Annotated in this window: 832 protein-coding genes, 14 tRNA genes, 6 rRNA genes, 1 other RNA gene, 4 pseudogenes and 2 riboswitches (2 of these 859 cut by a window edge); of the genes and pseudogenes, 325 read left to right on the top strand and 532 right to left on the bottom strand. The window is 69.8% G+C overall.

The features are described 5' to 3' along the window. From gcvP to NE358_RS10245, 7 genes are all read right to left on the bottom strand, one after another. Window positions 1-1,475, bottom strand: partial view of an aminomethyl-transferring glycine dehydrogenase gene (gcvP, locus tag NE358_RS10215; RefSeq protein WP_289938205.1) — the 5' portion only. 1,405 nt of this gene lie to the left of the window's left edge; the window shows 1,475 of its 2,880 coding nt (coding positions 1-1,475); the start codon lies at window positions 1,473-1,475; the stop codon falls past the left edge of the window. Beyond that, entirely contained in the window at window positions 1,472-1,846 is a 375-nt protein-coding gene (gene gcvH / locus NE358_RS10220) for a glycine cleavage system protein GcvH (RefSeq protein WP_116240023.1), read from the bottom strand. The genes gcvP and gcvH overlap by 4 nt, the downstream gene beginning before the upstream one ends. Then, on the bottom strand, window positions 1,843-2,967 hold the full coding sequence (gene gcvT / locus NE358_RS10225; protein WP_289938208.1) for a glycine cleavage system aminomethyltransferase GcvT: 1,125 nt from the start codon (window positions 2,965-2,967) through the stop codon (window positions 1,843-1,845). Before gcvT ends, gcvH begins: the two co-directional genes overlap by 4 nt. A gap of 48 nt (window positions 2,968-3,015) precedes the next feature. Further along, a riboswitch (glycine riboswitch) is annotated at window positions 3,016-3,127 on the bottom strand. Next, a riboswitch (glycine riboswitch) is annotated at window positions 3,128-3,222 on the bottom strand. 60 nt (window positions 3,223-3,282) lie between these two features. Further along, window positions 3,283-3,672 (bottom strand): hypothetical protein, encoded by a 390-nt coding sequence (locus tag NE358_RS10230; protein ID WP_146035584.1) that lies wholly within the window; start codon window positions 3,670-3,672, stop codon window positions 3,283-3,285. Between the two features lie 88 nt (window positions 3,673-3,760). Further along, window positions 3,761-5,602, bottom strand: a complete 1,842-nt coding sequence (locus tag NE358_RS10235; RefSeq protein WP_353853282.1) for an alpha/beta hydrolase — start codon at window positions 5,600-5,602, stop codon at window positions 3,761-3,763. Then, on the bottom strand, window positions 5,587-5,883 hold the full coding sequence (locus tag NE358_RS10240; protein ID WP_289938214.1) for a hypothetical protein: 297 nt from the start codon (window positions 5,881-5,883) through the stop codon (window positions 5,587-5,589). The genes NE358_RS10235 and NE358_RS10240 overlap by 16 nt, the downstream gene beginning before the upstream one ends. A 156-nt stretch (window positions 5,884-6,039) precedes the next feature. Next, window positions 6,040-7,215: a MarP family serine protease gene (locus NE358_RS10245; protein WP_289938216.1), complete on the bottom strand. Its 1,176-nt coding sequence runs from the start codon at window positions 7,213-7,215 to the stop codon at window positions 6,040-6,042. A gap of 237 nt (window positions 7,216-7,452) precedes the next feature. On the opposite strand from NE358_RS10245, the gene NE358_RS10250 reads away from it, so the two are divergent. The 6 genes from NE358_RS10250 to NE358_RS10275 are packed head-to-tail and all read left to right on the top strand — an operon-like array spanning window position 7,453 to window position 13,882. Beyond that, window positions 7,453-8,178 (top strand): NUDIX hydrolase, encoded by a 726-nt coding sequence (locus NE358_RS10250; protein ID WP_435302727.1) that lies wholly within the window; start codon window positions 7,453-7,455, stop codon window positions 8,176-8,178. 11 nt (window positions 8,179-8,189) lie between these two features. Further along, window positions 8,190-9,521: a quinolinate synthase NadA gene (gene nadA, locus NE358_RS10255; RefSeq protein WP_289938220.1), complete on the top strand. Its 1,332-nt coding sequence runs from the start codon at window positions 8,190-8,192 to the stop codon at window positions 9,519-9,521. Then, window positions 9,518-11,011, top strand: coding sequence for an L-aspartate oxidase (gene nadB / locus NE358_RS10260; RefSeq protein WP_289938222.1), 1,494 nt, complete (start codon window positions 9,518-9,520; stop codon window positions 11,009-11,011). The genes nadA and nadB overlap by 4 nt, the downstream gene beginning before the upstream one ends. Then, window positions 11,005-11,862 carry a carboxylating nicotinate-nucleotide diphosphorylase gene (gene nadC, locus NE358_RS10265; RefSeq protein WP_289938224.1) on the top strand — a complete coding sequence of 286 codons (858 nt, stop codon included), beginning with the start codon at window positions 11,005-11,007 and terminating at the stop codon, window positions 11,860-11,862. The genes nadB and nadC overlap by 7 nt, the downstream gene beginning before the upstream one ends. Next, window positions 11,859-12,989, top strand: a complete 1,131-nt coding sequence (locus NE358_RS10270) for a cysteine desulfurase family protein (RefSeq protein ID WP_141377373.1) — start codon at window positions 11,859-11,861, stop codon at window positions 12,987-12,989. Before nadC ends, NE358_RS10270 begins: the two co-directional genes overlap by 4 nt. Then, window positions 12,986-13,882: a glycosyltransferase family 2 protein gene (locus NE358_RS10275; protein WP_289938229.1), complete on the top strand. Its 897-nt coding sequence runs from the start codon at window positions 12,986-12,988 to the stop codon at window positions 13,880-13,882. The genes NE358_RS10270 and NE358_RS10275 overlap by 4 nt, the downstream gene beginning before the upstream one ends. 32 nt (window positions 13,883-13,914) lie before the next feature. On the opposite strand, the gene NE358_RS10280 is transcribed toward NE358_RS10275, so the two are convergent. Then, on the bottom strand, window positions 13,915-15,855 hold the full coding sequence (locus tag NE358_RS10280) for an ABC transporter ATP-binding protein (protein WP_289938232.1): 1,941 nt from the start codon (window positions 15,853-15,855) through the stop codon (window positions 13,915-13,917). Between the two features lie 194 nt (window positions 15,856-16,049). On the opposite strand from NE358_RS10280, the gene NE358_RS10285 reads away from it, so the two are divergent. Continuing rightward, window positions 16,050-17,534: an MDR family MFS transporter gene (locus NE358_RS10285; RefSeq protein ID WP_289938234.1), complete on the top strand. Its 1,485-nt coding sequence runs from the start codon at window positions 16,050-16,052 to the stop codon at window positions 17,532-17,534. 144 nt (window positions 17,535-17,678) lie between these two features. Here the strand turns inward: NE358_RS10285 and NE358_RS10290 are convergent, their stop codons facing one another. Further along, on the bottom strand, window positions 17,679-17,819 hold the full coding sequence (locus tag NE358_RS10290; protein ID WP_170210682.1) for a hypothetical protein: 141 nt from the start codon (window positions 17,817-17,819) through the stop codon (window positions 17,679-17,681). Window positions 17,820-17,958: 139 nt separating this feature from the next. Between NE358_RS10290 and NE358_RS10295 the strand changes: the two genes are divergently transcribed. Beyond that, a complete protein-coding gene (locus tag NE358_RS10295; RefSeq protein ID WP_289938237.1) occupies window positions 17,959-18,507 on the top strand; it encodes a type 1 glutamine amidotransferase domain-containing protein in 549 nt (182 codons plus the stop codon). A gap of 167 nt (window positions 18,508-18,674) precedes the next feature. On the opposite strand, the gene NE358_RS10300 is transcribed toward NE358_RS10295, so the two are convergent. After that, entirely contained in the window at window positions 18,675-19,502 is an 828-nt protein-coding gene (locus NE358_RS10300) for a DNA-formamidopyrimidine glycosylase family protein (RefSeq protein ID WP_289938240.1), read from the bottom strand. A gap of 12 nt (window positions 19,503-19,514) precedes the next feature. Further along, complete coding sequence (locus NE358_RS10305; RefSeq protein ID WP_141377377.1) at window positions 19,515-20,921, bottom strand: flotillin family protein; 1,407 nt, start codon at window positions 20,919-20,921, stop codon at window positions 19,515-19,517. A 172-nt stretch (window positions 20,922-21,093) separates the two neighbouring features. On the opposite strand from NE358_RS10305, the gene NE358_RS10310 reads away from it, so the two are divergent. After that, window positions 21,094-21,504, top strand: coding sequence for a glucose-6-phosphate dehydrogenase (locus NE358_RS10310; protein WP_103210931.1), 411 nt, complete (start codon window positions 21,094-21,096; stop codon window positions 21,502-21,504). A 60-nt stretch (window positions 21,505-21,564) separates the two neighbouring features. On the opposite strand, the gene NE358_RS10315 is transcribed toward NE358_RS10310, so the two are convergent. Continuing rightward, on the bottom strand, window positions 21,565-22,533 hold the full coding sequence (locus NE358_RS10315; RefSeq protein WP_289938244.1) for an aldose 1-epimerase family protein: 969 nt from the start codon (window positions 22,531-22,533) through the stop codon (window positions 21,565-21,567). 112 nt (window positions 22,534-22,645) lie between these two features. Then, a complete protein-coding gene (locus NE358_RS10320; RefSeq protein ID WP_103210933.1) occupies window positions 22,646-22,816 on the bottom strand; it encodes a CsbD family protein in 171 nt (56 codons plus the stop codon). 152 nt (window positions 22,817-22,968) lie between these two features. Here NE358_RS10320 and NE358_RS10325 point away from each other — a divergent pair, with 152 nt between their 5' ends. The 4 genes from NE358_RS10325 to NE358_RS10340 all read left to right on the top strand — a co-directional run bounded on the left by NE358_RS10325 (window position 22,969) and on the right by NE358_RS10340 (window position 26,777). Next, a complete protein-coding gene (locus NE358_RS10325; protein ID WP_180993493.1) occupies window positions 22,969-24,276 on the top strand; it encodes a D-alanyl-D-alanine carboxypeptidase family protein in 1,308 nt (435 codons plus the stop codon). A 155-nt stretch (window positions 24,277-24,431) separates the two neighbouring features. After that, window positions 24,432-25,100 (top strand): hypothetical protein, encoded by a 669-nt coding sequence (locus NE358_RS10330; protein ID WP_289938245.1) that lies wholly within the window; start codon window positions 24,432-24,434, stop codon window positions 25,098-25,100. Window positions 25,101-25,192: 92 nt separating this feature from the next. After that, window positions 25,193-25,813: a hypothetical protein gene (locus tag NE358_RS10335; protein WP_289938246.1), complete on the top strand. Its 621-nt coding sequence runs from the start codon at window positions 25,193-25,195 to the stop codon at window positions 25,811-25,813. Between the two features lie 25 nt (window positions 25,814-25,838). Beyond that, window positions 25,839-26,777 carry an ADP-ribosylglycohydrolase family protein gene (locus NE358_RS10340; RefSeq protein ID WP_289938247.1) on the top strand — a complete coding sequence of 313 codons (939 nt, stop codon included), beginning with the start codon at window positions 25,839-25,841 and terminating at the stop codon, window positions 26,775-26,777. 7 nt (window positions 26,778-26,784) lie between these two features. Here the strand turns inward: NE358_RS10340 and NE358_RS10345 are convergent, their stop codons facing one another. From NE358_RS10345 to NE358_RS10355, 3 genes are all read right to left on the bottom strand, one after another. Continuing rightward, window positions 26,785-26,991 carry a hypothetical protein gene (locus NE358_RS10345; protein ID WP_289938248.1) on the bottom strand — a complete coding sequence of 69 codons (207 nt, stop codon included), beginning with the start codon at window positions 26,989-26,991 and terminating at the stop codon, window positions 26,785-26,787. Between the two features lie 121 nt (window positions 26,992-27,112). Continuing rightward, window positions 27,113-27,604, bottom strand: coding sequence for a hypothetical protein (locus NE358_RS10350; protein ID WP_289938249.1), 492 nt, complete (start codon window positions 27,602-27,604; stop codon window positions 27,113-27,115). Window positions 27,605-27,627: 23 nt separating this feature from the next. Further along, window positions 27,628-28,071 carry a hypothetical protein gene (locus NE358_RS10355; RefSeq protein ID WP_289938251.1) on the bottom strand — a complete coding sequence of 148 codons (444 nt, stop codon included), beginning with the start codon at window positions 28,069-28,071 and terminating at the stop codon, window positions 27,628-27,630. Between the two features lie 1,405 nt (window positions 28,072-29,476). Here NE358_RS10355 and NE358_RS10360 point away from each other — a divergent pair. Then, window positions 29,477-30,787: a hypothetical protein gene (locus NE358_RS10360; RefSeq protein ID WP_289938253.1), complete on the top strand. Its 1,311-nt coding sequence runs from the start codon at window positions 29,477-29,479 to the stop codon at window positions 30,785-30,787. A gap of 160 nt (window positions 30,788-30,947) precedes the next feature. Beyond that, window positions 30,948-31,670, top strand: a complete 723-nt coding sequence (locus NE358_RS10365) for a restriction endonuclease (RefSeq protein WP_289938255.1) — start codon at window positions 30,948-30,950, stop codon at window positions 31,668-31,670. A 161-nt stretch (window positions 31,671-31,831) separates the two neighbouring features. On the opposite strand, the gene NE358_RS10370 is transcribed toward NE358_RS10365, so the two are convergent. Then, on the bottom strand, window positions 31,832-32,899 hold the full coding sequence (locus NE358_RS10370) for a PIN domain-containing protein (RefSeq protein ID WP_289938257.1): 1,068 nt from the start codon (window positions 32,897-32,899) through the stop codon (window positions 31,832-31,834). Between the two features lie 107 nt (window positions 32,900-33,006). Here NE358_RS10370 and NE358_RS10375 point away from each other — a divergent pair, with 107 nt between their 5' ends. From NE358_RS10375 to NE358_RS10395, 5 genes are all read left to right on the top strand, one after another. Then, window positions 33,007-33,828 carry a restriction system modified-DNA reader domain-containing protein gene (locus NE358_RS10375; RefSeq protein ID WP_289938258.1) on the top strand — a complete coding sequence of 274 codons (822 nt, stop codon included), beginning with the start codon at window positions 33,007-33,009 and terminating at the stop codon, window positions 33,826-33,828. Window positions 33,829-34,144: 316 nt separating this feature from the next. Further along, window positions 34,145-35,380 carry an Eco57I restriction-modification methylase domain-containing protein gene (locus NE358_RS10380; RefSeq protein ID WP_289938260.1) on the top strand — a complete coding sequence of 412 codons (1,236 nt, stop codon included), beginning with the start codon at window positions 34,145-34,147 and terminating at the stop codon, window positions 35,378-35,380. Then, window positions 35,370-36,482, top strand: a complete 1,113-nt coding sequence (locus NE358_RS10385) for a DUF262 domain-containing protein (RefSeq protein ID WP_289938261.1) — start codon at window positions 35,370-35,372, stop codon at window positions 36,480-36,482. Before NE358_RS10380 ends, NE358_RS10385 begins: the two co-directional genes overlap by 11 nt. Continuing rightward, window positions 36,457-37,419: a RelA/SpoT-related domain-containing protein gene (locus tag NE358_RS10390; protein ID WP_289938263.1), complete on the top strand. Its 963-nt coding sequence runs from the start codon at window positions 36,457-36,459 to the stop codon at window positions 37,417-37,419. Before NE358_RS10385 ends, NE358_RS10390 begins: the two co-directional genes overlap by 26 nt. Window positions 37,420-37,788: 369 nt before the next feature. Continuing rightward, window positions 37,789-38,205, top strand: coding sequence for a hypothetical protein (locus NE358_RS10395; RefSeq protein ID WP_289938265.1), 417 nt, complete (start codon window positions 37,789-37,791; stop codon window positions 38,203-38,205). Here the strand turns inward: NE358_RS10395 and NE358_RS10400 are convergent. After that, window positions 38,147-38,608, bottom strand: coding sequence for a hypothetical protein (locus NE358_RS10400; RefSeq protein ID WP_289938267.1), 462 nt, complete (start codon window positions 38,606-38,608; stop codon window positions 38,147-38,149). The two genes, NE358_RS10395 and NE358_RS10400, sit on opposite strands and share 59 nt — an antisense overlap. A gap of 83 nt (window positions 38,609-38,691) precedes the next feature. Here NE358_RS10400 and NE358_RS10405 point away from each other — a divergent pair. Beyond that, a pseudogene (locus NE358_RS10405) lies at window positions 38,692-38,796 on the top strand (hypothetical protein); the annotation flags it as partial. Between the two features lie 929 nt (window positions 38,797-39,725). Here NE358_RS10405 and NE358_RS10410 read toward each other — a convergent pair. The 3 genes from NE358_RS10410 to NE358_RS10420 are packed head-to-tail and all read right to left on the bottom strand — an operon-like array spanning window position 39,726 to window position 42,515. Continuing rightward, the gene (locus tag NE358_RS10410; RefSeq protein ID WP_289938269.1) at window positions 39,726-40,637 is read right to left on the bottom strand and encodes a hypothetical protein; all 912 of its coding nucleotides are present in this window, start codon (window positions 40,635-40,637) and stop codon (window positions 39,726-39,728) included. After that, entirely contained in the window at window positions 40,634-41,725 is a 1,092-nt protein-coding gene (gene ychF / locus NE358_RS10415; RefSeq protein ID WP_289938271.1) for a redox-regulated ATPase YchF, read from the bottom strand. The genes NE358_RS10410 and ychF overlap by 4 nt, the downstream gene beginning before the upstream one ends. Before the next feature lie 40 nt (window positions 41,726-41,765). Then, window positions 41,766-42,515: a class I SAM-dependent methyltransferase gene (locus NE358_RS10420; protein ID WP_289938273.1), complete on the bottom strand. Its 750-nt coding sequence runs from the start codon at window positions 42,513-42,515 to the stop codon at window positions 41,766-41,768. A 132-nt stretch (window positions 42,516-42,647) separates the two neighbouring features. On the opposite strand from NE358_RS10420, the gene NE358_RS10425 reads away from it, so the two are divergent. Next, on the top strand, window positions 42,648-43,370 hold the full coding sequence (locus NE358_RS10425; RefSeq protein ID WP_499317766.1) for a 3'-5' exonuclease: 723 nt from the start codon (window positions 42,648-42,650) through the stop codon (window positions 43,368-43,370). A 54-nt stretch (window positions 43,371-43,424) separates the two neighbouring features. After that, complete coding sequence (locus NE358_RS10430) at window positions 43,425-44,756, top strand: DNA recombination protein RmuC (RefSeq protein ID WP_289938274.1); 1,332 nt, start codon at window positions 43,425-43,427, stop codon at window positions 44,754-44,756. A gap of 116 nt (window positions 44,757-44,872) precedes the next feature. Here NE358_RS10430 and NE358_RS10435 read toward each other — a convergent pair whose 3' ends face one another. Both NE358_RS10435 and glpX read right to left on the bottom strand, forming a co-directional pair. Further along, entirely contained in the window at window positions 44,873-45,082 is a 210-nt protein-coding gene (locus tag NE358_RS10435; RefSeq protein WP_103210943.1) for a UDP-N-acetylmuramyl pentapeptide phosphotransferase, read from the bottom strand. Window positions 45,083-45,451: 369 nt separating this feature from the next. After that, entirely contained in the window at window positions 45,452-46,441 is a 990-nt protein-coding gene (gene glpX / locus NE358_RS10440) for a class II fructose-bisphosphatase (protein ID WP_116240044.1), read from the bottom strand. Window positions 46,442-46,618: 177 nt separating this feature from the next. On the opposite strand from glpX, the gene fbaA reads away from it, so the two are divergent. After that, the gene (fbaA, locus tag NE358_RS10445) at window positions 46,619-47,647 is read left to right on the top strand and encodes a class II fructose-bisphosphate aldolase (RefSeq protein ID WP_103210945.1); all 1,029 of its coding nucleotides are present in this window, start codon (window positions 46,619-46,621) and stop codon (window positions 47,645-47,647) included. 187 nt (window positions 47,648-47,834) lie between these two features. On the opposite strand, the gene NE358_RS10450 is transcribed toward fbaA, so the two are convergent. The 5 genes from NE358_RS10450 to NE358_RS10470 are packed head-to-tail and all read right to left on the bottom strand — an operon-like array spanning window position 47,835 to window position 51,255. Further along, a complete protein-coding gene (locus NE358_RS10450) occupies window positions 47,835-48,380 on the bottom strand; it encodes an MOSC domain-containing protein (protein WP_289938277.1) in 546 nt (181 codons plus the stop codon). Window positions 48,381-48,424: 44 nt separating this feature from the next. Further along, window positions 48,425-49,123, bottom strand: coding sequence for an anti-sigma factor family protein (locus tag NE358_RS10455; RefSeq protein ID WP_103210947.1), 699 nt, complete (start codon window positions 49,121-49,123; stop codon window positions 48,425-48,427). Continuing rightward, complete coding sequence (locus tag NE358_RS10460) at window positions 49,120-49,623, bottom strand: sigma-70 family RNA polymerase sigma factor (RefSeq protein WP_116240047.1); 504 nt, start codon at window positions 49,621-49,623, stop codon at window positions 49,120-49,122. The genes NE358_RS10455 and NE358_RS10460 overlap by 4 nt, the downstream gene beginning before the upstream one ends. A gap of 55 nt (window positions 49,624-49,678) precedes the next feature. Next, window positions 49,679-50,263: a DUF6264 family protein gene (locus NE358_RS10465; RefSeq protein ID WP_289938278.1), complete on the bottom strand. Its 585-nt coding sequence runs from the start codon at window positions 50,261-50,263 to the stop codon at window positions 49,679-49,681. Then, on the bottom strand, window positions 50,260-51,255 hold the full coding sequence (locus NE358_RS10470; RefSeq protein WP_499318573.1) for a 4-hydroxy-3-methylbut-2-enyl diphosphate reductase: 996 nt from the start codon (window positions 51,253-51,255) through the stop codon (window positions 50,260-50,262). Before NE358_RS10470 ends, NE358_RS10465 begins: the two co-directional genes overlap by 4 nt. A 131-nt stretch (window positions 51,256-51,386) precedes the next feature. Here NE358_RS10470 and xseA point away from each other — a divergent pair, with 131 nt between their 5' ends. Genes xseA through NE358_RS10505 form a run of 7 tightly spaced genes read left to right on the top strand, consistent with a single transcriptional unit; the run spans window position 51,387 to window position 57,879 of the window. Then, window positions 51,387-52,781 carry an exodeoxyribonuclease VII large subunit gene (gene xseA, locus NE358_RS10475; protein WP_141377401.1) on the top strand — a complete coding sequence of 465 codons (1,395 nt, stop codon included), beginning with the start codon at window positions 51,387-51,389 and terminating at the stop codon, window positions 52,779-52,781. A gap of 10 nt (window positions 52,782-52,791) precedes the next feature. After that, complete coding sequence (locus NE358_RS10480) at window positions 52,792-53,019, top strand: exodeoxyribonuclease VII small subunit (RefSeq protein WP_174799685.1); 228 nt, start codon at window positions 52,792-52,794, stop codon at window positions 53,017-53,019. Next, window positions 53,019-53,651, top strand: coding sequence for a DUF4245 family protein (locus tag NE358_RS10485; RefSeq protein WP_103210952.1), 633 nt, complete (start codon window positions 53,019-53,021; stop codon window positions 53,649-53,651). Before NE358_RS10480 ends, NE358_RS10485 begins: the two co-directional genes overlap by 1 nt. Then, on the top strand, window positions 53,648-54,334 hold the full coding sequence (locus tag NE358_RS10490) for a carbonic anhydrase (RefSeq protein ID WP_371861613.1): 687 nt from the start codon (window positions 53,648-53,650) through the stop codon (window positions 54,332-54,334). Before NE358_RS10485 ends, NE358_RS10490 begins: the two co-directional genes overlap by 4 nt. A 32-nt stretch (window positions 54,335-54,366) precedes the next feature. After that, entirely contained in the window at window positions 54,367-55,761 is a 1,395-nt protein-coding gene (locus tag NE358_RS10495; protein WP_103210953.1) for a class II fumarate hydratase, read from the top strand. A 49-nt stretch (window positions 55,762-55,810) separates the two neighbouring features. Further along, window positions 55,811-57,226, top strand: a complete 1,416-nt coding sequence (locus tag NE358_RS10500; protein ID WP_103210954.1) for a sensor histidine kinase — start codon at window positions 55,811-55,813, stop codon at window positions 57,224-57,226. After that, window positions 57,223-57,879 carry a response regulator transcription factor gene (locus tag NE358_RS10505; protein ID WP_103210955.1) on the top strand — a complete coding sequence of 219 codons (657 nt, stop codon included), beginning with the start codon at window positions 57,223-57,225 and terminating at the stop codon, window positions 57,877-57,879. The genes NE358_RS10500 and NE358_RS10505 overlap by 4 nt, the downstream gene beginning before the upstream one ends. Window positions 57,880-58,188: 309 nt before the next feature. Here NE358_RS10505 and phoH2 read toward each other — a convergent pair whose 3' ends face one another. After that, on the bottom strand, window positions 58,189-59,550 hold the full coding sequence (phoH2, locus tag NE358_RS10510) for an RNA 5'-3' helicase PhoH2 (protein WP_103210956.1): 1,362 nt from the start codon (window positions 59,548-59,550) through the stop codon (window positions 58,189-58,191). A gap of 205 nt (window positions 59,551-59,755) precedes the next feature. Beyond that, window positions 59,756-60,529 carry an isoprenyl transferase gene (locus NE358_RS10515; protein ID WP_103210957.1) on the bottom strand — a complete coding sequence of 258 codons (774 nt, stop codon included), beginning with the start codon at window positions 60,527-60,529 and terminating at the stop codon, window positions 59,756-59,758. Between the two features lie 133 nt (window positions 60,530-60,662). Between NE358_RS10515 and trhA the strand changes: the two genes are divergently transcribed. Continuing rightward, complete coding sequence (gene trhA / locus NE358_RS10520; protein WP_499317772.1) at window positions 60,663-61,388, top strand: PAQR family membrane homeostasis protein TrhA; 726 nt, start codon at window positions 60,663-60,665, stop codon at window positions 61,386-61,388. Between the two features lie 91 nt (window positions 61,389-61,479). On the opposite strand, the gene NE358_RS10525 is transcribed toward trhA, so the two are convergent. Further along, the gene (locus NE358_RS10525) at window positions 61,480-61,755 is read right to left on the bottom strand and encodes a hypothetical protein (RefSeq protein ID WP_103210958.1); all 276 of its coding nucleotides are present in this window, start codon (window positions 61,753-61,755) and stop codon (window positions 61,480-61,482) included. A gap of 63 nt (window positions 61,756-61,818) precedes the next feature. Between NE358_RS10525 and NE358_RS10530 the strand changes: the two genes are divergently transcribed. Together NE358_RS10530 and greA are read left to right on the top strand one after the other, a co-directional pair. Further along, window positions 61,819-62,214 carry a DUF4307 domain-containing protein gene (locus NE358_RS10530; protein WP_289938279.1) on the top strand — a complete coding sequence of 132 codons (396 nt, stop codon included), beginning with the start codon at window positions 61,819-61,821 and terminating at the stop codon, window positions 62,212-62,214. 103 nt (window positions 62,215-62,317) lie between these two features. Beyond that, window positions 62,318-62,809 carry a transcription elongation factor GreA gene (gene greA / locus NE358_RS10535; RefSeq protein WP_289938280.1) on the top strand — a complete coding sequence of 164 codons (492 nt, stop codon included), beginning with the start codon at window positions 62,318-62,320 and terminating at the stop codon, window positions 62,807-62,809. A gap of 142 nt (window positions 62,810-62,951) precedes the next feature. On the opposite strand, the gene ilvA is transcribed toward greA, so the two are convergent. Together ilvA and NE358_RS10545 are read right to left on the bottom strand one after the other, a co-directional pair. After that, on the bottom strand, window positions 62,952-64,181 hold the full coding sequence (ilvA, locus tag NE358_RS10540; RefSeq protein WP_141377405.1) for a threonine ammonia-lyase: 1,230 nt from the start codon (window positions 64,179-64,181) through the stop codon (window positions 62,952-62,954). After that, window positions 64,178-65,368: an AI-2E family transporter gene (locus NE358_RS10545; RefSeq protein WP_289938283.1), complete on the bottom strand. Its 1,191-nt coding sequence runs from the start codon at window positions 65,366-65,368 to the stop codon at window positions 64,178-64,180. Before NE358_RS10545 ends, ilvA begins: the two co-directional genes overlap by 4 nt. A gap of 70 nt (window positions 65,369-65,438) precedes the next feature. On the opposite strand from NE358_RS10545, the gene NE358_RS10550 reads away from it, so the two are divergent. Continuing rightward, entirely contained in the window at window positions 65,439-66,680 is a 1,242-nt protein-coding gene (locus NE358_RS10550; RefSeq protein WP_103210963.1) for a winged helix-turn-helix domain-containing protein, read from the top strand. 39 nt (window positions 66,681-66,719) lie between these two features. Here the strand turns inward: NE358_RS10550 and NE358_RS10555 are convergent, their stop codons facing one another. The 11 genes from NE358_RS10555 to NE358_RS10605 form a co-directional block, all read right to left on the bottom strand. Beyond that, the gene (locus NE358_RS10555) at window positions 66,720-67,289 is read right to left on the bottom strand and encodes a LemA family protein (RefSeq protein WP_103210964.1); all 570 of its coding nucleotides are present in this window, start codon (window positions 67,287-67,289) and stop codon (window positions 66,720-66,722) included. Window positions 67,290-67,399: 110 nt separating this feature from the next. Then, window positions 67,400-67,472: transfer RNA gene (locus tag NE358_RS10560), tRNA-Leu, on the bottom strand. A 191-nt stretch (window positions 67,473-67,663) separates the two neighbouring features. Continuing rightward, complete coding sequence (locus NE358_RS10565) at window positions 67,664-69,067, bottom strand: NAD(P)/FAD-dependent oxidoreductase (RefSeq protein ID WP_258027986.1); 1,404 nt, start codon at window positions 69,065-69,067, stop codon at window positions 67,664-67,666. Then, the gene (locus NE358_RS10570; RefSeq protein WP_289938289.1) at window positions 69,064-70,419 is read right to left on the bottom strand and encodes a S8 family serine peptidase; all 1,356 of its coding nucleotides are present in this window, start codon (window positions 70,417-70,419) and stop codon (window positions 69,064-69,066) included. Before NE358_RS10570 ends, NE358_RS10565 begins: the two co-directional genes overlap by 4 nt. Then, the gene (locus NE358_RS10575; RefSeq protein ID WP_103210966.1) at window positions 70,416-70,934 is read right to left on the bottom strand and encodes a DUF501 domain-containing protein; all 519 of its coding nucleotides are present in this window, start codon (window positions 70,932-70,934) and stop codon (window positions 70,416-70,418) included. Before NE358_RS10575 ends, NE358_RS10570 begins: the two co-directional genes overlap by 4 nt. A gap of 47 nt (window positions 70,935-70,981) precedes the next feature. After that, window positions 70,982-71,497, bottom strand: a complete 516-nt coding sequence (locus NE358_RS10580) for an FtsB family cell division protein (RefSeq protein WP_258027987.1) — start codon at window positions 71,495-71,497, stop codon at window positions 70,982-70,984. A 276-nt stretch (window positions 71,498-71,773) separates the two neighbouring features. Further along, window positions 71,774-73,054 (bottom strand): phosphopyruvate hydratase, encoded by a 1,281-nt coding sequence (gene eno / locus NE358_RS10585; RefSeq protein WP_013586083.1) that lies wholly within the window; start codon window positions 73,052-73,054, stop codon window positions 71,774-71,776. Window positions 73,055-73,188: 134 nt separating this feature from the next. Then, window positions 73,189-73,869 carry an O-methyltransferase gene (locus NE358_RS10590; protein WP_289938302.1) on the bottom strand — a complete coding sequence of 227 codons (681 nt, stop codon included), beginning with the start codon at window positions 73,867-73,869 and terminating at the stop codon, window positions 73,189-73,191. Between the two features lie 31 nt (window positions 73,870-73,900). Continuing rightward, window positions 73,901-74,692, bottom strand: coding sequence for a cytochrome c oxidase assembly protein (locus tag NE358_RS10595; RefSeq protein WP_246078235.1), 792 nt, complete (start codon window positions 74,690-74,692; stop codon window positions 73,901-73,903). 116 nt (window positions 74,693-74,808) lie between these two features. Next, window positions 74,809-75,594 (bottom strand): SGNH/GDSL hydrolase family protein, encoded by a 786-nt coding sequence (locus NE358_RS10600; RefSeq protein WP_371861614.1) that lies wholly within the window; start codon window positions 75,592-75,594, stop codon window positions 74,809-74,811. A gap of 115 nt (window positions 75,595-75,709) precedes the next feature. Continuing rightward, window positions 75,710-77,155, bottom strand: coding sequence for an MFS transporter (locus NE358_RS10605; RefSeq protein ID WP_103210971.1), 1,446 nt, complete (start codon window positions 77,153-77,155; stop codon window positions 75,710-75,712). 127 nt (window positions 77,156-77,282) lie between these two features. Here NE358_RS10605 and NE358_RS10610 point away from each other — a divergent pair, with 127 nt between their 5' ends. Continuing rightward, entirely contained in the window at window positions 77,283-78,140 is an 858-nt protein-coding gene (locus tag NE358_RS10610) for a helix-turn-helix transcriptional regulator (RefSeq protein WP_103210972.1), read from the top strand. Between the two features lie 41 nt (window positions 78,141-78,181). Here the strand turns inward: NE358_RS10610 and hisS are convergent, their stop codons facing one another. Both hisS and NE358_RS10620 read right to left on the bottom strand, forming a co-directional pair. Then, entirely contained in the window at window positions 78,182-79,456 is a 1,275-nt protein-coding gene (hisS, locus tag NE358_RS10615) for a histidine--tRNA ligase (protein WP_499317779.1), read from the bottom strand. Between the two features lie 126 nt (window positions 79,457-79,582). Next, on the bottom strand, window positions 79,583-80,224 hold the full coding sequence (locus NE358_RS10620; protein ID WP_396652091.1) for a nucleoside triphosphate pyrophosphohydrolase: 642 nt from the start codon (window positions 80,222-80,224) through the stop codon (window positions 79,583-79,585). A gap of 314 nt (window positions 80,225-80,538) precedes the next feature. Between NE358_RS10620 and NE358_RS10625 the strand changes: the two genes are divergently transcribed. After that, window positions 80,539-83,211 (top strand): phosphoenolpyruvate carboxylase, encoded by a 2,673-nt coding sequence (locus NE358_RS10625; RefSeq protein ID WP_141377420.1) that lies wholly within the window; start codon window positions 80,539-80,541, stop codon window positions 83,209-83,211. A 637-nt stretch (window positions 83,212-83,848) separates the two neighbouring features. Here NE358_RS10625 and rrf (NE358_RS10630) read toward each other — a convergent pair. From rrf (NE358_RS10630) to mfd, 4 genes are all read right to left on the bottom strand, one after another. After that, window positions 83,849-83,965, bottom strand: a 5S ribosomal RNA gene (gene rrf / locus NE358_RS10630). 102 nt (window positions 83,966-84,067) lie between these two features. Beyond that, window positions 84,068-87,179 (bottom strand): 23S ribosomal RNA (locus NE358_RS10635). A 413-nt stretch (window positions 87,180-87,592) separates the two neighbouring features. Then, window positions 87,593-89,114 (bottom strand): 16S ribosomal RNA (locus tag NE358_RS10640). The 16S, 23S and 5S rRNA genes sit together here, the layout of an rRNA operon. Window positions 89,115-89,713: 599 nt before the next feature. After that, a complete protein-coding gene (mfd, locus tag NE358_RS10645; RefSeq protein ID WP_289938309.1) occupies window positions 89,714-93,301 on the bottom strand; it encodes a transcription-repair coupling factor in 3,588 nt (1,195 codons plus the stop codon). An 81-nt stretch (window positions 93,302-93,382) separates the two neighbouring features. Between mfd and NE358_RS10650 the strand changes: the two genes are divergently transcribed. After that, window positions 93,383-93,868 (top strand): hypothetical protein, encoded by a 486-nt coding sequence (locus NE358_RS10650; RefSeq protein ID WP_141375874.1) that lies wholly within the window; start codon window positions 93,383-93,385, stop codon window positions 93,866-93,868. A gap of 65 nt (window positions 93,869-93,933) precedes the next feature. Here NE358_RS10650 and pth read toward each other — a convergent pair whose 3' ends face one another. Continuing rightward, window positions 93,934-94,518, bottom strand: coding sequence for an aminoacyl-tRNA hydrolase (pth, locus tag NE358_RS10655; RefSeq protein ID WP_103206398.1), 585 nt, complete (start codon window positions 94,516-94,518; stop codon window positions 93,934-93,936). A gap of 129 nt (window positions 94,519-94,647) precedes the next feature. Continuing rightward, on the bottom strand, window positions 94,648-95,286 hold the full coding sequence (locus NE358_RS10660; protein ID WP_289938321.1) for a 50S ribosomal protein L25/general stress protein Ctc: 639 nt from the start codon (window positions 95,284-95,286) through the stop codon (window positions 94,648-94,650). A gap of 296 nt (window positions 95,287-95,582) precedes the next feature. Between NE358_RS10660 and NE358_RS10665 the strand changes: the two genes are divergently transcribed. Next, window positions 95,583-95,708, top strand: coding sequence for a hypothetical protein (locus tag NE358_RS10665; protein ID WP_258873361.1), 126 nt, complete (start codon window positions 95,583-95,585; stop codon window positions 95,706-95,708). Window positions 95,709-95,836: 128 nt separating this feature from the next. Here the strand turns inward: NE358_RS10665 and NE358_RS10670 are convergent, their stop codons facing one another. The 6 genes from NE358_RS10670 to NE358_RS10695 all read right to left on the bottom strand — a co-directional run bounded on the left by NE358_RS10670 (window position 95,837) and on the right by NE358_RS10695 (window position 101,897). Continuing rightward, entirely contained in the window at window positions 95,837-96,874 is a 1,038-nt protein-coding gene (locus NE358_RS10670) for an alcohol dehydrogenase catalytic domain-containing protein (protein ID WP_289938328.1), read from the bottom strand. A gap of 8 nt (window positions 96,875-96,882) precedes the next feature. Then, on the bottom strand, window positions 96,883-97,620 hold the full coding sequence (locus tag NE358_RS10675) for a fumarylacetoacetate hydrolase family protein (RefSeq protein WP_289938332.1): 738 nt from the start codon (window positions 97,618-97,620) through the stop codon (window positions 96,883-96,885). After that, a complete protein-coding gene (locus tag NE358_RS10680) occupies window positions 97,620-98,387 on the bottom strand; it encodes an SDR family oxidoreductase (RefSeq protein ID WP_289938334.1) in 768 nt (255 codons plus the stop codon). The genes NE358_RS10675 and NE358_RS10680 overlap by 1 nt, the downstream gene beginning before the upstream one ends. Then, window positions 98,384-99,793 (bottom strand): MFS transporter, encoded by a 1,410-nt coding sequence (locus tag NE358_RS10685; protein ID WP_499317784.1) that lies wholly within the window; start codon window positions 99,791-99,793, stop codon window positions 98,384-98,386. The genes NE358_RS10680 and NE358_RS10685 overlap by 4 nt, the downstream gene beginning before the upstream one ends. Before the next feature lie 160 nt (window positions 99,794-99,953). Further along, the gene (locus NE358_RS10690; protein WP_116238929.1) at window positions 99,954-100,748 is read right to left on the bottom strand and encodes an IclR family transcriptional regulator; all 795 of its coding nucleotides are present in this window, start codon (window positions 100,746-100,748) and stop codon (window positions 99,954-99,956) included. A gap of 24 nt (window positions 100,749-100,772) precedes the next feature. Then, the gene (locus NE358_RS10695; protein WP_499317786.1) at window positions 100,773-101,897 is read right to left on the bottom strand and encodes a D-2-hydroxyacid dehydrogenase; all 1,125 of its coding nucleotides are present in this window, start codon (window positions 101,895-101,897) and stop codon (window positions 100,773-100,775) included. A 45-nt stretch (window positions 101,898-101,942) separates the two neighbouring features. Here NE358_RS10695 and NE358_RS10700 point away from each other — a divergent pair, with 45 nt between their 5' ends. Beyond that, window positions 101,943-102,857, top strand: a complete 915-nt coding sequence (locus NE358_RS10700; protein WP_289938341.1) for an NAD(P)-dependent oxidoreductase — start codon at window positions 101,943-101,945, stop codon at window positions 102,855-102,857. Between the two features lie 83 nt (window positions 102,858-102,940). Here NE358_RS10700 and NE358_RS10705 read toward each other — a convergent pair whose 3' ends face one another. Continuing rightward, window positions 102,941-103,651: a FadR/GntR family transcriptional regulator gene (locus tag NE358_RS10705; protein ID WP_289938342.1), complete on the bottom strand. Its 711-nt coding sequence runs from the start codon at window positions 103,649-103,651 to the stop codon at window positions 102,941-102,943. A 141-nt stretch (window positions 103,652-103,792) separates the two neighbouring features. Here NE358_RS10705 and NE358_RS10710 point away from each other — a divergent pair, with 141 nt between their 5' ends. The 6 genes from NE358_RS10710 (at window position 103,793) to NE358_RS10735 (ending at window position 110,236) form a co-directional block, all read left to right on the top strand. Continuing rightward, window positions 103,793-105,196 carry a GntP family permease gene (locus tag NE358_RS10710; RefSeq protein ID WP_116238932.1) on the top strand — a complete coding sequence of 468 codons (1,404 nt, stop codon included), beginning with the start codon at window positions 103,793-103,795 and terminating at the stop codon, window positions 105,194-105,196. Between the two features lie 20 nt (window positions 105,197-105,216). After that, window positions 105,217-105,732: a gluconokinase gene (locus NE358_RS10715; RefSeq protein ID WP_289938344.1), complete on the top strand. Its 516-nt coding sequence runs from the start codon at window positions 105,217-105,219 to the stop codon at window positions 105,730-105,732. 88 nt (window positions 105,733-105,820) lie between these two features. Next, a complete protein-coding gene (gene gnd / locus NE358_RS10720; RefSeq protein WP_289938345.1) occupies window positions 105,821-107,416 on the top strand; it encodes an NADP-dependent phosphogluconate dehydrogenase in 1,596 nt (531 codons plus the stop codon). A gap of 8 nt (window positions 107,417-107,424) precedes the next feature. After that, window positions 107,425-107,892, top strand: a complete 468-nt coding sequence (locus NE358_RS10725) for a VanZ family protein (protein ID WP_289938347.1) — start codon at window positions 107,425-107,427, stop codon at window positions 107,890-107,892. 5 nt (window positions 107,893-107,897) lie between these two features. Further along, window positions 107,898-108,632: a response regulator transcription factor gene (locus NE358_RS10730; RefSeq protein WP_103206474.1), complete on the top strand. Its 735-nt coding sequence runs from the start codon at window positions 107,898-107,900 to the stop codon at window positions 108,630-108,632. A gap of 158 nt (window positions 108,633-108,790) precedes the next feature. Further along, on the top strand, window positions 108,791-110,236 hold the full coding sequence (locus tag NE358_RS10735; RefSeq protein WP_103206385.1) for a sensor histidine kinase: 1,446 nt from the start codon (window positions 108,791-108,793) through the stop codon (window positions 110,234-110,236). An 18-nt stretch (window positions 110,237-110,254) separates the two neighbouring features. Here the strand turns inward: NE358_RS10735 and NE358_RS10740 are convergent, their stop codons facing one another. The 8 genes from NE358_RS10740 to NE358_RS10775 all read right to left on the bottom strand — a co-directional run bounded on the left by NE358_RS10740 (window position 110,255) and on the right by NE358_RS10775 (window position 117,674). Then, the gene (locus NE358_RS10740; protein WP_499317790.1) at window positions 110,255-111,214 is read right to left on the bottom strand and encodes a S41 family peptidase; all 960 of its coding nucleotides are present in this window, start codon (window positions 111,212-111,214) and stop codon (window positions 110,255-110,257) included. Beyond that, the gene (locus NE358_RS10745) at window positions 111,211-111,831 is read right to left on the bottom strand and encodes a hypothetical protein (RefSeq protein WP_289938355.1); all 621 of its coding nucleotides are present in this window, start codon (window positions 111,829-111,831) and stop codon (window positions 111,211-111,213) included. The genes NE358_RS10740 and NE358_RS10745 overlap by 4 nt, the downstream gene beginning before the upstream one ends. A gap of 43 nt (window positions 111,832-111,874) precedes the next feature. Next, window positions 111,875-113,428, bottom strand: coding sequence for an FAD-dependent oxidoreductase (locus NE358_RS10750; protein ID WP_289938358.1), 1,554 nt, complete (start codon window positions 113,426-113,428; stop codon window positions 111,875-111,877). A 39-nt stretch (window positions 113,429-113,467) separates the two neighbouring features. Then, on the bottom strand, window positions 113,468-114,352 hold the full coding sequence (locus NE358_RS10755) for an FAD:protein FMN transferase (protein WP_289938360.1): 885 nt from the start codon (window positions 114,350-114,352) through the stop codon (window positions 113,468-113,470). 5 nt (window positions 114,353-114,357) lie between these two features. Further along, window positions 114,358-114,843, bottom strand: coding sequence for an FMN-binding protein (locus NE358_RS10760; RefSeq protein WP_103206380.1), 486 nt, complete (start codon window positions 114,841-114,843; stop codon window positions 114,358-114,360). A 285-nt stretch (window positions 114,844-115,128) separates the two neighbouring features. Further along, on the bottom strand, window positions 115,129-116,163 hold the full coding sequence (locus tag NE358_RS10765) for a ribose-phosphate diphosphokinase (RefSeq protein WP_103206379.1): 1,035 nt from the start codon (window positions 116,161-116,163) through the stop codon (window positions 115,129-115,131). Then, window positions 116,153-117,601, bottom strand: a complete 1,449-nt coding sequence (gene glmU, locus NE358_RS10770; RefSeq protein WP_289938370.1) for a bifunctional UDP-N-acetylglucosamine diphosphorylase/glucosamine-1-phosphate N-acetyltransferase GlmU — start codon at window positions 117,599-117,601, stop codon at window positions 116,153-116,155. The genes NE358_RS10765 and glmU overlap by 11 nt, the downstream gene beginning before the upstream one ends. Before the next feature lies 1 nt (window position 117,602). Continuing rightward, window positions 117,603-117,674, bottom strand: a tRNA-Gln gene (locus NE358_RS10775). A gap of 101 nt (window positions 117,675-117,775) precedes the next feature. Here NE358_RS10775 and NE358_RS10780 point away from each other — a divergent pair. Both NE358_RS10780 and NE358_RS10785 read left to right on the top strand, forming a co-directional pair. Then, window positions 117,776-118,273 carry a MarR family winged helix-turn-helix transcriptional regulator gene (locus tag NE358_RS10780; protein ID WP_103206377.1) on the top strand — a complete coding sequence of 166 codons (498 nt, stop codon included), beginning with the start codon at window positions 117,776-117,778 and terminating at the stop codon, window positions 118,271-118,273. Between the two features lie 8 nt (window positions 118,274-118,281). Further along, window positions 118,282-118,782: a hypothetical protein gene (locus NE358_RS10785; RefSeq protein WP_116238940.1), complete on the top strand. Its 501-nt coding sequence runs from the start codon at window positions 118,282-118,284 to the stop codon at window positions 118,780-118,782. 76 nt (window positions 118,783-118,858) lie between these two features. Here the strand turns inward: NE358_RS10785 and NE358_RS10790 are convergent, their stop codons facing one another. Beyond that, the gene (locus NE358_RS10790) at window positions 118,859-119,593 is read right to left on the bottom strand and encodes a hypothetical protein (RefSeq protein ID WP_289938375.1); all 735 of its coding nucleotides are present in this window, start codon (window positions 119,591-119,593) and stop codon (window positions 118,859-118,861) included. Window positions 119,594-119,747: 154 nt separating this feature from the next. Between NE358_RS10790 and NE358_RS10795 the strand changes: the two genes are divergently transcribed. Beyond that, the gene (locus NE358_RS10795; protein ID WP_289938378.1) at window positions 119,748-121,412 is read left to right on the top strand and encodes a PHP domain-containing protein; all 1,665 of its coding nucleotides are present in this window, start codon (window positions 119,748-119,750) and stop codon (window positions 121,410-121,412) included. A 115-nt stretch (window positions 121,413-121,527) separates the two neighbouring features. Here NE358_RS10795 and NE358_RS10800 read toward each other — a convergent pair whose 3' ends face one another. The 7 genes from NE358_RS10800 to NE358_RS10830 form a co-directional block, all read right to left on the bottom strand. Then, window positions 121,528-123,321 carry an ABC-F family ATP-binding cassette domain-containing protein gene (locus NE358_RS10800; protein WP_289938379.1) on the bottom strand — a complete coding sequence of 598 codons (1,794 nt, stop codon included), beginning with the start codon at window positions 123,319-123,321 and terminating at the stop codon, window positions 121,528-121,530. Window positions 123,322-123,523: 202 nt separating this feature from the next. Continuing rightward, on the bottom strand, window positions 123,524-124,441 hold the full coding sequence (locus NE358_RS10805; RefSeq protein WP_103206371.1) for an ABC transporter substrate-binding protein: 918 nt from the start codon (window positions 124,439-124,441) through the stop codon (window positions 123,524-123,526). A gap of 40 nt (window positions 124,442-124,481) precedes the next feature. Further along, window positions 124,482-125,240 carry an ABC transporter permease gene (locus NE358_RS10810; RefSeq protein WP_103206370.1) on the bottom strand — a complete coding sequence of 253 codons (759 nt, stop codon included), beginning with the start codon at window positions 125,238-125,240 and terminating at the stop codon, window positions 124,482-124,484. Further along, window positions 125,237-125,917, bottom strand: coding sequence for an ABC transporter permease (locus tag NE358_RS10815; RefSeq protein ID WP_103206369.1), 681 nt, complete (start codon window positions 125,915-125,917; stop codon window positions 125,237-125,239). Before NE358_RS10815 ends, NE358_RS10810 begins: the two co-directional genes overlap by 4 nt. Beyond that, the gene (locus tag NE358_RS10820; RefSeq protein WP_289938385.1) at window positions 125,914-126,738 is read right to left on the bottom strand and encodes an ABC transporter ATP-binding protein; all 825 of its coding nucleotides are present in this window, start codon (window positions 126,736-126,738) and stop codon (window positions 125,914-125,916) included. The genes NE358_RS10815 and NE358_RS10820 overlap by 4 nt, the downstream gene beginning before the upstream one ends. 14 nt (window positions 126,739-126,752) lie before the next feature. Beyond that, the gene (locus NE358_RS10825) at window positions 126,753-127,055 is read right to left on the bottom strand and encodes a DUF427 domain-containing protein (protein WP_289938387.1); all 303 of its coding nucleotides are present in this window, start codon (window positions 127,053-127,055) and stop codon (window positions 126,753-126,755) included. 134 nt (window positions 127,056-127,189) lie between these two features. After that, window positions 127,190-128,122 carry a 4-(cytidine 5'-diphospho)-2-C-methyl-D-erythritol kinase gene (locus tag NE358_RS10830; RefSeq protein WP_499317796.1) on the bottom strand — a complete coding sequence of 311 codons (933 nt, stop codon included), beginning with the start codon at window positions 128,120-128,122 and terminating at the stop codon, window positions 127,190-127,192. Between the two features lie 241 nt (window positions 128,123-128,363). Here NE358_RS10830 and NE358_RS10835 point away from each other — a divergent pair, with 241 nt between their 5' ends. Next, the gene (locus NE358_RS10835; protein WP_103206366.1) at window positions 128,364-129,944 is read left to right on the top strand and encodes a stealth family protein; all 1,581 of its coding nucleotides are present in this window, start codon (window positions 128,364-128,366) and stop codon (window positions 129,942-129,944) included. On the opposite strand, the gene NE358_RS10840 is transcribed toward NE358_RS10835, so the two are convergent. Continuing rightward, a complete protein-coding gene (locus tag NE358_RS10840) occupies window positions 129,895-130,830 on the bottom strand; it encodes a phosphodiesterase (protein WP_103206365.1) in 936 nt (311 codons plus the stop codon). The two genes, NE358_RS10835 and NE358_RS10840, sit on opposite strands and share 50 nt — an antisense overlap. 167 nt (window positions 130,831-130,997) lie before the next feature. Beyond that, window positions 130,998-131,837, bottom strand: a complete 840-nt coding sequence (rsmA, locus tag NE358_RS10845; RefSeq protein ID WP_103206364.1) for a 16S rRNA (adenine(1518)-N(6)/adenine(1519)-N(6))-dimethyltransferase RsmA — start codon at window positions 131,835-131,837, stop codon at window positions 130,998-131,000. Window positions 131,838-131,904: 67 nt separating this feature from the next. Here rsmA and NE358_RS10850 point away from each other — a divergent pair, with 67 nt between their 5' ends. Next, on the top strand, window positions 131,905-133,365 hold the full coding sequence (locus NE358_RS10850) for a sugar porter family MFS transporter (RefSeq protein ID WP_103206363.1): 1,461 nt from the start codon (window positions 131,905-131,907) through the stop codon (window positions 133,363-133,365). Window positions 133,366-133,519: 154 nt separating this feature from the next. On the opposite strand, the gene NE358_RS10855 is transcribed toward NE358_RS10850, so the two are convergent. The 3 genes from NE358_RS10855 to rsmI are packed head-to-tail and all read right to left on the bottom strand — an operon-like array spanning window position 133,520 to window position 136,957. Continuing rightward, complete coding sequence (locus tag NE358_RS10855) at window positions 133,520-134,518, bottom strand: TatD family hydrolase (protein ID WP_499317799.1); 999 nt, start codon at window positions 134,516-134,518, stop codon at window positions 133,520-133,522. Continuing rightward, window positions 134,515-136,089: a methionine--tRNA ligase gene (gene metG / locus NE358_RS10860; RefSeq protein ID WP_103206362.1), complete on the bottom strand. Its 1,575-nt coding sequence runs from the start codon at window positions 136,087-136,089 to the stop codon at window positions 134,515-134,517. The genes NE358_RS10855 and metG overlap by 4 nt, the downstream gene beginning before the upstream one ends. A gap of 49 nt (window positions 136,090-136,138) precedes the next feature. Then, window positions 136,139-136,957 carry a 16S rRNA (cytidine(1402)-2'-O)-methyltransferase gene (gene rsmI / locus NE358_RS10865; RefSeq protein ID WP_103206361.1) on the bottom strand — a complete coding sequence of 273 codons (819 nt, stop codon included), beginning with the start codon at window positions 136,955-136,957 and terminating at the stop codon, window positions 136,139-136,141. Window positions 136,958-136,980: 23 nt separating this feature from the next. Between rsmI and NE358_RS10870 the strand changes: the two genes are divergently transcribed. Continuing rightward, window positions 136,981-138,555 (top strand): dolichyl-phosphate-mannose--protein mannosyltransferase, encoded by a 1,575-nt coding sequence (locus NE358_RS10870; protein WP_141375921.1) that lies wholly within the window; start codon window positions 136,981-136,983, stop codon window positions 138,553-138,555. A gap of 186 nt (window positions 138,556-138,741) precedes the next feature. On the opposite strand, the gene NE358_RS10875 is transcribed toward NE358_RS10870, so the two are convergent. Continuing rightward, window positions 138,742-140,559 (bottom strand): thioredoxin domain-containing protein, encoded by a 1,818-nt coding sequence (locus tag NE358_RS10875; protein WP_289938401.1) that lies wholly within the window; start codon window positions 140,557-140,559, stop codon window positions 138,742-138,744. Between the two features lie 19 nt (window positions 140,560-140,578). Further along, entirely contained in the window at window positions 140,579-141,415 is an 837-nt protein-coding gene (locus tag NE358_RS10880) for an aldo/keto reductase (protein ID WP_103206357.1), read from the bottom strand. 105 nt (window positions 141,416-141,520) lie between these two features. Here NE358_RS10880 and NE358_RS10885 point away from each other — a divergent pair, with 105 nt between their 5' ends. The 5 genes from NE358_RS10885 to NE358_RS10905 all read left to right on the top strand — a co-directional run bounded on the left by NE358_RS10885 (window position 141,521) and on the right by NE358_RS10905 (window position 149,349). Next, the gene (locus NE358_RS10885; RefSeq protein WP_103206356.1) at window positions 141,521-142,774 is read left to right on the top strand and encodes an LCP family protein; all 1,254 of its coding nucleotides are present in this window, start codon (window positions 141,521-141,523) and stop codon (window positions 142,772-142,774) included. A 59-nt stretch (window positions 142,775-142,833) separates the two neighbouring features. Then, window positions 142,834-143,991 carry a glycoside hydrolase family 3 N-terminal domain-containing protein gene (locus NE358_RS10890; RefSeq protein ID WP_289938407.1) on the top strand — a complete coding sequence of 386 codons (1,158 nt, stop codon included), beginning with the start codon at window positions 142,834-142,836 and terminating at the stop codon, window positions 143,989-143,991. A gap of 155 nt (window positions 143,992-144,146) precedes the next feature. After that, the gene (locus tag NE358_RS10895) at window positions 144,147-148,391 is read left to right on the top strand and encodes a DUF3418 domain-containing protein (protein ID WP_289938409.1); all 4,245 of its coding nucleotides are present in this window, start codon (window positions 144,147-144,149) and stop codon (window positions 148,389-148,391) included. Between the two features lie 20 nt (window positions 148,392-148,411). Further along, a complete protein-coding gene (locus NE358_RS10900; RefSeq protein ID WP_289938411.1) occupies window positions 148,412-148,864 on the top strand; it encodes an NUDIX domain-containing protein in 453 nt (150 codons plus the stop codon). 11 nt (window positions 148,865-148,875) lie between these two features. After that, window positions 148,876-149,349 (top strand): GNAT family N-acetyltransferase, encoded by a 474-nt coding sequence (locus NE358_RS10905; RefSeq protein ID WP_289938413.1) that lies wholly within the window; start codon window positions 148,876-148,878, stop codon window positions 149,347-149,349. A 96-nt stretch (window positions 149,350-149,445) separates the two neighbouring features. On the opposite strand, the gene NE358_RS10910 is transcribed toward NE358_RS10905, so the two are convergent. Continuing rightward, window positions 149,446-149,943: a MarR family winged helix-turn-helix transcriptional regulator gene (locus NE358_RS10910; RefSeq protein ID WP_289938416.1), complete on the bottom strand. Its 498-nt coding sequence runs from the start codon at window positions 149,941-149,943 to the stop codon at window positions 149,446-149,448. A gap of 40 nt (window positions 149,944-149,983) precedes the next feature. Between NE358_RS10910 and NE358_RS10915 the strand changes: the two genes are divergently transcribed. Next, a complete protein-coding gene (locus tag NE358_RS10915) occupies window positions 149,984-150,907 on the top strand; it encodes a DMT family transporter (RefSeq protein WP_289938418.1) in 924 nt (307 codons plus the stop codon). On the opposite strand, the gene NE358_RS10920 is transcribed toward NE358_RS10915, so the two are convergent. The 8 genes from NE358_RS10920 to NE358_RS10955 form a co-directional block, all read right to left on the bottom strand. Beyond that, window positions 150,886-151,713: a hypothetical protein gene (locus NE358_RS10920; RefSeq protein ID WP_289938420.1), complete on the bottom strand. Its 828-nt coding sequence runs from the start codon at window positions 151,711-151,713 to the stop codon at window positions 150,886-150,888. The genes NE358_RS10915 and NE358_RS10920 overlap by 22 nt on opposite strands. After that, window positions 151,710-152,375 (bottom strand): LuxR C-terminal-related transcriptional regulator, encoded by a 666-nt coding sequence (locus NE358_RS10925; RefSeq protein ID WP_289938423.1) that lies wholly within the window; start codon window positions 152,373-152,375, stop codon window positions 151,710-151,712. Before NE358_RS10925 ends, NE358_RS10920 begins: the two co-directional genes overlap by 4 nt. After that, window positions 152,363-153,691: a sensor histidine kinase gene (locus NE358_RS10930; RefSeq protein ID WP_103206350.1), complete on the bottom strand. Its 1,329-nt coding sequence runs from the start codon at window positions 153,689-153,691 to the stop codon at window positions 152,363-152,365. Before NE358_RS10930 ends, NE358_RS10925 begins: the two co-directional genes overlap by 13 nt. 140 nt (window positions 153,692-153,831) lie before the next feature. Continuing rightward, complete coding sequence (gene mmsB / locus NE358_RS10935) at window positions 153,832-155,097, bottom strand: multiple monosaccharide ABC transporter permease (protein WP_289938428.1); 1,266 nt, start codon at window positions 155,095-155,097, stop codon at window positions 153,832-153,834. Then, window positions 155,084-156,628, bottom strand: coding sequence for a multiple monosaccharide ABC transporter ATP-binding protein (gene mmsA, locus NE358_RS10940; RefSeq protein WP_499317806.1), 1,545 nt, complete (start codon window positions 156,626-156,628; stop codon window positions 155,084-155,086). Before mmsA ends, mmsB begins: the two co-directional genes overlap by 14 nt. A gap of 142 nt (window positions 156,629-156,770) precedes the next feature. Continuing rightward, window positions 156,771-157,889 (bottom strand): multiple monosaccharide ABC transporter substrate-binding protein, encoded by a 1,119-nt coding sequence (gene chvE, locus NE358_RS10945; RefSeq protein ID WP_499317807.1) that lies wholly within the window; start codon window positions 157,887-157,889, stop codon window positions 156,771-156,773. Window positions 157,890-158,205: 316 nt separating this feature from the next. After that, window positions 158,206-159,231, bottom strand: a complete 1,026-nt coding sequence (locus NE358_RS10950) for a LacI family DNA-binding transcriptional regulator (RefSeq protein ID WP_103206349.1) — start codon at window positions 159,229-159,231, stop codon at window positions 158,206-158,208. 274 nt (window positions 159,232-159,505) lie between these two features. After that, window positions 159,506-160,828, bottom strand: coding sequence for a M20/M25/M40 family metallo-hydrolase (locus NE358_RS10955; RefSeq protein ID WP_289938430.1), 1,323 nt, complete (start codon window positions 160,826-160,828; stop codon window positions 159,506-159,508). 76 nt (window positions 160,829-160,904) lie between these two features. Between NE358_RS10955 and NE358_RS10960 the strand changes: the two genes are divergently transcribed. Both NE358_RS10960 and NE358_RS10965 read left to right on the top strand, forming a co-directional pair. Continuing rightward, window positions 160,905-161,888 carry a Gfo/Idh/MocA family protein gene (locus NE358_RS10960; protein WP_289938431.1) on the top strand — a complete coding sequence of 328 codons (984 nt, stop codon included), beginning with the start codon at window positions 160,905-160,907 and terminating at the stop codon, window positions 161,886-161,888. Window positions 161,889-161,935: 47 nt separating this feature from the next. Further along, entirely contained in the window at window positions 161,936-162,796 is an 861-nt protein-coding gene (locus NE358_RS10965; RefSeq protein WP_103206347.1) for an NYN domain-containing protein, read from the top strand. 631 nt (window positions 162,797-163,427) lie between these two features. Here NE358_RS10965 and NE358_RS10970 read toward each other — a convergent pair. Then, window positions 163,428-164,054: a hypothetical protein gene (locus NE358_RS10970; protein ID WP_289938436.1), complete on the bottom strand. Its 627-nt coding sequence runs from the start codon at window positions 164,052-164,054 to the stop codon at window positions 163,428-163,430. 4 nt (window positions 164,055-164,058) lie between these two features. Next, window positions 164,059-165,603, bottom strand: a complete 1,545-nt coding sequence (locus NE358_RS10975) for an ATP-dependent DNA ligase (RefSeq protein WP_289938439.1) — start codon at window positions 165,601-165,603, stop codon at window positions 164,059-164,061. Between the two features lie 214 nt (window positions 165,604-165,817). On the opposite strand from NE358_RS10975, the gene NE358_RS10980 reads away from it, so the two are divergent. Beyond that, window positions 165,818-167,467 (top strand): RecQ family ATP-dependent DNA helicase, encoded by a 1,650-nt coding sequence (locus NE358_RS10980; protein WP_289938440.1) that lies wholly within the window; start codon window positions 165,818-165,820, stop codon window positions 167,465-167,467. Window positions 167,468-167,577: 110 nt separating this feature from the next. On the opposite strand, the gene NE358_RS10985 is transcribed toward NE358_RS10980, so the two are convergent. Both NE358_RS10985 and NE358_RS10990 read right to left on the bottom strand, forming a co-directional pair. Next, on the bottom strand, window positions 167,578-167,985 hold the full coding sequence (locus tag NE358_RS10985) for a DoxX family protein (protein WP_103206343.1): 408 nt from the start codon (window positions 167,983-167,985) through the stop codon (window positions 167,578-167,580). Window positions 167,986-168,080: 95 nt separating this feature from the next. Then, window positions 168,081-169,247 (bottom strand): DUF418 domain-containing protein, encoded by a 1,167-nt coding sequence (locus NE358_RS10990; RefSeq protein WP_289938442.1) that lies wholly within the window; start codon window positions 169,245-169,247, stop codon window positions 168,081-168,083. Window positions 169,248-169,269: 22 nt separating this feature from the next. Between NE358_RS10990 and NE358_RS10995 the strand changes: the two genes are divergently transcribed. Beyond that, a complete protein-coding gene (locus NE358_RS10995) occupies window positions 169,270-169,878 on the top strand; it encodes a TetR/AcrR family transcriptional regulator (RefSeq protein WP_141375948.1) in 609 nt (202 codons plus the stop codon). 101 nt (window positions 169,879-169,979) lie between these two features. On the opposite strand, the gene NE358_RS11000 is transcribed toward NE358_RS10995, so the two are convergent. The 4 genes from NE358_RS11000 to NE358_RS11015 all read right to left on the bottom strand — a co-directional run bounded on the left by NE358_RS11000 (window position 169,980) and on the right by NE358_RS11015 (window position 175,334). Further along, complete coding sequence (locus NE358_RS11000) at window positions 169,980-170,756, bottom strand: LLM class flavin-dependent oxidoreductase (protein ID WP_289938445.1); 777 nt, start codon at window positions 170,754-170,756, stop codon at window positions 169,980-169,982. Then, window positions 170,753-171,634: an LLM class flavin-dependent oxidoreductase gene (locus NE358_RS11005; RefSeq protein ID WP_103206339.1), complete on the bottom strand. Its 882-nt coding sequence runs from the start codon at window positions 171,632-171,634 to the stop codon at window positions 170,753-170,755. The genes NE358_RS11000 and NE358_RS11005 overlap by 4 nt, the downstream gene beginning before the upstream one ends. Before the next feature lie 265 nt (window positions 171,635-171,899). After that, window positions 171,900-174,416, bottom strand: a complete 2,517-nt coding sequence (locus tag NE358_RS11010) for an ATP-dependent Clp protease ATP-binding subunit (RefSeq protein ID WP_289938449.1) — start codon at window positions 174,414-174,416, stop codon at window positions 171,900-171,902. 87 nt (window positions 174,417-174,503) lie between these two features. After that, window positions 174,504-175,334: a hypothetical protein gene (locus NE358_RS11015; RefSeq protein WP_289938450.1), complete on the bottom strand. Its 831-nt coding sequence runs from the start codon at window positions 175,332-175,334 to the stop codon at window positions 174,504-174,506. Window positions 175,335-175,455: 121 nt separating this feature from the next. Here NE358_RS11015 and NE358_RS11020 point away from each other — a divergent pair, with 121 nt between their 5' ends. The 4 genes from NE358_RS11020 (at window position 175,456) to NE358_RS11035 (ending at window position 178,233) form a co-directional block, all read left to right on the top strand. Next, complete coding sequence (locus NE358_RS11020; protein ID WP_289938453.1) at window positions 175,456-176,262, top strand: EI24 domain-containing protein; 807 nt, start codon at window positions 175,456-175,458, stop codon at window positions 176,260-176,262. 24 nt (window positions 176,263-176,286) lie between these two features. Next, window positions 176,287-176,436, top strand: coding sequence for a hypothetical protein (locus NE358_RS11025; protein WP_164481596.1), 150 nt, complete (start codon window positions 176,287-176,289; stop codon window positions 176,434-176,436). A 53-nt stretch (window positions 176,437-176,489) separates the two neighbouring features. Next, window positions 176,490-177,593: a class I SAM-dependent methyltransferase gene (locus NE358_RS11030; RefSeq protein WP_116238965.1), complete on the top strand. Its 1,104-nt coding sequence runs from the start codon at window positions 176,490-176,492 to the stop codon at window positions 177,591-177,593. Between the two features lie 76 nt (window positions 177,594-177,669). Beyond that, on the top strand, window positions 177,670-178,233 hold the full coding sequence (locus NE358_RS11035) for a hypothetical protein (RefSeq protein WP_141375957.1): 564 nt from the start codon (window positions 177,670-177,672) through the stop codon (window positions 178,231-178,233). A 14-nt stretch (window positions 178,234-178,247) separates the two neighbouring features. On the opposite strand, the gene NE358_RS11040 is transcribed toward NE358_RS11035, so the two are convergent. Beyond that, entirely contained in the window at window positions 178,248-178,712 is a 465-nt protein-coding gene (locus NE358_RS11040) for a DUF3817 domain-containing protein (protein ID WP_103206333.1), read from the bottom strand. 322 nt (window positions 178,713-179,034) lie between these two features. Here NE358_RS11040 and NE358_RS11045 point away from each other — a divergent pair, with 322 nt between their 5' ends. The 5 genes and pseudogenes from NE358_RS11045 to NE358_RS11065 all read left to right on the top strand — a co-directional run bounded on the left by NE358_RS11045 (window position 179,035) and on the right by NE358_RS11065 (window position 182,320). Beyond that, window positions 179,035-180,060, top strand: a complete 1,026-nt coding sequence (locus tag NE358_RS11045; protein WP_289938462.1) for an FUSC family protein — start codon at window positions 179,035-179,037, stop codon at window positions 180,058-180,060. A 7-nt stretch (window positions 180,061-180,067) separates the two neighbouring features. After that, on the top strand, window positions 180,068-180,553 hold the full coding sequence (locus tag NE358_RS11050) for a hypothetical protein (RefSeq protein ID WP_103206331.1): 486 nt from the start codon (window positions 180,068-180,070) through the stop codon (window positions 180,551-180,553). A gap of 45 nt (window positions 180,554-180,598) precedes the next feature. Beyond that, window positions 180,599-180,874, top strand: a pseudogene (locus tag NE358_RS11055) (PfkB family carbohydrate kinase); the annotation flags it as partial. A 106-nt stretch (window positions 180,875-180,980) separates the two neighbouring features. After that, the gene (locus NE358_RS11060; RefSeq protein ID WP_499317813.1) at window positions 180,981-181,400 is read left to right on the top strand and encodes a PfkB family carbohydrate kinase; all 420 of its coding nucleotides are present in this window, start codon (window positions 180,981-180,983) and stop codon (window positions 181,398-181,400) included. Next, window positions 181,397-182,320, top strand: coding sequence for a nucleoside hydrolase (locus tag NE358_RS11065; RefSeq protein ID WP_289938465.1), 924 nt, complete (start codon window positions 181,397-181,399; stop codon window positions 182,318-182,320). Before NE358_RS11060 ends, NE358_RS11065 begins: the two co-directional genes overlap by 4 nt. A 9-nt stretch (window positions 182,321-182,329) precedes the next feature. Here the strand turns inward: NE358_RS11065 and NE358_RS11070 are convergent, their stop codons facing one another. Further along, entirely contained in the window at window positions 182,330-182,497 is a 168-nt protein-coding gene (locus tag NE358_RS11070; protein ID WP_170210608.1) for a hypothetical protein, read from the bottom strand. Window positions 182,498-182,676: 179 nt separating this feature from the next. Between NE358_RS11070 and NE358_RS11075 the strand changes: the two genes are divergently transcribed. Continuing rightward, on the top strand, window positions 182,677-183,624 hold the full coding sequence (locus tag NE358_RS11075; protein ID WP_289938468.1) for a sensor histidine kinase: 948 nt from the start codon (window positions 182,677-182,679) through the stop codon (window positions 183,622-183,624). Here NE358_RS11075 and NE358_RS11080 read toward each other — a convergent pair. Together NE358_RS11080 and NE358_RS11085 are read right to left on the bottom strand one after the other, a co-directional pair. Beyond that, window positions 183,604-185,367, bottom strand: a complete 1,764-nt coding sequence (locus tag NE358_RS11080) for a hypothetical protein (protein WP_147301833.1) — start codon at window positions 185,365-185,367, stop codon at window positions 183,604-183,606. The two genes, NE358_RS11075 and NE358_RS11080, sit on opposite strands and share 21 nt — an antisense overlap. An 11-nt stretch (window positions 185,368-185,378) precedes the next feature. Next, window positions 185,379-186,050: a response regulator transcription factor gene (locus tag NE358_RS11085; protein ID WP_141375970.1), complete on the bottom strand. Its 672-nt coding sequence runs from the start codon at window positions 186,048-186,050 to the stop codon at window positions 185,379-185,381. A gap of 168 nt (window positions 186,051-186,218) precedes the next feature. Here NE358_RS11085 and NE358_RS11090 point away from each other — a divergent pair, with 168 nt between their 5' ends. Both NE358_RS11090 and NE358_RS11095 read left to right on the top strand, forming a co-directional pair. Then, on the top strand, window positions 186,219-188,150 hold the full coding sequence (locus NE358_RS11090) for an Hsp70 family protein (protein WP_141375972.1): 1,932 nt from the start codon (window positions 186,219-186,221) through the stop codon (window positions 188,148-188,150). A gap of 128 nt (window positions 188,151-188,278) precedes the next feature. After that, entirely contained in the window at window positions 188,279-188,815 is a 537-nt protein-coding gene (locus NE358_RS11095; protein ID WP_116238974.1) for a sigma-70 family RNA polymerase sigma factor, read from the top strand. A gap of 57 nt (window positions 188,816-188,872) precedes the next feature. Here NE358_RS11095 and NE358_RS11100 read toward each other — a convergent pair whose 3' ends face one another. From NE358_RS11100 to NE358_RS11115, 4 genes are read right to left on the bottom strand one after another with little or no spacing between them, the layout of a single operon-like run. Further along, window positions 188,873-191,875, bottom strand: coding sequence for an AAA family ATPase (locus NE358_RS11100; RefSeq protein WP_289938479.1), 3,003 nt, complete (start codon window positions 191,873-191,875; stop codon window positions 188,873-188,875). Further along, complete coding sequence (locus NE358_RS11105; protein WP_103206322.1) at window positions 191,860-192,351, bottom strand: hypothetical protein; 492 nt, start codon at window positions 192,349-192,351, stop codon at window positions 191,860-191,862. The genes NE358_RS11100 and NE358_RS11105 overlap by 16 nt, the downstream gene beginning before the upstream one ends. A 12-nt stretch (window positions 192,352-192,363) precedes the next feature. Further along, window positions 192,364-195,309: a hypothetical protein gene (locus tag NE358_RS11110; protein ID WP_499317817.1), complete on the bottom strand. Its 2,946-nt coding sequence runs from the start codon at window positions 195,307-195,309 to the stop codon at window positions 192,364-192,366. A gap of 48 nt (window positions 195,310-195,357) precedes the next feature. After that, window positions 195,358-201,963, bottom strand: coding sequence for a hypothetical protein (locus NE358_RS11115; protein WP_289938484.1), 6,606 nt, complete (start codon window positions 201,961-201,963; stop codon window positions 195,358-195,360). A gap of 1,095 nt (window positions 201,964-203,058) precedes the next feature. Between NE358_RS11115 and NE358_RS11120 the strand changes: the two genes are divergently transcribed. Next, on the top strand, window positions 203,059-204,294 hold the full coding sequence (locus NE358_RS11120) for a hypothetical protein (protein ID WP_499318584.1): 1,236 nt from the start codon (window positions 203,059-203,061) through the stop codon (window positions 204,292-204,294). Window positions 204,295-205,448: 1,154 nt separating this feature from the next. Here NE358_RS11120 and NE358_RS11125 read toward each other — a convergent pair. The 9 genes and pseudogenes from NE358_RS11125 to eccD all read right to left on the bottom strand — a co-directional run. After that, window positions 205,449-205,853: pseudogene (locus NE358_RS11125) on the bottom strand (WXG100-like domain-containing protein); the annotation flags it as partial. A gap of 57 nt (window positions 205,854-205,910) precedes the next feature. Next, the gene (locus NE358_RS11130) at window positions 205,911-206,228 is read right to left on the bottom strand and encodes a hypothetical protein (protein WP_289938486.1); all 318 of its coding nucleotides are present in this window, start codon (window positions 206,226-206,228) and stop codon (window positions 205,911-205,913) included. Further along, window positions 206,218-206,619 (bottom strand): YbaB/EbfC family nucleoid-associated protein, encoded by a 402-nt coding sequence (locus NE358_RS11135; RefSeq protein WP_289938488.1) that lies wholly within the window; start codon window positions 206,617-206,619, stop codon window positions 206,218-206,220. The genes NE358_RS11130 and NE358_RS11135 overlap by 11 nt, the downstream gene beginning before the upstream one ends. Next, entirely contained in the window at window positions 206,616-209,714 is a 3,099-nt protein-coding gene (locus NE358_RS11140) for a hypothetical protein (protein WP_289938491.1), read from the bottom strand. The genes NE358_RS11135 and NE358_RS11140 overlap by 4 nt, the downstream gene beginning before the upstream one ends. Before the next feature lie 43 nt (window positions 209,715-209,757). Then, window positions 209,758-210,090 (bottom strand): hypothetical protein, encoded by a 333-nt coding sequence (locus tag NE358_RS11145; protein WP_103206315.1) that lies wholly within the window; start codon window positions 210,088-210,090, stop codon window positions 209,758-209,760. A 58-nt stretch (window positions 210,091-210,148) separates the two neighbouring features. Further along, window positions 210,149-210,433, bottom strand: coding sequence for a hypothetical protein (locus NE358_RS11150; protein WP_103206314.1), 285 nt, complete (start codon window positions 210,431-210,433; stop codon window positions 210,149-210,151). A gap of 29 nt (window positions 210,434-210,462) precedes the next feature. Next, the gene (locus tag NE358_RS11155) at window positions 210,463-210,756 is read right to left on the bottom strand and encodes a hypothetical protein (RefSeq protein ID WP_103206313.1); all 294 of its coding nucleotides are present in this window, start codon (window positions 210,754-210,756) and stop codon (window positions 210,463-210,465) included. 84 nt (window positions 210,757-210,840) lie between these two features. Next, a complete protein-coding gene (eccB, locus tag NE358_RS11160; protein ID WP_289938495.1) occupies window positions 210,841-212,115 on the bottom strand; it encodes a type VII secretion protein EccB in 1,275 nt (424 codons plus the stop codon). Window positions 212,116-212,170: 55 nt separating this feature from the next. Next, window positions 212,171-213,616, bottom strand: a complete 1,446-nt coding sequence (gene eccD, locus NE358_RS11165; protein WP_289938497.1) for a type VII secretion integral membrane protein EccD — start codon at window positions 213,614-213,616, stop codon at window positions 212,171-212,173. Window positions 213,617-213,744: 128 nt separating this feature from the next. Between eccD and eccCa the strand changes: the two genes are divergently transcribed. Next, window positions 213,745-217,731 (top strand): type VII secretion protein EccCa, encoded by a 3,987-nt coding sequence (eccCa, locus tag NE358_RS11170; RefSeq protein ID WP_289938499.1) that lies wholly within the window; start codon window positions 213,745-213,747, stop codon window positions 217,729-217,731. Further along, the gene (locus NE358_RS11175; protein WP_289938502.1) at window positions 217,728-218,912 is read left to right on the top strand and encodes a S8 family serine peptidase; all 1,185 of its coding nucleotides are present in this window, start codon (window positions 217,728-217,730) and stop codon (window positions 218,910-218,912) included. The genes eccCa and NE358_RS11175 overlap by 4 nt, the downstream gene beginning before the upstream one ends. A 105-nt stretch (window positions 218,913-219,017) precedes the next feature. Here NE358_RS11175 and nrdF read toward each other — a convergent pair whose 3' ends face one another. Genes nrdF through nrdH form a run of 4 tightly spaced genes read right to left on the bottom strand, consistent with a single transcriptional unit; the run spans window position 219,018 to window position 222,871 of the window. After that, a complete protein-coding gene (gene nrdF, locus NE358_RS11180) occupies window positions 219,018-219,992 on the bottom strand; it encodes a class 1b ribonucleoside-diphosphate reductase subunit beta (protein WP_074696716.1) in 975 nt (324 codons plus the stop codon). A gap of 38 nt (window positions 219,993-220,030) precedes the next feature. Further along, on the bottom strand, window positions 220,031-222,187 hold the full coding sequence (gene nrdE / locus NE358_RS11185; protein WP_289938508.1) for a class 1b ribonucleoside-diphosphate reductase subunit alpha: 2,157 nt from the start codon (window positions 222,185-222,187) through the stop codon (window positions 220,031-220,033). Next, complete coding sequence (nrdI, locus tag NE358_RS11190) at window positions 222,169-222,609, bottom strand: class Ib ribonucleoside-diphosphate reductase assembly flavoprotein NrdI (protein WP_103206464.1); 441 nt, start codon at window positions 222,607-222,609, stop codon at window positions 222,169-222,171. Before nrdI ends, nrdE begins: the two co-directional genes overlap by 19 nt. A gap of 28 nt (window positions 222,610-222,637) precedes the next feature. After that, window positions 222,638-222,871 carry a glutaredoxin-like protein NrdH gene (nrdH, locus tag NE358_RS11195; RefSeq protein WP_055838040.1) on the bottom strand — a complete coding sequence of 78 codons (234 nt, stop codon included), beginning with the start codon at window positions 222,869-222,871 and terminating at the stop codon, window positions 222,638-222,640. Between the two features lie 386 nt (window positions 222,872-223,257). Here nrdH and NE358_RS11200 point away from each other — a divergent pair, with 386 nt between their 5' ends. Next, window positions 223,258-224,463 carry an MFS transporter gene (locus NE358_RS11200; RefSeq protein ID WP_103206307.1) on the top strand — a complete coding sequence of 402 codons (1,206 nt, stop codon included), beginning with the start codon at window positions 223,258-223,260 and terminating at the stop codon, window positions 224,461-224,463. A 51-nt stretch (window positions 224,464-224,514) separates the two neighbouring features. Here the strand turns inward: NE358_RS11200 and NE358_RS11205 are convergent, their stop codons facing one another. Beyond that, window positions 224,515-224,919 (bottom strand): pilus assembly protein CpaE, encoded by a 405-nt coding sequence (locus NE358_RS11205; protein ID WP_103206306.1) that lies wholly within the window; start codon window positions 224,917-224,919, stop codon window positions 224,515-224,517. A 72-nt stretch (window positions 224,920-224,991) separates the two neighbouring features. Here NE358_RS11205 and NE358_RS11210 point away from each other — a divergent pair, with 72 nt between their 5' ends. From NE358_RS11210 to NE358_RS11230, 5 genes are all read left to right on the top strand, one after another. Then, a complete protein-coding gene (locus tag NE358_RS11210) occupies window positions 224,992-225,744 on the top strand; it encodes an alpha/beta fold hydrolase (RefSeq protein WP_141375991.1) in 753 nt (250 codons plus the stop codon). Window positions 225,745-225,817: 73 nt separating this feature from the next. Next, a complete protein-coding gene (locus tag NE358_RS11215; RefSeq protein ID WP_289938529.1) occupies window positions 225,818-226,978 on the top strand; it encodes an acyl-CoA dehydrogenase family protein in 1,161 nt (386 codons plus the stop codon). Next, complete coding sequence (locus NE358_RS11220; RefSeq protein ID WP_116238986.1) at window positions 226,978-228,252, top strand: DUF445 domain-containing protein; 1,275 nt, start codon at window positions 226,978-226,980, stop codon at window positions 228,250-228,252. Before NE358_RS11215 ends, NE358_RS11220 begins: the two co-directional genes overlap by 1 nt. A gap of 77 nt (window positions 228,253-228,329) precedes the next feature. Next, window positions 228,330-228,680: a gamma-glutamylcyclotransferase family protein gene (locus NE358_RS11225; protein ID WP_289938533.1), complete on the top strand. Its 351-nt coding sequence runs from the start codon at window positions 228,330-228,332 to the stop codon at window positions 228,678-228,680. A gap of 244 nt (window positions 228,681-228,924) precedes the next feature. Beyond that, entirely contained in the window at window positions 228,925-229,389 is a 465-nt protein-coding gene (locus tag NE358_RS11230; protein ID WP_116238989.1) for a SixA phosphatase family protein, read from the top strand. On the opposite strand, the gene hutH is transcribed toward NE358_RS11230, so the two are convergent. Then, window positions 229,379-230,953 carry a histidine ammonia-lyase gene (gene hutH / locus NE358_RS11235; protein ID WP_116238990.1) on the bottom strand — a complete coding sequence of 525 codons (1,575 nt, stop codon included), beginning with the start codon at window positions 230,951-230,953 and terminating at the stop codon, window positions 229,379-229,381. The two genes, NE358_RS11230 and hutH, sit on opposite strands and share 11 nt — an antisense overlap. Window positions 230,954-231,014: 61 nt before the next feature. Here hutH and NE358_RS11240 point away from each other — a divergent pair, with 61 nt between their 5' ends. Further along, entirely contained in the window at window positions 231,015-231,788 is a 774-nt protein-coding gene (locus NE358_RS11240; RefSeq protein WP_103206300.1) for an IclR family transcriptional regulator, read from the top strand. A gap of 37 nt (window positions 231,789-231,825) precedes the next feature. Here NE358_RS11240 and NE358_RS11245 read toward each other — a convergent pair whose 3' ends face one another. Continuing rightward, entirely contained in the window at window positions 231,826-232,824 is a 999-nt protein-coding gene (locus NE358_RS11245) for a LacI family DNA-binding transcriptional regulator (protein ID WP_103206299.1), read from the bottom strand. Between the two features lie 205 nt (window positions 232,825-233,029). Between NE358_RS11245 and NE358_RS11250 the strand changes: the two genes are divergently transcribed. Genes NE358_RS11250 through NE358_RS11265 form a run of 4 tightly spaced genes read left to right on the top strand, consistent with a single transcriptional unit; the run spans window position 233,030 to window position 238,252 of the window. Continuing rightward, window positions 233,030-234,280, top strand: coding sequence for a sugar ABC transporter substrate-binding protein (locus tag NE358_RS11250; protein ID WP_103206298.1), 1,251 nt, complete (start codon window positions 233,030-233,032; stop codon window positions 234,278-234,280). 2 nt (window positions 234,281-234,282) lie between these two features. Then, entirely contained in the window at window positions 234,283-235,389 is a 1,107-nt protein-coding gene (locus tag NE358_RS11255; protein ID WP_289938548.1) for a carbohydrate ABC transporter permease, read from the top strand. Then, window positions 235,386-236,300 (top strand): carbohydrate ABC transporter permease, encoded by a 915-nt coding sequence (locus NE358_RS11260; RefSeq protein ID WP_103206296.1) that lies wholly within the window; start codon window positions 235,386-235,388, stop codon window positions 236,298-236,300. The genes NE358_RS11255 and NE358_RS11260 overlap by 4 nt, the downstream gene beginning before the upstream one ends. Continuing rightward, window positions 236,297-238,252, top strand: coding sequence for a glycogen debranching N-terminal domain-containing protein (locus NE358_RS11265; RefSeq protein WP_289938550.1), 1,956 nt, complete (start codon window positions 236,297-236,299; stop codon window positions 238,250-238,252). The genes NE358_RS11260 and NE358_RS11265 overlap by 4 nt, the downstream gene beginning before the upstream one ends. A gap of 203 nt (window positions 238,253-238,455) precedes the next feature. On the opposite strand, the gene NE358_RS11270 is transcribed toward NE358_RS11265, so the two are convergent. Continuing rightward, window positions 238,456-238,932 (bottom strand): YbaK/EbsC family protein, encoded by a 477-nt coding sequence (locus NE358_RS11270; protein ID WP_289938552.1) that lies wholly within the window; start codon window positions 238,930-238,932, stop codon window positions 238,456-238,458. A 186-nt stretch (window positions 238,933-239,118) separates the two neighbouring features. Here NE358_RS11270 and NE358_RS11275 point away from each other — a divergent pair, with 186 nt between their 5' ends. Further along, on the top strand, window positions 239,119-240,192 hold the full coding sequence (locus tag NE358_RS11275) for a Glu/Leu/Phe/Val dehydrogenase family protein (RefSeq protein ID WP_141376007.1): 1,074 nt from the start codon (window positions 239,119-239,121) through the stop codon (window positions 240,190-240,192). 71 nt (window positions 240,193-240,263) lie between these two features. Here NE358_RS11275 and NE358_RS11280 read toward each other — a convergent pair whose 3' ends face one another. Continuing rightward, the gene (locus NE358_RS11280) at window positions 240,264-240,602 is read right to left on the bottom strand and encodes a histone-like nucleoid-structuring protein Lsr2 (protein WP_103206292.1); all 339 of its coding nucleotides are present in this window, start codon (window positions 240,600-240,602) and stop codon (window positions 240,264-240,266) included. A gap of 210 nt (window positions 240,603-240,812) precedes the next feature. After that, a complete protein-coding gene (locus NE358_RS11285) occupies window positions 240,813-241,160 on the bottom strand; it encodes a histone-like nucleoid-structuring protein Lsr2 (RefSeq protein WP_103206291.1) in 348 nt (115 codons plus the stop codon). 170 nt (window positions 241,161-241,330) lie between these two features. Here NE358_RS11285 and NE358_RS11290 point away from each other — a divergent pair, with 170 nt between their 5' ends. Beyond that, window positions 241,331-242,830 (top strand): amino acid permease, encoded by a 1,500-nt coding sequence (locus NE358_RS11290; protein ID WP_289938561.1) that lies wholly within the window; start codon window positions 241,331-241,333, stop codon window positions 242,828-242,830. A gap of 66 nt (window positions 242,831-242,896) precedes the next feature. On the opposite strand, the gene NE358_RS11295 is transcribed toward NE358_RS11290, so the two are convergent. Continuing rightward, window positions 242,897-243,742, bottom strand: coding sequence for a helix-turn-helix transcriptional regulator (locus tag NE358_RS11295; RefSeq protein WP_289938563.1), 846 nt, complete (start codon window positions 243,740-243,742; stop codon window positions 242,897-242,899). A 100-nt stretch (window positions 243,743-243,842) separates the two neighbouring features. Between NE358_RS11295 and NE358_RS11300 the strand changes: the two genes are divergently transcribed. The 3 genes from NE358_RS11300 (at window position 243,843) to NE358_RS11310 (ending at window position 247,169) form a co-directional block, all read left to right on the top strand. Then, window positions 243,843-244,598, top strand: a complete 756-nt coding sequence (locus NE358_RS11300) for an SDR family oxidoreductase (RefSeq protein ID WP_289938566.1) — start codon at window positions 243,843-243,845, stop codon at window positions 244,596-244,598. A gap of 172 nt (window positions 244,599-244,770) precedes the next feature. Next, on the top strand, window positions 244,771-245,601 hold the full coding sequence (locus NE358_RS11305; RefSeq protein WP_499317828.1) for an ABC transporter ATP-binding protein: 831 nt from the start codon (window positions 244,771-244,773) through the stop codon (window positions 245,599-245,601). Then, window positions 245,583-247,169 (top strand): hypothetical protein, encoded by a 1,587-nt coding sequence (locus NE358_RS11310; protein WP_289938569.1) that lies wholly within the window; start codon window positions 245,583-245,585, stop codon window positions 247,167-247,169. The genes NE358_RS11305 and NE358_RS11310 overlap by 19 nt, the downstream gene beginning before the upstream one ends. A gap of 47 nt (window positions 247,170-247,216) precedes the next feature. Here the strand turns inward: NE358_RS11310 and NE358_RS11315 are convergent, their stop codons facing one another. Continuing rightward, complete coding sequence (locus NE358_RS11315; protein WP_103206287.1) at window positions 247,217-248,233, bottom strand: hypothetical protein; 1,017 nt, start codon at window positions 248,231-248,233, stop codon at window positions 247,217-247,219. Between the two features lie 48 nt (window positions 248,234-248,281). Between NE358_RS11315 and NE358_RS11320 the strand changes: the two genes are divergently transcribed. Continuing rightward, window positions 248,282-248,473 carry a hypothetical protein gene (locus NE358_RS11320; RefSeq protein WP_103206286.1) on the top strand — a complete coding sequence of 64 codons (192 nt, stop codon included), beginning with the start codon at window positions 248,282-248,284 and terminating at the stop codon, window positions 248,471-248,473. Between the two features lie 33 nt (window positions 248,474-248,506). Here NE358_RS11320 and NE358_RS11325 read toward each other — a convergent pair whose 3' ends face one another. Continuing rightward, window positions 248,507-249,088: a LysM peptidoglycan-binding domain-containing protein gene (locus tag NE358_RS11325; protein WP_146035498.1), complete on the bottom strand. Its 582-nt coding sequence runs from the start codon at window positions 249,086-249,088 to the stop codon at window positions 248,507-248,509. 142 nt (window positions 249,089-249,230) lie between these two features. On the opposite strand from NE358_RS11325, the gene NE358_RS11330 reads away from it, so the two are divergent. Both NE358_RS11330 and NE358_RS11335 read left to right on the top strand, forming a co-directional pair. Next, a complete protein-coding gene (locus NE358_RS11330; protein WP_116238998.1) occupies window positions 249,231-249,671 on the top strand; it encodes a VOC family protein in 441 nt (146 codons plus the stop codon). Window positions 249,672-249,673: 2 nt separating this feature from the next. Beyond that, window positions 249,674-250,057 (top strand): VOC family protein, encoded by a 384-nt coding sequence (locus NE358_RS11335; protein WP_499318575.1) that lies wholly within the window; start codon window positions 249,674-249,676, stop codon window positions 250,055-250,057. Window positions 250,058-250,277: 220 nt separating this feature from the next. On the opposite strand, the gene NE358_RS11340 is transcribed toward NE358_RS11335, so the two are convergent. The 4 genes from NE358_RS11340 to galU all read right to left on the bottom strand — a co-directional run bounded on the left by NE358_RS11340 (window position 250,278) and on the right by galU (window position 253,197). Beyond that, window positions 250,278-250,353: transfer RNA gene (locus tag NE358_RS11340), tRNA-Ala, on the bottom strand. A gap of 150 nt (window positions 250,354-250,503) precedes the next feature. After that, the gene (locus tag NE358_RS11345) at window positions 250,504-251,565 is read right to left on the bottom strand and encodes a SepX/GlpR family protein (RefSeq protein WP_103206282.1); all 1,062 of its coding nucleotides are present in this window, start codon (window positions 251,563-251,565) and stop codon (window positions 250,504-250,506) included. 100 nt (window positions 251,566-251,665) lie between these two features. Continuing rightward, entirely contained in the window at window positions 251,666-252,289 is a 624-nt protein-coding gene (locus NE358_RS11350) for a GNAT family N-acetyltransferase (protein ID WP_103206281.1), read from the bottom strand. 14 nt (window positions 252,290-252,303) lie between these two features. Next, the gene (gene galU / locus NE358_RS11355) at window positions 252,304-253,197 is read right to left on the bottom strand and encodes a UTP--glucose-1-phosphate uridylyltransferase GalU (RefSeq protein ID WP_103206460.1); all 894 of its coding nucleotides are present in this window, start codon (window positions 253,195-253,197) and stop codon (window positions 252,304-252,306) included. A 62-nt stretch (window positions 253,198-253,259) separates the two neighbouring features. Here galU and NE358_RS11360 point away from each other — a divergent pair, with 62 nt between their 5' ends. From NE358_RS11360 to mscL, 3 genes are read left to right on the top strand one after another with little or no spacing between them, the layout of a single operon-like run. Then, the gene (locus NE358_RS11360) at window positions 253,260-253,856 is read left to right on the top strand and encodes a 5-formyltetrahydrofolate cyclo-ligase (protein WP_103206280.1); all 597 of its coding nucleotides are present in this window, start codon (window positions 253,260-253,262) and stop codon (window positions 253,854-253,856) included. A 17-nt stretch (window positions 253,857-253,873) separates the two neighbouring features. Further along, window positions 253,874-254,143, top strand: a complete 270-nt coding sequence (locus NE358_RS11365) for an FmdB family zinc ribbon protein (protein ID WP_103206279.1) — start codon at window positions 253,874-253,876, stop codon at window positions 254,141-254,143. A 34-nt stretch (window positions 254,144-254,177) separates the two neighbouring features. Next, entirely contained in the window at window positions 254,178-254,597 is a 420-nt protein-coding gene (gene mscL / locus NE358_RS11370; protein ID WP_103206278.1) for a large conductance mechanosensitive channel protein MscL, read from the top strand. 87 nt (window positions 254,598-254,684) lie between these two features. On the opposite strand, the gene NE358_RS11375 is transcribed toward mscL, so the two are convergent. Both NE358_RS11375 and NE358_RS11380 read right to left on the bottom strand, forming a co-directional pair. Next, the gene (locus NE358_RS11375) at window positions 254,685-254,930 is read right to left on the bottom strand and encodes a hypothetical protein (protein ID WP_246077981.1); all 246 of its coding nucleotides are present in this window, start codon (window positions 254,928-254,930) and stop codon (window positions 254,685-254,687) included. A 7-nt stretch (window positions 254,931-254,937) separates the two neighbouring features. Beyond that, complete coding sequence (locus NE358_RS11380; RefSeq protein ID WP_289938595.1) at window positions 254,938-258,642, bottom strand: AAA family ATPase; 3,705 nt, start codon at window positions 258,640-258,642, stop codon at window positions 254,938-254,940. 202 nt (window positions 258,643-258,844) lie between these two features. On the opposite strand from NE358_RS11380, the gene NE358_RS11385 reads away from it, so the two are divergent. After that, a complete protein-coding gene (locus NE358_RS11385) occupies window positions 258,845-259,378 on the top strand; it encodes a methylated-DNA--[protein]-cysteine S-methyltransferase (protein WP_103206276.1) in 534 nt (177 codons plus the stop codon). Between the two features lie 70 nt (window positions 259,379-259,448). On the opposite strand, the gene NE358_RS11390 is transcribed toward NE358_RS11385, so the two are convergent. Continuing rightward, the gene (locus NE358_RS11390; RefSeq protein WP_174799640.1) at window positions 259,449-261,065 is read right to left on the bottom strand and encodes a monocarboxylic acid transporter; all 1,617 of its coding nucleotides are present in this window, start codon (window positions 261,063-261,065) and stop codon (window positions 259,449-259,451) included. Then, a complete protein-coding gene (locus NE358_RS11395) occupies window positions 261,062-261,415 on the bottom strand; it encodes a DUF485 domain-containing protein (RefSeq protein WP_103206275.1) in 354 nt (117 codons plus the stop codon). The genes NE358_RS11390 and NE358_RS11395 overlap by 4 nt, the downstream gene beginning before the upstream one ends. Before the next feature lie 140 nt (window positions 261,416-261,555). Here NE358_RS11395 and NE358_RS11400 point away from each other — a divergent pair, with 140 nt between their 5' ends. Both NE358_RS11400 and NE358_RS11405 read left to right on the top strand, forming a co-directional pair. Continuing rightward, entirely contained in the window at window positions 261,556-262,407 is an 852-nt protein-coding gene (locus tag NE358_RS11400; RefSeq protein ID WP_141376024.1) for a helix-turn-helix transcriptional regulator, read from the top strand. 114 nt (window positions 262,408-262,521) lie between these two features. Then, complete coding sequence (locus NE358_RS11405) at window positions 262,522-262,806, top strand: Fe-S cluster assembly protein HesB (RefSeq protein WP_103206273.1); 285 nt, start codon at window positions 262,522-262,524, stop codon at window positions 262,804-262,806. Between the two features lie 172 nt (window positions 262,807-262,978). Here the strand turns inward: NE358_RS11405 and NE358_RS11410 are convergent, their stop codons facing one another. Next, complete coding sequence (locus NE358_RS11410) at window positions 262,979-263,704, bottom strand: hypothetical protein (protein ID WP_289938605.1); 726 nt, start codon at window positions 263,702-263,704, stop codon at window positions 262,979-262,981. 131 nt (window positions 263,705-263,835) lie between these two features. Here NE358_RS11410 and NE358_RS11415 point away from each other — a divergent pair, with 131 nt between their 5' ends. Beyond that, entirely contained in the window at window positions 263,836-264,648 is an 813-nt protein-coding gene (locus tag NE358_RS11415; protein ID WP_289938608.1) for a hypothetical protein, read from the top strand. Between the two features lie 40 nt (window positions 264,649-264,688). Here the strand turns inward: NE358_RS11415 and NE358_RS11420 are convergent, their stop codons facing one another. From NE358_RS11420 to paaA, 6 genes are read right to left on the bottom strand one after another with little or no spacing between them, the layout of a single operon-like run. Next, entirely contained in the window at window positions 264,689-265,459 is a 771-nt protein-coding gene (locus tag NE358_RS11420) for an enoyl-CoA hydratase/isomerase family protein (protein WP_289938610.1), read from the bottom strand. Window positions 265,460-265,464: 5 nt separating this feature from the next. Then, window positions 265,465-266,589 (bottom strand): 1,2-phenylacetyl-CoA epoxidase subunit PaaE, encoded by a 1,125-nt coding sequence (gene paaE / locus NE358_RS11425; protein ID WP_289938612.1) that lies wholly within the window; start codon window positions 266,587-266,589, stop codon window positions 265,465-265,467. Continuing rightward, the gene (paaD, locus tag NE358_RS11430) at window positions 266,589-267,071 is read right to left on the bottom strand and encodes a 1,2-phenylacetyl-CoA epoxidase subunit PaaD (protein WP_174799641.1); all 483 of its coding nucleotides are present in this window, start codon (window positions 267,069-267,071) and stop codon (window positions 266,589-266,591) included. The genes paaE and paaD overlap by 1 nt, the downstream gene beginning before the upstream one ends. Further along, the gene (gene paaC / locus NE358_RS11435) at window positions 267,068-267,901 is read right to left on the bottom strand and encodes a 1,2-phenylacetyl-CoA epoxidase subunit PaaC (protein ID WP_289938615.1); all 834 of its coding nucleotides are present in this window, start codon (window positions 267,899-267,901) and stop codon (window positions 267,068-267,070) included. The genes paaD and paaC overlap by 4 nt, the downstream gene beginning before the upstream one ends. Next, window positions 267,898-268,203 carry a 1,2-phenylacetyl-CoA epoxidase subunit PaaB gene (gene paaB / locus NE358_RS11440; protein WP_055838158.1) on the bottom strand — a complete coding sequence of 102 codons (306 nt, stop codon included), beginning with the start codon at window positions 268,201-268,203 and terminating at the stop codon, window positions 267,898-267,900. Before paaB ends, paaC begins: the two co-directional genes overlap by 4 nt. Further along, a complete protein-coding gene (gene paaA / locus NE358_RS11445) occupies window positions 268,203-269,168 on the bottom strand; it encodes a 1,2-phenylacetyl-CoA epoxidase subunit PaaA (RefSeq protein WP_499317838.1) in 966 nt (321 codons plus the stop codon). The genes paaB and paaA overlap by 1 nt, the downstream gene beginning before the upstream one ends. Window positions 269,169-269,279: 111 nt before the next feature. On the opposite strand from paaA, the gene NE358_RS11450 reads away from it, so the two are divergent. Beyond that, window positions 269,280-269,942: an HAD family hydrolase gene (locus NE358_RS11450; RefSeq protein ID WP_141376035.1), complete on the top strand. Its 663-nt coding sequence runs from the start codon at window positions 269,280-269,282 to the stop codon at window positions 269,940-269,942. Between the two features lie 106 nt (window positions 269,943-270,048). On the opposite strand, the gene paaK is transcribed toward NE358_RS11450, so the two are convergent. From paaK to NE358_RS11490, 8 genes are all read right to left on the bottom strand, one after another. Beyond that, window positions 270,049-271,359, bottom strand: coding sequence for a phenylacetate--CoA ligase PaaK (gene paaK, locus NE358_RS11455; RefSeq protein ID WP_103206265.1), 1,311 nt, complete (start codon window positions 271,357-271,359; stop codon window positions 270,049-270,051). Further along, on the bottom strand, window positions 271,356-271,850 hold the full coding sequence (paaI, locus tag NE358_RS11460) for a hydroxyphenylacetyl-CoA thioesterase PaaI (protein ID WP_103206264.1): 495 nt from the start codon (window positions 271,848-271,850) through the stop codon (window positions 271,356-271,358). Before paaI ends, paaK begins: the two co-directional genes overlap by 4 nt. Then, a complete protein-coding gene (gene paaZ / locus NE358_RS11465; RefSeq protein WP_289938625.1) occupies window positions 271,847-273,892 on the bottom strand; it encodes a phenylacetic acid degradation bifunctional protein PaaZ in 2,046 nt (681 codons plus the stop codon). Before paaZ ends, paaI begins: the two co-directional genes overlap by 4 nt. Further along, entirely contained in the window at window positions 273,892-274,767 is an 876-nt protein-coding gene (locus NE358_RS11470; protein ID WP_289938628.1) for a 3-hydroxyacyl-CoA dehydrogenase family protein, read from the bottom strand. Before NE358_RS11470 ends, paaZ begins: the two co-directional genes overlap by 1 nt. Further along, window positions 274,764-275,567, bottom strand: coding sequence for an enoyl-CoA hydratase/isomerase family protein (locus tag NE358_RS11475; protein WP_289938630.1), 804 nt, complete (start codon window positions 275,565-275,567; stop codon window positions 274,764-274,766). The genes NE358_RS11470 and NE358_RS11475 overlap by 4 nt, the downstream gene beginning before the upstream one ends. Further along, the gene (locus tag NE358_RS11480) at window positions 275,560-276,750 is read right to left on the bottom strand and encodes a thiolase family protein (RefSeq protein ID WP_289938632.1); all 1,191 of its coding nucleotides are present in this window, start codon (window positions 276,748-276,750) and stop codon (window positions 275,560-275,562) included. Before NE358_RS11480 ends, NE358_RS11475 begins: the two co-directional genes overlap by 8 nt. 141 nt (window positions 276,751-276,891) lie before the next feature. Next, window positions 276,892-277,032, bottom strand: a complete 141-nt coding sequence (locus NE358_RS11485) for a hypothetical protein (protein WP_289938634.1) — start codon at window positions 277,030-277,032, stop codon at window positions 276,892-276,894. A 51-nt stretch (window positions 277,033-277,083) separates the two neighbouring features. Further along, complete coding sequence (locus NE358_RS11490) at window positions 277,084-277,932, bottom strand: hypothetical protein (RefSeq protein ID WP_289938637.1); 849 nt, start codon at window positions 277,930-277,932, stop codon at window positions 277,084-277,086. Window positions 277,933-278,312: 380 nt separating this feature from the next. On the opposite strand from NE358_RS11490, the gene NE358_RS11495 reads away from it, so the two are divergent. Both NE358_RS11495 and NE358_RS11500 read left to right on the top strand, forming a co-directional pair. Further along, the gene (locus NE358_RS11495; protein ID WP_289938639.1) at window positions 278,313-279,104 is read left to right on the top strand and encodes a TIGR02391 family protein; all 792 of its coding nucleotides are present in this window, start codon (window positions 278,313-278,315) and stop codon (window positions 279,102-279,104) included. 87 nt (window positions 279,105-279,191) lie between these two features. Next, window positions 279,192-280,643 (top strand): P-loop NTPase family protein, encoded by a 1,452-nt coding sequence (locus NE358_RS11500; RefSeq protein WP_289938640.1) that lies wholly within the window; start codon window positions 279,192-279,194, stop codon window positions 280,641-280,643. Window positions 280,644-281,281: 638 nt separating this feature from the next. Here NE358_RS11500 and NE358_RS11505 read toward each other — a convergent pair. The 3 genes from NE358_RS11505 to NE358_RS11515 all read right to left on the bottom strand — a co-directional run bounded on the left by NE358_RS11505 (window position 281,282) and on the right by NE358_RS11515 (window position 283,464). Beyond that, window positions 281,282-281,896 carry a DUF998 domain-containing protein gene (locus NE358_RS11505; RefSeq protein ID WP_289938642.1) on the bottom strand — a complete coding sequence of 205 codons (615 nt, stop codon included), beginning with the start codon at window positions 281,894-281,896 and terminating at the stop codon, window positions 281,282-281,284. 716 nt (window positions 281,897-282,612) lie between these two features. Then, window positions 282,613-282,685, bottom strand: a tRNA-Arg gene (locus tag NE358_RS11510). Window positions 282,686-282,699: 14 nt separating this feature from the next. Further along, window positions 282,700-283,464, bottom strand: a complete 765-nt coding sequence (locus NE358_RS11515; protein WP_141376047.1) for an NRDE family protein — start codon at window positions 283,462-283,464, stop codon at window positions 282,700-282,702. Window positions 283,465-283,646: 182 nt separating this feature from the next. Here NE358_RS11515 and coaBC point away from each other — a divergent pair, with 182 nt between their 5' ends. Continuing rightward, the gene (gene coaBC, locus NE358_RS11520; RefSeq protein ID WP_289938646.1) at window positions 283,647-284,849 is read left to right on the top strand and encodes a bifunctional phosphopantothenoylcysteine decarboxylase/phosphopantothenate--cysteine ligase CoaBC; all 1,203 of its coding nucleotides are present in this window, start codon (window positions 283,647-283,649) and stop codon (window positions 284,847-284,849) included. Between the two features lie 54 nt (window positions 284,850-284,903). Here coaBC and NE358_RS11525 read toward each other — a convergent pair whose 3' ends face one another. The 9 genes from NE358_RS11525 to NE358_RS11565 all read right to left on the bottom strand — a co-directional run bounded on the left by NE358_RS11525 (window position 284,904) and on the right by NE358_RS11565 (window position 296,192). After that, entirely contained in the window at window positions 284,904-285,569 is a 666-nt protein-coding gene (locus NE358_RS11525; RefSeq protein WP_289938647.1) for a peroxiredoxin-like family protein, read from the bottom strand. Window positions 285,570-285,735: 166 nt separating this feature from the next. Beyond that, on the bottom strand, window positions 285,736-286,878 hold the full coding sequence (locus tag NE358_RS11530; protein ID WP_289938649.1) for a DUF2510 domain-containing protein: 1,143 nt from the start codon (window positions 286,876-286,878) through the stop codon (window positions 285,736-285,738). A 64-nt stretch (window positions 286,879-286,942) separates the two neighbouring features. Beyond that, window positions 286,943-290,428, bottom strand: coding sequence for an error-prone DNA polymerase (locus NE358_RS11535; RefSeq protein WP_289938652.1), 3,486 nt, complete (start codon window positions 290,426-290,428; stop codon window positions 286,943-286,945). Between the two features lie 33 nt (window positions 290,429-290,461). Then, entirely contained in the window at window positions 290,462-292,006 is a 1,545-nt protein-coding gene (locus NE358_RS11540; RefSeq protein WP_103206254.1) for a DNA polymerase Y family protein, read from the bottom strand. Continuing rightward, window positions 292,006-292,647 (bottom strand): DnaE2-dependent mutagenesis accessory factor ImuA', encoded by a 642-nt coding sequence (gene imuA' / locus NE358_RS11545; protein WP_246077983.1) that lies wholly within the window; start codon window positions 292,645-292,647, stop codon window positions 292,006-292,008. The genes NE358_RS11540 and imuA' overlap by 1 nt, the downstream gene beginning before the upstream one ends. A gap of 244 nt (window positions 292,648-292,891) precedes the next feature. Beyond that, window positions 292,892-293,449: a cysteine hydrolase family protein gene (locus NE358_RS11550; RefSeq protein ID WP_116239041.1), complete on the bottom strand. Its 558-nt coding sequence runs from the start codon at window positions 293,447-293,449 to the stop codon at window positions 292,892-292,894. Window positions 293,450-293,497: 48 nt separating this feature from the next. After that, a complete protein-coding gene (locus NE358_RS11555; RefSeq protein ID WP_289938658.1) occupies window positions 293,498-293,995 on the bottom strand; it encodes an HNH endonuclease in 498 nt (165 codons plus the stop codon). 337 nt (window positions 293,996-294,332) lie between these two features. Beyond that, window positions 294,333-295,253 carry a M23 family metallopeptidase gene (locus NE358_RS11560; protein WP_246077984.1) on the bottom strand — a complete coding sequence of 307 codons (921 nt, stop codon included), beginning with the start codon at window positions 295,251-295,253 and terminating at the stop codon, window positions 294,333-294,335. Between the two features lie 240 nt (window positions 295,254-295,493). Then, on the bottom strand, window positions 295,494-296,192 hold the full coding sequence (locus NE358_RS11565) for an iron-dependent transcriptional repressor DtxR (RefSeq protein ID WP_141376059.1): 699 nt from the start codon (window positions 296,190-296,192) through the stop codon (window positions 295,494-295,496). A 99-nt stretch (window positions 296,193-296,291) separates the two neighbouring features. On the opposite strand from NE358_RS11565, the gene serC reads away from it, so the two are divergent. Beyond that, on the top strand, window positions 296,292-297,413 hold the full coding sequence (gene serC / locus NE358_RS11570) for a phosphoserine transaminase (RefSeq protein WP_116239042.1): 1,122 nt from the start codon (window positions 296,292-296,294) through the stop codon (window positions 297,411-297,413). A gap of 58 nt (window positions 297,414-297,471) precedes the next feature. On the opposite strand, the gene NE358_RS11575 is transcribed toward serC, so the two are convergent. Both NE358_RS11575 and NE358_RS11580 read right to left on the bottom strand, forming a co-directional pair. Beyond that, window positions 297,472-298,032 (bottom strand): DUF3027 domain-containing protein, encoded by a 561-nt coding sequence (locus tag NE358_RS11575; protein ID WP_289938666.1) that lies wholly within the window; start codon window positions 298,030-298,032, stop codon window positions 297,472-297,474. Beyond that, window positions 298,016-298,399, bottom strand: a complete 384-nt coding sequence (locus NE358_RS11580) for a cold-shock protein (RefSeq protein ID WP_056229171.1) — start codon at window positions 298,397-298,399, stop codon at window positions 298,016-298,018. The genes NE358_RS11575 and NE358_RS11580 overlap by 17 nt, the downstream gene beginning before the upstream one ends. A 107-nt stretch (window positions 298,400-298,506) precedes the next feature. Between NE358_RS11580 and NE358_RS11585 the strand changes: the two genes are divergently transcribed. The 5 genes from NE358_RS11585 to NE358_RS11605 all read left to right on the top strand — a co-directional run bounded on the left by NE358_RS11585 (window position 298,507) and on the right by NE358_RS11605 (window position 304,781). Further along, window positions 298,507-298,785 (top strand): multidrug ABC transporter ATPase, encoded by a 279-nt coding sequence (locus NE358_RS11585; RefSeq protein ID WP_103206249.1) that lies wholly within the window; start codon window positions 298,507-298,509, stop codon window positions 298,783-298,785. Between the two features lie 4 nt (window positions 298,786-298,789). After that, window positions 298,790-300,517: a helicase-associated domain-containing protein gene (locus tag NE358_RS11590; protein WP_181904594.1), complete on the top strand. Its 1,728-nt coding sequence runs from the start codon at window positions 298,790-298,792 to the stop codon at window positions 300,515-300,517. Window positions 300,518-300,564: 47 nt separating this feature from the next. Then, window positions 300,565-302,214 (top strand): DNA repair helicase XPB, encoded by a 1,650-nt coding sequence (locus NE358_RS11595; protein ID WP_103206248.1) that lies wholly within the window; start codon window positions 300,565-300,567, stop codon window positions 302,212-302,214. Window positions 302,215-302,283: 69 nt separating this feature from the next. Continuing rightward, window positions 302,284-302,976: a response regulator transcription factor gene (locus NE358_RS11600; RefSeq protein WP_055838218.1), complete on the top strand. Its 693-nt coding sequence runs from the start codon at window positions 302,284-302,286 to the stop codon at window positions 302,974-302,976. Between the two features lie 83 nt (window positions 302,977-303,059). Next, window positions 303,060-304,781: a sensor histidine kinase gene (locus NE358_RS11605; protein WP_353853272.1), complete on the top strand. Its 1,722-nt coding sequence runs from the start codon at window positions 303,060-303,062 to the stop codon at window positions 304,779-304,781. A 212-nt stretch (window positions 304,782-304,993) separates the two neighbouring features. Here the strand turns inward: NE358_RS11605 and groL are convergent, their stop codons facing one another. The 5 genes from groL to NE358_RS11630 form a co-directional block, all read right to left on the bottom strand. Continuing rightward, window positions 304,994-306,613, bottom strand: coding sequence for a chaperonin GroEL (gene groL, locus NE358_RS11610; RefSeq protein ID WP_103206247.1), 1,620 nt, complete (start codon window positions 306,611-306,613; stop codon window positions 304,994-304,996). A gap of 170 nt (window positions 306,614-306,783) precedes the next feature. After that, window positions 306,784-306,984 carry a cold-shock protein gene (locus tag NE358_RS11615; RefSeq protein ID WP_056229192.1) on the bottom strand — a complete coding sequence of 67 codons (201 nt, stop codon included), beginning with the start codon at window positions 306,982-306,984 and terminating at the stop codon, window positions 306,784-306,786. 131 nt (window positions 306,985-307,115) lie between these two features. Beyond that, entirely contained in the window at window positions 307,116-307,718 is a 603-nt protein-coding gene (locus tag NE358_RS11620) for a LytR C-terminal domain-containing protein (protein ID WP_141376063.1), read from the bottom strand. A 35-nt stretch (window positions 307,719-307,753) separates the two neighbouring features. Then, window positions 307,754-308,008: a DUF3263 domain-containing protein gene (locus tag NE358_RS11625; protein ID WP_103206245.1), complete on the bottom strand. Its 255-nt coding sequence runs from the start codon at window positions 308,006-308,008 to the stop codon at window positions 307,754-307,756. Between the two features lie 9 nt (window positions 308,009-308,017). Next, on the bottom strand, window positions 308,018-309,007 hold the full coding sequence (locus NE358_RS11630) for a DUF2332 family protein (protein ID WP_289938689.1): 990 nt from the start codon (window positions 309,005-309,007) through the stop codon (window positions 308,018-308,020). 72 nt (window positions 309,008-309,079) lie between these two features. Between NE358_RS11630 and msrB the strand changes: the two genes are divergently transcribed. After that, window positions 309,080-309,487, top strand: a complete 408-nt coding sequence (gene msrB / locus NE358_RS11635) for a peptide-methionine (R)-S-oxide reductase MsrB (RefSeq protein ID WP_103206243.1) — start codon at window positions 309,080-309,082, stop codon at window positions 309,485-309,487. Further along, window positions 309,484-310,053 carry a nitroreductase family protein gene (locus NE358_RS11640; RefSeq protein ID WP_499317852.1) on the top strand — a complete coding sequence of 190 codons (570 nt, stop codon included), beginning with the start codon at window positions 309,484-309,486 and terminating at the stop codon, window positions 310,051-310,053. Before msrB ends, NE358_RS11640 begins: the two co-directional genes overlap by 4 nt. A gap of 109 nt (window positions 310,054-310,162) precedes the next feature. On the opposite strand, the gene NE358_RS11645 is transcribed toward NE358_RS11640, so the two are convergent. Beyond that, window positions 310,163-311,104, bottom strand: a complete 942-nt coding sequence (locus NE358_RS11645) for a DMT family transporter (RefSeq protein WP_174799643.1) — start codon at window positions 311,102-311,104, stop codon at window positions 310,163-310,165. A 131-nt stretch (window positions 311,105-311,235) separates the two neighbouring features. On the opposite strand from NE358_RS11645, the gene NE358_RS11650 reads away from it, so the two are divergent. Next, a complete protein-coding gene (locus NE358_RS11650) occupies window positions 311,236-313,173 on the top strand; it encodes an alpha-amylase family protein (protein ID WP_499317854.1) in 1,938 nt (645 codons plus the stop codon). A 640-nt stretch (window positions 313,174-313,813) separates the two neighbouring features. On the opposite strand, the gene NE358_RS11655 is transcribed toward NE358_RS11650, so the two are convergent. The 3 genes from NE358_RS11655 to NE358_RS11665 all read right to left on the bottom strand — a co-directional run bounded on the left by NE358_RS11655 (window position 313,814) and on the right by NE358_RS11665 (window position 315,350). Beyond that, window positions 313,814-313,889 (bottom strand) — tRNA-Thr (locus NE358_RS11655). A gap of 61 nt (window positions 313,890-313,950) precedes the next feature. Beyond that, window positions 313,951-314,328 carry a hypothetical protein gene (locus NE358_RS11660; protein WP_103206184.1) on the bottom strand — a complete coding sequence of 126 codons (378 nt, stop codon included), beginning with the start codon at window positions 314,326-314,328 and terminating at the stop codon, window positions 313,951-313,953. Between the two features lie 41 nt (window positions 314,329-314,369). Continuing rightward, complete coding sequence (locus tag NE358_RS11665; protein ID WP_141376067.1) at window positions 314,370-315,350, bottom strand: DsbA family protein; 981 nt, start codon at window positions 315,348-315,350, stop codon at window positions 314,370-314,372. 213 nt (window positions 315,351-315,563) lie between these two features. Here NE358_RS11665 and NE358_RS11670 point away from each other — a divergent pair, with 213 nt between their 5' ends. Together NE358_RS11670 and NE358_RS11675 are read left to right on the top strand one after the other, a co-directional pair. After that, entirely contained in the window at window positions 315,564-316,667 is a 1,104-nt protein-coding gene (locus NE358_RS11670) for an ABC transporter ATP-binding protein (RefSeq protein ID WP_103206182.1), read from the top strand. Window positions 316,668-316,746: 79 nt separating this feature from the next. After that, on the top strand, window positions 316,747-318,069 hold the full coding sequence (locus tag NE358_RS11675; protein WP_103206181.1) for a DUF4032 domain-containing protein: 1,323 nt from the start codon (window positions 316,747-316,749) through the stop codon (window positions 318,067-318,069). A 79-nt stretch (window positions 318,070-318,148) separates the two neighbouring features. Here the strand turns inward: NE358_RS11675 and NE358_RS11680 are convergent, their stop codons facing one another. From NE358_RS11680 to cysS, 3 genes are read right to left on the bottom strand one after another with little or no spacing between them, the layout of a single operon-like run. Beyond that, window positions 318,149-318,790 (bottom strand): NAD(P)-dependent oxidoreductase, encoded by a 642-nt coding sequence (locus NE358_RS11680; RefSeq protein WP_289938699.1) that lies wholly within the window; start codon window positions 318,788-318,790, stop codon window positions 318,149-318,151. A 19-nt stretch (window positions 318,791-318,809) separates the two neighbouring features. Further along, on the bottom strand, window positions 318,810-319,808 hold the full coding sequence (rlmB, locus tag NE358_RS11685; RefSeq protein ID WP_103206179.1) for a 23S rRNA (guanosine(2251)-2'-O)-methyltransferase RlmB: 999 nt from the start codon (window positions 319,806-319,808) through the stop codon (window positions 318,810-318,812). Continuing rightward, window positions 319,801-321,201: a cysteine--tRNA ligase gene (gene cysS / locus NE358_RS11690; protein ID WP_116239090.1), complete on the bottom strand. Its 1,401-nt coding sequence runs from the start codon at window positions 321,199-321,201 to the stop codon at window positions 319,801-319,803. The genes rlmB and cysS overlap by 8 nt, the downstream gene beginning before the upstream one ends. Window positions 321,202-321,269: 68 nt before the next feature. Between cysS and NE358_RS11695 the strand changes: the two genes are divergently transcribed. Then, on the top strand, window positions 321,270-321,740 hold the full coding sequence (locus NE358_RS11695) for a GNAT family N-acetyltransferase (RefSeq protein ID WP_258027840.1): 471 nt from the start codon (window positions 321,270-321,272) through the stop codon (window positions 321,738-321,740). 381 nt (window positions 321,741-322,121) lie between these two features. Then, window positions 322,122-325,472: a thioester reductase domain-containing protein gene (locus NE358_RS11700; RefSeq protein WP_289938708.1), complete on the top strand. Its 3,351-nt coding sequence runs from the start codon at window positions 322,122-322,124 to the stop codon at window positions 325,470-325,472. A 144-nt stretch (window positions 325,473-325,616) separates the two neighbouring features. Here the strand turns inward: NE358_RS11700 and ispD are convergent, their stop codons facing one another. After that, complete coding sequence (gene ispD, locus NE358_RS11705) at window positions 325,617-326,819, bottom strand: 2-C-methyl-D-erythritol 4-phosphate cytidylyltransferase (protein WP_289938711.1); 1,203 nt, start codon at window positions 326,817-326,819, stop codon at window positions 325,617-325,619. Between the two features lie 48 nt (window positions 326,820-326,867). After that, entirely contained in the window at window positions 326,868-327,350 is a 483-nt protein-coding gene (locus NE358_RS11710) for a CarD family transcriptional regulator (RefSeq protein WP_103206175.1), read from the bottom strand. A gap of 159 nt (window positions 327,351-327,509) precedes the next feature. Between NE358_RS11710 and NE358_RS11715 the strand changes: the two genes are divergently transcribed. Continuing rightward, window positions 327,510-328,073, top strand: a complete 564-nt coding sequence (locus NE358_RS11715; RefSeq protein WP_116239093.1) for a DNA modification methylase — start codon at window positions 327,510-327,512, stop codon at window positions 328,071-328,073. Between the two features lie 58 nt (window positions 328,074-328,131). Here NE358_RS11715 and NE358_RS11720 read toward each other — a convergent pair whose 3' ends face one another. Beyond that, complete coding sequence (locus NE358_RS11720) at window positions 328,132-328,815, bottom strand: response regulator (protein ID WP_103206173.1); 684 nt, start codon at window positions 328,813-328,815, stop codon at window positions 328,132-328,134. Beyond that, window positions 328,812-330,026: a sensor histidine kinase gene (locus NE358_RS11725; RefSeq protein WP_103206172.1), complete on the bottom strand. Its 1,215-nt coding sequence runs from the start codon at window positions 330,024-330,026 to the stop codon at window positions 328,812-328,814. Before NE358_RS11725 ends, NE358_RS11720 begins: the two co-directional genes overlap by 4 nt. A gap of 171 nt (window positions 330,027-330,197) precedes the next feature. Between NE358_RS11725 and phoU the strand changes: the two genes are divergently transcribed. Next, window positions 330,198-330,881 (top strand): phosphate signaling complex protein PhoU, encoded by a 684-nt coding sequence (phoU, locus tag NE358_RS11730; RefSeq protein ID WP_103206171.1) that lies wholly within the window; start codon window positions 330,198-330,200, stop codon window positions 330,879-330,881. 63 nt (window positions 330,882-330,944) lie between these two features. Here phoU and NE358_RS11735 read toward each other — a convergent pair whose 3' ends face one another. Then, window positions 330,945-331,691 carry a phosphoglyceromutase gene (locus NE358_RS11735; protein ID WP_289938721.1) on the bottom strand — a complete coding sequence of 249 codons (747 nt, stop codon included), beginning with the start codon at window positions 331,689-331,691 and terminating at the stop codon, window positions 330,945-330,947. Between the two features lie 62 nt (window positions 331,692-331,753). Between NE358_RS11735 and NE358_RS11740 the strand changes: the two genes are divergently transcribed. Then, window positions 331,754-332,542 carry a class I SAM-dependent methyltransferase gene (locus NE358_RS11740; protein ID WP_289938723.1) on the top strand — a complete coding sequence of 263 codons (789 nt, stop codon included), beginning with the start codon at window positions 331,754-331,756 and terminating at the stop codon, window positions 332,540-332,542. Between the two features lie 3 nt (window positions 332,543-332,545). Here NE358_RS11740 and NE358_RS11745 read toward each other — a convergent pair whose 3' ends face one another. The 4 genes from NE358_RS11745 to NE358_RS11760 form a co-directional block, all read right to left on the bottom strand. Further along, window positions 332,546-333,655: an FUSC family protein gene (locus NE358_RS11745; RefSeq protein WP_174799644.1), complete on the bottom strand. Its 1,110-nt coding sequence runs from the start codon at window positions 333,653-333,655 to the stop codon at window positions 332,546-332,548. Beyond that, a complete protein-coding gene (ygfZ, locus tag NE358_RS11750; protein WP_103206168.1) occupies window positions 333,652-334,740 on the bottom strand; it encodes a CAF17-like 4Fe-4S cluster assembly/insertion protein YgfZ in 1,089 nt (362 codons plus the stop codon). Before ygfZ ends, NE358_RS11745 begins: the two co-directional genes overlap by 4 nt. 2 nt (window positions 334,741-334,742) lie before the next feature. Further along, window positions 334,743-335,342: a heme-binding beta-barrel domain-containing protein gene (locus NE358_RS11755; RefSeq protein WP_103206167.1), complete on the bottom strand. Its 600-nt coding sequence runs from the start codon at window positions 335,340-335,342 to the stop codon at window positions 334,743-334,745. Window positions 335,343-335,472: 130 nt separating this feature from the next. Next, entirely contained in the window at window positions 335,473-335,763 is a 291-nt protein-coding gene (locus tag NE358_RS11760) for a hypothetical protein (RefSeq protein ID WP_103206166.1), read from the bottom strand. A 116-nt stretch (window positions 335,764-335,879) separates the two neighbouring features. Here NE358_RS11760 and NE358_RS11765 point away from each other — a divergent pair, with 116 nt between their 5' ends. From NE358_RS11765 to NE358_RS11780, 4 genes are read left to right on the top strand one after another with little or no spacing between them, the layout of a single operon-like run. Next, window positions 335,880-336,572: a response regulator transcription factor gene (locus NE358_RS11765; protein ID WP_103206165.1), complete on the top strand. Its 693-nt coding sequence runs from the start codon at window positions 335,880-335,882 to the stop codon at window positions 336,570-336,572. Window positions 336,573-336,628: 56 nt separating this feature from the next. Beyond that, window positions 336,629-338,797: an RNA degradosome polyphosphate kinase gene (locus NE358_RS11770; RefSeq protein ID WP_289938732.1), complete on the top strand. Its 2,169-nt coding sequence runs from the start codon at window positions 336,629-336,631 to the stop codon at window positions 338,795-338,797. Beyond that, window positions 338,794-339,744, top strand: a complete 951-nt coding sequence (locus NE358_RS11775) for an NUDIX hydrolase (protein WP_258873387.1) — start codon at window positions 338,794-338,796, stop codon at window positions 339,742-339,744. The genes NE358_RS11770 and NE358_RS11775 overlap by 4 nt, the downstream gene beginning before the upstream one ends. Next, entirely contained in the window at window positions 339,741-340,346 is a 606-nt protein-coding gene (locus NE358_RS11780) for a 4'-phosphopantetheinyl transferase family protein (protein WP_289938735.1), read from the top strand. Before NE358_RS11775 ends, NE358_RS11780 begins: the two co-directional genes overlap by 4 nt. 9 nt (window positions 340,347-340,355) lie before the next feature. Here NE358_RS11780 and NE358_RS11785 read toward each other — a convergent pair whose 3' ends face one another. After that, a complete protein-coding gene (locus NE358_RS11785) occupies window positions 340,356-341,654 on the bottom strand; it encodes a M1 family metallopeptidase (RefSeq protein ID WP_289938738.1) in 1,299 nt (432 codons plus the stop codon). Continuing rightward, the gene (locus tag NE358_RS11790; RefSeq protein WP_289938740.1) at window positions 341,651-345,589 is read right to left on the bottom strand and encodes a Pls/PosA family non-ribosomal peptide synthetase; all 3,939 of its coding nucleotides are present in this window, start codon (window positions 345,587-345,589) and stop codon (window positions 341,651-341,653) included. The genes NE358_RS11785 and NE358_RS11790 overlap by 4 nt, the downstream gene beginning before the upstream one ends. A gap of 159 nt (window positions 345,590-345,748) precedes the next feature. On the opposite strand from NE358_RS11790, the gene NE358_RS11795 reads away from it, so the two are divergent. The 4 genes from NE358_RS11795 to pstB all read left to right on the top strand — a co-directional run bounded on the left by NE358_RS11795 (window position 345,749) and on the right by pstB (window position 349,930). After that, window positions 345,749-346,876, top strand: coding sequence for a phosphate ABC transporter substrate-binding protein PstS (locus NE358_RS11795; protein ID WP_103206159.1), 1,128 nt, complete (start codon window positions 345,749-345,751; stop codon window positions 346,874-346,876). Window positions 346,877-347,030: 154 nt separating this feature from the next. Then, complete coding sequence (pstC, locus tag NE358_RS11800; RefSeq protein ID WP_103206158.1) at window positions 347,031-348,047, top strand: phosphate ABC transporter permease subunit PstC; 1,017 nt, start codon at window positions 347,031-347,033, stop codon at window positions 348,045-348,047. Beyond that, window positions 348,044-349,132, top strand: a complete 1,089-nt coding sequence (gene pstA / locus NE358_RS11805) for a phosphate ABC transporter permease PstA (protein ID WP_289938751.1) — start codon at window positions 348,044-348,046, stop codon at window positions 349,130-349,132. The genes pstC (NE358_RS11800) and pstA (NE358_RS11805) overlap by 4 nt, the downstream gene beginning before the upstream one ends. 18 nt (window positions 349,133-349,150) lie before the next feature. Then, window positions 349,151-349,930: a phosphate ABC transporter ATP-binding protein PstB gene (pstB, locus tag NE358_RS11810; protein WP_103206156.1), complete on the top strand. Its 780-nt coding sequence runs from the start codon at window positions 349,151-349,153 to the stop codon at window positions 349,928-349,930. 55 nt (window positions 349,931-349,985) lie between these two features. On the opposite strand, the gene NE358_RS11815 is transcribed toward pstB, so the two are convergent. From NE358_RS11815 to sigK, 4 genes are all read right to left on the bottom strand, one after another. Then, window positions 349,986-350,870 carry an aminodeoxychorismate lyase gene (locus NE358_RS11815; RefSeq protein ID WP_141376092.1) on the bottom strand — a complete coding sequence of 295 codons (885 nt, stop codon included), beginning with the start codon at window positions 350,868-350,870 and terminating at the stop codon, window positions 349,986-349,988. Between the two features lie 188 nt (window positions 350,871-351,058). Beyond that, window positions 351,059-351,697 carry a DNA-directed RNA polymerase subunit beta gene (locus NE358_RS11820; protein WP_141376094.1) on the bottom strand — a complete coding sequence of 213 codons (639 nt, stop codon included), beginning with the start codon at window positions 351,695-351,697 and terminating at the stop codon, window positions 351,059-351,061. 74 nt (window positions 351,698-351,771) lie between these two features. Continuing rightward, window positions 351,772-352,587, bottom strand: coding sequence for an anti-sigma factor (locus NE358_RS11825; RefSeq protein WP_116239102.1), 816 nt, complete (start codon window positions 352,585-352,587; stop codon window positions 351,772-351,774). After that, window positions 352,584-353,174, bottom strand: coding sequence for an ECF RNA polymerase sigma factor SigK (gene sigK, locus NE358_RS11830; RefSeq protein ID WP_103206152.1), 591 nt, complete (start codon window positions 353,172-353,174; stop codon window positions 352,584-352,586). Before sigK ends, NE358_RS11825 begins: the two co-directional genes overlap by 4 nt. Window positions 353,175-353,504: 330 nt before the next feature. On the opposite strand from sigK, the gene NE358_RS11835 reads away from it, so the two are divergent. After that, window positions 353,505-354,176, top strand: a complete 672-nt coding sequence (locus NE358_RS11835) for a fasciclin domain-containing protein (protein ID WP_116239103.1) — start codon at window positions 353,505-353,507, stop codon at window positions 354,174-354,176. 117 nt (window positions 354,177-354,293) lie between these two features. Here NE358_RS11835 and NE358_RS11840 read toward each other — a convergent pair whose 3' ends face one another. Next, complete coding sequence (locus NE358_RS11840) at window positions 354,294-355,343, bottom strand: iron-siderophore ABC transporter substrate-binding protein (RefSeq protein ID WP_289938762.1); 1,050 nt, start codon at window positions 355,341-355,343, stop codon at window positions 354,294-354,296. Between the two features lie 23 nt (window positions 355,344-355,366). Between NE358_RS11840 and NE358_RS11845 the strand changes: the two genes are divergently transcribed. The 4 genes from NE358_RS11845 to NE358_RS11860 all read left to right on the top strand — a co-directional run bounded on the left by NE358_RS11845 (window position 355,367) and on the right by NE358_RS11860 (window position 358,140). Beyond that, window positions 355,367-356,419: a FecCD family ABC transporter permease gene (locus NE358_RS11845; RefSeq protein WP_258027838.1), complete on the top strand. Its 1,053-nt coding sequence runs from the start codon at window positions 355,367-355,369 to the stop codon at window positions 356,417-356,419. Continuing rightward, entirely contained in the window at window positions 356,416-357,432 is a 1,017-nt protein-coding gene (locus tag NE358_RS11850; RefSeq protein ID WP_289938765.1) for a FecCD family ABC transporter permease, read from the top strand. Before NE358_RS11845 ends, NE358_RS11850 begins: the two co-directional genes overlap by 4 nt. A gap of 39 nt (window positions 357,433-357,471) precedes the next feature. Continuing rightward, window positions 357,472-357,547: transfer RNA gene (locus NE358_RS11855), tRNA-Lys, on the top strand. A gap of 167 nt (window positions 357,548-357,714) precedes the next feature. Continuing rightward, entirely contained in the window at window positions 357,715-358,140 is a 426-nt protein-coding gene (locus NE358_RS11860; RefSeq protein WP_289938768.1) for a hypothetical protein, read from the top strand. Between the two features lie 392 nt (window positions 358,141-358,532). Here NE358_RS11860 and NE358_RS11865 read toward each other — a convergent pair whose 3' ends face one another. Further along, entirely contained in the window at window positions 358,533-358,898 is a 366-nt protein-coding gene (locus NE358_RS11865) for a DUF5684 domain-containing protein (RefSeq protein ID WP_103206145.1), read from the bottom strand. A gap of 147 nt (window positions 358,899-359,045) precedes the next feature. Then, window positions 359,046-363,119, bottom strand: coding sequence for a LamG-like jellyroll fold domain-containing protein (locus tag NE358_RS11870; RefSeq protein WP_289938774.1), 4,074 nt, complete (start codon window positions 363,117-363,119; stop codon window positions 359,046-359,048). A 343-nt stretch (window positions 363,120-363,462) separates the two neighbouring features. On the opposite strand from NE358_RS11870, the gene NE358_RS11875 reads away from it, so the two are divergent. Further along, window positions 363,463-367,206 (top strand): family 43 glycosylhydrolase, encoded by a 3,744-nt coding sequence (locus NE358_RS11875; RefSeq protein WP_289938776.1) that lies wholly within the window; start codon window positions 363,463-363,465, stop codon window positions 367,204-367,206. Between the two features lie 55 nt (window positions 367,207-367,261). On the opposite strand, the gene NE358_RS11880 is transcribed toward NE358_RS11875, so the two are convergent. Together NE358_RS11880 and NE358_RS11885 are read right to left on the bottom strand one after the other, a co-directional pair. Continuing rightward, window positions 367,262-367,861: a hypothetical protein gene (locus NE358_RS11880; RefSeq protein ID WP_103206443.1), complete on the bottom strand. Its 600-nt coding sequence runs from the start codon at window positions 367,859-367,861 to the stop codon at window positions 367,262-367,264. Between the two features lie 216 nt (window positions 367,862-368,077). Then, a complete protein-coding gene (locus NE358_RS11885) occupies window positions 368,078-369,019 on the bottom strand; it encodes a LysR family transcriptional regulator (protein ID WP_103206142.1) in 942 nt (313 codons plus the stop codon). A 42-nt stretch (window positions 369,020-369,061) separates the two neighbouring features. Here NE358_RS11885 and NE358_RS11890 point away from each other — a divergent pair, with 42 nt between their 5' ends. From NE358_RS11890 to NE358_RS11905, 4 genes are all read left to right on the top strand, one after another. Beyond that, the gene (locus tag NE358_RS11890) at window positions 369,062-370,129 is read left to right on the top strand and encodes a putative oxygenase MesX (protein ID WP_499317868.1); all 1,068 of its coding nucleotides are present in this window, start codon (window positions 369,062-369,064) and stop codon (window positions 370,127-370,129) included. Between the two features lie 20 nt (window positions 370,130-370,149). Beyond that, a complete protein-coding gene (locus NE358_RS11895) occupies window positions 370,150-371,187 on the top strand; it encodes a methionine synthase (protein ID WP_289938783.1) in 1,038 nt (345 codons plus the stop codon). Window positions 371,188-371,244: 57 nt separating this feature from the next. Further along, window positions 371,245-372,285 carry an aldo/keto reductase gene (locus NE358_RS11900; RefSeq protein WP_289938785.1) on the top strand — a complete coding sequence of 347 codons (1,041 nt, stop codon included), beginning with the start codon at window positions 371,245-371,247 and terminating at the stop codon, window positions 372,283-372,285. A 91-nt stretch (window positions 372,286-372,376) separates the two neighbouring features. Next, window positions 372,377-372,562, top strand: a complete 186-nt coding sequence (locus tag NE358_RS11905) for a hypothetical protein (protein ID WP_289938786.1) — start codon at window positions 372,377-372,379, stop codon at window positions 372,560-372,562. Between the two features lie 37 nt (window positions 372,563-372,599). Here the strand turns inward: NE358_RS11905 and NE358_RS11910 are convergent, their stop codons facing one another. Then, window positions 372,600-373,082 carry an Lrp/AsnC family transcriptional regulator gene (locus NE358_RS11910; protein ID WP_289938788.1) on the bottom strand — a complete coding sequence of 161 codons (483 nt, stop codon included), beginning with the start codon at window positions 373,080-373,082 and terminating at the stop codon, window positions 372,600-372,602. 80 nt (window positions 373,083-373,162) lie between these two features. Here NE358_RS11910 and NE358_RS11915 point away from each other — a divergent pair, with 80 nt between their 5' ends. The 3 genes from NE358_RS11915 (at window position 373,163) to NE358_RS11925 (ending at window position 376,984) form a co-directional block, all read left to right on the top strand. Continuing rightward, on the top strand, window positions 373,163-374,095 hold the full coding sequence (locus NE358_RS11915; RefSeq protein ID WP_141376114.1) for an EamA family transporter: 933 nt from the start codon (window positions 373,163-373,165) through the stop codon (window positions 374,093-374,095). A gap of 79 nt (window positions 374,096-374,174) precedes the next feature. Further along, entirely contained in the window at window positions 374,175-375,764 is a 1,590-nt protein-coding gene (locus tag NE358_RS11920) for a molybdopterin-dependent oxidoreductase (protein WP_141376116.1), read from the top strand. Window positions 375,765-375,871: 107 nt separating this feature from the next. After that, window positions 375,872-376,984, top strand: a complete 1,113-nt coding sequence (locus NE358_RS11925) for a PAS domain-containing sensor histidine kinase (RefSeq protein ID WP_103206136.1) — start codon at window positions 375,872-375,874, stop codon at window positions 376,982-376,984. A gap of 8 nt (window positions 376,985-376,992) precedes the next feature. Here NE358_RS11925 and NE358_RS11930 read toward each other — a convergent pair whose 3' ends face one another. From NE358_RS11930 to NE358_RS11995, 14 genes are all read right to left on the bottom strand, one after another. Continuing rightward, window positions 376,993-377,571 (bottom strand): isochorismatase family protein, encoded by a 579-nt coding sequence (locus NE358_RS11930; RefSeq protein WP_289938794.1) that lies wholly within the window; start codon window positions 377,569-377,571, stop codon window positions 376,993-376,995. After that, the gene (locus tag NE358_RS11935) at window positions 377,568-379,766 is read right to left on the bottom strand and encodes an MMPL family transporter (RefSeq protein WP_499317872.1); all 2,199 of its coding nucleotides are present in this window, start codon (window positions 379,764-379,766) and stop codon (window positions 377,568-377,570) included. The genes NE358_RS11930 and NE358_RS11935 overlap by 4 nt, the downstream gene beginning before the upstream one ends. A gap of 101 nt (window positions 379,767-379,867) precedes the next feature. Then, window positions 379,868-380,263 (bottom strand): hypothetical protein, encoded by a 396-nt coding sequence (locus NE358_RS11940; protein WP_289938797.1) that lies wholly within the window; start codon window positions 380,261-380,263, stop codon window positions 379,868-379,870. Window positions 380,264-380,531: 268 nt separating this feature from the next. Beyond that, window positions 380,532-380,604 (bottom strand) — tRNA-Thr (locus tag NE358_RS11945). A 65-nt stretch (window positions 380,605-380,669) separates the two neighbouring features. Continuing rightward, window positions 380,670-381,341: a deoxyribose-phosphate aldolase gene (gene deoC / locus NE358_RS11950; protein ID WP_103206132.1), complete on the bottom strand. Its 672-nt coding sequence runs from the start codon at window positions 381,339-381,341 to the stop codon at window positions 380,670-380,672. 60 nt (window positions 381,342-381,401) lie between these two features. Further along, window positions 381,402-382,943, bottom strand: a complete 1,542-nt coding sequence (locus tag NE358_RS11955) for an alpha/beta hydrolase (protein WP_289938800.1) — start codon at window positions 382,941-382,943, stop codon at window positions 381,402-381,404. Next, window positions 382,940-384,118: a DNA polymerase III subunit delta' gene (locus NE358_RS11960; protein WP_170210615.1), complete on the bottom strand. Its 1,179-nt coding sequence runs from the start codon at window positions 384,116-384,118 to the stop codon at window positions 382,940-382,942. The genes NE358_RS11955 and NE358_RS11960 overlap by 4 nt, the downstream gene beginning before the upstream one ends. Before the next feature lie 68 nt (window positions 384,119-384,186). Beyond that, window positions 384,187-384,861, bottom strand: a complete 675-nt coding sequence (gene tmk / locus NE358_RS11965; RefSeq protein WP_141376120.1) for a dTMP kinase — start codon at window positions 384,859-384,861, stop codon at window positions 384,187-384,189. After that, on the bottom strand, window positions 384,858-387,722 hold the full coding sequence (gene topA / locus NE358_RS11970; protein WP_289938807.1) for a type I DNA topoisomerase: 2,865 nt from the start codon (window positions 387,720-387,722) through the stop codon (window positions 384,858-384,860). Before topA ends, tmk begins: the two co-directional genes overlap by 4 nt. Window positions 387,723-387,782: 60 nt before the next feature. Beyond that, complete coding sequence (locus NE358_RS11975) at window positions 387,783-388,112, bottom strand: helicase (protein WP_103206129.1); 330 nt, start codon at window positions 388,110-388,112, stop codon at window positions 387,783-387,785. Continuing rightward, complete coding sequence (locus tag NE358_RS11980; RefSeq protein WP_103206128.1) at window positions 388,112-388,435, bottom strand: TadE family protein; 324 nt, start codon at window positions 388,433-388,435, stop codon at window positions 388,112-388,114. Before NE358_RS11980 ends, NE358_RS11975 begins: the two co-directional genes overlap by 1 nt. 2 nt (window positions 388,436-388,437) lie before the next feature. Beyond that, a complete protein-coding gene (locus NE358_RS11985; protein ID WP_103206127.1) occupies window positions 388,438-388,674 on the bottom strand; it encodes a DUF4244 domain-containing protein in 237 nt (78 codons plus the stop codon). Between the two features lie 36 nt (window positions 388,675-388,710). Beyond that, entirely contained in the window at window positions 388,711-389,571 is an 861-nt protein-coding gene (locus NE358_RS11990) for a type II secretion system F family protein (RefSeq protein WP_170210616.1), read from the bottom strand. Between the two features lie 44 nt (window positions 389,572-389,615). Next, the gene (locus NE358_RS11995; protein ID WP_174799646.1) at window positions 389,616-390,596 is read right to left on the bottom strand and encodes a TadA family conjugal transfer-associated ATPase; all 981 of its coding nucleotides are present in this window, start codon (window positions 390,594-390,596) and stop codon (window positions 389,616-389,618) included. A 439-nt stretch (window positions 390,597-391,035) separates the two neighbouring features. Between NE358_RS11995 and acs the strand changes: the two genes are divergently transcribed. The 5 genes from acs (at window position 391,036) to NE358_RS12020 (ending at window position 396,683) form a co-directional block, all read left to right on the top strand. After that, window positions 391,036-393,003, top strand: a complete 1,968-nt coding sequence (gene acs, locus NE358_RS12000; protein ID WP_141376127.1) for an acetate--CoA ligase — start codon at window positions 391,036-391,038, stop codon at window positions 393,001-393,003. A 122-nt stretch (window positions 393,004-393,125) separates the two neighbouring features. After that, window positions 393,126-393,419 (top strand): WXG100 family type VII secretion target, encoded by a 294-nt coding sequence (locus NE358_RS12005; protein ID WP_141376129.1) that lies wholly within the window; start codon window positions 393,126-393,128, stop codon window positions 393,417-393,419. Between the two features lie 27 nt (window positions 393,420-393,446). Then, on the top strand, window positions 393,447-394,409 hold the full coding sequence (locus tag NE358_RS12010; protein WP_141376130.1) for a hypothetical protein: 963 nt from the start codon (window positions 393,447-393,449) through the stop codon (window positions 394,407-394,409). A gap of 403 nt (window positions 394,410-394,812) precedes the next feature. Beyond that, window positions 394,813-395,415 (top strand): hypothetical protein, encoded by a 603-nt coding sequence (locus NE358_RS12015; protein WP_289938821.1) that lies wholly within the window; start codon window positions 394,813-394,815, stop codon window positions 395,413-395,415. A gap of 308 nt (window positions 395,416-395,723) precedes the next feature. Then, window positions 395,724-396,683: a hypothetical protein gene (locus NE358_RS12020; protein ID WP_289938822.1), complete on the top strand. Its 960-nt coding sequence runs from the start codon at window positions 395,724-395,726 to the stop codon at window positions 396,681-396,683. A gap of 128 nt (window positions 396,684-396,811) precedes the next feature. Here NE358_RS12020 and NE358_RS12025 read toward each other — a convergent pair whose 3' ends face one another. From NE358_RS12025 to NE358_RS12040, 4 genes are read right to left on the bottom strand one after another with little or no spacing between them, the layout of a single operon-like run. Next, window positions 396,812-397,240 (bottom strand): YbaB/EbfC family nucleoid-associated protein, encoded by a 429-nt coding sequence (locus tag NE358_RS12025; protein WP_141376137.1) that lies wholly within the window; start codon window positions 397,238-397,240, stop codon window positions 396,812-396,814. Then, window positions 397,240-398,127: a WXG100 family type VII secretion target gene (locus NE358_RS12030; RefSeq protein ID WP_289938826.1), complete on the bottom strand. Its 888-nt coding sequence runs from the start codon at window positions 398,125-398,127 to the stop codon at window positions 397,240-397,242. Before NE358_RS12030 ends, NE358_RS12025 begins: the two co-directional genes overlap by 1 nt. Next, window positions 398,127-398,432 (bottom strand): hypothetical protein, encoded by a 306-nt coding sequence (locus NE358_RS12035; protein ID WP_289938828.1) that lies wholly within the window; start codon window positions 398,430-398,432, stop codon window positions 398,127-398,129. The genes NE358_RS12030 and NE358_RS12035 overlap by 1 nt, the downstream gene beginning before the upstream one ends. Further along, a complete protein-coding gene (locus tag NE358_RS12040) occupies window positions 398,429-398,863 on the bottom strand; it encodes a YbaB/EbfC family nucleoid-associated protein (protein WP_141376143.1) in 435 nt (144 codons plus the stop codon). The genes NE358_RS12035 and NE358_RS12040 overlap by 4 nt, the downstream gene beginning before the upstream one ends. An 818-nt stretch (window positions 398,864-399,681) precedes the next feature. Here NE358_RS12040 and NE358_RS12045 point away from each other — a divergent pair. Next, a complete protein-coding gene (locus tag NE358_RS12045; RefSeq protein ID WP_289938831.1) occupies window positions 399,682-400,362 on the top strand; it encodes a hypothetical protein in 681 nt (226 codons plus the stop codon). A 611-nt stretch (window positions 400,363-400,973) separates the two neighbouring features. Here NE358_RS12045 and NE358_RS12050 read toward each other — a convergent pair. The 3 genes from NE358_RS12050 to sp36 all read right to left on the bottom strand — a co-directional run bounded on the left by NE358_RS12050 (window position 400,974) and on the right by sp36 (window position 402,573). After that, complete coding sequence (locus NE358_RS12050; RefSeq protein ID WP_289938833.1) at window positions 400,974-401,759, bottom strand: phosphatase PAP2 family protein; 786 nt, start codon at window positions 401,757-401,759, stop codon at window positions 400,974-400,976. 131 nt (window positions 401,760-401,890) lie between these two features. Beyond that, window positions 401,891-402,358, bottom strand: a complete 468-nt coding sequence (locus NE358_RS12055) for a RidA family protein (RefSeq protein WP_141376147.1) — start codon at window positions 402,356-402,358, stop codon at window positions 401,891-401,893. Then, window positions 402,355-402,573: a Sp36 family protein gene (gene sp36, locus NE358_RS12060; RefSeq protein WP_056229468.1), complete on the bottom strand. Its 219-nt coding sequence runs from the start codon at window positions 402,571-402,573 to the stop codon at window positions 402,355-402,357. Before sp36 ends, NE358_RS12055 begins: the two co-directional genes overlap by 4 nt. Before the next feature lie 119 nt (window positions 402,574-402,692). On the opposite strand from sp36, the gene NE358_RS12065 reads away from it, so the two are divergent. The 4 genes from NE358_RS12065 to NE358_RS12080 all read left to right on the top strand — a co-directional run bounded on the left by NE358_RS12065 (window position 402,693) and on the right by NE358_RS12080 (window position 408,145). After that, window positions 402,693-405,395, top strand: coding sequence for a transglycosylase domain-containing protein (locus NE358_RS12065; RefSeq protein WP_289938840.1), 2,703 nt, complete (start codon window positions 402,693-402,695; stop codon window positions 405,393-405,395). Continuing rightward, window positions 405,392-406,315, top strand: coding sequence for a metallophosphoesterase (locus NE358_RS12070; RefSeq protein ID WP_499317874.1), 924 nt, complete (start codon window positions 405,392-405,394; stop codon window positions 406,313-406,315). Before NE358_RS12065 ends, NE358_RS12070 begins: the two co-directional genes overlap by 4 nt. Window positions 406,316-406,430: 115 nt before the next feature. Then, complete coding sequence (locus NE358_RS12075; RefSeq protein WP_289938842.1) at window positions 406,431-407,948, top strand: hypothetical protein; 1,518 nt, start codon at window positions 406,431-406,433, stop codon at window positions 407,946-407,948. Window positions 407,949-408,068: 120 nt separating this feature from the next. Further along, a tRNA-Pro gene (locus NE358_RS12080) sits at window positions 408,069-408,145 on the top strand. A gap of 193 nt (window positions 408,146-408,338) precedes the next feature. Here the strand turns inward: NE358_RS12080 and NE358_RS12085 are convergent. From NE358_RS12085 to NE358_RS12120, 8 genes are all read right to left on the bottom strand, one after another. Next, on the bottom strand, window positions 408,339-408,641 hold the full coding sequence (locus NE358_RS12085; protein WP_267787708.1) for a hypothetical protein: 303 nt from the start codon (window positions 408,639-408,641) through the stop codon (window positions 408,339-408,341). Between the two features lie 260 nt (window positions 408,642-408,901). Then, a complete protein-coding gene (locus NE358_RS12090) occupies window positions 408,902-409,561 on the bottom strand; it encodes an IS3 family transposase (protein WP_289938848.1) in 660 nt (219 codons plus the stop codon). After that, window positions 409,561-409,833 (bottom strand): IS3 family transposase, encoded by a 273-nt coding sequence (locus tag NE358_RS12095; protein ID WP_289942621.1) that lies wholly within the window; start codon window positions 409,831-409,833, stop codon window positions 409,561-409,563. The genes NE358_RS12090 and NE358_RS12095 overlap by 1 nt, the downstream gene beginning before the upstream one ends. A 412-nt stretch (window positions 409,834-410,245) precedes the next feature. Beyond that, complete coding sequence (locus tag NE358_RS12100) at window positions 410,246-412,201, bottom strand: ABC transporter ATP-binding protein/permease (protein ID WP_289938850.1); 1,956 nt, start codon at window positions 412,199-412,201, stop codon at window positions 410,246-410,248. A gap of 1 nt (window position 412,202) precedes the next feature. Beyond that, a complete protein-coding gene (locus tag NE358_RS12105) occupies window positions 412,203-413,417 on the bottom strand; it encodes a peptidoglycan-binding domain-containing protein (RefSeq protein WP_289942622.1) in 1,215 nt (404 codons plus the stop codon). Window positions 413,418-413,562: 145 nt separating this feature from the next. Next, a complete protein-coding gene (locus tag NE358_RS12110; RefSeq protein WP_289938852.1) occupies window positions 413,563-414,315 on the bottom strand; it encodes a hypothetical protein in 753 nt (250 codons plus the stop codon). 191 nt (window positions 414,316-414,506) lie between these two features. Next, window positions 414,507-414,947, bottom strand: coding sequence for a hypothetical protein (locus NE358_RS12115; RefSeq protein WP_267787714.1), 441 nt, complete (start codon window positions 414,945-414,947; stop codon window positions 414,507-414,509). A gap of 515 nt (window positions 414,948-415,462) precedes the next feature. After that, the gene (locus NE358_RS12120) at window positions 415,463-415,657 is read right to left on the bottom strand and encodes a hypothetical protein (protein ID WP_289938856.1); all 195 of its coding nucleotides are present in this window, start codon (window positions 415,655-415,657) and stop codon (window positions 415,463-415,465) included. A gap of 169 nt (window positions 415,658-415,826) precedes the next feature. On the opposite strand from NE358_RS12120, the gene NE358_RS12125 reads away from it, so the two are divergent. Together NE358_RS12125 and NE358_RS12130 are read left to right on the top strand one after the other, a co-directional pair. Next, window positions 415,827-416,192 (top strand): META domain-containing protein, encoded by a 366-nt coding sequence (locus NE358_RS12125; RefSeq protein WP_289938858.1) that lies wholly within the window; start codon window positions 415,827-415,829, stop codon window positions 416,190-416,192. Window positions 416,193-416,335: 143 nt separating this feature from the next. Continuing rightward, window positions 416,336-417,115, top strand: coding sequence for an HAD-IIB family hydrolase (locus NE358_RS12130; RefSeq protein ID WP_289938861.1), 780 nt, complete (start codon window positions 416,336-416,338; stop codon window positions 417,113-417,115). Between the two features lie 19 nt (window positions 417,116-417,134). On the opposite strand, the gene NE358_RS12135 is transcribed toward NE358_RS12130, so the two are convergent. From NE358_RS12135 to NE358_RS12160, 6 genes are all read right to left on the bottom strand, one after another. Further along, on the bottom strand, window positions 417,135-417,956 hold the full coding sequence (locus NE358_RS12135) for a siderophore-interacting protein (protein WP_116239130.1): 822 nt from the start codon (window positions 417,954-417,956) through the stop codon (window positions 417,135-417,137). Next, entirely contained in the window at window positions 417,949-418,740 is a 792-nt protein-coding gene (locus tag NE358_RS12140) for a FadR/GntR family transcriptional regulator (protein ID WP_289938865.1), read from the bottom strand. Before NE358_RS12140 ends, NE358_RS12135 begins: the two co-directional genes overlap by 8 nt. A 63-nt stretch (window positions 418,741-418,803) precedes the next feature. Continuing rightward, window positions 418,804-419,832, bottom strand: coding sequence for a UDP-glucose 4-epimerase GalE (gene galE / locus NE358_RS12145; protein ID WP_289938866.1), 1,029 nt, complete (start codon window positions 419,830-419,832; stop codon window positions 418,804-418,806). A 49-nt stretch (window positions 419,833-419,881) separates the two neighbouring features. Then, the gene (locus NE358_RS12150; RefSeq protein WP_499317878.1) at window positions 419,882-420,529 is read right to left on the bottom strand and encodes a thymidine kinase; all 648 of its coding nucleotides are present in this window, start codon (window positions 420,527-420,529) and stop codon (window positions 419,882-419,884) included. Beyond that, on the bottom strand, window positions 420,495-421,967 hold the full coding sequence (locus NE358_RS12155) for a malate:quinone oxidoreductase (protein ID WP_289938868.1): 1,473 nt from the start codon (window positions 421,965-421,967) through the stop codon (window positions 420,495-420,497). Before NE358_RS12155 ends, NE358_RS12150 begins: the two co-directional genes overlap by 35 nt. A gap of 99 nt (window positions 421,968-422,066) precedes the next feature. Continuing rightward, entirely contained in the window at window positions 422,067-423,137 is a 1,071-nt protein-coding gene (locus NE358_RS12160; protein WP_289938869.1) for an aspartate-semialdehyde dehydrogenase, read from the bottom strand. A 233-nt stretch (window positions 423,138-423,370) separates the two neighbouring features. Between NE358_RS12160 and NE358_RS12165 the strand changes: the two genes are divergently transcribed. Together NE358_RS12165 and NE358_RS12170 are read left to right on the top strand one after the other, a co-directional pair. Beyond that, window positions 423,371-424,621 carry an AAA family ATPase gene (locus NE358_RS12165; RefSeq protein WP_289938871.1) on the top strand — a complete coding sequence of 417 codons (1,251 nt, stop codon included), beginning with the start codon at window positions 423,371-423,373 and terminating at the stop codon, window positions 424,619-424,621. Beyond that, window positions 424,618-425,892 carry a tetratricopeptide repeat protein gene (locus tag NE358_RS12170; protein WP_170210621.1) on the top strand — a complete coding sequence of 425 codons (1,275 nt, stop codon included), beginning with the start codon at window positions 424,618-424,620 and terminating at the stop codon, window positions 425,890-425,892. Before NE358_RS12165 ends, NE358_RS12170 begins: the two co-directional genes overlap by 4 nt. A 99-nt stretch (window positions 425,893-425,991) precedes the next feature. Here NE358_RS12170 and NE358_RS12175 read toward each other — a convergent pair whose 3' ends face one another. Beyond that, a complete protein-coding gene (locus NE358_RS12175; protein WP_103206102.1) occupies window positions 425,992-427,278 on the bottom strand; it encodes an aspartate kinase in 1,287 nt (428 codons plus the stop codon). A gap of 182 nt (window positions 427,279-427,460) precedes the next feature. On the opposite strand from NE358_RS12175, the gene NE358_RS12180 reads away from it, so the two are divergent. After that, the gene (locus tag NE358_RS12180) at window positions 427,461-428,858 is read left to right on the top strand and encodes a threonine/serine exporter family protein (protein WP_103206101.1); all 1,398 of its coding nucleotides are present in this window, start codon (window positions 427,461-427,463) and stop codon (window positions 428,856-428,858) included. 69 nt (window positions 428,859-428,927) lie between these two features. Here NE358_RS12180 and NE358_RS12185 read toward each other — a convergent pair whose 3' ends face one another. From NE358_RS12185 to NE358_RS12285, 21 genes are all read right to left on the bottom strand, one after another. Continuing rightward, window positions 428,928-429,749: a hypothetical protein gene (locus NE358_RS12185; RefSeq protein ID WP_289938877.1), complete on the bottom strand. Its 822-nt coding sequence runs from the start codon at window positions 429,747-429,749 to the stop codon at window positions 428,928-428,930. A 10-nt stretch (window positions 429,750-429,759) separates the two neighbouring features. Next, window positions 429,760-430,767 (bottom strand): phosphate ABC transporter ATP-binding protein, encoded by a 1,008-nt coding sequence (locus NE358_RS12190; protein WP_499317881.1) that lies wholly within the window; start codon window positions 430,765-430,767, stop codon window positions 429,760-429,762. Window positions 430,768-430,786: 19 nt separating this feature from the next. Then, entirely contained in the window at window positions 430,787-431,635 is an 849-nt protein-coding gene (locus tag NE358_RS12195) for a sortase domain-containing protein (protein WP_289938879.1), read from the bottom strand. Between the two features lie 152 nt (window positions 431,636-431,787). After that, window positions 431,788-432,618 carry a hypothetical protein gene (locus tag NE358_RS12200; RefSeq protein WP_289938881.1) on the bottom strand — a complete coding sequence of 277 codons (831 nt, stop codon included), beginning with the start codon at window positions 432,616-432,618 and terminating at the stop codon, window positions 431,788-431,790. 20 nt (window positions 432,619-432,638) lie between these two features. Further along, window positions 432,639-433,754 (bottom strand): COG1361 family protein, encoded by a 1,116-nt coding sequence (locus NE358_RS12205; protein ID WP_289938884.1) that lies wholly within the window; start codon window positions 433,752-433,754, stop codon window positions 432,639-432,641. Window positions 433,755-433,874: 120 nt separating this feature from the next. After that, complete coding sequence (locus tag NE358_RS12210) at window positions 433,875-434,936, bottom strand: hypothetical protein (protein ID WP_141376177.1); 1,062 nt, start codon at window positions 434,934-434,936, stop codon at window positions 433,875-433,877. 26 nt (window positions 434,937-434,962) lie between these two features. Beyond that, window positions 434,963-436,084, bottom strand: a complete 1,122-nt coding sequence (locus NE358_RS12215; protein WP_289938888.1) for a substrate-binding domain-containing protein — start codon at window positions 436,082-436,084, stop codon at window positions 434,963-434,965. 69 nt (window positions 436,085-436,153) lie between these two features. Continuing rightward, the gene (locus NE358_RS12220) at window positions 436,154-438,703 is read right to left on the bottom strand and encodes a hypothetical protein (protein WP_289938890.1); all 2,550 of its coding nucleotides are present in this window, start codon (window positions 438,701-438,703) and stop codon (window positions 436,154-436,156) included. Window positions 438,704-438,904: 201 nt separating this feature from the next. Continuing rightward, entirely contained in the window at window positions 438,905-440,515 is a 1,611-nt protein-coding gene (gene pstS / locus NE358_RS12225) for a phosphate ABC transporter substrate-binding protein PstS (protein ID WP_289938892.1), read from the bottom strand. Next, entirely contained in the window at window positions 440,512-441,870 is a 1,359-nt protein-coding gene (pstA, locus tag NE358_RS12230) for a phosphate ABC transporter permease PstA (protein WP_116239139.1), read from the bottom strand. The genes pstS and pstA (NE358_RS12230) overlap by 4 nt, the downstream gene beginning before the upstream one ends. A gap of 1 nt (window position 441,871) precedes the next feature. After that, entirely contained in the window at window positions 441,872-442,921 is a 1,050-nt protein-coding gene (gene pstC / locus NE358_RS12235) for a phosphate ABC transporter permease subunit PstC (protein WP_289938896.1), read from the bottom strand. Between the two features lie 181 nt (window positions 442,922-443,102). Next, on the bottom strand, window positions 443,103-444,779 hold the full coding sequence (locus NE358_RS12240) for a serine/threonine protein kinase (RefSeq protein WP_289938899.1): 1,677 nt from the start codon (window positions 444,777-444,779) through the stop codon (window positions 443,103-443,105). A 45-nt stretch (window positions 444,780-444,824) separates the two neighbouring features. Then, on the bottom strand, window positions 444,825-445,367 hold the full coding sequence (locus tag NE358_RS12245) for a hypothetical protein (protein WP_116239141.1): 543 nt from the start codon (window positions 445,365-445,367) through the stop codon (window positions 444,825-444,827). A 345-nt stretch (window positions 445,368-445,712) separates the two neighbouring features. Continuing rightward, window positions 445,713-446,306, bottom strand: coding sequence for a recombination mediator RecR (gene recR, locus NE358_RS12250; RefSeq protein WP_103206090.1), 594 nt, complete (start codon window positions 446,304-446,306; stop codon window positions 445,713-445,715). Further along, window positions 446,306-449,320 carry a DNA polymerase III subunit gamma and tau gene (locus tag NE358_RS12255; protein ID WP_289938902.1) on the bottom strand — a complete coding sequence of 1,005 codons (3,015 nt, stop codon included), beginning with the start codon at window positions 449,318-449,320 and terminating at the stop codon, window positions 446,306-446,308. The genes recR and NE358_RS12255 overlap by 1 nt, the downstream gene beginning before the upstream one ends. 395 nt (window positions 449,321-449,715) lie before the next feature. Next, window positions 449,716-452,253 (bottom strand): glycoside hydrolase family 65 protein, encoded by a 2,538-nt coding sequence (locus tag NE358_RS12260; protein WP_103206088.1) that lies wholly within the window; start codon window positions 452,251-452,253, stop codon window positions 449,716-449,718. Between the two features lie 121 nt (window positions 452,254-452,374). Beyond that, window positions 452,375-453,109: an HAD family hydrolase gene (locus tag NE358_RS12265; protein WP_116239143.1), complete on the bottom strand. Its 735-nt coding sequence runs from the start codon at window positions 453,107-453,109 to the stop codon at window positions 452,375-452,377. Window positions 453,110-453,192: 83 nt separating this feature from the next. After that, the gene (locus tag NE358_RS12270; RefSeq protein ID WP_289938906.1) at window positions 453,193-454,350 is read right to left on the bottom strand and encodes an N-acetylglucosamine-6-phosphate deacetylase; all 1,158 of its coding nucleotides are present in this window, start codon (window positions 454,348-454,350) and stop codon (window positions 453,193-453,195) included. After that, entirely contained in the window at window positions 454,350-455,135 is a 786-nt protein-coding gene (nagB, locus tag NE358_RS12275; protein ID WP_103206086.1) for a glucosamine-6-phosphate deaminase, read from the bottom strand. Before nagB ends, NE358_RS12270 begins: the two co-directional genes overlap by 1 nt. A gap of 49 nt (window positions 455,136-455,184) precedes the next feature. Further along, complete coding sequence (locus NE358_RS12280; RefSeq protein WP_289938910.1) at window positions 455,185-456,750, bottom strand: PTS transporter subunit EIIC; 1,566 nt, start codon at window positions 456,748-456,750, stop codon at window positions 455,185-455,187. Window positions 456,751-456,779: 29 nt separating this feature from the next. Then, complete coding sequence (locus NE358_RS12285) at window positions 456,780-457,229, bottom strand: PTS sugar transporter subunit IIA (protein ID WP_103206084.1); 450 nt, start codon at window positions 457,227-457,229, stop codon at window positions 456,780-456,782. Between the two features lie 168 nt (window positions 457,230-457,397). On the opposite strand from NE358_RS12285, the gene NE358_RS12290 reads away from it, so the two are divergent. Further along, complete coding sequence (locus tag NE358_RS12290; RefSeq protein ID WP_103206083.1) at window positions 457,398-458,147, top strand: GntR family transcriptional regulator; 750 nt, start codon at window positions 457,398-457,400, stop codon at window positions 458,145-458,147. A gap of 11 nt (window positions 458,148-458,158) precedes the next feature. Here the strand turns inward: NE358_RS12290 and NE358_RS12295 are convergent, their stop codons facing one another. Genes NE358_RS12295 through NE358_RS12305 form a run of 3 tightly spaced genes read right to left on the bottom strand, consistent with a single transcriptional unit; the run spans window position 458,159 to window position 462,349 of the window. Then, window positions 458,159-459,391, bottom strand: a complete 1,233-nt coding sequence (locus NE358_RS12295; protein WP_289938915.1) for an acetate/propionate family kinase — start codon at window positions 459,389-459,391, stop codon at window positions 458,159-458,161. After that, the gene (pta, locus tag NE358_RS12300) at window positions 459,388-461,532 is read right to left on the bottom strand and encodes a phosphate acetyltransferase (protein ID WP_103206081.1); all 2,145 of its coding nucleotides are present in this window, start codon (window positions 461,530-461,532) and stop codon (window positions 459,388-459,390) included. The genes NE358_RS12295 and pta overlap by 4 nt, the downstream gene beginning before the upstream one ends. Window positions 461,533-461,590: 58 nt before the next feature. After that, complete coding sequence (locus tag NE358_RS12305) at window positions 461,591-462,349, bottom strand: DeoR/GlpR family DNA-binding transcription regulator (protein WP_289938918.1); 759 nt, start codon at window positions 462,347-462,349, stop codon at window positions 461,591-461,593. Between the two features lie 41 nt (window positions 462,350-462,390). Between NE358_RS12305 and NE358_RS12310 the strand changes: the two genes are divergently transcribed. After that, window positions 462,391-463,059, top strand: a complete 669-nt coding sequence (locus tag NE358_RS12310; protein ID WP_289938921.1) for an NUDIX domain-containing protein — start codon at window positions 462,391-462,393, stop codon at window positions 463,057-463,059. 25 nt (window positions 463,060-463,084) lie between these two features. On the opposite strand, the gene ffs is transcribed toward NE358_RS12310, so the two are convergent. The 3 genes from ffs to NE358_RS12325 form a co-directional block, all read right to left on the bottom strand. Next, an RNA gene (gene ffs / locus NE358_RS12315) (signal recognition particle sRNA small type) lies at window positions 463,085-463,181 on the bottom strand. A gap of 20 nt (window positions 463,182-463,201) precedes the next feature. Beyond that, on the bottom strand, window positions 463,202-463,858 hold the full coding sequence (locus NE358_RS12320; RefSeq protein WP_289938922.1) for a helix-turn-helix domain-containing protein: 657 nt from the start codon (window positions 463,856-463,858) through the stop codon (window positions 463,202-463,204). Window positions 463,859-463,892: 34 nt separating this feature from the next. Continuing rightward, entirely contained in the window at window positions 463,893-465,392 is a 1,500-nt protein-coding gene (locus tag NE358_RS12325) for an APC family permease (protein WP_289938924.1), read from the bottom strand. A gap of 213 nt (window positions 465,393-465,605) precedes the next feature. On the opposite strand from NE358_RS12325, the gene NE358_RS12330 reads away from it, so the two are divergent. The 3 genes from NE358_RS12330 to NE358_RS12340 all read left to right on the top strand — a co-directional run bounded on the left by NE358_RS12330 (window position 465,606) and on the right by NE358_RS12340 (window position 469,667). Then, the gene (locus NE358_RS12330; RefSeq protein WP_289938927.1) at window positions 465,606-467,081 is read left to right on the top strand and encodes an APC family permease; all 1,476 of its coding nucleotides are present in this window, start codon (window positions 465,606-465,608) and stop codon (window positions 467,079-467,081) included. A gap of 80 nt (window positions 467,082-467,161) precedes the next feature. Beyond that, window positions 467,162-469,168 carry a primary-amine oxidase gene (locus NE358_RS12335; RefSeq protein ID WP_289938929.1) on the top strand — a complete coding sequence of 669 codons (2,007 nt, stop codon included), beginning with the start codon at window positions 467,162-467,164 and terminating at the stop codon, window positions 469,166-469,168. Between the two features lie 4 nt (window positions 469,169-469,172). Further along, window positions 469,173-469,667, top strand: a complete 495-nt coding sequence (locus NE358_RS12340; RefSeq protein ID WP_289938931.1) for a hypothetical protein — start codon at window positions 469,173-469,175, stop codon at window positions 469,665-469,667. On the opposite strand, the gene NE358_RS12345 is transcribed toward NE358_RS12340, so the two are convergent. Genes NE358_RS12345 through NE358_RS12370 form a run of 6 tightly spaced genes read right to left on the bottom strand, consistent with a single transcriptional unit; the run spans window position 469,645 to window position 475,345 of the window. After that, window positions 469,645-470,142 carry a hypothetical protein gene (locus NE358_RS12345; protein WP_289938934.1) on the bottom strand — a complete coding sequence of 166 codons (498 nt, stop codon included), beginning with the start codon at window positions 470,140-470,142 and terminating at the stop codon, window positions 469,645-469,647. The genes NE358_RS12340 and NE358_RS12345 overlap by 23 nt on opposite strands. A gap of 41 nt (window positions 470,143-470,183) precedes the next feature. Continuing rightward, window positions 470,184-471,251: an ABC transporter ATP-binding protein gene (locus tag NE358_RS12350; protein WP_103206072.1), complete on the bottom strand. Its 1,068-nt coding sequence runs from the start codon at window positions 471,249-471,251 to the stop codon at window positions 470,184-470,186. Beyond that, window positions 471,248-472,060 carry an ABC transporter permease gene (locus tag NE358_RS12355; protein ID WP_289938936.1) on the bottom strand — a complete coding sequence of 271 codons (813 nt, stop codon included), beginning with the start codon at window positions 472,058-472,060 and terminating at the stop codon, window positions 471,248-471,250. Before NE358_RS12355 ends, NE358_RS12350 begins: the two co-directional genes overlap by 4 nt. Beyond that, complete coding sequence (locus NE358_RS12360; RefSeq protein WP_289938939.1) at window positions 472,057-472,977, bottom strand: ABC transporter permease; 921 nt, start codon at window positions 472,975-472,977, stop codon at window positions 472,057-472,059. The genes NE358_RS12355 and NE358_RS12360 overlap by 4 nt, the downstream gene beginning before the upstream one ends. Window positions 472,978-472,984: 7 nt before the next feature. Then, the gene (locus tag NE358_RS12365) at window positions 472,985-474,163 is read right to left on the bottom strand and encodes an ABC transporter substrate-binding protein (RefSeq protein WP_499317891.1); all 1,179 of its coding nucleotides are present in this window, start codon (window positions 474,161-474,163) and stop codon (window positions 472,985-472,987) included. 42 nt (window positions 474,164-474,205) lie between these two features. Next, on the bottom strand, window positions 474,206-475,345 hold the full coding sequence (locus tag NE358_RS12370) for a TIGR03364 family FAD-dependent oxidoreductase (RefSeq protein ID WP_289938941.1): 1,140 nt from the start codon (window positions 475,343-475,345) through the stop codon (window positions 474,206-474,208). A gap of 171 nt (window positions 475,346-475,516) precedes the next feature. Between NE358_RS12370 and NE358_RS12375 the strand changes: the two genes are divergently transcribed. Genes NE358_RS12375 through NE358_RS12385 form a run of 3 tightly spaced genes read left to right on the top strand, consistent with a single transcriptional unit; the run spans window position 475,517 to window position 477,788 of the window. Next, window positions 475,517-476,275: a GntR family transcriptional regulator gene (locus tag NE358_RS12375; RefSeq protein ID WP_116239154.1), complete on the top strand. Its 759-nt coding sequence runs from the start codon at window positions 475,517-475,519 to the stop codon at window positions 476,273-476,275. After that, the gene (locus NE358_RS12380) at window positions 476,272-476,961 is read left to right on the top strand and encodes a phosphonatase-like hydrolase (RefSeq protein WP_103206068.1); all 690 of its coding nucleotides are present in this window, start codon (window positions 476,272-476,274) and stop codon (window positions 476,959-476,961) included. Before NE358_RS12375 ends, NE358_RS12380 begins: the two co-directional genes overlap by 4 nt. After that, the gene (locus NE358_RS12385) at window positions 476,961-477,788 is read left to right on the top strand and encodes an alkaline phosphatase family protein (protein WP_141376221.1); all 828 of its coding nucleotides are present in this window, start codon (window positions 476,961-476,963) and stop codon (window positions 477,786-477,788) included. The genes NE358_RS12380 and NE358_RS12385 overlap by 1 nt, the downstream gene beginning before the upstream one ends. A gap of 335 nt (window positions 477,789-478,123) precedes the next feature. On the opposite strand, the gene NE358_RS12390 is transcribed toward NE358_RS12385, so the two are convergent. From NE358_RS12390 to NE358_RS12415, 6 genes are all read right to left on the bottom strand, one after another. Next, window positions 478,124-481,150: an alpha-mannosidase gene (locus tag NE358_RS12390; protein WP_289938949.1), complete on the bottom strand. Its 3,027-nt coding sequence runs from the start codon at window positions 481,148-481,150 to the stop codon at window positions 478,124-478,126. Between the two features lie 29 nt (window positions 481,151-481,179). Next, on the bottom strand, window positions 481,180-482,091 hold the full coding sequence (locus NE358_RS12395) for a carbohydrate ABC transporter permease (RefSeq protein ID WP_174799647.1): 912 nt from the start codon (window positions 482,089-482,091) through the stop codon (window positions 481,180-481,182). After that, on the bottom strand, window positions 482,088-483,020 hold the full coding sequence (locus tag NE358_RS12400; RefSeq protein ID WP_103206065.1) for a carbohydrate ABC transporter permease: 933 nt from the start codon (window positions 483,018-483,020) through the stop codon (window positions 482,088-482,090). Before NE358_RS12400 ends, NE358_RS12395 begins: the two co-directional genes overlap by 4 nt. 2 nt (window positions 483,021-483,022) lie before the next feature. Next, entirely contained in the window at window positions 483,023-484,381 is a 1,359-nt protein-coding gene (locus NE358_RS12405) for an extracellular solute-binding protein (protein WP_103206064.1), read from the bottom strand. A 137-nt stretch (window positions 484,382-484,518) separates the two neighbouring features. Then, on the bottom strand, window positions 484,519-485,724 hold the full coding sequence (locus NE358_RS12410; protein ID WP_141376225.1) for an ROK family transcriptional regulator: 1,206 nt from the start codon (window positions 485,722-485,724) through the stop codon (window positions 484,519-484,521). An 88-nt stretch (window positions 485,725-485,812) separates the two neighbouring features. Next, window positions 485,813-486,745: an ROK family protein gene (locus NE358_RS12415; RefSeq protein ID WP_116239159.1), complete on the bottom strand. Its 933-nt coding sequence runs from the start codon at window positions 486,743-486,745 to the stop codon at window positions 485,813-485,815. A gap of 167 nt (window positions 486,746-486,912) precedes the next feature. Here NE358_RS12415 and NE358_RS12420 point away from each other — a divergent pair, with 167 nt between their 5' ends. The 3 genes from NE358_RS12420 to NE358_RS12430 are packed head-to-tail and all read left to right on the top strand — an operon-like array spanning window position 486,913 to window position 491,526. Then, a complete protein-coding gene (locus tag NE358_RS12420) occupies window positions 486,913-487,965 on the top strand; it encodes an AAA family ATPase (protein ID WP_103206061.1) in 1,053 nt (350 codons plus the stop codon). Beyond that, window positions 487,962-489,218 (top strand): DUF58 domain-containing protein, encoded by a 1,257-nt coding sequence (locus NE358_RS12425; RefSeq protein ID WP_289938960.1) that lies wholly within the window; start codon window positions 487,962-487,964, stop codon window positions 489,216-489,218. The genes NE358_RS12420 and NE358_RS12425 overlap by 4 nt, the downstream gene beginning before the upstream one ends. After that, window positions 489,205-491,526: a transglutaminase TgpA family protein gene (locus NE358_RS12430; RefSeq protein ID WP_289938961.1), complete on the top strand. Its 2,322-nt coding sequence runs from the start codon at window positions 489,205-489,207 to the stop codon at window positions 491,524-491,526. The genes NE358_RS12425 and NE358_RS12430 overlap by 14 nt, the downstream gene beginning before the upstream one ends. 51 nt (window positions 491,527-491,577) lie before the next feature. Here NE358_RS12430 and NE358_RS12435 read toward each other — a convergent pair. The 5 genes from NE358_RS12435 to NE358_RS12455 form a co-directional block, all read right to left on the bottom strand. After that, a tRNA-Ser gene (locus NE358_RS12435) sits at window positions 491,578-491,669 on the bottom strand. A gap of 22 nt (window positions 491,670-491,691) precedes the next feature. Then, a complete protein-coding gene (locus NE358_RS12440) occupies window positions 491,692-492,432 on the bottom strand; it encodes an MgtC/SapB family protein (protein WP_116239359.1) in 741 nt (246 codons plus the stop codon). Between the two features lie 52 nt (window positions 492,433-492,484). After that, window positions 492,485-493,411 (bottom strand): acetamidase/formamidase family protein, encoded by a 927-nt coding sequence (locus NE358_RS12445; protein WP_289938965.1) that lies wholly within the window; start codon window positions 493,409-493,411, stop codon window positions 492,485-492,487. Continuing rightward, on the bottom strand, window positions 493,408-494,832 hold the full coding sequence (locus NE358_RS12450) for an APC family permease (protein WP_103206059.1): 1,425 nt from the start codon (window positions 494,830-494,832) through the stop codon (window positions 493,408-493,410). The genes NE358_RS12445 and NE358_RS12450 overlap by 4 nt, the downstream gene beginning before the upstream one ends. A gap of 34 nt (window positions 494,833-494,866) precedes the next feature. Beyond that, window positions 494,867-495,757, bottom strand: coding sequence for a proline iminopeptidase-family hydrolase (locus NE358_RS12455; protein WP_103206058.1), 891 nt, complete (start codon window positions 495,755-495,757; stop codon window positions 494,867-494,869). A gap of 78 nt (window positions 495,758-495,835) precedes the next feature. On the opposite strand from NE358_RS12455, the gene NE358_RS12460 reads away from it, so the two are divergent. After that, a complete protein-coding gene (locus tag NE358_RS12460; protein ID WP_289938970.1) occupies window positions 495,836-496,579 on the top strand; it encodes a FadR/GntR family transcriptional regulator in 744 nt (247 codons plus the stop codon). A gap of 99 nt (window positions 496,580-496,678) precedes the next feature. Here the strand turns inward: NE358_RS12460 and NE358_RS12465 are convergent, their stop codons facing one another. Both NE358_RS12465 and NE358_RS12470 read right to left on the bottom strand, forming a co-directional pair. Continuing rightward, window positions 496,679-497,254, bottom strand: coding sequence for a GNAT family N-acetyltransferase (locus tag NE358_RS12465; protein WP_289938972.1), 576 nt, complete (start codon window positions 497,252-497,254; stop codon window positions 496,679-496,681). Beyond that, on the bottom strand, window positions 497,251-497,622 hold the full coding sequence (locus NE358_RS12470) for a MerR family transcriptional regulator (protein WP_141376235.1): 372 nt from the start codon (window positions 497,620-497,622) through the stop codon (window positions 497,251-497,253). Before NE358_RS12470 ends, NE358_RS12465 begins: the two co-directional genes overlap by 4 nt. A gap of 118 nt (window positions 497,623-497,740) precedes the next feature. On the opposite strand from NE358_RS12470, the gene NE358_RS12475 reads away from it, so the two are divergent. Then, window positions 497,741-499,234 carry a SulP family inorganic anion transporter gene (locus NE358_RS12475; RefSeq protein WP_289938979.1) on the top strand — a complete coding sequence of 498 codons (1,494 nt, stop codon included), beginning with the start codon at window positions 497,741-497,743 and terminating at the stop codon, window positions 499,232-499,234. 11 nt (window positions 499,235-499,245) lie between these two features. Here the strand turns inward: NE358_RS12475 and NE358_RS12480 are convergent, their stop codons facing one another. Beyond that, window positions 499,246-500,181 carry an AraC family transcriptional regulator gene (locus NE358_RS12480; protein ID WP_218026325.1) on the bottom strand — a complete coding sequence of 312 codons (936 nt, stop codon included), beginning with the start codon at window positions 500,179-500,181 and terminating at the stop codon, window positions 499,246-499,248. A gap of 418 nt (window positions 500,182-500,599) precedes the next feature. Between NE358_RS12480 and NE358_RS12485 the strand changes: the two genes are divergently transcribed. Further along, window positions 500,600-500,941 (top strand): hypothetical protein, encoded by a 342-nt coding sequence (locus NE358_RS12485; RefSeq protein ID WP_289938987.1) that lies wholly within the window; start codon window positions 500,600-500,602, stop codon window positions 500,939-500,941. Between the two features lie 33 nt (window positions 500,942-500,974). Here NE358_RS12485 and NE358_RS12490 read toward each other — a convergent pair whose 3' ends face one another. Continuing rightward, a complete protein-coding gene (locus tag NE358_RS12490; protein WP_103206051.1) occupies window positions 500,975-501,427 on the bottom strand; it encodes a MarR family transcriptional regulator in 453 nt (150 codons plus the stop codon). A gap of 215 nt (window positions 501,428-501,642) precedes the next feature. Here NE358_RS12490 and NE358_RS12495 point away from each other — a divergent pair, with 215 nt between their 5' ends. The 5 genes from NE358_RS12495 (at window position 501,643) to NE358_RS12515 (ending at window position 506,186) form a co-directional block, all read left to right on the top strand. After that, the gene (locus tag NE358_RS12495) at window positions 501,643-501,831 is read left to right on the top strand and encodes a hypothetical protein (RefSeq protein WP_116239164.1); all 189 of its coding nucleotides are present in this window, start codon (window positions 501,643-501,645) and stop codon (window positions 501,829-501,831) included. A 174-nt stretch (window positions 501,832-502,005) separates the two neighbouring features. Beyond that, window positions 502,006-503,202 carry a glycosyltransferase gene (locus tag NE358_RS12500; RefSeq protein WP_289938994.1) on the top strand — a complete coding sequence of 399 codons (1,197 nt, stop codon included), beginning with the start codon at window positions 502,006-502,008 and terminating at the stop codon, window positions 503,200-503,202. A 77-nt stretch (window positions 503,203-503,279) separates the two neighbouring features. Next, the gene (locus tag NE358_RS12505) at window positions 503,280-504,374 is read left to right on the top strand and encodes a type III polyketide synthase (protein WP_289938997.1); all 1,095 of its coding nucleotides are present in this window, start codon (window positions 503,280-503,282) and stop codon (window positions 504,372-504,374) included. Next, on the top strand, window positions 504,371-505,075 hold the full coding sequence (locus tag NE358_RS12510; protein WP_258027832.1) for a methyltransferase domain-containing protein: 705 nt from the start codon (window positions 504,371-504,373) through the stop codon (window positions 505,073-505,075). Before NE358_RS12505 ends, NE358_RS12510 begins: the two co-directional genes overlap by 4 nt. Further along, window positions 505,068-506,186 carry an FAD-dependent oxidoreductase gene (locus NE358_RS12515; protein WP_289939002.1) on the top strand — a complete coding sequence of 373 codons (1,119 nt, stop codon included), beginning with the start codon at window positions 505,068-505,070 and terminating at the stop codon, window positions 506,184-506,186. Before NE358_RS12510 ends, NE358_RS12515 begins: the two co-directional genes overlap by 8 nt. A gap of 3 nt (window positions 506,187-506,189) precedes the next feature. On the opposite strand, the gene NE358_RS12520 is transcribed toward NE358_RS12515, so the two are convergent. The 3 genes from NE358_RS12520 to NE358_RS12530 form a co-directional block, all read right to left on the bottom strand. Then, on the bottom strand, window positions 506,190-506,513 hold the full coding sequence (locus NE358_RS12520) for an L-rhamnose mutarotase (protein ID WP_103206048.1): 324 nt from the start codon (window positions 506,511-506,513) through the stop codon (window positions 506,190-506,192). A 101-nt stretch (window positions 506,514-506,614) separates the two neighbouring features. Then, the gene (locus NE358_RS12525; protein ID WP_103206047.1) at window positions 506,615-507,487 is read right to left on the bottom strand and encodes an amidohydrolase family protein; all 873 of its coding nucleotides are present in this window, start codon (window positions 507,485-507,487) and stop codon (window positions 506,615-506,617) included. A gap of 135 nt (window positions 507,488-507,622) precedes the next feature. Further along, the gene (locus NE358_RS12530) at window positions 507,623-508,600 is read right to left on the bottom strand and encodes an aldo/keto reductase (RefSeq protein WP_289939008.1); all 978 of its coding nucleotides are present in this window, start codon (window positions 508,598-508,600) and stop codon (window positions 507,623-507,625) included. Between the two features lie 208 nt (window positions 508,601-508,808). On the opposite strand from NE358_RS12530, the gene NE358_RS12535 reads away from it, so the two are divergent. Genes NE358_RS12535 through NE358_RS12560 form a run of 6 tightly spaced genes read left to right on the top strand, consistent with a single transcriptional unit; the run spans window position 508,809 to window position 513,797 of the window. Continuing rightward, window positions 508,809-509,831 (top strand): zinc-dependent alcohol dehydrogenase, encoded by a 1,023-nt coding sequence (locus tag NE358_RS12535; protein ID WP_289939010.1) that lies wholly within the window; start codon window positions 508,809-508,811, stop codon window positions 509,829-509,831. Continuing rightward, entirely contained in the window at window positions 509,828-510,586 is a 759-nt protein-coding gene (locus tag NE358_RS12540) for an SDR family oxidoreductase (RefSeq protein WP_116239168.1), read from the top strand. The genes NE358_RS12535 and NE358_RS12540 overlap by 4 nt, the downstream gene beginning before the upstream one ends. Beyond that, window positions 510,583-511,236, top strand: coding sequence for a bifunctional 4-hydroxy-2-oxoglutarate aldolase/2-dehydro-3-deoxy-phosphogluconate aldolase (locus tag NE358_RS12545; RefSeq protein WP_289939015.1), 654 nt, complete (start codon window positions 510,583-510,585; stop codon window positions 511,234-511,236). The genes NE358_RS12540 and NE358_RS12545 overlap by 4 nt, the downstream gene beginning before the upstream one ends. Beyond that, complete coding sequence (locus tag NE358_RS12550) at window positions 511,233-512,174, top strand: sugar kinase (protein ID WP_289939016.1); 942 nt, start codon at window positions 511,233-511,235, stop codon at window positions 512,172-512,174. Before NE358_RS12545 ends, NE358_RS12550 begins: the two co-directional genes overlap by 4 nt. Before the next feature lie 19 nt (window positions 512,175-512,193). Next, on the top strand, window positions 512,194-513,045 hold the full coding sequence (locus NE358_RS12555; protein ID WP_116239171.1) for a fumarylacetoacetate hydrolase family protein: 852 nt from the start codon (window positions 512,194-512,196) through the stop codon (window positions 513,043-513,045). Next, window positions 513,042-513,797 (top strand): SDR family NAD(P)-dependent oxidoreductase, encoded by a 756-nt coding sequence (locus NE358_RS12560; protein WP_116239172.1) that lies wholly within the window; start codon window positions 513,042-513,044, stop codon window positions 513,795-513,797. Before NE358_RS12555 ends, NE358_RS12560 begins: the two co-directional genes overlap by 4 nt. 6 nt (window positions 513,798-513,803) lie before the next feature. Here NE358_RS12560 and NE358_RS12565 read toward each other — a convergent pair whose 3' ends face one another. After that, window positions 513,804-514,631 (bottom strand): UbiA family prenyltransferase, encoded by an 828-nt coding sequence (locus NE358_RS12565; protein ID WP_116239173.1) that lies wholly within the window; start codon window positions 514,629-514,631, stop codon window positions 513,804-513,806. 195 nt (window positions 514,632-514,826) lie between these two features. Between NE358_RS12565 and NE358_RS12570 the strand changes: the two genes are divergently transcribed. Continuing rightward, on the top strand, window positions 514,827-515,282 hold the full coding sequence (locus tag NE358_RS12570) for an Hsp20/alpha crystallin family protein (RefSeq protein WP_103206039.1): 456 nt from the start codon (window positions 514,827-514,829) through the stop codon (window positions 515,280-515,282). 125 nt (window positions 515,283-515,407) lie between these two features. Here the strand turns inward: NE358_RS12570 and NE358_RS12575 are convergent, their stop codons facing one another. Beyond that, a complete protein-coding gene (locus NE358_RS12575; protein ID WP_103206422.1) occupies window positions 515,408-515,767 on the bottom strand; it encodes a sugar ABC transporter ATPase in 360 nt (119 codons plus the stop codon). Between the two features lie 262 nt (window positions 515,768-516,029). On the opposite strand from NE358_RS12575, the gene NE358_RS12580 reads away from it, so the two are divergent. Both NE358_RS12580 and NE358_RS12585 read left to right on the top strand, forming a co-directional pair. Then, window positions 516,030-517,223, top strand: a complete 1,194-nt coding sequence (locus tag NE358_RS12580; RefSeq protein WP_289939025.1) for an NAD(P)/FAD-dependent oxidoreductase — start codon at window positions 516,030-516,032, stop codon at window positions 517,221-517,223. Window positions 517,224-517,378: 155 nt separating this feature from the next. Beyond that, window positions 517,379-517,831 (top strand): SRPBCC family protein, encoded by a 453-nt coding sequence (locus tag NE358_RS12585; RefSeq protein WP_103206037.1) that lies wholly within the window; start codon window positions 517,379-517,381, stop codon window positions 517,829-517,831. Between the two features lie 65 nt (window positions 517,832-517,896). Here NE358_RS12585 and NE358_RS12590 read toward each other — a convergent pair whose 3' ends face one another. Beyond that, window positions 517,897-518,889, bottom strand: a complete 993-nt coding sequence (locus NE358_RS12590) for an aldo/keto reductase (protein ID WP_103206036.1) — start codon at window positions 518,887-518,889, stop codon at window positions 517,897-517,899. Window positions 518,890-519,014: 125 nt separating this feature from the next. Here NE358_RS12590 and NE358_RS12595 point away from each other — a divergent pair, with 125 nt between their 5' ends. After that, complete coding sequence (locus NE358_RS12595; protein WP_116239175.1) at window positions 519,015-519,497, top strand: hypothetical protein; 483 nt, start codon at window positions 519,015-519,017, stop codon at window positions 519,495-519,497. Window positions 519,498-519,558: 61 nt separating this feature from the next. On the opposite strand, the gene NE358_RS12600 is transcribed toward NE358_RS12595, so the two are convergent. The 4 genes from NE358_RS12600 to NE358_RS12615 all read right to left on the bottom strand — a co-directional run bounded on the left by NE358_RS12600 (window position 519,559) and on the right by NE358_RS12615 (window position 523,411). Further along, window positions 519,559-520,887 (bottom strand): Cpe/LpqF family protein, encoded by a 1,329-nt coding sequence (locus tag NE358_RS12600; RefSeq protein ID WP_289939027.1) that lies wholly within the window; start codon window positions 520,885-520,887, stop codon window positions 519,559-519,561. 55 nt (window positions 520,888-520,942) lie between these two features. Beyond that, complete coding sequence (locus NE358_RS12605) at window positions 520,943-522,382, bottom strand: PepSY-associated TM helix domain-containing protein (RefSeq protein ID WP_103206033.1); 1,440 nt, start codon at window positions 522,380-522,382, stop codon at window positions 520,943-520,945. Between the two features lie 271 nt (window positions 522,383-522,653). After that, on the bottom strand, window positions 522,654-523,253 hold the full coding sequence (locus tag NE358_RS12610; RefSeq protein WP_116239178.1) for a hypothetical protein: 600 nt from the start codon (window positions 523,251-523,253) through the stop codon (window positions 522,654-522,656). Window positions 523,254-523,258: 5 nt separating this feature from the next. After that, window positions 523,259-523,411: a hypothetical protein gene (locus NE358_RS12615; RefSeq protein WP_170210624.1), complete on the bottom strand. Its 153-nt coding sequence runs from the start codon at window positions 523,409-523,411 to the stop codon at window positions 523,259-523,261. Window positions 523,412-523,493: 82 nt separating this feature from the next. Between NE358_RS12615 and NE358_RS12620 the strand changes: the two genes are divergently transcribed. Then, window positions 523,494-524,498 carry an epimerase gene (locus NE358_RS12620; protein WP_103206031.1) on the top strand — a complete coding sequence of 335 codons (1,005 nt, stop codon included), beginning with the start codon at window positions 523,494-523,496 and terminating at the stop codon, window positions 524,496-524,498. A gap of 83 nt (window positions 524,499-524,581) precedes the next feature. Here the strand turns inward: NE358_RS12620 and NE358_RS12625 are convergent, their stop codons facing one another. After that, window positions 524,582-524,818 (bottom strand): hypothetical protein, encoded by a 237-nt coding sequence (locus NE358_RS12625; protein WP_141376263.1) that lies wholly within the window; start codon window positions 524,816-524,818, stop codon window positions 524,582-524,584. A gap of 64 nt (window positions 524,819-524,882) precedes the next feature. Between NE358_RS12625 and NE358_RS12630 the strand changes: the two genes are divergently transcribed. Beyond that, window positions 524,883-525,155 (top strand): hypothetical protein, encoded by a 273-nt coding sequence (locus NE358_RS12630; RefSeq protein ID WP_103206030.1) that lies wholly within the window; start codon window positions 524,883-524,885, stop codon window positions 525,153-525,155. Window positions 525,156-525,159: 4 nt separating this feature from the next. Here NE358_RS12630 and NE358_RS12635 read toward each other — a convergent pair whose 3' ends face one another. Beyond that, the gene (locus NE358_RS12635; RefSeq protein ID WP_289939036.1) at window positions 525,160-526,089 is read right to left on the bottom strand and encodes a helix-turn-helix transcriptional regulator; all 930 of its coding nucleotides are present in this window, start codon (window positions 526,087-526,089) and stop codon (window positions 525,160-525,162) included. A gap of 87 nt (window positions 526,090-526,176) precedes the next feature. On the opposite strand from NE358_RS12635, the gene NE358_RS12640 reads away from it, so the two are divergent. Then, window positions 526,177-526,638, top strand: coding sequence for a GNAT family N-acetyltransferase (locus NE358_RS12640; RefSeq protein ID WP_103206028.1), 462 nt, complete (start codon window positions 526,177-526,179; stop codon window positions 526,636-526,638). Between the two features lie 153 nt (window positions 526,639-526,791). On the opposite strand, the gene NE358_RS12645 is transcribed toward NE358_RS12640, so the two are convergent. Then, a complete protein-coding gene (locus NE358_RS12645) occupies window positions 526,792-527,685 on the bottom strand; it encodes an SDR family oxidoreductase (protein WP_103206027.1) in 894 nt (297 codons plus the stop codon). A 52-nt stretch (window positions 527,686-527,737) separates the two neighbouring features. Further along, entirely contained in the window at window positions 527,738-529,543 is a 1,806-nt protein-coding gene (locus tag NE358_RS12650; protein ID WP_289939040.1) for a glycoside hydrolase family 15 protein, read from the bottom strand. A gap of 169 nt (window positions 529,544-529,712) precedes the next feature. Here NE358_RS12650 and NE358_RS12655 point away from each other — a divergent pair, with 169 nt between their 5' ends. Next, window positions 529,713-530,273 carry a Dps family protein gene (locus NE358_RS12655; protein ID WP_103206025.1) on the top strand — a complete coding sequence of 187 codons (561 nt, stop codon included), beginning with the start codon at window positions 529,713-529,715 and terminating at the stop codon, window positions 530,271-530,273. Between the two features lie 99 nt (window positions 530,274-530,372). Here NE358_RS12655 and NE358_RS12660 read toward each other — a convergent pair whose 3' ends face one another. The 3 genes from NE358_RS12660 to NE358_RS12670 form a co-directional block, all read right to left on the bottom strand. Beyond that, entirely contained in the window at window positions 530,373-530,657 is a 285-nt protein-coding gene (locus NE358_RS12660; protein ID WP_116239183.1) for a hypothetical protein, read from the bottom strand. A gap of 113 nt (window positions 530,658-530,770) precedes the next feature. Further along, window positions 530,771-533,302, bottom strand: coding sequence for a DEAD/DEAH box helicase (locus NE358_RS12665; RefSeq protein ID WP_289939045.1), 2,532 nt, complete (start codon window positions 533,300-533,302; stop codon window positions 530,771-530,773). 29 nt (window positions 533,303-533,331) lie between these two features. Beyond that, window positions 533,332-534,087 carry a hypothetical protein gene (locus NE358_RS12670; RefSeq protein ID WP_289939046.1) on the bottom strand — a complete coding sequence of 252 codons (756 nt, stop codon included), beginning with the start codon at window positions 534,085-534,087 and terminating at the stop codon, window positions 533,332-533,334. Between the two features lie 90 nt (window positions 534,088-534,177). Here NE358_RS12670 and NE358_RS12675 point away from each other — a divergent pair, with 90 nt between their 5' ends. Both NE358_RS12675 and NE358_RS12680 read left to right on the top strand, forming a co-directional pair. Then, entirely contained in the window at window positions 534,178-535,212 is a 1,035-nt protein-coding gene (locus NE358_RS12675; protein WP_103206021.1) for an LLM class flavin-dependent oxidoreductase, read from the top strand. Window positions 535,213-535,296: 84 nt separating this feature from the next. Continuing rightward, the gene (locus NE358_RS12680; RefSeq protein ID WP_289939049.1) at window positions 535,297-535,761 is read left to right on the top strand and encodes a GNAT family N-acetyltransferase; all 465 of its coding nucleotides are present in this window, start codon (window positions 535,297-535,299) and stop codon (window positions 535,759-535,761) included. 15 nt (window positions 535,762-535,776) lie between these two features. Here NE358_RS12680 and NE358_RS12685 read toward each other — a convergent pair whose 3' ends face one another. Together NE358_RS12685 and NE358_RS12690 are read right to left on the bottom strand one after the other, a co-directional pair. Beyond that, on the bottom strand, window positions 535,777-536,301 hold the full coding sequence (locus NE358_RS12685) for a hypothetical protein (RefSeq protein WP_289939050.1): 525 nt from the start codon (window positions 536,299-536,301) through the stop codon (window positions 535,777-535,779). Continuing rightward, entirely contained in the window at window positions 536,298-536,582 is a 285-nt protein-coding gene (locus NE358_RS12690; RefSeq protein WP_103206019.1) for a hypothetical protein, read from the bottom strand. The genes NE358_RS12685 and NE358_RS12690 overlap by 4 nt, the downstream gene beginning before the upstream one ends. A gap of 212 nt (window positions 536,583-536,794) precedes the next feature. Between NE358_RS12690 and NE358_RS12695 the strand changes: the two genes are divergently transcribed. Beyond that, window positions 536,795-537,961, top strand: coding sequence for a GNAT family N-acetyltransferase (locus NE358_RS12695; protein WP_353853273.1), 1,167 nt, complete (start codon window positions 536,795-536,797; stop codon window positions 537,959-537,961). Window positions 537,962-537,965: 4 nt separating this feature from the next. On the opposite strand, the gene yiaA is transcribed toward NE358_RS12695, so the two are convergent. Further along, window positions 537,966-538,433 carry an inner membrane protein YiaA gene (yiaA, locus tag NE358_RS12700; RefSeq protein WP_289939052.1) on the bottom strand — a complete coding sequence of 156 codons (468 nt, stop codon included), beginning with the start codon at window positions 538,431-538,433 and terminating at the stop codon, window positions 537,966-537,968. 188 nt (window positions 538,434-538,621) lie between these two features. On the opposite strand from yiaA, the gene NE358_RS12705 reads away from it, so the two are divergent. Beyond that, a complete protein-coding gene (locus NE358_RS12705; RefSeq protein WP_289939054.1) occupies window positions 538,622-539,578 on the top strand; it encodes an NAD-dependent epimerase/dehydratase family protein in 957 nt (318 codons plus the stop codon). On the opposite strand, the gene NE358_RS12710 is transcribed toward NE358_RS12705, so the two are convergent. From NE358_RS12710 to NE358_RS12730, 5 genes are all read right to left on the bottom strand, one after another. Beyond that, a complete protein-coding gene (locus tag NE358_RS12710; protein ID WP_103206016.1) occupies window positions 539,575-540,141 on the bottom strand; it encodes a ribonuclease H family protein in 567 nt (188 codons plus the stop codon). The two genes, NE358_RS12705 and NE358_RS12710, sit on opposite strands and share 4 nt — an antisense overlap. Before the next feature lie 88 nt (window positions 540,142-540,229). Then, window positions 540,230-541,291: a phosphogluconate dehydrogenase (NAD(+)-dependent, decarboxylating) gene (gene gnd, locus NE358_RS12715; RefSeq protein WP_103206015.1), complete on the bottom strand. Its 1,062-nt coding sequence runs from the start codon at window positions 541,289-541,291 to the stop codon at window positions 540,230-540,232. 85 nt (window positions 541,292-541,376) lie between these two features. After that, window positions 541,377-541,880, bottom strand: a complete 504-nt coding sequence (locus NE358_RS12720) for a bifunctional nuclease family protein (RefSeq protein WP_141376281.1) — start codon at window positions 541,878-541,880, stop codon at window positions 541,377-541,379. Between the two features lie 37 nt (window positions 541,881-541,917). After that, entirely contained in the window at window positions 541,918-542,538 is a 621-nt protein-coding gene (locus NE358_RS12725) for a response regulator (protein WP_289939060.1), read from the bottom strand. Beyond that, window positions 542,535-543,698, bottom strand: coding sequence for a sensor histidine kinase (locus NE358_RS12730; protein WP_116239194.1), 1,164 nt, complete (start codon window positions 543,696-543,698; stop codon window positions 542,535-542,537). Before NE358_RS12730 ends, NE358_RS12725 begins: the two co-directional genes overlap by 4 nt. 146 nt (window positions 543,699-543,844) lie before the next feature. On the opposite strand from NE358_RS12730, the gene NE358_RS12735 reads away from it, so the two are divergent. Beyond that, window positions 543,845-544,906, top strand: a complete 1,062-nt coding sequence (locus NE358_RS12735; protein ID WP_289939062.1) for an FtsX-like permease family protein — start codon at window positions 543,845-543,847, stop codon at window positions 544,904-544,906. Further along, window positions 544,903-545,598: an ABC transporter ATP-binding protein gene (locus NE358_RS12740; RefSeq protein ID WP_289939064.1), complete on the top strand. Its 696-nt coding sequence runs from the start codon at window positions 544,903-544,905 to the stop codon at window positions 545,596-545,598. Before NE358_RS12735 ends, NE358_RS12740 begins: the two co-directional genes overlap by 4 nt. Here NE358_RS12740 and NE358_RS12745 read toward each other — a convergent pair. Beyond that, window positions 545,579-545,941, bottom strand: coding sequence for a hypothetical protein (locus tag NE358_RS12745; protein WP_246078013.1), 363 nt, complete (start codon window positions 545,939-545,941; stop codon window positions 545,579-545,581). The genes NE358_RS12740 and NE358_RS12745 overlap by 20 nt on opposite strands. Before the next feature lie 230 nt (window positions 545,942-546,171). Between NE358_RS12745 and NE358_RS12750 the strand changes: the two genes are divergently transcribed. Next, complete coding sequence (locus NE358_RS12750) at window positions 546,172-546,453, top strand: metal-sensitive transcriptional regulator (RefSeq protein ID WP_103206009.1); 282 nt, start codon at window positions 546,172-546,174, stop codon at window positions 546,451-546,453. A gap of 10 nt (window positions 546,454-546,463) precedes the next feature. After that, window positions 546,464-546,796, top strand: coding sequence for a heavy-metal-associated domain-containing protein (locus tag NE358_RS12755; protein ID WP_116239197.1), 333 nt, complete (start codon window positions 546,464-546,466; stop codon window positions 546,794-546,796). A gap of 60 nt (window positions 546,797-546,856) precedes the next feature. Here the strand turns inward: NE358_RS12755 and NE358_RS12760 are convergent, their stop codons facing one another. Together NE358_RS12760 and NE358_RS12765 are read right to left on the bottom strand one after the other, a co-directional pair. Next, entirely contained in the window at window positions 546,857-547,147 is a 291-nt protein-coding gene (locus NE358_RS12760) for a hypothetical protein (protein ID WP_174799648.1), read from the bottom strand. Between the two features lie 99 nt (window positions 547,148-547,246). Beyond that, entirely contained in the window at window positions 547,247-547,792 is a 546-nt protein-coding gene (locus tag NE358_RS12765; protein WP_103206006.1) for a PadR family transcriptional regulator, read from the bottom strand. A 132-nt stretch (window positions 547,793-547,924) separates the two neighbouring features. Between NE358_RS12765 and NE358_RS12770 the strand changes: the two genes are divergently transcribed. The 4 genes from NE358_RS12770 to cydC are packed head-to-tail and all read left to right on the top strand — an operon-like array spanning window position 547,925 to window position 553,836. Beyond that, window positions 547,925-549,364, top strand: a complete 1,440-nt coding sequence (locus NE358_RS12770) for a cytochrome ubiquinol oxidase subunit I (protein ID WP_103206005.1) — start codon at window positions 547,925-547,927, stop codon at window positions 549,362-549,364. A gap of 9 nt (window positions 549,365-549,373) precedes the next feature. Beyond that, window positions 549,374-550,399 (top strand): cytochrome d ubiquinol oxidase subunit II, encoded by a 1,026-nt coding sequence (gene cydB / locus NE358_RS12775; RefSeq protein WP_103206004.1) that lies wholly within the window; start codon window positions 549,374-549,376, stop codon window positions 550,397-550,399. A gap of 3 nt (window positions 550,400-550,402) precedes the next feature. Beyond that, window positions 550,403-552,154 carry a thiol reductant ABC exporter subunit CydD gene (cydD, locus tag NE358_RS12780; RefSeq protein ID WP_289939072.1) on the top strand — a complete coding sequence of 584 codons (1,752 nt, stop codon included), beginning with the start codon at window positions 550,403-550,405 and terminating at the stop codon, window positions 552,152-552,154. Beyond that, window positions 552,151-553,836, top strand: a complete 1,686-nt coding sequence (gene cydC, locus NE358_RS12785) for a thiol reductant ABC exporter subunit CydC (protein WP_289939073.1) — start codon at window positions 552,151-552,153, stop codon at window positions 553,834-553,836. The genes cydD and cydC overlap by 4 nt, the downstream gene beginning before the upstream one ends. A 1-nt stretch (window position 553,837) precedes the next feature. On the opposite strand, the gene NE358_RS12790 is transcribed toward cydC, so the two are convergent. Beyond that, entirely contained in the window at window positions 553,838-554,455 is a 618-nt protein-coding gene (locus NE358_RS12790) for a TetR/AcrR family transcriptional regulator (RefSeq protein ID WP_116239200.1), read from the bottom strand. Between the two features lie 91 nt (window positions 554,456-554,546). On the opposite strand from NE358_RS12790, the gene NE358_RS12795 reads away from it, so the two are divergent. Continuing rightward, window positions 554,547-555,266 carry an SDR family NAD(P)-dependent oxidoreductase gene (locus NE358_RS12795; protein WP_289939076.1) on the top strand — a complete coding sequence of 240 codons (720 nt, stop codon included), beginning with the start codon at window positions 554,547-554,549 and terminating at the stop codon, window positions 555,264-555,266. A 20-nt stretch (window positions 555,267-555,286) separates the two neighbouring features. Here NE358_RS12795 and NE358_RS12800 read toward each other — a convergent pair whose 3' ends face one another. Genes NE358_RS12800 through modA form a run of 3 tightly spaced genes read right to left on the bottom strand, consistent with a single transcriptional unit; the run spans window position 555,287 to window position 557,873 of the window. Beyond that, window positions 555,287-556,342 carry a sulfate/molybdate ABC transporter ATP-binding protein gene (locus NE358_RS12800; RefSeq protein WP_289939077.1) on the bottom strand — a complete coding sequence of 352 codons (1,056 nt, stop codon included), beginning with the start codon at window positions 556,340-556,342 and terminating at the stop codon, window positions 555,287-555,289. Then, entirely contained in the window at window positions 556,339-557,118 is a 780-nt protein-coding gene (gene modB, locus NE358_RS12805; RefSeq protein ID WP_289939079.1) for a molybdate ABC transporter permease subunit, read from the bottom strand. Before modB ends, NE358_RS12800 begins: the two co-directional genes overlap by 4 nt. Then, window positions 557,115-557,873, bottom strand: coding sequence for a molybdate ABC transporter substrate-binding protein (gene modA, locus NE358_RS12810; RefSeq protein WP_141376300.1), 759 nt, complete (start codon window positions 557,871-557,873; stop codon window positions 557,115-557,117). Before modA ends, modB begins: the two co-directional genes overlap by 4 nt. A 214-nt stretch (window positions 557,874-558,087) precedes the next feature. On the opposite strand from modA, the gene NE358_RS12815 reads away from it, so the two are divergent. Next, window positions 558,088-558,927, top strand: coding sequence for a helix-turn-helix transcriptional regulator (locus NE358_RS12815; protein WP_289939083.1), 840 nt, complete (start codon window positions 558,088-558,090; stop codon window positions 558,925-558,927). A 91-nt stretch (window positions 558,928-559,018) separates the two neighbouring features. After that, entirely contained in the window at window positions 559,019-559,930 is a 912-nt protein-coding gene (locus NE358_RS12820; protein ID WP_289939085.1) for an SDR family oxidoreductase, read from the top strand. 58 nt (window positions 559,931-559,988) lie between these two features. Here the strand turns inward: NE358_RS12820 and NE358_RS12825 are convergent, their stop codons facing one another. Then, on the bottom strand, window positions 559,989-560,384 hold the full coding sequence (locus NE358_RS12825; RefSeq protein ID WP_103205997.1) for a TOBE domain-containing protein: 396 nt from the start codon (window positions 560,382-560,384) through the stop codon (window positions 559,989-559,991). Between the two features lie 153 nt (window positions 560,385-560,537). Between NE358_RS12825 and moaA the strand changes: the two genes are divergently transcribed. The 5 genes from moaA to NE358_RS12850 are packed head-to-tail and all read left to right on the top strand — an operon-like array spanning window position 560,538 to window position 564,502. Continuing rightward, window positions 560,538-561,719 (top strand): GTP 3',8-cyclase MoaA, encoded by a 1,182-nt coding sequence (gene moaA / locus NE358_RS12830; RefSeq protein WP_289939089.1) that lies wholly within the window; start codon window positions 560,538-560,540, stop codon window positions 561,717-561,719. Continuing rightward, the gene (locus NE358_RS12835) at window positions 561,716-562,498 is read left to right on the top strand and encodes a HesA/MoeB/ThiF family protein (protein WP_289939090.1); all 783 of its coding nucleotides are present in this window, start codon (window positions 561,716-561,718) and stop codon (window positions 562,496-562,498) included. Before moaA ends, NE358_RS12835 begins: the two co-directional genes overlap by 4 nt. A gap of 14 nt (window positions 562,499-562,512) precedes the next feature. Continuing rightward, window positions 562,513-563,736, top strand: a complete 1,224-nt coding sequence (locus NE358_RS12840) for a molybdopterin molybdotransferase MoeA (protein WP_289939092.1) — start codon at window positions 562,513-562,515, stop codon at window positions 563,734-563,736. Beyond that, entirely contained in the window at window positions 563,733-564,269 is a 537-nt protein-coding gene (moaC, locus tag NE358_RS12845; RefSeq protein WP_289939094.1) for a cyclic pyranopterin monophosphate synthase MoaC, read from the top strand. The genes NE358_RS12840 and moaC overlap by 4 nt, the downstream gene beginning before the upstream one ends. Continuing rightward, complete coding sequence (locus NE358_RS12850; RefSeq protein WP_103205992.1) at window positions 564,266-564,502, top strand: MoaD/ThiS family protein; 237 nt, start codon at window positions 564,266-564,268, stop codon at window positions 564,500-564,502. Before moaC ends, NE358_RS12850 begins: the two co-directional genes overlap by 4 nt. Before the next feature lie 117 nt (window positions 564,503-564,619). On the opposite strand, the gene NE358_RS12855 is transcribed toward NE358_RS12850, so the two are convergent. The 3 genes from NE358_RS12855 to NE358_RS12865 are packed head-to-tail and all read right to left on the bottom strand — an operon-like array spanning window position 564,620 to window position 567,199. Then, complete coding sequence (locus tag NE358_RS12855) at window positions 564,620-565,048, bottom strand: molybdenum cofactor biosynthesis protein MoaE (RefSeq protein ID WP_103205991.1); 429 nt, start codon at window positions 565,046-565,048, stop codon at window positions 564,620-564,622. Beyond that, a complete protein-coding gene (locus tag NE358_RS12860; protein WP_103205990.1) occupies window positions 565,045-565,527 on the bottom strand; it encodes a MogA/MoaB family molybdenum cofactor biosynthesis protein in 483 nt (160 codons plus the stop codon). Before NE358_RS12860 ends, NE358_RS12855 begins: the two co-directional genes overlap by 4 nt. A 58-nt stretch (window positions 565,528-565,585) precedes the next feature. Beyond that, the gene (locus tag NE358_RS12865) at window positions 565,586-567,199 is read right to left on the bottom strand and encodes an SDR family oxidoreductase (RefSeq protein ID WP_116239364.1); all 1,614 of its coding nucleotides are present in this window, start codon (window positions 567,197-567,199) and stop codon (window positions 565,586-565,588) included. A 131-nt stretch (window positions 567,200-567,330) separates the two neighbouring features. Here NE358_RS12865 and NE358_RS12870 point away from each other — a divergent pair, with 131 nt between their 5' ends. After that, window positions 567,331-568,812: an MFS transporter gene (locus NE358_RS12870; RefSeq protein ID WP_103205989.1), complete on the top strand. Its 1,482-nt coding sequence runs from the start codon at window positions 567,331-567,333 to the stop codon at window positions 568,810-568,812. Between the two features lie 70 nt (window positions 568,813-568,882). On the opposite strand, the gene NE358_RS12875 is transcribed toward NE358_RS12870, so the two are convergent. The 3 genes from NE358_RS12875 to NE358_RS12885 all read right to left on the bottom strand — a co-directional run bounded on the left by NE358_RS12875 (window position 568,883) and on the right by NE358_RS12885 (window position 572,998). Then, complete coding sequence (locus NE358_RS12875) at window positions 568,883-570,841, bottom strand: helicase HerA-like domain-containing protein (protein WP_289939101.1); 1,959 nt, start codon at window positions 570,839-570,841, stop codon at window positions 568,883-568,885. A gap of 10 nt (window positions 570,842-570,851) precedes the next feature. Further along, window positions 570,852-571,550 carry a phosphatase PAP2 family protein gene (locus NE358_RS12880; protein ID WP_289939103.1) on the bottom strand — a complete coding sequence of 233 codons (699 nt, stop codon included), beginning with the start codon at window positions 571,548-571,550 and terminating at the stop codon, window positions 570,852-570,854. Between the two features lie 110 nt (window positions 571,551-571,660). Further along, complete coding sequence (locus NE358_RS12885) at window positions 571,661-572,998, bottom strand: multidrug effflux MFS transporter (protein ID WP_174799649.1); 1,338 nt, start codon at window positions 572,996-572,998, stop codon at window positions 571,661-571,663. Between the two features lie 231 nt (window positions 572,999-573,229). On the opposite strand from NE358_RS12885, the gene NE358_RS12890 reads away from it, so the two are divergent. Both NE358_RS12890 and NE358_RS12895 read left to right on the top strand, forming a co-directional pair. Then, on the top strand, window positions 573,230-573,937 hold the full coding sequence (locus tag NE358_RS12890) for a DUF3105 domain-containing protein (RefSeq protein WP_103205986.1): 708 nt from the start codon (window positions 573,230-573,232) through the stop codon (window positions 573,935-573,937). Continuing rightward, window positions 573,937-574,608: a DUF305 domain-containing protein gene (locus NE358_RS12895; protein ID WP_116239212.1), complete on the top strand. Its 672-nt coding sequence runs from the start codon at window positions 573,937-573,939 to the stop codon at window positions 574,606-574,608. The genes NE358_RS12890 and NE358_RS12895 overlap by 1 nt, the downstream gene beginning before the upstream one ends. A 644-nt stretch (window positions 574,609-575,252) precedes the next feature. On the opposite strand, the gene NE358_RS12900 is transcribed toward NE358_RS12895, so the two are convergent. The 3 genes from NE358_RS12900 to NE358_RS12910 all read right to left on the bottom strand — a co-directional run bounded on the left by NE358_RS12900 (window position 575,253) and on the right by NE358_RS12910 (window position 579,037). Beyond that, the gene (locus tag NE358_RS12900; protein ID WP_103205984.1) at window positions 575,253-576,230 is read right to left on the bottom strand and encodes a carbohydrate ABC transporter permease; all 978 of its coding nucleotides are present in this window, start codon (window positions 576,228-576,230) and stop codon (window positions 575,253-575,255) included. After that, complete coding sequence (locus NE358_RS12905) at window positions 576,227-577,579, bottom strand: carbohydrate ABC transporter permease (protein ID WP_289939111.1); 1,353 nt, start codon at window positions 577,577-577,579, stop codon at window positions 576,227-576,229. Before NE358_RS12905 ends, NE358_RS12900 begins: the two co-directional genes overlap by 4 nt. Window positions 577,580-577,708: 129 nt before the next feature. Then, on the bottom strand, window positions 577,709-579,037 hold the full coding sequence (locus tag NE358_RS12910; RefSeq protein ID WP_103205983.1) for an ABC transporter substrate-binding protein: 1,329 nt from the start codon (window positions 579,035-579,037) through the stop codon (window positions 577,709-577,711). Between the two features lie 238 nt (window positions 579,038-579,275). Here NE358_RS12910 and NE358_RS12915 point away from each other — a divergent pair, with 238 nt between their 5' ends. Then, window positions 579,276-580,289, top strand: coding sequence for a LacI family DNA-binding transcriptional regulator (locus NE358_RS12915; protein ID WP_103206414.1), 1,014 nt, complete (start codon window positions 579,276-579,278; stop codon window positions 580,287-580,289). Between the two features lie 50 nt (window positions 580,290-580,339). On the opposite strand, the gene NE358_RS12920 is transcribed toward NE358_RS12915, so the two are convergent. From NE358_RS12920 to NE358_RS12940, 5 genes are all read right to left on the bottom strand, one after another. Beyond that, the gene (locus NE358_RS12920; protein WP_289939119.1) at window positions 580,340-584,998 is read right to left on the bottom strand and encodes an ExeM/NucH family extracellular endonuclease; all 4,659 of its coding nucleotides are present in this window, start codon (window positions 584,996-584,998) and stop codon (window positions 580,340-580,342) included. A gap of 305 nt (window positions 584,999-585,303) precedes the next feature. Continuing rightward, window positions 585,304-585,690, bottom strand: coding sequence for a 50S ribosomal protein L7/L12 (gene rplL, locus NE358_RS12925; RefSeq protein ID WP_013585572.1), 387 nt, complete (start codon window positions 585,688-585,690; stop codon window positions 585,304-585,306). A 38-nt stretch (window positions 585,691-585,728) separates the two neighbouring features. After that, window positions 585,729-586,244, bottom strand: coding sequence for a 50S ribosomal protein L10 (rplJ, locus tag NE358_RS12930; protein ID WP_094735742.1), 516 nt, complete (start codon window positions 586,242-586,244; stop codon window positions 585,729-585,731). Between the two features lie 429 nt (window positions 586,245-586,673). Next, complete coding sequence (locus NE358_RS12935) at window positions 586,674-587,573, bottom strand: hypothetical protein (RefSeq protein WP_289939136.1); 900 nt, start codon at window positions 587,571-587,573, stop codon at window positions 586,674-586,676. Between the two features lie 362 nt (window positions 587,574-587,935). Next, the gene (locus NE358_RS12940) at window positions 587,936-588,337 is read right to left on the bottom strand and encodes an SIP domain-containing protein (RefSeq protein WP_289939138.1); all 402 of its coding nucleotides are present in this window, start codon (window positions 588,335-588,337) and stop codon (window positions 587,936-587,938) included. Between the two features lie 102 nt (window positions 588,338-588,439). Between NE358_RS12940 and NE358_RS12945 the strand changes: the two genes are divergently transcribed. The 4 genes from NE358_RS12945 (at window position 588,440) to NE358_RS12960 (ending at window position 592,534) form a co-directional block, all read left to right on the top strand. After that, window positions 588,440-589,114, top strand: a complete 675-nt coding sequence (locus NE358_RS12945; RefSeq protein WP_103205979.1) for a YqaJ viral recombinase family protein — start codon at window positions 588,440-588,442, stop codon at window positions 589,112-589,114. 99 nt (window positions 589,115-589,213) lie between these two features. Continuing rightward, window positions 589,214-590,908, top strand: coding sequence for an MDR family MFS transporter (locus tag NE358_RS12950; protein WP_289939140.1), 1,695 nt, complete (start codon window positions 589,214-589,216; stop codon window positions 590,906-590,908). A 1-nt stretch (window position 590,909) separates the two neighbouring features. Continuing rightward, window positions 590,910-591,374, top strand: coding sequence for a MarR family winged helix-turn-helix transcriptional regulator (locus NE358_RS12955; protein ID WP_499317918.1), 465 nt, complete (start codon window positions 590,910-590,912; stop codon window positions 591,372-591,374). Between the two features lie 140 nt (window positions 591,375-591,514). Then, window positions 591,515-592,534 (top strand): NADP-dependent oxidoreductase, encoded by a 1,020-nt coding sequence (locus NE358_RS12960; RefSeq protein WP_289939144.1) that lies wholly within the window; start codon window positions 591,515-591,517, stop codon window positions 592,532-592,534. Window positions 592,535-592,536: 2 nt separating this feature from the next. On the opposite strand, the gene NE358_RS12965 is transcribed toward NE358_RS12960, so the two are convergent. After that, window positions 592,537-593,424 carry a LysR family transcriptional regulator ArgP gene (locus NE358_RS12965; protein WP_116239216.1) on the bottom strand — a complete coding sequence of 296 codons (888 nt, stop codon included), beginning with the start codon at window positions 593,422-593,424 and terminating at the stop codon, window positions 592,537-592,539. Window positions 593,425-593,494: 70 nt separating this feature from the next. Here NE358_RS12965 and NE358_RS12970 point away from each other — a divergent pair, with 70 nt between their 5' ends. Continuing rightward, window positions 593,495-594,154 carry a LysE/ArgO family amino acid transporter gene (locus NE358_RS12970; protein WP_289939149.1) on the top strand — a complete coding sequence of 220 codons (660 nt, stop codon included), beginning with the start codon at window positions 593,495-593,497 and terminating at the stop codon, window positions 594,152-594,154. A gap of 43 nt (window positions 594,155-594,197) precedes the next feature. Then, window positions 594,198-594,473 carry an acylphosphatase gene (locus NE358_RS12975; protein ID WP_116239218.1) on the top strand — a complete coding sequence of 92 codons (276 nt, stop codon included), beginning with the start codon at window positions 594,198-594,200 and terminating at the stop codon, window positions 594,471-594,473. 1 nt (window position 594,474) lies between these two features. Here the strand turns inward: NE358_RS12975 and NE358_RS12980 are convergent, their stop codons facing one another. The 6 genes from NE358_RS12980 to rplK form a co-directional block, all read right to left on the bottom strand. After that, window positions 594,475-595,518 carry an NAD(P)H-dependent flavin oxidoreductase gene (locus NE358_RS12980; RefSeq protein WP_289939151.1) on the bottom strand — a complete coding sequence of 348 codons (1,044 nt, stop codon included), beginning with the start codon at window positions 595,516-595,518 and terminating at the stop codon, window positions 594,475-594,477. A 24-nt stretch (window positions 595,519-595,542) separates the two neighbouring features. Further along, entirely contained in the window at window positions 595,543-596,343 is an 801-nt protein-coding gene (locus NE358_RS12985; protein WP_141378430.1) for an amino acid ABC transporter ATP-binding protein, read from the bottom strand. After that, window positions 596,330-596,995, bottom strand: a complete 666-nt coding sequence (locus tag NE358_RS12990) for an amino acid ABC transporter permease (RefSeq protein WP_103205970.1) — start codon at window positions 596,993-596,995, stop codon at window positions 596,330-596,332. The genes NE358_RS12985 and NE358_RS12990 overlap by 14 nt, the downstream gene beginning before the upstream one ends. Before the next feature lie 88 nt (window positions 596,996-597,083). After that, window positions 597,084-597,902: an amino acid ABC transporter substrate-binding protein gene (locus NE358_RS12995; RefSeq protein WP_499317921.1), complete on the bottom strand. Its 819-nt coding sequence runs from the start codon at window positions 597,900-597,902 to the stop codon at window positions 597,084-597,086. A gap of 173 nt (window positions 597,903-598,075) precedes the next feature. Further along, window positions 598,076-598,768: a 50S ribosomal protein L1 gene (gene rplA, locus NE358_RS13000; protein WP_094734955.1), complete on the bottom strand. Its 693-nt coding sequence runs from the start codon at window positions 598,766-598,768 to the stop codon at window positions 598,076-598,078. 11 nt (window positions 598,769-598,779) lie between these two features. Continuing rightward, on the bottom strand, window positions 598,780-599,211 hold the full coding sequence (gene rplK, locus NE358_RS13005) for a 50S ribosomal protein L11 (RefSeq protein WP_013585556.1): 432 nt from the start codon (window positions 599,209-599,211) through the stop codon (window positions 598,780-598,782). 669 nt (window positions 599,212-599,880) lie between these two features. Here rplK and NE358_RS13010 point away from each other — a divergent pair. Then, entirely contained in the window at window positions 599,881-600,627 is a 747-nt protein-coding gene (locus NE358_RS13010) for a PDDEXK family nuclease (RefSeq protein ID WP_147301853.1), read from the top strand. Window positions 600,628-600,964: 337 nt separating this feature from the next. Here NE358_RS13010 and nusG read toward each other — a convergent pair whose 3' ends face one another. The 3 genes from nusG to NE358_RS13025 form a co-directional block, all read right to left on the bottom strand. After that, on the bottom strand, window positions 600,965-602,077 hold the full coding sequence (gene nusG, locus NE358_RS13015) for a transcription termination/antitermination protein NusG (protein WP_289939162.1): 1,113 nt from the start codon (window positions 602,075-602,077) through the stop codon (window positions 600,965-600,967). A 60-nt stretch (window positions 602,078-602,137) separates the two neighbouring features. Next, the gene (gene secE, locus NE358_RS13020) at window positions 602,138-602,413 is read right to left on the bottom strand and encodes a preprotein translocase subunit SecE (protein WP_056230372.1); all 276 of its coding nucleotides are present in this window, start codon (window positions 602,411-602,413) and stop codon (window positions 602,138-602,140) included. A gap of 43 nt (window positions 602,414-602,456) precedes the next feature. Beyond that, window positions 602,457-602,529, bottom strand: a tRNA-Trp gene (locus tag NE358_RS13025). Between the two features lie 256 nt (window positions 602,530-602,785). On the opposite strand from NE358_RS13025, the gene NE358_RS13030 reads away from it, so the two are divergent. After that, window positions 602,786-604,609 (top strand): HSP90 family protein, encoded by a 1,824-nt coding sequence (locus NE358_RS13030; protein WP_289939166.1) that lies wholly within the window; start codon window positions 602,786-602,788, stop codon window positions 604,607-604,609. After that, complete coding sequence (locus tag NE358_RS13035; RefSeq protein ID WP_289939168.1) at window positions 604,606-607,389, top strand: tetratricopeptide repeat protein; 2,784 nt, start codon at window positions 604,606-604,608, stop codon at window positions 607,387-607,389. The genes NE358_RS13030 and NE358_RS13035 overlap by 4 nt, the downstream gene beginning before the upstream one ends. A gap of 60 nt (window positions 607,390-607,449) precedes the next feature. Here NE358_RS13035 and NE358_RS13040 read toward each other — a convergent pair whose 3' ends face one another. The 5 genes from NE358_RS13040 to gabT form a co-directional block, all read right to left on the bottom strand. Further along, window positions 607,450-608,811 (bottom strand): NAD-dependent succinate-semialdehyde dehydrogenase, encoded by a 1,362-nt coding sequence (locus tag NE358_RS13040; protein WP_289939170.1) that lies wholly within the window; start codon window positions 608,809-608,811, stop codon window positions 607,450-607,452. 22 nt (window positions 608,812-608,833) lie between these two features. Then, window positions 608,834-610,393, bottom strand: a complete 1,560-nt coding sequence (locus tag NE358_RS13045) for an APC family permease (RefSeq protein WP_103205963.1) — start codon at window positions 610,391-610,393, stop codon at window positions 608,834-608,836. Further along, entirely contained in the window at window positions 610,390-611,262 is an 873-nt protein-coding gene (locus tag NE358_RS13050; protein ID WP_289939172.1) for a universal stress protein, read from the bottom strand. The genes NE358_RS13045 and NE358_RS13050 overlap by 4 nt, the downstream gene beginning before the upstream one ends. Then, the gene (locus tag NE358_RS13055) at window positions 611,259-612,719 is read right to left on the bottom strand and encodes a flavin monoamine oxidase family protein (RefSeq protein WP_103205961.1); all 1,461 of its coding nucleotides are present in this window, start codon (window positions 612,717-612,719) and stop codon (window positions 611,259-611,261) included. Before NE358_RS13055 ends, NE358_RS13050 begins: the two co-directional genes overlap by 4 nt. A gap of 86 nt (window positions 612,720-612,805) precedes the next feature. Further along, the gene (gabT, locus tag NE358_RS13060) at window positions 612,806-614,155 is read right to left on the bottom strand and encodes a 4-aminobutyrate--2-oxoglutarate transaminase (protein WP_289939174.1); all 1,350 of its coding nucleotides are present in this window, start codon (window positions 614,153-614,155) and stop codon (window positions 612,806-612,808) included. A gap of 91 nt (window positions 614,156-614,246) precedes the next feature. Between gabT and NE358_RS13065 the strand changes: the two genes are divergently transcribed. Beyond that, window positions 614,247-615,776, top strand: a complete 1,530-nt coding sequence (locus NE358_RS13065) for a PucR family transcriptional regulator (RefSeq protein ID WP_289939177.1) — start codon at window positions 614,247-614,249, stop codon at window positions 615,774-615,776. Between the two features lie 140 nt (window positions 615,777-615,916). Here the strand turns inward: NE358_RS13065 and NE358_RS13070 are convergent, their stop codons facing one another. The 6 genes from NE358_RS13070 to NE358_RS13095 are packed head-to-tail and all read right to left on the bottom strand — an operon-like array spanning window position 615,917 to window position 620,868. Next, on the bottom strand, window positions 615,917-616,765 hold the full coding sequence (locus NE358_RS13070; protein WP_103205958.1) for a MurR/RpiR family transcriptional regulator: 849 nt from the start codon (window positions 616,763-616,765) through the stop codon (window positions 615,917-615,919). Next, a complete protein-coding gene (gene phnE, locus NE358_RS13075; protein ID WP_289939180.1) occupies window positions 616,755-617,579 on the bottom strand; it encodes a phosphonate ABC transporter, permease protein PhnE in 825 nt (274 codons plus the stop codon). Before phnE (NE358_RS13075) ends, NE358_RS13070 begins: the two co-directional genes overlap by 11 nt. Further along, window positions 617,576-618,370 (bottom strand): phosphonate ABC transporter, permease protein PhnE, encoded by a 795-nt coding sequence (gene phnE, locus NE358_RS13080; RefSeq protein ID WP_103205956.1) that lies wholly within the window; start codon window positions 618,368-618,370, stop codon window positions 617,576-617,578. Before phnE (NE358_RS13080) ends, phnE (NE358_RS13075) begins: the two co-directional genes overlap by 4 nt. Next, entirely contained in the window at window positions 618,367-619,185 is an 819-nt protein-coding gene (phnC, locus tag NE358_RS13085; RefSeq protein WP_103205955.1) for a phosphonate ABC transporter ATP-binding protein, read from the bottom strand. Before phnC ends, phnE (NE358_RS13080) begins: the two co-directional genes overlap by 4 nt. Then, window positions 619,182-620,156, bottom strand: a complete 975-nt coding sequence (locus NE358_RS13090) for a phosphate/phosphite/phosphonate ABC transporter substrate-binding protein (RefSeq protein ID WP_103205954.1) — start codon at window positions 620,154-620,156, stop codon at window positions 619,182-619,184. Before NE358_RS13090 ends, phnC begins: the two co-directional genes overlap by 4 nt. A 25-nt stretch (window positions 620,157-620,181) precedes the next feature. Continuing rightward, window positions 620,182-620,868, bottom strand: a complete 687-nt coding sequence (locus NE358_RS13095; RefSeq protein ID WP_289939185.1) for an HAD family hydrolase — start codon at window positions 620,866-620,868, stop codon at window positions 620,182-620,184. Between the two features lie 124 nt (window positions 620,869-620,992). Here NE358_RS13095 and NE358_RS13100 point away from each other — a divergent pair, with 124 nt between their 5' ends. After that, a complete protein-coding gene (locus NE358_RS13100) occupies window positions 620,993-621,616 on the top strand; it encodes an amino acid deaminase (RefSeq protein WP_289939187.1) in 624 nt (207 codons plus the stop codon). Window positions 621,617-621,740: 124 nt separating this feature from the next. Here NE358_RS13100 and NE358_RS13105 read toward each other — a convergent pair whose 3' ends face one another. From NE358_RS13105 to NE358_RS13170, 14 genes are all read right to left on the bottom strand, one after another. Further along, a complete protein-coding gene (locus tag NE358_RS13105) occupies window positions 621,741-622,868 on the bottom strand; it encodes a LacI family DNA-binding transcriptional regulator (RefSeq protein WP_141377675.1) in 1,128 nt (375 codons plus the stop codon). Between the two features lie 10 nt (window positions 622,869-622,878). After that, the gene (locus NE358_RS13110) at window positions 622,879-624,738 is read right to left on the bottom strand and encodes a glycoside hydrolase family 3 protein (protein WP_103205950.1); all 1,860 of its coding nucleotides are present in this window, start codon (window positions 624,736-624,738) and stop codon (window positions 622,879-622,881) included. 105 nt (window positions 624,739-624,843) lie between these two features. Next, window positions 624,844-625,740 (bottom strand): carbohydrate ABC transporter permease, encoded by an 897-nt coding sequence (locus tag NE358_RS13115; RefSeq protein ID WP_103205949.1) that lies wholly within the window; start codon window positions 625,738-625,740, stop codon window positions 624,844-624,846. A gap of 11 nt (window positions 625,741-625,751) precedes the next feature. After that, window positions 625,752-626,699, bottom strand: coding sequence for a carbohydrate ABC transporter permease (locus NE358_RS13120; RefSeq protein WP_103205948.1), 948 nt, complete (start codon window positions 626,697-626,699; stop codon window positions 625,752-625,754). A 4-nt stretch (window positions 626,700-626,703) separates the two neighbouring features. After that, window positions 626,704-627,966, bottom strand: a complete 1,263-nt coding sequence (locus NE358_RS13125; RefSeq protein WP_141377671.1) for an extracellular solute-binding protein — start codon at window positions 627,964-627,966, stop codon at window positions 626,704-626,706. Window positions 627,967-628,181: 215 nt separating this feature from the next. Continuing rightward, entirely contained in the window at window positions 628,182-628,787 is a 606-nt protein-coding gene (locus NE358_RS13130; protein WP_289939199.1) for a TetR/AcrR family transcriptional regulator, read from the bottom strand. A gap of 76 nt (window positions 628,788-628,863) precedes the next feature. Continuing rightward, window positions 628,864-630,465: a glucoamylase family protein gene (locus NE358_RS13135; protein ID WP_289939201.1), complete on the bottom strand. Its 1,602-nt coding sequence runs from the start codon at window positions 630,463-630,465 to the stop codon at window positions 628,864-628,866. 260 nt (window positions 630,466-630,725) lie between these two features. Beyond that, entirely contained in the window at window positions 630,726-632,234 is a 1,509-nt protein-coding gene (locus NE358_RS13140) for a helix-turn-helix domain-containing protein (protein WP_289939202.1), read from the bottom strand. Between the two features lie 106 nt (window positions 632,235-632,340). Continuing rightward, window positions 632,341-633,348 (bottom strand): S-methyl thiohydantoin desulfurase domain-containing protein, encoded by a 1,008-nt coding sequence (locus NE358_RS13145; RefSeq protein ID WP_289939204.1) that lies wholly within the window; start codon window positions 633,346-633,348, stop codon window positions 632,341-632,343. 2 nt (window positions 633,349-633,350) lie between these two features. Beyond that, window positions 633,351-634,478 (bottom strand): S-methyl thiohydantoin desulfurase family protein, encoded by a 1,128-nt coding sequence (locus NE358_RS13150; protein ID WP_103205942.1) that lies wholly within the window; start codon window positions 634,476-634,478, stop codon window positions 633,351-633,353. Beyond that, on the bottom strand, window positions 634,475-635,563 hold the full coding sequence (locus tag NE358_RS13155) for an S-methyl thiohydantoin desulfurase family protein (RefSeq protein WP_103205941.1): 1,089 nt from the start codon (window positions 635,561-635,563) through the stop codon (window positions 634,475-634,477). The genes NE358_RS13150 and NE358_RS13155 overlap by 4 nt, the downstream gene beginning before the upstream one ends. Then, window positions 635,560-637,113: a hydantoinase/oxoprolinase N-terminal domain-containing protein gene (locus tag NE358_RS13160; RefSeq protein ID WP_103205940.1), complete on the bottom strand. Its 1,554-nt coding sequence runs from the start codon at window positions 637,111-637,113 to the stop codon at window positions 635,560-635,562. The genes NE358_RS13155 and NE358_RS13160 overlap by 4 nt, the downstream gene beginning before the upstream one ends. A gap of 31 nt (window positions 637,114-637,144) precedes the next feature. Further along, window positions 637,145-638,485: a purine-cytosine permease family protein gene (locus NE358_RS13165; RefSeq protein ID WP_103205939.1), complete on the bottom strand. Its 1,341-nt coding sequence runs from the start codon at window positions 638,483-638,485 to the stop codon at window positions 637,145-637,147. Window positions 638,486-638,610: 125 nt separating this feature from the next. Then, a complete protein-coding gene (locus NE358_RS13170) occupies window positions 638,611-640,089 on the bottom strand; it encodes an XRE family transcriptional regulator (protein ID WP_289939210.1) in 1,479 nt (492 codons plus the stop codon). 130 nt (window positions 640,090-640,219) lie between these two features. Between NE358_RS13170 and aceA the strand changes: the two genes are divergently transcribed. From aceA to NE358_RS13185, 3 genes are all read left to right on the top strand, one after another. After that, window positions 640,220-641,536, top strand: coding sequence for an isocitrate lyase (gene aceA / locus NE358_RS13175; RefSeq protein ID WP_103205938.1), 1,317 nt, complete (start codon window positions 640,220-640,222; stop codon window positions 641,534-641,536). A gap of 151 nt (window positions 641,537-641,687) precedes the next feature. Beyond that, window positions 641,688-643,361, top strand: a complete 1,674-nt coding sequence (gene aceB, locus NE358_RS13180; protein WP_289939214.1) for a malate synthase A — start codon at window positions 641,688-641,690, stop codon at window positions 643,359-643,361. A 185-nt stretch (window positions 643,362-643,546) separates the two neighbouring features. Continuing rightward, window positions 643,547-644,839: a lipase family protein gene (locus tag NE358_RS13185; RefSeq protein WP_289939216.1), complete on the top strand. Its 1,293-nt coding sequence runs from the start codon at window positions 643,547-643,549 to the stop codon at window positions 644,837-644,839. A gap of 63 nt (window positions 644,840-644,902) precedes the next feature. Here NE358_RS13185 and NE358_RS13190 read toward each other — a convergent pair whose 3' ends face one another. Next, entirely contained in the window at window positions 644,903-645,694 is a 792-nt protein-coding gene (locus tag NE358_RS13190) for a DeoR/GlpR family DNA-binding transcription regulator (protein ID WP_103205935.1), read from the bottom strand. 75 nt (window positions 645,695-645,769) lie between these two features. Between NE358_RS13190 and NE358_RS13195 the strand changes: the two genes are divergently transcribed. From NE358_RS13195 to NE358_RS13205, 3 genes are read left to right on the top strand one after another with little or no spacing between them, the layout of a single operon-like run. Then, complete coding sequence (locus tag NE358_RS13195; protein WP_289939218.1) at window positions 645,770-646,420, top strand: bifunctional 4-hydroxy-2-oxoglutarate aldolase/2-dehydro-3-deoxy-phosphogluconate aldolase; 651 nt, start codon at window positions 645,770-645,772, stop codon at window positions 646,418-646,420. Between the two features lie 56 nt (window positions 646,421-646,476). Further along, window positions 646,477-647,769 carry an MFS transporter gene (locus tag NE358_RS13200; RefSeq protein ID WP_141377659.1) on the top strand — a complete coding sequence of 431 codons (1,293 nt, stop codon included), beginning with the start codon at window positions 646,477-646,479 and terminating at the stop codon, window positions 647,767-647,769. 54 nt (window positions 647,770-647,823) lie between these two features. After that, window positions 647,824-648,402: a P-loop nucleotide/nucleoside kinase family protein gene (locus tag NE358_RS13205; RefSeq protein ID WP_103205932.1), complete on the top strand. Its 579-nt coding sequence runs from the start codon at window positions 647,824-647,826 to the stop codon at window positions 648,400-648,402. Window positions 648,403-648,425: 23 nt separating this feature from the next. Here NE358_RS13205 and NE358_RS13210 read toward each other — a convergent pair whose 3' ends face one another. Then, complete coding sequence (locus NE358_RS13210) at window positions 648,426-649,721, bottom strand: chloride channel protein (protein WP_289939220.1); 1,296 nt, start codon at window positions 649,719-649,721, stop codon at window positions 648,426-648,428. Between the two features lie 206 nt (window positions 649,722-649,927). Here NE358_RS13210 and NE358_RS13215 point away from each other — a divergent pair, with 206 nt between their 5' ends. Further along, complete coding sequence (locus NE358_RS13215) at window positions 649,928-651,127, top strand: pyridoxal phosphate-dependent aminotransferase (protein ID WP_103205930.1); 1,200 nt, start codon at window positions 649,928-649,930, stop codon at window positions 651,125-651,127. A 190-nt stretch (window positions 651,128-651,317) separates the two neighbouring features. On the opposite strand, the gene NE358_RS13220 is transcribed toward NE358_RS13215, so the two are convergent. Genes NE358_RS13220 through NE358_RS13235 form a run of 4 tightly spaced genes read right to left on the bottom strand, consistent with a single transcriptional unit; the run spans window position 651,318 to window position 654,141 of the window. After that, window positions 651,318-652,454: a UDP-N-acetylmuramate dehydrogenase gene (locus tag NE358_RS13220; protein ID WP_289939224.1), complete on the bottom strand. Its 1,137-nt coding sequence runs from the start codon at window positions 652,452-652,454 to the stop codon at window positions 651,318-651,320. After that, on the bottom strand, window positions 652,454-652,858 hold the full coding sequence (locus NE358_RS13225; protein WP_103205928.1) for a MaoC/PaaZ C-terminal domain-containing protein: 405 nt from the start codon (window positions 652,856-652,858) through the stop codon (window positions 652,454-652,456). The genes NE358_RS13220 and NE358_RS13225 overlap by 1 nt, the downstream gene beginning before the upstream one ends. Next, window positions 652,855-653,304, bottom strand: coding sequence for a MaoC family dehydratase N-terminal domain-containing protein (locus NE358_RS13230; protein ID WP_116239247.1), 450 nt, complete (start codon window positions 653,302-653,304; stop codon window positions 652,855-652,857). The genes NE358_RS13225 and NE358_RS13230 overlap by 4 nt, the downstream gene beginning before the upstream one ends. Before the next feature lie 39 nt (window positions 653,305-653,343). Beyond that, window positions 653,344-654,141: a sulfite exporter TauE/SafE family protein gene (locus NE358_RS13235; RefSeq protein ID WP_103205926.1), complete on the bottom strand. Its 798-nt coding sequence runs from the start codon at window positions 654,139-654,141 to the stop codon at window positions 653,344-653,346. Between the two features lie 339 nt (window positions 654,142-654,480). Between NE358_RS13235 and NE358_RS13240 the strand changes: the two genes are divergently transcribed. Beyond that, window positions 654,481-655,116, top strand: a complete 636-nt coding sequence (locus tag NE358_RS13240) for an NADPH-dependent F420 reductase (RefSeq protein WP_103205925.1) — start codon at window positions 654,481-654,483, stop codon at window positions 655,114-655,116. A 292-nt stretch (window positions 655,117-655,408) separates the two neighbouring features. On the opposite strand, the gene NE358_RS13245 is transcribed toward NE358_RS13240, so the two are convergent. From NE358_RS13245 to NE358_RS13270, 6 genes are all read right to left on the bottom strand, one after another. Then, on the bottom strand, window positions 655,409-656,569 hold the full coding sequence (locus tag NE358_RS13245; protein ID WP_289939232.1) for a cystathionine gamma-synthase: 1,161 nt from the start codon (window positions 656,567-656,569) through the stop codon (window positions 655,409-655,411). Continuing rightward, window positions 656,566-657,570, bottom strand: a complete 1,005-nt coding sequence (locus NE358_RS13250) for a pyridoxal-phosphate dependent enzyme (protein ID WP_289939234.1) — start codon at window positions 657,568-657,570, stop codon at window positions 656,566-656,568. The genes NE358_RS13245 and NE358_RS13250 overlap by 4 nt, the downstream gene beginning before the upstream one ends. 127 nt (window positions 657,571-657,697) lie before the next feature. Then, the gene (locus NE358_RS13255) at window positions 657,698-658,546 is read right to left on the bottom strand and encodes an SDR family oxidoreductase (RefSeq protein ID WP_103205922.1); all 849 of its coding nucleotides are present in this window, start codon (window positions 658,544-658,546) and stop codon (window positions 657,698-657,700) included. A gap of 72 nt (window positions 658,547-658,618) precedes the next feature. Further along, window positions 658,619-658,939 carry a hypothetical protein gene (locus NE358_RS13260; RefSeq protein ID WP_141377649.1) on the bottom strand — a complete coding sequence of 107 codons (321 nt, stop codon included), beginning with the start codon at window positions 658,937-658,939 and terminating at the stop codon, window positions 658,619-658,621. Then, window positions 658,936-659,508: an Asp23/Gls24 family protein gene (locus NE358_RS13265; protein ID WP_103205920.1), complete on the bottom strand. Its 573-nt coding sequence runs from the start codon at window positions 659,506-659,508 to the stop codon at window positions 658,936-658,938. The genes NE358_RS13260 and NE358_RS13265 overlap by 4 nt, the downstream gene beginning before the upstream one ends. 5 nt (window positions 659,509-659,513) lie before the next feature. Next, on the bottom strand, window positions 659,514-660,056 hold the full coding sequence (locus NE358_RS13270) for an RNA polymerase sigma factor (protein ID WP_103205919.1): 543 nt from the start codon (window positions 660,054-660,056) through the stop codon (window positions 659,514-659,516). A gap of 216 nt (window positions 660,057-660,272) precedes the next feature. Between NE358_RS13270 and NE358_RS13275 the strand changes: the two genes are divergently transcribed. From NE358_RS13275 to NE358_RS13290, 4 genes are all read left to right on the top strand, one after another. Continuing rightward, a complete protein-coding gene (locus NE358_RS13275) occupies window positions 660,273-661,115 on the top strand; it encodes an NAD-dependent epimerase/dehydratase family protein (RefSeq protein ID WP_289939241.1) in 843 nt (280 codons plus the stop codon). A 62-nt stretch (window positions 661,116-661,177) separates the two neighbouring features. After that, window positions 661,178-661,471, top strand: coding sequence for a hypothetical protein (locus NE358_RS13280; protein ID WP_103205917.1), 294 nt, complete (start codon window positions 661,178-661,180; stop codon window positions 661,469-661,471). A gap of 72 nt (window positions 661,472-661,543) precedes the next feature. Beyond that, window positions 661,544-662,953 (top strand): dihydrolipoyl dehydrogenase family protein, encoded by a 1,410-nt coding sequence (locus NE358_RS13285; RefSeq protein ID WP_289939243.1) that lies wholly within the window; start codon window positions 661,544-661,546, stop codon window positions 662,951-662,953. Window positions 662,954-662,965: 12 nt separating this feature from the next. Next, window positions 662,966-663,613, top strand: coding sequence for a TetR/AcrR family transcriptional regulator (locus tag NE358_RS13290; protein ID WP_103205915.1), 648 nt, complete (start codon window positions 662,966-662,968; stop codon window positions 663,611-663,613). 222 nt (window positions 663,614-663,835) lie between these two features. Here the strand turns inward: NE358_RS13290 and NE358_RS13295 are convergent, their stop codons facing one another. Beyond that, window positions 663,836-665,155, bottom strand: a complete 1,320-nt coding sequence (locus tag NE358_RS13295; protein ID WP_103205914.1) for an MFS transporter — start codon at window positions 665,153-665,155, stop codon at window positions 663,836-663,838. 121 nt (window positions 665,156-665,276) lie between these two features. Between NE358_RS13295 and NE358_RS13300 the strand changes: the two genes are divergently transcribed. The 4 genes from NE358_RS13300 to NE358_RS13315 all read left to right on the top strand — a co-directional run bounded on the left by NE358_RS13300 (window position 665,277) and on the right by NE358_RS13315 (window position 667,848). After that, window positions 665,277-665,669 carry a PaaI family thioesterase gene (locus NE358_RS13300; RefSeq protein WP_103205913.1) on the top strand — a complete coding sequence of 131 codons (393 nt, stop codon included), beginning with the start codon at window positions 665,277-665,279 and terminating at the stop codon, window positions 665,667-665,669. 301 nt (window positions 665,670-665,970) lie between these two features. Further along, window positions 665,971-666,486, top strand: coding sequence for an RNA polymerase sigma factor (locus tag NE358_RS13305; protein ID WP_170210689.1), 516 nt, complete (start codon window positions 665,971-665,973; stop codon window positions 666,484-666,486). Beyond that, on the top strand, window positions 666,473-667,468 hold the full coding sequence (locus tag NE358_RS13310) for a hypothetical protein (protein WP_289939250.1): 996 nt from the start codon (window positions 666,473-666,475) through the stop codon (window positions 667,466-667,468). The genes NE358_RS13305 and NE358_RS13310 overlap by 14 nt, the downstream gene beginning before the upstream one ends. Continuing rightward, entirely contained in the window at window positions 667,465-667,848 is a 384-nt protein-coding gene (locus NE358_RS13315; protein ID WP_103205910.1) for a hypothetical protein, read from the top strand. The genes NE358_RS13310 and NE358_RS13315 overlap by 4 nt, the downstream gene beginning before the upstream one ends. 7 nt (window positions 667,849-667,855) lie before the next feature. Here NE358_RS13315 and NE358_RS13320 read toward each other — a convergent pair whose 3' ends face one another. Then, the gene (locus NE358_RS13320; RefSeq protein ID WP_141377637.1) at window positions 667,856-668,776 is read right to left on the bottom strand and encodes an aldo/keto reductase; all 921 of its coding nucleotides are present in this window, start codon (window positions 668,774-668,776) and stop codon (window positions 667,856-667,858) included. A gap of 34 nt (window positions 668,777-668,810) precedes the next feature. Continuing rightward, window positions 668,811-670,280, bottom strand: a complete 1,470-nt coding sequence (locus NE358_RS13325; RefSeq protein WP_289939255.1) for an MFS transporter — start codon at window positions 670,278-670,280, stop codon at window positions 668,811-668,813. A gap of 157 nt (window positions 670,281-670,437) precedes the next feature. Here NE358_RS13325 and NE358_RS13330 point away from each other — a divergent pair, with 157 nt between their 5' ends. Beyond that, window positions 670,438-670,641, top strand: a complete 204-nt coding sequence (locus NE358_RS13330; RefSeq protein ID WP_289939257.1) for a zf-TFIIB domain-containing protein — start codon at window positions 670,438-670,440, stop codon at window positions 670,639-670,641. A 70-nt stretch (window positions 670,642-670,711) separates the two neighbouring features. Here NE358_RS13330 and NE358_RS13335 read toward each other — a convergent pair whose 3' ends face one another. The 9 genes from NE358_RS13335 to NE358_RS13375 all read right to left on the bottom strand — a co-directional run bounded on the left by NE358_RS13335 (window position 670,712) and on the right by NE358_RS13375 (window position 677,553). After that, window positions 670,712-671,161 carry a MarR family transcriptional regulator gene (locus NE358_RS13335; protein ID WP_289939259.1) on the bottom strand — a complete coding sequence of 150 codons (450 nt, stop codon included), beginning with the start codon at window positions 671,159-671,161 and terminating at the stop codon, window positions 670,712-670,714. A 126-nt stretch (window positions 671,162-671,287) separates the two neighbouring features. Beyond that, window positions 671,288-672,454, bottom strand: coding sequence for a thiolase family protein (locus NE358_RS13340; RefSeq protein WP_289939262.1), 1,167 nt, complete (start codon window positions 672,452-672,454; stop codon window positions 671,288-671,290). Between the two features lie 3 nt (window positions 672,455-672,457). Beyond that, on the bottom strand, window positions 672,458-673,096 hold the full coding sequence (locus NE358_RS13345) for a 3-oxoacid CoA-transferase subunit B (protein WP_141377631.1): 639 nt from the start codon (window positions 673,094-673,096) through the stop codon (window positions 672,458-672,460). Next, complete coding sequence (locus NE358_RS13350; protein WP_289939266.1) at window positions 673,093-673,836, bottom strand: 3-oxoacid CoA-transferase subunit A; 744 nt, start codon at window positions 673,834-673,836, stop codon at window positions 673,093-673,095. The genes NE358_RS13345 and NE358_RS13350 overlap by 4 nt, the downstream gene beginning before the upstream one ends. Before the next feature lie 112 nt (window positions 673,837-673,948). After that, window positions 673,949-674,710, bottom strand: a complete 762-nt coding sequence (locus NE358_RS13355; RefSeq protein WP_289939268.1) for an IclR family transcriptional regulator domain-containing protein — start codon at window positions 674,708-674,710, stop codon at window positions 673,949-673,951. Between the two features lie 96 nt (window positions 674,711-674,806). After that, window positions 674,807-674,880, bottom strand: a tRNA-Met gene (locus NE358_RS13360). Between the two features lie 34 nt (window positions 674,881-674,914). Then, window positions 674,915-674,986, bottom strand: a tRNA-Thr gene (locus tag NE358_RS13365). 67 nt (window positions 674,987-675,053) lie between these two features. Then, the gene (locus tag NE358_RS13370) at window positions 675,054-676,502 is read right to left on the bottom strand and encodes a M23 family metallopeptidase (RefSeq protein ID WP_289939269.1); all 1,449 of its coding nucleotides are present in this window, start codon (window positions 676,500-676,502) and stop codon (window positions 675,054-675,056) included. 253 nt (window positions 676,503-676,755) lie between these two features. Further along, complete coding sequence (locus NE358_RS13375; RefSeq protein ID WP_141377623.1) at window positions 676,756-677,553, bottom strand: inositol monophosphatase family protein; 798 nt, start codon at window positions 677,551-677,553, stop codon at window positions 676,756-676,758. Between the two features lie 62 nt (window positions 677,554-677,615). On the opposite strand from NE358_RS13375, the gene NE358_RS13380 reads away from it, so the two are divergent. Next, on the top strand, window positions 677,616-679,199 hold the full coding sequence (locus NE358_RS13380) for a phytoene desaturase family protein (protein WP_141377621.1): 1,584 nt from the start codon (window positions 677,616-677,618) through the stop codon (window positions 679,197-679,199). Window positions 679,200-679,321: 122 nt separating this feature from the next. Here the strand turns inward: NE358_RS13380 and NE358_RS13385 are convergent, their stop codons facing one another. Both NE358_RS13385 and pdxR read right to left on the bottom strand, forming a co-directional pair. After that, entirely contained in the window at window positions 679,322-680,125 is an 804-nt protein-coding gene (locus tag NE358_RS13385; RefSeq protein ID WP_289939275.1) for a MerR family transcriptional regulator, read from the bottom strand. A 17-nt stretch (window positions 680,126-680,142) separates the two neighbouring features. After that, on the bottom strand, window positions 680,143-681,582 hold the full coding sequence (gene pdxR / locus NE358_RS13390; RefSeq protein WP_289939277.1) for a MocR-like pyridoxine biosynthesis transcription factor PdxR: 1,440 nt from the start codon (window positions 681,580-681,582) through the stop codon (window positions 680,143-680,145). A gap of 81 nt (window positions 681,583-681,663) precedes the next feature. On the opposite strand from pdxR, the gene NE358_RS13395 reads away from it, so the two are divergent. Then, window positions 681,664-682,338, top strand: coding sequence for a pyridoxamine 5'-phosphate oxidase family protein (locus tag NE358_RS13395; RefSeq protein ID WP_289939279.1), 675 nt, complete (start codon window positions 681,664-681,666; stop codon window positions 682,336-682,338). Window positions 682,339-682,437: 99 nt separating this feature from the next. Here the strand turns inward: NE358_RS13395 and NE358_RS13400 are convergent, their stop codons facing one another. Next, window positions 682,438-685,905 (bottom strand): bifunctional proline dehydrogenase/L-glutamate gamma-semialdehyde dehydrogenase, encoded by a 3,468-nt coding sequence (locus tag NE358_RS13400; protein ID WP_289939280.1) that lies wholly within the window; start codon window positions 685,903-685,905, stop codon window positions 682,438-682,440. Between the two features lie 99 nt (window positions 685,906-686,004). Here NE358_RS13400 and NE358_RS13405 point away from each other — a divergent pair, with 99 nt between their 5' ends. Next, window positions 686,005-686,892, top strand: a complete 888-nt coding sequence (locus NE358_RS13405) for a LysR family transcriptional regulator (protein WP_116239267.1) — start codon at window positions 686,005-686,007, stop codon at window positions 686,890-686,892. A gap of 3 nt (window positions 686,893-686,895) precedes the next feature. On the opposite strand, the gene aztD is transcribed toward NE358_RS13405, so the two are convergent. Genes aztD through aztB form a run of 4 tightly spaced genes read right to left on the bottom strand, consistent with a single transcriptional unit; the run spans window position 686,896 to window position 691,071 of the window. Further along, window positions 686,896-688,098 (bottom strand): zinc metallochaperone AztD, encoded by a 1,203-nt coding sequence (gene aztD, locus NE358_RS13410; RefSeq protein ID WP_289939284.1) that lies wholly within the window; start codon window positions 688,096-688,098, stop codon window positions 686,896-686,898. Between the two features lie 32 nt (window positions 688,099-688,130). After that, the gene (gene aztC / locus NE358_RS13415; RefSeq protein WP_289939286.1) at window positions 688,131-689,030 is read right to left on the bottom strand and encodes a zinc ABC transporter substrate-binding protein AztC; all 900 of its coding nucleotides are present in this window, start codon (window positions 689,028-689,030) and stop codon (window positions 688,131-688,133) included. Window position 689,031: 1 nt separating this feature from the next. Beyond that, on the bottom strand, window positions 689,032-690,246 hold the full coding sequence (locus NE358_RS13420) for an ABC transporter (protein ID WP_289939288.1): 1,215 nt from the start codon (window positions 690,244-690,246) through the stop codon (window positions 689,032-689,034). A 33-nt stretch (window positions 690,247-690,279) separates the two neighbouring features. Continuing rightward, on the bottom strand, window positions 690,280-691,071 hold the full coding sequence (aztB, locus tag NE358_RS13425) for a zinc ABC transporter permease AztB (RefSeq protein WP_499317938.1): 792 nt from the start codon (window positions 691,069-691,071) through the stop codon (window positions 690,280-690,282). A gap of 56 nt (window positions 691,072-691,127) precedes the next feature. Here aztB and aztA point away from each other — a divergent pair, with 56 nt between their 5' ends. After that, complete coding sequence (gene aztA / locus NE358_RS13430; RefSeq protein WP_289939291.1) at window positions 691,128-691,778, top strand: zinc ABC transporter ATP-binding protein AztA; 651 nt, start codon at window positions 691,128-691,130, stop codon at window positions 691,776-691,778. On the opposite strand, the gene NE358_RS13435 is transcribed toward aztA, so the two are convergent. Next, a complete protein-coding gene (locus NE358_RS13435) occupies window positions 691,750-692,178 on the bottom strand; it encodes a MarR family winged helix-turn-helix transcriptional regulator (protein WP_174799688.1) in 429 nt (142 codons plus the stop codon). The two genes, aztA and NE358_RS13435, sit on opposite strands and share 29 nt — an antisense overlap. Before the next feature lie 140 nt (window positions 692,179-692,318). Here NE358_RS13435 and NE358_RS13440 point away from each other — a divergent pair, with 140 nt between their 5' ends. Together NE358_RS13440 and NE358_RS13445 are read left to right on the top strand one after the other, a co-directional pair. Continuing rightward, window positions 692,319-692,687: a DUF7882 family protein gene (locus NE358_RS13440; protein WP_103205888.1), complete on the top strand. Its 369-nt coding sequence runs from the start codon at window positions 692,319-692,321 to the stop codon at window positions 692,685-692,687. Window positions 692,688-692,778: 91 nt separating this feature from the next. Beyond that, window positions 692,779-693,126 carry a hypothetical protein gene (locus tag NE358_RS13445; protein WP_103205887.1) on the top strand — a complete coding sequence of 116 codons (348 nt, stop codon included), beginning with the start codon at window positions 692,779-692,781 and terminating at the stop codon, window positions 693,124-693,126. A 60-nt stretch (window positions 693,127-693,186) separates the two neighbouring features. Here the strand turns inward: NE358_RS13445 and NE358_RS13450 are convergent. From NE358_RS13450 to NE358_RS13465, 4 genes are all read right to left on the bottom strand, one after another. Further along, window positions 693,187-693,268: transfer RNA gene (locus tag NE358_RS13450), tRNA-Tyr, on the bottom strand. A gap of 88 nt (window positions 693,269-693,356) precedes the next feature. Continuing rightward, on the bottom strand, window positions 693,357-694,238 hold the full coding sequence (locus NE358_RS13455; RefSeq protein WP_289939297.1) for a PfkB family carbohydrate kinase: 882 nt from the start codon (window positions 694,236-694,238) through the stop codon (window positions 693,357-693,359). Next, window positions 694,235-694,735 carry an FBP domain-containing protein gene (locus NE358_RS13460; protein WP_103205885.1) on the bottom strand — a complete coding sequence of 167 codons (501 nt, stop codon included), beginning with the start codon at window positions 694,733-694,735 and terminating at the stop codon, window positions 694,235-694,237. The genes NE358_RS13455 and NE358_RS13460 overlap by 4 nt, the downstream gene beginning before the upstream one ends. A 109-nt stretch (window positions 694,736-694,844) precedes the next feature. After that, window positions 694,845-695,492 carry a hypothetical protein gene (locus NE358_RS13465; RefSeq protein ID WP_289939300.1) on the bottom strand — a complete coding sequence of 216 codons (648 nt, stop codon included), beginning with the start codon at window positions 695,490-695,492 and terminating at the stop codon, window positions 694,845-694,847. A 289-nt stretch (window positions 695,493-695,781) separates the two neighbouring features. Between NE358_RS13465 and NE358_RS13470 the strand changes: the two genes are divergently transcribed. The 5 genes from NE358_RS13470 to NE358_RS13490 all read left to right on the top strand — a co-directional run bounded on the left by NE358_RS13470 (window position 695,782) and on the right by NE358_RS13490 (window position 700,049). Next, complete coding sequence (locus tag NE358_RS13470; protein WP_289939302.1) at window positions 695,782-696,108, top strand: immunity protein CdiI family protein; 327 nt, start codon at window positions 695,782-695,784, stop codon at window positions 696,106-696,108. A 330-nt stretch (window positions 696,109-696,438) separates the two neighbouring features. Then, complete coding sequence (locus NE358_RS13475; RefSeq protein ID WP_289939303.1) at window positions 696,439-698,592, top strand: hypothetical protein; 2,154 nt, start codon at window positions 696,439-696,441, stop codon at window positions 698,590-698,592. A 167-nt stretch (window positions 698,593-698,759) separates the two neighbouring features. Further along, a complete protein-coding gene (locus NE358_RS13480) occupies window positions 698,760-699,251 on the top strand; it encodes a YajQ family cyclic di-GMP-binding protein (RefSeq protein WP_289939306.1) in 492 nt (163 codons plus the stop codon). A gap of 22 nt (window positions 699,252-699,273) precedes the next feature. Further along, window positions 699,274-699,915, top strand: a complete 642-nt coding sequence (locus NE358_RS13485) for a dihydrofolate reductase family protein (RefSeq protein WP_141377600.1) — start codon at window positions 699,274-699,276, stop codon at window positions 699,913-699,915. Continuing rightward, a complete protein-coding gene (locus tag NE358_RS13490) occupies window positions 699,912-700,049 on the top strand; it encodes a hypothetical protein (RefSeq protein ID WP_289939309.1) in 138 nt (45 codons plus the stop codon). Before NE358_RS13485 ends, NE358_RS13490 begins: the two co-directional genes overlap by 4 nt. A gap of 9 nt (window positions 700,050-700,058) precedes the next feature. On the opposite strand, the gene arr is transcribed toward NE358_RS13490, so the two are convergent. The 8 genes from arr to NE358_RS13530 all read right to left on the bottom strand — a co-directional run bounded on the left by arr (window position 700,059) and on the right by NE358_RS13530 (window position 707,388). After that, a complete protein-coding gene (gene arr, locus NE358_RS13495) occupies window positions 700,059-700,466 on the bottom strand; it encodes an NAD(+)--rifampin ADP-ribosyltransferase (protein ID WP_116239275.1) in 408 nt (135 codons plus the stop codon). Window positions 700,467-700,481: 15 nt separating this feature from the next. Beyond that, complete coding sequence (locus tag NE358_RS13500) at window positions 700,482-700,622, bottom strand: hypothetical protein (RefSeq protein ID WP_170210686.1); 141 nt, start codon at window positions 700,620-700,622, stop codon at window positions 700,482-700,484. Window positions 700,623-700,669: 47 nt separating this feature from the next. Then, window positions 700,670-702,373, bottom strand: coding sequence for an AMP-binding protein (locus NE358_RS13505; RefSeq protein ID WP_289939315.1), 1,704 nt, complete (start codon window positions 702,371-702,373; stop codon window positions 700,670-700,672). Between the two features lie 20 nt (window positions 702,374-702,393). Continuing rightward, a complete protein-coding gene (locus NE358_RS13510; RefSeq protein WP_116239277.1) occupies window positions 702,394-703,356 on the bottom strand; it encodes an alpha/beta hydrolase in 963 nt (320 codons plus the stop codon). Window positions 703,357-703,555: 199 nt separating this feature from the next. Then, a complete protein-coding gene (locus NE358_RS13515; protein ID WP_116239278.1) occupies window positions 703,556-704,929 on the bottom strand; it encodes an FAD-dependent oxidoreductase in 1,374 nt (457 codons plus the stop codon). 43 nt (window positions 704,930-704,972) lie between these two features. After that, window positions 704,973-706,034 carry a polyprenyl synthetase family protein gene (locus NE358_RS13520; protein WP_103205878.1) on the bottom strand — a complete coding sequence of 354 codons (1,062 nt, stop codon included), beginning with the start codon at window positions 706,032-706,034 and terminating at the stop codon, window positions 704,973-704,975. A 61-nt stretch (window positions 706,035-706,095) separates the two neighbouring features. Beyond that, window positions 706,096-706,815 (bottom strand): demethylmenaquinone methyltransferase, encoded by a 720-nt coding sequence (locus NE358_RS13525; RefSeq protein ID WP_116239280.1) that lies wholly within the window; start codon window positions 706,813-706,815, stop codon window positions 706,096-706,098. A gap of 9 nt (window positions 706,816-706,824) precedes the next feature. Further along, on the bottom strand, window positions 706,825-707,388 hold the full coding sequence (locus NE358_RS13530) for a DUF402 domain-containing protein (RefSeq protein ID WP_103205876.1): 564 nt from the start codon (window positions 707,386-707,388) through the stop codon (window positions 706,825-706,827). Window positions 707,389-707,493: 105 nt separating this feature from the next. On the opposite strand from NE358_RS13530, the gene NE358_RS13535 reads away from it, so the two are divergent. Continuing rightward, entirely contained in the window at window positions 707,494-708,771 is a 1,278-nt protein-coding gene (locus NE358_RS13535; RefSeq protein ID WP_499317946.1) for an isochorismate synthase, read from the top strand. 1 nt (window position 708,772) lies between these two features. On the opposite strand, the gene NE358_RS13540 is transcribed toward NE358_RS13535, so the two are convergent. From NE358_RS13540 to NE358_RS13550, 3 genes are read right to left on the bottom strand one after another with little or no spacing between them, the layout of a single operon-like run. Continuing rightward, entirely contained in the window at window positions 708,773-709,630 is an 858-nt protein-coding gene (locus NE358_RS13540; RefSeq protein ID WP_289939330.1) for a polyphosphate kinase 2 family protein, read from the bottom strand. A gap of 54 nt (window positions 709,631-709,684) precedes the next feature. Then, window positions 709,685-711,460 (bottom strand): 2-succinyl-5-enolpyruvyl-6-hydroxy-3-cyclohexene-1-carboxylic-acid synthase, encoded by a 1,776-nt coding sequence (gene menD / locus NE358_RS13545; protein ID WP_289939334.1) that lies wholly within the window; start codon window positions 711,458-711,460, stop codon window positions 709,685-709,687. 3 nt (window positions 711,461-711,463) lie between these two features. Further along, window positions 711,464-711,880 (bottom strand): PLDc N-terminal domain-containing protein, encoded by a 417-nt coding sequence (locus NE358_RS13550; RefSeq protein WP_103205873.1) that lies wholly within the window; start codon window positions 711,878-711,880, stop codon window positions 711,464-711,466. Between the two features lie 109 nt (window positions 711,881-711,989). Here NE358_RS13550 and NE358_RS13555 point away from each other — a divergent pair, with 109 nt between their 5' ends. Then, the gene (locus NE358_RS13555) at window positions 711,990-712,325 is read left to right on the top strand and encodes a DUF4229 domain-containing protein (protein ID WP_289939338.1); all 336 of its coding nucleotides are present in this window, start codon (window positions 711,990-711,992) and stop codon (window positions 712,323-712,325) included. Between the two features lie 73 nt (window positions 712,326-712,398). Here NE358_RS13555 and NE358_RS13560 read toward each other — a convergent pair whose 3' ends face one another. The 3 genes from NE358_RS13560 to NE358_RS13570 are packed head-to-tail and all read right to left on the bottom strand — an operon-like array spanning window position 712,399 to window position 715,458. Then, window positions 712,399-713,370: a 1,4-dihydroxy-2-naphthoate polyprenyltransferase gene (locus NE358_RS13560; protein WP_103205871.1), complete on the bottom strand. Its 972-nt coding sequence runs from the start codon at window positions 713,368-713,370 to the stop codon at window positions 712,399-712,401. Between the two features lie 11 nt (window positions 713,371-713,381). Beyond that, window positions 713,382-714,539, bottom strand: a complete 1,158-nt coding sequence (locus tag NE358_RS13565) for an AMP-binding protein (RefSeq protein WP_289939340.1) — start codon at window positions 714,537-714,539, stop codon at window positions 713,382-713,384. Between the two features lie 16 nt (window positions 714,540-714,555). Further along, window positions 714,556-715,458, bottom strand: a complete 903-nt coding sequence (locus NE358_RS13570; protein ID WP_289939341.1) for a 1,4-dihydroxy-2-naphthoyl-CoA synthase — start codon at window positions 715,456-715,458, stop codon at window positions 714,556-714,558. Window positions 715,459-715,561: 103 nt separating this feature from the next. On the opposite strand from NE358_RS13570, the gene NE358_RS13575 reads away from it, so the two are divergent. Continuing rightward, entirely contained in the window at window positions 715,562-715,741 is a 180-nt protein-coding gene (locus NE358_RS13575; protein WP_116239286.1) for a hypothetical protein, read from the top strand. Between the two features lie 39 nt (window positions 715,742-715,780). On the opposite strand, the gene NE358_RS13580 is transcribed toward NE358_RS13575, so the two are convergent. After that, on the bottom strand, window positions 715,781-716,578 hold the full coding sequence (locus NE358_RS13580; protein WP_103205867.1) for an LLM class F420-dependent oxidoreductase: 798 nt from the start codon (window positions 716,576-716,578) through the stop codon (window positions 715,781-715,783). A gap of 94 nt (window positions 716,579-716,672) precedes the next feature. Between NE358_RS13580 and NE358_RS13585 the strand changes: the two genes are divergently transcribed. Beyond that, complete coding sequence (locus tag NE358_RS13585) at window positions 716,673-716,852, top strand: hypothetical protein (protein ID WP_116239287.1); 180 nt, start codon at window positions 716,673-716,675, stop codon at window positions 716,850-716,852. Between the two features lie 16 nt (window positions 716,853-716,868). Continuing rightward, window positions 716,869-717,870, top strand: coding sequence for an o-succinylbenzoate synthase (locus NE358_RS13590; protein WP_289939345.1), 1,002 nt, complete (start codon window positions 716,869-716,871; stop codon window positions 717,868-717,870). Here the strand turns inward: NE358_RS13590 and NE358_RS13595 are convergent. Next, window positions 717,857-718,483, bottom strand: a complete 627-nt coding sequence (locus NE358_RS13595) for a TetR/AcrR family transcriptional regulator (protein ID WP_289939347.1) — start codon at window positions 718,481-718,483, stop codon at window positions 717,857-717,859. The two genes, NE358_RS13590 and NE358_RS13595, sit on opposite strands and share 14 nt — an antisense overlap. A gap of 116 nt (window positions 718,484-718,599) precedes the next feature. Between NE358_RS13595 and NE358_RS13600 the strand changes: the two genes are divergently transcribed. The 3 genes from NE358_RS13600 (at window position 718,600) to NE358_RS13610 (ending at window position 724,703) form a co-directional block, all read left to right on the top strand. Then, complete coding sequence (locus NE358_RS13600; RefSeq protein ID WP_289939349.1) at window positions 718,600-721,488, top strand: MMPL family transporter; 2,889 nt, start codon at window positions 718,600-718,602, stop codon at window positions 721,486-721,488. Beyond that, a complete protein-coding gene (locus tag NE358_RS13605) occupies window positions 721,485-723,536 on the top strand; it encodes a YhgE/Pip domain-containing protein (RefSeq protein WP_289939351.1) in 2,052 nt (683 codons plus the stop codon). The genes NE358_RS13600 and NE358_RS13605 overlap by 4 nt, the downstream gene beginning before the upstream one ends. A 264-nt stretch (window positions 723,537-723,800) precedes the next feature. After that, complete coding sequence (locus tag NE358_RS13610) at window positions 723,801-724,703, top strand: endonuclease domain-containing protein (RefSeq protein ID WP_141377560.1); 903 nt, start codon at window positions 723,801-723,803, stop codon at window positions 724,701-724,703. Between the two features lie 362 nt (window positions 724,704-725,065). On the opposite strand, the gene ccsB is transcribed toward NE358_RS13610, so the two are convergent. From ccsB to NE358_RS13645, 7 genes are all read right to left on the bottom strand, one after another. Next, complete coding sequence (gene ccsB, locus NE358_RS13615; RefSeq protein ID WP_103205861.1) at window positions 725,066-726,073, bottom strand: c-type cytochrome biogenesis protein CcsB; 1,008 nt, start codon at window positions 726,071-726,073, stop codon at window positions 725,066-725,068. Window positions 726,074-726,077: 4 nt separating this feature from the next. Continuing rightward, the gene (gene resB, locus NE358_RS13620; protein WP_499317952.1) at window positions 726,078-727,751 is read right to left on the bottom strand and encodes a cytochrome c biogenesis protein ResB; all 1,674 of its coding nucleotides are present in this window, start codon (window positions 727,749-727,751) and stop codon (window positions 726,078-726,080) included. 22 nt (window positions 727,752-727,773) lie between these two features. Then, window positions 727,774-728,523 carry a cytochrome c biogenesis CcdA family protein gene (locus tag NE358_RS13625; RefSeq protein WP_141377558.1) on the bottom strand — a complete coding sequence of 250 codons (750 nt, stop codon included), beginning with the start codon at window positions 728,521-728,523 and terminating at the stop codon, window positions 727,774-727,776. Beyond that, window positions 728,520-729,125, bottom strand: coding sequence for a TlpA family protein disulfide reductase (locus NE358_RS13630; RefSeq protein ID WP_289939358.1), 606 nt, complete (start codon window positions 729,123-729,125; stop codon window positions 728,520-728,522). Before NE358_RS13630 ends, NE358_RS13625 begins: the two co-directional genes overlap by 4 nt. Then, entirely contained in the window at window positions 729,125-729,769 is a 645-nt protein-coding gene (locus NE358_RS13635) for a histidine phosphatase family protein (RefSeq protein ID WP_103205857.1), read from the bottom strand. The genes NE358_RS13630 and NE358_RS13635 overlap by 1 nt, the downstream gene beginning before the upstream one ends. Window positions 729,770-729,854: 85 nt before the next feature. Continuing rightward, window positions 729,855-730,580, bottom strand: a complete 726-nt coding sequence (locus NE358_RS13640) for a DedA family protein (protein ID WP_289939363.1) — start codon at window positions 730,578-730,580, stop codon at window positions 729,855-729,857. A gap of 100 nt (window positions 730,581-730,680) precedes the next feature. Continuing rightward, window positions 730,681-731,070, bottom strand: coding sequence for a DUF6264 family protein (locus NE358_RS13645; RefSeq protein ID WP_103205856.1), 390 nt, complete (start codon window positions 731,068-731,070; stop codon window positions 730,681-730,683). A 59-nt stretch (window positions 731,071-731,129) separates the two neighbouring features. On the opposite strand from NE358_RS13645, the gene aspS reads away from it, so the two are divergent. Together aspS and NE358_RS13655 are read left to right on the top strand one after the other, a co-directional pair. Next, a complete protein-coding gene (aspS, locus tag NE358_RS13650; protein ID WP_116239368.1) occupies window positions 731,130-732,467 on the top strand; it encodes an aspartate--tRNA(Asn) ligase in 1,338 nt (445 codons plus the stop codon). Window positions 732,468-732,541: 74 nt separating this feature from the next. Then, window positions 732,542-733,606 carry an ATP-binding cassette domain-containing protein gene (locus NE358_RS13655; protein ID WP_103205855.1) on the top strand — a complete coding sequence of 355 codons (1,065 nt, stop codon included), beginning with the start codon at window positions 732,542-732,544 and terminating at the stop codon, window positions 733,604-733,606. Between the two features lie 38 nt (window positions 733,607-733,644). Here NE358_RS13655 and NE358_RS13660 read toward each other — a convergent pair whose 3' ends face one another. The 8 genes from NE358_RS13660 to NE358_RS13695 form a co-directional block, all read right to left on the bottom strand. Beyond that, window positions 733,645-735,639 (bottom strand): hypothetical protein, encoded by a 1,995-nt coding sequence (locus NE358_RS13660; protein ID WP_141377554.1) that lies wholly within the window; start codon window positions 735,637-735,639, stop codon window positions 733,645-733,647. After that, window positions 735,636-737,282 (bottom strand): S53 family peptidase, encoded by a 1,647-nt coding sequence (locus NE358_RS13665; protein WP_289939369.1) that lies wholly within the window; start codon window positions 737,280-737,282, stop codon window positions 735,636-735,638. Before NE358_RS13665 ends, NE358_RS13660 begins: the two co-directional genes overlap by 4 nt. 235 nt (window positions 737,283-737,517) lie before the next feature. Beyond that, window positions 737,518-737,820, bottom strand: a complete 303-nt coding sequence (locus NE358_RS13670) for a Dabb family protein (protein WP_103205852.1) — start codon at window positions 737,818-737,820, stop codon at window positions 737,518-737,520. Then, window positions 737,817-738,095: a glutaredoxin family protein gene (locus tag NE358_RS13675; RefSeq protein WP_103205851.1), complete on the bottom strand. Its 279-nt coding sequence runs from the start codon at window positions 738,093-738,095 to the stop codon at window positions 737,817-737,819. Before NE358_RS13675 ends, NE358_RS13670 begins: the two co-directional genes overlap by 4 nt. A gap of 66 nt (window positions 738,096-738,161) precedes the next feature. Next, the gene (locus NE358_RS13680; RefSeq protein WP_289939375.1) at window positions 738,162-738,455 is read right to left on the bottom strand and encodes a rhodanese-like domain-containing protein; all 294 of its coding nucleotides are present in this window, start codon (window positions 738,453-738,455) and stop codon (window positions 738,162-738,164) included. An 82-nt stretch (window positions 738,456-738,537) separates the two neighbouring features. After that, entirely contained in the window at window positions 738,538-738,636 is a 99-nt protein-coding gene (locus tag NE358_RS13685; RefSeq protein WP_003792170.1) for a 30S ribosomal protein bS22, read from the bottom strand. 82 nt (window positions 738,637-738,718) lie between these two features. Continuing rightward, window positions 738,719-738,910 (bottom strand): helix-turn-helix domain-containing protein, encoded by a 192-nt coding sequence (locus NE358_RS13690; protein WP_103205849.1) that lies wholly within the window; start codon window positions 738,908-738,910, stop codon window positions 738,719-738,721. Between the two features lie 139 nt (window positions 738,911-739,049). Continuing rightward, window positions 739,050-739,445, bottom strand: a complete 396-nt coding sequence (locus NE358_RS13695) for an ArsR/SmtB family transcription factor (protein ID WP_103205848.1) — start codon at window positions 739,443-739,445, stop codon at window positions 739,050-739,052. A 68-nt stretch (window positions 739,446-739,513) separates the two neighbouring features. Between NE358_RS13695 and NE358_RS13700 the strand changes: the two genes are divergently transcribed. Next, window positions 739,514-740,956 carry a TrkH family potassium uptake protein gene (locus tag NE358_RS13700; protein WP_103205847.1) on the top strand — a complete coding sequence of 481 codons (1,443 nt, stop codon included), beginning with the start codon at window positions 739,514-739,516 and terminating at the stop codon, window positions 740,954-740,956. Next, on the top strand, window positions 740,949-741,620 hold the full coding sequence (locus tag NE358_RS13705; RefSeq protein WP_056224009.1) for a potassium channel family protein: 672 nt from the start codon (window positions 740,949-740,951) through the stop codon (window positions 741,618-741,620). The genes NE358_RS13700 and NE358_RS13705 overlap by 8 nt, the downstream gene beginning before the upstream one ends. A gap of 16 nt (window positions 741,621-741,636) precedes the next feature. On the opposite strand, the gene NE358_RS13710 is transcribed toward NE358_RS13705, so the two are convergent. Beyond that, window positions 741,637-741,924 carry a DUF1905 domain-containing protein gene (locus tag NE358_RS13710; protein WP_103205846.1) on the bottom strand — a complete coding sequence of 96 codons (288 nt, stop codon included), beginning with the start codon at window positions 741,922-741,924 and terminating at the stop codon, window positions 741,637-741,639. Between the two features lie 2 nt (window positions 741,925-741,926). After that, window positions 741,927-742,772 (bottom strand): pyrroline-5-carboxylate reductase, encoded by an 846-nt coding sequence (gene proC / locus NE358_RS13715; protein WP_116239298.1) that lies wholly within the window; start codon window positions 742,770-742,772, stop codon window positions 741,927-741,929. Window positions 742,773-742,894: 122 nt separating this feature from the next. On the opposite strand from proC, the gene NE358_RS13720 reads away from it, so the two are divergent. Further along, the gene (locus NE358_RS13720; RefSeq protein ID WP_103205844.1) at window positions 742,895-744,007 is read left to right on the top strand and encodes an alpha/beta hydrolase; all 1,113 of its coding nucleotides are present in this window, start codon (window positions 742,895-742,897) and stop codon (window positions 744,005-744,007) included. Window positions 744,008-744,037: 30 nt separating this feature from the next. After that, window positions 744,038-744,967, top strand: a complete 930-nt coding sequence (locus NE358_RS13725) for an LLM class F420-dependent oxidoreductase (protein ID WP_103205843.1) — start codon at window positions 744,038-744,040, stop codon at window positions 744,965-744,967. Window positions 744,968-744,971: 4 nt separating this feature from the next. On the opposite strand, the gene tadA is transcribed toward NE358_RS13725, so the two are convergent. Further along, a complete protein-coding gene (gene tadA / locus NE358_RS13730; RefSeq protein ID WP_499317960.1) occupies window positions 744,972-745,433 on the bottom strand; it encodes a tRNA adenosine(34) deaminase TadA in 462 nt (153 codons plus the stop codon). 57 nt (window positions 745,434-745,490) lie between these two features. Between tadA and upp the strand changes: the two genes are divergently transcribed. Further along, complete coding sequence (upp, locus tag NE358_RS13735) at window positions 745,491-746,123, top strand: uracil phosphoribosyltransferase (protein WP_103205842.1); 633 nt, start codon at window positions 745,491-745,493, stop codon at window positions 746,121-746,123. Here upp and NE358_RS13740 read toward each other — a convergent pair. Then, window positions 746,108-749,701, bottom strand: a complete 3,594-nt coding sequence (locus NE358_RS13740) for a TM0106 family RecB-like putative nuclease (protein ID WP_103205841.1) — start codon at window positions 749,699-749,701, stop codon at window positions 746,108-746,110. The genes upp and NE358_RS13740 overlap by 16 nt on opposite strands. 109 nt (window positions 749,702-749,810) lie before the next feature. Between NE358_RS13740 and NE358_RS13745 the strand changes: the two genes are divergently transcribed. Next, window positions 749,811-751,871 (top strand): NAD(+) synthase, encoded by a 2,061-nt coding sequence (locus tag NE358_RS13745; protein WP_103205840.1) that lies wholly within the window; start codon window positions 749,811-749,813, stop codon window positions 751,869-751,871. 45 nt (window positions 751,872-751,916) lie between these two features. Here NE358_RS13745 and NE358_RS13750 read toward each other — a convergent pair whose 3' ends face one another. Continuing rightward, window positions 751,917-752,414, bottom strand: coding sequence for a DUF427 domain-containing protein (locus NE358_RS13750; protein ID WP_289939396.1), 498 nt, complete (start codon window positions 752,412-752,414; stop codon window positions 751,917-751,919). Window positions 752,415-752,513: 99 nt separating this feature from the next. On the opposite strand from NE358_RS13750, the gene NE358_RS13755 reads away from it, so the two are divergent. The 4 genes from NE358_RS13755 (at window position 752,514) to NE358_RS13770 (ending at window position 754,588) form a co-directional block, all read left to right on the top strand. After that, window positions 752,514-752,711 carry a hypothetical protein gene (locus NE358_RS13755; protein WP_103205839.1) on the top strand — a complete coding sequence of 66 codons (198 nt, stop codon included), beginning with the start codon at window positions 752,514-752,516 and terminating at the stop codon, window positions 752,709-752,711. Continuing rightward, window positions 752,708-752,851, top strand: coding sequence for a hypothetical protein (locus tag NE358_RS13760; protein ID WP_170210685.1), 144 nt, complete (start codon window positions 752,708-752,710; stop codon window positions 752,849-752,851). The genes NE358_RS13755 and NE358_RS13760 overlap by 4 nt, the downstream gene beginning before the upstream one ends. A gap of 75 nt (window positions 752,852-752,926) precedes the next feature. Continuing rightward, entirely contained in the window at window positions 752,927-753,871 is a 945-nt protein-coding gene (locus NE358_RS13765; protein WP_289939402.1) for an aldo/keto reductase, read from the top strand. A 159-nt stretch (window positions 753,872-754,030) separates the two neighbouring features. Next, on the top strand, window positions 754,031-754,588 hold the full coding sequence (locus tag NE358_RS13770; RefSeq protein ID WP_103206406.1) for a phosphorylase family protein: 558 nt from the start codon (window positions 754,031-754,033) through the stop codon (window positions 754,586-754,588). Between the two features lie 24 nt (window positions 754,589-754,612). On the opposite strand, the gene NE358_RS13775 is transcribed toward NE358_RS13770, so the two are convergent. The 7 genes from NE358_RS13775 to NE358_RS13805 form a co-directional block, all read right to left on the bottom strand. After that, window positions 754,613-756,115 carry an MFS transporter gene (locus tag NE358_RS13775; RefSeq protein WP_246078262.1) on the bottom strand — a complete coding sequence of 501 codons (1,503 nt, stop codon included), beginning with the start codon at window positions 756,113-756,115 and terminating at the stop codon, window positions 754,613-754,615. Between the two features lie 79 nt (window positions 756,116-756,194). After that, the gene (locus NE358_RS13780) at window positions 756,195-756,377 is read right to left on the bottom strand and encodes a hypothetical protein (protein ID WP_103205837.1); all 183 of its coding nucleotides are present in this window, start codon (window positions 756,375-756,377) and stop codon (window positions 756,195-756,197) included. A gap of 84 nt (window positions 756,378-756,461) precedes the next feature. Next, window positions 756,462-759,554: an AAA family ATPase gene (locus NE358_RS13785; RefSeq protein WP_103205836.1), complete on the bottom strand. Its 3,093-nt coding sequence runs from the start codon at window positions 759,552-759,554 to the stop codon at window positions 756,462-756,464. Beyond that, a complete protein-coding gene (locus NE358_RS13790; RefSeq protein WP_289939411.1) occupies window positions 759,551-760,705 on the bottom strand; it encodes an exonuclease SbcCD subunit D in 1,155 nt (384 codons plus the stop codon). Before NE358_RS13790 ends, NE358_RS13785 begins: the two co-directional genes overlap by 4 nt. Window positions 760,706-760,823: 118 nt before the next feature. After that, window positions 760,824-761,141: a hypothetical protein gene (locus NE358_RS13795; RefSeq protein ID WP_289939412.1), complete on the bottom strand. Its 318-nt coding sequence runs from the start codon at window positions 761,139-761,141 to the stop codon at window positions 760,824-760,826. 1 nt (window position 761,142) lies between these two features. After that, window positions 761,143-761,352, bottom strand: coding sequence for a hypothetical protein (locus tag NE358_RS13800; protein WP_103205833.1), 210 nt, complete (start codon window positions 761,350-761,352; stop codon window positions 761,143-761,145). A gap of 91 nt (window positions 761,353-761,443) precedes the next feature. Further along, window positions 761,444-761,743 (bottom strand): GNAT family N-acetyltransferase, encoded by a 300-nt coding sequence (locus NE358_RS13805; protein WP_116239305.1) that lies wholly within the window; start codon window positions 761,741-761,743, stop codon window positions 761,444-761,446. A 435-nt stretch (window positions 761,744-762,178) separates the two neighbouring features. Between NE358_RS13805 and NE358_RS13810 the strand changes: the two genes are divergently transcribed. From NE358_RS13810 to NE358_RS13825, 4 genes are all read left to right on the top strand, one after another. Beyond that, a complete protein-coding gene (locus tag NE358_RS13810) occupies window positions 762,179-762,898 on the top strand; it encodes a winged helix-turn-helix domain-containing protein (RefSeq protein ID WP_116239306.1) in 720 nt (239 codons plus the stop codon). Between the two features lie 72 nt (window positions 762,899-762,970). Then, a complete protein-coding gene (locus NE358_RS13815) occupies window positions 762,971-763,960 on the top strand; it encodes a DNA-3-methyladenine glycosylase family protein (protein WP_289939416.1) in 990 nt (329 codons plus the stop codon). A gap of 52 nt (window positions 763,961-764,012) precedes the next feature. After that, window positions 764,013-764,426 carry a VOC family protein gene (locus NE358_RS13820; RefSeq protein ID WP_103206404.1) on the top strand — a complete coding sequence of 138 codons (414 nt, stop codon included), beginning with the start codon at window positions 764,013-764,015 and terminating at the stop codon, window positions 764,424-764,426. Between the two features lie 21 nt (window positions 764,427-764,447). Further along, complete coding sequence (locus tag NE358_RS13825; protein WP_103205829.1) at window positions 764,448-764,669, top strand: hypothetical protein; 222 nt, start codon at window positions 764,448-764,450, stop codon at window positions 764,667-764,669. Window positions 764,670-764,757: 88 nt separating this feature from the next. Here the strand turns inward: NE358_RS13825 and NE358_RS13830 are convergent, their stop codons facing one another. Then, window positions 764,758-765,726 (bottom strand): GNAT family N-acetyltransferase, encoded by a 969-nt coding sequence (locus NE358_RS13830; protein WP_353853274.1) that lies wholly within the window; start codon window positions 765,724-765,726, stop codon window positions 764,758-764,760. 183 nt (window positions 765,727-765,909) lie between these two features. Here NE358_RS13830 and NE358_RS13835 point away from each other — a divergent pair, with 183 nt between their 5' ends. Further along, window positions 765,910-766,773 carry a sulfurtransferase gene (locus NE358_RS13835; RefSeq protein ID WP_116239308.1) on the top strand — a complete coding sequence of 288 codons (864 nt, stop codon included), beginning with the start codon at window positions 765,910-765,912 and terminating at the stop codon, window positions 766,771-766,773. A 75-nt stretch (window positions 766,774-766,848) separates the two neighbouring features. Here the strand turns inward: NE358_RS13835 and NE358_RS13840 are convergent, their stop codons facing one another. After that, complete coding sequence (locus NE358_RS13840; RefSeq protein WP_289939421.1) at window positions 766,849-768,171, bottom strand: flavin monoamine oxidase family protein; 1,323 nt, start codon at window positions 768,169-768,171, stop codon at window positions 766,849-766,851. Between the two features lie 118 nt (window positions 768,172-768,289). Continuing rightward, window positions 768,290-769,804 (bottom strand): amino acid permease, encoded by a 1,515-nt coding sequence (locus NE358_RS13845; RefSeq protein ID WP_499317967.1) that lies wholly within the window; start codon window positions 769,802-769,804, stop codon window positions 768,290-768,292. Between the two features lie 67 nt (window positions 769,805-769,871). Between NE358_RS13845 and NE358_RS13850 the strand changes: the two genes are divergently transcribed. Next, window positions 769,872-771,074, top strand: coding sequence for a trans-sulfuration enzyme family protein (locus NE358_RS13850; protein ID WP_289939423.1), 1,203 nt, complete (start codon window positions 769,872-769,874; stop codon window positions 771,072-771,074). Window positions 771,075-771,078: 4 nt separating this feature from the next. On the opposite strand, the pseudogene NE358_RS13855 reads toward NE358_RS13850, so the two are convergent. Next, a pseudogene (locus NE358_RS13855) lies at window positions 771,079-771,888 on the bottom strand (Cof-type HAD-IIB family hydrolase). Window positions 771,889-772,010: 122 nt separating this feature from the next. Here NE358_RS13855 and NE358_RS13860 point away from each other — a divergent pair. The 3 genes from NE358_RS13860 to NE358_RS13870 all read left to right on the top strand — a co-directional run bounded on the left by NE358_RS13860 (window position 772,011) and on the right by NE358_RS13870 (window position 774,005). Then, complete coding sequence (locus tag NE358_RS13860) at window positions 772,011-772,505, top strand: GNAT family N-acetyltransferase (protein ID WP_289939425.1); 495 nt, start codon at window positions 772,011-772,013, stop codon at window positions 772,503-772,505. Between the two features lie 214 nt (window positions 772,506-772,719). Beyond that, window positions 772,720-773,340 (top strand): histidine phosphatase family protein, encoded by a 621-nt coding sequence (locus tag NE358_RS13865; protein WP_103205823.1) that lies wholly within the window; start codon window positions 772,720-772,722, stop codon window positions 773,338-773,340. Between the two features lie 233 nt (window positions 773,341-773,573). Continuing rightward, window positions 773,574-774,005, top strand: a complete 432-nt coding sequence (locus tag NE358_RS13870) for a MarR family winged helix-turn-helix transcriptional regulator (RefSeq protein WP_141377522.1) — start codon at window positions 773,574-773,576, stop codon at window positions 774,003-774,005. A 17-nt stretch (window positions 774,006-774,022) separates the two neighbouring features. Here NE358_RS13870 and NE358_RS13875 read toward each other — a convergent pair whose 3' ends face one another. Beyond that, on the bottom strand, window positions 774,023-775,519 hold the full coding sequence (locus NE358_RS13875) for an L-serine ammonia-lyase, iron-sulfur-dependent, subunit alpha (protein WP_103205821.1): 1,497 nt from the start codon (window positions 775,517-775,519) through the stop codon (window positions 774,023-774,025). 150 nt (window positions 775,520-775,669) lie between these two features. On the opposite strand from NE358_RS13875, the gene NE358_RS13880 reads away from it, so the two are divergent. Next, a tRNA-Arg gene (locus tag NE358_RS13880) sits at window positions 775,670-775,742 on the top strand. Window positions 775,743-775,878: 136 nt separating this feature from the next. Here the strand turns inward: NE358_RS13880 and NE358_RS13885 are convergent. Then, a complete protein-coding gene (locus NE358_RS13885) occupies window positions 775,879-776,511 on the bottom strand; it encodes an asparagine synthase (protein ID WP_103205820.1) in 633 nt (210 codons plus the stop codon). Window positions 776,512-776,554: 43 nt separating this feature from the next. Continuing rightward, window positions 776,555-776,983, bottom strand: coding sequence for a YdeI/OmpD-associated family protein (locus NE358_RS13890; protein ID WP_289939437.1), 429 nt, complete (start codon window positions 776,981-776,983; stop codon window positions 776,555-776,557). Window positions 776,984-777,234: 251 nt separating this feature from the next. Here NE358_RS13890 and NE358_RS13895 point away from each other — a divergent pair, with 251 nt between their 5' ends. From NE358_RS13895 to NE358_RS13910, 4 genes are read left to right on the top strand one after another with little or no spacing between them, the layout of a single operon-like run. After that, the gene (locus tag NE358_RS13895; protein WP_103205818.1) at window positions 777,235-777,645 is read left to right on the top strand and encodes a DUF4383 domain-containing protein; all 411 of its coding nucleotides are present in this window, start codon (window positions 777,235-777,237) and stop codon (window positions 777,643-777,645) included. Window positions 777,646-777,647: 2 nt separating this feature from the next. Then, window positions 777,648-778,178: a hypothetical protein gene (locus NE358_RS13900; RefSeq protein ID WP_103205817.1), complete on the top strand. Its 531-nt coding sequence runs from the start codon at window positions 777,648-777,650 to the stop codon at window positions 778,176-778,178. Between the two features lie 46 nt (window positions 778,179-778,224). Then, complete coding sequence (locus NE358_RS13905; protein WP_116239317.1) at window positions 778,225-779,157, top strand: oxygenase MpaB family protein; 933 nt, start codon at window positions 778,225-778,227, stop codon at window positions 779,155-779,157. Then, window positions 779,154-779,711 carry a DnaJ family domain-containing protein gene (locus NE358_RS13910; RefSeq protein WP_289939445.1) on the top strand — a complete coding sequence of 186 codons (558 nt, stop codon included), beginning with the start codon at window positions 779,154-779,156 and terminating at the stop codon, window positions 779,709-779,711. Before NE358_RS13905 ends, NE358_RS13910 begins: the two co-directional genes overlap by 4 nt. 147 nt (window positions 779,712-779,858) lie before the next feature. On the opposite strand, the gene NE358_RS13915 is transcribed toward NE358_RS13910, so the two are convergent. Both NE358_RS13915 and NE358_RS13920 read right to left on the bottom strand, forming a co-directional pair. Next, on the bottom strand, window positions 779,859-780,692 hold the full coding sequence (locus NE358_RS13915) for an aldolase/citrate lyase family protein (RefSeq protein WP_141377516.1): 834 nt from the start codon (window positions 780,690-780,692) through the stop codon (window positions 779,859-779,861). Then, window positions 780,689-782,143, bottom strand: a complete 1,455-nt coding sequence (locus tag NE358_RS13920; RefSeq protein WP_103205814.1) for a cation:dicarboxylate symporter family transporter — start codon at window positions 782,141-782,143, stop codon at window positions 780,689-780,691. Before NE358_RS13920 ends, NE358_RS13915 begins: the two co-directional genes overlap by 4 nt. Before the next feature lie 136 nt (window positions 782,144-782,279). Here NE358_RS13920 and NE358_RS13925 point away from each other — a divergent pair, with 136 nt between their 5' ends. Both NE358_RS13925 and NE358_RS13930 read left to right on the top strand, forming a co-directional pair. After that, the gene (locus tag NE358_RS13925) at window positions 782,280-783,884 is read left to right on the top strand and encodes a sensor histidine kinase (RefSeq protein ID WP_103205813.1); all 1,605 of its coding nucleotides are present in this window, start codon (window positions 782,280-782,282) and stop codon (window positions 783,882-783,884) included. After that, the gene (locus NE358_RS13930) at window positions 783,881-784,564 is read left to right on the top strand and encodes a response regulator (protein ID WP_103205812.1); all 684 of its coding nucleotides are present in this window, start codon (window positions 783,881-783,883) and stop codon (window positions 784,562-784,564) included. Before NE358_RS13925 ends, NE358_RS13930 begins: the two co-directional genes overlap by 4 nt. 153 nt (window positions 784,565-784,717) lie before the next feature. Here NE358_RS13930 and ald read toward each other — a convergent pair whose 3' ends face one another. Continuing rightward, window positions 784,718-785,803, bottom strand: coding sequence for an alanine dehydrogenase (gene ald, locus NE358_RS13935; protein ID WP_141377510.1), 1,086 nt, complete (start codon window positions 785,801-785,803; stop codon window positions 784,718-784,720). Window positions 785,804-785,958: 155 nt separating this feature from the next. On the opposite strand from ald, the gene NE358_RS13940 reads away from it, so the two are divergent. Together NE358_RS13940 and NE358_RS13945 are read left to right on the top strand one after the other, a co-directional pair. After that, window positions 785,959-786,432 (top strand): Lrp/AsnC family transcriptional regulator, encoded by a 474-nt coding sequence (locus tag NE358_RS13940; RefSeq protein WP_103205810.1) that lies wholly within the window; start codon window positions 785,959-785,961, stop codon window positions 786,430-786,432. Window positions 786,433-786,526: 94 nt separating this feature from the next. After that, window positions 786,527-787,435: a hypothetical protein gene (locus NE358_RS13945; protein ID WP_289939457.1), complete on the top strand. Its 909-nt coding sequence runs from the start codon at window positions 786,527-786,529 to the stop codon at window positions 787,433-787,435. Between the two features lie 37 nt (window positions 787,436-787,472). Here the strand turns inward: NE358_RS13945 and mmuM are convergent, their stop codons facing one another. The 3 genes from mmuM to NE358_RS13960 form a co-directional block, all read right to left on the bottom strand. Beyond that, a complete protein-coding gene (gene mmuM, locus NE358_RS13950) occupies window positions 787,473-788,327 on the bottom strand; it encodes a homocysteine S-methyltransferase (protein ID WP_289939462.1) in 855 nt (284 codons plus the stop codon). Further along, window positions 788,324-788,830 carry a MarR family winged helix-turn-helix transcriptional regulator gene (locus NE358_RS13955; protein ID WP_103205807.1) on the bottom strand — a complete coding sequence of 169 codons (507 nt, stop codon included), beginning with the start codon at window positions 788,828-788,830 and terminating at the stop codon, window positions 788,324-788,326. The genes mmuM and NE358_RS13955 overlap by 4 nt, the downstream gene beginning before the upstream one ends. A 233-nt stretch (window positions 788,831-789,063) precedes the next feature. After that, window positions 789,064-790,065 carry a LacI family DNA-binding transcriptional regulator gene (locus NE358_RS13960; protein ID WP_103205806.1) on the bottom strand — a complete coding sequence of 334 codons (1,002 nt, stop codon included), beginning with the start codon at window positions 790,063-790,065 and terminating at the stop codon, window positions 789,064-789,066. 175 nt (window positions 790,066-790,240) lie between these two features. Between NE358_RS13960 and NE358_RS13965 the strand changes: the two genes are divergently transcribed. Genes NE358_RS13965 through NE358_RS13980 form a run of 4 tightly spaced genes read left to right on the top strand, consistent with a single transcriptional unit; the run spans window position 790,241 to window position 795,791 of the window. Then, window positions 790,241-791,524: an extracellular solute-binding protein gene (locus NE358_RS13965; RefSeq protein ID WP_116239323.1), complete on the top strand. Its 1,284-nt coding sequence runs from the start codon at window positions 790,241-790,243 to the stop codon at window positions 791,522-791,524. Window positions 791,525-791,535: 11 nt separating this feature from the next. Then, entirely contained in the window at window positions 791,536-792,549 is a 1,014-nt protein-coding gene (locus tag NE358_RS13970; protein WP_289939468.1) for a carbohydrate ABC transporter permease, read from the top strand. Next, the gene (locus NE358_RS13975) at window positions 792,546-793,430 is read left to right on the top strand and encodes a carbohydrate ABC transporter permease (RefSeq protein WP_289939470.1); all 885 of its coding nucleotides are present in this window, start codon (window positions 792,546-792,548) and stop codon (window positions 793,428-793,430) included. The genes NE358_RS13970 and NE358_RS13975 overlap by 4 nt, the downstream gene beginning before the upstream one ends. Before the next feature lie 6 nt (window positions 793,431-793,436). Beyond that, window positions 793,437-795,791 carry a beta-xylosidase/alpha-l-arabinosidase gene (locus NE358_RS13980; protein ID WP_141377502.1) on the top strand — a complete coding sequence of 785 codons (2,355 nt, stop codon included), beginning with the start codon at window positions 793,437-793,439 and terminating at the stop codon, window positions 795,789-795,791. 114 nt (window positions 795,792-795,905) lie between these two features. Here the strand turns inward: NE358_RS13980 and NE358_RS13985 are convergent, their stop codons facing one another. Together NE358_RS13985 and NE358_RS13990 are read right to left on the bottom strand one after the other, a co-directional pair. Continuing rightward, entirely contained in the window at window positions 795,906-796,754 is an 849-nt protein-coding gene (locus NE358_RS13985; protein WP_289939472.1) for an alpha/beta fold hydrolase, read from the bottom strand. 86 nt (window positions 796,755-796,840) lie between these two features. After that, window positions 796,841-797,461, bottom strand: coding sequence for an aminotransferase class V-fold PLP-dependent enzyme (locus NE358_RS13990; RefSeq protein ID WP_353853275.1), 621 nt, complete (start codon window positions 797,459-797,461; stop codon window positions 796,841-796,843). A 106-nt stretch (window positions 797,462-797,567) separates the two neighbouring features. Here NE358_RS13990 and NE358_RS13995 point away from each other — a divergent pair, with 106 nt between their 5' ends. After that, window positions 797,568-799,124 (top strand): deoxyguanosinetriphosphate triphosphohydrolase family protein, encoded by a 1,557-nt coding sequence (locus NE358_RS13995; RefSeq protein ID WP_289939477.1) that lies wholly within the window; start codon window positions 797,568-797,570, stop codon window positions 799,122-799,124. A gap of 279 nt (window positions 799,125-799,403) precedes the next feature. Here NE358_RS13995 and NE358_RS14000 read toward each other — a convergent pair whose 3' ends face one another. After that, window positions 799,404-800,471 (bottom strand): SDR family oxidoreductase, encoded by a 1,068-nt coding sequence (locus tag NE358_RS14000; RefSeq protein ID WP_289939481.1) that lies wholly within the window; start codon window positions 800,469-800,471, stop codon window positions 799,404-799,406. A gap of 108 nt (window positions 800,472-800,579) precedes the next feature. Here NE358_RS14000 and NE358_RS14005 point away from each other — a divergent pair, with 108 nt between their 5' ends. Then, entirely contained in the window at window positions 800,580-801,233 is a 654-nt protein-coding gene (locus NE358_RS14005) for a hypothetical protein (RefSeq protein ID WP_289939484.1), read from the top strand. A 546-nt stretch (window positions 801,234-801,779) separates the two neighbouring features. Here the strand turns inward: NE358_RS14005 and araA are convergent. From araA to NE358_RS14045, 8 genes are all read right to left on the bottom strand, one after another. Further along, complete coding sequence (gene araA, locus NE358_RS14010) at window positions 801,780-803,291, bottom strand: L-arabinose isomerase (protein WP_289939487.1); 1,512 nt, start codon at window positions 803,289-803,291, stop codon at window positions 801,780-801,782. 20 nt (window positions 803,292-803,311) lie between these two features. Then, window positions 803,312-804,895 (bottom strand): xylulokinase, encoded by a 1,584-nt coding sequence (locus tag NE358_RS14015; RefSeq protein WP_289939491.1) that lies wholly within the window; start codon window positions 804,893-804,895, stop codon window positions 803,312-803,314. After that, entirely contained in the window at window positions 804,892-805,608 is a 717-nt protein-coding gene (locus NE358_RS14020; protein ID WP_289939493.1) for an L-ribulose-5-phosphate 4-epimerase, read from the bottom strand. The genes NE358_RS14015 and NE358_RS14020 overlap by 4 nt, the downstream gene beginning before the upstream one ends. A 668-nt stretch (window positions 805,609-806,276) precedes the next feature. Further along, entirely contained in the window at window positions 806,277-807,245 is a 969-nt protein-coding gene (locus NE358_RS14025) for a LacI family DNA-binding transcriptional regulator (RefSeq protein WP_141377488.1), read from the bottom strand. Window positions 807,246-807,405: 160 nt separating this feature from the next. After that, on the bottom strand, window positions 807,406-807,972 hold the full coding sequence (locus NE358_RS14030) for an SIS domain-containing protein (RefSeq protein ID WP_141377486.1): 567 nt from the start codon (window positions 807,970-807,972) through the stop codon (window positions 807,406-807,408). A gap of 35 nt (window positions 807,973-808,007) precedes the next feature. Continuing rightward, the gene (locus NE358_RS14035; protein WP_141377484.1) at window positions 808,008-809,030 is read right to left on the bottom strand and encodes an ABC transporter permease; all 1,023 of its coding nucleotides are present in this window, start codon (window positions 809,028-809,030) and stop codon (window positions 808,008-808,010) included. Further along, entirely contained in the window at window positions 809,027-810,532 is a 1,506-nt protein-coding gene (locus NE358_RS14040) for a sugar ABC transporter ATP-binding protein (RefSeq protein ID WP_141377483.1), read from the bottom strand. The genes NE358_RS14035 and NE358_RS14040 overlap by 4 nt, the downstream gene beginning before the upstream one ends. Before the next feature lie 33 nt (window positions 810,533-810,565). Then, window positions 810,566-811,636 (bottom strand): sugar ABC transporter substrate-binding protein, encoded by a 1,071-nt coding sequence (locus tag NE358_RS14045; protein WP_141377481.1) that lies wholly within the window; start codon window positions 811,634-811,636, stop codon window positions 810,566-810,568. A 237-nt stretch (window positions 811,637-811,873) separates the two neighbouring features. On the opposite strand from NE358_RS14045, the gene NE358_RS14050 reads away from it, so the two are divergent. Beyond that, the gene (locus NE358_RS14050; protein ID WP_141377479.1) at window positions 811,874-812,620 is read left to right on the top strand and encodes a GntR family transcriptional regulator; all 747 of its coding nucleotides are present in this window, start codon (window positions 811,874-811,876) and stop codon (window positions 812,618-812,620) included. Window positions 812,621-812,626: 6 nt separating this feature from the next. Here NE358_RS14050 and NE358_RS14055 read toward each other — a convergent pair whose 3' ends face one another. The 8 genes from NE358_RS14055 to NE358_RS14090 all read right to left on the bottom strand — a co-directional run bounded on the left by NE358_RS14055 (window position 812,627) and on the right by NE358_RS14090 (window position 823,374). After that, entirely contained in the window at window positions 812,627-813,970 is a 1,344-nt protein-coding gene (locus NE358_RS14055) for an FGGY-family carbohydrate kinase (RefSeq protein ID WP_141377477.1), read from the bottom strand. Window positions 813,971-814,028: 58 nt separating this feature from the next. Then, a complete protein-coding gene (locus NE358_RS14060; protein ID WP_141377475.1) occupies window positions 814,029-815,480 on the bottom strand; it encodes an FGGY family carbohydrate kinase in 1,452 nt (483 codons plus the stop codon). Window positions 815,481-815,514: 34 nt separating this feature from the next. Then, window positions 815,515-816,957: an FGGY-family carbohydrate kinase gene (locus tag NE358_RS14065; RefSeq protein ID WP_141377473.1), complete on the bottom strand. Its 1,443-nt coding sequence runs from the start codon at window positions 816,955-816,957 to the stop codon at window positions 815,515-815,517. 5 nt (window positions 816,958-816,962) lie between these two features. Beyond that, window positions 816,963-817,799, bottom strand: coding sequence for a class II fructose-bisphosphate aldolase (locus NE358_RS14070; protein WP_141377471.1), 837 nt, complete (start codon window positions 817,797-817,799; stop codon window positions 816,963-816,965). Between the two features lie 412 nt (window positions 817,800-818,211). Next, window positions 818,212-819,606: a xylulokinase gene (gene xylB / locus NE358_RS14075; protein ID WP_141377469.1), complete on the bottom strand. Its 1,395-nt coding sequence runs from the start codon at window positions 819,604-819,606 to the stop codon at window positions 818,212-818,214. A gap of 261 nt (window positions 819,607-819,867) precedes the next feature. Then, window positions 819,868-821,055, bottom strand: a complete 1,188-nt coding sequence (gene xylA, locus NE358_RS14080) for a xylose isomerase (protein WP_279366134.1) — start codon at window positions 821,053-821,055, stop codon at window positions 819,868-819,870. 578 nt (window positions 821,056-821,633) lie between these two features. Beyond that, window positions 821,634-822,530 carry an esterase/lipase family protein gene (locus tag NE358_RS14085; RefSeq protein ID WP_289939521.1) on the bottom strand — a complete coding sequence of 299 codons (897 nt, stop codon included), beginning with the start codon at window positions 822,528-822,530 and terminating at the stop codon, window positions 821,634-821,636. 358 nt (window positions 822,531-822,888) lie between these two features. Then, window positions 822,889-823,374 (bottom strand): glutathione peroxidase, encoded by a 486-nt coding sequence (locus tag NE358_RS14090; RefSeq protein ID WP_141377463.1) that lies wholly within the window; start codon window positions 823,372-823,374, stop codon window positions 822,889-822,891. A gap of 97 nt (window positions 823,375-823,471) precedes the next feature. Between NE358_RS14090 and NE358_RS14095 the strand changes: the two genes are divergently transcribed. Both NE358_RS14095 and NE358_RS14100 read left to right on the top strand, forming a co-directional pair. Further along, window positions 823,472-824,632, top strand: coding sequence for an ROK family transcriptional regulator (locus tag NE358_RS14095; RefSeq protein ID WP_141377461.1), 1,161 nt, complete (start codon window positions 823,472-823,474; stop codon window positions 824,630-824,632). Between the two features lie 87 nt (window positions 824,633-824,719). Then, the gene (locus NE358_RS14100) at window positions 824,720-825,967 is read left to right on the top strand and encodes a D-arabinono-1,4-lactone oxidase (protein ID WP_141377459.1); all 1,248 of its coding nucleotides are present in this window, start codon (window positions 824,720-824,722) and stop codon (window positions 825,965-825,967) included. A 191-nt stretch (window positions 825,968-826,158) separates the two neighbouring features. Here the strand turns inward: NE358_RS14100 and NE358_RS14105 are convergent, their stop codons facing one another. Continuing rightward, entirely contained in the window at window positions 826,159-826,887 is a 729-nt protein-coding gene (locus tag NE358_RS14105; RefSeq protein WP_289939529.1) for an SDR family oxidoreductase, read from the bottom strand. A gap of 237 nt (window positions 826,888-827,124) precedes the next feature. Here NE358_RS14105 and NE358_RS14110 point away from each other — a divergent pair, with 237 nt between their 5' ends. From NE358_RS14110 to NE358_RS14130, 5 genes are all read left to right on the top strand, one after another. Further along, a complete protein-coding gene (locus NE358_RS14110) occupies window positions 827,125-827,814 on the top strand; it encodes a nucleoside/nucleotide kinase family protein (protein ID WP_289939531.1) in 690 nt (229 codons plus the stop codon). Further along, window positions 827,811-828,587: an ATP-binding cassette domain-containing protein gene (locus NE358_RS14115; protein ID WP_289939533.1), complete on the top strand. Its 777-nt coding sequence runs from the start codon at window positions 827,811-827,813 to the stop codon at window positions 828,585-828,587. Before NE358_RS14110 ends, NE358_RS14115 begins: the two co-directional genes overlap by 4 nt. Continuing rightward, entirely contained in the window at window positions 828,584-829,669 is a 1,086-nt protein-coding gene (locus NE358_RS14120; RefSeq protein ID WP_289939535.1) for an ABC transporter permease, read from the top strand. The genes NE358_RS14115 and NE358_RS14120 overlap by 4 nt, the downstream gene beginning before the upstream one ends. Before the next feature lie 64 nt (window positions 829,670-829,733). Further along, the gene (locus NE358_RS14125) at window positions 829,734-830,723 is read left to right on the top strand and encodes an ABC transporter substrate-binding protein (protein ID WP_289939538.1); all 990 of its coding nucleotides are present in this window, start codon (window positions 829,734-829,736) and stop codon (window positions 830,721-830,723) included. A gap of 134 nt (window positions 830,724-830,857) precedes the next feature. After that, window positions 830,858-832,318, top strand: a complete 1,461-nt coding sequence (locus tag NE358_RS14130) for a mannitol dehydrogenase family protein (RefSeq protein ID WP_289939539.1) — start codon at window positions 830,858-830,860, stop codon at window positions 832,316-832,318. A 42-nt stretch (window positions 832,319-832,360) separates the two neighbouring features. Here the strand turns inward: NE358_RS14130 and NE358_RS14135 are convergent, their stop codons facing one another. From NE358_RS14135 to NE358_RS14165, 7 genes are all read right to left on the bottom strand, one after another. Next, a complete protein-coding gene (locus NE358_RS14135; protein WP_103211023.1) occupies window positions 832,361-833,497 on the bottom strand; it encodes an alpha/beta hydrolase family protein in 1,137 nt (378 codons plus the stop codon). Beyond that, a complete protein-coding gene (locus NE358_RS14140) occupies window positions 833,494-834,417 on the bottom strand; it encodes a hypothetical protein (RefSeq protein ID WP_147301899.1) in 924 nt (307 codons plus the stop codon). Before NE358_RS14140 ends, NE358_RS14135 begins: the two co-directional genes overlap by 4 nt. Further along, window positions 834,414-834,875, bottom strand: coding sequence for a hypothetical protein (locus tag NE358_RS14145; protein ID WP_116240184.1), 462 nt, complete (start codon window positions 834,873-834,875; stop codon window positions 834,414-834,416). The genes NE358_RS14140 and NE358_RS14145 overlap by 4 nt, the downstream gene beginning before the upstream one ends. Before the next feature lie 22 nt (window positions 834,876-834,897). Continuing rightward, complete coding sequence (locus tag NE358_RS14150) at window positions 834,898-835,485, bottom strand: helix-turn-helix domain-containing protein (RefSeq protein ID WP_146035591.1); 588 nt, start codon at window positions 835,483-835,485, stop codon at window positions 834,898-834,900. A gap of 307 nt (window positions 835,486-835,792) precedes the next feature. After that, entirely contained in the window at window positions 835,793-836,764 is a 972-nt protein-coding gene (locus NE358_RS14155; RefSeq protein WP_103211029.1) for a LacI family DNA-binding transcriptional regulator, read from the bottom strand. A gap of 162 nt (window positions 836,765-836,926) precedes the next feature. Next, entirely contained in the window at window positions 836,927-837,814 is an 888-nt protein-coding gene (locus tag NE358_RS14160) for a tagatose-bisphosphate aldolase (protein WP_103211027.1), read from the bottom strand. Between the two features lie 62 nt (window positions 837,815-837,876). Next, the gene (locus tag NE358_RS14165) at window positions 837,877-839,247 is read right to left on the bottom strand and encodes an FGGY family carbohydrate kinase (protein ID WP_220340870.1); all 1,371 of its coding nucleotides are present in this window, start codon (window positions 839,245-839,247) and stop codon (window positions 837,877-837,879) included. Between the two features lie 83 nt (window positions 839,248-839,330). Here NE358_RS14165 and NE358_RS14170 point away from each other — a divergent pair, with 83 nt between their 5' ends. After that, window positions 839,331-840,551 (top strand): HAD-IA family hydrolase, encoded by a 1,221-nt coding sequence (locus NE358_RS14170; protein WP_180993496.1) that lies wholly within the window; start codon window positions 839,331-839,333, stop codon window positions 840,549-840,551. Window positions 840,552-840,651: 100 nt separating this feature from the next. Here NE358_RS14170 and NE358_RS14175 read toward each other — a convergent pair whose 3' ends face one another. Beyond that, window positions 840,652-841,341, bottom strand: coding sequence for a DUF2848 domain-containing protein (locus NE358_RS14175; RefSeq protein WP_219728541.1), 690 nt, complete (start codon window positions 841,339-841,341; stop codon window positions 840,652-840,654). A gap of 129 nt (window positions 841,342-841,470) precedes the next feature. On the opposite strand from NE358_RS14175, the gene NE358_RS14180 reads away from it, so the two are divergent. Next, window positions 841,471-842,832: an MFS transporter gene (locus NE358_RS14180; RefSeq protein WP_103211017.1), complete on the top strand. Its 1,362-nt coding sequence runs from the start codon at window positions 841,471-841,473 to the stop codon at window positions 842,830-842,832. Here the strand turns inward: NE358_RS14180 and NE358_RS14185 are convergent. Then, on the bottom strand, window positions 842,829-843,488 hold the full coding sequence (locus tag NE358_RS14185; RefSeq protein ID WP_103211016.1) for a GntR family transcriptional regulator: 660 nt from the start codon (window positions 843,486-843,488) through the stop codon (window positions 842,829-842,831). The genes NE358_RS14180 and NE358_RS14185 overlap by 4 nt on opposite strands. A 45-nt stretch (window positions 843,489-843,533) precedes the next feature. On the opposite strand from NE358_RS14185, the gene NE358_RS14190 reads away from it, so the two are divergent. Continuing rightward, window positions 843,534-844,337 (top strand): carbon-nitrogen hydrolase family protein, encoded by an 804-nt coding sequence (locus NE358_RS14190; protein ID WP_103211015.1) that lies wholly within the window; start codon window positions 843,534-843,536, stop codon window positions 844,335-844,337. Window positions 844,338-844,355: 18 nt separating this feature from the next. Here NE358_RS14190 and NE358_RS14195 read toward each other — a convergent pair whose 3' ends face one another. From NE358_RS14195 to NE358_RS14240, 10 genes are all read right to left on the bottom strand, one after another. Further along, complete coding sequence (locus NE358_RS14195) at window positions 844,356-847,166, bottom strand: FAD-binding and (Fe-S)-binding domain-containing protein (protein ID WP_289939568.1); 2,811 nt, start codon at window positions 847,164-847,166, stop codon at window positions 844,356-844,358. 40 nt (window positions 847,167-847,206) lie between these two features. Beyond that, on the bottom strand, window positions 847,207-848,196 hold the full coding sequence (locus NE358_RS14200) for a 1-phosphofructokinase family hexose kinase (RefSeq protein ID WP_289939570.1): 990 nt from the start codon (window positions 848,194-848,196) through the stop codon (window positions 847,207-847,209). Beyond that, window positions 848,193-849,020 (bottom strand): class II fructose-bisphosphate aldolase, encoded by an 828-nt coding sequence (locus NE358_RS14205; protein WP_289939572.1) that lies wholly within the window; start codon window positions 849,018-849,020, stop codon window positions 848,193-848,195. The genes NE358_RS14200 and NE358_RS14205 overlap by 4 nt, the downstream gene beginning before the upstream one ends. A gap of 211 nt (window positions 849,021-849,231) precedes the next feature. Beyond that, complete coding sequence (locus tag NE358_RS14210; RefSeq protein WP_289939574.1) at window positions 849,232-850,218, bottom strand: ABC transporter substrate-binding protein; 987 nt, start codon at window positions 850,216-850,218, stop codon at window positions 849,232-849,234. A 43-nt stretch (window positions 850,219-850,261) separates the two neighbouring features. Beyond that, window positions 850,262-851,344 (bottom strand): ABC transporter permease, encoded by a 1,083-nt coding sequence (locus tag NE358_RS14215; protein ID WP_141378454.1) that lies wholly within the window; start codon window positions 851,342-851,344, stop codon window positions 850,262-850,264. Continuing rightward, a complete protein-coding gene (locus tag NE358_RS14220) occupies window positions 851,341-852,120 on the bottom strand; it encodes an ATP-binding cassette domain-containing protein (RefSeq protein WP_103210991.1) in 780 nt (259 codons plus the stop codon). The genes NE358_RS14215 and NE358_RS14220 overlap by 4 nt, the downstream gene beginning before the upstream one ends. A 2-nt stretch (window positions 852,121-852,122) precedes the next feature. Beyond that, complete coding sequence (locus NE358_RS14225) at window positions 852,123-853,514, bottom strand: FGGY-family carbohydrate kinase (protein WP_289939580.1); 1,392 nt, start codon at window positions 853,512-853,514, stop codon at window positions 852,123-852,125. After that, window positions 853,511-854,548 carry a hypothetical protein gene (locus NE358_RS14230; RefSeq protein ID WP_289939582.1) on the bottom strand — a complete coding sequence of 346 codons (1,038 nt, stop codon included), beginning with the start codon at window positions 854,546-854,548 and terminating at the stop codon, window positions 853,511-853,513. The genes NE358_RS14225 and NE358_RS14230 overlap by 4 nt, the downstream gene beginning before the upstream one ends. Further along, window positions 854,545-855,738 carry a LacI family DNA-binding transcriptional regulator gene (locus NE358_RS14235; RefSeq protein WP_181904682.1) on the bottom strand — a complete coding sequence of 398 codons (1,194 nt, stop codon included), beginning with the start codon at window positions 855,736-855,738 and terminating at the stop codon, window positions 854,545-854,547. Before NE358_RS14235 ends, NE358_RS14230 begins: the two co-directional genes overlap by 4 nt. Before the next feature lie 114 nt (window positions 855,739-855,852). Then, the gene (locus NE358_RS14240) at window positions 855,853-856,845 is read right to left on the bottom strand and encodes an aldose 1-epimerase family protein (protein ID WP_289939587.1); all 993 of its coding nucleotides are present in this window, start codon (window positions 856,843-856,845) and stop codon (window positions 855,853-855,855) included. Window positions 856,846-856,973: 128 nt separating this feature from the next. Here NE358_RS14240 and NE358_RS14245 point away from each other — a divergent pair, with 128 nt between their 5' ends. The 7 genes from NE358_RS14245 (at window position 856,974) to NE358_RS14275 (ending at window position 864,728) form a co-directional block, all read left to right on the top strand. Beyond that, window positions 856,974-857,828, top strand: a complete 855-nt coding sequence (locus NE358_RS14245) for a class I fructose-bisphosphate aldolase (RefSeq protein ID WP_103210996.1) — start codon at window positions 856,974-856,976, stop codon at window positions 857,826-857,828. Continuing rightward, a complete protein-coding gene (locus tag NE358_RS14250) occupies window positions 857,825-858,979 on the top strand; it encodes a Gfo/Idh/MocA family protein (RefSeq protein WP_289939590.1) in 1,155 nt (384 codons plus the stop codon). Before NE358_RS14245 ends, NE358_RS14250 begins: the two co-directional genes overlap by 4 nt. A gap of 123 nt (window positions 858,980-859,102) precedes the next feature. Next, on the top strand, window positions 859,103-860,098 hold the full coding sequence (locus NE358_RS14255) for a LacI family DNA-binding transcriptional regulator (RefSeq protein WP_289939592.1): 996 nt from the start codon (window positions 859,103-859,105) through the stop codon (window positions 860,096-860,098). Between the two features lie 68 nt (window positions 860,099-860,166). Further along, complete coding sequence (locus NE358_RS14260; protein WP_103210998.1) at window positions 860,167-861,069, top strand: SDR family oxidoreductase; 903 nt, start codon at window positions 860,167-860,169, stop codon at window positions 861,067-861,069. A gap of 251 nt (window positions 861,070-861,320) precedes the next feature. Continuing rightward, the gene (locus NE358_RS14265) at window positions 861,321-862,715 is read left to right on the top strand and encodes an alpha/beta fold hydrolase (RefSeq protein WP_289939598.1); all 1,395 of its coding nucleotides are present in this window, start codon (window positions 861,321-861,323) and stop codon (window positions 862,713-862,715) included. Between the two features lie 11 nt (window positions 862,716-862,726). After that, window positions 862,727-864,265, top strand: coding sequence for a GMC family oxidoreductase (locus NE358_RS14270; RefSeq protein ID WP_258027989.1), 1,539 nt, complete (start codon window positions 862,727-862,729; stop codon window positions 864,263-864,265). Between the two features lie 118 nt (window positions 864,266-864,383). Next, the gene (locus NE358_RS14275) at window positions 864,384-864,728 is read left to right on the top strand and encodes a LysR family transcriptional regulator (protein ID WP_115920039.1); all 345 of its coding nucleotides are present in this window, start codon (window positions 864,384-864,386) and stop codon (window positions 864,726-864,728) included. Window positions 864,729-864,978: 250 nt separating this feature from the next. On the opposite strand, the gene NE358_RS14280 is transcribed toward NE358_RS14275, so the two are convergent. The 18 genes from NE358_RS14280 to NE358_RS14365 form a co-directional block, all read right to left on the bottom strand. Beyond that, on the bottom strand, window positions 864,979-866,619 hold the full coding sequence (locus NE358_RS14280) for an ABC-F family ATP-binding cassette domain-containing protein (protein ID WP_289939605.1): 1,641 nt from the start codon (window positions 866,617-866,619) through the stop codon (window positions 864,979-864,981). 93 nt (window positions 866,620-866,712) lie between these two features. Beyond that, entirely contained in the window at window positions 866,713-867,642 is a 930-nt protein-coding gene (gene xerD / locus NE358_RS14285; RefSeq protein ID WP_103211003.1) for a site-specific tyrosine recombinase XerD, read from the bottom strand. A 1-nt stretch (window position 867,643) separates the two neighbouring features. After that, a complete protein-coding gene (locus tag NE358_RS14290) occupies window positions 867,644-868,222 on the bottom strand; it encodes an NUDIX domain-containing protein (protein ID WP_103211004.1) in 579 nt (192 codons plus the stop codon). Between the two features lies 1 nt (window position 868,223). After that, window positions 868,224-869,921: a CTP synthase gene (gene pyrG, locus NE358_RS14295; protein ID WP_103211005.1), complete on the bottom strand. Its 1,698-nt coding sequence runs from the start codon at window positions 869,919-869,921 to the stop codon at window positions 868,224-868,226. Between the two features lie 78 nt (window positions 869,922-869,999). Further along, window positions 870,000-872,804, bottom strand: coding sequence for a hypothetical protein (locus NE358_RS14300; protein ID WP_289939606.1), 2,805 nt, complete (start codon window positions 872,802-872,804; stop codon window positions 870,000-870,002). Further along, on the bottom strand, window positions 872,801-874,495 hold the full coding sequence (recN, locus tag NE358_RS14305; RefSeq protein ID WP_116240176.1) for a DNA repair protein RecN: 1,695 nt from the start codon (window positions 874,493-874,495) through the stop codon (window positions 872,801-872,803). The genes NE358_RS14300 and recN overlap by 4 nt, the downstream gene beginning before the upstream one ends. Next, a complete protein-coding gene (locus tag NE358_RS14310) occupies window positions 874,492-875,412 on the bottom strand; it encodes an NAD kinase (RefSeq protein WP_116240177.1) in 921 nt (306 codons plus the stop codon). Before NE358_RS14310 ends, recN begins: the two co-directional genes overlap by 4 nt. Continuing rightward, window positions 875,409-876,209 carry a TlyA family RNA methyltransferase gene (locus NE358_RS14315; RefSeq protein ID WP_116240178.1) on the bottom strand — a complete coding sequence of 267 codons (801 nt, stop codon included), beginning with the start codon at window positions 876,207-876,209 and terminating at the stop codon, window positions 875,409-875,411. Before NE358_RS14315 ends, NE358_RS14310 begins: the two co-directional genes overlap by 4 nt. Next, on the bottom strand, window positions 876,206-876,367 hold the full coding sequence (locus tag NE358_RS14320; protein WP_170210736.1) for a hypothetical protein: 162 nt from the start codon (window positions 876,365-876,367) through the stop codon (window positions 876,206-876,208). The genes NE358_RS14315 and NE358_RS14320 overlap by 4 nt, the downstream gene beginning before the upstream one ends. A gap of 18 nt (window positions 876,368-876,385) precedes the next feature. Continuing rightward, a complete protein-coding gene (locus tag NE358_RS14325) occupies window positions 876,386-877,423 on the bottom strand; it encodes an HAD-IIA family hydrolase (RefSeq protein WP_103211008.1) in 1,038 nt (345 codons plus the stop codon). Next, window positions 877,420-878,217, bottom strand: a complete 798-nt coding sequence (locus tag NE358_RS14330) for a tetratricopeptide repeat protein (protein WP_258027990.1) — start codon at window positions 878,215-878,217, stop codon at window positions 877,420-877,422. Before NE358_RS14330 ends, NE358_RS14325 begins: the two co-directional genes overlap by 4 nt. After that, on the bottom strand, window positions 878,214-879,104 hold the full coding sequence (locus NE358_RS14335) for a hypothetical protein (protein ID WP_289939607.1): 891 nt from the start codon (window positions 879,102-879,104) through the stop codon (window positions 878,214-878,216). Before NE358_RS14335 ends, NE358_RS14330 begins: the two co-directional genes overlap by 4 nt. A 161-nt stretch (window positions 879,105-879,265) precedes the next feature. Continuing rightward, window positions 879,266-879,382: ribosomal RNA gene (gene rrf, locus NE358_RS14340) — 5S ribosomal RNA — on the bottom strand. A 102-nt stretch (window positions 879,383-879,484) separates the two neighbouring features. Then, a 23S ribosomal RNA gene (locus tag NE358_RS14345) occupies window positions 879,485-882,594 on the bottom strand. Window positions 882,595-883,007: 413 nt separating this feature from the next. Next, a 16S ribosomal RNA gene (locus tag NE358_RS14350) occupies window positions 883,008-884,528 on the bottom strand. Between the two features lie 564 nt (window positions 884,529-885,092). Next, complete coding sequence (locus NE358_RS14355; RefSeq protein ID WP_289939608.1) at window positions 885,093-886,415, bottom strand: glycosyltransferase family 2 protein; 1,323 nt, start codon at window positions 886,413-886,415, stop codon at window positions 885,093-885,095. Further along, window positions 886,412-887,413, bottom strand: coding sequence for a glycosyltransferase (locus NE358_RS14360; RefSeq protein ID WP_103208515.1), 1,002 nt, complete (start codon window positions 887,411-887,413; stop codon window positions 886,412-886,414). The genes NE358_RS14355 and NE358_RS14360 overlap by 4 nt, the downstream gene beginning before the upstream one ends. Then, the gene (locus NE358_RS14365) at window positions 887,410-888,402 is read right to left on the bottom strand and encodes a WcbI family polysaccharide biosynthesis putative acetyltransferase (protein ID WP_170210728.1); all 993 of its coding nucleotides are present in this window, start codon (window positions 888,400-888,402) and stop codon (window positions 887,410-887,412) included. The genes NE358_RS14360 and NE358_RS14365 overlap by 4 nt, the downstream gene beginning before the upstream one ends. A 6-nt stretch (window positions 888,403-888,408) precedes the next feature. Between NE358_RS14365 and NE358_RS14370 the strand changes: the two genes are divergently transcribed. The 4 genes from NE358_RS14370 to NE358_RS14385 are packed head-to-tail and all read left to right on the top strand — an operon-like array spanning window position 888,409 to window position 892,491. Continuing rightward, on the top strand, window positions 888,409-889,548 hold the full coding sequence (locus tag NE358_RS14370; RefSeq protein ID WP_170210727.1) for a glycosyltransferase: 1,140 nt from the start codon (window positions 888,409-888,411) through the stop codon (window positions 889,546-889,548). After that, window positions 889,545-890,681, top strand: coding sequence for a glycosyltransferase (locus NE358_RS14375; protein WP_218026375.1), 1,137 nt, complete (start codon window positions 889,545-889,547; stop codon window positions 890,679-890,681). Before NE358_RS14370 ends, NE358_RS14375 begins: the two co-directional genes overlap by 4 nt. Continuing rightward, window positions 890,675-891,682 carry a hypothetical protein gene (locus NE358_RS14380; RefSeq protein WP_094736153.1) on the top strand — a complete coding sequence of 336 codons (1,008 nt, stop codon included), beginning with the start codon at window positions 890,675-890,677 and terminating at the stop codon, window positions 891,680-891,682. Before NE358_RS14375 ends, NE358_RS14380 begins: the two co-directional genes overlap by 7 nt. Then, the gene (locus tag NE358_RS14385; protein WP_103208511.1) at window positions 891,679-892,491 is read left to right on the top strand and encodes a glycosyltransferase family 2 protein; all 813 of its coding nucleotides are present in this window, start codon (window positions 891,679-891,681) and stop codon (window positions 892,489-892,491) included. The genes NE358_RS14380 and NE358_RS14385 overlap by 4 nt, the downstream gene beginning before the upstream one ends. Window positions 892,492-892,498: 7 nt before the next feature. Here the strand turns inward: NE358_RS14385 and NE358_RS14390 are convergent, their stop codons facing one another. The 5 genes from NE358_RS14390 to NE358_RS14410 are packed head-to-tail and all read right to left on the bottom strand — an operon-like array spanning window position 892,499 to window position 897,786. After that, window positions 892,499-893,659, bottom strand: a complete 1,161-nt coding sequence (locus NE358_RS14390; protein WP_246078338.1) for a serine hydrolase domain-containing protein — start codon at window positions 893,657-893,659, stop codon at window positions 892,499-892,501. After that, window positions 893,656-894,645 (bottom strand): glycoside hydrolase family 68 protein, encoded by a 990-nt coding sequence (locus tag NE358_RS14395; protein ID WP_324289937.1) that lies wholly within the window; start codon window positions 894,643-894,645, stop codon window positions 893,656-893,658. The genes NE358_RS14390 and NE358_RS14395 overlap by 4 nt, the downstream gene beginning before the upstream one ends. After that, window positions 894,642-895,466, bottom strand: a complete 825-nt coding sequence (locus NE358_RS14400; RefSeq protein WP_094736157.1) for a carbohydrate ABC transporter permease — start codon at window positions 895,464-895,466, stop codon at window positions 894,642-894,644. The genes NE358_RS14395 and NE358_RS14400 overlap by 4 nt, the downstream gene beginning before the upstream one ends. After that, window positions 895,463-896,434, bottom strand: a complete 972-nt coding sequence (locus NE358_RS14405; RefSeq protein WP_289939609.1) for a carbohydrate ABC transporter permease — start codon at window positions 896,432-896,434, stop codon at window positions 895,463-895,465. The genes NE358_RS14400 and NE358_RS14405 overlap by 4 nt, the downstream gene beginning before the upstream one ends. Next, entirely contained in the window at window positions 896,434-897,786 is a 1,353-nt protein-coding gene (locus NE358_RS14410) for an ABC transporter substrate-binding protein (RefSeq protein ID WP_094736158.1), read from the bottom strand. The genes NE358_RS14405 and NE358_RS14410 overlap by 1 nt, the downstream gene beginning before the upstream one ends. A gap of 179 nt (window positions 897,787-897,965) precedes the next feature. Between NE358_RS14410 and NE358_RS14415 the strand changes: the two genes are divergently transcribed. Continuing rightward, window positions 897,966-898,988 (top strand): LacI family DNA-binding transcriptional regulator, encoded by a 1,023-nt coding sequence (locus tag NE358_RS14415; protein ID WP_103208505.1) that lies wholly within the window; start codon window positions 897,966-897,968, stop codon window positions 898,986-898,988. 153 nt (window positions 898,989-899,141) lie between these two features. Here the strand turns inward: NE358_RS14415 and NE358_RS14420 are convergent, their stop codons facing one another. From NE358_RS14420 to NE358_RS14435, 4 genes are read right to left on the bottom strand one after another with little or no spacing between them, the layout of a single operon-like run. Continuing rightward, complete coding sequence (locus NE358_RS14420) at window positions 899,142-900,824, bottom strand: glycoside hydrolase family 13 protein (protein ID WP_103208503.1); 1,683 nt, start codon at window positions 900,822-900,824, stop codon at window positions 899,142-899,144. A 27-nt stretch (window positions 900,825-900,851) separates the two neighbouring features. Further along, entirely contained in the window at window positions 900,852-901,775 is a 924-nt protein-coding gene (locus NE358_RS14425; RefSeq protein WP_499317993.1) for a carbohydrate ABC transporter permease, read from the bottom strand. Further along, the gene (locus NE358_RS14430; protein ID WP_094736161.1) at window positions 901,772-902,686 is read right to left on the bottom strand and encodes a carbohydrate ABC transporter permease; all 915 of its coding nucleotides are present in this window, start codon (window positions 902,684-902,686) and stop codon (window positions 901,772-901,774) included. Before NE358_RS14430 ends, NE358_RS14425 begins: the two co-directional genes overlap by 4 nt. Next, complete coding sequence (locus NE358_RS14435; RefSeq protein WP_170210726.1) at window positions 902,683-903,996, bottom strand: ABC transporter substrate-binding protein; 1,314 nt, start codon at window positions 903,994-903,996, stop codon at window positions 902,683-902,685. The genes NE358_RS14430 and NE358_RS14435 overlap by 4 nt, the downstream gene beginning before the upstream one ends. 143 nt (window positions 903,997-904,139) lie before the next feature. On the opposite strand from NE358_RS14435, the gene NE358_RS14440 reads away from it, so the two are divergent. Together NE358_RS14440 and NE358_RS14445 are read left to right on the top strand one after the other, a co-directional pair. After that, window positions 904,140-905,366 (top strand): ROK family protein, encoded by a 1,227-nt coding sequence (locus NE358_RS14440; protein WP_103208501.1) that lies wholly within the window; start codon window positions 904,140-904,142, stop codon window positions 905,364-905,366. A gap of 98 nt (window positions 905,367-905,464) precedes the next feature. Beyond that, the gene (locus NE358_RS14445; RefSeq protein WP_103208499.1) at window positions 905,465-906,748 is read left to right on the top strand and encodes an alpha-amylase family glycosyl hydrolase; all 1,284 of its coding nucleotides are present in this window, start codon (window positions 905,465-905,467) and stop codon (window positions 906,746-906,748) included. Window positions 906,749-906,941: 193 nt separating this feature from the next. Here the strand turns inward: NE358_RS14445 and NE358_RS14450 are convergent, their stop codons facing one another. Both NE358_RS14450 and NE358_RS14455 read right to left on the bottom strand, forming a co-directional pair. Next, window positions 906,942-907,592 carry a response regulator gene (locus tag NE358_RS14450; RefSeq protein ID WP_103208498.1) on the bottom strand — a complete coding sequence of 217 codons (651 nt, stop codon included), beginning with the start codon at window positions 907,590-907,592 and terminating at the stop codon, window positions 906,942-906,944. Continuing rightward, complete coding sequence (locus NE358_RS14455; protein ID WP_180993436.1) at window positions 907,589-909,202, bottom strand: sensor histidine kinase; 1,614 nt, start codon at window positions 909,200-909,202, stop codon at window positions 907,589-907,591. Before NE358_RS14455 ends, NE358_RS14450 begins: the two co-directional genes overlap by 4 nt. 165 nt (window positions 909,203-909,367) lie before the next feature. Here NE358_RS14455 and citH point away from each other — a divergent pair, with 165 nt between their 5' ends. Continuing rightward, complete coding sequence (citH, locus tag NE358_RS14460; RefSeq protein WP_103208496.1) at window positions 909,368-910,894, top strand: citrate transporter CitH; 1,527 nt, start codon at window positions 909,368-909,370, stop codon at window positions 910,892-910,894. A gap of 67 nt (window positions 910,895-910,961) precedes the next feature. On the opposite strand, the gene NE358_RS14465 is transcribed toward citH, so the two are convergent. The 7 genes from NE358_RS14465 to NE358_RS14495 all read right to left on the bottom strand — a co-directional run. Continuing rightward, a complete protein-coding gene (locus NE358_RS14465) occupies window positions 910,962-913,028 on the bottom strand; it encodes a glycoside hydrolase family 31 protein (protein ID WP_289939611.1) in 2,067 nt (688 codons plus the stop codon). Beyond that, window positions 913,025-914,782, bottom strand: a complete 1,758-nt coding sequence (locus NE358_RS14470; RefSeq protein WP_289939612.1) for an amylo-alpha-1,6-glucosidase — start codon at window positions 914,780-914,782, stop codon at window positions 913,025-913,027. The genes NE358_RS14465 and NE358_RS14470 overlap by 4 nt, the downstream gene beginning before the upstream one ends. Before the next feature lie 17 nt (window positions 914,783-914,799). Then, window positions 914,800-915,615, bottom strand: coding sequence for a carbohydrate ABC transporter permease (locus NE358_RS14475; protein ID WP_174799716.1), 816 nt, complete (start codon window positions 915,613-915,615; stop codon window positions 914,800-914,802). After that, window positions 915,615-916,589, bottom strand: coding sequence for a carbohydrate ABC transporter permease (locus NE358_RS14480; RefSeq protein WP_103208490.1), 975 nt, complete (start codon window positions 916,587-916,589; stop codon window positions 915,615-915,617). Before NE358_RS14480 ends, NE358_RS14475 begins: the two co-directional genes overlap by 1 nt. Window positions 916,590-916,617: 28 nt before the next feature. After that, a complete protein-coding gene (locus tag NE358_RS14485; RefSeq protein ID WP_289939616.1) occupies window positions 916,618-917,868 on the bottom strand; it encodes a sugar ABC transporter substrate-binding protein in 1,251 nt (416 codons plus the stop codon). Window positions 917,869-917,969: 101 nt separating this feature from the next. After that, complete coding sequence (locus NE358_RS14490) at window positions 917,970-918,971, bottom strand: LacI family DNA-binding transcriptional regulator (protein ID WP_141378323.1); 1,002 nt, start codon at window positions 918,969-918,971, stop codon at window positions 917,970-917,972. Window positions 918,972-919,143: 172 nt separating this feature from the next. After that, on the bottom strand, window positions 919,144-922,746 hold the 3' portion of the coding sequence (locus tag NE358_RS14495; RefSeq protein WP_289939618.1) for a LamG-like jellyroll fold domain-containing protein. The gene runs 549 nt beyond the window's last position; the window shows 3,603 of its 4,152 coding nt (coding positions 550-4,152); its start codon lies off the right edge, out of view — the gene reads right to left on this strand; the stop codon is at window positions 919,144-919,146.

The raw sequence follows: 922,746 nt of genomic DNA on the forward strand, positions 1-922,746 counted from the left end.
GCGAGCGACTTGAGGTAGCGCATCATCGCCGTCTCGCTGTGGTGCGTGTGGAAGACGGGATGGGTGAGGTACTCGTCGTCACGGTGAAGGGCGCCGTCGACGCCGCGCAGCGCTTCGCCCACGGGCAGCTCGCCGCCGGCGAGACCGAAAGCGTTCAGCACGGCCGAGATGTCGGCATCCGTCGTCGTCTCGTCCACCGAGACGCCCACCGTCGCACCGTCGACCCAGAGCAGCTGATATCCCCCCTCGCGGGCGCGGTCGACCACGTCCTGCGCGCGCCCGGGAACGTGCACGCGAACGGTGTCGAAGAACGCGTCGCTCCCGAGGGTCAGGTCGTACGAGCGGAGAGCGGATGCCAGGGCATCGGCCTTCTGCGCGACCCGCGTCGCGATCGCTCGGAGGCCGTCGGGTCCGTGGTAAACGGCGTACATCGCGGCCATGACGGCGAGGAGCACCTGGGCGGTGCAGATGTTCGAGGTCGCCTTCTCGCGGCGGATGTGCTGCTCGCGCGTCTGCAGCGAGAGGCGGTAGGCGGGGGCGCCGACGGCATCCTGGGACACTCCGACGAGACGGCCCGGCAGCTGACGCTCGAGGCCCGCCCGCACGGCCATGTAACCGGCGTGGGGTCCGCCGAAGCCGAGCGGCACACCGAAGCGCTGGGTCGTGCCGACCGCGACATCGGCGCCGAGCGCGCCCGGTGAGCGCAGCAGGGTGAGCGCGAGCAGGTCGGCCGCGGCGACGACGAGACCGCCCTTCGCGTGCATCGTCTCAGCGACGGTCGAGAAGTCCCAGACGCGTCCTGTCGCGCCCGGGTACTGCACGAAGGCGCCGAACGCCTCGGGCAGCTCGCCCGCGAACGCGGTCTCTTCGATGCGGATGCCGACGGCCGCGGCACGGTGGTGCAGCAGGGCCTTGGTCTGGGGTAAGGCGTCGATGTCGACGAGGAAGACATCGGTCTTCGCCTTCGAGGCGCGACGGGCCACGAGCATTCCCTCGACGACCGCGGTGGACTCGTCGAGCATCGAGGCGTTCGCGGTGGCGAGGCCCGTCAGATCGGTGACCATCGTCTGGAAGTTGATGAGCGCCTCGAGCCGGCCCTGCGAGATCTCGGGCTGGTACGGCGTGTAGGCCGTGTACCAGGACGGGTTCTCGAGCACGTTCCGCGCGATCACCGACGGGGTGAAGGTGTCGTAGTAGCCGAGGCCGATCAGCGGCCGCGCCGAGCGGTTCGCGGTGGCGAGCTCGCGGAGTTCTGCGAGCGCCTCGGCCTCGGTGGCCGCGGGCGGGATCGAGCTGGTCGCGCGGGGCTGGACGTGGATGGATGCCGGGACCGCGGTCTCGACGAGCGCCTCGACGCTGTCGTAGCCGACGGTCTCGAGCATGCGGGCCTGGGCCGCCGCGTCGACGCCGATGTGGCGGTCGACGAACACCGCGGGCGTTCCCGCGTCGGTGCGCGGAGGAAGAAGAGTGCTCACGCGGTGAGCTCCTCGTAGGCGGCACGGTCGAGCAGGTCGGCGGGGAGCTCGCCGTCGACGCGGATCTTGATGAGCCAGCCTCCGTCGAAGGGCTCGGCGTTGACCAGGGAGGGGTCGTCGACGACCGCGTCGTTCACCTCGACGACGGTGCCGCTCAGGGGCGCGTAGAGCTCGCCGACCGACTTGGTCGACTCGATCTCGCCGCAGACGTCGCCTGCGGTGACCGCGGAGTCGGCGCCGGGGAGCTCGACGAAGACGACGTCACCGAGCTTGTCGGCGGCGAAGTCGGTGATGCCGACCGTCGCGATGTCGCCGTCGAGGGCGATCCACTCGTGCTCGGACGTGTAGCTGAGGGCGGTGAGGTCGGTCATGCGTTTCTCCGATAGAAGGGAAGGGCGGTGACGGTCGCGGGGATGCGGGTCCCGCGCACGTCGATGGTCAGTTCGGTTCCGGGTTCGGATGCCGCGGGGGCGACGAACGCCATCGCGACGGGGTGGCCGAGGGTGGGGCTGAGGGCCCCGCTGGTGATCTCGCCGACGGTGTCGTCCCCGTGCAGCACGGCGTAGCCGGCGCGACCCGCGCGACGCCCCGCAGAGACGAGACCGACGAGCACGGGGGCGTCGGCGGGACCCGAGGACAGCCCGTCCTTCCCGACGAACGCCTCTTTGTCGGCGGCGACGACGCGACCGAGGCCCGCCTGGGCGGGGACGATGTCGCGCGAGAGCTCGTGACCGTACAGCGGCATGCCCGCCTCGAGGCGGAGAGTGTCACGCGCAGCGAGGCCACACGGCACGAGACCGTGAGCAGCGCCCACGGCGAGCGCGGCGTCCCACAGCGCGGCGGCCTGCGCGGTGGGGATCATGAGTTCGTATCCGTCTTCGCCGGTGTAGCCGGTGCGGGCGACGAACAGCGGTGCGCCCTCGAACGTCCCCTCGGTCCAGGCGTAGTAGCCGAGCTCGTCGAGAGCGGTGCCGGTGATCTGCACCCCCGGGGTGGAGCTCAGGATGCCGCGCGCCTCGGGCCCCTGAAGAGCGATGAGGGCGTAGTCGTCGGTGACGTCGTCGACGAGCGGCGCCTCGGGGAACGTGCGCCGCGCCAGATCGAAGGCCGAGGCCACGGCATCCCGATTACCGGCATTGGAGATGACGAGGAAGCTCTGCTCCCCCGTGCGGTAGACGATGACGTCGTCGACGATGCCGCCGCTCTCGGCGAGCACCAGCGAGTACTTCGCCTTACCGATCTTCATGGTCGACAGTCGCCCGGCGAGCACGTAGTCGAGGAACGCGGGCGCGGCCTCGCCCTCGACGCGGAACTCCGCCATGTGCGAGATGTCGAACAGCCCCGCGGCCGTGCGCACCGCGTGGTGCTCGGCGAGGTCGGAGGTGTAGCGCACGGGCATGTTCCAGCCGCCGAAGTCGGTGAACGAGGCGCCGAGGGCCTCGTGTCGATCGTTCAGCGGCGACGTGCGCGGTGGAGCGGGGGTTTCGGTCATGAGTTCTGCCGTTCGCGATGACGGACAGACGTCGGACGACGCCTGCAGAACTCCCCCTCTGTCATGGACCTGAGAGTTTCACCCGTGCGGTCGAATCGAGCGCGGGCTTTCACCGTCGGCGGACCCGGGACGGTGCATCCGGGTCTCTTTCCAGAGTGGCCCGATCGACGCGGTACGCGTACCTGAGAGATTGGCGGGGAGGCTTGCTCCTTCGGTGTCCGGCTGCGTTCGCCGGAGCTCTCCCGCATCGATCATGGGGCCGGTGTGGACTTGTGGGGTCAGCCTAGCGGAGCTCGGGCGCGGGACGTGCGATGTTCAGCCGTTGTCCTGCTTGCGTATTTCGCGGGCGTCTCCGGGGACGCAGAGGGAGGTGCCGGCAATGTAGTAGTCGCCGGGGGCCGTTGAGAACGACAGACCCGCCACGGTCCCGCCCGAGGCGTACACGACGTAGAGCGGCGTATCGACGACACGCACCTGCATGCCGAGCGAACGCCAGTAGTCGGCGATGACCTTGGCGTCGGCACCCCGATCACTGTCCGGAGCGGGTGCCCCGTAGCCATATGAGTAATTGACGCGCTGGCCTTGTTGATCGCCGCAATCGCCGACCTCGGGCGCGTGATCGCGGTTCCACCCCGCGACATTGAGCTGGGCCGCACTGTCTTCGATGGTTGAGACGAGAGCGTCACGGGCCTCAGCGGGAGTCATGCTGTCTTCCTTCGATTGCACACAGCCGGCCAAAGTGATCGGTGAGATGAGGACGAGCGCTCCGAGCACCATCGCAAGGACGGGCCGACTAGTTCGAGAAGCCATTCGTCAATCCTTCGATCAGCGCTTTCTGCAGCGGGGTCGGAGCTGGCGGAACATAAGGCGACACGAGATCACCACGTCCGGTCGTGGCGAGGGCCACGTTGCGCAAAGACTCCGTCTGCTTGTCAAGATAACCCCCCTCATCCGATGTGACTGCGCCATGATCGTTGACCGCGCGCAGCGCTCCGTCTCCGGCGACGCTGAATGCGTGTGATCCGAAATCCGGGCTGATCGGATTGACGGAATGGTCAGGAGCCAGACGCCCTGTCCACGCCCACTGATCGCCTCGAGCAGGATCTATCGCCCAAACGTCCTGGGCCTGCCCCGAGAACACGGAATCCGCATGTATGTCCGACGCCGAATCAATGTTCGTCGGCAAACCTGCTGAACCTAGCGTGACGAAGGAGTCGACGTGGACCTGGTCTTCAGTCAGAGCCAGAGACGCCGTGGTGGTCCCGTAGGAATGCGCCACAATGTTCACTTGCGCTCCGGAGTTGACGTGGTCAAGGGAACGCAAGTCACGAGCGAGGTTCGCTGCTCCCGCGTCAGCCAGGTCGTTATGCATGACGTCGAAGCCTCCCTCCATGATCGGCACGGGCGGGGTCTTGTACCCGATCCAGGCCACGGTCGCATGGGAATGGCCCGGATCCGCGCGGTTTTGCTGATCGAGGAGGTTCTGAGCGGCGCGCGACCAACCGTCCATCCCCTCGGTCGTGGTTCCCATGCCGGGCACGGCGTACGTGATGTTGTCCGCGGTGTCGAGATCGCCGATGGATATCGCGGCGAGAGGGGGTGCGTCCCCCGTGAGAGTGATGAGGTGTCGAGGGGCGCCGCCGGCAGGTGGCGTCAGCGACGACTCGATGTTCTCAAGGCCCTCCACCCGAGAACGCGCACGATCGAGCCGCTCGGCATACGCCTCGGCGGCGGCCTGTCCCCCGACGATCTCGTCGTATGTCGGTGGCTTCTCCGCATCGGCCAGCGCTGCGCGCGCGTCTGCGAGCTGGTCCTCGAGCCAGATGCGGTTCGCCTCGTCGCGAGCGGCGTAGGCGACTCCCCCGAGGTTGCCGATGATCGCCGGGGCGGCGTGGATGAGCGCGTTTTTCTGCGCCGCGTCCAGGTGCGCCCACCACGGTGCGACGGCCGCCGGCTCTGCCCGGGCGAGAATCCCGGCGAGGTTCGGGCGGGCCCGCAGAAGAGCGGCCAGACTCCCGGCGTCCGCGCCGGCGAGAGCGTCGAGCACCTGGCCGGGATTCGCACAACCCGTCAGGAGAGCCGCCCACTCGTCGGCGCCCAGGCCGGGCACGGCGATGGCGGCGCGAAGCACGGCAGCCGCCCTTTGCGCGGCATCGCGGAGTGCCGCACGCGCATCCGCGAGGACCGCCCTGGCCTCTGCTCGCGGTCCGGAACCCAGGAACGCTCGTCGGTCCGGCCCGAGCCAACCGGTGGGCGTGGCGGGTGGCTCTTGGAAAGCCGCAGCGTCGAGCGCGTCGGCTCGGTCCCACAGGTCGACGGCGTCTCCGGCCCTTGCCCGTGCAGCGTCGATCGCGGCGGCGACGTCTTCGAGTGCCGATCCACCGCGCCGGAAGGCGGCCGCCATGGCGGACCAGCCGGACGCCACAGCCCCGACACGCGTCCCGTAGGCGTCGGCCGCTTCGCCGGTCCAGTCCGCGACAGCCTGCATCGTCCGGAGCGCTGCCCCGACCTCGTCGGCGTTCTGCTCACGCACCCGCCACGCGGAGATCGCCCGATACAGAGCGGCGACATCGCCGGGGATGAGGGCGGATGGGTCTCGCGTATCACCGAGTTCGGCAGTCACTCGATGACCCACCCCTCGACGGCGCCCAGCGCTCGAACGTCGGCCTGGGCGCTGGCGTCCAGGCTCTCGAACATGTCCGCGACCTCGCGTAGCCCCGCCGCGAGCGCCTGGACACCACGGCGACGTTCGGCGGTGCAGTCGTTCATGCACCCGACGAACTCCGCCAGGGCGAGGTTCAGGTCGGGCTGGTCGGCGACGGAGAAGCCCCAGACATCGGGCTCACCGGGCACGACGTCGACCATCTTCTCCGCGACCCGCCGCACCTCATCGACCGATATCGAGATGTCCCCCATGCGCAGGAGCATAGACAGATGACGCAGCCATACCAGGCGCCAGAGGGAAAATTCACCCGCCTCACGGCCGACGGCCCTCGTCGCCGGCGGAGCCGAAAGCGCTCGCCGAAGCGGGTGGCGCGTTGGCCTCCTCACCACCCGAGGCGCGGAGGCGCCTTAGCCGCGCGTGCAGCTCCCGGATGCCACGGGCGCCGACAACGACCCCATCTGCGCCATCACCGGTTCGAGCTCGGTGGGCGTCATGGCGTAGCCGACGTCGTCGTCGGTGTCGGAGCGGGCGAACACGATGCCCGCGACCTGGCCCGAGGTGGTCAGCAGCGGACCGCCCGAGTTACCCGGGCGCACGATGCCGGCCAGGGCGTAGATGTCGCGCGGAGCGCGTGAGTCGTCGTAGATGTCGGGGACCGGAACCGTCCCCTCCGAGAGGATCTGCGCGCTTCCCGAGGTGAACGGCCCTCCACCCGGATAGCCCTGGACGACGGCGGGAGCGCCCACCGCGAGCGTCTGCGCGATCGGCAGGGCCGCGGCATCCAACTGGTCGACGGAGATGACCGCGATGTCGTCGATCGGGTCGAAGTAGACGACGCGGCCTTCGCGCGCCGGACGCCCCGGGAGCTCCACGAGCGGGGTGTCGACCCCCGCGACGACGTGCGCATTGGTGACGACGCGGTTCTCGGCCACGACGAAGCCCGAGCCGCTCGAGGTGATGCCGCACGCATAGGCGGTGCCCGAGATCCGTGCGACCGACTGCGCGGCCTGGGTGAGAGCGGGGTCGTCGAGGGCGATGCTCGGGGTCGTGGGAACCGGACCGATCTGGATGAGCTCGCCCAGACGAGGGATGCCGTCGGCGAAGATCGTTCCTCGCAGGTCGGCGAGCGCACCGCGCACGGGAGCGGGCGTGAGGTCGTCGATCGTGCGCACCACGGCCGAGGAGCCGAGTGCGGCGGAGACGACGGGGACTCCCACCGGGGTGAGTGAGCCGGCGACGAACGAGATCGTGAGGGCGGCGGCCGCGACGTTGACGACCCCGCCGAGGAGGCGCTCGGGGACGCGCAGCTTGATGCGGTCGGCACCACGACGGAAGAAGCCGCCCACGGCACTGCCGAGACCCGAGCCGATCACGAGGAGCGCGATCCCGGCGCCGATCATGGCGGGTCCGCGCCACGCGAGGTCGGTGACCCACTGACCGACGAACGGCAGCGCCCAGTACGCGGCGACGGCACCGAGCGCGAGGCCCGCGAAGAAGCCGACGGTGGCGAGAAAGCCCCGGGACAGACCCACGGCGAGTGCGACCGCCAGAAGGGCGATCAGGGCGATGTCGACGATCGGCATCCGACCTCCTGTGTTCGCTTCGAGGCTAGGACGCCCGTCTGAGAGAACCCTTTCGACGCGCGGGCCGGGCCGGCCGCCGGGCATCCGCGGCGCGCACCGGTTCGAGGCGCGTCCGACGTTCGGGGCGGTGATTTCACGCCCCGCACCGCACGATCCGCCCCGATCCAGACGGGCTCGTCTGGAATTCGCCCTTCGAGTCGGAATGACACTAAGATCGGTTCCGGAGATATGGTCACCATGACAAGAACCCCTCACCCCGAGTCCCGCGATGCCGGCGTGCGCGTCGCGGTGTCGACCGTGATCTTCAGCGTCCGACGCGACGAACACGACGAGCCCGTCCTGTCGCTCCCCCTGGTCCGCCGCACGCGCGACCCGTTCGATGGACGGTGGGCCCTGCCCGGCGGCTGGCTCGATGCGACCGAAGAGCTCGACACCGCGGCATCCCGCACCCTCGCCGAGACGACGGGCCTCACCCCCAGCTATCTCGAGCAGCTCTACGCCTTCGGGGCCGTGGACCGCTCGCCCACGCGCGTGGTGTCGATCGTGTACTGGGCGCTGCTGCGCTCCGACGAGGTCGACGCGCAGGTCGCCGCCCACGCGCGAGAGGGCGACGCCCCCGAGAACGTGGAGTGGTTCGACGCGAACGATCTCCCGGCCCTGGCGTTCGACCACAACGACATCGTCGAGTACACGCTGTGGCGCCTGCGCAACAAGGTCGGCTACAGCCGCATCGCGCACGGGCTGCTGCCCGACGAGTTCACCCTCGCCGATCTGCGCGAGGTGAACGAGACGATCCTGGGCAAGCGCCTGGATCCGGCGAACTTCCGCCGTCAGGTCGACACCTCCGACACGCTCATCCCGACCGAGCGCTTCCGCACCGGAAGCCATCGCCCCGCCCGCCTGTACCGCTACAACCGCGATGTGGAGCTCGCCGACCGCGGCCCGCTCCCGTCCCGTCACTGATCGGAACGCCCATGTCCGCCACCCCCCTCACCCTGCAGCCCCGTCCCGCGATCGACCCCAGCGTCGACCACGCGATCCAGGCGATCGTCGCCGGCGCCTCCACCGACGCGACCTGCACCACCGACCTTGCGGTCGGCCCCTGGGACTTCGACACGCGCCCCGGCTACGGCCCCGGCTCATCGATGGGCGACGTCATCCCCACCGGCGCCCCGCGCCAGGGCGAGCTGCCGCAGCGGTACCGCGACGCCTCCGACGACGACCTCGACGCCCGCATCCGTGCAGCGAAAGAGACTCTCGGGGACCGGGTCGTGGTGCTGGGGCACTTCTACCAGCGCGAAGAGGTCGTGCGCCACGCCGACTACGTGGGCGACTCCTTCCAGCTCGCCAACGCCGCGAAGGACCGCCCCGAGGCCGAGGCGATCGTGTTCTGCGGCGTGCACTTCATGGCCGAGACCGCCGATCTGCTCTCGCGACCCGGGCAGGCCGTGATCCTCCCGAACCTCGCGGCGGGCTGCTCCATGGCCGACATGGCCGACATCGACCAGGTCGAAGAGTGCTGGGAGCAGCTCGCGGACGTGCTGGGCGATCTCGAGACCCCGGATGCCGAGGGCCTGGTTCCCGTGATCCCGGTGACCTACATGAATTCCAGCGCCGCCATCAAGGGTTTCGTGGGCCGCCACGGCGGAATCGTCTGCACCTCGTCCAATGCCCGCACGGTGCTCGAGTGGGCGTTCGCGCGCGGACGCCGGGTGCTCTTCTTCCCCGACCAGCACCTGGGCCGCAACACCGCCAAGGCAATGGGCGTGCCCCTCGAGCAGATGCCGATGTGGAACCCGAGGAAACCTCTCGGGGGCTCCTCCGACGCCGAGATCGTCGAGAGCCGCGTGATCCTGTGGCACGGATTCTGCTCGGTGCACCGCCGCTTCACGGTCGACCAGATCGACAGGGCTCGCGCCGAGCACCCCGGCGTCCGCGTGATCGTGCACCCGGAATGCCCGATGGACGTGGTCGATGCCGCCGACGAGGCAGGCTCGACCGACATCATCCGCAAGGCGATCGCAGCGGCGACCGAGCCGACGACCTTCGCGATCGGCACGGAGATCAACCTCGTGCAGCGCCTCGCCGCCCAGTACCCCCAGCACGAGATCTTCTGTCTCGACCCCGTCGTCTGCCCGTGCTCGACGATGTATCGCATCCACCCGGGTTACCTCGCGTGGGTGCTCGAGTCGCTCGTCGACGGCACCGTCGTCAACCGCATCACGGTACCGGCCGATGTCGCCGAGCCCGCCACCGTCGCGCTCGAGCGCATGCTCGCCGCGAAGCCGAACGGCGCGGTGAAGTGACCGCCGTCGTCGTGGTGGGCAGCGGCATCGCCGGTCTCACGGCGGCGCTGCACGCTTCCGAGAACGGATGCCGTGTCACGGTCGTGACCAAGGGCGCCCTGCCCGACACGAACACGCGCTGGGCGCAGGGCGGGATCGCCGCCGTGACCAGCGCGGCCGACACGGTGGCTTCGCACGCGGCCGACACGATCACCGCCGGCGCGGGGCTGAACGATCCCGCCGCCGTCGACGTCCTGGTCGGCGATGGCCCGGAGCGCATCGCCGAACTCGTGGCACGCGGAGTCGTCTTCGACCGCGCTGCCGATGGCGACTTCTCCCGGGGCCTCGAGGCCGCTCATGCGGTCCCCCGCGTTCTGCACGCCGGAGGCGACGCGACAGGTGCCGCGATCCAGGCTGCTCTCGGCGCGTCCGTACGCGCCGCGGGGATCGAGGTGCGCGAGCACGCCCTCCTCCGCGATCTGGTGGTCATGGACGGCCGCATCAGCGGCATCGAGCTCGATGGCGGCGAGCGCCTCGACGCCGACGCGGTGATCCTGGCCACCGGGGGCGCGGGACAGCTTTACGCCCACACCACCAACCCCCTCGGCGCGACAGGCGACGGAGTCGCCGCGGCTCTTCGCGCGGGGGCGGCTGTCGACGACCTGGAGTTCGTGCAGTTCCACCCCACGGCGCTGGCCGACGGCATCCCGTTCCTGGTCTCGGAGGCCGTCCGCGGAGAGGGCGCCGTCCTGATCGACGATGCCGGTCGACGGTTCGTCTTCGACTCCCACCCCGACGGCGAACTCGCTCCGCGTGACGTCGTCGCTCGCGCGAACGCCCGCGCGATGGCCGCGCAGGGCGGTCGCCCCGTCCGGCTGGATGCCACCGCCATCGGCCGCGAACGACTCGCCCAGCGCTTTCCCACGATCGACGCAGCGGTGCACGAGCGCGGGCTCGATTGGGGCCGCGATCCGATCCCCGTGACCCCGGCGGCGCACTACCTCATGGGCGGCATCGTCACCGACCTCGACGGACGCACCACGCTGCCCGGACTGTACGCGGTCGGCGAGACGGCCCGCACCGGCGTGCACGGGGCGAACCGTCTGGCATCCAATTCGCTTCTCGAAGGAGCGGTGTTCGGAGCGCGCGCCGGGGATGCCGTGGCCCGCGGCGACGCCTGGCCGGCGTTCTCGACGCGCACCGTTCGATGTCTCGACGTCGCCCCCGCGGTGGACGCTCCCCCGTTCTCTCGTCGCGCCCTGCAGCAACTCATGTGGGCCGAGGCGGGGCTCGAACGGGAGGCGACGGGTCTGCGCCGCGCGGCCGCCGTGCTCGCCGCCTGGAACGCCGAGCCCGCACCGCGCAGCATCGAGGACGCCAACCTCCTCCTCCTCGCCACGCACGTGGTCACCGCAGCTCTTGCCCGCACGACCTCGGTGGGCGCGCACTTCCGCTCCGACACCGAGTCCTCGGCATCCCGTCCCGATCTCCAGGAGGTCCTCGCATGCTGACCCACGCCACGATCGACCGCGTCGTCTCGGCCGCCCTCGACGAGGACGCCCCCTGGGGCGACCTCACCAGCGAGACCTTGATCCCCGAGCACGCCACCGCGCGCGCCGAGCTCGTGGCACGCGTCGAGGGGGTGTTCAGCGGCTCGGCGGTGTTCGTCGCCGCGTTCACCCTCACCGACCCCTCGATCACCGTCGAGCTGCAGATCACCGACGGCGCGCGGTTCACCCCCGGCGACACGCTCGCCGTGGTCACGGGACCGGCGCGAGGTGTGCTCACGGCCGAGCGCATCGGCCTCAACTTCGTGCAGCGCATGTCGGGGATCGCGACCCTCACCAGCCGCTATGTCGCCGAGGTCGCCCACACCGGCGCGCGGATCGTCGACACGCGCAAGACCACGCCGGGCCTGCGCGCGATCGAACGCCAGGCCGTCCGCGACGGCGGCGGCCACAATCACCGCTTCTCGCTGTCGGATGCCGTCATGGCCAAGGACAACCACCTCGCGGTGCTGACCGCCAGTGGGCTCTCGGTGACGCAGGCGCTCGAGAGCGCCATCGCCCGACTCCCTCACACCACGCACGTCGAGGTCGAGGTGGACCGGCTCGAGCAGATCGACGCGGTGCTCGCCGCCGGCGTCGGAACGATCATGCTCGACAACTTCTCGATCGACGACTTGCGCACGGGCGTCGCTCGCATCGCCGGGGCCGCCCAGGTCGAGGCTTCGGGCGGCGTGACGCTCGACACCGTGCGGGCGATCGCCGAGACCGGGGTCGACGTCATCTCGGTCGGCGCGCTCACGCACTCGGCCTCCGCCCTCGATCTGGGCCTCGACATCCGCATCGAGACGGCGTGAGTCTCTACCTCGACAACGCTGCCACCACCCCCGTGCGCCCCGAGGTGCGCGAGGCGATGGCGCCCTACCTCACGCGGTTCTTCGGCAATCCGTCGAGCCATCACGAGGTGGGCGAGGCCGCGGCATCCGCCCTCGACGAGGCTCGCGCGCGGGTCGCCGCCGTCCTCGGGTTCCGCGCCGGCGACGTGGTCTTCACCTCCGGCGGCACCGAGTCCAACAACGCGGCGATCAAGGGAATCGTGCTGGGGTCGGGTCGTCGACATCTCGTCACGACGGCGATCGAGCACGAGTCGGTGCTGGCCTCCGCGGACTACCTGTCACGCCTGCACGGGGTGCGCGTGACCCACGCTCGGGTCGACGACACCGGCACTCTGACGCCCGAAGCGCTCGCCGGCGTGCTGTGCGACGACACGGGGCTCGTCAGCGTGGGCTACGCCAACAACGAGATCGGAACGGTTCAGGACGCCGCCGCCCTCGCGGCCGTCGCTCACCAACGCGGGATTCCCCTCCATCTCGACGCCGTCCAGGCCGCCGGGTGGCTTCCCCTGGCGGGACTCGGAGCGGATGCCGTGACGGTCGCCGGCCACAAGATCGGCGCCCCGAAGGGCACCGGGATCCTGGCCGTGCGCGGGCGCCTGCCGTTCGAGCCGCTGCTGCACGGGGGCGGGCAGGAGCGCGGCCGACGCTCCGGCACCCCCGACGTCGCGGGGGCGGTGGCGATCGCCACCGCCCTGACGCTCGCCGAAGCGGAACGGGCGGCCGATGCGGCCCGGGTCGAGACCCTGCGCGATGCCTTCATCAGACGGGTGCTCGCAACGGTGCCCGGCGCACGCCTCACCGGTCACCCGCAGCGCCGGCTTCCCGGGACCGCCAGCTTCGTCTTTCCGGGAACGAACGGCGAGACCGTCCTGCTCGAGCTGGAGCGTCACGGGGTTGTCTCATCGAGTGGCTCGGCGTGCGCGGCGGGCAGTGACGAGGCCTCGCACGTGCTCCTCGCCGTGGGGCTCTCGCCCGACGAGGCTCGCACGGCCGTGCGTTTCTCCCTCCCGCATGGACTGACGGGTTCTCTCGACGCCGTCGCAGATGCGGTCGCCGACGCCGTATCCGCCGTAGGCTCGCGCGGGTGAGTTCCACTCCCGTCACCGTCATCGTCCCCGGATACGACGTCGCCGCCTTCGCGGAGGAGGCCCTGGACTCCCTGCGCGCACAGACGCACCGGCACTGGACGGCGGTCCTCGTCGACGACGCCTCCATCGACGACACCACCCGCATCTTCGCCGACGCCGCTGCCTCCGATCCCCGTTTCCGACTCGAGCGGCATGAAAAGCAGCGCGGGCTGGGCGCCGCCCGCAACACCGGCCTGTCACGCGTCAACACCCCGTACGTCGCCTTCCTCGACGCCGACGACCGCTTCCGCCCCGACGCACTCACGCGGCTCGCCGACACTCTCGATCGAACCGGCAGCGACTTCGCCGTCGGCGCGTACGTCCGTCTGCGACCGGATGCCGACACCCCGGGGTACACGACCGGCGACGTGCAACCGTGGGTCACGGCATCCACTTCTCCCGCCCGCGAGCGCACGACGATCGCGGAGCATCCCGCGGCCTCGGGGAACATCGTGGCGTGGTCGAAGATGAGCCGCACGCGGTTCTGGAACACGCACGGCCTGCGCTTTCCCGAGGGGCGCTACTACGAGGACCAGGTCCTCACGCAGCGCATGTACACGGCGGCCACGGCGTTCGACGTCATCCCCGACGTCGTCGTCGACTGGCGCCAGCGCCGCGAGGGCGGGTCGATCACCCAGCGTCTCGACGAGCTCGACGTGCTGCGCGACTACCTCGACGCCCTCGGCGAGGGCATCGCGGTTCTCCGCGAGGCCGGGGCCGACGCGGCGGTGCAGGAGCGCGGAGCCCTCATCCGCACCCTCGATCTCCCGCCGCTGCAGCTGATCGCCGAGACGCACCCCGACCCCGCGTACCGCATCGCGCTCGACGCGTTCCTGGAGACGCTTCCCGGCTGAGCGGTCACACCGGTCTCAGCAGCCTCCGTCGCCTAGGCGGGGGCCTCGTCGGCGCGGCGAGCGGGGAGCGCTGCGCGCGCGAGACCGGCAGAGTCGTGTTCCTCTTCTGCCAGGACGAACGAGGCGGCGAGCTGCTCGGCGGCGAGGCTCGAATACAGGCCACCCGCGGCCAGCAGTTCGGAGTGGGTGCCCGATTCGACGATGCGGCCGGCATCCACCACGTGGATCTGGTCGGCGCCGATCACCGTCGACAGGCGATGCGCGATCGAAAGGGTCGTGCGCCCGTGCGACGCGGTCTCGAGAGCCTCTTGCACGATGCGCTCCGACACGGTGTCGAGGGCGCTCGTCGCTTCGTCGAGGAGCAGCACCGGTGGGTCTTTCAGCAGGACGCGCGCGATCGCGATGCGCTGCTTCTCTCCGCCCGAGAGTCGATAGCCGCGTTCGCCGACGATGGTGTCGTATCCCGCCTCGAACGAGTCGATGACGTGGTGGATGTTGGCCGCACGGCAGGCGGCCTCGATCTCGTCGTCGGTGGCGTCGGGCCGGGCGTACCGCAGATTCTCGCGCACGGTCGCGTGGAAGAGGTAGGTCTCTTGCGAGACGATGCCGATCTCGTCGATGATCGACGCCCGCTCGAGGGAGCGAACGTCGGCACCCGAGAACATCACCGCTCCCCCGGTTGCTTCGTACATCCGGGGCGTGAGGTAGAGGATCGTCGTCTTACCGGCGCCCGAGGGGCCGACGAAGGCGACGTGCTGACCCGGATCGACGGTGAACGAGACGCCGTCGAGGGTCGGCCGCGCCTGCTCCGGCGCATCGGGGTAGCGGAACTCGACGTCGCGGAACTCGATGCGCCCCACCGGACCGGGGGCCGCCGAGACGGGCAGGGCGTCGGCGTCGTCGACAATCGCCGGACGCAGGTCGAGGTACTCGAAGATGCGGGCGAACAAAGCCGACGAGGTCTGCACGTCGAGGGCGACGCGCATGAGCCCCATCAGCGGCATGAGCAACCGCGCCTGCACCGTGGTGAAGGCGACGATCGTGCCGGCCGTGATCGCTCCCACGCCGCCGCCGATGAGGTACCCGGCGACCAGGTAGATGACCGCCGGAACGCTCGACATGATCACCTGGACGACGGCGAAGAAGCCTTGACCGCTCATGGCACGCCGCACCTGCAGGCGCACCTGGTTGTCGTTCTCGGCGTCGAAGCGCGCGGACTCGGTGCGCTGACGGTTGAACGACTTCGACAGCAGGATGCCCGAGACGCTGAGCGTCTCTTGCGTGATCGCCGACAGCTCCGACAGCGACTCCTGCGTTTCACCGGCGATGCGCGCACGCACCTGGCCCACGCGCCGCTGCACGAACAGCAGGAACGGCATGAGCGCGACGGCGATGAGGGTCAGACGCCAGTCGATGAGGATCATCGCCACGAGGGATGCGATGACCGTGACGGCGTTGCCGAGGATGCTCGTCACCGTATTGGTCAGGACCCCCGAGACGCCCCCCACGTCGTTCTGGAGGCGGGACTGGATGACGCCCGTCTTCGTGCGCGTGAAGAAGCCGAGCTCCATGTTCTGAAGGTGGTCGAACAGACGCGTCCGCAGGTCGCCCGTGACCCGGTTCCCCACGGTCGCGGTAAGCCAGGTCTGCCCGACGTTGAGTGCCGCAGAGACGAGGAAGAGGCCGATCATGACGCTCACGAGGAACGCGAGGAGCCGCAGGTCGGGCGGCGACCCGTCGATGGGGAAGAGCGCGTCGTCGAAGATGCGCTGCACGAGCAGAGGCGGGATCACGGCCACCGCCGCGCCCACCACCACGAGGAGCGCCGTGAAGGCGATACGACCGCGGTAGGGCCGGAACAGGTCGATGACGCGGCGCCCGAGGTTCTGCACGCGCGGGGCCTGGGCGTTGCGACGACGCTGCACGTCCGCGTCGACGCCGCGGAACATGCTCCCGCCCATCCCCATGCTCATGCTCGTCAGCCTACGTCCGACCGCCGACACCGAGCGCCGGGCCGGCGATGTCGGATGCCCTCGATAGGGTCGCTAACGAACGACCTTTGATCGGTTGTCTCGATATCGGAATATCCGAGTCCGCGCACCCGTTGTGTCCGTCGCAGTCGCCCACCGTGGCGCCACGAAGCCCCCCGCACGTAAAGGACCTCGTCATGGCCGCCACCGGCACCATCCCCGTCTCTCCGGAGAGCACCGCTTCCTCACCGTCGCACCGCTCCGGCCCCGTCATCGCTCTGCTTGTCGTCGCCGCGTTCGTCGTCATCCTCAACGAGACCACCATGTCCGTCGCCCTGCCGGCGATCATGGCGGACTTCGGAGTGAGCGCCGCGACCGGCCAATGGCTCACCTCGGCGTTCCTGTTGACGATGGCCGTCGTCATCCCCCTGACCGGCTTCCTCCTCGAACGCTTCCCCATCCGCGTCGTCTTCTTCAGCGCGATGGGCGTCTTCGCGCTCGGCACCCTCGTCGCCGCGCTCGCGCCCGCGTTCGGGGTCCTGCTCGCGGGCCGCATCGTCCAGGCGATGGGTACGGGCGTGATGATGCCGTTGCTGTTCACGACGGTTCTGAACCTCGTTCCGGCGAACAAGCGCGGCCGCGTGATGGGCGTCGTCACCATCGTCATCGCCGTCGCACCCGCCGTGGGGCCGACGGTATCCGGGCTCATCCTGTCGGCGCTCACCTGGCACGCGATCTTCTGGCTCATCCTCCCCATCGCGCTGGTGTCCATCGCTCTCGGAGCGCGCTGGGTCCGCAACGTCACCCAGACGCGCCCTGACGCGCGCTTCGACGTGCTCTCGGTCGTCCTGTCGGCGGTCGGCTTCGGCGGCCTCGTCTACGGTCTCAGCGCCATCGGCGAATCGGCCTCCGGGCACGCGTCCGTGCCGGTGTGGATCCCGCTCGTCGTCGGCGTGGTCTTCGTCGCCGTGTTCGTCGTCCGTCAGCTCCGTCTGCAGCGCTCCGACTCCGCTCTGCTCGACCTGCGCGTCTTCCAGAGCCCGTCGTTCCGACTCGCCGTGCCCCTGGTGGCGATCGTGATGGCCGCGCTGTTCGGCTCGCTCATCCTCCTGCCCATCTTCCTGCAGCAGGCGCTCGGCCTCAGCAGCCTCACGGTCGGTCTCATGCTGCTCCCGGGCGGCGTGCTCATGGGCGTCATGGCCCCGATCGTCGGCCGCCTCTTCGACCGCTTCGGGCCTACCCCGCTCGTCATCCCGGGCATGTTGATCGCGGCCGCCGTGCTGTGGACGATGGCGCTGACCTTCGGCCAGGGCACCCCCATCTGGTGGATCGTCACGGTGTACCTCGCCCTGAACCTGGGACTGGGCCTCGTGTTCACGCCGCTCATGACGTCCGCGCTCGGCTCGCTCCCCCGCCGTCTCTACTCTCACGGCAGCGCCGTGGTGGGTACGGCGCAGCAGGTCGCCGGGGCCGCCGGCACGGCCGGTTTCGTGGCCATCATGACGGTCTTCTCGAGCGCCGCTCTCGCCGGTGGCGTCGATCAGGCCGGTGCCGTCGCATCCGGCGTGCACGCGTCGTTCGTCGTCGGCGCGGTGATCGCCACCGCAGCCGTCATTCTCGCGTGCTTCGTCCGCAAGCCCGCGGAGGGCGAGGAAACGGACGCTCCCGTCAGCGCCCACTGATCTCCGTCGAGGCGGGCGCGGCCCTGCGGTCGCGCTCGCCCGGCCGCGCGGACCGTGTGCAGCTAGACCTCGCGAGCAGTCTTACTCACTGCGAGGTCCGGTGGTGCCGGACAAGGTCGCGACTGGTCGCGCGCCGACGTGGACTCAGAGAGAGCAGGAACCGCCGCCGCAGCACTGCGACGCGGACGGCTTCTCGCCGTTCTCGGTCTCGACAGCGGGGGCGTTCAGCAGGGCGATCAGCGGCTTCGACGAAGCGGCCGTGTCGGACGTGGTGTCAGCAGACATGCGCTCCATGCTACGCCTGCGCGTGAGGGCCCGGGCCGGGGGTATCCGCTAACGCTGCGTCGCGGCATCCGCAACCCCCGCCCCTCCCCTCGCGGGGCTTTCTACCGTGGAGACCCCGACCGAGAAAGAAGGGCTTTCCATGACTGATCTCAACGGCAAGCGCATCGCGTTCCTGCTCACCGACGGTTTCGAGGACAGCGAGCTCACCAGCCCGTGGGATGCCGTGACCTCCGCCGGCGCCGAGGCCGTCCTCGTCTCGCCGAGCGAGGGCAGCATCACCGGAGAGAAGGGCCACGAGCAGAAGGTCGACCTCTCCGTCTCGAGTGCCTCCGCGGGCGACTTCGACGCCCTCGTCCTCCCCGGCGGCGTGCAGAACGCCGACGACATCCGCATCGTGAAGGACGCCGTGTCGTTCACCCGTGACTTCTTCGATCAGCACAAGCCGGTCGCCGTCATCTGCCACGGCGGGTGGATCCTCACCGAGGCCGACGTGCTGAAGGGCCGCACCCTCACGAGCTACCCGACGCTGCAGACCGACCTGCGGAACGCGGGTGCGACGTGGGTCGACGAAGAGGTGCATGTCGACCAGGGTCTCGTCTCGAGCCGAAACCCCGACGATCTCCCCGCGTTCAACGCGAAGCTGGTCGAAGAGGTCGCGGAGGGGAAGCACTCCGCTCAGACCGCCTGAGCCCGCTTTCGACCAAGGCCCCGGACCACGGTTCGGGGCCTTCGTCGTCGGCCCTGGCGCGCGGGTCGTGATGTGCGGGGTCGCATCGCGCGGGACGACGCCGACCGGAGCGACAGCTCACGACCCTCCCGCCCGACGGCTGCACCCCGAGGGCACCGACACCAGGGTCAGTCCCCCGCCGGCAGCGTCTGACACGAGGGACACCACTGCCCGCCGCCCTTCGTTCCGGGGATGTCTTCGATCACTCCGGCGCAGTCCGGACACGGTTCGCCCGTGCGCCCGTGCACGCGCATCGACGCGACCTTCGCCGCCTTCTGCTCCGCGATCGGCACCCCGCGTCGGGCGAGGACAGCGGCCGTGAGGGTGTCGTGCAACGCGTGGTGGAGCCGTGTGATGTCGTCCTCGCTCAGCGCCGCAGCGTGCGCCGTCGGTGCCAGCCGCGCCGCGAACAGGATCTCGTCCGAATACGCGTTCCCGATCCCGGCGAGCGTCTCCTGTTCCTGCAGGAGCGCCTTGAGCTGCTTGCGCCGACGCCCCAGTGCCTCGGCGAGCATCTCTCTCGAGTAGCTCGGATCCGCGGCATCCAATCCGAGCTTCGCGATCGAAGGCACCTCTTCGGCCGCATCGACGACGTGCAGCTGCACCGAGAGCCACTCGCCCGCATCGATGATGCCCAGGATGCCGTCGTCGAAGGCGATACGCGCGATCACGGCTGCGGCCGGCACCGCCTCGTCGTCAGTCGCGGCCGAGGGGGTCCACGTCGCCCAGCCGGCCCGGCCGAAGCCGAGCCCCAGATGCACGCCGTCGAGATCGAGGTCGATGTGTTTCCCGTGGCGCGAGACCGCGGTCACCGTGCGACCGACGATCTCGTCGAGCGGACGCGCGCGGGTCTTGAGCGCGCGTCCCTCGACGAGTTCGACGCCCGTGACCGCACGGCCGCGCAGTCGCTCGCTCAGGAAATGCGCGAGCGCCTCGACCTCGGGTGCCTCAGGCACGGGTCATCGCGATCAGGACTCCGACGACGCCGGGGGCGCGGTCGGTGCCGGGTACGAGCTCGTCGAGCCGGGCTGACTCGACTGCTGCGCCTGGGCGAACGAGTCCGCCACGACACGACCCTGGATGATCTGGGTGAGGTCGATCCCGGTCGCCGCGCGCACGGCCTCGAACGACGAGCGCAGGCCCGTTGCCGACTCCGCCGCGAGGTGACCGCTCGCGCCCTCTCCACCGAGGACGGTGATGTTGCCGACGCGGTCGTACCCCTTGGCGAATTCGGCCATCATCGGCACGAGGGCTTCGAGGGCACGTTGCGCGAGCAGTGCTTCCTGATTGTGCGAGAGGGCCTCGGCCTCGGCACGGATCGCCTCGGCGCGCGCCTCACCGGCGAGACGGACGGCCTGAGCATCGGCCTCGGCCCGCACGCGCACGGCGGCCGCTTCCTGCTCGGCGATCTCGGCACGGGCCTGGGCCGCCTTGATCTGCGCGTACGCCTCGGCGTCGGCGTCTTTCTGACGCTGGTACAGGTCGGCGTCCGCGACGCGCGACACCTCGGACTCCAGGCGGGCCTGGGTGTTCTGCGCCTCCTGCTGCAGCACGGCCTGTCGACGCTCGGCGCGGGTCAGCGCCTCAGCCTGCTCGGCCTCGGCGTTGGCGCGACCGACCTCGGCCTTTGCCGCCGCGCTGTTCTTGTCGAGCTTCGTCTGCTCGATGAGGTTCGCCTCGTCGGTGGCGATCTGTCGCGCGCGGATCTCGCGGACCGCGTTGATGCGCGCCACCTCTGCCTCGCGCTTGACGCGCTCGACCTCGGTCGCACCCAGGGCCGAGATGTAGCCGTTGCTGTCGGTGACGCCTTGGATCTGGAAAGAGTCCAGAATCAGCCCCTGCGACGACAGGTCGCCCTTGATGCCCTCGGCGATCTGGTCCGAAAGTCGCTGTCGATCGCGCATCAATTCTTCGACGGTCAGGGTCGCGACGACGCCGCGCAAGGCTCCTTCGAGCTGCTCGGTCGTGAACTGCTCGATCGCTTTGTCCTGGGAGGCGAAACGCTCGGCCGCGCGACGCACCTGTTCGGGGTCGGAGCCGATCTTCACCAGGGCCACGCCGCTGACGTTGACCGTGACGCCGTTCGACGACTGAGCCGTGGGCTCCATCTTGATCTGACGCGCGCGCAGCGAGATCATCTCGCCGCGCTGCGTCAGCGGATTCACGATGGCGCCGCCGCCGGTGATGACGGTGATGCGCGAGGACCCCCCGTCTGCCCCTCTCTGCCGCTTTCCGACGATGACCAGTGCTTCGTCGGCCTTGGCGACGCGGTACCACCCGCGTATCAAGCCCGCGATGATCAAGAGGACGACGACGACAACGACGAGTGCGATGACCACGACGATGCCGATCGCCCCCAGAGCAGCAAATTCCATGGTTCTCCTTCGACAGGCGCCGCGAACCGCGGCGCGGGGGAATTCCCTCCAACCTATCCGGGGGCCTGCGGGCGCTGTCCAGCCCCTGTGCGCACGGTTCCGGTCGCCGCCGGGGTGGGGAGGAGCGTACCGTTGAGAGTGGGCGGCCCGAACCGCCCCAGAAGGGTCCCCCATGAAGATCGTTTCGTCGCAGGACTGGCGAGATGCCATCCGCTTCGATGCTCCCGTGCTCGTCGCCGAGGTCGTTCCGGGAGAAGCCACCCGCTGCGTGGCCTGCGGCACCGACGGGCCGCTCTACGAGCGCACAGAGCTGTGGGCGGTCAAGCACCGCCACCCCAAGCATCACGGCGGGTTCGTCCGCTTCTACTGCGAGGTTCACAAGCCGGCCGCTCCCCCGCCGCCGCCCGCCCCGACGATCGAGGCGCGCCGCGCCCGCGCCGCATCAGCGCCCAAGGAACGTCGCGCCCCGAGCCTGAAGCCCACCCCGATCACCGATCGCCCGACGCGCGCGATGTGCCCCGATTGCTTCGTCGAGGTCTCGGCCGGCGGCGACTGCGGAATGTGCGGCGCCCAGGTCGTCTGATCGGGGAAACCAAGAACCGCCCCGGATTTTCCTCGGGGCGGTTCTTCGTGTTCGGGAGACTCAGCGGGCCGAGATCGTCCACCCGGCCTCGTGCGAGGCGCCGGGGTCGAGCGAGACGACGCCCGTGTCGAAGTCGTACGCGTCGTCGTTGAACGCGTCGGGCGCGCAGGTCATCGGCTCGACGGCGAGGCCGGCGCGGTGACCCGGCGTCCCCGGGCCGTCCGGCAAGTCGGCCGTGTGGATCTGCACCCACGCGCATTCCCCCGCCCAGCTCATGGCCACACCGCTGCCCGAAGGATCGGTGAGCGTGACGGTCGCGCGACCGTCGGCATCCCGGATCAGCCCCGTGTAGGCGTGGTCGATCTCGACGGTGCCCAGCACCCGCTCCTCGCGGAAGTCGAAGCGCTCCGCGTCGGAGGTGACGGATGCCAGCGCCACCGGCGCGAGCCGGTCCGGCGTGACCTCGAGCACGGTGTCGGCCGGAAGCCCGAGCGTCCACTCGTCGAGCGTCGCGGGACCGGCGACGAGATACGGGTGGGGGCCCGTACCCCAGGGCGCCGGTGTGTCCGACAGGTTCGTGGCGCGAACAGTCTGCGTGAGGCCGGCGGCATCCAGGCGATACGTGGTCGAGACGACCAGCCACCAGGGGTATCCGGCCTGCGCGGTGATGGTCGCGGTGAGAGTGGCCGCGTCATCGGCTGCCTCGAGCACGTTCCAGTCCACCCACGACAGCAGTCCGTGCAGCGCGTGGCCGCGATTCGGCTCGGTCAACGGCAGCTGGTGCTCGAGACCGTCGAAGCGGTGGATGCCGTCGACCACACGGTTCGGCCAGGGGGCGAGCGTCGTGCCGCGGTAGGCGGGGCGTAACTCGTCGGCGTCGAAGGGGACGACGAGGTCGCGGCCCTCGTGCGTCAATGATCGGAGGGTGGCGCCGACGCTCGCGATCGCGGCTTCGTAGCCGTGGGCGCGCAGGACGACGGGGGTGCCCGAGACCACGGTGGGGGTCTCGGTGGGAACGGCAGCGGTCATGTCGCCATTATCCCGGCCGCGGCCCCGCCACCCCGGCATCCCCTCCGCCGGATTTCACCCGAACCGAAATGCCCCGACCCGCGAGGGGTCGAGGCATTCCGGGGAGGGCGACTTATTTGAAGGCGTCCTTGACGTCTTCGCCGGCCTTCTTGACGTGAGCCTTGGTCTGGTCGGCCTGGCCCTCGGCTTCGAGGCGCTCGTTGTCCGTCGCCTTGCCGGTGGCTTCCTTCGCCTTGCCAGCAATGTTCTCCGCAGCGTTCTTGATCTTGTCGTCGAGTCCCATAGTCGGCTCCTCCCGTTGTGGTCTTCGGGTATCTCCCGATGTGCATTCACGCTAGGCGGCGGTTCCCGAGGGGGCAGGGGGCTTGAAATCCACGTCGCCGTGAGGCACGGATGCGAATAGGTTCGTGACGTGGGGAACTGGGGGGACATCTCGTGAGCACGCTTGCCGATTTCGACGACCTTCTCGAGGAAGCGCCCGACGGGCCCGTGCGCAACGGTCGAGCGGGTCGCGTCGCCCTGATCGTCTTCCTCGTCATCACGTTCATCGTGCTCGGCGGAGGCGGCGGGTACGTCTGGTGGGCGTCCGCTGCGGCGCTGCCCGCCCCGACCGTCACCTCGCAGACACCGACCGCGAACGCCGGGGCGCCGGCATCCATCGCTCTCCCTTCCGGCGGCGAGACGCTGCTGCGAGTCGACGGGGGTGCCGATTACCTGGGTCCCGACGCCGCTCAGTCGTTCGCGGCAGCGGGCGGGAACGACGCGCGCTCGCTCGCGAGCATCTCGAAGCTCATCACCGCCCTCGTCGTCCTCGACGCCCACCCTCTGATCGGCCCGACAGATCCCGGGCCGACCATCTCGTACACCGAGGCCGACACCGACCTCTACGACCAGTTCTACGTGCAGGGCGCGGTCATCGCGCCGATGCCCGATGGCCTGAAGCTGTCGCTGCACGACTCGCTCACGACAATGCTCCTCCCCTCGGCCGCCAACTACGCGGTGGCCATCGCCCGGTGGGGCTTCGGCTCCGAGGGGGCCTACGTCTCTGCGGCCCGCTCGTGGCTCGGCAAGAACGGGCTGAACGACACACGCATCGTGGATGCCACCGGCATCGACTCCCGCAATGCCAGCACCCCGAGCGATCTGCTGGCACTCGCGAAGATCGCGGAGGCGAACCCGGTCATCGCACAGATCGCCAATACCCGTTCGGCGCAGATCACCGGCGCCGGAACCGTCACGAATACCAACGACCTGCTGGGCACGCTCGGGGTCACCGGGCTCAAGACCGGCAACCTCGGCGACGGGACCTTCAACCTCCTCTTCACCTCGACGCTCGACGTGCGGATCGGCGCTCCCCTGAAGATCACGGGCGTGCGGCTCGGCGGCGAGACCCACGACAGCACCGATGCGGACGTCCGAAACCTCCTCCAGAGCATCAGCGACGGCTTCCACGACATCCCCCTGGGCACCGTCGGGGACACCCTCGGCACGATCTCGACGCCGTGGGGATCGAGCGCCTCCCTCGTGCTCGCGCAGACCACGAAACTCCGCACCTGGTCCGACACCCCCGTGGCGGTAACTCTCGACACGACGACGCCCCAGAACTACGCCGACGGCGAGGTGGTCGGTTCGGTCACCTGGACCGCGGGACCGAAGACGACCTCCGCCGACGTCAAGATCTCGGGCGCGATCGAGGAACCCACCCTGTGGTGGCGCCTGACGCACCCGAGCGAGCTGGGCTGAGCGGCCGAGGACGCGCCCGTTGAGCGGGGCCGCGCATCACGGACGCACCCGTTTGTGGAGCACGCATGACATGGATGCCGACACCCCGCGCTCACGCCGAGCAGCTGCGTCCTCGGTACGTTGATGGCGAACGGGCCCGACGGTAGCGTTCGAGGATGCGCCGGACGATTCCCCTCCTGACGATCGCGGTGGCTGCCGCCCTCGGGCTCAGTGCCTGCGTCCCGCAGCCCGCCCCGGAATCGACGAGGACCGACGCGGCCACCCCGACCTTCACGCCGACGGTGAAGCCCACCGCGACGGTGTCTCCCTCCGCCAAGGCCTCAGCCCCGGCGAGCGACGCGGTGCTGATCGTTCAGCTCGACAGCGCCTCCATCGCCGCGGGTTCGACGCTCGAGTACTCGCTCGCCGCGGTCGACGCGTGGACGGCCGCGCTGGGCATCGCACCGACCCGGTCGGCGGTGGAAGGCCCGTACGGCGGCGATTCCGAGCTCACCGCCCTCGAGTGGCCGGGCTTCACGCTGACCGTGCCGAACGACGGGTCGACACGCGGCGCCTCCGTTCGCGTCTCCTCGCCCACGGTCGCCGGCCACCCCGTGGTCACCAGCGGTGGCATCGGTGTCGGCTCGACCCGAGCCGAGGCCGTCGCGGCGGGCGCCACGGAGGGATTCGACTCCACCGAACTGCGGCTGGACACGCGAGACGCACCCGGGACGCAGTCGTTGCAGCGGCCGGGTGAGGTCGGCCGGCAGTACGTGATGCTCGTCCTCGACGGCGACTCCATTGTCCAGATCATCCTGCCGGCGAACGACTACAGCGATATCTGATGATTTCCCGCGTCGAACGACGCGTGGACTCTGCCGGGTGAACATCAGCTTTTCCTTCTCCCGTCGCTGCGCCTCGCTCTAACGTGAACAGCATGTCGTCACTCCACCTCGAACCCGGAACCATCGCCGATTGGGTCGCAGCCCTCGCCGCCGTCTTGGGGTGCATCTTGAGCATCTTCGCGCTCCGCGTAGCCCTCGCCGCGAACGAAACCGCAGATGAGACGCGTCAAGCGGCCGTTATCGCGGCGCGCGATTCTGCCACGCGCGAAGCGCAGCGAGACGAGGTCGACCGTGCACGCGATCGGCGCCAGTTGGCCGGCAGCGTCGCCTCGTGGTGGGCAGCCGACCGAGAAGAGAACGGCCGCAGATATGGGGTTGTGGTCTCGAACCAGAGCCCCACATCCGCCGTGTTCTACGACGTCGAGGTGCAGGTGGCGGGACCAGGCGGCGCGACCCACACCATCCGCATGAAGGTGTTGCCGCCGGGCCAGTTCTTCGTTCAGAAGAAGGGCCTTGCACAGCAGTCTTCCTGGGACGGTATCCCCCTGCCGGTGCGCGAGGCAGACGTTCTCGACCCCTTCACCGTCGCCGGTGATCGCTCCATCACCGTGCTGGAGTACGCCGACGGCCTCGGTACGAGGTGGCAATGGACCCCCGGCGCCGGTCTCGCAGAACTCGCCTCACCCGGACGCAGCACGACGCCGGCCTCCTGAGCGCATCCCCTCCTAGGCTGGCCTCATGACCAGCCTCTCCCCCGCCCAGGTCGATCGCGCTGTCGGCGCCGTGCTCGTCTCCGCCGCGGGCGACGCCCTGGGCTCGGCGTACGAGTTCGGTCCCGCGCTCGCCGACGACGTCGTCCCCGCCTTCGGCCGCGGCCACTTCGGCCACGGCGAGCGCGAGTGGACCGACGACACGAGCATGGCCGTCCCGATCCTCGACGAGCTCGCCGCCGGGCACCGACTCGAAGACCCGTCGTCGCTCGAGACCATCGTCCGACGCTGGCAGGAGTGGGCGCGCGACGCCCTCGACGTCGGAGCGCAGACGCGCCAGGTTTTGTCCCGCATTCCCGTCGGCGGACGAATGGATGCCATCACCGCGGCATCCCGTGCCGTGCACGACGCATCGGGTCGCAGCGGAGGCAACGGCTCGCTCATGCGCACCGGACCCCTGGCCCTCGGCTACCTCGAGCGTCCCCGCGCGGAGATGGCCGCGGCGGCCGGAGCCGTCGCCCGCCTGACCCACTGGGAGGACGACAATCTCGACGCGTGCGCCCTGTGGTGCGGGGCGATCCGCCACGCCATCCTGACGGGAGAGCTCGACATGCGCGCGCAGCTCGACCTCGTGCCCGCCGAGCGCCGGGATCGCTGGGCCGACCTGATCGAGGCGACCGAGGGCCGCTATCCGCGGGACTTCCAGCAGGCGAACGGCTGGATCGTCCGAGCGTTCCAGGGTGCACTTTCGGCGGTTGCCGGTGCGGCCTCGCCTCTAGACGCGATCGAGCGTGCCGTCCGTGGAGGAAACGACACTGACACCGTCGCCGCGATCGCCGGTTCGCTGGCGGGTGCGGTCTGGGGCGCCGAGGCGCTGCCGCCCTCGCACGCCGAAGGGCTTCATGGGTGGCCGGGCATCGACGGCTCCGAGCTCGCGCGTCGGGCGCGGGAGGCCGTGGGGGCCTGACGTCGCCTCAGAGCGAGGTCGCCACGCTGAACACCGTGATCAGGATCCCCACCGGAACGAGCACGGCAGCCGCGGCGATCCCGATCCCGATCCACACCCAACGCGGCAGGCTGCGCTTCAGCCGGCGACCCTCGGGACCGACGGATGCCGACAGCCCCGGCGCCGCGCGATCGTCGCTATACCCGTCGGTCTGGGTCCACGCTTTCCGGCCCACCGTGGCCCGGATGCGGGCGAAGCGCTCCCAGACCGCGGGGTCGTGCAGGTCGAAGCACCCGGGCGGTAGACGATGAGCATGTCGTCGCGCACCTCGACGTCGAGATCGCCTGTCTCGTCGATCAACAGACCCATGAGGTCGGGCGTGAAGACGTACAGAGCGTCGCGCTCATACCCCTTGGGGCGAAAAGATGGAAGTGGGAGTCGAAGTCCCCTTCGAGCGAGAGGCGCTGCTTCCTCTGCGGCTGGTGCTGAAGGGATGACAGGATGCCGTTGTTGCTCCGCGCATCGAGCAGAAAGTGCGGCAGCTGCCGCGGCAGACGGATCGCGAGATAACCCAGGTTGATGCTGTTGACGGGCACGTTCACCGACACGCTCGTCCGGATCGTGACGATGCCGTTCTGTCGAACGTTCTCGGCCTTCCTCGCCCCGCCGACGATGCGTCCGACCTCCCAGTCCGGTCCGGCGACACGGTCCTGGACATTGCCCGCCGTGGCGTACTCCCACATATCGCCCGAGAGCGCGGGCGGCTCGGCAGCCGGCTGGTAGGTCCAGCCGTTCGCCGCAGCGTAGGAGGCGAGGTCTTCGATGCGGGCGTGCTCGGGGCTGGTCACGTGCCCGACCCTAGCGGGGCGCCTCAGAATTGATCGTCAGCCAGCCCGAGCTCGTCCCAGCGACGCGCAGCAACCGCCGGCGGCAGCTTCTCGAGCTCGAACTTCTGAGGGGCGCCATGCCGGGCGGCTTGGATGCGACGCCACAAGAAGCGTTGCTCCACCGTCACGCTCGGTAGGTGGTAGTCGAGGAAGCCGGCGTCGACCTCACGGAGGGTGTACCAGCCCGATCCATAGTCCTCGAAGGGGCATTCTTGTCGCCCGTCGATCCAGACGACCAGGAACCACAGCCACGGGGCGCGCGGCGGCCACATCATCTCCGACACTACACAGGCGACATGGCCGCGAAGCTCGCCGTCGGACGAGAGCGTCCAGACCGCACGGTGGTAGGAACGCAGCGAGGGATCGGCCGGTTCGTAGACCTTCGGCTGACCGGCGGCATCCAGCGACCGGTCCCTGTTCTCCCGCATAGGGAAATCATGCCGTGCTTCGGTCTGTCGCGAATCCGACTGCGCACCACCGATGCGGAAGGCCCGGCCAGACGCCTTCCCCTGGCGGGAGTATTCGCCGCCACCAGCTGACCTCTGCAACCCGCATCACTCGCACGAGGTCGTCCCGCTCGCGCAAAGTGCCGCCTCTTGCCGATGCAGACGTTCAAGCTCTGCTGAGACCGCGCTCAGACGGTCATGGGCTCCCCGCTCACTCCCCTACTTCGACGCCAACCGGTCGACGGCATCGGCACGCGCAGTCTCTCGCGCGCGCTACGCCGCAGCCTTCGATGCGGCAGCGTCACGCTTCGCATTTCGGCACCCGCGGACCATGTAACGAGGTGGTCACGCGATGCCAGCCAAAGCAACGGACGCGAGCATGCTCACGGAAAGTGCCTGCGTGCATTGCCTCGATTGCCTTGTTCGAGCGCTCTGGGGAATCGTAGGGGTGGGCCGCATATCTGAGCTGACGTGGAGCGTGGAGTCGTGGTAGACAGCGGCTTGCGGTCGTGCGCATGCCGGGCGATCACCGGGCTTCGATGCGGCCGGGGCTATTGCGACGAGCGACGAGCTCGGGTGGGCGTCACATAGCAACCACCGACAGCTCGGTCCAATTGACCGGCGGAGGCCCCCGCATGTGACCTATAGATCGGCGTTCAGACTATCGCCGTGCCGTCATCATCTGGCGCGACTACCTCAACGGCCCGGCCAATTGTTCAAGCTGAGCAACCTCTGGGTTCCTCATGCGGCAGCGGCATCGCCCAGGTTTGCACGCAGAACGACCGGCTCACGATCGATGACTGCCAAACTCGCTTCACACGTCGGCGAACGTCTGAAACTCGTCTTGCAGCCGGTCCGCTAACCACTCTCCTCGCGAATCCGCTAAATAAGTGGGCGTCGGTGCCCCACCCTCGAACGGGTCGGCGTGCTCCTCGAAGAGGGCCTGCCAGCCGGCCAGGTCCTCCGCAAGGCTACTGACTCGGCCAGCATGCCTCAGGTGCCGTGGTGTATCCGGCGTCCCATGCCGACGTGGAGTTCATCCCATGGCGGGTAGTCGCGCGAGCCATCGGGGAACATGGGAATGACCCGCCGCGTCGGCGGGAACTAGGTACGCGCGGCATCGGAGACAGTAGCGGGCCGTCATGCGATCCCACGAACGTAGCCGCGGCAGACTAATGGCCGCCGCACCTGGGACATAGTTTGGGCAGGCGCCGACGCCGTCACGCGGCCCGGCCGCGCGGGGCGCGATGACCGTGCGGCTCACCCAGGGAAGAGTTCGGTTAATCATTGAAGCTGCCGCAAGCGTATTCGCCGTGATCGGCACTCTTCTTGGCGGAGCGCCATTCAGTTCGAGCGATGAGGCCGCGCTTTCGCTAACGTTCTCCCCGTGATCTCCCGCTACCACGTTCGTTGCCCAGGATGCGACGAAGTCTTCATCGCTCGGATCGGTGCGCAACCGACCGACCTCACGAAATTCTACGTTCCCTGCCCACACTGTCAGTTGCCGATCCGGGGCCGCATGACGGGTCAAGAGTTGGACGACCACCGCGTGATTCTCGACGGCGATCTTGTTTCAGAGGCAGAAGCGTCTACGAATGCACCGGTTGTAACCATCGACCCCTTCGTGCCGTCGCGCTATGGAGCGGACTCGCTGGATGGTCTTGGAACGTTCCCTACGATGACGCTCATGCATCTCCTCGAGGACAGAATGCTCGACTTCATGGAAGACAGCGGACATGCATCCGAGGCGATTGATTCCCTGTGGGTGCCAACCGAGATGCTCTTCGAGTACTACCTCGACGAGAACTGGTCCATGTTCGCAAGAGTGGCTAACAAGCGACTCGAGATCCAGCGAATCGGCACATCGAGGCACGACCGCTCTCGACTCGCATACCACGCACTCGGCGTCGCGACCGTGACAATCGTGGGGCAGACGGGGGAACGCGGGAAGTTGGTATTTGACCGCTTCACACGCAAGCACCTCGCTGCGATAAGGCAAGAATCACATCGCGCACTTCTTCGTGCGCGTGACGCGGAATCAGCATCGCTGGAGCGGGATGTTTTCGGCGTCATGGGTCATTTCGTCGACAACTATCCCTCCTGGTCGATGGGACGACTCGTGCGTTACGTCGATGCCAGCACCTTGACCGACCTCACGCTCTTTCGAGACGAGTTCACGCTCGTGCGGGATCTGTATCAGCAAGGATTCGAGCTTGCGTGCAAGTGTCTTTGGATCCTGCTAGCAACGCAGAACACGGTCAAGCGCGGTGATCCCAACTCGTTCGGGGAGATCCACCCTGCCATCGTGCCTACGAACAAACGGCCAAAGAATCTGACGCAGTTCGATAAGTTGCCGAACGCCTACAAGTTGGCGTACTCGGGGCAGGTCCCTGGCTGGGATGGTCTGAGTTCGCTGCTAGACAACAAGCGTCGGAACACCATCGGACACGCATCCGTGAGACATGACCTCAGGAGCGGACGCATTGTCACTGACAAAGATCAGTCCGGGATCAGTTACCTCGACTTCCTAAATGAGGTGCTCGGCGTCTACGAGGCTCTTTGCTCGCTTATGCAGATTGTGCGTCTCGTTCGCGTTGCCGCCTCGCCCGATTTCACCGTGAACAGGCCGAACGCAGCCGTGTACAGATCCCATAGGAGATTCACGCCGCCTCCGTGCCGCACCTCTCGTGTCCGCTGAGCGACCCCCATCCGCACACGCCTGAGCTGACTGCGGGCACCCGACGGGCGCGGCCGAGCGTCCGTCGGGTGCCCGCTGGAAGCGCCGTGACCGTTCTCGCGGTACTGCCGGCATAGTTGCTGCAGTAGTGTGCGTTGAGTAGACAGAAGAAGGGTGCGCGATGGCGACCACCGTCTCGCCGGCTAATCCGATCAAGATTCAGCCAGGCGATCGAGACTGGAAGGTGTTCGAGAAGGACGTCGCGAATCTGACCGCCAGAATGGACTCCGGCACAGAGACCGTCGAGCACGACGCGAAACTCATCGGAGAGCTCTCGAACGTTCCACGGCAGATTGATGTCCTTGTCCAGGGACAGCTAAACGGTGAGCGAATTCGAATCGCCATCGAATGCAAGCGGCACTCGACCGCAGTCGACGTCACTCACATCGACAAGTTCGTCGGCATGTTGCTCGACCTCCCTGTGGATAGTGGAGTCTTCTACGCCTTTGGATCGGTCACGCCGGGCGCGCGCCAGCGCGCAGCAAATGCACGCCACCCGAAGGTGTCCCTAAAGGAAGTGGCGGGTGCAGCTCTGCTTCCACCATGGACCGACGACCTCGAAGAGATCCGTCCGTGGGGGACATGTCGTGCACCGAACTGCCGCGCGGGCGAGATCCAGTGGCAGACGTTTGTACAAGCCGATGGATCAGACTCGATTGAAGCGGGCTCGTGCAATTACTGCGGAACGTGGACTGTAAGGTGCCGCCAGTGCGGCGAGGAGGAGTACGCCATTCTCAGCGAAGTGACATGCATGACCTGCGGCGCTGAGTACGACCTCACCAGCAGTGACTACCAGAGCAACGACTGGGATGGTGTGGTCCAGACCTCGAAGGGCGAAGAGTAAAGCTCTCGCCTGCCTGTCGGGCAGCAGTGGGAGCACTACATCAGAGCGTATTGGCGCGGGGCGACGGTGATCTTGGGTGCGAAGCATGGCGGTGCGGACGCGTGAGGCCTCAACGTTCCCGATGCATGCGCCATGGTCATGCAATCGAGGTCGACCGATCGCTATGCGTCCCAGGAGACGCTGGCGGACAGTACACGCGCGTAGCGCGCTCCAGGCTCAGTTTCGATCTCCGCCTGCACCTCAGCCTCGACGCGGAACTCAACAGTTAGCTCGTCAGGATTCGGAGTCTGACCGACAATCGTGAGCCGGTCGTCGGTCGCTTCGACGAAGTCGAACGTGGACATTCGCGCGCGAAAGACCAGCTCGTTTGCCGCGATGCAGTTGGCGGGGTTGCCCTCACCTACCTCGTACACGCTGAGCTTCGGTACGACTGTGAGCTCGATGTCCTTCAGCCCTTCAGGGAGCGTGGAGTCCATCAGCGCGTCATTCCTGGTCGGAAAGCCTTCCCAATCGAACGCGTCGAGCCCGTAGACCCAGTCGACGAGCGCGTCGATCAGTGTCTCCTCACGATCGCTGATCAGCTTGGCGAACCGGCGGACTTCCTGCATGGCTTCCCCGAGTGTGGCCACAACTTTCACACTGTCTGACGGGATGCTACCGAGGCGCACGATCTCGTCAGTTAGATTCTCGTGGAACGTGCCGCCCTCCGCAAAGGCTTTGTCGTTGCTCACGAACACCGCCAAGTCCTCTCCGTCCAGGCGCGCAAGCGCCTCGAGGAAGTTGTGCCAAATCACGGTGTCTCGCAGACCGATGCTCTGACCGCTGCCCGCTTCGAGATTCGGCTTGCGGCGATCCAGCTCGCGCTGCACAAGCTCCTCTGCGCGCACCGTCGACCAATCGAGGACCACGCAGGCATCGTGTTCGAGCAAGGGCCGCAGGGCGTCAGCGCTCTGCCCCGACAGTTCACTCTGGATCGATTCTGTCAGCCGGTCCGTGAGGTCTTCATCGATAGAAAACGAGCGCCTTACGTTTGCGAGTGATCCCCGCAGCTCGCGAACAAGCTTGTCGACGTTTTCGCGCAAGTGCCGATTCGCCTCGCCAACGACAACCGGCGATAGCGAGACCATGACCGAGCCACGCGAGAGTAGTCCGAGGAACGCTCGGCTGGCGTCCCCCCGCATCAGATAGTCCGAAAAGAATGCATTGGTGTCGGGGAAGATGAGCAGCATCGTTGCAGGTTACCGACCCGACGCCGGACTGCGTTACCCGGCCGACGCGTCCGGGTTTGCGATCGTGCCTTGCGTAACCGGGTCGCGTGGGAATGCATGATGGGCATGTGAGCTTGAGCGCCATAACCGCCGTCAACGTCCAGGTGCCTTCGTCTGCGAACGCGCCCATCATCGCCGACTTCGCGGAGCATGCGATTCGCGTTGCACACCTCATGCGGAGGGACGCCGGGAGGCTCCGGGAGCAGGAATGGGCCACTCCCGGGGTGTACACGCTGCTGAGCGATGACGGCACTCATCAGGTCTACATTGGCAAGAGCACCAATCTCAGATCGCGGCTGCAGCACCACAAGCATAAGAACGCTCAGGTTCCCGGCTGGAGTCGGGCGGTGCTCGTGAAGCGCGACACCACTCACGGGTTTACGTCGGCCGACATCGGCTACCTCGAGGGAAGACTGTCCGCGCAGTTCGAGGTATTCCCTGGAATCACTGTGGTCAAGGGGAAGACCGATGGTGACTCAACGCTCCCGAGACACATGCAAATGTCGCTCGACGCGCTACTACCTTCCGTTCTGGCTGCCGCGCGACTTGCAGGGATCGACGTGTTCTGGGAGGACGACGTTGAACCAGAGCCCATAGGCATCAAGCGCACAGCGATTAGGGGCACTGTGACTAGCCTGATCGCTGAAGGATTGCTCAACGTCGGAGCGGAGCTTCACTGTGCGCGAGGGGGAGCACTGGGGTTTGGCACGGTTGCGGCTGATGGCCAGATAGTCGTCCAGGGAGTCGGGTACAAGGCACCGTCGCTCGCCGCTGCGATCTCACTCGGCGCGACTAGCTCGACCGGATTCGGCGGCTGGGACATGTGGCACGTCGGGTCCCTCAGCGGACCGTCCCTGTCTGACCTACGAGGGCAACTAGCTGGCCGTTGATCCGCTCGATTATGCTCGTCTAGTCGCTCGCCGCGGGAGCGGTTTGGCGCTCCGCGCGCATCGGGACGCACATCCCCGTACCCGCACGAATCTTGGTCTCCGCCGTGCGCGCTTGACGTGGACCGTGACAGGAGCGGCTAACACAACTCCGTGCTCGGGATCCGCGCCGAGGCGACCTAGTCAGTGGTCAAAGACTGGGCACTTCAGTCATCCACCGAACGCAAGGAATGCCAGTTTGGGAACACACGACACTCAGCCACATCAGCGCGAGCCGAGTCGCTCTCAGGTGTTTACGCCAGCGATCCTCAGTGACTTCATGGCAGAGATGTTGGATCTGCAGTCAGACACCAACCTCAGCGTTCTCGATGCCGGCGCCGGCGCCGGCGCACTCTCTGAGAGTGTTCTTGGCCTCGTTCAACAGCCAGTTCAACTAACCATGGTTGAGAAGGATGTGATTCTTGCCGATCACCTTGCTGAGCTGCTTAGCCACTTCGACGACAAGCTTGCTGTCGGGTCCGAAGTCATTGCAGGCGACTTCATCGATGCGTCCATCCGCTGGCGAGCTCTAGGCACGACGTTCTCGCATGTCATCATGAACCCGCCCTATGAGCGGGTCCGGGGAGGTTCCACAGAACGCGAGAGCCTCAAGGGGGCTGGTGTAGTCGCGTCAAACTTGTACGCGGCATTTCTCTGGCTCGGTATGGACCTACTCCGCGAAGGTGGTCGTATGGTCGCCGTGGTCCCACGCTCGGTACTCAGCGGGGGTCAGTTTCGATTGCTGAGGCAGCACCTGCTAGCCAGTGGATCGCTCTTCCGCCTCCATCACTTTCGGAGTCGGCGTGAGATCTTTCAGCGCGACTCGGTTCAACAAGAGGTGGTCGTTCTCGGCATGGTCAAGGGAGTGAAAGTTGACGAGGTGCGATATTCGAGATCGAGTAGCCTCGGCGATATCCCAAGCGAAAGCCTCCTGATGCCAAGGGAGCGATTCGAGGATGCCGGCGGCGACGACGCAATCCTTGTGCCGTCGGAGAACGCTAGAGCAGCCCTCAGCCCAGAACCGATCCTTCCGGTGGGAACGGATGTTTCAGTTGGAAGCGTGGTCGACTTTCGTCTGCCCGAGGGATCGTTGAACGAATCGTCAATCGGCGTTCGCCTATTCGGATCGGAGCTGTTCTCGGCCAAGGAGCAGCCCGAGCGTTGGATGCGGGTAGAGAGCGCCACCTCGCGATTCGTGATGCCTCCTGGCCGATACCTAGTCGTCAAACGCATCTCGCCACCCGAGACTCAACCTCGGCTGAAGCATCGTGTCGTGGATGCGACCAGCGAGAAATTCCAGGACGGGGTTGCGTTCGAGAATCACGTTCTTGTCGTCCACGCGTCCGGCGAGGGCCTCTCCGACGAAGCATGTATCTTCTTGGATGAGTCGTTCGGAGCAGATGCCGCGCAGCAGCAGATTCAAGAGCGCACTGGCAGTACACAGATCAACGCCGCCGACATCCGCGCAATGCGACGGTTTGCGGCCCGGACTGAAGGTGGGATGCATGGCGGATGAAGTAGCGGGCGTGCTAGACCGGCAGCCAACGCTCCAGACTGTTACCTGGCTGCTCAGTCTGAGGAAATTCGGTCAGCTCGACCTGAACCCCCCGTACCAGCGAAAGAGCGTGTGGACTCGTGCCGAGAAGCAGCGATTCCTCGACACCGTTTTCCGGAACTACCCGAGTCCCGCGATCTTCCTCCACAAGAGTCTCGACGAGGACGGGGATCCGACCTACCACGTCGTCGACGGCAAGCAGCGCCTTACAACAATCCTCGACTTTGCAGACAACCGACTCCGCTTGTCGAAGGACTTCGGGGACTCACGACTTGACGGCGCCAACTGGGCTGACCTGAGTGAATTCACCGCGGCGCGCAAGACCTTCTGGAACTACCAGCTGACCGTTGAGTTCATCGACGACGTGCATGAGCCGCTCGTACGGGAGATCTTCTCAAGGCTCAATCAAAATGCGCGAAAGCTCGAGCGGCAGGAGTTGCGACACGCGCGCTTCGATGGCTGGCTGATCGACTACGTCGAGTCCCAGGCGCAGCTCGACATCTGGCGTGAACTACGGGTGGTCACTTCAGCACGCTCCAAGCGGATGGCGGACGTCCAGATGCTTCTGGAGTTCGCCCAGTCGGTGATCATGGGTCGGCCCGTTGGGTTCGACCAGGACGCTCTCGACGAACTCTGCGCGGCCTACGACGACCTTGAGACCGCCGAGGATTTCAACCTTGAGCAGTTCGATGCGGCCTTCAATCGCGGTGTGGAAGTATTCAAGCGCCTCAACGCTGGCGACGGGCTGATATCGACGCTTGCCGGATCACGCAACAACATCTATTCGCTTTGGACGTTCATCGCGCTTCATCAGTATGACGACGACGAGATCGTTGCGCTTCGGACAGACCTTCTTCGCTTCTACACGGAGGTTGAACGAGTCCGGCAGGCCGAGAAGCTGGATCCGCAGCGCAGCCGGTCGGATGATGACCCCTCCGTAAGCTCGTATGTCCTGAATTCGACTGGCGCTGCTACCGAAGAGCCGCAACGACTCGCGCGGCACTCGGCACTTCAGGCTTATCTAGGCAGGAGCGAGGGTGGTAGTTCCAACATCGTGGCGTGAAGCATATGCAGCTCAGAAGGAACTCGGGGACAAGCTTGAACTCGAGATTAAGCAGCACCTGCGCCTCCTTCCCAAAGGCTGGTATACGGAGTCGAGAGTCAAAGAGCCGGACAGTTTCAATCAGAAGATTGAGACCGGGAAGGTACCAGACTTCGCGCACATGGAGGACTTTGTCGGCGCTCTTGTCGTCGTCCCACTCCCGTCCGATGTCCCTATAGCCCTAGCTCGGATAGGTGAGTTCTTCACGACTGACTATCGGCGTCCGCTAGATGACGCACGGACTGAGGTGCCCGCGCCAGAGTTCAAGTTCAACGACATCCGGCTCTACGGTCATCTCACACACGACCCAGCCATGCCTCCGACTCCGCTCGAATCAATCGTGTTTGAGATACAGGTCAAAACCTTCTTCCAACATGCATGGTCGACCGCAACACACGATCTGGTGTACAAGTACCCTAACTTCAGTTGGTCACGAAGCCGGGTCGCGGCTCAAGTTAAAGCCATCCTCGAACATGCTGAGATGTCCCTCGCCGCCCTGGACCAGCTCGAAGCGATTGACACCTTCAAGCGCGAGGGTGAGCCCGAGTCGACCCTCAATGCGCTTCTCGAAATTTGCCTCTCCCACTGGCCAGAAAACGAACTACCGGACAATCGCAAGCGGATGGCAGAGTCCCTCCTCGAGCTGTGCCGCGCCATGGACCTCACACCCGCAACGTTCTCGGAACTGATGGAGCGAGGGCGAATCGAGTTTGGTGGCCATCCCGAAGGGTGGTCACCGTACCAATGCACAGTCGATTACATGAGTCGGTATGCTCCGGAACGTCTCGCGCAAGTTCTACAGGATCCGCCCACTCGACCGAGCATCATTCATGTGACGGCCGAAGTTCTGCAACGAGTGGGATTGACGCTTGACGAGGCCCCGCGCTCTCGGACATGATGCGCCCCGCGATTATCCGGCCAGTTCCAGCCCCTGGTGGCGACTCGGCCGGCCTCCGCGCGAACGCGCCTCGATAGCAGCGGCTACCATCGGCCTCCGCGGGCGGGCACCCGCTTGCGCGCAATGCCCGTAGAGGTATCCAAAACGGGCGAGGTTTCGCTCTCGTGCGGTTACGGAGCGTCGCGCCGGTCCCGTAGGGGAACTGTCAGAACTCCGCCTCGAGCGGTAGCGATCGGCAGGGCCGCGTAAGCAACGGCTTTGATACGCGAGCGGATCGGCGCCACTGGATCTCCAACGCGGCGCTAGAGCGGAGCCGGCTCTGGCAGGTCAGGGAGCACTAAGCGACAATGGTGGCCTCAGAGGTGAGCGATGGCGAGCATCAAGCAACGTCCCAACGGCACCTGGAGACCCCGCTACCGCGACGAGATGCGCCGCGAGCAATCACGCCACTTCCGCACGAAGCGCGATGCGCAGCGGTGGCTCGACGAGGTCACCTCTCAAGTCGTCACCGGCATGTACGTCGATCCGAAGGCTGGCGCGATCTCGCTCGCCTCGTACTTCGCCGACTGGTCGCAACGACAGATGCGGGCGCCGACGACAACCGTCACGATGAAGCTCACGGTCGCGAAGTGCGCCTTCCGTGAGGTGGAGCTGCGCAGCATCCGCCGGTCTCACGTTGAGGCGTGTGTGAAGCAGATGCACGCTGGCGGGTACGCACCCGGGACCATCAAACGCGTGTCAACAATGTGGGAGCGGCGCTCCATGCCGCGGTACGCGAACGACTGATCGCCACCGACCCTTCGCTCGGGTGACACTCCCCCACATGCGGAAGGCCGACATGGTGATGCGCATCCCCACGCAGGAAGAGGTCGCGGCGATCATGAACGCCGATGAGGATTGGTTCTGACCCTTCATCGCGTTCTGCGCGTTCGCTGGGCTGCACCTGGGCGAGTCCCCTGCGGTGCAGCTTTTCGATATCGACTTCCTGCACCGCCAGATCCGCGTGCGGCGACAGGTGCAATGAAAGTCCGGCGGGCTCGTCGATCTGCGCCCGCCCAAGTACGGCTCCGAGCGCGATATCCCGGCACCCGACAAACTCTTGAATCTGCTCAGCGACCACATCGCCAAGTAGAAGACGTTCGGCGCCGACCGGTGGAACTTCTATGGCAAGAACAATGAGCCGCCGCATCAGAACACCGTCCACTACTGGTGGGAGACGACGCTTAAGCGTGCCGGTGTCCAGGGGGGCGGCTGCACTGACTCCGGCACTTCTACGCCTCGGGATTAATCGCCGCGGGCTGCGATGTCGGGACCGTGCAGCGCGCTCTCGGGCACGCCAGGGCGACCACAACGCTCAACACGTACCGCCATTTGTGACCCACCGCCGACGACCGCACACGGGCCGCCACAAGCACTCTCGTCGAAAGCGTTCTGCAGACTCTTGCGGGCTCTGTGCGGGCTGATTCGTCAACTTTCGCGTAATTTCGCGGCAAAAAAGCCCATTCAATTATTGAAGCGGAACTCCACCACGTCGCCGTCCAACTAGGAGGTTTCCTCGTGGGCCACAGCAGTGGGCTTTGCTCTCTTGGGCCTGGTAACTGACTTCTTCGGAACGCCGCGATAGCCGCCCCAGGCCTCGTCGGTGGCAAAGTCTCTCCGTACCTCGGACACAAGATCCTGCATCGTAGAGTCCACGCGAGCCTCAAAGGTCCGTGCATCAGCGACGTTGAGATCGGCGGCTTCAACCCCATGACGTAATCGAACGTTGCCGACCTGATGGCACTGATTTGCTCAGAGACCTCTACCGCACCGAGCGCCTCAACGGTTACACCAGCCTTCGTAAGAGCATCAAAACCGTCGAACGCTTGAACGAACTCCTCAAATGCAGCCGCCAAACGAGCATCGTCTTCGCCCTTGCCAGAGTTGCCAGACATCGTGCAGTTGAAGCGCTTCAGCTTCGCGACGAATGTGGCGGTCGCGTAGAGGGCCTCCAGTTCGGCCTGACGTCCGGCCTCCAAGACCTGCGCGTAGATGACATTACGTGGAGCGTCGAGCCTCGGCGCAGTGGGGCGTAACACTCGCAACCACTGTCGAGATGATCACGCCGACCAGAACAATCGTCGCCGAAAGTACGATCAGAAGTATGGAGCCCACCGACAGCTCAGCGGTGGAAGCGCCGTTGGATCCGCTTTCGGCACCGAGGATGAGCGAGTACATCCGCTACTTCAATCCGTCGGACGTGTTTCCAATACGGAACTCGCTTCCGTCGCCCTCCTGACGCCAAGCGTGGCCAATTGCACGAAAGATCATTGGTCCCAGTGCCTACCAAAGAGGCCTAGTGTGGTTTGGGTGTTGGCGTCGAGCGACTCGATCAGTGTCTCCCGCGTGGCTCCCGTGGCATCTGGACGAGTCTGCATCCATGTGGTCAACAGTAGATAGTAGGACGCCAAGAATAGGAAGAAGGGGTGCGAGTAAGTACTTATGGTCGCGTCACTGCTAACAAAAGGCGAAAACGACGTCCCATGGAAACGCTCATTGCGAGCGGTGTAGAGCAAGAGAAGGACTAGGAAGCGAGATAGCGACTCGCCGTCGAGGCGAAACCCCTCAACATCACCCAGGGTAAGGGTTTCGCCACGAAGCGCTCGACGCAGCAGCATTGCTCCTTTGCGGCGCGCGCCCTGCAATGAGCTACCGCCGTAGGCCTGCTTCAAATAGTTGAACAGTTGATCAAGTTGCGGAGTTGACCTCACCCTCGCGCGGCTCTTTAACCCCTCTTCCGCTCGCTCATCGATAAAATCTTCGACAAGGCGTTTATATGCATACTCACATGTCTGGGCCGGGACAGCCGCGCAGATCGCAGCGACCACAGCCACATCTAGACGAAGGGAAGCGGTTTCCAGACGGTCGGTGATCCGTCTGCCCGTAAACGATGCGGTCTCGAGCTCGAACGCTTTCCAGGCGGAATCGAAAGCCTGGTCAACCCGCTTCGGGAGCGCATCGAGGGCATCGATTAGATAGCTGATTTCACGATGAAAAACCACGTCATCAAGATCCGCTACGGCAATCGGCTTGAAGAACTGCCCGCCTGTTTTCTCGACTCGGTCGTCGAAGGCCTTCTCAATCGGCAATCGTGCGCGTTCTTCGAGCACCCCTGCTTCCGCCCAGCGCGCGATGGCGCTCAGACGTTGCGCCCGGTGGTAGCTAGCGTCGGCACTCACTTCGATCCGCCAGATGTGTTTCCGATACGGAACTCCACCACGTCGCCATCCTGCATGACGTAGTCCTTGCCCTCGAGACGCGCCTTGCCCTTCGCGCGGGCCTCGGCGACCGAGCCGAGCTCGACGAGGTCGTCGAACGAGATGACCTCGGCCTTGATGAAGCCCTTCTCGAAGTCGGTGTGGATGACACCAGCGGCCTGCGGCGCCTTCGCGCCCTGCGGGATCGTCCAGGCGCGCGCTTCCTTGGGGCCGGCGGTGAGGTAGGTCTGCAGGCCCAGTGTGTCGAACCCGATGCGGGCGAGCTGGTCGAGGCCCGACTCGTCCTGTCCGGTCGACGCGAGCAGCTCGGCCGCGTCCTCAGGGTCGAGGTCGATGAGTTCCGACTCGATCTTCGCGTCGAGGAACACGGCCTTGGCGGGCGCGACCAGCGCGGCGAGCTCGTCCTTACGGGCCTGGTCGGTGAGGACGGCCTCGTCGACGTTGAAGACGAAGATGAACGGCTTCGCGGTGAGCAGTCCCAGCTCGCGGATCGGCGAGAGGTCGATTCCGGATGCCGACAGCAGCACGCCGCGCTGAAGGGCGTCTTGCGCGGCCTTCGCGGCTTCGAGCACCGAGGGGTCGACCTTCTTGCCCTTGACCTCTTTCTCGTACCGGGTGATGGCCTTCTCGAGCGTTTGGAGGTCGGCGAGCTGCAGCTCGGCGTTGATGGTCTCCATGTCGTTGGCCGGGTTGACCGAACCGTCGACGTGGACCACGTCGTCGTCGGCGAATCCGCGAACGACCTGGGCGATGGCATCCGCTTCACGGATGTTCGCGAGGAACTGGTTGCCGAGGCCCTCGCCCTCGCTGGCCCCGCGGACGATGCCCGCGATGTCGACGAACGACACCGCAGCGGGCACGAGCCGCTCGCTGCCGAACACGTCAGCGAGCTTCTGCAGGCGCACATCGGGAAGGTTCACGACCCCGACGTTCGGCTCGATGGTGGCGAACGGGTAGTTCGCCGCGAGCACCGAGTTCTTGGTCAGAGCGTTGAAGAGGGTCGACTTTCCGACGTTGGGAAGGCCGACGATTCCGATGGTAAGAGCCACGGGAGTCCAGGTTACCCGGCCTGGAGCCCGGTCACCCGCGTCACGGCCGCCGCGCGCGGAACGCGTGGGTCACGTACGGCAACGCGACCGACCTTCCGTCGGCGAGTTCGGGAACGGATGCCACGACCCCGTCGACCGCGGCCTCGATGCCCGCGCGCTTCTCGGGGCTGGCCGTGATGATGTCGCTCCGCGAGACGACGAGGTCGCGCAGTTGCGGCAGGGTGATGCGCCTCTCCCACGACCATTCACGGTGCTCGAGCTCGCCGTAGGGCTCGGCGACGCGCGGACCGGTCGTGGCGAGGAGGACCTCGGCGTTCGACCCGCCCATGGCCGCGGTGAGCCGCCGCACCCAGTCGACCCGGTCGTCGCGGATGTTCCAGATGAGCCCGAGCACTCCCCCGCTGCGCAGCACGCGCGCGGTCTCGAGCGAGGCCAGCTCGACGTCGACCCAGTGCCAGGCCTGGCCCATGACGACGGCGTCCAGGCCGGAATCGGGGAGGGGCAGGTTCTCGGCCGTCCCGACGAACGTGGGCACACCCCGCGCGTTCTCTCGCAGGCTCGCGAGCATGTCGGCATCCGGATCGACCGCCACCACGTCGGCGCCGAGCTCGACGACGGCGCGGGTGAGCTTGCCCGTCCCCGCTCCGACATCGGCGACGCGCAACGCGCGACCGGGCTCCCGCACGGGGTCGAGGAGCCAGGCCACAGCGTCGGACGGATACCCCGGACGCCCGGATTCGTAGGCGGAGGCCGCCTGCCCGAACGAGGTCGACTTCTCGCGATCGGTCATGCCCCCGACCCTACGCCGCCGCTCCGACATCCTCCGTTGGATCGGGGCGGCGGGACGCGCGCGGCCCTCCGACGTCGACCCGCCCCGTGGAGTCGGAGTGCGACACGCCGTCGGTGGATTCCGGAAGCCGGCGTGCCGTCGAACGATCTCCGCTCGACGGCGGGGGCGGGTCGCCTCGGGGGCGAGCAGACACCAGGGCTGTACGACCCCGCCCCGGCGCGCCTCCTCCGCAACGCGGCGGTCCCGGCACAGGGTGGAGTCGTGGCTCTGGACTTCACCGCGATCGATTTCGAGACGGCGAATTCCAGCGGTGCGTCCGCGTGCGCGGTGGGTCTGGCCCGTGTTCGCGACGGCCGCGTGGTCGCCACAGCGGCCTGGCTCATCAAGCCGCCGGCGGGTCACGACCACTTCGCTCCCATCAACGTCGGGATCCATGGCATCCAGTCTTCCGATGTCGTGAACGCTCCCGGCTGGTCGGCGCAGCTCGCGCGTCTCACCTCCTTTGCGGGAGCGGACGTCCTGGTTGCGCACAACGCCGGTTTCGATATGTCGGTGCTGCGCCGCGCGTGCGCCGCGACCGGCGACGACTGCCCGCCCTACCGTTACCTGTGCAGCGTGCAGATGTCGCGCAAGACCTACACGCTCGACTCGTACCGCCTTCCGCTCGTCGCCGCCGAGGCCGGATGCTCTCCCTTCGCGCACCACGACGCTCTCGCCGATGCGGTGGCCTGTGCTGAGATCACGATCGACTGCGCCCGCCGCGCCGGTGTCGACGACGTGCACGCCCTCGCCGCCCACCTCGGCGTGCGGGTCTCGCAGATCGTCGCCGAGCCCGCCGAGCGCGCGGTCGCCTGAGTCGCGTCGGCCCGTCTTTCCGCGGATGTCGGAGGTCTGGTGCAAGCTGACCCCATGGATGCCATCGCCCTCCTCTTCGTGATCCTCGCCCTCGCTCTCGGCGTCGTCGGCGGGTGGTTCGCAGGGTCCTCGCGCGCCGCAGCTCGCAACGCCGTCGAGCAACAGGCCCTCGGGGCGCGGGTCGCCGCAGCCGAGACCGCGCGCGCGGGAGTGCAGGCGCAGCTCGATCATCAGGTGTCGCTGTACCGCGAACTGGTGGGGCAATCGCGCGCCGATCAAGCAGCCCGCGAAGAGCGCGAGCGGCGAGAGCAGACCGTCCTGCGCGCCCTCGACCCGGTGCGCGAGACGCTCTACGCCATGCAGCGCAAGGTCGACGGTCTCGAGCGCGATCGCGTCGAGCAGTACTCCGCACTCGGCGAGCAGTTGCGCCTGTCCCGCGAAGCCGACGAGGCTCTGCGTGCCACCACGGAGTCTCTGGCCTCGGCCATGCGTTCGGGAACCACACGCGGCGTCTGGGGCGAGACGCAGCTACGGCGGGTCGTCGAAGCCGCCGGGCTCACGCGCTACGTCGACTTCGACCTGCAGACGGCGATCTCGAGCGACGCCGGAGCCGGTCGCCCCGATATGGTCGTGCGGCTCCCCGGCGGTAAGTCCCTGGCGGTGGATGCCAAGGTCCCCCTCGACGCGTACTTGCAGGCGAGCGCCATCCCGGTGACGGCGCACGGCGACGACGGGGCCCGTCGGGCAGCACTCCTGACCAAACACGCCCGCGCGGTGCGCGCCCATGTCGACGCGCTGGCGAAGAAGGCGTACTGGGCGGGCCTCACCACGAGCCCGGAGTTCGTCGTGTGCTTCCTCCCGAGCGAGTCGCTGCTGGCCTCGGCCCTCGACGAAGATCCGACCCTGCTCGACTACGCCTTCACCCGTCGCGTCGCCCTCGCTTCCCCCGTGAACCTCTGGGCGGTGCTCAAGACCGTCGCCTTCACATGGACGCAGCAAGACGTCTCCGACGAAGCGCGCACGCTCTTCGCTCTGGGCACCGAACTCTACGAGCGCATCGGCAAGCTTGCTGAACACGCCAACGACCTGCGCCGAGCGATCGAGAAGACTGTCGACAGCTACAACCGATTCGCCGGGTCGCTGGAGTCGCGCGTGCTCGTCACGGCGCGGAAGTTCCCCGGTATCGACGAGACGAAGCTCGACGCGGTCGCCGCTCCCGTCGCGCTCGAGGCAGCTCCGCGTCGGTGGACCGCACCGGAGATGATCGAGGATCTCGGGGCAACCGGCGAGGTCACGCAATCACCGGTCGACGAAGACGGGGCGACCACGAGGGCCGATCTGGGTGACATCCGTCAGCGAGCGGGGCTCTCCGACGCCGGGTCGTGAGCGTCCGCCACGTCGCGCGAAAGTGCTCGCGCGCGTCGAGGCGCCATACGAGGTAGGAGGGGTCGAGAAAGCGGATGTCGCCGGTCGAACACTCGGCGACGGAACAGGAAGAAGGCTCAGGCCCCGCCGGGAACCCAGCTCAACAGGCTCACCACGGCCGCCGAGACGGCGACGAACGCCCCGACCATCCACCACGCGCTGACCTCGTGGCCCTCGTCGCGGCGCACGCGCAGCAGAACATCGGGACGACGCGCGGGGTCGACCGCGCTGGCGATGACCGCCTGTGCACCTGTCTGAGGTGCGGTGTGATTCGTCGGAGCTGCCATGGACGATCCCCCTTCGGGTCTCGGAAGTACACAGCGTCGCCGTTGACACTGCGTTCGATTCTGCCAGACACGGCCTCCGGGGCCGGTCACGCTTGCGTCACGACACGCCCGGCTGTATCTGCACATCGCGGGATTTTCGCCGCGTCGCGGTTCCCCCGGGCGCCGGAGCGCACTGGATCGCCGGGACCTCGCCCTACCGCCGAGACCGCATTCCGCTGACACGACAGTTGCGACCTTCAACCGATTTGTCAGCGAGACGCAGTCTCGCGATCAGAGGCGTCCCAGACAGGAAGCCTGACGTCAACGCAACGACGTCAACGCAATGACGTCAGCGCAATGACATCGACCCCGAAGCGTCAGCCCGGAGCGTCACAGCCATTTCGAGGTCAGGTGCTCCGACGAGATGCGGCGCAGGGTGCCCGAGGCGCCGCGAAGCACGACGCTCTCCGTGTACAGGAAGTCACCCTCGCGGCGAACACCCTGGACGAGCTGTCCGTCGGTCACGCCGGTCGCGACGAAGATCGTGTTCTTGCCCTTCACCAAGCCATCGGCCTCGTACACCTCGCCGTCGACTTGGAGTCCGGCATCTCGGCCCTTCTCCTTCTCGTCGTCGTTGCGCGGGGCAAGGACGCCCTGGATGTGTCCGCCGAGAGCCTTGATGGCGCACGCGGTCACGATGCCCTCGGGGCTGCCGCCGACGCCGACGCACATGTCGGTGCGAGCGTTGTGACGAGCGGCGTTGATGCCACCGGCGACGTCGCCGTCGCTCATGAGGCGGGTTCCCGCGCCGGCCTCGCGGATCTCGGCGATGAGCTTCTCGTGGCGCGGCCGATTCAGCACCGACACGACGATCTCATCGACGGGCTTGCCCAGCGCCTTCGCGAGCAAGCGGATGTTCTCGGCGATCGGGAGGCGGATGTCGACGACGCCGACACCGGCGGGGCCCGTGACGAGCTTGTCCATGTAGAAGACGCTCGACGCGTCGAGCATGGTGCCCTGGTCCGACACGGCGATGACCGAGAGGGCGTTCTGGCGGCCTGCGGCGGTCAGCGAGGTGCCATCGATGGGGTCGACGGCCACGTCGCACTGCGGCCCACGGCCGCTGCCGACGCGCTCACCGTTGTAGAGCATGGGCGCGTTGTCCTTCTCGCCCTCGCCGATCACGATCGTGCCGTCGAAGTTGACGGTGCTGAAGAACGCGCGCATCGCGTCGACGGCTGCACCGTCGGCGGCCTCTTTGTCGCCCCGGCCGATGAAGGGAACGGCGCGGATGGACGCCGCCTCGGTCGCTCTCACCAGCTCGAGCGCCAGGTTGCGGTCGGGGTGCAAAGGGCTCATGTCGGCAGTCAGGCTCACCATGCGGCCACTGTATCCAGCGAAGCGTGGACAATCGCCGGTTTTGACCGGATGTGCAACGAAGGAATCGCCATTCTTAACGGTTCGACAGAACTGCCCCGTTCCTGCCGCGCCCGCCGCATCACGATCCGGTGGCTTCGCTAGAGTGACGGTGTCCCGACAACACCAAGGAGCACCTCCATGCCCGTCGCTTCCCCTGAGCAGTACGCCGACATGCTGGACCGCGCGAAGGCCGGCGGCTTCGCGTATCCCGCGATCAACGTCTCGAGCTCGCAGACCATCAACTCGGTGCTCCAGGGCCTGACCGAGGCCGGCTCCGACGGCATCCTCCAGGTCACGACCGGTGGTGCCGACTACTTCGCCGGCCACACCGTCAAGGCCCGCGCCACCGGCGCTCTCGCCTTCGCCAAGTACGTGACCGAGGTCGCCAAGAACTACCCCATCACGGTCGCCCTCCACACCGACCACTGCCCCAAGGACGCCCTGCCCGGTTTCGTCCTCCCGCTGCTCGAGGCCTCCGAAGAAGAGGTCAAGGCCGGTCGCAACCCCATCTTCCAGTCGCACATGTGGGACGGTTCGGCCGTTCCCCTCGACGAGAACATCGACATCGCGGCCGAGCTCCTCCCCCGCATGAAGAACATCAACGCGATCCTCGAGATCGAGGTCGGCGTGGTCGGCGGCGAAGAAGACGGTGTGCAGCACGAGGGCTCGAACGAGGCCCTGTACACGACCGTCGCCGACGTGACCAAGGCCGTCGAGCGCCTCGGCCTCGGCGAGAACGGCCGGTACATCTCGGCCCTCACCTTCGGCAACGTGCACGGCGTGTACAAGCCCGGTGGCGTCAAGCTCCGCCCCGAGCTGCTCGGCGAGATCCAGGAGGGCATCGCCGCGAAGTTCGGCACCGGCCCCAAGCCCCTCGACCTCGTGTTCCACGGCGGCAGCGGCTCGACCGACGACGAGATCGCCCTCGCCGTCGCCAACGGTGTCGTGAAGATGAACATCGACACCGACACCCAGTACGCCTTCACGCGCTCGATCGCGGGCTACATGTTCTCCAACTACGAGGGCGTGCTCAAGCTCGACGGCGAGGTCGGTAACAAGAAGCAGTACGATCCCCGCGCCTGGGGCAAGGTCGCCGAGTCGGCCATGGCCGTGCGCGTGGTCGAGGCCACCAAGCAGCTCGGCTCGTACGGCCAGTCCCAGAACTGACCCAGCGCGTTTGCACGAACGCCCCGGCTCTCCCGCCGGGGCGTTCGTCGTTTCCGGATGCCGCGCCCCGGGCCGGGCGCTTGACGTCAGCGAGACGACATCTCGCTGACGATTCGGCGTCGGGCTGCATCCGAGATGTCAGCGAGATGCTGTCTCGCGTGCCCTCCGCCCGTTCGGCAACAGCGACTCAGCTGCGGTACGCCTCGAGCACCGTGGGGGCACCCTCGGGCGACGACAGTACCTCGATGGCATCCCCCGCCCGGACCTCGCCGGCACGGCGAACGCGCAGGTAGGCGCCGAGTCGCCCCTCGTCGGAGAACCGCTTCACCCAACCGCGCGCCGCCGAACCGCCGACCCATCGCGCGAAGGTCGCGCACGGGGTGCGGGGCATCGTGACCTCGACCTCGACGGTGTCGCCGATGCGCCAGATCTCTCCGATGCGCGCGCCGTTGACGTCGAGCCCCTCCACGCGCAGGTTCTCACCGAACCAGCCCGGGTGCAGCTCGCGATCCAGCTCGCCCTCCCAGAACGCGGCGTCCTCGGTGGCGTAGGCGTACACCGCCTTGTCGGGCCCACCGTGGTGCTTGCGACTCGCCTGCACGTCGGAGCGGATGCCGAGCTTGCCGACGCGCACGCTTCCCTCGACGGCACGCTTGTCGATCGCCGTCACCCCGACCGATCCGGAATCCGGGTGCAGGCTGTGGACGGCGCAGACGGCGACGAGTCGAGGCATGGACCGATGCTAAAGCGTACGAAGCCGACGCACGTGCGCAGGACTCAGCCGAACTCCCGCCGCATCACGACGGTGTCGCCGTCGAGAGAGCGGATCTCGACCGCCCCGATGTTCGAGGCAGAGAGATCCGTGCCGGCGCTCAGCTCGGTGGTCGACCCCGGGTCGGCACGCCACGTCGAGAGCACGCTCGTCGTGCCCGCGTCGTCGGTGATGGCCAGGGCATACGGCCAGCCACCGGGAGGAGCATCGAGCACCTGCCCGGTGTACTGGCAGACGAGGTCGATGCGGGTTCCCCACGGGGCAGACGTGAGCTTCACCGAGGCTTCGAGCGGCGCTCCGGCGACGTCGTCGAGGGCGTACACCGTCCCCGTCGACTGCTGGACCGCGCTGTTCACGGCGAACACGCTCGGTACCGCGACGGCGACCAGGGCGATGGATGCGGCGAGCGTCCACACCGTGAGGCGGCGCTTACGCCGACGTCGGGCGACCTCGACGACGCGTCCGCGCAGGGCCGGGTCGGGCGAGGCGAGCGGGATGGGGCCGGTCGTCGGGCTCAGGGCTCGAGCCCGCTCGGGGGACAGCCGCGACAGCAGTCCCGCGGCGGGAGCGAGCTCGGCGACGGACGCGCGGCAGGCGGCGCACACCGCGAGGTGGGCTTCGAACTCGGCGCGGTCGGATGCGCACAGCGCCCCGAGCACGTAGGCGCCGTCCGACATCGACAGACGTTCGTGATCGTCGTTCATCGGGTCACCCCCCTTTCCTGCAGCGCGAGCCGCAATGCCCGCACCGCGTAATGCAGTCGCGATTTGACGGTTCCGGCCGGGATGCCGAGCTCCTCGGCGGCCTGAGCGACGCTGCGCCCACCGTAGTAAGCGCTGACGATGACGGCGCGGTGGTCAGGAGTCAGGGTGGCGAGCGCCTCTTCCACGAGGAGGGCGTCGAACATCGCGTCGGTGTCGTCGTCGCGGACGACCTCGGGCAGTTCGTCGACCGGATGCTCGTGCCGACGCCGCGCGCTGCGCGCTTCGTCGATGACGAGGTTGCGGGCGACGGTGTACATCCACGACCGCAGCGTCGCGGGATCGTCGCTCATCACCCGAGGCGTCCGCCAGGCGCGCAGCAGCGTCTCTTGTACGACATCGTCGGCTCCCGCGTGATCACCGGTGAGGCTCACGACGTAGCGCCAGACGGGGGTCGCGTGCGCGTCGTACAGCGCGGTCAGCTGCGCGTGTTCGTCTCGCACCGCGGCATCCCCTCTCCCTCTTCTTCGTGGAACACGGGATGCCGCGCGGAACGGTTCAGTTCGAGACGCTGCCCATGACGGCCGACAGGAACTGCGGGTCGCTCGACATGCCGATGAGAGAGAGCACGGCGGCGATGATCGTGCTGATCAACGCGCCGACGATGGGGATCCAGAACGAGATACGCCCGCGCTTCATGGACCGCCAGGTGAACGTCGCCGTGAGCAGCCATCCGATGCCGGTGACGGCCGCGGCCGCGGCGCCCCAGAGATATCCGGCTGTGAGGTTCGTGAACGTCGCATCGACCCGGAAGACCCGGGCGAAGTTGTTCGCGTACTCGGGGAAGTTGAGCAGCTGGATGATGCTGGTGACGACCGAGAACAGACCGTAGATGAGCAGGCCGAACGTCACGATCCGGTCGATCTGCCCGCCGCGGGTGGTGGGGACGGGCATCGGCGCAGGCTTCGCCGCGGAGCTCGATAAGGCGACCGGCTCCGGCTGAGGGGCGACCCCGGCCTCGAGGGCCTCGGTCACCTCCGGACGCCGGATGCGCGCGCGCTGCTCTTCGGGCGTGGCGTACTCGCCGTACTGCGGGCGGGGACGGGCCTCGTCGGAGGGGGTGCGCGGATCGGTGTCGCTCACGCCCGACCCCGGCCGCCCAGCGCGCGCTCGTCGCGTTTGCCGGTGGCATCCTGCCGCAGCTCTTTGGGCAACGAGAAGATCAGGTCTTCTTCGGCCGTGCGCACCTCTTCGATATCGCGGTAGCCGGCGCCGGCGAGCTCGTCGAGCACCTCTGTCACGAGGACCTCGGGAACCGACGCACCGCTGGTGACGCCGACCGTCTCGACCCCCTCGAGCCACTCCTGCTTGACCTCGTCGACGTAATCGACGCGGTACGCGGCCTTGGCCCCGTGCTCGAGGGCCACCTCGACCAGGCGGACGCTGTTGGAACTGTTCGCCGAACCGACGACGATCACGAGGTCGGCGCCGACGGCGACCTTCTTGATCGCGACCTGGCGGTTCTGGGTGGCGTAGCAGATGTCGTCCGACGGCGGATCCTGCAGCTGCGGGAAGCGCTCGCGCAGACGCCGCACGGTCTCCATAGTCTCGTCGACAGACAGCGTGGTCTGCGAGAGCCACACGACCTTCGAGGGGTCGCGCACCTCGATCGTGTCGGCGTGGTCGGGAGAGTTCACGACGGTGACGTGCTCGGGAGCCTCACCGGCGGTGCCCTCGACCTCCTCGTGTCCCTCGTGGCCGATCAGCAGGATCTCGAAGTCGTCACGGGCGAAGCGCACGGCCTCGCGGTGCACCTTCGTCACGAGGGGGCACGTGGCGTCGATGGCCTGAAGACCCCGGTCGGATGCCGCGGACACGACGGCGGGCGACACGCCGTGCGCGCTGAAGACGACGTGGGCGCCCGAGGGAACCTCGTCGACCTCTTCGACGAAGATCGCGCCCTTCTTCTCGAGCTCCGTCACGACGTGGATGTTGTGCACGATCTGCTTGCGCACGTACACCGGGGCACCGTAGCGCTCCAGGGCCTTCTCGACGGCGATGACCGCGCGGTCCACGCCGGCGCAATAGCCGCGGGGCGCGGCCAGCAGGACCTTCTTCTGGCCCTTCACGGGGATATCCTGGAGCCGCCCGCGTCGACCCGGGATACGGGGAACGGGCAGGTGGACGGCAGGTGAGCTCACCCCTCGATTCTACCGGGACGCCCCTGAACACCGGCCGAACCGGCCACCTCGACCCTCCGGAGACCATGACCTCGTTCCAGCCCGAGACCATCGCGGGCCAGGCCCCGCCCGCCGACAGCGTGCACCCCCGTGACTCGAGCACCGACGCCCCCACCTCGGTCTCGCGCCTGAACGACACCATCCGCGGCTTCATCGAACGCTGGGGGTCTGTCTGGGTCGAGGGCGAGATCACCTCGTTCAACCGCCGCGGCGGCAACGTCTTCGGTCGCCTCAAAGACCTCGGCACGGAATCGACGGTGGCCTTCCGCATCTGGTCGAGCACCCTCAACCGTCTGCCGAAAGACCTCAAGGTCGGCGACCATGTCGTCGCGTGTGTGAAGGCCGACTACTTCCCGCGCACCGGTGACTTCTCGTTCGCGATCTCGGCAATGCGGCACGTGGGTCTCGGCGAACAGCTCGAGCGTCTGGAGCGGCTCCGCGTCCAGCTGCGCTCCGAGGGCCTGTTCGATCCGGTCCGCAAGAAGAAGCTGCCCTTCCTCCCCCACTGCATCGGTCTCATCACGGGCGAGAACTCGGACGCCGAGAAAGACGTCCATCGCAATGCCGAGCTGCGCTGGCCCCGCGTGCGCTTCCGCACCCAGCACGCCGCCGTCCAGGGCGACCGGTGCGTTCCCGAGACCCTCGCGGCTCTGAAGATCCTGGATGCCGACCCCGAGGTCGACGTGATCGTGATCGCCCGCGGCGGCGGAGATCCGCAGACGCTGCTCGGCTTCAGCGACGAGCGATTGCTGCGCGCCGTGGCCGCGGCATCCACTCCGATCGTCAGCGCCATCGGACACGAGAACGACCGGCCGCTCCTCGACGAGGTGGCCGACGTGCGCGCCTCCACACCCACCGACGCCGCCAAGCGGGTGGTACCCGACGTCAGCGAGCAGCGGGCACTCGTGTCGCAGCTGCGTGCCCGGCTCACGGGGCGTCTCACCCAACGCGTGCTGCACGACATCGCGCAGCTCGAGCAGATCCGTTCGCGACCGGCGCTGCGCACTCCCCATTCCATGCTCACTTCCCGCGCGCAGGAGCTGTGGATGCTCTCGAACCGCGGACGCGACATCGTCGACCGCCGCATCGAGGCTGAGCGGCGACGCGCGAGCGAACTCGGCGCGGGGTTGCGCGCGCTCTCGCCGCTCGCGACGCTCGCCCGCGGCTACGCGATCGCGCAGCTCCCCGACGGCTCGGTGCTGCGCGACGCCGCTCACGCCCCGGCCGGGACCGCGCTTCGGCTCACCGTGGAGGAGGGCACGCTGGCCGCTCGCTCGGAGGGCGGCGTTCCCGACACGGTTCCACACGGGGCGTCGACCAGTGGCCGCGACACCGCGGACGACGCCGAGTCCTCGGCATCCGCCGATCGACCGCTCGACGACGAGGCACCCGGCGACGGGGTGTCGGTGGGGCGCGCCTAGAATGGATGCCATGACCGCGACGACCCCCGGCCCCGCCGTCGACGTCGCGACCCTGTCGTTTGAGCAGGCCCGCGACGAACTCGTGCGCGTGGTCGCCGAGCTCGAGCAGGGCGCTCCGACCCTCGAAGAGTCGCTGGCGCTCTGGGAGCGCGGCGAGAAGCTCTACGCCCGCTGCGAGGAGTGGCTGCTCGGCGCGAAGCGCCGCCTCGACGCCGCCCGCGGCGAGGGTGACGACTGATGGCTCGCGTCGTCGCCCATCTCGGTCGCCCCGAAACCCCGCAGGAAGCGGCCGATCGCAAGGCCGAGTCCTCGCGTCGGTACCGGTCCAGCAAGACGTTCCGCAACCTCATCGCGGCACTCATCGTGACCGTCGGCGTCGTGCTCGTCGTCGTCGCGGCCGTGCCCCGCGGCGAGCCGGCTCCCCGCCCCGACATCGACGTCGCCGCCCTCGCGGCCGAGATGCAGAGCGACCTGGGTCGACCGGTGCTCTCCCCCTCCCTCGGCGAGGGATGGCGCGTCAACCAGGCCAGCACCGAGGGCGTCGGCGGCACCGAGGCGTGGACCATGGTCTACGTCCGCTCGGGCGAGAGCGGATTCCTCCGCGTCGCGCAGGGCTTCGAGGCAGACGAGACGTGGGTCGGACAGGTGCTCGACGGCACCCGCAGCACCGAGACCATCGAGATCGACGGCATCACGTGGAACGTGTACCGCCCGTCGAACCCGTCCGGCACCGGGAACATCGACTACGCCCTCGCCACCCCGGCCGGGCCCGACTACGTGCTCGTCTACGGCGATGCCGCCCCCGAGACCGCGGCGCTGGCCGCCGCGTCCGTCACATCGCAGATCGAGCAGTTGAGAGAGGTCCCGTGAGCGAGCGCATGACCCCCCGGCAGGTCTGGCGGCAGATGGTGGAGGGCAACGAACGTTTCGTCTCGGGCGCCCCCGCTCACCCGCGTCAAGACGTCGAGCGCCGAACCGAGCTCGCGAGCTCGCAGCACCCCACGGCGGCGCTGTTCGGCTGCTCCGACTCTCGCCTCGCGGCCGAGATCATCTTCGACGAGGGCCTCGGCGACCTGTTCGTCGTGCGCAACGCCGGTCAGGTCATCTCCGACTCGGTCATCGGCAGCCTCGAGTACGCCGTGGGCGTGCTGGAAGTCCCCCTGATCGTGGTGCTCGCGCACGACGCGTGCGGCGCCGTCGGCGCGGCCATCGAGAGCACGGGCGTCGACGCCCCGACCCTCCCCGCCTACATCTGGCGGCAGATCGCGCCCATCGTCCCGGCTGTGCGACGCGTGCAGCGCGCCTCCGCCGTCGACGGTCACCTCCCCGACGCCGTCGACCCCGAGCTTGTGGGTCGCGAGCACCTCCGCCACACGGTGGGCGAGCTGTTGCGCGCCTCCGAACTGATCAGCGAGGCCGTGGCCGAGGGGCGCACCGCCGTGGTCGGAGCGAATTACCGCCTCGATGAAGGCGAAGCCTTCCCCGTCGTCATCGTGGGCGATGTCGACGACCCCCGCGTCGACGACCCGCGCGTCGAAGACGCCCGCATCTGACAACCCAACGAACGACCCGGAGGAACAACGACGTGACCGACATCGAGTACCGCATCGAACACGACACCATGGGTGAGGTGCGGGTACCCAAGGACGCCCTCTACGCCGCGCAGACGCAGCGTGCGGTCGAGAACTTCCCCATCTCGGGCTCGGGCCTCGAGTCGACGCAGATCGCCGCTCTTGCCCGCATCAAGAAGGCCGCCGCGCTCGCCAACAAAGAGCTCGGCACCCTCGATGGACGCATCGCGGATGCCATCGCCCGAGCCGCCGACGAGGTCGTCACCGGCGCGCACGACGCGCACTTCCCCGTCGACACGTACCAGACCGGCAGCGGCACCTCGTCGAACATGAACATGAACGAGGTGCTGGCGACCCTCGCCACCCGCATCCTCGGCGACACGGTGCACCCCAACGACCACGTCAACGCCTCGCAGTCGTCGAACGATGTCTTCCCCACCTCGGTGCACATCGCCGTCACACAGGCGCTCATCACCGACCTCATCCCGGCGCTTGAGCACCTCGCGACGGCGCTCGAGACCAAGGCCGAGGCGTGGAAGGGCATCGTCAAGTCGGGCCGCACCCACCTCATGGACGCCACCCCGGTCACCCTTGGCCAGGAGTTCGGCGGCTACGCCCGCCAGATGCGCCTCGGCATCGAGCGCGTCGAGGCCGTGCTCCCCCGCGTCGGCGAGGTCCCCCTCGGCGGCACGGCGGTCGGTACCGGCATCAACACGCCCCTCGGCTTCCCCCAGAAGGTCATCGAGCTGCTCGCGGCAGAGACCCAGCTGCCCATCACCGAGGCCGAGGACCACTTCGAGGCCCAGGCGAACCGCGACGGTCTCGTCGAGGCATCCGGCGCCCTCCGCACGATCGCGGTCTCGCTGACGAAGATCAACAACGACATCCGCTGGATGGGCTCCGGCCCCAACACCGGTCTGGGCGAACTGCACATCCCCGACCTGCAGCCGGGTTCCTCGATCATGCCCGGCAAGGTCAACCCGGTCGTCCCCGAGGCCACCCTGATGGTGTGCGCGCGCGTCATCGGCAACGACGCCACCGTCGCGTGGGCGGGCGCCTCGGGCTCGTTCGAGCTCAACGTCGCCATTCCGGTCATGGGCACGGCACTGCTCGAGTCGATTCGTCTGCTCTCGAACGCCATGCGCGTCCTCGCCGACAAGACCATCGACGGCCTCGAGGCCAACGTCGCGCGCGCCGAGGCGTTCGCCGGCATGTCGCCCTCGATCGTCACCCCGCTCAACAAGGTCATCGGATACGAGGCCGCGGCGAAGATCGCGAAGCACTCGGTCGCCAAGGGCATCACGGTGCGCGAGGCGGTCATCGACCTCGGCTACGTCGAGCGCGGCGAGATCACCGAAGAGGTGCTCGACGCCAAGCTCGACCTGCTGTCGATGACCCACCCGGGCTGATCGGGCCCACTGGCACATCCCCGACGCCGAGGCGCGCCATAATCAGAGGATGAGCCGCACGACGAGACCTGTCTCGACGCGCGTGCGCTTCCTCGGCGCGATCCTCGGCGTCGTGCTGCTCGGCATGATCATCGCCGGCGGCGTCACGTTCCTCGTGCAGAGCGAACGCGTCGTGGCCAACGCCGAACGGCAACTCGACGGGTTCGTCTCGACCCTGTCGACGAGCAGCCAGGATGCCGCCACACTCGTCGCGGCGACCGTTCCCGGTCGTACCGACGGCACCGTAGCCCTCGACGGCGCGCGCGTGCTCGCGAGCACCCCGTCTCCACCAGGACTGTCGATCGCCGACGATGCCGGGCTCGTGGCATCCCTGGCCGACCAGATCAGCCTCGGCAACGATCGTGGGCGCCTCGACAGCGTCCATGGGCCCGTGCTCTACGCGGCCGTCGAGACCCGCGACGGGGCCGCCGTGCAGGTCATCTCGGTGGACCAGCGCATGGAGCTGGTGACCCTCTCGACCCTGACCTATGGAATCTCGGCGCTCGTGGTGCTGCTGCTCGTCGCCGTAGCCGGCTGGTTCGTCACGGGGCGCCTGTTCTCGCCGCTCCGGCGCCTGCGCGATACCGCCGACGCCATCACCATCGACGACCTCGGCACGCGCCTGCGCGCGCACGGCAACGACGAGATCTCCGATCTGACGACCTCGGTCAACTCGATGCTGGATCGACTGGCGATGTCGGTCGACGCGCAACGGCAACTGCTCGACGACGTCAGGCACGAGCTCAAGACCCCTATCACGATCGTCCGTGGGCACCTCGAGATGATGGATCCCGCCGATCCCCACGATGTGACCGAGACACGCGACCTCGGCATTGCCGAACTCGATCGCCTCGCGCGGCTGGTCGACGACATCGACACCCTGGCCGACGTCGAGAGCGGCGCGCTCGAGGCGGCGGTCATCGACGTGGGCTCCCTCACCGACCGCGTGGCGGAGCTCGCGGGGGCGATCCCGGGGCACACCTGGACCGTCGAGCAGCGGGCGCGCGGCCGCATCCACGGCGACGCCGATCGCCTCGTCCAGGCGTGGCTCCAGCTCGCGGACAACGCCGCGAAGTACACCCCCGAGGGCACCTCGATCGAGATCGGCAGCACGGCGGACGAGACCACCGCCCACCTCTGGGTCCGCGACCACGGCCCGGGCATCCCCCCGGCCGCTCGTCACCGCGTGTTCCGTCGCTTCGACCGCCTGTCGACGGGGCGGGGGATCGACGGATCCGGGCTCGGACTGTCGATCGTGGATGCCATCGCCAAGGCGCACGACGGACACTGCAGCGTCAGCGACACCCCCGGTGGTGGGGCGACCGTGGCCCTGCACATCCCCGTGACCGGGGCGCAGTCCCCCGCCGAGCTCCCGACGCCCGTGCGCGCCGGTGACGTCGTCATGCAGAGAGAGGCCACCGGATGACACGCATCCTCATCGCCGAAGACGAGGAACGCATCTCTGCGTTCGTCGCGAAGGGGCTGGAGTCCGCGGGCTACCAGACTCTGATCATCGCCGACGGAGCAGAGGCCCTCGACACCGCGCTCTCGGGTGACGTCGATCTCGTCCTGCTCGACGTCGGTCTGCCATCGATGGACGGCTTCGAGGTGCTGCGGAGCCTGCGCGGCCAAGGCTCGCAGATCCCCGTGATCATGTTGACCGCACGCACGAGCACGCGCGACACCGTCGACGGTCTCGACGCCGGTGCCAACGACTACGTCGCCAAGCCGTTCAAGTTCGACGAGCTCCTCGCCCGGGTGCGCTCGCGCATGCGGGAACCGGTGACGGTCGGTCCGATGACCGTGGCACACGGCGACGTGTCCCTCGATGTACTCGCCCGTCGGGCCACCGTCGGCAGTCGCGAGATCGATCTCAGCGCACGGGAGTTCTCCCTGGCCGAGGAGTTCATCCGCCACGCGGGCCAGGTGCTCAGCCGCGAGCAGTTGCTGAGCCGCGTCTGGGGAATGGACTTCGACCCGTCGTCGAACGTGGTCGACGTGTACGTGCGCTATCTGCGGGCCAAGATCGGCCAATCGCATATCGTCACCGTGCGCGGCGCGGGCTATCGCTGGGAATGACGTTCACAACCCGAAAACCCCCGGCGGGGGAACCGGGGGTTTGGGGAGACGCTCACGGTGGTCTTCCGACTCACCCGAAGAGCGGTGACCTGCACGTGACGTTCTCTTGTTTTTCCTGGGGGAACCGCCGAGGCGGGTGACGAGGTCTCCCTCGTCGATGGCTCTACTCTGGCGGGTCATTGTGAGAGCCCGGAGAGCGTGAAATGAGAACCCTCTCATCTGAGCCCAAAGCTTCCCTCCCAGTGCCGCACAGACGGCGACGAAAAGGGGCCGGGATGCCACGGCATCCCGGCCCCTTTCAGAGAGCCGCTACGACAGCTCGCCGGCCTCCAGCAACTCCGTCACCAGGGCGGCGATAGCCGAACGCTCGGACCGCGTCAGGGTCACGTGACCGAAGAGTCCGTGGCCTTTCAGCGTCTCGATCACCGAGGCGACCCCGTCGTGCCGACCGACGCGCAGGTTGTCGCGCTGGCCCACGTCGTGCGTGAGCACCACGCGGGAGTTCTGGCCGATGCGGCTGAGGACGGTGAGCAGCACGTTCCGCTCCAGCGATTGCGCCTCGTCGACGATCACGAACGCGTCGTGCAGGGAACGGCCGCGGATGTGCGTGAGGGGCAGTACCTCGAGCAGGCCTCGCGCGAGCACCTCCTCGAGCACGTTGCCCGACACGACCGAGCCGAGGGTGTCGAACACGGCCTGGCCCCAGGGGCCCATCTTCTCGGCCTGGTCGCCGGGGAGGTAGCCCAACTCCTGCCCGCCCACCGCGAACAGCGGTCGGAAGACGATGATCTTCTTCTGCTGCTGTCGCTCCAGCACGGCCTCGAGAGCGGCGCACAGCGCCAGCGCCGACTTGCCCGTGCCGGCACGACCGCCCAGCGAGACGATGCCCACCTCGGGGTCGAGGAGCAGGTCGAGGGCGATACGCTGCTCGGCCGACCGCCCGTGCAGGCCGAACGCGTCGCGATCTCCGCGCACCAGGCGGTACTCCCCCTTGCCGGTGACACGGCCGAGCGCCGAGCCGCGCTCGGAGTGGATGACGAGCCCGGTGTTGATCGGCAGCCCCTTGACCACCTCGCTGACCCCGACCTCGGTCTCGTACAGGTCGGAGATCTCGTCGCCCGACAGGTCGATCGAGGCGATACCGGTCCACCCGGAGTCCATCGCCTGCTCGGCGAGGTACTCCTCGGTATTCAGACCGAGGGATGCCGCCTTCACCCGCATCGGAAGGTCCTTCGACACCACGGTGACCTCGGCGCCGTCCTGCGCGAGGTTCATGGCGACGGCCAGGATGCGGCTGTCGTTGCCGCCCGTGCGCATGCCGGAGGGGAGCACCTGCTGGTCGGTGTTGTTCAGTTCGACGCGGAGGGTGCCGTCGGTGCCGACCGGGACGGGGAAGTCGAGGCGTCCGTGCTCGATACGGAGTTCGTCGAGGTGGCGCAGGGCCTGGCGGGCGAAGTACCCGATCTCGGGGTCATGACGTTTGCCTTCCAGCTCGGTGATGACCACGACGGGGATCACGACGGAGTTCTCGGCGAAGCGGAAGAACGCTCGCGGATCGCTCAGCAGGACGGAGGTGTCCAAGACATATGTGCGCAGAGCCTGGTCGGCTCCCGTTTCGGCCTCGGTGCTCTCGACGACGTGACGCTGGTCGTACGGTGCTCGTGCAGTCACAACCCACTCCCGACCCGGGTGAATCACCCGGTTGTCACGAGTCGACCTGTGGGTCACGAGTCGCGATCCGAAGGTCGACTCGACCGGACTCCGTGTCCGATGAGATCACCGTACGACCCCTCGACACCACCCGGGGTCGTTAACACGCCGCGAAAATGACGAGTTCGTAAACAGCGTGTTCACGCCGATACGTCGTCGAGATCGTTCACTGTCCGAAGCGGCGATCGCGCGCTGCGAAGTCGCGGATCGCGCGGAGGAAGTCCACCTCGCGCAGGTCGGGGCCGAGCGCCTCGACGAAGTAGAACTCCGAGTGCGCCGACTGCCAGAGCAGGAAGTCGCTGAGGCGCTGCTCACCGGAGGTGCGGATCACGAGGTCGGGATCAGCCTGTCCCCCCGTGTACAGGTGCTCCCCGATCTGTTCGGGCGTGAGGCTCGCGGCGAGCTCCTCGAGAGACCCGCCCGACTGGTCGTGCTTCGCGATGATCGAGCGCACGGCATCCACGATCTCGCTGCGCCCGCCGTAGCCGACCGCGAGATTCACGTGCAGACCATCGTGTCCGCGGGTGCGCTCGGTGGCCTCGTGGAGCACCTCGGCGAGCTCGGTGGGCAAGCCGTCGGCGCGGCCGACGTGCTTCACGCGCCAGTTGGGCTCATGCGAGAGCTCGGCAGCGAGTTCGGCGATGATCTCGAGCAGGTCCTGCAGCTCCCGACTGTCGCGCTTGACCAGATTGTCGTTCGACAGCAGGTACAGCGACACGACCTCGATGCCGAGGTCGTCGCACCAACGGAGGAACTCGTGCATCTTCGCGGCGCCGGCTCGATGACCGTGGGCGGCACTGTCGAAGCCGAGCTGGCGCGCCCACCGACGGTTGCCGTCGATCATCATCGCGACGTGGTGCGGCACGGTGGCCGGCATGCGACGACGCAGACGCGAGATGTAGAGACGGTAAAGCGGTCCACGCCCCTCGTTCTTCCGCATACGCGCCACTCGCCTACGCTACCGCGTCGCAGGCGGCGGCGACCGGTGAAAGCGGCCGGTGCTTCCTGGGGGAAGGGTGAGCGGATCGCCCATGTTCCTCCGCGCGCATGAGCTGAGACGTAGTGTCGAGAGCGTGACGCCCTCGATCCCCGCAGACGGCCCCGACATGCCCCAGCTCCCCCTTCTGGAAGCGGGCGCGGTAGGCGCGCAGGCTGAGCTCAAGCCCACCTGGCGCGGCTGGATCCACGCCGGAACCTTCCCCGTCGCGATCGCTGCGGGCATCGTGCTGATCGCCCTGGCGCAGGGTGCCCCCGGCAAGTGGGCCGGGGCCGTGTTCATGGCCACCTCGATGCTGCTGTTCGGCAACTCGGCCCTGTATCACCGCTTCCATTGGAAGCCGAAGACGCTCGCGGTGCTCAAGCGCATCGACCACGCCAACATCCTGCTGCTGATCGCGGGAACGTACACACCTCTCGCCGTACTGGCCCTTCCGACGCCGAAGACCGTGCTGCTGTTGTCGATCGTGTGGGGCGGAGCGATCCTCGGCATCCTGTTCCGCGTCTTCTGGATCAACGCGCCGCGGTGGCTCTACGTGGCGCTCTACCTGGCGCTCGGGTGGGCCGCCGTGATGTACCTCGGCGACCTGCTCGCGGCGAACGTCGCCATGATGGTGCTGGTCGTGGTCGGCGGTCTGCTCTACACGGGCGGTGCGATCGTCTACGCGCTGAAGAAGCCCAACCCCTGGCCAGGGCACTTCGGCTTCCACGAGATCTTCCACGTGTGCACCGTGCTGGCGTTCCTCTGCCACTGGACGGCGTGCCTGCTCATCGCCCTCGCCCCGGCGTACCACGGCGGCTGAATCCCCGGGCCGCCGGGGCTGAGCGCGTCACGCCGCCGCGCGTCCCCTTCTCGAGCCTCGGATTCCGGATGCCAGAGCCCCGGGCTGAGATTCAGCTGCGAGGAGCGGCCGGGTCGATGTCCTGGTCGTCGGTCGTGCTGGCGTCTCGGGCCGCGCGCGCCTGCTCCTCGGCATCCAGTTCGGCGTTGACCTCTTCGCGGTATCGACCGCGGCGAATCCGGCGCAGCATGTCCCACACGAGGAGGAACACCGCGACGCCGATGAAGGCGATGGCGGCGAAGCCGAGCGGCCCGGGTGTGACGATCGACTCGTCGGGAGTGGTGGCCGGGGAGGGCGTGGTCGCAAGAGCGACGATCACGGGATGCATGGAGTCCTTCGGTCCGGGCGGAAGCGCGTAGCCTGGTACTCCAGCATAAAGCCCGGGGAGACCATGACGACGCAAGCCCTGCTCGACGAACGTTACGGGCGCACGCGTTCGCCCCGGCGGCGCCTCGTCGGCTGGACGATCGTCGCTGTGCTCGCGCTCAGCGCCATCGGGTATCTCGGCTACACGACGTTCGCCAGCAGCGCGGCCTCGGTGACGGCGACCGACACCGGTTTCACCGTCATCAACGACAAATCCGTCTCGAGCAGCTTCCAGATCACCGCCCCCGTGGGCAAGCCGGTCGCCTGCGCCCTCGAGGCCCGCGACGAGGATCACGGGACGGTGGGCTGGAAGGTCGTGCAGTATCCCGCGTCGGACGACGCCTCGCGCGCCTTCACCGAGACGATTCCGACGCTGTCGCTGGCGACCACAGGTTTTGTCAACGCCTGTTGGGTGCCGTAAACTCGCGGAATCACGACGCGCCCCGGCTCGATGCCGGGGCGTTCGACATATCCCCGCCGACGGCTGCAGACACCGCCGTCAGCGCCTCGACGAAGGAGTACCCGTGTCCAACGACGCTCAGGTGACGTTCCTCACGAAAGACGCCTACGACCGCCTCCACAGCGAGCTGGAGCACCTCTCGACCACGGGTCGCGAAGAGATCGCGAAGCGCATCGAGGCCGCGCGCGAAGAGGGCGACCTCAAAGAGAACGGCGGCTACCACGCTGCGAAAGACGAGCAGGGCAAGCAAGAGGCGCGCATCCGCACCCTGCAGGCGCTGCTGAAGGACGCGAAGGTCGGAGAGGCCCCCGAGAGCCACGGCGTGGTCGAGTCGGGCACCGTCGTCACCGCGATCGTCGCCGGCGGCGAAGAGAAGTTCCTGCTCGGCAACCGCGAGATCGCGGCCGACTCAGAGCTCGACGTCTACAGCGAGGCCTCGCCTCTCGGAACGGCCGTCATGGGCCTCAAAGAGGGCGACAAGGGCTCGTACACCGCACCCAACGGGAAAGAGATCCAGGTCGAGGTCGTCAAGGTCGAGACCTACTCGGGTCAGTAACCCGCCTTCGTTCGCGAGCCGCTCCCCCACTGCCGGGGTGGGCGGCTCGCGGCGTTTCCGGACCGCCGAGGCCAGGGCGGTCCGGGGCGTGTGACCACGCTGAACGCGCCTCGACCAGCCTCCCGGTCGAGGCCCTGACGCGTCAGTTCGGAACGACCGTCGCGATGAACCCGGCGTGCTCGAGCGTCGAGATCACGAGCGCCCGGTGCTCCTCGCCGCGCGTCTCGACGCTCAGCTGGAGAATTACCTCGCTGATCTGGAGCCCCTGCCCGTGGCGGGTGTGCAGCACCTCGATGACGTTCGCACCGACGCCTGCGAGCAGCTCCGACACCCGGGCGAGCTGGCCCGGGCGATCGGGCAGCGGAATCCGCAGAGACATATAGCGACCGGATGCCGAGAGCCCGTGCGCCACGACCCGCTGCAGCAGGAGGGGGTCGATGTTGCCGCCCGAGAGGATCGTCACGGTGGGGCCGCTGGCCTTCACCTTGCCGGCGAGGATCGCGGCGACGCCCACGGCTCCGGCGGGCTCGACGACCTGCTTGGCACGCTCGAGGAGCACGAGCAGCGCGCGGGCGATGTCGTCCTCGGTGACGGTCACGACCTCGTCGACGTACTGACGGATGAGTTCGAACGGCAGATCACCGGGGCGGGCGACCGCGATGCCGTCGGCGATCGTCGGGGTGGTCTCGACCTGCATCGGGTACCCCGCGGCGAGCGACGAGGGGTAGGCGGCGGAGTTGTGCGCCTGCACGCCGATGATACGCACCGCTCGCCCCTCGGCTGCGGCACGTGCCTTCACGGCGGCGGCGACTCCCGCGGCGAGCCCTCCCCCGCCGATACCGACGATGACCGTCTCGAGATCGGGCATGTCTTCGACGAGCTCGAGGCCCAGGGTCCCCTGTCCCACGACGATGTCGCGGTGGTCGAAGGGGTGGATGAGCACGGCACCCGTGCGCTCGGCGAACTCGGCGGCCAGGCGCAGCGGCGTCTCGACGGTCGCCCCCTCGAGGATCACCTCGGCACCGTATCCGCGCGTGGCGAGGAGCTTGGGGACCGGAACACCCAGGGGCATGAAGATCGTGGCTGCGATACCGAGCTGCTGCGCGGCCAGCGCCACCCCCTGCGCGTGATTACCCGCGGACGCTGCGACGACCCCGCGCGCCCGCTCCTCCTCGGTGAGGCGAGACAGGCGGTAGGTCGCTCCGCGGATCTTGAACGATCCGGTGCGCTGCAGGTTCTCGAGCTTGAGGTTGACCGGCACACCGAGCAGCTCGGTGAGGTGGAGCGACTCGTCGAGGGGCGTTCGCGTGATGATGCCGCGCAGGTTCTGCGCGGCATCCTCGAACTCGGCCAGGGTGGGAGTGTCGTTCATGATCTCCTTCCGCGCTCGCGCGGGACGGTCCGCCAGATCAGATCCGGGGATGCCAGGGTCTCACCGTCGCGCTTCCACGCTTTCGTGCTGAGGTAGACGGCGACGACGTTGACGAATGCGGCGAGGGGCACCGCGAACAGGGCGCCGGCGATGCCGCCGATCATCGCGCCTCCTGCGACGACGAGCACCACCGCGAGAGGGTGCACCTTGACGGCCGAGCCCATCAGGATCGGGTGGAGCACATGGCTCTCGAACTGCTGTACCCCGAGGACGACGATGAGCATGAACAGGGCGATGAGCGGGCCGTTGTAGACGAGGGCGATGAAGACCGCGAGCGCCCCGGTCGCGACCGCGCCGACGAACGGGATGAACGCGCCGAGGAAGACGAGCACACCGATCGGGATCGACAGGGGCACGCCGAGCAGGAAGGCGCCGAGACCGATGCCGATCGCGTCGATCGTCGCGACGAGCAGTTGGGTGCGGGCGTAGCTCTTGATGGTGCGCCAGCCGGCGCGACCTGCACCGTCGACCGCTGGTCGGGCGGCGCGCGGGAAGAGGCGCGTCGTCCACCGCCAGATGCCGCCCCCGTCGGCGAGCAGGCACAGCAGGATGAAGAGCGTCAACAGCACGCCGGTCGCGACGTGCCCGATGGTGGAGCCGATCGTGAGGGCCCCGGTCCAGATGACCTCGCCCTGCTGCTGCAGGAAGGTCCCCGCCCGCGTGAGCCCGTCGTCGATCTGCTGAGCGCTCAGATGCAGGGGGCCGCTGATCAAGTACTCGCGGAATTGCTGGACGGATGCCTCGGTCTGCTTGCGCACCGACCCGAACTGCCGCGAGATCTGCCACACGGCGACCCACACCAGACCCGCGATGATCGCGAGGGTGCCCAGCACCGTGACGATGATGGCGAGCCACTTCGGCCAGCGGTGCCGCAGCAGGAAAGAGAACCCGGGCCACACCAGTGCCGAGATCAGCACGGCGACCAGCAGCGGGATCACCAGGAGCTTCAGCTGGATGACGACGAAGATCATCACCGCGAGCGCCGCGGCGATCACCAGCAACCGCCACGCGTATGCCGTCGCCTGCCGCAGACCCGGCGGGACGGGCGGCTGCAGGTCGCTCGACACGGTGCGACGTTTCAGGGCGTCGAGGAAGGATCCACGCTCGTCGGGATCGGTTCCGCTCATCCCGTCAGCCTACCGCCGCGCCGGTCGCGCTCCGGCGGCCATGTCGGAGGGGGTCGCTACGGTGAATCGCATGACCACGACGCTCCGTCGCGCCGACGCCCGCCGAATCGCTCTCGCTGCTCAGGGCTTCGCCCGACCGCGCCCCGCGACGGTGGGAACGCGTCAGATCACGGGCGTGCTGCATCGCATGCGCATCCTGCAGATCGACTCCGTCAACGTCTTCTCCCGCTCTCATTACATGCCCCTGTTCGCACGGTTGGGGCCCTACGATCCCGCCCTGCTCGACAAACTCGCCTTTTCACGCCGGCCGACGTGGGTCGAGTCCTGGGCGCACGTGGCATCCCTCGTCTCGGTCGATGACTGGCCCCTGCTGCAGTTTCGTCGCGACGAGCTGCGCGCCAAGTACAGTCGCGACGCGTGGGCCGAGGCGAATCAGCCACTTCTGCGGTGGTTGCGCGACGAGCTCGCCGACCGCGGTCCGCTGCGTCCCGCCGAGATCGAGCACGACGCCCGCAGCGGCTCTCGCGGCTCCTGGTGGGGGTGGGACGACGTCAAGAACGGTCTGGAGCGCCTCTGGTTGTTCGGCGATGTCGCCATCGCCGGCCGACGCGGCTTCGAGCGGCGTTACGCCCTCGCCTCCGATGTCCTTCCACCGGCGGCGCTCGAGACCTCCGTTGCCCGCGCCGAGGCGATCAGAGAGCTCGTACGTCGCGCCGCCATCGCGTACGGCGTCGCCACGGCGGCCGACCTCGCCGACTACTGGCGCATCCGCGATCGACCGGCGGTGATGACCGGCATCCACGATCTGGTCGACGCCGGCGAACTCATCCCCGTGTCCGTCGAGGGCTGGCAGGTCGCCGGTCGACCGGCCAAGGCATGGCTGCACCGCGACGCCGCCCGGCCGCGCAAGGTCGATGCGGCAGCCATCCTCACCCCGTTCGACCCCGTGGTGTGGTTCCGCGACCGCGCCGAGCGGCTGTTCGACTTCGACTACCGCATCGAGATCTACACGCCCGCGCCGCAGCGGCGCTACGGGTATTACTCGCTGCCCGTCCTCGTCGGAGACGACGTGGTCGGACGCATCGACCTCAAGGCCGACCGCGCGTCGCGCGCTCTGCGCGTGCAGTCCGCGTGGTGGGAGGCCGGGGCGTCTCCGGATGCCGCCGAGCGCGTCGCCGCCGAACTGCTCGCGGCCGCACGTTGGCAGGGCCTCGACCGCGTCACGGTCTCGCGGTGGGGTGACGCGGCCGAAGACCTGGCAGGGGCCCTGCGCGCCGAGCGACACGAGCACCCCGACGGTCGCACCAACTGAAACGCGCCCCCTCGGCCGAAGCGGAGGGAGCGCGTTCACTCAGAACTGCACGCGTGGCGGTTCGGCGATCGCGGCGCCGTCGATGACCTCGAAGAACTCCCGCTCGTGGAAGCCGAGCTGGCGGGCGAAGAGGTTGTTCGGGAACACCTTGATCTTCGTGTTCAACTCGCGCACGCCGCCGTTGTAGAACCGTCTCGACGCCTGGATCTTGTCTTCGGTGTCGACGATCGCATGCTGGAGCTGCAGGAAGTTCTGGCTCGCCTGGAGCTGCGGGTATGCCTCGGCCACCGCGAACAGCGATTTCAACGCTTGCTGCATGTGGCCCTCGGCGACGCCGGCCTCAGCGGGACTCTGCGCCGAGAGTGTCTCAGCCCGCGCGCGCGTGACGTTCTCGAACACGGCTTTCTCGTGCGCCGCGTAGCCCTTCACCGTTTCGATGAGGTTGGGCAGCAGGTCGGCACGTCGCTTGAGCTGAACGGTGATGTCACTCCACGCTTCGTCGACGCGCACATTGAGCGCGACGAGGCTGTTGTAGGTGGCCCACAGGTAGATGCCAGCGATGACCAGGATGCCGACGATCACGATGACCGGTACGAGCCACTCCCACATAAGTCCCCACACTCCGTTCGGAAGATTGCCCTCCAGTGTAACTGCGGGGTGCGCCGCGTTACGGGTGGTGCGAGGGACTCCCAGGCGATCTGCACGCAACGGGCATCTCGTACCCCCGGTGGGACTCGAACCCACACTGAAGCGATTTTAAGTCGCCTGCCTCTGCCATTGGGCTACGGGGGCCCGTGCCTCCACCGTATCGCGGGCGTCGCCCGCCGCCCGCTGACCGTGCGGCAAGAAGAGCGACGACACGCCGATTCCCGATGCCGACATCCGGCCTCCCGGTCCCCGACTCGGCACGACGACACGTGACGCCCCCGGAAACGCCGAAACCCCCGCACCCGGAAGGGCGCGAGGGTCTCGGACGAAGGGTGTTACTTGGCCGCGACGGGCTCGACCTTCTTCTCAGCCGGAGCTGCGGGCGTCTCTGCGGCGGGAGCGGCCGGACGCGGGCGAGCGGCGAACTCCTCGAAGGCTGCGCGAGGCTTCTGCACGGCCTCGAGCGACACGACCTCGCGGCCGTGGACGAAGTTCTGCATCCAGTCGCCGATCACGCGGAACTTGCGCTCCCAGGTGGGCATGGCGAGACCGTGGTAGCCGCGGTGTGCGAACCAGGCGATCAGACCGGTCAGGGCGATGTTGCCCGACTGGAAGGCGCCGTTGTACAGGCCCAGGCCGGCGACGGCACCGAGGTTCTTGTGGTTGTACTCCTTGGGCTCCTCACCGCGGAGCACCGCCACGAGGTTCTTCGCCATGAGCTTGCCCTGGCGGACCGCGTGCTGGGCGTTGGGGACGCAGAATCCGCCCACGCCGCCGCCCGAGAGGTCGGGAACGGCCGAGACGTCACCGGCGGCCCACGCACCCTCGACGATCTCTTCGTCGGTGCCGACGCGCAGGTCGGGGCGGGTGCGGATGCGACCGCGCTCCTCGACGGGCAGGTCGCTGCCACGGACGACCGTGGGGTTGGCCATGACACCGGCGGTCCAGATGATGAGGTCGGTCGGCAGGTTCTCCCCCGTCGACAGCTCGACGATGCCGTCGACGGCGCCCTTGACCTGCGTGTCGAGGTGCACGAAGGCACCCTTCTTGGCGAGGTCGGCGAGGACCCACTCGCTCGTCTTCTGCGAGACCTCGGGCATGATGCGGCCCATGGCTTCGATGAGGTGGAAGTGCGTGTCGTCGAACGCCAGGGTCGGGTACTGCGAGAGCAGCGACGACGCGTAGGCGCGCAGTTCGGCGAAGACCTCGATACCGGCGAAGCCGCCACCGACGACGACGACGGTCAGCAGACGGTCGCGCTCGGGACCTGCGGGCAGCACCGACGCCTTGTCGAAGTTCGACGTGAGGCGGTCGCGGATCGCGACGGCCTCTTCGATGGTCTTGAGCCCGATCGCGTTGTCGGCGATGCCGGGGATCGGGAAGGTGCGCGAGACGGCACCGGCGGTGACGACGATGTGGTCGTAGCTCTGCTCGAAGGTCTCGTCACCGGCGATCGGCGTGACCGTCGCGGTCTTGGTCGCGTGCGAGATGCCCGTGACCTTGCCCGCGATGACCGTGGTGCGCTTGAGGTGGCGACGGAGGCCGACCACCACATGGCGGGGCTCGATCTCGCCCGCGGCGACCTCGGGGAGGAAGGGCTGGTACGTCATGTACGGCAGCGGGTCGACGAGCGTGACTTCGGCCTCGCCTCGGCCGAGCAGCTTCTCGAGCTTCCAGGCGGTGTAGAAACCTGCATAGCCCCCACCGACGATGAGGATTCTGGGCACGGTAGTGGTCACGATGTGAGGGACTCCTCGTTTGTGGTGCGGCTCGGCTCGCGGGAGACGCGCGCCTGTCGGATTCGCCGGGCAGCAGCAGTGACACCGAGCGCAATCATTATAGCGGCCAGTGTGGCAGCGCCGAGCGGCAACGACCCGTACAGCACGCTATCGCGAGACGGCAGAAGGGGCGACCCCGCCGCGGGCGCCGCTTCGACGGGCGGCAGCGGCGGGATGACCACGGGACTCGGGGTGGGCTCCGGCGACGGCTCCGCGTCTGCGCGGCGGTACAGACGGATCCACTCCTTGAGGCTCCCGAGCGGGTTCTCCGACACGGTCTCGACCCGCGCCGACACCGCAGCAGCGGCATCCACCAGTCCGTAGCCGTACAGCTTGTCGGGTCGAGCCGAAGCGCCGGCCGCGGGCCTCGCGGTCTGAATCAGACGGTTGAGGACGTTGTTGGCATCCATCCCCGGGTGCGAAGCGCGCACGAGGGCGGCGATGCCGGCGACGATGGGCGCCGCACCGCTCGTGCCGTTCCACTGCACCAGCGAACCGTCGGCCGAGACACCGATGAGCCGCTCGCTCGGGGCGGAGAGACCGATCGTGATGCCCTGGGTCGACGCGTCGTTGCTCGCCGCGCCACTCGGGTCGACGCCGCCGACGGCCAGAACGCCGGGAATGGTGGCCGGAGCGCCCACGCGGTCGGTGCCGCTGCCCCGGTTGCCGGCGGCCACGACGATGACCACGTCGTGATCGAAGGCGTACTCGAAGGCGGTATCCCAGCTGGTGTCCCAGTCGAGGGTGTTGGTCGTCAGCGACATGTTGATGACCGTCGCACCGTTGTCGACCGCCCAGCGGATGGCATCGGCGATCTGATCCGTGAAGGGCTTGGCACTCGAGGCGCCGAACCCGACCGAGATCGACAGCAACTCGGCCTCGGGCGCGACACCGATCATGCCGCGGCCGTTGCCGGTCCCGCGGGCTGCGGCAAGCGAACCCACCCAGCTTCCGTGATTCGCGTCCACCGCGCCGACTGGCGAGCGTCCGTCGGAAGCGCCCACGCCCGACACGTCGGTGCCGCCGACAACGGCCCCGGTGAACTCGGTCGGCCCGCGGCCGATGCCGGTGTCGATGATCGCGATCTTCTGGCCCGCACCCCGTGTGGTCTTCCATGCCTCGCGCACGCCGTACTGGTCGAGCCAGTACTCCCCCGCGCGAACCGAATCGGTGGGGTCCTCGGGGACCGGATTCGACGGGGCCTGGGGTGCGGCCGACGCGGGAACCGTCGCGGCCACCGCGGGCATCGCCATCGCCCCGCTCAGCACCGTCGCGAGAACGACGGATGCCATAGCGGCGGCGACACGCTTCATCCGCCGGCCCCGGGGCTTTCGCACTGGCACCGCTCGGGCGACCACGTACCGCGCTCGAGGGCACGGTCTCCGATCGGGTTCACGCCGGGACCCGCGGCCAGCGCGTGACCGGCGAGAGCGTGCAGGCACTTCACGCGCGCGGGCATGCCGCCGGCCGAGATCCCGGCGATCTCCTCGGGCTCGCCATAGGCCGCACGGTCTCGCAGATACGCCTCGTGCGCCGCCAGGTACTGCTGCTGCAGTTCTTCGTCTTCGGCGAGCTCGTCGGAGAATTCCTTCATGACGTGGCCCGCCTCGAGCACCGACATCGCGGCGGTCGCCGCCGGGTGGGTGAGGTAGTAGAAGGTGGGGAACGGGCTGCCGTCGTCGAGCCGCGGCGAAGTCGCCACGACCGTGGGATTGCCGCACACGCAGCGCGCCGCGATTCCCACGACCCCGCGCGGGACACGGCCGAGCTGCGACTGGAGCACGGCCAGGTCGGCGTCGGAGGCGGGGGGAAGCGTTGCGGTAGTCATCGCCTCCAGGGTACCCGCCGTCTCCGACAGCCCGCCGGGACCCGGAGTCAGCCCGCGGGTGCGTCGGGGGCGGGAGTCGGATCCGGAACGCCGACGGTGACGTCGGGAACCGCCACCTGCGCCGCGCCCGAGGAGGTGACCGAGCGCACGAGCTGTGCCATCCAGTCGGTGCGGGTCTGGCCCACGTCACCGCTGACGTCGTCCTGCTCCTGCGGCGTGGCCGAGGCCGGCAGGTCGTTGTCGATGAGGTACACGACCTCACCGGGGAACGTGTAGCCGAGACGCTCGCGCGCCTGCGTCCGTATGTACGCGGGATCGGACCAGCGGTCGCGCTGCGTCTGCAGATCGGCCACCTGGGACTGGCTGAGCTGCACGGCGCTGCGAAGCGCCTGGATCTGCTGACGCTGGTCCATATACGTGCCGACCGTCGGCACGAGGACGAAGGTCCCCAGCACCACAAGACCCAGCATGATCACGACGAAACCGGAGATGCGTACGCGGCCGAGCCAGTCGCGCACGTCGACGCGGCGCTCGCGGGCGGCCGGGCGCGCCGACGGACGCACCGGTCGGGCCGATGCCCTCGGCCCCCTCTTCGACGAGGTCCTGCTCGACGTCGGAGCCTCGGATGCCGCTGGGCGGCGAGGAGGCAAAGTCGGTCGCTCCACGGCATCCCCTCCGTCGTCGTCCGGCTCGGATCTCGAACCGCACGCGAGTCTACGGCCCGCCGGAAGGCGCTTCCGCGGACGCGCCGGGGGCACGGCGTCCGCTCAGCGAAAAGCGCTCGCGAACGACGGAGGAGGGGAAGCCGTACGGCTCCCCCTCCTCATGTGGTCAGACGATCAGCCCTTGAAACGGGGGAACGCCGAGCGGCCCGCGAAGACCGCGGCGTCGCCGAGGTCTTCCTCGATGCGGAGCAGCTGGTTGTACTTGGCGACGCGCTCGCTGCGCGCGGGGGCACCGGTCTTGATCTGACCGGCGTTCACGGCGACGGCGAGGTCGGCGATCGTGGTGTCCTCGGTCTCGCCCGAGCGGTGCGACAGCATCGAGGTGTAGCCCGAGCGGGTCGCCAGCGAGATCGCGTCGAGCGTCTCGGACAGGGTGCCGATCTGGTTGACCTTGACCAGCAGCGAGTTGGCAACGCCGAGGTCGATGCCCTGCTGCAGGCGCTTGGGGTTGGTCACGAACAGGTCGTCGCCGACGAGCTGGACCTTGGAGCCGATGGCATCCGTCAGCTTCTTCCAGCCGTCCCAGTCGTCTTCGGCGAGGGCGTCTTCGATCGTGACGATCGGGAAGTTCGCGACGAGGTCGGCGAAGTAGTCGACGAGGGTGTCGACGCTCCACTCCTTGCCCTCGACGGTGTAGACGCCGTCCTTGTAGAACTCGGTGGCGGCGACGTCGAGGCCGACCGCGATCTCTTTACCGGGCGTGAAGCCGGCCTTCTCGATCGCGCGGATGAGGAAGTCGAGGCCCTCGCGGTTGCTGGGCAGGTCGGGGGCGAAGCCGCCCTCGTCGCCGAGACCGGTGTTGTAGCCCGCGGACTTCAGTTCTCCCTTGAGGACGTGGTAGACCTCGGTGCCCCAACGGAGAGACTCGCCGTAGGTCTCGGCGCCGATCGGGGCCAGGAAGAACTCCTGGAAGTCGATGCCGTTGTCGGCGTGCTCGCCTCCGTTGATGACGTTGAACAGCGGGACGGGCAGCAGGTGCGCGTTGGGGCCGCCCAGGTAGCGGAACAGGGGCAGGTCGGCACTGTCGGCGGCGGCCTTGGCCACGGCGAGCGACACGCCGAGGATGGCGTTCGCGCCCGTGCGCGACTTGTTCTCGGTGCCGTCGGTCTCGATGAGGATCTCGTCGATGATGCGCTGCTCGCTGGCCTCGACGCCCTCGATCGCGGGGCCGAGCTCGTCGACGACCGCGGCGACGGCCTTCAGCACGCCCTTGCCGCTGTAGCGGCTCTTGTCGCCGTCGCGCAGCTCGTAGGCCTCGAACGCGCCGGTGGACGCGCCGGAGGGCACGGCGGCCCGCTGGACGATTCCGTCGTCGAGGAGCACCTCCACCTCGACGGTCGGGTTACCGCGCGAATCCAGGATCTCGCGCGCGTTGACAGCCTCGATAAGTGCCACGAAGGACTCCTCGTTGGTTCTTGGGTGGAGAGGGGGCGGAGCGTCGTCGGTCCGTGGTCGAGTCTAGTGATCTCGTTCGCCGGGCGTGCGGCCGGGTTGCGGAGTCCGCGCTGCACGGAGCGCGACGGGACCGCCTACCGATCGGTCGAGCGTCCCACGGCATCCACCACGATCGCGACCGCCACCCCGTCCCACCCCTTGCGGTCGAGGGTCTGCAGGGCCGTGGCGTCGAACCGGGGGTCGGATCCGAGCATCAGGATGCCGCGGCGAGCGCCCTGCACCTTCGGATCGGTCGTGTCCGCATCGGCGACCTCTCCCCCGCGCACGACATTGTCGAGCACGACCACCGTGCCGATCCGCCCGAGACGCGCCGCCCAGTCCAGGTACAGCTCGTTGGACTCCTTGTCGGCATCGATGAAGACGAGGTCGAAGGGCCCCTCGTCCGCGAGCGTCGGCAGCACGTCGGCTCCGCGACCGACGCGCACCTCCACCCGGTCCGCGACTCCGGCGCGCGCGAGGTTCGCGCGGGCGATCTCCGCGTTCGCGGGCTCCGCCTCGATGGTGATGACCCGTCCCGACGGGCCGACGGCGCGGGCGAACCAGATCGTGGAGTATCCGCCGAGCGTTCCGACCTCGAGCACGCGGCGCGCCCCGGCGATGCGCGTCAGCAGGTGCAGGAATTTGGCGTTGACCGCCGCGACTTCGATCGCCGGCAGGCCCGCGCCGTGCTGGGCGGCGAGCGCGGCCTCCCCCTCGGGGTCGGGCCCGACGAGGGTCTCGGTCAGGAAGGCATCGACGTCTTCGTGGGTGCGCACTCCCCCAGCCTGTCGGCACCGGTCGAGCGGGTCAACGCTCTCCGCGCAGATGGGCGCGGGTCATCTCGTCGTACTCCTCGTCGGAGAGCTCGTCGAAACCCTTGGCCTCCACTCGGTCCGACCTCATCCAACGGACCATGAGGATTACGAGGATCGGCACGTCGGCGAACTCCGCGATGAACCAGATCATGTCACCCGCGAGGTGCTGGTCGTGCAGCAGCGACGGCCACCACGACACCGCCTGCGTGGCATCCGGGATCAGATCCAGCACGTTGTCGTTCAAGCGCATCAGCAGCCCCGGAACGGAGTCGATCAGCAGCTCGACGAACGCGAGCAGGAACTCGATGGCGATGAAGGCGCCGGTGTGGACGGCGCCGAGCGCCATCATCGGCAGCACCATCGCGAGCCCGACGAGGGGCACGACGATCCCCAGCGACGCCTCGACCGCCGGATTCACGCGCAGGATGCCGGCGATCGGGGTGAGAAAGAGGCAGAACACCGCCGCGATGACGACGGTGGCGACCATCGCGTTGCCGAAGATGCGGGTCACGCGCGCGGAGAGGAAACGCTCGCGCAGACCCGAGGGAACGAGATCGAGCGGGCGACCGGCGGCGATTCCGGCGGGAACCGCGAAGATCAGCAGCGCGACGCGGGTCGAGAACGCCCAACGCAGTTCCGACGAGTACACGCCGAGGAAGCCGAGTTCGATGACCGCGTACGGCAGCAACCCGAGCGCGAAGAAGCCGATGGTGCGCAGGACCGGCCACCGCTCCCCGCGGCGACGGAGGCGCCGAACACCGAGGAGGTAGGCGGCGGATGCCACGAGGAGCACGCCGAGCGTGATCGGATCGGCGCGCCAGGTACTGAGGAAGACATCGATGGGAGGCGTGGAAGAAAGGTAGATCCGGGAGCTATGCGTGAGGTGAGGATCGGGCCGTCTCAGCCATCGGCTCGCCCCGACTCCAGAGCCGCGAGCACCGCCGGCAGCAGCGCCTCCGCCGTGCGACGGTAGCCGAGGGCACTGGGGTGGAAGCGGTCGACGCTGAACATCTCGTCGGGTCGCTCCGCGAACACCGGACCCACGGCGCGCGCGAGTCCGACCACCCGCCCACCCGCACGGTGCACGGCGGTCGCCTGAGCCGAGGCCAGCTGCCGCGACGACCGCGCGGCGAGCGCACGGAGGGGCTGCGGGATCGCGCGCAGGGTGCCGAGGTCGGGGCAGGTGCCGACCACGACGGGCACGCCCCGGTCGCGCAGGTCGCGCACGACGTGCGCGAGTTGCTCCGCGGAACGGGATGCCGGGATCCGGTGCGTCACGTCGTTGCCACCCACGACGATGACGGCGGCATCCGGTCGGTACTCCGGCGGGAGCGAGGCCACCTGCGCCGCGACGGCCGAGGTCTCCGACCCCACCACCGCCGCGGTCCGCAGCCGGACGGGTCGTCCGGCCGCTCGCGCGATCCCCTTCGCGAGGCGCGCACCGAGCGTGTCGCGACGGTGTCCCGCACCGAGCCCCGCGGCGATCGAGTCGCCCAGCACGAGCAGCTCGACCGGCTCACCCGGGTGCTTCTTGCGCCGCCAGACGCGATCGGCATCCAGGGCCTGCTCGCCGAGGGGCTTCCCGATCCGGCGGCGGGCGATCGCCGCCTGCCGGGAGATGAGGGCGCGTACCCCCACCGCCCCGGCTCCGGCGAGCGCCACCACGGACGCCGCGGTCAAGGTCACCGGTCGACGCGCGCGCATTCCCCGATGACACCGGCCCGCGGTGAACGCCCGGTGGCCGGGCCGTGACGGCGCGACGACGGCACGCTCTGGGCATCGGCGCGGCGACGCGCGAGAGCTAGACCGACGCGCCGCGCCCCCGCGCGCGCAGCGCCACCGCCAGGGCCAGCACCGCCGCCGCGAGCACGATGTCGAAGGCGAGCCCGGCGAGCAGTTCGGCGCGGCCGCCGACGCCGGTGAGGGTGACGACACCGCCGATGACGATCACGCCGAAGGACAGGGCGAGCTGCTGGGCGGTGCTGAACATCCCGCCTGACAGGCCTGCGGCCTCGACCGGAACCTCGCGCACCACGAGCTGGGTGAGCGGCGAGAAGATCAGAGCCTGACCCGCCCCGAGCAGGACGAGCGCCGGCTGCAGCCACAGCCCGATGTCGCTTCCCCACGCGAGGACGAGGGTGACGGCCATCGCGACGAGCGCGACCATCTGCACCGTGACGCCGAGCACGAGCGTCGAGTCCCCGAGCTTCGCCTGGATCCGTGCCACCGCGAGCGAGACGCCGGCGAACACCACGGCGAAAGGCAGCAGCGCCATCCCGGCGTCGAGAGAGCTCAGCCCACCGGCCTCGACGGCTCGCGGGAAGACGTAGAGCAGAGCCGAGTACCCCGCGAAGAAGAGCCCCGCGGCCATGAGGCCCAGCTGAAGGGGACGCAGCCGCAGCACGCTCGGCGGCAGCAACGGCACCCGACCCGAACGCTCGACGGCGTTCTGGTGCTTCCACATCGCGACGAGCGCCACGGCTGCGATGACCAGCGCCACGGCGACCGGCCACGACCAGTCCCAGACCGGCCCGAACGTGAGAGCGACGGATGCCGCGAGGATGCCGAGCCCCAAGGCGGCGGTTCCGACCAGGTCGATCGCGACGATCTCGTGCGCACGCGAACGCGGAGCCAGCGGCGCGAGGGCGATCGCGGCCACGGCGATGAGAGCAACGACGACGAAGACGGCACGCCATCCCTCCACGGGGCCGAAGGACAGCGCCGCCAGAGCGCCGCCCGCCACCTGGCCGACGGCCGCTCCGATACCCCCGCTCGCACCGAATGCCGCGATCGCGCGGGTGCGAGCGGCGCCCTGAGAGGTCGCCTGGATGGTGGCGAGCACCTGCGGCGTGCACAGCGCCGCGCCGATGCCCTGCACCACCCGGGCGGCGATCAGCGTCTCGATGGACGGCGCGAGCGCGCAGGCGATGGCCGACACGAGGAACAGGGCCATTCCGACGGCGAACAGTCGGTGCCGGCCGAAGCGGTCGCCCAGACGACCGCCCAGAATGAGCAGCACCGCGAAGGGGATGCCGTATCCCGCGATCACGAGCTCGAGAGCGACGTCGCCGGCTCCGAAGCGCTCGCGCAGGGTCGGCAGGATCACCGTCACCGCGTTGAAGGCGAAGGTGCCGACGCCGGGCCCCAGCAGAAATCCGAGGTAGCGCCAGGTGGGCACGGCGGCGAAGGCGCCCGGACGGATCGACACCGGAGCGCTGCCGGTGGCGGGGTGTGCGGAAGTCGTCATGGTGCCAGCATGAAGACCGCTTCATCCTGGTACCAGGAGTGCGCTCATCCTGGTACTGCCAGCACTCCCCTCCGACGGGTGGGATGTCGCCGGCCCGTCCTATGATCGCCGGGGAGGGAGGGATGCCATGACTCGATCCGACGACGTCCGCGCCGAATTCGCGGGGTTCCTGCGCAGCCGGCGAGCGCGCCTGCGTCCCGCCGACGTCGGGCTTCCCGAGGGGACGCGGCGCCGTGTCGCCGGCCTTCGCCGAGAAGAGGTCGCGCAGCTCGCCGGGGTCGGCCTCACCTGGTACACCTGGCTCGAGCAAGGACGCCCGATCGCGGCTTCCGCCCAGGTCGTCGCGGCCATCGCCCGGGCGCTCCGACTGAGCGACGACGAGCGCGATCACCTCTTCGCCCTCGCCGACCTCCCCGTGCCCGACCGCGGGGCGCGGTACTGCGTCGGTGCGACACACCTCGACCTTCTCGAGAAACTCCTTCCTTACCCCGCCGCCGTGCAGACCGCCCGCTTCGACATTCGTGCGTACAACCGCGCCTACCGCTATCTTTTCGACGACCTCGACGACATGCCGACCGAGCGCCGCAACTGCGCCGTGCTCCTGTTCACCGACTCCGAGTGGCAGCGCTCGCACGTCGACCTCGACCACGCGCAACGACGGATCGCCGCACGCCTCCGCGCGGCATACGGCCGCCATCACGAAGAACCGTCGTGGCAGCGGTTCATCGCCGACCTCGAAGAGGAGTCACCGCGCTTCGCCGAGCTCTGGCGGCTGGGCGACGTCGGCGGCGAGCGCAACGCGAACAAGCACCTCGTTCACGCCCGTGTGGGCGAACTCCACCTCGAGATGTCGAGCCTGTGGATCGACGACGGGCTCGGTTCCCGGGTGGTGTGGTTCTCGCCTCGCGATGCCGAGACCGCGGCGCGCCTGGAACGCCTCGCGGCCGAGAACCCGGCGGAGGCGTTGATCAGCGCCGTGGCTTAGCACCCGGTCCACCGAGATCCGACCCCCAGGCGCTCCCTCGATCAGGCCAGCGGCTTGATCTCCAGCGTCTCCGGCGTCGATTCGACGTTCACGGCCGCGAACGACGCATAGCCGTCGGCGGCGGAGCGCTCGAGCAGGGCCTTCATGTTCTTCGCGCGCCGCTCGACGCGCACGCGTGCCCCACCGGCGATCAGTGCCGTCTTGAGCGAGAGCAGCTGGGCCGTCGACACGTCGCGGTCGTGCACGAGAACGATCGAACGTTCGCCGTCGGCGGCGGTGGCCGGGAGCAGGTCGACGATCCGCTCGAAACCGATCGAGAAGCCCACCGCGGGCACCTGCTGGCCGAGGAAGCGGCCGATCATCCCGTCGTAGCGGCCCCCGCCGCCGAGCGAGTAGTCGACGCTCGGGTGGGCGAGCTCGAAGATCGTACCCGTGTAGTAGCCCATGCCGCGCACGAGGAAGGGATCGAAGACGAGCGGCACAGCTCCCCCGCGGGCCGCGGCGACGGTGTCGCCGAGGTCGACGAGGTGGGCGACGACCTCGGCGGGGATGCCGGCGGGCAGGGCCGCGCGAATGCCGACCTCATCGAACGAGCGCTGCGACGCGGGCCGCGCGAGGTACTCCGCGAAGGCATCGACCGCCCGGGCGGTCACGCCGCGGTCGCGGAGCTCGGCGACGACCCCCGAGGGGCCGACCTTGTCGAGCTTGTCGATCGTGATCAGCACGCCGGGACGCTCGTCCGGTGCGAAGCCGAAGACGTCGAGCATCGCGTCCAGGGCACGGCGGTCGTTGACCCGGATCGTGCCGCCCTCGAGCCCGAGCGCGTCGAGAACGTCGAGGCTTGCGACCATGAGCTCGGCCTCGGCGTTCGCCGATGCGTCGCCGATGATGTCGATGTCGCACTGCACGAACTGGCGGTATCGCCCCTTCTGCGGACGCTCGGCGCGCCAGACCGGGGCGATCTGAATGGAGCGGAACACCGTCGGCAGCGACGCGCGGTGCGTGGCGTAGAACCGGGCGAGCGGCACCGTGAGGTCGTAGCGCAGGCCCAAGTCAGCGAGGGCTGCGGGGTTGTCGGCCGCGGCCCGGATGCTCTCGGCATCCATTCCCCGCTTGAGGATGCTGAAGGACAGCTTCTCGTTGTCGCCGCCGATCCCGGCGTGCAGGCGGTCGTAGTCCTCCATCACCGGGGTCTCGATCTCGTCGAAGCCGTGCGCGCGATAGCGCTCGCGGATGATGGCGAGCACACGCTCGCGGCGGGCCTTGTCAGCGGGGAGGAAGTCGCGCATGCCGCGCGGCGGGTTCACGGATGCCACGGTCCCATTCTTCCAGAGCGATGCGACGCCGCCGGCTGCCGGCGCGGCACGCGGCTCGAGATCGCACCGTGCCGCTCGCGTCCCCGCATGCCGACCGCACCGGAACCCGCGAGCTCGAGGGTCCGGTCAGCTCGCGGCCGCCTCCGCCTCGCGAACCTCGGCGCGCAGGGTGCGAAGCCGCTCCCGCAGAGCGCGCTCGGCGTCCCAACCACGCGTGCGGGCCAGGTGCACCAGGGTCAGCAACGCGTCGCCGAGCTCCGCCTCGGTCTCGGGGTCGGCCAGGTGGTGCGTCGGCGCGCACACGCCGACCTGCGCGGCCTTGCCCATCACCTTCTGCGCCAGGGCGAGTGAAGGCATGTGGTCGCTGACCCCGTCGAGCACACTCGTGCGCTCGCGCTTCTCGGCCGCTTTCGCCGCGTTCCAGTGCACGAGGACGTCCTCGGGGGTGGATGCCACGGCATCCGCGAACACGTGCGGGTGTCGCCGCACCATCTTCTCGGTCAGCCCCCGGGCCACGTCGTCGATGTCGAAGGGGTCGCCAGGATCCGCGGCGGCGATCTCGGCGTGGAAGAGCACCTGCCAGAGCAGGTCGCCGAGTTCCTCGCGCAGATCGGCGCGCGTTCCCGCCTCGACCGCGTCGATGACCTCGGCGCTCTCCTCGACGAGGTAGGGCACGAGGTCGCGGTGGTCGATCCGCTGCGTCCACACGCAGCGCTCGCGCACGGTCCTCATCGTCTCGGCGGCTTCCCGCAGGGCGTCGTCACTCACGGTCTCTCCCTCCGCGGGCCGGGGCGACGCCGCTCGCCACGAGTATCCCCCGACCGGGCGACCACGTCGCGGCTCCGGGCCGATCTCGCACGATCCCGTCGTAAAACCCTCGCGTGTCGTCCGCCCGCCGCCGCACGGTTCGGCGCGGTACTGAACACCGCTCCGGAGATTCCGGATGCCGTCACCCGAATCGAGCGAATTGCTGCGGCAGTCGGCGTCTCCGACCGGAGAAACTCCGAAATCGGGCGCTGCGAACCGACGCACGCCGTTACACGTGGATCGGTCCGGCCCCTGACGCCGATAATCTGGGGCCTGTGCGTGAACTGACCCCGACCGAGGCCATCGACCTCGTGGGCCGCTTCGAAGCCGGCCAGGAGCTCCCCGAACAGATGCGCGCCGACGTGCGCCTGCTCGGATCCCTCCTGGGCCGCGTCCTTCAGGAGAGCGGCTCCCCCGGACTGTACGACGACGTCGAGCGGCTGCGCACGGCGACGATCCAGGCCTACACCGACGAGACGCCCGAGGCGTTCGAGCGTGCGGCCGCGATCGCCGACGGCTTCTCGATCGAACGAGCCGACGAAGTGGCCCGGGCCTTCACGGCGTACTTCCACCTCGTCAACCTCGTCGAGGAGCATCAACGCGTGCGCGTGCTGCGCGAGCGCGGCGATCAGCCGTCGCGCAGCGGAGCCCCCGACACCATCGCGAGCGCATTCGAGCGGCTCTCGAGCGAGGTCGGCGAAGAGACGGCGCTTGCGCGCCTTCAGGCGCTTCGATTCCACCCGGTCTTCACCGCCCACCCCACCGAGGCCCGCCGTCGCGCCATCTCGACGAGCATTCGGCGTCTGTCGGAGCTGCTGTCGGAGCACGACGGTGCTACCGAGGGCGGAACCGAGAGCCGTCGCGCGGAACGCCGAATGCTCGAAGAGATCGACACGCTGTGGCGCACCGCTCCCCTCCGGCGCGAGAAGCCGTCACCCGTCGACGAAGTGCGCTCTGTCATGTCGGTCTTCGACGAGACGCTGTACACCGCGGTTCCGCGCGTGTACCGCCGGATCGACGACATTCTTCAGGGTGAGAACGCCGGATCCCGCGCCCCGATCGTGAAGCCGTTCGTGCGCGTCGGCTCGTGGGTCGGCGGTGACCGCGACGGCAACCCGTTCGTCACGGCATCCGTCACCCGCAAGGCCGCGGCGATCGCGAGCGAGCACGTGCTGATCGGTCTCGAGCGCACGACCCGGCGCGTGGGTCGAGGGCTGACCCTGGATGCCGCCACCACCCCGCCCAGCGAGGCACTCGTCGCGCTGTGGCACCGCTTGCGCGCGGCGGACGAGGACGCCGCCGCAGAGATCGCGGAGCGTTCCCCCGACGAACCGCACCGCCGCATTCTGCTGCTGCTCGCGCGCAAGATCGCCGCGACCCGCACGCGCAACGCCGACCTCGCCTACCGCGACCCCGAGCACCTGCTCGCCGACCTGCGCGTCGTCCAGGACTCACTCGTCGCCGCCGGTGCCGCGCGCCAGGCATACGGCGCCCTGCAGCGCTTGGTATGGCAGGTCGAGACCTACGGCTTCCACCTCACCGAACTCGAAGTGCGCCAGCACTCGGCGGTTCACCGGAAGGTGCTCGACGAGCTCCGCGCCGGAGGTGCCCGCAGCGAGCAGACCGAAGAAGTCCTCGAGGTCTTCCGCTCGATCGCGTACGTGCAGGAGCGCTTCGGCCCCCGTGCCGCCGGGCGCTATATCGTGTCGTTCACGCAGTCGGCCGACGACCTCGCCAATGTGCACGAGCTGGCCTCGTTCGCGATGGGACCGGGCGAACAGCCCCCGGTGCTCGACGTCATCCCGCTGTTCGAGACCTTCGCCGACCTCCAGGCCGCTCCCGGCATCCTCGCCGAGATCGTCTCGCACCCCTCGTTCGTCAGTCGGCTGGATGCCACCGGCCGGCGCCTCGAGGTCATGCTCGGCTACTCCGACTCCTCGAAGGACGTCGGGCCCGTCGCCGCCAACCTCGCGCTCTACGAGGCCCAGGCCGAGATCTCCACGTGGGCCGAGACCGAGGGCATCGAGCTCACGCTCTTCCACGGGCGCGGCGGCGCCCTCGGACGCGGCGGTGGACCTGCCAACTCCGCGATCCTCGCGCAGCCCCCGCATTCGGTCGACGGTCGTTTCAAGCTCACCGAGCAGGGCGAGGTCATCTTCGCCCGTTACGGTGACGCCGACATCGCCATGCGGCACATCGATCAGGTCGCAGCCGCCGTGCTCACGGCATCCTCCCCCTCGATCGAACGTCGCAATCGTGGAGCTGCGGAGGCATTCGCCGACGTCGCGACCACCATGGATCTCGCCTCACGCGAGCGCTTCTTCGCTCTGGTCAAGGCGCCCGGTTTCGCACCGTGGTTCGCCACGGTCACTCCCATGGAGGAGCTCGGCCACCTGGCCCTCGGATCACGCCCCGCGCGTCGCGGGCTCTCCGTGGAGTCGCTCGAAGACCTGCGGGCGATCCCGTGGGTGTTCTCGTGGACGCAGGCCCGAATCAACCTCGCGGGATGGTTCGGTCTCGGCACCGCCCTCGACGCCGTGGGCGACGAGCCGCGCCTGCGCGACGCGTACGAGCAGTGGCCTCTGTTCCGCACGATGATCGACAACGTCGCGATGAGCCTGGCGAAGGCCGACGAGCGGATCGCCCGTCGCTACCTCGCGTTGGGCGACCGCGACGACCTCGCCCAGCTCGTGATGGACGAGATGCTGCTCACCCGCTCCTGGGTCGAGCGGATCACCGGCGGAGACCTGCTCGGCAACAAGCCGATCCTGCAGCGCGCCGTGAAGATGCGCAGCCCGTACGTCGACGCGTTGTCGCTCTTGCAATTGCGGGCCCTGCGCGCACTTCGCGAAGCGGACGCCGAAAACCCGACTCCGGATGCCGAGCACCAGCGGCTGCTGCTGCTCTCGGTGAGCGGTGTGGCGGCGGGCCTGCAGAACACGGGCTGAGCTCGATACATTTTCATCGACGCGTCGGCTCGCCCCGCACAGAGCCGACGCGTCGTGTCACGAGGGGCCAAGCGACCGAGCTCGATCGACGCGACGATCAACGGTGTGGCGGGATCGACGGCGCGCCTCGCCGCCATCACCGATCACCGCCCCGGTGAAGACCCGTGTACCGGGCGCGAAGAACACCTCCTTCCCCACGTCGGCGCCCGCGACACTCGCCCTCGGGCCGATCAGGGGGTGGGGCCCACCTGGACCGCACGCACTGAGCCCGCCCCGTCCAGGGCATCCTTCTCGCGCAGCACGACCGGCTACGCTCCGACGTGATCACCGCGCCGTGCAGCACCGGGCTGCCGGGCCGATGGTCACGTCGCCGGTGAGACCGCGGTGGGCGCGATGGTCGCGTCAGGATGAATGCAGGGCTCTGCCCCCGGAGTGGGTGTGGCGCGTGACGGCGGCCTCTCCTCGGTGTCGCCAGCGTAGACCCCGGTCGGGCAGCCGATGCCCCGCATACGACGAGGCGGTGGTGGGTGTCGTCCTGGGCAGGGGACGGGACGCAACAGCGCGTCGGCACCCGGGGAAGTGCCCGTAAATGCGAAATGGCCACCCAACTTTGGGTGGCCATTTCGACTGAAAAGAAGTCCGGCGGTGTCCTACTCTCCCACAGGGTCCCCCCTGCAGTACCATCGGCGCTGAGAGGCTTAGCTTCCGGGTTCGGAATGTAACCGGGCGTTTCCCTCTCGCTATGGCCGCCGAAACACTATTGATGTTTCACAAACCAACAACGACATCATCATTGTTGAGTTCCCGACCGTACATCGAGAACCACTCAGTGGACGCAAGCACCAAAAACAGGTGTGTTATCAAGTCATCGGCTTATTAGTACCGGTCAGCTTCACGTATTACTACGCTTCCACATCCGGCCTATCAACCCAGTAGTCTGGCTGGGAGCCTCTCACCATAAATGGTATGGAAGTCTCATCTTGAGGCCGGCTTCCCGCTTAGATGCTTTCAGCGGTTATCCATCCCGAACGTAGCTAATCAGCGGTGCTCCTGGCGGAACAACTGACACACCAGAGGTTCGTCCAACCCGGTCCTCTCGTACTAGGGTCAGATCCTCTCAAACTTCCTACGCGCGCAGCGGATAGGGACCGAACTGTCTCACGACGTTCTAAACCCAGCTCGCGTACCGCTTTAATGGGCGAACAGCCCAACCCTTGGGACCTACTCCAGCCCCAGGATGCGACGAGCCGACATCGAGGTGCCAAACCATGCCGTCGATATGGACTCTTGGGCAAGATCAGCCTGTTATCCCCGAGGTACCTTTTATCCGTTGAGCGACAGCGCTTCCACAAGCCACTGCCGGATCACTAGTCCCGACTTTCGTCCCTGCTCGACCTGTCAGTCTCACAGTCAAGCTCCCTTGTGCACTTACACTCGCCACCTGATTGCCAACCAGGTTGAGGGAACCTTTGGGCGCCTCCGTTACATTTTGGGAGGCAACCGCCCCAGTTAAACTACCCACCAGGCACTGTCCCTGAACCGGATCACGGTCCTAAGTTAGATATCCAGAGTGACCAGAGTGGTATTTCAACAATGACTCCACACTCACTGGCGTGAATGCTTCACCGTCTCCCACCTATCCTACACAAGCCACACCGAACACCAATACCAAGCTGTAGTAAAGGTCACGGGGTCTTTCCGTCCTGCTGCGCGTAACGAGCATCTTTACTCGTAATGCAATTTCGCCGAGTTCGCGGTTGAGACAGTTGGGAAGTCGTTACGCCATTCGTGCAGGTCGGAACTTACCCGACAAGGAATTTCGCTACCTTAGGATGGTTATAGTTACCACCGCCGTTTACTGGGGCTTAAATTCTCAGCTTCGCCTTGCGGCTAACCGGTCCTCTTAACCTTCCAGCACCGGGCAGGCGTCAGTCCGTATACATCGTCTTGCGACTTGGCACGGACCTGTGTTTTTAGTAAACAGTCGCTACCCACTAGTCTCTGCGGCCACCACACCCTTTCGGAGCAAGTCCTAATAAGTGGATGGCCCCCCTTCTCCCGAAGTTACGGGGGCATTTTGCCGAGTTCCTTAACCACGATTCTCTCGATCTCCTTGGTATTCTCTACCTGACCACCTGAGTCGGTTTGGGGTACGGGCAGCTAGAACCTCGCGTCGATGCTTTTCTCGGCAGCATAGGATCACCCACTTTTTATCCGCATCGTGTCTCAGCCTCAATGACTCCCGGATTTGCCTAAGAGTCGGCCTACGCACTTGCACCAGGACTACCATCGCCTGGCTTGGGCTACCTTCCTGCGTCACACCTGTTAATACGCTAGCCGCACCAGCATGGGGTCGAGCGTTCACACACACCCGCCTCACCCCGAAGGGATCCGCTAAAGCGTGAGCTAGGACTCTTAGCACCACTGGATTGACTGGGGCGGTTCTTCGCCGGTACGGGAATATCAACCCGTTGTCCATCGACTACGCCTGTCGGCCTCGCCTTAGGTCCCGACTTACCCAGGGAAGATTAGCTTGACCCTGGAACCCTTGGTCTTTCGGAGGACGTGTTTCTCACACGTCTTTCGCTACTCATGCCTGCATTCTCACTCGTGTAGCGTCCACGGCTGGGTCACCCCGCCGCTTCACTCGCCACACGACGCTCTCCTACCCATCAACACGGCTGGACCACGAAGGCCTACCAAAAATGTCAATGCCACAACTTCGGTGGCGTGCTTGAGCCCCGTTACATTGTCGGCGCGGAATCACTTGACCAGTGAGCTATTACGCACTCTTTCAAGGGTGGCTGCTTCTAAGCCAACCTCCTGGTTGTCTAAGCAACTCCACATCCTTTCCCACTTAGCACGCGCTTAGGGACCTTAGTTGGTGGTCTGGGTTGTTTCCCTCTCGACTATGAAGCTTATCCCCCACAGTCTCACTGCTGCGCTCTCACTTACCGGCATTCGGAGTTTGGCTGACGTCAGTAACCTTGTAGGGCCCATCGGCCATCCAGTAGCTCTACCTCCGGCAAGAAACACGCAACGCTGCACCTAAATGCATTTCGGAGAGAACCAGCTATCACGAAGTTTGATTGGCCTTTCACCCCTATCCACAGCTCATCCCCTCAGTTTTCAACCTAAGTGGGTTCGGTCCTCCACGACGTCTTACCGTCGCTTCAACCTGGCCATGGATAGATCACTTCGCTTCGGGTCTAGGACACGCGACTCAATCGCCCTATTCAGACTCGCTTTCGCTACGGCTACCCCACTCGGGTTAACCTCGCCACGTATCGCTAACTCGCAGGCTCATTCTTCAAAAGGCACGCTGTCACCCCTACTAAGGAGGCTCCAACGGTTTGTAAGCAAACGGTTTCAGGTACTATTTCACTCCCCTCCCGGGGTACTTTTCACCTTTCCCTCACGGTACTTGTCCGCTATCGGTCATCTGGGAGTATTTAGGCTTATCAGGTGGTCCTGACAGATTCACACGGGATTTCTCGGGCCCCGTGCTACTTGGGATACTCTTCACGCCAAGAACAAGCATTTCGACTACGGGGTTCGCACCCTCTATGACCGGCCGTTCAAAACCGTTCGTCTATACCCTCTTGTCACGTCGATCATTCGGCAGAACAATCAGAAAAGTCCCACAACCCCCAACATGCAACGCCTGCCGGCTATCACACACGCTAGGTTTAGCCTCTTCCGGTTTCGCTCGCCACTACTTACGGAATCGCTTTTGCTTTCTCTTCCTGTGGGTACTGAGATGTTTCACTTCCCCACGTTCCCTCTACCCGCCCTATATATTCAGGCGGGAGTCACCAGGTACGCACGCGCCCTGGCGGGGTTTCCCCATTCGGACATCCTCGGATCAAAACTCGCTTATCAGTTCCCCGAGGCTTATCGCAGATTGCTACGTCCTTCTTCGGCTCCAGATGCCAAGGCATCCACCGTTTGCTCTTAAAGACTTGAAATCACATGAGTTGAATCGTCAAAAAATTGACTAATGATCTTTAAGATCATCTTCACCACACAACCCAAAAGAGTTGCATGGAAGATGCTCGCGTCCACTGTGTAGTTCTCAAAGTACGGGCGGTACCCACCCCAGCCACCGAAACACCGGCGCCAAGACAGGCCCTCGAGGAACAAACACCAACAAAGAATCCACAGACCCCCGTCAGCGCCCGGCCCCTCAGGACCCAACAGCGTGCATGTATCAACAACTCCGAACCAGATCGTTCCAGTGGCAAACCACGTACTAAACCCGGACACATCATCCCTGACACCAAGTCAAATGTTCCACCCATGAGCTACCAGCAACACACATTCGGTGCTGAACTGGCGCCTGGACACTCGAACCGAAACCCGAATGCCAGATGCTCCTTAGAAAGGAGGTGATCCAGCCGCACCTTCCGGTACGGCTACCTTGTTACGACTTAGTCCTAATTACCGATCCCACCTTCGACGGCTCCCTCCACAAGGGTTGGGCCACCGGCTTCAGGTGTTACCGACTTTCATGACTTGACGGGCGGTGTGTACAAGACCCGGGAACGTATTCACCGCAGCGTTGCTGATCTGCGATTACTAGCGACTCCGACTTCATGAGGTCGAGTTGCAGACCTCAATCCGAACTGGGACCGGCTTTTTGGGATTCGCTCCACCTCACGGTATTGCAGCCCTTTGTACCGGCCATTGTAGCATGCGTGAAGCCCAAGACATAAGGGGCATGATGATTTGACGTCATCCCCACCTTCCTCCGAGTTGACCCCGGCAGTATCCCATGAGTTCCCACCATTACGTGCTGGCAACATAGAACGAGGGTTGCGCTCGTTGCGGGACTTAACCCAACATCTCACGACACGAGCTGACGACAACCATGCACCACCTGTTTACGAGTGTCCAAAGAGTTGACCATTTCTGGCCCGTTCTCGTATATGTCAAGCCTTGGTAAGGTTCTTCGCGTTGCATCGAATTAATCCGCATGCTCCGCCGCTTGTGCGGGTCCCCGTCAATTCCTTTGAGTTTTAGCCTTGCGGCCGTACTCCCCAGGCGGGGAACTTAATGCGTTAGCTGCGTCACGGAAACCGTGGAATGGTCCCCACAACTAGTTCCCAACGTTTACGGGGTGGACTACCAGGGTATCTAAGCCTGTTTGCTCCCCACCCTTTCGCTCCTCAGCGTCAGTTACGGCCCAGAGATCTGCCTTCGCCATCGGTGTTCCTCCTGATATCTGCGCATTCCACCGCTACACCAGGAATTCCAATCTCCCCTACCGCACTCTAGTCTGCCCGTACCCACTGCAGGCCCGAGGTTGAGCCTCGGGATTTCACAGCAGACGCGACAAACCGCCTACGAGCTCTTTACGCCCAATAATTCCGGATAACGCTTGCGCCCTACGTATTACCGCGGCTGCTGGCACGTAGTTAGCCGGCGCTTTTTCTGCAGGTACCGTCACTTTCGCTTCTTCCCTGCTAAAAGAGGTTTACAACCCGAAGGCCGTCATCCCTCACGCGGCGTTGCTGCATCAGGCTTCCGCCCATTGTGCAATATTCCCCACTGCTGCCTCCCGTAGGAGTCTGGGCCGTGTCTCAGTCCCAGTGTGGCCGGTCACCCTCTCAGGCCGGCTACCCGTCGACGCCTTGGTGAGCCATTACCTCACCAACAAGCTGATAGGCCGCGAGCCCATCCCAGACCGAAAAATCTTTCCAAACACGACCATGCGATCACGTCTCATATCCAGTATTAGACGCCGTTTCCAGCGCTTATCCCAGAGTCCAGGGCAGGTTGCTCACGTGTTACTCACCCGTTCGCCACTGATCCACCAAGCAAGCTTGGCTTCACCGTTCGACTTGCATGTGTTAAGCACGCCGCCAGCGTTCATCCTGAGCCAGGATCAAACTCTCCATAAAAAAGAAAAGCAACAACCACCGGGAAAACGGCAGCCGCAGCGAGTTCGAAACTGACCAAAGAAAAAACATCATTACTGACGAAATTTCACGCCAACCCCCAAAAGAAGGTTGGACTTTGATCCAAAGGAATCTCTCGCAATCCAACAAAAGTCAGACCGACGAGGAATAAATTGGCATTTGACAAGTGCACGCTGTTGAGTTCTCAAGGAACGGACGCACCCACAGAAACAGTCTCCCGACCTACCCGTGAGGCAGTTCACTTCAATTGACAGCCGCCAGCAATCGGAACCTCATTGGGATCTCAGAAAGATCAACCTCGGGAACCGGCCGAACGACCGAACCAAAACCTTACACCATTCGGAGGAGGTTTTGGGTGGTTCGCCACTTGAGACGATGCGGGGCCTTCCGGCCTCTCCGCTCTCCCCTGTGGGGCGAACAGGTAAAACACTACGACTGGACACCGGATCGGTCGAATCGTCGCTTCACCCCGGGCGTGTCGCCACACCGTGAAGCCCGGAATCACGCGGATCTACCACGAAGGCCCGACCGACGAGTGGTCGGTCGGGCCTGATCGTCCGCGCTCCGGGAGGGAGCGGTCGTCACGCGTTCGCGGTCTCGGCGTTCTCTGAGACGGGCAACGGCCACAGCGCGTCGAGGAGCTGGCGAACCCACGCGATGAGATTCGCATCGTCCGCATCCTGAGGGAGCGGGACAACCATGGCATCCCCGTTGGCGACGAGCTTCGCCTTCGGGTACAGCCGCTGCAGGCGCACCCGCATAGAGTCCGGGAGGTTCGCCGGGGCGACGCGCAGGTTGGAACCCATCGCGACGACATCGGCCAGACCGGCCTGAGCGGCCCGGCGGCGCAGGCGCGCCACGGCGATGAGTCCCTCGACCTCGGCAGGTGGCTCCCCGTATCGATCACGAAGCTCCTCGACCACGAGGTCGATCGCATCGCTCTTCGCTGTCGCGGATGCCGCGGCCGACAGCTTCTGGTACGCCTCGAGACGCAGACGCTCGCTGTCGATGTAGAACTCCGGCAAACGGGCATCGACGGGCAGTTCGAGGCGGAGTTCGGTGGGACCGTCGACGTCTTCGCCTCGGAAGGTGGAAACCGCTTCGCCGATCATGCGCAGATACAGGTCGAACCCGACACCCGCGATGTGTCCGGCCTGCTCGGCGCCGAGGAGGTTTCCGGCGCCGCGGAGTTCGAGGTCTTTCAGCGCCACCTGCATGCCCGAGCCGAGGTCGTTGTTCACGGCGATCGTCTCGAGCCGGTCGGCCGCGGTCTCGGACAGCGGCTTCATCTCGTCGTAGAGGAAGTACGCGTACGCACGGTCACGACCACGACCCACCCGTCCGCGGAGCTGATGCAGCTGCGACAGACCGTACTTGTCGGCACGGTCGATGATGATCGTGTTGGCGTTCGAGATGTCGAGGCCCGTCTCGATGATCGTGGTCGACACCAGCACGTCGGCACGACGTTCCCAGAAGTCGTCGACGACCTGCTCGAGCGCGTGCTCCCCCATCTGTCCGTGAGCGACGACGATGCGCGCCTCGGGTACCAGTTCGGCGAGGTGCGCCGCGACTCGCTGGATCGAGGACACGCGGTTGTGCACGTAGAAGATCTGGCCCTCTCGCAGCAGTTCGCGTCGAATCGCCGCCGCGATCTGCTTGTCGTTGCGGGGCCCGACATACGACAGGATCGGATGCCGGTCCTCCGGCGGGGTCGCGAGAGTCGACATCTCGCGGATCCCGGTGACCGCCATCTCGAGCGTGCGCGGAATGGGCGTGGCGCTCATCGCCAGGATGTCGACGTTGGTTTTGAGCTTCTTCAACTGGTCTTTGTGCTCGACGCCGAACCGCTGCTCCTCATCGATGATCATCAGCCCGAGGTCCTTGAAAAGGACCTTCTCGGTCAGGATGCGATGGGTTCCGATGACCATGTCGACCGTGCCGTCGGTGAGGCCGGCCAGAGTGGCCTTCGCCTCTTTGTCGGTCTGGAAGCGCGACAGCGGCCGGACCGTGACGGGGAAGCCCGCGAAACGTTCGGCGAAGGTCTCGAGGTGTTGCTTGACCAGCAGCGTGGTGGGAACGAGCATCGCGACCTGCTTGCCGTCCTGGATGGCCTTGAACGCCGCCCGCACCGCGACCTCGGTCTTGCCGAACCCGACGTCGCCCGAGAGCAGTCGGTCCATCGGGATCGGCTTCTCCATGTCGGCCTTGATCTCATCAATCGTCTGGAGCTGATCGAGGGTCTCGGCGAAGGGGAAGGCTTCCTCGAGTTCGCGCTGCCACGGGGTGTCGGGGCCGAAGGCGTGGCCCTTCGACGCCATGCGTGCCGAGTACAGCTTGACCAGTTCGACAGCGATGTCGCGAACGGCCTTGCGGGCGCGGCCCTTGGCCGCGGCCCAGTCGCTCCCGCCCATCTTCGACAGCGTGGGCGCCTCGCCGCCGACGTACTTCGACAGCAGGTCGAGCTGATCGGTCGGCACGAAGAGCTTGTCACCCGGATAGCCGCGCTTGGCCGGCGCGTACTCGAGAACGAGGTACTCCTTGGTCGTCTTCACCGCATTGCGGCCACCGCTCGACACCTCACGCTGGGTGAGCTCGAGAAATTTGCCGATGCCGTGGGTCGCGTGCACGACGACGTCGCCGGGCTTGAGCTGCAGCGGATCGACGACGTTGCGGCGACGCGAAGCGAGCTTCTTCACCCCGCGGTTGTCGCCACTGACCGACCGACCGTAGAACTCGGTCTCGGTGATGACGGCGAACTTCGCCTCGGTCAGCTGGAAGCCCCGCTCGAGGGGCGCGCAGACGACATGGGCGACTCCGGCCTCGGGGGCCGCCCTCACATCGTCGACGCGGCGGGCGGCGATCCCGCGCTCGGAGAGGACGTCTCGGGCACGGTCCACCATGCCAGGGCCGGATGCCGTGACCACGACCGACCACCCGTCGCGCAGAAGCTCGCCGACGTGAGCAGTCGCACCCTCGACGTTCCCCTGGAACGACGGCACCGGATCGGCCTTGATGCGATGAGCGGAGTCATCGCCGACGACGAGCCCCTCGTCTTCGGCATCCGCCGCTCCGGAGTCGAAGGCGCTCAGCTGCCACCACACCCCGCCGCGACCGCTGGCCTTCTCGTGCAGGTCGTCGAGGGTGACGAAATCGCCGGAGCCGAGATCGACCGGAGTGTCCGCCCCCGCCGTGGCCGCAGACCACGCAGCCTCGAGGAACTCGCGGTTGGTATCGCCGAGCGTCGTGGCGCGCGCGAGCGAGCGCTCCGGATCGACGAGGGCGACGGCGCTTCCGCCGGGGAGGTAGTCCACGAGGGTGATCAAGTCGTCGACGAGCACGGGGATGAGCGACTCCATGCCCTCTGCGGGAATGCCCTCCGCCATCTTCTCGAGCAACTGGCGGAGTCCTGGATAGCCGTCGCGGAGCGCCGCGGCCCGGGCGCGCACCTCGGTCGTGAGGAGCAACTCGCGGCTGGGTACGAGTGTGACGGCGGAGACCTCGCCGGGAAGGGAACGCTGGTCGGCGACCGAGAAGGCTCTGATCTGATCGACCTCGTCGCCGAAGAACTCGACGCGGTATGGGTGGTCTGCCACGGGAGGGAACACATCGAGGATGCCGCCGCGCACCGCGAACTCGCCACGGCGCGACACCATGTCGACGCGGTGATAGGCGAGTTCGACGAGCCGCGAGATGACGGCCTCGAGCTCGAGTCCGCGCCGACCGACGGCGAGCTCGATCGGCGCGACATCGCCGAGGCCGGGGGCGAGCGGCTGCAGAGCGCTGCGCACCGATGCGGTCACGACGAGGGGGGTGGTGCCATCCCACGCCGCGATTCGGCGGAGGACATCGAGGCGCCGGCCCACCGTCTCGGGACTCGGACTGAGTCGCTCGTGCGGCAACGTCTCCCACGCGGGGAAATGCAGGACCTGCGCTCCGGGGAAAACCGCGTCCAGCGCCGGGCCGAGAGACTCGGCTCGTCGACCGGTCGGGGCGATGACCAGCACGGCACCGGGATCCCCCGCCGAGCGGCGCCGCTCGATAAGGCCGGCGATGACGGGGGCGTCGAGACCATCGACGAGGGAGAGAGACAGGTCTGAGGAAACCGCCGAAGCGGCTTCACGGTACGACTCAGCCTGCTCGAGGGCGCGAACGATCCCGGGAACTGTCACTCTGACGAGTCTACGCGGGGGCACCGACATCGGGCCGGGGTGGACGACGCGGCGACGCACCGTGTCTCGTAGGCTGACCGCATGACGTCGCCGAGCGCTCCGAACGGTCCGGTCTTCGCCGCCCCCCACGCGGCTCCGCCGGTCGGGACGCTGCTCACTCCCCCGGAGCCGACACGGCGCGGCCGGCCTCTGGGAACGTGGGCGCTCGCGCTCTCGGTGATCGCGACGGTGCTGGCATCCGCTGTCGGAGGATTCGCGGCGTTCCGCTCAGCACGCGGAGCCGCCCCCGGTCTGGCCACCATGTCGTCGAGCGGCTTCGACTGGCGCGTCCTGTCGCCCGTCCGCGATCTGGTGCTGCTGGGCGAGGTCGCGTTCTGGTCGGGAACGGTGATCGGTCTCACGGCGATCGTGCTCGGGCTCGTCGCTATCGTGCGACGGTCGGGGCGGGGTGCCGGAATCGCCGGCCTGGTGATCGCGGTACTCGGACCGGTCATCTTCGGCGGGCTGACGCTTGTCGCCATCGTGGCGGGGCTGGCAGGCGTTTCCTCCGGCGGTTCACCGGTCTGACCCTCGACCGCGTTCCCACTCGTTGCTCCGAGACACCGCGCCGAATCGGCGTTCCGACTCTCGACTCAGGCGCGTGGGGCGTGGAAGCGCTGTTGCGCGGCGACGAGGCCCTCGTCGATCAGGAGTTCCACGGCATCCGCGGCGTCGGAGACGAGGATCGGCAGCGTCTGCCGCTCCGTGGCGCTGAAGGGGTCGAGCACCCAGTCCGCGGGGTCCTGTCGACCGATCGGTCGGCCGATACCGACCCGCACACGGGGGAAGTCGGGCGTGCCGAGCGCCTTCGCGATGTCGCGGACACCGTTGTGGCCGCCGTGGCCGCCGCCGGTCTTGAGCTTGATGGTGTCGTAGGGGATGTCGAGCTCGTCGTGCACCACGACGATCCGGTCGGGGTCGGTGCCGTAGAACCTCGCGAGGCCGGCAGCGGGGCCGCCGGAGACGTTCATGAAGCTGTTGGGCTTGGCCAGCACGAGCTTCGCCGCTCCCGGCCGCAGCCAGGTCTCGACCACTCGCGCGTTGGCCTTGTGCGCGCGGAACGGCTCGCGGCGGCGAGAGGCGAGCTCGTCGACGACCATCTGGCCGATGTTGTGGCGCGTCGCCTCGTAGCGCGGGCCGGGGTTGCCGAGACCCACGATGAGCCAGGTGTCTGCCATGGCATCCATCCTTCCGGGTCCGGGTGTGGACCGTGCGCGACGACGCGGTGGGACGCGCCGGGAAACGAACGAGGGGACGCGAATCCGCGACCCCTCGTTGCCATCGGACCGGTGAACGGCCCTCGGGAATTACTTGTCGTCGCCCGCGTCGGCCGTCTCGGCCTCTTCGGACTGCTCTTCGGCGACCTCGGCGTCGGCCTCGGCGATCTCTTCGTCGGCGGCGATCGTGTCGAGCGGGACGGAGACGCCCACGATGAGGGTCTCGGGCTCGGTGATGAGGGTCGCGCCCTGGGGCAGCTTCAGGTCGGCGGCGGTGATCTGGGTGCCGTCCTCGGCGCCCTCGACATCGACCTCGACGTTCTGCGGGATGTGAGTGGCCTCGACCTCGAGCGAGACCGACGTGGCGTCCAGCATGGCGATGGTGCCCGAGAAGGGCTCGCCGGTGATGACGACGGGAACGTCGACCTGGACCTTCTCGCCCTTGTTCACCACGATGAGGTCGATGTGCTCGATGATCTGGCGCACGGGGTCCTTCTGGACGTCCTTGACCAGGACGAGCTGGCTCTTGCCCGCGATGTCGAGGTCGAGCAGCGCGTTGGCGCGACGGATCAGCAGCGCGGTCTGATGACCGGGCAGTGCGACGTGCTGGGGCTCGGTGCCGTGACCGTAGATGACCGCGGGGATCTTGCCCGCGGCGCGGAGGCGACGGGCGAAGCCCTTGCCGAAGTTCTCGCGCAGTTCTACGACGACCTTGTTGTCTTCCGACATGATGTTCTCCTCGCGGGCTCGTGTCCCGCAGCTTGTGAGCGGACAAGGTCCGCACCTGTGTGGTCTGGATTCGACTCGAACGCGAGCGCGTGAGGAAAGCCGGGAGCCTGCATCACTGCGTCGATCACGGATGCCCTGCGCGCCGTACGGCGGACGAGGCGGCATCCCTCGCCGAAGTTCCCCGGAAGTCTACCAGCGCAGACGGCCGCCGCACGACGTTGCGGTGGGGAGTGGGCAGGACCGCGCGCGCAGCGACGGTAGGATCGAAGGGCTGGACACTCACCCGGAGGATTTTCATGGATAGCGGCTTCTTCTCTCACGTCGTGCTCTGGGTCATCGGCGGCATCGCCGCGTTCGGCCTGCTCGGCACCGTCGGCGCCCTGTTCTCGCTGGGCCGCACCACGAACTACAAGAAGCACTGACGCCCGGAACCGCAGCTTGCTCAGAGCCGCTCCGCGGTCGCCGAGCTGTGCAGACCCTCAAGCGGACCGGTTCGTGAGGACGGCCTCGATCGTCGTCACCCCCGCCTCCGGGGAGCGTGACGGGTCGTTCAGTTGCTTCCGCCGAACGAGAGCACGACCTTCGACGATCGCGACGCGTCCGCCGCGGTCGCGAAGGCGTCGAGGGCGTGAGCGACGGGCGCCACGTGCGTCACGATGCCTTCCACGGCGAGTGACCCGTCGGCAAGCGCCGCCAGCACCTCGCCGAACTCGCCGCCGAAGCGGAACGACCCCGTCAGCGTCAGCTCCCGTGTGATCGCCGTCGCGATCGGCGCCGCTACCGCGCCCGCCGCTTGAAGCCCGAGCAGAACGACCGTCCCGCCGCGCCGTGCCGCCGCGACCGCCGCTGCGAGTCCGGGGACGGTGCCGCTCGACTCGATCACGACGTCGGCGTGCAGGGCCTCGATCGCCGCCGCGTCGCGCGCGTCGAGGGTACGCGCCCCGCGAGCCGCTGACAGACGGCGCGGAAGCTCGTGCAGATCAGTGGCGACGACCTCGCCGGCACCGTGGTGGCGAGCCGCTCCCACGGCGAGCAGGCCGATGGGACCCGACCCGATGACCGCGACGCGTCGGCCCGCGACCGTTCCGGCGCGTTCGACGGCGTGCCACGCGACCGCCGCGGGCTCCGCAAGCACGGCCGTGGCGAGATCGAGCCCCGCCGGCAGAGGGAAGAGCATGCGCGTGGGGAGCGCGACACGCTCGGCGAACCCGCCCTGCGTGTGCGGGAGGTGCATGGCCGAGCCCAGGTAGGTCGAGGCCGGCGCGAGGTTCGGGCGCTCCCGCGGCCACGGCGTCGCGCCGTCGTCGCGCGGAGTCAGCGGGTGCACGGCCACCGGCGTGCCCTCGGCGGGCCCGCTTCCGTCGGCGGCGGCGCGCACCACCATCCCCGACAGCTCGTGGCCCAGGACGAGCGGCTCCCGCAGGATCGATGCTCCCGCAGCCCCGTGTCGCCAGTAGTGCAGGTCGGAGCCGCAGACGCCTCCGAATGAGACGGCGACGACGGCCTCATCGGCATCCGGGGTCGGCTCACCGATGTCGTCGATGCGGAGGTCATCGGCGGCGTGGGCCACCACGGCGAGATTGGTCACCGTTCTCCTCAAAAGGTTGCGGTGCGAAGGCGCACATCGGCGACGACGACGTCGACCCGCGCACCCGGGTGGATCGGTGCGGCGGAGAACGGTGCCCCCATCATGATGACGTCGCCCGGGCCGAGGACGTTCCACCCGGCGACGTAGGCCAGACAGTCCCTCAGCGAGACCGGCAGACGCGCGGCGGAGGTCTGTCGGACCGGCTCGTCGTCGACGATGAGCGCCAGAGCCAGATCGGCATCGAGCGACAACCCGGTGTCGATCCACGGCCCGAGCGGAGTGTAGCCCGCGCCCGCCTTGGACTCGAAGTTGCGCGGATCGAGGACCGACCGGTCGGGGCTCGACAGGTCGTTGACGGCGGTCATGCCGAGCACGTACTCGTGGGCGTTCGCCGCCGTCAGCCCGGTGGTGTCGCGACCGATGACGACGGCGATCTCGGCTTCGGCGACCGTGGTGCCCGCGTCGCGCCGGAGCGCCACCGACGCGCCCGACCCGGTGACGGTGCGCGGACTCTTCAGCCACGCCTGCACGGGAGCGGCATGATCGGGGCCATTCTGCGCGATGCCGACGACCACGATCGGCTCGCACGGAGCCAACAGACGTCCCGCGACCGGGTCGCCCTCGTCGGCGGGGCGGCGGCCGTCCGCGAACGCCGCGTACGGATCAGTGATCGGGATCCACGACCCGTCGTCGGCGAGACGGACCGTGCGCACCCCGGCGGGGGTCTCGACGCGAGCGATGCGCATCAAATCACCGCCGTCATGCCGCCGTCGACGAAGATCGTCTGGCCGTTGACGAAGTCGCTCGCCGAGCTCGAGAGGAACACCAGCGCCCCCACCAGGTCGCCGGTGTTCCCCCACCGCCCCGCGGGCGTACGCGAGCGCACCCACGCGGAGAACTTCTCGTCGTCGACGAGTGCCCCGGTCAGCTCCGTGGCGAAGTACCCGGGTGCGATGGCGTTGGCCTGGATGCCGTGCGGCGCGAGATCGGCGCACAGGCCCTTCGTGAGCATCGCGATCGCTCCCTTCGTCGCGCCGTACGCCGCGATGGAAGGGCGAGCCAGCTGCGACTGGACGCTGCCGATCTGTACGAGCTTGCCCGATCCGCGCGAGATCATGCCGCCGGCCACACGTCTGGAGACGTAGAACGCGCTCGAGAGGTTCGTGCGCACCAGGTCGTCCCAGTCGGTGTCGGCGAACTCCGCGATCGGCGCGCGCCGCTGGATGCCGGCGTTGTTCACGACGATGTCGGGCACACCGTAGCGATGCTCGATGAGAGAGACGCCCTCGTCGACAGCGCCGGGCTCCCCCACATCGAAGGTCACCGCGTGAGCGGCCACCCCGGTCGACGCGGAGATCTCCTCCGCCGCGCGTCCCGCGGTCTCGGCATCCCGTCCGTGCACGAGCGTCGTGGCCCCGGCCTCGGCGAGGCCCTGCGCGAGGGCCCGGCCGATGCCGCGGCTGGAACCGGTGACCAGGGCCAGCCGCCCGGTCAGGTCGAACGCGGCCGTCATCGGATCGTCCGCACGGTGACGGTCGTGGCGTCCACGCCCTCGCCGGCCTCTTCGCGAGACACCTTGATCGCGTCGTCGGTGCGCGTGAGGTCGCGGCGCAGCGTTTCGGGGACGAGGAAGGTGGATGCCGTGGTGATCAGAGCGAGCGTGGCCATGTAGATCGCCAGCAGCAGCCAGTTCGCGCCGCTGACGGCGATGATATAGGCGCCCAGCACACCCGCGAGGCCACCGGCGAGCACCGCCGAGATTTCTCGCGCCATCGCGACGCCGAGGTAACGGTGGCGGTTGCCGAACAGCTCGGGAAGCATCGCGCACTGGGGTCCGAGCATGGAGTTGACGGCGACGCCGATACCGATCGCGACGACGGCGATCGTGATCGGGTAGCTCCCGAGCGAGATCAGCCACCAGGCGGGGAAGGTGAAGAGCAGCATGAACACCGCGCCCGCGCGGTACACCGTGCGACGACCCATCCGGTCGGACAGGGCGCCCGTCAGCGGCACCGAGAAGATGCCGATCAGCGAGCCGAGGGTGACCCCCCAGGTGAGGAGGCTGCGGTCGGCCTGGCCCCCCACCGACGCGACGAAGAAGGTCAGCGCGAGGGTGTTGAACATGTAGGAGCCGCCGTTCTCGGCCATGCGGAGCCCGATGCCGACGATGACTCCGGGCAGACCCCGCGTGAAGATGTCGCGCACGGGCCGCTCGGCAATCTGCTCGCTCTTCTCGAGCTCGATGAAGGTCGGCGTCTCGCGCAGGCGCATGCGGATGAACAGCGCGAGGAGGATCAGCACGAACGAGGCGAGGAATGGCACGCGCCAGCCCCAGCTGAGCAGCTGGTCTTCGGGCAGCAGCGAGATGAGGCTGAACACGACGGCCGCGAGCAGCGTTCCGGCCTGGATGCCGATGAAGGGCAGGGCCGAGAAGAATCCGCGGCGCTTGACGGGGGCGTATTCGGCCATGAGGACCGTGGCCCCCGCCTGCTCGGCGCCGGCGCCGAAGCCCTGCAGAAGTCGCATGGCCACGAGCAGGATCGGAGCGAGGATGCCGACGGCCTCGTATGTGGGCAGGAGGCCGATGGCGGTGGACGCCCCGCCCATCAGCACGATCGTGATGACGAGGACCCACTTACGGCCGAGCTTGTCGCCGAGCACGCCGAAGAAGAGTCCGCCGAAGGGACGTGCCAGGAAGCCGACGCCGTAGGTCGCGAAAGCGGCGACCGTCGCCAGGGCCGGGTTGTCTTGCGAGAAGAACAGGACGTTGAAGATCAGCGCCGTCGACAGCCCGTAGAGCGCGAAATCGAAGTACTCGAGCGCGCTGCCGATGCTGGAGGCGAGCGTCGCCCTCCGCAGATTGGCGGCGTACTCGGAGTCGTCCTGCGGCACGGGCGGTGCGGTGGGTGCAGTGGTCACGGCCATCTCCTTTGATCGGCTGGGGTCTCCCGACACCGGGACTGTATCAACCCTCTGAACCGAGTTCAACATGTTGAACACAATTCGTTGAGCCCGTTCTCTCTCCCTCGATCGGGAGGCGCGACGAATACCCCTCCACAGAGGGGCGAGATGAGCGCATTCAGGGGCGCGGTGCCGCGCTGAACGGATTCGTCAGCGCCGACGCGGCCCCGCGCAACGCCTCTCCGACGCGCGTGATGCGCTCAGGTGTGGCATCCAGAACGGGAATGCCGACACCCAGGGCCAGCTGCGGATCGCCCGGCGCCCACCCCTCGAGGGGCACGGCCACCCCGACGATTCCGCGGAACGACTCCTCTTCGTCGATGGCCCATCCGCGCTCGCGAGCGACCGCCAGCTTCACGAGGATGCCCTCGACATCGACCGTGCTGTGCGCCGTCAGCGCGGGCAGCGGGCCTCGACGCGCGAGCAGGTCCCGCACGGTAGCGTCGTCGCGCGTCATGAGCAGCGCGCGCCCCGTCGCCGACAGGGCGGCGGGAAGTCGAGACCCCAAGGGCGTGCCCAGACGCACCGAGCGCGAGCCCTCGTACCGGGCGAGGTAGAGCGAGTCGGCGTCATCGAGCACCGCCACCTGCACGAGCTCGCGCGCCAGCACGGGCGACGACTCGCAGACGGCATAGAACTCGCGCACCTGGTTGAACTGCGCAGCGAAAGCTCCGCCGAGCTCGGCGGTGCGGATGCCGAGGCGATAGCCGAGCGGGACACGTTCGATCATGCGCTCCGCCTCGAGCGAGAGGCACAGGTTGGCGGTCGACGACTTCGCCAGCCCCAGCCCCGATGCCAGCTCGGTCAGGGTGAGCGCACGCTCGGCCTCGGCCAGAAGCCCGAGCAGGCGAATACTGCGCCCCACCGCCGGGGCGGGATCCCGTGCGAGCCGGCCGTCGTCATCGTCGGTCACGCCGGCTCCCCTCGATGGTCTCGATCAGTAGAACTCGACCGTATCGACAATCGCGCGCAACGGTTGTCCATCGATCAGGCGCGTGGCGTTCTCGGCGAAGCGACGGGCGATCCGCTCCTCTTCCCTGCTGCTCAACGCGGCCGTGTGCGGGCTCACGAGAACGCGCGGGTGCCCCCACAGCGGCGAGTCGACGGGCAGCGGCTCGACCTCGAACACGTCGAGCGCCGCGAAACCGACCCGGCCATCGTCGAGGGCCGCGAGCAGAGCGTTCTCGTCGATGACGCTGCCGCGCCCGACGCTGGCGAGGATGACCCCCGGACGGACGGCGGCGAACATGTCCGCGCCGATGAGGTGGTGCGTCTGATCGGTCCCGGGGAGCGTCACGACGATGGCATCCACCTGCCCGACGGCCTCGGCGAGATCTTCGAGCGGCACGAGGCGGTCGACTCCCTCGACGGGCGCGCCCGAGCGGGTCGTGCCCCACACCTCGGCGCCCAGAGCCTGGAAGCGGCGAGCGCATTCGGCACCGATGCCGCCGAGCCCCACGACGAGCACGGTCATCTCGTCGATCTGGCGCATCTCCCAGCGATCGGACCAGACGCGCGCATCCTGGTCTGCCCGCAGGCGCGCGAGGCCCTTGGCCCCCGCGAGCACTCCGAACACCGCGAACTCCGCGAGCGGTCCGCCGTGCACGCCCGCACTCGTGGTGAACACGATGCGCTCGAGGGCCGTGTCGTCGAGCGCCGCGGCCTTCACCTGCCCGCCGCCACCGGCGGCCGTCGTCATGACCCACCGCAGCCCCGGGTTGGCCGTGACCGTGCGCGAGAGCGCGGCCGGCTCGACGTCGGGAATGCCGAAGAGCGCCTCGGCCGAGTCGATCATCGCCTCGAAGGCGCGCTGCTCAACGTCGGTGCGCACGTGGGCCGGGTCACCCGACCAGTCGGCGGGGCCGCGCATGGGGCGCGTGAGAGCAGCATCGCGCACCAGCTCGAGCCGCGGCTCCAGCCGCTCGATGAGTCGACAGTGCTCCTCCGCCAAAGGAACGGCGACCACCGCGCGTAGGCTCTTGTGCGCCGACATCTTCGTCCATCCCTTCGCCGCGGTCGCGGGCACCGCGAGCCGCTCGATACCTCGGTATACGTTCACCATAGTGAACCCTGTTCAACCTGTTGTCCAGTCGGTAGGATGCCGTGCATGACACCTCTCGACGACGAGACCACCCCCGCCACCGTCCGACTCGGGGTATGGGGCCTCGGGGCAATGGGGGCACCGATGGCGCACCACCTGCTCGCCGCCCGCGGCTCCCTGACCGTCCATGCGCGTCAGCGACGCCCGGCGCTCATCGAGGCCGGCGCGCAGTGGGCCGAGACGGCCCGTGACCTCGCCGTCCATACCGACGCCGTGCTCGTGATGCTGCCCGACCTTCCGCAGCTCGAGGAGCACCTCGACGGGCCCGACGGGCTGCTGACAGGCATCGGCGACCGCGATTTTCTCGTCATGATCGGCTCGACCTCGTCACCCGTGGGCGTGCGGGAGCTGTCGGACCGCCTCCCCGACGGCATCCGGGTGGTCGACTGCCCCGTCTCTGGCGGCGAGGACGGCGCGAAAGCCGGGCGACTGTCCATCATGCTCGGCGGCTCCCCCACCGACACCGACCGGGCCGCCGCGCTTCTGGCTCCGTGCGGAACGCCCGTGCGCCTCGGCCCCCTCGGCGCCGGGCAGGTGGCGAAAGCCTGCAACCAACTCGTCGTCGCCTCGACGATCCTCGCGCTCGGGGAGGCGACCGAGCTCGCCGAGCGTTCCGGCGTCGACCCCGCGACCCTGTGGGACCTTCTGGGTGGCGGGTACGCCGGATCACGCCTGCTCGAGAGCCGTCGCGAGCGCCTCGTCACGGGCGACGACTCCCCCAGTGGCATCGCGGAGTACATGGTGAAGGATCTGCGCTTCGCGGCCGACATCGCTGCGTCCACCGACACGCGGCCCGCGCTGCTGCCGGCCCTGCGAGCCGCCTTCGACGAGATCGTCGAGCGGGGCCTGGGCGGCCGCGACATCGCCGTCACCCGCCGCTTCACGGCGGAGCGCAGCTCCGCCCCCACCCACACGGACTGAGATCGGCGAGCGCCGGAGCGACCGCGAGCGACGAGCTCACCACGACCGACTCGTCCCCGGCGCGCAACGGATCCGCCGAGGCCTTACTCCGAGCTCACCGCGGAGGCCATCGCATCCCCCGCCTCGCGCACGATGAGGTGCATCGCCTGCACGGCGTCGTCGGCGCGACCGGCCGCGACGGCGAAGGCCACGTCTTGGTGCCACCGCACGGCGTGCGGGTTGGCGTCGTGCGGCATGAGCTCGTGTCGCGTCCGCCCCACCAGCACCGATTCGACGACCGCGCCGAGGGCGGCGAACATCGTGTTTCCGGATGCCGCGAGCACCGTACGGTGGAAGCGGATGTCGGCCGCGAGGTACTCGGCGCCGTCCGCGTCGTGCTCGGTGCGCGCCATCTCCATCACCGAGGCCACCAGGACCTGGCGCTGCGCGTCGGTGGCGTGGGTCGCCGCGGCACGTGCAGCGAGCGGTTCGATCGCACCGCGGAGCTCGCTGAGCTCGCGTAACTGCGCGTGCCGGCCGGGACCGGCGAGGCGCCAGGCGATGATCTCGGGCGCGTAGACGTTCCACTGCGTCGACGGAAGCACCTCGACGCCCGTCTTTCGACGCACCCGCACGAGCCCGAGCGACTGCAGCACGCGCACGGCCTCACGGCCCGCTCCGCGCGATGATCCGGGCGAGAGCTCCGCCGTGACCAGGCGCGAGCCGGCGCCCAGCTCCCCGTCGACGATCGCCGATCCCAGGCGGTCGACGAGGGCGTCGTGCAGCGTCGACACGGCGGGACGGTCCAACGTCATTTCTCGATGATGACAGACGCGATGCGCCCTGAAGGACGCATTCGTCGTGCACAACACCGCATCCTGTGGTTTTATGTACGACAAATACCCACTGCAACATCACCCGCGGCATCGCTGCCGCTCGCCGGATCAAGGACGCTCATGGCCCTCTCCCCCCACCCCTCCACGCTGGCGCTCGCCGCCGCGGAGTCCGCGACCACCGCCCCCGCCGGGCAGTTGATCACCGCCGCCCTCATCGGCATCGCCCTCATCGTGGTGCTCATCACGTGGGGCAAGCTGCACCCCTTCCTCGCCCTGACCATCGGCGGGTTCACGACGGGCGTCATCGCCGGCATGCCCATCGCCACCTCGGTGACGAGCTTCACCGGCGGCTTCGGCTCGACCATGGGCGGCGTCGGCATCCTCATCGCCCTCGGTGCGATCTTCGGCAAGCTGCTCGCCGACTCGGGCGGCGCCGACCGCATCGTCGACACCCTCGTCGCCCGCGCGACCCCGCGCTCACTCCCCTGGGTCATGGGGTTGATCGGAGCGATCATCGGCCTGCCGATGTTCTTCGAGGTCGGTCTCGTACTGCTGGTCCCCGTCATCATCCTCGTGGCCCGCCGCTCGGGCGTCTCGCTGATGAAGATCGCCATCCCGACCCTCGCGGGCCTCTCCGCGATGCACGGCCTCGTACCCCCGCACCCGGGGCCGCTCGCCGCCATCGACGCACTGGATGCCAACCTCGGCCTGACCCTCGCGTTCGGCGTGATCGTCGCGATCCCCGCGGTCATCGTCGCCGGCCCGTTGTTCGCCCCGATCGCCGCCCGCTGGGCCCCTGTCCCCGTGCCCGAGCTGTTCGTCTCGGCCGAGGAGAAGGGCGAGGAGCCCGCTCGCCGCCCGTCGTTCGCGGCGACGCTCGCGAGCATCCTCCTCCCCGTGTTCCTCATGCTGCTGAAGGCCGTTGCCGACATCGTCGCGCCCGGCTCGACCGCCGCGTGGAAGGTGGTCATCGACTTCCTCGGCCTGCCGATCATCGCGCTGCTGCTGGCCGTGCTCGTCGGCTTCGTCGTGCTCGGCCGGGGCGCCGGCTTCGACCGCGCCAAGCTGACGAGCGTCGTCGGCTCCTCGCTCGGTCCCATCGCCGGCATCCTCCTCATCGTCGGCGCGGGCGGCGGGTTCAAGCAGGTGCTGGTCGACACCGGCATCGGCAAAGTGATCGCCGATCTCGTCGCGGGCTCCAGTGTCTCCGTGCTGCTGCTGGCCTGGCTGGTCGCCGTGGTCATCCGCGTCGCGACCGGATCGGCCACCGTCGCCACGATCACCGCCGCCGGCATCCTGCAGCCGCTCACCGAGACCCTCGACGCCCCTATGACAGCGTTGCTGGTGCTCGCGATCGGCGCGGGCTCGGTGTTCCTGAGCCACGTGAACGATGCCGGCTTCTGGCTCATCAAGGAGTACTTCGGCTTGAACATCCCACAGACGCTGAAAACATGGAGCGTGCTGGAGTGCGTGATCTCGATCATGGGCCTGGCCGGCGTTCTCGCGATCAGCGTGTTCGTCTGATGGGAGAGAAAGAGAGAATCATGACGCCCCACCCCGTTCTCGTCTTCATGGGCCCCGCGGGCACCGGCAAGTCCACCGTCGCCGGCATGCTCGCCGGTCGCCTCGGCTGGGACTTCCAGGAGGGCGACGACCTGCACCCCGCCGAGAACGTCGCCAAGATGGCATCCGGACATGCCCTGAACGACGACGACCGGTGGCCCTGGCTCGATCGGGTCGCCGGCTGGATCGACGGGCAGATCGCCGCCGGTCGCCCCGGCGTCATCACGTGCTCGGCACTGAAACGCAGCTACCGCGACGTGCTGCGTCGCGACGACGTGACCTTCGTGCTGCTCATGGGCGACCCGAAGCTCGTGCTCGAACGCCTGCTGCGTCGACAGGGCCACTACATGCCGCCGTCGCTGCTGACCTCGCAGTTCGAGACCCTGGAGATCCCGGATGCCGACGAGCGCGCGATCCGCGTCGACCTCGACCTCACGCCTCAAGAGCAGGTGCGCGAGGTCATCGACCGCCTCCAGCTCACGCGGATCTCGTCCTGAAACACGTCCGGGCCGAGCCGATACAGTGGCAACGGCGGCCCGCGCGAGTCCGCCCACCCCTTCCTCGCACCTGAACACGGAGCAACGAATGACGTCGACCCCCTCCCCGACCGGACCCTCGAGCGACCAGGATCAGGCCCCGCATCGGGCTGCACAGGTGCACGAGGGTGCGCCCGGCATCGAAGAGGTGGACCGCCCCACCGCCGACGCCGACTCACGCCCCGAGGGCGACGGCGACGGCCGAGCGAACATCGGCGTCGTGGGCCTGGCCGTGATGGGCTCGAACCTCGCCCGCAACCTCGCCAGCCGCGAGGGCAACACGGTCGCGATCTTCAACCGCAGCAAGGACAAGACGGAGCACGTTCTCGAGCAGCACCCCGAGGCGAACTTCGTCGCCTCGTTCTCGTACGAGGACTTCGCCGCGTCGCTGTCGAAGCCGCGCACCGCGATCATCATGGTCAAGGCCGGCCGCCCCACCGACTTCGTCATCGACGAGCTCGTGAAGGTCTTCGAACCGGGCGACATCATCGTCGACGGCGGCAACGCGCTGTTCACCGACACCATCCGCCGCGAGAAGGCCGTGCGCGACACGGGTATCAACTTCGTCGGCATGGGCGTCTCGGGAGGGGAGGAGGGCGCCCTGCGCGGGCCCTCGATCATGCCCGGCGGCTCCGACGAGGCCTGGGCCACGCTCGGCCCGATCCTGAAGTCCATCGCCGCGGTCGCCGAGGGCGAGCCCTGCGTGACGCACGTCGGGCACGACGGTGCCGGTCACTTCGTGAAGATGGTGCACAACGGCATCGAGTACGCCGACATGCAGCTGATCGCCGAGGCCTACGACCTCATCCGCCGCGCCACGGGCAAGAGCCCGGCCGAGATCGCCGACGTGTTCGCCGAGTGGAACCGCGGCGAACTCGAGTCGTACCTCATCGAGATCACCGCCGAAGTACTGCGCCAGACCGACGCCGACACGGGCAAGCCCCTCGTCGACGTCATTCTCGACCAGGCCGGCGCCAAGGGTACCGGCGCGTGGACCGTGCAGACGGCCCTCGACCTGGGCGTCCCCGTCTCGGGCATCGCCGAGGCCACCTTCGCGCGGTCGCTGTCCAGCCACCCCGAGCAGCGCGAGGTCTCGCGCGAGCTCCCCGGCCCCTCCGGCACCGACGTGCTGTCGGGCGAGGACGCCGACGCGTTCATCGAGCAGGTGCGCCTGGCCCTCTACGCCTCGAAGATCGTCGCGTACTCGCAGGGCTTCGACGAGATCCGCGCCGGCGCCGCCCAGTACGACTGGAGCATCGACCTGGGCGCGGTGTCGAAGATCTGGCGCGGCGGGTGCATCATCCGCGCGCAGTTCCTCAACCGCATCGCCGAGGCCTACGACGCCGAAGCCACCCTCCCCGTGCTGCTGACCGCCCCGTACTTCGTCGAGGCGCTCGGCCGGGCGCAGGACGCATGGCGCCACATCGTCTCGCTGTCGGCGGCGAGCGGCATCCCCGCTCCCGCGTTCAGCTCGTCGCTGGCCTACTACGACGGCCTTCGTGCCGAGCGTCTGCCCGCGGCCCTCATCCAGGGCCAGCGCGACTTCTTCGGTGCGCACACCTACCGACGCATCGACAAGGAGGGCACGTTCCACACCCTCTGGTCGGGCGACCGCACCGAGATCGAAGCAGAAGACACCCACTGAGAGTCATCGTGACGAAGCGGCGACGGGCCTGGCTCGTCGCCGCTTCGTGCGTCTACGCATTCGGGGTGTGGTGGATGACGCTGCGTCCCTCGATCTACGACGCCGAGGTCGGCGGCATCCTGAGCCGCCTGCTCGACGTCTTGCATTCCTCGCCCGCGACGGCGTGGATCACCTTCGACGTGATCGAATCGGTCTCCAACGTCGCGATGTTCGTGCCGCTCGGCCTGCTCGTGATCCTCTGGCGCGGGCGGTGGTGGCACGGCATCCTGATCGGGACCGTCGCGAGCTCGGCGATCGAGCTGACCCAGCTGTTCTTCCTGCCCACGCGCGTCGCGGACGTCCGCGACGTCGTCGCGAACACCCTGGGAGCCGCGATCGGAGTCGGTATAGGGCTCGTTCTCAGCCGTCGGATCTCCGGTTCCCAGGATTCCCATAAGGCTCGCCATAGAAAGCTCATAGATACGAGAGCACAATGAGTTCCATGACCGCGACCGCCGCCGCCCCCACCTTCACCCGCCCCGACGGGAGCGCCCTCCGCGTCCTCGTCGTCGACGACGAGCAGATGCTCACCGATCTGCTGTCCATGGCCCTGCGCATGGAGGGCTGGGACGTCAAGACCGCCGGATCGGGCTTCGACGCCCTGCAGTCCGCGCGCGACTTCGAGCCGGATGCCATGGTGCTCGACATCATGATGCCCGACCTCGACGGCATGGCGGTGCTGCAGCGCCTGCGCCACTCGGGCAACGAGGTGCCGGTGCTCTTCCTCACGGCGAAGGACGCCGTGGCCGATCGCGTCGCAGGCCTCACCGCGGGCGGCGACGACTACGTCACGAAGCCCTTCAGCCTCGAGGAGGTCGTGGCGCGCCTGCGCGGACTGATGCGTCGCGCGGGCACCGCCCTGACGCGCGACTCGGAACCCATCCTGCGCGTCGGCGACCTCTCGCTGAACGAGGACAGCCACGAGGTCATCCGCGGCGGCAAGGAGATCGAGCTGACCGCGACCGAGTTCGAGCTGCTGCGTTTCCTCATGCGCAACCAGCGTCGTGTGGTGTCGAAGGCGCAGATCCTCGACCGCGTCTGGAACTACGACTTCGGGGGCCGCTCGAGCGTCGTCGAGCTGTACATCTCGTACCTGCGCAAGAAGATCGACGCCGGAAACGACCCGCTCATCCACACCGTGCGCGGTGTGGGATACATGATCAAAGCCCCTCAGTGAGTATCCCGCCGAGACCTGCACCCCCCGTTCCTCCCCCATCCGAGGTAGGGCAGACCGACGCCTCCGCCGACGACGACCCCGGCACACCGGAGCCGAAACCGAAGCGGGAGCCCCTGTCGAAGAGGCTCCGTCGACCTTGGACACTACAAGCACGCCTGATGACGGCCGTCATCGGCATGGTGGCGTTCATCCTGGTGATGATCGGCATCTCGACCAGCGCGATCCTCAGCCAGGTGCTCTACGTGAACCTCGGCGCTCAGGTCGACGAAGCGGCCGCCTCGATCCAGCCGCGGGCGGCGTTCCAGAATTCGGCGGAGCAGGTCTTGGAGTCGGGGTTCTTCGATTCCGGCACGCTCCTCGTCATGAACTCGCGGGGTACCGGGATCACCGGGGCCGTCGTCGGCGACAACGGGGCGCGCGCTCTCACCACCGACGACCTCGGCCGGATCGCCGACAGCCTGCAGGCCGCAGCCGACTCGAACGCTCAGACGGTCGACCTGCCGAACCTCGGCGAGTACCTCGTCCGGACGTTCCAGACGCCCGGGAGCGACAGCATCTTCCTGGTCGGGCTCCCCTTGTCGAGCGTCACCAGCACGATCGGTGCCATCCTCACCACCGTTGCGCTGGTGACCACGGGCGGCCTGCTGCTCCTCGCCGTCATCATCGCGATCGTCATCCGTCTCGGGCTCCGTCCCCTGCGAGCCGTCGCCGAGACCGCGACCCGCGTGGCCTCCCTGCGCATGGACCAGGGTGACGTCTCGATCACCGAGCGCGTCCCCTCCGACCAGGTCGACGATCACACCGAGATCGGACAGGTGGGCACCGCGCTCAACACCCTGCTCGACCGCGTCGACGCCTCGCTCAGCGCGCGCCAGCGCAACGAAGAGCTCATGCGCCGGTTCGTGGCCGACGCCAGCCATGAACTGCGAACCCCCTTGGCATCCATTCGCGGGTTCTCGGAACTGTCGCTGCGCGCCATGCGCCAGGCACAGGACGACGAGAGCCGTCAGCGCATCGCCCTGGCCGTCGAGACCACCGAACAGTCGCTCGAACGCATTCAGGCGCAGTCGCTGCGCATGACCACGCTCGTCGAGGACCTGCTGCTCCTCGCTCGCCTCGACGAGGGACAGGAGCTCGTCTACGGCTCGGTCGACCTCACGCGCCTCGCCGTCGAAGCGGTGGGCGATGCACGCCCCGCCGGCCCCGACCATTCGTGGACGATCGACGTCCCCGACACCCCCGTCGAACTCGCCGGAGACGCCTCGCGCCTGCACCAAGTGGTGGCGAACCTGCTCGCCAACGCCCGCACGCACACGCCAGCGGGCAGCGAAGTGAACGTGTCGGTGGCGCACGAGGGCGCCGAGGCCGTGTTGCGCGTGCACGACAACGGCCCCGGCATCGACCCGTCGGTCGCCTCCCAGCTGTTCGAGCGATTCGCCCGCGCCGACCGTTCCCGCGACCGCAAGACCGGCGGCACGGGCCTCGGCCTCTCGATCGCGCGCGCCATCGTCGACGCCCACCGCGGCACGATCACCGTGAAGAGCACCCCCGGCGATACGACGTTCGAGGTGCGGCTCCCCGCGAAGCCCGCCGATCCGGTGTGACGTCCCGGATGCCGGAGGTCAGGAGCAGCGTTCCCTGACCGCCGCGCGCGCAGCCTCGGTGTCGGGGCCGGGGGCGACCTCGACGTCGGGAACGAGGGGGCCGTCGTAGACCCGGCCGGTGCGGTCGACGTCGTAGGTCGTGGTGAGGATGAGGCGCGCGCCGTCACGGAGTTCCCTCGCCTCGTTGCCGGTCGTCAACCCCGCCGTCGGTTTTCCGACTCGGACGGCGTCGGCCTGTCCGGCGAACGCGATCGCCACGATCTCGGCAGCGCTCGCGGTCACCCCCGACGTCAGCAGCGCCACCGGAGCGTCGATGGCGAACCCTCCGGCGGAAGCAGTGTCGTCTCCCCCGGGCGTCGAGACGACGCCACCGTCGTCGACGTGCGCCCACTGCACGACCTCGCCGCGCTTCAGCCCGACGACATCTCCGTCATCGAGCAGCGGCGCCGCCACGGCGAGCATGGGCCAGGCGTTTCCTCCGCCGTTCGCGCGAAGGTCGACGATCCACCCGCAGTCCGTCGAAGCCGCGGCAGCGCGCATTGCCTCACGACCCGAGGATGCGTACCGTTCCACCGCCTCGGGCTCCTCACCCTGGAACCCGGGCAGCGTGAGGACGCTGATTCCGTCGCGCGTCGACACGGTCGGCACGGGGAAGGATGCTCCCGGCGCGTTCTGTTCGGCGATGGAGGAGACGTCCGCGGGCGTCATCAGCCACGAGTGCACCCCGCCCGCCACCGCGGCCAGTTCACTCAGCCCGTGGTAAGTCGCTGCGATCGTCGCCTTCGCCTTCAGCTCGGGCTCGGCCCGAGCCACGGCATCCCGGAATTCGTCCGTGTCGGCGTAGATCCCATCTCTCATCTCGGCGATGGCCGCATCGACATAGGTCGCGACCCCGTTTCCGCCGCCATCGGCGGAGCATCCGCTGAGGGCGAGCGTCGCGGCGAGGAGGAGGACGCGAGCGGCCCGCCCCCGGTTCACGGCCACAGGGGACGGACGGATGCCGCGAGGGCGCGAATCCGCCCCGCGTCGAGAACGACCCGGGATTCGGCGACCCCGAACGCCGGCCACTGCACCACGATCTCGAGCGGTCCCTCGGGCGGCAGGGGATGAAGCCAGAGCCCGTCGTGCATCACGTACTCGTCACCGCCGCCGTTGCCTCCGCCACCGGTCGGACGGACGGTATGGGGCGCCGGTCCTTCGTCTGACGAGTCCTGATCCATCCGCATTCCGAAGGCCTCGTCGACAAGCAGATGCTGACCATCGCCGAGAGCGAGTCCCCACCGCAATCGATCGGGTGACCGCTCCCCCATGTGGAAATGCCCGTTGAAATCCATCTGGGCGAGCTGCCACTCTCGAGCATCCCGCGCGCCCCGGCGCAAATGCCGGTCGAGGAGGATCTCGATCCCGTCGGAGTACACCCGGGCGCCCATGAGGGCGATCACCACGTCGTCTCCTCGCCCGACGACCTCGGAGGCAGGAAAGAGTACCGGCACCTCGTCGCGAGGAGGCTCGAACGAGGGCTGCCGCTCATGACGCTGATCGAACGGGTTCTCGTGATCGCCGGACGGCTCGACGGGAAAGAAGGAGAACGACATCCCCCCACCCTTCCGGGTCGAACTCCGTCCCGCCACCCTTGATTCAGTACCCGGCGAATGCGTCCGTGGTCAGTGACTTCGCCTTCGCGAGCGCGGGAGCGAGCGCCGAGATGAGCCGCGGCGGACCGGAGACGTACGCGGAGCGCTGGGCGATGTCGGGGACCGTGCGGAAGAGGCCCTCGGCATCCACGCGATCGGGTCCGGCCCATACCCAGCCCGTCGGGAGATCGAGCGGCTCATCGCGCGAGAAGACCACGACGGGGATGCCGCTGGCGGCGATCTCGTCACGGAAGGCCAGCTCCGCGGCCTCTGACACCACATAGACGAGAACCACGTCGCGGTCCTGGCCTGTCGCGACCAGGTGGCGCAGCTGCGACACGAAGGGCGTCACCCCGATGCCGGCCGCAACCAGGAGCACGGGCGAGGTCGGCCGCGACGGGAGGACGAAGTCGCCCCAGACGCCCGTGACCGCAAGCGTCGAGCCGGGTTCGACCGCGGCCAGCGCCCGCTTATAGGAGGACTGAGAGCCGTCCTTGAAGGCGATACGCACCTCGGGCAGGTCCTCAGGAGCCGAGACGATCGAGAACTCGCGGCGCGTGCCGCGAGCATCGGGGCGGCGGTGCGGCACGTCGAGCTCGAGGTACTGCCCGGGATGGAACGAGAAAGGGCGGGCGGCGTGGAACGAGAGCTCGCGCACCGTGGGCGTCACGTCGCGGCGTCGCGCGACCCGCAGACGGACGGCCGCGCGCAGGCAGAACAGGAACGCGAGCAGGTTGCCCACGAGCAGGGCCCGCTCCTGGCCGAGGGTGATCTCGCCCAGCGGCAGCGGCCATCCCGCGAGGACGCCGACGAGGATCGCGACGACGTACTGCTGCACACGGCGCGGAGGCAGGGTCAGCGGCTCCGACAGCATGAAGGCGCCGAGGAAGAGGAACGGCGACGAGAACGCCACCTGCAGCAGCACGCTCGGCACGTCGACCGGGAAGCCCGCGGCCTGGAACTGCACGCTCGTGCGGAGGAAGGCCACGGCCATCGCGACGACCCAGAAGACCACCACGATCGGCAGCTTGTCGGTGCGCAACAACAGCAGAATGCCGAGCACCAGGACCGGGGCCGCGAGCCACGGCGAGCCGACCCACCACGCCGACGACCCCAGGTCGGGCGCCCAGATGCTCACGATCGTCAGCACCGTCGCGCCGGTGGCCGCGGGATTGAAGATGTGCCGACCGCGCCACACGAGCAGGTACTTCGACGCGGATGCCACGACCCCGGCCAGAGCGAGACCGGCCAGGCCCACCGGTTCCACCGTGGGACGCAGGACGAACAGCAGGATCCCGGCGGTGATCAGCGAGGACTCCAGGCGGCGCGGCATCCGGAGCAGGCTCTGCGCCACCAGATCGGTGAGCGCGCACGCGGCGGCGAGCACCACCGCGCTCGAGACGATCGCGAGGGGCTGCGGCACCACCAGTCCCGCGAACGACAGGACGAGCGAGATGACGGCGAGGAGACCGAGCGACGCCATGACGAGCCGGTACATCGAGACGCGTCCGATGAGGCCGAGGACCCGGGTCGAACCGGCGGTGAGCGTGGTGCTCATGAGGGGAACCCTTCAGAGGAGTCGAGGCGGGGGGATGAATCAGGGTGAAGAGAAGATCTCGCCCGAGAAGCCGGGCGACCACTCGACGCGGCCGTCGGTGCGCATGCGCACCCAGTGAGCGTTCCAGGATGCCGCAAGCTCCGGGCCGCCGTCGAAGAACAGCGCCGTAGCGAGAGCGTCGGCGCGCATCGCGGTCTCGGCGAGAGCCCAGGTCGCCGCGTAGGCCCGCACGGGGGCGCCCGTGCGCGCATCGAGCACGTGGTGGAGGCCGTCTCCCCACGCGCGGCGGTTGATCGCCGAGGCGCAGAGCGCTCCGTCGGTCACGGTGACGACGCCGATGGCGAGCGTCGGATCGAAGGGGTGCTCGAGGCCGACGCGAACCGGGGTTCCGCGCGCGGCGAGATCGCCCGACGCGTCGACGACCACGTCGCCGTCGACGAACCGGCGCACGACGTCGAGCACGAGGTCGACCAGTCGCCCCTTGCCGAGGGCCCCGACGTCGATGGTCACGCGCGTCGCGACGCTCACGCGTTCGGCGTCCCAGGTGAGGACGTCGTGCCACGACGGGGCCGGTTGCGGGTCTCCCCCGGGCGCGAGGGTCAGCCGCGCGTCGTAGCCGAGACGCGCGAGCGCGTCACCGACCAGCGGGTTCACCGCGCCGGAGGTCGCCGCGTCGAGTTCGCGATACAGCGAAAACATGGCATCCGCGTCGTCCGGGACCGGGACGGATGCCGCGCGCCCCTCGGAGAGCGCCGACACGAGCGAATCGTCGCGAAATCGCGACCACTCCCGGTCGAAGCGTTCGACGACGGACGAGACCGCGTCGCGGGCGACCGAGGACAGCGGGTGCGCCGTCTCGATCGCCCACGACGTGCCGATCGCATCGAAGGCCCAGGTCGAGCCCGTCGCGATCGGAGTGCTCATGGCCGTCAGGCCTTGGCCTCGGACTTGATGGTGTCGACGGCCTTGTTGAAGCCGCCGCTCGTGAGCGAGGAGCCTGCGACCTTGCTGACCGAGATCTCGTCGAGCTTCTTGCCCACGACCTCGCTCTGGATGCCGCCGATGAACTCGCCCTGATAGCGCTTGGACTCCGCGGCCTGCGGATCGCCGGTCACCTGGACCGCGGTGACGGTGTCGCCGGCGATCGTGAGGGTGACGTCGATGGTCTCGACGCTCTCGGGGGTGGCGTACTGGCCCGTGGCCTCGTACTCGCCGTCCTTGTAGGAACCCGAGCCGGCGGCGGCACCCGAGGTACTGGTGGGCGCCGAGCTCGCGGCCGGGGCGGCGGTGTCGGCGGGGGCGGCGTCGCTGCTCGTCGCGCCGCCCGCGCACCCGGCGAGGGTGGCGATGCCGGCAACGCCCAGCAGGGCGGTGCCGATGCGGACGGGACGGGGTACGGCTGTGGTGCGGATCATGAGGGTCCTCCTTCGGTCGTGCCTCGCGGCGCGTACGTGCTCACGGTAGGGACACGACCTTGGCCGTCCCCCGGTTCATTCTTTTGTGCCGGCTATGTGTGGCCGGCGATCCGAGGGGGACGACGGTCGGCATCGCCCCGGACCGCCAGGCGGCCTTCGCGGACGATGCGCCCTGCCCGCGGCATCCGGAACCGGCGTGTCCACCCCCGCTGCACGACGGTGCGGACCGAGAACGACTCAGCCACCTCCCGAGAGGAGATGGCTGAGTGTCGAGGAAGGGACCGGTTACGCGTCGCCGCCGAACATGCTCGTGACCGAGCCGTCCTCGAAGACCTCACGGATCGCGCGGGCCAGGAGCGGCGCGATCGGCAGCACGGTGAGACGCTCAAACCGGCGGTCGGCCCCGATCGGGATGGTGTCGGTGACCACGACCTCGTCGATCGCGGGGTCCTGCAGGCGCTCGGTCGCGGGGTCGCTGAAGATCGGGTGCGTCGCGGCGACGATGACCTTGCGGGCACCGCTGGCCTTGAGGGCCTGCGCGGCCTTCTGAATCGTGCCGCCCGTGTCGATCATGTCGTCGACGAGGAGGCAGGTGCGCCCCTGCACGTCACCGACGATCTCGTGCACCGAGACCTGGTTGGCGACCTTGGGGTCACGACGCTTGTGGATGATCGCCAGCGGGGCACCGAGGCTGTCGGACCAGGTGTCGGCGACGCGCACGCGCCCCATGTCGGGAGAGACCACGGTGAGAGTCTCGCGGTCTTCGCCGGTCAGCCCCTGCTCGAAGTGCTCGAGAAGGACGGGCTTGGCGAAGAGGTGGTCGACGGGGCCGTCGAAGAAGCCCTGGATCTGCGCGGCGTGGAGGTCGACGCTCATGATGCGGTCGGCGCCGGCGGTCTTGAGCAGATCGGCGACGAGGCGGGCGCTGATGGGCTCGCGCCCGCGGCCCTTCTTGTCTTGACGCGAGTACGGGAAGTACGGCGCGACGACCGTGATGCGCTTGGCCGAGGCCCTCTTGAGGGCGTCGAGCATGATGAGCAGCTCCATCAGCCACTCATTGACCGGGGGGCCGAACGACTGCACCACGAACACGTCGCAGCCGCGGATCGAGACCTCGAAGCGGGTGTAGATCTCGCCCGAGGCGAAGGTGCGGTGCTCGGTGGGGGCGAGCTCGGTGCCGAGGTGCTCGGCGACCTGCTTCGCGAGTTCGGGGTGCGAGCGACCGGAGGCGACGACGAGCCGCTTCTTGGTCTTGGCGACGAGCCCGGGGGCGATGCCGTTGTCGCGGTCGAGGTCTACACGATTCTTCTTACGAGCCATCGGCCGCTTCCTGTTCAGCCCGAGCCCGCGCGGCCACGTCGGCCGCCCTGGTGCCCGGTCGGTTCTTCTCGACCCACCCCTCGACGTTGCGCTGGGGTGCCACGCTGAGCGCCAGTGCACCGGCCGGGACGTCCTTACGGATCACCGCTCCGGCGCCCGTCTTGGCGCCCGCTCCAATCGTAACCGGCGCGACGAAGACGTTGTGCGATCCGCTGTGCACCTCGTCGCCGATCACCGTGCGGTGCTTGGCGATGTCGTCGTAGTTGGCGGTGATCGCGCCGGCGCCGAGGTTGACGCCGCGGCCGATCTCGGTGTCGCCGATGTACGAGAGATGCGGCACCTTGCTGCCCTCTCCGATCGAGGAGTTCTTCACCTCGACGAAGGTGCCGACCTTGCCGTTCACGCCCACCCGCGCATTGGCGCGGAGGTAGGCGAACGGACCGACCGTGGCGCCCGCCTCGACGACGGCCAGGGTGCCGTCGGTGCGGGTGACCGTGGCGTTCTCGCCCACCTCGCAGTCGATGAGGCTCGTGTCGGGGCCGATCGTGGCACCCGAGGCGATGACGGTCGCTCCGCGCACGTGCGTGTTGGGGAGGATCGTGACATCGGGGGCGAGGGTCGCGGTGACGTCGATCCAGGTCGTGGCGGGATCGACGACGGTGACGCCCTCGAGCTGCCAGCGACGCACCGTGCGGGCGTTGAGGGTGCGTCCGGCCTCGGACAGCTGGACGCGATCGTTGACGCCGAGCGCTGCCGAGGCGTCGGGGGTGACGGATGCCGCAACCCCCAGCCGCGCGTCACGGAGCAGACCGACCACGTCGGTGAGGTACTTCTCGCCCTGGGCGTTCGAGGTGCCCACCTGTGCGAGCTGGGCGCGCAGGGGCGCCGCCTGGAACACGTAGACCCCGACGTTGATCTCGGTCACCGCGGCCTCGTCGGCCGTGGCGTCTTTCTGTTCGACGATGCGGCGTACGCCGTCGGTCTCGTCGCGGAGGATGCGGCCGTACCCGAAGGGTTGATCGACGCGGGCGCTCAGCAGGGTGACCGCGGTACCGCCCGTGCGGTGCGTCGCGAGGAGCTCGGTGAGCGTGCCGGTCTCGAGAAGCGGCACGTCGGCACTGAGCACGAGCACATCGCCCTCGAAGCCGTCGAGGGCGTCGAGGGCGACCTCGACCGCGCGGCCGGTGCCCGGCACCTCGTCCTGATCGACGATCACGACGCCGGGCGCGAGTTCCGACACGGTCTCGGCGACGAGCTCGCGCTCGTGGCGCACGACGACGACGATGCGAGCCGGGTCGAGGGATGCCGCGGTGTCGAGCACATGACCGACCAGCGGACGACCGCCGACAGGGTGCAGCACCTTGGGGGTGCGGGAGCGCATGCGCGTTCCCTGACCCGCAGCGAGGACGACGACGGCCAACTCGGTCGGTGATGTCATGCTCCGCCGCCAGGATTCGAACCTAGACCTAACAGCTCCAAAGGCTGTCGTGCTGCCGTTACACCACGGCGGACCGTGCCCGCGGGCACCGGTCAAGTCTGCCAGACCCGAGCGCCGCGCGTTCCGCCCGCGGCGCGCGCCGACGGTGGGCCGGGTACTCGACATAATGAGTTCGTGGCCCGGGACAGCGACGAAGTCGACCGCATCGTCGATGCGTGGATGCGACAGCGCCCCGATCTGGACTTCTCGCCCCTCGAGGTGCTCTCGCGTGTCGCTCGCCTCTCGCGACACCTCGACATCGCCCGCAAAGAGGCGTTCCGCCGCAGCGACATCGAGTCGTGGGAGTGGGACGTGCTCTCGGCCCTTCGGCGCGCGGGCGAGCCCTACCAGCTCAGCCCGAAGCAGCTTCTGCAGCAGACGCTGGTGTCCAGCGGCACCATGACGAACCGCATCGACCGGCTGGTCGCGCGCCGTTTCGTGCGCCGTGAGGCCGACCCCGGCGACGGACGGAGCATCCTGGTGACCCTGACCGACGACGGACGAGTACGGGTGGATGCCGCGATCACCCGTCTCGTCGACGCTGAGGCCCTCCTGCTCGAGGGCCTCTCGCGCGGCGACCGCGACCGCCTCGCGACGTTGCTGCGCAAGTTGAGTCTGGGATTCGACGCGTGAGCGCGCCGGTGGAATCTCGCTCTCGCTGGGCCCGCGTGCGGGCGTGGTTCGGCGTGCGCTTCCGCTCCCCCGCGGCGATCTACGGCCTGATCGTCTTCGCGGCCTTCGTCTCGATCGCCGACGATCACGCCGAGGACGTGTGGGAGGTGCTCTGGAGCGCCTCGGTGTCTCTCGTGGTGTTCTTCATCGCGCACGTGTTCGCCCACACCCTCACCGAGCACGCCGACCACGGCCTGCGTCGCGCGACCCGCGAGGGAATGCGCCATGGCGCCGGCATGCTCTACGCCTCGGTGCCGTCGATCCTGGTCCTCGTGTGGGCCGGCCTCACCGGCGTGTCGGTGGACGATGCTTTCGAGGCCTGCATGTGGGCGACCTTCGCGGTGCTCGCGCTGCTGGGCTACGGCGCGTACGCCCGGCGGAAGGCGGCGATCGCCGTTCGCCTGCTCGGCGCGTTCGCCACCGCCTGCCTCGGCATCTTCATCGTCGCGCTCGAATACGGCATCCACTGACGGCACCCCTCGACGACGTCCCATGACCGGGCGCGAGCGCCCCGGCACCCTCGGCACGACGCGGCAGGAACGGCGATCAGTCCCGAGCGACCGCCCGGCGACGGGCGCGGCTGCGCAGGACGAAGCCGGCGACGACAGCCAGGAGGGCCCCGAGTCCCGCAACGCCCGCGACCTGCGCCCCCGTGACGGCGAGGTCCGACCCGCCCGCGGCGACGGGGACCGGGGTCGTCGAGGCCGAGGCGCGCGGAGTGGCCGTGACGGTGGCCGCCGGGTCGGGGCCGACCGACGCCGAGGCGCTCGGCGACGGCGCGGCGGTGGTCGGGGCCGTCGTCGGAGTCGGACGGGGCTGACCCGGAACAGACCAGCCCGCTGCGGTGAGGGTCACGGGAACACTGACCACCGAGACGACCGACGAGGGGATCCCGGACGAGAGCGCGAGGCACTCGAGGCTGAGGGTCGCCGCGGTCGTTCCCGAGGGGACCGCGGCACTGAACGACGACCCCATGGGGACGCTGACGGCCGCTCCCCCGTTCACGGGCACGGTCGCCGACACCACGACGGTGCTGCCCCCGGCCGCCACCGTCAGGCGCGCGCCGTCGCGCGTGCCGGCGGGGCAGCCGTCGGCGAAGTCCGCGGTGGCGAACGACGGGTAGGCGGCGGCGTCACCCGAGGAGACGGCCGCGCCGCCGGCATCCCGCAGCACGAGGGGGCTCGCCGCGGAGGCGGCCAGGGTACCGAGCGGAACGAGACCCGCGACGAGCACCGCGGCGGCGACGGGAAGGAGACGGGTGGGCACGGGCGTGGACGACATGGCTGCTCTCGATCGGGTGGTGAGGACGAACGGACTGTGCCCCACGGTTCGGTCTACCGGGTGAACGGGTGACGACGTGAACATCACCCGGCGGCCACCCGCCATTCACCCGCGGACCCTACGTTCCCGGCGACCCCTCTCACGAAAGTGTCCGATGCCCACTCACACCCCTTCCGGCTTCTCCCGCCGTACCTTCCTCGCCGCGGCGGCCGCCGCCGTCACCACGGCATCCGCGGCGTCGTCGTTCGGCCCCGCCGCCTCTTCGATCGCGACCGCCGCGACCCCCGCCGCCGTCACTGACCCGAAGGCCCTGCGCTGGCTGGTCTTCGACCACCACGTGCACTCGGTCTACTCGCACGACGCGAAGTATGCGATGACGACGATCCTCGACCAGGCCCAGCGTTTCGGAGTGGATGCCATCGCTTTCACGGAACACAGCAACGTCGGTCACGCGAACGTCGGCGGTGTCTTCAACGCCGCCCGCGAGATCGAGGCGGCGCGGACGGCGCGCCCCGACCTGCTCGTGTTCCAGGGACTGGAGTGGTACATCCCCGCCGCCGAGCACGGGACGGTCCTCGTCGCACCCGGCCCCCGGGTCACCGAGGTGCTGCGCCGGTTCGAACTCGACTACGACGGCAAGCTGAACAAGTGGGAGAAGCCCCGGCCCAACACCAGCGACGCCGCGGACTGGCTGAAACACGCCGTCGACGGCATCTCATGGCTCGGCCAGCAGCGGAGGGCGGGAACGGTCGCCGACGTGCTGGTGCTCGCCAATCACCCCAGCCGCCTCGGCATCGACTCCCCCGGCGAACTCCGCGCGTGGCAGGACGCCGACCCCGACGTCTTCGTCGGCTTCGAGGGCGCACCGGGCGCGCAGGCCTCGGGTCTCGCCGCGAACACCACCGACCGCTCTCAGCGCGGCGAGTACGAGAACGCGCGCAGCGACTACTCCTACCCCGGGTTCCCCAGCGAGGCCTACCGGGCGCACGGCGGGTTCGACTGGATGACGGCCGTCGTCGGCGGCATGTGGGACGCCCTGCTCAGTGAGGGCCGGCGCTGGTGGATCACCACGAACAGCGACCTGCACCTGAAGAACTTCGACACCACCCGCGTGGGCGATTTCCCCACCGGCTCCGGCTGGGACAGCGGAGCGACCCTCGCGAACTTCAATCGCGCGGGCCGCCGCCCCGACCCCGTGTCGACCGCGGCGCCGCAGGGCGGCAGCGACCTCTGGCCGGGCGAGTTCAGCCGCACGCACGTCGGCGCCGTCGACAAGACGCACACGGCGGTCCTCGACGCCGTGCGCGCGGGGCGCATGTGGGTCGACCACGGCCACCTCGTCGCCGGCCTGTCGGTGACCCTGCGGGCGGTCGACGACACCGCCAACAGCGCCACCCTCGGCGGAACGCTGCGCGTGCCGGTGGGGACGAAGATCGAGATCGTCATCGACGTCGAACCGACCGCGCAGCGCAACTCCGCCGGCATCCTGCCCCGTCTGGCCCACCTCGATGTGATCCGCGGCGAGATCACCGGCGCGGTGAGCGACCGCGACGCAATGGTCGCCCCGCGCACCCGCGTCATCGAGTTGCGTGACGTGAGCGATCGCAGTGGCTCGCCCTTCCAGATCGTGATCCCGGTGGGAACGTCCGACGTCGACGGCTACGTGCGCGTGCGCGGCTCCGACGGCAAGGTGCACGGCACCGGCCCCCGCGGCGCCGAGGTCGACCCGCGGGCACCTCAGCCCCACTCGGCCGGGCAGGGAAACCCCTGGCTCGACACGTGGCTCTACACGAACCCGATCTTCGTGGCGGTGCGCTGATCTCACGCCGAACGGCGTCAGAGGAGGAGATCCGGGCAGCGGAGGACGCTTGAGGTGCGAAACGTCCTCCGCTCCGCGATCCTCCTCCGCTCCTCGGCGCTCGCCCGGGGAGAGCTCAGCCGATGCTCTCGATGAGCTCGAACCAGGTCATCTCGAGCTCGTCGCGCTCGGCCTCGAGCGCGGAGATGCGCTGCATCTCTGTTCCGAGCCCCGCGTAGTCGGCCTGATCGTGATCGGCGAGCGCCGCCTTGGCCTTGTCGATCTGCTGCTGCAGCTTCTCGATGCGCCGCTCGGTGGCCGAGGCCTCCTTCTGCGCGGCGCGCAGCTCGGCCCCCTGCAGGCCCGGCGTCGCAGCGGCGCCGCTCGTCGCCGCGGGCCGCGAGGGCTCGGCATCCTGGATCGCCCGTAGACGCAGGTACTCGTCGACGCCCCCGGGGAGGTGCCGGAGCTTCGCGTCGAGGATCGCGTACTGCTGGTCGGTGACGCGCTCGAGGAAGTACCGGTCGTGCGAGACGACGATGAGGGTGCCCGACCACGAGTCGAGCAGGTCTTCCATGGCCGCGAGCATGTCGGTGTCGAGATCGTTGGTGGGCTCGTCGAGGATCAGCACGTTGGGCTGGTCCAGCAGCACCAGCAGCAGCTGCAGGCGCCGCTTCTGCCCGCCGGAGAGGTCTTTCACCGGGGTCGAGAGCTGCGCGCTCGAGAACCCGAGGCGCTCGAGGAGCTCGCCGGGGGTGAGCTCTTTCGCCTTCGACCCCGTGCCGAACGAGTACGTCGTGCGCAGTCCCGAGATCACCACGCGGACGGGGTCGTTCAGATGCTGCTCGAGCTCGTCGAGACGCTGGGTGAGGGTGGCGACCTTCACCGTCTTGCCGCGCTTGACGCGGCCGCTGGTGGGCTCGAGCGAGCCGGTCACCAGGTTCAGCAGGGTCGACTTGCCCGCGCCGTTCACGCCCAGGATGCCGGTGCGCTCCCCCGGCGCGATGCGCCACTCGACGTCCTTAAGCACCGTCTTGTCGCCGTAGGCCACACCCGCGTCGAGCAGATCGACGACGTCCTTGCCCAGGCGCGAGACCGCCAGGGACTGCAGAGCGACCTTGTCGCGGATCTCGGGAACGTCGGCGATGAGTTCGTTGGCCGCATCGATGCGGAACTTCGGCTTCGACGTGCGCGCCGGGGCCCCGCGGCGCAGCCACGCGAGCTCTTTGCGAGCCAGGTTCTGACGACGTTGTTCGATGGATGCCGCCTGACGGTCACGCTCCACGCGCTGCAGGATGTACGCCGCATAGCCGCCCTCGAAGGGCTCGACGAGACGGTCGTGCACCTCCCACGTGGCGGTGCAGATCTCGTCGAGGAACCACCGGTCGTGCGTGACGACGAGAAGGCCGCCCGCGGAAGGCGCCCACCGCTTCTTGAGGTGCCCCGCGAGCCAGGTGATGGCCTCGACGTCGAGGTGGTTGGTGGGCTCGTCGAGGAACAGCACGTCCCAATCGCCCGAGAGCAGCTTCGCCAACGCCACACGACGGCGCTGACCGCCCGACAGGTCGCCGAGACGCGCGTCCCACGACAGATCGCCCAGCAGCCCCGCGATCACATCACGCGTACGCGCGTCACCGGCCCACTCGTGCTCGGGGCGATCGCCGACGACCGCGTGGCCGATCGTGTCGTCATCGTCGAGGGTGTCCTGTTGATCGAGCACACCCACGGTGACACCGCCGCGGACCGTCACGCGCCCACGATCGGGCTCGCGGATGCCGGCGAGCATGCCGAGCAGACTCGATTTGCCGTCGCCGTTGCGGCCGACGATGCCGATCCGGTCGCCTTCGTTCACCCCGAGAGAGACGGAGTCGAAGACGACCTTGGTCGGGTATTCCAGGTGCAGGGCTTCGCCCCCGAGCAGGTGTGCCATATCCGTCCCAGGCTACGCGCTGCCCGGGGTGTGCCCGCGCGCCGGGGTGCCGGCATCCGGGATCTCCTGCTTCCCGTCGCCCATCTGGCGCGCTACGGACGAGACGATCGCAGACGCACCCCGGATGCCGGCACCCGGGGCCGCGGTCGGAACGACGACGGGGCCGCCCGGCGAACCGGACGACCCCGCGTGACGTGACGGCTCAGAAGCCGTTGGCCGAGAGCCACTCCTTGGCGATGTCGGCGGACGACTTCTGGTCGACGGTCGACTCGACGTTCATCGCGACGAGAGCGTCCTCCGTGAGGGCGGCGCTGACCTTGTTCAGCACGTCCGAGACCTCGGAAGCGACCTTCGAGTTGACCACCGGCACGACGTTCGACGCCAGGAACAGGCCCTTGGGATCGGTCAGCGTGACCAGGTTGTCGGTCTTGATGCGGGGGTCGGCCGTGTAGACGTTGGCGACCTGGACGGTGCCGGCGACGAGGTCGTCGACCGTGGTCTCACCGGTGGGCGAGAACTGGACGGTGACGCCGTAGGTCGACTGCAGACCGGTGGGTCCGTAGGGACGCTCGGCGAGTTCGGCGTTGCCGCCGAGGGTCACACCCGACGTCACCTTCGCGAGGTCGGCGATCGAGGTGAGGCCGTTCGCGTCGGCGAAGGCCTTCGTCACGGTGTACGAGTCCTGGTCGGTGGCCTGCGACTGGTCGAGGACCTCGAGGCCCTCGGGGAGGGCGGCCGGCAGAGCCGCGTACACGTCGTCGGAGGTGCGCGCGGTGGTGTCCTTCTCGAAGAACTGCAGCAGATTGCCGGTGTACTCGGGGAAGACCGAGACGGTGCCGTCCTCGAGCAGCGGGATGTACGCGTCGCGCTGACCGATCTGGAACTGGCGCTTGACGTTCTTGCCGGCACCCTCGAGCGCCTGCGCGTAGATCTCGGCGATGATCTCGTTCGAGTAGTAGGCCTGCGAGCCGACCACGATGGTGTCGCTCGAGGCGCTGGCGTCGCCACCGCCGTTGCTGAGGGGATCGCTGGAACCGCCGCCGCAACCGGCGAGGGCGAGCGAGGCGACCGCGAGGCCGGCGAACAGGCCGAGGCCCTTCTTGGTTCGTGCTGTGAACATGGGTGCTCTCTTTTCTGGTGATTCGGGAATCGAGTGTGGGTCAGGGGGTCGCCGGAGGCGCGGTCGGTGCTCCCACGGCGAGGGCTTCGGCGCGACGCTGACGGGAGGAGCGCCGCTGCGGCTGCGCGGAGCCGGCGGCACGGATGCCACGGGGCACGACGAGATGCTGGAGCAGGGCGAAGAGCCCATCGATGACGAGCGCGAGGACGGCGACGAGGATCGCCCCGCCGATGAGGATGTCGAACCGGCGGAGCGGGATCGCGGCGATGATGTACTGTCCGAGCCCGCCGAGGCCGATGTACGCGGCGATCGTGACGGTGGCGAGCACCTGCAGGGTGGCGGCGCGGATGCCGCCGACCAGCAGCGGCAGGCCGAGCGGCACTTCGATGCGCCACAGGATCTGCGACTCGGTCATGCCCATCGACCGGCCCGCGTCGATCACGCGGCGGTCGATGGCCTCGAAGCCGGTGTACGCACCGGCGAGCAGGGAGGGAATCGCCAGGACCACGAACGAGATGATCGCGGCCTCGGGCTTGTGCAGGACACCGAGAAGCAGCGTCAGAAGGATCAAGAGGCCGAAGGACGGGATCGCGCGAGCGGCGCCCGAGATCGCGACAGCGGTCTCGCGCCCCTTGCCGGTGTGGCCGATGTACCAGCCCAGCGGGATGGCGATCGCCCCCGCGATGACCACGGCGATCAGCGTATACAGCATCTGCACGCCGATGGCCACGGGGATGGAATCGAACTGGCCCGGGTCGCCCGAGAAGATCCAGGCGATCGCGTCGCCCACGAGGTTCATGCCTTCACCAGCGTTCGGTTGGCCTGACGCGAGACGGTCTTCGTGCCGCGCGTCCAGGGCATGAGCAGACGGCCCGCGATCACGAGCAGCAGGTCGATGACCAGCGCGAGCACCACGACGGCGACCACGCCCGCGAAGACCTCGGGGATGATGCGCCGCTGGAGCCCGTTGGTGAACAGGTAGCCGATGTTCTGGATGCCGACGAGGATGCCGACCGTGGCCAGCGCGATCGTGCTGGCCGAGGCGACGCGCAGGCCCGCGAGCACGACGGGGCCGGCCAGCGGGAACTCCACCGCCCAGAAGCGACGGAAGGAGCCGTAGCCGATGGCCGTGGAGGCCTGGCGCACGCCGGCATCCACCGAATCGAGACCGTCGGCCACCGCGCGCACGAGGATTGCGACCGCGTAGATCGCGAGGGCGACGATCAGATTCGTCTCGCTGACGATGCTGTACCAGCCGGTGACGACGGGCACGAGGATCAGCAGGGCGAGGGAGGGGATCGTGTAGAGCAGCCCGGTGATGGTGATGACACCGCTGCGCACGAGTCGGTATCGCCACGCGACCCAGCCCAGCGGGACGCTCAAGACGAAGCCCGCGATCAGCGCGATGATGCTCTGGCGCAGGTGCACCAGGGTGAGTTCCCCGATCAGGTCGAGGTTGTTGCCGACCCAGTTCACGGGTGGGAATCCTCCACGAGCGCACCCTGTGTGCGGCCCTCGGCATCCACGACGACCGTTCCGGTCGCCGTCTGCTTCAGGTGCAGGGCACGCTTGCCCTTGACCGCGCCGATGAAGCTCGCGACGAAGTCGCTCGCGGGGTTCTCGACGATCTCGCTGGGGGTTCCGACCTGCGCGATCTTCGCGCCCTTCTCGAGGATGACGACCTGGTCTCCGAGCAGGAACGCCTCGTCGATGTCGTGCGTGACGAAGACGATGGTCTTGCCGATCTCGCTCTGCAGACGGAGGAGCTCCTGCTGCAGTTCGTCGCGGACGATCGGGTCGACGGCACCGAAGGGCTCGTCCATGAGAAGGATGTTGGGGTCGGCGGCGAGACCGCGCGCGACGCCCACGCGCTGCTGCTGCCCGCCGGAGAGCTGGCTGGGGTATCGGTCGGCCATCGCCGCGTCGAGACCCACCGTCTTCATCAGCTCGAGCGCCCGGGCGCGGGCCGTCTTGCGGTTCTGCGCCTGCAGCACCGGCACGGTGGCGATGTTGTCGGCCACCGTGAAATGCGGCAGCAGCCCCGAATTCTGCATCACGTAGCCGATGCTCCGGCGAAGCTGCACCGCGGGCTTGCCGCCGATGTCGGCACCGTCGATGCTGATGGTGCCGGACGACGGCTCGACCATGCGGTTGATCATGCGCAGCAGCGTCGTCTTGCCGCAGCCGGACGAGCCCACGAAGACGGTCGTCTTGCGCGAGGGGATGACGAGATGGAAGTCGTCGACGGCACGTGTGCCGTCGGGGAAGACCTTGGAGACGGCCGAGAACTCGATCATGCGCTCACCCGACCTCAGTCGGAGACCACGACCTTCCGGTCGAAGGCGACGTAGCCCGCGAAATCCTTGCCCACGCGCTCGACGGCTCCGGGGTACAGGTCGGAGTACGACCACGCGCCGTCGGTCAGTTCGGCGCCATCCAGGGCGACGTTCCAGTACTGAGCTGCGCCCTTCCAGGGGCAGGTGTACGGGGTGGGGCTCTTGTGCAGGGCACCCTCGCGAACGGACTGCGGCGGGAAGTACCAGTTCCCCTCGATCGAGGCAAGGTCGTCGCGGTCGGCTTCGGCGATCACGACGCCGTCGAGCACTGCCTTCATGGGAACCCCCTTCGTGGCGTCCCGCGGGCACGGCGCCGAGCGGTGACGGATCACTTTCCCCGAGGCTAACGAGACCGTCGGCGCCGAAAGCGCAGATTGCCCCGTGTGTCGACCTGGGCTATGGTGCGGCGCGGTCAGACCACGCGGGCGCCGGGGACGGGCCCGTGCACGTGCAGAGCGACGAGACCGGCGGCGCTGAGGGTGACCTGCAGGTCGATCGCCGAGGCTTCGTCCGCCGCGAGGAACGCCAGCGTCGGACCCGATCCCGAGACGATCCCCGCCAGGGCACCCGAGCTCTCGCCGCGCTCGAGAACGCGCGCGAGGTCGGGGCGCAGGTGCAGGGCCGGAGCCTGGAGATCGTTGCGAAGAGTGGCCGCCAGCATTTCCGCGTCGCCCTGGCGGAGAGCATGCAGCACGTCGCGATCGACCGCGGGAACGCGAGGCGCCGGGCCGATGTCGATCGCATGGCGCCGGCGATGCGCGTCGAGCTCGCCGTACACGACGGGGGTCGACATGCCGATGTCGTTGGGGACGAGCACCCAGTCGAATCGTCCGCGCGCGAGCGCCGGGCTCAGCTGGTCGCCGCGACCGGTACCGACGGCGGTCCCCCCGAGCAGCGCGAAAGGCACATCGGCACCGAGCCGAGCCGCGAGACGCACGAGCTCGCTCGTCGGCATGCCGAGGCCCCAGAGGGCATCGCATGCCACGAGCGCCGCAGCCGCATCGGCGGATCCGCCGCCCATGCCACCGGCGACGGGGACGGCCTTGCGTACAGCGAGGTGAGCGCCGCGGTCGACACCGGCGGTCTGCGCGAGCAGACGAGCGGCACGGACGGCGAGATTGCGGTCGTCGGTGGGCACGCCCTCGACGTCGACCGGGCCGCGTGCGGCGACCTCGATCGTGATGTCGTCAGCGGGGGTTGCGACCATCTCCTCGTACAGCGAGACCGCCTGGAACGCGGTCGCGAGCTCGTGATAGCCGTCGTCCTGCACATCGCCGACCTCGAGGAAGACGTTGATCTTGCCGGGGGCACGAACGCGGACGGATGCCGGTATGTGCATGCTCATCGCGTCTCCCGTCGTCCCGCGCGCCGGTCGCGCTCACCGTGTGCGAGACTGGAACGTCGGCCCGCTTCCCGCCGTCGCTCGCAAGGCGGTACGGGGAGGTCCGGGCCGGAGCGAGCGATCTGAGTCACTCTTCGACAGTAGTGCTCCGCTCCCCGTCGATCGGCGCCGTCGCCGAAACGTCCGCGAAACCCCGGAACCTTACGGTGTCCGGAACCCGTCCCCGACCCCCTGAGGAGGCAGCATGCGCCCGATGGTCCCCCTGTCGATCGACACCGACCCCTGGCGCGCCCTGCTGTCCCGGTCCGATATCCGCATGCACGACGGCATCCTGCACGTCGTGGACGACTCCTCGACGCCCGCGATGGCCGAGCGCGACGACCTGCTCACGGCGGCGTCCGCGATCGAAGCTGCGGGTGTGCGGGTTCTGCTGGTGCGCGATGCGAATCGCCGCCCCAAGCTGGTGGTCGACACCGCCGATGCCGCGACCGCCCTCGCGGCGCTGCGCGATCCCGACCTCGGCCCGATGTACCTCAAGGCCCGTGGCGAAGACCCCGTGCCCGCGCACAGCGTCGAGCCCGCCCCCGGGTCGGTGCAGGCCTACGCGGTCTTCCGCCCGCGCACCTCGACCGAAGGCTCGTACCGGTACGGCTCCGCGTTGGCTCCGCGGATGGAGCTCTGGCGCTTCGGCGACAAGACCATCGAGGCACCCCGCCCGAGCGCCCTCACCCGCCGCAAATTCGCCGCCGCCGACCTCGATCTGGTCGAGGTCGAGCGCTACGGCCGCCGCTGGATGACGGTCTCGGGCATGTTCGACCCCCACCCGAACGAGTTCACCGCCGACGTCGACATGGTCTTCTCGTGGGTCGACGGGTCGTCGAGTGAGTTCCAGCGCCAGCGGGCCGCGCGCATGAAGGGCTACGTCGTGGGTGACGGCGACGACAACGCCGCCCGATACCGCCAGGTCGACGAGCTGCGCTACGCGCTGCGGAGCGTGCACATGTACGCGCCGTGGGTGCGCCGCATCTTCATCGCGACCGACTCCCCCACCCCCGAGTGGCTCGCCGACCACCCCAAGGTGACGATCGTACGCAGCGAGGAGTTCTTCGCCGATCCCTCGGTGCTGCCCACCCACAACTCCCACGCCGTCGAGGCGCAGCTGCACCGCATCCCGGGTCTGGCCGAGCACTTCCTCTACAGCAACGACGACATGTTCTTCGGTCGCCCCGTCACTCCGGAGCTGTTCTTCAGCGGCGGCGGGGTGAGCCGCTTCGTCGAGAGCGGCGTGCGCATCGGCAGCGGACCGGCGCATGTCGATCGCTCGGGGCACGACAACGGCCTGCGCGTGAACCGCGCCCTGCTGAAGGAGCGATTCGGTCGCGTCATCACACTCGATCTCGAGCATTGTGCGACCCCGCTGCGGCGCTCGGTGGCCTTCGAGCTCGAGCAGGAGTTCGCCGACGACTACGCCCGCACCGCCGCGAGCCGGTTCCGTTCGGCCACCGACATCTCGGTGACGAACAGCCTGTACCACTACTACGCACTGGCGACCGGGCGCGCGATCATCACGACCGAGCCCCGCACCCGCTACGTGCAGACCACGCAGCTCGACTCGCTGCGCACCATGGAGCGCCTCGTCTCGCGCCGCGATACCGACATGTTCTGCCTCAACGACGGCAGCGTGCCCGAGATCCCCGAAGAGGTGCGCGTCCCCGCGCTCCGGGCGTGCCTCGAGCGCTACTTCCCCGTCGCCGCCCCGTGGGAGAAGAGCTCGGTCAGCGAAGGATCGGCAACGGCGTCGTCGGCGGCGACACCGGTCCGCTGAACGCCCGCGACGTCGGGACGACGATCCCGGCGTCGCGGAGGCGCCGCTGGGATTCGTCAGCGTCGACGTACTGCAACGCCGCGCTGGTGGCGAGCGGTACGACCGAGTGGACCACCGTCTCGTCGTAGACGTGCACGATGTTGAAGCCCTGCGCGGCGTCCTGCGGGCGCGTCCCGCCCACCGGGACCATGAGGTCCTGGGTGTAGCAGGTGGCCGAAGCGACCGAGACCGGGATGCCGGCGAAGGTCGCGAACGTGGAGTAGTGCAGGTGTCCGGCGAGGATCGCCCGTACATCGCTGCCGCGCAGCACCGCGGCCAGGCTCCGTTGGTCGCGCAGCTCGACGGAGGCGGCGAGGTCGAGCACGCTGGGCACGGGCGGGTGGTGCATCGCGAGGATCGTGCCGAGCGGGGCCGGCGTCGCTAGGACCTCGGTGAGCCACTGCAGCTGGGCGGCGGTGACCTCGCCGTGGTGCGCTCCGGGGACCGAGGTGTCGAGGGTCACGATGCGCAGCCCGTCGAACTCGTCGACGCGATCGACCGGGGCGGTCGCCTCGGCGTCGTCGCCGGGGAGGAGCTGCGAGCGGAAGGCGGCGCGGTCGTCGTGGTTGCCCATGACCCAGACCACGCGCGTCTGCAGACGCTCGGCGAGCGGTTCGACCAATGCGCGGACGCGATCGTAGGCGTCGGTCTCACCGAAATCAGCGAGGTCGCCCGTGAACACCAGGGCGTTCGGACGGATACCCGAGGCGTCGATGGCCTCGACCGCGCGAGCGAGGTACGCCTCGGAGTCGACGTCGTCATAGAGCGGTGCACCGCCAGCGCGAAGGTGAGTGTCGCTCAGGTGGAGCAGCACACGTTCGGCTCGGGGGTACTCGGCGTAGCGCATCTCGATCCTCTCGGGTCGTCGGGTACGACCTCGTCACCGGCGTGATGCTCCCGGTTGGCTCGAAATGTTACAGACATGTTTCCGGAACGCGTGATGAACACGTCGAGAATTCACCCGACGGATGACGCCCGGTCGGGCAGGGTCGCCGGTCCGACCCGGCGCGCCGGTCAGAGCGCGGCGATGCGAGCGTAATCCTCGACCGTGAGCTGTTCCCCGCGCAGCGTGGGGTCGACGCCCGCCGCTTCGAGCGCCTCCGCCGCCTGGGCAGCCGTGCCGCCCAGCACTCCCGACAGCGCCTGCCGGAGCATCTTGCGGCGCTGCTGGAACGCGGCATCCACGATCTGGAAGGTACGGCGGCGGTGCTCTTCGGTACCGCGGGGTTCGGCATCCCGGTCGAAGCCGACCAGCACGCTGTCGACATTGGGCACGGGCCAGAACACCTGACGCGACACGGTGCCCGCCAATCGCCACGACCCGTACCAGGCGGCCTTGACGCTCGGGGCGCCGTAGACCTTCGACCCGGGAGGCGCGGCGAGGCGCTCCCCCACCTCGGCCTGCACCATGACGACGCCGCGCTGCAAGTAGGGAAATGTCTCGAGGAAGTGCAGGAGGACCGGCACCGACACGTTGTAGGGCAGGTTCGCGACCAGCACGCTCGGTTCGCCCGGCAGCGCGTCGACGCGAAGCGCGTCCGCATCGATCACCGTGAGCCGGTCGGCGGGGACATCGTGAGCGGCAGCGGTGGCGGGAAGCTGCTCGGCGAGACGGTGGTCGATCTCGACGGCGACGACCGAGGCGCCCGTCTCGAGGATGGCCAGAGTGAGGGATCCCAGACCGGGGCCGATCTCGACGACACGATCGGATGCCGTGACCCGCGCCGCCTGCACGATTTTGCGCACCGTGTTGGCATCGACGACGAAGTTCTGCCCGAGCTTCTTGGTGGGAGTGACGTCGAGGTCGGCGGCGAGCCGACGGATCTCGGCGGCACCGAGCAGGGAAACGGGCATTGTTCCACTGTAGTCAGCGATCCCGCCAGTGCCCGACGCGCCGAACGGGCAGGAGTAGCGTGATGAGGTGAGTCAAACGCAGTCCATCCCCTCGAACGCCTTCACCCTCAGAAGCCCGTACGGGCGACGAGCCATCGGTCTCTCGCTCGCGGCCGCGGTGGGCGGTTTCCTCTTCGGTTTCGACTCCTCGGTCATCAACGGCGCGGTCGACGCCGTCCAGGGCAACTTCGAGCTCTCGCAGGTGCTGACCGGCTTCGTCGTCGCCGTCGCCCTTCTCGGGTGCGCCGTCGGCGCTGTCGTCGCCGGCGCCCTGTCGGACCGCTGGGGACGGCTGAAGGTCATGCTGCTCGGCGCCGTGCTGTTCTTCGTCTCGTCCATCGGCGCGGCCCTCACGTTCAGCGTTCCGGATCTCATCCTGTGGCGCGTGATGAGCGGCCTGGGCATCGGCATCGCCTCGGTCGTCGCGCCCGCCTACATCGCAGAGGTCGCCCCGCGCCAGATCCGCGGTTCGCTCGCCTCGCTGCAGCAGCTCGCGATCACGCTCGGTATCTTCGGCGCCCTGCTCTCCGACGCTCTGCTCGCCAACACCGCCGGTGGCGCGGCCAACCAGCTGTGGCTGGGCATGGAGGCCTGGCGCTGGATGTTCCTCGTCGGTGTGGTCCCGGCCGCCGTCTACGGCATCCTGTCGTTCACGGTCCCCGAATCGCCCCGCTACCTGCTCTCGAAGGGCAAGCGCGACGAAGCAAAGGCGATCTTCTCGCGCCTCGTGCCGCCCGCCGACCTCGACAAGACGATGAACGAGCTGTCGAGCGCGATCGAGGCCGACCGCAAGAACAAGAACGTCTCTCTGCGCGGTCCCGTGCTGGGGCTTCAGGGAATCGTTTGGACCGGCATCCTCCTGTCGATGTTCCAGCAGTTCGTCGGCATCAACGTGATCTTCTACTACTCCACGACCCTGTGGAAGGCGGTCGGTTTCGACGAGAGCAACTCGCTGCTGATCTCTGTCATCACCTCGGTCACCAACGTCGTCGTCACGTTCGTCGCGATCTTCCTGGTCGACAGGGTGGGGCGCAAGCCCATCCTCCTGACCGGCTCTGTGCTGATGACCGTCTCGCTCGGCGCGATGGCTCTCTCGTTCGCCTTCGCCACCGGCTCGGGCGAGAACGTCTCGCTCCCCGCCCCGTGGGGCGGAGTGGCCCTCGTCGCCGCGAACGTCTTCGTCGTGGGCTTCGGCGCCTCCTGGGGCCCGCTGGTCTGGGTGCTGCTCGGCGAGATCTTCCCGAGCCGCATCCGCGGCAAGGCTCTCGGCGTCGCCGCCGGAGCGCAGTGGATCGCCAACTTCGCGATCACCGTCTCGTTCCCGGCGATGTCGGGATGGTCGCTCCCCCTCACCTACGGCATGTACGCCCTGTTCGCGGCCCTGTCGTTCGTCTACGTCGCCCTGCGCATCCCCGAGACGAAGGGGATGGAGCTCGAGCAGACCGAGACGCTCTTCGTCCGCAAGCCGAAGGCGAAGGCCAAGGCCTGATCCCGGATGCCAGAAGGCCGGCGCCCCGCGGGGTGCCGGCCTTCGTCGTTCCGGCGTCGTCTGCGCCCGCGTGGTCTCCGTGATCCGTACAAGCTCCGCCGAGTCCGCGCGAGACCCTCCCAGACGGCGCGAATCGCGGACGATCCGCGCGTGTTCACTCCTCGAATGCGCCGTAGACCCGCAGGGTGTTGTCCGCGACCTGGGCGGCGAGCTCGTCGGCATCCATCGCCCTCTCCGCCGCGAGGAAGCGCAGCGTCACCGGGATCAGGTACGGCGCGTTCGGGCGACCGCGGTAGGGCACCGGGGTGAGGAACGGGGCGTCGGTCTCGACGAGGATGCGCTCGAGCGGCGTCACCGCCAGGGCGTCGCGCAGATTCTGCGCATTCTTGAACGTGACGTTGCCCGCGAACGAGAGGTAATACCCGCGGTCGGCGGCCAGGCGTGCCATGTCGGCGTCGCCCGAGAAGCAGTGGAACACCGTCTTGTCGGGGGCGCCGACACGTTCGAGCGTCTCGAGCACGGCCTCGTGCGCGTCGCGATCGTGGATCTGCATCGCGAGATCGTGCTTCTTGGCCAGGGCGATGTGCGCCTCGAAGGAGCGCATCTGAGCCGGGATACCGTCGGCCTCGGTGCGGAAGAAGTCGAGCCCCGTCTCGCCGATGGCCCGCACCCGCGGTTCGGCGGCGAGCTCGTCGATGACGGCGATCGCCGCATCCAACTCCCCCGCCTGCTCGTACGCGGGCGCCTCGTTGGGGTGGATCGCCACCGCCGCGAGGACGCGCGGGTGCGACCGCGCCGCCCACGCCGACCACCGCGAGGAGTCGATGTCGCCGCCCGCCTGCACGACCCCGTGCACACCGACCGCGAGCGCGCGCTCGAGCTGGTCGTCCACGGAGAGGCCGGTCTCGCCGTCTTCGATCTCGAGGTGGGTGTGGTTGTCGTAGACCGGGATGCCGAGGGGCTCGGGCGCCGGCGGATAGCTGACGTCGCGACGCCCGTCGATCGAGCGCTCGCGGACGTATTGGCTCGGATCGCCGTCGCCGATGGTGTCGCGAGGGCGCTCGACCGGGGTCGAGCCGGGGGCGGAGGCTCGAGCCGCGGACCCTTCGACAGGCTCGGGGACCGCCGCCGACTCGGAAGGCACCTGCGTCACGCCTGCTCGACGCGCGGGAACAGCGGCGTGAGCGGCGTGACCGTGGCCCCCGCGGGCAGCTGCCCCCAGGTGCCCGCCGCGCGGATCGGCTGCTCGACGAGAGCGCCGAGGCCCTCGGCCGCGCCGAGCGCGACCCACAGCTTCGACGTCGACTCCGGCATGACCGGCGACAGCAGCACCGCGAGCGCGCGCAACCCCTCAGCCGCGGTGTACAGCACCGTGCCCAGGCGTTCGCGCGTCGACTCGTCTTTGGCGAGTGCCCACGGCTCGTTCTCGGTGATGTAGCCGTTGAGCGCATCGACGATCGTCCAGATCGCAGCGATCGCCTCGTCGATGCGGAAGCGCTCGATGGCGGCGTCGGCGGTGGTCGCGGCATCCGCCACGATCTTCTGAATCGTCAGATCGCCCTCGGTGTACGCGGCCGGGGCCGGCACGACGCCCTCGAAGTACTTCGAGATCATCGCGACCGTGCGCGACGCCAGGTTGCCGAAGCCGTTGGCGAGTTCGGCCTGGTAGCGCGCCGACAGGTCTTCCCACGAGAACGAGCCGTCCTGGCCGAACGCGATCGCCGAGAGGAAGTAGAACCGGTACGCGTCGGAGCCGAAGACGTCGGTGATCTCGGTGGGCGCGATGCCGGTGAGCTTGGACTTCGACATCTTCTCGCCGCCGACGAGCAGCCACCCGTGCGCGAAGACGCCGCGCGGCACGTCGAGGCCCGCGGCCATCAGCATGGCCGGCCAGATCACGGCGTGGAAGCGCAGGATGTCTTTACCGACCACGTGGAATGCCGGCCAGCGACGCTCAAACTCGGCGGGGTCGGTGCCGTAGCCCACGGCGGTGGCGTAGTTGAGCAGCGCGTCGACCCACACGTAGATGACGTGCGAGGGGTCCCACGGAACCGTGATGCCCCAGTCGAAGGCCGAACGCGAGATCGAGAGGTCTTTCAGACCGCTGCGCACGAACGAGACGACTTCGTTGCGCGCCGACTCGGGGCGCACGAAGTCGGGCTCGGTCTTGTAGAGCTCGAGCAGGCGGTCCTGGAACTCGCTGAGCTTGAAGAAGTAGTTCTTCTCCTGCAGTAGCTCGAGGGGCTTGGAGTGGATCGCGCAGACCTTGAGCCCCTCGAAGGGCCCTGTGCCGTCGACGATCTCGGCCTCGGGCTTGAACTCCTCGCAGCCCACGCAGTACAGCGCCTCGTACTCGCCCGCGTAGATGTACCCGCGGTCGAACAGGGCCTTCACGAACTGCTGCACACGCTCCTCGTGGCGCGCCTGCGTCGTGCGGATGAAGTCGTCGTTGGCGACATCGAGCGTTTCGAGCAGCGGGAACCACGACTCGGTGACGAGCTTGTCGACCCACTCCTGCGGGGTGACGCCGTTGGCGGCGGCGGCGCGGAGCATCTTCTGGCCGTGCTCGTCGGTACCCGTGAGCATCCAGGTGTCATCCCCCGCCTGGCGATGCCAGCGGGCGAGCGTGTCGACGGCGACGGTCGTGTACCCGTGCCCGATGTGGGGCAGATCGCTGGGGTAGTAGATCGGCGTCGTGATGTAGAAGGATCGGCCGGAAGTCACCTGGAGATTCTACGGGGAGGCACCGACACGGCCGACCGTGTGACAGGTGTCAGCGTTTGACGGCCAACGCCGCCTGGTACAGCTCGCGCGAGGAGTGGCCGGTCTGCGACGCCACCTCGGCGGCGGCCTCTTTGAGCCGGGTGCCGCCCCGGACGATCTCGAGCACCTGGGTCACGGCATCCGGGAACGCCACCTCCCGGGCGGTGGCCCCGCCGACGACGATCGCGATCTCGCCGCGGACGCCCTCGGCCGCCCACGCGGCGAGCTCGGCGAGGGTTCCGCGCTTGACCTCTTCGTAGAGCTTGGTGAGCTCGCGGCAGACGGCGGCAGGACGATCGGCGCCGAACGCGGTCGCGAGATCGTCGAGGGTGGATGCCACGCGCGACGGCGACTCGAAGAAGACGAGGGTCCGCTCCTCCGACGCGAGCTGCGCGAAGGCCTTGCGGCGCTCCCCCGGCTTGCGGCGCGGGAAGCCCTCGAAGGCGAAGCGGTCGGTGGGAAGGCCCGCGACGGCCAGGGCCGTGACGACCGCGCTCGGACCGGGAATCGCGGTGACCGTGACCCCCGCGGCGGCAGCGGCGGCGACCAGGCCGAAACCGGGGTCGCTGACGGTGGGCATTCCCGCGTCGCTCAGAACCAGCAGATCGTCTTCGCGGGCGAGCTCGACCAGTTCGGCGGCCCGCTCCTTCTCGTTGTGATCGTGCAGGGCGATCAGGCGCGGACGGTTCTCGACCCCGAGGCCCGCGAGCAGACGCTGCGTGGTGCGGGTGTCTTCTGCCGCGACGACGCTGGCGTTCTCGAGCGCCTCGATCAGACGCTTCGAGGCGTCGCCCAGATTGCCGATGGGGGTCGCCGCGAGGATGATCACCGTTCCACCTTAGGCTGGGGGCCGTGACCACCGCCGTCCCTCCGCTGCTCCCCGTCGTCGAGCAGACGCGCATCGATCGGTGGCGCGACGCCCTGCTCGCCAGCCCCCGCGGATTCCGCCTGTGGCGCTGGCTCGCGCCCACCCTCGTCACCCTTCTCGCGGCCGTGCTGCGCCTGATCGACATCGGCAACCCGCACCAGCTCGTGTTCGACGAGACCTATTACGTGAAGGACTCGTGGAGCCAGTGGGTGCTCGGTTACCCCTCGGCCTGGCCCGACGGCGCCGACGCCCGCTTCGTGGCGGGTGATACCGACGTCTTCACCGGCATCGGCAGCTACGTGGTGCATCCGCCGCTGGGTCGCATCCTGATCGGTGCGGGCATGGCCCTGCTCGGACCCGACTCCGCCACCGGCTGGCGCATCTCCGCCGCCGTCTTCGGCACCGCCACCGTGCTGCTCGTCTACCTGCTCGCGCGCACGCTCACCCGGTCGATCCCCTTCGCGACGGTGGCATCCGGTCTCATCGCGATCGACGGACTCGGCATCGTGCTGAGCCGCATCTCACTGCTCGACATCTTCTTGACCTTCTTCATCGTGCTGACGTTCTGGTTCGTCGCTCTCGACGCGCGGCGGAGCACCGATCGCTTGCGCGCCGCCCTCACGGCCCTCCCGGAGGGAAGACACACGTGGGGCCCGGTGCTGTGGGCGCGGCCGTGGCTCGTCGCCGCAGGAGCGGCCGCGGGCGCGGCCACCGCCGTGAAGTGGTCGGGACTGTACGTGCTCGCGGCGGTCGGCCTGTACGCGGTCGTCACCGACGCCGTCGCCCGTCGTCGCGCCGGGATCGAGCAGTGGCCGATGGATGCCGCGCGCCAGGGGCTCGTGTCGTTCGTGCTGCTCGTGCCGGTCGCGGTCGTCGTGTACCTGGCGAGCTGGTCGGGCTGGCTGTTCACGAACGGCGGGTGGATGCGCGGCACCCCGGTCGCCGCGACGGGGATCTGGGGGTGGGTCCCCGAGCCGCTCCGGCAGCTGTGGGCGTACCACCAGGAGATGTACAACTTCCACGTCGGGCTCGTCACCCCGCACAGCTACGCCAGCCCCGCCTGGCAGTGGCCGCTGCTCATCCGTCCCACCTCGATGTACTGGCACCAGGACCAGGCCGGGGTCAACGGCTGCGCCCTGCCGACGGGGTGCACCGAGGCGATCTCGAGCATCGCGAACCCGATCATCTGGTGGGCCGGGGTCGCGGCATCCCTGTATCTGCTCGTGCGCTTCGTCATGGTGCGCGACTGGCGGCGCCACGCCCTCGTGCTGACCGGACTCGCCGCCACCTACGTGCCGTGGCTGCTCTACCCCGAGCGCACGATCTTCCAGTTCTACACGGTGGCGATGCTGCCCTTCCTGGTGCTCGCGCTCACCTTCGCCCTGCGCGACGTCGCCCGCGGGGTGAAGGGCGCGTCGAGAGCGAGCGGGCAGGCGGTCGTGCTGGCCTTCCTCGGGCTCTGCCTCGTGATCTCGGCGTTCTGGTACCCCGTGTGGGTCGGACTGCCCGTGCCGTACGAGTTCTGGCGCCTGCACAATTGGCTGCCGACCTGGATCTGATCGGGGCGCGCGCCGTGGGCGTGCGGAGCGGGGCGTGGGGTCGACGCGAGGTGGCGTGCGGGTGGACGCGCATCAGAATCGGATGGATGCAACAGAATCGGTCCCGTGAGGGGCTCGGCATCCGAATCCACTGCACGGATCCGAATCTGTGGAAGGTCGAAGACGCGAGGGGACGGCGCACCGGTCTCAGCCCAGCCGCGCCGCATCCGTCGTCGGCAACGCGCAGGTGAACGCCCGACAGTCGTACGCCGTCGCCTCGCCGTCCATCGCGACCTTGCCCTCGAACAGCTCGAACCCCGCCTCGGCGAAAGCGGCGGCCTGCGCGGGCGACACCACGGCCACCACGTCGGCGGCGACCCGACGCGCCGCGTCGGCGATCTCGGCATCCGTCTCGCCCACCACGACCACCTGGCGCGGAGCGGAGACCAGACCGAGCGCGACCTCGAGGATCGCGCCGTGTGCCAGGGGCGACGACAGTGCGACGTCGGCCGCGGCCCGCACGAGGGACTCCGCCGCGCTGCGGTAGCGCTCCCCCGCGCCGAGGCGCCACAGATCGAGGGCGGCGGCGGCGAAGACGGACGGGCCCGAGGGCGAGGCGCCGTCGGTGGGGACGGCGTGCGAGTGCATCCCCTGGCTGACGAGCACGGGGTCGCCTCCCCCGAGCGGATGGATGCCGTCGTCGCCGAGGCACAGGTCGACGAGCGCCCGTGCGCGGGAGGCGTAGGCGACCTCGCCGGTCGCGCGCGCGAGGGCGAGCAGGCCCCGCGCGAGTCCCCCGTAGTCCTCGAGCGTCGCGGGGGCTGCGGAGCGGACCTCGTCGAGCGAGGCGCGGCGGAGCGTCCCGTCGTCGGCGACGTTGCTCTCGAGCACGGCGTCGGCGGCCCAGCGCGCCGCTTCGAGGAAGCGCGGGTCGGTGCGGGTTCCGGCGGCAGCGAGGGCGGCGATCGCGTGACCGTTCCAGCCGGTGACGACCTTGGCGTCGAGAGCGGGGGGCTGCAGTGCCGAACGGTCCGCGACACGGTAGTACCCGCCCTCGTTGCGGACGCCGTCGATGATCGATTCCGAGTCCTGGGCCGCGGCGATCCCGCCCGAGGGCAGTTGCAGCACGTCGACGAGGAAACGGGCGGCGTCGGTCGCCGTGGCGTCGTCCCCCGCGGCGAGCGCCACCTCGACGAGACCGGCGTTGTCGGTGAGCATGCGCTCGTAGTGCGGCACGCTCCAGTCGCGGCGCGTGGCGTAGCGGAAGAAGCCGCCCTCGACCGTGTCGTGCAGGTCGGAGCGGGCCATGGCGGAGAGTGCTCGGGATGCCACGTCCGCGGCATCCGGAGCATCCGCGGTCAGAGCGGGGTGCTGCAGGAAGCGCAGCACCGGGGTGTTCGGGAACTTCGGGGTCTCGAACGCGGGGCCCGCGGCGAAGCCGAAGTACTCGCGGTCCTCGCGTGCAACGACCGTGCGCGCAGCGGCGGCGAGCTGGTCGAGGGACGGCGGAGCGTCGGCCGGGGCGGTGGCCGCGGCGGCCAGGGCGTCGCGGAGCGAGGAGCCCGTGGCATCCACTTCGCTCCGGCGCTCGGTCCAGGCCTCGCGCACCGCGGAGAGCACCTGCCGGAACGAGGGCTGCGGCGGGCGGGGCGAGGGCGGAAAGTACGTGCCGGCGTAGAAGACGTGCCCCTCGGGGGACGCGAAGACGGTGAGGGGCCACCCCAGGTGAGGGGTGAAGGCACTGGCCGCGTCGAGGTAGGCGGCATCCACGTCGGGATGCTCTTCGCGGTCGACCTTGATCGAGACGAAACCCTCGTTCAGGATGCCGGCGGTCTCGGCATCCTGGAACGACTCGCGCGCCATGACGTGGCACCAGTGGCAGGTGCTGTAGCCGATCGAGATCATCACGGGGACGTCTCTCTCGGCCGCGAGCGCGAACGCCTCGGCCCCCCAGGGGAACCACGCGACGGGGTTATTGGCGTGGGCCCGCAGGTAGGGGCTCGAGGCGTTCGCGAGGCGGTTCATGCGCGCGGGTGCGCGGGACTCAGTTGAGGTCGTCGGGGTGGGTGCCGACGCGGCCCGACCCGTCGCCCGGGTCGACCGCGTCGATCGCGGCCATCTCGTCGGCGGTGAGCTCGAAGTCGAACAGATCGAAGTTCTCCTCGAGGCGCTCGCGCCGCACCGACTTGGGGAACACGATGAAGCCGTGCTGGATGTGCCAGCGCAGCACCGCCTGGGCGGGCGACTTGCCGTGGGCCTCGGCGGCATCCTTCACCGCGGGGAGCTCGAACAGGTCGTACTTGCCCTGGCCGAGCGGACCCCACGACTCGATGTGCATGTCGTGCTCCTGGCCCCAGGCGGCGATCTCGCGCTGGCTGAGGGCGGGGTGCAGCTCGATCTGGTTCACCACGGGGGTGACGCCGGTCTCGGCGACGATGCGGTCGAGGTGCGGCACCAGGAAGTTCGAGACGCCGATCGAACGGGCCTTGCCGCTCTCGCGGATCTCGATCATCTTCTGCCACGCGTGCACGTAGTTGTCGTTCTTCGGCGTCGGCCAGTGGATCAGGTAGAGGTCGACGGCGTCGAGCTGGAGCTTCTGAAGACTCTCATCGATCGCGGCGAGCGGTTCGTCGCCCTCGTGGCGGTCGTTCCAGAGCTTGGTGGTGACGAAGAGCTCGTCACGTGGGATGCCGCTGGCGGCGATCGCACGCCCGACACCCTCTTCGTTCTTGTAGATGGCCGCGGTGTCGATGTGGCGGTAGCCGACCTCGAGGGCCTCGGACACGGCACGCTCGGCGTCGTCGGCGGGCACGAGGAAGACGCCGTAGCCGAGCTGGGGGATGGAGTTTCCGTCGTTGAGCTGAACTGAAGGAACGGTCATGTGTCGAGCCTAGGGAGCCGAGGTTCGAAGCGTTCTTGGGGTTGACGCGCGGGTCACGATGACTCAGCCCCGCGGTCTCGCGCCCGGGCGTGGTTGACTACCGTGATGACGCCGCAGCCCCCCACCCGGCACGCTCGACGTGATCCCTCCTCGACCTGGCGCCGCGGAGCGAAGCTCGTCGCGATCGCCGTCACCGTCGTGCTCGTCGCGGCGGTCGCTGTGGGCGGCTTCTACGCCTTCTCGCTGTCGCAGCGGCTTCAGGAGGCCGCCGTCCCCCTCAAGGACGCCCCGGCCGAGCCGCCCGCACTGAGTGCCTACAACGAGCCGTTCTCGGTGCTCGTCGTCGGCACCGATGAGTGCGACGAGCAGGTCAAGGCCGCATTCGGCGCCCGCTGCTCGGACCCCGGCAACGAGGGGACGCGCAACGACGTCAACATGCTCGTGCACGTGTCTGCCAATCCCCGACGCGTCACGGTCGTGTCGTTCCCGCGCGACCTGCAGATCGGCATCCCGGAATGCACGAACCCCGACGGGACGGTCTCGGAGGCCTCGTACAAGGCGCCGATCAACTCCGCGTACGAGGCGGGCGGGCTCACGTGCGTGGCCGACACCGTCTCGGAACTGAGCGGACAGAGCATCCCGTTCGCCGCGAAGGTCAGCTTCGGCAACGTCGTCAACATCACGGACGCCATCGGCGGCGTGGAGGTCTGCATCGGTGGCGACGGCATCGACGATCCCGACGCCGGCATCGACTGGGAGCCCGGCCCCCGCGTGGTCAAGGGCTACGATGCCCTGGCGTTCCTGCGCACGCGCAAGGGCATCGGCGACGGCAGCGACCTCGCCCGCATCGGCAACCAGCAGCAATACCTGTCTCGCCTCATCAACAAGCTCCGCAGCGACGAGGTGCTCTCCAACCCGGGCACGCTCATCGGCCTGGCCAACACCGCGGTGAACAACATCGAACCGAGCGAGAGCCTCGCCGACCCGATCCGCATCGCCCAGCTCGCGTACACGCTGAAAGACGTGCCGTTCAGCGACATCACGTTCGTGCAGTTCCCCGTGGTCGACGACCCCGCCGACAACAACCGTGTCATCCCCGACCAGACGTCGGCGGCAACGCTGTGGGAGGCGCTGAACACCAACGCTCCCCTGCAGCTGACCGGACAGGAGGGGGCCAACGGCGGCGTCATCGCCGATCCCTCCGCACCCACCGCAGCGCCGGGCGAGCCCGCCCCCGAGGCGAGCACCCCCGCCCCGGATGCCACGGACGCCAGTGCCGCGCCCGGCGTGGTGGAACTGCCCAGCAACGTCAGCGGGACGAAGGCGAACCAGGCCACCTGCTCCGCCGGCAACGGCTGATCGCCCCGGGTTCCGTCAAGACCCGGGAACCGTCCAGCGTCGTCGGGGAGCATGGACGAGTGAGAACCGCCACGCGCTCGACGACCGTTCTTCTGCTCGCGGCCCTGACCCTCACCGCCTGCGCCCCGGCCGCGGCCCCGGCGCCCTCGGCATCCGCTTCGCCCACCGCGACGCCCACCCGCACGCCGACAGCCACTCCCGATCCGCTCGCGGGGATGAGCCTGGCCGACAGGGTGGGGCAGATGTTCATGGTCGGCACCTCGGTCGACGGCGTGAACCCCACGACCCTCGCGGCCGTGCGCGACGATCACGTGGGCGGGATCTTCCTGCACGGAAGATCGGATGCCGGCGCCCAGGCCACCGCGGGACTCATCGGGCAGTTCACCTCGACCGTCGCCGCGGGCGCCCCGGAACTCTGGGTGGCCACCGACCAAGAGGGCGGGACCGTCCAGGTGCTGAAGGGCCCCGGATTCGACCGCATTCCCTCGGCGGTCGAGCAGGCGACCCAGACCGACGCGGCTCTGCGGTCGGCGGCCGCGGCCTGGGGCGCGCAGCTCGCGCAGGCCGGGGTGAACATGAACCTCGCGCCCGTCGCCGACATCGTCACGAGCCCGGAGTTCGCGGCATCCAATCCTCCGATCGGCGCGCTCGCGCGCGAGTACGGCTACGACCGGGCCACGGTCGCCGCGAAGGTCGGGGCGTTCGCCGCGGGCATGCGCGACGGCGGCGTCATGCCCACCCTCAAGCACTTCCCGGGTCTCGGTCACGTCGACGAGAACACCGACACGCGCACGGGCGTGACAGACGACACGGTCACCGCGGACGGCGCCGATGTGGGCGTCTACGACAACGTCCTGCCGCAGGGCGACGCCATCGTCATGATGTCGACCGCCATTTACGCGCAGATCGACCCGGGCGCACCCGCCGCGTTCTCGCCCGCGGTGGTGAACGTGCTGCGCGACCGCGTCGGCTTCGACGGGGTGATCACGGTCGACGACCTCTCAGCCGCCCGGCAGGTGCAGCCGTGGTCGCCCGCAGACCGCGCGACGCTCGCGGTGGACGCCGGTGTCGACCTGCTTCTCGTATCGGCCGACCCCTCGGTGTACCCCGAGATGCGTCAGGCGGTGCTGGCGCGCGCGCAGAGCGACCCCGCCTTCGCCGCGAAGGTGGATGCCGCCGCCCGGCGGATCGTGGAGCAGAAAGCCGCGATGCCGTAGGCCGGTGCGCGGCGCCGCCGCTCGCGGCGCCGCCGACGAGCGCCGAGCCGAAACCAGGCACGAGGAGTCTCGCGCGAGGCGGCGTGCGACGCGGGCGGGCGGACCGAGCTGCATGAGGCGACTGAGGGGGCGGGGCCGCGATAAGCTGAAAGGCTGTGTCTGTCGAACCCGTCATCGTCTACCCGCCCGAGCTGCCCGTCAGCGCCGCGCGGGACGAGATCGCGCGCGCCATCCGCGACCACCAGGTCGTGATCGTCGCCGGCGCGACCGGGTCGGGAAAGACCACGCAGCTGCCCAAGATCTGCCTCGAGCTGGGCCGCACCTCGATCGCTCACACGCAGCCCCGCCGCATCGCGGCCCGCACGATTGCGGAGCGCATCGCCGAAGAGATGCAGGTGCCGCTCGGCTCGACCGTCGGCTACAAGGTGCGCTTCACCGACAAAGTGTCCGCCGACACGCGCGTCGCCCTGGTGACCGACGGCATCCTGCTCAACGAGATCCACCGCGACCGGCTGCTCCGCCGATACGACACGATCATCGTCGACGAGGCGCACGAGCGCTCGCTCAACATCGACTTCCTGCTCGGGTACCTCCGCCGCATCCTGCCGAAGCGCCCCGACCTCAAGGTCATCGTCACCTCGGCGACCATCGACCCCGAGAGTTTCGCGCGCCACTTCGCCGCTCCCCCGGCTCAGCCCGGTGGCGAGCCGGTGCCGGCGCCGGTGATCGAGGTGTCGGGACGGACGTACCCGGTCGAGATCCGGTATCGGCCGGTCGACGGCGACGGCGACGCGGGCGAAACTCCGGAGATTGCGGATGCCGACGACTCCGACGCCCCGTCATCGCGCGGGCGAGGGGCAACCGGCTCGCAGAAAGTCAGGAGTTCTGCACGCCCGGCCGCCAAGCCGGGGCGCTCCGACGACGACGCCGATGAGGTGGGAGCCGTCGTCGCCGCTCTCCGCGAGCTCGACCGCGAGGCCCCGGGCGACGTGCTCGTCTTCTTCCCCGGCGAGGCGGAGATCCGCGACGCGGCGGATGCCATCCGAGGGGCGTATCAGAAGGACACCTCTCCCACCGAGGTGCTCCCCCTCTACGGGCGGCTCTCGGCCGCCGAGCAGCACCGCGTGTTCGAGCGTTCGAGCGTCGCGGGCGTGCGCCGCCGAGTGATCCTCGCCACGAACGTCGCCGAGACGAGTCTCACCGTCCCCGGCATCCGGTACGTCGTCGACACGGGGACGGCGCGCATCTCGCGCTACAGCAACCGCTCGAAGATCCAGCGCCTGCCGATCGAAGCGGTGTCGCAGGCCTCGGCGCAGCAGCGCTCGGGCCGCGCCGGCCGTACCTCACCGGGCGTGGCGATCCGGCTCTACTCTGAGGACGATTTCACGCGTCGCCCGGAGTACACCGAACCCGAGATCCTGCGGACGTCGCTGGCATCCGTCATCCTGCAGATGCTCTCGCTCGGCTTCGGCGACATCCAGGCGTTCCCGTTCCTGACGCCGCCGGACTCGCGGGGCGTGAAGGCGGCGTTCGACCTGCTCGTCGAGCTGGGCGCGGTGAAGCTGCCGGCACCGGGGGCACGCGGGGCCGACACCTCACCGAACCGCGACGTGCGCGGCGACGGCGACCCGTCCCGGCGTGACCGCGGTCGCCGCGCAGACGACGGCCCCCGCCTCACCGAGATCGGTCGTGAAATCGCGCGGCTGCCGATCGACCCACGGTTCGCACGCATGCTCATCGAGGCTCGGCGTAACGACGTGCAATCCGAGGTGCTCGCGATCGTGTCGGGCATGTCGATCCAGGACGTGCGCGAACGGCCCGAGGAGCGACGCGAGGAAGCCGACCGCTTCCACGCGCGGTTCACCGACCCCACCAGCGACTTCCTGTCGCTGCTCAACCTCTGGGACTACCTGCAGCTGAAGCAGGCGGAACTCGGCTCGAGCGCATTCCGGCGTCTGTGCCGCAGCGAGCACCTCAACTACGTGCGCGTGCGCGAGTGGATGGATGTGCATCGGCAGCTGCGGTCGCTCGGCGGCGAGCGCGGGGCGGGCGAGGCGCGCGGCGACGGCGGGCGCGGGCGCGGTTCGAGGAACCATGTCCCACTTATGGCTGGTTCAGACCCCTCCAGGCCACACAAATCGGGACATGGCTCGCACGTATCGGGACACGGTTCGGTCAGCACCGACCAGGGCGACGGCCCCGAGGGCCACGCCGCGGGCGATGCCATTCATCGCGCGATCCTCTCCGGGTTGCTGTCGCACCTCGGCATCCTGGATCCGCGCACGATGGCGCAGGCCAAAGACCGCAAGGCTCCGGGTGACACCCGCCCCACCAAGGGCGAATACATCGGCGCGCGCGGGGCGCGGTTCGCAATCTTCCCCGGGTCCGGGTTGAAGAAGAAGCGCCCCTCGGCGGTCATGGCCGCCGAGCTCGTCGAGACCTCTCGCCTGTTCGCCCGGACGGTCGCCGCCGTCGACCCGGCGTGGGCGGAAGAGCTCGCCCCCGACCTGGTGAAGCGATCGCTGAGCGAGCCGCACTGGTCGAAGGATGCCGGCTCCGCCGCCGCCTATGAGAAGGTCACCCTCTTCGGGGTCGAACTCGTCGGCCGCCGCCGCGTGCAGCTGGCCCGCTTCGACCGGCCGCTCGCGCGCGAGATGTTCGTGCGCCACGCGCTGGTCGAGGGCGAGTGGGACCCCTCGGTGCTCGACAAGCGGCTCACGGCATTCCTCCGCCGCAACCAGGAGCAGCGCCGCCTGCTCGAGAAGATCGAGGAGCGCGAGCGCCGCCGCGACATCCTGATCGGCGACGAAGCGGTCTTCGCGTTCTACAACTCCCGGATCCCCGCCGACGTCACCGATGTGCGCTCGTTCGAGACGTGGTGGAAGGATGCCTCGAACCGCACGCCCCACCTGCTCGACCTGCGCGAGTCCGACCTCACCGGCGACCGCGCCCAGGGCGATGACCGGGCCTTCCCCGCGCGCTGGCGCCAGGGCGATCAGACGCTCAACCTCGCGTACCGCTTCGAGCCGGGCGCGCCCGACGACGGCGTGACGGTGGTCGTGCCGCTGCCGCTGCTCGCACAGCTACGTCCCGACGGCTTCGACTGGCAGGTCCCGGGCATGCGCGACGAGCTGGTCACCGCTCTGCTGCGCGCGCTGCCGAAGACGATCCGCCGCAACGTCGTGCCCGCCGCCGACTGGGCGGAGAAATTCTCGGCCGAACTCGCCGAGAAAGGTCCCGAGCACGCGAACGGCCTGCCGAAGACGACGCTCGTCGACGCCCTCGCCGCCCTCGTGCAGCGCGTGGCGAACCAGCGGGTGAGCGCCGCCGACTTCGAGCTCGAGCGGGTTCCCGGCCACCTCATGCCGTCGTTCCGCGCCGTCGACGCGCGCGGCCGCGCGATCGGTAGCGACCGCGACCTGGCGACCCTGCAGCGCCGTCTCGCCGACAAGGCCCGGTCCAGCGTCGAGTCGACGATCGCCCGCCCGGCGCAGAGAGCCGCGAAAGTCGCCGAGGCCTCCCCCGCCTTCGCGTCGCGGTCGAAGCTGACGACCTGGGATCTCGAGGAACTCACCGACGTCGTCGACACCCCCGTCGCCGGTGGCGTCGTGCGCGGCTACCCCGCCCTGGTCGATGAGGGCGACAGCGTGGCCCTGCGCGTGGAGGCGACCCCCGAAGACGCGGCGCGGCACACGCGGGCCGGCATCCGGCGTCTCCTGCTGCTGGCCGTCCCCTCCCCCGCCACGTACGTGCTCGACCACCTCACCGCGAACGAGAAGCTGGCGCTCGCGGCATCCCCGTACCAGAACGCCAAGGCGCTCATCGAGGATGCGCGTGTCGCCCTGGCCGACGATGTGCTGCTGCGCGAGGCGCCGAGCGGCGTCGTGAGGACGAAGGCGGACTTCGAGCGGGTGCGCGATGCGTTCTCCTCCGTCTCGGTCGACCGCACCTTCCAGAGCGTGTCTCTCGCGGCGAAGATCCTGCTCGCGCAGCGCGAGGTGGACCGCGCGATGAAGGATGCCTCGTCGATCACCCTGCTCGGTGCGCTGAACGACGTGCGCGGCCAGGTGAAGGGGCTGATCTTCCCCGGCTTCCTCTCCCGCACCGGCCTCTCGCGACTGCAGCACCTGCCGCGCTACCTCACGGGAGCGCTCGAACGGGTGAAGACCCTGTCGGACAACCCCGGCCGCGACCGCCAACGCATGACCGAATACGAACGCGCCGCCGCGGGCTTCGTGGATGCCGGAGGGTCGATGCCCCTCCCCGCGGACGCCCCCGCGAACCTCGTGCATACACGCTGGCTGCTCGAGGAACTGCGCGTGAGCCTGTTCGCTCAGCGCCTCGGCACGGCCGAGCCCGTGTCGCCGCAGCGCATCGCGAAGGCGCTGAAGGGCGCGTGAGTCGAATTTAGACTCGCCCGATGGCGATGTCCTCCTACGTGACCTCGATCCGCTCACGGATCGGGTCCGACCTCCTCCTGCTCCCCGGGGTCACCGCGGTGATCCGCGACGGCGAACGGTTCCTCCTCGCCCGGCACCGGCACAGCGGCGCCTGGAGCCTCATCGGGGGCGGGGTGGAACCCGGGGAGGAGCCCTCTGAGGCGCTCCTGCGCGAAGTGCGCGAAGAGACGGGCGCATCGGTCCGGGTGCGCGGCATCGTCGGCGTCTACGGCGGAGAGCCGATGATGGTCACCTATCCGAACGGCGACCGCGTCGGATACGTCACGACCGCGTACGATTGCGAACTGCTCGGCGACGCCGTCGCCGACGGCGAGGAGCTTCTCGAACTCCGGTGGTTCGAGCGGCAGGAGATCACCGCTCTCGATCGCCGTGATTGGATCGACCGCGTGATCGCCGACGCCGCGAAGCTATGAATGAGTCCGCGGTGGTTCGGCGCGCCAGACCGGACGACGCAGATGCGATTGCCGCGCTTCACGCACGGTCTCGGGCGGCCTACTATGGCGACTCGCTCTCCGCGGAGGATGCGGGGCACGACCGCCGCCCGATGTGGCGACGCCTCGTCACAGAGCACGACGCTCTCGTTCTGTGCGCAATCGTTGACGAGGTCATCATCGGCTTCTGCTGCCTGCGACGGGCCGCCGCGGTGAACGAGGTGGAGTTGCAGAGCCTGTACATAGAGCCTGGGCGGTTCGGGACCGGTGTCGCTGAGACGCTGTACGTGTCCTTCGTCGCGGAATGCCGGGGGCGCGCCGCCCGCCTCGAGGTCTGGGACCGCAACGAACGCGCCAAGGCGTTCTACCGCCGGCGCGGTTGGGTCCCCAGCGATCAGACCCGACCCGGCCCCGCCGACACTCCTTTCGTGACGTGGCGACTGCCACCTGAGTCAGACGCCGAGTGACGCCCCCAGGCACGAAGCAGCGTCCTGGGCGCGTCACGCTGGTCGGCGGGGAGCCGCGCCGGCGCGCCCTTCGTGACGTGGCGTCGCCCGCCTGACTCACACTCCGAGTGACGCACCCCAGGCACGCAGCAGCGCCTCGAGCGCGCGACGCTGCTCGGCGTCGAGGCCCGCGAGCAGACGCTGCTCGTTCGCGATGTGGGCGGTGAACGCCTCGTCGATCACGCGGCGTCCGGCCGGCGTCAGGCGGATGACCCGCGCGCGCCCGTCGTCGGCGTCGTCATCGCGCACCACGAGACCGGATGCCAAAAGTCGATCGACGCGCTTGGTCACCGCCCCGCTGGTGACCATCGTGTGGCGCGCGAGCTCGCCCGGCGCCGCGGCGAACGGCTCCCCCGCGCGGCGGAGAGCGGCGAGGATGTCGAACTCCCCCTCACCGAGACCGTAGCGGCGGTAGACGGCGAGCAGCTCGTGGCGCAGGTGGTCGGCGAGACGGTGCAGGCGTCCGATCACCTGCATCGGTGAGACGTCGATGTCGGGGCGTTCGGCCTGCCACTGCGCCGTGAGGGCGTCGACGCGATCGGTCGTCGGGGTCATGGCATCCACTCTATCTTCCGCGGAAAGTACACTGTCTTCCATGGAAACTAAATGGCGCATCGTCGCCGTCACCGCCGTCGCGCCGATCGCGTGGGGTGCGACCTACGTCGTCACGCGACACCTCCTGCCGGCCGACGCACCCCTGTGGGGTGCCGCTCTGCGCGCCCTGCCGGCGGGCCTGCTGCTGGGGGCGCTCGCGCGACGCCGACCCCGAGGGGCGTGGTGGTGGAAGGCACCCGTGCTCGGGATGCTGAACTTCGGCGCCTTCTTCGTGCTCGTCTACGTCGCGGCGCAGCTGTTGCCGTCGTCGATCGCCGCCTCGATCATGGCCCTCGCCCCGCTGGCCCTCGCCGGACTCGCGTGGCCCCTGCTCGCCCAGCGCCCCACGGCGCGCTGGGCCGTCGGCGCAGCCCTCGGCCTCGCGGGGGTCGCTCTCGTGGTGGGCCTCGGCACCGGAGCCGTTCCGCTCGCGGGGGTCGTGGCATCCGCCGTCGCTCTTCTGGCGTCATCGCTGGGTGCGATCCTCACGACCCGCTGGAAAGACGACACGCCCCTCCTGGCGACCACGTCGTGGCAGCTGACCGCGGGCGGTCTCGCCCTGGTCGCCGTCGCCGTGATGGTCGAAGGTGCTCCTCCGACCGTGGATGCCACGGGCCTCGCCGCGTATGTCGGGATCGCGGTGATCGCGACGGCGGTCGCGTTCGTGTGCTGGTTCACCGGACTCCGGCACCTGCCCGCGGGCACCGTGGGACTTATCGGTCTGCTGAACCCGGTGACCGGGGTGCTGCTCGGGGTGGCCGTGGGCGGCGAATCACTCGCGACGCCGCAGGCGCTGGGCATCGTGCTCGTCCTCGTCGCGATCGCCGTGTCGAGCCGGGCGCGGAGCCGCAACCTGCCGCCCCGGGGAGCCCAGGGCGAGAGGCCCGACCCTGCGCAACGGCGCTACGACCGCAGCGATACCTGACCCAGCGCTGCTTCGACGTCGACGACCGCGGTCGCCGAGCTCGAGGTGCGCAAGCGGTTGTCGACTCGGCCGAGGCCGCTGTCGGTCGTGACGTTGTACTCATCGTCGGGCAGGGTGATGTCGGCGGATCCGGCCGTCACCGTGACCTTCGTGCGCGCGGGGGCATCGCCCTGCACCGTCGTGGCCAGACTGCCTCCCGCGACCTCGAACGTCGCGTCCCCGACCCCGGTGAGCGTGCCCGAAGCCGCGCCGCCCGAAACGGAGACGGAGACCGTGCGCACGTCACCGGCGAGATCCACGTCGCCCCCGGCGAGCTGCACGGAGAGTGAGTCGAAGTCGGCGTCGAGCGCGAGGGCGCCACCGGCGACCTCGATGCGCGCGTCGAGGTTCGTCGTGGTCGACAGCCGCGGGAGCAGCAGGGTCGCCGACCCCGCGCTGGTCGACCACCCGATGACGTTCGGCTGCGGGGAGCTCACCCGCAGCGTGGCGCCGTCGCGTTCGAAGGTCCAATCGCCCGTCCCACCCCCGTCGACGTCGAGCTGCGCCTCCGACACGTCGCCATAGGCGATCGTGAGCGAGCCGCCGGCCACGTCGACATCGAGCGCGGTGATCCCGGTCGTCGAGGTCTCGCTCGCCGCGTACGCGCGCCCACTGTCGCGCAGGGTGGCCGCCGCGCTCACTCCCGCCGAAACGACGGTGCCGGCGAGGACGCACGTTCCGACGACGATCGTGGCGAGCGAGACGAAGAAGGGCGTTCCCTGCCGAGGGCCCGGGTTCGGCGGGGTCGAGGGTGCGTGCGAGGTCATGAGATCGCTCCGGTGTGATCGTGGCCCAGGTGCACGAGGGCGGCGATGACGCGGCGGTTGCCGGTCTCGTCCTGCTCGAGGCCGAGCTTGGTGAAGATGGCGGTGATGTACTTCTCGACGCTGGCCTCCGAAACGAAGAGCGCCTGCGCGATGGCCTGATTCGAGCGGCCTTCGGCGATGAGGGCGAGCACCGATCGTTCGCGCTCGGTGAGGCTCTGCAGCCGTTCGTCGCGACGGCGCCGCGCCAGCAGCTGACCGACGACCTCGGGGTCGAGCACGGTCGCTCCCCCGGCGATGCGCGCGACCGTGTCGAGGAAGTCGCGCACGTCGGCGACCCGGTCCTTCAGCAGATACCCGAGCGAGCCCTGCCCGTCGGCGATGAGATCGCTCGCGTACTGCTCCTCGACGTATTGCGACAGGACCAGGACGCACAGCCCCGGATGCCGGGACCTCAGCGCGATCGCCGCGCGAATACCCTCGTCGGTCCAGGTCGGCGGGAGCCGCACGTCGAGGATGCAGAGGTCAGGCGCGGTCTCCGCGACCGCGGCCTCGAGGCCCCCGGCATCCGGGAGAGCCGCGACGACCTCGTGACCGTCGTCGGCGAGCAGGCGGACGAGCCCCTCGCGCAGCAGGACCGAGTCTTCGCAGATCAGGATGCGCACGGAACGTTCACCTCCACCGTGGTCGGACCGCCCTGGGGGCTGTCGATGCGGGCGGTCCCGCCGGCCGCCGTGACGCGGTTGACGATCCCGTCCAGACCGCCGCCGGGAACGATCCGGGCCCCGCCCAGGCCGTCGTCTTCGACCCGGGCCCACAGGGTCGCATCATCGCGCAGTCGCACGAGGACACGGCATCCGGTCGCCCGGGAGTGCTTCGCGGCGTTGGTCAGGGCCTCGGCGATCACGAAGTACACTGCGGCCTCGGCCGGGCGGGAGCACCGGCGCGGAAGGCGCACGTCGAGGGTCACCGGAATGTGGGACCGCGACGCGAGCGCCGAAAGAGCAGCGTCGAGACCTCGATCGTCGAGGACGGAGGCGTGGATGCCGCGGGCGAGCTGCCGCAGTTCGGTGATCGCCGACTTGGTCGAGGCGTGGGCCTCGGCAACGAGGGCTTTCGCGGCCTCGGGGTCGTCGTCGATCTTCGTCTGGGCAAGGCCCAGCGTCATGCCGATCGAGACGAGTCTCGGCTGCACGCCGTCGTGGAGGTCGCGCTCGATGCGGGTGCGCTCGACCTCGGCCGCTCGGACGGCGCCCGCGCGGCGGGTGTCGGAGGCACGCGCCTGCTCCTCGAGCTGCACCTCTCGAGAGGGCACGAGGATGGCGCGGGAGATGAGGCCGTGCAGCACCGCCAGACCCACGACGGCGGCGAGCGAGGCGACGAAGACGAGCAGACCCACGAGGGGTGCGGCGATGCCGTAGAGCGGGAGCAGTCCGAGCAGATTGATGTTCGACCAGCCGAAAAGGGGACTCACCATCACCGCGAGACCCCATGCCGTGAAGCTCGCGACCCCGAGGGTGCTCACCCCGAGGATGGTCGCGATCGCGAACGAAGCGACGGCACGCCACTGCCCCGGGTCGATCGCCTGCAGCCAGATCGTGTCCACCACGCCGAGGAAGCCCGTGCGCGCGCTCCGACGCGGGCGGAGCGCCGGGAGACCGAGACCGTACAGGCCGTCGAGGCGGACGCGCTCGAACCACGCGATCGCGAAGAGGACGTAGACCAGAGCCACGAGGGCGATCACGCCGATCAGCAGGGCGGCGAGGAGCCCCACGCCCGCGCCGAACAAGCCGAACACCCCGCCCAGGACGCCCGGCCCGACGACGCCGAGCGCGGCGAGATGGGCGACCGCACCGGCGATGCGGCCCGGCGAGGCGATCCGCACGCGCGCGGCGAGGGGCTGGTCGGCTCCCGCCGCGGGGGCGGGCTCTGTGCTCGCGGGCGTCGGCGGAGGAGGCGGGAGAACGGATGCCGTGGTCATGTGTTCCACGCTAGAGGCGCGCTCGCGCCGGCACCGCCCGGTCAGCCCCCGCCCGTTTTCGGGTTATCCCGAAAAGCGTCCCGGACACGCGAAGACGCCCCGCCGCAGAAGCGACGGGGCGTCTCACGCACGAGCGTGGATCAACCGCGGGTGCGGTTCTTGTTCCACACGTCGAAGGCCACGGCCAGCAGCAGCACGAGACCCTTGATGAACTGCTGCACGTCGGTCGAGATGCCCATGAGCGACATGCCGTTGTTGAGCACACCCATGACCAGACCACCGGCGATCGCGCCGACCACGCGGCCGACACCACCCTGGACGGCGGCTCCACCGATGAAGGAGGCGGCGATGGCATCCAGCTCGAAGAGGTTTCCCGCGCCGGGACCGGCGGAGTTCAGTCGGCCCGTGAACACGATGCCGGCGAGGGCCGCGAGGACACCCATGTTGACGAACAGCATGAAGTCGACGCGACGGGTGTTGATGCCGGACAGCTTGGCAGCGGTGCGGTTGCCACCCAGCGCGTAGATGTGGCGGCCGAAGACGCTGCGGCTCATGACCGTCGAGTAGCCGATGATGAGCAGCGCCAGGACGACGAGCACGATGGGCGTGCCGCGCGATCCGGGAGCCACACCGAGCAGGTAGGTGAGGTAGGCGATCAGCGCACCGCCACCGATGACCTTGACCAGGAACGCCACCTGCGGCTCGTTCTGCAGCTCGAGCGCGGCGCGCTTCGCGCGCTGGCGAACCTGCGACACGACGAAGAGGACGAGGGTCAGGGCGCCGAGGGCGACCGTAATCCACTCGGCGGGCGAGGTCGCCGCCGGGAACAGGTCGGGGAACAGGTATCCGCCACCGAGCGCGCGGTACTCGGTCGGGAACGGCGTGATCTGCGTGTTGCCCAGGGTCATCTGCGTCAGACCGCGGAAGAGCAGCATGCCCGCGAGGGTCACGATGAACGCCGGGATGCCGATGTAGGCGACCCAGAATCCCTGCCACATGCCGACCACAGCGCCGAGGAGCAGCGAGAGGACGATCCCCAGCCACCAGGGCAGGCCCCACTGGACGATGAGCACACCCGAGACGGCACCGACGAAGGCGGCCACCGAACCGACCGAGAGATCGATGTGACCGGCGATGATGATCATCACCATGCCGATCGCGAGGATCAGGATGTAGCTGTTCTGGACGATGATGTTCGACACGTTGCCCGCGGTGAGCAGACGACCGCCGGTCAGCGCCTGGAAGAGCAGCACGATGACGATCAGCGCGATGAAGATGCCGATCTCGCGCAGGCGCGACGTGAAGAACTGCACGATGCCGCCGGCGCCGTTGCCGGCACCGCCGCCGACGGGACCCTTCGGCGTAGCGGGACCCTGGGGGGTCACGGTGTTGTCAAGCGCTGACATGGTCGGCTTCCTTTTCCTTCGTCATGAGCACCATGAGTGCCTCGGGCGTGGCCTCTTCGATGGGCAGCTGGCCGGTGATGTGGCCTTCGCTGAGGGTGTAGATGCGGTCGCAGATGCCGAGGAGCTCAGGCAGCTCCGAAGAGATGACGAGCACCCCCTTCCCCTGCGCCGCGAGGGAGTTGATGATCGTGTAGATCTCGTATTTGGCGCCCACGTCGATGCCGCGGGTCGGCTCGTCGAGGATGAGCACCTCGGGGTCGGAGTAGAGCCACTGCGAGAGGACGACCTTCTGCTGGTTGCCGCCCGAGAGCTTGCCCACGACCACGTCGACGCTGGGCGCCTTGATGTTCATCGACTTGCGGTAGCGGTTGGCGACGAGGTACTCCTCGTCGCCGTCGACGAACCCGCCCTTGACGAGCTTGCGCATCCCGGCGATCGAGATGTTCCGCTTGATGGTGTCGATGAGGTTGAGCCCTGCGCCCTTGCGGTCTTCGGTGACGTAGGCCAGTCCGCTGCGGATGGCCGCGGGAACCGTCGAGGTGTCGGCCTTCTCGCCGCGGATGTAGACGTTGCCCGAGATGCGCGAGCCGAAGCTCTTGCCGAACACGCTCATCGCGAGCTCGGTGCGCCCCGCGCCCATGAGGCCGGCGATGCCGACGACCTCGCCGGCACGCACGTTCAGGTTGGCCTGGTGGATGACGACGCGGCTCGCGTCGGTCGGGTGACTGACGTTCCAGTCCTCGATGCGCAGGACCTCGTCGCCGATCTCGACGTCGCGGTCGGGGTAGCGGTTCTCGAGCTCTCGGCCCACCATCCCGCGGATGATGCGGTCTTCGCTCGTACCGCCGGTGGCCACGTCGAGCGTCTCGATCGTGCGACCGTCACGGATGATCGTGACCTCGTCGGCGATCGCGCGGATCTCGTTGAGCTTGTGGCTGATGATGATGCAGGTGATGTTCTGACCGCGCAGGTGCCGGATCAGGTCGAGCAGGTGCTCGGAGTCGTCGTCGTTGAGCGCCGCGGTCGGCTCATCGAGGATGAGGAGCTTGACGTCCTTCGACAGTGCCTTGGCGATCTCGACGAGCTGCTGCTTGCCGACGCCGATCTCGTTGACGGGAACGTCGGGGCTGTCGCCCAGACCCACGCGGGCGAGGAGCTTGGCCGCCTCGCGGTTGGTGGCATCCCAGTCGATGAGACCGCGGTTCGTGATCTCGTTGCCGAGGAAGATGTTCTCGGCGATCGAGAGGTAGGGGCTCAGCGCGAGCTCCTGGTGGATGATGACGATGCCGGCCGCTTCGCTGTCGCGGATGTCTTTGAACTCGACGGTGTTGCCGTCGAAGACGATCTCGCCGCGGTAATCGCCCGCGGGGTACACGCCGCTGAGCACCTTCATGAGGGTGGACTTGCCGGCGCCGTTCTCGCCACAGATGGCGTGAACCGTCCCGCGCTCGACGGTCAGCGACACGTCGGCGAGCGCGATGACGCCGGGGAACTCCTTGGTGATCGAGCGCATCTCGAGGATGGTGCTCACGAGGTCCTCCTTGCAGAACCGGCTCGTGGCCGGTCGGAATATGGGGCGGGTGCGGGATGCCGCGGACCCGCGGGAGCCTCCGCCGCGACCCGGCGGGTCGCGGCGGAGGCGGGGCGGAGGGGCGGAGAGCCCCTCCGGGGGATTACTTCAGGTCGGCCTCGGTGTAGTAACCGCTGTCGATGAGGACTTCCTTGTAGTTGTCCTTGGTGACGATCGTCGAGTTGAGCAGGTACGAGGGAACGACCTTCTTGCCGTTGTCGTAGGTCTTCTCGTCGTTGACCTCGGGCTTCTCGCCCTTGCGGATGTCGTCGACCATGGTCACGGCCTGCTTGGCGAGCTCTCGCGTGTCCTTGAAGATCGTCGAGTACTGCTCACCGGCGATGATCGACTTGATCGAGCCGGCCTCGGCGTCCTGTCCCGTGATGACGGGGAGGGCGTTGGCGGCGTAGCCACCCGAGGTGAGGGCCGAGATGATGCCGATCGACAGCCCGTCGTAGGGCGAAAGGACACCGTCGAGCTTGGTGCCGCCGATGACGGTGAGGATGTTCTCCATGCGCTTCTGCGCCGTCTCGGGCAGCCAGCGCAGAATGGCCGCCTGGCCGAACTCGGTCTGGCCGGAGGGAACCTTCAGCACGCCCTTGTCCATGTAGGGCTTGAGGGTGTCCATGGCGCCGTTCCAGAAGAACGTGGCGTTGTTGTCGTCGGGGCTCCCCGCGAACAGCTCGACGTTGAAGGGACCTGCGGCGCCAGTGTCCTTGCCCGAGGCGTCGAGGACGCCGAGTCCGGTCAGGAGCGAGGTGGCCTGCTGGACGCCGACCTTGTAGTTGTCGAACGTCGTGTAGTAGTCGACGTTCTCGGTGCCGTTGATGAGGCGGTCGTACGCGATGACGGGGATGTTCGCGTCCTTGGCCTGCTGCAGCACGTCGGTCAGCGTGGTGCCGTCGATCGAGGCGACGATCAGGGCCTTGGCGCCCGTGGTGATCATGTTCTCGATCTGCGAGACCTGCGTGGGGATGTCGTCGTTCGCGTACTGAAGGTCGACCTGGTAGCCGAGCCCCTCGAGCTGCGACTTGACGTTGTTGCCGTCGGCGATCCACCGCTCCGACTGCTGCGTCGGCATGGCGACGCCGATGGTGCCGCCGGCTTCCTGCGAGTCTCCGCTGCCCGCGCCGGTGCGGTCTCCCGCGCAACCGGCGAGGCCGATGCCGAGCGCGAGGACGCCCGCTCCCGCGATCGCCTTGAGCATGCTGTGCTTCTTCACTCTGGTTCCCTCCGTTGGGTGTATGTCGCGGCGCCTCCCCTGGAGTCCACCGCGGGCAGTGCGGACGGCGCACATCGGGACGCACGGCCTCGGGGGCGAAACGAAGGGCCCTCGGCGAGGCGGTGCGATCCGCGTCGTTCGAAACGTCTTCGTCTCGACGGATCCGCTCCGCAGCGAGTCCCGTCGGCCGTGTGACCCGGTCATGTGACCGTTCACATTGTGTGAGTGATGCTACCTCCCCGCTGGGCGGCACTGTCAAGTCTCGACGCGCCGGGAGTTCAGCCGTTGCCGAAACGTGACGTGCGCGTGGAGCGGTTCAGGCCCGCGGAGAGGCCGTCGACGACCGCACGATGAGGCGCAGGTGATCGGGTTCCACCACCGGTGCATCGTCGTTCGTCTCGCCGAGAGAGGCCAGGAGGTCGCTCACCGCGCGCGTGCCGATGCCCACGAAATCCTGGCGCACCGTCGTCAGCGGAGGCCAGAGGTGAGCGGATTCGGGGACGTCGTCGAACCCGACGACGGAGATGTCCTCGGGGACCGAGCGACCTATGGCCCGAACGGCATGCATGAACCCCAGGGCCATGTGGTCGTTGCCCGCGAACACCGCGGTGGCATCCTCGGTGCGCAGCAGCTCCAACCCCGCCTCGAAGCCGAACTGCGCCGTCCAGTCGCCGAGGACGGGCGGCCTCGGCGAGAGGTCGTGGGCATCCATCTCCGCGAGATACCCGCGCATGCGGTGATCGGCCTCGACCCAGTCGCGCGGACCGGCGATATGCAGGATGCGCGAGTGCCCGAGTTCGATGAGGTGGCGGACGGCGGCGCGAGCCCCCGCGCTCTGGTCGTTGTGAGTGGTCGACGTGCCCGTCGAGGTGACGATCTGCACCGGCACCGGGAGCTTCAGTTCGTCGAGGATCGGCACCACCCGCGTCTGCGGAGCCACCGCGATGAGTCCCTCGATGGACTGCTGCATGAGGTGGTCGATCGACGAACGCACGTCGTCGGGGGCGCTCGTCGCGAGATTCGTGACGGTGAGGCGGTAGCCGGCGGCACGGGCGGCGGACTCGATGGCCTGCACCATCGACGCGGTGCCGTGGGTCGTGGCGCGCGGGCCCAGCACGCCGATGAGGCGCGAGCGGCTGGTGGCGAGAGCCCGGGCGGCCTGATTCGGCACGAATTTGAGCTCCGCGATCGCGGAGCGCACCTTCGCCGCGGTCTCGGGGCGCAACTGCGTGCTGTTGTTGATCACGCGCGAGACGGTTTGATACGACACTCCCGCGAGCCGCGCGACGTCGCGGATGCTCGGGGCGCGCCCTGTCGCCTCCGGGATATCGGTGTCGCTCATCGTCCGCCTCATTGCGGGTCGCGCACTGTTGCGTGACCGGTCACACGAGGATAGCCGACGCGACTCGGTCCGCCCGAACGCGCTCACGTCAGCGCGATCGGCCGGCTGTGCGCAGGGCGGGAGAGCCGTTTCACCCGCGCCGACACCGTCTGCCGGGGCGCCACAGACCCGGCTCCACGCCAGACGATCCGAACCGATGCGCCCGCGCGTCCGCACCCGATTCTGAGGGGGTGCGCCACCCGGGAGCAGTCGGACGACGGCGCGAAGACCCCGGTCAGGAGGCGATCAGAGCCCGGTAGAACTGGATGCCGCGGAGCCAGGCATCGACGCGGATGCGCTCGTCGGGGGCGTGCAGCGCGTCGCGTTCGGCGCGCGAGAGGTGGAACGGGGCGAAGCGGTACACCGCGTCGGTGAGCCCGGCGTAGAACCGGCTGTCGCTCGCCCCCAGTTGCAGGTACGGCAGAGGAACGGTGTCAGGACCGAGGGTGTCGGTGACCGCCCGCGACAATCGCCGCCACGCCGCGCCCTGCCAGGGCGAGACCGGCGAGGGGTCGTTGCCGTGACGCATCTCGATGTCGACGAGCGGGTCGGCCACCGCCCGACGCAGGTGGACCGCGACATCGGCGAGGGTGTCGCCGGTGAGCAGCCGCACGTTCACGCTCGCCCGCGCCGAGGTGGCGAGCACGTTCTCACCCGCCGAGCCCTCGAGGCGGGTGACGACGGCGGTGGTGCGCACGAGGGCATTCGTCTCGGGACCGAGCAGCGACAACGCCAAGGTCACCGCGGGCGCCGACACGGAGGTGCGGTGGAACAGCGTCGAGAGGGGGTCCCTCGTGTGCGGTGCGGCGGTGGCCAACATCGCCCGGACCGGCGGAACGAGCCGCCGCGGGAACGGACGACGACGAAGGCGATCGATCGCACGAGCGAGTCGTGCTGTCGCGGGCAGGCGGGGCGGGGTCGAAGCGTGCCCCCCGGCCTCACGCGTCACGAGGTCGAAGGTCGCGACTCCGCGCTCAGCGACGCCGATCATCGCGGTGGGCGCGCTGACACCCGGCACGGCGCCCTCGACGACCGCTCCCCCCTCGTCGAGCACGAGGGCCGGACGGATGCCGCGCTCCGCGAGAAGGGACGCCATCGCCTGAGCCCCGGTGCCGCGTGTCTCTTCGTCGTGGCCGAAGGCGAGCCACACGTCGGTTCGCGGGGTGATGTCGTCGGCGAGCAATCCTTCGACCGCCTCGAGAATGGCGACGAGAGCGCCCTTGTCGTCGATCGCGCCGCGCGCGTAGAGGGTGGCGTCGGCGCCCTCGCCCTCGAGGTCGGCGGCGAAGGGCGGGTGCTGCCACTCCTGCCCGTCGACGGGGACGACGTCCTGGTGGGCGAGAAGGACCAGCGGAGCGCCGGGGCGCTCCCCCGCCCAGCGATAGAGCAGCGACCGCCCCGCGACGACCTCTCGCTCGAGCCGCGCGTGGATCAGCGGATACAGCCGCTCGAGTGCGGCGTGGAAGGCCTCGAAGGCCGAGTCGTCGACCTCGGCCGGGTCGACACGCGACACCGTCGGGATGGACAGCAGCTCGCGGAATCGCTCGACGGGCGTCATGCGACGAGCCTAGAACGTGTGATCTCTCGGGTGGGCGCGGCGGACGATGTCGGCGGACGCGGCTACGGTGGAGCGCATGACCGGACTGCACTGGGGCATCCTCGCAACGGGCGGCATCGCGCACGCCTTCACCTCCGACCTGCGCACCGCGGGCCTCGACGTCACCGCCGTCGGCTCGCGACGCATCGACAGCGCTCGCGCTTTCGCCGCGCAGTATGACATCGCGCACGCGTACGGCTCGTACGAAGAGCTCGTCGCCGACCCCGAGGTCGACATCGTCTACATCGCCACCCCGCATCCCGGCCACATCGACAACGCCCTGCTCGCCCTCGAGCACGGCAAGCATGTGCTGGTCGAGAAGCCCTTCACCCTGAACGCCTCCGAGGCGGCGCAGATCCGTGACAAGGCGAGCGAGAAGGGTCTTCTCGCGATGGAGGCGATGTGGACGCGGTACCTGCCGCACATGGTGCGCATCCGCGAGATCCTCGCCGCCGGAACACTCGGCGAGATCCGCGTGGTCTCGGCCGATCACACTCAGAAGATCTCGACCGACCCGGCGCACCGCCTCAACGATCTCGCGCTCGGCGGCGGCGCCCTGCTCGACCTCGGCATCTACCCGATCTCGTTCGCGGTCGACGTCCTGGGTCTGCCCGAGCGCATCACCGCTCTCGCCCGCCTGTCCGATGCGGGCAGCGACGCCGAGGTGGCGACCGCGTTCGTGCACGCCGGCGGAGCGCTGTCGACCACGGTGTCGTCGTCGCGCGGAGCCGGTCTGAACACCGCGCAGATCGTCGGCACCGACGCTCGCATCGAAATCGACCGCGTCTGGTACACCCCCACGTCGTTCCGCGTGGTCGCCCCCGACGGAGACGTGCTCGAGGAGTTCACCGCCGAGGTCGAGGGGCGCGGAATGCAGTTCCAGGCGCAGGCGGCAGAGCGTTTCGTCGCAGCCGGCGCCGGGTCGAATCACGTCCTGGCGATCGATGAGACCGTGGCCATCATGGGGGTCCTCGACGAGGTGCGCCGCCAGATCGGCGTGGTCTATCCCGGCGAGCGGTGAGCGGCGAGGGCTACCCGCTCTCGGCCGGGACGGGTCAGACTGGAACCATGCCCGATACCCAGACCGCCCGCGTCGCCGTCTACCTCGACTTCGACAACATCGTGATGTCCTGGTACGACCGCGTGCACGGGCGGAACGCGTACTCGCGGGATCGGCAGAAGATCGCAGAGAATCCGATCGACCCCGAGATCGCCGAGCGCCTCACCAAAGCGACCATCGACGTCGGCGCGATCATCGACTATGCCGCATCGTTCGGCACGCTCGTGCTCACCCGGGCCTACGCCGACTGGTCGTCGCCGGTCAATGCCGAGTACCGCTCGCAGCTCGTGGCGCGCGCGGTCGACCTCGTGCAGCTCTTCCCCGCCGCCGCCTACGCCAAGAACGGTGCCGACATCCGTCTGGCGGTGGATGCCGTGGAAGACATGTTCCGCCTCCCCGACCTGTCGCACGTGGTCATCGTCGCCGGAGACAGCGACTACGTCCCCCTCGCGCAGCGGTGCAAGCGACTCGGCCGGTTCGTCGTCGGGGTCGGTGTGGCCGGGTCGACGGCGAAGTCGCTCGCCGCGGCGTGCGACCGATTCGACGCCTACGACTCGCTCCCCGGCATCCCGAATCTGGCCGAGACGAAGAAAGATGCCGCGCCCTCTCGGCCCCGCGCGCGCAAGCGCTCGAAAGACCCCGCGGTCGACCTGCTCGAGCGCGCGATGCAGCTCGAAGCGGAGCGCGCCGACGGCGAGTGGCTGCACGCCTCGGCGGTGAAAGACCTGATGAAGCGGCTGGATCCGTCGTTCAGTGAGAAAGCGCTCGGGTTCCGCAGCTTCTCGGACTTCCTCAAAGCGCAGACGGACCATGTCGAGGTCGACGAGGAGTCGAACGTCGTTCAGGTGAAGGCCGTCTCGCGGGGCTGAGGCGGCGCGGACGCGCGGACCCGACGCGCTGGCGGGCGTGGCCCCGCGCGCGGATGAGTGGCCCTGCGCGGTTGATCAGACGTGGGCGCCCGCGTCGAGTGTCCAACACACCCGGACGATTTCGACGGGCGTCCGGGTGTTCTGGACACTCAAGGGACGCGAACGGGCGAGGCTGAGGCGCGGTCGCGCGGCCCCAGCCGGGGCACGGTCGGCGCGCGGCATCACGGCCGCGAGCACACTCACCCTCGCGGGCACACTCGCCCTCACGAGCACACTCGCCCTCACTTCGAGTGTCCAACACACCCGGACGATTTCGACGGGCGTCCGGGTGTTCTGGACACTCGAGGGACGCGAACGGGCGAGGCTGAGGCCCGGTCGCGCGGCCCCAGCCGGGGCCCGGTCGGCGCGCGACATCACGGCCGCGAGCACGCTCGCCCTCACGAGCACACTCGCCCTCGCGGACACGCTCGCCCCCACGAGCACACTCACCCTCACGAGCACACTCGCCCTCACGTCGAGTGTCCAAAACACCCGGACGATTTCGACGGGCGTCCGGGTGTTGTGGACACTCAACGGCCCGAAGAGGTTGGGCGGGCCGTTCGGCGTCCCGCGCCGGTGACGACCCGCGCCGTCAGCGGCGCTCGGCCCCGGGGGCGACGTGGGTCAGCACGCGCGACCACACCGAGGTGAGCGTGACCTCGCCGTTGACCGAAGCGATCTCGTCGGGGTGGACGACCTCGGCGGTGCCCGACCGCAACCGATCGACGTACCATGCGGCATCGCCCTGTCCCGCCGGGCCGTCCTGGCCCACGAGCACCAAGACGTCGGCGGCGAGATCGTCGAGAAGCGGCGTGCGCAGGTCGCGACTCAGCGCATCGGTCGGGCTCTGGACGCCGACGATCGCGACGCGGTCCACGACCCCGCCCATCGCGGCCGCGAGATAGAGCGCGATCGGACCCGCTGACCGCTCCCCCACGACGCCGACCACCGCACCCAGGGCCTCGCGCTCGAGCAGCGCCTTCAGCGCCTCGACGGTCAGCCCGGCCGGTGTCTGCCCGCCGAACACCGGCGGATCCTCCAGTTCGGGCGCGTCGAGACCGATGGCGACGATCCGCACGTCGAAGCCCGAGGTGACGCGGGCATCCGGATCGGTGGTGGCGACGTCGCCGGTGCGGAGCACGAACACGGCGCGCGGGGCGCCCGGGGTTCCGAAGCTGCGGTAACCGAGCTCGCCGTCGAGCCAGGGGGCAAGACTCATCGCGTCATCCTTCCGTCGCCGCTCCGCCGCCGGGCAGCAGCGCGCGCAGGGTGTCGATCGTGTCGGCCTCGGCCGCCGTCTTGTCCGAACGGTAGGTCTTCACACGGGCGAAGCGCAGCGCCACGCCGCCGGGATACCGCACAGACCGCTGCACCCCGTCGATCGCGATCTCGACGACGGTGTCGGGCGCTACGCGAATGCCGCCCGCCAGCTCTCCGGTCTGCCGTTCGGCGAAGTGCGCCGACTGCCACCGCAGCAGCTCGTCGGTCAGGCCCTTGAAGGTCTTACCGACCATCACGAACCCGCCCGGCTCGCCGAAGCGCCCCTCGGGATCGCGTGCGCCGAGATGCAGGTTGGACAGCCACCCCGAGCGTCGTCCCGAACCGTACTCGACGCCGAGAACGACGAGGTCGAAGGTATGCACCGGCTTCACCTTGAGCCAGCTCTTGCCGCGACGTCCCGCGGTGTAGGCGTCGTCGAGCCCTTTCACCATCACGCCCTCGTGACCGGCGGCGAGGGCATCGCGGGCGAAAGCGTCGGCGACCTCGACGTCGTCGGTGAGCACGGCGGGGATGCGGTGCTCCCCCGCGACCCGCTGCAGCTCATCGAGACGGGTGGCGAGGGGTTCGTCGACGAGGTCACGACCATCGACGTGGAGGATGTCGAAGAACCAGGGCCGGAGGGCGATCTCCCGCGCGGTCTCGGCGCCGAAACGCGCCATCGTGTCTTGGAACGGCCGCGGGCCGCCGTCTTCGTCGAGTGACAGCGTCTCGCCGTCGAGGATGACGTCGTCGACGGGGAGGGAGAGAGCCACCTCGACGATCTCGGGCACGCGGTGGGTGATGTCGGCCAGCGTGCGGGTGAGAACGCGGACCTCGCCGCCGTGCCGATGCACCTGGACTCTCGCCCCGTCGAGCTTGTACTCCACCGACGCTCGACCGGTGACGGCCAGCGCCTCGGCGACGCTCGTCGCCGTCGACGCCAGCATCGGCTGCACGCCGCGGCCGACCACGAGGCCGACCGCCGCGAGGTCGTCGGCGGTGCCCGTCAGCGCGATGCGCGTCGTCTCGCCCAGGTCGCCCGACAACATGGCGGCCCGGCGCACCAGGGCACCGTCGCGATCGGAGGCCCGGGCCACGGCATCCAGCAGCACGCCCTCGAGGGCACCGGTTCGCATCTCTCCCGTCATGATGCGGATGAGCAGATGCCACTCCGGCGCCGTCGCCCGAGAAGCGAGTTCGTCGAGGAGGCGCGTGCGAACGGCCGCCGAACCGGCGCCGCCGACCTGCGTCAGCTCCGTGAAGGCGTCGTCGACGTCGCCGACGGTCAGGCCCGGTTCGCCTGCGTGATCACCGTCGCGGGCCGAGAGCGTGCGCCAGCCCACGCCGAGGCGGCCCTGGCGCGGTGAGGCGGTGAGAAGCCCGACCGCCGGCTCGATCTCGTCCGGGTCCAGCCCGCGGAGGAGCGTCGCGAGGGCGTCGACCTTGGCCAGACGCGAGCGCGTGTTCGTCACCACTGTGAGCGCGGTCTCGATGTCGCCGAAGAGCATGTCGGCATCCTGGCATCCCCTTCCGACATCGGGCCGACGCTTGTGCGGGTCGCGCGGCGCTGTCATGCATCTGCGAGCGACACGGCGTCTTCCGAAGCGATGGCGTTTTCCGGCCGCGGCGTCACGAGAACAGATCCGGCTCGACCTCGCAACCCCCGGGGCGATGTCGGAGGTCTGGAGTGTGCTGGGGTCTTCCACCCAGGAATGAGGTCTCGTGAACGCTCCCGCCACTCTCGAACAGTCCGCTCGTACCGCCCGCGAGGTGTTCGGATGGGACGATCTGCTGCCGGGTCAGGCCGAGGCCATCGATGCGGTCGTGGGCGGACGCGACACCCTCGTCGTCTTCCCCACGGGAGCCGGCAAGTCGGCCGTCTACCAGATCGCGGGCTGCGAACTGGGCGGGACGACCGTGGTCATCTCACCTCTCCTCGCCCTGCAGCGCGATCAGATCGACTCCATCGACGCGGCCCCCGACGCCCCCGCGGCCGTCGCTCTCAACTCCCGCACGAGCGCCGCCGCCAAGAAGGCGGCATGGGCGGCCATCGAGGGACCCGACGCCGTGTACGCCTTCCTGGCGCCCGAGCAGCTCGCCAACGCAGAGGTCTTCGACCGGCTCGCGAAGGCCGACGTGCGTCTCGTCGTCATCGACGAGGCGCACTGCGTTTCGGCCTGGGGCCACGACTTCCGCCCCGATTACGCGCGCATCGGCGACGCCATCGACGCACTCGGCCATCCGCCGGTGCTGGCATTGACCGCCACGGCATCCGCTCCGGTCCGCGACGACATCGTGTCGAGCCTGGGCATGCGCGAGCCCCACCTCGAGGTGCGCGGAATGGACCGCCCCGAGATCCACATGGCAGTCCGCCGGCACGAGCACGACGCCGACAAGCGTCGCGCCGTCATCGCGGACGTCCGGGATGCCGGCGGACCGGCCCTGCTCTACGTGGCGACGCGCAAGGGCACCGACTCCTACGCCGAGGAGTTGAGGGAGCTGGGCCTTCGGGCCGCGGCGTACCACGGCGCGATGGCGCAGAAGAAGCGCGACGAGGTGCACTCCGCCTGGAGCGCGGGAGACCTCGACGTGGTGGTGACGACCTCGGCGTTCGGCATGGGCGTCGACAAGAGCGACGTGCGCCTGGTCGTGCACGCCGACGTGACCGAGTCGCTGGACTCGTACGCGCAGGAGATCGGTCGTGCAGCGCGTGACGGGCAGCCCGCGCGGGCGATCCTGCACTACCGCGCCGAGGACTTCTCGCTCCGGTCCTTCTTCGCCGGCGGCCGCACCAAGCGCGCCGACATCGCGGGCGTGTGGGACGTGCTGCAGCAGACCGGGAAGCCGTTGCGCGCGAAAGACATCGCCGATGAGAGCGGGCGCTCGGTGCGGGCGATCGGCCGGGTTCTGAACCAGCTCGTGGCGTGCGAGCTCGCCGTGTCGGGCCCCGACGGCGTCTCGGCACGGTCGAAGGTATCGGCGGGCGACGCGGTCACGGCGGTCCGCGAACGCGATGAGGCCGAGGAGCGCATCCGCGCCTCGCGCATCGAGATCATGCGCGGGTACGCCGAGACGACGCACTGCCGTCGGCGGGCCCTGCTCGAGTACTTCGGTGTCGAGACCCCGGCGCAGTGCGGCTCGTGCGACCGGTGCGACACGGGCACCGTCGCCTCGGTCGACGACTCGGCGGCGACAGCGGACGACGACGGGATCCGTATCGACTCCACCGTCGAGCACGGCGAGTTCGGCTCAGGTACGGTCATGGCGATCGAAGACGACCGGCTCACGGTGTTCTTCGCCGACCACGGGTACAAGGTGCTCGCCCGGTCGGCGTTCGAGAACGGCATCCTGGAGCTCGGCGAAGCGGCGTAGGGCGCGGAGGTTCGCCGCGGTTTCGCCCTTCCGAAGCCGCCCGACGCGGAGACGCCCCGCCCGGGAGGAGCGGGAACGTCAACGCACCCGCCCCGAGTCACTCGGGGGCGTCAGCGCGCCCGCGTCGACCACCACGCCCACGCGACGAGCGGGATCTGCAAGAACAGCCGGATGAACCGTGAACGGTCGGTATTCAGCCCCGGCGCCGAGCGCCCGGTGCGCCACTGGTGCACGTTGCCCGGGAACACGGCGACGAAGAAGGCCGCGATCGCCGCCCCCACGCGTCCGCGCTCGCGCGGCAGGGCGACGAGGGCGACGCCCAAGACGACCTCGACGGCTCCGGATGCCACGACGATGGCGTCCTTGTCCGTCCGAAGCAGTCGCGTGGCCCATCCCGGAACGACGATCCGGTAGCCGCGGCGACCCCACGTGAGGTGACCGACCCCCGCCCCGACGAGCAGGAGGGCCAGCGCCCCGCGGGCGACGGAGCGGACGGTGAGACCTGTACGGCGCGGCATTCGGTCAGTCTGTCATCCGTGTACGGGGGCGGGGCCGTCAGGGCTCGACATCGTCGCGGAGGTCGGCGACCAGACGGGAAGGGGCACAGCGCACACTACGCGCGCCCGTGCGCGCCGAGGTCGGCCGCCGCGCGCCACAACCACTCCACCGGTCCGGCCGCGAATCGACGCAGCCACAGGTGAGCCGCTGTCGCGACGACGGCGGTGATGAGCAAGAACGCCGCGACCGTCACCGGCACACGCCACGCGGAGAGCGACGACGCGAGCCCGAAACCCCAGCCGTAGAAGAGCGCTCCACCCAGGAGGTTCTGCAGGAGGTACGCGCTCAGCGCCACACGCCCCATCTCGGTGGCGCGGCGTCCGAACCATCCGCTCGTTCCGCGGCGAAGACAGAGTTCGACCACCATCCCCAGGAGGCCGAGGGCCACCACGGGGGCCACGACGTAGCGCTCCAGCAGCAATCCCACGGACGACGCCGACATCGCGAGGAGGAGGTCGACGGGCACCGCGCACGCGCCGATGATCATGAGACGGGCACGAAGCCGCGCGCCGTCCGCGGAGAACAGCCCCGCGCGGAACAGCGCGGCGCCGGCGAGGAACATCGCCAGCGACAGGAATCCGATCAGCACGGGCTCGGCGCGAAAGACGATGACGTTATCGAGGCGGAAAGCCGCGAGCCCGAAGAAGGACTCCGTCGCGTAGGGGCTCCGTGCCTCGGGCAGCGAGACCTCGGCATCCACCCCCGGAAGAGTCGTCAGTGCGATCACGAGAAGCGTGATCATCGCGATGTGGATGGCTCCGAAGGCGACGATCAGGGCTCGCTGCGCTCGAGGCCGAGTGAGGAGGAGGAACGACACCACGGCCGCGGTCACGGCGTACCCCATGAGCACATCGAACTCCGCGATGAGGACGTAGTTGACCAGACCGTCGATGAAGAGCAGTGCGGCGCGCCACAGGTATCGCCCGGGCCATCGACGGTGATGCCGAGCCGCGGAACGGTGCTGGATCGCGAGTCCGACGCCGAATGTCAGCGAGAGCAGCGCCAGGAACTTGCCCTGGGCCACAGCCATCAACGCGAGCTGTGCGGCGGCCTCGCCGCGGGACTCGTCGGGGAGAACAGGGGCACTGAGCATGCCCAGCAGGCCCCAGGGATGCGAGAACACCCAGACGTTCGTCGCGAGAGTGCCGACGATGGCGATGCCGCGCACCACGTCCAGGGCTTCGAGTCGACCCGTTCGGGCCAATACGTTCGTATTGTTCACGTGTTCACCGTAGCCTACGACGGTGACCACCTCCGCTTCTCCCTCCGCTCGCGGCAGCAAAGACGCGATCGCCGAGGCGGTCCTGAGCGTGCTCTCGACAGGTGGCGCCGACGATCTCAGCGTGCGGAAAGTCGCCGCAGAGGCAGGCGTCTCGGTCGGAGCGGTGCAGCACCACTTCCCGACCCGCGCAGCGCTCATCATCGGAGCAATGGATGCCGTGAACGCGCTGTTTCGCGACCGCATCCGCGCCGCACTGTCCGGCGCGCGCTCGGCCGAGGAACGCCTCCTGCTGTTCTGTGAGGAGCTCGCCTGTCTCGGCGATGCCGGCCCGCGCGACGCGGTCGTATGGACGTCCTTCGCCTCGCGCGCCGGAACCGACCCTCGGGTGCGCGAGATCCATGCGAAGGATTGGCGCGTGACAGAAGGGTTTCTGCAGACCTTGATGACCGACGCCTACCCCCACGCGGACATCGCTTCCGACGATGCCGCGCTGCTGCTCGCCGCCCTCGATGGGATCGCCGTCGCTCGCGGCGCCGAGGGCGACGATCGGATGCCGCCTGCCCGCGGGCGACGCCTCGTCACCGCGATTCTCGAGACCTTCGCGGCACGACCCGCGCCGCCCGCTTCTTAGACGTTCGTCGTGCCCCGAAAGCGCGCGACCGCTGAGATCCGTTCCGCGACCGCGGACGACCCCGTGGCCATCGCGCACGAGCGGCGTCGCGCCCGCTGGCCTCAGCCCGGAGCGGGCGCCGCCCTCCGCACGAACTCGACATAGGCCTCGACGGTGTCTTCGGGCACGATTGCGCGCAAGACGACCTCGTCGGCAGCCGCCGTATAGGCCTCGAGCGCGTCGGCGAGTTCGGTGACGTCCCGGATCGTCGTGTCCGCGGCATCCACCCCCATCCGCTCGAAATTCGCGGCGTAGTTCGGAAACGACGCGTACCGTGCGGTCTCGGCATCGAGGCGCTCGCGCGCGGCGGGGACGATCGCCGTGCGGACGTACACCGCGATGTGCGTGGCCGGCGCGATCTCGTGCAAAGCCTCGGCTTGAGCGCGGGCTTCGACCGGCGGGACCCAGTTCAGCAGCACGCCCTCGGCGAGTTCCGCTCCCGTGCGGCGCATCTTGGGCCCGAGTGCACCCACGAGGACGCGAGGGACGCCCGCGTCATGAAGAACCGAGACGGCATCTCTCACCCGGGCCAGGGCACCCTGCTTGGCCATGCCCGAGCCGATGCCGAGCGTCAATCGGTCCAGCGGAAGATCGAGGGATGCCACCTCGGCCGCGATCGCGTCGGCGGGACGACGGTCGACGGGGACGACGCCCGTGGCGAGTCGAAGGCGGTCCGTGACGCGCGCGGCGGCGGCGAGCGCGGCGAGGGCGTCGCCGTCAGGAGTGTCGTTGATCCAGAGGGTGTCGAAGCCCGCGCTCTCGACGACCGGAGCGATCTGCGTGACGGCGTCGGGACCGAGGGATCCAGCGAGTCCGAGCGAAACGATTCCTCGCGTCACGATGCACCTCCCCCATTCGGCAGGGACACCGCGACCTGACCCACCGCGGAGAAGAAGGCGGCGAGGTCGACGTCGTCGGTGGGCAGGAGCACGACATCGTCGACGCCCGCGGCCTGGAAACGCGCGACCCCCTCGGCGACCTCTGACACCGAACCCGCGAGAACGCGATCCGCCGCGTCCGCGCGGTCGGCGAGCACCGCTGTGGCCCGCTCGTGAGCATCGGGGCCGAAGGCCGTCAGCACATAGGCGACGACATCGGTACGGCCCTCACGACCCGCCTCGGCGCGGCCCGCCCGCACGGCCCGCACGGCGGCGGCGATCTCGTCGACGGTATGTCTGCTGTCGAGCACCACCCCGTCGGCGACGGCGCCCGCCAGAGCGAGGGTCTTCGGCCCTTCGGCGGCGGCGTACACGAGCGGGGCGGCGGCGGGCGGCCAATCGAGTGTGACATCGCGCAGATTCACGTAACGCCCCTCTGCGCTGACCGTCTCGCCCGCGAGAAGGGACCTCAAGGCCGGCAGCTGCTCCCGCATGAGCGTCAACGGGGAGGCGACCTTGGCCCCGACCTGACGCATCCAGTCCTGCACCCCGTGACCGAAGCCCGGCAGGAGGCGCCCCGGGAACATGCGCTCGATCGTGGCGATCTCCATCGCCGAAACGGCGACGTTGCGGAGCGGAAGGGGCGCGATGCCGACCCCGATGCGCAGGTGATCGGTGACGGCGAGAGCTGCCGCGGCCGCAGCCCACGCCGAGGACCGGAAACAGTCCTCCCAGAGCCAGAGTTCTTCGACCCCGGCGTCTTCGGCTGCTCGCGCGGCGTCGCGGAGCTGCTCGGGCGGATGCGGGTACGGGCTGAAGATCGTGCCGATACGACTCATGCCTCTACTCTGCCGCGAACCTCCGACATCGGGGCGGGGCGGCGCGCGGATCGCATCCGCCGCGGCGCGGACGGCGGTGCGCACACGCGTTGACACCGCATTCGTTCGTCGAGCACGTACCGGATCGATGACCACCGCGTGCGTCCTGGACGAAGGCAGGCGTCCTCGGGAAGCGTGCCCCGGGGCGCGCGCGGCCGGATCGCCCTCGCCGCACGAACCACGATGCCCCCGGCACCGAAGCACCGGGGGCGTCGAGAAGGGCTCGTCACGCGGCGAGAGCCGGTACGACGGGTGCGACCGTGAAGCCGGACGAGGTGGCATCCACGGTCACCGCTCCCCCGTCGCTCAGCTCACCCGACACGAACAGGTCGGCGATGCGGTCGTCGACCTCGCGCTGGATGACCCGGCGCAGCGGCCGAGCACCGTACTCGGGCTCGTACCCGACCGCGGCCAGCCGGTCGACGGCGGCATCGGTGACCTCGAGCGACACGTCGCGCGACGCCAGGCGCCGCGAGGTCGCGCCCAACAGCAGCCCCACGATCTCGCGCAGCTGCGCCTTCTCGAGCTTGCGGAAGAGCACGATGTCGTCGATGCGATTGAGCAACTCCGGGCGCATCGCCTCGCGCAGCTTCCCCATCACGCGATCACGCAGATCGGCACCGGCGAACTCGCGGCCGGTCGTGGTGAAGCCGATGGCCCCCGACCGGGATGCCAGGAACTCCGCGCCCAGGTTCGAGGTCATCACGATCACCGTGTTGCGGAAGTCGACCGTACGGCCCTGTCCGTCGGTGAGCCGACCGTCATCGAGCACCTGCAGCAGCAGCGTGAAAACGTCGGGGTGCGCTTTCTCGATCTCGTCGAACAGCACGACCGCATAGGGGTTGCGTCGCACGCGCTCGGTGAGCTGGCCCGCCTCGTCGTAGCCGACGTATCCGGGAGGGGCACCGATCAGGCGCGACACCGTGTGCCGCTCGCCGAACTCGCTCATGTCGAAGCGGATCACGGCGCCGTCGTCGTCGAAGAGCGAGCCGGCCAGGGCCTTGGCGAGCTCGGTCTTGCCGACGCCGGTGGGACCGAGGAACAGGAACGAGCCGACCGGGCGGTTCTCGTCTCCCATGCCCGTGCGGTTGCGACGCACGGCTTTGGCGACGGCGGCGACCGCGTCGTCCTGCCCGATCACGCGGGCGTGCAGTTCGGTCTCGAGCTCGGCGAGGCGACCGCGCTCGGTCACCGTGAGTCGCGCAACGGGAATGCCGGTGGCGCGGCTGATCACCGCGGCGATCTCGGGTTCGTCGACGACGGCGGCGACGCGGGGGCCGGCCGTCGCCTCGTCGAGCCGCTGCTGCACGGCGGCCATCTCGTCGCGCAGACGCGACGCCTCCTCGTAGTGCTCGGCGGAGACCGCGGCATTCTTGTCGGCCTCCAGCGTCGCGAGGCGCTCCAGCAGAGCGGACGTGTCGACGGTGACGCCCAGGCGCAGCCGCAAGCGGGCACCGGCCTGGTCGATCAGATCGATCGCCTTGTCGGGCAGCACGCGGTCGGGAAGGTATCGATCGCTCAGCTCGACCGCGGCCCGCAGAGCCTCGTCCGTGTACGTGACGGCGTGGTGCTCCTCGTAGGCCGAGCGGAGGCCGCGCAGGATCTCCACGGCATCCGGGATCGAGGGCTCGCCCACGCGAACGGGCTGAAGGCGCCGCTCGAGGGCGGGATCCTTCTCGATCGTGCGGTACTCGCGCAGCGTGGTCGCTCCGATCAGGTGCACGTCACCGCGGGCGAGGCGGGGCTTGAGGATGTTGCCGGCGTCCATGGACCCGTCGCCGCTCCCGCCCGCCCCGACGAGAGTGTGCACCTCGTCGATGAAGACGACGAGCTTGTCGGATGCCGCGATCTCGTCCATCGTCTGGGTGAGGCGCTCCTCGAAGTCGCCCCGGTACCGCGCGCCCGCGAGCATCGCGGCCAGGTCGAGCGAGACGACACGGGTCTCGCGCAGCTGCTCGGGCACCTCTTCGGCGACGATCGCGCGCGCGAGACCTTCGACGACGGCCGTCTTGCCGACGCCGGCCTCGCCGATCAGCACGGGGTTGTTCTTCGTGCGACGGCTGAGGATCTCGATCGTCTGCTCGATCTCGTCGGAGCGACCGATGACCGGGTCGAGCTCTCCCGCGGCGGCTCGCGCCGTGAGGTCGGTGCCGAATCGGTCGAGGTTCGGGGTGACGGATGCCGACTCAGCGGGCACCTCGGTCTCGTCACCGCCCATGACGGTCTCACGCACGCCCTGGGTGAGGGCCTCGGCCGTCACTCCGGCCTGGGCGAGGATCTGCCCCGCGGGCGCGTCCTGGGCGAGCACGAGCGCGAAGAAGAGGTGGTCGGGGTCGACGTACGTGGACCCGGCGGCACGTGCCACCTGGAACGCGTGGAACAGGGCGCGCTGCACGGAGCCGGCGACCACGGCACCGTCGACGTTCGCGGGGGTCGCGGCGGCGGGCAGACGGCTCTCGGCCGCGCGGGCGATCGCGGCGGGGTCGGCGCCGAGGCGCGCGACGGCCTCCTTGGCCGGCGAGCGCCGGACGAGGACGTGGAGGACGTGCAGGGCGTCGAGCTCACGCTGGCCGCGCCCGAGCGCGTAGCGTCCGGCTTCTTGGAGGGCGTCCTGCGTGCGGGCACTGAGGAACCGGCTGAGGTCGATCGAGCGTTCGGCTCGCGCCTGCTCGCCCGCGAGGTAGCGGGCCAGGAACTCGTCGAACGACTGGGCGCCGTCGCCGGGGGTGAAGTCTTCGGGCAATTCCGTCTCCTGAGATACGTGAGTGCGGTTCGCTCAAGTTTGCTACTTGAGCGCCGTCGTATCAACTTCAACGTGGGCACGCGGCGTCTATTCCCGAAGCGGGGGATCGACGTCGTTCCAGAGCTCGACCGTCTGTACGAGCCAGAACACCGCGAACAGCGCGAGGGCCACCGACTCGCCCACGAGCACCACCGGAAAACCCGTGCGCTCCAGGCCCGACACCACTCCGAGGACGAGCAGCACCAGGGTCAGCACGATCCCGACGGCCACCGCCGCGTAGGCGAGTCGCACTCCCCGCCGCCGTCGACCGCTGCGCCGTGGCCACCACGCCGCGATCGACGCCACCGCCGCGATCAGCACGAAGAACGCGACGGCGGCGACCTCGTGTGCCCACCGGAGAAAGGCCTCGGGCGCGAGCACCGCCCACGCCGCCCCGCCCGCGACGAGCGCGACGATGATCCCGATCGTGAGCGCGACCCCGCGGCTCGCGGTGCCCTGCACGCGCGCCAGGATCCCCGCGACGATCACCCCGAGAAGAATCACGGATGCCGCGGCCACGGCGTTGTTCGCCACGGTCGGCCTGACCTCGGGCGGCACGCACTGCGTCTCGCCGAGGCAGGCGCTCGACGAGACCGCGGTCGGGACGAAGGCGATCACGAGGGCGAGCACCGCCGCGATGTCGAGCAGGCCCTGCTCGAGGCTGCGCCCCGACAGAGCCAGCAGAGCGAGGGCGACCGCGCTCAGCGCCCCCGTGAGGACCGGACCCGCGGGCGTGTAGTAAGCCGCACTGACCGACAGCAGTCCCTCGCCGCTCGCGAGCTCGAAACCGACACCGACGGCGAGGAAGACCGTCGCTCCGATCAGCGCCACGCGCACGTACCGGTACGTGCGTTGCGTCGACGTGGTGCGGATGCGCATAGCGGCATCCTGGCATCCCCCTGCGACATCGCCGCGGGATGCAGCCCGCGGGCGGGAAACGCCGGACGGAGCGGGCGCAACCTCTCGGGTCGGTGTCGGGGGTGTCTGTCAGAATCCGGGGATGCGCGAATTCCTCGCCGGGGCGGCCCTGCTGGCCCGCGGTCTCGGCCAGTGGCGCCGCACGCCCGGGGCGATGGCCCTCGGACTCATCCCGGGGACGGTGGTCGGACTGATCTTCGGATCGGCACTCGTGACCTGGGGTCTCGTGCTGCCCGGTCTCGTCGACGACTGGACGCCGTTCGCCGACACGTGGGCGCCGTTCTGGGCGGGCGCTCTGCGCACCGCGATCGGCCTGGCGTCGTTCGGCGCGGCGCTGCTCATCGTCGTCGTCTCGTTCACCGTCGTCACGCTCGCCGTGGGCGAGCCGTTCTACGACCGCATCTGGCGCGCGACCGAGCGCAGCGCCACCGGCGTGGTCCCCGACGTCGAGTACGGCTTCTGGCGGGCCGTCGGCGACAGCGTGCGCCTCATCGTCCGCGGCATCCTGGCCGCCGCGCTGGCGTGGCTCATCGGCCTGATCCCCTTCGTCGGCGGCGTCCTGGGCTTCGTCGCCGGGGTACTCCTGACCGGGTGGCTGCTGGCCGACGAACTCACCTCGCGCGCGCTGTCGGCCCGAGGCCTCGATCGGCGGGCGCGGACACAGCTCCTCCGCTCCCACCGCGCCCGCGCCCTCGGCTTCGGCGTCGCGACCCAACTGTGCTTCCTCGTCCCGCTCGGGGCGGTGGCGGTCATGCCCGCAGCCGTCGCCGGCAGCACGCTCTGGGCGCATGCGGCGCTGGGCATCCCCCCGCGCGACGGCAGCACCCCGGGTCCCCTCCCCCTGCATCCCGACCGCAGCACGAACGCACGTCCGGATTCGGCACGATAGCCTGGATCGACCGAAGGGATCCTCATGTTCATCGTCTCTCTCATCTTGTTCGTCGGCGGCATGCTGCTGACCGGCATCTCGTTCTCCCTCGCCGCTCCCGCGCTGTTCTTCGCGCTCGGCATCATCCTCGTCTCGGCCTCGCTGGCCCTGCCGTTCCACTTCGGCACCCGCTGAGCCCGCACCTCGGTCAGGCACCGCGTCACGTCGCCCCCGGGTAGCGTGGTCCGGTGCCTTTCTCGTTCGCCGCTCTGCGTCGCCGCCCCGATCTCGAGGGTCCCGATCTCGTGGCCGTCGACGCCGCCGACCGGCTGATCCTCGACGAGTCCGCCGACGCGCGCGCCGCACTCGGTGTGGGCCAACTCGTCGTGATCGGCGACGCCTACGGAGCGCTCACCCTGGCGGCGGCGGATGCCGGGGCCCGTGGCATCCGGGTGCATCAGGACGAGCTGCTGGGCGAGGAAGCCCTCGCACTGAACGCCCGCGACACCGGGCTCGAGAAAGTCTTCGACTCGCACGCCCTCGACGCGGACCTGCTCACCGGCGCCCGCGTCGTCCTTCTGCGCCTCCCCCGGTCGCTTCGGGCGCTGTCCGACATCGCCGGGCTCATCGCCCTGCACGCACACCCCGACGTCGTCGTCTTCGCGGGCGGGCGCCTCAAGCACATGACGGTGGCGATGAACGACGTGCTGCGGCGCGTCTTCGACCGCGTCGACGTCTCGCACGCGCGGCAGAAATCCCGCGTCCTCACCGCCCACGGCCCGCACGACGGCGCCGCCCCCGCACCGGAGGAAGCCGAGGTCGACGGCATCCGTGTCCGTGCGTTCGGCGGCGCCTTCGCGGGCGCATCGATCGATATCGGGACGCGGCTGCTGCTCGCGCACCTCCCCGCCCCGCGCGGAGACCGGGCGGTCGACCTCGCGTGCGGGACAGGCGTGGTCGCCGCGACCCTCGCTGTGCGGCATCCCTCCCTGCGCGTGATCGCGTGCGACCAGTCGGCGATCGCCGTCGCGTCCGCGCGGGCCACCGCCGAGGCCAACGGCGTGGCCGATCGCGTGAGGGTCGTGCGCGACGACGTCCTGCGCTCGCAACCGGAGGCCACGGCCTCGTTCATCGCGCTGAACCCGCCGTTCCACGCCGGCGCCGCGATCCACGAGGGTCTCGCTCCCCGCATGTTCGCCGACGCGGCGCGGGTGCTCGAGCCGGGCGGCGAGCTGTGGACCGTCTGGAACTCCGCTCTGCAGTACCGTCCGGCGCTCGAGCGCACCGTCGGTCCGACGCGTCAGGTGGCGCGCGACAGGAAGTTCACCGTCACGGTGTCGACGAAGCGCTGACGCGTCTCCCGGCGAGCCGTGGCGCGGGCCCCGTTCCGGGCGTAGATTTCGACCGACGTCGACGAGGAGGTGCGCCGTGCGGGTTCGAAGCACTGCCGCCGCTCTCGTCGCTGTGATCGTCGCGCTGCTCCTTCCCGGCGCCGCCGCGATCGCAGCTCCCCCATCCGGCGGTGTCCGCGCCGATCCGCTCTCCGACGCCCTCACGGCTCCGCTCCTCGCGGACTGCTCCAGCATCACCGACAACGGCCGCGGTTACGCCCGCCTCCACGGCGTCGACCTCTGCGGTGCCGACACGACGCCCCCGTCGGAGCCCTTGCGCACCGAAGCGGTGGGCGGGGAGGAGTGCGGGTCGGCGACGCTGTCGATGACGAGTCGCGGCGGCGGACTCGCCGCGATCGACTGGCGCGTGAGTTCGGAGACGGGCCCGATCGTCGCCGTCGAGCTCGATCTCGCCTTCGCTAGCCACTCGGGTGGCGAGATGCGCCACTTCTCCGACCGCTCCCCCAGCGTCCACGCGCACGACGGCACGGTCGCGTTCCTGGGAGCGGGGCGTGCGACGGCCACACTGTCGGGCTCGGTCGAGACGTTCACCGCGACCTGCCGGATCGTGCCGGCGAGCGTGCGCATCCTCGTGCGCTGACGCGGAGCGCGACCTCAGCCCTTGCCTCCCGGAGGGCCGACGGTCAGCAGCACGACGAAGACGACGGCGACCACCGCGACGAGCACGAGCGCGAGCACCCATGGTCGACGCAGGAAGGACCGCAGCAACCGGTCGATCGGTCGGCGGTCCCGCGGGTCGCCACTGTCGTCGAGGCGCCACGCGCCGCGCAGACGCCCGGTGCGGTGGAGCCAGATCTCGGTGGGGATCGTGGCGTAGGGGATCACGGCGCTGACGACCGCGAGGGCGGCAGGACCGACGCCCCAGCGCTGGTTCAGCGCGACGAGGATGGCCGTCGCCCCGTAGGCGAGGAACACGAAGCCGTGGATGCCGCCGCCGATCGACACCGCAGCCGGAAGGTCGGCCGCGGCGCGCAGGATCAGCCCGCCGATGAGAAGCGTCCACGAGACGGCCTCGGCGATCGCGAGCGTGCGAAACAGGGTCAGGGGCGTGCGGAACACGTCTCTCCTCGTTCGGGTCGGGGCTTCCCACCCTACGCAGAACGCTTCTCCGCGCTCCCGCGCACCGTTCGACATCGAAGCGTCACACGATGGGTTGATCGTCCTCGTCCAGCGACGGATCCGACCTCGCCCCCTCCGCCGCCGTCGACGTGTCGGGCTCGGGGCCCGGCTCGATCGGGGTTTTCTCGCGTTCGGCATCCATCGCACCACCCCATCAGATCGCGGGAGGGATGCCACACCCTTGACGCCGCGGCATGCGCGCCTGTCCCGGCTCCCCCGCGGGACGCCCGGCGCCCGTGATCTCGACGCGTAGGCTGGAGGGATGGCGGAATCCCGGGGGCGCGTGTGGACCGGGGTCATCCGCGTGGGACCGCACCGCGGAGATCACCGTGTGGCACTTCGCGCCGTCCTGAGCGTCGGCGTCCCGCTTCTCGTCCTCTTGGCACTCGGCCGGCTCGACCTCAGCGTCTACGCGAGCTTCGGAGCTTTCGCCGCGCTGTACGGTCGCACCGACCTCCCTCGCGCGCGCGTGCGAATGCAGGCCGTGGCGGGCACGGTCCTGGTCTCGTGCATGCTCATCGGCACCGCCCTCTCGACCCTCGCCACCCCCGCCATCGCGAGCGTCGCCGTCGTCGCGATCCTCGCCGCGGTCGTCACCCTCTTCGCCTACCGCACCCAGTGGCATCCGCCCGGCGCGCTCTTCGCCGTCTTCGCCGCGGGAGCCACCGCGAGCTTCCCCGCGACCGGTGCGACGTTCCTCACCGTGCTCGTCGTCGGCGGCGCGAGTGTGCTGTGGAGCCTGCTCGTGACCTGCGTCTTCGTCGTCGCGCGGCGCGGCTCCTGGCGGCGCCCGACTCGCACGCGGCCGCCGATCGGCTCGGTCGCGTGGGAGATGACGGCGACCGTCGGCGTCGCCGCTCTTCTCGCCGGCGTCGCCGGGGCCCTGCTCATCGGGACCCACTGGTACTGGGCGATGGTCGGTGCCGTCGCCGCGGTCGGCGGAGCGCACGTCACCGCGCGCCTCATCCGCGGCGTGCAGCGACTCGTCGGGACCCTCCTGGGCGTGCTGATCGCCGCGGGGCTGCTCGCCCTCGACCTGCCGTCCTGGATCGTCCTGCTCGTCGCCGTGGCCCTGCAGGCGGGAGCGGAGCTGTTCGTCGGCCGCAACTACGGCATCGCGATGCTCTTCATCACACCGCTCGCCCTGCTCATGGTGTCGTTGGCATCTCCCGTGGCGCCTGAGATGCTGCTGCGCGACCGCGTGATCGAGACGGTCATCGGCGTCGCGGTCGGAACCCTCGTCGCGATCGTGTCGGCGGGCCTGCGGCGCCGACCCGCGAGAAGCTGAGCGAACCATGGACACCGAACGACAGCGCCGCCTCTCCACCGACACCGCCGAACGCATCAGCGCCGGGTGCTACGGCGCCCTGGTCTCGGCATCCACGCTCATCGGTCTCGGCGAGGCCGACCTGAGCGACGTGATCCTCGTGGTCGCGCTCACGAACCTCGTCTACTTCGCCACGCACGTCTTCGCCTACACGCTCGGCGATACCTCGCCCGGCCGCCCGTCGAAGATCCTCCGACACCACCTGGCGGTGGGTGCGCCGATGGTGTCGGTCACCTTCCTCCCCCTGCTCGTGGTCGTGCTGCTCGTCGCTTTCGGCGTGGGCCTCGGCACCGCTCTGCTGTGGGGCGTCGGCGTCGCGGTGGCGTACCTCGTGGTCGTCGCCACGGCGGGAGCGCGTCTTCGCGGCTCGTCCGCGCCCGTCGTCGCGCTCACAGCGGTGGGTGCCGCCCTGGTGTCGGCGCTGCTCATCGTCGCCAAGCTCCTCCTCCACTGATCGGAAGGCCCCGCCATCTCCCCCCAGCTCACCGTCGTCGGCGCCATCAACGTCGACCTCACCGCCCGTGTCCACCGCTCCCCCGGGCCCGGCGAGACCGTCGCCGACGGCGTGCTCGACCGCGGCCCCGGCGGCAAGGGTGCCAACCAGGCGGTGGCCGCTGCCCGCCTCGGCGCCGACGTCCGACTCATCGGCGCCGTGGGGGACGACGCGGAGGGTCACGGCATCCGGGAGCGCTTCGCCGCGATCGGGGTCGACGCCTCGGGCGTGCAGACCGCGGATGCCGCGACCGGAACCGCCCTCATCGTCGTCGATGCGACGGGCGAGAACTCGATCGTCGTGTGCCCGGGGGCGAACGCCGCGATCGACGCGGACGCGCTCGGCATCGCGCCCGGATCCGCGGTCCTGCTGCAGTTGGAGGTCTCGGATGCCGTCGTCTCAGCCGCCGCGCGCGGCGGGCTTCCTCGCAGTCAACGCCGCACCGGCTCGGCCGCTGCCCGCCGAGGTGCTCGACCGGTGCGACCTCGTGATCGTCAACGAGACCGAGTACGCGCAGCTGCCCGAGGTGCACGACGCCCCTCTGCTTTGCGTGACGCTGGGCGCCGCGGGTGCGCGCCTGTACCGCCACGGCGCGCTCGTGGCCTCGGCCGCGGGAGTGCCCACCACCGTCCGCAACACCGTCGGCGCGGGCGACGCGTTCTGCGCGGCGCTCGTCGTCGGGCTGCTCCGCGGAGACGCCGAGACCGACGCCCTCGCTCGCGCCTGCGCCGTGGGGTCCGCCGCCGTCGCCGACGACGCCTCGCAACCGGCGCTCGACGCCCTCGACACCTACGGAGTCCGCGCATGAGCCGCCGCCCGATCCTCGTCGACTGCGACACCGGCATCGACGACGCCCTCGCCCTCGCCTACCTGCTGGCCGAGCCGTCCGTCGAGATCGTCGGCGTCACGACCGTCTCCGGCAACACGGATGCCGCCCGCGCCGCCGCCAACACCCTGTCGCTGTTCGAGCTCGCCGGCGAAGACGACATCCCCGTCGTGATCGGCGCGCACGATTTCCGCGCTCGCGCCTACGCGGGCGGAGCTCCGCACGTGCACGGTGACGACGGGCTCGGCGGTATCGCCCTGTCCGCCGCGGCCCGCGCGCACGACGCCCGCGCGGCGGTCGAGCTGATCGACCACGTGGCGTCACGGCATCCGGACCTCACCGTGCTCGCCCTCGGCCCCCTGACAAATCTCGCGGCCTACGCCGAGGCGCCCGGGGTCGCGCGGTTCGACCACCTCGTCGTGATGGGCGGTGCGTTCGCCCACTCGGGCAACGTCACCGCGTGGGCCGAGGCCAACATCCACAACGACCCCGAAGCCGCTGCCGTCGTGTTCGCGCAGGACTGGGACACCACGCTCGTGCCCCTCGACGTCACGATGACGCAGACCCTGGATGCCACCGACCTCGTGCGCCTCGAAGCGATCCCGGGAGCCGTGCCGCAGGCGTTGGCGCGCATGCTGCCGCACTACCTCGACTTCTACGCGGGAGTCTTTCCCGACCGCCGCTGCGCGCTGCACGATCCGCTCGCCGCGATGGTGGCCGCGGGGGCTCTGCGCGGAGTGAGCGTTGCGGCGGGCCGGGTCGACGTGCGACTCGAACGCGGCGAACGCGGGCGGACGGTGTCGTCGAGCGAGTCGGAGACGCAGAGATGGGTCCGCGCGATGGAGGGCTCGGCGGCAGAAGTGCTGCTGGAACGGCTCGAAGCGCGGGAGTGGCCGGTCTGAGGCTCCTCGTCAGCGGCGGCGGCGGCGCTTCACCCATGCGCCGAGCCGGGACGTGTGGCGGTCGGTGAACTCGTTCGCGAGCCGGAACGCCTCGTCGCCGATGTCCGCACCGGCGGTGATGGCCTCGATGGCGCGGAGAGCGCGCTGCTCCTGGTCGTCGTGCGCGTCGCGGGCCATGGATCCAGAGTAGGAGCATCGGGAACCGGCCCGGCGATGCGGCGACCCGGATCGCTCGATTCCCCGTCGACAGCGCTGGGGCGACGACGAGGACCCGGCATCTGCGCAGCGCTGCCGCGCGGCGGTCCCCGCCGGGTCGGCACCGCTCTAGCCGACGGACAGGCTGATAGCGTCGCAGCGTGCGCGCCGAAGAAGTGATCGGCGATGCGCTCACCACGGCGCTCACCGCATCGGACACCCCTCCTCCGCCGTCGACCCTGCTCGCGACCGTCGCGGAGGCGATCGGCGCGCATCGGTGCGAACTGCGGCTCGGTACGAAGGCGTTGAGCTGGAGCGCCCGCGAGACCGCCCCGGGCGACGACGTCGCGACCCTCCGACTCGGAACAGATCCCGACATCATCGCCACGGTCGCACCCGCCGCGGCGATGCCCGGTGCCGGCACATGGCAGCCACTCCTTCTGCTTCTGACCCCCTACGCCGCCGAGGACGGGGTGTGGCACGCCCGACGTCGACGCCAGGAAGCGGTGCGCCGACGGGACGATGTCCGCTGGCGCGCGTCCGCCGACATGGAACACGAGCGGCGGCGCCTCGAGCGCGACCTCCACGACGGCGCTCAGCATCATCTCGTCGCCCTTCGCATGACGATGGCGATCGCCGAGCATCAGCAGCACGAGCAGGGCGGCGAGGAGCGGCTCGCCAGCCTGCGCGAACAGCTCGACACGGCCGAACGGCTCTTGCTCACCACCGCGCGAGGCGTCTTGCCGCCGATCCTGGCGCGGGAGGGGCTCAGCGGCGCTCTCGTCGAACTCGAGGACGCGAACGTGCAGGTCCGCACCGACATCTCGAGACTGCTCCCCGTCGTCGAGTCGGCGCTGTATTTCTTCGCCCTCGAGGCCGTCGGCAACGCCCGCCGCCACGCGCCCGGGGCGCGCATCCTCGTCGAGGCGCGACTGGAGGGCGGCCGTGCGTTCGTCCGGGTGAGCGACGACGGACCGGGGTTCACCGCGAGCGGCGAAGCGGGCGGTCTCGCCTCCCTCGCCCATCGCATCGAGGCGATCGGGGGCGTCCTCGACGTCGACTCGTCCCGCGGCACCGGGACACGCATCTCAGCCAGCGTGCCGTACTGACGAAGAGCTCTCGCGATCGAGCACACCGGCCGCGCTCCGCTGCAGCGCCTCGACAGCCCGCTGTCCGGAACCACCCAGACCCGGTCGAGCCGCCGCGCGCTGCCACCGTTCGACGGCGGCGGCAGCCGCCGCGTGCACCTGCTCGTCGTCGGCGTCGGGGAGAAGACCGAGGCGTACCCGCGGATCACCGCCCGCCGCGCCGAGGAGGAGCGCGGCGTCGGCATCGACGATCGAGTGCGCCGTACCCCGCGCGTACTCGTCGAGCAGCGCGTCCTCGACGAGCTCGAAGGAGTGAGACCGCAGTCTGTCGATCTCCCAGAGCAGTGGCGTGACCCCTGCCCGCGACGCCGACGCAGAGAGCATGTCGAGCGCTCGGCGCGCCAGGAGCACCGGGGCCCTCGCCGAGAGCGTCGTGACGGCTTCGGCGGGTGCGACGCCGTCACGGAACACGAGTTGCTCGCTCGATAGAGCGTCGACGAATCCGGAACGCGGCGCGAGCGCGCACACCACCGCGTCGATCGAACCCCAGCGGCCCTGACGATCCCGCACCTCGGTGCCGAGCGCCGCATCGGCGGCCTCGTCGCAGAGCACCGTCTGCACGCCCGGCATGGGCGCCGGCGAGGGCCCCTGGACCACGAGCAGGGTCACGGGGGCGGCCAGCGCGTCACGGCAGGCCTCGAGCTCCCGGTCCGGCAGGCCCGCGGCATCCACGAGCGCGGACACGCGGGCGAAGAGGGGACGCGTGGCGATCTGCCGACTCGAGAGGGGCAGCGAGCTCACGTCGCCGCGGTCGGGCATCTCGACGACGACCTCGACCTCCCCGCCGGCTCGCTCCCGCACCCTGAGCTCGCCGCCGAGCGAGCCGATGCGCTCGATCTCCATCCGCAGCGCCCGTTCGACCGCGTCGCCGTCCAGTCCGCCGCCGCGCACCGCCGCGACCAGCCCGGACGCACGGTGAAGGGCCAATGTCAGGGGCACTCCTGTACGCGCCATCGCCCGAAGCACGCCGGCCACGGCGTGATAGAAGCCCGACTCCACGTCCCAGCTCGTCCGCCGCCCCAGATCGCCGACGACGGTGACGGGCGAGACCGACGCCGCCGCGAGTTCGCGGAGCGTCTCTTCTGCGCCGCACGTGGGCAGCATCGCGGGGAAGACCCCGCGCACCGTGTCGCGGAGCTCGTCGATGAGGCGTTCCGTCAGCGCGTGCACGGCCGGCCACTCCACGGCTTCCGCGGGCGTCGAGAGCCGGCGGCGGAGTTCGGCGACGTCGGCGACGGTCGTCGTCGTGATGCTGTCCACCAGCCGGATGCGCTCCCCCTCGCGGACGCGGGCGGCGCGGACCTCGGCCTGCTCGGCATCCTGCTCACTCGACAGCGCGTCCTGTCGAGCGCGCTCGAGCTCTCTGAGGGCACGGTCGGCCCGCACGGTCGCCCCGAGCCACGCACACGACTCCACGAGCAGCCGTCGGCGTCTCGCGACGGCGAGGTCGGGAGGGGGCACGATCTCCAGGACCCCGACGCCGGGCACGACGTGAGGATCGGCACGCGCGGATTCGGAGCCCTCCTCGTTCTCGGGCCACGAGGCCAGCCGTTGAAGATGCCCGTCCTCGAGGCGTCGGAGCAGCCGCAGCCGCGGCGTGGGCGCTTCACGATCGGCCAGGCCGAGGGCGAGGTTCTGCAGGAGTGCGAGCAGCAGCGCGTCGCGAGGAGTCGTGGCGATGACGTCCACGACGCGACGAGGCACGTTCCGCGCCGTCATCTGCCGGCCCCACCGACTTTCTGCGCCTGCAGATAGCTCAGCACGGCGAGCACCCGACGATGATGCATCGTGGCGTCACCGGGGATCTCGAGCTTCACGAACAGCGACGCGACGTGCTTCTCGACCGCTTTCACCGAGACGAACAGCTGCTCCGCAATGGACCGGTTCGCTCGCCCCTCCGCCATCAGTCGGAGCACGTCCAGTTCGCGCTCCCCCAGGCCCGCCATCGCGCCGTCACGATGTTCCCCGATCTCGATGAGTCGGCTCGCGAGGACGGGCTCGATGACGATCTCGCGCGCGTGGATGCGCTGCAACGTGTCGTTGAGCATCTGCACACCGGCGATGCGCTCCTTGAGACGGTATCCGATGGCCTCCGTGCCGATCTCGAGCATCGCGCGCAGGAAGTGCGACTCGGCGTAGTGCGACAGCATCAGCAGACCGATGTCGGGAAACTGCGCCCGGATCCTTCGGGCGGTCACCAACCCGCCCTCTTCGCCGGGCGGCATCCGGATGTCGAGGATGGCGATGTCCACCTGCTCCGCATCGAGCGTGGCGAGAAGCTCATCGCCGCCGTCGTGCGCGGCGACGACGTCGTGACCCGCCGCGGCGAGCAGCATGACCAGCCCCTCACGGAACAACGTGCCGTCGTCGGCGATCGCCACCCGCATCGAAGCCCCGTTTCCTGCGTCGCGCGGCGTTCGACCCGCGCGCCCTTATGCTATCGCGGCCCCCGGCGACAGACCCCGCGGAGCCGGGGAGGACCCGTTCACACTATTCATCTAGTGTCTGCTTCGTATCCGGGTTCGAGAGGGAGCTCGGACACCGGAAGGAGCCCCATGCCATATTCGATCGGCGTAGACCTCGGAGCGACCTCGATCGCGGTCGCCGTGGGCGACGACGCCGGAGTGCGGGCCGCCCACCTGACGCCGCACCTCGTCGAACCCTCCGTCGCCTTCGTCGCCGCCGATGGCACCATCCTGACCGGCCAGGCTGCGATGGATGCCGCGCCCGAGGACCGGACGCGACTCGTGCGGGGGTTCAAGAGGCGGCTCGGCGACCCCACGCCGATCTTCGTCGGCGGCGTCGGCACCGCGCCCGAGGCGCTGATGGCCGCGCAACTCCGCGACGTCGTCGCCGCGGTCACCGAGCAGTACGACGAGGCGCCGCAGCGTGTCGTCGTCACGTGTCCCGCCGCGTGGGGTCCTTACCGCCGGGAGCAGTTCGCACGCATCTCCGAGCTCTCCGGCGTGCGCGTCGACGAGATCGTGGCCGATGCGGTCGCGGCCGCGACGTTCTTCGCGCGCGATCGCCGACTGGCCGAGGGCGACATCCTCGCCGTCTTCGACCTCGGGGGCCGGAACACGGAGGCCGCCGTCCTCCGTGTCGCACACGGTGGGCCCGAGGTGCTCGGCACCCCGGAGGGAATCGAGCATCTCGGCGGCGACGATTTCGACGACGCGGTCCGGGGCCTGATCGATCAACGTCTGGGTGGACGTCTGTCCGCCCTGGATCCGGCCGACCCCGACGACGTCGCGATCCTGTCCTCCGTCGACGAGGCGTGCACGAGCGCCAAAGAAGCGCTGTCCGTCCACGAAGAGACCGTGGTGCGCCTGAACCTGGACGGAGCCGAGACGGCGATCACCCTGACACGGCCCGATCTGGAGAGCAGCATCCGCCCCATGGTGAAGACAGCGGTCGCCGCTCTGCTGCGCTCGATCGCCTCGGCGGGCCTCGATCCCGACGACGTGGACGTCGTCGTCCTCGCGGGCGGGTCGTCGCGCATCCCCCTCGTGGCCGAAGAGGTGTCGTCGATCGGCAAGCCGATCGCCGCCACCCACCTTCCCAAGTTCACCGTCGCCCTCGGGGCAGCCGAACGGGCGCGGGCGTGGGCAGCGGGATCCGATCACACCATGCCGGCACGGCCCGACGCCCCCCTCGAGACGGCCACCGCGAATCCCCTCCCGACGACCATCCTCGCGAGTTCCGCCCCGGGGACGACGGGACGCCCCCGGGTCCGTCGCCGCTCGATGCTCCTCGCCGGTCTCGCCGTCGCCGCGGTCGCCGGCGCCGCCATCGTCACCGCCGCCTCGTGGTCGGGACGCGGTGAAACCCCGACGGCGGCGAGCACCGCGGCAAGCCCGGTGGCGAGCGCCCCGCCCACCGTCGTCGCGGCGCCCGCACCAGCCGCCGCCGCGGCCGAGACCACGACCGCCACCCTCGCCTTCCCCATCCTCACCGACGGCAGTTCGACGACCGGACTCAACTGGTTCGTGCAGTCGAGCGACACGGCGGGCGTGTGGGGCGTGACCCCGTTGGACGAGAAAGAGGCCTCGCGCCCGAATCTCCAGCTGACGCAGACGGATGCCGGCTTCCACGCGGTGTGGACGGGGGACTCCCCCGCGCAGTTGTACGCGCAGAGCTCCGGCGCGACGATCGACCTCGAAGACATCGCCGACGGCGGCGGAGCGCTCGTCTTCGACGTCACACGCAACAGCGGAGCGGCCACGTTCTTCGAGGTCGCCGCGCACTGCGGATATCCCTGCGGGGGCGCGGTCGACATCACGAGCACGATCAACACCCTCGCGGAGGGAGCCACGCAGCGCGTCATCGTCCCCGCCGCCTGCTTCACGGTCTCGGGCTTCGACCCCCGCGCCGTCGACACCCCCTTCGTGGCGTTCGGCACCGGCGCCCTGGACCTGACGTTCTCCGATGTGCGATGGGAGGACCTCGTCGGCGACGACCCGACAGCTGTGCGCTGCAGCACGTGACGGCGGGTAGGGACAGCCCTACCCGCCGCGTCGGGACGACGACCCGACACGGGGGATGAGCCCAGAGACAGCCTTTCCGCGCGGTCGGACGATCGAAGAGAACCGTCCACCGAAGGAAGGACTCGTCCATGGGCATCCCCCCGGCCCCGACCGCACACAACACCCCGACCTCTTTCGACCAGCTCGTCACCACGCACCGGCGTGGTCTCGTGCGCTACGCCACGCGTCTGCTCGACGGCGACACCGCCAGCGCGGAGGACGTCGTGCAAGAGACCATGCTGCGCGCGTGGAACCACCTCGACCGCCTCACCGAGCAGCGCGGGTCGGTGCGCGGGTGGCTGACGCGCGTGACCCACAACATCGCGATGGATCATCACCGCGCCCGTCGGGCCCGTCCGGCGGAGATCGCCTGGTCGGAATTCGACGCCGAACGAACGGCATCCGTCGACGACCCCGCGCACGAGGTCGAGGACCGTGTCGTCGTGACGGAACTTCTCGCCGTCGTGTCGCCGGTGCACCGGGCCACGCTCGCGGAGGTCTATTTCGCCGATCAGACCGCCGCGGCGGCGGCCGAGCGGCTCGGCGTCCCGATCGGCACGGTCAAGAGCCGCGTGTTCCATGCGCTGCGAGCCATCCGCTCCCAGAGCGCGGCTCTCGTCGCCTGAAACGCACGAGACATCACCCGCCGGGTCCGCACCCGGCGGGTGATGTCGTGTCCGGCATCAGGCGCCGATGACGCCGGCCGCGGGGATGTCCTCCGGCAGAAGCAGGACGAGATCGTCCATCGACGGATCCTCGATCGTGCGGGTGCGGCGGGCGTGGTTGGCGATCGCGGCGTCCATGACCTGTCGCGCGTATCGGCCGTTGCCGAATGACGCGGTGCGGTCGACGGCCGTGAAGTGCCCGCGCAGAGCGGCGACGGTCGAGCCCGTGCACTCGTAGCCCGAGCTGGTCGCGTGCTGGTTCACGATCGTCACCAGCTCGTCGGGCGTGTAGTTCGCGAACCTCACACGGTGCGAGAAGCGCGAGTCCAGGCCCGGGTTGGTCGCGAGGAACTGGTCCATCTCGCGCTCGTAGCCCGCCGCGATGACGACGACCTCGTCGCGGTGGTCCTCCATGAGCTTGACGAGCGTGTCCACCGACTCCTTTCCGAAGTCCGCACCGTTGCCCCCGCCCGACGCCAGCGTGTAGGCCTCGTCGATGAACAGCACGCCGCCGCGTGCGCGGTCGAACGCCTCGGTCGTCCTCCGGGCCGTGTGCCCCACGTACTCGCCGACGAGGTCGGCGCGCGACACCTCGGTGACCTGGCCCTGCGCCAGTACCCCGAGCGCCGTGAGAAGAGAGCCGTAGAGACGCGCGACCGTCGTCTTGCCCGTGCCGGGAGGACCCGCGAAGATCAGGTGCCTGCTGAGAGAGGGCGCGGGCAGCCCCGCCGCCTGCCTGCGGCGCGCCGACGTCAGGAGGTCGACCATCCCCTGCACCTCGGTCTTGACGTCGTCGAGCCCGACCAGCTCGCGCAGCGTTCCGAGCAGCTGCTCGACGCGTTCCTCGTCGACGCGGCCGACGCCGGCGCCGATCGCGGATCCGGGCAGCGGGCCCAGGTCGTTCGGCACGAGGCGCGTGAGGGTGAGCGCGTCCACCTCCGTGAGGCTGCCGAGCCGATAGGCCTGACGCCCGAGCATCTCCTCGAACACCTTCCGCGCCGTGCGGCCGTTGCCGAAGGTCTCATCGCGGGGCAGCTTGGTGAAGTAGTCGTGCAGCGCCGCGCGTGTTTCGAACTCGAGGCTGTAGTGGTTCACCCGGCACAGCCCCTCGACGATGGTCACCATCTCGGCGGAGGAGTAATCGGCGAACTCGACCGTCCGGGAGAAGCGCGACGACAGACCGGGGTTGGCGGCCATGAACGTGCGCATGTCGTTGGTGTACCCCGCGACGATGACCACGACGTCGTCGCGATGGTCCTCCATGAGCTTGACGAGCGTGTCGATCGCCTCGCCTCCGAAGTCGTTGCTCGAGCCGCTGTCCTTGGACAGGGCGTACGCCTCGTCGATGAAGAGGACGCCTCCGAGCGCCTTACCGAACATCTCCGCCGTCTTGATCGCGGTGCCGCCGATGACGGCCGCGACGAGGTCGGGGCGCGCGACCTCGATGAGCTGGCCGGTCCGCAGGATGCCGAGCGCGGCGAGGATCCGCCCGTACAGTCGCGCGACGGTCGTCTTACCCGTCCCCGGCGAACCGGCGAACACCAGATGCCGCGAGATGGGAGGCGAAGGCAGGCCCGCCTCGGCGCGGCGTTCGGCCATCTGATGCATGCGCACGAGCGTCTCGACCTGGCGCTTCACGCTGTCGAGCCCGACGAGCTCGTCCAACTCCGCGAGCAGGCGATCGAGCTCGCTCGCCCCGTCCGGGCGGTCGTCGGCATCGGCAGCTGCCGCCGGCTCCGCCGTGGAACGCCGCTCCACCGCCGTCACCTCGGACTCGTGCCCGTCGTCACCGACCGGCGGTTCCTCGAGCTCGACATCGGCGTCGGGATCGACGTGGACCGCGTCGCCGGCGACGTCTCGCAAGCGAGTCCGTCGAAGTGCACCCGTCGACGAGCCGTGCCACACCGCGCCCTGCCGCCCGCCGCGCAGGGAGCCGCCTTCGAGCACGAGCCGGGCCGTGTCCCGCGCGATCGCTCCGGCGACCTCGGGCTCGACGATGCGCACGTCCGTCAGCGCTGCGGTCGCTTCGTCCGACGCGATCACGCCCGTCCCGGCCGGACGGGAGATCGTGGAGTCGACGAGGGTGACCGACGCGGAGTCCGCCACGACGACGGCATCGTGCCCGGCACCGCGCAGCTCGCACGCCCTCGCGGTCAGCTGCGCACGTTCGACGAGGTGCAGGGCGTGGGTCGCGCCGTCGTGGATGCCGACCCCGGACAGGTCGATGACCGCGTCGGCCATGCCGACGACGCCCTGGCCGCGGGGATTGCGGATCGTGACGTCCGCCAGGGTCGCGGAGCCCCCGGAGGTGACGAGCACCCCGATGCCGCCGCCGGCCACGATGACCGTGCCGGTGGCATCCAGGCTCGCTCCGCCTTCAACCGTCATCGCGGCGCCGGTGACATCGGCGATCCGGCCGCGTGCGACCGTCAGCTGCCCGCCGTCGGCGACCAGCAGACCGCCGGACGCCGACGCGATGACGACGTCGACGATGTGCGCGGAGCTCGGGCCTCGCACGACCAGGGCCGTCGTCGCGATGTCGTGGAGCCTGCCGCCGGTGATCTCCGACCGGCCGCCCTCGAAGACGAGCACACCGGCACCGGCGTCGTTCGCGACGCGGGTGTCGTGCAGTGACAACTGAGCGTCGGCCCGTACCACGAGCGCGACCTCCGTCGACGCCTCGACGGTGCAATCGTCCAACGACAGCGTCCCGGAGGCCACGTCGACGGCCACGTCGCCGTCGGTCCGGGCGAGGGTGAGGCCGGACATCCGCGCCTCCGCCGTGCTGCAGACCGCGGGACCGTCGATGCCCTCGATGCGGACCTCGCCGGCATCCCCGACGCCCGACAGCGATACGGAACGGTCGACGAGCAGCGACTCGCGGTACAGACCCGGGCGGATCGAGATGACGTCGCCGTCCTCGGCGGAGGCGAGGGCCGACGCGATGGACGGATGACAATCGGGGAGGTCGGCGGCAACGGTGAGCACGGTGCGTTCCCGTGCGGTCAGTCGAGAGGCCATGTCGTGCCCTTCCAGGCGTCGGGGCGGATCGCCGCCGAGAGGCGCCGCCAGGTCTTCGCGTTCACGGGGAGAGGCGGGCCCGCGGTGCGCAGATGCCGCACCAGCTCCGCATCGGGCGCGATCCAGTACCTCTCCAAAAAGTACGCGCAGGCGTCGCTCCAGACCCAGACGCCGTCCGAGCGGAGCGAGGCGGGCACGGCCGCGTCCAGGTCGCCCACGTGGTCGCGCAGCTTCTGGGCGGCGTGCAGGATGACGGCGCCGGAGCGCAGCAGTCCCAGCACGTCTTCGCGCTCGACCGGGTCGACGATCACGGGGTGCTCGGGCGCGAACCACGGGTCGCCGTCGTGCTGACCGTCGAAGACCCGCGCGATCACCGTCAGCGGCGACGGCCGCAGACGACGCGCGACCCGGCCGACGAGGCCGCCCGGGGTGCCGCGGCCCGACGGACGTCTCTCGTCCGAGGTGTGCTCGTCCATCGTCCCCGCTCCTCACGCTGCCGACGGCAGATCGCCGAGCCAACGGTCGTCGGTGTGCGCACGCAGGTCGCCGCGCGCCTCCGCCGCCGAACGGAGCCTCGCGAGCGCCGGTTCGGTCCCGGTCCCCTCCTCGGCGAGGAGCACCCGGTCAGCGGGACCGCCGACGCCCTCCAGCACGCGCAGGCGGATGCCGGCGGGCAGCGCGATGTCCTCCGCCCCTGTCGCACCGTGCAGCACGCGGTCGAGCCGACGACCGCTCGTGGTCCAGATCAGCGCCTCGGCCGGACCGGTCGCCGGGCCGTCGGCGGCCGCGGCGACAAGCGGCATCCGCAGCCGGAGGACGTCACCCGGCGCGGCACCGGCGGCGGACGGGATGCCACGGACGACAACCGTCCGAGCGGTGGGCAGCATCGCGAGTCCCTCCGCGAGGCAGATGTGGAAGTCGAGGTCGTACTCGGCGTGCGGCTCCGCGGCGAAGATCCGCACGAGTGAGAGGCCCGTCAGCATGGCGGAGCGGTCGCCGGTGGCGGCTCGCATGCCGGGCTGCTGTGCGAGCAGGTGCGACACCGTGCGACTGGCGATGTCGTACCGCGGACCGAGCGCCGTCCGCACGCTGTGCCGCTGCTCGGCGGTCGAGCGGACGTCGACGGGGACTTCGAGCAGACGGCGCGGGAGGACGACGGCGGACGGTTCGCCGGACGGGGCCGGCCCGCGCTCCGACATCGATGAGGCAGGAAAGGATGTCGCGTCGACCGGGTCGACGCCCGTCTCCTCGGGCACGAGCGCGCTCAGCGAAGCGGGGGCGGTCGGCTGCGCAGACGGAGTCGCCCGTTCAGGCGCTGTCGACCGTGCGGGCGCGGTCGTCTGCGCGGGCGCCGTCGTCGTCGGTTGCGGTGTACCGGGCGCGGTGGGCGCCACAGCGGACGGGGACACCCCGGCCACGGGGTCGTGCGCGGCGGTCCGCCGTTGCTCGGTGGAGACGCGCCCCGTCCGAGAGACGGGGCCGGGCGCGGGGGTGAGCGTCGATCCCTGCAGGGCACGGGTCAGGCCCGCACGCGGGGGGTCTCCGACCGGCGGGGTCGCCGGGGCGGGGGCGGGCTGGACGGGGGCGGCAGCGGGAGTGGCGGCGGCCGAGGCGGGCGTGGCCGGGGCGGGGGCAGCGGGAGTGGCGGCGGCCGAGACGGACGCGGCCGGCGTGGGGGCCGGGGCGGCCGACGGTGTGGCGGCGTCGGAGGACGCCCGCGGGTGCTCCGCGGCGGGCGCGGACGACGCGGCCGCCGCCGGCGCGGCACTCGACCGGGGCGTGGACGATTCGTGAGCGCCGGACCCCACGTCGGAGACGGAGAGAGCACCGGGCTCGGGCGGAGTAGGCGACGACCGGTTCGCGTCAGCGTGCTCGCCCTCGAGGGCAGCCGCGGCCGACGCGCCACGGGCTCGACGGCCGACCGTCCGCTCTCTCGAGGGTCGGGTCTCGCCTTCGCCGCCCACGACGGCGACGACCGTGACCGGGCTCCCCGGCGATCGCGGCTCCTCGCCCCCCGAGGGGAGGGCGCCGTCCGTGGCGCCGGGGCGGGCCCACCCGCCGACCAGGTGTCCCGAAGGATCGGACGACGACGTCACCGCGTCCATGCGCCCGGTGGGTCCGACGGCCGTCTCGTCGACGGAGACCGCTCCGTCTGCCTCGGGGGTGTCGCCGCTGGCATCCCTCGTCGCGGCGACGAGCCTGCCGTCCGGGGTCAACGCGAGCGCCTCGATGGGCGCCCACCGGCCGGGATACGCGTCGCGGACGACGCGCCGGGCGGTGGCGTCGAGCGGGTGGATCACGACGTTTCCGAGGCGCTCGAGGCGAGCGAGAAGGGGAGCGAGCAACCGCGGGAGACCCCTCGGTCGCCGCGCGCCGTCGCACTGCAGGGAGATGCTCAGCGCATCGCCGACCACGGCTGCGGTGCCGGGCTCGACGAGCCGCTCCCCCGCCGGAGCCACCAGCAGCCCCGTCGGGACGATGTGCACCTGCCAGTCCGCGCTCGCTCGGCGCCGCGCCCGCGCTCTTTCGTCGAAGCGGTAACCGCCGGCGGACGCGGGCACGAGACCGGGCGGCGTCTCCCAGCGTTCGAGGCACACGGATCCGTCGGGGGCGCACACGCTCTCGATCGCGAACGTCGGCGGCGTGGTCGTCTCGTCGCCGTCGAGTCGGACAGACGTCCCGTCGATCTCGACGCCGTGGGCGATGCGGAGCGGTTGCCCCAGCGTCGCCGCAAGGTCGCGCACGGTGGTGACGTCGAGGCTGCCGGGACCGTAGCCGACGAGCACCACCGCCGACCGCACCTCCTCGGGCAGCGTCCGCAGCACCGCCTCCAGCCGCTCCTGGCGCGGCGCCGGCTCCGCCGGGCTGCCCACGACGACGAGCAACCGCCCGTCCTTGACCGCAATGCCCGCGAGTCGGACGGCGTGGCGCGACTCAGCCCCCGCGGTCACCCAGAGTCCGGCGGGGATGTGCGCGGTCCCGGGCAGGTTCGCGGGGAGGTGCTGCTGCCACCTCGGGGCCGGGTAGCGCCGTCCGGTGGGAACGCGCGCGCCCTGGGGACTCCGGGTGATCCAGCCGTCCCCCCTCCCGACGGAGAACAGCGTGCCCGGGCACGGAAGGAAACGTCCCTCCGGCGCGACGACAGGAACACCGAGCACACGGGCCAGCCGAGCGCTGCCGGCCTCCGCGCCGTCCGCTCCGTCTCGGGCGAATCCGTCGGACGGGACGACGACGGTGCCGTCGAGGTGGGGCCGCACCGCATCGACGATCTCGGGCGCGGCCTCCCGCAGCGAGTTCTGCAGAGCGGGTGTCGCCAACAGGTAGCGCGCGGCTCGCAGCGGGGGCAGGCCATCGAGGAGGGACGCTGTCCCGGCGTCGCCCGGGGCGGCGACGACGATTCCAAAACCCGTCCGTTCCACGGTGATCGACGACACGGCATCCCCTTCCCTCATCTCGACCACGGGCGAGGAGGCGCGCAGGGTTCATCTGGTCGTGGCACTCCCGGCTGGTGCGCTCATTCCCGCGAGCGCGTCGTCGAAGAAGGCCTGGGCGTCGAAGACCGAACCGTCGCCGGTGGTCGTGCCATCGGGAAGCAGGACGCCGTCGTCCTCGTGCTCGTCCTCTTCCTCGGGCACGTACCCCGACATCGGCGCGTCGGGGATCCACATCGCGCGCGGCTGAGGTGCATCGCGGAGGTCGCCCGGCGACGGGAGGAAAGCCTGGGCGGCGGGTGACGGAAGATCCGGGATGCCATCGACCGGAGCCGACGAGGGCGGTGGAGGCGCTACGGGGAACGGTGTCGTGGCGCGGGGCCGCGGCGGTGCGGGACGGGAGGGCGGCTCGTCGACCTCGGGCTCTGCCGCCGTGACGTACTCCGCGTCGGACGGCTGCTCGCTCGGGGCTGTCGCGTATTCGGAGTCGGTGTCGTCGACCGGGGCAGTCCGCGGCGGACCGCCGGGTCCGGGCGGCGTCGGCGCACCCGAGATGACCGGGGCCGGGACAGCTGGGGCCGGGACGCCCGGGACGCCCAGGATCGGCGGAACCGACGGGACCGACGCATCGTCGGGGACGGAGGTCGACTCGCGGTCGTCGTCGCCGTCGTCCGAGCCCCAGCCGACGTCGGACTCGTCGTCGGCCTCGTAGCCGTCGTCATCGCGCGCGGAGCTGTCGTCCTCGGCATCCGTCTGAGCGTCCTCGGCGGCCGTCTCGTCGTCGTGCCGGCGCTGGTCCTCGTCGTGCCGGCGCTGTCTCTCCTCGAGTTCGTTCCGCTCGGCCTCGGCCTTCCGCTTCGCCTCCGCGTCCGCCTCGGCCGTGCGCTCCGCCTCCGCCTTGCGCTTCTCCTCGGCTTCGCGACGCTCGCGCTCCTCCTCGGCCTTGCGCTCCGCCTCCTGACGCTCGCGCTTCTGCTCGGCTTCGCGACGCTCACGCTCCTCCGCAGCCTTGCGCTCCGCCTCCGCCTTGCGCTCCTCCTCGGCCTTGCGCTTCTCCTCGGCCTCCCGACGCTCGCGCTCCTGCTCGGCCTTCCGCTCCGCCTCGGCCTTGCGCTCCTCCTCGGCCCTGCGCTTCGCGTCCCCCTCTCGACGCTCGCGCTCCTCGTCGGCCTTCCGCTCCGCCTCCGCCTCGCGACGCTCGCGCTCCTCGTCGGCCCTGCGCTTCGTCTCCGCCTCTCGACGCTGACGCTCCTCGTCGACTTTCCGCTTCTCCTCCGCCTTCGCCGTGGCCCTGCGATCCTCCTGGGCCCGACGTTCCCGCTCGACCCGATCCTCCGCGTCTCGCGCCCGCCCCCGGGCCGCCTCACGCGCGTCGCGAGCCTCGTCTTCACGCGCCGCCGCCGTGGCGGCCTCGCGCGCAGCGTCGGCGTCACGGGCCGCGTCGCCCGTGAGGTCGGCGGGCACCGCGAGATCGAGGGCGCCCAGCTGCTGCTCCCATACCTGCAGCACGACGGGCACGTCGATCTCGTCCGGTCGCCGCTCGCCGTCGCTGCTCACGATGGTCGAGGTCCCCGCATCCACCTTCAACCGCAGGTGCGCGTCGACGATGAACGACCGGCCCTTGTGCGTGATCTTCTCGGAGGTCTTGACGTCCTCCCCCTGTTCGCCCGTCCGACTCGAAGACACCTTCCACGACGGCGTGAACCCCCCGAAAGCGAAGCCGCCGTCGGTCTCGCCGAACATGCCGAACTGCAGGGTCGCGCCCGTCTCGTGCGCCTGCTTGCGCCCGGCTGCCGTACCGGTGCCGAGGTCGATCGAGTGCTTCAGCGTCGTCTCCGGCGCGGTCGTGTCCAACCGGATCGACGGCGCCACGAGCGCGCCGGAGACCGAGACGTGGGACCGGACGTCGCGGAAGGCGCCGCGGCGGGCGATGAGGTCGTCGGAGCGGAACGTCTCGCCCGAGACGATCCGCGGGAGCGCGGCGAAGAGCGAGCCGTCCGAGATCGACACGCGCAGCGCCTCGTCGTAGACGTCGCCCGGCCGCTCCGCACCGAGCGACCCGAGTCGCGCGTGCACGGCAGCCCGGATGGCGTCGCCTCCCGTGTGGTCCCACCGCACGGGTCGCCAGGCTCCCGCCGCCGGCAGGCGGAACTGCTTCGCGCTCGGCGCGGGCGGCGCGGACGCAATCGCCTCCGGCGAGTTCTGCGGCTCGAGGATGTCGAGAGAACCCGCGAACGACAGCGGGGGAAGGGTCTGATCCGTTCCCTCGGTGATGCTGCGCGGCAGCATCGCGTCGATGGCACCGCTGACGTGCTCGTGGATCCTGACGTTCACATCGAAGGTGACGGGGATGTGATGCTGCTCCAGTGCTTCGTGCTCGGCGGTGACGGTCACCGTCGGCGACACCGGCTCGGACGCACTCTTGTCCCATCGACGGTTGAACACGGTCACGTCGTGCTGCGGGGCGATCTCCGCGCCCGGGTGGTCGATGTCGGCATCCGCTCGCGTGTTGAAACCGATTCGGCCGTCGGCACCGACGTCGACGGCGTGGAAGCTGCTGCGCTTGCCGGCGACGCCGTGCGACCGGTCCGTCGACAGCTTCTCCCCCGTCAGGGTCGTCCGATTCTCGGCATCCGTCGGATCCGGTCGGTGAGCGACGGTGACCTCGATCGTCGCGGTGCGCTGGCTGAACGAGCCTCCCGGGAGCGGGATCGTGACCCGGTTGGGTCCGACGATCGCATCGCGGAGGAACCCGGAGCCCGGCGCCTCGGTGAGCAGACGACGAACCTCGGCGGCGATGAGTCCGCGATCCGCGTCGCCGACGCCACGCGGCCGCCAGGTGGCATCCATGGAGTCGAGGTCCTGCGCCGAGACCGTGCTGTGCCCGACGACGGCGTCGGAGTCGTCGCGGTACGGAGCGAGGGGGTCCCGGGTCGTCGGTGCGCTCGGGGCGTTCGTCGACACGGCCCCATCACCGCGCGACGGCTGCGCGCGAGGCAGGGGGGTCATCTCGTAGCCGTCCAGACTCCCCACGGGAGGAATCGATGCCGCCGTGCTCGGGCCGGCCGACGCTGTCGTGCTCGGCCCCGCCGGCGCCCCGGTGTCCACCGGTGCGGGCGACGGGGCGGTCGGTCCCGACGTCGTGGCCGCGGGCGTGTGCGCGCTCAGTGCGGGCGGCAGGGCGACGCCGTGCGCGAGCAGCAGCTTCGCGGCCTCGGCAGCGGGCAGCTCGACGTCCACGGACGCCGGCTCGTAGCGGGTGTACGACGGGTTGGCGAACCCCCGACGCCACCGCCACCGGCGCAGCTCCAGGGTGGGTGCGTAGGTGCGTTCGGCGTCGAAGCGGACGACGACGGTCTCCCCCGTCCGGCTGCGCTCCGTCGATCTACCGGTCGACAGGCTGTGGTCGGCGGACCGCCCGTAGGTGTACCCCGCCTTGAGCCCCGCCTGCATGACGAACCGGTTCTTCGAGCCCGGCACCACCGCACGCAGCATCGCGTCGCCGCCGAAGCCGACGTTCCACTCCCGCGATGTCCCGACGCTCCGGTCCTCCCCCGAGCCGCGCGTCAGCGTCCGGTCCTGCCGGGAGGTGACGAACGTCGGGTTGCCCAGGCGCTGCGTCACCTCGACCGAGCCGCGCAGGTCGCCGAGCTTGCCGGTGAGCGTCATGTCGCCGGTCGACACGCTGCGACCGCCGAGCCCGGCGTTCGCGATCGTGCGGAGTCCGGCGTCGGAGGCGAGCGCCGCGACGGCCGACGCCGTGACCTCGCCCGGCTTGGTGAAGGGCGATCGCGTGAGGGCGTGGGTGCGGGTCGTGGTGCCGAAGGTCAGCGGGCCCCAGCTCGAGAAGTTGCCGCTGCCCCAGATGCGGCGGTGTCGCGCGCCGGGCCCGCGGGTGAGGTCGCCGCGCTTGGAGAGGGCGGCCTCGAGCACGTCGGCGTGCACCTCGTGCCCGTGGATGCGCTCGACCTTGGCGAAGGGGCCGAGAGCCGCGACGTCGACCGCGCGGAAGGCGCTGTCGTGAACCGCCCCCACGAGGGTGCGTCCGCCCGCGGAGGTCGGCGCGCCGCCGTCCAGCTGGGGACGACGCACGACGACCCCGCTCACCGGGATCGACCGGCCGGCATTCGGCGTCTCCGCGCGGTGCCGGCTGCTCGCCGGACCGCTTCCGAGAAGCCTTCCGCCCGCGAGGGCGCGCTGGAAGACGTTCGCATCCGCGGTCGACTCGTGCACCACTCTCAGGGTCGTGCGGGTGGGATGGTACGCCGCGGGCGTGTCACCGGACGCCGCGCGCGTCTCCTTCAGGGCCTGGGATGCCGAGCTCTTGACCGAACGCTGGTGCCCGGCGGACACCTGGGCGGAGGCCCGACCCCAATCCGGGCCGAGTGCGCTCGTCGCCGGAGCCCCGGACGCGGCGAGCAGAAGCCCCCCGAAGGTGAAGCGCTGACCGCGCTTGGAGTCCACCGTCATCTCGCGCTTGCTCGCGAGGGACTCCTCGCGCTTGGACGGGACGCTGGCGGTGGTGTCGTCCGCGTCGGTGAGCGCGATGTCGGCCCGCACCGTGACACGGTGCGTCCGGCCGCCCTCCTGCCAGGTGATGGTCGCCCCGCCGGTGGCGGCGTCGTGCAGTGAGGCCTTGCCGGCGTCTCCGTCGAACCGCCCCGCAACGGCACCGGCGCCTTTCTCCGACAGCCCGAGTCCCGTCGAGATCTGGTCCGCCAGATCCGGGGGCGCCGAGACGAAGGAGTCCTTCGACGGATCGAAGGTGGTGTCGGTGCCCGGCGTCACGGACGGTGTGTTTCTGTTGGCGGGGGCGACGGCATCCGGCATCCACAGCCCGCGCGCCGCGGCGTCGGCGATCGGCACCGAGAACGTCGTGCGCACCTCGACCGGCTGCGGAGCGCCGCGACCCGACGCCACCCGGACCGTGCGGGAGAGGGCGTAGACGGCCAGCTTGTCGTCGTCGCTGCGGGAGCTGGAGTGCTTCAGCTCCTTCGAACCGCCGTACTGGCCGCTCAGCGTCACGGTCAGGCCGCCGCCGGTGCGGAAGAAGCTGCGCACGCGCCCGCGCGCACCGATCGTGGCGTTCAGTTCGTTGTTCTTCGACCAGCCCGAGGAGAAGGCGGTGCTGCTCCCGGTCTTGCTCGACCCCGCGGACACTCCGCGGAAGGTGACCTGCGGCGCTCCGGCATCCACCGAGAACGTCAGGGAGTCGCCCTTCGCCGTCGCCTCGCCCGAGGCCGTGAGCAGGCTCGTGAGCGCATCGACGTCTCTCTGCGACGTCGGACGGACCGCGGCGGTGTCGAGATGGGTGACACGCTGGGGACGGATGCCGCGGAGGTCGGCGCTTCGCGCGTCGGCGGGCGCGCCGGGCGCGCGTCCGCGCTGCGGGGTCGCATGGGGCACGGTGTGCTCCAGCTCGGGCATCGACAGGCTCATGTCGACGCGGAGGGGCGTCGTCCTGGCGTCCGTCGTGAGCGTCAGCGACACCGTGGCGTGCGCGGGTGTCGGTGCGGTCGCCGGGGTCGCCGTGTCGCTGAGCGTCGTCTTGATGCCGAGGTCGGAGCCCGTACCGGCGCCCAGGCCCAAGGTCACGGCGGGGTACCCGGGCCCGAAGCCCGCGGCCACCGTCACCTGCCCTGCCAGCTGATGGGAGGTGCTCAGGGACTCCTTCGCCCCGAGTTCCACGTTCTGCGTGCGCGAGAAGACGTCCTCGGCCTGCGCCTCGGGCTTGGCGGCGGCGGGAGCGTCGTCGGTCGCCACCGGTTTCGCCGACGGAGCCGTCGGTGTCACGGCCGGCATGAGCACGTCGGTGCGGTGCACCACGGCTGTGCGCCCGTCGACCGTGATGACCCCGGAAGCGAGCACGTCGCGCCATGCGGCGGCGACCTCCGCCGCCGTCGACTCGTCTCGCAGTCCCAGGGAACGGGAGACGCGTTCGGGGCGCACGCGCAGGTGACGGGCGACCTGCCTCCGTAGGTCGCGCGGGTCACCGATGGCAGAGACGGGCAGCGGTTGACCCTGGAGGATCTCGTTCGCCGGGTACTGCCTGTCGGGTAGCTGATGCTCGCCGTCGGCGATGCGCTCGATCGCCCAGAGGTGCCGCGGATACACCGTTGCGCCGCCGCGATGGACCGCATCGCCCATGATCCCGGTGTCGCTGTTCACGCCGCTGCGCGTGGGGTCCTGCAGCAGAACGCGCCGCGTGTCGACCGACTCGTCGGCGAGGCCGAGGAAATGCAGCAGCTCGTGCGTCAACACCGCACCGGATTCGTCCGTCCGCCACGTCCGCTGGTCCGTGGCGGTGACCGGCTGCCCGTCCGGCCCCCGGCCGGTCGTCCCCACCTCGTCGACACCGGCGACGACCCGCACGGTGGCGTGCGCGGTGGCGGCGGTGGGGGTGAACTCGACGTCGAGATGCATCTGATCGCCGCTGGGAAGCCGATATCCGCGATTGACGATGGCCGTCACGCTCGCCCGGGCGCGGTCCTGCGCGGCGGTGACTTCGGCGTCGGTGACGCCCGTCCCTCGCACCAGGTGCACGCGCACGGTGTAGACCTGGATCGCCCGACCGTCGGGGACGATGACGCGCGCTCGGTCGTAGGCGATGCGTCCCTCGAAGCGGTCGAGCCGCCCCGTCCGGCCATCGGCGCGCACGTCGAAAGCGGTCTGGTCGACGCGTTGCGGCGTCGCGGACGCCAGCCGGGGGCGCCAGTCCGACTCGCGGAGGGGGTTCGAGGGGTCCGACCACGTCGCCGTCGCAGCGGGCGCGTGCCGCCAGCCCTCGTCGCTCGCGGCGGACCGTCGCGGATCCGGTGCCGGAGGCTGCGGAGTCGGGCGGCGGCGGGTCCGCGAGGGGCCCGCGGTCGCCGCGGCGGGCGTCCGCGGCGCGCGATTCGGCAGCGGAGGCGGCGGGGGCGGAGAGGAGGGTGTCGGCGCCGCCGGGCCCTCCGACGACGCAGGCGTCGCCGCCGGGGGGCGTGCCGACGAGGAAGACGCGACCACGGGCACCGCCGGGCGCGTGCTCGCCGGCCCGGGTCCCGGCTGCGGGGTGCCGCCCGCGTCCTGCCGCGCCGCTTTCGGCTGCCTCGAAGCCGTACCGGCGGCCGCGCGCGCCGGCGTGACGCGCGCCGGCGTCGGGGCCGACGCCGGCGAAGACGCCGGGAGGGCAGACGGCAGCGCGGTCGGCGCCGGGGCCGTGCGGACGGCGACGACGTCGTCGGCCGCGCGGACGACGGGACGGTCGCCGGCGCCTTCGGCTGCGGGGCTCCCAATGCCGCGTTCGTCGGGGCGGTGTGCCGTGCCGGTGCGACCGTTCCCGAGGTGGGCGCCGGTGCGTCCACGCGCGGCGTGGCCGTCGGCGCGAGGGCCGGCCCTCCCGAAGCGATGCCTGCCGAACCGTCGGCCGCCTCCGCGCGACCCGGACGGGGATCGGATGCCGTCGCCTCACCCGGCGAGCCGTTCGGGGCCACCGCCGGATCCGCCGCGGAAACGGGCGCGGGGTCTCCCGCGGGCCGTGCGCGCCCAGGAGCCACCGCGGACGAAGCCGCCGGCGACGCATCGGCCGTCTCCCGCCCATCTGCTGGGGAATCCCCCGCGCGGCGGTCGGGCCCGACCTCATCGACCGTCGGACGCGACGTGTCCGACCCGCCGTCGGACGACAGGGGTGCGTCGGTGTGCGGGCGATCACCGTCGTGCGGTGTCCCCCGCTGCGCACCGTCCGCTGCCGGGCCGGGGGCCGGATCGGACCGGGTGGACGGGTCGGGCGTCGCCGTGGCGGAGGGCGTCGCGGTGTCAGCCCCCGGGTCCGGCGTCGTCGACGGGCCGGCCGTTCCTGGGCCTGTCGCCGCGGGCCCCGGCGTCGCCGTCTCCGTCGGCGCCGGGCCGGGCGTCCCCACGGGTCCGGGGCTCGAGTTGACCGGTGCCGGATCGGGCGTCACGACGGGTCGAGGCGTCGACGCGTCGGACGTCGCCTGCCCGGGCGTCGTCGTGTCCGCCGGCGCCGCGTTCGAAGGCGCCGGGTCCGAGGGCGCCGGGTTCGAAGGCGCCGTGTTCGAAGGCGCCGCGTCGGGAGTGGCACCCGGCTCGGGCATTGCGCCTTCGGCCTGTCCCGGTGTCGGCGTCCGCACGGGTCCCGGTGTCGATGCATCGGCCGGCGTCGGGTCGGAGGTCGCCGTGTCAGACGTCTCCGGTGCGGGCGTCGACGCGTCCGCCGGCGCCGGCGCCGGGGTCACCTGGGGTCGAGGCGCCACCGCATCGGGCGTCGCCGGCCCGGGCGTCGCTGCCGGCTCAGAGGTGGGCTGGTCCGGCTCCGGCGTCGAGACGGGTGTCTCCGCAGAGCCCGGCGTGGACGCGCCGGACGGCGACGGCCCGGGAGTCGTCGCGTCCGCGGGCGCCGTGTCCGAAGGCTCCGCACCGGGGGTAGCCCCCGGGTTGACCGTCGCCGGATCCGCCTGTCCTGGCGCCGGGGTCACCGCGGGTCCCGGCGTCGACCCGTCGACCGGCGCCGTGTCGGGAGTCGCTGCGTGCGCAGGCGGCGGGCCTGGCGTCACGACAGGGGCGGGCGTCTCGGCAGGATCGGGCTCGGTCACCTCGGCGATCGTCTCGCCGGGCGCGGCCGCGTCGGCCGGTGCCGGGACGGGCGTCTCGGCGACCGCCTCGCCGCGCCCCGGAGCGCCCGACGTCGCGGGGCCGGCTGCCGCGTCCGCCGGACCGGTCGTGTCCGTCGCCGCTGGGTTCGGCGTCGCCGCAGGACCCGGCGTCCCCGCGGAATCCGGCGTCGCCGCAGAGCCGGGCGTCACCGCGTCCGAGGGGCGAGCGGGAGCCGGCCGTGCATCGACACCGGAGGCCGTCGCCGAGTCGGGCGGCGCCGTCGGACCGGTCGCCGTCTCGCCGTCATCGCCCGACGGACCTCCACCGGGCGTCGCGCGCGGATCGGTCGGCGCTCCGGGCCGGTCGGAGCTCCCGGGGTCCGCCGTCGCCTCCTGACCGGCGCCCGGCGTCGCGGGCGGACCGACCGGATCCGGTGCCGACGAGGGCTGTCCGAAGGGCGCGGATGCCACGGAGCGCGAAGCGGCCGAATCGGTCTGTGCCGCCGCCCCCATCGAGGACTCGGCGTGCGGCCGTTCCCCCCGCGGCGCGGGCGGCATCGTCGCCCCGGAGGGGGGCTGAGTCCCGGGAGAGCTCTGCCCGCGTTCCGGTGCCGCCGCGGCACGGTCGGGGTCGGCTGACGGGCCACCGACCGCGTCGCTCGCCGGGCGTCTGCCCGGCCCCGTGCCCACGCCCGCGACGGGCGTCGCCGCCGGACCCGGGGCTCGTCCCACACCCGTGCCCGAGCCCGAGGCGGGGTTCGTCATCGGCCCCGCGGAGGAACTCGCTGCGCCGCCTTCGGACATCGCGCCGGATCGATCATCCGCGCTCGTCCCCTCACCCGTGGCATCCCCGCCGTCCTGGGCGGACCCGCCGCCGAGGTGGAATCCGGCTGCCTCGCCGAGACCGGTGCCGATGCTCGACGACGCCGCCGACATCACTCCGCCGGCGCTGACATCGAACCCCTGTCCCTGAATGGCGTTGTACGTGCCCTCCGTCATCACCTCGACGAACGCCTCGCCGGCGAAGTCTGTGACGATGCCCTGACCGGTCTCTCGCCAGCCGTGCGGCCGTGGCCCCGCTCCCGTCGCCGAGGGCATCGGTGACGGCCCCGAGCCGCCCGGCGTCGGGGTGGGCGGCGTCGGGCTGGGCGCCGGACTCGGGCTCGGCGTCGGACGCGGGGTCGGCGTCGGACCCCCGCTCGGGCTCGGCACGGCGTCGAGAGCATCGCCGCCCACCCCCTTACCCGGTCCGGGCACGGCGATGTCCCCGGCGCCCTTGCCGAGGCCCTTGCCGATCGCCGCGCCACCGACGATGACGGCGCCGCCGAACATGCCCGCGAGAGCGCCGCCCGCCGCTGCACCGGAGGTCTTGTCACCGTCCCAGTCGGTGCGATTGCCCTCCGCCATCTGCGCGAGCTGCGCGACCGCGTCGATGGCGACCTCGCTCAGGACGTTGAACGCCGCCCCTTTCGCGATCTCGGCGAGGAGCTTGCGCAGCACCGTACGGAACAGGATGGAGTACATCGCCTTGCGCGCGGCGAGCCAGGCCATCGACGACCCGAACGACGGCACCGCCATGGCGATCGCCCAGGCGATCTCGGCGATGAGCGCGATCAGGGCGCCGATCAGGGTGTACTTCGTGTACTCGACGTCGAGCGCGAGCTTGCTGAGGAACTGCGAGCTCGAGAGCATCGATTCGGCGACCTCCCGCAGCGCGTCGCCCTCGGTGAGCGAGACGATGTACTGGTCGTACGCGTCGCGGCTTCTGCCGGTGAAGCCACGCTGCGTCGCCATCAGATCGCGGCGCAGGTCGCCGTCGAGATCGCTGAGCTCGCGAGCGGCCAGCTGCCAGCCTCGCGCGAGGTCGCGCAGCTGGTCCTCGTTCGCCATCGGGAAGCGCTCCCCCGCGAGCACGAGGAAGAGATTCGCGGCCTCGTTGCTGACCATGAGCGCCATCGCGTCCCCCTTCCTCGATCGCCCGGCGGACGTCCCGCCGAGCCGGTCTCCGGCCGATTACTTCTGGTGTCGGCTCTCGCGCACGGCGACGTTCTCCGTCTCGGCGAACTCGCCGGCCACCGTCGCCGTGTCCTGGGCGAGTTCCTCGACGGAGGTCGCGAGCTGCGCGGTGAACGCGCGGGCGGCCTCGGCTGCCGGCACGTAGTTCGCGTCGTACGACTCTTTGAAGTCGCCGTCGCCCGCCGCGCCCGGATAACGGGATGCCAGCTGCTCGACGGTCGCGGACAGACCCCGCACCCGGCTGTGGAGGGCGCTGATCCGTCGCGCGCTCTGACGCATCCGGTCGGGGTCGGCGGCGAAGCGGTCATCGCTCATGGCGACCGCCCTGCAGCTGGTCGACCATGGTCTGCATCATGGCCGCCATCTCATCCGCGGTCGGCAGTCCCGCCGCGGGATCGAGGCCGTCCGGTCCGCCCTCGGCGAGAAGAAGCCGACCGCGCTCCTGAACCTCGCGCTGCGCCTGCGCGACGACGGCGACGATCTTGGCGCACAGTTCTTTCGGTGCGAGCTCGCGCCACGACTGACCGGTCATCCGCAGATCGGTGAGCACACCTCGCGCATCCACCGTGGCGCTCAGCACACGGTCCTTCGACGTCGCGGTCGCCGTCAGCGCGTCGATGTCGGCGGCGCGGGCGGCGAGATCGGCGTGCGTCTGGCGCACTTCCGTCATCATCTGCTCGATGTCGTCTCCGGTGAACTGCATCATGATCCCTTCTGCTGCGCCACCGCAGCCTCTTCGGACGCGCCGGACTCGGCGCGCCTGCCCGCGACGGGCGCGCGTCCGGCAGCCACACCGGCCGGGACGTGCGCCGGTTGGACCGGCTCGCGCTCCTCGCCGAGGCCGACGACCCCGTTGCCGTCCGCGTTGGTCGTGCCCCAGACGGACTCGTCTTCGGCGAGCCAGGTGTTGCGTTCCCGGTCGCGGTCCCGCGACGCCTGCGCCTGCGGCGACATGGGCATCATCGGCATCCCTCCGCCGCCCATCCCTCCGCCGCCGGCCGCGCCGCCGTTGACGGCTCCGTTACCGCCCGCACCGCCGCCCGCGGCGAAGTCGTCCTGACCGCGGACGCCGTCGGTCGCGCCCCAGGTGTCTCCGCCGGCGCCGCCGCCGGGGGCGCCGAAGGACGCGGTGTCGCCCGCTCCGCCGCCTGAGCCGGCGATGCCCGAGCCGGCGTCCCCGAGCATGCCGGCCCCGCCGACGCCTCCGCCGGGCGAGTATCCGCCACCGCCGACGTTCGGGAGGTCGCTCGCGCCACCGCTGCCCCCGAAGCCCGCACCGCCGCCCGCGGCGAAATCGCCCGCGTCCGCGCCGACACCGGGGGTGAGATCCACTCCTCGTCCGGGCGACCAGTCGAAGCCGGCGCCGCCGTCCTGCCCGATACCGGCACCGCCACCGGCCGCCCAGTCGTCCCCGGCGCCACCACCACCGGGCAGCCAGTCGGAGCCCGCACCGGCACCAGCGCCCGAGCCCGCACCGCCACCGCCCGTCGACCAGTCCGAGCCGGAACCACCCGCACCCGCACCGCCCGACGACCAATCAGAACCCGCACCGACACCATCGCCGAAGCCGGCACCGCCACCGCCGGTCGACCAGTCCGCCCCGGAGCCCGCCGCACCGCCGGAACCCGCGCCGACGTCGTCCCCGAACCCGACTCCCCCGGTCGACCAGTCTGCGCCGACACCGCCCGACGCCCCGTCGGAGCCGACACCGGCACCGGCAGAACCCGCACCGGCAGCGCCGCCCACTCCCGAGCCGACACCGCCCGACGCCCAGTCGGAGCCGAGACCGCCCGCGCCGCCGGAATCCGCACCGACGTCGTTGCCGAACCCGGCGCCGCCCGTCGACCAATCGGAGTCCGTGCTGCCGGCGCCCGTGCCGACGCCACTTCCGAGACCCGCACCGCCGGCGGTCGCTCCGGGGGCCGTCCAGCCGGCACCGCCGCCGGCGCCCGCGCCCGAAGACCCGAGATCGGGAAGGGCGGCTCCCGGCGCCGACGTCGATCCGTTCACACCGGCGCCGCCTCCGGACTCGGTGGGGGCCGTGAGCCCGGCGAAGTCCGCCGCCGGTTCGTCGAGGTCGGGCATGGTCACGTCGTCCGGAATCAGCGAAGCCCCGTCGTCGTAGGCACCGTCGCTCGTCCCGGGTCGTCGGCCGGCTGATCCGCTGTTGGTCCCGCGCGCGCCGCCGAAGCCACCCCCGCCGCCCCCGGGTGTGCCCACGACACCCACGCCACCGATACCCTGACCACTCCCGACATCGCCGGTGGACCACGAGCCGGTCCCCGCGCCGCCGCCTGCGCCTTCTGCGCCGAACCCGCCCACGCCGCCGGATCCGGACCCGCCGAAGGCACCGGCGCCGCCCGGACCCGTACCGTCGCCGACTGCGCCGAAGCCGCCATCGACACCGGCTCCGCCCGCCGAGCCCGCGCCCCCACCGCCGACTCCCGCTGCCGCACCGCCGCCGGCACCACCGGGACCGGAACCGAAGACCCCGTCGCCGTTGCCCGAGGCACCCGCGCCGCCGCCGGGACCGGAACCGAAAACCCCGTCGCCGTTGCCCGAGGCACCCGCGCCGCCACCCGGACCGTCGCCGAACACACCGTCGCCGTTACCCGAGGCACCCGCGCCGCCACCCGGACCATCGCCGAACACACCGTCGCCGTTACCCGAGGCACCGCCACCGCCCCCGCCCGAGCCGTCCCCGCCTACTCCGTTCCCTCCCGGGTAGAGAAGAGACGGGTCCTCCGGCATCGCGGTCGGATCCTGCATCTGCTTGAGAGCCCGCAACGACGATCGCATGGCCGTCTCGAGGGTCTGCTGTGCCGCGTAGACCTCGGCCGCGGCCGTCGCGAGGACGTCGCGCACGGACTGCGAGATCGCGCGGTTGATGGGGCCGTACGTCGACGGGCTCCGTAGATCTCCACCGACGCCGGTGAACCCCGGCGGGGCGAGCTGTGCGCGGTCGCCCCAGGTGTAGGCGGCGAAGACGCCCTTGGCATGTTCGACCGACATGCCGTTGCGTCCCTTCGCCCCGGCGCGCCAGGCGCGGTCGGCTTCCTCGATGTACCGGACGATGTCCTCCATCACCGCCGACTTGGCCTGCGCCGCACGATTGGCGATGGCCTCCTGGTGTTGGTTCCACGTGTTTTGCACGGATGTCTCGAAGGTGCGTACCGCCTCGGCCACGGTCCGCAGGTTGGCCCCGACGCCGCCGTCATCGGTGAGCTGGCGGTGCAGGGAGGCGAGTGATTTCTGCTGTGCGGTGAGCTGCGCCAGCAGGGCCGTCGCCGCCGACCCGCGGATGGACGAGTCCTCTGCACCGAGCGCCGTCGCGCGCGCGGAGATCTCCTCGGCGTTCTGCCCGATCACCGACGTGAACGTCTCGAACAGGGCGGCCGCCGTATCGGATCGCCGGGCGCTGAGTCCCGGACCGTTGTCACTGGCCACTTTGGCGACGTTGTTCCTCAGCGCCTGGAAGGCGTCGGCGAAACGGACGCCGGAGTCCGGGTTGTTGATGAGCTCGTACGTGCGGACGTTGTCCTCGTAGTGGAAGTATCCGTACCGCATGTCCGCCGACCAGTCGTCGCGGCCCGCTCCGCCGGGCGTCCCGCCGATCCATCCGTTCTCGGCGGCCTGCAACTCGTCGAGCACCGTCGCCAGTCCGCTGTCCTCCACACCCGCGACAAGCGCGAGGAGCGCCTCCAACCCCATGTCCCCCGTCGCGGTGGACCCGCTCGTCGAACCCCCTGCGCCCGTCGCTCCGTGGTCGCCTGAGCCCGTGGTGGTCTCGTCCTCGGCCATGTCGTCTCCTCGTTCGCAGGGGGTTCTCGGGGTGGGTTCTCGGTCAGGCCTGGGCCTGCACCGCGCTCAGATCGTCGGTCTCCTCGAAGAGTTGCTCCGCCTTGTCCAGCTGGTCGCGGAACTCGGGCAACGTCTTCTCGGTGAAGGTGTCCGTGAACGAACGCACCTGACCGGCGAGCGCCGAGACGGTGTTGCCGACCTGCGCGGCAGCCTCCCATCGCGCCTCGACGGGTTGCGCACGCAGATCCGAGCTGATGGCGTAACCGTCCGTGCCGTACAGCGCGTCGTCCGTGGTGGTCTCGACGTCCTGGACCAGCGCCTTGACCTGCTTGTACTGTTCGCGATCGAAGGCGACGCGGGTGCCGTCATCTGCCACGATTTCTCCTCTCGTCGGGGTCACGGGGTACCCGCCGACGGCGGGTACCCCGTCGTGCTCAGTTGAAGACGGCCGCGCCGCGCACGTCGCCGTCGAAGAACTCCTCGCGAACGCGGATGGCGGCGTTCTTGATGTTGAGGCCGGCCTGCTGGACCTCCTCGTACTCGACGTTCCAGCGCTGCTGCAGCTCGCCCCACACGGGCAGCGAGCGGCCCCACTGGGCCTCGCCCATCGGGCGGATGGTGTCGTAGATGTTCTGCAGGATCTGCTCGACCTCCTGGCAGGAGCTGTTGAGCGACTGGTTGGCCACCTCGAACTGGACGAGGTCGACGTTGAAGGACATAGCGTTTTCCTTTCGGGGGGAAGGGGTGATCAGGCCGCGGCGCTGGACGTGGTGGAGTCGTCGGTGTTGGTGCGCTGCGTCAGCAGCGCCTGCACCTGGGTGTTGAGGACGTCGAGCTTGTTCTTGATGTCGCTGTACTCGCTCTGCCACTCGGTGAGCCGGCGCTGCAGCACGATGCCGGCCTCCGCCCGCGCCGCTGCGGCCATCGTCTGGGTGGCGTCCTCGACGCGACCGCGGGCGGCCTCCATCGCGGAGACCTGCTCCATCGTGCGGCTGATGATCTGCTGGAGGGTTCCTGCTTCGAAACCGGTGAGCTGTGCCATGACTTTCTCCTTGTTCGGGGGTGATGAGGGGATGAGTTCGAACGAATGGGGACGTGGATACGAAACCTGCGGGCGCCTCCTCTCCTACGTCGCGATCGTGGGGCCTGTCGGCAGGAGCGCGAGCAGCGCTTCCGGCACGGCAGGAGATCGAGAGGCGTCGAGCCCGAGGGCGGATGCCGTGGCGGTGTCGGCGACGGGGTACTTGGTGCCGTCGTCCGAGACGAGGTACAGGCCGATTCCGCTGACGCCCGGCGCAGCCGCCGTGGCGGCGAGGAGCCCGGCGCCCGGGGCGACCTCGACGGCCCCGCCTGCCTCGACGAGCGCGGTGGTCTCGACGGACGCGATGGTCGTCCGTCCGTCCGCCCACACCGAGCACGGCGCCGCATCCGGCGCCATCGGCGTCGGGGGCGTGCGGGGCAGCTCGTCCTGCCACGACGCAGCATCCGCGATCCGCGCCGCGACGAGATCGCGCCGATCCAGAGCGCGCGGCGACGGCAGCCCGGAGGCCGGGGCCGCGGTGAGCAGCGCCGCGACCGTCTCGGTGATGGGCATCAGGCCGCTGGAGGTCACGACGTAGCGTGACCCGTCGCCCTCGGTATCCATCACCTGCCCGAGCGTGGTCCCTTGCCCGGCGATCTCCGGTCCGACCCCGCCGAGCGTCAGAGGCGACAGGTCGAGGTCGCGACCATCGGGGATGGTGTCCAACCACGCGGGCTCGACCGGGGTGGCCTGCGTCGGCTCGAAGCCGATCGCGCGCGCGGCCCAGGCCTCCTCGACGCGAGAGCGCACCCCGTCCCAGAGGAGCCACAGCTGGCCACTCGATGTCACGAGCGCTCCCTCACCGTCGCCCAGGGGCGTGGTCCGCGGCGCTCCGCCGATCGTCAGAGACGTCGTTCCGTCGGCAGCGCACGCGGTCCAGGTCGGCGCGGGCGACGAGGCGGACGGGAGTTCGTCGGGCAGACCCTCGAAGCCCACCGCGCGGCCCCGGGGCACGGACGCGAGGTCCGCACTCGAGACGCGGACGACGGACGGCGGTCCCCCGACGAGAAGGGCGGCGGATGCCAGATTCATGACGGGGTGGAGCACGTCGTCGATGAGCACGTAGCGGCTACCGGTGGTCTCATCGACGAGGAGCGCGCCGCGCTGCTCGCGCCAGCTGTCGTTCGTCGTGAACAGGAACAGGTTGAGGACGACCACGACCACGATTGCGGCCGCCGCGACGGCGGCGCCGATCCCCATGCCGGTCGACGTGCGCCGCAGCGGACGATCGGGCGAGTCGGGGTCGGACCGCAGGACCGCCGCCGAGAGACGCCCGCGCAGGAACAGGTGCGCGTCGACGAGATCCCGTCTGCCGTACATGTCGTCTCTCCTTTCCTGCCGTCATCTCGACCACGGCCGAACGGCCGAGGATGGTTCACACGATGTCCGCGATCCAATCGAAGAGACCCGCCACGGCGAGCATCAGACCGGGCACGGCGATGGCGCAGCACCAATGCAGGACGTCGCCGGCTCGCCCCCAGGTCGGTGCGAGACGCGTGCGCGGAAGGACCAGGGCCAGCACGCACGCGTGACCGGCGACGACGATCAGCAGGAGGACCGAGAGGACCTGCCAGACCGGGTCGAGGACCGCGGCCTGCGCGACACCGAGCACCGCCGCCGGCAGAGCGGCGGCGACGAGCACCGCCCCGCGTTGCAGCGTCGCGTGCAGCTCTCTCGCCTGCAGCGCGACCGCCACGCTTGCGGCGACCGTCAGGGCCGCGCAGGTCCACTCGCGCACCAGCGCGAGGTCGATCAGCGCCGCACACAGCAGGGCGGCCCAGGCGACCCACAGGGCGGTGGCCGTCTGGTGCGCGACCGTCGCGCGCCGCTGCACGTCGTCGGCTGGGACGGCGTCCAGGCCGGTCTGGAACTCCGCCGTCGACAGCGGCACGGAATCGACGGCCAGTCCGCCGATCCACGCGGCGAGCCCCGGGATGCCGCGCGCCAGACCGAGCGCGAGGACCACGAGGATCGCCGCCCCGGCGGCCAGGTCGAGACCGAGCACGAGCGGCAGAGACAGGGCGGAGACCGCCAACATGGCCGCGCCCGTCGAGGCCAACAGCACGGGACGGACGCCGCCGCGGGCGTAGGCCGCCGCGCCCGCCGCGACCCCCCACAGGGCGGCTCCCGCCGCGAGGATCGCCGGCGCAGACGCCTCGGCGCCGGGGAACAGGGCGGCGGGCACCGTCGCGCCCGCGACGCCGGCTGCGGTCACGCCCACACCGGTCAGGACCGCCCCCATCGGGTCGTCCCACAGCCGCCCGACGAGGACTCCCGCGGCGAGCAGCACCAGGGCGAGCGCCCCCGCCATGATGGGGGCGATCGTGCCGGCGCCGCCGGCGATGACGACGGCCGCCGAAGAGGCGACCGCGGTCGCGGCCAGAGCCGATCGGCGCGTTGACCTGGACGACCAGTCGTCATCGCGCGCGTCGAGCACCGACTGCACGCCGTCGACGACGTCGTCGTACTGCGCCGGGGCGAGTGCGGCCGCGCGCGGGCGCAAGAACAGCACGTCACCGTCGAGGAGCCCCGCGGATGCCGTACCCAGGTCTTCGTCGAGCGGCGCGTGGCCGAGACGTTGCAGGACCCACCCCCCGTGGTTGAGGCCCCGTGTCGCGAGCGACGGGTCGAGATGGCCCACGATCGTCGGCAGCAACTCCGCGATCGGGATGTGCGACGGGACGGCGAGCTCGACGCGGGAGGTCGGTCCGACCACGCTGAGGCGGCACATGTCTCCGGTGCTCGCAGCGACGAAGGGCTCCTCGGCCCGCCGGTGATCCTCTGCCGTGCCGGGTGCTGTGCGCTGATCGAGCGTGGTCATGCACTGCACACGCGCCGAGACGAGGCGAGGGTTCATCGTGGCGGCGCGACGTCGGCGGCGTCGCGATGAACCCCGCGCGGGGGGACAGCCGTGGAAGGGGTGACGCACATGCAGCGAGGAGAGCCGACATGAGCACCATCCCCTTCCGCAGGCAGCAGAGAGAGAAGCCGCCCGAGCTGCCCTCGGGCGACATCGAACTGCAGGAGCCGCCGTCGCTGCCGGAGCTGCAGCCGAAGGACCCGCTGACGATGCTCATGATGGTGCCGATGATGCTCATCAGCGGGGTGATGATGCTCGTCTTCCTCGGCGAGCGCAATCCCGCCCTCGCCGTCGGACTCTTCCTGGGCATGCTCGCCCTGGCGGTGCTCATGGTTCTGGTGCAGCTCACCCGGGCCGCGGCCGAACGCCGGACCACCGTGCGCGGCGATCGCCGGGACTTCCTCCGCTACCTCGGGCAGATGCGCGGAAAGGTCCGAGGTGCGGCCGCGCAGCAGCGCGCTTCCCTGATGTGGCGGCATCCCGACCCGGCGTCGTTGTCGAACATGGCGATGACCGCGCGGCTGTGGGAGCGCCGCGGCACTCACGGCGACTTCGGCGAGCTGCGCATCGGCACCGGGTCGCACAGCCTCAGCCAGCGCATCACGCCCCTCTCGACCAAGCCCATCGCCGATCTGGAGCCCCTTTCGGCGCGAGCGCTGCGGCGCTTCATCGCCGTGCACGGCTCGGTGCCCGACCTTCCCGTCTCCCTGTTCGTCCGTCGTCTCGCGAACATCCGGCTCACGGGCGACGCGGATGCCGCGCGGAGCATGGCCCGGGCGCTCGTCGCTCAAGCGGTGACGACGCACGCGCCGGATGAGCTGCGCGTCGCCGTCTGTGCGTCACCCGATCGCGCCGCCGATTGGGACTGGACGAAGTGGCTGCCGCACGCGCAGCACCCGAGCGGCCAGGACGGAGCGGGATCTGCGCGACTCTTCGCGACGGACGTCGCCGAGTTCATCGAGCTCATCGACGCCGACATGAACGGGCGTTCGCGTTTCGAGCCCGGCGCCTCTCCCACCGCCGAAGAGCCCTACCATCTCGTCGTCTTCGACGGCATCGCCCCCGCGCCCAGGTCGCGCATCACGTCGGGCGGATACCGCTGCACCACCGCGATCACCCTCGGCGTCGAGGTGGACGAGAACGACACGTCGGGTCTTCTGCTGGACGTGCGGACGGATGCCGTGCACATGCTGCGCCGCGATCGCACCGAGGGCGTGCAGCGCTCGCTGCTGTGCGTTCCGGATGCCATGAGTCTCGCCGCCGCGACGGCGCTCGCTCGTGTGATCGCTCCCTACCGTGCGGGCGGTCGCTCGGCGGATGCGAGCGAGCCGATGGTGTCGGACTTCGAGCTGCCGACGCTGCTCGGCATCGACGACGTGGACAAGTGGGCCCCCGCGAGCTCTCTGCGCGAGGGCCTCGATCGCACGCGCCTGCGCATCCCGCTGGGCGTCGACGAGCGTGGACACCCCGTGCATCTCGACATCAAAGAGGCCGCCCAGGGGGGCATGGGGCCGCACGGCCTTCTCATCGGGGCCACCGGCTCCGGCAAGAGCGAGCTGCTGCGCACGCTCGTGCTCGGCATGGCGATGACGCACTCGTCCGAGACCCTCAATTTCGTGCTCGTCGATTTCAAGGGGGGCGCGACGTTTCTGGGCCTCGACGAGCTGCCCCACGTCTCGGCGCTCATCACGAACCTCGCCGACGAGGCGACGCTCGTCACCCGCATGCAGGACGCCCTGGCGGGTGAGCTGAACCGGCGGCAGGAGTACCTGCGGGCGGCCGGCAACTACTCGTCGCTGCTCGAGCACGAGAAGGCGCGGCTCGCGGGAGCACCGCTCGAGGCCATGCCGACGCTGTTCGTCATCGTGGACGAGTTCAGCGAGCTGCTGGCATCCAATCCGGACTTCGCCGAGCTGTTCGTCATGATCGGACGGCTGGGGCGTTCCCTCGGTGTGCATCTCCTGTTGGCCAGCCAGCGCCTCGAGGACGGCCGCATGACGAAACTCGAGAGCCATCTGTCGTACCGCATCGGCCTGCGGACGTTCTCGGCGATGGAGAGCCGGAGCGTCATCGGCGTCCCCGACGCGCACCAACTGCCGAACGCACCCGGCAACGGGTACCTCCGCAGCGACGTCGCGACGCTCACGCGATTCAAAGCCGCGTACGTCTCGGGCACCTACCGGCGGCGCACGCGCGAGGAGCGACAGGAAGAAGTGCGTCAGCAGGTCGTCGTCTTCCAGGCGTCGCGCGTCGCGCCCCCCGTGGTCGAGGACACGTCACTGCCCGTGCCGGAAGAAACGGCCGCCGGACCCGCCCCTACGGGGATCTCGCCCGGGGTCGACGACACGGTCATGTCGATGATCGTCGACCGCCTGGTCGGTTTCGGCCCCCCGGCTCACCAGGTCTGGTTGCCGCCGCTCGCCGCGCCGCCGACGCTCGATCAGCTCCTGCCGCCACTGCTGGTCGACCCGGACCGCGGACTGCACGCCATCGGGTGGACCGGCTCCGGGCACCTCGGCGTGCCCATCGGCGTGGTCGACAAGCCCTACGAGCAGACGCGGGAGCTCTACGAGATCGACCTCGCCGGCGCGGGCGGCAACGTCGGCATCGCCGGAGGCCCCCAATCCGGCAAGACGACGTTGTTGCGCACCATGGTCAGCGCCCTCGCGCTCACGCACACCCCGGCCGAAGTGCAGTTCTACTGCATCGACTTCGGCGGCGGCGGCCTCTCGACGCTCGAAGGACTCCCCCACGTCGGCGGTGTCGCCACCCGCCGGCAGGCCGAGCAGGTCGCGCGCACGATCGCCGAGGTGCGCACCCTGCTCCGCGACCGCGAACAGCTCTTCACCGACGCAGCTCTCGAGGGCATGGCCGAGTACCGCGCCAAGCGCGCCGCCGGAGAGCTCGCCGAGCAGCAGTTCGGCGACGTCTTCCTGGTCGTCGACGGCTGGGCGGCTCTGCGCGCCGAGTTCGAAGAGCACGACATGACGCTGCGGGAGATCGCGCGACAGGGCCTGGCCTACGGCGTGCACGTCATGATCTCGACGAGCCGCTGGACCGACGTGCACAGCTCGTTGCGCGACCAGCTCGGAACGCGCGTGGAGCTGAAGCTGGGCGACCCGATCGACTCCGTCCATGGCATGCGCAAGGCGGCGACCGTGCCGCAGCTGCCGGGACGCGGCATCACCGTCGACGGCATGCACTTCCTCGCCGGTGTGCCGCGCATCGATGGCGACACCTCGGTGGAGGGGCTCGCCGCGGCATCCCGAGGTCTCGGCGAGGCCCTCGACGAGGCGTGGGACGGTCCCCTCGCCCCGCCGGTGCGCATGCTGCCCGCGGTGCTCGACGCCGCCGTGCTGCCCGCTCCGACGCTGCCCGGCCCGATCATCGCGCTCGGGCACGGCGAGCAGGACCTTCAGCCGGTGTGGCACGACTTCGCGCTGAAGCCGCACCTGAGCATCGTCGGCGACTCGGCGAGCGGCAAGACCGGGGCTCTTCGGCTCATCGCGCGCGGCGTCGTCGACGCGTATGCGCCCGACGACGTGCGGATGGTCGTCATCGACCCGCGCCGCGGCGTCGTCGAATCGGTCCCGGAGACGTACCAGTTCGCCACCGCCTTCTCGACCTCGGCCACCGAGCAGGTGGTCGCCAAGCTCGTCGCCGAACTGCGCGGCCGCGTACCGAGCGCCGACATCACACCGGCGCAGCTGCGTCGGCGGGACTGGTGGAGCGGCCCGGAGTTCTTCGTGCTCGTCGACGACTACGACCTGCTGCTGGGCGGGGGGATGTCGGGCCCACTCATGCCGCTGGTCGAGCTCATCCCGCAGGCGGGCGACATCGGACTGCACCTCGTCCTCGCCCGCGCGGGCGCGGGCTCGAGCAGAACGGCGATGGATGCCGTCATCCGACGCCTGCACGAGTCGAACACACCCGAGCTGACGCTCTCGATGCCCGCATCCGAGCCGATGACGTTCTCGCCGGGCCGGGGCAGGCCGCTGCCGGCCGGACGCGCGTCTCTTCTCACGCGACGCGGGGGAACCGGTCTGCAGATCGGCTGGACGGAGCCGCCGCAATGAGCCTCCACCGCGCGAGGCGCACGCTCCGACGCATCGCGGTCGTCGCCGTGGCATCCCTCGCGGCGGGGCTGCCGGCTGTCGCACTGCCGAGCCTTCCCGCGGCAGCCGCGGCGTCGTGCGCGGCGTCCGCCGGTTCGCCGATCATCGAGGGCGCTTCGTGGGGCCAGCTGCGGATGGGCGCCGAACACGCGTGGCCCCGCACCACGGGAGACGTCGTCGTGGCCGTGCTCGACACGGGGGTCAGCGCGGCGACGACATCGCTGCAGGGTCATGTGCTGCCGGGTGTCGACCTGGCGGGCGGTCCCGCCGATAGCGATTGCTACGGCCGCGGCACCTTCATCGGCTCCCTCATCGCCGGGCACGCCGTCGAGGGCACGCAGTTCGTCGGTCTCGCACCGGGAGCGACGATCCTTCCCGTCCGCGTCACCGGCAATCCCGACGACATCGCGCTGGTCGACGCGCTGCCGACTCTCTTGGCACGGGGCATCACGGCAGCGGTCGACGGGGGCGCCCGAGTGATCGCCGTCCCGCTCACGGCGACGGCCAGCTCTCCCGAACTGGAGCAGGCCGTGCGGGCGGCGGTCGCCGCCGATGTCCTCGTCGTCGCCGCGGCAGGCTCTCCGACCACGGACGCGGCGGCCTACCCGGCCCGCCTCGACGGTGTGCTGTCGGTCGCGCCGCTCGGCGAGGACGGTGGCGTAGAGGCATCTCGGCTCGGTGCCGCGCCGGATATCGCGGCTCCCTCCGCCGGTCTCGTGGGCGCCGTACCGGACGGTGCGGGGCACGTGGTCGGCGACGAGCCCGGCTTAGCCGTGGCCTACGCCGCCGGTGCCGCGGCCCTCGTCCGAGCCGACGACCCCACGCTCACCGTCGAAGCCGTCATCCAGCGCCTGATGGTCACGGCCGATGCGCCGACTCGACCGCTGCCGGAGGGAGCGAGCACCGATCCGTCGCTCGGTGCCGGCGTGGTCGACCCCGTCGCCGCGATCTCGCGCCTCGCCCCCGGGCAGATCGTGGCCGCGCCCGACGAGGCGCTGACGCTGGAGGTTCCCCCGCCCGCCGACGAGCGGCCCGACGCTCTCGCGTTGGTGCTGGGCCTCGGCCTGCTGGGTGCGGCTGGCGCCGCCCTCGGGCCCCTCGTCGGGGTGGCGACCGTCCGTCGAGCTTCGCGAGGATCTTGACGCCTCCCTTCGAACGGCCTGTGTCCGGCCCCTCCCGTGCAGAAGGGCCCCCGCGTGTTCGCGGGGGCCCTTCTCAGGAATGGTGTCCAGGGGCACCGAAGGAACTCAGAAGTCCCAGTCGTCGTCCTCGGTCGCCTCGGCCTTGCCGATGACGTACGACGAGCCCGAGCCACTGAAGAAGTCGTGGTTCTCGTCGGCGTTCGGCGAGAGGGCCGAGAGGATCGCGGGGTTCACATTCGTCACCGACGCGGGGAACATCGCCTCGTAGCCGAGGTTCATCAGAGCCTTGTTCGCGTTGTAGTGAAGGAACTTCTTCACGTCTTCGCTCAGTCCGACCGAGTCGTACAGGCTCTGCGTGTAGCCCACCTCGTTGTCGTAGAGCTCGTACATCAACGAGAACGTGTAGTCCTTGATGTCGTCACGACGGGCCTGGTCGACCGTCTCGAGACCGCGCTGGAACTTGTAGCCGATGTAGTACCCGTGCACGGCCTCGTCACGGATGATGAGGCGGATGAGGTCGGCGGTGTTGGTGAGCTTGGCGCGGCTCGACCAGTGCATCGGCAGGTAGAACCCCGAGTAGAACAGGAACGACTCGAGCAGGGTCGAGGCGACCTTGCGCTTCAGCGGGTCATCGCCACGGTAGTAATCCATGACGATGCGCGCCTTCTTCTGAAGGAACTCGTTCTCGGTCGACCAGCGGAAAGCCTCGTCGATCTCTTTCGTCGAGCACAGCGTCGAGAAGATCGACGAGTAGCTCTTGGCATGTACCGACTCCATGAACGCGATGTTCGTGTACACGGCTTCCTCGTGCGGGGTGATCGCGTCGGGGATGAGCGAGACCGCGCCGACCGTGCCCTGGATCGTGTCGAGGAGCGTGAGCCCCGTGAACACGCGCATCGTGAGCGTCTGCTCCTCGGGGGTGAGCGTGTTCCACGACTGGATGTCGTTCGACAGCGGCACCTTCTCGGGCAGCCAGAAGTTGTTCACCAGACGGTTCCAGACCTCGAGGTCCTTGTCGTCCTGGATGCGGTTCCAGTTGATGGCCTGCACGTGGTTCAGCAACTGCAGCTTCTCAGCCATGTCGTTCCTGTGTCCTTGATCGATGAGAGGTCAGTGGCTCAGAGCATGCACGAGACGCACTCGGTCATGTCGGTGCCCTCGAGCGCCAGCTGACGCAGACGGATGTAGTAGATGGTCTTGATGCCCTTGCGCCACGCGTAGATCTGCGCCTTGTTGATGTCGCGGGTGGTGACGGTGTCCTTGAAGAACAGCGTCAGCGACAGGCCCTGGTCGACGTGCTGCGTCGCGGCGGCGTACGTGTCGATGACCTTCTCGTAGCCGATCTCGTACGCGTCCTGGTAGTACTCCAGGTTCTCGTTCGTCATGAACGGAGCCGGGTAGTAGACGCGACCGAGCTTGCCTTCCTTGCGGATCTCGATCTTCGAGGCGATCGGGTGGATCGAGCTCGTGGAGTTGTTGATGTACGAGATCGAACCGGTCGGGGGCACGGCCTGCAGGTTCTGGTTGTAGATGCCGTGCGCCTGCACCGACGCCTTGAGCTCGCGCCAGTCGTCCTGCGTGGGGATCTGGACGTTCGCGAACAGCTCCTTGGCCTTCGCCGTCTCGGGCGCCCACACCTGCTCGGTGTACCTGTCGAAGAACTCACCCGACGCGTAGGTGGAGTTCTCGAAGCCGTCGAAGGCGGTGCCGCGCTCGATCGCGAGGCGGTTCGAGGCACGCAGCGCGTGGAACAGCACCGTGTAGAAGTAGATGTTCGTGAAGTCGATGCCCTCTTCGGAGCCGTAGTAGACGTGCTCGCGAGCGAGGTAGCCGTGCAGGTTCATCTGGCCGAGGCCGATGGCGTGCGAACGGTCGTTGCCGTCTTCGATGGAACGCACCGAGGCGATGTGGCTCTGCACGCTCACGGCAGTGAGGGCACGGATCGCGGTCTCGACCGTGAGGCCGAGGTCGCCGCCGTCCATCGCGAGGGCGATGTTCATCGAGCCGAGGTTGCAGGAGATGTCCTTGCCGATGGTGTCGTACGAGAGGTCCTCGTTGTACGTGGTCGGCGTGTTGACCTGCAGGATCTCCGAGCACAGGTTCGACATGTTGATGCGTCCGGCGATCGGATTGGCCTTGTTCACCGTGTCCTCGAACATGATGTACGGGTAGCCCGACTCGAACTGGATCTCGGCGAGGGTCTGGAAGAACTCGCGCGCGTTGATCTTCGTCTTCTTGATGCGGGGGTCGTCGACCATCTCGCGGTACTTCTCGGTGACCGAGATGTCGCCGAACGGCTTGCCGTAGACCTTCTCGACGTCGTACGGCGAGAAGAGGTACATGTCCTCGCCGTTCTTGGCGAGCTCGAACGTGATGTCGGGGATGACGACACCCAGCGACAGCGTCTTGATGCGGATCTTCTCGTCGGCGTTCTCGCGCTTGGTGTCGAGGAAGCGCAGGATGTCGGGGTGGTGGGCGTTGAGGTACACCGCGCCGGCGCCCTGACGCGCGCCGAGCTGGTTGGCGTAGCTGAAGCTGTCTTCGAGAAGCTTCATCACCGGGATGATGCCCGACGACTGGTTCTCGATCTGCTTGATCGGAGCCCCCGCCTCGCGGATGTTCGACAGCAGCAGGGCGACGCCGCCGCCGCGCTTGGACAGCTGCAGAGCGGAGTTGATGCCGCGGGCGATCGACTCCATGTTGTCTTCGATGCGGAGCAGGAAGCACGACACGAGCTCGCCGCGCTGCGCCTTGCCCGCGTTGAGGAAGGTGGGGGTGGCGGGCTGGAAGCGGCCCGAGATGATCTCGTCGACCAGCTGCACGGCCAGGCGGGGGTCGCCGTCGGCGAGCGCGAGGGCGGTCATGACGACGCGGTCCTCGAAGCGCTCCAGATAGCGCTTTCCGTCGAAGGTCTTGAGGGTGTAGCTCGTGTAGTACTTGAAGGCGCCGAGGAAGGTCTCGAAGCGGAACTTCGCCCCGTACGCGCGGTCGTTCAGCTCCTGGATGAAGTCCATCGAGTACTTCTCGAGCACGGTCGGCTCGTAGTACTCCTTCTCGACGAGGTAGTCGAGACGCTCCTTGAGCGAGTGGAAGAACACCGTGTTCTGGTTCACGTGCTGCAGGAAGTACTCCCGCGCGGCACGCTTGTCGGCGTCGAACTGGATCTTGCCGCCGGCGTCGTACAGATTCAGCATCGCGTTGAGGGCGTGGTAATCCAATCCCTCGAATCGCGCCTCGGTCTTGAAGTCCACGTCGGTCAGCTCAACTTCCACCATCGTTCCAATCCCTCGTTGACCCGCTCGACATCGTCGGGGGTGCCGAAAACTTCCAGCCGGTACAGGTGCGGCACCCCGCATTTGCGCGCGATGATGTCGCCGGCGAGGCAGAAGGCGTCGCCGAAGTTCGTGTTTCCCGCGGCGATGACACCGCGGATGTTGCGTCGGTTCCGCTCCTCGTTGAGGAATCGGATGACCTGCTTGGGGACCGCGCCCTTCTCGACGCCCCGGCCGGCACCCCCACCGTAAGTGGGGGTGACCAGCACGAAGGGTTCGTCGACCTGGAGGGGCGGATCGGTCGGCCGGAGCGGAATACGCACGGCCCGCTTGCCGAGCTTCTCGATGAAACGCGCGGTGTTGCCCGACACGCTCGAGAAGTAGACCAGCAGCGGAGCCTCGGTCGCCGACAAGACAGTGCTCATGACGAAGGTCTGAGAGCCTGTCGCCGGATCAGGCGAGGCGCGAAGCGAGCTCGTCGATCTTGTCGGGACGGAATCCCGACCAGTGGTCCTCGTCGGTGATGACGACGGGTGCCTGCAGGTACCCGAGCGACTTGACCTGCTCGAGCGCCGACGGGTCTTCGGACAGGTCGAGCACGTTGTACTCGATGCCCTTCGAGTCGAGTGCGCGGTAGGTCGCCGTGCACTGGACGCAGGACGGCTTGGTGTAGACCGTGATCGCCATGTCGTTCTCTCTCTCCCCTGGAAAATCCGTGTCCGGCCGGGCAGGGCCAGCCGGGACCTCAATACTACATATGGGGACGGACATCGGAAGGCACCACAAGGGGTAGTAGTTACAGCGATGTGATTTTCCACCGTCTCTCCCCATGTACAACACAGGTTGTCCACGATTTCATCCACAGATCGCACCCCTCCCGGAACCTTGTCGACGGGCGCGATTCCGCGGATTTGGCGGGACCGGTCGATGTCTGTCCACAGGTCGGACGGTAGACGGGGGGTCCGACATTGCACAGACGAGCGAATTCGCCCGAGGGCGTGTCGCGGCGTGTCGCGTCGGTCCCGCACGAGGACGCCTCGGCGCGTGTCGGAGGTCGGCTGTAGCGTTATCCGGTGGCCGGCTACCGCGAACTCCTCCGAACCCCAGGCGTGGGGCGCATCATCGCCGCGCAGTTGACGGCGCGCTTCCCCAACGGCATGACCAGCCTCGCGGTCCTCCTGCACATCGAGCACGTCACCGGTTCCTACGGAGCCGCGGGTCTGGTGCTGGCCGCCACGAGCATCGGCCAGGCCGTCGCGGGCCCGGTCACGAGCCGCTGGATGGGCATCTGGGGCATGCGCCGGGTCCTCACCGTCACGCTCCTCGTGTGCGCGGCCGCGATCACGACCCTCGCGCTCATCGAGATGCCGCTTCCCCTCTACATGGCGCTCGGTCTCATCGCGGGTCTCTCCACTCCCCCGGTGCAGTCGGCCGTGCGCACCATCTACCCCAAGATGGTCAACGCGAAGCGGCTCACCCCGCTCTACTCGCTCGACGCATCCCTTCAAGAGATCATCTGGGTGCTCGCACCCGTGCTCATCACCCTGGTGGCGACGCAGGTCGGTACCGTCCCGGGTCTGCTCCTCGTCGTGATCATCCTGCTCGGCGGCGGGGCGTGGTTCATCCTCAGCCCCGAGGTCGGCCGCGTGCGCATCCCGCGCAGCCGCCGCGGTCTCGGCCGGGTGCTCGCCAAGCCGCCGGTCATCCTCGCCACCGCGACCGGGTTCCTCCTCATCGGCGCCTGCTCCGCCGTCGAAGCGGGCGTCGTGGCCACCTTCGATCACGGCGGGCTCGAGGCCGGCCTCATCCTCGCCGTCTTCGCCGTCGGCAGCCTCGCCGGCGGGCTGTCGTTCGGCCACATCCCCATCGGCCCCTGGGCCATGGCGCGCCGCTTCGCGATCGTGGCCCTGGGTCTCTCGCTGACCGTCCTCTCGCTCAATGCGTGGTGGATCGGAGCGACCCTCCTCGTCGCCGGAGCCGGCATCGCTCCGGCCCTGGCGGTGATGTTCGCGATGACCTCGGCGAGCGTCCGCTTCAGCGAGACGGCCGAGGCCTACGGCTGGATCGGCACCGGTCAGCTCATCGGCGCCGCCGCGGGCTCGGCGGTCGCGGGGTTCCTGGTCGACGGCGTCGGCCCGACCGGTGCGTACGTCGCCGCCGCGGGCTTCGCGGTGGCCGGCTTCGTCGTCGCCGCGGTGTTCGTGCGCGGCTTCCCCGATCTCCGGCACCGTGATGCGAGCCCCATCCCCGACACCGAGCCGGTCCACACCATCACCTGAGCGGATGCCGGGGTGCTCGGCATCCCGGATCCGAACCGCTCGACCCGCGGGTCAGTGAGTGCGCCGCAGCAGCTCGAGCACCGCGAGCGCGTACGCATCAGCCGGAGCCGGGTGGTCGAACACCAGCGTCGAGCCGCCGATCGAGATCTCGACCTCGTAGGTGTCGGAGAGACGACGCAGAGAGCGGAAGGTCGAGCGCAGCATCTCGCGCAGCTGGGATTCCGAGGGCAGCCAGAGAGCGTCTTCGGTGGCGACGGAGTCGAGCGCCCACTCCGTCGTGCCGTTGAACGCGAGGATCCTACCGGTGGGGTAATCGCGCGGCTCCACCGTCATGTCGCTCACGGTGAAGACATCGGCCTCGAACTCCGGTTCGTCGAGCTGGAAGCGGTCACCGGAGCGCGGATGCCACACCAATCCCGCCTCGCGCAGGGCCTGGGCCAACTCGGTCGAGATCATGGCATCCATTCTGGGGGCGTTCTGTGACGGCCGGTCGCCGGTCGGGCACGTCGACGGAGCAAGATGGATGCCATGTCGACACCCGTGACCCTCCCCCGACTGTCGTGGGGCGACCCGCACGGACCACAGGCGCTCCTCGCCCACGGACTCGGATCCGACGGTGCGCTCATGTGGCGTTACGGCGTGGCGCTGGCCGATGCCGGGTGGCACGCGGTCGCGGTGGACCTCCGCGGCCACGGTGACGCCCCGCGCACCCTCGACTACCGCCTGTCGTCCTACGCGGCCGATCTGGCGGGCACGGTGCCCGCGCGAGGCGGTGCGTGGGACGCTGTCGTCGGGCACTCGCTCGGCGGTGCGTCGTCGACCCTCGCCTCGGCTCAGCGTCCCGACTGGACCCGCCGGCTCGTGCTCATCGACCCGGCCATCGCCCTGTCGGAGCACGATCGCGAGGTCGTACGCGTGAGCCAGGAGCAGTCGTTCGCCGACCCGAGCATCGACGCCGTGCGCGCGGCGCACCCCGACTGGCATCCGATCGACGTCGAGTTGAAGGCACGGGCAACGCAGCGGGCGAGCCGCTGGGCGGTCGAGCAGACGAGTCTGCAGAACGCCGTGTGGGACGTGCGCTCCGCCGCGGCTGCTCTCACCGTGCCCACGCACGTGGTGGGCGCCGACCCGGCCGTGCACTCGATCTTCACGGGCGCGCTCGCGGCCGAGGTCCTGCGCAATCCGGTCGTCACGATGAGCGTCGTCGAGGGCGCCGGGCACTCCCCTCATCGGGACCGCCCCGAGACGGCGGTCGCGGCGGTGCTCCACGCCCTCCGCTGAGCTCGCATACGCCATTTCCGGCGCGGTGCCAGCCCGGCGCGCAATGTCGGCGGTGCCCAGCAGAATGGATGCCATGACCTCGTTCGACCCGGCTCGGTACCTTCCCGACGACCTGCTCGCACGCATCCGCGAGCGCGCCGTCGTGCACGACCGCGAGAACACCTTCCCGCGCGACGACCTCGACGAGCTCCGGGCGACCGGGTATCTCGGCATCCTGGTGCCGGCCGAGCTCGGTGGGGCGGGCCTGAGCCTCGCCGAAGCGTCGCTCCTGCAGCAGCGTCTCGCGGGTGCGGCCCCGGCCACGGCCCTGGCCGTCAACATGCACCTGGTGTGGACGGGAGTCGCCAAAGTGCTGCTCGATCGCGGCATCGACGATCTCGCGTTCGTTCAGCGCGGCGCCGCGGCGGGCGAGGTGTTCGCCTTCGGCATCAGCGAGGCCGGCAACGATCTCGTGCTGTTCGGCAGCGACACCGAGGCGCGCCCCGATGGCGAGGGCGGCTACACGTTCACGGGGACGAAGATCTTCACCTCCCTCTCCCCCGTGTGGAACCACCTCGGTGTGCACGGGCTCGACGAGACCTCGCCCGACGGTCCGAAGATGGTGTTCGCGTTCCTCGACCGCAGCGACGAGATCGTGACCCGTGACGACTGGGACACCCTGGGCATGCGCGGCACGCAGAGTCACACGACCGAACTCCGAGGGGCCCACGCGCCCGCCGACCGAGTCGTGCGTCGCCTCGACCCGGGCCCGCAGCCCGACCCCCTCGTGTTCGGGATCTTCGCGGTCTTCGAGATCCTGCTCGCGTCGGTCTACACCGGCATCGCGAGGCGTGCACTGGACCTGGCCGTCGAGGCCGCGACCTCGCGACGGTCGAAGAAGACGGGCACGACGTACGCCAACGACCCCGACATCCGGTGGCGCATCGCCGAGATGGCACTCGCGTACGACGCGCTCCCGCCGCAGCTGGCCGAGCTCGCCTCCGACGTGGACACCCTGACCGATCACGGTGGTCGGTGGTTCACGCTGCTCTCCGGCGTGAAGTACCGTGCCGTCGCGATGGCGAAGGCGGTCGTCGACGACGCGATCCTCGTCGGCGGCGGTTCGGCGTACTTCTCGCGCAACGAACTCAGCCGCCTGTACCGCGACGTGCTCGCCGGCATGTTCCACCCCTCCGATTCCGAGTCCGCACACGCGACCGCCGCGGCGGCGTGGCTCGGCCCGGTGACCGACTGATGCCGCGCACACCCACCCGGGCGCTGAGCCCGGCCGATCAGGAGCGTCGCCGCGCCCTGCGCGTGATGAAGGGTGTGGCGCTCGGCGCGCTCATCGCGATGGCCATCGTCTTCGCCGTCTCGTTCTCGCTCCAGCGCGAGGTCGAGTGGTTGCAGTACGTCCGCGCCGCGGCCGAGGGCGGAATGGTCGGCGCCCTCGCCGACTGGTTCGCGGTCACCGCGCTCTTCCGGCACCCGCTCGGGCTGCCGATCCCGCACACGGCGATCATCCCGCGCCGGAAAGACGAGATCGGGCGGCAGTTGGGCGAGTTCGTCGAGACGAACTTCCTCGAGGGCGATGTCGTGCGGACCAAGCTCGAGTCGACCCCCCTGTCGGCTCGTGCCGGGGCCTGGCTCGCCGATCCCACACACGCCGATCGCGTCGCGGCCGAGGGGGCGACGCTCGCTACGAGCATCCTCACCGCGCTCAGCGACGACGACGTGCAGGGCCTGATCGAAGACCTGGCCCGCGAGCACCTGCTCTCCCCCGACTGGGGTCCTTCCATCGGCGGCTGGCTCGAACGCGTCGTCGGCTCGGGCGCCCATCACGGCGCCGTCGATCTGGCCCTCGACAACATCGCGGTCTGGCTCGGGAACAACCGCGACACGTTCCAGGGACTCGTCTCACGACGACTTCCGTCGTGGGTTCCCGGCATGGCGGCCCGTCTCGTCGACGACACCGTCTACCGCGAGGCCGTGCAATTCGTCGACGCCGTTCGGACCGATCCGAACCACCAGGCGCGGGGGGCGATCGACGGGTACCTCGGTCGCCTCGCCGACAGCCTGCAGCACGACCCCGCGACGATGGTCCGCCTCGAAGAAGCCAAGGCCGCGGTGTTCGACAGTCCGCGCGTACGCCAGTTGGCGGCCGACGCCTGGAACACTGCCAAGGCCGGACTGCTGCGGTCGCTCGCAGACCCCGAGAGCGCTCTGCGTCGCCGCGCCGCCGCGGCCCTCGCCGAGGTCGGCGGCCGTCTGCAACGCGATGAAGCCCTGCAGAAGCGCGTCGACGGATGGGTCACCGACGCGGCGGTCTTCGTCGTCGGACGCTACCGCCATGACATCGCCTCGATCATCACCGACACCGTCGAGCGCTGGGACGCCGAAGAGACCACCGAGAAGATCGAACTCATGGTCGGCCGCGACCTGCAGTACATCCGCCTGAACGGAACGATCGTCGGTGCCCTGGCGGGCCTGGTCATCTTCACCGTCGCGCACCTCGTGTGGGGATCATGACGGTTCACGCAAGACCTGGCCGAAACGTCGCACATCTCGCCGCCCCGCGCGGCCGGCACGTGAGTAGCGTTGTGCGCGTGAGCGACGGTTCGGGCACGGAGTCCCTCTTCACGTACGGGACGCTTCAGCTGCCCGACGTGCAGCTCGACACCTTCGGCCACCGCGTCGACGGCGACGACGACGCCCTCGCGGGGTACCGGCTCGACTGGACCGATATCTCCGACGCACACGTCGCCGCGCTCTCGGGTCTCGACCGGCACCCGATCCTCCGCCGCACGGACGACCCTCGCGACCGCGTGTTCGGTCGCGTGCTGCGCCTGACGCCCGATGAACTCGACGCCGCCGACGAGTACGAGGTGTCGCTTTACCGCCGCGCCTCGGTCGTTCTCGTCAGCGGCATCCGCGCCTGGGTGTACGTGGCCACATGAGCGCCCTCTCCCTCGCCGTCGAGGCGTCCTACCTCTCGGTCACCCCCGGATACCGCCCGACGGGCATCGACGGACTGGTCGCCCGGGACTCGAGCGCGCCCGTGCGCCGGTGTGCTCCGGTCCCGAGCGTCGCGAACGCCGACCTCATCGAGGCACATACCGCCGCGGGCACCCCCGCAGCTCGCACAGCGCGACCGGCCGCGCAGTGCGTTCCCCAGCCCCCGGCAGGATTGGCGAAAAGACGATGATTCAACTCATCCTCGCGCGGCACGCGAAATCGGACTGGACCGAAGACGGCCTCGACGATCACGACCGCCCGCTCAACACCCGCGGCGTCCGCGACGCCCCGGCGATGGCCCGGACCGTCGTGAGAAAAGGCGTTCGACCCGAGGTGATCCTCTCCAGCACGGCGCGTCGCGCCCGCCAGACGGCTGATGCTTTCGCCCGCGCGTTCGAGGCCCCGATTACCGAGCAGGCGGAGCTCTACCTGGCCGAGCCCGCACGCATCCTCGCCGCCGCGCGTGGCGCCGGCGTGGACGAGGTGATGGTCGTGGCCCACGATCCCGGAATGAGCGCGCTCGTGTCGCGGCTCGCCGATCGCGACGAACGGATGGTGACGTGCGCCGTGGCCATCTTCACGTGGCACGACGGCACGTGGGACGACGTCGACGCCACCCCTCCCGACGAGTTCGAGCTGCTCACCCCGTAGGTCCGTCCGAGGGCACCCGACGACTCTGCCCGCGAGAGGCGGCGGCCCGCGCGGCATCGGCGACCGCTCCCGAGGCGACCAGATCGGTCACGGCCTCGATCTCGGGCGAGACGAAGCGGTCGGGGCCAGGGCCCCGCACGTGCTCCCGGACGAGAGCACGGACGGCTCCGGTGGCCGCCGCCGGCTGAAGCGGAGCGCGAAGATCGAGGGCCCGGCATCCGGTCAGCACTTCGATCGCCAGCACCCGAGCGAGCCCGTCGATGGCGCGGCGCAGCTTGCGGGCCCCGGCCCAGCCCATCGAGACGTGGTCCTCCTGCATGGCGCTCGACGGGATCGAGTCGACGGAGGCGGGGGCGGCGAGGCGCTTGAGCTCCGACACGATGCCGGCCGCGGCGTACTGCGCGATCATCAGGCCCGAATCGACCCCGACCTCGTCGGCGAGAAAAGGGGGAAGACCGTTACTGCGCGAGACGTCGAGAGCGCGGTCGGTGCGCCGCTCCGACATCGAGGCGACGTCGGCCACTGCGATCGCCAGGAAGTCGAGCACGTAGGCGACGGGGGCGCCGTGGAAGTTGCCGTTGGACTCGACGCGTCCGTCGACCGTGACGACGGGATTGTCGACGGCGGAGGCCAGCTCGCGTTCGGCGATCAGGACGGCGTGCGTCATCGTGTCGCGCGCGGCGCCGTGCACCTGCGGGGCGCACCGCAGGGAGTAGGCGTCTTGCACGCGCGTGCACTCGGGGCCGCGGTGACTCGCGACGATCGGCGAATCGGCGAGGAACGCGCGCAGGTTCGCCGCCGAGTCGGCCTGGCCGAGCTGCGGACGCAACGCCATGAGGTCGGCGGCGAACACGGCATCCGTCCCCAGCTGCGATTCGATCGAGATCGCGGCCGAGACGTCGGCCGTCGTCAACAGCATCTCGAGGTCGTGAAGCGCGAGCAGCAGCATGCCGAGCATGCCGTCGGTGCCGTTGATGAGGGCGAGGCCCTCTTTCTCGCGCAGGGCGACGGGGGCGATGTGCGCCGCAGCGAGCGCGTCGGCGGCTGCCCGAAGCTCCCCGGACGCATCGCGCACCTCGCCCTCACCCATGACGGCCAGGGCGACGTGCGACAGCGGAGCCAGATCGCCCGAGCAGCCGAGCGAGCCGTACTCGCGCACGACGGGGGTGATCCCCGCATTCAGCAGGGCGGCGTAGGTCTCGACGACGACGGGGCGGACGCCGGTGCGCCCGGTGGCGAGGGTCTGCAAGCGCAGCAGCATGAGGGCGCGGATCACCTCGCGCTCGACCTCGGCGCCGGTTCCGGCGGCGTGCGAGCGGATGAGGCTCGCCTGCAGCTGCGCCCGGCGGTCCTCGGCGATGAAGGTCGTCGCGAGGGCGCCGAAGCCCGTCGAGATGCCGTAGTGCGGCTGCGGGTCGTCGGCGAGCCCCTCGATGAGCGCCCGTGTGTCGGCCACCCGCTGCAGAGCGTCGGCGTCCACGCCGACCCGGGCATCGTGGCGGGCGACGTCGACGACCTCGCGCGGGGTGAGGGGGCTGGCTCCGACGGTGACGCGTGCGTTCATACGCCGATTCCATCGCCTCGGGCGATACGGAATGCGGGGGATCTGGCATCCTGTGTCTGTCATGCCAGACAAACCCCGCCCTCAAGTCCCCGCCGCCGACCAGACGTTGCGGATCCTCTCGCTGCTCGCGCGGCAACCGGGGCCGATGGCCGCGCAGTCGATGGCGACCGCGCTCGGGATCCCCCGTTCCAGCACCTACCACCTGCTCGCGACTCTCGAGCAGCACGGCTACGTCGTGCACCTTCCGGGCGACCGGCGCTGGGGCCTGGGGACGGCGGCTTTCGAGCTCGGCGGCGGTTACGCCCGGCAACAGCCGCTCGCCCGCCTCGGTCGGCCGCTGCTCGCGGGGCTGTCGGACCGCGTCGGCGAATCGGCACACCTCGCCGTGCTGGCCGGGCGAGACGTGCTCTACATCGTCGAGGAACGCGCCCCGCGCCGCCCCGCGCTCGTGACCGATGTGGGCGTCCGCCTCCCCGCGCATCTCACCGCGACGGGCCGGGCCATGCTCGCCGCGCTCCCCCGCGAGCAGGTTCGGGCACTGTTCCCGGATGCCACCGCCCTCACGCTGCGCCACGACGCGGGCCCCGCCACGCCGCGTGACCTGCGCGAGCTGCTCCGCGAGGTTCGGGCAGCGGGTCACGCGAGCGAGGACGGCGAGATCACCCCCGGATTCCGCTCCGTCGCCGCCGCGGTGCTCGATCACGCCGGGTGGCCCGCCGCGGCCGTGGCGATCACGTGGCCCGCCGACGGGGCCGAGCGTGATGCGAAAGCACTGGCGTCCGCGGCATCCGCGACTGCCGCCGAGCTCGCCCGACGCATCGGCCACCCCGCCTAGTCGCGCGCCGCTCAGTACCGGGCAGGACCGTGGCGCCTCAGCGCACCACCAGCCGCGGCTCCACGAGCACGTGGGCGGCCCCGGCCGTCGCGGCGCGCGGCGCGACGACCGTGCCGTTCTCGCCCATGAGCAGATCGAGGGCGCCGGATGCCACCCTCTCGGGCAACTGCTCCACGCTCGAGAGCCCGAGCGCTTCGACGGCGGGGGTGTTGTCGAAACCGATCACGGCGACATCGGGGCGACCAGCCAAGGTCACGGCGAGATGCGCGCCGATCGCGAGCGAATCACTCGCGCAGACGATGCCGCGCACGCCGGGGTCGGCCGCCAGGCCCGCTGTGACCACGTCGCGCGCGGCGGCGACGTTCTCTTCGACGACCCATCGCGGCCCCGAAGCTGAGCTCTCGCGCCAGCCGCGCTCACGATCGTCACCCGTGCCCGAGCCGGAGGGCCACCCGAGGAACGCGATGCGCGGTACGCCCCGCTCCTGCAGGTGTATCGTCGCCGCGCGAGTTCCCGCGGCCCCGTCGACATCGACCCACAGATGCGCGGGCGCCTCGACGTCGTTCTCGCCCCACGGGCGACCGAACGAGACGAACGGCAGCCCGCGGTCCACGAGCCAGCCGGTGCGGGGGTCGCCGTGGAAGGTTCCGGTCACCACCACGGCATCCACCTCTCCCCCCTCGAGAAGGTCGCCGAGGCGGGCGATCTCTTCTTCGGGCGTGCGCGCGGCGTAGAGCAAGACGCGCATGTCACGTTCTCCCGCACGTTCGGTGAGGGCGTGCACGAAGCGGTCCAGGACGACGCCTGAGATACCACCGGCGTAGGGATCGAGATGGATGCCGATGGTCGAGCTGCGTCGCGTGCGAAGCCGACGGGCGGCGGCGTGCGGCCGATAGCCGAGCTCGGTGATCGCCGCCTCGACCCTCAGGCGCGTCGCTTCGCGGACGATATCCGGCGTGTTGACGACGTTCGAGACGGTCTGCCGGGAGACCCCCGCGACACGCGCGACGTCGTCGACGGTGGGCGCCTTCGCCATGTCTGCCCTCCCCCTCAGTCCGCTCCGGAGAGATCCGACCGGGCCGCCACGAGTCCGGCCAGATCGTCAGCCTAGGACGCCGGGCACCCTCTTGACAGCCAGGCCCGCCGTTCTTTACCGTTGTCAAACCGTCATTTGAACGTTCAAAAGATGGCCCTCCGAGCACCTGCGGAGGGGTCGCATGCCTCATCGAAGGAGAGAGACAATGACACGGCACACCCCCAACCGCCGGGCGCGAACCTGGCTCGGAGCCGGCGCACTGCTGACCACCGGCGCCCTGGCCCTGACGGCCTGCGGGTCGGGCTTCAACGACACCCCCGGCGAAGGTCAGGCCTCCGGCGGCGGCACGCTCAGGCTCCTCATCGGCTCGTCGGGCGACGCCGAGACAAAGGCCGTCACCGACGCCGTCGCCGCCTGGAGCGAGCAGTCGGGCGTGCAGGCCGAGGTCCAGACCGCCAACGACCTCCCCCAGCAACTCTCTCAGGGCTTCGCGGCCGGGTCTCCGCCCGACCTCTTCTACCTCGCCCCCGAGGCCCTCGCCGGCTACGCCGCAAACGGCTCGATCGCCGCCTACGGCGACGACCTGGCGAACAAGGACGATTTCTATCCATCGCTCGTCGACAACTTCACCGTCGACGGGAAGTTCTACTGCGCACCCAAGGATTTCTCGACCCTGGCCCTCATCATCAACACCGACCTCTGGTCGGCGGCAGGGCTGACGGATGCCGATGTCCCCACGACCTGGGACCAGTTGGCATCCGTCGCCCAGAAGCTCACCACCGACGGCCGCGTGGGCCTGGCGTTCGGCGCCGAGTACCAGCGCATCGGAGCCTTCATGGCCGAGGCCGGCGGCGGACTCGTCACCGACGGCAAGGCCACGGCGGACAGCTCCGCGAACGTCGAGGCGCTGAATTACGTCAAGACGCACCTGAATGACGGCACGTTCGCGTTCGCGTCCGACGTGGGCGCCGGGTGGGGCGGCGAGGCGTTCGGCACCCAGAAGGCCGCGATGGTCATCGAAGGCAACTGGATCACCGGCGCCATGTCGGCCGATTACCCGGGCGTGAAGTACCAGGTCGCCGAACTGCCCGCGGGTCCCGGTGGCAAGGGCACGCTGCAGTTCACCAACTGCTGGGGCATGGCCGCCGACAGCGGCAACCAGGATCAGGCGCGCTCGCTCGTCGAGTACTTGACCTCCACCGACCAGCAGCTGGCGTTCTCGAAAGCCTTCGGCCCGATGCCCTCGATCCAGTCGGCCGCCGACGCGTGGAGCGCGGCGAACCCCGATCTCACGGCGTTCCTCTCCGGTGCCGAGAACGCGCAGTTCCCGCCGAACATGGCCGGCGCCGCCGACGTCATCACCGACTTCAACGCCCAGCTGGAGTCGCTGAAGACGGGTGACCCGCAGGCGCTGCTGCAGACGGCGCAATCCAACCTCGAGGCCATCACGAAGTAGCCATGAGTGCTCTCACCTCAGCGCCGCGTCGCGCCGGAGCCTCCTCCCCGGGAATCCGGCGCGGCGAGGCCGCCGCCGGCTGGCTGTTCACCGCCCCCGTGCTGATCATCCTGGGCGTGTTCCTGCTCGTCCCCGTGCTCATGGCGCTGTGGGTGAGCTTCTCTGACTGGACCGGGCGCGGCAGCCCCTTCTCGCCCAACGTCGGCTTCGTCGGTCTCGACAACTACGCCGCCGTCACCACAGGCGGCGGTCTCGCCGAGCGCGACTTCGGCACGGCGCTGCGCAACAACGCCTGGTACGTGCTGCTGGTCGTCCCCCTTCAGACGGCGCTGTCACTGTTTCTCGCGGTGCTGGTCAACCGCGCGATCCTCCGCGGCCGGGGGCTCTTCCGCACGGCCTTCTACTTCCCCTCGGTCACGAGCTCGGTGGCCATCACCATGCTGTGGCTCTTCCTCTTCTCGGCATCCGGAGCCGTCAACGAAGTACTGTCGTGGCTCGGCATCAATGGACCGAACTGGTTCAGTGATCCCTCGGGCGTCGTGCACAACCTGCTCGGCGCCGTGGGGGTGACCAGCGGCCCCGCGTTTCTGACCGGCAATACGCTGCTCGGCGTCTCGTGGTGGGACTGGCTCGCCGGTCCGTCTGTCGCGATGTCGGCGTTCATCCTCATGGCGGTCTTCACCACCTCGGGCACGTTCATGCTGTTGTTCATCGCGGGCCTGCAGAACATCGGTGCCGATGTGCAGGAGGCCGCCATGATGGACGGCGCGAACGGCTGGCAGCGGTTCTGGCGCGTCACCCTTCCGCAGCTCAAGCCCGTGCTGTTCACGGTGCTGACCCTCGGCCTCATCGGCACCTGGCAGGTGTTCGACCAGATCTACACGGGCACCCAGGGCGGCCCGGGCAAGACGACACTCACCCCCGCCTACCTCAGCTACTCCTCGGCGTTCCTGTCGCAGCAGTGGGGCCAGGGCGCGGCGATCGCTTTCGTGCTGTTCGTGATCATCGTGGCGCTGACGATCCTGCAGCGGTTCGTGCTGCGCGATCGTCCCGTGTCGAAGCGGCGCCTCCGCCAATACGACGTGCACACGAAAGCAGCCCGACGATGACCGCGACCGCATCCCCACAGACCACGGTCCTTGCCGAACAGCGCCTCGGCGGACCCGAGAAGCCGACGAAGCACCGCATGTCGCGCAAAGCCCTCGGCTGGCAGATCGGCCTCTACGCCCTTCTGGTCGTGCTCGCCGTCATCTACATCTACCCCTTCCTCGTACAGGTGGCGACGTCGTTCAAGACGGATGCCTCGGCGGCGGCCGACCCGATCTCGCTCGCGCCGCAGCCTTTCACCTGGGCGGCGTACGAGCGGTTGTTCCTCAACTCCGACTTCCCTGTATGGTTCGGCAATTCCGTCGTGGTCACCGTCTTCGTCACCGCGGGGCGCGTGTTCTTCAATTCGCTCGCCGGATACGCGCTCGCGCGGCTGCAGTTTCGGGGGCGCGGTCTCGTCTTCGCCGGACTCATCGCGGTCATGGCTGTTCCTACCGTCGTGCTGCTCATCCCGAAGTTCCTCGTGATCAACCAGCTCGGCATCTACGACTCCTACGCCGGCATGATCCTCCCGCTGCTCGTTGATGCCGCGGGCGTCTTCATCATGAAGAACTTCTTCGAGTCGATCCCACCGTCCGTCGAGGAGCAAGCGCGCATCGACGGGGCGGGGACCTTTCGCATCTTCTGGTCGGTCGTCCTTCCGATGGCTCGACCCGCGCTCATCACGATCGTCATCCTGTCGTTCCAGGGATCGTGGAACGAGCTGAGCCACTTCGTCATCTCCACCCAGTCCCCCGAGCTGACCACCCTGACCAAGGGCGTGGCCTCTCTGGCCAGCGGGCAGCTCAGCCAGGGCAGCCAATTCCCCCTCAAACTCGCGGCCGCGGCCATCATGACGATTCCCGTCGCCGTGGTGTTCTTCATCTTCCAGCGCCGCATCATGAACGCCAGCGAAGGAGCCGTCAAAGAATGACCACCGCCCCCACGACCACCCCGCCCGCCGCAACCGCCGTCGCCCCGGCTGCTCTGCAACCGCTGCTGAACGACGCCCTGATCGTGCTGCGCGCCCCGACCCAGGTCTGGTCCGACACCACGGGCGACATCGGCTCCGCTGCCGTGCACGGGGTCTACCACGGCGACGTGCGGCACGTCCGGGCACTGACCGTGTCGTGCGACGATTCCACGATCGAGTGGATCTCGACCGCTCCCGACGGAGCGTCGCGCGTGGTCTTCGGCGGGCTCCTACGCGGGATCGACGACACGACCCCCGACCCCAAGGTGCGGCTTCTGCGCGATCGGCGGGTTGCCGACGGCGTCGTCAGCGAGTCGTGGACCCTGCGCTCGCGTCTCGACCGGCCCGTTCGCGCCGCATTGCGTCTGCGGGTCGAGCCCGAGTTCGCGCAGTTGCACGAGGTGAAGTCCGGTCACGCGCTCGCTCGCAGCACCGACGTGACGGTCGACGGTGGTGGCGCGCGCGTCAACGCCGGCGCTCTGGGGCTCGAACTGATCGCTCCCGGGGCCCGGGTGGCATCCGGCGTCGACGGCGTGGTCGCCGTCTGGAGCGTCGAGGTGCCCGCGTTCGGCGAGGTCGAGATCGGCTGGTCGCTCAGGCTGCGCGATGACACCCTCGTTGTGGACTCCGCCACCGCGCCCGCCCGGTGGGATGCCGCGGGCGTCGCCGCCGGAGCTCCCGACGCGCGCCTGTCCCGGTGGCTGCGGACGGCCCTCGACGATCTGGACGCCCTGCGTCTGGCGCTTCCCGACCACCCGCTCGATGAATTCTTCGCCGCCGGGGCACCGTGGTTCTTCACCCTGTTCGGACGCGACTCCATCTGGGCCGCGCGCCTCACCCTGCCGGTGGACCGTGAGATCGCGGCATCCACCCTCCGCGTGCTCGCGCGCCTGCAGGGGACTGATGACGACGCACAGACGGCGCAGGAGCCCGGCAAGATCCTGCACGAACTGCGTGCTTCCGCGCTCGAGATGCCGGGTGAGGGCATCGTGCTGCCCCCGAAGTACTACGGCAGCGTCGACTCCACTCCGCTGTGGATCTGTCTGCTGGCCGATGCCCACCGTGCCGGCATGCCCGACGGCGAGGTGCGCGAGCTGCTGCCCGCGCTCCGCCGGGCGCTCGGCTGGATCCGCGACTACGGCGACAGCGACGGCGACGGCTTCCTCGACTACATCGACCGGCTCGGCACGGGCCTGTCGAATCAGGGGTGGAAAGACTCCGGCGACTCGGTCCAATGGCGCGACGGCAGCCTCGCCGAAGGACCGATCGCCCTGTGCGAGGTGCAGGCCTACGCCTATGAGGCCGCTCTCGCCGGCGCCGACCTGCTCGAGCGTTTCGGAGACACCACCGATGCCGACGACATCTCGTTCTGGCGCGTCTGGGCTGCCGATCTCAAGACGCATTTCGCCTCGACGTACTGGGTCGAGACGCCCGAGGGGCGGTACCCGGCGATCGCGCTCGACCGCGACAAGCGCCCCGTCGACTCCCTCACCAGCAACATCGGGCATCTTCTCGGCACCGGCATCCTCTCCTCCGACGAAGAGGTGCACGTCGCCTCGCTGCTGCTCGGTGAGACCATGTCGAGCGGTTTCGGCATCCGCACATTGTCGACGGACGCCGCGGGGTATTGGCCCCTGTCCTACCACGGGGGCAGTGTCTGGGTGCACGACACCGCGATCGCGGCGCACGGCATGCTGCGCGCGGGACTCGTCGAGTCGGCGCGGGCGGTGGTGGAGGGGCTGCTGGATGCCGCCGAGGGCTTCGGGTACCGCGTTCCCGAACTGCACGCCGGCGATCCGCGGTCACACTCGTCCGTGCCGACGCCCTACCCGGCCGCGTGCCGGCCCCAGGCGTGGTCGGCAGCCGCCGCGGTGGTGTGCCTGACCGCGCTCGCGCCCGCCCCCGGGGAGTGAGCCCGCCGGGCGGTGGTGGCCCGAGCGCCACCGCCCGGCGCCCCCTCCGCGGTGGGGCGCCAGAAGTGGCCCCGGGGCATCCCCCGTGGCTTTGGGTCCACACCGCGGCCTCCCCCGCCCGGCCCTCCCCCGCGCCGGGGCACCAGAAATGGCCCCGGGGCATCCCCCATGGCCCCGGGGCCACAGCCGACCGCCGCGCGACCTCACGCCACCCGCGTGACCGTACCGCCGGTCAGCCGCACGAGCTCGGCGAACGTCAACGGGAACACGGTGTGCGGGGTGCCGCCCGCGGCCCAGATCTCGGGAAAAGCGGCGAGATCCTCGTCGACGATCGTGGTCAGTGGATGCGGGTGCCCGGTGGGGGCCACTCCCCCGATGGGCTGCCCGGTGGCGGTCAACACCTGATCGGGGGTGGCACGATGGATGCCGCTGCGTCCGAGCCGCTCGGCCAGAGCCGTCGTGTCGACGCGGTGTGCGCCGCTGGTCATGACGAGCAGGGGTTCGTCGTCACTCCAGAACACCAGGCTGTTCGCGATGGCCCCGACGTCCACCCCCAGGGCGGCGGCCGCGAGGGCCGCGGTGGATGCGGCATCGGGGAGTACGACGATCTGACCGTCGATTTCCGCGGCCTGCAGGGACGCGGCGACGAGACGGCTGCGGGCGGGGAGGGCGTCGGTCATGCCGTCAGCCTAGGGCGGCCGCTCGGCGCCCCCGCGCCGCAGATCGGCGGTTCTCGCGCGTCCGGCGGACCCGCGGCACCCGTGCTCGCGCGAAGCGGAGCGAGCCGTCAGAATGGATGCCGGATGCCGCAACGCCGCGGCCTCCGAAAAGCGCTGCCCACAAGGCGGCCGACGACAAGGAACGCGATGACCAACGCTCTGCCCCTGCCCGAATTCACGCACGAACGCGTGGAGGTGATCACGGGGCGTCGCAGCGGTCTGCTCGTCGCCGTGGCTCTGCACTCCTCCGTGCTCGGTCCCGCACTCGGCGGTGCGCGCCTGTGGACGTACCCCTCGTGGACCGACGCGCTCGGCGACGCGCTGCGCCTCTCGGCGGCGATGACGCTCAAGAACGCCGCCGCCGGCCTCGACGCGGGAGGCGGCAAGTCCGTGATCGGTCTTCCCGAGGGCACGGTGCTCGACCCCGACCGGCGGCGAGCCGCCTTCCTCGACCTCGGCGATGCCGTCGACAGCCTCGGGGGCCTCTACCGCACGGCCGAAGACGTGGGCTCGACGACCGACGACATGCTCGTCGTCAGCGAGCGCACTCCGCACGTCGTCGGTCTGCCCGACGCCGTCGGCGGCTCGGGCGAGCCCGCGGGCCCCACGAGCCTCGGCGTCTACGCCTCTCTCGTCGCGACCCTCGAGCGCGCCGTCGGCACGGGCGACGTCGCCGGTCGTCGCATCACGATCGCCGGCCTCGGACAGGTCGGTGGGCGTCTCGCCGAGCGCCTGGCCGCCGAGAACGCCGTTCTCACCGTCACCGACGTGAACCCCGCCAAGCGCGCCCTCGCCGTCGAACTCGGCGCGGCCTGGGTCGAGCCGAGCGAGGCGCATCTCATCCCCGCCGACGTCTTCGTCCCCGCGGGCATCGGCGGCGTCCTCACCGACGAGGTCATCGACGCACTCGACGCGCGTGCCGTATGCGGTCCCGCCAACAACCCGCTCGCCGATCGCTCCGGTGCCGACCGACTCGCGGCGCGCGGGATCCTCTACGCCCCCGACTTCGTTGTCAACGCCGGAGGTGTCATCTATCTCGACCTGGTGGCCAAGGAGCGCGGCAGCATCGACGAGATCATGGCGCGGGTCGCCGAGATCGGCGACACCGTCCGCCGCGTCTTCGACGAAGCCGCGACCCGCGGGGTGACCCCCCTCGCAGCAGCCGAGGGGCTCGCCGCCGAGCGACTCGCCGCGGGAACGGGCCGCGCCGCGCTCGTCTAGATCAACGGCCGAACGAAAAAGAACCGGATGCCACCCGAGCGGGGGGCATCCGGTTCTTTCTCGTCAAAGGGTCAGTGAGCGGCGTCGTAGGCCGTGAGAACGGAGGCGGAAATGCGTCCTCGATCATTGATCGGAAACCCATTCTTCTGAGCCCACGCTCGCACGTCGACCAGGTCGCGGGTCGGAATGGCGCGCCCTCGCGGAGTGCGTCGAGGGAGGGTCGAAGAAGACCCGATCGATCGGGCGGCGGAAATGAACGGCCGAAAAGCGTTGCGGAACTTCTCGGCGTTTTCGGCAGACAGATCGATTTCGTAGGAACGGCCTTCCACGGAGAAGGTCAGAGTCGTTCCGTCTTCGATGACCGATCCATCGAGATCGTCGATCGTCTGGGTGATGTGCTTTTTCGCCATGCCGCGACCATATGCCGCCGACGAGGCGCATTCCGGGCCACGCTTCCAAAATTCACCCGTCAGCTCGCCCGCTTTCACCGGCCCCGGCCGCCGAGGGAGCCTTCCGCATTCCTCCGCGGTTTCCGCGCGTCTACGGACGACGGGGGCGGCCGAACCGACATCCTCTCGGCCGGTGCTTTCGCGAGCGGCCGAGAGGATAAGAGGGAGAGGTCAGGAATTGGCCTCGGTGTACGCGTCGAGAATCGTGGCGGGAACCCGACCACGGTCGCTGACGGTGTGTCCGTTCGCGCGCGCCCATTCCCGAACGGCGCCGAGATCGACGTCGTTCGAACGACGGGCCGCCCGCGGCCGACGCGCGGCCGAATTGCCTCGGGACACCGAACGAGCGGCATCCACGAACGGGGCGATCGCCGAGTAGAACTTGTCGGCATTGCGGTCGGAGAGGTCGATCTCGTAAGCGCGACCTTCGACGGAGAAGGTGATCTGCTTTCCTTGTCCGTCTTCGAGAACGGAGCCGTCGAGGTCGTCGACGAGGTGCGTGATGTGCTTCATAGCCATAATACGAAAAACCTTACACCCGCATTCGATGAATTTCCCGCATAAGTCGATTCTGGTAAAGGCGCGCTCGTCCAGCCCCCCGAACGGATAGGCACGGCGCCCGTCGGGGGACTATCCTCCACGGGTGGTGTTCGCTCCCAGGACATCACTCGAGACAGAGGAAGCGTCGCGTGAGCCTTTTCCGTACCAAGTCGGTGGAGCAATCCATCGCCGACACCGATGAGCCGGAGTTCCGCCTCAAGAAGTCCCTCAGTGCTGTCGATCTGACCGTCTTCGGCGTCGGCGTCGTGATCGGCGCGGGCATCTTCACCCTGACCGGTCGAGCCGCCCATGACGTCGCCGGCCCCGCCGTGGTGATCAGCTTCATCGTCGCCGCGATCGCGTGCGGTCTGGCAGCCATGTGTTACGCCGAATTCGCTTCGACCGTCCCCGTTTCGGGGTCGGCGTACACCTTCTCCTATGCCTCTCTCGGTGAGCTCTTCGCCTGGATCATCGGCTGGGACCTCATTCTCGAGATGTTCCTCGGCGCGAGTGTCGTCGCCCAGGGATGGAGTGCTTATCTCGGCACCTTCCTCCAGCAACTGGGGATCGTCCTTCCACCGGAGATCTCCTACGGCGGCGTCGTCGATCTCCCGGCGATTCTGCTCGTCCTGGTGCTCGGTGGTCTGATGACCCTCGGCATCAAGGAGTCCCTGCGGGTGAACCTCGTTCTCGTGGCCGTGAAGCTCTTCATCGTGCTCTTCGTCATCATCGCGGGCATCATGTTCATCAACCCGGCCAACTACAGCCCCTTCGTGCCGGACTCCGTGCCGACCGAGTCGGCGTCGGGTCTCACCCAGCCGCTCCTGCAGTTCCTGTCGGGCCTGCAGCCCGCCACCTTCGGTGTCGGCGGCATCCTGGCCGGTGCAGCCCTGGTGTTCTTCGCCTACATCGGCTTCGACGTCGTGGCGACCACGGCAGAAGAGACCAAGCGCCCCCAGCGCGACCTGCCGATCGGCATCATCGCCTCGCTCATCATCTGCACGATCCTGTACTGCGCCGTGGCGATCGTCGTCACGGGCATGGTGCCCTACTCCGAACTGAACCCCTCGGCAGCCCTCGCCAACGCTTTCGCGTTCCACGGTCAGACGTGGATGGCCACCGTCATCGCCGCGGGCGCCGTCGCCGGTCTGACGACCGTGGTACTGACCCTGATGATCGGCGCGACCCGCATCATCTTCGCCATGTCGCGGGACCGCCTGCTCCCCGGGACGCTCGCGAAGGTGCACCCGCGCTTCCGCACCCCGTGGGTCATCTCGATCCTCGTCACCGTGATCGTCGCGATCGTGGCCGGCGTCACGCCCATAGGCGTGCTGGAAGAGATGGTCAACATCGGAACGCTCTCCGCGTTCGTGCTCGTGTCGATCGGCGTGATCGTGCTGCGCCGCAAACGCCCCGACCTCAAGCGCGGTTTCCGCGTGCCGTGGAGCCCCGTGCTGCCGATCCTGTCGGCACTGATCTGCACGTACCTCATGCTCAACCTCTCGGTCGAGACCTGGCTGCGGTTCCTCATCTGGCTGGCCCTGGGCTTCGCGATCTATTTCGCGTACTCGCGCAGCCACGCCCGCGTGGGCACGGGCGCCTCGCTCGACCCGACGAAGCCGAACGTGGTCTCTCCACCGAAGGAGTGACCCGAGCAGGCACCGGATGCCACGCCCCGTCGTTCTCAGGACGCTCGGGGCGTGGCATCCGTCGTTTCACCGCGAGACGAAGCGCTGTGAGCCGAGGACGCCGAGCAGACGGATCTTCTCCTCCGCCGCGCTGCGCGGCTGCGGGGTGAGCACGAGCAGGGCCTGGGCGCGATCCTCGGTGAAGAGCACCTGGCAGTCGACCTCGATCTCCCCGAGCTCGGGGTGCACGAGCACCTTGTGGTCGGCGAAACGCTGCGCGACCTCCTGCCGCTCCCACAGCGACCGGAATTCCTCGCTGCGGCGTTGCAGTTCGGCGACGAGCTCGCCGGCAGTGGACGCGGGCCCCAGCACGCCGTACGCCGCGCGCACCCCGGCGACGATGGCGCGACTCTGCCTCTCGCGGTCGTGAGCGGGGTACTTCCGGCGCTCGTCGCCGGGGCGCGTGAACCACCGCCACGCTTCGAAGCGGTCCCAGCCGCGGGCGCCGGCGTGGTCTCCGAGCAGTGCCGCCGCCAGAGGGTTCTGCAGCAACGTCTCACCCAGGTGCGAGATGACCAGGGCGGGCGTGTCGTCGAGGCGCGCGAACACGCGCTGCAACGCCGGCACCACGTGGTCGGCGCGGCCGAGACGATCGGGCACCGCGTGGCCGGCGAGACGGAAGAGGTAGTCGCGCTCGTCGATGCCGAGGCGCAGGGCGCGGGCGAGGGCCGCGAGCATCTGGGTGCTCGGTTGCGGTCCCCGCGCCTGCTCGAGGCGCGTGTAGTAGTCGGTCGACATCGTGGCCGCCTGCGCGACCTCCTCACGACGCAATCCGGCGGTGCGGCGACGGGCGCCGGACACGAGACCGATGTCCTCCGGCCGCAGCGCCTCACGCCGCGCCCGCAGGAACTCCGCCACCCCCGTGCGATTCATGACCTCATCCTCGCGCGTCGAGCCGTCGGCATCCAGGGATCGACGATCCCCCGATCGACGGGGCCTGGATGCCGTGCGCGCGGCAACGAAGACTGGGCTCATGAACATCACCGGAAACACCGTCTTCCTCCCCGGCGCCACCAGCGGGATCGGCCTCGCCCTCGCCGAGCGACTGCGTGACGCGGGCAACACCGTCGTCGTGGGCGGCCGACGTCGCGAGCGTCTCGACGAGCTCGCGGCCTCGGAGGGTTTCGACACGGTGCTCATCGACACCGCCGACGCTGATTCGATCCGCGCTGCGACCGCCGGGGTCGTGAGCCGTCACCCCGACCTGAACGTCGTCATCGCAATGGCCGGGATCATGCGCGTCGAGGACTGGACCGCGGGCCCCGAGGTCCTGGCATCCGCTGAGGAGACCGTCATGACGAACGTGCTCGGTCCCCTGCGGCTCATCGCGCACCTGCTCCCTCACCTGCAGAGCCGACCGAATGCCACGATCATGACCGTCTCGTCGGGTCTGGCGTTCGTGCCGCTGCGCGCAACCCCCACCTACAATGCGACGAAGGCCGCCATCCACCTCTTCAGCGAGTCGCTCCGCCTGCAGCTCGAGGGGACGAGCGTCTCGGTACTCGAACTGGAGCCGCCGTCGGTCGCCACCGACCTGCTGCCCGGGCAGCGCGAGAGCTCTTTCGCCATGAATCTGGAGGAATTCGCCGATGAGGTCATGGCGATCCTCCGCGATCAGCCCGACGTGGCCGAGGTGCAGGTCGAGCGTCTGGCGTTCCTGCGCCGCGCCGAGGCCGAGGGGCGCTATGCCGAAACGGTGCGACAGCTCAACGCCGCCGACCCGCACTGAACCGCCCCGGGCGATACCCACCCGGGTGGTCGGGGCGGCCTTCGCGATTCCCACGGGCGGCACGACGGCCGTCGTCGTGCAAGCGGAGGTCGTCGACGCCATCCGGTACGGAGAACGAAAAGTTCCGCGGCGGGGCTGGGATCGCCCCACCGCCCGCCGATAGGTTCGGGACGTGACCGACATTCCTCGTGACGCCCCCCAGCCGTCCGCTCTGCCCGAGGCGGTGGCACCGCCCGCCTCCCGCGATTCGCTTCCGGCGATGCAGCTGGCGGGTCTGGCGAAGCACTTCGGGCAGAAGGTCGCGGTGGCCGGTCTCGACCTCACCGTCCCGACCGGGTCGTTCTACGGTCTGGTCGGTCCCAACGGCGCGGGCAAGACCACCACGCTGTCGATGGCGACCGGACTTCTGAGGCCGGATGCCGGCACGGTCGGCATCCACGGAGTCGATGTCTGGACCCACCCGGTCGAGGCGAAGAAGCTCATCGGCAACCTCGCCGACGGCGTGCGTCTGTTCGACCGGCTCACCGGCGAACAGCTCGTCACCTACACCGGCATGATGTTCGGCCTCACGCGTGAGGAGGTCGGCGCCCGCACGGCCGACCTGCTGCAGATCATGGACCTCACCGAGGCCGCAGGCACCCCCGTCGTCGACTACTCCGCGGGCATGACCAAGAAGGTCGCCCTCGCCTGCGCTCTCGTGCACGCCCCACGTCTGCTCGTCCTCGACGAGCCCTTCGAGTCCGTCGACCCGGTGTCGGCCGCCAACATCGAAGACATCCTGCGCGGCTACACCGCCTCGGGTGGAACGGTCATCGTCTCGAGCCACTCGATGGACCTCGTGCAGCGCATGTGCGACCACGTCGCCATCATCGCGCAGGGCCGATTGCTGGCATCCGGAACCGTCGACGAGGTCCGAGGTGGACAGACCCTGCAGGACCGCTTCGTCGAGCTGGTCGGCGGACGCCACCACGCGGAGGGGCCGCAGTGGTTGCGACAGTCCTGAAGATCCGGTTCCGCGTCCTGGGCAACACCCTGATGCGGAGCCCGATGCAGATGGTCGGCTTCATCTTCGGAGTGATCGGCGCGCTGTGGATGCTGCTGCTCGTCGGCGTCGGGCTCTTCTTCGTCGGCACGCTCGACCTCGACATCGCGCGGTCCGTGATCACTGCCGCGGGGGCGCTGCTCACCCTCGGGTGGGTCGTGGGCCCGATCTTCGCCGCGGGGCTCGACACGACGCTCGACCCCGCCAAGCTCGCGCCCTTCCCGATGACGACGCGGCAGATGATGGTCGCGATCATCGCGGGAGGGCTCACGGGGGTGCCGGGCATCACGACCGCGGTCGGTTCGCTCGCCGTGTTCCTCGTGTGGGCGCGGTACCCGGTCGCGGCCGTCGCCGCGCTCGTGTGCGTTCCGCTTGGCGTCGTGATCTGCGTCGTCGCCTCGCGCGCGGTGGCCGCCCTCGCCGCCGGCATCGGCGGAGGCCGCCGCACCCGCGAGATCATCGGCCTCGTCGGTTTCGCCCTCGTCATCTTCGCGAGTCCGATCTTCATCGGCATCACCGGCGCTCTGGTCTCGGCGAGCGAGCAGGGGGTTCAGCTGCAGGCCCTCGTCACGGGTCTGTCGTGGACGCCGATCGCCGCCGCGTGGGCGGTGCCCGGAGACCTCGCAGGGGGCGCCTGGACCACGGGGGTGCTAAAGCTCGTGATCGCCGTCGTCACCCTCGCGGTGCTGTGGTGGCTCTGGCAGCGGAGCCTGTCGGCATCCCTCGTCGGTCCTCCGGCACGCGCGGCCACGCGTCGCCGGTCCGGATCGCTGGGGTGGTTCGGCGTCATGCCCTCGAACCCCGTCGGGGCGACCTGGGCGCGCTCCCTCACGTCGTGGACGCGCGATTTCCGGTATCTACGGCAGTTGCTCCTGATCCCGTTCGCCCCCGTCCTCGTGCTCATCTATTCGCGCGGCGACCTCGACGGACAGTTCTTCGCGGCCTCGGGTCTGCTGGTCGGATTCTTCGCCGGCATCCTGGCGTACACCGACGTGTCGTACGACGGCACCGCCTTCGCCACGGTGCTGCAGACCGGTATCCGCGGGCGCGCCGACCGCCTCGGACGCATGCTTGGGTCGGCGACCGTGAGCATCCCGCTGGTGCTGCTCGCCGACGTCGTGACACTGGCGATCGTCGGCAAGTGGGAGTTGCTCCCCGCGGTGATCGGCGGCTCGATCGGCCTCACGCTGGTGGGGCTCGGTGTGAGCGCCGTGAGCTCGGCCCTCCTCGTGGTACCCACGCCCGCCCCCGGCGATTCGCCCTTCAAGCGGGTGCCCGGCTCGACGTTCACGATGTTCCTCGCGTTCTTCCTCTGCTGGGCCCTGGTCGCCGTGCTGGCGCTGCCCGCTGTCGTACCTGCCGTGATGGCGATCTTCTTCGGGGTGACGGACGCCGGCTGGGTCTCCCTCGCGATCGGACTCGTCTGGGGCGTCATCGTCTTCGCGGGCGGCGTACTCATGGGCGGCGCGCGCCTCGACGCGAGCGCGCCGAGGCTGCTCGCGCAGCTGCGGACCTTCACGGGCGCCTGAGACCGGATGCCGCGCGCCGACACCGAGCTTCCTCGCCGTTCTGCCTGTCAGACAAGTCCGAGCAGCCGGCACAAACCCGCGACGACGAAGACACCCGGTACGAAGATGGCGGCGATAAACCCCGCAGACAGCCGAACACGCAATCTCCGTCCGTGCGGGGCGACCTCGCCTGACCGAAGCGAACGATCGTCGCGGTAACGCTGCGTCTGCGAACGCACCCTTGTGCCGAGAACGCTCACCATCGTTAGGAGCGCCACGAATTCCTGTTCCCGCCAGAGGCGCCAGGGCCTGCGGGCGGTGAGCACGAACCAGCCGTCGACCAGCTCGGCTTGGCAGTCGGCGGCCACATCCAGCATCCGCTGCATGACGTCGGGAGTGAAGACGTAGAGGGCGTCGCGCTCGTAACCGGCTGGCACGTAAAGCGAAAAGGTGCGGTCGAAGTCACCCTCGAGGCGCAACCGCTGACCGCCCCGCACTTTCGACGCAAACCCGTCTCGAGCGCGAGCACGACGATTGTGGACCACGATGTGCGGCGTCTGCACCTCAAGCGTGATCGCCACAATACCGCGGTGGCGCACCGCCCGTGCGAATTCGGGCCCGACGCTGGCGGCGGTGAACACCGGCCACCGCCCGGCCGAGCGGGGGCGCAGGGCATGCGTGGCGACCGCGCCCGGAAGAGACACGACGGCCGTCCCCGGCAGGTCGACGACGCGAGGGTGGACGTCGAAATCGAGCCCGTTCGATGCGGCAGCGCGGGCGACGCGCACGGCGCGCACGGCGTCTCTCCACGCGACAGCGCACCACCATGCCGCAAGCAAGCCCGACAGGACGAACACCGCGCCCGTGATCGTGTCGGCGGTCGCCGACGGCAACTTCGCTACCGGCACGTAGAGCGATAAGAACACCGCCTGCGCGGCGAGATAAAGGGTGCAAACGACGATTTTCGCTTTCCACCGTCTTCCCAGTGGCGTGCCCTGGGCTCGGTCGAAGCGGCGGACGTCGTGCACAGCCACCGGACTTCGGAGTGCGCCGAGATCAAAAGTGTCGGCGAGGCTGTCGGTCATACGTCGACAGTAGTGACGCAGGAGGGCCGCGCTGCTTCTCGGGAGGTTGTGCATCCCGTCTTCATCCCCGCCATCCTCGCGGTCTTCGCGGGCGCGACGGGCGCGGGGTGGGTGTCGCTCGGCATCGGACTCGTCTGGGGCGCGGTCGTCTTCGCGGGCGGGGTGCTCATCGGCGGCGCGCGCTTCGACGCGAGCGCGCCGAGGCTGCTCGCGCAGCTGCGAACGTTCGCGGGCGCCTGAGACCGGATGCCGCGCGCCGGTCTCGGCGTGGGCTCAGTCGTCGTAGGGGTAGTCGAAGACGAAGCCCGGGACGGCCGCGGGATCCAGCACGAGCACTTGGCCGGGGTGGATCGTGCTGCCGGGGATGCCGTTCAGCGTGGTGAGCGAGAGAGGGTTCCAGATGCAGAACCGGTCGCCGATCGCGGCGGGGGTGTCACCGGGGGCCACGGTGTACGTAGCGATGCGTCCATCTTCCATGGACGTGGGGGTTCCCGCCGCGAACTCGCGGACGCCCGTGTCGACGAGCTTTCCGAACAGACTCGCGGTGGGGGCCTGCCCGTCCTGACTGCCCATGTGGATGTAGGCGGGTTCCGTGCAGTCGCCGAACCCTCCCCCGGGGATGTACGTACCGTTGCCGACGTCGACGTACCCCTCGGGCGGTCCGTAGGGATCGGCGGGGGCGGATGCCGTGGGCGTCGTCGCGTCGTTCGGAATCACTTCCAGCGACGACGTGAGGCCCGCGGCCACCGTGGCGACCGTCCCCAGCGGCGCGAAGGCCGGCACCGTCAACGCCGCCAATCCCACGACCACCGCGCCGCACACGAGGCCGACGATGACCTTGGCAGACGGCTTCATGGTGTCGAGCATGCCAGGCGGCGTCGTCGAGCGCCATTGCCTCGGGGCGTGGTTCGTTCGGTGCTCGCGGCGGGCGGGCCATCGCGGTCACCACGCACGGGTCTAAGGTGAGGGCCACCGCCCGCCGCCGGAAGGATGCCTTATGGCCACCTCGCTCGTCGTCTACATCTCGTTCGCCGGAGCCGCCCGAGAGGCAATGACTTTCTACGAGTCGGTCTTCGGCGGCGAGCTGAAGATCAGCACCTTCGGAGACTTCGGCATGACAGACGCCCCCGCCGACGGTGTGATGCACTCCGAATTGCGTGCCGACGGCTTCACCGTGATGGGAGCCGACGCCTTCGGCGAGCCCGAGGGCGGCTGGGGCGCGAATCGCGTACACGCCGCGTTCATGAGCGACCAACTCGATCGCGTGCGCGGCTTCTACGACCGCTTCGTCGAGCGGGGCTCCGAGGTCGTGCAGCCGCTCGAGAAGCAGATGTGGGGCGACCTCTACGGCGAGGTGACCGATCCGTGGGGCGTGGCCTGGATGTTCAACATCGCTGCCCCCGGCGGCTGGGCCGAGAGCGGGAGCGTGAGCTCGTGAGCATGCGCCTCGAGCTAGTCCCCCTGCCCGTGTCCGACGTCGACCGAGCCATCTCGTTCTACCGCGACGTCGTAGGCTTCGTCCTCGACCATGACGTCTCCCCCGGAAACGGCATGCGTGTCGTCCAGCTCACCCCGCCCGGCTCCGCCTGTTCGATCTCCTTCGGCGTCGGAATGGGGGCTGGGACGCCGGTGTCGAACCTGCACCTGGTCGTCGACGACCTGGACGCCGTTCGCGCCGACCTCGCCGCGAAGGGCCTCGAGGTGTCGCCGGTGCAGGACATGGGCGGCGGGGTGCGCTATGCATTCTTCGCAGATCACGACGGCAACTCCTGGGCCCTGCAGGAGATCCGCGCGGGAGCGCGGCTTCCCGATCCCGTGTCGTAGGCACCGGACGCGCCTTCAGGCGCGAGTTCGAGGGAAGTCCGGATGCCGCGCCGCCCGCCGTTCACCCGCGCTCCGGCCTCTCATCCGTGAATTCTCGGCGACCCCTTGGAGCGGCGACTTCGACGCTCTCCGGGCGCGTCCGTGGGCGCCCGGTTCCTGAACGATTCCGTTCGAAAAACGAAGAAGGCCCCCGCTGGGCGGAGGCCTTCTCGTGGTGTTCTGGTGGACCTGAGGGGATTCGAACCCCTGACCTCCTCGATGCGAACGAGGCGCGCTACCAACTGCGCCACAGGCCCGGAAACCTCGTAAACACTATCACGTCATCCGCGCTCACCTCGACGCGCGTCGGCATCGTCGGGCACGCGAGGAGCGGCGTATGCCGCTGGCAGCATCGGTCGAGAAGGCGGTCGACGGAGCACGCCCGCCACCCGCGGAAGAGACCGGCGTCACTCCCCCGACGCGCGACGCGCCAGGAGCCGCTGAACGTGATCCTGGATCTCCGAATCGTCCACGTACCCCATCGCGGCATACGGCGACGGAGCGGGGGCGACAGCGGCCGGACGGGCCGTCTCGATCGGGGTGGGGGCCTGCTGGGCGGCGAGCTCGCGCGCGGCCTCCTCGCGAGCGGCGGCACGCAGCGCCTCGCGGGCGATCTGCTCGTCGACCACGGCGGCAGCACGTGACCCGGCCGACGCCACGAGCGGGCGCGGAAGTTCGCGAGGCGTCCACGTAGGGCGCGGCTCGGGCACCAGGGAAACGTCCTGCACTTCGGTCGCGACGGTGCGCTTCGCCACTGAGGTCGCGACGGATACGGGCGCCGTGCGGGCGGCCACGACCGAGATGCGACGGAGGACGACGAGGGATGCCACGACGACGACCGACCCGAGGGACAGCAGCACCGGCACTCCCCCGGTGACGACCTGCACGAGGCCGACCAGCGCGGCGACGAGGCCCGAAAGGGCCACCGTGGTCACGCTGAGACGGAAGCGGCGTCGCGCACGGGCTCGACGCGCCTCGGGCCGCGCAACGGCCGCGGCGCGCTCGGCGTGCGCCCGCTCGACGGCGGCGGCACGCTCGGCGCGGGTCTTCTCGAGAGCCGCGGCGCGTTCGGCTCGAGCGACCTCGACGGCCGCGGCACGCTCGGCACGAGCCAGGTCCACGGCCGCGGCGCGCTGCTCCTTGACGACATCGCGGTCACGGGCACTCTCGAGGCGAGCGACCTCGAGCCGCGCCTTGGCCGCAGCGAGCTCGGTCTGAGCCTTCTCGGCCTGGATCTGGCGCGCGAGCTTCTGCTGTTGGTGGGCCGTGCGGGCCGTCAGTTCGAGCCGGACCTCACGCGGCGTCTCGGCCGTCTCGGCGAGCACACGAAGGGCCTGGTTGAGGCGCACGGCATTGCGTTCGGCGGAGGTGAAGCGATGACGGCTCTGCCACGACGGAAGCAGGTACACGAGCCAGAGCGCGACCGCGACGAAGAAGATCACGCCGCCGCTGAGAACCTGCCCACCCATGCCATAAAGGTAGGTCACCGAGAGATCACACCTCGGCATCCCCCGGCGTGTCGTGACGAGACTTTCGTCGATGGAGCGAGAAAGGCCGGAGCCGGGTCGCTCAGTTGCGGTCGGCCGGCGGAACGCGCGCCGCGTCGGGCGGCACCTGCCCCCGCACGAACCGGTCGAGCACCCCGTAAGGAACCTCTTCGCGCACCAGGGCGAAGGCGTAATGGTCACGCCAATCGCCGTCGATGTGGATGTACTTGCGCCGCAGGCCCTCGTACCGGAAGCCGAGCTTTTCGACGACGCGCAGGCTCGCGTGATTCTCGGGGCGGATGCAGATCTCGACGCGATGCAGGTTCAGCTCCGTGAAACACACGTCGGTCGCCATCGCCACGCCGATCGTCGTGATGTTGCGGCCGGCGAACTCCTCTGCGACCCAGTAGCCGATCGTCGCCGAGGCCAGCGAACCACGCGAGACACCCCACACGTTCAGCTGCCCGGCGACGTCGTCGTCCCACGCCATCACGAAGGGGACGCCGACGCCGTCACGGTACTGCTGCAGAAGACGGCGGATGCCGAGGCGCATGTCGAACGACACGGGGCCGTCGGGACTGGTTGCCTCCCACCGCTTCAACCATGACCGGTTGTCGATCAGCTGCTGCTGAAGGACTCGCGCGTCGCGGTTGCGGATGAGACGGATCGACACGTCGCCGTGCCGCCGAGGGACGGACAGATCCATGGCATCCTGCCGGGTCAGAGACCCTGCGCGAACTCCTTGAACCACGGACGGAGGGCGGGACCGAGGTCGTCTCGGTCGGCCGCGAGCTGCACGATCGCCTTGATGTAATCGACGCGGTCGCCCGTGTCGTAGCGGCGCCCGCGGAACACGACGCCGTAGACGCCGCCGCCGTCGCCGCCGCCGGTGGCGAGCTCTTCGAGAGCATCGGTCAGCTGGATCTCGCCGCCCTTGCCGGGCTGGGTGCGCTCGAGGATGTCGAACACATCGGGGCCGAGCACGTAGCGACCGATGATCGCGAGGTTCGACGGGGCGTCTTCGGCCTTGGGCTTCTCGACGAGCTGCGTGACCTTGACCACGTCTTCTTCGTCGGTCGCTTCGACAGCGGCTACACCGTAGAGGTGGATGTGCGCGGGGTCGACCTCCATGAGCGCGATGACGGTGGCACCGCCGCGCTTGTCGTACTCCTCCATCATCTTGGTGAGCAGCGGGTCGCGCTCGTCGATGAGGTCGTCGCCCAGCAGCACGGCGAACGGGTGATCGCCCACGTGACTGCGGGCACGCAGCACTGCGTGGCCCAGGCCCTTGGGCTCACCCTGACGGACCATGTGGATGTCGGCGAGGTCGGACGAGTGCTCGACCTTGGCGAGCTTGTCGTCGTCGCCCTTCTCGCGCAGCTTCGCCTCGAGCTCGGGCATCGAGTCGAAGTGGTTGGCGATGTTGTTCTTGTTGCGGCCGATGATGATGAGCACGTCCTGGATACCGGCGCCGGTGGCCTCTTCGACGACGTACTGGATGGCCGGCTTGTCAACGACCGGCAACATCTCTTTGGGCATCGCCTTCGTGGCGGGCAGGAAGCGCGTACCGAGTCCGGCGGCCGGGATGACGGCCTTGAAGGGCTTGTGAGGCATGGGCATACCCTAGCGGGGTCCTGAGCCACCGGCGGCAACGCGCCCGCCCCTAGACTTATCGCATGCCGGATCGTATCGAGCAGGCCAAGCGCGCACTGCGCGCCGATCTGCGCGAACGCCGCCAGACCATCTCCGCGCACGCCCGCGAGGTGGCCGAGGCCGGCGTCGCAGAGCAACTCGACGCCCTCGTCGCGCGTCTCGGAGCCCGCAGCATCTCCTGCTTTCTGTCGACGCCCACCGAGCCCGGCACCCACGCCTTCGTGCGCGCGGCCGTGGATCGCGGCATCCGGGTCCTGCTCCCGATCACCCGCGAAGACGGGCTCCTCGACTGGAGCGTGGCCACCGCCGACACCGAGATCACCGAGGGACTGTTCGGTCTTCCCGAGCCGGTGGGCGACGTGCTGGGGCCGATCGCGGTCAACGACGTCGACCTGCTGATCATCCCCGCGGCCGCCGTCGATCGACAGGGCATGCGCCTCGGGTGGGGACGCGGCTACTTCGACAAGACCCTCGGCTCGATGGAGAAGTGCCCGCCCGTCTACGCGGTCATCTTCGACACCGAGCTCATCGACGACGTGCCGCGCGACGTGCACGACCAGCCCGTGACGGGCGTAGTCACCCCCACGCGCACGCTGCCGCTCGCCGCCCACACCTCCTGAACACCCGAAGGACGCTCATGCCCACCTACTCCTACGCCTGCAAGCAGTGCGGTCACCGTTTCGACGCCGTGCAGTCGTTCTCGGATGCCGCCCTGACCGAGTGCCCCGAATGTGGCGGCGAGGTGCGCAAGCAGTACGGGTCGATCGGCGTGACCTTCAACGGCTCGGGCTTCTACCGCACCGACTCACGCGGTTCGTCCTCGGGCGCAAGCGGTGGCGGCTCGTCCACTTCTTCGACATCATCGAAGTCGGAATCGACGTCGTCCGCCTCGCCCTCGGCTTCTTGAGCCCGAGTCGGCGCGGCCTGAGAGGAACCAGCGCATGATCAAGGGATTCAAGGAGTTCATTCTCCGAGGAAATGTCATCGACCTCGCCGTCGCGGTGGTCATCGGAGCCGCGTTCACCGCGGTCGTGAACGCCATCGTCAGTTCGGTGATCACCCCGCTGATCTCGGTGTTCTACAAGCCCGCAGAGAACGGCGAGGTCGGCCCGTCGATCACCGGCATCTACGGCCAGGAAGTGGTCTTCCCCCTGCCCGCCCTGCTGTCGGCGATCATCAGTTTCTTCGCCGTCGCGCTCGTGGTGTACCTCGTGTTCGTCTACCCCATGAACCGGTGGAAGGCCATCGCCGCCGCGCGCGCGGGAGTCAACGAGCCCGCCGCGGACGAGCCCAAGCTGCCGACCGAGCAGGAACTGCTCGTGCAGATTCGCGACCTGCTGGAGCGGCAGAACAAGCTCTGAATCGATCTCAGGCCACCGAGACGGCGCCCGCGCCGGGACCACGTCCCGGGGTCGGGCGCCGTCTCGCGTGATCGGGCGCCCCGCGGGTCAGTAGTGCGGGGGGACGTCGCGCATCATGCGCTCGTCGTTGGGCCCGGATGCCGTGGGCCGAGCACCTACGCCGCGCCCGGGGTCGTCGGCGGGCGCGGGCTCCGCGGTCGTGCCCGGGGCGGCGAGCAAGCGCGCACGCCGCGCACCGCGCACCCGGACGACGGGCTGACGCTCGGCGCCGGACTCCATCGCGCCCGCGTCGGGAGCGGCGGCCCGGCCGGCGGCATCCGGTGACTCGCTCATCGCTCGCTCAGTCGGGAAGATCGAGCGATTCGGTGGTCGCGTCGGGTGCGGCCGCGCCGGCGGGCGCGATGCCGAGGAGCTCCCCGATGCGGGAGGCCACTCCCGCGGGGTCGCTGTACAGGTCGAAGGCGTGCACACGCACGTAGTGCCAGCCGAGCCGGCGGAGGATCTGCGGTCGCAGGCGGAGCGTCTCGCGCAGCGACTCGCCGATCGTCTCGGGGTCGCTCTCGGCGACGACGGCCTTGCCCTGATAGCGAGCGACGATGGGGAGCAGACCGCGGTAATCGACGTCGACCTCGATGTTCAGTCGGCGCAGTTCGCGTGCCAGGGCGCGCGTCAACGGGTCGGCGAGGTCTTCGAGACGGGCCTCGCGGTTGCGCGAGGCGAGGTTGCCGAGGATGCCCATGAGGGTGGCAGCGCCGTGCTCGAGACGGCCGTCGTCGAACGCCGAGGGGCGGATGGACGACACGATCACCATCGAACGACGCGCACGCGTCATTCCGACGGTGAGGAGCCGTTCGCCGTCGGGCGTCGACAGGTCGCCGAAATCACTCAGCACGCGGCCGTGGCGCGTGAGACCGAAGCCGAGCGAGAACACCACGCGGTCGCGACTCTCGGCCACCGACTCCTCGAGGGTGAGCACGGCGAAGGGCTCCGCGGCATCCCGCGAGATGAACTCCGCCACGTCGGACCGGCCGGCCAGCGCCGCGACCACCGACGCGCGCACGCGCTCGGCGTGCGTGCGGCTCGCGGTGACGACCATGAGCGACTCGGAGGCACGGTTGACCGCGTGCTCGACGACGAGGGTCACCACACGAGCGACCTCGGCGTCGGGGCTCTCGACGGCACCGCTGACGGGATCGGGGGCGCCGACACCGCCCTCGACGTAGTCCACGCTGAGGCTGCCGCGACCGAGGTACGAGCCCGCCCACGGGAGCGAGACGATCTCTCCCCCGTAGAAGGCGTCGTTCACCAGCTGGGAGAGGTCTTCGCCGCCCGCGCGATAGCTCCGCGTGAGCGTTTCGACAGGCAGGAGCTCGGCGACGCGCTCGAACACCGAGGTGCCGTCGAACGGCACCTCGTCGGCCTCGTCGGGAGTGCCGAGGATCGACGCGCTGACCCTGAAGGGCGTCGGCTTCTGCACCACCGGGTCACCGAACAGCACCACCTGACGGGCGCGCCGCAGAGCCGGAGCCGCTTCGGCGAGGCAGAGAGCGGCGGCGTCCGCGATGATCACGACGTCGAACGCGAGATCGGTCGGAACGTCGGGCACCTCGTAGGGCGACGCGAGCCATACCGGGGCGAGCGTGCGCAGCAGGGTGGGGGCGGCATCCGACATCTCCTGCGCGGTGTGCAGGCCGTCTTTCAGCACGCGCTTGAGAGCGGCCGCCTCGTCGGAGTGGTCGACGATGCCGATGCGCCACTGCGTCGCGAGCTGCGCGGCCAGCAGGGGACCCGCGGCGGCGGCATGCGCCTCGTCGACGAGACGGAAGTCGCGCTCGAGGCGGTCGACGACGCTCGTGTTGGCACCGAGCAGGGCACGGTCGGTGCGGAGCAGATGCTCGAGGGCCGACTGCCACCACGCGAACTCCAGCTCGGCGCCGACCCGCTCCTCGGGAACGTGGCGAACCGAGAGTTCGACGAGCAACTGCTCGAGGCCCAGGCGCGCGAGCTCGGAGCGCAGCTGGGCCCGCTCGACGAGGTTGTCGAAGAAGGTGGACTCGGCGGCCAGACCCGCGAGCGTGCGGACGAGTCTTTGAACGGGCAGAGTCGCCAGGCGCTCCGAGCCCTGGCGTCCGAGGATCTGGTCGAGCTCGCCGAGCAGGGCGTCGGTGCGCTGCCACGCGACGTTCACGTCGGCGAGACCGAGAGGCACCTCCGGCGTCACGCCGGCCTCGACCACGCGCTGCCATTCCGTGCGCTGCTGCTGGATGCGCACGAGCGCCTCGTACATGTCGGGCACGTGCACGCCCGGACGCACGTACTCCTTCGACAGACGCTTGAGACGGCGACGGTTCGGACCGCTCATCGCGGAAGCGTCACGGCGCGGCGAATGGGCGTCGATGAGTTCGCCCAGCGGGCGCTCGAACACCGTCGGGCTGAAGCGGTCGAGCGACTCGCGGATCCCCTGCAGGAGCTTGAGGTACGAGCCGAGTTCCGACACCGTCTGGAACGGGCGCATGCGCGTCTGGGCGATGAGCTCGTAACCGCGCTCGAGCAGGCGAGGCACGTCGCTGGTGTGGAGCTTGCCGGCCAGGTCATGCGCCGCCCGCGCGTCTTCGGTGCGGGAGAAGCTCACGCCGTACCAGGGCGAGTCGTCGGGGCCGAAGCGGAATTCGCCGAGGCGCGCCGCCATCGCGAGGGCCCGGGCGGCGGCATCCCGTCGTCCGGCCAGACGCTCGAGGGTCGCCAGATCGAAGCGGGCCTCGGTCGAGGGGGCGGGAGAGGTGGATGCCAGCGATGTCAGCGCGCGGAGGATGTCGAGCGCCGAGACGCCCAGCGCGAGGTGCGGCTCGGTCACGGCGGAACGGTAGTCGCGCAGGACCGTCCGCAGGCGCACGAGGGCATCGTCGATCTCGGCGACCTTGGGCTGCTCGGCCTTCTCGTTACGGCCGATCGCGCGGATGAGATCGCGCCGGACGTGGTGGGGCGAGACCGCCAGGCCGGTGAGACCCACTCCGGCGAGACGGTGACGGATGCCGTCGAGAGTCGACCGACGAGCGCTGACGACGAGCACCCGCTTGTTGTCGTGGACGAGCTGCCCGATCGCGTTGATGACCGTCTGCGTGCCGCCGGTTCCAGGAAGCGTGTGCACGACGAGCGACTGACCGGCCGCGATGCGCGCGAGCACGCGCTCCTGCTCGGCATCGGCATCGAGCAGGAGGGTGTCTGCGGCGGGCGTGCGCTCGTCGGGGCCGATCACCTGCGGGTCGTCGCGGCGGACCGTGATGCGCGCGCGGTCGTCGGGGTGGCCGGCGAGCGCGTTCAGGAGCGTGTGGTCGAGGTCGTGCGTGTCGCGGGCCATGCCCGAACCGACGTCGGCGAAGGAGGAGATCACCAGACGCGGGTGCACGACGAAAGTCGGCACGTGAGAGGTGAGGCGACGGATGTGATCGATGACGGGCTGCGGCTTGAACACGCCCTGGTCGTACGCGAGGCCCGCGAGGGCGGCGGGATCGATCTGGATGCCGAGGTGCGTGCGGAAGGCGCGGGCGAGTTCGGGGTTCATCACGAACGCGCCGTGCAGCTTGAGCTCGAAATCACCGTGGTGGCGGCGGATGGCGAGCGGGCGGAGGAGGACCGGAGCGGACCACTCCACGCCACCGATCTTCCAGGCCGACAGGCCCACGGCGAGGTGCACCGGCTCCAGGCCGCGGGCGGTGCGGAGCTCGACGTTCTTGGCCGTGATGCGCTCGGCAGCCATGCGCGCGGTGCGCAGGGCGACCTCGTCACGGAAGAGGTTGGACAGCATGGTCGCGCGGCCGGTGATGAACTGCGGAAGCGAACCGGGGTGGGCCTTGGTGATGTCGATGCCCGCGTCGCGCGCATCGTCGAAGCGCAGGAGGGTCGAGCGGCCGCCGAGGGCCGCCGCCTCGGCGCGGATGCGATCGCGTTCGGGGTCGGCCACGTGGCGAACCACGATGCCGGGTTCCGACAATCGCAGCTCGCCGGGATCGACGGACGACACCGTCTCGTCTCCGTCAGTGCCCATCACGGCACCGTCCTCAGCTCGCCACACACCTGTCAGACTAAGCCGGGCAGTGCGGGATCGTGCGCAGCGGGCCCGAGTTTCGCGGTAATCGGCGACACGCCGCGTCATCGGCTCTTCCTCCACAGGCGGAGAGTTCGCGGCATCCTCCCCCTGCGCCCTCGATCCGTCCGCAGGGCCGTGGCACGGTCACGAGGATGGACGTATGAACAGAGTCACCAGCACCGCACATGACAGCCCCGTCGGGCCGATCCTGCTGACCTTCATCGACGACGCCCTCGTGCGGTTGCACGTCGCCCACGACGGCCTCGATGTCGCGCGCGCCGAGATCGCACAGCGTCTCGGGGTCGTCCCCGACCCCGATGCGTCGATCGGACGAGGAGTCGTCGCGCAACTCGACGAGTACTTCGCGGGCGCGCGGCGGTCGTTCGACGTCTCCCTCGATTGGCGTTTCGTGCGCGGCTTCACGCGCGCCGCACTCGAAGCGACCCTGCAGATCCCCTACGGCGAAGTGGCGTCGTACGGTGAGGTCTCCATGATGGCCGGAGCCCCGCGGGCCGCGCGGGCGGTGGGAACGGCCTGCGCCTCGTCTCCGTTCTCGATCGTCGTCCCGGTGCACCGGGTCGTTCGCGCCGACGGCTCGATCGGCGAGTACGGCGGGCATCCCGACGTGAAGGAGTATCTGCTCACGCTCGAGAGCGACGCGGTGCTCGGAGAAACCCTGCACGCCTCGGCCTGAACACGACGGGGCGTCCGCGCCCGGGCACGACGACGCCCGGCCCGCCGCAGCGAGACCGGGCGTCGGTCGGTCAGTGGTTCGACGCCTTCTCGGCGCCGTATCCCGTGAGAGATCGGACGTCCATCTCCGCCGCCTTACGCGGGTCTTCGGGCGTCCGCGAGGTGACGGAACCGAGCCAGCCGAGGAAGAATCCGAGCGGGATCGACACGATCCCGGGATTGTTCAGGGGCCAGATCGCCACGCCCGTGTTGGCGAACACGCTCGTCGCGGTCCCCCAGAACACCGGTGAGAGGAAGATCAGGACGAGCGCCGAGCCGAGACCGCCGTACATGCTCCAGACCGCGCCGCGGGTCGTGAAGCGTCTCCAGAACAGCGAGAACAGGATCGTCGGCAGGTTGGCCGACGCGGCCACCGCGAAGGCCAGCGCCACGAGGAAGGCGACGTTCTGCCCCTGCACGCCGATGCCGCCGAGGATCGCGAGCACACCGATCACGATGACCGTGCGTCGCGCGACCTTGACCTCGCCGTCCGGCGGCACATCGCCCTTCTTCACCACGTTCGCGTAGATGTCGTGCGCGAACGAGGCGGCCGCCGTGATGGTGAGACCGGCCACCACCGCGAGGATCGTCGCGAACGCCACCGCCGAGATGAACCCGAGCAGGAGCGGTCCGCCGAGAGCCAGCGCGAGCAGCGGCGCCGCCGCGTTCACTCCACCGGGTGCCGCGAGGATCGTCTCGGATCCGACCATCGCACCGGCGCCGTAGCCCAGGACGAGGGTGAGGATGTAGAAGAGCCCGATCAGCCAGATGGCCCACACGACCGAGCGACGCGCTTCCTTCGCGGTCGGCACGGTGTAGAAGCGCATCAGCACGTGCGGCAGACCCGCGGTACCGAGCACCAGCGCCAGCGCGAGCGAGATGAAGTCCCACGGATTCTTTCCGTACTGCAGGCCCGGCGCCAGGACGGCATCACCCTTGGGAGACGCCGCGACGGCGCTCTCGAGCAGCGTGTTGAGATTGAAGCCGTTGATCGCGAGCACCCAGACGGTCATCACGATCGCGCCGCCGATGAGCAGGAACGCCTTCACGATCTGCACCCACGTGGTGCCCTTCATGCCACCGATGAGGACGTACACGATCATCAGGATGCCGACCACGGCAACGACGATCGACTGGCCGACGCGCTCCGTGATGCCCAGCAACAGCGACACGAGGCCGCCGGCTCCGGCCATCTGGGCGAGGAGGTAGAAGAAGCAGACGGCGAGCGTGGTGATGGCCGCGGCCATGCGGACCGGCCGTTCCTTGAGGCGGAACGACAGCACGTCGGCCATCGTGAACTTGCCCGTATTGCGCATGAGCTCGGCGACCAACAGCAGGGCGACCAGCCACGCGACGAGGAAGCCGATCGAGTAGAGGAACCCGTCGTAGCCGTTGATGGCGATAGCGCCGACGATTCCGAGGAACGACGCCGCCGACAGATAGTCGCCGGCGATCGCGAAGCCGTTCTGCGGGCCCGTGAACGAGCGGCCCGCCGCGTAGTAGTCGGCCGCCGTCTTGCTGTTGCGACTGGCACGGATGACGATGAACAGCGTCACGGCGACGAATGCGCCGAAGATCGAGATGTTCAGCACGGGGTTGTTCTCGACGGTCTGCACGGCCGCCTCGACGCTGGCGAAGATCTCGTTCACGAGCGGGTCCCGTCCGCTCGCTCGAGTTCGGCGCGCAGCGCCTCGGCGCCCGGGTCGAGTCGCCGGTTGGCGTAGGACACGTAGCCCATGGTGATGGCGAATGTCGTGACGAACTGTCCGAGTCCGAGCACGAGCCCCACGGTGATGGCGCCCGAGACCGGCTGCGCCATGAATTCCGGCGCGAACGACGACAGCAGAACGTAGACGAAGTACCAGACGAGGAACGCCACCGCGAGGGGGAAGACGAAGCGGCGCTGGCGCTTCTTCAACTCCCGGAACGGGGCGGACTCCTCGACCGCGATGTAGTCGACGCCGCCCTTGTGGGCTTCGTCGATGCGACGGTCCGTCATGTGGCCTCCTTGCCTCATGAGTACGGCGCAACGCTGCGCCGAACGGGGGAAAAGTCCGGGTCGGCCGCTGCTTCCCCGGTGATAGGGTCGACGCTACGAAACGCGGCGACGAAGCCGTCACCCCCGGAAGTAGGTAGTGCGTGACTGCACCCTCCACCCTTCGCGACGATGCGGCTCTCGTGTCGCACGCGGTGGTCGAGCTCGCCCGTCGCACGCATTTCCCCGTCGCTTTCGGCGGCCTGGAACACGACGGGGCGGTCCACGTCACCACGATCGTCGGTGCGCGCACGCGCAGCATCGAGGGGCTCGTCGTCCACGCCTCGCGGGGTCTCGGCGGCCGCGCGCTCGTCGAGCGGCGGCCGCGCATGACGCTCGACTACCGCACGTCGCGCTCCATCACGCACGATTACGACCGCGCCATCCTCGGCGAGGGCATCGCGACCCTCTTCGCCGTCCCCGTGCTCGTCAGCGGAGCGGCGCGCGGGGTCCTCTACTGCGGGTCGTGGGCGCAATCCCCGGTCGGTGACGTCGAGGCACGGCCCGCGTTCGACGTGGCCGGCGAGCTGGGAACCGAGTTGCGCGTGCGCGCCGAGGTCGACCGACGCCTCGCTTCGGCTCCCCACCCCGAGGGCGGTCTCGGAGCCGGCGTGCGCGAGGAGATCCGCGAGAGCTACGCCCAACTCCGCGGCATCGCGGCGATCGTCGGAGACGACGAGGTGCGGCGCCGACTCGAGGCCGTCGAGGCCCGCCTCGCCGCTCTGACCGGGGACGCCGGCGACACGGCATCCGACCCCGACGTCCACCTCTCGCGACGGGAGATCGACGTGCTCGCGTGCGCCGCCGTGGGGTCGACGAACGGCGAGATCGCGGCATCCCTCCACCTGCGCGAGACCACCGTGAAGTCGTACCTCGCCTCGGCGATGTCGAAGCTCGACGCGTCCACCCGGCATGCCGCGGTGACCCGGGCACGTCGGGCCGGGCTCCTCCCCTGAGAGCCGTTGCGAGGCCGGTGGGAAAACCCTGGCAATGGCCGCGTGAGCTTGAGAGCGACGCGGATTCTCGGCATCGTTGCTGGCTCCTGTCGTCGATCAGAGAAGGAGAGTCACATGCTGACGCTCACCGAAGAGGCCACGACCGCCGTGAAGACCATCACCGCCCAGTTCCCGGATGCCGCTCAGGGCGGCGTCCGCATCGAGGGAGCGGGCTCCCCCGAGTCGCAGTTCGCGCTGTCGGTCGTCGACGGCCCGCAGCCGGATGACGCCGTCGTCGAGAACGCCGGAGCGCGGGTCTTCCTCGACAGCGACGCCGCAGCCGTCCTCGACGACCGCGTGCTCGACGCGCAGATCGACCCGCAGGGGTCGGTGCAGTTCGCCGTCACCAGCGCAGCCTGACGCGCTGCGTCGCGTGATCGATGCCCCGGCTTCGTGCCGGGGCATCGTCGTGTGCGCGGGTCTCTGCGCGGCACCGGCGCCCGAGACCGCATCTCGCTGACATTCCGGCGTCAGCGCGCAACCGACTCGACTCGTCAGCGAGATGCCGTCTCGCGGGGCGGATGCCGCGACCTCAGCCCTCGAAGACAACGACCTCGTCGTTCGCCGCGTCGTAGACGAACTGCAGCGCGGTGCCGGCGGGCAGATCGGTGTTGCGGAGTTCGGGCGTGCCATCGCTGAGCAGCATGGTGGCGCTCGGCGGGAACACACCCGCGCCGCACGAGGGGATCATGTACCGGCCGTTGTAGGACGTGCCGTTCCCCAGCTCCTGGAGCAGCTCGGGCTGCCAGACGGTCATGCACTTCGACGCGCCCTCGCCGGTGTCGAACGAGGCGTAGACGGCGACGCGGAACCCCTGGAACTGCGCGTACGACGTCACACCGCTCGAGAGCCCCTGTGTGAAAGAGCTCGGCGGGCTGAAGTCTGGATCGGGCGCGAGTCGGGCGATCTGCGTCGCCCCCACCTGCAGCGGGTCGGTCTGCACGCGCTGCACGACGACGAGCGCCGTCGCGGCGCACGCGACGACGAGGACCGCCGCGGTCAGCAGGATCGTGGTGGAACGGCGCAGGCGCGGCATCCGGAACCTCCGCCGCGGTGGGTCGGCCGGCTCTTCGACGGCGCTCGGGTCGACCGGCTCCTCTTCGACCTCCGACGGCGCGGGAGCGACATCGTCGGAGCTGCGGCTCTCGAGTTCGATGAGCCGCCGCAGAGCGGCCGGGTCCGAGGAGATGTCGGCCCCGGGCGCGTACGCCCTTCGGCGCAGGGCCGCGAGTTCGTCATCGTCGCTGATGCTCGGCATGGGTCGATTCAATCAGTGCGCCCCCGACCGCGACGCTCTGGCGTGGTCCGTTCGTGCGTTTCGCGTCCGGCCGCCGTCGTGGGCTCGCCGCGGAGAACGACGCACGGCGCTGCCGGTGCCATACTGCGGGAGTGTCCGGTCGTCACGCCTCCCGCGGTGAGATCATTCGAGGTCTCGCCCTCGCGATGGTGCTCTCGCTCGCGCTGATGTGCAGTGCCTGTTCCCGCGTGATCCACCGCGACGACGTGATCGGCACCTGGGAAGCGCGGGACGGCGATCATGTGGCTCAGCTGGTGCTACACGGCGACGGGACCCTCGACGCCCGAGGCGTGCCGCGGGCTGCGGTGTCGGACTTTCCGGATGTCGACCGTGAGGTCGAGTTGAGCTGGACGGACACGGTCGCCTTCTCCGGACGGTGGTACTTCTCGGAGGCGACCTCCGAGAGTTTCGACACCGGCGACGTCTACGCCACGGACATCGTGGGCGCCGACAACGTCTCCCTCCACGCGGCGCCGGGTGGCCTCGCCCTGCAGTATGGCTACGTCGAGCGGGGGCAGACCCTCGAGTTCCGCCTCAGCGACGAAGCGCCTACCCCGGTCCCCGCCACCCTCTCGCGAATGGACCTCCTGGGCACCTGGCGCTCCGACGATGCGGGCACCCTGACGCTGTCGGACGACGGCACCTTCACGTTGACGGATGCGCCTCCCCCGCTCACGACGCAACTCGACCTCCCCGGGTCTTCCCCGCTGTTCGGGCAGTGGTCGGTGCCGCAAACGGTCCTCCCTCTCGACGAGGACGCGTACGTCGTTCTGTCCTTCGACGTCGCGTTCCTGACGGCCGATGGCTCGTTCGTCACCGCCCTGGCGAAGATCACCCCGACCGGGGACGGTTACCGGCTCGGCTTCCGTGACGATCGCTTCGAGTGGGTGCGGGAGGCAGGCTGACGATACCGCCACGAGACCACGTCGTGCGGATGCCGAGGCCTCATCGTCCCGTGAACTCCGGCGGACGCTTCGCCTGGAATGCGGCGAAGCCCTCGCGGTAGTCTTCGGTCGCCGCCAGGGCTGCCTGGGCGCGGTTCTCGAGCGCCATCGCCTCCCACAACCCCAGCCGCTCGTCGCGGATCGCGCCGACGATGCGCTTGCTCGCCCGGAACGCCTGCGTCGGACCGGCAGCGGCCGTGCGGGCCGCCGAGGTCGCGGCATTGTGGACCTCCTCCGCCGGAAATGCGCGCGAGAAGAGTCCGGCGCGGACGGCTTCGGCCCCCGACATCAGTCGACCCGTGTAGATCAGGTCGAGCGTGGCGTGGGCGCCGAGGCGCTCGACGAACAGCGCGTGACCGCCGGAATCGAGCGTCGCGCCGAGGGCGGCGAAGGGCGAGCCGATCTTGGCGTCCCCGGCGACGTAGACCACGTCGGTGGCGATAAGCAGGCCCAGGCCGACACCCAGGCAGGCCCCGTGGGCGGCCGCGAACGTCGGCGCGGGAAAGGTCGCCATGCGACGCAGCAGAGGCGCCAGCGTGTCGTCCAGGTAATCCGCGACGTCGTCGGTGCGGGGGTCGACCCCCGAGATGTCGCGCCCGGCGCAGAACGACGGCCCCTCACCGCGCAGCAGCAGCGCGCGAGCACCGTCGGCCTCGGCCCGGTCGTAGGCATCGGCGAGCGCGTGCAGACCCTCGAGGGCCAGGGCGTTGCGACGGGCGGGGGCGTTCAGGACGATCTCGGCCACGCCGGCGTCGAGGCGGTAGTCGATCATCGCGCTCAGCCGTCGTAGTCGACGCGGACGGCGTCGGAGGTCGGATGCGACTGGCAGGTGAGGACGTACCCGCGTTCGATCTCGTCGGGCTCGAGCGCGTAGTTCTCGGTCATGGTGACCGCACCCTCGATCACCCGCGCGCGGCAGGTGCCGCACACCCCGCCCGCGCACGCGAAGGGGACGTCGGGGCGCACGCGGAGAGCGGCGGCGAGGATCGTCTCGTTCGCGGCGACCGGGCTGTCGACGTGCGCCGACTGCCCGTCGAGGGTGATCTCGATCGAGCGCACCGGTTCATCGGCGCGGACTCTCACGGGGCGCGCTCCCCCCGTTTGGGCGGGAGCGTCGCCGTCTCCCGCGGTGAACAGTTCGAAGCGCACACGATCGCGGGCGACACCGACCTCGGCGAGGGTGTCGCGACAGAGCTCGACGAGCGCGAAGGGCCCGCAGAGGAACCACTCGTCGACGGATGCCGGATCGATCAGCCGCGACAGGATCAGGCGCAGACGCTCCTCGTCGATGCGGCCCGAGAACACCGGCGCCGCGCGCTGCTCGCGCGAGAGCACGTGGTGCAGCGTGAGACGAGAGGGATAGCGGTCTTTGAGATCGGCGAGCTCGTCGACGAACATGACATCGGTCGAGGACCGGTTCGCGTACACGATCGTCATGCGGGCGTTCTCGGAACGCTCGAGCACTCCGGCGGCGAGCGCCATGATCGGGGTGATCCCGGAACCGGCGGCGATCGCCACGACGTGCCCCGTCGCCGTCGACGCCCGCGACACGAAGGTGCCCGCCGGGCTCATGACGTCGATCTCGTCGCCGGGTCGCAGCCCCTCGTGTGCCCAGGTCGAGAAACGTCCGTCGGGGTCGCGCTTGATGCCGACGCTGATCGCTCCGCGCACCGGCGGCCGGCAGAGCGAGTACGACCGGCGCAGGTCCTGTCCGTCGACGCGGGCGCGCAGGGCCACGTACTGCCCGGGTGCGTAGTCGAACGCCTCGGCGAGCTCCTCGGGAACGGCGAAGGTCACCTCGATCGCGGTGGGGGTCAGGGGGCGCACGTCCGCGACGCGAAGGGTGTGGAAACGGGCGCGGGTGCGCGGGGTGGCCGGGGTCTCGGCATCCGTCATCGTCATCAAAGGGCCTTGAAGTGGTCGAAGGGTTCGAGGCAGGCGCGGCACTCCCACAGCGCCTTGCACGAGGTCGAGCCGAAGCGCGAGACCTCGCGCGTGTCGAGGGAGCCGCAGCGGGGGCAGGCGACGCTGAGCCTCAGCCGGATGGGGCCGGCCGGCGCGCGGCCCGAGGGTGGGGCGATGCCGTACTCGGTGAGCTTGCGTCTTCCGGCGTCGCTCATCCAGTCGGTCGTCCACGCGGGGGTGAGCGTCGTTCGGACGACCGCCCGATCGAAACCCGCCGAGGTGAGGGCCAGCACGATGTCGTCGCGGATCGCGTCGACCGCCGGGCACCCCGAGTAGGTCGGTGTGATCGTGACGGTGACGGTGTCGCCGTCGAAGCGCACGTCGCGCAGGACGCCGAGGTCATCGATCGTCAGCACCGGCACCTCGGGATCGACGACGGCGGCGACCACCTCGCGGGCGTGCTCCAGCGTCGCGGTCACCAGGTCGCTCCCGGGTGCCGGCGCGCCAGCACCTGCATTTCGGCGAGAAGCGGACCGAGCGCGGGGTGGTGGACACCGCGGCGCCCCCCGGCAGACGAACCGGGGATCGTCGGCACGGGCACGTCCTCCTGCGCCAGGACAGCGTGGAGGACCTCATCGACGCGAGCCCGGAGCATCGACGGCCGTACGGCGACACCGCCGAGACGGTCGTGCAGGGGCTCGTCGCGGAACAGCTCGTCGAGATACGGCCACGTGTCGTCGAGGCCGACCAGCAACCGCCGCCGTGACTCCTCGGTGCCCCCGGCGAGCCGCAGCGTCCACTGCACGGCGTGATCGCGGTGGTAGTCCACCTCTTTCTCGGCCTTCGCCGCGACGGCGGCGAGGACGGGATCGGCGGATGCCGCGAGCTCCCGGTACAGCTCGAGGAGATAGGTGGATGCCAACAGCTGGCGGGCGATCGTGTGCGCGAAGTCGCCGTTGGGAAGCTCGAACAGCCAGGCGCTGCGGAACTCCGGCTCGTCGCGCCAGTAGGCGAGATCGTCTTCGCTGCGACCGTCGTACGAGCCCGCGTAGCGCAGGAGCGAGCGCGCGTGACCGAGCAGATCGAGGGCGATGTTCCCGAGAGCCACGTCCTCCTCGAGCTCGGGGGCACGGGCCACCCATCCGCAGAGGTTCTGAGCGAGGATCACCGCGTCGTCACCGAGGCGCATCGCGTACGCGGCGACATCGGGGTCGGTGGCGCGGTCCTCTCCCCCGGCCAGCTCCGCGGAGAGGTCGAGGGCGTCGAGCGAGACGTCGCCATGCACGTCGCGGTCGGTCGAGGTGCTCACAGGTGCGGCACCCCCTCCGACGCGGTGTAGTACACCGCGTGCCGGTAGTTCTTGCCCGCCGGCGACTCGAAGAAGGCGCCCTTGGCTCCGGGGTCGCTCGTGGTCACGGCATCCGAGGGGACGACCCACACCGACACGCCCTCACCGCGACGGGTGTACAGGTCGCGGGCGTTGCGGACGGCGAGCTCGGCGTCGGGGGCGTGGAGCGAACCGACGTGCACGTGGCTGAGGCCGCGGTTCGCGCGCACGAAGACCTCCCACAGGGGCCAGGTCTCGGCGGGGCTGCCGCCGGGGGTGGCCATCAGGCGGCCGCCTTCGCGCTCTTCTTCGCCGCGTACGCCGCCGCCGCCTCGCGCACCCAGGCACCCTCCTCGTGCGCGTCGCGGCGGTGTTGCCGGCGCATCGTGTTGAGGGGGCCACGGCCGGCGAGCACCTCGTGGAACTCGGTCCAATCGATCTCGCCCATGTCGTACTCCCCCGTCTCGTCGTTGAAACGCAGGTCGGGATCGGGCAGGGTCACGCCCAGCACCGCGGCTTGCGGCACGAGCATCGAGACGAACCGCTGACGCAGGACGTCGTTGCTGAAGCGCTTGATGTTCCACGCCATCGACTGCGCCGAGTTGGGCGAGTCGTCGTCGGGGGGTCCGAACATCATCAGGCTCGGCCAGTACCAGCGGTTCACGGCATCCTGAGCCATCTGACGCTGCTCGTCGGTGCCCTGCATGAGGGTGAGCAGGATCTCGAACCCCTGACGCTGGTGGAACGACTCCTCTTTGCAGATGCGCACCATCGCCCGACCGTAGGGACCGTACGAGGCGCGGCAGAGAGGCACCTGGTTGCAGATCGCGGCGCCGTCGACGAGCCAGCCGATCGCGCCCATGTCGGCCCAGGTCGGCGTGGGGTAATTGAAGATCGAGGAGTAGCGGGCTGTGCCGTCGACGAGCTGCTGTGTCATCTCGTCGCGCGTGATGCCGAGGGTCTGCGCGGCGGAGTAGAGGTAGAGGCCGTGCCCCGCCTCGTCCTGCACCTTCGCCAGCAGGATCGACTTGCGCTTGAGGCTCGGGGCGCGAGTGATCCAGGCCCCCTCGGGCTGCATGCCGATGATCTCGGAGTGCGCGTGCTGCGAGATCTGGCGGATCAGCGTGCGGCGGTACCCCTCCGGCATCCAGTCGCGCGGTTCGATCCGTCCGTCGGCCTCGATGAGGGCGTCGAACGTCGCTTCGCCGTCGCTCTCACCGCTCGCGGCATCCGTGGGGGGTGCGGTCATCGTCATCGTCGACTCCTTTTACAGACCGATCGTTCAGTAAAACTGTAGCGGAGGGTGCGCGAGGCCGCAACGGGCCTGCCCCCCTCGCCCCCGGCGGTGTGGGGTGGAGCCATGGCAGACACCGCGATCTTCGACGTGGACGGCACCCTCGTCGACACCAACTACCAGCACGCCCTCGCCTGGTACCGCGCCTTCCGGCGGTTCGACGTCGTGCTGCCGATCTGGCGCATCCACCGGGCGATCGGCATGGGCGGCGATCAGCTCGTCGCCTCCCTCACCGGCGACGACGTCGAGAAAGACCACGGCGAGGCCCTGCGCGACGCGTGGACCGAAGAGTTCGAGCCGTTCCTCGGCGAGGTGAAGCCCTTCGACGGAGCACACGACCTGCTCGTCGAGGTGAAGAAGCGCGGATTCCAGGTCGTACTCGCCAGCTCCGGCAAGAGCGACCATGTCGAGCATTTCCTCGACCTCGTCGACGCCCGCGACCTGGCCGATGCGTGGACCACCTCCGACGACGTCCAGGCGAGCAAGCCCGCCCCCGACCTCGTGGAGACGGCGCTGGATCGCGTGCCCGGCTCGAGCGGCATCATGATCGGCGATTCGCCGTGGGACGCCATCGCTGCGGCGAAGGCGGACATGGCCACGATCGCGGTACGCACGGGCGGGTTCTCTGCGGAGGAGCTTCGGGATGCCGGAGCCTCCCGCGTCTTCGACAGCCTCCGCGACCTGATCGCCGGCCTGGACGACACGCCGCTCGCGCGACCGCGTTCCTGACGACCCGGCATCGCGCCCGCGCGGCCAGACCGCCCCCGTTCGTCGAGATCGACACCGAACGGCTGCGGCCTCGGCAGATCGATACGTCCTCGACAACAGACCGAGCTCAGCGCAGGTCGTACACGCGCTGGTACTTGCCCTCGCTGCGCGGGAGCGAGCCGGGCTCCTCGACGCGCACATCGACCGTCGTGCCGATCACGACCTTGATCCGCTGTTGCAGCACGACGCCCGCCGCCTCGCACACCTCGCGCTCCAGGGCCGGGTGCCTCTCGATACGGACGGTCATGGCATCCATCCTCCCCTCGCGGCGCAGCTCGAGCACGAAGTGCGGGGTGAGCTTCTCGATGCCCAGCACGATCTCCTCGATCTGCGTCGGGAAGAGATTCACCCCGCGGAGGATGATCATGTCGTCGTTGCGGCCGGTGATCTTCTCGATGCGGCGCATGGCGGGGAACGCCGTCCCGGGCAACAGCCGGGTGAGATCGCGGGTGCGGTAGCGGATGACGGGGAACGCCTCTTTGGTGAGCGAGGTGAAGACCAGCTCGCCGAGCTCTCCATCGGCGACGGGGGCGCCCGTGTCGCCGTCGATCGTCTCGGGGAGGAAGTGGTCCTCCCAGATGTGAGGGCCGTCCTTGGTGAGCGCACTCTCGGAGGCCACGCCCGGGCCCATCACCTCGCTGAGGCCGTAGATGTCGACGGCGGTGAGGTCGAGGCGCCGTTCGATCTCTCGGCGCATCTCGTTCGTCCACGGCTCCGCCCCGAGGACTGCGACCCGCAGTGACGTCGAGCGCGGGTCGACGCCCGCCGCCTCGAGCGCGTCGGCGATCGTGAGGAGGTAGCTGGGCGTGCAGAGAATGGCATCCGGCTGGAAGTCCTGGATGAGCTGCGCCTGACGAGCCGTCTGTCCGCCCGACATCGGGATGACCGTCGCCCCGAGGCGCTCGATACCCGCGTGTGCGCCGAGGCCGCCGGTGAACAACCCGTAGCCGTAGGCGTTGTGCACGCGATCGCCGGGACGGATGCCGGCTGCCGAAAGCGACCGCGCGACGAGATCGGCCCACCGGTCGAGGTCGCCCGCGCTGTACCCGACGACCGTGGGACGCCCGGTCGTGCCGGACGACGCGTGAACGCGCCGAACGTCGGCCATCGGCACCGCGAACATGCCGAAGGGGTAGGTCTCGCGCAGGTCGGCCTTCGTGGTGAAAGGCAGCAGGCGGATGTCGTCGAGCGCGTGGATGTCGTCGGGATGGACGCCCGCCGCATCGAACTTCCGGCGGTACAGCGCGACGTTGTCGTACGCGTGGCGGACCGTCCACTGCAGGCGTTCGAGTTGCAGAGCGCGCAGGCTCTCGAGCGGAACGCCGGTCGGATCGACGGATGCCAGGACGTCGGGGCGTGAGGGAACGGTCATGGTCATCGGGACACCTCCGTGGTGGAGAGCGCGGCGCGGCGCTCGGGCTCGGGGTCGTAGGCGGATGGGGGGCCGGAGGCCTCTGCGGAGTCGGCCTCCGGCGTCGGCGGACGCCGATCCGTCGTGATGCTGCGGCCGCGCACCTCGGCGACCAGGTCGCCCGTCTCGTCGGTCACGCGGATGTCGTAGAGGCCCGTGCGCCCACTGCGCGCGCGGCGGACGGCGGTCGCGGTGAGCGTCTGCCCGGCCGTCGTCGACTTCAGGAACGAGATGTCGGCGCCGCCCGCGACGGTGACCCGCTCGTCTTCGTTGCACGCGATCGCGAACGCCGTGTCGGCGAGGGTGAAGACGAGCCCGCCGTGGGTGATGGCGAACCCGTTCAGCATGTCGTCGCGCACGGTCATCGACACGCGAGACTCCCCCGGGGCGTCGTGCTCGACGACCATGCCGAGCATCGCCGACGCCCGATCGCGCTGCATCATCGGCCGGGGGCTCATGCGGGAACCGCCACGGGGGCCCACGTCTTCGCCACGAGCGTGAGCACGTCGTACTGCGCGACGATCTCGTCGTGCTGGTTGCGGATCACGGCGTCCCAGCGCACCTCGCCGTAGTCGTCGGTCTCTCGGGGGGTGATCTGCTTCGCCGTCAGGGCGACGCGGATGCGGTCTCCGGGTGAGACGGGGGTGACGAAGCGCAGGTTCTCGAGCCCGGAGTTGGCGAGCACCGGCCCCGGCGCCGGGTCGACGAACAGTCCCGCCGCCCACGACACGAGCAGGTAGCCGTGCGCGACCCGCCCCGGGAAGAAGGGGTTGGCCGCGGCCGACTCCTCGTCCATGTGCGCGTAGAACGTGTCGCCGGTGAAGTTCGCGAAGACCTCGATGTCGTCGAGGGTGACTTCGCGCTCGACCGACTCCACGGCATCCCCGATCCGAAGCTCCGACAGGGGCTTGCGGAAAGGGTGCGCACCCGAGGAATCGGTGTCGGCTCCCGGATGCCACACGCCGGTGAGCGCGGTGAGCATGCGGGGTGAGCCCTGGATCGCGGTGCGCTGCATGGAGTGCAGGACCGAGCGGATGCCGCCGAGCTCTTCGCCGCCGCCGGCGCGACCCGGTCCGCCGTGCACGAGGTGCGGAACGGGCGCACCGTGGCCGGTCGAGGTGCGCGCGTCGTCCCGGTCGAGGAAGAGCACGCGGCCGTTCATCGCGCCCATGCGCGTGAGCAGTTCGGTCGCGACGTCGGGGTCGTGGGTGGCGACGCTCGTGACGAGCGAGCCGCCGCCGCGACCGACGATCTCGGCCGCCTCGGCGACGTCGGCGTACTCGACGATGCTCGCGACGGGACCGAAGGCCTCGATGTCGTTGACGGCCGGGGTCGCAGCATCCGCGAACGCGAGAAGCATCGGCTGGAGGAACGCGCCCTCGGCGGGCACGCCCCGCGGCACGTCCGCCGAACCGACGACGAAGCGTCCCCCGGCGTCGGTGAGCGCCCGGACCTGGCGCAGCACCTCGTCACGCTGCTCGACCGAGACGACCGGGCCCATCGTCACGCCTTCGACGCGCGGGTCGCCGATGACCACGCGCTCGGCGATCCTGTCGCGCAGCGCGCGGGCCACGGCATCCGTGGTCCCCGTCGGCACGATCGCGCGGCGGATCGCGGTGCACTTCTGTCCCGCCTTGGTGGTCAGTTCGACGAGCAGCTGCTTAACGTACGCGTCGAACTCGGGCGTGCCGGGGACGGCGTCGGGGCCCAGGATCGAGGCGTTGATCGAGTCGGTCTCGCTCGTGAAGCGCACACCGGGCTTCGCCCGGGCGCGCAGCCGCTCGGCGGTCGAGGCGCTGCCGGTGAAGCCGACGGTGTCGCCGAGGTCGAGCAGATCGAACAGTCCCGGCACGCTGCCGCTCACCAGCTGCAGCGAGCCCTCGGGGAGCAGGCCCGTCTCGACCACCATCCGCACCCACGCCTCGGCGATGTAGGCCGTGGGGGTCGCGGGCTTGACGATCGTGGGAAGGCCGGCCAGGAACGCGGGCGCGAACTTCTCGAGCGCGCCCCACATGGGGAAGTTGAAGGCGTTGATCTGCACCGCGACCCCCGAAAGACGCGTGTAGACATGCCTTCCGAGGAAGGAGCCGTCCTTCGACAGCGGCTCGATCGGTCCGTCGAGCACGACCTTCCCCGCGGGCAACTCCCGGCGGGCTTTCGACGAGAAGGTGAAGAGCACCCCGATGCCGCCGTCGATGTCGCTGAGCGAGTCGCGGCGGGTCGAGCCGGAGCGCTCCGACAGGGCGTAGAGCTCGTCACGACGCTCGTTCAGCGCGATCGCGAGGTTCTTCAACACCATCGCGCGCTCGGGGAAGGTGAGGGCGCCCAGGCTCGCCCGCCCCTCGCGACGGGCGTACGCGACGGCGGCCGCGAGGTCGAGGCCCTTCGTGCTGACGCGGACGATCTCGTCGCCGGTCGACGCGTCGCGGACGATCGCGGCATCCGGATCGTCGGCGGGCGTCCACCACGAACCGTTCACGTAGCTGGGGAGAAACGTCATCATTCGCTCCATTCGTAGAATCCGCGGCCGGTCTTGCGACCCAGGTGGCCCTGGGCGACGAGGTCGCGCAGCAAGGCGGGCGGGGTGAAGCGCGCACCGAACGCGCGCTCGAGTTCTTCGGCGATGCCCAGCCGTACGTCGAGACCGACGATGTCGGTGGTGCGGAGGGGGCCCATCGGATGCCGATACCCCCGCTCCATCGCCGTGTCGATGTCCTGCGCGGAGGCGACGCCCTCTTCGAGCATGCGGATGGCCTCGAGGCCGAGAGCGACGCCGAGGCGGCTCGACGCGAAGCCCGGCGCATCGCGCACGACGACGGCGGCCTTGCCGATCGCCTCCACCCACCGAGTCGCTCGCGTCACGACCTCGGGCGCGGTGTCGGCACCCGTCACGACCTCGACCAGCGCCGAGGCCGGCACCGGGTTGAAGAAGTGCAGGCCGAGGAACCGTTGCGGACGCCGCATCGCTCCGGCGAGCGCGTCGATCGAGATGGAGGAGGTGTTGGATGCCACGACGGCGTCGTCGCGCACGGCGCCCTCGATCCGCGCGAGGGCGCCGAGCTTCAGTGCCCGGTCCTCCGGCACGGCCTCGACGACGAGGCCCGCCTCGGCGAACGCGCCGGTGTCGACGCTGGTCGTGAGGGCGTCGGCATCCGGAAGCCGCGTGCCCCGCGCTGCCGAGCGGGTGAGAGCGGCCTCGACGCGGCCCCGCGCCTGGGCGGCGGCCTCCGCATCGCGCTCGACGACGTGCACGCGGGCTCCCGCGATCAGGAACGCGTGGGCGATGCCGGCCCCCATGCGGCCTCCGCCGAGCACACCGACGACGACGGGAACGGATGCTGTGTCTCGGACCGTGGTGGTAACGGGGGAGGTCATCTCTTCTTCCTCTCGAGGAACGCGGTCATGCGGGCGTGCTTGTCTGCGCTGTCGAACAGCTCGGCCTGCAGCTCGCCGTCGATGGCGGGGTGCGCGTTGCGCGGGGCGAGCAGGGCACGCTTGGTGAGGATCGTCGCGCGGGCGGAGTTCGCGGCGATCCGGTCGGCGACCGCGTGAGCGGAGTCGAGCAGATCCTGGGGCTCGTGGATGCTCGAGAGCAGCCCCCACGCGAGCGCTTCGTCGGCGTCGATCACGCGGGCGGTGAGCAGCAGCTCGCTCGCGCGGGCGTGTCCGACGATCTCGGGAAGGCGCCACGAGGCTCCCGCCGCGGCGATGATGCCGAGACCCGGTTCGGGGTTGCCGAAGCGCACGCGAGGTGTCCCCAGGCGGATGTCGGCGGCGTAGGCGAGCTCGGCTCCCCCGCCCAGCGCGAATCCGTCGACGGCGGCGACCACGGGCATGGGCAGGCGGCGGATGCGATCGAACACCGTCGCGTTGATCCCGCGGAGGGCGTCGTCGCCGGTGCGGTCGCGGAGCTGGGCGATGTCGGCCCCCGCGGCGAAGATGCCTCCCGCCCCGGTGAGGATGAGGGTGCGCGGACGCTCCTCGAGGTCCGCACAGAGGGCGTGCAACTCGTCGACCATCGCCTGATCGATCGCGTTGCGGCGGTCGGGTCTGTCGAGGGTGGCGACGACACGGTCGTCGCGGGCGTCGATGCGGAGCCGGGCGGGCGAGCCTGACGCATCGGCGTCGGAACCCGGCGAAGCCTCCCGCCCCCTGGCCAGGGGCGACTCAGCCATGGGCCCGCTCCAGGATCATCGCCGTGCCCTGCCCCACCCCGACGCACATCGTCGCGAGGCCGTACCGCGCGTCCTCGCGTTCCAGGCGGCCGAGCAGCGTCACGATCAACCGCGAGCCGCTCGACCCCAGGGGGTGCCCCAGCGCGATCGCCCCGCCGTCGGCGTTGACGATCCGGGGGTCGAGTCCGAGTCGACGTATGCACGCCAGCGACTGCGAGGCGAATGCCTCATTGAGTTCGACGGCCCCCAGGTCGGATGCCGACAGCCCGGCCTTCGCAAGCGCCTTCTCGGTCGCAGGCACCGGGCCGAGCCCCATGATCTCTGGCGCCAGCGCGGCGGAGGCGTGCGCGACGATCCGGGCGCGAGGGCGCAGGCCATGGCGTTCGACCGCCTCGGCACTGGCCACCACGATCGCCGATGCCCCGTCGTTGAGCGAGCTGGAATTGCCCGCGGTCACGACCTCGCCGCCCGTCACGACCGGCCGGAGCCCCGCGAGCGCATCCAGCGAGGTGTCACGGCGCGGGCCCTCGTCGGTATCGACCACGCCCCGAACGGTCTCGACGGCGACGATCTCGTCGCGGAAGTGCCCGGCATCCTGAGCCCGAACCGCCCGCTCGTGGCTGCGGAGCGCGAAGGCGTCGGCATCGGAGCGCGAGACGCCGTCGATCCGGGCGACCTCTTCGGCCGTCTCGGGCATGGTGAAGGTGGCTTTGTCGCGCGCGGCGAGGCGCGCATTGGTGAAGCGCCAGCCGATCGACGTGTCGAAGGCCGCCCCGGGCTTCGCCCACGCCCTCTCGGGCTTCGCCTGCACCCAGGGAGCACGGGTCATCGACTCCACGCCGCCCGCGACGATCACCTCGGCATCGCCCGCGCGGATCGCCTGAGCGGCGAGCGCGATCGCGCTCATTCCCGAGGCGCAGAGGCGGTTGACGGTGAGGCCCGGGGTGCTGTCGGGAAGCCCCGCGAGCAGAACGGCCATGCGGGCGACGTTGCGATTGTCTTCACCGGCCTGGTTCGCCGCACCGAGGATGACCTCGTCGACGGCCTCGACGGGAACGCCCGCGCGAGCCACCGCTTCGCCGACCACCAGCGCCGCCAGATCGTCGGGACGAACGGATGCCAGAGCCCCGCCGTACCGTCCGACCGGGGTGCGCACACCTCCGATGAGAAACGCGTCCGCCATCGCCACCCTCTCCCCCGCCGACTCTGGCGGGGCCCGTCCACCTCACCCGCGAGGTTTTCCGACCGATCGTTCAGTAATCATGGCAGAACGCGTCTCCCGAGGCAACGGCGCCCACCTCACATTGCCGCTATGGGCGAGCGTTCACACCCCGTCGGCGGTGGCCGACCCTTCTCGCGCGCGACGCAGTTGAGCGCGACGCGATTTGCGGCGCTCCACGAGTGAGTACAGCACCGGCACGAGAACCGGCGTCAGCAGCGTCGACGAGATCAGCCCGCCGTCCACCGCGACCGCGAGCGGGCGCGAGATTATGCCGTCGAGGCTTCGGTGGGAAGACTATGCGGACGGCGGGAGGCTGCTGCAGTCCAACTCGGTGGGAACCTCAACGACCGAAGGTGTTGGCGGTTCCAGGGCAGCGAACATGTCGCTGACGCCTGCGCCGATCGCCGTCGCGGCTACGCCGATGGTTGTCACCGCGGTGATGAGATTTGCGAGCTCGCGAATCTTCTGGACGAAGGGGTGGTTCAGCAGGCCGGGCGCGCGAGGGCCGCTCAGAATGACCGCCCCAACGATCCCGTCCAGGGAGTCGGTGAGACCGTCGGACCCGCTGACTCGATAAGAATCTGCGGCGGTGACGATCCGCTGCGCGTGGACCCGGAGGGCCTCGCGGACGTCCCTTGGTAGGTCCTTGGCCTGGGCGAGCTCGTCGAGGATGGTGCTCGCCAGATCCCGAATATTTTTCAAAGAGTCGCCGTCCACGGCACGGTAGAGCTTGCGCTCGAACAGCGCCGCACTCCCGAATTCGAGGCCCTGCAAAACGGCAGAGTCAATGCCTGCATAAAAGGTGCTTGCGGGCATCCCCGGAACAGCAGCCCTGGGGATGGCCGCCTCAACGTGCTCATATGGCCGGTAAAGGAAAGACTTCCGAACTCCCGGCCCCTCGAGCGACGAGATCGCAGCACGGGCTTGGATGGGCTGCTGCATCAGTTCCGCGATCACTGAAAAGTATGCGGCGTCCCCGACGGACGGATCCATGTCGTAGTGGGTGTGAAGGAGCGCCCGCGTCTCGACGTCTCCGACCTCCTGCAGTTGTGCCCGCACCGCATCAAAAACCAGGAAAAGCCTCCCCGCGGGGTTCGTGAGGTGCTCAAGGGTGGTCAGTTCGTCGCTGTCGTCTTCTGCCATGCACTCATCGTGCCGCACAAAAAGAAGACCCCGACGCTCACACGCTAGGGACCTCGCGACGCCCAACGCCGCGTCAGTAATCGGCACTTCCCATCCTCGGTTGGGGGAGTCGTGCAATTGCAAAAAGAGCATCGGCCGTACGACATCGACCCGCTCGTGAAAGCTGCAGCGTATACAGGGGATCCTCCACGTATACGGTCCCTGCACGGACCATCAAAACGAAACATCGCGTCAAGCACGGCAGTTGGCACGACAGCTTCCGAAGTATCTGGGGTCGCTACCCCCTGCAGCCCAGAGCCCCCTGACCGGGAACGGTGATCTGTGAGCTGCGCGTACATTGTGAACGGATGGCCCAGAAGGGCCCGACGAAGGGAACCCTGATGGCTGAGAGTGACGCTCTAAGCGACCAAGAACGGTCCGTCGAATTCACGTTGGCGGAACAGCCGATCTCCTGGAGCGAAATGGTCGACTCCACCGCTAGTGAGGCCGGATTGCGACTACTAGAGGCGTTCGCCAAGAGACCCGGGAGGTCCTGGGGAGCTCATCAAATAGTCACCACCGGACACGCGTCGATCATAGCCGCTGGTATCGCGCGCAACCGGAATGACGATGTCCGAAGCCGCCTCGAGCAGTATGTGGCTGATGGTCTCGGATGGCTCATCGCCCGGGGGCTACTGGGACCCGCCGCTGAGCATTCTGGGGAACCACGCTGGCTCCCCACATCTGACGGGCTCCATGCCGCCGAACTCGGCTCCGCAACTCACATCGAGGCTACATTCCGCCTCCACGCCGACTTGCACCCATCTTTGGATTCGGCTGTTCGCTCGAACTTCGAAAAGGGTGAGTACGCGATCGCCGCGTTCGCCGCTGCTCGGCGGGTCGAGATTGCGGTACTCGAGGCCTCGGGGCTTGCTGGCGACTACGGAGTCAACCTCGTGCGCAACGCCTTCAGACCCGCCCCCCACTTGGGCCCTCTTACCGCTGAAGACGACCCCAAACCGGAGCAGGAAGGGGTTCAGGCTCTTTTCGCCGGAATGATGGGTGCTATCAAAAACCCGAGCAGCCACACCGTGGTCGAGTATGACAGCCCTATAGAAGCCGCCAACATCATCCACTTCGCCGACCTACTGCTGCGCATGGTCGACCGCGCCCGCGACCGCAAAACCCCGTGACCTTCACCGAACAGTCGGGGACGCTTCAACGAGTACGGTCGAAGCTTCGCGGAGGGCATCGATAAGCTCACGACTATGAGTTCACGGATGACAGACGCAGAGCGGCTCACGACCAGCGACGTATTCAACCCCGGGCAATTTCCCCGCTACACATACAGAAGCCGCGAAGTCGAAGAGACCGCGGTCCTGAAGTGGTGGCGGGACCGAGGACAGATCCTGGTGGTCCACGGTCCGTCGAAGACGGGAAAAACTGTTCTGATGCAGAAGTTGCTGGACGATACCGACCCAATCTGGATTGACGGCCACGGCCTCGAATCCACGGACGTGATGTGGGCTCGCATTGCTGACCAGCTCGGGCTGTTCACAAACGTCTCTCGGGGGAGCGGTGAGGGCGACGAGCGCTCGACAAACCTCGAGATCAAGGCCGGCGTTTCTAGTACTGGTATTGCCACGAACCCGACCTACACGGAGACTGTAGAGAAGTCCCTCACCTACTCGGTGGACCGGCCGGTGGAGTTGGTCGTCAAAGAGGCGCTCCAGCTGACCGAGCGCCCACTCGTCATTGATGACATCCACTTCGTCTCCACCGAGGCTCAGAAGCAGATTATCCAGGCATTAAAACCGTTGATCTTCGGAAATACCAAAGTTCCAGGCCGCCGAGTGGTGTTCGTCTCAATCGGAAACCGCGTCATCAACGTCCTGACGAACCTCGACGACATGCGCGATCGCATGCTGCCACTCCCAATGCAATATTGGGATCAGACCGACCTCGAGCAGATCGCGAAGGACGGGTTCGTGAAGCTGCGTTTCGTCGATGCGGACGGATCGCTTTCGAGCAAGCTCGCAGGCCAGAGCTTCGGGAGCCCGCACCTGATGCAGCAACTCTGCCGTGAGCTGTGCTCCGGCGAACCGAACAACCTCCTTCACGAAGCGCCTGATCCTACGGAACTTGAGCCACCCATCTCATGGGAGACGTTCTTCAAAGCTCAACTTCTGGACGACGTCGGGCGTTGGATTACCAAGCTCGCAAAAGGCCCGGACCCTCGTGGAACGAAACGTGACCTGACCCCCACCAAATCCGGACGGATGGTCGATGCGTACCAACTCCTCCTCCTGGTGATGGCAAGCACAGGGCCAAGGTTGGAATTGACCAAAGACGAAATTCAGGTCGCTCTCAACGAGGTATCCAATAAGGTGCCTCCCTTCAAAAGCGTTCCAACGCAGACCCTGTCCAACTTGTCGCTAATCGCCGCCACCAAGCTACTTGACAAGCTGCCGTCTCTTGCAGACCTGAGAGCCAGACGCGATGCAGGATTTGACCCCTACGCTCAGGCCGACCTTCAGCCAGTGCTGGAATATCGCGACACCGGTGCAACCTCGTCTCTCACGATCACCGACCCATTCTTTGCCTTCTACCTCGCATGGGGTTTAGAGGACGCACTTGACGCGATCAATGCAACATCCGGTGCGCCGACTGAAGACATCGCTCCTGCGGTAGACCCGCAGGTCGAAGAAGACGAGTGGGGGAACCTCGTCTAACGTTCTGACACGTCGCACGCCAGGTTTGTGCACCTAGAACACTTGTTCCATACCGATACCATGCGGGATGACGTTCTCGCTGGCATGCCTAGTTCGCTCGCGAGACGTCACCCGCTCATTGGGTGATGTCGAACGCGCGCGGTCAGGTGGCCAGGACGATCAAGCTGCGCCGCTCCGACAACGGGACGCGGTATCAAGTCGAGGTAGCCGGCGGTGTACTTCTCGGTTGGGCAACGTCGCTCAAATTGGCCACGGAGTGACTGCACCCCGTCATCATTTTCGCCGGAGTGCCTAGTGACGAGGTTCAACGGGTCGCTCCCCCGAGCCTGGAATTTGGCCCTTCTTGGACAAGAGCAAGCGAATCGTAATCGTTCCATTCGTTGAGGTGCAGGGCCGAGAAGTGCTGTGCTCGGTGACCCTAAATCTCGACCCCGCGGCGATACCTGCTTGACTGCTTCCGGAGGGCCCGATGAAACTCGCCTTTGAATGCACCTAAACGTGATACCTGTAGTTCATGGGCCCCGCGACGATTAATCTCAAGTGGCTGCCCGACCCTGACGAACAGGGATCCCGTCCCGGCGCACGTCGCTCATCTGCCCCAATGAGGTTTCGCCAACCGCGGCCGGACCGCGTGAGGCTCAGGATGCGATCTCCCCCTGAGCCGCCGACCTTGGTAGTTCGCTCGCGCTGGAACACGGTCGCAGAGCCGCGAACGACGTCACCCCCGTAATCGCCGTCCACAGCGTCATTGTGTCGAAGGCAAGGCGTTCGGAGATGCCGAGAGAAAGACCGGGAAGAACCGTTCCTTCGAGCGCCATGAGGAAAGCTACGAACGCGCTGATGGATACTAGCGTCGTCGCGACAGTGAGCGTGCGAAAGCGGCACGCACCAGCGGCCGTCGCAAGTATCCCCATCGCAAGCCACTGCGTTAGGGCCTGGCCGAACGCCGCCGTGTCATGAATGTCAGGAGCGACATCCCACGGCGCCGCACCCGCACCGATTACGTACAACCCTGATAGCGCAATCAGGGTCGTACCAGCACGGCCAACTGCTCCGGTCCAGCACTTATGGAGCAGGATCGCGCCGAGGGCGGTCAATGCCCCGCAGGCAATCAACCCGGCGTTGAAGACGGGATGCCAAGGGGAACAAACGGAACGAGGCGTCGAGCCAGCATCGGCGAAAATCCCGCAGCGAGTCACGCCCGGGTCGCTGATCGCATTTCCAGCGATCGAGTATCCATCAGGCCAGTGCAACGCAACGTCCGCTTGCAGGGGAAGTGAGAGACCGCTTAGTGCCCATGCGAGGGCACCAGCGCGCCAGCTCCGAGCTTGGATGTACTGCTTACGAATCCCTCCCGTTCAAGAACCTAGGGGGGACGGACCCGACGATCTTGAACGGGAGGGCAAATTTCACCCTCTCCGGTAAGCCAAGAGACGGTCACGAGACTTAGTTGTGGATAACGATCGGCCTCGGTGCTTCGTGTCGCGTACGCCGCACGGTCCTGGATGATCCTGGCTTCGCGTGGGTTCGCTGTCCGAGTTGCCTGGGCTCCTGCGAGCCGGTGACCACGGCGAGACACGAATTTTGGGAGTGCCGAGCGTGCAGGCAACCCGTGATCGCTCTACAACACTGAGGTCGACGTCGGGTTTCGGGGGAGGGACCTAGGCACGGTGCTACAACTCTCACGTTTAGGACACATATTGGATACAACTACTACGCTTCAAGACGATCGTCGCTTGCTTCCCAGCTACTCGCTCGCGAGACATCAGCCTCGAGTGGGGGACGAACGCGCGCGACTATGTGGCAGGGACAATCGAGCTGCGTCGCGCATATGACAGGTCGAGGTGGCCGGCGGTGATTGATTTTGCGGGATGCCGTCTCGCACGCTGGGCGTGATGAGCCGATAACGCCGCTCGCTTGAGTGCGATCGCGACGAGAACACGACCCTGTCGAGCGTGTCCCCTCGGTGTGCCCCCGACAGGATTCGAACCTGCGACGCCCGCGTTAGGAGTGCGGCGCTCTATCCCCTGAGCTACGGAGGCGGGATCACCCCAGCCTACTGCGACGCTTCCGCGCGCGCGGCTACGGACGGACGCGCGAGCGGAACGCTCTCACGCAGGGCGTCGACGAGGCCGGCATCCCACCGCCCCGGCTCCGCGAGCGTCGCCTCGCGCAGATCCACCCCGTCGGGGCCGATGCTCGCGACGCAGACCAGGAGCGACTCGAGCACGAGCCCGTCATGCGCGTCCCGGCGCAGGACAGACGCCTCGGGTTCGTGCGTGGCCCTCTCGATCACGCCGAGCCATGGCATCCACCAGTCGTCTCCGGCAGCAAGGCCCGCCCCGCGGAAGGCGTCGAGCCAGCGGGCGATACGGGGGGTGCCCGGGTCGTCGACGGCGTGGTGGGCGACCATGTGCGTGCCGGGGGTCAGCGGCGTGCGACGCGAGACGAGGCCGTCCCACTCCACCAGGTGCGCGCCCGTGGCATCCACCTCCACGAGATTGAAGCCGCGGGTGGCGGGACGGCTCGGGATGCCGGCCCCCACCGCATCGAGGGGAACGCTGCCACGGCTGACGACCTCATCGTCGCGGCGGTCGGAGAGGTCCTCGCGATTGAGCAGCACCGCCAGCCGCCGAGCGGTCGGATCGACTGCGAGCCAGGCACCGCCGGCGCGGTCGTCTCGCACGCCCACGATGCCGTCGCGCTCGGGCCACCAGGGTCCGATGCCGCGCCAGGGGCGGTCGCGGTCCTCGTCGCGGACGGCGAGCACCCGCACGGGTTCGCCGGGAGCGGTGGGGACGTCGATCACGACGGTGCACATTGCCCCCACGCTACCCTCGCGAGGCAGGCGTCGGGCAGGTCCGAGGGTGCCGGCGTCCGTCAGGAGAACAGACGCGGCGCGGGAACGGGCCCTTCGACTCCGCCCCCCTGTTCTGGTCATTGTCCCTGTTCTCATCGCACCGCCTGCACCCGTCGCGGACGCCGACCTGGAAGACTGTGACGATGTTCGTCGTCGTCGGAGTGACCGGGGGCATCGCCGCCTACAAGACCGTGAGCCTCGTGCGCCTCCTCGTGAAGGCGGGACACGACGTGCACGTCATCCCCACCGAAGACGCTCTGCGCTTCGTCGGCCTGCCCACCTGGGAGGCGCTCAGTCGCAACCCGGTGACGACCTCCGTGCACGACGACGTCGCGCGCGTCCGACATGTCGCCCTGGGCCAGTCCGCCGATCTCGTGATCGTGGCACCCGCGACCGCGAACACCCTCGCCGCGATGACGGCGGGATTGGCGTCCGACCTGCTCGGCACGACCCTGCTCGCGACGACCGCCCCGGTGGTCGTCGCCCCCGCGATGCACACGGAGATGTGGCGGCATCCGGCCACCGAGCACAACATGAACGTGCTGCGCGCTCGCGGCGTGCACGTGGTCGGCCCCGCCGACGGCGTCCTCACCGGCGGCGACTCAGGCCCGGGGCGCATGTCGGAGCCCGAGGAGATCGTCGCCGTCGCCCTCGCTCTGGTCGAACGCCCCCGTGACCTCGACGGACTCTCGATCGTCGTGAGTGCCGGGGGCACGCGCGAGCCCATCGACCCCGTGCGCTTCCTCGGCAATCGCTCGAGCGGACGGCAGGGGGTGGCGATCGCGCGAGCCGCTGCCGATCGCGGCGCACGTGTGACACTCGTCGCCGCCCATCTCGACGCCGACGTCCGTCCCGACCCTCGCGTCGAGGTGATCGCCGCGGGCACCGCCGACGAACTCGGACAGGCGATGGATGCCGTGGCACCCGACGCCGATGTCATCGTCATGGCCGCGGCGGTGGCGGATTACTCCGTCGCCGCGGTGTCGGAACACAAGCTCCGCAAGCAGGACTCCCCCGGCGGCCTCGTCCTCGAACTGCGCGAAAACCGTGACATCGTCGCGGGGCTCGTGTCCGCTCGGCGGGTGGGGCAGACGATCGTCGCTTTCGCGGCCGAGACGGTCGCCGACGACGCGGAACTCCTCGAGCGGGCTCGTGTGAAGGCGGCCCGCAAGGGAGTCGATCTTCTGGCCGCGAATGCCGTGGGCTGGACGCGCGGTTTCGAGACGACGGGCAATGCGCTGACGATCGTGGATGCCGCGGGCGTGATCGTCGCGATCGCGTCGGGCTCGAAGGACGACACGGCGCACGCTGTGCTCGACGCTGTTCTGGCGGTGCATCGCCGCTGAGGGAGCGGTCGAAAGCCGCCCGCCGAGGCCCGACGCCCCGGCGGACGGCGCTGATCAGTTGTCGCCGAGGCGGTCGACGGCTCCGACGATGTCGGTGACTTCGGTACGCGAGGTGTAATCGACGTGGACATCCGCGAAACGGATGCGTCCGGACCGATCGATCACGTACACCGAGGGGAAGGGCACGCGCGCCGTCGCGTCTGCGTTGCTGTCCGAGACGGCGAATCCGAGCTCCGTGTGCGCTTCTTGGGCGTGCGCACTCGGTTCCGTGACGATTCCGAACCGGTCGGCCAGGACGTTGCCCGGATCGGACAGAACCGTGAAATCGAGGCTGTTGTTGCCCTGGCTCTGCGCGGTGCCGTCGGCGGTCTGGGGTGAGATCGCCACGAGCTGCGCCCCTCGTTCTTCGAGCGCCGGCAGGAGGTCCTGCTGGTAGGTACGCAGGGTGATGTTGCAGTACGGGCACCACGCGCCGCGGTAGAAGACGACGACGGTCGCGGCGTCGTCGAGGACGGACGAGAACGAGACCGCCGCGCCGTCGGCGTTCAGCAGATCGGCGTCCGGAGCCGTGTCGCCCTCTCCGAGCGCGCCGTCCGGCACACCGGCGGCGCGAAGCTCGCTCTGCTCCCCGGAGAAGACCGCGGCGAGGCGATCGCCGATCTGTGATTCGAAGCCGACGTTGAAGTCGTCGACCTGCTGAGCGATGGATGGTGTGGACATGCGTAGCCTCCCCGGCGGTACCGACATCGGGCATCGGTTCGAGGAGCGTATGTCAGTCGAAAGAGGCCTCGGGCGACGATGTCGCGGAGCGGAACATAACGTCACGCAACGTCATCGACGAAGAGAAGGGGGCACCACCGAATAGATCGGCAGCACCCCCTTCGCGTCAGTAGCCGTAGCTGCTGGAGAACTCGCTGATGAGCGCCGTCATCTGTGACACCAGCACGACGATCCAGACGATGAACGCGATGACCACGGCGACGTTGACCGCAATGGACGCCCAGATCGGGGCGAGCCCCGAACCGGTGCGGCGGCGCAGGATGACGCCGCGGCCGATGATGTACACCAGCCCCGAGCCGATGGCCAGCACGAAGAAGCTGAAAGCCCAGTGGAAAGGGCGATCGACACCGCGTGCGCGCAGCTGACGCCAGTCGAGGAAGGCGAACAGCACCGTGAGCGCCGAAACCACGATGCTCACGACCGACGTCACCACGGTGATGAGTGCGGTCGCCGCGTTGGTGCCGGCCATCGACGCGGGACCCGAATCGTACGAGTACACGCCGGCGTAGAAGGCGTCACGGAAGTACGACGACCAGTCGAAGATGACCACGCCGAGCAGGCTGAGCAGCGGCAGGAAGACCATCAGCCACACCCACACGGTGTTGGTCTTGATGTCGCGGCGGGGGGCGGCGGTGTCGTAGGTCACCGGAGGTGCGCTCGGGTAGCCGGGAGTCGCGCCGTAACCCGCACCTGAGGCGGCCGCACCCGCACCGTACGCCGGAGCGGCGGGATACGACGGGGCGCTCGGGAACGCCGGAGCCGACGTGTACGCCGGGGCCTCGGGAGGAGCGACGGGGGCGGCGGGCGGCGTCACGGGCGGGACGCTCGTGCCGGTTGCGGTAGATGCGGCCCCTGCCGGGGTCACGGCTGCGGGACCGTCGTGCGGGTCGAGGCTCGCCGAGATGTCGTGCGACGGCCCGGTGGCGTGCGCACCACCGGACGGGGAGTCGCTATCGAGTCCCTCCGCGGGGCTGTGGCCCGCCGCGGACTGGTCTGCAGACGTGGAACCGTCAGCCGACGAGGATGCCTCGGCGAACGCGGACCCGGGGGACGCGGCGGACTCTTCACCGGTGCGCGATCCCGCCCCGGAGTCAGCGGCAGCGTGTTGTTCGGTTTCGCTCGGCGCGGCCGGCTCGCCGCCCGCGGAACGTACCTCATCGGTCCAGCTCGTGCCGTTCCAGCGGCGTAGACCACCGCCCCCCGCGGGGTCGGGATACCAGCCGTCGGGCGGAGTGGGAGTGTCAGTCATGTCGTTTCCCCTGTCAGGTGCGGAACCGGGCGAGATGGCCCGAGTCTAGTGATGGCATCCGACGTCATCGGAAGTCTCGCGACGCGTGCGCCACGCCCACCCGGAGATCGGTGAACCCGTCGGCTATCACATTTGTCACTCCCTCGACCGAGCGTTCGAGCATCCCCCGCACGATGAGAGCGGGTGATTCGCGTGCGACCCGGCGGTACCTGTTCCACACGCCGACCGAGCAGATGATGTTCATCAACCCGTGCTCGTCTTCGAGGTTGAGGAACGTGATCCCGGATGCCGTCGCCGGCCGTTGCCGGTGGGTGACGAGCCCGGCCACCTCGATACGCCGATCGGTTTCGCAGGTGCGCAACTCGCGCGAGGTCAGCACCCCGCGGGCATCGAGAGCGGCGCGGAAGTGGGTGAGCGGGTGGTCGTCGGCCGACAGCCCCGTCGCCCAGAGGTCGGACGCGAGGATCTCATAGCTCGACGGATCGGTGAACAAGGGCGGCTGCACGGCCACCAGCGAGTCGGGAAGAAACTCCGGGCGGTCCAGAGCGGCCGAGCCCGACAGCCAGATCGCCTCGCGCCGCGTGTGCCCGAGGCACTCGAATGCGCCGGCCGTGGCGAGGGCCTCGAGCTGCGCGGTCACCATCCCCGTACGGCGAACGAGGTCGCGCAGATCGCGGTAGTCCCCGTTGGCCTCTCTCTCGGTGACGATGCGCTCGGCGACCGTGGCACCTATTCCGGTGACCCCGGCCAGCCCGAGACGCACGGCGAATCCCCCGTCGCGGCGATGAGCGCGCGTCTCGTCGGCTTCGGAAGGGTCGAACTCCCCCGTCGGCGGTTGAACCGCGTGCGCGCACGCGTCGAGCCCGGTCGGTACACCTCTTGCCGGATGGGGCTCCGATTCCGTCTCCGCCGCCGGGCCCACGGCATCCGCCCGCTCTGTTCCGGTCCTTCCCGGCGTGTCATCGACTCTCTCGAGAGTGGCCTCGACTCCCGAACGCAGGAGGTCGGGTCGACGCACCTGCACCCCGTGGCGGCGGGCGTCGGCGGTGAGCGTGGCGGGTGAGTAGAACCCCATGGGCTGCGCGCGCAAGAGACCGGCGAGGAACGCCGCCGGGTAGTGCAGCTTGATCCAGGAACTGGCGTAGACCAGCAGAGCGAACGACAGCGAGTGCGACTCGGCGAAACCGAAGTTGGCGAACGCCTGGATCTTGGCATAGAGCTCGTCGGCGACCTGCCCCTCCAGACCGTTCTCGGCCATGCCCGCGTACAGCGTCTCGCGGAGGGAGTCGATGCGCTCGAGCCCACGCTTGGAGCCCATGGCCCGGCGAAGCAGGTCGGCGTCTTCGGCGGAGCAGTTGCCGATGGCGACGGCCATCTGCATGAGCTGTTCTTGGAACACCGGCACCCCCATCGTGCGCTCGAGCACCGGCTCGAGCTTGGGGTGCACGTAGGTGATCGCCTCCTGTCCGAGCTTGCGACGCACGAACGGATGCACGGCCCCGCCCTGGATGGGCCCGGGACGGATGAGGGCGATCTGCACCACGAGGTCGTAGAACTTCCGCGGCTGCAGTCGAGGCAAGAGGCCCATCTGGGCGCGCGACTCCACCTGGAACACCCCGATCGAGTCGGCTCGGCACAGCATGTCGTACACCGCCTTCTCTTCCTTGGGCAGTGTCGACAGCTCCCAGTTCTCGCCCGTCGCCCCGCGGATGAGGTCGAAGCAGTACTGCAGCGCCGCGAGCATGCCGAGGCCCAGCAGGTCGAACTTGACCAGCCCCATCCAGGCGGCGTCGTCTTTGTCCCACTGGATCACCGTGCGGTTCTCCATGCGCGCGTGCTCGATGGGAACGACCTCGCCCACCGGGCGGTCGGTGAGCACCATGCCGCCCGAGTGGATGCCGAGGTGCCGCGGTGCCTTCAGCAGTTCCGACGCGAACTCGATGACCTGGTCGGGGATGTCGTGGTCGGCTCCGGTCTCGAGCGTCGCCCCCCACCGCTCGACCTGCTTCGACCAGGCGTCCTGCTGCCCCGGGGAGTGCCCGAGTGCCCGGGCCATGTCGCGCACGGCGTTCTTCGGTCGGTACTGGATGACGTTCGCCACCTGGGCCGCTCGCTCCCGCCCGTACTCGCCATAGACCCACTGGATGATCTCTTCCCGGCGGTCGGAATCGAAGTCGACGTCGATATCGGGCTCTTCGTCGCGCAGGCTCGACAGGAACCGCTCGAACGGCAGCTTGTAGAAGATCGAGTCGACCGCGGTGATGTCGAGCAGATAGCAGACCGCGCTGTTGGCCGCCGAGCCGCGCCCCTGGCACAGGATGCCGCGCCGACGCGCTTCGGCGACGATGCCGTAGACGATGAGGAAGTAGCCCGGGAAGTCCTTCATCTCGATGACACCCAGTTCGCGCTCGATGCGGCGCCGGTCGTCGTCGGACAGGTTGGGGTACTTCCGCGGGACGGCCTCCCACACCAGGTGCCGGAGCCACGACATGGGGGTGTGCCCCTCGGGCACCTTCTGCTTCGGCAGGGCGGGCTTGGCCCGACGCAGCGGGAAGGCGATCTCATCGGCGAGCTCGACCGTGCGGGCCACCGCTCCCGGATACCGCCGGAACCGCGCCGCCATCTCCACCCCCGAGCGCAGGTGCGCCCCGGCGTGGGCCGGGAGCCAGCCGTCGAGCTCGTCGAGGCCGCGGTTCGCCCGCACCGCGGCGACGGCGGCCGCGAGCAGCTCTTTCTGCGGAGCGGCGTAGTGCACGTTGTTGGTGGCGAGGATCGGCAGGCCCCGCTCGGCGGCGAGACCGGCGAGCACGTCATTGCGTCGGGAATCGAGCGGATCGCCCTGGTCCATCAGCTCGACGTAGACGGCCTCCACACCGAACAGGGTGATGAGGGTGTCGAGTTCGCGCGCGGCTCCGACCGGGCCCTCGAAGGCGAGAGCCTGCCGCACCGCCCCCTTGCGGCATCCGGTGAGCACCGCCCACTGCGGGTCGCTGGGTCCTCCGGCGCGCTCGGCGAGGTCTTCGAGGTCGTAGACCGGTTTCCCTTTCTCCGCACCGGTGAGGTGGGCGTGGGTGATGGCCGCGGCAAGGCGGTGATACCCCTCTTCTTGACGGGCGAGGACGAGGAGGTGCGAACCCATCGGGTCGGCTTCCCCGTTCTGGGGGCCGGAGAGCCCGAGCGAGAGCTCCGCACCGAAGACCGTGTTCACCGCGCGCTGTTCGGCCGCTTCGGCGAACCGCACGATGCCGTAGAAGCCGTCGTGGTCGGTGAGGGCGAGTGCGTGCAGGCCCAGACGTTCGGCCTCTTCGACGAGTTCTTCGGGAGAAGAGGCGCCGTCGAGGAACGAGTACGACGAGTGCGCGTGGAGTTCGGCGTAGGGAACGGTGTCGGCCGGGCGTTCGATCGAGGGCGGCACGTAGGCCCCGCGCTTGTGCGACCAGGCCGGGCTGTCGCCGCCGTCACCGTTCGGTGGAGCGCCGGTGGGGCGGCGGGCGTCGCTGAGCAGGCGCTCGAGCTCCGACCACTTCACGGGAGGGTTGGTCCAACCCATCAGCGCCCCTCCGCCCGGGGACCGGGTCGATGATCAGTCATACCGCCCCTCCGCTCGCCACTCGCCCTCTTCGACCACCAGGAGCCACGCGCCCCCCTCGGCATCCACCACCTGGAACCGATGCGCTTTGCGAGCGCGCAAGGCGTCCCACCCCCGCTCACTGATCGGCCATGGGCCCGCCCACTCGCGGATGCGGCGTCGCTGCCCCGCGGTCTCGAGGACGGCGGGTGGAGCACTCACGACATCGCGCTCCCCGACAGTGACCGGAGCCCCCGCGATGTCGGTGACTCCCACCAGGCGTGGTTCGGGGTACACGGTGGCGGGCAGGGGGTCGGGGAGACTGCCGGGCCACGGCCGTGTCCGCACCTTCTCGGCGACCACACGATCACCCCACGGTACGAGCACCTGGCGCTCGGCGAGCCAGCGACCACCGCCGATCGTCGGGGTCACGACCCCGCGGTGACCGAGTATGGCCTGCACCCGAGAAAGGGCATGGTGTACGCGTTCGTCGGGTCCGGCCCCGAACAGTCCCTTGGCGTGGTGCGCCGCGACATCGACGGCCTCGGGCTCGATGTGGACACCCGCGACACCGCTGCCGAAGATTCCCTGTGCGTCTTCGGCGAGCTGCCAGCGCACGCGGTCGACCACCCCCGCAGCGTCGAACGAACCGGGATGCAGCCATACGCGCTCACTGCGCTCGCCCCGTTCTCCCGTGAGCACGACCCGTAGCTCCGTACAGACGAGGTCGTGCGCGCCGAGCTGGGCGATGAACTCTTCGGCGGCCACGCGCATGCCGAACGCGATCTGGTCGGCGAGCTCGAGCGGTGGTTCGAACGCGACGTCGCGGTGCAGCTCGGGCGGGGGCGTACGCGGCTGGACCGGTTGGGAATCGAGTCCCCCGGCGAGCGCGTGCAGACGCACTCCCCTCTCGCCGAATCGCTCTCGTACTCGCTCGACCTGGAGCGCGGCCAACTGGCCCAGGGTATGCACGCCCAACCGCGCCAACAGGCTCCCGAACTCGTCGTCTTCGAGGGTCGCGATCGAGAGGGGCGCGAGGAAGGCTCCGGCCTCACCGGGCTCGACGATACGGACGGGATCATCCACAGCCGCCGAACGTGCCGCCTGCTCAGCGGTGAACACCCCGTCGGCGACGCTCGCGCGCACGCCCCCGAACCCGTCGTCATCGAGCAGCCGGACCAGCACGCGAGCTGCCTCGAGTTCCCCGCCGTAGTACCGCGCCGGGCCCCGCGCCCGGAGAGCACAGAGTCCGGGGCGCACGACCTGCACCCCGGGAGCGCGCTCCTCGACCCGGGCGACGACCGGGGCAAATGCGCGTACATCCCGTACCGGGTCGGCCGGCACCACCTGCAGCCCCGGGCACAACGCCTGCGCGTCTCGGCGTTTCTGCCCGCGTCGCACGCCCTGCGCCCGAGCCGCCCACGAGCACGCGACGACGACGTTATGGGCGAACACCGCCACCGCGGCATCCGGTCGAGGAGGACTCACAGCCTCGCTCACGAACGCCGTGATGGGCCAGTCGGGGAACCACAGCACGAGGCTGCGCGTAGGAGCGTGCATCAGCCCACTGCCCGTACGGGAACAGCATCGCGGTCACGCGAAACCAGACGCTCGGCCGGGGAGCCCAGCAACTCGATCGACCCGTCGGCCGCGGGCAGCAGCATGCGGGCGCGGCGGGGATTCGGCGAACGGCGGCTGGTCACCGATACGGTCAGCTCACGACCGGCCAAATACCCATGCCCCTGGCCGATTCCCGACCATCGGGGATCGGCGACGTCGATCACGGCCTCGACCTGGGGCCAGGCCCCCTGCACGAGCAGCACCGAACCGCGATCGCGCAGGCGCGCGGCCAACCGCGTGGCCTCGACGCCCCCGCGCGCGGCCGCCGCTCCCGCGGGTGGGCGTACGGCCACCACGGGAAGCACCTCGGTAATCGTCGCCGTCACGGCCAACCACCGGGGGCCCGGATCGGGGATGAAAACGAGACGATCGAGATCGAGACCGTACTTCTCAGCGGCCTCGGCACCGAGCTCGGGCATGCCGATCACCCCGCACCACGCGCCGTCTTGGGAGGGACGGGCCATGAGCGCCAGCAGAAGAGAGGCCGAACGTGCCAGGGCGTATGCGGACCCCGACCGCAGCCCCCCACCGGGCAGCAGTGCGGAGAACGCCGGGTGCGTCGGCAGGACGGGGGCGTCCATGCGCCGCCCCTGCATGCGCTCGAGGCGATCACGAAGCGCAGGGATGTCGGGTACGGCCTGTACCTGGTCTCTCACGATCGCCCTCACTCCCACAGGTTAGAACATCTGTTCGATGACCTCAATCCCTGTGTGTCGAAGATACGATCGACCTCCGACATTGCGCAGAAGCTCCGATCGAATGATCGAACGAGCACGCCGATCCCCCGGCATCCGGCCGAGAACGGCCCCCGCACGCATGTCTGCTTCAGACCAGATCGACCGTCGCGGCGATCCGAGCAAACCCTCCCTGCTGCAGCACGAGGGCGGTGTTCGCCATGAGCTCGGCGGCAGGACGGGTGACGGTTCCGAGCCCCGCGATCTCTGCACTCAGGTCGAAGGTGCGCGTGGCATCCAGCACCACCGTCACGTCGTAGCCGAGGTTTCCGGCCATGCGCGCGGTCGTCTCGACGCACATATTCGTCTGGATGCCGCAGATCACCAGTTCTCGGATGCCGTGCTCACGCAGCCACGCGTGCAGATCGGGATCGCCGTAGAACGCCGAATTGACGTTCTTCGACACGAGGAGATCCGCCGGAACGTCGGCGACCGCCTCGACGAGGGCGTTGCCCTCACCGTCCGGGTGAAGAGGAGAGCCAGGGGACGCAGACTCGTGCCGCACGACGACGATCGGCTCCTCCGCACGCTGCCACGCATCGATCAGGGCGACGACGTTGCGTTCGCAATCGGGGTTGGCCGTCGGCCCCCAGAAGGCGAGGTCGTCGAATCCCCTCTGCATATCGATCACGAGAAGAGCACGAGTCATACCCCTCATCCCACCACACGCCCCCCACAAGAGCGGTGGATGCCAAACTCAGGCCGCCAGTGCCAGATACGGCTCCCAGAGCGGGTCGCTCTTGTCCACGCCGCGCACGGTCCACGACGAGCCCCGCGGAGGTGCGGGCACGAGCCGCAACTCCCAGCGCATCTCCTGCGGGGTGCGATCGCCCTTCACGTTGTTGCAGAGCAGGCAGCAGGCCACGAGGTTCTCCCACGTGTCCTTACCACCGCGGGAGCGGGGAAGCACGTGATCGATCGTCGACGCGGCCTTGCCGCAATATCCGCACCGGTGCGCGTCGCGGCACAGAACTCCACGGCGGGTGACCGGAACCTGGCGGGCGCCCGGAACCCGCACGTAACGCGTCAGGATGATCACCGCCGGGCGATCGTAGGTTCCGCGGGCAGCCCAGACCGGGTCTTCGTCGACGCTCTCGACGACGGTGGCCTTGTCGTTCATGACGAGCACGAGGGCTCGTTTGAAAGACACGACCGCGAGGGGCTCGTAGCCCGCATTCAGCACCAGTGTGCGCATTTCTCGTCCTCTCGAATGGCCGAGACGGCTTCTCGGATGTTCGACTCGCGACGACGGCAGGCGCGAAAGGGTATGAAAAAGGCGCTGTCTAGACAGACAGCGCCTGAGAAGTCGCGGCGAAGCCACGGCATCCGGTCACACGATGCCGAAGAACGAGCAGCCCGAGCGCATCCATGGTGCGGATGCGCTGACTGGTGTTCATCGGCATGTCCCTTCGGTTCTTCCGACGTCGGTGACAGGCTAACCCACTGCGACACGCCCGGGGTCGGCTGAGGGGGGAAACAGAAAGCGGCGTGTCGGAGAACGATGTCCCCGGCACGCCGCCTCGAGAGAAGAATCAGCCGGCGTTCTGCTGCAGCCAGGCGTAGGGATCGACCACCGAGCCGTTGATGTGCACCTCGAAGTGGAGGTGGTTGGCGGTCGAGCTGCCCGTCGATCCGACCAGGCCGATGAGCTGGCCGGGGGCGACGGTCTGGCCGGCCTGCACCTGACGGCTGCCGTAGGTCATGTGGCCGTACGTGGTCGACACCTTCTGGCCGTTGATCACGTGCTCGATCACGATCGCGACGCCGTATCCGCCGTAGCTCTCCTGCGAGACGCTGACGACTCCACCGGCGGCGGCGAAGATCGGTTGACCGCCGGGAGCGAGCAGGTCGACGCCCTGGTGATAGCCGGAGTCCCACAGACCGCGACCGAGTGTGTAGCTCGTGAGCGGCCAGCGCACCTCACCCGATCCGGGTGCGGTCATGTTCAGATCGATGGAGCTCACCGAGGTCGACGCCTTCGAGGCGTTGGCGGCGAGCTGGCGCGCGCGCTCGGCGGCGGCGGCAGCAGCGGCCTCTTGATCCTTCTTCTTCTGGATCTCATCGGCCGTGGTGGCCGAGTAGCTGCTGCGGTCGAGGGTTTCGGCGGCCGCGTCGGAGGCCACGACGAGCGACTGGTTGTCGGCGGCCGACATCTCTTGCAACGTCATGGTGTCGGCGGCAGGCATGGTCGCGGCGTAGGCGGGGATCGCGACGGTGGCGACGAGGCCCGCGACCATCGAGAGGATCACGGCGCTGCGCAGCGGTTTGCCGACGCGGCGCGACGACGAGGCGCCACGAGGGGGAGCGGTACGAGCGACCGGGGCGGTCGCGGGAGCCGCGGCCTGCAGGACGCGGCTCGTCGGTCGGGCGACCGCGGCGCGCGTGCTCTTGCGAGTGGGTCCCGTCGCGGCACCTTCGGGTAGGTCCGCTGCGGGCTCGTTGTGTTCAGCCAAAGTTCCTCCGGCGCCTCTGCGTCTTCGGGGACGCTGGCTCGTCAGCACTCGAATGTGGGGCACGATGTGCGGGCTGGTCCCTGCGCGGACGACGAGCCGATGAGGCAAACCGCGAGGGGTCCGACGGCGGGCTTCTCGCCTGTGGACTTTCTGAGGCTACCCGAAGATAACGAACAAGTCACGCCTCGGTAACCGCTCCCAGGCGATGCCCGGCCGGACCTCTGCGGAAAACGGCCGGGCTCAGTCCTCGGCGACGAGGAAGATGTGAGAGGCCACCTCGACGGGCAGCTCGAGCCCCTCGTCGACGCCGTCCATCTGGACGAGGACGTACCCCTCGTTGAAGCGGTAGTCGCCACGAGCACCCGGGAGCACACCCGCGGCCTTCAGCTGCTGCAGGAGTTCGGGATCGACCTGAGCGGGCTCGGCGAGCCGGCGCACCGTACCGGTGATGGGTCCACCCGCGTCGGTCAGCTTGCGCACCAGGCCGATCACACCGACGTCGAAGGTGGCACTCGCGGCGTCGCCCAGCTGATCGAGACCCGGGATCGGGTTTCCGTACGGCGATTCCGTGGGGTGGCCGAGCAGTTCGACGAGCCGGCGCTCCACCTGCTCGCTCATCACGTGCTCCCATCGGCAGGCCTCGTCGTGCACGTAGGCCCAGTCGAGGCCGATGACGTCGCTCAGCAGGCGCTCGGCGAGCCGGTGTTTGCGCATGACATCGACGGCTTTCTGGCGGCCGGAGTCCGTCAGCTCGAGGCGACGGTCTTCCGATACCACCACGAGACCATCGCGCTCCATGCGACCGACCGTCTGGGAGACGGTGGGTCCCGAGTGCCCCAGGCGCTCGGAGATGCGCGCGCGCAGCGGCACGATCCTCTCTTCTTCGAGCTCCAGAATCGTGCGCAGGTACATCTCGGTGGTGTCGATCAGATCGGTCATGCGGGTGTCCTCGATGTCGCGCGGCAAGTCCTCTCAGCCTACCGACCCTGTCCGACATGAGCGCGGGCGGCGTCCGGGGGTGACCCTAGAATCGGTGCCATGCCGCACGTGGAACTGCCCGCCGAACTCCTGCCCACCGACGGTCGCTTCGGGTGCGGCCCCTCCAAGGTGCGCGGTGCGCAGCTCGAGGCCCTCGTCACCCGCGGCGCGTCGATCCTCGGAACCTCGCACCGCCAGGCGCCGGTGAAGAACCTCGTCGCCAGCACGCGGGAGCGCCTGTCGCAGCTGTTCCGTCTGCCCGAGGGATACGAGATCCTCCTCGGCAACGGCGGATCGACCGCCTTCTGGGACGCCGCCGCGTTCGGACTCATCGAGAACCGCAGCCAGAACCTGGTCTTCGGCGAGTTCGGTGGCAAGTTCGCCGCGGCCGCCACCGCCCCGTGGCTTCAGGCACCGGATGTGCGCAAGGCCGAGCCCGGGACGCGCTCGTCCGCCGAGGCCGTCGCCGGCGTCGACGTCTACGCCTGGCCGCACAACGAGACCTCGACTGGCGTCGCCGCCCCGATCCGACGTATGGACGCGGATGCCGGCGCTCTCACGGTCATCGACGCGACCAGCGCTGCGGGAGGCATCGACGTCGATGTGTCGCAGGCGGACGTCTACTACTTCGCGCCCCAGAAGAACCTCGGCTCGGACGGCGGGCTCTGGTACGCCGCCGTCTCGCCGGCCGCGATCGAGCGGATCGAGCGGATCGCGGCATCCGACCGCTACATCCCGGAGTTCCTCAGCCTGAAGAACGCGCTCGACAACTCGCGTCTGCAGCAGACGCTGAACACCCCCGCTCTCGCGACGCTCCTGCTCCTCGACGATCAGCTCGGATGGATCCTCGACAACGGCGGCCTCTCCTGGGCCGGCGCCCGCACCGCCGAATCGTCCAGGGCCCTCTACGAGTGGGCCGACGCGAGCGCGGTGGCGAAGCCGTTCGTGAGCGATCCCGCCGACCGCTCTCCCGTCGTCGTCACCATCGACTTCGACGACCGCATCGATGCGGCGGCGATCGCCAAGAGCCTGCGCGCGAACGGCATCGTCGACACCGAGCCGTACCGCAAGCTCGGCCGCAACCAGCTTCGTGTGGCCACCTTCGTCTCGATCGAGCCCGAAGACGTGCGCCGCCTCATCGGGGCGATCGACTACACGATCGAGCGCCTGCCGCAAGCCTGATCCGCTTATGACGAAGGCCGTCCCGCCGAGGCGGGACGGCCTTCGTCATGAGCGGCAGTCAGTAGCTACGATCGCCCTCGTCGTCGTCAAAGTCGTCGTCATCCGAGTCGTCCTGGTCGTCGCTGCTCGCGGAGCCGCCGTCGAGCTCGTCGATGTCGACCCCGTCCAGATCGCCCGCGTGGAAGCGCGCCTTCGGCTCGTGCTCGTCGTCTTCGTCGTCCGACTCGTCGTCGACGTCCTCATCGAGGTCGTCGTCCTCGTCGTCCTCGTCGTCGTCGTCGACAGCCAGCGCGACCTGCGCCGCCTGATATTCCGCCAGACGGGTCGCCCACGGCACCCAGTCGGGAGCCAACAGCGCCCCGTCGCCGGGCAGGAGCTCGACCTCGAGCACGGTCGGCTCGGAGTCGTCCACCACGGCCACGCTGACCGTCCAGAACCAGCCCGGGTAGCCCGCGAGTCGGGTATGGAAGCGCAAAGAGACCGCGCCGTCCTCCTCGGCCGTGTATCCGGCCGCGGGGCCGACGGTGTCGGCCGGAGTGATCTCGTGCAGAGCCGCGAGCGCCAGGTCGTGAGCGCCGGTCAGGCGCTCATCGACGGGCTGCTCAGGCTTCGAAGTCATCGGCGACCTTGCGCAGGACCGCGGCGATCTTCTGCGCGTGAGGACCGTTCGGGTAGCGACCGCGTCGCAGATCCCCGCCGATGCCGTCGAGCAGCTTCACGAGGTCTTCGACGATGATCGCCATGTCGTCGGCGGGCTTGCGCGAGCGCTTCGACAGGCTCACGGGAGCATCGAGAACGCGAACCGAGAGCGCCTGCAGGCCGCGCTTTCCGTCGGCCACACCGAATTCGAGGCGCGTCCCGGCCTTCGGTCCGGGGGCTCCGGCGGGCAGGGCGGTGGCGTGCAGGAACACGTCCTGGCCGTCATCGGTGACGATGAAGCCGAAGCCCTTCTCGTCGTCGTAGAACCTGACCTTGCCGGTGGGCATGGACACCTCGCTGGATGAATGCGCGGAGAGCGCGGCGGAACACGGGACCCGAACGGATCCCGGTCTTCCAGCCTACGGCACCGCCGCCAGGCAGTAGGCTGAGCCCGATGAGCACCCGCACCTCCGGTGGCAGCACACCGGGCGACGACGTCCCCGTCCGCCGCATCGATCGCATTCTCGCGTTCATGTCGTTGGGCCTTCTCGCGCTGTCGATCGTGTGCTTCTTCGCCATCATCATCGGCTCGAGTTCCGGCGCCGACATGGGGACGGGCGTCTGGCCGGTCATCGGTCTGCTCGTCTACATCGCTCCTCCGGTGGCCTTCGCGTGCCTGCTCGCCGTGCTCATCATGAGCTTCATCCGTAGGGCCAAGGCCAACAAGGCCTGATGACGTGCCCGAGGCCTCCGCACAACGCGCACTGGCGGTCTCGCTGAGCGCGCGCAGCGACACCGATCTCGCCCGCCTCTTCGCCGAACGCCACATCTCGCCCTCGAGCACCTGGCGCGACATGTTCGACGCGGCCGAAGCGCTCCTCGATCCGACGTCCGTGGCGCGCGGACTCCCCGCTCTGGGTCGCGACGAAGCCGTCGCCCTGCTCGACGCCGCCGACGGCCGTGCGACGACCGGCGATATCCGCGAGCGTCTGGCTTCCCGTGCTCTCGTCGGAGACGACGGATTCCCCTTCCCCACCGTGATCGACGCGGCGCGCGACATCCTGCCCTCGGGTATCCCGGATGCCGCGGCTCCGCATCGTACCCGGGCGACGCCCGAGAGCACCGGCGCCGCCTCCGAAGCGGTGTTCACCAACGCCGCCTCCCTCGCCGACATCCTCATGCAAACGCTCGATGCTCCGCTCGGACGCATCGGATCGGGGTCGCTGGGTGCCGCCGAGAGACGACGTCTCGTCGAGGCCGGAGCCGTGACCACCGCCGCCGAAGCCGACCTTCTCGTCGGGCTCGCGGCCGAGGTGGGCCTGCTCGGGACGAATGAGCGCGCATGGCTCGTGTCTCCCGCCGGGCGCGAGTGGCTGCGCCTGCCGACACTCGAGCGCTGGCAGCGCACCGCCGAGGCCCTCCGCGACGCTCTCCCCGCCGCCTACCGCTCCCCCGACGGCGGGTGGATCCCCACCGAGCAGTGGCGTTCCGCGACGCCGTTCGACCCCGAGGGTCCCGAGCGTGCCGACCTGTGGATCAAGCGTCTGGTCCGCTGGGGGCTGCTCGACGCCGCCGGTCACTCGACGCCGTGGGCGACCCCGCTGGCCGAGGGCGGAGACGTCGACACCTCGTCGCTGCGCGAGCTCCTGCCGCCGGAAGTCGACCGCGTGTACCTGCAGAACGACCTCACGGCGATCGCCCCGGGACCGCTCGCCCCGCACCTCGACGTACGCCTGCGTTCGATGGCCGCGCGCGAGTCCCGCGCCCAGGCGTCGAGCTATCGCTTCAGCGCCGCGACGATCGGCGCCGCGATCACCGCGGGAGAGACGGCCGACAGCCTTCGCGAGTTCCTCACCGGGATCTCGCTCACCGGACTCCCGCAGCCGCTCGCATACGTGATCGAGCGCACCGCCGCCGAACACGGTCGCGTGCGCGTCATCACCGACGCCGATTCTCACCTCACCCGGGTCCTGACCGACGATGAGACGCTCCTGCGCTCGATGGAGGTCGACCAGTCGCTGCGCTCGATCGCCCTCACCCGCACCGACGACGAGCTCGTCTCGCACGTCGCAGCAGACGTCGTCTTCTGGGCGCTCACCGACGCCCATTACCCCGCGGTGGCGGTTGACGCCGCGGGACGCCCCCGCGCTCTCGAGCGTGCCAAGCTGGCTGCCCCCGAGGCTCGGACCACGGCCCCCTTGGACGCCTACGACGGCCTCATCGAGCGGCTGCGCACAGGTGCGGGAGACTCGGATGCCGCATGGCTCGAGCGCGAACTCGATCAGGCGGTCCGCGCGCGCTCGATCATCGACGTCACGGTCCGCCTCCCCGACGGCTCGGCCCGGGTCTTCCGCCTCGAGGCCACCGGCCTCGGCGGCGGACGCCTGCGCGGTCGAGACCGCGCAGCGGACGTCGAGCGCACTCTCCCCCTGTCTCACATCGACGGCGTCGCACCCGTCGACTGACGGCCGCGCACGCCCCGCCCTTCCCGACCCCGGTAGACTTGAACGTTATGGCTGACGGCCCCCTTATCGTGCAAAGCGACCGCACCGTGCTCCTCGAGGTCGCGCACCCTCACGCAGAGACGGCGCGCCACGAACTGGCGGTCTTCGCCGAGCTCGAGCGCGCACCGGAGCACATCCACACCTACCGCATCACCCGTTTGGGGCTGTGGAACGCGCGCGCGGCCGGCCACGACGCCGAGTCCATGCTCGACACCCTCGACCGGTGGTCGCGCTTCCCGGTGCCGGCGTCGGTCAGCACCGACATCCGCGAGTCGGTCAACCGCTACGGGCGCCTTGTCATCGAGCGCAACGACGAGGGTGAGCTCGTGCTGCGCTCGACCGATGCCGCGGTACTCAGCGAGGTGTCGCGCAACAAGCGCATCTCCCCGCTTCTCATCGGTCGCCCGAGCCCCGACAGCTTTCTCATCGACGCCTGGGCGCGCGGGCACATCAAGCAGGAGCTGTTGAAGATCGGCTGGCCCGCGGAGGATCTCGCCGGCTACACGCCGGGGACGCCGCACCCGATCGACCTCGCCGAGGACGGCTGGAGCCTCCGCCCCTACCAACGCCAGGCGGTCGAGTCGTTCTCCGAGGGCGGCTCCGGCGTCGTGGTCCTGCCCTGTGGAGCGGGTAAGACGCTGGTCGGCGCCGGCGCCATGGCCGACACGCGCACCACGACGCTCATCCTCGTCACCAACACCGTCAGCGCGCGCCAGTGGCGCGACGAGCTGCTGCGCCGCACGAGCCTCACGCCCGAGGAGATCGGCGAGTACTCCGGCCAGGTCAAAGAGATCAAGCCGGTCACCATCGCGACGTACCAGATCCTCACCGCGAAGCGGAAAGGCCAGTACGCCCATCTCGCCCTGCTCGACGCTCTCGACTGGGGCCTCGTGCTGTACGACGAGGTCCACCTGCTCCCCGCTCCGGTGTTCAAGCTCACGGCCGACCTGCAAGCGCGCCGCCGCCTCGGTCTCACCGCGACGCTCGTGCGCGAAGACGGTCGAGAGGGCGATGTCTTCAGCCTGATCGGTCCGAAGCGCTTCGACGCGCCGTGGAAAGAGATCGAGGCCCAGGGTTTCATCTCGCCCGCTGCCTGCTACGAGGTGCGTATCGACCTTCCGGCCGATGAGCGACTCGAATACGCCGCGGCCGCCGACGAGGATCGCTACCGTCTCGCCGCCACCGCCCCCGCGAAGATCGAGGTCGCCCGGCGCTTGGTCGAACGGCATCCGGGCGAGAGGGTGCTGATCATCGGGCAGTATCTCGATCAGATCGACGAGCTCGCCGAAGCGCTGAACGCGCCGCAGATCACGGGCGCCACGCCGATCCCCGAGCGCGAGGAGCTCTTCCAGGGCTTCCGCGACGGGAGCATTCCGCTACTGGTCGTCTCCAAGGTCGCGAATTTCTCGGTGGACCTGCCCGAAGCCTCGGTCGCGATCCAGGTGTCGGGTTCGTTCGGCTCGCGCCAGGAGGAGGCGCAGCGTCTCGGCCGCCTCCTTCGACCGAAGCAGTCGAACCACACCGCGAGCTTCTACACACTCATCGCGCGTGACACCGTCGACCAGGATTTCGCCCAGAATCGTCAGCGATTCCTGGCCGAGCAGGGGTACGCCTACACCATCCTGGATGCCGACGGAATCGACGCACAGGCCGCCTGACGCATACCAGCACACGGCTTTCCGTTCCATATCCAGCACATTGCTGGGTCAGATCACGATAATGAGGGCATGACAGCTCCTCGCATCCTCGTCGTGGACGACGAACCCAACATCCGCGACCTGCTCATCACGAGCCTGCGTTTCGCCGGGTTCCAGGTGCGAGCCGTGGCCAACGGCGCGCAGACGATCTCGGCCGTGCTCGAAGAGGAACCCGACCTCATCGTGCTCGACGTGATGCTCCCCGACATGAACGGGTTCAGCGTCACCAAGCGTTTGCGCGGCGCGGGCTACACCGCTCCGATCCTCTTCCTCACCGCCAAAGACGAGACCGAAGACAAGATCATGGGGCTCAACGCCGGTGGCGACGACTACGTCACCAAGCCGTTCAGCCTCGATGAGATCGTCGCCCGCATCCAAGCCATCCTGCGCCGTACGATGCAGGCGGATGAAGAGTCGATCATCCGCACCGGCGAATTGACGATGGATCAGGACACGCACGACGTCAGCGTCGGCGACGTGTCGATCGACCTGAGCCCGACCGAATTCAAGCTCCTGCGCTATCTCATGCTGAATCCCAACCGCGTGCTCTCGAAGGCGCAGATCCTCGATCACGTATGGGAGTACGACTTCAACGGCGACGCCGGGATCGTCGAAAGCTACATCTCGTACCTGCGCCGCAAGATCGATCCGCACTCCTCGGAGCCGCTCATCCAGACCAAGCGCGGCTTCGGCTACATGCTGAAGTCGGGCAAGACCGCCTGAGCGGGGGTCCGCTCCTGTCGCACTCCGACGACTCGCTCACGCGCTGGTGGCGCGGGCTGAGCCTGCGCACGAAGGTCACCGGCGTGACTGTCGCGCTCCTCGCCATCGGGTTGTTCACCGCGGGTATCGGAACCATGGTGTTCCTGCGCACCACCCTGGTGAACAACCTCGACGAGCAACTCGCGCAGCAGGCCGCCGGAAGCATCGCGAACAGCATCTTCACCACCGCGCCCGGTGACGGACGCGTCGTGTTCTCGCAGGTCGACAATGCCCCGCAGATCGGGTCGATGGTCGTCGTGTACGGTCCCGACGGTCAGCGCGAGGCGTTCTACAACGGAACATCGACGACGGCTCTGCCCGACATTCCGCCCACCTTCACGGTGGAGCAGACGTACAGCCAGATCGACCGCCGTATCGAGCTCGAATCACCCCAATCCGGCCAACACTTCCTCGCTCGCGTGGGCGTTCTGCAGGTGCCCGGGAACCCCGGCGTCTACACCCAGATGGTGATCCAGCCGCTGGCCCCCACCGACCGGATCGTCGCCGCCTACATCGGTATCTACGCCTTCGTGGCGCTGCTGATCCTCATCGCGACGGCGCTGCTGACCCGGTGGCTCGTCACCCTGGCGTTCCGCAACCTGCGACAGGTCGAGACGACGGCCATGGACATCGCGGCCGGCGATTTCAGTCAGCGGCTGACCGATATCGTCCCCGACACCGAGGTGGGCCGGCTCAAGACCGCCATCAACGCGATGCTCGCGCGCATCGACGGAGCCCTCGGACAACGGGATGCCACCGTACGGCAGATGCGGCGCTTCATCGGCGACGCCAGCCACGAGTTGCGCACGCCCCTCGTCACCATGCGCGGCTATGCGGAGCTGTACCGCATGGGTGCCATCCGCTCCGACGAGGACGTCGCGCAGTCCATGGAGCGCATCGAGAAGGAAGCGATCCGGATGGGCGCGCTCGTCGAGGACCTTCTCGCCCTCGCCCGCCTCGACGAGCGCCGCGACGTCACGATCATCGCCCTCGATCTGCGTCCGATCGCTCGTGACGCCGCGCTCGACCTGCGCGTGACGTCGCCACAGCGCGAAGTCACGGTCGACGACACCACCTCCCGCGACGAGCTGATCCTGCCCACGATCACTCTCGACCCCCTCCTGGACGCGGGGGGAAAGCCCGCGAGCGGGAACGGCCGCCGGCGTACCGCCCCCACGACGTCGGCGATGGCGATCGCGGGCGCCACCCTTTCACGGCTCCGCCGCCGATCGAGAGACGGGGCGGAGCTTGCGGCATCCACTCCTCCGGACGGAACACCGGCTGCACCCATCGGGGTGGTCCGCACCGTACCGCGCCTCACCCCCGTCGTCATGGGCGACGAGAACAAGGTGCGTCAGGTCGTTGCGAACCTGCTCGGCAACGCGCGTCGGTTCACCGCCGAGGACTCCCCCATCGGCCTGCGCGTCGGTGTCGACGCCGAGACCGACATGGGATGGATCGAGATCATCGACCATGGCGAGGGCGTGCCGGAACAGATCCGCGAGCAGATCTTCCAGCGCTTCTGGCGCGCTGACACCTCGCGCACCCGAGAGACCGGCGGCTCGGGCCTCGGCCTGTCGATCGTGGCATCCATCGTCGACCTGCTGCACGGCACGGTGGATGTACGCGACACCCCCGGGGGTGGAGCGACCTTCCGGGTCTCCCTCCCCCTCGCTGATCGCCGCGACGCGCAGGAACATGCTCTCATCGAGACCCAGCCCCTCGAGCGGCTCCCCGAGAACTACCGGCCCGAGAACGACGCCTGACGCGTTCCGCCGTCGTCGATGGTGTGCACCGGCCGCACGCTCCCCGCTCGAACGCGCGCCCCGGGTATGTCCCGATGAAATCGGACCGCGTCCCAAAAACGGCTGGCTGACACCACCCCAGGCAGCCAGAAATGGGACATGGCGCACCCTCCCCCTACCAACGAAGAACGCCCCCTCCCGAGGGAGGGGGCGTTCTCAGTCGTCAGCGTGGATCAGAAGTCCATGCCACCGGTCGGGTCGCCCGCGGGAGCGGGGTTCTTCTCCGGCTTGTCGGCGACGACGACCTCGGTCGTGAGGAACAGGCCGGCGATCGACGCAGCGTTCTGCAGAGCCGAGCGGGTCACCTTGGCCGGGTCGATGATGCCCTGTGCGAACAGGTCACCGTACTCGCCGGTCGCAGCGTTCAGCCCGTGGCCCACGGGGAGCTCGGCGACCTTGTTCGCGACGACACCGGGCTCGAGACCGGCGTTGAGCGCGATCTGCTTGAGCGGAGCCTCGATAGCGACGCGGACGATGTTCGCACCGGTCGCCTCGTCGCCCGTGAGCTCGAGGTTGACAAGGGCGTTCTTGCCGGCCTGGATGAGCGCGACGCCACCACCGGCGACGACACCCTCTTCCACCGCGGCCTTGGCGTTGCGCACGGCGTCTTCGATGCGGTGCTTGCGCTCCTTGAGCTCGACCTCGGTCGCGGCTCCGGCCTTGATGACGGCGACGCCACCAGCGAGCTTCGCGAGGCGCTCCTGGAGCTTCTCGCGGTCGTAGTCGCTGTCGGTGTTCTCGATCTCGCGGCGGATCTGGGTCACGCGACCCTCGATCAGCTCGGACTCACCGGCACCCTCGACGATGGTGGTCTCGTCCTTGGTGATGATGACCTTGCGTGCACGGCCGAGGAGGTCGACGGTCGCGTTCTCGAGCTTGAGGCCCACCTCTTCGGTGATGACCTGGCCGCCGGTGAGGATCGCGATGTCCTGCAGCTGCGCCTTGCGACGGTCGCCGAACCCGGGAGCCTTGACGGCGACCGACTTGAAGATGCCGCGGATCTTGTTCAGCACCAGGGTCGCGAGAGCTTCGCCCTCGACGTCTTCGGCGATGATGAGGAGTTCCTTGCCCTCCTGGATCACCTTGTCGACGATCGGCAGAAGGTCCTTGATGTTGGAGATCTTCTGGTTGGCGATCAGGATGTACGGGTCTTCGAAGACCGCTTCCTGACGCTCGGGGTCGGTGACGAAGTAGGGGTTGATGTACCCCTTGTCGAAGCGCATGCCCTCGGTGAGCTCGAGCTCGGTGCCGAAGGTGTTCGACTCCTCGACGGTGACGACGCCCTCCTTGCCCACCTTGTCGATGGCCTCGGCGATGAGCTCGCCGATCGCGGGGTCGGCGGCGGAGATCGACGCGGTCGCGGCGATCTGCTCCTTCGACTCGACCTCCTTGGCGGAGGCGAGAAGCTCGTCGGTGACGGCCTTGACGGCCTTCTCGATGCCCTTCTTGAGCGAGATGGGGTCGGCGCCGGCGGCGACGTTGCGCAGGCCCTCGCGCACGAGCGCCTGGGCGAGGACGGTGGCGGTGGTGGTGCCGTCACCCGCGACGTCGTCGGTCTTCTTCGCGACCTCCTTGACCAGCTCAGCGCCGATCTTCTCGTACGGGTCGTCGAGCTCGATCTCCTTGGCGATCGAGACACCGTCGTTCGTGATCGTGGGTGCGCCCCACTTCTTCTCGAGCACGACGTTGCGACCGCGGGGGCCCAGGGTCACCTTGACGGCGTCGGCGAGAGTGTTGAGGCCGCGCTCGAGACCGCGCCGGGCCTCTTCGTCGAAAGCGATGATCTTTGCCATAAGTGTGTCGTCCCTCCCGGACGGGTGACTTGCAGATTTTGGCACTCGACGAAAGCGAGTGCTAATTCATTCTGGCACTCGCCCCTAGGGAGTGCAAGCCACGCGCCGTCCCGGAAACAGCGAACGCCGTGGCATCCGGAACTCGGATGCCACGGCGTTCGGATCAGCGCTCAGGCCAGTCGCACGGACTCCGCCTGAGGGCCCTTCTGACCGGTGCCGACGGTGAATTCGACGGCCTGCCCCTCCTCGAGGACACGGAAACCCGACATCTCGATGCTCGAGTAGTGGACGAAGACGTCCTGCCCGTCATCGACGGTGATGAAGCCGAAACCCTTCTCGGCGTTGAACCATTTGACAGTGCCCTGCGTCATGCGAATCTCCTGTTGCTGAACGACGAGGTCATCGTAAGCACGAGCGCTGCCGCGGAATCGGGGTTCCGGAGCATTGTTGACGCGCGTGCATCCAAGTTGTTACGACGCGGAAACACGCGCCCCTCGCGGTGTCAGGACGAGGGGGAGGCGGAAGGCTGGCCGGCAGCGCGGTCGAGCCCGATCACGACGATCAGGCGCTTGACGTCGCTCTCATCAGCCGGGGTGTTCGGGTCGTCGGTCGGCTGCAGGAAATCGCTCTGCGCGATCTGCGCCCCGCCGATGGTCTGCGCCAGCCCCTCGGCCGCGGCCTCGTCGCTCTCGAGGCGGTAGTAGATCGTGGTGTCGGCGAAGTCGGTGCTGTCGGAGGTGCCCGTCTCGACGTTGTCTCCGCTCCAGCCCGCGGCCACGATCTGGTCACGGACCGAGGCCGCGAGCCCGCTGTCGGAGGTGCCGTTGAGCACGACGACCGAGTACGAGGTGTCGACGACGGCCGGGATGGTCGGTTCGGCCGAGACGGTCGGGCTGGGCGCGGTGTCGGCGCCGAGCGAGATGCGACCCGAGACGACGAGTGTCGCGAAGATGCCGGCGATGATCAACAGCAGAGTGGCGATGGCCGCCCAGAGGAACACGATCCATCCGCGCAGCCGCGGTTTCTCGGCACGGTGAGCGCCGACGCGACCGGATTCGGCCGGGAGGTCGTCGAAGCGATCCCGAGGGAAGGTCGATCTGGCCATTGGACGATGCTATCGGTCGCGTCGAGGCGAGCCTGTCAGCGGACCGCCGCCCGACCGAGGCGAGCGCGGTGCTGGGCCGTCGCGTCGTCGCGGCGACGTCGCAAGCGGCGGACGAGCATGGGGTCGTGGGCGAGAGCCTCGGGGGTGTCGATGAGACGGCCGAGCAATTGGTAGTACCGGGCGGGCGTCAGAGAAAACTCGGCGCGGATCGCCTCTTCCTTCGCTCCCGCGTGACGGCGCCATTCCCCCTCGAAGGCGAGGAAGGCGAGGTCACGGTCCGACAGAGGCACGCCGCCACGCTACTGCGCCGTCGGTCCCGATCCCGGATGCCACGCCACCCACGCCCCGAGCGGGTCGACCTCCGCCCGCACCTCGCCGTCGAGGGCGAGGGCGAAGCCGCCCCGCGCGGGCTCGGGTCGACGCGTCCATCCGTCGTGCAGGCCGGGCGCGTCGAGGGTGATCCACCTGCCCGCCGCCCGGGCTGCCGCGATCACCGCGGTCCGGTGCACGCGCGGCACGTGAGCGAGGACGCCGGGAGTGGTCACGACCAGCGTCGCTCCTGCCGGAGCCCGTGCGGCGAGCGCGGGAAGGGCCTGCGCGCCGTCGCCCGCGACGAGGATCGGCGGATCGGCCGCCACGATGTCGAGTGCCGCCTCGATCCGTTCGAGGCGGCCCTCCTCCCCCGGCCAGACGAGGCCGGTGAGCCACTTACGATCTTCGGAACGCCGGGCGTCGAGGGGACTGAGATCGATCCCCGCACGCCAGACGATCTCCGGCATCCGCAGGTCGGGGTGCCCCTCGAGATCGCTGTCGAGGACGACGGAACTGCGACCGTCGACGGGATCGACCGGGATGACCTCGCCGCCGCGGTGATAGCGGTACGAGTACCGGTCGGGGTACAGGCAGAGCCCCGCGCTCGCCCCTACCTCCAGCAGGGCGATCGGCCCCTCGATCGCCGCCAACGCCGGGAGCAGGGCTGCGCACCGGAGCGGCTCGTTGGTCTGCACGCTGCGTCGGCCGCACTCCTCGACGATCGCGTCGGCGTGAGCCACGACCCATGACGCCCACTCGTCGACGTCGTCGAGCGGCGCCCCCAGAAGACGCATCGCCGCGAAGACCAGCGGTGGCTGACGGCGTGTGTCGGGGATGCCCGCGAGGGCGGCCGCGACGGCGGCATCGTCGGCGACGCGCCCCGCCCAGGCTCCGTACACCACCGAACGTCCCGGTGCCTCGTCGCGGGCGAAACGTCGATAGCGGTCGGCGACGGTGGTCGCGGCATCCGGAGTCACCCGGGAGATTATGCCGTCACGACCTGACCGCCGCTGGGCGCGAGAGAATAGAGACGAAGAAGGAGAGTGAATATGACCTACGCCGTCGACAAGTCCGACGACCAGTGGCGCGCTGAGCTCAGCCCCGAGCAGTACGCGGTGCTCCGCCAGGCGGGTACCGAGCGCGCCTGGACCGGTGAGCTGCTCGACGAGAGCCGTGCCGGCCTCTACACGTGTGCGGCGTGCAATGCCGAACTGTTCCAGAGCGGCACCAAGTTCGACTCGCACTGCGGGTGGCCGAGCTTCTACGAGTCGGTCCGCCCCGAGGCGGTCGAGCTCATCGAAGACAACAGCCACGGCATGCAGCGCACCGAGGTCCGCTGCGCCAACTGCGGTTCGCACCTGGGACACGTCTTCCCCGACGGTTTCGGCACGCCCACCGGCGACCGGTACTGCATGAACTCGCTCTCGCTCAACTTCACCCCCGAAGACAAAGCGTGAGCGCACTCGAGGCGATGCGCGACCGCCGGTCGTGGTCGAAGGTCACCGACCTCGCCCCCACCGGTCCCGAGCTCGAGGCGTTCGTCGCCGCGGCCGGTCGCGTCGCCGACCACAAGAGTCTCAAGCCCTGGCGGCTCATCGAGATCCGTGGCGCCGACCGAGACGTCCTCGCCCGCGCGCTGAACAAGGCGGACGGCAAGAAGGGGCTGTCGTCCAAGCCCCGTCGCGCACCGCTCATCATCGCGGTGGTGGCGAACCTCCGCTCGAAGAAGATCCCCGCATGGGAGCAGGAGGCCGTGGCATCCGGAGTCGCCCACATGCTGAGCCTCGTGCTCGACGAAGCGGGCTTCGGCGTGTTCTGGCGCACCGACGACAACACCCGCAGCAAGGTGCTCGCGAAGGCGCACGGGCTCGAGAAAGGCGAAGTCCTGCTCGGGTGGCTCTATGTCGGCGGCAAGCCCGCGCGCACCCGAGCCACGCGGCGCAAGACCGTGGATGCCGCGAAGCACCTCTCACGGATGCCCGGAGGCAAGAAGAGGCGCACGGTCGACGAGACGCGTCTCTGACCTCTTTCGATCGACGCCGCCGCGGGACCCCGGTCCCCGGCGGCGTCGTCGTTTCCGCCCCGCGTAGCGGGCACGCTCCCGACCGGCGGCGGGCTTCGTCGTTCTGTGGTCAGCGCGGGCGGCGACGGACGGGCACGGCGGCGACGACCACGCCGGCGATCGCCACGACCGCAGCGAGCAGAGCCACCAGGGTCGAGGGAGCCGCCGGCGCGGGCCACAGCGCGTCGAGCAGAACCGAGGTCGTGAGAAGACCCACGACAGAGCCGAGACCGAGCAGCAGCACACCCGTGCGGCGCACGACGACCGACGACAAGAAGATGTAGATCACGCCGACCGCCCCGCCGATGTACAGCCAGGGCTCGGTCGGCACGGTGCGCGGTGTTCCGACGATGGCGACATGCACACCCGCGGCGATCAGCAGCACGACCGTTCCGCCGATGAAGTTCACGAGGGTCGCGGTCAGCGGGCTCTCCACGCGCACGCGCAGGCGCCCGTTCGTCCCCTGCTGCCACGCCACGCCCGCACCCGCGATCGCCGGGACGACGAGCATCCAGAGCGGAACCCCGCCGAGCGCATCTCCCGACAGGCAGACGACGACACCCGCGATGGCCAGCAGCGCGCCGATCAGCCGCCGCACCGTCACCGGGACGACGCCGGCCGGTCCGTACCCGATGCGGTCGAGCACGAGCCCGCCGGTGGTCTGCCCCGCGACGAATCCGACGGTGAACAGCGCGACGCCGATGGTCGCCACCGTCAGGCCCTGGCTCGCGACGGTGAACGCCCCGACCAGTCCGCCCAAGAGCATCCACGGCGGAATCGAATGAGACCGGATGCCGGCCATCAGCCGCCCGAACCCGCGTCGGCCCCCGGGAATCAGGGCCGACAACGCGATCAGGATGATGAGCCCGGAGCCGAAAGAGATCGCGGCGGCGACGAATCCGTCCCCGATCTCGCCGCCGAGACTGCCGTTGATGCGCGCCTGCAGCGCGGTGAGGGCACCGATGAGGACCGCTCCCCCGACGGCCAGACCGACCGACCCCCGCTCCGCCACGGCTCTCCTCTCGCGCCCCCGCACGGGAGCCACCGTCGATCGTACGACGCGGGGTGGTCGGCCACCCCCTTCGCTTCCCCGCGGCACGCCGATGTCGGCGAGGCCCGCCCGGATGCGTCAGGCTGTGACCCGTGACCCAGCTCCGCCCCGGCCCCGACGACGTCTCATACCTGATCGACGACCTCCGCGCCGCCGACGCCGACCACGAGTTCCTCGCGCACGCCGAACAACACCTTCCGCGCCTGCACGACCTGTTCACCCGGCTGTACGGCGAACGGCCCGACGGCCTCGAACGCCTGGCATCCGTCCTCGATCTGGCCCGCACCTCGTGGACGGCGCGCCCGCGAACCCTGAAGGCTCTCGACAGGGAGCGCGAGAGCGCTCCGGACTGGTTCGAGAACGAGCGCATGCTGGGTGGGGTCTGCTACGTCGATCGGTACGCGGGCGGGCTCGACGGCATCCGGGAATCCATTCCGTACTTCCGCGAACTCGGCCTGACCTACCTGCACCTCATGCCGCTGTTCGAAAGCCCCGAGGGCAACAGCGACGGCGGCTACGCGGTGTCGAGCTATCGCCGGGTAAATCCGGCACTCGGCACGATGGAAGAGCTCGCCGCCCTCGCGACCGATCTGCGCCGGGCGGGGATCTCGCTCGTGGTCGACTTCATCTTCAACCACACGAGCAACGAGCACGAGTGGGCTCGCAAGGCCACCGCGGGCGAGGCGGGGTACGAGGACTTCTACCTGATCTTCCCCGATCGCGAGCTGCCCGACGCCTACGAGCAGAGCACGCGCGAGATCTTCCCCGACGATCATCCGGGTACGTTCGTCCAGCTCGACGATGGCCGCTGGATCTGGGCGACGTTCTACCACTTCCAGTGGGACCTGAACTACGCCAACCCCGCGGTCTTCGAGGCGATGGCCGGCGAGATGCTCTTCCTCGCGAATCAGGGCGTCGAGATCCTCCGCATGGATGCCGTGGCCTTCATCTGGAAGAAACTCGGCACGACCTGCGAGTCGCTGCCCGAGGCACACCTGCTGCTGCAGGCCTTCAACGCGGTGCTGCGCATGGGTGCTCCCGGGCTGCTGTTCAAGTCGGAGGCCATCGTGCACCCCGATCAGGTGGTCTCATACATCTCACCGGACGAGTGTCAGATCTCGTACAACCCCCTGCAGATGGCCCTCACCTGGGAGGCGCTCGCCACTCGCGACGGTCGCCTGCTGCAACAAGCGCTCGAGCGCCGGCACGCGCTCCCGGCCGGGACCGCCTGGGTGAACTACGTGCGCAGCCACGACGACATCGGCTGGACCTTCGCCGACGAGGACGCCGCCGAGCTCGGGATCGACGGCTACCCGCACCGCCGCTTCCTCAACGACTTCTACGTCGGTCGGGCCGAGGGCTCGTTCGCGCGCGGCGTGCCATTCCAGGAGAACCCGCGCACGGGCGATGCCCGCGTCACGGGCACCACCGCGTCACTCGCCGGCATCGAGGCGGGCGACGCCGGCGGAGAGGACCGCGTCGTGCTCGCCCACGCCCTCGCCCTCTCGACCGGCGGTATCCCGCTCCTCTACCTCGGCGACGAGGTCGCCCAGCTCAACGACTACTCCTACCGCGAACGGCCGGAAGAAGCGGGCGACAGCCGGTGGGTCAATCGCCCCTTCCGTTCCGAGCAAGAGCATGAGGATCGAACGGATGCCGACACCCCGGCCGCGCGCGTCTTCTCGCGGCTGTCGCGACTGATCGACGTGCGCCGGTCGACGCCGGAGTTCGCGGGCAACGACCTGATCGCATTCGGGGCGAACGTGGCATCCGTCGTCTCATTCCTGCGCCCGGGTGAGGGATTCTCGGTGCTCGTCCTGGCGAACGTCGGCGACTCGGCCGTCGAAATCGACGCATTGACCCTCTCGGGCATGGCACCGGAGGCCCTCGACCTCGTGTCGTCTCAGCCCGTATGGCTGGGGCGCCGGACTCACCCTCGCCGCCCACGGCGTGCGATGGCTGCGCGTGCGGATGCGCTGAGTCTGGCTTCCGCGCCGCCCTGGGGCCGTTCTTCCCCAGTTGCCGCGTGAGACGTACGGGTATTACGTTCTCGTGTACGGATTGCGAAGGCGCGTTGCCGTGCGCCCGCACTTCGACGGACCACTGGCATAAGCGCCCCTCGCACCGAGACACCGGCACAGACCGTTGTGAGGAGGGGCGTCATGACCGAGCGTGTCGACGCGGCGATCCGCCGGATACTCCTCGATGATCCGACCATCCACGTCTGCTACACCTTCGCAATCAGGCCAGACAGCTTTCATCGCGGCAACGACGTACTCTTCCTCCACCCATGCCACGAAGCCGTGATCGCGGCAGCACGCAATCGTGCCCAGCTGCGAGTCGCTCCCGCAACGCCGCGACCGACGATGTGCGAGTTGTGCGGGCACGCACCCGTGGGACTCCGCCCCGGAGGGTTCGCTCGACTGCTGAGCCGTCTCGTTCGCCGTCGGTTTCGCCTCCTTCCAGCGTGCGCCACCTTCGAATACGACAAGACGTCATCCATGCACCGCTACTTCTGCCGCTGCTCAGGGCCCGCCCATCGCAGGCGCCTCGTCGGCCGAGGCGATGCGATAGAAGCCGGCGGCTCCGGCTGGTAGGTGCCGCAAGAACGCCCCGGCGCCGCCTCCTCACGGCGGAGCGGGGCTTTTCGCACTACTGATCTGGTGTCTGTGGTGCCGGCTACAGGACTTGAACCTGCAACCCCCGTATTACAAGTACGGTGCGCTACCAATTGCGCCAAGCCGGCAGGAGACGCGTGGCGTCTCGATGAACGAGTCTAGAGCGGCGGGCGGGCCACACGAGACCGGTCAGATGCGGTGCCTCCCACTGTCGCGGTCCCACTCCAGGGACTTCCATTGAAGGAACGAGCAGAGATTGCCGGCCACCACCAACTCGGCGGCCAGGCTCGCCATCTCGTGCGGCGTCATCGTCAGGTCGTCGGGTCGCGACGTGAGCGTCGCTTCCCAGAGCGGCTCGTCGTAGCCTTTCGGCTGCATGTAGATCGACGCTCGGGCGTTCATCAGGTTCATCACCACGAGACCCGTGTCCTGGCTGTCGGCGTCTTCCTGCTCGACGACCTTCAGCTGTCCGGCGAACAGGTGTCCCTGTTCACGGAATTCCTGCACCCAAGCCTTCAACTGCGTGAGGGACCGCCGGGGCGGAGAGTCCTCAAGCTCTTCGTTCATGCCACCAGAATCTCATAAGACGTCGCGTCCGCACCGATTCGTCAACCCGCGGGAGGAGCCGACGGGGTGACCGACGGGGTGGGGGTAGCGGTCGAGTAGTACGCGTTGCTGTCGACGGTGAGCACGAACTGAGCGAACTCTTTGGCGTCGTCCATGTTGCCGACGTATTCGGTGCCGTTCACGAGCACGGTCGGGGTCGCGGTCAGCGCCTGCCCCTTCGTGCCCGGCAGGCCCTTGATCGCGCGGTCGGTGGCGGCCTTCGCCCACGCCGTGTAAGTCTCGCCTTCGATGCAGTCGCGAACCGTGCCGACGTCGCTCACCCCGGCACCCTGCGCCATGTCGGCGAGCTGCTGGTCGCTATAGCCGTCGGAGTCGACCGCGGGCTGGTTGGTCAGCAGCTCGTGGTTGTACGCGAAGAAGCGGTCCGACGAGTGCGTCGCCACGCAGGCCGCGGCACCGGCGGCCCGCAGGCTGTACTTCGTCCCGTTCGACTTCGACGTCAGCATCGCCACCGGGTAGTACGTGAGAGTGGCGGCCTTGTCGCCGACCCACTTCGACAGCTGGCTCGCGTTCGCGGTTTGGAACTCGCGCGCCTCGGCCGACATGTAGTCGACGTAGATACGGATATCGACGGGTGCCGCGGTGGCGGTCGGCTCGGGCGTCGGCTCTGTGGCCGGTGCGGGCTCGTCCGCCGGAGGAGTGGCCTGAGCCGACATCGTCGCGGCGTTGCCGTCGACGGTCTGATCGGCGAGCGGATCGGCCACCTGCGAGGCGCTCGTGATCAGGAAGCCGTCGTCGGTCGCGGCGTCGGGGAAGGCCTGCGAGCGGGCCTCGCGCGAGTTCAACGCGAACGAGACGCCGACCGCGCCGACCGCGATCACCGCGACGGCACCGATGCCCAGCAGGGAGCGTCGCGCGATGCGCCAGCGTGCCTGCTTCGCCTTGACCTGCTGCGCCTTCTCGCGGACCGCCTCACGGCGGTCGCGTTCTGCTGGCACATTCGGTGACTGGTCGTTGGACATGAAACCTTCCGGGCACGGACGATGCCGCATGAAATCAGGGGGCCCGCGCGGGTGGGGCGGACGAGGATCGATGGTAGCCAGGCTGGCTGAGAAATGACCAGACACGTGCGATACTGACGAATGCGTCCAACGTCGGGCGCACGGGGTCGCCCCCGTTCATTCCATTCACTACGGATCGTCCGGCACGTACCTGCCGGTGAAGGAGAAGAGAAAATGGCGTCCGTCACCTTCGACAACGCAACCCGTCTGTACCCCGGCGGCACCCGCCCCGCGGTCGACAAACTCAACCTCGACGTCGCCGACGGCGAATTCCTGGTCCTCGTCGGCCCCTCCGGCTGCGGCAAGTCCACGTCGCTGCGCATGCTGGCCGGCCTCGAAGAGGTCAACTCCGGCCGCATCCTCATCGGCGATCGCGACGTCACCGACGTCCCGCCGAAGGACCGCGACATCGCGATGGTGTTCCAAAACTACGCTCTCTACCCGCACATGACCGTGGCCGAGAACATGGGCTTCGCGCTCAAGATCGCCGGCGTCGGTAAAGAAGAGCGCGCATCGCGCGTCCTCGAGGCCGCCAAGCTGCTCGACCTCGAGCAGTACCTGACCCGCAAGCCCAAGGCCCTCTCCGGTGGTCAGCGTCAGCGCGTCGCCATGGGCCGCGCGATCGTCCGCCAGCCCCAGGTCTTCCTCATGGACGAGCCGCTGTCGAACCTCGACGCCAAGCTTCGCGTCCAGACCCGTACGCAGATCGCTTCGCTCCAGCGCCGCCTCGGTGTCACCACGGTCTACGTCACGCACGACCAGACCGAGGCGCTCACCATGGGCGACCGCATCGCGGTGCTCAAGGACGGCCTCCTCCAGCAGGTCGGCACCCCGCGAGACCTGTACGAGACCCCGAAGAACGTCTTCGTGGCCGGCTTCATCGGCTCGCCCGCGATGAACCTCTTCACCGCCGACCTGGCCGAGGGCGGCGTGCGCTTCGGCGACCTCGTCGTTCCCGTCGAGGCCGACACCATCGGCAAGGCCAACGGCTCCGCGGTCACCATCGGTGTCCGTCCGGAGGACATCCAGGTCGCCCCCGCCGACGGCCGCGGCCTCTCGGTCGTCGTCGACCTCGTCGAGGAGCTCGGCGCCGACGGTTACCTGTACGGTCACACCGACATCAACGGCAAGCGCACCGACCTCGTCGCTCGCGTCGACGGTCGACGTCACCCCAACGCGGGCGAGACGGTCGTGCTGGCGCCGGTCCCCGGACACGTGCACGTCTTCGACGTCGAGACGGGCGATCGACTCACCGACCGGGCCATCGCTTCGGCCTGATCCACGCACCGACGCGGCGCGTCCCCGATCCCGATCCGTCGGGTCGGGGGCGCGCCGCACCGTTTTCCCGGAGGTTCCCGTGTCCCAATCCCTCAGTATCACGGCGAGCACCGTCGACCCGGGCCTCCTGCAGCTGCCGTGGTCGACGGGTCTCGCCGACTGGCCCAGCAATCACATCGTGGCTCTCCCCAAAGGCATCTCACGCCACCTCGTACGGTTCGCGAACCTGTCGGGCCGGGTCGTGGCCATCAAGGAGACGACCGAGGAGATGGCACGTCGCGAATACGACATGCTCGGGAACCTCGACCGGCTCGACGCTCCCTGCGTCGAGCGCGTCGCCGTGATCGCCGGCCGCACCGATGCCTCGGGCCGCCCCCTTCCCGCTGCCCTCGTCACCGCTCACCTGCGCTTCTCGCTCCCCTACCGTGCCCTGTTCACTCAGGTGCTGCGCCCGCACACCGCCACCCGTCTCGTCGACGCTCTCGCGGTCCTGCTCGTACGCTTGCACAACGTCGGCTTCTACTGGGGTGACGTGTCTCTGTCGAACACCCTGTTCCGTCGTGACGCGGGCGAGTTCGCGGCCTACCTCGTCGACGCCGAGACGGGCGAGCTGCACGGCAACCGCCTGACCCCCGGTCAGCGCGCACACGACCTCGACATCGCCCGGATCAACATCGCCGGCGAGATCATGGACCTCGAGGCCGGCGGCCGCCTCGAGGGCGGGGTGGATGCCGTGGCCATCGCCGACGGACTGGTGTCGTCGTACCACTCGCTGTGGGGCGCCCTCACCGACAAGGAGTCGTTCGCGGTCGACGAGTCGTGGCGCATCACCGAGCGCGTGCACCGTCTGAACGCCCTCGGCTTCGACATCGGCGAGATGTCGATCCGCACGGCGAGCGACGGCACGAAGGTGTCGATCCAGCCGAAAGTCGTGGATGCCGGTCACCACCAGCGGCGTCTGCTGAGACTGACCGGACTCGACGTCGAAGAGAACCAGGCCCGCCGCCTTCTCAACGACCTCGACGAGTTCCGTGCGCGCGTCTCGCGCCTCGGAGCCGACGAAGAGATGGTCGCGCACGAATGGCTCACCCGCGTGTTCGAGCCCATCGTCATGGCCATCCCGTGGGACCTGCGCGCCAAGCTCGAGCCCGCCGAGGTCTTCCACCAGGTGCTCGAGCACCGCTGGTACATGTCGCAGGCGCGCGGCCGCTCGGTCCCCCTCGCCGAGGTCGTGAGCTCCTACATCGACGACGTTCTGCGCCACCGCCGCGATGAGGCAACCGTCATGGGCCCTCCCACCGACACCATGTCGCTGCCCACGGTGTCCGACGCCGATGCCCCGGCGACCGGCGAGGTTCCGACGACCGACACCGACTCGGTCGACTGGCGCGATCTGGTCTGACGCACCGCGCCCCGCGAAACGCCGAGGCCGTGGCATCCGGAGTCGATCCAGGATGCCACGGCCTCGGTACGTCGCGTGCTCAGTACCCCACGGTGAAGCGCTCGCGCGTGTGCGCGGGGTTCTCGATCTCGTCGAGGACGGCGACCGCGAAGTCAGCGCCACCGATGAACGAGTTGCCCTCGCCGTCGACGACGAGCACGTCGCCGCCGTCGCGGTACGAACCGGTGCGCTCGCCCGGTGCCCACGAGCCGAAACCGCCGGCCGGGTGAACGTAGAACCAGTCGCGGCCGGTGTCGTCGGCCTGGAGGTCTTCGAGGATGCCGATCGCTTCTCGCGCCTCGGGCTTGTACTCCTCGGCGAAGCCCTCCGTGTCGATCAGGCGCGGCCCGCCCTCGGCCACGAGCGACCCGCCGGCGCCGCCGACGACGCCCACGCGGACGTTCTCGGGCAGAGCCGTGACGAGCTCGGCGATCGCGGGGCGGAGTTTGCCTTCCATGTCGCCGCGGGGAGCCACGGCCGAGATCACGACGTCGACCCCCTCGAGCTGGGCGACGAGACCGGGGACGTCGAGGACGGTGCCCTCGACGTAGGTCGCACCCTCGACACGCTCGGTGGGTACCGAGCGGGCGATCGAGACGACCGTGTGGCCGCGGCGGACGGCCTCGGTGACGATGTGGCTACCGGCGTAACCGGTGCCTCCGATGACGGCGATACGGGGCATGAGCGTTCCTCTCGGTGGGTCAGACGGTGCCGCGGAGCGTCGACACCTGGTACAGGGCGACGGATGCCGCGATGCCGGCGTTCAGCGACTCGGTCGCGGCGGAGATGGGAATCGAGACGACCTGGTCGCACGTCTCGGTGACCAGGCGGGACAGACCCTTGCCCTCGGAACCCACGACGATCACGACGGGGCGGTCGGCGAGCTCGAGGGCGGGCAGCGAGACATCGCCGTCGCCGTCGAGTCCGAGCACGAACACGCCCTGCTTCTTGAACTCCTTGAGCGTGGCCGTGAGGTTGGCCGCGAGAGCGACGGGGATGCGCGCAGCGGCCCCGGCGCTGGTCTTCCACGCGGCGGAGTTGACACTCGCCGAGCGGCGCTGCGGGATGATCAGCCCCTGACCGCCGAAAGCTCCGGTGGAGCGGATGATCGCCCCGAGGTTGCGGGGGTCGGTGACACCGTCGAGCGCGACGAGCAGGGGCACCTGGCCGCGATCGATGATCTGCTCGAGCAGGTCCTGCGGGTGGGCGTAGGCGTAGGGGGGAACCTTGAGCGCCACCCCCTGGTGCACGCCGTCGAAGCCGGCCATGCGGTCGAGCTCGGGGCGCGTGACCTCGAGCACCGGGATGCCGCGGTTGGTCGCCATCGACAGCATCTCTTTGACGCGGTCGTCCATCTCGATGCGCTGGGCGACGTACATCGCCGTGGCGGGGATCTTCGCCCGCAGCGCCTCGAGCACGGAGTTACGGCCCGTGACCGTCTCGGTGTCGTCGGCCGCCTTCGGGCTCTTGCGGTTCGGATTGCTGCCGACCGCGCGCACGCCGGGCTTCGCCTTGCCACCGGCGGCGGCGTAGCGCTCCTGGGCTGCCTTGCGCTTGCCGGCGGGGTGCCAGGCGCGGTCTTCGGCCTTCGGGGTGGGGCCCCGGCCCTCGAGAGCCTTGCGGACGTGGCCGCCCGTGCCCTTGAGGGGGCCCTTCTTCTTGCCGGGGTTGCGTGCTCCCGGGCGTCCAGGCTTAGCCATCGATACTCCAATGCGTTCCGGCCGGAGTGTCCTCCAGCGTGATTCCTGCGGCGGCGATCGCGTCTCGAATGCGATCCGCGGCCGCCCAATCCTTGTCCGCGCGCGCGTGCGCGCGCTGCGTGATCATCGTCTGGACGAGGGAGTCCAGAGCGGCGGTTTCCGCTCCCCCTCCGGTGCCACCCCACGGAGAAGAGTGAGGGTTGATCCCCAGGACGAGCGTCATCTGCATGACGTCCATGACATCGTGCTTCGCCTCATCGTACTTGCCGGCGTCGAGGAGCGCATTTCCCGACCGGATGCTCGTGTGGATGGCCGCCAGCGCCCGGGGCACCGAGAGGTCGTCGTCCATGGCCTCGACGAACTCCGCCGGAAGGCCTTCCTTCGCCTCGGGCCACCCCGGCTGTACGAGACGTCGGGCGCGGTCGAGGAACGTGCGGATCCGGCCGAGGGCCGTCTCGGCCTCGGCCCACGACGCCTCGCTCAGGTCGAGGTTCGACCGGTAGTGCGCCGCGGCGAGGGCGTAGCGCACCACGAGCGGATCGTGCGCGGCGAGCACGTCGGCCGCCAGGGTGAAGTTGCCGAGCGACTTCGACATCTTCTGCCCGTCGACCGTGACGAGGCCGTTGTGCACCCAGTACCGAGCGAAGGCATCCCCCGCCGCCGTCGACTGCGCGATCTCGTTCTCATGGTGCGGGAAACGCAGGTCGAGACCGCCGCCGTGGATGTCGAACTCGGGACCGAGGTAGCGACGCGACATCGCCGAGCACTCGATGTGCCAGCCGGGCCGTCCCGCACCCCAGGGCGAGCTCCAGGTGGCAGAAGCCGGCTCGCCGGGCTTCGCCCCCTTCCACAGGGCGAAGTCGCGGGGATCGCGCTTGCTCCGGGGATCGGCGTCGGCGGCCGGCTCCATGGCATCCGGGCTCTGACGGGTGAGCTCGCCGTACGCGGGCCACGACCGCACGTCGAAGTAGACGTCGCCGGCGGCCGCATAGGCGTGGCCGCGCTCGATGAGCTCGGTGATGAGCTCCTGCATCTGCGTCACCGACGCCGTCGCACGGGGTTCGTAGGTGGGGGGAAGGATGCCGATGGCCTCGTACGCCCGTGAGAACTCGAGCTCCATGCGGTAGGCGAGAGCCCACCACGGCTCGGCGTCGGTCGCGTTGGCGAGGACCTTGTCGTCGATGTCGGTGACGTTGCGCACGAAGGTGACCCGGCCGAAGCGGTGGGAGAGCCACCGGCGGAGCAGGTCGAAGACGAGCGCGGCGCGCACGTGACCGATGTGCGGGCCCGACTGCACGGTCGGGCCGCAGACGTAGACCGTGACGTTCGAGGGGTCGAGGGGGACGAAGTCGCGGAGTCCCTGCGCCTTCGTGTCGTACAGCCGAACAGTCACGTCTTCAGCCTACCGGCCGCCCCTCCGCGCGACCCGTGCACGAAACATGCGGTCGTTAGGGTTCAGGAGTGCCCCTCGTGATCCGCCCCGATGACCTGTCCGGAGACGCCACGCGTGCTCTCGTCGCCGCCCACCTCGCGGGCATGCTCGAGAACACACCCGTCGAGAGCGTGCACGCCCTCGACGTGGATCGCCTCACCGCTGACGGCGTCACGGTCTGGTCCGCGTGGGTCGACGACGAGCTCGCCGGCATCGGCGCGTGCAAAGACCTCGATCGCGACCGCGCCGAGCTGAAGTCGATGCGGGTCGCCGAGGGCTTCCTCGGCCAGGGCATCGGCCGCGCGATCCTGCGGCACATCATGGACGATGCGCGGGAGCGCGGCATCCGGAGTCTCTGGCTCGAGACGGGGAGCACCGACGACTTCGTGCCCGCTCGTCGTCTCTACGCGAGTGAAGGCTTCGTCGAATGCCCGGCGTTCCCGCCCTACGCGCCCGATCCGCTGTCGACGTTCATGACCCGCACGGTCGAGGCACCCTGATCACACGCGTCGTCCACCCGAGCGCCTGCTGTCGGCTCCACTCGGCCAACACCTAGGGAACAGGCGTCTTATTGACGTGTGCGATGTCGAGTGCGGTCCCCGTGGACAGCGCTCCTCCCTCCTCCGGCGATCCTGGCGACCCCGGATCGAGACCGTGACGGCGCCCTCACCGACGACGAGCGCATAGCTGTTCCCGCCACGCCGCCGCCACGCTGCACACCGTTCCGGACAGGGCGATCCCCGTGGCGCCCGTTCGCGCTGCACGCGGCGTCCACCGCAACGGGCCCGTGAGCGGAGGGCGGCGATGGCGACCGCCCGACTCGGACAGCGAGAGGCCAGGGCGCGGGGGCGCGCCCGGATGAAGGGAAGAGGACGAAGAAAATGGAGCAACAGCACGACGACATGTCGGTCGAGGCGGTGTTCGCACAGCACGCCGATCGTCCGGCACTGCGAGAGCGGTTCGGGGCCGACGTCGAGGACACCAGTTTTCACGAGCTGTGGGACCGAGCGAGTGCGGTTGCGGCCGCACTCGGTGAGACCGTTTCGCCCGGCGACCGGATCGCGATGCTCGGAGCCGCGACCGTCGACTTCGTGACGCTCGATCTCGCGTCGTGGATCCTCGGCGCGGTGAGCGTGCCCCTCCAGGCGAGCGCGTCGTTCGAGGCGCTGCGCGCGATCGTCGACGAGACGGAGCCGGTGTGGCTCGCGGCCTCTGCCGAGCAGTCGGCCATCGCTCAGGCCATCGCCGAGGCATCCGCCGGAGACGTGCGGACGATGGTGCTCGACACGGCGGTCGACACCGACACATCGGGTCCGACGCTCACCGAGCTCGTCACCCGCGGCGAGCTCCTGCCGCGCCCGACCCCGTGGCATCCCGCGGCGGGCGAAGACCCCCTCGCACTCCTGATCTACACGTCCGGCAGCACCGGAACCCCGAAGGGCGCGATGTACTCGCGCTCCATGGTCGAGAGACTGTGGCACGCGCGCCGGCCCGGCGTCGACGACGGCACCACCGACGACATCGTCGGGTACGCCTACCTGCCGATGAGTCACCTCACCGGCCGCGCGGCGGTCTTCGCCACCCTCGGACGCGGCGGAACTCTCGCGCTCGCGACCTCGACGGATCTGTCGGCCCTGTTCGACGATCTGCGCACGTTCGCCCCGACCGAGTTCGTCTTCGTCCCTCGCGTGGCGGAGATGGTTCGGCAGGAGGGCGATCGCGACGAGCAGCGTCGCCTGGCCGCGGGCGATACGGATCAGGATGCCGTGCGCGCGGCGGTGCACGCCGATCTGCGCGTGCGGGCGTTCGGGGGACGGATCCGCCGGGCGATCTGCGCCAGTGCTCCGCTCACCCCCGAGCTCCGCAGCTACATCGAGGAGTGCCTCGGCACGGCGCTGCACGACGTGTACGGCTCCACCGAAGCGGGCAGCATCCTCCACGACGGAGTCGTGCAGCAACCGCCCGTCACCGCGCACAAGCTCATCGATGTGCCCGAGCTCGGCTACCGCGTCACCGACCGTCCGCACCCGCGGGGTGAGCTGCTGGTGAAGAGCACCTCCACGATCACGGGGTACTTCCGCCGGCCAGACGTCACCGCCGCGGTCTTCGACCAGGACGGCTTCTACCGGACCGGCGACATCATGGCCCAGACCGGACCGGGTTCCTACGAATACCTCGACCGCCGGAACAACGTCATCAAGCTGTCGCAGGGCGAGTTCGTCGCGGTGGCGGCTCTCGAGGCCACGTACGGCGGGACGCCCGAGGTGCGCCAGATCGCGCTGCACGGCGACAGCCGACACGCGTTCCTGGTCGCGGTCGTCGTGCCCGCTGATGCGGGATCGTCGGAGCGCGACGTGCTCGCCGCTCTTCAACGCACCGCACGCGAGCATGGCCTCGCCCCCTACGAGGTGCCCCGCGGGGTCATCGTCGAACCGGAGCCGTTCACGGTCGAGAACGGCATGCTCTCGGACGCCCGCAAGCTCCTGCGACCGCGCATCACGGCACGGTACGGCGAACGGCTCGCGAGTCTCTATGCCGACCTCGCCGAAGAGCGTAGTGGTGCCCTGGTGGCAGCCCTCCGCGAGCGCGTCGGCGTCGAGCCGACGCTCGACACCGTGGTGCGCGCGGCCTGCGAGTTCCTCGGCGCCGAGGTGTCCTCGGCAACGGCTGCGGCAGCCCGGTACTCCGATCTGGGCGGTGACTCGCTGTCGGCGCTGACCTTCTCCGGGATGCTCGAGGACGTCTTCGGTACCGAGGTGCCCGTCGGGGTCATCACCGACCCGACGAACGATCTCACCGCCATCGCCGCGTTCATCGATCGCTCGGCCGCCGACGACCGGCCCACGGTGGCTCGCGTGCACGGTACCGACCCGTCGACGCTGCGTGCGAGCGACCTGCGCCTCGACCGGGTGCTCGGCGACATCCCGGAGCCGGTCCTGCGTTCCTCGCGCACCCCGGCCACTTCGGAGCCCGCGGGCACTGCCCGAGGCCGCACGGTCCTGCTCACGGGCGCCAACGGGTACCTCGGACGGTTCCTGGCCCTCGACTGGCTCGAACGCCTCGCTCCGGTGGGCGGAACGCTCGTGTGCATCGTTCGCGGTTCCGACGACGCCGACGCCCGACGTCGCCTCGACAGCGCGTTCGCCGCAGATCCTGCCTTCGCTGAGCGCTTCACAGACCTCGGGGCCTCGCTCGAGGTGAGGGCCGGCGATGTCAGCGAGCGCCTCTTCGGTCTCGACGAGCCGCGGTGGCGGGACCTCGCCGCCCGCGTCGACCTCATCGCGCACGCCGCCGCCCTTGTCAATCACGTGCTGCCATACACGGCATTGTTCGGTCCGAACGTCGTCGGCACCTCCGAGATCATCCGCCTCTCCATCGCCGCCGGCAGCGTGCCCGTCACCTTCGTCTCGAGCGTCGCGGTCGCCGGTGGCGCGCGGCCGACCGTCGAAGCCGCGGCCGACCCGGCCGCCCCCGCCGCCCTCGACGAGCGTGCCGACATCCGCGACACGATCCCCGCGTGGAGCATCGGAGACGAGTACGCCAACGGGTATGGGGCGAGCAAATGGGCGAGCGAGGTGCTGCTGCGCGAAGCGCACGAGCAGCACGGCGTACCGGTGGCGGTATTCCGCTCCGACATGGTTCTGGCGCACCCGCGCTGGCGCGGCCAGGTGAACCTGCCCGACGTCTTCACCCGGCTGGTCTGGAGCGTTCTCGCCACGGGGCTGGCACCGGAGTCGTTCGTTCGGCGTGGTGCCGACGGCGAGCGTCTGTCGTCGCACTACGACGGCTTGCCGGCCGACTTCACCTCCGCTGCCATGAACGCGATCGGCGCCTCCACCAACGCGGGATACCGCACCTACAACGTGGTGAACCCGAACGACGACGGCGTCTCCCTCGACACCGTCGTCGACTGGCTCCAGGACGACGGGTACGCCATCGAGCGCATCGCGGACCACGCCGAATGGGTGGACCGGTTCCGCACGGCGCTGGAGGCGCTGCCCGACGAGGATCGTGCGCGATCGGTTCTGCCGCTGATGCACGCGTTCGCCACCCCGGAAGAACCGCACGCCGGCTCGACCATCCCCGCGGACGCGTTCGTGGAAGCCATCCGGACGATCCACCCGCTCGGGTCACCGGACATCCCCTCCATCGACCACGCGCTCATCACGAAGGTGGCCGACGACCTCTCGTTCTTGAAGCTGCTCGAGCCGTCACGGCGCGCCGTGGCCTGACCTCGGACGCGACGGTACCCTGGAGGCCCGGCCCCGGGGCGCCGTCGCGACGGCCCGGCGTGCGGGCACAGCGGACGCCACCGAGGGGGCGAAGAAACGACCGACCCCGCGCCTCCCGGAAGGAAGAAGTCGCAACCAGAACGGCTAGACCGGCACGACGAGGGCGGTTGCGAACGCGGCGACCCCCTCGCCCCGGCCGGTGAACCCGAGGCCGTCGGTGGTAGTAGCGCTGACCGAGACCGGCGCTCCCCCGAGCGCGGCGGACAATGCCTGCTCCGCTTCGATGCGGCGGTCGGCAAAGCGCGGGCGACGGGCCTGCACCTGCACGGCGACGTTGCCGACGCGCCATCCCGCGTCGGACAAGAGCTGCACGGTATGCGAGAGGAAGGCGGCCGCGTGCGCGCCGGCGAACTCCGGTCGGTCGGTGCCGAAGTGCGTACCGATGTCTCCGAGCCCCGCCGCCGCCAGCAGCGCATCGACGATCGAGTGAGCCACAGCATCACCGTCGGAGTGCCCCGACAATGCCACCTCGCCCGGCCATTCCAGGCCCGCGAGCCACAGCGTTCCCTGTCCCCCGAACCCGTGCACGTCGGTGCCGATACCCACGCGAGGGGCCGAGTGCACCGGCGGGCGGGCGACGGATGCCGCGGGCTCGGTCGCGAGGAGGGCGCGGGCACGCTCGAGGTCGGGCCCCGTGGTGATCTTGAACGCCGCCGCGTCTCCCTCGACCGTGACGACCGCGTGCCCCGCTGCCGCGACGGCAGCCGCGTCGTCGGTGTGGTCGGCGTCGACCGCGGCAAGGGCCGCCTCGAGAACCGACCGGAGGAAGCCCTGGGGCGTCTGCGCGGCCGCGAGCTCGCTGCGATCGACGGGGCCGACCACTCGGCCGCTCTCGTCGACGCGTTTGATGGTGTCGACGACGGGAAGGGTGGGGATGACGGCGACGGCTCCGGCGTCGACGGCGTGAACGACGCGGTCGAAGACAGCGGGGGGCGTCAGCGCGCGCGCGGCGTCGTGGACGAGGACGATCTCGACGTCGGCCCACAACGCGGCGAGGCCCGCGGCGACCGACTCCTGCCGGGTCGCCCCGCCCACGACGACCGTGACGAGGTCGGCGCGATCGCCGGCGGCATTCCGAGCATCGGTCAGGGCCTCGCCCTCGTAACCTCGGGGTACGACGACCACGACCTGGGCGGACATCGCCGCCAAGACGCCACGCAGAGCGTGATGCAGGATCGACCGGTCGTCGATGCCGACGAACGCCTTCGGCGCCCCACCCTGCAAACGGGTACCGGAACCGGCGGCGACGACGATGACCGCGAGATGCGGGACGGGGGTGAGAGTCACCCGTTCACGCTAGCGCGCCGCCGCGGAAGGGCGACGCGCTGAGCAGGATCAGGAGGCGAGGACCTCGTCGAGCACGACGCTCGCGCGGTCTTCGTCGGTCTTCTCGGCCAGAGCGAGCTCCGACACCAGGATCTGGCGCGCCTTAGCCAGCATCCGCTTCTCACCGGCGGACAGGCCACGGTCCTGATCGCGGCGCCACAGGTCGCGGACGACCTCGCTGACCTTGATCACATCGCCCGAAGCGAGCTTCTCGAGGTTCGCCTTGTAGCGACGCGACCAGTTGGTCGGCTCCTCGGTGAAGGGCGCACGGAGCACCTCGAAGACACGGTCGAGACCGTCCTTGCCGATCACGTCACGAACGCCGACGAGGTCGACGTTGTCCGCCGGAACCTCGATGACGAGGTCTCCCTGGGTGACATTGAGCTTCAGGTATTTCTTCGTCTCGCCCTTGATAACGCGTTCCTTGACCTCGATGATCGTGGCCGCGCCATGGTGCGGGTAAACGACGGTCTCGCCAACCTCAAAAAGCATGGAGTTATGTCCTTTCGGCAACATCCAGGATACCACAGGCCCGCATGCGCTAAGGTTCCGCCCTCCCCACCCGCAGTCCCTCCCGCGCGCGTGCGAGCAGGCCCGGACCGCGGACCCCGTAGGATGATCTGGATGCCGTCTGTCGATCTTGGAGGATCCGTGAAAACGCGCCTGATCGCGTCCATCGCCCTGGGTGCCGCTGTCGTACTCGGTACGACGGGATGCAACATCCTCGCCCCGCAGGCGACCACCATCGATTACTCCGCCTCCGACGGGGTGAACGTCCCGGCCGATTCCGGTCCGCTGCACATCCGCAACGCGATGATCGTCGCCAACGACGACGGCACCACCGGCAACTTCGTCGCGGCCGTCGTCAACGACACCACCGAGCCGCTCACGCTGCGCCTCGAGGTCGGCGAGGGCTCGAGCGCTGTCCGCTCCTCGGTGAACGTGCTGGCCAACAGGACGCTCAGCCTCGGCGACCTGGCCGACGGTGTCCAGCCGCTGCGACTCGACGACATCGACGCCGTTCCCGGGTCGACGGTGCCCGTGTACTTCCAGTCCGGTGACGGACAGGGCGCGCTCATCCAGGTGCCCGTCCTCGACGGCGCCCTCGAGTACCTCGCGCCGCTCGCGCCGAGCCCCGAGCCGTCCTTCAGCGTCACCCCCCTTCCGGCCACGCCCTCCGCGACGCCGACGGCCAGCCCGACCCCCGCATCCTGACCTCACGACGAAGGCGCCGACGGTTCTCCGTCGGCGCCTTCGTCGTTCTCGCGAGCCGTCAGGCCTCGAAGCGGTAGCCCAGTCCCCGCACGGTGACGAGCATGCTCGGCTCGCTCGGGTTCTGCTCGATGCGCGAGCGGATGCGCTTGATGTGCACGTCGAGCGTCTTGGTGTCGCCGAAGTAGTCCGTCCCCCACACACGATCGATGAGCTGTCCCCGCGTGAGCACGCGACCGGCGTTGCGCATCAGCACCTCGAGGAGCTCGAACTCCTTGAGGGGGATGTTGATCTCCCCGCCGTCCACCGCGACGGTGTGGCGGTCGATGTCGAGCACGACGCGTCCCCCCGACAGGATGCGGTCGTCGAGGTCGGCCTCCTCCGGCGCGCGACGGCGCAGCACAGCGCGCATTCGCGCCAGCAGCTCGCGGGTCGAGTAGGGCTTGGTGACGTAATCGTCGGCGCCGAGCTCGAGGCCGACGACGATATCGACCTCGGAATCCTTGGCCGTGAGCATGATGATCGGCACCTGCGAGGCCAGTCGCACCTGACGACACACTTCTGTCCCCGGCATCCCGGGAAGCATGAGATCCAGCAGGATGATGTCGGCGCCACGCTCTCGGAAGGCGGCCAGGGCGAGGGCACCGTCTTCGGCGATCTCGACCTCGTAGCCCTCTCGGCGCAGCAGGTAGGCCAGGGGGTCGGCCAGATCGGGTTCGTCCTCGACGATCAGAACGCGGGTCATGCGGTGTCTCCCTTCGCGGGTACGGGGGTCGTCGCGGAGCTCTTGCGGCCCTTGCGACGAGGTTTGGGGCGGACGCCCTCGAGATCGGGAGCCTCCGACATGGGGAGTCGGATGGTGAAGGTCGAGCCGCGGTCCGGACGCGACCAGAGCCGCACCTCTCCCCCGTGGCGTTGAACGGCGTGCTTCACGATCGACAGGCCGAGGCCGGTTCCGCCGGTCCGGCGGGAGCGAGCCTGATCGGCACGGTAGAACCGCTCGAAGACGCGGTGCTGGTCGCTTTCGGGAATGCCGATCCCGCGGTCGGTCACCGCGATCTCGACGACGGTGTCGTCGAGCTTGACGCCGACGCCGACCTTCGACCCCTCCGGCGAGTACGCGATCGCATTCGCCACCAGGTTGCCGACGGCCTCGGTGAGGATCTGCGGCTCGCCGCGCACCCACAGCCCCTTGGTGCCGCCGCGGACGACCGTGACCTGAGCGGCATCCGCCTGGATCGCGTAGCCCTCGACCGCGGCGGTGACGACCTCGTCGATCGAGACGTCGCGCACGTCGCGCAGTTCGTCGGAGGCCTGCAGGCGCGACAGGCTCAGGATGCGGTTCACGAGGGCCGCCAACCGCGTGACCTCCGCCTGCAGCCGCGAGGCGAAGTGGCGTACCTGAGCGGGATCGTCCGCGGCGAACTCGATCGCCTCGGAGAGCAGGCTCACGGCACCGACCGGTGTCTTCAACTCGTGGCTCGTGTTGGCGACGAAATCGCGACGCATCTCTTCCACCCGCTCGCGCTCGGTGATGTCACGCAGCACGACGAGGGTGAGACGGCCCGAGATGGGAGTCGCGCGGACAGCGACCAGACGCGGCTCGGCGGGCGCGGCACCGCGACGCAGACGGAGATTCTCGGCGATGCCCGATCCGGTGTCGCGCGCCACGCGGGCCACGCGCTTGAGCTCCTCGCTCGAGATCACCTCTCCGGCATGGGCGCCGAACACCTCGGCGGCAGGCGAGAGCGCGAGCACCGTCGATGAGGTGTCGCACACGAAGGCGGGGTCGTCCATCGCCCCCAGCATGGCCTCCACGCCCTCCGGCACCTCCGCGGAGGTCTGTGCCAGGGAGCGATCGCGGGCACGCAGTGCCGCGACCACCAGGCCGACCACCGCGGCTCCGATCAGGAGTCCTGCGAGGAGCGCGAGCAGCACGAGCTGCGGTTGTTCCATGCCCCCAGCGTAGGGGCGGCCCTCGACCGTCACCGGCCGTTCACCCCCGTGAGAGTCGCAGCAGAGGCTACTATTCACTGTCACAGCACCGCTCGTTAACCTTCGCTGGGAAGAATCCCGAGGGTTGCGGGACACTCTGTGCCGTGCCGCCGACGAGGAAGGTACCCGCCCATGCGCGAAGTATTCCACCAGTCCCTCGAGGACGTTCAGAGCCGACTGGTCGAGATCGCCGACCTCGTGACCATCGCGATCGACCGCGCCACCCGCGCGTTCGGCACGAGCGACGTCTCGCTCGCCGAAGAGGTCATCGAGGCCGACGCCGTCATCGACGAGAAGGCCTTCGAGCTCGACGAGCTCGCGATCGAGATCCTCGCCCGCCAGCAGCCCGTCGCCCGCGACCTGCGCATCGTGGTCACCGCCCTCCGAGTGAGCGCCTCGCTCGAGCGCATGGGCGACATGGCCGAGCACATCGCTCAGCTCGCGCGCTCGCGCTTCCCCGAGCGCGCGATCCCCAAGGGGCTCAAGAGCACCTTCACCCGCATGGGCGAGCTCGACGTCGAGGTCGCGCGCAAACTCGCCGAGCTCCTGCGCACCCAGGACCTTCGGCTCGCCGAGGCCATCCGCGACGCCGACGACGACATCGACGAACTGCATCTCAGTGTCTTCGAGAAGGTGCTCGGCGACTCGTGGAAGGGCGAGGCGACCGCAACGGTCGACGCCACCCTCGCGAGCCGCTACCACGAGCGCTTCGCCGACCACGCGGTGTCCGTCGCCAAGAAGGTCATCTACCTCGCGACCGGCGATTGGGCCGGCGCCGACGACGAGAGCGCGGCCGAGCCGAGCCCGGTCATCTGACCCCAGAGCGCGAGACGAGGGGGGTGGATGCCGATCGGCATCCACCCCCTCGTCTGTCGGACGTCAGTGCTTGTTGCCCTGAGCGGCGACGGCGGCAGCACCGGCGGCCGCGGCCTCGGGGTCGAGGTACTCGCCCGGACCGAGAGGCTTGAGGTCGTCGTCGAGGCGGTAGACCAGCGGAATGCCGGTCGGGATGTTCAGCTCGGCGATGTCGGCGTCGCTGATGCCCTCGAGATGCTTGACCAGTCCGCGCAGAGAGTTGCCGTGCGCCGTGACGAGCACGGTCTTGCCGGCCTGCAGATCGGGGACGATGTCGCTGTGCCAGTACGGCAGCATGCGGTCGATGACGATCTTCAGCGACTCGGTGTCGGGCACCTCGCCGTCGATGCCGACGTACCGGGGGTCACCCACCTGGCTGTACGGGTCGTCGGCCGACAGCGCCGGGGGCGGAACGTCGAAGGAGCGGCGCCAGAGCATGAACTGCTCGTTGCCGAACTCCTCGAGGGTCTGCGCCTTGTCCTTGCCCTGCAGGGCGCCGTAGTGACGCTCGTTGAGGCGCCATGAGCGCTTGACCGGGATCCACAGGCGGTCGGCGGCGTCGAGGGCGATGTTCGCCGTCTGGATCGCACGGCTGAGCACCGAGGTGTGCAGCACGTCGGGAAGGAAGCAGGACTCGGCGAGCAGCTCGCCGCCGCGCTTCGCCTCGGCCTTGCCCTGGTCGGTGAGTCGCACGTCGACCCAGCCGGTGAACTGGTTGGTCTTGTTCCACTCGCTCTGCCCGTGGCGGAGGAGGATCAGCGTGTGAGGCATGACTCCATGCTACCGACGTGCGGACCGCGGGCCGGGGCGCGGAGTCCTGGCAAAATAGTGGAGTGACCCCCTCCCCCGTCGGCCGTCCCACCCGCGGCACGACCGGGGCGAACCGCCTGAGACGCATCGACCGGTGGATCGCTCGGCACCCGGTCCTCCGTCGCGCCGACGACCCCCTCGTGGTCGACCTGGGCTTCGGGGCGAGCGCCGTGACACCCCTCGAACTTCTTGCTCGGCTCCGCGGCCAGAGGCCGGATGCCGAGGTCCTCGGCCTCGAGATCGACCCCGAGCGCGTGGCCCGCGCCCGTGAGCAGTCGACGGGGGTCGAGGGGGTGTCCTTCGCTCGCGGAGGCTTCGAAGTCCCGGTACCGGGCGGGCGCCGGCCCGCGATCATCCGGGCCATGAACGTGCTGCGCCAATACGACGAGGCCGACGTCGCCGACGCGTGGGGCCGCATGTGCGCGCGGCTGCAGCCCGACGGCATCCTGGTCGAGGGCACCTGCGATGAGATCGGTCGTATCGCGACCTGGGCGGAGGTGGGGGCAGATGCCGTGCCCCGAAGCCTCACCGTCTCGCTGCGTCTCGCCGAGCTCGACTCCCCCGCGATCGCCGCCGAGCGCTTGCCGAAGGCCCTCATCCATCGCAACGTCAACGGGGAGCGCGTGCAGGAGTTCGTGGCATCCCTCGATCGCGAATGGGCGCGCGCCGCAGTGGTCGCCCCATTCGGGCCGGTCCACCGGTGGCGCACGGCCATGCGCGCCCTGGCGGACGCCGGGTGGCCCCTGCTGCGCCGCGAGCGCTGGCGGCTCGGCGAGCTGGGCGTCGCATGGGAAGCCATCGCTCCGCGCTGAGCGTCACACCCGCGGGAGAAGTGCCCGGGCGTCAGCCGAGGGCATTCCGGCCGCGACGAGGAGGTCGACGGCGAGCGGACGCAGGGCCGCGATGAGGTTGAGCTCGCCGACACGCCCCTCGGGCAGCAGGTTCGCGGGATCGAGCCGTCGAGCGACCGCGCCGACGGCTTCTCGGGCGACGGGTTCGAGCGAGATGTCGTCGAGACTGTCGCGGACGAGCCCCGCGCCCCGCGCCAGTTCGGCCAGCAGATCGGCGGGGACGGGGCGGCTCTCGCCGTCGGCGCAGAGATAGGCCGCACGCCGGGCGACCACGCGGAGGTTTCGCGTGGTGAGGTCGAGTGCCCCGCGGACTCGCTCATGGCGATCGAGCTCGGTGCGCTGTCGGCGCAGGAACGGCGAGATGCGCGCGACCTCGCGTCCCGACTCGAGCGAACCGCTCCACGCGTCGACGTAGGTCTGCAGCGAACGGGCTCGCTCGAGACCGCGCTCGGCGCGAGCACGATCGCCCCTGCGCAGCGCGCGGACGATCGTGTCCATGGCGGCATCCAGCGCGTCGAAGAGCTCGTCGGCGTCGCGCAGCTCGGTGCGGCGGAGGGTGCGCGGGATCAGCGCGGTCACGATGAGCGCGGCGACGCCGCCGATCGCCCCGTCCACGAGGCGCAGGAACGGCACGCCCGACACCAGTACGAGGGCGATGAGCGACTGGACGACCGCCGCGAGCGCGAAGCCCGGCTGGGGCGACAGGAACCGGGCCACGACGAGGGTCACCGTCATCGCGAGGGCGATCTGCCACCATCCGGCCCCGGCGACGAGCAGGACGACCTCGGCGATGAGGATGCCGACGAGCATGCCCATGACCGTCTCGGCGACCCGCCACGGGCGCGCGTCGCGCACCAGCCCCAGGCTCGACACCGTGACCGTCGCCGCGAGCAGAGGGACCGAGTGCCCCAGCACGAAGTGCGCGAAAGCATACGCCGCGGTCGCGGCGACGACGATCTGCGCGATCGCCGGTAGCGACTCGCGCACGCGGTTGACCCGGCGCCCGACGGTGGAGCGCCAACGCGGACCGGCGACGACGACCCCGACGGTCGTCGAGGAGTCGTCGGGGGTCATTCCGCGGCGCGTCGGCGCCCGAGGCGCGGCAGGCGGGGAACGGCGGCGGTGGCGCCCGCGTCGGCGGGAACGACGGTCTCGGCCGCCGCGGCCAGCGGCCCGTCGGCGGTGTCGACGACGAGCGGCTCGCCCTCGGGAGCGGTGCGCTTGACGAGGGCCAGGGCGATCGGCCCCTCCTCGTGGTGGACGGCCACCGAGGTGATGGCGCCGATCACGGTGTCGCCCGCGCGCACGGCATCCCCGCGGGCGGGCAGGACGTTGTCGCTGCCATCGAGCTGGAGGGCGACGACGCGGCGCGGTGGATGCCCCAGGTTGTGGACCTTCGCCACCGTCTCCTGACCGCGGTAGCACCCCTTCGACAGGTGCACGGCGGTGCGGAGCCAGTCCATCTCGTGCGGGAGCAGTCGCTCGTCGGCGTCGATCGCCACGCGAGGACGCCACGCGGCGACGCGCAGGGCTTCGACGGCGTCGAGACCGGCCAACGCCGTCTCGCCGCTCGCGGCCGACGCGATCACTCGCTCGAACTCCGCGGCATCCACGATCGCTTCGGCCCAGTCGCGGTCGGCCCCCGGATGGGGCTCGACGCGGGCGTACGCCCACCCGCCCGGTGAGACATCGGGCCACGGATCGACCCACACCGGCGCGACGGTCGAGACAGACCCAACGGCCGCGCGCGTGCCACCGAGCACGAACAGGTCGTCAGAGCGGTCGGTCACCACCACGCGGAGGCGGAAGCGCATCCGCATGAGCCACACGGCGAGGGCCGCGGCATCTGACGCGTCGACAAGAAGCCACGTGGTCTCGCCGTCATCGACCACCGAGGCGGCGTGCTCGACGCGACCCTGGGGGTCGAGGATGAGGAATTCGGTCGAGACGCCGGGCGCGAGGTGAGTGAGGGCCTGCGACGACAGCGAGTCGAGCCAGCTGCGGCGGTCCTCGCCCGAGACGGTGATGACGCGGCGGTCACCGAGGGGTGCGAGAGCCGTTCCGGATGCCAGGCGGCGCTGCTCCGCGACGGGAGAGCCGACGTGGCGCAGCCCGCGGTCGTCGATCACCGCTCCCGGGACGGCGGAGAGAGAAGTCATGGTCACTCCGCTCGAGCCAGTCGCGCCGAGGCGTGCGAACCCAGCTCCCGACCGAGCGCGGCGATGTCCCACGCCCAGAGGAGGTGGTTGTCGACGAGACCATAGAGACGGGTCGCCGCCGTGTAGGTCTTCGCACCGGCGGTGCGGACGACGGCATCCGTCGCCAGGTCGATGCGCGGACCCTTCACCTGCCCGACATAGAGCTCCAGGATGCCGTCGGCGTGCGCCAGACTCACCTCGATGTCGAAGCCGCCGTCGGCGTTTCGCAGGGCCTCGACGTCGTCGGCGGTGCGAGTGACGGGCTCGGCGGTCGCGGGGAGAAGGCCGGGGCCGGCATCGGCGTCGCCGACGGGTCGCGCGAGACGCCAGTAGCCGATCTCGGAGACCAGGGGACGTCGTTCTTCTCCCTGGAGCAGCCACGCGTCGGCGGAGTAGTTGAGGAACGCGCCGCCGTCGTGACTGAAGCTCACGCGGTGGGCGAACTCACCCGAGAAGGATCGTCCGTCGACCTCGTAGTCGATGACTCCGGTACCCTCCCAGACGCCCACCAGCCACGAGAGCGGGACGAGGTCGGCGGGGAGATCGGTCGGGATCTCGATCACGACGCGCTCAGCGCTGGCCGCGGTAGAGGTTCCAGATGACCGTTCCGGAGACGAAGGCGATCGCCAGCGAGGCGAGGCCGAGAAGTCCCACGAAGAACGCTTCGAGCGCGAAAAGGTCCATAGCGCAATCCTAGCCCGACACCAGCGCCGCGAGTCCGAACCCGGCCGTGATGATGCCGAGCACCACCATCGCCCCCAGACTGCTCGCCGCCATGCGCTGGATGAACGCCTGCGAGCGCCCAGACCAGAGCTGCACAGCGAAGGCCACGATGATGCAGCCGCCCAGAGCGACCGTGATCCATTGCGCACGCCAGTGCTCGGGTGCGAACAGGCCGATGAGCACTCCCGCCACCGCGGCCAGCACCCAGACGGCCACGATGCCGCCGAAGGTGCGACGCGGCGCGAGGTCGGGGGTCGACATGAGACCCATCTTCACTCACGACCCCGGTGATGCGCACGCGCAGCGCCGGTGTCGAGCCGCTCCCGCGCGTCACCCTAAGATGATCGGGTGCGCGACACGCCGCACGGGAGGTCCTCTTGGCTCAGCTTCTTGTCCTCAGCTCCGCCCCGGGCGGCGGGGCTGCTCTGCCTGCGCTCGAACTCCTCAGTCACCGGGTGCGACAGATCCCCGCCGAGGCTGCGCAACTGGTGAACGCCCCCAGTGCGGACGTCATCTTCGTCGATGCGCGATTCGACCTGGTCGGGGCGAAGTCGCTCAGCAAGATCCTCACGACCACGGGTGTCGAGGCGCCCCTCGTCCTCATCGTGACCGAGGGCGGCCTCACCGCCGTCTCCACGGATTGGGGCATCGACGATGTCGTGCTCGTCGGCGCCGGTCCCGCCGAGATCGACGCGCGTATCCGCCTCGCGATGGGGCGGCGCGCCGCAGACCAGGTGTCCACGCGCATCCAGACCTCCGGCATCACGATCGACGAGTCTTCCTACTCGGCGAAGGTGCACGGCAAGCCGCTCGACCTCACGTACAAGGAGTTCCAGCTCCTTCACTTCTTCGCCACGCACCCGTCGCGCGTCTTCACGCGCGAGCAGCTGCTCAGCGAGGTCTGGGGCTACGACTACTTCGGCGGTACCCGAACGGTCGACGTGCACGTGCGTCGCCTTCGCGCCAAGCTCGGCGACCTCGAGCAGCTCATCGGCACCGTCCGCAACGTCGGCTACCGCTTCAACGTCTACGAAGACGACGCCCCCGCCGCGGCATCCGCCCCCGCGTAGAGCTGCGCGCACCGCGTGTTCACTCCCGTGTCACCGTCCCCTGCAATGATGTGGGAATGATGGAACACGACTCGCTGGATGCCGGTCTCGGCGATGCCGACGACGACGACTTCGACGAGGCCGTCGAGGCCGAAGACGATCAGCTGCCCGACCACCGATACCTCGACCGCGAGATCAGCTGGTTGTCGTTCAACCAGCGTGTGCTCGAGCTGGCCGAGGACCCCACGGTCCCCGTGCTGGAGCGCGCGAACTTCCTCGCGATCTTCGCCAGCAACCTCGACGAGTTCTTCATGGTGCGTGTCGCCGGCCTCAAGCGCCGCATCGTCACGGGCCTGGCCGTCCCCACGAACGTCGGCCGCGCCCCGCTCGACGTGCTCTCCGACATCTCGGCCGAGGCCCACCGCCTGCAGCTGCGTCACGCCGCCGCGTGGACCGAGAAGGTGCGCCCCGCACTCGCCGACGCCGGCATCGAGGTGGTCACGTGGGACTCGCTCGACGAGGCCACCGCCGCACGGCTGACCGAGTACTTCCAGCGGAACGTCTTCCCGGTACTCATGCCGTTGGCTGTCGACCCGGCCCACCCGTTCCCCTACATCTCGGGGCTCTCGCTGAACCTTGCGATCCGCATCCGCAACGCGCGCACGGGTCGCCAGGAGTTCGCGCGCCTCAAGGTGCCCCCGATGCTCCCCCGATTCGTCGAGATCGACGGCGACCGCCCCGGGGTGCGCTACCTCCCCCTCGAAGAACTCATCTCGAACCACCTCGGCGACCTCTTCCCGGGGATGGAGGTCCTCGACCATCACGCGTTCCGTCTGACGCGCAACGAGGACATGACGATCGAAGAGGACGAGACCGAGAACCTCATCCAGGCTCTCGAGGCCGAGCTCCTGCGCCGTCGTTTCGGTCCTCCCATCCGCCTCGAAATCACCGAGGACATGGACGATGTGACCCGCTCGCTGCTGCTCAGCGAACTCGACATCACCGAGCAGGAGGTCTACCGCCTGCCCGGAGCTCTCGACCTGCGCGGCCTGTTCGACCTGTCACGCATCGACCGCCCCGACCTGCGCTACCCGCCGCACGTGCCCAAGACGGCGCTGGCCTTCCAGCCGCCCGAGCAGAACGGCCGTGCCGACCTGTTCGGCGCGATCCGCAAGGGCGACGTGCTCGTGCACCACCCCTACGAGTCGTTCGCGACGAGCGTGCAGGCCTTCCTCGAACAGGCCGCCCGCGATCCGCACGTGCTGGCCATCAAGCAGACGCTGTACCGCACCTCGGGCGACAGCCCCATCGTGCAGGCGCTCATCGACGCGGCGGAGGCCGGCAAGCAGGTGCTCGCGCTCGTCGAGGTCAAGGCACGTTTCGACGAGGCCAACAACATCGTGTGGGCGCGCAAGCTCGAGAAGGCCGGCGTGCACGTCGTCTACGGCCTCGTGGGACTCAAGACCCACTGCAAGCTCGCCCTCGTCATCCGCGAAGAAGAGGGACGCCTGCGCCACTACAGTCACGTCGGGACGGGTAACTACAACCCCAAGACCAGTCGTATCTACGAAGACTTCGGTCTGTTCACCGTCGACGACCAGGTGGGCCGCGACCTGACGCGCCTGTTCAACGAACTCAGCGGATACGCGATCGAGAAGAAGTTCAAGCGTCTGCTCGTCGCTCCCCTGCACCTGCGCAAGGGACTCCTCCGCCACATCGACAAGGAGCGGCGCAACGCCCTCGAGGGCAAGCCCTCCGGCGTGCGGATCAAGGTCAACTCGATGGTCGACGAAGAGATCATCGACGCGCTGTATCGCGCGAGCCAGGCGGGCGTTCCCGTCGAGGTGTGGGTGCGCGGCATCTGCTCGATCAAGCCGGGCGTTCCCGGTATGAGCGAGAACATCACGGTGCGCTCGATCCTCGGACGCTACCTGGAGCACTCTCGCATCTTCACGTTCGAGAACGACGGCGATCCGCAGGTCTTCATCGGGAGCGCCGACATGATGCATCGCAACCTCGACCGCCGTGTCGAGGCCCTCGTGCGGGTGGTCGACCCCGCTCAGGTGCAGGAGCTCATCACTCTCTTCACCCTTGCGATGGACGACGGCACGAGTTCGTGGCACCTCGGTTCCGAGGGCGAGTGGACGAGGCACAGCGTCGACGAGTCCGGCGCCCCTCTCATCGATCTGCAGGAGCACACCATGGCCCTCGTGCAGCGCAAGCGTCGGGCCCGGACGGCACGGTGACGAAGACCGAGACCGAAACGGCCGTCTACGCGGCCGGCGGAGTCGTCTGGCGACACGTGGAGGGGAAGCTCCGCGTGCTGCTGATCCACCGCACCAAGTACCGGGACCTCACCCTGCCCAAGGGCAAGGTCGACCCCGGCGAAACGCTCGCCGAGACCGCCGTGCGCGAAATCCGCGAGGAGACCGGCATCCGGGTCTCGCTCGGGGTGCCCGTCGGGGTCTCGAGATATCGGATGCCGAGCTCCCGCACCAAGATCGTGCACTACTGGGCGGCCGAGGCGACGGACGCCGCCGTGCGCAGCTCCACCTTCGTGCCGAACAAGGAGGTCGCGGCGATCGAGTGGGTGAGTCTCAAGAAGGCGCGCAAGAACCTCAGCTATCCCGTCGACATCGAGATCCTCGACGAGTTCACACGGATCGTCGACGAGGGGGCGCTGCCGACCTTTCCGATCGTCGTGCTGCGCCACGGGAAGGCGCGTCCGCGCGAGGAATGGCAGGGATCCGACAGCGCTCGACCGTTGACCCCGCGTGGTCGTCGGCAGGCCGAGGCGATCGTCGGCCCCCTTCTCGCGTTCGGCGTCCGGCGGGTCTACTCCAGCCCGGCGGAGCGATGCGTTCGCACGGCGACCCCCCTCGCGCAGGCTCTCGGCCAGCGAATCAACCTGACAGAGGCCGTCAGTCAGGACGCGTGGGAGCAGGGACGCGCCGACGCTCGCTCACTGATCGGAGAACGGGTTCGCGCCCGGAAGCCGGTGGTCGTGTCGAGCCATCGGCCGGTGCTGCCCGACATCCTGCACGAGCTCGCGCTCGCGACCGGGACCATGGGCGGGTCGTATCTCGGAAGCGCCTCGGCGCTCGAGCCCGCGGCGTTCTCGGTCGTGCACATTCCGGTCGAGCACCCCGGCGCCGGCATCGTGGCCATCGAGACGCACGAACCGAAGGTGTGACGCTCCCCACCGGCATCCGCGTCGCCTGGCGCCAGGTCCCCGCCGGTTCTGCGCGTCGCGACGTCTCACGGGCGTTGTTGGCCGAACTCGTGCCGGGCGCTCGATTCCGCTCACGCTGCCCCGCGTGCGGCGCAGACCACGGCCGCATCCACGTGGACGGGGCGGATGCCGCTGTCTCGGTCTCGTACGTGGAGGGATGGGCCGTCGCGGTGGCGGCGTGGGGCCACGAGCGGGTCGGCGTGGACGCCGTGCCCGTCGACGCGGGCGGTCTGGAGCGGGTGCTGCCCGACGATGCGGGAGAGCGAGCTGTGATGTCGGCGCCGTCGAGCACCGCGCCGGCCCGCGCATGGGCGCGCCTGGAGGCCGTGCTGAAAGCCGACGGGCGCGGCCTCGCCGTGGATCCTCGTCGCGTGGAGGTGACACCTGTCACCTCGGGATGGTCCGCTCGGGTGAGGTCGTCTCCTTTCGGTGAGTCGCCGACGAGGGGCGGCAGCGCGGCGAACGCGCGAGAACGCCGCTGGCGCGGATGGGATGTCGACGGTCCGAACGGCGTCGTGATCGCGGTGGCCGTGGTCGCTCGCGCCGAAACCGCCCCGGTGTGACGCCGGCCGTCAGGGTCGGGCGGGCAGTGCCACGTCGTCGATCCACCGTGACAGCACCGCGACGGCATCCGCTCCCCCGGCGATTTCGACCGCGGCACGGAAGTCGTCGGTGGTGACGAGAGCATGACGATGGTCCGCCGTCCACGACCGGAGAAGGTCGAAGAACGCGTCGTCGCCGAGAGTTCGCCGTACGGCGTGCAGCGTCAACGCACCGCGCTTGTAGACGCGATCGTCGAACATGTCGTCGGGGCCCGGATCGGTGAGAACGAGATCACGGGGCTTGGCGGCGAGGCGGGCGTGATGATCCGCGACGCACGACTCGACGGAAGCCCCGCCCGACGTCTCCGACCACAGCCATTCGGCGTAGCAGGCGAAACCCTCGTTCAGCCAGATGTCGCTCCACCGAGCGATGCCGACGCTGTTGCCGAACCACTGATGAGCCAGCTCGTGCGCCACCAGCCGCTGCGCGGCGGGAACCAAATGGTTCATGCCGAAGACAGCCAGGCCCTGAGCTTCGAGCGGGATCTCCAGCTCGTCGGCGGTGACCACGAGCGTGCAGGCCTCCTGCGGATAGGGTCCGAAGAGGCGATCGAAGGCCCGGAGCATGTCGGGCACCGTCGCGAACGCCCGATCGGCGGCCGCGGTGAGCCCCGGCGGGGCGGTGACCGTGACCGCGGGAACCACGGAATCACCGGTACCTGCGAGCTGGCGCGTGCGGTACCGGCCGATGTGCACCGCCGCGAGATAGGTCGCCGTGGGGACGTCCGAGACGAAGCTCGTCGTCACCCTGCCGCCCCGCCGCACGCTGGCGCCTGCGACCCCCGTGGCCGCTGCGACGTATCCCTCGTCGACCGTGACCTCGAGCCGCATACGTGCGCGGTTGTCGGGCCGGTCGTTGCAGGGGAACCAGGTGGGCGCACCGATGGGCTGGCCCGCGACGAGGGCGCCGTCGGCCAGTTCTTCCCATCCGACCGTGCCCCAGCGCGAACGGCGCGGAGCCGGAGCCCCGGCGTAGGTCACTTCGACATCGAACCGGTCGCCCGCGGCGAGCGTGCGGGGCAGCGTGACGCGGACGACCCGGGGACCGGCCGAGAACCGGGCGGTCGCGCCGTCGACACGCACCCGCGAGGTGCGGAGGCCGACGAGATCGAGCGCGATCGACGACACCGTCTCGCGCGCCACGGCGACGATCGTCGCCACACCTTCGAGACGGTTCGTGCGTACCCGGTAGGCGATCGCGAGATCGTATGACTCGACGTCGTACGACAGGTCGCCGCTCTGCGGGGCGTAGGGGTCGGCCACGCTCACGTCGTCGACTGGTAGGCGCGCACCTTCACCGCACGCCACGGGCCGATGGGATTGCCGCTCCACCTCGAGCCGACCGGCACCGTCTCCCCGCGCATCACGAGCGACGCGGGCCCGACGGTCGCGTGTGCGCCGAGGGTCGAGGCGGGGAGGACGACGCTGTGCGGACCGAGGGTCGACCCCGGCTCCAACTCGACGGTATCCATGCTCATGATTCGATCATGGAACAGATGCGTCTGAACGACGCATCCGCGGTTGACCGTTGACGCATCCCCCAATGTGACCAGGTCGGGTTCCGGCAGCCAGTAGCTGTCGCACCACACCCCGCGCCCGATCGTGGCGCCGAGGCTGCGCAGCCACACGGCGAGCGCGGGCGTTCCGGCCGCCGCGCGAGCGAACCACGGGGCAGCGACCATCTCGGTGAACGTATCCGACACCTCGGTGCGCCACACGAAGCTCGACCACAGCGGCTGCTCCCCGGCGCGGATGACCCCGACGATGGCCCACTTCGCCGCGGTGGATACGCCTGCGGCCACGGCACCCGCCGCGAGCATCACGATGCCCGAGAGCAGCAGCGTCCACACGGGGCCGAGCCCTTCCCACAGGGCCGCGAGCGCGAAGATCACGCCGAGACCGATGGCGCACGTGACGACCACCGGCACGAAGCGACACAGCTCCCAGAGCGTTCGCGCGAAACGCAGCGCCGAGGTGGGCCGGTAGGTGCGCGACTCGTCACCCGCCGCCGAAAGCCTCCGCAGACGCACCGCGGGCGAGCCGAGCCACGAGGAGCCCGCCTTGGCCTTGAGCGGTGCCGCCGACAGCACCGCGACCAGCCCGTCGCGCGGAACGCGGTGCCCGGGAGCGGCCATGCCGGAGTTTCCGAGGAAGGCGCGCTTGCCGATGCGCACCGGACCGAGCCGCATCCATCCGGCACGCAGTTCATAGGAGGCGACCATGGTGTCGTCGGCGAGGAACGCGCCGTCCTCGATCCGCGCCATCGAGGGGATGAGCAGAACGGTGGACGCCTCGACGTCCCGCCCGACGCGCGCGCCCAGCAGACGCAGCCATACGGGCGTGAACAGCGACGAGTACAACGGGAAGAGCACCGTGCGGGCGGCATCCAGCAGTCTCTCGATCGTCCACGCCTGCCACGCGACGCGACTGCGCACGGGATGGGTGCCCTCGGTGAGACCGATCGACATCACGCGCACGAGAAGGACCACGGATGCCGCGAACACCAGGCCCGTGACGGCGACGCCGGGAACGAGCCAGACGAAGGCCCCCGCGGCGGCCCGGCCGAGGTCATTCGCATCGCGCATCCCCTGCGACACGACAAGCCCGCCGACGGTGAAGGCGGCGAGGGGCAGCAGGGCAAGGACGAGCGCCGACGCGGCATACGCCCAGAGCCACCGAGTCGGTGTCGCCGGACGCTCGCTCGGCCAGTCCTTCGCCGTGCCGCCCACCCGCACGGCGGGAGACCCCGCCCACGACTGGTCGGCCTTGACGCGGCCGAACACCGCGGACCCCGGCGCGATCTCGGCGCGACGACCGATGCGCGTTCCGGGAGCGAGGGTCGAGCGGGCTCCGACGGTGGCCTCCGCCCCGATGCGCACCTCGCCGATACGGACCAGGTCGCCGTCGATCCAGTACCCGGTGAGATCGACCTCGGGCTCGATCGAGGCGCCGTCGCCGACGACGAGCATGCCCGTGACCGGCGGCAGCGCGTGCAGGTCGACGTTGCGTCCGATACGCGCGCCGAGAGCGCGGGCGTAGTACGACACCCAGGGGGCACCGGCGAGGCCCACGGCATCCACCTGATCGGCGATCTGCTCGGCGAGCCAGAGGCGGATGTGCACCCACCCTCCGCGCGGGTAGTCGCCGGGGCGCACCCCCGCGAGCAGCACGCGAGCGGACGCCACGGCGATCGCCATGCGACCGAACGGCGTCGCGAACACGACGAGGCCGACGACGAGAGCGGGCCACGGCACCGTCGGCAGCACGTCGAACCCGGGGACGAGCCGAAGGATCGCCGAGGCGGTGAGCAGATAGAGCACCCATCTCACGCCCGAGAGGATGAAGAGCGGGACCCCGAGCAGCGTCTGCGCCCACTGGGTCGTGCGCGGCGTGGGCTCGGGGCGGTGGAATTCGGCGGGGGCCTCGTCGGCGAGCTGCGGTCCGAGCGCCTTGGCCATCGCGCCCAGACGTGGCACGTCGTAGATGTCGGCGACCGAGAACTCGGGGACGCGCGCTCGAATGCGCGAGACGAGCTGCGCGGCCGCGAGCGAGCCGCCGCCCAGATCGAAGAAATCCGCCTTGCGGTCGGTGACCGGCAGGCCCAGCACGGCCTGCCATTGCTCGGCCAGCCAGACCTCGTTGTCCGAGAAGTCGGTGGGGACGGGTGCTTCGACACCGGGTAGCGGCCAAGGAAGGGCGGCGCGGTCGACTTTGCCCGAGGTGCGCACGGGCAGAGCGTCGACCACGCCCAGGAGCGGGATGGTCGCCGCCGGGAGGCGCTCCGCGAGAGCCGCGCGCGCCTCGGGGCGATCGAGCTCCGCCCCCTCCTCCATCACCAGGTAACCGACGAGAACCGGCACGCCGGCCTCGGTGGTGCGCACGGCGACCGTGGCCGCGCTGACGTGGCGCAGGTCCTGCAGTGCCGACTCCACCTCGCCGAGCTCGATGCGCCGACCGCCGACCTTCACCTGGTCGTCGGCCCTCCCCTGGAACACCAGCCCCTCGGGCTCGAAGCGCACGAGGTCGCCGGAGCGATACGCCCGCTCCCACCCGAGGGTCGGCATCGACGCGTACTTCTCGGCGTCCTTCGCCGGGTCGAGATAACGGGCGAGACCGACGCCACCGATGATCAGCTCGCCCGTCTCCCCCTCCGCCACGGGGAGGCCCTCGGCATCCACCACCGCGAGAGCCCACCCGTCGAGGGGCAGACCGATGCGCACGGGCAGTGAGCCGTCGAGCGGGGCGGCGCACGCCACGACCGTCGCCTCGGTCGGTCCGTACGTGTTCCAGACCTCTCGCCCCTCGGCCACGAGACGCGCGGCGAGCTCGGGCGGGCACGCCTCACCGCCGAAGATCAGCAGACGCACGTTCTCGATCGAGTCCGCCGGCCACATCGCCGCGAGCGTCGGGACGGTCGACACGACCGTGATCCCCTGGCGGAGCAGCCAGGGGGCGAGGTCCTCGCCGGATCGCACGAGAGAGCGGGGAGCCGGCACGAGACACGCGCCGTGACCCCAGGCGAGCCACATCTCCTCGCACGAGGCGTCGAAGGCCACCGAAAGCCCCGCGAGCACCCGGTCCCCCGGACCGAGCGGTTCCCCCTGCAGGAAGATACGTCCCTCCGCCTCGACGAACGCCGCCGCCGAGCGGTGCGACACCGCGACCCCCTTCGGAACACCGGTGGAGCCCGAGGTGAAGATGATCCACGCGTCGTCGTCGACGGTGGGCGGGGCGACGATCGGCACGGCACTCGTGCTCGGGTGCGGAGCGTCCCCCTCGTAGAGACGCACGAGATCACCCTCCGTCGCGACGAACTCCCCCGCGCCCGCCACGATGCCGCGCACGCCAGCCTCGCCGAACACCAAGCGCGCACGCTCGTCGGGGTCGTCGGCATCCACCGGGACGTAGGCGGCGCCCGCCGCCATCACCGCGAGGATCGAGACGTACAGCTCCTTGGAGCCGGACGGCATGCGTACGCCCACCCGGTCGCCTCGCCGCACCCCGGCGTCGTGCAGGGCGGCGGCCGTGCGCCACACGCGCGCCAGGAGTTCGCGATAGCTGAGGGCACCCGACCCGTCGTCGATCGCAGAAGCCTCGGGATGCCGTGCGGCGACGTCGGTGAGGATGTCGATGAGCGTGCGCGGGGGCGGCGCGGCCCCTGTCCGGTCGAGCGGGGCCTGAGCTTCGGAAGCGAAGGTCGTCACGGAGGTGAACAGTACAACCCCCGGGAAAACGCCCCGGAACGGCCACCCCGGTTCACCTTCCGTTCACCCGTGCAACGCAGTCTGTTCTCTGTCGCTGTTTACCGTTCACGACGAACCCTGCACCGGGTTCCTGTTCCCGACATGCGAAGGATTCACACCGTGAAGCTCTCCCGACTCGCCCAGCTGGGCACCGTGGCCGCCGTGGCCTCCCTGACCCTCGCCGGCTGCGCCGGCCCCTCGGGCTCCGGCGACGCCGCGGGCTCGACCCCCTCGTCGACCTCGTCCGACGTCGCCTTCACGATCGACCCGAACCTCTCGGGCACGATCACCGCGGGCGGTTCGAGTGCCCAGGCCAACGCGCAGGCCGCGTGGACCAGCGCATACAACGCTCAGGCCAAGGGCGTCACGATCAACTACGACAAGTCGCAGGGCTCCGGCGGTGGCGTGACCAACTTCCTGAGCGGCGCGTACGACTTCGCCGGCTCCGACTCGCCGCTGAACGCCGACCAGACGGCCCAGTCCAAGGCGCTCTGCACCGAGGGCGGCGTGAACATCCCCGTCTACCTCGACGGTGTCGCGATCATCTTCAACATCCCCGGCGTCACCAGCCTGAAGCTCTCGGGTGAGACGATCGCGAAGATCTTCGCCCTGCAGATCACCGACTGGTCCGACCCGGCCATCACGAAGGACAACGGGACGGCTCTCGCCGCCGGCGCCATCACCACCGTCGCCCGTTCGGACGGCTCCGGCACGACGCAGAACTTCACCAACTACCTCGCCGCGACGCAGTCGTCGGTCTGGACCAAGCCCGCGGGCAAGGACTGGCCGATCGAGGGCAACGTGTCGAAGCAGAAGGGTGGCTCGGGTGTCGTCGAGGCCGTCAAGGCCGGCTCCGGCACCATCGGCTACGCCGACCACTCCGCCATCGGCAGCCTGAACGCCGCGTCGATCATCCAGGACGGCACCGCGATCGCGTACAGCCCCGAGGCCGTCACTGCGACCTTCGCCGCTGCCGCTGTCGACGCCAGCAACGGCGTCGCGGGCGACCTGTCGAAGAAGTTCGACTACTCGAAGCTCACGGCCGAGACCTACCCGATCCCGCTCGTGTCGTACGCGATCACCTGCACCACGTTCAAGGACGCGAAGCAGTCGGAGCTCGTGAAGTCGTACCTCGGCTTCGTCACCAGCACCCTCGGCCAGCAGGTCGCGGCCAAGAACGCCGGCTCCGCGCCGCTGCCCGACTCGGTGCTCTCGGCTGCTGCCGAGACGCTCGCGTCGATCAAGTAAACATCTCTTCGGACTCGGCCCGGTCCGCACCTCGCGTGCGGATCGGGCCGGGCTGATCGGAGCGGTCGACTCGTCGAACGCTCCGCTGAGCCGACATCCTCAGAGATACCCGATCGAGGAGAACCCATGACCCGTGCCGAGCGTGAGATTCCCCGTGACTGACACCGTCGCAGACACCGAGACCGCCCCGTCTTCCCCTCCCCCGCGGACGTCCATCGTCGGCAAGCGCCGCGTGGGAGACTCCGTCTTCCTGGGGCTGTCGACGACGGCCGCCGTGTCGATCATGATCATCCTCGCCGGCGTGGCGATCTTCCTGATCATCCGCGGCATCCCCGCCATCACCGGCAACTGGACCGAGGGCGATCTCGCCGGGTACCAGAACGGGAGCTGGACGAACTTCTGGGAGTACGTCGGTCCGCTGCTCTTCGGCAGCATCTGGGCCGCGCTCATCGCCATGGTGATCGGAACTCCCGTCGCCATCGGCATCGCGCTGTTCATCTCGCACTACGCGCCCCGGCGCATCGCCGGCTTCCTCGGCTACATCGTCGACCTTCTGGCCGCGGTCCCCTCGATCGTGTTCGGCCTGTGGGGCATCATCGTCATGCGCCCGCTGCTCGTGCCGGTCGGCGAGTTCCTCAACCAGTACCTCGGCTGGATCCCGCTCTTCCAGGGTCCCGTCTCGACCACCGGCTCGACCATGTTCACCGGTGGCGTCGTGCTCGCCGTGATGATCCTCCCGATCGTCACCTCGATCACGCGCGAGATCTTCCTGCAGACCCCCCGTCTGCACGAAGAGGCCGCCCTCGCCCTCGGCGCCACGCGCTGGGAGATGATCCGCCTCGCGGTGTTCCCCTACGCCCGCAGCGGAATGGTCTCGGCCACGCTGCTGGGCCTCGGCCGCGCCCTCGGCGAGACGATGGCCATCGCGCTCATCGTGTCGCCCAGCCTCATCTACTCGGTGCTCCTGCTCACCGACGGCTACAACTCGCAGACCATCGCGGCCAACATCGCGCTGAACTTCCCGATCGCCACCGACCTGCAGCGATCCGCGCTCATCGGAACCGGTCTCATGCTGTTCGTGGTGTCGCTCGCGGTGAACATGCTCGCCCGCTACATCATCGGGGCGACCGGCCCCGGTGCGAAGGGTCGCAAGAAGGGCAAGCGCTCATGACCGTCACGGCCCCCTCGTCCTCCGCTCCCCTGGCGCTGACCAGCGGCCAGCTCCCCCGCTTCATCGAACCCGCCCTTCTGCTGGGTGTCGCGGTCGTCGTGGCCGGAATCCAGTTCCTCCTCGGGGGCTTCAACCTCGCGGCGTGGCTCGTGCTCTCGGCGGTGCTCTACCTGATCGCCATCGGGGTCGGCTCCTCGATCGTCGAGAACCGCCGCAAGGCCGTGGATCGTGTCGTACGCGGTCTCGTGACGGTGGCGTTCCTGCTCGCTGTCGCCCCGCTCATCTCGACCCTGTGGACCGTGGTGTCGAAGGGCCTCGCGGTGGTCAACTGGAACTTCGTCACGCAGGTGGGCGGCACCGCGTTCAACCCCGACACGCTCGAGGTGGTCGCCACCGCGGGCGCCTGGCAGGCCATCACGGGCACGCTCATCATCACGGGGATCGCGGCTCTCATCTCGGTGCCGATCGGTGTGCTCGCCGCGGTCTACCTCGTCGAGTACGCGCAGCCGAACAACCCGCTGCGCCGCGCGATCACCTTCCTCGTCGACGTGATGACCGGCATCCCCTCGATCGTCGCGGGTCTGTTCGCCTTCTCGCTGTTCAGCCTGGTCGTCGGTCCGAAGGCGTTCAGCGGCTTCTCGGCATCCATCGCCCTGTGCGTGCTGATGATCCCCATCGTCATCCGCTCGACCGAGGAGATGCTGCGTCTGGTCCCGGCCGACCTGCGCGAGGCCTCCCTCGCCCTGGGCGTGCCGCGCTCGGCCACGATCATCAAGGTCGTGCTGCGGACGGCGGCCTCGGGCATCATCACCGGCGTCGTGCTGGCCGTCGCCCGCGTCGTGGGTGAGACCGCACCGATCTTCATCGCCGCGAGCTTCACCGACAACTTCAACGCCAACCCCTTCGAGGGTCCCATGCAGACCCTCCCGGTCATGGCGTACACCGCGTACAGCTTCCCCGGGCAGGACATCGATGCCTCGCAGGCGAACGCCTGGGGTGCCGCCTTCCTTCTCGTCGTCCTCGTCGTCATCTTCAACCTGATCGCCCGTATCGTGGCGGCGGTGTTCGCGCCCAAGGCGCGCTGAGCCCAGAAAGGCACACTCGTGTCCAAGAGCATCGAGGTCCAGGACCTCAACGTCTACTACAGCGACTTCCTCGCGGTCGAGGGCGTCTCGATCGACATCGAGCCGCGCTCGGTCACCGCGTTCATCGGCCCCTCGGGCTGCGGCAAGTCCACGTTCCTGCGCACCCTCAACCGCATGCACGAGGTCATTCCCGGCGGTCGTGTCGAGGGCCGCGTCCTCATCGACGGCGACGACCTCTACGGCCCCGGCGTCGACCCCGTGCTCGTCCGTCGACACGTGGGCATGGTGTTCCAGCGTCCGAACCCGTTCCCGACGATGTCGATCCGCGAGAACGTGCTGGCCGGCGCGAAGCTGAACGACAAGCGGATGGCCAAGAGCGACGCCGACGCCCTCGTCGAGAAGTCGCTGCGCGGCGCGAACCTCTGGAACGAGGTGAAGGACCGCCTCGACAAGCCCGGCGGCGGCCTCTCGGGCGGTCAGCAGCAGCGCCTGTGCATCGCGCGCGCGATCGCGGTCTCGCCGGACGTGCTGCTGATGGACGAGCCCTGCTCGGCCCTCGACCCGATCTCGACCTTCGCGATCGAGGAGCTCATCGGCGAATTGAAGAGCGAGTACACGATCGTGATCGTGACGCACAACATGCAGCAGGCCTCGCGCGTCAGCGACAAGACGGCCTTCTTCAACATCGCGGGCACCGGCAAGCCCGGCAAGCTCATCGAGTACAACGACACCGCCTCGATCTTCACGGCCCCCAGCGTCCAGGCCACCGAGGACTACGTCTCCGGTCGCTTCGGATAAGCAGCCACCGCGCGAAGGCCCCGCTCCGGCGGGGCCTTCGTCGTTTCTCCGAGCCTCAGTCGCGAGGGCTGAGCAGGTACGCGTTCAGCTCGTCGGTGAACGCGCGGTCCACCGGCACGTCGGCGCCGTCGACGGAGCGGATCGGGGCCGCGAGCCGGACGCTCGACAGGAGCCACGCGGCATCCGCTCTCGAAAGATCCCCGGCGGGAACGGTCTCGTACGACGTGGCGAAGCCGCGACCCTCGAGAAAGGCGAACAAGCTGAGCTGCGTCGTCCCGTGCAGGATCCCGGCCTGCGGCTCCGGCGTGACGAAGCGATCACCGAAACGCAGGACGACGGATGCCGTGGGCGCCTCGAGCAGATACCCGTCGCTCGTGACGAAAACGGCGTCGTCGGCCCCGCGGCTCTTGGCCTCGCGGATGGCGGCCATGTTGACCGCGTATGAGAGCGTCTTCGCGCCGAGCAGGAGCCAGGGAGCGCGAGCCGGCACGTCGAGGGCGTAGCCGCGGTCGAGGGTCGCGACGCCGACCCCCTCGGTGCGTCCGCGGCTGTTGTCGGGAGCGTCGGCGAGGGTGATCCACGCGGTCGGTGCGGGCCCGTGCTCGACGCCGCGGCTGAGGAGCAGTTTCATGACGTTCTCGCCCTCGCCCGCGGCACGAGCTGCGCGCTCGATCGCGACGCGCCACTGCCCGAGATTCGGCGCGGGCAGGTCGCAGAGCGCGGCCGAGTGGACCAGACGCGCAAGGTGGGGTTCGATCTCCTGAACGTGCCCGTCGACGACGCCGAGGCTCTCGAAGATCCCGTCACCGCGCTGCGCGCTCAGCTCGCCCACCCCCAGGGCGGGGCCGTCGGGATCGATCTCTCGCAGGGTGTCGGCGTAGTCGCTGCGTTCCTCGTCGGATGCCACGGGGTCGATCACGAGAGCGAAGCGCCAAGCCATGAGGCGAGCCTACGCCGCCGGGCCGACACGCCCGGGCCTTGTCAACGGGGCCGCGGAAGGGAATGTCCGCGGGCGGGTCTTGTTACACTTCTTCAGCCGGGCCGCAGTAACCCCGGGCTCCATCTTCTGCCGCTATGAGCGGCCATGCGCCGAGAGGCGTTCTGCGGTCCGGCACTTCTCTTTCCCGCTCAGGTCAGCGCGTCGCGGCGCCAGAGAGCAGCGGATGCCGAGAGGTCTTCCGCGTAGGTCGCCAGGCGCAGGGCCCGCGTCGTCAGCGCGGACGCCCGCTCCGATTCGGTGTTCTCGTAATCATCGGCGAGGTGCGTCGACCCCGCCGCCTGCACACGGCAGAACGCCGCCGCGCGGTCGAGGGCCACGGCGAAGTCCCCCTCGAAGAGGCCGCGCAGAATGGTGTCGATCAACCGCACGAGTTCTTCGGGGCCTGCGGGGGCGGGAGCGCCGGCGACCACGGCATCCACCGTCGCGATCTCCACGCGCCCGCGTTCGTACAGCAGAGCGGCCGTCGCCGCGTCGTCGTGGATCATCAGCTGCAGCAGGTAGAGACGCCAGAGCGCCCCGGGCAGCGATCGGGCAGGCGAGCGCGACCACAGCTCGGCGATGTCGTCGATGCCGTGGTCGTCGGTGAAGGCGACGAGACGCTCGACCACGTCGATGCTCGGGTCGGCCCGCACGCGCGACAAGAGCGCCTGCGCCGTGCTGTGCGCGACCCGCGACACCTCGGCCGGGTCTTCCGCGGCGAAGAGGCGGTCGAACAGCTCGGCGGGACGCCGGACCGGCTTGTGGAACTCGCGGGGGGAATCGCTCATTCATCCAGGCTAGAGCGTCGGTCTGCTCGCTGCGGCCGCCCGCACGGACGCGCGCGGCCGCAGGAAGCGAACGATCACGCCGTGGCGACGGCGACGACGGGGGCGGTGCTCGGAGTACCGTCAGGCGATCCGCCGGCGGGTTCGATCGTCACGGCGATGACATCGCCCGCGTGCATCTCGCCCTTCAACACGGCGGTGGCCCTGCCCGCCTCATCGGGCTCGAACGTGCCGGCCGCGATCGGGGTGTCACCGCGGACGAACCACAGCTCGTACGTCTTGTCGGCGGCGAGGGCCGGCATCCCGTCGGTGACGAGGACGCTCTGCCCCGTCGAGGGCGACCAGTGCGCGGTCGCCACCGTGCCGTCGGGCAGAGTGGTCGACGCCGACTGCGCGTCGGGGGCGTCTTCGATCTGACGGAGCGCGACGACCGACGACGGCGGCGAGACGAGCTGGCTCACCGTGACGGCGCCGAAGCCCAGGATCAACACCGCCGCGAGCGATGCGGCCAGGGTGAACCACCGACGGGGGCCCCAGCCGGACGCCGAGGACGGACCGACGGAGACGGTCTCCCGCTCGGGCTCGACGGGCGCAGCACCCGCAGCGGCGAAGTCCTCGTCGTCGCCGGGCGGGAAAGACTCAGAAGTGGACGCGACGGCTGACTCCTGCGGCAGCTCGGAGATGCGCGCGAACAGCGAGGCCCGGACGGACGGCGGGGGCTCGACAGGCTCGACAGAAGCGCTGATCGCGGCGACAGCATCAGCGGCACCGCGTACATGGTGGCCCCAGTGCGGGTTGCCCGCCAAAGCCTCCTGGTACGCGCGTTCATCTGCCTCGGAGAGCGCATTGAGCGCGTGTCCGACGGCGAGGTCGGCGAAATCCCTCTCGTTCACTTGTCCACCCCCATCTCCGTTCTCAAGCGCGACAGTCCGTCGCGCATTCGTGTCTTGATCGTGCCGAGCGGTGCCCCGACCAGGGTCGCGATCTCACTTTGGCTGTATCCGCCGAAATAGGCGAGCGTGAGTGCTTCCTTCTGGGCGTCGGGGAGCGCCGCCAGTGCATCGACGACGCGCCGCCCTTCCATCTTCAGTTCGACTTTCTCGGACACGGCGTCGTAGGCGACATCCATATCCCGGAAGCCCGCACGCACGTCTCGATCGACACTCGACTGCGATGACCGCACGCGATCCACCGCTCGACGATGAGCGATCGTGAGAACCCACGATCTTCCCTGTCCTCTGTTCGGAGTGAAGCGCCCAGCGGATTGCCAGATCTCGAGAAAGACTTCCTGGAGCACTTCCTCGCTCTGCGAGCGGTCGACGAGCACACGCAGGATCAGGCCGAAGGCGCGAGCGGACAGCGCGTCGTACAGCTCTGCGAAAGCCGTCCGGTCGCCATCGGCCACGCGCAGCAGGAGTCCGCCCACATGGTCGGCGTTCTCCACCCCGTCGTCGGGAAGGTCGAAGCCGTCGATCACCATGGCATCCATCATTGCTTACCTCTCACGCGCCCCCACGCGTGTGCGCGCGCGTGGCGGCGTAGATAAAGCAAACCGTTATCTGGCAGACCCGAGCCCCGACCCCGACAGCGGTGCACGTCGAAAAACATTCTGGAGAATATTTACACGCCTCTCATCTGGTATTTTTCGACTCATGGATGCCGCCAGACCCCCGGATCCGCAACATTTCGCAATCCGATCCCGAGGGGGTCTCGAAGACCCTGTGTAAGCCGCTCCACGGCGAACCGCCCCTCGCACCGGGGTGTCCCAAACGGGTCGCAGACGCGATCCGGATGATTTCGGAGGAATGTCATGCTCACCAACAAGAAGCCCGTTATCGCTGGTCTCGCCCTCGTTCTGGGCTCGGCTTTCGCCCTCACCGCATGTTCGGGTGGCACCACCTCGGGCGGCTCGACCACCGACGAGAGCTCGATGCCCTCGATGTCGGCATCGCCGTCGATGTCGTCCAGCGCGATGGACCCCGCCGCCAACCTCGTGGGCCCCGGCTGCGCCGACTACGCCGCCGCCGTTCCCTCGGGCTCGGGTTCGGTCGCCGGCATGGCCGCCGACCCGGTGGCCACCGCCGCCTCGAACAACCCGCTGCTGAAGACGCTCACCGCGGCCGTCAGCGGCCAGCTGAACCCCGACGTGAACCTCGTCGACACGCTGAACGGCTCCGAGTTCACCGTCTTCGCCCCGGTCGACGACGCGTTCGCCAAGATCCCGGCCGCGACCATCGACGGACTCAAGACCGACTCCGCCACGCTGACCAAGATCCTCACGTACCACGTGATCCCCGGCCAGCTCACCCCCAGCGAGATCGATGGCACGCACGCCACGGTCGAGGGCCAGGACGTCACCGTCGCCGGCTCGGGTGACGCGATCACCGTCAACGGCTCGACCAACGTCATCTGCGGTGGCGTCCAGACGGCCAACGCCACCGTTTACCTCATCGACTCGGTGCTGATGCCCCCCACCATGTAATTCCCGGACGCGCGGTCACCCGCGTTTCCGAACGGTCGATGATCGACCGATCCTGACGGCGAGCGCCGGACCCCAGGCGAGGGGGTCCGGCGCTCGCTTTCGTGTCTGCGGGGTTCCTCAGTCCCCGACGGTCCGGATGATCTCCTCCTGGACGAGACGCGCCGCGATCGGCCCGGCGTTCATGAACCACGGGTCGAAGTCGACGGTGACCGTTCGCTTGTCCGCCACCGCGCCGAGGGTCGGCCACAGCGGGGCACTCTCGATGAAGCTCCGCCCCTTCCCGGTTCCGCCGTAGTAGACGCGGTCCGCGTCGGCCAGGTCGATCTGCTCGGCACTGATCTCTTGCGACGTCTCGTCGAACTGCTGCGACGCCGGGCGCCCCAGGCCGAGATCCTCGGCGATACCTCCCGCGAACGACGGCAGTCCCATGATGCGGGTGCGGTCACCGGTCGATTGCAGGAACGAGACCGTAGGCTTCCCGGCCGGGTGCGTCTGGGCGAAGGCAGCGCTCTCATCCTGCAGGCCGTCCAGCACTCCGCGCGCGGCACCCTCCTCCCCGAGAGCGTCGGCGATGAGGAGGAAGTCGCTCTTCCAATTGACGCCGTTGCCTTTGGTCACCACGGTCGGTGCGATGGCGGAGAGAGCGTCGTAGAGCTGCGCGCCCCTGGTCGAATTGATCAGGATGAGGTCGGGGGCGGCCTGCGCGATCGCCTCGAGGTCGGGCTCGGTGCGTTCGCCGATATCGGCCATGGCATCGAGCGCCGCCGCCTTGTCGGGCAGCGCGTCGCGCAGATACTGCGGCACCAGACCGCTGTTCTCGGCGCGGGTTGCGGCGACGGGTACCTGGTCGAGCGAGAGAAGAGCGTCAAGCTGCCCCGTGGAGACGACGGCGATGCGCTGGGGCTTGGCCGCGATCTTCGTCGTTCCCGCGTAGTGGGCCACCTCTCGGGGGAAGACGCCGTCGGCCTCGGGCGAGCCCATCCCCGGGTCGAGGTCGCGCGCGACGATCCACTGACCGGTGGAGCCGGACTCGGCGTCGACGGTGGCGGGTCCCGCTGCGACGCCGGAGCACCCGGCGAGCACCAAGACGGTGGCGACGAGTCCCGTGGCGAGCACGCGTCGGGGACGAAAACGGGAGGGAGCGGACGGGAAACGAAGGACAGTCACGCGGTTAGGTTAACCTTACCTACGTGCTCGATGTCCACTCGCCCACCGTCCCGGGCGTGGCTTCTCCGGGGCGACATCGGCGTTCTCTTCCTGTGCGGGCTCTCGTCCTCGTCCTCTCCGTCGGCGGCATCCTGGCCCTTCTGATCGTCGCGAGCCTCGCCGTGGGCTCACGAGCACTCGCACCCGGCGACGTGCTCAGCGCCCTGTTCACCGATCGACGGGATGCCGCGGGGGTCATCGTCCACGAGCTGCGCCTGCCCCGCACGCTCACCGCGATCTTCGCCGGGGCCTGCCTCGGCGTCGCGGGAGTGCTCATGCGGGCCGCCACGCGAAACCCTCTCGCCGACCCGGGCCTGCTCGGTGTGAACGCGGGGGCCGCTCTCGGGGTGGTCGTCGCCATCGCGTTCTTCGGCGTCGCGACGGCGAGTGGATACGTCTGGTTCGCGTTCGCCGGTGCGGCCGGAGCGTCCTTGCTCGTCCACGCGGCGGCACGCGGGGACCGCCGTGACGACGCGATCGGCCTGATTCTCGCGGGCGTCGCGCTCAGCGCCTGTCTCGGCGCCGTGGTCCGGATCGTCACGCTGGTCGACGATGACACCTTCGAGTCGTTCCGCTTCTGGGCGGTCGGGTCGTTCGAGCGTCGCGATCCCGACGTGGCCGCGCAGCTCCTCCCGTTCGCGGTGGCGGGCGTCGTGCTGGCCCTTCTCGTCTCACGCGGCCTCGATCAGCTGCAGCTCGGAAGCGACCTGGCCCGCTCACTCGGCGTCTCTCCTGCGCTCATTACGCTCGGCGCCGGCGCCGCGATCACCCTGCTGTGCGCCGCCGCGACCTCGGCCGCCGGGCCCCTCGCCTTCATCGGGCTGCTCGTGGCGCACGCCGTGCGCGGGGCGGTCGGCAGTTCGGTGCGCATCTCGCTCCCCCTCGCGGCCGTCACGGGCGCCGCTCTCACCCTCGCGAGCGATGTGCTCGGCCGTGTCATCGCTCTTCCCGGCGAGGTCGAGGCGGGGATCGTTGCCGCCTTCCTCGGTGCCCCGCTGTTGTTGTGGCTCATCCTGCGAAGGACGAAGACGCCGTGAGCCTGGGAACGCCCCTGCGCACGCCCGCTCGATCACGGAGGCGTCGCCGGTACGCCCTGGTCCTCGTCGCGACGCTGGTCGTGGCCGCGGTCGCCGCAGTAGTCGGACTTACGACGGGCTCTTTCCACGCGACGCTGGGGCAGGTGGCATCCGCCCTCACGGGAGAGGGCGACGAACGTTCCACCGTCGTGGTCGTGGGGCTGCGGGTACCGCGGGTGCTCGCCGCGCTCGCAATCGGCGCGGCCCTGGGACTGGCCGGCGCCGTGTTCCAGACCCTCGCCCGCAACCCGCTCGCAAGCCCCGACATCATCGGATTCAGCGCCGGCTCCGCCACGGGAGCCCTCGTGGGCCTCACACTCCTCGCTCCGGCAGCCTCTCCCGCGGCGGGTGCGTGGATGGGCGGGCTGCTCACGGTCGTCGTGGTCATGGCCATCGCCCGGAGCGTCGGCGTCTCTCGGGAGCGGACCATCCTCGCGGGAATCGCCCTGTCGACCCTGCTCTCGGCGGTCAACGACTATCTGCTCACTCGCGCTCCCCTCGAAATCGCGCGCAATGCGACGCAATGGCTGCACGGGAGCCTGGCGGCGACGTCGTTCGACGACGTCGCGCTGTTGTTCGCGTCGATCGGCATCCTGTCGCTCGTTCTCGTGGCCGTGTACCGCGATTTTCGCGCTCTCGAGTTGGGCAACGACACCGCGGTGGCCCTCGGGGTGCGCACCGGCCGCATACGCGTGCTGCTGATCGTCGTCGCCGCGCTACTGACGGGCAGCGCGACGGCCGTCGCCGGCCCCATCGGCTTCATCGCCCTCGCGGCACCCCAACTCGCCCGACGCACGATGGGAACGAGCGGGATCCCCCTCGTCGGCTCCGCGGTCACCGGCGCGGCCGTGCTGCTGGTCGCCGACGTGATCGCCCAGCGAGCCCTGGCTCCGCTGCAGATCCCGGTGGGGCTGCTGACCGCCGTCGTCGGCGGCGCGTATCTCTTCTGGATCGTGTCGCGCCGACGGAGGTGAACACGAGCGCCCCCGCGAGGCCGGTAGGCTGGTCGTCGAGGGCCTCTAGCTCAGTCGGTAGAGCATCGGACTTTTAATCCGCGGGTCGTGGGTTCGAGCCCCACGGGGCCCACCACGTCAGCGACACTCGAAACTCGCCTAGAGCGATGCACGAGTGCTCCTGCCTCAGGAGTCGCATCCCCGCCCCCGTTCCTTGGGGCGGTTGTCGTCGAGATCTCAGAACGCCGACGGGCACGAGGGGGGGATTCCCCCACCGGGTGCTCGCCGCCATAGTCTGACGAGATGGCCGACCCCCTCGCCGACTTTCTCTCCGGCGACCCGCAGCGCATCTGGCAGGCCTCGTGGGACATCATCGGGACGCGGGACAAGAACGTCCTGGAGCATCTCCGTCCCGCGCTTCCCGCCATCGAACGGGCTACGGCGAACATCGAACTCGGCGGGATGATCTTCTCGAACAGAGACGCCCTGGTCCACGCCCTCGACAAAGTGCAGAACTACCGCGCATGGAAGTGCTGGTGCGACGACTACCGGCGTCTCCTCGCCTTCGACCCGACGAGGGAAGAGGAACGCGGTCACGTGAGAATGCTCACTCAGGATCGTTCGGGGTGGCCGGTGACCTACGAGTGCGAGTGCACCATCTGCGGAAGAGAATTCCACGTCGACGAAGGCGAGCATCACTCGCGATGGTGGCAATGGACGCCGCGCTAGCTCCCACAGAGGGTCTCTCAGGGAGGTAGTCAGTTCACCCGCGACCAACGCCGCAGCATCAGCCCCGCACCGACCGTTATGGCATGTGCAGCCTGATTGTTCCTTGATCGTCCACTGACCCGGATTGGGCCTGAGCGTCGTAGGCCTCCTGAACGGGTACGGCAATGCCCCAGCGTGTCCATTCGCGGACGCTGGCCGTCGTGTCGTCGAAGGCGTTCCACGTTGCATCCCCCGCTTGTTCGGGCAGGAGAACGTGGATGCGAGAGACACTCGGAACGGTGCTGAGGTGGAGAACTCGATCTCTACGCCGCGCTCGAGCGGGCGCAGGTATCACAGGGTCAGCTCCTTCAGGTGCCCGCATTCGAACTCGTCGCGAAGTGTGTGGGGCGATCTCAGATGCGGGCGGAATTATGGGTGTCGCGAGAGTAGCTGAGGATGAAGTATCCGATCAGCGGGAACAGCCAGAGCAGGAAAATCGAGAAGAGAGCGCCGTGGCCGAATGCTCGCCCCAGTCGTAGGGCGACGATGACGGCGAAGACGATGTTGACGATGGGGATGAGGTAGAGCAGCGTCCACCACGCGGACAGACCCGCGGCGCGGACGATGAAAAACGCGGCGACGACGGGAATCAGCGCCACCCATGCGGGTTGCCCGGCTTTTCTCAAGAGTGGCCAGACCGCAGCGACGAACAGGATGTACCCGATGACACCGCCGATTGCACCGCCGACGGTCGATCCGGAGTTATCCGTGGTTTGCATGTTCGCAAGAAGAGGCGCGGCCTCGAGAAAAGTAAGCATGGCGTGAGTCTAGGGACGAAGCTCCCCCCGCGGTGGCGGAGGCACACGCACCGATACAGCCTCAGCGGTCGTGGGCCCCGCCCGAATGACGGGGCCCACGACCAGCGATCAGCTCACCCGCGACCGACGCCGCAGCACCACCAGCCCCGCACCCGCCGCGATCAGCGCGAACGCGCCCAGGCCGAGGCCCCAGGGCAGCTCAGCGCCGGTACGGGCGAGGGTTCCCGCTGCGACCACCTGCACGCCGAGGCGCGAGAGGGTGGAGCCGTCGGCCTGCGTGATGACCAACGTGTGCGCGCCGGTCGCGAAGTCGGCCGGAACCGTGACGCGGAACGTGACCGCGCCACGAGCGTCCGCGGCCGGGATGCCGGTGATCGTCAGCGGCTGGCTGTTGAGTACTGCGCTGATCTGCTCGCCCGCCGCGAGCCCCGTCACCGAGACCGTGAACGACCCACCCTGCTCGACGCGCGTCGAGCTCGCCGTTGCCGTCGGGCCCGCGGACGGGCTCTGCGATGCCGCAGGCTGGCCGGGCGCGGAGGCGCTCGGCGAGGGAGAGACCGACGGGTCCGGCGAGGTCGACGGGTCGGGAGACGGCTCCGGCGAAGGAGTCACCTCGGTCACCAGGGTTCCCTTCGTGAACAGGGTGCCGACCTCGGTGGCATCCAGCGCCCGTCCGTAGACCCGCACCTCGTCGAGGTCGCCTCCGTACAGGCTGTCCTGCCCGTACTGCGACTTGGCCAGTAGGCCGCCGATCCCGCCGGATGCCTCGAGATCGGAGGCGTCGAAGATCGTGGCGATCTCGGCGACCTTCGCGCCGTTGACGTACGTGGCGAGGGTCTTCTTGCCCGTGAGCACCAGGGTCACCTGTGCCCACGTGCCGGTGGGCAGGGCCGCCGCGCCCGACTTGTTCTCGGTGAAGCCCGACTTGATCGCGGCGGCCACGCCCCCGCAGTCAGCGCTGGTGAAGAGGTAGTTGGTCGTGCTCGAGCCGAGCGACAATGGCCACTCGCAGGGGGCGCCGCCATCCCACTTCATCCACGTCGACACCGTGAGATCACGCGTGCGGTCGGGCACCACGTCTCCCGCGATCGTCGCGTAGGCCGCGTTCGAGCCCGATCGGCCGCCCGGGAACGACAGGGCGGAATCCCCGGCCGCATCCCGTGCGCCTGCCGCGGTCGTGGCACCCGTGCCGCGGATCGTCGCGTCGTGCCCGCGCCCCGAGACGTCGGTCACACGGGAGCCGTCGGTCGTGGCATCCAGTCCGTCGAAGCTGTAACGCAGCAGCAGGTCGGCCTCGGCCGTCACCACGGTCAGTGTCAGCGTCGCCGTGCGACCGTCGGTCGTCGTGGCCGTGATGGTCGAGGTGCCGGCCGACACGGCGGTCACCTTCCCCGATCCGTCGACCGAGGCCACCGCGGGGGCGCTCGAAGTCCAGGTCACCCTCTGGTCGGCGTTCGCGGGCGCCACCGCAGCGGCGAGCGAGGTGCTCGCTCCGACGGCGAGGGCGCGCGAGTCGTAGCCGATCGAGAGAGAGGTGGATGCCACCGAGCCACCCCCCGCGGTCACGGTGGCGATCGCGGGGGTCACGGAGCCGTCGTTCAGCGCTCCACGGATCTGCACGCTGTCACCGGGGGCTTTCAGGGCAGAGAGGTCCTGCTGCTCCCAGGCGACGCCGACGTCGATCGCACCGGCGGACCGGCCGGCCTTCACCGTCGCGGGCAACGCCACCGAGCTGGTGCCCGGGGCCACCTGGTACGACAGCGGTTCGACCGAGGTCACGAGCTGCTCGGGGTTGTACCTCGCGATGAGGCGGTCGCGCTCCTCGCGGGTGATGCCGAAAGCGACGCCGTGACGCGGGGAGGGCGGCAGCGAGTACTTCGCGGGAACCTTCCAATCGACCTTCCCCTCTTCGAGCGAGTCCGTGTAGAGCGGGATGTAGCCGCCGCCGCCGTACCAGTCGACGAGGACGTAGTTGCGGTCGCCGTTGATGTCGCCGGGGTTGGATCGGAAGGCCGAGGGCCCTTCGGTCTCGGGAAGTCCCGCGTTGGCCGAGAGGCACGTGTCGAACTTGGTCCACTCCCCCGAGGTCGAGGGCGCCCGAAGGTCGGTGCCCTTCTCGGCCACGATGTCGGGGCGGCAGGCGGTCTGCTCGGTGCCCTTCGTGAAGCGGTAGTAGGTGCCGTCGCGCTCCATGATCGTCGTGTCGATCAGGCCCGCGTTGGTCTTGCGCAGCCCCTCGATGTCACCCGACTTGATGTACGGGACGGCGGGAGTGAAGGTCACGAAGTCGCGCGTCGTGGCCATGAGAATTTGCGGACCGTTGCCGTCTTCCTGCGTGTGCGCGTCGTCGAGGAAGAGGCGCGACGACCAGTACACGACGTAGGCGTCGATGGTGGGGTCGTAGTGCGCTTCGGGCGCCCACGTCATGCCCGCGCTGGGAGGTGAGACCTCGATGTGACGCTGTTCGCCCCAATTGACGAGGTCGGTCGACTCCCAGATCTCGAGGTAGCGGCTGCCGTTGTCGGTCGGGAAGCCTTTGCGCGCGGCCGACAGGTCGGTGGCGATGAGGAAGAACCGGTCGCCCTCTTTCGAGCGCAGCACGAACGGATCGCGCAGGCCCATGTCGCCCTGGGTGGATTCGAGGACGGGATTGGCGTTGTTCAGCGTGCGCCAGTTGAGCGCGTCGTTTCCCTCGGAGACGGCGAAGCGGATCTTCTCACCGTCGATCGTGTTGTCGCGGAAGTACACGAACATGTACGCCTCGTCGTCTTCGCGTGTGTGCTCGGACGCGGCGAGAACGGTGACGGGGAGCTCGACGGTGCGGGTTGCCGCCCCGAGGCGGAGGCTCGCGGTGAGCGTCACCGCCGTGTCGGCGGCGCCGCGCGTGACGCGGCCCTTCGCCACGACGTCGGGCGAGACGCCCGAGTCGCTGTCGGTGATGACCGCGGTGTCGGACGACGACCACGAGATCTCGACGTCGCCGGCCTGCGACGACGAGAACGTGCGCTTCAGATCTGCGCCCGTGTCGGGAAGGGTGATCGAACCGCGCACGTCGCCGGAGAGCCCGGCCTGCGAGGGCAGGGCGTCGGCGACCTGGCGGACGGCCTCGTCCTGTTCCGTCGCGGAGAGAGCGCGCACCGTCACCGCGATGGCCGGGGCGACGCGCGTCTGGCCGCCGAGGGTGAAGGTCGGCGTCAGCTGGACCGTCGCGTCTCCGGCGCTGGCGGAGGGACGCGTGACGGTGCCGTCGGCGGCCACCACGTCGGCGTCGCTCGTCGCCCACGAGATCGAGGAGCCGGCCGCCGTGGTGGCCGGAAGCTGCAGATCCCGGTCGACGCTCGAGGTGTCGCCGAGCGACACGGAGTCCGATGCCAGGACGGCGCGGTATCCGTCCGCTCCGACGCTGCGGATGTCGTCGGCCGACAGCGCGCTGTTCCAGATGCGGACGTCGTCGATCGCTCCGACGTAGAAGGGGTCGTCCCAGAAGGAGCGCCCGAGGTAGCCGCCGACGCCGTTCTGACCGAGTGCGGCGTCGATGGTCTGCGTGATGCCGGTGAGGTCGGCATCCGCCCCGTCGAGCTGACCGTTGACGTAGTAGCTCAGGCGCTGACCCGGCTGGAAGACGAGGGTGACGTTGGCCCACTGCCCCACCGGGAGGGCGGCTCCGCCGTTCCCGACGCGACGCTCCCCCGAGCCGTCCGACACCGCCCCGTAGGTGCCGTTGCAGCTCGTCGAAGCCAGGACGTTCTTCGTCGTCGAGCGGCCGAGCCCGAACGCGAGCTGACACGCGCCGTCGGCGGCACCCTCCCACTTCGTCCAGAGGCTGACGGTCAGCGCGGCGTCGGTGGAGGCGACGATGTCGTTCGGCAGCGACACGTACGACGCGACCGCGTCGGCGTCGTTGCGGCCGCCCGACAGGCGGATGGCCTTGTCGCTCGAGGCTCCCGTGACCCCGGGGACGATCGTGATGCCGCCGTTCACGACGGATCCGTCGGTCCGAGGCGAGCGGGTGCCGGTGTCGGGAATCGCGGCGCCGGCGCCGAGAGTTCCGCTGAGAGTGTCGAAGGTGTAGTGCAGGCCGGGTTCGGGCACGTTCGCGGCGAGAGCCGCGGGGGTCGTGACGAACGTCGACGCGGCGACCGCGGCGACGGCGCCGGCGGCGAGAAGACGATGGACGCGCATGGGGGCAGGACGCTCCGTTCGGTGCGGGGACGGGCAGGCGATGCGGCGCCCGTCGCCGAGAACGAAAGACCGGCAACCCTGCTGCTCTTCCGAGTCGGCGCTTGTTAGCGCTCACACTCACGAGCAAGCTACAAGTGCCACGCGGAGAGGTCAAGAAACAATGCGGTCACAAGTGAAGGTTCACATTCTGCTTGCGCCTTCCGCTCCGCATTGTTTAGTGTCGGTCGCGACCCAGGCCGGAAACCGCAACCCCGGCCAGGACCGCCACGACGACGTGCGGTCTCGGTCGCCGGACCGGCGACCCGGACGCGACGCCTCGCCGTTCGCCCGAAAGGCTCCCCGCATGCGTTCACGTCGCCCTGCCGCTCTCGCCGTCGCCGCTGCCCTGGTCGGCGCAGGGCTCGTCACCGGCATCGCTCCGGCCCAGGCCGCCGTTCCCGCGGCCGCCCTCCTCTACGACTTCGACGGCCTCGACACCGGCTCTCTCGCCGCCGGGGCTCAGATCCCGGATGCCGCCGGAGCCCATGCCGGAACTCTGCGCGGCGCCGGCGCGAGTATCGTCGAGGGCCCCCGCGGCGGCTCCGACCGCGCACTCTCGCTGCCCGGCGGGGCGGCGACGTCGGGAGCGGCCTTCGTCGAGATCGCGCCCGGCCTGACCGACGCCTCGACGGGCGACGTCACGATCTCGGCGTGGGTCCGCTGGTCGGGCGGGCAGGAGTGCTCGTGGGCGTACAGCCTCGGCAGCTCGAACGACCGGTACCTCTTCGCCACACCGCGCTGCGGCGGCAACCTCATCGGCGCCGTCAAATCCGGCACCGAGCAGCGGGCGACCGGCAGCGGGCCCGCGTCGTCGACGCGATGGAGTCACCTCGCCGTCGCCCTCACGTCGGGGCAGCGTGTCACCACCTACGTCGACGGCGAGGCCGTGGCATCCACCACGACGACCGCCACGGGTGCCGCCACCGTCGGGTCTTCGGTGTTCTCGGGACTCATCGGCAAGTCGCTCTACCCGGGCGACCCGTTCTTCGCGGGCGCTGTCGACGACGTCCGCGTGGACCGCGCGGCACTCGACGCGGAGCAGGTCCGTGCGATCGCCGCTCCCGCGGCAGACGCGATCGCGCGAGCCGACGCGGCCGCCGTCGACCTCGGCGACACCTCCGCCGTCACCGCCGACCTGACGCTCCCCCGCGCGGGGACCGGCGGCTCGTCGATCTCGTGGGCGTCGAGCGCGCCCGCCGTCGTCTCCACCGACGGTCGGGTGACCCGCCCCGCCCCCGGCTCGCCCGACGCCACCGTCACGCTGACATCGACCACGACCTTCGCCGGCGCCACCGCAACCGGAGCGCCCGTACAGGTCACCGTGAAGGCGGACTCCGCTGCCGACCTCTCGGCTCGGTTGAGCGCATCTCTCGTCGTGCCGCCGGTCGTGGCATCCGGAACCTCCCTCCCGACCGTCGCGGGCGTCGACCTGCGCTGGAGCGGCGACACCGTCGCGAACGGGGCGCTCGTGAACCCGGGCTCGGGTGACCGCACTTCTCAGGTCACCGCCTCCGCGACCTGGGGAGCCACCACGTTCTCGAAGACGTTCACCGTCACGGTGCTCGATCCCGCCACGGCGCAGAGCCTCGTCGCCTACACCCGCACGCCGACGAACGACCACGACGCGAACCAGGACACCGTCGCGCGGAGCATCCACCTCGCGGTGGGTTCGTCCGCCGACACCGCGCAGCCCCTGCAAGACAACTACGGCGTGGTCTTCGCACGCGGCGAGCACGTGGGCGTCGACAACGTGGAGCAGCGCGGGATCGGCTCCCCCTCACCGTTCTTCTTCGCCGACGGCCGGCTCGGCTTCGTCGCCACGCGCGTCGAGATGTCGGGAACACCGGATGCCACGGCCTCGAGTGGGGCGCTCGTGTTCCGCGCCGAAGATGACCGCGGTTCGCAGTTCGCGGAGCTCGGGACGATCGACCTGGGGACCACCGACGGGGTCGTCTCTCCGCGCGCCGTGTGGGACTCGGGGCAACAGCGCTACCTCGTGTCGTGGGCTGACCGCTCCGGCCAGGCCCGGTACACGACCGTGACCGACCTCGCCCGCACGGAGCAGGTCGCCGACCCCTTCAATACCGAAAACGACGGCACCCGCAGCCGCGTCGTATCGACAGGCAACCGCGGAGACGTCATCGCCGGCTCCCCGCTCGGTGTCGCGGATCCGTCCTGGGGCTCGTTCGCGGGTCGCGTCGCAAATGCCGAACCCGGCGGCATACTGCCGGTCAGCGCCGCGATCGCTACGGCTCTGGCCGAGAGATACGACCGCGTCGTGAACACCGCCGTCTCGGTCGCACCCGTGACCGTCACGGCCGGCGCCGGCGACGCCCTCGACCGCACGCGCGCCGACCTCTCGTACAGCGACGGCTCGACCGCGACCCTCCCCGTGGACTGGAACGCCGACGACCTGGCGGCGGCGCGCGCCGCCACTCAGGGCATCGTCATGGTGACGGGCACCGTCCGCCAGAAGGACTACAGCGTCCCCTTCGCCGCCAACCGCGCCGACCCGACCATCTACCGCTACGAGCGCGAGGGCCGCACGCAGTACCTCTTCATCGCGACCGACGACACGAACAACAACAACATCGCCTCGCCCCACCTGCCCATCCGCGTCTCGGACACGTTCGACGGACTGTCGGATGCCGCGGGCGGAGCGCAACGCGAGGTCGACCTGCTGAACCGCTGGACGCGCCGCGACACCACCACCGACGGTCGGACCATCGCCGGCTGCTACTGGGCGCCCGAGATCCACGAGATCGGCGGCACGCTGTCGATCCTGTTCTCGCCGTGCTTCAACTCGGGCGACTCGCAGGCCAACGACGGCGCCGACTGGCGCACCGTGCAGTCGTACATCATGCAGCTCCGCGACGGCGGGGATCCCGCGAACCCGGCGGACTGGTCGAAGCCCGCGCCGGTCCTGCAGGCCGACGGGACAGCGCTCGGTCGCGAGGGCTACAGCAACATCAGCCTCGACATGACGTACTTCGAGGCGAACGGGCAGGCCTACTACACGTGGTCGCAGCGCTACACCTCCCCCGGGTTCGGCGACCCGCTCACGTGGATCGCGAAGGTCGACCCCGCCGACCCCACCCGAATCGTGGGCGAGGCGAAACCCGTGATCTCGCCGTCGCTCTCGTGGGAGCTGCGCCTGGCCGAGGGCTCGTTCGCGATGGAGCGCGACGGCAAGATCTTCCTGATCTACTCGAGCGACGGCGTGAGCCCGCGATACGTCGTCGGCGGCGTCTGGGCCGACCTCGACAGCGACCTCATGGACATCGACAGCTGGCACAAGTACAACACCCCGTTGATGAAGAGCGTGCCGATGCCGGCCGGGGTCTGGGACTATCTCACCTACCCGCAGGGCCCGGGTCACGGCGCGGTCACCACCGACGAGGACGGCAACGAGCTCTACGTGTTCCACACCTGGGGCGACGGCGTCGAAGGCAACGGCCGTGACACCCGCATCGGCCGCGTCCACTGGGCAGCCGGCGACCGACCCGTGCTCGACATGAGCAAGGACGAGCAGGTGCTCCCCGCCCTGCGCACCGTGACGATGACCGTCACGATCGTGCCCGCCGGGGGATCGTCACCCTCCCCCGAACCCACCACGCAGCCCTCTCCCACCCCCGGCGACTCCGCGTCGGAGGCGACGGCCACGGCGAGCGCCACACGCGTCGCCCCGGGAGAGTCCTTCACGGTCACCGCGACCGGGCTGAACGCCGGCGAGCAGATCTCGGCCGTCCTGCACAGCACGCCGCTGCCGATCGCCGGCATTCCCGCCGCCGATGACTCGGGCCGCGTCGTCTTCCGTGTCACCGTCCCCGCCGGCTTCGACCAGGGCGCGCACACGCTCGAGGTCGCGCGGGGCGATGGCCGCGTCTTCGGCCGGCTCGCCATCGAGGTCGTGGCGCCGGGGTCGCTGGCGAAGACGGGCGTCGGTGCGACGTGGGTTGCAGCTCTCCTGGGCTCGGCAGCTCTCCTCGCTGGAGCGACGGCTCTGGCGCTGCGCCGCAGACGTGTCATCGTTTGTCTTCACGGCTAAACGACCACAGAGCGCCGCGCGAGCCGTATCGGCCGCGCGGCGCCCGCGTGCGCTGTCACATACCGTCGGCGATCATCGCCCAGATGATCTGCACGTGACGGTCGGCGTTGAGGTCGGACATCTCGTTGTCGTAGTTGAGGCCGTAGGGCCAGATGTGCGACCCCCCGCAGTTGAGCACCGCACCGGCCCCGTCGAACTCGGCGAGCTTCGCGTTGGCGTTCGCGCCCGTCCACTGTCCGTTCTGGCACATCGCGTACCAGGCGTTGGCCGTGCCGTTGCCGACGGTGTGCGAGATCTCGTGCAGGGCCGTGCGCTCCTGCATGAAGCCGCGGTTCTCGCCGAAGCGGATGGTGCCGTCGATGCTCGCCTCGGCGGTGGGCACCCCGGGGACGTAGTAGACGTTCAGGTGGCGGTCGAAGTCGCTGAACTCGTTGTAGCGCGAGACCGCGGCATCCATCGCCGCTCGAATGCGGTCGTACGCGTCGGCTTGATCGGCCGTGGGGTTGGCCTCGGTGTACAGAGTGTAGGTCATTCGACCCGCGGCCTCTGCCGGGGTCGAGGTCACCGTCAGCGGGGCGACGACGGCGGCGAGCGCCGCGGCCGCGACGACGACGCGCTGGAAGAGGGGGCGGGATCGGGGGGATGCGTGCTGCATGGTCATTCTCCTTCGAATGGTCCGCGGCATCGGTGCCGCGTCTTGAGACAGTAAGCGCAACACGCCGCCGTAGAGAAGGAGCGCGTGAGGGTTCTCATCGAGTTCTCATCGTGCGGCGGCGTGACAGGCGGAGATCGCCGTCGTAGCGGCATGTTTCCGGCAGAGATCACGTCGGAGGCTACGCGTGTGAAGCTTCACATCATGCGTGAAACGCTCTCAGTCCAGCAGTTCCACGCCGAACCCCGCGACCACATCCCGCACCTCGGCGAGATACCGCTGCGCCTGCTCGGTCAGGGGGATGGACGTGCGACCGATCCAGCCGATCTCGATCCGCTCGTCGACGTCGAGGGGGACCGCGACGATCTCGGGGTCGAGGTCGTCGCTGATGATGCCGGTGGAGATCGTGTACCCGTCGAGACCGATCATGAGGTTGAAGATCGTCGCGCGATCGGAGACCCGGATCTCCTGCCTGCTCGAGAGGGTCGAGAGAATCTCTTCGGCGAAGTAGAAGGAGTTGTTCGCGCCCTGGTCGAAGGTGAGACGCGGGAGGTCTGCGAGGTCGTCCAGCGTCGCGCGCTCGCGACCGGCGAGCGGATTGCGTCGAGAGACGAAAATGTGCGGCTCGGCGCGGAAGAGCGGGTGGAAGGCGAGCCCCGAGTCCCGCAGCAGCTTGTCGAGGACGTTCCGATTGAAGTCGTTGCGGAACAGGATGCCGAGTTCGCTGCGCAGCGTCCGGACGTCTTCGATGATGTCCCACGTTCGCGTCTCGCGCAGCGAGAACTCGTACTCCGCGGCATCCGTCGCCTTCACCATCCGCACGAACGCGTCGACGACGAACGAGTAATGCTGGGCCGAGACGCCGAGCAGGCGTCGTGAGGGCGGTCGCCCCAGGTAGCGCTGCTCGAGCAGTTCGGCCTGCTCCACCACCTGCCGGGCGTAGCCCAGGAACTCGACCCCGTCGACGGTGAGGGTGACGCCACGCGCCGATCGGGTGAGCAGGTCTCGCCCCACCCGCGTCTCGAGATCGCGCATCGCCGCCGACATCGTGGGCTGCGCGACGTAGAGCAGGTCGGCGGCGGCGCTGATCGATCCTTCGGCCGCCACCTCGATGAAGTACTGCAACTGCTGCAGAGTGATGCCGCTCGCCCTCTTTGCCATAGCCCAAAGCTATACCTCTGCATAGCCGGACGGAATTACCCGATGACACCTCGCTGGCGGGACGATGAGGACACGCTCACCGCACGGCCGACCCCGGCCCCTCCCGATTGGCTCGACATGGCGAACGACATCACGTTCCGCATCTCCACCACACGCTTCGACGAGGACTACGCGCCCTCGTCCAGCTCGCGGATCACCACGAACTTCGCCAACCTCGCCCGGGGCGAGCACCGCCGACAGAACCTGCGCAACGCGCTGGCCATGATCGATCGCCGCTTCAACGAGCTCGCCGACGCCGACAACCCTTCGGGCGACCGCTACCGCGTCGAGCTCGACATCGTCTCGACCGAGCTGCAGTTCGACGACGCCGGCGACGACCGCGCGTTCCCGCTGCTCGAAGTCCTCGACATCCACGTCGTCGACACCGTCACGGGCGAGCGCCGTCAGGGCATCGTCGGGAACAACTTCTCGTCGTACCTGCGCGACTACGACTTCAGCGTGCTGCTGCCCGCGGCCAACGGTGAGGGCAAGAGCTTCACGCTGCCCGAGGACTTCGGCATCCTGCACGGCAAGCTCTTCCAGCACTTCCTCGATTCCGAGGCCTACCGCGAGCGCTACACGCAGTCGCCCGTGGTGTGCATCAGCGTGTCGACGAGTCGCACCTATCACCGCACCGGCGTCGTACACCCCGTCCTGGGGCACGAGTACGAGCAGGACTCGTTCTCGCTGACCGACGAGTACTTCGCAAAAATGGGCCTGCAGGTGCGGTACTTCATGCCGCGCGGCAGCTTCGCCCCGCTGGCGTTCTACTTCCGCGGCGATCTGCTCGCCGACTACACCGACCTGCAGCTGGCGGGCACGGTGGCCACGATGGAGACGTTCCAGAAGATCTACCGCCCCGAGATCTACAACGCGCACGAGCCCGCGGGCGAGGTCTACCGCCCCACGCTGGCCCACGAGGACTTCACCCGCACGAACATCGCCTACGACCGCGAGGAGCGCAGCCGCCTGGGCATCACGCAGGGCCGCTATACCGAGGAGCACTTCGTGAAGCCCCACCGTGCCGTGCTCGACGCGTGGCTCGTCTCCGACGCCCTCCCGACCCGATGACGACCCCGAAGGCGACCACTGTGAACACCGTCCTGCCCACTTCCATCGTCGGAAGCCTCCCCAAACCCGCGTGGCTCGCCAAGCCCGAGGTGCTGTGGTCGCCATGGGAGCTCGACGGCGACACGCTGGTCGAGGGTAAGCACGATGCCCTGCGCAGCGCCGCCAAGGAGCAGGAGCGCCGGGGCCTCGACATCGTCAGCGACGGCGAGCAGACCCGTCAGCACTTCGTGACGACCTTCATCGAGCACCTCGAGGGCGTCGACTTCGAGAACCGCGAGACCGTGCGCATCCGGGACCGCTACGACGCGAGCGTGCCGACGGTGGTGGGCGCGGTGAGCCGCCGCCAGCCGGTCTTCGTCCAGGATGCCGCCTTCCTGCGCCAGCAGACGGACCGACCGATCAAGTGGGCCCTTCCCGGCCCCATGACGATGATCGACACCCTCGCCGACCATCACTACCGCAGCCGCGAGAGGCTCGCGTGGGAATTCGCGACCATCCTCAACCAGGAAGCGCGCGAGCTCGAGGCCGCGGGAGTCGACATCATCCAGTTCGACGAGCCCGCCTTCAACGTCTTCTTCGACGAGATGAAGGACTGGGGCGTGGCCACTCTCGAGCGCGCGGCCGAGGGACTGCGCGCCGAGACCGTGGTGCACATCTGCTACGGCTACGGCATCAAGGCCAACACGGACTGGAAGGCGACGCTCGGGGCCGAGTGGCGCCAGTACGAGGAGTCGTTCCCACTGTTGCAGCGCTCGAGCATCGACACCGTCTCGCTCGAGAGCCACAACTCGCACGTGCCGATCGATCTCATCGAGCTCATCCGTGGCAAGAAGGTCATGCTCGGTGCGATCGACGTCGCCAGTCACGAGGTGGAATCCCCCGAAGAGGTCGCCGATACCCTCCGGCGAGCCCTGCAGTTCGTGGATGCCGACAAGCTCGTCGCCAGTTCGAACTGCGGCATGGCGCCCCTCCCCCGGCAGGTGGCGTTCGAGAAGCTCAGCGCCCTGTCGGCGGGTGCCGGCATTCTTCGCGACGAGCTCGCGCGCGTTCCCGCCTGAGAGCCGCGCGATCCGTGGCAGAGTCGACGGTGTCCCCCTTCACCGCCGAGGAGAACCATGCCCATCGCCGCCGATGATCCCCGCCTGACGTCCGCCTTCACCGCGTCCTCCACCCGCTACGACGACGTGCCGTTCCTGCGCGCCGGGGCGAGCGGCATCCCCCTCCCCCGCATCTCGCTCGGCTTGTGGCAGAACTTCGGCAGCGGACGCACGCTCGATTCGCAGCGCGAGATTCTTCGTCATGCCGTCGACCGGGGCGTCGTGCACATCGACCTCGCGAACAACTACGGTCCGCCCTACGGTGCGGCCGAGGCGACCTTCGGGACGGTCCTCGACAGCGACTTGCGCCCCTACCGCGACGAGCTGTTCCTCTCGACCAAGGCCGGATACGACATGTGGCCCGGTCCATACGGCGACGGCGGCTCGCGCAAGTATCTCGTGCGCTCGCTCGAGCAGAGTCTCACGCGCATGCGCACCGACTACGTCGACGTGTTCTACTCGCATCGCGTCGACATCGAGACGCCGATCGAAGAGACGGTCACGGCCCTCGCCGACATCGTGCGCAGCGGCAAGGCCCTGTACGTGGGCATCTCGAACTACCCGGCCGAACTCACCCGTCGCGCGCACGAGCTGCTCGCGGCCGAGGGTGTGCGCCTGTTCATCCACCAACCGCGGTACTCGCTGTTCGACCGCACGCCCGAGGCGGAGCTGTTCCCGACACTGCGCGAGCTGTCCGTCGGCAGCGCGGTCTTCTCGCCCCTCGCGCAAGGTCTGCTGACCGCGAAGTACCTCGACGGCACCGTGCCCGCCGACTCGCGAGCGGCCGACAGCCGCTTCCTCGACGAGTCCGCCCTCACCGACGATTACCTCGAACGCATCCGCGGCATCGACGGGGTCGCCCGCGAGGCGGGGCTGTCCATCCCGCAGCTGGCCGTGGCGTGGGTGCTGCGCGACCCGGTGGTCACCACCGCGATCATCGGCGCCTCGCGCCCGAGCCAGATCGACGACGCCGTCGAGGCGAGCAAGGCCACACTGAGCGACGACGTGATCGCCGCCCTCGAGCCCTTCGCCGCCCCCTCCGGCGGGTCGCTGCGCTGAGCGACGCACAACCACGGCGTCGGCGCAAGCGGCGCGGCATCCGGCGCTGGATCGTGTGAGGTGAGAACCCACACACAATCGAGGAGGCGTTATGGGTGTCGCACGTTGGATCGGAACCGGAGCGGTCGCTCTGGCGGGTGCCGTCCTCGCCAGGACGGCGATCGGCCGCGCTGCCGCCGCCGGCACCGTCGCCTACCGGGTCTGGAAAGACCCGAAGGTGCAGAAGATCCGCCGCAAGGTGCAGGCGAAGGTTCTCACGCAGCGCTCGCAGCGCTGAACAGCCCGGGCCCGGGTCGCGCTCGTCGACCCGGGCCTTACGCGTGCCCGGGGGCCGGTTCAAGCGGGAGGGGGGACACGGGCTTGGTGACCCCGAACGCGAAGGTCGTGTCGATCGACGACAGCGACGGGATTGCACGCAGGTGCTCTCGGAGGAGCCGCTCGTACTCCTCGAAGCTCGGCGTGACGATGCGCACCAGGTAGTCCCAGTCGCCGGCGAGCAGGTGCGCTTCGACGATGTGCGGGATCGCGCGCAAGCGCTTCTCGACGGCATCCACCGTCGCCCCCTCGTGCGAGGCGAGACGCAGGCGCACGAAAGCCGTGATGGTGAGGTCGACCGCCTTCGGCGAGACGACCGCGCGGTAGCCCTCGATGACGCCCGCCTGTTCGAGCTGACGCACGCGTCGCAGACACGGCGACGGGGAGAGGCCGACGCGATCGGCGAGTTCTTGATTGGAGAGCCGCCCGTCGTTCTGCAACTCGCGCAGGATGAGTCGGTCGATGCGGTCGAGGGCGTTCATAAGGCAGATTCTGCCAATTTCGACCCCGCGGGAGCAAGAATCGCAATCGCCTGCGTCGGTGGTCTTTCTACGCTCGCAGGGTGACGACGTTCGCCCTTCCGCTCCCCCTCGCCCTGCCCCGCCGCACCGTCGTCGGCGTCACCGCTCTCGCCGCCGTCGTCGCTCTGTGGGCGTCGTTCGCGCTGTCCACTCGCGCTCTCGAGAGCGCCGGACTCACCATGGCGGATGCCGCGATCGTGCGCTTCGCCGTGCCCGCCGCCGTGCTCAGTCCCTGGATTCCTCGGACGTTCCGCGCCCTGCGCGCCGAGCGACCGTCGGTGCTGGCCCTCGTGCTGCTGGCCGGGCTTCCGCACTTCCTGCTGTTCGCGTGGGGTGCGCACCTCACCTCTGCGGCGCTCACCGGACTGCTCGTGCCGGGGACCGTCCCCCTTTTCGTCGCGCTGCTTCTCTTCCTCCGCTACCGCCGCCGGATGTCGGCACGACGCCTGCTCGCCCTCGCCGCGATCGTCGCCGGCGTGATGGCCAGTGCGCTGTTCACCGGCGGACCGGCCGGGCCCGGCGGGATCGCGGTTCTGCTCGCCGCCGGCCTCGTGTGGGCCGCCTACACACTCGGGGTCGCCCGCACACGCCTCGATCCGGTCGCGGTGATCGTGGTCGTGTCCGTCGTCTCGGTGGCATCGGCTCTGCTGCTGGCCGCGACCGGAGTGCTCCCCTCGACGCTGTTCTCCGGCACCGCCGACCTGGGCAGCGTGGCGACCTACGCCCTCGTGCAGGGCGTCGGCACGGGGCTTCTCTCGACCGCCTGCTACGTCGTAGCGGTCAAGAACCTCGGCAGCAGTCTGCCCGCCGCCGCCGGCGCCCTCAGCCCCGTACTCACCGCCATCGTCGCCGTGCCGCTGCTCGGAGAGCATCTCGGACCGGGCCTCGGCCTCGCTCTGGCACTCATCGTGACCGGTGTCGCGGTCTTCGCCCTCACCCCCGCGACGACGAACGCGCCCGAACCCGCGCGCTGACGGCATCCATTCCCCCGTCCGCTCCGAAGAAGGGTGGAGGCTCGTCGCGTCTGCGCGAAGGGCGGAGACGAGGAATGCCATGACGACCGACACCGCGGCCCGGACCGGGAAGAACACCACGGTCCGCCGCCCGCACGCCTGGATCTGGGCAGCACTGGCCGGCATCGTGTCGGCGGCTGCCCTTCTCGCCGTCGCCGAAGCGCTCGCGGCTCTTGTCGCGCGGTCGGCGAGCCCGATCCTCGCGGTGGGCTCGTTCATCGTCGACATCGTCCCGCGCCCCCTCAAAGAACTCGCCATCACGCTGTTCGGCGAGAGCGACAAGATCGCCCTGCTCGCGGGCGTGGGTCTCGGCGCCGCCGTGGCCGCCGCGGTCGCCGGTGCTCTCGAGTATCGCTTCCGCTTCGTGGGTGCGATCCTGCTGGGAATCGGCGGCATCCTCGCGACCGCAGCCATCGTCACCCGGACCGGAGCCGGCGCCCTGGCCTGGCTCCCTCCGGTCATCGGCACCGTCGCGGGCATCCTCGTGCTCCTTCTGGCCATCGTTCGCTTGCGGCGCTGGGTCTCCGCGGCCACCGCGGACAGGGCGGATGCCGTGGGCACCGACCGTCGCCAGTTCCTGCTGTTCACCGGCATCAGCGCGGTCGGCGCGGTGATCGTGGGCGTCGGCGCTCGCGTGCTCAACACCGCCACCTCGTCGGTCGCCGCGGCCCGCGACGCACTGCGGATCCCCGCAGCCCGCACGACCGTCACCGTGCCCGAGGGGGCGAACTGGGACATCGCCAACCTGAGCCCGATCATCACGCCGAACGGCGACTTCTACCGCGTCGATACGGCGCTGACGGTTCCGAACGTCGATCCCACGACCTGGCGCCTCTCGATCGAGGGCATGGTCGACAACCCGATCGAGCTGAGCTTCGACGACCTCGTCAACATGGGTCTCGACGAGTACGGCGTGACTCTGACGTGCGTCTCCAATGAAGTCGGCGGCGGTCTCGTCGGAAACGCCATCTGGACCGGCATCCCCATCCGCGACGTGCTGCGCATGGCGGGCGTGCAGGGAGATGCCGACATGGTGTTGTCCGAGAGCGTCGACGGGTACACGGCATCCACTCCGCTCTCCTCGCTCACCGACGACAACCTCGACGCGATCTTCGCCGTGAAGATGAACGGCGAACCCCTCCCGTTCGAGCACGGCTTCCCCGTGCGCATGGTCGTGCCGGGCCTGTACGGCTACGTGTCGGCGACGAAGTGGGTCACCAAGCTCACGGTGACACGGTTCGATAAGGACGAGGCGTACTGGACGCCGCGTGGTTACTCCGCCGAGGCGCCGATCAAGATGTCGTCGCGCGTCGACACCCCGAAGATCGGATCTCCCGTCCCGGCGGGCGCCGTCGTCGTCGCCGGCATGGCCTGGGCGCAGCCCGTGGGCGTGCAGAAGGTCGAGGTGAGCATCGACAACGGCGAATGGCAGGAGACGCAGCTGTCGACGCCGATCAACGACCAATCGTGGGTGCAGTGGAAGCTGGACTGGACCGCCGAGGCCGGCACGCACTACATCGCGGTTCGCGCCACCGACAAACAGGGCAACCTTCAGATCCAGGATCAGGCGCCGATCGCTCCCGACGGATCGAGCGGGTGGCAGCGGACGCTCGTCACCGTCTCGTCGTGAGGGGCCGCCCGGGAATGTCAATCTCTATTCCCGGGCGTGCACCCGGGGCATGATCGGCATATGCCTTCAGCAAGCACCCCGGCCCGCACGGGCGCTCTCCTATGACCATGGTTCCGGATGATCCGCCCCTGTCCTCTGCCCCTCCCGGTGTCGACCCCACCCACCCCCTGACGAGTATCCGACGCTCGATCCCCCAGGACTGGGACGAGCAGGTCGATCTCTTCGCGATCGTCAAGCTCGACAGCGGCGGTTTCGTGCGCGGCTGGAACCTCGGCGCCGAACGGATCAAGGGGTACCACGAGCACGAGATCCTCGGTTCTCATTTCTCGCGCTTCTATCGCGAAGAAGACCGGCACCGAGGCAGGCCCGACCAGCTGCTCGCCGCCGCCCAGCGCGACGGACACGTCGAAGACACCGGCTGGCGCGTGCGCAACGACGGCAGCGAGTTCTGGGCACGCGTGACGATCTCCGCGATCCGCAACGACCAAGGCCAGGTGCGGGGATTCGTCAAGATCGTGCGCGACCTGACGACCGAGAAGCAGGCGGCCGACGAGCGTCTGGCTCTGCAGCGAACCTTCGCGCACGACCTGCTCTCTCCCGTCACCGCGCTGCGCGGCTACCTCGACCTCATCGGCGAGGAGCTTCCCCCCGACCACCGCCTTCTGCATCTCGCCGCCCAAGCGAGCGACCACATCATCGCGATGGCCCAGGCACTCATGGCCGACGTCACCACCGCGTCAGAGCGAGGACGCCGCCGCGCGAGCCTCGATCTGATCGCGCGCGGGGCGGTTTCGCTGGTGCTCCCCGGAGATGCGCCCGGACGAGTCGTCTTCGGACAGATGGATGCCGTCCCCGTCTGGGGCGATGTCCTGGGGCTGCGACGCGCCATCGCCAACGTGCTCGAGAACGCCGCGAAATACTCCGACGACCTCATCGAGATCGACGCCTTCGAAACCGACGAGGGCGCCGCGGTCCGCGTGCGCGACCGGGGGCGTGGCATTCATCCCGACGATCTCGCCTCGATCGCGCAGGAAGGCAACCGCGGTCGGCTCGCCGACGCCGGCGACGGCGGACGCGGCATCGGACTGGCGAGTGTCCAACGGATCGTCAGCGAGCACGGCGGAACACTGCGCATCACCAGTGCTCCCGGCACGGGGACGAGCGTGACGATCACGATTCCGCGCGCCGACGACGAGACGGGCCCCGCACCGCGCGCGTGAGGGTCGGCTCAGGCCCGCGAGGTCGTCACGTCCGCACCCGCGGCCGCGATCTCCGTCAGGGCGGCGGCGCTCGAGTCGGGGTGCACCCCGGCGACCAGGTCGGTCAGCACGCGCACCCGTCGCCCCGCGCCGAGCGCATCGAGGGCCGAGGCCCGTACGCAGTAGTCCGTCGCGATCCCCACGACGTCGATGTCCCGGATGCCGTGAGACTCGAGCAGGTGCGCCGCGGTCTCGCCATCGTCGGTGATGCCTTCGAACAGCGAATAGGCGGGTTCGCCCTGCCCCTTCTTGAGGTGATGGGTGACGTGAGAGGTGTCGAACACCTCGTCGTAATCGGCGCCGAAGGTCCCGCCGACGCAGTGGACGGGCCACGTGTCGACGAAGTCGGGGGCGTCGGAGAAGTGTCCACCGTTGTCATCGTCGCCGTGGTGCCAGTCGCGCGAAGCCACGATCAGCGCGTAGTCGTCGGCGTGCTCTGCGAGGTAGTGCGAGATGCGCGCCGCCACCGCGTCGCCCCCTTCGACGCCCAGCGCCCCGCGCTCGGTGAAGTCGTTCTGAACGTCGACGATGAACAGGGCGCGCGTCATGCGTCGAGCCTACGCGTATCGGCATCCGCGCGCCCCAGCTTCGACGGCCACCAGATACGGCGGCCGAGGTCGTAGGCGAGGGCGGGCACGAGGAGGGAGCGGACCACGAAGGTGTCGAGCAGGACTCCGAACGCCACGATGAAGGCGAGCTGGGCGAGGAAGAGGATCGGGATGACCCCGAGAGCGGCGAACGTCGCCGCCAGTACGAGACCGGCCGAGGTGATCACTCCACCCGTTGCGACGAGTCCGCGCAGGATCCCCGCACGCGTGCCGTGCGCGAGCGATTCCTCCCGCACCCTCGACATCAAGAAGATGTTGTAGTCCACGCCCAGCGCCACCAGGAAGACGAAGCCGTAGAGCGGCACGGCCGGGTCCGCTCCCGGGAAGCCCAGGATGCCGTCGAACACCAGAGCGCTGACGCCGAGAGCGGCCCCGAACGACACGATGACCGTACCGATGAGGATGACGGGCGCGACGATCGAGCGCAGCAGCGCCATGAGGATCAGCAGGATCACCGCGAGCACGATCGGAATGATCAGTGTGCGGTCGCGGATCGACGTGTCGATCGAATCGATGTCGGTCGCGGTCACCCCGCCCACCAGCGCCGTCCCCTCGCCCAACTCAACGGCCACAGCGGTGCGGAGCTGGCGGACGGTGTCGTCCGCCGCAGACGAATCGGCCGTGTCGGCGAGGGTGGCGGCCAGCAGCACATCGCCGTCGGAAACCGTCGGGGACGGAGCGGGTGCGCCGGGGGCACCGAGCGCCGTCGTCTGCAGGACGCCGTCGACCACGGTCACCGGCGCCTGTCCGCCGGGGGCGTCGGCACTGAACACCGAGACCGCCTCGATCCCCGAGGCGTTCTGGAGCACGGACACGGTCCGAGCGGCCTCCCTCTCGGGGACGAGCACGTAGGCAGGGCTGCCGGAACCGCCCGGAAAGTGCTCGGCGAGCGCGATCTGCCCATCCCGCGCCTCGGAGGCGCCGAGGACGAGGTCGCTCGCAGGCACGCCGTCGGCGCGCAGCTGCGTGATGCCGACGCACGCCGCGAGAAGCACGAGCGTGCAGATGACCCATATGGGACGAGCGCGACGGGCCACGAGACGCGCCTGCCGCGGCCACAGGCCCTTCACCGGCTGCGTGAGGTCGGCGGGGAGTGCCGACCGGCCCGGCTTGGGCAGGAACGGCCAGAACGCGGCCCGACCGACCAACGCCAGCAGTGCGGGCAGGAACGTCAGCGCCGAGAGCACCGCGAAGGCGATGCCGATCGAGGCGATCGGCCCCAGAGCACGGTTGGTAGCCAGATCGGACAGCAACAGGCAGAGAAGGCCCGCGATCACGGTGCCACCCGATGCCAGGATGGGCTCGAAGGCGCCCCTCCACGCTCGGGTCGTGGCATCCCATCTCCTCAGACCTTCGCCGACGGCCTCACGGAACCTCGCGACGTAGAGGAGGGCGTAATCGGTGGCCGCACCGATGACGAGAATGAAGAGGATCCCCTGCACCTGGCCGTTCAGCACGACGATCCCGGCATAGGCGAGCCACCACACGGTGAGAAGAGCGACGCAGAGCGCGAACACCGAGGTGAGCAGGACCAGGATCGGCAAGAGAGGAGATCGGTACACGATCACGAGGATGACGAACACCGCCGCGAGCGCGACGACCAGCAACAGACCGTCGATGCCGAGGAAGCCCTTCACGAGGTCGGAGGTGAACCCGGCGGGACCGGTGACCCACGCCTCGACCCCGGCGGGAACCTGCGCCGACACCCTCTCGCGCACCTGTTCAACGACCTCCCGCACCTCGCCGGAGCTGTCGATCGGAACGAAGATCTGCGCCGCCTGACCGTCGTCCGAGACCACGGGGGGCGAGGCGTCGCCGGCCACTCCCTCGACGGCGGCGATGTCGGTGGCAAGGCTCTGCAGGGCGGCGACCTGCGCATCGCTCAGGGCGCTGCCGTCGGACGTCGTGGCGACCACGATCGCGGGAATCGTGTCGCTGCCGGTGAAGTCCGTCAACCGTTCGCTGACGCGCGTCGCATCGGCCGACTGCGGCAGGAACGAGGACTGATCGTTCGTCGCGACCTGGTCGACTCTGCCGAAGAACGGCCCGCCGATCGATCCGCCGACCACCCACAGCAGCACGAGCAGACTCGGGATGCCGACACGCAGCCACCGCGAGACACGCGGGGGCCGCACGGAGCGCCGGGTTGTTTCCCCTCGGGGGGAGCGACGACTGGGTGCAGAGGACGATGCCATATAGCTAGCTTATCTAGCTATATGGCCTGTGCGCCAGTCGGTCACCCCCGAGCGAACAGCACCACGATCGAGACGACAAAAGCCAGCACGCCCAGGCCGAGCACTCCCGCGGCGAGCAGCGAGACGAAACGGACGAGGGGCGAGGAGCGCGCGAGCCGCATGCGGTTGACCGCACCACGGCGATAGTAGATGTCGGCCATATCGGCGGCGCCGATCTTCGCCTCGTCATGTGCCGAGAGGGGCGCCTCGTTCACTCCCCCGTCGGCGTCGAACCAGCGGACCACGCGGCCGCCCTCGACATCCTCGACGACGGCGCGAGCGGGAAGCCAGGTGCCGTCGGCCAGCAAGAGGAACACTGCCGCGAAAGCCAACAGCAAGCCACCACCCAGACCCACCCACGTGAAGATCTCGATGACGGCATCGAGGGCGTTCGACACGGGAGCTCCAGCGAGGTCAGCGGGCGGAGGACGGCCGTCACGCGAGCGCGGAACGAGGCGGGATCAGCCTATCGGGCTGCCACCGGGCTCACCGGAGACGGACCCGGCTGCAGCGCCTCGAGACGCCGCGTCGCGATCAGAGCGAGAGTGAGCGGCAGAGCCGCGACCCTCGGGGCCGACCATAGACGGAACAGTGCGCAAGAGGCGGTCGGGTATCTCGTCGACGAAGAAAGGCCCCCACCCGGTGGAAGCGGGTGAGGGCCTTCGGAGCCGCCTAAGGGAATCGAACCCTTGACCTATTCATTACGAGTGAATCGCTCTGCCGTCTGAGCTAAGGCGGCATGTGCGCGCTGTCGCGTGCACGATCATCGATCTTACATGCTCCAGCGGGTGTCGAGGTACGCGGTCAGTAGTCGCCGGCCGCGGTGCGGTCGGCGAGGATGTCACGGCTCGACGACAGCCCCAGGCGTGTGGCGCCCGCGGCGATCATCTCTTCGGCGGCGGCGCGGGTGCGCACGCCCCCGGAGGCCTTGACCTCGGCGCGGTCACCGACGGTGCGCTTCATCAGCTCGACGGCGTGGGCGCTCGCGCCGCCGGCGGGATGGAAACCCGTCGACGTCTTCACGAAATCGGCACCCGCGTTCACCGCGGCCTCGCAGACGGCGATGATCGCCTCGTCGGAGAGCGCCGCCGACTCGATGATGACCTTCAGCACGGTGGGGGCGGGAGCCGCGGCGCGGACGGCTCGGATCTCGGACTCGACGATGTCGTAACGCCCCTCGACGGCCGCACCCACGTCGATGACCATGTCGATCTCATCGGCGCCCTGGGCGACCGACAGGGCGGCTTCCGCCGCCTTGACCTCGGCGTGGTGCTTACCGCTCGGGAAGCCGCACACGACCGCGAGCTTGAGTCCCTCCGGCAGCTGCACCGGCAGGAAAGAGGGCGAGATGCACACGCTGTAGGTGCCGAGCTCGGCGCCCTCGGCGATGAGGCGCTCGACGTCGGCGCGGGTGGCCTCGGGCTTGAGCAGCGTGTGGTCGATGTAGGTCGCCAGGTCGGCGATGGGCGCGGTCATGGGGTCTCCTCGGGGTGTGACGTCATCAGCCTAGGCGGGCAGGCGGCCGGGCGCGCGGCGCTACTCGCAGCGCAGCCCCTGGGCGGGCACGGCGCCGTCGACCAGATAATCGTCGACGGCCGAGTTCACGCAGTCGTTGCCCTTGTTATAGGCGAGGTGTCCCTCACCCATGTAGGTCACGAGCACGCCCTGCGAGAGCTGACCGGCGAGCGCTTGCGCCTCCGTGTACGGTGTGGCGGGGTCGCCGGTCGTACCGAGGACGACGATCGGCGGGGAGCCGGGGGCGGTGATCGCCTCGCGCTTCCCGGTCGGCGGTGCCGGCCACGCGGCGCACGCGTCGGGCCCGAGCCAGTACGGTGCGACGACCGGCGCCTTCTGCTGAAGCTCCTGCTCGATCTGCGGGTCGTTCTCGTCGCCCTCGTCGGGATAATCGACGCAGTTGTAGGCGCGCAGCGCCTGCATCGTGTTGTCCTGGTACTTCCCATCGACGCGACCGTTGTAGAAATCTGCGAGCTGGAAGGCGACGGAGGCATCACCGTTCTGCACGCCGGTCAGAGCGATTCGGAGGTACGGCCAGTTCTGGTCGCTGTAGAGCGCCGCCACGATCGAGGTCACGAGGGTGTCCGCGCCGAGCTGTCGGCCATCGGGGCCGGTCAGGGGACGAGCGTCGACCCGCTCGAGCAGCGAGGAGAGGTCGTTCATCGCGTCGTCGACGGAACCGGTGAACGGGCAGTCCGAGCTCTTCAGGCAGTCCGCCATGAAGGCGCGCAGGGCGTTCTCGAATCCGACCGCCTGGGCGATTCCGCTCGCGGTGCTGGGCAGGCTGGGGTCGATGCCGCCGTCGAGCACCATCCGGCCCACGCGATCGGGGAAGAGCCCCGCGTACGTGGTGCCGAGGAACGAGCCGTACGAGAAACCGAGGTAGTTGAGCTTCTTATCGCCCAGGACAGCCCGAAGCAGGTCCATATCGCGTGCCGCGTTCTCTGTGGAGACGTACGGCAGAATGCCGTCGCTGTTCTGCTGGCACGCCTGTGCGAAGTCGGCCTGACGCTTTTCGAGGGCGGAGTTGCGCTCGTCGCTGCCGCGCGCTCCCGGCGGGATGTCGTAGAGGAACGCATCCATGCCCGCCGCGTCGTAGCAGGTGACCGGGGCAGACTGGCCGACACCGCGCGGGTCGAAGCCGATGACGTCGTACTCCCTCGTGAGCGTCTCGTCCGCCACGAGCGAGAGGGAGTCGCGCACGGTGGAGACACCGCTCACGCCGGGCCCGCCAGGGTTGGTCAGGAGCGAACCCAGGGGCTGTCCCGATGTCGCTCGGTGGCGGATGACGGCCAACGGCAGCTCGCCCTTCGACGGGTCGGAGTAGTCGCGCGGAGCCGTGACCGTCGTGCAGTCGAAGCCCGCCGAACCGCAGTCGGTCCAGCTGAGTTCCTGCCCGTAGTACGGCAGGAGCGAGGCGTCGATGCCCTCGGTCTGCGGAGTCAACGACGGGCCTACGGCGGGAGCCATGGGCGGGATCTGCGCGTAGAGGCAGGCCGACAGAGTGAGGACCAGACCCGCGACGCCCGCAACGACGGCCGCGAGCCGGCGGCGCACGCTCACGGGGCGGATCCGTTGGCGACGGTGATCATGAGACTCTCCAGCGCCAGCAGCGGGGCGGCGTTCTGTTCGAGGTTGCGGCGGGTGACCGATATGCGGTCGAGGACTCCGAGTGTGCGCGAGGGCGACCATTCCGAGGCCAAGGCGCGCAGGGCATCGAGGCGCTCGCTGTTCACGAGATCACCTTCGCGGCCGTATTGGATCATCACGACGTCGCGGAACAGCGACTGCAGGTCGGTGAGCACGCGGTCGATGCCGTCGCGCAGGCTGCGGGTCGCCCGGCGCTTCTGATCGTCTTCGAGGGCGTTGACCTGACCGCGCACGGACGGCGGCACCGCGGCCCCCTCGGCCACGCCGAGCATGCGCAGGAGCGAGCGGCGCTCCTCTTCGTCACGGGCGGCCGTGAGCGCCTTGGCGTCGTCGGTCGCCAGGCGCACGATTCGCCCGGCGACCTCGACGGCGTCGCCGATGCCGCGGACGGCGAGAACGGCGGCGAGGGTCTCGGCCCGACGTCCGCGGGCGTCGTCGTCGGTGGCGAGGCGTTGCGCCATCCCGATGTGGCGCTGTGCGTGCCGGGCAGATTCTTCGGCGATATCGGGGCTGACTCCCGTGCGCTCCACGACGAGAGCGGCGACGTCGGAGACGGACGGCTCGCGCAGGCGCAACACGCGCACGCGCGAGCGGATGGTGGGCAGAAGGTCGGCGTCGCTGGGCGCGCAGAGGACCCACACCGTCTTCTCGGGTGGCTCCTCGAGGGCCTTCAACAACACGTTCGAGGTGCGTTCCGCCATGCGATCGGCGTCTTCGACCACGATCACACGGTGACGACCGAGCGAGGGGGCGAAAGACGCGCGTTCGACCAGTCGGCGCGCCTCGTCGATGCGGATGACGACTTGCTCGGTGCGCAGAGCGGTGAGATCGGGGTGCGTGCGGGCGAGCACCTGACGCTGCGCCGGTTCGTCACCGGGATCGGCGATGAGTGCCGCGGCGAACGCGTACGCCAACGTGGAGCGACCGGAGCCCGGAGGTCCGGTGATGAGCCAGGCGTGGGCGAGCGCGGAAGGATCGGACGCCGCGTTCTGCAGCGTCTGCACCGCCTCGTCCTGCCCCCACACGGCATCCCAAGGAAATGCCGCCGCCCCCGCAGCGGGAACGGACGGATCGAGGGCGATGGACATGGGCTCCAGCCTAACCGCGGGGTCGGACACGGCCGCTGGCGTTCGACTGTGGATCGCCCGGCGCTGCGTCAGCTGAGGCGCGCGAAGACCGCGGCGCGCACGTGGCGCGCGAGCTCGTCCGCCGGAAGTGTGGCGTCGAGCACGAGGAACCGCCGCGGTTCAGCGACGGCGAGGGCGAGGAAACCGGCCCGCACACGCGCATGGAACTCGCTCTTCTCCGCCTCGAGCCGGTCGAACGGCTTGTCGTCGGCATCCAGTCGACGACGCGCTGCAGCGGGATCGAGGTCGAGCAGCACCGTGAGGTCGGGGAGGAGACCGCCCGTCGCCCAGAGCGACAGGGTGCGGATGTCGTCGGCATCCAGGACCCTGCCCGCGCCCTGATAGGCGACCGAGGAGTCGAGGTAGCGGTCCTGGATCACGACGTCGCCGCGGGCGATGGCCGGCTGAACGACGGTCTCGATGTGATGAGCACGATCCGCCGCGTACAACAGGGCCTCGGCTCGCGCCGCGATATGACCGCGATGATGCAGGACGATGTCGCGGATGCGCACTCCCACCTCGGTACCACCGGGCTCGCGCGTGCGGACGACCGTATGGCCACGCGAGCCCAACCAGTCCTCGAGCATCGATGCCTGGGTCGTCTTGCCCGCGCCGTCGCCGCCCTCGAAGGTGACGAACAGGCCGGGGCCCCCGGCCGAGGCCGCCCGGGGGACGGTCAGCGGCCGGGTGGGGTCGTCGGTCACGACTTCTTCGCCGGCGCCTTGCGCGTGGATGCCACCTTGGGCGCCGCCGCTGTGGTGGCGGCGGTCTTGGCCGCCGCGCTCTTGGTCGCGGTCGTCTTCGCCGCCGTGGTCTTTGCCGCGGCGGTTCTGGTCGCCGTGGTCTTCGCCGCGGTCGTCTTCGTCGTGGCCTTCGTCGCCGACTTCGCCGGGGCCTTGCGGGCGGCCGTCTTCTTGGGCGCCGGGCCCTTGGCGCGTTTGTCGGCAATCAGCTCGACCGCACGCTCGAAGGTGATGGCCATCGCGTCCTCGCCGCGGGGAACGGTCGCGTTGGTTTCACCGTCGGTGACGTAGGGGCCGAAGCGGCCGTCCTTGAGCTTGATGGGCTTGCCGCTCACGGGGTCGGCGTCGAATTCCTTGAGCGCGCTGGACGCCCGGCGGGCGCCGTACTTCGGCTCGGCGTACTTGGCGAGGGCCTGCTCCAGCGTCATGTCGAAGATCTGCTTCTCGTCGTCGAGCGACCGCGAGTCCGTGCCCTTCTTGAGGTAGGGACCGAAGCGACCGTTCTGCGCGGTGATCTCGTCGCCCGATTCGGGATCGGTTCCGACGACGCGCGGGAGCGAGAGGAGCTGCAACGCCGTGTCGAGGTCGACGGTGTCGACCGACATCGACCGGAACAGCGACGCCGTCCGGGGCTTGGGGGGCGCTTCTTTCTTCGCCCCTCGCTTTTTCGGAGCCTCCACGACCTCGCCCGTGGCCTGGTCGACCTCTTCGGGTTCCTCGGCGTCGACTTCTTGCACGTAGGGACCGAAGCGGCCGTCCTTGACGACGACGAGCTTGCCGTTGTCGGGATTCTCCCCCAGCACACGGTCGCCGGCGACGGGGGCGTCGATGAGCTCCTGGGCTTTCGCGGGCGTGAGCTCGTCGGGAGCCAGGTCTTCGGGGATGTTGACGATACGGGGCTTCGCGTCGGGGCCGGCTGAGGGGTCGGTGACCTCGAGGTAGGGGCCGTACTTGCCGAAGCGCAGCGTCGCCGTGTCGGTGATCCGCGTGGAGTTGAGTTCGCGAGCGTCGATTTCGCCGAGGTTGTCGACGATGTGACGCAGGCCCACCTGCTTCTCGGATCCGAAGTAGAACGACTTCAGCCACTCCGTACGACGCTGCTCACCGCGCGCGATGGCGTCGAGATCGTCCTCGAGGGCGGCGGTGAAGTCGTAGTCGACCAGATCGGCGAAGTGCTCCTCGAGCAGGCGCACGACGCTGAAGGCGAGCCAGCTCGGCACGAGGGCCTGGCCGCGCTTGCTGACGTAGCCGCGATCGAGGATCACGCCGATGATGCTGGCGAACGTCGACGGGCGACCGATCCCCTTCTCTTCCAGCGCCTTGACCAGGCTGGCCTCGGTGTAACGCGGCTTCGGAGAGGTGCTGTGACCCTTGGGCTCGACGTCGCTGACCGACAGCGTGTCGCCGACGGCGACGGCGGGGAGGGACTGATCGGCGTCGTCATCGTTGCGCTTCTCGTCGGCTCCTTCCTCGTACGCCTCGAGGAAGCCCTTGAACGTGTAGACGGTCCCGGATGCCGTGAACTCGGCGACCTGTGCACCGACTTTCACCGTAAGGGTGACGGTCGTCGTCTCGTACTTGGCGTCCGCCATCTGGCTGGCGACGGTGCGCTTCCAGATGAGGTCGTAGAGCTTCTGCTCGTCGCGATCGAGCGAGGAAGCGAGCGACGCGGGCGTGCGGAAGGTCTCGCCCGAGGGACGGATCGCCTCGTGCGCTTCCTGCGCGTTCTTCGACTTGCTCTTATAGACGCGCGGGTTCGCAGGGACCGCCTTGTCGCCGTAGAGAGCGACGGCCTGAGCACGCGCTGCCGAGATGGCCTGCCCCGAGAGGGCGACCGAGTCGGTACGCATATAGGTGATGAAGCCCTTTTCGTAGAGTCGCTGCGCGACGCCCATGGCGTGCTTGGCGCTCATGGAGAGCTTGCGACCCGCCTCCTGCTGGAGTGTGGAGGTGGTGAAAGGCGCGCGAGGACTACGCGTGCCGGGCTTGGCCTCGACCTTGGCGACGGTCGCGGTGCCGGCGGCGGTGATGGCGTCAGCGAGAGCGCGGGCCTGTTTCTCGTCGAGCACGACGACGGCCTTCTTGAGCTGACCGTTGTCGTCGTAGTCGCCGCCGCGGGCGATGGGCGCGCCGTCGAGACGGTTCAGGCGGGTGGTGAAGGAGGAGCCGGACTGAGACGCGAGAGCCTCGACGTCCCAGTACGAGGCGGAGACGAACGCCATGCGCTCGCGCTCACGCTCGACGACCATGCGGGTTGCGGCGGACTGCACACGACCGGCGCTGAGGGCGGTGCCCTCACGACCCGAGCCGACCTTGCGCCAGAGCACCGGCGACACATCCCAGCCGTAGAGGCGGTCGAGAACGCGACGCGTTTCTTGCGCGTCGACGAGGGAGACGTCGAGCTCACGGGTGTGCTCGGCCGCTTCCTTGATGGCGTCCTTGGTGATCTCGTGGAAGATCATGCGGCGGACGGGGACCTTGGGCTTGAGAACCTCGAGCAGGTGCCACGCGATGGCCTCGCCCTCGCGGTCACCATCAGTGGCGAGCAGGACTTCGTCGGCGCCCTTCAGCGCCCGCTTGAGCTCGGCGACCGTCTTGGTCTTGCGGTCGTTGACGACGTAGAAGGGATCGAAGTCGTTCTCGACGTCGATGGAGTACTTGCCGTACGCCGCCTTCTTGTCAGCCGGGATCTCTTTCTTCGACGCGAGGTCGCGAATGTGACCGACCGAGCTGAGCACCTCGTAGTCGTCGCCGAGGTATCCCTGGATCGACTTCATCTTCGTCGGGGACTCGACGATGACGAGCTTCTTTCCGTTTGCCACTGGGGTCCTTTCGTCGATGCACACCATACACACGCCTCCCTGTTCGGGTTCCGGGAGGTCTCACGGGATCGCGGCCTCAGGGGGTCCGGCCCGCGAGCGCGCATCGAATGAAATCCCACCGTACGCCCCGGCGACGGTGATGGTGGCGATCAGGCCCTCGACATCGCACTCCCGAAGGCTCGCGTTCCCGGCCTCAGCGATGCGCGCAGCCTCGTCGCAGGGCACACCCGTCACCGCTCCACTCGCGGCGTCCGCGGCCGCGAGGGCGGCGGCATCGGCTGTCCCCGCGAGGCGTTCGGCGGCGAGCGCCGCGCCGCCGACCACGCCCAGAGCGGCGATGAGGCCCGCGATCACCGCGGCCACGCCGACGCTGGACACGGCGCCCGCCATCAGCGACCCCCGTCGAGGGCGCAGGCCCGAGCGGATGCGGGCGGAAGCGGAAGCGCGAACGGCACCGGCAGCGATGCGCGGACGCACACCACTCCCCCGCCGCGGTTCACCGACGCGTCAGCACCGATCTCTGCGAGGCGCGCCAGCGCCCCGCCGTCACCGCGTCCGAGGAGACGCGCGGCCTCCGCCGTCATCTGCTGCGCACGGACAGTGGTTGCCACCGAACCGAGCACACCGGCGCCCAGCGCAAGGACGAGAAGGACAGCAGGCAGCGCCACGGCGAACTCGGCGGTGACCGCCCCACGCTCCCCGAGCTGCGGCATCCTCACTGGACCGTCAGTGCCCGACGCACGAGATCCGTCAGAATTCCGCGCACCTCGTCGCTGCGCATGATCATGACCAGCAACCCCGCGAACGCCACGGCCGCCATGGTCGCGATGGCGTACTCGGCGGTCGCCGCACCCCGTTCGTCGAGGAAGAGGGCTCCGGCACGTGCGCTCGTCAGTGGGGGCAGGTCTGCCCCCCGTCGAGGACGCGGGGCAGTGGGAACGAAACGGAACACGGGAACTCCTTCTTTTCAGGGGTGGATGGACGGAGATCACGGCAGCGCCGTGGATCGTAGGACGGCGAGCGCCGTGGGGACGACCGCGATCACAAGGAACGCCGGGAGGGTGCACAACCCGAGGGGCACGAGCAGGCGTGTCGAGAGCCGTGCCGCGGACACGCGGCCCGCGCTCCGAGCCCGGTAGCGCGCGATCCATGCGTCGCCGCGCAGCAACTCGGCAGCCGGAACTCCGGCGCGAGTGGCCAGCTCGAGGGTGTCGATGACATCGGTGCGCCCGGTGGGGTCGAAGCCGAGATGGCCGATCAGCCCCCGCGCCCGGTCGACGGAGACGCCCGCAGAGAGCGCCACCGCCCACAGCTCGGCCTCGAGCCCGGGGATCGCAGACGGCGGCTGGGCCCTGCGGGAGAGACGCCGCATCCACAGGTACGCCGTCGCCATGAGAGTGAGCCCGAGCGCCAGACAGCACTGCCCGAGGGGGTCTCCGAGCAGCGTGCCGACCGGGTCGAAGCCCAGGAGACCGCCGAGCGGGACGCCGACAAGAGGTAGCCAGCCGAGAAGGCGTGCGGTCGCGGCCGGCTCGGCAAGAGCGACGCGCACGTCGGAGGACACCTCGGCCGTCTCGCGCAGCGCGCCCACGACCGAGCGGAGAGCATCGGACAACGGGGCCCCTGCGGCCACGGCCACGCTCCAGATCGCCGCGAGACCGCTCCACGAATCCCCGGCCTGCCGAAGGACCGTGCCGACGTCCGCTCCCCGCTCGGCGGCGTCCGCAGCGGCGGTGAGCGTCGGATCACCGCTCTCGGCGAGATATCTCCAGGCGAGAGTCGGGGCTGTTCCGCCGGACAGCAGGACGGCGAGACGCAGAACCGTCTCGATCGGATCGGCGGCCCTCACCTCGCGAAGTCGATGTCGCTCGGGTCGGAGCGCTGTCCGCGCCTTCACGTCCACTTCTCCGGCTCGATGAAGAGGCGCCCGTCCCTGACCACGGGCCGGCCCAGGCCGGTGATGCATCGACGCCCGTCGACCCGGTCCACGTGGATCACCGCGTCGATGGCCCCGGCGCTCTGACGCGCACACGTTCTGGCATCCATCCCCGCGAGCGCACACAGGGCTTCGAGACGCGTCGCGACCTCGGCCAGGCTGCTGGCATGAAGGGTCCCCGCTCCACCATCGTGGCCGGTGTTGAGCGCCATGAGGAGGTCTCGGATCTCTTCCCCTCGGCACTCGCCGAGGATCAACCGGTCGGGGCGCATGCGCAGCGCCTCCCGCACGAGGCGGGAGAGGGAGATGCCGCCGGCACCTTCGATGTTGGGTTGCCGAGCCTCGAGCGCGACGTGGTGGGGGTGGTCGGGGTGGAGCTCCGCGACCTCTTCGATCGTGATGATGCGTTCCGTCGCGGGGACCCGCGACAGCAGAGCTGCGAGGAGAGTCGTCTTTCCCGCCCCGGTCGGTCCGGCGATGAGGACGTTCTCGCAACCGTCGACCAGAGCCTGCAATCGCTCCTGTTGATACGCGGAGAACATGCCCGCGCGCTGCAGGTCGGACAGGTCGGGGCCGTCGAACGCGGGGACCCGGACGGAGATGCTCGTTCCGCTCGCGGCCACGGGAGCGAGAACGGCGTGCACCCGCACGCCCCTCTCGAGCCGGACGTCCACGCACGGCGATGCATCGTCGAGGTGTCGTCCTCCGAGCGCGATCAGATGCACCGCCAGACGGCGCACCTCTGCTTCGGTGGCCTGCCACGATGTCACGCGCTCGACCCCCTCCCCCCGGTCGACGAAGAGTCCTCGGTCGCCGTTGACGAAGAGGTCGGTCACGCCCGGGTCGTCGAGGAAGGGGCGGAGGAAGGCCACTGCCGGATCGAGCGTGTCGACGGCCGCGGCGTCGAAGCCGCTTCCGAGCGGGGCGAGGGAGGTCACGACGACGACGGTAGAGCTGCGATGCCCTGGGCTGCGGGCCGGCAGAGGCGAACGGTGGATGCGGCGCGAACACCCGTTCCTGGGGAGGAACAAGTTCGAGGAGGCGCGGCCACCTCTCGTCAGCGAGAGCCGCCGGCGCAAAAAAAGGGGGCGGCATCCCTACAGTGGGGGGCGAGGGATGCCGCCACGCGCCGGGGAAAAATTGGGGGGCTCCCCCCGACGCGAGTGCCGGAAGCGATGTTCGGGCGCTAGCTAGAGTACGCGTGCAAATCAGTCAGGCCAACTCGACCGACCTATTCATGGCGATATATCACCTGTTTCCCATCCACCCCGATCCCATCTATCGGAGGTGGCCGGTGTCGGAGGCGGTCGATAGCGTGACCGAGGTGAGGACACCGCGCGCAGGTGCGCGGGTCCGTGAACGCGAAGGAGCGCCGCGATGAGCAGCCAGATCGATCACCTCCTCAACGAGACCCGCCGGTTCGCGCCGTCGGCCGACTTCGCCGCGCAGGCCGTCGCCGACCGCACCCTCTACGAGCGCGCCGCAGCGGACCGCGAGGGCTTCTGGGCCGATCAGGCGCGTGAACTGCACTGGCACACTCCCTTCACCCAGGTGCTCGACTGGTCGAACCCCCCGTTCGCGGAATGGTTCGCCGACGGAGAGCTGAACGTCGCATACAACTGCCTCGATCGGCACGTCGAAGCGGGCAACGGCGATCGCATCGCTCTGCGCTGGGAGGGCGAGCCCGGCGATCAGCGCAACGTCACCTATGCCCAACTGACCGACGAGGTGAAGCGCCTGGCGAACGTCCTCACCGAGCTCGGCGTCGAGCGCGGCGATCGCGTCGCGCTGTATCTGCCGATGATCCCCGAGGCCATCGCCTCGATGCTCGCCGTCGCGCGCATCGGCGCCGTGCACTCCGTCGTCTTCGGCGGATTCTCGGCCGACAGCCTGCGTGCGCGTATCGACGATGCCGGCGCCAAGCTCGTCATCACCGCCGACGGAGGATGGCGAAAGGGGAAGGTTTCCCCCCTCAAGCCCGCTGTCGACCTGGCGCTCGCCGACCGCAACGGCTCCGGTGAGCAAGAGACCGTCGAGCACGTGCTCGTGGTCAAGCGGGGCGGCAACGAGGTCGACTGGTCCGAGGGCCGCGACCTCTGGTGGCACGACGTGGTTCCGAAAGCCTCCGCCGACCACGAGGCCGAGGCGTTCCCCGCCGAGACCCCCCTCTTCATCCTCTACACCTCGGGAACCACCGGGAAGCCGAAGGGCATCCTTCACACGTCGGGCGGGTACCTCACCCAAGCCGCATTCACCAACCGCGTCGTCCACGACGTCCACCCCGAAACGGACGTGTACTGGTGCACCGCCGACATCGGCTGGATCACAGGACACACCTACGTCACGTACGGTCCCCTAGCCAACGGCGCGACGCAGCTGCTCTACGAAGGCACCCCCGACACGCCGCACCCGGGACGCTGGTGGGAGCTCATCGAGAAGCACGGCGTGACGATCTTCTACACGGCGCCGACCGCGATCCGTTCGTTCATGAAGATCGGGCGCGACGTGCCGCAGAAGTTCGATCTGTCGTCGCTCCGTCTGCTCGGTTCGGTGGGTGAGCCCATCAACCCCGAAGCCTGGATCTGGTACCGCGAGATCATCGGCGCCGACAAGACCCCCATCGTCGACACGTGGTGGCAGACCGAGACCGGTGCCATCATGATCTCCGCGCTCCCCGGAGTGACCGAGACCAAGCCCGGCTCTGCCCAAGTGCCGATCCCCGGCGTCTCGATCGCCGTGGTCGACGAGCAGGGCGAGCCGGTCGGCAACGGCAGTGGGGGCCTCCTCGTCATCACCGAGCCCTGGCCGAGCATGCTCCGCGGCATCTGGGGAGACCCCGACCGGTACCGCGAGACCTACTGGGAGAAGTTCGCTGACAAGGGCTACTACTTCGCCGGTGACGGCGCCCGTCTCGACGACGACGGCGACGTGTGGCTGCTCGGCCGGGTCGACGACGTCATGAACGTGTCCGGCCACCGGCTCTCGACGGCCGAGATCGAGTCCGCCCTCGTCGGACACGAGGGCGTCGCCGAGGCCGCCGTGGTCGGCGCGAGCGACGAGACCACCGGCCAAGCCGTCGTCGCGTTCGTCATCATCAAGAGCCGGTACCTGAAAGAGCACCCCGTCGAGGGCCTCGGCGACGAGCTGCGCACCTGGGTGGGTCAGCAGATCGGTCCGATTGCCCGCCCCCGTGACGTCTACATCGTCGGCGAGCTGCCGAAGACCCGCTCGGGCAAGATCATGCGCCGTCTGCTCCGCGACGTCGCCGAGGGCCGCGAGGTCGGAGACACCACCACCCTCGCCGATACGGCAGTCATGAGCGTCATCAGCGCCCAGGTGAGGTGAAATTCGGTTCCGGATGCCGAGGGCTTCGGCATCCGGGATCTTCCGGCGAACCCGAGCGCGGCGCTCTCCGTGGCCGTGCGATCTCGTATTGTGACAGGGGTCGAAACCATTGTTCCGGGGGGATGAGCGTGGCGGATCACATTCGAATCGAGTTCGGCAGGGTCGGTCAAACGGTCGAGGTGCTCCGCGCCGCGTCAGGGGGAATCCGAGGCGAGCTCGACGCACTCGACGCGCGACTGGCGACCATGGAAAGCGGGTGGCGAGGCGAGGCGCGGGAGGCGTACTCCGTCGCACGCGCCCAGTGGGAAGAACGGATGCGGTCGATGCAGACGCTGTTGGAGGGGTGCGCGGAGGTACTTCTGCGAACGGGTGAGGCGATTGCCGCGACGGAGGATTCGCTCGCTAAGTCCTTCTGATCGCTTCGGTCTGCCTAGACTGCGAACGTGATTTTCGGCAAGCGAAGGCATGAGCAGACTGCGCAGCAGCGCGAAGAGCTGAAAGCTGCCGCCGCCGAGCAAGGGTGGCGGTGGAGCGACGCCCAGCCCGCCCCCGCTTTCGAACTCTCGGAGGCGGCCCTTCGAGGCCCCGAGCGGTTCAAAATCTGGACGGTCGGCTTAGGCGATGTCGTCGACGGCATGGTGAACACCCGTCCCTTTCGCGCCGCGCGACTCATCGGCTACGACTACACCACGACGAACGGAGGCATCCCGTACGGGGATCGTCGCGAGACGAGCGCGGTGTGGATCGACCTGCCCGACTCGCTGCCCGAGATCCGTCTCGTAGACGCTTCGTCGACGGAGAAGGACGAGGGGCTCCCTCTTCCCCCACTGAACCCTGCGAGGACGACCGACGGACGATGGCGGGTCGAAGGTTTCGTCCCGCAGTTCGCCTCGGACCTCCTTCATTCGACATTCGTCACGGCGCTTGCGACCCTTCCCCCTCTCACAGCCGTCGTCATCCGCGCGGGAATGATCCTCGCCTACGGATTGCAGCGCTACGATGCGCAGACCATTCGAACCGTCGCGACGACCCTTGCTGCACTGATCGAGGCGGTGCCCGGCAACGCCTGGGGCCGCGCCGACGCTCTCGTCGCGGGCACCGGGGTGTTTCCACGGCGCGTCCCCGGCGGGGCCGGCCTTTCACTCGACCAGCGTCTTGTGCGCCCCGACTGGAAAGGCTTCGGGCTGGCGGAGAAAGTGCCGTGGCCAGACGCGCCCGGCGCCCCGAAGAATGTCATGTTGAAGCGCAGCCAGGCGGTAGAGGTGTGGGAGCCTACCCACGACGATGCACCGGGCTTTTCCCTGAGCGCACAATTCGGACGTGCGACCATCGGCTCGGGGATGCCTTTGGGCATCCCGACCGTGGCCTCCACGATCTCGCAGGGCGTGGCGGCTCCGCGTGCCTGATCGCCGGGGCTGATCACAGAGCGACGGGAGCCTGAGCGTCACCTTCGTCACGCGTCGCCGGGAAGGACCCGCGTCACGCCGCGAAGCAGCAATTCGACGGGCCACTCGTCTCACCCGGATTTCCTCGCGAACTCGGTAAGCGCGCCTAAACTTCGAACGTAAGGTTCGGAAAGCCCAGCGCCACGAAGCACAGCAGCGCCGAGAGCTCCTGCGCCAGGAGGCGTCGGCAGCCGGATGGACGTGGGAGGGTGCAGCACCCGCACCGATTTTCGAGTTCGGCGAGGCCGCGTTACGCGGTACGCCCTATCACGACATCTGGATGATCGGTGTCGCGGATGCCCTCCGAGGTAGCGTCGGTGAGCGAGATTTTCAGGCCGGCCGTCTCATGGGATACGAGTACGGAATGACGAACAGCCGCATTCCGCATGGCGATCTTCGCAAGACGAATGCGGTGTGGATCTCGCTGCCCGCCTCCCTTTCGGAGATCACGTTGGTGGACACGATGTCCTCTGAAAAGGATGCGGGTCTGTCGCTTCCCGTGTTGAATCCCCCTCGGACATCAGATGGCCGGTGGCAGGTGGAGGGCTTCATCCCCGCTTTCGCAACCGACCTTCTTCGACCCACGTTCACCCCGGCGTTGTCGAAAGTGCCGTCCGTGACGGCGATCGTCATCCGCGCGGGCTTCCTCATCGCTTACGGAATGCGCGCTCATGACGCCTCTACTATTGGACCCGTCGCCGACTCGCTCGCGGCACTGATCGACGCTGTGCCGTCGGGCGCGTGGGGACGTTCTGACGTCCTCGTCGCCGGCCTCGGTGTGTTCCCCCGTCGGACGGTCGGCGGTGCAGAGCTGAGGCTCGAGCAACGGCTGGTGCGACCTGATTGGAAGGGCTACGGTCTCGGCGGGAAGGTGCAATGGCGGCAAGCCTCCGACGCTCTGAAGCACGTGACGATGTCGCGACGCGAAGCGGTGGACGTCTGGGACGTGCCGCCGGGTACGCCTTAGGGAATCTACATCGGTACGCAGGCCGGCGGTTCAGACGTACCGACGGTCGCGTCGGCTCCTCATCATGGCGTCTGAGGAGCGCGATCACGCCCACGGGGAGAGTCGATGCCGTCCTGTCGGCGGCGGGTCGGTCGGCTTCGGAAGAACCGCGACATCGACGTCGTGTGACCGAGTACCGAAAGCGGCGGACGGCAGACTGGACTCAACCTCGCCGATAGCCGTCTCCGCGGCGTTTTCGCAGGCGGAGAGGCTCCGTGGGCATGATGGCATGACACCGAATTGATAGAGAGATCGAGGAGACGGCAGACGTGATCTTTGGCAAGCGGAAACGCGAAGAGGCCGCGCAGCGCCGTGCCACATTGCGGCATGACGTCACCTCTCAGGGGTGGTCGTGGAACGATGCGCAGCCTCCGTGCCCCTTCGAATTGGCCGAGGCCTCGATGCGCGGTGAACACGGCTTCGACATTTGGCCGGTGGGCCTGAGCGAGGTCATTGACGGATCTGTCGAAAAGCGCGCATTTCGAGCAGCACGTCTGATCGGCTACCGGTACAGCACGACAAACGGCGGCCTGCCCTACGGTGATCGCCGCGAGACCGCCGGTGTTTGGCTCGAGCTCCCCGCATCGCTTCCGGAACTTCGGATGGTCGACACTCTCGCAACCGAGAAGGACCTCGGTCTGGCACTCCCCCCTCTGGAACCTTCGCGCACGGCCGATGGACGCTGGCAGGTGGAAGGGTTCGTCCCCGCATTCGCGACGGATTTGCTTCAGCCCGCTTTCGTCGAGATCCTGTCATCGCTCCCGCCCCTGAGCGCCGTCGTCATCCGTGCAGGCGTGATCCTTGCCTACGGCTTGCGGGACTACGACGTGCCGACGATCCGTGCGGTCGCTCACACGCTCGACGCACTGCTCGACAGGGTGCCCGCCAGTTCATGGGGGCGAGCGGATGCGCTCGTCGCTGGCGTCGGTGTGTTCCCCAATCATGACGCGGACGGTCCGCGCTTGGTTCTTGATCGTCGGCTGGTCCACCCGGATTGGAAAGGTTACGGTCTCGGCAACAAAATCCCCTGGCAGGAGGCGCCCGACGCACCCAGCAATGTGCTCATGAAGCGCAGCGAAGCGATTGACCGTTGGGAAGCGCCGTCAGGCGCACGGCCGGGGCTGAACGTGAGTGCACATGTGGGGAGCGCCTCTCTGGGCACGGCGACACCCCGCGGCATCCCCACTGTCGCGTCCACTCTCCTGCCGGGTCCGCGTCACGACAGCTGAGTGACGGAGTCGCGCACACGACGCGGGCGGATGTCGCGTGCAGAACCATTCCGCTTGTCGCACCACCGGTGGGCTGGGGAAGACACTCAGCGATGCCGGTGAGGCGGCGCCCTGCAGACCGGTCGACGCTAGCGGAGACCCTGAACCGGGCCTTCTGCATCGAGCAGGGATAGCGGACCGACGAGGCCAGCCCGCATCTCGCTCAACACCGAGGCCCCGGCCACTCCAGGATCGGCCTCCTCGATTGCGTTCGTCAGATTTTCCTGCAGGTTGGTGAGCGCCTCGCGAATCGTGGCGGTCACGAGACGGCTGAGGGCGCGCGGACCGAGAGCGACTCCGCGCGCGGAAACATGCAATTCGGTCAGAAGCCCGCGAGAGGACACGGTCGCTCTCACCTCGCCCTGGAACGACACGGCCGCCCCCTGGGCTGTCTCGACGGCCGTTCGAACCGCTTCGAAGGCCGTACCCCGTGCAATCGCGGCGGCATACTTCGCATCGCGAGCGGCGAGACGTTCCTGCACATCGAAGGGGACGCCGGAGAAATCAGGAGCGACCATCAGCGTTCCCCTTGCTGATTTGCGTCGGCCTCTGCCGATTTACCGACTCCGGCGTTGATGCCTTTGACAGCGTTGACCACGTCGAGTGCTTGGAAGTTGACCCGGAGCTCACCCACGTTGAGCATCTTCTCGATTCCCGCCGTCTCGACCTGAAATTCGCGACCGAACTGGGTGAAACGCTCGACGATTCCCTGAATCTTCTGCATCACCTCCTGAATCTTCTCGACCCACCGAGCGACCTGAGGAACGCGGGTCGCGATCTTGGTGCTGCATTGGGCGATGATCACCGGGAGCCCCACGCCGACGGTGGCCAGCGCCTCGACGACCGCCTGGATGAGCTGTCCGACGAGGTCGGCGATGATGCCCTTGACGATCTCGTAGACGATCTGGACGACGGATGCCGCCAAACGAAGCCCGTTCGCGTTGCTGTGGGCGGCCTCCGCAAGGGATCGCATGATCGTGGTGAGGCCGGTCGCGACCGTCTCGTACCCCGTGGCGGCGGCTCCCTGCCACGACTCACGAAGATTTCCGAGCGCCTGATCCCGGTCGTCCGCGACGGCAGTGAGGGCGTCTCCGACGTTGTCCCAGGTCTCGCCGAGTGCGCGCACCATCTCGGGGCTGCCGGTGAGCAGCTCCAGCTCTTCATGCAGCGGCGACATGTAATCGAGCAGGAACGATGCGCACGATGACGCGAGCGTCGCGATCGGGTTCGCGATCAGGCTGACGACATCGAGCGCTGAGCCGGCCGCATCGATCACGCCCGATGTGATGTTGCCGCTGCCGAAGTCGCGCACGGAATCAGCGATCCCCCCGGCGACCGGCAGCGCGCCCAGTACGGCTTCCCCGCTCAGCCCGCTCTCGTACGTCGGTGCGGCGATGAGCGACATCAGATGACCTTCGCGATCTCGGCGGCCAGGTGATCGTCGAGAAGAGAGTATGTCGTACCAGCCGCTGACACCGCGGTGGCCTCGGCGGCGAGTGCCAGGCGGAGCGCCGAGAGTCCGGCGACCGTCGTCGACTGCTGCAGGGTCACCACGGGAACGAGGAACGAGCAGAGCAATCCGAAAGCCACCGGCTGCAGTGCCACGGCACTCAACGCGGCCACGGCTGCGTCGTTCAACTGGTCGACCGAGCCGTTCAGCCGAGAGGCGTGCGCGTGCAGCGCATCGGCCTGTACCTCGAGATCCGTCATCGTGGGCCCCCCTCGAACTCGTCTTTCACGGGCGTTGCGGCCGACGTCTCGGCGTCCAACCGCTGCACCCGCTCGAAGAGCTCGTCGATCCGCGCTGAGAAGTCGACCGCCGGAGCGGGCAGATGCGGTTGCAGGATCGCTGCCCGGATGGGCTCTGCCTGATTCTGCAGGTCTTCGATCGCCCGGGTCGTCGCCGACATCACCCACTCCGAGACGGTGGGTCCGTCGGCATCCCGGATCGCATCCGAGAAGGCGACATCGATGACGATTCCTTGATGGTCGACCGTCACCGTGGCCCCGTCTTCGTCGCTTCGACCCATCCCCGTCAGCGCGGCGAGCTCGCCCGACAGTTCCTCGGCCACATTCGACAGCTCTTGGGCTCGTTCCAATTGCCCGGCGATAGCGAGCAGCATCTGCGCGGCGTCATCCATGCGAGTCCTTCCCCCCGGTGATCGACTCGGCCTCGATGCTAGCGAATCAGCGCCCCCGCGACGAGACCGATCGTCGTATCGCGCGTTCGGCCCACGGGATGACGAGCATGGCCGCTCCCGCCCGCACCGCCGGATACACCCCCGCCACCCAGACGATGGATGCCGAGACCGCGCCACCGGGTCGTCCAGAGCGCGCAGATCAACACGGCGGCGAACGATGCCGTGAAAGCGACGTGACCGCTCGGGAACGACGGGTCGGCCGTCGCGCCGACCGCGTGCGTCATCGCCTCGAACATCCCGGGCCACGGGCGGCGGCAACGAATCCTAGGATCACGTGTCGCACGTGGAGGGGATGGCCTCCAGTTATTACGCCAGCGTTCGCGTATCGGGTTCCAGGTCCAGTCGATTCATGAAACGCTAAGAACATGGACGCAATCACATCGCTTGTGCTGCTGATCACTCTCGCCGCGGTTGCTTTGTATGCGCTGTACTGGGTAGTCCGAAAGGCGATACGTGACGAAATGACCGCTGCACACGCAAGGAACGAGGGGCAAGAGCGTACCCCCGACCGTCGCAATTCAACCTCTGAATAGCCTGGCAATAAGTCGGCAGTTCGCTCCTAAAGGAGTTGACGCAGTTGCCGCCCTCCTCCTTGTGCAGAAACGTGTTATTCGTCCGAGATAACCAACGAGGAGATATTCATGTCAATTCGTAAGAAGTCCTGTGCCGCCCTCAGCGGCGGTGCTCTTGCACTTGGAATGCTCGCGCTCGCTCCGGCCGCTAACGCAGCTCCCACCGAGCTCACACACGATGAGTTCATGGCCGAGATCGAGAATTACCAGAACGAGAACCCCGGGGACTACGTGGGCCTCGAACAATTTGTCGAAAGCATCGGCGGCGAGTTCAAGGTCAGCACAAACATCACTGGACCGACTACGGCAAAGGGCGCAGAAGAGGCTTTCGCAAAGAATTCCGATGCAACGAGCACCAATGTGATCGCGGCGGCGGGGTCTCTCCCGTCGGATTCTTTCACAGTCGCCATCACCTCCTTCCGACAAGGGACGAGTCCCATCATCGATGTGACCGGTAGCTGGGATTGGCGCAACGACTTCGCAGGACAAACCGATCCGCGTGACGTTGCCTCCCTCGGCTTCAATTCGTCCTGCGGCGCTCGTTCGAATCCGCGTGCAACCACACAGGATCTGAACGGCCGAGTCACCAACACCACCACGCTGTACGACAGCGGTGTCACCACCAATTCCGTGGTGTGGGAGGTGGACGCGGCTGTCAGCGGATTTGTCAACAGCGCAGACCAGGGTCGCGTGACTGTCACGTGGGACACTTCAGGGTGCACCGACACGTTGCAGGCAGGTTTCATCTACGAGGGCAATCAGGGCGGTTCGCTCGACTCCATTTCCGCGAGCTTCGGAGCGCTGAGCCTTGGCTATTCGGGCGGGACGCTGGCCCTGCAGAAGTCCACGGCACCGCTCACGCTATAACCCTGACGGCGGGCGTCCATACCCGCCAGTTGAACAGCGCCAAGGCTGTGGCTCGCTAGGAGTGAGCTACAGCCTTGGCGCTGTTCGGCCCGAGGAAGGAACTCCGGGTATCTCCGATTCGCGTTCATCTCGTGCAACGACGCGCTGCTGGAGGAGCGACGAACGACGAAGCCAGTGGTTCAGGTGCAACTTGGGGCAGGGATCTCGGAGCGCGTGAGCAGCTTCTGAAGAATCCAGGTAGCCGACTGCCCGCCGTAGTAGCTCACGGTCATCGTTCATCCGCGCTCGCCGGGATCGTTAAACCGTCGGCGAGCGGCCGCGGGGGCGCGCCGATGCGCTTGTCAATGGTGCGGACGGTTTCGGCGCCCCGTGACCGCCGACACGAAGTCGGCCCTCGACAGACGCCTGAGGCGACCCGACCGGGTGGGATATGGATTGGCCGAAAAGATACTATCGAGACGCGCTCGACGCCCCCGCCCATGCGGTCTTCAAGCGCAGCGGAACCATGATCTGCAGGACCCGTCGCCTACTCGCGGCCCGGGTTCTTCCTCAGCGCTCAATTCGATGATCGGTCAACCGAGCCGGAGCAGCCACACAGTATCGCGGCTGTCTCATCGACCCTCATGCCAGGTGCCCGGTGATTGCGAAGCTGAACCCCGCGAGCCACCATCATCGGTCAGATCCCTCGCGCCGACGCGCCGTCGGAACAGCAGCGCGTCGACGCGGGGGATGAGCATGGCCCCTCCCGCCCGCACCGCCGGATACACCCCCGCCACCCAGACGACGGATGCCAGGGCGTCCCCGGCGTAGTGCACGCCGATGATCACGACCGACACCGACATCCCCACGACCAGCACCACCCCGACGACGATCCCCAGGGCGCGCCATCGCGTCGCCCAGAGCGCGCAGATCAACACGGCGGCGAACGATGCCGTGAAAGCGACGTGACCGCTCGGGAACGACGGGTCGGCCGTCGCGCCGACGGCGTGCGTCATCGCCTCGGACATCCCCGGCCGCGGCCGGTCGACGACGAGCTTCGCCGCTTCCGCGAGACCCCACGTCACGGCCACTCCCCCGAAGAAGGCGAGGGCGACCTGCCATCGGCGGGAGAGGAGGCCGACGGCGACCGTGGCGACGACCATGATGCCCGCCGCCGGCAGGGGTTTCAGCGAGCGGTAGAACCCCTCCGCCACCTGGGTGAGGACGCTGACATGCAGATGATGCACCGCGTTCGAGAACGCCACGTCGATCGGCACGAAGCGGAGGACGAATCCGGCGGCGAGGAGCACGACGATGGTCGAGATCGCCACCACGATGTCGCGCCGGAGGTGAGCCGAAGGAGTGAGAAGAGCGCTCTCGGCCGTCGACGGCCCACTCGGCGCGGAAGAAGAGGTCACGGGGGCATCCTGCCCCCGCACACTTCTGAATCAGCCGAGACACCGACGCGCCGACGACGAGAGGGACGCCCCGTGGCTACCAGGGCGTCCCTCTCGGACGGAGGCCGGGGTGCCGGCATCCGGGATCATCGTCAGGCGACGGTGAAGATCACCTCGACCTCGACGGGGCTGTCGAGGGGAAGGACGGGCACACCGACCGCGGAGCGCGCGTGGGCGCCGGTCTCGCCGAAGACCTCGCCGAGGAACTCGCTCGCGCCGTTGATGACGCCGGGCTGCCCGGTGAAATCGGGGACGGATGCCACGAAGCCGGTGAGCTTGAGCACGCCGGTGAGGTTGTCGACGCCGCCGACGAGGGCCGCAGCAGCGGCGATCGCGTTGAGCGCGCACTGACGGGCGTAGGTCTTCGCGTCGGCGGGGGCGACAAGACCCTCGGACTCGCCGACCTTGCCGGTCGCGGGCAGGGCTCCCTGGACCATGGGGAGCTGACCCGAGGTGTAAACGAGATCGCCATGGCGCTTGGCCGGGATGTAGGACGCGACCGGGGGAACGACCGCGGGCATGTCGACGCCGAGGGCGGCGAGGCGCTCCGAGACGCTCACTGCTGGCCCTCGAACTGCCGCGCGGCCGTCTCGGCGGCACCGAGGCCGGCGTTGGCCGCGCCGCCACCGGTGGGGCGCTTGAAGTAGGCGACGAGTCCACCCTCGGGACCGGTGACCACCTGCACGAGTTCCCACCCCTGCTTGCCCCAGTTGTTGAGGATCGCCGCGGTGTTGTGGATGAGCAGGGGGGTGGTGAGGTACTCCCACGTGGTCATGACGGGCTCCCGGAGGTGGCTCGGAGCGCGCAACGGTGATGCGCGCGAGGATGGACGCGTCCGCGCGCGAGCGCACGCCTTCAAGGCATCGCCCAGCAACGTCGCTTAGCATCAAGCCTATGCCCGAGAACAAACGAACGGCTAGCGGTGCCCTCGGCGGCATCGTCGGCCTGGTCGGCCTGAGCGCGGTCGCCGGACTCCTGGTCACCGCTGCCGTGACGCCGGCCATCGCCGTCTCCGGTGCCGCTGCCTCCAGCGCGATCACCGTCTTCGACAACATGCCCAGTTACCTGAAGCCCGACGAGCTTATGCAGCCGACGACGCTCATGGCCGGCGACCGGGTGCTGGCGAAGTTCTACGACCAGAACCGCTCCCCCGTCACCTTCGACCAGGTCTCACCCGTCATGTACGACGCGATCCTGTCGTCGGAAGACCCTCGTTACTACCAGCACGGCGGTGTCGACCTCATCGGCACGACTCGCGCGTTGCTCAGCAACGCGACGAACCCGGACGGCGACACTCAGGGCGGCTCCTCTATCAGCCAGCAGTACGTGAAGAACGTGCTCGTGCAGCGCTGTGAGCGCGACGCGAAGGCCGTCGAGGCCACAGAAACCACCGCGGCGGTCTCGCGTGACGAAGCGCTGCAGAAGTGCGCCCTCGAGGCAGTGCAGGCGAACGGTGCAGCGGGTTACCAGCGCAAGCTGCAGGAGATGCGGTACGCGATCCAGCTCGAGAAGGAGTACACGAAGGATCAGATCCTTCTCGGCTACCTGAACATCGCCAACTTCGGTGGCACCACCTACGGCATCGACGCCGCGGCGCGCTACTACTTCGACACCCCCGCCGCCAACTTGAGCGTCGGCCAAGCGGCGGTTCTCGCCGGCATGGTGCAGAACCCCAACCGCTTCCGGATCGACCGCCCCGAAGGCTCGATCAGCGACGGCGAGACCGCGTGGAACAAAGCACCCGACGGCTCGATCGACGATGTGGACCAGAGCACGATCCAGGCCCTCTATACGTTGCGCGACAACGGCGAGATCACCCAGGAGCAACTCGTCAACGCCGCCGACGGCTACAGCGAGACCAAGGGTCGTCAGCTCTACGTGCTCAGCCGCATGGAGATCGACGGCAAGATCACGCACCAGCAGTATGTGGCAGCCGCGATCGAGCCGATCACCCCCAAGATCACACCGACCAGCCAGGGGTGCGCCTCGTCCGCCGCGCCGTACTACTGCCAGTACGTGGTGTCGACGATCCTGAACGATCCGGCTTTCGGCACTGACACCGACGACCGCGTGCGCGCCCTCCGCCAGGACGGCCTGACTATCCAGACGACGCTCGACTGGCGCGTTCAGGATGCCGCGCAGAACGCGATGAACGCGTACACGCCCGCAAGCATCGACGGCATGAACTTCGGTTCGACCGTCGTCAACCTCGAGTCCAAGACCGGGCGCATCCTCGCCATCGCGCAGAACACGAAGTTCACGCAGGACCCCGGGCAAGCGGAGTCCGATCCCTCCTATAACTCCGTGATCTTCGCGGGCGACAGCACGAACGGCGGGTCCATCGGTTTCAACGCGGGATCGACCTTCAAGCTTTTCACTCTCGTGGATTGGCTCCAGACAGGGCACTCCCTGAACGAGACGCTGAACGGTCGGATCGGTCCCGTGCCGAACATGACGAACTCGTGCACCGGCAACTACGTGAACAAGAACAACGACCGCATCAACAACTTCGGCAACGACAGCGGCTACGTCGGAACGCCGATGATGTTCACGCGCGACTCGCTCAACACCGGCTACCTCCAGATGGCTGCGCAGCTCGACCTCTGTGACATCGCCAAGACGGCCAAGAAGCTCGGCGTGACCCGGGGTGATGGTTCGGACATCACGATGCAGTACGCCAACAACGTCATCGGCAGCGATAACGTCTCTCCCATCGCGATGGCCGGGGCCTACGCCACGGTCGCCAACGGTGGAACGCTTTGCCAGCCCAAGGTGATCGACAAGGTCACCGACAGCAGCGGCGCGGAGCGTGCCATCCCCGAGCGCACCTGCTCGGCTGCGCTGACCCCGGAGGTCTCTGCAACGGCCGCATACGCCCTGCAGGGCGTCATGGCCCGCGGCGGGACCGGCGCCCGTGGCAACCCCGGCGATGGCACCCCCGTTCTCGGTAAGACCGGTACCCACGAAGAGTGGCAGACCTGGATGATCGAGTCATCGACCAACACGACGACCGCTGCCTGGGTCGGCAACTACGAGGGTGGCGTCAACGTCTTCAAGAAGTTCTGGGGCGGTCGCGCTCTCTCTGACATCCGCTATCCCCTGGCGGCCGATGTGCAGCGCGCATCCGATGACTTCTACGGCGGCGACCGGTTCCCCGACCCCTCGTCGAACCTCCTCCGCACCCAGATGCGGGATCTACCGAACGTGGTGGGCCAAAGCATCTCCGACGCCACCTCGACCCTCCAGAACGCGGGTTTCCGCGTCTCGGTCGGTGACCCCGTCGACTCCCCGTCGGGTCCTGACACCGTCGCCGCGCAGAACCCCGGCGCAGGCTCTGCTCCCGCGGGCTCGCAGATCACGCTGAGCCCCGGTAACGGCCAGGGTGCGACGGTGCCGAACGTGGGCGGGCAGACTGTTCCCGCGGCCCAGGCAGCGCTGAATGCCGCTGGCTTCACGAACGTGTCCATCGGCGCCTGTCAGCCCGAGGGCAACGCTCCGAACGAGGGCCAGGTGACGGCGACGAACCCTGCCGCCGGCACGGCGACGAACAAGAGCGCCGCGATCGCTCTGTCCATCGTCGCGAAGAAGTGCTCGTGACGCGTCCTCTCATGACGGCCGCCCTCGCACCCCTCGGGGTCGCGGGGGCGGCCGCTGTCGGGGCCGCCGTGTGGGGCGTGGGCATCGAGCGCTACCTCTTCACGGTGCGCTACCACGCGCTGCGTGTCCTCCCCAAAGGGGCCGAGCCAATCCGCGTCCTTCACGTCTCCGACGCGCACATGGCTCCCTGGCAGAACCGCAAGCAGGAATGGATGGCGCGTCTCTCCGAGCTATCGCCCGACCTCGTCGTCAATACGGGCGACAATCTCGGTCACCGCGACGGACTCACCGGCATCCGGACGGCCTTCGCACCCCTACGGGGTGTGCCCGGACTGGTCGTGCACGGGTCGAACGACTTCCAAGAGCCGGCACCCCGCAACCCCCTGCGGTACTTTCTGGGGCCGTCCGGTCATCAGCCCGCGCACAAGCACCTCGATGTCGACGCCCTCGACCGGTATTTCACCGATGACCTGGGGTGGAGCATCCTCGACGACACCGCTGTGTCGCTCGAGGTGAAGGGCCTACGCGTCACCGCCTTCGGCGTCAACGACGCCCACCGCAAGTGGGACCACCCCGAGCTCATCCCGCCGGTAGTGGAAAGCCTGGATGCCGCCGACCTCACGCTCGGCGTGATGCACGCGCCCTATCGGCGCACTCTGGACACGTTCACCGACTTCGGTGCCGACGTGCTGCTCGCCGGTCACACGCACGGCGGACAGGTGCGGGTGCCGTTCCGTCGAGACGCGTTGGTGGCCAATTGTGACATCCCGTTGGATCAGGCGCGCGGACTGGGCGACTGGACCTACGAAGGCCGCACCGTGCCGTTGAACGTCAGCGCGGGGCTCGGTCATTCGATCTACGCGCCCGTGCGTTTCGCGTGCCGCCCGGAGGCATCGCTGCTCACGCTGCTTCCGCGCTGACGGATTCTCCACAGCCGCCTCGGGGGCCGATCCGTACACGGATCGGCCCCTTCGCGCGTCGAGAGGACGTGCCGTTCCCCGAAGATCGAGTTCCTCGACCGAAGGGACTCCCCCGATGCGCCACCGTCCACCCTCTCTCCGACGTCTCCCCGCCGTCCTGACGCTCGTCGCCGTCTTGTTGGGCGTCGCCGTGGCCCCGGCTGCGAACGCCGCTGACCGAGGCACGGGCTTCGGTACGTGGGCCCCGCTCTCCCGCACCGGTTGGCACGGCTCGATGCGGGTGGGAGATGTTCACACCTATTGCATACATCCCGGCCTTCCCGTCGCCACCGGAACCACGACGGACCACGGCATCACCACCGACGTCAACGGACTGACCCCGCAGCAGCTGATCTCCATCAACTACCTCGTCAGCACGTACGGGCAGACCGGCGACGCGGTGCAGGCCGCAAGCGTCGGGTGGGCGGTGAAAGCCATCGTCGACCGGGATACGACGCTGCACTCCTGGGGGTACGGCGGGAACGAGCTGACCGAGGCGATCGACTACATCATGCGGAGAGCGAGCCCCGAGAACAGCACCGCGATTCAGCAGCGCACCGTGCGGTATCTGGCCGAAGCCGAGGGCATGCCCGTTCCACGAGTGGGCGGCTCGCTGGCGCTGTCGATGGACGAAGACGATCCCACGCGGGGAGCGGTGACGCTCGATGTCGACCCGACCGCCTCGGGAACACTTCGACTCGAAAACGCGGTCTTCGCCGACACGGGAAGCTCCGAGCGTGCCGGAATCCAGGGGGCGGTCACGTACCCGATCATCGCCCCGGCGACGGCGTCCGACGACGGACGACCGTACGTCGTACGGGCCGCAGGTACATTCACCGTGCGTTCGGCAGCCATCCGGTATTACTCGACCCCAGGGCAGCAGGAGTCCGCGGGGCCGGCCGAACCCACCACCTTCACCCTGGCGACGGAAGACGCCTCACCGCGGCCCGTGCGCTTCGCCCCGCGGATCGAGACGGCGGCCACGATCGACTCCCGTGGCCGGTTCGTCGACGACGTCCTGGTGTCTGCCGGTGACGGTGTCTGGCCGCGACACAGCGACGGAACTTTCGTGGTCGTGAGTGCAAGTGCCGACGTCTACCGGACGAACGCGTTTCCCGCCGAGGCCACCGAGATCCCGTCAAATCTCAGCCCGGTCGCACACCTTGAGCTCCGGACCGACCCGAGAATCGGCCCCGCCGTCTACCGCACGACATCGGTCTCCCTGCCCGGTCCGGGCGTGTACACGGCCGTGTGGCGTATCGAGCGCACATCCCAAGACCCTGACTCGGTCGCGCACTTCCCCTCGCGCTATTTCTGGATGGAGCGCTTCGCCACTCCCGCGCAGACGGAGCAACTGGCCTTCTCTCCGCCTCCCGCTGCCCCTGACCCCTCCCCGACGACAACCCCCGCGACCGTCGCCACCGTCATTCCGCCGACACCGCCAGCACCCCCGCTGGTTCCCGCGGCCCTCGCATTGACAGGAGTCTCCGGGACTTCGCTGGCAGTGACGAGCGGCGTCTCCGCTGCCGCCATCGCCTCGGGAATGTATGCGTGGCGGCGGGGTCGCCGACGCGCAGAACCACTGGCCGGCTGATGTTCTGCCGGGGTGGGCGTGCGCCGCTCCACGACCCCGGCAGAACCCGACTGATTGAACTCAAACCCCCGGAGTGGTTCGAAGCACTCCTCGGTGCAGGGTAGACTTGTCTAGTTGCAACGGGGTGTGGCGCAGCTTGGTAGCGCGCGTCGTTCGGGACGACGAGGCCGCAGGTTCAAATCCTGTCACCCCGACCACTTCAAGAATGTTCCAACCTTCGGACGAAGAAACGCGTTCGAAGCCTTCTCTCAAAGGGCCTTCCGCAGACGCGCGGGAGGCCCTTTGAGGTTTTGTTCACTCGACGTCTCGCCGAGACGCGCGGAGAGCGTGCATGGCCTGATTGATGACCGCACGTTCACCCCTTATGGACGTTTCAGCTTCCGCGGCCCTCTAGATGGTTAATTTACGGAAGAGGCCGCACAGAACATCGCGGCGAACGTTTCCGGGCGACATGCGGTAAAGATGAGCGGGGTCCTGGGGTAAATCGAGCTGCGCATGCGCTCGTTTGACTCCGGCGTCGAGACTGGCGAGAGTGCGCTCAAGCTTCTCCGCCACCGCCCCCTTCTGCAATGCGATCTGATTCAGCTTCTCCCGCAGATTCAGTGTTGCTACCGCCCCATCGGCCACCAACTCGATGAGCCGCTCCTCTTGGTCCTCCAGCTTTCGCTGCTCAGACGCGAGAGCTGACTTCATTTCTTGGTCTTTGCGAGCGAGGTGTTCGGCGTCTCAGGTGCGTTGAGGGGAAAGCTGCAACGCACAACCAGCCCATTACGTCGTCACGGGGGCCTCGCGGGCCTCGGTGACCAGCAGCGAAAGTGGCCCGTTGGAGCGAAGAGGGATGGGCACGTGGACCTCTCCTAGCGGCAGTGCGCACGAGCGTCCATTCTGCAGAGACTAATTGCGAACCAGCGGTCACCGACCCCGAGGACACGCTCTCTGAATCGGCCTGACTTTCACTCCTGTCGGGAGCTTTGTCCGGCAGAGACCGAATTGGCTGATTCGAGGTCAGCGTAGTACGCGCGCTTGACCTCGACCGGTGTGCGCATGTCGAGCTCGCCGTGGAGGCGGGAGTTGTCCCACCACCACACCCACTCGAGCGTCGCCAGCTCGACCTGCTCGACCGTGCGCCACGGGCCGCGCTGACGGATCAGCTCGGTCTTGCAAAGGTTGTTCACCGCCTCCGCCATCGCGTTATCGAAGCTGTCGCCGACCGTTCCGGTCGAGGGAACGGCGCCGAGTTCGACGATCCGCTCGGTGTAGACCATCGCAGTGTAGTTCGAGCCGTGGTCGGCGTGATGGATCAGCCCGTCGAGTCGGCTGCCGGCGCCCCAGGCGGCCATATCGAGCACCTGCATCGGCAGGATCTCCGACCACTGCGTCGACGCGACGTTCCACCCGACGATGCGGCGGGAGTAGACGTCGGTGACGAACACGACGTACACAAACCCGGACCGCGTCGCGACATAGGTCACGTCGCCGACCCAAAGTCTCCTCGGCGCCGGCGCGGTGGAGCGACTGTTCACGAGATCGGCGGGTAGCGCCGTGGTCTTGTCGGAGCGCGTGGTGAATACCCGCTTCGACTTGCGCACGCCGCGGACCAAGGCCAGACGCATCAGGCGCTCGGTCTGTCGCGACCAACCTGCCACCCTTGCCGACGCATCAGCGCGTGTATCTTCCGACGCCCGTAGATGCCGTAGTTCTCCGCATGCAGCCTGGCGACCTGCGGGACGAGAAGCTCGTCCTTCAGCTGCCGCGCCGATGGCATCCGGCCGACAGCGGCGCGGTAGCCACGGGAGGTGAGGAACCCTTGAACCGCTGGGCGCGGCACCCGGCAGATGAGCTCGACCCCGAAACGATCCCGGTGTTCGGTGATGAACCGGATCATCTCGGTCAACGGCGGTCGAGCTCCTTCGCGAAAAACACGCTCGAAGCTTTGAGGATCTCGTTCGCCTTCCGCAGTTCCGAGACCTCCTTCTGCAGCCGCTTGATCTCCGCCGCCGCCTCAGTCGTCAACCCCGGCTTAACGCCGGCATCGACTTCGTGACGGCGCTACCAGAGGCGCAGCGTCTCGAGGCTCATCCCGAGCAACCCGGCCACGTGACGGACCGCGCTCATCATCGTCGAATGCGACGGCCGCGTCTCCGCGAGCATCCGCAACGCCCGCTCACGCATCTCCGGCGAATAGTTCCTATTCATCGAGTTCCATCCTCGCTTCAAGAATGGAACAAAGGTCAGGCCATTCAGAAGGTCGTCGCCGGGAGTGCTGGGTCCTGCGCCGGGCCAGATTTGCATCGTCGCTAGTTCCTCAGGTTGTCAGCCGGTTTGAGCCGTGCGGCCTGAATCGCCGCTAGTCCTCCGCCGCTCGCCCCGACCACGAGGCCGACGAGCATGGCCACCGGTGTCAACGCGGTGTCGAAGACCGGAGACCACTTTTGACTGATGGTAACTACGAGTATCGCGCCCATGCCAAGTAAGAGACCGATCGCGCCGCCGAGCAGCCCCACGTATGCCGACTCTATGGTTATCAGTGCGCCGATCTGCGCATTGCGCGCCCCCAGGGCTTTCCGCATGCCGATCTCTCCCCGCCGCGTATGCACAGCGAGTAATGTCGCGTTCATCAGCGCCGCCACAGCCACAATCAAGGCGAGAACGGTGAACGCGGTTAGGGCTGTCCGCAAACCCTCTTCCACTTGCCCGCGGAGGATTGCAGAGTCACTCGGGGCGGCGACAAAAATGGCGTCTGGCTGGTAAGGGTTTATCGCCGCGGGCATCTGCCTTGCGACCTGCGGGGCAGCGCCAGGAGCAGTTATCGCCAGCAGGCTCGCATCTGTTGCCGCATGAGTATTAATGTCTGCTGGGGCCCCCATCACCACTTCTCCACGCAGTAGTGGAAGTCGTGGTGACCCCGTGATCAACCCCGCGACGACGTAGTTGTTCCCGTCAATGTAGATCGAAGGAGCGCCGGCGAGTGAGCTCAACTGCAACTGTGACGCTAACAGGTCACCGATAAGAACCTCGTCCGCATGCAGTTCGCCGCTATGCCATGGCGCCTCCGCCACCTCTAGCCGCCCCGCCGCTGTGATGTTTCCCACGGCGACGTGCGGTTGTACCTGGCGCGACTCAGCGAAGGAAGATACCGTGCTGGGACTGAGGTCCAGCAACACGGCGGCGGCCTCGACGCCTCTCAGGTCTCCCACCACCTCTGGAACGCTGGTCAGCGTGGGCGAGTGCGCGGTCCCCGTAGACCATCGCGCGGTGACCTCACGGTTCAGATGGGCATCGAAGGTCGCAGATACCTGCGCTGTGGCAGAAGACGACAGACCAAGCGTCGTGATCGTAAGCGCTACGGCAATGGCGACTGCGAAGCTAAGCCCTATGGTCTGGTTCCGTCGTGAGAGCACCGACGCCCACGCGTCGCGTAAGAGGTCGAGGACTCTGAGCCGGCTATATGTGCTGGTTGGCAACAACAGAGTATTGGAAGCTACTTGTGGCTCTCCGGCGTTGAGGGACTCTTTAGCCGACCGTCCTAGACCGACGCTGGGGGACAGCGCATCCGAAGTGAGCGGTCTGCCCCGCCACTGATCGCTCACTACGGCGCCGTCTGCGAGACGCACGATGCGCTGAGCACGGGAAGCAACCTCGGACGAGTGGGTAACGACAATCACGGTCGAACCTTTGACATTCAGACGTTGCAACTCGTCTAAGACTCGCTCGGCATTCTCCGAATCAAGATTTCCCGTGGGCTCGTCGGCGAGGATGAGCTTGGCGTCACCGGCTATGGCGCGAGCAATGGCGACTCGTTGCCGCTGTCCTCCCGACAGCTGGGATGTGCTGTCTGCAGCTCGTTCAGCCAGTCCCACAGACAGCAGAGCCTCTTGCGCGCGTGCACGTCGTCGCGCGCGCGGGACACCGCGATAGAGAAGGCCAAGTTCCACGCTATCGACAGCCGGCCGCGCTGGCAGCAGGTGAAAAGCCTGAAAGATGAACCCGATTGTTCTAGCGCGCAGCTGCGGCGCGTTACGAGGTCCTCCCACATTCACGGCTTGTCCATCCAACAGGTACTCACCGCTGGTGGGCTCGTCCAAGAGACCCAGGATGTTCATCAATGTGGTCTTGCCGCCCCCGGAAGGTCCGACGATCGCGACGAACTCACCTTGCTCAATCTCGAGGCTAACGTCGCGCAGAGCGACGACGGCAGGACCCCGCGCTGAGGAGTATGTCCGGGAGACGTGGTTGAGATGAATCTGTGGCACGTCAGCCGACCCGCACTTCTTCCCCCGCCACGAGCGAGTCTGCCGAGGCTGCAACGGCGACTTGGCCGTTCAAGGAACCGAGGACTCGAACGGGAATCTCCGCGAGGGTCCCGTCCTGTTGGCGCTTATGAACGACCGTATTCCCCGAGCCCCGGTCCGTGACCGCCAGAACGGGCACAAGAAGAGCTTGCTCGGGAAGAATGTTTTTTACTACTGTCACCCTCGCCTGCGTCGCTCCAGTGGGCACGTCGAGAGCTGAGCGTGGGATGACGAGGAAGGTGGTATCCGCATCCACGTCGTCACCGGCCGTCCCGGCAGCCGCATCTTTCGATGAGACCTGCGATTTGCCAGCCACGGACGGAGTGATTGCGCCGATGGTTGCCTGAATCTCACCATTTGCAAGCGAAATGGTCGCGGTGTCGCCTTCAACGATGTTGGTCACGTCCGCCGCAGCTGCCGAGACCGACACCACCACTTCGGACGAACCCAGGACAATGTCTGGAGTGCCGCTGACAGCGACGCGCGTACCCACAGGCACGCTGCGTAGGACTTTTGCTGAAGAGGTCGTCATGCCTACGACCTCCGCCACGGGCATGAAAGCGTCTGCGATGACCTTCGGCGCTTCGAGCGGCGTGAGGTTGCTCTTTGCATCACTGCTATCAGCGGTCACATCCCGATTAGCGCCAGTATCGGCGGTTGACGAGCGCGATGATCGCGACGGTTCGCCCTCCGGTCGCGGACGCGTAGGCGCGATGTAACCAGCGTCTTTGTACCAGCTCTGCAGGGCCTGAGCGGTTCCAACCCCAAAACGGCCGTCCGCTTGAACGGAGTATCCTGCGCTCGACAATGCCCGCTGGAGAGCCTCCACGTCGGGCCCCTGGTCTCCAAATCCCATATCGCGATAGAACGGAAAAGGTGCCTGCGCCAGAAGCACTGGACGTCCATTCGTCTCGATAAGCACACCGCCATTGCTGACTATATTCCCCTCACCTATGGCACGCCCGGTGACGACAGTCATCGCCGCGTCGGGAGCAGGGAGAAGGTTTACCTCCATGGTGAACGAAGGCCCTATTTTTCCGGTGAAAGTATGCTCTTCAGCAAGCGACCCCTCCGCAACGATGGAAAAAACGGGGCCGGGCGATGGAGCGGTTGCGTTCGCCTCGAGCTGTTCGGGCGACTGGAACAACGTTGCGAGCCACCACCCGCAACCGAGCATCGCCACAGCGGAGACGACAGAGACGGCGGTCCACCACCCGTATTTGGAGTTTCTGGTCCGATGAATGACTAAACCTGCACTTTCCTGAACCTTACGATCACCTAGCTATAGGTCCGAGAGCTATGCGCTAGCAGGAGCGCTGCAGTCAACCCATGGGGGCGGCCGGTGCATTTTCTGCGATGATCGCTAGCAGATCCTTTTTGTGAGCGCCCGCCTCGGCACGGATGCGGTCGAGCTGATCGCGGTTCTGGTCCATCAACTTCTTCTGCTGGTCCCACTCAAGGTTGTATCGCGTCTCGCTGACGCCGCTGGACTCGCGACACTGAGCGTCGGCTACCGCGACGGCGATCTCATCCCCGGACGCCGCCATCGTTCGAGACTCGCCGTACAGACCGAAGCGCTCCGCCACAGCTTGCGGCGGCATCTGCTTCCAGGGGGTGTCTGACACGGTGAAATCCACCTTCGGAGTAAGACATTCTCGCCACCGAGCGACGGCTTCCTGAACACTCGCGTCCTGGACGGCGACATCGCTCGCCTGCATCGCCAGTCCCATCACGTAGTTCTGTGCGTCGACGTCACGAACAGTCTTCTCGCTTCGAGCCTCGTCAGAGCATTCTTCGAACTTTCCCGTGAAGTCGTCGTCGGGAGTGTACGAGTTGGCGAAGTCTGCGAATGCTGCCCACGCATCGGCCTCGTTTGCGTCTCTAGGAGGCGCGAAGTGATACCCAAAACGCTTGGCAAGAGGCTCGTCAAACAAGCGGTATCCGATCTTGTTGAACCCTTCAGGCCAGAGGAAGGCTGAGTCGCGCCAAGGCACCGGCCACTCGTATCCCTGCCCGGTGAGGCATTTTGAAATGAGCAACTGCTCCGCGTAGTTGCTCAATTCGGGTGAGTACACGATGAACTCCTCAAGCGGGAGCGACCATTGCGTCCTGTTCTTTTCAGAAACAGGCTGCCCCATCTCAACTACTCCCGTGGATTGATCAGGCTGTTTCGGCTCGGCACTGAAGGTGCACCCCGAAACTGCAAAACATGCCATGACCAATAGCGCGGCCGGCGCGAATCGCCGGCCGCGCTGCGTGAGGTGACTCAAGCGCATCGAGAGGTGCCCTTGGATCCAAGCGCACCCGTGAAGTAGGCGGACGTAATACGGTCGTTCCAGTTCTGGCCGTCTACATTGTTGAGATTGGGCTTACCGTCGTGGCGGAGAATCGTGAAGTAATACCCGTTCTGGAGGTCGTGCTCGTAGAACCGAGCGTTGTCCGAGAACCCGTAGTTGTACGCCGACGAGGTTATGTCGTTGTAGCTGTAGTTCCCCAAATTGTCGATGCAGTATTCGAAGTACAGCATCCGCCAGTTCTGAGCCGCATCAGTGCCGTAGTCATATCCCGACCACAGACAGCTTTTCCCCTGAGTCTGACACCCCGACGGGGCTGCGTTCGCAGGCGCGGCAACTGCGACGACTCCTCCGATGGCAAGCACGGCCCCGGCAGCGACCGCGGCGATTGTGCGGCTCCATGACTTTTTCATCCTGTTCCCCATTCAAATGCCCCCTTATTCGATCCGGATGCCGGATTCATTTACTTGCTATTGCGCTTCGTGTCTAGCAGGACGGAGCTGTGGAAATCAAGGATCGATGACTCGAGGCAACCACCGGCGAGTATCAATATCGAACCTGACCGGGTCTTTACGTGATGGGGAGACCCAGTATTTCTTGTTGCCGAAGACGCTCGGATCGAATGCACAGTGGGCGTCCAGTTGCGTGATCCTCCTTGTCAAGTCGGCCATATGGGGGACAACGCCCGGACTATGCACCCACGGCATGGATGCAAGATTCGTTCCTCACGCGTTCCTCGTCTCGGGGTAGCACACGCACCTCGGGGTCGACGTGGCATTTCATAGAGGGTGATTGACCTCCAAATGGGTGACAGGCACGTGCGATTTAGGACGCAAGAATTGATATGCGGCACCGGCTATGCGGGTGGCGGAGATAATCCCTTTGGGCGCGATGTGCGTAGTGCCGCACAACTCCGGTTTCGTAAACCTCATTTCAACAGAATGGGAATCGTCACAGCCTGAACGTCGTCGTTGGCCAGGCGCTGCTGTGCGGTCGCATCGAATGCCGGACCGGAGGTCGGCGCGAGCGACTGGTCTTCCCCGGCGAAGGCCGCGGGGGCCAGCAGACCGGAAGCGGTGAGCGCGACGGCGGTGGACGCTGCGGCCCACCCCATACGCTTCATATTTCGTGTCATCGTCTCATCTCATGTGTCGGTGAAAACGCGCGATGAGGCAGGACGGGAATCTCGATAGGGCCCCCACCCATCTCTCAGCGTCGAGGATTACCTTGGGGGAACCTGAGCGTTGTATATGAATTCGATTTCGTTTTTCGATGTGGATGAGGAGATTCTCATGTCCCGCCGTTTCGCTGCCCTCTCCGCGCTTGCCGTCGGCGGCATGATCGCCGCGGCGTGCGCCGTCCCCGCGAGCGGTACCGCCCCGGCATCCGAGTGCGGCCGCTGGGCCGGGCAGGGACCGGAATTCCTCACACTGGAAGACGAGGTCCTCACCGGCAGCGACGGCTGCAATGGGCTCAACGGCTCGTACTCCCGGGAGGGCGACACGCTCACCGTCCGTCTCGGGCTGTCGACGCTGAAGGCCTGCATGGGCGTCGACACCTGGCTGCGCAGGGTGGCCACCGCGACAATGGCCGGAGACACGCTCACGGTGTTCGACCGCGCTGGTTCTCGGATCGGCATCCTCACCCGAGCCGGCTGAACCCGCGCCCCCACCCACTGCAGGACGCAAGGGGTGACGGGAGCCCGCCGGTAGAATCACTTCGTACGCGGGCCCCTCGGCGGCCCGCCCGCCGCGCGCACGCGACACCTCCGTGCGACGACCTCTCATCTTTCAGGAGCACCGTGTCCGACGCCTCGCCCCTCCTCGTCGCCTTCGACCTCGACGACACCCTCGCCCCCTCGAAGTCGGCGATCGACCCGCGCATCGGTGACCTGCTGCTCGCCCTGGCCGAGAAGGTGGAGGTGGCCATCATCTCCGGCGGGCAGCTCCAGCAGTTCCGCAGCCAGGTCGTCGAGCGCCTCCCCAAGGCCTCTCCCGAGCTGCTCTCTCACTTTCACCTCATGCCCACGTGCGGCACCCAGTACTACCTCCTCACGCCCGCCGGCGTCGAGACCGTCTACGCCCACTCGCTCACCGACGACGAGAAGCAGCGCGCTCTCGCCGCCGTGCACGAAGAGGCCGAACGCCTCGGCCTCTGGGAGTCGGAACCGTGGGGAGACATCCTCGAAGACCGCGGCTCGCAGATCACGTTCTCGGCACTCGGGCAGTCCGCCCCCCTTGAGGCGAAGATGGCCTGGGACCCCACCGGCGAGAAGAAGAACAGCCTGCGCGAGGCCGTGGCGAACCGCATCCCCGACCTCGAGGTCCGCTCCGGCGGATCGACCTCCGTCGACATCACCCACCGCGGCATCGACAAGGCCTACGGCATGAACAAGCTCGTCGAGGCCACCGGCATCCCCCTCGACGACATGCTCTTCGTCGGTGACCGCCTCGACCCCGACGGAAACGACTACCCCGTGCTGGCGATGGGCGTCGAGTGCCAGGCCGTGCACGGGTGGGAAGACACCGCCGCGTTCCTCGAGCAGCTCATTCCGACGCTTCCCGCACGAACCGGGCACTGAGCCCGCGGGGCGCGAGCCGTCAGAGGATCTGCCCGATCGGCTCGCGCTTCTCGGCCTGGAATCGATCCTCGGTGCGCCCGTACGCCCAATAGCCCGACAGAGATACCTGCTCGCGACCCAAGCCCCACCGCGTGAAGACGAGGTCGCGGATCCGCTTCATCGCCTCGCGCTCTCCGTGCGCGAAGACATGTCCTCGCCCGTCGTGCGGATGCCAGGAGGTCACGGCATCCGCCAGGACGTTCGTCGCACCCGCCACGGCGGACCCGCGGTGAACCCAGACGATCTCGACTCCAGCCGGAGCGTCGAGCGAGAGCTGCTCGTCGGCGGCCTGGACTTCGAGGAACGCCGCGCCGACGGCATCCGGGGCCAGGGCCTCGAGAGCCGCGGAGATCGCGGGGATCGCGGACTCGTCGCCGATGAACAGGTGCCAGTCCGCCGTGGAGTCGGGCGCGTAGCCGCCGCCGGGCGACGACACCACGAGGCGCTCCCCCGGCTGCGCGCGCGCCGCCCACGGGCCCGCGAGCCCCTCGTCGCCGTGCACCACGAAATCGATGGTCACCTCGTCGCCGTCGACCGCGCGCACCGTGTACGTGCGGGTGACGGGGAGGTCCTCCGGCGCGAGCGTCTCGCGCAAGGCAGCCAGGTCGTACGGCGGCTCGAGGCCCAGCTCCGGCTTCGCGAAGGTGATCTTGACGTACTTGTCGGTGTGCGGGCTGTCTCGGAACGCCTCCAGGTTCTCACCCCGAGCGCGCACGCGGACGAGGTGCGGGGTCAGACGCTCGGTTTCGACGACGTGGAGCACGTGCTGCGGGCGCGGCGGGCGCGCGGGTCGATCACTCATGGAGATCCTCTCGAGCGGACGGTGAAGAGCGCACGGCGACCCGCGCCGCGTCACCGACGGCGGCCTCGGCCGCGTCGGACGGGCTCAGCGCCTGCGCCACCTCGGTGTAGTAGTCGGTGATGTGCGCGCGCACGGCCTCGCGCGCACCGTCGGCGTCGCCCACCGAGACCGCCGCGACGATGTGCCGATGCTCCGATCGCAGCCGCTCGGCTACGGTGGGCCACGCGTCGAGACGGGCCGCACCCGCGCGCGTGTACGCCTCGATGGAGCTCCGCAGTCCCGCCATCATCGCCGAGATGACCGCATTGCCCGACACCTCGGACAAGGCCTGGTGGAAGCGCGCGTCGAGGGCCAGGAACTCGTCGGGCGCGAGGCCCTCGGCATCCATCGCGTCCAAGATGGCCATCACCTCGGTGAGGTCGACGTCGTCGCGGGCCACGCGCTCGGCCACATCGCACTCGAGCACGATGCGCGTGCGCACCACGTCGGTCAGGGGGAAGCCGTTCGCGGCGACCTGCAGCCGCAGGAAGGCGGCCAGGCCGCCCCTCGGCGTCGTGACGATCATCGCCCCGGCGGTCGGCCCGGACCCGGTCGCCGTGCGGACGACCCCGAGCACCTCGAGCACACGCATCGCCTCGCGGACGCTCGAGCGACCGACGCCGAGCTGCGTCGCAAGCTCGCGTTCCGGGGCGAGCCGGTCGCCGGGAGCCAGACGCCCCTCGCGGAGGTCGCCTTCGATTCGCTCGAGGACCACCTGCCAGGCACGGGGTGCGGTGTTCGGCATGGCATCCCCCGTCCTCTCGGACACGGTGGTGTGACCCGACCACACCACCCTACGCGCGGATGGTCAGACGTCGGCGGTCGTGCGGTACCCGGCCGGGTTGGTGGTCTGCCAGTTCCAATAGTCACGGCAGGCGTCGTCGATGCCGAGACGCGTGCGCCAACCGAGCACCTCGCCGGCCTTGGACGGGTCGCAGTAGGTGGCGGCGACGTCTCCGGGACGACGGTCGAGGATCTTCTTGGGCAGTTCGCGCCCCACGGCCTTCTCGAACGAGGCGACGAGTTCGAGCACGCTCACCGGGCGACCGGTGCCCAGGTTGAACACCTGGTGGCCGGGCCGGGCCTGCTCGAGCGCGGCGACGTGGCCCTCGGCCAGGTCGACGACGTGGATGTAGTCGCGCAGGCCGGTGCCGTCGGGGGTGTCGTAGTCTGCGCCGAAGACCCCGATCTCGTCCAGCGTGCCGATGGCCACGCGCGAGACGAAGGGCATGAGGTTGTTCGGGATGCCGGCGGGGTCTTCGCCGATCAGACCGGAGGGGTGCGCGCCCACCGGGTTGAAGTAGCGCAGCACGGTGACGTTCAGCTCGGGGTTCACCCGCGCCACATCGGCGAGCACGACCTCGTTCATGCGCTTGGACTTGCTGTACGCGTTCGACAGATCGATGCTCGTCGTCGATTCCTCGGTGAAGGGGAGATCGGCCGGGTCGGAGTACACCGTGCCGGTGCTCGAGAAGACGAAGCTCCGGATGCCGCGGGCGATGCCCACGCGCAGCAGGGCGAAGGTGGTGTCGACGTTGTTGGAGTAGTACTCGAGCGGCTTATGCGTCGACTCCCCCACCGCCTTGAACGCGGCGAGGTGGATGATCGCGTCGATCGGACCGTGCTCGTCGAACGCCTTCGCCACGACCGCCTCGTCGGCGGCGTCGCCCACGATCAGGGGCGCGGGCTTGCCGGTGATCGTCTCGACCCGCTCGGCGGCGACGGCGTGCGTGCCCGACAGATCGTCGAGGAGGACGACGTCGTGACCCGCTTCGAGGAGGGCGACGGCCGTGTGGGTTCCGATGTAACCGGCTCCGCCGGCCAGGAGTACGCGCATGCCTCCAGGCTATCGCTCAGCGACACCGCGCCGATCGCGCGAGAGGGGCTCAGCGCCCGTCGAGCCGCCCGCCGGACTCGCGCAGGTAGCACGCGGCACACATCGATTCGTAGGTGACTTCGCCCTCGATCTGCCCCTCGTCGATGGCGACCTGGTCACCATCGAAGACGAACCGACCGCCGACCAGTCGCGCGTTGAAGATCGCCTTGCGCCCGCACCGGCAGATCGTCTTCAGCTCTTCGAGGCTGTGTGCGATCTCCATCAGACGCGCCGACCCCGGAAACGCCTCGGTACGGAAGTCCGTGCGGATCCCGTAGGCGAGGACCGGGATGCCGTCAAGGACGGCGATGCGCAAGAGGTCGTCGACCTGCGCGGCGGTGAAGAACTGCGCCTCGTCGACCAGAAGACAGGCGACGGGCGCGTGACCGGCCGCGGCGTGGAAGACCTCGCGCAGGTCGTCGTCGGGCGCCACCAGGAAGTCCACCGGGCGCTTCACACCCAGGCGGCTGTCGATCTGGTCAGCGCCCTTCGTGTCGATCTCCGGCTTGGCCAGCAGCACGCGCTGACCGCGCTCCTCGTAGTTGTACGCCGCCTGCAGCAGGGCCGTCGATTTGCCCGAGTTCATCGCCCCGTAGCGGAAGTACAGCTTCGCCACGCGCGACTCAGGGGTTGATCGCGAGAGCGTGGGCCGTGGCATCCAGCTCTTTTCGCGCCGCGGCCGGGTTGGTGTTCAGCGTCTCGCCGTAGCTGGGGATCAGATCGCGCAGGCGCGGCTCCCACTCCGCCATGCGCTCGGGGAAGCAGGTCTTGATGAGCCCAAGCATGATCGACACGGCGGTCGAGGCTCCCGGGGATGCCCCGAGGAGCCCTGCGATCGAGTGGTCGGCCGAGGTGACGACCTCGGTGCCGAACTGCAGCACACCGCCCTTGTCTTTGTCGCGCTTCATGACCTGGGCACGCTGGCCGGCGTCGAGCAGCTCCCAGTCCTCGTCCTTCGCGGTGGGCATGAAGTCGCGGAGGCTGTCGACTTTCTTCGAGTGGGTCTTGAGCAGCTCGCTGACGAGGTACTTGATGAGACTCGGGTTGTCGACGGCGACCTTCAGCATCGGGCCGATGTTGTGCGGGCGCACCTGCGTGACGATGTCGAGCATCGATCCGTTCTTGAGGAACTTCGGGCTGAAGGTCGCGAACGGACCGAACAGCAACGACGACTCCCCGTCGATCACGCGGGTGTCGAGATGCGGCACCGACATGGGAGGCGCACCCACGGAGGCCTGCGAGTAGACCTTCGCGCGGTGCTTCGCCACGATGTCGGGGTGGGAGGTCTTCAACCACTGCCCGCCGATCGGGAAGACACCGTAGCCCTTGATCTCGGGGATTCCCGAGCGCTGCAGGAGTTTGAGGGCCCAGCCGCCCGCGCCGACGAAGACGAACTTCGCGTTGATGGAGCCGGGGGTCCCGCCGATCACGTGGCGGTACGAGACCTCCCACGTGCCGTCCTTCTTCTTCTTCAGCTTCTTGACGTCGTGGTTGGTGGCGACCTCGACGCCCTTCTCGCGCAGGTTCGCGAACAGCTGGCGCGTGAGCGAGCCGAAGTCGACGTCGGTGCCGGCGGGCACGCGCGTGGCGGCGAAGGGTTCGCCCTTGCGACGCTTCTGCATGAGCAGCGGAGCCCACTGGTTGATGACGCGCGAGTCCTCGCTGTACTCGATGCCCGCGAACAGCGGCTGCTGCTTGAGAACCTCGTAGCGCTTGCGGAGGAAGGCGACGTCTTTCTCGCCGCGCACGAACGTCATATGGGGCGTGGCGTTGATGAACGTCGACGGCTCGTCGAGAACACCCTCGGCGACGAGCGAGGCCCACAGCTGACGGCTCTGCTGGAACTGCTCGTTGATCGCGACCGCCTTGGCGGGATCGATCGTGCCGTCCTTGGACTCGGGCGTGTAGTTCAGCTCGCACAGCGCCGCGTGACCGGTACCCGCGTTGTTCCAGGCGTTCGAGCTCTCTTGAGCGACGTCGCTCAGACGCTCGAGCACCGCGATCTTGAGATCGGGCTGGAGGTCCTTCAGCAGCGTGCCGAGAGTGGCGGACATGATGCCGCCACCGATGAGAAGAACATCGACGTTTTCAGTCACCCGTCGATTCTAGGCGCGAGCCGAGAGGTGTCTCGACATCGAGAGAACCGTCGGTTCGATGTCGAGACACCTCGCACCCGGCATCCGGATGCCGTGTCCTCAGGCGGTCGTGAGACGCTTCTGCGCGACGAGCTCGGCGATCTGGACGGCGTTGAGCGCCGCACCCTTGCGGAGGTTGTCGTTGCTGATGAAGAGCACGAGGCCCTTGCCCTCGGGGGCGGACTGGTCGGCACGGATGCGCCCGACGTAGCTCGGATCGGTGCCCGCGGCCTGAAGCGGAGTCGGAACCTCTTCGAGCGCCACGCCGGGAGCCTCGGCGAGGAGCTCGCGCGCACGCTCGGGCGAGAGGTCGCGGGCGAACTCGGCGTTGATGCTGAGCGAGTGGCCGGTGAACACGGGGACGCGGACGCACGTCCCCGCGACGCGCAGGTCGGGGAGCTCCAGGATCTTGCGGCTCTCGTTGCGGAGCTTCTTCTCTTCGTCGGTCTCGTTCTGGCCGTCGTCGACGAGGTTGCCGGCGAAGGGGATGACGTCGAAGGCGATCGGGGCGACGTACTTCTCGGGCTCGGGGAAGTCGAGGGCCGAGCCGTCGCGCACGAGACGCTCCACCTCGCCCTGGGCGAGGACGCCCTCGACCTGGCCGAGGAGCTCCCGGGCGCCCGCGAGGCCGGAGCCGGAGACGGCCTGGTAGGTGCTGACGATGAGGCGTTCGAGGCCGGCCTCGGTGTCGAGGACCTTCAGGACCGGCATGGCGGCCATGGTGGTGCAGTTGGGGTTGGCGACGATGCCTTTGACGGCCTGATCGATGGCGTGGGGATTGACCTCGCTGACGACCAGCGGCACCTCGGGGTCCATGCGCCAGGCGCTGGAGTTGTCGATGACCAGGGCACCGGCCTCGGCGAAGCGGGGGGCGTGGGCGCGGCTCCCCGTGGCGCCGGCGGAGAACAGAGCGACCTCGACGCCGGCGGGGTCGGCGGTGGCGACGTCTTCGACGACGACGGAGTGACCGGCGAATTCGATCGACGAGCCGGCGGAACGCGCCGTCGCGAACAGACGCAGCTCGCGGATCGGGAACGCGCGTTCGGCGAGGATCTCGAGCATGACGGTGCCGACCTGGCCGGTGGCGCCGACGACTGCGAGGGAGATTCCGGAATCGGAGATGCGGGTCATGACTGTTCCTCGGGTACGCGGGGGCGCGCGCGAACGGATGCGCGCGACATTCGTGCCAGAGTAGCGTGCGCCCGCGAGCTCTCCGATCGGTGCCGATCGCTCTGGCGGTCGAGAGCGCGAGGATGGCAGGACCGCTGCCCCGCCGGCCGGTGCATCCACAGGTGGCATGACCACCTGGCACGTGTCGGTGGTCTCGCCCACAATGGCAGAGCACCCCCGCTGCGAGGAGACCGATGAACGACCCGCTGATCGAAGCCCTGCGTCGCGCCGTCGAGGCCGCACCGCTCGACGACGAGTTGCGCCTGCATCTCGCGACGCAGCTGTGGGAACGCGGTCTCTCCGAACAGGCGGTCGCGGAAGCGAGCACGGTTCTGTCGCACTCCCCGACCGACTCACGGGCCCGCGATCTCCTCGCGCGGGCGCTGGGCGCTCCCGCGCCCGATGCCGCGTCGTTCCCCTCCCCCGATCCGGCGAGTCGCCAGCTGCCCGATCCGCCCGCCCCGCCGCGCCCGGAAGGCGGTTTCGACTGGTCGGCCGCCGAGTCCGAGGTGGGGCACATCGCGCAGCCCGCGTTCGTCGACGGCGAGGGCGCCCCGGCCTTCGACGCGCACGACCTGCAGCGCCCCACGACCACCCTCGCCGACGTCGGGGGCATGACCCAGGTCAAAGAGCGCCTGAATGCCGCGTTCCTCGCCCCGCTGAAGAACCCCGAGCTGCGCGCGCTCTACGGCAAGAGCCTGCGCGGCGGACTGCTCATGTACGGACCGCCGGGGTGCGGCAAGACGTTCATCGCCCGCGCGATCGCCGGCGAACTCGGTGCATCTTTCATCTCCGTCGGCATCAGCGACATCCTCGACCGGTACCTGGGCGAGAGCGAGCACAACGTCCGCGACCTCTTCCAGCTGGCACGCCGCGACGCGCCGACGGTGATCTTCCTGGACGAGTTGGATGCCATCGGGCAGCGCCGTTCGCAGGCCCGCCACAGCGGGATGCGCGGGGTCGTCGTCGCCCTGCTCGAGGAGCTCGACGGCGTCGCGAGCGACAATGAGGGCGTCTTCGTGCTCGCGGCGACGAATCAGCCGTGGGACGTCGATCCGGCGCTGAGGCGGCCGGGCCGTCTCGACCGCACGGTTCTGGTCCTCCCTCCCGACGAAGAGGCGCGACGTGCGATCTTCCGGCACCACTTGGCACGCCGCCCCGTCGAGGGCGTCGACCTCGCAGAGCTCGCGCGATCGACCGACGGCTACAGCGGCGCCGACATCGCGTACGTCTGCGAGCTCGCGAGCGAGAACGCGCTGCTCGAGAGCGCGCGCACGGGCACCGCGCGTCTCATCGGCATGGACGACCTGCGACACGGCGTCGCCCAGACCACCTCGTCCACGGGCCCCTGGCTCGAGGCGGCGCGCAACGTCGTCCGTTTCGGCGACGACGACGGCACCTTCACCCAGTTGCGCGACTACCTCAAGAGCGTGCGCCGGCTGTGAGCGACGACGCCCGGGCACTCCGCAACGCCGAGACACTGCTCGACCTCGGACGGCACGAGCAGGCGCTGCGCGATGCGGGAGCGGTGCTCGCTCGCGAACCCGGCAACGCCGACGCCCAGCGGATCGTCGGGGAGGCCCTGGTCGAACTGGAGCGCTGGAACGAGCTGACCTCGCTGGCCCGAGACGCGGTGTCGTCGTTCCCTGACGACGCGTGGGCGTGGCGTCTGCTGGCCCTCGCCCACATGGAGACCGGTCACGAGGCGGATGCGCTTCACGCCGCCCACCGGCTCTACGCGCTCGCGCCCGAGGTCACCTTCGCGGTGTACACCTACGCGCGCGTCCTGCACGCCTTCGGCCGCGCCGCGGACGCCCTCCCCGCCCTCGAGCGTGCGCTCGAGACACAGCCCGATGACGTCGATCTGCATCTCGCGAGGGCGACGTGCCTGTGGAAGGTGGGCCGCACACGCGAGGCGCGCGAGACGGCGGCCTCCGCGCTGCGCATCGACCCGACGAACGACGACGCCCAACGCATTCTGGCGGTCTTCGGAGGGCCGGGGCAGCGCGGATCGGACGCGCTTCTCGAAACGGCTCGCCGCGCGGCGAGGGATCCCGGCGATGACGACAACGAGGTGTTCTTCGAACTCGCCACCAGCCGGGCGCTGGTCTTGCCCGTGTCGGTCGTGTTCGGCCTGTGCGTCGCCCTCCTCGCAGTGTGCGTGCCGACCGGGGGCCTCTGGGGGTGGCGCATCGACACCGGCCTCGGCCATCTCGTCGGCGCGGGTCTCCAGGCGATCCTCTTCTCCGCCGCCATCGCCATCCTGGGTCTGTGGCTCCGTCGCATGCGGCGCCACCTCGGTGAACTGTTCCGTCCCATCGTCGCGTCTCGAATGGACGACGGTCCCCTGTCGAAGTTCAGCTCGTGGGCGATCGCCGGAGCGCTCGTCCTCGATTTCATCGGCATCGTGCTCTACGCCGCCGCAGGCGACCCTCTCGGCCCTCTGGCGCTGGCCCTGGGCCTATCGAGTGCCTACGCCGGCGGTGTGCTCGTGGTCATGTTCCACCTCATGACCCGTGGCTTCGTCCCGGGCGCGATGACGCGACCGGCCGGGCTGCTCCTGCTCCTGTGGCCGGGGGCGATCGCCGGAGTGGTCTTGCTCGGGCTCTTCTTCGTCGGCTCGGTGCTCTACATCGTCGTCTGGGCTTTCTCGGGCGAACGACTGCCCGAGCCCTTCCCGAAGACCGGGCAAGAGCGACGGGAGACGACGAGCTAGCCGCCGTCACCGATCACGCCGCACCGAAACGAGCCGCGACGCTCCTCGTGCGCCTCGCCCCGGGGCGCGGCGACGTCACCCGTCCAGGCGAAGAGCCGGTCAGCGACCGGTGCCCGCGTGCACCGTCGCCTCGGCCTCGCCGTCGAGACCGTACGCCGTGTGCACGAGTCGTGCGGCCTCGGCGAGGTCAACACCGCGGACGACGACCGAGATGCGGATCTCCGACGTCGAGATCATCTCGATGTTCACCCCGGCGAGGCTCAGCGCCTCGAAGAGGGTCGCCGAGACGCCCGAGTGCGTGCGCATGCCCGCGCCGACGACCGACAGCTTGCCGATCTGGTCGTCGTGCACGAGGCTCTCGAACCCGACCTCGGCCTGCTCCGCGGCGAGCGCCTTGAGCGCCGTCGGGGCGTCGGTCTTGGGCAGCGTGAACGAGATGTCGGTGCGGCTGGTCGCGGCGGCGGAGACGTTCTGCACGATCATGTCGACGTTCGCGCCGGACTTGGCGACGATCTTGAAGATGTCGGCGGCCTTGCCGGGAACGTCGGGCACGCCGATGACGGTGATCTTCGCCTGGCTGAGGTCGGTGGCGACGCCGGCGACGATGGGCTCTTCCATGGTGGCTCCCTCGGGGACGAGCGGTGAGGACTTCGAGGCATCGAGCACCCAGGTGCCCTCGCCCGAGCTGAACGTGGACCGGGCGTGGATGAGCACGCCGTGACGGCGGGCGTACTCCACCGCGCGGATGTAGAGGACCTTCGCGCCGTTGGCGGCGAGCTCGAGCATCTCTTCGCTGCCGACACGGTCGAGCTTTCGGGCCAGCGGCACGACGCGGGGGTCGGCGGTGAAGATGCCGTCGACGTCGCTGTAGATCTCGCACACATCCGCCTTGAGAGCGGCGGCGAGCGCGACGGCGGTCGTGTCGGATCCGCCGCGACCGAGCGTCGTGATGTCGCGGGTGTCGCGGTTGAAGCCCTGGAAGCCGGCGACGATCACGATCGCCCCCTCGTCGAGCGCCTCGCGCAGCCGCACAGGGGTGACATCGACGATGCGGGCGGCGCCGTGCGTGGCATCCGTGATCATTCCGGCCTGGCTGCCGGTGAAGGAACGCGCCTCGAAGCCCATCGAGTGGATCGCCATGGCCAGCAGGGCCATCGAGATGCGCTCTCCGCTCGAGAGCAGCATGTCGAGCTCGCGGGGCGCCGGGATGGGCGCGACCTGGTTCGCCAGATCCAGCAGTTCGTCGGTGGTGTCGCCCATGGCACTGACCGCGACGACGACCTCGTGTCCCGCGCGGCGCGTGTCGACGATGCGCTTGGCGACCCGCTTGATGCTCTCGGCGTCGGCGACGGAAGAACCGCCGTACTTCTGGACGATCAGAGCCATGAGGAGAACTCCCGGAGAGGTCGTGCGTCGGGATGCCACGACGGGGCGCTCGTGCCGCGCCCGAGGATCATCCTAGAGGCGGTCGCATACCGCCCCCGTCATGGGCCGACGCCCGGCGAAACCGCAGGCCCCGTCGGTAGGATCGAACGCTCCCTCTCCCCCGCCTTTCTGGAGGCCCGCGGTTGTCCCCCACCCCGCGCCGACTGCTGTCGTCCCTGCGTCGTCTCGTCCAGGTCGACGATGTCTCGTCGCCCGATACGACGCTGCTCCCCGTCATCGACGAAGCCTTGTCGACGCGCATCCTCGACCTCGCGATCCGCATCGGCGAGACCATGCTCGTCGTCGGCGCCCCGGCCAACGAGGTGACCCTCACGATCGTGCGGGTGTGCGGGGCGTACGGACTCGACCCCGTACACGTCGACGTGACCTACAACTCCATCACGATCGCGCACAGCCGCCCGGGAGCCAGCCATCCCACCACTCTCCTCCGCGTGGTGCGCGGCTCGGTCCCCGACCATGCGAAGCTGCAGCGCCTTCAGGCTCTCGTGCAGGAGATCGCCGGCGGTCTGGGTCTCGACGACGCGATCTCGCGGTGCCGCGCCATCCGTCGCCTCCCCTTCCGCTATCGCCCCGCGATCGTCATCGCCTCTCAGGCATCGCTCGCCGCGGGTGTGGCGATCATGTTCGGGGCGAACTGGCTCGCCCTCGTGCTGTCGTTCATCGCCGCGGCCCTGGCCGCCACGACGCAGTACATCCTGGCGCGGGCCCGCGTGCCGTACTTCTTCGCGCAGATCGCCGGCGGTTTCGTCCTCACCGTCTTCGCGGCGCTGTCGCCGCTGCTGCGCTACACCGGCCTCGATGCGGCGGCGGCGATCCGACCGTCGGTGATCGTGGCATCCGGAATCGTCCTGATGCTCGCGGGTCTCACCGTGGTGGGCGCGGCACAGGATGCCATCGACGGCTTCGCGCTGACGGCGACGGGACGCATCCTCGAACTCACCACGCAGACCCTCGGTGTGGTGCTGGGGATCCTCGCGGGGCTCGAGACGGTGCGCGTTCTCGGGATGGGGATGTCAGCGCCGTCTAACGCTCTGCCGCTCGGACCGGTGAGCGTACAGTTCGTCGGAGCCGCCGTCATCGCCATCGCCGTCGCCGTCTTCAACGGTGCCGGCGCGCGCATCGTCCTCGTCAGCGCCGCCCTCAGCCTCGTTGCCTGGGCGGGGTACGTCGCGGCCTCGGGCCTGGGCTTCGAGGTCGCCGCCGCGAGCGGCGTGGGCGCCTTCGTCGGCAGCTTCGCGGGCATCGTCGTCGCCTACCGGCTGCACGTGCCCTCGGTCGCGATCACAACGGCGGCGATCCTCCCCCTCGTTCCGGGTGCCGCGGTGTTCCGAGGCCTGCTCGGGATCGTCGAGTCGGGCGAAGACCCGGCGGTGCTCATGACCGGGGTCACCACCCTCGCCGGGGCGGCGACGATCGGCATCGCCCTGGCGGTGGGCGCCTCACTCGGCATCTACCTGGGTCAGCCCGTGCGGGCGACCCTGTCGAGCGTCACCCGGGTACGAGCGCGCGTGCGACGGTAGTCAACGAAAGGCGCCGGGATGCCACGGCCCCCGCGTCGCGCGGGCACCGGGCCGTGGCATCCCGGGTTCTCAAGGACAGGAGCCGGGTTCGCTTCCTGCCGCGGTGTCGAACGTGGCGAGGTCGACATCGAGCTCCACCCGGAAACGCTGTTCGCTGACGGCGACGTCGCTCACGTGAAGGGCACGCGGAAGAAGCTCTGCGAAGCAGAGCGGCTCGACCTGGAGCGCGGCGAGATCGCCACCGGTCAGCGCTGTCACCTCCTCGACGGACAGGACCTTTCCCCCGGCCGTGACGCTCGAGACCCCGGCACTCACGCGCCCTTTCTCGAAGCGCGGAGTCATCGCGACGCTCCCTGTCTGCGTGCCCATCCCGCCCGGCAGCGAAACGTCGAAGACCACGTCATCGCCCGAGAAGCCGACGCGCACCGCGCCGCGGGCTTCGGCGGGCACGAACAGCGCCGTGGCCTGCGCGGCGGTGAGAGTGAGTGCTCCGGAGAGGCCGTCCAGCGTCCAGTCGCCGTCGCCGCCTCGAAGTCCCTCCATGTCGAAGGTCAGATCGGAAGTGGCCGGGCCGGTCGGGAAGCTACGAACCGTGGCGTGGGCGCCGTCGAATCGGCCGAAGGGCTGTTGGAGGAGCGCGAAGCCCTCGATGTCGACGTCGATCCGCTGACTATCGGGGAGCTCCAGCGCGGCCCTGACCATCGAGGCGATCGTCCTCTGGCTCTCGGCTCGGGAAATCGCCTCCGCCGTTGCGAGAGCGGTCACCGCGAGGGCGACGAGGACAACGGCGAGTACCGCGAACAGCACCCCCGGTCGAGGTTGTCCCGGGTCGGGAGGTCCCGGCTGGAGTCGAGGCGGTAGCAGGGCGGTCTGCTGGTCGGAGAGGGCCATGCGCCGCGGCCTATCCGAACCGGCCGTTGACGTAGTCGTAGGTGCGGGGGTCGATCGGCGCGTCGAACATCTCCGCCGTGTCGCCGTGCTCGACGATGTGTCCGGGCTGCCCCTGGGACGCGAGGAAGAAGGCGCATTGCTGCGAAACGCGCTGCGCCTGCTGCATGTTGTGCGTGACGATCACGATCGTCACCTCTTTCTGCAGTTCGCCCATCGTCTCTTCGATCACGCGGGTCGACGTCGGATCCAGCGCCGAACACGGCTCGTCCATGAGCAGGACCTTGGGTTTGACCGCCAGCGAGCGTGCGATGCACAGACGCTGCTGTTGACCACCGGACAGGCCGCCACCGGGCTGGCGCAGGCGGTCCTTGACCTCTTTCCACAGGCCCGCCGAGGTCAGGGAGCGCTCGACGAGGTGGTCCTTCTCGTCGCGGGAGGCCCGGATGCCGGTGAGCTTGAGCCCCGCGACGACGTTGTCGTAGATCGACATGGCCGGGAACGGGTTCGGCTTCTGAAAGACCATGCCGATGTCGCGTCGAGCCTCGGTCAAGCGTCGCCCGGTGTCGTAGATGTCGACGCCGTCCAGGAGGACCTCTCCCGCCAGTGATGCGGAGGGGACGAGCTCGTGCATGCGATTGAGGATGCGCAGGAATGTCGATTTGCCGCATCCGGAGGGACCGATGAGAGCGGTGACCTCGCCCGCGGGCATCGTCAGCGAGACGCGGTCGAGCACCTGGTGGTCGCCGAACCAGGCGGTGATCCCCCGTGCGTCGAGCGTCGCGAGCGGCGAAGGGAGGTCCACAGCGAGGTCGGGGATGGAGGTGACCGGCAGGTGCACATCGGCCGCGCCTCCGGCTCGGGGCGGGGCGAACGCCGGGAGGCTCACCGAGGGCGCGGGCGCGGCGCCGGCGGGCGCGGACACGAGTTCCGCCGGCGAGGGGTCTCGGCGCGATCGGCGACCGTTCGGGCCGTGGGGGTCGCCGGCGGGAGTAAGAACGGCGGTGATGTCATCGGACATGTCGAGTGGTCCTCGGTGATCAGAGCAGGTTGGGAAGCAGCCGCGTGAGCTGGTCGGCGACGAAGAAGCCGGCGAGGGCGGCGACGGGGACGAAGACGATCCAGGTCTTCTGCGCACCGAAGCGACGGAACGACCACACGGCCGCGACCTCGACCGCCAGGAAAAACTGCAGGGCGAAGATGAGAGCCCAGACCGTGCGCGCGTCGGTCGCCATCGCCTTCTCCGCAGGACCGAGAGTGCCCGTGGTCGTCAGGCGCGCACCCGCGGGTTGGGTCTCGGAGACCAATCGGGCATCGACGTAGACGATGCCGGTGGGCACGTAGGGCACGCCGCGCGCCGTCTGCAGGATCAGGCGGCTCTCTCCCCGGGTGAGGTTCGGCGGCGTCGGGTCTCCCGCGTACCTCAGGCCGATGACCTCGAAGCGCTGGAGTCCCTGACCGGTGCGCACGGTGATCTCATCGCCCGGATCGAGCGAGGAGATCGCCGAGAACGGCCCGCCGAACGCTGCGGCGCGCGCCATCAGCACGCTGACGCCGACCTGGCCCGGCAACACCGTGTCGCGACGGTGTCCCACTCCCTGCGCGGTCTGAGCGGATGCCGTGCCCTCGACGACCACCTCGTGGAACTTCAACCGCGGGATGTCCATGATCGCGACCGGGGCACCGTCTGCGAGCAGGACGTCTTCGAACGTCCCCTCGCTGACCGGGGCCGTCCCCGCCGCGAGCTGCGCGCGCAGATCGTCCTCGAGCCGTTGCTGGGATGCGAGGTGCTGCAGATGACTGAACACGGTCACGTTCAGCACGAACATGAGCAGGAGCAGCAGCAGCGTCGCGACGATGCTGCGCGCCAAAGCCTCGGCCCCTGTCATCTCGCTCGTCGCACGCGGGGGCGCAGGCGGCCGACGCGGAGGTCGGGGAGGACGCGGAGGACGGGTGAGCAATCGCTGCCGCGGTTCCCGAGGCGGCTCGGCGACCGCCCCGTTCCCGGGTGCGGTTGCTGCGGCGGGGTCGTCGATCACGCTCATGCGGGGGCACCGGCATCGAGCTCGACCTCTGTCGCGGAGCGGCGAAGGCGGAGGCGAAGGACGATCTGGACCACGATCACCGCTCCGGCCGCAGCGAGCAACAACAGGGCCACCAGCCACGGGAAGACGAGAACGGTCGTGTCGCGGGTCAGCGGGCTGAGCGTCGTTCCGCCGACCTCGGCGGGCGGGCGGAACGTGGCGTGCGCGGTGACGAGTCCCCATTGCCCGGCACCCGAGAGGTCGGCCGAGACCACGCGGGACTCCCCCGCCTTCAGCTGCGGGAGCTGCACGGCGTCCGTCTGCGCGAGACGGTTGCCGAAGGGGCCCTCCATCCAGAAGTCCGCCGTCGCGTCGAACGTGGTCGTCGAGACGTTGCGCACGGTGAACGACAGCAGGGTCGATCCCTCGAACGGGTTGGGTGTCAGGCGGACCTCGCTGACGAGACCACCGACGTGGACGACGCCACCGAGATCCACGGCACCGGCAGCCGGCGAGGGCGAGGGGGTCACCGCCTGCACGGTGGACACGCTGGACGGTGCGGTGGACACGCCGGAACTCGCCGACCGTGACCCCGAGCCCTGCGTCGACGAGGTCGCCCCGCTCCGCGAGGATCCGGTCGCTCCGGGCAGACACGGCGAGGACTCAGAGCTCGGCGGGCCGATCACCGTCGCCGACATGTCGAGGGCACCGGTCGGGGCGGGAGAGGGTGCCGCGGTCGGGCACGTGACCGCTCCGCTGCTCGCCGACGCGGGTGCGGAGGCGTGGGCGGCGACGGGCGCCGACACGGCAGCAGCGCAGAGCAGTACCGCGGCGAGCAGGCGTGGCATCCGGTCGCGCCGAGACCACGTCACCGTGTCGCTCCCGAGGTTCCGGCCCCGACGACCTCACGCTCGAGCTCGGCCTTTCGACGGGCCTCGGCCTCGGTGTACTCCACCCAGGCCCGGGCGCGACGATCGTCGATACGGCGACGCAGGCGCAGCCCGCCCCACACGAGCAGACCGATGATCAGCGCGGCGAGAAGGGCCCACGGCACGACGAAGAGCACCGTGTCGCGAGAGACGCTGCGCAGGGGCCCGGGGTTGAGCGCCTGCTGATCGACGGACGGATACAACGTCACCGTGGGCGAAAGGTAGATCCACTGGCCGACCCCCGAAACGGTGGTCGTGACGGTGCGGGTGCTGCCCGGCAGCATCTCGTCGACCTCCGCGCCGACCTCGCCCGAGACGCCGATGCCGAAAAGTCCACGGACCTCGGCCTTCAGGCGGCCCGCCAGAGCCACGTTGCCGGCGTTTCGCACGGTGAAGGTGACGGTCGTCTCGCCATCGAGCGGGTTCAGGCTCGGCGTGTACGAGGCGGACATGCCATCGATGGACAGGAGGGGCTGCAGATCACCGGGGACGCGCACGTAGAGACGGGTGCCGACGCGACGGTCCACGAGAACCTGGCCATCGTTCGACAGCGCGGAGACCGCCAATCCCGCGGCGTGGTCGCCGGGGCGGGCGTCGGCGGGCACGGCGACACGGAACGGGACCTCGGTCGATGCTCCCGGCTCGAGCTGAACGGCGACGGACGGCTGCCCGGAGAAGGCGACCCACCCACCCGCATCGGTCGGGGCGACACCGGTTTCGAGTAGGCCGTAGCCACCCTCGTCCGTGTTGAACGCGTCGGTCGCGAACACCGTGAACGACTGCGGCGTCGATCCCACGTTCGTCACGACGTAGACGTCATCGAGCTCCTGGCCGGGGCCCATCTGGTAGCTGAACCGCGAGCGGGGCGAGGCGGCGTCCGCCGATTGGGGTGCCGCAGAGATGCCGATGGTGTCGTTCGGCGCCGGCGCGTCGTCGGCGCGCGCGGAGCCCGCAGACGACAGGCCCAGCGAGACCGCGGCGGCGGCGATCAGGGCCAGAGCGGCCGATCGGATCCCCCACGCGTTCGGGCGGGCGGGAGCGAGGTTGGAAAGCACGATACATCTCCGCAGAAGGGGCTGGCCGCGGTCGATCCGCGACCTGAACGACGTCTGAACGCCGCACGGGTTCTCGGGGGACGGACGAGGGGCGGCGCCACGGCGCCGCCCCTCGCGTGGTCACTTCGAGACGAGCGTGAGCGTCATCTTCGAGGTGTAGGTGCCGGCCGGAGCGTCGGACGGCGCAACCAGCGTCAGGTCGGCACTGAGCTTGGTCACACCCGTACCCGAGCCTGCGGCCGCACCGGCGAACGTCGCCGGGTAGACGGCCGAGCCCGCGGTCTGCGCGGCCGCGGCGGTCACCCCGGTCGCCGTGGTCCCCGCCGCGTTCACCTTGGGTGCGACGCCGAGGTTGGCGGCGGTGAAGGTGGCCGAGTCGCTCGTGAAGGCGCCGACGGTCTGCGTCAGTGTCCAACCCTTCTTGCTGACGACGCGCTCGTCGGTCACGGTGACCTCGGGAAGCGTCGCCGTCGAGGTCGACTTGTTGTTGATCAACTGCGCCTGACCGAAGGTGGCTGTCGCGCCCGCGGGAACCGACAGCGACAGAGCGCCGTCCTGAGGCGCGACGGTGGTCGCCTCGAGACCGATGTCACCCGTCGTGGCCGCCGAACCGCCGCCGGTGTTTCCGCCGGTGGCGGGTACCGTCGCGGTGTAGCTCCACGAGCCGCCCGGCTTGACCGTGATGTAGACGAACGAGGCGTCCTCGACGGTCACGCCGTTGCTGGAGGTGAAGGCGAGGCCGGCGGAGAAGTCCCCACCGTTGGCCTTGACCGAGGCGTAGTTGGCGCCGGCGAGATTGTTGAGCAGGAGCGCCGGGGTGAGGACCGTCTTCTTCGTGGTGTCGTTGAAGGCGTTCATCTGGCTGCCGAGCCACTTGGAGGTGTCGCGCTCGCCGCCGCGGGGCGAGACGAACACCGAGACACCGGTTGCCGCGGCCGGGCCGGTGAACATCTTGTCGTAGTTCGAGAAGCCCTCGCCGACGGGGTAGCCCGCGACGAGCTGGTCGAAAGCGATGGCCTCGCCGTTCTTGACCAGGTTCTCGGTGGTGGCGTCGAAGATGTAGAACGGCTCGGTCGAACCGGCCGGGGTGTTGGCGGCCTGCGCGGCCGAGACGCCTGTGCCGACCAGCAGGAGGGCGAGAGCCGCGGCAGCCGCGGCCTTCAGGGTCGTAGAGCGGAACATCTCTGTGTACCTTTCCGTGGTCTCGATCAGCCCTGGGCGTACGCCGAGAGGGGGGTGGTCGAGGAGGGGGCGAGGAAGCCGAACTTGCGCTTCACCGAGCCGGGAGCCAGCGGCGAGTTGCCGAAGTTGGTCAGGCTGGTCAGCGAGGAGGAGTTGACGAGGTTCGCCAGGACCGCGTCGTACGCGGGCGAGCCGGTGTAGGTGAACGTCGACTGCACGCGAGCGCGCTCGACGATCAGGTAGGTGTCACGTCCGAAGGTGGTGTTGGAGTAGTAGCTCGCGTTGGGGACGAGGGAGGGAGCCGTGCCCGTGAAAGCGCTGGCACCGGCGACGGGCGAGCCCAGCTGCACGGTCGAGGCGACGGCGACGGTGTTGACCCCCGCCACGTTGTTGGCCTGGGCGATCCAACTGGCAGCCGAGAACGGGATGATCTCGCCGTCACCGAGCACGGTGGCGTCGTTCTCGGGCACCGTGGTGTTCGAGGCGTCTGCCACACCCGAGGGGGTGGTCACACCGAGGGCGTTGAGGAAGAAGCCGCGCGTGCCCGAGGACGTCTGGGGAAGGCGGGGCTTGATCGTGACGCCGTCGATGGAGGTGATGGTCCCCTCGTAGATGCCCTTCAGCTGCGCGGGGGTCAGCGTGGCCCATGCCGCGGTGCCGCCCTTGTATGCGTAGGCGACCGCATCGCGAGCGAAGGGGACGTAGAGCAGACGGCCGTCGGCGTTGGCGTTGGTGCCGGGCCCGCCCGAGCTGCGGGCGATGTCGACCTGACCGGCGATGCTGCGCGCCGGGGTGATGTTGCCGTTGATCGCCCAGTTCGCGCCGTCGATCGAGCGACGCAGGGCGTCGCGGCCGGCGCCCGAGCCGTTCGGACGGGCGAAGAAGGGGCCGTTCGACTTGGCCTGGATGGCCGCCGAGCCGAAGGCGTCGAAGTTGCCGATCGACTTGCCGTCGGCGAGCACACGGACGTAGGAGCCCGAGGCACTGGTGCCGTTGGTGAGCGCGTTCATCGCGTCCTGGAGGGTGTCGGAGCCGACAGCGACGTAGCTGTTCGACACCGGCTCGGCCGAAGCGGTCGAGGCGAAGCCCGCTCCCGCCAGCAGAAGGCCGACTGCCGCGCCGATGGCGGCGATCTTCTTGATCTTCACGAGATACCAATCTGGAAAAGGTGGATGGTGTGATTTCTGGTGATGCGCGGAAGGGAAGAGCGGCTCGCGTCAGCCGAGGCGACGCGGAAGACGAGGGATGAGGAACACGACGCCGGCGGCGAGCACGCCCGCGAGCAGGCTGGCCGGCAAGACCGCCGGCAGCCCGCCCACACCCGGATCCACGGGGGTCTGAGCCCCGGCGAGGGCACCGGCGACGGCTCCGGATGCCACGGGGTCGCCCGACGCCGCGGAACCCGCTGCCGCGGCAGCCGGCGCTGCAGCGACGCTCCCCGAGGCGCCGGGCATGGTCCCGGAGGCGAGGGGGGCAGCGGCCGCGGGGGCCTTCGTCGGCGACGGAGCGGTGGAACGGATGAGACCGGACTGGATCACGTTCGCGGCGACGACGGCCTGCTGGTGCCACGCATCGGAGATCGGCGCGTACCCCACCGGGAGCTGACCGAGATCGACGCCGGGCTGCTGACCGTAACCGGCCGCGTAGCGGATGAATGCGGCGTAGCTGGTGCGAGCCTTGGCATCCGTCATGTAGGGGTTGGTCGCGGCATAGATGGGCAGGGTGAGCGGGTAGGCGGCGGTGGCGGAGCGGGCCGCGTCGGAGGTGAAGTCGAAGCCGACGGTCTGCGTCTGCGCCGTCGTAGAGGTCATCGCCGCGGCGGCGGCGCTCATCGCGTCGTTGGAGAGCCCCACGAAGGCCCCCGCCGGGTTCTTCAGCTCGGCCGAGACGATCTGATACTTCTCGGAGGCCGCGCTGTCCGTGAGGCCGATGACAGCTTGAGTGCCCTGGAGACTGCGGGGCGTCTTGACGTAGCGAGGCGGGTTGGCCAGCGGATCCCATGACCCGGCGACCTGCGCGTCACCGCGAAGCGTGAGGTAACCGGATGTATCGAGGTCGTTCGTGAAAGGTCGCCATCCGATCACGTTGAGTTCGCCCGCGCCGCCCTTGACGGCCTCCCGCTTCGTCGGGTCGGCCTTGGGGAACGTGTCCGTGGGCAATGAGAGAGCACCGTTGGGGTTCACCTGGGGGTTGGTGGAGCTGTACTTGTTGACGCGCGTCCCCCAGGGGTCGGCCTCGCCGTCGAGGAAGGCCCGGGCCTCGGGATCCGCCAGCACGTAGCTCCACAGGGTGTGCGCGACATCGGATCGCCCCTGCGTCACCAGCATGTCGGAGACGCCGACGCCGGCGATGGCCTGCTCCTTCCACTCCGCATCGTTGATGGCGAGGAAATCCGGATCGAACAGCAGATTGCGAGGGTTGCTCCCCAGGTGCCGACGATCGGTCTCGGTGGGAAGGGCGTCGATGTACGAGGAGGTCAGGAGCTTCGCGATCAACCGCGGAGTGAGCTTCATCGAGGTGAACGGGAGGCCGGCCCTGCTCCGTGCGACCTCGTCGGTGCTCCCGGGGTTCGGGAACCGGTCGATGGCGAAGGCGATCGTGATGGCGGAGAGGCCCACCGGCGCGTAGATGAGGTCGTCTGCGGAATCGCCGGCGTAGGGGCGCGAGGTCAGGGCGAGGGGTGCGGAGGTCGTGGCGGCATTGGCCGCTGCCACGGCATCGGCCTCGTTGCTGGTGATCATGTTGTAGATGTCGCCGCCGTTCGCGCACAGCGACGGCTGCCACGACGAGATGGCCGAGGCGAGCAGCTCGCTGCCGACGACCTGTCGTTCGGCGGCACCGATGGCGCAACTGCTGCCGAGCGGGCGGAAGTCGAGGCGCACGGCGACGTGGTGCTTCCAGCTGTCCCAGAACAGTCCGGGCTGCGTGATGGACGGCGAGCCGTTGTCGTGCGTGCCCCGCGGGATGATCACGAGCCAGCACGACTGTCCGCGCGCGGTTCCGTCGGTCGCTTCAATCCGACGCCCGCAGCCGAGACCGCGGGACTGCACGGCCGTCTGCACCTCGAACTTCGCGCTGCCGGTGCCGTTGGACCCGGAGCCAGCCCAGGAGACCTCGTTCGAGGTGTACTGCGAGAAGAAGGGGTTCTGGTTCACGTCGACGCGGTCACCGTCGACGTATTTTCCGTCGGCGATGCGCTGGACCATCTCGTGCTCGCCGTTGCGCAGAGTGGATGAGCGGAAGGGAATCGCCGTCTCGCTGGGCTCGCTGACGCCCTTGCCCAGGACGGTGTAGGGCAGGTCCTGCTTCGGGATCGAATACTCCCAGTCCGGCGAGCCCACTCTCCCGCCGCCGAAGGTGCCGCTCGCGCCGTACTGGCACGTCGTGCGATCGGGGCGACCGGGGTCGTCGGGGTCGTCGCCCCAGCACTGCATGATCTGCAGGAAGTTCTCGCCACCGGTCTGCTGACTCGGCGGGGTCGAGCGCGCGGCGTTCTTCCACGACACCTCGATGCCCTGGGCGCCGAGCCCGCGCGTCTGAGACACCGACACTTCGAGGTCGGGGAACGGCGCATTCGCGGCATCCGGGTCGTAGGACGCGGCCGAGACCGTCGCCGCGCCGAGGTCGGCGCCGTCGGCGGCCGAGGCGGAAGGAGCCGCGAGAGCTCCGCCGGACATCGCGGCGAAGACCGCTCCGGACACGACCACGCCGGCGACGACCGAGGCGAGAGCTCGGCGGAGGCGGTGGTGGGGTGCTGACAAGCGCACGGGATTCCCCTGATTCTTCATCGACAGGGCCTGTCGACGGGTCGAAGTTATGGGCGGGTTATGACGGACGGATGAACAAGCTCACAACGAGGGCTCGCGCTCGCGTTGCGGAGAGACGTTTCTGCGAAAGACCCGGTCGAAGGGGAATTCGGGCACGCCGAAGCCGCGTCCGACCGCGTCGGACGCGAGGCGAGTGGCGCGTCAGCGGCCGTTGGGGCGACGGGAGCGACGCAGCAGCAGAGGCGGCACACCGATGGCGGCGAGCAGCAGCACGGCCGCGGCAGCCATCATCGCCGCGGGGGCTCCCGGCACCGGATCGGGGATCGAGAAGGGAGCGGATGCCGCTGCCCGCCCACCCCCGGCGGCACCGGACAGGAGGTTGCCGTTGGCGTCGTAGACCGCCTCCGCGGCCGTGGATGCGGCGGCCGGGTCGGTCGCGGCGGTCGCCCCCGCGGCTGCGGTGCCCGTGGTCGCGGCGCCGGCAGCGGCTCCCCCGTCACCGGAGCCGGTGACGTCGGTGCTCGTGCCGGCGGCACCCGCCGTCCCGGTCACGCACTGGCTGGGCCCCTGCTTGTCGCAGTCGGCCGGTTGCGGGGCGGTCTGCGCCAGGCGGTTGTTGTCCAGGGAGTCCCCCGGCTGGAAGGTCGGGTTGTTGCACGCGTTGATGTCGACGGTCGAGCCTTGGGCGCCGGGAATCCGCTTGATCTGCTCGGCACCCGCTTGAACGAGGTTCATCGGGAGCGGCGAATAGCCCAGCTGCTCCGCCTGCTGCTGCCCCTCGCAGAGGACGTATTTGGCGAAGGCACCCAGCGTGCGCCCCTTGTCGGCGTTGAACGTCCCGCCCTCCTGGGTCGGCACGATCATGTACGAGTAGCTCGAGAGCGGGTACGTGCGAGGGTCGCCGTTGTTGTAGACCCCATCGAGGATCTGGGTCAGGTAGTCGGCTGACGAGGCGTTCGTGTTGATCTGCGCCTTGAGCATCGCGACCGCCACCGACGAGGCGGTCGGTTCGATGTAATAGCCGGCGGCATTGAGCACCTTCGCCACCGGGAACCCGGACTTCAGTGCGTACGAGTACTCGACGTAGGTGATGGCACCCTCGCCGTAGTTCTGTCCCACATAGGCGGAGACGCCGAGCGAACCGTTCTGCAGGGTGGCCCCCACGTCGTCGGGGAACTGCGACGTCATCCCCGTCGTCCAGATATCGGGGTGCTGCTTCGACATCCACATCGTGAACTGCGCGGTCGAACCCGATCCGTCGGAACGCGCGATGCGCTGGATGGGGCGGTCGGGCATCGCGAGCCCCGGGTTGTCGGCCTGGATGGCGGGATCGTTCCAATTGGTGATCTTGCCCGCGAAGATCTTCGTCACGGTGGCCCCCGCGAGGCGCAGGTTCGTCACCTGCTTGCCGCCGATCTTCAGGTTGTACATGAACGAGGTGCCGCCGGCGACGATGGGCATGTACGCGTAGCCCCCGACGGGAGGCTTCTCGGGCTGCGCCCCCTTCTCGGTCGGCTGCAGCTGGAACGGGATCTCGCTGATGGCGAAATCGACGCTGCGGTTGATGAAGTCGGTGCGACCGGCCGTGGAGCCGAGGCCCCGGTAGTTGACGGTCATCGTGTAGTTGGACTGCACGTTTCGCCGCCACTGGTCGAGGGCGTTCTGCGACCAGGTCGACCCGGAGCCGGAGATGTCGGCGTAGGCAGCGTCCGCGGCGGTGGCCGCGGGGGTGACGCCACCGGCGCCGACCACCCCCGCGACGAGGGCGGCGACGAGGGCGGTCGCGGCGAGTCGGAAGCGGCGGGGGATCACGGAGTCTCCTCGGAGGGGTGGGAAGTGTCGGCGGCGACCCGCTCGGCGGCGAGCGCCTCGCTGGCCGTCAAGGTCGCGGGAACGAGGACAGCACTCGCGGCGGCCGCCGACAGAGCGGCGCGACGCTCGATACGTGCGAGATCGCCCCGTGACGCCGCGGCGCGGGCGCGGCGTCGGCGCGGGCTCAACTGACCCGCGCCTTTTCCGCCGATGGCGCGAGCGACGATGAACAGGACGAGCACGAGCGCGATGAGGGTCGCGGCCGCCCCGAATCCTCGGGCGATCATCGACGGCTCGGGAGATTTGACCATGTCGAACACCTGGAGCGGCAGCGAGATCATCGGCCCGTGGAAGGGGTTCGTGTTCATGACGGCCGTCACACCCGAGGTCAGAAGGACCGGCGAGGTCTCGCCGACACCGCGTGCCGTGCCCAGGATCACCGCGGTCGCGAGCCCCGAACGGGACGTCGGCAGCACGACCGTCCACACCGTCCGCCATCGCGATGCGCCGAGCGCATAGGACGCCTCGCGCAGGTTCCCCGGCACGAGCCGGAGGACGACGTCGGAGGCGCGGATGATGATCGGCAGCATCATCACGGTGATCGCGAGCGACGCCGCGAACCCCGAGCGCTCCTGGGTCACCAGGGTGATGACGGCGGCGTAGATGAAGAGGCCGGCGACGATCGAGGGCAGCGCGGTCATGGCATCCGAGATGGTCCGGACGAAGCGGGCGAACCGCCCGCCGATCTCGTTCATGAAGACCGCGGTCGCAATGCCCAGCGGTACGGCGATGGCCAGGGCGATCGAGATCTGGATCAGGGTGCCGACGATGGCGTGGGCGATGCCGCCCGTGTCGAGCGGGTCGAGCGGACCCGCGAATTTCATCGTCTCAATGAAGAAGGTGAGGTGGGTGACCGCGTCGAAACCACGCAGCAGCGTGAAGACGACCACGAACACCAGAGCGGCCAGCAACAGGCCACCGGCACTGTAGAGCAGGGCGGTCATGACGCGGTCGACCACATCGAGCCGGTCGGAGCGCAGAACGATGAGCAACGCGTAGATCGCCAAGAACGACGCGTAGGCCACCACAGCCCACCCGATCACCCCGGTCATCGGCGTGAGCCAGCCGAACAGCAGGGTCGCCACCGCGAGGGAGGCGCAGACCGCGCCGATCAGGTCGAAACGCTGCTCGGCCGGGATGCCGCGCACGCGCCGGCGCGGCCCCGGAGCCTCGGCGCCCGGGTCGGGCAGCTCGGTCCGTCCGCGACGGGGGGCCGGGAGCGTTCCGGGTACCTCGACGAGGCGCGTGACGTCGTCTCCGACCGGTGGCGGAGCCAGGGTGGCATCCGGGGTCATGTCATCCCTCGCTCTGGGCGCCGGAGCGCGATCGGGCCACGACGGAGGACGCGGTGAAGTTGATGACGAGGGTGATGACGAACAGCGTCAGCCCGGCCGCCATCAGGGCCGACAGACCGAACTGACTCGATTCGCCGTAGCGGAGGGCGATGAGCGCGGAGATGGAGTTCGACCCCTTGCTGAGGACCTCGACGTTGATCGTGAAGATCGGCGAGATGATCATGTAGACGGCGATCGTCTCCCCCAGCGCCCTGCCCAACCCGAGCATCGTCCCGCCGATGATTCCACCCCGACCGAACGGCAGAACGACGGTGCGGATCATGCCCCATCGGGTCGATCCGAGGGCCAGCGCCCCCTCGCGTTCTCCGATCGGCGCCTGCGAGAAGGCCTCGCGCATCACCGAGGTCTGGGTCGGTGCCACCATCAGCGCCACGACGATGCCGGCGATGAAGGCCGAGGAGGTGAACGCCCCCGCCGAGGTGATGCGTGCACCATCGGGATCGGTCACGGCGAGGACGGGAACCCACGCGAAGTAGTAGGAGATCCACTGGGCGACGGGGATGACCGCCGCCTGGAGGAAGAACACCCCCCAGAGCCCGTAGACCACGCTCGGCACCGCGGCCATGAGATCGACCAGTGTGACCAGGGCCGACCGGAGGCGGGGAGGAGCGACCTCCGAGATGAGCAGCGCCGTCCCCACGGCGAGGGGAACAGAGAACGCCATCGCCACCAGTGCGATCGAGACGGTGCCGAACAGCACGGCGACGATGCCGAAATCCCCGGCCTCCGGGTTCCACTCCTGCGTCCAGAAGAACGACGGGCCCGCGACGCTCAGCGCTTCGCCGCTGCGGAGCGTGAGGAACAATCCGACCGCCAGCATGATCGCGACGGTGATTCCGCCCGCGGCGTAGGACGTGGCGCGGAAGACGGCATCTCCGCGTGAGGGCCGCGCGCGCAGCTCGCGGGGCGCGACCGGCTGCTTCTCCTCGACAGACGGTGCTTCAGCGGGGCGCAGGAGCTCGGTGAGCGCGTCCGGGCCGACGGCGGTCATCGCGTCACGCTCCGGGGCGCGCACACGACGGAGCGCAGAGATGGTCTCATCGGGCTTCCTGAGAACACGGACCGGCGGCGGGTTCCAGCCGGATCCTCGACAGCGTGGGGGCCGAACATGAACAACCGACCACGTTCCGGGGAAGGAGCCTTGGCCGAGACGTGAGCGGGCCACGAGCGCTTCATGACGACGGCACCGGAGTCGGTGTCGAGGTCGGGGCGCGCGTCGTCCCGGTCGGCGACGGCAGCGGTGTCGGGGTGGCGGCTCCCGTCGACAGTGTCAGGGTCACCGGCGTCCCGAGCGGCGATCGGGAGCCGGCCGCGGGGTCGACATCGATGACGCCACCCGCGGGCACGATGCTCGAGGTCGCGTGCCGCAGGACGATCGCGAAGCCCGCGGACGCCACCGAGTACTGAGCGCGATCCGCCGTCGCGCCTCGCACGTCGGGCACCGTGTTGAAGCCGCTCGCCACGACCAGTGTGATCGGACCACCGGATGCCGAGACCTCGCCCGGCGCGGGATCCGTCGCCGTCACCGTGCCCACGGCATCCGTTCCATCCGACGAACCCGTCTTCTCTGCGACGCGGAGACCGGCGGCCGCGAGGAGGGCGCGGGCGTCTTCCTCCTGCCGGCCCACCACCGTGGGAACGGTGACACTCCGCGGGCCCGGAGTCTCGGCAGCTCGAGCGGCAGGGGGTGAGGGCGACGCCGATGAGACGGAGGGCGAGGCGGCGGCGGAAGAGGAGGCGTGTGGCCGCTCCTGCGCTTCGACCGGGGCCGCGCGAGGGACGAGGGCGAAGACCAGGATGCCCACGAGCACGGCGGCGGTCGAGAGCAGGATCCACATCAGGGACGACGCCCCGGAGCGCGGGCCGACAGTCTCGGCCGCAGACCGGGCCACCGGGGACGGGAGAAGTCGGGTGGCCGGCGCCGGCACCCCGGACGGTGCGACGGCCATCGAAGCCGCGACGCCGCGCGGGGAGGAGAGGGCCGCGGCGGAGAGGGCCGATCGCATCGCCGGCGCCGAGGCGAAGCGATCGCCGGGCTCCTTCATCAGCGCTCGGACGACGAATCGATCGAGCTCGACGGGAACGCCGCGTGCGCGGACGGAAACGGTGGGGGGAAGGGCCATCAGGTGTGCCCGGACCGTCTCGTCGATGCTCGCTCGCACGAACGGCGGTTCCCCGACGAGGGCCAGGTACAGAAGAGCCCCGACCTGGTAGATGTCGCCCGCGACTCCCACCGCGTCTCCGCGGAGGTGCTCCGGGGAGGCGTACGCGGGGTTACCGACGATCCCCTCGACCGCGGCTGTCACGCCGCTCAGCAGGACGTCTCCGGCCCGTGCGGATCGGCCCGGCCTGTCCGCCACACCGAGATCGATGAGAGTGACGGCGGTGACGTCGCCGCCGGCCTCGCGTTGGACGAGCACATTGGATGCCGACACGTCACGGTGGACGTAGCCCGCCGCGTGGACCGCCTCGAGGGCACCCAGAACGCGGTCGACGACGGCGAGAGCCGCCGCCGGAGGCAGCGGCCCCCGCGTGCGGACGAGCTCGGCGAGGGTGACGCCCGGGGCGAACATCCAGGCCGTCCACACTCGGAGATCGCCGTCGTCGCCCATCGCGACGACCCGGGCCACGGACGGGTGCGAGATCGACCGGGCGATCGACGCCTCGCGGAAGAAGGCGGCTCGCACCGTGGGCGTCACGTCGAGATGGGGGTGCAGAACCTTCACGGCGACCACTCCGCCCTCGACCGTATCGAGAGCCTCGTACACCGAGGCGGTGGCGCCCGAGCCCAGCAGAGATCGGATCCGGAATCGCCCGCCGATCAGATCAGGAAGCTGCGGACCGGTCACGGGCACGCCGTCCCGGCCGCCGACGCGGGTGTCGCCATCGGTCGCTCAGCCAAGGAGGGGGACTTCTTCGCGCACCTGACGGTAACGGCGCCCGGAACGCGTGCCGATGTTCACGACACGAGCGATGTGGGCGCGACCCAGGTGATCACGCGCCGCGCGCGCCGCTGCGGCGGCCTCACCCGGCGACTCGTACCAGCGGGAGCTGATGAGCACGGGCAGACCGCCGAGTCGGAGGGCCCAGGCGTGCCGGGTGGGCACGTCGCCGCGCACGGTGGTCGGCGACAGCTCGCCCGCCCGGGCGCTCAACACCTCGGCATCGGCCCAGGCGTCGTCCGGGGCGGGGTACAGCCACGTCCCCCGACCGAGCTCGCGGTTGTTCGTGGCGAGCAGTCTCCACACGCCGTACATGCCGCCGCGTGCGACCGGCCCGCTCGCGCGGGGGGCGACGACGCCCTGACCGGTTTCCGCGGGCAGGATGCGGGCCCGGAAAGAGAGCCACGACGCCAGCATCGGGTCGTCGGTGGATCGGAACGTGTCGAAGACGACGCGCGCCTGCGCGCTCGATCGCGCGGAGAGCTGTTCGCTCACGAGGGGTCCCCTGTCTCGCGGATTCGCACCGGCCCTTCGGGTCGACCGGTGCTTCTCCGCTCAGAAGAACGTCCTCCCCCGGCATGGCCGCGGCACGATCAACGGGTGAACGAGCGGTTCACCAGCCCTCAACGATTCGTCACGAACTCATAAGGTGCGTTCACCCGCCGGTTCATACGACCTGCTGGTCGGGAAGGCGGGGGCCGTCAGGGTGACGAGGTCGTCCGCGCCGACGCGGCGAGCCGGTTCAGCTCGCTGAGTACGCCGGGTCGCAGCATGAGTCGGGGCAGGTCGAAGGACTGCGAGCAGCGCGATGGATCGGATCACCACGTGCGGCGAGTCGGGTCAGAGCGTGCGACGACCCTCGAAGGCGCGGCCCAGGGTCACTTCGTCGGCGTATTCCAAGTCGCCGCCGACAGGCAGACCGGATGCCAAACGCGTCACACGGATCTCGAGGGTGTGCATGAGCCGGCTGAGGTAGGTCGCGGTCGCCTCGCCCTCGAGGTTCGGATTCGTCGCGAGGATGACCTCTTGCACGGTGCCGTCGGCGAGGCGCTGCATGAGTTGGGTCACGCGAAGGTCGTCGGGACCGATGCCCGCGATGGGGCTGATGGCTCCGCCGAGCACGTGATACAGGCCGCGGAACTCGCGCGTGCGCTCGATCGCCGAGACGTCCTTGGCGTCCTCGACCACGCAGATGAGGGTGGCGTTACGACGCGGATCACGGCAGATCGAGCAGCGGTCCTGCTCGGAGACGTTGCCGCAGATCTCGCAGAACTTCACCTTGTCGCGGATCTCGCCGAGCAGCGTCGACAGACGCGACACGTCGAACGATGGCGACTGCAGGATGTGGAACGCGATGCGCTGAGCGGATTTCGGACCGATGCCCGGAAGGCGCCCGAATTCGTCGATCAGGTCTTGGACGATGCCGTCGTACATCAGGTGAACCTCGTCGGGGGCTCGTAGGGTTCATCGCGCACGTAGTTCGCGCCGAGCATCTGGCGCACCACGGCTTCGCCGTAGCGCTGGACTCCCCCGCTGAGCGGCGCCATACGCGGAACGACGACCGGCGGCAGCGGGACCTCGGACTCGTCGACCGGCGGGATCACGTCATCGTCGTCGGCCTCGTCGGGCGCGGGCACCGAGGGGGTGACCTCGCGCGGCGGGAGGACGACACCCTCGTGCACCCCGGAGGGGGCGACCGCGATCGCTTCGTCGGGTTCGTCGTCGACCGCGAGCGCCGTCGACGGAGCCGCTGCGGCGCGCGTCGTGGCCGGAGCAGAACCATCGGATGCCGGAATGGGAGCGACGGCCCACTCGGTCACCGAAGACGAGTATGGAGCCGAACTCTGCGGAGAGCGCGGCGCGGGGGCGGGAGGGCCGGACGCCGGACCGCTCGCGGGGCCGGAAGGACCACGCGACGCGCCCCCGGGACCGGAACCTCCGGGGCCGTCCCCCTCCAGGCGGGCGAGGTACTTGACCCGGACGCCGAGGACCGCCTGGATGGCGTGGCGCAGGTCTTCGCTCGGGCCGCCCTCGGGGGTGCGTGTCTTGAAGGCGGTGAGATCGCTGCCCGTGCGGAACGCCAGGGTGAGGACGTCGCCCTCGAAGGCGGCGACGGCCGCCGTCGAGACGACGAGCCACGACGAGCGACTCGCGACCTCGAGCTGACCGAGAACCTCGGGCCACGCGTCGCGGACGTGCCCGAGCTCGATCGGACCGACCGGAGTGGCCGGCGGTGTGGGCGCAATCGGGTCGAGCGGTGACGCGTCTTCGGTGTCGTCGGACGGCGCGTTCGAGATCGGCGCCGGGACGGGTCGCTGTTCGATCGGCTCCGACGCGGACGACACGGCAGCATCGCGGGGCGGGGTCGATTCCCGGGGCGGGGTCGCTTCGCGGGGTGGGGTCGCTTCGCGGGGTGGGGTCGCTTCCCGGGGCGGGGTCGCTTCCCGGGGCGCGGTCGATTCCCGGGGCGCGGTCGCTTCCCGGGGCGGGGTCGCTTCGCGGGGCGGGGTCGCTTCCCGGGGCGGGGTCGCCGCCGTCCGGTCGGTCGGCGCCGGGTCGCTCTCGGGCTCGAGAGACGCGGTCTGCGGGGTGGGAGCCGTATCGAACGGATGAGCATCGTCCGTCGTTTCGGCACGGCCCGCACCTGCCGACGCGGCGAGGAGGGAAGGTGCTTCCGCGGTCGCGCGAGTGTCGCCCTGCGAGCGGGGGTCGGCGAGCGCCGTCGCCTCAGCCGCGCCGCGGTCGGTGCGCGCAGGCGACACGGGCGGAGAGGGCTCGTCGTCGTCGTCGAAGGGAGGCGGAGCGTCGTCGTCGGTGAACGGCGGCGGGACGTCGTCGTCGCTCGGCGCGGAAGAGGTCGACTCGGTGTCGGTGGGCCGCGCCGGAGCGGCCTCGGAGCCGTGCGGCGAGGTTGCGGCGGACGATGCGGAACCGGGTGAGGCGACACCGGACGACGCCACCGCCGGAGAACTCGTGGGAGAAGAACCCGGCCCGGGCGAGGCGATCGCGCCGGGAGATGCCACGGTCGGCGCGGCGACGCCGGGCGCGGCGACCGACGGCGCAGCGACCGTCGGCGCAGCCGCGGGCGAAGCCCCGGAAGGAGACCCGGAGGGTGAGGGACCCGCGGGAGCGACGCCCGCCGGAGACACGGTTGCGGGGGCGGCAACCCGCGACCCGCCCGGGCTCGCGACCGCCGGCGTCGTTCCAGGGGCGGCGATGTCCGCCGCGGGAGATGCCGGGCGTCCCGTCGCCGGAACCGGTGCAGGAGCGCCCGGGCCGCCGCGCGCCGCATCGAGATCGTGCGCCATCGCGGGTGACGTGCCCTGGGCGATACCGGCGTGGGTGAGCACGCGGGCGACGAGGAGTTCGAGCTGCAGGCGCGGGGACGTGGCCCCGGTCATCTCGTCGAGAGCCGCGACCACCAGGTCGGCCGTGCGCGACAGCCGCGCAGCGCCGAATGCCGTCGCCTGACGCGACATTCGATCGAACTCGTCGTCGGGGATGCCCCGCAGGATCGCTGAAGCACCGGCACCGGTCGCCGCCACGACGATGAGGTCGCGAAGCCGCTCGAGCAGGTCGTCGACGAAGCGGCGCGGGTCTTGACCGGTCTGCACGACGCGATCGACGGCGGCGAAGGCTCCCCCGCCGTCGTTCGCGGCGAAGGCGTCGACGACCTCGTCGAGCAGCTCGGAGTGGGTGTACCCGAGCAGCGCGACCGCGCGCTCGTACCGCACGAGGACGTGCCCCTCGGCATCGGCGTCGGAGCCGGCGATGAGCTGGTCGAGCAGCGAGAGCGTGTCGCGGGGCGAGCCACCCCCGGCGCGAACGACGAGCGGCAGGACGCCGGCCTCGACACCCACGCCCTCGCTCTCGCAGAGCTCTTGAACGTACTCGAGCATCGCCGCGGGCGGAACGAGTCGGAAGGGGTAGTGGTGCGTGCGCGAGCGGATCGTGCCGAGCACCTTCTCGGGCTCGGTGGTCGCGAAGATGAACTTCACGTGCGCGGGAGGCTCTTCGACGAGCTTGAGCAGGGCGTTGAAGCCCTGCTGGGTCACCATGTGCGCCTCGTCGAGGATGAAGATCTTGAAGCGGTCACGGGCGGGGGCGAAGATCGCGCGCTCGCGCAGGTCACGGGCGTCGTCGACACCGTTGTGGCTCGCCGCGTCGATCTCGACCACGTCGAGCGATCCGCCGCCGCCGCGACCGAGTTCGACACAGCTGTCGCACGTGCCGCACGGGGTGTCGGTGGGGCCGGCCGCGCAGTTGAGGCAGCGCGCGAGAATACGGGCTGACGTGGTCTTTCCGCAGCCGCGCGGACCCGAGAACAGATACGCGTGACCGACGCGGTCGCTGCGCAGGGCGGTCATGAGCGGCTCGGTCACCTGCGACTGCCCGATCATCTCGCCGAACGCCTCGGGGCGGTATCGGCGGTACAGGGCTGTCGTCACCCCACCAGCCTACGGCGTCCCTCCGACATCGCCTCCGCCGTCCTCGTCATCGACACCTCGCGCGCGCGGATCGACCCCCGCGACCCCGACGATGGACCGCCGAACCACGGGGAGCGGAGGAGTATTCGGCTACGGAGGACTCGACCGGCTCGCGGCATCCTCCCCTCCCCGTTTCTCCTCCCGTGCGCCGAGAAGAGCGGTACGGGAAGACGGACCTCCCGTCGCCCGCCGGGCGAGGACACCGCGCCACGAGCCCCGGCACCCTCACCAACCCCGGTATCCCCCGGCACGCCCCGGGCATCCGCCCGACGCGCGGTATCCACCCGACGCGCGATATCCACCCGGAAACGCCGAACGCGACGACACCCCGGAGTATGCCGCCGCGTTCGAAAGGATCAGAAACCGCCGTCGAGCCCGACCGCGATCGGCCCGTCGTCGTCGCTCACGATCGGGATCGCCGTCGTGACGATCGGCACCGACGCCGACAGCAGCGTTCCGTCCTCGCGTACCGACCCCTCGAGCTGGCGGATCGACGGCCGCCCCGGTCGTACCGGGCCCTGCCCGTGCAGCGCGACGCGCACGATCTCGCCGGGAGCCACGGTGTAATCCACCCCGCGCACGGCGAAGGTGACGGGCGCGCCCTCTCCTCCGGCGCGCAGTGTCAGCGCGGTCTCGGTGAGCGTGACGTCGAGGCGCGTGCCGTGCCAGTGCAGCACGTACGACAGTTCGGGCCAGTCCGCGGGCAGGCGCGGGTCGAAGGTGAGCAGACCGAAGTGATCGCGCATGCCTCCGAAGCCGCTGACGAGCGCGGTCCACACCCCGCCGGCCGACGCCACGTGCACACCGTCCGAGGCGTTGTGGTGCAGGTCGCCGAGATCCACGAACGCGGCCTGACGGAAGTACTCGAGAGCCAGGTCCTGGTAGCCCACCTCGGCCGCCAGGATCGACTGCACGACCGCCGACAGCGTCGAGTCGCCCGTGGTCAGCGGGTCGTAGTACTCGAAGTCCGCGAGCTTCTCGGCATCCGTGAAGTGATTCCCCTGCAGGAACAGGGCGAGCACCACATCGGCCTGCTTGAGCACCTGGTAGCGGTAGATCACCAGCGGGTGGAAGTGCAGCAGCAGTGGACGCTGGTCGGGCGGGGTGTTCTCGAGGTCCCAGATCTCGCGCTCGAGGAAGACGGCGTCCTGGGGATGGATGCCGAGGGCCTCGCTGAACGGGATGTGCATGGCCTCGGCCGCCTTGTCCCAGCGCTCGGGCTCGGAGGGATCGAGGTTCATGCGGTCGGCCATCTGGGCGTAGGCCTCGGGGTTGTTCTCGGCGAGATCCCGGACGGTCCGCGCCGCGAAGCGCAGGTTGAAGCGCGCCATGACGTTGGTGAAGAGGTTGTCGTTGACGACGGTGGTGTACTCGTCGGGTCCGGTCACGCCGTGGATGTGGAAGGAGTCGTGCTCGCCCTCATCGACCGCGTCGCTCGAGCGCCAGAACCCCAGCGTCGACCACAGGCGGGCGGTGTCGACGGCGATGTCGACGCCCTCGCGGGCGAGGAACTCCTCGTCCCCGGTCGCGCGGACGTATTTGGCCAGCGCGAAGGCGACGTCGGCATTGATGTGGTACTGAGCGGTGCCGGCGGCATAGTACGCCGATGCCTCTTCGCCGTTGATCGTGCGCCAGGGGAACAGGGCTCCCGCCTCGTTGAGCTGGTGCGCGCGCTTTCGGGCCGCGGGGAGCATGAGGTAGCGCATGCGCAGGGCGTTCCGGGCCCAGAGCGGCGAGGTGTACGCGAGGAACGGGAGGACGTAGACCTCGGTGTCCCAGAAGTAATGGCCGCTGTATCCGGAACCCGTGACGCCCTTGGCGGGAACCCCCTGGCCATCGGCCCGGGCCGCGGCCTGCGCCAGCTGGAACAGACACCAGCGCGTGGCCTGCTGCAGGTCGCCGTGGCCCCCGATACGCACGTCGGAGCGGTCCCAGAAGTCGGCGTACCAGGCGATCTGCTTCTCGACGAGCCCGTCGATCCCCGTCTCGACGGCGCGGTCGATCGTGCGGCGGCAGCGGTCGAGGAGCTCGCCCGTGGGGACACCTCGCGAGGTGTGATAGCTCACGAGCTTGGTGATGGTCGTGGGCACGCCGGCCTTCGCGTGCACGCGGTAGACGTTCTTGGCGATGTCGGGCTCGATGAGCTGACGCGAGGTGTACTCGTTCTCGGTCTCGACGAGGTGATCGGCGATGACGGCGAGCGTCATGTTCGATTCGCTGACCTCGTAGCTCAGCGCCGAGCGGTTGCCGTCCTGCCAGTACTCGCGCGGCTGCAGCACCCGGTCGCTGAGTCTCTCGGTCTTGCGCGGGTCGAAACCGGACTGCTTGGATGCCATGGGCGAGCCGCCGTAGATCCCCTCGCCGTCCTGGCGGTTCAGCAGCTGGTTGCTCACGGTGACGGGGGCGTCGGCATCGAGCACCGTCACGGTGAGACGGAGGACGGCGAGGTGCTTCTCGTCGAACGAGACGAAGCGCTCGTCCTCGATGCGGACGCGTTTGCCCGAGGGCGTGACCCACAGGAGATGGCGACGGAGGATCCCCTGGCGCATGTCGAGCACGCGCTCGTACTCGCGTACGTCGGCGACGTCGAGCGAAAGGGGCTCGTCGTCGACGTAGACGCGCATGACCTTGGCATCCGGGGCGTTGATGATCGTCTGGCCGACCTCGGCGAAGCCGTAGGCCTGCTCGGCGTGCCGGATGGGGAACGTCTCGTGGAAGCCGTTGATGAACGTGCCCTGCTCGAGCGCGAAGCGGCCCTCGATGGAGTTGCCGCGCAGGCCCAGGTAGCCGTTGCCGACGGCGAACAGGGTCTCGGTGACCCCCACGTCGTCGAGCGAGAACTCGGTCTCGACGAGGCGCCATTCGTCGACGGGGAAGCGATCGCGATCGATCATCGGGGCGTGCCTTCCGGTGGCAGGTTCGGGTCGGCGCGGGGCGGCCTCGGGCCGTTCGCGCGGGTGGTGCTCGGTCTCGCCCGTGGGGCGGGCGACGACGGGTGTCGCGGATGGCGACGGCTCAGTCTACGAACGCGGCGAGGTCGTCGACGACCACGGTGGCCCCGGCGGCGCGGAGCTGGTCGGCGCCGACCCCGCGGTCGACGCCCACGACGACGCCATAGCCTGCGGCGACGGCGGAGCGCACGCCGCTCAGCGCGTCTTCGACGGCCACGGATCGCGCGGGGTCGACACCCAGCAGACGTGCGGCCTCGGCGAACACGTCGGGAGCGGGCTTGGACGAGAGGTGGTCGCGCTCGGCGATCACGCCGTCCATCACGACGGGGAAGCGCTCGCGGATGCCGGCGGCGTCGAGGACCTCGACGGCGTTCTTCGAACTGGAGACCACCGCGATGGGGGTCCCCGCGGCCTGCAACACGTCGAGGAGGGCGACCGAGCCGGGGTAGGGCGCGATGCCCTCGCTGCGGAGGATCCGCGAGAACACCTCGTTCTTGCGGTTGCCGACGCCGCAGACGGTGTCTTCGGACGGATCGTCGGAGGGTTCCCCCCACGGGACCTCGACGTCGCGGCTGCGCAGCAGGCTCGCCACCCCGTCGTAGCGCTTCTTGCCGTCGACGTACTCGAAGTAATCGCGATCGGTGTAGGCGGGCTCGATCTTCCATGCCGCGAACAGCTCGTCGAACATCGTCTTCCACGCCCGCATGTGCACCTCGGCGGTGGGGGTGAGCACCCCGTCGAGGTCGAAGAGGACCCCCTGGAAACCGGTGAGGTCGGGCAGGTCGGGGCTGTCGGTCACGGCTGGCTCCAGATCGGGGTGCGGTGGCGCGAACGCCCGGAGCGCCGCCCTTCCAGCGTAGTGGCGAGGGCGGGCGGAAGGCCTCAGCGGACTGTCGCCGACAGGGCGCGTCCGCCGATCCATACGGAGGACGGATGCCAGTCGGCATCCCACTGCACGAGATCCGCGAGCGATCCCTCGGCGAGGTGGCCGATGTCGGTGCGTCCGAGGGAGCGCGCGGCGTTCTCGGTGCACGCCGACAGCACGGCGGCGGGGTCCAGTCCCGCGGCGATCATGCGACGGACGCCCTCGTCGAGGACGATGCCCGCACCGGCGATCGTGCCATCGCGGCGGCGGCCGAGTCCCCTCGCGTCGTTGGCCACGGGTTGTCCGCCGAAGTCGCACCACCGGTCGGCGCCGAGTCCCGCCGTGACGATGGCATCGGTGACCGCCACCGTGCGACGACCGGCCGAGGCGAGCACGAGCGAGACGATGCTCGGATCGAGGTGCTGGCCGTCGACGATGGTGCCGACGAAGAACCGATCGTCGGACAGCACCGCGCCGGGAACGCCCGGCTCGCGCGGCTTGAGGGGTCGCTGGGCGTTGAAGACGTGCGTGGTCATGGTCGCGCCCGCGTCTGCGGCGGCGTGCACCTGCGCGGCGGTGGCGTCGCTGTGGCCGACCGCCACGACATAGCCCTCTCCGCTCAAGCGGCGGACCGCGTCGAGCGCGCCGGGGAGCTCGGGCGCGAGCGTGATTGTGCGCAGGGCGTCTCGGGCGGCGGGGCGCGCCAGCAGGGTGTCGAGATGCGCGGGCTCGGGTGCGAGCATGCACGCGGCGCGATGGGCACCCTTGCGGGCGGGAGAGAGGAAGGGCCCCTCGAGATGGGCCCCGAGGATGCGCGCGACCGGCTCACCGGCGAACTCCGTGCGCGCGCGACCGACGCGTTCGAGAGCGCCGATCATGTCGGGCAGGGGCGCCGTGATGACGGTCGGCTCGACAACTGTGACGCCGCGGGCCGCGAGACCGGCGAGAAGACTCCGCCAGCCCGCGTCGTCGGCCGCTGCCACATCGACGCCGAACGAGCCGTTGACCTGGAGATCCAGCATCCCCGCCGTGAGGACGCCGTCGACGATGTCGTGATCGACGTCCTCGCCCCCCGTCGCCGGACGGATGCGGGCGATCCGCCCCGCGGCGACATCGACGACGATCGGCCCCACGAACGATCCGCCCACGAGGGCGCGGGCGGCACGCAGGCGCATCACAGCCCCTGCCCCGCCGGCTTGCCGGCGTAGGTCGTGCGGTAGTACTCGGCGAAGGCGAGCTGGCTCGCGGCGTCGTCGTCCACCACCACCGTGGCGTGCGGGTGCAGCTGCAGCACCGAGGCGGGCCACCGCGACGACAGCGGCCCCTCCACGGCTTCGCGCACGGCCTGCGCCTTGCCCCGCCCGAAGCCCAGCATGATCGCGTGACGGCTGTCGAGGATGGTCGCGAGACCCTGCGTCAGGCAGTGGGTGGGCACCTGATCGATGTCGCCGTCGAAGAAGCGGGCGTTGTCCTGACGTGTGCGGGGCGTCAGAGTCTTCAGACGCGTCCGACTGGCCAGGCTCGACATGGGCATGTTGAAGGCGAGGTGCCCGTCGGAGCCGATGCCGAGGATCTGCAGATCGATTCCGCCTGCCGCGCGGATCCGCTGCTCGTACGCGGGACCGGCGTCGAGCGGCGCGACGTCGAGATCGCCCGGGCCGACGATCGCGTCGGCGGCGAAGTCGACGTGCTGCTCCAGCTCGCCGCGGATGAACTCGCGGTAGCGCTCCGGATGTCCGGCCGCAAGACCGACGTACTCGTCGAGCAGGAACGCCCGCGCTCGAGCGAAGCTCAGCCCCTCCTCGCGATGGCGGCGGATGAGCTCGCGGTACAGGGGCAGGGGCGTCGATCCCGTGGCGAGACCGAGCACCGCCGAAGGGGTGTCGCGCAGGAGCACCGAGTAGGCATCGGCGGCCACGCGAGCGGCCTCCTCGGGGGTGGAGACGACGACGACCTCCATCACAGCCCCTCTCTCGCTCGGGCGCCGAGGAATCGGCATCCGCTCTGCATCACAGCACCTCGAGGATGTCGTTCTTGAGCATCTCGGCGCGAGGGCCGAAGACGGCCTGCACATTGTCGCCGACCTCGAGCACGCCCGCGGCGCCGAGCTGTTTCAAGCGTGCGTGGTCGCCCAGCCCGCGATCGGCCACCTCCATGCGCAAGCGGGTGATGCAGGCGTCGACGTGCACGAGGTTCTCGCGCCCGCCGAAGGCCGCGATGAGCTGCTCGGCCGTGGAGCCTTCGGCGACGGCGGTCGTCGTGGTCGCGGCGGTGGCCTGTGCGCTCGGCGACGTCCCCTCCGCGGGGGCGGCCGTCTCGGCGACCACCGCGGGAGCGTCATCGGTCGGCGCGGAGAGATCCTCGCGGCCCGGGGTCCGCAGGTTCCATCTCTTGATCACCAGGCGGAACAGCAGGTAGTACACGCCGAAGTAGACGACGCCCATGATCACGAGCAGCCAGACGTTGTTCGCCGCGGGGGCGGTTCCGTACAGGAGCAGATCGAACAGGCCGGCCGAGAACGAGAAGCCGAGGTGGATGTCGAGGAGATAGGCGACGGCGAGTGAGATGCCCGTGAGCACGGCGTGCACGACGTACAGCGGGAACGCGGCGAACATGAACGCGAACTCGAGCGGTTCGGTCACCCCGGTCAGGAAGGCGGTGAGCCCCGCGGCACCGAGGATGCCGATCGCGGCCTTGCGCTGAGCGGGGTTGGCGAGGTGGATCATTGCCAGCGCCGCGGCCGGCAGGCCGAACATCAGCACCGGGTAGAACCCCGAAGTCAGGGCGCCCGCGGTGGGGTCGCCGGCGGCGAACCGGGTGAGCTCGCCCGTCACGACGCTGCCGTCGCCCTTCGTGTACGAGCCCTGCAGGAACCACACGTACGAGTTGAGGATGTGGTGCAGGCCCAGAGGGATCAGCATGCGGTTGGTGAAGCCGTACACGAAAGCGCCGATCGCCCCGGTGCCGCCGATGAAGGCGCCGAGGCCCGTGAGGCCCGTGTCGAAGATCGGGTAGAAGTAGCTGAGCCCGAAGCCGACGACGAGGCTGACGAGCGAGACGACGATCGGCACGAAGCGACGTCCCCCGAAGAAGCCCAGGTAGGACGGCAGTTGGATCGTGTGGTAGCGGTCGAACAGCCAGGCGGTGAGCAGTCCGATCACGATGCCGCCGAACACGCTGTAGTTGATCTGTACCTGCTCGCCCGCCGCGGTCGTCTGCCCGGCGAGCACGACCGGCGACATGGCCTTGAAGACGTTGGCGAGAACGAGGTAGCCGACGACCGCCGAGAGTGCGGTCGAGCCGTCGGCCTTCTTCGCGAAACCGATCGCCACGCCGACGGCGAACAGCAGCGCGAGGTTGTCGAAGAGCGCGCCGCCGGCGGCGCTCATCGCCTGGAAGAAGGGTCCGATGACCGGCAGGTCGATCTGGCCCAGAAGGTCGGGCTGACCGAGACGGAGCAGGATGCCGGCCGCCGGCAGAACGGCGATGGGCAGCATCAGGCTCTTGCCGAGCCGCTGCATGTGGGCGAAGCCCGGGATGCCGCGACGGCGAGTGGCGGGGGTGGGAGCGCTCATGGGGTCTCTCTCGACGGTGACGGAGCGGATCAGATGGACAGGAGCGGGGCGCCGGGAAGGATCGCGGCCCCCTCGGAGGGAAGGACGGCGATCTCGTCGGCGGAGCGTTCGAGGACCACGACGGGGACGATGCTCGATAGGCCCGCGGCCCGGATCGCGGGCACGTCGAAGGCGATGACGGGGGCGCCGGCCTCGACGCGGTCCCCCTTCGCCGCGAAGGCGGTGAACCCCTCCCCCTTCAGCTGGACGGTGTCGAGTCCGAGGTGTACGAGCACGGCGAGACCGTCGTCGGCGACGACGACGAAGGCGTGCGGGAAGACCTGCAGGAGGGTGCCGGCGAGGGGGGCGACCGCGTCGACGACCTCGGCGGGCGGGTCGATCGCCACGCCGGGGCCCATGGCTCCCTGCGCGAACAGCCGATCGGGGACCGCCGACAGGGGCAGAACGGTCCCCACGAGCGGGGACAGGATGTCGGGCACGGGCACTCCTCGGTGAGACGGCGGGTCAGCGGTACGCACCACCCGAGACGCCTAGGCTGGAAGGGAACGACCTTCCGCCGCACGATCCGCCCACTGGCTCGGACTGGTACGTACCAGTGAAGCTAATGGCCTGGGGCGACCGTGTCAACATCGAAAGCCGACGCCGCCATGCCCCGTCTCCGCGATGCCGACAGCCCGCCCGCCGCAATCACCCCCGGGCCGGTCCCCAAGCACGCGCAGGTGCGCGCGATCCTCCTCGCCGACATCGGCAGCACCTGGCCCGCTCACGCGGCGATCCCCTCGGAACGAGAACTCTCGACGCGACTGGCGGTGAGCCGTGCGACCGTACGTGAGGCACTGCGCCAGCTGATCGAGGAGCAGAAGCTCTACACCGTCCAGGGAAAGGGCACCTTCGTCGCGGGTGGGCGCGTGCAGTCGCAGTTGCACCTCGCCTCGTTCACAGAGGACATGCGCCGCCGGGGGATGGTCGCCACCACCCTGGTGCGCCGCGCCGAGCGCGCGACGCCGCCCCTCGACGTTCGCGCCGCCCTCGGCCTCGACGAGGGCGAGCAGGCCTGGTCGATCGAGCGGCTCCGCCTGGCCAACGGCATCCCGATGGCCCTCGAGCTCGGCTGGTACTCGCCGCGCGTGGCCGCGGACCTCGGCGAGCGTGACCTCAGCACCTCGCTCTACGGGGTGCTGGCCGAGCGGTACGGGGTGCGCATCGACGCCGCCGAGCAGACGGTGTGGGCCGAGACCGTCGACGACGGTGTGGCGACGGCCCTCGACGTCTCAGCCGGGTCGCCCGTGCTCGTGTTCCGCCGCACCTCGCGTGCCAGCGGCACCCCGGTCGAGCACGTCACGTCGTGGTACCGCGGCGACCGCTACCAGGTGCACATGGCCCTGGCCGGCACCTGATCACGGCGGCGTCAGGCCGTGACCGACAGCGTCTGCCGAGCGATCTCGAGCTCTTCGTCGGTGGGGACGACCAGCACCTCGACACGCGACGAGTCGGCGGAGATGCGCCGGATGCCGCGCTCGCGCGAGGCGTTGCGATCGGGATCGATCTCGACGCCCGCGAAGCCGAGGGTCGCCATGGCCTCCTCGCGGACGCGGATCGAATTCTCCCCCACCCCCGCGGTGAACGAGATGACGTCGACACCGTCGAGCTGCGCCAGATAGGCACCCGCGTAGGCGCGCAGACGGTGGATGTAGACGTCGAAGGCCAGCTGAGCGGCCGGGTCGCCGGCATCCCTCCGCTCCCCGATGTCGCGCATGTCGGACACCCCGGCCAGGCCCAGCAGACCCGAGCGCTTGTTGAGCAGCGTGTCGAGGTCGGCGATGGACAGGTCGGCACGGCGGGCGAGCTGCAGCAGTACCGCGGGGTCGAGGTCACCCGAGCGCGTGCCCATGACCAGCCCCTCGAGAGGCGTGAGTCCCATCGACGTGTCGATCGAGCGCCCCCCTTCGATCGCGGCGGCCGAGGCGCCGTTGCCGAGGTGGAAGACGATCTGCTTGAGCTCGCCGAGCGGGCGGCCGACGAAGGCGGCCGCGGCCTCGCTGACGAACTTGTGGCTCGTGCCGTGGAAGCCGTAACGACGGATGCGGTGGGCCTCGGCGATCTCGCGGTCGATCGCGTAGGTGTACGCCTCGGGAGCGAGGGACTGATGGAACGCGGTATCGAAGACGGCGACGTGCGGGACGCCGGGGAAGGCCTTCTTGGCCGCGATGATACCGGCGAGGTTCGCCGGGTTGTGCAGGGGAGCCAGCACCGAGAGCTCGTCGATGTTGATCTCGACGAGAGGCGTCACGACGGTGGGGGCGAAGAAGCGCGCTCCGCCGTGCACGACGCGATGGCCGACGGCCACGGGCGGGTACTCGTCGAGAGAGGGTCCGTGCGCGGCGAAGGCGTCGAGCATGACGGCGAACCCGGCCGTGTGGTCGGGGATCTCCCGCTCGATGGTGGTGGTGACGTCGGTCACCGTGGGGGCGGGCTCGCCCTCGACGCCGAACGACGCTGCCCTCACCGTGTGTTTCGCGACGCCAACGCCGTCACCGATGCGCTCGACCAGGCCCGAGGCGAGGACCTCTTCGCGGCCCATGTCGAGCAACTGGTACTTGAACGACGACGAACCGCTGTTGACGACGAGGACGACGCTCACGAGGTGCCCCCCTGGGCCTGGATCGCGGTGATGGCGATGGTGTTGACGATGTCGTCGACGAGAGCGCCGCGCGACAGGTCGTTGATCGGTTTGTTGAGCCCCTGCAGCACGGGGCCGATCGCGACGGCACCGGCCGAGCGCTGCACGGCCTTGTACGTGTTGTTGCCGGTGTTCAGGTCGGGGAAGACGAACACCGTCGCGCGTCCCGCGACCTCGGAGTCGGGCATCTTGGCCCGCGCCACGGCCGCGTCGGCGGCGGCGTCGTACTGGATGGGTCCCTCCACCAGCAGCTCAGGCGCCCGCTCGCGCACGAGGGCGGTCGCGGTGCGCACCTTCTCGACGTCGGCGCCCGTACCGGACTCCCCCGTCGAATACGACAGCATCGCCACACGCGGCGCGATGCCGAACTGCTCGGCGGTCGCGGCCGACGACACAGCGATGTCGGCGAGCTGCTCGCTGGTGGGGTCGGGGATGACGGCGCAGTCGCCGTAGACGAGGACGCGGTCGGCGAGAGCCATGAGGAACACGCTCGAGACGACCGAGACGCCGGGGGCGGTCTTGATGATCTCGAACGCGGGACGGATGGTGTGGGCCGTGGTGTGCGCGGCACCCGAGACCATCCCGTCGGCCAGCCCCAGGTGCACCATGAGCGTGCCGAAGTACGACACGTCGGTCACGGTGTCGGCGGCCTGCGCGTAGGTGACGCCCTTGTGGGCGCGGAGCCGGGCGTACTCGGTGGCGAACTTGTCGACGTGCACGGCGTCGAAGGGGCTCAGCACCTCGGCGTCGCGGATGTCGATGCCGAGCTCGATCGCACGCCCGCGCACCTCGATCGGCTCGCCGAGGATCGTGAGATCGGCGATGCCGCGCGAGAGCACGGTGGCGGCGGCGCGCAGCACGCGGTCGTCGCTGCCCTCGGGCAGCACGATACGGCGACGGTCACTGCGGGCGCGGTCGACGAGGCCGTACTCGAACATGAGCGGGGTGACCACGCTCGGGCGCGCGACGCCCAGCTCGCGCGTGAGCAGCTCGGTGTCGATGTGGCGCTCGAACATCGCCAGCGCCGTGTCGTAGCGGTGCTGCGAGTCGGCGGCGAGGCGGCCCCGGGTGTTCATGATGCGCACGGCCGTGTCATAGGTGCCGAGGTCGGTCGCGATGATCGGCAGGGGCGAGCCGAGCCCGTCGATCAGGCGCACGATCGCATCGGGCAGTTCGAACCCGCCGTTGAGCACGATGCCCGCGAGCGAGGGGAAGGTTCCCGAGGCGTTGGCGAGGAGGGCGGCGAGAAGCACCTCGCTGCGGTCGGCCGGGATGACCACGACCGCCGACTCCTTCAGACGCGGAAGCACGTTGACCATCGACATACCGGCCACGACGACGTCGAGGACCTCGCGCGTGAGCAGCGCGGGGTCGCCCTTGATCAGCTCTCCCTCGACCGAACGGAGCACGCCGCGCACCGAGGGGGCGATGAGGAAACGGTCTTCGGGCAGGGCCCAGACGGGAACGCTCCGGTGCTCGGCGGGGGCACCCACGGGAACGGTGTCGACCACCTGGCGGACGGATGCCACGATCTCGTCGAGGTGGTCGGGATCGGCGCGGTTCGCGATCACCGCGAAGAGCGCTGCGCGCTCGTGCTGGAGCTCGGCCACCGCGAGCGAGGCGATCTGGCCGACCTCTTGCGGGGTGCGGGCGACCGACATGCCGAGCGTCTCACTGTGGCCCTGCTGCGCGCGGCCTCCGAGCACGAGGAGCACGGGGGCACCGAGGTTGGCGGCGATCCGGGCGTTGTACGCCAGCTCGGCGGGGCTTCCGACGTCGGTGTAGTCGCTGCCGATGATGACGACGGCGTCGCACTGCGCCTCGACGGCCTTGTAGCGCTCGACGATCCGCGCCAGGGCGGCATCGGCGTCGTCGCGGACGTCGTCGTAGGTGACGCCGACGCAGTCGTCGTAGTCGAGGTCGACGCTGTCGTGGTCGAGCAGCATCTCGAGCACATAGTCGCGTTCCGCGGTGGAGCGCGCGATGGGGCGGAACACGCCGACGCGCGGAGTGACGCGGCTGAGCGCGTCGAGGACGCCGAGGGCCACCGAGGACTTGCCCGAATGACCTTCGGCCGACGTGATGTAGATGCTCTGCGTCACGCGTCCAGCCTATTGCGGGCCTCCGACACCGTTCCGGGGTTGCTTCGGTGTCGAGTGATCAGGTCGACGAGGAGATCAGGCGTGCTCCCGCCGCCCCCAGGTCCCGTGCGAGCACGGTCTCGGGCCCGAGGTCGGCGATGATCCCGGTCACCCCGTCGAGCGGCAGGATGCCGAAGCGCGAGGCCGCGCCGAGCTTCTCCTCGCTCGCGAGGGCGAACGTCTCGGCCGCGCGGGCGGCGAGCGCTCTCTTCATCGCCGCCTCCTCGGCATCCCCCGTCGAAAGGCCCGTTTCGGGATGCACGCCCGTCACCCCCAGGAAGAAGAGGTCGGCGCGGAGGTTCTGCGCCGCCTCCATCGCCGCGGCCCCGCATGCCACGGCGGAGTGCTTGAAGATGCGCCCGCCCAGGACGATGACCTCCGCGTCGTGGTGCAGCAGCGCGGCGGCGATCGTCGGAGAGTGCGTGATGACGGTCCCGGAGAACGACCGCGGGAGCGCGTCGACCATCGCGAGAGTCGTGGTGCCGCCGTCCAGCAGCACGGTGGCGCCCGGCTCGATCAGGCCCACCGCCATTGCGGCGACCCGCGCCTTGCTCGAGCGAGCGACCTCGACGCGCGCGGAGTAGTCGACGACGGCCGGCGATGCCGGAAGGGCGCCGCCGTAGACGCGGACCGCGAGGCCCGCGGCATCCAGTTCTCGAAGATCTCGGCGGATGCTGTCCTCGGAGAGTCCCAGCTCGACGGCGATGTCTTTCACGACGAGACGCCCGTCGCGGCGCAGCCGGTCGAGCAGGGCGTCTTTACGGGCGGCGGCGAGCATGGTTCACATTGTTGCATGTTTCTGCATTATCGTTCCGAATCATGAACGATGCACGCCCCGGCACCACCGTGCCCGACCACCGTGGCCGCACCGGCCTGCACCTCACCGGTCGCGACCTCGAACGCAACCCGCGAGTAGAGGTCACCGATGTCGACCTCCTCGCGGCCGGCTGGCACGTGCTGCGGGCGACGACGTTCCGCTACCGCGGCGACGACGGCGAGTGGACGACGCTCACGCGCGAGACCTACGACCGCGGCAACGGCGCGACGATCCTGCTCTACGACGCTGCACGGCGGACCGTGCTGCTGACCCGGCAGTTCCGCTACCCGGTCTACGTCAACGACCACCCCGACGGCATGCTGATCGAGACCGCCGCGGGACTGCTCGACGACGACGATCCCGTCACCGCGATCCGACGCGAGGCCGAAGAAGAGACCGGCGTGCGGGTCGCCGAGGTGGAACACGTCTTCGACGCGTTCATGAGCCCGGGCTCGGTGACCGAGAGGCTGCACTTCTTCGCCGCGGCGTACGACGGGGCCGAGCGGGAGGGCGACCGCGGTGGTCTCGCCGAAGAGGATGAAGAGATCGAGATCCTCGAGTACGACATCGACGTCGCCCTCTCGAAGATCCGGGACGGATCGATCCAGGATGCCAAGACCATCATGCTGCTGCAGTGGGCGGTGCTCGACGGGCCCTTTGCCCGCCGGTGACCTGCCGGCGGCCTCGTCAGGGCAAAGAAAAGACCCTCCGCGCACCCGATAGAGCCTGGTTACCCTTGCTACGTTTCCGTCCTGGGGGAGTTGGCCGGGATACCGCCACGCGGAGAGCCGTGTACAGCCTACCCGATGCGCGTCACACCATCAGCGGGGCGAGGGCGTCGGCCGCCGGGCGGAGGACCGACAGGACAGCGTCGGGATCGTCCACCCGGTGCCTCGGCCCGGAGAACGCCACGGCACCCGCCGCGAGACCGCTCGCGTCGACGATCGGCACCGCGAGACAGCCGGACGCCGCGATCACCTCTCCGCTCTGGCGTGTCGCACCCCACCGCGCGAAGTCGTCCCGAGCCCGATCGAGTTCCGGCGTCCCCCGCTCGCCCTGAGACACCAGCATGAGCCGGCCGAGCGCGGAGCGGGCGGGTTCGCGCGCGAGACGCGCCTCGTCGGACAGGGGGAAGTCGGGATCGGCATCGACCACGGCGATCCGCCCGTCGACGAAGAGCGCCACGTGCACTCCCCCGCGCACGCTCCGACGCGCCTCGGCGAGCACCGCTCGGGCAGCCGACGACAGGCGTGCCGGCGGAGCGATCACCGCGGCCAGCTGCGCGACCTTCGCGCCCAGGGCGAACCCCGCCAGGTCCGGCGTACGGACGAGGTATTCGTCCTCGACGAGGAGGTTGACGAGACGGTACGTCGTCGCGCGCGGCAGGCCGAGCTCAGCCGACAGACGCTGGGCGCTCACCCCGGCACCGAGCTGAGCCACGGCCTCGAGGACCGCGAGTGCGGAGTGCACGGCGCCGGGCTGTCGCGCTCCGAGCGCCGGCTGCTCACGCATCGCCGGGATGCCGCGTTGACACCACTCCCCCGAGCACCTGCGCCGCGACCGGCTCGTCGTACACCCCCAGCGCCCTCGGCCCGTGGCGCCGGCGGAGGACGGCGATGACCGCGGTGGACACGACGGCGAGCACCCCGACGACCGCGACGACCGCTCCTCCCTCGACCGCGTCGTCGACGAAGAACAACACGAGGGCCGCAGCGAGGGCCAGCGCCGAGACCCCGGCGACCACCGTGACGCCGATCGTGGATTCCCCGATGCGGCGGAGGAAGACGGGCGCGGCCACGCAGACGAGGATGTAGGCGACGATGTATCCCGCAGCGCCCACCCCGATGGTGACGTGCATCGCGTCGCGGGTGTCGATCCCCGCGACGATGACGAGCACCGGCACGGCCATGATGATCGGCAGCGCCCATCCGACGGCCGCGGCGGGGGTGCCGAAGCGCCGATGCGCCCGACCGACCGCGGTCGGAAGCACCCCGTCACGGCTCAGCGCGAACAGCACCCGGACGAGCGCGGTGGTCGTGCCGATCGTGCAGGCGAGGAACGACGCCGCGATGCCGAGATCGGCGACGACCCCCCACCCGCCGAGGCCGTATGCCTCGGCGAGCTCGTTGACCGGCGAAGCGCTCGTCGAGAGGTCGGACCCGAGGGCGTCGAACCCGGCCACCTGGGTCACCGCCGCCAGGGCGTAGAGCAGACCGGACAGCACGACGGTGCCGGTGATCGCGCGCGGGACGTTGCGCAGCGGCGACACCGACTCGACGCCGAGGGTGGCGGCGGACTCGAACCCGACGAACGCCGTCAGGGCGATCACCGCCCCCGCCGCGAACGCGGTCGGATCGAGGTGCGCCACACCGACTCCCGCGACGGCGGCGAGGTCGATCGGCCCGATCTTCACCAGGAGCACGATCAGGAGGACCACGATCAGCGCGACCGACAGTGTCTCGACGACGAGTGCCGCGCGAGCGGAGATGCGGATACCGCGGACGAGCACGAACGCGACGAGGACGCCCTGCCCCACGACGAACAGGGCGGTGACCAGCGCCCGATCGATCGACGGCCAGAGCCCCGCCGTGAGATAGGTGGCGTAGTACGCACCGCCGAGCAGCGCGAACATCGCGACAGCGCCGTACCCCGTGAGGATCGCGACGCCCGCCGCGAGACCCGCCCGCGTGCCGAGACCGCGAGCGGTGTAGGTGTACACGGCGCCTGTGGCGGCGAAGCGGCGGGCGAACTGCGAGACCGTCCGGGCCACCCCGAGGCTCAGGATCGCCGCGGCCACGATGGCGGCGACCGTCGCGTGAGGGGCGACCCCCGCCACCAGCAGGACGACCGTCGTCGCCGCCGCTGCCGGGGCGACCGCCGCGATGGACTGGGCGGCGAGGTCGATGATGCCGATCCGACGTCGCTCGAGCCCGTGCAGCGGCGAACGGTCGCCGAAACCGGCGACGGGGTCGGGGCGCTCGATGGCGCGGGCAAGTGCGTTCACAGGGTCTCCGATGGGTGCTGTCGACCGTACGCGCCGGGCGTTGCACCCCCGCGAACCGCGTGTTTCGTGCGCGTGACCCCGAGTGAGACACCCCTCGAGCGCCGTCTCACTCGGCGAGGCCACACCTTCACGACGAGAACACGGCCCGGCAACGGCGCCGGAGGAACCTCGACTCACGACCGCGTACCCCACCCGAATCCCGGAGGAATCGAAATGACCCAACTCGAGTCGAAGGGAGCGGCGACGTCGGCGAAGCGGACGTTGCGGGGCTCCCTCGGTGTCACGGCCATCGTCTTCATGGTGGTCGCCGCTGCGTCGCCGCTGACCGTCGTCGGCGGCGCGGGGCCTCTCGGCATCCTGATCGGCAACGGTGTCGGCTACCCGGCGCTGTACGCCGTCAGCGCGGTGATCCTGCTCCTGTTCGCCGTGGGGCTCTCGGCCATGACGCGGCACGTCCCCCGCCCGGGCGCCTTCTTCACCTACATCGGCTACGGGCTGGGACGCCCCTCCGGACTGGCGGCGGCGTGGACCGCGATCCTGACCTACACGACCATCCAGGTCGCGGTGTACGGCTACGTCGGGTACCTCCTCGAGATCACGGTCGTCTCGCTGGGCGGGCCGGATCTTCCGTGGTGGCTGTACGCACTGGCCACCGTCGCGCTGGTCGGTGTGCTGGGCTACCGCCACATCGACCTCTCCAGCAAGGTGCTGGGCGTCCTGCTCATCGCGGAGGTGGCGATCGTGCTCGTCCTCGTCGGCGCGGTGGTCCTCGACGGGGGTCCCGAGGGACTGAGCCTCGCCCCCTTCGAGCCGGCGAACATCGCCAGCGGCTCGCCCGGGGTGGGCCTCATGTTCGCGATCGCCGCGTTCATCGGGTTCGAGGCCACCGCGATCTTCCGGGACGAGGCGCGCGACCCCGACCGCACGATCCCGCGGGCGACGTACGGTGCCGTCATCGGCATCGGCGTCTTCTACACGCTGTCGACGTGGGGGCTCGTGATGGCCTGGGGCCCGAACGGCGTGCTCGCCGCCGCCGCCGAGAACCCCGCGACGCTGATGCTCCGTACCGTCGCGATCTACCTCGGCGCGGTCGGCGAGGTCATCGTCAACGTCCTCCTGCTGACGTCGATGTTCGCGTGCGTGCTGTCGTTCCACAACGTGCTGACGCGCTACCAGCACGCGATGTCGAGCGCCGGCGTGCTCCCCGAGTCGGTGTCAGGCGTGCACGCGCGGCACCTCTCCCCGCACGTGTCGTCGATCGTGCAGACCGCGACCGCCGGTGTCCTCCTCGCGGCCTTCGCCCTGCTCGGACTCGATCCGCTCCTGCAGGTCTTCACCTGGCTCTCGGGCGTCGCCACCGTCGCCATCGTCGTCTTGATGGCGGTGACCTCCGTCGCGGTGATCGTGTACTTCACCCGGAACCGCCAGGACCGGCGCCCGTGGAACACGGTGATCGCGCCGGCGCTGGGTTTCGTCGGTCTCGCGGTCTCGGCCGTGGTGATCGTCGCCTACTTCCCCGTGATGGTCGGAGACGTCGACGCCGACGGGGCGCCCACGTTCGGTGTCGTGACGTGGGCCTTGCTCGCGCTCGTGATCATCGTGCCCGCTTTCGGTTACCTGCAGGCGGCCTGGATCCGCCGCCGCCGCCCCGCCGCCTACGCCAAGCTCACCGACGCCATCGCCGGTTGACCCCGGGTGCCGCGGCCTCACCGCCGCGGCATCCGTTCCCGCCCGTCCGTTCCACCCCCGTTGCACCCGAGAGAGACATCATGACGCTCACCGACCCGACCTCGACCGCCTTCGTCGCCCCCGCGACGCCGGCCCATCCCCTGGCATCCCTCTCCCCCGCCGAGATCACCGCCGTGCACGCCATCGTCGCCGGCTTCGACGGCATCGATGAGGCCAGCCGCTTCGCCTACGTCGGCCTGGAAGAGGCACCGAAAGGCGACGTGCTCGCGTGGGAGCGGGGCGAGGGCGGCTTTCCCGAGCGCCGCGCCCGCGTGCAACTGCTGAACCTGCGCACGGCGCACTCGCTCGACGTGGTCGTATCGCTCGCCACGGGCACGGTGCTGCGCCAGACCGAGCTCGACGGCTCAGATGGACAGCTGCCGATCCTCGACGCCGAGTTCGAAGAGGTCGGGATCATCGCGAACGAGAGCGCCGAGTGGATCGCCGCCCTCGCCGCGCGGGGTCTCACGACCGCCGACGTCGTGCTCGTGCCCCTGTCGGCCGGGCACTACGGCTATGAGAACGAGGTGGGGCGGCGGGTGCTCCGCACCTTCGCGTTCCGTCAGGACCACCCCGCCGACCACCCGTGGGCGCACCCCGTCGACGGCCTGACCGCCTACATCGACGTCGCCGCACGACGCATCATCGACATCGTCGACACCCCCGGGTTCACGGTTCCCGAGGAGCACGGCAACTTCGACGACCCCGAGCTGCAGGGCCCGCCGCTGGAGGGTCTCAAGCCCATCGTCATCACCCAGCCCGAGGGGTCGAGCTTCAGCGTCGACGGCGAGCGCGTCACGTGGGGCGAGTGGGACCTGCGCATCGGCTTCGACACGCGCGAGGGCCTGATCCTGCGCCAGCTGTCGTTCGCGGGGCGCCCCGTGATGTACCGCGGCTCGATCAGCGAGATGGTCGTGCCCTATGCCGATCCCGCGCCCAACCGCTTCTGGCAGAACTACTTCGACACGGGCGAGTACCTCTTCGGCCGCTACACGAACGAGCTCGAGCTCGGCTGCGACTGCGTGGGCGACATCACCTACGTCGACGCGGTGCTGGCGGACGAGAACGGGATGCCGCGCACCGTCCGCAACGCGGTGTGCATGCACGAGGAGGACTTCGGCACCCTGTGGAAGCACACCGACATCTTCACCGGGTCCAGCGAGGTGCGCCGTTCCCGGCGTCTCGTCATCTCGTTCTTCACCACCGTCGGCAACTACGACTACGGCTTCTACTGGTACCTCTATCTCGACGGCACCATCGAGTGCGAGGCCAAGCTCACCGGCATCCTCTTCACCTCCGCCTACCCGGGTGAGGGGTACCCCTACGCTTCCGAAGTCGCCCCCGGCCTCGGGGCGCCGTACCACCAGCACCTGTTCTCGGCGCGGCTGGACATGACGGTCGACGGCGTCGCCAACGTCGTCAACGAGATCGATGCCGTGCGCGTGCCCATCTCGATCGCGAACCCCGCCGGCAACGCCTTCACCAAGAGGGTCACGCCCATCACGAGCGAGAAGGTGTCGGGCCGCGTCGCCGACGGCGCGGTGAACCGGGTGTGGCAGATCGCCTCGACCGAGAAGACCACCGGGCGCGGGAAGGCGACCTCGTACGTGCTCTTCCCCACCGAGACCCCGGTGCTGCTGGCCGATGACGACTCGTCGATCGCCGCGCGCGCGGCGTTCGCCACGAAGAACCTGTTCGTCACGAAGTACGACCCCGACGAGCGCTACGCCGCCGGCGACTTCGTGAACCAGCACCCGGGCGGGGCCGGCATCCCGGCCTTCATCGCGGGCGACGAGCCGCTCGTGGGCGAAGACGTCGTGCTGTGGCACACCTTCGGTCTCACGCACTTCCCGCGCAACGAGGACTGGCCCGTCATGCCCATGGACTACGCGAAGTTCACGCTCAAGCCGTACAACTTCTTCGAGCGGAACCCCGTCCTGAACGTCCCCGCCCCCGCGAACTCCCACTGCGCGCCCGCCGCGCACGGGTGTGCTCACGGGCATGGCCCGCACGGGGACGAGTCACCTGCGTCCGAATGCCATTGCTGAGGCGATGAGCGAGATCCTCCATGCTGCCGCGGTCGCTCCCGCCGCAATCGGCGCCTGCTGTCTGGCCGCCGATCGCGCGCGGGTGCGGCCGCCCGAGGTCATGGCATCCGTGCTCATGCTCCTGGCGATGCTGGATGCCGCCGTGTTCGGCGTGATCGCTCCGGTGGGGTGGACGGCGCTGTTACTGACGGCGGCCCTGGTGCTCGCGGTATGGCGTCGTCCGCGCCAGCGGCGCTCCCCGCAGATCCCCGCGTTGATGACGCTGCACACGACGCTCGGCATGGTGGTGATGGCCGCTCTCTCACTCGGGATGGGCGGACACGGCCCCTCCCCCGCTCATGCTCACGGTGTCGCCCTGGCCCCGTTCCTGCTGGCCGTCGCGGCCGGGTACGCGGGTCTGTCCATCGCGGCAATCGGGCGGATGCCGGGACCGCTCGACCGTGCCCAGATCGGCACCATGGCGGCATCCGTCGTTCTCATGGCTGTGGCGGCGGTGTGACCCCGGGCATGGGGTCCGCGGTCACCGGAGGCGTCGACCGGAGTCCGCGAGGCAGAAGGAGCAGCACCCCAGGCAGGGCCGCCGCCACGATGATGCCCGCACCGATCGCGAGGGACACGGCGCTCCCACCCGTGACCGCCTCGATCACCTCGCCGATCAGGCCCGCGAGCACGACGATCCCGGCGACGACGACGACACCGGTGCCCCGGGCACCGCGCAGCACGAGGAACGCGTCGGCCACGAAGATCCCACCCGCCATCAGGGAGAAGACGATCGTCGTCGTGACCCCGCGGAACACGAGGTACTCGTGGGTGTCGGCCCCCAGTCCCTGACCGGTCGCGAGGGCGACCGTCAACCCTACGCCCAGCGCCGTAACCGCACCCCCGTAGAGGAACGAGAGCACCGCGGCGACGCGGACGGCCGGGGTGGTGCGCAGCGGCGCGGGGCGGCCGCGCCGTCGGGCGAGAGACGACATAGCCGGACGCTAGAGCGAGCGGCTAGGGATCCGCTGAACCCTCAGCGCGGTCGCACCACCACCGGGTGACCCGCGAACCGCAGCCGCACGGCGTCGTCGGGCTCACGCCGGTCGGAGGCGTCGTGCTGCACCGCGATGAGCGTGCCGTCGGCCGCGCGCACGACGGTACGCCGCAACGACCCGAGGAAACTCGATGCCACCACGATGGCATCCACTCCCTCGTCCCCACTCGTGAAGACGACATCCTCCGGACGGACGAACGCCTGCACGGGCCCCTCGACCGTCGTCCCGAGGACGGGCAGCACGTGACCATGCACCTCGACCTCGCCGCCGCGCGCCACACCGTCCAGCATGTTGCTCAGCCCGACGAAGTCGGCGACGAACGGAGAGACCGGCCGGCGGTACAGATCCTCCGGAGTGCCGATCTGCTCGATGACTCCGTCGTTCATCACGGCGACACGGTCGGCGACGGCGAGCGCCTCCTCTTGATCGTGCGTGACGAACACGGTGGTGATACCCAGATCGCGCTGCAGGCGGCGGATCTGCTCGCGCAACTGCACGCGCACCTTCGCGTCGAGCGCCGACAGCGGCTCGTCGAGCAGCAGCACCCGCGGACGGGTGACGAGCGCGCGAGCGAGGGCGACGCGCTGCTGCTGACCGCCCGACAGCTGGTGCGCGTAGCGGCCGCCGCGGTCGCCGAGACCGACCATCTCGAGCACCTCGCGCGCGCGTGCGGCGCGGCGGGCCGCGTCGACGCGCCGCATCCGCAGCCCGAACTCGACGTTCTGCTGCACCGTCATGTGCGGGAACAGCGAGTACGACTGGAACACCATGCCGATGTCGCGGCGGTTCACGGGTACGCCCGACACGTCCTGCTCATCGATGAGGATGCGTCCGGCGTCGATGCGGTCGAGCCCCGACAGGGCCCGCAGCAGCGTCGTCTTGCCGCAGCCCGAGGGCCCCAGCAGCGCGACGAACTCGCCCGGGCGGATGTCGAGACTCACCCCGCGCAGCGCGGTGTGGGATCCGAACGACTTCTCGATGCCGACGAGCGAGACGGCGGTGCCGGCGAAGGTCAACGGGCCGGTCACGGGGGCGGGAACGGTCATGAGGCACTCCTGGAGGGACGGAACGAACCGAGCCGGCCGATCAGCAGCAGCAGCACGAACACCATCGCCAGGGCCGCGAGCGAGAAGATCGCCGAGACGTAGGGGTCGGTCTGCTGCAGCAGGAACAGCGCGGTCTGAAAAGTGGTGCGGCTGAGGAATGCCGCGATCGTGTACTCGCCGAGCACGACGGCCACGGTGAGCAGACAGGCCGACAGGATGCCGCGACGCAGGTTCGGCAGCACGACGCGCCACACCACCTGCACGCCGTTGGCGCCCAACGACCGCGCCGCCTCGCTGAGCACGACGATGTCGAGGGCGGCGATGTTCGCCTGGATCGGACGGTACGCGTACGGCAGCACGATGACGCCGACGGCGAAGGCGAGAGTCCACGGCGCGCTGCCGAGGGCGCCCGAGACCACCTTGTAGACGGGCACGAACCCGACGACCAGTACCACCGTCGGGACGGTGAGCGGCAGCAGGCAGACGGCCTCGATCGCGCGTCGCACGCGGGGGTAGCGCAGCTCGACGAGCACGAGGGTCGGCACGAGCAGCAGCAACACGATTGCGACCGTGACCACGGCGATGCCGAGCGAGTTGACGAGACCCATGAACAGGCCGTCGTAGGTGAGCTCCTGCGTCGGGTCGACGATCGCGAGGTAGTGATCGAGCGTCAGACCGCCCGAGCGTCCCGGCATCCGGAACGTGAACAGCAGCAGCGCGAGCAGGGGCAGGGCGAAGGCGATGGCGGCGATCGCGAGGATGACTCCCCCGGCGACCTTTCCGAGGCCGGCGGTGACGGGCCGGCTCATCGTCGCCACCGCCGGGCGCGACGCTCGAGCAGCGAGTACACGGCCATCACGGCGGCCATCACGACCACCATGCCGAGGGCGAGCACACCCGCGGTGTTGGCGACGCCGACGATCGTCTCGCTCGTCAGCTGCTGCTTGATCGCGAGGGCGACGAGACCGCCCTGGTCGATCAGGGCCGCGGCCGTCGCGAACGACGAGAAGGCGCCGGCGAACACGAGGATCGTCGATCCCCAGAACGCGGGGGCGAGGAGGGGCATCGCGATGCGGGTCCAGTACACCCACCGCGACGCGCCGAGCGTCGCCGCCGCCTCGGCCCACTGCTGCTGCAGACCTTCGAGCGCGGGAAGGAAGGTGAGCACCATCAGTGGCACCGAGAAGTAGACGTAGGGGAAGACGAGGCCGCCCACCTGATAGAGCAGCGGGCCGTCCGATGACAGGGTGTTGATGTCGAGACCGAAAGTCTGCTGCAGCCAGAGCGTCGCGGCGCCCTGCACGCCCATGAGCGCGATGAAGGCGAAGGCCAGCATGATGCCGCCGAACTGCGCGAGCGTGCTGGCCGCGGAGTCGACGATCGAGCGCACCCAGCCGTCTGGAGGCATGCTCGACAGTGCGAGGCAGAGGATCGCCCCGAGCACCGCCGAGACGACGGCCACGACGGCCGACAGCCAGAGGGAGTTCACGAAGGCCGTCATGATGGCGGGGCTGGCCAGCGCGGCGAAGTTGCCGAGAGTGAACGCGCCCTTCGCCGTGAAGAACCCGCTCGCGATGGCGACGACCGTCGGAATGGCCAGGAAGAGAGCGACGTAGACCGCGAACGGCGCGAACCCCCACCAGCCCGCACTCCGGCGCCGGAGGGGTCCGGCGCCGGAGGCGGTGGGGGCGGCCGTCGCGATCCGAGAGGAGGAGGCGACGGTCATGCGGGGATCAGCCGATCGCCGACGACCATGAGGCGGCGAGCACCTTCGCCGCAGCCGCGGCCTGGTCGCTCGTGAACTGCACGAAGTTCTTCGGGGGCTCGCCCACCGACTGCAGCACCGACTGGTCGACGGTGTTGTTCGCGACCATCGCCTGCAGCGTGGACGGGTAGGCACCCGAGGCGAGGAACAGGTTCTGCACTTCCGGGCTGTAGAGGTACTCCTCCCACAGTCGCGCAGCCGCGGGGTGCGGGGCGTCGACGTTGATGGCCTGGTTGTAGTAGCTGCCCAGGGCGACACCGGGAAGCACGAGGGTCTTCCAGTTGGGGTTTCCGGTCGAGCCGCCATCGGGTCCCCACGCGAGGTTGTTGTAGCTCCACTGGATGACCACGGGGGTCTCGCCCGACGACACCGTCGCCTGGGTCGGCAGCACCGAGAGGAAGTTGCCGGCCTGCTTGAGCCTCGAGAAGAACTGCACACCGGGCGTGATGTCGTCGGCGGTACCGCCGCTCTGCAGGGTCGCCCAGTAGACGGCGCTCGCGGCCTCGTTGGCCTGGGTCGGGTCGCCCTTGATGGCGACCTTGCCCTGGTACTGCGAGCCGAGCAGGTCGTTGATCGACGTGGGCGGGGTGGTGATGACCGACGAGTCGTACCCGATCGACATCAGGCCCGTGTAGTCGTAGAACCACGTGCCGTTGGGGTCCTTGAAATCGTCGGGGATGTCGGCCCAGTTCGACACCTTGTAGGGCGCGAGCAGGTCGAGGTTCTGGCGCAGCACCGCGGTGCCCAGGTCGAACACGTCGGGCGCGGTGTCCTGACCCTTCTGCGCCTTCGCCGCGGCGACCTCGTCGGCGCTGGAGCCGTTGGGGTTCTGCGAGTCGATGGTGATGCCGGGGTACTTCTTCTGGAAGCCCGCGATGATCTTTCCGTAGTTCGCCCACGACGGGGGCAGCGTGATGACGTTGAGCTTGCCCTCTGCGTTGGCGGCGGCGACGAGCGCGTCCATGCCGCCGAAGTCGGCGGCGCTGGTCGCCTTCTGCTTCTGCTCGAGGGTCATGCTCGAGGCGGCCGCGTCCGACGACGTGCCGGCGCAAGCGGTGAGTGAGCCCGCGAACGCCACGGCGATCGCGGCGAGAGCGGTCACGCGGACGATACGACGGGATCGCGAGCGGTGAGTGGAACGCATCATAGGGGTGGTCCTTTCGGGTCAGGCGGATCGGAAGGGAGGGGGTCAGGGGATCAGGCCGCGCTGCGCGAGCACGTCGCGCGCGAACCCGAAGGCGGTGGTCATGCCGATGCCGCTCGTGACCGAGGCGACGACCACGTCGGCCCGCGGGGAGGCGTGCAGATAAGGGCCCTGGGCGCTGGCCGCGTACACGCCGCGCCAGCGTCGCCGCACGACGAGGTCGTCGACGCCGAACAGGCCGCAGAAGCGGTCGAGCAGCAACGCGTCGAGCGCCTCGTCGTCGAACGGGTCGAGCGTGCGCTCGTAATGGTGGGTGTCGCCGATCACGACGCGGCCGTCGGGGCGCTGGGTGCACATGAGGTTCACCGTGTGCGTCAGCATGTCGGGATCGAGGGATGCCAGCTCGGCCCGCACCGTGTCGGCGGCGGCGGTCTCGGCGAAACCGCCGTAGCGCAGCAGCGAGCTGCCCGTGAAGACGCCCGGGTCGATTCGCACGCCCCGCGGCGGGTCGATCTCCATCATGCGTAGGCGGCAGCGACGCACCTCGCCGTCGCTGGCGAGCACGGGGAAGAGCCGGTCGACGTCGTGCCCCACGCAGACGATGACGGTGTCGGCGACGTACGATCCGTGGGTCGTGCGCACCCCGTCGACGACGTCGACGACGTTCTCACCGAAACGGAACACCACACCCAGCCGCGCGAGATGCGCCGTCAATGCGGGAACGGCCGCGGGCGAGTCGACGCGCAGATCCCGCGGCATGAGGGCACCGCCGACGAGTCCCGGCACCGCCCAGCCGAGCCGGTCGGCGGTCTCGTCGGCGCCGAGGACGCGCACCTCGTCGCGGTCGCGTCCTGAGGCGAACTCGTCGAGCACGGCCATCTCGGCGACGCTGCGCGCGGCGACGACGGTGCCGTGGGCGGACACCGCGAGCCCCCCTTCCGCACCGGCACGCAGCCAGGTCTCTCGCGCCACGACGGCGTACTCGCGCGCGCGGCCCGATTGCGCGGTGGTGCAGATGTGCCCGAAGTTGCGCACGCTCGCGCCGACGGCGCGGTCGTCGCGGTCCACGACGACGACCGAGAGCCCCGCGTTCACGGCGTGCCAGGCGTGGGCCAGACCGACGATGCCCGCGCCGACGACGACGACGTCGGCGCGCAGCGGAGTCGGACTCGAGTGGGAGTGCATGGGGTCGAGTCTCGGCTCTCATCGCACCGGAGTTCGACCGGTATCGCGACTTGTCATGCAATGTTCACCGCCGCCCCTCCTCTTATATATGCGCGCCAGGATCGGTGAACGGCGAGCGAACACAACCTATGTCGCCGCTTCCCCGTCCGCTTGTCATGACAAGATCGCTTCATGTCGTTGCATGAGACCGTCCGCACGACGCTGCGCGATCGCATCCTCTCGGGTGCGCTCCCCGTCGGCGCGGCGCTGCCGACCACAGCCGAGCTGAGCGTCGAGTTCGGGGCGTCACGTGGTCCCGTGCGGCAGGCGCTTGCCGCTCTCGCCACCGAGGGGCTGATCAGCACCGGGCAGGGGCGTGTGCCGACGGTCATGCGTGCGCCCTTCGCTCACGCCATCGACGACTTCTTCTCGTTCTCGGCCTGGGTCACGGCGATGGGCCGGGTGCCGGGCCAGCGCACGATCGAGCTGGCGCTGCGCCGACCGCCGGCCTCGGTGGCAGCCGCCCTCGGCGTCGGCGGCGACACCCGTGCGGTCGACCTGGTGCGCGTGCGATCGATCGACGACGAACCGGTGATGATCGAGCGCTCGACGTTCGTCGAGCACGTGGGGCGTCTGATCTTCGACTTCGACCCCGACGCCGGATCGGTCTTCACCGCGCTGCTCGACCGAGGCGTCTCACTCGAGCACGGCGAGCACACGATCGACGCGGTCGCCGCGAACGACCAGGATGCCGCCGCGCTCGACGTCGCCGTCGGCACGCCGCTGCTGCGCGTCCACCGTCTCACCCGCAGCGCCGCGGGCGAGGTGATCGAGGTGGCCGACGACCGCTACCGCCCCGATCGTGCGTCCCTGATCGTCCACAACTCCCGCACTCGCACCGCCCCGGCCCCGTCGGCGGTGCGCCGAACGACCACGGAAGGCTCCCGATGACCGTCTCCCTCCTCTCCCTCGACATGGCCGGCACCACGATCGACGAGGGCGGGGTCGTCTACGACCTGCTCGCACGCTGCGTCGGTGACGAGCTCGGCGCTCCGGTTCCGGCCGAGGTTCTGGCTCCCTGGACGGGCACCGACAAGACCGAGGCCATCCGCGGCCTCCTCACCGAGCTCGGCGGCGACCCTGCCCGCACCGACGCGGTGTATGCCGGTTTCGCCGCTCAGCTCGACGCGGCGTACGCCGCGGCGACCCCGACGCTGTTTCCCGGGGTGCGCGAGGCGATGGTGTCGCTGCGCGCGGCCGGGGTGAAGGTCGCTCTGCAGACCGGTTACACCCGCCCGGTGGCCGAGGGGCTCCTGGCGAAGGTCGGATGGGAGGTCGGCACCGACATCGACGCTCTCGCCACGTCGGAGCTCGTGACCGCGTCGCGGCCCGCTCCGTACCTCGTGTTCCGCACGATGGAGCTCACCGGCATCCGGTCGGTCGACGAGGTGCTGGTCGCCGGAGACACCCCCAATGATCTGGCCGCCGGCACCGCCGCCGGGGCGCGGTTCGTCGTCGGGGTTCTCACCGGTGCGGGATCCGCCGCCGATCTGGGACGGTCGCGCCACACGCACCTCGTGGGCGGAGTCGCCGACATCCCGGCTCTGCTGCACTCCGCGAGCGAGCTTCCCCACTGATGACCGCGGCGCGCAAGCTGCTGCTGATCGGCATCGACGGCCTGCGCGTCGACGATGCGCTGCGCTCTCCCGCCCCGGCTGCTCGACTCGCGGCTTTCGGGCGCGCGGGAGTCGTGCTGCCGATGACCATGGAGGTCCCGACCATCTCGGGCCCCGGCTGGTCGTCGCTGCTCACGGGCATGCGGCTCGCCGAGCACGGCGTCGTCGACAACCACTTCCAGGGTCATCGTCTGCGCCGTTGTCGAGACCTCCTTTCCCGGGCCGTCGACGCGCGCCCGAGCTGCTCGACCTTCGCGGCCGCCGACTGGCCCCCGCTGATCGACCCCGACGGCCCGGGACCGATCATCGCGCCCGCGCCCGAGAGGGAACGCGCAGGCCTGCACCACGTCGTCCTGCGCGATGGGGAGTCGAGAGGATATGACCCGATGGATGCCGAGATCGCGGCCGCCGCACGTGCGCATCTGCGCGAGACGGGTCCCGACGTGTCGTTCGTCTACCTCGGCGAGGTCGATGAGGCCGGCCACCGGCACGGCGGGACCGCGCCCGAGTACACGGCCGCGATCGTGCGCGTCGATGCGCTGCTCGGCGGCATCCTGGACGTCGTCGAAGACCGCGCCGAGACGCACGGCGAGGACTGGCTCGTCGCCGTCACCACCGATCACGGGCACGTCGATGCGGGCGGCCACGGCGGCGGGTCGGCGCTCGAGCGGCGCTCGTTCCTGGCGCTCGGCCGGTTCGGCGGTCGCGACTCGCTGCCCGCGGGTCCGGTTGCGCCTCACGAGGTCCGCGACCTCTTGCTCACCGACCTCGGGCTTCTCCCGGCGTAAGGTCGTCCCGGCGTCTGATCCCACGGGCTCGGCGGCCCGCCGCGCGAGCCCGCCGCCCAGCCCCGCCGCACGGCGGAGGAAAACCCGGGGACGGGAGGACCAATCCCTCGGCATCCATCCTCCGCCCCCGGAATCTCCTCCCGCGGGCTCGACAACCTCGCGCCCGGCCCCGCACCAACCCGCGCCCGGACCCCCGCGCCCCACCGCGCAGCCCCACCGCATGGCCGCACCGCGCCGCGGAGGAAAACCCGGGACAGGAGGACAAACCCCTCGCATCCGTCCTCCGCCCCCGGGATCTCCTCCCGGAGGCCCGCAGCGACGACGCGCAGCGGGCCTCAGCGCTTCAGACGCAGCGTCACCAGCTGGAACGGGCGCAGATCGAGCTCGACCGCACCACCGGCAGCACTCAACACCGCCGCGGCGTCGACCTCGCGCTCGAGCAGATCGGTCTCGACGACGCCCACGACCTCGAAGCCGGCGTCGAGACGCGCGTGCATGCGCTCGCCCAGAGCCTCGTACAGGCGCACGATCACATCGCCCGATCCGTCCTGCGCGAGCTTGACCGCCTCGACGACGACACCGGGCTGGTCGACCGCGACGAGAGGCGCGATCGAGGTCTCGGCGGCATCCGTCACCGTCCGCTCCGGCAGGTTGGTGCGGTATCCCTCGGTGACGGCGTCGACGACCTCGGCGCCCACGACGATCCCCACCTCGAGGTGGTGCGCGCCCTGATCCTGGCCGGGGTCGGGGAACTTCGCCGACCGGATGATCGACAGCCGCACGAGTGAGAACGTGCCGCCCGCCTCGCGCTCGTGACGCGTGATGTCGTGACCGTAGGTGGAGTCGTTGGTCACCGCCACGCCGAAGCGCGGCTCGGCGACCCGCACCCAGCGGTGCGCGGCGGTCTCGAAGCGAGCCGCGTCCCACGACGTGTTCGTGTGAGTGGGTCGGACGATGTGCCCGAACTGGATCTCGGACGCCGCGCGGTCGGTGTGGACGTCGATCGGGACGCCGAGCTTCAACAGCTTCTGCTGCTCGTGCCAGTCCACGTCGAGGGAGAGACGCACGGTGCGCGAGCCGTTCGCGAGAGCGATGCGCGTGACGATCGTGGACGCCCCCGTGCGGCGCTCGACGACGATCGCGCGTCCGTCGAGGCGGACGGCCTCGGCGGAGTCGAGGGGCGTGACGTGGCGCCGGTAGGTCTCGTCGATGTCCCACGCGTCCCATTGGGTGGGCGTGTCGCGGAACACCTCGAACAGGCCCGCGGTGCGACCGGCCGGAACCACCTCGCGGCCGCTGTCCACCTCCACCAGTGAGGTGATCAGACCGCGTCCGTCGACGACCGCGCGCACGACGCCGTTGTCGAGCACGAAGCCGTCGCCCTCGGCGCTCGGGGTCACGTCGCCGTCGGGGCTCGCCGGGGCGATCGCGAGAGCGGGAGCGCCGGAACGGCGGTGCGGGGCGGCATTCGCCACGACCGCGCGGTCGCCCGTGCCCACGAGCGCCCGGAGGCTGTCGGCGATGATCTGCTCGAGCTCCGCCGCGATCGCGGCGTAATTGCGCTCGGCATCCCGGTGCACCCAGGCGATCGACGTGCCGGGCAGGATGTCGTGGAACTGCTGCAGCAGGACCAGGCGCCACAGGCGCTGGAACGTCTCAGCCGGGTAGGCGGCGCCCGTGCGGACGGTCGCGGTGGCCGCCCACAGCTCGGCCTCGCGCAGCAGGTGCTCGCTGCGGCGGTTGCCCTGCTTCGTGCGCAGCTGGCTGGTGTACGTGCCGCGGTGGAACTCGAGGTACAGCTCCCCCGCCCACACGGCCGGGTCGGCGTACTCGGCCTCGGCGGTCTCGAAGAACTCCCGCGGGGTGGAGTGCTTCACCACCGGGGCGCCCTCGAGCGAGTGCGTGCGGGCGATCGTCGCGGTCATCTCGCGCGTGGGTCCGCCGCCGCCGTCGCCGAAGCCGTACGGCAGCAGCGAGGTGCGCGCGCGACCCTTGTCGGCGAAGTTGCGCTCGGCGTGGGCCAGGTCGGCCGCGGTGACCTCGGAGTTGTACTTGTCGACCGGCGGGAAGTGCGTGAAGATGCGCGACCCGTCGATGCCCTCCCAGCGGAAAGTGTGGTGCGGGATGCGGTTGGTCTCGTTCCACGAGATCTTCTGCGTGAGGAACCAGCGCGCGCCCGCGGCTCTCATGATCTGCGGAAGGGCACCGCTGTAGCCGAACGAGTCGGGCAGCCACACCTCTTCGGTGTCGATGCCGAACTCCTCGAGGAAGAACGTCTTGCCCTCGACGAACTGCCGGGCCATCGCCTCGCCGCCGACCATGTTGGTGTCGGATTCGACCCACATACCGCCCACCGGCACGAAGCGTCCCTCGGCGACACGCGCCTTCAGCCGGTCCCAGAGCGCCGGGTAGTGCTCCTTCATCCACGCGAACTGCTGCGCCGACGACGACGCGAACACGAACTCCGGATCTTCGTCCATCAGCGAGAGGACGTTGCTGAACGTGCGCGACACCTTGCGCGCCGTCTCGCGTACGGGCCACAGCCACGCCGAGTCGATGTGCGCGTGCCCGACGGCGTGCAGGACGTGGGCACTGGATGCCGCGGGCGCCGCCATCAGCGGAGCGAGCACGTCGCGACCGGCCTGCGCCGTGCCCGCGACGTCCTCGGGATCGACCGCGTCGATCGCGGCATCCATCGCCTCGACGAGCGTCGCTCGGCGCGCGGAGGTGGCGTCGAGCTCGGCGATGAGGCCGTGGAGCAGGCGGAAGTCCTGCAGGAGCTCCCACACCGCGAGATCGCGGAGGCCGATCGACATGTCGCGGAGCGTATAGAGAGGAGCGTCGCCCGCGGTGGCGAGGTCACCCAGGTGCGTCGGCTCGAAGGTGAAGAGGCTGCCCACGTCGGGGTTCGAGGCGGCCTCGACGAGCACGTCGACGCGACCGTCGGGGTCGACCGCGGCCGGGCTGGCGTTGTTGAACGGCGAGACGCCCTTGATGGGGGCGCCCTCGCGGTTCCAGACGAGCGCCTCGCACTGGAAGCCGCTCTGTCCGGCGGTGAAGCCGAGATCGATCACGAGCTCGGCGACGGTGCCCTCCGGCAGGGAACCGTCGGCGTCGCGCCACGCAGCGGGGATCTCGCCGGAGACGGCGAACCAGGTCGTCCCCCACGCTCGACCCCACGGCGTTCCGATCGCGAAGGGGCGGTACTCGGCACCCCGAGCCTCGGCGAAGGTCACGGGCTCGCCCGGCGCCTCCCATGCCTGGATGTCGAGGGGCTGACGGGCGCGGTAGACGGCGGGGGCGAGACGCTCGCGGACGAAGCGTTCGATGCGCATCTCGATGAGCGCGGTGCGGTCGTGCATGACGTGGGTTCCTTGTCTGGGGGGACGGGTCAGCCCTTGACCGCGCCGGCGAGGGCCGACGGGCCGCCGAGTCCGCGCTGCACGAGGACGTACAGGCCGAGGACCGGGAGGGAGTAGACGATCGAGTAGGCCGCGAGCTGGCCGTAGGCCACCGCTCCGAACGACCCGAAGAAGTTGAAGATGCTGACGGCGGCCGGCTGGTAGTCGGGGCTGAGCAGCAGCACGAAGGGGACGAAGAAATTGCCCCACGCCTGGATGAAGGTGAAGATGAACACGACCGCGATGCCGGGGCGCATGAGCGGGAGCACGATCTGCACGAGCGTGCGCATCGACCCCGCGCCGTCCATCCAGGCCGCGTGCTCGAGCTCGACGGGCACGCCGTCCATGAAGTTCTTCATCATCCAGATCGCAATCGGCAGAGCGCTCGCGGTGAGGAAGAGGATCGTGCCCCCGATCGAGTCGATGAGGTTCAGCTGCACGAACAGGCTGTAGACCGGCACCATGATCGCCGTGATCGGCAGGCATGTGCCGAACAGCACCGCGTAGAGGAAGGGCTTGCCGACGCGCATCTTGTACCGCGAGAGCGGATAGGCGGCGAGCGAGGCGAGCACGACCGTCGCGATCGAGGTGCCTCCCGCCAGCAGCACGCTGTTCCACAGGGGCTGGAACAGCAGATCCGGCTTCATCACGGCCGCGAAGTTGTCGAGGGTGACGACCTCGGGCATCTTGATGGCCAGCGTCGGCTGCGCGTCGAGCGAGGCCGTGACGAGCCACACGAGCGGCACCACGAACAGCACGCCGACCACGATGAGCAGCGTGTTGGCGACGACGCGCAGGGCGCGGGTGCGCGGCGACGACAGCGACGCCTTCTTGCGCCCGGGAGCGCGGCGTGCGGAGCGCGAGCGGGCGCCGGTCACCTCGGGCAGGGTGGCGGTGGTCATGACGAGACCTCCTCGCGCAGCGCGCGGACGTAGAAGAACGAGAAGATCGCACCGATGAGCAGCATGATCGTGGCGATCGCGGTGCCGTAGCCGAGCTCGCCGAACTTGAGGCCCTGCTGGTAGGCGAGGATCGGCAGCGTCGTGCTCTTGTTGCCGGGGCCACCGCCGGTCATGACGAAGATCAGTGTGAAGACCGACAGGGTCTGCAGCGTCACGATCATCGAGTTGGTTCCGATGGTCGAACGGATCATGGGGATCGTGATGAGGAAGAGGCGCTTGATGCCGCTCGCTCCGTCGACCTCGGCCGCCTCGGTGATCTCGGGCGGCACGTCGGCGAGGGCCGCCGAATAGACCATCATCGAGAACGCCGTCCCGCGCCAGATGTTGGCGAAGACGACCATGAGCACCGGCATCGTGAAGAGCCAGCTGACGGGGTCGAGACCGAAGATCCCGAGGATCACGTTCAGGGTCCCGTTGTCGCGGAAGAACGCGTACGCGGCGAATGCCGCGACGATCTCGGGCAGGACCCACGCGGTGACGACGATCGTGCCGACCACCGCGGTGACGACGCGATTGCCCGAGCGCATCATGAGAGCGAGGGCCAGGCCCAGGATGTTCTGACCGATCACGGCGGAGAAGAACACGAACACGATCGTGTTGACGACCGCCACGGGAAAGTCGGGGGCCTTGAAGAGCTGGGTGTAGTTGTCGAAGCCGATGAACTGGCTCGCGACGGCGGTCGAGCCCGACAGGGTCGCGTTGGTGAGCGAGCCCCACAGCGACACCAGGATCGGTCCGAGCAGGAACACCGCGAGCAGCAGCGCTGCGGGAAGGAGCGGGAGCGCCCGGGCCGAGGACCGGAGGCCGCGCGTGGTGGCGCGCGACCTCCGGTCGGTTCCGGTCGCCCCGGTCTGAGCCAGGGCGGTCACGATCAGCCCTGCTGGGTGTTGTCTTCGCCGACGATGCCGATGACGGCCTGGTCGTAGGCTGCGGCGGCGTCGTCGACGCTGGACTGCCCGGTCATGACCGCTTCCATGGCGACCTGGATCTGGTTCGAGATCTTGTCGTAGTCCTCGGTGGCCGGTCGGAAGTGCGTCGTTGCGACGAAGCTCGAGAAGGTCTTGAAGCTCGGGTTGGCGTCGAGGTATTCGGTGGACTGCGCCACATCGGCACGGACGGCGATCTGGCTGTTGTTGATGTCGTAGGACGTGGCGTTGTCCTTGTTCACCGCGGTGGAGAGGAAGTCCCAGGCCGCGTCGGCGTTCTTGGTGTTCTTGCCGATGGCGAGCGTCCACCCGCCCGACATGCTCGTGGTGCCGGGTGCCTGGCCGTTCTGGGTGGGCATCGCGGCGATACCGAGCGTGTCGCTCCACGCGGGCCACGGGGCGGTTCCGCCGTCGACCCACGCGGCCGACTGCCACGAGCCATCGAGGGCGATCGCGAGCTTGCCCTTCGGCAGCCAGTCGGCGGTCACGCTGGTGAAGATGTTGGGGTCGAGCGCCTGCTGGAGCGAGGGTCCGAGGCCGCCCTGGTAGACGTCGGAGACGAAGGTCAGCGAGTCCTTGAAGCCCTGGCTGCCGACGACCCACTTCTTCGAGGAGGTGTCGTAAAGGGTGTCCTCGGTGCCGTAGAGGAGCATTTCGAGCCCCTGCATGGATGCCGCTTCACCGGCCGTCTTGCCCGAGTACACGTTCATCGGGATGACGTCGGGGTCGGCCGCCTTGACCTTCTTGGCCGCCGAGAGGACGTCGGCCCAGGTCTTGGGCTGCCACGGGACGGAGATGCCCGCCTTGGCGAAGATCTCCTTGTTGTACCAGAGGCCGCGGGTGTCGGTTCCGAGCGAGACGCCGTAGGTCTTGCCGTCGGGGCCGAGGCCGGCCTGCTTGGCGCCGTCGGCGAACTGCGACCAGTCGCTCCACTTCGCGAGGTAGTCGTCGAGGGGCAACAGGTACCCCGCCGCGGCGTCGGACTGGATCTTGAAGGTGTCTTCGTACTGGACGTCGGGGGCGGTGCTGGCCGACTTGTTCATCAGCGCGAGCTTCGTGTAGTAGTCGGCGCCCTCGGCCTGGATCGGCACGAGCTCGACGGTCATGCCGGGGTGTGCGGCCTCGTACTGCGACTTCGCCGTCTCCATCAGCGTCTGCATCTGGTTGAAGGTCGCCGTGGTCTGGTACGCGACGCGGATGGTCTTCGCGTCACCGGCGTCGCCGCTGCCCGCGGAACAACCGGCCAGGGCCGCGGTCAGGGCGGTGGCGGTCAGAAGACCGGTCACCATCGTCAGTTTCTTCATGAAAGCTCCCTTGCTCGGGTGGAGACACCACGTCGCCAGAACCTTTTATAAATCAAATGGACTAACTCGGCAAGTCCCAGAGTCGCCACGCTCGTAACGATCGGGAAACGCCCGGCGTCGGCGGAAGGGGGACGGGCTCAGAGGGCGATCATCATGCGCGCCGGCCGCGCCGCGAAGGCGCCGTCGAGCATGAGGCAGGCGGCCCCCACGGCCGCGACGTCGGCTCCGACCCGTGAGCGACGCACGACGATCTCGCGCGTCGCGGTCGAGGCCGCGTCGACGGCGACGCGCTCGGCGACGACGTCGCCCAGCACCTCCGCGAGGCGCTCCCACACGGGGCCGCCGAGGACGACCTCGTCGACGTCGATCAGGTTGTTGGTCACGACCAGCGCGCGCGCGATCCGCTCCCCCGCCCGCCGCAGCACCGCGGCCGGACCCTCCTCGCCCTCGCGCGCGTCGCGCACGAGCCGGTCCAGGTCGGGGCGCGTGTCACCGGCCGCCGCCGGGGCGTACCCGGCCTCGGCCAGCAGCACGCGCGGCTCGATCGACACCCCGAGGCACCCGCGAGCGCCGCACGCGCAGGGCGGACCATCGGGATCGACGATCACGTGCGCGATGCCGCCGGCGTTGCCGGTGCGTCCGCGCACCGGAGCACCCGCGATCGCGAGCCCCACGCCGACACCCGCGCCGTAGTACAGGAACATCGCGTCGCCGAGAGCGTCGGAACGGTCGAACCACATCTCGCCCACCATGGCGGCCGTCACGTCCTTCTCGACGATCACGGGCAGGCCCGTGACGGCGCCGAGGTCTTCTCGCACGTTGACGTTGTGCCACTCCGGCAGCAGGGGCGGATCGAGAAGGCGCCCGCCGCGCGCGTCGAAGGGCCCCGGAGCGGCCACACCGACCCCGAGGACGAGCTCGCGGGGGATGCCGGCCCGCTCGACGATCGCGTCGACCGCGGCGCCCACGGCATCCACCAGCCCTGCGGGCGTCGACAGGGCCGGGCGGCCGATCTCGTCATGCGCGATGACCTCGCCGGCCATGTCGACCACCACGATCGTGTCGACCACCGGGTCGAGGTGCACTCCGACCGCGAACCGCGAGCGCGGCGCGAGTTTGAGCAGCGTGCGGGGCTTCCCGGGTCCCGAGATGACCTTGCCCGCCTCCACGATCAGCCCCTCGTCGGCGAGCCGCCGGGTGACGTTGCTGAGCGTTTGGGCGCTGAGGCCCGTGCGCGCCGACAGCTCGACGCGGCTCAGCCCCTCGGGCGAACGGCGGATGTGGTCGAGCACGAGGGTCTGGTTGTACTCCCCGACGGCGGGCAGGTTGGAACCGGTACGCATGATCCCCGCCCTCGTTCGCCGGTCCGCGGCGCGGGCCCTCTCGTCCAGATTATGCCCGCCCATCGGCGCGCTCCTCTCGCGCGGTCGGTCAGGACTGCAACGCGAGCGCCGCCGCCCCGAGCAGGGGACCGTCTCCGTCGAGTCCCGAGCCGACGATGCGGCAGCGCCGGGCGTAGGCGTGCAGCGAGGCGGCCTGGGCGGCCGCGCGCACCTGGTCGACGTAGTCGGGGGCGACCTGCGAGAAGCCGCCGGCGATGGCCACCGCCTCGAGATCGCACAGGGTGGCTGCCGCGGCGATGGCCTGGCCCACCGCGGTCGCCGAACGGCTCACGGCGGCGATGGCCACGGCATCCCCCGACGCGTGCGAGGCCGCGAGATCGAGACCGGTCTCACCCTCCCACCCCTGCTTCTTCGCCCAGGCGACCGTGCCGGGCCCCGCGGCCACGGCTTCGAGGGTGGCCGCGACGACGTCGTCGCCTTCGAGGGTGCGCACGAAGGTCTGTCCCAGATGACCCGCGTTGCCGCTGGCGCCGCTGACGGGGCGACCTCCGAGCACGAGGCCCCCGCCCACACCGGTCGACACGACAATCGCCATCGCGTCGTCGCAGCCGACCAGGGCTCCCCGCCAGTGTTCGGCGAGGGCGATGCAGGTGCCGTCGAGCGCGAGATGGATGGGGCCGTCGACGAGCCCGCCCAGCACCTCGTCGATGCGCAGTCCCGCCGCCAGCGGAAGGTTCAGGGGAGACACCGAGCGCGAGGGCAGGTCCACCGGACCCGCACTGCCCACGCCGATCGCGGTGACCCTCGCCCCCGGAACGGCGGCGAGCGCGGTTTCGGCGGCCTGACGGACGTTCCGGGCGATCGTGTCGCGGTCGTTCCCGCGACCGGTGGGGCGTCGGGTCACGCTCGAACGGATCACCTCGCCGGAGGTCGAGACCAGGGCCGCGTCGACCTTGGTCCCGCCGATGTCGACGGCGAGCACGTGGGCGGCGGCGGGCAGGGACGGGGTGGTGTGCGACATTCGCGGGCTCCTCGGGTGGACCAACGCTCCCCGATCCTAGGGGCGACCCCCCTCTCCCCGAGTGACGCCTGTGCACCCGCGGCTTTCCGACCCCCGCCACCGTGGCGCGGGTTACGATCGGGTCACGTTGGCGAGGACGCTCCCGCCTCCGCGACACGAGGGATGCCATGGACGAGACGGTCACGCCCGAGGCGACCACGCGGCTGCGCCGCGCCGACACCGCCACCGGCCCCGCCCGGCCCGGGGTCGACGCTCCTCTCGATGCGGCGTCTTTCGCCCGTCTGACCGGGGAGATCCTGTCGTCGGTGTCGCGGGTCATCGACGGCAAACCCGACGCGGTGCGCAGCGCCCTGATCGCCCTTCTCGCCGAAGGCCACCTGCTCATCGAAGACGTCCCGGGCGTCGGCAAGACGATGCTCGCGCGGGCTCTGGCCGCCACGGTCGACGCCGATGTGCGTCGCATCCAGTTCACCCCCGATCTGCTGCCGGGCGACATCACCGGCGTATCGGTGTTCAACCCCGTGCAGCGGCAGTTCGAGTTCACCCCCGGCGCGGTGTTCGCCCACATCGTCATCGCCGACGAGATCAACCGCTCCTCCCCCAAGACGCAGTCGTCGTTGCTCGAGGCCATGGAGGAGCGCCAGGTGACGGTCGACGGCCGCACGCACGTGCTCCCCTCCCCGTTCCTCGTCGTCGCGACGCAGAACCCGTTCGAGATGGAGGGCACGTACGTGCTCCCCGAGGCGCAGCGCGACCGCTTCCTGCTGCGGATCTCGATGGGGTATCCGGATGCCGCGGCCGAGGCGCTCATGCTGCGCCAGCGCGACGCGGTGAACCCTCTCGACGCCCTGACGCCGGTCGTGACCGCGCGTCAGGTGACCGCGCTGATCGCCTGGGCACGCGGTGTGCACGTGGCCCCCGCTCTCGAGGAGTACGTCGTCGCCCTCGCGCAGGCCACCCGCAGCCACCCCGACATCCGTCTGGGGGCGAGCCCGCGCGCGACCCTGCAGCTCGTGCGAGCCGCCAAGGTGCGCGCCGCCCTCGACGGGCGCGCGTACGTCATCCCCGACGACATCACCGCCCTGCTGTCGCCGGTCTTCGCCCACCGCCTCATCGCGAACCGTTCGGCCGCGGGCGGTCGGGCCGGGGCCGCGGTGGTCGCCGACGCGCTCGAGCGCATCGCGTCCAGCGTGCGCGTTCCCCTCGCTCCCCGGCCGTGAGCACCGGCGTGACGCGCCTGTGGCCCTTCACCCTGCGGGGCACGGGGGCCGTGCTCCTCGCCGTGGCGGGGTTCGCGATCGCGCAACGCGCCGGCATCCCGGAACTGCTGTACTTCGCCACCCTTCTCGTGGCCCTGCTGGCGGTTTCGGCGATCGCGCTGCTGCTGACGCGCGGCAGGGGTGCGGTCTCGCGCGTCGTGACGCCCGAAACGCCCGAGGTCGGGGGCTCGGCGACGGTCGTGGTGCGCGCCGGACTCTCGAGCGCCCTCCCCACGGGCCCCGCGCGATGGAACGACACGCTGCCGACGGGACTGACCGGACGCGCCCAGGGGACGTCGGCGTCCCTCGCGTCGACGATTTCGGGGACCACGGGGACGATCGAGGTGCGGTACGACGTGATCGGCGCGGCGCGCGGCATCCATTCGATCGGTCCGCTCGAGGTGACGACCACCGATCCTTTCGGCCTGGTGCGCCGCCGCATCGCCCTGGGCCGGACGACGCCGGTGACGGTTGCCCCGGCGATCGTCGACCTGGCGCCGCTGCCCTCCTCCTCCGGCGAAGCGGGCGGCACGCGCCAGACCGCGGCCCTGCAGCTCGGTCAGGGGGCCGACAACCTCGTCGCGCGACCGTACGCGCCCGGCGACTCGATGCGGCGCATCCACTGGCGCGCCACCGCTCACCGCGACACCCTCATGGTGCGTCAAGAGGAGCAGGAGTCCTCGCCGGCCGCCACCGTCGTGATCGACCGCGCGCTCTCGCGGTGGTCGCCTCTGGCCGCTCACGCCCCCGGCGGCGACCCGGCTTTCGAGACGGCGGTGACCGCGTGCGTCTCGGCCGTCGCCCACCTCGTGCACGAGGGCTACACGGTCGACGTCGTCGACAGCGACGGAACTCTTCTCGCCGACCCGGTCGAAGGCGGCGACGACGTCGAAGCCCGAGCGGCCGCCGCGGGTTTCGCGAGCCTGCGAGCCCGCGTCGACGACGCCTCCCACCGCGTCGTTCCGGCGACCGCCTCCGCTCTGCTGGGTCCCGTCGTCGTGATCACGGGAGACCTGCAGCCCGAAGACCGCGCGGCCCTCGGCGAGATGGGCACCCATTCGGCCCTTCCCGTCCTGATCGTGGTGGCCGAGCACGCGGAGCTCGACGCCGTTCGTGTCGCCGGCTGGCGCGCGGCTCACCTGCGTCCGGGGGCGGACGTCGCCCTCGCCTGGGACGACGCGATGGAACAGGGGCACGCCCGTGTCGGCCGCTGATCTCACCGTGCTGCGCACGCCCCGCCGCCGCCGCGACGCGACCCTGCTGACGATCGGTCTGTTCGCCGCGATCGCCGCCGCGATGCTGCCGGTGTTCTCGGTGATCGCCCCGGGGGCGTGGGTCGCGGGAGCCGTTCTCGTGGGAGGAGGTGCGCTCGGCGCGGGACTGATCGTCCGCCTGTCGCGGCTGCCCGCCCTGGTGGCGAGCCTCGCCGAGGTGACCGTGTGGATCGTGCTGCTCACGGCGATCTTCGGCCGCTCCACGGCCCTGCTCGGCATCATCCCCACCCCCTCGACTTTCGCCTCGGTCCCCGGCCTCGTCGCCCAGGCCTCAGCGGAGATCCGCGACGGCGTCGCCCCCGTCCCGCCGGATGAGGGCTTGGCGTTCCTCCTGGTCGCCGCGATCGGTGCGCTCGCCATCGTGCTGGATCACGTGGTCCTGACGGCGCGGATGCCTTTGCTCGCCGGAGTGGGCCTGGTCGCCGTCTCGCTCATCCCCACGATCGCGATCCCCTCCGACGTCGACGTCGCGAGCTTCGTGCTGCTGGCGGCTGCTCTGCTCTTCCTGCTGCGGGTCGACACACGGGCACGTGCCGCGGCGTCCGCACGCCGCGACGATCGCGCTCGCCCCGCGCAGGGCCGCCGTCTCTTCGGGGTATCGGCCACCGCCCTGGGGGTCGCGGCCGTGGCCGTGATCGTCGCCGTGGTCGCCACTCCTCTGCTCCCCCAGCCGGGCCTGAGGTTCGCCAGCGGCGGCACCGGCGGGCTGGGGACGACCATCAACCCCAACCTCGAGCTCGGCAACGACCTTCGTCAGCCGCGCGACGTCGAGGTGCTCAAGGTGCGCACCACGGGCCCGACGGCCCCCTACCTGCGCGCGGTCACTCTGTCCCGCTTCGACGGCGCCGTCTGGCAGCCCGATACCTTCGACACGGTCCCCCTCCCCTCCGACGGCACGGTGTTCGACCGCGTCAGCGTGGACGGCGATATCACCCTCGCCGACTGGACGACCACGATCACCGTCGATCAGCTCGACAGCCCGTGGCTGCCGGTGCCCTACCCCGCCTCGACGGTGACGGGTCTGGACGGCGACTGGTTGGGCATGCCGCAGAACCGCACGGTGGTCACCCGCGCCGGGTCCACCCGCGAGCAGGTCTACGAGGTGCAGGCGAGCGTCCCCCGCCCGACCCTCGAGCAGATCCGCTCGAAGACCGTGGGCGGGACGGACCTCGACCCCGCACTGACCGCGCTCCCCGCCGAGGTGCCCGCCGTCATCGGCGACACCGCCCGCGAGGTGACCGCGAACGCGCAGACGCCCTATGACAAGCTCGTCACCCTGCAGAACTGGTTCCGCAGCAGTCAATTCCGTTACTCGCTCGACGCTCCCGTCGATTCCGGCTTCGACGGAGCCGGTCTTGACGCGGTGGCGCAGTTCCTGCAGGTGCGCGCCGGATACTGCGTGCACTATGCCTCGGCCTTCGCCGTCATGGCACGCACTCTCGGCATCCCCGCGCGCATCGTCATCGGGTACCTTCCCGGCACGGCCTCGAGCATCCCCCAGCAGGGCGGCACCGAGTACTCGGTCAGCTCGAGTCAGTTGCATTCGTGGCCCGAGGTGTACTTCGAAGGCATCGGATGGGTGCCCTTCGAGCCGACGAACAGCCTCGGCGTCCCCACGAACTTCGCTTCGGGCTCCTCCGGGAACAACACGACCACCCCGAACACCCCGAGCCAGGATGCCGAGGCCCCGGCCGATCAGCCCTCGTCGGCGCCGTCGGAGGCCGCCGAGAACGACCCCGGGGCGCAGACCACCGGCGGTGGTTCTGTCGCCGCGCGGCAGAGCACCGCGTGGGTCGCCCCGGTCCTCGGGATCCTCGTGCTGCTGGTGCTCGCCGGGGTCCCGGCCGTCGCCCGGATCGTGCGGCGTCGCCGACGCCTCGCCGCCGCGCGCGCGGGCGACCCGGTGGCCGCGTGGACGGCGATGCTCGAGGACGCGGTGGATCTCGGCATCCCGGTCTCGTCCGCGCTGTCTCCGCGCGCCATCGCGGTGCTGCTCGTCGAGGAGCATGGCGCACCGTCCGACGACGTCGGTCTTCTCCGCGAGGCCGTCGAACGGGTGAGCTACGCGGGCGACAGCTTCGACCCCGCTCGGGGACCCGGTCTCGTCGCCGCCGTCACGGGCGTGCGTGCGGCTCTCGATGAGAGAACTGCACCGCTGCGCCGGTTCCTCGCGCGGGCGTACCCTCGCTCGCTCGTCACGCGACCCGGCACCGTCGGCGCGGTCGAGCGCGAAAGCGCGTCGCGGTAGTCACGGCCGGAGAAGCGAAGAGCGCCACCCTTCCGGGTGACGCTCTTCGTGTGGCGGAAGTGACAGGATTTGAACCTGCGAGGCGAGTTACCCCGCCTACATGGATTCCAGCCATGCTCCTTAGGCCGCTCGGACACACTTCCAAGGGACGATCTTACACGGCGCTCAGCCCCGCCCGAATCGCCGCCGGGTCTGCACGGTGATCGGACTGTCCTCCGCCCTCCACGACATCGCGCGCACGCCGGTGTCGCGGGAGAGCCGGGTGGTCGCGGCATCCAGGAACTCGGGCGCGTCTCCCTCGATGAGCAGCTCGGCCTCGAGGACGACGCCCGCCGGCTCGTCCTCGGAGCCGTCGTCGTCGTGGCTCGACATCGCGAGCACCAGGACATCAGGTGACTCCAGGGTGTCGGAGAGCAGCTCGCGTACTTCTTGCTCGCGCTCCTCGAGCGCGCGCACCGTGAGCACGAACGCCCCGATCGTCTCGGCGTTCGCGTCGGGGGCGCGGTCGACGAGGCGCCCGAGCGGGCGCAGCAGCAGGTGTACGAGGAGCACCAGCGCCGTCATCGCGAGCGCCGGCACGACCAGCCCTCCCGCGGCCAGGCACCCGACGGCCGCCGAGCACCACAGGGTCGCGGCGGTGTTGAGCCCCTGCACGGACAGGCCCTGCCGGAGGATCACCCCACCGCCGAGGAAACCGACGCCGGAGACGACGTAGGCCGCGATCTGCAGCGAGCCTTGACCCACCCCCAGCTCGCTGCCGAAGAGGACGAAGGCGGCGGCTCCCATCGCCACGAGCGCCTGCGTGCGAAGGCCCGCCGTACGGGAGCGATACTGCCGCTCCAAACCGATGAGCACGCCGCAGCCGGCGGCCAACAGCAGCCGCAGCACGAAGTCCAGGTCAGCCACGGGCGGCACCCCTCCCGACGCGGTCGAAAGCACGAGTCACCGGCGCAGTATGTCAGAGCACGCTTTTCGGCAACCTGTGCACGGTCACCGCCCCCACGGCCCGGAACGGATGCAGAGGGTCAGGTGCCTCCGAGCCCGTCGGGCCGCCCAGTTCGCTGTGCACGAGGGCGCTCATCACCGCATACGCGTCCATCCGGTCCCACCCGCGTGCGTCGACGAGCTCGTCGAACACGTCTTCGTAGCCGCGCCGGATGCTCTCCTGCACCGGGTCGCCCAGGCCGACGAAGATCCACTCCTCGTCGGTCTCGATGCGGGGCGCCCGCAGAGCGGCATCCGGCAGCAGATCGATCGAGACCACGGCGACGCCCGCCGCCTCGATCGCGACGAACGACGATTCGCCTCTCGCCATGACGGCGTGGATGTCCCCGATCGACAGCAGCGCCCCCTCGACCTCGACCGGCAGGTACACCGTGGCGCCGGGAGCGACGTCGGTGAGATCCATGTTGCCGCCGAGCGCCGTCGTGGGCATGACGGTGGAGTTCCGCCCCCTGGCGGGCGCCGTGCCGATGCACCCGATCATCGGGCGCGGGGGCACCACGTGCCTCTCGGTGAGGTGCACGCCCTCCGCGTCGATGGGGATGCGCCGGCTGACGACCCGATCGGGCATGCGGTGCTGCAGCGCCCCGGCGCCGGGGAGGCTCTGCGACCACCCGTACTCCCCGAGACGGATCTCGTGCACGCGGACGACGAGGGCATCGCCCGGCTTCGCACCCTCGACGTACACGGGGCCGGTGACCGGATTGATCGGGGCCGTGAGGGCGCCGAGATCGCCGTGATCGTGGAGCTCGGCGTAGACCGCGTCGTCGGTTTCGAACGCGATGGTCTCGCCGGTCCCGGGCCGCACGCGCAGCGCCGGGGCCACCGCCGCGTCGTATCCGGGACGACCGTGCTCCCGGCCGAGCCAGTGCTCGGCGCTCATCGCGGAGCCACTTCGCCGCCGCCTTCTCCGGCGGTGGCCGTGGCGTGCTCGGGCAGGGGACCTGCGGCTCCGCCGTTCTTGCGGGCGAAGATCAGGTAGACGATCCCGCCGACGACCAGCCACAGGATGCCGCCGATCTTGGCGGTCATGTCGGCGTTGAGCAGCACGTATCCGATGATGAGGAACCCGACGAGCGGCACGACGAGGTGCAGCAGGTAGTTCTTCGACTTCTTCTTGCCGAGGTAGTACGCCGCGACCGACACGTGCAGCAGCATGAATCCGAGCAGGGCGCCGAAGTTCACGAGCGACGAGATCACCGCGATCTGGCCGACGAAGAACAGCACCAGCACGAGCGAGATCGCACTCACCAGAAGGATCGCCGCCATCGGTACCTGGCGCGAGGTGACCTTCGACAGGAAGGCGGGCAGGCGCCGGTCGCGGCTCATCGAGTAGAGCAGACGCGAGGTCGCCGCTTGAGCCGCGACCGCATTGGCGATCCCCACCGCGATGACGTTGACCGCGAGGAACGCGGTCGCCCACCCGCTGCCCGCGGCCTTGGCCACGAGCAGGAAGAAGGCGTTGTTGACCTCGTCGTCGCCGAAGGCGATGGTGCCGGCGGCCAGGGCGCTGGCGAACCACGTCTGCGCGATGAAGAGCACCGCGACGACGAGCAGAGCGATGATCATGGCGCGGCCGCCCGACTTACGATCCCCCGTGGACTCCTCGGCCATGGTCGAGATGCCGTCGAAGCCGAGGAAGCTCAGCACCGCGATCGAGAGGGCGGTGGCGATCAGCGCGGGATTGACCTTCTCGGCGTCCCAGAGCGGAGCCATCGTGAATTGCGCACCCGGAATCGTGCCGGACGACAGGGCGACCATCGCGATCACGACGAAGATCACCACGAAGGCGAGCTGGATGGTGAGCATGACGCGGTTGGCGATCTTGATCGAACCGATGCCGAGCACGTTGATGACGGTGTTGATGATGACGAAGGCCACGGCCCAGATCCACTGCGGGACGTCGGGGAAGATGCCCGCCATCGACGACGCGGCGAAGACGTACAGCAGGGTCGGCACGAGCAGGTAGTCGAGCAGGATCGCCCAGCCGGCGAAGAAGCCCACGGTGGGGTGCAGACCGCGCCCGACGTACGAGAACACGGAGCCCGCGATCGGGAACGCCTTCGACATCTGCGCGTACGCGAGGGCGGTGAAGATCATGGCGATCACGCCGGTGAGGTAGACCAGCGGCACCATGCCGCTCGCGGCGTTGAACACGACGCCGAAGATCGCCCACGGGGCGATGGGCACCATGAAGACGAGACCGTAGACCACGAGGTCGAGGGTGGACATGGAGCGCTTGAGCTCCTGCGTGTAGCCGAACGACTCCAGCGACTGCTGGGCCTCGGGGGCGGGGTGCGACATCGGGTCTCCTGGTTCGGGTGGGGCGGGGCGGGTGTCAGGGAAGGGGTGCGAGGAAGTCGGCGATGACCGCGCGGAAGGCCTCGGGCATCTCGAGGTGGGTGCAGTGGCTCGCCCCGGCGAAGACGTGCGAACGGGCGCCGGGGATGTGCTCGACGAAGGGCTCCCACGTCTCGGGAGTGGCCTCGTCGAACTCGCCGGCGACCACGAGGGTGGGTACCGCGATCAGGGGAAGGCGGTCGATGATCGACCAGTCGCGACCGGTGCCGACGACGTGGAACTCGTTCGGGCCGTTCATGGTGAAGTAGACGGTCGGGTCTGCGAGCATCTGCTGCTCGCTGTCGACGAAGTCCTGCGGCATGGGCGTCACGCGACAGACGTGCCGCTCGTAGAACACGCGGGTGGCCTCCGCGTACTCGGGGTCGTCGAGGGTGCCGGCGGCTTCGTGGCGGTCGAGCGCCTCGCGGGCTTCCGCGGGCAGCTCGGAACGGAGCCGGGCCGCGCCGGCGAGCCAGAGAGCCATGGATGCCGGGGAGTTGCAGATCTCGAGGCTCCGCAGCCCCGCGGGCTGGCGGACGGCGATCTCGGCGCCGAGCATGCCACCCCAGGACTGCCCGAGCACGTGGTACTCGTCGAAGCCCAGCGCGCGCTGCAGGTTGTGGAACTCGTCGACGAAGAGCTGCGGCACCCATTGCGATGCCGGGGCGTCGGGATGGTGCGAGCTTTTGCCGCAGCCGATCTGGTCGTAGTGCACGACGGTGCGCCCGGTCAGGTCGGCGAGGGCATCGAGATTCGACACGTAGTCGTGGGCCATTCCGGGTCCGCCGTGGAGGACGAACAGGGGGGCCCGACCGGTGGGCTCGGCGGGTTCGGTGAGGCGCGCCCAGGTGAAGCCGTCGCGGAAGGGAACGGTGGTCTCGTGTTGCATGGAGTCATCGTGGACCCCTTAAAGGTGCGTTGGCAAACCTTTTCAACGGAATTAACATGGAAGAAACGACGGGAGCCCATGGCCGACACCGACGACGCGTCCCTGGTGGAACGCGTGACCGAGCGACTCATCACCGCCGTGGCGGTGGGCGAGTTCCTCCCGGGTACCCGGCTCCCCGCCGAGCGCGAGCTCTCGCCCCTGCTGGGCGTCGGTCGGACGACGGTGCGCGCGGCCCTGGACGACCTGTCCACGAAGGGTCTGATCGAGCGCCGTCGCGGGCGCGGGGGCGGCACGTTCGTGGCCGAGGAATGGCCCGCGTCGATCGTCGTCGGCGTGGACCGCTGGTTCGAGGAGCGCTGGAGCGACCTGGTCGACGCGTGCACCGCGAGCTCGATGCTGCACTCTTCGCTCGCACGCCTGGCGGCGGAGCGGCGCACCGACGCCGACATCACCGCCCTGCGCGGCCGCCTCGACGACTTCCATTCCGCCGAGTCGGGCGACCACAAGCAGCGCGCCGACAGTCTGTTGCACCTCGCCATCATCGAGGCGGCCCACAACACCGCGCTGCGCGACATCCTGCTCGCGCACGAACGCCGCCTGTCCCTCGCGGCCCCCGCGCACCCGTGGGGCGACCGAGAGAGCCATCGCCGCATGGAGACGCGTGCCGCGCGGGAGCACGACGCGATCGTCCACGCGATCGTCCACGCCGCCCCCGACGAAGCCGCCGAGCTCGCGCGGCGGCACGTGCAGATCGACCTGGAGCTGTTCAGCGAGTCGCGCGCGTTCGCGCGCCGCCGAGCAGCCGAGGCGGCCGCCGGCTGATCCCGCCGCTCGTCCCGCGAGCGGAGGAGAATGCGCCTCGGGAGCAAGCCCGCGCGCGCCGACGTCCTCCGCCGCGCGAATCTCCTCCCGAGGGCGCCGTCAGTCGCGCAAACGCCCCTCGAGACCCGTCCGCACGGCCGGCCACTCTTCCCGGAGGATCGAGAAGTACAGCGTGTCCGCCACGCTGCCGTCGGGCGCGATGCGGTGCTGCCGCAGCCGTCCTTCGCGCGTCGCGCCGAGGCGCTCGATCGCTCGCGCGCTGCGCTCGTTCCGCGCGTCGCAGCGCAGCGCGACCCGGTTCACGCGCCATTCGTCGAACGCGTGCGTCAGCAGCAACAGCTTTGCGGCGGGATTGGTCCGCCCGCCCTGGAAGGCGCGGCCGTACCAGGTCGTCCCGATCTCGACCCGCCCCTGCGCGGGAACGTATTCGTAGAACGTCGTCGCCCCGCGGACCTCCCCCGTCTCGGCCTCCCGCACGGTGAAGGCGTACAGGCCCGGCGTGGCACGCTGCTGGCCGACACGAGCGGCGTAGGCCTCGACCGAGTCCGCCCACGGGGTCGTCATCCGGCTCCAGAGCTCCGCATCGGTCAGCGCCCAGGCCTCCGTCGCGTCGCGCGGCTCCGCCGGGGTCAGACGGATGCCGTACCCCTCGAGCGTGGTGTCGTGCGCGGTCATCGGGACTCTAACTGGCGGACGAACTCGTCGGCGGCGTCGAGCTGGCGACGCAGGTCTTCGCGGCGGCGGTGCGCCTCGTCGCGGATATCGGCGAGACGGGCCGCGAGAGCGGAGTCGCCCGGCGCCTCGGCGAGCCCGTCGACCACCTCGAGCAGCTCTCCCATCTGCTCGAGGGAGTAACCGAGCGGTTTCATGCGGCGAATGAGGAGCAGGCGCGACTCGTCGTCGGCCGTGTACAGCCGGAACCCTCCCTCGCTCCGCGCGGAGGGCCGGAGGAGCCCGATCTCGTCGTAATGGCGAAGCGTGCGGATGGACAGCCCGGTCCGCTCGGCGAGCTCACCGATCTGCATCGGTCGCGCGTCGGTCATGTATCCCCCATCCCGCAACCCTCTCGTTACGGTAGAGTCTTCGATGTCGCGATCGCGACCCCCCTATTCTCCCCCGCGTCGACGCGGGTCCCTCCTCCCCCCACCCCGGAGCCTGCCCATGACAACTTCCGTTGCGCGCCCGCACACCGATCCCACCGTCCTGCAGACGCTACGATCCCCCCGCCTCCTGACCCGCGAGGTCTTGGCCGGACTCGTGGTCGCTATCGCCCTCATCCCCGAAGCGATCGCCTTCTCGATCATCGCGGGGGTCGACCCGCGCCTCGGATTGTTCTCGTCGTTCGTGATGGCCGTGGCCATCGCGTTCCTCGGCGGCCGCCCGGCCATGATCACGGCGGCGACCGGAGCGATCGCGCTCGTGATCGCCCCGGTCGCCCGCGAGCACGGGGCCGAATACCTGCTCGCGACCGTGGTCCTGGGCGGCATCCTGCAGGTGATCCTCGGCCTCCTCGGAGTCGCGAAGCTCATGCGCTTCATCCCGCGCAGCGTCATGGTGGGGTTCGTCAACGCCCTCGCGATCCTCATCTTCATCGCCCAGGTGCCGCAGCTCATCGGTGTGCCGTGGGCGGTCTACCCGATCGCCGCGGCGGGACTGGCCATCATGTATCTGCTCCCGCGTCTCACCAGGATCGTCCCCGCCCCGCTGGTCGCGATCGTGCTGCTCACCGGTGCCGCGGTCGTCTTCGGTATCTCGGTACCCACCGTCGGCGACCAGGGCGCCCTGCCCGAGAGTCTGCCCGCCCTGCTCCTGCCGAACGTGCCGCTCACCGGTGAGACGCTCGCCGTCATCCTGCCGTTCGCCGTCGCCATGGCCGTCGTGGGCCTGCTCGAATCGCTCATGACCGCGACCCTCGTCGACGACATCACCGACACCCCGTCGTCGAAGACGCGCGAATCGCTCGGCCAGGGCGTTGCGAACGTCCTCTCGGGGCTGTTCGGCGGGATGGGCGGCTGCGCGATGATCGGTCAGACGATGATCAACGTCAAGGCGTCGGGTGCGCGCACGCGGATCTCCACCTTCCTCGCGGGCGTCTTCCTCCTCGTGCTCGTGCTCGTCTTCGGCGACGTGGTGGCGGTCATCCCCATGGCGGTGCTCGTGGCCGTGATGATCGTGGTCTCGATCGCCACGTTCGACTGGCACAGCATCCGCCCGTCCACTCTGCGGCGGATGCCGCTGAGCGAGACGATCGTGATGGTCCTCACGGTCGCGATCACGGTCTGGACGCACAACCTCGCAATCGGCGTGGGCGTGGGCGTGGTGGCCGCGGCGGTGCTCTTCGCCCGACGGGTCGCGAGCGTCACGGCCGTGACGCGGTCCGTGGAGGGCGAGACCGCGCGCTACACCGTGGAGGGCGAGCTGTTCTTCGCCTCGAGCAACGATCTGACCACCAGGTTCGCGTACCACGATGACCCCCGGCGGGTCGTCATCGACCTGTCGCGTTCACACGTCTGGGACGCGTCCACGGTGGCGGCGCTCGACGCGGTGGAGACGAAATACGCCCACCTCGGCACGACGGTCGAGATCGAGGGCATGAACGACACCGCGGCCCGACTGCATGCGCGCCTGAGCGGAGGGCTCGGCGCGGGGCACTGACCGCGCGGGGGTCACGACCGCAGCGTCGCCGACGGTGTCTCGCCGAACTCTCCGCGGTACATCGCCGCGAAGCGACCGAGGTTCGAAAAGCCCCACCGAGCGGCGATCGCGGCCACCGTCTCCACGGACGGATCGGCGCTGCGCAGCTCGCCGCGCGCGGCGTCCAGCCGCACACGGCGGAGGTACTGCATCGGGGTGCGCCCGGTGGCCGCACGGAACGCGTACTGCAGCCCGCGCGGCGACAGCCGAGCGGCCTGAGCGATGTCGGACAGCACCACGGGCTCCGCCGCGTGGGCCTCGACGTACGCCTTGGCCCGGCGCACCGGGGCGGGGAGGGGCCGTGACGGACGACCGGCGGCGAGGGCCTCGGTGAAGGTCGTCGGGAAGGCCAGGAGCGAAGCCTCGAGCAGGAGCGTCCGCGCCTGCTGCTCGATGAGGGGGGTCCGTTCAGGCGACCGCAGGAGCACGTCGCGGGCGTACTCCCAGGTGCGCGACCAGTAGCGCAGGCGCTGCTCGCTCACCGGGGCGTAACCGGTCGGTCGGACGCGCAGAGTGTCGTCGCCCGACAGACGCCGCGCGGCCTCGTCGAAGTCGGAGCGCGCGAACGAGACGGCGGTGCCGGCGATGCGGCCGGTGAAGGCGATCTCGAGAGGGCGGTCGACGACCATGAACGGCACGGCGGTGTCGATGCGCTCGCGACGGTACGTTCCCGAGACCCGCGGGCCCGCGATACGCCCGACCACGACCTGGTCGAGGGGGTCGGATTCGACGAGCATCGTCGAACCGATCGTGTAGTCGCAGAAACCGAAGCCGGGCTCGGATGCCGCGTGCCAGGCGAGCGCCGGCTGAATCACATCAGCACGCGAGATGCGCGCTCCGGGAACGACGGTCTGCCACAGGTGCTCCACCGTCTCGGCGTCGCGGGTTTCGATGTTCGTGTGCTCCACGCCTTTTTCCTAAAGAGTCCGAGAGTATGCGGCAAGACCATTGCGCTTCGTGGCGGGTGCCACTATGGGAACGCTCTCACGCACTCAGTTCAGGAGACTGCGGCGTCGTGGATGCCCCCCATCCGGCATCCACGCTATCGCTCATAGGAATCACAATGCGCATTTCGGCGCATTCGGCCTACAGGCGCGAGGAGACATCCGCAATGCGAAAAGTGGACGTGGTCCACATTGACCGGATGCACCTCGACCCGCCACCATTCCCGAGCAACCCCGTGTTGCAAGCCGGCCGCTCCCCGTTCCCCGGCGCGGGGGTCGTCAGGTGCCTCGGCGCGGAGCTCGTGACCCCGCTCCGGGGCGCCGACAGCGGACCATAATGGGAGAGGCTGCCGCCCGGCACCCACCCGGGGAGGGGAGCTTCATGCCGTTTCGGACCACGACCACACTTCAGGCCTGGGTCGACGACTTCCGAGCCCTGGGCTACGACAATGCCGACATGCTGCGCGTGATCCCCCAGGACAACGACGACGGTGACGACGCGGGTCTCATCGCCGCCCGGCTCAAGAGCGTCTCGACGACATTCTTCATCGCACCCGGCCCCGAGCTGCGTTCCACGGAGTGGGCCGTGACGTTCGAGCCCCGCGAAGACGCCGCCCCCCTGGCTGCCGGTCGCGTCATGGCCCTATCGGGCGAACTCGCGACACTGTCCGCATTGTGCTCGTTCCTGCAGGCGCGTTCCGAGGCGTTCCTCGCGAACGTCTGACCCCGAATACGGCGGCCGTCCGGTACCGCGAGCTCAGCGGACGGCGCGAGCGGTGATGCGATCGAGGAGTCGGGCCAGCCGATGAGCTTCGGCGGGATCCACGTCCGACACCGCCTCTTCCACGGCGGCGTCGAAGGCGCGGAGCTGAGACCAGGGCGGACTGTCGAGGTCGATGATCGCCGTGATGTGGTTCACGCGACGGTCCTCGTCGTCGAGGTCGCGGCGCACGGCCCCACGCTGCACCAGGCGGTCGATCAGGGTGGTGACGCCGGCCGAGGTGATGCCGAGATGGTCGCGGACGTGCGAGGGCCGGGCCCCGGGATTGTCCGCGACGAAGAGCAGGGCGCGGGCATCGAGCTCGTTCAGCGACAGCTCTCGGCGCGCCTCCGCGGCGGCCACCCGGCGCGCTTCGCCGTAGGCGAGGAGGGCACGACCGAGCTCCGACCCCGGTGACGGGGAAGACGACGTTTCGCTGGACGGGTGCACGACCCATGATCGTACCCACTTCGGCCATGCGCCGTGGAGCGCGCATCGATCGTCCCGACGTGTCCGACCGCCCACGCGGCCGGGCGCAACGGGCGACAGGCACGTCGAGACCCCTGTCAAGCCGGTCTCCGGCCCCGCTTCCGAGGTCTATGACGGAAGCACACGCCGTCGGGAGACGGCCGACCCCGTCGGGAGACGGGAATGAGGAGAAGGCCATGATCTACGGACAGCAGAGCGCACGACAGACGGGCTCGGTGTGGAGCATCGCCATGACCGCCGCCATGGGCAACGGCATCGGGCCGCGTTCCGTCGAGGAGTCCCCCGCGCCACGGATGGCGAAACGGTGGCCGTGGTCGCGCCCGGACTCGGCAGGTGAAGAGATCACGGTCGCGCCCCGCGCCTGATCCCACCGCCCCGTTCCCCGGCGCGTCGGCTTCTCCCCCGGAAGTCGGCGCGTCGGCTCGTGTCCGGGCGTTCACACGATGGTCTCTGCGGTGTAACCCACCGCGCAGGGTCGAGGCCTCAGCATGGGACGACCGCACCCGCGGTGGTGGATCCCGGCCTGGAAAGCGACCTCGATGACCCGACCCGTGCGCGTGCTCTCGCTCTATGAAGGCTTCTTCGCCGGAGGGGCGCGAATCCTTCATTCCGACGTCGTCACGGGGCTCGTGGCCGATGGAACGCAGGAGCACCGCGTGCTGTCGCTGACGTCAGCCGCGCGGCGGGACGCCTCCCTGCAGTTCGCGCACGACGACACCCGATTCCGTCGCCTGAAAGACCGCGGGGTGCGCATCGACACGTTCGAGCGCATCGCGGGCGACCGTCCCCTCGCTCCCGAGGACTTCACGAGGAGCGAGCTCGAACACGCCGCGCGGCTCTTCGACGAGGCCGACGTCATCCTCTCGCTCAAGGAGCAGCCCCTGAGCCTCGTCGTCGCTCTGGAGCGCGCGGGCCTGCTGCCCGACCGGGCGATCGCCGCCTGCCTGCACCGCTCCGACCCCGGCCACTCCGGACCCGCCCTCGGCTGGCTGGTCGAGGCGGCCGCGACAGGGGCGGTCACGGCGACGATCTCCTGCGCGGAATCGACCTCCCGCGCCTACGCGCGCGCCGGTGTCTCGGCCGGTGAGGCATGGGTCATCGACAACGGCATCGACACCCGTCGCTTCCGGCCCGGCACGCGCGCCCAGCGGCGACGGATCCGCGCGGGTCTCGGCATCCCCGATTCCGCTCCCGTGGTGCTGCTGGCCGCACGTTTCGACGCCATGAAAGACCCGGGGCTGTTCCTCCGCGCCGTCTCGGCGCACGCGCGCTCGGCGCCGGGGACGCACTACGTCGTGTGCGGATCGGGCATGACCCGCACGAACCCGGCCTTCGTCTCGTTGCTCGCCGACAGCGGCGTCGACGAGGGCGTGGCCCTGCACGCCCTCGGTCTTCGGGAAGACATGCCCGAGCTGTACCGCATCGCCGACGTCATCGCCCTGACCAGCGCCTTCGGCGAAGCCTCTCCCCTCTGCCTCGTCGAGGGAGCGGCATCCGGAGCCGTTCCGGTGACGACCGACGTCGGAGACGCCGCGCGCCTCGTCGAGGGCTTCGGCCTGGTGACGGCACGCGAAGTCGGCGCGATCGTCGAAGCCTGGGGAGACGCCCTCGCCCTCGGCCCGGCACTGCGCGCAGCCGCCCTGTCCGCCCGAACGCGGATGGACCGCGGTCGCATGATCGCCGACTACCGCGCAGCGGTCGAGGGCCTGCTCGTGTCGCGCGCGCTCGCGGCCTGAGCCCGCCCCACCATAGACGGCGTGCCGACACGGCGCTATCCCCGACGAGGGAGACGCGAGCGTGCCTACAGTGAGGCATGACCGCCCGCATCCTCTCGATCGGCACGGCCCTGCCCGACACTCGTGTCGCCCAGTCGACCCTCCGTGACCTGTTCGCCGCTCAGCCCGGATTCGACCGCAAGGCCCAGCGCCTCGTGGGGGCGGCCTTCGACGCCGCGGCCATCGACACCCGGCACGTCGTCCTTCCCCAACTCGCCGGCGGAACCGGAGACGAGCTCGAGGTTCGCGACGGCGACACTCTTCTCATGCCCCCGACCGGTGCGCGCAACGACGAGTACCGTCGCACCGCTCCGCCGCTGTTCGCCGAAGCCTCTCGCGCCGCCATCGCCGGTTCGGGACGGAGCCCGGATGCCCTCACGCACGTCGTGACCGTTTCGTGCACCGGTATGTTCGCACCCGGACCCGACTACCACCTGGTGCGCGACCTCGGTCTCTCTGCGACGGTCGAGCGGTATCACCTCGGCTTCATCGGGTGCGCGGCGGCGATCCCGGCGCTGCGCCTGGCGGCCCGCATCGTGAGCGACGACCCGGATGCGGTCGTGCTCGTCGCGTGCACCGAACTGTGCTCGCTGCACTGGCAGACCTCTTCCCACCCCGACCAGATCGTCGCCGCCTCGGTGTTCGCCGACGGGGCGGGGGCGGCCGTCGTGGCATCCGGAGATTCCGCACACGAGGGTCTCGACCTCGAGGGCTTCGCCACGCGCCTGATCGATGAGGGCGAAGAGGACATGGCCTGGACGGTGGGCGACTCCGGTTTCCAGATGACCCTCACCCCCGAGGTTCCGCGCATCATCGGCCGCGAGATATCCGCGATAGCCGCCGACGTGATCGGTGACATCGACGAGATCGACGCGTGGGCGGTCCACCCCGGAGGGCGCAGCATCCTCGACCGGGTCGAGAGCGCCCTCTCCCTGGATGCCGCAGCTCTCACGCCCTCGAGAGAGGTATTGCGCCAGCACGGCAACATGTCGAGTGCCACGCTGCTGTTCATCCTGCGCGACCTGCTCGCCGACACCTCTCGCGGCGACGGCCACCGCGTGGCCGCCCTCGCCTTCGGCCCGGGCCTCACGGTGGAGGCGGCGCGTCTGACGCTGCGCCGCCCGACGGCGTGACCGGGTTGGCGCAGCGCGACACCGCGCTGACCGAGCTCATGGACGATCCCGACTGCGACCCCCGTACGCTGGCCGCGACCTACCGTCGCTTCGATCTCGTGAACCGGCTGGTCTCCGCCTGGGGGCACGTGTACCGCTCGCGCGTGCGGCCCGAGCTGCGCGCCCTCGGCCGGCCCGCGCGCGTGCTCGATCTGGGGTGCGGCGGAGGGGACGTGCTCGTGAGACTGGCGGATCTGGCCGCGCGCGACGGCTTCGAGCTCGACTGCGTCGGGGCCGACCCCGACCCGCGCGCGATCGCCGCCGCCCGCGAGCGCGCCCGGCCGGGGGTGCGGTTCGTCGCACAGGACTCACGGGCCCTGATCGCGGCCGGGGACAGCTTCGACATCGTCGTGTCGAACCACGTTCTGCACCACCTGGACGCTGCGGCACTCCGAGGCTTCACCTCCGACTCCCTCGCCCTGTCGACGGGCAGCGTCCTGCACGCCGACATCGCGCGCGGCCGCCTGGCCTTCGGGCTGTACGCCGTCGGCATCTCGCCGCTCTCGGCGGGCACGTTCCTCCGCGTCGACGGCCTCCGCTCGATCCGTCGCAGCTACCGCGCTCCCGAGCTCGCCGCGGCCCTCGGGTCCCCCTGGCGTGTGGAGACGCCCGCACCCTTCCGCGTTCTGGCCGTCGCCCGTGGGGAGGCCGGCCGTGCGTGAGGTCCTCGTCGTCGGAGCGGGTCCCGTCGGTCTCGCCCTCGCGGCAGACCTCCGCGCCCGCGGCGTCGACGTCGACATCGTCGAGAAGCGCACCGCGATCGGCGGTGGAACCCGGGCCATCGGCATCCACTCCCCCGCTCTGGCCCTCCTCGAGGCCTCCGGCGCGACCGACGAGGTTCTGTCGCGGGCCGTCCGCATCGAGCGCGGCGAGGCCCGCGCCGACGGGAAGGTCCTGGCGCAGATCCGTTTCGACCGGCTCCGCGCGCGCCACCCGTACGTCGCCGCCCTCCCGCAGGCAGACACGGCCGAGATCCTCATCCGGCTCGCCCCTCCCGTCCGACGCGGCGTCGTCGTCACCTCCCTCACCGACGACGGGACCGCGGTGCGAGCGCGGACGATCGGCGAAGACGGCGAGCACGAGGTGAGCGCACGGCTCGTCGTGGTCGCCTCGGGGTGGGCAGGGCGCGATCTCGTCTACCGCCCCGGGGCCGTCCGCGCGCACGAGTATCCCGACCGATACGCGATGGCGGACGTCGTCGCCCCGGGCGGACCGGTCGCCCGCGTGCATCTCGAGCGAGCGGGCGTGCTCGAGTCGTTCCCCCTTCCGAACGGTCGGCGCCGCCTCGTGGCCTGGGCGGGAATCGAGCAGGCTCCGGATGCCACGTCCTTTCTCCGCCGCGCCGTCGTCGAGCGCGCCGGGCTCGAGGTCGACATCCCCGAGGCGACGACGTTCCGTGTGCGCCGCGCCGTCGCGCCCGCCCTTCGGCGCGGGCGCGTGATCGTCGTCGGCGACGCCGCCCACGAGGTCAGCCCCATCGGCGGGCAGGGGATGAACCTCGGGTTGCTCGACGCATTGACCCTCTCACCGCTGCTGTCGCGATGGCTGCGGACCAAGGAACCGGAGGGGGTGTGGCGGTGGGAACGCGACCGTCTCGCCTCGGCGCGGCACGCCGCGCGATTGGCCACGCTCAACACCTTCCTGGGGCGGGCACTCGGCCCCGCGGCACACGCGGCGAAGACCGCGACGCTGCGCGCGGTCCTGCGGGGACCAGGCGGTGCCGCTTTCACTCGCGCCTACGCGATGCAGGGGGACCGGGCCGCCCGCTCGTGAACCTCAGTCGAGGTGGAAGATCTCGGGCAGCTCGTGCCACCACTCGCCCTCGCGCCGATCGGGCACGGGACTCTGGAGCGGCTCCTGCACCGACCACCAGCGCTGAGTCTCGGGGTCGGCCGCCATGGCGGCCATGTCGGCTTCGTAGTCGTCGCCGACGTACTCGTAATACGCGAACAGCAGTTCACCGTAGCGGTAGATCGAGTAATTGCGGATGTTGCTCCGCGTGATCTGCTGGAGCACCCCGGGCCAGACGGCCGCGTGGTAGCGCTCGTATTCCGCGCGGTTCTCGGGTGGGACGCCGATGACGGACGCGAACCTTCTCATTCGTTCTCCTGGGGTTTTTCGTGGTCGATCCGCAGACCCGGGAGTCCACGGATACATCGTGTGATTCGTTCGTACGGCCAGGTCCGCGCATCGCGCGGGAGTCAGCGCGTGAGGCCGAGCCGCCGGGTGTCGAGCCGGTAGAACTCCGCGGCCGTGCGGCCGAGGACGTGTTCTCGCGCCTCGGCGTCGAGCTCGTCGAACAGGGGGCGAAGGCCCTGCCACACCCGGGAGTATCCCCCGGCGAGCACGGAGATCGGCCAGTCTCCCCCGTACATCAGGCGCTGCGCACCGAACATCTCGAGCGCACGGTCGACGAACGGTCGGATCTGATCGGTCGTCCAGGCCGAACTGTCACCGGTCGCGGAGTACAGACCGCTCACCTTGGCGTAGACGTTCTCGCAGTCGGCGGCGGCGGCCATCAGGCGGCCCCACTCCGCGCCGTCGCCGACACCGATCGGCGGCTTGGCGAGATGGTCGATCACCATCCGCAGGCGTGGATGGCGTGCCGCGACGAGCGGAACGATCTCGACATGCCGCGGGAGCACCGCGACGACATCGAAGGGAAGACCGCGCTCTTCCAACATCCCCAGCGACGCGTCGACATCGGGCCTCAACAGCCAGTCCGGGTCGTCCTGGGCGTGGATGAGCGTGCGCACGCCGACCATGAGCGGGTCGCCCTCCCACGACGCCAGCGTGCGGGCGGTCCGCCCCGGATCGTCGAGCGGGGCGTATCCGACGATGCCGGCCACCTCGGGATGGTGGGCCGCCGACTCCTTCATCAGCTCGGTGTCTTCGGCGTTGTCCGCCGACTGCACCTGGACGGTGAAGTCGACACCGGCCGCGCGCAACTCGGGAGCGACGTCGGCGAAGGTCATGACGGTGTCGATCGGGGCGGCATCCGACGTCAGCCAGTCGTACTCGGCACGCGACGGGTCCCAGACGTGCTGGTGGGCGTCGATCACGGGAAAGGTCATGCGGGCCTCCTCAGGCACGGGGTCGCCTCGGTGATGCGCCCTTCGACGCGAAGTGGTCGCCGTGCTCGTCCACGGCATCCGGCCCGTCCACGGCGAGCGAGGTCGGACAGCGCGGCTCGCGCGTCGTGACCGTGGTCATGCGTGACGAGAGGCGACGAGTCCGGTCGCGGCGAGTTCATCCCAGAGGTCGTCGGGGATGGGGGTCGCGGCTCGGTCGAGATTCTGGGCGACCTGTCGGCGTCCGCGCGCGCCGAGCACGACCGATACGACGGCGGGATGCCGCAGGGCGAAGGCCACCGCCAGGTCGGGGAGGGTCACTCCGTAGCGCTCGGCGACGTCGGCGATCGCGTTCGCCCGCGCGAGGATCTCGGGCGACGCGGGCCGGTAGTCGTACGTCGCGTCCGCGGGCGGACGCGGGGCACCCAGAAGGCCGGAATTGAACACACCGGCGGCGACGACCCCCACGCCGCGTTCCCGAGCGAGCGGAAGCAGGTCGGCGGCGGCGGAGTCGTCGAGCAACGTGTACCGCCCCGCGCACATGACCACGTCGACGTCGGCGCGACGGATGAGCTCGGCGAGAGGCGCGTCGGCGTTCATTCCCGCACCCACCGCCGAAACCACACCCTGATCGCGGAGTTCGATGAGGGCACCGATGCCCTCGGTGGACGCCTGCTCGAAGTGATCGTCGGGGTCGTGGAGGTACAGGATGTCGAAGCGATCGAGGCCCGTGCGCCGCAGCGAGTCCTCGACGGAGCGCAGAACGCCGTCACGGCTGAAATCCCACCGCCGCACGACATCGCGCGGCACGTCGAACCCGTCGTCGTCGCGCAGATGCGCGGTAGCCGGACTCGCCTCGAGCACCCGTCCGACCTTCGTGGAGATGACGTACTCGCCGCGAGGCCGATCGGCGAGGCGCTCGCCCAGACGTCGCTCCGACAGCCCCAGGCCGTAGTGCGGGGCGGTGTCGAAATAGCGGATGCCGCCCTCCCAGGCGGTCTCGACCGACTCATCCGCCTCGACCTCGGTGGTCTCGCGGAAGAGATTGCCGAGTTGAGCCGTTCCCAGGCCGATCTCGGTGAGCGGTAGTCCGTGCCGCAGTGCACGAGTTCGCATGGCGCCTCCTTCATCGTCGACAGATCGCCGGACATCCACCTGACGATCGAAGAACGCATCGACAGGGTGAGCCTGCAGCATCCCATCAGCCTCAGCGTTCGGAGGCTGCTTCTGCATGGATCGCAACGACGCGATTCCTCCTCTTGTACGACATATTACCTATCGTCGGGCATGATGGAGGGAACAGCCATCCAATCGAGGAGAGTCAATGCTGACAGCGGCCTACGTGGGCGATCGCACAATCGATGTCCGAGAGGCGGATGCCACCCCTCCCGGCCCCGGCCAGGTCCAGATTCGCGTGGCGTATACAGGCCTGTGCGGAACGGACCTGCACATCCTGCACGGCTCGATGGACGCTCGCGTGCAGATGCCGCTCGTCTTCGGGCACGAGATGAGCGGCTCGATCGCCGCCCTCGGCGAGGGCGTCGACGGGTGGGCCGTCGGCGACGGCGTGACCGTCATGCCGCTGTCGTGGGACGGCACGTGCCCCGCCTGCCGCGCGGGCAACGAGCACATCTGTCAGAACCTCGACTTCATCGGGATCGACTCCCCCGGATCGCTCCAGGGCCTGTGGAACGTGCCGGTCGAGACGCTCGTGCGCCTGCCCGCGGGCATCGCTCTCGATCACGCGGCGCTCGTCGAGCCGGTCGCCGTCGCCGTGCACGACGTGCGACGCGCCGAGCTCGCCGCCGGAGACAAGGCCGTGGTCATCGGAGGGGGCCCGATCGGCGTTCTCATCGCCTGCGTCGCGCGCCATGTCGGCGCCGAGGTCCTCGTGATCGAACTCGACGAGAAGCGCCGCGCCCAGATCGAGCAACTCGGCTTCTCGACCCTCGACCCTCGAGAGCGGGATCAGGTCACTGTCGTCGAGGAGTGGACCGACGGCGCCGGAGCCGACGTCGTCTTCGAGGTCTCGGGAGCGGCCGCCGCCGTGCGCGGAGCCACCGGCCTGGCCAAGGTGCGCGGCACCATCGTGGTCGTCGCCATCCACCCCACCCCGCGCGAGATCGACCTGCAGCGGATGTTCTGGCGCGAACTGCGTCTGCTCGGCGCCCGCGTCTACCAGCGGACCGACTTCGAGACCGCCGTCGAGCTCGTCGCCGACGGGGTCATCCCCACCGATCTGCTGATCACCCGCATCGTGCCCCTCAGCGCCACGGCCGACGCCTTCGCCGACCTCGAGGCCGGCCGCGCGATGAAGATCCTCGTCGACGTGGGAGGCCAGGCATGAGCGGCCTCTTCTCGCTCGAGGGCACCACGGCCGTCGTCACCGGAGCACGACGCGGCATCGGCTTCGCGATGGCCCTCGGTCTCGCCGAGGCCGGTGCCGACATCATCGGCGTCAGCGCCTCGCAGACGGCGTCGGGCAGCGAGATCGAACGGGCCGTCACGGCGGTCGGACGCTCGTTCACCGGGATCGCCTGCGACTTCGGCGATCCGTCCGCGGTCGACGACCTCGCCGCAGACCTGTCGGAGCGTCACATCGACGTCCTCGTCAACAACGCCGGCACCATCGAGCGTGCTCCCGCTGCCGTCCACGAGCTCGACGCGTGGGACCGGGTGCTGCAGATCAACCTGAGCAGCCCGTTCCGGCTCACCCAGGCGGTCGCCCGGCAGATGCTCGCGCGCGGCCGCGGGAAGATCATCTTCACCGCCTCGCTCCTCAGTTTCCAAGGCGGCATCAACGTGCCGGGATACACCGCGGCCAAGTCCGGTATCGCCGGGCTGACGAAAGCGCTCGCCAACGAGTGGGCGTCGAAGGGCGTCAACGTCAACGCGATCGCGCCGGGGTACATCGCCACCGACAACACCGAGGCCCTGCGCGCCGACGCGGCGCGCTCGACGGCCATCCTCGAGCGCATCCCCGCGGGACGGTGGGGCGACGCATCCGACCTCGCCGGGGCGACCGTTTTCCTCGCCTCCCGCGCGTCGGACTATGTGTCGGGCATCACCCTGCCCGTCGACGGAGGATGGCTCGGGCGATGACGCGATCTCGGTCTGCGCTTACCGAACGCATCAGCGCCGTCGGTATCGTTCCCGTCGTGGTGCTCGACGACGCCGATCGTGCGCGCGATGTGGCCCTCGCCCTGCGCGATGGGGGCATCGGCTGCGCGGAGTTCACGTTGCGTACCCCCGCCGGTCTCGCCGCGATCGCCGCGACCGCGGATATCGACGGATTTCTGGCGGGCGCGGGCACCGTCCTCACCGTCGAGCAGGCGGATGCCGCCATCGACGCGGGCGCGAGCTTCGCCGTCACGCCGGGCTACGACTCCGCGGTCGCCGACCGTCTGCGTGCCGGCGGGGTCGAGGTCGTCCCGGGTGTCGCGACGCCCACCGAGGTCCAGCGGGCCTTGGCCGATGGCTTCCGTGACGTGAAGATCTTCTCTGCCGGGCATCTCGGCGGTGCCGGCTACCTCGACGCGTTGCACGGGCCGTTCCCCGACATGAGGTTCGTGCCCAGCGGCGGCGTCGATCCGGGCAGCCTCGGCGACTACCTCCGACGTTCGTGGGTGCTCGCGGCGAGCGGCAGTTGGATGGTGCCGCGCGACGCGATCGCGCGCGGCGACTTCGACACGATCCGTACCGCGGCCGCCGACTGCGCCCGCATCCGCGACGACGTCCGGGCCGCCCGATGAACCGCGTGGTCACGCTCGGCGAGAGCATGGGACTGATCCTCGGTGACGGTGTGGGCGGCTGGGAGCATCAATCGCAGGCGCGCGTCGCGACCGGCGGAGCCGAGGGGAACACCGCGATCGGGCTGGCGCGGCTCGGCGTACCCGTCACCTGGCTCGGTCGCGTGGGCGATGACGCGCTGGGCCGCCGGGTCGTCGGAGACCTCCGCTCCGAGGGTGTCGACGTTCTCGCGCGCATCTACGGCGGAGCCCCCACCGGACTCATGCTCAAGTCGACGCCGCGAGCCGGTGCCACCACCGTCGATTACTACCGGCGCGGGAGCGCGGGCAGCCGCCTCGCCGCAGCCGACCTCGACGAGCTGCCGCTGGGCGCCGGCGATATCCTGCACGTCACCGGCGTCACCCTCGCCCTGTCGGAGTCGGCGCGCGAAGCAGTGATCGTCGCGGTGGATCGCGCGCGATCCGTCGGCGCCCTCGTCTCGTTCGCGGTCAATCACCGGAGCCGCCTCTGGGGGCACGCCGAGGCCGTCGAAGCGTACGCGTACGTCGTCGCCCGCGCCGACATCGTCTTCGCCAGCGACGACGAAGCGCGGATGCTGCATCCCCACCCCGCCCCGGAGGACCTCGCCCGCGCGCTGGCGGACGCGGGGCCGGCCGAGGCCATCGTGACTCTGGGGAGCGAGGGTGCCGTGGCATTCATCGACGGGGAACGGCGCCGTGTGGCCGCTCTGCCCATCACCGCCGTCGACACGGTCGGCGCCGGAGATGCGTTCGCCGCCGGCTACCTGTCCGAACGCTTCGCCGGCAGCGACGCCACCACCCGCCTGAACACGGCGGCGAGAGCCGGCGCCTACGCCTGTCTGCACCCCGGCGACTGGCAGGGCGGCATCCGCCGATCCGAACTCCACGGCGCCGAGTCCGCCGACCCCGTCGCCCGATGATCCGCTCGAGGAGAACCGCATGACCTTCGCCCGACTCGGTGCCCCCGGCGCCGAGATCCCTGCCCTGCGCCACGACGGCGTCGTCTACGACCTGCGGTCCCTGACCGCCGACATCGACGGGGCGTTCCTCTCCGCCGACGGACTCGTCCGCGCTCGCGCGGCCGTCGAGCGCGGCGAGCTGGCACATCTCCCGGGCGCCGAGGGGCTCCGCGTGGGCGCACCGATCGCTCCCCCGGGGAAGATCGTCTGCGTGGGGCTGAACTACCACGACCACGCCGCCGAGACGGGGGCGAGCGTCCCCGCCGAGCCGGTCGTGTTCATGAAGGACCCCTCGACGATCGTCGGTCCCTTCGACGACGTGCTCATCCCGCGCACGTCGACGAAGACGGACTGGGAGATCGAGCTCGGTGTCGTGATCGGCACCACCGCGCGCTATCTCTCCTCCCCCGACGACGCTCTCGCGTACGTAGCGGGGTACGTCGTCTCGCACGATGTATCGGAGCGGGAGTTCCAGCTCGAGCGCGGCGGGCAGTGGGACAAGGGCAAGAGCTGCGAGACGTTCAACCCGCTCGGGCCCGACCTGGTGCCGGCGACCGACGTCGCCGACCCGCAAGCACTGGGCCTCCGGCTGTGGGTGAACGGCGTCGAGCGGCAGAACGGCTCGACGGCGTCGCAGATCTTCTCCGTCGCGCACGTCGTCTGGTACCTCTCGCAGTTCATGGTGCTGCGTCCCGGCGACCTGGTGAACACGGGAACGCCCGCGGGGGTCGCCCTCGGGATGCCCGACACGCCGTACCTTCGCGCCGGCGACGTCGTGGAGCTCGAGATCGACGGCCTCGGCCGCGCTCGTCAGACGATGGTGCAGGCATGAGCACCGAGGAGTTCCGCGGGCTGGCCGTGGTCGTCACCGGCGGAGCATCGGGCATCGGGCTCGCGACCGCGACGGCCTTCGCCGCCCGCGGGGCGCACGTCGCCGTTCTCGATCTCGTCACCGACGGTCTCGACGACGATCTGGCCGGCTTTCACGCCGACGTGACCGACCGGCAGTCGGTGGATGCCGCGATGGCGGCCGTCGCGGAAAGATTCGGCGGGGTCGACGTCTTGGTGAACAGCGCCGGCGTGAGCTGCGTCGGAACCGTCGAGGAGGCGACCGAGGCCGACTGGGACCGCGTGCTCGACATCAACGTGCGCGGCACGGCCCGTGCCTGCGCCGCAGCGCTGCCGTACCTCACGCACTCGGAGCACGCGTCGATCGTCAACGTGTGCTCGATCGGGGCCATGAACGGTCTGCCCCGGCGCGCCGTCTACAACGCCTCGAAGGGTGCGATCCTCTCGCTCACCTACGCGATGGCCACCGACCATGTGCGCGAGGGCGTGCGGGTGAATTGCGTGAGCCCCGGCACCGTCTCGACGCCCTTCGTCGAGCGGATGCTGCAGGACTTCCCCGACCCCGTGGCCGAGCGCGCCGCTCTCGACGCCCGCCAGGCGACGGGGCGGATGGTCACGCCCGCCGAAGTCGCCGGCGCGATCATGTATCTCGCGAGTCCGAGCGCGGGCTCGACGACCGGCACCGCGCTCGAGGTCGACGGGGGCGTGACGCATCTGCGGGTGCGGCCGCAGTAGGCGAGCTCAGGCGACGACCAGCTGCGCGGCAAGGAGCAGCGCCGCCAACATGGTCAGTCGGAACACCGCCCGCCCGGGCGGCCGCACGAACACCAGCGCCACGGCGCCGACCGCGACCGCCGCGACCGCGGCGAGGAAGACGACGCCGGCGATCGTGGCATCCGTGCCGGCGAACACGGCGACCGCTCCGACGACGATCCCGCACGCGGCGATCACCGTAGACGCCCGCGCTCCCAGACGGTGCGGAAGTCCGCGCACCCCGGTGCGCCGGTCGTCGTCGAGGTCGCGCACGACATTCGTCAGGTGGACGGCGGCTCCGAGGGCCGCCCCCGCGAGAGATGCCCACCACGCGGCGAGCGCGGGCGGCGAGAGACTCAGGGTCGCGAACGAGGGGAAGAACCCGAAGCTCACGACGAAGGGCACGATCGACAGCGGCGTCGATTTGAGACCCGCGTTGTACGCCCAGGCGGATGCGAGCGCGACGGCGTGGGCGGCCACGAGAGCCGGTCCGAGGGGCAGCGACAGGGCGATGGCGAGGATCGCGGATGCCACGGCCACCCCGAGCGCGCGCTCCGGCGTCACCGCTCCCCCGGCGATCGGCTTGTCGGTACGACCGACCGCCGCGTCGCGCGCGCCGTCGATCGCGTCGTTCGAGAGCCCGACGGAGACCTGACCGGCGAAGACGGCGACGACGAGCACCGCCAAGCGCCACGGCTCGACGCCCGCCGCGATGCCGAGGGCCAGCGCGAGGACGGTGACCACGAGGGTCGGGCCCGGGTGGGTGGCACCCCAGAGCGAGCGCACGAGGGGCGGCTCGACCGCGGCATCCGTCACCCCCCGACGCTACCGCGCCGAGGGCGGGATCGGCCGCGCGCCCGAGGTCGGACCGACCGCTGTCGAGATCGCACGCGCGTTCGCCTCTTGGCACTCTGTCCACCCGAGTGCTAATCTCATCGCAGTTGAGTCGCCTCGGCTCAACTTCAGAACCTCGGGATGCCAGATCCCGGACGATCGAAAAGGAGAACGACCATGGCCACCTACGACCCCTTCCGAGACCTCGACCGCCTCGCGTCGACGCTCCTCGACGCCCGCCGCGGCGGTGGTCCGCGACGGATGCCGATGGACCTCTATCGCGACGGCGACCACTACGTCCTGGCCGCCGACCTGCCCGGCGTCGACCCCGGCTCGGTCGACATCGACGTCGACGGTCAGCTGCTGACGATCCGCGCCGAGCGCACCCTGGGCTCGGGCGAGGGGGTGAAGTGGATCACCCGCGAGCGCGAGACGGCCTCGTTCGTCCGCCAGCTCAATCTCGGCCAGGGCATCGACACCGACGGCATCAGCGCGTCGTACCGCAACGGCGTGCTCTCCGTGACGATTCCGGTCAGCGAGAAGGCGAAGCCGCGCCGCATCGCCGTCTCGACCGACGACGGCGACGGCGTCATCGAGGCGCACGAGAGCACCCCTCAGCCCATCGAGCAGTAGGGCACGAGCCGCGAGCGCGGCCAGGCCGCGCGGCCGCGCTCTGCCTCCGCTTCGGGACCATCGGCGCGGCGCCCGCGGCACCATGCCCCGGGCGCCGCGATCGGGCCCGGGGCATGGCGGAGGGGTCAGAGGTCTTCGGGGGCGAGGTCGCCCTGGCCCTCTTCGCCGAGTTCGACCACGCCCGGGTCCTCTCCCTGCGAGTCGGTCCCGGTGGATTCGGGATGGATGTCCTCGAGCGGGATGTCGCTGTCGTCCGCGGGAATCTCGGCCGGATCGGCACCCGTGGCGGTCGCCGGGTTGATATCGGCCGGGTCCGCCCCCTCGTCGAGGGCGTTCGTGGCGTCCCACTCCGCCTGGGCGGGGTCGAGCGCGGGGTCGGGCTCGATGGACGTGTCGCCGTCGCGAAGGGGCTGCACGGCGGCGATGCCCGCGTCGGCGGCCGGGTTCGTCGCGTCGGGGGTCGGGTCGATCGAAGCGTCGCTCATGAGGGGTCCTTTCGTGGCACGCGCGTCACCGCCGGGAACGGCGGTCTTCTCATCCAACGGGGCGCTCCGCCTCGAGCCCCGGGCCTTGACACGTGCGTCCCCGCTTTCGTACGAGCACCGCGAGCGAAGCCGTCTCGGACGCCCCCGGTCGACGAGGGGCCCCCGGTCGTCCACGTGAGGCGTCGTCCGCGGGACCGGTGGTGTCAAGGCACTGGTCGGGCAACGCGCGAGGCCGCACCGTGAGGAAAACGAGAGGATTCCCATGACCGACTCCCCGCGCATCGTCGTGATCGGCGGCGGAAACGCCGGCCTGTCCGTCGCCGGGCGCCTGCACCGGCTGCGCCTCGGCGACATCACCGTCATCGAACCGCGCACGATCCACGTCTTCGCCCCCCTCCAGTCGCACATCGCCGGCGGCACCGCGCGCGCCTCGAAGGCCGCACGGAATCAGGCCGACGTCATCCCTGCGGGAGTGCGATGGCTGCGCGACGAAGTGTTCACCGTGGATGCCGAGGCCCGCCGCGTCCACCTCGTCTCAGGCGGACACCTCGACTACGACCAGCTCGTGGTCAGCGCGGGCATGCGCATGGCGTGGGAGCAGATCCCGGGTCTGCCCGAAGCGATGGCCGCCCCCAGCGGCATCTCGAACTACGACTACGAGCTCGCCGCGAAAGCGTCGCCGGTGCTCCGTAACCTCCGCTCGGGCACGGTCGTCTTCACCCAACCGCCCGAGCCTGCCTCGTGCGGAGCGGCCGCCCAGAAACCGATGTACCTCGCGTGCGACTGGTGGCGGGCGATCGGGGTGCGCGACGACCTCCGCGTGGTGTTCGTGTGCCCGGATCCCGTGCCCTTCGGCATCCCGGCCGTCGACGACGAACTCCGCCGCACACTCGACGCATACGACATCGAGGTGCGTTACAGCCGGGACGTTCGACGAGTGGATGCCGACTCCCGCACGCTCGTGATCGGTCGCGGCGATGTCGAAGAGACGTTGGCGTACGACGTGCTGCACGCTGTGCCTCCGCAGCGAGCACCGGAATGGATCGCGGGCAGCGGCCTCGCGGCATCCGATGATCCGCACGGCTTCGTCGATGTCGATCCCGAGACCCTGCAGCACACCCGCCACCCGGAGGTCTGGGCCATCGGCGATGCCGCCACCGTCGCGACGCGGCGCTCGGGCGGGGCGATCCGCCCGCAGGCCAAAGTGCTCGTCAGGAACATGAGGGCCGCGCTCGCGGGGCGTGCGCCCTCGGCGACGTACGACGGCTACAGCGTCGTGCCGTTCACCGTCTCGCGCGGCACGGTCGTCTTCGCCGAGTTCGACCGGAAGGGTCGGCTGAAGCCGACCGTGCCGTTCTGGCGCTCGCTGTATCGCGAGCGCCGCCTGTCGTGGATCGCCGATCGTCGCGTCCTCCCGTGGGCGTACTGGCACCTCATCCTGCGCGGGCGGGCATGACGCGGGTGCTGCCTCCGACCCCCCTCACGCCATGGGTCCAGACCACACGCCTGCGCGTATAGGGCACGAACGCGGATCCCTCAACCCCGGGGTCGGGTCGGCGGCATCGGTCGAAGACTGAGATCAGCCCAGGAAATCACCGAGAAGAGGACACCATGGCACAGGTCATCGAAACCATCGACGTCGACGTTCCCGTCCGCGTCGCGTACAACCAGTGGACGCAGTTCGAGGAGTTCCCGCACTTCATGAGCTTCGTGGAGTCCATCACGCAGAAGAGCGACACCCTGACGCACTGGAAGGTGAAGATCGCCGGTGCCGAGCGCGAGTTCGACGCCGAGATCACCGAACAGCACCCCGACGAGCGCGTCGCGTGGAACAGCGTGGGCGGCGACGAGAACCACGCCGGAGTCGTGACCTTCCACCGCCTCTCGGACGACGAGACGCGCGTCACGGTCCAGATCGACTGGGCGCCCACCGGCGTCCTCGAGAAGCTCGGCGCGGCGTTCGGCGCGGACGACCACTCGGTCAAGAAGGACCTCGAAAACTTCAAGAAGTACATCGAGTCGCGCGGTGCCGAGTCCGGCGCCTGGCGCGGCGACGTCAGCTGACGTCGAGCGATGAGAGAAGCCGGGTCCGTCCGTGAGGGACGGGCCCGGCTTTCGTCATGTGCGGGTCACCACTGCGGGTGGATCTCCGCCCGGAGGCGACGGTCGTAGACCTCGCGCACCAGGGCGTCGAAGGCCCCGAGGTCGAAACCTCCGTCGAGCAGTTCCGCCGCCTGGGCGTTGGCCGCCGCCTGGTCGATCGAGCGCGCACCCGGGATCACCGAGGTGACGCCCTCTCGCGAGGCGATCCACGCGAGAGTCGCGGCCGGCAACGTCACGCCCTCGGGAAGCGCCGCCTTCAGCTCGTCGGCCGCGGCCACGCCCTCGTCGAAGGGCACACCCGAGAACGTCTCGCCCTTGTCGAAGGCCTCGCCGTTGCGGTTGTAGGTGCGGTGGTCGTTCGCGTCGAAGGTCGTCGAGCGCGTGTACTTCCCCGAGAGCAGACCGCTGGCGAGCGGCACCCGTGCGAACACCGCGACGTTCTTCTCGGCCGCGAGGGGCAGCACCTCGTCGAGCGGCTTGAGGCGGAACGGGTTGAAGATGATCTGCAGGTTGGTGAGGTTCGGCCGGGTCAGGGCCGACAAGGCCTGATCCATGGTCTCGACCGAGGCACCGTAGGCGGCGATCACGCCCTCCGACACGAGCTGGTCGAGAGCGTCCCACGTCGCGTCGTCGTCGATGACCGCCGACGGCGGGCAGTGCAGCTGCACCAGGTCGAGCGTCTCGGTGTCGAGCAGGCGCCGCGAACGGTCGAGCCAGCCGCGGAAGTTCTCGATGACGTAGTTCTCGGGAACCTGGTCTTCGCGGCGACCCATCTTGGTCGCCACGGTGATGTCGTCGGCACCCCGCTCCTTCAGGAACGACCCGACGATCTGCTCCGACCGGCCGTCTCCGTAGACGTCGGCGGTGTCGAAGAGGGTGACACCGGCGTCTGCCGAGGCCGCCAGGACGGCGCGCGCGTCGTCTTCGCTGACGTCGCCCCAGTCGGCGCCGAGCTGCCAGGTGCCGAGACCGACGGCCGAGACCCGACGGCCGGTTCGGGAGAGAGGGCGCTGCTGCATTGCGGTTTCCTTTCGAAGCGTGAGTCGAGCCTAACCAGACCGTCCGACATCGCGGGCCGCGTCAACCCCGTCTGATCGCGGGCGCGGCGCGCCTAGCGTGGCGGCACACCCACGGAAGGAACACCATGGACTCCCCCGCCGACCGGCTCCCCGGAGCCGACGAAGAGAACCTCGTCCCCGAATCCGACGGCCTCGCCGCCGACGTGCCCGCCGGCGCCGCCGGTGCGGACTCCGGTGCCGTGGGCACCGCCCGTATCGACCCCGACGACGAGGCACGCCTCCAGGGGATCTCGAGCCAGAACGACCTCGCCGGCGTCGGCACACGCGCCGCCGACGGCGCGGGCGAGCGCGGCACCGACGACGCTCGCGGGGAGGTCGGATCGACCTCGCGCCACGCCGAGGACACGAGCCGTCCCGACCACGAGCCCCGCGACGACGCGCAGGACGAGGCGATCCGCACCCCCGCGTCGCCGTCGCGCTCCGATGACGGCGGCGAGCCGCACGTCGACCGCGACGACCCCATCGCGAGATTCCAGCCGGGCGTCGGCCGCGACTCGGCCGCCTCGAGCAGGATCGCGCAGAGCCTGCCCGACCCCGACGACGCCTGACGCGCGCCGCGACGATCCGCGCATGCCCGGGGCTCTCGCCCGGGATGCGCGGATCGTCGTCTCAGTGGGCGAGGCGCAGGGCGTCCTGAGCCAGGTGGAAGAAGTCGCTCATCGCGCCGGTGACCGCCTGTGCATCGTCGTCCGCCATGAGCCACACGACCGTCGCCTCGCTCGCGTCGTCGCGCGCGAACCAGCTGCCCGTCAGCACTCCCAGGCTCGACCCGCCCTTGAACGCGGCGTACGGCCACGTCCCCAGGTCGAGCCCCTGCCCGGGGTTCTCGCTCAGGATGCCGAGCACCTCGGCATCCTGCGTCTGCTGCAGCGCGCGGTGGACGGCGGCGATGTCGTTCGCACTGGCGAACCAGTCGAATCCGTCCTGCCACACGGGGGTCGCGACGTCGGCCACCTCGACGGCGAGGGGCGCCGCGTCGATCCGGTCGAGCAGCGCGCGCTTGCCCGCGTCGTCTGCGGAGTTCCACTCGGCGCGCAGCGAGGCATCGCCCCACCCGAGGGTGAACAGCTCCTTGGTCGAGAAGAAGGGCGAGAGCACGGCCGGGTCGCTGTGACCCGACCGCGCCACCGCCGCCTCCACGCGCTCGCGCCCGAGCCTCGTGATCAGCAGGTCGGTCGCGGTGTTGTCGCTGATGCGGATCATCGCGGAGGCGGCGTCTCGCACCGAGACCTCGGTCCCGGTGGGCGCGGTCTGCAGCTCACCCGATGGCAGGCTCCGGTCGATGTCACGGAGGACGAGCTTCTCATCCCACGACAGGTCGCCGGAGGCCACGGCATCCGCCACCGCGAGGAGCACGTAGAGCTTGAAGGCCGAGGCGAGAGGGGCCAACCGGTTCGCATCGACGGCGAGCGCCTCCTCGTCACCGCGGAGCACGAGGGCGCTGACCTCGCCCGGGAGGTCGGCGAGGCGCTGCTCGACCTCGTCGAGAGAGGCCGAGGGAGACCACGGTTCCGCCACGGGTCCGAACACCATCCCGGTGATGCGGCTCGCACCGTCGATCGTGAGAGAGAGGTCGAACGGGTCGCCCAGGGCTCCCGCCAGGGTCGCCACGGCCTGGGTCTCGGTGCCCTGGTACGCCGTGACCGTGAAGGGAGCGGCCGGACGCAGCTGGCGATTGACGAGCTCGGCGACCTGCTCCGCGGGCACCTGCGCGAGGAAGCTCTCGTGCAGGACGCGCGCCCACTCCCCCGGTGTGGTGTCGACATCGGCCTCCAGCCGGTCGATGATCCACGACACGCGTTCCCCGACGGGGGTGTCCGGTATGTCGACGGATGCCGCCGCGCTCGCGGGCGTACCCGGCGCGGCGCTCGCGCAGGCGGTGAGCGCCGCGACGGCGACGAAGGAGAGGGCGGCGGCGAGGCGACGGGCGAGAGTCACGAGAATCCTTCCGGGGGGGGAGAGAGATTCCCACGCTACGCACGCCGCCTCGTCGTCACCTCCCTCTCGAGAGGGATCTCCGGGCGCGGCGGGCACGCCACCCGAGCACCACGTCGACCAGCACGAACACCGCGAGTGTGTACCCGACCAGCGGCAGCACCAGTCCGATCGCGACGGCCGCGACGAGTACCGCCCCGGTTCCCCACCACGGCGCGTGTCGCAGCACGCCGTGCGCGGGCGCCGCGGCGACTCTTCCGGCCGGTCGCCGCTTCCACCACATCGCATACCCCAGCACGACGAGGCCGGCGATGCCGATCGCGAGAGCGAACAGCACGAGCTGATTCGCGAGGCCGAACATCGTGCCCATGTGCAGATCGACGCCCCAGCGCGAGAGCTTGGCCAGCAGCGGGTAGTCGGCGAAGTCGACCCGGTCGGTCACCCGCAGGGTGGATCCGTCGATGGCCACGGCATCCACCTCCGTCGGGAAACTCCGGTGGATCTCCTGCACGACCCAGGCCGTGCCCGCCGAGGCGGGAGGACGAATCTCGAGGTCGCCGGAGTTCACGTTCACGTCTCGGGCCACGGCCCACACCGCGTCGAAGGTCGCCGGATCCGCGGACGGCGCACCCGACGAATGCGCGCCGCCGTGGTGCGCGTGCTCGCCTCCGGCCGCGGACGCCCCGTCGAGGGTGGTCGTGAGGGCGGGAGTCCCCTCGCCCACGAGGGTGCGAAGCTCGGCCACGTTCGCGCCCGCGAAGGTCGACCACGTGATGCCCGTGGCCGACAGGAACAGCGCCCCGACCACGACCCAGATGCCCACGGCCGAATGCCAGCCCGACAGACGCCGGTAACCCGTGTGCCGCCGGTTGGGTCGCAGCAGATCGCGGCGACCCCGGCGGCTGCGCACGAACCGTCCGATCCAGAGTCCCAGTCCGGCCAGAGCCACGATCCCCAGCCACGACGCCGCGAGCTCGCTGTACCAGCGGCCGACGTCTCCGAGGTGCAGCGAGCGGTGCAGGTCGCTGATCCAGTGCCGCAACGGCAGCGCACCGCTCGTGCCGTAGGCCGGGAGGTCGCCGCGGATCTCGGTGGTGGCGGGATCGACGAAGATCGCCCTCGTCGTGCTCTCGGGCAAGGTGTCGTCGGCGAACATCACGCGCGTGGTCGCCCCGGCCTGAGGTGCTGGACGCACGGCGACGGGAGTCGCCCCGCCGCCGACGTACTGCTCCGCGGCCGACACCTGTTCGGCCAGCGGTACCGCCGGCGCCGTCGAGGACGCGGTGAGCTCGTGCGCGTACAGGGTGCTCTCGAGGGTCGGGGTGATCGCATACAGGGCGCCGCTCACCGCGGCGACGAGGATGAACGGCCCCACCAACAGCCCCGCGAAGAAGTGCAGGCGCCGCAGCAGCGCGGTGAACCACCCGCGAGAGGACGCCCTGTCCGCGGCAGCGGGAGCGGACGGGGTGGCCTTCGGGTCAGCGCCCACGGCGGTCATGCGCGGGCTCCGATCGACGGCGGGGCCGGAATCGGCGTGAGGGGAGCAGCAGGGAACATCGAGGTCTCTTTCCGAACGCAGGATGCGCTCGTGACAGGACGCCGCGCAGGGCGGACGCCGTCGCCCACGGCGGCCCCTCCTCAGGGGCGACGGCGTGGGCCGGAAGGGTGGGGACGCGCCCGAAGACACGTCGACGATCGCGCTGATCCGGCGAGGTGCACGGCACAGCGGTCGATCGCTCCGCCGCCGCGAGAGGCGGGCGGAGCGAGACTCAGGATGCCGCGAGAGGAGGCCCGCGCCGGTGCGCGGACGACACCATGAAGGCCGAGTGCGGACGCACCGCGACGACGACGACGGGCACGGTTCGCCGCACGGACGGCGCCGCGGGAAGGGTCAGCACGACGCGCACCCGCGCGCGGAGCCACACGACGCTGCGCTCCGCGAGGATGCGCAGGGCGGCGAGCGTCCGCTCGCCCCGGTGCAGGGCCAGGGTGGTGGCGACAGCGGCGACGGCGTGGCCGAGCCACATCGCGGCATGCGGGCTCACCGGCGCAAGCGCGGTGCCCGTGAGCACCGGGAGGGCGGAGCCGTGAACGTGCGCCGCGGCGGCCAGGTCGTAGCTGCCGAGCACGAACAGCGTGTGGAACAGCACTTGGCTCACCGCAACGGCCACCGCGAGGCGCCAGGTCGACAGGCGGCGCCCGGCCAACACCGTGCACACGACGAACGACAGAGCGAGCGGCACGGCGACACCGAACAGGCCGGGAACCTCTCCTCCCCCGCTGACGTGCGAGAGCAGAGCGACGAAGGTGGCGACGGATGCCGCGGCGGTACCGCGCGCTACGCGTGTCGCCCGAGCCTGTCGTCGCATGGGACTCATTGTGCCAGGCGACGACGCTCGGACCGGACGGGTGTCAGCGGCCGAGAAGTGGGCGTTCCGCGCGAGACGCGGACCTGATCCGGCTGGTCGACGAGAGCGTCGCGCGCCACCGCGGTCGGCAGCGGGATCCAGCGGGCGTCGGCGGTCACCATCTCGTCCTGCCGGTCGGACGGCGACGCCGCGGCGAAAGCCCGCCCCTAGGCTGAAACCCACCCAGGCCAGGAGGATGCCGTGACCCCACCCCGTGTCGTGATCGCCGGCGCGAGCGGCTTCATCGGCCGCGCGCTGACGGACGCCTTCCGTGCGGACGGTTACGAGGTGGCGACGGTCGGGCGCGCCGGGGACGCGGTGTGGACAGACCCTGGCGCAATCGCTCGGCTCGTCGACGGAGCCGACGTGCTCATCAATCTGGCGGGGAAGATCGTGTCGTGTCGGTACAACGATGCGCATCGCGACGAGATTCTGCGCTCGCGCGTCGCCACCACCCGGGCGCTACGCGAGGCCGTCGCGAACGCGGAGCGCCCTCCGCGCGTCTGGATGAACGCGTCGACCGCGACCATCTACCGGCACGAGACCGAGCACGGTAACGACGAGCGGGACGGCATCACGGGCGAAGGCTTTTCGGTCGACGTCGCGACCAACTGGGAACGCGCCCTGTTCGCCGGAGAGCTCCCCGCCACGCGCCGCGTGGCCCTGCGGATGGCGATCGTCTTCGGCGACGGACCGGCGACCCGCATCCTGCTCGCCCTCGCGCGACTCGGTCTCGGCGGACCCCAGATCGACAGCTGGTGGTTCCCGCACCGCCGGTACCGCGGGATCGGACCCCGTCCGACGGGTCCCGTGTGGTCGAGCTGGCGCCAGACATCGGGAAGGCAGCGCTTCAGCTGGATCCACATCGACGATGTCGTGGCATCCGTCCGCTTCGTCCGCGATCACGACGAGATCGCCGGACCGGTCAACCTCTCGGCTCCCGGCGTCACCGATAACCGCACGCTCATGCGCGAACTGCGCCGCGTTGCGCGCGCCCCCTTCGGCCTGCCCGCCTACCGGTGGATGCTCGACCCGGCCATGGCGGTGCTGCGCAACGAGCCCGAACTCGTGCTGAAGAGCCGGTGGGCCGTTCCGCGCGTGCTGACGGAGGCGGGATTCTCGTTCCGCTATCCCGAGATCGGCCCAGCCCTCGACGCCGTCGTCGCGGTGCGTCCCGCTCGCGCGCGCGACCTCATCTCGCGCTGAGTGTCGGAACGCACGCCGCCCCGCACCGTCGCAAGCGTCGGGCGGGGGCGGCATGGAACGATCCCGCACGGCGGGATCGGGGGTCAGACCTGACGGCGGATGAATCGCAGGAGCGCGGCGATGATCCCGATGATGAGGATGATCACGCCGATCCACAGCAGGAACTTCACGGCCTCGACGAAGATGCCGAGGAACAGGAGCACGAGGCCCACGATGACGAGGATGATGGCGAGAGCGGGCATCCCTCCACTGAGCGCCTGCACCGCCGCTCGGCGCTCGGCCTTGACACCGCGAGCGGCCCGCGGCAGTGCGCGTGTCAAGACCGCCGCGGGCTCGGCATCCGGGGTCTAACGTCGGTGACACCATCGAACTCAGGAGGCGCACATGGCCGAGCGCGACGTCAACGGACATGACTCAGGACACGGCACCGGACCAGGTGAAGGCGAGTACACCGACGTGCAGCTGCCGGACGGTACCGCCGACCGCGGGAGCTCCGACCTTCCCGGCGAATACGTCGACACCGAGCACGCCGACGGCAGCGAATCGCGCCCCCGCGCCGATGAGGCGGGCGCCTACACCGACGTGGAGCAGCCCGGCGGACACGAGTCGCGCGAGAACCTCGACGACCCCGGCGAGTACACCGACCGCGATCGCTGAGCCGTCAGCGTTCGAGCGTGCGACGGGGATCCACGCGATAGGCCGCGCGGTAGGCCTCGACGAAAGCCGCGGTGTCGGTGAACCCCCACCGAGCCGCGACGTCGCGGAGGGTGACGGAGGTGGGGTCGGCGCCGACGAGGTCGGCATGGGCGGCGCTCACCCGCGCCGTCGACAGATACTCCTCGGGCGTCGCGCTGAGCTGACCGTTCGCGGCGAACGACCGGCGGAGGCCGGCGACAGAGCTGCCGACGGCGCGCGCGACGTCGTCGACGGTGACCGGCAGCGAGGCGTGGTCGTCCATCCACGACGTCGCCGAGGTGTAGATCGACGCCTGCTCGATGGCCGAGGCTCGACGCTCGCGCGGGTCTCCCGCGAGAGGGAAGGCTTCGAGCGTGGCGATCGCGAGGGTGCGACGCACGTGGGCGCGCACGAGGGGCTCGGTCATCAGGGGCGCCTGCGTGAGCGACCAGCGCACCGTCGCGAGCCAATAGTCGCGAAGCCGACGCGAGACGGGGCCCGTTCCAGCGAAGCGCACGGAGAGGTCGTCGTCGCCGTAGATCGCTCGCGCCGTCTCGATCAACCAGTCGGTGTCGAAAGCGATCAGGTGCAGGTCGGTGTCGTCCGGACGGCCGATCAGCTCGTGCCCCGGCTGCACGAGACCCGGCTCGACGCTGTACTCCCCGGTCTCGGACCCGATGGTCCACGCGTATCCCGGTGTCGAGGTGGCGAAAAAGAACCGATCCGCCTCATAGATCACCTCGGCCCGGCATCGCCAGGTCAGCCGCCGCATCGAGAAGGAGGCGTCGCCGACGGCGTGCTCCGCGAAGGTGCCTCGATCCGCTTGCACCATGACTTGCCCATACTGCACTTGCAGCCAGGCCTGCGTCTCGGCGGCGTCGCTCGTGCGCACGCTGGTGTCGAAGAAATCGTTCATAGAGAGGGGGGTCGACCGCCGGAAAGGCGGGACGCCTCCGCCCATGATAGGTAACCGAACGCTTCATCAGCCCCCGAGAGGATCCCGATGACCGACTCGCCCACCATCCGCCCCATCGACACCGACGACGCGGGCGAAGTGCTCACGATCCAACGCGCCGCGTTCGCGAGCGAAGCGCTCATCTACGGAGACCCCGATATGCCCCCGCTCACGCAGACCCTCGAGGAGCTGCGCGCGGAGCTCGTCGAGAACCTGGGCTGCGTCGCCGTCGCAGGCCACCGCCTGGTCGGCGCGGTGCGCGCCCGCCTCGACGGCGAACTCCTGCTCATCGGTCGTCTCGCCATCGCGCCCGACCAGCAGGGCGAAGGCCTGGGCACACTGCTGCTGGCCGCGGTCGAAGAGCGTGGCCGAGAAGCCGGAGCCACCGAGGCGGAACTGTTCACCGGCGCCCTGAGCGAAGCCAATCAACGCCTGTACGAGCGCGAGGGCTACCACCGTTCCGAAGAGACCGAAGACGGCGAGATCTTCTACCGCAAGCCGCTCATCTGATCCCTGGCCCGCGGCACGAGAACGGGGGATGCGCCCGGAACAGGCCGGCTCGCGGGAAACCGCGCTGTTCTCGTGTTCCTTCCCGTCCTCATGACGATGAACCACGAGGGGCCGCCGTCCGAATCCGGACGACGGCCCCTCTGCGGCGCGCGCTTACGGCGTCGGCATCCCGCCGTTGACGTTGAGCGTCTCGCCGATGACGTAGCTCGACTCCGCCGACGCGAGATAGACGTACGCCGGTGCGAGTTCGGCGGGCTGACCCATGCGTCCCAGCGGGGTCTCCTCCCCGAACTCGTCGACCTTCTCGTTCGGCTGTCCGTCGGTGACCTGCAGGGGCGTCCAGATCGGGCCCGGGGCGACCGCGTTCACGCGGATGCCCTTCGGCGCGAGCTGCTGGCCGAGCGCCTTGGTGAAGGTGTTGATCGTCGACTTCGTCGAGGCGTAGTCGACGAGGATGGGAGCCGGCGAGTACGCCTGGATCGACGTGGTGTTGATGATCGTCGACCCGGGCTGAAGGTGCGGCACGGCCTCTTTGCAGATCCAGAACATCGCGTAGACGTTGGTCTTGAAGGTGTCGTCGAACTGCTCGTCCGACAGCGTGGTGATGTCTTCGTTGAAGATCTGCTTGCCGCCGTTGTTGACGACGATGTCGAGCCCGCCGAGCCCCTCGACCGCCTCCTTGACGAGGGTCGTGGCGTACTCGCGCTCGCGCAGGTCGCCCGGGATCTGCACAACGGTCGCGCCCGCCTCGCGGAGGATCCCGGCGATGCGGTCGGCATCCACCTTCTCCTCGGGGAGGTACGACATGGCGACCGAGGCACCCTCACGGGCGAAGGCGATCGCGGTGGCCGCCCCGATACCCGAGTCGGCGCCGGTGATGAGCGCCCTGCGTCCCTTCAACCGGTCGCTGCCGACGTAGGTGTCCTCGCCGAGGGCGGCCTTCGGCGTCATCTTGGCGTCGAGGCCGGGTTCGGGCTGATCCTGCGCCTGCGGCTCGATGTCGGCGTAGAGCGTGGTCGGGTCGGTGAACGTGTACTGCGTGCTCATGGCGCGTCCTTTCAGGAGGGATGGATGCCGAGGCGGGGTGCCCCGACGGGGTTCAGCGGTCGCCGAGCTCGGCGTCGTCGACGAGTTCGCGGATGACGAGGGCGGCGTTGATGAGGGCGAGGTGGCTCAGCGCCTGCGGCAGGTTGCCCCAGAACGCCCCGTCGGCCTCGGCGATCATCTCGGAGTAGATGCCCACGTCGTTGCCCTGAGCGACGAGCGCGTCCATCGCTTCGACGGCCTCGCCATGGCGGCCGACGCAGGCCAGAGCGGTGGCCCGCCAGAAAGCGCAGGCGACGAAGGTCTGCTCCTCCTGGTCCATACCGGTGTAGCGGTACACCAGGTGATTCTCGGTCGTGAGTCGTTCGGTGATGGCATCCAGGGTCTTCGACATGCGCTCTCCGCGGTCGAAGCCGGTGGGGGCGTGCAAGAGGACGGACGCGTCGAGGTCATCGCTGCCCGGGGCGATCGTGTACGCCTGAAGCTTCTCCGACCAGCAGCGCTCGTCGACCCACGCGTGGATGCGGTCGCGCTCGGCCCGCCAGCGGTCGCTGTTGTCGGGGATGTGCCCGCCGCCGGCCAACCACTGCGCGTCGTCGAGGGCTTTCCAGCACCCCATCTTCGAGGAGGTGTAATGGCGCAATTCGGGCAGTTCCCACATCCCCGAGTCCTCGCGGCGCCAGAGATCGCAGGTGCGATCGGCGACGTCTGCGAGCAGGCGCCCGGTCTGGATGTCGAGGCGGTTCCCCGCCTCGACATACGTGCGGCACAGGGCGATGAGATCGCCGTACACGCCGAGCTGCAGCTGCCCCTGCGCGGGGTTGCCCGTGACGACCGGTTGGTTGCCGTTCCAGCCCGGCACCTCGTGCTTCTCGAGTCCGATCTCGGCGTCGCCGTCGAGCGTGTACATCACCTGCACCTCGGGCCCGTTCTTGCGGATCGTGCGCAAGAGCCATGAGATCGCCGCGTGCGTCTCTTCGCGAAGGCCGAAGCCGACCCACGCGTGGGCGGTGTAGGCGAGGTCGCGCACCCAGGCGAAGCGGTAGTCCCAGTTCTTTCCGCCCCGCGGGTTCTCGGGCAGCGACGTCGTCGCCGCGGCCGCGATCGCCCCGGTGGGGCTGAACAGCAGGAGTTTGAGGGCCAGGGCGCTGCGCTGGACGTCGTCGGCCCACGGGCCGTCGTACGAGAATTCGTCCGACCACATCTGCCAGCCGCCGATGGTGCGGTCGATGCCGCGATCGACGTTCAGGGCGTCGGGGATGCGCAGCGGTTCCCCCTCGGTCGCGGCGATCACGAGCAGGTGCCGCGACCCCTTGGTGGCGGTGAACCGTCCGTCGATGCTCTCGTTCCCGGCATCCGGATCGCCGTGCAGTCCGTGCTCGTGGCCCGTGACGGCGAGCGAGACGTGGCCGATGCGCATGATCGAGAAGCCGTCGATGCGCTCGGTCCAGGGGGCCGCCGAGCGCAGCATCGTGCCGGGCTGCACGCACCAGGCGAACTCGACCTCTCCCTTCACCCCATCCACGCGGCGAGCGAGCTCCGCCCACGGCAGGCGTCCGGCGATACCGGTCACCATGGCATCGGTCATCGTGGCGACACCCGTCTTCGTGGTGAAGGTCGTCTCGAGCACATTGGTGCGCGGGATGTAGCGTCGCGTCACTTCGTACTCGCCCACCGGTGCCAGCTCGATGCATCCACCGGCGGTCTCGTCGACGAGTCGCGCGAAGACGGGACGCGAGTGGATGTTCGGCAGCGGCAACCAGTCGACCGAGCCGTCGAGACCGACGAGGGCGACGGTGCGCCCGTCTCCTATCGCAGCGTAATCGCGCAGCGGACGAGACGGGGCGGGAGGCGTGGGCACTCCCTCACGCTAGAAACGAGGCCCTCCGCTCAGACCGGGGTTGTCGGATCGAGCGGGAGCGGCTACGGACGGGGTCTGATTACCCCTCCTCCGCCGCAGTCGCAACCCCCGTCGAGCGCTCGAGCGTCCCGCCTAACGTCGCTATCGACCGTGAGTGAAAGGAACGCGCATGTCCACCACCACCAAGGACGCCCCCACCAAGAACCGTCGTCGCCCGGCCCGCGGCGGCAGCGGTCCCGAGACCACCGACGAGCAGAACGCCGAGAAGGGCTTCCAGGCCTCGGAGAAGCTGACCGACAGCCTGCAGGCCGTCCTCGTCGACCTGATCGAGCTGTCGATCCAGGGCAAGCAGGCCCACTGGAACGTCGTGGGCAAGAACTTCCGCGACACGCACCTGCAGCTCGACGAGATCATCGACGCCGCCCGTGAGTTCAGCGACGAGATCGCCGAGCGTATGCGTGCCCTGCACGCGCTGCCCGACGGACGCAGCGACACGATCGCCGAGACCACGACCCTGCCGGAGTTCCCCCAGGGCGAGGTCGACACGGCCGAGGTCATCGACCTGATCACCGAGCGCCTCGACGCGACGGTCGGCACCGTCCGCGACGTGCACGACGACGTCGACGACGAAGACCCGACCAGCGCCGATATCCTGCACGGCGTGCTCGAGCGCCTCGAGCAGCTGTCGTGGATGGTCAGCGCCGAGAACCGCGTCGCCCGTAAGTCGTAATCACCGCAGAACACATCGGATGCCGGGGCCTCAGGGCCTCGGCATCCGTCGTTCGTGCGGTGGTTCCGTCCGCGCCACGGCTCACGTCCGCGCGACGGCTCAGCCGCGCGCGATGAGGAACGGCGGGTGCGGGCCTTCGAGGCGGGCGAGACCGAGCTTGACCTCCATGAGAGACGCTCCGACCTCCGCGAAGCGCTCATCGGTGCGGGTTTCCATCCGGTCGAACCGCGCGTCCATCCGCTCGAAGCGCGCGTCCATTTCCGCGAAGCGGGCATCGGTCCGGTGCTCGACACGGCCGAGCATCCACTTCATCCCGCTCAGGATGGTGACGGAGAGCGTCACGACCAGACCGACCGCCGTCGAGAGCAGAGGAAGAGTCTCCATCGGGCAATCCTTTCGGGGTGGGATGCAATGACTGTAGAGCACCGTGCTCCCGCCCCGCGGTGATGATGTCGGACAGTGGAGAACTTCGCCCGGGCCGCCCTCAGGAGGAGCGATCAGAGCCGCAGCACCTCGGTCACGCGCACGATCGCGGTGCCCTCCTCCTCGGAGGCGGCGAGGTCGACCTCCGCGCGCATTCGCCAGTCGTGGTCGCCGGCGGGGTCGTCGAGGATCTGCTCGACCCGCCAGACGCCCTCGGCGGCCGAGGACTCGTCGATGACGACGAGGGAAGACGAACGCGCCGCGCCGCCGGTGCCGATCGTGTCGTGCTCCTCGAAGTAGTCGTCGAGCACCCCCGGCCAGTCGACGTCGGGGTCGAGCTCGACCAGCTCGTCGTCGCGCTGCAGCGCCGCCAGCTGCACACGCCGGAACATCTCATTGCGCACGAGCACGACGAAGGCACGACGATTGGTGAGGATCGACGGCGGCGCGGGCGGCACCACCGGGGCGTCCGGGTCGTCTGCGGGATTGATGAGCTGCTCCCACTCGTCGACCAGGCTCGAGTCGACTTGACGCACCACCTCGCCGAGCCAGGCGATGAGGTCGAGCAGATCGGGCGTCTGTGCATCGACCGGCACCGTCTGGCGGATCGCGCGATACGCGTCGCTGAGGTAGCGCAGCACCAGACCTTCGCTGCGGGCGAGCTGGTACAGCGACACGTACTCGCCGAACGAGCACGCCCGCTCGAACATGTCGCGCACGACGGACTTGGGCGACAGCTCGAAGTCGCGGATCCACGGCTGGCTGGAGGCGAACACTTCGTAGGCCTGCGCGAGCAGCTCGTCCAGCGGCTTGGGCCAGGTGATCTGCTCGAGCAGCTCCATGCGCTCGTCGTACTCGATGCCCTCGCGCTTCATCGCCCCGACCGCTTCGCCGCGAGCGCGGAACTGCTGCTGCGACAGGATCGGGCGCGGGTCGTCGAGCGTCGCCTCGATGACGCTGACGACGTCGAGCGCGTAGTGGCCCGTGCCGACCGATGACGCCGGGGGCGCGGCATCCGGTGCCCTTCCGAGTTCGACCTCGGGGTCGAGCATCTCGATCGCGGCGAGCGCGAAGGGAGACAGCGGCTGGTTGAGGGCGAAGTTCGGCTGCAGATCGACCGTGAGACGGATGCCGTCGGCCCCGGCCTCGACGACCCCCGCCTGAACGAGGGTGCGGAAGATCGCGAGGGCCCGGCGGGCGAGCTCGTACTGGCGGGCGCGAGGCTCGTGGTTGTCGAAGACGAGCGAGCGGACGTTCGCGAAGACGTCTCCGCCGCGCGCGATGACGTTGATGAGCATGGCGGCCGAGAGCTTCATCTGCGGGACGAGGGGCTCGGGTTCGGCCGCGACCAGGCGGTCGTAGCTCTGCTCGGTCCAGTTGACGAAGCCCTGCGGCGCCTTCTTGCGCACGATCTTCTTCTGCTTCTTGAGGTCGTCGCCGGCCTTGAGGATCTGAGCGGCGTTCTCGATCTCGTGGTCGGGGGCCATGACGACGACCGTTCCCGCGGTGTCATAGCCTGCGCGGCCGGCGCGACCGGCGATCTGGTGGAACTCGCGCGCCGAGAGCTGGCGCATGCGCGTGCCGTCGTACTTGGTCAGCGCCGTCATCAGCACGGTGCGAATCGGTACGTTGATGCCGACGCCGAGGGTGTCGGTGCCGCAGATCACCCGCAGCAGCCCGCGCTGCGCGAGAGTCTCGACGAGCCGCCGGTACCGCGGCAGCATGCCGGCGTGGTGCACGCCGATCCCCGCGCGCACGTAGCGCGAGAGGGTCTTGCCGAAGCCGGTCGTGAAGCGGAAGCCGCCGATCGCCTCGGCGATCTCGTCGCGCTGCTCGCGCCCGATGATGCGGATCGACGACAGCGCCTGCGCCCGTTCCATCGCGGCGGCCTGAGAGAAGTGCACGACGTAGATCGGCGCTTGCCGGGTGTCGAGCAGTTCCTGCACCGTCTCGTGCACGGGCGTCCGGGCGTACTCGAAGTGAAGGGGTACCGGTCGTTCGACGCCCGTCACCCGCGCGGTGTTGCGGCCGGTGCGGCGCGTCAGGTCGTCGGCGATGTTCTCGACGTCGCCGAGCGTGGCCGACATGAGGATGAACTGCGCGCGCGTGAGCAACAGCAATGGCACCTGCCATGCCCAGCCGCGGTCGGCCTCGCCGTAGTAGTGGAACTCGTCCATCACGACCTGGTCGACGTCGGCGTCGGCACCCTGGCGGAGGGCCAGGTTCGCCAGGATCTCGGCCGTGCAGCAGATGATCGGGGCATCGGAATTCACCGAGGAGTCCCCCGTGACCATGCCGACGTTCTCGGCGCCGAAGATGTCGACCAGGGCGAAGAACTTCTCGCTCACCAGGGCCTTGATCGGCGCCGTGTAATAGGTGCGGCCGCCCCGGGCGAGGGATGCCGCATGCGCGGCCACCGCGACGAGCGACTTGCCCGTGCCGGTCGGGGTGGACAGGATCACGTTCGCGCCCGACACGATCTCGATCACTGCTTCGTCTTGCGCGGGGTACAGCGTGAGCCCTCGCGAGGCCGCCCACTCGACGAAGCCCAGGTACACGGCATCCGGATCGGCGCCGACGGGGACGTTCTCGAGAAGGGGGGTCACTCCCCCACCCTCTCATTCACCGGGCGGGCTCAGCCCCTGTCGCTGAAGACGCCCACGTTCTCGCCGTCGAAGACGAACTGCACGCTCGTGCCGACCGGGAAGCGCTGGACGAAGGCGGCGGGCATGCCGTCGGCGACGACGAACTGCACGGTGGCGGGGAACACCCCGGCTCCACAGCCGCCGTAGACGAAGTTGCCGCGGAAGCCGCGCGTGTCGTCGGCGTCCACCTCGTCGGCGTCGAGCAGGTAGAGACAGGGGTTGCGGTTGTCGGTCGCGTCGGTGGCAGCCCGCCCCGTGAACGCCGCAACCCCGTAGTAGTTCTCGTAGCCGCGTTCCGCGCCCGTGCGCTCACCGAACACGGCGGGAGCCGAGGAGTCCGGGTCGGGCACGAGTGTGTCGACCTGGGGTGCTCCCGCCGTCGCGGTCACGGGCACGAACGACACGCTCATCGCGGTTGCCGCGCTGGCGAGGGCGGCGACCGCGGCCAGCGAGACCGCCCATGCCCAGAGGCGGCGCTTCGAGTGCACGAGGGGAGGGCGCTCGCGGCGGATCTCCTCCTCGTCCTCCTCGTCCTCCTCGTCGTGCTGCGCGGACGCGACCGCGGCGCTCGAACCCGCCGGCGGGGCGGGCGGCGTTCGCGGAGCCGTGGGGAGCCGGTCCTCGCGCTCGAGCTCTTCGAGGTCTCGAAGACGCGAGACGGCGACCGGGTCGTCGGCGATGTCGGCCTCGGGGCCGTAGGCCCGCGCGCGCAACAGACGCAACTCCTCACGCACATCGTCGTCCATATCCAGAATGGTTTCACACCTCCCGGGGGCCGGGGCCGACTCCCGGTATATGCGTGGGAATAGATCACCGACCGCGGCGTTACACACGTCATGCGCTCCTTCGGCACACTCTCCTTCGGCCATTACGGCCCCCTCGGCGGCGGTCGCCAGCTCAGCGCCGGCGACTCGATGCTCCAGGCGATCGACCTCGCCCAGGGCATGGACGACCTCGGGGTCAACGGCGTCTCGTTCCGCGTGCACCACTTCGCACGCCAGCAGGCGGCCCCCATGCCCCTGCTCGCCGCCATCGCCGCGCGCACCTCGCGCATCGAGGTCGGCACCGGCGTCATCGACATGCGATACGAGAACCCCCTCATGCTCGCCGAGGAGGCGGCATCCGTCGACCTCATCAGCGCCAACCGCCTCGCCCTGGGCGTGAGCCGCGGGTCACCCGAGACGGTCGTCCGCGGCTACGAGGCCTTCGGCTACACCGGGTCCGAGGATCCGCGCGGCAGCGATATCGCCCGCGAGCACTTCGACCTGTTCCTCCGCGCGATCGACGGCGAGGGTCTCGCCGAGCGCGACCCGATGAGCCCCTTCGGCGGCGGCACGGGCCTGCAGCGCATCGAGCCGCACTCCCCGGGGCTTCGCAAGCGCATCTGGTGGGGCGCCGGCACCACGGCCACCGCGGAGTGGGCCGGGCGGATCGGCGTTAACCTCATGTCATCGACGCTGCTCACCGAGGCCGACGGCACGCCCTTCGACCTCCTGCAGGCGCAGCAGCTCGATGCCTTCCGCGCCGCGTGGCGCGAGGCCGGCCACGAGGGCGAACCGCGCACCTCGGTCAGCCGCAGCATCTTCCCCATCGTCACCGCGGAAGACGAGATGTACTTCGGCGGCTCGGCCGGCAGCGACCAGATCGGCGTGATCGACGGCATGCGCTCGACCTTCGGCAAGACCTACGCCGCGACCCCCGACAAGCTCGTCGAGCAGCTGCAGAACGACGCCGCCGTGATGAGCGCCGACACGCTCATGCTCACGATCCCGTCTCAGATGGGGGTGGAGTTCAACCTGCGCCTCGTCGAGAACTTCGCGAAGCACGTCGCCCCCGCCCTCGGATGGCAGTCGACCCTCGCGACGGTCTGAGCAACTCCCCGAACGGATCCGGATGCCGATCGACTCGGCATCCGGATCCGTTCGGCGTTTCGCGGAGAGTCGTACGGTGAGAGGGTGAGCGTCACCGTCCGCGAAGCCGTCTTCCCGCGAGACGCCGCGGCCGTCAGCGCCCTCGTCGGGGCGTACCTGCGACAGACGGAGGCGGAGAAGGGCGAGCGCGGGCTCGCCGCCGACACGTTTCCCGAGCGGTACGCGCGGGAGATCGACGACCCGGCGGCGGCATTCGCGGGCCGGCACGCCCTCATCGCCACCGTCGACGGCGCAGATGTCGGTCTCGTCGTCTCATCGACCGTGCCCGAAGGCACGGAACTCTCGCGGGTGTGGACCGATCCGCGCGCCCGGGGGCGAGGCGTCGGAACCGCGTTGCTCACGGCTGCGCTCAGCGGAGCCGTGCGACCGGTGCGTCTGTCGGTCTGGGATTGGCGTGAGCCCGCGGTGCGGATGTACCGCGCTGCGGGTTTCGAGGTCGTCCCGTCGTGGGACGACCGGCCGGGACTCGTCTGCCTCGAGCTGCGGTGACCCGAGCCGCGCTGGTCAGCGTGCCGGCGGCACCCGCATCGTGCCGTCGAGCGTCCACCCGTTCTGATCGACGGCGCCCGTGGCATCCGCCCGCTTCGCTCCGGGATCGGCGTACCAGAGGCAGACGAGACCCCGCTCGCGCCACAGGGCTTGACGGCTCATCGCGTCCTCGGCCATCCAGAACGCTCCGCCGCCGGTTCGACGGCGCAGCTCGGCAAGCCAGGTCGCGTACCCCGCGTCCGGTTCGGATGCCGCGGCGTGGGGCCGTGCGAGCTCGATGAAGCGGCCGGCCAGGGTCTCGGTCGTCCAATCGGTGCGCCCGTCCTGAAAGACGTCCTCTCCGCCCGCGCTGGAGTACCTCAGCACCACGTTGCTCTCCCGCTCGAGAGGACTGTCGTGCGTCTCGCCCGGTTCGGGAACGAACACGCGACACCGCCAGTGCCCCGTCGCGTAGAGGTTCGCGTTGATGCGGATGCCCTGCCAGCCGCGCTCGTGGGCATGCGCCACGGCCGCGACGAGACGGAACGCGACGGGAATCACCGGTACTCCGTCAGTCCCCGCGAGCGGGCGATGGTCTGCGACACGAGGTACTCGCCCCACGCCACCGCGTAGGCGCCGAGAGCGGCCCACACCCACGCGGAGGGCAGGATGCCGATGACCCCGAGCAACGCCGCGATCGTCAGCACGACGACGACAGCGAGCACCGGCACGATCGCCCGCGCGCCGATGGCACCCGCGCTGGTGCGCCAGATGACCAGCAGCGCTCCCGCCGTCGCGACGAGGAGGATGACGGGGGTGAACCATGGCCCCAGGGCACCCATGGTGATCGCGGCACCGATACCGGCGGTGGCGAGGGACGCGGTGCGGAGGGCGCGGATCCGTGTCGGAGAGGGCGAGACGGCGATGGGATGCTCCTGGGAGGGGGGCTGAACGCGGGGAACCGGACCCGTCCATGACGACGGGCAGGGACGGCTTTCCAGGGTACCCGCGCCTCGATCCGCCGCCGCGGGGCGTTCGTGTCTACGGTGGACACGTGGGCATCTCTCTGACGCGTGTCGATCTCTCGGGTGCAGACGATCGCGCCGCGCTGACGGCGTTCCTCACCTCGAACACCTTCCCGTTCCACGTGCGCGTGCGTCCGACGGTCGCGCAGGTCGAGAACGACATCCGCGCGGGCTCCTGGGACGGCGACGACGTCGAGACCTTCTGGATCGACGACGAGAGGGACGGCCGCGTCGGTGTGATCCGGCTGGAGGACCTGCAAGACGCCACCGTGACGGTCGATCTGCGCCTCGCCGACGGCGCCCGCGGTCGAGGCTTCGGCTCGGCGGCGTTGTCGGCCGCGACCCACCTCGTCTTCTCGCACCACCCCGGCGTCATCCGCTTCGAGGGCCAGACCCGCGACGACAACGTCGCCATGCGGCGGGTCTTCGATCAGTGCGGCTGGGTGCTAGAGGCGCACTACCGCGACGGCTGGCCCGTCGAGGGCAGCGCCCCCCTGGCATCCGTCGCCTACAGCGTTCTGCGCCGCGACTGGGCGAGTGGCTCCACGACGCCCGTGCCGCGTGGACCCGAGGTGACGCTCCGCGGCGAGTTGCGCTGCGCCGACGCCACCGAGGCGCAGCGCGTGCGCGCACATCTCGCCGAGCACATCGCTCTGACACGTGCGGAACCGGGATGCCTCTCTTTCGACGTCGACCCCACCGACACCGACGGCGTCTGGAGCGTGTCGGAGCGCTTCGTCGATGAAGCGGCTTTCGACGCGCACCAGCGCCGCGTCGCCGCGAGCACGTGGGGACGCGAGACCGCCGGGATCCAGCGCTTCTACGTCATCCACGGAAGGGCCTTGGATGCCGACGCCCTCATCGTCACGGCCTGGGCGGCCGAAGAGACGCTTCTGCATCCGGCGGTGCGCTCGAACCCTCGCGAGCTGAACCGGTTGCTCGACCCCGAGTTCGTCGAGGTCGGCCAGTCCGGCCGTCGGTGGACGCGAGACGGGATCGTCGCCGCCCTGGGGGATGAACCGGGAACCGACTCCTCGCCCCTCGTCGAAGAACGAGAGAGTCGGCTCGTCGGACCTGACACGGTCCTCTTGACCTATCTGCTGCGCTTCGAGAACCGCGTCAGCCGCCGGTCGTCCCTCTGGCGCTGCGACCCCGCACCGCGGTGCCTGTTCCACCAGGGGACGCCGGTCGGCTGAGGCGTCACCCGTTCGCCGGGAAGGCGGTGTACTCCGCCGGCGCACTGTCGGGGTGGAGGTTCCGGAACGCCGCGAGGTCACGCACGTTCTTCTGCACCGCGACAACGGCGAAGAGGCTCATCGCGAAGCCGATGCCGTAGAAGCCCTTCTCGGACAGCAGCAGCTCGGCGTTCCAGAGGCCGACCGCCATGAGGGCGAGCGCGACGAGAAGCATGCCCCAGGCGACGCCGAGGTAAGCGCCGGTCACGGGGATGTCTTCCGCACGGTCGCGGACGACCTTCTGCACCGAGATGGCGGCGAAGAGACCGAGCAGGAAGACCGCGAGGTAGAACCCCTTCTCGGCGAGCGTCATCTGTGCGTTGTACAGGCCGATGAAGTACACCGAGGCCCCCAGCCCGAGCGCCACCCACGAGGCCCCCACGAACGCTCCGGTCGGGCGACCGAGCATGTGTTGAGCGTGTCCATCCGTCATCTTTCCACCCCTTCGTCGGGTCCCCTGGCGGGGACGTATGCCGTGGCGGAGAAGCTAGCGGAAAGTTCATGCCGAAAATGCCATGATCCCTTCACCTGTGGACAACGACGGGGAGCGACCACGGGTCCTCGTCCGCCGTCCGCGAACCCCGTCGACCTGGCGCCGCCGAAGATGGTTTGCTGGCCCGCATGCGACAGCTCCTCATCCTCGGTGGAACCGGATGGCTCGGCCGCGCCGTCGCGGCGCAGGCCCTCGCGCAGGGGGCCGAGGTCACCTGCCTCGCCCGCGGCGAATCCGGCGAGACGGCACCGGGCGCACGACTGATCCGCGCCGACCGCAACGACCCCGACTCCTACGCGCGCGTGCAGCGCGACTGGGACGAGGTGGTCGAGCTCTCGTGGGACGCGGGGTTCGTGGCATCCGCCCTCGACGCCCTCGCCGACCGGGCCGCGCACTGGACCCTCGTGTCGAGCGTCTCGGTCTATGCCCGCTCCGACATCCCGTTCGCCGACGAGTCGGCGGGGCTCGTCGAGCCGAGCGACCTCGAGCAGTATCCGGATGCCAAGGTGCACGCCGAACGGCTCACCTCGGCGCGACTGGGTGACCGGGTGCTCCTCGCGCGGGCGGGGCTGATCGCGGGGCCGGGCGATCCCACCGACCGCTTCGGCTACTGGCCCGCACGGTACGCCCGCGGCGGGCGGGTCGTCGCGCCCGTGGCGGCCGGCCGTCACGTCCAGGCGATCGACGTGGACGATCTCGCCGCGTGGATCGCGCACGCCGGACGCACGGGTGTCACGGGCCCGATCAACGCGGTCGGCGAAGAACTGCCGCTCGCCGCGGTGCTCGCGGCGGCCCGCGATGCGGCCGGAACGGCGAGCGAGACCGTCACCCTCGACGATGACACCCTCATCGCGCGCGGCGTCGCCTACTGGGCCGGGCCGCGCTCACTCCCCCTGTGGCTGCCCGAGAGCGCGGGCGGATTCGCACGGCGCAGCGACGCCGCCTTCGTGGCATCCGGAGGGCGACGCCGCTCCCTCGCCGAGACGATACGCCGCACGCTCGACGATGAGCGCGAGCGCGGACTGGACCGCCCCCGCCGCGCCGGACTCACACCCGCCGAAGAGGCGGAGATCATCGGCGCCTAACGCCCGTTGCGGTCAGCCGCAGAACGCGGAGGCGCCGACGACACCTCGAGCGTGTCGAGACCGCGAAGCGAGGTCCAGATCAGCTCCTCACCCTTCGCGGCGTGCTGCGACGCGCGCACGGCGCGCTCGTCGGCCCACGAGTTGAGCACGTGCCCCGAGTGCCCGCGCACGTGTTCGAGTTCGACGTCGGGCAGGCCCGCGGCCCGTCGGGCGTCACGGGCGGCGATGAGGGCTTCGAGGATGCCCTGGTTGGCGACCGGCTTCTTCGCGCTCGTGACCCAGCCGCGGCGGCGATGGCCGTCCATCCACTTCGAGTAGGTGTCGATGGCGTACTTCGAATCGGCCTGCACCACGAGCTCGCGCACGTCGGCATGGTCGGTGATGGCGTGCAGGAGCCCGAGCAGCTCGCCGATGTTGTTGGTGCCCTCGGGGATCGATCCGGCCGCCCAGTGTCCGTCTTCGCCGACCCAGGCCCACCCGGCAGGCCCGGGGTTGCCCTTGCAGGCGCCGTCGGTGGCGACGACGTAGCGGTCAGCGGGCGACGGGGAATCGGTACTGCTCATCCCTCTAGTCTCCCCCGGGGCGCCACGGACGAACGACGACGCCCCCGCCGCCGGCCCGATGACCGGCGGTGGGGCGTCGTCGCAGGGGTCAGTCGCGGCCGCTCTCGGCCTTCTTCTGACCTGCCTCGAGCACATCGCCCGCCGGCAGTTCCTGGTGCCCGCCGAACTGCAGACGCATCGCCGAGAGCACCTGGTTGGCGAAGTGGTCCTCGCCGCGCGAGGCGAACCGCTCGAACAGCGACGCGGCCAGCACGGGCACCGGCACGCCCGTGTCGACGGCGGCCTTGACGGTCCAGCGCCCCTCGCCCGAGTCGGACACGCGACCGGCCAGACCATCGAGCGTCGGGTTCTGCGCGAGAGCCGCCGCGGTGAGGTCGAGCAGCCACGACGAGATGACCGAGCCGCGGCGCCAGAGCTCGGTGACGCGGGCCGTGTCGATGTCGAACTGGTAGAACTCGGGCTCCTCGAGGGGAGCGACCTCGGCGGAGTGCTCCCCCTGGTGCAGTCCCGCGTCGGCGTTGTTGAGCACGTTCAGCCCCTCGGCGAGAGCCGCCATGATGCCGTACTCGATGCCGTTGTGGACCATCTTCACGAAGTGACCCGAGCCGGAGGGGCCGCAGTGCAGATAGCCGCGTTCCTCGGTCGTGTAGTCGCCGGTTCGGCCGGGCGTGCGCTCGACCTCTCCCGGCCCGGGGGCGACGGTGCGCAGGACCGGCTCGAGGTGCGCGACGGCCTCGTCGTGGCCGCCCACCATGAGGCAGTAGCCGCGCTCGAGACCGAAGACGCCGCCGCTCGTGCCCACGTCGACGTAGTGGATGCCGCTCTCGTCGAGCTTCTTCGCCCGGCGCACGTCGTCGCGGTAGTTCGAGTTGCCGCCGTCGATGATGATGTCGCCCGGCTCGAGGACGGCGGCGACCTCGTCGACGACCGTGCCGGTGAGACCGGCGGGGATCATGAGCCATACGGCGCGGGGCTTCTGCAGTTTCGAGGCGAGATCGGCGATGCTCGTCGCCCCGGTGGCCCCCTCCGCGACCAGGGATGCCACGGCATCCTGGTTCACGTCGAACACGACGCAGTCGTGACCGTCCCTCATGAGCCTGCGGACGATGTTGGCGCCCATTCGTCCGAGTCCGACCATGGCGAGTTGCATTGGTTCCCCGTTCGTCGTGGATCACGGCCGCCGCACGCGGCCCCTCCGCGAGTCTAGGAGCGTACGAGGGCACGAAGGATCGGTGCTAGCCCTGGAAATCCTCGGGATCGACGTCGTCGAGGAACCGTCGGAATTCCTCGACACGGTCATCGTCGGCGCCCCCACCGTCGAGCTCCACGGTCTCGTCGGGCACCGCGGCCTCGTCGAACACGGCGTCCGCCACGAGGATCGGAGCATCGGCGCGTGCCGCGAGGGCGATGGCATCGGAGGGACGGGAGTCGAAGGTCCGCGGCCCCGCCGGGGTGTTCACCACCACCCGCGCGTGGAAGGTCCCCTCGTCGAGGTGGGTGATCTCGACGCGATCCACGGAGGCCGACAGTTCACCGAGCATCGCGGTCATGAGGTCGTGCGCGAGAGGACGCGGCGAGCCGGTGCGTTCGATCGCGACGAGGATCGACATGGCCTCCTGCGGCCCGATCCAGACGGGAAGCACCCGGTCGCCGTCCGTCGTGGTGTCGACGGGCTTCAGCAGGATGACGTGCTGCTGCGCCGGATCCAGTGCGACCCCGACGACGTGCACCCGGATCATGCAGCCATCGTACGGGGCGTGCCCGTGGTCCGCGCGTTCAGCGCAGGATGCCGAGACTCCGCGCGGCCGAGACGGCGGCGGTACGCGACGAGACGCCGAGCTTGGAGAACACGTGCGCGAGGTGGGATTTCACCGTCGCGTCGGTGATGTGCAGGCGCGCGGCGACCTCGGCGTTCGTCGCCCCGCGGGCGACGAGTCGCACCACCTCGATCTCGCGCGCCGAGAGCGTCACCCGGGGCTCGCGCAGGCGGGCCAGCAGGCGCCCCGCGATGGCCGGAGCCAGGGCGCTCTGCCCCGCGGCGGCGGCGCGGACGCCCGCGAGCAGTTCGTGGGGCGGGGCGTCCTTCAGCAGATAACCGCTGGCGCCCGCCTCGACGGCGCCGAGGATGTCGCCGTCGGTGTCGTAGTTCGTCAGCACGAGCACGTACGGCGGCGCGGCCAGGGCGCGCACCCGCCGGGTGGCCTCGGCGCCGGCGGCCCGCTCGCCGAACTGCAGGTCCATCAGGACGAGCTCCGGAGCGAGCGATTCGGCGAGCGCGACGGCTTCGTCTGCGGTGGCGGCCTCGCCGATGACCGCGATGTCGTGCTCGGCGTCGAGCAGGGCGCGGACGCCGGCCCGTACGACCGGGTGGTCGTCGGCGATGAGCACGCGGATCACGACGTCGCTCCGGGCAGCACCACGGTGATGGTCGAACCGACGCCGGGCGCGCTGTCGACCTCGAGCACGCCGTCGAGCTGGTCGACGCGCTCGCGCATGGCCCGCAGCCCGAAGGAGTCGGTTCCGGCTGCCGCGGCCTCGGCGCCGCTCGCATCGAACCCGGCGCCGTCGTCGGAGATCGTCAGACGCGCACCGCTCGACTGCGGCACGAGCCGCATACTCACGCGCCGCGCCCCGGCGTGCTGGGCGACGTTCGCGAGGGCGCCCTGGGCGATGCGCAGCAGGGCGGTCTGCGCGTCCATGGGCAGCGAGACCGCGGCATCCACCTCGACCTCGACGTCGATGCCCTCGCGGGTCCCCCACCCGGCGGCCAGACGCTCGAGGGCGGACCCCAGGCCACGATCGAGGCTCGGCGGCGAGAGTTCGCGGATGAACCGGCGAGTCTCGGCGAGACCGTCGGCCGCGGTCTGACGAGCGAGTCGAACGTGGTCGATACCGGGGCCGTCGGCGTCCGCCCGCTCCGCGGCGTGGAGGAGCATCTGGATGCTGGAGAGCCCTTGCGCCACGGTGTCGTGCAGCTCCCGCGCCAGTCGCGCCCGCTCGGCGAGGGTGCCCTGCTCGCGCTCGGCGGCCGCGAGCCGATCGCGCGTGGCGAGGAGCTCGGCCATGAGGGCTTCACGCTCCGCCGCCCGTCGCTCGAGGGCTCCGTAGCCCAGGCCGATGAGCAGCGCCACACCCGCACCGACGACAGGCCCGACGACGCCGCCGACGGTGAGGCCCCCGTGGACGGCGAACGCGGCGATCGTGAGAGCGGTCGCGCCGACGACCGCCACGGGACCGGCGACCCCGGGCAGCACGTGCAGATACAGGAAGAACAGCGGGAAGACGAGGTACGCCGCCTCGGGGACGAGCCACACCAGTGCCGCCCACACCACCGTGAGCGCCGCCACCCACACCACGCCGCGCCGCGATCGCCCCGCGCGGGCGATCCAGAGGCCCGCGAGGTACACCGCGCCCAGCGCTCCCGCGAGCACGAGGGCGAGCACCGACCCGTCCGTCAGCAGCACGCGCGCGACGACGAGAGCGAGCAGGCCGCCGAAGAGGGCGTGCAAGCCCGCGCGCAGCCCCGCGAAGACGGGGGCGAGGGGACGATGGGTCATTTCCCGATCCAGGCTACGGATGCCGGGACCTCGGCGAATCATCCGAAAGGTGGAGGAGAGGTTCGCCCACCCCGCCGATGACGGCCAGGGCGGTCCGGGCGAGGGTGGAACGGTGCCGGCGAGAGTCGTCGGCGAAAGGAGGCGACGTGTACGTCGCATGGCGCGATCTGCGGTTCGCCCGCGGGCGATTCGCCCTCATCGGGGCGGTCGTCGCCCTCGTCACCCTGCTCGTCGGGTTCCTGTCGGGTCTCACGGGCGGTCTGGCCGTGCAGAACGTCTCGGCCGTGATCGCCCTGCCCGCAGACCGGCTCGTGCTGCACCCGGTCGAGGGCGCGAGTGCGACCTTCGCGGATTCCGCCATCGCGGCCGACACCGTCGCCGCGTGGCGCGCGGCCCCGGGCGTCGAGACGGTCACCCCCGTCGGCATCTTGCAGACACGGGTCGAGGGACCGGGCGCCGCGACGGCCGTCGCCCTCTTCGGCCTCGACGCGGGAACGGCCTTCGCCGCCCCGCGCCGCGACGACGAGGTCGACCTGTCGGCGGGGGCCGCGAAGGCCCTGGACGCGGTGGTGGGCGACGACGTGTCCGTCGCGGGCTCGTCGTACCGTGTGGCCGCGATCGGTGGCGACGACTGGTACAGCCATACGCCCGTCGTCACGCTCAGCACGGCCGCCTGGACGGCCCTCGACCAGCGTCTGGGTGGGACGGGGCAGCCGACGGTGCTCGCCGTCACCGGCTCCCCCGCGTGGGACTCCGTCGCCGCCGACACCGGCACCACGGCATCCACTCCCCTGGCGAGTCTCACCGCGCTGTCGACGTTCCGCTCCGAGATCGGCTCGCTCGCGTTGATGATCGCGATGCTGTTCGGCGTCTCGGCGCTCGTGGTCGGCGCGTTCTTCACCGTGTGGAGCATGCAGCGCTCGGCCGACATCGCCGTGCTCAAGGCCCTCGGGGCGAGCACGCCCGCTCTCGTGCGCGACGCTCTCGGCCAGGCCCTCGTGCTTCTCGTGGGAGGGGTAGGGGTCGGCATCGGCCTGACCGCCCTGCTCGGCGTCCTCGCGGGTGGCGCGCTGCCCTTCGTTCTGAGCCCGCTGACGACTCTCGCTCCCGCAGCGGGTTTGATCGCGCTCGGCCTTCTCGGTGCGGCCGTCTCTCTCCGCACCGTCATCTCGTCCGACCCCCTCACCGCCCTCGGGAGCACCCGATGATCCTTCTCGACGACGTCACCCTGACCTACCCCGACGGAGACGCCCGCGTCACCGCCGTCGACCATGTCACCCTGGAGGGACGACCGGGCATCGTGACCGGCATCACCGGCCCCTCGGGTTCGGGCAAATCGAGCCTCCTGGCCCTGGCCGCCACCCTCGTGCGACCCGACTCCGGGCGGGTGATCGTCGCGGGGACGGATGCCACCCGGCTCGGCGCCGCGGCGGCGACGGCGCTGCGGCGTCAGAGCATCGGCATCGTGTTCCAGCAGCCGCAATTGCTTCCGGCCCTCACCGCTCGCGATCAGCTGCGGGTCATGGCCGAGCTCGGCGGCCCCGGCCGGCGCGAACGGCGCGTGCTCGTTCGTTCGCGGGTCGACGAGCTGCTCGAGGCCGTCGGTCTCGGCGCCCTGGCGGATCGTCGGCCCGCCCAGCTCTCCGGCGGTCAACGTCAGCGGGTGGCGATCGCCCGTGCTCTCGTGCACGAGCCGCGGGTACTGCTGGTCGACGAGCCGACGAGCGCTCTCGACAGCACCCGGGGCGGGGAGATCATGGCTCTGCTGTCACGACTCACGCGGGAACGCGAAACGGCGACGCTGCTCGTGACGCACGACCTCGTGCACGCAGACGCACTCGACGAGACCGTCGAGGTCGTCGACGGTCGAGCGGCGCTCGTCACCACCCGTACGCGTTGAACCACTCGCGACGGCGGTCGGCCTCGGCGCGCGAGTCGTCCCCTCGCCACGAATCGTGGGGCTCGAGCAGGCCGCCGTCGTCGCGGTTAACGAACGCCCAGCAGATCGGGCAGAGTGCGCGGCCGCCGGGGAATCCGTCGCCGAGGGTGGGGGCGGGTTCGGCGGGGGTCCCACCCGCGACGCACTCGGGCGGGTCGGCTTGCAGGTCGCTCCAGAGCAGCCGTCCGCCGGTGCGGTGGTGAAGGCCGCGGTGGCCGTCCTCACGGGTGCAGATCTCGCCGTTTCTTCGGCTGAGACACAGCCTCCGGGCGGCGCCCGGAAGCGCTGCCAGTGTTCGCGTCATCCTTCGATTGTCGCCGCTGCGAGCGCAACGGGGGCAGGTGCGGGATGCGCACGGGGCGGTGGGGGCCGGTGGGGAAGGGATCGGCGGTCATCGCTGACCACCACCGGTGCGACGAGAGAACATGTCGACCTCCTGGTTTCCCCACCATCCGCTCGTCAGCCGAAGATTTCGAGGGGGTTGACAGGACGAAGGACGGTGCTACGTATACCCCATGGGGGTATCGTGGAGCCATGCACGGATACGAGGGCCACAAGGACGACCTCCTCAAGCGCCTGCGCCGCGCCGAGGGGCAGGTGCGCGGCATCGCGCGCATGGTCGACGACGACCAGTACTGCATCGACATCCTCACCCAGGTCTCCGCGGTGACCAAGGCTCTCGAGAACGTCGCCCTCTCACTGCTCGACGACCACCTCTCGCACTGCGTCGCCGAGGCGGCCGCACAGGGCGGCCCCGTCGCCGAAGAGAAGCTCAGAGAAGCCAACCAGGCGATCGCTCGCCTGGTCCGCTCGTAAGGAGACACGTATGACCGAACAGCGCATCGACCTCGGCCTCACCTCGACCTCGCCCGCCGGCGGCGGGTGCGGCGACGGGTGCGGGTGCGGCCACGGAGCCGCGGCATCCGCCCCTGCCGTCCGCGCGGACGCGGCGACGACCGACGTGATCCGCGTCGAGGGGATGACCTGTGCGCACTGCGTGCGCGCGGTCACCGAAGAGCTCAACGCGCTCGACGGCGTGGAGGTCGTCGACGTCGAACTCCGTGTCGGCGACGCTTCGCTCGTGCGCATCGCGGGCACGGCCGACGACGACGCGCTCACCGCAGCCATCGACGAGGCCGGGTATACGCGCGTGCGCTGACCGCGCACGTCCGATCATCCCGCGGGCGAGCCTCACCCGACGCCGATCACCGAGTCGGGTTCAGAAGGCGCGGCGCACCAGGACGTCGACGGCGGCGTGGAAAGTGAGGTGCTGAGACACCTCGACCGCGCGGTCGTAGCGCGCACCGCCGAGGGCCACGAAGACGGCGCCGACGACCTCGACGTACCCGACGATGTACCCGTCGCGGGCGACCTCGTACAGGTCGAGATCGACGCGTGTCCACGGGATCTCGGTGAGGACGGGCGGAGCGGAGGACGGGGCCGCTTTCGCCGCGGCGCGGGCCGCAGCCTTCGATGATCCCGGGCGGCTGAGGGGTGCTTCCATGACCATGCGAGACTCCTTGGCTCCTCCGGGGTGCTCTCAGCCTGCGCCGTTCACCCGTGAATCTCGCGGCCCTTGACGAGACGTCGCATCGAAGCTACGGCGAGGTCAGACGGCACTGCGCGCGGGGCGACCGCGGCGCGGACGCTCGTCCGACAGGTCGAACGGCTCCACCCCCGCCGTGAGCGTCTCGACCTCGTCGAGCCACCGCAGGTCGGCCTCGAGTCGCACCCGGCGAGCGGTGAGCACGATGGCCGCGGGAACGGCATCCGTCCGCTCCGCCTGCACCTCGGCAAGTGCCGCACGGACCGCTTCGCGCTGGACCGACAGGATGCCGGGCACATCCGCTCCCGGCAGCGTCACGGCGAGCGCGATCTTGAGGGCCACGTCGTCGCGCCCCTCGACCAGGGATGCCCCCGAGAGCCACGCACGCAGCTCGGCGCGACCGTCGGCGGTCACCTCCCACAGCACGCGCGCTTCGTCGTCGAGGCCGGCGCCCTGCACCAGCCCGTCGCGCTCGAGGCGCTCGAGGGTCGTGTACACCTGGCCGACGTTCACCCGCGCGCCCGTGCGGCGCTCGTACTCGGCCCGCAGCTGGGAGCCGTAGCAGGTGCCGCGATCGAGGATCGCGAGCAGGCTCAGACGGACGGACACGGGCGCCTCCTGGCGACGGAGAAATGACTTGCCGAGTATATCGTTCGACGCCGAGGGATCGCCCGACGCGCCGGAAGGCCCCGGCGTAGCATGTGGTCTGACCACACAGTCCGGTTCGATCGGAGGCTCCTGATGGAGTGGCTCGACCCTCTCGCCCTCGCCCGCTGGCAGTTCGGGTTGACGACGCTGTACCACTTCCTCTTCGTGCCCCTGACGCTCGGGATGTCGCTCATCGTGGCGATCTTCCAGACCGTCTGGTACCGCACCGGAGACGTGCGATGGCTTCACATCACCCGGTTCTTCGGGAAGATCTTCCTCATCAACTTCGCCATGGGCGTGGTCACCGGAATCGTGCAGGAGTTCCAGTTCGGCATGAACTGGTCGGCCTACTCCCGCTTCGTCGGCGACGTCTTCGGCGCACCTCTCGCCTTCGAGGGGCTGCTCGCGTTCTTCCTCGAGGCGACCTTCATCGGCCTCTGGATCTTCGGGTGGGACAAGCTCCCCCGCCTCGCGCACCTGGCGAGCATCTGGATGGCCGGCATCGGCGCCACCCTGTCGGCGTACTTCATCATCGCCGCCAACGCCTTCATGCAGAACCCGGTCGGGTACCAGATGTCGGCCGACGGCCACCGCGCCGAACTCGTGGACTTCTGGGCCATGCTCACGAACCCCGTCGCCCTCGCCGCCTTCCCGCACACGATCTTCGCGGGCTGGATGTTCGCCGCGATGGTCGTCGTCGCCGTCTCGGCCTGGCACATGGCGCGCGGTCGCAACACCGACATGATGCGCAAGACGCTCCGTTTCGGTCTGTGGTCGACGCTGGTGTCTTTCGTGCTCGTCGCAATCGTGGGCGACCAGCTGAGCCTGGTCATGGTGGCCACGCAGCCGATGAAGATGGCGGCGGCCGAGGCGACGTTCAACACCGTCTGCGGCCAGGACGCGTCGTTCTCGATCTTCACACTCGGCACGCCCGATGGAACGAGCGAGCTGTTCTCCATCCGCGTGCCCTTCCTGCTCAGCATCCTGTCCACGCACTCCCTCGACGGCTGCGTCGAGGGCATCAACGACCTCAACACCCTCTACAGCCAGCAGATGTTCCCGCAGTTCGCCGACCAGGTCGACGGCAACTTCGCCCCCGTCCTCTGGGTCACCTACTGGGCGTTCCGCTGGATGATCGCCCTCGGCGGCATCGCGGCGCTCGTCAGTGTCGTCGGCCTCTGGGTGACCCGAAAGAAGGCGACCCGCCCGGTCGCCCCGTGGATGTGGCGCGTGGCGATCTGGGCCGCTCCGCTGCCGATGCTCGCGAGCCTCGTCGGCTGGCTCTTCACCGAGATGGGCCGGCAGCCGTGGATCGTCTTCGGGCTCATGCTCACGCAGGACGGCGTCTCGCCCAGCGTGCCCGGCTGGAGCGTGCTGATCTCGCTGATCGCCTTCACCCTCGTCTACGCCACCCTCGCCGTCGTGGAGTTCGGTCTCATCGTGAAGTTCGCGCAGAAGGGCCCCGAGCCCCTGCCCGATCCGGATGCCGAGCACGACGACTCCATCGAGAACACCCCGACCACGGTCTACTAGGAGCCCCTCATGGACCTCGCACACCTCTGGTTCTGGATCGTCGCCTTCCTCTTCGTCGGCTACTTCGTGCTCGACGGCTTCGATTTCGGCGTCGGCATGTCGCTCCCCTTCCTCGGCAAGGACGACATCGCGCGCCGCCAGATCATCAACACGATCGGCCCCGTCTGGGACCTCAACGAGACCTGGGTCATCGTCGCCGGCGCGGCCCTGTTCGCGTCGTTCCCCGAGTGGTACGCGACGCTGTTCAGCGGCTTCTACCTCCCGCTGCTCGCGATCCTGCTGGCCCTCATCGCCCGCGGCGTCTCGTTCGAGTACCGCCACCAGCGCGACTCCCTGAGGTGGAAGCGGACCTTCGACCGCATGATCGTCGCGGGATCCGCCGCCCCCGCCTTCCTCTGGGGCGTCGCGTTCGCGAACATCGTGCAGGGCGTGCCCCTGGATGCCGACCACGAGTACGTCGGCACCGTGCTGACGCTGCTGAACCCCTATGGCATCCTCGGCGGGCTCACGACCCTGAGCCTGTTCTTCCTGCACGGCGTGTACTTCGTGGCGCTGAAGACCGACGGCCAGGTGCGCGCCGACGCTCGACGCCTCGCGGGCCGCGCGGGCCTCGTCACCATCGCCCTGGCCGCGCTCTTCCTCATCTGGACGATCGCGAACGCCGCGGACGCTCCGCTGTTCCTCGGCGTGGTCGCCCTCTCCGGCGTCGCCGCGCTGACGCTGATCGGCTCGTGGGTCTCGAACGCCCGCGACCGCGAAGGCACCGCCTTCACCCTGGGAGCGGTGACCATCGTCGCCGCGGTCGCCGCGCTGTTCTTCGCGCTGTTCCCGAACGTCATGCCGTCCACGCTCGGGGCGGGCTCGAGCCTCACCATCGACAACGCCTCGAGCACCGAGTACACGCTGACCATCATGAGCTGGGCGGCGCTCATCTTCCTCCCGCTGATCCTCGCCTACCAGGGCTGGACCTACTGGGTGTTCCGCAAACGCGTGACCCGCGCCCGCATCGAGAAGGCCGCGCTCGTCGCCCACTGACCCATGAAACCCGTCGACCCGCGGCTGCTCCGCTACGCCACCGCCTCTCGCGCCTTCTTCGCCGTGACCGCGGCGATCGTGCTCGCGCAGACGGGAGTCGTCGTCGGGTTCGCGTGGGCACTCAGCGCCGCACTGGTCGGCGTGATCCAGGGCCGACCGGTCGGCGAGTTGTGGGGAGACGTCGGGGTCGCGGCATCCCTCGTGCTCCTCCGGGGGGTGCTGATCGCGGCCTCGGAGCGCGCGTCGGCGCACGGCGCGGCGGCAGCGTCGCTGCAGCTGCGGGCAGCGCTCATCGGCGCGGTGAGCCGCCTCGGTCCGGGCTGGCTCGCCCGGCGTAATTCCGCGTCGTTGTCGCTCACGGCGGGTCACGGCCTCGAGGCGCTCGACGCGTACTTCGGTCGCTACCTGCCGCAGCTCGTGGCCACCGCGATCACCATGCCCATCCTCATCGGCGCCATCGCACTCGCCGACCCGCTGTCGGGCCTGATCGTCGTGCTGACGATCCCCCTGATCCCGCTGTTCATGGTGCTGATCGGCCTCGCGACCCGCGGCGTCCAGGAGCGGCAGTTCCGCACCCTCGGACGCCTCGCCGCGCGCTTCGCCGATACCGTCGAGGGACTCGGAACGCTGAAGGCGTTCGGGCGTCAGCATCGGGCGGCGCGCTCGATCGACACCATCACGCGCGACTACACGCGCGAGACGATGACGGTGCTGCGGGTGTCGTTCCTCTCGGGATTCGCGCTGGAGTTCCTCGCCTCCATCTCGGTGGCGATCGTCGCCGTCACCATCGGCTTCCGCCTGCTCTCGGGCGACCTCACGCTGCTGATCGGCCTTTTCGTGCTGCTGCTGGCGCCCGAGGCGTACCTGCCGCTGCGACAGGTCGGGGTGCAGTTCCACGCGGCCTCCGAGGGGGTCGCTGCCACCGACGAGATCTTCGACGCCCTCGACGCCGCGCGCGCGGTCGAGACGGGCGAAGAGCGGATCCCGGATGCCGGCACCCCGGCGCTCGGCTCGACCATCGCGCTCGACAGGGTCCGGGTGCACCGCGAGGGGCACGCTCTTCCGACGGTGTCGCTGTCGGTGTGGCCCGGCGAGGTGGTGCTCGTGACCGGCCCCAGCGGAGTGGGCAAGTCGTCGCTGGTCGCCGCCCTGCTCGGATGGGCGGAGCACGACGGCGACGTGCGCGTCGACGGCGTCGCCGTGCCGCACGCCCGCGCCTCGGTGGCGTGGGCGGGACAGCGGCCGGCGCTCGTCTCGGGCAGCGTCGCCGAGAACGTCTCGCTCGGCTCGACCGCCGACCCGGCCCGGATCGTGGCGGCCCTGGCTGACGCGGGAGCGGCCGACGTCGACCCGGCCACCCCCCTCGGTGCCGGCGGAGCGGGGCTCTCGGGCGGGCAGGCGCAGCGCGTCGCCGTCGCGCGGGCGCTGTACCGCGCGCGGGTCGGCGGCACGCCCGTGCTCGTGCTCGACGAGCCCAGCAGTGCTCTGGATGCCGACACCGAGGCGCACCTGTGGACGACCCTGCGCCGCGAGGCCGACGCCGGTCGCGGGGTGCTGCTCGTCTCGCATCGCCGCTCCGCCCGGGCGATCGCCGACCGCGTGGTCGAACTGGCCTCCCCGCTCCTCGACCCGCGGACCCCGTCCCCCGAACCGGCCGTCGACGTCCCGGAACCGACGCCCAAGGCTCCGGAGCCCGTCGAGGAGACCGCTGCCCGTGCGACGCGCAGCCCCCTTTGTTCCGAGGTGCGCTCGTGAACGCCCGCGTCCGCGGCATCCTGCGATCGGCGATGCCCTCGCGCCGGCGCTTCGCGCCCGCGGTGCTGTCGGGTTTCGGCACGGCGGCGAGCTCGATCGCGCTGCTCGCGGCGAGCGCCTGGCTCATCGCGCGGGCCGCCGAGCAACCGCTCGTGATGTACCTGTCGGTGGCCGTGGTCGGGGTGCGCGCGTTCGCGCTGTCGCGCGGGGTCTTCCGCTACCTCGAGCGCCTCACGAGCCACGATGCCGCCCTGCACCGGCTCGCGGGGGTCCGCTCCGACCTCGTGCGCGAGCTCGTGCCGCTCGCTCCCGACGGCCTCGCCCGCTCGCGTCGCGGGGGGCTGCTCTCGAGCGTCGTCGACGACGTCGATGAGCTGCAGAACCTCCCCCTGCGCGTCGTGCTGCCGCTCACGACGGCCGCGCTGACCTCGCTCGCCGCCGTGATCTTCACCGCGTTCGTCTCGTGGTCCGCGGCTCTCGTCCTGCTGGGATGCCTCGTGGCCGCCTTCGGCCTCGCCGTCGCCGTGGGGTGGGCCGCGGGTGCTCGCGCCGAGCGCTCGATCGCGCCTCTGCGCGCCGGCGTCGCCGACGCGGTGCACGACCTTCTCACCAATCTCGACGTGCTGACCGCGTACGGAGCAGTGGATGACGCAGCCGAACGCGTCCACCGCGCCGATGCCGCCCTGCGTCGGGCCGCCGTGCGCCGCGGCGGAGCCCAGGGGCTCACCGCGGGCGCGGTGTCGGTGCTGGCGGGGGTCGCTTCTCTCGTCGCGCTGCTCGTCGCCGCCCCCGCGGTCACCGGCGGCTCGCTGTCGGGCCCGGGACTCGCGGTCGTCGTGCTGCTGCCGATGGCGGTGTTCGAGGTCTTCGGGCCGGTGCCCCTCGCCCTCGCCTCGTGGCGGCAGGTGCGGGCGGCGGCGGAGCGCATCGCCGAGGCCGTACCCGAGGCCGTCCCCGACGGACTCCCCCACGACGAACCGGCCCCGACCGACGAGGCACCCGCCCTCGGCGCGGGGATCGAGCTCAGCGGCATCCGGGCGCACTGGCCGGCGCGCAGCGACACCGACGCAGACGCCGGCCGCCTCGACGACGTCGACCTCCGCGTCGGCCCGGGCGAGCGCGTCCTCGTGACGGGCCCGAGCGGGGCGGGAAAGACCACGCTCGCGCACGTGCTGACGCGCTTGCTCGACTACGAGGGGTCGTACCGGATCGGGGGACGCGAGGCCCGCGAGATCTCGGGAGACGACCTGCGCCGCACCGTCGGCCTGATCGAACAGGTGCCGTACCTGTTCGACGAGTCGGTGCGCCAGAACCTGCTGTTCGCGCGCGAGAGCGCGACCGACGAGGAGCTGTGGGCGGTGCTCGATCGCGTCGGGCTCGCCGACTGGGCGCGAGAGCGCGGCGGCCTCGAGGCAGCCGTGGGCGATCGGGGCGGACTCGTCTCGGGCGGCCAGGCGCAACGCCTCGCTCTCGCCCGGGCGATCCTGCGCGACTTCCCGGTGCTCGTGCTCGACGAGCCCACCGCGGGCGTCGATCCCGCGGCATCCGATGCCCTTCTGCGTGATCTGCTCGGCGCGGTCGACCGCGATCGCGCCGTGGTCCTGGTCTCGCACGTCGAGGTTCCCGCGGGGCTCGTCGACCGCGCGGTGCGGCTCGAGAACGGACGGGTGGCGGCGGGCTGAATCAGGGGGCCGCCCCGCACGCCGGCAGCAGCACGTCGTCGACGATGGAGACGAAGTCGTCGCGTCTCGGGCCGGCGGGCGTCTGAGCGAAGGACAAGCCGCTCATCGCCGGGATGACCGCGGCGAGAGAGGCGACGCGATCCACGACCGACGTCGACAGAAGTCCCCTCTCCACCGCCCGGATCAGGAGCCGGCGGTACACCTCGACATACGGCTGAGTCACCTGCGTCGCGACCATATCGCGCAGCGTCGCCGACCGATGCGACGCGGCGGAGAGCCCGGCGAAGAGCGTGAGACGACGGGATGCTCCCCCCAACCAGGGCGAGTCGATGACGGCGATCAGGTCGTCGCGCAGCGATCCTCGGTCGGGGAGCTCATCGATCTCGGGCGGGTACCCCATCGACCGGACGGCGGCGAGCACGAGATCGTCCTTCGTTCCCCAGCGCCGGTAGAGAGTGGTTTTTGCTCGGCCGGTGCGCGCGGCGACCTCGTCCAGGCTGACCTGTTCGTAGGCCCGTTCCGCCAGCAGGTCGAGCGTGGCCGCCAGCACCATGCCGTCGCGGGTGAGGTCGCGGGGCCGACCCCGCTTCTTCTGGCTCGGCGGCGCGGGAGTGTCCATCCGTCGAGGGTACGACAGCCACCCGCAATAACGCTACTCTCGAGTATCGTTATTCGTGTTCATCGCTTCGGTGAACCGGACGGGAGGTCCCATGCAGATCCAGAACAGCGTCGTCGTCGTGACCGGCGCCTCGTCGGGAATCGGCGCCGCGACAGCGAGAGCGTTCGCCGCCGCCGGGGCACGCGTGGTCCTCGCCGCCCGCCGTGAAGAACGCATCCGCGCCCTCGCCCTCGAACTGGGCGACGCGATCGCCGTCCGCTGCGACGTCACGAGCCAGACCGACATCTCCACGCTCGCCACGGCCGCGCTCGATCGCTTCGGCCGTATCGACGTGCTCGTGAACAACGCCGGACAGGGACTCCAGGCCACGGTCGAGCAAGTGTCGGTGAGCGACTTCCGGGACGTGCTCGAGCTCAACCTCGTCGCACCCCTCGCCATGATGCAGGCGGTCCTCCCCTCGATGAGAGCGAACGGGAGCGGAGCCGTCGTCAACGTCAGCTCGGGCACCACGTTCGCCGACGTGCCCGGCACCGGGTGCTACGTCGCGTCCAAGATCGCCCTGGAGCGGCTGTCCGCGGTCGCTCGCAACGAACTGGCGGGAACGGGTGTCACCGTGTCGACCGTCATCCCCTTCGCCACGGAGACGGAATTCCTCACCTCGATCAAGGCCGGACGCTCCGACGCCGAAGCGATGACGGCGGGGGCGTCCTTCGATGACCCGCGGGTGGTCGCCGAGGCGATCGTCGACCTCGTGCGCACGGGTGAGGCCCGGAAAGACCTCGTTCCCGCGGCCTACGGCGGCACCCGCTGACGCGACGCGCCCGGAGGAGGCTACGCGGCGTCGACGCCCGGGCGCGAGAAGCGAACGGCGTCGGCGGGAACACCGATCCGCACCGGCATCCCCACGCTCACGCCGGCGGCGACGCTCGGAGCCACCTCGACCACACCCGCGTTCGTCACGACCCGCACCCCCGTCGGCGTCGACTCGAGATGGATCACCGTCGCCGGCGCCCCCTCGCCGAGTCGCGCATCCACCGCGCGATACACCGCCACGAGCGGGATCCCGTCGACCGCGGCGAGGCCGCGGGACACGGCATCCGTCGACTCGAGGCGCAGCTCACCCCGCACGAACGCCCCGCCCCGCGCCACACCCTCGAGACGCTCGAGTCCCGCGATCCGCGCCGCGACGTCGGTCGCGGGGGCCGAGAGCACGTCGCGCACGGGCCCTTCCTGCGTGACCCGCCCGCGCTCCACGATGACGAGTCGATCGGCGAGGGCCGCAGCGTCGATCGCGTCGTGGGTGACGGCCACGGTCGTCACCCCGGCGAGGCGCTCGCTGAGCATGGCCCGGATCTCCGACGCCGTGACCGCGTCGAGGGCCACGAGGGGTTCATCGAGCAGCACGACCCGGGGCTCGGCCGCGAGCGCTCTCGCGACGGCCACGCGCTGCTGCTCCCCGCCCGACAACTGCGCGGGTCGACGGTCGCCCATCCCCGGGAGACCCACGCGGGCGAGCCAGTCGTCGGCTCCGCTGCGAGCGGCGGATGCCGGGACCCCGGCCGATCGCGGACCGAAGGCGACGTTCTCGCGCACGGTGAGGTGCGGGAAGAGCCGGGCCTCCTGACCGAGCAGCACGATGCCGCGCTCCATCGGGGCCGTGCGCACCCGCGGCGCACGGTCGAGCACCCGGCCGTCGACGGAGATCTCGCCCTCGTCGAGCGGGGTGAGCCCGGCCAGGGCGCCGAGCAGGGTGGATTTCCCGGCACCGCTGCGCCCCATCACGGCGACGGTCTCCCCCGGGGCGACGGCGAGCGCGATGTCGACGACGAAGTCACGGCGGCGTACCGCGATGTGGGCGCGGAGTTCCGCGGCATCCGGGATCGTCATCTGCCCACCCCCGGCCGCCATCCGCGCACGAGAAGCAGCACAGCGACGGCGGTGAGGAGCAGCAGCAACGACAGGGCCACCGCGGTACCCTGCGAGATGCCCGCACCGTTGAAGGCGGTGTAGATCGCCAGCGGCATCGTCTGCGTCACCCCCGGGCGGTTGCCGGCGAACAGCGCGGTCGCCCCGAACTCCCCGATCGCGCGGGCGAAGCACAGCACGACCCCGGCGACGATGCCGGGGGCTGCCAGCGGGAGCGTGATGCGCCGCAGGATCGTCGCGCGCGAGGCCCCGAGAGAGGCCGCGGCCCTCTCGAACTCGACGCCGGTGCTGCGCAGCGCCCCCTCGACCGCGAGCACGAGGAAAGGCAGAGCGACGAACACCTGCGCCAGCACGACGGCGGGGGTCGTGAACGGCAGGCCGAGGAAGCCGAACCAGCCGTTGCGCCCGAAGAGGTACAACAGGGCGACACCGCCGACCATCGGCGGCAGCACGAGCGGCACGGTCACCAGCGCCCGCAGAGCGGCCGCCGTGCGGGCGGGACTGCGCGCGATCAGGAGGGCGAGAGGGATGCCGATCACCGCGCACCCCACGGTGGCCACGGCCCCGGTGCCGAGCGACAGTGCCAGGGCCGAGAGCGCGGCCTCGGAGGTCACGTCGCTCCACAGCGTCGCCCACTCCACGCGCGCCACCAGCGCGGTGAGCGGGACGAGGAGGAAGAGCAGGCCGGCCACCGCCGGCACGATCAGCCAGCGGGGGACGTATCCCGCCTCTCTCACGGTGCGCGGAACCCGGCGTCCGCGAGCACCCGCTGCCCGTCCTCACCGAGGACGAAGGCCACGAACGCGGCGGCGGCGTCGGGGTTCGGCGCATCGGTCAGGGCGGCGATCGGATAGCGGTTGACGACCGCATCCGCACCGGCGGGAACGATGGTCTCGACGTCGTCCCGGCCATTGACGTCGGTCGCGTAGACGAGACCGGCGTCGGCCTCGCCGGCGGCCACCTTGGTCAACACCGCGGTGACGTTCTGCTCGGAGCTGGCGGGCGTCACACGCACGCCGGCGTTCGACAGGAGGGTCGCCGAGGCGGCGCCGCACGGCACCTCGGGGGCGCATAGCACCGTCGTCACGCGGGCGAGATCCGCGAGGGTCGCCACGCCGCCCGGGTTTCCCGTCGGCACGGCGATGACGAGCGTGTTCCCGGCGAACAGCCGGGGATCAGGGGCCTCCGCCGCCACCTTGGACATGTTCTTCTCGTCGGCCGAGGCGAAGACGTCGGCCGGAGCGCCCTCGCCGATCTGCGTCGCCAGGGTGCTCGATCCGTCGTAGACCGCGCTGACCGTGACACCGGGGTGGGCGGCCTCGAAGGCGGAGGCGATCTCGTCGAACGAGCGCTGCAGCGAGGCCGCGGCGTACACCTCGACGGTCCCCGAGAGCGAGTCCTCGGATGCCGCGGGCGCGGGCGCCGCGCTCGCACATCCGGCGAGCAGGACGGCGGTGCCGACGACGGCGAGCAGGCGGAGGGGGCGGCGCATGAGGGTCCTTTCGGCGCGGCCGGCGGCCCGCTGTCCCTTCAGTATTCCGCATCTGCGGACTTGAAGATTCGATATGTCCGTTTCTACCCGAAAGTCAGCTCGGCGATGAGAGACGACGACGAGCCGTCTCGCGCAGGTGGAGACGAGGGGTGGACCGGCGAGTCCTGGCACGCCGGCGACCGACGCGATAGGAACGGGGGATGCGAGGAACACCGTGAGCGACCTCCCGAGCCTGGGCGACTTCCTCCAGCGCCGACGCGAGGCCCTGCAACCCGAGGACGTCGGTCTCGCGCGCGGCGCGCGTCGGCGCACGGCGGGCCTCCGCCGCGAAGAGGTGGCCCTGCTCAGCCACATGTCCACCGATTACTACGCGCGCCTCGAGCGCGGCACCGGTCCGACCCCCTCGGAGCAGATGCTCACCGCTCTCGCGCAGGGCCTGCACCTGAGCCTCGCCGAGCGCGATCACCTCTTCCGTCTCGCGGGGCACCGGCCACCGTCTCGTCACTCGGGGACCGAGCACGTCAGTCCCGGCATGCTCCGCATCCTCGATCGCCTCGACGACACTCCCGCCGAGATCGTCACCGAGCTCGGCGAGACGCTGCGCCAGAGCCGTCTGGGCATCGCCCTCCTCGGCGACGCCGCGCTGCGGACGGGGCCGGCGCGGAGCATCGGCTACCGCTGGTTCACCGACCCCGCCTCCCGGGCCGCCTACCCGCCCGACGAGGCCGCCAACCTGTCGCGCGTCTACGCCGCGGGCCTGCGCGAGATGGTCGCCGCGCGGGGCCCGCAGTCTCGCGCCGCCGAACTGGCCGACGACCTCCGCGCCCGCAGCCCCGAGTTCGCCACCCTCTGGGACGCGCACGAGGTCGGCGCCCGGCCGCCCGAGGTCAAGAGATTCCATCACCCCGAGGTGGGCCACCTCGACCTGTCGTGCCAGACCCTGCTCGACCCGGACCAGTCCCACCGGCTGCTCGTCTACACCGCGCAGCCCGGGAGCGAGAGTGCCGAGAAGCTGCGCCTGCTCGCCGTGATCGGATCGCCCTCGGTCCGCTGAGGGGTGGATCGCCGATCAGCGGGTGAGCGCGCACTGGCCCCCTCGGTGCGCGGACGGAAGCATCGACGTATCGACGCGAAAGGACCCGATCATGTCCCCCACCTCTTCCCCGCTCCGCGGCCGCCTGGCCCTCGTCACCGGTGCCAGCGACGGCATCGGGACGGTCATCGCGACCCGTCTCGCCGGCCTCGGCGCCGAGGTCGTCCTGCCCGTCCGTTCCCCCGAGAAGGGCCGTCGTGCGCTCGACGCCCTCCGTCGGGAGGTTCCGGATGCCGCGGCCTCGACCCGCGCCCTCGACCTGGCGGACCTGGACTCGGTGCACGCCCTCGTCGAGGCACTGCGGTCCGAGGGTCGGCCCGTGCACCTGCTGGTCAACAACGCCGGCGTCATGACCCCGCCGACGCGACAGGAGACCGCCGACGGCTTCGAGCTGCAGTGGGGCACGAACCACCTCGGTCACGCGGCCCTCACCCTCGGCCTCCTGCCGCTCCTCCGGGAGGGCCGCGCGCGCATCGTGCACCAGACGAGCATCGCCGCGCGCCGAGGCCGCTTCGACGAGGGCACCGTCGACGCGACGCCGTACGACGCCATGGCCTCGTACGTGCAGTCGAAGATCGCGGTCGGCCTGTTCGCCGAAGAGCTGCGGCGCCGCGGCCGCGCCGAGGGGTGGAACGTCACCAGCACGCTCGCGCACCCCGGGGTCTCGCCCACCAACCTCTTGGCGGCTCAGCCCGGCGTCGGCCGCACGCGCGAACTGGGCGCGCGCCGGGTCATCCGGGTGCTCTCCCGCCTGCACATCACCGGCTCCGTGGCATCCGCCGCCGAACCCGCCGTGCTCGCGGCGACCGCCACCCCCGCACAGGGGACGTTCTTCGGCCCCTCGCGCCTGATCGGTGGCCCGGCGCGTCCCTCGCCGCTCTGGTCGCCGTTCTCCGACGCCGCCGACGCTCGCCGACTGTGGGAGCTCACGGTCGACGCGATCGGGCCGCGCTTCGCGGGGTGAGGCGGTCGCCTATCCCTGGCCCGGCTGGCTCGACGTCGTCGCGTCGAATCCCCGTGTCTCAGCCGCGCGGCGCCTCGACCGTGACGACCGTCGCCTTCATCGAGGCCACCGCCAGAGAGCCCGGCTCGAGCGCGAGCTCCTCCGCCGCCTCGGCCGACATCAGCGACACCACCCGGTGCGGGCCGCACTGCAGGTCGACCTGGGCCATCACCCCGTCGATCCGCACGCGCGTGACGATCCCGACGAATCGATTGCGCGCGCTCGAGGCGATGCCGGTGGGATCGTCGGGCTCGTCGGCGAGCGCAACGGCCCGCTCGGCCAGCGCCGCCCCGGGAATCTCGGTCGGCGAGGTCCCGGTGGTGGGCAGCGCGCCCTGATCGATCCACCGACGCACGGTGTCGTCACTGACACCGAGCAGGCGTGCGGCTTGTGCGATGCGGAAGGTGTTCGGCATCCCCCGAAGGTACCCCCGCCCGCGCGACGGGAGCCGGGAGGAAGCGCGCCGACGGAAGGATCCCCGGGCCGAAATCGTCCTCCCTCCACCGAATCTCCTCCCCCGCGCACCCACGCCGCCCTCACCCTCCCCGTGCTGACCTAGGCTCGACCCATGGATGCCGAGCACGCGAGCGCGACACGGGGGCCCGTGGCCGTCGCTCTCGGCGCCACCGTGACCCGCGCGCCTGGCGCCACCGTCCTCCCCGCGACGGGAGCACCGGCCGTCTCGGCCTCCGGCGCGACCGTGCTCTCCGAGACGGGCGCTCCCCGCGAGGGCGGTCTGCTCGACCGCTTCGGCCGTGTCGCGACCGACCTGCGCGTCTCGGTGATCGACAAATGCAACCTGCGCTGCACGTACTGCATGCCGGCCGACGGGATGCCGTGGCTGCCGCAGTCGCAGCTGATGTCGACCGACGAGATCCGGCGCATCGTCCGCGTGGCGGTGCGATCCCTCGGCGCCGAGGAACTGCGCCTCACCGGCGGAGAGCCCCTCGTCCGCAAAGACCTCGAGTTCATCATCGCCGGCATCCGGGAGGACAATCCCGACCTTCCGATCTCGATGACCACCAACGCCGTAGGCCTCGATCGCCGGGCGCAGGCGCTGAAAGACGCGGGGCTGAACCGCCTCAACGTCTCGCTCGACACCCTGCACCCCGAGACCTTCGCCGAGCTGACCCGCCGCCCCCACCTCGACAAGGTGCTCGCCGGCCTCCAGGCCGCGCGCGCGGCGGGCCTCGGCCCCATCAAGATCAACGCGGTGCTCCTGCGCGGGGTCAACGACACCGAGGTCGTCCCCCTCGTCGACTGGGCTGTCACGAACGGCTTCGAGATGCGCTTCATCGAGGACATGCCCCTCGACGGCGACCGGTCGTGGACGGCGACGAACGTCATCGCGGCGAGCGACATCCGCGCCGAGATCGAAACGGCGTTCGCCCTCGCGCCCGACCCTCGCGGTCGCGGCGCTGCCCCCGCGGAGCGATGGGAGGTGCGACGCCCCGGAGAGACCGCGGTCGCCGGACACGTCGGCATCATCTCCTCCGTCACCGAACCCTTCTGCGCCGCCTGCACGCGCACCCGCGTGACGGCCGACGGCAAGGTGCGATCCTGCCTCTTCTCGCACGAAGAGACCGACCTGCTCTCCACCCTCCGCGCGGGCGCCGACGACGACGGCATCGCACAGGTCTGGCGGGATGCCATGTGGGCCAAGCCGCGCGCCCACGGTTCCGACCGCGTGGGACTGGCGCGCCCCGACTTCGTTCAGCCCGAGCGCACGATGAGCGCGATCGGCGGATGAGGCCGCTCGTCGAGCCGGTGGCATCCCTCGCCCCCGAAGAACTCATCCGCACCGCCCGTCATGCCGTGCTCGCCGGGATCGGCGAGGAGGGACAGCGTCGCCTCGCCGCCGCACGCATCGCCGTGGTCGGCGCGGGCGGTCTGGGTTCGCCGGTGCTGCTCTCGCTCGCGGCCGCGGGGGTGGGCGAGCTCATCGTGATCGACGACGACACCGTCGAGCGCACCAACCTGCAGCGCCAGCTCGCGCACCGCGTCGCCGACATCGGCACCGCCAAGACCGCCTCGGCCGCACGCGCCGTGCACGATCTCTCACCCCTCACCGTCGTGCAGGAACGCTCGGTACGACTGACCTCCGACAACGCCCGCGATCTGCTGCACGGTGCCGACCTCGTCATCGACGGGAGCGACACCTTCGACACGCGCGAGGCCGTCGCCGCGGCCGCCGAAACCCTCGGCATCCCGCTCGTCTGGGGAGCCGTGCAGGAGTGGGCGGCGCAGGTCACGGTGTTCTGGTCGAATCCGCCCGAGGGCCACGCCCCCGTCGTGCTCGGCGATCTCTTCCCGCCCGGGTCCGCGGGCGAACCGCCGACGTGCGCCCAGGTCGGCGTCCTCGGCTCGCTCTGCGTGCAGGTCGGCGGGCTTCTCGCGACCGAGGCGATCAAGCTCGTCACCGGGGCGGGCGAACCGCTGCTCGGCCGACTCGTCGTGATCGATGCCCTGCGCGCGCGACAGGACGCGATCCCGCTCACCCCCGCGGCGCGCCCCGCCGTTTCCCCTTGACCCCGGAGGCCCCGATGACCCCGCTGCTCACCGTGGAGGAGCACCGCGCCCGCGTGCTCGCCGCCGTCTCACGCCTCGCCCCCGAGACCGTCCGCCTCGCCGACGCGGCCGGTCGCACGCTCGCCGAATCGGTTCTCGCCGCCCACGACCTGCCCGGCTTCGACAACTCGTCGATGGACGGCTTCGCGGTGCACGTCGCCGACGTCGAGGGGGCGGATGCCGAGAACCCGGCGACCCTCCGCGTGGTCGGCGACCTGCCGGCCGGGTCGTCGGCCGATCCGTCGTTCGGCGCCGGCGAGGCGGTGCGCATCATGACGGGCGCGCCCGTCCCCACCGCGGCCGACGCGATCGTCCCCTTCGAAGACACCACCGGTGGTCTCGCGGACTCGCTCGGCACCATCGACGTCCGTCGCGCCCCCGCCGCCGCGGGTGCGTTCATCCGCCGCCGGGGCGGTGACACCCGTGCGGGCGATGTCGTGCTCTCGGCCGGCGAGAGGCTCGGCGCCCTCGCGCTGTCCGCCGCCGCGGCCGCCGGCGTCGCCGAGCTCGTCGTGCACCGCCGCCCCCGTGTCGCCGTCGTCTCCACCGGCAGCGAGCTCGTCGCCCCCGGCACCGCGCCGGGGCGCGGCCAGACCCCCGACTCCAACTCGACACTCCTCGCGGCTCTCGTCGCGGGCGCCGACGCCGACGTGACGGTCATCGCCTCGCTCCCCGACGAAGCCGAGGCGATCCACTCCTTCCTCGAGCGCGCTCTCGACGCCGACGTCGTCGTCTTCACGGGAGGCGTCAGCGCCGGGGCCTACGAACCGGTGCGCCAAGCGCTGTCGGACCGCATCGCGTTCGAGAAGGTCGCCATGCAGCCCGGCAAGCCGCAGGCCTTCGGCGTCCTCGACGACGGCCGCCTCGTCTTCGGCCTCCCCGGCAATCCCGTGAGCGTCGCGGTCTCGTTCGAGGTGTTCGTGCGCCCCGCGCTCCTGGCGCTGCAGGGCCGCACGGTGATCAATCGGCGTCTCGCCCGGCTCACGGCATCCGAGACCTGGACGACCCCGCCCGGCCGACGCCAGTACCTTCCCGCCGCGATCGACCTCGTCGCGGGCACGGTCCGCCCCGCGACGGCCGGCGGCTCGGGCTCGCACCTCGCCGCCTCTCTCGCGCGCGCCGAGGCCTTCGCCATCGTTCCCGCGGAGGTGTCCACCGTGTCGGTGGGCGACCCGCTCGATGTCATGCTGATTCCATGAGCTTCACCCACCTGGATGCCGCGGGCCGCGCCCGCATGGTCGACGTCACGCTCAAACAGCCCACCGTTCGCACGGCCACCGCGCGCGGATTCGTCCGGTGTGCGCCCGAGGTGGTCGCCGCCCTGCGCAACGGCACCGCGCCCAAGGGCGATGTGCTCGCGGTCGCGCGGATCGCCGGCATCCAGGCCGCGAAATCCACCCCCGCCCTGCTCCCCCTCGCGCACGTCATCGGCGTGCACCGCGCCTCGGTCGACCTCGAGGTCACCGACGAGGGCGTCGAGATCGAAGCCACCGTCGGCACCGCCGACCGTACCGGCGTCGAGATGGAGGCGCTCACGAGCGTCTCGGTCGCGGCGCTCGCGATCGTCGACATGGTGAAGGGGCTTGACAAGGGCACCTTGATCGAGAACGTGCGCATCGTGTCGAAGACCGGCGGGAAGTCGGGCGACTGGCTGCGCCCGGGCGAACCCGGGGTCGGCCCGTCGGCGACCGCTCCCGGCGAGGTGCCGGCGGCCGAGGGGGAACGCGCGTGAGCGTGCGCGTGCGCTACTTCGCCGCCGCGGCCGAGGCGGCGGGAACGGATGCCGAGGATCGCTTCGAACAGTCCCTGACGGCGCTGCGCGCCGCGGTCGTCGCCGACCACCCCGCTCTGGGCGAGATCCTGGATCGCTGCGCCGTGCTCGTCGACGGCACGCGCCGCGACGACGACGCCCCGCTCGCGGGCGTCACGCACGTCGACGTGCTCCCGCCCTTCGCCGGCGGCTGAGCCCCGGGACGCAGCCGATGCACCGGATTCGGATCCGTGCACGGGATTCGGACACACCGCGCCACGGCATCCGCATCCGCTGCACTCCCCCGAATCCGTTGCGGGCGCGAGAAGGCGTCAGCCCCCGAGGCCCTTCCACTCCGTCGTACCGTCGGCCTCGACCTGACGCTTCCACACCGGCAGGTCGGTCTTGATCGTCTCGATCACGGTGCGGCAGACCTCGAACGCCTCGGCGCGGTGACCGGATGCCACAGCGATCACGACCGCGGCCTCCCCGACGCCCAACCGGCCGACGCGGTGGCTGACGGCGACGATCGCATCGGTCCCCGCCGCGGCGGTCTCGGCGATGCGGTGCAGGGTCTGCTCGGCATCGGGGTGCGCGCTGTACTCGAGCGCCACGACCGCGCCCGAGGCATCGGGGTCGATGTCGCGCACGCGACCGACGAAGGTGGTCACGGCTCCCGACGACGACTCCTCGACGGCATCGAGGTGCGCGTCGAGGTCGAGCGGGGTCTCGGACAGACGGGCGATGCGGACGGCGCTCATGAGTGGTCTCCTCCGGAGAGCTGATCGAGCACGTGCGGTGCGAGCTCGGCGATGACGGTGATCCCGGATGCCACGGCCCGTGTCGACCCGGGGAGGTTGACGATCAGGGTGCCGGGGTCGACGATGCCCGCGAGGCCGCGGGAGATGACGGCCATCGGGGTGTCGGCGAGCCCACGACGCCGCAGCTCCTCGGCGATACCGGGGATCTCGCGGTCGATCACGCGCGTCGTGCCCTCGGGCGTGCGGTCGGTGGGGGCGATGCCCGTGCCGCCGGTCGTGACGATGAGCCCCGTCCCCTCGGCGACGAGGGCGCGCAGAGCAGTCTCGACGCTCTCTGCCCCGTCGGCGACGATGACGGGGTCGGCGCAGTCGAATCCCGCCTCACGCAGCAACGACACTGCCAAGGGGCCGCCGCGGTCTTCACGGAGGCCCGCGGCCGAGCGATCGGACACGGTCAGGACGCGAGCGTGGTGGGGCACGCGGCTCAGCCTACGGGCGCGCGCGGTGGCGTGGGCCCGGTTTCCGCAAGCGAAAGGCCTATGCCGAGGGCGCCGCGGTCGTCTCGACCTCGGCGATCTCGGGGGCGATGCGTCCGGCCTTCGCCTTCGGCTCGAGGTCGTCGCGTTGCACGTGCTCGGCGGCGGCGGTGATGCGCCGGGCCATGCCGCTGAAGATCAGCCCGTGGAAGGGCAGCACGGCCAACCAGTAGAGGCGTCCCGCGAGTCCCGTCGGGAAGAACAGCGCCCGCTGGTCGAAGCGCGCCCCTTCACCCTCGGGCGTCGCGCGCAGTTCGAGCCAGGCTCCGCCCGGGACCTTCATCTCGGCGCGCAGGCGCAGCAGGTGACCGGGCTCGATCGCCTCGACGCGCCAGAAGTCCAGGGCATCGCCGACGGTGACCACCGACCGACTGCGACGGCCGCGGGCCAACCCCACGCCACCGACGAGACGGTCCATCCAGCCGCGGATCGCCCAGAGCAGCGGTGAGGAGTACCAGCCGTTCTCTCCGCCGATCCCCTCGATCACCGACCACAACTGGGCGGCGCTCGCCTTCGTGGTCATCGAGCGGATGTCGGTGTACACCAGCCGACCCGACCACTCCGGGTCGCTCGGCAGCGGATCGCTCGGGGCACCCGACACCTCGGCGTCTTGCCAGCTGGTCTCGATCGCGTCGTCGTTCACGCGCCCGAGCGCGCGGCGGACGGCCTCCCGGTAGGGCATGAGTCCACCCTCGGGGCGCGGCACGAGGTCGTCGATCGCGCGATCCTTCACGACGCAGTCGTTCTGCAGCGACTCCACGAGCGGCCGGGCGATCGCCTTCGGGATCGGGGTCACGAGGTTGACCCAGTGCGAGGCGAGGCGCGGCGTCAGGACGGGCAGAGACGCGATCGCGCGCTGCGGCAGACCCGCCTCCATCGCGTAGCCGTTCATCATCTGGCCGTAGCGCAGCACGTCGGGCCCGCCGATGTCTACCGCCCGGTTGACGTTGGGGGCCACGCGTGCGGCGCCGAGCAGGTAGTGCAGCACGTCGCGCACGGCGATCGGCTGGATGTGGTTTCGCACCCATTTGGGCGCGGGCATGTACGGCAATACGTCGGTGAGATGGCGCACCATCTCGAACGACGCCGAGCCCGACCCGATGACGACGCCGGCCTGCAGCACGAGGGTCGGCACACCGCTGTGCAAGAGGATCTGTCCCACTTCGACGCGCGATCGCAGGTGCGCCGAGAGCGTGGCGTCATCGGGGTGCAGGCCGCCGAGGTAGACGATGCGCGAGACGGATGCGGCGGACGCCGCGTCGGCGACGGTCTGCGCGGCTACCCGGTCGGTGGCCTCGAAATCGCGGGCGCTTCCCATCGAATGGATGAGGTAATAAAGCACGTCGACGCCCTCGACCGCTGCACGGACGGCCGCGGCGTCGGTCGCGTCGCCCGTGGCGGTCTCGATCTCGTCGCCCCAGGGGAAGGCCTCGACCCGTCGAGGATCGCGGGCGAGCACGCGCACGCGGTACCCCGCCGACAGCAGGCGGGGAACGAGCCTGCCGCCCAGATAGCCGGTGGCGCCGAGCACCAGAGCTCTCGGTGCCGTCCCGTCGGAGCGGGGCTGGGCGACGAGCGCGGGTTCGCGGCCGGTGGGGGCGGAGAGCTCGGTCATGCCCGACACGGTACGCCGGACGTCCGACATCGCCGGGGGCTTGACGATCGTCCGAGACGCCTCGATAGCACGACCGCCCCGCGCACGCCCCGGACTGGAAACGAAACACGGATCGGGGTAACGCTAGAAGGATGAACGAGAAATCCCCCTCGGCATCCGAAGCCCCCCGGCTCGAAGTCGACGACGTCATCGTCGTCGACAAGAATCGCGTGCGCACCGCCATCGGCGGCACCGTCGTCGGCAACTTCATGGAGTGGTTCGACTTCGGCATCTACGGCTACCTCGCCGTCACGCTCACCGCCGTCTTCGCCTCCGACCTGCCCGACCCGTGGGGTCTGCTCGTCACGCTGCTCGGCTTCGCGATCTCCTTCCTCGTCCGCCCCTTCGGCGGCTTCGTCCTCGGCCCCCTCGGCGACCGGATCGGCCGACAGAAGGTGCTCTTCCTGACGATGGCGATGATGGCCTCGGCCACCGCGCTCATCGGCATCCTTCCCACCTCGGCGCAGATCGGCCTCTGGGCGATCATCCCGCTCTACCTGCTGAAGATGATCCAGGGCTTCTCCACCGGCGGGGAGTACGCCGGAGCGACCACCTATGTCTCGGAGTTCTCCCCCGACAAGCGGCGCGGCTTCTGGTCGTCGTGGCTCGACGTGGGCTCCTACGTCGGGTTCGCCGCCGGTGCCGGAGCGGTGGCCATCACCACGGCCATCGTGACGAACGTCTCGGGCCCCGACGCGATGACCGAGTACGGCTGGCGCATCCCGTTCCTGCTCGCCATCCCCCTCGGCATCGTCGCGATCTGGTTCCGTCTGAAGATCCCCGAGACCCCCTCCTTCGAGCAGACGCACGCGGCCGAGGCCGAGGCCGAGATCGACAAGGACGACCCGATGTCCCGCCAGGGCCTCGCCGGGATCGTGCGCCACCACTGGAAGTCCCTGCTCATCGCGATCGCCCTCGTCGCGGCGACCAACACCGCGGGATACGCCCTCACCAGCTACATGCCGGTCTACCTCGAGAAGGAAGTCGGTATCTCGAACGTGGGCTCGGCCGTCGCCACCATCCCCGTTCTTCTGCTGATGTCGGCCATGCTGCCGATCTTCGGCAGGCTCAGCGACCGGGTGGGCCGCAAACCCATCTACGTGGCGGCCGCCGCGTCCGCGCTGGTCCTGCTGGTTCCGGCCTTCCTGATCATGCAGATCGGTGAGCTGTGGGCGGTCATGATCGCCCTGGTGCTCGCGGCGGTGCCGGTGGCCTTCTACGCGAGCATCGCGGCATCCACTCTGCCGGCGCTCTTCCCCACCGCCTCGCGCTTCGGGGCGATGGCGATCGCGTACAACGTATCGGTGTCGTTGTTCGGAGGCACGACCCCGTTGTTCAGCCAGGCGCTGATCGACTGGACGGGCAACACGCTCATGCCGGCGTTCTACATCATGTTCTTCGCCGCGATGGGGTTGGTCGCGCTCCTGGCCATGCCGGAGACGGCCAAGCGCCCGCTGCTCGGTTCCGTCCCCACGGTGGAGACCCCGGCCGAGGCACAAGCGCTCGTCGCCCGACAGGACGACGATCCGCTGATCGACACGTCCACCATGCCCCTCGAGCTGAACCGGCCGTAACCGCCGACGACGGCGACGGGACGGGATGCCGGGTGATCGGCATCCCGTCCCGTTCTTCGTCGTCGGGGGTTCAGCGGCGTCGGCCGTTGCCGAACAGCCCGCGGATGACGCCGTTCACGATGCTCTTCGTCGCCCCACGCCCGAGCAGACCGTCGAGGCCCGCGGAGGGCGCGCTCGTGCGGCTGCGCGGGGCAGCCGTCGACGTCAAGATGCGGTCGTACTCGCGTTGCGCCTTCTTCTGCGCCTCGGCGTTCGCCTTGTCGATCGCGGCCTTCTGCTTCGCGTACTCGGCGGCGTCGGCGGCGTCCTTCTTCGCGCGCTCGGCCGCAGCCTCGGCCTCGGCCGCCGCCTGCATGCGGGTGCCGAGGATCTCGCGCGCCGACTCGCGGTCGATCGAGGTGCCGTAGGTGGAGAAGAGGGGGGATGCCGACACCGCCGCCGCCAGGGCCTCGGCGGGGATGGGCGACATCGAGGCGCGCGGGGCGAAGATGCGCGTCCACGCGACGGGCGTCGGGGCCCCGCGTTCGCTCATCACCGTGATGATCGCCTCGCCCGTCCCGAGTTCCTGCAGCACGCGCTCGAGGTCGTATCCCGAGTCCGGGTACGTGCGGACGGACGCGCGCAGCGCCGCGGCATCGTCGGGCGTGAAGGCGCGCAGGGCGTGCTGTACCCGCGAGCCGAGTTGCGCGAGCACGTCGCCGGGAACGTCCTTCGGCGTCTGCGTGACGAAGAAGACCCCGACGCCCTTCGAGCGGATCAGCCGCACGGTCTGCGTGATCGCCTCGAGGAACGCCTTCGACGCATCGCGGAACAGCAGGTGCGCCTCGTCGAAGAAGAACACGAGCTTGGGCTTGTCCAGATCGCCCACCTCGGGCAGCGCCTCATACAGCTCCGCGAGCAGATACATGAGGAACGTCGAGTACAGCTGGGGCCGCGCCGCGACGTCGGGCACCTCCAGCAGGCTCACGATGCCCGCGCCCGTGGCATCCGTCCGAAGGAACACCGAGACGTCGAGCTCGGGCTCACCGAAGAAGGTGTCGGCGCCGACCGCCGCGAAGGCCACCAGCTCGCGCAGGATGACCCCCGCCGTCGCCGCGGACAGCCCACCGATACCCTTCAGCTCCGCCTTGCCCTCGGCGCTCGTGAGGAAGGTCAGCACCGCGCGCAGGTCGGAGAGGTCGACGAGTGCCAGCCCCTTCTCGTCGGCGTAGTGGAACACGAGACCGAGGCTCGACTCCTGCGTCGGGTTGAGTCCGAGCACGCGACTGAGCAGCAGCGGGCCGAAACCCGAGACCGTGGCTCGCACCGGGATGCCCGAGCCCGCGTTATCGCCCAGGGCGAAGAACTCCGTGGGGAACGAGCGCGCCGACCAGTCCTGTCCGAGGGCGGCGGTGCGCGCGAGCAGTTTCTCGCTCGAGACGCCCTGGGCGGCCAGTCCCGACAGGTCGCCCTTGATGTCGGCGGCGAACACCGGCACCCCGTTCTCCGACAACTGCTCGGCGAGCAGCTGCAGCGTGCGCGTCTTTCCCGTCCCCGTCGCGCCGGCCACCAGACCGTGGCGGTTGGTCATTGAGAGGGGGATGCGCACGGGGACGGATGCCACCGGCTCGCCGTTCACGAGCACGCCGAGGTCGAGGGCGGGCCCGGTGGCGGCGTACCCGGCGGCGATCGTGTCGACCTGCGCGGCGGAGAGCGGGGCGACGGCGGAGGAGGCCGGGGCGGATGTGCCCGCCGCGGGCACTGCGTCGTTCTCGTCGGCCGGCAGCGTCGCAGCATCCGCTGACGGCGGCGTCGCCGCAGCCCGCTCCTCCGGCGGTGCGGCCGGCGCCGGGTCGGACGACGCCTGGCCCGCCGCTCGCGCGCGTGCGGTCGCGGCCGCCGCCTCCGCCGCGGCGAGATCGGCCCGGGCGCGCGCCAGCCGGAGTTCGGCCTCGGCCGCCGCGGCTTCGGCACGAAGACGCGCGAGCTCGGCGTCGGCCGCCGAGGGATCGTCGGACGAAACGGAGGGCACGGCGCCGGGCTCGCTCATGCGCGACAGCCTACGACTCGGCCGCCGTTGCGGCATCCGTCTTGCGTGCGGAACGGATGGCCAGTCGGTCTTCGTCGCGGGCGCGCAGGCGCGAGAAAGCCGCGGCCAGGATCAGTGCGGCTCCGGCGCCGATGAGCGCCCCACCCGCGGTGTCCGAGAGCCAGTGCGCGTGCAGGTAGGTACGGCTGAACGCCATGAGGACCACCCAGGCCACCCCGACGATCCTCACCCACAGGTGCGGGAACAGGACCGCGGCGACCACCGCGATGGTGGCCGCGTTGGCCGTATGCCCCGAGGGGAACGAACCGTAGTCGCTCACGATGAGGATGTCCTGCGGTCGCGCTCGGCCGAACGTGTGCTTGACGACCTGCACGAGAAGGGCGCTGCCCACCGAGGCGGTGACGAAGTACAGCGCCGACCATCGCCGACGAGAGAGGAAGAGCGCCAGGGCACCCAGAACCGGCACGATCAGGACGGCGGTGAGATGCCCCCCGACCGTGTCCATCGCGATCGCGAAGACCAGGAGCGGCTGCGACGGCGCCGACGCGAACAGCTGATTCCACCACACGTCGATCGCGAACGGGCTCGGCCCGCGAAAGAACACCCACGCCCCGAGGCCGCACGCCAGGGCGATCAGCACCACACCCACCGTGGCACGGAAGCGCTGAGGGCGCGTGTCGAGCACATCGTCGATCGCGGAGGCATCCATCGCCTCATGATGCCGTCTCGTCGGCGACGGAGGAATGGGTCGGTCCCGGGAGCGAACCCCCGGGACCGACCTGCTACTGTGTGCGCCGCCGACCGGTCGACGCGGTCCGATCAGGGCGCGAGGCGCTCCACCGTGCGCGGGCGCACGAGCAGCCACAGCGACAGCACACCGATGACGGCGCAGCCGAGCATGACCGAGGCCATGGTCGTGGCGGTGATGCCCGAACCGGTGGCGAGCAGGCCGACCAGCGGCGAGATGATCCCGGCCACGCCGAAGTTCGCCGCCCCGATGATCGACTGTGCTGTTCCCGCAGCCTTTCCGTGGCGATCGAGGGCGAGCACCTGAGCGCAGGGGAACGTGAAGCCGCACGCGGTCATGAAGAAGAACAGCGGCACGATGGTTCCCCACAGCCCGAGGCCCAGCTGGTCGGTCAGCACGATGGCGCCCCCGGCCAGGACGAGCACCGCCGTCGATACAGCCAGCACCCACTGCGGACCGAACCGGGCGGCGAGGCGCGACGCCACCTGCACACCGACGACGACACCGATCGAGTTGGCCGCGAACAGCACGCCGTAGCCCTGCGCGCTGAACTGATAGGTCACCTGGAAGAGGAACGACGATGCCGAGAGGTACGAGAACAGTCCGCTGAAGGTCATCGCGCCGATGATGAGCACGCCGATGAAGACGCGGTCGCGGAACACGCTCGCATAGCGCTGCCAGACGGTCGTGGCACCGGGGCCGCCGCGGCGAGCGGGCGGGAGGGTCTCGGGCACGAACAGGATCGCCGAGACGAGCATGACGGCGCCGTACACGGCGAGGACGACGAAGATGCCGCGCCAGTTCATCACCAGCAGAAGGGCGGAGCCCGCGAGGGGCGCGAGCACGGGCGCGACGCCCGACACCATCGCCATGCGCGAGAGCATCACGACGAGCCGGCGACCGCCGAACAGGTCGCGGATGATGGCGGCGGCCACGACGCCGCCGGCGGCGGCACCCGCGCCCATCAGCACGCGCGCGATCGACAGGGTCTCGAGCGTCGGCGCCGAGGCGGCGAAGATGCTCGCGGCCACGTGCAGAGCCGTGACCGAGAGGAGGGGAAGCCGACGCCCGACCTTGTCGCTGAGCGGACCCACGATGAGCTGTCCCAGCGCGAATCCGATCATCGTGCCCGTGAGGGTCAGCTGGATCGCGGCCGCGGTCGTCTGGAAATCGGCCTCGAGCACGGGGAACGCCGGCAGGTACAGGTCGATGGTGAACGGACCCAAAGCCGTGAGCGCGCCGAGCACGAGGATGTACAGGAATCGACGCGATGCCGGAATGGCATCACCCGGGTGCAGCACGATCGGCGCCGTGGCGGGGTTCGTGCCGATCGCGCGGATCGCGCCGGTGTTCGTCGGCGCGGGGCGGGACGACGAGGGGATGACGGGGTGGGAGGCAGTATCGAGCACGCGTCTGGTTTCGTTTCGCAACACGGACAGCCCGACGGAATCGGGCTGAGAAATAAGGGGGATCGTCGAACCTCGAATCGATTCGACATCGTCATACTATCGTGGCCACCCGTACCCCACCATCCCGGGCTCGCGGTTTCCTCCCAGGCCATCGGCCCATTCACCCGCATAGGCTGGGGGCGTCGGCGGCTGCCGATGTGTCCCGCCGCGAAGAGAGACAGAACACAGCGCATGACCTCCCCCTCCGACAAGCGAGCCAGCGGCAACCCCGCCAAGCAGGCGCAGATCGACCTCACCGTCAAGCAGCAGCGCGAGCAGAAGCGCCAAGAGAAGCTCGCCGAGTACCAGAAGCAGGTCGCGAAGCGCAAGCGCGGCAAGCTCGTGTGGTGGGTCGTGGGTTCCACGGCCGCGGTCGCGGTGATCGGTCTCGTGGTGGCATCCTTCGCCTTCGCCCCCGCTCCCCCCACGAGCTACCAGGCCGGCAACAGCACGGGCCGTGAGATCAGCGGTGTGCAGACCTTCGAGAACCGCTCCGACCACGTGCAGGGTGCCGTGACCTATGAGCAGAACCCGCCCGCCGGCGGCCCGCACAACCCCTACTGGTTGAACTGCGGCGTGTACACCGAGCCCCAGCAGAACGAGAACGCCGTGCACTCGATGGAGCACGGTGCCATCTGGGTCACGTACGACCCCGCTCGCGTCGACGAGGCCGGCGTCGACGCCCTCAAGGCGGTCTTGCCCTCGAGCTACGCGATCCTGTCGCCGTACCCGAACATGGACACCCCCGTCGCCGTCAGCGGGTGGAACCACCAGCTCAAGGTCGACGACCCCACCGACCCCCGCATCAAGGAGTTCTTCACGGAGTTCTGGCGCAGCCAGAACGTCCCCGAGCCCAACGCCGCGTGCTCGGGCGCCATCGACGGTCCGGGCAAGGCCTGATGAGCGAGGACGCCCCGGTCGCGCGTCCCGCGGTCCGCTGGGTCGTCGTCGCTCTCGTCGCCGTGGCGGTGATCGCCGTCGCGTTCGCGGTCGGGCGCTTCACCGCGTTCGGCGCGACGGCGGCACCCGCGCACCCCGGCGAGAACTCGGCGGAGGCCGGCTTCGCCCGCGACATGCAGGTGCACCACACGCAGGCGGTGCTCATGGCGATGGAGATCTACCGAAAGACCGACGACGACGAGCTCCGCACCCTCTCGTACGACATCGCCACCGCCCAGTCGGGCCAGCGCGGCGAGATGTACGGGTGGCTCGTGCAGTGGGGCCTCCCCCAGTCCTCGAGCCAGCCGCTCATGACGTGGATGGAGAAGTCGGGCGAGCACAGCCATGGCGATACCGCGGCGCTCACGCAGGAGCAGCTGCTCACCGAGATGGGCATGGCCACCGACGCCCAGCTCGACGAACTGCGCAGTGCCCAGGGGCAGCCCGCGGACTGCGTGTTCCTCCGGCTGATGATCCGTCACCACGAGGGTGCGATCCCCATGGCCCAAGCCGTTATCGAACTCGGCTCTGACGCACGCGTGAAAGAGGTCGCCGGCGCGATCGTGACCGGCCAGTCCGCCGAGCTCGACGCGATGCGCGACATCCAGTCGCGCCTGTCCTGCAGCGCCTGACGCCCGCGTTCGGTCCGCGTCGCGGCATCCGCTCCCGCCCCCCTCACGCATAAACGCGATCCGCACCCGTAAACGCGCGCTCCTCGCGTTTTCACGTGCGGATCGCGTTTATGCGTGGGGATTGCGTTCATGCGCCTTCTCGGTCGCCGTTCCCGCTCCGCGGCCGCGCGCCGGACCGTCCGCGGCCCCTCGCCAACGCCCGCCCGCGGCACGGCATGCGCTCCCGCTCGTCACGCGGCATCCGCTCCCGCTCACCGCGCGGCACGCGATCCCGCACTGCACGGCACGCGATCCCGCCCACTGCACGGCACGCGCTCCCGCCCACTGTGCGGCACGCGCTCCCGCTCACCGCAGGGCATGTGCTCTCGCTCGTCGCGCGGCATCCACTCCCGCTCACCGCGCGGCACGCGCTCCCGCCCACTGTGCGGCACGCGCTCCCGCCCACTGTGCGGCACGCGCTCCCGCTCACCGCAGGGCAGGGCTCCCGCCCCCTCACGCATAAACGCGATCCACACCCATAAACGCGCGCTCCTCGCGTTTTCACGTGCAAATCGCGTTTATGCGTGGGGGTCGGCGGGTGAGCCGGGAACGGCGAAGGGGCGCGACACCCTTCCGGATGCCGCGCCCCTTCGGTCGAGACGGGCTCAGCCCTTCGTCGCTCCAGCCAGCAGACCGCGCACGAAGAAGCGCTGCAGCAGGAAGAACACGATGAGCGGAACCAGGATCGAGATGAACGTTCCCGCGGACTGCAGGAACCACTGGTCGCCCCAGGTGCCCGACAGCGAGTTCAGCGATTGCGTCAGAGGCAACGAGGACGATGGCGCGAAGATCGTCGCCACGAGCAGGTCGTTCCACACCCAGATGAACTCGAGCACCGCGAACGAGGCCAGAGCGGGAGCGGCGAGCGGCAGGATCAAGCGGAAGAAGATCTGCCCGTGTCCGGCACCGTCCACGCGCGCCGCCTCGATGACCTCAGCGGGGATCTCGGCGATGAAGTTGTGCAGCAGGAAGACCGCCAGCGGCATCGCGAAGATCACGTGCGCGATCCAGACGGTCGCGAAGCTGTGCTCCACACCGCGCAGGTCGAATCCCGGGAAGATCGTGACGTCGTTGATGGTCAGTCCGCGCGAGAACAGGCTCAGCAGGGGCACGAGGGCCATCTGCAGCGGCACGATCTGCAACGCGAAGATGAAGATGAAGAAGAAGTTGCGTCCCTTGAAGTCGATCCACGCGAACGCGTACGCGATGAGCGAAGCCACAGCGAGCGCGAACAGCACGACCGGGATGGTGATCGCGAGCGAGTTCAGGAACGACTGCGCCAGGGTCAGTGCGGTCCCGCCGGAGGTCAGCGCGAGACGGTAGTTCTCCAGCGTGAACGACGGGTCGGTGAACACCGTCCACCACCCCGACGACTGGGTGTCGGAACCCGGTCGGAACGAGGTGACGAAGAGACCGAACGTCGGGATCGTCCAGAAGAAGGCGATCACGATGGCCGCGATCGTCGCGCCCTTCGAGGTGAGGCGCTTGCGCGCCATCGCCTCGTGCTTACGCGTGTCGCGCGCGACCTGGCGGGCGGAGCGGGTGTCTGTGGTGGGTTCGATCACCACGGTCGAGGTGGTCATCGCACTTCCCTCTGCTTCCGGATCTGGCGCACGTTGAAGATGATCAGCGGCAGCACGAAGATGAACAGCACCACGGCCAGCGCCGCGGAGTGCCCGTAGCTCTGGAAGCGCTGCTGCTGGTTGACCATCTCGAAGGCGAGCACGGTCGAGTCGTTTCGCCCACCGGTCATGACGGCGACGATGTCGTAGATCTTCAGCGCACCGATCGCGATCGTCGTGAGGACCACGATGAGCGAAGAACGGATGCCGGGAACGGTGACGTTGACGAAGCGCTCCCAGGCGCTGGCGCCGTCGAGTTCGGCCGCTTCGTTCTGCTCCGGCGGCACGGCCTTGATGGCGGCCGAGAGGATGACCATCGCCAGTCCCGTCTGACTCCAGATGAAGACGACGACGAGCAACAGCGTGTTGATCAGCGGCGACGCCGCGAGCCACGAGACCGGCTGCCCGCCGAACGCCGTGACGATCGCGTTCAGCACGCCGATCTGGTCGCCCTGACGGAAGTCGTAGACGAACTTCCAGATGATGCCGGCGCCGACGAACGAGATCGCGAACGGCGCGAAGATGAGCACCTTGAGGTACTTCTCCCCCGCCGCGCGGTCGATGAAGACCGCGTAGGCCAGACCGATCGCCGTGGCGATGGTCGGGGCCAGGAGCACCCAGATGAGCGTGTTGATGACCGACCAGAAACCCTCGGGGTTCGTGAAGGTCCAGATGTAGTTCTCGAGACCGACGAAGTTGTCACCGGTCTTGTCGAAGAACGACTGGAAGAAGGTGGTGATGGCCGGGTAGACCAGACCGATCAGCAGCAGGATCGACGCGGGGGCCGCGAACAGGATCAGCTGGAAGAGGTACCCCGCACCCTGGCGCGAGCGGTAGTCGGCGTAGAAGAGGATCGCACCGAGCAGGATCGCGATGCCGATCACGTAGACGACGGCGTTCTGGTACGGGCGCAGAAGCATGAACGCCAGCACCGGAATACCGAAGCAGGCGATGAGCCGCAGCCAGAAGTATCCCTTGCCGGAGCGCGGCGCGTATTCGATGAGAAGCAGCAGAAGACCGACGACCGCGCCGAAGGCGACGATGACGAGGGGGATCTGGACGAGGGGGCTGAGCCCGCCGAGCCAGATGAAGAAGCTGTTGAGGCTGAAGCCCAGGGTGGTCGGCTTGGTCTCGGCGGGAGCCCGCGTGACCATGAAGAGGAAGAGCGCCACCACCAGGATGAGCCCTACGAGCACCACGAGCAGCGTGGTGCGATTGCGTGCGCCGGAGCCGCGCGTACGACGCTCGGCTCGTCCGCCCGGCGGAGGTGACGCCGTCGGCGCCTTCTCCGCGTTCTTGATATCGGTCATGACGTCCCTCCCGAACACGCCTTCGTGCTCATCGTTGAGTGCCCGTGTGGTGCGTGCGGGCGGAATAGAAGTATGGACCCGGATGGGCCGCCCGCGTGGCGGGCGGCCCATCGGTGGTGCGGCGGCTGATTAGTTGTTATAGCCGGTCTGGATGTCGCTCAGCACCTGGTCGGTCGGCGTACCGTCGATCCAGCTGACCATGCCCTTCCAGAACGAACCCGAGCCGACGGTGGCCGGCATGAGGTCCGAGGCGTCGAAACGCAGCGTGGTGTTCGGATCCTGGACGACCTTCATGGCCTCCTGGAGGAACTCGCTCGAGGCGAGCGACGGGTCGGCACCCTTGTTGGCCGAGATCACGCCGCCGAGCTTGACGCGGGCGTTGGCGAAGTCGGGCGTCGACATGAACTCGGCGACCTTCTGGACGTTCGCGTCGTCGGAGAAGGTCGTGACGAACTCGCCACCGCCCTCGACCGCGAGCTTGCCCTCGGTCACGCCCGGGAGCAGGAACGCGTAGACGTCGCCGTCGGGAGCGACGGTCGGCGTCTGTCCCGCGGCGTTCTTGACCGTGAGGAAGTTCGACGACAGGAACGAGGCCTGGTGCGTCATCGGGCAGCTGCCGTCGGCGACCTTGGCGGCCACGTCGGCGAAGGCGACCGAGTTGATGCTCTTGACGTCGCCGAAGCCGGCGTTGACGTACGAGGGGTTCAGCAGGATCTTGCCGGTGGCCTCGAAGGCCTCCTTGATCGGCGCGTCGGTGAACTTGACCTCGTTGGCGACCCACTTGTCGTAGACGTCGGCGCCGGACTGACGCAGCACCATGTCTTCGATCCAGTCGGTTCCGGGCCAGCCCGACGCGTCACCCGAAGCGAAACCGGCGCACCAGGGCGCCGCGCCCGTCTTCTGCTGGATCGTCGCGGTGAGGGTCATGAGCTCGTCGAGCGTCTTGGGGATCTCGACGCCCCACTCCTTGAACTTCGCGGGCGAGTACCAGACATAGCCCTTGAGGTTCGCGAGCATGGGGGCGGCGTAGAACGTGCCGTCCTCACTGCCGTAGGACTTCCAGTCCTCGCCCCAGTACTGGTCGACGTTCGACGACACGGTGTCGGACGCCTTCTTCACATCTCCCGTGCCGATGAGAGTCTTGAGCAGACCCGGCTGGGGAACGATCGCGATGTCGGGGGCATCGCCACCGGTCACCTTGGTGACGATGTTGCCCTCGAAGCTCTTGTCGCCGGTGTAGACGACCTTGATACCGGTGTCCTTGGTGAACTGGTCGAACGACTGGTTCAGCAGATCGGCCTCGCTACCGGTGATGCCGCCGGAGATGCGGACCGTCGTCTCGCCTCCGGAACCGCTCGTGCCGCCGCTGTCGCCTTCCGCGCAGCCCGCGAGAGCGATCGCACCGATCGCCAACAGCCCGACGGGCGCCAGCAGACGGTACCGCTGTGACATACCCATGTGGTCTCTCCTCTTTGAGTGTCTTGGTGCACCGGATCCCGTCGGGAACCGATTCCAGGCAACCGTAGAGGCAATCCACAAGAGTTGCAACCGACCTCAGGTCACGAACGGATAACTAGCGGAAAGACGCGGAAAACGGCCAGCAGATCGGGCCGGGACCGGTTCCACTTTCGCGAATTCTCGGATACTGTTTTCGAGGTCGACACGGATGTCGACCCCTCACGAGGAAGATCACGGCATGAGCGGAATCGCCGATGTGGCACGCCTGGCCGGCGTGTCGAAGTCGACGGCGAGCCGCGCCCTCACGGGCGGCGGCTACGTCTCCGACGGCACGCGCCAGCGCGTCGCCGACGCCGCGGCATCCCTCGGTTATGTGCCCTCGACGAGCGCGGTGAGCCTCGCGACGGGGCGGACGCGCACGATCGCCCTGATCGTTCCGAAAGTGAACCGCTGGTACTTCGGCTCGATCGTCGAGGGCGTGGAACGCACCCTGATCCCGCTCGGCTACGACGTCACGCTGTACGTCGCGGAGCCCGGCTCGAACGACCGCGAAAGCCTGTACTCGACCTACCTCGCCCGCAAACGCTTCGACGGCATCATCGCCGTCGCCCTCGAACCCGACGACGCCGACCTGGAACGCTTGGCGAACATCGGCAAGCCCGTGGTGAGCATCGGCAACGCCTTGAGCGGGGTGCCCACCCTCGGCCTCGACAACATCGCCATCACGCGCATCATCACGCAGCACCTCATCGCGCTCGGTCACACCGACATCGCCTTCGTCGGCAGCACCCCGCGCAGCGATGCGCCGGCGAAAGACGTCGACGAACGCTCCATCGGGTACCGCAACGCGATGAACGACCACGGCCTGGCCGTGCGGATCCGCAGCGTCCCCTCGACACTCACAATCACCGACGCATATGCGGCTGCGGCATCGTTCCTGGCCGACGCGGCATCGCGTCCTACGGGAGTGGTCGCTGCCTGCGACGAGGTCGCGATCGGCGTCATCATCGCCGCGCGCCGCATGGGCATCTCGGTCCCCACCGAGCTCAGCGTCGTCGGGATCGACGGGCACGACTACGCCGAGATGTTCTCGCTCACCACGATCGAGCAGTTCCCGCAGGCACAGGGAGTCGAGGCGACGCGCATGCTGCTCTCGATGATCGAGGGAACGGGCGATCACCCCGCGTGGCGCACCGAAGCGGACACGCGGCTCGTCGTGCGCGCCTCGACCGCTCCCCCGCGCTCCGCATAGACGGGAAGGGTCCCGGATGCCGTGGCATCCGGGACCCTTCCCGTCCCCGATCAGTCGGCCTGGCGCGTCGCGCGCCGACGGGCCACGAGTCCCAGGCCCAGCAGCGCGAGGGCGGCGAGCACGCCCGCACCCATCCACGCCGTGTCGGAGCCGGTGGTGGGCAGAGCACCCGAGCCGGAACCCTGACCCGAACCGCCCTGGCCCTGGCCCTGGCCCGCTCCGTCGCCGGGGGTGCCGACACCGTCACCGGGCGCCGCGACCCGCACGGGGACGATCACGTCGGTTCCGCTGGGCTGCGCCACCAGACGCAACTGCAGTGTTCCGACCGCGTCCGCGGGCACGCCCAGGGTGACGGTCGCGGACCCGTTCACGACGGGGACGCTCGTCGCCGCCGGGGCGGCGAGAGCCGCGATCCGCGCCGTGGGAGCGGCGAACAGGGCGAGGCGGGTCGCAGCGGCCTCGGCCCCGAAAGAGGCGTCGAGGGTCGTGTTCTCCGGCGCACCCAGCGACGTGAGATTCAGGTTCGACACCGTCACCGTGAGGTCGGCACCCGGGGCGGCCGTCGTGGAGCCCGAGACCTGCACCCCGCGGGCGGTGAAGTCCGGCGTCAGACCGGGGTTGTCGGTGAGGTACCGGATCCACGCGTCGCGGTCGATCAGCCCGGAGTCACGGGTGTCCGTGCCTCGCGCGAAGACCGAGAAGCTGTCACCGCCGCCGAGCAGGAAGTTGAACGAGCCCACGCGGTACCCCTTCGCCGGGTCGACGGCCTGACCGTCGATCCAGACGCCCGTGACGCGCTGACCGGCCGGAAGCGACGCGTCGTACGTGAACCGGAGGTTCTCCGACACGCCGAGCGCGAGGTTGGCATCGTCGGTGCGCTTCGAGAAGTCGCCCCACTGCTGCTCGAGCACCTGTCGGATCTGATCACCCGTGAGCGTCGTGGTCCACAGGTTGTTCAGGAACGGCAGGACGGCATTGGCCTCGGCCAGGGTGATCACGCCGTCCGAGCCGTAGAGCAGCTCGTCGCGCAGGCCGCCCGGGTTGACGAATGCGACCTCCGCACCGCCACGGTCGGCGTCGTCGAGGGAGTCGAGCAGAGCATCCGCGACCAGCCCGCCCAGGGCGGACTGCTTGGTGCGGTCGCCCCGCGCACCACCGGTGTAGACGCCGTCGACGTACGAGCCGCCGCTGAAGGCCGTCGTGATGTCCGCGCTCACCGAACCCACTTCCTTCTGCCCCACCACATCCGCCTCGGCACGGGCTGCCTTCACGATCGCGTCGACCTCGGCCACGCGCGGGTAAGTCCGGATGAGCTCCGCGTCCAGCGCCGCGTTGACGGCCGCGTCCTTGCCCCCGAGTCGAGCGACGTTACGCGCGGAGGAGCTCACGACGTCACCGTCGGCGTCGACATTCAGCACGATCTGACCGATGTTCTCGCCGTAGCTGCCGGTCTGGACGATCGGGCGGGTGCCCTCGCGGCCCGGGATCGGCGCGTTCCACGCGTAGAGCTGGTGCGTGTGACCGGTGAAGATGGCATCCACCTCGGGTGAGGTCTGGTTCACGATCTCGGCGAACGGTCCACCCGCGGCGAGGGCCTGCTCGAGCGTCGTCGTGGCCTGACCGGTACCGGAGCCCTCGTGGTACTGGGCCACGATCACGTCGACCTGGTCGTCGATCTGGGCGACCACACGGTTGACCTCGGCGACCGGATCCCGGAACTCGATCCCCTGGATGCCGCTGGGTGTGACCAACGTCGGGGTCGACTCCGTGATGGCTCCGATGACGCCGACGCGCACGCCGTCGACCTCGAAGATCGCGTACTCCTGCAGGAGCGGCTTGCCGTCCTTGAAGACGTTCGCGGCCAGGTAGGGGAAGTCGGCGAGCGTGTCGACGCGCCCCGTGAGGTCGTCTGCACCCTTGTCGAACTCGTGGTTCCCCGCGGCCGAGGCCTTCAGGTCGAGCGCGTTCAGCACGTCGATGGTCGGCTTGTCGCCGAAGTACGACGAGGCGAACACCGAGGCGCCGATGTTGTCACCGTTGGAGATGAAGAGGGAGTTCTTCTCTCCGTACTGCGCGCGCACCTGCTCGACGGTTCCGGCGAATCGCACCGTGTTGGCGTCGATGCGACCGTGGAAGTCGTTGATGCCGATCAGGTTCACCTGGGTGGTCGGCGACAGATCGAGGCCGACGATGACCGGATCGTGGTCGCTGGAGCGGTACGGCGTCGTGTCGTAGAAGTTCACCGCGTTGTAGTTGAAGCGGCTGTACTCCAGGGCGAGCGCCTCGACGGCGTTGATGTTCCAGATGTCGGCGCCGGTGACCAGCTCACGCGCCGAGGGCGACGCGAGGACGTGGTCGAGCGAACCCGACTGGCCGCTGAACGAGTACGAGTACTTGCCCGTGCCGGCCTCCAGCGGCTCGAAACCGAAGTCCCGCAGCTTCTGGATCGGGTCCTCCTGCGAGTAGGAGTTGAAGTCTCCGAGAAGGAACACGTCATCGGTGCCGACGGCGGCCGAGCGCGTCTTCGCGAAGTTCCCGAGGGCCTCCGCCTGACGCACCCGATCGCCGTTGAACGCGCCCTGGATGCCGTTGGCGTTGTCACCCGTGGCCTTGGGGTTGCTGTCGCCCTTCGACTTGAAGTGGTTCACGATCGCCAGGATCTTGGCATCCGGGAACGCGACCGGGGCGAACGCCTGCGCGAGCGGCTGGCGTGCGTTGCGGAATGCGGCGTCGTCGAGGATCACGCTGTCGCCCACGGGAGCGGCGACGGCCTTCTTGTAGATGAAGGCCGTGCGGATGACGTCCTCCGTCGCGGGCAGGGCCGCGGGCGAGGGCACGAACGCCCACTGCTGCGAACCGAGCGCCGTGTTGAGGGCGCCGACGAGGGTCGACAGCGCCGCGTCGCGGTTCTTGCCGAACTTCGCGGAGTTCTCGATCTCTTCGAGCGAGACGACGTCGGCGCCGAGGCCGTTGATCGCGGCGACGATCTTGTCCTGCTGCCGCTTGAGGTTGGCGTCGTTCGCGGCGCCACGGGGACCGGGCGCGGGGCACGTGTCCGCGGTGATCGGGTTGCCCTCGCGGTCCCGGTACACCGAGGTGCATCCGACGCTCTCGGCGGTCGTGGTGAAGTAGTTGAGGACGTTGAAGCTCGAGATCTTCAGATCACCGCCGACCGGCGCAGGCGCCTTCGTGCGGGTGTTCGCGAAGGTCGCGGGCTGCACGTCCTTGGCGTTGTCGACCGTCAGCTGCTGCGTCGGCTGGAACTTCCAGGCGTTGTTGCGGTAATCGAGGACCACCGGCTTCGTGAACGTCACCGGGGCGCCGACGCGCACCGGGTTGGTGAGCGACACGTACGGCAGGGGGATGCCCTTGTTGGCGTCGCTCAGGAAGTTGATCGACGCGCCGTCGTCGAGCACCACGGCTCGGGCGTTGTTGTCGGCGACCGCCGCGACGTACTCGGGGCTGTCGGGAACGGCCACGTCGGTGGGGGTGCGCAGCGGCGTGGTGCCCGCGGCGAGGCCCACCTCGGCGTACTGGTTGGTCGAGTACGAGTTCGTGACCGTGAAGTCACCCTGCGGCGCGAGGAGCATGCCCTCGAAGCGCTCGCGCTCTTCGTCGGTCTTCGGCCAGGCGATCTTCGCGGGCTGCACGGCGGCCGCCTGCTCGGTGAGCACGCTCACCCCGGAGGCCTCGGCGGTGATCTGCGTCTGGCCCGAGAACTCTTTGGCCGTACCGGTCACCTCGACGTGCTGGCCGACGGCCACCTTCGCCGTCGCGGCCGAGCCGTACACGAACACGGCGTCGGATGCCAGATGCGTCTGGGGATCGATCTCGCCACCGGTGCCGGGGGTCTGGATGAAGAAGCCGTTGTAGCCGCCGGTCGGATACGCGGCGGTCACGATGCCGCGCGTGGTGACGGTCTGATCGGCCAGGGGTGTGGTGGCACCCGTGCCCTGGATCTCGCTGATCGGGATGACCGTTCCCGGCGTGACCGGGGGCGCCTGCGTCGGCGAGGTGGAGGGCGAGGGCGAGGGCGAGGCCGATCCCGACGGGTCGGGGTTCGGCGTGGCACTACCCGAGCCCTGCGGCGTCACGGTCGTGGTGTTGGTGAAGTCCGCGGAGTTGTCGTTGGTGTCGACGAAATCGGTGCGGACGAGAGCGTTGGGCGTGGTGTTGCCTTCGGTGACCGTGGCGGCCTTCGTCTCGAAGCTGACCGCGGAGCCGTAGCCGAGGAAGTCGACCACGCGGGCATCGGTGACGTTGCCGGCTGCCGGTGCGACCGCCTCGCCGACGTTGGCGAGAATGAGCTGGCCGTTGGTCCCCGAGGGTGTGATGGTGGTGCTCGTCAGGTCGGCGGCGGGCAGGTCCGCACCGGCCGGCGGGTTGCCGTTGCCGGGGAGGGCGATGAGGTAGTAGCCGCCCGCGGCGATCGAGCCGGTCAGCTTCTGCACGTTACCCTTGGCGACGTTCGTCGCGGCGCGATACTGCAGCGACCATCCGCTGAGGTCCTGGGCGGTATCGCCGGCGTTGTACAGCTCGACGAACTTCTTGTTGAAGATCGCGTTGTCGCTTCCGCCCTTCAGGTAGGCCTCGTTGATCACCACCTTGGAGCCCACGGCAGCCGACGCCGGCAGCGGGACGATAGCGGAACCGAGCAGGGCGACGCCGAGGGCGGCGCTCAGTGCGGCGGTGAAACGGCGCGCGGACACGCGCGAAGCATCGGAGGGCATGGGTCTCCAAGTACCGGCGTGCACAAGGCGACGTCGGAGGTGGGGGGATCGACGGGGGGTTCTCAACGACCGTAAACGATCCACATACCCTTTTCCCAGGCTTCTTTATTTCGATCTGGTGAACATCAGTACCTCGACGGGTGAAACCGCGTCTCACGGGAGCGAAGGCGACGTCGTCCTCGAACGGCCGACGACCTCACCTCCGGCGGGAAACGACGAAGGCCCGGATGCCAGTGGCATCCGGGCCTTCGTTTATCGCGTTGAAGCGACCGCGTGAAGCGAAATTACTTCAGGGTCACCGAAGCGCCGGCCTCCTCGAGGGCAGCCTTGGCCTTCTCGGCGGTCTCCTTGTTCGCGCCCTCGAGCACGGCCTTGGGAGCACCATCGACGACGGCCTTGGCCTCGCCGAGGCCGAGCGAGGTGAGCTCGCGGACGACCTTGATGACCTGGATCTTCTTGTCACCGGCGGCCTCGAGGACGACGTCGAACGAGTCCTTCTCCTCGGCCTCTTCGGCGGGGGCAGCGCCACCGGCGGCGGGGCCGGCAACGGCCACGGGGGCGGCAGCGGTGACGTCGAAGGTCTCCTCGAACGCCTTGACGAACTCGGAGAGCTCGATGAGGGTGAGCTCCTTGAACGCGTCGAGCAGCTCTTCGGTGCTGAGCTTAGCCATGTTGTATCTCCTTGATCGGGTTAATCATCCGGGCCGGGTCAGGCCGCGGTGTCCTGCTTCTCGCGCAGCGCGTCGACCGTGCGAACGGCCTTCGACGGAAGCGCCTGGAAGACGTATGCCGCCTTGGTCATCGTCGCCTTCATCGCACCGGCGAGCTTCGCCAGCAGGACTTCACGGCTTTCGAGATCGGCGAGCTTGTTGACCTCATCCGCGGTCAGAGCGGCGCCATCGAAGTAGCCGCCCTTCACCACGAGCTGAGGGTTAGCCTTGGCGAAGGCACGCAGGCTCTTCGCGACGGCGACAGGGTCACCGTGCACGAACGCGATGGCAGACGGGCCCTTGAGCTCGTCGTCCAGTCCCGTGACCCCCGCGTTAGCCGCGGCGATCTTGGTCAGCGTGTTCTTCACCACGGCGTAATCCGCGTCCTGACGGATGTCGTTGCGCAGCTGCTTGAGCTGGGCAACCGTCAGACCGCGGTACTCGGTCAGCAGAACGGCGGTCGAGCTCTCGAAGTTCTTCGTGAGCTCGGCGACCGATGCATCCTTCTGCGCCATGGCCACTCCTTGTGTGAACGAGGCGCTCCGCGGTGGCGGGGCGCCGGCCGAAGACACCGGGTCCGGACAAAAAGAAGAGCTCCGGCGCAGGCGCACGGAGCTCGGATTCCCGAAGGAGAGTTCGTTTACCTGCGTAGGTCCTCTGCTTTTCAGCAGACGCTTCGATCGGAATGCGAGCACTCCGATAACCGACGGTCTTTGGCTTGACCACTAATGTACCCGACGCCCGCTCCCCCGCCAAACCGGCCCGCTCTTCCCGCCAACCCCGCCCTCGCCGCCCGGCCCGCCCGGCCCGCCCGCCCCGCCGACCCCGCAGGGTTGCCGACGACGCACGCGTTCGTCGTGACCGCGTCCGATTCGCCCCCAACAACTGCGTCCTCAGCGAACGCGTGCGTCTTGGCCCCGCCAGCATGACGATTACGGCCCGCATCAGCGCGGCGGTCGCACTCCGAATGCCGCCAGGCGGGCCGCGAGCGCCTCCGGCGAGACGATGTCGGCGAAGCCTCCGCGACACACTCGCCACTGCGTGACCCCGCGAATCCAGTCCTCGCGCCGCTTCTCATCCAATAGCACGTCTTCGACGGAGCGGCCCCGGCGCATCGAGACGTCTCTGTACTTCACTTCTCCGTCGAACTCCCAAAACGTTTGCGCGTCAGGCAGGGCGATGTCGACGAAGTAGTCGAACCCACGAGGTCCTTTCACCGCCACCTGCAGGTCCAGGCGACGGAAACCGAGTCGATGCAGCTGCAGCCTGCTCACGCTCTCGCCCGGGAGCTCCGCCCGACCGTCGGCGAAGTCAACGATCCATTCGGCAGCGCGCACGCCGCGTCGCCCCCTCGCACGCTCAACGCGCTCCCGCATGACGTCACGCCAGAGCGCCTGCGCATCGGGATCGAACCGCCGATCCTTGACTGAGACTCGACGCAGGGCCCCGTCGGCGCAGCTCAGAGCCACCTCGCGCGGTTGCGTGCACGCGATATCGAGTACGGTCCGCTCGAGAGAGGTGCAGCGGATGCCGTCGACGACGACAGCGTCCGCCGGGTCGAGCACCCCCGTATGCCGTCGGATCGTACGTCCACTTGGAGGATGCGAAGCGCGAGGAACCGTCGTGTGAACAGGCTCTTCGCGGAACCGATACACCGGGAGACCGTGCAGTACAGCCGCCGAGAGATGGGAGAGCACGCCGACGGCGTCCCGCGAGCGGTCGACGGCGGCCAGGACGGCGAAGCGATGACGGTCGCTCGGCCGCGCCGCTTCCCACTCCTTGCGAGCAATGTAGACGCCCGCCTGAATCCGGTGCCAATCCCCCGCAGCCCCGGCCTTGCGCATCTCAGCATCCGACACACCGCGCTCACTGAGCTCGTCTCGGGAGAACAGCGACCGTCGGGCTCGCACGACCGCTGATTCCGTCTGCATACGCCCACCCTGTCGAATCCGGCAGCATGGCGTCGTGCGTTATCCACAGCCACGCGCCCAACAGAAGGCACGGAGAGGGCTTCGAAGACGCATCCCATCAGCGAAGACGCAGAGCATCGCGAGTGACCGCGTGCGTCCTCGCGAGACGGGTGCGTCCTCACCAGATGACTGCGTCCTCACCAGACGTGTACGCCCCCACGAGACGACGGCGTCCACGCGAGACAGGTGCGTCTCGGAACCGGACAGCGCCCACCACCCGCCCCACCCGCCCCGCCTCAGGAGACCCGCGACTCCGGCAGCATCGCCCGCGTCATGCGCACGATGCGAGACGGTGTGCGCGCACCGAGCCACACGGTGCACACGGGTGCCTCGCCGCAGGACCACTCGGCGCACCACGCGTGGATCGCCGCCGCGAGCCTCTCGCCGCGCGGGCGCAGCTCGCCATCGAGCGTGCGGTCGAGCCAACTCACCCGTGCCGACGGGGCGTCGAACGCCTCGATCTCCCCCACCCCGCAGACCTCGACCAGAACGGTCGCGTGCGCCTCGGGAGAGAGGGCGGCGGCGATTCGCCTCATGTCGGGGACGTTCCGCGCGTCGCCGCCGAGTAGCACCGCACCTTCGAGATCGCACCAGCGACCACCGTCGGGGCGACGCAGCGAGGGACCGTCCGAGCTCATGCACACAACTTAGGGCACCCTTACTTCGCCCACAAGACCCCGGATGCCGACGCGCCGCCCCTCGCACGCAAACCTCGGGCGGACCGGGTTAGGGTCGAACGCATGTCCCCCGAGCTCGTCGCCTCGCGAAGCGCCGACCTGGACGCCCGGATCGTCGCCGACTCGCGCGACCGCGTCGCCTGGATCCGCGCCCGGTCCCGGGGGATCACCGCGACCGACGTGGCCACCCTCACGAGCGCCAATGCGATCTCGAGAGCCGCGGATGCCAAGCTCATGGGCTCGAACTTCTCGGGCAACGCCTTCACGGCCCACGGTCGCCGTCGCGAGCCCGAGATCGCCGCCTGGGTGGCGGCGACCCACGGCATCCGTCCGTCGTCCGCGCTCTATCACGCGGTGGTCGAGAAGCGTCATCTCGCGACCCCCGACGGCGTGGTCGTCGACGGCGAGGGGCGCATCGTGCTCGCCGAGATCAAGACCACCAACAAGGCGTGGCGCTCGATCCCCAAGACGTACATGCGCCAGATCTGGTGGCAGCAGCACGTGCTGGGCGCCGAACGCACCCTCGTCGCGTGGGAGCAGCACGACGGCTTCGTGCCGATGCACGACGAGCCGCGATGCCAGTGGATCGACCGAGACGAGCGCGAGATCGCGAAGCTCGTCGGGTTGGCCACCTCTCTCATCGACGAGCTCTACCGCCGCACCATGGAGGCGCGGCGACCGGCTCCGGTGCGACAAGAACCCACGGACAGGTATCGGGCACTCGCCCTCCTCGATTAATGGTTGACGCAAGTCAATCAATAGGCGTATCGTTGACGTCAGTCAACTAATCGCGCCAGTGTCGTCGCGGCATCCGTCCCCCTTTCGTGGAGCTCCCGCATGACAACCTCTTCTCTCGAGGCGCCCGCCCAGCGGCGCGTCCTTCCGGCCCTCATCGGCCTGCTGCTCGGCACCTTCGTGTCGATGCTCGCCTCGACCGTCGTGTCGACGTCGCTGCCCGTCATCGTGCACGACCTCTCCGGCGACCAGAACGCCTACACCTGGGTCATCACCGCGACCCTGCTCACCACCGCGATCTCGACGCCCATCTGGGGCAAGCTCGCCGACCTCTTCAACCGCAAGGTCCTCATCCAGATCGCCATCGCGATCTTCGTGCTCGCGACCGCCGCCGCCGGCTTCTCGCAGAACACCGACATGCTCATCGCCTTCCGCGCGGTGCAGGGGCTCGGCGCCGGCGGTCTCGCCGCCCTCAGCCAGGTGATCATGGCCGACATCATCAGCCCCCGCGAGCGGGGTCGCTACATGGGCCTGTTCGGCGCGGTCATGGCGGTCGCCACGGTCGGCGGCCCGCTGCTCGGCGGCGTCATCACCGACGCCTTCGGCTGGCGCTGGAACTTCTTCGTCGCCCTCCCCTTCGCGGTCGCAGCGCTCCTCATCCAGCAGCGCACGCTGCATCTTCCGGCGCGGGCGAAGCGCGCGGTGAAGATCGACTACGTCGGCATCGTCCTGCTCTCGGCCGCCGTCTCACTCCTGCTCATCTGGGTCACCAACGCCGGCAGCACCTTCGAGTGGGCGAGCACCGAGACGCTCCTCATGGTCGGCGGCGCGGTCCTCGCCGCGGTCCTCTTCGTCATCGTCGAACTGCGATCCTCCGAGCCGCTCGTCCCGCTCACCCTGTTCCGCGACGCCACCTTCACCCTCGCCACCATCGCCTCGATCGCGACGGGTCTTGCGATGTTCGGCACCTCGGTGTTCCTCAGCCAGTACATGCAGATGGCCCGTGGCGCCACGCCGACCGAGGCGGGCGTCATGACGATCCCGATGATCGGCGGTCTGCTCGTCTCGTCGATCGTCGTCGGCGCCCTGATCTCGCGCTTCGGTCACTGGAAGCCGTTCCTCATCGCCGGTGGCGTGCTGTTGATCGCGGGCTCCTTCCTGTTGTCGACCATCCACTACGACACGAACTTCGCCCTCGTCTCGATCTACATGGCCCTGCTGGGCGCGGGCGTCGGCATGACCATGCAGAACCTCGTCCTCGTGGTGCAGAACACCGCCAACCCCACGCAGATGGGCGCGGCGAGCTCCGGGGTGACGTTCTTCCGCAGCCTCGGCGGCACGATCGGCGTCTCGGTGATGGGCGCCGCTCTCGCGAGCATGGCGACAAGCCTGTTCACCGACCGCGCGGCCGACCTCAAGGCCGCCATCATCGGCCTCGGCGCCGACGGAGCCTCGGTCGCGCAGACCCTGCAGTCGGGAGCCATCCCGCAGGTGTCGACCCTCCCCGAGAGCGTTCGCGTCATCGTCGAGGACATCTACGCGCAGTCGATCGCGCACTCGTTCCTCATCGCCGTGCCCGTCGCAGTCGTGAGCCTCGTCGCGATCCTGTTCCTGCCGAACCGTCCGCTGACCCGCATGACCACCACCGAGCGCGTCGCAGCGAGCGAGGCCGACTTCGCCACCGTGTCCGTTCCCGAGGCCATGGCCACGCTCACGGCCACCGGCACCGTCCCGACACAGGATGCCGGCTCCTCGCGCCGTGCACGCCGTGCGTCCGAGATGGGAGAGGATGGCTGACGTGACGAGCGATAAGGACGACGACCGCCGCGAGGCCGTGCAGGCCCTCGAGTCGTCGTTCTCGGAGCTCATGACGGTGTTCCGCCGCTTCGTCTCCGAAGCGGCGGAACGCGTGAGCCCGGGGATGCTGCCGGCGACGTTCAAAGCCCTCTCCGTGGTGAGCCGCTTCGGTCCGCTGACCCTGTCCGCGCTGGCCGAGCGTCTGGCCGCCGACAAGGGGTTCCTGAGCCGTTCGATCACCGAGCTCGAAGAGCTCGGCCTCGTCACGCGCACGCCGGATCCGAACGACCGTCGCTCACGGCTCATCGCCGTCACCGAGGTCGGCCACGGCCGCCTGGCCGAGGCACGCGCGCCGCATGAGAGCCGCCTGTTCGACGCGATCGCCGACTGGACGATCGACGACATCCGTCACCTCTCGACGCTGCTGCACGCTCTCGCCGTCGGCGAAGTCCCCGCTCGCGACTGATCGCGCTTCCCGCGCGAGCGCGGCGGGCGGGCTTCGCGACACGGTGACCGAGGCGTAACACCGTCGAGACAATGGCCGGGTTGACTGTGGGAACCGCGGCGAGGTCGCCGCGAACCGACCGCAGCGAGAGTGAGCGCCCGATGAGATTCCGATCGACGCATCCCGATACCGTCCTCCAGCCCGCTCCGTCGGTGCCGGACACGATGCGCGCGGTGGTTTTCGACGGCCCGGGCGACCCCGAGGCACTGCACCTCGCCGAGATCGAGGTCCCCACGCCGGTACTGAGCGAGGTGCTCGTGCGGGTGGTCGCGGCCGGCGTCAACCCGATCGACGCGAAGACCCGCGCGGGACGAGGCCTGTCCGGCGCTATCTCGTCGTGGCCGGTCGTGCTCGGACTCGACGTGAGCGGAGTGGTCGTGCGTGCCCCCTTCGACGCGCACCCCTTCCCCGTCGGCACCGAGGTCTACGGCATGGCCACCGTGCCGCGCACGAGCGGCTCATACGCCGAGTACGTCGTCGTCCCGACCCTCTCCCTCGCCCGAAAGCCCTCGTCTCTCTCGCACGTCGAGGCGGCCGGTGTGCCGGTGGCGGCCCTCACCGCCTGGGGCATCGTGGTCGAGACGGCCCTCGCCCATCAGGGCCAGCGCATCCTGGTGCACGCGGGCAGCGGCGGCGTGGGCCACTTCGCGGTGCAGTTCGCCGCCTACTTCGGCGCGCACGTGATCGCGACCGGATCACCGCGCAACCTGGAGTGGCTCCGCGATCTGGGTGCCGCCGAGGTGGTCGACTACACCTCGACGCGGTTCGAAGAGGTGGTCTCCGACGTCGACGTCGTCATCGACCTCATCGGCAACGTCTCCGACGACACCGGCACCCGCTCGCTCGAGGTGCTGCGTCCGGGTGGGCTGCTCATCGAGGTGCCCACCGGGGCGTGGCCCGGCTTCCGCGAGGCGGCCGCGGAGCGTGGCATCCGCTCCACCGATTACAAGACGATTCCCGACGGCGGGGCTCTGGCGACCATCACGCGGCTGCTCGAGTCGGGAGCCGTGCGCGTGTACGTCGAGCACGTCTTCGAACTCGACGACGCCGCCGCGGCGCACACCGAGATCGAGCGGGGGCACACGCGCGGCAAGATCGTGCTGAGCGTGAGCGACGACTGAGCTCAGCCCGCGGCCAGCATCCGGCGCCCCTCGTCGACGATCTCGTCGGCGATCTCGTCGAGCAGTGGCGATGTGAGGTTCCACTGCTGCCAGTAGAGCGGCACGTCGATGGGGTCGTCGCCGAGACGCACGAGTTCGCCCGCACGCAGCGCCCCCGCCGACTGGAATCCCGGGAGCAAGCCCCACCCGAGGCCCAGTTCGACGGCGGTGGCGAAGTCCTGCGATGCCGGAACCCGGTGCCGCGGCGGAGCCGCTGCGGGCACTCCTCGGCGAGCCAACCACTGCGTCTGCAGGTCGTCGCGCCGGTCGAAGTCCACCACGGGCGCGGCCCGGAGCGCCTCGGCGTCGACCCCTCCGGCGAACCATTTCGCCGCGAACGAAGTGGTGGCCACCGCCTCGTACCGCAGCACGCCGAGCCGTCGCACACGACACCCGGCCACGGGCGCCTCTCGCGAGGTGACCGCGGCCATCACCGTGCCGGATTCGAGGAGCCCGGCGGTGAAGTCCTGGTCATCGCGGTGCAGATCGAACACGACGGCGCGACGATCCGCCACTCGGGCGAGCGGCGGCAGGAACCAGGTGGCGAGGGAGTCGGCGTTCACCGCCAGCGGGACGGATGCCACGGCTCCCCCTTCCGCGCCGATCGCGGCGAGGGCGTCATGCTCGAGCAGGGCGAGTTGGCGAGCCAGTCGCACCACGGCACCGCCTGCTTCGGTGGCGCGCACGGGCTTGCTGCGCACGAGCACCACGCGCCCGAGCTGATCCTCGAGCGCTCGGATGCGCTGACTCACCGCGGAGGGGGTGATGTGCAGACGCCGGGCGGCGGCATCCAGGGTCCCCTCTTCGACGACGACAGCGAGCGTCCGGGCCAGATCGAAGGGTATCGGCATGAAGGAATGCTAACGGTGCTGCAGAATCCTGAGCTGGTCTACGCCTCACTCCGTCCCTAGCGTCGCCTACGTGCTCCCCTCCCTGCTCGCCGGCCTCGGTCTCGGCTTCGCTCTCATCGTCGCCATCGGCGCCCAGAACCTCTTCGTCTTGCGTCAGGGCATCCGCCGCGAGCACCTCCTCGCCGTGGTGGCGGTCTGCGCGCTCTCCGATGCCGTTCTGATCCTGCTCGGCGTCTCGGGCGTGGGCTTGGTGCTGCAGGCGGTGCCGTGGCTGATCGTGGTCGTCCGGTGGGCGGGGGCCGCGTTCCTCGTCGGCTACGGCCTCCTCGCCGCGCGCCGCGCCCTGCATCCCAGCGGCGCGACGCTGCACCTGGACACCTCGACATCCCCTTCCGCACCGACGGCCGGCGGCACGACGATACAGACCCGTCCGGCGCGCACCACGCTGACGGCGACGGTGCTGACATGCCTCGCCCTCACCTGGCTCAATCCGCACGTGTACCTCGACACGGTCTTCCTGCTCGGATCCGTGGCGTCGACGCACGGCGACGGGCGCTGGGCCTTCGCGGTGGGGGCGTGCATCGCGAGCCTGGTCTGGTTCTCGGCCCTCGGCTTCGGTGCGCGGTTCCTCGGCCGGTGGCTCGACACCCCGCGCGCCTGGCGCGTTCTCGACGGCATCATCGCCGTGGTGATGTTCGCGATCGCGCTCTCCCTCGTGCTGCCGCACTGAACCGACGACACCAGGGCCCGGCGGCGTCGGCGAGAATGGGCCGATGCGAACGGTGACGATGACGGTGACGGGCCGCGTCCAGGGCGTCGGCTTCCGATACTCCCTGCGCACAGAGGCGGAGCGTCTCGGCGTCGACGGCTGGGTGCGCAACCGCCGGGATGGTTCGGTGGAGGCGTTCCTCTCGGGAGACCCCGACGACGTCGAGGGCGTGATCGCCTGGGCGCACGATGGGCCGGCCGGGGCCCGCGTCGACGATGTCGACGTCGTCGAGGGCGCCGAGCACGCGGCATCCGGGTTCGAGATCCGCGCCACCGCCTGAGTCAGACCGGGAGGCCGGCCGTGAGTTCGGCGAGGACGTCGGCGGCGTCGTCGAAGCACGACAGCGCCGCGGCCTGCCCCGCCCACAGCGACACCAGCTCGCCGTCGCCCCGCGCGGTCGCCGCAGCGCGGAACACCCCGGTCAGCCAGTTCTGCGCGGGAAAAGGAGCGATCATCCCCGACGCCTCGAGCTCGTGCATCGCTCGATTCGGGATGCCGCGAGCCAGCCGCCCGCTCATCGCCCGAGTCAGCACCGTGTCGGTGTCGGCCGCTCGTCCGATCGCGTCGCGATGGGCTGCGGTCGCCGCCGACTGCCGGGTGCGCAGGAACGCCGTCCCCACCTGCACCCCCTCGGCGCCCAGAGCGAGAGCGGCCGCGACCCCACGCCGATCGGCGATGCCGCCCGCGGCGATGACCGGGACACCGACGGCGTCGACCACCTGCGGAACGAGGGCGAACGTTCCGACCAGAGACGCCGACGCCTCTCGCAGGAACGACACCCGGTGCCCGCCTGCCTCCGAGCCGGTGGCGACCACGGCGTCGACTCCCGCCGCCTCGAGCGCGACCGCCTCGGCGACCGAGGTCGCCGTGCCGATCACGCGGATGCCGTGCTCACGCGCCGCGATGAGGGTGTCGGCATCCGGAATCCCGAAGACGACGCTCAGCACGTCGGGCCGGGCCGCGAAGACGGCGTCGAGCTGGTCGGCGACGGGCGGCAGGAACGCCGTCGGCGGGGTGGGCGCGTCGACACCGGCCGCGGCGAACAGCGGGGCCGCGGCGTCGACGAACGGCTGCACGTCGATGTCTTCGGGGCGCACCTCGTCACCGCGCGGAAGCCAGAGGTTCACGGCGACGGGCCGCGGGGTGGCGGCGCGCAGCTGCGACACCGTGTCGTGGATGCGGTCGGGCGTGTAGCCGTACAGTCCGAAGGACCCGAGCCCTCCCCCGTCGCTGACGGCGGCAGTCAGAGCGACAGACGACAGTCCGCCGAACGGGCCGAGGACGATCGGCACGTCGATGCCGAGAAGGTTCTCGAGGCGGCTCATCCCTCGACCCTACGGCGCCGGCTGTTACTCCGCGCTCTCCGAGGGGTCGGGGCCGTCGAGCGGGCGCAGCAGACGATCGAGGAAGCGTCGAGTACGCTCCTTCTTCGGCTGGCGCAGGAGCTCGGACGGCGCTCCGCGCTCGACGATCACTCCCGCGTCGAAGAACAGCACCTCGTCGGCCACCTCGCGCGCGAAGCCGAGCTCGTGCGTGACGATGACCATCGTCCACCCCTCGTTCGCCAGTTCGCGGAGGACCGTGAGAACCTCGCCCACCAGCTCGGGGTCGAGTGCGCTGGTCGGCTCGTCGAACAACAGCAACGAGGGCTGCAGGGCCAGAGCGCGCACGATGCCGACGCGCTGCTGCTGTCCGCCGGAGAGCTCGGACGGATACGCGTCGCGCTTCTCCGACAGGCCGACGCGGGCGAGCAGGGTCTCGGCACGGGCGACAGCCTCGGCTTTCGGGACGCCGTGCGCCTGGATCGGCCCCTCGATCACGTTCTGGATGACGGTGAGGTGCGGGAAGAGATTGTGGTGCTGGAACACCATCGCCGAGCGATCGCGCAGCCCGGTGCGATCGGACTTCGACACCTTCTGCGAGAAGTCCACGACCGGCCCCCCGTCGAACGCCAGCACACCGGCATCCGGGGTCTCAAGAGCGTTCAGGCACCGCAGCACCGTGGTCTTGCCAGAGCCGGAGGGCCCGATCAGCACGAGCACATCGCCGCGGCGCACCTCGAGATCGACACCGTCGAGGACTCGGTTGGTGCCGAAGCTCTTCTGCAGTCCCGAGACGGCGAGCAGCGGGGCGGTGTCAGTGTGCGACATGGCGGTCCAGCCTCTTTTCCAGGGCGTTCTGCCCGAACGACAGCACGAGGCAGAACAGCCAGTAGATGAGCGCGGCTTCGAGATACACCGCCATGAACTCGTACGAGAAGGCAGCGATGGCCTGCGCCTGGCGGAACAGCTCGGTGACGAGGATGAGGGATGCCAGCGAGCTGTCCTTCACGAGCGAGATGAACGTGTTCGACAGGGGCGGCACCGAGACGCGAGCCGCCTGCGGCAGGATGATGCGCGTCAGCGTCTTGCGGCGGTTCAGGCCCACCGTGTGCGCCGCCTCCCACTGCCCGCGCGGGACGGACAGGATGGCCGCGCGGATGACCTCCGCCGCGTACCCGCCGACGTTCAGCGAGAACGCGATGACCGCCGCGGGGAAGGGATCGATCGTCAGTCCCAGCGACGGCAGGCCGTAGAAGATCACGAACAGCTGCACCAGCAGGGGCGTGCCGCGAATGATCGAGATGTAGAACCGGGCGAAGCCCGACAGCACCACGTTGCGCGAAAGGCGCAGCAGGGCCATGGCCAGCGCGATCACGAGACCGATCGCGAACGAGGCCAGGGACAGCGGGATCGTGCCCGTGATGCCGGCCAGAACCATCGGCCAGAACGAGTCGACGAGCAGGGTCCAGATGTCGTTCATGAGCCTCCTTCCTCACACGCGAGCGGATCATCCGCCTCCCACGTTAGAGCGGGGAAGCGGATGATCCGCGGGGGTTTACACCAGCTGGTTACTTCGTGACGTCGGCGCCGAAGTACTTGTCGCTGATCGTGGCGAGGGTTCCGTCGGCGCGGAGTTCGTCGAGCGCTCCGTCGACGGCATCCGCCAGCTTGTCCTGGCCCTTCTTGAAGGCGAAGGCGCTCTCGGAGGAATCCTCCGTGGTGGCGGCGATCTTCAGGCCGGTCGGGCTGTTGGTCTTCTCGTAGTCGAGGTAGGTGAGCTGGTCGTTGACCGTGGCGTCGACGCGACCCTGCTTGAGCAGGGCGACGGCCTGGGCCCATCCCTCGACGGCCTCGACCTGGGCGCCGCTCGACGTCGCGAGCTCGTACCAGTTGCTCGTGAGCGACTGGGCGGTGGTCTTGCCCGACAGGTCGGCGAAGCTCGAGATGGCGTTGTCGCTGTCGGTCGTCACGATGACGCCGCGCGAGACGGTGTACGGCGAGCTGAAGGTGTACTTCTCCTGGCGCTCGGGGTTGATCGAGACCTGGTTGGCGATGACGTCGAAGCGGCCGGCATCCAGGCCCGCGAAGATCGCGTCCCACTGGGTCTCCTGGAACTTCACCTGCAGACCGAGCTTGTCGGCGACGGCCTTCGCGATCTCGACGTCGAAGCCCGTCAGCTCGCCCGCACCCTCGTGGTACGAGAAGGGACGGTAGGTACCCTCGGTGGCCACGGTCAGCGTGCCGCCGGAGATCAAGCCGAGATCCGACCCCGCGTCGGGGTTCGCCGCTGTGGAACCGCCACTGCAGGCGGTCAGCGCGAGGGCGCTGAGGCCGAGGGTGGCGGCGAGGACGGTCAGACGGCGACGGGGCATAGCTGTTCCAGACATGTGTGAGTGGTGTGGGGGGGTACGCGGTGCAGGCGTACCCTCCAGCAGAACACGCTCGGGCGCGACGGTCTTCCCACATGACGCCGTATTGCACGATCGTGCAGGCGCAGTGCCGCCCCGAAACGCGAAAGCCCCGCCGACACGAGGTGCGGCGGGGCTTTCGGTGACCGATGTCAGACGATGACGTTGACGTCCAGCGGGATGCCGGGACCGAAGGTGGTCGAGACGGCGCCCTTCTGGATGTAACGACCCTTCGAGCTCGAGGGCTTGAGGCGGACGATCTCCTCGAGAGCGGCCTTGAGGTTCTCGTCGAGCTGCTCGGCCGAGAACGATGCCTTGCCGACGACGAAGTGCACGTTGGCGTGCTTGTCGACGCGGAACTCGATCTTTCCGCCCTTGATCTCCTCGACGGCCTTGGCCGGGTTGGGGGTCACGGTGCCGGTCTTGGGGTTCGGCATGAGGCCGCGGGGTCCGAGGACCTTACCGAGGCGACCGACCTGGCCCATGAGCTCGGGGGTCGAGACGGCGGCGTCGAACGACGTGTAGCCGGCCGCGACCTTCTCGATGAGCTCGGTGCCACCGACCTCGTCGGCGCCGGCGGCGAGAGCCGCCTCGGCCGCGGGGCCGTTGGCGAAGACGATGACGCGCGCGGTCTTACCCGTGCCGTGGGGGAGGATGACCGTGCCGCGGACCATCTGGTCGGCCTTACGGGGGTCGACCGAGAGCTTCAGCGCGACCTCGACGGTCGAGTCGAACTTCTTCGAGCCGGTCTCCTTCGCGAGGGCGACGGCCTCGGTCGGGGTGTAGAACGTGTCGGCCGCGATCTTCTCAGCTGCGGCGCGGAATGCCTTGGACTTGGTAGCCATTGTTATCTCCCTCAGTCCTCGACCGTGATGCCCATGGAACGGGCGGTGCCGGCGATGATCTTCGAGGCGGCCTCGATGTCGTTCGCGTTCAGGTCGGGCTGCTTCGTGGTGGCGATCTCGCGAACCTGGTCCTTGGTGAGCTTGCCCACCTTGACCGTGTGGGGCGTGGACGAACCCTTGGCCAGTCCAGCCGCCTTCTTGATGAGCTCCGCCGCCGGCGGGGTCTTCAGGATGAAGGTGAAGCTGCGGTCTTCGTAGACCGTGATCTCAACGGGGATGACGTTGCCGCGCTGGGCTTCGGTCGCCGCGTTGTAGGCCTTGCAGAACTCCATGATGTTGACGCCGTGCTGACCGAGCGCCGGACCGATCGGCGGTGCGGGGTTGGCCGCGCCTGCCTTGATCTGGAGCTTGATCAGGCCGGTCACCTTTTTCTTGGGTGCCATATCCTTTTCCTCTCTCGAGCGGAAACCTCGCGGCTCCCTCTCTCCCGCACGCCCGGCGGTTCCGGACAGCGGTCGTTGCGCACTGACGCACGCAACCTTGCCATTGTACGCGACGTCGGGGCTTTCGGCATCCCGCGCCGTCCGTCCCCGCGGCCATCGCGCGCCACCGTCCCCGCGCCGCGCCCTCCCCCGCGCCGCGCCCTCCCCCGCGCCGCGCCCTCCCCCGCGCCGCGCCCTCCCCCGCGCTCCGCCCTCCCCCGCGCTCCGCCCTCCCCCGCGCTCCGCCCTCCCCCGCGCTCCGCGCTCCGCGCTCCGCCCTGACGCATAAACGCGATCCGCGCGCATAAACGCGTGTGCATCGTGTTTATGCGCGCGAGGAGCGTTTATACGAGGACCCTTCGCGAGTTATCCACACCCCGCGGCACGCACCCGCCCGCGAACTGGCACCCTCACCGGATGGACATCGTTCCCCGATCGCTACGCGCCTCCCCGGCACCACTGATCCGCGCCTCGCACGCGCCCCGATCCGGACCACCGTTGTGGCGAGACGAATCCCTGCTCCGCGTGCGCGCCGGTGTGTACACGGTCCGCGCCGCATGGGAGGCACTGAAGCCGTGGGAGCGCTACCTCGTTCGGGTCCATGCGTTCGCTTCGGCGAGACAGGATGCCGTGTTCTCACACGAGTCCGCCGCCTCGCTGCTGGGACTCCCCGTCTTCGGGCACCCGCGAGCGATCCACATCTTCGACGGACGCCGGTCGAGATCGGTGACGTACGGCGACGTCACCGTTCACACGAGCGCCGACGAGAGAACGAACTGCTCGATCGCCGGCATCCGCGTGAGCGCCATCGAGGACGTCGTGATCGACCTCGCCCGGGTGCTGCCTCCCGCATTCGGGCTCGCCGTCGCCGATGCCGCGGCCCGGTCTTTCGGCCTCGACACCCCGCGATTGCTCGATCTCGCCGCCGCGCAGCAGACCACGTTCGGGGCGCGACGCGCGCTGTGGGCGCTGTCGCGCGCGACGCCGCTGGCGGAGTCACCGGCAGAGTCGGTCAGTCGAGCGGTCATCGAGTGGTGCGGGTTCCCCACCCCCGCGCTCCAGACGGAGCACGGCGTCGACGGACGCATCTACCGGTCGGACTTCTGCTGGCCTGAGCGGAAGATCATCGGCGAGGTCGACGGGTGGATGAAGTACAGCGACACGGATGCCGCCGCAGCGGCCGAGGCCGTCCGGGCCGAGAAGCGCCGTGAGGACGCTCTTCGACGGCAGGGGTGGCACGTCGCCCGGTGGGACTACGCGGGAGCTCTCCGCGTCGAGGCGCTGCGTGGCGCCCTCCTCTCCGCCGGGCTGCAGCCCGTGCGTCGCTCCGAGGGGGCCGCCCTGGTCTCCGTCGGGAGGAACACCCGCTCGATGTGACACGCATAAACGCCATTCACGCGCAGAAACACGTGGACATCGCGTTTATACGAGTGGATCGCGTTTATGCCTGGGTTCGGGGCGGGAACGGCGAACGCCCCGGGCGCGGCGCGGGGGCGGCGCGGGCGCGGCGCGGGCGCGGGGCGGCGCGGGGCGGGGCCGCGCGGGGCGGGGCGGCGCGGGCGCGGGGCGGCGCGGCGCGGCGCGGGCGCGGGGCGGCGCGGGGCGGGGCCGCGCGGGGCGGGGCCGCGCGGGGCGGGGCACGGCGTTCGGGGCGGGAACGGCGAACGCCCCGCCGGCCGGAGCCGAGCGAGGCGTTCGCGAAGACGCGGGAGCGTCAGATCATCTTGGTGACCTGGTCGAACGACAGCTCGACCGGGGTCTCGCGCTCGAAGAGCGACACGAGCACCGTGAGCTTGCCGCTCTCGGGCTTGATCTCGCTGATCGTGCCGGGCAGACCCGCGAACGAGCCTTCCTTGATGGTGATCGTCTCGCCGGTCTCGAAGTCGACCTCGGCGGGGATGACACGGGCCGTGGTGGCCGAGCCCTTGGCGGCGGCACCCTTGACGGGGGCGGCCTCCTTGACCTCGACGAGGCTCTTCAGCATGTTGAAGGCTTCTTCGAAGCGCAGCGGGGTCGGGTTGTGGGCGTTGCCCACGAAGCCGGTGACACCGGGGGTGTGGCGAACGACCGACCAAGTGTCTTCGTTGAGGTCCATGCGCACCAGCACGTAGCCGGGGATGCGCACGCGGTTGACCATCTTGCGCTGGCCGTTCTTGATCTCGACGACGTCCTCCATGGGGACCTCGACCTGGTAGATGTCGTCCTCGACCTCGAGCGTCGACTTGCGCTGCTCGATGTTGGCCTTCACCTTGCGCTCGAAGCCGGCGTAGGAGTGGATGACGAACCACTTGCCGGGGAGCGAGCGCAGCTCGGTGCGGAACGCCTCGTACGGGTCGGCGTCTTCGTCGGACCCGGTGCCGTCGACATCGGCGGGCGACTCGGCAGCCTCGGCTTCGTCGATCTCGCTCGAGGCGGCGGCGACCTCGTCGACGAAGTCCTCGTCGAGCACGGGAGCGTCGGGCTCGCCGTTGACGTCGGGACCGTCGTAGGGGGTGACCTCGTCGGCGGCCTCGGCAGCCTCTTCCGCCTGCTCCTCCGCGAGGGAGTCGTTGAGGACCTCGGCGGCGGCCTCGGCCTCGCTGGTCTCGTCGATCTCGAGAGCGTCGTTCACGATCGCGTCCGCCTCCGGGTCGGTGATGTCGATGTCGCCGAGATCGGCGTCGTCGGTGTCGGTCTCGTCGTCGACGATGTGGACCGCGGCGTGCTCGGCCGAGTCGGAGGCGCGCTCCTGGGACTCGAGCACGTTGCCCTCCTGGGCTTCGTCGTCCTCGCTGGACTGCTCGGCGGCCGTCGCCCAGTCGGCGTCGTCGACATATCTTTCAGACACTGTGATCTCTTCCGTTCAGAGGCGGCCGCTCTCGGCGCCGCGCGTCCGTCCAGACGCCGGTCAGGCGCCGGCGGTACCGGGGACGCCGAAGACGGCGGTGGTGATCCACACGAACAGCACGTCGAGGCCGTAGACGATCGCCATCATGACGACGACGAACCCGAGGACGACGGCGGTGAACTTGATCAGCTCCTGCCGCGTCGGCGTGACGACCTTGCGCAGTTCTGCGAAGACCTGACGAATGAACAGGGCGATCCGCGCGAAGAAGTTGAGCTTCTTCTCGCGGGGCGCGCCGCGCTCGGCGACGATCTCACCCTTCGCCTCGTCCTGCGTCATCGAACCACCTAGGTCTGTTGTCTGTGCCAGCGTGCGCTGTGCGCAGGGCGGACAGGAATCGAACCTGCAACCTGCGGTTTTGGAGACCGCTGCTCTGCCAATTGAGCTACCGCCCTAAGATCCCGAGGGATCCAGGATGCGAAATCCACGCGCTTCCGCCTGGAATCTCCCGGGGGAGGGATGCCACGCGCCCGGGGGCACGGCGAAAGAATGCAGATTTCGACTGCACTGCAAGTGTACGGCATCGGGCGGACCGCCGACGAACGGAGCCCCCCGGCAGTCTCACGGCGAGCGCTCGTGGATAGGCTGGGAAACGGTCGCCACCTTGGCCCCCGACTCATCGGCGACCGGTGAGAGTTCAGGAGCATCCCGATGAGTTCGCACGCGCCCGCCCAGCACTTCCAGGTCGATCTGCGCGGCGTCATCGACCTGTTGAGCCGCCACATCTACTCCGGTCCCCGCGTGTTCCTGCGCGAGCTCCTGCAGAACGCCGTCGACGCGATCGCCGCGCGTCGAGAGGTCGACGGCGGCGGCGGTCGCGTCCGGATCACCCCGATCAGCGCGTCATCCGATGAGTTCGTCCTCCGCGACGACGGGGTGGGCCTGACACTCGACGACGTGGCGGATCTGCTCGGGACGGTGGGCCGCAGCTCCAAGCGCGATGTGTTCGATCTGCCGCGCTCCGACTTCCTCGGGCAGTTCGGCATCGGCATGCTCTCGTGCTTCATGGTGTGCGACGACATCGTCATCCGCTCCCGCAGCGCCCGTGGCTCCACGCCCGTGCAGTGGAGGGGGCGCACGGACGGGACCTTCGAGGTCGGCGCCGCCCCCGACGACACCCCGGTGGGGACGAGCGTGCACCTGCGCCCGCGCGGCGACAGCCGCGCGCTGTTGAGCACCGCTACCGTCATCGAGCTGGCCGAGACCTTCGGGCGTTTCCTCCCGATCTCGGTGAGCGTCGACCTCCCCGCCGGCGGCGAGACGACCATCACCGCCGCTCCCCCGTTCCTCGGCGATGACCGCGAGGAACAGGCGGCGTACGGGCGCGAACTGCTGGGCGCGGAACCGCTCGCGATCATCCCGCTCGCCGTCCCCGCCACTCAGACACGCGGCCTGGCCTTCGTGCTGCCGTTCGCCCCGGCATCCACCGCTCGTCAGAGCACGCGGGTGTACCTGCAGCGCATGCTGCTCACCGAACGCGCCGAGGATCTCCTCCCGGACTGGGCGTTCTTCGTCCGAGCGGTGGTCGACTCGGCGGGACTGCACCCGACGGCGAGCCGCGAGGCGCTCGTGGCGGACGACGCGCTCGAGCAGACCCGGACGGAGCTGGGGGATGCCATCCGCCGGTGGATTCTCGACCTCGCGCTCAGCGATCCCCTCCGCCTGGCGCAGGTCGTGAGCGTGCACGAGGTCGCGCTGAAGTCGCTGGTCCGCCACGACGACGAGCTGGCGCGGTTCATCGTGCCCTGGCTGTCGGTCGAGACGAACGTCGGACGCCTCCGCATCGACGACCTCGTCGGGCGCTCCTCCCCCGTCCGGTTCGCCGAGTCCGTCGAGGCGTTCCGACAGGTCGCGAGTGTCTCCCCGGCCGGCTCGATCCTCGTCAACGGCGGCTATCTCTACGACGACGAACTCATCCGGATGCTTCCCGAGGTCATGCCCGACGTGCGCGTCGAAGCCGTCGACGTCGTCGACGAGATCGACCGTCTCGACCCGCCTCCATGGGATCAGCGCGCGCTCGCCCTCGCCTTCGAGGAACGCGCTCGTGATGCCCTGGGCGCCGTCGAGGTGGTGGCACGCGCTTTCGAGCGCGCGGAGACGCCCGCCCTCTTCGTCGCCGACCCCGACGTGCTGCGCGCACTCGACCGCGGGCGCGCGCGCAGCGCGGGAGGATCGCTCTGGGCCGGAGTGCTGGATCGTGCCGAGCGCGCCGGTGCGCGGCCGCTCGACCAGGCACACGACAGGCCCGCCTCGCGTCTGTGCGTGAACTGGACGAACCCGACCGTGCAACGCCTCGCGCATGCCCCCGAGGGGCGGGCTTTCGCCGCGGGCGTGCAGGTGCTCTACGTGCAGGCGCTGCTCGCCGGTCACCATCCCCTCGGAGGGGGAGACCGGGCGCTGATGTCGTCGGCCCTCGCCGATCTGATCGAGCTCGCAGCCTCTTCCCCCGACCCCCTCACGAAAGGACCCGAATGACCGCCGCCGCCGAGAGCATCCGCGCTCTGTTCGACGAGATCGACCGGACGCCATGGGGTCCCCGGGAGCGCGCCCTCGTGGCCGAGGCCGTGGCCCGCGCGCAAGAGAGCGGTGACGCGCGCCTCGAGTACGAGGCACGCCTGCGTCAGACCTCGAGCGCCAACATGATCGGCGACACCGATCTCATGCTGACCTCTTTCGCGTGGTGCCTCGCGCAGCACGACGCCGATCCCGAACGTTTCCCCGCCGAGCTGGAGCCGGCCGGCGATCTGCTCTGGCAGTACAAGTGGATGGCCGGTGCCCTGCGCGGCTCGCCCGAGTTCTCGAGCGAGCAGATCGACGCCGTTCTCAATGACATGGAAGAGCACTACCACCGCGCCGGCGTCGGGCCGAGCGGTGCGATGATGGCGCGATTCGAGGACGCGTGGGCGGCCGGCCGCATCGACGAGGCCGCTGCTCTCCGCGAACGCCTCGAGGCGACACCGCGTGACGAATACAGCCACTGCGACGCCTGCGTCCGCAGCCAGTTCGCCGGGTTCTTCGCCGAGACAGGGCGCGAGGACGAGACCATCCGCCTCGTCGAAGAGATGGTCGAGGGCGGCTTCACGTGCGGCGAGGAGCCCGAACGCGCTCTCGCTCTCGCACTTCTGCCCCTGTTGCGAGCGGGCCGCCTGGATCAGGCCCGCGCGTTCCATCTGCGCAGCTACCGGCTGGCGAGGGAGAACCCCGACAACCTCACGATCATCGCCGACAACGTGGTCTTCTGCGCGCTGACCGGCAACGAGGCACGCGCCCTGAGCCTCGTCGAGAAGCACCTGCGGTGGTTGGCCCACGACGGTCTCAACGCCGAGGCGCACCAGGAGGCCTTCGCCGCCTTCGCGCTGGCTCTCGACGCCGTGACCCGCGCCGGCCACGGAGACACCCCCGTACGGGGATCGGATGCCGCCGAGCTCGCGCCGCTGCTCGGTGGGCGCGAGGCGATGCTGGCGGCATCCGAGCTGGCCTCCCTGTGCTGGGCACGGGCCGACGAGATCGCGGCGGCATTCGATCGACGCAACGGCAACGACGCGCACGCACGCCGACTGGAGCGCACGCGAGCGCTCGAGCGAGAGCACTACGACGTCCCGCTGTCGTCGTCGGGTTTCTCCGCCCCGGCCGCCGCCCCTCGTGAGCGGAACCTCGCCGAACGCATCGAGCGCGCCCAGGTGCTCGCCGCCGTCGGCACCCCGACCGCGATCGACGCCCTCGCCGACGTGCTCGACGACGCCGACGCCGCCGATCGCGTGACCCTGACCTTCGCGCTCCTGCGCGCGCTCGTCGCCGAAGCACGCCACGGCGACGCTGCAGCCGTGCTCGAGGCGCGCGTGGAGGCTCTGCGCGCGCTCGGACGAGACGATCGTGCCGACATCGAGGCCGAACGTGGCCCTGCCCTGTTCGGTGTCGACGACGAGGTCGCTCGCCGGACACTCGATGCTCACCCCGACGCTCCCGCTGACTTGACGGCTCACCTGCTGACGGTCATCGCCTTCCGCCACCTCGTCGAGAATCGGCTCGACGATGCCCTCGACGCGAGTCGCCGCGCCCGGGATCTGTACGCGCGGGAGGGCGATATCGAGCGCACGCACGCCCTGACTCATCTCGAGGCGGATGTGCGACGAGCGGCAGACGAGCCCGAGCGGGCGCTCGAGGTGCTCGACGCGCTGCTGTCCGAGGACACGGTCGCCCCGGGGCGACGCGTGCGACTGCTGATGGATCGGGCGACGATCCAGGATGCGCTGGGCGAGCCCCGGAGGGGTGCCGACGATGCCGACGAGGCCGCGCGACTGCTCCTGGTCTGGGACGTCGACGACCACGCCGTCGCGAGCGCCCTGTCGTTGGGCGCGCAGCTCGCGGAACGCGCGGGCGAGAACGACCGAGCCGTCGCCGGCTACCGGGTCGCCCTGCAGCGCCTCGAGGCCACGGGTGAGCCGACCACCGGGCTTCTCTACGGGCTGGGCCGCGCCCTCCTGGCTGCCGGCGCCCCGCACGAGGCGATCGAGGTGATCGACGACGTACTCGAACGGGAGACGGCGGCGAACGAGGCACCGGGGTCGCGGGCCATCACGGTGGGGCTGCTCGCTCGAGCCTTCGAGCACGCCGAGGAATGGGGCAACGCCCTGCGCGCGTGGGAGATCACGGCCGACCTGCACGTCGAGGCCGAGGAGCCGGCCCGCCGCGCATCGGCACTCGTGGCCCGTGCGCACCTGCTCGGTCGGCTCGGCGAAGAGGACGAAGCGGTCGAGACGTTGACGACGGCGGTCGCGGCCGCGCGAACCGACCCCGACAATCGCGGCATGCTCGCCGATGCCCTGCACTCCCTCGCCCAGGCCAAGGCCCAACGCGGGGACGACGACGCCCTCGCGATGCTGGACGAGGCGCTCGAGATCGGTCGGGCCGACGAGGCGGGATGGCTCGTAGCCGACCTCCTCGACACGCGCGCGCGGATCCTCGGCGGCACCGGTCGCATCGACGAAGCGGTCGCCAACGCCCTCCAGGCGGCCGACGGATTCCTCGCCGCCGGGGGCGCGCCGCAGGCGGGAGCGTCGGAACTCCTCGCGGCCCGGATCCTGCGGGATACGGAACGCATCGAAGAGGCCGCCGCGGTGCTGCGCTCGGCTCACGAACACGCCGAGGGACAGGAGCAGCTGCGCCAGGCGATCGCCATCGACCTCGGCGACGCCCTCGAGGCGCTCGGCCGCCACGGCGAGGCGGCGGAGGTGCGCAGCACACTGCGCAGCTGACGGGGTCCTCACGAACGACGACGGCGGCACCTCCGGGTGCCGCCGTCGTCGTTCGTGAGGTCAGGCCGTACGGATGAGCTTCTTGTTGACGAACTCGTCGGCCGCCAGCAGGCCCATCTCGCGCGAGGTGCCGCTGCGCTTGACCCCGCCGAACGGCAGCTCGGGCGAGTCGGCGAGCACGACGTTGACGTAGACCATGCCGGCCTCGATCCGATCGGCGATGCGCTGAGCCTGCTCGGCATCCGTCGTGAAGACGTAGGAGCCGAGACCGTAGCCGGTGTCGTTCGCGAGGTCGACGGCCTCGTCCTCGCTCGAGACGCGGTAGACGGTGCCGACCGGGCCGAAGAACTCCTCGCCGTAGGCGTCCATCTCGCGCGTGACACCCGTGAGCACGGTGCCCGGGTAGAACGCGCCGTCACGGGTGCCGCCGACCTCGACCGTGGCGCCCTGCGCGACCGCGCGCTGCACCTGCTCGTCGAGACGCTCGGCCGCAGCCAGCGACGAGAGGGGGCCGAGGACCGTGTCGTCGGTGAACGGGTCGCCCACCTTGGCCTCGCCGAGCGCAGCCGAGAACTTCTCGAGGAACGCGTCGTAGAGCTCGTCGATCACGATGAAGCGCTTGGCGCCGTTGCAGGACTGACCGTTGTTGTCGAGACGGGCGTCGACGGCTGACTGCACCGCGGCATCCAGATCCTCCGTGGAGAGCAGGATGAACGGGTCGGATCCGCCGAGCTCGAGCGCGACCTTCTTGAGGTTGCGACCGGCGATCTCCGCCACCGCCGCCCCCGCACGCTCGGACCCCGTCACCGACACGCCCTGCACGCGGCGGTCGGCGATGACGGTCGCCGCCTGGTCGTTGGTGACGCGGATGTTCACGTACGCCCCCTCGGGCAGGCCCGCGTCGCGGTAGATCGCCTGCAACGCCTCGGCCGATTCGGGGCACTGGGGCGCGTGCTTGAGAAGGATCGTGTTGCCGACGGCGAGGTTCGGGGCGGCGAAACGGGCGACCTGGTAGTACGGGAAGTTCCACGGCATGATGCCGAGCAGCACTCCCAGCGGAGAGCGGCGGATCACCGCCGTACCCTCGCCCAGGATGTCGAGCGGGCTGTCGCCGGTGATCTTGTCGATGTTGTCGGCGTAGTACTCGGTGATGTCGGCGGCGAAGTCCACCTCGCCGAGCGCCGCCTCGAGGGGCTTGCCCATCTCGCGGACGATGATCGCGGCGAGGTCGTCGCGGCGCTCGCGGTGCAGCTGGGCGACGCGGCGCAGGCCCTCGGCGCGCTCGGCCGGGGCGGTGCGCGACCACACGCGGTATCCGTCGTGGGCGGAGGCGATCGCCGCTTCGACTCGGGAGTCGCTCAGCGTGTCGTACTCGGCGAGGGTCTCACCGGTCGCGGGATTGACGACGGCGTAGTCGCTCATGGTGCTCCTTTTCGTTTCGTTGTCAGGACGTGATGCGGCGGCGGGCGCTGGCGGGGGCTTCTCGACCCAGGGTCTCACCGCGGAAGAAGCCCGGGCTCGCCACGCGCTGGGCGATCATGAGAACGAGTCCGACCACGATGATCACCACGGTGATCACGAACACGAGACCCACGCCGCCGATCTCGGAACCCGAGCCGTAGTCGGGGCTCGCGCTGTCGATGAGGGTGGTCACGAACAGCACCGCGAGGATCAGCCCGCCGACGAGGGGAGCGAGCAACGTCAGGAAGACGTTGCGCACCGAATCGAACCATTGCCTGCGGAAGTACCAGACGCACGCGAAGGCGGTCAGGCCGTAGTAGAAGCAGATCATCGCGCCCAGGGCGGTGATGGTGTCGGTGAGCACGTTCTCGCTCAGCACCCGCATGACGGCGTAGAACGCCGACGCGACGATCGCCGAGGCGACGGTGGCGTAGCCCGGGGTGAAGAAACGGGGACTGACCCTCGCGAATTTCTTCGGCAAAGCGTCGTAGTGGGCCATGGCCAGGAGCGTGCGCGCGGGCCCCACGAAGGTCGCCTGCAGCGAGGATGCCGAGCTGGTGAGCACCGCGAGCGAGACGAGGAACGCGAGGGGTCCCAGAATCGGGCCCGACAGGTGGAAGAACACGTTCTCCTGGATGTCCTCGTTGCCCAGGCCCAACTCCCCCGTGCCGTTGCCCGCGAACATGAGCAGCGCGACGGCGATCAGCAGGTACAGCGCGACGATCAGGAACACGGTGACGGTCGCCGCACGACCCGGCGTCTTGTCGGGATCCTTCGTCTCCTCGTTCATCGTGAGGATGACGTCCCACCCCCAGAAGATGAAGATCGACAGCGAGAGCCCGGCGGCGAACGAGCTGAAGGACGAGACCTCGAAGGGGTTGAACCACGACGCCTGCACGGGACTCGCGTCGAAGGCGTTGCCGTTCATCATCTCGACGACGGCCGCGCCCGCGAAAATCAGCAGAACGAGGATCTGGAAACCGACCAGGCCGTACTGCAGGCGCTGGGTGGTCTGCAGGTCGCGGTACGACACGATCGTGGCCAACAGCATGAAGATCAGGCAGACGGCCACGTTGATCGGGACCACACGGGTGAGCTCGGCGATCTCGGCGTTGCCGGTGAGCTGCGCGATCAGCAGGAACAGGAAGTCCACGGCGATACCGGCCAGGTTCGACAGCACGATGACGGTGGCGGCGATCAGGCCCCAGCCCGCCATCCACCCCACCCACGGCCCGAAGGCGCGGGCTGCCCAGGTGAAGGAGGTGCCGGCATCCGGCATTCGCGAGTTCAGTTCGCGATAGCCGAGGGCGACGAGGAGCATCGGGATGAAACCGACGAGGATGATCGCGGGCACCTGGAAGCCCACGGCCGACACGGTCGGGCCGAGGGCTCCGGTCAACGTGTACGCGGGGGCGATCGTCGAGATGCCGATGACGACGGCGCCGATCATGCCGATCGAGCCGACCCGCAGTCCCTTGTTCGAGATGCCGGTGGTGACGGCGCTGTCCGGTGCCGGACTCGCCTCGTTGCGAGAACTGGTCATGAGGAGGCCTCCGAGGTGCGCGGCACCACGATCATGGGGACGGGAAGGGCGCGGAGGATGCGCCCCGCGGTGGAGCCGAGGAACAGACGGCGGGGCTGCGCGAGACGGCTCGAGCCCACGAGGGCCACCTCGCCCGACTGCCAGTCGATGCGCGAGACGGCGTCTTCGATGTCGGAGCCCGCACCGACGACGGCCTCGACCTCGATCTCAGCGGGAAGCGCCGTGCGGGCGGCGTCGAGCACGCTCTCGGCGTGCGCGTGACCGGCCAATCTCGTCAGGGACGCATCGACGCGGCCGGGCAGGTCCACGCCCGCGAGCGAGAGGAGCCGCAGGGGCGCTTTCGCCCGACCGGAGAGGGATGCCGCGGCGTCGAGCAGGACCTCGGCTCCGGGGCGCGTGCCGATCGCGGCGGTGACGCGCGGCAGCCCGACAGCCGGGTCGACCTCGCGCGCTCCCTCGGGGGCGAGCGCGACGGGGACGGGCGCGGAGTGGACGAGCTCTTCGGCGGTGGTGCCGAGGCGATGACGGCCGCGGGATCCGCCCCCGCCGGTGCCGACGACGATGACTCCGGCGTCGAACTCCTCGGCCGCCGCCACGAGTCCGTCCGACACCGCCTGGGCGAAGCGGACGTGACCGCGGATACCGGGGTAGGGCGCGACGGCCTCGCGCAGCCAGCCGCGGGCGGTGTCCTGCACGAGGCGCTCGTAGCCGGCATCCGTCGGGATCGACACGTTGTTCTCGGCCGAGGGCAGTACGACGACCGCGTGCACGGGGGCGTCGAGAGCGGCACCCAGCCGTGCGCCGAGCGCGAGGGCGTCGGCTCCCGCATCGGTGGCGGTGTAGCCGACCACCACGCGACGGGCGGTCACCCGCGCGTCCGCTCGAGGATCTCCTCGGCCGCACGGCGCCCCTGGCGGATCGCTCCGTCGACGTGCTGGAAGCCGGCTCCGGCCATGTCGCTGCACGCGAGGTGGATCGCCCCCACGGGCTCGCGCAGGTCGGCCCCGTAGCGGTGCAGCCCGCCCATGTCGAAGCTCGCGGCGTACGCACCGCGCGTCCACTCCTCGGTGCCCCAGTCGCTCTCGTAGTACACGACGGGGTTCTTCGCCTCGGGACCGTAGTAGTGCGACAGCGACTCGAGGATGCGCTCCTTGCGCTCCTCGGCGCTGAGGCGGAACAGGTCGTCGGCGTTGTGGTCCGAGACGAAGCCCACGAGGGTCCCGCGCTCGTCGCCGTGGTTGGTGTTGTCGTACGCCTCGTGCGCGAGCTCGTAGGGGCTGAAGGCGGTGCCGGACAGACCCTTCTCGCGCCAGAACGGGGTCTCGTACACGGCGTGGACCTTGATGACGAAGCCCATCGAGATGTGCTGGTGCATCTGGTGCTGCAGGCGCGGGAGGGGGGGCTCGAACGAGATGCGCGAGTACAGCACCGGCGCGAGCGCCAGGATCGCGAAGCGGGCGCGGACCGTGACGCCGTCGGCGATCACGGTGACCCCCGCCGAGGAGGTCTTCGCGGCCTCGACGCGGGCGGTCAGCGCGCGCAAGTCGTCGACCCGCTGGCCCGTCGCCGAATCGGCGGGGCGCTCGGGCGTCGCGACGGCGTCGCCCCAGATGATGCGGCGCACCGGCTGGTTCAGCAGCACGTCGTCGCCGAGGCGCTCGGCGAGCAGCTCGGGAACCTGCTGCAGACCCCCCGCGACGCGCTTGTCGAGGATGAAGTCGGCGTCGACAAGATTCGAGTACGAGCCCGCGGATGCCGCCATGTGCAGCGACTGCAGCAGCGAGAACGTGTGCGTGGGCTTGGTCAGCATCGCCGAGCCCGTGGCGAACGCAAGGTTGCGGACGGCCTCGTCGTCGTCGGTCTGCTCGCGCAGCCAGGCGTCCCACGAGATCCTGTCCCACTCGGCGGCCCGCGGGTGCGCCCACGGCCGGTCGGGGTCGATCTCGGCGACCATGGCGTCGAGGCGCGCGGTCACCTCGTCGATGACCTTCTCGGTCTCGGGCGCGACGGGGAACATCTCTCCGGTGAAGCGCTTCGTCTCGCCGTCGGGGCCGACGTAGACGCTGTCGCCCTCGCGGTAGCGGCTGTAGGTCGACAGCCCCAGGTCGGCGACGGTGTCGATGAGCGCCGTCTGGTCGGGCGACACCCACTGTCCGCCCAGCTCGAGCATCGCTCCGTCGATCACATCGGTCCACAGGCGCCCGCCGACGCGGTCGCGCGCCTCGAGCACCGTGACCGAGAGACCGGCCTTGCGCAGGTCGTTGGCGGCGGTGAGGCCGGCGGCGCCGGCTCCGATGACGACCACGTCTCGGGTGATCTCGTCCATGAAAGCGTCCTTACTTGTCGTGCGGAGTCGAAGGTATGGCCCCGACGGCGGCGGAGTTCGGGTCGACACCGCCGCCGGGACGTTCGTCAGTTGCGGGCGAGGGCGGCCGCGACCACGTCGAGACCCTCGTCGAGCAGGTCGTCGCCGATCGTCAGCGGCGGGAGGAAGCGGATGACGTTGCCGTAGGTGCCGCAGGTGAGCACGATGACGCCTTCGGCGATCGCGGTCTTCGCCACGGACGCGGTGAGGGCAGCGTCGGGCGCACCCGTGGTGGGGTCGACGAACTCGGCGGCGATCATCGCGCCGTGTCCGCGCACGTCGCCGATGCGCGGGTCGGCCTTCTGCAGCTCACGCAGGCGCCCCTTCAGAAGCTCCCCGATCTGCTGGGCGCGCTCGACCAGGCCCTCGTTCTCGAAAGCGTCGATCGAGGCCAGCGCCGCGGCGCACGCGATCGGGTTACCGCCGTAGGTGCCGCCGAGTCCGCCCGTGTGGGTGGCATCCATGATGTCGGCGCGGCCCGTGACGGCCGCGAGCGGCAGGCCGGCGGCGATGCCCTTGGCGGTGGTGACCAGGTCGGGGACGATGCCGAAGAGCTCGCTCGCGAACATCGCGCCGGTGCGCGCGAAGCCCGACTGCACCTCGTCGGCGATGAAGACGACGCCGTTGGCGCGGCACCAGTCGACGATCGCGTTGAGGAAGCCGTCGGCGGGGACGATGAAACCGCCCTCGCCCTGGATCGGCTCGATGATGACGGCGGCGAGGTTGTCGGCGCCGACCTGCTTCTCGATCAGCGAGATCGCCTTGGCCGCGGCATCCGGGCCCGACGATCCGTCACGGAAGGGGTAGGACAGCGGCGCACGGTAGACCTCCGCCGCGAAAGGACCGAAGCCGCTCTTGTACGGCATGTTCTTCGCCGTGAGCGCCATCGTCAGGTTGGTGCGACCGTGGTAGGCGTGGTCGAAGGCGACGACGGCCTGGCGTCCGGTGAACTTGCGGGCGATCTTCACCGCGTTCTCGACGGCCTCGGCGCCCGAGTTGAACAGGGCGCTCTTCTTCTCGTGGTCGCCCGGGGTGAGGCGGTTGAGAGCCTCGGCCACCGCGACGTACGAGTCGTACGGCGAGATCATGAAGCACGTGTGGGTGAAGGCCGCGACCTGCTCCTGAACGGCCTTGACCACGGCAGGGTGGGCGTTGCCGACGCTGGTGACGGCGATGCCCGAGCCGAGATCGATGAGCGAGTTGCCGTCGGCGTCGACGACCACTCCCCCACCCGCGGCGACGGCCTGGATGGGCACGGTATGACCGACACCGGATGCCACGGCGACGGCCTTGCGGTCCAGCAGCTCCTGCGAGCGCGGGCCGGGGATGGCGGTGACGAGGCGGCGCTCCTGGGCGAGGGACGGACCGCCGACGAGGGGAAGGGTGTCGAGGCTCATGGCGCGATGCTACGGACGCCGTCACGAGACATGCACTCTCCTCCATGTACAGTCACAGGCACCGTCGTATACGAGTCGTACAGGAGCTGCCATGGTCGACACCGCCGTCGCCCCGCCGAGTCTGCGGGCCCTCCTCGCCCGCCGCGACCTGCACCTGCGCCTGGTGACCGGTGAGGACGAACTGTCACCGGGGAGCATCGACCGCCCGGTGAGGTGGGTGCACTCCAGCGACCTCGTCGATCCCACGCCGTTCCTCAGCGAGGGCCTCGTGCTGCTGACGACGGGGACGCAGTTCGTCGACACGGCCGACTACACGGCGTACGTGGATCGGCTCGTCGCCCGCGGCGTGCGGGCGCTCGGCTTCGGTACCGAAGTGGTGCGCGACGGCATCCCGGCGGGACTCGCCGCGGCCTGCCTCACCGCGGGGATGCCGCTGTTCGAAGTGCCCTACCGCACGCCCTTCATCGCGGTGGCCCGGGCCGGCGCCGAGGCGATCGCCGCCGACGCCTACGCCCGCCGCAGTTGGTCGCTCGCCGCTCAACGCGCCGTCTCTCTGGCGGCCCTCCGCCCCGACGGGCTGACCGCCACCCTGGCAGAGCTGTCGAGGCAGCTCGACTGCTGGGTCGGGCTGTTCGACGCGGCCGGGGCCCTGCGCACCGCGTACCCCGCCGGTTCCCTCGCCACCCCGGCGGTCGACGCGGTGACGACGGAGGTGACCACGATGCTCCGCCGCGGGACGCGAGCGGCATCCAGCCTGCGGGTCGCGGGATCCGCCGTGAGCCTGCAGACCCTCGGGCGGGGCGGGCACCTGCGCGGAGCCCTCGCGATCGCCGCCGACGACCTCGACCACGAGGCGCGCAGCGTCGTCACGGCCGTCGTGGCCATGGCCGCCCTCGCCCTCGAACAGCAGGACGGGCTGAGCCGGGCGATCGGTACGTTCCGCGCCGGGCTCGTGCAGTCGCTCGGCACCGACGATCCGACCCTCGCGCGGCGCGCGTCGCGCGACCTGTTCGGCCCCCTCCCCTCGGCCCCGGTGCTCGTCGCCCTGACCCCTGGCACGTCGTCGCGATCCGCCGCCCTCGGCGAGTGGCTCGAGATGCGTGCCCAAGAGGGGCGCGGCGAGATGTTCTTCGGCCGCGGGGACGACGGACTCGTCATCGTCGTGCCCACCGCGGGACGCGCGCTGCTGGAAGAAATAGCCGACCGCTTCGAGATCGTCGTCGGGTGCTCCGCCCCCACCGGCTACGACGCGTTCTCGAGCGCCCTCGCGCAGGCGCGTACGGCGCGCGAGCGGCTCTCGGCGCCCGGGGTCGCCGACTTCGCCGACACGGCGCGCGCGGGGCTGCTCGCCGCCCTCGGTTCCGAGGCCGCACGCAGTGTCGCGGCGGGCGCGCTCACTCCCCTGCGCGCCCACGATGAGGCACAGGGATCCGCGCTACTCGAGACTCTCGACGCCTGGCTCGCCCACGATTGCTCGCACGAGGCCACCGCCCAGGCCCTCGGCATCCATCGCCACACCGTTCGCGCGCGCATCGGTCAGGCCGAGCGCGTGCTGGGCCGCGACCTGTCGTCGTTCGCCGCGCGGGCGGAGATCTGGACCGCCCTGCGGCTCGCGGAGTAGCGGGGTCGGGCCCGGGCCGTCGGGCGGAGTCCGTGCCCGACACGCCGGGCGCCGGCATGCCGAGTCGGCGTGTCGGCCGCATGACGGCACGGACGAACGCCGCGGCGGAACGGGGTGCCGCAGGACCGGGCCCCGGAACCTCAGCCGGCGTCGCCGAGGTTGTCGGACAGGATCTCGAGCACGCGCTCGCGGGCGAGGTCGGCGTCGCCCGCCCGGGCGCGAGCGACGGCGTCGACGAACGCCTCGGCGAAGACCGCGTGGGCGATGCGGGAGGTGTGCTCGAGCTCGTCGCGGAAGGTCCCGCCCGAGGCGAGGACGAGCGACAGATCGGCGCGCTCGGTCAACGGCGAGGCGACGAACGAGGTCAGGGCGATCACGCGCGCTCCGGCCGCCCGTGCCGCCGAAGCCGCCCGCAGGCTCGCCTCGTTGGCGCCCGAACCGCTGATCACCACGCACACGTCGTCGGGCGACAGGTGGCGCGCGGCGATCTGCTGACCGATCGGGTCGCCGAGAGTCTCGGCCGGGCGCCCCACGGCGGTCAGGCGCATCGCGAGGTCGGTCGCGACCGGGGCGGACAGGCCGCTCGCGACGACGAGCAGGCGCCGGGCGGTCACCACCGCTTCTACCGCGGCGTCGACCCCGTCGGCATCCAGCAGGCCCGTGGCGGTGCGCAGGTCGTCGGCGATGCGATCGATCGACGAACGGATGCCGCCGAGGGCGCCGTCCTGGGCGACCGGGGGCACCGCGCGACGGCCACGTTCGGCCGCGAGCGCCACGCGCAGTTGCGGATAGCCGCGGTACCCGAAGGTCTGGCAGGCGCGCACCACCGTGGATCGCCCCACCCCCACGCGATCGGCGATCTGCTGCGCGGTGAGTTCGATCACGGCATCCGGATCGTCGACGATGAGATCGGCGACGCGACGCTCGCTCGGCTGGAGGGAATTGCGGACGGCCGCGATGCGGGCGGTCACGGGGACCTCAGCGGACACGCGGACCCTCCATGATGCGGCGGCGGATGCGGCCCGAGACCGCGTCGATCGCGACGGTGACGACGACCACGACGATCAGGAGCATCCCGACCGTCGACCACTCACGGTACTGGGTGTACGAGGTGAGCATGTCGCCGATTCCGCCGACCCCGATCAAGCCGAGGACGGCCGACGCACGCACGTTTATCTCGAAGCGGTACAACCAGAACGACAGGAACGTCGGCGACGCCTGGGGCCACACGCCCCAGCGGAGCACCTGGGCGGTGGAACCGCCGGCCGCGCGGGCGGCCTCGATGGGGCCCGGCGCGACGTTCTCGACGGCCTCGTAGCCCCACTTGCCGAGCGTTCCGACACCGCCGATCGCGAGCGCGAGCGCGCCGGTGAGCGGGGTGAGTCCCGTGACCGACAGGATGATGATCGCGAACACGAGCTCGGGGACCGCCCGCACGAGCGAGAAGACGAAGCGCAGCACCGCGCGCACGGGCGCCGGTCCGAAGCCGCGCGCCGAGATCAGCGAGAGGGGGGTGGCGATCAGGATGCCGAGCACCGTACCGATCCACGCCATCTCGACGCTGCGCCAGGTCTGCCACAGAGCCTCGGGGAGCTTCGACCAGTTCGGAGAGCCGAACATGAGCCCCAGATAGCGCGCGATCTCGGCGGGCAGCTCACCGAGCCGCGACCACGCGATGTCGGCGGACCAGAACGCGGCGATCACGATGACGCTGACGACGACCCACGACAGGGTGCGCAGGGGGCGCCGGCGGCGGGGCGGCACGACGAGCGCGGCGGGTCGTGCGGGGGCGAGGGCGGTCATACGAGCCTCCGGCGGATCGCGTCACTGACGGTGTCGAGCACGACGACGATCACGAGGATCTCGACGATGACGAGCGACAGCTGGTCGTAGCGGTAGAAGGTGCGGACGGCGTCGATGAGCAGGCCGATACCGCCCGCGCCGACGAGCCCCAGCACGGTGGACGCGCGCACGTTCAGTTCGAAGACGTAGAGCGTCTGCGACACGAAGGCGGGCCAGGTGTCGGGGAGGGCGATCGCGCGGTTGATCTGCGTCTGCGTCGCGCCCGCGGCGCGGCCGGCCTCGAGGGGGCCGAGGTCGGTCGCGTCGATGGACTCCGAGACGAGTTTGACGATGATGCCGACGTTGAACAGCACCAGCGCCAGGATGCCGGGAAGAGCCCCCACCCCGACCATGGCGACGAGCACCGCCGCGTAGACGAGCTCGGGAACGGCACGGACGACGTTCAGGATGCCGCGCACCGCCGCCCGCGTCGGGGTGAAGGGGTTCGTGGGCCGGGCCGCCCAGAAGCTCACCGGCAGAGAGATCGCGGCACCCACCGCGGTGCCGATGACCGCCATCTGCAGTGTCTCGAGGATCGGACCGACGGTGCGCGGAAAGAACGACCAGTCGGGGGTGAGCAGTTCGCCGACACGCAGCGCGCCCTGCTGCCAGTTGCGCGCGATCGCGGCGACGTCGAGGCCCACCCCGACCACGGGCAGGCACATGAAGACGGTCACCGCGACGACGACGCTCGCGGCGGTCCACGGCATCCATCGCCCCTTCGGACGCGGCGGAACGGTCAGCACCGTCATCGCTCGAGCCTGTCGGCTGCGGTCACCGAGCGGCCGTAGATCTGCGCGAAGTCGTCATCGGTGGCGGATGCCGCGGGGCCGTCGTACACGATCTCTCCGGCGCGCATGCCGATCATGCGCGTGCCGTACTCGCGGGCGAGATCCAGCAGGTGCAGGTTGACGAGGACCGTGATGCCGAGGTCCTCGTTGATGCGACGGAGGTCGTCCATGACGCCGCGGGCCGTGGGCGGGTCGAGGCTCGCGACCGGTTCGTCGGCGAGGACGATGCGCGGCTGCTGCGTCAGCGCGCGGGCGATGGCCACACGCTGCTGTTGCCCGCCGGAGAGGGCCGACGCGCGGTCCCAGACCTTGGGCAGGAGGCCCACGCGGTCGAGGGCCTCGAACGCCAGGCGACGGTCGCCCTCGCGGTAGGCGCCGAAGAGCGTGCGCCAGAGGGGGGTGTGAGCCAGACGACCGACGAGCACGTTGTTGAGCACCGTGGTGCGCCCGGCCAGGTTGAAGCTCTGGAACACCATGCCGATGTGCCCGCGGAGTTCGCGCAGTCGACGACCCGAGGCGCCGTCGACGCGGCGACCACCCACTTCGACGATGCCGGAGGTCGCGGGCACGAGGCCGTTGATCGTGCGGATCAGAGTCGATTTGCCGGACCCCGAGAGCCCCACCACGGCGATGAGTTCTCCCGGCGCGATGTCGAGCGAGACGTTCTTGAGCCCCACCGTGCCGTTGGGATAGCGCACCGAGACGCCGTCGAGGCGGATGCCCCAGGGCGCCGAGGCCAGAGCCTCGACGCCCGGGGTGAGCGTTCCGGTGGTCACTGGAGCCCGAGCTGCTGAGCGGCGCGGGCGACCACGTCGAGCGACGAGGGGTCGGCCGGGGCGAGCTTGGTGATCGAGTACACGGCCTTGAGGGCGGCGGAGCCCTCGTCGGTCGCGGAGTAGTCGGCGAGCGCCGTCGAGATTTTCTGCTGCAGCTCGGGCGAGAGGTCCTTCGACACGGCCACCCCGTCGTTCGGGATCTCGTTGGTCAGGCCGAAGACGACGACCTTCTGGCCCACGTCGGACTTGTCCTTCTTCACCAGGGTGCGGGCGTCCCAGAAGCTGAAGCCGACCTCGGCGTCGCCGTTGTAGACCGCGAGCACCGAGGCGTCGTTGGCCGTGACGGGCACCTTCTGGAAGCCGCTGTCGATGTCGACGCCGGCCTCTTTCAGCGCGAGCATCGGGTAGATGTAGCCGGCGGGCGAGCCGGGTCCGAGCACGGCGACCTTGGCGCCGGCGATCTTCGAGATGCTGTCGAGACCCGCGGGGCCCTGCAGGGCGTCGGCACCGTTGCAGAACGACATGCCGTCGCGCTCCACGACCGGGGTCTCGCAGTACTTGTCGGGGTTGTTCGTCATGAACTGGCCCGGGTAGGTGATGTTGCCGTTGCGCTCGGTCTGCAGCACGACCGAGGCGCCGTAGCGGTCGTTCGCCTGCCACAGCTGCAGCGAGGGGAGGAAGCCGATCTGCGCCTGGCCCGCCCCCATCGCCTCGACGGCGGCCTGGTAGTCCTTCGACACGACCCCGGTGACCGGGATGCCGAGCTTCTCGGTGAGCATGTCGGTGAGGGGCTTCGCGGTGTCGACGAGGTTCGCCTGGTCCTGCGAGGGAACGAGCGCGAGCACGAGCGAGCTCGGGTCGGCGGCGGGACCGGAGGCGGCGCCCGCGGTTCCGGAGCAACCGGCCAGGGCGATCGAGGCGAGGGCGGCGGTGGCGAAGGCCGCGGCGAGACGGGTGCGACGAGTGTTCATGATTCCTCTGCGGTTCGGGTGGGATTCAGGCGTGAGAAGGGAGGTGTGCGGCGGGGGGAACGTCGACGTGGGCGGCGTCGACCCACGCGGCGAGTGCGGGCAGCAGCTCGTCGAGGGTGTCGGCGCGGAAGGTGGGAGCGGCGGCGGCATCGGCGTATCCGCCGACGAGAGCGGTGTCGAGACCACGGGCGTGGGCGGGGGCGAGGTCGTTGCGCCAGACGTCGCCGACCGCGAGCACGCAGATGCCGTCGTCGAGGTCGTCGAGCAGGGTCTCGAGCCCTGCGGGCTTGGAAGCGTCGGTGACGATGCGGTCGAACAAGCCGTCCAGGCCCATCGCGGCGAGCGCCTCGTCGAGGCGGGTGGCGGGGGCGTTCGTGACGAGGAGCCGCTCGGCATCCACGTCTGCGAGGAAATCCGCGAGGCCGCGAGCCGTCGACACCGGCGCGTCGACACTGCCGAGCTGCGTGCGGCTGAGGGCGTACGCCGACGCCAGGTCGTCGTCGTCGACGCCGGCCTCGAGGGCCGCGCGACGGACGGCGTCGTAGCCGTCGATGACGTCGTCCGTCGGGGTGGCGAGGTGGGCGGCGACGGCCGAGACGAAGTCGTCGGCGGATGCCGTGTGCACGGCGACCGCGCGGGCGTAGGCCAGCAGCGGGCCGTCGCCGACGGCGACGGTGCCGTCGAAGTCGAAGATGAGAACGGGGCGGGGCACGGGGAGACTCCTGTCGTGGACGTTGCGTCCATGTTGCACCTCAAATGTGGACGCAATGTCCACGCCGTGTAAACGCTGGATGAACGGCACCTGTGCGCCCCCGCTCCGGCTCTAGCGTGGAGCGGTGACCTCCTCCGCCGCCCTCGACGCCGCCGCCGCCCGGGCCCTGTCCGACCCCGCCGCCGCGATCTCGTCTCTGCCGTGGCTCTCGACCGCGCTCGCCGACGACGCCGCCGCGGGACGCTTCGCCGCGTGGGGTCGCTCGAGCGTGATCGACGAGAACGTCGCAGCCGCGGTCCTCGCTCGCCCCCTCTTCGACGAACTACACGCGCGGGCCGGGCTAGAGGCCTCGTGGCCGGTGGGGAACGCCGGTGTGCTGCACGTGTACGGCTACCTTCTCTCGACCACGCCGACCCCCTACGGTCTCAAGCGCGAGCGGTGGCTGACGGGCGAACTCGAACGCGCGTGCGGGCTCGACGCCGGGGCGTTTATACCCTGGGCCGGGACGCAGACGCTCCTGTCACGCGCCACCGCGGCCGCGTCCGTGTTGCTGGCCCGCCCGGATGCCCTCACCGAGGAGGCCGAGGGCCGCACCGCGCGCATCGCGCTCGGCGCCCCGCTTCCCGAGGGCACCGCGGCTCTGGCCTACGCCGTCGACGGACTCCTCGTCACGATGTTCCCGGTGGACGATCCCGCGGCATTGCGGGCGGGCCTGGGCGCCCCGCGGCTGCGGTGGAACGCGGTCTGAGCCGAACGGTCGCGGACCGTCCCGCGGAATCCAGGCCGGATGCGCCGCGACACGGCATCCCGAACCGGCGCGTCATCCCCGACCTCCGCCCGAGGGAACACCCCCCGGCGAGGGCGGACGGGGCTCAGCAGCCGCAGCTCCCCCGAACCAGCACCCGCGGCTCGAACACGACGTCGAAGGTTTTGCCCCTCGGCGGCGAACCGGCCGTTCCGGCGAGGATCCGCGCGGCCGCGCGTCCCATGGCCTCCATGGGCTGGCGGACCGTCGTCAGCGGCGGAGTGGTCAGGCGCGAGCCGAGCGTGCCATCGAACCCGGTGACGATCACGTCGTCCGGCACCCGTACCCCCTCGGCCGCCAGGACGTCGAGAAGGGTGAAAGCGTTCTGGTCGGTCGCGCAGACGAAGGCGCGCGGCATCCGCCCCCCGGCCAGGAGCGCGCGCACCTGCGGCACGAGCTCGTCCTCGCCGCGCACGGTCGCGTCGATGGAATCGAGACGGGGGCGGATGCCGCGGGCCTCGAGCTCCGCGATCATCGCGTCACGACGCTCCACCGCATCCGTCGCCTCGAGGCGTCCGACGAAGGCGATGTCGGTCGCGGCGTGCTCCTCGACGAGGTGGGCGACGAGGTCGCGCATCCCTCGCGCATTGTCGACCCGCACACGGTGGTGGGGATCGTCGGCCGGGGCGGCGCTGAAGAGCACGATCGGAATGCTCGGAGTGTGTCGAGCCAGGGTCGGCGCGGTCTGCGGGGACGGGAAGATCGCCAGCCCGTCGACACGACCCACGGTGTCGGCGACCGAGACATCGGCATCCGATCCGCTGCTGAGCATGACCGGTCGCCCGAGCGCCCAGCACTCCAGTTCGAATCCCCGCTGGACCTCGTCGACGTACAGCGGAAAGGCGCGGGGATCGGACAGCACGTCGTCGTCGGTCTGGTCCCAGGCGATCACGCCCCCGGCATCGAGCGCCGGCGACTGCATCCCGCTGAGCGGCTGCGCCCGCGGGTCGGCCCGCTCGAGCAGCAGGTCGAAGGCGTGCAGGCCGAGGATGCCGGTGCGTCCGCGCGCGAGCCCGCGGGCGGCGCCGCTGGGCGCATATCCCAGCCGCCGAGCGGCATCGAGCACCCTCTCGCGAGTCGCCTCGCTGAGCTTGTCGGGACGGCGGAAGGCGAACGACACCGACGCGATCGAGACGCTCGCCTCCTGCGCGACGTCGTAGACGGTCGGTCGACGCGTCGTCTGCTCCTCCGGCATCGGATCGGCCCTACCCCTCCTGCAGCGCGACGAGCTCCTCGAGCTCCAGCCCGTGGTGCACGGGGAAGACGGGATCGCCGCTGTCCGACGGTACATCCTCGCGCGAGGAACGCACGGCATCCATCGACCGGGGGATCTCGATCGGCAGCCGACCGCGCGGGGCGACGCGCCCCGTGAGGGCATCGAGCACCGCCGCCGACGAACTGCCGTAATCGGCGACGATCGCCGCGGCATGGCCCACGAACGGCGTGAGGATCGCGGGGCGGTCGAGGTTCACCACGATCACGAGGGGGCAGGATGCCGCGATCCGGTTCAACCGGTACACCAGACCCGGCGCGAACTCGAGCGAGCCCTGGTGGAACCAGGCCTCGAGGAAGAGATCGTCGCGGGGCTCGAACGGCGCACCGATGCGGACCAGGGCGAGATCGGCCTCGGCGGGGTCGGACACCACGCGTCCGAGCTCGGCCACGTCGTCGGCGCGGAAGCCCTCGACATAGACGCTCCCGGTGGGGCGGAGAGGCAGAGTCGACCCCTCGTTCACCAGCACGGTGAGCGAACGCGCCTGCGCCCGCTCGCCGAGGGCCCGGAATTCGGGATTGCCCACGAGGCGCTCGGCCGCGTCGACGTCGACGTAGGGATCGTCGAAGAGTCCGAGCTGGAACTTCACCCGCAGCAGGCGCCGCACCGACGCGTCGAGACGCTCCTCGGACACCCGGCCCGAGCGGACGAGATCCACGAGCATCTCGACGCATTCCTCTCCGCCGAACTGGTCGCTTCCGGCATCCAGGATCTTCTCCATGCGCTCGACGGCGGTGAGGTGTTCGACGCCCCAGGCTCGGGCGGGGAGCACCTGGTCGCCGACATGGTTGTCGTTGACGAGCTCCCAGTCGGTCACCACGACGCCGTCGTAGCCGAGCTGCTCGCGGAGCAGGCCCGTCACGATCTGCCGGTTGTACCCGAAACCGACCTCCTCGATCGGCTCCCCGTCGACCTCGAGACCGACGGGCATGCCGTAGTACGGCATCATGCCCGCCGTCCCCCGGCGGATCGCCTCGCGGAACGGCTCGAGGTGATAGTCGAACATGCCGCCGGGATACACCTGCTCGCGCCCGTAGGGAAAGTGCGCATCCTCGCCGGCGAGCTGCGGGCCACCGCCCGGGAAGTGCTTCGTCGTGCAGGCGACGCTGTCGGGTCCGAGCTCATCGCCCTGGAAACCCCGCAGATACGCCGCGGTGAATGCGGTGACCCGGTCGGCATCCTGACCGAGGGTCTGCGCCTGTCGACCCCACCGCGGTTCGGTGGCGAGGTCGATCTGCGGGTGGAGGGCCGCACGGATGCCGACGGCGACGTACTCGCGCCGCGCGACCTCGGCGAACTCGCGCACGGTGTCGACGTCGTCGAGCGCGGCGAGGCCCAGACCCTCGGGCCACTGCGAGAAGGGACCTGCCGAGAAGGCGACGCCCGTGTTCTCGACGAACGCGTGCCGCGGGTCGGTGCTGATCGTGACCGGGATGCCGTGGGGCGTCGTCTCGGCGAGCGCCTGGAGGTTGTTGTTCCAGGTCGCCGCCTGGCGTGCGGTACGGATCGCGTGCACGTTGAAGTGGTTCATGTTCTTGTGCACCACGACCGTGGTCGTCGGGGACTTCGAGATCTTGCCCGGCGTTTCGAGCAGCTCGCCCTCGTCGCCGACCTCGATGACGGTCTGGAACATCAGACCGGCCTTCTCCTCGAGGCTGAGGCGGTGAAGGAGGTCGTCGGTGCGCTCGTCGACGCTGAGCGTGGGGTTCTCGTACGGGTCCATCACACCGTTGCCGTTGAGATCGCGGAAGCGCGTTCCGTCGGGTGCGGTGAGGAAGCGGGCGGAGGTCATGGGGGGGTCCTTTCGGGGCCGCCGGTGCAGGCGCGGGCGGCGGAGCTCGGGGGTCGGACCGGCGCGGGGGCCGGGCGGGCCGCGGTGATGCGACCCGCCCGCGCCTCACTTCAGACCGGTCGAGGCGATGCCCTGGATGAAGTAGCGCTGCAGGAAGACGAACAGCAGGATGATCGGCGCGATCACCAGCACGGAGCCGGCGAGCAGCAGGCCGTAGTCGGTGGCGCTCTGGCCCGTCGAGTACAGCGAGAGTGCGACCGGGAGGGTGTACTTCGCCTCGGTCTGCGCCGCGACCAGCGGCCAGAGGAAGTTGTTCCAGGAGGCGAGGAAGGTCAGGATGCCGAGGGTCGCCAGCGGCGGCCCGCACAGCGGCATGACGATCCGGGCGAAGATGCGCAGCTCGCCCGCTCCGTCGATCCGCGCGGCCTCGAGGAGCGGATCCGGGATGCCGAGCATGAACTGCCGCATGAGGAACACGCCCAAGGGGGTCGTGACGAACGGAAGGATGAGCGCCGCGTAGCTGTCGACGAGGCCGAGCGAGGAGACCATGACGAACAGCGGCACGAAGGTCACGACGCCGGGGACCATCAGGGTCACCATGACGACGACGAACAGCGCCTTCTTGCCGGGGAAGTCCATCTTCGCCAGCGCGTATCCGACCATCGAGCAGAACACGAGGTTGCCGGCGACGGTGAACAGCGCCACGACGATGCTGTTGCCGAAGAACTGGCCGAAGTTCAGCTGCCCGAACCAGGCGCCGAAGTTCTCCCAGGTGAACTGCTGCGGCCACCAGGTCGGCGGGCGCTGCAGGATCTCGCGCTGGGTCTTGACCGAGCCCAGCAGCATCCACGCGAAGGGCAGGATCCAGACGACCAGGCCGACGATCAGCACCGTGAAGGTGAGTGCGCGCCCCGGGGTGACGCGCTTGTCGGCGCGCCGGCGGCGCGGCGGCTCGGTCGCTTCGACGACGGCGGCCGGAGCCGCGGGAGACGTGAGTGTCATGGCATCCGCCCTCAATCCTTCGCGCGCAGCACGCGGAACTGCACGAGGCTGAGCAGCGCGATCGCGAGGAACAGCAGGTAGCTCGCGGCCGAAGCCGCGCCGTACTGCCCGAAGCCGAACTGCTTGAACGTGTAATAGGCCACCGAGAGGGTGGAGTTGAGGGGGCCGCCCTGTGTCATGACGAACGCCTCCTCGAAGAACTGCAGGAAGCCGACGGAGATGAGCACGGCACCCAGCAGCAGCGTCGGGCGCAGCAGCGGGAGGGTGACCGACGTCAGCCGCCGCCACGATGAGGCGCCGTCCATGAGCGCCGCCTCCTTGACGTCGGTGGGGATCGCCTGGAGCCCGGCGAGGAAGATCACCATCAGCGTGCCCACGTTTCGCCACACCGCCATCGCGATGAGCGAGGGCAGGGCGGTGCGGGTGTCGTTGAGCCAATCCGGGCCCTGGATGCCGATGATCGCGAGCGCCGAGTTGAGCAGGCCTTCCGGTTGCAGGATGTAGCGCCACACCACCGCGACGGCGACGATGCTCGTCACGACCGGGGCGTAGAAGCCGACGCGCAGGATCGAGACGAAGCGGCCCGTGCGGGCGTTGAGCGCGAGCGCGAGCGCCAGGGCGATCGCCATCGTGACCGGGATGCCGACGACCACGAACGTGGCGGTCACGCCGAGCGAGGTGAGGAACACGGGGTCGGACAGCACGCCGATGTACTGCTGCAGTCCGACGAAGTTCACGGAGAACGGCGATCGGATGTCGCGCGCCGTGAAATCGGTGAACGACATCGCGAACGACCCCACGATCGGCACGACCATGAAGATCGCGAAGACCGCGACGAACGGCAGGGCGAAGCCCCACGCGACCCATCCCTGACGCCGGCGGCGGCTCGATGCCCCGCCGGCGCGGGTGCGACCGCGGGCCGGAGCCCGTCCGGTCGCACCCACGACTGCCTGCGTCATGATCTCAGCCCAGACCCAGCTGGTCGGCGGTGGCCTGGAGCTCCTTCAACCCGTCGGCCGGCGTCTGCTGGCCGAGTCGAAGCTTCTCGAGCATCGCGTCACCGGCCGCGGCAACCTGCACCCACGTGGTGACCGCGGGCACCGACTTCGCCGTCTCGAGCTGCGTACCGAAGGCCGCGAGGGTCTTCGACGAGGCGAGGGCGTCGGTCTTCCAGGCATCCTGCACCGCGGGGAGGTCACCGGTCGCGGCGTACCACGCGGCCTGCGTGTCGGGCTGGGTCAGCCACTGCACGAGCTTCCACGCGCTCGTGGCGTTCTTCGAGTTGTCGAACACGGCGAGGTTGGCGCCACCGCTGAACGACGTCGACGACTCCTTCGTCGGCAGCACCGCGGTCGTGAACTTGTCGCTGAAGCCGGCGCCGCCGAGTTCTTCGAGCTGGCCGATGAGGAAGGGCCCGTCGATGAGCATCGGGGTCTTGCCCGAGACGAAGTCCGCCTCCTGCGCCCCGGCCGAACGATCGGCCGCCGGATTGGCCACACCGTCGGTGTAGAAGCTCTGGTAGTACTGGAACGCCTCGGCGGTCTCGGGGGTGTCGAGGGTCCATTTCGATCCGTCCTCGAGCTGAGCGCCGTTGGACCACGGCATCCACAGGTTGCCCTGGAACGAATCGTTGCCGGCGGGGAAGCGGATGCCGTAGTCGGCGCCCCCCTTCGACTGCATGTCGGCGGCCATCTTCTTCAGGTCGTCCCAGGTGGCGGGCGCCTTGTCCCAGCCTGCTTGGGCGGCGATGTCGGTGCGGTAGTACAGCACGCGCGTGTCAACGTACCAGGGCACGCCCGTCGCGCGATCGTCGATCTTCGTCGAGTCGAGGGCTCCGGGGAAGATGCCGTCGGTGGACAGGTCGCTCGGCACCGTCTGCAGCGCGTCACCGAAATCGGCCATCCACGTCGAGCCCACCATCGCGAGGTCGGGGGTGTTGCCACCGGCGATCGCCGTCTGGAACTTGCTGTACGCGGCGTCCCACGGCACGGGCGTCACGTTCACGGTGACGCCGGGGTTGGCCTCCTCGAAGGTCTTCACGAACTCCGGCAGCGCCTCGCCCTCGGCACCCATCGCCCACATCGTGAGCGTGCCCTCGGCCTTGGCGTCGCCGATCGTGCCCGCCTCCGCCGCACCGGGACCGGCGTCGGAGGGCCGGCCGCAACCGGTGAGGACGATCGCCGCCGCGGCGATCACGGCCACGGCGCTCCATCGGGTCTTCTTCATGTGTTCCTCCTCGAACCAGGCACCCGCCGTCGGGTGCTCCCTGCACGTCACGTCCGAGTTTAAGCGCATAACCACACTGTTGCAACCCATCTCCTCGCGCGACCGGGGCGCGAAATGCGCACTGGGGCGGACGTTTCGCGCCCCGCTGCACATTTCACGCCCCGCTCCCCCACGATGCCCTCGCGCGCATTCATCGGGGGGGGGATGCCGATGGCTCAGGCCGGCGACTCCAGGTAACCCCGCACGAACTCGGCGAAGAGCGCGGGCATGTCCACCGTCTCGTCGAGGAGCCACTGCTGCTGGAGACCGTCCATCACGGCGCTCAGCAGCCGCGCGGCGCGCTCCGGGTCGACGTCGGCGCGCACCTCCCCCGCGGCCTGCCCGGCCCGCAGCAGGTCGGCGGCCGTTCCGGCGCTGCGGCGGTACCGCTCGGCGAAGGCCTCGTGGGAGGGGTGGGCCGGGTCGCTGGCCTCGGCGACGACCAACGTGTACAGCGACGTCAGGCCGCGCGTGGTCGCGTTGTGCGCCACGACTTTGCGCATCTGCTCGACGAGGGTGTGCTCGTGCGGGTCCCCGGCGGCGGCGCGGACGCGCTCGTCGCGCTGGCGCAGCACCTCGGCGAACAGCTCCTCCTTCGAGGCGAAGTGATGCAGGAGCCCCGCGGGGGTCAGGCCCACACGGGTGGCGACCTCGCGGAGCGACCCGGCGGTCACGCCGGAGCGTCCGAAGACCACGACCGCCTCGTCGACGATGCGCTGTCGCGTCTGCTGCCCCTTCGCGTAGCTGCCGCGGCGACCGCGCGGTGCGGGTGCGTCGGTCATCGGCATCCTCTCCCCCGTCCGAACACACCGATGCCCGGCACCTCCGCGAGGCACCGGGCATCGAGCGGTCGAACCGTCAGTGACGCGAGGCGCCCCACGACGAGCCGAAGACCTGCTGTTCGATGGCGGGCCGGAGGTTCTGCTCCATCCTGTCATCGACCATGTAGTCCTTCAGCGTGTCACCGGTCAGCGCGTTGCCGATCGCCGCCATGATCATCGACTGGTCGAGCGACAGGTATCGCTCGGCGACCGTGCCGCTCTTCACTGCGACGGCGTCGTAGAAACCGCCCGGGCCGTAGGCACCGAGCTTCTTCTCGATGCCTCGCAGGTTCTTCAGCACACCGGCGCGGTCGTACGGCAGCGCGAGGAATGCGGCGTGCGGGGTGACGACGCCGTCGCCGAAGGTCGGGTCGGGGTTCGTCCCCTCGGCGCAGCCCGGGCGGTCGATGTCGACGTCGGTCTTCTCGGCATCCGAGGTGTATCCGTCGGACCGGATGCCGGCGATGTCGACGCCGTACTCGCTGTAGCCGCCGAACGGGTTGCTGGCGGGAGAGAAGCCCCAGTAGCCGTACCCGGCTTCCTTCAGCCCGTGACGCTTCTGCACCTCGACGGTGATCGGGTGGTTCAGGCCCCACGAGCGCGGGCCCCACTCCGCCTCGGGAATGAGCAGGTCGGGCATGAGCGCCTCGAACATGCTCCCGCCCCAGCTCGGCGCGAACGACATGCCGTCGTACGAATACACGCCCTCGTAGACGTCGACTCCGTCGTAGGTGCGAGTTTGACCGGTGGGCAGCTGCTCCTGCCACGCCCAGTCGCAGCCCGCGGGCATCGTGCGGTGGGTGCCGTACAGGCCGGATGCCGGGATCGCCCCCTCCGAAATGCCGAGGTAGGTCGCGATGCGGCTCTCGCTCACGGTCGTGTCGTAGTGGTGACAGGTGTAGAACGCCTGCTCTCCGCTGCCGTTGTACATCGGCGCCTCGACCGCGCAGCCGTCGCCGGGAGGGGCCTCCCAGAAACCGCCGCGGTTCGTGCCGGCCGGAAGTCCCGCCGCCCCCGCCGCGTCGAAGAACGCCGAGAAGTCCATCGATCGGTAGAGCGTGTCGGCACGGTCGGCGAGCGTCGGCTCGGCCTCGCGGACGATCCTCAGCCCCGCCGCGAGCCAGCCGTTGTCGACCGTGCTGAGGAACGGGTGAATGACCTCGCCCGAGGTGGGGAAGATCTCGAGCTTGGCGCCGGTGTCGGGCGCGTACCAGTTGTAGTACATACCGCTGGCGTCGTTGCGCTCCATCGTCTCGAGCGTCGACACCGTCGCGGTCAAGCGATCCCGCGCCTCGTCGGCGTCGATGATGCCGAGGTCGCGCGCGGTCACCGTCGACCACAGGTACCCGCCGATGTTGGTCGGCGAGGTGTACCCGGATGCCGTGGACTCCTCCAGCGCACCCCCGATGTTGTCGTCGGGAAGGCCGGTGTTCTCGTGGGCCATCGCCGCGAGCGAGGCCCACGTGTCGGCGGCATAGCGCTCGAGGTCACGTGCGCCAGGTCCGGCGTGGGCGGGCGGACCGGCGTGGGCGGGCGGACCGGGCTTCTCCGGGGGTGCGGCGACGGCGGGGGATGCCGCGGCGACACCGCCCAGGACGAGTCCGACGACCGCGGCGGATGCCGCGAGGGTGTGCTTCATGGCTGGCTCTCCTCATCGAAAGCGCTCCGGGGGGATGGAGCTCACTGCTCCAAAACCTTTCACATGTTAGGTATTCACGCAACCCCTCCTCCGTCGCACCGCGGGATCGGTGCTCGCGGCGTGAACCGTCGCGCGGAGTTCGTCCGCGACGCGCCGAGTCATCGGCATCCCGGACGGAGTGTCAGGCCCACACTCCGCAGGACGGCGAAGGCCGACGTGAGCGGGGCGCCAGGCGCGCGGCGCAGCTCGCCGCGACGGCCTCAGCGCAGCGCGCGGCAGGCGAGGTGCAGGGCGAGGCGGGCGTCGGTGTCGGTGAGGTCGACGCCCAGCAGCTCCTGCGCACGAGCGATGCGCATCGCCACGGTGTTGCGGTGAAGACCCAGGGCAGTCGCCGTGGCCGAGACGCCCGACTCGTGGTCGAGGTACGCGGTGAGGGTCTCGAGCAGCTCGGGGCCCTGTGACACGAGCGGCGCGAGCAGCGCCTCGGCGGCGGGCACGAAGGTGTCGGACCCGGCCCACGACAGCAGTACCTGCTCGATGCCGAGGGCGTCGACGCGCACGAACCAGCCCGTCGCGGCGCGTCCGGCGGCGATGCGCGCGCCGTCGACCGCGCCGTCGATGCTGCGCAACAGCCCGCTCGCGCCGCTGTCGAGCGAGCCGACGCCGGTTGCGACGTCGAACGAACGGCGGACGTTGTCGTGCAGGGCTCGGACGGCGGCGACGTGCTCGTCGAGGCGGTCGGCTGCCGGTGGCTCGGCGAAGCTCAGCCAGCCGGTGACGCCGCGGCCACTGGTCACGGCCTGCGAGTCGACGGGCAGTGCGGCCAGGTTCCGACGCACGAAACGCAGCAGTTCCAACGTTTCGAGGCGGCGGCGGCCCGCAATCCGAAACGCGAGGTGGTACCCGCCCATGCGCCACCCCCGCTCGCTCATGCGCTGCTCGACGTCGGGATCGCGGGCGTCGCGGGCCTCGAGGAACTCCCGGAGGAGACCGGATGCCACGGCGGCATCGCTCACGTCGGCCACCTCGTCGATGAGGATACGGGCGGCGACCGCCGGCATCGCCACCTCGGCGGCCACGGCCAGGGCCGCCAGCTGTGCGGGGCTCAGCCCGGAGCCGAACACGGCCAGGCGCAGCCCGGCGCGGCTCGGGCTGTCGACGCGTACCGAGGCAGCCGCTCCCTCCGCGACCGAGACCGCGTCCTGCCAGAGTCCGAAATCGATGGCAGCGCGTACCGCCTCGGGCAGGTCGCCGCCGGCCTGCAGCAGTACGCCCTCGGCGTCGATGAGGGCCACGCCGTGACCGACGCTGGCCGAGAGGTGGCGGAGCAGGTCGGCCAGGTGCGCGGCGGAGTACTCGATCGATTGCGCGACGCGTCGCACGTATCCGAGCGTCAGTGCGTCGCGCCCCTGTACGAGCTCCCACGCGGCGCGGGCCAGGGCCATCGGGTCGTCGACGGCGAGCAGAGTGAGTCCGAGCCGGGCGGCGAGGGCGCGGCTGCCGGCACCCAGCGCCTCGGCTCCGGAGAGGGCGAGACCGCGGAAGCCGCGGTCGCGCACCCGCCGCACGAGGGCGTCCTGCTGCCACGGCGCGGATGGCGGAGGCTCGGTGAGCGCGGCGAGCTCGCCGTCGCCTCGCTCGGGCAGCAGCGTCTCGCGCGCGGCGACGACCACGCCGGCGAAGGCCTCCGCACCCGCGGACTCGACGAGCACGCGTGCGCGGCCGTTCGCGGGGTGCGCGAGCAGGGCACGGAGGTCCAGGGGCGTCATGGCGTCCCCCTCGGATCGCGGAGAGCACGACACGGCACGCTCACCATCACTCGACCTCGCGGTCGCGCAGGCCGCGGGCGGCGGGGCATGCAGGGCCGCACGGGCGTCACGACTCCATCTCCAGGTCACGCAGCCCGTAGGCGGCGGGCACCACGTGCGCGAGGCGCTCGGGCGACTCCCGCCACCACTCCGGCGCCGGAAGCGACAGCACGCGCACGTGCCGAGCGAGGGTCACGGCGTCGACCTGCAGCACGTCGCCCGAGACGGTGTCGATCGCGACGAGGACGTCGGGGGATGCGGCGATCGTGCGCCCATCGCGAGTCACCGCGAGAAACTCCGAACGCGCGACGAGCCGCAGCAGCGCACCGTCGTCGCCCGTCAGCTCGACCGACCTGGCGAACGCGTCGTCGGGCACGGCATCCACCGCGCTCACCCGCCCCGCGCCCAGGATCCGCGCCCCGAGAAGCTCGCCAGCGGAGACGTCGGACTCGCCGAGCGCGAGCGCTCGAGCGAAAGTCCCCCGGATGCCGTGGGCCACGAGGTCGCCGACGGTGAAGCCCGCGACGAGGACCGCGCCCGCTCCCCCGGCCCGGATGACGCTCGCGCGCACGAGGCTCTCGACGTCGGCGGCCCGCGCCGACTCGACGACCATGACGCCCCCGCCCGTGTCGGCGACCAGCACGACACCGGGCACCGCGTCGACCACGAGGGAGAGCTGGTCGATCCCGGGCAGCGCGCGGCCCATGAGATCGGCATCGACGAGGGTGCGACCACGGGCGAGGAGGAACGGGGTGAGGCCGTTCAAGCCGGCCCCCTCCAACGCACACACGGCCACGGCCGCCACTCCGGTCCAGCGCTCGGCGGCGGCCAGGAGCGGCGCGAACGCGTCTTCCGCCGGCACGCGTTCGCCCAGGAGGTACGTCGACCCGGCGAAACCGACGGCGACGCACGGGGTGAGCGGATCGAGGTCGTCGAGGTCGTGCAGCGCGACCGGACCGTCCAGCACCTCGGCGGCCATGAGCTCGAGGAGCGTCGTCGCGCCCCCGCCGCCCGCGCCGAGCAGGGCGAACCCCCGGGCCAGCGCCGGCAGGCGGTCGGGCCCGAGGGTTCTCATGCTCACAGGGTAATGAGCCGCCGCACGTCGGCGCCTCGTAACCGCTCAACCGGCTCGAACGCGTCGGCGAGACCGAACGCCGACGGGCCGAACGCGGCGAGCGCACCGGGCGTGCGCATGATGTCGGGCGTCGAGATGCCGAGCACCCGCACGCGCTGGCCGTAGCGCAGCCCCTCGGTGGTGATGGGCTCGGCCGAGTCGATGTCGGTGATGCAGATGAGATCGGGCACGATCGCCACCAGCTCGCCGTCGCGGCGGGCGACGAGGTTCTCGTTCTGGAACGCCACCTCGAGCGCCGCGTCGTCGTCGGGGTCGAGCGCGGTGATGGTGGCGCGTCCCTTCGCGAAGCCGTCGGTGGTGCGTCGCTCGACGTCGGTGACCTTGCCGACGAACAGCTCCCGCACGTGCGGGTACAGCGTGGTCGAGAGCACGTCGGCGATGGCCTCGAAGGGCGAACGGTGCTGTTCCCGAGCCTCGCGGATGCCGCGCCCCAGCGCCAGAGCCATCGACAGCGTCCGCGGAATCGCGGTACGGCGCACGTCGGCACCGGTCATGGCGTATTCGGCGATGTGCGACACCCCGCCGAGGCGGATCGTGACGCCGCGCGCGAGCCACTCCATCTGCCGGTCGTCGTCGCCGGTGTCGATGATCGCCGTCTCGCCGCGCTCGCCCGCGAGGGCCAGGGGCGAGCCGTGCACGCCGTAGACGGCGAAGGTCTCCATCGACAGTTCGGGGAACGCGCGGCCCATGCCGTCGGCATCCACCACGGGAAGCCCCGTCTCGGCGGCGACGAGCAGCGGGATCATGGAGTTGATGCCGCCGCATTCGATGGGCATGGTCGCGTCCGCGGTGCGGCCGAGGTGCTTCTCGAGGGTGCGCAACGCCAGCGTCGGCTCGGTGCCGGCCGGGATCTTCTCGATCATCACGGTCGGGGCGCCCATCTGCGCGGTGGGGATGACGAACAGGTCGTCGGCGATCTCGTCGGGGTCGAGCACGGTGATGCTTCCCGCACCCAGCACGCGCTCGACGAGCTTCTGCCCGATGTAGGGGTCGCCGCCGCCCCCGGTTCCCAGCAGCGTCGCACCGCGGGCCAGATCGGGCAGGTCGGCGGCGGTCAGGGTCCAGCTCATGCGGCGGTCTCCGAGTTCTCGATGGTTCCGTCGAAGCGGTGGGAGGGCAGGTCGTAGCCGAAGTATCCGGGGCCGACCATCGCGAGGGCTTCGGCGCTGTGCCACCGCTCGTCGCTGGGCGCGGCGATGACCCGCACGCGCTGGCCGTAACGCAGGCCCTCGGTGGTGATCGGCTCCGCGGTCTCGGCATCCAGGACGATGATGAGGTCGGGAGTCGTGACCAGGATGCCGGTGGTGGTGCGCGCGATGAGGTGCTCGTTCTGGAACGACAACGTCACCGTGTCACCCCGGCCCTCGATGCGGGCGTTGCCGCGGGCGAACCCGGCGGTGGTCCCGCGCTCGACATCCACGACCTTGCCCTCGAACAACTCACGTCCACCCAGGGCGGCGACGACCGCGGCGACCGGGTCGGTCTTCGCCTCGCGCGCTTCGACGATGCCGCGTCCGATGGACAGGCACGCCGACAGCGAGGCGGGGACGAGGGCCTCACGCGCGCTCGCGCCCGACATGGCGAAACCGGCGAGCATGACCGAGCAGCCCATCTCGACGCACGCCACACGGGCGATCCGCTCGGTCCAGGTGTTGTCGATGGTCGACAGCACCGCGGTGTTGCCCTTCTCGTCGGCGAACGCGAGCGGCGATGCGGTGATGCCGTAGAGCGTGGGGAGCACCATCTGCAGCTCGGGAAACGCGCGCCCCATGCCGTCGGCATCCAGCAGCGGCAGCCCCAGGGCGGCCGCGGCGGCGATCGGGATGGTGGAGTTGACCCCGCCGGCCTCGGCGCACGCGATGTGCGTGACCGGGCGACCGAGCGAGGCGCCGAGCGCGTGCACGGGGGCGACGACCTCGTCGAGGCTCGGGAGCTTCTCGACCATGACGGTCGGCGCGCCCATCATCGCGACGGTGAGCACGAGGGCGTCGTCGGGCAGTTCGTCCAGGCCCACGACCGTGACCGGCCCGTGGACGGCGAGTGCCTGGCGGGCGAGCAGCGCCCCGATGTAGGGGTCTCCCCCGCCTCCGGTACCGAGCACCGCGGCACCGCGGGCGAGATCGCCCACGATCGACGGGGTGAGCTGCCAGCTCACGCCCGCACGCCCATGTCGAGGTCGCCCACGGCCTTCACGCGCACCCGGGTGGCATTGCCCGGCAGGTAGGGAATGGGCACCTCGTCGAAGTCGACGATCGACACCGACGACGGTCGCGCGCCCGCGGCGATGGCCTTGTCGACGGCCTCGGCGCGAATCGCGGCGATACCCTCGTCGCGGCGGCCCGCCTCGATCGCGTAGACCTTGTCGATCTCACCGCCCACCTGGGCGATGGATGCGCCGATGGCGTTGGCGACGGCGTAGTTGCGCGGGCGGTGCACGGCGCCGAACATCGGCAACTCCTCGGGGAGCAGGATGCTGCCGCCGCCGACCGCGACGACCGGGATCGGCTCGGGCGAGGTGCGCATGCGGTCGACGGCCTCGGCCACGCGATCGGCGATGCGTGCGAGCACGCGCTCGACGAAGGCGGGGTCGAGGTGCGCGACGCGCGAGGGGTCGCCCACGTTCGCCCGCCCGGCGGCCACGGCGATGTCGGTCGCGGTGAGGGTGGAGCCGCCGAAGACCAGCGCCTCCTCGGTCAGGCGGTACCCCACGGACGCGGGCCCCACCTCCGCGGTGTCTTCGTCGACGATCGAGCCGCCGCCGATGCCGATCGAGAGCACGTCCGGCATCCGGAAATTGGTGCGGATGCCGGCGACCTTGACCTCGTTCGCGGTCTCGCGCGGGAACCCGGCGTTGAGCAGACCGATGTCGGCCGTCGTGCCGCCGATGTCGACCACCGCGCACGTCTGCAGGCCGCTGGTGAGTGCGGCGCCCCGCATCGAGTTCGTCGGGCCCGAGGCGAAGGTCGCGACCGGGTAGAGGCGCACGTAGTCCTCGTCCATCAGCGTGCCGTCGTTCTGACTGAGGAAGATCGGTGCCTGGATGCCTTCGGCGCGCACCGCGGCGGTGAGGCCGTCGACGATCTCGGAGGCGAGTTCGCGGAGCGCGGCGTTGATGATCGTGGCGTTCTCGCGCTCGAGCAGGCCGATACGACCGATCTCGTGCGAGAGCGAGATGGCCACGTCGGGCCCCAGCACGTCGCCGAGGATCTCGGCCGCGCGCACCTCGAGGTCATGGTTGACCGGCGAGAACACCGACGAGATCGCCACGGAGCGCACGCCGTTCGCCTTCATGTCGTCGGCGATGCCGCGCAGCTCGTCTTCGTCGAGCGGTGAGATCGGGCGCCCATCGAACTCGTAGCCGCCGTGTGCAAGGTAGCTCCGCGCCTGGATCGCGTCGGTGAGGACAGTGGGCCAGTCCACCAGCGGCGGCAGGGCCTTCGTGGCGGGGAGGCCGAGTCGTACCGCGGCGGTCGGGGCGAGGCGCTGGGCCTGCACGAGAGCGTTGATGAAGTGCGTCGTGCCGATCATCACCGCGTCGATGTCGGCACCGGCGAAGTCGCGTTCGGCGCGCAGGGCCGCGATCGCGTCGACGATGCCGGTGGTGACATCCGGGCTGGTGGACTTCTTCACGCCGGCGAGGGTGTCCTTGCCGTCCATGAGCACTGCGTCGGTGTTGGTTCCGCCGACGTCGATGCCGATGTGCATGGGTGGAGCTCTTTTCGTTCGGGGGGGTGGGTCAGGATGCCACGGGGGCGGCGTCGCGCACGGGAACCTGCGCGGTGGTCGCCTCGCCGACACCGCGCACCCAGCCGAGCTTGCCGGCGACGGTGTACAGCACGATCGAGAGCACGAGCGAGGAGATCGCCGGGATTCCCCAGGTCACGAAGTAGCCGACGAGGGCCGAGACGAGCCAGACCACCAGGGTCACGGGAACCAGGCGCGGAGCCGTCGCCGGCAGGCGGCCCTCGGCGCGCGAGGCGTCGAGTTCGCCGCGCCAGCGACGCACGATGAAGTACTCGGCGACCATGATGCCGGCGATGGGCGGGAACACGACGCCGAGGATGATGAGGAAGCCGGTGAACTGAGACAGGATGCCGGCGGCGGCGAGGATCGATCCGACGACGCCGAGCACGATGGTGGTGCTGACGCGGTGCAGGTTCTTGCCGAACGCGGTGGAGATGAAGTTCACCAGGCCGAGGGTCGACGAGTACAGGTTCCAGTCGTTGATCTTCAACGTGCCGGTGATGACGATGATGAGTCCCACCAGGCCCACCGACGAGGTGACGATCGCGACGATGTTGCCCGACTGGGCCGCGTGGGCGAGGAGCACACCCGAGAGGCCGATGACGAACTCGCCCAGCGAGACGCCCACGACCGTCTGCTTGACGACGTCGGCCTTGGAGCGGTTGAAGCGCGTCATGTCGGCGGTGATGATGGCGCCGACGATGAGGCCGCCGGCGACGATCGCCGTGCCCTGCCACACCGACATGGTGGGTCCCGGGGCGGGCGAGGTGATCAGGTCGCCGATCGAGTGGTTGCTGAGCTCGGTGATGATCGACCAGCCGACGAGCACGAGGAACAGCGGCACGGTGATGTTGGCGAGCCACTGCATGCCGACGAAGCCGACGGCGACGATCGCCGTGACGGCGAGGCCGAAGAGCAGGCTCCACGCCCACATCGGCATCAGGCCCGGCAGGAGCGAGTCGAGCGACTCGGCCGAGATGGCCGATTGGATGCCGAACCAGCCGATGAGGCTGATGCCGATCGCGAGGCCCACGAGTGAGGCCCCGATCTCGCCGAAACCGGTCCAGCGGGCCAGGAGCGCCGTGTTCAGGCCCTCCTTCTGCCCGATGATGCCGACGATGCACATGATCACTTCGAGGATGATCGAGCCGAGCAGCAGCGCGAGGAACGCCTCGCTGAAGGTCATCGCGTAACCGAGAGTGGCGCCGAGAAGGAACTGCGACAGCGCCGAGACCTGACCGAAACGCTGCACGGCGATGCCGAACCAGTGCTTCTGGGCGTCGGGGGTCACGCGGCTGAGGGCGAAGTCGTCGGCGTGGGCCATACGTGCCATGGGGGTGTCCTTTTGCGGAAGAGGGACGGTGCGGGTGCTGCACACGCTATTGCCGCCGCTCGACGCACGACATGGGCACCTCGCCCCACATTGCCCCGCCGTTGTGCATGTTGCACACCGCGCGCTTACTCGCCCGGCGCGTGCGCCTCGAGGAACTCGTACAGCTCCGTCGTGTCGACCCCCGGGAACGCCCCTGTCGGCAGGGTCGCCAGCAGCGTCCGAGGTGTCCGCACGTTCGGCCACGCCTTGTCGCGCCACGCGGCCTCGAGCTCCGCCGGCGCGCGGCGACAGCACGTCTCGACCGCATGCCGGGAGACGCCGCGATTCGGGGTGTCCCGCCCGCGGAACCACCTCGTGTCGTCGAAGCGCACCCCCACGCTCACCGAGTGCGCCCCCTCGCTCGACTGCTCCACGCGGGCGGTGCACCAGTACGTCCCGTTCCCGGTGTCGGTGTACTGGTAGTACGGGTTGAACAGGTCGTCCTCGTCGAAGACGACGCGGCTCGTCCAGCGCCGGCAGCACATCTGCCCCTCGATGGAGCCGAGGCGATCGGTGGGGAAGTTCACGTCGTCGTTCTCGTACGCCTTCGTGATCGTCCCCGACTCGTGCACCTTCAGAAAGTGCACCGGGATGCCGAGATGCACCGTCGCGAGATTCGTGAAGCGGTGCGCGGCGGTCTCGTACGACACCGAGTAGGCGTCGCGGAGGTCCTCGATGCTGAGGGCGCGTCGCTCCTTCGCCTCGCGCAGCGCCGGCACGACGTGCGCCTCGGGCATGAGCAGCGCCCCGGTGAGGTAATTTGTCTCGACGCGCTGTCGGAGGAACTCGTCGTAGCTCGTCGGCTCGCCGTGCCCGAGGATCCGGCTCGACAGCGCCTGCAGCACCGCCGCGCGCGGGTCGCCCTTCGCGACCTTCGTCGACAGATAGAGCCGGCCGTTCTTCACGTCGGCGATGCTGCGCGTCGACGAGGGGAGGTCGGGAACGTAGTGGAGCGTGAAGCCGAGATGGGCGGCGATATCGCTCGCGCCCCGCTGGGTGAGGGGTCCACCGGGGTGCTCGATTCGATCGAGAATCCCGGATGCCACCCGCTCGAGGTCGGGGAAATGGTTGTCCTGCGTGCGCATGAGTCGCCGCAGCGCGACGTTCGCGCGCCGCGCCTCCTCGGGCGTCGCCGACCGCTCCTCACGGAGGCGTTCGATCTCGGCCTGCAGCGCGAGCATCGCGGCGAGCGCCTCGTCGGGCACCGCGCGACCCACGCGGAACGGCTCGATCCCGAGCGCCTGGAACGTCTGGCCCCGCATCGCCCGCTCCACCGAGAGCTCGAGGGCGGCGCGGGCGTCGAGGGGCTCGGCATCCAGGATCTGATCCAGCGTGCACTCGAGCGCGCGGGCGATCGCCTGCAGCAGCGTGAGCTTGGCCTCGCGGCGCCCGTTCTCGATCATCGATATCTGGCTCGGGGCGCGGCCGACCGCTCCGGCGAGATCGTCGAGGGTCATCCCGCGCGCCGTGCGTAATTGCCGGATGCGTCGTCCGATGGTGAGCGTGTCCACCTCCCCATCGTCGAAGGGGAGGGATGCCGAAGAAGTCGAGACGCCGGTGCCCATACGCCACGTTCTCACAAAAACAGAAGATCGCGCGATCTTCACACGATGAATCCGGTTTCGACCCCGTGTTCTTCGCCCACAGTGGTCGTCACGGGGCACCGCCGCCCCGGCATCCGAGAGGAGAACGCTCATGACGATCCAGGCCACCCCCGCCCAGCAGCCCCTGCGCCCCGGCGACCAGACCGAGACCGCCGACGAGATCCGCGCCGCGTGGGAGAACGACCCGCGCTGGGACGGCATCGAGCGCACCTACACGGCCGACGACGTCGTCCGTCTCCGCGGCAGCGTCCGCGAGGAGTCGACCCTCGCCCGTCGCGGAGCCGAGAACCTCTGGAACCTCATCCACACCGAGGAGTACGTCCGCGCCCTGGGCGCCTACACCGGCGGTCAGGCCGTGCAGCAGGTGCGCGCCGGACTGAAAGCCATCTACCTCAGCGGTTGGCAGGTCGCCGCCGACGGCAACCTCGCGGGGCAGACCTACCCCGACCAGAGCCTGTACCCCGCGAACTCGGTCCCCGCGGTCGTCCGCCGCATCAACAACGCCCTGCTGCGACAGGACCAGATCGAGCGCGCCGAGGGGGAGATCACCCGGGATTGGCTCGCCCCGGTCGTCGCCGACGCCGAGGCCGGGTTCGGCGGACCGCTCAACGCCTACGAACTCGCGCAGTCACTCATCCAGGCCGGGGCCGCCGGCATCCACTGGGAAGACCAGCTCGCGAGCGAGAAGAAGTGCGGCCACCTCGGCGGCAAGGTTCTCGTGCCCATCCAGCAACACATCCGCACCCTCAACGCCGCACGGCTCGCGGCCGATGTCGCGGGCGTGCCCACGGTGATCATCGCCCGGACCGATGCTCTGGCCGCCGACCTGCTCACCAGCGACGTCGACCCGCGCGACGCGGAGTTCCTCACCGGCGAGCGCACCACCGAGGGGTTCTACCGCGTGCGGCCGGGCCTCGACTCCGTGATCGCGCGCGGCCTCGCCTTCGCCCCGTACGCCGACCTGCTCTGGGTCGAGACCGGCGAGCCCGACATCGAGCTCGCTCGCCGCTTCGCCGAGGCCATCCACGCCCGCTACCCGGGCAAGAAGCTCGCCTACAACTGCTCGCCGAGCTTCAACTGGAAGCGCCATCTCGACGACGAGCAGATCGCCACGTTCCAGGCCGATCTGGCCGCTCTCGGCTACGCCTTCCAGTTCATCACCCTGGCGGGTTTCCACGCCGTGAACCACTCGATGTTCGACCTCGCCCGCGGCTACGCCGAACGCGCCATGAGCGCGTACGTCGAGCTGCAGGAGGCCGAGTTCGCCGCCGAAGCCCACGGGTACACCGCCACGCGCCACCAGCGCGAAGCGGGCACCGGCTACTTCGACGTCGTCTCGACCGCGCTCAACCCCGACAGCGCCACCCTCGCCCTGGCCGGCTCCACCGAGACCGCCCAATTCCACTGACCCTCGACGCGCGCGCCTTCGTGCGGACCATGTCCCCCTTTGGGCAGACCTTGTCCCACTTTTGGTCGCCCGGGCACACCTCAGGCAGCAATTTCTGGGACATGGTGCTCAAAGGAGCGACGGGCAGCGACACAGACAGAAAGACACGACCATGACCCTCATCACCTCTCCCCCGCCCACCTCGACCCCCACCCGCACCGACGGATCCCGGATGCCGGACACCTCGGCATCCGCCCCGCACCTTCGTCTCGAGCGCTCCCTCGAGGGACGCGACGGCGAGATCCTCACCCCCGCGGCGATCGCCTTCCTCACCGAGCTGCACGACCGCTTCGCCCGGCGCCGGCACGACCGCCTCGCCGCGCGTGAGCGCCGCCGCTTCGAGATCGGCACGGGCGATGACCCGCACTTCCGCGCCGACACGGCGCACATCCGCGATGACCCGTCGTGGCGTGTGGCCGGTGCTGGTCCGGGTCTGGAGGACCGCCGCGTCGAGATCACCGGCCCCACCGATCCGAAGATGACCATCAACGCGCTGAATTCCGGCGCGCGGGTGTGGCTGGCCGACCAGGAGGATGCCACGAGCCCCACCTGGCGCAACGTCATCGGCGGTCAGCTCTCGCTGTTCGACGCGATCCGCGGACAGTTGTCGTTCACGAGCCCCGAGGGAAAGCGCTACGAGGTGACCGCCGAGCGGACGCCGACGATCGTGATGCGCCCGCGCGGCTGGCACCTGCCCGAGAAGCACGTGACGTTCGTCGATCGCGCGGGGCGGGAGCTGCCGGCATCCGGATCCCTCGTCGACTACGGACTGTACGTGTTCCACAACGCGCACGCCCTCGTCGCGGCCGGCCGGGGCCCCTACTTCTACCTGCCGAAGATCGAGTCGGCCGAGGAGGCGCGGCTCTGGGACGACGTCTTCTCGTTCACCGAGGAGCGGTTGGGCCTCGCGCACGGCACGATCCGCGCGACGGTGCTGATCGAGACGCTGCCCGCGGCGTTCGAGATGGAGGAGATCCTCTTCGCCCTGCGCGACCACTGCGCGGGGCTGAACGCCGGGCGCTGGGACTACATCTTCTCGATCATCAAGACCTACCGCGGTCGCGGGGCGCGGTTCGTCCTGCCCGACCGGAGCGAGGTGACCATGACGGTGCCGTTCATGCGTGCCTACACCGAGCTGCTCGTGCGCACCTGCCACAAGCGGGGCGCATACGCGATCGGCGGCATGAGCGCCTTCATCCCGAATCGCCGCCGCCCCGAGATCACCGAGGCCGCCTTCGAGAAGGTCGCCGCCGACAAGCGGCGCGAGGCCGGCGACGGCTTCGACGGCACGTGGGTGGCCCACCCCGATCTCATCCCGGTGGCCCGCGCCGAGTTCGACGCGGTGCTCGGTGATCGCGAGAACCAGCTCGACCGCTCGCGCGAGGACGTGTGCATCGAACCGCGGCAGTTGCTCGACCTGCGCATCGGCCTGCCGGTGACCACGGCGGGTGTGCGCGCGAACGTGTCGGTGGCGATCCGCTACATCGAGGCATGGCTGCGGGGCCTCGGCGCCGTGGCGATCGACGACCTCATGGAGGACGCCGCCACCGCCGAGATCTCGCGCTCGCAGATCTGGCAGTGGATCCACCAGGACCGCGAGACCGCCGAGGGCACCGCGATCACACGTCCGTTCGTCGAGGGCCTGCTGGCCGACGTCCTCGCCGAGGTGCAGCGCTTCGACGGTGAGCGCTTCGACGACGCCGCCGAGGTGTTCCGCGAGGTCGCACTGCGGCCGGAGTTCCCGGCGTTCCTGACGCTGCCGGCTTACGCGAAGTACCTCGACTGACCCTCTCTCGGGTTCCCCGCGTCGCCCCGCCGGGCGGGGGCGGGGAACCCGAGGGGAGTTCTTCGCACTCCACAACGTCACCGTCCGCGCCGCGTCGCGGTGTTGTACGGATCCTCACTGTTTCCCCTCGGTCCCCCTCGGTTTCGAGAGAGTCGCCCCACCTGCATCGTTCAAAGGAGAACCGCATGCGCCGCCTCACCGCCGCCATCGTCGTCGCCCTCACCGTTGCCGCGCTCACCGCCGCACCCGCGCATGCCGCCGCAGCCCCCGGCTTCTACGACCCGCCCGTCACCCTCCCCGACGACAACGGCGCCATCGTGCGATCGGAGCCCATGCACCTGGGGGCGTCCGTGCGCATCACCGGAACGACCCGCGCCCTTCCCGGCACGGCCACGCGACTCATGTACCGCTCCACCGACGCCGTCGGCTCGGGCGTCGGCGTGACCGGCGTGTACATCGAGCCGACACTGCCCTGGAGAGGGAGCGGCGCTCGGCCACTCGTCGCGTTCGCGGCGGGGACGCAAGGCCAGGGCGACTCGTGCGCACCGTCGAAGAGCCTCGAATCGGTCGTCGTGGTCGACGCCGACGGGACGGGGTTCGGGTACGAGATCCCGTCCATCTACGGCCTCCTGTCCCGGGGGATCGCGGTGGTCGTGACCGATTACGTGGGGCTCGGGACCACCGATCGCGTGCACAGCTACACCACCCGCCTCGACATGGGCCATGCCCTGCTCGATGCCGCGCGCGCCGCTCTGCAGCTGCCGGGCACGTCGGTCGACGGCCGTTCGCCGATCGGGCTGTACGGATACTCGCAAGGCGGGGGCGCTTCCGCATCCGCCGCCGAGCTCGCGCCCTCGTACGCCCCGGAGCTGAATCTGCGCGGAGCGTACGCCGGAGCACCGCCCGCCGACCTGTTCGGCGTTCTGAAGACCGCCGATGGATCGAGCCTGACCGGGGTGGTGGGCTACGCGTTCAACGGCATCCTGCAGTACTACCCGGAGGCGAAGTCGTTCCTCCAGACGCAGCTGAACGGCACGGGCACGGACGCCCTACGGCGCGTGAGCACCCAGTGCATCGGCGAGACGCTTCTCACGGCCGGGTTCGCTTCGACGTCGTCGTGGACCCGTTCGGGGCAGTCGTTCCTCTCGATCGCGACCGCGGATGCCGCCACCCGCCGCGCCGTCGAGGACCAGCGGATCGGCACGCTCCGACCGGCGATCCCCGTGCAGGTGCTCACCGGCACCCGGGACGACATCGTGCAGCACGCACAGGCCAAGCAGCTCGCCGCCGACTGGTGCGCGAAGGGGGCCGACGTCACCTACGTGCCCGTCGTGCAGCCGCTCCCCTCGGGCGGCACGGGGACGAACCATCTGGTCCCCGCCTTCTCGCGCATCGCCCCGAGTCAGCAATGGCTCGTGGACCGCCTCCAGGGCGTCCCCGCGACGTCGAACTGCGGAGCTCTCGCGGCCCTGCCCTGATCCGACGACCGGCCGGGGCCACGCTGTCCCCGGCTCGGTCGATGGGGCCTGCGCCGACCTCGGTCAGTCGGTCGCCGTCCACAGCTCGACGCCCATGTCGGCGATCGCCGCGGCCGCGCTCTCGGGCAGCTCCGCGTCGCTCACGATGACGTCGAGCGCGTCGAGCGGCACGACCCGGAAGCGCTCGGCGGTGCCGTACTTCGTGCTGTCGGCGACCAGGGCGCCCGAGGTCGCGGCATCCAGGACCGCCCTCTTGAGCACGACCTTGTCGAGCTCGGGACTGGTCAATCCGTGGGAGGTGTCCCAGGTCCCGGTGCTGAGGATCGCGAGGTCGAGGGTCATGGCCGAGATGGTCGCGGCGGCGAGGGCTCCGCTCGATGACCCGCTCGCGGCATCCACCACTCCACCGGTGTGGATGACCTCGATCGCGGGGTGCGCGAAAAGCGCCGAGACGGTGAAGAAGTCGTTGGTCACCACGGTCAGTCCGCGGCGCGACGTCAGATGCGGGACCAGCGCCTGACAGGTGGTCCCCGCGTCGATGAACACGGTCATGTCGTCGGTGATGAGAGCGGCCGCACGACGGGCGACGGCTTCTTTGCGGGGGAGCTCCAAGGCCGCACGGGAATCGCGTTCGCGCGGGGGCTCCACCCCCGTGTGCTCGCGCAGGCGCACGCCGCCCTGCACGGCGTCGACGAGGCCCTCGTCTTCGAGCGTGGCGATGTCACGACGCACGGTCATGTGCGACACCCCCAGCGACGAGGCCAGGTGGCGGATGCTGAGCGCGCCCGCCCCGCGCAGCAGACGCATCAGTTCTCGCTGGCGCTGTTCCGGGATGAGGGGTGGCGGTGTCGACATCCCCTCGAGCCTAAGCCTCCACTCGGTGAGAGACCGTGTTCTCTCGTGTTAATCCACGTGATATCGTGTGCAACGATGTTAAAGAAACATAAAGTCCTCTCCGCCGTGGTCGACAGCGGCGTCGTCCTGATCGTTCGCCTCGACTCCCCCGACGAGGCGCTCGCCGTCTCGCGCGCCGCGGTGGCGGGCGGCATCCGGGCCCTCGAGATCACCCTCTCGGTCCCCCGGGCGCTCGAGGTCGTGCGCACCCTCGCGGACGAGGTCGGTGACCACGTGGCGGTGGGCGTCGGAACGGTCCTGGATGCCGAGATGGCCGTCGCCTCCGTGCAGGCCGGGGCGCGCATGCTGGTCAGCCCCAACCTCAATCCCGACATGATCCGCGCCGCCAACCGCTACCAGGCGCTGACCATCAGTGGCGCGTTCACCCCGACGGAGATCGTGCAGACGATGGAGGCCGGCGCCGACATCGTCAAGCTCTTCCCCACCGAGATCGCCGGACCCGACTACCTGCGCACCGTCATGGCACCCCTGGCGCACGCGCCCATCCTCCCCGCGGGTGGCGCCACGCGCGAAAACGTCGGCGACTGGTTCGCCGCCGGGGCGCTCGCCGTCGGCGTCGGCAGTGCGATCACCAAGGCCGCTCGCGCGAGCGGCGACATCGACGACGTCACGCGCGCGGCCGCCGACTTCCTCGCCGCGGTCGAGAGCGCTCGCACGACTTCCTAACCCCCTCACGGCGGACCGCGACGTCCGCCCCTCACCCGAACACGAAGGAGTGGACCATGAGCGAGACGACGGCCGACGCGCCCGTACTCACGCGCGACGAGAAGAAGACGATCCGGATCCGGTGGTTCCTGGTCGGCTTCCTCATCCTCGGCGGGGTGGTGAACTATCTCGACCGATCGACGCTGAGCGTGGCCAACACCACGATCGCCGGTGAGTTCGGGCTCGACCCGTTCGCCATGGGACTGCTGCTGTCGGCCTTCTCGTGGCCGTACGCGATCGCGAACCTTCCCGCCGGCTACCTCGTCGACAAGTTCGGGCCGAAGAAGATGTTCGCCTTCGCCGCCGGAGCGTGGTCGCTCGTGTCGATCGTGACCGCCGCCGCGAACTCCTTCGGCCTGCTGTACGCGTGCCGCGTCGCCCTCGGCATCGCCGAGTCGCCGTTCTTCACCTCGGCGCTCAAGGTCAACGAGCGCTGGTTCAACAAGTCCGAGCGCGCTCTTCCCGTCTCCCTCGTCAACACCGGTTCCCAGATCGCCAACGCCATCGCACCTCCCCTTCTGACGTTCCTGCTGCTGACGATGAGCTGGCGCGGCATGTTCGTCATCGTGGGCGCCTTCGGCATCGTGGTGGCCCTGGTCTGGCTGCGCATCTACCGCGACCCGACGCTCAAGGAGCAGGCGCTCATCAAGGGCGCCGAGGCCGAGGCCCGCGTCGCCGAGTCGGTCGAGAAGGTCGGCTGGGCAGGCCTGCTGCGACAGGCCAACACCTGGTTCATGGTGCTCGGCGCGTTCGGCATCTTCTACACCGTCTGGGTGTACCTCACGTGGCTCCCCAGCTACCTGCAGACGGCCCGCGGCTTCAGCCTCGCGCAGAGCGGGTGGCTCGCGTCTCTGCCCTTCCTCTGCGGCATCGTGGGCGTGATCTTCGGCGGCTGGCTGTCGAACCGGCTCGTGCGCCGCGGCGTGGCCACGGTGCGCGCCCGCAAGATCCCCATCGTCGGCGGAGCGATCCTCGCCGCCGCCGCGGTGCTGCCTGTCGCGTACGTCGACAGCACCCCGCTCGCCGTCGTCCTGCTGTCCGTCGGCTACTTCGCCTCGCAGGTGCCCATCGGGTGCCTGTGGACCCTCGCCTCCGACGTCGCCCCCTCCAACCAGGTCGCCTCGCTCGGCGCGATCCAGAACTTCGGCGGATTCATCGGCGCCGCCGTCGCCCCCGTCGTCACCGGCGCGATCCTCACCTCCACCGGCGGCAACTACACGACGGTGTTCCTCATCGGCGGCGTGCTGCTGCTGGTGGGCGCCCTGTCGTACGGCCTGTTCGTCAAGGACCGCTCCGTCGCGGCATCCTGATTCCGCGCGGGGAGGACGACCTCTCGTCCTCCCCGCCCTCCGGAAGGAACCCCCATGACCGCACGACTGTTCTTCGTGATCGGCCCGGCCGGCAGCGGCAAGTCGACCGTGAGCACGCTCATCGCCCGCCGCATCCGCGCGACGTACCTCGACAAGGATTCCGTCGCCACCGCCTTCACCGAGGCTCTCCTCGAAGCCGCGGGCAGCGACAAGAACGAACGCGACAACAACCCCTACTACCAGAGCGTGGTGATGGGGCTGGAGTACGCGACGCTGCTCCGCCTCGCCGGCGACAACCTGCGCCTGGGCAACGATGTCGTGCTCGACGCGCCCTTCGTGCGGTACTTCGCCGAAGAGGACTACCTCGAGCGCGCCGCAGCCGCACACGACTGGCCCACCGATGTCGTCATCACCGTCGTGCACGTGACGGTCGACGGTGGCCTCGTCCGTGACCGCGTCGACTCACGCGGCTACGGCCGCGACGCCTGGAAACTCGCCCACTGGGACGAGTTCTGGGCCACGGCGCAGGCCGCCGACTGCCGCTGGCGCGGCGCGCACCACGTACTCTTCGACAACAGCGCCTCGGGCGCCGACCCCGCGGCGCTCGAGGCCGCCCTGGCCGCCTTCGTCTGAGCCGCCGCTCACGACGCCGGTGATCAGGGGCGCGCCGGGTCGATCGGCGTGAACCGCCGCAGACTCGCGCGCGAGCTGAGCCGCGAGGCCGCGAGCGATCCCGCGACGGCGAGGAAGATCGGCAGCAACAGGGTGAACCCGGTGTCGGTGAACTCGATGATCAACGCGATCGCGGTGAAGGGCGCCCGCATATTGGATGCCAGGAACGCGGCCGCCGCGATGATCGCGAGCGCCGTGCCGTCCGCGCCGGGCCAGACGAACGCCCACCCGGCCGCCGCGGCCGCACCCAGAGCCGCGCCGATCGCGACCGAGGGTTGAAGGGTGCCGCCGATCGCGCCGGAGCCGAGCGAGATCGTCGTGGCGACGTACTTCAGCAGGGCGAGCAGCAGCAGGAGGAGCGCCGGCTGGGACAGGTCGAAGCCCGCCGTGGCCAGGGCACGACCGTTGCCGAGGATGAGCGGGAAGAACGCCCCCAGCAGACCGACCGCCGCGAACGTGAGGGGAAGGACGACGAGGAGCTTCCAGCCCTTCGGGCGGAACCGCCCGAGCGCCTTGGTCACGGTCGCGAAACTCGTCGCGCCCCAGCCCATGAGCGGCCCGATGAGGACGGCCGCGACGACGAGCGAGGCGTTCACCTCGAGCGCGGGCACCTGGTACAGCGACCCGTCGCCGACGAGGGGCCGCGCGACGAACGTGGCGATCGCGCTGACCGCGAGGGCGACGACCGCCCCGCCCACGCTGAACTGGGCCAGCAGGATCTCGATCGCGAACAGGGCGCCCGCCAACGGGACGTTGTACACCGCCGCGAGACCGGCACCTGCCGCCGAGGCGATGAGGATGCGCCGCCAGCGGGGGTCGAGACCGAACCAGCCGACGATCTTCGAACCCGCCATCGCGGAGAGCTCGCGCGGAGCCACCTCCTTGCCGATCGAGGCGCCGAGGGCCACCGACGTGACCTGGATGACGGTGTCTGCGAGGGTTTCCCACCACGGCATCCGAACCCCGTCGACACCCTGCTCGACCGTGGCGAGCGTGCGTCCGAAACGCCGCAGCAGGTACCAGCCGAGAGCGGCGACGACACCCGCGCCGCCGACGGTGACGACCGGCAGCCACCACGGAGACGGCAACGGGATCCCGTCGAGGAACGGCCCCTCGTCGTGCCCCCAGACGAGGTGCTCGATCGAATGGACGATCCACACCAGCAGGAGCACGGCGAGACCGGTGGCCAGCCCGACGATCAGCGTGGCGAGGCCGAGCTTGAACAGCGCGAGGACGGCACGGCGATGCGCGCGCGTCGGCGCCAGGGGGTCTGCTGTCACCCCGCAACGTTAACGGACCCGCGTTACCGTCCCGTGACGTGGTCCCCGGTGACGCCCCGCGGCCCTGCCCGACCGGACGCGAGCGGGGACGGCGTGCGGGGTCGCCGCGGCGGGACCCGGCATCCGATGCTCCTCCCGCCGGGCGCGGGCGAAGAGCTCGGTCACGGCTCTCGTCGCACGCGGGCGCGGACAGTAGGCTCGGAATCGTGACTTCCCGCGCCCCGCTCTCCCGCAAGCTGTCCGCCATCGCCGAGTCCGCGACCCTCAAAGTCGATGCCAAGGCCAAGGCCCTCCAGGCCGCCGGTCGACCGGTCATCTCGTACGCGGCCGGAGAGCCCGATTTCGCCACCCCGTCCTACATCGTGGATGCCGCGGCGAAGGCGCTGCAAGACCCGAAGAACTACCGCTACACGCCCGCCGCCGGTCTCCCGGTGCTGCGCGAGGCCATCGCCGCCAAGACGCTGCGCGACTCGGGCCTCGAGGTCGCGCCCTCGCAGGTCATCGTCACCAACGGCGGCAAGCAGTCGGTGTACCAGGCGTTCCAGACCGTGGTGAACCCGGGCGACGAGGTGCTGCTCCCGGCTCCGTACTGGACGACCTATCCCGAAGCCATCGCCCTCGCCGAGGGCACGCCCGTCGAGGTCTTCGCCGGCGCCGACCAGGACTACAAGGTCACCGTCGCCCAGCTCGAGGCCGCCCGCACCGACAAGACCACGGTGCTCGTCTTCGTGTCGCCGTCGAACCCTACCGGCTCGGTCTACACCCCCGAAGAGACCGCCGAGATCGGCCGCTGGGCCCTCGAGCACGGCATCTGGGTCATCACCGACGAGATCTACCAGAACCTCACGTACGAGGGCGTCCGCGCCGTGTCGATCGTCGAGGCCGTGCCCGAGCTCGCCGACCAGACGATCCTCGTCAACGGCGTCGCGAAGACCTACGCCATGACCGGATGGCGCGTGGGCTGGATGGTGGGACCGGCGGATGCCATGAAGCTCGCCGGCAACCTGCAGTCGCACCTGTCGAGCAACGTCAACAACGTCGCGCAGATCGCCGCGGCGGCCGCCCTCACCGGGCCGCAGGACGAAGCCGAGCAGTTCCGTCTCGCCTTCGACCGCCGCCGCCGGCTGATCGTGGCGGAGCTGTCGAAGATCGACGGCGTCGAGGTGCCCAACCCGCTGGGCGCCTTCTACGCCTACCCCGACGTGCGGGGCCTGCTGAACCGATCCTGGGGCGGAGTGACCCCGACCACCTCTCTCGAGCTCGCCGACCTGATCCTCGAGCAGGCCGAGGTGGCCGTGGTGCCGGGTGAGGCCTTCGGCCCGAGCGGGTACCTGCGCCTGTCCTACGCCCTCGGCGACGACCAGCTCCTCGAGGGCATCCAGCGCCTCCAGCGCCTGTTCGCCTGAGCCCTCGCCTCCGGCCGATGCCGGTCACCCGTCGCGGTGACCGGCATCGCTGTTCGTTCGCCGGCGCTGCGCACGCCGAGCCGTCGCGCGGAGATGCCCGCCGACACACCGCACCCACAGCATCCGGAACCGGCGTGTCACCCGCGTACTCCGCCCTGCGGCACAGCACGACCGGGCGAGCCGCCCGGGACTACAGCTCGACGTTGATCAGGACGGGCTCGGGCTGCAGGACGAGGCCGAACTCCGACGCCACGCGGTTCTGCACGAAACGCGCGAGCTCGGCGATCTCGGCCGCCGTCGCCTCGCCGCGGTTCGTCAGAGCCAGCGTGTGCTTCGTCGACAGGCCCGCGCGCGAGCGCGGGAACCGGAAGCCTCGGCGAAGCCCGGCGTTCTCGATCAACCACGCCGCGCTCACCTTGACGTCACGCGCGACGACGGGGGGCGGGGGCAGGATGCCGTCGAAGGCGGCGAGCGGGATCACCGTCACCGGATCGAGCACCGGCGCGAGGGGCCACTTCGGGCACTCCGCGGGAAGGGTGCGCGCGAAGGCCTCTGAGACGATCGCGTTCTGGAAGAACGAGCCGGCACTCCAGGTGTCGGGGTCTTCGGCGTCGAGCACCATGCCCTTTCGAGCGCGGGTCGCGAGCACGTGGTCCCGGATCCACCGCAGCGACACCGCCTGATCGGGCTCGAGCCCCAGGGCGCCGCGCAGCTGCTCTCCCGCGATGGGCCGCTCCTCGCCGCCCACACGCTCGAGTTCGAGGGTCACCGACAGGATGACCGCGGGCCGCTCGGGCACCGAGCCGTAGTGGTGCTTCAGCACCGAGGTACGAAAGCCCAGGCCGAGCTCCGAGGCCGGAACGGTGGCGACCTCGCCCGTCGACTCGTCGATCAGCTCCACCTCGACGAGGGTCTGCACGATCTCCTGGCCGTACGCCCCGACGTTCTGCACGGGCGCCGCGCCGACCGTGCCGGGGATACCCGACATGGCCTCGATGCCCGCGAGTCCGCGCTCCACCGTCTCGGCGACGAGGGCGTCCCAGTCGTGGCCGGCCTGCACCCTGAGCCGCACCGTGTCGGCGCGCGAGCCCGGCAGCTCGTCGATGCCGGTCGTTCGCACCCGGATGACGGTGCCCTCGAACGGCTCGTCGCCGACGAACAGGTTCGACCCGCCGCCGAGGACGAACCACGGCTCGCCCTGCGCCCACACCTCGCGCAGTGCGCCGACCAGTTCGTCGGGCGTCTCGGCCTCGACGAGACGGGCGGGTTCACCCCCCGTCCGCAGGGTGGTCAGCCGAGAGAGGGGAACGGGGGTGATCTCGGGCATCAGGTCAGCCGCACCCGCACCTGCGCCTTGCCGAGGACGGTGGTCTCGGCGAACGTCACGGTGAGGTCGATGCGCGCGGTCTCGTCGTCGACGGCTCCGACCTTGGCACTCACGTGCAGGTCGGCGCCGGTCTCGGGGTCGACGACCACGGGGCGCGTGAACCGCACGCCGTACTCGGCGATGCGACCGGAGTCTCCCAGTGCCTCGGCGAGCGTGCCGACCGCGATGCCCATCGTGAGCATGCCGTGCGCGAGCACGCCGGGGAGGCCCACGGCGGCGGCCACGTCGTCACGGTAGTGGATGGGGTTGAAGTCGCCCGACGCACCGGCATAGCGCACGAGCGACTCGCGGGTCAGGTGCACCGATCGCTCGGCGACGACGTCTCCGACGGTGAACGCGCTCATGCTCCGGCCTCCCCGGCGAGGAGGACACTGGTGGTGGTCACGACGTGGGCGCCATCGGCATCCACGATCTCGGCCTCGCTCGTGATCATGGCGTTGCCGCCCATGGTGCGGATGCCGGTGACCGACTGCGTCGCGACGAGTTCGTCGCCCGCGACGATCGGGCGCGTGTACCGGAAGCGCTGCTCCGCGTGCACGAGACGCGAGAGCTCGATGCCCGAGTCGGGCTCGGCGAGCAGCTGCTGGAGCGCGAGATCCTGGACGACCATCGCGAAGGTCGGCGGCGCCACCACGTCGGTGTACCCGAGGGCGCGGGCGGCCTCGGGGTCGGAGTGCTGCGGGGCGTCGGCGAAGACGGCGCGGGCGAACTCACGCACCTTCTCGCGGCCGACCAGATAGGGAGCGGTCGGCGGGAAGACTCGACCGACGAGTTCGGGGTTCACGGGCACTCCCCCAGTCTACCGAGCGGGCCCGTGAGACCGGGGGTGTCAGCGCTGGTGGCGGCCGCGCACGGCCTTCACCGCGATCTGCGAGGCGATGAAGACGAGGAAGATCGAGAACAACACGTTGGCGACGAAGGGGTCGACGGCCTTGGCGATCTGCGCGCCCACGGCGGTCGTCGCGCACGCCGCGAGCCCGACGCACAGCGCCGCCGGCAGGTCGACGTTCGACCGGCGCAGGTTTCCGACCGTCCCCGACACCGCGGTCGGGATCATCATGAGCAGCGAGGTGCCCTTGGCGACGAGGTCGCTGGTTCCGAAGAACAGGAGCAGGGCGGGGACGACGATGATCCCGCCGCCGACACCGAGCAGCCCGGCCAGGATGCCGGTGATCACACCGAGCAGCGCGAGCCCGGGGCCGGTGATCCAGGTGAGTTCGAGCTCGGCGTCGCGAGAGGGGATGACGAAGTACAGGCTCACGATCACCGCGAGGAGGAAGGCCACGAAGGCCCAGCGCAGGGCCGTCTGCGAGAGCTTGGGCAGCAACCAGGTGCCGATCTGCGCTCCCCCCACGGCCCCCGCTGCGAGGATGAGGGCCGGCAGCCATGCGACGTGCCCGTCGACGGCGTAGGTGATGACACCGACCGACGCCGTGGGAACGATCGCGGCGAGAGAGGTTCCCGCGCCGAGGCGCTGGTCGAAGCCGAGCAGGAGCACGAGCAGAGGAACGATGACCGTGCCGCCGCCCACGCCGAACAGGCCCGACATGAGTCCCGCGAGCAGACCCACGCCGACACAGACGGCGTAGAAGCGGGCGGTGCGGGGCGGGCGGATGGCGGTCGTCACGAAGCGATTCCTCGGGGTCGGGGCGGGTCCGATCCCGCCGGCATCCAGTGTCCCACCGGTGCGCCCCCCACCCGGACGAGGCGGGAGAAGAAAGCGGCCCCCGGTGGTCCGAAGCCGCGTCCACCGGGGGCCGTCGCCCTCACAGGTCAAGCAGGACGGTGACCCGAACACCGGACTGCGACCACTCGCGTGAGGGTGCGACAAGATGACGATAAATCCCGTCATTCCCGGGCCGGGACCGCTTGACACCGATTACTCATACTGCTAACTATTCAGTCCACTGAATTCTTGGTACCGCTCCCGGGAATGCGCGAGCGGGCGCACCGGTTCTGCACTCGCATGACAACCGTAGGAATCATCGGAGCAGGACACATCGGCTCGGCCCTCGCCAAGGGCTTCGCGAAGAACGGCTACGACGTCGTGATCGCGAACTCCCGCGGACCGGAGACCCTCGCCGATCTCGTCGCCGAGGTGGGCGACAAGGCGCGCGCCGCCACGGCACAGGATGCCGCGGAGGCCGGCGACATCGTCGTGGTCACCGTCCCGCTGAAGGCGATCGACGCCGTGCCCGCCGCTCCTCTCGCCGGCAAGACCGTGCTCGACACCAACAACTACTACTTCGAGCGCGACGGCCACATCGCCGCTCTCGACGAGAAGAAGACCACCACGTCGCAGATGCTGCAGGAGCACCTGCCCGAGTCGACCGTCGTGAAGGCGTTCAATCACATCCCCGCCGCGGACATCCTGACCGACGGCGCTCCCGCCGGCTCCGAGAACCGTCGTGCCCTCGCCACCTCGAGCGATTCCGACGAGGCCGTCGCCCTCGTGACCCGTATCTACGACGAGTTCGGTTTCGACACCGTCAACGTCGGCCCCCTCAGCGAGAGCTGGCGCGTCGAGCGCGACCAGCCCGCCTATGTCGTGCGCCAGAACGCCGACGAACTCGCGCAGAACCTGGCCCGCGCCGCGCGCTGACCTTCCACCCCCGGCCGCAGGACACGCATAAACGCGATCCGCGCTCGTAAACGCTCTCTACACGCGTTTATGGGCGCGGATCGCGTTTATGCGTGAGTACCGGGCCAGCGCGTCGCCGACGGCAGGCGCACGCCGGGCCAGGCACACACGGAGCCGGGCACACACGGAGCCGGGCACACGCGAAGCCCGGCACACGCGGAGCCAGGCACACGCGGAGCCAGGCACACGCGAAGCCGGGCACACGCGGAGCCGGGCGCGTGCGAAGACAGGGACGCGGGGGGGGCGGTCGCGCTCAGAGCGCGGCGAGCGCCTGGTCGACGTCGGCGACGAGGTCGTCGACCGACTCGATACCCACCGACAGGCGAACGATGGTGTCGGGCACCGCGAGTTCGGTACCGCGAACGGAAGCGTGGGTCATGGCATCCGGGTAGTTCACCAGCGACTCGACGCCGCCGAGCGACTCCGCCAGAGTGAACAGACGCGTCGACTCCGCGAAGCGGCGGGCGGCCGCGCCGTCGGCGAGCGCGAGCGAGACGATGCCGCCGAAGCCGCTCATCTGGCGCGCCGCCAGCTCGTGCCCGGGGTGCGAGGGCAGACCGGGATAGTAGACCTGCGCGACCCGATCGTGCCCGGCGAGATGCTCGGCGACGGCCTGCGCGTTCGAGCTGTGGCGCTGCATGCGCACGGCGAGCGTCTTGATACCGCGCGTGGTCAGGTACGCGTCGAAGGGACCCGACACCGCGCCCGCCGCGAACTGCAGAAACTGCACCTTCTCGGCGAGCGCCGCGTCGGCGAAGGCCAGCGCTCCGCCCACGACATCGCTGTGCCCGCCGAGGTACTTCGTCGCGGAGTGCACGACGACGTCGGCACCGAGCGACAGCGGCCGCTGCAGAGCGGGCGAGGCGAAGGTGTTGTCGACCACGACGATCGCGCCGGCCTCGTGACCGAGTCGGGCGAGACCCGCGATGTCGGTGATCCGCAGCATGGGGTTGCTGGGAGTCTCGACCCACACCATTCGCGGCGCATGCTCCGCGATGGCGGCGGCCACGGCATCCAGATCGCTCATGTCCACGACGCGCAGCTGCACGCCCCACGGCCCCAGCACCCGCGCGAGCAGACGGTAGGTACCGCCGTAGACGTCGTTGCCGAGGAGGACCTCGTCACCCGGGACGAGGGCGGCGCGCAGCAGGGCATCCTCGCCCGCGAGACCCGAGGCGAACGCCAGCGCGCGCGTTCCCCCCTCGAGGGCGGCGATCTGCGTCTCGAGGGCGGTGCGCGTGGGGTTGCCGCTGCGGCCGTACTCGTAGCCGCCGCGAAGGCCGCCGATGCCGTCCTGCGCGTAGGTCGTCGAGACGTGGATCGGCGGGATGACCGCGCCGGTGGTCTCGTCGGGCGCCTGTCCCGCGTGGACGGCGAGGCTGTCGAAGCCGCGGGCGGCGTCATGGGTGCTCATGCGGAGTGCTCCTCGGAGGGGGTCGGGAGAAGGGATGCCACGGGTGCAACGTCGTAGCCGCGCTCGATCATCCAGTCGTCGTCGAAGATCTTGCTCAGGTAACCGCGACCGTGGTCGGGCAGGACGACGACGACCACGGCGTCGGCGGGGAGATCCCGTGCGACGCGGAGAGCTCCGACCACGGCCATTCCGCTGGAGCCGCCGACGAGCAGGCCCTCCTCGCGGGCGAGGCGACGGGTCATGGCGAAGGACTCGGCATCCGAGACGCGTTCGTAGCCGTCGACGAGGGAGGGGTCGAACGCGGGAGGCCAGAAGTCCTCGCCGACGCCCTCGACGTCGTAGCCGTGGATGTCGCCGCCCGAGTAGATCGAGCCGACCGGATCGACCCCGACGATGCGCACGGCCGAACCCGCGACCTCGCGCAGGTAGCGGCCGGTACCGCTGATCGTGCCGCCCGTGCCGACGCCGGCGACGAAGTGCGTGAGTCGACCGTCGGTGTCGCGCCAGATCTCGGGACCGGTGGTCTCGTAGTGGCTGCGCGGGCCGTTCGGGTTCGCGTACTGGTTGGGCTTGAAGGCGCCGGGGATCTCGCGGACGAGGCGGTCGGACACGCTGTAGTACGAGTCCGGGTCGTCGGGCTCGACGTTCGTCGGTGTGACGACGACCTCGGCGCCGTAGGCGCGCAGCACCGCCCGCTTGTCCTCGGCGACCTTGTCGGGAACGACGAAGACGCACCGGTAGCCGCGCTGCTGCGCGATGAGCGCGAGCCCCACTCCGGTGTTGCCGCTGGTCGGCTCCACGATCACTCCGCCCGGTTGGAGCAGACCGTCGCGCTCCGCGGCGTCGACGATGTTGGCCGCGATGCGGTCTTTCGCAGACCCGCCGGGATTGAAGTACTCGATCTTCGCGAGGACCGTCGCGGCGATGCCGTCGGTGACGCGGGAGAGGCGGACGAGGGGGGTGTTGCCGACGAGGTCGGCGACGCTCTGGGCGTAACGCACGATGGAGTCCTGAAGGTTGGTGCGCCCGGTGCGGGCGCGGCTGACGGGGTCGTCGAAAGGGAACGCGGGGCGTTCAGCGACAACAGCGACAGGTCAGCACGCCGTCAGCATACCCGAGGACTCCCGGTCACGACACGGCGCCGAGAAACTCCTCGAAACTCTGGGCGGGGCGACCTGTGACGCGCTCGACGTCGTGCGAGACGGCGGCTTGGTCGCCGCTCGCGATCGAGGTGTACGTGCTCACCCACGCATCGACCTGCCACCGTGGGGCCCCGAACGCCGCGCGCGAGGCATACGCCTCGTCGACCGTCTCGTCGACGAAACGCACCCGGTGCCCGCGCACCGCCGAGATCTTCTCGGCGACCTCGGCGAGAGTCAGGGCCTCGGGCCCAGTGAGGTCGTACGACGCGTCGGCGTGCGCTGCGGGATCGAGCAGCACCGCGACCGCCGTGGCCGCCACGTCGGCGCGCGAGACGAGAGAACAGCGGCCGTCCCCGGCGGGGCCCCGGATGACCCCGTCGTCTCCGGCGAAGAGCTCCATCATGTCCATGTAGAAGTTGTCGCGGAGGAAGGTGTACCTCATGCCCGAGGCGCGGATGATGTCCTCGGTGGCGGCGTGATCGCGCCCCAGCGTGAAGACGGCGTCCGGGGCAGCGGCGAAGAACGAGGTGTAGACGATCGAGCGCACCCCCGCGGCCGCGGCCGCCTCGACGAAGGTGCGATGGTGCTCGACGCGGTCGGCCGTCTCGGAAGCCGACACCATGAAGAGCGTCTCGACCCCCTGAAGCGCCGCGCGGGCGGCATCCGCGTCGGAATATCGGGCGACGTGCACCTCGGCTCCCTCGAGCGAGGGGGCACGCGAAACGTCGCGGACGAGCAGACGCTGGGGGATGCCACGGGCGGCGAGGTCACGCGCGACCCGACCCCCTACGGCTCCGGTGGATCCGGTGACGGCGATGACGGGCGGCGTGGACATTCGGCCTCCGGGGACGAGTGGGCGGTGCCTCCAGGGTAAGCCGGTTCTCCCTTCCCTCGGCCGGGACGCTCCTCAGGAGCGCGGAGCGATCAGGCGCGCCACGCGGACGCGCACCGAGGACGGGATGTCGTCCTCGCCGGCTCCGCGGGCGGCCGTCGCGACGGCGGCGGCCACCACGGCCGCGTCGTCCTCCGACGAGACACCGATGCAGACCGTGACGGCGCGAGTGCCGGCAGCGTCGTCGACGTCGGCGAGCGAGCCCTCGACGTCGGTCAGATGCTCGACGGCGCGGGCCACGACCGGACGCGCCGAATAGCACTCGCGCACCCCCTCGACGGCGGTCACGGCCAGGTCGATGCGCGGTGCGAGTTCTGCCGCGGAGATGGTCGTCATGAGTGTTCCCCCTCATCGAGGTGCACGTCGCCGACGGTGACGTCCACCCGTCCGACCCGAAGGTCGCCGTGTCGTTCGATGGCCGCGCGGATGCCGTTCCGCATCTCGTCGACCGCGATGTTCATCGCGCGGCCGAAGCGCACGCTGACGCTCACACGCACGTCGAGAGGGGCGTCGGGCTCGGGCTGGTCGAGTCGCACCCGACCCACCAGCAGCCCGTCGATGCCGTCTCCGACCGCGCGGATCAACTCGTAGAGCGCACCCTCGGTCACCACCAGTTCGGTTCCGTCGTCGGCGCGCGCGAGGGGGATGTCGCGTCCGGCTCGGAACTCGCGCATGACCTCGCGCATGATGCTGTCGTACCAGGATTCCGAGAGCGGCTCGGTCGCCTGCTCCTCCACGATCTCGCGGGACAGTCGGCCCATCCGCTCCATCGATGCCAGGATCGCCTGGCACTCCGCGTTGCGCTCGACGGCGGGGATCCGGGGGATGCGTCCGCGGTCGAGGTACGCCGAGAGGTCCTCGAGGGAGTAGCCCGACCCGCCGATGTCGTCGTTGTTCTCGCTCACTGGGGTCACCTCCACTCCTCCATGCGTTCCAGCACCGTTCTCCTCGCCCGGGCGAGACGCCCGCGCACCGTGGCGGCCGATTCGCCCACCTCGACGGCGATCTCGTCGTAGCTGTGACCACCGACCTCGCGCAGCACCCAGACGACGCGGAGTTCCTCCGAGAGCTCGCCGAGGACCTTCTTGAGCGCGTCCATCTGCGAGCTCGCCACGACCGCGCGTTCCGGGTCGTCTCGTCCCGAGACCATCTCCTCGTCGATCTCTTCCGAGATCTTTCGAGAGCGGAGACGGTCGGTGGCCTTGCGCGACACGATGGTCGTGAGCCAGCTTCGCACCTTCTCGGGATCCGTGAGATCGGGCAGACGTCGCCACGCCGTGATCAGCGCCTCTTGGACGCAATCGTCGGCGTCGGCCCGCGAGCCGGTCAGCCGGGTCGCGAAGGCGACGAGGAACGGCGCATGCCGACGCACCAGCACCCCGAAAGCGAGCTGATCGCCGTCGGCCGCGCGCGACGCGAGGAACGCGTCGGTGGCGGAGGTCAAAGAGGGCATCGAGATTCCTGTCGGCAATCGTTCCGTCTCGAGCCGTGACAGTTCACGAATCGAGTCCGTCCACATAGCGAAACACCCCGAGGTCGGAACACCCCGGGATCTTGACGGGAGGACGCTCGTCGTGGCATGTCGGGTTCCCCCGCGGCGGTCAACCCACCCGAGGGGTGTCGGCGACCGCCGGTATGGTCGGCTCATCCCCGACCCCGAAGGACACCCATGCGCATCGCCCTCACCGGTTCGTCCGGCAAGCTCGGCACCGTCGTCGCTCGCGAGCTGCGTGCCGCCGGCCACGACGTGATCGGTTTCGACGTCCGCGGCGAACGCGGCCCCGGCTTCGTGCAGGTCGACCTGACCGACTACGGCCAGGTCGTCGACGCCCTCACCGGGGTGAACGACCAGCACGACGGTTTCGAGGCCCTCGTGCACCTCGCCGCCATCCCGGCTCCCGGCATCCGCTCCGACATCGCCACCTTCCACAACAACATGGCGAGCACCTTCAACGTGTTCTGGGCCGCCACGCGTCTCGGCATCCACAAGATCGTGTACGCCTCGAGCGAGACCGTGCTGGGCCTCCCCTTCGACGTGCCGCCGCCCTACATCCCGGTCGACGAGGCGTACGCGCCGCGGCCCGAGTCGGTCTACTCGCTCGTGAAGACCCTCGAGGAGCGCCTCGCCGTGGAGTTGGTGCGCTGGAACCCCGAGCTGTCTATCACGGCCCTGCGGTTCTCGAACGTGATGGTCCCCGAGGACTACGCCGAGTTCCCCTTCGACGACGACGCCCGCACCCGCAAGTGGAACCTGTGGGGCTACATCGACGCCCGCGACGGCGCCCAGGCCGTGGAGCGCGCCCTCGAGACGGCCCCGGCCGGCTTCGACACCTTCATCATCGCGGCGGCCGACACGGTCATGACCCGCCCCAACGCCGAGCTCGTGGCGGAGGTGTTCCCCGGCGTCGCGACGCGCGGTGACCTGGGCGAGAACACCACGCTCCTCTCGATCGACAAGGCCCGCCGCCTGCTGGGCTACGACCCCCGGCATTCCTGGCGAGACGGGCGCTGACGCGCCGGCCCGGGTGCTCGTCGCCCGGGCCGAGGCCCCTCGCCGCGTGACAGACTCGCCCCATGGACGCCGACGCACGCACTCCCCCCTCTTCGCCGACGCCCGCGTCGGATGAGCCGGTCATCCCTCTGCCGAACGCGCGCGAGAAAGAGGTCAGCTTCGTCGCGCGCAGCGGTGCGGTGGTCACGCTCCGCCTCATCGACACGGGGCGCTTCGAGCTCAAGCTCGATACGCGAGGCGACTACACGGCCGTGCTCCTGCACGACGGAGAGACCTTCGAGCTGCACCCCGCGCCCGGCGTCCACGCCCTGGGCGGCACGGGCCTCACACCCACCCAGATCTACGAGGGGTTCTGACCCACGGCGCAAGCCCCGCGTTCAGGTCGTCGGCGCGGGATTGACTGAGGCTCTCGACCCGGGAGGACCATCGTGAGCCACGACGCCGACAGCTACGACATCGCCGTGATCGGAGCAGGTCCCGCCGGAACAGCCGCGGCCCTCCGCGCTGCGGAACTGGGCGCCTCGGTGGTCGTCCTCGAGGCGGGCCGCGTCGGCGGCACCTGCGTCAACACCGGGTGCGTGCCCACCCGCGTCCTCGCGAAAGCGGCGCGCCTCATGCGCGAGACCCGCTCCGCCGACGATTACGGCATCGTCGTCGACGAGCCTCGAGTCGACTGGGCAGCCGTGGTGTCGAGGGTGCACGAGCGGGTGGATGCCGTGCGCTCCATCAAACGCGAGGCCGAACGCTTCGCCGAGGCCGGCGTGGATCTCGTGCACGAGGGGCGTGCGCGCTTCGCGGACGAGCACACCCTCGTGCTCGACAGCGGTCGGCGAATCCGCGCGGAATCGATCCTGGTCTGCGTGGGCGGCCACTCCCGTCGCCTGCCGATCCCGGGGGCCGACCTCGCCACCGTCCCCGAAGACGTGCTCAGCCTGAGCGAGCTCCCCCGTCGCGTCGTCGTCATCGGCGCGGGCAACACCGGCGCCCAGCTCGTGACCGTGTTCCGCTCCTTCGGTTCGGAGGTGACGCTGCTCGATGTCGCGCCTCGCGTCCTCATGGCATCCGATGCGTCGATCTCGCGCGTGATCGCCGAGTCGCTCACGGAGCACGGGGTCGACGTGCGCACCGGGATCGACACGGTCGAGCGCCTCGATCGCGCCGACGACGGATCGCTCGTCCTGGCCTGGCGCGAGGGCGGCTCCCCGTGCACCGTCGATGCGGACGTCGTCATCATGGCGACCGGTTGGCCCGCCGACGTCGAAGACCTCGGGCTCGAGAACGCCGGTGTGGAGGTCGAGCGCTCCGCCATTCCAGTCGACCGCTACTTCCGGACGATCGTTCCCCACATCCTCGCCGTCGGCGATGCGAACGGCCGCGACATGCTCGTTCAGGCGGCGCAGTTCGAGGGCGAAGCGGCGGCCGAGAACGCCGTTCTCGGCGCCAACCGGCGAACGCCCCACCACCTGCTTCCCGCTGGCGGCTTCACCGACCCCGACTACGCCGGCGTCGGACTGACCGAGGAGCAGGCGCGCGACCGCGACCCCTCGTGCGTCGTGGCGACCGTTCGGTTCGCCGATCTGGACCGCGCCGTGATCGACGATCGGGAACGCGGGTTCCTCATGCTCGTCGCCGACCGTCGCCGCGAGCTCGTGCTCGGCGCCCACGCGGTGGGGGAGAACGCCGTCGAGGTCATCCAGTCGGTGACCACCGCGATGGCGGCCGGGATCGACGTCTCAACCCTCGCCGGCGTGCGCTTCGCCTACCCGACGTACAGTGCGGTGATCGGCAACGCGGCGCGCGCGCTGCTGCACGCGGACTCCCCCGCGCTGCTGGAGTGACACACTGAATCCGTGACCGCCGATCCCGCGACGACGCCCGCGACCGCCGACGACTCCGAGCCGTCCCGCGAGGCGCCCGCGCGCCGAGGACGGCCGGGGTACGACCGCGACGGCCTGCTCGCCGTGGCCGTGCAGCTCTTCAACGAGCAGGGGTACGACGCGACGAGCGTGTCCGATCTCGCGCGGCGACTGGGGCTGACGAAGTCTGCGCTGTACCACCACTTCTCCTCGAAGGAGGAACTGCTGGCCGTCGCCCTCGAGGCCGCTCTCGGCGGGTTGGAGGCCGTGCTCGACGAGCCCGGCGCCCGCGAGGGCGCGGCATCCGATCGCCTCCGTTTCGTGCTCACGGGGGCGACCGACGTGCTCGTCGCGCAGCTCCCCGCGGTGACCCTGCTGCTGAGGGTGCGCGGGAACAGCGAGGTCGAGCAAGCGGCTCTCGAACGACGACGACTGTTCGACCACCGCGTGACCGCCCTGGTCGCCGAGGCTCAGGCCGAGGGCGACGTGCGGGGGGACGTCGATGCGGCGGTCGCCGCGCGTCTGCTGTTCGGGATGATCAACTCCGTCGTCGAGTGGTATCGCCCCGGTGGCGGGGTCGACGGCGACCGCCTGGGCGCCGACATCGTGCGCATCGCGCTCGACGGCCTGCGCACCGCCTGACCGGCGCCCTGCCCGCCGGGTCGCGCCGCGGCAGGCGCACATCCCCGGTCCGTCCTGCGGATATCGCGGCGGCACGCCGCCACCGGCGACCCGGCATGACGACGGCGGGCGACGAAGTCCGCGGTACGGCGCACCGCCCCTCGGCCGACGCCGACGAACCGCTCCCGGCGACGCGCAACGGGGCCCTCGCCGACGCGAAGGGCCCCGTCACGGCATCCGGGATCACGCCCGCAGGTCGACGCCCTTTGTTTCCTTGATGAGCGAGACGGCCCCGAGAGAGACGAGCGCGGCGACCGCGATGTACAGGCCGATCGTCCATGAGGCACCCGTCGAGCGCAGCAGCGCCTCGGCGATCATCGGCGCGAAGGCCCCGCCCATGATGGCGCCGAGCGCGTAGCCGATCGAGACGCCCGAGTAGCGGACGTTCGCGGGGAACATCTCGGCGTACAGCGCCGCCTGCGGCCCGTACGACAGCCCGAGACCGAGGGTCATCACGAACAGCGCGACGAAGTACCAGAAGATGTTCGCGGTATCGATGAGGAACCACATGGGCACGGCCCAGACGGCCAGCAGCAGATAGCCGAGCTGGAAGGTGCGGATACGCCCCAGGCGGTCGGAGAGCCTGCCGCCCCAGAGCGTGAAACCGAGCCAGCCGAAGGAGGCCAGGGTCGTGGCCAGCAGCACAGTCGGGCGTTCCATGCCGAGGACCGACACCGAGTAGGTCGCGAAGAACGCGATGAGCAGGTAGCCGGCGGCGTTGTTGCCGATGAACACGAACGCGGTCAGGGCGACCTCGCGCCAGTTCTTGCGGAACAGCTGTCCGAGGGGAGCGGACGACTCTTTGCGACGGCGAACGAGGTCTTCGAAGACCGGGCTCTCCTCCACCGCGCGGCGGATGAGGTAGCCGACGACGATGAGCACGATCGAGAAGAGGAAGGGAACGCGCCACCCCCACGCGAGGAAGGCCTCGGCCGACATCGACGAGGTGAGGATCCACAGCGTCGCCGTCGCGAGGATCATGCCCACCGGCACGCCGATCTGCGGGTAGGCGCCGAAGTAGCCGCGGCGGTGGACGGGGGCGTGCTCGACCGAGAGCAGCGCGGCACCGCCCCACTCTCCGCCGGCGGAGAAGCCCTGCAGAACCCGAAGGAGGATGAGCAGGACGGGGGCGGCCACCCCGATCGCGGCATAGGTCGGCAGCACGCCGATGAGGGCTGTCGAGACGCCCATCATGATGAGAGTCAGCACGAGCATCTTCTTGCGGCCGAGGCGATCGCCGAGCCAGCCGGCGACGACGGCGCCGAGCGGGCGGAAGAGGAACGAGATGCCGATGGTGGCGAACGAGAGCACCTGCGCGATCGCGGGATCGCTCTGCGCGAGCGGGGCGAGGAACAGCGGCGCGAGCACGAGCCCGGCCGCCTGGGCGTAGATGAAGAAGTCGTACCACTCGATCGAGGTGCCCACGAGGGTCCCGGCGAGCACGCGCCGTTCCTCCCGTTTCATCCCGGTGGCAGGGGCGGATGCCGAGGTCAGCGAGGCCATGAGAACTCCGTCGTTCTGTGGGGCAGGGTGAGAGGCTCGAGCGATACTGTTACCGACCGAGCGTTCAGTAATAGTGTCAGAGGGGTGCGCCCCCAACAAGAGGGCGGCGGAAGGAGCACCCATGACGCCCTGGACCATCACCCCCGGCGCCCTCGACGAACGCCTCGGCATCACCGTGACCGAGCAGTCCGCGGATCGGGTCAGCGCGTGGATGCCCGTCGAGGGGAACACGCAATCGCTCGGTCGGCTGCACGGCGGCGCGACGGCCGCGCTGTCCGAGGCGGTGGGGTCCTGGGCCGCCATGATCCACGCCTCCGCGTTCGGCCTGGTGTGCGTCGGCGTCGATCTCAACATCACGCACCACCGCGGAGCCGAGGACGGGCGCATCCACGCCGTGGCCACACCCGCCCATCGCGGTCGCCGTCTGGCCACCTACGACGTCCGCGTGGTCGACGACGACGACCGTCTGATCGCGACGGCGCGCATCACGAACCTGCTGGTCGATCCCGCCTGAGAGACGGGCGCCGTCTCGCGGCACCCACCGTGTCTGCCATTGTGGATCGCATGAAGAAGATCCGAGGGGTTGCGCCGCCCCCAAGCGGCGCAACCCCTCGCCCGTCGCCGTCAGACCCGAACATCGGACGACGGGCGTATGGGTGCCTTCTCGAAGCCGGAGTCAGCACCCACCCCCGCATATGTCGTGTCCGGCGTGCGCCTTTCCTTACACACCGATCCGGAAATCTTTTCTCTCGCGCATCCGTAAGGTTCGCGACCACCCCGACACAGCCCCCGTACACGCACGAGGAAAGACAGCGGTGACGGACGACGCGGATTTCGTGGCGCTCTTCCGCGAGCACTACAACGCCGTTCGGCGATTCGTCGAACGGCGCGTGTCGGACCGCGATGCTGCCGACGACCTCACGATGGAATGCTTCGAGATCGCCTGGCGCAAGCGCGATCCGCGAGAGCCGTTCGGGTTGCCGTGGCTGTACCGCACGGCGCGCAACCTCATCGCGAACGAATACCGACGACGAGACCGGGAGGGGGCACTGTGGACGCACATCGAGGACCAGGTCCGCACCCTCTCGAACGAGTCGGAGGGCGAGATGCTCGACAGGCTCGTCGACGCCATCCGCGGCCTGTCCGAGAAGGAGCGCGAGATCCTCTGGCTCACCTACTGGGAGGACCTCTCGGCCGCCGAGGTCGGCCTCGTCGTCGGCGCGAGCGCCGGGACGGTGTGGACGCGGCTGAACCGCGTGCGGGCCAAACTGCGCCCGCTCCTGTCCGGAACGCCCCTGTCCGCGGAAGAGGTGTTCGATGAGCGACGATGACCTCACCCGGGCGATGCGCCGGCTCGATCCCGCGCGAACGCCCATCGACGCGCCGATTCCTCTCGACGCCGAGCGTCGGGCACGCGACTTCGCGGGGAGCGCGCAGCGAACGCGCCGCCGACCCGCGTACGCCGTGTGGGGCTCGGCCGCCGCGGTCGTCGTCCTGGTGCTCGCGATCGTCACCGGAGTCCTGTGGATGCCGGGGAGCCCGGCATCCGCCCTCACCCCGGAACCACTCGTGTTCACCTCGATCTCGGAGGACGCGTCCCAGGTGATCGCGCAGGCGCAGGAGCGGTTGACCGACGGGTCGGGCCCCTCCTCACCCGAGCGACGGTCGCTTTCGCTCGGGTGGTACTACAGCGGTTCGCCCGACGAGGCCGAGGCGACGGTGTTCCGCCGCGAGTGGATCGACGTGCGCTGGAATGCGGATCTTTCGGGCTCGGTCGTGACCACTGCCGCCGAAGCGACCAACGCGGCCGGTGACACGGTGCCCGCGGGCGAGCCGACGCCGGGAACCGTCGTCGGCGACCTGCAGTTCGTGCAGAACCAGTTCTCGCCGCTCTCCCCCACCGCTCCCGCACCCACCGTCGAGGCGATGCGAGCTCTCGTGCTCACCTCGACCGGTGCCGGGGATCAGCTCACGGCGGGCGACGCGATGCTCGGCGCACGCGCCCTCCTGGGCGAATGGACCCTCACCGGACCGCAACAGGCCGCCCTGCTCGAGGTTGTCGCTCAAGCTCCCGGGCTGCGCGTCGTCGGCACTGCCTTCGACCGCCTCGGCCGCCCCGTGGTCGGGTTGGCCGCGGTGCCGTCCGGGCTGACCACCTCCGAGGCGACGCTGCTGCTTTCTGCCGACACGGGACGCATCGTGGGTTTCGAATCCGAACTCCTCGCCGACAACGACAGCCTCAAGCTCCCCGCCGGATCCATCACCGACTACACCCTCTGGGACGTCTTCGAGAGAAAGGCACGCACCGAATGACCACGACCGATCAGCTGCACCCCGACATCGCCGCGGCTCTCGCCGAGATCCCCGGCGGGGTCGTCATCGATTCGCATCACGCGCAGTGGCCGGAACTCGGGATGACCATCGACGTCCCCTCCGAGCACGAGCGTGCCGTCGGCGGGTGCGCCGACGGCAACGTCTGCGCCTTCAGCGGGTCGAACCTCTCGGGGACGCGAGCGTCGTTCTCGTACTGCGGCACGTACTCCCCCGGAATCACCGTGCGCTCCATCGCCAACGCGCGATCGGCCGGGTACGTGCAGGCCCGCTCGTCGTCCGGGTCGGTGCTCGCGACCGCGATCGCCACGTCGTGGGCGAACGTCTCGGGCACGGTCGCGACGCTGAACTGCGTGCCCTGACCGCCGCTCAACGCCAGGGGCGTTCCGACCGGCGACGCCAGTAATCGACGGGGTCCGTCGCCAATTCCCCCGCGGTGTCCACCGGCCGCGCGCTCGCGCCTCGTCGCAGATGCGCGAGCGTGGTCGCGCCGCTGAGCACGATGTCGGCCCACGGCTGCGCCAGCGCGGCGCCCAGCGCGAACACGTCGGACGGCATTCCGGATGCCAGGGCCTCGAGGCGACTGCCCGATTCGGCGCGGGCGAGGTCGCCGTTGGCGAGGGCCTCTTTGACAACGACCGTCCAGTCGGCGTCTCGCGCGGCCTGCAACGCGGGGGCGACCGATGGCTCGAGGAGGTTCCACGTCGACTGCACGACCGTGAACGGCGAGTCCCGGAGCGCGAGAGCGCTGCGGATCACCTCGCCCTGGTGCGGCCCGCTGGTCGACAGCCCTACCCGCACGCCGTTCGCCCGTAGGCCGCGCAGCCGATCGAGAAGCCCGGTGTCCGCCAGAGCCGTGCTCTCCGGAGTCACCGAGTGGATCAGGTAGTAGTCCGGGGCCGACCCCAGAGCCTCGAGCGTCTCGGGCCACTGCTGGTCGAACATGGCGACCGAGTGCTCTTTGCGCTCGTGCACGGCGGCATCCATCCGCCACTCTCCGACGTAGGCGTAGCCCCACTTCGACCCCACGGTGAGCAGCTCGCGTCGGCCCGGGTGGGCGTCGAACCACGATCCGAGGAAGTGCTCCGCCCGACCGTAGGAACGCGCAACGTCGACGTATCGGATGCCGAGCGCCCAGGCCTCGTCGAGCAGCAGGTGCGCACGCTCGCGCATCGCGTCGACCGAGCGTTCGGCGGGGTCCCCCAGGTCGCTGTCACGCGCGGTCGTGATGTAGGCCGGGCGACCGACGGCGGCGAGGCCGAGACCCAGACGGGCGGAGGTGACATGCATGCCTCGACGCTAGCGTCCGCGCGCCCTGCTCGCGTCAGCTGCGACGGCTCCGGTGCACCTCGACGGCACTGAGCACGATGGCAGATCCCGAGAACACCACCGACACCGCGAGAGCCAGAGTGAGCGCGTCGGCGAAAGCCCGCGGGTCCGCGGCGGGGGTACCCGGGCCCGCGGCCGCCGCGGCTCCCACGACGGCCAGCGCGAAGGCGGTACCCAGTACCGTCTGCCCGATCGAAGACCCCACCCGCTGGGCGGTCTGCACGACTCCCCCGGCGACGCCGCCGCGGCGGGGGTCGACGTCGGCGAGCGTCAACGTCTGATTCGGGGTGACGATCGCTCCGCCCGCGATCCCGAGGACGAACAGGGGCACGCAGAGCCGCAGGATGACGCCCACCGGATCGGTCGCCTCGGCACCGGCCTGCACCAGCAGCCCCAGAACGACCGTGACGCCCGTGAACACCGCGACCGCGCCGACGAGCAGCGGGCGTCCCACGCGCGAGACGAAGCGCCCGGCGACGGGCGCTCCCACCACCGAACCGATGGCGTAGGCCGTGACCCCCAGGCCCGATTGCAGGGCGGTGAAGCCCAGACCGTCCTGGTAGTACAGCGCGAGCACGAGGGGAATCCCGGTGTTGCTGCAGAAGAAGACCACGGCGAAGACCACACCCGTGACGAACGAGCGGACGCGGAACAGGCGCAGATCCAGCAGGGGCCCGGCATCCGCCCTCGTCAGGCGCGCCTCATGCCGCACGAGGGCGAGGAGGAACCCCGCGGCGGGGAGCAGGAGAAGGAGGGTCACGGGGCCGCCACCCTGGCCCGTCTCGACGATGGGGAACAGCAGGCACAGCACACCCGCGCCGAGCAGGAGCGCGCCGAGCAGGTCGATGTGGCGGGCGGATGCGGTGGAAGACGGCTCATCGGCGGGAACCCACCGGCGAGCGAACAGCACGGCCGCGATCCCGACCGGCACGTTGATGAAGAAGACCAGCCGCCAACCGATGTCGGGGCCACCAGCCGAGATGAGCAGACCCGCGATCACCGGACCGAGCGCCGTCCCCGCACCGACGGTGAGGCCGAGCCTGCCGAAAGCCCGCCCTCTCTCCCACGCCGGGAAGGCGTTCTGAATGAAGCCCGACACCTGTGGGCCCATCATGCCGCCGAACAGCCCCTGCACGACCCTGGCCGCGATGAGGAGCCCCGCGTTCGGCGCCAGACCGACGGCAGCGCTGGCGGTCACGAACCCGAGCACGGCGATCGTGAAGATGCGTCGCCGACCCCGCTGGCCGCCCAGCCGTCCTCCGATGACGGGGACCAGCGCGAAGGCGAGCACGTACCCGGTCACGATCCACTGCAGCTCGTTCGAACCCGCCCCGGTGGAGCGCCCGATCGAGGGCAGGGCGACGTTGGTGACGCTGACGTCGAGGAGGGCGGCGAACTGGCCCATGAGCATGACCGAGAGCGCGCTCCAGCGCCTCGGATCGGGAGCGGGGATGGATGCCGTCATGCGGCCTCCGCCACCGGAGCGGAGCCCGCGGCGACGCGAGGGTTCGGCATGGGCCGAGCCTATGCCTGCGGCGAAGCGTGCGGGTCGGAGATCATCGCGGGGAACATCGCGGCGACGCGGGGAGTTGTCCTCCCCAAGAGCCGACGAGCGGAACGCGATGACGTACAGAGACCCCTACGACGACACGGCACAGCCGATCTGCCCCTCGTGCGGGGTGACGATGCACCCGCTTCTCGAAGAGGGCGGCGGCGCCGACGAGTGTCGTGAGTGCGGCTTCCGACTGGAGTGGTCGACGGGGGCACCCGCTCGCAATGGCGACGACGACGACCGCCCGCGGGATCGCTGGATCGACGAGTCCTAGCTGTCGCCGGCGACGTCACCCTCGACCGGGATATGGACTGCACGCGTCGGCGACATCCTGCTTCGTGCACCTAGCTCGCTGACGGGGCGAGCGCCGCCGAGCGGGTGGCGGTGTCCAAGACAGCCGCCACGCTCTCCTGCAGCTCGGATCCGACGTTCGCGAGTGCCGCTTCGAAAGCGTCGTCGAAGCGGGTGAGGCATCTCCACGGATCGGTCGTCAGGTCGACCATCGCGTAGACGTGGGTCACCCTCCGGTCATCCGGGTCGAACTCCCGGCGCAAGACGTCGCGACGCACGAGACGATCGACGATCGTCGTCACCCCCGCCCCGGTGATCCCGAGGTGTCGCCGGAGGTCGGAGGGGCGCACGCCCGGGTTGCGCGCGACATGGATGATCGCGACGACATCGATGTCGTTCAGCCCCATGGCGCGACGGGCCTCCGCCAGGCACCGGGTCCTCTCGAACAGGTAGCGCGCGAGAGCCAGTGAGATGGGCGAGATGTCGTGAGCGAGTGCAGTCATCGGCGGTGCCGTATCGATTCGTTTCGTGTCACCGCGCCCATTCGGACGCGCGACCTCACGGTAATCGGCGCCGCGCGGTTATGCGGCCGCGCCCGGCCCTGTTGACAAAGGGGCAGCAACCGTATCTCAGCGCTCGAGGACCACCGCGAGCCCCTGGCCCACGCCGATACAGATCGCTGCGACGGCGACTCCCCCGCCGCGACGCTTCAGCTCGTGCGCGGCGCGCGCGATGATGCGGCCGCCCGACGCTCCGAGGGGGTGCCCGATCGCGATCGCCCCACCGTGCGGGTTGAGAAGCTCGGGGTCGAGCTCGGTCCACAGCTTGGCGCACGCGAGCGACTGCGATGCGAAAGCCTCATTGAGCTCGACGAGGCTCACGTCGGCCCAGGTGCGACCGGCACGCGCGAGCGCGCGGTTCGCCGCCTCGACGGGGGCGACGCCGAAGACGTCGGGATCGTTACCGAACGCGGCCCGACCCGCGATGCGCGCGAGGGGCTCGGCATCCAGGATCCCCTCCGACCCCAGCAGCACCGCCGAGGCGCCGTCGTTGATGGGTGAGGAGTTTCCCGCCGTGACCGTGCCGTCCTTCTGGAATGCGGGTCGGAGGGTCGCGAGCACCTCGGCGGTCGAATCGTCGCGGATACCCTCGTCGCGCGCGAGCGCGTGGCCTTCGACCTGCACGATCTCGCCGTCGAAGCGTCCCTCTGCCCACGCCGCGGCAGCGAGACGGTGGCTGCGCGCGGCGAAAGCGTCCTGCTGCTCACGCGTGATGGCGTAGATCTCGGCGAGCTTCTCGGCGCTCTCGCCGTTCGAGATCGTCCAGTCCGCCCTCAAGCGCGGGTTGGTCATGCGCCAGCCGATCGAGGTGTTCCACATCGTCTGGTTCGCCGCGGGGAAGGGCCGCGGGCTCTTCTCGACCACGAAGGGGGCACGCGTCATCGACTCGACGCCGCCGGCGAGGATGACATCGGCATCGCCGGCCTCGATCGCGCGGGAGCCCTGGATCACGGCATCCAGAGACGATCCGCACAGCCGGTTGATCGTCGTCCCCGGCACCGACGAGGGAAAGCCCGCCAGGAGGGCGCCGAAGCGCGCGACGTTGCGGTTGTCTTCGCCCGCCTGGTTCGCGTCGCCGAAGATCACGTCTTCGATGCGCGCGGGGTCGATTCCGGTGCGCTCGACGACGGATGCCATGACGGTGGCCGCCAGATCGTCGGGGCGGACGTCGGCGAAGGCCTTGCCGTGGCGCGCGAAAGGGGTGCGGACGGCGTCGTAGACGAAGGATGCGGGCATGTCTCAGGCCTCCAGGCTCAGACCGAGCAGGGACTCGATCTCTTCGTGCGTGTTGTCGCCGAAAAGCTCCCACACGCGGAAGCCGTCGGGGGTGACGTCGAAGACGCCGTGGTCGGTGTAGACCCGCGAGACACAGCCCACACCCGTGAGGGGATAGCTGCAGGCGGCGACGAGCTTGGGCTCGCCGCCCTTGGTGAGCAAATCGGTCATGACGTAGACGTCTTTCGCGCCGATCGCGAGGTCCATGGCGCCGCCGACCGCGGGGATCGCGCCGGGCTCGCCGGTCGACCAGTTGGCGAGGTCGCCGCCGGCCGACACCTGGAACGCCCCCAGCACGCACACGTCGAGGTGCCCGCCGCGCATCATCGCGAACGAGTCGGCGTGGTGGAAGTACGCGGCCCCCGCGAGCGCGGTGACCGGCTGCTTACCCGCGTTGATGAGATCGGGGTCGACGCGCCCGCGCTCGGGAGCGGGGCCCATGCCGAGCATGCCGTTCTCGGTGTGCAGGACGATCTCGAGTCCCGCCGGCAGGTAGTCGGCGACCAGGGTCGGAGCACCGATGCCGAGGTTGACGACCGCGCCCTCGGGAATGTCGGATGCCACGCGGGCGGCGAGATCGCGCCGCGAGATGCGAGTTGTCATTTCTCCTCCTCGGATGCCAGAGCCCGGCCCTCGATGTCGACGCCGCCGACGAACGCGCCGTCGCGGAGCCATGCGCGCTCCCCCACCGCGACCACGCGATCGACATAGAGACCCGGGGTGACGACCGACTCGGGATCGAGCGAGCCGAGCTCGACGATCTCGTCGACCTGGACGATCGTGGTGGTCGCGGCCGCGGCCATGATGGGGCCGAAGTTGCGCGCCGTCTCGCGATAGACGAGGTTGCCCCAGCGGTCGGCGGCGCGGGCGCTGATCAGGGCGGCATCCGCGCGGATGGGGTATTCGAGCACGTAGTCGCGACCGTCGATGCGCCGCGTCTCTTTGCCCTCGGCGAGCTGCGTCCCGAACCCGGTGGGGGTGAAGAACCCGCCGATACCCGCTCCTGCCGCACGGATGCGCTCGGCCAGGTTGCCCTGCGGCACGAGCTCGAGCTCGACCTCGCCGGCGCGGTACAGCCCGTCGAAGACCCACGAGTCACTCTGGCGCGGGAAGGAGCAGATCATCTTGCGCACCTGCCCGGCCGCGAGCAGGGCGGCCAACCCGGTGTCGCCGTTGCCCGCGTTGTTGTTGACGACGGTGAGATCGCGCGCACCGTGCGCGATGAGCGCGTCGATCAGCTCGACGGGCTGACCCGCGCGGCCGAAGCCGCCGATCATCACGGTCGCACCGTCGGCGATGCCGGCGACGGCCGCCTCGAGGTCGGGAACGGTCTTGTCGATCATGCGGAGCACCCTCGCTTGTTCGCTCTGCGTACATGCGTACGTTCTGCGAACAGGATACGCCGACCACCGCGAAGACGGCAAGGGAGGACCGCTCTGGGCCCGTAGCCGGGATTCAGACCAGGCGGAGGTCCGCGTCGATCTCGGCCGCGGCGGCCCGCAACGCCGACAGGCACCGCTCTCGCCACTCGTCCGCGTCACCGCGGGAGCTGGCCGAGATGTTCACCGCCGCAACCACCGCCCCCGAGCGGTCGTGGACGGGCGCCGCGAGGGAGCGCAGCCCCTCTTCGAGCTCGCCGTCCACGAGAGCCCACCCCTGAGCACGCACCGCCTCGAGCTCGACGGCGATCGCATCGACGTCCGTCCGCGTGCGCGGGGTGAGAGAAGCGGGGTGCGAAGCGGCCACGATCTCTCGCGCGTCGGCGTCGGGAAGCGCCGCGAGCAGCACGCGCCCCATGCTGGTCGCGTAGGCGGGGAAACGCGTGCCGATCGTGATTCCGACGCTCATGATCCGTCGCGTGGGAACGCGGGCGACGTAGACGATGTCGGCCCCGTCGAGCACGGCCGACGAGACGCTCTCCCCCACCTCGCGCGACAGACGCTCGAGGTGCGGCTGGGCCAGCGCCGGCAGCGAGAGCGCCGAGAGATAGCTGAAGCCGAGCTCGAGAACGCGCGGCGTCAGCGAGAAGACCCGACCGTCGGCGCGCACGTAACCCAGGGTCTCGAGCGTCTGGAGGAACCGGCGGGCCGCGGCACGGGTCAGGTCGGCGCGGCGGGCGACGTCGCTGAGGGTCAGCGCCGGGTTCTCGGCGTCGAAGGCCCGGATCACCTCGAGACCGCGAGCGAGGGATTGGACGAACTCTCCCGAATCACTCACGCGGCTCACCCTATCGGGGCGCCGTGAGGACCTCGTGCGGGAACGCGTCGGAGAGAAGCGAAAGCCGCCCCGGGGGACGGCTTTGCGGCGAATCTGTAGCGGGAGCGGGGCTTGAACCCGCGACCTCACGATTATGAGTCGTGCGCTCTCACCAACTGAGCTACCCCGCCGCACGGCATCCAGGATTCAGATGTGGATGCCTTGAGCCCCGAGTCAGGATTGAACTGACGACCCCTTCCTTACCATGGAAGTGCTCTGCCACTGAGCTATCGGGGCGTACCCGGATCGCTCCGGGCAACTAGAAGAGAATATCAGACCTCGACACTCTCTTACGAATCGAGGGTCAGCCGCCGGCGTGCTGACGCAGCCACGCGATCGGGTCGATCGGGGTGGTGCCGTTCTGCAGGATCTCGACGTGCGTGTGCGCGCCGAACGAGCGACCCGTGTTGCCGGTGCGTCCGAGGAACTGGCCGACGTGCACCTTCTCGCCCGGGGTGACCTGCAGCGAGCCGTACTGCATGTGGCCGTACCGGCTCGACACGAGCTGGCCGTCGATCACGTGGTCGATCAGCACGGTCACGCCGAAGGCGCCACCCTGCTCGGTCGCGATGCGGACGGTGCCGTCGGCGATCGCCTGCACGGGCGCGCCCTCGCCGGGCACGAAGTCGGCACCCTCGTGGAAGCCGCCGTCACGCATGCCGAAGCCGTACGAGATCGACACGCCGACCGCGAAGGGCCACTGGATGGGCGACGTCGGGTTGTTGACGTAGAAGTTCGTGGGGTACTTGATGCCCGAGTCGACGGCCATCTTGGAGTACGTGGTGGCGCTGTAGCCGTCGGCGCGGTCGACGACCGCGGCCTGCGACTGGGCGGGCGCGACGTAGGCCTGGATCGCCCCGTCGGGCGAGGCGACGTCTCCGCCGACCGCCAGACGCGTGGTCGCGGTGTCGGCGGCGGGAGCGGTGATGCTGTCGGTGCCGCTCGCCGAGGCGATGGCGCTGACGGGCATGGTCATGCCGACCGTGAGAAGACCGACGACGCCCATGACCCCGACCGAGAACGACGTCGCAGCGATGCGGCGGACGTTGCGGCGGGTGCGGGGAGCGGCCGCGGCGGGCAGCCCCTCCGAGACGGGCTCGGGAGCGGGGGTGACGGGGGCCGCCTGCTGCGTGGGCGTCTCGCCCGTGAACGAGAACAGGCGTGCGGCGGTGGCGAACTCGTCGGCCACGGTGTCGTCGGGGGTGCTCGAGGCGACGGCGGACTGCTCGATGGCGGCCTGCTCGACGACGGGCTTCGACGGACGCGGAACGGACGTCTTCGCCACCCGGTCGGCGGAGGACTCGACGACCGGCTCGGCCACAGCTTCGTCGACGGTCGAGTCGAGGATGACCGATGCCTGGGGGCGTCGACGCGCGCGGCGACTGACGGGAAGCGTGATGGGCGAGGTCGGGAGGGACACCGGGGTGGTGGCGACGGCGCCGTCCGCGCTCTGCAGGATGACCGCGACATCGTCGGCACGACGCTGCTCGTCGACGACCGTGACGTCGAGTGCGTCGGAAGCCGTGGCATCCGGGGTCTGGTCGGCGGAAGGCACGGCGGTGTCGCGAGGCGGAAGCGTGGGCTCGATGGTCGCGGCGATGACGGTCTCGACCACGGCAGCGGCAACGCTCTCGATCAGTTCGGGCTGAGAGGCGGCGTCGGCGTCGACCGGTGCGGGATCGGCGGCCTTCTGCTCGGACGCGGGGGCGTCGAGCGTCGCGACGGGGTTTCCGCTCGCGGCGAGACGGCGCATCTCGGCTCGGGTCAGCCGGGGGGTCGTCTCGGGAGCGGGCGTGGAGAGGGGGCGACGAGACCGTCGGGTGACGGCGGGCTCAGTCTCAGAGGCTTCTGACGGCAACGCGGAAGGGCTCTCGTGTCGTGTCGCGAAAAGCGACGGCTTCGGGCTTGGGGGCTTGGCCATCTCCGCAGGTTCGGGTTGCGGAAGATAACGAACTGGTAAACACCCTACCTCGGCTGGTCTGGGAATGCCATGGGCGCGACCTCTGTCACCGCTCGTAGTCGAGCAGCGGCTCGAGACGGCGGTAGAAGTCGGGGCCCGCGGCGATCACCATGCCGTTGCCGGGGCGTCCGCCGGGCGCTCCCCCGATGATTCCCCCCGCTTCTTCGACCAGCAGCGAGCCCGCGGCGTGATCCCACGGCTGCGTGCCGCGTTCGTAGTAGGCGTCGACGCGACCGGCGGCAACCGACGCCAGGTCGAGAGAGGCCGCGCCGATGCGGCGCACGTCGCGGGCGATCGGCATGACGCGAGACAGCTGTGCGAGCGCGGGTCCGTGCGTCTCGGGGTTGTAACCGAAGCCGGTGGCGACGAGCCCCCCGGCCGGACCCACCTCGCCCACGGACAAGCGGGTGTCACCGAGCCAGGCTCCCCCGCCGCGCGAGGCCCGGAACAGCTCGCCCGTCACGGGGTTGAAGACGGCACCGGCGAGCGCGGTCCACGACGCGGTCTCGGCGGTGCCCTCGACGGCGGCGATGCTCACGGCCCAGGCCGGAATGCCGTAGGCGTAGTTGACGGTGCCGTCGATCGGGTCGACGACCCACGTGATCCCGCTCGTTCCCTCTTCGGCCCCGGATTCCTCGCCGAAGAAACCGTCATCGGGCCGCTCTCGCGCGAGCTCCGCCCGAATGAAGGCTTCGACCTCGCGGTCGGCGGCGGTCACGATGTCGGCGGCGGCCGATTTGGTCGCCGCGACCGTCACGCCCTCGCGACGGCGACGGTGGGCGAGTTCACCGGCCTCTCGGGCGATACGCGTGGCGATCTCGAGCAGGTCGGCTGCGGAAGTCATGGCATCCAGGCTACGTGCGCCACCCCCTGCGACGAATTCGCCGCTGTCGTTAGCGTGGGCTCATGACCGCTTCGGATTCTCGCCGGTACGACGTCGTCATCGTGGGGGGTGGGCACAACGCCCTCGTCGCCGCGGCCTATCTCGCCCGCGCAGGGCGCCGGGTGGTGGTGATCGAGAGATCGGATGCCGTGGGCGGCGCCGCCGTGTCGGAGCGCCCGTGGGCGGGAGTCGATGCACGCCTGTCGCGGTACTCCTACCTCGTCAGCCTGCTGCCGCAGCGGATCATCGACGACCTGGGCCTGCGCATCGAGCTTCGCCGGCGCCGGTACTCCTCTTATACGCCCGACCCGACCGACCCCACGCGCGGCGTGCTCGTCGATACCCGGGATGCCGAGGCCACCGCCGCCTCGTTCGCGCGCACCCTCGGCGACACCCACGAGGCGGCGCGTTTCGCGGCGTTCGGCGAGCGTCTCGCCCCGGTGGCCCGTGCCGTCTTCCCGACGATGGCCGAACCGCTGCCCACGTCCGACGAGCTGCGCGAGCGCGTGGGCGACGACGAGCTCTGGGATGCCCTCACCACCCGCCCGCTCGGAGATCTCCTGCGCTCCTCGCTCGACAGCGACCTCGTCCGGGGCGTCGCGCTCACCGACGGGCTCATCGGCACCTTCGCGTCGTCCGACGACCCCTCCCTCACGCAGAACCGGTGCTTCTTGTACCACGTGATCGGCGGCGGGACCGGCGACTGGGACGTCCCCGTCGGTGGCATGGGCGCGGTGACGGCCGAGCTCGAGCGCGCCGCCCGCGAGGCGGGGGCCGAGATCGTCACGGGTGTCGAGGTCGTTTCGGTCTCGCCCGACGGCGACGTGCACACGATGACCGATCGCTCCGAAGTCTTCCGAGGCGACCTCGTGCTCAGCGGCGTCGGCCGCGCGGTGCTCGACCGGCTGCTGACCGCCGGCGGATCATCGACGACCGGCGCCGAAGCGCCGGAGGGTGCACAGGTCAAGGTGAACATGCTGCTCTCGCGCCTGCCACGTCTGCGCGATGAGTCGGTGACCCCCGAGGCCGCCTTCTCGGGTACTTTCCACGTCAACGAGACCATGACCCAGTTGGATGCCGCTCACGTGGCGGCATCCGGAGGACTCATCCCCGAACCACTCCCCGTCGAGGTCTACTGCCACTCGCTGACCGACCCGTCGATCCTCGGCGAGGAGCTGCGAGCGTCCGGCGCCCAGACGCTCACGATGTTCGGCCTGCAGGTGCCGCACCGCCTCATCGACGACACCGATCCGGTCGCCGCGGGAGCGCGCCTGCTGGCCGCCGCCCAAGCCTCGTTGGATTCCGTCCTCGCCGAGCCCCTGCGCGACTGCATCCTGCGGGCGCCCGACGGGCGACTCTGCATCGAGGCCCGCACCACCCGCGACCTGGAGGAGTCGCTCGCCATGATCGGCGGCGACATCTTCCACGGCGCCCTGTCGTGGCCGTGGCTGTCGGCTCCCGCCGACTCCCCCGCCGCGCGCTGGGGCGTGTCGACGCCGCACGCCCGCATCCTGTTGTGCGGGGCGAGCGCTCAGCGCGGCGGGGCGGTGAGCGGCATCGGTGGCCAGAACGCGGCGATGGCGGCGCTGGAGATCCTCGGGGGGTAGGCCGAGGCCCTGGCATCCCGGTCGTCCCGCGGACGCCGAGGCGACACGCCGCACGCGCCTCACCGCACCCGGCACGTCGGCGTCGGAGTCCGCACGACGCCCCGGGGTGCGAGGTCGTGGCTTCAGACCACGACGACCGGCTGCTGCAGTTCGGTGACCCAGTCGGACTGGTCGTCGGACTCGGCCCGCACGTACAGCTCGCGGCAGGGTCCCGATGGCACGTACCCGCGGTCGAGGATCTGCGCGTGGATGGACTGCCAGCTCTCACCGATCCGTTCCATCGATCCCAGATGGATGCCGCACACGGCCATCTCGACGGCGGGGAGTTCGACGATCTCTATGCCGTCGTGCACTGTTCCGAGATAGAGATACCCGGCGATCACCTCTGTGCCGTCCTCGCGAACCGCGTATTGCGCGACGGGGGTGTCGAGTGCTCCCTTCTCCGCACCGATGACTGCGGCGACGGCGTCGAAGGCCGGTCCGACGACGTCCGCCATCTCCGCGCCGTCGGCCACCAGGCGACGACGGGCGGCAAGGCGGAGGGCAGGCAGTGACTTCTGGACGATCTCGATCTCTCGCATGTGCTTTTCTCTCTCGATGAGGTGGAGGCGCCGCTCCACGTCGACGAGCCGTGCGGCGGCGATCCGATGCTCACGCTCCACCTCGACGCGTCGCTCCCGCAGCAGCACCGCGATGCGATCGGCACCCACACCCTGGTTCAGAATCGAGGCGACGTCGTCGAGGCCGAAGCCGAGCTGCCGCAGCGCCACGATTCGGTGCAGCCTCTCGAGCTGCGACGGATCGTACGAGCGGTAACCGCTGTGCTCGTCCACGTGCGCGGGCACGAGCAGACCGGCGGTGTCCCAGTGCCGGAGCATCCGGTGGGTCACCTGGCCGATCTGCGCGAACGCTCCGATGGACAACATGCTTCTGTTCTCCTTCCTCACACCGTGTCAGGGTCAAGTCGCGGCCCAGAAGCGACGGCGCGCACGATCGCGATGAGTTCCGCGACGGCGGTCATCAGCACCGGCGTCGACGGCTCGGCGTAGCCGAACACGATTCCCGCGGGCACATCGACGGCGGCCCCCGGCACCGCATACCCGGAGAGGGGCGACACCAGGATGCCGCGGGCTGCGAGCTGGTCGACCACGGCCTGCTCGGTGGCGGCCCCGGCGACGGGCAGCAGGACCACGGCGTGCAGCCCGCCGTCCGTCGCGGTGAGCTCGACCCCGTCGATCCCGGCGAAGGCCTCCAGCAGAAGGCGGCGACGGTGGCGGTAGTCGCGCCGGCGACGGGCGGTGTGCCGCGCGAGCGCGCCCTCGCCGAGGTACAGGGCCAGGGCGCGCTGCTGCACCTGCGAGACCGGCGGGTCGAGGTCGGCCCGCGCCGCGACGAGGCGATCGCGCAGCTCGCCGGTGGCGACGATCCACCCGCTCCGCAACGACGGGCTGAGGACCTTCGACAGGGTGCCGATCATGACGACCCGCCCCGGATCGAGCAGGTGGAGCGGAGGCAGCGGCGCGCGACCGTGGGGGAACTCGCTGTCGTAGTCGTCTTCGACGATCACCGTGCCGGTGCGCGCGGCCCAGGTGAGCAGTCGCGCGCGGGCAGTGGCATCCAGCCGTGTTCCGAGGGGGTAGTGATGGTGAGGGGTGACGACGAGGGCGTCCAGGTCGGCGCGGGCCTCGACGGCGTCGAGATCGAGACCGTCGTCGAGGCGTACCGGGAACGGCACCACCTCGACCCGAAGCCGGTGCAGGATGCGACGGACGCGCGGATACCCCGGGTTCTCGATGCCCACGCGGAGCGGGCGGCCGACGTTGCGGGACGTGAGAGCGAGCACCGTCAACAGCACCGCGTCGCTCGTCCCCGCGGTCACGATGACCTCGTCGGGCACGACGTCGAGCCCGCGGGTGCGTCCGAGGTGCCGGGCGATCTGGTCGCGCAGAGGCGGGTGGCCGCGCACGTCGTCGACGTCGGATACCGGATCGACACCCCCCGCCCGCCGCCAGGCCGAGCGCCATGCGGCATCGGCGATACCGGTGGTGTGGGGGCGTCCGGGGCGCAGGTCGACGACGGCGGGAGCCGTCTTCGCAGAAGCGTGGTCTCCCCTCTCGACCGGGCGGGTCGACGAGCCGACGACCTCGGCCACGACGGTCCTCCCGCCGGGGCGGGTCGAGAGGTAGCCCTCCCCCGCGAGGATCTCGTACGCGGCGACCGCGGTTCCGCGCGCGATTCCCAGATCGGCCGCGAGAGCGCGAGTCGAGGGAACCGCATCTCCCCCGCTCGCTCTCCCGGCCACGATGGTTGCGCGCAGGTTGTGGGCGAGTTGCTCGTGGAGGGGCACGTCGGAATCGCGATCCAGGATGCCGGCGGAGATCATGCCCCCACCCTCTCACTGGTCCATCGACATCCGCGAAAAGCGGACTACGCGCTGGACCAGCCGTTCACCTGGAATGGTGTCATGACCGACCTCCCCCTCACCGCCCTGACCCGCGTGCGTCGCGGCGCACACCACCAGCGCACCGACCGCGCCGCCCTCTACGACGTGATCGACGCAGCCCTCTATGCCACCCTCGCCATCGTGCGCGACGACCGGCCGGTGGCTCTGCCGGTGGGGATCGGCCGCGACGGCGACGATCTGCTCATCCACGGCTCGACGGGCAGCGACTTCTTCCGCCGCATCGCCGCGGGTGCCCCCGTGAGCCTCACGATCACGCACCTGATGGGCCTGAAGTATGCGCGTTCGCTTTTCGACAGCTCGATGCGGTATCGCTGCGCGGTCGTGCACGCCGTGGCATCCGTCGTCCCTCCCGAAGAGAAAGAAGCAGCCCTGCTCACCCTGTCGGAACACCTCATGCCGGGGCGCAGTGCCGACGTGCGTCCGATGACCGCGCGGGAGATCGCCGCGACCCTGGTGCTGCGCGTTCCGCTGACGGAGGCGAGCGTGAAGGACAACGCCGGCTCGCTCGTCGAGGTCGACGACGATGGCGAGGACCGATCGGTCTGGGCGGGCATGCTGCCGCTGCGGGTGGTCGCCGGTGAGCCCGTCACCTCGGCTCAGACCGCGGCGGGCGTGCCGGTTCCGGACTCCGTGCGCCGAGCGGCCGAACGGGTTTCGGCGGCGGGCTCGTCGTAGCCGCGGCCCGGGTCCGTCGACGCGCACGTCGGGCGTGAATCCGCTCCCGGACGTGGCGACGGGGCCGTCCCCGAGGGAACGGCCCCGTCGTCGGGAGGATCAGCCGACCAGCGGCGGCACCTCGTACCGCCGGGGCGTGCCGAAGCGGTGGGCCGTGATCGACACGGCCTGCTCGCGCAGGAACGGCAGCAGTTCGACGTGCCCGGCACGGGTGACCTCACCGGCGTACACCGCGACCGCGGGCGAACCGCCGGTGGCCTCGGCGAGAGCTGCCGGCGAGCCCCCGAGCAGGCGCACACGCCCACCGGTGCGCACCAGACGTGCCGCGCGGCGGCTCCAGTCGGCGGTGTCCTCGACGGCGGCGCGGACGCCCACACCCTCGAGCCACGCGCGGACGGCGGGCGACAGCTCGCGCGCGGCGCTGACGGTCACGGTGGAGCGCGCCCGGACCCCGGCGGCGACCACTCGCACGAGCGCGGCCTCCGACGCGTCCTCGAGGCGCACGGTGACCGGCACCGCCGCGTAGCGGAGGACGTTCTGCTCCGACTCCAGACCCGTCACGTCGCGAGCCAGCGAGAACTCAGCGGCCCACGCGGCGGCGTCGCTCGAGAGGGCGGATGCCAGCCACTCGCGATCGCGCGCGGGCACGGCGGCCACGGCGGCGGCGGCGAGGGCGTCCGGTCGGGAGGGGCCGGACACCTCGGCATCCGCCCACGTTCCGAAGCCGGACAGGTAGTGGGGCCCGCCGGCCTTGGTGCCCGCGCCGACGGCCGACTTCTTCCATCCGCCGAACGGCTGGCGCTGCACGATCGCACCCGTGGTGCCGCGGTTGACGTAGACGTTGCCGGCCTCGATGCGCGAGAGCCACTGCTGGATCTCGGCCTCGTCGAGCGCGTGCAGGCCCGAGGTGAGGCCGTACTCGATCGCGTTGACGATCTCGATCGCGTCGTCGAGGGTCTCGGCGGTCATGATGCCGAGCACGGGCCCGAAGTACTCGGTGCGGTGGAACTCGCTGCCGGGCTGCACGCCCTCGCGGATGCCGGGACGCCACAGCATCCCCTCGTCGTCGAGCTTCTGCGGCTCGACCACCCAGCGCTGGCCGGGCTCGAGGCTCGTGAGGGCCGTCAGCAGCTTGCCGTTCGCGGGCTCGATGAGCGGTCCGACGCGCGAGGCCTCGTCCCACGGCAGGCCGACCTCGAGCGAGGTGACGGCGTCGACCAGCTGGTCGCGGAAGCGGCGCGAACGGGCGACCGAGCCGACGAGCACGACGAGGGATGCCGCGGAGCACTTCTGTCCCGCGTGACCGAAGGCCGACATCGCCACGTCCTTGGCCGCGAGGTCGAGGTCGGCGCTGGGCGTGACGATCACGGCGTTCTTGCCGCTCGTCTCGGCGAGCAGCGGCAGGTCGGGGCGGAACGAGCGGAAGAGCTCGGCCGTCTCGTAGGCGCCGGTGAGCACGACCCGCCCGACGGCGGGGTGGGTGAGCAGCTGGCGACCCAGGTCGTTCTCGGACAGCTGTACGAGCTTCAGCACCTCGCGAGGAACGCCCGCCTCCCACAGCGCCTCGACCATGACCGCGCCGGAGCGCTCGGCGAGCACCGCCGGCTTGATGACCACGGCGGAGCCGGCGGCGAGCGCGGCGAGAGTGGAACCCGCGGGGATGGCGACGGGGAAGTTCCACGGCGGGGTGACCACGGTCACACCGACCGGGGTGAAGGTCGCCCCGTCCACGTTCTCCAGCGTCCGTGCCTGCTCGGCGTAGTAGTGCGCGAAATCGATCGCCTCCGACACCTCGGGGTCGCTCTGCTCGATGACCTTTCCGCACTCGGCGCCCATGACCTCGAGCAGGTCGGCGCGGTGCTTCTCGAGCACGTCGCCGGCGCGGTGCAGGATCTCGGCGCGACCGGCGGCTCCGAGCGCGCGCCAGGCGGCGGCCGAGTCCGCGGCATCCTGGATCACCGCGTTCAGCGCCGATTCGTCGGTGACCGTGTGCGCGGCGATGGTGTCGCGCCCCAGGGCGGAGCCCTCCATGCGCTGGATGATCGCGCGTGACCAGTCGCGGTTCGCGGCGATCGCCGGGTCGGAGTCGGGGGTGTTGCGGAAACCGTGGGTCGGCGCGGGAGCGGCCTCGGTCAAGCGGTCCTGCACGCGGTTCGAGGCGGGAACGCCCTCGGGCATGTCGGCGAGGGATGCCAGGAAGCGATCGCGCTCGCGAGCGAACAGCGCCGCGTGGGTGTCGAGGTCGAACACCGCCGACATGAAGTTCTCGCTCGAGGCGCCCTCTTCGAGGCGGCGGATGAGGTACGCGATCGCCACGTCGAACTCCTGCGGGTGCACGACGGGGGTGTAGAGCAGGATCGAACCGACCGTGCGACGCACGACCGCCTGCTGCGCGGTCGCCATGCCGAGGAGCATCTCGACGTCGATGCCCTCGGTCACCCCGCGCCGCTCGGCGAGGAGCCAGGCCAGGGCGACGTCGAAGAGGTTGTGACCGGCGACGCCGATCCGCACGTTCGTCGTGTGCTCGGGTCGCAGCGCGTAATCGAGGACCGCCTTGTACGAGGCGTCGGTCGCCTGCTTCGACGGCCAGGTAGCGAGCGGCCAGTCGTGCACGTCGGCATCCACCCGCTCCATCGGCAGGTTCGCGCCCTTGACGACCCGCACCTTGATGGGGGCGCCCCCGGATGCCACGCGCGCGGCGGTCCACTTCTGCAGGCGGATCATGGCGGCGAGTGCGTCGGGCAGGTACGCCTGCAGCACGATGCCCGCCTCGACGCCGCGGAACTCGTCCTCCGACAGCAGCGTCTCGAAGACGGCGAGGGTGAGGTCGAGGTCCTTGAACTCCTCCATGTCGAGGTTGAGGAAGGTCCCCGTCTCCTTCGCCACGCGGTAGAGGGGGCGGAGGGCGGCGACCGCATCGGCGACCGCGGCGTCGAAGGCCCACGGCGTGTGCGGGGCGACGGTCGACGAGACCTTGATCGAGACGTAGTCGACGTCGTCGCGCGAGAGGAGCTTGCGGGTGCCGGCCAGACGGCGCGCGGCCTCCTTCTTGCCGAGGATCGCCTCGCCGAGAAGATTGACGTTGAGACGGATGCCGTCTCCCCGGCCGCGGATCGAGGTGATGGCCTCGCCCAGCTTGCGGTCGGTCGCGTCGACGATGAGGTGGCGCACCATCGAGCGCAGTGCCGTGCGGGCGGCGGGTACGACGACCTGCGGGAGGATCGGCGCGGCGAGGGCACCGAGGCGGATCGCCGCCTTGAGGTGCAGCGGCAGGAAGCCCGGGATGAGCGGGGTGAGGGCGGCGAGGTTGCGCGCGGCGACGCGCACGTCTTCGGGGCGCACGACCCCGTCGACGAAACCGACGGTGAAGTCGAGGCCGTGCGGGTCGCGCAAGACGCCCGCGAGGCGTTGAGCGGCGGCGTCGACGGGCTCGTTCCGACTCTCGGCGAGCCAGCGGCGCACGAGGGCGATCGCGTCGTCGGCGAGGTCGGCGGGGGCGACCGGAGCGGCGGGGGTGGGGCCGGACGTGGGGGCCGACGTCGTGTCGGGGGCATCGGTGAGCGACATGGCGATCCTTCCTCGGATGCTCTCAGTGTGGAGCGAGCATTCGTTCGAGAAAAGCGATGATTCCTGACGCATACTGTTCGACAGAGCCGAAGGGATGCCATGTTCGATCTGCGCCGTCTGCGCCTGCTGCACGAGCTGTCGGTGCGGGGCACTCTCGCCGCCGTCGCCGACGCCCTGTCGTACAGTCCGTCGACCATCTCGCAACAGCTCGCCCTGCTCGAGAAGGAGGCCGGGGTGCCCTTGCTCGAGCCCGACGGCCGTCGCGTGCGCCTCACCGCGCAGGGAGCCGCCCTCGCCGCCCACGCGGCGCGCATGCTCGCCGCCGACGAGGCAGCCCGCGCCGAGCTGGAGCACATGCGTCCATCGCTGGCACCCGTGCGGGTGGCGGTCATGCAGTCCGCCGCCCACGGCCTGCTCCCCGGAGCCCTCGACGCCCTGGCCGAGAGCGAGCCCCAGCTGCGCATCGAGGTGGCCGAACTCGCTCCCGAGGAGGGGCTGTTCGAGGTCGCGGCGCGCGGCTTCGACCTCGTCGTCGCCGAGCAGTACCCGGGTCACACCCGCGAGCACCGCGAGGGTCTCGAGCGCAGCCTCCTGGGGAGGGATGCCATCCGTCTCGCCGTCTCGAGCGACGATCCGGCGCAGAGCCTGGAGGACCTGCGCGAGCGCGCCTGGGTCATGGAGCCGGTGGGCACCGCCGCCCGGCAGTGGGCCACGCAGCAGTGCCGCGCCGCCGGGTTCGAGCCCGACGTGCGCTTCGAGATGGCCGACCTGACCGCGCACGCCCGGCTCGTGGCATCCGGTCATGCCGTCGGCATGATCCCCGATCTCGTCTTCGCGGGTGAGACGCCGCCCGTGCGACTCGTGGGCCTGCCGGGCCAGCCGCGACGCGAGGTGTTCACGGCCGTCCGTCGAGGAACGGCCGACCGCCCCGGCGTACGCGCGGTGCGCGGAGCACTGCAGGTGGCGTACGACCGGGGCGGTCGGTGACGGTCAGCGCGTCAGCGCGATCTCGTTCGGCGTCTTCTCGAGGGTGACGCTCTTCACGACCTCACCGGTGGTGAGATCGACCGCGTGCACGGCGTTCTTCGCGGGCTCGGTCACGTAGGCGATGTCGCCCGAGACCTTGATGGCGGGGTGCGCGTCCTGCCACTCGGCCGGGCCCTCCCACGCGTCGATCACGGGGAAGGCGTCGGTGAACGTCCCCTTCTCGAGGTCGAGCACGTGGATCGCACCGTCAGAGGCCAGGACGTATCCCATATCCCGCGGACCGCGCGCCAGGTCGCGGAAGGTGTACTCGGCCCCTGCGGGCATGTCGATGACGGTCTGCGTCTTGGCGGCCGTGTCGACGACGGAGACGCGGTGCAGCAGGTAACCCTCGGCGTCACGGTCGTCCTTGTAGTCGCCGAGCACGAGCGGGCTGGTCTCGCTCACGAACATGTTGCCCGAGCGTCCGTACGGCTGGTCGGGGGCCTCGATCTTGGTGATCTGACCCTCGTCGAGCACGAGAGCGCCGTTGTCGCACCCGAAGACGACGACCTCGTCCTTGGCGGTGCCTTCACCGTGCACACCCGGGCAGGCCGCGTTCTCGGCGATCGTCGCACCCGAGGAATCTTTCACGACGATGCCCGTGCGACCGTTGGCGTTGCCCACGGTGGTCACGAACGAGCCGTCCTCGAGCACGATCGACACACCGTGGTGCGCCTCGACGCCCGGAACCGTCTCGACCGCGGGCAGGGACTCGGTGGATGCCAGCAGGGCATCGGTGTCGAAGATCGTCGAGTCGCTCGTGCCGTCGGCGTAGAGCACGGTCTTTCCTCCGTGCGTGACCACGTGACCGGGCTTCGACGCCGGGAAGACGAGGTCGGTGAGCTCGGGCTCGGCGGCCGAGGTCCCGGCATCCAGAACCTGGAAGCCCTCGCTCATGGTCACCATGATGTGCTGGCCGTCGCCGGCGGAGTTCAGGCGGGTGAACTCCTCCGACGGGAAGTCGCCGACGGTCTCGAGGGTCTGACCGTCGAGCACCAGGATGCCGCCGGGGTATGACAGCGCGACGCGCGTGGCCGCGTCAGCGGGGGCGGTCGACGCCGGGGCGGCGGACCCGGGAGCGGTGCCGCCGGCGCAGGCCGACAGGGTGACGGTGGCGCCGATCGCGAGGGCGACAAGGCCCGCGCGGGGCAGGGAGAAGCTGCGCATTGGTGTCTCTTTCTTCGGTGGGGTGGGTCTCGTCAGGGAGAGAGCCCGGTGGCGATGCGCTCCGTGTTGACGCGCATCATGGTCAGGTAGTCGGGGGCGTCGCCCGCGGCGTCGGTGAGCGACTCGGTGAACAGCTCGGTCACCTCGACGTGGCGGTCGGCTTCTTCGGCGAGCGCGCGTACGAGCCGGTCGGGAGACGAGGACTCGGCGAAGATCGTCGGCACCTTCGCCTCGTCGATGGCCGCGACGAGGTCGGCGAGGTCGCTCGTACTCGGAGCGGCGAGGGTCGTCCCGCCGGGGATCACCGCCCCGATGAGGCGGAAGTCGAAGCGATCGGCGAGGTAGCCGAACACGTGATGGTTGGTAACGAGGGCGCGCCGCTCGGCGGGGATCGCGGCGAAGGCCGCGGTCATGTCGGCATCGAGCTTCTCGAGCTGTGCGCGATAGGCGACCGAACGCTCGGCGACCTGCGCTCCGCCCAGACCTTCGAGCACGGGCGCGAGCCGGTCGACCACGGCGATCATCTGCGCGGGATCCGTCCAGAAGTGCGGATCGTCGGCTCCCTCCGCATCGGCCGAGGTGTACGGCAGCACGGTGACCACGTCGCCGGCGACGACCGTGTCCACCCCGTCGGCGGCCGCGGCGTCGAGGTGCTGCTGCAGGCCCTCCTCGAGACCGAGCCCGTTGGCGACCAGCAGGTCGGCCGAGCGCATGCGCGCGGCCTCGCCGGCGGAGATCTCGAACGAGTGCGGGTCGGCCCCCGGTCGCATGAGCGTCAGGACCTCGACGTCGTCGCCGGCCAGCTTCGACACGACGTCGCCGAGGATGTTGGTGGTCACCACCACCAGGGGACGATCGGATGCCGCGATACCGCTGCATCCGGTGAGGCACAGCAAGGCGGCCGCGGCGAGGGCGGCGAGGATCCGGCGCATGTCAGCGTCCCGTCTCTGCGAAGAAGAGCGGCGTGCGCTCGGGGGTGAACTCGCGCGCGATGCGTGCGCCGTCGGCGAAGTCGATCTCCCACATCCGGTTCTCGGCCGGCCCGTTGAGGTAGGCGCGCTGCTGGTCGGCGACGAGGGTCACCGGCTGGCCCGCGGCGAGACTCCCCGAGACCAGGGGGTCGGATGCCGCGCGCACCGCGCCGGTGTCGCCGTCCAGCACCAGCACCCGCCCACCGGCGGTGAGGGCCAGGAGGTTCGCGTTCTTGTCGTCGACGGCGGTGACCTGCACGAGCGGCTCGGGGGCGGCCAGGAGTGTCCACGCACGCTCGCGGGTGTCGAGGATCCAGACGCCGGCGTCGCCCGCGAGAGCGGCGACGCTCGGTCGTCCCTCGCGATTGTGGAAGGCCGTGGCGCGGGGCGCGGTGGTCCCGGGCGGGTAGGCGATGACCTCGGCGACCGGCTGCTCGCCGTCGACACTCACGAGCACGGCGCCGTCACGGCATCCGATCACCGCTCCGACGCGTGTCGTGATGGTGCCCGCGGGATCCGCGCACGGGGTGGTCGCCCCCAGGGCCGTGCCGTCCGCCGCGTGCAGCGACACCTGCCCGGCGGCGGCGATCGCCGCGAACGACCCGGCGGGGACGACGAGTCCGGCGCCCGGCTCCGTGGTCACGCGGAACTTCTCGGCCACTTCGCCCTTCGACAGCGCCTCGGTGTCGAGCAGGACCGCCTCACCGGAGTCGGGGAAGAACACCCCCGTGCCGCCCGTGGTCGACGAATTGGAGGTCGCCACCGTGGCCACGCCCTCGCCCGCGACCTCGCCGACCACCCGGGCGGGAGCCCGGTAGTAGTGGAAGTGGTCGACGTGATCCCACGTCCACACCCCGCTGTCGACGATCGAGACGCCGTCCGCATCGGCGGAGAAGAGGTAGCGACCGTCGGAATGCACCGCCGCGGGCGCGCGGACGGTTCCGAGGTCGGCCGTCGACTCGTCGAGGAGGTCGAGGTGCGAGACCCGGCCGTCGGCGTCGATCGAGGTGAGCCCGAGCGCGGGCTCGGCGAGCTCTGCGGCGCCGTCGATCTGACCGTGCGCGTCGACGAGAGGGGTGGAGGTCGCCGCGGACGGCGCAGACGGGGCGGCGCAGCCGGCCAGGGCGACGAGCAGAAGAGCGCCGAGGGGCGCGAGGCGTCGGGTGGGAGGGAGCATGGGGGGGCTTTCCAGGGGGAACGGGAAGGAACGTCAGGCGGGTACAGGCAGGAGGGCGGGAACGCGACGACGCACCTCGTTCGTCGCGAGGCGCAGCAGCCACGAGACGCCCGCGGCCACGATCGCGGTGGCGGCGATCGTCGCTCCGGCCGCGAGCACCATGGTCGAGGGGATGCGTTCGGTCCACTGCCGCGCCGCGACGGCGGGAGCGACGAGCAGCCCCACGACGAGCAGCGAGCCGACGGCCTGGTACGAGGCCACGACCGCCAGGGTCACCAGACCGACCAGCACGGTCTGTGCGAGGCGCGGGCCGAGGCCCAGCACTCGCGCGACGCGCTCGTCGATCGCGAGCGCGACGAGGGAGCGGTGCGTCAAAGTCACGGCGGCGATTCCGACCACCACCGCCACCGCGAGGACGACGAGATCGGCACTCGTGACAGCGAGGATGTCGCCGAAGAGGATGGCCGTGGCATCCGTCGCGAAGCTGCGCGCGTGGGAGATCACGATCACGCCGAGCGCGAGCATGCCGACGAACAGCAGGCCGATGCTCGTGTCGTACGAGAGCTTCGCGCGCCGCTGCACGGCGCCGATACCGAGGCTCATCATGACGGCGCTGAGAGCCGCCCCGATCAGCACCGGCACGCCGAGCACCGTGGCCAGGGCCACACCGGGGAGCATGCCGTGCGCGAGCGCCTCGCCGAGGAAGGCCATACCCCGCACGATCACCCAGGTACCGGCCACCGCGCACAGCACCGCGACGAGCACGCCGCCGAGGAGGGCACGCTGAACGAATTCGAGCGAGAAGGGATCGGTGAGCCAGGACACGATGTTCGACCGTAGCGTTAACTGAGAACGGTTATCAAACTCATATGATGGAGCCCATGACGATCTCCGCCCTGCGCGCTCGCGGTCTCCGCGTCGAGTTTCCCGGAACTGTCGCCCTCGACCGCGTCGACCTCGACCTGCCCCCAGCGGCGCTCACCGTGATCGTCGGCCCCAACGGCGCGGGCAAGTCGACGCTGCTCGAAGTCCTCGCGGGCGCGCGCCCGCCGACATCCGGGACGATCGAGACCGGCGACCGGTCGATCGCCTTCGTCCCCCAACGTGCCGCCGTCGCGGAACACCTCCCCCTCACCGTCCGCGATGTGGTGACCGTGGGGGCGTGGGGCCGCGTCGGCCCGTTCCGCCGCCTGGGGCGCACCCATCGAGAGGCGATCGACCAGGCGATGCGTCGGCTCGACGTGGCGCACCTGAGTCGGCGTCCGTTCTCCTCCCTGTCCGGAGGGCAGCGCCAGCGCGGGCTTCTCGCGCAGGGCCTCGCGCGCAGAGCCGACATCCTGCTGCTCGACGAGCCGACCACGGGACTCGACGCGGAGAGCGCGGAGCTGAACCGCTCGGCGATCGATGACGAGATCGGCCGAGGTGCGACCGTCGCGTGCGTCAGCCACGACGAGAGGCTGATCGCCGAGGCCGACGTCGTGGTCCGCCTCGAGGCGGGCCGACTCAGACCCGCGTACGCACCCGTTCCGTGATGCGGTGGAGGAGGGCGGCGGCGGCCTCGGCGACCTCGCGCGGCTCCAACAGCACGGCGGCTTCGACCTCGGTCGGGAAGCGGCGCAGACCGGCCCAGGGCTCCACGGTGAGGTCGATCTCGAGATAGATGTGGTTCACGCGCCGGTCGTCCGCGTCGAGTTCGCGGCGCAGCAACCCGCGGCCGATGAGGCGATCGACGAGGGTGGTGACACCTGCCGGCGTCACCCCGAGACGCGAGCGCAGGTGCGACGGACGGATGCCCGGCTCGTCACCGATGCAGCGCAGAGCTGCCGCCTCGAGCTCGCTCACACCGAGGTCGATTCGCGCCTTCGCGGCGATCTCATCTCGTGCTCCGACGTACTCGTCGAGCGCCACTGTCAACGCAGAGGACTGTGTCATTTCCGCCACTTCCCCTTCCGGCCCGGCCGGCCACACCTCCACCATAGTGAACATCTCGAATATTTTGCGTAATTAATTAAATCTGTGAAATACGTGCTACCTTAAAGATTAGCCCGCGACCCCAAGCGAAGGAGATCGTCATGGCCACGTTGTTTTACGGATCGGATCTGAACCCGATCGTTCTGCCCGATCGCCTGATGGGATACATCAAGGTGATCACCTCGACCAAGCTCCGACGCGGTGAGTCCTTCACCCTGACGTGGACGGGCACGGCCGAAGAGACCGGCCGCTCCACCATCTGGCTGCAGCCCTCGATTCCCCTGCGCTTCGTCTTCGACGCCGTCGAACCGGAGCAGCTCGTCGGGGAATACCTCCGCTCCCTCGCCGACCAGGCGAACGCCGCCTCGGGTCTCGTCATCGACACGCGCACGTGGGAGACCGCCGAACAGGCCGTCCACGCCCCCGCACGCGTCACGCGCCCCGCCGGCCGTTCCATACGCGCTGCTTGATACCATTTCGAGCCAGCCCGATGCCGCCCGACCCCGCACCGTGCATACTGTGGGGGTGCGACACATTCGCGCGAATGGATCGGAGAGGCCCGTGCCGGTACGCACTCTGCTCGACAAAGCACTGCTCGAGGCGTGGCTGACAGAATTCCGCACGCTCGGCTACCTGACGGGCAGCGACATCCGTGTCCTGGATCAGGAGGACGACACCGACCCCGACACCGGGCTGATCGTCGTCGACCTCACCGAGGCGAAGACCATCACGTACCTGCAGCCCATCACGGGCGAGGACGGCGCGTGGAAGGCGACGATGGAGGCGCGGGACGCCACCATCGAGCTCGGGGCTGTCGCCCTGGTCAACCTCGGCAACGAGGTCAACGTGCTCGGCGCACTCGTGAGCTTCCTCGAGGCGAAGTCGAAAGCACTGCTCGCCGCGAGGTGATCCGGACGTCGCATCCGGAACGAAAAAGGGCACCCGATCGGGTGCCCTTTTCTTTCTCGGTGGCGAGTGAGGGATTCGAACCCCCGAATGCAATGCAGTCTGATTTACAGTCAGATCCCTTTGGCCGCTTGGGTAACTCGCCAGGTGCGCACCCGTCCGGCTTTCTCAGTCGACCGGAGGCGCGATAGACAACTCTACTATCCCGCGAGGGATGCTCGAAACCATCCCGGTCACTCGGGCGTGCGCAGCAGGGCACCCTCGTGCCGGCAGGTCGCGGCGGCGACGTCCATGGCCCGCGAGAGCACGGCATCCCACTCCCCCGCATTCGCGGGAAGCCGGTCGCGCACGAGAGCGGCGGTCGTCGCGAGCACCGCGTCTCCTCCGCCCATCGTGTCGACGATGCGGCCGGGCAGATCCGAGATCGGGCGCGACACCGAGCTGCCGGCCGCGTCGATCGCGGCCCCGCCCGCGCCGTACGTGGCGAGCACCGCACCCACACCCAGGTCGACCAGTCGCGCGCGCAGGTCGTCGAGCGGTCCGCCGTACAGCAGCTGCGCGTCGTCCTCGCCGACCTTCACGATCAGAGCCCCGGATGCCGCCCGCTCGAAGCCGCGGACGAACTCGGCACGGTCGTGCAACATGCCACTGCGCGGGTTGGGGTCGATCGCGAGGGGCGTCGAGGGCGAGGCAGTCGCCTCGACCAGCAGGGAGGTCTGCTCGGGATCGTCGAAGGGGAAGCAGCTCACCACGACCATCGGCGCCGCGGCGATTGCGGCGCGTTCGGCCTCGCCGTACGCCACGCGACGGTTCTGGGCTGCCTCGTTGAAGACGTACTCGGGCTCGCCGCCCGGTGAACGCGTACTCACGGCGCGCGACGAACCGTGCTCCGCAGGGCTCGCGAGCAGTTCGACATCGTGCTCGTCGAGGAAGGCGCGGATCTGCTCGCCCGCCGCATCGTCGCCGACCATGGCGATGAGGGATGCCGGCACCCCGAGCCGCGACAGGCCCACGGCCACATTGAGCCCGGCGCCGCCGACGAACTCGCGAACGCCGGTCTCGTCGCGGATCTCGTCGATCAGCGCATCGCCGATCACGACCACCCGGCCGGTCATCGCGGGACCTCGGCGGTGTCGAGCACGCGGGCGACGAAGTCTTCGGTGCGGCGCTTGGTGCCGTCGATCTTGCGGTCGACGCTCGCGCGGATCTCGCTCGGGGCGAGCGGAGCCGCCAGGCGCACGGTCTCGTGGCACGACATGTCGGCGCAGATGTAGGTGCCGACCGTATCGCCGTGCTCGCCCGCGTCTCCGGCCTTGCGCGCGGTGAACAGCGACACCTGGTCGCCGGGCTGCATCGTGTGGCAGAGGTTGCACATCGCCGACCGCGCTCGCGACTGTCCCTCGGCCGCGCGCAGCACGATCGCGGCGGGTTCTCCGTCGGCCTCGGTCAGGATGTAGCCGCGTCCGCGCGTGCGCGGATCGCGCCACGCCAGGAAGTCGAGGTGGTCCCAGTCGGTCAGGACGAAGTCGTGCGGAAGCTCGACGACCCTCAGCTCCTCGGGGGCGGCGTTGACGAACGCAGCCCGCACCTCTTCTTCGGTGAGTGCTCGCATGGCATCCGAGTCTACGAGCGCCTCTACCCGTGTGGGTCGGACGATGTCGAGGGGGTGTCGACGCGGGGGCCGCGAATAGAATCGACGCACGGGCCCTCCCGCGCCTCGCCTAGCCGCCCGGGCAATCGCACGTACTGCCGCTGTAGCAGGCGCAGTATCCCGGCTCGGGGGTCGACGGCGTTTTCGACTCCTCACGGAGGACGGAGTGGTAGCCGGTACCGGTGTTCAGCACGACCACAAGTCCGGGCGCGTGTGCGCGGATCGCGGCGAGGTCGGGCGGCTCGTTCGTTATGGTCTCACCATCGCCCTCGGCATAGGTGAAGAACGTCTTGGTGTCGAAGCCGGCCGCGGAGCGAAACGCTACCCCGATCGAACGCCCGTCGTTGCAGAGTGCCGTCCCGCCGGGCAGGTTGTCGACGGTGTACGCCTCGCCGTTGGCGTTGTGTCCCGGAATCCCGTACATCTCCCAATACTCAGCCGTCGTGTCGAATGCCGCCTCGTCCGGCTTGCACCCGATAACGGAGAGGTGCGCGCGGTAGGCGGAGATGAGCTGAGCCGGATCGACGGTCCCCGACGACACGACGCGCGACGTCACGTGTCCGCAGGACCAGTAGTACGAGTCGTATGGGCCCCAGGGCGCGCTGTAGCGGCCTCGAGCGCAAGTGTCCTGCACGCTCGTGGAGATCGGCTCCCCCAGGGCGGCCGCGGTGAGGAGATCTTGCTCGTCCGCAGCAGCAGCGGCACGGGCGGCCACCACTTCGGGATCGTGCGCTCCGGAAGGAGGAACGCCTCCGGCTTCGACTGCGCACGCGGACAACGGCAGTAGCCCGACGGTCGCGATCACAACCAGCGTCGCCGCACGGAGAGGGGATGAGCGTCGTAGCATGGCCCGAGCGTAGGGTTCACCCCATACGCCGCCCGGTATGCGCGCCCGTCTACGTCACCGACTCCTTGACACCCCGGGGCTGTACAGTCGCTGTGCGGCAAGCGTCTCATTGGACGAAGAGCCCACATGACCGTTCACCGCCACCCCGGGACTCCCGTTCATGCATGGGCGATCGCAGACTCGACCAGAACGGCGAGCCATCCGCCTCTTCCCTGACTACTCGCGCGTCTACCCGCTCTGGGAGAACTCGACACCAACTTGGGAGGTCGGCTACACCACAGGCCCAAAGGACTACGGCCTGTCCGCGCAGCTCGCTGCGGACCTCGCCGGGTGGCAGTCATTCTGGGAAACGCACACCGACCCCTTCGAGGGCTGGGACGCCGAAGCGAACCGGCAGGCATGGCTGCGCGACGGGCATGCGCTGACGAAGCGACTCAGCGACGAGGTCGCGGCCTTCGCGGACCTTCACGCCGAGTTCGAGCGATGAGTCTGCCACCTCCTGAACAGCGCACGAAACCGACGACCGTGACGAGATGCACCGTGGGCCTCTGGTCGATCTTGGCGACTTTCCCGGAGACCTCTCCGCACACGGGCGGAGTACCGTCCGATCCCCGGAATTCCGCGGCTGTAGACCCACCTCATGGCCAAAGACTCATTATTCGACATAGTCTCCATATAACCGTCGACCAACGGTGTCGTGACTCACAAGACCAGCTGTCTGACGAGAGCAGGACGAAGAACGCAGAATCATACGACGAGGGCATCCGTATCGAGCGATTACTCGACTTAGAAGTGCCGCTTCGGATACCGTTCGAATGTGCGCACCCGCCTTACAGCTCTTATTGATTCCATGCCGCAGATACCTTCAGGCGAGCAGCCGTATGAGATGCACGACGGGAATTTCCGTATTCTCGGGGGCGTTCCGGCGAACTACGTTTGGCCCGATCTTGAGCTCGACGGCAAATCAACTTCGCTTCCGAGTGCTCTCGTCTTGATCACCGCCCCCGGCGCGATGGGCAAGTCCGCGGCGGCAGAAGCTATCGCGGCTACTACCCGCATGCCGTACGTCGATCTCGGGACCATCCGCGTGGGAGCGAGCACCTTAACCGGAGAACTCACTAAAGCTGTCGGTGAGGAGAATTACAGCTCATTCATGCGGGCCCTTCGCGCGGGTGAGGCTGCTCTCGTTCTCGACAGTAGCGACGAAGCGCAGTTACGCGTGGGACGAGATAACTACCTGGCTTTCCTGGAGGATCTCGCTTACCTAGTGCGCGACGCCAAACCGTCTCAGCAAATAATCATGCTGGGCCGGAGGGACTCGACTGAAACAACACTGATCGCGCTCAGCGAGCGCGGCATTCATCCGCCGGTGTATCGCATCGCCCCGCTTTCGCATCGTCAAGCGTCCGACCTCATCGACTTCACGCTGGATTCGGGTTCCGACCGTACAGGCGTTCATCGCCAGCACGCCGTTCCGTTCGGGCAGTTCAGGGACGCACTCTTCTCAGATCTCGCGAACGCGTTGGAACCCGGCGTCGCGTCCGAGGGTCTCGACTACTGGCCCGAAGTGGAGCACTTTGTCGGCTACCCGCCGGTCGTCGTAGCTCTTGCGGAGAGACTGGACGGCGAGGACAACCCGAAAGCGGCGCTCGAGGAGCTGAACGCGACTCCCAGATCGGGGCTGCCTCAGCTACGCGGAACCCTGCTGCGGGGCGTTGTTGAAAAAATCATGGAGCGGGAGAGGTCCAAAGTTCGGGACCGTGTCAGCGATGCGCTTCACATTCAACCTGAAGATCCCATCAGAACCTCCTTCTACGACCTAGATGAGCAAGCGCTGCGGCTGCTCAACATGACGGGAACCATCGGACTGCTTATCGACCACCCCGCTGTCCTCGAGTCCGCGGATCGGGTCAAGTACGACCGGCTCATCGAGTCATTCGTCTTGGATCATCCATTCGTCTTCAACGGCTCGTTCGCTAACAGTGTATTTAGCGACTACGTGCGAGCCTGGGCGGTATCGTCATCTCTCAGCAGGGTCTACGCGGAGAATAGGTCCCAGTTTTTCGCGAGCTTGCCGAAGGCGGGCCCGTTCTTCACTCACTTTCTGCATGCTTTGACAGCGAGCGAGAACGGCGTGGGCACCATCCCAGAAGACCTCGTAGACGATGCTCTCCACTCCTACGCGATGGGAGCCGAGGCCGGGACGTCCACGTACATGCAGCGTGACGAACGAGCGGTTCTCTTCTTCCGTGACGACGATCGGCCCGGCGCAGGGCCCAGCTTCTCCTTCGAGGTGACGGAGCTCTCGGGCATCGTGCCCCTGACCAGCCCGATAGCTCGAACGCTGGTCATCACAGATTACGGAGTGCTCCTGCGGGGAGTGTCCGGCAGCCTCGATATCGGCCCAAACACGCACATCATCGCCGAGTTTATCGAGATCGATGCAAACTCCTTCACCGCTTTCAGCGGCCCCGACGAGAATGCATTCTGGAACGTCATCTCGGCGAAAGAGATGAAGCACGACAGTGATCTCAGCGTCAGAGCGGTCCCATCACCGTCGTTGGCTGTCAGCTGGGACAACCCCTGGCATCAATGGTCCGAGTACGTTGCGAACCTCGCGACCGACCCACGTTTGCCGCGCCGAGTGTCGGCACAGGTGGTTGTCTGCATCCGTCGGGTTCTCTCGTCGTTCAAGGCAAGCATGGTGAACGATCCGAGTGTCTCGTCCGAAAAGATGGATCGTGTGATCATCGGCGACAATGAGGTATTCAAGGCCGCGTTCGAAGCCATGATTGCCCTGGGAGTAGTGGCTCGGGAGGGGAATCTTTACCGCGTCAGCTTGGACAAGCTCGGCAGTTACGGCGTCTCCTGGGCGACCCTTCGAGCAGATGATGCCGCGACCGTGCTCCGACCTCTGACGCACGACATCGTCGCCCGTCCAGAACTGGACCCATTTAAGACCACAAGCTGATAGCCGCCTTGTCGGGCCGACCGCGAATGAAACGACGCGGCGATCAACCGCGCGTCTGCGATCCGAGACAGGCTTACAGGTCGATCTTCAAGACGTTCATGCGGCGTATCGCGACTCTCGTTCGGGGACCCGGATTCCGCGAAATCTCGCGGTTGTAGACTGCTGTCATGGCAAACGACAGCTCGTTCGACATCGTCTCCAAGATCGACCGGCAGGAAGCCGACAACGCGCTCAACCAGGCGCACAAAGAGGTGGAGCAGCGGTACGACTTCAAGGGCACCGATGCGTCCATCGCCTGGAGCGGCGAGTCGATCGTCATCAAGGCGAACTCCGAGGAGCGCGCCAACGCCGTGCTCGACGTCTTCCAGACCAAGCTCATCAAGCGCGGGATCTCACTGAAGAGCCTCGAGACCGGCGAGCCCGTGCAGAGCGGCAAGGAGTACCGCATCACCTCCACGCTGAAAGAGGGCATCTCGCAAGAGAACGCCAAGAAGGTCAACAAGATCATCCGCGATGAGGGCCCCAAGGGCGTCAAGTCGCAGATCCAGGGCGACGAGCTGCGCGTGCAGTCCAAGTCGCGCGACGACCTGCAGGAAGTGCAGCGCATCCTCAAGGCCGCCGACCTCGACGTCGACCTGCAGTTCACGAACTACCGCTGAGCCCCACAGCCCGAGGGATGCCATGGCCGTCCGCGTCGATCTGAACATCTCGCTCGACGGGGTGGCCATGCCCGCTGACCCCTCGCCGGAGAATCCGATGGGCGAGGACTGGGGGCGCCTGGTCGCCGACTACATGGCGACCCGGACGTTCCGCGCGCGTGTCTTCGGCGACACCTCGGGCGCCGGGACCACCGGTATCGACGACCGGTATGCCGCGGCATACTTCGAGGGCGTCGGAGCCGAGGTCATGGGCGCGGCCATGTTCGGCCTGCATTCCTTTCCCGACGACCCCGACTGGCGCGGATGGTGGGGCGACGACCCGCCGTTCCATGTTCCGGTGATCGTGCTGACCCATCGCGAGCGCGCCCCCCTCGCCTTCGCCAACGGCACGCGTTTCGAGTTCTTCTCCGAGAGCATCACGGATGCCGTGGCCCGAGCACGCGCTCTCGCCGGCGACGCGGACGTGCGCGTGGGAGGCGGACTGTCGACCGTCCGGGCCGCTCTCGCCGCCGACCTCGTCGACCGCCTTCACGTGGCCGTCCGACCCGTGATCCTGGGCCGCGGAGGTCGGTTGTGGGACGAGCTGCGCGAGCTGGACACGCGGTACACCGTGACGAGCGAGGTCGCCGAGAGCGGCGTCGTCCACGTCACGTTCGCGCGGTGAGCACTCCCGACGGGTTGCACCGCTGCCCCACGTGCGGTGACCCCCTGCGGTTCGAGGTGCTCGACGACGAGAGGTTCCTCGTGGCGTGGTCGTGCGTGACCTGCGGCCTCATCCGCACGACCGAGCCCGACTGAGCCCATCCGTCAGTTGATGATCTCGGCGTTCTCGTCGCGCATCGTCGTCAGCCTCTCGCGCCAGGCCGCGAGAGCCTCGGGTGTCAGGCGCGTCCAGTCGTCGCGCTCGGCGACGATCCGCAGGGGCGCCGCGCTGCGGAACGACCGCGTGGGGTTGCCGGGGAACTTCTTGTCGGTCACGTTGGGATCGTCCTCGAACGCGCCCGTCGGTTCGACCTCGTAGACGCGGGGCGGCCCGTCACCCGGAATGATCTCCGCGGCCAGGCCTGCACCGTCCAGACGCGAGGTGAAGTACACGTGGTTCATGACGACCTCGGGCCGGTAGTTCGACCGGAACCCGGGTGTGAGCAGATCACCCACAGCGAGGTGGGCCTTCGTCCCGTGGAAGAACGGTCCGGTGTCGAGGGGTTCGACCATCGGCGCGAGGGGCCGTCAGCCCTCGATGCCGTTGATCATCTGCGTGATCTCGCGCTCGGTCTCACGGCCGACGTTGCGCTGCTCGGTGCGCGAGGGCATGTCGCTGTCGTCGTCGACGGTCGGGTTCTCGAACGGCTGCTTCTTGTCCTTGTCCATCTGTCGATGGTGACACGCCGGGGTGGCCGGCGCGAGGGGCTTGCACGTCAGCGATCGCCCCGCAGGGCGGCATCCGTCCACTCCTCGCAGGTGATCTCGCCGCGCGCGACGGCCTCTTCGCGCTGGCGCAGCTCGACCCGGCGGATCTTGCCCGAAATGGTCTTGGGCAGGTCGAAGAACTCCACGCGGCGCACGCGCTGGAACGGAGCGAGCCGTTCGCGCGCGAAGCGCAGGATGTCGAGCGCGACCTCCTGACCCGCCTCACGGCCCGCGGCGAGAACGATGTACGCCTTCGGCACGGCGAGCCGCAGTTCGTCGGGGGCGGGCACGACGGCGGCCTCCATCACGGCGGGGTGCTCGATGAGCACACTCTCGAGCTCGAACGGACTGATCTTGTAATCCGACGCCTTGAAGACGTCATCGGTGCGCCCGATGTAGGTGATGCTGCCGGTCTCGTCGCGGCGCGCGACATCGCCCGTGTGGAAGAGTCCGTCGGCGAAGGCCTCGGCGTTGCGCTCGGGGTCGCCCACGTAGCCGGTCATGAGGTTCACCGGACGTTCGGTGAGGTCGATGCAGATCTCGCCCTCGTCGACGCGCTCACCGGTCACCGGGTCGACGAGCACGATCGGGCATCCGGGAAGGGGGCGTCCCATCGATCCCGGCACGAGCGGGGCGCCGGGCGTGTTCGCCACCACGGCGGTCATCTCGGTCTGCCCGTAGCCGTCGCGGATGTCGAGGCCCCACGCCCGCTGCACCGAGGCGATGACCTCGGGGTTCAGCGGCTCGCCGGCCGAGACGACCTCGCGAAGCGCACCGCGGCGCCCGGTGAGATCCGCCTGGATGAGCATGCGCCACACGGTCGGCGGCGCGCAGAAGGTCGTCACGCGGTCGTTCTCGAGCTCCGACAGCAGCCGCTCGGCCGAGAACCGCGAGTAGTTCAGGGCGAGCACGGTCGCCCCCGCGATCCAGGGGGCGAAGAACAGGCTCCACGCGTGCTTCGCCCACCCCGGCGAGCTGATGGCGAGGTGCACGTCGCCGGGCTGCAGCCCGAGCCAGTACATCGTGCTGAGGTGGCCGACCGGGTACGACGAATGCGTGTGCTCGACGAGCTTGGGCTTCGACGTGGTGCCCGAAGTGAAGTAGAGCAGGAGGCGGTCTTCGGCGGTGGTCCCCGGATGCCGGGCCGGCTCGGCATCCGTGTGGAACGCGTCGTCGTACGTCGCCCAGCCGGCGTACTCGCCGCCCACGACGATGCGGCCCAGTCCCTCGGGCAGGTCGTCGAACTTGTCGGCGTCGGCCGCTCCGACCACGACGTGCCGGATCTCGGCACGCACGATGCGGTCGGCGAGATCGACCCGGCCGAGAGCCGTGGTGGTCGGGGCGATGACCCCGCCGATCTTCATGATCGCGAGCATCGCCTCCCAGAGCTCGACGCGATTGTCGAGCATGAGCAGCACCGACTCGCCGCGACGGACACCGCGGGATGCCAGCCACGCCGCGACCTGGTCGGAGCGGCGCGTCAGCTCGTCGAAGCTGCGCTGGTGGTGGGTGCCGTCGTCGTCCACGACGATGAGCGCGGGCGCGTCATTGCCCCGCGCCATCGGGTCGAACCAGTCGATCGCCCAGTTGAACGCACCGTCGAAGGTCGGCCAGCGGAAGGACGCCGCCTGCTCGGGGTCGGTCCGCGCGGCGAGGAGTTCGTCTCGCGCGGCCCGGTAGCGCTCGGTGGCGGACGCGTCGGTGGGGATCATGGTGCTCCTTCGATCGCGTTCTACGCTATCCGTCCCACCCAGGATCCGAGCGCGTCGAAGGCCGCGGCGCGCGCGGCCGGCGCCGACAGGAACACGTCGTGCACCGCCCCTTCGATGCGCGAGATGGTGACGGTGCGGGCGATGCGAGTGGCGGCGCGCGCGATGTCGTCGACCACGAGCACCGAGTCGGTCTCGCGCATCGCGTCGCTCCATCCGAGCGTCACCGTCGATCGGGCCGACAGCAGCACCAGCGTCGGGCACCCCACATCGACCCCGGATGCCACCCGCGCATGACCCGCGATGATCGCGGCGAGCCAGCCGGGATGGGTCGGGAACCCCTGGGCCGGGCGCCACCCCTCGGGACCGTCGGGGAGGGTGCCCAGCTCGCGCTGGGCGCGCGTGTAGAAGCCGAGGTCGACGACCGGATGCGTGCCGAGCGGGTCGAAGCGAGCGCGCGCGTTCACGATCGGGGCGAGAGCCTGGCGACCGAGCGGACCCAGCTGCAGCTCGAGCCACGGGCTGTTGAGCACGAGGGCATCGGCGACACCCGGATGCCGAGCCGCCCAGAGGGTCAGCGTGAGACCGCCGGTGCTGTGTCCGAGCAGCAGGAGGCGCCGCCCCGCGCTCTTGGTGCCCATGGCATCCAGGGCTGCCTCGATGTCGGCGTCGTACACGTCGAGCGCCGCAACGTAGCCCGGGGTCTGACCGGGTCGCAGACTCCGACCGTACTTGCGCAGGTCCAGGGCGCAGAAGCGGGCACCGCGATCGGTGAAGAACCGGGCGAGATCGGCCTGGAAGAAGTAGTCCGACCACCCGTGCACGTACAGCACGTCGGTCTCACGCAATTCGCCGAACAGACGGGCACCGGGGTGGGGACGCGAGCGCACGAGGGTGGCGACGACCTCGCCCTCGGTATCGCTTCCGAGCGGCAGAGTCTGCTGTTCGAACCCGTCGCCGAGGATATCCGGATGCCACTCCCCCATCGCCCCAGCCTACGGCGGGCGCTTCGCGCACACGAGGGGCTGCCGAAGCCGCATCGAACTCCTGAGGCGCACCGCCCAGCGGACTCGACAGGGCGGTTGGCGTCGTTCTCGGCGCCATGTCTCAGGAGTTGCGCACACGCGGCCCGTAAGACGAACGCGAACCGCCCCGTCCGAAGACGGGGCGGTTCGATCGAGAGGTCTACTCGCCGCGCGAGATCGCGATCATCTCGTCGCGCGGAACCACCTTGATGCGCGCACGCTCGTGCGGCGCACCCAAGGCCATCTCGTGCTCGTCGAGGCGGTGCCAGCCCTCGAGGTCGGTCCAGCGCACACCACGCTGCTCGAGCAGGGCCGGGATCGCGTCTTCTTCGGGGTGCGCGGGCTGCCACCACTCACTCGCGTCGTTGATGACGTGGCGCACCGTCTCCATGGCATCCGACTTGGTGTGTCCGATGAGGCCGACGGGGCCGCGCTTGATCCAGCCGGTGGCGTAGACGCCGGGGATCCGCTCGTTCGAGTCGGCGGACAGCACCTGACCCTCGTGGTTCGGGATGACGCCGTGCTGCTCGTCGAAGGGGACGCCCGTCAGCGGCGATCCGAAGTAGCCGACCGCGCGATACAGCGCCTGGATGGGTACCTCGCGGATCTCGCCGGTGCCGACGACACCGCCCTCGGCGTCGGGCTTCGTGCGCTCGTACCGGAACGCGGCGACGCGGCCCCCGGCATCCTTCACGACCTCGACGGGCTTCGCCCAGAAGTGCAGGTGCAGACGGCGCGACGCCTCTCCGCCGGCGTTGTTCACGCCCGGGCGGGTGCGCCACTGCTGCAGGACGCGGTCGATGACCTTGACCTGCTTGTTGGTCTGGATCGCGGCGAGCGACGCCTCGTCGTAGTCGAAGTCCTCGTCGTACACGACCATGTCGACGTCGCGCAGCTCGCCCAATTCGCGCAGCTCGAGCGGCGTGAACTTCACCTGCGCCGGACCGCGACGGCCGAAGACGTGCACGTCGGTGACGGGCGAGGCCTTGAGCCCCTGGTACACGTTGTCGGGCACTTCGGTGGGCAGGAGGTCGTCGGCGTGCTTGGCCAGCATGCGGGTCACGTCGAGCGCCACGTTTCCGTTGCCGATCACCGCGACCGACTCCGCCTCGAGGGGCCACTCGCGCGGCACGTCGGGGTGGCCGTCGAACCAGCTGACGAAGTCGGCGGCGCCGTAGGAGCCGTCGGCGTCGATGCCGGGGATGTCGAGGTCGGCGTCGCGGATGGCGCCGGTCGAGAAGATGACGGCGTTGTAGTGCTGCTTGAGGTCGTCGAGGGTGATGTCCTCGCCGAAGCGCACATTGCCGAAGATGCGGATGTCTCCGCGGTCGAGCACCTCGCGCAGCGCCGTGACGACGCCCTTGATGCGCGGGTGGTCGGGAGCGACGCCGTAGCGGACGAGACCGTACGGCGCGGGCAGCTGCTCGAACAGGTCGATCGACACGTCGAACTGACGCTCGGACTTCAGCAGGATGTCGGCGGCGTAGATGCCGGCGGGGCCGGCTCCGACGATGGCCAGGCGCAGCTTCGTCATGGGTTCCTCTCGATCGCGATCGGGGGGGGGGTGGAAAGGGGGGTCAGGCCGAGCGATCGGCGACCGCGCGGGCGAAGCGCGTCAGCGCCTCGCGCACGGCGCCGTCGGGCAGCGGCGCGAGGGCGTCGATCGCCTCTTGCGACCACTGGTGCGCGAGGCGCAGCGTCTCGTGGGTGGTGTCGTGTTCGCGCAACTCGGCCAGCGGGCCGTCGAGCACCGAGGGGTCGGCTCCGGCGGCGATGCGCTGCTGGCCCTCGTCGATGCGCGCACGAAGATCGGCGGATGCCGCGTCAGAGCGGTGCCCGAGCAACAGGTACGGCATGGTGGGCACGCCCGCGCGCAGGTCGGTGCCGGGCACCTTGCCCGTCTCGGAGGGGTCGGGCGACAGGTCGATCACGTCGTCGAGCAGTTGGAAGGCCACACCGGCCTTCTCGCCGAAGACGACCATGGGCTGCTCGAACTCCTCCGGCGCACCGGAGTAGATGACCCCCGACTGCGCGGCGGCCGCGATCAGCGACCCCGTCTTGTCCGCAAGCACCTTGAGGTAGAAGTCGACGGGCTCGTCGCCCTCTTGCGGGCCCACGGTCTCGTGCATCTGGCCGAGGACGAGACGCTCGAAGGTGTCGGCCTGCAGCTGGATCGCGCGCTCCCCGCGGCGGGCCATGAGCTGGCTGGCACGGGCGAAGAGGAGGTCGCCGGTGAGGATGGCGATGTTGTTGCCCCACACCGTCTGCGCGCTCGGCACACCGCGGCGTTTGTCGGCACCGTCCATCACGTCGTCGTGGTACAGCGAACCGAGGTGGGTCAGCTCGAGGGCCGTGGCCACCTCGACGACCTCTTTCGTCGTTCCCTGACCGAGCTGAGCGGTGAGGATCGCGAGCATGGGCCGCACCCGCTTGCCGCCGGCCTCGTAGAGGTAGCGCGCGGTGACGTCGGCGAGCTTGTCGGCGCTGCGGACCTCGCCCTCGAGCTCGGTCTCGACGCGCGCGAGACCCGCCTCGACGGTGGAGAGCAGGGTGCGCGAACGCAGGCCGGCGAAGATGCGGTCACTCAGGCCCAGCTTGCCCGACAGGCGGGTGCCGGCCGCGGGCGGTCTCGGGGTCACGGTTTCAGCCTATCCTGGCGCGCTGAGGGCCCGCCGACGGTTTCTCGACGGTTCACAGGGGTTAGGAAGCGGAGCGGATGCCGCGGTGCAGCGCGACGATGCCGAAGGTGAGGTTGCGGTAGGCCACGTCGTCCCACCCGGCATCCCTCATCCACGCGGCGAGCGTCGGCTGGTCGGGCCAATCGCGGATCGACTCGTTCAGGTAGTCGTAGGCCTCGGCGTTGGAGCTCACGGCCTTCGCGACGATCGGGAGCACGCGATCGTTGTAGAAGCGGTAGAGCCCGTTGAACGCGCGGGACGGCGGGTGCGAGAACTCGCACACCACGATGCGCCCGCCGGGGCGCGTGACGCGCCGCAACTCGCGGAGCGCCCGACGCGGGTCGATGACGTTGCGGAGCCCGAACGACATCGTCACGGCGTCGAACTCCCCGTCGGCGAAGGGGAGGTCGGTGGCGTCGGCCTGCACGAACTCGAGGTTCGGCACGTCACCGTGACGGCGACGCCCCTCTTCGATCATGCCGCGCGAGAAATCGGCGGCAACGACGTGCGCTCCACTCGGCACGAACGCCATCGACGAGGTCCCGGTACCGGCCGCCAGGTCGAGGATGCGCTCCCCCCGCTGCGGCGCGACGGCGCGCAGCGTGGCGACGCGCCAGAGACGGTCGTTGCCGAGGCTCAGCACGGAGTTGGTGCGGTCGTACGCTGCCGCCACCTGGTCGAACATGCCGCTGACGCGCTGCGGATCTTTGCCGAGGTCGGCGCGGTTGGGTTCGCTGCTCACCCGTCGAGTCTAGGCGCGTGCCGTCGAGGGGTCTTCGGGGGTTGCCAGCGCGGCGAGACGTTCGAGCCAGGGGCCCGTCACGGCGTCGGAGAACGGCGCCTCGCGCGAGAGCACCCGGCGTTCCAGGTCGAGGGCCGTCGCCTCGAGGTGCGCGACGATCTCCGCCGGGTAGCCGTACCGCACGCGGTGCTCGTCCCACTCGTCGCGGTCGTCGATCCACGTGCCGCGCTCGTCGGTGCGGCGGACGACGTCGAGATCCATGTCGATGCCGCGGGGCACGCCGTCATCGTGCCAGCGCACGTCCCATCCCAGGTCGATGTAGACGGCCACCGGGTGCGGGTCGGCGTTGTGGGTGAAGGCCCAGTCACCCGTCGCCGGGACCAGCGTGACGTTCGGTTGACGACACACGAACTCGGCCCCCGGCCGAGCACTCCGCCATCCCACCTGCTGGCCGAACCACTCGCCCCACTCGTCGGAACCGAGGTAGACACTGTCCTGCACCCAGTGCGGCGAGCCGTCCCACTTGCGCCACTCGAACATCAGGCGGGTGCCGGGCGCGGGTCGAGGATCCATGTCCGGAGTCTAAAACGCGCGCGGACGCCCGCGTCTCGCTCGACGCCGAAGCATCCCGGTGCCGCGTCCCTCCGGCCCGCCGAACGCGGGTCTACGCTGAAAGACGTGCTGGAACCCGCGGAAGACGTCGTGCCGCGCCTGCGCGTGATCACGCGCGAGCTGCCCCCCATGGACGATGTCCTGGCGTACACGACCCCCTACGACCCCCTCTTCTGGAGTCGCCGCGGCGAGTCGCTCGCCGCCTTCGGCGACCTGCTCACCCTGCGCTACACCGGGGAGCAGCCGGGGGATGCCACCGTCTCGGAGCGCTGGCGCGCGATCGCCGCCGCCGCGGAGGTCGACGATCCCGTCCGGCTCCCGGGTACCGGCCTGGTCGCCTTCGGATCTTTCGTGTTCGACCCCCAGTCCGAGCGCGAGAACGTCCTGCGCGTCCCCGGGATGATCGTCGGCCGGCACAGCGGTCGCGCCTGGGTGACCCGCCTCGCCTTCGACGACACCCCCGACGAGCCCGAACCCGAGCTCCCGCCCCGATCCCCCTTCGGCCCGCACTGGTCCGCCACGCTCGGCCCCGGGAGGCAGACGGCGGAGAAGTACCAGGATGCCGTCCGCCAGGCCATCGAGGCCATCGGCCGTCGCGAGGTGGGAAAGGTGGTGCTGGCGCGCGACATCACCGGCACGGTTCCCGCCGGCTCCGACCTGCGTCGCCTGGTGCGTTCCCTTCTCGAGGGCTACCCGGACTGCTGGGTCTTCGCCGTCGACGGCCTGATCGGCGCAAGCCCCGAGACCCTCGTCACCGTCTCGGGCGGAACCGTCACCGCGCGCGTCCTCGCGGGCACGGTGGCGCGCGGCGGCGACGCCGACGCCGACGTCGCGGCATCCGTGGGTCTCACGCGGAGCACGAAGGACCAGGACGAGCACCGGTTCGCCGTGCAGAGTGTGCTCAAGGCCCTCGCCCCCCACACCTCGGCTCTCGCCGCCGCCGACGAACCCTTCACCCTCAAGCTTCCGAACGTCTGGCACCTCGCCACCGACGTCGAGGGCGAGCTGAGCGAGGATGCGTCTTCCCTCGACCTGCTCTCGGTCCTGCACCCCACTGCCGCCGTGGCGGGTACGCCCACCGCCGTCGCCATGGACGTCATCCGCCGCCTCGAGCCCTTCGACCGCGGCCGCTACGCCGGGGCGGTCGGCTGGACCGCCGCCTCGGGCGACGGCGAGTGGGCCATCGCCCTGCGGTGCGCGCAGATCGACCGTGCGGCCCCCTCGTCGCCCACGGCGCCGATCACGGCCTACGCCGGGGCGGGCATCGTCGCCGACAGCGTGCCGGAATCGGAGCTGCTCGAAACGCGCGTGAAGTTCCGCCCGATCGTCGAGGCACTCGCCTGACTCACGAGTTCGCGAGCCGCTCCTTCTCGACCTCGACGTCGTAGTCGGCCGCGGGCCACCGCGGGTCGATGTCTTCGAGGGCGTCGATCAGCAGCTGCTGGACGGCGAGGCGGGCGTACCACTTGCGATCCGCCGGAACGACGTGCCAGGGAGCGATCGGCGTCGACGTCCGCTCGATCGCGACCTGGTACGCATCCATGTAGGCGTCCCAGAGCTTTCGCTCGTCGACGTCGGACGGGTTGTACTTCCAGTGCTTGTCGGGACGCTCGAGACGTTCGCCCAGGCGCTCGCGCTGCTCGTCCTTCGAGATGTGCAGCATGACCTTGACGACGCGGATGCCCATCTCGGCCGCCCGCGCCTCGAACGACACGATGGCGCCGTAACGGCGTTCGATCTCGTCGCGCGGGGCGAGTTCGCGCACCCGACCGATCAGCACGTCCTCGTAGTGCGACCGGTCGAAGACGCCGAGGCGTCCGGCATCGGGCAACCGCTTCTCGATGCGCCAGAGGAAGTCGTGCTCGAGCTCCTCGGCGGTGGGCTTCTTGAACGAGGCGAGCTCCACGCCCTGCGGATCGACGGCGCCGACGACGTGCCGCACGATTCCGCCCTTGCCCGCGGTGTCCATCGCCTGGAGCACGAGCAGCACCGAACCGGTGGCGGTGCCGGCAACGCTCTGGGCGAAGAGACGCTCCTGCAGGCCCTCGAGCGGCGCACGACCCGCCTCGAGATCGGCTCGGCCGTCGTTCTTGTCTCCGCCGTAGCCGGGCGTCGAGCGCGGGTCGATGTCGGCGAGGCGGAACCCGGGCTCCACCCGCAGGGCGTCGGCGGCGGGCGTGGACCAGCGGTTCTTGGAAGTCATGGGGTCATGCTGCCGCGGCATCCAGGGTCATCGCCACCCGTTGACGGGCCGGATTCAGCGCGGGAGGGGGACTTCGATCAGCTGCCGCCCGCCGGTCGGGGCGGTGAGCACCTGGTCGAGGGCGACGCGGGTGGCGCAGCGGTGATACTCCCACCCGAAGGCGAGGGCGAGCTGCTCGAGCCGGGCCGTGTGCGGCGTGTACTGCACGCGCGCCATGGCATCGTCGCCCGCGACCGTCGCCACCTCGAGACCGTCGAAGATCGTGCCACCACCGTCGTTCCCGACGACGACCTGCAGGCGCGGTTCGGTCTCGCCGGGGGGCAGCATCAGCGCGCCCACGTCGTGCAGGAAGGCGAGGTCGCCGAGCAGCAGACGCGTCACCCCGGGGCGTTCCTCGACCTGACTGGCCAGGGCGACCCCCGTGGCCGTGGCGATGGTTCCGTCGATGCCGGCGAGCCCGCGGTTGGAGTGCACGGCGACCTTCTTGCCGCCGAGCAGCTCGTCGGCGACACGCACGATGCGCGACGAACCGAACACGAGGCGGTCGTGGGGCCAGGTCGCGCGCCAGAGCGCGTCGACCAGCGCGGGGCGATCGAGGGGCGCGCGCATGACCTCGACCTCGGCGTTGATCGCCCCGAGCCGCTCGTGAGGGACGACGGAGGCGAGTCCGTCGGCGTCGGGGGCGGGTGGCGAGAGGTCGACGGCCCGGGCGCGCGAGGCACGCATCCACTCCCCCAGCCACGCGCGGTCGCTCTCGCCCACGCCTGCGCGGACGGCGTCGACGGCGAGGGTGGAACCGTTCAGGTTCACCGGTTCACCCGGCCCGCGCACCGCGATCACCTCGACGTCGTCGCGCATCAGCAACCGGGTGACCTCGCGACTGAGCGTGGGCCGACCGAACACGACCGCGCGTTCGATGCGTCCGCCGAGTTCGGGGGCGTTCACGAGCGCGCGGTATCCGTGCACGATCTGCCGACCGAAGCGCGAGCCGCTGACGATCTCGGCGATCAGGGGGAAGCCCCCGTCGTGGGCGAACTGCTCCGCCGCGGCCCCCGCATCGGCGCCCGCGACGACAACCGTTCGCGGCCCGGGCTCGACCACGTACGCCGCCTCGGCCTCGGGCGCCACGTCGGCTTCGCCGATGCCCCCGCCGCCCTGGTAGAGCGCTCCGGAGCCGTCGGCGTTCTCTCCGGCGGGACGGGCTCCGGATGCCGCCCGCTCCGCCACCCACGACGGAGCCGCCCCCGCGAGCGGCTCGCGGAACGGGACGTTCAGGTGCACGGGACCCGCGGCCCGCGCACCCTGACCCCGCGCCGCGGCGAGCGCGGAAGCCGCCACGGCATCGAGCTCGGCGGTCTGCGCAGAGCTCGCGTCGTCGTCGGTGACCGTGGGGACCGCCAGATCGGCTTCGAGGCGGACGGCGGAGCGGAACAGCCCCGGCTGCCGCGTGGTCTGGTTCGCGCCGACCCCGCGCAGTTCGGGAGGCCGATCGGCGGTGAGCAGCAGGAGGGGTACTCCGGCGTGATGCGCCTCGAGGGCGGCCGGCACGAGGTTGGCCACGGCGGTGCCGGAGGTGCAGACGACGACCGCCGGCATCCCGGTCTCACGCCCGATGCCCAGGGCGGTGAAGCCGGCGACACGCTCGTCGATGCGTACGTGCAGGTGAACGAGTCCCTGGCGTTCGAGCTCGGCGGCGACGAGCGCCAGGGCCTGGGATCGGGAACCCGGGCTCACGACGATGTGACGGACGCCGCGGGAGACGAGACCTGCCAGGAGGGCGGCGGCCGCGTCCGTCGCCGGCGCGGCCGCGCGCGCGTTGTCGAGGACCACGACTCAGCCGACGGCGCCGCGCTGACCGCGGGTGTCGTCGTCACCCTTGCCGGGGGTGTCGTCCGGGTCGGTCGTCTTCTTCGGGGGCTGCGGGTCGTCGGCTTCGGAGTCGAGCTGCGCCAGCTCCTCTTCGAGACGGCGGATGCGCTCGTCCTGCTCGGCGCGCGCCGACGCGGTCATGCGACCGAGGAACTCGGGGTCGTCGTCGGGGGCGCGTCGCACGACCGTCTGGGTCGCTCGGCCCCGACCGATGGCGAACCACAGGATGCCGCCGAGCACGGGGAGAAGGATCACGATCGCCAGCCACGCGGGCTTGTTGACGCCGCGATGGCGAGAGGGGCTCTGCACGGCGCAGTCCACGATCGTGTAGACCCAGAAGACGGTCGCCACGAGCGCCAGGATGAGAAGCAACCGTGCCATGAACTGATTCTACGTGCGCCGGCTGGGCAGGGGCCCGGAGCCGGCGCGCGGTCTTCCACGCTCGAACCACCCGGGATCGCCGCAGAAGCGCCCGCCGTAGAATGACGGTATGCGCGCTCGTTCGGCCCTCGTCTACACGGTGCTGCGTTTGCTCGCCTTCCTCGTGCCCCTCGGGATCCTGCTGCTGTTCCCGGTGTTCCAAGAACTTCCGTGGCTCGCCGCCATCTTCGCCGCTCTGATCGGCTTGAGCCTGTCGACGCTGTTCCTGCGTCGTCCGCTCGACAAGGTCACCGGCGGTCTCGCCGAGCGTCGTGCGCAGCGCACCGCCACCGGTCGCCGGACCGGTGCTCAGACCGACGCCGACGCCGAAGATGCGGTGGTAGATGCCACGCGCACCGACGTCGCCGAGGACCCGAGCGCGGCGGGCGAGGCTTCGCGCGGCTGATCGCCGCCCCTCGAGGGTGTCGACGGGCCGGTTCTCGCGCTGACGCCCGACGGCCGCTTCGCGCGAAGCGCCGTCAGACCGCGAACGCCCCGAACAGGACCGCGCCGTACGCGACCGAGGTGAAGCTCGTCACCTGCAACGCCGTGATCAGCTCTCGCGGGGCACGGTAGGTCCACACGATGAGAATCGCGGCGAGACCACCGAGCAGAGGGATTGCCTCCAGCCACGCGACCGGGTAGACCTGCGCCAGGAACGCCGCGATCCCGAACGGCACGAGCACGAAGACCGTGAAGATCACCTGCGTCGCGCGGCGCCCGATGAGCACCGAGAGCGTGCGCTTGCCCGCGAGACGGTCCTGCTCGATGTCGCGCAGATTGTTGGCCAGCAGCACGGCGCACGCCAGAAGACCCGCCGAGACCGCGCCGAACCAGGCCTCCTGCGGCAGCGACAGCACCTGCAGCCACGTCGTCCCGAGGGTGGCGACGAGACCGAAGAAGACGAAGACGAAGATCTCGCCCATCGCGTTGTAGCCGTACGGGCGCTTACCGCCGGTGTAGAACCACGCCGCGACGATGCAGACGGCGCCCACCGGGAGGAGCCACCACTGCCCCGTGCGGATCACGAGCGCGAGACCGATGATCGCGGCGAGCGCGAAGAACGCCAGGGCGACGAGCAACACCGTTCGCGGCTTCGCCTTCTTGCCGCCGGTCAGACGCCCCGGCCCGACACGCACATCGTCGGTACCGCGGATGCCGTCGGAGAAGTCGTTCGCGTAGTTCACGCCGATCTGCAGGGCGAAGGCGACGGCCAGGCACGCGAGAGCGATGACCCAGTGGAGATCGTCGTCGACGAGGGTGGCCGCACCGGTTCCGATGAGCACGGGGGTGATGGCCAGCGGCAGGGTGCGCAGGCGTGCGGCGGCGATCCAGTCGCGCGCGGTCGCCGGGGCGACGGCTCGGGGAGCACCGCTCTTCGCCCTCTGCGGGTTTCCGCCGGGACGACGCTTCTTGGCGGTGTTCGGACGCTTGCGAGACTGGGCTGCCACGAAGGGTCAGTCTAATCCCGCGGGTTCTGCCCGCCCTCGCCGACGAGGCGCCGCAGCATCGCACGATCGGGCTTGCCCGATCGCAGCGTCGGGAGCTCGTCGACCGCGACGACGCACGCCGGCCGCGCGGGCGCTCCGACGGCCGTACCGACGACCTCGCGGATCACGGCGAGCAGATCCCGTTCTCGAGACGCCGCGATCCCCGGCACCACCACGGCCGATCCCTGGCCCCAGGCGGCATCCGGGATCGGTACGACGACGGCGGATTCCAGACCCGGGATGCCGCGCACAGCGGCCTCGACCCGGTCGAGCGAGACGTTCACCCCTCCCGAGACGATCACGTTGTCGAGGCGACCGGTGACGTGCAGCACGCCGTCGTCGATCTGACCACCGTCGCCGGTGCGGTACCAGCGCGTGCCGTCGGCGCGAGGGAACACGGACGCCGTGCGCTCGGGATCGCCGAGGTAGCCCTCGGCCAGAGTCGGACCCGACAAGCGCACCTCGCCGTCAACGATCGCCATGCCGACGCCGTCGAGGGGAACGCCGTCGTACACGCAGCCGCCGCTGGTCTCACTCGAGCCGTAGGTGCGCACGACGCGCGCCCCGGCTGCCTCGGCCCGTTCCCGCACCGAGGGAGCGAGTGCCTGCCCCCCGATGAGGATCGCCTCGAACGAACGCAGCGCCTGGGCGACGGTGGCGTCGTGCTCGGCGGCATCCAACAGTCTCTGCAATTGCGCGGGGACGAGCGAGGTGTAACGGGGGACGCGGGCGCCGTCGAGGTGCGAGGCCATACCGAGGGCCGCGGCGGCGAACGGCTCCGGCCGGAAGGGCCCGGCGACGACCGCGGGCTCGCGATCGGCGAGGAGTGCCCGCACGATCACCTGGACACCCGCGACGTAGGTCGCCGGGACCGCGAGCAGCCACGCGCCCTCCCCGATGCGGGCGGCCGTGGCGTACGCGCTGCTGATGAGGGCGTTGCGGCTGATCACGACCGACTTCGGCACACCCGTCGAGCCCGAGGTGGTCACGACCACGGCGGTGCCCGGGGGCACGTCGCCGAGAAGCCCCGCGCCGCCGAGGGCCACGGCCGGCCCCGCACCGAGGACGGCCGCACGCAGAGCGCGCACCACGTCGCGCGGATCGTCGGATGCCGGCGCCTCGAGCCTCACGCGACGACCTCGCCGGTCAGTAGTGCCACGGCACGTCGGACCAGTCGGGGTCGCGCTTCTCGAGGAACGAATCGCGCCCCTCGGCGGCCTCGTCGGTGCCGTAGGCGAGACGGGTGGCCTCTCCGGCGAAGAGCTGCTGGCCCACGAGTCCGTCGTCGACGGCGTTGAAGGCGTACTTCAGCATGCGGATCGCGGTGGGCGACTTCGTCAGGATCGTCCGCGCCATCGACAGAGCCTCCCGCTCGAGCTCGGCGTGGGGTACGACGCGGTTGACCGCGCCCATCTCGTAGGCGCGCTCGGCCGAATACTCCTCGGCGAGGAAGAAGATCTCGCGCGCGAATTTCTGCCCGACCTGGCGCGCGAAGTACGCCGAGCCGTACCCGGCGTCGAACGAGCCGACGTCGGCATCCGTCTGCTTGAACCGACCGTGCTCGGCACTTGCGATCGACAGGTCGCAGACGACGTTGAGCGAGTGCCCGCCGCCCGCAGCCCACCCGGGGACGACCGCGATGACGACCTTGGGCATGAAGCGGATGAGACGCTGCACCTCGAGGATGTGCAGGCGTCCGGCGCGACCCGGGTCGTGCACGGTGGTCTCGTCGGTCGAGTACTTGTAGCCGTCTCGACCACGGATGCGCTGGTCGCCACCGGAGCAGAACGCCCACCCGCCGTCCTTCGCGCTGGGGCCGTTGCCGGTGAGCAGGACGACCCCGATGCGGTGGTCCTGGCGAGCGATGTCGAGGGCGCGGTACAGCTCGTCGACGGTGTGCGGCCGGAAGGCGTTGCGCACCTCGGGCCGGTCGAATGCGATGCGCGCGACGCGCCCATCGTGCGTCACGTGGGCGGTGATGTCGGTGTAGTCCGCGGCGCCGGGCGCCAGGGTCCATTCCGTGGGATCGAAGAGCTCGGAGACGGTCACCCGATCAGCCTACGCGCGGGGGTCTCCGCGAGCGGGGGTTCGAGGGCGGTAGACGACCGCCGCCGTACCCCGTAGCCTGAACGACCCGACGATCGGAGTCATCATGGCGAAGAAAGTGTCGATCCTGGGCCGCATCCGCGAGTACTTCCTCGGAGCGCCCGCACACGAGCAGTCCGAAGACGCGCGGCGGTCGCTGAACCACCAGAGCGAGAGCGCGTACTACCAGGGCGAGGCCGCGAAGAACTGGACGGGGACGTCCGGGGGCGCGCAGTTCACACCGTGACCGCGACGGCGCCCCGACATCGCCGGGGCGCCGTCGTCGTCACGCGTTCTTGCCGTCGCGCCAGCGCAGCCAGCGCTCGACGAGCGAGTAGTCCCAGTCCGGACCGCCGAAGCCGAGGGTGAACAGGCGCGTGCCGGCGTCGTAGAGGGCGTCGGCGACGTCTTCGTCACGATCCTTCAACTCGTTCGAGACGACGAGGCCCGACAGGTCGCGCTGCTCGGCCTCGGCCCACTTCTCGATCACCCCGAACTTGTGCGGCAGCTCATCGGGGGTGACGAAGCTGTGCCAGATGTCGGCGTGACGCGCGACGATGCGCAGCGTCTTCTGCTCGCCCTTGCCGCCGATCATGACGGGGATTCTGCGGGTGGGTGCCGGGTTGAGCTTGCCCCACCGCGCGACGACCCGGTCGAGGTCGGTCGCCAGGGCGTTCAGCCGCGAACCGGCGGTGCCGAAGTCGTAGCCGTACTCGTCGTAATCGCGCTGGAACCAGCCCGAGCCGGTGCCGAAGATGAAGCGACCCGTGTCGCCGCCCTTCTTGCTGATGTGGTCGACGGTGCGGGCCATGTCGGCCTGCAGATCGGGATTGCGGTAGCTGTTGCAGTTGACGAGGGCGCCGAACTCGACGCGCTCGGTCTGCTCGGCCCAGGCGGAGAGCATGGTCCACGACTCGAAGTGCTCGCCCTCGGGGTCACCGTAGAGGGGATAGAAGTGGTCCCAATTGAACAGGACGTCGACGCCCATCTCTTCCAGACGGAGGACGGCGTCGCGGATGTCGGAATACTGCACGTGCTGCGGCTGGATCTGCACGCCGAGCCGGACGGGGGTATCGAAGAGCATGGCGTCAGCCTATGCCCGTGTCTGCGCGCCGAGACGGGTGGACCGCGAGATCGATCTCACATAGCGTGGAGGGCTACCGACGATCGGAGTCAGCATGACGAAGAAGATGTCGAAGCTCGCGCGGCTACGCGATTACCTCTTCGGTCCGCGCCGCACGCACGAGCAGGCCGAGAACGCTCAGCAGTCGCTCGATTCGCAGAAGGACCTGTCGTCCTACACCGTCGAACGCCAGACGTTCTGGCTCGGCGGGTTCGGCGGCGGCGGACCGCGCTGAGCGGCAGGATGAGGGCATGAGCACCGTCGCCCTCCCCCCGCTCGCCGAGATCCTCGACTCGGCGCGCGTCGTCTCCCTCCCGCTCGCCGCCCGCTTCCGGGGGATCGAGACACGAGAGGCGCTCGTGTTCGAGGGCCCCGAGGGGTGGACGGAGTTCTCGCCGTTCGTCGAGTACGCCGATGCGGAAGCCGCGACCTGGCTCGCCGGGGCCATCGACTTCGGGTGGCGTCCGTCACCGCCGGCCGTGCGCGACCGCGTCGCCGTCAATGCCACGATGCCCGCGGTCGCGGCATCCGAGGTGCCGAGGATCCTCGCCCGGTATGACGGATGCCGCACGGTCAAGGTCAAGGTCGCCGAGGCGGGCCAGACGCTTGCCGCGGACGTGGCGCGCGTCCGAGCGGTCCGCGAGGCGATGGGGCCCGAGGGACGGGTGCGCGTCGACGCGAACGGTGCGTGGAACGTCGACGAGGCCGAGCGAGCGGTCCACGCCCTCGCCGAGTTCGACCTCGAGTACGTCGAGCAGCCCTGCGCCGAGATCGACGAGCTCGCCGAGCTGCGCGAGCGGATCGACTATCTCGACATTCCGATCGCGGCCGACGAGAGCGTCCGCAAGGCCGCCGACCCCCTGCGTGTGGCGCGTGCGGGTGCCGCCGATCTGCTCGTCATCAAAGCTCAGCCCCTCGGCGGCGTCCATGCGGCGCGAGAGATCGTCGCGCAGGCGGGACTGCCCGCCGTGGTGTCCAGCGCCCTCGACACCTCCATCGGCCTGTCGATGGGGGTGGCGCTGGCGGCGGCGCTGCCCGACCTCGACTACGACTGCGGACTCGGCACCGCCTCGCTGTTCACGGTCGATGTCGTGGGATCTCCCCTCGTGGCCCGCGGTGGAATGCTGCCGCTCGAGCGCCCCCGCCCCTCGTCGTCCGATTTCGATCGGGTGGCCGCGACGGACGATCGACGGGAGTGGTGGCTGGACCGGCTGCGGCGGTGCTACGCCGCTCTCGAGATCACTCGAGGATGAGTCGCACGATCTGAGCGAGCCGCTCGCCCAGCTGACCGCGCGCGTCGGAGGGTGACGTTCCCGTCATGACGGCGGTCTCGGATGCCGAGATCCAGGCCGACAGCAGAAGCTCCGTCGCGGCGTCCGCGGGCAGGCGCAGAGTCAGCCCCCGCGCGTCGGCGATGTCGCGCACGAGCTGCGTGACACTGTCGCACAGGGCGCCGTTCGATGAGAGGTAGGCCGCCGCGAACTCGGGGTTGCGCAGGGCCTGCACGCGCGTCTCGGCGCCGAGGAGGACGTCGAGGCGGTCCTCGCCCGCGACCTCGAGTACTTCTTGGACGAGATGGAGGACTTCGCCCGTGGCATCCAGTCCGCGGTCCTCGATCGAGGTGACCCGGTCGCGGACAGCGGCGATCGTGGTCTCGGCGGAGCGGCCGCAGAGGGCGAGGAAGAGTTCTTCCTTCGAGCCGAAGTTCGAGTAGAACGCGCCGCGCGTGAACCCGGCGCGGTCGCAGATCGCCTCGACCGAGGCCGCGTCGATGCCGACCTCGGCGAACATCTCCGCGGCGGCGTCCATGAGACGCGTCCGGGTGTTCTCGCGCCGACGCGAGGGGGCGGGTGCGGTGTCGGTCATCCGCGTCTCCTGTTCTGGGTGGACGTCCAGCTAGGATCGCACCCTTCAGGTCTACGATACATTGATGTATCCGATACGGTGATGTATCGACTCGTTCACCGATCGTGGGAGCCGCCGTGTCGACATTCCTCTACACCCTGGGCCGCTGGTCGTTCCGCCACCCCTGGCGCGTGCTGACCGGTTGGCTGCTGATCCTCGCGATCGCGGGCGGCGGCGTCGCCGTGTTCGCGAAGGGCACCGACAACACCTTCGCGATCCCGGGCACCGAATCGCAGGCCGGTCTCGAAATGCTCGATCGCACCTTCCCCCAGGTGAGCGGCGCGAGCGCCGAGATCATCGTCGTCTCGGCCGAGGGCTCGAGCGTGCGCGATCAGGCCTACCAAGACACGATCCAGAAGGCAGAGGGTGGCATCGGCACGCTCGACTTCGTCGAGGCCGTCACCGACCCCTACGACGCACGGATCTCGGGCGGGATCTCCGACGACGGACGGGCGGCGATCGTCCGCATCCAGTTCGCCGGCGAATCGACCGCCGTGCCCGCCGACACGAAGGACGGGCTCCGAGCCGCCACGACGGCCCTCAGCACCGACCTCCCCTCCGGATCGCAGGCGATCCTCGGCGGCCAGCTGTTCGCCACCGAGATCCCCGGCGCCTCGCTCACCGAAGCCGTCGGCGTCCTCATCGCCGCGCTCGTGCTCATGATGACGTTCCGCTCGTTCCTCGTGGCCGGGATGCCGCTGGCCACCGCCATCCTCGGCGTCGCCCTCTCGATCGGGCTCATCTTCATCGCGACCGGCTTCGCCACCGTGTCGTCGACCACGCCCCTGCTGGCGGTGATGCTGGGCCTGGCGGTCGGTATCGACTACGCCCTCTTCATCGTGTCGCGACATCAAGACCAGACGCGCGCCGGAATGGACCCCGAGGAATCGACCGCCCGTGCCGTCGGCACCGCCGGATCCGCGGTCGTCTTCGCCGGAATCACGGTGCTCATCGCGCTCATCGGCCTGAGCTTCGCCGGCATCCCGTTCCTGACGACCATGGGCATCGCCGCCTCCGTCGCCGTGGCGATCGCGGTCTGCGTGGGACTCACTCTCACGCCCGCCTTCCTCGGGTTCGCGGGCCACCGCGTCGTGGGGTGGGGATACAAGCGACCCAAGAAGGGCGCTCACGGCGCCCCCGCGAACGACGACGACGAAGCGCGCGAAGCGGACGCCGCCGAGCGCGCAGAGAAGGCGAAAGCCGCCAAGGCGCGCGCCGAACGCAACGGACCGGCCACGCGTTGGGTGGGCCTGGTGACTCGGCATCCCGTGGTCACGACCGTCGCCGTCATCGGCCTGCTCGGCGTCACGGCGATCCCGGCCGCGTCGCTCGCTCTCACGCTCCCGAACGCCGGCCAATTGCCGAAGGGCGACGAGGCGCGCGTCGCCTACGAGCTGACCGACGAGTACTTCGGGCCCGGCGCCAACGGTCCCCTCATCATGACGGGCACGATCGTCACCTCGAACGACCCGCTGAACCTCATGACGAGCATCGGCGACGAGATCGCGAAGATCCCGGGGGTCGCGAAGGTGGCCCTGGCGACGCCGAACGCCACCGCCGACACCGGCATCGTTCAGATCGTGCCCGAGACCGCGCCCGACGACCCGCGCACCGCCGACCTCGTGCGTGCTCTCCGCGCCGCCGAGCCCCGCCTGTACGACCAGTTCGGCGTGCACCTGCTCGTCACCGGCTACACCGCCGTGACGATCGACATCTCCGACCAGCTGGGTGCCGCACTCCTGCCCTTCGGTCTCTTCGTGGTTGGCCTCTCGCTCGTCCTGCTGATGATCGTGTTCCGCTCCATCTGGGTGCCGCTGACCGCTGCCGGCGGGTACCTGCTCTCCGTCGCCGCGTCGTTCGGCGTCGTGGCCGCCGTGTTCGAGTGGGGGTGGTTCGCCGATGCCCTGCACGTGGCGAAGGTCGGCCCCATCATCAGCTTCATGCCGATCGTCGTGATGGGCGTGCTGTTCGGCCTGGCGATGGACTACCAGGTGTTCCTCGTCTCGCGTATGCGCGAGGACTACGTGCACGCGAACCGCGAGGGCCGTACGCCGCGCGAGGTCGCGCTCGGTGCGGTCCGCAGCGGCTTCTCGGCCTCGGCCCGTGTGGTGGTCGCCGCCGCCGTGATCATGTTCGCCGTCTTCGTCGCCTTCGTCCCCGAGGGCGACTCGAGCCTCAAGCCCATCGCACTGGGCCTCGCCGTGGGCGTCGCGGTCGACGCGTTCCTCGTCCGCATGACCCTCGTTCCGGCGATCCTCGCGTTGCTGGGCGCGAAAGCCTGGTGGATGCCGCGCTGGCTCGACCGGATCCTGCCGAAGCTCGACGTCGAGGGCGAGGCCGTCGAGCGCGAGGTGCGCCTGGCCGATTGGCCGAGCGAGCCCGCAATGGCGATCGCCGCCGACGATCTGCGCGCGATCGGACCGACGGATGCCGAGGAACCGGTGTTCTCGGACGTGTCGCTGCGCCTCGCCTACGGCGGCACCCTGCTGGTCACGGGCGAGACCCGCACGACGCGGACGCTGCTGCTCGCCCTGTCGGGGCGACTGTCGCAGATCGACGGACGACTGCGTGTCGACGGCCTCCTCGTCCCCGAGCGCGCCGGAGCCGTCCGCGCCCGCGTCGGAGTCGCTCTCCTCGACGACCCCGCCGCGGCCGCGGCTGACGTGGCGCAGGCCGCCGCGCGCGGTACGCGTGTGCTGCTCGTTTCCGACATCGACCGTCTCGACGACGATGCCCGCGACGACGTCGCCGAGGTGCTCCGTCGCGCCGCGACCGAGGCGCGGGAGCGCAGCGAAAACGATGCGTCGGCGTTCACCCTCGTCGTCTCGGCGCGCGACGAACGCCGCGCCCTGGCCCTCCTGGCCGAAGCGCAGCGACCGCACATCGCCTCCCTGCACCTGCCGACCCCTCGTCGTCACCGCACCGAACCCGAAACCTTCGCCGATCTCTCCGAGGTGTTCGCATGACTCTCCCCGTCGAGCGCTCCCGTTCGCGCCGCCCCGTCACCTGGCTCACGCTCATCGGCGTGCTGCTGCTGCCCGCCGTGATCGGCGGCATCCTCGTCGGAGCGCTCTACAAGCCCACCGACCGTCTCGAGAACATCACGGCCGCGATCGTCAACGACGACAAGGCCGTGGAGCTCGACGGGCAGCTCGTCCCCCTCGGGAGACAGCTCACCGGCGGTCTCGTCAAGGGCGCCGACGACCAGCCGAGCAACATCGACTGGGTCATCTCCAACGACGAGGACGCCGCGGCGGGGCTCAAAAACGGCACCTACACGGCCGTCGTGACGATTCCCGAGAACTTCACGGCCGCCTCCCTCTCGACCCGACCGGGCGAGACACCCGAGAAGGCCACGATCGGCGTGCAGACGGCGCCGAACGCCCGCGTCGTCGACGGCGCGATCACCGGGGCCCTGGCATCCACCGCCTCCAACGTCTACGGCAGCACGCTGTCGTCGCAATACCTGAAGAACGTCTTCCTCGGCTTCACGACCCTCAGCGACCAACTCGGTACGGCCGCGAGCGGGGCACACCAGCTCGCCGACGGCGCCTCGCAGGCGTCCCACGGAGCCGAAGGACTCCGCGACGGCCTCGGCCAGCTCTCGAGCGGTGCCACCGGCCTCGCCGACGGCGCCTCGAAGCTCGCCGCGGGAGCCGGGCCTCTGACCGACGGGGCGACACAGCTCTCGACGGGAGCGGGGGCACTGGCGAACGGGACGCGCTCCGCGGCGGCGGGAGTCACTCAGCTGGCCGACGGCAACGCGGAACTGGCCAGACAGATCACGGCCCTCGCCGCCCAGATCCCGCCCGGATTCGCCGAGGACGCACAGCAGCTGTCGGCCGCCGCGCCGCAGATCAACACCGCTCTCACCGATGCCGCCGCCGCTCTGCAGACAGCCGCGGACACGTGCACCGGAACCCCCGAGCAGTGCACAGCACTGCGCACCGCCTCCGACAACGCCAACGCGGCCCTGCCGAAAGCGAAGGCGACCGTCGCGCAGATCGGCGGTCTGTCGGCGGAGGCGTCGAAGCTCCCCGCCGGGTTCAGCGCCCTCGCCCAGGCGAACCAGAAGCTCGCCGACGGCGGCTACGACGCCGCGAAGGGCATCGGCACGATCGCGAGCGGCATGGACGGCATCGCGGGCGGAGCCACCACGCTCGCCGACGGCGCCCGCCAGTTCGGCACGGGAGCCTCGGCTCTGGCCTCGGGCGCCGGTCAAGTGGCATCCGGAGCCTCCGGCGCCGAGACCGGAGCAGGCCAGCTCGCGGACGGCATCACCCAGGTCGCGACCGGAACGGCATCCCTCGCGGACGGCCTCGACACCGCCGTCGCGAAACTGCCCACCTACACCGACGCGCAGGCCACGAACCTCGCCGATGTCGTCGCCGACCCCGTCTCGGCGTCGGGCAGCAGCGACTCGCTCTTCGGCGTCGCGGCGGTACCGCTGCTGGCGATGGCCGTGCTGTGGTTCGGAGCTCTCGCATCGTTCGTGGTGTTCCAGGCGGTCTCGGCCCGCGCTCTCACCAGCCGGCGTTCATCGGGTCTCGTCGCGCTGCGCGGCTTCGCTCCCGCGGCGGTGGTCGGAGCCGTGCAGGGAATGCTGGTCGCGGGCGTCGTGCAGGTGGCATCCGACTACGACTGGGGCGACTGGGCGTTGTTCGCCATGATCTGCGTGGTCGCGGGCGTGGCCTTCGCGGCCGTGAACCAGGCGCTCGTCGCGCTCTTCGGCGGTGCGGGCCGTTGGATCGCCGCGATCGTCGGCGCGCTCGCCCTCGCGACGAGCATCGTCTCGACGGTGCCGCCCGTCTTGGCGGCCTTCGCCTCGCTGCTGCCGACGGCCCCCGCATACAACGCGATGCTTGGCGCACTCTCGTCCGTCGGCGGCGTGGGAGCGGGAGCCGCGGGACTGGTCGTCTGGGCCGTGCTGGCGCTGGTGGTCACGACGCTGGTCGTCGTGCGTCGCCGTACGGTGTCGACGCGGGCCGCGAGCGCCGTCGCCACCGCGGGGTAGCCGGCGGCGCGCTCGCGCCCCGCGCCCCGCGCCGCCCGGCGCCCCGCGGTCCGCGGTCCGCGGTCCGCCCCGTTGAGTGTCCAAGACACCCGGACGGATTCGAAAATCGTCCGGGTGTTTTGGACACTCAAGGTGCGCGCGGGCCCAGATGCCGCGCGAGCAGTTCGCGAGGCGGCTCCTCCCCCGTGTTCACGCTTCCGCGCCTCTCCACAACGGGCGTCACGACGCGCGCGGGCTCGCATCGCGACGCGCTGAAGTAGGTGCGTGCAACGCCGACAACTCCCCGAAGAACTCGGGACGTCCTTCACTGTGCGCGAGGCGAAGCGGCTCGGGGTGCCGCGCGACCGGCTGACGGCGATGGATCTGCGCTCACCGTTCCACGGAACACGCACCTCGGTCCACCTTCACACCACCGCCGATCGATGCCGCGCCTACGAGCCCAGGCTCACCGCCGCGCAGTTCTTCAGCCATCAGACGGCGGCGCTTCTCTGGGGCTTGCCGCTGCCCGGCCCTGTACCGCAGCACCTTCACGTCTCGGCGATGCCACCCGGACGTGAGCCGCGTACGCGCGGCGTCATCGGGCACCGACTCGAGATGTCCCCCGACCAGCTGACGCTACGCCACGGCCTACCCGTTGCGAGTCCCTCGGAGACGTGGGCGCAGCTCGCCAGCACGCTCGGCGAGGACGACCTCGTCGCCGTGGGCGATGCGATCCTGACAGCCGGTCTCGCGGATCGCGCAGACCTCGTCGAAGCATCCGAGCGCCCACGCCGTCGCGGCGCGAAAGCGCTCGCGGCGGCGGTGCCGTTCCTGCGGGCGGGAGCCGAGTCGCCTCGCGAGTCAGCCGTCCGTCTCGTGCTCGTGCGCGCAGGTCTGCCCGAACCCGAGCTCAATTGGGTACTCCGCGACGCCGCCGGGCGCTTCGTCGCCCGCCTCGATCTGGCCTACCCCGACTACCGGGTAGCCGTGGAGTACGACGGGCGCCAGCACGCTGACCTCGAGCAGTTCCGTCGGGATGCCGACCGGTGGCCGGCCATCGCCGGACAGGGCTGGGTGCTCATCCGCGTGCTCGACCACCACCTTCGCGAGCCCCGAGGCCGCGTCGTCGAACCGACGCGGAAGGCTCTGCAATCACGCGGCTGGCCGGGCTCCCCCGTCGTCGGGTGAGCGTCCCCCGGGCGAACCCACGAACCCACGAACCCACGAACCCACGAACCCACGAACCCACGAACCCACGAACCCACGAACCCACGAACCCACGAACCCACGATGAGTGTCCAAAACACCCGGACGGATCCGAAAATCGTCCGGGTGTTCTTGACACTCAACACAAGGACAGAGCCAACCAGGGCGCCGACGGAGTTGTCAGGACATCACGCGCCCGGGCCGCCACGCGCCCGCGCACAACCCGCACACACATCACCCGCTCGGGACGCCACGCGCACGGCATCACGAGCACGGGCCACCACACACCCGGGCACTACGCACACGAACACCGCCCACGCCACGCCCCGGGGGAGCAGCCCGCGTCAGGTGGTCAGGCCGCTGTAGGCGTGCAGGCCCTTGAAGAACACGTTGACGATCGTGAAGTTGAACAGCACCGCGGTGAAGCCGATGATCGACAGCCAGGCGGAGCGGGTGCCGCGCCAGCCGCGCGTCGCGCGGGCGTGAATGTATCCGGCGTAGAGCACCCAGATGACGAAGGTCCAGACTTCCTTCGTATCGAAGCCCCAGAAGCGGCCCCACGCGTCGTTCGCCCAGATGGAGCCGGCGATGAGGGTGAAGGTCCAGAAGATGAAGCCGACGATGGCGAAGCGGTACGCCAACGACTCCAGCGCCTCGGCGTTCGGGACGGTGCGCAGGAAGCTGCGCTTGGTCTCGGCATCCGTGGGACCGTCGAGCAGCTTGCGCTCGCGGCGCGTCTGGATGAGCTGCACGACCGACAACCCGAACGCGAGCGCGAACAGGGCCGTCGCGAGGCTGGCGACGAACACGTGCACGACCAGCCACACCGACTTCAGCGGGTCGGCCAGGGGCACGACCTCGACGTGGAAAGCGAGGGTCGCCCCACCCAGCAGCAGCACGGCCAGACCGGTCATGAGCGAACCGAGGAAGCGCAGGTCGTAGCGCGTCAGCACCACGAGGTAGACCGCGATGATCAACAGCAGACCGGTCAGGGCGAACTCGTACATGTTCGACCACGGCACGCGTCCAGCCGCGACTCCACGCAGCACCGTCGCGACGAGGTGGAAGACGAAGCCGAGCGCGGTCAGGACCGTGCCGAGTCGCGCCCAGAGGTAGCGGGGCTTCGCCGACGAAGCGGATGCCGGAGCCCCGGAGCCCGACGAGATCACTCCCCCGCCGCCCGCGGTCACCAGCTCTCGAGCGACGATCTGGTCTTTCGCCTTCAGCGCGAGGTCTGAACGACGGGCGAGATCGATGGCGTAGGCGATGAACGCCAGCACGTAGATGGCGACCGCCGTCCACACCAGGAGGAGGGAGATCTCGTCGAGGAGAAGCGGGTCGGTTCCGGGCATGGTGTCAGTCTACTTTTCCGGTGTCGGGGTGGCTCTGGGAGGGAAGGGTCGCGCCGTGCTTGTCGGCGAGCTGATCGACGGCTGCGGCGAGAGTAGGGTCTTCGCCGCGGGCCAGGCCCGCGTATTCGATCTCGACGCTGCCGTCCCGCGGAGTCGCCTTGACCCACATGCGCCGGCGCGGCACGAAGAGGGCCGCGAGCAGACCGAACAGGGCGAGAAGCGCGAAGCCCAGAACCCAGGGACCGGCGAGGTCGCGGTGGATCGACAGCGACGCGAAGCGTTTGACCGACTGCTCGTAGCCGACGGCTCCGGGAGGGGCCTCGTTCTCGAAGGTGATGGTGCCGAGTCCGTTCGGCAGGTCTTCGGTCTGCCCCGGCATCAGCTGGATCGCGGGGTTGCCGCTGTCGCCGCCCGCGATCTGCGTCATCTTCGACGGGTCGAGCGTGTAGACCGACCGCGGCGTACCGTCATCGATGCCGAGATCGCCCTCGTACACGCGAAGCGTGAGCGTCGGGTACTCGAGGGCGCCGTAGGTCGATGTCAGAGCACCCGAATCGAGCACGTCCATCGTCGGATAGAAGAACCCGAGCAGGCCGAGCTGCTGCGGAAGCCCGTCGGCGACCTTGATGACGCCGAGCGAGGTCATGTTGGCGTCCTGGGGCAGGAACGCGACCGAGTCGTGGAACACCTCTTTGCCGTCGGCGTCGCGGATCGTGACGGTCGGGGCGTACCCGTTGCCGAGCAGGTAGACGCGGTCGCCCTGCACATCGAGGGGGTGGTTGACCCGCACTTCGCCGTCCTGCGCATCGCCTCCGGGTGTCTGGGTCGTCACGTGCGCGACGAAGTTGCCGGCCTGCCCCGAGCCGGGCTGTCCGGGCGGGACGTAGGTGACGTCGAACTTGTCGAGGGTCATCGAGTACGGCGTCAGGGTGTCACCCCCGACGAATCGACCGGGATTGAACGAGGAGTAGTCGAGCAGGCTGTTGCTGAACGCCTGTCCTTCCACGAGCACGCGCTGACCGGTGTAGGTGAAGCCGCCGCCGACGCCCACCGCGATGAGGACACCGACCAGAGCCCCGTGGAACAGCAGGTTGCCGGTCTCACGCAGGTAGCCGCGCTCGGCCGACACCGAGAAGCTGCCCCGGGAGTCGTAACGCGCCACGCGATAGCCGCTCTTGCGCAGCTGGGCGGCCGCGCTCTCCACGGCGGCCGCGGCCACGGCATCCGTGTCCGCGTCGACCTGGATCGTGCGGGTGCGGTGGTCGTCCAGTCGCGACAGTCGGGCGGGGGTGCGCGGAGGCTGCGAGCGCAGGGCCTTCCAGTGGTGCTTGGTGCGCGGCAGCACGCAACCGATGAGCGAGATGAACAGCAGGAGGTAGATCGCCGAGAACCACGGCGAGCTGTACACGTCGAAGAGGCTGAGCTTGTCGAGCACCGGTGCGAGATCGGGGTTGTCGGTGAAGTACTGCGTAACGCCGTTGGGGTCGGCGGTGCGCTGGGGCACGAGCGAACCGGGAACGGCCGCGATGGCGAGCAGCAGCAGCAGCACCAGAGCGGTGCGCATCGACGTCAGCTGGCGCCAGCCCCAGCGAAGCCAGCCCACGACCCCGAGGCGCGGCTGCGTGACCTCGTCGGAGGTCGAGTCGGCGTGGTCGGAGGGACGCAGCGGGTCGGTCACGGTGTTACCTCGGTCGGAACGATCAGAGCGGGAGCTGGACATTGCCGATCACCCCCTGCAGGGTCGACATCCACTGGCCCCAGAACCCGGTCACCATCAGCAGGCCGAGCACGATGAGGAGCGCTCCTCCGATGAGGTTGACCACGCGGATGTGCGTGCGGACGAACGCCACCGACTTCGTCGCCCATCCGAATCCGAGGGCGAGGAGCAGGAACGGGATGCCGAGACCCAGCGAGTACGCCAATCCCAGGAGCGCGGCCCGGCCGGGGTCGCCCAGGTTGTACGACACCGACAGGATCGCGGTGAGCGTGGGCCCGATGCAGGGCGTCCACCCGATGCCGAGGGCGATGCCGAGGAGCGGGGCGCCGATGAGGCCGAGGTTGCTGCGCGACTGCATCCGGATCGAGCGCTGCGCGAGGCCGAAGAGACCGATGAACACCAGCCCCATGAGGATGATGACGACGCCCATGACACGGGTGATCACGTCGGCGTACTCGACGAAGAAGCGACCGAGCGCTCCCCCGAGCACGTTGATCGCCATGAACACGAGGGTGAACCCGGCGATGAACAACAGGGTCCCGCCGAGCAGGCGGCCCTTGCCGGAGGCGGATGCCGAACCCCCGCGCGGCGCCACGGCACCGCTGATGTAGCCGAGGTACCCCGGCACGAGCGGGAGCACGCAGGGCGAGAGGAAGGAGATGAGGCCGGCGGCCAGGGCGATGGGAACGGCGATCCACAGCGCCCCGTCGAAGACGAGGGCGCCCGGGCTCACGCGTTCTCCGCGACCAGCGTGCGCACGATCGACTCGAGGATCGAGGCCTCGGGCAGCTCGCCGACGATACGCGCGGCGACGCGGCCCTGCTTGTCGAGCACGAGGGTCGTGGGGGTGGCGTTCAGGGGTGCCGCGTCGGTGAAGGCGAGCTTGAGCTGCGCGTCCCCCACGGCCATGGCGCTGGAGTACGACACCCCGTGATCGCGGGCGAACGACAGGGCGGTGGCCGGCTGGTCGTACGTGTTGATGCCGAGGAAGGCGACGTCCTGGCCCTGGAACGTCTGATACGCCTGCTCGAGGCGCGGGGCCTCGATGATGCACGGGCCGCAGGTGGCGTACCAGAAGTTGACGACGAGCACCTTGCCGGCGAAGTCGGCGCTCGAGACGGCGGAGCCGTTGTCGAGAGAGCCCGTGAATTCGACGGGGTCGCCGCGGTTCTCGGGAGGGATCTCGGTGGTCTGGAAACCGTTGGCGGCGATGTAGCCCTTGTTGTCACCCTCGCGGTACTGCGCGGCGAGCGGGTCTTCCGCGCACGCGGACAGACCCACGACGAGAGCGACCGCGGCGGCGATCGACCCCGCGTCGGTGAGGAATCTGCGCATCAGACGGCTCCTACATCGACGGCTCCGGCGGTGCTCGCCGGCTCGGCGTACGCCACCTCGACCCAGCGCGTCGAGCCGTCGGCGCCGTCTCGCCGTTCGAAGCTCGTCACGCTCGACAACGCGCAGCGGCGCTTGCGGGGGTCGTGGCGGGTGGGTTGGTGGGACAGGGCGAGGTGCGTCACCCAGATCGGGAGTTGATGCGACACGACGACCACATCGCCCGAGGGGACGCGGTCCCAGGCGTCGGTCATCGCGGAGGTCATCCGGGCGACGATGCGCTCGTACGGCTCGCCCCAGCTGGGCACGGACGGGCGGCTCAGGTGCCGCCAGTTGAGGGGGTTGGCGAGGGCCTGCTTCATGCGCCGCCCCTCGAAGACGTTGGTGGGCTCGATGACCCGGTCGTCGATGTACGGCTCGATGTCGAAGAGCTCTTCGAAGGGCTCGGCCGACTCGCGGGTGCGCTGGAGGGGCGAGACCACGAGGGCTTCGACCGGGCGGTCGAGGCCCTTCACGTACTCGGCCGCCTGACGCGCCATCCGGCGCCCGTCTACGCTGAGGCCGAATCCGGGGAGCCGACCGTAGAGCACGCGACGGGGGTTGTGGACCTCTCCGTGGCGCACGAGATGAAGGCGGTCGGCGGGCACGGCGCCAGTCTACGGGCGGGTTCTGTGGTCTGACTGAGTCCGGATGCCGGTTGCCTCGACGTGGAGATAACCCGCGGGACGACTTTCAGGCGTCGCGCGGCGCGGGTGCGGACCCATCGCGATCGCCCTCGCGCTTCGAGGCCAGCAGGGAGCGGACGCGGGAGTACAGGAACCAAGCGACACCGATGGCGACGACGGCGATGACCACGTACTGCAGGATCGAGGCGTACTCCTCGATGATGTGCCAGTTCTCGCCCAGCAGGAAGCCCGAGAGCACGAAGATCGTGTTCCAGATGAGACTTCCCGCGCCGGTGAGCAGACCGAAGCGCCACAGCGGCATCTTCGAGACCCCGGCGGGGATCGAGATGAGGCTCCGGAAGATCGGGATCATCCGCCCGAAGAACACCGCCTTGCCCCCGTGCCGCTCGAACCACGCGACGGTGCGGTCGACGTCTTCGGGGTGCAGCAGCGGCATCTTCGACGCGAACGCGCGAAGTCGCGCGGCCCCGAGCCAGCGCCCGAGGCCGTACAGCATGAAGGCGCCGACGACCGAACCGATCGTCGTCCACAGCAGCGCCTCGAACAGCGTGAACGAGCCGCGGCTGGCGGTGAGCCCCGCCATGGGGAGCACGACCTCGCTGGGCAGAGGCGGGAACAGGTTCTCGAGGGCGATCGCGACCCCGGCACCGACGGGGCCGATGATCTCCATGAGCGAGACCGTCCAGTCCGCGAGCGACGTCAGCCAGGACTGTCCCTCCCCGGATCCGGACGTCGACCGCAGCGGGACGAGAGAGACGGTGGTGTCGGTCATCGGGTGCCTTCGCGCTCGGTGATCGGCCGCCCGGTGCGGGCGCCCGCTCTCAGGTTAGGTCGCGCACCCCCGCCCTCCCTGGGGGTTGCCCCCGAACGGATCAGGATGCCGAGACTCCCGCGCCCACGAGGGCAGCGGCGACGAACCACACCGCGACGATGGCGACGACCGTGACCAGCGGCACCCAGAAGGCGAGGCGATGACGCACGAGTCGGACGATGGCGACGATCACCCCGATCAGGAGCACCCCCCAGGGCGAGACCACCGCGGTCCAGAAGCCGATGTTCATCAGCCCGGTGTTGCAGGTCGTCGAGACGCACGCGTCCGAGGCGTACGCGAGGAGCACCCCCGCGTAGGAGGCGGCGAGCGCCAGGAGCGGGAGCAGCACGAGCAGCACGATCGTGAGGGCGACATCCCATCCGCGCGACCTGCGCACCGTCGGTTCCGGGCGCAGTGTCCGGAACGACTCGGGCGGCATCGAGAAGGTCACGCCCCCATCGTAGGTTCGCGCCCGGTGTCGTGCGGACCGCGCACGTAGACTGGTCGATCGTGAGCGAACGCGTCCTGGTCAACCAGCTGAAATCCCTCCCCGCCGGCCCCGTCGAGGTGTCGGGATGGGTCGAAACCGTGCGCGATCAGAAGAAGGTGCAGTTCGTCGTCCTCCGCGACGAGACCGGCGCCGTGCAGCTGGTCAACCCGGCGACCCGCCCCTCCGAAGAGACGGAGCAGGATGCCGCCGCCCTCGCGTTGACCGAGACGATCGGCGCCCTCGCGACCGGCACGTTCCTGACCGTTCGCGGCGAACTCAAGCACGACGAGCGCGTCAAGCTCGGCGGCGTCGAGATCAAGGTCGGCGAGCTCGAGATCGCGGCCGCCGCGAACCCCGAGACCCCGATCGCCAGCGACAGCAGCCCCGACAAGCGCATGGACTGGCGCTTCATCGACCTGCGTCAGCGCCGCAACAACCTCATCTTCCGCGTGCAGACGACCCTCGAGCACGCCATGCGCACGTACTGGGTGGAGCGCGACTACATCGAGGTGCACTCCCCCAAGCTCATGGCATCCCCCTCGGAGTCCAACGCCGAGCTGTTCGAGGTGCCCTACTTCGAAGACAAGACCGCCTACCTCGCGCAGAGCCCGCAGTTCTTCAAGCAGATGGCCCAGGTCGCCGGCTTCGGAAAGATCTTCGAGATCGCGCCCGCCTTCCGCGCCGACCCCTCGTTCACCAGCCGTCACGCGACCGAGTTCACCTCGATCGACGCCGAGATCAGCTGGATCGACTCGCACGAAGACGTCGCGCGCATGCAGGAGGAACTGCTCCACACGGCGTTCCAGGCCGTCGCCGACAAGCACGGTGACGAGATCCGCGAGCTGTTCGGCGTCGAGGTCGAGGTTCCCGCGGTGCCCTTCCCGCGCATCCCGTTGGCCGAGGCTCGGGAGATCGTCGCGGCCCGCGGCTACGACATCCCCCGTACCGACGGCGACCTCGACCCCGAGGGGGAGCGTCAGATCGCCGCTCATGTGCGCGAGACGTACGGCCACCCCTTTGTCTTCATCACCGACTACCACCCCGAGATCCGTGCGTTCTACCACATGCGCGACGAGGAGACCGGGCTGACCAAGTCGTACGACCTGCTGTTCAACGGCGTCGAGATCACGACGGGCGCGCAGCGCGAGCACCGCGTCGACATCCTGATCGAGCAGGCGAAGGAGAAAGGTCTCGACCCCGAGCACCTCGACTTCTACCTCGACTTCTTCCGCTTCGGAGCCCCGCCGCACGGCGGTTTCGGCATGGGCCTCGCGCGCATCCTCATGCTCATGCTGGGCGAGTCGTCGATCCGCGAAGTCACCTTCCTCTTCCGCGGCCCCACCCGTCTCGCCCCGTAAAGGTTCGAGTGAGCGACGCCCGGGGTTCACCGCCCGGGCGTTCGTGCGTCATGCGCTCTTTCTAGCGTGAGCGAATGGTCGCCGTCACCCCCATGGATCCGTCGCCTCTCGGGGAGGCGCCGCGGTCGGGGTGGTCCATCGCCCTGCGGGGCGTGCACAGGGAGCGCGCCGGGGTGTCGATCCTGCGCGACATCGACCTCGACGTCGCGCCCGGGACCATCGTCGCCCTCGTCGGCCCATCGGGCTGCGGAGCGTCGACCCTCCTCCGCGTCGCGAGTGGCGTGGAGCGAGCGGATGCCGGCACGGTGATCGTCGAGGGACGCACGGGCGCCGCAGCGCCCCGCATCGCGGAGGTCCGCGACCGTACGCCGGTCGCTCGCTTCGGGCGCGTGCGCGCGGCGATCTCGGCGGCGGCACGGCACGCCGGCGACGACGACCCACGGGCGGAGACCGATCGGCTCCTCGATGTCGTGGGCCTCGACCCCGCCGACAAGAGCGTGCGCCGCCTCTCGCACGGTGATCGACAGCGCTGGGCTCTCGCGCGTGCCCTGGCCGCACGACCGCAGGCCCTCGTCCTCGACGACGCCCTCGCGGCGCTCCACACGACCGCTCGCGCCGAGACCCGCGACCGGCTGGTCCGCGAGCTGCGCGATCGCGGCGTCACGACCCTCTGGGCGACACGCGACACCGCCGAGGCTGCGGCCGTCGCCGACCACCTCGTTCTCATGGACGAGGGACGCATCGTGGCCGCGGGCCGCCCCGACGAGGTCTACGCCCGCATCGCGGACGCCGCGGTCGCCGAGGTCCTCGGACCGGTGAGCGCGGTCCCCGGAATCGTGGAGGGACTCACGGTCGAGGTCTGGGGCCAGGAGCTGCCCCTCGCGGAGTCCGCGCACGACGGTCACTGCGAGGTCGTCGTCCGCCCCGAGAACGTCCTGCTGGTCGGGGCGGACTCGCCCGGTGTCGACGGAGTGGTCGAGGACTCGACCTTCCTGGGCAGCGTCCGCCGCTCGACGGTCCTCACGAGCGACGGCAGCCGCGTCGTGGTCGAGCATGCTCCCGAGCAGCGACTCGAGGACCGCGACACGGTGCGCCTCGCCCTCGCGATCGTGCCGGCGACGGTGCGGCCGATCGGCTGACAGGAGAGGGCCCCGGGACGCGCCCGGAGCCCCTTCCCTCACCCGCGTCCCGCGCGACGGCGTCGGGTGAAGACGATCAGGACGCCGCCGCCGACCGCCGCGAGAACACCCGCGATGATCAGCCCGGGAACGGCCGAGACTTCCGCGCCGGTCTTCGCCAACGCTGTCGACGTCGATGCCGCGGCACCGCCCACGGCGCGGACGTCGTCCTTGCCGATGGGGCCGGGCGTCAACTGCTCGGGAGACGAGCCGTCCGAGGGCCGAGGCTGCGGTGCCGGCTGGCTCCCGGACCCCGGATCCGACGAGTTCTGCGGAGCATCGGCCGTGACGACGCCGACGCGCACGAGGGCACCGAGGCCGCGACGGTCATCCACTTGGAGCGCCACAGCGGTCTGCGCCTGCCCGTCGAGCGCCTGCGCGTTCAGCGTGACGACCGCCGTCCGCCCCGCCACGGCGAAGCGGGTCCCCGCCGCCACCGCGCCCGCCGGAACCGTCTGTCCGGCGACCGTTCCGCCCCCGGTGGTCAGTGTCGTCCCGACCGCGGTGACCCGGAGGCGCACGTCCCGCAGGGATACCTCCATTGCCGTCCCGGGGTACAGGACGAGGTCGTCCACCCCGACCGAGGCAGCCGTATCGGAGCTGGAGGTCTCGATGCCCCGCACCGCGATCTGCCCGGCGAAACCGTCGGTCACCGCCGTCGCATCGGCGCCGGTCGATGCGACGTGAGCGGTCATCGTCTCCCCGGGCGCCGCGACGAACGCCGGGGCGATGGCCGAGGGGCCCGTGGCGTCGACCGCGAAAGCGTATCGCCGCGGCAGGGGCGGCGCGGTGGTCGTCGTCGGCTCGGGAGTGGGCGTCGGCCCGGCCGCCGCGGGAGACCACCGCACGACACCGAGGCTGACCGCAGGGTAGGCGCCGGTGAGGTCCTCGTAGCGCAGCGCAGTGATGAGCACGCTGCCGTCGCTCTGTGCGACGCGCTCGTTCAGGTGCACGCGCACGCGCGGCGAGCCCGTGGCATCCACGCCCGTGTAGAGGTCGGTTCCCGTGTTGATCCAGATGCCGTTGACGAAGACCGCGGACCCCGTATCGGCGAAGGTCAGGCGCGACGAACCATCGCTGTCGACGCTGAGACGCAGACCGTAGACGCGCAGGGCCGACCACATGTAGTCCCCCACAGACGAGGTATCCGGCACCTGACGGAACGATCCCACCGAGACCGCGCTCGATCCGTCCGCCGCGTGTGCGACCGAGACGTCGGAGGCCGTCGACGCCGGTGCGGTTCCGCTCACCGCCTGTGCGGAGACCGACCCCTCGGCATCCAGGTGCGGAGCTCCCGGAATGAGGACGGCTCCACTCGGCGCCGTGACGGTGACTCCCGAGACCAGGGCGGGAGATGCGAGGGCCGCAGGAGCGCAGACCGCGACACCGAGACGCACGCGCCAGATCTCCGACCACCCGGCTTCGGCCTCGATCCGAAGGGCCGTCACCTGGGCCCGGCCACGGTCGACGGTGCGTTCCCCGACGATCAGCCGCGTCGACCCCCATGTGGCGGACGTCGGCAGTGCGACCGTGTATCCCGCAGACAGCTTCGACGTGTTCAAGACGTTCTTGCCGTCGACGGTCAGGGTGTCGAACGTCACCGATGTGCTTCCATCGGTCCCGCAGCTGGCACGAAGACCGGTGAAAGCGATCGGGACGCGGTCCCGCAACTGGAAGAGTCCGCTGTCGATCGTCGCCTGCGCCCCATCCGAGGCGGCTCGAGCGGTCACCCCGGTCGTGCGGGTGGTGTTGAGCTTCAGCACGTCGCCGGTCTGAGCGAGGGAGTTCTCCACGGTCGCCCCGCCGGTCCATTCGCTGAGGGGCGCCGGTTGCTGGAGCGCCCCGCCGTCGGCATCGAGCATCTGGATGCCGGAGGCGGAGGTCGAGGCGATCGTCGCCGCTCCGCTCGCGGGGACGACGCCCGCGACGATCGCGGCCGTCACGACCGCGCCGAAGACGAGGGTGAGGAGTCCGGTGCGAGGACGCGTGATCACTTTTCTGCTCCGAATCGGTCGAGGAAATCGGTTCCGGTGGGGATGCCGACACCGGTGACCGGGTCCCACCCGGTCGCGGATTGGAGGGATTGCGGGCGCGCGTCCCACAGGTACAGGGTCTCGAGCCACAGTTGGCCGGTGCTCTTGTCACGCCGGTACCAGGTCCCGGCGGAAGCGGGAACGACGTCGCGGATCGCGCTCGACCCGCTCAGCGCGTAGAGGAAGGGCGCGGCGAGGCCGACGTCCACCCCCGTGCGCGCCTTGGCGATCGCCACCATGCTGGCCACCATCGGCGTTGCCAGGCTCGTGCCGCCGTGGGCTTCGTAAGAAACGGCTCCGTTGCGGGGAACCGCGACGGTGAAGCCCGTGTTGGGGTCGGCGAGCGAGGCGACGTCGGGGACGAGACGCCCCGATCCGGAGTGCGCGATGCGTTCGCTCTGCCAGCTGGGGCGCGGGTAGAAGGCCGACTCCCCGCCCCCGGCACCGTAGAGGAACCCCGGCGGGATGATGCCCCCGTTCTGCGCGAAGCGGGTCTGCACCTCCCACCCGGCCTCGACGGCGATGCGGTTGTCGGCATCGAGCCCGACGCTGGCTCCACCCACGGCGGTGACGTAGGGGCTGGAGGCCGGGGTGGCCACGTCGGTCTCGTCGTGGTGGTCGCCGGCGAGGGAGTAGTCGCCGTCGTTGCCGCTCGAGGCGAAGACGGACACACCGCGAGACGCGGCCTCGACGAGGACGCGGTTCAGCAGAGTTCGATCGGCATCGGTGTCGAGTTCCTCCGGACCACCGAAAGAGAGCGAGACCACGCTCGGAGTGACGGGTGCTTCCACGGCGTCGAGAACGCGCAGGTAGAGCGTCGCCGCGAGGCAGTCGTCGGCGCCCCAGTAGACGATGTCGGCGTCCGGCGCCATCGCACGCACCGCCTGGACGTCGAGATGCTGCTCGACGGTCCATGCCGAGGGGCCTCCGCAGCGGGTGACGTCCGGGTTCGCGGAAGCGTGGTGGGTGTACTGTCCCTCCCGGAGAGCGGGCAGACCCTCCCGCGCGAAGTAGGCGTCGGTGTTCGCGGCGACCGTGTCGTCGTCGAAGACTCCGACGATCGCCACGGTCGCTCCCGCGCCGCGTGCATCCGCCGGGAGCTGGTGGATGGCGCGCAGTTGCGTGGGCCCGTACCCGCACAGTGCATTCGAGCGATGCTCGACCTGGACCGACGACGGCCACGACGACGAGAGCGTCTGCCCCCAGTACGCGGCGCAGTCGTCGCTGCGCACGGGAGCGGCGTCGGTGCTGGGGCTCATCGCGTCGGTGTCGACGAGACCGGCGACGGACTCGATGGCACCGGCCTCGCGAGGGACGGACAGATCGCGCGTGGGCGCGACGGCCGCGCGACCGTCCACGGTCGTCTCGCCGAAGGCGGTGTCGAAGGCCGAGGCGAACGCTGATGCCGGTCCGGTCACGGAGAGCGCTCGGACACTCTCGCGCTCTCGGATGACGTCGATTCCGGCGGTCTCGAGCCACGAACGCGCCGCGCTCGTCTCCGCGGCCGTCGCCGAGTCGGCGAGCAGCACGGTGGCCGTCAGGCGCGCGTCGAGCGACACCTCGGCGGCGCTGGAGGCCCACCCCGGAGCGGTTGCCGTCAGCACTCGACGGTCGTCGACGGAGCCGGGCGATGCGACCGGCGGGGCGCTACAGGCGGTGGATACGGTCGCCGCTGTGAGCAGCAGGGCGGCCAGGGAAGTCGTCGATCGACGACGGAGACGTGGGGGCATGGACAGCTTTCTCGGTCGGAGGCTCGGGTGAACCGATCGAGAGCTTATCGATATTGAGAACCGTTATCACAAACGGGCGAAGAAAGAGGCCCCACAGGGGGCCTCCCGCTCAGAACGGGTAGTCGACTGAAGCCCTGTCCGCCACGACGGAGCGCACGAAGGCTGCGACCTCCTGGTGGGCGGGGTGCACCTGGTAGCGCTCGAGCGCGTCGACGTCGGCGAACTCGCTGACCAGAGCGACGTCCCAGTTCGACTGCGGGCTGACGACGTTGCGCCCCACCTCGATGTGCTGGATCTCGTCGATGACCGCGTCGAGAGCCAACAGGCGCTCGGCGATCTGTTCCGCGTGCAGCGCACGCGTATCGGCGTCGTCGGCCGAGAGCTTCCACAGGACGATGTGACGGATGCTCACGCGGAGGCTCCTTGGGTGTCTGCCGCGAGAAGGGCGGCGCGGAGACGGTCGGCCGAGACGCGCCAGTGCGCGTGGAGCTCCCCGTCGATGAGGACGACGGGGATCTTCTCCCACCACTTGTCGTAGAGGGCGGCGTCGTCGGCGATCGAGGCCTGCGTGATCGTGACGCGGTCGGCGGCACCCTCGGGGAGCCCGCCGACGACCGTCTCGACGATCTGCTCCGCCACGTCGCAGAGATGGCAGTCGGGCTTTCCGATCAGCGTGAGAGTCGTCACCCTGACCATCCTAGAAGGCAGGGGAAGGGCGAGACCCGGTGCGCGACGGGCGTGTCCGCTCGCGGCTCAGGACTCGACGTCGTAGCCCGAGGCGATCCACTCGCCCGTGCCACCCTCGACGTTGGTCGCGTCGTGTCCGCGCGCCGTGAGGGCTTCGACGACCCGCGCGGATCGCCCGCCGGCCTGGCAGATGACGTCGAAGGGCTCACCGGGGAGCGCGTCGAGGTGCTCCCCGATGGTCGACATCGGGAGGTTCACGGCGCCGGGGACGTGACCTGCGGCGAACTCGTGCTCCTCGCGCACGTCGACCAGGGGGCGTTCACGCCCCGCGTGGAGGTCGTGGACCGAGATGGACTGCATGCTTACCTCCGGAGAGAAGAACGGGACCGGATACACGAAGCGCCCGTCGCGAATCGGACAGGCGCTCGGTGTGGTGGCCGCTTTACTTCTTGTTGCGGCGCTGGTGACGAGTCTTACGAAGCAGCTTGCGGTGCTTCTTCTTCGCCATGCGCTTACGGCGCTTCTTGATGACAGAACCCACGGAAAACCTCACTAAGTCGGGGTCTGGGTGCCGATTTCGGCCCCCGGGAACAGCAGGCGTTGAAAAAAAGCCTCGGATCAGTCTAGCCGACGTCGGACACCGGTCGTTGCACGGCATCGGCGACGGCCGATTCGGGCACTCGGTAGCTGCGACCGAAACGAACCGCGGGGAGTTCCCCCGCGTGCACGAGACGGTAGACCGTCATCTTCGATACGCGCATGAGTTCTGCGACCTCGGCGACCGTCAAGAACCGCACGTCCGGCAGCTCGGCCATCGCTCACCCCTCGTTCCGGGTGAACTCACCCTCCTGATGCTGACCACACTCTAGGGTCTGTCCGGGACGGCTGTAAACCTATGGGCCCACTGTGACGAATGTGATTCACGGATGCCGGGATTCCGGGCATCCGCGGGGCTCATCGCCCCGGGAGCTTGCGGAACGCGGTCGAGAAGGAGTGCTTCACCGACGCGGCGGCGCGGCCCACGACTTCGGCGGCATGCATCGCGGAATCGGGGAGGGCCGGCTCGTGCTCCTCGTCGATCGAGAAGAACGGCACGAGCCAGTCGTCCACCTCGTCGAGCGGGGCGACCGCGAGGCTGTAATAGCGGTGCTGCCCTTCTTCGCGAACGGATACCAACTCGGCCTCACGCAGCACCTTGAGGTGCTTGGAGACGGTGGGTTGACTCACACCGAGGGCCGCGACGATCTGCGACACACTCGTCCCGCGTTCGCCGCCGGTCGCCCGGTCGAGGAGCAGCTGAAGGATGTCGCGACGCGTTCCGTCAGCGATCACGTCGAAGATGTCCGCCATGGCATCAGATTAGCGGCGCCCCGGCCCGAGTACCATGATTCGGGTTCGGGCACCGAAGGGAGCGGCGCATGGCGGCGACGCCGAACGAGGCTCGACGGGCTGCGCGGCTGCGTCGCATCGCCTACGAGGCATGGGATCGTCTGCGCAACCTGACGACCGCTTCACCCGCGCGATTCGCGGTGCTCGTGTTCGTCACGCTCATCGCGCTGTTCACCGCGCTGTTCTCGCTCCCCGCGGCGTCCGCAACCGGTGAACGCATCCCCTTCGCCGACGCCCTGTTCACCGCGGTGTCGACGATCTGCGTCACGGGACTGTCGACGCTGAACATGTACTCCGACTTCTCGCCCCTGGGCCGTGTCATCACCTATATCGGCGTCAACGTCGGCGCGCTGGGTGTCCTGACCCTCGCTTCGATCCTCGGCCTGGTCATCTCGAAGCGGCTGGGGCTGCGCGCCAAGCTCATCGCCGCGGGCGACAGCAACCCCCTCCGGGTCCACGGCGGTCCGGTCAACGAGGGTCAGACCGTACGCCTCGGCGAGGTCGGCCAGCTTCTTCGCACGGTGGCGCTGTCGACGCTCGTGATCGAAGCGGGACTCACCGTCCTCATCTACCCCTCGCTGGTGATCGGGGGGATCAATCCCTTCGTGGCTCTGTGGGAGGCTCCGTACTACGCGGCGATGGCGTTCACGAATACGGGATTCGTCCCGAATCCCGACGGGCTGACGCCCTTCGCGCAGGACTACTTCCTCCTCTCGGTGCTGATGGCGGGCGTGTTCCTGGGATCCATCGGTTTCCCGGTGATCTTCACACTGTGGCGGCACTATTGGCGTTTCCGCCTGTGGTCCCTGCACGCGAAGCTCACGATCATCACGACGGTGATCCTGTTCTTCGCCGGAGCCGGGGTCATTCTGCTGCTGGAATACGACAACCCCCTCACATTCGGGAGCATGGATGCGTGGGACACCACGTTCCAGGCGTTCTTCCTCTCCGCCATGACGCGCTCCGGCGGGTTCAGCGTGATCAACATCGGCGATCTCAACGGCGCGACCCTCATCGTGGGCTCGATGCTGATGTTCGTCGGGGGCGGTTCCGCCTCCACCGCGGGCGGCATCAAGGTCACGACGCTCGCCGTGCTCGCCCTCGCGGTGTTCTCCGAGGCGAAGGGGCGCCCGTCGGTCCAGGCGTTCGGTCGCCGTATCCCCAGCGACGTCCAGCGCGTCGCCCTCTCGGTCGTCGCGTGGGGCGCGACGATCGTCGCCCTTTCGACCGTCACGATCAGCCGCATCACCGACGCCCCCATCGAGCACGTTCTGTTCGACGTGGTCTCGGCGTTCGCGACCGTCGGCCTGTCGACGGGCCTCACCGCCGAGCTCCCCGAAGCCGCGAAGTACGTGATGGCGGCCACGATGTTCATGGGGCGCATTGGTACAGTGACACTCGCTGCGGCAGTGGCTGCGTCGTCCCGGTCGCAGCTGTACGCGCTCCCCGTGGAAAGGCCCATCGTTGGTTGAACGCATCCGCAGTGACGCGCCCGTCCTGGTGATCGGGCTCGGCCGCTTCGGCGCCGCCTGCGCCGGGGAGCTCGACCGTCTCGATCGCGAGGTCCTGGCCGTCGACGGAAATCTCGAGCTCGTGCAGAAGTGGTCGGAACGCGTCACGCACGCCGTCCAGGCGGACGCCCGCAACATCGATGCCCTGCGCCAGATCGGCGCCCAGGACTTCCAGGTCGCGGTCGTGGCCGTGGGCTCGCTCATCGAGGCCTCCGTGCTCATCACCGCCAACCTCGTCGACCTCAAGGTGCCGCAGATCTGGGCGAAGGCCGTCTCGCAGTCGCACGGCAAGATCCTCGCCCGCGTCGGCGCCAACCACGTCATCTACCCCGAGGCCGAGGCCGGCGAGCGTGTGGCCCACCTGGTCAGCGGCCGCATGCTCGACTTCATCCGTTTCGACGACGACTTCGTGCTCGCCAAGATGTATCCACCCAAGCTCGTGCGCGGGGTGGGACTCAACGAGTCCGGCGTGCGGTCGAAGTACAACGTGACGGTGGTGGGCGTGAAGAGTCCCGGCCGGCCGTTCCGCTACGCCGAGGCCAACACGGTCGTCACCAACCACGACCTCATCATCGTGTCGGGGACGAACTCCGACATCGAGCGGTTCGCCTCGCTCGACCGCTGAGCGCCCGGCGCCGCACTCAGGCGTCGATGTCGAGCGTGACCTCGACCTCGTCGTCGACGCAGAGGCCCTCGGCATCCTGGAGCGCTTTCTTCACCGGAACGACGTAACCGCCGTCCTTCGGCCAGAGCGAGGTGGTCGTGGTCGTACGGCCGATCGTCACGGAGGCCGGGATCATCCCCCACCCGTACGTCACGACGGCGGCGACCTCGGCGATCATCGCGGCCTCGGCCTCGGGCACCGAGACGAAGTGGAACGGCGCGGGGCCGCGCCAGTACCAGATCGTCCCGGTGAACCGCAGGCGCATGGTCAGTTCCCCTCGGCGAGCTCCTTCGCCCGGGCGAGGGCGGCGTGGGCGGCGGTGGTGAACGTGTCGTCGAGGCGGGCATCCTGCAAGACGGCCACGGCGCGCTCGGTGGTGCCCTTCGGGCTGGTGACACGGCGTCGGAGTTCGGCGGGATCCACATCGGCGGATGCCAGGAGCGCGGTCGCCCCGATGAAGGTCTGCTCCGCGAGCAGGCGCGCCTGATCGTCATCGAAGCCCATCCGCACGGCCGCCCGCGTGAACTCCTCGACCAGGAGGAAAACATAGGCGGGGCCGGAGCCCGAGATGGTCGAGAGGGCGTCGATCTGCGACTCGGGGATTTCCAGGACCGACCCCACGGTCTCGAAGAGCGCTCGGACCAGGGCGACGTCATCGGCGGTCGCGGCGGACCCCGCGGCGAGACCGGTGACGCCCTTGCCGACGAGCGAGGGGGTGTTGGGCATGGAACGCAGCGTGGCGACGCCCTCGCCGAGGTGCGCGGCGAACGTGTCGAGGGTGACGCCCGCGGCGAGGCTCACCACGATCGCGCCGGGTCGCAGGTGCGGGGCGATCTCGTCGAGCAGGTCGGGCACCATGGCGGGCTTGACACCCACGAGCACGATGTCGGCGGCGGCCACCGCATCGGTGTTGCCCGCCGGATTCACCTCGAGAGCGACGCTGGTCACCCCGTCGAGGTCGGCGAGCTCAGCGGCCTTCGCGATCGAACGGTTGGTCGCCGTCACCCCTCCCCCGGCGAGGCCGGACGCGACGAGGCCGTGGAGGATCGCGCCTCCCATGGAACCGGCTCCGAGGATCGCGATCGGGGGCAGCGAGGTCGTGGCATCCGTCATGCGAGCCAGTCTACGAACCGGGCTCGGCCCGCGGGGCAAGTCTGAGTGCGACTGATGGGGGCGCGCGTTAGAGTCGGAAAACGGTGTGCCGGAGCACCGGCGAGCGACACGGAGGACTAGCGATGACTCTCTTCGACGGCATCACCGCCCGCCTGGTCGAGACCGACCGACTGGGGGTGAACGTGCTCGAGCGCGTCGGCGACAGCCCCGCCACCTCTCCCGAGCACACGGTCGTCTTCGTGCACGGTCACGTCGCCTCCTCGCTGTTCTGGCAGGAGATCATGCAGGACCTGCCGAGCGAACTCCGCGTCCTCGCCGTCGACCTGCGCGGCTTCGGTCGGACCGAGCACAGCCCCATCGACGCCACCCGCGGCGTGCGCGACTTCAGCGACGATCTGCACGCGACGCTCGAGGCCCTCGGCATCCCGGCCGCTCACCTCGTCGGCTGGTCGATGGGCGGTGCCGTCGTGCAGCAGTACGCGCTCGATCACCCCGTTCTCTCCCTCACGCTGCAGTCACCCGTATCGCCCTACGGCTTCGGCGGCACGCGGCGCGACGGTTCGCGCCTGAACGACGAGGGCGCGGGTACCGGAGCGGGGGCCGCGAACCCCGACTTCATCCAGAGACTCATCGACCACGACACGACCGCTGAGGCCCCGACCTCGCCGCGCTCCGTGTTCCGCTCGGGCTACGTCGCCGCGGGCTACCAGAGCGAGCACGAGGACGTGTGGGTCGAGGCGATGCTGTCGACCTCGACGGCCACCGGCAATTACCCGGGCGATTCCATCGCCACCTCGACCTGGCCGGGCTTCGCCCCCGGCACGACCGGTGTGCTCAACGCGCTGGCCCCGACCTACTTCGATGTCTCGGGAATCGTGGACCTCGCCGACAAGCCCCCGATCCTGTGGATCCACGGCACCGCCGACGCGATCGTGTCGGACGCGTCGTTCTCGGACGTCAATCACCTGGGTGCGCTCGGGGTGGTTCCCGACTGGCCCGGCGCCGACGTCGCCCCCGCGCAGCCCATGGTCTCGCAGACGCGGGATGTGCTCGCCGCTTACGCCGAGAAGGGCGGTGAGGTCACCGAGGTGTCCGTCGAGGGAGCCGGGCACTCCGTGCACCTCGAGCGACCGGCGCAGTTCCGCCAGGCGCTGCTGACGCACATCGGCTACGTCGGTCGGCCCGCCGACCCGGCGCCGCCGACCGAGGCGATCATTCTGCGTTCCGCCGACTGACGTTCCCCCATCCCGCCCCCGGAGGCCCCCGTGGAGTACTGCCTGTTCACCGAGCCCCAGCAGGGCTTTTCCTACGACGACCAACTCGCCTTCGCGCGTTCGGCGGAGCAGCACGGCCTCGACGGCTTCTTCCGCTCGGACCACTACCTGCGCATGGGCGACGGCGATCCGCGTCCCGGCCCTACCGATGCGTGGACGACCCTCGCCGGCCTCGCGCGCGAGACCTCTCGCATCCGCCTGGGCACGCTCGTGTCGTCGGTGACCTACCGCGTCCCGGCGATCCTCGCGATCCAGGTCGCGCAGGTCGACGCCATGTCGGGCGGACGCGTCGAGCTGGGCCTCGGTACCGGCTGGTTCGAGCGCGAGCACGCGGCCTACGGCATCCCCTTCCCGGCGAAGCGCTTCGACCTGCTCGAGGAGCAGCTCCAGGTCGTGACGGGTCTCTGGTCGACTCCGGATGCCGAGACCTTCACGTTCCGCGGGAAGCACTACACGCTCGACGCGGCGCCGGCGCTGCCGAAGCCGGTGCAATCGCCGGTGCCCGTGATCGTGGGAGGCGGCGGGCCGAAGCGCACCCCCGCTCTCGCCGCGAGATACGCCACGGAATACAACATCGGTTTCGTCGCGGAAGACGTCGTGGCCGAGAAGTTCGCGGTCGTGCGCGCCGCGTGCGAGGCGGTCGGCCGCGACCCGCAGACGCTCAAACTCTCGGTCGCCCTGCCGACCATCGTCGGGTCGGACGACGCGCAGATCGCGCGCAGGGCCGAGGCGATCGGCCGCACGCGCGAGCAGTTCGACGACGGCGCGAACATCATCGGCACGCCCGAGCAGGTCGCCGAGAAGGTCGAACGACTGCGGGCCCTCGGCGCCGAGCGGGTGTACTTCCAGCTCATGGACCTGCGCGACGTGGATCATGCCGATCAGATCGGGGGCGAGGTCCTTCCCCTGCTCCCGCGCTGAGCGATCAGCGGCGATCCTCGAAGAACGCCCGCAGCTGCGCGGCGGCCCGATCCTCCTCGACGCCGCCGACCACCTCGACGCGGTGAGGAAGACGCCGATCACGCAGGACATCGTAAAGAGACCCTGCGGCCCCTGCCTTGGCATCCCACGATCCGAAGACGACACGCCCGATGCGTGCCTGGAGGATCGCCCCCGCGCACATCACGCACGGCTCGAGGGTGACGACCAGCGTGGAGCCGGTCAGGTGCCACGAGCCCAGGTGGCGGGCGGCCTCGCGCAACGCCACGACCTCGGCGTGTGCGGTGGGGTCCCCCGTCACCTCGCGGAGGTTGCGTCCCTCGCCGATGATGCGACCGGTGGCGTCGACGACGACGGCGCCCACCGGAACGTCCCCGCCGGCAGCGGCGGCGTCGGCGAGTTCGAACGCCCGCCGCATCGCGGCGAGGTCGACGGTGGTGGGCGTCACGGGGACTCCGGAAATCGGGGGCGGTGGCGTGCGGGTGGAGCGGTTAGCCTTGAGCCTATGCGTGTCCACGTCGCCGATCACCCGCTCATCACCCACAAGCTCACGGTGCTGCGTGACGTGCAGACCTCGTCTCCGGTCTTCCGCCAGCTCACCGAGGAGCTCGTGACGCTCCTCGCATACGAGGCGACCCGCAACGTACGCGTCGACCCGGTCGAGATCCAGACCCCGGTCACCACGACCACGGGCGTGAAGATCAGCGAGCCCCGCCCGATCGTCGTGCCGATCCTGCGTGCCGGCCTCGGCATGCTCGAGGGCATGGTGAAGCTCCTCCCCACCGCCGAGGTCGGCTTCCTCGGCATGGTGCGCGACGAAGAGACCTTCGAGCCGACGACCTACGCCGAGCGCCTGCCCGACGACCTCAGCGACCGCCAGTGCTTCGTGCTCGATCCCATGCTCGCGACCGGCGGCTCGCTCGGCGCGGCCATCAAGTTCCTCTTCGCGCGTGGGGCGCAGGACGTCACCGCGATCTGCCTGCTGGGCGCGCCCGAGGGCGTCGCGGCGATCGAGAAGCAGGTCGAGGGCCACGACGTCACCCTCGTGCTCGGTGCCGTCGACGAGCGCCTCAACGAGAAGGGCTACATCGTGCCCGGTCTCGGTGACGCGGGCGACCGCCTCTACGGCACGGCCTGATCGCCCACCAGTCGAGCGAATCCACTGAGCCGCGCGACCCCCTCGGGGGTCCGCGGCAGATCGTCGAGCAGGGCCGGCGAGTACACCACGTAGGCGGCTTGCATCGCGCGCGAGATCGCGACGTTGATGCGGTTTCGCAGCAGCAGGAACTCCAGCCCGCGCGGCGCCTCCCGGCCCGATGACGCGGCGAGCGTCAGGATCGCGACGACCGCCTCCTTGCCCTGGAACCGATCGACCGTACCGACCGGCACGTCGGCGAAGCCCGCGGCGGCCAGAGCTTCTTCGACGGCGACCTGCTGAGCGTTGTACGGGGTGATGACGATGATGTCATCTGCCCGCAGCGCGCGGGGTTCGAGCACGGCGGCGGAATCTCCGGCTCCCCCCTCGGCGCCCGTCCACTCGCGTCCGACGAGTTCGGACACCACGCGCGCAACCTCGGCGGCCTCTTCGTGCGAGAACGTCGAGTTGCCACTGTGCCGCACCGGAACGACGTGCAGGCCGGGCTCGACGCCGTCGAGACGACGCAGGGCGGTGGAGGGGTGCGCAGCGAGACGCCCCTCGTACGACAGCCGTGACACCGGCTCGGCGATGGCGGGATGCATGCGGCGCGTGCGGGCGAGGAAGTAGCCGAACTCCTCCGGCACGACCTCGGCGCCGTCGATGATCCAGCCGAGGGCCGAGGTGTCGACGGGCTCGGGGTGCGTGCCCTGGCTCACCTGCGGCAGCTGCTGCGGGTCGCCCAGCAGAAGCAGACGCTGGGCCGCGAGCGACACGGCGATCGTGGAGGCGAGCGAGAACTGTCCTGCCTCGTCGATGACGAGGAGGTCGAGACTCCCGCGCGGGATGCGCGCCTCGTGGCTGAAGTCCCACGCGGTCCCCCCGACGACGAAGCCGGTCGAGACGTTCTCGGCGGTGAACGCCGCGACGCCGTTCTTGGGAAGCACGGTGAAGGCATGCGGGGCGCTCGGGTCTTTCGGAGCCTTTCCGACCCGGGATGCCGGCACACCGGCCGCGATCACCTGATCGAGCATGTGCTCGATGGTCGCGTGGGATTGCGCCACGACCCCGATGCGATATCCGCGCTCGGCGACCAGGCGTGCGATCACGTGCGAACCCACGTAGGTCTTTCCCGTACCGGGAGGGCCCTGGACGGCGAGGTAGCTGCGATCGAGGTCGGCGACGCTGCGAGCGATGGCGGTGACCTCGTCGTCGCCGGTTGCTCCGTCGACGCTCGTGACCGGCGAGAGAGACCCCGACAGCGTGCGCGGAGGGATGCGGCGCAGGATGTCGGCGGCGGCTCCCTCGGGGATGCGCGGAGCGGCCGCGAGGACCGCATCGGCCCACGCGTCGATCGCCTTCTGTTGATTGCCCGCGCGCGGAGGCGCGGGCGGGGTGAGCGCGAGCGGCAGATCGTCCCAGGTCGCGCCGTCGGCGGCGGTCTCTTCGACGATGGCCCCGTCGTCGAGCACCTCGCGCACGGTGACCCGGCGCGCGCCGTGGATCCATCGAGGGCGCGTCTCGAGCGGAAAGGGCGCGGGAAGGTCGTAGACCGCGTAGGGCTCACCGTCGACGCTGAGGCGCGTTCCGGGGGCGACCTCACCGCGGAGCTCGACGAGGCGACGCTGCGATCCGCGGCCCGACTCGGGGAAATGCCAGTCTTCGACCACCCGCGAGCGCTCAGCGTCGATCACGACGACATCGCGGGTCTCCTCCCACACCGAGAGCGGTTCGCGCAGACGCAAAAAGTGCGTCGCCCAGTAGGTCTTCTCTTCGCGGGGGTAGTAGTCGATGGCGGCCGCAGCGAGGCGGAGCGCGGTCGCGTCCGCTCCGATCGCACCGGGGTCGGCGGGACGGGGGTCGGCGGCACCGGGAGCGGTCGCCTCGGCCGCCCACCTCTGCAGAGCGGTCGCTCGGGGGGACGGTTCGTAGACCTGCTCGTCGGGCTCAGCCCCGGGCGAGGGCACGGCTCCCGACTCCCGAGCGCGATCGACGAGCCAGTCACGCAAGCGCCGCGTCGAGACGCAGTCGTAGCGGTTGTAGTCGGCGAGGTCGTCGAGCACGTGCTGTGCGGCGACCGAATCGCCGTCGGCGGCGAGCGCACGGGCCTCGACGTACTTCACGATCGAGTCGTCGCCGCGCTGCACGTCGCTCGTACGCACCTCGTCGCCCATGTACAGGGGCTCGAGCTTCTTGATCGAGTACGAACGGGACCCCACCCGCAGCGCCCTCCGGACGACGGGGTACAGATCGACGAAGACACCGTCGCGCAGAAGCCGATCGACGTCGGCCTCGCGGACGCCGTATCGGGCGGCCATCGCGAGCAGGTGCGTCGGTTCGTAGGGGGCGTAGTGGTAGATGTGCATGCCCGGGTACTGCTGGCGGCGCAGCGCGACCATGTCGAGGAAACGCTCGAGCGCGACCCGCTCTTCGTCGAAGGTGTGCGCCCAGAGGGCTCCATAGCTCTCTCGGGTGTCGACCCACCCGAAGAGGTAGTCGATGCCCCAGTGCGTGCCGACACCCTCGGTGTAGAGCGGATCGCCCTCGAAATCGAAGAAGAGGTCGCCGTGGTCGGGCCGAGGCAGCACGCCGAGCGACTTCGGCGCGACGACCTCGAACGTCGGCACGGCGTGAGCGGTCGCGTCAGCGCCCGGGACCCCGGCGGGGCTCTCGAGTTGCAGGCGCGCCTGTGTGCGCAGCGACGCGAAAGTGTCGGCGCTCATGGCCGCGGGCGGTGCGGACGCAGCCGCCAATCGGTCGATCGTCTCGATGCCACCCGCGCGCAGTCGATCGCGCTGGACGGGCCGCATGCCCGCGACGAGCAACAGGTCGCGGTGGGCGACGACCTCGAGCTCGCACGTGGCGCACCGGCCGCACGCGATGACGCCGAGATCGCCGCGCGAATCGCCCCACGCGATCACGGGACCGGCGACACCGAGGTCGACCCGGCGGTCGGCGATCAGGGCGCGCAGACGCTCGCGGCGCAGGCCGAAGACGGGGAGCAGATCGTCGACGCGATGCGTGCTCGTCGACCCGTCGCCGAGCAGCAGCTGCACCTCGTCGGAGCGCGGTACGCCGAGACGATCGAGCTGATCGACGTAGGCGGCGAGCTGCATGAGCGCCGTCACGCGCGCCCGGCGCGCGAGCTTGGTGTCTTGCACGATCCACCGGCGCGTTCCGTCGGACGACGTCTCCGGTTCACGCACGAGGAAGTCGGCGAACCCGACGAACTCGTCGGTGGCGAAAGCGGCCTGGTAGACCACCTCGACGGACGGGTCGGCGAGCGCCTCGTCGGTGAGGCGCACCGCCTCGGCGAGCGCCTCGGCATCGGACGATCGCGCCGCGGGGATCTCGCGCACCGCCGCGCCGAAGCGGGCGCGGTCGGCGGCGAGCACACGCAGTTCGTGCGCGGTCCCCAAGCGGGCCGCGCGCTCGAGGGTGGCGTCCTCGGGATCGTCGACGGGGGCGATACGCCCGATCTTCGCGTCGATGGCGCGCAGCCACGCGAACTCGCACTCCGCCGCCGCCTTGAGGTCGCTGGCGCTCCAGACGATCCGCCCGTTCTGCTCGATGTACCGCATGGTGTTCCACGCTAATCGGGGCCACCGACATCGGCTGCCGCCGGTCCACAGGCAGGTCGCTCCCGCAACCGGGCTGCACGGTGTCCGAGGGTGCTGACAGACTGAGGGGGTGATCACCGATCTGCCGTTCGAGAACGTGTACCGGCACGGGTTCGCGCGCGTCGCCGCGTGCACGATCCCCGTCGCGGTCGCAGACCCCGCCACGAACGCCGATGCCGTGCTCGACTCGGCGCGCGCCTGCGACGCCGAGGGGGTCGCCGTCGCGGTCTTCCCCGAGCTGTGTCTGACCGGCTATGCCATCGACGACCTCGTCATGCAGGATCCCCTCCTCGACGCCGTCGAGACGGCCCTCGAGCGCCTGGTGCTGGCATCCGCAGACCTCCTCCCGATGCTGCTCGTCGGGGCGCCGCTGCGCCACGGCAACCGCCTGTTCAACTGCGCGGTCATGATCCACCGCGGCCGAGTGCTGGGCGTCGCCCCGAAGGCGTATCTGCCCACCTACCGGGAGTTCTACGAGCATCGCTGGTACGCCCGCGGAGACGATCAGGCCGGCCAGCACATCCGCGTCGCGGGCGAGACCGTGCCGTTCGGCCCCGACCTCCTCTTCGAGGCGGTCGACGTGCCCGGTCTGACGGTGCACGCCGAGGTCTGCGAAGACGTGTGGGTACCGATCCCGCCCTCGTCCGGAGCAGCGCTGGCCGGGGCGACCGTGCTCGCGAACCTGTCGGGCAGCCCCATCACGATCGGGCGCGCCGACGACCGCAACCTGCTCTCGCAGTCGCAGTCGATGCGGTGCCTCGCCGCCTACGTCTACGCGGCCGCGGGCCAGGGCGAGTCGACCAACGACGTCTCGTGGGACGGCCAGACCATGATCTACGAGGGCGGGCAGTTGCTCGCCACGACCGAGCGTTTCCCCGACGGACCGCGGCGCAGTGTCGCCGACGTCGATCTCGACCGACTCCGTCAGGATCGCCTGCGTCAGGGCACGTTCGACGACAACCGCCGCACGACGGCCCCCGCGTTCCGCTCGGTGACGTTCGAGCTCGCCCCGCCCGCGATCGACCTCGGCCTGCGCCGCGCCGTCGATCGCTTCCCGTTCGTCCCCGACGACCCCGCCCGCCTCGCCCAGGACTGCTACGAGGCGTTCAACATCCAAGTGTCGGGCCTTGTGCAACGCCTGCAGGCGATCGGCAACCCGCGGCCCGTGCTCGGAGTGAGTGGCGGACTCGATTCCACGCACGCCCTGCTCGTCATCGCGCGCGCCATGGACCGGATGGGGCGTCCGCGCAGCGACATCCTCACCTACACGCTTCCCGGCTTCGCGACGAGCGAGAAGACCAAGGGCAACGCCATCGCGTTGGCGAAGGCGGTCGGCGCCTCGATCGAAGAGATCGACATCCGCCCCGCGGCGACCGAGATGCTCTCGCGCATGGGGCACCCTTTCGCTTCGGGACAACCCGTGCACGACGTCACCTTCGAGAACGTGCAGGCGGGCCTGCGCACCGACTACCTCTTCCGCCTCGCCAATCAGAACGGCGGGATCGTCGTCGGCACGGGCGATCTGTCGGAGATCGCGCTCGGGTGGTCCACCTACGGCGTGGGTGATCAGATGAGCCACTATTCGGTGAATCCCGGGGTGCCCAAGACGCTCATCCAGCACCTCATCCGGTGGGTGATCTCGTCGGGGGAGCTCAGCGACGACACCGTGCAGGTTCTGCAGGCCGTCCTCGACACCGAGATCAGCCCCGAGCTGGTTCCGGCGGGGCAGGACGGCCGGATGCAGTCCACCGAAGACCGCATCGGCCCCTACAACCTTCACGACTTCACGCTCTACCACGTGCTGCGGTTCGGCTTCCGACCGTCGAAGATCGCCTTCCTCGCGGCGCACGCCTGGCAGGATCCAGATGCCGGTGCCTGGCCTCCCGGCTACCCCGAGGGAGGGCGTCCGACGTACGACCTCGTCACGGTGGCGAAATGGCTCGAGGTGTTCCTCACGCGCTTCTTCGGGTTCGCGCAGTTCAAGCGCTCCGCGACTCCGAACGGGCCGAAGGTGTCGCCCGCGGGGTCGCTCTCGCCGCGCGGCGATTGGCGCGCCCCCTCGGACGGCAACGCGCGGGTGTGGCTCGCCGACCTGCACGCGGCCGTGCCGCAGGCCTTCCGCGGCGACTGAGTCACGGCATCCGGTCGCGGTCCTCTCGGCGCCTCGCGGCGCGGGTCACCACCCCATCGAGCCGGGGACGCCCTTGAACGGACCGGCGAGATCGCTCGTGACCCAGCCGCCGTAGAAGCCGCCCGGCTGGGGCTGGACCGTCTCGCCGCCCAGGACGACACGATCCATGGGGCCCGCGTAGACGGCGACGCGGTCTTCGAGCAGCTCGTACCCCGGCATGGGGTGCGGGTAATTCCAGGCTGCCCGAGGTGCGACCGCTCCCCCGCCGCCGTGCACGTCGAAGTATCGAGCGCCGCCCTTGAACTCGCAGAACGAGGCGCCCTCGCCGAGGGTCAGGGCATCGCCGAACGCGGCGATCGGCACGTAGTAGACGGGCGGGTGGCTGGTCTCGAGTACCCTCACGACGTCGTCCGTGTCGGCGATGCGCACGCCGCCGAAATCGATCTGCACGCGCTTGCGAACGCGCTCCACCTGTGGAGGACGAGGGTAATCCCACACGGATTCCTGGCCGGGGAGGACGGGGTCGGGTACGGGGCGTGGCATGCGCCCACGGTACGCCGCGATCCGCATACTCGGGCGATTCCCCGCCTATCGGCTCAGGAGGCGCACAGCTTTTCGGTAGCCTGGAGCGGAGGGGGCACCGTGAGCGAACACCAGACCACGCCGGTCAGCCGGCGCTATCGCGTCTACCAGATCATCGGCATCGTGCTGGCTCTGCTCTTCCTCGCCCTCGGCGTCATCGCCTACCTCGCCGGCGGAGGACCCATCATCGCCGCCATCGCCGTCATCGGAGGTCTCGCCGTGCTCATCGTCTCGATCATCACGATGGTGCGCTCGTGAGCGCCCCCGAGACCCCGGGTGGCTCCGACGGGAAGAAGAAGTACCCCGCGGGCACCGTCGTCATCTGGATCGCCGGGGCGGGCATTGGCCTGTGGCTGCTCGTCAGCGGACTGATCGGCATCCTCTCCGGAGGCAGCTGAACCCGCGCGTCGCGGGAATGTCCTCGAGTCGTCGTCGTTGACCCTCACGTCAACGATTTCGATAGGAAGGGCATCATGACGCGTATCGGACGCAGCGACCTCGACATCCTCCCCCTCTCCCTGGGCGGCAACGTCTTCGGCTGGACCGCCGACCGCGAGACCTCGTTCGCGGTTCTCGACGCCTTCCACTCCGGGGGCGGGAACTTCATCGACACCGCCGACGCGTACAGCGCCTGGGTGCCCGGCAACTCGGGCGGTGAGAGCGAGACCCTCATCGGCGAGTGGCTGGCCTCCCGCAAGCCCGAGAACGTCGTCGTGGCCACGAAGGTCAGCCAGCACCCCGAGTTCCGTGGGCTGAGCGCGACGAACATCCGCGCCGCCGCGGAAGCCTCGCTCACGCGTCTCGGCGTCGACTCGATCGACCTGTACTACGCCCACTTCGACGACGCGGAGACGCCTCTCGAAGAGACCGTCGCCGGTTTCGCCGACCTCGTGCGCGACGGACTCGTGCGGTACGTGGCGGTATCGAACTACACCGCGGCGCGCATCCGCGAGTGGATCTCGTTGGCCGAAGCATCGGGAGCCGACCTCCCGGTCGCTGTCCAGCCGCACTACAACCTCGTGCACCGCACCGAGGTCGAGAGCGAGATCGTGCCCGTGGCCGAGCAGCACGGCATGTCACTCGTGCCCTATTACGCGCTCGCGAGCGGATTCCTCACCGGCAAGTACCGTTCGTCGGATGCCACCGGCACCTCGCCCCGGGCGGAAGGCGCCGCGAAGCTGGCCACTCCGGCCGGACTGGCGCTGATCGACGCGCTCGAAGAGGTCGGCGACGCGCACGGTGCCTCAATCGCGACCACGGCCCTCGCGTGGCTGCGTGCCCAGCCGACCGTCGCCGCTCCCATCGCGAGCGCCTCGAAGGTGGAGCAGGTCGCGGACCTTCTCGCCAGCGCCTCTCTCGAGCTGACGGCCGACGAGGTCGCGCACCTGTCGTCGGTGTCGGAGGCCGCCCAGGGCTGAGGAGGGCGGGATGCGCGGGTACAGCCCACGCCTTTGCTCCCTCGACCTAGGAACGCCCGCCGTACGGGGATCCGCGTGCAGCGTGTTCCCCCCCTACGGCGGGCGTTCCTCGCGGTGGGACTCGCTGCGTCGACACCCGCAGTGGGCGAGAATGAGGACGTGAAGCTCCTCGTTGCCGCCCATGCGTCCGAACTGATCGCCTTCGAGGCGGAGATCCCCGGTTTCGAGCGTCTGCTCACCGGCGTCGGAAAGATCCCCGCCGCCTACGCGCTGACGCGGGCTCTGTGCGAGGGAGACTACGACGAAATCGTTGTCGTCGGCACGGCGGGAGCGATCGACGATGACGTCGAGGGCGGTATCTACGACATCGCTGCAGCGATCCAGCACGACGTGAAGGGCCTGGACGGCACATTCGGAGAGCATGTGTCGCTTCCGTCCCGCGTCGAGACCGGCTCCGAAGGCATGGTCATCGCGACCGGAGACCACTTCGTCGACGACGCAGAAGCCGTGCGCCTCATTCGCGGCCTCGGTGCCCGCCTGGTCGACATGGAGTCGTACGCGTTGATCTGGGTCGCGCAGCAGTTCGGCGTGCCCATCCGCATCCTGCGCGCCGTCTCGGACCGGGCACAGGACGGCGCCACCGAACTGTGGGACGACGTCGTCGAACGGTGCAGCCACGAGTTGCGCGCCGAAATCCGCGCCCGCTACGGCGTCTGATTCCGCTCCGGGGATCGCGCGCGCCTAGGGTGTCTGCGACCCCGATCGCGCGCGACCCGCGAGATCGGTGACGCCGACGACGAGCGCGAGCGCGAGGAAGATGCCCACCGTGATCATGCCCGACGCGTAGGCATCGTGGTAGAGCACGGCCGCGTCGTCGACGCTGGCCTGCTCGCGATAGACCGTCGCATAGAACAGAGCGAGGGCGATGGCCGTGCCGACCGCGGTGCCGATGCGTTGCCCCAGTTGCCCCACGGATCCCGCGACACCGCCGCTCTTCACGGGGATCTCGGCGAGGGTGAGCGTCTGGTTGGGCGAGATGACGAGACCGCCCGCAAAGCCGCCGAAGGTCATGACGGCGGCCATCGCCCACGGGGTCCATTCCGGGGGCGTGAAGAGAGCGGCCAGGACGAGGCCCCCGGCGGTGACGACCATGCCCACAATGCCCCAGACCACCAGCGGGCGCCCGAGTCTGGTGACGAGGTTTCCGCCGATCCACGAACTCCACGCGGATGCGACGGCGAAACCGATCGTGACCATCCCGGCGAACACCGGCTCGAGGCCCAGACCGCCCTGCAGGAAGAGCGTCCCGAGCAGGAACATGGCGGGGACCGCGGAGAAATAAGCGGTCGAGATGAGCACGCCGTTGCGATACGACGAGAACGAGAAGATCGCGAACGGCATGAGCGGCATCCGTCCCCGCTCTGCATAGCGGCGCTCCCAGAACACGAACCCCGCGGCGAAGATCACGGACGCCACCAGGAACCACCAACGGTGCGGGTTGTCGTCCGGGCTCCCCGTGGTGAACAGGAACGGCCACATGAGCGACAGGATCGTCAGCGCGAAGAGCACCACACCGACCGGATCGAGATCGAGCTTGCGGTGCGACCTGGTCCGCGTGTCGGGTAACAGCCACGCCGCCAGGGCGATGACGATGGCGACGAGCGGGACGTTGATCCAGAAGATGAGGCGCCAGCCGTCGGTGTCTCCGCCCAGGGCGATGAGCAGACCGCCCAGTGTGGGGCCGAAGGCCGTCGCGATGCCGATCGTCGCACCGAACAGGCCGAACGCGCGGCCTCGCTCCTTGCCCTGGAACAGCTGCTGCACGAGACCGAGAACCTGAGGCATCTGAATGCCGGCGGCGACGCCCTGCAGCAGGCGCGCGACGAGGAGCACGGTCGTGTTCGGGGCGAGAGCGCACGCCAGGCTCGTGACGAGGAACAGCGAGAGCCCGACGAGGAACAGCATGCGTCGCGAACGGAGATCTCCCAAGCGTCCGGCCGGGACGAGCACCAGCCCGAAGGTGAGGATGTATCCCGAGACCACGAGCTGCAGCTCGGTCGGACCGGCATTCAGCGCCGCCTCGATCGAGGGGAGCGCGACGTTGACCTTGGTGAGGTCGAGGATCGTCAACGCGGCGACCGCGACCGCCACCCAGTAGGCGCGCCACCGGTGCTTCGGTGACAGCACAATGTCGCGGGTGGGGGGATGGGCGGAATCCGTGGGCGCGGAAGATGGAGGAGTCATCGCTGCCGACGGTACTCCGGGGCTCGGACACCCGATCCGGGGTTGCGCGGCGGGGCGCGATGACCTCGGGACGAACGCGTCAGTCGGCGTCTCGGCGCGCGAAGACCGCGCGCAGCACGAAGAAGACGATGAGCGCGACGACCGCGACGGCGAGGAGGCGGAAGACGAACGCGATGAGCGAGAACAGGATGTTCACCAGAACCCACGCGATGATCACGGCGACGACGACGCCGAGGATGGTCCACAGGGTGCTCTTGCGCATATGCCCAGCCTAGAGCGGAAGGCTGGCAGATGACCCGGCCCGGGCTTCTCCCCCTGGGCCTGCCGTCCGGCGAAGCGGCCCCTCTCAGGCCATCAGCGCCGGGGCGTCCTGTCGGATCACGCTCGGTCCCCTGGGCGTGGCCGTGACGTGCAGCTGCGCGGGGAGCTGGTCTTTCATCGCCGCGACGTGGCTGATGACGCCGACCGTTCGCCCACCCTGCCGCAGTTCGTCGAGAGTCCGCATGGCGAGGTCGAGCGTGTCGTCGTCGAGCGAGCCGAAGCCCTCGTCGATGAAGAGCGTATCGAGCCGGATGCCGCCCGCTCGCGCCGTCACCACCTCGGCGAGGCCGAGGGCCAGCGCGAGGGAGGTGAGGAACGTCTCACCGCCCGACAGCGACTGCGGGGGCCGGCTCTGCCCCGTGAACGCGTCGACCACCTCCAGCCCGAGTCCGCTCGCCGCTCCGCGGGCGGCCAGGGCGTCGGTGTGCTGAAGACGGTAGCGACCGGACGACATGTCGTCGAGGCGCAGGTTGGCCGCTGCCACGATCTCTTCGAGCTCGGCGGCGAGCACGAAGGTCTCGAGGGTCATGCGACGTGTGTTCGGCGCACGCCCGGCGACGGTATCGGCAAGTCGAGCGATGACGGCGTGCTCGTCGGAAAGCGCCGCCACAGCCGCGTGAGCGTCGTCGGCGCGCTGGGCGAGCCCTCTCAGCCGATCCGCGAGAACCCGAGCGGACGAATGCGCAGCGGTGGTCTGCTGGACGACCTCGCGGGCGCGGGCGACGGCCTCGGCGTACGGGGCGGGGTCGACGGGGTCATCGGGTGCATCGACGAGGAGGAGCTCGAGCTCGAGCAGCCGTTGGCGAACCGAGGCTCTCGCCGCATCGTGTTCGGCGATGGCGGTATCGAGGCGACGGCGATCGGCTGCCGGCCGGAGCGCCCGGATCACGGCGTCGACGTCGGCGAAGGAGCTCTCGCCCACGCGCGACGCGACGGTGTCCGCCGCCTCGAGCTCGTGCGCGGCCGCCGCCTCGACCGCGTCTCTTGCCGCGACCAGCTCGCGCACCGCATCTCGCCGGGAACGCAGATCGCTCTGGCGAGCGGTCACGCTGTCGAAGTCTCCCCGCGCGGCGGTCACCTCGCTACGCAGACCCGTCACCCTCTGCTCGGCCAGAGCGAGATCCTGTCGCGTGCTCGCGAGCCTGCTCGTAAATGCGTCGATACGCGAGGCGACCGCCGCATCGAGGTCGGCCACGCGCGCCCGTTCCGCGTGGAGGCTCTCGCGCTCGGCGACCTCGGCCGAGGCCGCCGCGAGCGCCTCATCGGCCTGAGCCAACCTCTCCTCGAGGGCTTCGACGCTTTCTCCCCCCGCCAGGGCTGCGGCGAGCGCGTGAGCGTCACGCGCGACGCGAGCAGCGTCGGAGGCGAGTCGGTCCTGCTCGACCGCCGCGTTCTTGCGGTCTTCTGCGGCGGTGATCTCGTCATCGGTCACGGGCTCTTCGTCGCCGCGAGCGGGAGCGGGGTGCTCCCGTGCACCGCACACGGCACACGGCTCTCCGTCGACGAGGTCATGGGCCAGCTCGACGGCCGCGCCTGCGAGTCGGCGACGCAGGAGGCTGGTCCACGAGTCGACGGCGCGCTGTACCTCGTCGGCGCGCACCAGGGATGCGAGATCGGCCTGATCGCGTTCGTCTTGCAGCTGCGCCGCACGGCGCGCGGCCTGCACGCGGCGAACCAGGTCGTCGCGTGCGCTCGTCGCGGTGGTCTTGCGGGTCTCGGCGCCGGCGAGCTGTTCGAGGCGCTCGTCGAGAGCACGCAGGGCCTCGGGAACCTCGGCTCGTCCCTCGACGAGAGCATCGCGATCGGCGGCGGTCCGGGCGACCAGGGTCGTGAGCCGATCGAGCTCAGCCTCGAGGACGTCGAGCTCGGCTTCGGCGCTCAGGGCGGACTGTCCCCGCGCGAGCAGCGCGGTGAGCTCGTCGTCGCGGGCGACGAGAACGGCCCGATCGAGGGCGGCTCCGCCGGGAGGGGCGGGGTTCGCCGTCGTGTCCGTCGAGGGTCCGACGGCGGCGCCCGCGCTACGCGGTTCCCCGAGCAGACCGGCCTTCTCTTTCGCCGTGTCGGCGGCGTCCACGGCGGATGCGAGCGCCTTCCGTGCGATCTCGGCCGCATCGATCGCGGCCCGCATCGTCTCGGCCTCGGCCGCGCAGCGCGACTCCTCGCGCGCGGCGGTGATGCGCGCATCGTCCGCCTCGAGAACCGCCAGACGGTCCCGCAGTCGCGATCGATCCTGCTGGCGTTCATGGAGCGTGGCCGCTTCCCGCTGAGCGGCCAGGGCCCGATCGAGTCGCGCATCGCTGTCGTCGCGCTCTCGCGCGGCGGTCTCGACGCGATAGTCGGCGCGTTCCACGGCTCGAACGACGAGGGCCAGCCGTTCGCTCACGCTGACGGGTGCACCTGCCGGGGTCTCGACGACCTCGGCGGCGGCGAGGTCGTCTTCGGGATCGAGTTCGCCGGCAAGACGCTCCGCCTCGTCGAGAAGCGTCGTCACCTCGACGCCCTCGGCAGCGAGACGTTGCGCCGCGCTCTTGCGACGCTCGTCGAGGTCGGCCGCGTACTGCTCGAAGGAGCGCGTCCCGAACAGCGTTCGCAGCAGGCTCAGGCGCTCGTCGTTCTTGGCGAGCAGGAACCGTGCGAACCGGTTTTGCGCGAGCAGGATGACCTGCAGGAACTGCTGCTGGGTCAGGCCCAGGATCTCGTCGAGGCGCGCGGCGACGTCGACGGGCCGTGCGGCCACTCCGGTCCAGCCCTCGGGGGCGAGGATCTCGAGGAGGGCGCGGTGCGGTTCCTTCGTCGTCCCCCCACCGCGCCGTTTCGGACGTTCGAACTCGGGCGAGCGGGTGATGCGCCACCGCTCCCCCTCCGCGCTGAACTCGAGCGTGACGCGCGTGGGGTCGTCGGGTCCGCAGTGGTCGCTGCGCAACCGGCGGTCGGCGCCGTCGTATCGCGGCACGCCTCCGTAGAGGGCGTAGCAGACACCGTCGAGCACGCTCGATTTACCGGCGCCCGTGCGCCCCGTGATGAGGAAGATGCCGTCTGGCGTGAACGCGTCGAAGTCGACCGTCTGCGCCTCGAGGAACGGACCGAACCCTTCGAGGACGAGGCTGTGGAGTTTCATGCGTTCGCCTCCGCGACGGACCGCGCGTCGAGCACGTCACGGATGAGCGCACGTTCGGCTTCGGACGCCCCCTCTCCTTCACGGACGTGAGCAAGGAACGTATCGACGATCTCGGCGTCGTCGCGTGCGGCGCGCACACGTCCCGCGTACCCGGCGCCGTCGTCGGCTTGCGTCTCGGCGGGCAGATGGACCACCGTCGCGCACCAGGGGAAGCGCGACTGCAGTCGCCGCATCGGATCGGGCTGAGGCGTGGAATCGGTGTACTCGGCGCGCACCCAGTGCTCGTCGTGGCCTGCGAAGCGCTCGTCGGTGAGCAGCTCGTCGAGGCGGGCGCGAAGCGTCACGAGCGGACGGGGCACCGGCAGATCGAGCCAGGTCACGTCGGCCAGCCCCTCGGCGTCGAGGTCGACCAGCCACGAACCACGGGGTTTTCCTGCCTCGCCGAAGCTGTAGTGCACCGGGGCGCCGGCGTAACGGACGCGATCGGACAACTGCTGACGACCGTGGATGTGGCCGAGGGCGACGTAGTCGGGCCCGTCGAACGCGGGGAGCGGGACGACGTCGAGGCCGCCCTGTCGGATCTCGCGTTCGACTCCCGGGGTGGCATCGACCCCCGCGGCGAAGCAGTGCGCCGCGACCACCGAACGCCCGCCGCGTTCGCCGAGGTCGGCGCGGACGAGGTCGAGCGCGTGCTGCATCGTCTGCGCCTGGCTGCGCAGCTCGACGCCGTCCCAGAGGTGGCGAACGATGGCGGGCTCGAGGTACGGGATGCCGTAGATGTGCACGGGACCGTCCTCGTCGTCGACGGTCACCGGGGTGCCGACGGAACGGGGATCGGTGACGACCGTGATCTCCTTCCGAAGGAGAGCGGACTGGAAACCGAGGCGGGCGGCGGAATCGTGGTTGCCGCTCGTGACGACGACCCGTGCGCCGGCATCGGCGAGCGCCGCCAAAGTGGACGAGAGGACCGGGTAGCAGGCCGCGGAGGGGGCAGCGGAGTCGAAGACGTCGCCCGCGACGATCACCACGTCGACCGCATGCTCGCGGACCTGCGTGACGAGGGCTTCGAGGACGCTGCCCAGTGCGTCGAGCGTCGAGTGCCCGTGGAAGGAGCGCCCGATGTGCCAGTCGGAGGTGTGCAGGATCCGCATGCAGACACGGTACGTCGCCCCTCCGACATCGGCTCGCAGCAAACGCCCGACCACGCTCCCCGCAGACGCGAAAACGCCCCACCGCCGGGTGTTCCCGGGGCGAGGCGCTACCGCTGGGTCAGGAGCCGGCGACCTCGGCGGCCAGTGCCCGGATACGGTCGTCGCCCAGGTCGAGACCGATGTCGAGGAAGCGCTGGCGCAGCACGTCGGCGATCCGCTCCTCGCTCTTGTCTCCGACGTCGGCACGCGTCTGCACGACGACGCCCTGGATACGGGCAGTGTCGTCGGTCGCATGCATGTCCATCGCCGGTTCCGACTGCTCGTCGGGGTGCGAGAGCTTACGGTCCTGGTGGACAGCGCCGCCCACCGAGTCCGCCGCGTCGGCGCCGCCGCCGGGGCCGTTGCTGGGCTGGGGCGCCCGGGTGTCATCCGACATGTCAGTCCTCCGTGCTCAGATCGGGGTCGATGCCCTGGCTGGCGGCATCCCCCTCGATGGGGTCCGAGGGCTCCGCGTCGTTCAGTCGCGGCGAGCCCTTCGCGTGCTCGTTCTGTTCTGCGGTCTCGCCGTCTGCGACGGCGCCACTCTCCCAGCCACCGGCGGGGTCGGCGTCGATGACGCCCTCGGGCAGGTCGCGGTCGTCTGTCATGACTTCCCCTTTCTCCGGGTACAGCTTCGTCTCACCGGCATCCGACCCGGCAGGGGTTGACGACCGCTCACGGGCTGCGTAGGCGCCGGACTCAGCCCGCGGGGCGCTGGTGCAGCAGGCCCGCGCGCTCGGGGTGCGACTCGAACCACTCCCCCACGTACCAGCAGACGGGCAAGATCTCACGGTCGCCCGCCGCCTCGATCGCATCGACCGCCCGCTCGGTGATCACGGCCGCGTACCCGTGGCCGCGGAAGGTGGGGATGGTGAACGCGCGCGTGAGAGCGACGGTGCGTCCGTCGTCGCGGTAGTCGAGCACGGAGACGAGGTCGTCTCCGTTGTGCAGGGTGTAGCGGGACGCGGTCTTATCGTCGGCGAAAAGCAGATCGGCCATGGTCGAGAGGCTACGCCGATGACGACCCCCTGGCTCTGTTCGCGCAGATTGCACGGTCCGAGGCCCCAGGAAGCCACCCGATCTGAGCAGGATGCTCCATACTCGAGCACCTCGTGCGATTTGACGAAGTCCGACGTCCTGCGTCATAATCCCCCCATGACTCTCAACGCGCGTTCTCTGTCCGCCCGGGAGGCGAACAGGACTGCCGGCATGATGATGCCCGGCCGCGTTGCGATGTGTTGTCGAATGTGCCGCTAACAGCGACCCTCGCTCGGACCACCTCGGTTTCTGAACACCGACGTCGTCTCCGGTCGTCTGACGTCCGCGTCGATCACGCGTACCCCGACAACCGCACTCCGGCCCCTCGGCCTCTACCTCCCGTCGAACCCCGCTCTCGTTGACGCCCGGGTTCACACACCCAAGGACTTTCTCCTCATGTCGATCTCCGCCGTTCTCGACCGCCCCGCGACCACCGCCGTCCGTCCCGCCACTCCCCGCGCCACGGCGGGAGTGACGAGCGCCGCCCCCGCGGCACGTCCTGCCGCGCCCGCGACGACCGCCCCGCGCGGATTCGCCCTCTACGTCGGCATCGACGAGGCCAAGGCCGCCGCCGCGGGCGTCAGCCTCGGCACTCTCGTCGAGGCTCTGCGCCGCACCCTCGGCGAATTGGCCCCTGCCGCCGAGACCTACGCCACCGTCGCCCTCGCCCCCGTCGGCTCAGGCGGCCGCGATGTCGATGTCGTGCGCCTCGCGCTGCACGAGCCGTCCGCCGTCGCCCGCACGAAGGACGAGCCCGCTGAGGAAGATCGCGCGCCCGGCGGTGTCGTGGTCGACATCTCACGCAAGCGCGTCCTCATCGACGGCGAATCGGCCGCCTTCACGTTCAAGGAATTCGAGCTGCTGCAGTACCTCGTGCTCCGTGAGGGTCGCACGATCGAGCGCACCGAGCTCGTGGCATCACTCTGGGAGGGCTCGACCGACGACGAAGCCCCGGGTGAGCGCACCATCGACGTGCACGTGCGCCGTCTGCGGGCGAAGCTCGGCGTGTACGAGGACATCGTGCGCACCGTGCGCGGCGTCGGGTATCGCTTCGACCGTCACGCCGACGTGTCGATCCGCTACGGCCACGGAACCCCTTCGCCCGACCGCTTCTGAGCGGCGGCTCGACCGATCGGCCGCGATCGCCCCGGATGCCGCGTTGTCGGTGGGGCGACGTAGGGTGTCGGCATGAGATCGACCGGGGTGCGCGCGCGGCAGATACCGCGCGAGCTCGCCGCCTCGGTCGAGAAGCCGATGGAGTCCGAGTACCGACCGACGGTTGCCACGGACGTCGGTCGTGCCGTCCTCGCTCAGCGGCACGGCCGCAACGACCCGACATTCACCGTGTCGGCGCCCCTGTCGGCGGGAGGCATCGTCTGGCGGGCCAGCCGCACCCCGCTGGGCGTCGCGACCCTCGCCCTGAGACAGAGCGCGGCCGGTACCGTCCGGGCCGCGGCCTGGGGACCGGGCGCCGAGTGGGCCCTCGACCAGGTGCCGGCCTTGTGCGGCCGCGATGACGATACGGACGGCTTCGACGCGTCGCGGCATCCCTCCGTCTCCGAGTGGCACCGCCGGCACCCCGACCTGCGCATCGGCCGCACCGACCTCGTCTTCGACGCGCTCGTCAGCGCGATCATGGAGCAGAAGGTCACGAGCATGCAGGCCTTCTCCGCGTGGCGGAGCATCGTCACCTGGTACGGCGAGCGCGCACCCGGGCCGACCCCGCGCCCGATGTTCGCCCCACCGACCGTCGACGGCTGGCGTCTCATCCCCTCGTGGGCGTGGCATCGCGCAGGTCTCGAGCCGCCGCAGTCCCGCACGATCGTCGAGACGTCCCGTCGAGGCGCCTCGATCGTGCGCGCGGCGAGCACGGCCGCCGACGGCGAGGCCCGCGACCGCGTCTTCATCAGCCTCCGCGGCGTGGGCATCTGGACGAGTGCCGAGACGCGCATCCGCGCTTTCGGCGATCCGGATGCCGTGAGCGTCGGCGACTACCACCTCGCTCACCAAGTCGGTTTCGCGCTCACCGGGCACCGTACCGATGATGACGGCATGCTCGAGTTGCTCGAGCCCTTCTCTGGACACCGCCAGCGCGTCATCCGTCTCATCTACGCCGGCTCCGCACTCGAGCCGCGCCGCGGCCCCCGACTCCATCCCGAAGACCACCGAGACCGCTGAGCGAGCTCACCGTGCCGGTGACAGTCTCGGCTCGACGGTGCACACTGGCGGCATGACAACCGCACTGGTGGCATACCTGCAGTTCCGCTCCTGCACGCGCGAGGCGATGGAGTTCTACCATTCGGTCTTCGGGGGCGAACTCGACGTCGCGAGCTTCGACGACTTCCAGATGCCCGTCGTCGAGGGCGAGGGGCATCTCGTGATGCACGCGCGACTGCGGACGCCCCGGGGTTTCGTCCTCATGGCCTCTGACACGCCCTCGGGGATGGATGTCTCCCCCGTCGGCGGCTTCTCTCTGGCGCTCACCGGCGACGAGGAGGACACGCTGCGCGAATGGTTCGACGCTCTCGCGGCGGGCGGCCGGATCGACATGCCGGTCGACGTGCCGCCGTGGGGCGGGCTCTACGGGACGCTCGTCGATCGCTTCGGCGTCGCGTGGATGGTCGCCGTCGGCGAGGGCGACTGAGCACTCCCCTAGGCTGGGCGCATGACGCAGACGGGAACCGGCTGGCCGCGAGGGCGCACCTACTGGGTGCTCGGGAGTCTGCTGCTCCTCGGGCTCGGCGTGCTCTTCGGACTGGTGTGGCAGAACGTTTGGCTCGGCATCGTCATCGCCGCCGCGGTGTCGGTGGGATGGCTGATCGCTTACGAATCGAGCCGCGGCCGCAACGTCGGCGTCAACGACGAAGACAACGGCATCCACCTCTGACGACGCAACGCGAGCACGGCGCCGGCGGGCCCGACCCGTCGCCGTGGACCGCGACCGGTGGATGCCGCCCGGATCGCACGGACGGCCCCTAGGCGCGCCCATCGGCGACGTACAGTTCGCACTCCGCGTCGTAGTAGTCCCTCGTAAGGCCCGCGGCAGACATTCCGATGCGCCCCGCCACGCCACCGGAGGCGGTGTTCGCCGGGTTGGTCACGGCGACGACGCGATCGATGCCGTGCCGATGGGCCAGGGAGAGCACCGCGGATGCCGCCTCGGTCGCGTACCCGTGTCCCCAGGCATCGGGGTGAAAGTGCCAGCCGAGCTCGATCTCCTCGTCGCGACCGGTCGCGACGGCCTCCGACCACGGGATGCGCTTGAGCAGCACCGAACCGATCCGCTTCCCGTCGGCGGTTTCGACGGCGCGCACGCCGAGAATCCCCGCGCCCATCCCCTGCCAGCGGTCGAGCAGGACGTCGACCTCGGCGGGATCCGTCATGACCTGACCGTTGGCGAGATACCGCCGCACCTGGGAACGACGGTACATGTCGAAGAGGAAGGCGCGATCGTCGTCGGAGCGCGTCCACTCGCGCAAGACCAGACGCTCGGTGGCGAGGTGCGTGCGCCGCATCGGCACGTGCGGGATCCCGTCCTCGGCGAAGGGCGCGCCCGACACGACGAAGCCGAACCGCCCGTACCAGGGAGCGAGGTGGGCCTGGGCATCCAGCAGGATCGGGATGCCGGGGGCCTCGGCATCCAGCACCTCGATCGCCGCTCGCATGAGCTGGGCGGCGATGCCGCGGCCTCGAGCTTCGGGGGCGGTGGCGACGCGACCGATGCGCGTGTTGGCGGGCTCGCGGAGCACACGGAGCGTCGCGAGGACGTCGTCGCCGTCTGCGGCCCAGAGCAACTCGGCGCCGGGTTCGATGTCTCGCCCGTCGATCTCGGGGTAGGCGGCCTCTTGCTCGACGACGAAGACGGCCACGCGCATCCAGAGGATGCGGTAGAGCGTGAGCGGGGCGATGTCGGCGACGGGCGAACGGTGCACGGAGACGGGCATCCTTCGACCGTACAACGCTGCCCCCTGGGCTCGCTCTCGGCCCGCGCCTGCTCGCGGAAGGCCCCGACGACCAACACGTGGGACCGGTGGATGCCGCCGATGGGCGACCTACCGAAGATGCTGACGGAGCCGGCGACCGCCCCCGTGTCTTGGCTGCTCGGGCCGAGAGGACAGACTGGACACATGGCCTCGATCCTCACCACCGCCGAAGAGTTGCACGACGCCCTCGCCACCGGCCGCTACGACGACGGCGGACCGGTCCGCCTGCTCGACGTGCGGTGGCGCCTCGACCGCCCCGACGGGCGCCCGGACTACCGCTCGGGCCACATCCCCGGGGCGCAGTACGTCGCCCTCGATCACGACCTCGCCGACCATGACGCTCCCGTCACCGAAGGTCGGCATCCGCTCCCCTCCATCGACGATCTGCAGGCGACGGCACGTCGATGGGGGATCGACGCCGGCGATACCGTCATCGTCTATGACGACGCGAAGAACATGGCGAGCGCCCGGGCCTGGTGGCTCCTGCGCTCTGCCGGCTTCGCCGACGTGCGTCTGCTCGACGGCGCCCTGCGCGCGTGGATCGATGCGGGTTACGAGACAGAGGAAGGGGATGCCGCGACCCCGGCACCCGGATCCGTCGAACTCTCCTACGGGGCACTCCCGTCGCTCGCGCTCGACGACGTCGCCGGATTCGCGGAACACGGACTGCTGCTCGACGCGCGGGCGGGCGAGCGCTACCGCGGCGAGACCGAGCCGATCGATCCGCGCGCAGGCCACGTCCCGGGAGCGGTGAGCGCACCGACCACCGAGAACACGAGCGAGGACGGACGGTTCCGTTCGCCCGAAGACCTGCGGTCGCGGTTCCGCATGCTCGGCGCCGAGGACGGCATGAGCGTCGGCGTCTACTGCGGGTCCGGGGTCACCGCGGCGCACCAGGCCGTTGCGCTCAGCCTCGCGGGCTTCGAGCCTCGACTGTTCCCGGGCTCGTGGAGTCAGTGGTCGAACCACCCCGAGCTGCCCGTGGCGACGGGGCCCGAGCCTCGTTAGAGCGGTCGCGCAGCTCCGTCACGGCGGCCGCACTGCACGAAGGCGGCTGAGCCTGCCGGGGCACGGGCTCCGCGGCTACGCCCAGAGGTCGCTGACCGGAATCTTCGCACCGAGCACGTTCTGCGCCGCGCGGTGCCCCGAGAGCAGGGCACCGGGGACCGTCGCGGGGTCGTCTCCCCACGTCGCCTCCCCGGCGAGATGCACGACGCCGTCGACGGGCTCGGCAAGATCGTCGTGGTCGGAACCGACGGAGCCGGGGAGCATGAAGGCATAGGAACCGCGCGAGAAGGGGTCGTCCTGCCAGCGGGTGACGACGGCACTCGTCGGTTCGGGCACGGTCTGGCCGTACAGACGCCGCAGCTGCGCCAGCGTCGAGGCGACGATCTGCTCATCGCTCCAGGTGCGCGTGGCGACCGCGGCGGGGCCGGCCGCGAAGGTGAGTAGCGCCGGCTCGTCGTGGAGTCGTCCGAGGTCGTACCAGGAGTGCCACCACTCCCCCTCGTCGCCGAGCTGACGGATGCCGTAGACCCCGGCATCCCAGAATCGTTCGGCGAAGCGCAGCACGACCTTCTCGAACGCGTTCATGCGAAGCAGACCGAGGGCGCGCTGGTGCGCCTCGGGAAGAGGGGGCTCGATCGACAGATCGCCCGCATGGAGGATCCCGACGGGGACCGTCACCACGACCTCGCGCGCCGCGAACGTTCCGCGGTCGCTCTCGACGACGACACCGGCGCTGGAGCGCTCGATGCGCGAGACGACGTGCTCCAGACGCACGTCGAGGCCCGCGGCGAGGTTCGTCGCGAGCTCGTCATAGCCGCGAGGGAAGACCACCTCGTCACCGTCGACGGTGTCGTCGTCGAGGCCGTGCGCCCCGAGCTCGCTCATGCCGATGCCGTACTGCTCCTGCGCCCGGCGGTCGTTGTACTCGCGCACGCGTTCCGCGCGCTCGGAATCCCAGTCCTGCTCGGCGAGAGCGCGCTCGACCGCTTCGGCGTAGGTCGCCTCGGGCTCGGCCCGGGCGATGACCTCGGTCAGCGTCGCATTGAGCGTGCGGATGTCGGCGGCGTACTGCCGCACCGCGTCGGAGCCCAGTCGCTGCCCACGGGCGTCGAAGTAGGAAAGAGGCCGAGAGTCGGGCTGGTACCCGCCGACGGTGAACTCGACCATGGGCATGCCGAAGGCGCGGGCCGCGGCGGCCACCGGACTGTCGTTGATGCCGTGGATCCATGAGGCACCGCGGTCGGTGACGTGCCCGCCGGAGCGATCGGTGAAGACGCGTCCGCCCACCCGGTCGCGGGCTTCGAGCACCACGACCCGGCGCCCGCCCCGCGCGATCAGGCGAGCGGCGGCGAGTCCCGCCACCCCCGCCCCGACGACGACGGTGTCGACGGTTTCCATGGGTCCTCCCGCGTGCTCGGTGTTGCGGCGACGCTACTGCGGGCAGCGGGGTCCGGGCATCCGCCACCCCGGCGCTCGGGAGGGGCAGGACTGGACGCGGTGTACAGCCCCTCTCGGCTCAGGCGACGGGCGCTTCTTCGTCGCGGCGCGTGGGCGCGAGGCCCCGGCGGCCGTAACGCAACCAGAAGAACAGATAGCACAGACCCACGAACGGGATGCCGAAGTACAGCGCCGCGACCTGGTTCGGGTCGAACGCGATCGCCACGATCGACGCGGTGAGCAGCACGAATGCGAGGATCGGCACGAGCGGATACATCGGCGTGCGGTAGGCGAGGGTCGAGAGGTCGCCGCCCTCGCGCAGGAACGCGCGCCGGTGGAAGAACTGCGCAGCGACGATCGCCATCCACACCGCCACGGCCGCGAACCCGGCGATCGACACGAGCACGATGTACACCGTCTCGGCTGCGACGACACTCGTGATGAGCGAGACGAGGCCGATCGCGAGGCTGACCACCAGAGCCACCATCGGGATGCCACGGCGCGTCAGCTTCGTGAACGCCCGCGGCGCATATCCCTCTTCGGCGAGCGAGAACAGCATGCGCGCACAGGAGTACAGGCCGCTGTTGCCGACCGAGAGCAGGGCGGTGATGACGACGAAGTTCATGATGTCGGCGGCATACGGCACCCCGACGATGTCGAAAACCTCGACGAAGGGGCTCTCGCTGACGCCGGCTTCGTCGTACGGCAACAGGGCGGCGATCACGACGATCGACCCGACGAACAGCACGAGCAGGCGGAGCACCGTCGAGCGCAGGGCCCGCGGGATGTTGCGGGCGGGGTCCTTCGTCTCACCGGCGGCGACTCCGACGATCTCGGCACCGCTGAAGGCGTAGAAGACGGCGAGCGAGGTGATGAGCACGCCGCCCAGACCGGCGGGCAGCAGCCCCTCGGGCGTGACGAAGTTGCTCAACAGCACCGCTTCGTGCGGCTCGGACGACAGAGGGGTGAAGCCGAAGATGGCCATGCCGCCGAGGACGATGAGCGCCACGATCGCGAGCACCTTGATGAGGGCGAACCAGAACTCGGTCTCGCCGAACACCCGCGCCGAGATGGCGTTGAGGGTGAACAGGATGGCGGCGAAGACGACGCACCACACCCACACATCGACGTTCGGGAACCACCTCTGCATGAGGATCCCGGATGCCGTGAACTCCGACCCGAGAGCCACGACCCAGCACAGCCAGTACAGCCAGGCCGTGGCGAAGCCGGTCGCCGGCCCCATGGTGCGCGCGGCGTAGATGTGGATCGAGCCCGACACGGGGTAGGTCACCGCGAGCTCGCCCAGGCACACCATGACCAGCCACACAACGAACGCACCGAGCAGGTACGCGAGCACGGCGCCGAGCGGACCCGCCTGCGCGATCGTGTACCCCGAGCTGAGGAAGAGTCCCGACCCGATGACGCCGCCGAGGGCGATCATGACGAGGTGGCGAGCATTCATCGCCCGACGGAGCTGCCGCGGCTCGGACGACCCGGCGGTCTCGACGGAGGGACCCGAGGGTCGGTTCATGAGGGATCTCGCATTCGTCCTCGAGCCCGCGCGTTCGGGCGACCGCAGGTCAGAGTAGTTCATGAGCGCTGGCTACGCTGATCGAGGCGCGCGCACCGAGTCCGGAAGGTGCGACAGGAAGGACGCCGTCATGGCCGAACGCCCCGACCGCACCGACAGCGGCACCCTCGCCGAGGCGAGCCTCGCCGTGCACGGCGGCAAGCTGCTCGACAGCACGAGGGCGTTGCGCACGCCGCTGGTCATGTCGAACTCGTACGAGCTACCCGAGGACCCGAGCGAGATCAGCTGGTCGGCCACCGCGCCCGGGCTCTACACGCGCAATACGGGCGTCAACCAACTCGCGCTGGAGCGCAAGCTCGCCGCCCTCGAGGGCGGCGAAGAGGCCGTGGCCCTCGCCTCGGGCGTCGCCGCGCTTCACGCGGTCTTCTTCACGCACGTGAGCGCGGGCGATCACGTCGTCGTGAGCGATGTCGTCTACGAAGCGACCTGGCGTCTGTGGACCGAGCTGCTCCCCCGGCGCTACGGCATCCGGGCCACCTTCGTGGACATCTCGGATCCGGATGCCGTCCGCGCGGCCATGCGACCCGAGACACGGCTCGTGTGCGTCGAGGCGATCGCGAACCCGACGACGAAGGTGACCGATGTCGCGGCCGTCGCCGAGATCACCCATGCCGCCGGGGCCCTGCTCATGGTGGATTCGACCTTCACCCCTCCGCCGTTCTACCAACCGCTGGCGGACGGCGCCGACCTGGTCGTGCACTCGCTGACGAAATACATCAACGGACACGGCGATGCGATGGGCGGGGCGGTGATCGGAAGGTCCGAGCTGATCGAGCCGATCAAGGCCGACGCGATGGTCGACGTCGGCGGGGTGATCTCGCCCTTCAACGCGTGGATGATCGAGCGCGGATCGGTCACGCTTCCCCTGCGCCTGCGCCAGCACCTCTCGTCGGCGGAGCGAGTTGCCGCATTCCTCGACGCCGACCCGCGGGTGGCGTTCGTCGCCTACCCGGGGCTCGAGTCCCATCGCGAGCATGGGATCGCGCGACGCCAGTTCGGCGGGCGGGGGTACGGCGGAACGCTGGCCTTCGCCATCGACGGCGGTCCCGAGGCGCAGAACCGCTTCGTCGCGCACCTGCGGTTGATCACCTCGGGCTTCTCGCTCGGGCACGACGACAGCCTGATCGTGCACACCGCCGCCGACGGGCCGCGAACGGCGACCTACCCGGAGGAGTTCCGACGGTACGGACACCTGCGCCTGTCGGTCGGGCTCGAAGATCCCGACGACCTCCTCGCCGACCTCGCGGCGGCGTTGGAGGCGTCGGAGGTCTGAGCGCTCAGGCGTCGGGGAACAACTCGTCGATGGTCGTCAGCACGCCGTGGTCGAGGTGGGAGGGGGCACGGTATCGGGCGCGCGCGACGACCTCGGGATGGGCTTCACGCATCGCGTACGACCAGTCCGCGGCATCCAGCATCTCGAGATCGTTGAGGTAGTCGCCGAACGCCGCCGTCTACGCCGACGTGAGGCCGAGGGCCTTCTGAAGGCGGCGAAGGGCCGCGCCCTTGTCGACGTCGACGTTCATGATGTCGACCCAGTGGCGCCCCGACACCACGACGCGGTGCGTACGGGCGATCTCGTCGAGGGCGGGCGCGACGCTGTGCTCGGCGACGGCGAAGTCGTAGATCGCGATCTTGAGAACGTCGTCGTCGACCGCGAGCACGTCGTCCACGGCTTCGAGGGCCGCGTAGTACGCGTCGGCCTCGGCACGGAAGGCATCGTCTGTGCGCTCGATGTACGCCGAACGCTTCCCGCACAGCACGACACCCAGGTCGTACCCCCGCTGACCCAGGTCGCGAAGGTGCCGGATGACGCGCTCGACGACGACGCGGTCGATGCTGTCGGATGACACCTCGACGCCCTTGCTCACGACGTAGGCACCGTTCTCGGCGATGAACGTCATCTCACCGGCTGCGTCGCCGAACGAGCGCTGCAGTGTGGCGAGCTGTCGCCCCGAAGCCGGCACGAAGGCGACCCCGCGCTCCGCCAGGCGCGGCAGGAGCGTCCAGAGTGGTGCGGGGATGTTCCCCTCACCGTCGAGGAGGGTGCCGTCCATGTCAACGGCGATGAGGCGGATGTCGTGGGGCACGGTTCCATCCTCGCAGGCGGCTCACCGACGTCCGGGCCCGAGGCGCCCGACGTGGGGCTCGAGGTGGGTCCCGACACGGGGATGACACACGGGTGAGCAGGCGGTGCTGATTGACTCGAGGAATGAGCCTCGAGCGGTGTCGACCGACGGACGTCGACGCATTGACCGACTTTCTCGCTGCCGTCGACCTCACCCTGAGCGGCCTGGATGCACCGACGGTGCGGCTCTGGATCGAGCGCGACGCCACGGGGACGGTGACGGGAAGCACCGGGTACGAACTGAGCGGCGACGGCCGCCACGCCCTGATCCGCAGCGTCGCCGTCAGCCCGCACGCACGTTCTCGGGGGCGCGGGACCGGGCTGGCGCGCTTCGCTCTTGCGCGGGCCGCCGACGAGGGCGCGTCGCGGGCGTGGTTGTTCAGTCGGCGCTCGGGGCCGTTCTGGAGGAGCCTGGGCTTCGTCCCCGCCGATCGCGACGACCTGGCTGCGGCGCTGGCGGACACCCATCAGGTGCGCCTGTTCTCGAGCACGGGCCAGCTGGACCGTGAGGTGGCATGGTCCCGCGCACTGGCTCGAGGGGAGTCCGACGGAAGGCCTGACCACGGACGCAACCTATGAAACAGAGAAGAACGCTGCGACACCTCTTCCGCACCGTTACCTCACCGTTATAGAGTGCTCGCACGGTAGTTGTTTTGCTGTGGCAGCTGCCGACATGTGATTGCAGGACACTCTGGTGCAGGAAAGGGCCGGTCGGGAATCTCCCGACCGGCCCTTCGTCCGTTCCGTGCCCGCCGTCGCCCCTGCGTCGGCGCTCACAAGGCAGGATGAAGACGTGAAGGACGACGACCTGACCGAACCCGACGGACGCCTCGTGCTCGTGCGCCACGGCGAGACCGAGTGGAGCCGCACGGGCAAGCACACGGGACTCACCGACATCCCCCTCACCGAGACGGGCGCCTACAAGGCCGAGCTCGCGGGTACCCTCCTGGCGACCCGCCATTACGACCTCGTGCTCACGAGCCCCCTGGAGCGCGCCGTCGAGACCGCCCGTCGCGCGGGGTACCCCGGCGCGCAGCCGGAGCCGCGCCTCGTCGAGTGGGATTACGGCGCGTACGAGGGCTTGACCACGCCCGAGATCGTCGAGCAGCTCGGCCGCCCGTGGACGATCTGGCAAGCGGGCGCCCCCGCCGGGGCCACCCCGGGCGAAACGGTGGAGCAGGTCACGGCTCGCGCCGAATCCCTCCTCGACGACCTCCGCCCGCGCGTGCGCGCGGGAGAACAGGTGCTGGTGTTCTCCCACTCGCACTTCCTGCGCGCCCTCGCGGGCGCGTGGCTGGGTCTGACGGCCGCGGGCGGCCGGTACTTCGTGTTGGGCACTTCCGCGGTCAGCGAGCTCGGCTTCGAGCACGGCTCCGAGGTCATCACGCAGTGGAACCACGTGCGCGGGCGCTGACATCAGCCCGGTCGAAAGAGATCACGAAAATATAACGGCAGCCTCTTCCCCTCCGTTACCTCACCGTTATAGAGTGCAAGCACGGTAGTTGTTTTGCTGTGGCAGCTACCGACATGTGATTGCAGGACACTCTTGGTGCAGGGACAAGGGCCGGTCGGAAGCCTCTCCGACCGGCCCTTACTCTTGCGTCACACGCGGGACGAACGGGTTGCCGACGGCTCTACGCTGAACGTATGACCGATCGCCGTCTCGCCGTGCAGGCCTGGGAGAGCCTCTTCCGCGCTCAGCACGAAGTCTTCGAAGACATCCGGTCGGATTTCGACAGCACCGAGTTGACCCAGGCGGAGTACGACGTGCTCCTCACCGTCACGCGGGCGCCTCGCATGACGGCGCGCTTGCGCGACGTGACCGGCAACATGCTCATCAGCCAGCCGAGCGTCTCGCGCCTGGTCGAGCGCATGGTCTCCCGGGGGCTGCTGACCAAGTGCGCCGACCCCGAAGACGGGCGCGGCTCGCTGGTGACCGCCACCGAGAACGGCGCCGTCATGTTCCGCCGCCTCGCCGCCGCGCACGGCCGCTCGATCGCCGAGCGCATGGCCCGTCTCGACAACGACGAGCTCGCGCAGCTCCACGTGCTCACCGCGAAGCTGCGCGGACGGGACTGACCCCCGGTCGGTGCACTTCAGCACTCGATGACGTTCACCGCGAGACCGCCCTCGCTGGTCTCCTTGTACTTCGTCGACATGTCGATACCGGTCTGACGCATCGTCTCGACCACGGCATCCAGCGACACATAGTGCGACCCGTCGCCCCGCAGCGCGAGCCGCGCCGCCGTCACGGCCGTGGATGCGGCGATCGCGTTGCGCTCGATGCAGGGGATCTGCACGAGGCCGCCCACCGGGTCGCACGTGAGCCCGAGGTGATGCTCCATCGCGATCTCGGCGGCGTTCTCGATCTGCCGGTTCGTTCCGCCCATCACCGCGGTGAGGCCCCCGGCGGCCATCGCGCACGCCGAGCCGACCTCCGCCTGGCACCCGCCCTCGGCGCCGGAGATCGACGCGTTGGCCTTGAAGAGCGACCCCAGCGCCGTCGCGGTGAGGAGGAACCGGCGGATACCGCGTCGGCGGTTGGCCTCGGCCACGTCACCGTCGTCCCATCCCGCCACTTCGCCGCGCGTCACCGCGTGTCCGTCGTAGCCGAGCAGTGCACTGCCCACGAGCTCGCCGTAGGGCGTGACAGCGTTGCCGGCGCCGAGACCCGAGTCGGCCAGGAACCGCCACCAGTACATCGCCACCGCGGGCAGGATGCCCGCCGCGCCGTTCGTGGGCGCCGTGACGACGCGCCCACCGGCGGCGTTCTCCTCGTTGACCGCGAGGGCGAAGGCGCCGAGCCACTCCCCCGGAAGTTCCCGGTGCCCCTCGGCCTCTATGGCATCCAGCTGCCCTCGAATGACCGCGGCTCGCCGTTTCACTTTCAGGATGCCGGGGAGCACGCCGTCGTTCTCGAGCCCCGCAGTCACACACGCCGCCATGGCGTCCCAGATGCGGTCCAGACCCGCCGCGATCTCTTCGTCCGAGCGGAGTGCGGCCTCGTTCAGGCGCGCCGCCTCGGCGATCGTGATGCCGCGCTCGTCACACAGCTCGATCAGGGTCGCCGCGTCGTCGAAGTCGAGCGGCACCGGCGCTGCGGCCACGCGCGCCGGCTCGCCCTCGCGGCGGATGAAGCCGCCGCCGATCGAGTAGAACGTGTCCTCCGCGACGACAGCTCCCTCGCTGTCGCGGGCGATGAGCGTCATCGCGTTCGGGTGGCCGGGCAGGCGCGTGCGTGGCTCGAGAACGATGTCGGTCTTGCGGAACGGGATCCCGTGCCGGCCCGCGAGCGCCAGGCTCTGCCCCTCGGGCCAATCCGACCACGCCCGCCGGACGGCATCCGGATCGACGGTCTCGGGATCGAGACCCTGCAGACCCGCCACGACCGCGTCGGGGGTGCCGTGGCCGATACCTGTCGCACCGAGCGAGCCGTAGAGGGCGCACGAGACGGATGCCACCGTGTCGAGGACGCCGTCGTCCTCGAGTCGCGCGACGAAGTGGAGGGCGGCCTTCATGGGGCCGACGGTGTGGGAGCTCGAGGGTCCGATCCCAATGGAGAACAACTCGAACGCGGAGGTGTATGCGCTCATGCGGCCAGCGTACGTCGCGCCCCGTCAAGACACCTGGTCGCCACCACCGCGCCACGCCCGGGATGCACGCCGTTCCGGGCCGATTAGACGTCTCCGTCGGCCCCGGCTATGCTGGACCACGGCCTGCGCGCCGTTTCGCGCGGAGGCCCTGCGCCCGTAGCTCAATGGATAGAGCATCTGACTACGGATCAGAAGGTTAGGGGTTCGAGTCCCTTCGGGCGCACACTGTGTTGAGACAGTAAGAGAAGCCCTGGCGTGAGGAAACTCCGCCGGGGCTTTTTCTCTGCCCGGGTGCCGAGACCCCGGCCGAGCCACGAGCCCTCAGGCCTCGTCCGGGTGTGCCGCGCGCGGGAACGGGGTCAGCGCGCGGTGGATTTCTTCTTCTTGCCGCTCTTGCCCGATTCGGCTGCGTCGCTCGGCTCCTTCGCCTCGTCTGCAGCGGCGCGATCCTTCGCCCGGCGCTTCGCCTGCGAGGCGAGGCGGGCGAGGTCGACCATGCGAAGGGCGTCCATGCGCGCCTTGCGCATCTGGGCGTACTCGGGATCGGCATCCGCCGTCATGCCCTCGACGTCGAGTCGTTGGCTGAGGTTCGCCTCGACATCACCCCAGGCGGCGATCCGCGCATCGCCGACCAGCGCCTTCACCCGCTCGGGATCGTCGGCGAGCGCACGCAGTTCTTTCGCGACGCCGCGGGACTGCTTCGCGCGACGACGAAGGTTGCGCGTGTCGCGGTCGCGGTAATCGTGGGTGCCCGACGAGTCGGAGAACCGGCCCCAGGCGCGCTTGCGCTGATGCGTCACGCGCTCGGCCGCCTGGTCCTGCTCGTCGGCGAGAGAACGCAGCGTCTCACGCGCCAACTCGGCGAAGACCTCGCCGTCGAACTGACCACCGCGAGCGATCGTGTCGACGAGGATCCGGTTGCGCACGGCGAGCCGCGCCGCGGCTGTCGCGATCGACAGTCCCTCGGCGATGGCCTCCTTCGTGCGCCCCACGTGACCTCCCCGTCCAGGCTATCGCCCGGGGCGCATCGGCCGCTCAGGTGAGCTTCGCCACGACGGTTTCGATGCGACGGGTGCGGGTGTCGGCGGTCTTCGCTGCAGCGACGTTCGTCACGTGCGCCTTACGCGCGCTCGGCGAGAGTGCGTCGAACGCCTCGCGCACGCCCGCGGAGCCGAGGGCCGCGGCCAGGTCGTCGGGCACCTCCACCGTGCGGGGCACCGTGTCGAGGGTGAGCTCGACGGAGATGGCATCCCCTCCCGACAATCCCGTGGCGGCGCGTTTATCGGCGGAGAAGGGGATGAGCGATTTCCCACCCATCGCTCCGATCGTGCTGGGGAAGGTGAACCCGTTCACGTCGACGACGACAGCGGCACGCTTCCCGCCGCCCAGACCGTCGATCACCTCGGGCGGTACCGCGATCCCCGTGTTGTTGCCCATCTGCAGCAGGGTCGTCTCGAAACGCATGGCGAGAGTGTGGCAGACAACCGACTATGTGACCAGCAGCCGAAATGCAATCCCCTCCGCCCGCACGGGGGGTCTGTCTATCGTCTCTTCTGTTGCGGAGGGCCTCGGAGAGTACTCGGGGGCCTTCTGTCGTTTCCGCGCTCATAGCGGACATAACCGGTGCGCGCAAAGCCCAATCCGAATTGAGCATTGTCTCCGAAGATGTGGTGAAGCGACCGGACGGTCGCTGCCAACAATCTGGGAGGTTCATCATGAGCTCGTCACCCAACCGTCTCGTGGCCACCGTCTTCGGCGCTGTCTACCTGCTCGTCGGTCTGCTCGGCTTCGCCGTCACCGGCGGGGTCGGTTTCATCGCGACACAGGGCGGACTGCTCCTCGGCATCTTCGAGGTCAACCCGCTGCACAACATCGCCCACCTTCTGATCGGTGCCGCGCTGCTGGTCGCCGGTCTGGCCAACGCTCGCGCCGCCAAGGGCGTCAACACGACCGTCGGTGCTGTCTACCTGCTCCTCGGTATCGTGGGCTTCTTCCTGGTCGGCACCGCCGCGAACATCCTCGCGCTGAACGTGCCCGACCACTTCCTCCACCTCGCCAGCGCCGTCGTGCTGCTGGGTGTCGGCCTCGGCACCGAGCGCAACGTCCCGCGTACCGCGGCGGTCTGAGCATGACTGCTGCGACCTTCGTGAGGTCGTGGCCCTCCGTATCCGCGTGGGGGGCCGGTCTCATCACCGCCGCCCTCGGCGCGGGTGCCGTCATCCGTCCCGATTCCGGGGCCGTCGCAAGCGGCCTCGGAATCGGGATGGTGATTCTCGGCCTCGCCTCCCTCACCTGGGGAGCGGCCACCCTGTCGGCGGGGCGACTCGTGGTCCCGCGCACCGCTCTGGCGGGCGCCCTCGCCGCTCTCGCGCTCACGACGGCCCTGATGTTCGCCGCACCGGCGCACACGAGCATCCTCGGCGTCGCTGCGGCATCCGCTCTGCTCGTCGTCGTGGGAGCCACCGCTGCCGTCCACCTTCGTCGCGCGAGCCGCGGCCCCGGTGCGACGCGCACCGCTCAGCCGATGAGCGTCATCGGACTCCTCGTCGCCGCCGCCGTCATCGCCGTGGTCGTCACCCCCGCTCTCGGGGCGACGCAGAACGCCGTGCTGCTGCGCGACGACGGCACCGTCCCCGTCATCTCCCACGAGGGACACTGAGCACTTTCCCGGGGCCCACCCGCTCAGACGGTGGCACGCTGGAAGAGTGACGATCGCCCCCTCTTCTTCCGTTCCCGGATGGATCTCGTCGCTGCGCGGCAAGATCCTCGTCGCCCTGGCGGGGGATCCCACCGGCATGGCGCCGTACGTCCGCGCCATCGCCGACGGAGACGACACCGGCTACTTCGTCGAGAACGGCCCCGCGTGGACCGTGCACGCCGGAATGGGCACGCTGGTGGCCGGCATCCGGGCTCTGCTCCTCCAAGCCCTGCACCCGGGCGCTCTCGCCGGCGTGCACGACTGGTCGCGCTATCGCGAGGATCCGATCGGCCGGCTCACCGGTACCGTCCGGTGGGTCATCACGCTCACGTACGGCTCGCGGACGCAGGCGGATGCCGAGACCGCGCGGGTCGCGAGATTCCACCGCCGGGTGAAGGGCGAGTACGTCGGCGGCGACGGGAGCGAGCGCGCGTACACCGCCGACGCGACCGACCTCGTGCGCTGGGTGCACCTCGCCTTCACCGATGCGTTCCTCGCCGGGCACGAGGTGTCGCGCACGGCCATCCCCGGGGGGCCCGACGCCTACGTCGCCGACTGGGCGACCGCGGGCCGGCTCATGCGGGTCGTCGACCCTCCCCTCACGCGTGACGCCCTGCGGGCCGAGATCGACGGCTTCGCCGACCGCGGCGAGCTGCGCGGCGACGAGCGCGTCGCCGACGTCGTGCGATTCCTGCGCAAGCCGCCGTTCCCCGGCGTGATGGGCCTGTCGTATCGCGTGCTCTTCGCCGCCGCGGTCGCGACCATCCCCCGTCGCTACCGGAAGATGCTCGGGGTGCGGCGGTGGCCGCTTCCTGTGCTGACGCTCACGCGGCTGATCCTGCGCGTCACCGAGCGCGCGCTGGGCTCCGGTCCGCGCGCCCAGGACATGGCGCGGCTGCGACTGGCCCGGCTGGAGCGTGAGGGACGGGAGGCCGCGTGAACGACGACGCCCGCCAGGCGGCCGAGCGATATCGGCTCGACCGGCAGCTCCGCGACGCCGGCCTCGAACCCGAACCCGCAGAACCCGAGGGGCCCGCGCGGGGCTCGACCGCCGAGGAGCGCGCCGCCTTCGTCGAGACCTCGATCCAGCAGGCGATCCGCCGCGGCGAGTTCGACAACCTCCCCGGCGCGGGCAAGCCCCTGCCCGACCTCGGCGGCTCCCACGATCCCGACTGGTGGATCCGCCGCAAGATCGAGACCGAGCAGCTGACCGGTCTCGGTCCTCCCGCGCTGACCCTGCGCGTCGAGCACAGAGAGATGGCCGAACGGCTGGATACCATCGCCCGCGAATCCGAGGTGCGCGAGGCGGTCGAGGACTTCAACCGCCGTGTGATCGAGGCACGGCGGCAGCTTCAGGGCGGCCCTCCGGTGGTGACGCCGACGGTGGACGTGGATGCCGAGGTGGAGGCGTGGATCGAAAGGCGTCGGGCGCGTGCGGATGCCGCCGCGGTGGCCGCGCCGACGCGGCGGCGGCGGTGGTTCCGGCGCGCCTGACCGGTGTCCGCTCGGCCGCGGCGGGCATGGAGATCCCCCGATCGGAGCGAGTTCACGCGTTCCTGCGCTCGTATCGCGACATCTCGAGAGGACCGTGCAATCTCGCGGGGCGCAGAGCAGGAAGGACGAGCGCGGGCCCGCCCACCGTCAGAGCGCCGCCAGCGCCTCCGCGCGCTCGACCAGCGCTCGCGCGCGAGCCAGCGTCGGCGCGTACGAGCCGTCGACCGGGCCGTCGGGCGTCGTCGACAGCAGGGACCGAGCCGCCTCCACCTCTGCGGGCGCGGGCGTGAACCCGGCATGGGCGCCGGAGACGGCGGCATCCCGCAGCGCGAGCGTTCCGGTGAAGCCCATCGCGACGGCGTGCAGGGCGGCATCCCGCGCCTGATCGACCGGACCGCACGGGCCGTCGATCGGCCCGGCGATCCCTGCCGCAGCGGAAGCGACGACGAGCTGTGCGCGCGGCCACGACAGTGCGATGCGATCGGCGGCCATCCCGGTGTCGCGGCGGAAATCGCCGGTACCGAAAGCGAGGCGACGGGTCGCGGGGTGGGCGGCGATGGCAGGGGCGGCCAAAAGCGCCGCGGCCGACTCGACCATGGCGACGATCGGGACGCCGGAGGGGAGGGATGCCGCGACGTGAGCCACGTCGTCGGCACTCGCGCACATCGCCAGGACGACGCCGGCGAGGCGGTCGTCGAGGTCGCGACCGAGTGCGAGATCGGCTTCTCCGTCGCTCGTTCCGGCAGCGCTGATGCGCAACCACACGGGTGCCTCAGCGGCCGCCCGGCGAGCGCGGTCACGTCCCTCGGCCTTGCGTCCGGAGGGCAAGCCGTCTTCGAGATCGAGGACGAGGACATCGGCCGCGGTCTCGAGTCCGCCCGCGAGGGGCGAGCGGAGCATCCACGTGCGCGCGAGGTCGACGCGCGCCGGGGCGGGGACGGCCGAAGCCGCCCCCGCCGAGGTGTTGTGCGTGAGGGTCACGAGCGGCCCCGTGCGGCGGCCTCGGCCTCCGCCTGCGCGCGGAAGGCGTCGAGCGACTGCGTGTCGACGGTCGCGGCGGGGCCGGTACCCGCCTGTGCCGACGCCTGTTCCTTGGCATCCGCTGCGGGCGTCGCCGAGTGGTCGTGGCCGGTCAGCAGCGTCTCGTCGAAGGGGATGTTGCCGGCGAGGACGTCGCGGACACGCTGACCGTCGTACTCCTTCGTCCAGACACCGATGAGCATCGTGGCCACGGCGTTGCCGGTGAAGTTGGTCACGGCGCGGGCCTCGGACATGAAGCGGTCGATACCGACGATGACGCCGACGCCGTCGACCAGGTCGGGGCGATAGGCCGACAGACCACCGGCGAGGGTGGCGAGACCGGCACCGGTGACACCTGCGGCGCCCTTGGAGGCGATGATCATGAAGATCATCAGACCGATCTGCTCACCGATCGACATGGGCGAGCCCATCGCGGTGGCGATGAACAGCGAGGCCATCGTGAGGTAGATCGCCGTGCCGTCGAGGTTGAACGAGTACCCGGTGGGGACCGTGATGCCCACCACGGGCTTCGAGACACCGAGGTGCTCCATCTTGGCGATGAGACGGGGAAGAGCGGCCTCGGACGACGAGGTGCCGACGATGAGCAGGTACTCGCGGCCCAGGTACTTCATCAGCGTGAAGATGTTGACGCGGGTCACGACGTACAGCAGCGTGCCGAGCACCACGGCGATGAAGAGGAAGCACGTGATGTAGAAGGCGCCCATCAGGATGCCGAGGCTGATCACGGCCTGGAACCCGGTCTTGCCGACGACCGCGGCGATCGCGCCGAAGGCGCCGATGGGCGCGAGCCACAGGATCATGCCGAGGATGCGGAAGACGAGCACCTGGAAGTTGCGGATGCCCTCGACCATGCGCGCGCCGCGCTCGCCCATGCCCTGCAGGGCGAAGCCGACGAGCAGGGCGATGAACAGCACCTGGAGGATGCTGCCGCCGGTGAAGGCGGAGAAGAACGTGGTGGGGATGATGCCCAGGATGAACTCCTGGGTGGAGGTCGCCTCGGCCGCGGGGGCGTCGTACTGGGCGCCCGCGATGTTCAGTCCCTCACCCGGGTGGATGATGTTGCCGACGACCAGGCCGATGATCAGGGCGAACGACGACATGACGAGGAAGTAGACCATCGCCAGGCCGCCGATCTTGCCGACCGTGGAGGCCTTCGCGATCGAGCCGATGCCCACGACGATCGTGCAGAAGATCACCGGGGCGATCATCATCTTGATGAGGCTGACGAAGCCCTTGCCGATGGGCTCGAGAGCGGTGGCGAACTGCGGCGCGACGAGGCCCACGATGACACCGGCCACCACCGCGACGATGACGGAGATGTAGAGCCAGTGATTGCGGTCGATCTTCTTACGCGGCCGGCCGTCGCGTGTGGTGCGGAGTGAGAGTGCCATGAGCGACTTCCCCTTTTCTAACGCCTTCGTTGAGTCCGGCGGGGGCGCCGGTTGATGTGACGACTGTGGTCGACGCGGGACCTGCGGGCGATTTGTGGTCGTATTGTTCACGGCAGGCGCGACGAAGGGCGGGGTGATGAGACTGAGCGTGGGTGGTCGGCTGGCGTTGGTATCCCTGGGCGTCGTCGTGCTCGTCGCGGGCGTCCTGGCGGCGCTGCTGTCGGTGCAGTTGAGCGACTCCGGCAGGCGCGAGGCCGAGAAGGTCACCCGCTCTGTGGCCGAGACGCTCGCGCACGAACCCGACGTCGCCGCTCTCGTCTCGCTGCGCGACTCGGACGCCCTGCAGCCGATGGTCGAACAGATCCTCCCCGACGCCGACCTGTCGTTCGTCACGATCATGACGCCCGACGGCATCCGCCTCACGCACCGCAACCGCTCCGAGATCGGCGACCAGTACCTCGGGTCTCGCGCCGAGGCGCTGGCCGGACAGACCTTCACCGAGGTTTACGACGGCACCCTGGGCCCCTCGGTGCGCACGATCGCGCCGATCCGCGACGGAGGCGACGAGAGCGGCGACATCGTGGGTCTCGTCGCCGTGGGGGTCACGCTCGGCGCGGTCCAGCAGGATCTCGCCGCTCGCGCACCGCTGATCGTCCTGGCATCCGCCGCCATCGTCGGCCTGGGCGTGCTGGGCGCTGTCTACGTCCGACGGAGTGCGCGACGCGTGACCGGCTCGTACACGCCCGCCGAGCTGTCGCGCCTCGTCGAGAGCTACGAGACGGTGCTGCACTCGCTGCGCGAGGGTCTCGTCGTGACCGACCGCTCGGGGCAGATCGTGCTCTACAACGACGAGGCCGCCGACCTGCTGGGACTGCCCCCGGCCACCTCGGGGCAGGTATCGCTCGACCCTCGCGACATCGACATGGATGCCGGCCTCGCCGAGGCGATCGCAAGCGGTCGGCGCATGGTCGAGGAGACCGTGGTCAACGGGGAGCGGGTCCTGCTGGTCAATCAGGAGGAAGCGCGCGATCTGGCGGGACGACGCGCCCCCGAACGCGGTCGCGTCATGACCCTGCGCGACCGGTCGGAGCTGCAGGCACTGCTCGGCGAACTCGAGGGCGTCCGCACCCTGAGCGACACCCTGCGCTCGCAGACCCACGAGCACGGCAACCGCCTGCACGCGCTGCTGGCCCTGCTCGAGCTCGGGCGCATCGACGAGGCCCGCCGCCTGATCGTGGCCTCGACCGGTGACCGCCAGGAACTGGCCGACCGCCTGGTCTCGGACGACGACGACGCCGTCGTCGTGGCTCTGCTGCTCGGCAAGCTCGACGAGGCGGCCGAGCGCGGCGTGCGTCTCGACCTCGACGTCGCCGAGCCCACCCCCGCTCTCCCCCTCGCCGCGGCCGAGGCGGTGACGGTTGTCGGAAACCTCGTCGACAACGCCCTGGATGCCGCCGCGACCGGGGCGGAACCCCGCTGGGTGCGCGCGGTGCTCCGCGAGGGCGGTGGCGATGTGGTGGTCGAGGTGTCCGACAGCGGCACCGGCTTCGACCCCGCGCTCGCCGACCCCTTCGCCTTCGGCGCCTCGACCAAGCCCGCGCACTCCCCCGGCGGTCGGGGCGTCGGTCTCGCCCTCGTGCGCGATATCGTCGCGGCGCACGGCGGAACCTTGCAGATCGCCCAAGACCCCACGACCGTGCGCGTCTTCCTCCCCGCCGCGATCTCGGAGGTGGTTCCGTGATCCGCGTGCTGGTCGTCGACGACGACGCCCTCGCCCTCGAGCTGCACCGCGCCTACGTCGAGCGCGTGCCGGGGTTCGAGGTCGCCGGCCTCGCCTCCGGTGCCCGCGCGGCGGTCACGGCCCTGGCCGACCCGGATCGCGAGATCGACCTCGTCCTGCTCGACATGACCATGCCCGACGGGTCCGGACTCGACGTGGCGCGGCGCCTGCGTGCGACGGGATCGCGCGTGGACATCATCGCCGTGACCGCGGTGCGCGATGCCGCGACGGTACGAGCGGCCGTGTCGATCGGGGTCGTGCAGTATCTGATCAAGCCGTTCGCGTTCGCGGCGTTCCGCGAGCGTCTCGAGGCCTACCGCTCCTATGTGGAGGGGCTGGACCGCGCTGCGGGCGAGGCCACCCAGTCCGAGGTCGACGCTCTGCTCGGGTCGCTGCGCGCGGTGACGGCGCCCGCCCTTCCGAAGGGTCTCAGCGATGAGACGCTGCAGGCCGTCGCCGAGCACGTGCGCACCGCCGCAGGAGCCGTGTCGTCGACCGAGGTCGGCGAGAGCGAGGGGATGTCGCGCGTGACCGCCCGCCGCTATCTCGAGCACCTCGCCGACGTGGGCCGCGTGCGCCGCGTCCCCCGCTACGGCGGCCCGGGCCGCCCCGAGATCACCTACGCCTGGGTGCGCGCGTAGAGCCCGGCCGTCGAGGCTGCGTGCTGCTCACCGCTCACCCCGGGCGTCGTACTGCCCTTTGAGTGTCCAAAACACCCGGACGTTTCCGAAAAGCGTCCGGGTGTTTTGGACGCTCACGCGAGGGGCGAGCCCGCGGCAGCGACGTGGCCGCGGCTACAGGGAGAACGCGGCGCGGACGCCCTCGTTCACCACGACACCGGCGCGCACGTTCAGGCCCTTGGCCAGGGCGGGATCGGCGGATGCCGCGGCCTCCCATCCCTGGTCGGCGATGCGCGTGATGTAGGGCAGGGTGGCGTTCGAGAGGGCTCGGGTCGAGGTGTGCGGCACCGCGCCGGGCATGTTCGCGACGCAGTAGTACAGCGACTCGTGCACGCGGAACGTGGGGTCGTCGTGGGTCGTGGGACGCGAGCCCTCGAAGCAGCCGCCCTGGTCGATCGCGATGTCGACGAGCACCGAGCCGGGCTTCATCGCCGCGACCATGTCATCGGTGACGAGCTTGGGGGCAGCGGCCCCCGGAATGAGCACCGATCCGATGACGAGGTCGGCGTCGGCGAGCTGCTCGGCGATCTCGAGGCGGGTCGAGGCGCGCGTCTCGATCGCGCCGCCGAAGCGCTCCTCGAGCTGGCGGAGCTTGGGCAGGGAGATGTCGACGACCGTCACACGGGCCCCGAGACCCAGGGCGTTGGCCGCGGCGTGCTCTCCCGCGACGCCGCCGCCGATGACGACGACCTTCGCACGAGGGGTACCGGGAACGCCACCGGGGAGAAGCCCGCGTCCGCCCGAGGCGCGCAACAGGTGGTGGGCGCCCTCGATGATCGACAGGCGTCCGGCGACCTCGCTCATCGGCGCCAGCAACGGCAGGGCGCGATCGGCGGTCTGCACGGTCTCGTAGGCGACGGCCGTGGTTCCCGCGGCCACGAGCGCGTCGGTCAGGGGCCGATCGGCGGCGAGGTGGAGGTAGGTGAAGAGAGTGAGGTCTTCGCGCAGGAAGCCGTATTCGGGCGAGATCGGCTCCTTGACCTTGACCAGGAGCTCGGCGCGCGCCCAGGTCTCTTCTGCGGTGGCGATGATCTCGGCACCGGCTGCGCGGTACTGCTCGTCGGAGAAGCCGCTGCCCTCGCCCGCGCCCGCCTGCACGAGCACGTCGTGGCCGCGGTGGACGAGCGCATCGACCCCCGCGGGCGTCATCGCGACGCGGTTCTCGTTGTTCTTGATCTCGGACGGCACAGAGACGCGCATGGGGTTCTCCTCGAGCGGATGAGCGATGCGGAGAGAATCGCAGGAAAAGGTGTTTCCGTGGTGTTTCCCCGTAGATACTTCGGCTATCCCGTCAGGAGAGCAGATATCTTCGTATAACGGGGGCCCAACCGGCCCTCGGATGCGAAGGATCTGCGATGACCGAAGACGACCTCCACCCGCTCGATGCCCGAATCATCGAGCTGCTGTCCGCCGACGCCCGGATGACGAACGCCGCCCTCGCCGACGCGCTCGGGGTCGCGGCATCCACTGCCCATGCCCGCCTGCGAGGCCTCACCGATCGTGGTCTCATTTCGGGTTTCCACGCCGCCGTCGACCAGAGTCGTCTCGGCCGGGGCCTGCAGGCGATCGTCGGCGTGACTCTGCGACCGGGGCAGCGCCACGAGAGCATCCGCGCGTTCGCGCACGAGATCCGCCGCCACCCGGACGTGATCCAGTTGTTCTTCCTGGGCGGGGCCGACGACTTCCTCGTACACATCGCGGTCGACGATTCTTCGGCGGTACGGCGCTTCGTCGTCGACCATCTGTCCGCCCGGCACAGCGTGGCCTCCACCCGCACGAGCATCATCTTCGAGTACCACCGCAACGCACTGGCGGCCGATTTCGACTGAACCCCGCCCGCGTCGATAGCTTCTCGCGCAACCGGCGTCAAGACGGACGGTGCACCCCACCACGCCGCCATGATGAGACCCCGGAGGGGGTTCCATGGTGCTGTCGATCGGTGTGGCCGTGATGTGCGTCGGGCTGGCGATCGGCGTGGTGTGGGTGATCCTCCCGCGCATCGGCTCCACGGGTCCTCTGGGGGTGTTCCTGCGCGTCGGGGCCCTCTCGGGAGCGGTTTCGGTCGGCGCGGGTGTGCTGGACATCATGGCCTCGAGCGGCGCCGGAGGCCTCAGTCGCGTGGCGGCCGACGCCGCGATGGTCCTCGCCCCCGCGTTGCTGTGCGCCGCTCTCGTCGTCGCGCCCGGTCGCCCCCTCGCTCGATCCCTGCCGATAGCGGCGACGGTCGCGGCCGGCGCCGCCCTGAGCTTCGCCCTCGTCCCCGCCGCGGCTCCGACGATCAAGGCGTTCACGCTCACGGCGGCCTGCGGCCTCTGCGCGGTGCTGGCGTTCCGGGCGCCGGCTCTCCCCCGCCGATCCCGCTTCGTGCTCGCCGCCACGATGGGCTCCTACGGCCTGTATTCGGCTGTGCGCGGGGTTCTCTCCGTCACGGGTGACTCCCTGGGCCCCGCGTTCTCTCCCCACGGCGTCATCGTGGCCGGCATCGCGGCGATGCTGTCGACGGGTGTCTCGATCATGATGGTCGGTCTGCCCTCCGCGAGCGGTGCCACCGGGGGACGCCGGCGCGGGGCGTCGATCTCGATCGGCGACTGGAATCTCGCCACCGCCGCCCTCGGCCGCGAGCGCGTGCGCGTTCTCCTGCTCGATCTGCGTCTGGCCGCGCGCGATCTGGACCCCGCGGCCATCGACGGACCGCGCGGTGTCGAGACCTCGCTGCCGTCGGCGGCAACGGCGCTGCGCGAACGCCTGGCCACCGACTACGGCTGGCGCCCCGAGGAGGTCGAATTGATCACCGACGCGACCCCCCGGCGGCGATTGCGCATCACCATCTGAGCGTCGCGATCGCTGGCCGCTGTGCCGGGGTGGCGGCTCAGCCCACCGCGGCCGCGATCGCCGCGACGTCGGCGGGCGTCGAGCGGCAGCAGCCGCCTACCAGGCGCGCACCGGCAGCGACCCACGAGGGAGCATCGTCGGCCAACGCCGCCGCGCCCCCATGCCACGTTCGCGTCGCGGCATCCCACCGCTCACCGGTGTTCGGATAAGCGAGGAGAGGGATGCCGGGAGCTTCGCCGAGCGCCGAGAGCACGGAACCGGGCGCGCAGCAGTTGACGCCGACGGCGAGCACGCTCGAAACGGATGCCGCGACGCGCAGGGCTTCGGCCCGCGAACCGTCGGGCGCGAAACCCGTGCTGTCGGCGGAGACGCTGACGAAGGCGGGGACACCGAGGCCGTCGAGTTCGAGGGCGAGGGCTTCCACCTCGAGAAGGGAGGGAATCGTCTCGACCGCGAGAACGTCGGCGCCCGACTCGGCCACCACGTGCAGGCGTCGGCGGTGGGCCTCGCGCAGCTCATCGAGGGTCAGTCCGTAGGCACCGGTGTATTCACTGCCGTCGGCGCGCAGGGCTCCCACCGGGCCGACGGATGCCGCAACCACCACGTCGGCGGCCTCACGAGCAACAGACACCGAGCGGCGTAGGAGCGCTTCGACCTCGGCATCCGGGATCGCTCCGCCGTAACCCAGCTGGTAGGAGGCGGTGATCACGACCTCGGCCCCCGCGGCGGCGAACTCGGCATGGGCAGCGCGTACCTCGTCGGGCTCGTCGCGCAGCACTCGTGCCGACCACAGTGCAGAAGTCACGTCGTTGCCGCGCGCTTCGAGCAGAGTGCCCAGGCCACCGTCGAGGACGACGGGGCGCTGCGCGAGAGCGGTGGCGAGGTCGATCACGCCTCGTGCGTCTCGCCCGCGGCCAGCACACGCAGCGCGCTCGCGAGCAGGGCCTGATCCTGACGGCTGACCTCGCGCAGAGCCTCGGCCTCGAGGCGCACGAGTTCGGTCATCGCGGCATCCACGCGCTCGATGCCCTCGGGGGTGATCGCGACGAGGATCGCCCGGCCGTCGGAGGGGTTGGGGCGGCGGTTGACGAGTCCGCGCTCGGCGAGCTTGTCGAGCCGGTTGGTCATGGCGGCGCTGCCGATCATCGTCGCGGTGATCAGGCGCGTGGCGCTGAGCTCGGTGCCGGCGCGGCGGAGGACGGCGAGCACGTCGAACTCCCAGACGGCGATCTCGGCGCTGGCGAAGGCCTTGGCCCGGAGCTTCGACAGATGAAACGCCGCGCGGCGCAGGCGCGACATCACGTCGAGGGGCGTCAGATCGACGTCGGGAAGCAACTGCGACCACGCGTCGATGAGGAGGTCGACCTCGTCGTCTTTACTGCTGGCAGTGGGCACCCTCCGACGGTACCCGAGCCGCGGGGTGGTGCGGTGCGCGACGGGCGGGGTGGGCGTTTTCACATACTCCCGGGGTGGAGCGCGTCGAGTGTCCAGAACACCCGGACGTTTTCCCGGGGCGTCCGGGTTTCGTGGACACTCACCGGGCCGATCGGGGCGATGACCGCGGTCGAGACACCCGATCACGTCTCGCGGCGCGGCTCACCGGCGGCGCGGCTCACCGGCGGCGCGGCTCAGCGCGAGCGCGGCGGCGCGGTCGTCCCCCGCGCCACGAGGCGCGTGGCGAGTTCGATGTGCGTCTCGGGCAGGGTCTCCCCCGCGAGGAGCGCCAGCACCATCCGCACGGCCTCGGCACCGAGACGCTTCATCGGCTGGCGGACCGTGGTCAGGGCGGGCTGCGCGCGAGCGGCCTCGGGGACGTCGTCGAAACCGACCACCGACAGGTCGTCGGGCACTCTCAGCCCGCGCGCGACGGCGACCTCGATGATCGACAGCGCCGAGAGGTCGTTCGCGGCGAACACCGCCGTGGGCGGGTCGTCGAGCGAGAGCATGGCCTCGGCGGCTTCGCGCGCGACGTCCTGTTCGTAGCGTCCGACCCCGACCAGCGCCGGGTCGAACGGCAGGCCCGCGGCCGCGAGCCCGGCACGGTACCCCGAGGCCCGCGCGACCGCCGAGCGCAGATCGGGCCGCCCCGCGATGAAGCCGATGCGCCGGTGACCGAGCTGCGCGAGGTGATGCACGGCCTGCTGCGCGCCGGTGTAGCTGTCGGACTCGACGGTGGGCAGGTCTCCGCGACCCGTGTGGGGGTCGATCGCGACGATCGGCACCTCGCCCGAGACGGTGACGACGGTCGGCGTGACGATGATGGCCGCGTCGATCAGCGTGCCGCTCAGGCGGCTCAGCGAGCGGCGCTCCCATCCCTCTCCGTCGCGGCGCGCACCGGTGTAGGCGAGCAGGTCGTACCCGGTGCCGGAGAGGGCTCCGCCGACGCCCTTGAGGATCTCGGCGGAGAAGGGCTCGATGTCGGCCACGAGCACGCCGATCACGCCGGTGCGGCGAGAGCGCATGCTGCTCGCGACGAGGCTCGACTCGTATCCGAGGGTCTTCACGGCGTCCAGCACCCGCACGACGGTCTCGGCCGACACCCCGTAGCGACCGTTCACCGCTTTCGACACCGTGGCCACCGAGACTCCGGCCGCCGCGGCGACGTCGTGGATGGTCGCGCGCCTCGTCATGGCATCCGACCCTAGCGTGGAAAACATTTTCGAAAACGTTTGACGACTCCGCGACCGCCGGGCGACACTGCTCACACCTCGGCGGGCAGCAGACCCCGAGAAGCGCACGAACGGCGAAGCAGCCGAACACCGACGCGTCCCACGGCGCACCTCGACGAAGAGAAACGGGAATCACATGAACACGCGCAAGATCCTCGCCGGAGCGGCCCTCGCCGTCGCCGGAACACTCGCGCTCGGCGGCTGCGCCGCGGGCGGAGGCGGGCAGAACGCCGACGGTTCGGTCACTCTGACGCTGTGGCACAACTCCACGACCGGCGACGGCAAGAAGTACTGGGAAGACACGGCCGCAGCGTTCGAGGCGGCCAACCCCGGCGTCACGATCGAGATCCAGGCCGTGCAGAACGAAGAGATGGACGGCAAGCTCCAGACCGCCCTCAACTCCGGCGACGCCCCCGACCTGTTCATGGCCCGCGGAGGCGGCAAGCTCGCCGACATCGTCGCGGCCGGCCAGGCGATGGATCTCACCGACAAGATCTCAACGGATGCCAAGACCGCCCTCGGCACCTCGCTCGGCGCCTTCGAGGTCGACGGGAAGAACTACGGCATGCCCGTCGCCGTTCTGCCCTCGGGAATCTTCACCTCGCAGGACCTCCTCACCGCGGCCGGGGTCACCGCCGCCCCCGCCACGATCGACGACCTCAAGGCCGCCGACGCGAAGATCCGCGCCACGGGCGTCGCCCCGATCGCCGTCGGCGCGAAGGACGCCTGGCCCGCGGCTCACTGGTACTACAACTTCGCGCTCCGCGCCTGCTCGAAGGACGTCCTGGACAGCGCGGCACAGAGTCGCAGCTTCGACGACCCGTGCTGGCTCCAAGCGGGCGAGAACCTCGAGTCGTTCCTGAAGACCCAGCCCTTCAATGACGGCTTCCTCACCACGGCCGCCCAGCAGGGCGCCGGTTCGTCGGCGGGACTTCTCGCCAACCACCAGGCCGCCATGGAACTCATGGGCGCCTGGAACCCCGGCGTGATCGCCTCGCTCACGCCCGACGAGAAGCCCCTCGCCGACCTCGGTTGGTTCCCCTTCCCCGAGGTTCCCGGGGGCAAGGGCGAAGAGGGCGCGATCATGGGTGGCGTCGACGGCTACTCATGCTGGGTCAACGCCCCGGCGCAGTGTACCGACTTCCTGAACTTCCTCGTCAACAAGGAGAACCAGGAGAAGTACGCCGCGGCCTTCCAGACCATCCCCGCCTCGAGCGAGGCGACGGATGCCGTCACCACCCCCGCCCTGCAGTCGGCGCTGAAGGCGTACACCGACGCCCCCTACGTCTCGGTCTGGCTCGACACGCTGTACGGGCAGAACGTCGGCAACGCGTTGAACGTCGCCGTGGTCGACCTGTTCGCCGGCAAGGGCAGCCCGCAGGGCATCGTCGACGCCGTCAACGCCGCCGCCTCCCGCTGAGGACACCGACCATGACCACCCAACTCGCCGTTTCGGCGATTGACGCCGGGTCTCGTCGCCCGGCCGGGGAGGGCGCCACGCGCGCCCCCTCGGCCGGGCGGCCGCCCGCGCGGCGCCGGCTCGAGAACTGGCGCATCCGCGGCGAACTCGCGATCCTCCTGGGCCCCGCCCTGGTGGTGTTCGTGTCGTTCGTCATCCTGCCCGTCGCCCTCGCCGCCTACTACGGCTTCTACAAGTGGTCGGGCTTCGGCGCTCCGGTCGACTTCGTCGGACTGCGCAACTACGTCACCATCCTCACCGACCCGGCCTTCCACGAGGCCCTCGGCCACAATGCGTTCATCGTCGTCGGCTCCCTCGTCCTGCAGGGGCCGCTCGCGCTGGGTCTCGCACTGCTGTTGAACCGCAAGATGCGCGCGCAGTCGCTCATCCGCGTGCTGATCTTCGTGCCCTACGTCATCTCCGAGGTCGTCGTGGGCCTCGGCTGGGGCCTCATGCTGCAGTCGGGGGGCGCGCTCAACGGGGCTCTGGAGAAGATCGGGCTCGGCTCACTTCGCGCGGACTGGATCTCCGACCCGGCACTCGCGATCTGGACGCTGCTCATCATCATCACGTGGAAGTACATCGGCTTCGCCGTGATCCTCTTCCTCGCCGGGCTCCAGGGCATCCCCGAGGAGCTGAGCGAGGCTGCCGCGATCGACGGCGCCTCGTACTGGCAGATCCAGCGCCACATCGTTCTTCCGCTCATGGGTCCGACGATCCGCATCTGGGCGTTCCTGTCGATCATCGGCTCGCTGCAGCTGTTCGACCTCGTCTGGATCATCTGGGGTCAGTACGTCGCCTCGACGGCGGGCACCTCCACCATGGCCACCTACATGGTCGCCAACGGCCGCAACGCCGGCAGCTTCGGCTACGGCAGCGCCGTCGCCGTGGTGATGTTCCTCATCTCGCTCGCCGTCGCCCTCATCTACCAGCGCTTCGTGCTCCGCCGCGACACGGCCGGCGCTCTCACGGGAGGCACCTCATGACCGCCACCGCCACCCTCGTCGCCCCGAAAGCTCCGCGGTCGGTGCGTCGCGCCCCGGCCGGCTCGAAGCGCTCGACCGGCGTCGTCGTCGGCTTCGTCGCCCTGCTGCTCATCGGGCTGATGCTCGCCCCCGTGGTGTTCATCATCCTGGGCGGCTTCCGCTCCAATGCCGAGATCACGGTCGACCCCTCGGGCTTGCCGACCACGTGGAACTGGCAGAACTACGCCGACGTGCTGACGAGCGGCGTCTTCTGGGGACAGGTCGGCAACTCCGCGATCGCCGCGATCGCCACGACACTGTTCGTCGTCGCGCTGGGTCTGATGGCCGCCTACGGCCTGTCTCGCTATCGCTTCCGCGGCCGCGGCGCGGTGTTCGCGCTGTTCACCGCGGGGCTCATGTTCCCGATGACCGTGGCCATCACGCCGTTGTACATCCTCGTGCGCAACCTCGGCCTGATGAACTCCCTCGCCGGCGTCATCGTGCCGCAGATCGCGTTCGCGTTGCCGCTGACGATCATCATCCTGTCGCCGTTCCTCTCCGCGATCCCGCGAGAACTGCAGGAGGCGGCATCCATCGACGGACTCGGTCGCCTCGGCTTCTTCTGGCGCATGGTGCTCCCCCTCGCGGTGCCCGCGGTGGTGACGGTCGGCATCCTGGCCTTCGTGAACAGCTGGAACTCCTACATGTTGCCGCTGTTCATCCTCAACAATGAAGGCGCCTACACGCTGCCGCTCGGCACGCAGGCCTTCGCCTCGCAGTACTCCGTCGACACCGCGCGAGTGCTCGCGTTCACCTCGCTGTCGATGATCCCCGCTCTGCTGTTCTTCAGCGTGTTCGAGCGGCGCATCGTCGGCGGCCTCACCGGCGCCGTGAAGGGCTGATCCCCCATGACCATCCAGAACACCGACGTCGGTGCTGCCCGCGCACCGGGAATCTCCCCCCGCGTGCTGGCCCTCGTGGCCGACATGACCCTCGACGAGAAGCTCGCGCAGCTCGTCGGATACTGGGTCGACCAGGGCGACGAGGTCGTCGCGCCCCTGTCGGGCGAGAAGATCACCTCGGCGGCCTACACGGATGCCACGGTGCACGGCCTCGGCCACCTGACCCGGGTCTACGGCACGCGGCCCGTCGACCCGGTCGAGCGCGCCGCCTGGCTGTGGGGCGAGCAGCGCCGCCTGCAGACCGACACCCGCCTCGGCATCCCGGCTCTCGTGCACGAGGAGTGCCTGACCGGGTTCGCGGCGTGGAAGGCGGCGACCTTCCCCACGCCCCTGGCCTGGGGCGCGTCGTTCGACCCGGAGGCCGTGGAGCTCATGGCATCCGCGATCGGTCGCTCCATGCGCGAGGTGGGGGTTCACCAGGGCCTGGCTCCGGTGCTCGACGTCGTGCGCGACGCGCGGTGGGGCCGGGTCGACGAGTGCATCGCCGAGGACCCCTACGTCGTGGGCACGATCGGCACCGCGTACGTGCGCGGGCTGCAGGGGGCGGGCGTGCACGCGACGCTCAAGCACTTCGTGGGCTACTCCGCCTCACGCGCCGGCCGCAACCACGCACCCGTGTCGGCCGGTCGGCGCGAGCTGCAGGATGTCTTCCTCCCCCCGTTCGAGATGGCGGTGCGCGACGGCGGGGTGCGGAGCGTCATGAACTCGTACACCGAGATCGACGGTGTGCCCGTCGCCTCGAACCCCGAGCTGCTGACCGACCTGCTCCGCCGCCGCTGGGGCTTCGACGGCACCGTCGTCTCGGACTACTTCGCCGTGGAGTTCCTCCGATCGATGCACGGGGTCGCGGCCGACCGCGGCGAGGCCGCGCAACTCGCGCTCGAAGCGGGGATCGACGTCGAACTCCCGGGGCCCGACGCGTATCCGCACCTGGCCGAGCGGGTGGCATCCGGAGACCTCCCCGAAGCCGTCGTCGACCGCGCCGTCGCGCGGGTGCTCGCCGAGAAGGAAGATCTCGGACTCCTGGATGCCGACTTCACCGACGCCCCGACCGAGATCGACCTCGACGATGCCCAGCACCGGGCGCTGGCCCGCCGTCTCGCGGAGGAGTCGGTCGTGCTGCTGCGCAACGACGGGGTGCTGCCGCTTCGCGCGCCGGGACGGATCGCGGTGATCGGCCCGAACGCCGACAGCACCGACGCCCTCATGGGCTGTTACTCGTTCGCGAACCACGTACTCGCGCACCACCCGAGCTTCCCGCTCGGCTTCTCGCTGCCGACCGTGCGCGAGGCCTTGGTCGAGCGCTTCGGCGAGGTGGCGTACGCGGAAGGATGCGCCGTGGAGGGCTCGGACCTCTCGGGGCTGGATGCCGCCGCCGCCCTCGCCCGCGAGGCCGAGGTCGCGATCGTCGTCGTCGGCGACCGTGCCGGGCTCTTCGGCCGCGGAACCGTCGGCGAGGGCAACGACGCCGACTCGCTCGACCTGCCGGGCGTGCAGCGCCAGCTCGTCGAGGCGGTCGTGGCGACGGGAACCCCCGTCGTGCTCGTCCTGCTGACGGGGCGCCCCTACGCTCTGGATTGGGCGCTCGACACCGCAGGCGGTCCCGCCGCGGTGTTGCAGGCGTTCTTCCCCGGCGAGGAGGGCGCGCCGGCGCTCGCTGCCCTCGTGGCAGGGGATGCCACCCCCTCGGGCCGTCTGCCCGTCTCGCTCCCCCGTTCGGCCGGCGCGCAGCCGTACTCGTACCTTCACCCGCTCTTGGGCGGACCGTCGGGTGTGACGAGCACCGACTCGACGCCCGTGCGTCCGTTCGGGTTCGGGCTGTCGTACACGTCGTTCGAGCGCGGGGGGTTGACGGTGGACGGGGTCGCGGCGGCCGCAGCTGCCGGTGGCGCCGGTGTACCGGCATCCGGAGCTTCTGTCGAGGTGCGCGCCGGTGACGCGTTCACCGTGTCGGCGCGCGTGATGAACACCGGAGACCGGCACGGGGCGGACGTCGTGCAGGTGTACGCGCACCGCGCGGTGGCCAGCGTCACACGCCCGGTGGCGCAGCTCGTAGCGTACGCGCGGGTCGAGCTCGCGCCCGGCGAAAGCGCCGAGGTGCGCTTCACCGTGCCCGCCTCGCGCCTGGCCTACAGCGACCGTTCGATGCGGCGCGTCGTCGAGGCGGGCGAGGTGGAGCTGCGGCTCGGGTCGTCGTGCGCCGACATCGACGAGGCGGTGGCGCTGCGGATCGTCGGGCCGACGTACGAGCTGGGCGTCGAGGACGCGCGGATCGTCGAGGTCGAGGTGCGGCGGGGCTGACGGCGCGGGCGGGGTGCGAGACAGACCACCGCATCGGCTCTCGCACCGGTTTTCACACCTGCTCGGAACCGCGCGGCGAGCAGTGGCGGCCGGTGACGCACGCAGTCCCGCGCTTCAGCTGGTGCTGTCGAGGATGAGTCGTGTCGCTTCGTGGGGAACGTCCCACTGCGGAAAGTGGCCGCATCGTTCGAACCAGTGCAGCGAAGCGTCGGGGAACAGGTGGGTGGCGCGATCGGCCTGTTTGGGCACGGTCACCAGGTCGCGCCGACCCCACCCGATCGTGACCCGGCCGGGTACCGTGCCCGCGGGGGCGCCCTGTTGCAGGGGGCCCTTGGTGAGGGCATTCATAGCGGCTCCGACCGAGGGGGAATCGGCCAGTCCGCGCACGTCCGGCAGCACCGTTTCCCGCGAAAGGACCCACGGTCGCGCTGACAATTGCGCCAGAAGCACCGTCCGTCCGACGGGGTTACTGAGCAAGGCGGGCAGAACGCCGCGCAATGCGCGAACCAGCACGATCGACGGCCGCAGCGTGGCGGCGAAGACAGCGCGCTCGCGGGGACTCCAGAACCCGCCAGGGTCCAAAGCGACGCTGTCCCCGCCCACTCCGCGCCGCGCAAGCTCGAGCACGATTCGGCCGCCCATCGACTGCCCGACGGTTGAGACCCCCTCCAGTCCCTGCTCGCGGATGAAGTCCGCGACGGAGTCGGCCAGCGTGGCAATCGAGACGTCACCGGACAGCGGCGGTGTCTCACCGAATCCCGGCAGGTCGACGGCGATGACCTCACGGTGCCGGGCCAGCTCATCGAGGATCGGAGTCCAGGATCGCCAGCCTGCGCCCAGGCCGTGCACCAGCAGCAGTGGGCGGCCACTCCCGCGTCGAACATGATTCAGCGTCATGTTCGCAACGCTAACCCGGGTACTTTTCGAGCGCTCGGCGACTCGGACGATTGCGTCGGTCAGCATCGAGGCGTATAAGAGGGAGCTGCGTTTTCCCAGCGAGCGCCACGGTCACTACGGTGCCGCCCGGCGTGGGCGCCGGGTTCGGGTTTTCACGGCCGGCGGGATGCCAGGAAGTCAGCCGTCGCGTTCAGGAGCCGGTCGGCGTCGTCCCGCGTGTTGTATGGCGCGAGGCCGACACGGAGAGCACCACCATCGCCGAGTCCGAGTCGTCGTGAGGCCTCGATGGCGTAGAAGTGACTGGCCGGGGTATTGATGTCGCGGCTGGCGAGAAAACGGGCGAGTTCCTGATCGCGACCGCCCGCGACCGAGACGAACAGGGTCGGAGACCGACGCGCGGCACGCGAGTGTACGGTGAGGTCGTCGAAGGCGGCGAAGCCGGTCTCGATGACTTCTCGCAGATCGGTCTCGTGCTCGTCGATCGCTTCGATCGCTCGGACGAGGCGTTCGCGGCGGGTTCCCTCGGGGCCGCCGATCGCGGCGATGAAATCGACCGCGGCAGTCGTGCCGGCCATCAGCTCATAGGGCAGGGTGCCGAGCTCCCGGCGGTGACTCGGGTGAACGACCCGGGCCTGGACGGAGACAGCCCGCACCAGAAGGCCTCCCGGGTTCTCCCCCACGGTTCGGGGAGCAGGGTCTCCTTCGAGCTGAACGCCACCCCGCAAGAGACCGACGAGGTGCCGCGAGAGCGGCGACCGTCTCTCTCGTCCCACGCAGGAGAGCCGTCGCCGCCAGAACCACCGCCGTCAACGGCGAACGACACGGCCGAGACGGCGCGTTAGCGTGGATCCACGTCGTCGACGCCGCGAGAGGACCGCTTTGCTCCACAACGAGACCACTCCCCCGGCATTCGCCGCGCGCCCGGAGCACGTGAACGTCGACCAAGACGCCGTCGTCGGCAACCCGGCATCCCGCGTCCACCCCGACCACGACGACGCTCGCGCCGACCCGTGGTCGATCGATCTGGAGCGCATCCAGTTCTCGCCGTACTTCTCGCGGCTGTCGGCCGTCACGCAGGTCGTGTCGCCCTCGATCGGCGGGGCGCCCGTGCACAACCGACTCACCCACACGCTCAAGGTCAGCGCGATCGCGCGCGTCGTCGCCCAGCAGCTCAACACCCGTTCGCGGCAGGCCGGCGAGGGCGACGTCTGCAACGCCACGGTCGTCGAGGCGGCCTCGTACGCCCACGACCTCGGCCACCCGCCGTTCGGCCACCTCGGCGAATCCACCCTCGACCGCCTCGCGCGCGACGAGCTGGGCCTGACCGACGGGTTCGAAGGCAACGCCCAGACCTATCGCATCCTCACCGCCCTCGACGTGGTCGAGAACGCCCCTCGGGGACTCAACCTCACCGCCGCCGTGCGCGCCGCGTCGGCGAAGTACCCGTGGGCACCGTCGGTCGAGGCGGCCGACGTCGAGCGGATCGGCCCGCCCCGTGGCATCCGCCGCTCCGCCGACGGCGCGTATCGGGTGCATAAGTACTCGGCGTACGACCTCGATCTCGCCGACCTGGCCGCCGCCCGGGAGGGGGTGGATGCCGCGCCCCTGCGCCAGAGCATCGAGGGAGCCGTGATGGACCTGGCCGACGACATCGCGTACTCGGTGCACGACGTCGACGATTTCTACCGGGCGGGGATCCTGGACCACGCGCCCATCGCGGCGGAGTTCCGCGGCTGGCTCGACGACGTGCTCGAGTGGCGCGACCGCGACGACGCCGAGGTGCGGGCCGAGCTCATGCCCGGGGCGGGCCTGGAGCGCCTGCGCCGCAAGATGCGCCGCGACGACCCGTGGATCGCCGACGACGAGGCCTTCCTCGCCGCCGTCAGCGACGTGGATGCCGAGATGGTCACCGACCTGCTCGCCCGCCCCTTCGACGGCTCGCTGACGGCCGAGCGCCGGCTCGCGGCCTTCACCGATCGGTGGATCCGTCGGTTCCAGGAGTCGGCGCGGCTGCGTCCCCTCGACACCCCCCGAGCGGGGCCGGTCGTGCTGTCGCCCTGGGCCTGGCACCACGTCGAGGTGCTGAAGTTCGTGCACAAGCGCTTCGTGCTGAGCCGCCCCGACCTGGCGATCCAGCAGCGCGGGATGAGTCGCATCCTCGCCCGCTCGGTGCGGGCACTGGGCGAATGGCTCGACGACGACCTCGACCGCGCTCGCACGCCCCGCCGCTTGCGGGAGCTCATCTCCCTGGCCCGTGAGCAGTACGCGACCCTGCCCGCCGAGCGTCGACCCTCGGATGCCGAGGCCGAGACGCTCGCGCGATCCCGCGGGATCGTCGACTACGTGGCATCCCTCACCGATTCGCAGGCGTTCGCGCTGTCGGAGGCGATCTCGGGGCGCGCGGACCGCCTGTGGTCACTGGGGCAGCGGCTGTAGGCCGGGGCCCTTCCCCGTGTCCCGAAATGTGCGGCGGGACGCGATGGAAGGTGCACGGAGTGGGACATCTCGCGCGAGCGTCACCCGCCGACAGCCGTGTCCCAGAATGCGCAGGCGGACGCGACGAGAGCTGCACGAAGTGGGACACCACCGCACTGACTTCGCGCAGCGACACACGCCAGCGGATGCCACGGCAGCCGTGTCCCCACATGCGCAGCCGGACGCCACGAAAGTTGCACAAAGTGGGACATCTCGCGCGAGCGGACCGCGTGCGCGAGCTCAGGGAATGAGACGCGCCGCCCGGTACCGCTCGAACAGGCGCGAGAACGAGTCCCGCGTGCGGTGATGCTCGACGAAGCCCGCCAGGCGGCTCTTCGACATGTCGGTCATCACTTCGATGTCGCGTCCGAGATCGGCATCCGTGTGCCACCACGAAGCGACACGCGCAAGGTCCGGCTCGACGAGACCGTGCTTCTCGACGATCTCGGCCCACACCGGCGCCGCATCCGCCATCTGCTGCTCGAACGGTCGAGGCGCGGTGTCGAAGCCCTTGACCTCCACACCGAGGTCCGACGCGATGCGCGGCCACATCCAGCGCCAGCGGAACACGTCGCCGTTGGCCGTGTTGAAGGCCTCGTCGGCGCCCTCGGGGTGTGTGGCCGCCCACGCCATCTGGCTCGCGAGCAGATCGGCGTCGGTCACGTCGGTCAGGCCGTTCCACTGCGTCTCGCTGCCGGGGAAGACGAGCGGGCGACCGGTGTGGCGGCTGATCGCCGCGGCCACGGCGATGGTGAGGCCCATGTTCATCGCGTTGCCCACCGCGTGCCCGAGCACGGTGTGCGAGCGGTGCACCGACCAGGTGAAGCCCTGGCGCTTCGCCGCGGCGAAGAGCTCATCCTCTTGCGCGTAATAGAAGTTGTCGACGTCGAGCCGCGGCTCGTCCTCGTGGAACGGGGTGTCGGGCATCTCGCCCTGACCGTAGGCCTCGAAGGGCCCGAGGTAGTGCTTCAGCCCGGTCATCAGAGCGACGTGCCGCACCGGCGCCTCGGCGAGCGCGGCGAGCAGGTCGCGGACCATGCCGCCGTTGACGGCGATGTTCTCGGCCTCGGTCTCCTGCCGTGACCACGCGGTGAAGAAGACGTGCGTGACGGGGACGCCCCGCAGGGTCGAGGTCAGCGCGTCGCGCGAGCGCAGGTCGGCCGATCGCCACGTCAGTCCCGGTCGGGCCGGGCCGGGCCGCCGCGACAACGCCGTCACCTCCCAGCCGTCGTCGACCAGTCGATCGAGCAGGGCGCCGCCGGCGATACCGGTCGCGCCCACCACGAGGGCATGTGAGGAGTCAGTCAAGAGGAGGGGTCCCATCGATCGAGGTGAACGAGGGGCAACCACGGGTGTTCGGCGGGTATTCCTCGGTACGGGGTTCCGTTCCGCGAGCGACCGCGCGACCCTGGAGTGATGCAGTCCACCCACCCGATCCCGGGAGACCCCTGGCCGCACGACATGATCCTGGCCATCGAGGACGACCCGCACGAAGCGATCGAGATGCTCTGGGTCCGCGAGGCTTACGCGCTCGAGGTCGCCGGCGACGTTCCGCCGCCGCTGATCGACACTCCCGCCCCGGGCGCGCGAACGCTCGGCGAGACCGAGCGTGCTCGATGGCAGTCCGCCTGGGCCGCTCTCTGGGCTCGGGTCGTCGCACACGCGGGGCGCCCGACCGGCTCCCCCGCCATGGACAGGCTCATGCGGCAGGATCTGCCACCCGAGGAGCGCGCGGCCCTGCTCGCCGAGGTCACCGGCCCCTCGTGGCGCGAGGAATTCGGCGACGGCGTCTTCGACGATCCGTCGTTCCACGACGCGCGGGACCGCGCATCCGACGCGCGGCGTTCGGCACGGCCGCACTCGTTCGCCGACATCCCCGAACGCCGCGATGTCGAGGCTCTCGTCCCCGCCTGGCGGCAGGGCCTCGTGCGGATCGTGGTCATCCCGTGCCGGGGAGCGTACGTACGGTCCCTCGGCGCGACGGGCCTTCTCGTCACACCCGGGGTTCGTGCCGACTCGTCCGTCTACCGCGCCGCGCTGGCATCCTTCGCGCCGACGGCGGCGTCTTGATCGGTCGCCTGACACCGCGACCCCGGATGCCACGGCATCCATGTCCAAAAAAGGGCGGCCTCAGCACTCCGCAGGCCGCACAACCTGGGACACGACCCCGCCGAAACCGGGACACGGCCCCACCACCGGATGCCACGGCACCCATGTCCCAATAAAGGCGGCCTCAGCACCCCGCAGGCCGCACAACCTGGGACACGACCCCACCGAAACCGGGACACGGCCCCACCACCGGATGCCACGGCACCCATGTCCCAAAAAAGGCGGCCTCAGCACCCCGCAGGCCGCACAACTTGGGACACGCCCCCACCGAAACCGGGACACGGCCCCCACCACCGGACGCCACAGCATCCCTGAACACGAGCTGATCACGCCCCGCACCAAAAGTGCCCCGGATCCCGGGCAGCCCACCGCCACCAGGGATCCGGGGCACGGTCCGCTCGCCGAGGCGGTAAGGGGCACCTCGGCGAGCGGGGCGCGTTCCGAGCGAACGGAACGCGCACGTGCCGCACCGCCCCGGGGCATCACGCTCCCGGGGCGGCGGGGGTCTTACAGGCCCTGGGCCAGGCGGTAGTACGCCTGGTTCCAGCGCAGCTCGCTCTGGAAACCGCGGACCGTGGTGTCGTCGTCGATGACGACGAGCTCGGTCTTGGCGATCTCGGCGAAGTCGCGGAACACCTCGATGCCCACGGCCGTCGTCATGACGGTGTGGTGCGCGGCACCCGCGGCGAGCCAGCAGCCGGCGGAGGTCGCGAAGTCGGGGGCGGGCTTCCACACCGCGCGGCCCACGGGCAGCTTCGGCAGGTCGGGGGCGTCCACGTTCTCGACGACGTTGGCCACGAGGCGGAAACGGTCGCGCATGTCGCTCATCGCGACGACGAGGGCGGGGCCGGCGTCGGCGGTGAAGACCAGGCGCACCGGGTCGTCCTTGCCGCCGATGCCCAGCTCGTGGATCTCGAGGCGCGGCTTCTTCGTGGTCAGCGAGGGCGAGACCTCGAGCATGTGCGCACCGAGGATGCGCTCCGACCCGGGCACCAGGTCATAGGTGTAGTCCTCCATGAGCGAGGCGCCGCCGGGCAGGCCCGCACCCATGACGTTGGCGACGCGCACGAGGATCGCCGTCTTCCAGTCACCCTCGGCGCCGAAGCCGTAGCCCTCGGCCATGAGGCGCTGCACCGCGAGACCGGGAAGCTGCTTCAGCGCGCCCAGGTCTTCGAAAGAGGTGGTGAAGGCGCCGAAGCCGCCCTCCTCGAGGAACGAGCGCAGGCCCAGCTCGATCGCCGCGCCGTCGCGCAGCGACTGATGACGCGCGCCGCCCGGGAGCAGTTCGTCGACGACGTCGTAGCTGTCGACGTACTCCTGCACGAGGGCGTCGATGTCGGCATCCGATGCCCGCTCGACGGCCTCGACGAGCTCGTTGACGCCCCACGTGTTGACCTGCACGCCGAAGCGCAGTTCGGCCTCGGTCTTGTCGCCCTCGGTGACGGCGACGAAGCGCATGTTGTCACCGAAGCGGGCGAGCTTGAGGGTGCGGGCGGCGGTCCAACCGGCGGCGGCGCGCTCCCAGTCCTCGATCTGCTGGCGTACGGCCGGGTTCGACACGTGGCCGACGACGGTCTTGCGCGACACACCCAGGCGCGTCTGGATATACCCGAACTCGCGGTCGCCGTGGGCGGCCTGGTTGAGGTTCATGAAGTCGAAGTCGATGTCGTTCCACGGCAGCTCGACGTTGGCCTGCGTGTGCAGGTGCAGCAGCGGCTTCTGCAGCGCGTCGAGGCCGGCGATCCACATCTTCGCGGGGCTGAACGTGTGCATCCACGCGATCACGCCGATGACGTCGTCGCGACCGTTGATCTCGAGAGCCATGCGGCGGATGCTGTCGGAGTCCTTCAGCACGGGCTTCCAGACGACCTTCACGGGCAGGCCGGAAAGGCCCTCGACGACGGCCTGCGACTGCTCGGCGACCTGCTTCAGCGTCTCTTCGCCGTAGAGGTTCTGGCTGCCGGTGACGAACCAGACCTCGTAGCCGTCGAGGTCGTTCTTGAGGGGAGAGCGGGTCATGACTGTTCCTTTTCGAGTGATCAGAGGGATGCCACGGCGGCGGCCTCGACGGCGAGTCCGGCGCGGTAACGGTCGAGGTAGGTCGAAAATCCGGCGACATCGGCCGGGTCGGGGTCGGCGGTGACGATCGGCGCGTCGGCGAAGATCGCCTCGCGCAGGTAGGTGTCGAGATCGCGGCCCTGGCCGTCGACGACGTAGGCCGCGAGCACGGCGATGCCCCACGCGCCGCCCTCGGATGCCGTCTCGGCGACCGCGACGGGAGCGTCGAGGGCTGCCGCGAGGAAGCGCTGGGCGACACCGGCCGTGCGGAACATGCCGCCGTGCGCGTACATCCGGTCGAGCTGCACGCCCTCGCCGTGGAGCACGTCCATGCCGAGCGCGAGCGTTCCGAACACGCCGTACAGCTGCGCGCGCATGAAGTTCGGCAACGTGAGGCGGCTGTCGGGCGTGCGCACGACGAGCGGACGGCCCTCGTCGAGACCCGCGATGGGCTCGCCGGCGAGGTGGTTGTAGGCCAGCAGTCCGCCGGCGTCGGGTTCGCCGTTCAGGGCCGCCTCGAACAGCGCCGCGTAGGTGGCATCCGGGGTCACCGGCGTGCCCGCCGCGGCGGAGAAAGCGGTGAACATGTTGGCCCAGGCGGCCAGCTCGCTCGCGCCGTTGTTGCAGTGCACCATCGCCACCGCGTCGCCCGACGGCGTCGTGACGAGGTCGAGTTCGTGGTGCACCTGGCTGAGCGGCCGCTCGAGCACGACCATCGCGAAGATGCTCGTGCCGGCGCTGACGTTGCCCGTGCGGGGGGCGACGGCGCAGGTGGCGACCATGCCGGTTCCGGCGTCGCCCTCGGGAGGGGCGAACGGGATGCCGGGACGCAGGGTTCCACTCGGGTCGAGGAGCGCAGCGCCCTCGGCGGTGAGGTTGCCCGCCGAGGTACCGGCGACGAGCGACCGCGGGAGGAGGTCCTTCAGAGCCGGGACGCGGCCTGCGGCCACGTGGTCGTAGCGGGCGACGAGCTCGGCGTCGTAGTCGCGGGTGGCGGAGTCGATGGGGAACATGCCCGAGGCATCGCCCACGCCGAGCACCTTCTCACCGGTGAGCTTCCAGTGGACGTAACCCGCGAGGGTCGTGAGGAAGCGGATCTCGGGCACGTGGGGCTCGGCGTCGACGACGGCCTGGTGCAGGTGGGCGATCGACCAGCGGAGCGGGATGTTCACGCCCAGCAGCTCGGTGAGCTCGGCGGCCGCGACCCCGGTGTTGGTGTTTCGCCACGTGCGGAAGGGCGCGAGCAGCTCGCCGTCGGCATCGAACGCGAGGTAGCCGTGCATCATCGCCGACACCCCCATCGCGGCGTACCGCTCGGGGGTGACGCCGTACTTCTGCCGCACGTCGGCGACCAGCTCGACGTACGCGGCCTGCAGGCCCGACCACACGGCATCCAGGGAGTAGGTCCAGAGCTTGTCGGCGTAGACGTTCTCCCATTCGTGGGAGCCGACCGCGAGCACCTCGGCGTCGGGGCCGATGAGGCACGCCTTGATGCGGGTGGAGCCGAGCTCGATGCCGAGGGAGGCGCGGCCTTCTTGGACCAGGGCGGTGATGCGGGCGTTCATCGGCGGTCGTCCGTGCTCTGTCCGTAGACGTTCTGGTAGCGGTTGTAGAGGGCGTCGATCTTGTCCTGCGGGATCGGGATGAGCGGGCCGGCCTCACGCGCGATGTGCACGGTGCGGGCGACGTCTTCGAGCATGACGGCGGCCTTGACGGCGTCTTTCGCGTTCGTGCCGATCGTGAAGGGGCCGTGGTTCTGCATGATCACGCCGCGCGAACGGTGTCCGCGCAGGGTCTCGACGATGCCGCGGCCGATCGAGTCGTCGCCGATGATCGCGAAGGGGCCGATAGGGATGGGACCGCCGAACTCGTCGGCCATGGCCGTGATGACGCAGGGGATCTCTTCGCCACGTGCCGCCCAGGCGACGCCGTAGGTGGAGTGCGTGTGCACGACCCCGCCGACCTCGGGCATGTTCCGGTACACGTAGGCGTGCGCCGCGGTGTCGCTCGAGGGGCTGCGCTCGGAGCCGGGCGTGCCGGGGATCGCGTTGCCGTCGAGGTCGCAGAGGATCATGTTCTCGGGAGCCAGGTCGTCGTACGAGACGCCCGAGGGCTTGATGACGAACAGGTCGGCTCCGGGCACGCGACCTGAGACGTTGCCGCCGGTCCAGACGATGAGGTTGTAGCGCACGAGCTCGGCGTGCAGTTTCGCGACGTCGGCGCGGACGGCGTCGATCGCCTCCTGCACCTCGGGCGCGAACGTGGCGGCATCGGACACGCGTGTCTCCTTCGACGGGGTTCGGGGTGGGCGCGGCGCCCTCGATCCGTAATGTTACCGGTAACATCGCGGCGCCGCGAGGGCGCTTTTCGCGGGTTGCCGCCCCGCGCGCACCGAGATCACACGATCTCGAGGCGCCGTTGGGCCGGGTGCGGGGCGAAGGGCGGGCGGGGGTTCGGCGGCGTCGCGGCGCGGCGGGGTGTGCGGGGGTTCGGCGGCGTCGCGGCGCGGCGGGGTGTGCGGGGGGTCGGCGGCGTCGCGGCGCGGCGGGATGTGCGAAACTCCGGAGTTTCCGGCCCTCCAGGTGGATCCAGTCGGGGCGGGGAGGCAGATCAGGGCGCTTTTCAGGAGTTTCGCACGGCCCGGCGCCGCGCCAGCCCCGGACGCCGGGACCCTGCGCACGCGTCACGGCCCGCCGCCGCGCCAGCCCCCGTGCGCCGCGCGCCGCCCACGCCCGCGTCACAGCCCGGCGCCGCGCCAGCCCGCGCGCCGCGCGAGCCTGCGCCCGCGTCACAGCCCGCCGCCGCGCCAGCCCCGGGCGCCGGGACCCTGCGCACGCGTCACGGCCCGCCGCCGCGCCGACCTTCGGCGCCGCCGGCCCGCAGCCGCGTCGCTGCCCGCTGCAGCACCGGCCCCGCGCGCCGCGCCCCGCGCGAGCCCGTGCGGCGTCAGGCCGGCGGGGCGGTGGAGTCCCGGACCACCAGCACGGGAGCCGCCGGCGCGACGACCGCATCGCCCAGCACGGCGGCCACGGCGTACTCCGCTTCCCCCTCGACATCGAGGCGCACCGTCGTGAGCGACGGGGTGTAGAACGCGGCATCCGGATTGTCGTCGAAGCCCGCGACCGAGACGTCCGCCGGCACCCGGAGACCTCGGGACATGAGACCGGCCGTGAGTCCGAGGGCCATCTGGTCGTTGGCGACCGCGACGGCCGTGGCCCCCGCCGCGATGCCGGAGGCGACCGCCTCCGCGACGGCAGCCCCTGAAGCCGCGCTCCAGTCTCCCTCGAGCCGGTCCGCGCGTTCGAGGCCGCGGCGGTCCACGGCGTCGGCGACGCCGGCCGTGCGCGCGAGGGCCTCGCGCCAGTCCGACGGGCCGGCCACCTCGACGATGCGCCGGTGCCCGAGGTCGGCGAGATGGTCCACGACGAGGGCGGCCGCATCGCGTTGCCGACTCCCGGACTCGCCGTACAGCGGCACGATCGGCACGTCGTATCCCTCGAGGGAGGTGGCTCCGTGCGCGGCGACGAGCACGATCCCGTCGACCCCCTGATCCAGGAGGTGGCGCACGGCGGCGTCGATGTCGGCGGGGTCGTCCGAGTCTGTGTAGGCGGTCGAAATCCACCGACCGCGCGCCCGCGCGGCCCGCTCGAGGGCGGTGATCCCCGCCGCGGGGCCGTGCAGGACCGCGTCGGATGCCACGACCCCGACCGTCCGCGTCAGGCTCGTGCCGAGTGCGCGCGCGGCGTTGTTCACGCGATAGTCCAGGGCGGCGACCGCGTCGAGCACGCGCTCCCTGGTCGCCTCGCGGATGCCCGGGTATCCGTTCAGGACGCGCGAGACCGTCTGCGCCGACACCCCGGCGGCGACGGCGACGTCACGAACGCCGATGCGCTTGCCGCCGGTGTCGCCACTCATGAGGACTCACAGTAGCGGCGCGGGAGAGGCGGCACGGGAAGGATCCGCGGCATCCCCCCGCATAGGCACGCCCCCGCCCCGGTCGGCGGGGCTAGTTCTCACCCCGGACGACCGGATGCCGCGGCTCCGTAGGGGACGGAACCGGGGCATCCGGGATCGTTCACTCGAAGTTGCGATGGCGGGCGACGAGATCCTCGAACTTCGCGCCGGTGCGACGCACGAGCATGAGGTACAGCACGTCCCAGAAGATCCAGAGCGACTGCTCGAACAGGCTCCCCATCGCCTGGATAGTGGGGACCAGAACGCTCGGGTCGTCGGCGCCGTAGGTGTGGGCGGGCACCGTCAGCACGATGTCGGCCAGCTGCGCGGTCGGCCCGTCGGGGACGGCCGTGGCGACGAGCAGAGTCGCGCCCGTCTTCTTGACCTGCTCCGCGACGTAGTGCAGGTGCGGGATGTTCGCCGGGCCCGTGGGCATGATGAACAGGTCGTCCGCCGTGACCGCGGGCGTGGTGTCGTCCCATCCCCAGTGCACGGTCTTCCCGAAGTGCGTGAGGCGCATCGCGAAGGCCTTGGAGCCGAGCCCCTCCCGCCCGATGCCGAGCACGAAGATGCGCTGGTGCTTCTCGAGGGCGTCGAGGGCGGCGTCGAGGTTCTCCTCCGGTACGCGGCGGAACACCTCCCCCAACTCGGCGACGACGGTCGAACTGATGTCCTGGAATTCCGACATGGGCGCGGTCCTTTCTTTCGTCTGCGGTCTCGGGCTCAGTGCGCGTTCGAGCGGGCACCCCAGCGGCCGACGAGCAGCGCCAGGAGGATGACCGCACCGTACACGGCGTTGATCCAGAAGGTGGGGACACCGGCGAGCGTGAGCACGTTCGTCAGGGTGCCGAGCAGCAGCACACCCAGGAGGGCCCCCACGATGCGCCCCTGCCCGCCGTTGAGCTGCACGCCGCCGATGACGGCCGCGGCGAGCGCGCTGAAGATGAGGTTGTCGCCCATGCCGCTGGTGACCGAGGCGAGACGCCCCGCGAGCATGAGACCGGCGAAGGCGGCGAGCGCGCTGGCCACGACGAAGGCGGTGATGAGGACGGCATCGACCCGGATGCCGGCGGCTCGGGCCGCGTCGGCGTTGCCGCCGATCGCGTAGAGCGCACGGCCCCACGCGGTGTAGCGCAGCACGAGCCCGGCGACGAGGAACAGGATGCCGGTGATCCAGATCGCCGCGGGGATGCCGGCCCAGCGCGCCGAACCGACGTAGCGGAAGGCTTCGGGCAGGCCGGCGAGGGTCTTGCCCTGGCTGACGCCGAGCGTGATTCCGCGCAGCAGGATCAGCATCGCCAGCGTGACGATGAACGGATCGAGCTTGACCTTCACGACGAGGAAGCCGTTGATCAACCCGATCAGGACGCCGATCGCGAGGGTGACGAGGATGGCCACCCCGGGCCCGATCTCGGAGCCCAGGCCGCCCATCGCGGCCGGCACCATCAGCCACGCGGCGACCATGGGGGCCAGGCCCACGGTCGACTCGAGCGAGATGTCGAGCTTGCCGGTGATGAGGATGAACGTCAGGCCGATCACGACGATCCCGAGTTCGGCGGATTGCCGCAGGATCAGCGTGAGGTTCGCGGCGGACAGGAACGCGGGGCTGACGACGGCTCCGACGATCGCGACGATGACGAGGCCCGGCAGGACGCTCAGCTCGCGCACGTTCTTCACGACGGAGCGCACCACGGGGTTCGGGGTGCTGACGGGGGTTCTGACGACGGTGGTTCGCACGGTGTTCACTCCAGGCCTTCGATGGCTCGAACGATGTCTTCTTCGGTGGGATCGGCGAGTTCGGACGAGATCCGTCCCTCGCGCATGATGAGGACGCGGGGGCTGACGAGCAGCTCCTCGACGTCATCGGAGATGAGGATGACGGCGACGCCGTCGGCGAGGGCCCTCAGCATCAGGGCATAGATGGCGTCCTTCGCGGCGATGTCGACACCCGCGGTGGGCGAGATGAGCACCAGCACTCGAGGGGAGCGCGCGAGCGCCCGCGCCAGAACGACCTTCTGCTGGTTGCCGCCGCTCAGGCCCGACACGGCGAGCTTCGGGTCCGGGGGCACGAGGGCCACGTCGGCGATGAGCGTTCGCGACATCTCGGTCTGCGCGCGCGGCGAGAAGAAGCCCCTCGGGGCGAGTTGGTCCATGACGCCCATGGTCATGTTCTCGGCGACGCTGAGCTGGGGGACGTATCCGTCCTTGTGCCGGTCGGCGGGGACGAAACCGACGCCCGCCCGCTGGCTGGCTTTGACGTCGCCGGTGCGGATCGGGTCGCCCGCGACGACGATCTCCCCGCTGCCGAGCGGCCGGAGTCCCGCGATGGCCTCGCCCACCGAGTACTTCCCCGATCCGCCCACGCCGCCGATGGCGATCAGCTCGCCGGGCGCGACCGAGAGGGTGACGTCCGTGAACGCCCCCTCGCGATCGGTGGCCCCGCGCAGCTGCACGGCGGATCGGGCGTCGAGGGCCGGAGCGGTGTTCTCGGCACGGTGCCGACGCTGCTCCTGGCCCGCGAGCAGGGCGTCGACGAGGTCGTCGGAACGGATGTCGTCGCCGGTGCGCGACCAGAGCAGCTTCCCGTCGCGCAGCACGGTCGCCGAGTCGCAGATCGCGGTCACCTCCCGGAGGAAGTGCGAGACGAACACGAAGGTGACGCCCGCTTCCTGCAGCTCCTGCACCTTGTCGAAGAGGCGTCGGATGGCGGCGCCCTCGAGCTGCACGGTGGGCTCGTCGAGGAGGACGATGCGCGTCCCCGCCTCGAGCGCCTTCGCGATCGTGAGCATCTGACGCTCCTCGATCGGGGCGTCCGCGAGCAGCAGCTTCGGGTCGAGGCGGATGTTCCACGCGTCGAGGATCCGCTCGGCCTCGGACTGCATCTTCGCCCACGAGACGCGGGCGCCGGTGGTGGGCAGGCGCCCCGCGAAGAGGTTCTCCGCGATGGTGAGGTTCGCGAAGACCGAGGGCCGTTGGTACACGCAGGCCACGCGTTGTTGCCAGGCCTTGGGGTCGGATGCCGGCGGGGCCGCCTCCCCGAAGAAGCTCACCGTCCCCGTGTCGGGCGTCTCGAGGCCCGTGATCATGCGCAGCAGGGTGGATTTACCCGCACCGTTGCGTCCGATGAGGCCGTGCACCTGCCCGGGGAGGATCGAGACGGAGACGTCTTGCAAGGCCTTCGTCGCACCGTAGGTCTTGCTCACGCCGTCGATCTGGATGGCGGGCACGGTGGCCGTGAGGATGGTCATGACGTCTCCGTCTCGCTGGGGTGGATGGCCGGGTTACTTGCTGACGCCGAACGCGTCGAGGGCGAACTTCTTGTTGCCCCAGAGGTCCGGGTCTTCGACGTTGTCCTTGGTCACGACGGGCGTGGGCAGCAGGTCGACGAGGTTGCCGTTGCGCTCCTCGATCGTGCTGCCGTGGTCGGTGGCTCCCGGCTGGAAGGTCTCGCCCTTGATGGCGCGGGTGAGGTAGTCGACGCCGTAGTCGATGTAGTCGGTCATCGGCTGGGCGACGGCGGCATCCAGCCATCCGTCGCGGATCGCGTTCATCGCCATCGGGCTGGCGTCGACCGAGACCTGCACGATGTGGCCCGTCTGCCCCGCGGGCACGAGCTTGCCGGCCGACTTGAGCGTGTCGAGGATCGTCGGGAAGAAGGTCGCGTCGCTCTGGTTGTAGATACCCGCGACGTTGCCGTACTGGTTCAGCGCGGTCTCGATACCGGATGCCGCCTTCGCGGGGTCCCATTCGGTGGCGACGTTCACGAGCTTGACGCCCGGGTACTTCGAGGCCATGCAGTCGTTGAATCCGTTGGTGCGATCACGACCGTTCGAGGTCACCGGGTCTCCGTCGAGGGTGACGACGACCGCATCGGCCGCGACGCGCTTGCCCATCTCCTCGCACGCGAGTTCACCCATCTGGACGTTGTCGGCGCGGACGATCATGGCGATCTTGCCGGAGGCGGGGGCTTCGTCGATCGCGACGATCGGAACGCTCGAGTCGTTGGCGTATTCGATGGCCGGGACGATCGCGTCGGCGTCGCCGACCGAGATGACCAGGCCCTTGGCGCCCTTGTTGATGAGCGTCTGGATGTCGGTGATCTGCTGGGCCGCGTCGCGGTCGGCGTTGGTGGCCGGGATGGTGGCGTAGCCGAGCTCGGCGAAGCGCTCCATGGAGCCGACGTTCTCGGCGTTCTGGAACGGGTCGGTGTGGGGCTGGGAGTAGCTCAGCGGAGTGTCGGCCGGCTCGCCGGAGCCGGAGCCGGCGTCGCCGGATGCACCGCCCGCGCATCCGGCGAGCAGCAGCGCGCCGGCGCCGAAGAGGGCGAGTCCGGTGATGGGTGAAGTTCGCATGCGTACTTCCTCTCTGAAGTGCAGAAGCCTCTGGGGTAGATGGCGGTTTCGCTGTACAGGACCGAAGCCCTGCCCGTATCGTACGTCTTGTACGTACAGAATGTACAGCGCAATTCAGAAGATGAGAACGGATGACGGCTCGGGGGTTCGCGGGATCGGGTATCCGCACCGTCTGTACAGTCAGAACCAAACGTACGACGAAGGCGCGACGATGCGCACGACGACGAGGAGAATCACGTGGCGCACACGATCGAACGGGTCTCCCCCGTGCCGTATTACGAACAGCTCTACGAGATCCTGCGCGAGCAGATCTCGCAGGGCGAGATCGCCGAGGAAGAACGACTGCCCAGCGAACTCGAACTCTGCCGCGAGTTCGGCCTGTCGCGAGCCACGGTGCGCCAGACGCTGACCAAGCTCGAGAACGACGGGTACGCGCACCGCATCCCGCGGCGCGGGGTGTTCGCGAGCGTTCCCGGCCAGACGGCCGGGTGGACCGTTCAGGAAGGTTTCCTCGAATCGCAGCTGCGGCACGGACGGACGGGCATCACGACGACCGTCGTGCAGACGGGCTACGTCACCCCCGAAGCCCACGTCGCGGACGCCCTGCGCGTCGGCCCCGACACCGAGGTGTTCGCACTGGAGCGCGTCCGCTCGCTCGACGGACGCCGGGCCATGTACAGCACGAACTGGTTCCCCCGCGAGGTGGCCCGGACGATCGCCAGCGAATCGGGCGTGCTCGACGGCTCGGCCTCGCTCAACGGTCATCTCCGATCGGCGGGCTTCGTCAGCAGCGGTGCGCAGCGGGTGATCCACGCCCTGGCCGCGCCGGACGCGGTCGCCGCTCACCTCGACGTCGAACCGGGCCACCCCGTGCTCCGCGTGCGCTCCTCGTCCTGGGCGGCCGATGGCACGCGGTTCGATTACTACGAGACCTGGGTGCTCACCGACGTCATCCCGCTCGAGGTCAGCGTCTCGGCGAGCTGAACACCCTCATCCCAGCATCCCGCTGACGAAGCCCCCCAGCGCGTCGACCGGGTCGGGACTCCACCCGCGTGCGGTCGCCGCGAGCAGCGCGGCTCCGACCGCCGTGACCTCCGGCTCGAGGATGGGCACCGCGGGCGCCCCGTTCACCGCGGCCTTCAGCGCGATCCAGCCCGGGGAGCGCACCCATCCCCCGGCCATGCGGACCTCGGCCGTGCCGCCCACGTCACGACGCACCGCGTCGACCGCGTCGCGACCGGCCACCGCGAGAGCTCCCAGCACCGCGGATGCACGGACACGGGGGTCGACCGGCGCATCGGGTGCGTACGACGGCTGCCCTCCGCCCCGCTGACCGGGGACGAACCAGCCCGACTCCCACAGCGGCAGGGGTGCGGAGCGACCGATCAACAGGTGCCGGATCGCGCGCCCCACCTCGGCGTCACGTGAGGCCCACTGCACGTTGCGCGCCAACTCTTCGACGAGCAACAGGGTGCTGCCGGAGGCGCGGATGCCGGGGGCCACATCGACGTGGTCATCGCCCCGCCGCCTCGCGGACGACGACTGCGCGACGACCACCTCGGCGGTGCCCATCGAATCGAGCACCGCTCCCGGGACCATGAGCTGTACGCCCCACCCCCCGATCGGATGATCGTGACCGCCGGCCACGGCGATGGCATCCGCCGCCATCACTCCCGCCGCGCGGAGCGCCGGCGAAACGATCTCGCCGACCACCTCCCCGGTGGGGACGACGGGCGGAAGCAGGTTCTGGTCGCCGAGGGACACGGCCACGCGATCGTGGGCCCAGGCGCGTTCGCCGCTGCGCCAGGCCGCCGTGCGCGGGGCGAGGGTGTCGCTGAGGAAGGCGCGGCCGGTCCAGGCGACGGCCGGGAGGTCGGTGAGGGCGATCCACGCGGCGGCGCGCTCGGTTCCCGGCTGCGCCCGGGCCCACCTCCAGCCCACGAGGGAACGCACCGGATCGGTGTCGACGTCGAAGGTGTGATCATCGACGAGGTCGGGGCGCAGTGCCTCGAAGACGGCGTGACGCCGCGGGTCGAACCACGCCAGGGCGGGGGTCAGCGGGCGCAGCCGCCCGTCGACGAGGACGCCGTCCTCCCCGATCCCGGCGACGCACAGGGCATGGATCACGCGACTGTCGCCGCAGACCTCGACGACCATGTCCTCGATCGCGAGCACCAGAGCGGCCGCGTCGACGGCGAGGTCTGCTCCGGCGCGCCGCGTGGGGCGACTGGCGCGAGCCACGACGGCGCCGTCCGCGGTCAGCGCGACGACCTTGGTGTTGGTGCTGCCCACGTCGATGCCCACCACGACCGGAAGGCGTACACGCAGAGTCACCGTCGATTCCTCCCGGGGGCGAAGACGACTGCCCTCCCCTCGACCTTAGCGGCGCCGATCAGACGCGCGCGGGCGTGGGAGACGGCGCGCTCGCGAGGTAGCCGAGGGCGAGCTGCGCATCGTGGTGCTGTCGCGCGACCTGGGGCGCGGGGGGCGCGGGGGCGACGGGAGAGGTCTCCACGGACCATCGGGGGAAGGCACCGGTGAGCGCGGCCGCCGCCTGCATCGCGGCGCCCTTGGCGACGTACTCGTCGGCCGTCGGCACGGCGAGGGGCAGGTCGACGAGCTCGGCCAGTACGCGCTGGACGGCACGGTTCTTCGCCGCACCGCCGATCACCAGCAAGCGGCGCGAGTGCACACCGCACGCGGCGAGCGCGTCCAGCATCGCGACCTGACTCGCCACCGTCCCCTCGACGATCGCGCGCGCCATGTTCGCCCGTGTGAAGTTGGAGAGGCTCGCGCCCAGCACGGCCGCCCGCGCGTGCGGCAGGTCGGGTGTGCGCTCCCCCTCGAAATACGGCAGCAGCGTCAGCCCCTCCGCTCCCGGGGGTGCCGCGAGCGCGAGCTCGGCGAGCTCCTCGTGCGTGCACCCCAGCAGTTCCGCACCGACCTGCAGGTTGCGCGCCGCATTCAGGGTCGCGACGATCGGCAGGTGATCGCCGGTGGCGTCGGCGTAGCTGCAGACGTACCCCGCGTAGTCGTGGACAGGATCCGCCGTGCGCGCGTAGACGACGCCCGAGGTGCCCAGGCTCAGGACGGCGTCCCCCTCTTCGAGACCCAGCGCGAGAGCCGCAGCGGCGTTGTCACCGCTGCCGACCCCGATCGGAAGGCCGGCGGGGATACCGGGGAGTCCGGCGGCCGTGACCCCGGCACGCTCGAGGGGGCCGAGGATGACGGGCAGCACGACCGGATGGCCGAACGCGTGCTCGAGCAGATCGAGGGTGTACTCCCCCGTCTCGCCGGACCAGTACCCGGTCCCCGATGCTTCGGACCGGTCCGTGACGAGGCTGTCGATGCCCCCCGTGCCGGGACCGAATCCGCGCAGACGCCAGGTGAGCCAGTCGTGCACGACGGCGATGGCCGCGGTGCGGGCGGCGGCATCCGGGAACTCGTCGCGCAACCAGCGCGCCTTGACAACCGTGTCCGACAGGGTGAGGGGCAGACCGGTCCGCCGGATCCAGGTGTCCCGACCCAGCTCGGCGTTCAACGCCATCATGTGCGGGTGCGAGCCCAGATCGTTCCAGAGGGGCGACGCGGTCACGGGGGTTCCGGTCGCGTCGAGGAAGATCGGCGTGTGCTGCTGTCCGCTCACCGACACCGCGAGCACGTCGTCGAGTCCTCCCGCCGCCTGCACGGCGTCGAGCAGGGCGTGCCACCACACGTCCGGGTCGACGATGGTCGCGGCCGGGTGCGGCGCCGACCCTTCTCGGACGCAGACCCCGGTGTCGAGGTCGCGCACGGTGACCTTGCAGCTCTGGGTGGACGAGTCGATTCCCGCGACGAGCCTCATCGCTGCGCCTTTCGTTCGGAGGAGCGTGCGGCGCTCACGCCGGCATCGCCTTCAGGTGTTCCCAGCGCGCAGCGGTGGCGGCCACCCCGTCCTGCAGCATCCGGTGTCGTCGCGGATCGGGGGCGATCTCGCGGGGGAGCGCGTCCTCCCAGGGGCGGCGGGCGCCGTGCGCCAGCGCTTGCGCTCCGCGGGAGACGATCTCGTCGACCCCGGCGGCGCTGACCGGAGCACCGAGCAGGTCGGCTTTGAGCTGGAGCCAGAGCGGATTGGATGCCGCGGGCCCGATGACCTTCACGCGGTCCAGGTCCGCGCTGAAGAGGGTCCAGACGTCCGCGAACTGGCGGGCGAGCCCGAGGAAGCACCCGAACACGAGCTCGACGGCGGTGGTGTCGGTGCCCACGCCCGCGATCGCGCCTCGGGCGTTCGCGTCCTTGTCCGGCGGCGGGCTGCCGCGGAAACGCGGCAGGACGAGGGGCACACGACCGAGGTCGATCTTCCCGTCGAGGTAGGCCCGGTGGGCGCGATCGATGAGAGCGCGCACCTCCGCCTCGTCGCGGTCGAGGAGCGTGCGCACCGTCGCGAAGGCCGAGCCCCCGGTCGGGATGGAGGCGAAGAGCGTGAAGGACTCGCCGTCGCAGGCGAGGCCGCCCGCGATCTTGGTGGCCGCGGTGGCGGCATCCGTCCGCGGTTCGCGCACGAGGGTGAGGATCCCCTCGGTGGTCCCGGTGGAATCGAGCATCTCCCCCGGCTGCAGGTCGGCGCCGACACCCCCGACCATGTGATCGTGGCCGGCGACGTGGACCGTCACCTCGTCGAGGCCCCAGGTGTGCGCGATCGCGGGGTCCATCGCGACGCCGAGCGCCGCCGGACGCAGCGGGGGGAAGATCGCCGGATCGACGCCGAGGAGCGCGCACACCTCGCGCGAGGGGCGCCGCTCGCGCAGGTCGAGCGCCATGGTGCGGCTGGCGAGCGAGGGCTCGGACCACCGTCGGCCGGTCAGCAGCGCGGCGACGAATTCCGACACATTGAGCCAGAGGGCGTCGGCGGTGTCGCCCTCGGCGTGGGCCAGGGCCCACGCGACCTTGGACAGCGCGTAGTTGGCGTTGACGGGCAACCCGGTGACGGCGTAGACGCGCTCCCGCTGCGCGGGGGTGAGGTCTCTCAGCAGGGCGGCGCCGCGCTGATCGTGCCAGAGGATCATGGGCGATCGCAGCGAGAGGTCGGCGCCGACGAGCCCTCCCGATTCGCCCACGCCCGCGAGCGCGATGCGCTGGACCGCGCGGCGCAGAGGCGGTTCGAGATCCGCGACGAAGTCCCGGACGGCGTCGAGGAGCGCCGCGACGTCGTAGACCTCGCCGATCCCGTCGCCGACGGTGGGCGTCGCGACGCGTCGCGAGACGACGAGAGCGCCGTCGCCGTCGAACACGCAGAGCTTGATGCTCGTCGTGCCGATGTCGACCGTGATCGTGGGGGTCATGAGCGTCAGAGCGAGGGGTTGAGCATGCGGATGCGACGCTCGACGACGTCGGAGATCGCCGCGACCGCGTCGAGGGAGACCCGGATGAGGGAGTTCTCGTTCGGGTTCGCGGCGTACGCCTCGCCAAAGCTGCGGATCATGGCGTTGCGCAGGTCGCTCGCGACGTTGACCTTGACCACGCCGAAGTCGGCCAGGCGGCCGAGCTGCTCTTCGGGCAGGCCCGAGCCGCCGTGGATGACGAGGGGGACCGGGCTGGCCGCGCGCACGCGCTCGAGGAGGTCGAAGTCGATGCGCGCGTTCGGCGCGTACCCGTGCACGTTGCCGACCGACACCGCGAGCATGTCGCAGCCGACGGCGGCGACGAAGTCGGCCACCTGCGCCGGGTCCGTCGTGCTGGCGAACTCTGGGGCGACGTCGTCTTCTTTGCCGCCGATGCTGCCGAGTTCGGCCTCGAGGGCGATCGTCGCACCGCACATCCGCCGCGCCGTCGCCGAGGTGGCGGTGTTCTCGGCGAGCGGCTCCTCGGAGGCGTCGATCATGATCGAGGTGAAATCGGCGGCCAGGGCCGCTTCGACGGCCGCGAGGGACTTGCCGTGGTCGAGGTGCAGGGCGACCGGGACGGTCGTGTCCGCCAGGCGCCGCGCGACCATGTCGTAGACGTACTCGTAGCCGGAGAGCTTCACATTCGTCGGAGCGACCTGGATGAAGGTCGGCACACCGACCTTCTCGACCGCATCGATGATGCCCATGGTCGTCTCGATGTTCGTGGTGTTGAACGCTCCCGCCACGAGCCCGCGGGCCGTGCACTCCTGGATGACGTCGTGTCCGCTGACCAAAGGCATGGGCAGTCCCTCCGTTGTGGTGACGGAGGCGGGACGGCGAGGCGTCCCGGATCGATCCGTCCGCGGTCCCTTCCGCGTTGGATGTCAGCGTAGTGCGTAACGTCCATATCGTCCAGTCTGTACGTACAACATGGACGACAACGAATCTCACCGTCGCTCGAGGGCGCGGCCGACGACCGCTCACCACCTCGGGGACGAGCGAACACGCGCAGACGGTGGGGCGGAAGCTACCGCCGTCGCGACCCCGGGCGACGGAGGGATGCGCGGGCGCGCGGCGATCAAGGCGGGCAGCCCGCACCCTGAGGGAGCGCTCCCGCGAAGAACCCGCCGACGCCCCCCTTACAAGACGTCGACGGGTCCCGCCCTAACTCTGGCGCATCCGGGTTCGCCGAATCCACCCCAATCTGGGTGGTCAGCTCTCTGTCGCGCGCAGCGCCGAGATCACGTCGTAACGCTCACGGATCTCGGGTCGGTGGTCGGATTCGACCGTGCGGGTCATCGCGACCGACCAGTCGACGGGTCCTCCCGCGAGCACTCCCGCCGCCTGGCGGGCCGCACCGAGCGCGACGTACTCCCCCGCGGCGGGGACGACGATCTCGGCGTCGAACACCTGCGCGGCGATGCGCGCCACTCCCTCGTTCGCCGCTGCCCCACCGATGAGCAGCACGCGGCGCACCTCGACACCCTGCGCCTGGATCGCCTCGAGCCCGACGGCCAAGCCGCTCAGCATGCCCTCGATCGCGGCGCGCGCGAAATTCGGACGGTTCGTGGATGCCAGGGTCAGGCCGGTCAGCGATGCCTGCGCGTGCGGCAGGTTCGGTGTGCGCTCCCCCTCGAACCAGGGCACGAGCACCACGCCGCCGGCGCCGGGCTCGGCCTCGAGGGCCAGGGCACCGAGCTCATCGTGCGAGACGTCGAGGAGGCCCGCGAACGCGTCGAGCACCCGAGCGGCGTTGAGGGTGGCCACCAGGGGCAGGAAACGCCCCGTCGCGTCGGCGAAGCCGGCGACGGCGCCCGTCGCGTCACGGGCCGGGGTGTCGGTGACGGCGAACACGGTGCCCGAGGTTCCGAGCGAGACGACCACGTCGCCGACGCCCGCGCCGAGGCCGAGCGCAGCGCCGGCGTTGTCTCCCGCGCCGGGTCCGACGAGGGCGCCACCGGGCAGTGCCCCGGCGCTCTCCCACGGACCGAGCACCCGCGGAAGCACCGCCTCGTGGCCGAGCGCGCGCGTGAAGAGGTCGAGGTCGTACCCGTCCGCGCCCCAGTACGCGGTACCCGAGGCGTCGGAGCGGTCGGTGACCAGCTCTTCGAGCACGGCGTTGCCGGGGCCGAAGCCGCGCAGACGCCAGGTCAGCCAGTCGTGGGGCAGGGCGACGGCGGCGACGCGCGCGGCGTTGTCGGGCTCGGCGTCGCGCAGCCAGCGCAGCTTCGTGCCCGTGAACGACGCCACCGGCACCGCCCCGGTCCGCTCCGCGAATTCCGCCGCGCCGACCTCGTCGATCAGGTCGCGCGCGGCCTGCGCCGACCGGGTGTCGTTCCACAGCAGGGCGTCGCGGATCACCGCGCCCTCGGCGTCGAGCACGACCATGCCGTGCTGCTGGCCCGCGATCGACACCGCGGCGACCTCGTCGAGACCGCCGGCCTGGGCGATGGCATCCTGAAGTGCTTTCCACCACGCTTCGGGATTCACCGACGTGCCCGAGGGGTGCGACGCACGACCCTCGCGGACGACCTTCCCGGTCTCGGCGTCGACGACGACGACCTTGCACGACTGCGTCGACGAGTCGACTCCCATGACGAGCGCCATGCTCTGCCCTTCTGTCCGCCGCGCCTTCGTCGGCGCGGTCCGAGTTGTCTGTGTCGCGGGGGTGCGCCCCGTGGCGTCGAGGCCCCGCCGTGCCCTCATCCCCTTTTGAGCGTCCACAACACCCGGAGACTTTTCGAGTTCGTCCGGGTGTTCTGGACACTCGAGGTGAGGGCGGGGCCCCTCGGCGGATGCCGCGATTCAGTCGGGGCGAATGTACCGCGAGCGGGGCCCGGATGCCGCGGCATCCGGACCCCCTCCGACTCAGCGCGCGCCGAGCAGGTGCTCGGTGGCGAGCTGCTGCAGGCGGACGAAACCGAAGCCCTTGCCGCCGAGGTATGCGTCGGTGTCGAAGTCCTCGTAGGCCGAGCGGTCGGCGAGGAAGTCGTCGTAGGTCTCGCCCTCGTTCAGCGTGGGCTGGGCGAGCTCGGCGACCTTGGCGGCCTCGAGCGCCTCCTGCACCTCGGGGTCGGCGCGGAAGGCTGCGGCGCGCTCTTTGAGCAGGAGGTACGTGTTCATGTTGGCCGAGACCGAGTCCCAGACTCCCGTCTCGTCCTCGGTGCGCGAGGGCTTGTAGTCGAAGTGACGGGGGCCGTCGTAGGCGGGAACACCGCCGGGGCCGCCGTTCTCGAGCAGGTCGACGAGAGCGAAGGCGTTGTGCAGGTCGCCGTGACCGAACACGAGGTCCTGGTCGTACTTGATCCCGCGTTGGCCGTTGAGGTCGATGTGGAAGAGCTTGCCGTGGTACAGCGCCTGGGCGATGCCGGCGGCGAAGTTCAGGCCCGCCATCTGCTCGTGGCCGACCTCGGGGTTCAGGCCCACGAGCTCGGGACGCTCGAGCGAGTCGATGAACGCGATCGCGTGGCCGAGCGTGGGCAGCAGGATGTCGCCGCGGGGCTCGTTGGGCTTCGGCTCGATGGCGAAGCGGATGTCGTAGCCCTTGTCGGTGACGTAGTCGCCCAGCAGGTTGACGGCCTCGCGGTAGCGCTCGAGCGCCTGACGGATGTCTTTCGCGGAGTCGTACTCGGCGCCCTCGCGGCCGCCCCACATGACGAACGTCTTCGCGCCGAGCTCGGCGGCGAGGTCGAGGTTGCGCAGCACCTTGCGCAGGGCGAAGCGGCGCACCTGGCGGTCGTTCGAGGTGAATCCGCCGTCCTTGAAGACAGGGGCCGAGAAGAGGTTGGTGGTCACCATCGGCGTGACGATGCCGGTGTCGCTCATCGCGCCCTTGAGGCGGTCGATCTGCTTCTGACGCTCGGCGTCGGTGGAGCCGAAGGCGAAGAGGTCGTCGTCGTGGAAGGTCAGGCCGTAGGCGCCGAGCTCGGCGAGCTTCTCGACGACGTGCACGACGTCGAGGGGCTCACGCGTGGGGCCGCCGAAGGGGTCGGTGCCGTTGTAGCCGACGGTCCAGAGACCGAACGAGAACTTGTCGTCGCGGGTGGGGGTGGGCATTCCTGCTCCTTCGCATGGACGCACGAGCGCGCGGTGGCGCGCAGCGGGTTTGTTGGTTCTCACAACATATACCCCGGATGCCGCGGCGTCCACCCTCGCGCGAGTGTCGATGCGGCAAATGATGCCCTATATAGCGAAGGAGTGATCATGGCCCTCACCAGCGTCGACCTCGACCCCCGACTCATCGACTCGCCTCGGGAGACCGCGCGATCCGAACGCGTCTTGGTCGAATCGTCCGCTACCCCTCCGACCTCTTCGTCACCTGTCCGCCCCAGGTTCTCGAGTTCTGTCGCATCGCGCGGTCACCCGAAGAGCACGCGCACTACCTCGAGCAGGTCTCCCTGGGCTTTCCCCTCGAGCGGGCGCCGGACGAGTCGCTTGCCGTCGGCATCCAGTCCGCCCTGGGGAACGCCGGTTTCGTGCGCGGCGCGGGCGCGGGCGCGGTCGGCATCCTGATCGCTGCCTACGCGATCGCGAACGACGCGACGATTCTGAGCGCAGACCGCGACTTGAGCACGTCGCCGCGGTGACAGACCTCGCTCACGAGTTCGTCGCTCCCGCTCCCCGACCCGTTCGCGTCAGCGCCCGAGCGCCGCGTCCACCACCGCGAACACCTCAGGGTCCCAGGTGAGTGCGCGCTCCCACGGCAGACCGAACGCCTCGGCGAAGAAAATGCTGTGCACGTGGTCGTCGAACGTGTGCCGCTCGACGATCGGCAGCACCGCGGAGGGCACATGATCGGCGCGACCACTGGTGAGCGAGACCAGACCGTCGTGGGGCCAGAGCTGCGCCGGCTCGGCCGACGCGGCGAAGTACCCGGCGCCGACGGCGGTCACCGGAATGCCATCGAGCACACCCGCCTGACGGTCGTTCCAGCCGCGCAGGTACCGACGCGAGACCTCCGCCGCCGCCCCCTCGGAGTTCGCGGCCGCGTACGGGCGGGCCTCGGCCAGGATCTGCAGGGTGGCGGGGTCGCCCTGGGCATCGGACTCGGAGATCTCGCCGTCGATCAGGTCTCCGAGCACCGATCCGTCCCAGGGCGTGCCGAGGGTCACGAGGTGCTCCACCCGCGGACCGTCGCCCGCGAGCTCGCGGATCGCGGCACGCGAGAACAGTCCGCCCATCGAGTGGCCAATGAGGTCGAGGCTCGCCAGCCCCTGCTCCGCGGCGAGCCACCGCAGGAACGCGGCGAGCGAGACCCCGGCGTCGTCGATCCGTCCGACAGCGTTGATCGTGACCGCATCCGACAGCACGACGGGCACGTCGTCGAAGCCCTGCCACCCGGCATCCCGCTCGACCGTCCCCGCCCCGATGCGGGCGGGCGCCGTGAACACGGGCACCCCCCGATTGAGGTGGTGCGCGCGCAGCGCCGTCATGGTGTTACCGGCCGCAAGCCCCGTCGCCGCCGCCCGCTCGGGGTCGGTGAACGGGGTGACGGCGGCGCCGCCGGACACGAGGACGACGGCATCGGCCATGAAGACTCCTTCGGGTCGGATCCCGGTCAGGATAGGGCAGACCACCGACACCGGCCGATCGCGGCCCAGAACGGCCGAGTGCCCGCGGCACGCCGCGACGGCCCGCCCGCTCCGGCGTTCGGGAGACGCCGCCGGGGCAGCGGCGGCCGGGGCCGGTCGCGGCGGGGCCTCAGCGCAGCAAGGCAGGGCCTCAGCGCGACGGCGCGGGACCTCAGCGCGACGGGCCCGGGCCTCAGCGCGGCGGGGCGGGGCCTCAGCGCGGCAAGGCGGGGCCTCAGCGCAGCAAGGCGGGGCCTCAGCGCAGCAAGGCGGGGCCTCAGCGCGGCAAGGCGGGGCCTCAGCGCGGCGGGGCGGGGCCTCAGCGCGGCAGCGCGTCCTCGATCGCGGCGACGACCTCGGGGGCGTCGGGCAGGGTCCGCGGGCTGAAGCGGGTCACCCGGCCGTCGGGGGCGACGACGAACTTCTCGAAGTTCCACGAGATGCGGCCGGTCTTGCCCTCGGCATCCGGGGTCGTCGTCAGCTCTTTGTACAGCGGGTGCGCGCTGCGCCCGTTGATCTTGACCTTCTCCGACATCGGGAAGGTCACGCCCCACGTCGCGGAGCAGTACTCGGCGATCTTGTCCTCGTCGCTGAGCTCCTGCAGGAACTGGTTGCTGGGGAAGCCGATCACCGTGAAACCACGGTCGGCGTACTTCTTGTGCAGCGCTTCGAGCGCCTCGTACTGCGGCGCGAGGCCGCAGCGCGAGGCGACGTTCACCACGAGGGCGGCCTTGCCGTCGGTCAGCGCGCCGAAGGTCGTCTGCTCGCCGCGGATGGTCGTGATCGGGATGCCGGAGAGGTCCATGATCCGATCCTGGCACTGCATTGTTGTGGTCGGGGTGGGAATCGGCGGGGCACGCGGGTGCCGACGCTCCGGCCCCACCGCATGGCACAGTGGTCGGATGGTCACCGCGGGAAGCCGGGGCGACGGCATGCGCCGCGCCAATCTGGCTCTAGTGCTGCGTACCGTCCACCGCGAGGGATCGCGCTCGCGCGCAGAGCTCACCGAGGCGACGGGATTGAACCGTTCGACGATCGCCGACCTCGTGGGCGAGCTGCAGCGCGCGGGGCTCGTGGTCGAGCGCGCCTCCGAAGCGCAAGGGCGCGTCGGCCGCCCCTCCCCCATCGTCGAACCCGACCCGCGGGTCATCGCCGTCGCCGTGAACCCCGAGGTCGACGCTCTCGACATCGCGGCGATCGCCCTCGACGGGTCGATCGTGGCGCGCGAGCGCCTCGACCAGTCGACGCTGCTCACTCCCGAGCGCACGGCCGAGCTCGTCGGCATCCGCCTCGACGTCTGGCGCCGCCGGCCCCTCGCCGACTCCCGCCTGATCGGTGTGGGGGTCGCGGTGCCCGGCCCGGTGCGCGCGTCCGACGGGCTCGTCCGCGAGGCTCCGCACCTCGGTTGGACCGACGCCGCTCTTGCCGGCCTGATGACGGATGCCACGGGCCTGCCCACCCACGTCGCCAACGACGCGGCGCTGGGTGCCGTGGCCGAGCACCTGTTCGGTGCCGCGCGCGGCGTGCACGACGTCGTCTATCTCAACGGCGGCGCGAGCGGCATCGGTGGGGCGGTCATCGTCGGCGGGATGCCGCTGGGCGGGGCGGGCGGCTACGCCGGGGAGTTCGGGCAGAACAGACCCGGAATCGCCGATCCCGACGATCGGCGCGCTCCCGAGGGCGTCCTCGAGGACGAGGTCAGCCGGTCGCTTCTGCTGCGCGCGCTCGGCATCGACGCGGCCGACGACGCGGCCCTCGCGGCGGCCCTGGTCCGCAGCACCGACCCGGCGGTGCGGGCCGAGACCGATCGACAGCGCCGCATCCTCGCCACGGCCCTCGCCAACGCCGCGAACGTGATGAACCCCGCGGTGATCGTGCTCGGCGGGTTCCTCGCGATCCTCGGCGAGCTCGACCTCGCCGGCCTCGACTCCGCGGTGCGCGCGCAGACGATCCCCGCGTGCGCCGAGGGGCTGCGCCTGGCCGCCGCCGAGCTCGGCGAGAACCGCCTGCTCGTCGGCGCGGCCGAAGCCGTGTTCGAGGCCGCGCTCTTCCCCGCGCGCTGAGCGCGAAGCGCTCCTCGTCACCTCGCGCCCGGCCCCGATGTCGGTGGTCCGGGGCAGGATGGGTGGGCGACGACGCGAGGAGAACAGATGATCGAGACACGTTCCGCCGGAGCCACCTGGTCGGGCAACCACCAGTACCGCGCCACCGAGGTGCGACTGCCCACCGGCATCGACGAACTGGCCGAGGTCGTGGCATCCGCCGCTCATCTGCGTGTGCAGGCGACCCGCCACACCTTCAACGACGTCGCCGACAGCGAGGGTGCGCTCGTCTCGCTCGAGAAGATGCCCACGCGCGTCGACGTCTCCGGCGACCGGGTGCGCGTCGAGGGGCTCGTGACCTTCGCCCAGCTGGCGCCCGTGCTCGAGGCCGAGGGCCGGGCGCTGCACAACCTCGGCTCGCTCCCCCACATCTCGGTGGCGGGCGCGACGGCGACCGGCACGCACGGCTCCGGGGTGCGCAACGGAAATCTCTCGAGCGCCGTGACGGGCGTCGAGCTGATGGATGCCGACGGCCGCACGCACCGCATCGACGAAGACCACCCGTGGTTCGGCGCGGCCGCGCTCAGCGTCGGCGCCCTGGGCGTGGTCACCGCGGTCGAGCTGCGCACCGAACCGACCTACGCCGTCTCGCAGCAGGCGTACACCGGGGTCGCGTGGGCCGACATCGCCGCGGACCCGATCGCGGTGCTCGGCGGCTCGCGCAGCGTCAGCATCTTCACGACCTGGGGAGACCCCGCGCACGACCTGGTCTGGGCCAAGAGCGACACGGGCGCGCCGTCGTGGGTCGAAGAGCTCGGTGGCACCGCCGTCGGCGATGACATCCACCTGGGCAGAATCCGCACCGTCGACAACACGACTCCGCGGGGCACCGCGGGGCCGTGGCACACGCGTCTTCCGCACTTCCGCGCCGACGCGCCCCCCAGCGACGGCGACGAGATCCAGTCGGAGTACTTCGTGCCGCTGGCCTCGGCGGCCGAGGCTCTCGCTGCCGTCCGCGAGATCGCCCCGGACTTCGCCGCGCACCTGCTGGTGACGGAGCTGCGCACGGTCGCCGCGGACCGGCTGTGGCTGAGCCCCGCGTACGAGCGCGACGTGCTCGCGATCCACTTCACGTGGCGCAACGACACCGCCGGTGTGCTCTCGGTGCTGCCGCGAATCGAGGCCGCTCTCGCGCCGTTCGACGCGCGACCGCACTGGGGCAAGGCGTTCACCATGCCCGGCGAACGGATCCTGGCGACCCTGCCGCGGGGCCGCGACTTCGACGCGGTCGCGCGCGAGGCCGACCCGCGCGGCGTCTTCCGCAACGCGTTCCTGCAACGCGTGTTCGGCGGCTAGCCGAGCCCCACGGCTTCGACGGGCTCAGCCCCCTCGCGCGGCCGCGGGGCGAGGCCTCATCCCTGAGCTCGCCCGAGGTCTGAGCCGGCCCAGGCCCCTGCGTCCGTCGACGGGACCGGAACCCGCGCACCGACGAGGACTCACCACGAGACGGCGCCGCCCACCGCGACGCCGCCCCGCGGCATCCGGGATCAGCGGCTGGAGTAGCCGCCGTCGATGGGGAGCGAGACGCCCGAGATCATGCCCGCGCCGTCGCTGAGCAAGAAGACGATGGGGGCGGCGATGTCGTCCTCGGTCGCCCACTTGTGCAGCGGCATGGCCTCGAGGAAGGGGCCCTCGATGTCGGGACGACCCCAGTACCAGGCCGACATCGGGGTCATGACGACCGTGGGGTTCACGCTGTTGACGCGGATGCCGTACCCACCGAGCTCGAGGGCCGAGACCCGCGTGATGTTGTCGAGGGCGGCCTTGGACGATCCGTACGAGATGTGACCGGTGAGGGCGACGAGGCTCGCCTGGCTCGAGACGTTCACGATCGCCCCGCCCTTGCCCACGCGGATCATCTCGCGGGAGGCGTACTTGGTGACCAGCAGCGAGCCGCGGGCGTTGATGCGCATGACCTTGTCGAAGACGTCGATGTCCGTCTCCATCGGGGTCGCGATCTCGCCGCCCCAGCCGCCGCAGTTGACGACGCCGTAGATGTCGCGGCCCTCGATGGCCGCGCGGATCTCGTCTTCGGATTCGAGGTCGAACACGACGGGCTCGGCGCCGGTCTCGGCGCTGATCGCAGCGACGCTGTCGGCGTCGCGCCCTGCGGCGAGGACTGTCGCGCCGGCGGCCACGAGGTGACGCACGGTCGCGCCTCCGATGCCGCCCCCGGCTCCGGTGACGAGGATGGTGCGGTCGGTGAATTCGGTCATGGGTGGGCTCTTTCGCGGGTCCGGGAGTCGAGGACGACGACAGTGTCGTCGCGGCCCATGATAACCACAGAATCACGCGGATGACTTCGGTGTCATGACGAATTGATCACGGATGTTGACACCGGTGTCACGGTGGGCTTACCGTAACCGGAGTTCGACCGGTGGACACCCCCGCCGGACCCGCTTCATCGACGCAGCACTCCGCCGTGGTGCGTCGCCCGGAAGGACCACACCGCTGTGACCCACACCTCGAAGGACGACGCGACGACCACCGCCGCGACCGTGCACCTCGACGACCTCGTCGCTCGTGCCCGGCAGCTCGTGGCGTCGGGCGAGCGGCGCATCCTGGGCGTGGTCGGCACCCCCGGCGCGGGCAAATCGACCGTGAGCGACGCCCTGCTCGCCGCCCTCGGCGACGACGCGGTGCTCGTCGGCATGGACGGCTTCCACCTCGCGAACGAGGAGCTCGTGCGCCTCGGTCGCCGCGACCGCAAGGGCGCTCCCGACACCTTCGACGTCGAGGGCTACATCGCGCTACTCGATCGCATCCGTGCCGGGCGCGAGGTCTACGCCCCGCGCTTCGACCGCGGCCTGGAGGAGTCGATCGGCTCGGCCGTGCTCATTCCCGCCGACGTGCCGCTCGTCATCACCGAGGGCAACTACCTGCTGCACGACGACCTCGGGTGGGATGCCGTCGCCTCCCGCCTCGATGAGGTGTGGTTCCTCGACATCGACTCGCACGCGCGCCGCGAGCGCCTCATCGCGCGGCGCCTCTCTCATGACCACCCCTACGACGAAGCCGTCGCCTGGGTCCGCGACGTCGACGAGCGCAACGCCCTCGTCGTCGATCGCGGGCGCGACCGCGCCGATCTCGTCGTCACCGTCTCCGATGCCCCCGTCGGTCCCCACGAAGGAGCTTCCTCATGAGCACCACCACGGCCACGCCCGTGCTGCAGGCGCGCGGCCTGTCGCGCCAGTTCGGATCCGTCCGCGCCCTGAACAACGTGGACTTCGAGGTCTACCCCGGCGAGGTCACCGCTCTGATCGGCGACAACGGCGCCGGCAAGTCCACGCTCGTGAAGGCACTGTCGGGCAACCTCGCGGTCGACGAGGGCGAGATCCTCTTCGACGGCAAGCCCATCGACATGTCGAACCCTCAGATCGCCTCGGGCCTCGGCATCGAGACCGTCTACCAGGACCTCGCCCTCGCCCCGCACCTCGACCCGGTGCAGAACATGTACCTCGGTCGCGAGATCCGGCGCCCCGGTCTCGCCGGTGCGCTGGGTTTCATGAAGACCAAGGACATGGCGAAGGCCTCTCGCGCCGCGTTCGACGAGCTCGGCGCCACCGTCCGCAGCCTCACCTCCCCCGTCGGAGAGATGTCGGGCGGTCAGCGTCAGGCCATCGCCATCGCCCGCGCCGTGCACTGGGCATCGCGCGTCGTGTTCCTCGACGAACCCACCGCCGCGCTCGGTGTGCGACAGACCAAGAACGTGCTCGAGACCATCCGCCGCGTGCGTGACAAGGGCATCGCCGTCGTCTTCATCTCGCACTCGATGCCGCACGTCATCGACGTCAGCGACCGCATCCAGGTGCTGCGGCTCGGCACCCGCGTCGCCAACATCAACGCCAAGGACACCTCCATGGAAGAGCTCGTCGGACTCATGACCGGCGCCGTCACGAAGGACGACCAGAAATGAGCCTCAAGACTCCCCCGACCGAGACCGTCGCGATCGGCACGTTCGACGACAACAAGAAGACCAACCCGATCGCCGCAATCCTGCGCACACAGGCGTTCCAGATCCTCCTGGTGCTGCTGGCGATCATCATCGTGTTCAGCATCATCGCGCCGGACTCGTTCGCGCAGTGGTCGAACTTCCGCCTCATCATCCAGAACGCCTCGATCCTCGCGGTGCTCGCCGTCGGCATGACCTACGTCATCATCACCGCGGGCATCGACCTGTCGGTCGGGTCCGTCCTCGTCTTCTCGGGCGTCGTCTCGGCCCTCGTCATGCGAGCGATGGGCGGAGAGGGGTGGGGCGTCGCCACGGTCGGCATCCTCGTCGCCGTTCTGAGCGGCGTGTGCTGGGGGCTGTTCAACGGCTTCCTCATCGCGAAGGCCAAGATCCCGCCGCTCATCGTCACGCTCGGATCGCTCGGCATGGCCCTGGGTCTCGCGCAGATCCTCACCGGCGGCGTCGACATCCGCGACGTGCCCACCGTCCTCACCGTGTCGATCGGCTACGGCAACGTCTTCGGCAGCGTCCCGATCATCAGCGTCATCGCCCTCGTGGTCGTCGTGATCGGCGCGATCGTGCTGCACTACACGAAGTTCGGCCTCTACACGTTGGCCGTCGGATCGAGCGAGATCGCGGCCCGCCGCGTCGGCGTCAAGGTCGACGCCCAGCTGATCAAGATCTACACGATCTCCGGCGCCCTGGCCGGGCTCGGCGGCATCCTGTCGCTCTCGCAGTTCTCCACGACCGCGATCGCCGGCCAGTCTCAGACCAACCTGAACGTCATCGCCGCGGTCGTCATCGGCGGAACCTCGCTCTTCGGCGGGGTCGGCACGATCATGGGCACCGTCGTGGGCCTGTTCATCCCCGCGGTGCTGCAGAACGGCTTCGTCATCACCGGCGTGCAGCCGTTCTGGCAGCAGGTCGCCGTCGGCGCCGTGCTGATCGCGGCGGTCTACGTCGACCAGGTGCGCCGCACCGCCGCGACCCGCGGCAACTCGCAGGGCCTCTGGCGCAAGTTCCTCAGCGGAGGTCGGCGCGGCTGATCCGCGGCGGCATCCCTTCCCTCACAACCCCGTACCCAACCCGACAACAAGAACGGTGATCACAATGAAGTGGAACAAGAAAGCGACCGCGCTGACGGTCTTCGGCATGGCGGCGACCCTGACCCTCGCGGGCTGCTCCGGCGGAGCCGCCTCGGGCGGCGCCTCGGGAGGTGCGGACGGCGGGTACAAGATCGCGTTCGTGCAGGGCGTCGCCGGGGATGAGTTCTACATCTCCATGCAGTGCGGCATCCAGTCCGAAGCCGCGAAGGAAGGCGCCACCGTCACCACCCAGGGCCCGGAGAAGTTCGACCCCACCCTGCAAAAGCCCATCGTCGACGCCGTCGTCGCCTCCAAGCCCGACGCGCTGCTGATCGCCCCCACCGACGTCTCCGCGATGCAGGCACCGATCGCGGCGGCCGAAGCCGCCGGCATCAAGGTCGTCCTCGTCGACACCACCCTCGAAGACCCCTCAGGGGCCGTGTCGCAGATCTCCTCCGACAACGAAGGCGGCGGAGCCGCGGCGTTCGAGGCGATCCAGAAGGCCAACCCGAACGGCGGGAAGGTCCTGGTCGTCTCCACCGACCCGGGCGTCTCCACCACCGACGCCCGCGCCCAGGGCTTCGAAGACGCCGTCAAGAAGGACTCGAAGTTCACCTCCGTCGGTGTTCAGTACTCCCACAACGAACCCTCCACCGCCGCCGAGATCGTCACCGCGGCGCTGCAGAAGGACCCCGACATCGTCGGTATCTTCGCCGCCAACCTGTTCGCCGCCGAAGGGTCCGCCACCGGTGTGCAGCAGGCCGGGAAGCAGGGCTCCGTCACCATCGTCGGCTTCGACGCCGGCCCCGCGCAGGTGAAGGCCCTCGAAGCCGGCACCGTCCAGGCCCTCGTCGCGCAGGAGCCCGCCACCATCGGCGAAGACGGCGTCAAGCAGGCCATCGCCGCCCTCAAGGGTGAGGCCACCGAAGCCAAGATCCAGACCGGTTTCACCATCCTCACCAAGGACAACATCACCACCGACGGCAAGGACGCGGTCTACAAGTCCTCCTGCTGACCCACCCCCGGATGCCGGGGCCTCTCGCGCGACGCGGGGGTCCCGGCATCCACCCTTCTGCTCACGGTTCGGGGCGGGTTTCGCACCGAACCCGCCCGATCCACCGCCCCTCTCCCCGACACACGGAGCCCCGCATGACCGACCTCACCGCCGCCGCCCTCCCCTCTCTCGCGGCGAACGTGTCCGTGCCGACGTACGACCGCACGGCCGTGCGCTCGCGGATCGTGCACGTCGGGGTCGGCGGGTTCCACCGGGCGCACGAGGCCATGTACCTCGACCGTCTGCTCGAGGCCGGCCACACCGAGTGGGGCCTGTGCGGGGTCGGCGTCCTTTCGTTCGACGCCGCCATGCGCGACGCCCTCGCCGCTCAGGACGACCTCTACACGCTCGTCACCACCGCACCCGACGGCACCTCCGCCGCGCGCGTGATCGGCTCGATCGTCGAGTACCTCTTCGTCCCCGACGACCCCGAGGCCGTCGTCGCCAAGCTCGCCGACCCCGACACCGCGATCGTCTCGCTGACCATCACCGAGGGCGGCTACGGCATCGACGACGCCACGGGCGACTACTCCCCGCGCGATGAGGCGACTCTCGCCGACCTCGACGGCTCCGCCTCCCCGCGCAGCGTCATGGGCCTGCTCGCCGAGGGACTTCGTCGGCGGCGGGATGCCGGCATCCCGGCGTTCACGGTCATGTCCTGCGACAACATCCAGGGCAACGGGCACGTGGCCCGCGCCGCCCTCGTCGGCTTCGCCCAGCGCCTCGACCCGGGGCTCGCCACGTGGATCGCCCGGAACGTGTCGTTCCCGAACTCGATGGTCGATCGGATCACCCCGGTCACCACCGACGAGACGCGCGCCGCGGTCGCCGAGGAGTTCGGCATCCGGGATCGGTGGCCGGTGCGCAGCGAGTCGTTCGAGCAGTGGGTGCTCGAAGACGCCTTCACCGCCGGCCGTCCGCCGTTCGGCGAGGTCGGCGTGCAACTGGTGGACGACGTCGAGCCGTACGAGCTGATGAAGCTGCGCCTGCTCAACGCCTCGCACCAGGCGATGAGCTACCTCGGCATCCTGTCGGGTGCGCACTACGTGCACGAGGTCTGCACCGACCCGCTCTTCGTGGACTTCCTGCGGGGGTATATGCACGAGGAGGCGATCCCCACGCTCCGGCCCGTGCCGGGTATCGATCTCGACGCCTACTGCGACCAGCTCATCGCCCGCTTCGGCAGCGAAGCGATCCGCGACACCCTGGCGCGCCAGGTGGTGGACGGCTCCGACCGGCTGCCGAAGTTCCTGCTCCCCGTCGTGCGCGAGCAGCTCGCCTCGGGTGGGCGCATCGATCACGCGGCTCTCGTGCTCGCGGGGTGGAGCGTGTTCCTCGAGGGTCGCACGGAGAGCGGCGACGAGACCCCCGCCGTCGACAGCCGCCTCGACGAGCTCCGCGCGATCGTTCACGACGACCCGGCCGCGCTGCTCGACTACGCGCCGGTGTTCGGCGACCTCGGCCGGAACGCCCGCCTGCGCGAGGCCTACCTGTCGGCGCGCGCGTCGCTGGCCGAGCGGGGAGCGCGCGGCGCGATCGCCGCTCTCACCGTCTGATCCCTCGGGTGCGCCGCCGAAGGGCGCTCGCGCGACGGCGCATCACCCGTGGCCGAGGCCCCGCAGGAATCCGCTGATCGCGTCGTGGAACCGGGTCGCATCCTGGTTGGCCTCGTTGCAGTGCCCGGTCGTGTCGAACGCGACGAGTTCGGCTTCCGGATGCCGTTTGACGTACGCGAGAGATCCGCTCACCGGCACAACGGGGTCGCGCAGGCTGTGCACGATCAGCGTGGGCACCTGCGGAGCGGGGCGCGGGCCGTCGACCCAGTTGAGCGCTCGGGCATCCACCGCCTCGACGAGTCCGAGCGCCCGCGCGCCGAGACTGCTGCCGAGGATGCGCATCGACGAGCCGGCGACCGAGCGAGGAAGACGAGCGCCCGCGACGGCGTTCTCGACGACGCGCGTCCAGTCGAGGGCGGGAGCGACGAGCACGAGGCCGGTCACGCGATCGCGGTGAGCCGATTGTTCGAGGGCGAGCATCGCGATCGTGCCGCCCATCGACCACGCGACCACCACGATCTCCCGAGCCCCCTGCTCGACCGCGTAAGAGATCGCATCGTCGACATCGCGCCATTCGCGCGTGCCGAGCGTCGAGGGCAGGGAATCCGCGGGAGCGCACTCCTCATCCCCCGCGTACGACACGACGAGTGACATCCAGCCCGCATCCGCGGACGCCGGGGTGGAGCGCAGGGCACCGTTGCGGCTCGAGCGCAGGCCGTGCACGTGGATCGTCCACCGTCCGTCGGCGTTCTCGCGGTCGCCGACCTCCCACGCCTCCGCGACACCGCCACGCCGAAGCGGCACGGAGACGTGGCGGGTGGGACCGACCTCTTCGGGGGCGCCGATGCTCTGCGACGTCCAGGTGGCCACGGCATCCCCGTCCTCGAGTCCGTCCGGACGCGAAGCGAGGGTGCGCACCACACGGTTCTTGTCGATGCGGAGCGGCTCGCCCACGACGACGTGCCGGCCGTCGTCGAGCCACAGGCCGTAGGTTCCCGGCTCGCGGCTCTCCCGTGTCGCGGGCACGGTGACCGTGTCGCCCGCGACCGTGATGGGGGCGTAGACCTTCGGCGCCTTGGGCGCGATGAGGCGGCGGGCGACATAGCCGGCGAGGGCCGTGTGGGCGACGGCGACGGTCGCGGCGGCGACACCGGTGCCGACGGCGAGGGATCGGATCATGAAGGGGCTCCCGAGGTTCGGCGGGTCAAGTGGGCGTCGATGTCGTCGAGCAGGGCGCGCTGCGCGGGGGTCAGCGGCGTCGAGGTGGCGATCGCGTCGTCTTCGACGGCGACCCGCAGGGCGTGCAGGCGCGTGTCGGCGACGGCATCCACGGGCAGTCCCGGAAAGGAGTCCGCCCCGCGTTCGCGCGCGACGGGCTCCAGCCGCGCGAGCAGTTCCTCCCCGCGTCGACGGATCTTGGCCGTCGTTCGGGATGCCACGAAGATGCCGATCACGAACGACACCACGCCGAGGTAGAACAGGGGGTCGAACAGCGCGCTGACCACGGCCTCGGGTGCGAAGAACCGCGACAGCGTGAGATCGAGGATCTCGCTCAGGCACCCGAGGACGATCCCCACGGCACCGATGCGGAAGAACGCGCGGGTCCTCGGGAGCGAGCCACGGGCCGAGCGGAACAGCAGCAGGCCGACGAGGGCGATGCCCGCCATGTGCAGCACCCCGTAGGCCCAGGCCCCGGTCGAGGTCGTCGCGAGGTCTTCGAGGAAACGGAACGACGACGTCCCGCGCTCGGGCATCGCGATGAAGAAGACGGCGGCGAAGAGCACGGCGAGGCCCCCCGGGAACCACCACCGCAGCGATCGGATACGCGCCGTCACCGGTGCCGTCCCGGCCTGGATGCCGAGCCACAGTGCCACCATCGTCAGCACGTTCTGCACGAGCTTGAGGATGTTCGTCCCGCCGATCAGGCCGTCGAGCATCGCGAGCGGGATCACCGTGCCCTGGGTGAGCAGGGCGATCGAGCCGATGAGGGCCGCGAGCCAGGCGATGCGCGCGCGCGGCTGGTGCCAGGCGACCCGCGCCCGGAGCACGACGACGAGCAGCAGCCCGACGAGCGCCGCGTCGATGAGCATCACGGTCACCACGACGATTCGGCCACCCTCGGCGAGGTGTAGAGCACGCGCGCGATACGGTGCGCGACGTGCTCGGCCACGAGCTCCGCCTCGTACTCCGGCGTGGTCAGCTCGGGATTGTCGTGCGGCGAGACCGAGGAGCGCTCGTGCAGGGCACCCGAGCAGTGCGCGTCGTCGAGAAGGTGCCCCAGTTCGTGGGAGGCGGCGAACTGGCTGTAGATCGCGGCATCCGCGGCCCGGACGTGAATGCTGCCCTCGCGCCGATCGGCGAAGTAGGTGAGGAAGCCCGTCAGCGTTCCCCACCCGGCGGTCTCGGCCTCGCGCACGACCCGCAGACGGATCTTCAGCGCCCGCTCGACCGCGTGCACGACCTCGTCGAACGTCATGCCGGGGGTCAGACCCGCGCGTTCGAACGCCCGATCCGCGCGCGCTTGCACGCGGGCGAGCATCTCGTCCGCCCCCGTCACCGCCGCGCCCCCTTACGGCTGATCATGTCGCGGGCGGCCTGCTTCGCAACGACCGGGCGATCGCCCGGAGGGCGTCGGGCGACATCTCCCCCAGGGCGCGGAACTGGATGCTGCTGGCCCCCGCTTCGCGCATGGCGTCGCGCAGCTCGAGTTCGGCCTCGGTGCGGTCGGTGACGGCGTCGTCGGTGTAGTCGGTGAGGTACTCGGTGGGGACGTCGGCCCACTGGGTGATCAGGCGGAGGACCTCTTCGTCGAGCACGACCGTGTTGGTGACGGCGGCCAGCAGAGCGCGGGCGCTCTCGGCAGCCGCCGGGTCGACCTCGTCGAGGTGGTCCATGAGGTCGCTCTCGCTGACCGCCTGGCTGTCGACGAGCCGGCGGACCCGTTCGGCGAGCGGGGAGGCGGGAACCCGCATCTCGATCCGAGGGGCCGACTCGGGATTCGCGACCTCTTCGGGGGACACCCCGAGAGCGGCGGCCAGCGCCTCGATGTCGTTGGTGTTGTAGGGCAGCGAGAAGCCGGCCCGCGACTGGTAGTAGCTCTTCGTCATTCCGGCGCGGCTGAGGAGCTCGCCCACCGTCAGGCCTTTCGCCTGGCGGAGGCGGTCCACATTCGCCACCACTCGGCGGGAGTACCGCGAGGGTGGTCCGACAGCGCCGCGACCCACGTTTCGATCGTAGACGCCCTCGACCACCGCCGGACGACCGTATTTACGGCCTGACCTCGGGTGCTATTTACGAGGGGCTGTGCTTGGATGGAGGAAGACCGCGAGCGGGGGGTCCGTGGGGGAACCCCTCGCGCGCGAGCGATCGGGAGAGGCTTCCCGATCCGTCGGCGACGGGCGCGGCACCATTGGGGGGTGCCGCGCCCGTTCGCTTCCCGGACCGGAAATCGACGCCCGACCCGGGTGGAACGCCTCAGAGGCCGCAGGACTCCCGCTCGACGAGTGAGACGTCGATCACCGTCAGCTCGTCGAGACCGAGACCGGCGTCGGGCTGCAGGCGCGCGAACACCCGCTCGGCCGCGAGCGCTCCGATGCGGCGCGGGTCCTGGTCGACCACCGTGACCGAGGGGGTCAGGGTGTCGGCCATCGGGAAGTCTCCGAAGCCGACGAACGGCAGGGACTGCCCGCGCAGCACGTGCGCCAGCGCCATCGAGGAGCGGGCGTTGGCCGAGAAGACGGCGGTGGGCGGATCGGCGAGCGCGCGCAGGCGTTCGAGGGCGGATGCCGCGGACGCGCGGTCCGACACCTGCGAGGCGATCAGGTCTTCATCCACGTCGACCCCCGCTTCGCGCAGCGCCCGGCGCCAGCCCTCGACGCGCTTCGTCTCGGTCGAGAGGTGCACCATGTCGCCGAGGTAGGCGATGCGGCGATGCCCGTGCGAGAGCAGGTGAGACGTGGCGAGGTGCGCCCCGGCCTCGTCGTTCTCGGTGAACGTGTCGGTGAGCAGGCCCACCGGAGCACGGTCGACGAAGACGATCGGCGTGTGTCCGCGCCAGCGCTCGAGCCACGAGTGGTCGGTGCCGACCGGAGCGATCACGAGACCGGTGAGCTGGCGTCCGAGGAGCGACTCGAGCGCGGGCCGCTCGTCGGCGGGGTCCTCGCCCAGGCTGGTGACGAGGGTGGAGAGTCCCCGGCGGCGGGCGGTGTCCTCGACGGAGCGCGCGATCGCAGCGAAGAACGGGTCGACCACGTCGGGAACGGCCACCCCGATGACCGAGGCGCGACCCGCGCGGAAGGTGGTCGCCAGGGCGTTCGGAACGTAATTGAGCTCCCGCATCGCGGCCTCGACGAGGGCGCGGGTGTCGGGCAGCACGTGCGGGTCGTCGTTGAACACGCGCGACACGGTCTTGGTGCTCACCCCGGCGCGCAGGGCGACATCGCGCATCGTGGTCACGAGGCACCTCCGGGGTAGGGGTTCGGGCGGGGAGCTGCTCCGACAGGCCACCCTATCCGGCGGCGGGTCGAACCCGCCCGCCCGGGACCTCGACGACGCTCCCCCGCATGCACCCGCGGTGAGCGCGCCCCGTCTCGGGCGGGCGTGGTCATGTCAGCGACCGTCGACGGCGTCGGCGAGCTCACGCAGGCGCGGCAGGGCGCGCCCCGAGAGCAGCTCCTCACGGCGACCGGCGTCGATCGACAGGCTGTCCTTCCACAGCGACCGACCGGCCATCGCGCCCGAGGCGCCGTTCGCGACCGCCGTGCGCACCTGCTCGATGAAGGTCTCGTGATCGACGCCGGCCGACAGCACGGCCCACGGCACACCCTGGGCGACCTCGGTCACCCGGGCGCTCGCCTCCGCCGACCCCGGGTACTGGAGCTTGAGGATCTTCGCGCCGCACGCCACCGCGAGCGCGGCGCCGTCGACGACGAGGTCGGCGAAGGCGGCCTTGTACTCCTCGTCACTCTCGCCCTCGAGCTGGTAGGTCAGCAGTTCGACGATGAGCAGCAGGCCCTCGTCCTCGCACGCCTGCACGAGGTCGCGGATCTCCTGCGCGACGCGGGAGTCGGCATCCTGCCTGTCGGGGCGCGTGTAGTAGAGCATCTTCGCCACGGTCCCGCCCATGTCGCGGACGGTGCGGGGGGTCACCCCCGGTACGAAGCGCGTGTACTTCAGGCCGTCGACGGTCTCGAAGCCCGAGGCATCGAGACCCACGACGAGACCGGTCTCGCGGTCGAGCACGCCGTCGTCGACGATCTGGGGAAGCGCGACCTCGGGGTCGAGCAGGATCGCGGGAGCGTGGTTGGCGAGGTGGCGCACGAGGTCGGCCTTCACCTCGGCGAGCTCCTCGCGCGTGATGGCGTCGGAGCCGCCCGGCGCGTCTTTGATGGCCGCCTTCATGCCGTTGCGCTGGTCGGCGGCGACGATGAGCATGTGGCCGCCGGGGGTGCTGATCGATTGGAGCGCGCGGCGCTCGAGCGTGGTGAGTTCGTTCATGATCTCTCTTCTCTGGGGTCTGTTCGCGCGTCCGATCGGGACGGGCGCGGCGAGTGCGGAAGTCAGGAGGGGACGGATGCCGAGACGAGGCGCCGCGCCCTGTCGGCGGCCCCCCATGCGACGTCCTGCTCGCGGGTGGACAGGGACGGATTCGGAAGCACCTCGGCGCGGGCGCGTCGGACGGAGGCCATGCCCGCCCAGCCGCCGGTGAGGGTCGCATGGGTGGCCGGGGCGACCTCGCGGTCCATCGCGGCGATGAGCGCCGCGATCTCGTCGTTGCTGTGCCGCAGCGCAGCACCGAAGATCTCGGCGGGCGACGCCTCGGCGTGAAGGGCCAGGCGCAGCACGCCGTCGTCGTTGCGGGCACCGGTCACCTCGATGGCCCCCGCCGGCAGCTCTCCCTCGAACGGCAGAGCCATCACCGCGTCGTCGAGCGCATCTCGACCGGCGCGGTCGGTGATCCCCGCCGCGTGCAGCGCGCGGCGCAGCAGCAGCCCGGTCTTCACCCCGGCGACGAGCACGTGCTGGCCGGGAACGACGTGGCGCACCTCGTTGATGAGCGCGTCGGCGAGGCGCTGTCGCGCCGCGAACCCGAGGGGTGCGTCGAGCACGCGCAGCAGCACCTCGGCGGTGCCCAGCGACACGTGGTAGCCGGCGGCATCCAGGGTCCCGTTGGCTTGAGCGGCGACGAGGTGATCGTGGCCGGCCACGGTGAGGGCGGCGCCGTCGACACGGGGACCGAAGGCACCGGATGCCGTGCCCCAGGGCAGTCCGCCCCCGCGCAGCGGTGGCAAGAGGTCGTCGGTGACGCCCAGCGCGTCGAGCATCGCGGGCCAGGCGGCGCCGGAGTCCTGGTCGATGAGGCCGGTGCGCGAGGCGAGGGAGAGTTCGAGGGCGATGTCGCCTCCGAGGGCCGCGACGACGAACTCCGGCAGGTCGAGCCATCGGAGGCCGGCGAGGTCGGTGCCCTGGTCGCGGAGCCAGGCGAGCTTCGCGACGCTCACCTGCGCCCCGAGAGGAAGGCCGGTGCGCCCGGCGAACTCCTCGCGGACCGCGGCGGGGAAGGCGGCGATCTGATCGAGGCCGCGGGGATCGAACCACGCGAAACCGGGAGCCACGGCGGCGCCGTCGGCACCGATGAGCATGCCGGTCTCGCCCATGCCCGCGACGGCGAGCGAGGTCAGCGGGGCGGTGGTGCGGGGTGCGAGTTCGGCATCGACGAGGTCGACCAGCGCACGGATCGCGCGGAGCAGGTCGTCGGCGACGATATCGGTCGTTCCCGCCGCGCCCACGCGCCACGGCGTCGGCACCTGCGCTCCGGCGACCTCGGCGCCGTCGTCGTCGATGACGAGCATCTTGATCGCGGTGCTGCCGAGGTCGAGCCCGCCGTGCAGGCGTGCGCGCCCCGAAACCATGTCACCGGTGTCTCGCATGAGCGGCCGTCCTTTCCGGAACTTCTTCGAGTCCCGGAATTTCAAGCATGACACCGGTGACTTGCTACGTCTATGGTGGGGGTATGCCGTCCCCGTGTCAAATACCCGATCCGCTCGCCGTCGTCGTCGCCGGAACCGCGGGAAGCGGCAAGACCACGCTCGGACGGAGGATCGCCGAGACCCTTCGTGCTCCGCTCGTCGACCTCGACAGCGTGACCACGCCGCTGCTCGACGCGCTCCCCGCCGACGAGCTGGGCGGGCACTGGCTGACCTCGCCGCACGCCTCCGCCATCCGCGCCGGCCGCTATGCCGCCCTGCGCGCGACGGCCGCCGACGCCCTGTCCACGACCGGCCGCGTCGTGGTCGTCGCCCCGTTCACCGCGGAGCTCTCCGGCGGTTCCGAGTGGCAGGCGCTGCGCGCCGCCCTCGCTCCCGCCGAGCCGCACGTCGTGCACGTCGACGGAGACCCCGCCGTCCTGGCATCCCGTCGCATCTCCCGCGGAGCATCACGAGACGCGCACCGGCCGGACACGCCGCCGATCTCGCCGGCCATCGCCGTGACCACTGTCGACGCGGAGCTCTCCACCACCCAGCAGCTGGCGCGGGTGCTGCCCGCACTGGGCATCCGCCGCCCGGTCGATGCCGACGCCGCGATCTTCGCGCGCGACTTCGACGCGGTGCTCTTCGACCTCGACGGCACGCTCGTGGACTCCACGGCATCCGTCGTCCGCTCCTGGCGACGCTTCGCCGAGCACTTCGAGGTGTCGATGGAGGCACTGCACGCCAACCACGGCCAGCCCGCGCGCACGCTGGTCAGCCTGCTCCTCCCCGCCGATCGGGGCGCTGAGGCGATCGCGCACGTCACCGATCTCGAGGTGGCGGATGCCGCGGGTCTCGCGCCCGTCCGCGGCGCACAGGAGTTCTTCGCCTCGGTGCCCGCCGAGCGACGGGCCATCGTGACCTCGGGCTCGGTGCCCATCGCGACCGCGCGCCTGTCGGCTGCGGGGTTCGAACGCCCCGCGGTCTTCGTCACCGTCGACGACGTCGTCAACGGCAAACCGCACCCCGAGCCGTTCCTGACGGCGGCCCGGCGTCTCGGCGTGGACCCCGCCCGCTGCCTCGTCGTCGAAGACGCGCCCGCCGGCATCGCCGCAGGCCGTGCGGCCGGCTGCACCGTGCTGGCCCTGACCGGGACGACCGGCGAAGAGGAGCTGACCGCCGACCTCGTGGTGGACGGGCTGGATGCCGTGCGCCTCGACGTCACGGCATCCGGAGCACTGCGACTGCGCCCGCACGACCGCTGACGGGAGGAGATTCCGACGACGGAGGACGCTCGCCCCGAAAATGTCCTCCCTCCCCGGATCCCCTCCCCGCGCGGAGCATGACCGCTCCGCGCCGTCGGCTTCAGCCGATGGGAACCGGCATGCGCTCGACGCCGTAGCTCAGGGTCGCCGACTCACCCGTCTGCTCGTCGAGGAGCTCGACCTCCCAGCGATCGGCGAACTGGTCGACGCCGGGGATCATGGGGATGGTGCCCGAGATGAGGGCCACTCCCTCATGGCGCTCCCCGCGATCGGCGAGCACGTCGAGCCAGTACTGCGGCGAGAGGAGGTCGCCGACGCGTCCGTCCTGGATGAGCGTGCGCTCCTGCCCGACCCACGCGCGCAGCCGCAGGTCGTCGACCCGCCCCCCGAGCGACGACAGGCGCCAGGCTCGCCGGCCGAGCATGTCGGGGCCGGCGTTCTTGCTCCAGGCGACGCCGTGCACCTCGAGGGCGCGGTCGGTGTGGTCGCACGCGACCGTGAGCAGCACGTCGTCGGCGTTCGGACCCGCGATCACGATGCCCCACTCGGCCTCTCCCGAGGTGCGCTCGTGCTGGGCCTCGACGCTGTCGCTCTGCCGGGCGAGGTAGGACGACACCGGGTACAGCGACGGCGTCGTCGTGGGAGCGGGCACGCCCAACTCCGCGAGTTCCTCGATGTGATGACGCACGGCGGCCTGATCGCGGCCCGCGTAGCCGGCGTTGTAGAGGTGCTGCACGTCGATGGAGACGAGGGTGTCCTCGCCGATGATCTCGAATTCCAGAGCGGTCACGTCGCCTCTTCCCATTGTTACGACGCGGAAAAATCTCGCCGCATCGGTTGCGTATACGTTTTGTATACAGGAAGTATGAGGGAAACGAAAACGCGGCGACCCGATGCGCCGACACCAGAGGAGACCCTCATGACGAACGTCCGAAACGCCGCGCCGGGCAGCCGGGAGCGCACGCGCTCGCTCGCCAAGGCGTACACCGCGAGCCTCACCGGCACGGCACTGGAGTGGTACGACTTCGCCGTCTACTCCGCCGCCGCCGCCGTCGTGTTCCCGGTGCTGTTCTTCCCCGAGAGCGATCCGCTCACGGGCGCCCTGCTCGCCTTCTCCACCTACGCGGTCGGTTACCTCTCCCGCCCGGTCGGAGGGATCGTGTTCGGCCGCCTGGGCGACAAGATCGGCCGCAAGAAGGTGCTGGTCATCACCCTTCTGCTCGTCGGCATCGCGACCTTCCTCATCGGCGTCCTCCCGACATACGACGCCGTCGGGCCGCTCGCGGCGGTCATCCTGGTGCTCCTGCGCTTCGCACAGGGAGTGGGCGTGGGCGGCGAGTGGGGTGGAGCCGTGCTGCTGTCGAGCGAATTCGGCACGCCCCAACGCCGCGGCTTCTGGGCCTCCGCCGCGCAGGTCGGGCCGCCCGCGGGAAACCTGCTGGCCAACGGCGTGCTCGCCGTCCTGACGCTGATGCTGACCGACGAGCAGTTCCTCGCGTGGGGCTGGCGCGTCGCCTTCCTGCTGTCGGCCCTGCTCGTCGCGTTCGGCCTGTGGATCCGCCTCGCGCTCGAGGACACCCCGATCTTCCGCGCCATCGAGCAGTCGGGCGACCGTCCGGAGGCCCCGGTCAAGGACGTCTTCCGGCTCGAGGGCCGCGGGCTGCTGGCCGCGATCCTGTGCCGCCTCGCTCCCGACATCCTCTACGCGATGTTCACGGTCTTCACGCTGACCTACGGCCTCACCCAACTCGGCATGGAGCGCTCGCAGGTGCTGACCGCGACCCTGATCGGGTCGGCCTTCCAGCTCGCGCTCATCCCGCTCGCCGGATGGATCAGCGACCTCGTCAACCGGCGCCTGCTCTACGGGATCGCGGCGGTGGCCGCCGCGGCCTGGCCCTTCGTCTTCTTCCTCATGATCGGCGGCGGCTCGATGCCGCTGTTCGTCCTGGGCGTCGTCGTGGGCCTCGCGATCCACTCGTTCCTGTACGGTCCGCAGGCGGCGTTCATCACCGAGCAGTTCAGCCCGCGCCTGCGCTACACGGGGTCGTCACTGGCCTACACGATCGCCGGTGTCTTCGGCGGGGCACTGGCTCCCGTGATCTTCACCGCTCTGTTGAGCGCCACCGGTAGCTGGGTCGCCCCGGCGATCTACCTCGCCGTGGCCGCCGTGCTGACCATCGTGGGGGTGCTGCTCGGCCGCAACCCGCAGCACGCCGAAGACGAGGAGTACCTCGAAGTGCTCTCGACGTCGCGCGCGGGATCGGCGGGAGCCGAGTCCTAGGACCCGGTCAGGATCGTTCGGAGGGTGATGCTCAGGTGGTCGTCGATGGCTTTCTCGGCGGCCGCCTGATCTCCCGCCCTCAGGGCATCGACGATGGCACCGTGCTCGCGCGTGACGGCGTCCCACCGCGACGGTCCGATCCCCAACGCCGCGATCCCCACCCGCACCTGGCGCTCGCGCAGCGCCGCATAGCTGCGGGAGAGGAACGAATTGCCCGCGGCGTCGACGAGAACCTGGTGGAACTGCCTGTCGAGCTCGATGCACGCGCGGGCCTGCTCGAACGTCACACGCGTCAGTCCCTCGGTGACGGCCTGCTGACGACCCATGATCTCGGCGAGCGCCTCGTGCGGCGAAACGCCCTGGAAGAACGCACGCTGGACGGCGAAGCGCTCGATCAGGCCGCGCATCTCCATCAGCTCGGCCGTCTCGCGCGGGGTCAAGGCGGCGACGCGGGCTCCCCGACGCGGCTCGAGGTCCACCAGCCCCTCCGACGCGAGAATCAGCAGCGCCTCCCGGACGGGCGTGCGCGAGACCCCGACCTCGTCGGCGACATCTTGTTCGTTGATGAAGCCGCCCTCGACCTGGGGGTCGGTGAGCAGGGCGCGAAGATGCTCGAGGGCGCGGTCGCGACCCGACGGGGACGTGGCTGTAGGCATACAAAATGTATACAACACGGGGCGACCCGTACGAAGGAGACACCCATGCGCATCGCTCTGGCCCAGATCGTGGCCGGTTCCGACCCCGTCGAGAACCTCTCGATCATCGCCCGCGAGACCCGACGAGCGGCCGCCGACGGCGCCGAGCTCGTCGTCTTCCCCGAGGCGGTCATGTGCCGCTTCGCCGGCCCCGACCTCGGCGGGGTCGCCGAGCCTCTCGACGGTCCGTGGGCCGAGGGTGTGCGCCGCATCGCACGAGAGGCCGGCGTGACGATCGTGGTCGGCATGTTCACCCCGTCGGCGAGCCCCGAACGCGTGCGCAACACCCTCCTCGTCGCCGGTGCCGTCGACGCGAGCTACGACAAGATCCACCTCTACGACGCCTTCGGGTATCGAGAGTCGGATGCCGTGGAGCCCGGCGACCACCCGGTGACGTTCGACCTGAACGGCGTCCGCATCGGGGTGGCCACGTGTTACGACGTGCGCTTCCCCGAGCTCTTCCGTGCGCTGGCCGAGGAGGGCGCCGACCTCGTTCTCGTCGCGGCCTCGTGGGGCTCCGGGCCGGGCAAGCGCGAGCACTGGGAGCTGCTGACGCGCGCTCGGGCTCTCGACACCACGACCGTGGTGGTGGCCGTCGGCCAGGCCGACCCGCTGACCATCGGCCGCGACGACGGCGCGGGCGCTCCGACCGGCATCGGCTTCAGCGGAGTCATCGCCGCAGACGGGACCGACGTCGTCCGCCTCGGCGATGCGCCGGAAACCCTCGTCGTCGACGTCGACGGCCCCCTGGCCGCGGTCCCCCGCGTCCGCGCCGCCCTTCCGGTCCTCGCCAACGGCCACCGCCTCTGACGACCGGGCCCGTGGGGGTCAGCGCGTGGCGCGTTCCAGCAGCTCCAGCACGTGCACGTACGACTCCCCCGTCGCCTTCGTCATGCCCAGCTCGCACGTGCGGTTGCACGACGCGTGCGCGTCGGCTCCCCACCCGGCCACCTCCGCCGCCTCCGGGGCGGTCGCGGCCTCGGTCAGCTCGGGGTGCAGCATGCCCCGGTCGCCCGCGTAGGCGCAGCAGCCCCACGCGTCGGGAACGCGAACCTCGGCTGCCACGGCCGCGCCGATGGCCCGTAGCGCCGGGTCGATCCCCAGCTGCGTCGACGAGCATGTGGGGTGCAGCGCCAGCAGCTCCGCCACCGGCGTCGGGGAGAGACGCGGAAGCAGAGTGGATGCCGCGAAGGCCACGGCATCCATCACCTGCACGCCCTCGTCACGGAGGGTGGAGGCGAAGCCCTCGGTGCAGCTGGACGCATCGCAGATGACCGGCAGGGCGCCGTCGCGCGACGCTGTGCGCACCGCTGCCCGCACCCGGGCGGTCATGGTCGCGTGCCCCTTCGCGTAGCCCTTCGACGACCAGGGGGTGCCGCAGCACAGGGCGTCGATGCCGTCGGGCACGATCGCCGCGACCCCGGCGCGCTCGAGCAGGCGGGTGAACGCCGCCGTGGCCCCGATGCCGTCGGAGGGCCCGAACATGCTCCCCACACACGCCGGCAGGAACACCGCCGAGGGCTCGACGCCGGGGGAACCGACCACCGACCCCAGCGACCGCCGCGACGCCCCACCCGCGGGCAGCTCCGGCGCATACCGGGGCACCGTGTCGGTTCCGAGCACCGCGCGGGCGGCGTCCGTCACTGTCCGGACGAGCGGCATCGGCACCTTCTCGGCGGCGGTCAGCGCCACCGACCCCGCCCGCGTGACCACTCCCCACCCCGTCGCCGCCGCCGACCACCCGGCGGCGAGCACGGGGTTCGCGTCTTCGCGTCGGAAGCGCTTCATGAGGGTTCCCGTGTTGATGAGCACCGGGCACGCGGTCTGGCACATGCCGTCGACGGCGCAGGTCTGCACGCCGTCGTAGTCGTAGTCCTTCTCGAGCTCCGCCACGAGACCCCCGTCGCCGCGCTCGCGCGCCGCGGTCGAGGCGCGCCGCACGACGATGCGCTGCCGCGGGGTGAGGGTGAGGGAGCGGCTCGGGCACACCGGCTCGCAGTAGCCGCACTCGACGCACCGGTCGGCCTCGGGCTCGATCGTCACCGGCGCCTTGAGGTGGCGCATGTGCGCACCGGGATCGTCGTCGATGATGACGCCCGGGTTCAGGATGCCGCTCGGGTCGAGCAGACGCTTGAGCTCCACCATCACGTCGTAGAGTTCGTCGCCGTACTGCCGGCGCACGTACGGCGCCATCGCGCGCCCCGTACCGTGCTCGGCCTTGAGGTTGCCGCCCGCCTCCAGCACGAGGTCGACCATCGCGTCGGTGAAGCCCTCGAAACGCCCCAGGGCCTTGGCCCCCTCGAAGCGGTCGGTCAGCATGAAGTGGATGTTGCCGTCCTTGGCGTGGCCGAAGATGACGCTGTCGTCGTAGCCGAAGCGGGCGAAGAGCTCCTGGAGCCCCTCGCAGGTGTCGGCGAGACGCTCGACCGGGACGACCACGTCTTCGAGCAGGGCCGTGGTGCCGCTCGGCCGGGCCCCGGCGACCGACGCGTAGAGCCCCTTGCGGAAGGTCCACGCCGCAGCGCGTTGGGCGGGGTCGCGAGAGAAGACGGCGGGGTCGAGAAGGTGCTCCGCGGCGAGCACGCGGGAACCGGCCTCCGCGAGAGTGCGCAGGGAGTCGACGTCGTCGGCGTGATACTCCACCAGCAGTGCCGCCTGCGTCGTCGCCTCGAAGCCGTGGATGGCGGCGGGGGTCCCGGCCAGACGCTGTCCGACGCGCAGAGACGTGGCATCCATCAGCTCCAGCGTCGCCGCTCCCGTCGAGACCAGAGCCGGCAGAGACCGGGTCGCCGCGTCGAGAGTGGGGAACACCGCGAGGGTGGTGGCGACCGCGGGCCGGATCGGCACGGTGCGGAAGGTCGCCTCGGCGACGAACGCGAGCGTCCCCTCCGACCCCACGACCAGATGCGCGAGCAGCGCCGCGGGTGTGTCGAAGTCGAGGAAGGCGTTGAGGGCGTAACCCATCGTGTTCTTCATCGCGAACTGCCGCTCGATGAGCGCGACGCTGGCCGCGTTGCGCACCACGCGTTCGCGCAGCCGCATCAGCCCCTCGACGAGGGCGGGTTCACGGTCGCGCAGCAGCGCATCGGCGTCGGCGGCGGCCGTGTCGACGAGGGTCCCGGATGCCAGCACCAGAACGAGCCCCTCGAGGGTGCGGTACGAGTTCTCGACCGTGCCGCAGGCCATGCCGCTGGAGTTGTTCGCGACGACCCCGCCGATGGTGCAGGCGGCTTCGCTCGCCGGGTCGGGACCGAGCCGATGGCCGTGCCGCAGCAGACGCGCATTGACCTGCCGCACGGTCGCCCCGGGCTGCGACCGCACCCGGCGGCCGCCGTCGAGCACGTCGATGCGCGCGAAGCCCTGCCGCACGTCGACGAGCAGACCGTTGCCCGACGACTGCCCCGAGAGGCTCGTCCCGCCGGAGCGGAAGGTGACGGGCGTGCGGGATGCCGTGGCCCCGCGCAGGATGCCGGCCACCTCGGTCGCGTCGGCGGCGACGACCACCGCATCCGGGGTCAGCAGATAGTGCGAGGCGTCGTTGGCGTACGCGACGCGGTCGATCGCCCGGGTGCGGATGCGCGAGACATCGGCGACGGCCGCGGCGATCTCGGGAGCGATCTCGGTCGGAGCGAGGGTCATGCGTGATCCTTCGGACGGTGCGGGCGGAACGCGGGAGGGATCACTCGGGACCTTCCGGGGTGAGGACCCGGGCGAGATCCGGCTCGATGTGGACGAGAGCCCGGATGCCGACCGGCTGTCCCGAGACGACGGTCGACGTGTGCGACACGGCATGGGCACCCCATTCCGCCGCCGACGCCGCCGCGAGGGCGAGGACGTCGGAGCCGGCGGCGGGCGCGCTCGTCAGCCCTAGCAGGAAGCCCGCGAGAGCGGCATCCCCCGCCCCGGCGGTGTTGGCGACGAACGGGGCATCGGCCCGGGCGAACACCGCACGGTCGGCCGTGACGGCGATGAGGCCGTCGGCACCGAGGCTCGCGAGAACCGTCCCGACACCGCGGGCGACGATCTCGCGAGCGGCGGCGACGACCTCACCCAGGGTGACGAGGGGGCGTCCGACCGCCGCCGAGAGCTCCTCGGCGTTGGGGGTGAGCAGGTCGATGCCGGCGGGATCGACAAGGAGAGCGTCCAGTGCCGCCCCGCTCGTATCGACAGCGACCCGCGCCCCGTGCTCGCGCGCGAGTGCGCGGACGGGGGCCAGGTCGACGAGGGTGCCGGTGCCGGCCAGTTCGGGCAGGCTCCCCGAGACCACGAGCCAGGGGTCGGTGCGATCCGCGAGTTCTTCGCGCAGCGCCGCGATCGTGGCCGCCCATGCCTCGGGCGCCAGCGGCGGCGTGGGAGCGTTGACCTTCGTGGTGGCCCCCTGGGCGTCGATGATCGACGTGTTGACGCGCGTCGCCCCGGGCACCTCGACGATGCGCAGCAGCGGTGCGGTGAGTCCGCACCGGGCGAAGCGCACGTCGTCGGCACCGAGCACGACGATCGCCGCGGTGTCGGCTCCCCCCGCGGCGAGGGCGGCCGAGACGTTGACACCCTTGCCGCTCACCTCGCGGGTATAACTGTCGGCACGCGCGAATGCACCGCGATGCAGGGTGCCGACGCGGTAGGTGGCGTCGATGGCACCCGCGGCGGTGAGGGTGACGATGCCGCTCACGCGTCGCGCCCCGTCACGACGCCGAGCAGGCGCTGCACCTCGGCGGCGACCGCCGTACGCCCCGGGGCGAGCCAGCGGCGGGGATCGATGGCATCCGGGTCCCGCTCGAGCTCGTCGCGGACCGCTGCGGTCAGCACGGTGTTGAGGTGCGTGCCGATGTTGATCTTGCGCATGCCCGCGCGCACGGCGCCGTCGATGCCGGCGTCGGCGACCCCGCTCGAGCCGTGCAGGACGAGGGGGACGGGTACGGCTGCGGCGAGCTCGGCGATGAGCGCCTCGTCGAGCCGGGCGCTGCGCTCGCGCATGGCGTGCTCGCTGCCGACGGCCACGGCGAGGGCGTCGACGCCGGTGGCCTCGACGAAGCGCACGGCCTCGGCCACGTCGGTACGCACGCCCGGCGCGTGGGCGCCCTTGCCGCCGATCTCGCCGAGCTCGGCCTCGATCCAGGCACCGGCGGCGTGCACGCGGGCGGCGACGGCGGCGGTGCGCTCGAGGTTCTCGGCATCCGTCAGATGAGCGGCGTCGAACATCACCGACCGGATGCCGACGGCCAGGGCCTCGTCGACGAGCGGCTCGTCGGTCGCGTGGTCGAGGTGCACGACGACGGGGACACGCGCGTTCTCGGCCAGGCGGAGAGCGGCCGAGGCAGCCGGGCCGACCCCGCCGTGGAACGCGATCGCGTTCTGCGACAGCTGCAGGATCACCCCCGACCCCGCGGCCTCGGCTCCGGCGACGATGGCCTCGGCGACCTCGAGGGTGATGAAGTTGAAGGCCCCGACCGCACGGTGCGCGGCGAGCAGTTCGGGCATGTCGGCCAGCGGCACGGCGGTCTCTCTCTCGGGTCTCCCCTCCGTGTGAGGGGTCGTTTTCTGTCGCCGGGGGCATCCCGCGGCGACCGTTGTCGGCCGCTCACGAAGGGACGAGGGGCCGGAACGGGGGGGGGGACGGCGAGGAGCCCTGACCCCCTGAGACGTCTGACGAGGGTGGATGCCGGGACCCCCGCGTCGCGCGAGAGGCCCCGGCATCCGGGGTGGGTCAGCAGGAGGACTTGTAGACCGCGTCCTTGCCGTCGGTGGTGATGTTGTCTTTGGTGAGGATGGTGAAGCCGGTCTGGATCTTGGCTTCGGTGGCCTCACCCTTGAGGGCGGCGATGGCCTGCTTGACGCCGTCTTCGCCGATGGTGGCGGGCTCCTGGGCGACGAGGGCCTGGACGGTGCCGGCTTCGAGGGCCTTCACCTGCGCGGGGCCGGCGTCGAAGCCGACGATGGTGACGGAGCCCTGCTTGCCGGCCTGCTGGACGCCGGTGGCGGACCCTTCGGCGGCGAACAGGTTGGCGGCGAAGATACCGACGATGTCGGGGTCCTTCTGCAGCGCCGCGGTCACGATCTCGGCGGCCGTCGACGGCTCGTTGTGGGAGTACTGAACACCGACGGAGGTGAACTTCGAGTCCTTCTTGACGGCGTCTTCGAAGCCCTGGGCGCGGGCGTCGGTGGTGGAGACACCCGGGTCGGTGGAGACGACCAGGACCTTGCCGCCGTTCGGGTTGGCCTTCTGGATCGCTTCGAACGCCGCGGCTCCGCCGCCTTCGTTGTCGGAGGAGATCTGCGACACGGCCCCTGAGGGGTCTTCGAGGGTGGTGTCGACGAGAACGACCTTGATGCCGGCGGCTTCGGCCGCCGCGATCGGCGCCTGCATCGCGGAGACGTCGGTGGGGGCGATGAGCAGCGCGTCGGGCTTGGAGGCGACGACGGCGTCGACGATGGGCTTTTGGAGGGTGGGGTCGAACTTCTCGGGGCCCTGGGTGGTGACGGTGGCGCCTTCTTTGGCGGCTTCGGACTGGATGCCGCACTGCATGGAGATGTAGAACTCATCTCCGGCGACGCCCTGCACGAACGCGATCTTGTACCCGCCGTCGCCGCCCGAGGCGGAGCCCGACGAGGAGCCACCGGAACACCCGGCGAGGACGAGGGTGGCTGCGGCGCCGAGGGTGGCGAACGCGAGAACCTTGTTGTTCCACTGCATTGTGATGACCGTTCTCTCTTGGTGGGGTGTCGGATGCCGGGCCTCAGCCGCGGCGTCCTCCGCTGACGAACTTGCGCCAGAGGCTCTGGGTGGTGCCGCGGGTCGCGGCGGTGCGGCGCACCTGGTCGACGTAGACCGCGGTGATGAGCACGGCGCCGACGGCGACCTGCTGCCAGAAGGGCTGCACGCCGGTGATGACGAAGCCGTTCTGCAGCACGGCCGGGATGAAGAGGCCGACCACGGTTCCGAAGATCGTGCCGACGCCGCCGAAGAGCGACGTTCCGCCGATGACGACGGCCGCGATCACGTTGAGGTTGGTCTGCGACTGACCCGCGATCGCCGTGGTGGAGAACTGCGACAGGGCCAGGATGCCGGCGAGCCCCGCGAGCGCTCCCGACAGCGTGTACACGGCGATGAGGTGACGGTCGACCTTGACACCGACGCGACGGGCGGCGAGCTCGCTCGAGCCGACGGCGTACGTGTACAGGCCGAACTTCGTGAAGTGCAGCACGACCGCGCCGATCACGACGACCACGAGCGCGATGACGCTGATGATGGGGAGCGACCCGAAGACGTTGCCGTACCCGATCGAGACCGTCAGCACGGTGGGCACGTCGCGGATGTCGACGCCGCCGGTGAGGATCTGCGCCAGGCCCAGGGCCATACCGAGCGAGCCGAGCGTGACGATGAGCGGCGGGATCTTCGCCTTCGCGATGAGGAACCCGTTCAGCAGTCCCCAGCACACACCGCTCAGGATCGAGACGAGGATGCCGATGGTCGCCACGCCCCAGCCCTCACCGCCGAGCGCCCTCATCGTGAGCGCGGAGACGACGCCCGAGAACACCAGCACCGATCCGATGGAGAGGTCGATGCCCGAGGTGATGATGATGTACGTCATGCCGACGCCGAGGACGGCGAGGATCGAGGCGTTCTGGATGATGAGGCGGAAGTTCGACCACTGCGCGAACGAGTCGGGGGCCAGCGCACTGAAGATCAGCACGATGACGATGAGGATGAGCAGGATCTGGAAGGCCTGCGCTTTGAGCAGTCCCAGGAAGAAGTGGGGCTTGTTCTCCTCGAACGTTCCGATGGCCACCGTCTCGGTGGGAGGCGTCTTGGTGCTCACTTCGAGTCGTCCTTCGTGACGGCGCCGGTCATGAGCCCGACGAGTTCTTCCATGGAGGTGTTCTTCGCATCGACGTTGGCCACACGGGTTCCCAGGCGCAGCACCTGGATGCGGTCGCAGACCTCCATGACGTGGGGCATGGAGTGCGAGATCAGCACGACGGCGATGCCCTTGTCGCGCACGCGTCGGATGGTCTCGAGGACGTTCTTCGTCTGCCGCACGCCGAGGGCGGCGGTGGGCTCGTCGAGGAAGACGAGGCGTCCGGCCCAGTGCACGGCGCGGGCGATCGCGATCGCCTGGCGCTGGCCACCCGACATCTCGCCCACCGGCGACGACAGCGATCGCACGGTCGCGCCGAGTTCGTCGAACGCGGCCCGCGAGGCGACCGCCATGTCCTTGGTCTTCATGAAGCCGAGCGCACCGGCGATCCCGGGGCGGCGGATCTCGCGGCCCAGGTACATGTTCTGCACCGGGTCGAGATGCGGCGCCAGGGCAAGGTCCTGGTACACCGTCTCGATCCCGAGCGACGACGCCACCTGCGGGTTCGACATCTCGATGGGCTTGCCGTCGAAGAGGATCTCGCCCTCGTCGACCGCGAGATTGCCCGACAGGGCCTTCACCAGGGTCGATTTGCCGGCGCCGTTGTCGCCGATGAGAGCGGTGACCTCACCGGGGTAGACCTCGAAGTCCACGTTGTTCAGGGCCCGGACGTGACCGAACTGACGCGAGAGACCGCGTGCTTGCAGCACCGGGACGGCCGTTGTGACTGACGACATCGTCAGCTCCTTTCGTTGGTGAGAAGAGAGGATGCGAGGAACGTCTGCGCGACGACCTCGAAGGACGCAGAAGAGACGGCGAACGCCGCGAACAGTGCCGCCCCGTATGCGGTGCCCTCGTCGTGGGTCGAGACGGTGACCTCGGGCAGCAGCGTCGAGCGCGAGCGGACGACGGATGCCATGGTCGACCAGCCCCCGGTCAGCACCGTCGAGCGCGGCGGGGCGACCTCGCGGTCCATCACCGCCATGCATTCGGCGAGCATGTCGTTGCCGTGGCGCAGCGATGCCGCGAACAGCTCGGCGGGGCTGAGCCCGTCGCTCTGCGCGACGATCTTCAGCACCCCGTCGTCGTTGCGCGCACCAGAGACCGAGAGACCGCCGTCGGCGAGCGTCCCGTCGACCGGAAGCGCGAGGGCGGCGGCGTCGATGACCGCCCGGCCCGTGGCATCCGTGATCCCGAGCAGCTGCAGCACGCGGCGCATGAGCAGGCCCGACTTGGTGCCGGCGAGCAGCACGTACTTGCCGGGGATGACGTGGCGCACGCAGTTGATTCCGGCGTGGGCGAGGCGCTCACGCGCCGCGAAGGGGAGGGTGTCGTCGAGCACGCGGACGAGAGCCTCGGCCGTGCCCATCGAGTCGTAGAGCTGGCCGGTGTGCGTCGCCCCGACGGCGACGGCGGACACGAGGTGGTCGTGACCGGCGATCGTGAGGGCCGCGCCCCGGAACCCCGCGGGCACGGCCTCGTCCGTCACCACGCCCACCGGCTCGCCCGCGCTCACGCGCGCCCCGAGGATCGACGCGTCGACCCCGAGCACGTCGAGAGCGGCCTGCCACGGCGTGCTGTCGTCCTGGTCGATGAGCCCGGTACGCGACACGAGCGAGTACTCCGCCACCCGCGGACCGCCGAGAGCGTGCACGACGTATTCGGGGACGTTGAGGAACGTCGTTCCGGCGAGCGCGATGCCGCTGTCGCGCAGGTGCAGGAGCTTGGCGATGGATGCCAGCGGCCCCACCGGCAACCCGGTACGGCCGGGGAACTCGGCGCGGAACTCCTCCGGGGTCGCCATGATCTGCGCGGCACCCCGGGGGTCGAACCAGGCCATGATCGGCGCGAGCGGGGTGCCGGCGGCGTCGAGCAGCACCCCCGCCTCCGCCATGCCCGAGACGGCGAGCGCGAGGACGCGGTACCCCTCGTCGAGCCGGGCGTCGGCTTCGGCGGCAAGCTCGCGCACGACCGCGATCGCCCGCTCGGCGGTCATCTCGGCCCGGCCGTGGTCGAGGTTGGTCCAGGGCGAGGGGCGGCTCACGACGAGCACCTGTCGCCCCTCGGGGGTCGCGACGAGCAGCTTCGTGCTGGTCGAGCCCATGTCGACGCCGACGACGTAGTCGCTCATCGAACGCCACCTCCACGGAGGGTGCCGGGCCACCCGGCACCGGGAGCGGCGACGAGCACCTCGGCCTCGCCGAGCAGACGCCAGTCGCCGAAGGCATGGGGAACGGCGTAGACCTGACCGCGCTCGAGCTCGACCGAGCCGGCGTCCGATACCAGCGCACCGGAGCCCTCGCGCACCAGCACCACCGCGAAACCGGCCTCGCGGGCCGCGGTCTCTCCCGCCGCGTCGAACAACCGGAAGTACGGGTCGGCGATCGCGGGCAGCAGCGAGCGGAAGTCCGCCCCCGCCGGGGTCGTCCCCGCCGTGCTGATCAGGGCGCCGAGGGCCTCGGCATCCAGCTTCTCGGTCGAGACCGCGGGCATGACGGCGTCGAAGCCGAGGTCGAGGTGCGACTCCTCGCGCGTCGAGGTCGTGACCGACCACTCGAGCAGGATCGAGAAGTCGGTGGGCTCCTGCACTTCGGCGACGAAGATGCCACCGTCGATCGCGTGCACGGTTCCGGCGGGCACGAGCACGCCCATGCCGGGGCGTACGACGACGCGGTTCATGCGCGAGAGCATCCACTCGCTGTCCTGCGCGTCGCGCCGACGGTCGAGCTCGTCGCGGTCGACGGACTGGTTCCAGCCGACGTGCACGGCGCAGTCGTCCTCGGTCTCGAGCACGTACCAGGCCTCGGTCTTGCCGTACGGGCAGTCGAGGTGCGCGGCGGCGAACTCCCGGCCCGGGTGCACGTGGACGGGGAGACGCTGACGCGCATCGAGGAGCTTGACCAGGATGCCGAGATCGGCGGCATCCCGCCCCCCGCGCGCTCCCACCCAGGCCCCGCGGTCGGCCGTGACGAGGTCGCGCAGGACGTCGCCCCGGTCGGTGACGGCGAGGCCGATGGTGTCGGACCCGAAGCGCGACACCGTCGAGCCGAGCCACTCCTCGGGTTGCCGGTCGGTCTCGGGCACGATGCCCCGCAGCGCCGCGATGCGGTCGCCGCCGAGGTAGAAGTGCTGCACGGGATTGGGGGGCAGCAGGACGGGCTTCATGAGGGGGCTCCGATCGGGGCTGCGGCCGCGACGACGACGTCGCCGGCCGGCGCGGGCTGAACGAGGGCGGCCGCCGCGGGGGACGGGAGTACCCCGGCGGAATCGGACGCACGCAGCGGAATCGGATCGGATGCCGACGCGGATCCGATTCCGCTGCGCTTCTCCGATTCCGCGACGGGCACCTCGCCCGAACCGCGAGGCACGAGGCGCGTGGGCACGACCGTGCGGGTCGGGGCGTCGTCGGGACGCTCGGCCAGCTGGCGCAGGCGGCGGAAGGCTGCTGCGCCGAGCAGACGGGGGTCGTGGTCGACGTAGGTGATGCCGGGTTCGAGCACCTCGGCGAGCGTGAAGTCACCGAACGAGATGAGCGCGGGCATGCGGAGCCCGCGTGCGCGGATCGCCCGTACCGTCGCGATCGCGGCGAGGCTCGTCGCGCACAGCAGGGCGGTGGGGGCGTCGGGGCGCTCCAGCAGGAGCGAGGCCTCGGCCGCTTCTCCCGCGCGGAAACGCTCGTGCGTCACCACGAGCGCGGGGTCGAACGCCACTCCCGCCGCTTCGAGAGCCGAGCGGTAGCCGGCCAGACGGTCGCTGACGGTGGGGTAGGGCACGTCTTCGCCCATGAAGGCGACGCGGCGGTGTCCGTGTGAGAGCAGGGCCGCGGTGGCTTCGGCGGCGGCCCCGAAGTCGTCGATGACGATCGCGTCGATCCCGGAGCGCACGCGGTCGACCGTCACCACGGGGCAGCGGTTGCGCAGCCCCGCGAGGACCGCGGCGGGGACAGCGACCGGCGCCACGATCAGACCCGCGAGGCGATGGCCGGTCAGGCGGTCGAGCTGCGCCGTCTCGCGCCCCGCGTCGTAGCCCGTGCTCGCGAAGATCACGCTCAGGCCCTCGGCGATCGCCAGTTCTTCGACCACGCTCACGAAGGCGGCGAAGAACGGGTCGCTGATCGCATCGATCAGGATGCCGATCGTGTCGGCCTCGCGACGCTTGAGTTCGCGCGCGCTGCGGTCGGGAACGAACCCCAGCTCGCGCACGGTCTGCAGCACGCGGTCGCGGGTTCCGGGGAGGACCCCGACCTCGTCGTTGATGACGCGGGACACGGTCTTGGGGCTGACGCCCGCCGCCGTCGCGACGTCGATGAGCCGAGCGCGCGGCCGGGCCGTCGCGGCCTGGGTGACCGCGCTCACGGTCCGTCTCTCGTCGTGCATCATCGCATCTCCGACATCGTTGTCATCCGGAAGGAAACCCTGCGGCGGGCTTCGATGGAGACAGCATGAGCCCCATCGGACAACGTTGTCAAGTCACGGACGCATCTCGATGACATCGATGTCGAGACCGAGCTCCCACGAGGCGCCCGGCGCCAGCGGACGAAGCAGTCCGCGCGCTCGCGCCTCTCCCCGACCCAGGATGGTCGCCGCCGTCGCCGGCTCGACCCCGAGCACCACCCCGTCGTCCTGGGCGACCCGCCACTGGAACATCCCGGGCAGCCGGGCGGTGTCGAACGAGATCCGGATGCCGAGCCCCGACGGCGAGATCACCTCGGCGCCCACGAGGCGATCCGCCGGCAGTTCGTGCGAGAAGACCTGCTCGGGATAGTGCAGGGACGGCTCGGGGAACTCCGCCCACGACGACAGCCCCGCCTCGGCCGCAGCATCGCGCGCGAGCACGCGATCGGCCGGCGAGCGCAGGATCGTGCCCGCGTCGACGAGCGGCCAGCCGAGGTTCACGTGATACAGCACCATGGGCTCGACCTCGCGCGAACCGCGGTTCACGATCTCGTCACGCAGCTCGATCCGTCCGTCGCCGAGCGGCACGCGCACGCTCCGGCGCAGCTCGAGGTGCGCGCCGAGCACGGTCGCCTCCACCACCACGGCCTCGACCACCACGGCATCGGCCGTCACCTCCGAACGGATGACGGATGCCGACAGGCCGCTGTACCGCCCGTGCTGCGGGTGCTCCCCCTCGGCGTCGACCGAGGGCGGGCCGAAGGAGAGCAAGCCGCAGGTGGTCACGAGACCGCCGCCGAACGCGGCGCCGAAGCCGGTCGCACCCGGGCGCGGCCAGCCGGTCGGCGACACCCAGGCCAGGGGGACGCCACGGTGTCGCACCTGGCCGAGGTCGAGTCCGCGGTCGGGCAGCAGCTCGACGTCGAGATCGCCCGCGACGATCCGCAGGCGTCGAGTCCCGGCATCCGGTCCATCCGATCGCACCGAGGCCTCCACCGCCGCGAGCGCGGCAGGCGAACCCACCCGTCGTCTCGCGTCGTCGATCGACCGTCCGTACAGCTCGCCCATGAGCCCCGCCTTCCTCGCCGTGACGCCGCCCACGCTAGCAGTGATTGACAACGTTGTCTTTCGCCCCGCATACTGACCGTCGAGCGCAGAGCCGCGCCCCGACACGACGCTTCGGAGACCCACACCCCATGTCGAAACCCCGCCTCAATCGCCTCTTCAACGCGCGGTCCGGCCGCGCTCTCGACGTCGCCGTCGACCACGGCGCGTTCCACGAGCACTCGTTCCTGACGGGCATCGAAGACATGGCGGCCACGGTCGCCACCCTCGTCGACGCCGGTCCCGACGCCGTCCAGCTCACCCTCGGACAGGCGCCGTTGCTGCAGTCCGTCCCCGGCAAGCAGAAGCCCGGGCTCGTGCTGCGCACCGACATCGCCAACGTCTACGGCGACCCGCTCGAGTCGCCCCTGCACAGCATCCACGTCCCGGATGCCATCGAGGTCGCGGTCCGCCTCGACGCCGTCGCCGTGTGCGTGAACCTCCTCGATCTCCCGGGCGAACCGCAGGTGCGCGAGCAGTGCATCCGCTCGATCCTGGCGCTGCGCAGCGACGCGGAGAAGTACGGGATGCCGCTGATGATCGAGCCGCTGGTCATGCAGACCAAGCCCGGCACCGGCGGGTACGGGGTCGACGGCGACACCGCCAAGGTCGTCACTCTCGTGCGCCAGGCGCGCGAGCTCGGCGCCGACCTTATCAAGGCCGACCCCACCGACGACATCACCGAGTACCACCGGGTCATCCAGGCCGCCGGCGACACCCCCCTGCTGGTGCGCGGCGGAGGACGCGTCGACGACCGCACCCTCCTCGAGCGCACGAAGGCCGTGCTCGCGCAGGGCGCTCGCGGCATCGTCTACGGTCGCAACGTCATCCAGCACCGCGACCCGGCCGGCATCACCGCGGCCCTCATGTCCGTGGTGCACGACGACGCCTCGGTCGACGAAGCCCTCGCCCTCATCGGCGGCACCGGCGAAGGAGACCGCGCGTGACCGGCACGAAGATCGGTGTCGGCATCATCGGCGGCGGCCTCATGGGGCGCGAGATCGCCGCGGCCCTGCGCCGCTGGCCCGCGCTGATCGAGCACCCCGCCGAGCCCGAACTCGTCGCGGTGTGCGACATCAACCCCGCGGCCCTCGAGTTCTTCGAGCGCATCGACTCGGTGCAGCTGACCACGACCGATCATCACGAGTTGCTCGCCGATCCCCGCGTCGACGTCGTCTACATCGCCGTGCGGCACGATCTGCACGAGCGTCTCTACGTCGACACCGTCCGCGCCGGCAAGGCGCTGCTGGCCGAGAAGCCGTTCGGCATCGACCGCGCCGCCGCCGACGCGGTGGTCGCCGCCATCGACGAGACTCCGGAGTCGTTCGTGCGCGTCTCGAGCGAGATGCCGTTCTTCCCCGGTGCGCAGTGGGCGGTCGACTACGTCCGCTCGGGCGCGCTCGGGCGCATCGTCGAGGCGAAGTGCACCTTCCTGCACTCGAGCGACATCGACGTGAACAAGCCCCTCAACTGGAAGCGGCAGAAGCAGTTCTGCGGCGACGCGGGGGTGCTCAACGACCTCGGCATGCACACGTGGCACGTGCCGCTGCGCCTGGGCTGGACGCCCGAGAAGGTCGTCGGCATCCTGCAGGACATCGTCACCGAGCGCCCCGGCCCCGACGGCACGCCCCAGCCGTGCGACACCTGGGACAACGCCGTCATCCACTCGTGGGCGCGCCACGACGGCGCCCCCTTCCCTCTGACGACCGAGACCAAGCGCATCGCACCGGGGCAGAAGAACACGTGGGAGTTCGAGGCCATCGGCATGTCGGGCGGCGTGCGCTTCAGCACCAAGAACCCCAAGCAGGTCGAGGTCTTCGCCTTCGTCGACGTGCCGGGCGTCGGGCGTGAGCAGAGCTGGCAGAGCGTCGACGCGGGCAGCCAGTCGGTCTGGCCGACGGTGACGGGTCCCAACTTCGAGTCCGGTTTCTCGGATGCCATCCTGCAGATGTGGGCGGCCTATCTCGCCGAGTACCTGGGCGAGCTCGGCGACGGCTTCGGGTGCGTCCGCCCCGACGAGGCCGCGCTGACGCACCGACTCTTCGCCGCCGCGATCGCCTCGCACGAGACGGGCGCACTGGTCACACCCGAGACCTGACGACGACCCAGGGGGTGTCCCGCCGATCGCGGGCGCCCCCTTCTTCGCGTTTTCCGGCGCGACCGGCGATATCCGTATGCTCGGAGGGATGCCGACCCCGCGCGGCATCCCTCGAGGAGACGCATGCGCAAGACCGGTCGGCCCACCATGATCGACGTCGCCGCCGACGCCGGGGTGAGCCTGAAGACCGTGTCGCGCGTGGTCAACGGCGAGCCGAATGTCGACCCCGCCATGATCGAGCGCGTCCTCGCGTCGGTCGGCAGGCTCGGCTACCACCGCAATTCCCTCGCAGCCAGCCTGCGGTCGGGCAACCGCGACACCATCGGCTTCGTCGCGGCCGACCTCTCGAACACCTTCTACATGGCGATCGCCGCCGCCGTCTCCGCGATCGCCACGCGCGAGCGCATGCACCTGGTCATGGCATCCAGCGAAGAAGACGCCGATCTCGAACGCACCCTCGCCCTCGATCTGTGCCAGCGCCAGATCGGCGGCCTCATCGTCGTCCCGACCGCCGCCGACCACTCGTATCTCTCCCGCGAGGTCGAGCTGGGAACGCCCGTGGTCTTCCTCGACCGTCCCGGCAGCGGCGTGCCCGCCGACGCGATCCTCCTCGACAACCGCGGCGGATCCCGAGCGGCCGTCGCCGAGCTCCTCGAGACGGGGCACCGTCGCATCGCCGTTCTGCTCGACTCCCCCGAGATCTACACGATGGTCGAGCGCCTCGCGGGAGCACGCGAGGCCTTCGCCGCCCAGGGCCTCACGCTCGACCCCGCTCTGGTCGTCCACGGCCTTCACACCCCCACCGTCGCCCGGGACGCGGTGCACCGGCTCCTCGAGTCCGCCGACCCTCCCACGGCGGTCTTCTGCGCGAACAACCGCGTCACAATCGGAGCCCTCGAGGCGATCCTGCCCCGCGGCGCCGACGTCGCGATCGCCGGTTTCGACGACTTCGAACTCTCCCGTCTGCTGCCCCGTCGCATCCGCGTCGTCGACTACGACGTGACCGAGCTCGGCACGCGCGCCGCCGAGACGCTGCTGGCGCGGGGAGCCGACCCCGCGCCGGGCTCTCACACGCACCTCGTGCCGACGCGTCTCGTCGACCGGGGCGGAGTGAGCTGAGCCTGGACGGCATCCACTCTCCCGTCAAGGCCGCGCACCGCGGAGCCCGTCCTGCATAGCGTCGTCGCATGAGTTCCGATCGCGATCAGTTCACCTTCGACAACCCCGTCACCCGTTACTCGCGCGTCGAGCCGCCCGTGCAGCACCAGCCCGAGCCCGGCGTCCAGGCCGATATGACTCCGGTGCCCGACCTGGGCGAGAAGACCTACCGCGGACTCGGCCGCCTGGTCGGCCGCAAGGCCCTCATCACCGGCGGCGACTCCGGCATCGGCGGCGCCGTGGCGATCGCGTTCGCCCGCGAGGGAGCCGACGTGGCCATCGTGCACCTGCCCGACGAGCAGCGCGACGCCGACCACATCCTGGAGCAGATCCGGGATGCCGGCCGCACCGGCGTCTCGATCGCGACCGACATCACCGATCCCGCCGCGTGCCGCGAGCTCGTCGCCCGCACCGCCGAGGCGCTCGGCGGCCTCGACATCGTCGTGAACAACGCCGGCAAGCAGGTGATGGTCGAGAAGGTCGACGACCTCTCCGACGAGCAGTTCGAGCAGACCTTCCGCACCAACGTCTTCGCTCCGTTCTGGATCACCAAGGCGGCGCTCGCCCACCTCCCCGAGGGCGGCACGATCATCAACACCGCCTCGCTCGAGGCCTACGTGCCCGCGCCCGACCGCCTCGACTACGCCGCGACGAAGGCCGCGATCAACAACCTGTCGAAGGGACTCGCGCAGCAGCTCGCCTCGCGCGGCATCCGGGTCAACGTCGTCGCCCCCGGGCCCACCTGGTCGGCCCTGCAGGTGAGCCAGGGTGTCTCCGACGATCAGATGGAGCACTTCGACGACGAGAGCACCTACCAGCGCGCCGGTCAGCCCGCTGAGATCGCGCCGGCGTTCGTCTTCCTCGCGTCCGCGGAGTCGAGCTACGTCTCGGGCGAGACGCTCAACGTCAACGGTGGCATGGTCACGCCGTAACTCGCGCGTCCCGATCGCCCCGGCCCGCCACGTGCGGACGGGGCGATCGTCGTGTGCGAACCTCCTGAGGTCCGCGCGGCCCGACCTCGCATACCGGGTGGCGGCCCCGCACCACGCGGCGAGGGCCGCCGCTTCTCAGGAGTTCGGTACGCGGTGCCCGCACCACCGATCGTCCCGCCGCAGTGCTTGCGCAAATCGTGCCGTCGCGCAAGCGACCCTTTCCGGCCCCTTCGGTGCGCGAGCGTGAGTGCATGCCCACCGAATCCGCTCCCGTCACAGACGGGGCACCCCTCACCCTGTACCTGCTGCACGCGCTGGGGGCCAGCTCCGGATCCTTCGACCGTCTCGCCGACGAGCTCGCGGGCGACGTGCGGGTGCACGGCATCGACCTCCCCGGCTTCGGCTCCGCCGCGAGCGCCCCCGACGCCACGCTCGACGAGACCGTCGACCACGTCCTCCGCCACCTCGCCGGCCACGCGAACGGCCCCTGGATGCTCGGCGGCCACAGCATGGGCGGCAAGATCGCCGCGCTCGTCGCCGCACGCGTCCTGCGCGGAGACGCGCCGCTGTTCGGACTCCGCGGCATGGTGCTCATGGCGCCGTCTCCGCCACGGCCGGAGCCGATGGACGAGGAACGCCGAGAGCGGATGCTCTCGTGGGTCGACGGCGGGGCGCTCTCCGAACAGGATGCCGAAACGTTCATCGACCAGAACACGGCAGAGCCCCTCGATGCCGGGGCGCAGTCCCTCGCGCTGGCCGACCTCCGCCGCACCTCGCCCACCGCGTGGCGCGCCTGGCTCGAGACGGGAAGCCGCGTCGACGTGACCGCCGACGTCCAGACGCTCGACCTCCCCGTGCTCGTGCTCGCCGGCACCGACGACGCCGACCTGGGCGCCTCCGCGCAGCCCGAACTGCTCGCCTCCGTCTACCCCCGTGCGCGGTTCACGGCCCTCCCCGACACGGGACACATGATCCCGCTCGAGCGCCCCGCCGAGGCGGCCGAGGCGATCTCCCGCTTCGTCGCCGACGAGGTGCGGGTCGGGCCCGTGGTCCCGGACGACTGGGCACGCCTCATCGCCGGCGATCGCGTCGACGACCGGGTCCGCGGCATCCTGGCCCGACGCTCCGTGCCCGATGACCGCGGTTACGCGCCCCGGGTGCTCGATCTGGCGCAGCTGACCCTGCTGCGCGAGATCGCCGATCTCGTCGTTCCGCAGGACGGCCCGGCGATCGACATCGCCGGCCGTGTCGACGCGCAGCTCGCGCGAGGAGAGGGCGACGGGTGGCGCAACGCCGATCTGCCCGCCGACGCCGAGGCGTACCGCACCGGCCTCGATCACCTGGCCGCCACGTGGCCCACGGATCCTGCCGAGCGCGTCGAGACCTTCCGCGCGGCCGTCGAGGGTGACGCCGATGCCGAGGGCACCCTCGACGCCGCCCAGCTCAAGGCCTGGCTCGAAGACGTGCGCAACGACCTCGTCCGACAGTGGCTCGCCCACCCGGCGAGCATGGCGCGCGTCGGCTACGACGGCTTCGCCACCGGCGGGACGCCCATCCGCGGATATGTGGAGCTGCGCCTCGGGCGCCGCGAAGACTGGGAGCCGGCGAACGTCGGCGGCACGATCGCGACGGGAGACGCGGCATGAACCTCGAGGCGATGCGTACCTACACCGACGATGAGATCGTCGATGTCGTGGTGGTCGGAACTGGCGCGGGCGGGGCCCCGCTCACCGCCGAGTTTGCGCGAAAGGGGCTCACCGTCGTGGCCCTCGAGGCGGGGCGGCACTTCTCGCTCGACGACCTCACCCCCGACGAGACCGAGGCCGTCGAGATCAACTGGATGTCGGAGCGTCTGAGCGGCGGCGACGACCCCACCGCCTTCGGCCCCAACAACAGCGGACGCGGTGTCGGCGGCTCGATGCTGCACTGGGGGGCGTTCACTCCGCGTCCCGACCGCCGCGACCTCGCCCTGCGCACCGAGTCGGGCGTGGGACGGGACTGGCCGGTCGACCCCGACGAACTGCTCTCCTACGTCGAGCGCGTCGAGGGCGATATCGGCGTGTCCGGACCGAGCCCCTACCCCTGGGACCCCTCGCGGCGGTACGCGTACGCCCCGGCGAAGCGCAACGCCCCGGCGAACCTCGTCGCGAAGGGCTGCGACGCTCTCGGCATCCGTTGGGCAGACGCCCCCGCGGCGGTGCTCACGCGCGCACGGCTGCAAGACCACCACGGCGAGCGCAGCGCCTGCGTCAACTGCGGCGAGTGCCACCAGGGATGCCGAGTGGATGCCAAGGCCTCCACCTCCAACACGTACCTGCCCGCGGCGGTCGCCGCCGGAGCCGAGATCCGCAGCGAGTCGATGGTGCACGGCATCGAGCTCGATGCCCGCGGCCGTGTCGAGGCGGTCGTGTACCGCAAGGGCGGCGTCGACCGTCGCCAGCGCTGCCGCGCGCTCGTTCTGGCCGGTGGCGGCGTCGAGACGCCGCGCCTGCTGCTGCACACCGGCCTCGCGAACGACAGCGGGCAGGTGGGCCGGAACTTCCTCGCCCACGGCGCCACCCAGGTGTGGGGCCGGTTCGACGAGCCGGTGCGCGGGCACCGCGGCTATCCGTCGTCGCTCATCAGCGAAGACATGATGCGCCCCGCCGACGCCGACTTCGCCGGCGGCTACCTCGTGCAGAGCCTCGGTGTCATGCCCCTGACTTTCGCAACCACGCTCGTGCGCGGCGGCGGGCTCTGGGGACCCGAGCTCATGCAGCGGCTGGACCAGGCGCGGTTCATGGCAGGCATCGGCATCAACGCCGATTGTCTGCCGTCGGACGACAACCGGCTCGAGCTGGTCGACGAGACCGACGAGTTCGGCATCCCCCGCGCGCGGGTCACCTTCACCGCCGGCGAGAACGAGAAGGCGATCGATCAGCACGCCACCGCGTTCATGCTGCGGGTGATGGAGGCCGCCGGTGCGCGCGACACCATGGTCCTCGCCCGCACCGCGCACACGATCGGCACATGCCGTATGTCGAACGACCCCTCCGACGGAGTGGTCGACGCCGACGGCCGCTCGCACGAGATTCCGAACCTCTGGATCTGCGACAACTCGGTCTTCCCCTCCGCCATCGCCGCCAACCCCGCGTTGACGATCATGGCCCTGTCGCTGCGCACCGCCGACCGCTTCCTGGCCTCGGCCGCCGCCTGACTCCGGGCCCCTCCCGCCCTCCTGGGCGAGTGTCCGGGACACGCCGTCCCCGCCCCACGCGGCGCGGCGTGTCCCGGACTCTCACCGCGACACCGCTCGACACGGGAGAATGGATGCCATGAAGCTCGAGCACCTCGTCCGGTTCGCCGCCCTCGCCGAGGAGCTGCACTTCCCCCGCGCGGCCGACAAGCTGCGCATCCCCCTCGCCTCGCTGTACACGACCCTCGACAAGCTCGAGGAAGAGGTCGGTCAACCCCTGGTCCAGCGCACGGCGCCCACACGCCTGTTGCCGGCCGGTGAATTGCTGCTCGAGGAGGCCCACCGCCGCATCGCCGACGCCCCGCCGCCCGCGCCGCGACAGAAGGCGCCCGGTGGCGGCAAGGCGAAGGCGAACAAGGGCAAGGGCCGTGCCCCGATCGTGAAGGGCGAGCCCAAGCCCTACAAGAAGCGCCAGGGCCGCTGACTCGGCCCTCTCCCCACGCATAAACGCGATCTGCGCCCATAAACACGTGCTGCACGCGTTTATGTGCGTAGAGAGCGTTTATCCGCACCTTTCGGCGGGCTCGGCGGCGTCCGACCCGCACCTCGGGCCGCAGGCCGGGGCCGCTGCCCGGAGGCACGATCGGCTGCGCCGGACAAGCGCACCGGGTCGCCGCCCGGCGCACGCTCGACGGGGCCGGACAGCGCGCCGGGGCCGGATGGCCCTGGCCGCTCTACAGCTCGGTGACCTGCCCGGCCTCGACGTGCCAGCGCCGGTCGGTCTGCACCGCGGCGAGCATGCGCCGGTCGTGCGTGACGAGCAGCAGCGTCCCCGTGTACGACTCCAACGCCTGCTCGAGCTGCTCGATCGCCGGGAGGTCGAGGTGGTTCGTCGGTTCGTCGAGCACGAGCACGTTCACCCCGCGCGCCTGCAGCAGAGCGAGACCCGCGCGCGTGCGCTCGCCCGGCGACAGCTCGCCGACCGGACGCGTGACGTGATCGGCCTTGAGCCCGAACTTCGCCAGGAGCGTCCGTACGTCGCCCGCGTTCATCTCGGACACGAAGTCCTCGAACGTCTCCGCGAGCGCTCGCTCCCCGACGAACAGCGAGCGAGCCTGATCGATCTCCCCGATCTCGACGCTGGCGCCCAGGCTCGCCGACCCCTCGTCCGGCGTCTGGCGGCCCAGGATGCCACGCAGCAGCGTCGATTTCCCGGCACCGTTCGGCCCCGTGATGCCGATGCGCTCCCCCGCGTTCACCTGCAGCGAGACAGGGCCGAGGGTGAAGTCGCCCTGACGGAAGACCGCCCCCGACAGAGTGGACACGACCGAGCTCGACCGCGGCGCCGAACCGATCGTGAAGGCCAGCTGCCACTCCTTGCGCGGCTCTTCGACCTCGTCGAGGCGGGCGATCCGGCTCTCCATCTGGCGTACCTTCTGCGCCTGCTTCTCGCTCGATTCCGTCGCGGCCTTGCGACGGATCTTGTCGTTGTCGGGCGACTTCTTCATCGCGTTGCGCACGCCTTGGCTCGACCACTCCCGTTGCGTGCGGGCGCGCGAGACCAGATCGGCCTTGGTGTCGGCGTACTCCTCGTACTTCTCCCGCGCCTGGCGTCGTACCGTGGCGCGCTCCTCGAGGTACGCGTCGTACCCGCCGCCGTAGATCCGGTGGGAGTTCTGTGCGAGGTCGAGTTCGAGCACGCGCGTCACCGACCGCGCGAGAAACTCGCGGTCATGGCTCACGAGCACGACTCCACCGCGGAGCCCGCGCACGAACGTCTCGAGACGCTCGAGCCCGTCGAGGTCGAGGTCGTTCGTCGGCTCGTCGAGGAGGGCGATGTCGAAACGCGACAGCAGCAGTGCGGCGAGCCCGACCCGAGCAGCCTGCCCACCGGACAGGCCCGTCATCTCGGCATCCGGACCGACCTCGAGCCCCAGGTCGGCGAGCACCACCGGCATCCGCTCGTCCAGATCGGCGGCTCCACTGGCGAGCCACCGGTCGAGGGCGGTCGCGTAGGCGTCATCGGCTCCCACGGCCGTGGGGTCGCCGAGCGCGGCCGCCGTGGCATCCATCTCTCGCGTCGCCTCGGCGCACCCCGTTCGCCGGGCGATGTACTGCGAGACCGTCTCCCCGGCCACCCGTTCGTGTTCCTGCGGGAGCCAACCGACGAAAGCGTCCGCGGGCGCGAGGCTGATCGTTCCCGCCTGCGGCTCGTCGACACCTGCGAGCAGGCGCAGCAGAGTCGATTTGCCGGCTCCGTTGGCACCGACGACGCCGACGACGTCTCCGGGGGCGACGGTCAGGTCCACGCCGTCGAACAGCGTGCGATGTCCGTGGCCCCCGGCGAGGCCCTGTGCGACGAGGGTGGCGGTCATCCCTCTAGTGTCTCAGGCGGCCGTCCGCCCCGGTGCCCGCCTTCCGCCCCACCCGCGGGCACGAGACCGTCGGGGCGACCCGACGCCGCGCGCTCACCGCGCCCGCGGGTGCGCCGTCGCATACACGTCGCGAAGCGCGTCGACCGACACATGCGTATAGATCTGCGTCGTCGACACCGAGGCGTGACCGAGCAGTTCCTGCACGACGCGAACGTCGGCGCCGCCCTGCAACAGGTGGGTGGCGAAAGAGTGTCGCAGCGTGTGCGGCGAGACGTGCGCGGTCAGCCCCGCGCGCTCCGCCGCGGCCTGGATGATGAGCCACGCGCTCTGGCGTGAGAGCGGGGCGCCGCGTACGCCGAGGAACAGCCGGGGCGTCGCGCGCCCCTTCGCGGCGAGAGCAGGGCGAACGCGTGTGAGATAGGCATCGACCGCGGCGCGCGCGTACGAGCCCACCGGCACCACACGCTCCTTGTCGCCCTTGCCGCGCACACGCAGAAGGTCGCCGTGCACGGTGTCGTCGACGTCGAGCTGGACGATCTCCGAGACGCGTGCCCCGGTCGCGTAGAGCAGTTCGAGCAGGGCCCGGTCGCGGACCGCCGACGGATCCGCCGCGGACGCGTCCGGCGCCTCCGGCGCAGGCCCCGCCCCCCGCAGAAGATCGTCGATCTGCGCGATCGTCAACGCCTTGGGAAGCCGTCGGGGCGCCTTCGGGGGTCGCAGGCGGCCACTCGGGTCCGCGTCGACCCGACCCTCCCGCACGAGGAAGCGGTGCAGCCCGCGCACCGACGACTGCAGGCGAGCGAGTGACGACGACGCCGGCGGTGGTTCGGCCGAGGCCCGTTCTGCCGCGAAGTCCGCGACGAGGGCGGGGGTCACCTCTTCGGCCGTACTGATCCCTCGACCGCCGAGCCACTCCAGGTACCCCGCGAGGTCGCGGCGGTACGCGGCCACCGTGTGGTCGGAGAGACCGCGTTCGAGCGCGACGTGCCGGAGATAGGTCTCGACCGCGCGCTCGAGCTCCACGTCAGCGGGCGGACGCCTCGCGGCGCAGCACTTCGGCCGTGGCGAGAGCGCCGGTGGCCAGGATGCCGTTGCGCAGGCGTCCCGCGAGCACTCCGTCGATCACGTCGGCGAGGGGCACGCGCTCGACGCGCATATCGGACTCCTCGTGCTCGCGCTCGTAGTCGGTCTCGACGCTGCGCAGACCGCGGGCGAGGAAGAGGTGGACGACCTCGTCGTTGCCTCCGGGCGTGGTGTGCATCGAGACGAGGTGCTGCCAGCGATCCGCCTCGAGGTCGACCTCCTCGGTGAGCTCGCGCTTCGCCGTCTCGAGAGGAGGCTCGCCCGCCACATCGAGGAGACCGGCTGGGATCTCCCAGTCGCGCTCCTTGATGGGGTGCCGGTATTGCTGGATGAGGACGACGTTCTCCTCGTCGTCGAGGGCGACGACCGCCGCAGCACCCGGGTGCTCGACGTACTGGCGGGTCATTTCTCCGTCACCGTAGCGCACGGTGTCGGACCTCACGTCCCAGACGGCGCCCTCGTAGACGAGGTCCGTCGAGATCAGCTCGAGGACGACCTTCTCGTCGCGCAGCTCTTCCACGTCAGTCCTCCTCGACGTCGAACAGCTCGCTCGAACGGTGACGCTCCAGCGCCGCCGTGACGAGACCGCGGAACAGCGGGTGCGGCTCGGTCGGCCGCGAGCGCAGCTCGGGGTGCGCCTGCGTGGCGATGTAGTACGGGTGCACCTCGCGGGGCAGCTCGACGAACTCGACCAGATCGAGGTCGGGATTCAGGCCCGAGAACACCAGGCCCGCATCGCTCAGCTGCTGGCGGTAGGCGTTGTTGACCTCGTAACGGTGGCGGTGGCGCTCCGAGATGCTGCTCGCCCCGTAGACCTCCGCGGCGAGCGACCCGTCCGCGAGGGCTGCGGGGTAGAGCCCGAGGCGCATGGTGCCCCCCAGGTCCCCACTCTTGAGGATGTCGATCTGCTCGGCCATCGTGGCCACGACCGGGTGCGCGGTGTCGGGATCGAACTCGCTCGAGGAAGCCCCTTCGAGACCGGCGACCGTGCGCGCATACTCGATGACCATGCACTGCAGGCCGAGGCAGATGCCGAGCGTCGGGATGCCCTGCTCACGCGCGAAGCGCAGGGCTCCGAGCTTGCCCTCGATGCCGCGGATGCCGAACCCACCGGGGACGATGATGCCGTCGACCGCACCGAGCGCCTTGGCTGCGCCTTCGGGAGTCTCGCACTGGTCGGAGGGGATCCACGTGATCGTCACGTGGGTCTCCTGCCCGAAGCCGCCGGCCTTGATGGCCTCGGTGACCGAGAGGTAGGCATCCGGCAGGTCGATGTACTTGCCGACGAGGCCGATGGTGACCTCGTGCTTCGGGTTGTGCACCGCCTGCAGGACGCGCTGCCAGCGCGACCAGTCGACGTCACTCGCCTTCTCGAGATCGAGGGCGTCGACGATGTGGCCGTCGAGTCCCTGGTCGTTCAACATCGAGGGGATGTCGTAGATGCTCGGAACGTCGATCGCGTTGACCACGGCGTCTTCGTCGACGTCGCACATGAGCGCGATCTTGCGCTTGTTCGACTCGGTGACGGGCCGGTCGCTGCGCAGCACGAGGGCGTCGGGCTGGATGCCGATGGAGCGCAGCGTCGCGACGGAGTGCTGGGTCGGCTTGGTCTTCTGCTCTCCCGAGGCGCCCATGAACGGGACCAGCGAGACGTGCACGAAGAACACGTTCTTGCGTCCGAGCTCGTGACGGATCTGGCGCGCCGACTCGATGAAGGGCTGCGATTCGATGTCGCCGACGGTGCCGCCGATCTCGGTGATGATGACGTCGGGCTGCGGCTGCTCGCTCGCCTGCAGGCGCATGCGGCGCTTGATCTCGTCGGTGATGTGCGGGATGACCTGCACGGTGTCGCCGAGGTACTCGCCTCGACGCTCCCGCGCGATGACCTGCGAGTAGATCTGGCCCGTGGTGACGTTGGCGGCTTGGCTCAGCTCGATGTCGAGGAAGCGCTCGTAGTGGCCGATGTCGAGATCGGTCTCGGCGCCGTCATCGGTGACGAAGACCTCGCCGTGCTGGAACGGGTTCATCGTTCCGGGATCGACGTTCAGATACGGGTCGAGCTTCTGCATGACCACGCGGAGACCGCGAGCCGTGAGGAGGTTGCCGAGGCTTGCCGCCGTCAGGCCCTTTCCCAGGGAGGAGACGACACCTCCGGTGACGAAGATGTGCTTCGTCGTGAAAGTCGTGCCGTCTGATTGTCCCGCGTCCGAAGTCTGCATCACGGGCTTCGATCCTATCAGTCGCGTGTGGGGGTTCGACTCCGAGTCTGGCACCCGCCTCCGACATCCACGTCACGTTCACGTGACGATGCCGCGTCGGCGGGTGCGGACGTAAGCGATGATCGCGACGAGTACGGAGAGGGCGAAGGGGATCAGCACCACGGGCAGAATGGCGTCCTCGGACGCCGCGTCTCCGGCCGCCCACCCGATCAGCACCACCTGGGCGACGATCGTGCTCGGCGGCAGCCAGCGCGCGACGTCTCGCCGCACGCCGACCCTCGTGCGCGCGCCCATTCCGACCAGGCCGAGGACGACAGCCGCTGCCCCGAGGACCGGCCCGGCGACCCACGGGAGCGCCGTCCAGACCGTGTGCCCGAGGCCGGGCGTCGTCACCGACGAGAACGTGCCCGCGGGGAATGCCAGATCCAGGCCCGCGTACGACGACGACGACGGCCATCGGCTCCCGGACGTGCCCTCGTCGGCCGCTCTCGCATCGAGCGAGATGACGGTCTGACCCGCGTGCTGCACGGTGTCGCCGAGCGGCTCGGGTGGGGAGTCCGGGCGGTAGGGCGTTGAGTCCAGCCATCCGGAGTCGCTCGTGAGTCCCTCTCCCACGCCATCGGTGAGGGTGAGCGCGATGCGAACGCGCTCCGGTTCCGCATCGACGGTCGTCCACGGCCACGACCACCCGGCCATCAGGGCCGTCCACGTCACCCGCTCGGTGTCCTCTCCCGCGGCGACCGGTCTCTCCAGGGCGTACCGCACCTCGACGTCGTGCTCCCCGCTCCAGTCGTCGGTCAGTCGGGTCTGGACGACCGCGTGTCCGAGTCGCCGCGTCTGCTCGAAGGGCACTGCCTCGCCATCGACGGTGATCGATTCGACGGTCAGCCCCTGATCGCGGCCGTCGACGACGTCGCGCCACACTCTCGTGACCTGCGGCACGGTCCGCAGGTTCCCGCTGACCTCGGCCTTGAGCGTTTCGACGACCTCCATCCGCCCCACCCCGTCGTCGTTCCGACTCAGTGTCGCGGCGATGTCGGCATCCGTCACCGCGACGCCGTAGTCTCCCTCGACTCCGTCGAGCACCGCCGTCTCGTCGGGTGCGGCGCTCGTCGGCGCGGTCGTGAGGAAGGCGAGGGCGAGAGCCCCACCGACGATCGCCAGCGCCAGGGCGCGGACGACGATCCGCCCACGCCCGAAGAACGCGGGGTCGGCGCCCGTGCGTCGATCGATCCCCTCCCGCTCGAGGAGCTCCCGCACGAGCCGCCCCGCTGCGCGGGGCCGTTCGAAGAGCACCACGTACGGCAACTCCGGCGATCGCAGCGGAGTGCGCTCAGCGGCGATCGTCCGTTCGAGGTACAGGCGCTGGCCGAGCAGGTGCTCGCGCGCGCGAGCGCCCGCTCGCGTCAGCGGGCGCGCGCTCAGCGCCACCGCGAAGATCACTCCGGCGAGCGCGATCGCGACCGCGGCCGCCGCCCGGGGCCACCATTCGACGGTCAAGGCGCTCTGATACGACAGCTGTCGTGTCAGCCCCAGCTGAAGCACCACGAGGGCGAACCCGCCACCGAGGAACGCGTCACGCACGAAGCCTCGCGGAATGGTCCGCAGCTCCCGCTCGAACTGCTCCCTCCACGCGGAAGAGAAGCGGAACGATCGTCGAGCGGAGAACACATCGCCCCAGCGCCCCGCTCGATGGGCCGCGCGCGCGAGACGACGCGTCAGGAGGGGGTTCGACGGGTTGCGTCGCCATGCATCGAGTGCCTCCGCAAGGGCGGCCGTGCCCCGCGCCCCCCACAGGCGCGCGTCGAGGGCGACCGAGCTCTGTGGTCGCGGCTGCGACTCGGGGACGAACCACGCGCGCCCGCGCTCGTCCGCCCACGCGACGGCCCGCGCAGCGAACGCGAACAGCACCCCCGCCGCGAGCAGAAGCAGCGGCACGAACGGGCCGAAGGCCTGCACGAAGAACAGCGCAGACGGTCCCGGCATCGCGAACGTCCCGGGCTCGAATCGGAACGTGAACCAGAACGACCCGTGCGGGGGGATGTTCTGATCGTTCGTGATCTCGTAGATCAACGGATCGGATGCCGCGTCCTCGGGCTCCATGGTGGTGGACCCGCCCACGAGCAGCCACGACAGCCCCGCCGCCGGCTGCCGGACGAACGCGCTCTCGAGTCCGCCGGGAACGATGACGCGCAGCGAGCTCGACGAGACCGCGTGCGGCCACTCCGGGCCGAAGACGTCCCACTTCACCACCTGGTACGGCAGCTCCGACGAAAGCTCCCGGTCGTCGAAGGCGAGGTCATGCAGGTCATAGCGCAGCTCGACGGGGTGCGACCCGGTGAGTCGCTCCCCTCCCCCGATCGAATAGGTCGTGCGGGTCGGCGTCGCAGTCACACGGGGGGCGACGGCGCGATCGTCCATCCGCGCCTCGCGCAGCAGCGGAGCGAGGTCGTGCCCCTCGTACTGCGAAGCGACGACGCGTTCGATCGTGTTCTCGTCGACGTCGTCCGGGAAGACGGCGGTGAATCGCTCGGTCACCGCGACCACGAGTCGGCCGTCCTCGCCCTGCTGCACGTGGTATTCGGCCGAGAAGTCTTTCGCGATCCAGGTTCCCGCGGCATCCTTCGCCGAGGACGTGATGTCGTCGAAGGTGAGCGGCGCGTTGATCACCGGCCCAACGAGGAGCAGGATGCCGACCGCGGTCACCGCGGCCCAGAACACCCGGATACCCGTGCGCAGGCGTCTGCCGCCGTGCGAACGCAGCCACGCCTCCAGCCTCAGCATCAGGCGCGACAGGAAAGCCCACAGGGGCGTATGCCGAGGGGGATCGATCCGTGTCGCTTCCGGCGGCGTCGATCGCTCGTCGTCGAAAGCGTCCGTCATCGGGATCGGCCGGTCTCCAGCAGCTCGCGAGCGTGTGTGAGGGCGGCATCCGAGTCGCTGAGTCCCGACAACAGGCGGGCCATCTCGGCTTCGCGCTCGGCGCCTTCGAGGCGACGGACACTGGATGCCGTGACCGCACCGTCGTGACCCTTGACGACCGTGAGGTGATTGCCGGCGAAGGCGGCGACCTGGGCGAGGTGCGTGACCGCGATGACCTGCGACGATTCGGCGAGCCGGGCGAGGCGGCGGCCGACCTCGATCGCGGCGGCGCCGCCGATACCGGCGTCGACCTCGTCGAAGACGAACGTGGGAACCGGGTCCACCCCCGCGATGACCACCTCGATCGCGAGCATGACCCGGCTGAGTTCACCGCCCGACGCTCCCCGCGAGACGGGTCGGGGGTCGGCACCCGGGTGCGGAGCCAGCAGGATCGAGACCTCGTCGCGGCCGTGCCCGGCCGGAGGTGCGGAGGCCACATCGACGGTCAGACGGGCGTCGGGCAGAGCCAGGGCGTGGAGCTCTTCGGTGACGGCGGAGCCCAACCGTTCGGCTGCCTCGCGTCGCGCGGCGGTCAGCGCCTCCGCAGCGACATCGAGCTCGGCCGCGGCCGCATCGCGCTGCGTCTCGAGCCGCTGCAGGCGGTCGCCATCGTCATCGAGTTCGACCAGCCGGGCCGATCCCGTCTCGAGGAGCGAGAGGGCGGCCTCCACCGAACCGTGCGCGCGCACGAGTCCCGCGAGTACGCCTCGACGTTCGTCGACCGCCGCCAATTCGTGGGGTCCGGACTCGTCGAGATCGGCGAGATAACCCGAGAGGGCAACGGACGCATCGGTCGCACGGTATCCCAGGTCGGCGACGAGCTCGCCGATCGCGGCGAGCGCTTCATCGCTGCCCGAGATCCGTTCGAGGGCACGGCGGGCCTCCGCCAGGAGCGTCACGACATCGGGCGCGCCGTCCTCGTCCGAGAGGGCGGCGTGGGCCGTCACGGCGGCGATGCGCAGGTCCTCGGCGTTGGCGAGACGCTCCGCCCGACGCGCCAGTTCCTCTTCTTCGCCGGCGACGGGCGCTGCGGCCTCGATCTCTGCGATCGCGGCGCGCAACTGCTCGGCCTCGCGCGCCCGATCGTCGCGGTCTGCGGTCAGGGCGGCCAGTTCCGCATCGAGCGCGCGCCAGGTGTCCCAGGCGGTGCGATACGCCGTCCGAGCGGCGACCACGCGCTCACCCCCGAATCGGTCCAGGGCGTCGCGCTGGGCCGACGAGGACTTCAGGCGCAGCTGGTCGGACTGTCCGTGCACGACGACGAGGTCGTCTGCCAGGTCGGCGAGAACCCCCGCGGGGGCCGTGCGCCCGCCGACCGTGGCACGGCCGCGCCCCTCGCTCGAGACGGTCCGGCCCAGATAGAGCTCGGCGGATCCTCCGCCGACGGGCTCGACGTCGCCGCCGGCTTCGCGCACGCGCGCGGCGACCACCCCCTCCTCGGGGACGATCCACACGCCTTCGACGGAAGCCTGAGCCGCCCCCTTGCGCACCGCTCCCGAATCTGCGCGCTGGCCGAGCAGCAGCCCCAGGCCGGTCACCACCATTGTCTTGCCCGCACCGGTCTCACCGGTGATGGCGGTGAAGCCCCGCCCGATCGGAAGCGTGGCGTCGGCGATGACCCCGAGGTCGCGCAGCCGCATCTCCTCGATCACGCCGCTCCTCCCGGCATCCCACGCCATCCCGTGACCGGGAGCCGGAACTTGCGCACGAGGCGGTCGGTGAAGGCCGCGGGATGAAGGCGCGCGAGGCGGACGGGGCGCGACGAACGGCGCACCATCACGCGGGCCCCCGGGGGCAGTTCGTGCGAGCGACGACCGTCGCACCACAGGATGCCGCTGCCGCTGGTGCGTTCGAGCACCTCGATGGCCACCATGGCGTCGGGGCTGACGACGAGGGGGCGCGCGAACAGAGCATGCGCCGAGAGGGGAACGACGGCGATGGCTTCGACCGTGGGCCAGATGACGGGCCCCCCGGCCGAGAAATTGTAGGCGGTCGACCCGGTCGGAGACGCCACGACGATGCCGTCGCAGCCGAACGACGACAGCGGCCGCCCGTCCACCTCCATGACGACCTCGAGCATGCGCTCTCGGCTGGCCTTCTCGACGGTGGCCTCGTTGAGGGCCCATGTCTCGAAGATGACCTCGTCGTCGGCGTCGAGCACGCGCACGGCGAGAGCGAGTCGTTCCTCGACGACGTAGTCGCGGTCGATCACCCGGCGCACGGCGTCGTCCATGTCGTCGCGCTCGATCTCCGCGAGGAAACCGACGTGGCCCATGTTGATCCCCAGGATCGGGACCGTGCCGCCGCGGACGACCTCGGCCGCCCGGAGGATCGTGCCGTCGCCGCCGAGAACGATGGCCAGCTCGATGTCGTCGATGCCGACGTCGACGCCGAGGGTCTGCACACCCTCGAGCGACAGACGCTCCGCCAGTTCGGGCCTATCCTCCGCGGACACCACCGGTGTGGCCCCCGCCGACCGCACGGCGGTCAGGATGCGCTCGGCGGCGTGGACGGTGTCGTCGCGGCGCGCGTGGACGACGAGGAGGATTCGGCGATCGCTGGGGGTCATCGGCTTCCGGTCAGTCGGGTCACGGTGCTCTCCCATTCTGAGGGGTCGCTGCCCCGAGCGGCCGAGAACCACGCGACGTACTCCTGGTTGCCGTGCATGCCGACGATGGGTGACGCGATGAGACCGGCGGTCTTCAGTCCCGCGTCCCAGGCCGCCCAGAGGACGCCGTGCACGGCATCCGATCGCAGCGCCGGGTCGGTCACGAGCCCGCCCTTCACCGACGTACGCCCCACTTCGAACTGCGGCTTCACGAGCAGCAGGACGTCGGCTTCGGGCGCAGCCGTGGCGACCACGGCGGGCAGGACGTGCTCCAGCGAGATGAAGGAGAGATCGCCCGTCACCACGGTGGCGCGCTCGGCGACCCCGGTGGCGCTGGCGAGAGAGTCAGCGGTCATGAACCGCACGTTATACCCCTCCACCGACACCACGTCGGGATCCGCCTCCACCACGGTGGATAACTGCCCGTGCCCCACATCGACCGCCATCACCGGCCGCGCGCCGCGCTCACGGAGGACCTGGGTGAAGCCGCCCGTCGACGCGCCCAGATCGAGGGCAGTGCGATCTCGAACATCCAGCGCGAACGCGTCGAGAGCTGCCACCAGCTTGTGGGCACCGCGGCTGACGTAGTGGTCGGATCCGGCGACCTCGATCAGGCTTTCCGCTCCGACCGGTGTCGCCGCTTTGACGACCGGCCGCCCGTCGACCGTCACGAGCCCACCCGAGATCAGCTGAGCCGCGTGCGAGCGCGAACGTGCGAGTCCGCGCGCCGCGAGCTCGGCATCGAGACGCGAGGTCACGACGCCGAAGACGGATCGGTGGGGGCGGACTCGAGACGTCTCACAAGCTCCTCGTGCACGGCGGCGTACGCTGCTGCGCGCGTGTCCAGGGGCTGCTCCTCGATGAGGCGCAATCGATCGATGAGCCCGGCGGCGTCCGGGGCGGAGCTGTCGGACATGGATGCCATGCTACGACGTCAGCGCACGCGGAACGGGTCCGCGTAGAGCTGTTCGGGAACCCGGAAGCCGAAGATCGCCCGTCCGCTGTTCCAGATTGCTGCGGCCCCCGCGCGCAGGAGGTCGATCTGGCGGCCTCCGTCGTTCACGATCCGCAGATCGACGCCGTCGATCTCGACGATCGCATCGCCCACGCGGGTACGTTCGCCCTTGACGACCGTGGCGGGGTACGGCTCGAACAACTGCCGGAGGTCTTCGACGATGTAGTCCGGGCGCTGCGAGGGCGGTGCCGCGAGGATCTGCTTGGGACGATCGATCCCCGTCAGCACCAGCAAGGACCGCATCTCCGCGGTGCGCGCGCCCTGGATGTCGGTGTCGAGACGGTCGCCGATGAACAGCGGCGTCTGCGCGCCCGTACGGGCGACGGCGACGTCGAAGATGGGCCGCTCGGGCTTGCCTGCGATCGTCGCCAGTCGGCCGACGGCCGTGTGCACGGCGGACACGAGCGTGCCGTTGCCCGGTGCGATGCCACGAGCCTGCGGAATGGTCCAGTCCGAGTTGGTCGCCACCCAGGGGATGCCCCCCTGTTCGACCGGTGTGGCCAGAGCGTAGGCCGCCTCCGCCAGATGGACCCACCCGACGTCCGGCGCGAACCCCTGGACGACGGCGGCCGGATTGTCGTCCGCACTGCGCGTCACGACGAATCCCGCCTTCTCGACCTCGACGACGAGGCCCTCTCCGCCGACGACCAGCAGGGTCGAACCCGCGGGAACCAGATCGCGCATGAGACGCATCGCCGCCTGCGGGCTGGTCGTGACGTCATCCGGCGCGACACGCAACCCGAGCGAGGTGAGGTGCTCCGCCACCGACGCATCGGTACGCGAAGCATTGTTGGTGATGTACCCGAGCCGGCGCCCCTCCTGCTGGGCGCGGTTCAGGCTGTCGACCGCGTGCGGGAGAGCACCCGGCCCGGCGTACACGACACCGTCCAGGTCGGCCAGCACGACGTCGATGCCGTCGAGGGGCGTCGGCGGAGGAGTGCTGCGCCCGAAGATCATCGCGCGTCTTCCTCGTCACTCGACACGTCGTCGACTCCGTCGGCGTTCACATCGACAGGGGCACTCTCTCCGTCGACGTCGACGACGTGCTCGTCGCCTCCGGACTCGACCGAGTCCTCTCGGTCCTCCTCGAGGGGAATGACTCCGGATGCCACATCCACACCGCCTTCGTCATCGATGAGCTCGATCTCCTCGACGACGATCACCTCGCGGTCGGCGACACCGGCGGCCGCGTCGAGCGCGTCGGCCGCGATCGACGCGCGACGCTCCCACTCTTCGGCCTCGTCCGCGCGTCCGAGCTCTTCGAGCACCGCAGCGCGAGCGGAGAAGAGCGCGGGGCTCCATTCGAACGCGCGGTCAGGGTCGGCCTCGGGGATCTCGAGCTCTTGCAAAGCGCGATCGGCCTGGCCGAGGTCGAGTCGCGCGCCGGACATGGCGATCGCCAGCTGCACGCGCACCGGGACCGACAACGTCGACCGGTCGACCGCGCGACCCTCCTCGAGCGCACGATCCGGGCGACCGACACCGCGCTCGCTATCGACGATGAGCGGGAGCTGGTCGTCGGAGCCCGTGATGCGGCGGTGCGTGCGCAGCTCGCGAAGCGCCAGGGCGAAGTCCCCCACCGCATAAGCAGTGATGGCGACCGTCTCTCGGACCACGCCAACGCGTCCCGCGCTTCGGGATGCCGCCAGCGCGTGCTGGTGGGCGAGCTCCGGGTCCTCGTCGATCACGCGAGCCGCCATCGCGAGGTGGCGGGCGACGTTGTCGGCGTTGTCCTTACTGAGGGTCTTCAACTCGTTGCGCGCCGCGCCCGGCAGATCGTAGGCGGTGATCTCCTCGGGGATCTCGGGGCCGCGCTCGCGACGGTCCTGAGGCGGCCGCGTGGCCCGCGAGTCCTCGCGGTCGAACCTGCGGGGCGCCCCGGCACCCGGACGACGGTCGCCCGTCGGACGACGGTCCGTGCCGGAGAAGCCGCGGGAATCCCCGTCACGACGGACGGGACGATCCCCGTCCCGACGCACGGGGCGATCGCCGTCGCGACGCACCGGGCGGTCACCGTCACGACGAACGGGCCGCTCGCCATCGCGTCGGAACGGCCGATCCCCATCCCGACGCACGGGCCGGTCGCCATCACGACGAACCGGACGGTCACCCTCCCGACGGAACGGACGATCCCCGTCCCGACGCACGGGCCGGTCGCCGTCGCGACGGAACGGACGATCACCGTCGCGACGAACCGGACGATCCCCGTCACCACGGAAGGGACGATCCCCATCCCGACGAACCGGACGGTCACCCTCCCGACGAACCGGACGATCCCCATCCCGACGAACCGGACGGTCACCCTCCCGACGAACCGGACGATCCCCATCCCGACGAACCGGACGGTCACCCTCCCGACGAACCGGACGATCCCCATCCCGACGAACCGGACGATCCCCGTCACCACGGAACGGACGACCCCCATCCCGACGAACAGGCCGATCTCCATCGCGACGAACCGGACGATCACCGTCACGCGCGGGGCGACCCGTGCCGCCACCGTCGCGACCGGAAGGGCGCGCGCCACCATCGTGTTCACGGCGGAACGGACGCGAGTCACCCTCACGACGTGCACGACCCGAACCTTCGCCGTCGCGACGGAACGGGCGGTCGCTCCGCGACGAAGAATCGTTGCCACGGGAGGACTGTCCACGCCCGGACGCGCGGTCGCCCGAGCGCCCTTCGTTGCTCCTGCGATCGTTCGCGTCGTCCGTAGACATGACTGTCCTTCCCGGGAAAAAGTGCCCGTAAATGCGAAATGGCCACCCAACTTTGGGTGGCCATTTCGACTGAAAAGAAGTCCGGCGGTGTCCTACTCTCCCACAGGGTCCCCCCTGCAGTACCATCGGCGCTGAGAGGCTTAGCTTCCGGGTTCGGAATGTAACCGGGCGTTTCCCTCTCGCTATGGCCGCCGAAACACTATTGATGTTTCAAAAACCAACAACGACATCATCATTGTTGAGTTCCCGACCGTACATCGAGAACCACTCAGTGGACGCAAGCACCAAAAACAGGTGTGTTATCAAGTCATCGGCTTATTAGTACCGGTCAGCTTCACGTATTACTACGCTTCCACATCCGGCCTATCAACCCAGTAGTCTGGCTGGGAGCCTCTCACCATAAATGGTATGGAAGTCTCATCTTGAGGCCGGCTTCCCGCTTAGATGCTTTCAGCGGTTATCCATCCCGAACGTAGCTAATCAGCGGTGCTCCTGGCGGAACAACTGACACACCAGAGGTTCGTCCAACCCGGTCCTCTCGTACTAGGGTCAGATCCTCTCAAACTTCCTACGCGCGCAGCGGATAGGGACCGAACTGTCTCACGACGTTCTAAACCCAGCTCGCGTACCGCTTTAATGGGCGAACAGCCCAACCCTTGGGACCTACTCCAGCCCCAGGATGCGACGAGCCGACATCGAGGTGCCAAACCATGCCGTCGATATGGACTCTTGGGCAAGATCAGCCTGTTATCCCCGAGGTACCTTTTATCCGTTGAGCGACAGCGCTTCCACAAGCCACTGCCGGATCACTAGTCCCGACTTTCGTCCCTGCTCGACCTGTCAGTCTCACAGTCAAGCTCCCTTGTGCACTTACACTCGCCACCTGATTGCCAACCAGGTTGAGGGAACCTTTGGGCGCCTCCGTTACATTTTGGGAGGCAACCGCCCCAGTTAAACTACCCACCAGGCACTGTCCCTGAACCGGATCACGGTCCTAAGTTAGATATCCAGAGTGACCAGAGTGGTATTTCAACAATGACTCCACACTCACTGGCGTGAATGCTTCACCGTCTCCCACCTATCCTACACAAGCCACACCGAACACCAATACCAAGCTGTAGTAAAGGTCACGGGGTCTTTCCGTCCTGCTGCGCGTAACGAGCATCTTTACTCGTAATGCAATTTCGCCGAGTTCGCGGTTGAGACAGTTGGGAAGTCGTTACGCCATTCGTGCAGGTCGGAACTTACCCGACAAGGAATTTCGCTACCTTAGGATGGTTATAGTTACCACCGCCGTTTACTGGGGCTTAAATTCTCAGCTTCGCCTTGCGGCTAACCGGTCCTCTTAACCTTCCAGCACCGGGCAGGCGTCAGTCCGTATACATCGTCTTGCGACTTGGCACGGACCTGTGTTTTTAGTAAACAGTCGCTACCCACTAGTCTCTGCGGCCACCACACCCTTTCGGAGCAAGTCCTAATAAGTGGATGGCCCCCCTTCTCCCGAAGTTACGGGGGCATTTTGCCGAGTTCCTTAACCACGATTCTCTCGATCTCCTTGGTATTCTCTACCTGACCACCTGAGTCGGTTTGGGGTACGGGCAGCTAGAACCTCGCGTCGATGCTTTTCTCGGCAGCATAGGATCACCCACTTTTTATCCGCATCGTGTCTCAGCCTCAATGACTCCCGGATTTGCCTAAGAGTCGGCCTACGCACTTGCACCAGGACTACCATCGCCTGGCTTGGGCTACCTTCCTGCGTCACACCTGTTAATACGCTAGCCGCACCAGCATGGGGTCGAGCGTTCACACACACCCGCCTCACCCCGAAGGGATCCGCTAAAGCGTGAGCTAGGACTCTTAGCACCACTGGATTGACTGGGGCGGTTCTTCGCCGGTACGGGAATATCAACCCGTTGTCCATCGACTACGCCTGTCGGCCTCGCCTTAGGTCCCGACTTACCCAGGGAAGATTAGCTTGACCCTGGAACCCTTGGTCTTTCGGAGGACGTGTTTCTCACACGTCTTTCGCTACTCATGCCTGCATTCTCACTCGTGTAGCGTCCACGGCTGGGTCACCCCGCCGCTTCACTCGCCACACGACGCTCTCCTACCCATCAACACGGCTGGACCACGAAGGCCTACCAAAAATGTCAATGCCACAACTTCGGTGGCGTGCTTGAGCCCCGTTACATTGTCGGCGCGGAATCACTTGACCAGTGAGCTATTACGCACTCTTTCAAGGGTGGCTGCTTCTAAGCCAACCTCCTGGTTGTCTAAGCAACTCCACATCCTTTCCCACTTAGCACGCGCTTAGGGACCTTAGTTGGTGGTCTGGGTTGTTTCCCTCTCGACTATGAAGCTTATCCCCCACAGTCTCACTGCTGCGCTCTCACTTACCGGCATTCGGAGTTTGGCTGACGTCAGTAACCTTGTAGGGCCCATCGGCCATCCAGTAGCTCTACCTCCGGCAAGAAACACGCAACGCTGCACCTAAATGCATTTCGGAGAGAACCAGCTATCACGAAGTTTGATTGGCCTTTCACCCCTATCCACAGCTCATCCCCTCAGTTTTCAACCTAAGTGGGTTCGGTCCTCCACGACGTCTTACCGTCGCTTCAACCTGGCCATGGATAGATCACTTCGCTTCGGGTCTAGGACACGCGACTCAATCGCCCTATTCAGACTCGCTTTCGCTACGGCTACCCCACTCGGGTTAACCTCGCCACGTATCGCTAACTCGCAGGCTCATTCTTCAAAAGGCACGCTGTCACCCCTACTAAGGAGGCTCCAACGGTTTGTAAGCAAACGGTTTCAGGTACTATTTCACTCCTCCCGGGGTACTTTTCACCTTTCCCTCACGGTACTTGTCCGCTATCGGTCATCTGGGAGTATTTAGGCTTATCAGGTGGTCCTGACAGATTCACACGGGATTTCTCGGGCCCCGTGCTACTTGGGATACTCTTCACGCCAAGAACAAGCATTTCGACTACGGGGTTCGCACCCTCTATGACCGGCCGTTCAAAACCGTTCGTCTATACCCTCTTGTCACGTCGATCATTCGGCAGAACAATCAGAAAAGTCCCACAACCCCCAACATGCAACGCCTGCCGGCTATCACACACGCTAGGTTTAGCCTCTTCCGGTTTCGCTCGCCACTACTTACGGAATCGCTTTTGCTTTCTCTTCCTGTGGGTACTGAGATGTTTCACTTCCCCACGTTCCCTCTACCCGCCCTATATATTCAGGCGGGAGTCACCAGGTACGCACGCGCCCTGGCGGGGTTTCCCCATTCGGACATCCTCGGATCAAAACTCGCTTATCAGTTCCCCGAGGCTTATCGCAGATTGCTACGTCCTTCTTCGGCTCCAGATGCCAAGGCATCCACCGTTTGCTCTTAAAGACTTGAAATCACATGAGTTGAATCGTCAAAAAATTGACTAATGATCTTTAAGATCATCTTCACCACACAACCCAAAAGAGTTGCATGGAAGATGCTCGCGTCCACTGTGTAGTTCTCAAAGTACGGGCGGTACCCACCCCAGCCACCGAAACACCGGCGCCAAGACAGGCCCTCGAGGAACAAACACCAACAAAGAATCCACAGACCCCCGTCAGCGCCCGGCCCCTCAGGACCCAACAGCGTGCATGTATCAACAACTCCGAACCAGATCGTTCCAGTGGCAAACCACGTACTAAACCCGGACACATCATCCCTGACACCAAGTCAAATGTTCCACCCATGAGCTACCAGCAACACACATTCGGTGCTGAACTGGCGCCTGGACACTCGAACCGAAACCCGAATGCCAGATGCTCCTTAGAAAGGAGGTGATCCAGCCGCACCTTCCGGTACGGCTACCTTGTTACGACTTAGTCCTAATTACCGATCCCACCTTCGACGGCTCCCTCCACAAGGGTTGGGCCACCGGCTTCAGGTGTTACCGACTTTCATGACTTGACGGGCGGTGTGTACAAGACCCGGGAACGTATTCACCGCAGCGTTGCTGATCTGCGATTACTAGCGACTCCGACTTCATGCTCTCGAGTTGCAGAGAACAATCCGAACTGAGACGGCTTTTGGGATTCGCTCCACCTCACGGTATTGCAGCCCTTTGTACCGGCCATTGTAGCATGCGTGAAGCCCAAGACATAAGGGGCATGATGATTTGACGTCATCCCCACCTTCCTCCGAGTTGACCCCGGCAGTATCCCATGAGTTCCCACCATTACGTGCTGGCAACATAGAACGAGGGTTGCGCTCGTTGCGGGACTTAACCCAACATCTCACGACACGAGCTGACGACAACCATGCACCACCTGTTTACGAGTGTCCAAAGAGTTGACCATTTCTGGCCCGTTCTCGTATATGTCAAGCCTTGGTAAGGTTCTTCGCGTTGCATCGAATTAATCCGCATGCTCCGCCGCTTGTGCGGGTCCCCGTCAATTCCTTTGAGTTTTAGCCTTGCGGCCGTACTCCCCAGGCGGGGAACTTAATGCGTTAGCTGCGTCACGGAAACCGTGGAATGGTCCCCACAACTAGTTCCCAACGTTTACGGGGTGGACTACCAGGGTATCTAAGCCTGTTTGCTCCCCACCCTTTCGCTCCTCAGCGTCAGTTACGGCCCAGAGATCTGCCTTCGCCATCGGTGTTCCTCCTGATATCTGCGCATTCCACCGCTACACCAGGAATTCCAATCTCCCCTACCGCACTCTAGTCTGCCCGTACCCACTGCAGGCCCGAGGTTGAGCCTCGGGATTTCACAGCAGACGCGACAAACCGCCTACGAGCTCTTTACGCCCAATAATTCCGGATAACGCTTGCGCCCTACGTATTACCGCGGCTGCTGGCACGTAGTTAGCCGGCGCTTTTTTCTGCAGGTACCGTCACTTTCGCTTCTTCCCTGCTAAAAGAGGTTTACAACCCGAAGGCCGTCATCCCTCACGCGGCGTTGCTGCATCAGGCTTCCGCCCATTGTGCAATATTCCCCACTGCTGCCTCCCGTAGGAGTCTGGGCCGTGTCTCAGTCCCAGTGTGGCCGGTCACCCTCTCAGGCCGGCTACCCGTCGACGCCTTGGTGAGCCATTACCTCACCAACAAGCTGATAGGCCGCGAGCCCATCCCAGACCGAAAAATCTTTCCAAACACGACCATGCGATCACGTCTCATATCCAGTATTAGACGCCGTTTCCAGCGCTTATCCCAGAGTCCAGGGCAGGTTGCTCACGTGTTACTCACCCGTTCGCCACTGATCCACCAAGCAAGCTTGGCTTCACCGTTCGACTTGCATGTGTTAAGCACGCCGCCAGCGTTCATCCTGAGCCAGGATCAAACTCTCCATAAAAAAGAAAAGCAACAACCACCGGGAAAACGGCAGCCGCAGCGAGTTCGAAACTGACCAAAGAAAAAACATCATTACTGACGAAATTTCACGCCAACCCCCAAAAGAAGGTTGGACTTTGATCCAAAGGAATCTCTCGCAATCCAACAAAAGTCAGACCGACGAGGAATAAATTGGCATTTGACAAGTGCACGCTGTTGAGTTCTCAAGGAACGGACGCACCCACAGAAACAGTCTCTCGACCTACCCGTGAGGCAGTTCACTTCATTTGACCTGCGGACTCGACAACCAAACCAGCGCAATTGAGCTTCGCTAAGAAGCAGTCAGACTGAGTTTGTGTGCCGAGTGGCAGGATCCCAACTGTAGACCAAAGAGTCGAAACTCTCAAGTGTTGGTGTTGGGGGTGGTTCGCCGCTTGAGAGGACGCGGGGCCTTTCGGCCGCTCCGCTCTCCCCTGTGGGGCGAACGTGTAAGAGCTTACGTGCGACCCCGGGTTCGGTCGAACTCATGCGCTTCCCGGGCGTGTCGCGAAGCTGATTCCGCGGAATTCCGCGGAAGTCGGTGGACTCAGAGGAACCGAGGGGCTCCGCCCCACGCGCCCAGCCACGCTTCGACCGACGGTTCCGCCCGCAGGACGTGCATGCCCTCGATGACGCGAGTGGTCTCTGCGTGCCCCGACCTCGTGCTCCACCGTGTGCTCCTGGCGCGGGCCCGGCGGCTCGTCGCCGACCCGAGCGGCACCCCCTCCGCAGACCGCAGATGCACTCGTCCCACGTCACCTTCGCCGAGGACGGCGAGGGCATCGCTCAGCGCATCGGGACGCAACACGACCACCGGGTGCTCCAGCTCCACCCTCACGCGCGGGTCCTCGGTGACGGCAGAGCGAACGCGGGGGTCAGCGCGCAGCGCGGCCGCATCCGGGACCGGCGCCATCACGACAGCGGCTCTCGGCAGCGCCGCAAGGAGCGAGTCGGCGCACACGAACGCGGCCGCGGTCGTCGTCACCGGCACGCGTACCTCGATGTCGGGCATCGCGGGAAGGAGACCTCGTGCCGCTGACCCATCGACGGGGATCTTCGTCACCAGCTGAATCGCCTGCCGATTGCCCTCGGCGTCACGCTCGGAGTCCCCCCGGCCCGCCCAGTCCGGGCCGTCGTGCCAGGCCACGGCATCCGGAACATGCGCGAGAACCGCGCCGGCTTGCCAGCACCGGTGCGCCCATTCCCAATCCTCTCCTCCGTACGACGAGAAGGTCTCGTCGAAACCGCCCACCTCGTCGAAGAATGATCGGGAGCAGGCGACGACGGCGCTGATGACATACCGATAGGACCGGTCGTCGGCGAGCAGGAGATTCTGGCTGCGCTGGTACGCGTCTCGGAGCCAGGCCGGTTCGGGGAGTTCCCGTGCGGGACCGCATTCCTCGACCGGGATCTGGGCCGGGACGCCCGCGAAGTCCGCGTGTCGACGGCGCCCCACCGTCACCGCCTCGGACAGGAGTGCGGGAAGACGCGAGATCCGTCGCACGTACTCGGGTTCCGGGCTGGTGTCGGCATCCAAGAAGCAGAGAACATCGCCCGACGCGGCCGCCGCTCCCAGGTTTCGAGCGGCAGCCGCGCGGAAACCGCGGTCCTCCTGACGAACCAGCAGGACGCCCTCTGGGACCGACGGCGCCTCGGGAGAGCCGTCGTCGGCGACGATGATCTCGAGACGGTTGCGCGGGTGATCCTGTCGGCGGAGAGCCTCGAGGGTGCGGGCGAGTTCCGCCGGCTGAGCGTAATGGGTGACGATGACGCTCACGCGCGGCGGTTGGGGCTCGAGGTGTGCGACCAGGTCCCAGCGGTTGCCCGGCACCCATGGCATCCGGTCGTTCCAGGGGGTGTCCCCCGTCATGACGTGACCTCGCTCCACCAGCGGAGGTACGCGCGGGCGGCGTCAGCGCGTCCGAAAGGCACAGGGTGCTGGCCGTGCCATGTGGAGGGTGCGTCGACACGGGCGGCGGAGATCGCCGCCGCGAGGGCGTCCGGCTCGACGAGGGTGACGGTGTCGGGCCTGAGCGCGGCCATCTCGTCGTTGTAGCGGTTGCGGACGGCGAGAGGACGGCGTCCCCAGCCGATCCACGAGGCCAGAGAGCCCGACGCCGAGACATGCCGGTGCGCGATCACCGGGACGGCGATGCGACGCACCCGGTCGGCCATCTCGGCGTCGTCGAGCCACCCGGTCACTTCCACCGACACCCCCCGCGCGCCGGCGAGTCGCGCGAAGGCGTCGAGGTCGCCCGCGTGGCCGTCGGAGGCGCGTCCGAGCACGGTCAGTCGCGTCAGCCCCGCGGTGGCAGCGGCTTCGAGCGCCTCGTCATGACCCTTGCCGGGGTAGAAGTATCCGAGGACGCCGACGGAGTCGTCGACCTCCGGCGTTGCGAGCGGCACGGCCACGGAATCGACCGGGAGAGGCACGACGGCGACCGGGCCGTCGAAGACGCCCTCTTCGCGCAGCAGTTCGCGCTCATGGGCGCTGTTGACGACGACCCCGCGCGACGCCTCGGTCACGGCGCGATAGAAGGCTCGGCGCCGCGGGCGGTTGCGTTCGCCGTCGGATTCCTGCGGCACGTCGTGCAGCGTCACGGTGAGCGGATGCCGGGCGGCGAGGCCCGTGAGCGCGTGCGTCGCCTCCTCGGGCGATGCTCCCCACAGGCGGTCGGTGACGTGAGCGTGCACCGGCGTCCCTTCGGGGAGGGCGGCGAGAGCATCGACGGTCGTGATCCGCGCGTGCGGCTCCGCCGCCACGACTTCGGCCGCGATCTGCCGGGCGTAGACCGCGACGCCGTGCGGGCCGGGATGGACGAGGAGCACCGGGAGGGTGGCATCCGGGATCGAGATCTTCGAACTCATGCGGCGGCGCTCCAGGTGCGCAGCAGCGGGGCCATACGGTCGACGACGGCGGCGAGGAGGGCGGGACGTTTCGCGTAATAGGCGAGGTGGGCGCGGCGCACGGCGTCGGCCGAGACGGTCTCGCCGGCCACGATCCATTCGGGGCGAGGTGCGGCGTCGAGGTTCCACGCGTCGACGACCCACGATTCGAGCGGCGCGCGCACCGAAGCGAGGATCGGCCGCCCCGGGTCGACGACGCGTCCGGGCGAGCCCAGTGCCTCGACGATGCGCTCCCCCAGGGGCAGGAAGAGGGCGTTGCCGGGGTGATTGACCGTGCGCGCGAGGTCTTCGACGACGGGAGAGAAGAGGTCGGATGCCGCGACGTCGAGGCCGAGGGCCTCGCGGCGACGCAGTTCCGCAACGGAGGCGTCGGCCAGAGCGCGAACCGCCGAGGCGGGAAGGTGCGCGGGCACGCTCAGCCCGGCCGCTTCGGCGACCGTGCGGACGTCGTGATAGGCCACCAGGGGCGGGTCCTCGGGGAACGCGGGGAGTCGGAGCACCGCCTGGAACGGGTGCAGACCCGCGAAGCGAACAGCGGGAACGAGCACCACGCGGGCGCCGGAAGGAAGCGAAGCCCGCAACTGCGCGGTGCCGAGCGGGAGGCCGCGGTAGTCGTCGCGGATGGGCTGCGACACGAGGAAGGACGCCCCCGCGAGCAGAGCGTGCAGACGGGACGCTTCGGCGGCGTCGAGCTCGTGCACGGCGGGGATCCGCACGGCCGGCAGCTGTTCGGAGGCGATGACGAGCCGCAGGGACTCGGCCTGGCAGTTGCCGACGACGACGCCGTAGCCGTCGGGGGCGGGTGCGTCGCCGAAGAACTCGGCGTAGTGGACACGACGCGCTATCACCGCGTCGCCGTGGTCCGCAAGGCTTGTCGCGCCTGCCCTCTCCGCACCCATGATGTGAACGTATCCGTCGGTGTCGTCGTCGTCCCAACCGCCCCGTTGCATTGCGATGTGCCTGGCGATGCGGTACGCGCACCGTCACGCACGCAATCACGAGGAGGAGAGAAGATCGTCGTCACCCCCATTCGAGTCGCCGCCGTTCCCTCGGCCCATCCCTACGTCGCCGCCATCGCGGATCCGCACCACGTTCGCGTGCTGGCCGACCCGCCGCCGCCGGGAGCTCCGGCCGGCCAGTGGTGGCCCCCGCAGGTCCTGCTGCCGGCGTGGCTCGAGGCGAACGTCGAAGATTTCGACCTGGTCCACGTGCATTTCGGGATCGAGTCGTACAGCCCCGCGGAACTCGAGGACACGGTCGCGACCCTGCGCCGCCTCGGTCGGCCATTGGTCTACACGGTGCACGATCTGGAGAACCCCCAGCTGAGCGCGCAGGACGAGCACCGCGCTTCGCTCGCCGTGCTCGCCGCCGCAGCGGACGAGCTCATCACCCTCACCGACACCGCCGGGGCCGAGGTACACACGATCGCGCACCGCGCCACGACCGTGATCCCGCATCCGACCCTCCTCGGAGACGATCCGCGTCCGACCGGATCGGCCCACGACACCACCCGTGTGGGCGTTCACCTGCGCGACCTCCGCCCCAACATCGACGGCGTCGGAACCACCGCCACGCTCGTGCGGGCCATTTCCGACCTGCGCGCTCAGGGAGCGCGCGTCGAGGCCGTCGTGCGGGTGAACGAGCGGGTACGCGACGAGGAGGCCGCGGCATCCATCGATCTGCTGGTCGCGGGGACCGAGGGCGTCCGCGTCGAGCGCGGGCCCCGTCTCGACGACGACGCGCTCGCCCGCTGGCTCGCCGACCTCGACGCGTGCGTGCTGCCCTACCGACACGGCACGCAGTCGGGATGGGCCGAGCTCTGCTACGACCTGGCCGTCCCAGTGATCGGTACGCGCATCGGACACATCGCGGCTCAGCATCCGGACGATTTCCACACCTTCGACGTGGGTGAGCCCGTGTCCCTCGCGCGAGCGATCCTCGACGCCACGCACGAGGTGTGGTCCACGCCCGGTTCCGCTCGACGCGAGGGCGAAGTCCTGCGCCGACGCAGCGAGCGCTCCGCGGAGCTCGAGGACGTGCGATCAGCGCACCTCGCCGTCTATCGCCGCGTGCTCGCCGCCGAGGTGGCCGCGTGATCCGCGGGCAGCGGCCGCTGCGCGTGCTGGTCGTCGCGCCGTCGCGCTACCCGCTTCGACAACCACACGCGGGCGGCCTCGAGGCCACCGTCTGGGATCGGGTGCGCTGGCTCCGTTCCCGCGGACACCAGGTCACCCTGTGCGCGGCGGAGGGTTCCGACTTCCTCGACGACGTGCCCGAGTTCCGCCTTCCCGCGCCGGAGTGGACGCGGCCGGAGCACTCCTCCGACACCGAGTACCCGCGGGGATACGCCGAAGCCGTCGACGCGGCCTTCGACGCCGCCCGGGACCGGCTGATCGCCGACCGCCATCACTTCGACGTCGTCGACAACCACAGCCTGCACCCGGCTCCCATCCGCTGGAGCGTCGAGGCCGACATCCCCGTCGTCACGACCCTGCACACGCCTCCGCTGGAGGCCCTGCTCGAGGCGGCAGCCGAGGTGTCCGAGGCCTCCCATCGGTTCGTCGCCGTGAGCCAGGCCACCGCGCGCGCCTGGTCGGTCGAGGGCGTCGACGCATTCGTCTTCCCCAACGGTGTCGACACCGATCAGTGGATCCGCGGTGCGGGCGGACCCTCGTGGGTCTGGTCGGGGCGCGTCGTCCCCGAGAAGGCCCCCCACCTGGCGATCGAGGCGGCGCGCGAGGCCGATGCGCACATCGTGCTGGCCGGGCGGATCGGCGATGTGGACTATTTCGAGCAGGAGATCGTCCCCCGTCTCGGCGTGCACGCGCGATACGTCGGCCCGCTTCACCAGGCCGATCTCTGCCGCCTGGTCGGGTCTTCGGCGGTCGCTCTCGTGACGCCGATGTGGGAGGAGCCGTTCGGGCTCGTGATCGCCGAGGCCCTCGCGACCGGGACTCCCGTCGCGGCCTTCGACATCGGCGGCGTCTCCGAGGTGCTCGCGGGCATGCCGGGTTCGGCGACGGTCATGCCCGGCGACATCGTCGCCCTCGCGAAGGCCGCCGCCCACCTCGCCGCCGAGGGCGTTCGCGAGCCGCTCACGCGCGTGTGGACACGCCAAGCCGCGGTACGTCAGCATTCCCTCGCTCACCGGCACCGCGAGGTCGAGCGCGTGCTCACCCACGTCGCGCAGCCCGCCGCCGCGCGCAGGGTGCCGGCGGTGTCGTGGTGATCGGCTGGTACGTCCACCATCACGGCTACGGGCATGTCGCGCGGTTCCTCGCGGTGACCCCGCACCTGCGGACGCCCGTCGTCGCCTTCTCGTCGATGCCCCGCCCGGCGGGCCTTGCTGCGGGGGTGGACTGGATCGAACTGCCCCCGGATGCCGACCCCTTCCCCCGGGCCGATGGGTCGACGGCCGATCCGCGAGACGCCGACCCCACGGTGCGCGGTCATCTGCACTGGGCACCGCACGATCACCCGGGCCATCGCGACCGTCTGGCACTCATCGCTTCGACCGCCGCCGAACGGTCCGTGACGGCCCTGGTGGTGGACGTGAGCGTCGAGGTCGTGGCGCTCGCGCGCCTGCTCGGACTGCGCACCCTCGCCATGACGCAGCCCGGGACGCGCACGGACGCGCCGCACGCGCTCGCCTACGACCTCGCCGACGCCATCCTCGCGCCCTGGCCGCGCGGCGCCGTCTGCGCCGACGCACTGACGGCGCACGCCGATCGCGTGGTCTGGACGGGCGGGATCTCGCGCTTCGACGGACGCGAACGCGACGCACCGCGCGAGGAACGGTCGGTGCTGCTGCTGGGCCGGGTGGTCGACGAGCACGTCCGCGAGGATGCCGTCGCACGGCTTCGCGAGCGGGGATGGGACGTCACCTCGGCGGGACACGACCCCTCTTCCCGGGTCGACGATCCGTGGCCGCTGCTCGCACGCAGCACGGTCGTGGTGAGCGCCGCCGGGCAGAACAGCGTGGCGGATCTGGCTGCAGCGGGCGCGCGTGCAGTGGTCGTCGCGCAGGAGCGCCCGTTCGACGAGCAGCGGGACACGGCCGCAGCGCTCGAGCGGTGGGGGCTCGCCCGGCAGGGCGGCAGCGGCATCGACGCCGCGGGTCTCGTGGCGCTCGTCGAGCTCGCCGCCGGAGACGACCCCGACTGGTCGCGGTGGCAGGTCGACGGAGCGGCCGCGCGCATGGCCGCGGCGATCGAGGCGGCGCTGCCGTGAAGACCGCCGTCCTCACGGTCGCCTCGCGATCCCGGCGGGAGCACCTGGACCGCCAACGACGCGTGCTCGCCGAGGTCGCCGACGACATCGTGCGCGTCGAGGTCTGGCTCGATGAGACACCGCCGACCGACGTCCCGGATGCCGGCACCCTCACGCTGCACGTTCCACCGGGGTCGACGGGGCTCCGCGTCGGCGAAGGTCGCAACCGTGCCGCCGCGGCGGCCATCGAGGCAGGGGCCGAGCTGCTCGTCTTCCTCGACGTGGACTGCCTGCCCGGCGCCGACCTGCTTTCCGCATACCGGACCGCGGCCTCGAGCAACCCCGACGCCGTCCTCTCGGGAGCGGTCACGTACCTGGTGAGCGTGCAGCGGCCGGAAACGGCATCCGATCTGCCCTTCCTCACCCGTCCCCACCGGGCCCGGCCCGCCCTGCCCGCCGGTGCGACCCGCCGAGCGACCCCGGAGGAGTACGACCTGTTCTGGTCGCTGTCCTTCGCCGTCACCCCCGCGACGTGGAAGCGCATCGGGGGGTTTCACCCGGGCTACGAGGGGTACGGCGCGGAAGACACCGACCTCGCCTGGACGGCGCGAGCGGCCGACATCGAGATGCTCTGGGTGGGCGGCGCGGACGCGTACCACCAGTGGCATCCGGTGTCTTCTCCCCCGTGGCAGCATCTCGACGACATCCTGCGCAACGGCGCCACCTTCCACGAACGGTGGGGCGTGTGGCCGATGGGCGGGTGGCTCGAGGCGTTCGCAGCGGCCGGGGCCATCGAGCGACGCGAGGACGGGTGGGCGCGGGTGCGCTGAATCCCGATCAGCGCACGACCTCGCGGAGCGCGTCGACGATGCGCGTCGCGCGGGGATCGTCGGCCTCCATCCAGTTGGTCACGAAGGCGAATCCGATCCGGGAGTCGAGGTCGGCGAACGCCACCTGACCACCGGCTCCATCGTGCCCGAAGCTCGTGGGGCCCAGGTAACGGCGGGCCTCGGAGTCGAGCTGGAAGCCGGCCGCCCACCGCGGCCACGGCGCAGGAGCGGCGAAGACCGGCGGACCGGCGGTCCGTTCCCGCGTCACCACCCGAAGGGTCTCGTCGTCCAGGAGGCGGACGCCCTCGGTGACGGCGACGGTGGCGGACCACATCGCCGCGACGGCACGAGCGGTGGCGATGGCGCCGGCGCCGGGGATGACCGCGGCGCGGACGTCGTCGGCATTGAAGCCGTCGTCATCGGTGACCAGCGTCTCGGGGAGCGCGCCGCCGAGGGTCATCGCCCGCTCGAGCCAGTCGGTGGTCGCGGGTTCCCGCCCCTCCCGCTGCCGGGCCACATGAGCGGCCAGCGTGGGCCCGACGCGCAGGTGCGCGACGGATGCCGCGACCTCGGGCGGCATCCCGAGCCATGCGCCCCCGCCCACGGCCGCCGCCATCTCGGCGAAGGCCGCTCCCGGTTCCGTCGCGCCGGCGCGACGAACGATCTCTCCGGAGATCCAGCCGTGGGTGAGCGCGTGATAGGCCCATCCCTCGCCCGGTTGCCACAAGGGTTGCTGTCGCGCGAGCAGAGCCGCCATCGCGTCGAAGTCGAGGAGCTGCGCGCGCGAGACGTCCTCTCTGGGAGCCGACACTCCGGCGCGGTGGGCGAGGGCGTCACCGACGCTCACCCGGTCCTTCCCGCGCGCACCGAACTCGGGCCAGAGCGCACTGAGAGGCTCATCGAGGTCGAGACGGCCCGACGCGACCAGCCGCGCCGCCAGGATCGCCATGAGGCCCTTGGTGCAGGAGAACACCACGGACGGCGTCTCGCGCTGCCATCGTCTACCGTCGCGACTGTCGGCCACGCCGCCCCACAGGTCGAGGACGCTGCGACCCTCCACGCGCACAGCGAGAGCGCCGCCCATCTCGGGCAGCCCCTCGAAGGCGGCGGCGAACGCGTCGGCGACGGCCTCGAACCCGGGGGCGACGGTGCCCTCCACAGCCGTCACCGGAGCGCTCCCTCGGTCTCGAGGCGGTCGTCGTTCCATCGCACCGCCACGGGATCGGAGAGCGTTCCGACGAAGACCCCGTCGGAGCTCGTGTTCTCAAAAGCAAGCATGACGGAGCGACCCTCGGCGTCCTGCGCGATGCGACCGCTGTACAGGCTCTCGTCGGTCACGAGGGTGGCGCGCTCCACCGGATACGGCCCCCGCGGATCGTCGAGGGCGACGGCCCAGATCCCGCCGACCTGCCCTTCTCTCGCTCCGGCGAGATGCGCGGAGTCGCACGAGAACAGCAGGACCCACCGTCCCTCGACGTGCACGACCTGCGGCACCTCGAGGTGGGCGAATCCCGCGCCCGGGGCACTGAGCGGAGGCCGCACCTCCCAACGGCGCAGATCGGCCGACCAGGCGTGACCGATCACCCCGCGGTCGCGCGAGACACCCTCCCGCGCACGAGCGGTGACGAGCATGTGCCAGCCGTCCCCGTCCGGGTCGGCGAACACCCACGGATCGCGCCAGGCTTCTTCGTGCCAGGTTCCGTGCGCGAGCGTCTCGTACCACCGGGGGTCGGCGGAGACGACCACAGCCGGGTCCTTCGTCCATGCGGCGAGGTCGTCCGAGGCGGCGGCCAGCACCGTCTCGACGTTCGTGATCTCGCCCTCGCGGAGAAACCGCGATCCGGTGTAGAACATGCGCCAGTCGGCATCCGTCCGCACGATGCTGCCCGTCCAGGTGGCCGTGGCGTCGGGGGCCTGACCGCCCGACGGCTCCAGCACCGTCCCGTGGACGGTCCACGAGCGCAGGTCGTCGGAGGTGGCGTAGCCGACACTGGCGTTGCGATGGCGCAGATCCGGGTCGCCGAGGCTCATGGGCGCCTGGAGGAACATCATGTGGTGGGTGTCGCCGTCGTGGGCGAGCCAGAAGTCCCAGACCCAGTGGTCGGGCAGCGTGAACGTCATGGGGATCCGTTTCGAGATGGTGGGAGCGCTCAGCCCTTGACCGCGCCCTGGACGAGGGCGCGGATGAACTGGCGCTGGAAGACGAGGAACAGCAGGACGGCGGGAGTGATGATGATCAGGGCCCCCGCATTCAGCAGCGGGATGCTCAGCGAGTACTGGCCCTGGAAGAAGGTCAGGGCGCCCGCAACCGTCCGCTGCAGTGGGTCGGCGATGAGGACGACGGGAAGCAGGAACTGGTTCCACGTCCAGATGAACAGCAGGATCGCCAGGGCCGACAGAGCGGGGGCCGCCAACGGCAGCTGGATGCTGCGGAACTCGCGCCAGATCGACGCGCCGTCCACCCGCGCCGCCTCGGAGAGCTCGCGCGGCACGTTGATGAAGTGGGCGCGCATCCAGAAGACGCCAAAGGGCATGTAGAGCCCGATCAGGGGGAAGATCACCGCCCACGGGGTGTTCACGGTGCCCAACGACTGCGCTTGGTAGTACAGCGGGATGATCAGGGCCTCGAATGGGATGGTGAGCCCGAGAACGAAGAACACCAGGATGCCGCGACCGAAGCGCACCTGAAGGGATCCCAGCGCGAATCCGGCGAGGGTCGCGGCCACCAGACTCACCGGCACGACTCCGAGGACGATCAGCAGGCTGGAACCCATGAGCTGCCAGACGTGACCCGTCTCGAAGGCCGTGGCGAAGTTCCCCCACTGCGGATCGGTCGGCCAGGTCAGCCCCGTCGGGTTGCGGTCGGCCGGCTGCAGGGCGGCCGACAGCATGCTGATCAGCGGCAGGAGCGTCACGATCGCGGCGACGCTGAGGAGGAGGATGCCGAGCAGGCGCTCGGTGCGGCTGGCGATCACGAGTCGCTCGCTCTCGAGAGGCGTTGGATGGGAAGGACCACGACGAGCACGAGCGCCATGAGCACGATGCCGAAGGCGGAGGCCAGGCCCACGTCACTCTGTGTGAAACCGATGCGGAAGATCGACAGGCCGGGAACGAGGGTCGCCCGTCCCGGACCGCCCTGGGTCGAGGTGTAGATGATGTCGAAGCTCGACAGCGCGGCGATGACGGTGACGGTGACGAGCACCGCGATCTCTTGACGCAACCCGGGCAGGGTGATGGTGAAGAACTCGCGCCACCATCCGGCGCCGTCGAGACGGATCGCCTCGTACAGCGATACGTCGATCTTGCCGAGGCCGGTCAGCAGGAGCACGGTGCACAGGCCCGTCAGCACCCACGAACCGATGAGTCCCACCGCGGGGAGGGCGGTGCCGTAGTCGGCGAGCCACGGCCGCGTGATCCAGCCGAGGCCGACCCCTCCGAGGATCTGGTTGATCGCACCGGTCTGGGCGTACATCCACGACCAGGCGATACCCGCCGCGGCCAGCGGGATGATCTGCGGGAGGAAGAGGACGGTCTGCGCGGCCGCCGCGAATCCCTTGTATCGGATGCCGCGGATGAGCGTGGCCAGGACGAGTCCCAGGCTCACGGGAATCACGGTGAAGAACGCGATCAGGATGAAGGCGTTGCGGATGGCGCCGAGGAGGTCGGGGTCGGTGAAGACGGTGAGGTAGTTGCCGAAGCCCACCCATCGGGCGACGCCGATACCGTTCCAGTCGTAGAACGAGTACTGCACGCCTTGGAGGAGCGGCCAGACCACGAACGCGACGTAGAACCCCAGCGCCGGCACGAGCAGCAGCCATCCGGTGAGGGCCGCCCGTCGGGCCACCGCGCGTGCGGCAGCCCGACGAGGAGGTGCGGTCGTCGTCGCCGGAGGGGCGCCGTCGGGTCGAGGGGCCGCCGCGACGGCGACCGCACGATCGGTCATTACTTGCCGACCTCGCTCTCGTAGAACTTCTGCACGCGGTCGACGAAGTCCTGACCGGTGATCTGACTGGTCACCAGCAGCTGCGACTCGGGGATGATCGAGCCGGCGTAGATTCCCGCGGTGGTGTTGGCCATGAAGTCGACCTGCCCGTTCTCGGCGCCGATCTGCGCGGACATCTTCAGGGCGTTCTCGATCAGCGAGCCGGACTCCACCGTGGGCAGGTCCTGCGCCGGGTCGCCACCGGGCGACGCCCCCGTGACATCGACGATGATCTGTCGGGCCGTGGGGTCGGTGTGCACCCAGTTGAGGAAATAGACGATCTCGTTGATGTGCGGCGACTTCGCCGCGACCGAGAACGAGTTCGCCGCCCCCATCGCGACGTGGTCGGCTCCCGCCTCTGCGGGCGGCACCAAGAAGAACTCGACGTTTGAGCCGAGTGCCTTCTGATAGTTCGCGGCCTCCCAGTTGCCGTTGAAGGTGAAGAGGCCCTCTCCGCCGGAGAACCGGCTCGTGAAGGTGAAGTAGTCGATCGCGTTGATGTCGGAGGGGAAGTATCCGGCGTCCGCCCACTTGCGCACCAGCTCGGCACCCTCGACGTTTCCGGACTCGTCGTAGCGCGCTCCCGGTTCGTTGAACATCCATGACAGGAATTTGTCCTTGTCGACGTACTGGTTCATCGCGGCCTGCACGACGAAGTTGACGACGCCGTCCTTGTCGCCCGCCATGATCGGCAGGATGCCGGCGGCCTTCGCCTTCGCCATGTCGGCCTCGAGCTCGGCCAGTGTCTGCGGCGGAGAGTCGATGCCCACCTGCGCGGCCAAGGTGGTGTTCATGTAGATCCCGGTGATGCTGTAGCCGAGGCCGAGCTGGTACAGCGAGCCGGAACCGCGCACGCCGTCGTCGTTCATCCGGAGGGGGGCGAGCTGCGACGCGGGCCACGCGCTCCATCCGTACGCGTCGAAGTAGGGATCGAGGTTCGCGACCAGACCGTCGCGGACCGTGTCGCCGAGCGTGGGGAGGCGGATGAGGTCGGGCGGCGTCGCGCTGGCGAGGAGCTTCGGGGCGTTCGCGGTGAGGTTCTGGAACGTGTCGCGGTTGATCGTGAAGGTGACGTTCGGGTGCTGCTTGGTGAACTCCTCGGTCAGCTTGTCGGTGACCGGGAAGCCCGTCTCGTCGGCGATCGTGAGCTGGACGGGGTCGCTGGTCAGCTCGGTGCTCACCTGGACGTCGTTCTGCGCGGCGGGGGCGGCGCTTCCGGGAGCACAACCGGTGAGCGCGGCGCCGGTGAGGCCCGCGATGGTCAGCAGCGCCAGGGATACCCCTCGGCGACGGCGCGGGAAACGGGTGTTCATGTCGACTCCTTCGTCAATGCTGCGGTGCCGGCGCTCGGGCGGTTCCGGCGTCGGGACTTCTGGTGCGATACCCTTGCTGAAAGGATTTAGCAGGATTATTTATACAGACCTCCGCGGCGCTGTCAAGATCGCTGCGAAGATCGTGACCGCGGCATCGAGGCCGCAGAACGGGGGCATCGATGGGCAAGAGGGTCACGCTGGCCGACGTCGCACGCCTGGCCGGTTTGTCTCCCGCGGCGGCGTCGATGATCCTGAACGGCCGACCCGACACCCGGTTGTCGCAGGACGCTCACGAACGCGTCCACGCCGCGGCGGCCGAGCTCGGCTACCGCCCGAACATGGCCGCTCGGGCACTGCGCACCGACACCTCGCACACGGTCGGATTCGTCTCCGACCTGGTCGCCACGACCCGATTCGCCAGTGGACTGATCAAGGGCGCCCTCGGTGCGGCCGAGGCAGCGGGGCAAGTGGTGCTCGTGGCCGAGACCGGCGGCGAGCCCGAGCGCGAGGCCGAGGCGGTGTCGGCACTGCTGGACCGCCAGGTCGACGGCATCATCTTCGCCTCGATGCGCGCACGCGAGACCTTCGTCCCGCCACTCCCCTCGAACTTGCGCGTCGTCATGCTGAACGCGACCAACGAGGTGCATCGCTGCAGCGTGCTCCCCGACGAGGAGACCGGCGGCCGGCGGGCGATCGAGCTTCTCGTCGACGCGGGGATCCGCGACGGCATCCTGCTGCTGGGATACGACGCCGAGGCCGAACGGGACCTCTTCCGCTCCGCCACCGTGGCCGCCCGCGTCCGCGGGATCTCGGCGGCGATGGCCGATGCCGGGGCGCGCTTCCTCCACGAGGAATCGATCTGGTTGTGGGAGCCCGCTCCCGGGTACGAGTTCACCGCGCGCCTGCTCGCGAGAGGCCTGCGGCCGCGCGCGATCGTCTGCCTCAACGACCGGCTCGCCTTCGGCGCCCTCCAGGCCCTCGGAGATGCCGGGCTCCGCGTCCCCGAGGACGTCTCGCTCGTCTCGTTCGACAACGACGAGCTCGCCGCCTACCTCCGCCCGGGGCTCACGACCATCGGCCTCCCGCACGAGGACATGGGGCGTCGCGCCGTCGAGCTGCTCCTGTCGCCCGGGGGCCCGCCCGCGGGGCACCACCTCGTCGACATGCCGGTCGTGGTCCGCGAGTCCATCCGGCGTTCCTGAGCGATCGGGCGATCTGCGGACGAGGTCGCGTGTCCGACACATCCGGATCGTCCGAGGGCTCGTCCCGGATGTGTCGGACGCTCGACATCATCGAGGCAGTGCGTGAGCGCACGCACGCCCCGGCACTCGCGGTACCGGAGCGTGCGTGAGGCGTCAGGCGCGGCGGAGCCAGACCGTCGTCTCACCGGGCAGGAGGTCGCCCTCGAGCGCCGTGCTCGACAGCAGCACGTCACCCGAGGGGAGGGCGGCCGGCTCGCTGCCGAAGTTGGTCACGACCGTCCAGCCGTTCGGGCGCTCGAAGGCCACGACCTCGCCGGGAGTGCCGTCGATCCACCGCAGCTGCTCGTCGGTCTGCAGCTCGTGCCGCAGGTCGAGAGCGCGCCGGTACAGCGTCAGCGTCGAGTCGGCATCGCCGTCCTGCGCGTCGACCGCGTAGGAGCCGAACCACTCCGGCTGCGGCAGGTGCGCGCCGCCCCCTCCGAAGCCGAACGCGGGGCCGATCGCGCTCCACGGCAGGGGCACGCGGCATCCGTCCCGACCCTGATCGATGCCGGGGCTGCGGAAGAACGTCGGATCCTGCCGCGCGGCGTCGGGGATCTCGGCCACCTCGTGCAGACCGAGCTCCTCACCCTGGTACAGGTACGCCGAACCGGGCAGGCCCAGGACGAACATCGCGGCGGCGCGGGCTCGGCGCTCTCCGCGCGCGGCATCGAGCGTCGGCGACTGTCCCCCGGACAGCAACCACTCGTTGCCGTGCTTGAGGGTCGGGCGTCCGTCGTCCCCGCGCTCGGCATCGGGCAGCCCGTAGCGCGTCGCGTGCCGGACGACGTCGTGGTTCGACAGCACCCACGTCGTCGACGATCCCGACTGCGCGGCGAGCGCGAGGTTGTCGGCGACGATGCGGCGGAACTGCGCGGGGTCGAAGTCGGCCTCGAGCAGGTCGAAGTTGAACGCCTGCCCGAGGCTGTCGGCACTCGCGTACAGCGGCACCCGCGAGGGGTGCACCCACGCCTCGGCGACCGCCGTCCGCGGCGGATCGTACGAGTTGAAGACCGCGCGCCACTCGGCGTAGACCTCGTGCACGTCGTCGCGATCGATCATCGGGTGGGAGCCGTCCTGCGGAAGCGCTTCGAGCTCGGCGCGGGAGGGCAGCGGCTCGCTGAGGTCTTTCGTGAGCATGTGCGCCACGTCGATGCGGAAGCCGTCGACTCCCCGGTCGCTCCAGAAACGCAGCGTCGTGACGAAGTCGGCGCGCACCGCGGGGTTCGACCAGTCGAGGTCGGGTTGCGACACGTCGAAGTTGTGCAGGTACCACTGCCCGTCCTCCACCCGCTCCCACGCAGAGCCGCCGAAGATCGACACCCAGTCGGTGGGCGGTTCCCCGCCGTCGGGCCCGGTGCCCTCACGGAAGATGTAACGCGCACGCGCCGCCGACCCGCGGCCCGCGGCCAGCGCCTCCTGGAACCAGGCGTGCCTGTCGGACGTGTGGTTGGGCACGATGTCGACGACGACCCGGATGCCATGGGCGTGCAGCTGCGCGATGAGCTCGTCCATGTCGGCCAGGGTCCCCAGCCGCGGGTCGACGTCGCGGTAGTCGGCGACGTCGTAGCCGCCGTCCGCGAGATCGGAGGGGTAGAAGGGGCTGAGCCAGACGGCATCCACCCCCAGCTCTGCCAGATACGGCACGCGCGAGGTGATTCCGCGGATGTCGCCCAGGCCGTCGCCGTCGGTGTCGGCGAAGCTGCGGGGATACACCTGGTACACCACGGCCTGGCGCCACCAGTCGGGGGCTGCGCTGAGTTCGCGGGTCTGCACGGAGGGTGCGGCGGTGGTCACGTTTTTCCTTTCGACGGGGGTGGTCGGTCAGCCCTTGACGGCGCCCTGGGTCACGCCCGCCATCACCCAGCGCTGGGTGAAGAGGTAGGCGATGATGGCGGGGGCCATGGCCATGAGGTACGACGCGAAAGCGACGTTGTAGTTGTTGCTGAACTGCGTCTGGAAGAGGTTCTGCCGCACCGGCAGGGTCTGCAGCGCCGGGTCGCTGATGATGAGCGAGGGCATCATGAAGTCGTTCCACGCGTAGAGGAAGGCGAAGATGCCGACGGTGGCGCTCATAGGGGCCAGGAGCGGGAAGATGAGCCGCCAGAACGTCTGCCAGGTCGTCGCCCCGTCGATGCGTGCGCTCTCTTCGAGTTCGAGCGGGATCGACCGGAGGAAGGCCGTGAACAGCAGCACGCTGAAGCTCAGCTGGAACATCGTAGCGAGGATGATCACGCCGACGGGGTTGTCGAGCCCCACCCGACCGGTGAGCTGGATCTGCGGAAGCGCCACGACGGGGAACGGGATGAACATCGCCGCGAGCAGGTAGAAGAACGAGTACCGGAAGAGCTTCCGGTCCCAGTTGCGCGCGATCGCGTACGAGGCGAAGGCGGCGAGCACGATCGTCGCCACGACCGTGCCGGCGGTCACCAGCAGCGAGATCGCCAGACCCACGGGGAACTTCGTCAGCGTCCACGCCTGGACGAAGCCGTCGAAGCTGAGCGGCGAGGGGAACGAGAACGCGTTGCCGTCGACGACCTGCGTGCCGCTCTTCAGCGCCATCGAGACCGTGACGTACAACGGCAGCAGCACCGTAAGGGAACAGAGCACCAGGATCGTCGTCGTCGACCAGTTGATGCGCTCCATGCCGACGCGACGACGGCGGCGGGGAGCCTGGGGGCCCTGACGATCGGGGACGGCGAGCTCGGCCTGCTCGAAGGCGAGGGCCGGCTGGTTGAGAGCGGTCATGACAGGGTGTTCCTTCCCCGGGTCAGCGAGAGCTGCAGGAGCGAGATGACGATGGCCACGACGAAGAAGAGCGCTGCGTTCGCCATCTGATACGCGTAGTCGCCGCCGTTGAAGCCGAGGATGATCGACATCGCGACGCTGCGGGTCGCGGTACCGGGGCCTCCGCCGGTGAGCCCGACGATGATGTCGTAGGCGTTCAGGAAGCCCTTGAAGCCCAGGATGATGTTGATCACCACGTACCCCGCGACGAGCGGGAGCGTGATGCGCAGCAGTTGCTGGGTCTTGCTCGCCCCGTCGAGGCCCGCGGCCTCGTAGACGTCGCCGGGGACGGAGAGGAGCCCCGCGATGTAGATGAGCAGCGTGCCGGGCACGGCCTGCCAGGCGGTGACGATCACGATCGCCACCCACGCCAGGTCGGGGTTGGCGAGCAGGCTCGTCTCGAGCCACGGGATGCCGAGGGCAGCCCCGGCCTGGGGCACCGAGTTGCTGAAGAGGAAATTGAAGACGTAGGCGATGATGATGCCCGAGATCACCATCGGGATGACGAACACCGTCCGCAGGGCCTTCGTGAACCGGATCTGCGAGGTGAGCCCGACCGCGAGCAGGAACGCGGCCACGTTGACCACGATGACCGTGGCCACCGAGAAGCCGAAGGTGAACAGGTACGCCTGCAGGATCGCCGGGTCGCTGAAGATCGCGATGTAGTTGGTCAGGCCCGTGAAGCTCCACTCCCCCAGCCCGATGGAGTCCGTGAAGCTGAAGAAGATGCCGATGAGACCCGGAACCGTGATCGCGAGCGTGAACAGCACGAGGGTCGGCAGCAGGAACAGGTAGTAGATCGGCTCGATCCGGCGGGAGCTGCGACGCGCGGTCGCTTTGCCCCCGGTGACGATCGTGGTGGTGGTGGTCATCGCGCGGCCTCCTCGCCAGCGGCATCGTTCGTCGAGGCCGGGGGCTGGCGGAACGCGAGGCGCGACCAGTCCTCGTCCATGGTGCGCAGGGTGGTCTCGGGCGCTGCGCCGAAGATCATCGCCTGCGCGTAGTTGAAGGTGGGGATCGTCTTGGGCACGAGCACCGAGGCGCCCTGGTAGATGCGGCCTTCGTCGTAGTACGGCACCATGCCCGCCACGCGCGGGTCGCTCGGCGACGGGGCGTCCGCCGTGGGCGCGAAGCCGAGCTGCGACTCGTTGTAGGCCTCGATCACCTCGGGGCGGTAGAGGTACTCGAGGAAGTCGCGAGCGGCATCCTGGTGATGCGATGCCTCGGGGATGATGGCGGCGAGGTCCATGTTGACGCGCACCTTAAGGTCGTCGGGGTCGTCGGTCATCGGCAGGGGGAAGGTACCGACCGGCAGGTCCGGCGCGGTCTTGGCGATCTCGCCGAGCGCCCACGGCCCCTGCAGGTACATCGCCGCCTGCCCCTGTGCGAAGGCGAGGTTCCCATCGCCGTAGGCCCGGCTCTCGGCATCCGCATTCGTGTAGTTCGTCGCGAGCTCGAGCATGCGGTCCATGGGCTGGGTGAAGTCCTTCGCGAACGACACCGACGAGTCGGGGCCGACCTGATCGCCCTCGGCGGCCAGGGAGTCGAAGAAGTCGAGCACGTCCAGCGAGCCCCCGACGGAGTAGTCGTACCAGCCCTGGGCGACGGTCCAGTCGTCTTTGAAGGTGCCGTAGAACGGGGTGATGCCGTTGGCCTTCAGGGTCTCGGACACCTCGAGGAGCTCGCCCCACGTGGTGGGGACCGACAGGCCGAGCTGGTCGAAGATCTGCGTGTTGTAGATGACGGATGCCGCCATCACCGAGTACGGCAGGGCGCTGGTGCGACCCGCGCACGAGCCGTACTGGTCCATGAGCGGCTGCAGGTCTTCGCGCACGCTCGCCGCCGCCGCGGTGCCGCTGAGGTCGGAGAGGGCGCAGCGCTGCACGAACCGGGCGACCTCGTAGTTGTAGTTCGCCAGCATGATGTCGGGCGGGTTGCCGCGGACGAAGCTGGCCGAGACGACGTCGACGCCGGAGCTGTCCATCTCGACGCGCACCCTGTCTTGAGAGGCGTTGTACTGCGCGACGACGTCGTTCATGAACGAGAGCGCCTCGCGTTTGCTGAAGGTGAAGCGGATGGTCTCGCGCCCATCGGCCGAGCAGCCCGCGAGCAGGCTCGCCCCGAGCACCCCCACCGCGGCCGCCGCGACCCACCGCCGGGTCGCCCTGGTCTTCGTCGACACCTGGTTCCTCCTCCGCCGCACTGCGAATATGTTATGTTGATGACTAAATCTAGTCGCCAAATCAATGTCGTGCAGGCAGTATTGCAGGGGGAACACACGGCGGTCAAGAGCGACCGCCCGACGCGAAGAGAGGGCGGATGCCGATGGATGCCGTGACCGCGACGCCCTCGCTGCGACGTCACAGCCTCGACGCCGTGCTGCGCCACGCCTGGCAGGTCGACGCCTTCACCGCCAGCGACGTGATCGCCGCGATCGGGGTGACCCGCTCCACCGCCATCGACGTGCTCGACGAGCTGACCGCGCGGCGCCTGCTCGCGGAGATGCCCAACGCGCGCGCCGTCGGCGAGTACTCCAAGGGGCGCCCCGCGCGCCGTTTCGCCTTCCGGCCCGAGGCGGGCGTCGTGGTGGGGGTCGACGCGGGACGCGGGCATCTGACGGCCACGGTGGCCGACCTGCGCGGCGAGACGCTCGCGACCTCGCGCCTGACGGTCGACCCCGAGCGCGATTCGCCCGAACGGCGCCGGCGTGCGGCGGAGGCGACCGTGGAGGCGACCCTGAAACGCGCACGACGCGATCGCTCCGAGATCGTCGCGCTGTGCGCGGGGGTTCCCGCCCCGGTCGACCGCGAGGGCCGCTCCCCCGTGCACCACGACCGCTTCTGGGAACGGATGAACCCCGGCTTCATCGACACCTTCCAGAGCTGGTCGCCCGTGGTGCGGGTCGAGAACGACGCGACCCTGGCCGCGGTGGCCGAGCACGCGCGCGGGGCGGCCGCCGATTGCGACGACTTCGTCGCCCTCTTGGCCGGTGAACGCTTCGGCGCCGGGATCTGCCTCGACGGGCACCTCCTGCGCGGAAAGCACGGCGGCGCGGGAGAGACCGTGGCCTTCGACCGCGTCGAGGGCGTCGGCAGCGCCGAGGGGCTCGCGCCCCGCTGCGTCGAGGCGGCGCGGGCGGCACTGCGCTCCGGCTCGCTGCCCGCGCAGAGCGCCCTGCACGACATCGACCCCGCGGCGATCGACGCCAAGAGCGTGCTCGACCTCGCGGCATCCGGAGATCCAGGAGCCCTCGCCGTCGCTCGCGAGGTGGGGGGCGCCCTCGCCGGCGTCGTGGGCATCTTCGGGAGCCTGTTCGACGTGGATCGCGTGATCGTCTCCGGCGCCATCGCCGCGGGCGCGGCCCCCATCATCACGGCCGCCATCGACGCCCTCCCGCGCGCGCTCGACCTCCCCGCCCCCGCGATCGTCGCCTCGACCCTCGGCGCCGACATCGTCTCGATCGGCGCGGTCGCCGCCGCCGTCGACGCCGCACGCGATCACGCCCTCGACCTGCCGGTCTTCTCCCTCCCGGACGACCGCGCGCGAGCGTGACCCCCGGCATCCGCCCCCACAACCCCCCGCGTCGCCGCGGCGACGGAGGGATAGCGTCGAACTGCGCCGGCGCCGACCCGCCGGGCCGAGGAGAATCCATGCCCGCGTGGCCCGAACACGTCATCTGGTGGCACGTCTACCCGCTGGGATTCGTCGGTGCGCCGATCCGTGACGGCGTGGATCCGGATGCCGACCCGGTGCACCGTCTCGACCGCCTCGACCCGTGGCTCGACCACGTCATCGAGCTGGGGCTCAACGGTCTGCTCCTGGGCCCGGTGTTCGCGTCGGAGACACACGGCTACGACACCGTCGACCACCTCCGCATCGACCCACGACTCGGCGACACCGCTGATCTCGACCGACTCGTCTCCGCGGCGCGTGGGCGTGGCATCCGGGTCCTTCTCGACGGCGTCTTCAACCACGTCGGGCGGGGGCACCCGGCGTTCCGCGACCTGCGGGAGGACGGGCCGAGCCTGTTCCGGGGGCGGTGGGTCGACGGGCGCTTCGAGCCCGAGGTCTTCGAGGGGCACGACGCCCTCGTCGCGCTGGATCACGCGTCTGCCGACGTCGTCGATCTCGTGGTGGAGGTCATGTGTCACTGGCTCGACCACGGGATCGACGGATGGAGACTGGATGCCGCGTACGCGGTGCCGTCGTCGTTCTGGGCCCAGGTGCTTCCGCGGGTGCGCGAGCGCTTCCCCGACGCATGGTTCCTGGGCGAGGTCATCCACGGCGACGGTCCGCAGATCGTGCGGGAATCGACTATCGACTCGCTGACGCAGTACGAGCTGTGGCAGGGGATCTGGCACGGCATGTCCGACGGCAACCTCTTCGAGCTCAGCCACGCCATCGAGCGGCATGACGAGTTGCTGTCGACCTACGCCCCGCAGACCTTCGTCGGCAACCACGATGTCAGCCGTATCGCCTCGGCGGTGGGCGCGGATCTCGTGCCGCACGCCCTCGCGGTGCTGTTCACCGTCGCGGGAACGCCCTCGGTGTACGCCGGCGACGAGTTCGGGTGGACCGGGGTGAAAGAGGAGCGGCTCGGCGGCGACGATGCGGTGCGCCCGGAGTTCCCCGCGCGCCCCGACGAGGTCGATCCCGACGAGGGCATCCTGCGGGTGCACCGGGAACTGATCGCGCTGCGGCGCCGCAAACCATGGCTCTGGCGCGCGCACACCGACGTGATCGAGGTGACAAACACGGCGATCGCTCTGCGCACGGCCGTGGGAGACGACGCCGTGGTGGTGGCGCTGAACATCGGCGACGAGCCCGTATCGCTGCCGGTCGCCGACGGACGGCAGCTGGTCACGGGCGAGGGCGCGCCGGCGGACGGCCGGATCGAGCTGGGCCCGCGAGGGTGGGCGGTACTGGAGGCCTGAGCGCGGCGCGCTGATCCTCGCGCCCTGGCCGCGGCGCGAGGTCCCTCGACCCGCGCACCGAGGCCCCTGAGCCCGCGCACCGAGGTCCCTGAGCCTGTCGAAGGGACCGGGCTCCGCAGCACGCCCGGTGACGTCGACACGCTCAGCCACCTCTACCCCGCGCTGTGTCGAAGAATCGTGCCGCCTGCGCGAGTCAGCCCCCGGCGCGGAAGCGGTGCTCGGGGCGACCGGTGGTGCCGTAGCGCAGACTCACCTGCACGAGGCCCCTCTCGGCGAGGGCGGTCAAGTGGCGTTGCGCCGTCGCGCGCGAGACGCCGATGCGCTCGGCCACCTCGGTCGCCGAGGCCTCGTCAGCGCCGAGGGCGGCGAGCACGGTCTGCTCGGTCGCGGATCGGGCGAGAGAGGCACCCTCGCGCTCCCCGCGCATGACCGAGGCTGCGCGGTCGATGTCGTCCTGCGACAGGGGCCGCGGGCTCGCGAGGAGGTTGCGGTACCGCGCGTACCGGTCGAGGCGTTCCGCCAGCACCCGCGTGTCGAAGGGCTTCACGAGGAAGGCGAGGGCCCCGGCGGTGAACGCCCGGCGCACGGTCGCGGCATCCGTCGCCGCCGACAGGACGAACGCGTCGACGCCGGCCGAGCGCACCAACTCGATGCCGTCGCCGTCGGGGAGGTAGACGTCGGCCAGCAGCAGGTCGGGAGCGTGCGCGGCGAGCGCGGCGCGGGCCTCGCCGACGGTGCGCGCGGGCTCGAGCGCGACGAACCCCGGGCGCGCGGTCACGGCGTCGCGGTGCAGTCCCGCGACCCGGAAGTCATCGTCGACGACGAGGACGCGGATGTCTGTCATTCGGTTTCTCCTCGGGTCACGCCGGGCAGTCTCGCGGCCACGACGGCGCCGTGACCGTCGCCTCCCGGGTCGACGACCCAGACGTCGCCGCCGCGCCGACGGGCGAACTCGCGCGACAGGGGGAGGCCGATGCCGAGTCCGTGCACCGCGGAAGGGTCGTCGCTCCGCTCTCGCGGGAGGAAGGCGGCCTCGGGGTCGGCGATACCCGCCCCCGTGTCGCCGACCGTGAGCACGACGGCATCCCCGTCGCCGAGCACCGCCACCTCGACCTCTCGGGGTGCCGGCGCCGCCGCTGCCGCCGTCACGGCGTTGTCGACGAGGTTGCCGAGGACGGCCACGACGTCCTCGACCTCGTCGATCGGAGTGCGCAGGAACGTCTCGTCGGCGACGCGCAGCGCGACCCCGCGCTCGCGGGCCGAGAGGGCCTTCGCACCCAGGAACGACTGCAGCATCGCGTCTGCCACGAGGTCGATCCCGGGGACCGCCCAATCGACCGAACCCCGGTCGACGAGATCGGCGAGGAAGGCGCGAGCCTCGTCGATGCGCCCCGCGTCGAGCAGACCGACCGCCGCGTGCAGCCGGTTGGCGTTCTCGTGCCGCTGCACGCGCAGCGCGTCGCCCATCGCGCGGACGCTGTCGAGCCGCCCCGAGAGCGCCATGACGTCGGTGCGGTCGCGAAGGGTCGCCACGCGTCCGAAGGTGCGTGCCCCGCGTCGCACCGGGCGCACGTCGACGAACACCACGCGGTCGCCCAGCGGAAGCCCGCTGGAGGCACCGGTGCCCGACAGTGCGGCGGTGACGGCCGGGGGCAGCCCGAGCTCGCGCACCGACCGACCCACGGCATCCGTCACTCCGAGAAGCCGTTCGGCGGCAGCCGTGCACACACGTACGACGCCCGTGTCGTCGAGGGCGACCACCCCTTCATCGGCGCTCTCGAGCACGGCGGTCTGCGTCTGGACGAGCGAGACCAGCTCCTCGGGCTGCACGCCGAGAGTGAGCCGCTCGAGGCGGCGGCGCATGAGCAGCGCGACCACGGCGCCGATCGCGACGGCGAGCGCCACGGCCACGGCGATCCCGCCGATGAGGGCCGGGAGGTCGTCGAAGACGCTCGCTCGCTCGAACCCGACGCTGACCTCCCCCACCGGGGACCCCCCACCGGGCGGGTAGATCGGCACCTTCGCGCGGGCGGACTCGCCGAGCGTCCCCGTCTCCCACGTGACCACCTCTCGCCCCGCCAACGCGTCCGCGAAGCTCGTGCTCACGACCTCTCCGAGACGATCGGGATCGGGATGGGCCAGACGGATGCCGTGATCGTCGGTGATCACCACGAACAGGCCTTCCGTGCGGGTGGTGACGTCGGTCGCGTACCGCTGCAGCAGGCCGTCGCGCAGACCCGCGGCATCCGGGGTGCCGGGATCGGCGGAGTACGTCTGGACGAGGTCGCGCACCTCGGGGGCCTCGGCGACGGAGCGGGCGATGTTCAGCGCCGAGGAGTCGGCCTCGGCTTTGAGCTGCTGCACCCCGAGCCAGGCGAAGACGGCGGTGCACACGGCGACGACGGCCACCTGGGTGGCCACCTGCACGATCAGCATGCGCGTGGCGAACCGCATGTGCCCCTCCCGCCTCGACTCACGTCGTCGTGCGCGAAATGCGCAGAACACACGGTACGCGCATAACCGTCCGCAATGCGAGCAAGAGCGCGCGGGCGTGCCCGGCGCCCGTAGTGTCACCGGATCGAGCGCGAGAGTCGCGCCCGTCACGACGAAGGAGTCGCGATGACCCCCCTGATCCTTGCGGCCGATGCGGCCGAGTACCCGGTGGCCTACACGCCCGCCGACGGGGTGCTCGTGGCCCTCGGCTTCCTCATGGTCCTGTCGTTCATGGCCCTGATCATGACGCGGCGCTTGACCCCGATGGTCGCCCTGATCGTCGTGCCGACCGTGTTCGGTCTCATCGCCGGCGCGGGCCTGGGTCTCGGGGACATGGTGATCGACGCGATCAGCAAGATGGCGCCGACGGCGGCGCTGCTGATGTTCGCGATCATGTACTTCGGCATCATGATCGACGTCGGCCTGTTCGACCCGCTGATCCGCGTGATCACGCGCGTGCTCGGCAACGACCCGGCCAAGATCGTGCTCGGCACGGCGATCCTCGCGGGCGCCGTCTCGCTCGACGGCGACGGCTCGACCACCTTCATCATCACCACCTCGGCGATGCTTCCGCTCTACCTGCGCCTGGGCATGAGCCCCGTCGTGCTCACCTGCGTCGCGGGTCTGATGAACGGCACGATGAACATCGTCCCGTGGGGTGGCCCGACCGTCCGCGCGGCCACCGCGCTGGGCCTTCAGCCCACCGACGTCTTCGTGCCGATGATCCCCTCGCTGCTCGCCGGCCTGGTCGTCTCGCTCGCCTTCGCCTGGTTCCTCGGCCTGTCGGAGCGCAAGCGCCTGGCCGGATCCGTCGACACCGCCAAGATCGACGGCCCCGGAGGCTTCGGCCGCCTGGGTGCCCCGAAGATCTTCCGCGGAGCGGAGCCCAAGCCCGGAGCCGTCGCATCGCTTCGCACCGGCAACATCGTCACCGTCCGCGGCGGACGCGATGCCGTCGCCGCCGCGCAGCTGGTCGACACCGCCGACACCGCCATGGCGGACACGATGCTCGACCCGAACCGCGCCACGCTGCGCCCCCGGCTGATCTGGTTCAACCTCGCTCTCACGGTCGCGGTCATGGTGCTGCTGGTGATGGACCTCTTCCCGCTGGCCTTCGTCTTCATGGTCGGAGCCGCGATCGCCCTCATCGTGAACTTCCCCAAGCTCCGCTCGCAGGCCGACGAGATCGTCGCTCACGCACCGAGCATCGTCGGGGTCGTGTCGATGGTGCTCGCCGCCGGTGTGCTGGTCGGCGTGCTGAACGGCACCGGCATGGTCACCGCGATGGCGTCGTGGATCACCGAGGTCATCCCCTCGTCGATGGGCCCGTTCCTCGCCGTGATCACCGGCGTGCTGTCGATCCCGTTCACGTTCTTCATGTCGAACGACGCGTTCTACTTCGGCATCCTGCCCGTCCTCGCCGAGAGCGCGGCGAACTACGGCATCGCCCCGGTCGAGATGGCGCGGGCGTCCATCACCGGCCAGCCCGTGCATCTGCAGAGCCCGCTGGTCCCCGCGATCCTGCTGCTCGTCTCGCTCGCCGGCGTCAATCTCGGCGACCACCACAAGAAGGTGCTGTGGCGGGCGACGGTCGTCTCGCTCGTCATGCTCGCCGTCGGCGTGCTCGTGGGCGCGGTGCCCTTACTGGGCTGACACCCGGAACACGACGAGACCCCGGATGCCATGGCATCCGGGGTCTTCTCGCTCTCACCCTCGCCCCTCACGTCGTCGCGGATCGGCCCTGGAGAGCGAAGCGGACCGCCGCGACCACCTCCGGCATCGCGCCGTCGCGGACGAACAGGGGGATGCGCTCGAGAGGGGCGTCCACCTCGATCTCCTCCCCGCCGCGGTGAACAGCCCCGGTCCACAGGTCGGTCCAGTCCGCGCCGGCCGGCAGCATCACGTTCCGGGCTCGGATGCCGGGCTCGACGACGGGAGCCACGAGCAGATCCGGGCCGAGCAGGTATTGGTCCTTCACACTCCAGGACCGGGCGTCGGCCGGGAACTCGTGGAACAGCCCCCGCAGCACCGGCTGACCGTCGTCGTGCGCGTCGCGCATGACCGTGCGCAGGTACGGGCGCAGGGCCTCGCGCGCGAAGAGGTAGCGCTCCAGGATCGGCGCGGCCTCGTCGCCGAAGCTCCACACCTCGTTGGGCCCGCCGGTCGGCGAGCGCCGTGACCCGTCGGCGGCGTACACCTCTCGCGTGGGCAGGCGATCGCCGTGCAGGCGCATCACCGGGCTGAACGCCCCGAACTGGAACCATCGCACGAGCAACTCGCGGAAACCCTCGTCGTCGGGGTCTCCGTGGTGGAAGCCGCCGATGTCGGTGGTGAACCACGGGATGCCCGCGACGCCCATGTGGATCCCGGCCGTGATTTGCGCGCGCAGCGCTGCGAAGGTCGAGGCGATGTCGCCCGACCACACCAGGGCTCCGTACCGCTGCGATCCGGCCCAGGCCGTGCGCAGCAGGTTCACGACCTCGGTCTCACCGTCGCCCCACTGCCCCTCGGCGAAGGCGCGTGCGTAGTGCTGCGGGTACAGGTTGCCCACCTGCGCGACCGGACCCGCGTGATACCGATAGTTGTCGTAGTCGTAGAGCCCGAACTCGGGTTCGGCCTCGTCGAGCCAGAAGGTGCGGATGCCGTGCCGCCCGTAGTTCTGACGGCATCGCTGCCACACGAAGTCGCGTGCACGCGGGTTCGTCGCGTCGAGGAAGGCGCTCGGACCCTCGAAGGACATGTGCACGTCGAGCCCGCGCTCGGCACGGACGAGGAGGTTGTCCTTCTTCATGCGCGCGTAGTTCTCGCTCTCGAGCGACACCTGCGGCCAGACCGACACCATCAGCTCGACGCCGAGGCTGTCGAGCTCGCGCACCATCGCCTCGGGGTCGGGCCAGAACTCGTCCTCGAAGCGGAAATCGCCCATCTTCGGCCAGTGGAAGAAGTCGGCGACGATCACGTCGAGCGGCAGTCCGCGGCGGGTGTGCTCCCGGGCGACGGCGAGCAGCTCGTCCTGCGAGGAGTACCGCAGCTTGCACTGCCAGAACCCCAGACCGCGCTCGGGCATCATCGGGGCGTGCCCCGTGGCATCCGCGTACGCCCGCGCGATCTCACGCGGCGTCTGTCCCGCGGTCACCCAGTAGTCGAGCTGCTCGGTCGACTCGGCCTCCCATCGGGTGCCGTTCGCGGCGAACGTCGCCCTCCCGATCGCCGGGTTGTGCCAGAGGAAGCCGTAACCGCGGCTCGACATCACGAACGGAACGCTCGACTGCGAGTTGCGATGCGCGAGCTCGAGGGAGCACCCCTTCAGGTCCAGAACGTCCTGCTGGTACTGCCCCATGCCGTACAGCCGCTCGTCGGCGGCGGTCTCGAACGACGCGGTCAGTCGCACGTCGCCGCCGAGGATCGGTCGGTGCTCTCGCGCCACGAGGGCCAGCGACCCGCCGGCATCCCTCTCCTGGAAGAGCAGACGGCCCGAGGCGTCGAAGAAGGCGAGATGGCAGAAGTTGCGGTCGTATCCGGTCTGCAGCTGGATGCCGGTGCTCGAGGCCGCCACCACCCGCAGGCGCCCGTTCGTCAGGGTCGCCCGCTCTGCGTCGACCTCGATCGTCGCGTCGACGGGATCGGCGGGAAGGAGCGCCCAGTCGTGGTCGGCGACGTCGTGCATGAGGCGCGCACGCACGCGGACGCTGTCTCGGCCCCACGGCTCGATCAGCACGGTCTCGCCGTCCCCGCGCCAGAGGAGGCGTGTCCCGTCGACGCAGAAGTGCGCGGTGACGGCGCTCACACGCGCGCCTCGACGTCTGCAGCGCCCGTGGCGCGGGCCGCGCGACGGCGTTCGACGTGGTCGTGCGCGAAGACCAGGTACACGCTCGCGGTCCAGGTGTAGGCGCGGTCGCGGAGCCCCTCGCCGGTCAGGGCGTCGAAGTTCTCGGCGAAGCCGGAGCGCTCGCACAGGGCGCGGAACCGCTCGCTGATCGTGTCGGCGAGCGCGTCGCGACCGCCGCGGCGCAGCCCCTCCTCGATGAGCATCGTCGAGGGTGCCCAGATGGGTCCCCTCCAGTACCCGTCGCTCTCGTACTCCTCCGTGTCGATGCGCTGGGTCGCCGGTCCCCACTCGGTCAGGTGCGCCGCGATCCCGTCGGCGAGCGTGTCGACCACCTCGCCGGGCAGCCGCGGCGAGGCGAGCACGGGCAGCAGATTGAGCAGGCTCGTGCGCTTGCTGCGCGCACGGCTCAGAGCGCCCACGGCGAAGAAGCCGTCGGCGTCGCGCAGCTCGGTCAAGAGCGCCAGCTCCACTCGGTCGCGTTCGTCGCGCCAGTGGGCTGCGTCGTCGAGCCCGAGCTCGTCGGCGAGGTCGGCGACGACGTCGAGCTGCACGGCGAGGAAGGCCGCGAGGTCGGGCGCCTCGATGACGCGGTCGTGGTCGAAGGTCGTGGAGTTGTCCCAGCCACTGTCGTTGCCGTGCTGGTAGTAGGGCAGTGCGCGACCCGCGACCGTGCGCGAATCGAGCCAGAACCGCGACCAGCGCGCGAGTCGCGCGTAGACCGTCTCGAGCTCGACCCGGCCGAGGGGGCGGCCCAGCCGTTCGCGCAGGCGGGTCAGCGCCCACCCGTGGATCGGCGGCTTGACGAAGTTGTAGAGCACCTCGGAGTGGGTGATCGAATCGGGCATCGCACCCGCGGCATCCTGATGGTCGAACGGCGCCAAGAACTGGTCGAGCGCCAGCTCGGGGGCCCCGGGCGCGAGGGCCAGGGCGTTGAAGGTGTGATCCCAGCTCCAGACCTTGTCCATCCAGTGCTTCGACATCAGCACCGACTCTCGAGTCACGAAGCCCGCGGGCGCTACCGTGGCCGACCACAGCACGTAGGCGGCGAGCGCCACGGCAGGGGTGTCATCGGTTCGCCACCCGCCGACCGCGGCCAGGTACTCCTCGAACTCCTCCCTCACGCGCTGCGCCACCTCGGCGAAGGTCTCGAACGAGGTGAATGCCGGCGCTGCGGTCTCGATCTGCTCGACCGCGATCTCCCACCCGTCAGCGCCGCTCACCGTCACCGCGCGCACGCTCTGGCCGAGGGCCTCCTCCCCCTCGGCGGAGGCCGAACCCGTCAGCACGCTGATGCGGTAGCGCCGGCCCGTCTCGTACGAGGTGAACACCCACGATCCGTCGCGGGGCTCGCGGAAGAAGTACGAGCCGGTGAACGGGGTGAGCTCCTCAGCGGCATCCGAGAGAACGAGATCGGCCCCGGCACCCTTCAGTCGCACCACGTCGACCGACTCGAACACCGCCGAGGCGACGGCCTCTCCCCCGACCAGCCACGACAGCGTCGAGGGGTCGGCCGAGGTCTCGGCATCCACCGACGAACCGTCCCGGCGCAGAGACAGACGCAGCACCGCGTGCATCCCGGTGAGGTGCGACACGAGGTGGACGTCATCGACGCGGCGGTGCAGCCCGATCACGGGCGACAGGTTCATCCACGATCCGCGACGGCTGAAGGGGATTTCGCGCACGTCGAACGACGGCAGGGAGGGAACGGACACGAAGAGCCTTTCGAGGGTCAGTCTTTGACAGCGCCGGCGGTGACACCGGCCGCCACGTAACGCTGAGCGAGGATGAGCAGGACGGCGGCGGGAATGGATGCCACGACGGCGGTCGCCATGATCGCGTTCCACTCCTGGTTGTTGTTGCCGATGTAGCGGTAGATGCCGATCGTGATGGGCTGCAGCTTGCCTCCGCTGTTCAGGGTCGAGGCGAAGATGAAGTCCGACCACGACCACAGGAACGCGAACAGCGACACCGTCACGATCGAGTTGCGGCTCACGGGCAGCACGATCGAGCGAAAGGTGCGCCACGTTCCGGCCCCGTCGATGCGGGCGGCGGCGAGCAGTTCGTCGGGGATGCCGCGCATGAACGCGGTGAAGATGAGCACGCCGAACGGCACCGCGAGCGTGGAGTCGGCGAGGATCAGCCCCGGCACGGTGTTGAGGATCCCGGCGTTGAGGTAGATCGCGTAGAATCCCATCGCCATGATGATCCCCGGGATCATCTGCGCGATGAGCAACGCGAAGCTCAACGCGTTGCCGCCGCGCGGGCGCAGTTTGGCGAGGGCGTAGGCCGCCGGAGCCGACAGCACGAGGGTCAGCACCACCGTGCCGACACCGATGACGAAGCTCGTGCCCAGGTAGGGCAGCTGGTCGGACACCACCTTCTCGTACCCCTCGAAGGTCGGGGTGAGCGGGAGCAGGTCGGGCGGCGACTTGCGCATGTCGCTCTGCGGGGTGAGCGAGACATTGATCATCCAGTAGATCGGGAACAGCATGATCCCGGTCAGAACCACCCCCACGAGGGTGATCCACCACGGTCGACGTTTCATCAGACCTCCAGACGGCGCTGGGCGCGGATGTAGATCAGCCCGAACACGAGGGCGATCACGATGAGCAGGTTGCCGACCGCGGCTGCGGGACTGAGATCGGGCAGGGCCGAACCGAAGCCCAACCGGTAGGACCAGATCGCGAACGTGGTGGAGCTGGAGCCCGGACCGCCGCGCGTCATGATCCAGATGATGTCGAACACTTTCAGCGTGTAGACCAGCCCCAAGAGGATGGTGATCGCCGAGACCGGGCGCAGCAGCGGGAAGGTGATGCGCCAGAACTTCTGCCACGCGTTCGCCCCGTCGATGGATGCCGCCTCGTAGATGTCGGTCGAGATGTTCTGCAGGCCGCTGTAGAGGATGACGAGGTTGAACGGCACGCCGATCCAGATGTTCGCGATGAGGACCGACACCAGCGCCCACTGCGGGGACGTCAGCCAGTTCACCGGATCGATGCCCGCCGCGCTGAGAGCGGCGTTGACCACTCCCGAGTCGGAATTGAGCATCCACGACCACGCCGAGGCCGAGACCAGCAGCGGCAGCAGCCACGGCACGAGGAAGAGCGCGCGAAGCGTCGCCGAAAGCGGGAAGCGCTGGAAGAAGAACACCGCCAGCGCCATGCCGATCGAGTACTGGAACGCGATCGAGACGAGGGTGAACGTAGCGGTGTTGGCGAGGGCCGGCCAGAAGGTGGGGTCCTGGAAGATCGCGACGTAGTTGGCGAACCAGACGAAGGGCGCGTTCCCGTCGATGAACGAGCGGACCGTGTAGTCGCGCAGGCTCAGGTCGAGGTTGCGGTAGAGCGGATAGGCGTAGAAGACGACCAGGTAGACGACGACGGGGGCGAGGAACGCCCACGCCGCCCACTGCCCCCGGCGCCGCGGACGGCGACCGGGGGTGGGGAGGGCAGCGGATCTCTCCGCCGCCCTCCCGGTGTCGCCGGTGCCCGTCGAAGCAGTGATCTGCGTCGCGGTCATGTCGGCGTACCCCTTTCGATGGATGGGATCACTTGGACGAGGCGGCCTGCTGAGCCGCCTTCAGGGCGTCCTGCGGCGACTGGGCGCCGGTGAGGGAGTTCTGCACCGCTGTCCACAACTGCTCGGAGATGACCGGGTACTTCACACCGAGGTTGTCTCCGGTACGCGCCTTGGCGGCACCGACGGCCTCGATCCAGGGCTCGAGCGTGGGAACCTTCGCGAGCTGCGCCTTCTGCGCCTCGGGAGTCGCGGCGATGTAGTTCAACGTGTTGTCGGTGTCGACCACGTTCGCGGTGCTGGTGAGGCACTCGACGATCTTCGACGAGGTGGCGTAGCGGGCGGAATCCTTCTGGACCGGCAGCGTCAGGAACTCGCCTCCGGTGGGAGCCGGTGCCGCGCCGCCCTTGGCCGCGGGGATGGGTATGACCTCGTAGCCCGCCTTGGCCGCGCCGGCCTTCTGCCAGGTGCCGTTCTCGGCGAAACCGAAGTCGCCGGTCTGGAACTCCTGCCAGCTGGTGGTCTGCGTGTTGTTGATGACCGAGTTCGGCGCCCAGCCCTTCTTCACCCAATCCGTCCAGAGCTGCACGGCCGAAACGGCCTGCGAGGAGTCGAGCTGCGTGAGGTCGGCGCCCGCTCCCCAGAACCAGGGCAGGAACTGGAAGCTGCCCTCTTCGGTGCCGATCCCCGAGAAGGTGATGCCCTTCTTACCGGATGCCACGACCTTCTCGATCGCGCTGTTCAGGCTCGACCAGTCCTTGATGGAGGACGGGTCGACGCCCGCGGCGCTGAGAACGGTGGGGTTGTAGTACAGGGCGAGGGTGTTCGCTCCGATCGGGACGCCGTAGGTCTTCCCGTCGACGACCGAGGCGCCGAGGATGTTCTCGGCGACGTCGCCGACCTGCAGGCCGTTCTCGTCGGTCGAGGTGACGATGCCCGCCTCGACCAGCGTCGAGACCGCGGGGTTGTCGATCAGCAGGATGTCGGGCGAATCGCCCTGCTGTCCGGCGAGGAGTGCCTTGCTGGTCAGGTCGCTGGTGTCGAAACCGGTGCGTTCGACGGTGACGCCGGCGTCGGCCGCGCATTTGTCGATGACTTTGGCCCAGTCCGAGCTGGCGTCGTACTGCGGGTACGGGTCCCAGAAGGTGTAGGTGCCACCGGCGGCGTCGGTGCTACCGGAACCTCCGGCGCCACCGCCGGAGCAACCGGCCAGGACACCGACGGCGACGGCGCCGATGGCGAGCGCTCCGAGAGCGCGGGTACGGGTGATTGACGTGCTCACTTGCGATTTCCTCTCTGAAATGTGACTGCGTTGTCGTGCGAGTGACGCGTTGAACCGGTTCGACGATGAGCCGAAGAGAACGGGGCGCGTCTACCGCCCCGTCAGGCGGTGCTCCCCCGGTCGGTCAGTTCCGGCTCGATGAACCCGACCACGGGGGGTCCGTAGGCGGGTTCGGCAATACGCCGGACGAGATGCTGGACCGCCTTGCGGCCCAGACCGTCGGGGGAGGTCTCCACTGCCGTGTACGGCAGAAGGAAGGTGCGTCCGAAGTCCCTCGAATAGAGGCTGACGACGGAGAGGTCTCGGGGGACCACGGTGCCGCGCTCACGGAGCACGCCCGGGAGCGCCGCGATCGAGGCGTCGTTGTGCACGATGAGCGCCGTGGCGTCGGTGCGCGTGTCGAGGATCGCGTTGAGGCTGCGCTCGATCCCGGGCTGCTGCGATTCGCCGTAGTGAGCATGGATGCGGATGCCGTACCGTGCCGCGCGCTCGAGTGCGGCGTCACGGAAACGCCAGGCGTAGGCGCCGCCGCGCTCGAACACGTGCCGCGGGGGCGAGACGAGGACGATGTCGTGGTGACCGAGGCCGTAGAGGTGGTCGACGATGAGGCGCGCCGCTTCGCCGAAGTCGAGGTCGAAGACGTCGAGACCCTCGGTGTCGCGGGGAAGACCCACGAGCGCGCCGGGCTGTCGAGCCTGACGGAGCGCCTCGAGACGGGGGTCGTCGTGAGTGACGTCGAGCAGGACGACCCCGTCGACCATGTTCGACGACGTGATGCGACGGATCGCTCCCGGGCCGTCGCCGTCGGTGACCATGAGGATGTCGTAGCCGAGCTCGCGGGCGGCGTCCGACACGGCGAGGATGTACTGCAGCATGGCCGGCGGGAACTCGTCTTCGTGGAACTGCAGCAGCAGCCCGAGGACCATGGTCTGCGAGGTGGCGAGGGCGCGAGCCCCCGCATTCACGGTGAATCCCAGCTCCGAGATCGCGGCGTCGATGCGCTCGCGGGTCTCGCGAGAGATGGGGCGGTTGCCGGAGAGCGCGTACGAGACGGTGCTGCGCGAGACTCCCGCGGCCTTGGCCACGTCACCGATGGTGGTCATTCCCCCGCTCCCTTCATCGTCGAACCGGTTCGATCAGTGTAGCGCCACGAATCGCACTCAGCAACATTTTTGCAGTCGAACGAGCGTGTTTTTTCCCACCCGTCTCGGCACCCTCGACCGCGCGAAGACGCCCCGGGGGTTCGGGCCCCCGGGGCGTCTTCGCGATACGCGGTCAGGAGCGCGCGCGCTCCCGTCGACGGGCGACCAGGGCCACGCCGGCCGCGAGGATGGCCGCTCCGGCGAGGAGTCCACCGAAGCCCGCGAAGGTGGAGCCGGTCATTGCGAGGGAACCCGACGCAGACGCCGTCGTCGACGCGCGCGATCCACCGGCCGCCGCTCCCCCACCGCCAGCCGGCACCGCCCCGGCGCCGCCTCCGCCCGCTTCGCCGCCGGCGGCGGCGGTGATCGCGAGAGCCGTCGACGCCGAGCGCTGAGAGAGCGCCCCCGTGGCGATCAACTGGTGGTCTCCGACCGGTGCCGATACCGGCACCGCGAGGGTCGCCGACACCGCCCCCGCGGCATCCGCCGTCGCCTCGCCCAGCACGATCGGGTCGGAGTGCAGGACGAACCCGACTTTCTCGCCCGGCGCGTATCCGGCGCCCGAGACCTCGACCGATCCCCCCTGCGCCACCGAGGACGCGTGGGTCGAGACCGTTGCGGCGGCCGGGGTCGTGTCGGGCCGAAGGGCGGTGAAGGTCATCCGGTCGAGATTCGGCGCCCACTGCGAACGAAGTCCCAGGGTGGGGTACCGCTCGGAGATGTACGTGACCCCGTCGAAGTCGGGCTGCTCCTCCGACGCGAAGCGGATCGAGTTCTCCCCCGCCTGCAACTGCACCTCGACGGTGAGATCCCAGAACTGGTTGGCGTTGTAGCTCTGCGGGAACAGCACCTTCTGGATCGGGCCTCCGTTGACGGAGATGTCGGCTCGACGAGCCACCGGGTCGGGGTTGTAGTGGGACGACGGCGACTGCTCCTCGTTGGAGTAGCGCAGGGTCATCGCGTACGTCCCTGCCTGGGCAACGGTCACCTTCTGGGTGAGGGTGTTGCCGTTGCCGGGCGCTCCACCGATGCCGACGACCGCCTTGCCGCCGCTGGCGAGCGAGAGGTCCTGAGCCTTCGCCGAGCCCGCGAGAGTTCCGGCCTCCGCCTCGATGGTCTGCGAGGCCAGCTCGTTCTTCGAGGCCTGCACCGCCACGCGGTCCAGGGCGAGGGTCCCGGACGCCCCGACGACCTCCACCTTGTTGATACCGCCGACGAGGAAGGCCGGGATCACGGCGGTGTCGGCCACCGTGCCGAGATCCACACCGTTGACGCGCAGGGTCGCGGTGCCGCCTCCGAGGGTCTTCACCTCGAGGGACTTCTCGGAGTCGTCGGCGTTGTACACCCAGAAGGTGACCGACTCGCCGCTCGCGACGGGCACGTACCCCGATCCCGAGACGCCCGCCTTGTCGTACGCGGCCGCGGCGCCGTGCAGGACGGCGTTCTCGGCCTCGTAGATGGGCGTGTACCCGGGGTTGGGCTGGGTCAGGTCGATCTTGTCGATGATCGCCGTACCGACGGTCTGCTTGGTCCCGTCCAGACTCTTCGCCGCGATGGTGATGGTGTTCTTGCCCGCCTGCAGGTCGACCGTCGTGTCACTGTGATTCCAGACGACCCACTTGTATCCGAGCTCCGCGTAGATCTCCTGTTCGGCGCCGCCGTTCACGGTCACGAACATGTTCACCGGCCCCTGCGCGAGATTGAGCTGGTCCTTGTTGTACGCGCTGGCGAGGACGCTGAGGTCGTAGGAGCCGGCGGCGGGCACGTCGACGTCGAAGGAGATCTGCAGGTTCGATCCACCGCGGATCCCACCGACGTCCTTCGTTCCCGAGGTGTAGAAGCCGCCCACGTTGCTCGGCGTGCCCTCGGGACCGTTGATCTCGGGGGCTGCTCCGCTGAAGCGGGCGTCCTCCGCCTCGTACACGCCGCGCCACGACACCGGGGACTGCGCCGGGCTCGAGGCGTTCTGCCCCGGAGTGACGATGATCTCGTAGGCCGAATCGGTACCGAGCGGCGGCAGGCCACCCTCGCCGAATCGGAGACCGAGCGACCCGTTCGTCACGGGAGCATCGAACTCTGCGACCGTCTGCGGCTCGCCGGAGTCGCCGATCTGACCTGTCCAGCGGATGTCTCGCACCTGGACGTGAGCCGTCTGCGACAGGTAGTCCGGCAAGCGGTCGAAGTACACGTTCTGGTTACCCGAGCTCCCACCCAGCAGAGCGTGGACCTTCTTGTCGGCGTCGTCCACGGTGGCGACGCCCTGCAGGGTGTAGCTCTGTCCGGGGCGCGGCGGATGCACCGCCACCGTGTCACCGGTCATGTTGCCGTAGGCGTTCAGCAGCCACCACTGGCCGTTCCCGCGGTTGGACTGGACGGCGGAGTCGCTCAGATTGCCGTCGATGTTCCAGTAGGCGATGTCGGCGTCGATCTTGCTGTCCTCGATCGCGGAGATCCACTGGATCATCTGCGCGGGAACCGAGGTGTGGTAGTTGAACGCGTACTCGTTGACGTTGATCGGCAGGTGCTGACCCGCCCACTTCGTACCCGCGAAGAGCTCGTCCTCCCACCCGCGGTACTTCGCGACGGAGTCGCGGATCGTGGCGGGATTGCTGAGCTCGTGCCAGGTGAAGGCCTGGGGCACGGTGTCGTTGGCGATCGCGTGCGCGAGGAACCCGTGGTCCTGGTCGAAGAGCACACTGGTGTTCGGGCCGCCGATTCGCGCATCGGGGATCTTCGAGGTGATCAGCCGATAGGCGCGATCCCAGGCGCTGAAGAAGCGGTCGGGGTTGTCGAGCCAGCTCTGACCCCAGAACGACTGGTCGCCGTTGCCGTACATGTTGCCCTCGGGCTCGTTGAAGGGCACGAAGACGATGCGCTTGCGGTACTCCTCGGGCAGCTGAAGGACCTGGTCGACCTGTTTGCCGATCGAATCGAGGAACCACGCCTCCTTCTCCGCGCCGTTCGCCCCGGGCACCTCGTAGGGGAAGCCGCGGTTGATGTCGGTCATGTAGATGTACACGTCGCCGTTCGAGGAGTCGGCGAGCGGCTTGACCACCTCGAGGGCGTCGGCACCGGGGTGCTGCGGCCCGTCCTGAGCCTTGGTCGAGACGGTGCGCAGCTGGATACCGTCGATCAGATTGTTCGAGGGGAGGCCCGGACCGTAGAGCCCGTAGAGCGTTCCGGACGCGCCACCCATGAACGCCCCGGTGCGGTCGCCGACGTCGATCGAGAACTCGTCGGGCGTCGTGACGCGCACTGTCGCGGTGACCGCGGTGTCGGTGCCGTCCACCGTGCCGGTGACGGTGAAGACGCCGCGCTGGGCGTAGGCGGATGCCGGCACATCGGCCCAGGTGACGGGAGCGAGGCGTTGCTGCCCATCGTCGAACTCGGCTTTCACCCCGGGGAGGTTCGGAGCTGCGCCGACGTCGGTCTGCACCTCGACGCTCTTCTGCAGGACGGTTGTGAGCTTCGGCGCAGCGTCGCCGGAGAGTGCTCGCACCTGTCCGGGGGTGAGGGCGGTGTCGTACACCTGGAAGTCGTCGATGGCACCGGCGAAGAAGGGGTGCACCCCGGTCCAGAAGGGCTGCCCGATGTAACCGGAGTTGGGTGACGAGGAGCCGAACAGGGCAGTGGAGACGTCGGCACCGACATTGGTGCGGCTCACCTCGAGGCCGTCCAGGTAGTAGACCAGCGCCCCGGAGTCGATGGTCGTGGTGACGAGGTGCCACTCACCGGT

This window comes from Sphingomonas sp. G5, from assembly GCF_052660795.1.

Bases quoted from the DNA above. Each gene is read 5' to 3' on its own strand.
- gcvH (WP_116240023.1), bottom strand. From the start codon at position 1,846: ATGACCGACCTCACCGCCCTCAGCTACACGTCCGAGCACGAGTGGATC.
- gcvT (WP_289938208.1), bottom strand. From the start codon at position 2,967: ATGACCGAAACCCCCGCTCCACCGCGCACGTCGCCGCTGAACGATCGA.
- NE358_RS10230 (WP_146035584.1), bottom strand. From the start codon at position 3,672: ATGACTCCCGCTGAGGCCCGTGACGCTCTCGTCTCAACCATCGAAGAC.
- NE358_RS10240 (WP_289938214.1), bottom strand. From the start codon at position 5,883: ATGGGGGACATCTCGATATCGGTCGATGAGGTGCGGCGGGTCGCGGAG.
- NE358_RS10245 (WP_289938216.1), bottom strand. From the start codon at position 7,215: ATGCCGATCGTCGACATCGCCCTGATCGCCCTTCTGGCGGTCGCACTC.
- NE358_RS10250 (WP_435302727.1), top strand. From the start codon at position 7,453: ATGACAAGAACCCCTCACCCCGAGTCCCGCGATGCCGGCGTGCGCGTC.
- nadA (WP_289938220.1), top strand. From the start codon at position 8,190: ATGTCCGCCACCCCCCTCACCCTGCAGCCCCGTCCCGCGATCGACCCC.
- nadC (WP_289938224.1), top strand. From the start codon at position 11,005: ATGCTGACCCACGCCACGATCGACCGCGTCGTCTCGGCCGCCCTCGAC.
- NE358_RS10280 (WP_289938232.1), bottom strand. From the start codon at position 15,855: ATGAGCATGGGGATGGGCGGGAGCATGTTCCGCGGCGTCGACGCGGAC.
- NE358_RS10285 (WP_289938234.1), top strand. From the start codon at position 16,050: ATGGCCGCCACCGGCACCATCCCCGTCTCTCCGGAGAGCACCGCTTCC.
- NE358_RS10290 (WP_170210682.1), bottom strand. From the start codon at position 17,819: ATGTCTGCTGACACCACGTCCGACACGGCCGCTTCGTCGAAGCCGCTG.
- NE358_RS10295 (WP_289938237.1), top strand. From the start codon at position 17,959: ATGACTGATCTCAACGGCAAGCGCATCGCGTTCCTGCTCACCGACGGT.
- NE358_RS10305 (WP_141377377.1), bottom strand. From the start codon at position 20,921: ATGGAATTTGCTGCTCTGGGGGCGATCGGCATCGTCGTGGTCATCGCA.
- NE358_RS10310 (WP_103210931.1), top strand. From the start codon at position 21,094: ATGAAGATCGTTTCGTCGCAGGACTGGCGAGATGCCATCCGCTTCGAT.
- NE358_RS10315 (WP_289938244.1), bottom strand. From the start codon at position 22,533: ATGACCGCTGCCGTTCCCACCGAGACCCCCACCGTGGTCTCGGGCACC.
- NE358_RS10320 (WP_103210933.1), bottom strand. From the start codon at position 22,816: ATGGGACTCGACGACAAGATCAAGAACGCTGCGGAGAACATTGCTGGC.
- NE358_RS10330 (WP_289938245.1), top strand. From the start codon at position 24,432: ATGCGCCGGACGATTCCCCTCCTGACGATCGCGGTGGCTGCCGCCCTC.
- NE358_RS10335 (WP_289938246.1), top strand. From the start codon at position 25,193: ATGTCGTCACTCCACCTCGAACCCGGAACCATCGCCGATTGGGTCGCA.
- NE358_RS10340 (WP_289938247.1), top strand. From the start codon at position 25,839: ATGACCAGCCTCTCCCCCGCCCAGGTCGATCGCGCTGTCGGCGCCGTG.
- NE358_RS10355 (WP_289938251.1), bottom strand. From the start codon at position 28,071: ATGCGGGAGAACAGGGACCGGTCGCTGGATGCCGCCGGTCAGCCGAAG.
- NE358_RS10365 (WP_289938255.1), top strand. From the start codon at position 30,948: ATGGCGACCACCGTCTCGCCGGCTAATCCGATCAAGATTCAGCCAGGC.
- NE358_RS10370 (WP_289938257.1), bottom strand. From the start codon at position 32,899: ATGCTGCTCATCTTCCCCGACACCAATGCATTCTTTTCGGACTATCTG.
- NE358_RS10380 (WP_289938260.1), top strand. From the start codon at position 34,145: ATGGCAGAGATGTTGGATCTGCAGTCAGACACCAACCTCAGCGTTCTC.
- NE358_RS10385 (WP_289938261.1), top strand. From the start codon at position 35,370: ATGGCGGATGAAGTAGCGGGCGTGCTAGACCGGCAGCCAACGCTCCAG.
- NE358_RS10395 (WP_289938265.1), top strand. From the start codon at position 37,789: ATGGCGAGCATCAAGCAACGTCCCAACGGCACCTGGAGACCCCGCTAC.
- NE358_RS10400 (WP_289938267.1), bottom strand. From the start codon at position 38,608: ATGCGGCGGCTCATTGTTCTTGCCATAGAAGTTCCACCGGTCGGCGCC.
- NE358_RS10420 (WP_289938273.1), bottom strand. From the start codon at position 42,515: ATGACCGATCGCGAGAAGTCGACCTCGTTCGGGCAGGCGGCCTCCGCC.
- NE358_RS10430 (WP_289938274.1), top strand. From the start codon at position 43,425: ATGGATGCCATCGCCCTCCTCTTCGTGATCCTCGCCCTCGCTCTCGGC.
- NE358_RS10435 (WP_103210943.1), bottom strand. From the start codon at position 45,082: ATGGCAGCTCCGACGAATCACACCGCACCTCAGACAGGTGCACAGGCG.
- glpX (WP_116240044.1), bottom strand. From the start codon at position 46,441: ATGGTGAGCCTGACTGCCGACATGAGCCCTTTGCACCCCGACCGCAAC.
- fbaA (WP_103210945.1), top strand. From the start codon at position 46,619: ATGCCCGTCGCTTCCCCTGAGCAGTACGCCGACATGCTGGACCGCGCG.
- NE358_RS10450 (WP_289938277.1), bottom strand. From the start codon at position 48,380: ATGCCTCGACTCGTCGCCGTCTGCGCCGTCCACAGCCTGCACCCGGAT.
- NE358_RS10455 (WP_103210947.1), bottom strand. From the start codon at position 49,123: ATGAACGACGATCACGAACGTCTGTCGATGTCGGACGGCGCCTACGTG.
- xseA (WP_141377401.1), top strand. From the start codon at position 51,387: ATGACCTCGTTCCAGCCCGAGACCATCGCGGGCCAGGCCCCGCCCGCC.
- NE358_RS10480 (WP_174799685.1), top strand. From the start codon at position 52,792: ATGACCGCGACGACCCCCGGCCCCGCCGTCGACGTCGCGACCCTGTCG.
- NE358_RS10485 (WP_103210952.1), top strand. From the start codon at position 53,019: ATGGCTCGCGTCGTCGCCCATCTCGGTCGCCCCGAAACCCCGCAGGAA.
- NE358_RS10500 (WP_103210954.1), top strand. From the start codon at position 55,811: ATGAGCCGCACGACGAGACCTGTCTCGACGCGCGTGCGCTTCCTCGGC.
- NE358_RS10505 (WP_103210955.1), top strand. From the start codon at position 57,223: ATGACACGCATCCTCATCGCCGAAGACGAGGAACGCATCTCTGCGTTC.
- NE358_RS10515 (WP_103210957.1), bottom strand. From the start codon at position 60,529: ATGCGGAAGAACGAGGGGCGTGGACCGCTTTACCGTCTCTACATCTCG.
- NE358_RS10525 (WP_103210958.1), bottom strand. From the start codon at position 61,755: ATGCATCCCGTGATCGTCGCTCTTGCGACCACGCCCTCCCCGGCCACC.
- NE358_RS10530 (WP_289938279.1), top strand. From the start codon at position 61,819: ATGACGACGCAAGCCCTGCTCGACGAACGTTACGGGCGCACGCGTTCG.
- ilvA (WP_141377405.1), bottom strand. From the start codon at position 64,181: ATGAACGACACTCCCACCCTGGCCGAGTTCGAGGATGCCGCGCAGAAC.
- NE358_RS10545 (WP_289938283.1), bottom strand. From the start codon at position 65,368: ATGAGCGGAACCGATCCCGACGAGCGTGGATCCTTCCTCGACGCCCTG.
- NE358_RS10550 (WP_103210963.1), top strand. From the start codon at position 65,439: ATGACCACGACGCTCCGTCGCGCCGACGCCCGCCGAATCGCTCTCGCT.
- NE358_RS10555 (WP_103210964.1), bottom strand. From the start codon at position 67,289: ATGTGGGAGTGGCTCGTACCGGTCATCGTGATCGTCGGCATCCTGGTC.
- NE358_RS10570 (WP_289938289.1), bottom strand. From the start codon at position 70,419: ATGAAGCGTGTCGCCGCCGCTATGGCATCCGTCGTTCTCGCGACGGTG.
- NE358_RS10575 (WP_103210966.1), bottom strand. From the start codon at position 70,934: ATGACTACCGCAACGCTTCCCCCCGCCTCCGACGCCGACCTGGCCGTG.
- NE358_RS10605 (WP_103210971.1), bottom strand. From the start codon at position 77,155: ATGACGACTTCCGCACACCCCGCCACCGGCAGCGCTCCGGTGTCGATC.
- NE358_RS10610 (WP_103210972.1), top strand. From the start codon at position 77,283: ATGACTCGATCCGACGACGTCCGCGCCGAATTCGCGGGGTTCCTGCGC.
- NE358_RS10650 (WP_141375874.1), top strand. From the start codon at position 93,383: ATGACGTCGCCGAGCGCTCCGAACGGTCCGGTCTTCGCCGCCCCCCAC.
- pth (WP_103206398.1), bottom strand. From the start codon at position 94,518: ATGGCAGACACCTGGCTCATCGTGGGTCTCGGCAACCCCGGCCCGCGC.
- NE358_RS10660 (WP_289938321.1), bottom strand. From the start codon at position 95,286: ATGTCGGAAGACAACAAGGTCGTCGTAGAACTGCGCGAGAACTTCGGC.
- NE358_RS10665 (WP_258873361.1), top strand. From the start codon at position 95,583: ATGGATAGCGGCTTCTTCTCTCACGTCGTGCTCTGGGTCATCGGCGGC.
- NE358_RS10675 (WP_289938332.1), bottom strand. From the start codon at position 97,620: ATGCGCATCGCTCGCGTCGAGACCCCCGCCGGGGTGCGCACGGTCCGT.
- NE358_RS10680 (WP_289938334.1), bottom strand. From the start codon at position 98,387: ATGACGGCCGCGTTCGACCTGACCGGGCGGCTGGCCCTGGTCACCGGT.
- NE358_RS10695 (WP_499317786.1), bottom strand. From the start codon at position 101,897: ATGGTGAACGTATACCGAGGTATCGAGCGGCTCGCGGTGCCCGCGACC.
- NE358_RS10700 (WP_289938341.1), top strand. From the start codon at position 101,943: ATGACACCTCTCGACGACGAGACCACCCCCGCCACCGTCCGACTCGGG.
- NE358_RS10705 (WP_289938342.1), bottom strand. From the start codon at position 103,651: ATGACGTTGGACCGTCCCGCCGTGTCGACGCTGCACGACGCCCTCGTC.
- NE358_RS10710 (WP_116238932.1), top strand. From the start codon at position 103,793: ATGGCCCTCTCCCCCCACCCCTCCACGCTGGCGCTCGCCGCCGCGGAG.
- NE358_RS10715 (WP_289938344.1), top strand. From the start codon at position 105,217: ATGACGCCCCACCCCGTTCTCGTCTTCATGGGCCCCGCGGGCACCGGC.
- gnd (WP_289938345.1), top strand. From the start codon at position 105,821: ATGACGTCGACCCCCTCCCCGACCGGACCCTCGAGCGACCAGGATCAG.
- NE358_RS10730 (WP_103206474.1), top strand. From the start codon at position 107,898: ATGACCGCGACCGCCGCCGCCCCCACCTTCACCCGCCCCGACGGGAGC.
- NE358_RS10735 (WP_103206385.1), top strand. From the start codon at position 108,791: ATGACGGCCGTCATCGGCATGGTGGCGTTCATCCTGGTGATGATCGGC.
- NE358_RS10745 (WP_289938355.1), bottom strand. From the start codon at position 111,831: ATGTCGTTCTCCTTCTTTCCCGTCGAGCCGTCCGGCGATCACGAGAAC.
- NE358_RS10750 (WP_289938358.1), bottom strand. From the start codon at position 113,428: ATGAGCACCACGCTCACCGCCGGTTCGACCCGGGTCCTCGGCCTCATC.
- NE358_RS10755 (WP_289938360.1), bottom strand. From the start codon at position 114,352: ATGAGCACTCCGATCGCGACGGGCTCGACCTGGGCCTTCGATGCGATC.
- NE358_RS10760 (WP_103206380.1), bottom strand. From the start codon at position 114,843: ATGATCCGCACCACAGCCGTACCCCGTCCCGTCCGCATCGGCACCGCC.
- NE358_RS10765 (WP_103206379.1), bottom strand. From the start codon at position 116,163: ATGGCTCGTAAGAAGAATCGTGTAGACCTCGACCGCGACAACGGCATC.
- glmU (WP_289938370.1), bottom strand. From the start codon at position 117,601: ATGACATCACCGACCGAGTTGGCCGTCGTCGTCCTCGCTGCGGGTCAG.
- NE358_RS10790 (WP_289938375.1), bottom strand. From the start codon at position 119,593: ATGTCGTCCACGCCCGTGCCCACCCGTCTCCTTCCCGTCGCCGCCGCG.
- NE358_RS10795 (WP_289938378.1), top strand. From the start codon at position 119,748: ATGCCCACTCACACCCCTTCCGGCTTCTCCCGCCGTACCTTCCTCGCC.
- NE358_RS10800 (WP_289938379.1), bottom strand. From the start codon at position 123,321: ATGGCACACCTGCTCGGGGGCGAAGCCCTGCACCTGGAATACCCGACC.
- NE358_RS10805 (WP_103206371.1), bottom strand. From the start codon at position 124,441: ATGTTCACAGCACGAACCAAGAAGGGCCTCGGCCTGTTCGCCGGCCTC.
- NE358_RS10810 (WP_103206370.1), bottom strand. From the start codon at position 125,240: ATGAACCTCGTGGGCGACGCGATCGCCTGGATCTTCTCGGGCGACCCG.
- NE358_RS10820 (WP_289938385.1), bottom strand. From the start codon at position 126,738: ATGATCGAGTTCTCGGCCGTCTCCAAGGTCTTCCCCGACGGCACACGT.
- NE358_RS10825 (WP_289938387.1), bottom strand. From the start codon at position 127,055: ATGAAGGCAGTGCTCGACGGCGTCGTGATCGCCGAAGCCGACCGCGAC.
- NE358_RS10830 (WP_499317796.1), bottom strand. From the start codon at position 128,122: ATGAGCATGCACATACCGGCATCCGTCCGCGTTCGTGCCCCCGGCAAG.
- NE358_RS10835 (WP_103206366.1), top strand. From the start codon at position 128,364: ATGCGCCCGATGGTCCCCCTGTCGATCGACACCGACCCCTGGCGCGCC.
- NE358_RS10840 (WP_103206365.1), bottom strand. From the start codon at position 130,830: ATGCGCTACGCCGAGTACCCCCGAGCCGAACGTGTGCTGCTCCACCTG.
- rsmA (WP_103206364.1), bottom strand. From the start codon at position 131,837: ATGCCCGTTTCCCTGCTCGGTGCCGCCGAGATCCGTCGGCTCGCCGCC.
- NE358_RS10875 (WP_289938401.1), bottom strand. From the start codon at position 140,559: ATGAACCGCCTCGCGAACGCCTCGAGCCCCTACCTGCGGGCCCACGCC.
- NE358_RS10880 (WP_103206357.1), bottom strand. From the start codon at position 141,415: ATGACCGTTCCTTCAGTTCAGCTCAACGACGGAAACTCCATCCCCCAG.
- NE358_RS10885 (WP_103206356.1), top strand. From the start codon at position 141,521: ATGACGCCGCAGCCCCCCACCCGGCACGCTCGACGTGATCCCTCCTCG.
- NE358_RS10900 (WP_289938411.1), top strand. From the start codon at position 148,412: ATGGCGATGTCCTCCTACGTGACCTCGATCCGCTCACGGATCGGGTCC.
- NE358_RS10910 (WP_289938416.1), bottom strand. From the start codon at position 149,943: ATGACCCCGACGACCGATCGCGTCGACGCCCTCACGGCGCAGTGGCAG.
- NE358_RS10915 (WP_289938418.1), top strand. From the start codon at position 149,984: ATGGAAACTAAATGGCGCATCGTCGCCGTCACCGCCGTCGCGCCGATC.
- NE358_RS10920 (WP_289938420.1), bottom strand. From the start codon at position 151,713: ATGACCTCGCACGCACCCTCGACCCCGCCGAACCCGGGCCCTCGGCAG.
- NE358_RS10930 (WP_103206350.1), bottom strand. From the start codon at position 153,691: ATGACCACGGCATCCGTTCTCCCGCCTCCTCCGCCGACGCCCGCGAGC.
- mmsB (WP_289938428.1), bottom strand. From the start codon at position 155,097: ATGTCAGCGCTTGACAACACCGTGACCCCCCAGGGTCCCGCTACGCCG.
- NE358_RS10950 (WP_103206349.1), bottom strand. From the start codon at position 159,231: ATGAGCGACACCGATATCCCGGAGGCGACAGGGCGCGCCCCGAGCATC.
- NE358_RS10955 (WP_289938430.1), bottom strand. From the start codon at position 160,828: ATGACGCCCGTCGAGCGATTCCGCGAGCTGCTGTCCATCCCGACGGTG.
- NE358_RS10960 (WP_289938431.1), top strand. From the start codon at position 160,905: ATGACCGGACTGCACTGGGGCATCCTCGCAACGGGCGGCATCGCGCAC.
- NE358_RS10965 (WP_103206347.1), top strand. From the start codon at position 161,936: ATGCCCGATACCCAGACCGCCCGCGTCGCCGTCTACCTCGACTTCGAC.
- NE358_RS10970 (WP_289938436.1), bottom strand. From the start codon at position 164,054: ATGAGTCTTGCCCCCTGGCTCGACGGCGAGCTCGGTTACCGCAGCTTC.
- NE358_RS10975 (WP_289938439.1), bottom strand. From the start codon at position 165,603: ATGCTCTTCGGCGACATCGAGACCGCGCTCACAGTGGTGACGAACACG.
- NE358_RS10985 (WP_103206343.1), bottom strand. From the start codon at position 167,985: ATGCCGCGCCGTACAGGTCTCACCGTCCGCTCCGTCGCCCGCGGGGCG.
- NE358_RS11005 (WP_103206339.1), bottom strand. From the start codon at position 171,634: ATGAGTCGTATCGGCACGATCTTCAGCCCGTACCCGCATCCGCCCGAG.
- NE358_RS11015 (WP_289938450.1), bottom strand. From the start codon at position 175,334: ATGCGCATCCGCACCACGTCGACGCAACGCACGTACCGGTACGTGCGC.
- NE358_RS11020 (WP_289938453.1), top strand. From the start codon at position 175,456: ATGCGCGAATTCCTCGCCGGGGCGGCCCTGCTGGCCCGCGGTCTCGGC.
- NE358_RS11025 (WP_164481596.1), top strand. From the start codon at position 176,287: ATGTTCATCGTCTCTCTCATCTTGTTCGTCGGCGGCATGCTGCTGACC.
- NE358_RS11045 (WP_289938462.1), top strand. From the start codon at position 179,035: ATGGCGGAATCCCGGGGGCGCGTGTGGACCGGGGTCATCCGCGTGGGA.
- NE358_RS11050 (WP_103206331.1), top strand. From the start codon at position 180,068: ATGGACACCGAACGACAGCGCCGCCTCTCCACCGACACCGCCGAACGC.
- NE358_RS11060 (WP_499317813.1), top strand. From the start codon at position 180,981: ATGCCGTCGTCTCAGCCGCCGCGCGCGGCGGGCTTCCTCGCAGTCAAC.
- NE358_RS11065 (WP_289938465.1), top strand. From the start codon at position 181,397: ATGAGCCGCCGCCCGATCCTCGTCGACTGCGACACCGGCATCGACGAC.
- NE358_RS11070 (WP_170210608.1), bottom strand. From the start codon at position 182,497: ATGGCCCGCGACGCGCACGACGACCAGGAGCAGCGCGCTCTCCGCGCC.
- NE358_RS11085 (WP_141375970.1), bottom strand. From the start codon at position 186,050: ATGCGGGTGGCGATCGCCGACGACGGCACGTTGTTCCGTGAGGGGCTG.
- NE358_RS11090 (WP_141375972.1), top strand. From the start codon at position 186,219: ATGCCATATTCGATCGGCGTAGACCTCGGAGCGACCTCGATCGCGGTC.
- NE358_RS11095 (WP_116238974.1), top strand. From the start codon at position 188,279: ATGGGCATCCCCCCGGCCCCGACCGCACACAACACCCCGACCTCTTTC.
- NE358_RS11100 (WP_289938479.1), bottom strand. From the start codon at position 191,875: ATGGCCTCTCGACTGACCGCACGGGAACGCACCGTGCTCACCGTTGCC.
- NE358_RS11105 (WP_103206322.1), bottom strand. From the start codon at position 192,351: ATGGACGAGCACACCTCGGACGAGAGACGTCCGTCGGGCCGCGGCACC.
- NE358_RS11130 (WP_289938486.1), bottom strand. From the start codon at position 206,228: ATGAGCGATGACCGCTTCGCCGCCGACCCCGACCGGATGCGTCAGAGC.
- NE358_RS11135 (WP_289938488.1), bottom strand. From the start codon at position 206,619: ATGATGCAGTTCACCGGAGACGACATCGAGCAGATGATGACGGAAGTG.
- NE358_RS11140 (WP_289938491.1), bottom strand. From the start codon at position 209,714: ATGGCCGAGGACGAGACCACCACGGGCTCAGGCGACCACGGAGCGACG.
- NE358_RS11150 (WP_103206314.1), bottom strand. From the start codon at position 210,433: ATGTCCTTCAACGTCGACCTCGTCCAGTTCGAGGTGGCCAACCAGTCG.
- NE358_RS11155 (WP_103206313.1), bottom strand. From the start codon at position 210,756: ATGGCACAGCTCACCGGTTTCGAAGCAGGAACCCTCCAGCAGATCATC.
- eccB (WP_289938495.1), bottom strand. From the start codon at position 212,115: ATGTACGGCAGACGGGATCTCGTCGACGCGCACCTGTTCCTGCGCGGG.
- eccD (WP_289938497.1), bottom strand. From the start codon at position 213,616: ATGACCACGCTCGATCAGCGCACAGCACCCGGCACGGCAGAGGATCAC.
- eccCa (WP_289938499.1), top strand. From the start codon at position 213,745: ATGAGCACCATCCCCTTCCGCAGGCAGCAGAGAGAGAAGCCGCCCGAG.
- NE358_RS11175 (WP_289938502.1), top strand. From the start codon at position 217,728: ATGAGCCTCCACCGCGCGAGGCGCACGCTCCGACGCATCGCGGTCGTC.
- nrdF (WP_074696716.1), bottom strand. From the start codon at position 219,992: ATGGCTGAGAAGCTGCAGTTGCTGAACCACGTGCAGGCCATCAACTGG.
- nrdE (WP_289938508.1), bottom strand. From the start codon at position 222,187: ATGGTGGAAGTTGAGCTGACCGACGTGGACTTCAAGACCGAGGCGCGA.
- nrdI (WP_103206464.1), bottom strand. From the start codon at position 222,609: ATGAGCACTGTCTTGTCGGCGACCGAGGCTCCGCTGCTGGTCTACTTC.
- nrdH (WP_055838040.1), bottom strand. From the start codon at position 222,871: ATGGCGATCACGGTCTACACCAAGCCGTCCTGCGTCCAGTGCACGGCG.
- NE358_RS11205 (WP_103206306.1), bottom strand. From the start codon at position 224,919: ATGATCTCGACCGAGTTGGCCCAGGCCCTGCGCGAGGCGGGATTGGTG.
- NE358_RS11210 (WP_141375991.1), top strand. From the start codon at position 224,992: ATGTCGACACCCGTGACCCTCCCCCGACTGTCGTGGGGCGACCCGCAC.
- NE358_RS11215 (WP_289938529.1), top strand. From the start codon at position 225,818: ATGACCTCGTTCGACCCGGCTCGGTACCTTCCCGACGACCTGCTCGCA.
- NE358_RS11220 (WP_116238986.1), top strand. From the start codon at position 226,978: ATGCCGCGCACACCCACCCGGGCGCTGAGCCCGGCCGATCAGGAGCGT.
- NE358_RS11230 (WP_116238989.1), top strand. From the start codon at position 228,925: ATGATTCAACTCATCCTCGCGCGGCACGCGAAATCGGACTGGACCGAA.
- hutH (WP_116238990.1), bottom strand. From the start codon at position 230,953: ATGAACGCACGCGTCACCGTCGGAGCCAGCCCCCTCACCCCGCGCGAG.
- NE358_RS11240 (WP_103206300.1), top strand. From the start codon at position 231,015: ATGCCAGACAAACCCCGCCCTCAAGTCCCCGCCGCCGACCAGACGTTG.
- NE358_RS11245 (WP_103206299.1), bottom strand. From the start codon at position 232,824: ATGGCGAAGGCGCCCACCGTCGACGACGTCGCGCGTGTCGCGGGGGTC.
- NE358_RS11250 (WP_103206298.1), top strand. From the start codon at position 233,030: ATGACACGGCACACCCCCAACCGCCGGGCGCGAACCTGGCTCGGAGCC.
- NE358_RS11255 (WP_289938548.1), top strand. From the start codon at position 234,283: ATGAGTGCTCTCACCTCAGCGCCGCGTCGCGCCGGAGCCTCCTCCCCG.
- NE358_RS11260 (WP_103206296.1), top strand. From the start codon at position 235,386: ATGACCGCGACCGCATCCCCACAGACCACGGTCCTTGCCGAACAGCGC.
- NE358_RS11265 (WP_289938550.1), top strand. From the start codon at position 236,297: ATGACCACCGCCCCCACGACCACCCCGCCCGCCGCAACCGCCGTCGCC.
- NE358_RS11270 (WP_289938552.1), bottom strand. From the start codon at position 238,932: ATGACCGACGCCCTCCCCGCCCGCAGCCGTCTCGTCGCCGCGTCCCTG.
- NE358_RS11275 (WP_141376007.1), top strand. From the start codon at position 239,119: ATGACCAACGCTCTGCCCCTGCCCGAATTCACGCACGAACGCGTGGAG.
- NE358_RS11280 (WP_103206292.1), bottom strand. From the start codon at position 240,602: ATGGCGAAAAAGCACATCACCCAGACGATCGACGATCTCGATGGATCG.
- NE358_RS11285 (WP_103206291.1), bottom strand. From the start codon at position 241,160: ATGGCTATGAAGCACATCACGCACCTCGTCGACGACCTCGACGGCTCC.
- NE358_RS11295 (WP_289938563.1), bottom strand. From the start codon at position 243,742: ATGAATCGCACGGGGGTGGCGGAGTTCCTGCGGGCGCGGCGTGAGGCG.
- NE358_RS11300 (WP_289938566.1), top strand. From the start codon at position 243,843: ATGAACATCACCGGAAACACCGTCTTCCTCCCCGGCGCCACCAGCGGG.
- NE358_RS11315 (WP_103206287.1), bottom strand. From the start codon at position 248,233: ATGACCGACAGCCTCGCCGACACTTTTGATCTCGGCGCACTCCGAAGT.
- NE358_RS11325 (WP_146035498.1), bottom strand. From the start codon at position 249,088: ATGAAGCCGTCTGCCAAGGTCATCGTCGGCCTCGTGTGCGGCGCGGTG.
- NE358_RS11330 (WP_116238998.1), top strand. From the start codon at position 249,231: ATGGCCACCTCGCTCGTCGTCTACATCTCGTTCGCCGGAGCCGCCCGA.
- NE358_RS11335 (WP_499318575.1), top strand. From the start codon at position 249,674: ATGCGCCTCGAGCTAGTCCCCCTGCCCGTGTCCGACGTCGACCGAGCC.
- NE358_RS11345 (WP_103206282.1), bottom strand. From the start codon at position 251,565: ATGGGTGGGCAGGTTCTCAGCGGCGGCGTGATCTTCTTCGTCGCGGTC.
- NE358_RS11350 (WP_103206281.1), bottom strand. From the start codon at position 252,289: ATGGATCTGTCCGTCCCTCGGCGGCACGGCGACGTGTCGATCCGTCTC.
- galU (WP_103206460.1), bottom strand. From the start codon at position 253,197: ATGCCTCACAAGCCCTTCAAGGCCGTCATCCCGGCCGCCGGACTCGGT.
- NE358_RS11360 (WP_103206280.1), top strand. From the start codon at position 253,260: ATGCCGGATCGTATCGAGCAGGCCAAGCGCGCACTGCGCGCCGATCTG.
- NE358_RS11365 (WP_103206279.1), top strand. From the start codon at position 253,874: ATGCCCACCTACTCCTACGCCTGCAAGCAGTGCGGTCACCGTTTCGAC.
- mscL (WP_103206278.1), top strand. From the start codon at position 254,178: ATGATCAAGGGATTCAAGGAGTTCATTCTCCGAGGAAATGTCATCGAC.
- NE358_RS11375 (WP_246077981.1), bottom strand. From the start codon at position 254,930: ATGAGCGAGTCACCGGATGCCGCCGGCCGGGCCGCCGCTCCCGACGCG.
- NE358_RS11380 (WP_289938595.1), bottom strand. From the start codon at position 258,642: ATGGGCACTGACGGAGACGAGACGGTGTCGTCCGTCGATCCCGGCGAG.
- NE358_RS11385 (WP_103206276.1), top strand. From the start codon at position 258,845: ATGAACAGAGTCACCAGCACCGCACATGACAGCCCCGTCGGGCCGATC.
- NE358_RS11395 (WP_103206275.1), bottom strand. From the start codon at position 261,415: ATGACGGACCGTCGCATCGACGAAGCCCACAAGGGCGGCGTCGACTAC.
- NE358_RS11405 (WP_103206273.1), top strand. From the start codon at position 262,522: ATGCTGACGCTCACCGAAGAGGCCACGACCGCCGTGAAGACCATCACC.
- NE358_RS11410 (WP_289938605.1), bottom strand. From the start codon at position 263,704: ATGCCGAGCATCAGCGACGATGACGAACTCGCGGCCCTGCGCCGAAGG.
- NE358_RS11420 (WP_289938610.1), bottom strand. From the start codon at position 265,459: ATGATCGACTACCGCCTCGACGCCGGCGTGGCCGAGATCGTCCTGAAC.
- paaE (WP_289938612.1), bottom strand. From the start codon at position 266,589: ATGACGATGACGGATGCCGAGACCCCGGCCACCCCGCGCACCCGCGCC.
- paaB (WP_055838158.1), bottom strand. From the start codon at position 268,203: ATGGCCACCCCCGGCGGCAGCCCCGCCGAGACCTGGCCCCTGTGGGAG.
- paaA (WP_499317838.1), bottom strand. From the start codon at position 269,168: ATGACCGCACCCCCCACGGATGCCGCGAGCGGTGAGAGCGACGGCGAA.
- NE358_RS11450 (WP_141376035.1), top strand. From the start codon at position 269,280: ATGGCAGACACCGCGATCTTCGACGTGGACGGCACCCTCGTCGACACC.
- paaK (WP_103206265.1), bottom strand. From the start codon at position 271,359: ATGACCATGACCGTTCCCTCACGCCCCGACGTCCTGGCATCCGTCGAT.
- paaI (WP_103206264.1), bottom strand. From the start codon at position 271,850: ATGAGCCCCCGGCCGATGATGCAGCGCGATCGGGCGTCGGCGATGCTC.
- paaZ (WP_289938625.1), bottom strand. From the start codon at position 273,892: ATGACGTTTCTCCCCAGCTACGTGAACGGTTCGTGGTGGACGCCCGCC.
- NE358_RS11470 (WP_289938628.1), bottom strand. From the start codon at position 274,767: ATGACCTCCCCCGTTACCACCACGGTCCGAGACACAGCATCCGTTCCC.
- NE358_RS11475 (WP_289938630.1), bottom strand. From the start codon at position 275,567: ATGGCTGAGTCGCCCCTGGCCAGGGGGCGGGAGGCTTCGCCGGGTTCC.
- NE358_RS11480 (WP_289938632.1), bottom strand. From the start codon at position 276,750: ATGGCGGACGCGTTTCTCATCGGAGGTGTGCGCACCCCGGTCGGACGG.
- NE358_RS11490 (WP_289938637.1), bottom strand. From the start codon at position 277,932: ATGGCAGAAGACGACAGCGACGAACTGACCACCCTTGAGCACCTCACG.
- NE358_RS11495 (WP_289938639.1), top strand. From the start codon at position 278,313: ATGGCTGAGAGTGACGCTCTAAGCGACCAAGAACGGTCCGTCGAATTC.
- NE358_RS11500 (WP_289938640.1), top strand. From the start codon at position 279,192: ATGACAGACGCAGAGCGGCTCACGACCAGCGACGTATTCAACCCCGGG.
- NE358_RS11515 (WP_141376047.1), bottom strand. From the start codon at position 283,464: ATGTGCACCGTCGTGATCGACGTCCCCACCGCTCCCGGCGAACCCGTG.
- coaBC (WP_289938646.1), top strand. From the start codon at position 283,647: ATGTTCGTCGTCGTCGGAGTGACCGGGGGCATCGCCGCCTACAAGACC.
- NE358_RS11525 (WP_289938647.1), bottom strand. From the start codon at position 285,569: ATGTCCACACCATCCATCGCTCAGCAGGTCGACGACTTCAACGTCGGC.
- NE358_RS11530 (WP_289938649.1), bottom strand. From the start codon at position 286,878: ATGACTGACACTCCCACTCCGCCCGACGGCTGGTATCCCGACCCCGCG.
- NE358_RS11535 (WP_289938652.1), bottom strand. From the start codon at position 290,428: ATGGGTTGGACCAACCCTCCCGTGAAGTGGTCGGAGCTCGAGCGCCTG.
- NE358_RS11540 (WP_103206254.1), bottom strand. From the start codon at position 292,006: ATGCACGCTCCTACGCGCAGCCTCGTGCTGTGGTTCCCCGACTGGCCC.
- imuA' (WP_246077983.1), bottom strand. From the start codon at position 292,647: ATGGACGCCCCCGTCCTGCCGACGCACCCGGCGTTCTCCGCACTGCTG.
- NE358_RS11550 (WP_116239041.1), bottom strand. From the start codon at position 293,449: ATGACTCGTGCTCTTCTCGTGATCGATATGCAGAGGGGATTCGACGAC.
- NE358_RS11555 (WP_289938658.1), bottom strand. From the start codon at position 293,995: ATGCGCACACTGGTGCTGAATGCGGGCTACGAGCCCCTCGCGGTCGTG.
- NE358_RS11565 (WP_141376059.1), bottom strand. From the start codon at position 296,192: ATGACCGATCTGATCGACACCACCGAGATGTACCTGCGCACGATTCTG.
- serC (WP_116239042.1), top strand. From the start codon at position 296,292: ATGCCGCACGTGGAACTGCCCGCCGAACTCCTGCCCACCGACGGTCGC.
- NE358_RS11575 (WP_289938666.1), bottom strand. From the start codon at position 298,032: ATGACTTCGAAGCCTGAGCAGCCCGTCGATGAGCGCCTGACCGGCGCT.
- NE358_RS11580 (WP_056229171.1), bottom strand. From the start codon at position 298,399: ATGCCCACCGGCAAGGTCAGGTTCTACGACGACGAGAAGGGCTTCGGC.
- NE358_RS11585 (WP_103206249.1), top strand. From the start codon at position 298,507: ATGAGCACCCGCACCTCCGGTGGCAGCACACCGGGCGACGACGTCCCC.
- NE358_RS11595 (WP_103206248.1), top strand. From the start codon at position 300,565: ATGGCTGACGGCCCCCTTATCGTGCAAAGCGACCGCACCGTGCTCCTC.
- NE358_RS11600 (WP_055838218.1), top strand. From the start codon at position 302,284: ATGACAGCTCCTCGCATCCTCGTCGTGGACGACGAACCCAACATCCGC.
- groL (WP_103206247.1), bottom strand. From the start codon at position 306,613: ATGGCAAAGATCATCGCTTTCGACGAAGAGGCCCGGCGCGGTCTCGAG.
- NE358_RS11615 (WP_056229192.1), bottom strand. From the start codon at position 306,984: ATGACGCAGGGCACTGTCAAATGGTTCAACGCCGAGAAGGGTTTCGGC.
- NE358_RS11620 (WP_141376063.1), bottom strand. From the start codon at position 307,718: ATGGCCAGATCGACCTTCCCTCGGGATCGCTTCGACGACCTCCCGGCC.
- msrB (WP_103206243.1), top strand. From the start codon at position 309,080: ATGACCTACGCCGTCGACAAGTCCGACGACCAGTGGCGCGCTGAGCTC.
- NE358_RS11660 (WP_103206184.1), bottom strand. From the start codon at position 314,328: ATGAACGAAGAGCTTGAGGACTCTCCGCCCCGGCGGTCCCTCACGCAG.
- NE358_RS11665 (WP_141376067.1), bottom strand. From the start codon at position 315,350: ATGTCCAACGACCAGTCACCGAATGTGCCAGCAGAACGCGACCGCCGT.
- NE358_RS11670 (WP_103206182.1), top strand. From the start codon at position 315,564: ATGGCGTCCGTCACCTTCGACAACGCAACCCGTCTGTACCCCGGCGGC.
- NE358_RS11680 (WP_289938699.1), bottom strand. From the start codon at position 318,790: ATGCCCCGTATCGCCGTCATCGGAGGCACCGGTTACGCCGGTAGCCAC.
- rlmB (WP_103206179.1), bottom strand. From the start codon at position 319,808: ATGGCTAAGCCTGGACGCCCGGGAGCACGCAACCCCGGCAAGAAGAAG.
- NE358_RS11700 (WP_289938708.1), top strand. From the start codon at position 322,122: ATGGAGCAACAGCACGACGACATGTCGGTCGAGGCGGTGTTCGCACAG.
- NE358_RS11710 (WP_103206175.1), bottom strand. From the start codon at position 327,350: ATGCTTTTTGAGGTTGGCGAGACCGTCGTTTACCCGCACCATGGCGCG.
- NE358_RS11720 (WP_103206173.1), bottom strand. From the start codon at position 328,815: ATGACCCGCGTTCTGATCGTCGAGGACGAACCCGATCTGGCCGACCCC.
- NE358_RS11725 (WP_103206172.1), bottom strand. From the start codon at position 330,026: ATGGAACAACCGCAGCTCGTGCTGCTCGCGCTCCTCGCAGGACTCCTG.
- phoU (WP_103206171.1), top strand. From the start codon at position 330,198: ATGCGCGAAGTATTCCACCAGTCCCTCGAGGACGTTCAGAGCCGACTG.
- NE358_RS11735 (WP_289938721.1), bottom strand. From the start codon at position 331,691: ATGCCTCACACGCTGATCCTCCTCCGCCACGGGCAGAGCGAGTGGAAC.
- NE358_RS11745 (WP_174799644.1), bottom strand. From the start codon at position 333,655: ATGACCCCCGACGACTCCTCGACGACCGTCGGGGTCGTCGTCGCCGGT.
- ygfZ (WP_103206168.1), bottom strand. From the start codon at position 334,740: ATGACTTCTCTCTCCGCCGTCCCGGGAGCGGTGATCGACGACCGCGGG.
- NE358_RS11760 (WP_103206166.1), bottom strand. From the start codon at position 335,763: ATGTCGACCCCCGACCTCGCGCCGCGTCGCACCTTCGGCGGCATCGTG.
- NE358_RS11770 (WP_289938732.1), top strand. From the start codon at position 336,629: ATGATGGAACACGACTCGCTGGATGCCGGTCTCGGCGATGCCGACGAC.
- pstA (WP_289938751.1), top strand. From the start codon at position 348,044: ATGACCGTCACGGCCCCCTCGTCCTCCGCTCCCCTGGCGCTGACCAGC.
- NE358_RS11815 (WP_141376092.1), bottom strand. From the start codon at position 350,870: ATGGCTTGGCGCTTCGCTCTCGTGATCGACCCCGTGGCATCCGACGAG.
- NE358_RS11820 (WP_141376094.1), bottom strand. From the start codon at position 351,697: ATGAGCGATTCCCCCCGCGAGTTCCACAAGCCGGTCCGGCGTCCCGCC.
- sigK (WP_103206152.1), bottom strand. From the start codon at position 353,174: ATGGTGATCGACGGCTTCGACCTTCCCGACGACGGGGTGGAGAACGCC.
- NE358_RS11835 (WP_116239103.1), top strand. From the start codon at position 353,505: ATGCTCACCAACAAGAAGCCCGTTATCGCTGGTCTCGCCCTCGTTCTG.
- NE358_RS11860 (WP_289938768.1), top strand. From the start codon at position 357,715: ATGGCCGACCCCCTCGCCGACTTTCTCTCCGGCGACCCGCAGCGCATC.
- NE358_RS11865 (WP_103206145.1), bottom strand. From the start codon at position 358,898: ATGCAAACCACGGATAACTCCGGATCGACCGTCGGCGGTGCAATCGGC.
- NE358_RS11870 (WP_289938774.1), bottom strand. From the start codon at position 363,119: ATGCGCGTCCATCGTCTTCTCGCCGCCGGCGCCGTCGCCGCGGTCGCC.
- NE358_RS11875 (WP_289938776.1), top strand. From the start codon at position 363,463: ATGCGTTCACGTCGCCCTGCCGCTCTCGCCGTCGCCGCTGCCCTGGTC.
- NE358_RS11880 (WP_103206443.1), bottom strand. From the start codon at position 367,861: ATGCAGCACGCATCCCCCCGATCCCGCCCCCTCTTCCAGCGCGTCGTC.
- NE358_RS11885 (WP_103206142.1), bottom strand. From the start codon at position 369,019: ATGGCAAAGAGGGCGAGCGGCATCACTCTGCAGCAGTTGCAGTACTTC.
- NE358_RS11890 (WP_499317868.1), top strand. From the start codon at position 369,062: ATGACACCTCGCTGGCGGGACGATGAGGACACGCTCACCGCACGGCCG.
- NE358_RS11900 (WP_289938785.1), top strand. From the start codon at position 371,245: ATGCCCATCGCCGCCGATGATCCCCGCCTGACGTCCGCCTTCACCGCG.
- NE358_RS11905 (WP_289938786.1), top strand. From the start codon at position 372,377: ATGGGTGTCGCACGTTGGATCGGAACCGGAGCGGTCGCTCTGGCGGGT.
- NE358_RS11910 (WP_289938788.1), bottom strand. From the start codon at position 373,082: ATGAACGCCCTCGACCGCATCGACCGACTCATCCTGCGCGAGTTGCAG.
- NE358_RS11920 (WP_141376116.1), top strand. From the start codon at position 374,175: ATGACGACCGACACCGCGGCCCGGACCGGGAAGAACACCACGGTCCGC.
- NE358_RS11925 (WP_103206136.1), top strand. From the start codon at position 375,872: ATGGTTCCGGATGATCCGCCCCTGTCCTCTGCCCCTCCCGGTGTCGAC.
- NE358_RS11930 (WP_289938794.1), bottom strand. From the start codon at position 377,571: ATGACGCGCGCCCTGTTCATCGTCGACGTTCAGAACGACTTCACCGAG.
- deoC (WP_103206132.1), bottom strand. From the start codon at position 381,341: ATGACCGCGCCCATCGCCGACCTGGCGACCTACATCGACCACACGCTG.
- NE358_RS11960 (WP_170210615.1), bottom strand. From the start codon at position 384,118: ATGTCCATCGCCCTCGATCCGTCCGTTCCCGCTGCGGGGGCGGCGGCA.
- NE358_RS11975 (WP_103206129.1), bottom strand. From the start codon at position 388,112: ATGGCGGGCGCCGTGTCCAGCGTCGGCGTGGCCGCGGTGATCGCGGGC.
- NE358_RS11980 (WP_103206128.1), bottom strand. From the start codon at position 388,435: ATGCCGCAGCTCGGGGAGCGTGGGGCGGTCACCGCCGAGTTCGCCGTG.
- acs (WP_141376127.1), top strand. From the start codon at position 391,036: ATGAGCAGCCAGATCGATCACCTCCTCAACGAGACCCGCCGGTTCGCG.
- NE358_RS12005 (WP_141376129.1), top strand. From the start codon at position 393,126: ATGAGCGTGGCGGATCACATTCGAATCGAGTTCGGCAGGGTCGGTCAA.
- NE358_RS12015 (WP_289938821.1), top strand. From the start codon at position 394,813: ATGACGAACAGCCGCATTCCGCATGGCGATCTTCGCAAGACGAATGCG.
- NE358_RS12025 (WP_141376137.1), bottom strand. From the start codon at position 397,240: ATGGTCGCTCCTGATTTCTCCGGCGTCCCCTTCGATGTGCAGGAACGT.
- NE358_RS12030 (WP_289938826.1), bottom strand. From the start codon at position 398,127: ATGTCGCTCATCGCCGCACCGACGTACGAGAGCGGGCTGAGCGGGGAA.
- NE358_RS12035 (WP_289938828.1), bottom strand. From the start codon at position 398,432: ATGACGGATCTCGAGGTACAGGCCGATGCGCTGCACGCGCACGCCTCT.
- NE358_RS12040 (WP_141376143.1), bottom strand. From the start codon at position 398,863: ATGGATGACGCCGCGCAGATGCTGCTCGCTATCGCCGGGCAATTGGAA.
- NE358_RS12045 (WP_289938831.1), top strand. From the start codon at position 399,682: ATGGCCGAGATCGAGAATTACCAGAACGAGAACCCCGGGGACTACGTG.
- sp36 (WP_056229468.1), bottom strand. From the start codon at position 402,573: ATGACCACGTGGGAGTACCTCACCACCCCCCTGCTCATCCACAACACC.
- NE358_RS12065 (WP_289938840.1), top strand. From the start codon at position 402,693: ATGCCCGAGAACAAACGAACGGCTAGCGGTGCCCTCGGCGGCATCGTC.
- NE358_RS12075 (WP_289938842.1), top strand. From the start codon at position 406,431: ATGCGCCACCGTCCACCCTCTCTCCGACGTCTCCCCGCCGTCCTGACG.
- NE358_RS12085 (WP_267787708.1), bottom strand. From the start codon at position 408,641: ATGAAGTCAGCTCTCGCGTCTGAGCAGCGAAAGCTGGAGGACCAAGAG.
- NE358_RS12090 (WP_289938848.1), bottom strand. From the start codon at position 409,561: ATGCGTCTGGCCTTGGTCCGCGGCGTGCGCAAGTCGAAGCGGGTATTC.
- NE358_RS12095 (WP_289942621.1), bottom strand. From the start codon at position 409,833: ATGATCCGGTTCATCACCGAACACCGGGATCGTTTCGGGGTCGAGCTC.
- NE358_RS12105 (WP_289942622.1), bottom strand. From the start codon at position 413,417: ATGCTCGGTTGCGGGTGGTGGCTCGCAACGTTGTTCCAGTCGCCCGAA.
- NE358_RS12115 (WP_267787714.1), bottom strand. From the start codon at position 414,947: ATGAAAAAGTCATGGAGCCGCACAATCGCCGCGGTCGCTGCCGGGGCC.
- NE358_RS12120 (WP_289938856.1), bottom strand. From the start codon at position 415,657: ATGAAGCGTATGGGGTGGGCCGCAGCGTCCACCGCCGTCGCGCTCACC.
- NE358_RS12125 (WP_289938858.1), top strand. From the start codon at position 415,827: ATGTCCCGCCGTTTCGCTGCCCTCTCCGCGCTTGCCGTCGGCGGCATG.
- NE358_RS12135 (WP_116239130.1), bottom strand. From the start codon at position 417,956: ATGAGTGATCGACCCGCGCGCCCGCCGCGCCCGCAGCACGTGCTCCAC.
- NE358_RS12140 (WP_289938865.1), bottom strand. From the start codon at position 418,740: ATGCCGAACACCGCACCCCGTGCCTGGCAGGTGGTCCTCGAGCGAATC.
- galE (WP_289938866.1), bottom strand. From the start codon at position 419,832: ATGCGCGTACTCCTGGCCGGCGGAGCCGGTTACATCGGAACCCACACG.
- NE358_RS12150 (WP_499317878.1), bottom strand. From the start codon at position 420,529: ATGCCACGGCCCACGCTCTCGCGATCAACCCCTGAGTCGCGCGTGGCG.
- NE358_RS12160 (WP_289938869.1), bottom strand. From the start codon at position 423,137: ATGACCCGCATCTCCGATTCCGGAATCTCCCTCGCAGTCGTCGGCGCC.
- NE358_RS12165 (WP_289938871.1), top strand. From the start codon at position 423,371: ATGAACGACCCGCTGATCGAAGCCCTGCGTCGCGCCGTCGAGGCCGCA.
- NE358_RS12175 (WP_103206102.1), bottom strand. From the start codon at position 427,278: ATGGCTCTGATCGTCCAGAAGTACGGCGGTTCTTCCGTCGCCGACGCC.
- NE358_RS12185 (WP_289938877.1), bottom strand. From the start codon at position 429,749: ATGGCCCTCTCCGACCAGCAGACCGCCCTGCTACCGCCTCGACTCCAG.
- NE358_RS12190 (WP_499317881.1), bottom strand. From the start codon at position 430,767: ATGTCCGATGACATCACCGCCGTTCTTACTCCCGCCGGCGACCCCCAC.
- NE358_RS12195 (WP_289938879.1), bottom strand. From the start codon at position 431,635: ATGACAGGGGCCGAGGCTTTGGCGCGCAGCATCGTCGCGACGCTGCTG.
- NE358_RS12200 (WP_289938881.1), bottom strand. From the start codon at position 432,618: ATGCCACGCCTGCTCGCCGCGGTACTGCTCTGCGCTGCTGCCGTGTCG.
- NE358_RS12210 (WP_141376177.1), bottom strand. From the start codon at position 434,936: ATGTTCCGCTCTACGACCCTGAAGGCCGCGGCTGCCGCGGCTCTCGCC.
- pstA (WP_116239139.1), bottom strand. From the start codon at position 441,870: ATGACCCCGGATGCCACCCTGGCTCCGCCACCGGTCGGAGACGACGTC.
- pstC (WP_289938896.1), bottom strand. From the start codon at position 442,921: ATGACCGCCGTCGGCCCGGACGCGCTCACCGAGCTCCTGCGCCCCGCT.
- recR (WP_103206090.1), bottom strand. From the start codon at position 446,306: ATGTACGACGGCATCGTCCAAGACCTGATCGACGAATTCGGGCGCCTT.
- NE358_RS12260 (WP_103206088.1), bottom strand. From the start codon at position 452,253: ATGATCGATCGCGATCGCTTCCCCGTCGACGAATGGCGCCTCGTCGAG.
- NE358_RS12270 (WP_289938906.1), bottom strand. From the start codon at position 454,350: ATGCGCCTGCGTGCCGCCCGCGCCCTCGTGGGCGGATCGTTCGTGGGG.
- nagB (WP_103206086.1), bottom strand. From the start codon at position 455,135: ATGGAGGTCGTCGTCGTCTCCACCCCCGAGGAGGCCGCTCGCGTGGCC.
- NE358_RS12280 (WP_289938910.1), bottom strand. From the start codon at position 456,750: ATGAGCGCTCCCACCCCCGCCACTCGCCGTCGCGGCATCCCGGGCTTC.
- NE358_RS12290 (WP_103206083.1), top strand. From the start codon at position 457,398: ATGCCCCGTCTCCGCGATGCCGACAGCCCGCCCGCCGCAATCACCCCC.
- NE358_RS12305 (WP_289938918.1), bottom strand. From the start codon at position 462,349: ATGCTCGCCGCCGCCCGTAAAGACGCCCTGCTCGACCGGCTGCGCCGC.
- NE358_RS12310 (WP_289938921.1), top strand. From the start codon at position 462,391: ATGAACGATGCACGCCCCGGCACCACCGTGCCCGACCACCGTGGCCGC.
- NE358_RS12330 (WP_289938927.1), top strand. From the start codon at position 465,606: ATGACCCAACTCGAGTCGAAGGGAGCGGCGACGTCGGCGAAGCGGACG.
- NE358_RS12335 (WP_289938929.1), top strand. From the start codon at position 467,162: ATGACGCTCACCGACCCGACCTCGACCGCCTTCGTCGCCCCCGCGACG.
- NE358_RS12340 (WP_289938931.1), top strand. From the start codon at position 469,173: ATGAGCGAGATCCTCCATGCTGCCGCGGTCGCTCCCGCCGCAATCGGC.
- NE358_RS12345 (WP_289938934.1), bottom strand. From the start codon at position 470,142: ATGTCGTCTCTCGCCCGACGGCGCGGCCGCCCCGCGCCGCTGCGCACC.
- NE358_RS12350 (WP_103206072.1), bottom strand. From the start codon at position 471,251: ATGACCGTTCCCGCCCCCGTGACCGGCCCGTTGACCTTCGCCGGCACC.
- NE358_RS12355 (WP_289938936.1), bottom strand. From the start codon at position 472,060: ATGAGCCGGCCCGTCACCGCCGGCCTCGGAAAGGTCGCCGGGGGAGTC.
- NE358_RS12360 (WP_289938939.1), bottom strand. From the start codon at position 472,977: ATGACCGTCGCCTCCTCCTCTCGGATCGCGACGGCCGCCCCCACCGCC.
- NE358_RS12365 (WP_499317891.1), bottom strand. From the start codon at position 474,163: ATGATGCGTTCCACTCACCGCTCGCGATCCCGTCGTATCGTCCGCGTG.
- NE358_RS12370 (WP_289938941.1), bottom strand. From the start codon at position 475,345: ATGCACTCCCACTCGAGTCCGACTCCGCTGCGCGCCGACGTCGTCGTC.
- NE358_RS12375 (WP_116239154.1), top strand. From the start codon at position 475,517: ATGTCGTTGCATGAGACCGTCCGCACGACGCTGCGCGATCGCATCCTC.
- NE358_RS12380 (WP_103206068.1), top strand. From the start codon at position 476,272: ATGACCGTCTCCCTCCTCTCCCTCGACATGGCCGGCACCACGATCGAC.
- NE358_RS12385 (WP_141376221.1), top strand. From the start codon at position 476,961: ATGACCGCGGCGCGCAAGCTGCTGCTGATCGGCATCGACGGCCTGCGC.
- NE358_RS12390 (WP_289938949.1), bottom strand. From the start codon at position 481,150: ATGCACGACCGCACCGCGCTCATCGAGATGCGCATCGAACGCTTCGTC.
- NE358_RS12395 (WP_174799647.1), bottom strand. From the start codon at position 482,091: ATGACCACCGCCACCCTGCCCGAGGTGACCGGCGCCCGCTCGCGCTCC.
- NE358_RS12405 (WP_103206064.1), bottom strand. From the start codon at position 484,381: ATGAAGAAACTGACGATGGTGACCGGTCTTCTGACCGCCACCGCCCTG.
- NE358_RS12410 (WP_141376225.1), bottom strand. From the start codon at position 485,724: ATGCGTACCGGTTCCAACCTGCCCGCCGTCGGGGAGTACAACCAGACC.
- NE358_RS12415 (WP_116239159.1), bottom strand. From the start codon at position 486,745: ATGTCGCACACCACCCCGTCCCTGCCCGCCGCCGCCCACGTGCTCGCC.
- NE358_RS12420 (WP_103206061.1), top strand. From the start codon at position 486,913: ATGGACGAGACGGTCACGCCCGAGGCGACCACGCGGCTGCGCCGCGCC.
- NE358_RS12445 (WP_289938965.1), bottom strand. From the start codon at position 493,411: ATGAGCGCCGAGCACTGGCTCGGCCGGGAGCACGGTCGTCCCGGATAC.
- NE358_RS12450 (WP_103206059.1), bottom strand. From the start codon at position 494,832: ATGTCGCACCCCGCCCCCGAGGCCCAGCAGTCGCTGGAGTCGTTCGGC.
- NE358_RS12455 (WP_103206058.1), bottom strand. From the start codon at position 495,757: ATGCAACACGAGACCACCGTTCCCTTCCGCGACGGCTTCACCTGGGCG.
- NE358_RS12460 (WP_289938970.1), top strand. From the start codon at position 495,836: ATGGCCGACACCGACGACGCGTCCCTGGTGGAACGCGTGACCGAGCGA.
- NE358_RS12465 (WP_289938972.1), bottom strand. From the start codon at position 497,254: ATGACCGCGCACGACACCACGCTCGAGGGGTACGGCATCCGTCTGACC.
- NE358_RS12470 (WP_141376235.1), bottom strand. From the start codon at position 497,622: ATGACCGACGCGCGACCGATGCAGATCGGTGAGCTCGCCGAGCGGACC.
- NE358_RS12475 (WP_289938979.1), top strand. From the start codon at position 497,741: ATGACAACTTCCGTTGCGCGCCCGCACACCGATCCCACCGTCCTGCAG.
- NE358_RS12485 (WP_289938987.1), top strand. From the start codon at position 500,600: ATGCCGTTTCGGACCACGACCACACTTCAGGCCTGGGTCGACGACTTC.
- NE358_RS12495 (WP_116239164.1), top strand. From the start codon at position 501,643: ATGATCTACGGACAGCAGAGCGCACGACAGACGGGCTCGGTGTGGAGC.
- NE358_RS12500 (WP_289938994.1), top strand. From the start codon at position 502,006: ATGACCCGACCCGTGCGCGTGCTCTCGCTCTATGAAGGCTTCTTCGCC.
- NE358_RS12505 (WP_289938997.1), top strand. From the start codon at position 503,280: ATGACCGCCCGCATCCTCTCGATCGGCACGGCCCTGCCCGACACTCGT.
- NE358_RS12520 (WP_103206048.1), bottom strand. From the start codon at position 506,513: ATGAGAAGGTTCGCGTCCGTCATCGGCGTCCCACCCGAGAACCGCGCG.
- NE358_RS12525 (WP_103206047.1), bottom strand. From the start codon at position 507,487: ATGACCTTTCCCGTGATCGACGCCCACCAGCACGTCTGGGACCCGTCG.
- NE358_RS12530 (WP_289939008.1), bottom strand. From the start codon at position 508,600: ATGCGAACTCGTGCACTGCGGCACGGACTACCGCTCACCGAGATCGGC.
- NE358_RS12535 (WP_289939010.1), top strand. From the start codon at position 508,809: ATGCTGACAGCGGCCTACGTGGGCGATCGCACAATCGATGTCCGAGAG.
- NE358_RS12540 (WP_116239168.1), top strand. From the start codon at position 509,828: ATGAGCGGCCTCTTCTCGCTCGAGGGCACCACGGCCGTCGTCACCGGA.
- NE358_RS12545 (WP_289939015.1), top strand. From the start codon at position 510,583: ATGACGCGATCTCGGTCTGCGCTTACCGAACGCATCAGCGCCGTCGGT.
- NE358_RS12550 (WP_289939016.1), top strand. From the start codon at position 511,233: ATGAACCGCGTGGTCACGCTCGGCGAGAGCATGGGACTGATCCTCGGT.
- NE358_RS12555 (WP_116239171.1), top strand. From the start codon at position 512,194: ATGACCTTCGCCCGACTCGGTGCCCCCGGCGCCGAGATCCCTGCCCTG.
- NE358_RS12560 (WP_116239172.1), top strand. From the start codon at position 513,042: ATGAGCACCGAGGAGTTCCGCGGGCTGGCCGTGGTCGTCACCGGCGGA.
- NE358_RS12570 (WP_103206039.1), top strand. From the start codon at position 514,827: ATGGCCACCTACGACCCCTTCCGAGACCTCGACCGCCTCGCGTCGACG.
- NE358_RS12575 (WP_103206422.1), bottom strand. From the start codon at position 515,767: ATGAGCGACGCTTCGATCGACCCGACCCCCGACGCGACGAACCCGGCC.
- NE358_RS12580 (WP_289939025.1), top strand. From the start codon at position 516,030: ATGACCGACTCCCCGCGCATCGTCGTGATCGGCGGCGGAAACGCCGGC.
- NE358_RS12585 (WP_103206037.1), top strand. From the start codon at position 517,379: ATGGCACAGGTCATCGAAACCATCGACGTCGACGTTCCCGTCCGCGTC.
- NE358_RS12590 (WP_103206036.1), bottom strand. From the start codon at position 518,889: ATGCAGCAGCGCCCTCTCTCCCGAACCGGCCGTCGGGTCTCGGCCGTC.
- NE358_RS12595 (WP_116239175.1), top strand. From the start codon at position 519,015: ATGGACTCCCCCGCCGACCGGCTCCCCGGAGCCGACGAAGAGAACCTC.
- NE358_RS12605 (WP_103206033.1), bottom strand. From the start codon at position 522,382: ATGACCGCCGTGGGCGCTGACCCGAAGGCCACCCCGTCCGCTCCCGCT.
- NE358_RS12610 (WP_116239178.1), bottom strand. From the start codon at position 523,253: ATGCGACGACAGGCTCGGGCGACACGCGTAGCGCGCGGTACCGCCGCG.
- NE358_RS12630 (WP_103206030.1), top strand. From the start codon at position 524,883: ATGGCCGAGCGCGACGTCAACGGACATGACTCAGGACACGGCACCGGA.
- NE358_RS12635 (WP_289939036.1), bottom strand. From the start codon at position 526,089: ATGAACGATTTCTTCGACACCAGCGTGCGCACGAGCGACGCCGCCGAG.
- NE358_RS12640 (WP_103206028.1), top strand. From the start codon at position 526,177: ATGACCGACTCGCCCACCATCCGCCCCATCGACACCGACGACGCGGGC.
- NE358_RS12645 (WP_103206027.1), bottom strand. From the start codon at position 527,685: ATGAGCACGCAGTACACGTTCACCGACCCGACCACGCTCTACGCCGAC.
- NE358_RS12655 (WP_103206025.1), top strand. From the start codon at position 529,713: ATGTCCACCACCACCAAGGACGCCCCCACCAAGAACCGTCGTCGCCCG.
- NE358_RS12660 (WP_116239183.1), bottom strand. From the start codon at position 530,657: ATGGAGACTCTTCCTCTGCTCTCGACGGCGGTCGGTCTGGTCGTGACG.
- NE358_RS12670 (WP_289939046.1), bottom strand. From the start codon at position 534,087: ATGGACGACGATGTGCGTGAGGAGTTGCGTCTGTTGCGCGCGCGGGCC.
- NE358_RS12675 (WP_103206021.1), top strand. From the start codon at position 534,178: ATGCGCTCCTTCGGCACACTCTCCTTCGGCCATTACGGCCCCCTCGGC.
- NE358_RS12690 (WP_103206019.1), bottom strand. From the start codon at position 536,582: ATGGGTGCCCTGGGGCCATGGTTCACCCCCGTCATCCTCCTCGTCGCG.
- yiaA (WP_289939052.1), bottom strand. From the start codon at position 538,433: ATGACGGATGGACACGCTCAACACATGCTCGGTCGCCCGACCGGAGCG.
- NE358_RS12705 (WP_289939054.1), top strand. From the start codon at position 538,622: ATGCGACAGCTCCTCATCCTCGGTGGAACCGGATGGCTCGGCCGCGCC.
- NE358_RS12710 (WP_103206016.1), bottom strand. From the start codon at position 540,141: ATGAGCAGTACCGATTCCCCGTCGCCCGCTGACCGCTACGTCGTCGCC.
- gnd (WP_103206015.1), bottom strand. From the start codon at position 541,291: ATGCAACTCGCCATGGTCGGACTCGGACGAATGGGCGCCAACATCGTC.
- NE358_RS12720 (WP_141376281.1), bottom strand. From the start codon at position 541,880: ATGATCCGGGTGCACGTCGTCGGGGTCGCACTGGATCCGGCGCAGCAG.
- NE358_RS12730 (WP_116239194.1), bottom strand. From the start codon at position 543,698: ATGACCCATCGTCCCCTCGCCCCCGTCTTCGCGGGGCTGCGCGCGGGC.
- NE358_RS12740 (WP_289939064.1), top strand. From the start codon at position 544,903: ATGATCCTTCTCGACGACGTCACCCTGACCTACCCCGACGGAGACGCC.
- NE358_RS12745 (WP_246078013.1), bottom strand. From the start codon at position 545,941: ATGACGCGAACACTGGCAGCGCTTCCGGGCGCCGCCCGGAGGCTGTGT.
- NE358_RS12750 (WP_103206009.1), top strand. From the start codon at position 546,172: ATGCACGGATACGAGGGCCACAAGGACGACCTCCTCAAGCGCCTGCGC.
- NE358_RS12755 (WP_116239197.1), top strand. From the start codon at position 546,464: ATGACCGAACAGCGCATCGACCTCGGCCTCACCTCGACCTCGCCCGCC.
- NE358_RS12760 (WP_174799648.1), bottom strand. From the start codon at position 547,147: ATGGTCATGGAAGCACCCCTCAGCCGCCCGGGATCATCGAAGGCTGCG.
- NE358_RS12770 (WP_103206005.1), top strand. From the start codon at position 547,925: ATGGAGTGGCTCGACCCTCTCGCCCTCGCCCGCTGGCAGTTCGGGTTG.
- cydB (WP_103206004.1), top strand. From the start codon at position 549,374: ATGGACCTCGCACACCTCTGGTTCTGGATCGTCGCCTTCCTCTTCGTC.
- cydD (WP_289939072.1), top strand. From the start codon at position 550,403: ATGAAACCCGTCGACCCGCGGCTGCTCCGCTACGCCACCGCCTCTCGC.
- NE358_RS12790 (WP_116239200.1), bottom strand. From the start codon at position 554,455: ATGGACACTCCCGCGCCGCCGAGCCAGAAGAAGCGGGGTCGGCCCCGC.
- NE358_RS12795 (WP_289939076.1), top strand. From the start codon at position 554,547: ATGCAGATCCAGAACAGCGTCGTCGTCGTGACCGGCGCCTCGTCGGGA.
- NE358_RS12800 (WP_289939077.1), bottom strand. From the start codon at position 556,342: ATGACGATCCCGGATGCCGCGGAACTCCGCGCCCACATCGCGGTACGC.
- modA (WP_141376300.1), bottom strand. From the start codon at position 557,873: ATGCGCCGCCCCCTCCGCCTGCTCGCCGTCGTCGGCACCGCCGTCCTG.
- NE358_RS12820 (WP_289939085.1), top strand. From the start codon at position 559,019: ATGTCCCCCACCTCTTCCCCGCTCCGCGGCCGCCTGGCCCTCGTCACC.
- NE358_RS12825 (WP_103205997.1), bottom strand. From the start codon at position 560,384: ATGCCGAACACCTTCCGCATCGCACAAGCCGCACGCCTGCTCGGTGTC.
- moaA (WP_289939089.1), top strand. From the start codon at position 560,538: ATGGATGCCGAGCACGCGAGCGCGACACGGGGGCCCGTGGCCGTCGCT.
- NE358_RS12835 (WP_289939090.1), top strand. From the start codon at position 561,716: ATGAGGCCGCTCGTCGAGCCGGTGGCATCCCTCGCCCCCGAAGAACTC.
- NE358_RS12840 (WP_289939092.1), top strand. From the start codon at position 562,513: ATGACCCCGCTGCTCACCGTGGAGGAGCACCGCGCCCGCGTGCTCGCC.
- moaC (WP_289939094.1), top strand. From the start codon at position 563,733: ATGAGCTTCACCCACCTGGATGCCGCGGGCCGCGCCCGCATGGTCGAC.
- NE358_RS12855 (WP_103205991.1), bottom strand. From the start codon at position 565,048: ATGAGCGCCGTCCGCATCGCCCGTCTGTCCGAGACCCCGCTCGACCTC.
- NE358_RS12865 (WP_116239364.1), bottom strand. From the start codon at position 567,199: ATGACCGAGCTCTCCGCCCCCACCGGCCGCGAACCCGCGCTCGTCGCC.
- NE358_RS12870 (WP_103205989.1), top strand. From the start codon at position 567,331: ATGAACGAGAAATCCCCCTCGGCATCCGAAGCCCCCCGGCTCGAAGTC.
- NE358_RS12875 (WP_289939101.1), bottom strand. From the start codon at position 570,841: ATGAGCGAGCCCGGCGCCGTGCCCTCCGTTTCGTCCGACGATCCCTCG.
- NE358_RS12880 (WP_289939103.1), bottom strand. From the start codon at position 571,550: ATGGATGCCTCCGCGATCGACGATGTGCTCGACACGCGCCCTCAGCGC.
- NE358_RS12890 (WP_103205986.1), top strand. From the start codon at position 573,230: ATGACCTCCCCCTCCGACAAGCGAGCCAGCGGCAACCCCGCCAAGCAG.
- NE358_RS12895 (WP_116239212.1), top strand. From the start codon at position 573,937: ATGAGCGAGGACGCCCCGGTCGCGCGTCCCGCGGTCCGCTGGGTCGTC.
- NE358_RS12900 (WP_103205984.1), bottom strand. From the start codon at position 576,230: ATGACCACCTCGACCGTGGTGATCGAACCCACCACAGACACCCGCTCC.
- NE358_RS12905 (WP_289939111.1), bottom strand. From the start codon at position 577,579: ATGACCGATATCAAGAACGCGGAGAAGGCGCCGACGGCGTCACCTCCG.
- NE358_RS12910 (WP_103205983.1), bottom strand. From the start codon at position 579,037: ATGGGTATGTCACAGCGGTACCGTCTGCTGGCGCCCGTCGGGCTGTTG.
- NE358_RS12915 (WP_103206414.1), top strand. From the start codon at position 579,276: ATGAGCGGAATCGCCGATGTGGCACGCCTGGCCGGCGTGTCGAAGTCG.
- rplL (WP_013585572.1), bottom strand. From the start codon at position 585,690: ATGGCTAAGCTCAGCACCGAAGAGCTGCTCGACGCGTTCAAGGAGCTC.
- rplJ (WP_094735742.1), bottom strand. From the start codon at position 586,244: ATGGCGCAGAAGGATGCATCGGTCGCCGAGCTCACGAAGAACTTCGAG.
- NE358_RS12935 (WP_289939136.1), bottom strand. From the start codon at position 587,573: ATGCGCAAGGCCGGGGCTGCGGGGGATTGGCACCGGATTCAGGCGGGC.
- NE358_RS12940 (WP_289939138.1), bottom strand. From the start codon at position 588,337: ATGAGCTCGGACGGTCCCTCGCTGCGTCGCCCCGACGGTGGTCGCTGG.
- NE358_RS12945 (WP_103205979.1), top strand. From the start codon at position 588,440: ATGTCCCCCGAGCTCGTCGCCTCGCGAAGCGCCGACCTGGACGCCCGG.
- NE358_RS12950 (WP_289939140.1), top strand. From the start codon at position 589,214: ATGACAACCTCTTCTCTCGAGGCGCCCGCCCAGCGGCGCGTCCTTCCG.
- NE358_RS12960 (WP_289939144.1), top strand. From the start codon at position 591,515: ATGAGATTCCGATCGACGCATCCCGATACCGTCCTCCAGCCCGCTCCG.
- NE358_RS12965 (WP_116239216.1), bottom strand. From the start codon at position 593,424: ATGCCGATACCCTTCGATCTGGCCCGGACGCTCGCTGTCGTCGTCGAA.
- NE358_RS12975 (WP_116239218.1), top strand. From the start codon at position 594,198: ATGCGAACGGTGACGATGACGGTGACGGGCCGCGTCCAGGGCGTCGGC.
- NE358_RS12980 (WP_289939151.1), bottom strand. From the start codon at position 595,518: ATGAGCCGCCTCGAGAACCTTCTCGGCATCGACGTGCCGATCGTCCTC.
- NE358_RS12985 (WP_141378430.1), bottom strand. From the start codon at position 596,343: ATGTCGCACACTGACACCGCCCCGCTGCTCGCCGTCTCGGGACTGCAG.
- NE358_RS12990 (WP_103205970.1), bottom strand. From the start codon at position 596,995: ATGAACGACATCTGGACCCTGCTCGTCGACTCGTTCTGGCCGATGGTT.
- NE358_RS12995 (WP_499317921.1), bottom strand. From the start codon at position 597,902: ATGTCTGGAACAGCTATGCCCCGTCGCCGTCTGACCGTCCTCGCCGCC.
- rplA (WP_094734955.1), bottom strand. From the start codon at position 598,768: ATGGCTACCAAGTCCAAGGCATTCCGCGCCGCAGCTGAGAAGATCGCG.
- rplK (WP_013585556.1), bottom strand. From the start codon at position 599,211: ATGGCACCCAAGAAAAAGGTGACCGGCCTGATCAAGCTCCAGATCAAG.
- secE (WP_056230372.1), bottom strand. From the start codon at position 602,413: ATGACGCAGGACGAGGCGAAGGGTGAGATCGTCGCCGAGCGCGGCGCG.
- NE358_RS13030 (WP_289939166.1), top strand. From the start codon at position 602,786: ATGAGTTCGCACGCGCCCGCCCAGCACTTCCAGGTCGATCTGCGCGGC.
- NE358_RS13035 (WP_289939168.1), top strand. From the start codon at position 604,606: ATGACCGCCGCCGCCGAGAGCATCCGCGCTCTGTTCGACGAGATCGAC.
- NE358_RS13040 (WP_289939170.1), bottom strand. From the start codon at position 608,811: ATGAGCGACTACGCCGTCGTCAATCCCGCGACCGGTGAGACCCTCGCC.
- NE358_RS13045 (WP_103205963.1), bottom strand. From the start codon at position 610,393: ATGACCAGTTCTCGCAACGAGGCGAGTCCGGCACCGGACAGCGCCGTC.
- NE358_RS13055 (WP_103205961.1), bottom strand. From the start codon at position 612,719: ATGGACGAGATCACCCGAGACGTGGTCGTCATCGGAGCCGGCGCCGCC.
- gabT (WP_289939174.1), bottom strand. From the start codon at position 614,155: ATGAGCCTCGACACCCTTCCCCTCGTCGGCGGTCCGTCCCTCGCCCAG.
- NE358_RS13065 (WP_289939177.1), top strand. From the start codon at position 614,247: ATGGTCGACACCGCCGTCGCCCCGCCGAGTCTGCGGGCCCTCCTCGCC.
- phnE (WP_289939180.1), bottom strand. From the start codon at position 617,579: ATGACCGCCCTCGCCCCCGCACGACCCGCCGCGCTCGTCGTGCCGCCC.
- phnE (WP_103205956.1), bottom strand. From the start codon at position 618,370: ATGACGGTGCTGACCGTTCCGCCGCGTCCGAAGGGGCGATGGATGCCG.
- NE358_RS13090 (WP_103205954.1), bottom strand. From the start codon at position 620,156: ATGAACACTCGTCGCACCCGTCTCGCCGCGGCCTTCGCCACCGCCGCC.
- NE358_RS13105 (WP_141377675.1), bottom strand. From the start codon at position 622,868: ATGCCGGAGGAGCAGACGACGCGTCGACCGACCGTCTACGACGTCGCG.
- NE358_RS13110 (WP_103205950.1), bottom strand. From the start codon at position 624,738: ATGACCTCCGCCCGCTTCCTCACCGCACCCGACGGAACGCGCTTCCGC.
- NE358_RS13115 (WP_103205949.1), bottom strand. From the start codon at position 625,740: ATGACACTCACGTCTCCCGCGGCTCCGGCCGCCGTCGTCGAAGCGACC.
- NE358_RS13120 (WP_103205948.1), bottom strand. From the start codon at position 626,699: ATGACGCAGGCAGTCGTGGGTGCGACCGGACGGGCTCCGGCCCGCGGT.
- NE358_RS13125 (WP_141377671.1), bottom strand. From the start codon at position 627,966: ATGAAGAAGACCCGATGGAGCGCCGTGGCCGTGATCGCCGCGGCGGCG.
- NE358_RS13130 (WP_289939199.1), bottom strand. From the start codon at position 628,787: ATGACCGACGCACCCGCACCGCGCGGTCGCCGCGGCAGCTACGCGAAG.
- NE358_RS13135 (WP_289939201.1), bottom strand. From the start codon at position 630,465: ATGAAGCACACCCTCGCGGCATCCGCCGCGGTCGTCGGACTCGTCCTG.
- NE358_RS13140 (WP_289939202.1), bottom strand. From the start codon at position 632,234: ATGACGCCCCTGGACCTCCGTGCCCTGCTCGCGCACCCCGCGAACGGC.
- NE358_RS13145 (WP_289939204.1), bottom strand. From the start codon at position 633,348: ATGAGAACCCTCGGGCCCGACCGCCTGCCGGCGCTGGCCCGGGGGTTC.
- NE358_RS13150 (WP_103205942.1), bottom strand. From the start codon at position 634,478: ATGAGCTGGACCCTGACCGCCGCCGACCTGCCCGATCTGGCCCGCGGT.
- NE358_RS13160 (WP_103205940.1), bottom strand. From the start codon at position 637,113: ATGCACATCGGCATCGACGTCGGCGGAACCAACACCGACGCAGTGCTC.
- NE358_RS13165 (WP_103205939.1), bottom strand. From the start codon at position 638,485: ATGGCACGTATGGCCCACGCCGACGACTTCGCCCTCAGCCGCGTGACC.
- NE358_RS13170 (WP_289939210.1), bottom strand. From the start codon at position 640,089: ATGGGCACCGGCGTCTCGACTTCTTCGGCATCCCTCCCCTTCGACGAT.
- aceA (WP_103205938.1), top strand. From the start codon at position 640,220: ATGACGATCCAGGCCACCCCCGCCCAGCAGCCCCTGCGCCCCGGCGAC.
- aceB (WP_289939214.1), top strand. From the start codon at position 641,688: ATGACCCTCATCACCTCTCCCCCGCCCACCTCGACCCCCACCCGCACC.
- NE358_RS13185 (WP_289939216.1), top strand. From the start codon at position 643,547: ATGCGCCGCCTCACCGCCGCCATCGTCGTCGCCCTCACCGTTGCCGCG.
- NE358_RS13190 (WP_103205935.1), bottom strand. From the start codon at position 645,694: ATGTCGACACCGCCACCCCTCATCCCGGAACAGCGCCAGCGAGAACTG.
- NE358_RS13195 (WP_289939218.1), top strand. From the start codon at position 645,770: ATGTTAAAGAAACATAAAGTCCTCTCCGCCGTGGTCGACAGCGGCGTC.
- NE358_RS13200 (WP_141377659.1), top strand. From the start codon at position 646,477: ATGAGCGAGACGACGGCCGACGCGCCCGTACTCACGCGCGACGAGAAG.
- NE358_RS13205 (WP_103205932.1), top strand. From the start codon at position 647,824: ATGACCGCACGACTGTTCTTCGTGATCGGCCCGGCCGGCAGCGGCAAG.
- NE358_RS13220 (WP_289939224.1), bottom strand. From the start codon at position 652,454: ATGCCCGAGATCACCCCCGTTCCCCTCTCTCGGCTGACCACCCTGCGG.
- NE358_RS13225 (WP_103205928.1), bottom strand. From the start codon at position 652,858: ATGAGCGCGTTCACCGTCGGAGACGTCGTCGCCGAGCGATCGGTGCAC.
- NE358_RS13240 (WP_103205925.1), top strand. From the start codon at position 654,481: ATGACAACCGTAGGAATCATCGGAGCAGGACACATCGGCTCGGCCCTC.
- NE358_RS13245 (WP_289939232.1), bottom strand. From the start codon at position 656,569: ATGAGCACCCATGACGCCGCCCGCGGCTTCGACAGCCTCGCCGTCCAC.
- NE358_RS13255 (WP_103205922.1), bottom strand. From the start codon at position 658,546: ATGTCCACGCCGCCCGTCATCGCCGTCACCGGATCCACCGGAGCCGTA.
- NE358_RS13260 (WP_141377649.1), bottom strand. From the start codon at position 658,939: ATGACGACCATCTCCGCGGCAGAACTCGCACCGCGCATCGACCTGGCC.
- NE358_RS13270 (WP_103205919.1), bottom strand. From the start codon at position 660,056: ATGCCCTCTTTGACCTCCGCCACCGACGCGTTCCTCGCGTCGCGCGCG.
- NE358_RS13275 (WP_289939241.1), top strand. From the start codon at position 660,273: ATGCGCATCGCCCTCACCGGTTCGTCCGGCAAGCTCGGCACCGTCGTC.
- NE358_RS13280 (WP_103205917.1), top strand. From the start codon at position 661,178: ATGGACGCCGACGCACGCACTCCCCCCTCTTCGCCGACGCCCGCGTCG.
- NE358_RS13295 (WP_103205914.1), bottom strand. From the start codon at position 665,155: ATGGCCTCGCTGACCTCGGCATCCGCCCCTGCCACCGGGATGAAACGG.
- NE358_RS13300 (WP_103205913.1), top strand. From the start codon at position 665,277: ATGACGCCCTGGACCATCACCCCCGGCGCCCTCGACGAACGCCTCGGC.
- NE358_RS13310 (WP_289939250.1), top strand. From the start codon at position 666,473: ATGAGCGACGATGACCTCACCCGGGCGATGCGCCGGCTCGATCCCGCG.
- NE358_RS13315 (WP_103205910.1), top strand. From the start codon at position 667,465: ATGACCACGACCGATCAGCTGCACCCCGACATCGCCGCGGCTCTCGCC.
- NE358_RS13320 (WP_141377637.1), bottom strand. From the start codon at position 668,776: ATGCATGTCACCTCCGCCCGTCTGGGTCTCGGCCTCGCCGCCGTCGGT.
- NE358_RS13325 (WP_289939255.1), bottom strand. From the start codon at position 670,280: ATGACGGCATCCATCCCCGCTCCCGATCCGAGGCGCTGGAGCGCGCTC.
- NE358_RS13330 (WP_289939257.1), top strand. From the start codon at position 670,438: ATGACGTACAGAGACCCCTACGACGACACGGCACAGCCGATCTGCCCC.
- NE358_RS13335 (WP_289939259.1), bottom strand. From the start codon at position 671,161: ATGACTGCACTCGCTCACGACATCTCGCCCATCTCACTGGCTCTCGCG.
- NE358_RS13340 (WP_289939262.1), bottom strand. From the start codon at position 672,454: ATGCCCGCATCCTTCGTCTACGACGCCGTCCGCACCCCTTTCGCGCGC.
- NE358_RS13345 (WP_141377631.1), bottom strand. From the start codon at position 673,096: ATGACAACTCGCATCTCGCGGCGCGATCTCGCCGCCCGCGTGGCATCC.
- NE358_RS13350 (WP_289939266.1), bottom strand. From the start codon at position 673,836: ATGATCGACAAGACCGTTCCCGACCTCGAGGCGGCCGTCGCCGGCATC.
- NE358_RS13370 (WP_289939269.1), bottom strand. From the start codon at position 676,502: ATGCGCCGTCTCGCCGCGAGCGGAAACCCCGTCGCGACGCTCGACGCC.
- NE358_RS13375 (WP_141377623.1), bottom strand. From the start codon at position 677,553: ATGACTTCCGCAGCCGACCTGCTCGAGATCGCCACGCGTATCGCCCGA.
- NE358_RS13380 (WP_141377621.1), top strand. From the start codon at position 677,616: ATGACCGCTTCGGATTCTCGCCGGTACGACGTCGTCATCGTGGGGGGT.
- NE358_RS13385 (WP_289939275.1), bottom strand. From the start codon at position 680,125: ATGTTGTCCATCGGAGCGTTCGCGCAGATCGGCCAGGTGACCCACCGG.
- pdxR (WP_289939277.1), bottom strand. From the start codon at position 681,582: ATGATCTCCGCCGGCATCCTGGATCGCGATTCCGACGTGCCCCTCCAC.
- NE358_RS13395 (WP_289939279.1), top strand. From the start codon at position 681,664: ATGACCGACCTCCCCCTCACCGCCCTGACCCGCGTGCGTCGCGGCGCA.
- NE358_RS13400 (WP_289939280.1), bottom strand. From the start codon at position 685,905: ATGTCGCTCACCGATGCCCCCGACACGACGTCGGCCCCCACGTCCGGC.
- NE358_RS13405 (WP_116239267.1), top strand. From the start codon at position 686,005: ATGTTCGATCTGCGCCGTCTGCGCCTGCTGCACGAGCTGTCGGTGCGG.
- aztD (WP_289939284.1), bottom strand. From the start codon at position 688,098: ATGCGCAGCTTCTCCCTGCCCCGCGCGGGCCTTGTCGCCCTCGCGATC.
- aztC (WP_289939286.1), bottom strand. From the start codon at position 689,030: ATGCGCCGGATCCTCGCCGCCCTCGCCGCGGCCGCCTTGCTGTGCCTC.
- NE358_RS13420 (WP_289939288.1), bottom strand. From the start codon at position 690,246: ATGCTCCCTCCCACCCGACGCCTCGCGCCCCTCGGCGCTCTTCTGCTC.
- aztA (WP_289939291.1), top strand. From the start codon at position 691,128: ATGACGATCTCCGCCCTGCGCGCTCGCGGTCTCCGCGTCGAGTTTCCC.
- NE358_RS13435 (WP_174799688.1), bottom strand. From the start codon at position 692,178: ATGACACAGTCCTCTGCGTTGACAGTGGCGCTCGACGAGTACGTCGGA.
- NE358_RS13440 (WP_103205888.1), top strand. From the start codon at position 692,319: ATGGCCACGTTGTTTTACGGATCGGATCTGAACCCGATCGTTCTGCCC.
- NE358_RS13455 (WP_289939297.1), bottom strand. From the start codon at position 694,238: ATGACCGGCCGGGTGGTCGTGATCGGCGATGCGCTGATCGACGAGATC.
- NE358_RS13460 (WP_103205885.1), bottom strand. From the start codon at position 694,735: ATGCGAGCACTCACCGAAGAAGAGGTGCGGGCTGCGTTCGTCAACGCC.
- NE358_RS13470 (WP_289939302.1), top strand. From the start codon at position 695,782: ATGCATGGGCGATCGCAGACTCGACCAGAACGGCGAGCCATCCGCCTC.
- NE358_RS13480 (WP_289939306.1), top strand. From the start codon at position 698,760: ATGGCAAACGACAGCTCGTTCGACATCGTCTCCAAGATCGACCGGCAG.
- NE358_RS13485 (WP_141377600.1), top strand. From the start codon at position 699,274: ATGGCCGTCCGCGTCGATCTGAACATCTCGCTCGACGGGGTGGCCATG.
- arr (WP_116239275.1), bottom strand. From the start codon at position 700,466: ATGGTCGAACCCCTCGACACCGGACCGTTCTTCCACGGGACGAAGGCC.
- NE358_RS13500 (WP_170210686.1), bottom strand. From the start codon at position 700,622: ATGGACAAGGACAAGAAGCAGCCGTTCGAGAACCCGACCGTCGACGAC.
- NE358_RS13505 (WP_289939315.1), bottom strand. From the start codon at position 702,373: ATGATCCCCACCGACGCGTCCGCCACCGAGCGCTACCGGGCCGCGCGA.
- NE358_RS13510 (WP_116239277.1), bottom strand. From the start codon at position 703,356: ATGGGGGAGTGGCATCCGGATATCCTCGGCGACGGGTTCGAACAGCAG.
- NE358_RS13515 (WP_116239278.1), bottom strand. From the start codon at position 704,929: ATGACGAAGCTGCGCCTGGCCATCGTCGGAGCCGGCCCCGCCGGCATC.
- NE358_RS13530 (WP_103205876.1), bottom strand. From the start codon at position 707,388: ATGGATCCTCGACCCGCGCCCGGCACCCGCCTGATGTTCGAGTGGCGC.
- NE358_RS13540 (WP_289939330.1), bottom strand. From the start codon at position 709,630: ATGACTTCCAAGAACCGCTGGTCCACGCCCGCCGCCGACGCCCTGCGG.
- NE358_RS13550 (WP_103205873.1), bottom strand. From the start codon at position 711,880: ATGGCACGGTTGCTTCTCATCCTGGCGCTCGTGGCGACCGTCTTCTGG.
- NE358_RS13555 (WP_289939338.1), top strand. From the start codon at position 711,990: ATGCGCGCTCGTTCGGCCCTCGTCTACACGGTGCTGCGTTTGCTCGCC.
- NE358_RS13575 (WP_116239286.1), top strand. From the start codon at position 715,562: ATGGCGAAGAAAGTGTCGATCCTGGGCCGCATCCGCGAGTACTTCCTC.
- NE358_RS13580 (WP_103205867.1), bottom strand. From the start codon at position 716,578: ATGCTCTTCGATACCCCCGTCCGGCTCGGCGTGCAGATCCAGCCGCAG.
- NE358_RS13585 (WP_116239287.1), top strand. From the start codon at position 716,673: ATGACGAAGAAGATGTCGAAGCTCGCGCGGCTACGCGATTACCTCTTC.
- NE358_RS13590 (WP_289939345.1), top strand. From the start codon at position 716,869: ATGAGCACCGTCGCCCTCCCCCCGCTCGCCGAGATCCTCGACTCGGCG.
- NE358_RS13595 (WP_289939347.1), bottom strand. From the start codon at position 718,483: ATGACCGACACCGCACCCGCCCCCTCGCGTCGGCGCGAGAACACCCGG.
- NE358_RS13605 (WP_289939351.1), top strand. From the start codon at position 721,485: ATGACTCTCCCCGTCGAGCGCTCCCGTTCGCGCCGCCCCGTCACCTGG.
- ccsB (WP_103205861.1), bottom strand. From the start codon at position 726,073: ATGCCCGGAACCGACCCGCTTCTCCTCGACGAGATCTCCCTCCTCCTG.
- NE358_RS13630 (WP_289939358.1), bottom strand. From the start codon at position 729,125: ATGCGCAGATTCCTCACCGACGCGGGGTCGATCGCCGCCGCGGTCGCT.
- NE358_RS13640 (WP_289939363.1), bottom strand. From the start codon at position 730,580: ATGACCGACACCACCGTCTCTCTCGTCCCGCTGCGGTCGACGTCCGGA.
- NE358_RS13655 (WP_103205855.1), top strand. From the start codon at position 732,542: ATGGTCGCCGTCACCCCCATGGATCCGTCGCCTCTCGGGGAGGCGCCG.
- NE358_RS13680 (WP_289939375.1), bottom strand. From the start codon at position 738,455: ATGCAGTCCATCTCGGTCCACGACCTCCACGCGGGGCGTGAACGCCCC.
- NE358_RS13690 (WP_103205849.1), bottom strand. From the start codon at position 738,910: ATGGCCGAGCTGCCGGACGTGCGGTTCTTGACGGTCGCCGAGGTCGCA.
- NE358_RS13695 (WP_103205848.1), bottom strand. From the start codon at position 739,445: ATGGCGGACATCTTCGACGTGATCGCTGACGGAACGCGTCGCGACATC.
- NE358_RS13700 (WP_103205847.1), top strand. From the start codon at position 739,514: ATGGCGGCGACGCCGAACGAGGCTCGACGGGCTGCGCGGCTGCGTCGC.
- NE358_RS13710 (WP_103205846.1), bottom strand. From the start codon at position 741,924: ATGCGCCTGCGGTTCACCGGGACGATCTGGTACTGGCGCGGCCCCGCG.
- proC (WP_116239298.1), bottom strand. From the start codon at position 742,772: ATGACGGATGCCACGACCTCGCTGCCCCCGATCGCGATCCTCGGAGCC.
- NE358_RS13720 (WP_103205844.1), top strand. From the start codon at position 742,895: ATGACTCTCTTCGACGGCATCACCGCCCGCCTGGTCGAGACCGACCGA.
- upp (WP_103205842.1), top strand. From the start codon at position 745,491: ATGCGTGTCCACGTCGCCGATCACCCGCTCATCACCCACAAGCTCACG.
- NE358_RS13740 (WP_103205841.1), bottom strand. From the start codon at position 749,701: ATGCGGTACATCGAGCAGAACGGGCGGATCGTCTGGAGCGCCAGCGAC.
- NE358_RS13750 (WP_289939396.1), bottom strand. From the start codon at position 752,414: ATGCCACGCCCCGTACCCGACCCCGTCCTCCCCGGCCAGGAATCCGTG.
- NE358_RS13765 (WP_289939402.1), top strand. From the start codon at position 752,927: ATGACGCGTATCGGACGCAGCGACCTCGACATCCTCCCCCTCTCCCTG.
- NE358_RS13775 (WP_246078262.1), bottom strand. From the start codon at position 756,115: ATGACTCCTCCATCTTCCGCGCCCACGGATTCCGCCCATCCCCCCACC.
- NE358_RS13780 (WP_103205837.1), bottom strand. From the start codon at position 756,377: ATGCGCAAGAGCACCCTGTGGACCATCCTCGGCGTCGTCGTCGCCGTG.
- NE358_RS13785 (WP_103205836.1), bottom strand. From the start codon at position 759,554: ATGAAACTCCACAGCCTCGTCCTCGAAGGGTTCGGTCCGTTCCTCGAG.
- NE358_RS13790 (WP_289939411.1), bottom strand. From the start codon at position 760,705: ATGCGGATCCTGCACACCTCCGACTGGCACATCGGGCGCTCCTTCCAC.
- NE358_RS13795 (WP_289939412.1), bottom strand. From the start codon at position 761,141: ATGTCGGATGACACCCGGGCGCCCCAGCCCAGCAACGGCCCCGGCGGC.
- NE358_RS13800 (WP_103205833.1), bottom strand. From the start codon at position 761,352: ATGACAGACGACCGCGACCTGCCCGAGGGCGTCATCGACGCCGACCCC.
- NE358_RS13805 (WP_116239305.1), bottom strand. From the start codon at position 761,743: ATGGCCGATCTGCTTTTCGCCGACGATAAGACCGCGTCCCGCTACACC.
- NE358_RS13810 (WP_116239306.1), top strand. From the start codon at position 762,179: ATGTCGATCTCCGCCGTTCTCGACCGCCCCGCGACCACCGCCGTCCGT.
- NE358_RS13815 (WP_289939416.1), top strand. From the start codon at position 762,971: ATGAGATCGACCGGGGTGCGCGCGCGGCAGATACCGCGCGAGCTCGCC.
- NE358_RS13820 (WP_103206404.1), top strand. From the start codon at position 764,013: ATGACAACCGCACTGGTGGCATACCTGCAGTTCCGCTCCTGCACGCGC.
- NE358_RS13825 (WP_103205829.1), top strand. From the start codon at position 764,448: ATGACGCAGACGGGAACCGGCTGGCCGCGAGGGCGCACCTACTGGGTG.
- NE358_RS13830 (WP_353853274.1), bottom strand. From the start codon at position 765,726: ATGCCCGTCTCCGTGCACCGTTCGCCCGTCGCCGACATCGCCCCGCTC.
- NE358_RS13835 (WP_116239308.1), top strand. From the start codon at position 765,910: ATGGCCTCGATCCTCACCACCGCCGAAGAGTTGCACGACGCCCTCGCC.
- NE358_RS13840 (WP_289939421.1), bottom strand. From the start codon at position 768,171: ATGGAAACCGTCGACACCGTCGTCGTCGGGGCGGGGGTGGCGGGACTC.
- NE358_RS13845 (WP_499317967.1), bottom strand. From the start codon at position 769,804: ATGAACTACTCTGACCTGCGGTCGCCCGAACGCGCGGGCTCGAGGACG.
- NE358_RS13850 (WP_289939423.1), top strand. From the start codon at position 769,872: ATGGCCGAACGCCCCGACCGCACCGACAGCGGCACCCTCGCCGAGGCG.
- NE358_RS13860 (WP_289939425.1), top strand. From the start codon at position 772,011: ATGAGCCTCGAGCGGTGTCGACCGACGGACGTCGACGCATTGACCGAC.
- NE358_RS13870 (WP_141377522.1), top strand. From the start codon at position 773,574: ATGACCGATCGCCGTCTCGCCGTGCAGGCCTGGGAGAGCCTCTTCCGC.
- NE358_RS13875 (WP_103205821.1), bottom strand. From the start codon at position 775,519: ATGAGCGCATACACCTCCGCGTTCGAGTTGTTCTCCATTGGGATCGGA.
- NE358_RS13890 (WP_289939437.1), bottom strand. From the start codon at position 776,983: ATGCGTTTCGAGACGACCCTGCTGCAGATGGGCAACAACACGGGGATC.
- NE358_RS13895 (WP_103205818.1), top strand. From the start codon at position 777,235: ATGAGCTCGTCACCCAACCGTCTCGTGGCCACCGTCTTCGGCGCTGTC.
- NE358_RS13900 (WP_103205817.1), top strand. From the start codon at position 777,648: ATGACTGCTGCGACCTTCGTGAGGTCGTGGCCCTCCGTATCCGCGTGG.
- NE358_RS13920 (WP_103205814.1), bottom strand. From the start codon at position 782,143: ATGGCACTCTCACTCCGCACCACACGCGACGGCCGGCCGCGTAAGAAG.
- NE358_RS13925 (WP_103205813.1), top strand. From the start codon at position 782,280: ATGAGACTGAGCGTGGGTGGTCGGCTGGCGTTGGTATCCCTGGGCGTC.
- ald (WP_141377510.1), bottom strand. From the start codon at position 785,803: ATGCGCGTCTCTGTGCCGTCCGAGATCAAGAACAACGAGAACCGCGTC.
- NE358_RS13940 (WP_103205810.1), top strand. From the start codon at position 785,959: ATGACCGAAGACGACCTCCACCCGCTCGATGCCCGAATCATCGAGCTG.
- NE358_RS13945 (WP_289939457.1), top strand. From the start codon at position 786,527: ATGGTGCTGTCGATCGGTGTGGCCGTGATGTGCGTCGGGCTGGCGATC.
- NE358_RS13960 (WP_103205806.1), bottom strand. From the start codon at position 790,065: ATGACGAGGCGCGCGACCATCCACGACGTCGCCGCGGCGGCCGGAGTC.
- NE358_RS13965 (WP_116239323.1), top strand. From the start codon at position 790,241: ATGAACACGCGCAAGATCCTCGCCGGAGCGGCCCTCGCCGTCGCCGGA.
- NE358_RS13970 (WP_289939468.1), top strand. From the start codon at position 791,536: ATGACCACCCAACTCGCCGTTTCGGCGATTGACGCCGGGTCTCGTCGC.
- NE358_RS13975 (WP_289939470.1), top strand. From the start codon at position 792,546: ATGACCGCCACCGCCACCCTCGTCGCCCCGAAAGCTCCGCGGTCGGTG.
- NE358_RS13980 (WP_141377502.1), top strand. From the start codon at position 793,437: ATGACCATCCAGAACACCGACGTCGGTGCTGCCCGCGCACCGGGAATC.
- NE358_RS13985 (WP_289939472.1), bottom strand. From the start codon at position 796,754: ATGCTGACCGACGCAATCGTCCGAGTCGCCGAGCGCTCGAAAAGTACC.
- NE358_RS14005 (WP_289939484.1), top strand. From the start codon at position 800,580: ATGCAGTCCACCCACCCGATCCCGGGAGACCCCTGGCCGCACGACATG.
- araA (WP_289939487.1), bottom strand. From the start codon at position 803,291: ATGACCCGCTCTCCCCTCAAGAACGACCTCGACGGCTACGAGGTCTGG.
- NE358_RS14015 (WP_289939491.1), bottom strand. From the start codon at position 804,895: ATGAACGCCCGCATCACCGCCCTGGTCCAAGAAGGCCGCGCCTCCCTC.
- NE358_RS14025 (WP_141377488.1), bottom strand. From the start codon at position 807,245: ATGAGTGGCGACACCGGCGGCAAGCGCATCGGCGTTCGTGACGTCGCC.
- NE358_RS14030 (WP_141377486.1), bottom strand. From the start codon at position 807,972: ATGTCGGAATTCCAGGACATCAGTTCGACCGTCGTCGCCGAGTTGGGG.
- NE358_RS14040 (WP_141377483.1), bottom strand. From the start codon at position 810,532: ATGACCATCCTCACGGCCACCGTGCCCGCCATCCAGATCGACGGCGTG.
- NE358_RS14045 (WP_141377481.1), bottom strand. From the start codon at position 811,636: ATGCGAACTTCACCCATCACCGGACTCGCCCTCTTCGGCGCCGGCGCG.
- NE358_RS14060 (WP_141377475.1), bottom strand. From the start codon at position 815,480: ATGAGGCTCGTCGCGGGAATCGACTCGTCCACCCAGAGCTGCAAGGTC.
- NE358_RS14065 (WP_141377473.1), bottom strand. From the start codon at position 816,957: ATGACCCCCACGATCACGGTCGACATCGGCACGACGAGCATCAAGCTC.
- NE358_RS14070 (WP_141377471.1), bottom strand. From the start codon at position 817,799: ATGCCTTTGGTCAGCGGACACGACGTCATCCAGGAGTGCACGGCCCGC.
- xylB (WP_141377469.1), bottom strand. From the start codon at position 819,606: ATGGCGCTCGTCATGGGAGTCGACTCGTCGACGCAGTCGTGCAAGGTC.
- xylA (WP_279366134.1), bottom strand. From the start codon at position 821,055: ATGCCCACCCCCACCCGCGACGACAAGTTCTCGTTCGGTCTCTGGACC.
- NE358_RS14085 (WP_289939521.1), bottom strand. From the start codon at position 822,530: ATGGCCGATGCCGTCGTCCTCGTGTCCGGCGGCGCCGCCGTCACCCCG.
- NE358_RS14090 (WP_141377463.1), bottom strand. From the start codon at position 823,374: ATGGACCTCTCCGGCATCCCGATCACGACCATCCGCGGCGAGCAGACG.
- NE358_RS14095 (WP_141377461.1), top strand. From the start codon at position 823,472: ATGGTCACCGCGGGAAGCCGGGGCGACGGCATGCGCCGCGCCAATCTG.
- NE358_RS14100 (WP_141377459.1), top strand. From the start codon at position 824,720: ATGATCGAGACACGTTCCGCCGGAGCCACCTGGTCGGGCAACCACCAG.
- NE358_RS14105 (WP_289939529.1), bottom strand. From the start codon at position 826,887: ATGACCGAATTCACCGACCGCACCATCCTCGTCACCGGAGCCGGGGGC.
- NE358_RS14115 (WP_289939533.1), top strand. From the start codon at position 827,811: ATGAGCACCACCACGGCCACGCCCGTGCTGCAGGCGCGCGGCCTGTCG.
- NE358_RS14120 (WP_289939535.1), top strand. From the start codon at position 828,584: ATGAGCCTCAAGACTCCCCCGACCGAGACCGTCGCGATCGGCACGTTC.
- NE358_RS14125 (WP_289939538.1), top strand. From the start codon at position 829,734: ATGAAGTGGAACAAGAAAGCGACCGCGCTGACGGTCTTCGGCATGGCG.
- NE358_RS14130 (WP_289939539.1), top strand. From the start codon at position 830,858: ATGACCGACCTCACCGCCGCCGCCCTCCCCTCTCTCGCGGCGAACGTG.
- NE358_RS14135 (WP_103211023.1), bottom strand. From the start codon at position 833,497: ATGATCCGATCCCTCGCCGTCGGCACCGGTGTCGCCGCCGCGACCGTC.
- NE358_RS14155 (WP_103211029.1), bottom strand. From the start codon at position 836,764: ATGCGCGATGTCGCCCTGCGCGCCGGGGTGAGCACCAAGACCGTGTCG.
- NE358_RS14160 (WP_103211027.1), bottom strand. From the start codon at position 837,814: ATGAACGAACTCACCACGCTCGAGCGCCGCGCGCTCCAATCGATCAGC.
- NE358_RS14165 (WP_220340870.1), bottom strand. From the start codon at position 839,247: ATGCGAGACACCGGTGACATGGTTTCGGGGCGCGCACGCCTGCACGGC.
- NE358_RS14170 (WP_180993496.1), top strand. From the start codon at position 839,331: ATGCCGTCCCCGTGTCAAATACCCGATCCGCTCGCCGTCGTCGTCGCC.
- NE358_RS14180 (WP_103211017.1), top strand. From the start codon at position 841,471: ATGACGAACGTCCGAAACGCCGCGCCGGGCAGCCGGGAGCGCACGCGC.
- NE358_RS14185 (WP_103211016.1), bottom strand. From the start codon at position 843,488: ATGCCTACAGCCACGTCCCCGTCGGGTCGCGACCGCGCCCTCGAGCAT.
- NE358_RS14190 (WP_103211015.1), top strand. From the start codon at position 843,534: ATGCGCATCGCTCTGGCCCAGATCGTGGCCGGTTCCGACCCCGTCGAG.
- NE358_RS14195 (WP_289939568.1), bottom strand. From the start codon at position 847,166: ATGACCCTCGCTCCGACCGAGATCGCTCCCGAGATCGCCGCGGCCGTC.
- NE358_RS14210 (WP_289939574.1), bottom strand. From the start codon at position 850,218: ATGCAGTGGAACAACAAGGTTCTCGCGTTCGCCACCCTCGGCGCCGCA.
- NE358_RS14220 (WP_103210991.1), bottom strand. From the start codon at position 852,120: ATGTCGTCAGTCACAACGGCCGTCCCGGTGCTGCAAGCACGCGGTCTC.
- NE358_RS14225 (WP_289939580.1), bottom strand. From the start codon at position 853,514: ATGAGCGACTACGTCGTCGGCGTCGACATGGGCTCGACCAGCACGAAG.
- NE358_RS14230 (WP_289939582.1), bottom strand. From the start codon at position 854,548: ATGAAGCCCGTCCTGCTGCCCCCCAATCCCGTGCAGCACTTCTACCTC.
- NE358_RS14240 (WP_289939587.1), bottom strand. From the start codon at position 856,845: ATGGGCGAGCTGTACGGACGGTCGATCGACGACGCGAGACGACGGGTG.
- NE358_RS14245 (WP_103210996.1), top strand. From the start codon at position 856,974: ATGTCGAAACCCCGCCTCAATCGCCTCTTCAACGCGCGGTCCGGCCGC.
- NE358_RS14255 (WP_289939592.1), top strand. From the start codon at position 859,103: ATGCGCAAGACCGGTCGGCCCACCATGATCGACGTCGCCGCCGACGCC.
- NE358_RS14260 (WP_103210998.1), top strand. From the start codon at position 860,167: ATGAGTTCCGATCGCGATCAGTTCACCTTCGACAACCCCGTCACCCGT.
- NE358_RS14265 (WP_289939598.1), top strand. From the start codon at position 861,321: ATGCCCACCGAATCCGCTCCCGTCACAGACGGGGCACCCCTCACCCTG.
- NE358_RS14270 (WP_258027989.1), top strand. From the start codon at position 862,727: ATGCGTACCTACACCGACGATGAGATCGTCGATGTCGTGGTGGTCGGA.
- NE358_RS14275 (WP_115920039.1), top strand. From the start codon at position 864,384: ATGAAGCTCGAGCACCTCGTCCGGTTCGCCGCCCTCGCCGAGGAGCTG.
- NE358_RS14280 (WP_289939605.1), bottom strand. From the start codon at position 866,619: ATGACCGCCACCCTCGTCGCACAGGGCCTCGCCGGGGGCCACGGACAT.
- pyrG (WP_103211005.1), bottom strand. From the start codon at position 869,921: ATGCAGACTTCGGACGCGGGACAATCAGACGGCACGACTTTCACGACG.
- NE358_RS14300 (WP_289939606.1), bottom strand. From the start codon at position 872,804: ATGACGGACGCTTTCGACGACGAGCGATCGACGCCGCCGGAAGCGACA.
- NE358_RS14310 (WP_116240177.1), bottom strand. From the start codon at position 875,412: ATGACCCCCAGCGATCGCCGAATCCTCCTCGTCGTCCACGCGCGCCGC.
- NE358_RS14320 (WP_170210736.1), bottom strand. From the start codon at position 876,367: ATGTCCGACAGCTCCGCCCCGGACGCCGCCGGGCTCATCGATCGATTG.
- NE358_RS14325 (WP_103211008.1), bottom strand. From the start codon at position 877,423: ATGATCTTCGGGCGCAGCACTCCTCCGCCGACGCCCCTCGACGGCATC.
- NE358_RS14355 (WP_289939608.1), bottom strand. From the start codon at position 886,415: ATGACGGGGGACACCCCCTGGAACGACCGGATGCCATGGGTGCCGGGC.
- NE358_RS14360 (WP_103208515.1), bottom strand. From the start codon at position 887,413: ATGAGTTCGAAGATCTCGATCCCGGATGCCACCCTCCCGGTGCTCCTC.
- NE358_RS14365 (WP_170210728.1), bottom strand. From the start codon at position 888,402: ATGCAACGGGGCGGTTGGGACGACGACGACACCGACGGATACGTTCAC.
- NE358_RS14405 (WP_289939609.1), bottom strand. From the start codon at position 896,434: ATGACCGATCGTGCGGTCGCCGTCGCGGCGGCCCCTCGACCCGACGGC.
- NE358_RS14410 (WP_094736158.1), bottom strand. From the start codon at position 897,786: ATGAACACCCGTTTCCCGCGCCGTCGCCGAGGGGTATCCCTGGCGCTG.
- NE358_RS14415 (WP_103208505.1), top strand. From the start codon at position 897,966: ATGGGCAAGAGGGTCACGCTGGCCGACGTCGCACGCCTGGCCGGTTTG.
- NE358_RS14425 (WP_499317993.1), bottom strand. From the start codon at position 901,775: ATGACCGCTCTCAACCAGCCGGCCCTCGCCTTCGAGCAGGCCGAGCTC.
- NE358_RS14430 (WP_094736161.1), bottom strand. From the start codon at position 902,686: ATGACCACCACCACCACGATCGTCACCGGGGGCAAAGCGACCGCGCGT.
- NE358_RS14440 (WP_103208501.1), top strand. From the start codon at position 904,140: ATGGATGCCGTGACCGCGACGCCCTCGCTGCGACGTCACAGCCTCGAC.
- NE358_RS14445 (WP_103208499.1), top strand. From the start codon at position 905,465: ATGCCCGCGTGGCCCGAACACGTCATCTGGTGGCACGTCTACCCGCTG.
- NE358_RS14450 (WP_103208498.1), bottom strand. From the start codon at position 907,592: ATGACAGACATCCGCGTCCTCGTCGTCGACGATGACTTCCGGGTCGCG.
- NE358_RS14455 (WP_180993436.1), bottom strand. From the start codon at position 909,202: ATGCGGTTCGCCACGCGCATGCTGATCGTGCAGGTGGCCACCCAGGTG.
- citH (WP_103208496.1), top strand. From the start codon at position 909,368: ATGACCCCCCTGATCCTTGCGGCCGATGCGGCCGAGTACCCGGTGGCC.
- NE358_RS14475 (WP_174799716.1), bottom strand. From the start codon at position 915,615: ATGAAACGTCGACCGTGGTGGATCACCCTCGTGGGGGTGGTTCTGACC.
- NE358_RS14480 (WP_103208490.1), bottom strand. From the start codon at position 916,589: ATGACCGCGACGCAGATCACTGCTTCGACGGGCACCGGCGACACCGGG.
- NE358_RS14490 (WP_141378323.1), bottom strand. From the start codon at position 918,971: ATGACCACCATCGGTGACGTGGCCAAGGCCGCGGGAGTCTCGCGCAGC.